Genomic DNA, 901,925 nt, shown 5'->3' on the forward strand with positions numbered 1-901,925 from the left:
CGCTGGACGCGCTGTTCGCCGGTAACGGCAGGACGCGCTGCTTATGAAAGCCGCGGCTGGTCACTTTTTAGTTCCGGTGGTGTGCTCACGAAAAACACGAACGGCTGTATGGGCGCCGCCGCCACGATAAGAAGGTATAAAAATGCAGGTTACCGAAACGCTCGCTGAAGGGCTGAAGCGCGAAATCAAGGTCGTTATCCCTAAGCAGGATATGGAAGCCGAGCTCAACGTTCGTCTGGCCGATGCCAAGGACAAGGTTCGCATCAACGGATTCCGTCCGGGCAAGGTGCCGCTTTCACACCTCAAGAAGACCTATGGCAAGTCGATCATGGCTGATCTCGTCAACGAGATCGTCCGCGAACGCCCCACCAAGATTCTCTCCGAGCGCGGCGAGAAGTCGGCAACGCAGCCTTCGGTATCGATGACCGAAGACGAGGCGGAGGCCGAAAAGATCCTCAATGCACAGGCTGATTTCGAATTCACCCTGACCTATGAAGTGATCCCGCCGATCGAGCTGAAGTCGACTGACGGTATCACCGTCGAGCGCGAAGTCGTTGAAGTGTCGGAAGACGAAGTCAACGAGCAGATCCTCAAGATCGCCGAAAGCGCTCGCACGTTCGAGACAAAGGACGGCGTTGCCGCTGAAGGCGATCGCGTCACCATGAACTACCTCGGCAAGGTCGATGGCGAAGCCTTCGATGGCGGCACTGCTGAAGACGCAGAATTGGTCATCGGTTCGGGTCGCTTCATCCCGGGCTTCGAAGACCAGCTGGTTGGCGTCAAGTCGGGCGACGAAAAGCAGATCACCGTGACCTTCCCGTCCGAATATCCGGCTCCGAACCTGGCTGGCAAGGACGCGACCTTCGACATCACCGTCAAGGACATCGCTGCTCCGTCTGCCGTCGAGATCAACGACGAACTTGCTTCGACGCTTGGCATCGAATCGGTCGATCGTCTGAAGGAAATCGTCCGCGGCCAGATCGAAAGCCAGTACGGCAACGTCACGCGTCAGAAGGTCAAGCGTCAGATCCTCGACCAGCTCGACGAGATGTACAAGTTCGACGCGCCGCAGGGCCTCGTTGACGCCGAGTTCGACAACATCTGGCGCCAGATCAACACCGATCTGCAGCAGTCGGGCAAGACGTTTGAAGACGAAGAAACGACTGAGGAAGAAGCACGCGAAGAGTATCGCAAGCTTGCCGAACGTCGCGTCCGTCTCGGCCTGGTTCTCTCCGAAATCGGCGAAAAGGCCGGCGTCGAAGTAACCGAGGAAGAAATGCAGCGTGCACTCTACGCACAGCTGCAGCAGTTCCCGGGCCAGCAGAAGGAAATCCTCGATTTCTTCCGCAACACCCCAGGCGCTTCCGCTTCGCTGCGTGCCCCGATCTTTGAAGAAAAGGTCGTCGATCATCTCCTGTCCGAGGTCAAGGTCACTGACAAGACCGTGACGAAGGAAGAGCTGCTCGCCGAAGAAGAAGGCGAAGACGCGGACAAGCCTGCCAAGAAGAAGGCCTCGCCGAAGAAGGCAAAGGCTGAAGCTTCAGACGCTGCAGAAGGCGAAGAAGCTGCTGCTCCGAAGAAGAAGGCAGCACCGAAGAAGAAGGCCGCTGAAGACAGCGCTGAGTAATCTTCTCGAATACGAATTGACGAAGGGCCGGGCAGGAAACTGCTCGGCCTTTTGCGTTGTGTTGCATCACGGCTGCTTGCGAAATCAACATGAATGCATCCGGCCGGCGGCATCCTGAAACCCCAAGACATCCGGCCCATCCCGTGACATAAGGCTCGCCGAACGCGTCCTCACTTTCCGGCAGCCATGATCCGCATCGAGAATATCAGCAAGTCCAACAGTTCCCGCATTCTCTACATCGAGACCTCTGCGGCCCTGAACCGCGGCGAAAAGATCGGTCTGGTCGGTCCGAACGGGGCGGGCAAGACGACTCTGTTCCGGATGATCACCGGCCAGGAGCTGCCCGATGAGGGACAGGTCACGGTCGAGAAGCATGTGACGATCGGCTACTTCAATCAGGACGTTGGAGAAATGTCGGGCGTCAGCGCCGTCACCGAGGTGATGGATGGGGCAGGGCCGGTCAGCAGTGTCGCCGCCGAACTGCGCTCGCTTGAAGCCGCAATGGTCGATCCGGATCGACTGGACGAGATGGATGCCATCATCGACCGCTATGGCGAGGTTCAGGCGCGCTACGAGGAACTGGACGGCTATGGCCTGGAAAGCCGCGCCCGCGAGGTTCTGGCGGGCCTCTCCTTCAGCGAAGAGATGATGGACGGCGACGTCGGCAAACTGTCCGGCGGCTGGAAGATGCGCGTGGCGCTTGCCCGCATCCTCTTGATGCGCCCGGACGTCATGCTGCTGGACGAACCGTCCAACCACCTGGATCTCGAAAGCCTGATCTGGCTTGAGGAGTTCCTTAAGAACTACGACGGCGCCCTGCTGATGACCTCGCATGACCGCGAGTTCATGAACCGCATCGTCAACAAGATCATCGAGATCGACGCCGGATCGCTCAACACCTATGCCGGTGATTACGGCTTCTACGAGCAGCAGCGGGCGCAGAACGAAAAGCAGCAGCTGGCCCAGTTCGAGCGGCAGCAGGCGATGCTGGCCAAAGAGATCAAGTTCATCGAGCGCTTCAAGGCGCGCGCGTCGCACGCAGCCCAGGTGCAGAGCCGGGTGAAGAAGCTCGACAAGATCGAGCGGGTGGAGCCGCCGCGTCGCCGCCAGACGGTCGCTTTCGAATTCCAGCAGGCACCCCGTTCCGGTGAAGATGTCGCAAACCTGAAGGGCGTCCACAAGGCCTATGGCAGCCGCGTCATCTATGAAGGTCTGGATTTCATGATCCGCCGCAAGGAGCGCTGGTGCATCATGGGCATCAACGGCGCTGGCAAATCGACCCTTCTCAAGCTGATCGCAGGTTCGGCGGCACCCGACGTCGGATCCGTCGCGATCGGCGCCAGTGTCAAGATGGGCTATTTCGCCCAGCATGCCATGGATGTGCTGGATGGCGAGCAGACCGTGTTCGAATGGCTGGAGTCCGAGTTCCCGCGGGCCGGGCAGGGCGCGCTTCGCACCCTTGCCGGATGCTTCGGCTTTTCAGGCGATGACGTGGAGAAGAGATGCCGGGTTCTGTCCGGCGGAGAAAAGGCCCGTCTCGTCATGGCGGCCATGCTGTTTGATCCGCCGAATTTCCTGGTGCTGGACGAGCCCACCAACCACCTGGATCTCGATACCAAGGAAATGCTGATCAAGGCGCTCGCCGACTATGACGGCACGATGCTGTTCGTCAGCCATGACCGGCATTTTCTGGCCGAGCTGTCCAACCGGGTGTTGGAAGTGACCGCGGACGGCGTTCATCGTTTCGATGGCGGCTACACGGAATATGTCGAACGCACGGGTTACGAGGCGCCGGGTCTCGCAAGCTGATCCTGGACCAACCGACGCATCGTGAGGAGTCACAGTGAGCAGCCTACATCACCGGGTGGTGATGTAGGCACGGTGTCACTCGTGGATCGTGTAGGATCCCATCTTGCAGAGATCCTGCGAGTCTTCGAGGTCCTCGAGGCCTGAATCCTCGGTGAACTCGAAGCGCAGATCGTATTTGCAGACCCTGCGACCGTCAGCGATGGTGATCTCGATACTCTCGCCGGGCTCGAGAACATCCTTGCCGAACACATCTTCTTCCCAGTCGTCAACGCCGACGGGCGACGTATAGAAACGCTCAAGCGTGCCGCTGGTCTTGTTCTTCAAGGTAAAGACGAGATCCGAGGCGTTGGATGTAGTGGTGCATGCAAAAAGAGCCGCCAGTGCAGCGGCCGCAATAAGTACAGTCTTTCTCACGGTAGTGTCCCTCAACCCAGAATTGGGGTAGGGAACATCTATCATTTCCATAACCGCAGACAACTAGCATGTTGGTTCATCATTAATTGTAGAGTATTGATAAACCGCAACTAATTAAGCCGTGCAGCATTGTCGGTGTCATCGGCGGAACGCGAGGTATCGCTGTGAAACCCGGCAGGAATACTGCTCAAAGTCCGGTTTAAGCCGCCTTGCTGGAAGCGTCTCTCAAAGCGGCTTGCGATACTGGATAAACCCTGGCGCCACAGCGACACGGTCATAGAGACGCCTCGCGGCTGTGTTGTCTTCCTGCGTCAGCCAGTAGAGCCGACCGGCATTCTGGTCGCGCGCGAGCAGTGCCACCTTCTCGATCAGGGCTTCCCCCACGCCGCGTCCACGCTGGCTGCTGTCGACGTAGAGGTCCTGCAGATAGCAGGTCATGTCAGGTAACCAGGTCGAGCGGTGGAAGACGACATGCACGATGCCGACCATCTGCCCGTTCTCGTCGAAAGCGCCAAGTGCCTGCAAGGGCTCGTCATCATGGTGAAAGCGGGACCACGTGATGTCGTACTGTTCTTTCGGCAGTTCCGACTCGTAGAACTCGAGATAGGCTCTGAACAGGGGTTCCCAGGCGGCACGGTCGGCAGGCTCAAGCGGGCGGATTGTCGTCACGGGCATCTCCTCGAGCAAAAAACAGAAACGGCGGGGAGTATACCCCGCCGTTTGCCGAATTCTACTGAAGAGATGAGGCTTAGGCAGCCATGGCCGTCTTCAGGTTTTCATCGATCTTGTCGAGGAAGGCAGTCGTGGACAGCCAAGGCTGTTCCGGGCCGATCAGAAGCGCCAGATCCTTGGTCATGTAGCCCTGTTCGACCGTGTCGACGCAGACGGTTTCGAGCGTGGTGGCAAAGGTTGCCAGTTCGGCGTTGTCATCCAGCTTCGCACGGTGCGCGAGGCCACGGGTCCAGGCGAAGATCGAGGCGATCGAGTTCGTCGAGGTTTCCTGGCCCTTCTGGTGCTGGCGGTAGTGGCGCGTTACCGTGCCATGCGCAGCTTCGGCTTCGACCGTGCGGCCATCCGGCGACAAGAGAACCGAGGTCATCAGGCCGAGCGAGCCGAAGCCCTGCGCAACTGTGTCGGACTGGACGTCGCCGTCGTAGTTCTTGCACGCCCAGACGTAACCGCCGGACCACTTCAGAGCCGATGCGACCATGTCGTCGATCAGGCGGTGTTCGTAGGTGATGCCGATTTCGGCGAACTTCGCCTTGAATTCAGCCTGGTAAACTTCTTCAAAGATATCCTTGAAGCGGCCGTCATAGGCCTTGAGGATGGTGTTCTTGGTCGACAGGTAGACCGGCCACTTCCGCATCAGGCCGTACATCATCGAAGCGCGCGCGAATTCGCGGATCGATTCGTCGAGGTTGTACATCGCCATGGCAACGCCGGCGCCTGGGGCGTCGAACACGTCCTTTTCGATAACCTGGCCGTCTTCACCGACGAACTTGATCGTCAGCTTGCCCTTGCCGGGGAACTTGAAATCGGTCGCCTTGTACTGGTCGCCGAAAGCATGGCGTCCGACAACGATCGGCTTGGTCCAGCCGGGAACGAGGCGCGGCACGTTCTGGCAGATGATCGGCTCGCGGAAGATAACGCCGCCGAGGATGTTGCGGATCGTGCCGTTCGGGCTCTTCCACATCTGCTTGAGATTGAATTCCTTCACGCGGTCTTCGTCCGGCGTGATCGTCGCGCACTTGATGCCGACGCCGTGCTTCTTGATTGCGTGAGCCGCATCGACGGTGACCTGGTCGTTCGTCGCATCACGGTTCTCGACGGAAAGGTCGTAATATTCGATGTCGAGATCGAGATAGGGAAGGATCAGCTTGTCCTTGATGAGCTGCCATATGATACGGGTCATCTCGTCGCCGTCGAGATCGACGACCGGGTTCGCTACCTTGATCTTCTGCATGGACTTCCTCTTGCCGTAATGGGCCGTTTAGGCCTCAAAAATGATCAACGGGGGCGCTATAGCATCGCGGGGAAGAGAACGCAAAGATGGTGCGGTCTGATATGGCGCGATTCGGTTAGAAAATTGGAACATGCGCTCGCCATCATCATACTGCCTGAAATTGGTCCTCAAGATTGAGCATTGCCAAACATCGGGCGCGGCGTAATGTCCGCCAAAACTCATCGCAGCACTGGATCTATGATATGCGGATACTCCCGCTTCTTTCTCTCTTCACCCTGATTTCCACCGGCGTTCTGGCGGCGGATGTGACCGATCCGGTAAAGGCGGTGATGAAGATCACCGAAGACAACTGGAATACGGTTGATAGTGACTGGAAGTCGCTGTTCGATCCCGAGCCGATCCAGCAGAATTTTAGCAAGTCGTTCCAGACTGCCTACTCGGAAGCGTCCAAGCACCCCGCTTACGAAACCGAAAACAATGCCCCCGGCGATCCGTTCGGCTACGACGTCGTCACGAGTTCGCAGGACGGCTGCCCGCTGAAGGACGTCACCATCGTGCCGGCACCGGCGGCAAATGGCGTGTCGGATGTGAAGGTCACGTTCAAGCAGTGGGCCTGCATCGATGATGCGGAAATGAAGGACAGCGTTTCGGAAGTGCATTTCGACGTCATCGAGGAAGACGGCAAGCCGGTCATCAAGGACATCCACCGCGTTGTCGAGAATGAAAGCGATTCGCTCGTCGAAGAGATGCAATCGATCGCCAAGGGCGAGTAGAGGGAAGCAAACCTTCTGAAAGCCTTGCTCTTCATCCATCCGGCGGCTATCTGCCCAGCCTGAAATTGTTGGGATTAAGCGATGTCAGGTACGAATAGCGAGCGCGAGCTCATTGCCGAGGGCCCGGCCATCATTCTGGTGGAACCGCAACTGGGCGAAAACATCGGCATGGTGGCGCGCGCCATGGCCAATTTCGGCTTGGCGGAACTGCGCCTCGTCAGTCCTCGTGATGGTTGGCCGAACGAGAAGGCGAGGTCTGCCGCGTCGAAGGCTGACCACGTCATCGATGGAGCCGTCGTCTTCGAGACGCTGGAAGACGCGACCCGCGACCTGAACTTCGTCTATGCCACGACGGCGCGCGAACGCTACGGCTTCAAGCCCGTTCGGTCACCGGTCTATGCGGCGTCCACATTGCGTGAGAAATTCAAGGCAGGTGAAAAGACCGGCATTCTGTTTGGCCGCGAACGCTGGGGTTTGAGCAACGAAGAGGTGGCGCTCGCCGACGAGATCGTCACCTTCCCGGTCAATCCGGCCTTCGCCTCGCTCAATATCGCCCAGGCGGTTTTGCTGATGTCCTATGACTGGATGAAATCCGGCATGGACGATATCGAGGAAACCCGCTTCCAGCCGATCGAGCAGCGGCCCTCGACGAAGGACCAAGTGTTCGGCATGTTCGAGCAGATTGAGGAAGCGCTCGATGCCCGAGGCTACTTCCATCCGCCTGAGAAGAAGCCGAAGATGATCGACAATCTGCGTGCGGTCCTGTCGCGGCGGAGCTTTTCGGAACAGGAAGTCAGCGTGTTTCGCGGCGTGATCAAGTCGCTGGATGCCTTTCCTCGTCAGTGGCCACGAAAAACGACGCCGAGGCAGAAGAAGGCCGACGTGACCGGGGAGATCGAAGGCAATGGCGGCGACGAATGACCTGAAGCCAGTGCTGATGTTCGATTCGGGCATCGGTGGACTGACCGTGCTGCGTGAGGCCCGCGTGCTGATGCCGGAGCGCGGCTTCATCTATGTCGCCGACGACGCCGGTTTCCCTTACGGCGGATGGGAGGAGGAGGCGCTGACGGCGCGGATCCTGTCCCAGTTCGAGCGCCTGCTGAACGACTACCAGCCGGAAATCTCCATCATCGCCTGCAATACAGCGTTCACGCTGGCGGGCGCAGCCCTTCGTGAGCGCTTCCCCGAGATGACCTTCGTCGGCACCGTGCCGGCGATCAAGCCTGCAGCCGAGCGAACCCGCTCCGGCCTCGTGTCCGTCCTCGCAACTCCCGGCACCGTCAAGCGCGCTTATACGCGTGATCTGATCCAGTCCTTTGCCACGCAGTGTCATGTGAGGCTTGTCGGATCGGAAAATCTGGCCCGCATGGCGGAAGCCTATATCCGCGGCGAGAACCTGTCGGACGACGCTGTCCTAGCCGAAATCATGCCCTGCTTCGTCGAGAAGGACGGCCGCAAGACCGATATCGTCGTTCTCGCCTGTACGCATTATCCCTTCATGGCGAACCTGTTCCGCCGCCTGGCGCCCTGGCCGGTCGACTGGCTCGATCCGGCCGAGGCGATCGCCCGACAGGCCCGGCGCAAGGTGCCGCTTCTGGATGGTGTGCAATACCCCGGCGAGTTCGACTTCGCGGTGTTCACGTCGGGCAATCCGGATTTTGCCACGCAGCGTCTGATGCAAGGGTTTGGTTTGCGGGTCTAGCCCTCTTGTCATCGGCTAAATTCGGTGGCTTGCTCGGCCTACCGGATCAGGAGCAGACACGATGTCGATTGAAAACTGGCTGGCCTTCGTCGCCGCATCCACGATTCTTCTGGCCATTCCCGGACCGACGATCCTGCTCGTCATCTCCTATGCGATGACGCACGGGCGAAAGGTGGCGACCGCGACAGTCGCTGGCGTGGCACTCGGGGACTTCACGGCAATGACCGCCTCGATGCTGGGGTTGGGCGCCTTGCTCGCCACGTCTGCGATGCTGTTCACGATCCTCAAATGGGTGGGCGCCGCCTATCTGATCTATCTCGGCATCAAACTGTGGCGCGCACCCGTGATGGATCCAGAGGTCGCAGCCGGCGAGGGGGAGCTGCCGCAAGCCAGACCGTTGCGCATCCTGCTGCACACCTACGTGGTCACCGCGCTCAATCCGAAGGGCATCGTGTTCTTCGTCGCCTTCCTGCCGCAGTTTCTCGATCTGTCAAAACCGCTGTTCTTTCAGATGGCTGTTTTCGAGGTGACGTTTCTGGTTCTGGCGACGATCAACGCCACGCTCTACGGGCTTCTCGCCTCCCTGGCCCGCAACCAGATCCGCAGGCCACGGGTACAGAAAATCGTCAACCGGACCGGTGGTTCGCTGATGATCGGGGCAGGGCTTCTGTCGCTCGGCTTCAAGCGGGCAGCGGCCTGACCGCAAAGCCTGTGCATTTCCTCTCTTGCACGGCGAAACGAATCCCTTTCTCTGTTAGTGAGAATGTTTGGCGGTCTTTGACCGCGTGTAGACGGCATACGAGGTAAGGCATTGCAGGTCGGCATCGATATGGGAACTCTGACCGGGGGTGATCCGGCCAAGCTCGATATCGAGGAGCTTCTGGCAACGCGTCTCCTCGTCCAGGGCAACTCGGGCTCGGGCAAGTCGCATCTTCTGCGGCGGCTGCTGGAACAGTCCGCACCGTGGGTCCAGCAGGTCGTGATTGATCCGGAAGGTGATTTCGTCACGCTGGCCGACAAATACGGTCATGTCGTCGTCGATGGCGAACGCACCGAAGCCGAACTCGCGGGCATTGCCAACCGTATCCGCAAGAACCGCGTGTCCTGCGTCCTGACCCTCGAAGGCCTTGATCTCGAAGAGCAGATGCGCGCCGCCGCCGCCTTTTTGAACGGCCTGTTCGATGCCGATCGCGACTACTGGTATCCGGTTCTGGTCGTGGTCGACGAAGCCCAGATGTTTGCGCCATCGGTTGGTGGCGATGTCTCCGAAGATGCCCGCAAGATGTCGCTCGGGGCCATGACCAACCTGATGTGCCGCGGCCGTAAGCGCGGTCTTGCCGGTGTCATCGCCACGCAGCGCCTCGCAAAGCTTGCCAAGAACGTCGCGGCCGAAGCCTCCAACTTCCTCATGGGCCGCACCTTTCTCGATATTGACATGGCCCGCGCCGCTGACCTGCTCGGCATGGATCGGCGTCAGGCGGAAATGTTCCGCGATCTCAAGCGCGGCAACTTCGTCGCGCTCGGTCCGGCTCTGTCGCGTCGGCCTCTGCCGATCATCATCGGCAATGTCGAGACATCGGCCCGTTCGTCCAGCCCGAAGCTGATGCCGCTGCCGGACGCGCATCTGGATGTCGAAGGTCTCATCTTCACGCCGGATCCAGAAGAGTTCACCCGGCCTTTGACGGCGAACCGCCGCCAGGCGCCGGCGCCACGGCCGACCACCGATATTCTGGCGGAACTCTCGCGCTCGACGCCTGCTTCCCTTCAGCCGGCTGCCGCCGAGCCGCGGACGCCGCTGCCCGTGCTTACGGTCGAGGAGCGTGAGGATCGGCTGATGGCGGTCATGGCCGAGATCCTCGATGATCCGCAATCGGCCTATCGCACGGACGCGGTTCTGTATCAGGACTTCCTTGTTCGCGCCCGCATGCGTCGTCTGCCGGGGCCGCCGCTGTCTCTCAGCGATTTCCGTCGCCGGACAGCGATTGCCCGTTCCGGCGTCGATGCTGCGATGGCATCGAGTGAAGCCTGGACGACGGTGCTGTCCATGTCGAACAGTGTTTCGGATGATCTTCAGGGCGTGTTTCTGATGATGGCAAAGGCGGCACTCGGCGGCGAACCATGCCCGTCCGATGCACGCATAGCCCGCGCCTACGGGACGCACTCCGCGCGCCGCGCACGCCGTCTGCTGGGCTACTTTGAAGAGCAGGGGCTGGTCGTGGTCCATTCCGACTTCACCGGCAAGCGCATCGTCGCGTTTCCGGAGCTGCAGGTGGAAACGGCGCCCGGCAGTGCCGAAGCGCCTGACGAGGGCGATCTCAAGATTGCTGCGGAATAAGCCCGCAGCGACCCGGCTGCTGTTGACATTTTGATGACAGCCGCCTAAAGACCCGCCAACGCCGGGTGGCAACACCGGGTGTTTCAACGACATGTCCCGTGGCACTCTCCGAACGCTTTTCGTGAGAAGCCTGTCAGAACCTCTAAATCGAGGTTCAGAGGAGGGCGTGTTTCCTTCATCCGGTTCGGCAACGAACCGGTGTAACTTTCTGAAAGGAAATACGATGAGCAAGCGCGAATCGTCTAAGTACAAAATCGATCGCCGTATGGGCGAAAACATCTGGGGCCGCCCGAAGTCGCCGGTTAACCGCCGCGAATACGGTCCTGGCCAGCACGGTCAGCGCCGCAAGGGCAAGCTTTCCGACTTCGGTGTGCAGCTGCGCGCCAAGCAGAAGCTGAAGGGCTACTACGGCGACATCCGCGAGAAGCAGTTCCGCGCGATCTATGAAGAAGCCAACCGCCGCAAGGGCGACACCGGCGAAAACTTGATCGGCCTGCTGGAATCGCGTCTGGACGCCATCGTCTACCGCGCAAAGTTCGTTCCGACCGTGTTCGCTGCTCGTCAGTTCGTCAACCACGGCCACGTCACGGTCAATGGCGTCAAGGTCAACATCGGTTCGTACCGCTGCAAGGCTGGCGACGTTGTCGAAGTTCGCCAGAAGTCGAAGCAGATGGTCACCGTTCTGGAAGCCGTTTCGCTCGCAGAACGCGACGTTCCTGACTACATCGAAGTCGATCACAACAAGATGGTTGCCACCTTCGCTCGCATCCCGAGCCTGGCCGATGTACCCTACGCGGTCATCATGGAACCGTCGCTGGTCGTCGAATTCTACTCGCGTTAACAGCGACACCATTTCAGACAAATGGCCCCGAAAGGGGCCATTTTTGTATCTGGTGTCATGTCGAACCCACAAAAAAAGCCGCTCCTTTCGGGGCGGCTTTTGATTGTCTCTTACGGTCATTCTTACCTGGAAGAGGTTTTCTTCTTTTCCGCCGTAACAGACGTCTCGACAGTAGTCGACGTGTTGGTGTCCGTCAGCTGGACCGTCTCGTGGTGTGCATCTCCCTTTGGCAGCTCGCCCATCCGGTTCCACGCATCAAGCCCGGCGATCTTGTAGGCTTCTGCAAGCGTCGGGTAGTTGAAGGTGTTCTCGACGAAGTACTCGACGGTGCCCTTCAGGTTGAGAACCGCCTGGCCGATATGCACGAGTTCGGTGGCGTTTTCGCCGATGATGTGCACGCCGAGAAGGCGGCGCGTCTTCAATGAGAAGATCAGCTTCAACATGCCGTGGTCGAGGCCCATGATGTGGCCGCGCGAAGTCTCGCGGAAACGGGCGATACCGCATTCGTAGGGAATGCCGCGCTCCTTCATTTCCTCTTCCGTCAGGCCGCAGGTCGAAATCTCCGGCACGGCGTAGATCCCGTAGGGAAAATACTTCGGTGGCTCCTTGGCAATTGCGCCGACGGCGACGCGAGCGGCAATTCGGCCCTGTTCCATCGATGTCGAGGCAAGGCTCGGAAAGCCGATGACATCGCCCGCGGCATAGATGCCGGGGACGGAGGTCTCGAAGGTTTCCGGATTGACCTTCAGACGGCCGCGGTTATCGGCGTCGAGGCCGGCTGCTGCCAGGTTGAGGCTGTCGGTCGCGCCCATGCGGCCGGCGGCAAACAGCACCATGTCGGTGATGATCTTGCGTCCGGTATCGATCGTGACCGAGACCTTGCCGTCGGGAAGGTGCTCCACCTTCTCGACCTTCTGGCCCAGCAACAGCTTCATGTTGCGGTCGCGCAGCTGGTAGGTGAAATCCTCGATGATCTCCTTGTCGATGAAGTCGAGCATCGTCGCCTTCGGGTCGATCACCGTAACGGCGGTGTCGAGAGCGGAAAAGATCGTCGCATATTCGATACCGATAACGCCGGCACCGATGACGACCATCGAGCGCGGCAGTTTTTCGATTTCGAGCAGTTCGTCGCTGTCGATGACCGTCTTGCCGTCGAAGGGCATGTAGTCTGGGCGGAACGGGCGCGTGCCGACAGCAAGCAGGATGCTTTTGGCTTTGACCTGAACCGCCTCTCCGTCGTCCTTCAGCACTTCCATCGTATCGGTCGACAGAAAGCTCGCCTTGCCACGAAGGTGCTGGACGCGGTTGCGGGCGAACTGGTGTTCGAGCACCTCGACTTCATGGTCGAGCGTGATCAGCAACCGGCGGCGAAGGTCTTCGGCACTGATCTCTTCCTTGACCCGGTAGGATCGGCCGTAGAACCCGCGCTCGCGCCACCCGGAGAGGTTCAGCGCGGTTTCGCGCAGTGTCTTCGAGGGGATGGTGCCGGTATGCACGGAAACGCCGCCTACCCGTCGTCTCTGCTCGATGACGAGCACTTTCCGGTCGAGCTTGGCGGCTTGAATGGCTGCGCGGCGACCGGCAGGGCCGCTTCCGACAACAATGAGGTCGTACTGGTTCATGGACTGCTCCGCTTCTCGAATCCCGCTGTTACGCTGCAATAGCCTACCTGCGTCGTCTCCTACCAATCTATTCTGAATGTTTGATTGCAGGAAAGGCCGCAAGCGTAGAACGGCTGTCTCGGGTTGCGTATGTTTTGTGCAGAAAAATAGGATGCACAAAAAACGTCTTGACCCCCGCCGGGAAATGTCTTTCATTCGAACCAATCATGAATTGGTCCGGACAATGGTACGTTCAATGCAGACCGAACCCCAAGACAATTCCTACTACGCGTTGGAGAAGCTCCGCGATCTGATTCACTCGGAGAAATTCGGAGCGGAAGGGCGGCTGCCGACGGAGCGGGCGCTTGCTGAAACGCTCAATGTCGGGCGCCGTGCTGTTCGACGGGCGCTTGAGGTGCTCGAGTCGGAGGGGCTGATCTGGCGCCGCCAGGGTGCCGGAACCTTTGTCGGCGAAAAGCCTGACGGCTGGAGCGACCACGTCGACGCGCTGGTTGCCGGTACCGACATCATGGAAATCATGGAGGTTCGCCTTCGCCTGGAGCCACAGCTCGCCCAGCTTGCAGCGATGCGTGCAAAGCCCGCCGAAATCGAGCGCATGCGCTACCTGGCAGACAAGACCGGCCAGAGTTCGGATGCGGATTCCAAGGAACTCTGGGATGGATCGCTGCACCGCCAGATCGCGCAAAGCGCCGGCAACAAGCTGTTCCTGTCGATCTTCGACGTGGTCAACCGCATCCGTCAGGATGCCGCGTGGCAATCCATTCGTGAGCGTGCGCGCAAGACCGGAACCAATGGCCGCACGTCGTACCAGCAGCATATCGCAATCGTCGACGCCATCGCCGCCCGCGATCCGGGCCGGGCAGGCGAGGCGATGCGCGAGCATCTTCTGATGCACCAGGAGCGGCTGATCCGGGCCACCTCGCTCGAGGCCCTCGATGACCATTCGCCGGAAGGCGAGCAGATCGGTATCCGCGACGACGACACGCTCAGCGTTGCGTCCTAGCCATCCCAGACTGCCGGCCACAAAGGCCGGCCAACAAGAACAATGACCGACAAACCTGAATGGACCAGAGGAACAATGATGAAGAAATTTTCCACGCTCACTGCCGCACTGCTCGCCAGCGCGATCATGTCTCTGCCTGCCATGGCGAGCGAATTGCGCATCGGTCTCAATGACGATGCCGACGTTCTCGATCCGGCGCAGTCGCGCACCTTCGTCGGCCGCATCGTCTATACCGCGATGTGCGATAAGCTGGTCGACATCTCGCAGGATATGAAGATCATTCCGCAGCTTGCGACCGAATGGAACTGGTCTGAAGGCGGCACGGTGCTCACCATGAAGATCCGCGACGGCGTCAAGTTCCACGACGGCGAAACGCTGGATGCCGCAGCCGTCGTCGCAACGATCGAGCGCAACATGACGCTGCCGGAGTCGCGCCGCAAGAGCGAGCTTTCCTCGGTCGCCAAGGTCGAGGCCAGCGGTCCGCTTGAAGTCAAGTTCACGCTGAAGTCTCCGGACGTGACGCTTCTTGCCCAGCTTTCCGACCGTGCCGGCATGATCGTTGCGCCAAAGGCCGCCAAGGAACTCGGTGCCAATTTCGGCTCGAAGCCCGTCTGCGCCGGTCCTTTCAAATTTGTCGAGCGCATCCAGCAGGACCGTATCGTGCTCGAGAAGTTCGCCGACTACTGGGACAAGGACCGGATCCTCGTCGACAAGATCACCTATCTGCCAATCCCGGACACGACCGTAAAGCTCGCCAACCTGCGGTCGGGTGACCTCGATATCGCCGAGCGCATCTCGGCGTCCGATGCCGAATCGGTAAAGAGCGACCCGAACCTCACCTATGCCGACGTCATCGGCCCGGGCTACATGGCGATGTATGTCAACCTCGCCAACGGTCCCCGTGCGGACAACCCGCTCGGCAAGGACAAGCGCCTTCGCCAGGCCTTCTCGCTGGCGATCGACCGCGAAGCAATCGGCCAGATCGTCTTCGAAGGCACGTCGCTTGCCGGCAACCAGCCGTTCCCGTCGTCAAGCCCCTGGTTCAACAAGGACCTGCCGGTGCCGGCGCGCGATATCGAAAAGGCCAAGCAGCTGATGAAGGAAGCGGGCCACGAGACGCTCGACATCGAGCTGCAGCATGCCAACAGCACGACCCAGACCCAGATGATGCAGGTCATCCAGTCGATGGTGGCGGAAGCGGGCTTCAACGTCACGCTGAAGGCAACCGAATTCGCGACGCTTCTGTCGGAACAGACGGCCGGCAACTACCAGCTCAGCCGCTCCGACTGGTCCGGCCGTATTGATCCCGATGGCAACCTCCACCAGTTCGTCACCTGCAAGGGCGGCATCAACGACGTGAAGTACTGCAATCCGGAAGTCGACAAGCTCCTGAACGAAGCCCGTACCTCACCGGACGAAACGGTGCGCAAGGAAAAGTATGATGCCGCAGGCGTCATCCTCAACGATGACATGCCGATCATCTACCTCGGCCATCAGCCCTACGCCTATGCCATTTCCAACAAGGTCGAAGGTTTCGTGCCGTCGCCGGATGGCATGATGCGCTTCCTTGGCGTCTCCAAGAAGTAATTTCCCATCGCATACCGCGCGGAAGACATTCCGCGCGGTCACCTGAAATCACGAGGGCGATGCCATGCCTGTCTATATCGGAAAGCGCCTGCTGGTCGCGATCCCGACCCTGCTGATCATCTCGATCTTCGTCTTCTCGCTGCAGAAACTGCTGCCGGGCGATCCGATCCTCGCCATGGCCGGTGAAGAGCGGGATCCCGCGACGATCGAATTCCTGCGCGAAAAATATCATCTCAACGATCCCATCATCACCCAGTATCTCTCCTGGGTTGGCGGCATCATGGTCGGCGACTTCGGCGTCTCGCTGCGCACCAACCAGCCGGTGCTGGAACTGATCGGCCAGAAACTGCCGGTCACGATCCAGCTCGCGGTGATGGCCATGATCCTGGCCATGCTGATCGGTATTCCGGCCGGCATTCTGGCAGCGGTCTACAAGAACCGCACGCTCGATTACGTCGCCAATGTCGTCGCGCTGTCTGGCCTGTCGATCCCGAATTTCTGGCTGGGAATCATGCTGATCCTGCTGGTGTCGGTCAATCTCGGATGGCTGCCGGCATCCGGTTACGAATCGATCTTCGTCGATCCGGTCCGCTCGCTCAAGACCATGATCATGCCGGCTTTCGTCCTCTCGACGGCGCTCGCAGCGCAGCTGATGCGCCATACCCGCTCGGCCATGCTCGGCGTGTTGAGCTCCGACTATATCCGCACTGCCCGCGCCAAGGGACTGTCGCCGCGCGAAGTCATCCTCAGCCACACGTTCCGCAACGCGCTTCTGCCGATCATCACCCTGTCGGCGCTGCTGTTCGGCGAGCTGCTCGGTGGTGCCGTCCTCACGGAGCAGATCTTCACCATCCCGGGCTTCGGCAAGCTGACCGTCGATGCAGTGTTTACCCGCGACTATGCCGTCGTCCAGGGCATCGTCATGTGCACGGCCATCGGCTTTATCGTCATGAACCTGATTGCCGATATTCTCTACGTTCTCCTCAACCCCCGCCTGAGGGCAACGCTATGACCGCTATCGAACAGACTGCACCGATCGCAAAGCCGCGCCAGAAAAGCAGGGCATGGCGCAAGATGCGCGCCAACCGCGGATCGATGGTCGGCATGGTGATCATCGCCTTTTTCGCGATCCTTGCCATTGCCGCGCCGATCCTGCCGATTGCCGACCCGATCGCGACCAGCTGGTCGGCACTGCGCAAGGCGCCGTCCGCCGCGCATTGGCTCGGCACCGACGATCTCGGCCGCGATATCCTGTCGCGGATGATCTGGGGCGCCCGTGCCTCGCTGATGGCAGGGGTCGTCTCCGTTGCCATCGCGGTTGCCATCGGCGTGCCGTTCGGACTGCTGTCAGGTTATTTCGGCGGCTGGGTCGATCAGGTCATCCAACGCGTCACCGAAGCGCTGCTGGCCATGCCGTTCCTGATCACCGCGATCGCGCTTGCCGCCTTCCTCGGCCCAAGCCTCACCAACGCGATGATCGCCATCGGCCTGTCTGCCATGCCGGTCTTCGTGCGGCTGACCCGCGGCCAGGTGCTGGCGGTGAAGACGGAGGATTACGTTGAAGGGGCACGCTCGATCGGTCTCAACCACGTCGACATCATGACCCGCTACATCCTGCCGAACGTGTTTGCCCCGATCATCGTTCAGGCGACCTTGACGGTGGCGACCGCCATCATCGCCGAAGCCAGCCTGTCCTTCCTCGGCCTCGGTCAGCAGGCACCGGCCCCGAGCTGGGGTTCGATGCTGAACACGGCCAAGAACTTCCTGAGCCAGGCACCGTGGATGGCCATGTGGCCAGGGATTGCAATCTTCCTCGTCGTCATCGGCTTCAACCTTTTGGGCGACGGCCTGCGCGATGCACTGGATCCGCGCGAGGCGTAACGCCCGGCGGACAAGAGAATTATATAAGGAATACCTGGAATGACCGAATTCACCACGCGCCCCGAAATCCTCGGCACCTTCGGTGTCGTCACCTCCACCCACTGGATTGCCTCCGCCGTCGGCATGGCGATCCTCGAAAAGGGCGGCAATGCCTTCGACGCAGCGGTCGCGACGGGCTTCGTGCTGCAGATTGTCGAACCGCATCTGTGCGGCCCGGGCGGCGACATGCCGGCCGTCTTCTACTCGAAGAGGACCGATAAAGTCGAAGTCATCTGCGCTCAAGGGCCGGCGCCGGCCGGTGCCACCATCGAGCACTATACGTCCGAAGGTCTGAAGCTCATTCCCGGCGACGGCCTTCTCTCCACCGTCATTCCAGGCGCATTCGACGGCTGGATGCTGATGCTGCGCGACTATGGAACGATGACCGTTCGCGAGGTTCTGGAGCCGGCGATCTACTACGCCGAGCATGGCCATCCGGTGCTTCCGCGCGTGTCGAACACGATCAAGGGCCTGGCGGAATTCTTCCGGAAGGAATGGCCGACATCCTATGAGACATGGCTGCCGGGTGGCGTTGCGCCGGAAGCACTCTCCAATTTCAGGAACCCCGTTCTCGCCGAAACCTACAAGCGGATCATCTCCGAATCGGAAGCGAAGTCCGGCCGCGAGGAACAGGTCCAGGCGGCCCGTGACGCGTTCTATCGCGGCTTCGTGGCCGAAGCGATCGACACCTATCTGAAGACTGCCGAGGTGATGGACGCGAGCGGTTCCAAGCACAAGGGCGTGCTCACCGCCGACGACATGGCCAACTGGAGCGCCACCATCGAAGCGCCCCAGACGCTCGATTACCAGGACTGGACGATCGCCAAGACGCCGGCCTGGGGGCAGGGGCCGGTGCTGCTGCAGTCGCTGGCGCTTCTAAAAGGCTTCGATCTCGAGGCGATGGATCCGGCCGGTCCCGATTTCGTCCATACGGTCGTCGAGGCGATGAAGCTCGCGTTTGCCGACCGCGAGGTCTATTACGGAGATCCGGAATTCAGCCAGGTCCCGACCGAATACCTCCTGTCGGAAGGCTACAACAGCGAGCGGCGGAAGCTGATCGGCAGCACGGCTTCGATGGAACTGCGCCCCGGCACGGTTCCGGGCTATGAGCGCCAGGTAGACGCCACGATGGCGATGCTGGCGGAGATGAGCGGCACCGGCACGGTTTACGAGCCGACCATGTCGCACCTCACCGAAAAGCGCGGCGATACGGTGCATATCGACGTCATCGACCGCTGGGGCAACATGGTATCGACCACACCGTCGGGCGGCTGGCTGCAGTCGTCGCCGATCGTTCCGGGTCTCGGTTTCGCCCTCAACTCGCGTGCCCAGATGTTCTGGCTGAAGGAAGGCCTGCCGACCTCGCTTGGGCCTGGAAAACGCCCGCGCACGACGCTGACACCGTCGCTTGCTCTTCATCAGGGCAAACCCTCCATGGTGTTCGGCACACCCGGCGGCGACCAGCAGGACCAGTGGCAGCTGCCGTTCTTCCTGCGCTACGCCCATCACGGCAAGAACCTGCAGGCCTCGATCGACATGCCGCTGTTCCACACCTCGCATTTCCCCGGTTCGTTCTATCCGCGCACGAGCTCGCCGGGCGAGATCATGGTCGAGAGCAATATCGGTGAAGCCGCACTCGAAGACCTCCGCCGTCGCGGCCACAAGGTCACCGTCGCCGATCCATGGACGGTCGGCCGCCTGACGGCTGCGCGTCGCGATGCAGACGGTCTGCTGAGGGCGGCTGCAACGCCACGCCTGATGCAAGCCTATGCGATTGGACGGTGAACCATGACCTGGTCAATCGTCGCGCGTGATCAAGACACGGGACATCTGGGCATAGCCGTCGCCAGCCGTTTCTTCGCGGTTGGATGCGCCGTGCCGCATATCAGGGGCAGGGTGGGCGCTATCGCCACCCAGGCCTTCGTCAGCCCGCTTTATGGAACCGATGGCCTGAAGCTTCTCGAGGAGGGCAGGTCACCGGATGAGGTCATTGCAAGCCTGACCGCGCGCGACGAAGGCCACCGCCAGCGGCAGATGCACCTGATCGACGCCCATGGCCGCAACGCCGCTTTCACCGGTGAAAACTGCGTCGATTGGGCCGGTCATCTCGTGGATCGCAACGTCTCGGTTGCGGGCAACATGCTGGCGGGACCGCAGGTGATCGCCGAGACCATGCGTGTCTACAACGAAGCGGCTGCACGCGGCGCACCGCTTGCCGAACGTCTGCTCGATGCGATGGACGCAGGCGAGGCGGCAGGCGGCGACAAGCGCGGCCGCCAGTCGGCAGCGCTCGTCATCTACCGCGACCAGGATTATCCCTGGCTGCGGATCAACGCCGATGATCATCCCGAGCCGCTTTTCGAACTGCGCCGCCTCTATGCCGTGGCGCAGGAGCGCTTCCTGCATGTCGCTGAGACCATGCCGACCCGGGAAAACCCGCACGGCATGACCGACCGCAGCATTATCGACGAAAAGATCGCCGCGCTCGAAGCGCAACGGCTGGCCGAAAAACGTCCGTCAGCCTCCTACGCCACTCCTTTGACGCTCAAGTAAGGGTCACCCGATGAGCCAGACCTCCACGCCGACTGTTCCTGTCCTTTCCGTCAAGAACCTCACCACCTCTTTCCTCGTCGATGGCGATTGGAAGAGCGTCGTCCGAAAGGTCTCCTTCGATGTGATGCCTGGCGAAACCGTTGCCATCGTCGGAGAATCCGGCTCGGGAAAATCCGTGACGTCCCTGTCGATCATGCGCCTGCTTGCGTCCAACACGAGCCGCATTGAAGGCGAGGTAATGCTGAACGGACGCGATCTTCTGTCCATTTCTGAAAAGGACATGCGCGGGGTGCGCGGCAACGAAGCATCCATGATCTTTCAGGAGCCGATGACCTCGCTCAATCCGATCTTCACCATCGGCCGGCAGATTTCGGAGGTTCTCACCCGTCACAAGGGCATGTCCAAGCAGGAAGCGCGCGCCGAAACCGTCAGGCTGCTCGAAAAGGTCCGGATCCCCAACGCGCAATCTAGGTTCGACGAATATCCGCACCAGTTCTCCGGCGGCATGCGTCAGCGCGTGATGATTGCCATGGCGCTTGCATCAAAGCCGAAGCTTCTGATCGCAGACGAGCCGACCACGGCGCTCGACGTCACCATCCAGGGACAGATCCTCGACCTGATCAAGGTGCTTCAGGAAGAGGAGGGCATGTCGGTTCTTTTCATTACCCATGACATGGGCGTGGTCGCCGAGATCGCCGACCGTACCATCGTCATGTTCCGTGGCGACGAGGTCGAGACCGGACCGACGGAGGAAATCTTCCACCGCGGCAAGCATCCGTATACGCGTGCACTGCTCTCGGCGGTGCCCAAGCTCGGATCGATGCAGAACCATGCCTGGCCGACCCGCTTCCCCGTGGTCGACATGAAAACCGGGTTGGCCGTCGAGCCGATCGAAGTGGCCGGCACCGTGGAAAAGGGCCGCACACCGGTCCTTAGCGTCAAGAACCTGGTGACCCGTTTCCCGATCCGCTCCGGCCTCCTGTCGCGCCAGACCGGCGCGGTGCATGCGGTGGAAAATGTGTCCTTCGATCTGTTCCAGGGCGAAACGCTGGCTCTGGTCGGTGAGTCCGGTTGCGGCAAGTCGACCACGGGCCGCTCGATCATGCGCCTCGTCGATCCGACCGGCGGCGATATCTCGCTCGATGGCTACGACGTCCTTCGGCTCGATCAGGTCAGCCTGCGCAACATGCGCAAGTCCGTCCAGATGATCTTCCAGGATCCGTTCTCATCGCTCAATCCGCGCATGACGGTGGGTTCGGCGATATCCGAACCGTTCATCAAGCACCGGCTCGGCACGGTGAAACAGGCTCGGGAAAAGACTGCCGATCTCCTAGAAAAGGTCGGTCTTTCCGCCGACATGGCAAAACGCTACCCGCACGAATTTTCGGGCGGCCAGCGCCAGCGCATCGCGATTGCGCGGGCGCTTGCGCTCGATCCGAAGGTGATCGTTGCCGATGAAAGCGTGTCGGCGCTGGACGTGTCGATCAAGGCGCAAGTCTGCAACCTCCTGCTCGATCTGCAGCAGAGCCTCAACCTGTCCTTCCTGTTCATCAGTCACGACATGGCGGTGGTGGAACGGGTCAGCCACCGGGTGGCGGTCATGTATCTCGGTGAAATCGTCGAGATCGGGCCGCGGGCGGCCGTGTTCGACAATCCGCAGCATCCGTACACCAAGAAGCTCATGGCGGCCGTGCCTGTGCCGGATCCGGCAAGGCGGGGGATCAGACGGGGCATTTCCAACGACGAGCTGAAAAGCCCGGTGCGCGGCATGGATTACCGGCCACCGGTTCGCGAGTATCGCGAAGTCTCCGACGGCCATGTCGTACAGGTCGCGTGATCGTCAGTCGCTGAAGGTCAGATCAGCTTCAACCCCTTGAGGCTGGCATGGCCGTCCTTGCCGATGATGATGTGGTCGTGGACGGTGATGCCGAGTGGCTTTGCCGTCTCCACGATCGTCCGCGTCATGTCGATATCGGCGCGTGACGGGGTAGGGTCGCCACTGGGATGGTTGTGGACGAGGATGAGCGCAGTCGCCGAAAGCTCCAGGGCTCGCCGCACCACTTCGCGCGGATAGACTGGCGTATGGTCGACCGTTCCATGCCCCTGGATTTCATCCGAGATCAGGGCGTTGCGCTTGTCTAGAAAGAGCACGCGGAACTGTTCTCGGGCCTCATAGGCCATGGCGGCATGGCAGTAATCAATCACCGAAGACCAGGACGAAAGCACCTGCTTGCCCCGCAACTCGCTTCGCAGCATCCGCTGACCCGTCGTCGCGACAAGCTTGAGGTCGAGCGCGACGGCCTCGCCGATACCCTTGACCTCCTGCAGTAATCCGAGCGGCGCGCCAAGCACGCTGGCAAGGTTTCCGAAGCGAGCAATCAATGCTTTCGCGAGCGGCTTGGTATCGCGCCTCGGGATGGAGCGGAAAAGCAGGAGCTCGAGGATCTCGTAGTCTGCCAGCGAAGCGTCGCCGTGGTCTCGGTACTTCTCCCGCAACCGCTCACGGTGGCCGTGGTAATGTTCTTGCGTGACGGCAGGGGATCCGATTTGCGGAAGTTTGGCCGTCGGCCTCTTGGACTGCGTCTCGGCAAAGAACCCGCGTTCATCGACAGACAGGGCCGCCCCGTCGTCCTCTTTTGCTTCCATAGGGTCATGCGAGGAGACGGGCGGGTTGGTCATGGTCAGGCCTGCAATGGAGGCAGGCCGGGCCGGTCGAGACCGCCGGGCGACAGGGTGAACACCTCGCATCCCGTCGCGGTGACACCGACCGCATGCTCGTATTGTGCCGACAGCGACCGGTCGCGGGTGACGGCGGTCCAGCCATCGGAAAGAACCTTCACATGCGGCTTACCGAGATTGATCATCGGCTCGATCGTAAAGATCATGCCTTCCCGGATTTCCGGCCCTTCGTCGGCGCGGCCGTAATGGAGGATGTTCGGAGAGTCGTGGAACAGACGACCGACGCCGTGGCCGCAGAAATCGCGCACGACCGAGCAGCGCTCGGCCTCCGCATAGGACTGGATCGCTTCGCCGATCGCGCCGGTGCGGGCGCCGGGCTTCACGGCTGCGATGCCCCGCAGAAGGCATTCGTAGGTCACGTCCATCAACCGTTCGGCAGCGCGTTTGATCTGTCCGACCGGATACATGCGGCTGGAATCGCCGTGCCAGCCATCGAGGATATAGGTGACGTCGATATTGACGATATCGCCCTCGCGCAGCGGCTTGTCCTCAGGCATCCCGTGGCAGACGACATGGTTGATCGAGGTGCAGACCGAGTATTTGTAGCCGCGATAGCCAAGCGTTGCGGGAAGGGCGCCATTGTCCATGCCGAACTCGAACACGAAACGGTCGATCGCATTGGTGGTGATGCCCGGCTGAACGATCGCCGCAAGTTCGTCGAGGCAGCGCGCCGTCAGCTGGCAGGCCTTGCGCATGCCGTCAAAATCCTGCGCCGTATCGTAGAGACGGATAGCACCCGTGTTTTTTGAGGGGGCGGAAACCGCCTCGATGTAATTGACCATGATATTTCTCTCGCAACTCCCACAGTTCATAAAACAGAGGGGCGGGGTTCGTCCATCATAACCATTCCCGACGCTATGATTTCCTCGCGAGTGACGCGGCAGCGGAGCGCATAGGCCTCGACGCCGCGCGCCTTGGCACGAGCGAATGCGATCGCATACATCGGGTCGAGATCGCTGCAGATCGAAAACCGCGTGCAGTCGTGACGCTGAATGAGGTAGATCATCACCGCCCGGTGACCTGCCTCCACCATATCGCCGAGCTCCTCGAGATGCTTGGCGCCGCGCTTCGTCACGGTGTCAGGAAATTCGGCGAGCCCCGCTGAACGGCTGAAATGGACGTTCTTCACTTCCACATAGGCATCCGGCAGATTTTCCTGCTTGAGGAGAAAGTCGATGCGGGAGTTACGCCCGTATCTCTGCTCGCGCAGGATCGTGCCGTAGCCGGAAAGGCTGGGGATCAGGCCGGCACGGATCGCTTCTTCGGTTAGCCTGTTGGGCAGTCCGGTATTGATGCCGACCATCTCGCCGCCGGCCTCGACCATTTCGAACATGTGACGGTATTTGCGGGTCGGGCTGTCATGCTCCGATACCCAGATCCTCGACCCGGGCTCCGTCAATCCCCGCATGGAGCCGGTATTCGGACACGACCCGGTAAACGGCGTGCCATCCTCCAGCACCGCGTCGAACAGGAAGCGCTTGTAGCGCTGGACAAGCGTTGCGGAGACGAGCGGCGGATCAAAGCGCATGAGGTTCTTCTGGAATGCTGGGAAGTGTCAGTCGCGGACGAGAACGTAGGTTCCCGGTGCGTCGGCCAACGCGGTGAGCGCGGACCCGCCGGGCTTTCGTGCCGGCACCTGGTTACCCGCTTTCGGTCCGATCCAGTCCTGCCAATGCGTCCACCACGACCCCTCATGCTCCTGCGAGCCGGCAACCCAGTCCTCCAGCGTGTCCTTCAATTGGCCATCGGTCCAGTATCGGTACTTCCGTCTTTCCGGCGGATTGACGACGCCTGCGATATGGCCGGATCCAGCCAGCACGAAATCGACCGAACCGCCAAACAGCGACGAGCCGAGGAACACGGATTTCGCAGGCGCGATGTGGTCTTCGCTTGTGGCAAGATTATAAACGGGAATGACGATGTCCTTCAGCGACAGACGCTCCCCGGCAAGTTCCATCAGGCCGTTGGAGAGCTTGTTATCGAGGTAGCAATTGCGCAGGTAGTAGGCGTGGTTGGCAGGTGTCATCCGGGTCGAGTCCGAATTCCAATACAGCAGGTCGAACGGCAGCGGCTCCTGGCCCTTGAGATAGTTATTGACCACGTAAGGCCAGATCAGCTCGGACGCACGCAGCATGTTGAATGCCGCCGCCATCTTCGACCCGTCGAAATAGCCGGTCGCGTTCATATAGGTCTCGATCGTCGAAACCTGCGCCTCGTCGACGAAGACCTTGAGGTCGCCTGCATGGGTAAAGTCGACCTGGGTAGCGAGGAACGTCGCCGATGCGATCCTTTTCACGTTTGTCTTGGCGTGGAAGGCGAGCGTAGCCGCCAGCAACGTGCCGCCGACGCAGTAGCCGATCGCATCGACCTCGCGTTCGCCGGTCGACGTCTCGATCGTGTCGAGCGCAAAATCGATGCCCTCGTGCATGTAGGCTTCCCATCCCTTGGCCGCATGGCGCCTGTCGGGATTGACCCAGGAGATCACGAACACGGTGTGCCCGCGGTCGACGCACCACTTGATGAAGCTCTTTTGCGGTGTCAGGTCGAGAATGTAGAACTTGTTGATCCAGGGCGGCACGATGACCAGCGGCCGTTTGAAGACCGTCTCCGTCGTCGGTTCGTATTGCAGAACCTCGCAGAGGTCGTTGCGGGCGACGACCTTGCCGGGTGTAAGCGCGATATTGAGGCCGAGCGCAAACTTGGAGGCATCCGTCTGGCGAAGTCTCAGCTCGCCGCCGCCGGCCATGATGTCCTCGGCCAGCATTTTCATACCGGTGACGAGATTGGCTCCGTGCGAGGCGACCGTCGCGCGATAGACTTCGGGGTTGGTGATCGCAAAATTTGCAGGCGACAACGCAGCGGTCACCTGCTTCACGTAGAATGCCGCCTTGTGCCGCGTATGCTCGTCCAGCCCCTGCGCCTCGGCAACCAGAGTCTCGGCCCAGGTGGCGGTAACCGTGAAGACTTGCCGCATGAACGCAAAGAACGGGTTCTTCACCCAGTCCTCGTCGGCGAATCGCTTGTCTCTCGGCAGCGCCGCTGGCTCGCTCTCTTGAGGCGCGCCTCCGAATTGCGAGAGCGATCGCGTCCAGATTTCCATATAGCTTGAGAAGAGCAGGGTTTGTGCTTGCAGCGTCCGTTGCGGCTCTGAAATCCAGTACTCGGTGACCTGCGAAAGCGTCTTGATGAGGTCACTGAGCGGATCGAGCGCGGGGTCTGGAATATCGCCGCGCTCCCTTGGCGCGAGCCAATCCGATGCGGCCTTGCCGAGGTTCTCCATGGCACGCGCGAAATTCATCGCCATCTCGTGCGGGTCCTTGACGATATAGGCCTCGACCGCCTTGGGGTCGAAGCCCGGAAATTCCGGACCGCCTGTCCCCTTATCCCCGGAGTTTTGCGCCACGCGAGCCCTCCTCGTCAGCTGTCGTCTGATTTCATTTGTACATTGTGGCTGAAACCGAATACAAGTGCCAGCGGCTAGGCTGCCGGGTAGATGGCCCCGGCGACAGAAAATGGGTACGGACATGGAAAAACTGAGGCGTCGCATCGGCTGGTTACCGCTTTTCATCGGTATCGGCGCCATGCCTCTTGTGTCCGGCTGCAACAGCAACAGCTTTGCGCTGGATGATGGTATTCCCAATACGCCGCCACCGGCCGTCATCACGCAGACCAGGACGGCACCGCCTCCGGGTCCGATCGTCAAGCGCGACACCGGCACATATCCCACATTCGACTATACGCTTCGCGCTGCCAACGAGCAGATCGAAGATGCAGATTACCAGAAGACCGAGCCGCGCATGGCATCGCTTGCCCGAGCCCGCAAGTCCGGCACCATCTCCGAAGCGGAGTATCAGCGTCGTGTGGTCGAGTACCGCAAGCTCGCCACCGATCATGGCAAGGATGCCCAGGCCGGTATTTCCGGCCAATAGGGCGACGAGCCGATCCGGCCGGATATTGCTATTGCGTTTGAGGACATTTGGCCGCAAAGCAAAAATGGCATAAAGTGAGGCTCGAGCAGCGGGACGAGCTCTGCTTCGATTTCATCCTTGAGGAACAACATGGAAGAGTTTCATAAAGTCCGGCGTCTGCCGCCCTACGTTTTCGAACAGGTGAACCGTTTGAAAGCAAGCGCGCGAGCGGGTGGCGCGGACATTATCGATCTCGGCATGGGCAATCCCGATCTACCTACTCCGCAGGCGATCGTCGACAAGCTCTGCGAAGTCGTCCAGGATCCGCGCACGCACCGCTACTCCTCCTCCAAGGGCATTCCGGGCCTTCGCCGCGCGCAGGCTGCTTACTATGCGCGCCGGTTTGGTGTGAAGCTGAACCCGGATACGCAGGTCGTGGCAACGCTCGGCTCCAAGGAAGGCTTCGCCAACATGGCGCAGGCGATCACCGCACCCGGTGACGTCATCCTCTGCCCCAATCCGACATACCCGATCCACGCCTTCGGCTTCCTGATGGCGGGCGGCGTGATCCGCTCCATGTCTGTCGAGCCGGACGATAGCTTCTTTCCGCCGCTGGAACGCGCGGTCAAGCATTCGATCCCGAAGCCGCTGGCACTCATCATCAATTACCCGTCCAACCCGACGGCGCATATCGCGTCGCTCGATTTCTACAAGGAAGTGATCGCGTTCGCGAAGAAGCACGAGATCATCGTGCTCTCCGATCTTGCCTATTCGGAGATCTATTTCGACGACAACAATCCGCCGCCTTCGGTTCTCGAAGTGGCGGGTGCGATGGATGTGGCCGTCGAATTCACCTCGATGTCGAAAACCTTCTCGATGCCCGGCTGGCGCATGGGCTTTGCCGTCGGCAACGAGCGGCTGATCGCAGCGCTGACACGCGTCAAATCGTATCTCGACTACGGCGCGTTCACACCGATCCAGGTGGCTGCAGCCCACGCGCTGAACGGTGATGGGGCGGACATTGCGGAAGTGCGCAGCGTCTACAAGCGTCGCCGTGACGTGATGGTGGAAAGCTTCGGCAAGGCCGGTTTCGACGTGCCGCCGCCACCGGCGACTATGTTTGCCTGGGCGAAAATTCCGGAAAAGTTCCGCCATCTCGGGAGCCTGGAATTCTCCAAGCTTCTCGTCGAGAAGGCGCACGTTGCCGTCGCACCCGGTGTCGGTTTCGGTGAAATGGGCGACGACTACGTCCGCCTCGCACTGGTCGAAAACGAGCATCGCATTCGCCAGGCTGCCCGCAGCATCAAGAAGTTTCTGTCGACGGCAGATGATACGATGCACAACGTGATTACGCTCAACACGCGTCGCTGACCGCGAACCGGTCCGCCGATCACGATTTGAGGGGCGGCCGTTCTGACCGCCCCATTTCTCCCAAATACCAGTCTCCCAAAATACCAGGAAAACTATCATGGCAGATGCCCTCAGAGTCGGCATTGCGGGTCTTGGCACTGTCGGTGCCTCCCTCGTTCGCATCATCCAGACCCGTGCCAACGAACTGGCTGTCACCTGCGGACGCCCGATCGAGATTGCCGCCGTGACGGCGAGAGACCGCAGCCGCGACCGCGGCATCGATCTGACGGCCGTGACCTGGTTCGATAGTGCCGAAGATATGGCTGCAAACGCCGATATCGACGTGTTCGTGGAACTGATGGGCGGCGCGGAAGGGGCGGCTGCTGATTCCGTGCGCGCAGCCTTGCGTCGCGGTCTCCACGTGGTGACAGCCAACAAGGCGCTGCTGGCCGCATCCGGCGTCGAACTCGCAATGATTGCCGAAGAAAACGGCGCGCTCCTCAATTTCGAGGCAGCCGTTGCCGGTGGTATCCCCGTCATCAAGGCCCTTCGCGAGTCCCTGACCGGCAACACGATTTCGCGTGTCTACGGCATCATGAACGGCACCTGCAACTACATCCTGACCCGGATGGAGAAGGAGGGCCTGTCCTTTGCCGACTGCCTCAAGGAAGCGCAGCGGCTGGGCTATGCGGAAGCCGATCCGGCCTTCGATATCGAGGGCAACGATACGGCGCACAAGCTGGCAATCCTGACGACGCTTGCTTTCGGGACGCAGATCGCGCCCGACGAGATCTATCTCGAAGGGATCACCAATATCTCGATTGACGATATCCACGCGGCCGCCGATCTGGGCTACCGCATCAAGCTTCTCGGCGTCGCGCAGCGCACCGAAACCGGCATCGAGCAGCGCGTTCACCCGACCATGGTACCCCGTGATTCGGTCATCGCGCAGGTCGACGGTGTCACCAATGCCGTGGCGATCGAATCCGACATCCTCGGCGAATTGCTGATGGTCGGCCCCGGTGCCGGTGGCAATGCAACGGCATCCTCGGTGCTTGGCGATATCGCCGACATCGCCAAGAGCCGTCCGGGTGCGCAGCAGGTGCCGGTCCTCGGCACGCCGGCCGCGTCACTTACACCTTACAAGCGCGCCCAGATGCAGAGCCACGAAGGTGGTTATTTCATCCGCCTGACCGTTGCCGACCGAACCGGCGTCTTCGCCTCGATCGCTGCCCGCATGGCCGAGAACGCCATCTCGCTGGAATCGATCGTCCAGCGCTCAAAGCCCGATTCGTCCGTGATGTCGAAGACGATCATCCTTGTCACGCACGCGACGATGGAGGATTCGGTCCGCAAGGCCGTCGATGCCATCAAGGCCGAGAGCTATCTGGTTGGCGAACCGCAGGTCATCCGGATCGAACGGCCCAAGGACATGTGACCCACGTAGCCGTCGAGCCACACTAGACTGGCCCCGGTGTTTTTTCGCCGAGGCCACGTCCGCTGCCGAAAACAGATTACTGTTGATGCGCTGATGCGCTAAAACGGCTGCATGACCACCCAATCGACCACCTCAATCGCCAGCAGCCTCTCCATGACAACGTCACCGGTCGATCCGGTACCGCGCGCGTTCCTGAACGTAGAGCAATCGGTGAGTGGCCAGCGCTGGGTGTCGCGGCTCGACCAGGCGGCGCAGAACCGCGCGCTTGCCATCAGCCAGATCCACGGTATTCCCGAACTGGTCGCCCGCGTGCTTGCCGGCCGCGGCGTGACGCTCGACGATGCCCCGGCCTTCCTTGATCCGACCATCCGCTCGCTGATGCCCGATCCGCTGACGCTGACGGATTGCGGCAAGGCTGCAGCGAGACTGGTCGCGGCGATCAACCGGCCCGAACGGGTTGCGATCTTCGGCGATTACGATGTGGACGGCGCGGCCTCTTCCGCCTTGCTCTATCGTTTCCTCACCCATTTCGGTGTCGAGGCGGAGATCTATATTCCGGATCGCATCTTCGAAGGCTACGGGCCGAACCCGAACGCGATCCGCCAACTGGTGGCCAACGGCGCGCAACTGATCGTCACGGTCGATTGCGGCTCGACGAGCCAGGACGCGCTGACGGCTGCTAAGGACGAGGGCTGCGATGTGGTCGTGATCGACCATCACCAGGTCGGGCATGTGCTGCCGCCCTGTGTGGCGCTCGTCAATCCGAACCGTCAGGACGATCTCTCGGGGCAGGGGCATCTCTGCGCGGCAGGCGTCGTGTTTCTGGTCATGGTCGCGACCCTGAAGCAGCTGCGCGAAGGTGGCGATAGCCGCGCACAGTCTCTCGATCTGCTCGGTCTGCTGGATCTGGTGGCGCTGGCAACCGTTTGCGATGTCGTGCCACTAAAGGGGCTGAACCGTGCCTATGTGGTGAAGGGGCTGATCGCCGCCCGTCACATGGTCAATCCGGGACTCACGGCGTTGTTTCGAAAGGCGGGTCTTGGCGGACCGGTGACGCCCTATCATTTCGGCTTCATGATCGGCCCACGTATCAATGCCGGCGGGCGAATCGGCGATGCAGCGCTCGGCAGCCGCTTGCTGACACTGGAAGACGATATCAAGGCGGAGGAGATCGCCGGCCGGCTGGACGATCTGAACCGCGAGCGGCAGGCCATGGAAGCCGCCATGCTGGCGGAAGCCGAAGCCGAAGTTCTTGGCGAATACGGTGACGCCGAGGGCGCGTCCGTCATCGTCACAGCGCATGAGAAATGGCATCCGGGCATCGTCGGTCTTCTCGCTGCGAGACTGAAGGAGAAATTCCGGCGGCCTGCCTTCGCGATCGCTTTCGACCCGTCCGGCAAGGGCACCGGTTCCGGCCGTTCGATCAACGGTTTCGACATGGGCCGGATGGTTCGCGGCGCAGTCGAATCAGGGCTTCTGCTAAAAGGTGGCGGTCACGCCATGGCGGCGGGACTGACCGTCGAGCGCGCCAACCTCGGCAAGCTGCGCGCCTATTTCGAGGAAGTGGCGGCTGAGGGCGTTCCGGCTCTCGTTGCCAACCATGTGCTGAAGATCGATGGCGCGCTTTCGGCATCAGGAGCCACGATCGCGCTATTCGACCAGCTGGAACAGGCGGGCCCCTACGGCTCTGGCCATGCGCAGCCCGTCTTTGCCATTCCCGCCCATCGTCTGAGAGATGTGCGGCTGGTCGGTACGGCGCATGTGAAGATCACGCTGGAATCACTCGATGGCACGCGTCTGGAGGGGATCGCCTTCAGGGCGGCCGAAACGCCGCTCGGCCAGATGCTGCTCAACTCCCGCGGAAAGCAGATCCATGCCGCGGGATGCCTCACGGCCGACCAGTGGCAGGGAAACCGGCGCATCCAGCTCAGGCTTCTCGACGCGGTCGAGTCGCGATAAATTACGGCTTAATCAAAAGGGGAAACTGGTACGCCCTAGGGGAGTCGAACCCCTCTTTTCAGAATGAAAATCTGACGTCCTAACCGATAGACGAAGGGCGCGTACAGTGAGCGCTCGTATAGTCAGGCTTGCCCGATCCGGCAAGTAGGAAAATCGATATTTCTCTGTTTTTAAATGAAATAATCCAAGCCAAGGCATGCCGCGGGAAAACGCGCGAGCGAACAAGCCTGAAGATATGGAAGAAGGGGGAAGTGGTACGCCCTAGGGGAGTCGAACCCCTCTTTTCAGAATGAAAATCTGACGTCCTAACCGATAGACGAAGGGCGCGTACAGGAGCGTCTTATAGGGACGCTTTTTCAAACAGACAAGCCAAAAAACGGTATTTTTCGGAAGATAAACAGAGAAAATTGCGCGGCTGGATGCTCCAAGAGAACTTAGAGGTTTTTGTGCAAAATCAACAGTTTGAAAGAAAGAACTGGTACGCCCTAGGGGAGTCGAACCCCTCTTTTCAGAATGAAAATCTGACGTCCTAACCGATAGACGAAGGGCGCGTACAGTGAGCGCCCTTATAGAGGCGTGATTTCGTTACCGCAAGCGCAAAAACGATGTTTTTTGCGAAAAATTAGATGCGCGGAAAATGTGGCTTCAGTGAGCGTAAAGCCATGCGAAATCAGCGGCTTATCCGATTTGACCAGCGCGCTCTTTTCGCCCCCGCTCAAGGCTGATGGTTAGAGCTGCGCCTGTTGTGACGGGTCCGGCAGCGGCTGGCGGGGAGTGAAGACGCTGCCATGTGCTGCATTGATGCCGCCGGCCGGAGCGGCGACGGCTGTCTGCCCGTCAGGGGCAGCAGCAGGTGCCGTCGTCGCCGATGGGAATGGCGATGCGTTGGACGAAAAGATGCTGTAGCTGCTCGCGCGCACGCCAGTCGGTTGCGTGACGAGCCCGGCGATGGAGTTCGACGGCTGCTCCGGCGCCGGAGGAAAGGCGCCGGGGGCGGCGTTGGCGCCCGGCGCCGTAGTCGTTGCAACTGCCGCTGATTTGGCCTGGTGCGCCTTTGTGGAGACGAGGGGATCGACATAGAGGCCGGCGCCACTCGTGCCGGCTTTGACAAGCGGTTTTGCCGCGCCATCTGGTTGCTCCGCGGCCACCGCCTCTGCGGAGACCGGATCGGCGTCGGCAACCTTGCGGGTCATCGAGCAACTGCTCATCATTAAGGCTGCGATCGCCACTGCGAGGAGCGGAAAACTCGGCCTTGAGATCGATCTTGCTGGCGAAACCGGCACGTGATGCCCTTCATGTGCGTCGCGGACACTCTGTCGCGAATCATGGAGATGAGCATCACGTGTCCTGTTTCACTCGGCAAGAGAGGGGCGTCGGCCTTGGTCAGGCCGACGCAAGCCTCAATTACCAACTGCCGGTATTCGGCATCGATGCCCACGGCTCGGCGACCGGCAGGTTGTCGCCCTTCTGCAAGATCTCGAAAGAAATGCCGTCCGGCGAAAGTACGAAGGCCATCCGACCTTCGCGAGGCGGACGGTTGATCACGATGCCACTGTCCTGCATGTGCTGGCAGAACGCATAGACGTCGTCGACCTCATAAGCGAGGTGGCCGAAATTGCGTCCGCCCGTGTAATCCTCGCTGTCCCAGTTGTAGGTAAGCTCGATGCACGGCGCCATGTTCTCCTCAGCCTGCGAAACGTCGTCGCGTGCAGCCAGAAAGACCAGCGTGAAGCGGCCCTTGTCATTTTCGATGCGGCGGATCTCCTCCAAACCCATCAGTGTCTTGTAGAAATGGAGAGACGCGTCGAGATCCTTGACCCGAACCATTGTGTGTAGATAGCGCATGTGTCGCAAGCTCCGCGATGTCGTTGGCAAACTGTCGAGCGGATATGGTGCATTGCAGGAGGTCAGCAAGCCTGGGGCAAGCCGTCAGCCGTAGAAAGATGCTGATAAAGTCCAGACGGGGACTTGCACTGGAGGGTTAACGGGATGTTAATCTAGGCGCGAAGAATCACTTCCACCGTCATGTCGTAACGCGTAATCGAGGGGCCGATAGGATATGGCAGACAGGATATCGTTGAAAGGCGTAGCCGAATACGAGGAATTCGCGGGCGATCCGGTCGAGCTCATCGAAATTACGGGTGTGGTCAAGTGGTTCGATGTTGCGAAGGGGTTCGGCTTCATTGTGCCCGACAACGGTATGCAGGATGTGCTTCTGCATGTGACCTGCCTGAGGCGCGATGGATACCAGACCATCCTTGAAGGAACCCGTATCGTCGCGATGATCCAGAAGCGCGACCGTGGCTATCAGGCCTTCCGCATTCTTTCCATGGATCAGTCGACCGCAGTTCATCCCTCGCAGTTGCCGCCGGTTCGCACCCATGTTCAGGTCACGCCAACGAGCGGCCTGGAACGGGCACTGGTGAAATGGTTCAACCGCACCAAGGGCTTTGGATTCCTGAGCCGCGGTGAGGGGACCGAAGATATCTTCGTCCACATGGAAACGCTGCGTCGCTACGGACTGACAGAGCTCCGTCCCGGCCAGACCGTGTTGGTCCGGTTCGGACCTGGCGACAAGGGCTTGATGGCAGCCGAAATTCATCCCGACAATCCCAACCCTGTAAGCCGGTCACATTGATGTTGAGAATGCAGTCATTCGGGCGGATCACGCCCTTTGCAAAAGGCGCCCTTGCGGCGCTTTTTCTGTTTGTCGCCTACGCTGCCGCAGCCCAGCAGGTCATCTTTCCAAAAGATGAGCTGTCGATCCGCACGGCAGCGGGCAAGACCCATGCCTTTGTGATCGAGCTGGCTCTGACGGACCAGCAGCGCTCGCAGGGCCTGATGTACCGCAAGGAAATGCCTGACGATCACGGCATGCTGTTCGACTTCGGCGAGACACGCCGTGTTTCCATGTGGATGGAAAACACCATCCTGCCGCTCGATATGCTGTTCATCGAAGGCGATGGGACGGTCTCTCATATCCGCGAAAATGCGGTTCCTTACTCTCGTGACGTGATCGATTCGCGGGGACCGGTAAAATTTGTCCTCGAACTGAATGCCGGTCGGACGAAAGCGCTCGGAATCAAGGTTGGTGACAAGGTGGTTTCCAAACGGATCGGCAACGCAGGATAGGTGTTTGGCCGCTTTCCCACAGTTAGTTCGCTAGACAGTTCGAACAATTGGGAAAATCCACTTTTTGCAGTTGCGGGCTGGTAGGGAACCGTGTATCTCGCATTCTTGTAAGGAACGGAGTGTAGCGCAGTCTGGTAGCGCATCTGGTTTGGGACCAGAGGGTCGGGAGTTCGAATCTCTCCACTCCGACCATTGCCTTCAAAAGAGCGTCGCGCTCAGCAGTTGCCGAAGCGTCACGCTAGCAAAAGTCGGATGTTTCAGTTCATGACGGCCAAGATCTATCGTCCCGCAAAAACTGCAATGCAATCTGGCAAAGCCAAGACGCATCTCTGGCTCCTCGAATTCGACCAGGAAGAGCCACGCCGGATCGATCCGATCCTTGGCTATACATCTTCCGGAGACATGAAGCAGCAGGTACGCCTGACCTTTGAAAGTCAGGAACTTGCCGAAGCCTACGCCAAGCGCGAAGGCATCGAATACCGCGTCGTCCAGCCAAAGGAACCCGCGCGTCAAGCTGCTTCCTACACCGACAATTTCCGGTTCAATCGCTCGCAGCCCTGGACGCACTGACATCCTGTCTGCGTTCTGGTAGAAGCGTCTTAGCAGGCCCCTTAGCTCAGCTGGATAGAGCACCTGCCTTCTAAGCAGGTGGTCGCAGGTTCGAATCCTGCAGGGGTCGCCAAAACCATCTCCCAAAAAATTGCGACTGCCGCTTGAGCGGAGGAATATCGCCTTGAGCAAAGCGCTGCTTCGGAGCTGGATATAGAGACCAAGAATCTCTGGCGTGACGGCAACAAAAAACCGAACAATGGAGGTCCCATTGTTCGGCGAGTTGAGTGCTGGAACCAAGAGATGGCGTCCGAGCTTTTGGGTACGATCTGGATGTTAACCTGGGGTGAAGACCTCAGGCGAATACTTGAGTGAGACTACCTGCCGCCAATCGTGCAACGACGTTAACTCATGACCCGACTTGGTTGCATCTCGCAATGCCAGCGATCAGCAAGTGGTAGCAGCGCCGCCGCAGTTCAACTTCTTGCTGAGGTTCGTGAATTGCGTGCTTAGTGCACCGCCGAGCGTCTGTGCACCAGCGATCAGCGCGACAGAGATAAGAGCGGCGATGAGCCCGTATTCGATGGCAGTGGCGCCAGACTCGTCCTTCATAAAGCGTGCAAAAACCGACATGCAAATCCTCCTTGATTCGTGCCGTGGGACAAGGCGTCCCGACGTGTTGTTCTTTTACCGAACGTCAAAAGAGTGTTGCGTTAACAGGATCGGTTAATATGTTCCTATTGGCTAATGTGAGTTCTGAATGGTTAAGAAGTGGTTTTTGTGAATCCCCACGTGTGCTCATCGCCCGCCGGCGATCCGGTCGAACTGGATCCTGTAATTGTAGGATAACGCGTGCTCATGACCAAACCGGGCCTAGCATGCTGCCACCGGTACTCGTGGTGCCAGAGCGTTGCATTGGGGTAGGACCTACCATTCATTCCTCCGCGTACCCCAGCCTCACTACGTCATGTTGCGATGCAGCAACAGCGGGAGTTCACATCTTCGGGAAACCGATCGTGATCCCGCAATCGCATTTCAGCCGCAAAATCGATTCGAAGCTGCCTCATTCGAGCGTATATTCGCGGCGGTCAGTTCCGTTGCATCGGCAGGGGAAGGCACGTGGCGAAAACGGACCATTGGGTCTGACAAACTCGCCTCCATCGCATTGAAACGGGTGTTCCGGGCGACCTCGCGGTTGCTTGCGCCTCAACATTGTCTTGAGCCTTCGAGTGGGGATCAAATGAACAGAAGTCTATTGGCCGGCGGCGTCGCGCTGTTTGCGGCAATCTTTGCGGTTGGCCCGTTTTCGGCATTGAGCGCTTATGCGGCGGACAGGCCGCTGATCTGGCAGCCCGTCAAGAATTCGGACAGAAGCTATTCCGTAAAGCTCGGCTTCAGGTTGCCGACGGAGCTGGAGCCCGAGGCGGGCTTCAACGTCGGTGTCGATGCGAAGAAGGACGGGTCGATGAACACGCCGCTTCGGCTGTGGGGCAGCATGAAGATGAAGTCGATCCAGAGGCCCGCTTACGAGGTCGAACGCAAGATCGGGATCGATTACGACGGATTGGCCGAAACGGCCGCCGTCAGCATGAACTACCACCAAACGCAGATCGTCACGTCGACGATCGATGTCGAGCGCAATGCGAGCTATGTCATGCGCTACGACGGGCTCAATCAGGACTGGAGTGGCCTCGACGCCAACCAGACCCTCAGGCTTTCCCGGGCAAACACCGGCACAGCCGTGGTCGTCCGCGCAACGGCGATCGATACGTTTCGTATCGGCGGCGCGGGGCTGGGACTCGAGCAGAAACTGGGTGACAGCCTGACACTCAGCGGCTCCGTCGATCGCTATTCGGACGCGACCGCAGCAGTAACCAGCGTCAATGCCCGCTATTCATTCCAATGGTGATGGCGCCCTGACGATTGTTTCGACGGGAAACGAAAAAGGGGCGCTCGTGGCGCCCCTTTTCTTTTGCAGGTCATTCCCGTTGGCGCAGTCTGCCTAGTGCAGGATCTGGCTAAGGAACAGTCTGGTGCGCTCGTGCTGCGGATTGTCGAAGAACTCCGCCGGTGAATTCTCTTCGACGATCTGTCCCTGGTCCATGAAGATCACCCGGTTGGCGACCTGGCGGGCAAAGCCCATTTCATGGGTGACGCACATCATGGTCATGCCTTCTTCGGCAAGGCCAACCATCGTATCGAGCACTTCCTTGACCATTTCAGGATCGAGAGCCGAGGTCGGTTCGTCGAACAGCATGATCTTCGGCTTCATGCACAGCGAGCGGGCAATCGCCACGCGCTGCTGCTGACCGCCGGAGAGCTGGCCCGGATACTTATGGGCCTGTTCCGGGATCTTGACACGCTTGAGGTAGTGCATCGCCACTTCCTCGGCTTCCTTCTTCGGCATCTTGCGAACCCAGATCGGTGCAAGCGTGCAGTTCTCAAGGATCGTCAGGTGCGGGAAGAGGTTGAAGTGCTGGAACACCATGCCGACTTCTCGCCGCACTTCGTCGATCTTTTTCAGATCGTTGGTGAGTTCGATATTGTCGACGACAATGCTGCCCGACTGATGTTCCTCGAGGCGATTGATACAGCGGATCATCGTCGATTTTCCGGAGCCTGACGGACCGGCGATGACGATGCGTTCGCCTTTCATCACCTTGAGATTGATGTCGCGCAGGACGTGAAAATCGCCATACCACTTGTTCATGCCGATGATCTCGACAGCGACATCCGTGGAGGAGACGGTGAGGTTTTTGGGTTGGGCGTCAGCCATTGTTTTTTCCCCTTGTTATCGCTTGTGGCCGGTATCGAGATGCCGTTCCATGAAGGCGGAATAGCGTGACATGCCGAAGCAGAAGATCCAGTAGATAAGACCAGCGAACACGAGGCCGGTAAGCGGCGTCATGGGCGTGATCCAGGTCGTATCGGTAAAGTTGAGCCGGATGATGTTCAAGAGGTCGAACATGCCGATGATGGCAACGAGCGACGTATCCTTGAACAGGCCGATGAAGGTGTTGACGATGCCGGGGATCACGAGCTTGATCGCCTGTGGAAGCACGATCAGGCGGGTTTTCTGCCAGTAGCTGAGGCCGAGCGAATCGGCGCCTTCGCCCTGACCTTTCGGAATAGCCTGCAGGCCGCCACGAATGACTTCTGCCATATAGGCGGAGGCAAACAGCGACACACCGATCACGGCGCGCAGGAAGTTGTCGATGCTCCAGCCGGTGGGCAGGAACAGCGGCAGCATCACGTTTGCCATGAATAGAACCATGACAAGCGGTACGCCGCGGATCACCTCGATGAAGACGACGCAGAGCGTCTTCAATACGCGCATGTTGGAACGCCGTCCGAGCGCCAAAAGGATGCCGACGGGGAAGGAGACCGCGATGCCGACGAAGGAGAGGATCAGCGTCACCATCATGCCGCCCCAGAGCGGGGTCTCGACCCGCTGCAGGCCAAGAACATTGCCATGCATGAGGAAGAACGAAACGACCGGGAAGACGAGGAACAGCAGAACAGCGTTCAGCGCCTTGTACGGCAGTTTCGGAATGAGGAGAGGCACGAGCAGCACGATCAGCATGAACCCGACCAGCATGACGCGCCAGCGCTCCTCGATCGGGTAGCGGCCGAACATGAACTGCTGGAACCGGTCACCGACAAACGCCCAGCATGCGCCTTTCCAGCCATCCGGCTGGGTGCCGCCCTGGACGACGGTGGCGCAGACCGAGCGATCGGCCCCGACCCAGCTCGCATTGATGAACAGCCAGTTGATGATGCCGGGCAGGGCGAAGGCCAGCAATGCGATGGCGACGATTGTCAGCACCACATCCTTTGGCGTTGCCAGGAGATTGGTCCGGATCCAGCCGCTTGCCGAACTGGCGCTGACCGGCGGCGGTTCCGGCGCGATCATGTCATTGCGAACGTAAGAGAGCTTGTGTGTAGACATGTCTTATCTCTCCACCAGAGCCATCTTGGCGTTGAACCAGTTCATGAACAGCGATGTCGCGATGCTGATGCTGAGATAGATGGTGAGCATGATCGTGATCATCTCGACAGCCTGACCGGTCTGGTTGAGCGAGGTGCTTCCGGTCGAAAACAGCTCGGGAAAACCAATCGCAACGCCGAGAGACGAGTTTTTGGTCAGGTTGAGATACTGGCTTGTCAGCGGCGGAATGATGATGCGGAAAGCCTGCGGTACGACAACCAGTCTGGTGATCTTGCCCGGCTGGACGCCGAGTGCAGCGGCGGCTTCCGTCTGTCCCTTGCCGACGCCCTTGATGCCGGCTCGGATGATTTCCGCGATAAACGCTGCCGTGTAGAGCGAAAGCGCCAGATATAGAGCCACGAATTCCGGACGGATATTGGCGCCGCCGGAAAGATTGAAACGACCTTCGACGGGATAGTCGAAGGTCAGCGGCGAACCCATGGCGATGAATCCGAGAAGCGGCAGACCGATGATGATGGCGGCGGAGATCCAGCCGTTGGGCAATTGCTGCCCGGTTGCCATCTGGCGCTTGACCGACCAGGTGCGGAAGACGAACGCGACAACGATGCCGACGAGAATGGCAACCGGAAGGATCCACGCGCCTTCGCCCCAGATCGTTGCCGGAAAGGTCAGGCCACGGTTGCTGAGGAAGGTCGAGAGCGGGCCCTGGATAGCATCACGCGGCTGCGGCAGAATGGCGAGAACGCCGGAATACCAGAAGAAAATGACCAGCAGCGGCGGAATGTTTCTGAACACCTCGACATAGACGGTGCAGAGCTTGGCGATCAGCCAGTTTTTCGACAGGCGACCGATACCGATGATGAAGCCGACGATGGTTGCCGTGATGATGCCGGTGACAGCGACCATCATCGTGTTCAGGAAGCCGACCAGGATCGCCCTGCCATAGGTCGAGTCGCTCGTGTAGGCGATCAGGGATTGCCCGATATCGAAGCCTGAGCGACCAGCGAGGAAGCCAAACCCGGTGGCGGTGTTGCTGCGGGCAAGGTTGACACTGACATTGTGTGCGATCGACCAGACGAGCGCAACGAGAATGACCAGCGTCAGCACCTGGAAGAAGATGCTCCGCGCTTTTGGATCGTAAATGAGTGACGTGGACGTGCGCTTAGTCGCAGGCGCACGGATCGAGTTGTCCGTCATGCTTTGCCAATCCCCTGTGACCCGTTGTGGGCCCTTATTGTTTTTGATTCTTATTGATCGTGGAGAATGTCTCGCAGGGCGGACGGAGCCACCCTGCGAGACGTCAGTCTATCAGTCGATTAACGGATCGGCGGTGCGAACTGCAGGCCACCCTTGCTCCAAAGAGCATTCAGGCCACGTGCGATCTTCAGCGGGCTGCCGGAACCGATATTGCGCTCGAAGACGTCGCCGTAGTTACCGACGCCCTTGACGATGTTGTAGGCCCATTCGTTGGTCAGGCCGAGATCGGTACCGACCTTGGTGTCCTTCTCGGTGCCGAGGAAGCGGCGGATATCCGGGTTGGTCGAGTTCTTCATCTCGTCGATATTGGCCTGGGTGATGCCGAATTCTTCGGCCTGAACCAGGGCGTAGCCTGTCCACGAAACGATATCGAACCACTTGTCGTCGCCTTGGCGAACGGCTGGGCCAAGCGGCTCCTTGGAGATGATTTCCGGAAGAATGACGTGTTCGTCAGGGTTCGACAGCGCGAGACGCGTTGCATAAAGGCCCGACTGGTCCGTCGTGTAGACGTCGCAACGGCCGGCCTGGTAGGCGGCGTTTACTTCTTCGAGCTTTTCGAAGACGACCGGGTTGTACTGGAGGTTGTTGGACTTGAAGTAGTCGGCGAGGTTGAGTTCGGTTGTCGTGCCCGACTGAACGCAGACGGCAGCGCCGGACAGTTCAAGCGCCGACTTCACGTTCAGGCTCTTCGGAACCATGAAACCCTGGCCGTCGTAGTAGTTGACGTAGCGGAAGTTGAAACCGAGCGCGGTATCGCGGCTGATGGTCCAGGTGGTGTTACGTGCGAGCACGTCGACTTCACCCGACTGCAGTGCCGTGAAGCGGCTCTGGGCCGTGGTCGGCGTGTACTTCACCTTCGTTGCATCACCGAAAACCGCAGCTGCGACGGCCTTGCAGAAATCGACGTCGAAGCCTTTCCAAGCGCCGGCCGAATCCGGCTGCGCGAAGCCGGCCAGACCGGTGTTGACGCCGCACTGAACGAAGCCCTTCGCCTTGACATCATCAAGCGTGGCCGCGGAAGCTGCCGAGGCAAAGCCAAGGACCGCTGCGCCAAACGCGGCAGACAAAAGCGTCTTTTTCATTTTCCCAACCTTATCTGTTGTTTTGTGTGATCTCTCGACACAGGCCGTTCCCCTGATTTTATGAATACGACCGGTCCCCCGCTGACCTCCCGGCGCGGGTGTTTATATCTCATTCGGAAACGAAGGCAGGGTCAAGGGCCACCCGTTCAAATTGCGTCCAAATTACGGTGTATTAGACTTTACCGCCTACGCGCTGGGCAAATGCTCAAGTTGTGTGCGAGTTGTGGCGGTTTTTATACCGAACGAGCATGCTAATATTGCACCGGTACTGGGAATTGGGCAGCGGGGTTGACCAGCCTGGAGGGCGGCGGCAAAACTGGCGCCATTGTCAACGAAAGTGCATTCCGGACATGTCCCAGAAAGATAAACTGATCGAAGAAGCGGGTCAGAATACGCGCCTTGCGCATATCGGAAACGATCCACGCGCGTATCATGGCTTCGTCAACCCGCCTGTCGTCAAAGGTTCCACGGTCCTTTTCCCGAATGCCGAAGCGATGGAAAAGCGCAGCCAGCCATACACCTATGGAACCCGCGCGACCCCGACGACGGACGCCCTGTGCGCTGCGTTCGACCAACTCGAGGGTTCTGCGGGTACGATCCTCGTTCCATCGGGACTGGCTGCGATCTCAATCCCTTTCCTGGCTTACCTGTCATCGGGCGATCACGCGCTGATCGTCGACTCAGTCTACACGCCCTGCCGGACTTTCTGTGACACGATGCTTACGAGACTGGGGATCGACGTCGAGTACTATGATCCGGAGATCGGGGCAGACATCACCAAGCTGATGAGGCCGAACACCAAACTCGTTCATACGGAAGCGCCCGGCTCGAACACGTTCGAGATGCAGGACATCCGCGCAATCACGGACGCTGTGCACGCCTATTCCGCAGACGTCGTGGTGACGCTGGACAACACCTGGGCGACACCGCTCTATTTTCGTCCGCTCGACTTCGGCGTCGACGTCTCAATCCATGCGACCACGAAGTACCCGTCGGGGCATTCGGATATCGTCATGGGCTCGGTGTCGGCCAATGCGAAGCATTTTCCGGCTCTTGAGGCCGCGCGGATTGCAATGGGCATCTGCGGTGCGCCGGAAGATTCCTACCTGATACTGCGTGGCTTGAGAACGATGGGCCTGCGGCTGGACCAGCATCAAAAAAGCGCCCTTGAAATCGCCCAGTGGCTGGAAGGCCGCGACGGCGTTGCGCGCGTCCTGCATCCGGCATTGCCAAGCTTTCCCGGCCACGAGATCTGGAAGCGGGACTTCAAGGGATCGAGCGGGATCTTCTCCTTCGTGCTGCAGGCCGAGCCTGAGAGGGCAAAAGCCAAGGCGCACGCCTTCCTCGATGCCCTGAGCTTTTTCGGCCTCGGTTACTCCTGGGGAGGATACGAAAGCCTTGCTCTGGTCGTAAATCTTTCCGACCGCACCATCCGCAAGCAGCCCACCGAGGGTGCAGTCATCAGGCTTCAGATCGGTCTCGAAGACGTGGTCGACCTCAAGAAGGATCTTGAAGCGGGGTTTGCCGCGGCGGCCGCGGTCTGATCGCGTCGCTACTCGGCGTCGAAACCGTAGAGCCAATCCAGATCCGCCGCGAGCGATTGCGGCGGACGCATTGAGAGAACAAAGTTGCGACCGAGCTTCAGCGGGCCGCGCGCATGATAGGCAAAGCGGTTGAATTCCCCGCGTGCTCGCACCTTGGCGACGCGACCGGCCCGTTCGGTCTCGTAGGCTGATAGCGCCTGTGTGAGCGAGGGCAGGGCGGCCACGCGGTTTGCCAGGATGAACGCGTCTTCGATCGCCATCGCCGCGCCTTGGGCCGCAAAGGGCAGCATCGCATGGGCGGCGTCGCCGATCAGAACAAGATCGCGGCCATTGTGCCAACGGCCCGGTGTCACCTGATAGAGCGGCCAGAAGGTCGGCTTGTCGGATGCGGCCAGTGTTTCGGCTATGCTCGGATGCCACCCCTTGAAATGACGCAGCAGCAGGTCTTTCTGGGCGGCGCTCGCTTCCGTATTCCAGCAATTGCCGGTGTTGCCGCCGGACGCGATGGCGACGATGTTGAAACTATCCTTCTCCTTGAGCGGATAGGCCACAATGTGTGCCGAAGGTCCGAGAAATGCACTGACGGCATTCGGCTTCAGCCAGGAAGGTGCCGCGCTCTTTGAAACCATGAAGCGCCAGGCGACACTGTTGGAAAAAACGGCTTCCGGATTTTTGGGAATTGCGGTGCGAATGCCAGACCAGACGCCATCTGCGGCGACGATCAGGTCATGGTGGCATCCGGAGATCTCCGCCAGTTCGTCTCGAACGGCGCTCCCAATCTTCGAGCCCAGCCGAAGCGTGCAGAGCGGGTTGGCATTCACGGCGTGGAGAAGCGCGTCTTGCAGCGTTGCCCTATGGAGGACGCCATAGGGCGATCTCCACCGCTCGCGGGCGAACCGGCCGGATGGCACATAGGCCAGCCGATGAAGCGAACGACCCGACACGAGCTGCACTTCATCCGGCTCGGTCCATAACGGTTCCAGATCGCTAAGAATGCCAAGCTTGCTCAGCACGCGCGAAGCGTTCGGCGACAACTGGAGCCCAGCGCCGACTTCCTGAAGGGAAGGCGCCTGCTCGAAGATGTCGCAGGTGATGCCATGGCGCGCAAACGCGAGCGCAGCGGTGAGACCCGCCATGCCCGCACCCACGATCGCTACTGTCTCGACAGCCATTTTTGGCTGCCGATCAGGCGGCCTTGACGTTGAAGACGCAGCCCGGAGGGTCGGTCTGTTCGGCCTTCAGGGTAGGGTTGTATTTGTACAGAGTGGAACAGTAGGAGCAGACTTTTTCGACTTCGTCGCCCATGTCGATAAAGATGTGCGGATGATCGTAAGGAACGGATGCACCAGTGCACATGAATTCCTTCACGCCGATCTGGATCGACGGGAAACCGCCGTCGTTCTGGAAATGGGGAATGCTGTGGCCGGCCATGGTCGTCTCCAATGCGTACAATAGGGCACGTCTGATTTGGCGCGGACATTACCGCCGCCGCATTCAAAAGTGTAGTGCAAAAACCGCGATGCGAGGTGTCTTTCAGGGTTCAATCGCAAGCACCGATATCTTATGGTCCGCCGCCAAAACAGGATATCCCAGATGAACCTCAATGCCCCGGCCTTTTCCACCTTCAGCCATGACGGCCTGAGCCTCTCCTATCTGGATGAGGGGGATCCGGCGGGCGATCCTGTCCTGCTCATCCACGGTTTCGCTTCCAGCGCGACCGTGAACTGGGTGCATCCGGGATGGGTAAAGACGCTCGGTGATGCCGGTTACAGGGTGATCGCCATGGACAACCGCGGCCATGGCGGCAGTGACAAGCCGACCGATCCGGACGCCTATCGCCCTTGGGTGATGGCAGCGGATTCGGTTGCTCTGCTCGATCACCTGCGCATCCCGGCAGCGCATCTGTTCGGCTATTCGATGGGCGCGCGCATCTCGGTGTTTGCAGCGCTCAACGATCCGGACAGGGTCCGGTCGCTGGTGCTCGGCGGTCTCGGAATCGGCATGACGGACGGGGTCGGTGACTGGGATCCGATCGCGGATGCGCTCTTGGCGCCCTCGCTTGAGAGCGTCAGCCATGATCGCGGCCGTATGTTCCGCGCCTTTGCCGACCAGACGAAAAGCGACAAGCAGGCACTCGCCGCCTGTATCCGCGGTTCGCGCGATCTGGTCGAACGCAGCGATATGGGCAAGATCGACGTTCCCACGCTGATCGGCGTTGGGACGAAGGACGATATCGCGGGTTCACCGCAGGATCTGGCCGATCTGATGCCGAGTGCGACAGCGCTCGATATTCCCGGTCGTGACCACATGCTTGCGGTCGGCGACAGGGTTTTCAAGAAAGCGGTACTGGAGTTCTACGCAGCGCAGGCCTGAGCCTCGCACGACCGTAGACTGGCAAGACTTCAGCTTCCCTTGATTTAACGATCAACGAAATGCGATTTCGCCGGCGTTGGTGTTGTCGTAAATCTAATCTATATATCGTGGCTTACGCCAAAGAGGAGACGGCCATGGCCGCGAGAACCGAAGTTCGCCAGACCGAGGACATTCGCCAGACCGATAGTGTCGCTAGCGTCGACCCCATATGGGACACGCTGCGGCAGGAAGCACGCGTCGCAATCGATCAGGACCCGTTGCTGGCCGCCTTCCTCTATTCAACCGTCCTGAACCACCGTTCGCTGGAAGAATGCGTCGTTCATCGGATCTGCGAACGGCTCGATCATCCCGATCTGCAGGCCGTCCTGCTGCGGCAGACATTCATGGAAATGCTGGACGAATGGCCAGATTGGGGTGCTATTCTGCGCGTCGATATCCAGGCCGTCTACGACCGCGACCCTGCCTGCCTGCGGTTCGTCGAGCCAGTCCTCTACTTCAAAGGATTTCACGCCATCCAGACGCATCGCTTGGCGCACTGGCTGTTTTACCGCGGCCGTCGCGACTTCGCGCTCTATCTGCAAAGCCGCGCCTCAAGTGTCTTCCAGACAGACATCAATCCGGCGGCTCAGATCGGTAAGGGGATCTTCCTCGACCACGCGACCGGGCTTGTCGTCGGCGAAACCGCGATCATCGGGGACAATGTCTCCATCCTGCATGGGGTCACTCTCGGTGGAACCGGTAAGGAGGGCGCAGATCGTCATCCGAAGATCGGCAACGGCGTGCTGATCGGCGCCGGCGCAAAGATCCTCGGCAATATCGAGGTTGGTGCCTGCTCGCGTGTGGCGGCGGGCTCCGTTGTCCTCAAAGCTGTTCCGGAAAAATCCACCGTCGCCGGTGTTCCGGCAAAGGTCGTCGGGACCGCGGGTTGCTCCGAGCCGGCACGCCTGATGGACCAGCTTCTGCGCGCCGAGGAATAGTCCGCGCCCGGACCTACTTGTTCCAGGAAAACTCGGGGCAGGGTCGTGCGGTGGAGAGAACGTCGGCTTTACTTTCGCCTTTCTCCCGTGCCAAAAGCGCATCGATTTGATCGCAAAATCTGACGGAGAAGATCGTGAACCCCGACGAAATCAAGAAGATCGACGACTATTTCAAGCGCCTTTTGAACCCCCAGATCGTCGTCAAGGCGCGTCCCCGCAAGAACGATTCTGCCGAAGTCTATCTTGGTGATGAATTTCTCGGCGTCGTCTATCTGGATGACGAAGATGGCGAGCGTTCCTACAATTTCTCCATGGCGATCCTCGACGTCGATCTTTGATCGCAGGATCCGACTGGTTTTTAAGAAAGTTGTCGAGAGGCCCTTCGTGGGCCTCTTTTGTTTTGGACGTAAGCCTCGAGCATGCAAGCTTCATTAGCATCTACTCTTCGACGGAATTTTGAGCGACAGGCGATCGCCGTTCGCGCGTTGGATCCGTACGCATGAAGCTGCAGCGTCTGAGGCTATGGCCATGATGCCGCCCGCCTTTTGGGTCAGTATGGCGGCAGAATTTGAGTTGCCGAATGTGGTACTTTTGGCTCGTCGCGAGCCCCTCTCGGCGGAATAGTGATTGCACAGCGGGAAAGGGGGCTTAAAATCCTTTCCCAAAGAACTACCTTTAGCAAGACTGAAGTCCTGTCGACCGGTTGTTCGCTATACCGCCGCTGGATGACTAGGGAATGAAAGACGATGATCGCACTGCCGATCTTGATGGAAAATGAAAAGAACGGCGACGGAGACAACGCGGGCCGCGGAACCTCCGTCATCACGCGAACGAAACCGAAAACCAAACGGCCTAACCTGTACCGCGTTCTCCTTCTGAATGACGACTACACGCCAATGGAGTTCGTCATCCATATTCTGGAGCGTTTTTTCCAGAAGGACCGCGATGCGGCAACGATTATCATGCTCCACGTCCATAACCATGGCGTCGGAGAATGCGGAATTTTCACCTATGAAGTAGCGGAAACCAAGGTGTCCCAGGTCATGGACTTCGCCCGGCAACACCAGCATCCGCTGCAATGTGTCATGGAAAAGAAGTGAGGAACCCGACGTGCCAACATTTTCGCCTAGTCTTGAAAAGGCTCTGCACCAGGCACTGACCTTCGCGAACGAGCGGCATCACGAATATGCCACACTCGAACATCTGCTTCTGGCGTTGATCGACGACGCCGATGCGGCGGCGGTCATGGGAGCATGCAGCGTCAACCTGGATACGCTCCGCAAAACCGTGTCTGAATATGTCGACAATGAACTCGCAAACCTGGTGACAGGCTATGACGAGGACTCCAAACCGACATCCGGCTTTCAACGCGTCATCCAGCGCGCTGTGATCCACGTCCAATCCTCCGGTCGTGAAGAAGTGACCGGAGCAAACGTGCTCGTCGCAATCTTCGCAGAACGTGAGAGCCACGCAGCCTTCTTCCTGCAGGAGCAGGAAATGACCCGCTACGACGCGGTCAACTATATCTCTCACGGCATCGGCAAGCGTCCGGGTTCCTCCCAGGCCCGGACCCCGCGTGGTGCTGATGAGCCCGATTCAGACGCCAAGCCTGTTTCGCGCAATGAGGAGGAAGGTCCCGGCAAGAAGCAGCAGGATGCCCTCAAGGCATACTGTGTCAATCTGAACGAAAAGGCCAGGAATGGCCGTATCGATCCATTGATCGGTCGTCATTCCGAGGTCAACCGCACGATCCAGGTCCTGTGCCGCCGCTCCAAGAACAACCCGCTTTACGTCGGCGATCCGGGCGTTGGCAAAACTGCGATCGCCGAGGGACTGGCAAAGCGCATCGTCGAGGGCAAGGTGCCGGAAGCGCTGGCCGATGCCACGATCTTCTCGCTCGATATGGGCACCCTGCTTGCAGGCACCCGCTATCGCGGCGACTTCGAGGAACGTCTGAAGCAGGTCGTCAAGGAACTGGAAGATTTTCCAGGTGCTGTCCTGTTCATCGACGAAATCCACACCGTCATCGGTGCGGGTGCAACGTCGGGCGGTGCCATGGATGCGTCCAACCTGCTGAAGCCGGCTCTGTCCTCTGGCCAGATCCGCTGCATCGGTTCGACGACCTACAAGGAATACCGCCAGTTCTTCGAAAAGGACCGGGCTCTGGTTCGACGCTTCCAGAAAATCGACGTCAATGAGCCGTCGATCGATGATGCGATCGAAATCATGAAGGGCTTGAAGCCGTATTTCGAAGAGTATCACAAGCTGCGCTACACCAACGACGCGATCAAGTCGGCGGTGGAACTGTCAGCACGGTATATCTCCGACCGCAAGCTGCCGGACAAGGCGATCGACGTGATCGACGAGACCGGTGCAGCCCAGATGCTGCTGCCCGCTTCCAAGCGTCGCAAGCTGATCACGGAAAAGGAAATCGAGGCGACAATCGCCACGATGGCCCGCATCCCGGCGAAAACGGTTTCCAAGGATGACGAGATGGTTCTCGCCAACCTCGAGAAGGAACTGCGTTCCGTCGTGTACGGCCAGGACGTCGCGATCGACGCGCTGTCGACGGCGATCAAGCTGGCACGTGCAGGTCTGCGCGAGCCGAACAAGCCGATCGGCTCCTATGTCTTCTCCGGTCCAACTGGCGTCGGCAAGACCGAAGTCGCAAAGCAGCTTGCCGCCTCGCTCGGCGTCGAGATGCTGCGTTTCGACATGTCGGAATATATGGAACGCCACACGGTCTCGCGACTGCTTGGCGCACCTCCCGGCTATGTCGGCTTCGACCAAGGCGGCCTCCTGACCGATGGCGTTGATCAGCACCCGCACAGCGTGGTTCTGCTCGACGAAATCGAGAAGGCGCATCCGGATATCTACAACATCCTGTTGCAGGTGATGGACCATGGATCGCTGACCGATCACAACGGCAAGAAAATTGACTTCCGCAACGTCATCTTGATCATGACGACGAATGCGGGTGCATCCGAGATGGCCAAGTCTGCGATCGGCTTTGGATCATCAAGACGCACCGGCGAAGATGAGGAGGCGATCAATCGCCTGTTCACACCGGAATTCCGCAACCGTCTCGATGCGATCATTCCGTTCGCACCGCTGCCGACCACGGTTATCCACCAGGTCGTCCAGAAGTTCGTGATGCAGCTGGAAAGCCAGCTGTCGGAGCGTAACGTGACGTTCGATCTGCATGAGGACGCGATCGCCTGGCTGGCGGAAAAGGGTTATGACGAGAAGATGGGCGCAAGACCTCTGTCTCGCGTGATCCAGGAATACATCAAGAAGCCGCTCGCCAACGAGATCCTTTTTGGCAAGCTTCGCAAGGGTGGCATCGTCCGCGTCACGGCCGGCAAGAAGGAAGATGGCACCGACGGTCTTCTTCTGGAGTCCATTTCGGAAACGGCCCGGGTAAAGCCGAAGCCTGAAGCGGAAGTGGAAGAGGCTGCCGACGAGATCAAGGCCAAGACGACAAAGTCAAAGCCTTCGAAGAAGTCTGCGCCGAAGGCTAAGGACAAGGACGGCGGTTCCGCCAAGGCAAATGTCGTCGACGATGGCGACGTGATTGCCGAGGAAGCCCCGGCAAAGTCCGCGCCCCGCAAGGGTAGCACCGTGCCACGCGTCCCAAAGAGCAAGTAGCGCTCTTTTCCATCCGAGAAATCGATGCCGGGCTTGTCCCGGCATCGTCGTTTTTGTAGGTCCCGTAACGTCAATCATTTACGGGCATGCCAATGACCACCGAAAGCTCCGAGCGCAGCGGCCTTGCGTGGTTTCTCAAGGGCATGCGCGGCATCTTCTCCTTGCCGGCTCTGATCCTGATGACGTCCTATGTCGGTTTCAGCGCATTTGCGGTAGAAGCCGGCCTGACACGAGGTCAGGCTGTCTCGATGACGCTCGGTATCTGGGCCCTGCCGGCACAGATGATCCTGGTGGGTTCGATGTTGGGCGGCGCCAACATCGCCGCGTCCTTCCTCGCCGTGACGCTGTCGTCGATCCGGATGATGCCGATGGTGGCGTCGATCGTGCCGGAGATGCGCACGAAGAAGACACCGCTACCGGTTCTCCTGTTTCTCTCGCATTTCATCGCCATCACGTCCTGGGTCTTTGCGAGCCTCAATCTCCGCCATGTGCCGAGAGAGCGCCGGGTTGCCTTCTTTGCAGGTTTTGGCATCACGCTGACCTGCACCAATGCGCTGATCGTCGGCGTCAGCTTTGGTGTCGTGTCTCAGTTTCCGCCTGTTGTGGCGGGTGCCTTGTTCATGCTGACCCCGGTCTATTTCATATCCTCGATCTGGGCGAGTGCAGCGCAGCCGGTCGTCCGGATTGCCTTCGTGATCGGCATCGTCTCAGGACCGGCGCTGGCGCTGGTAGCGCCGCAGTTCGACGTGCTTCTGGCTGGGATCGGCGGTGGCACGGTGGCCTACCTGATCGACCGCTATCGCCGCAAGCGCGGATCTGATCGGGGTGCCGCATGATGTTCGATGGGTACTGGACCTATATCGTCATCGCTGTCGCGGGTTTTCTCGCAACCGATATCTGGCGCTGGCTCGGTGTGATCGCAGGCCACCGGCTGAAAGAGGATTCCGAGACGCTCTACTGGGTGAGGGCGGTTGCCACGGCATTGGTCATGGCGGTGACGGCAAAGCTGATCGTATTCCCGACGGGAACACTGGCGCTCTCGCCCCTCTGGCTCAGGCTTGCGGCGGCTGGTATCGGCTTTGCCGTGTTTCTCCTGACCGGCAAGCGGGTCGCGATCGGCGTGCTGACACCGATCGCCATTCTCGTCGCAGGACTACTCCTGCTTCAACCCTGATCAGAACCCAAGTTCGCCGATGATCTTCTCGGCATTGGCAGCGAGGACTTCCTTGTCCTCCATCTTGCCCGTATGCGGCTTCAACGGCTGATTCTCGTAGCGCGGAATGACGTGGAAATGCAGGTGAAAGACGGTTTGGCCGGCCGGCGCTTCGTTGAACTGCGTGATGGTAATTCCATCAGCATCAAACGCATCCTTGACGGCCCGCGCCAGCTTCTGCACCACCGGAATGACCTTCGAAAGCACGGCCGCATCCGCATCGAGCAAATTGCGTGAGGGCGCTTTCGGAACCACCAAAACGTGACCCGGCGTCTGCGGCATCACATCCATGAAGGCGAGCGTGTCGTCGTCCTCGTAGACGCGGTGGCAGGGAATTTCGCCTTTGAGGATCTTGGCGAAGATGTTGTTCGGATCGTAGTCGTGACCGGTCATCGGTGGCGTCTCCCTGATGGTGCTGCTCAGTCTTGTTCTTGCCGTTCACCCTTGCGGAAAGGGCTATGCTCGGAGAGGTACTCGTTCATGTATTCCACATCCTCCCGCTCTCGCTTCAGGTAGTCAGCAATCGCGCTGCGAAGGCCGGGATGGGCGATGTAATGCATCGAATGGGTGGTGACGGGCAGGTAACCGCGCGCAAGCTTGTGCTCGCCCTGTGCACCCGCCTCGACCCGCTTCAGCCCATGCGCAAGCGCATAGTCGATCGCCTGATGGTAGCACACCTCGAAATGCAGGAAGGGATGGTCTTCGATACAGCCCCAGTGGCGCCCGTAAAGCGCGTCGCCGCCAATGAAGTTGATCGCACCCGCGACGTACCGCCCCTCGCGCTTGGCCATGACCAGAAGAATGTCGTCCGCCATGCGTTCGCCGATCAGCGAATAGAAGGCACGGGTAAGGTACGGCCGGCCCCATTTGCGCCCGCCCGTATCCATGTAGAACGTGTAGAACTGGTCCCAGATGTCCTCGGTCAGGTCCTTGCCTGTCAGCCAGTCGATCGTGATACCGTTCTCGAGCGCGGCTCGCCGTTCCTTCTTCAACGCCTTGCGCTTGCGAGACGCGAGCGTTTCCAGAAACGCATCGTGATCGGCATAACCGTCGTTGATGAAGTGGAACTGCTTGTCCGTTCGGTGCAGATATTCAGCGTCTTCGAAAGCGATGACTTCATCATCCGGCACGAAGGTGACATGCGCGGACGATATGCCGAGCTGCCGTGTCACCTCCTGGAGACCTTCCGCGAGCGTGGTTTGCACCATGTCGCGATCATAGCCCGACGCAACGAGAAGGCGCGGACCGGTTGCGGGCGTAAATGGGACCGCACACTGCAGTTTAGGGTAGTAACGGCCGCCGGCGCGCTCGAAGGCGTCGGCCCAGCCATGGTCGAACACGTATTCGCCCTGGCTATGGCTCTTGAGATAGCCCGGCACGGCGCCGATCAGTTGACCCTTGTCATCTTCCAGCAGGAGATGCTGGCCGTGCCAGCCTGTTTTTGCCGTTGCCGAACCGGATTCCTCCAGTGCGGACAGGAAGGCATGTGACAGGAACGGATTGTAGGGAACGGAAGACGTCCCTAACGGATCGGCCTCCTTGGAGGCGCCGGAAAGCCGCGACCAGCTTTGTGGGCTGATCGCGGCAATGGATTTTTCGATGCGGATTGTCAGGTTGCCGGTCATTGGATCCAATTATGCGGCAGGGTTCTCCCGTGGGTCGAACCCTTCGAAGGTCATCTGCTTTGCATATTTATAGGTATGTTCGACGGCCTTTGCATCCCTTACCGTCCAGGTAATGATCGGAATTCCGGCATCAGCCTGCGCAGTGACGAACGAGTTGGGCAGATGCGCCCAGTGATAGGAGATGAAATCGAGGCCGAGCTGCATCGCTTCGTCGTGATTGAAGAACTCCTCCGGCTTTGAGCCTTCGGCGGTGAGGCCCAGCGGGTAGGGCGCCTCGGCCTGCTTCAGTGCACGCAGGATGTGGTAGTCGAAGCTCATCAGGGCAACCTTGCCCTCATACCCTTCCAATACGTCGAGAACGTCGTCAACGAAGCCGTCGTCCTCATCCGCTTGGCGACCCTTGATCTCGATGACAAGAGGAACGCGACCGGCGACGAGCGTGAGCATCTGCTTGAGCGTCGGTATCTTGTCCGCGGTGCCACCAATCGAAAGCAATCCGAGTTCTGCCGCGGTCCGTTCGCGAACGTCGCCCTTGATGCCGCAAAGGCGCTCCAGCTTGTTGTCGTGGAACACGACCGGGACGCTGTCTGCGGACAGCTGTATGTCGCACTCGATCGCGAAACCCGCATCAATGGCCCGGGAAAACGCTGACAGCGTATTTTCCCAAACCGTCTTGTTCATGTCGTGATAGCCGCGATGCGCGACCGGAACGTCCTTGATCCAGTCTGCAGATGTCATGCGGAGATCTCGATGATAGCCTCGATCTCGACCGCGGCGTTAAGTGGAAGTGCTGCCATGCCGACGGCAGCGCGGGCGTGCTTGCCGGCTTCCCCGAGCACGTTCGCAATGAGGTTCGAAGCGCCATTGGTGACGATATGCTGTTCCGTGAAGCCCGGTGCAGACGCAACGAAGCTCGACAGCTTGACGACGCGCTTGATCCTGGTGAGATCTCCGCCAAGAGCAGCCTTCGCCTGCGACAGAATGTTGATGGCGCAGAGTTCCGCGGCACGCTGCGCTGCCGGGACGTCGACATCGGCACCGACCAGGCCGCTGACGGCTATCTTGCCGTTTTCGGTGGGCAGCTGACCGGAGATATAGAGCATGTTGCCGCTGATCACGTAGGACACGTAATTGGCGGCGGGCGCTGCTGCCTCAGGCAGAACGATGTCCAGTTCCTGCAGGCGCGTCTCGATCGGGTTCGACATTTCGGTCTCCGGTTTTATTGTAAATTGCCCAAAAATCCTGCATCAAGGTCATAACCTCGGCTGATGGCGTTCTTACAACATCATGCATTGAGTCCAATAGGAGAATGTGAATGCTGCGCACGAGCCTTGGGATGTTCCTTGCCGGCGTGATGAGCGTGCCAGCGGCCTCCGCTGCCCCGATGAGCGCCGATACGGCGGCCCGCCTGCTCATTCCGCATCGCGCCGTCTACGACCTGAAGCTCAAGGATGCGTCCGAGCGGTCCGGAATCGAAGGGATGGTCGGACGAATGGTCTACGAGTTTACCGGCTCGGCCTGCACGGGGTTCACGACCAACTTCCGTCTCGTCACAAAGATAGATACCGGCGAGCAAACCCGCGTCAACGACCAACAGACCAACACGTTCGAGGATGTATCGGCGCAGCAGTTTCACTTCGAGACCAAGTCGTTTACCGACGAACAGTTGGACAAGGAGGTCGCCGGTGACGCGACGACCGGCGAAACCGGCGTCAAAGTGGACCTGACCGGTCCCGAGGGGCGCGAGGTCGACCTTCCAGCCAGCGCGTTCCCAACTAATCACATGCTTGAAGTGATCAAGAATGCGAAGGATGGCAACCGGTTTTTCGAGGCACGCGTGTTCGACGGTTCCGAGGATGGCGACAAGTCGCTTCTGACCACGACAGTCATCGGAAAGCAGCAGGACCCGCAGAAGGAAGATCTTGATGCAGCCAAAGCCGGCGAGTTCTCCAAGGCAGCGTATTGGCCTGTGACCATTGCCTATTTCAACGAGGCGGCCGCGGGCGATCCGACGCCCGTCTACAACATGTCGTTCAAGCTTTATGAGAACGGCATCACGCGCGACCTGACCATGGACTACGGCGACTTCGTGCTTAGCGGAAGCCTGAGCAAGCTTGAGCTTTTGCAAAAGAGCGACTGCCAGGCAGATCAACGACCCGTTACCAGGTGACGACGGGATGAATTTGCTGCCGTCCTTCTCTATATAAGCGGTAGTTGAGTATGCACGTCCACCGAGGCGTGGAGAGGAGCGGTGTCTATGAGTTCGATTGGTACCATTCTTTCTGTCGCGATCCTGACAGGAGCCGCCGCGCTGACACTCGCGCCGACGACGGTCTCGGCGCAGGAGTGCCGTACCGACCCCTATCCGGGGATCAACTGGTCGAGTTGCGCCAAGCGCAATCTGATGCTGAGCGGATCCGATTTCTCCAAGGGTAGTCTTGCGGAGGCGGACTTGAGCTTTACCGATCTGCGCGATTCGAATTTTGCCGGTACCAATCTCACCAAGGCGAAGCTCATCCGCACCTGGATGGCAGGCAGCAACGCCGAGGGGGCGAATTTTTCAAAGGTCGAAGCATATCGGTCCGACTTCCAGAAAGTACGCGCCAACGACGCGAATTTCACGAGCGCGGAGTTGGAGAGGTCCAATTTCTCGAAAGCGGAGTTGAACAACGCACGCTTCGAGAAAGCCGAACTCGGCAGGTCGAACTTCGACGGGGCCGTCCTGACCGGCGCAAGTTTCGCCTTCGCAAACCTGGCACGCGCCGACCTGACGAAGGCCGAATTCAAAGGTCCCCTCAATTTCCAGAGCGCCTTCTTCTTTCTGACGCGCATCGAAGGAGTGGACCTGTCGTCTTCGATCGGGCTCGATCAGCACCAGCTGAACGTGGCCTGCGGCGACCGGCGCACGAAACTGCCGGCCGGCCTGACACTGCCGGAAAGCTGGCCCTGCGGCGACCGCGAAATGGACTAGGGCTTCGGCCAGTCCCGCTCTTCCCAAAGACGCGCAGCGTCGAAAAACGCTTGCCTTTGTGGCCGATGCCTAGTATGGGCACCGGCATTCCACACGCAAGGCATGGGATGGTCCGGGAGAAATCCGGTCCGTTCCGCCCGGTGGCAGCCTCGACGAGGTTGCTGTTCGTCTTGCGGAGGTTCAACCGGAAAAGGATAACTAGGCATGGCATTGCCCGATTTCTCTATGCGCCAGCTTCTCGAAGCAGGCACCCACTTCGGCCACCAGACACACCGCTGGAACCCGAAGATGAAGCCGTACATCTTCGGCGATCGTAACAACATCCACATCATCGATCTGGCTCAGACCGTTCCGATGCTGTCGCGCGCCCTTCAGGTCGTGTCCGACACCGTCGCTCGTGGCGGCCGCGTTCTGTTCGTTGGCACCAAGCGTCAGGCTTCCGAGCTGATCGCTGATTCCGCCAAGCGTTCGGCCCAGTACTACGTCAACTCCCGTTGGCTCGGCGGCATGATGACCAACTGGAAGACCATTTCGAACTCGATCGCCCGTCTGCGCAAGCTCGACGAGATCCTGAACTCGGAAGCTTCCGGCTACTCCAAGAAGGAGCGTCTGAACCTCGAGCGCGAACGCGAAAAGCTGGACAAGGCTCTTGGCGGTATCCGTGACATGGGCGGCGTTCCGGACCTGATGTTCATCATCGACACCAACAAGGAAAAGATCGCGATCGACGAAGCGAAGCGCCTGGGCATCCCGGTCGTCGCCATCATCGACTCGAACTGCGATCCGGACCTGATCGACTTCCCGATCCCCGGCAACGACGACGCTTCGCGCGCCATCGCTCTCTACTGCGACCTGATGGCACGCGCTGCCATCGACGGCATTGCCCGTCAGCAGGGCGCTTCGGGCCGTGACCTCGGCGCGATGATGGAGGCTCCTGAAGAGCCTGCTCTCGAAGCTGAAGGCGCAGCCGAAACGGAAGCTCAGGCTTAATTGTCTGAGTCTGGAGCGTTCTGAGACGCTCCGTCTTTTCGAATTCGACCAAGGCCAGAGATATCAATCCCTGGCCTTGGTCGTTTAAGACGATACGTCGCCGTCTACCGTCAGGTGGACGTGGAGACGGTCGCAACCGTGATGGCTTCATCACGATGTCATATTTCCGGGTACATTCGTCCCAATCTTTGGTATCGCCGACGGTTTTCCGGCGACACGCAACTTGAACCGACAAGAGGCACGAAAATGGCTGAAATCACCGCTGCACTGGTGAAGGAACTGCGCGAAAAGTCCGGCGCGGGCATGATGGATTGCAAGCGCGCGCTTGCCGAAAACAACGGCGACATCGAAGCTGCGATCGACTGGCTGCGCGCCAAGGGTATCGCCAAGGCTGACAAGAAGTCCGGCCGCACCGCAGCCGAAGGCCTGATCGGCGTCGCCTCCAACGGCACGTCCGCTGTCGTTGTCGAAGTGAACTCCGAAACCGACTTCGTAGCGCGCAACGATGCGTTCCAGACCATGGTTCGCGGCATTGCCGATGTTGCCCTGACCACCGACGGTACCGTCGACGGCGTCAGCGCAGCAATCTATCCGGCTACCGGCAAGACCGTCTCCGACACGATCAAGGATACGATTGCCACGATCGGCGAGAACATGAACCTGCGCCGCTCCGCGCTTCTGTCCGTCGAGGACGGCGTTGTTGCGACTTACATCCACAACGCAGCGGCTGACCGGCTCGGAAAGCTCGGCGTACTCGTTGCCCTGAAGTCGACCGGCAACAAGGAAGCGCTGAACGCCATCGGCCGCCAGGTTGCCATGCACATCGCAGCCACCAACCCGCTCGCCATCCGTTCGGAAGAAGTCGATGCGGCTGTCGCCGAGCGCGAGCGCAACGTCTTCATCGAACAGGCCCGCGAATCCGGCAAGCCGGAAGCCATCATCGAAAAGATGGTCGACGGCCGCATGCGCAAGTTCTTCGAAGAAGTTGCTCTTCTGTCGCAGGCTTTCGTCATCAACCCTGACCTCACCGTCGGTGACGCCGTCAAGGCTGCCGAAAAGGAAGTCGGCGCGCCGATCGAAGTCACCGGCATGGCACGTCTTCTCCTCGGTGAAGGCGTCGAAAAGGAAGAAAGCGATTTCGCAGCAGAAGTTGCAGCAGTCGCCAAGGGCTGATTGCTGCCTTCACGCGCATCGCAAGGCGCTGTAGTCGTTGAAAACCTGAAGGGCACCGGTGACAAGCCGGTGCCCTTCGTGTATCCGCATCCCGTTTGATCACTCCGTCCGTTTCGCTTTCAAGGAGCCACCATGTCGCAACCGATCTACAAGCGTGTTCTGCTCAAGGCCTCCGGTGAAGCACTGATGGGAAGTCAGGGCTTCGGCATTGACGTCGAGGTTGCAGACCGGATCGCATCGGATATTGCGGATGCCTGCGCCATGGGCGTCGAAGTCGGTGTCGTCGTCGGCGGCGGCAACATTTTTCGTGGCGTGGCCGTAGCCTCCAAGGGTGGCGACCGGGTGACCGGCGACCACATGGGCATGCTCGGCACCGTCATCAACGCACTGGCGCTCGCAACCTCGCTGCGCAAGCTCGACATCGAGACGGTCGTCCTGTCGGCTGTCGCCATGCCGGAGATCTGCGAAAGCTTCTCGCAGCGTCGCACGCTGCATCATATGGCGCAGGGCCGTGTGGTGATCTTTGCCGGCGGTACCGGCAACCCGTTCTTCACCACCGATTCTGCTGCGGCGCTGCGTGCTGCCGAGATCGGCGCAGAAGCGATATTCAAGGGCACGCAGGTCGACGGCATCTATTCCGCAGACCCGAAGAAGGACCCGACCGCGACCCGTTTCGAAACGCTCACCCACAGTGAAGTGCTCGACAAGGGTCTTGCCGTCATGGACGTCGCAGCCGTTGCGCTGGCGCGTGAAAATTCCATTCCGATCGTCGTCTTCTCGATCCACGAGAAGGGCGGTTTCGCACAAATCTTGACCGGCGGCGGTCGCAAGACCATCGTATCCGACAACTGACACGCGGTTCGTTGCCAAGAACCGACCGCCAAGAACAATAGGGAGTTCCTGCTGATGAGTGGAGTAGATCTCAACGACATCAAGCGCCGTATGGACGGCGCGATCACGGCCTTCAAGAGCGACATCTCATCGCTGCGCACGGGCCGTGCTTCCGCAAACATCCTCGACCCTGTCACGGTCGAAGCCTATGGTTCGCGCGTGCCGCTCAACCAGGTTGCAAACGTGACGGTTCCCGAGCCTCGCATGCTGGGCGTCTCGATCTGGGACAAGTCGATGGTGGGTGCCGTCGATCGTGCAATCCGCGAATCGAATCTCGGCCTCAACCCGATCGTCGATGGCCAGAACCTGCGTATTCCTCTGCCGGAGCTCAACGAAGAGCGCCGCAAGTCGCTGGTGAAGCTTGCCCACGAATACGGCGAAAAAGCCAAGGTTGCGGCTCGCCATGTCCGTCGTGACGGCATGGACGGGCTCAAGAAGGCTGAGAAGGACGGTTCCATCGGCCAGGACGAAAGTCGCGCCCAGTCGGAAAAAGTGCAGAAGATGACAGATGACACGATTTCCGATGTCGACCGCTTGCTTGCCGACAAGGAAAAGGAAATCATGCAGGTATAACCTGCTCCGCGACGCCGCAACGTTGCGGCTGCGAAAGGAACGGCATCGATTATGGCGACCCCCGAACTTGCGATCATCCCTCGGCATGTCGCCATCATCATGGATGGCAACGGACGGTGGGCCAACAAGCGTGGGCTTCCCCGTACCGTTGGCCACAGCAAAGGGATGGAAGCCGTTCGCGAAACGGTGAAGGCGGCAGGCGAGGCGGGTGTGGAGTATCTCACCCTGTTCGCCTTTTCGTCGGAGAACTGGAGCCGTCCGGAAGCCGAGGTGAACGACCTGATGGGGCTTCTACGCCGCTTCATCCGCCGCGACCTCGCCGAACTGCATCATTCCAATGTTCGCATCCGCATCATTGGCGACCGCGTCAAGCTGCGCGGCGATCTTCTGCCTCTGCTTCTGGAGGCCGAGGAGACGACGCGCAACAACACGGCGCTGACACTTGTGATCGCGTTCAATTATGGCTCGCGTGACGAGATCGTCCGTGCGACGGTGAGCCTGGCAAAGGACGTGCGCGCAGGCCTTCTCGATCCAGAGGCGATCGATGCGGCGATGATTTGCGGGCGTCTGGACACCGCCGATATTCCAGACCCGGACCTGATCATCCGCACCAGCGGCGAAGAAAGGCTTTCGAACTTCCTGCTTTGGCAGGCAGCCTATTCCGAGTTCCTGTTCATTCCCGAATACTGGCCGGATTTCGACAAGCAGCTCTTCTTCCAGGCCCTCAAGGTCTACGCCTCTCGCGACCGCCGGTTCGGCGCCGTCTCGGCCACTCCCACCGCGGTCGTCGGCTGATGTCGGGAGAATTGAAGAAGCGTCTTCTGTCGGCAATCGTGCTTGCCATCGTGGTCCTGGCTGCGACCTGGGCAGGTGGACTCCCGTTCCGGGCCGTCGCAGCCGTGATCGGCGTACTCGTCTATTACGAATGGTCCACGATCACTCGATTGAAGGACGTGGATTTCCAGGGCAACGCCTTCGGTTGGCTGATCGTCGTCCTTGTCGCTTTGAATGTTCTCGGCGGTGACGACCAGATGTCGATGCCGCTCCTTGGCGGCGGCGTGATAACAGCCATGCTGTTTGTCGTTCTGCGCAAGCGTAGCTGGTGGCTGCCATCAGGCATCCTCTACGCAGGCTTGAGTACGATCGCCATTGCCGCGATCCGGGGTGAGAACCAGATCGGCCTGATGGCGATGCTGTTTCTGTTCGCCGTCGTCTGGTCCACTGACATTCTCGCCTATTTCATCGGCCGCAAACTGAAGGGACCGAAACTCGCGCCACGAATCTCGCCCGGCAAGACATGGTCCGGCGCGATCGGCGGTACCGTTTCCGCCGTTATCGCGGGATCTGCGCTGAGTGGTGTTGTGTTCTCGGACTTCTCGCTGTGGACGGCGTTCATGGCGCTCATCCTGTCTGTCGCGAGCCAGATCGGCGATCTCTTCGAATCCTTCATCAAGCGCCGATTCGGCGTGAAGGATTCCAGTCATCTCATCCCCGGCCACGGTGGTGTGATGGATCGCGTCGACGGTCTCGTTTTTGCCTGTTTCGCGGCGTTTCTTCTCACACTTGCGCACGCCGCCTGGACAAGCCATGTTGACGCAAGCGTCGCGGCCTATCTTTTCGGCCTCTGATAAATGTCGGTCCTTGCGACCGCTGGAAACCGGAAACTGAAATGGCCATCCTGACCTTCGTTACGGGTTACATCATCCCCTTCATCCTCGTCCTGTCGCTGCTCGTCTTCGTGCACGAAATGGGCCACTATCTTGTCGGCCGCTGGTGCGGCATCCGCTCGACTGCGTTTTCCGTCGGCTTCGGACCGGAACTGATCGGGTTTACGGACAAACGCGGCACACGCTGGAAGATCTCTGCGATTCCGCTTGGTGGGTATGTGAAATTCTTTGGCGACGACGATGTCGCGAGCATGCCCGATGCCAAAAGCGTCTCGCATATGACCGAGGCGGACAAGGCTCACACGCTGGCCGGGGCCAAGCTGTGGAAACGCGCGGCGACCGTGGCTGCCGGACCGATTGCCAATTTCATTCTGGCGATCGCGATCTTCGCCGTCCTGTTCAGCGTTTACGGAAAGGTCATCGCCGATCCCGTCGTCGCCGAAGTGAGGCCTGACAGCGCCGCTGCAGAAGCCGGTGTGCAGACGGGGGACCGTCTGGTCGCGCTCGATGGCAGTCGCATCAAGACGTTCGACGACGTCCGCCGCTATGTCAGCGTGCGTCCGGAAACCCCGATCACCGTCACCGTTGAACGCAACGGGCAGGACATCGACCTGCCTATGGTGCCAAAGCGCAGTGAGATCACCGACCAGTTCGGCAACAAGGTCGAGCTCGGCCTGATCGGCATCGTCACCAACGAACAGCTGGGCAATTTCAGGACCGAAACCTTCTCGCCCCTCGAGGCAGTGGCGGAAGGGGTCAAGGAAACCGGAAATATCGTCACCGGCACATTCCGCTACATCGGCAACCTCGTGACGGGTCGCATGAAGGCTGATCAGCTGGGCGGTCCTGTCAGGGTCGCGCAGGCATCTGGCCAGATGGCGAGCCTCGGCTTTGCCGCCGTTGTTCAGCTGGCAGCCGTACTGTCAGTTTCCATTGGATTGTTGAACCTGATGCCGGTTCCTGTTCTGGACGGAGGGCATCTGGTATTTTATGCAATCGAGGCCATCAGAGGCAAGCCGCTGGGGTCTGGTGCTCAGGAGATCGCATTCCGGATCGGACTGGCCATGGTGCTCAGCCTGATGGTGTTTGCGACATTCAACGACATCAGTAATCTCATCGGTTAACCCCGTGAGATCGTTGAAATAACCCTTTATTTACCATGTTTGCATGTGGTGCGTGGCGATATGGCCACGCATCGAAAGGAAGTAAATAGAAATTAACGCGATATCTTGCTTGTAGGGCAAAAGCAGGTAAAACGACACACGTGGCCGGAGTCGGGTTCACCCGCCAAGGGACAACGGGAAAAGGTAAGAAGTGAAAATGAAGGCTGGTTCAAAGTTCTTGAACGCAGTGTCGGCGGTTGCGCTGTCTGCTAGTGTTGTTGCGTCGGGCGCCGGTGTGCTGGTGCTTGCCTCTGCTCCCGCTGCCGAGGCAGCTACCATTCGTAGCGTACAGGTCCGCGGCGCTCAGCGCGCCGGCGAAGAAGCTGTCCGTTCGAACCTTACAATCCGTCCCGGCGTTGCATTCGCCGCGAGCGACATCGACGAGTCTGTGAAGCGTCTCTATGCGACCGGATTTTTCTCCGATGTCCGCATCAGCGTTTCCGGTAGCGCGCTTGTCGTTACCGTCAGCGAAAATAAGCTGATCAACCAGGTCGTCTTCAACGGCAACCGCAAGATCAAGGACGACAAGCTCGCTGGCGCCGTTCAGACGCAGCCACTTGGCCCTTACAACCAGTCCATGATCAACGCCGACATCGAGCGCATCCGCGAATCGTATCGCGCGATTGGTCGTAGCGACGTTGAAGTCACGACGCAGACCGCCGATGTCGGCCAAGGCCGCGTCAACCTTGCCTTCGTCATCAACGAAGGTGACCGCACCAAGATTGCCAACATCACCTTTGTTGGAAACCAGGCCTATGGCGACGGTCGTCTGAAGTCGACGATCATCACCAAAGAATCCGGTCCTCTGTCTTTCCTGACCCGCAAGGATGTCTACAGCGAAGACAAGCTGCGCGCCGACGAAGACACGCTCCGCCAGTTCTACTACAATCACGGCTATCCGGATTTCCGGGTCGTGTCGTCGCAGGCGGTTCTTGATGAGTCGACTAACCAGTACAACATCACCTTCACGGTTGAGGAAGGTGCTCGCTACCAGTACGGCAACATTGCCGTTGAATCGACGGTAGAGGGCATCTCCGGTCAGGACCTGGAGGGTCTCGTCGAGACCAATTCCGGCAGCACCTACGATGCCCGTGAAATCCAGAAGACGATGGATGCGATTTCGAAGCGCGTCTCGTCTGCCGGCTATCCGTTTGCGCGTGTCACGCCACGCGGCGATCGCAACTTTGAAAACCACACGATCGGCGTCTCCTACATGGTCGACCAGGGCGAGCGCGCCTATGTCGAGCGTATCGAGGTTCGCGGCAATACCCGCACCCGCGACTATGTTATTCGCCGCGAGTTCGACTTTTCCGAAGGCGATGCGTTCAATCAGGGGATGATTGCACGCGCAAAGAAGCGTCTTGAGGCGCTTGGCTACTTCACCACCGTCAACGTGACGACGCAGCAGGGCAGCTCTGCCGACCGTGTCGTCGTGATCGTGGACGTCGAAGATCAGCCAACCGGTTCGTTCGGTATCGGTGCAGGTTACGCTGCTGGCGGTGACGGCTTCCTTCTCGAAGCATCCATCGAAGAAAAGAACTTCCTCGGTCGTGGCCAGTACATCCGCGTTGCGGCAGGTGCCGGTACGGACGACGCTCGTAGCTACAACATCTCGTTCACCGAGCCTTATTTCCTCGGTTACCGTCTTGCTGCCGGCTTCGACATCTTCAAGAGCACGACCTCTTCGAACGATTACTACGACTATAGCGAACAGGGCATCACCCTGCGTGTGACGGCGCCGATCACCGAAGAGCTGGCGACGACGTTCCGCTACACCTACAAGACGATCGACTACGAAGAAGACGGCGCCTTTGGTGACGACGGCATACCTTACAATGCTGACGACGAAGTCTCCAAGACTTACGCCCACCTGATTGACAAGGGTGAATACACCCAGTCCTCGGTCTCGCAGTCGCTGGTCTACAACTCGCTGGACAGCCAGACGCTTCCACGTGAAGGTCTGTTTGCATCCTTCACGCATGAATATGCCGGCCTCGGTGGCGACTCCGACTTCTACAAGGTCACAGCCCGCGCCCGTTACTTCCACCTTCTTTCGACCGAAGCCGATCTGGTTGGTTCGATTGCCGTCGGTGGTGGTCATGTGTTCAAGACCGGTGATGATCTGAACGTCTTCGATCAGTTCACGATCGGCGGTCGTCAGATCCGTGGCTTCAAGAATGACGGTATCGGTCCGCGCACGGACGCCCATGGCGATGCTCTTGGTGGCACGAGCTACTTCAATGCGTCGGCTGAAATGACGATGCCGATGCCGCTTGTCCCGGAAGATGTCGGTTTCCGTGCCGCTGTCTTTGCTGACGCCGGTTCGCTGTTCGGCAATGACGCCAAGACTTTCGGTGACAAGGTCAACGGCACCGACATGTCGATCCGTGCCTCGGTTGGCGTCGGTGTCATGTGGGCTTCGCCGTTCGGCAACCTGCGCGTCGATTACGCCGAGCCGGTCGTCAAGGAAGACTTCGACGAGAAGCAGCAGTTCCGCTTCAGCATGGCGAACCAGTTCTGATCGTCTCCGGCCGCGAAAGCGGCCGGAAACCTGTTCTGGAGCTCAGGGTTCATGGACCATAACGAATTTTTCCCGCCTCATGATGGCGTGAGCCTGCGCGAGCTGGCCGCCCATCTTGGGGTTGAACTGCTTGACGAGCGTGCCGGTGACGAACTGGTACGGTCTGTCTCGCCCGTCGCGCGTGCGCGCAAAGGCGATATCTGCTACATCCTCTCCAGGAAAAGCCGCGCCGATCTCGAGACCTGTGAAGCGTCGGCAATCCTTTGCGATCCGGGCCTGAAATCCATCATTCCAGATCACATTCCGGTGCTTGCGACGAAGAAGCCGCATACGGCTTTCGCAGAGGCCGGCGCGCTTCTGCATCCCATCGCGCTTCGTCCATCTCCGGTAACATCGCAGTCCGGCATTTCTCCGGCGGCCTTTGTCGATCCGACGGCGAGGCTCGAGCCTGGTGTCGAGATCGAGCCCATGGCGGTGATCGGTGCGCGTGTCGAAATCGGCAGCGGCACACGGATTGCTGCCGGCGCCGTGATCGGTGCTGACGTGAAGATCGGCCGCGACTGCACGATCGCCTCGGGCGCCAGCGTGCTGTCGGCATTGATCGGCAACAACGTCATCATCCACAATGGCGCCCGGATCGGTCAGGACGGCTTCGGCTATGCGCCCGGCCCGAAAGGCATGCTCAAGATCGTGCAGGTCGGTCGTGTCATCATCCAGGATCACGTCGAGATTGGCGCCAATACGACGATCGACCGCGGCACGATGGATGACACTGTGATCGGCGAGGGCACCAAGATCGACAATCAGGTTCAGGTCGGCCATAACGTCCGCATCGGTCGCCATTGCGGTATTGTGTCGGGCGTCGGCATTGCCGGATCGACCCGTATCGGCAATGGCGTAATGATCGGTGGTGCGAGCGGCGTTAACGGTCACATCTCGATCGGTGATGGCGTGCAGATCGCAGCGATGAGCGGCGTGGTCGCCGATATCCCGGCCGGGCAGACCTATGGCGGAATTCCGGCGCGGCCGATAAAAGACTTTTTGAGAGACATGGCGGAGATCATGTCGCGTTCCGATGACCGGGCGAAACGCCGAGGAGATAAGAAAAATGACGGATGAGACCAAGCCGGAGCTCGGCGCGGCCGACATTCAGGAAATCATGCGCCTTCTGCCGCATCGCTACCCGTTTCTCCTGGTCGACAAGATCATCGAGATCGATGGCGACAGCTCGGCTGTTGGCATCAAGAACGTGACGGCAAACGAGCCCCATTTCACCGGTCATTTTCCCGAGCAGCCGATTATGCCGGGCGTTCTTCTCGTCGAGGGCATGGCACAGACTGCCGGCGCGATCTGTGCGCGCAAGCAGGGTGGGGCTGGCAATCTCGTCTACTTCATGACGATCGACAACGCGCGTTTCCGCAAGCCGGTCGTGCCGGGTGACCGCGTGGAATTTCATGTCGTCAAGCAGAAGCAGCGCGGCAATATATGGAAGTTTCATTGTGACGCCAAGGTCGATGGTCAGCTGGTTGCGGAAGCCGATATCGGCGCCATGATGCGCAAGGAAAGCGAATGAGCATGATCTCGGCCAGCGCGCGCATCCACCCTTCGGCCGTGGTCGAGGATGGCGCCGTGATTGGCGAGAACGTCGTCGTTGGACCGTTCTCCCATGTCGGCCCGCGCGTGGTGCTGAAGGACAATGTCGAGCTCATCTCGCATGCGGTAGTCGGTGGCAAAACCGAGATCGGCAAGGGATGTCGGATCTTCCCGATGGCGGTCATCGGTGGTGTGTCGCAGAGCCTTCACGAAGCTGGTGAGGATTCGAGCCTGACCATTGGCGACAACTGCACGATGCGCGAAGGCGTGACGATGAACACCGGTACGACGGGCGGTGGTGGCAAGACGGTCGTTGGTGACAATTGCCTCTTCCTTGCAAATTCGCACGTCGCGCATGATTGCCAGCTCGGCAGCCATATCATCATGTCCAACAACGTGATGCTGGCTGGTCACGTGCAGGTCGCCGATCGTGCGATCCTGGGCGGTGGCTGCGCCGTTCACCAGTTTACCCGCATCGGTCGGCAAGCCTTCATCGGTGGACTTTCCGCCGTCAACTACGACGTCATTCCGTTCGGCATGCTGAACGGCAATCCCGGTCTTCTGGGTGGCCTGAACGTCGTCGGCATGACCCGCGCCGGCATTGATCGCGCAACGATCCATATCGTTCGTCGCGCATTCAAGAAGATCTTCGAAGGCGAGGCAAATGTTCGCGCCAATGCCGCAGCGATCCGCGACGAGTTTGCCGATTGCCCGGAGGCCATGGAAATCATCGATTTCATCACAGCCGATAGTGACCGCGCGATCTCATCGCCTTTCCGCAGGAAGGGCTGATGGTCGCGGCCGGCGCCCCTGGCCAAGCGCGAGAGGGCCGGCTGGCGATTATCGCCGGTAAAGGCTTTTTGCCAGCCTACCTGGCGGATGCCGCACGTGTTGCAGGCGAAGATCCGTTCATCATCCAGCTGAAGGATGAGGCGGATCATCGCTTTGACGGGTTCGACCATGTGTCGCTCGGCGTCGGCGATCTTTCAGGGATCGAGAAGAGTTTTCGAGAAAGAGGCATCCGTCGCGTCGTGATGTCGGGCGGCGTCGCAAGGCGCCCTGAATGGCGGGACATTCATCCAACCTTCAAGACCCTGATCAAATTGCCCTCCGTCGTGCGCACACTGCTATCAGCCGGCGATGACGCAGTGCTGCAGATGGTGATCAAGTTGATCGAGGCCATGGGTTGCGAAGTTCTGGGTGCCCACGACATCGCGCCGGGCCTGCTGGCGAAGGTCGGTCCGCTTGGCCAAGTGTCTCCAAGCGGTGACGATCTGCGCGATATCGAACGCGGTGTCGAGGCTGCGAGTGCGCTCGGCAATCTCGATATTGGCCAGGGCGCTGTCAGCGTCGGCGGCCGCGTTGTGGCACTCGAAGGTGTCGAGGGAACTGACCGGATGATGCAGCGCGTTGCCGAACTGCGCGCCGAGGGACGTATCTCCACGCGTCGCAAGGGCGTGCTCGTCAAGCTCTGCAAGCTCCACCAGGATATGCGCGCGGACCTGCCCACCATCGGGCCATCCACCGTCGAACATGCCGTCGCGGCCGGGCTGGCGGGGATCGCCGTGGAAGCGGGCAGGGCGCTGGTGCTGGAAGAAGCAAAGCTGATCAAAGCTGCTGACGCCCACGGCATTTTCGTCTGCGGCATCGATCAGGCCCTTCCGTCGAGAGGATTGTGATGAACCAAGGTTTGAAGGTTGCGATCATCGCCGGCGAAGTGTCGGGCGATCTCTTAGGGGCAGACCTCATCGCAGCACTGAAGGCGTCCTACGCCGGTCCCGTCGAACTGATCGGGGTGGGCGGTGATGCACTGTCGGCCCAAGGCCTTCAGTCGCTGTTCGATTTCTCCGAATTGTCGATCATGGGCATCACCCAGGTGCTCGCGCGTCTTCCCAACCTGATCCGTCGCATCAACCAGACGGCGGCTGCGATCGTCGCCGCAAAGCCCGATGTGCTTGTCATCGTCGACAGCCCTGACTTTACCCACCGAGTGGCAAGAAAGGTGAGGGCGGCCCTGCCGGATCTGCCGATCGTTGATTATGTCTGCCCCAGTGTCTGGGCCTGGAAGGAATATCGTGCCAAGGCGATGCTCTCCTATGTCGACCTCGTTCTTGCCGTCCTTCCGTTCGAGCCGGAAGCGATGCGGAGGCTGGAGGGTCCGCAGACAGTGTTCGTCGGTCACCGGCTGACCAATGATGCGGATCTCCTGAGGGTCCGTGCTGCGCGCGCCGAGAGGCCGGTCAAGACCTCCGCCGACAAGAAGACGATCCTCTTGCTTCCGGGCTCCCGTTCAGCCGAAATCAAGGCACTCCTACCCGTGTTCGGCGAGGCTGCGCGCGAGTTTGCAGATCGCAATGGTGAGACCCGGTTCCTGCTTCCGACGGTACCGCGCCGGGAAGAACTGGTGCGGAAGATGGCCGCAGATCTGCAGGTTCATGTCGAGATTACCACGGATACAGCCGGAAAATGGGCTGCCTTCGCAGAGGCGGACGTGGCGCTGGCGGCTTCAGGGACGGTTATCCTGGAACTGGGGCTTGCGACGGTTCCTGTTGTCTCAGCCTACAAAACGGACTGGCTGATCAAGCTTCTGGCCGGCCGCATCAAGATCTGGACCGGCGCGCTTCCGAACCTGATCGCCGACTACCCGGTCGTTCCCGAATATGTCAACGAGGTCGTGCGACCCGGAAGCCTCAGCCGCTGGGCGGAACGTCTGTCCGCCGACACGCCGGAGCGCCGTGCGATGCTCGACGGGTTCGCACTTGCCTGGCAGAGACTGGACGTCCCTGTTCCGCCTGGAGAGGCCGCAGCAGGTGCGGTACTCGAACTGTTAGACAACAAAAAACCCGTTCATCGCTGAACGGGTTTTTCTATTCGCAAAGCCTATTACAGCGCTTAGCGCTTCGAAACGGGCGTGTAGTCACGCTGCGCTTCGCCGGTATAGAGCTGGCGCGGACGACCGATACGCTGCTGCGGATCTTCGATCATTTCGGCCCACTGGGCGATCCAGCCGACGGTACGCGCAAGCGCGAACAGAACGGTGAACATCGTCGTGGGGAAGCCCATCGCCTTCAAGGTGATGCCCGAATAGAAGTCGATGTTCGGGTACAGCTTCTTCTCGATGAAGTAGGGGTCCGTCAGAGCAATCTTCTCGAGTTCCATGGCGACCTGCAGAAGCGGATCGTCCTTGTGACCGAGTTCCGCCAGCACTTCATGCGTGGTCTTCTGCATGATCTTGGCGCGCGGATCGTAGTTCTTGTAGACGCGGTGACCAAAGCCCATCAGACGGAACGGATCGTTCTTGTCCTTGGCACGGGCGATGTATTCCGGAATCTTGTCGACGGTCCCGATCTCGGTCAGCATGTTGAGCGCTGCTTCGTTGGCGCCGCCATGAGCGGGGCCCCAGAGGCAGGCAATGCCGGCAGCGATACAGGCGAACGGGTTTGCACCCGAGGAACCTGCAAGGCGAACCGTCGAGGTCGACGCGTTCTGTTCGTGATCCGCATGCAGGATGAAGATGCGATCCATGGCGCGCGACAGGACCGGGTTCACCTTGTATTCTTCGCACGGCACGGCAAAGCACATGCGCAGGAAGTTGGAGGCGTAATCCAGGTCGTTCTGCGGATACACGAAGGGCTGGCCGATATGGTACTTGTAGGCCATGGCGGCGAGCGTCGGCATCTTGGCGATCATGCGCAGCGACGCAACCATCCGCTGGTGCGGATCGGTGATGTCGGTGGAATCGTGATAGAAGGCCGAGAGAGCGCCCACGCAACCGCACATGACGGCCATAGGATGCGCATCGCGGCGGAAGCCGGTGAAGAAGCGGCTCATCTGCTCGTGAACCATGGTGTGCATGGTTACGCGATGATCGAAGTCCTTCTTCTGGGCAGCCGTCGGCAGTTCTCCATAGAGAAGCAGATAGCAGGTTTCCAGAAAGTCACCCTGTTCAGCAAGCTGCTCGATCGGGTAGCCGCGATGCAGGAGAACACCCTTGTCGCCGTCGATATAGGTGATCTTGGATTCACAGGATGCAGTCGACGTGAAGCCGGGGTCGTAGGTGAAGGCACCGGTTTGCTTGTACAGGGCTGCGATATCGATAACATCCGGCCCAATCGTGCCCGATCGCACCGAGAGGTCGACTGTCTTATCACCAAGTACGAGATTTGCGCTTTGTTCCGTCATTCTGATCCTCCAACCTGTTGGCGGCATGGCGCCCAGAAAGCGCCATAAGAGTTAAGCGTCGCAAGTTAGCTATATGATCCTAAAGGTGATGCCAAGCGCTCCTGCAACATTTTGTGCAGCGCGAAAATAATTTAGGCAGGACACGTTTAAAAGATGCCCAACCTCATGGTGTAAGAGGCCGTAACGTGAAGGAAAACCGCAGCTTGGCGAATGTGTTGACGAGGAGAATATAAACGCGCAGGTTGCGTTTATCAATCACCGTCTCTGCAGCGGAGCCGGCGGGATAAACCATCATGGCGAATGGCGGAGCGATTTTTGAAGCAGCCAGCAGCAAGCCGATGATGCTTGCTTCGACACCCCACGCAATCGCACTCTGGACGCCCGAATCGGCATCGCAGACAATGCCCGCGGAAGTCCGGAATAATGGTCGAAACGACCATCATTCCGAGGATGTTTTCCTGGGATATGTGATCAGAGACCGGCCCGTTTCCAAATGGCTGAGCACGTCGTTGAGCGAGGAGGTTTCCCACGGTCATGGGTTCCTCTTCCTGCCTGTCTTGCTGGGTGCCGGCGCTGCGATCTGGTTCGCACTTCCTTGGACGCCATCGCCATTCATTCTCGCAACCATGCTTGCGATCTCGATGGTGACCGCAGGGCTGACACGGTATCGCGCGCATCCACTGTCTCGTGCCAACCTTGTAATCTGCCTGCTTCTCTCCGGTTCTGCACTGGCGGCGCTCGAAACGTGGCGGTGTTCGACGGTCGTGCTCGATTCGCCCGTCACGACGACTATCAGCGGGATTGTCGAACGACGCGAAGCCGATGCACAGCGCCGCTGGCGCTATATCCTCAGGATCGAGCAGACATCTGAGCCCTCGCTTTCACGACCGCCACAGCGCGTCTCGGTTCTTGCCAGAAGCCAACACGAACCTGCAGACATCGGAGAGCGCGTTTCCGGCCGTGCCCGTCTGTCGCCACCCTCTGGCCCGGCGCTTCCCGGATTGAACGATTTCGCCTTCTCCTCCTACTTCGATCAAATCGGGGCTGTTGGCTTCTTTTACGGCGCGCCTAGCGTACAACCGGCGATCGATGACCAACCCGGGTTATGGTCGGACATGCAGCGAGGGCTTTTTGCGCTTCGCAGCGCAATCGGCAATCGCATCCGCGATACGGTCAAGGGGGATGCGGGCGCTTTTGCTGCCGCAATCGTGACCGACGAGCGCCGTGCAATTTCCCGTGAGACGACCGAGGCGCTTCGTCTGTCCGGGCTGGCCCATATCGTCGCGATCTCAGGCCTGAACATGGCGCTGGCAGCCGGTATCTTCTTCGTCGGCGTCCGCTCCGTCCTGTCGCTGTTTCCAGGCTTTGCGCAGGCCTATCCGATCAAGAAGTTTGCCGCGTTCGGTGCGCTTGCCATGGCGACCGACTATTACCTGATTTCCGGGTTCGGGGTTTCCGCCGAGCGGGCCTATATCATGATGGCGGTGATGCTGGTCGCCGTGCTCGTCGATCGACCCTCCATCAGCCTTCGCAACGTCGCCCTTTCGGCAATCATCATCCTCGCCATCTCGCCGTCGGAGATTTTGGGTCCGAGTTTCCAGATGTCGTTTGCGGCAACCGCGGCACTGGTGGCAGGGTTCGCCCTCTGGACGCGATATTTCGCGAAAGGTAAGGAGGAGACAAAAGGTAGCAACCGGTGGATAACGGGTGTCGCGGCGACGTTCCATTTCATTGCCGGGATCGTGGTGACGTCGCTGATCGGCAGTACGTCGACGTCGATCTATTCGATCGAGCATTTCCACCATCTGACCACCTACGGCCTCGCGGCCAATCTCGCGGCCATGCCGATCATTTCCTTCGTGGTGATGCCGGCAGGGCTTGTTGGCATGTTGCTGATGCCGTTCGGGCTGGATGCTCCCTTTCTGTTCATCATGGGCGAGGGGCTGCGGATCGTCATTCGCATTGCCGAGATCGTCGCCGCATGGGGCGGCGATATTGCCATCGGCCGGCAGAACCCGCTTTTCCTGCCGCTGGCGACGGCAGGCTTTCTGCTTCTGACGCTGCTGCGCACGCCGCTGAGGCTGACAGGCGCGCTGTTCATGGCGGTGGCTTTGCTCTTTGCGGTCCGCTCAGGCTCGGCGCCGAGGCCTGATATCGTCATATCCGAAGACGGCGCATCGGTCGGCGTGATCAAGGATGACAAGATCACCCTCAATCGAACCCGACCGGCGGGATTTATCTTCGATCAATGGCGGCGAGCGCTGGTGCTTGAGACCGGAGAACAACCGCTCGCCTTGCCGGTTCTTGCCTCTTCGGAACCAGCGCGAGGTGCCAGCCTTGCGAAAAGCGATGACAAACGCCCTAGACCACATTCGCGACCGGATTTGACGCGCCGGGAAATCGAATATGTCAGGGGCTTTCTTCAAGCATTCACGCCCGGACGATTTGCCTGTCTGCCGAAAATCCTGTGCGCGGCGCAGACTGCTCAGGACATCCGGATCGTCACTGTCGAAGACAACCGATACACCGGTCTTGCCTGCGATTTCGGTCGGATCATCGTCTCGCCCGGCGCACGCTTCGATACTTGCCGCTCCGGCGCCTTGCTTCTCAGCGGGCGGACGTTGCGCCGGACTGGCGCACTGGAAATCACCATTATTCCGAACGCGACAGCGCCAGACATCAAGATTACGGCGGCGATGCGAGACAGCGCACAGACCTCAAGCCGTCCGTGGACCGTCCACCGGTTCTATGACTGGCAAACGCGACAATTCGACTTTGGCATCCCGGAGGCTGTTGCTGCGCATCTCCGGGATGACACCGTTCTTAATGATAGCGGCGAATAAGGCCGACAAGCTTACCCTGGACCTTCACCCGGTCGGGGGGGAAGATGCGGGTCTCGTAAGCCGGGTTTGCCGCTTCCAGTGCGATCGAGGCACCCTTGCGGCGAAACCGCTTCAGGGTCGCTTCTTCCTCATCGACCAGGGCAACGATGATATCGCCTGGACTTGCGGTGCTGGTATTCTTGATGATGACGGTATCGCCATCGAGGATGCCGGCATCGATCATCGAATCGCCCTTCACTTCGAGCGCGTAATGATCGCCGGAACCCAGCATCTCGATCGGAACGGCGATGTCATGGGTGTTGTTCTGGATCGCGGAGATCGGCACGCCGGCAGCGATTCGACCCATGACCGGGATGTTTGTCGAGAACGGATTGTCCGCCATGACCGGCGCCGGCTTCTGAGCGACGACCGGTTGCGTTTTGCCGAGGCTTCCCTCGATGACACTGGGAGAAAATCCCCGTCGCGGATGAAGGTTCGCCACATAGGCGTCAGGCAGCTTGATCACTTCGAGCGCGCGTGCTCTGTTCGGCAGACGGCGAATAAAGCCACGCTCCTCGAGCGCGGTGATCAGCCTGTGGATGCCGGACTTCGATGCAAGGTCGAGAGCGTCCTTCATTTCGTCAAACGACGGCGGCACGCCTGATTCTTTCATCCGCTCGTGGATGAACAGAAGTAACTCCTGTTGCTTGCGTGTCAGCATGGACGGGACCCTCAGAATTGGAAACAAATGCAGAACGGACGCTATATGTTCTATCTGTGTTCCGCAAGCCCCAAATTTTTGCTCAAGAATAGTCTCATTTCAGCGTTCGATCACGTATTCAGTTCGTGCGCAGCACTTGCCGAGTTTCCCGCGATAGCCAATGTTCTGCGGAATAAGACTTTGGGGGTGTAAGTGGGTAACAAGTCAGTCGATCATTTGGTTCTGCCCGTTGCAGATCTGGCGTCAGCGCGGGGGAGGTTGACCGCTCTCGGCTTTACTGTGGCACCTGAAGGTGTTCACCCTTTCGGCACAGCCAATGCCTGCATATTCTTCGCGGATGGCTCGTACCTCGAGCCACTGGCCATTGTGAACCGTCGGCAAGCCTCGCTTGCGGCAAAACGAGGCAACGTGTTCACCGATCGCGACATCCGCTTCCGCGGCCAGCGGAAAAGGGAAGGTCTATCGGCGGTGGTCATCGGGACGCAGGATGCAGCGGCCGATCATATGCGTTTTGTGGACGGGCACATGTCTGCGGGCGAGATGCTTCAATTCTCCCGCCCGATGCAGTTGCCCGATGGTGGGGAGAGCGAAGTCTCATTCCGTCTGGCGTTCGCGGCAGTTCCCGAGGTCGATGACATCTTGCTGTTTTCCTGCCAGCGAATGGCAGCATTACCGGCAGATCGCGGTGGTCTTGATGAGCACGCAAACGCCGTTACAGGCCTTCGAGAGATCGTCTTTTCTGCAGATGACCCGCTGGAGTTTCTGCCGCTTTTCGAAACCGTGTTCGAGACTCAGCCCGAGCAAGGGAAAGACGGTCTGCGGATCGAAGCTGCCAATGCCAGCATCCGCATTCAATCCAACGACACGTTCAGCGACGAGTTCCGGTCTTCGATGAAGCCCTTGTTATCGTCGCGCCTCGCTGCGCGCGGGATCATCTTCAAGACCACCGATCTCGCCGTGACAGAGATCACCCTTGCTGCTAATGACGTCGCATTCATCCGCAGGGATGGCCGCGTGATCGTGTCGGCAGCCCCGGGGCAAGGTGTGGTTTTCGGTTTCGAGGAATAGTGAAATGACAGTCTCCGCCAATTCTGAAGTGTCCGTGGGCGAGGGGAGTTCGAAAGTCGTTTTTTCCAACACGGCAAAGCTCTCGCTGATTGCCGGTCCCTGCCAGATGGAAAGCCGTGATCACGCCTTCATGATCGCGGGTACGCTTGTCGAACTCTGCAAGAAGCTCGACATCGGCCTCGTCTACAAGTCCTCCTTCGACAAGGCGAACCGCACGTCGATCTCCGGCAAGCGCGGCATCGGGTTGGACAACGCGATGGCAATCTTTGCCGATCTCAAGAAGGAATACGGCTTTCCTGTTCTGACCGACATTCACACGGAAGAGCAGTGCGGCCTCGTGGCCGACACGATCGATATCCTGCAGATCCCCGCCTTCCTGTCGCGCCAGACCGACTTGCTGGTCGCGGCTGCAAAGACGGGTTGCGCGATCAACGTCAAGAAGGGGCAGTTTCTGGCACCCTGGGACATGAAGAATGTTCAGGCGAAGTTCCTCGAAAGCGGCAATCCCAATGTGATGCTCTGCGAGCGCGGTGCGTCGTTCGGCTACAACACTCTCGTTTCCGACATGCGTTCGCTGCCGATCATGGCGGCTCTCGGAAGCCCTGTCATCTTCGACGCAACCCACTCCGTGCAGCAGCCGGGCGGCCAGGGCGGCTCCTCCGGAGGCCAGCGCGAGTTTGTCGAAACGCTTGCCCGGGCAGCCGTCGCCGTCGGCGTTGCTGGCGTCTTTATCGAGACCCACGAAGACCCTGACAACGCACCGTCCGACGGTCCGAATATGGTCCACCTGAAGGACATGCCGCGGCTTCTGGAAAAGCTGCTGGCCTTCGACGCCATCGCAAAAGGCTGACGGCGTCGAAAAACCGCCGAATTGACTGGATTGTAATCCGCGTGTCATCGACGATCGCACAATGTCGATGACACGCCTGTTCGCTGAGCCTGCGAATTCAGGCTCGCACATCAACCGAGGAGAGACCCTTGACCGCCATTACCGACATCATCGCTCGCGAAATTCTGGACAGCCGTGGCAATCCGACCGTCGAGGTGGATGTTTATCTGGAAGACGGCTCGATGGGCCGCGCCGCCGTTCCGTCGGGCGCCTCCACGGGCGCGCATGAAGCCGTCGAACTTCGCGATGGTGGCAAGCGCTATGGTGGCAAGGGCGTCGAAAAGGCTGTCGAAGCCGTCAACACCGAGATCTTCGACGCGATCGGCGGCTTCGATGCCGAAAGCCAGATCCACATCGACAAGACCCTGATCGCGCTCGACGGCACCCCGAACAAATCGCGCCTGGGTGCAAACGCCATTCTCGGCGTTTCGCTTGCCGTTGCCAAGGCCGCCGCCGAATCGTCCGGCCTGCCGCTCTATCGCTATATCGGCGGCGCCTCCGCCCATCTTCTGCCGGTCCCGATGATGAACATCATCAATGGCGGCGCTCACGCCGACAACCCGATCGATTTCCAGGAATTCATGATCATGCCCGTCGGCGCTGAGACGCTGAAGGATGCCGTGCGCATGGGTGCAGAAATCTTTCACGTCCTCAAGAAGGAACTGGCAGCGCAGGGCCACAACACCAATGTCGGCGACGAAGGCGGTTTCGCGCCGGGCCTGAAGAGCGCGCCGGAAGCCCTCGACTTCATCATGAAGTCGGTCGAAAAGGCCGGCTACCGGCCGGGCGATGACGTCCACCTGGCGCTCGATTGCGCAGCGACCGAATTCTTCAAGAACGGCAAGTATGAGCTGGAAGGCGAAGGCCGTTCGCTGGAGCCCGAAGCAATGGCGGATTACCTGGCAGAACTTGCCGGCAAGTACCCGATCATCTCGATCGAAGACGGCATGTCGGAAGACGACTGGGCCGGCTGGAAGTATCTCACCGACAAGATCGGTTCCAAGGTTCAGCTCGTCGGCGACGACCTGTTCGTGACCAACTCGGCCCGTCTGCGCGATGGGATCCGTCAGGGCACAGCCAACTCGATCCTCGTCAAGGTCAACCAGATCGGCTCGCTCACCGAAACGCTCGATGCTGTCGAAACAGCGCACAAGGCAAGCTACACGGCCGTCATGTCGCACCGTTCGGGTGAGACGGAAGACTCGACAATTGCCGATCTCGCAGTTGCCACCAACTGCGGACAGATTAAGACCGGTTCGCTGTCGCGCTCGGATCGTCTGGCCAAGTACAACCAGCTCATCCGCATCGAGGAAATGCTGGGTCCTCAGGCTGCCTACGCGGGCCGCTCGATCCTCAAGGCCTGATCATTCCGGTCGACTGAGGCAAAATATTCGAGAGCCCGCGCCACTTGCGCGGGCTTTTGCGTTTTACAATTCGTGATCACACCGTACCAAAAACCGATAGGTCAGTATTGTTGACCTGTCGGAACTTATGTAAACCGAAGCCAAGAATATTGAAATAAAAGGAAACGCCCGTGCTTGATTGGGACCATATTTTCGCGACGCGCTCCAGCCGCATGAAAGCCTCCGAGATCCGCGAATTGCTGAAGCTGCTGGAGCAGCCGGACATCATTTCGTTCGCCGGCGGCATTCCGGATCCGGCACTGTTTCCGGCCGAGGAATTCCAGAAGGCCTATGCGGATATCTTCTCAGGCGCTCAGGTGAACTCGGCGCTGCAGTATTCGGTCAGCGAAGGCTACAAGCCGCTACGCGACTGGATCGTCGCCGATGTCGCCAAGATCGGCATCGACTGTACCGCCGACAACGTTTTCATCACGTCAGGCTCCCAGCAGGCGCTCGATTACCTCGGCAAACTGTTTCTGTCGCCGAACGATACGGCGCTGGTGACATGGCCGACATATCTAGGTGCGCTCTCCGCATTCAACGCCTATGAGCCGACCTACGATCAGCTCTCGGTCAACGGCAACCGCACGCCGGAAGCCTATCGCGAGACGGCGTCGAAAGCCGGTGGCTCGGTGAAGTTTGCCTATCTGTCTGCCGACTTCTCCAATCCGACCGGCGAGACGATCGATCTCGCAGGCCGCGAAAAGCTTCTGGCACTCGCCGACGAACTCGATATCGCGATTCTCGAAGATGCCGCATACCAGAACCTGCGCTTCGATGGCGAACCGGTTTCGCCGATCCTCGCGCTCGATATTGCCCGCAGCGGCGGTATCGAAAAGACCCGCACGATCTACAGCGGCAGCTTTTCCAAGACGCTGGCCCCCGGTCTGCGGGTCGGCTTCGTGATCGGAGCGATGCCGGTCATCCGCAAACTGGTGCTGTTGAAGCAGGCGGCCGACCTGCACTCTTCGACGATCAACCAGATCGCCGTCGAGCATGTCGCTTCGCGCGGTTTCGATGAACAGGTTGCCAAGATCAAGCGGGTCTATAGCGGTCGCCGCGATTCCATGCTGGCGGCACTTGCGAAATACATGCCGAAGGGAACGACCTGGACAAAGCCCGAAGGCGGCATGTTCGTGTGGCTGACGCTTCCGGAGGGCATGGACGGTGCCGAGCTTCTGGCGAAGTCGCTGGCAACCGAAAAGGTCGCCTTCGTGCCCGGCAAGGCGTTCTACGCCGACGGCAGCAATGCCAACACGCTGCGCATCAGCTTCTCCTGCGCCAACGACGAGATGATCGACGAGGGCATAAAGCGGCTCGGTCGACTGATCGGCAATGCCGAGACCCGCGAGCACGAAGCGCTCCCGATCATCTGAATATCGTGGACTGAGAAAGGCGACCCAGCGATGGCTTGCCTTTCTCACGGGCTGCTGGCGACCAGTTCACCTGTCGGTGACGCTCGGCCTCGGGCGCCGCCTCCCGTGGAACCGCGGCCTTCCCCGAGGCGCCCAGCGCGCCCGACCGTAAACGTCGCTAATTAAATCACTAGCCGGTGACGTTGATCAGGGGTTGCGCCACGGGACGCCGTCGGGCAATTTTGCGCCCGGTATATGAGGAGGAGTTTGCATTGGCGCGTCCCTATAGCATCTATGACGTTTTCACGGACGCTAAGCTTTCCGGCAACCCGCTTGCGGTAATCTTCGATGCAGACGGTCTCGACGATGGCGCGATGCAGGCCATTGCCAAGGAGATGAACCTCTCGGAGACGGTGTTCGTCCAGACGTCGACGAACACTACCCATTCTGCAAAGCTGCGAATCTTCACACCGGGCCGGGAGCTTCCGTTCGCGGGACATCCGACGGTGGGGACGGCCATCGCCCTTGCCGAGCGCACCCACGGGCGCGACAGCGATCTCGATCTGGTCTGTGTCCTTGAAGAGGCGGTCGGTCCGGTTCGGTGCGCTGTGCGTTTGCGCCAGGGGGAGGTGGGGTTCGCGGAGTTCGATCTGCCAAAGAAGTCGCAGCGGATCGACCTCGCCCTGAACCGTCAGGGCATCGTGGACGCGCTCGGCGTCGAGCTGACGGATATCGGGTTCGAAAACCACGTCGCGTCGATCTGGAGCGCCGGTGTGCCCTTCCTGATGATCCCGCTACACAATCTCGCAACTGTCCAGGACATGGAATTCGATGCGCCGCTTTGGGAGAAGGTCGCTCCCTTCGTCGAGGGTGCGCTCGCTTCGGCCTATGTCTATTGCCGCGGCGGCGTCCATCATCAGGCGAAATTTCATGCACGAATGTTCTCGCCAGATATGGGCATCGCTGAAGACCCAGCCACGGGTGGGGCGGTAGCGGCATTGTCCGGCGCGATTCATCATTTCGACGGCTTGCCGGATGGGCATCACCCCCTTCTTATCGAGCAAGGCGTCGAGATGGGACGGCCGTCCTTTATCCATCTCCATATCGATGTGCAGGAAGGGGCCATTGCAAAAGCCCGGATCGGCGGACAAGCGATCCGACTTGCCGAAGGCATTATCGAAATCTAGGCGATATTTTTTAAAACGTTGATTTTGTTACCATAAGTCCGGATATCCTCGCAAAGGCAGTTCGCGGGAGCAAAAAAGAAGCTGCTGATCCAACAAATTTCGCGGGAGGTGCTGGACAAGCCCAAACTTCCTCTTTATACGGCCCTCACACCGGCGGAAACGACGCTTCGCCAAACCGGTTACGGGTGATTAGCTCAGTTGGTAGAGCAGCTGACTCTTAATCAGCGGGTCGTAGGTTCGAGCCCTACATCACCCACCAAAAACAAGCACTTAGCTGGTATTTTCCGCAGGTCGCTTTACACATTCCCCCACATTTTACAGTTTTATTCCTTCTTCGTTCCGCGCCCGATCGCGTCAACGACCTCTTGGCCAGCCAGATAATGCTTGCGAATAATCGATTCGGCATCGTCCTGCGTGTGGCCTGAAATCTCCGATATGAGTTTGATCTTCTCGTCGTGCGACCGATCAAGGTTGCCATAGGCGAAGGTGATCGCCGTTCCGCGTAAATCGTGGAAGGTGACGCCCTTCACTCCGAGCCGCGCCATCTCTTTGCGCCATGATGCTCGGAACCCGCTCGAGGTCCAGTTCTGACCGAACGAGTTCTCCAAAATCCTCTGCCTGTTACCATCCTTCGCTTTCCGCAGTATCGGCAATAGATCCGGTGCTGCAACCACGCGAACCCGCGCTCCGGTCTTTCCCTGCTTGATCGACACTCTCTGCCCATCAAAGGCGAGTGTCGGCATAGTCAGGATGTCGGCTTGCCTCTGCATCGTCCACAGCGCGATCATCGCAACGTTGCGGATATGCGGGGCGGCTTCGGTGAGCACCTTGTTGATCTGATCCTGGGTCCAGATGATATCCCGCCGTGTGCCCTCATGGAGCCTCTCCACGCGCTCCAGCGGATTGCGAAGGATAATCTCCTTGTCCTTGGCCCATGCGAACAGGCGGGACAGCAGAGCAATATGCATGTCGGCAGAGCGCGGGGAATCGCTCATGGTGTCCCGCCAATCGAGGAAAGCTCGCCGGCTGCCGCGGGCCTCAATGTGTTTGATGCTGAAGGTGTCGAACTCAAGCCGGATGGCGCCGAACTGGCGCTCGTAGTCTCGGCGCGTTGACGGAGACAGCGACTGGTAGGACGGTGTTTTGCGGAAGTCATCGATCAGGGAACCGATGGTTCCCGATACCGCGGCTGCTGCTTGTCGGTCACGGGTCAGGCGGATGTATTCCTGCGTGAAAGCCTTTGTGCCAGGCTTCGACTTCATGCGAGGCGCACCCTTGCCGCGCCATGCGTAGTAGTAGGTTTCCCGCATGCCGTTCGCGAGCTTCACGGTGACCTTATGCACTCCGACGAGTTTTCCTTCCATCAAGCCACCTCTGCAGCCCTTCCTCGGGCGTTTCTTCTGTCTTCTGGGCGGCAAACCGATTCGGCGAGAACTCGATCTCGCCAGATGGATGCATGATCACGTTGATGCCATGGATCGCGGCCGCGGCTGCAGCATCGGCGATTTCTGTCTTGGTGTATGTGCGGGCTCTAGTCATCGGCGTCCGTCCACAGCTTATCCACAGGGGCGGGCCTCTCCACCCTTTCTGAAATAGCCGCTCCGTCTGTTTCAGAAACAGGGGTGGTTTCTGACATAGGGACAGCCGCCCTCGTTTCGGGTGGTGTGGAGTTGCGGGCAACGCGACCGGAAGTTTCCAAGGCTGCGCCAATGACCGGTACGATGCGTGACATGATTTCGCGCACCGTCACGGCATCAACCCAGAAGCTTCGCCCGTCGGGAAGCTGAAATGTGCCGCCTATGGCCTGCTGAAGATCCATCGATGTCTGTTTGGAGACGCCGTGCGTTTCGCAGTATGCATTGACGTTGATGTTAGACATCGTCTGAGCCCTCCGTGGCGTCTACGACATGAAAGGCAGCGCGCCGATCGCGCGTCTGGTTGAAGCGGTCCCGCTGTTCGCAGTCGCCCATGACCCATGAATGCAGCTTGCCAGCGTCGACCTGCTCCTGCGTCAAGCGCTTTGCCCGATCGAGTGCCGTCTCAGGTAGTGAGCTCATGACTTGCCCTCCGTGGTGGCGAGGGCGGTGCGATCGAGGCGCTCGATTTCTGCAATGATGAGAGCGCCGGCTTTTACAAGGTCGCGACGGCTGTCGGTCGGCTTCCACCACTCGCGGCTCCAAGGCCAATTCAACGGAAGCACGAAAGCCATAGCTTTCCGATCACTGCCACGTATAGCCGCGCTACGGGCATAGCAGCTTGCAGCACGGGCCATCTCGCCGTCCGAATGCGCGTCATCATGACCTGGCGTCCATCCTTCGACTTCAAACTGGCGACGTCGCTCTGCAATCACGTCATCCAAAGCGGATGATCGATATCTTCCCTCTATAGCGTCTGCGGCATCAATGAGCAGACGAGCTTCGTCAGAGACGTTGCCGCAGGCGCATGAGACCATCCAATTCGCCCAGTTGCGGATATCTTTGGTGAGGTTGCAGCCCGGCGCATGCTGCTCGGGCGCTGGGGTCTCAGACTGCTTGTTCTGTTCGGTCATGGCTGGCGCGGTAGGCGCTGAACCAGCATAGAGATGCTCGATGTCATGCCCGTTGTGTTCGGCGCGCTCGATGTCGGCAGCCGATGGGTGGCCCCAGCGAATTTCGCTTTTCACATCCTCGTCGGCCTCATTCCAGAGGTGCATGTACCAGGCGACCGGCTCGGCTCGCTGCGTGTTCTGCTCGCTCATCTGCTCACTACCTCTCCTGTTCGGGTGTCGACGACATCGCCGTTCATCTTGCGCTTGTACGGGCCAGCTGAGAGCGAAGACTTCGGCTTGGTGATGCCGAGGTGCTTCTTCTTCACCTTGGCGATCTTCGACTTGATGCCGACCTCGATCGCAGTCTTCTTCCGGTGAGCTTCTCTGAGAGTCGGGAAGAGATTGGACTCGCGATGCTCTCCGCCGAGGATCAACGAGACCTTGTGGTCAAAATCAAACTGGTCTCTGACCGGGTCGATCTTGGCGCCGGTGAGATGGCAGATGAAGTTCTCGCGCTCGATGATCCGCACCTTCACCCGATCTGGGATCTTGGCGTCGTCGTTCTTGGCGATCCATTCGGGAGTTGATCTGCTCATGCTCCCAGCTCCTTTGCTTCGCACTCCAGAACCTCGGAGAACAGATCGAACGCCTTCGCGCGAAGGTTCGGATAGACCCGCGGATCGGACTTGATCTGCGCCTTCGCGGACTCGTAGAAGCCCTTGATGTTCTCGTGCACGGCTGGCTTCGTCATGCTTTTCCAGTCGTCTTTGGCCTCTGCCAGGACGATCAGCTTCTGCGATTGATCGAGATCGGTCTGGGCCGGTATCGCCAGCATCTTCCGGCAGCATTCGATCATGCTTGCCCGCTGGACATCGGAAAGTGCAGCAGCAGACGGAGATGCTGTGGTCTCGCCTTCTCCGTCTGCTGCTTGGTCTGCCAACGTGGAGGTGTCGTCGGCAGTATCCGGCTCAGGCAGGGGAGCTTCGCCGGAATTGGTGTTGATCTGATCGCGCATATCGTCGGGCATGGTCAGGATGATGCCTTGCTCTCCGAAGTGGCGGATTATGCCTTCCAGATACTCGGTGAGCTGCTTGGTGCTCATGAGGCTGGTCACGGGTAGGTTCAGCGGCTCGCTCATGATCGACAGCTTCTGCTCGTATGAGAGCGGCTTTAGGATCGCGTCGTAACGCTCCCTGAACGCTTCGTTCTGGCTCCGCAAGATCGGAACGCCGATCGTCAACTTGCAGTAGGCGCGGGCCTCCTCGGCGGTTAGATCGCCCTTCTGGATCGAGATCTCGTTCATCCACATGTGCTGAAGGCGGTTCTGCGCTTTCGAGCGGGGTTTGCCATCGGTGATCGTAAGTGTGAACGGGTACTTCCGGCCCTCAACTAAGCGAGCAGCCATCACGCGTTCGTCTTCCGTTTGAATGAGGCGGTTGACCGTTCCCATGGCTACCTCCAAGACATTTCGAAGGGGATGTCGTCGTCGAGATCTCGCGAGAAGTTCGCATTTTGGCCTGGCGCATCATTGCCGCGACGTTGCCCGCTGGCGCGATTGTCGTCCTTGGGGCGTGGCGGCATCAGCAAAATGATGAACTCGCCTTCTGTGGGCGCTGGGACGGCATTGAGCCGAACGGTGAACCCGTCCTTGTCCTTCATCGGCCAAGCTGTGCCGATTGTGGTGAACTGACTCTTCTCGTTGCCGTCGCGGTCCTTGTAGCGGCGAACGGCCACAGCGTCGTATCGGTCTGCCATTATGCTGCCTCCTGCTGAACAGCCTTGCGGCGTGCTTCAAACTTCTCTGCTGCGATTTGCTTGTAGTCTCGTGACCAGCCGTCGCGCGTGGCGATGTGCTTCCATGTCTCAGCGCACGAGTTGACGGACACGACAGACTGGCAGTCGAGAAGCTCCTGATCGATCACCGCGAGCTGCCGCTTCTGCTCAGCGGAACTGATCGGCTTCGGAGCATCATTGCTTGCTTCCTGCCGAGGAGCGTCTGAGAACTCCTGCTTCATGGCGTTCACGTATTTGTTGTCGTCGAACATGCCCATGTGAACATCGGCGCCGACGCCAACTAGCTTGAAGGCGTTGGTGAGCGCGTCAGTGAAAGCCTTTTTGAAGGCTTCGTCGTCGTTCTCCCACCGCTCCGGCCGGTTGTATTGTTCGTTCGCTTTGATGTACGTGACGACCTTGTCCCCACCGACGCCATAGACGGTGCTGCGCTTGTCATCGAGCATGTACCAGCCCGACACGGTGCAGAAGACGAGGACCTCGTTGTTCTGGCCAGGTACCACCTGAAACACAGGCTCGTTGACGCCCCAGCCCGAGCCGCACGGCCCGAACTCTTCGGTCAACCGGCGATAGGAGAACATCGGCTTGATGGCTGTTCCGGAGAACCCACCAGCGCGCTTGAATGTCTTGGTGTGGGCTGGGTCGGTCTTGCCGAGCTTGTCCCAGAGAGCAGTGTTCTCCATCACGCAGCCTCCCCGAGAGCGACAAGCATCTTCCGGTGGATAGAGCGAGTACGCTCAACGTCGGATCGGCAGTAGTCGGCGATCTCCTGATGGCGACCTTCGGCGAACATCGTGCCCACCATCGACCCATCTACATCACCCTTGCCGGCAATCCCTAGCGCAGCGCAGAGGCTGTCCATGCTGATGTATTCCCGAGCGCCGGCGAATGCCGTCATGGTGTCGAACACCTCGTTGCCCCAAGGCTTCGGATCGCGCGGGAACCACGACGGCATGCGAACGCCAAGAACCATGGCGCGCTGCCAGAGGAAGCGGATGTCGAAGCCGGCGACGTTATGGCCGACGATTGTCGGGACGCGGTTTGTCGTGCTCAGGAAGGTCGCCAGATAGCGCAGAGTTTCTGCCTCGTCCTTGTGCTGGAGAGGCCACGAAACGGTCTGTGCAGGCTCCTCGCCGAAAGCGAAGCCGACGCAGCAGATGTGCCCGAAAGCGCCATTCAGCGACGTCCTGGCGACTGCCTCGTCGATCGCTGCGGACTTCTGATCTTTCTCCCATGCCGCGATCGTGTCGGCCTTCTTCATCTGGGCTGGCGGCTTGACCGACGCGGCCACGATCTGGCGGGCTTCATCGGTCTGTGCCGGGATAGTCTCAATGTCGAGATACAGGTAGGTCATGGTGCGATCCTCAATCGACGTATTCGATATCGAGCTGACCCATCGCTTCTGGCGAGGCAGCGGTTTCCTTCAGGATGGATTGGAGGCAGCCCGCGCATGCGGTGAAACCTTGCTTGGTGTACTTCAGCAGGCGCCGCATGGTGGCGACCGGATAGGTGATCTTGTGGACAGCTAGCTTGCGACGTCCGAGATCCCAGAGCGCATAGGGCGTAGTGACAAGATCGTCGTTGTCGAGAACGAACATGGTCACCGTGTAGTCGAAGCTGTCGATCACCTGCTCTGCGGTCTCGTAGAACCTGAAGCGGATGGCCTGGATGTCCACCGGCAGCTCTGATCCAGCGATAGTGCCTCGCCAATGCTTGTGATGCTCAGTCTCGCGGATGAGGTTCAAGCCACTCGGGAGACCTGCTTCCCATGCCGCCATGTCCTCGGCAGACTTGAAGAAGAAGTCGAAGTCGCTATCGAGAGCTTGGCCGATCAACGTCCGCCGGATAGCGCCGCCTGCCAGCCACGCGCCGCCGCCAAGGGCTTCATAGATGCGGTTTATGTGGGCCGTGTCGCATCCGGATCGAGCGCAGAAGTCTTCGAAGTTTGTGCGGAAGTAAGTCACTCGGCTGCCTCCAATATGATTTTCATCGCCCGCTCCTTGCCGAGATCTCTCACGGCATCAGACACTGCCTGGCGAAGCTGAAATTCGATGAAACCTTCCGGGTTCATCTTCTGCAGCAGGCGATCCGTGATGGCTCCCAGCCGCTCTGCTTCGACCTTGTGCTCGGCTACCTTTCCCATGCGACGTTCTCCTGCTGATCTTTGATGACCCGCTCGTAAGCAGGCGCTGCAATGAAGGTGAAGACGCCCCAGAACGCGATGATGATGGCGGCGCCAATCATCCCGTAGGCTGGAACGGTGGTGACGTATGGGGCTGGCTGTGGCTTGGTGAACCGGCCGAGGTCGTGCGCCTTGGAGCGGCAGTCTCTACCTTCGCATCCGCCGTCGTACTGGTTGGCTGGGCAGCAATCACGCATCAGTCGCCTCCCGCTCTCCCGCTGTGCGGCCAAACTGATCAGTATCGGTCCAGTAGTAGACGCCGTCCACAGAGGTGAATCCTATCGCTCCTTCTGGAGCCAAGAAGTCGGTTGTACGAACACGGAAGCCGACCTTGTTCGGCTTGATTTCTGGGTCCAGTTCCATCGGTCCAAGGTTCCCCCACTCCTCACAATGGAGACGGGAGGGTGACCGTTGTTCGTTCGGCAGCCATGTCTCGTCCCCGAGCATGTACTTGATGCCCTTCGGAGGCTGAGGCTCGATTGCGCTGATGATCTTGGGTTCACGCATCGGCTTTCTCCTTGAGAGCGGACGCGCCTTCTGCGATCCATTGCGCGAGAGCCGTGGATAGGTGGTCGTTACGGAAATTGAGGGCGTCGGAGAAATGGACGATACCTTCCATTGCTACCGTCAGCTTGTCGCGCTCTTTGCGAAGGCTATCGCTTACAGCCTTCTCGACGTCTCTGGATGCCTCTGCGTCACGGCGCTTCCGCCATTGTTCGGCCCGCTCATCTTCAAGGCGCGCTAATGCCGCATCCTTCGCCTTCAGCGCTTCATCCGCCGCCCGCATGATGTCTCCATCATCCGTTCTGCAGTCTTCGTCAGATGCGTCGGCGCGTTCGAGAAGGCGCTGGGATAGGGTGAGGGGCTTGATCATAGCGAGGGCTCCCGCGTGGATAGGGCGGCTAGAGCCTTGGCTACGATTGGGTGATGCTTTCCGTCAAAAACGATTGAGGCCAGCTTCTCGACCGCCGGGGCCAAAGCAACGCGCATTTCAGCCAACTTCAAAGACTGGCGCTCTACTTGTCCCTTGAACATATCGCGGTTGTTCTGCAGCCGAGCGATCTCAGCATCTTTGGCGGCGATGTCTGGCAGGATCACCGAGAGCTGTTCGCGAACGTCGCGGTTCTCTTCCTTCTCCAGAGCGATCGAGATATAATCCCACTGGATGCGGTGCGGCTTCATGTGCTCGACCATGGCGCGGAGAGTGTCGATCTGCTCTTCGTCGTTCATGTTGGCGAAGACCTGACCGAAGCTGTCTGCGTCGGCTTCAATGAAGACCGGGCGGCTGCTGTCGATGCGTACGGTGATCTTGTTCATACCGTCCTCCCCGTGCTTGCATCCAAACCCTGACGAGCGCGGAACATGGCAGGCTCTGCGGATGCGATCAGCCGAAGCTCGCGGCGCTCGACGAACGCTCTGTCCGGATCTGGAAAAACCGGTGCCATAGCCTCGATGTCATCCTTCCGAACCGCCCAATCACGGCTGTTTCGAACGAAGATCGGGAAGCTGCGTTCGAGATCCTCGATGGAGTAATTCTCGCCGATCTCAAGCTCGTCAGCCGCATCAGCGCGCTTGAGCCATGCCTGGGCGAAGATCTCCGTCGCGTCCGACGAAATAAGCGTCTTGGTGTTGAGGATCACGATGCGCGGGCAGCTGTCGCCCGGTTCGTCGAGCAGCATGTCCACGGTATAGGTCTTGCCAAGACTGGTGCTGTCGTTGACGTAGACATCGCCAGCGCGGGTGGTGTTGAAGAACAGGACGATGTCGTCGGTGGTGATGAGGTTGGTCATGCTGCGCCGCCTGTCGCCTTGGCGATGGCTGCGCGGGCTTTATCGCAGAGGGCATGGGCGCCCTCATCCTCGTCGAGCCACGAAACCACGAGTTCTGCGACGTAGAGAAGCTCTGGAGCGGCTGCGATCAGTCGCTTGTCGGCGTCTGAGATGCAATTTACGCAAATGCTCATGTAGCGACCGTCTACAATCGGCTCCTGCCCGCCAGCGAGTTGGAGCCAATCGCCGTCTTCAGTGAGCCCCCAAGGCCCCGGCGTATGCTTTGATGTGTCTGTCATGCTGTCTTCCCTCCGTTGGGATCACATTCGATATCCGCCGGTGAAGACGGATGCCGAAGGGGATCAGGCGGTGATCTTGGTGAGTGCTTCGCGGAAGCGGGTCTTCTCAGCCTCAAGGAAAGCCTTGTGCTGTGCCTCGACGCCGCGACGAACCTCAGTGATAAGTTCGTTCGTCGCCTTCTCGATCTCGCGCTTGAAGGTCGTTTCCATGCACTTCTCGACGAGGTACTGCATGCGGCTCTTCTCGTTGTACGAAGAGCGGTCGCTCACCTTGCCGTCATTGCCGACCATCTGAGTTAGATACTGGCGACCGGTCAGTCCGAGGAATTCCCGCATGGTGACCGGATCGGCGTCAGCCTTGCCGTAGGTGTACTTGGGGATAAGCGGCTGGTTGATGATCTCGGTCGTGACGGCTTCAAGCGCGGCATCTGCCTTGGCGGTGACGAGAGAGACTGTCTTCGCCTCAATCTCCTTGGCGAGACGGTCGTTACCGAACTTGCCGACAAGCTGCTGTGCAGCGGCCTGAACGATAAGCTCTTCCATGTCGCGAAGTGTCCAGCTTGTCATGGCGACGTGAAACTCGATCCCGTTGCCTTCCGGCTCCTTGCGAGCTTCCATGCTGCTGGAAACGCCTTCGTCGTCGTGTTCCGCGCCGAGCAGCTCGTTGACGTTGCCCGTATCCATGATCACGTTTGTCACTGCGTCTCTCCACTATCGCCGACCCATCTGGCCGGCTGGTTGAATTGGGAGAGGTAGGTTCTTGGCCCGGCTCCTCTCCCGTGTCTCAAGTTCACCGCGTGAAGCGGCCTGCGATGTACCCGACGCCGAAAAGGACGAAGCTCGTCACGAGATCGAGGGCGGCGGAGAGAAGCGTGAACTGCAGGAAGATCAGAACGACCGCGACGGTGGCGAAGACGATCGACTTCCCCGACCGAGCGAGATCAGACATCGTAGTTCGCCAGATTGAGGCCCAAGGTCTGAGCGATCTTCGCAAGCACCTGCTTTTCTTCGGCGCTGATGCCGCCGTTGTCGGCAACGTCGAGTGCGGAATAGAGAACCGTTTCCGACATCTCGTGATCGCTCGAAATGTCTTCCAGCTCCTTGTATAGGCCGGAGCGACCGACACGACCGCCCTGAGCCCGCTTCAGCATGGCATCGGCGGTGCGCTCGATTTCGGAAGTCTTGAAAGCGGCGGAGAGTGAAGCGTTGGACGACACGGCCTTGACCGTCTGATCGACTTCAGCGTCGGAAACGTCACCATCTGCGGCGGCGACCAGTGCGGAAGCCGCACACACGGCCTCCAAGAAATCCTTGCGACCGGAGTACTTATTCACTCCGCCGCTGAGCTTATTTTTGAGAGCTGCGAACATGCTTGTTCATCCTCTTAGGGTTGGGACCAGATCGGGCCGTGCCGTCTTCGTGGTCGCTGTCTACGAGGATGAACATCGCAGACAACACGGATCGTGTCAACATGTATCGTGTTGAGCAGACGAAAAAATAACACGCGCTGTGTTGCGCAACATCGAATCAGAGCGTAGAAAACAAAAAGCCCGCCACGAGCGCTAACTCGGGCGGGCTGTTGGTGACGGTTTGACCCTGGGAAGTTTTCCCGTCGCCAAATAACAGTTGTTTCTACCATGAACAGTTGTTTGCTAAAAGCAAAAACCTCCCATCAGGTTCCCGATCCTTTGAAAATCGGGGCATACGTGACGGAACGCCGCGAGCGATCGGGCTAACCGGAATATGGACAGCATGAGACAGGACGCGCGGGCATTGAGACGGCCCTAGCTGGTTCGCAAGATCAGCGATAAACGACGAAAGTGGTGAGGGCCTAGCGCGAATGCTGGGATCAAACCGGGAGCGCAGGCCCCTAAGACACCCCCGGGAGCATCCGGGTCTCAGCCTGGTCGATAAAGCGCGAGTGGTCTGAAAGCTCTGGTTTGGAATAGGACGGAATGGAAGTGAGGATGTTACCTCACCCCCCGTCTTAATTGATACCTATGCCTTGAGGTCAGGCCGAAGGTGCATCTCGATCAGTTCTCGTGCAGCTTCAAAAACACCGCTCTCGTCGTCGCCTTGGCTTTCTTCAAGCATCAGAAGAGCGTCTTCGTAGATCTCGCGCTGCATCTCGTCTGATAGCACGCCTATCCGGCGCAACTGCCCCACGAGTGCTGCAATCGTTGCAGAGCAAGAAAGCGCTACAGCTCCAGCGGAAAGTATGGCGCTGGCATCGCTCATGCGTTGCCGGCCAAGGCGATGTAGTGCACCGAGACGACGCATGGCGCGGCGAAGCGCAGTTCCTTTTCAGGGTTGAACTGCGAAAGCACCAGTTCCTCGGCGTTGTGCCGAATGAACTTCTTCACGTAGGCGAGAAGAGGGCCGTGCTCGTCGAGGCGGATTTGCGCGATCACGTAGTCGCCTTTCTTCACCCGCCGGTCAGGATCCACAAAGCAGACTTCCCCGTCCTCGTAGCGAGGAGACATGGAGTCGCCTGAGACCTGAACCCCGTAAGCACCGTTGACGTCCGACAGGATCGGCGGGGCCATGATCTCGTAAAGCACGCTTCCATTCATCTCGAACTCGCCATCTACGCCGCCAACAGCGCGGCCATAGACTTTGATCGTTCGGCCGCGTCCGACTAATTTAGCGCCAACGACCGCATTGGGCGAATCATTTTGATTCGCAGCCGAGACAATGCCGTCCTCTGCCATAAGCCACAGAGGATCGACGCCAAACTTCTTGCCGTAGACCTTGGCCTCGTCAAGCTTCAAATCGTTCTGCCCATTCTCATGAGCGCGATACGTGCTCGCCTTCATGCCAAGAGCGTCCGCAGCGGCTGAAGCCGAGCTGTATTTCGATGATCGTGCGGATCGAAGCCGCGTTGCTTTTTCAAACTTATCTGCCATGCGAGCAACATATTCGGTGTTGCAACATGATGCATGTTGACAAAGCAACACGATGCGTGTCACATAGGGACATGAGCACCGAACCCAACATCGCCCCGATCAACGAGATGACCGACGTCTTCGGCATCTTCAAGAACACAGAGCTGGCCGAAGCGCTGAACGTCGGCCCCTCTACGATTTCCGAGATGAAGCGCCGGAAGAGCATCCCGCCAGAATACTGGTCGGACTTGATCCCGGCGGCGCGAGCCAAGGGCCGCGATGACCTGACGTTCGAACTTATGTCGGAGCTTGCTCGCAAGGCCAAGCGCAAGGTGGCAGCATGACCACGCTTGAACGCCTCCGCGCCATCATCGTCGATGTCCTCAATGTAGACGCTGATCTCGTCGTCCCCAGCGCCAATTTCATCAACGACCTCGGCGCGGACAGCCTCGACCACATCGAATTGCTGATGGCCGTAGAGTCCGAGCTGGACTTGGAGCTTGACGACGAAGCTCTCGAGAAGGTGCAGACCGTTCAAGACGCTGCCTCCCTGATCGATGCGGCCACTCTCACGCAGAGGGCAACGGCATGACTAGCATCCCTGACGACGTCCTGAAGGCTGCCAAGAAGCTGATCACCAGCGTCGAGTTCGACGTCAACGGCATGAACGGCAAAGGCGGCAATGGCGGTCTGACATCCAACGATACGCTTCATGCGGCCGGTACTCTTCGGCTGATCCTGAGCAGGCACGAAAAGGCAGTTTCAGCATGAGCGAGTGGACCGAGCACGACGGCAAAGGAATGCCGGTTACCGGCGACACGGTCGTTCAGGTTCGCTTCAAGGGCGGCTGGACAGACGAGCGCCACAACACATTCGACGATGCCTCCTACTGGCACGACGAGCAGCCTGAGGCGTCCTCTTGGGTCTCGACTGAAGATGACGACTACATCGTCGCTTATCGCGTTCATTCGGTCGCTCCGGCAGGTGCAACATGAGCAAGCCAGTGATTCCCGCGAGTGAGATCCCAAAAGACGTTTGGGCAGCAGCCGAAGAAGCTCTCGACAACATGCTCTGCCATTGCCGTGAAAGCAGTGGAAGCACCAAAGCTTTTCGGCGCGACAGTATCAACGAGATTGCTCAGGCCATCCTCGCAGAGCGGACCCGCAACAGTAAGGGAGCGCCCGAGCTTCTCGAAGCTTGCAAGAAGCTGGTCCACTGGCATGCCTATCGGGGCGCGGACAACGAGCTTCGGCATCGCGATTGCCAGCTTCCAGAGATCGCGTACGCCATGGACGCTATCGCAAGGGCAGGTGGCTGACATGACCTGCTGCCCCACCTGCGGCCAAGCCGTCCAAGCAGAACAGCGCCAGGCATCCGGTATCACCGAGCGCCAGCGCGATCTCATCGCATTCATTCGTGATTTCAAGGCCAAGCACGGCTTCTCGCCCAGCTTCGTCGAAATGGCCGGTGGCATTGGCATCTCCTCCAAGAGTGGTGTCGCTCGGCTTGTCAGCGGTCTTGAGGAGCGCGGCGTCATTCGCCGGCTGAAGGACAAGAACAGATCAGTCTCAATCGTGGGAGAGTTCGCATGAGTAGCTTTCGTGTTGGGCAGAAGGTCGTCTGTGTTTGGATTGAGAAGACCTACCCCGATGGTTTTGTGGTGCTTCAAGAGCCAAACATGCCCGAGATAGGCCGCGTCTACACTGTCCGTGCGGTTATCGAAGGGCTCGTGAAGAATACGCCTTGCATCAAGGTCGAGGAGATCGCGGATCAACGTATCAGCGCTCTTTTGCATGGTGATTTTGTCACCGGCGACGTCGTCTTCGAAGCTGCTGGTTTCCGGCCTTTGGTCGAGCGCAAGTCCGACATCTCCATCTTCAAAGCAATGCTGACCCCTTCGCGGGTCGAGGAGCACGCATGACCATCTCTCTGGCAGTCATCGGAGCAGTTTCCATCTTCTTCCTCTTGGTCTGTGTCGGCGCTGCAATGCGCGTCTCCAGCCAGATCAGCGAGCAGGAGCGGGAGGATGAGCTTGAAGCCTTCATCGCCGCCAACCTTGAGCGCGAGCTTTCACAGGCATCCTAAGCAGAGGCTGGCGCGCCTTCCGGCAAGTTGGTTCGCGCCGCTCTCTTCAACATCTGGGTTCGGTTTAGGCCGGGCTCCTTTCTACCGCTCCAAGCCACAGCGCTTCCGCTGACACCAGGAAGCTAACCCAAGGCGGCAAGGAGCGCATTCACAGTGTCAAAGCATCACGTTCACGAAGACATTTTCGAAAAGCACGGCAAACAGGAACAGGAAGCCATGAGTACGGCAATAGCGGCTGAATACGTAAGGAAGATGGTTGAGCGCGAGACGGCCGGTAACGGCGACGTCGAGAATGCAATCCGTCGCCTGGCGCGCCGACACGACCTTTCATTCTGGCAAATGATGCACCTGCGGGCGGGCAGGGCAAAGTCCATCACGGTCGACGCATTCACGTCGATCCGGCGGGCATACGTCGAATACTGCGAGGCTGAGGTCCGGGCCCTGCAGGAGGAGATTAGACGGGACCGGGAACGCTACGAGGACAACCATGATCTTCGAGATCTGGAAAACGAAGCTCAAGCGCTGGCTGAAAAGGTTCGGCTGGCAAGGGAAAGGATCCGGTGATGACGACAACAGGCAGTAACAGCAAACTTTCGGATGCGGATCGGCAAAAGCTTTTTGCCAGTCACTTCCGCGAAGAACTTGAAATTGAAAACGCTAAGCGAGCGCTTGCCGCCCGCCGGACAGCAAACCGCAAGATGGCTAAATCATACGAGCCATCCTTCTCGGGGCAGAAGTTCGATCATTACCTCAAAGCTCATTTTGGCGAAGATGACCAGAAGCCTGTCGATCGCCTCAAATCCGACCGCGAAAATCTCGAGTGGTTAGGCCTCATAGCTGAGACCAGCAGCGGCGATTTGCTGAAGCAAGCCGATCGCGTTGACGGTGAGCAGCTGATCCGTGCCAAGGGCTACAAGTCCGGCCTACTCAACCTAGACCGTGTCTCCGGATACGACTCCGGCAGTTCTGACGACAAGCTCTGGCTGGAATCGTTCGACGCGGGACGGGCGGAATACGACGCCGAGATCCCAGACATCCTCGCCCGCATCGCTGCGGCAGCCTCGAAAGAGGAAGATGCGAGCAGCGAAGATCCATTCCCCGCCGGCGAGGACTGAGCCCGATGATGAACGCCAACAGCACCACGAGAAACATAGAGGAGCGCAAGAGCGTGGAAACCAACATCAACACCATCGGCGGCGCCATCCTCGTCCAGACGCTCATTCGATACGCTGCATACGTCGCGATCACTTGGATTTCGCTGACGTTCATGAACGACTGGGTGCTCACCTATATCGCGGCGTCGCGCTGAGTTCCTCCCCGGCGGCTCTCCTCCTCCCAGATAGAGCCGCCCACCTTGGCCGCGCGAATGCGGCGTCTTCTTTCCCCCGGTGACCCATGAGCATAAATCTGAAAATTCAGTCGAAAGCCGAGGCAATCCTGCAAAGCGAGGCCAAGTTCTATGGCGTGACAGCCACGGCAGTCGCCAAGGCCATTATGGACAAGGTTGTCGCTGGAGAGATGATCCGCGACGTCCTGCAAGGTGTGGATGTTGCCAGCTACCAGGAGCGCAGAGCCAAGCCGCTCCCGGTCATCAAGGCTGCCCGCCAGTACAAGTATTCCCTCAACGGCAAGCCGGTGAAGCTCGACGAGTTGGCGATCGAGCATGGCATCGCTCCGACGACGCTTCGCCGGTGGGTGAAGGCTGGCATGCCGATCGCGGAAGCCATCAAGGGCCGGAACAGCGAGGGCCACGCGTGATGGTCTACATCCTCGGCTTCGACCCCTCGAAATACACAGGCTGGTCTCTCTACAGCCCCGACCGTCGCAAGGCAGACGGCAACTATTCCCACGTTCAATGCGGCATCCTCGAGATGCCAGAGAAGGCGGACATGTACTACACCGCCGACCAGATTGGCCTCAAGGTCACCGCGCTGGTTCGCCGCATCAAGACCGAGCTCGGCATCAAGCCAGACTTCGCGGTTCTCGAGCAGCAGATCGAAGCGCAGGTATCCATGCAGGGACGCGGACAGAGCTTCGCAGGCTCGATCTCTCCTTGGGTGGCATCATCCGCCATCGTCGCCACGCTTTCCAACCACGGCATTCCCTACGGCACGCTGATGCCGTCCTCGTGGCGCAAGTCGTTCTTCGGAGCCAGCTTCAAGCCACCGATCGACAGCAAGGGCAAGAAGGACTGGAAGTCAGCGGCCGTCGACGAGTGCGAGCGCCTTGGTATCCAACTGCCGAAGAAGAAGACCCTCGCGCATAACGCGGCTGAGAGCTGCGCTTTGGCGATCTCCTACGGCGCCCGGGACATGAAGGTGCATGCGGGCAGGTATCACGAGCCTTGGCTCAATCTCATCCAGGCGCGCAACGAGCGTGCAGAGGTGGCGGCATGATCACCACTCGCACCATTTTGGATGGTCGTTGCACCATGCATGTCGGTGACTGCATCGAAGCCATGCGCACTATGCCAGCGAACTCGGTCGATTGCGTTGTGACGTCTCCGCCTTACTGGGGACTTCGTGACTACGGCGTTGCCGGACAGATCGGTCTTGAGCCGACGCTGGGTCAGCACCTCGAGGTAATGGTTGCCGTCTTCCGTGAAGTCTGGCGCGTGCTGAAGCCGAAAGGCACGCTGTGGCTCAACTATGGTGATTGCTACGCGGCGGCGCCTAACGGCAAGAGCGCAGCAGCCTATAAGGCTGATGGTGCCGACGATCGTACATTTCGCGACAAGCCATTCTCTACCGTGGGCGGTTTTCTGAAGCCGAAGGATCTATGCATGATCCCCAACCGGCTAGCCATCGCTCTGCAGGAAGACGGCTGGTACGTTCGCTCTGAGATCATTTGGCACAAGCCCAATCCCATGCCGGAATCGGTCTATGACCGGCCCACAACCTCGCACGAGAAGATTTGGCTGCTCACAAAGGGCGAAGACTACTTCTACGACCACGAGGCGATCCGCGAGCCCACCACTGGCACCGCCCACGCGCGGAAGCCTGGCCCGAACAGCAGACAAAACGTCGATCGAGTTCCTGTCTCGCGGAAAAAGACACCGGCGGGTTGGGATACGGGAGCTGGGGCGCACGGCTCGTTTCACAAGAATGGGCGCGACGTCCCCAGCAAGGTAGCGGAGGAATCGGACCCGTTCCGCAAAGCGAAGCCGTCTTTTGCCGCGGCGACTGGTGACCTGGTGGAAACCCGGAATGCACGGAACGTGTGGTCTATCGCCCCTAAAGCTTTCCGCGATGCCCACTTCGCTACGTTTCCGCCTGCGGTTGCCGAACGGTGCATGAAGGCTGGCACGCCGAAGCTCATATGCGCCTGCTGCGGCGCGCCTTCCGGCTGTGGTCCAATCTGCGAGGTCTTCGGTACCGAACCCGGCGTTGTCTTCGACCCGTTCGGTGGTGCCGGCACAGTCTCACTCGTTGCCGAGCAGCTTGGCCTTCGCAGCGTCATGGTCGAGCTCAACCCTGAATACGCAGATATAGCCGAGCGCCGCATCACAGGTGCGTCGGTCTCGATCGAGAAAGATGAGGTGGCAGCATGAGCGGCCCAGTAGATCGCAGCCAGTTCGACCGGATCACCGACAAGGACGCTCTCGAAGCCTCCGAAGTGTTCCTCGCATGCATGTTCGCCAACAACGCCATCATCGCGGATTGCGGGCTCGACCCCGAAGACTTCGGGCAAGGCTACCACCAGATGCTGTTCCAGCATGCGCAGGAAATGTTCCGCAGCGGGCAGCCGGTGACAGCCGTCTCAATCAAGCCCCATCTCCCGAAGGTCGTCCGTGCATCCGAGGGCGAAGATATCCTGACGGCGCAGTACAACGTCCAGCTGATGTCGCTCGGCTTTGACCCAAGCACGATGGGCCGGCTGGAATCGGCCATCCACATCATCAAGAGCGTCTCGCTGGGCCGTCTGCTCGCCAGAGAGGCCGATATCGCCTCAGAGATAGCCAAGGAAGGCCATACGCTCCTCACGCTGGACGATGAGATCGAACAGCTAGAGCTTCGCCTGAAGGAGCGCAGGCAGCGTTTGTCGAGCCTCAAGTCTGGCACGGCGCCGGGATCCTCATACCTCGCCAAGTTCGAAGCGTCGGCTCGTCGGGATGGTGTGGTCGGTGTTCCGATCGCTCTTCCTGAAATCCAGCGGGTGCTCTCTGAGCCGGCATTCGAAGCCGGTAACCTCTACGGGCTGCTCTCATCGTCCGGCGAAGGCAAGTCCAGCCTCACGATGCAGCTGATCAACCATGCGGTCGATCTCGGTCATCCGGTTCTGTTCCTCTCCTATGACCAGTCTGCCGACCAATGCGTGTCCCAGATGATCGCCCAGGTTCACGGGATCTCGATGAAGAAGCAGCGGGAACCGACAAGGCTGATGAGCCAATCGGAGCGCGATACCTGCGTGTTGTTCGCTACCGCCATGAACACCCGGCCGCTCGACATCATCCGCTGCCAGCGCGAGGGCGTCGACAAGCTCGTCGCCTACGCCCGCCGCTTCATCAAGAAGCAGGCCAACGGCAAGACACCATTCATCGTCATAGACCATATCGGCAAGGTGAAGCCTCGTGATCCGAAGCTCTCACCAGACCGCATCTCCGGCGAGGTGACGGTCGAGCTTAAGGCGCTTGCATACGAGACACAGTCGGCCGTCCTGATCCTCAACCAGCGCAACGGGCTGGGCTCCAAGCGTGACAACCCGCGGCCGATCGCAGCCGACCTATACGGAGGCGAGGGCGCTCGTGCCGACTATGACGCGGTGATCACCCTCTATCGCCCAGAGAAGTACCGCAAGGAGCGCGAGAAGGTCGCCGCCACCCCGCAGGACTGGAAGACGATCAACAGCGTGTTCGGGTCGGAGATCGAAGGTGTTGCCGAGCTTGCATCCATCAAGGTCAGGTTTGGCGATCCCAGCATCGAGGAGTTCGTCCACTTCGAGGCGGAGTTCACCCGGTACATCTCTCCCAAGCCAAAGCGCAACCAGCAGGATCTAGGCATATGATTTACGGCTCAGTTTGCAGCGGCATTGAAGCCGCCACAATGGCTTGGCATCCACTCGGATGGACGCCCAAATTCTTCTCCGAGATCGAGGCTTTCCCCTCTGCGGTCCTCGCTCACCACTACGGAAGCAACATGCCAGGCGAACCGCTGGCCAAGAACGGGATTCCCAACTATGGCGACTTCACGCAAATTGGCGCAGACGCAGGACCAATCGACCTTCTTGTGGGGGGAACACCCTGCCAGTCATTCTCGGTCGCAGGAAAGCGTCTCGGACTGGATGATCCGCGCGGCAACCTCGCCCTTGAGTATCTCAGCTTGGCTAGGCGCTTGCGCGCCCGCTGGATCGTCTGGGAAAACGTCCCCGGTGTCGTTTCCTCTGTCACGGATGAGGAGGACGGTGAGGGCGGTCTTCAGTCAGGAATTGAAGGACGCGAAGCCGGAGACGAATGGATTGAAGAAAGCGATTTTGCGACCTTTCTCACATTCGTTCGGGAATGCGGGTATGGGTTCGCCTACCGAGTTCTTGACGCTCAATATGTCCGAGTGGACGGCTTTGGACGGGCTGTCCCTCAAAGACGAAGGCGTGTCTTCGTTGTCGGATATCTTGGAGACTGGCGACGTGCCGCAGCAGTATTACTTGAGCCCCAGGGCATGCGCGGGGATTCTGCGCCGAGCCGGGAACAGGGGAAAAGAGTTGCCCCCACAATTGCGAGCCGCCCTTCAGGCGGTGGCGGACTTGGAACCGACTTTGACCTTGATGGTGGACTGATCACGTCGGATGTCGCGCCGACCATGCGGGCAGGCGGAAACAAAACTGGCGGCGACCGCCCGCCTGGCACGGATGTTGATACTCTCGAGAGTCTGGTTGCGTTCCCCCTTACTGCGGGAATGGCTGCCAGCGCGGCGCGAATGCCGCATGAACAAGGCGCATTGTTGCCTATCTGCTTCAATTCACGCGAAGACCCTGAAGTTACTTGGGATAGAGCCGGAGCTCTGGGCTCGTCGTCTCCACAGTCGCAAGCCGTAGCGTTCGACATGCGCGGCCGCGAAGGTGGGGCACAGTTCGAAGGGCCTCATGACACGGCCAATATCCGTGCTGCTTCTGGCGGGTCGAGCAAGAGTTATGTAGCTCAAGAATGGGCAGTACGTCGCCTGACCCCTACCGAGTGCGAGCGCCTTCAGGGGTTCCCAGACAGCTTCACAGACGTTCCTTGGGGTAAGAAGGACACCGCTCCAGACGGTCCTCGCTACAAAGCGCTTGGAAACTCTATGGCGGTCAACGCGATGCGTTGGATCGGCCAGCGGATCGACATCATGGAAAAGCTCATCGAAGCAGGGAGGGTGTGATGATTACCTCTCATCCTCATGGCGCTCAAGAACACCAATCGCCCAGCCAAGCCATTCGGGGATCTCTCGGTCGCCCGCTTTCCAACGGCGGACAGTCCGAGCGTCCACACGGATGCGACGGGCAAGTGGAGACTGCCAATCAGCGCCGTACAGCGCAGAGGCGCGCTGCTCCAACTCTTCTTTGCTCACAGGGCAAATTCCTCAATGGCCAGCTTCGCTTTGAAGCGGTCAGTGCGGGCATAGATGCACTTGGATTCACGCAGGGCCGAGACGATGCGGGAAGCAGTGCGGTTAGCGCCGGAGCGATCAGCCCAGCCAGCCACGAAGGTGCGGGCTTCGGCAATGCTCTGGTGGATGGCGAGGACGCGATCTTCGGAAGTCAGGGTGAAGTAGAGGGTCATGTTCGGTTTCCTTTGCTTGACCCGAATATAGGACCATTGGCCCTACACAGTCAAGGGGAGATTTACGCATGAACAAATACTCAGCCTATCCGCAGCCAGTCCCAGGCGGCTTTCGCGTCATGATGCGCTTCGCCCGCGACAGCCATCCGAAGCCATTGATGGGTGAAGGCGACAAGCCGGTCATCTATCCGACCGAGCAAGCCGCATGGAAGGCCTGCGCCAACCATCTGCTTCGGTATCTGAATTTCCCGATCGTCGCTGGTGAGGCGGGAGCAACCACCCTCAAGCAGGCACGGCGGGAGAAGGCAGACAAGCTGTTTCTTGGAGGTGGCCGCGTGGTCCAGGTTCAGACGATCGGAGAGCGGGCATGAGCGAGACGACGACGAGCAACGAGACGTCGAAGCGCGAACAGCCGATGACAGCAGACGAGGCATGGTCGCTTTTCGATAGCCGCCGATTCTTGCACGGGCACCGTGAGACGATGCGCGAGAGCTTCATCATCGCGCTCAAGGAGTTCACCGCATGCCCGTCGAAAGCGCACGGGCAGATGCTGGTCCCGGTAGTAGCGACTGAAGAAATGGAACTCGCGGCGATTAAACGGGTCGCGCCCTATCACGATCAGCGCTGGTACAGCGTAATGCCAAAGGATCTCTTCCGGCTCGCATGGCCGGCGATGCTGGCGGCTGCTCCAAAGCCCCTAAAGGCCGGTGAGCGTGGCGGTGCAGCATGAGCCGGATCGACGAGCTGATCGCCTACAACAAGTCCCGCGCCCCCTTCTACGACGAAGAGATCAAGCGGATGGAGAAGCTTGACACAACGACCAAGCTGATCACCGAAGCCGAACAGGACCAGTGGATCGAAGACCTCGAACTCGAGCGCCGGTGCTTGCGCGACACAATCTCTTATCTCGAAGCATTCAAGAAGCATGGAGTGCAGCCATGATCCACGTCCAGCCGTGCACATCTACCGCCGAGATCTACGATCGCGCCAGAGCCGCTCGTGTGGCCTGCTACGGCAAGCCGAAGGTGGTCAACATCGCATCGGACATGCGCAAGGCCAAGGCGGTGGAAGCGGAGAAACAAGCCCTGCTGGTCCGCGATGACTTCTTCGGCCCGCTCGACTTCATTCGCCATCAATGCGAGCTTCTCGGAACGACATACGAAGAGGTCTCGTCCGTCGGCAGACTTGATCGGTTCGGCGTCGAGAACCGTCGCACTGTTATCCTCGCAGTCATGGAAAAGTACCCGACCCTGTCGCTCCCGAGGATTGGCGCGATCTTCAACCGAGACCACTCGTCCATCCACTTTACGCTTGGCACGATACCGAAGCGACCACCGCCGGCAAGAGACCTCATGGCGAGGACCACGAGAGCCAGAGAGCTCTACGATCAAGACCTTACAATCGCCGAGATAGCCGAGATCATCGGCGTCAACAGAAGCACGGTCACGACCATGAAGCGTCGAGAGCAATGGCCCGACCGAGTACGGCCAGTCAGGAAGGCTAAGGGCAAATGAGCTATCCCGAAGCCGAGACAATCCTTGCAGAGTTCGGCGTCGAGATCGTCCCCAAGAACGTCGTGCCGAAGCATGGCCAGACAAGAGCGGTGGCGTCCGTGGATCGCATCAGGCGCCGCCATGGAGCCCCGCACGCTCGCTTCGTCATCATGACGCTAGTTGAGACAGCCAACAACAACACAGCGCTCGACGAGACGGGCTTATGGGCTACCAGCGACATCATCCTGGCGTTCAAGAAGAACTATCCGGCCCTGATGGAGAACGACGTCGATCGGTTCCTCTCCTTCTTCGATCGGGTGCCTGTCGGCAGGCTGCAGCTCTGGTGCCTTGGCTTAGAGGGGATCACCAACAAAAGAGCCGCGTTGGTGGGGTTGATATGGGAGAGGGCCTGCCGGGTCTTCGCAAATAGGCAACAAGATCTTCTCGACGATAGGAGGATGAACGCATGAGGACTGATGACAAGATGATCCGAGCCTATCTGCAGTCCGCGCACGACCGAGGCGGCAGCTATCATATGGCGATGCTCATGATGGCAGATCGTATTCTTGTTCTGGAAGATAGGCTATTGAAGGCGCGTGTTGAGTTTCCTGAGGACAAGACCATCCCAAGCATGGGTGAGGAGTGAGCATGAACGAGGCGCAAATCACCGAGATCTTCATTCGGGCGGCAGAAGCAGACAAGAAGCTGCCTAACACCGCCCGCCCATCAGGTCTCAAGGCCATGAACAACGGCTATGTGCACGACACGGCGGATATAAACGGTTGGTTTTCCGAGGACAAGCGGGACGCGAACTGGGCATGGCTCGACCCGAAGAACCTGCGGAACACCACGAACGACATGGGCATATGGCAAGCTGCCATGGAGATGATCAAGCTCGTCTCCAACGAGAAGCAGCGTCGGGCGCTCTGGGCTTGGTCCCGATCGGAAGCCGGTGGCAAGTCCTTCGCCAAGTGGTGCCGACAGGAAGAAGGCATCAGCAGACAGCTCGGAGATTGGCGGAAATCAGCGGCAATCGAATGTATTTTGCGAGCTTTCGACCGCAAGCCATTGCAGCATAACCAAAACACGCCAGAACCGGACTTTACAAACACCCATCAAATCGGGGATAAAAGGGACATAATCGGAGTTTGGCGCCCAGACGAAAGCAAGCCGGTTTGCGGGTTCGATGCAGACCTTCGGGACTTCAGCTGGGCAGACGAACAGAACGAACGTCGGAGACAACGCGAGGCCAAGCGTAAACAGGCCGCATAGATAAGCGGGTATCATCGAGGCGATGCACCGGCCTTCCAAGCCGCTAAGGTGAGTTCAACTCTCACTGCCCGCTCCAATCATTCAAGAACCCGTCCTGTAAATCTGCAGGGCGGGTTCATTCGTTTCAGGAGAGAGTGATGGTTGATGAGTGCCCAAACCGCACCAAGCCTAAGACGTGGTATGGCCGTTTTGCGCATTGGCTGATCATCTGGATCTACGTTCTCGGCAACCGCGTGTTCGTCTCAAGAGACGGACTATGACAGACTGGTCCACCATCTCCGACGACGAGTTCGTCGAGGAAGCCCAGCGCCGCGTCAACCAAGGCCAGTGGTCGCCGGATCGATTCATGAGCCAATCCCAGTGCGATGATAGAGCCAAGCTTCGCGTTCTGGTCGGAGCCATCATCGGCATGCGAGTCAACATCATCCGCGCAACCGGGTCCTGCCCAGAATGGCTGCAGTCCCTCGCATCCAAGTGCGATGAACTAGACGGCATCTACGGCAATCCGCTCCCAGAGCGCGCGTATGCGATCAACACGACGTTCGTCGGAAAAGAGACCGCATTCCAGGATCATTCGCCTAAGGCGGCGTAGAGCCCGAGGCAGGATGAAGTGCCCCGGGCTACCAGCTTGGTTAAGGTAGGTCTCTCAGCTTTTCAAAGCTGGCAGTGACCGGCTGACCAGCAATCATGAACTGGACAGGCCTACCATCTCCAAATCCCGACGGGATGGAGAAAGGGACATCCAGTGGGTGATTTGCCGGTAGGGTGGCGCCGGTGACGAGTTGGGTTGACGCAGGCGCTTTGATCATGACGGTCCCGCTCAGGGTGCCGTCGGAAGCTTCTGTGTAATGTCCGTCGTATCGGATGTTGGCTACGTCGACACCAGCGATGATCCCATTGCCAATGTAAACGCCTAGCCCTCCCGTCATGGCGGCTTGGTATTGTACGATATAAAAAGCTGCAGACATGTAGTTCTCCTTCTCAAGTTGCACCCAGAAACTCCTACACTTGATCGAATCCATCAAGCGGCGTTCTGCTGGCGACGACTTAACCACAGCTATCCACAGCCCGTTTGATTTCGGGCGGGAAAATCAATTGGAATTCAAATGAAGGCTGGACAACGCGGAGGCAAGCGTGAAGGCGCCGGACGGCCTCAAGGAGCTGCGTCAAGGGCAACGAAGGCACACAAGGCCACGCTGTCCGATCTCGCGCGTGAGCACACCTCTGTGGCGCTGAAGGCCTTGGTCGATATCGCCAAAAAGGGGGAGAGCGAAAGCGCACGGGTTGCCGCTGCCAACGCTCTCCTCGATCGCGCCTATGGAAAGGCGAAACAATCGCATGAGCACTCCGGTCCCGGTGGCGCTCCAATCTCAACGGTCGATCTGACCAACGTGAGCGCAGATGACCTCGACCGCCTCGAAGCTCTCTTCGGTCCGCTTGCCGGTGGACCCGGCGACGATGATGAAAGCGATCAGAGCGGAGAAGGCGAGGCGTCAAGCTGAAGCGGAGCGGGAACGGGTCACCAAGGATGCGGAGCGCATACGGGCGCGCTGCCAGACCCTGGCTGGCTTCGTTCGTGAAGCATGGCATGTTGTGGAGCCTAGCTCGACATTCGTCCACGGCTGGCATCTGGACGCGATCTGCGACCATCTGGAAGCGATAACGGATGGCCGGATCAACCGGCTGCTGATCAACGTCCCACCGGGGACAATGAAGTCGCTGCTGACATCGGTCTTGTGGCCGGCGTGGGAATGGGGCCCGATGGGGCGCCCGTCTCTCCGGTATCTGACGACCAGCTATGCGGAGAAGTACGTCAAGCGCGACAGCCGCCGTATGCGCGATCTGGTGCAGTCGGAGTGGTATCGGGCTCTATGGCCTGAGGTCGAGCTTGTCAGGGCCGGGGAAAGCTCCTTCTCCAACACCAAGACCGGGTTTCGTGAAGGCGTCCCCTTCGCCAGCCTGACGGGTGGCCGCGGCGATCGGGTGATCATCGATGACCCGCACTCGACAGAGACGGCGGAGTCCGAGGCAGAAAGAACAAACACGGCACGCATCTTCCGGGAGAGTGTGCCAACCCGGTTGAACGACCCTATCCGGTCGGCGATCATCGTCATCATGCAGCGCCTTCACGAGGAAGATGTCTCCGGGCAGATACTCAAGCTGGGGCTGGGCTACACGCATCTGATGCTCCCGATGGAGTTTGAGCCTGACAGGGCTTGCTCGACTGGCATCGGGTTCACCGACCCACGCACGGAAGACGGTGAGCTTCTATTCCCGGCTCGCTTCCCTCGGGAGGTGGTCGAGCGCGATAAGATCCCGATGGGCTCCTATGCGGTCGCCGGCCAGCTGCAGCAGCGACCTGCCCCTCGATCGGGGGGTATGTTCCAGCGTGGTGACTTCGAGGTCGTCGATGCGGTTCCGGCCGGCGCCATCAGGTGCAGGGCTTGGGACTTCGCGGCAACGCAGCCGAAGCCAGGCAAGCAGCCAGATTGGACGGTAGGGCTTAAGATGGCCTTCCATGCTGGAACCTTCTACATCGAGAACGTGATCCGCGATCGCTGGTCTCCGGCCGATGTAGAGCGCAACCTTAAGAGCACGGCCAGCCAAGACGGCTTGGATGTCCGGATCAGGATGCCGGAAGACCCAGGCGCCGCCGGCAAGTCCGATGCGGCCACGAAGATCAAGCTGCTCAGCGGCTACAACGTCAAGGCAATCCGGCCCACCGGTGAGAAGTCGGTGAGAGCCAAGCCAGCATCTGCCCAGGCGGAAGCGGGCAATGTGAAACTGATCCGCGGCAGATGGAACGATACTTTCCTCGATGAGGTCTGCTCGTTCCCGAACGCCCAACACGATGACCAGGTCGACGCCTTCGCCGATGCTCTCAATGAGCTGGCGCTGGGCTCCACCTTCACTCTCGACAACATCTGAGGACCGCGATGATCAACGACAGCCTGACCAGTCTCGTGTCCCGCATGGGCACCGAGCGGGATAAGGCCGCGACGGTCTTCTACACGCACCCGACGATGACTGATGAGCAGGCACTTGCCGCCTATCGGGGCTCATGGCTCCCGCGCAAGATCGTCGACATCCCGGCTTTGGACAGCTGCCGCAAATGGCGCGACTGGCAGGCCAAAGCGATCGACATCGAGCTGATCGAGGCGGAAGAGATCCGGCTGAACTACAAGGGCAAGGTGCTCGACGCGCTGACGAAGGCGCGCCTGTTCGGAGGCTCTGCGATCTTTATCGGTACTGGTGATGCCAACCCGGCTGAACCGCTTGATCTGAGCAAGGTGGGCAAGGCTGGCCTGAAGTACCTCACCGTGCTGTCTCGCCGCGACATGACGGCTGGCCCGATCGAGCAGGACGTGACAAGCCCGTATCATGGCAAGCCATCCTACTACGAGGTGACTGGCGCCAACGTGATGGTGCGAATCCATCCGTCGCGTCTGATCCTGTTCGTGGGAGCGCGCCAGCCCGACAGCCTGATGACGTTCAATGCGCTGGATGGATGGGGCGACAGCGTCCTCACCGCAACGCTCGATGCCATCAAGAACGCTGACAGCACGGCCGGCAACATCGCATCGCTTGTGTTCGAGGCGAAGGTCGACGTGATCCGCATCCCGAACTTCATGGCCTCGCTCGGCGACGAGCGGTACAAGGCGAAGATCATCGAGCGCTACACGCTGGCCAACATGTCGAAGGGCATCAACGGCACGCTGCTCCTCGACAAGGAAGAGGAATACGAGACCAAGGGCGCGCAGCTCGCAGGTCTGACCGACATCCTCATGGCATTCATGCAGATCGTCTCTGGCGCTGCTGATATCCCGGTTACGCGCCTGCTTGGTCAGTCGCCGGCGGGCATGAGCGCGACCGGCACCTCGGACATGAAGAACTACCACGACCGGATCCAGTCGATCCAGGAGCTGGAGATCTCGCCGGCGCTTCAGATCGCTGATGAGTGCCTGATCCGGTCAGCCCTCGGTTCTCGCCCTGCGGAAGTCCATTCGGTCTGGGCGCCGCTCGAGCAGATGAGCGAGAAGGAGCGGGCCGATATCTTCAAGCTTACTGCAGACGCTGCTCGCCAGCTGGTCGGAAGCGGGACGGGGCAGGAGATCATCGTTCGAGACGCTGTGTCGCGCGCCTTGGTCAATCGCCTCGTCGAGGATGGCGTACTGCCAGGGCTTGAGGATGCAGTCGACGAATTTGGTGAGATCGGCGAGCAAGAGCCATCGGAGGCCGAGCTTGCCGCTTCAGCAGCAGCGCAACAGCCGAACGCCAACAACGTGGTGCGGATGCAGCAGGCAGCGAACGACGCCGCTCCACGGACGCTCTACGTCCGCCGCGACGTCATCAACCGGGCCGACATCGTCAAGTGGGCCGAAGGGCAGGGGTTCACGGATGTCGTGCCGGATCTCCATGTCACGATTGCCTATAGCAAGACGCCTGTCGATTGGTTTGAAATGGGCGAAAGCTGGTCGCCTCGGCTTGAAATCGGTCCCGGCGGACCGCGTCAGATGGAAGGGTTTGGCGACGATGGGAAATATAAAGTTCTGCTGATCACCGCATCGGAACTCGTGTGGCGCCATCGCGCTATGGTCGAGGCTGGGGCAACATGGGACTGGCCTGATTATCAGCCGCATATCAGCATCCAGGTCGGCGGCGACGTCGATCTGTCGAAGGTCGAGCCCTATCGGGGCAAGATCGTGCTGGGGCCGGAGATCTTCGAAGAGCTTAAGGAGGACTGATCGTGTCGGCCGAACCTATCCCCGGAACAGACGTCGTCAGCTACCGCAGTTCAGACGGTCGTCCGCGCGAGGCTGATCTTGTCGTTGCAGTTGGCCCCGATGGCCAGCCCACCGGCGCGATCCAGATCACGGCGCGCCCGGTGCGCACGCGGTGGGGAATGTCAGTAGCAGGATCATGGGACATCGTTCCAGCCGACGCGAACCGGACCGGGCTGACGATTCGGAACGACAGCGACACCAAGATGTACTTCCGCACCGATGGTGAGGCAGGCGACGGCATTGGCTACCCGATGGACGCAGGCCGCGGCTATTCGTTCGAAGCGCTCGGCATGCTGCCAGAGGGCGCCGTAAGCGTATGGTGTGGCTCGGCCGGCAAGCGATGGGCCGCGCTCTACTCGACGACTGGTGAGGCTTACGATGCCTGAGACCATTCCACCACAGGAGCCCATGATCGTTCGCATGCCGATCGTTCGCCTCGTGCAGGATGGTCAGCGGACAGTGTTCCAGGTCGTCGGGTCTACGATCGTCCCGCCGGCATCAATGAACGGCTCCTTCATGGGTCCGAACGGGTACGTCTCCGATATCTCGGAAGCCGTTGACGTCCGCGGCCCTGCAGGCGGATCGGCTGCCGGAACGCAAGGGCCAAAGGGCGATCCGGGCATCGACGGCAAGGACGCCTTCACCATCTGGCTTGAGCAAGGGCATTCCGGCTCGCGCGCCGCGTTCCTTGCTTCGCTCAAGGGACAGCAAGGCGATCAAGGCACACAGGGATTGAAGGGCGACAAGGGAGATACCGGTGATACTGGTCTGCGAGGCGAACAAGGCCCATCTGGCGCTGTTGGTCCTGCTGGTCCGACAGGAGCCAAGGGAGATACAGGTTCTATCGGAGCCGCAGGCTCCAAAGGTGACACCGGAGCTACTGGCCAGAATGGAGCTACGGGACCCGCCGGCGCGAAAGGTGATACCGGCGCTGCAGGAGCACAGGGGCCGCAAGGTCTCAAGGGCGACACTGGCGCGCAGGGGGTAAAGGGCGAATACCGGCGCATCTGGCGCCACTCTCGTCGGGCCGGTCGTCGTAGGCCAAACAGCAGCCATCGCAATCGCTCTTGGGATTAGAGAGATCACCGTCTCGCTCGCCGGCACAGTCGTTGGAGAGCGCTACATCGCATTCGCCCGCAGCTACCGGCTCAACGGTGCCGCGGCAGTCGCCGGACGTCCGCCCGGCTACACCATCCTCGACTGCGCCTGCAATGTTGCCGGCCAGATCACAGTCTCGCTGAACGCGCCTCTTCTGGCCATCGGCAGCTCATACGCCATCACGACCGACATCGTGAAGGTCAACGCCTCGTAAGGGGGATATCATGCAATTCACCGATTCAGTCACGCTGTCTGGCACCCGCCGGACTGGCGACGGATACCTTGTTGCCGAGGCTCGATCGGTTCGCACTGGCATCCAGCTTTACTCCGGCGATGAAGTCGGCAAGCCCGACATGCCGGTGGTTCGCGTCTACCGTCCAGCAGAACAGGTCTTCGCGCAGGACAGCCTTCAGAGCTTCACCCATGCGCCGGTGACCATGAACCATCCAGCCGAAGCCGTGAACGACGGTAACTGGAAGGACCTAGCAGTCGGAGAAGTCAGCACGGCGGCCAAGAAGGACGGCGAATGGGTGCACCTGCCGCTGATCCTGAAGGATCGCGTGGCTATCGCAGCGGTCGAGAGCGGCAAGCGCGAGCTATCAGCCGGCTATACCTGCGAACTGGTGTGGGGCGACGGCATGACTCCTGAAGGCGAGCCTTTCAACGCCACCCAGACCAACATCAAGATCAACCACCTGGCAATCGTAGATCGCGGCCGGGCCGGTTCAATGGCTCGCATTGGCGACAGTGCGACATCGTGGGGCGCTTCGCCCTTTGTTGAAGATGGAACGAAAGGAAAAAGGTCAATGACGACCCGAACCATCATTGTTGACGGACTGTCGGTCGACTTGACCGATAAGGATGCCCAGATCGTGCAGCGCGCGCTCGACGGCTTCACCAAGCAGCTCGCCGACCTGCAGTCTGCAGCCGGTGAACACAAGGCCACGATCGCTGCGAAGGATACCGAAATCGGTACTCTCAAGGTCGATCTGAAAAAGGCTCAGGATTCCGCGCTGAAGCCGGAAGATCTCGACCGCATGGTTGCAGACCGCGCCGCTCTCGTTGAGGTCGTCAAGACGATCGACAGCAAGATCGAAATCAAGGGCAACGATGCAGACCTTCGTCGCGCCGCAGTCAAGGCCAAGCTCGGTGACGAGATGGTCAAGGATGCCTCCGACGCGGAAGTGTCAGGCATGTTCAAGGCGATCGCCAAGGACGTGAAGACCGCCGACCCATTCGCCGCTGTCCTCAAGGATGGCATCACCCAGACCAGCGATTACCGGACGGCTTCTGAAAAGGCCCGCCAGGAGCGCGACAATTCCCTTCGCGATGGTTGGAAGACCGTCGAGAACGCGGCGTAACAAGGAGGATCGGCAATGGCCGTCTATCAGAGCACATACGACGCCGTCCGTCCTGTCGGTTCTGCCGGCATGATCGCCAACGGCGAAACCAGCAACCGAATTTCGCGCACGGTCGAAGATGCAACGGCGATCGGCTTCGGCAAGCCTGTCTTCCGTGGCACTGGAGACCATGGCGTCACCGCTACGCCTTCGGCTGCCCTCATGGGTATCACGATCGCAAACTACGCTGCCCCAGCAGTAGCCGCCACTGGCGTCCAGGCGGACGCTTACCCGCAACTCTCGACCGCCGGCATCCTCACGCAGGGTGTCATCTGGGTACAGTCGAGCGTAGCCGTCGCTGATGGCGATCAGGCTTACGTGACCTCGGCTGGTGTCATCACCAACGTGTCAACCTCGAACACCATCCTTACCGGCTGGTTCTTCCAGGACACTCTCAGCGCTGCCGGTCTTACCCGGCTGGCGAAGCGCTAAGGAGGCGCCACCATGCAGAAGATTGATTTCACCGACGCACAGGCCGCGCTCGGCTTCGTGATGCCGGCCTTCTACAACATCGAGCAGACGGTCTACAAACGCCGCTACCCATCGTTCGACTATGCGTCCCTGATCCCGGTGATCACGGAAGGCAGCGAATGGGCACGCGGCACTCTGTTCCGTTCGTCCGATGCTGCAGGCAAGGCCGAGTTCCTGAGCGGAAAGGGCTTCGATATGCCCTATGCCGACGTCACCCGCGATCAGTTCCTCAAGGGCTTCGAGCTGGCCGGTATCGGCTACGAGTGGTCGCTTGAAGAGCTTCAGGTTGCGGCTCTTGAAGGACGCCAGCTCGGCTCCGAGAAGGGCGAGGCTGCCCGCGCAATCGCAGAGCAGTTCCTCTGGCAGACGGCCATGACTGGCCAGACCGAAAAGGGCTGGACCGGTCTTGTCAACGACGCGACGGTTCCCGCAGCCTTGGCCGCGGCGACCGGCACAGGATCCACGACGACCTGGTCGACCAAGACCCCCGAGCAGATCCTCGTCGACATCAACTCGGCGATCGAAGGCATCGTTACCTCCACGCAGGAAGTCGAGATGGCTGACACCATCCTTCTCCCCTTCGCTCGGTTCAATGCCATCGCAACCCGTCCGATCGGCAATGGCGCCGATAAGACGATTGCGACCTTCCTGCGCGAAAACAACACCTATACGTCCGAAACCGGCCGCCCGCTCACGATCCGCACCCTGCGTGCGCTCAATACGGCAGGCGCTGGCGGTACTGCGCGCATGGTGGCCTACCGTCGCGATCCGGAAGTCGTTCGCTTCCATCTGCCGATGCCTCACCGGTTCCTGCCTCCTTTCCAGAAGTCTTCGATGACTTGGGAAGTGGCCGGCATCCTGCGCACCGGCGGCACTGAAATCCGCCTGCCCAAGGCCGTCAGCTATATCGACGGCGTGTAAGGAGAGATCGACATGACCAAGGTCACCAATATTTCTCCGGGTCCGCGCGGCCTTCATGCCAAAGACGGTCTCGTTTTCGTCGACCCCTACCAGGTATGGGAAGGCGAGATTGACGATTCCGCGCTGAAGTCTGCGCTCGATACCGGCTGGTTCACCAAGGGTGAGAAGAAAGCCCCAGGCGACGAAGGTGATAGCGAAGAGGTTGTTGGCCTCAAGCGGGATCTCGCCGCTCGTGACCAGCAGATCGCCGAACTACGCATGAAGCTGGAAGTCTCGGATACCGAGATCGCTAAGCTCAAGGGGAAGCGGGCGTTAGCGACGACCGTGACGAGCTGAAAAAGCAGGCCACGGAACTCGGCATCGAGCACCCGGCCAACGTCAAGACCGAGAAGCTGAAAGAGCTGATCGACGCCAAGCTGGCTGAATAACCACTGACCCCGGCGGGCAACTGCCGGGGGTTCCCACCTTTAGGAGATCGACATGGCCGGATACGGTGACAAGAACGCAGCACAGGCTTACTGGACTGCCGCCGGCTATGTCGTTCCCGATGGGGCGACCGATGCCCAGATAACCTCAGCGCTTCAGCGTGGCTCTCTGGTGATCGATCGGTATGAGCACAAGTTCCCCGGTCGCCGCACCGGTGGCTTTGCCCAAGAACGGGCTTGGCCTCGCACGGGCGCCAGCACCTACTATGGTGAGGCGATCCCGGAAGCAGACATCCCGGCCGCGATCGTCAACGCGAGTTTCGAAGCCGCCTTCCTCGAACTGACCAACCCGGGCAGCCTTTCGCCGGTCATCACCGGATCTTCCACCGTCAAGCGGGAGAAGGTTGGGCAGATCGAAATCGAATACAGTTCAAGCTCGACCATGAGCTTCGAGGACATGATCAAGCTCGCCACGCCGTTCGTGTTGACCATCGAGGGCATGCTCTGGATGTTCTTCGTTCCATGCCTGCCGGCGATCTTGGTCGTCTGATGGCAAACCCTCTCTACGCCCGCCTGCAGGCAACTGCCGCTCGCTTGATCAAGGCATACGGCCAGACTGGTACCGTGACGCGCATCGTTGAGCCTGATCCCAGTGTCGGAGGCGACCCTACAGAAACCGCGTACACGGCCACGCTCGTGCCAATGGCGTACAATGCCCGCGAGATAGACGGCACGGTCATCAAGACCGGCGACATGCAGATCTACATTTCTGCCGTTGGGCTGGCGATTACGCCCGGGCCCGGTGATTACGCCACGGCGAACGGCAATACCTACCGCATCATCAACTCAGATCCGAACCTCTACGACGGCCAGACGCCGGTCGTTCACATCGTCCAAGGGAGAATAGCATGAGCGAGACCGTTAAAGTCGAAACCCTGATGAAGCACGGCGCCAACAAGGTAGGCGACACCTATGAGGTCTCCGACAAGCAGGCCCAGGCGCTGACTGCGATCGGCCTTGTGAAGCCGGCCAACCAGACTGCGGCCAAGGCTGTCGAGAAGGTGGGTAAGCCTGAATAATGGCCACCCTAAGCCAGCAACTCGAAGACCTGATCGACCGCCTCTCTCCAGAGATGGAGCGGTTGTTCAACGAGGCTATCGCCCGCATCAAGGATGAAACGGTCGTAGCGCGGGTTATCGAGGCGCTGGAGCGGCGTGACGTCGATGGAGCTGTCGAGGCTCTCCGGATAGATAGCGAAGCGTTCTCGCCTCTCAAGGAGGCATTGAGGCAGGCCTTCAACCAAGGCGGCATTCTGACCGTTGGAGATCTGCCCCGTCTGTTCGACCCGATGGGCGCCCGCGTGCTCGTCCGCTGGGACGTTTCGAACCAGAGGGCCGAAGCGATCATCCGGAACTCAGCCGCTCAGATGGTCACGGGCATCCTCTCCACCACTGAAGCCGCCGTTCGCCGAACCATCCTTTCCGGCTACGAGCAGGGCAAGGGGCCGAAGGCCATCGGCATCGATATTGTCGGACGCATCGATCGCGTAACCAATCGACGCGTTGGCGGGATGCTAGGCGCCACGTTCGACCAGATCGAGTACGTCGAGAAGGCCCGTTCGATCCTGTCCGACCCGGAGCGTCTTCGCGAGTTCCTCGTCAAGGATCGCGTAACCGGAGAATGGAAACTTCGTTGGACTGCCGCGGGCAAGCCAGCCATCAGGACGGTGCTGAAGGCGATCAACGAAGGTAAGGCTCTAACCCCGGACCAGATCAAGAAGATCACCGGCGACATGACGAACCGCTACGTCAAGCAACGCGGCGAAACCATCGGGCGGACGGAAACTCTCATGGCGGTCACGGCTGCCAAGCATGAGGCTTATCTGCAGGCCCTGAATAAGGCCGGTCGCGATGAAAGCCTCGTCACCCGCCGGTGGCGCGCTGTAGGGGATCGCAAGACCCGGCATTCGCATATGATCCTGAATGGGCAGACGCTGCAGGGCATGGACACACCATTCATGGCGGAGAACGGCGACCAGTTGCGTTTTCCGGGAGACCGGTCGCTTGGCGCTGGTGCCGCGTCTGTCGTGAATTGCCGCTGTGACTGCGCGTATAGCTTTGATTTCGCGGAATTGTATGCCCGCAGCAGGGGGCGGTAATGGCCGGGTTCGCAGCGACCATATCGGAATGGGGGCAAAGCGAACTCGACCGGATGCTCGCAATCTTTCAGACATCGGCTGAGATGGTCTTCAACGACATGACGGAGCCTGGCGGGCGGGTGCCGCGTATCACCGGAAACCTTGCACGGTCTGCTATTGCTTCGGATCAGGCAATGCCCACCATCAAGGAAGGGCAGGAAGAGTTCCCCGATCGGTCAGGCGAGAGCATCGGAGTCATCTTTGGCACGACGCTAGGGGCAACCGTATACATCGGATTTCAGGCTGCCTACTCGGCACGCGTCAATTTTGGATTTGTCGGAACGGACAGTCTCGGCAGGGTCTACAACCAAACAGGCCGCGCGTTCATCGAAGCGGCCCAGCAGGATTGGACACAGACGGTCGCTAGAGCTGAGGCGGCTGTTCGCGGTCGGTTTGAGCGAGGCTAGGGCCTTCCGACAGAGATAGAAGCGCAGTCTGCATGATCGCAAGATCGCGGATCGCCATTGAGAGCACGTCTTGAGCGTGCTTCGTCATCACCACCTTGTCGACCAGCAGAAGCTGCGCCTCGTGAAGGAGGTCGTATACGTCTCTGTCTGTAAGCGGTTTAGCGGCCATTGGAGACGCATAGCATGGCCGATACGCCGGAGAAAACCATCTATCAGGCGCTTCTTGCCGGTGTTCAGGCAATTGCCTTGCCGACAGGTTGGGAGAAGGCTCTGCCAGGCGCGAGCTACACGCCGACCGCGACCAGCCGCTTCGTCTCGTTCGAGATCCACTTCAACACCTCGATCGAGACCGACCTCTCGCTTGAGATGGACCCGATCAGGCAAGGCTTTGTCCGCGGCAACGTCATGCTGCCAAAGGGCAGGGCGATCGTCGACGGTTACGAGGTCGCCGGTTTGGTCAGAGCCGCCCTCAAGCGCGGGACCAAGCTGTACCGTGATCCAGTGCAGGTGCGGTTCGATCAGGACCCCGCTCTGGCGAACCTCATGACGCCGGAGACGCATCACCAGATCCCGGTGACCGCATTCTGGCGATCTTATCCATCAGTTCCGGCCTGATTGGCCTGCCGCATCAAGCACCTTCGGCAAGTGCAATCAGTGATGAAAGGAAACTACCATGCAGCTCTACCCTGTGGCAGGAGCCAAGTTCTACGTTGGGCCAGCAGTCAATCTTGTTCCCGATGATACGGACATCACCGTCGCCAACTTCGCCACCGACACCTATCTTGAGGTCAAGGGCTGGCAGACGATGGGATCGTTTGGTGATACATCTGCCCTCATCACCGAGCAGGTGATTTCGCAGCAGCGCGATGTAAAGGGCAAGGGCACCCGCAACGCGGGGTCGATGGCCAACAACTTCCTTGTGCTCCCGACTGATGCCGGCCAGTTGGCAATGATTGCTGCAGCCCAGACGGACTACAACTACAAATTCAAGTTGCTGATGGATGATGCGGCTCCGGCGCTTCTGTCGGTCGTCACAATGACCATCGCTACGCCGGGCGTTATCTCATGGGCTAACCACGGGCTTGTCGCTGGCACACCTGTAAAATTCAGCACTACCGGTGCCCTTCCGACTGGTTTGACCGCCGGCACGACCTACTACGTCGTGAACCCGACTACTAGCGCGTTCAGCGTTGCGGCTACACCCGGCGGTTCGGCGATAGCAACGAGCGGAACTCAGTCCGGCGTCCACACTGCAATCACAGCCCCAACTGGGACGATCAAATACTTTTACGGGATCGTAATGAGTTCGAATGAGCAGGGGGGCGGGGCCAATACAAGTCGCGTCATGGCGTGCGTGACTGAAATCAACAGCGCGATCATCACAGTTCCGGCGGTGGGCTAACACATGGCAAAACAGACTGAAGAAGCCGCGGTATTGCCCAGCGGAAGCACCATCAACCTCGACCGCTTCGAAGCCCTGATCGAAGCGCAGGAAGCCGGCAAGGAGTTCGAGCTGGTCGACGAAAACGGTAAGCCGATCGGCATGAAAATCGGGCTCGTCGGCCCCGACAGCCAGAGGTCTCAGGACGCGCAGCGCTCGGTGGCGGAGGAGTTCTCCAAGCGCGCCGAAGATCGGGCGATGGCAGGCGAAGCAACACCGAAGGACGAGGGCGACCAGCGCATGGCTGCCTATCTCGCCAAGGTTGCCACACACTGGACGCCAGAGCCATCTTTCGGCGGTCAGGCTGTTCCATTCACGGAAGAGAACGTCCGCAACTTTTTCGTCAAGTTCCGCATCTTCCGTGAGCAGATGGAGGCGCGGGCGGTATGGCGCGCCCCTTTCGCGCCAAGCTCGTCGAGCGGCTCTGCGAGCTGATCGAGGAACAACAAGCCGGCAAGAAAATAAGCGTCCCGCCAGCCGGGGAGCAGCTTTGGTACTGGTTCAGGGAACTGGACACTCAACGACAGGGCAACGGGTACGGACTGAACGCGCTCGGCTTTCGCGAGATCAAAGCGTGGGCCGACCTGCGGGAGATAAAGCTCCTTCCGTGGCAGTTGGACGGCTTGATCGCTCTCGACCTCAAGAGGCGCGCCGTCGCGGCAACGTCCAAGGACGACAAGCCTAAGGAAGAAGTTTCCATCCGCCCGCTGACGTCCCGTCTCTTCGATGCGCTTTTCCCTGGAAGGACTTGATCTATGACAACTGCCGCTCTGGGCTTTAAAATTGACAGCTCCCAGGCTCCTGCAGCTGCGGTAGATCTGGAAAAGCTCTATGCGGCTGCCGTCAAAATCGAGGGTGCTGTTGATGATCTTGAGACGTCGGCGCGCGGGCTTAACACAGCTCTTTCGCAGACGGGGCAGGGAGCGCAAAGGGTAACGCAGCCGGTCGAGCAGATCGGCCGCGTGATGCAGCAGCAGGATCAGCACGTCCAGTCTTTCCGCATGGAGCTTGAACGCCTGACGGCCAAGTATCAGCCGCTTTCGCAAGCCACGCGCCAGTACGAGGTATCTGTTGGCGAGATCAACCGCGCGCATCAGCTCGGCATCATCAGCGCCCAGCAGATGCAGAAGGCGCTCGATTCCGAACGCTTGGCCTATGACAGGCTAAAGCAGTCGGCGCAGAGTGCTGGGCAGGCGGTCCAGGCAGCCAACCAGAACCAAGGCCCATCGGGCGCTCAGCGCGCGGCCGGCGTCAACGCTGGTTATCAGTTTCAGGATATCGCTGTCACCGCGGCGATGGGCATGAGCCCGCTGATGATCGGCTTGCAGCAGGGCACGCAGCTTGCGTCTGTTGTCGGCTCGATGGAGCGTCCGGTCGCTGGCCTCGCTGCCGCGTTCACTTCGCTCATTAGCCCGGTCTCTCTCGTCACGATAGGCTTGACCGCAGGTGTCGCGGCGCTGATCCAGTATTTCACCTCGGCAGACGAGGGCTCGGAGAAGTTCGAGCAGAAGTTCGCCAAGCAGGCAGAACTCATCGCAACCGTCGCGGCCCGTTGGGGTGACGCCTACCCGGCGCTCAAGGCCTATTCCGACCAGTTGCAGACTACTGCCGATCAGGCGGAACTTGTTGCTGGACAGAACGCCGCCGTTGAACTGCGTTACAAGCAGATGGGCGAAGCCCTGAATGGCCTCATCTCGATCGCTCCGCAGGTATCGAAAAGCCTTCGGGACATCACCTCGCCCGAAGGCGCGCAGGCCGCGATTGCCTACGAGCAGGCGATCTCCGACATGCGCAAGGCGCTGGAAGGCGGGAAAGACCCATCAGAAGCCTTTGGCCGTGCCACACAGGCTCTGTCGACCATCATCACTGAAAGCGGCAATGAAGCGCTCCGCAAGTATGGTGAGCAGTTCGATGTCCTCGCCGGCAAGATGGGTGAGGCAACTCGCCAAGCCGAACAGTTCCGCATGCAGATGCCAGATCTCGGCACGCTGCAGGGACCATGGTCTGAAAATGGCCAACTGTTCTTCCCCGAGCAGTTCACGCCAACAAACCCGGGCGTGCCGACAAGCCGGCCGAAGATCGAGCTTGAGGGCATGCCGGGTGGCGGCGAAGCGCCGACGATCGTCAACTCCGATGGACAGCTTGTTTCAGTCCCAGTCCCCGGCCAGAAGCCGAACTATTTCGAGCGCGAGAACAGCCTGCCTAAGTCTGCTACCGGCATGGGGTCAGGTCGCACGCCTTACTGGTCGCGCGAAGTCCTCGACGAAGAGCAGCGGCGCGCGGCGCTTGGCGGTCTGTTCAAAGGCTTCATCACCGATTTCGGCGATGCGCTGCGCAACAACTCGGGCGATCTCGGCAAAGCCCTGATGCAAGGTCTCAGCAGCGCGGCCATGAACGCCGCCTCGCAGGCCTTCGAGAAGTTCGCCAACCTTGGCGCCAACATGCTGGTGAACGCTGTCCTTGGGCAGCCCAGCGCAGGCCTGATGAACAAGGGCATCGGCTTCAGCGGCGCGAACACCACGCTTGGTCAGATCCTTGGCGCAGGCGGCGGCATGAACGCGAATGACAACACTGCCGGCGGCTTCACTGGCCTTGGCAGTTCGCCCGTCACTCGCATGCCTCTTGGCGATATCGGTTCCTACGCAAAAGCGATCCAGTCGATCGAGAGCGGCGGCAACTATAAAGCCCTCGGTCCTGTAACGCGCAGTGGCGACCGGGCATATGGCGCCTATCAGATGATGGGCAACAATATCGGCCCATGGTCTAAAGAAACGCTCGGCAGGTCGGTCAGCGCGGACGAGTTCCTGCAGAACCCTTCGATGCAGGACCAGATTTTCCAGAAAAAGTTCGGCGGCTATGTCGACAAGTTCGGCCCGTCTGGCGCTGCTCAGGCATGGTTCGGCGGGCCTGGGTCTGTCGGCAAGGGCGGGGCTGGCGCAGACATCCTTGGCACTACCGGGGCGTCGTACGTCGACAAATTCAACTCTGCGCTCGGCGATGCGTCAAAGAACGTTGGCCAGTTTGGCAATGGCCTCGGCAAGATCGGTGAAAGCCTTTCGACAAGCATGTTCCCGGCGGCTCCATCCGCGCCGGCGGCTGGGGGCGGCGGCTGGCTGTCGTCGCTCGGTGGTCTATTCGGTGGCGGCGGGCAGAACCTGTCCAAGTATGTCGGGCTCACTGGCTTGTTCGCTGATGGAACGAACAACGCGCCGGCCGGCTACGCCCTCGTTGGCGAAGAGGGTCCGGAGCTCGTGAAGTTCCGGGGTGGCGAGCAGGTCCACACGAACACGAAGAGCCGCGACATGATGCGGGATGGCAGCGGTCGCTCCGGCGGCAACCAGCGCCCGCAGCTCATTGTCAACGTCCAGGGCGGAAGCGGTGACAACCACATCCGCGAGCTTGCCCGTCAAGGCGCGCAAGAGGCCGTCTACCAGTACAACGAAGGCCAGATTAACGGCGGCTTCGGTGACAACCAGAAGAAATACGCATCGAGGGTTGGCTGATCATGGGTGCACTTATCGGTCAGCCGGATTTCCCGATCGACTTCCTGCGCCCGACCCGCATCAGCTTTGATACGGTCGGCAATGAGGTTGACGGCGGCGTGAATGGGGTAGGCGAGTCTACCAGCATCGAAACGTCTGGCGGTGGCATGTGGACGGCCATGATCGAGGGAATGGTGCTGGAAGGCCCAGATGAGCGTTACGAGGTTATCTCGTGGCTCGGTGCTCGCCTTAATGGCGGCTTCCGTAACATCGTTGTGCCGCTCGTCAACGACAAGGTCGGAGCCTTTCCGATCATCAACGGCGCGGTGCGGCCGATCGTCAAGGGCATCCCTCATTCGGATGGGTCTCTGTTCAGCGACGGCGCTGGCTATTCGCAGGCCACTGTTTATGGCGAGGTCGTCGCGATGGAGAACAGCGGCATCCTTCGCGTTCGCGTCTACGGCGGGGCTCGCAAGGTATTCCGGTGGTCGGACTTCTTCTCGATCTACCACCCGACGAAGGGCTGGCGCCTGTACCGGTCATGGGAACTGCTTGACCAGACAGTCGAGGCGAACCCAGTCTCGCGCATCGCTATCCAACCGCCGCTTCGTGAACCCGTCTCTGTTGGTGATCGAATTGAACTGGCCCGCCCGCGCTGTGTAATGAAGCAGGCCCGCGGGCAGACTATCCCTTGGGGCTATGAGGGCTGGTATTCGTCCCGGCCTTCAGTGAGCCTCTCCGAGGCGTTCTGAGATGGCATATTCATCGGAGTATATGCCGCAAAAGGTATTGGCAGCCCTTCGGACAGATAGCCAACTTGCAGTCTTCTTGCGCGTCGACACAGATCCAGCGCTGCACCTGTATTTCGGCGTCGGGGACATCCCAATCGGGTTCGACAGCGTTGATCCGGATGGCACGGTTTATCTCGGCGGCGGGCGCCTCAATGGCATCCCGGCGCTGCAAACACTGGTCAACGGCAGTTCGGCCGCGATCGACTTCACCCTGTCCGGTATCGACCCGGCCACCGGTGCGAAGATGATCGACAGCCTGCCGCCCGTGCGCGGCGCGCTCGTTCAGGTCGGCATGACCACGCTCGACCAGTATTACCAGCCTATGACCCAGATCATCCCGATCTGGACGGGCGTTGCATCGCATCTGAAAGAGCTTCGGTCGCCGGCGCGGGCCGGGGAGACGCAGACTATCTCGATCAGCCTTGCCACCGTCGCCGGCGAGAACACCCGATCGCGCGCGGCGAAAGTGCTGTGGTCCGATGCGATGCAGAAGTCGCTCTACCCGACCGACGACTTTTGCAAGGAAACCGGGCGTATGGCGCGCGGTATCCAGCCCCAATGGCCCGTCTTCGACTGAGGTCCCATGAACATTCACGAGTTTCTCGCGCTCCCGCACTACTTCCGTTGGGGTGGTGTAGGCGGCCAGGATTGCATGACGTTCCCTGCGCAGTGGGCGCTCGTGAGCATTGGCATTGATCCGGCTGAAGAACTGCGCGGCGAGTACCGAACTCGCGAGGAAGCACACGCCATCATGGCGAGCTATGGCGGCGAGTTGGAGTTCATGAGCCACCACCTGACGCGGATTGGCGCGAAGCGCGTCCAGCACGCGGAGACAGGCGATATCGGGCTCATCAAGGCGACGACCGGCGACACTTACGACGATCAGGCCGATGCGCTGATCGGGGCTATCCGTTTCGGGCCTCTATGGGCCTGCATTCATCCCGGCGGCGTGCGCGCGACACCTGCCGAAAGTATCGCCGTTTGGAGGCTACCTTGCTGAGAGACGAGCGGTTTTACCAGGCCCGGTATGACGACCCGTTGCAGCGGGCAATCTGGGAGCATTCGCTTCATCGGACCACGATGCTCTACCCGATTGCTCGTCGAGATCCGATCTTTACCCCGATCTTCACAAGCATCTTCGCCTCGTTCGGGTTCTCCGCTGCAACGACAGGGTTGCTGGCAGCTGGCGCCACCGCGATTGCCACGACGGCGATCTCGATTGGCATTCAGATGCTAATGGCGCCGAAGCCGCCGAAGCCGGAAGACGGCAAGGTGCCAAAGCTTCAGTCCATTCCGCACCGCTGGTGGGGCGTCGGCCGCAACCGTGTCGGTGGTGCCTTCATGCTCTGGGAAGCCAAGGGTTCGACCCTGTTCTCGGTTCAGGCAATCGCCGGCCATCGGATTAAGTCGGTGAACCGGTACTGGCTGCATGACGACGAGGTGGAGCTTCAGCCGGACGGTACGATCGTCGACGGCACGAGTTATGCCACCCGGGTCAAGATCTACAGCCGGCTCGGACTGGTGCCAGAGACGCCTTACGCGCCAATCGTGGCAAGGCTCGGCGCTGAGGGCGTCTGGACAAACAAACACCGCGGCGACGGGCAAGCCTCGATCGCGATGACGTGCAAGAACGCAGGCGCCGAAAAGCAGCAAAAGCGGTTCCCGTATGGCCCGCCGCAGTTGTCGGTTGAGGCAGACCTGGCGCTCTGCTGGGACTTCCGAGACCCGTTGCAGAATCCGGAAAACCCTTCGACCTGGCAGTGGACCCGCAACTCCGCGGTCATCATGGCCTGGCACCAGTGCTTCAATGAGTTCGGGCACAAGCGAGACTATCGGCGCGCGATCCTGCCGGTGCTCGACATGTGGCAGGAAGAGGCTGATGTCTGCGACGAGCTTGTCGCGCTGAAGGGCGGCGGCTTCGAGCGGCGCTATGAGTGCAACGGGTTCGACACCACAGAGAACGACCCGAAGGCGGCAACGAACGCGATCCTTGCCTCCTGCGACGGCTGGTTATGCGACCGCGGCGACGGCGCGCTTCTGTTCATCGTTGGCAAGTTCCGTGAGAAATACGTCACCACGCTGACAGATGCGGATCTCGTCGGGCACCAAATCGAATACGACGTCCTGTTCGAGGATGAGTGCAACCGGCTTATTCCAAAATTTTGCTATCCGGAGATCGGGTATGCGACGTCCGATACTGACTTCTTCGAGGACACAGGCGCTCAGCTGACAGCCGGCCGGATACTTGCCCAGGACGCAAACTATCAGTGGGTGCAGCAATGGCGCCAGGCACGACGCCTCGGAAAGCGCGACTGGCTACGTCTACAGGAGAAGGTGACCGGTCAGCTGAATGTTCGACTGGCTGGCATCAACTCGATCTACAGCCGATGGGTTCGCTTGAATACGCCGCTGTCCTTGCCGCGGCTGAACGGGAAAGTCATCGAGAACCGCAAGTCGGTGCTGTCCCTGCTTCAGGGCGGGTTCAACATGGACATCATGCGCCACCCTGAGAACATCGACGCATGGAACCCGGCAACCGACGAAGGTAAGATGCCGCCGGTTCCGCAGCGCGTGACCAAGGACGAGATACCGGTCCCGGTCATCAACCTCGTACAGGCCAAGCCGCGCGGCGACAGCGTCTATATCCGCGTGGTGCTTGTCGATCCGGAAGATGACTCTTTGTACGCAGTCGTCCGCTACCGTGTCGCAGATGACGGGTCAGGCAACCCCGGCGCATGGATCGAGCAGAAATTCCCAAATGCCACGCCAGCCGGCGGGTTCATCAACCTCAGCACAAACGTCGTGCCATCGAATACCCAGCTCGACATCCAAGCGGCGTACATCTCGGCAGACAGCGACTATGGGGTCTGGTCGGTAACGGCAAATGTCCTGTCTGTGGTGCCGACAGAGCTAGTCGTCAACGGCAGCTTCGATGCCGACAGCAACTGGACGAAGGGGGTCGGCTGGACGATCGCCAATGGTGCAGCAGCACATGCAGCTGGCGCGGTAAGCTCGTTGTCTCAGACCATCAGCTTCATTGCGGGAGCGACCTATCAGGTCACCTACACCGTCAACAGCATCTCAGGCGGGGGGGTCAGGGCACGCATCTCCGGCACGACTCCAGTTGATGGCATCCTCAGAACCACGCCTGGGACTTACACCCAAACGATCGTCGCCAACGCTACGTCGAAGACCATCGCAATAGCTGCAGAGAGCGCCGCTGTCGCGTCCATCTCGGCAATCTCGGTCAAGCGATCCAACTAGCACTCTTCGAAAATTCAATCCTTGCCCTCCGGCTAATTGCCTGAGCGCTTTACTACGGAGATTAAAATGGTCTGGTCACGCACAGCAGCCATCGTCTATGCGGACGGCCCAAGCTCTGACCCTATAGAGCCCGCCAAAAGTGAAATACGTCCGCTTCTGAAGCAATACGAAGACGCGATCGACGGACTGACGCTTATGCTTTTGGCGGCTGTTGGCGCCGTAAAGGGCACCAAAGCAGAACTCGACGCAGTTGTCGGTAGCTTCGCCAACGGCGCGGTAGGGGTGGTCTTCGCTGATACGGCAGAACTGAACGGTATTTACGTCAAGACATCTGGCGCTTGGCTGAGAAAGAGCGCTCTGCCGGGCTACGCGGCTGATGCTGCGGCAGCTGCTGCTGTTCTGGCGAAGGAGGCCGCTGAAGCGGCGCAGTCAGCAGCCGAGGCGGCGAGGAACACGGCTATCACATACCGTGATCAGGCAGGCGTTTCGGCTGCTAACGCTGCCGGCTCGGCGAATGCCGCAGCGGCTTCCACATTGGTTGCGTCAAGTTCCGTCAGTGCCGCTGCGAACTATGCGGCACAAGCTCTGGCGGCTGCGAGCGCCACGGGTCCGGTCACGTTTTTTGATACGAAGGCAGCGGCGACCGCTGCATTGGCGAGCATCGCCAATTTGGCTTACATCGAGGTGCTCACAGACGAAAGCCGTGGCAGCTTGCGTACTCGCTACCGCAAGGAAAGTGGCGCACTCGTCTACAAGATTTCTTTTTACGAGTATGCGCGACCGGCTGCAGATCCGGGTCGCAACTGGACAACCGTTTGTGCTCCATACGTCAACGACAACACCTTTATCGACAACGTTCTCGCAATCCAGAACAAGAGCCTTGGCAAAGCTGGTGACGGCTCGTCCATCGCCGGCAATGCGGCAATCAACTTCCTTGATAGTGCAGGCACAGAACGCGCTGCGATCGGCTATTCCCGCAACGCGGCCATCACTCCAGGCGGCTATTACGCCAATTTGCTATACTTGGAGATCGGCAATCCCTTCACGACCGATGCGCAGGTCACGAATTTTGCCGTCGTTTTGACCGTTGCCGCAGGTGGGCCCTTCTACGGCGGAGTGCGTGCCGACTACATGCCTATTCGAGTTGACGGCTCTAATGGCGAAATTTCCATTCGCTCGCCTCACAGCGGATGGACGACGATCCATGACAAGATCCGGTTCGGCCTTAGTGGCCAGAACATCTGTAACGTCGAATACACTTTGGCTGGGACGGCGGCACGGTTCCGCGAGAGTGGTGCCGCCAATCAGTTCGCGATGGCGATTAACGACAACTCGATGAACAGTGCCAACTCCCTTGGTCAGGATCTGGCAGGTTATCCCAGCTGGATGGTCTCCTTTGGGATCGGTGAAGGCTACGACAACTTCGGGATCTACCGCGCTCCGGCCGGGTCCACTCAGCGCTCTGCGTACTTGCCGGTGTTCAAGATCGACGGGTTTGGTCGCGCAATGATCAATCAGTCAGCGGCCGGCCCTGGGGCAGACGGGCAGTTGTCTGTTACGAGCCCATCACAAAGCGGCCGGACTGCGTTGACCGTTCGAAACGTCAATCAAGCAGCCATTCCTGCTCAGATCATCTGGCACCAAGCTGGAACTGGAAACAACCAGTTCATCACGTTCCTGACCGACGACAATCGCAACGCTCGTGGCAGCATTGGCTATTCGCGCGATGCTGGCGTGATTGTCTACGGCCAGACATCCGATCGACGAGCAAAGGTCATTCATGGAGAGATCACCGACGCTGTCGAACGTCTCATGCAAGTGAAGGCGTATCGTGGCCGCATGAACGACGGTCAGATCGATATGGACATGATCATCGCCGACGAGTTCCAGGCTGTCGCACCCTACGCCGTCATCGGCAGCAAGGATGGCCCCCTCTATCAGGGCGTCGACCTCGCCAAATCCATCCCGCTCTTGATCGCTGGTTTTCAGGATCACGAGCGTCGTCTCATTCAACTTCAGGCTTAAGGAGCTATCATGCGTATTAACATGACGACCGAAATCACATCGATGTCTGGAATGCCGGTAACCAATGCCAAAGGCGAACCCATGACTGTTCGCGAGGCGCTTTTCCTGGCGCTGGAGACGAATCCCATGGAAAAGGATGCGAGCGGGTCACTGCGCCCATGCCCGCCAACCATGCCTGAGCTAATGAAGCGGATCGAACTCGGCGGGGCGATCAAAGACGATGAAGCTGACCTTACGATCGAGCAGGTCGCCGCTCTCAAGGAGATGGTGCGAATGGGCCTTGCCGTCGCCGCGGCGCTGCCGGTGATCGCGCACTTGGAGGGCTAGGGCGAGGGTTTCTACCGCTTGATTCCTGCGGCACATAGGTTATCTCTCGCGCACAGGAGTTCGCGCGAGAGATCAATGATTTATAAAAAAGGATACATAGCCTGGGACGGTAACGAAGGCACGAGTGATAGGATGCCCGGTGGCACATCATATCGGATCGAGTGCGGCCCAGACCTTTACGAAAGGCGCCTGTCTCTTTTCCTGTGGGACGGGACGACACTAGCCGGACTTGGTGACTTTCAGATGATGGATACCGCCATGAATGCAGCTCGAATCCATTTCATCAAGCACTATGCCTAGCTGAATTCAGCAGGCATTTGACAAATGGCGTCTCTACCGCTGTGATGTTGGCGTCGTCTAGAATATATTGAAGGACGTCTTCCGGTTTGCTTGCTCTTGCGATCATTGCCGACAAGTTCTCTATCGTTCCGTAATCCCATGCCTTAGCCATCATTGCGGGCGGCGCCACAGCGAACTGGTCGTTGACAAATGTCCCTTCCAAGGAAGTGCGGACATGTGGTGTGCAGTACCTACCGTTGAACCAATCTGCCCGCGACCTCATCTCAATGTCTAGGTCGGTACGACTATGGACGATGTATGCGTGCCGCGGATCTTTCGCGATCACAGATAGAGCACAGTGGGACAAGTAGAACTGTCTGAACGCGTTCCGCATAGTCCCTTGGCGAGCGTCCAACGTTTCCTGCGGCATTGCCTCATCCGGATATGGGTCGAGGGCGATGAGGTTGTCAACCAATCCGGCCTGCATGATTATATTCAGCTCATGAGGGTCGTTCGGCTTCCAAGTCGCCAGATAAGTTACAGGCGCCAAGCCAAGTGTGATGAGATGTTCACGTAGCGCACCGATGTGAGATAGTGTCGAGAGCGCATTTGGCCTCAGCGGGCCTCTGAAGAGGACAGCTACGGTTGTCTGCATATTTTTCTTTTCCCTAAGTTCGAGCGACAGTGCCGCGATTTCATCACGCGTTGCGGCAAGCTCAGAGCTTAGCTCCGCATTCTGCTTTGTCGCCGAATCCAAAGCGGTTTTATACTCTGGCAATGTCAAGTGGCCCTCAAATACTCTTGATATGCCTCTCGCAATTTCAACGCCTCCCCCTTCAGAAAATAGCTTGGCGTAATCTTCAATTTGCGCATTGCTGGGCTGGCCGAGCGATCGAGTAAGAAGACGCTTGGCGACTAGTTTGTAGCGCGGTTTTTTTCGTAGTTCAGCTAGTTGCTCTGTGGCCTCGGGATAGATCGCCGTAGCAAGGGAGCGTCTTAGGCGGGGCAGGAAACGCGACATGTTTACAGAACTCACTCAGCAATCTCATCAATGCGAATATGCGATTTGTTTAGAGCAATAACTGTGGGCGCTGTGTTCGTCTAGCTGGCAATCAAGAGCAACGCTTCCTAGGCCACTTAGTCTACCCCTCTCAACACCGGAGACCACCATGACCACGCTTCGCACCAGCGCTGCGGGCCGCAAGGCTATTGCGCAGCATGAAGGAACACGCCTGACCGCATATCTGGATTCCGTGGGAGTCTGGACGATCGGGGTAGGGCACACGGCAGCCGCCGGCGCGCCAGCCCCGAAGAAGGGCATGAAGATCACCGCGGCCGAATGCGACGAGATCCTGGCGCGCGATCTGGCCGCGGTCGAGGCTGAGGTCAACCGGCTGGTGAAGGTGCCTGTCACCCAGAACCAGTTCGACGCGCTCGTCTCGCTGGTGTTCAACATCGGGGGCACGGCCTTCCGGAAGTCCTCGCTGCTCAAGAAGCTGAACGCGGGAGACATCGCCGGAGCCGGGGCTCAGTTCCTCGTTTGGAACAAGGGCACGGTCAAAGGCAAGAAGGTCGCGATCAAGGGCCTCACCACGCGCCGGCAGGCTGAGCGGGAACTATTCCTCACCGGGGGCGTGAAAGCCTCTCCTGCGCTGTCTGTGCCGGAAGCAGATGTGGCCACGCCCGTGAGCGATACCATCACCGTCGAAGTCGTCCAGCGCAAGCTCTATGACCTCGGCTATACCGAAGTTGGCAGCCGCAAGCCTGACGGCTCATTCGACGGCAAGCTCGGGGGCATGACGCAGGCGGCGATCCTCATCTTCCGGGCTGACAATGGTCTGCCATCGGTTGGCACGATCGACCGAAACCTCCTGACCGCACTCGACACCGCACCCAAGCGCAAGCTCGCGCGCAATGATGCAACAGCTGACGAGGTCCGTCAGAGCGTTCCAGAAGTCAAAAGCAACTGGCGCATCAAGATCGGCGCCATCGTCGCCGGTGGGTTCTCTGCAGCCGGGGCGCTGTTCGACGGCGTCGTGTCCAATCTCGGCACGGCTCGGGGCTATCTAAGCGACCTATCAGAATACGTTGGGGATGTCCCCGGCTACGTCAAGTTCGGCATCCTCGTCGCTCTCGCTGGCGGTGCTTACTACATCGCCCAGCGTGGCGAGCGGAAGGGCGTCGAGGCGTTCCAGGAAGGGGCCCGTCGCTGATGTCCTCCTCTATCCGTATCGTCGGCGTGTTCCTGATCGCCACTCTCATCCTCGGCGCGGCGACATGGCTCTACAACGCCGGCGGTGCCAGCGAACGCAACTTAATCGAAAGACAGAACAATGAAGCAGGCAATGCATCTGATCGTGCTCGCAGCAGCTTTGATGAGTGCTTCGACGCTGGCGGGGTGTTCGACAGCAGCTCCGGCAAGTGCAGACGGCCTTAAAAGGGTGGTTGGCACGGACCTGATCGGCACGCGTGGGCTGACGTCGACCGACAACCGCAAGATCGGCCGCACAGTCGCGTCTCTCTGCGCTGCGAAGGTCTGGACAAAAGAACAATGCCGGCAGCACGACGCGGCCATTCAGGCGGAATGAATTAGGATAGGGAATGGTCATGCCGAATACCCGTATGCCGCCGATGAGCGCCACAGTGCTTGAGAACCCCGCGGTCATCATCCAGCGTCTATCGACTGTTGAGGTCAACCTCTCGTCACTGAACACGCATCTCGACGGAATGGCGCAGCGCATGGACCAACAGGCGAAGGCGCAGTCCGACAAAATCGATCAGATGTTCACCAGCTTCGACAAGCGGTTCTCCGAGCAGCTTACATCGACGAACACGCAGCTGGCCGAGCGCGGCAAGACTCCCTGGGGCCTGCTGATCTCAGCCATGGGCGTCATGATCGTGATAGTGCAGGGGCTTAGCTCGCTACAGTTCGGCCCTGTCCGCGCAGACATTGATCGACTGAACCTGTCGATCGGCAACGTGGCCGCGAACACGACATCGTCCAGCGCGTTCGCTGAGTTCAAATCGACCTACGAGAATAACCGGATCACGTCCCGGCAAGACAACGATAATCGCTTCGCGTCGATCGAGAGCAAGTTTCAAAGCCAGGTACCTCGGGGGGAGCATGAACGGGTATGGCAGTCATATGACCAGCGGTTCACTGATGTGCAGCGGCAGGTCGACGAGGTGAAGGCAGCACAGGGCAGCGTCTACGGGGCGAGGGATGTCATCCTCGACCTAAGAGAACGCCTCGATCGCGTCGAGCGTCAGCGGGTAGGGCAACCTTAGCCGCGGGAACGACCCCAACACTGCTTAGTTCATGGTCCCCAAAGGGAGTAGAACCATGAACGTACCATCGCCAAAGCACCCGAAGACCCACCCCGATTACGCCATCAACTGCGAGGAAGCTCTCGACCTGCCGCTTCAAGATCTGATCGACCGTGCGGTCCAAGCTGGATGGGACACGCGAACCGTCATGGTGGCGTTGCAGAGTGTGGCATTCAACAGGGCTATCGCTTACGAGGAAGATCCTGATCCAGAGGATGCCGAAAGCGAGATCAACGCATAGGCAACGACAAGCGCTCGACCCCTGTCGTTAGTCGTCGAAAGGCTTGTTGCTCTTGAGCCGGTCGAGCACTTCCTTGAGTGCTTCGTTCTCTCCGTACTGAAGTGCCAGATTGTCGGCAATTTCGATGATCGCTGCCAGAACTTCGCTGGGATTTTCCCACCCCGCGATATAGGCGTCCTCGACAATCTGGTGGACGCGCGTCTCAATCGCCTCTTGGCAGTCGATGAACCTGTCGGACGATCCCGGTTTCGGCGGTGTGATGTCATCCATCAGGCTGGTCTCCCATGATCGCGCGGATCCATTCCGTTCCGCTCTCTCATGGCGTCATACCAGTCTTCGACCGCCTTGGCAGCCTGCCAGTGCTCTCGTTCCCATCCTTGGTGAGGCATGAGGCGATTGCCGAACCCTTTGACGCCGGACAGCCCACCGCTCCACATGAACAGTCCTCGGTGGTTATGCGTGGCAAGGTCTCGCATGATGCGGCCGATCTGGATCTCGCCGTCGAAGGCTGTCCAGTCCTCGTGGCGCTCTCCCGGCCATGTCTCGCGCCACTGGTACTTCTTCTGCCATGCCATGGGCCCGTACATAGAGATATCCACAGGCGCTGAAAATGGTGGATATCATTTTACATTCACATCTTGACGATGCTGGAAACATTGGGCCGAATGCGGCTCCATTTTACACCGGCGTTCCCGGTAGTGCGCTGATAAGCATCGACATACGATAGGCCTCTTAATCAGCGGGTCGTAGGTTCGAGCCCTACATCACCCACCAAATCAATCCTTTACATTGAAATGTTCAAATGCCGGTTTCACCGGCAAATGGCGTTTCCGTTGCCGTCGACGACGCAGTTTCGCTGCGTCGCGCCGACGCTTCCGGGTCGTGGTGAGGGCCGTTCCTCGATGACACCGGGTCTGCGTCCACCCATATGTCCCGAGACGCCATCGCCTTGTGGCCTTCCTTCAAAATTCTCGTTTCCATAGGTGCCGTAATATCCGCCCGTCCCATCCGGCTGAATTTCGGTATTGCGAAACTGCTGTGCTTCAGCCGGCAAGGCGGCGAGCGTGACCGCAAAGGCAGCGATCAGGGTTCTCATCGGAATCTCCTCCCGTATGATAGTCTATCACAATTTGAATAGCGCAACTCTGGGGCTTCCCGCCGAGAAAATGTCGGCTTTTTTGTACCACCTTGCATTTGTCTCGGGCGAGGTTGCAATTCGTTCGGAACCCTCTGCGCGCGCATACATTTTGTCCGCATGTTGAAAATCTGCGGAGCATCCTCGTCGTGAAAGCGATCCTTCTACTTCTGAGCGGGCTTGTCTTGGCCGTCACGGTCTTCTTGAGTGGCGTTGCGGCCACGGCCTATCTCATTGCCGAGCCGGCGCCTCATCGCTTTTCCAACGTTGACCATCCTGATCTCTGGACCTCGACACCCGTGGTCGTGAGCAGCGGCGATCAGCGTTACGAGCGGATTGCTGCTGTGACCGCAAAGATCGATCTGCCAGCGTCGGATGCGCAGGGGCAGCCCGTAGCTGCCCAGGACCAGGCGACGGATGCGGTGGACGGCGTCCAGACGGCTTCCTTGGATGAGACAGACCAGGCGTCGGTAGATCCTGTGTCCGATGCATCGGTTAACCAGGCGCATGTCGACTGGTGCTTCGCGCGCTACCGTTCCTACAGGCTCGAGGACAACACTTACCAGCCTTACAGGGGTGGCCAGCGTCGGGCTTGCCAGTCACCGGTCGCCATGTCGCATGGTCAGGACAACATTGTTTCTGGCAACGAGGATACCGGCATCGAAGAGCAGGGGCTGGTTCAGCAGGTCAGCGCCACGAGCACGATGATCGGGCGTGGTCAGGACGGCCGTCTTGTGCGTGAAACTGACCGCTCGTCTTCGCCGCAAAACGCCTCATACGACGCAACATCCATGGGGAACCCGGCGCACGAGGAGTGGTGCCTGTCGCGGTACCGTTCATACCGCGCCAACGACAACAGCTACACATCCTACGGCGGCATGCGCCGCACGTGTCAGTCCCCCTACGGCTGAGACCTAGTTCAGCCCGTTTTCAGCAATGTGACCGTCGGCTGTTCGTCTTCCTTCAAGCCTTGAATCAGTTTGGCGAGCCAATCCACGAAGACCCGGACCTTGTTGGAGAGGTGCCGGGTTTGCGGGTAGACGATGTAGAGCGGCAGCGGTTCGCACTCCCATTCGGCGAAGATCTCGATGAGTTCGCCCCTCTGCACATGCTCCTGGACCATGAACCGCGCCGCCTGCGCGATCCCGAGCCCCGCGACCGCCGCGTTGACGTAGGAGCGCGCATCATTCACCGAGACGACGTAACGCGGCATGATCTCCAGCGTCTCATCCTCTTTGCAAAAGTCGAAGGTCATGATCCGGCCGGCCGTCGCGTTGAGGTAACCGACAGAGAAATGGTCGGTCTCCAGATCTCGCGGGTGGGTCGGCATACCGAATTGTTCGAGATAGTTCGGGGATAGGTAATTGCGCATGCGAAGCTCGCCGACTTTGCGCGCGATCAGCGACTGGTCCTTGGGCGTGCCGCCTCGAAGAGCACAGTCGACATTTTCAGCAATGTAATCAACCAGCCGGTCGCCGACCCCGATATCCAGCTGTATCTGCGGGTAGCGTTGGTAGAAGTCGCAAAGGTTAGGGATCACCACGAGGTCGGCGAATGCGCCTGCCATCTCGACCCGCAGCCGACCCGTCGGCTGGTTCTGCGATTTCGACATCGTACCGTCGAGTTCTTCAAGCTCCGACAGGATCTGCACGGCGCGCTCGTAGTAGAGTGCTCCATCGGTCGTGACCATCACCCGACGTGTCGTGCGGTTGAGGAGCTTCGTGCGCAGATGCGCCTCCAGACCCTGGACCATGTTGGTGGCCGTGGTCTTGGGAATATTGAGGGTCGCGGCAGCACGCGTGAAGTTGCCCGTTTCGACGACGCGCACGAAGACGCGCATAGAGGAAAGCTGGTCCATCGTTGATCCCGTTCGAAAAGTTGTATTATTCGCCTATCCGGAACAGTGTTGCCGATTTCAGCGACTTGCGAGTTCTGTCAGGAACAATAATATCAGGGTCAAGTTATTCGGCAAGATGCCTTTCGCCAATGTGGCTTTTGCGCTCCATAGCGAGGAGGACTGGATGATGGACTGGAACAAGAACACGGATATCGAATGGGCAGGCCTGCCCGTTTCCATACACCGTTACGAAGGCCAGCCGGCAGTCAAGGTCGCGCCGATTATACTCTATCTGCGCGGCACCGCATTCCAGCAGAATGGTGTGCGGGACCGTGAAGTGCCGATCGGCAAAGTGTTTTCGGATGCTGGGTCGATCGTTGTTGAAGCCGACTATGGATCTGCCTCAGGCAACTTGTTTCCGCAGGCAATGGAATGCGCGTTCGCGGCGCTGGCTTATCTCAGCAGCAACCGCAAGCGCTTCGGCTCTGCCCGGTCTCCACTGTTTGTGGCCGGTGACGAGGCCGGCGGCAACGTCGCGGCGGGTGTGGCTTTGAAGGCGCGAGACCAATTGCCGGGCGAGCTTCGGGGACAGATCCTTCTGTCGCCGATGATCGATCCAATGATGGCCTCGAAATCGTTTCGTCGAGCCGACGAAATCGGCATGCGCGAGAAATGGTCCGACGGTTGGAGCCATTATCTGCGTGCAGCCTGCGGGTTTCAGCATCCCTATGCTGCGCCCTGTCTCTGTTCGCGGCTATCCGGTCTTGCGCCGGCTCTGGTCGTGAGCTCGGAAGACGATCCGCTGCATGACGAGGTTGTCAACTATGCGGACCGGCTCGAAGCCTCGGGCGTCTCGGTCAGGCAGAAAATATTCCCGAAAGGCGCAGGCTGGACGGGTGTCTACAAGGGCGGGCAGGGGAACTGGATGGCGGGTCTATCCGCCGAGTTCAAAGGCTTCGTCGAAACGTTGAGTGAATAAGCAGACGTCGATTTCTAGCGTTTGACAACGGTTTTCTCCTCCTCCCTGGGGCAGGACCGTCAGGAGATTATGATTATGTTGAAGATCAAAAACTGGGCCCCGTGGGGCGCCGGAATAAGTGTTGCTGCGCTCATTGCAGGCGCTTCGCTCTCTATCGATACGCCGACAGGCGCCCATGCGGCCCCCGCGGAAGCGGCGGCTCAGCCGGCGGTGCCGGTCACAGTTGCCGCCGTGCAGCCGAAGAACGTCACCACCTGGCAGGAGTTTTCCGGCCGTCTGGAAGCTGTTGATCGCGTCGAGGTTCGCCCAAGGGTGGCCGGCGCAATTCTGTCCGTGCATTTCCGTGAAGGCGGTCTCGTAGAGGAAGGCGATCTTCTGGTCTCGATCGATCCCGAGCCCTACAAGGCAGCCGTCGCTCAGGCGGAGGGACAGATGGCATCCGCCCAGGCAAGGCTTGATTATGCCGACACCGAGCTGGAACGGGGCAAGACGCTCGCCTCGCGCAACACCATATCGCAGAGCGATCTTTCGCAGCGTCAGAGCGCCCGCGCCGAAGCGATCGCCAATGTACAGGCAGCGAGGGCAACGCTGAAATCGGCGCAGATCAATCTGGATTATACCCAGATCCGTGCCCCGATCTCCGGGCGTGCAGGTCGCATTGAAGTCACCGTCGGCAATCTCGTGGCGGCAGGCTCTGCCTCGGCGGTGCTGACGACGCTCGTGTCGAGCAGCCCGATCTACGCAAGCTTTGATGCAGCCGAAGAACTGGTGGCCCGCACACAGGCCCAGGTCGACGTCAAGGACGGCGTGCCGGCGATTGGAGACGTTCCGGTTGAGGCCAGTACGCTCGCGTCAACGACGCCTGTCCGTGGCAAGCTGCAGCTGATCGACAACGAGGTCAACGCGGCAAGCGGCACGATCCGCGTCCGCGCGGTCTTCGACAATCCGGGCGGGCGCTTGATCCCCGGTCAGTTCGTGCGGGTCCGCATGGGTGAACCCAAGGCCGAAGATCGCCTTCTCGTCAGCGAAAAGGCGATCGGCACCGATCAGGACAAGAAGTTCGTGCTGGTTGTCGAGGCGGGCGACAAGGTCGGCTACCGGCAGGTTCAGCTCGGATCGGTGATCGATGGTCAGCGGATCGTCGAAAAGGGCCTTTCTGCCGGCGATCGTGTCGTCGTCAGCGGGCTACAGCGCATCCGCCCGGGCGCGATCGTGGCGCCGCAGGACGAAGTCGCCACCAAGTGACTTGATGCGGTCTGCTTCTCCCTAACTGGAGAGGCGGGCAGCAACCACAACTACAATTGCGAGACACGGTAAGCACTCGCGGCCTGCACAGGCCGCGAGAGGGGAGCCTGTTGTTTCTGTTCGACCCTGGAGAGAGGGCTTAGACAATGAATATTTCAAGATTTTTCATCGACAGACCGGTTTTTGCTGGCGTCCTGTCGATCCTGATCGTGGTCGCCGGCCTGCTTGGCATGCGCGCACTTCCGATTTCCGAATATCCGAACGTGGTTCCCCCGTCGGTCGTCGTCAAGGCGACCTATCCGGGTGCCAATCCGGTCGTGATTGCCGAGACAGTCGCGACGCCGCTCGAAGAGCAGATCAACGGCGTCGAAGACATGCTCTACATGTCGAGCCAGGCGACGTCGGACGGCGTGATGACGCTGACGGTCACCTTCAAGCTCGGCACCGATCCGGACAAGGCGCAGCAGCTGGTGCAGAACCGCGTCAGCCAGGCTGAACCGCGCTTGCCATCCGAGGTGAGGGCGCTTGGCATCACGACGATCAAAAGCTCGCCCGACTTCATCATGGTCGTCAATCTGGTCTCGGATAGCGATCGCTATGACCTGACCTACCTTCGCAACTACGCGACGCTGAACGTCAAGGATCGGCTGGCACGGATCGAAGGCGTCGGCCAGGTGCAGGTCTTTGGCGCCGGCGACTATTCCATGCGTGTCTGGATCGATCCGCAAAAGGCTGCCGAGCACAATCTCGCGGCAAGCGACGTGACGGACGCAATCCGCGCGCAGAACGTCCAGGCCGCAGCCGGCATAATCGGTGCCTCGCCGAACGTGCCGGGCACGGATCTGCAGCTCAACGTCAACGCGCAGGGACGTCTGCAGTCGCCGGAAGAGTTCGCCAACATCATCGTCAAGAGCGGCGCCAACGGCGAAATCACCAGGCTTCGCGACGTCGCCAGGGTCGAGATGGGCGCCGCCGACTATACGCTGCGGTCGCTTCTCGACGGACGCCCGGCCGTTGCCATTCCAGTCCTGCAGGCTCCTGGCTCGAATGCGATCGAAATCGCCGATACGGTCCGCGCGACCATGGATCAGCTCCAGCTGGCGATGCCGGAAGGCGTGAAATACGAGATCGTCTACGACACCACGCAGTTCGTTCGCTCGTCGATCGAGAAGGTCGTCGATACGCTTCTCGAAGCCATTGCGCTGGTCGTCATCGTCGTCATCGTCTTCCTGCAGACCTGGCGTGCCTCGATCATTCCGCTGATCGCGGTTCCGGTCTCCATCATCGGCACGTTCGCCGTGATGTATGCGCTCGGCTTCTCGATCAACGCGCTGACGCTGTTCGGCCTTGTGCTGGCGATCGGTATTGTCGTGGATGACGCGATCGTCGTCGTCGAGAATGTCGAGCGTAATATCGAAAACGGTCTCAATCCGCGCGATGCCACCTACAAGGCGATGCGCGAAGTCTCCGGCCCGATCATTGCGATCGCGCTCGTCCTTGTCGCCGTGTTCGTGCCGCTCGCCTTCATCTCAGGCTTGTCCGGCCAGTTCTACCGGCAGTTCGCGCTCACCATCGCCATCTCGACTGTCATCTCGGCGATCAATTCGCTGACCTTGTCGCCGGCACTGGCAGCTCTTCTGCTCAAGGGGCACCATGCCCCGAAGGACCGGCTGACGCGTGGCATGGACTGGCTGTTCGGCTGGTTCTTCCGCGGCTTCAACCGCGTCTTCGGTTCCGCCTCCAACGCTTATGGCCGCACGGTGGGCGGCCTTCTGTCGCGCAAGAGCATTGTCATGGTGATCTATCTCGCCCTGATCGGTGCAACCTACAGCGTGTTCAACGCGGTGCCGGGCGGCTTCGTACCGGCGCAGGACAAGCAGTATCTGATCGGCTTTGCACAGCTGCCGGATGGGGCAACGCTTGACCGTACCGAAGATGTGGTGAAGCGCATGAGCGACATCGCCCTGAAGCAGCCGGGCGTCGAGCATGCGATTGCATTCCCGGGCCTGTCGATCAATGGTTTCACGATCGGATCGAATTCCGGCATCGTCTTCGCGGTGCTTGACGACTTCGAGAACCGCACGACGCCGGAGCTTTCGGGCGGCGCCATCGCCATGGCACTGAACCAGAAATTCGCCGGTATCCAGGATGCGTTCATCGCGATGTTCCCGCCGCCGCCGGTCAACGGTCTCGGCACCACGGGCGGCTTCAAGCTGCAACTCGAAGACCGCGCCGGTTACGGTTACCAGGCACTGGACGATGCAACCAAGGCCGTGATTGCCAAGGCCATGCAGGCGCCGGAACTGGCAGGCATCTTCTCCAGCTTCCAGATCAACGTCCCGCAGCTGTTCGCCGATCTCGACCGCGCCAAGGCCGAACAGCTGGGCGTATCCGTCACCGACGTGTTCGAGACGCTGCAGATCTATCTCGGCTCACTCTACGTCAACGACTTCAACGCGTTTGGCCGTACCTACAGCGTGAGGGTGCAGGCGGATGCGCAGTTCCGTGCAAAGCCCGAGGATATCGGTGCGTTGAAAGTCCGCTCGCAATCGGGCCAGATGATCCCGCTTTCAGCGCTCCTCAAGGTGGACGCCCAGACGGGACCGGAACGCACGACGCGCTACAACGGCTTCCTCGCCGCCGACATCAACGGAGCGCCGGCACCTGGCTTTTCCTCCGGTCAGGCGGAAGCGGCGATCACAAAGATCCTCGACGAAACACTGCCGTCAGGCGTTGCCTTCGAGTGGACGGATCTCACCTACCAGCAGATCCTTGCCGGCAACTCGAGCATCATCGTGTTCCCGCTCGCCCTGCTGCTGGTCTATCTTGTGCTGGCCGCCCAGTACGAGAGCCTGACGCTGCCGATTGCGATCATCATGATCGTGCCGATGGGCGTGCTGGCAGCACTGACGGGCGTCTGGCTGACGGGAGGCGACAACAACATCTTCACCCAGATCGGGTTGGTGGTGCTGGTCGGACTGTCGGCGAAGAACGCGATCCTGATCGTGGAGTTCGCCCGCGAGCTGGAGTTTGAAGGTCGAACGCCGTTCGAGGCGGCGGTCGAATCCAGCCGCCTTCGCCTTCGCCCGATCCTGATGACGTCGATGGCCTTTATCATGGGCGTGGTGCCGCTGGTCGTATCCACCGGCGCCGGTGCGGAAATGCGCGTCGCGATGGGCATCGCGGTGTTCTCCGGCATGATCGGGGTGACCTTCTTCGGCATCTTCATGACGCCGGTGTTCTATATGCTGGCGCGCCTGATGACCGGAATGCGGCCCTTGCGGCAGCACGGTTTGGAGGCGCTGCCCGCTCTCTCTCCAGCGGAGTAGCTGGCCTCCAGGCCCTGCGGGTTCTTCCTCTGGAAGGATCCGCAGGGCATTTTCAATTGTGCCAAGCCATAATGGGCCAGGGTTAACCTTACCCCGTAACCATTGGTAAAGGCTGTGATTGCGCTGCTTACGAATCGGTGGCAATCAGTTCGCACGCCCCTCGTAGCTCAAAGTCAGAGCAGCTGCTTCGTTTGCAGCCGATCCAGGTTCAATTCCTCGGCAGGGGCACCATCTTCCTTTCTCGCTAGATCGCGCCACCATCGATTACCAGTGTCTGCGCAGTCATGGCAGCCGCGGCGCTCGACGCGAGAAACAGACACGGGCCCACGACATCCTGCGCCACCAGGCTGCGTTTGAGGCACTGGCGCCCAATCATCGCGGCGATGTCCTCATCCTTCAGCCACAGGTCCTTTTGCCGCTCGGTGACGATCATGCCGGGCAGGATGGCATTGACCCGGATATTTTCCGGCCCAAGCCTGCCGGCGAGGCTTTTGGTCAGACCGACGATACCGGCCTTGGCGGTTGTGTAGGATGGCATGCCACCCATGTTGAGCATCCAGGCGATCGATGAGAAATTGACGATCGCACCACCGCCCGCCAACCGCATATGCGGCACGGCGGCTTGCGATGTGAAGAACACCTGCTTCAAATTGATCGCCTGGCTGAGGTCCCAGTAATCTTCGGTGATATCATCGAGATCCCGGCGATCGTCCCAGGCGGCATTGTTCACGAGCACCGAGAGTGACCCGAGGCTTGCTGCCGCATCATCGACCGCATGTTTGATGGCGTCGGTATCGCGCAAGTCCGCCCTTATATATTGGACTGGATGATCGTTGATCGCGGAAAGCCGGTCCGCCAGTGCTGTGCTGGGTTCGTCGGCAATGTCGATAAACGAGACCTTCGCGCCATGGGCCGCGAATCCCTCGACAAGCGCCGCTCCAATGCCGGATCCGCCGCCCGTGATCAGCACGCCGCGGCCGCGCAGATCCGCGTGCCCCATCAAATCCTCATTCATAGGGTTTTCTCCATTCCCCTTCTCAGTTCTAACGCTTCGAACCTCGCCGTCAATTGCGCCGGCTCCCTCCTATCTGTAGTCCGGATGCGTATCCGGTCCTGCAAATCCCGTCAGTCTCTCCAAAAGGAATTCCGCATTGTCAGTCTCCCAAAACGTCATCGTCCTGCCGACCAGAGGTTATCGCGGCTTTCTCTTCGACATGGACGGAACGATCCTCAATTCGATTGCTTCTGCCGAACGTGTCTGGGGACGCTGGGCGGCAGAGCAGGGGCTCGACGTGGAGAAATTCCTGCCCTTCATGCACGGCAAGCGCGGCATCGATACGATCACCAGCCTCAACCTGCCGGGTCTTGATCCGGCAGTGGAAGCGGAGAAGGTTCTGCGCGGCGAGATCGACGATGTCGAGGGTATCGTTCAGATTCCGGGCGCTGCTGAATTCTTGGCAAGCCTGCCCGCGGGGCAATGGGGTGTCGTGACGTCGTCGCCGCTGGAACTCGCAAAGGCAAGACTTGCCGCAGCTGGCCTTGCGATACCGTCCATGCTGGTCACTGCCGAGGACGTCACGATCGGCAAACCGGACCCGCAGGGCTACAGGCTCGGCGCGAAACGGCTTGGCGCAGACCCTTCCAACGTGATGGTGTTCGAGGACGTCCCTGCCGGTATCATGGCCGGTGAGGCGGCGGGTGCCGATGTCATGGTGATCACCGCCACTCATACCCACGACGTCGAAGGCGGGCACTTCCGGATCCCGGATTATACCGGTGTTTCGGTAAGCGTCGCCAACGACGGCGTCATCACCTTTCAGTCCAGAGCGTGAGAGGCTGACGCCGGTCTTCTGGTACCGGTCAGGCAGCCCTGCTGGATGTTTTCATGAACTGGACGGTGGCGATCCACAGTATGACGCCGAGGCCAAGCAGGGCGGCAGCAATGGCATACTGGACCGGATCGCGACCGGCCCAGGGGCCTGCAAGAAACACGCAGGAGATCACACCAAGAACCGGCAAGATCGTTGGTGTCCGGAAGTGCTTGTGATCTACCTTGTCCTTGCGCAGCACCAGCACGGCGACATTGACGATCGCAAAGACGCAAAGCAACAGAAGAGCAGTCGTCCCGCCAAGAGCGGGCACGCCGCCGGCAAATAGAATCAGACAGACGGCGAGAAGCGATGTGAAAATGATTGCGATATACGGCGTGCGGCGCGTTGCGTGCACCTTGCCGAGCAGGGCGGGCAGCACATTTTCGCGGGCCATGCCGTAAATCAGCCGGCTTGCCATCATCATGTTGATCAGCGCCGAATTTGCGACCGCAAACATCGTGATGATCGCAAAGATGCTGATCGGGAACTCGGGCGCTCCGGCCTGGATGACTTTCAGAAGCGGTGTCTCCCCTTCGCCCAGTTCGTTCGCCGGCACCAGAGTAATCGCTGAAATTGCCACGAGAATGTAGATCACGCCGGTGATCGCGAGACCGGTCAGCAGCACTTTCGGGAAGAGACGGCTTGGCTCCTTGCACTCTTCGGCCATGTTGACCGAGTCCTCGAACCCGACCATCGCGAAGAAGGCAAGACCGGTTGCGGCGACGACTGGCCAGAACGTTCCGCTGCCTTCCGGTGTGGCGAACGTCCAGGCACGCGATACATCGCCCTCGCCACCAGCAATTGCCCAGAGGCCGATGCCGATGATGATGAGAAGGCCGGTCAGTTCCACAACGGTCAGCACGACGTTGAGCTTTACGCTTTCACCGACACCGCGGAAATTGACCGCCGCCACCAGCGCAATGAAGCCGACGGCAATCAGCGGTACGCCCCAGACCCCGAGATCCAGCCCGAGCGACGTCGAGAAGTTGGCGGCAAACGCCCGCGATGCCGTCGCCGCAGACGTGATGCCTGATGACATCACGGCGAAGGCGACGAGGAACGTGACGAAATGGACGCCGAAGGCTTTATGGGTGTAGAGCGCAGCACCAGCTGCCTGCGGATATTTGGTGACGAGTTCGAGATAGGAGCAGGCGGTCAGCAGGGCGACAAGAAAGGCGATGAGGAATGGAAGCCAGACAACGCCTCCAACTTCGGCGGCCACTTGTCCGGTCAGCGCGTAGATCCCCGTTCCGAGAATATCGCCAACGATGAACAGCAGCAGCAGGCCGGGGCCCATCACGCGCTTGAGTTCAGGTGTTTCTTCTTTCGCGCCGAACGCCTCTGCCATGACTGCCTCCCAACATAGTCCTACATGGCAACACTAATGGGAACATCACACGATTGTTCCATGTTTGGTATGGTTTAACCGATCACGCCGAGCGTTACAGCCGCGACGACGCCATAGCGAAGCGTCTTGCCGATGAAGACCAAAACAAGGAACGTTGGCAGCGGTTCTTTAAGAACACCCGCGACCACGGTGATGGCATCGCCGCCGATCGGTAGCCAGCTCAGGAGAAGCGACCACTTTCCGTATTTGCGATACCAGGTCTTTGCCTTCTCAAGCTTGTCAGGCTTGACGGGGAACCAGCGTCGGTCCCGGAACCGCTCCACGCCCAATCCCATCAGCCAGTTGACCACCGAGCCGAGCGTGTTGCCGACGGAGGCCGTGAGGACGAGGGCCGCAAGCGCATAGCGATCCGACAGGATGAGGCCGACAAGGACCGCTTCCGACTGCATCGGAAAGATCGTGGCAGCGATGAATGCAGCAAAGAACAGGCCCGCATAGGCGGCAAGATCGACCATGGAAAACCGGGTTTAAAACGTGGAAATGAAAAAGGGCGGGAAACGACCCGCCCTTTTGTTCGGATGGTGAAACGCCTCAGACGTTGCCGATCTGCTTGGAATCGACGGCTGTGTCGTCTGCAACAGGCTTTTGTGCCTGATGGCGGGTACGCCAGTCGCCAAGGAACAGCAGGATCGGCGCCGCGATGAACACCGACGAGAGGGCAGCGACGAGAATGCCGAACACCATCGGGATCGCGAAGCTGGAAACCGCGCTACCACCCCAGATCGCCATCGGCAGAAGCGAAAGGAACGCTGTCGCCGAGGTGTAGAGGCTTCGCGCCAGCGTCTCGTTGATCGACAGGTCGATCACGTCGCGCAACGGCATCTTCTTGTAGAGGCGCATGTTCTCGCGCATGCGGTCATAGACCACGACCTTGTCGTTGACAGAGTAACCGACCAGCGTCAGCAGCGCGGCAATCGCTGTCAGGTTGAAGTCGAGACCGGTGATCGCGAAGAAGCCGATCGTCTTTGTCACATCGAGCACGAGGGTCGCGATGGCACCGACGGCGAATGGCCATTCGAACCGCACCCAGATGTAGATCATCATGGCAATCGAGGCGAGCAGGACCGACAGGAAGCCGGCCGTTGCAAGTTCGCCCGAGACCTTCGGACCGACGACTTCAGTACGCTCGACCTTGGCAGTCTGGTCGATCTTCAGGACTTCGGCCTTGAGCTTCTCGACAGCCTCCGTCTGGGCAATCTCGCCGCCCGGCTGGCGTTCGACACGGACCAGAAGCCTGTTGTGGGCACCGAATTCCTGCAGTGCCACTTCGCCGAGACCGAGCTCGTTGAGGCCCGAACGGAAGGACGCGAGATCCGCTTCGTTGGCGGTTACAACTTCCATCTGGATACCGCCGCGGAAGTCGACGCCGTAGTTGAGGCCAGGCGTCACGAACAGCACGAGCGACGCGATCGACAGGAGAACCGAGACGCCGATACCGATGAAGCGACCCTTCATGAAGGGAATACGCGTGCCGTCTGGAACGAGGTTGATCGGCAGAAGCGGCTTGATCTCGATCTTCTTCAGCTTGCGCTGAGCGGCAATGTAGATCATCGCGACGCGAACGACCGACACGGCGGTGAACATGGAAATCATGATGCCGAGGCCCATGGTGACCGCGAAGCCGCGGACAGGACCGGAGCCGAACCAGAACAGAAGGACGGTCGCAATCAGCGCCGTGACGTTACTGTCGACGATGGTCGAGTAGGCGCGGGCAAAGCCCGAGTCGATTGCCGCAAACGCGCTCTTGCCCTTGCGGGTTTCTTCCTTGATGCGCTCGTTGATCAGAACGTTCGCATCGACTGCAAGACCGATGCCGAGCACCACGCCGGCGATGCCGGGCAGGGTGAGTGTCGACCCGATCAAGGTGAGGCCCGCAAAGGTCAGGACGACGTTGATAAGAAGCGCAGCGTTGGCCAGAATGCCCCAGCTTCCGTAGAGGAAGAAGATAAAGCAGACGACGAGGACGAAGCCGATGAGGCCGGTGAAGATGCCCATTTCGATCGCATCGGAGCCAAGGTCGGCGCCGACGGTGCGTTCTTCGATGACAGTGAGCTTGGCGGGCAGGGAGCCGGCGCGCAGCAGCGCGGAAAGGGTGGTCGCGTCCTCAGGCGTGAAGCTGCCCGAAATCTGACCGGAACCGCCGGTGATTGGCGTCTGGATGACGGGTGCACTGAGCACCTTGTTGTCGAGCACGATCGCAAAGGGACGGCCCACGTTGGCCTGTGTGATCTGGGCAAAGCGGGCTGCACCGGCACTGTCGAAACGGAAGGTGACGATCGGCTGGCGGCTCTGCTGGTCGAACGCCGCGCGGGCATCGGTCAGGCGGTCACCGGAGAGCTCGACGCGGTCGAGCACCGGATACTGCTGACCGCTTTCGTCTGCGATCATGGTTACGCCTGGCTGGCCCTGGTCACCGAGAAGGTGGAAGCTCATCTTGGCGGTCGAGCCGAGAAGCTGGCGCAGGCGCGAAGGGTCCTGTTCGCCTGGAAGCTGGACGAGAACGCGGTCCGAACCCACACGCTGGATCGTCGGCTCGGCGACGCCGACCTGGTCAACGCGCTGGCGGATGATCTCAAGGCTTTGCTCAACGGCAGCGTTGATATGGGAGGTGATCCCCGCATCCGTCTGGGCGATGGAAATCGTGTTGTCGCCCTGGCTGGTGATGGAAAGGTCGCTGCCACCAACCGTCGTGCCAAGCCCGATCGGGTTCGCGAGCGTCTGCAACTCGGTGACGGCCTGATCGCGCTGCGCTGGATCGCGAAGCGTAACAAGCACAGCCTCGCCCGAGCGACGGATAGCCGATGTTGCGAGGTTCTTTTCGCGCAGAACGCGGCGTGCATCCTGGATCAGGCCCTGGACACGCTCGTTGATGAGATCAGCGCGGTCCACTTCCAGCACCAGATGCGAACCGCCGCGAAGGTCGAGACCGAGCGATACGCGGCTGTGAGGCAGGAAGGACGGCACGCGGTCGAGGACCGATTGCGGCAAAATGTTCGGCATCGCCACCAGGAAGCCGAACACGATGACGAGGATGTAACTCGCCACCAGCCAGGGTGAATTTCTCATGTTTTAAGATCCTGCTTCGCCCCGAATGCGCGTTTCGCAGCAAGGGGCCGTATGCGTGTGAGGTTCGACTATCGCGCTTAGGAGACGACGGGCGGTGCGCGCGGCAGCGGAGCCGGCCAATGCGTGCCGATAGGATTGGCATCGGTGAGTGCGGATGCAATCGCCTGAGCAAATTCCGGAATCGTCAGTGTCGAGGCGGTGAAAGCCAAAGCGCCGTCTGCGCCGCTCCACTGGCTGGGACCAGCCTCCCTGCGGTCGGCAGTCGCCAGCGTGCGAATAGGATCGCGTTTGCTGGCTTGTGGTGTCTCCGAGCTCTTCTCGCTGGAATGCGCAATGCGCAAAATTGCCTGGCTGTCACGAAGGCCACCAGACAGAAGAGCGACGAAGGCGATCAGCAGTGCCGCGACAAAGACTGCCCATTGCGACGGGAGCTTGTCCTGCGCGCACCGGGCCGTCTCTCGTGTTCCTGCCGGAAACACCGCCATCCGTTCCAACTCCGGAATATTCGTCACACCGAAGAGCCTGCTTCGGAAGAATGCCGCTTCTAAAGGAGAGTGCTGGTACGGTCAATCGCATCACGGCGGGGGATAACCGAAGTTTGACCCGCCTCGCGTCGGGCGCGAACCGGCCTTGACCTCAGTCAACGATTGGACGGGGCTCACCAGCACTTTCGAGCTGGGGGTCCGCGAGCCCCTGACCGGTTATTGCCGGCTGCGACCACCTAACGTTGCTAGCCAGCCTGCTTCAATGGCAGCGCTCTGATTCGACGGTCAATCTCGATTGTATGATAATGAGCGTTTAAACCGCTGTTTCAAAACGAGCCGAAACGACTAGGCAGACTGGATCAGCGGCAAGACTTCGATCGTGCCGTGATAGATCATGGTGATTGCGACATAGACGATTACGGCGAGGCCGAGATAGGCGATCCAGCGGTAGCGGTTGAGCAGGTTCGCCACGAAATTGGCAGCGATACCCATCATCGCAATCGACACGACGAGACCGATGATCAGGACTGCGGAATGCTCCTGAGCAGCTCCGGCAACGGCAAGGACGTTGTCCAGTGACATGGACACATCAGCGACGACGATCTGCATTGCCGCTTGAAAAAACGTCTTTTGCGGTTGGTTGGCGGCCGCAGCGTTGAGCGCGTCGGCGTCTGCCGTATCGTGGGCACGCAGTTCGCTCCACATTTTCCAGCACACCCAGGCGAGCAACAGGCCGCCGACCAGCTGCAGCCCGACGATGCCGAGAAGGTATGAGGTGACCGCTGCAAAAATCAGACGAAGCACGGTTGCGGCCGCGATGCCGAACAGGATTGCCTTCTTGCGCATGTCCGCCGGAAGGCCGGCAGCGGCAAGACCGATAACGATCGCGTTGTCGCCGGACAGCACGAGATTGATGGCAATGACCTCGACGAGGGCAGCCAAGCCAGCAGCGGTAAATAGATCCATGATAGGGGGGCCTGAATGGGAAGGATTGGAGGTAATTTCCTCTATCCGCTTCTTCGCGGTTGCGCACAAGCAATTTACAATTGTCTTTCCGCAAACCGTGGAAGGGATGGTCTGCCGGAAGATCAGCAACGGCGCTGGCGGGCAGGATATTTACATTCCCCAATTCCACCGTCATCAATGAGGCTACAAACGGGGAAATACCATGACGCTTGAACAGGATATCGCCAGGATCGCCGAGCAGGAAGCGGCCCTGATTTTCGACCGCTTTGGTCCGGACGAAGCCTGGCGACTCGGTTCTTTGCTGCGCGACATGGCGATCGAGAAGGGGCTGCCAGTCGCGATCGGTATCCGGCTTCACTCGATGCCACTCTTTTACACGGCGTTGCCGGGGTCGATGCCTGACAACGAAGACTGGGTTCGGCGCAAGAGCAATGTCGTCCTGCGCTTCTTTCAGTCGAGCTATGGGATGGGTCTGAGAATGACCAGGCAGGAGACAACACTCGAGGCAAAGTTCTCGCTTCCTATTGCCGACTATGCACCGCATGGCGGCAGTTTTCCGATAAAGGTGAACGGCGCGGGCTGTATCGGCGCAGTCACCGTATCGGGTCTCCCGCAGCGAGACGATCACAGGCTCGTCGTGGAGGCTCTGCTGGTGATGATGGGCAAGTCGTCCGACGGTGTTCAACTGGAGCAAGCTTGATGAGTTCTGAAGCGGTTCGTACCCCTGAAGACGTGCTGAATTTCTGGTTTGTCGAACTGGGACCGGAGAAATGGTTCGAAAAGAACCCTGCGCTGGACGTCGCAATCTCGAAGCATTTCGCAGCGACGCACCTGTTTCTGGCGCATGGAGATCTGGATACGTGGCGAGGGTCACGCGAGGGGCATCTCGCGGCCATCATCGTGCTCGACCAGTTTTCTCGCAATATCTATCGGGGCACACCGCTGGCGTTCGCAACAGATTGGATCGCGTTGCGGGAGGCGAGGCTGGCAGTTAACGAAGGTGTCGATACGGGCGCCGGTCTTCATGAGCGGTGCTTCCTGTATCTGCCCTTCGAACATTCGGAAGCGCTTGAAGACCAGGATCGCGCAGTCGAGCTTTTTGCTCTCCTCGGCGACGAACGATATCACGACTACGCGGTCAAGCACCGGGAGGTGATCCGTCAGTTCGGCCGCTTCCCGCATCGAAATGCTTTGCTCGGACGCAATTCGACCCCGGAAGAGCTCGAGTATCTTGCTCTGCCAGGGTCGGGTTTTTGATCAGATCTGATCTAATCAGCGCTTAGCGTCTAAAGGCGCGCGCAACTGCAATAAGTATGCAGGCGCCGATAAAGCCGGCGATGAGGTAGCCAATCCAGCCGCCCAGCACAACGCCGAAGAAGCCGAGAATGGCGTTGGCGATGATCGCGCCGACGATGCCGAGAAGGATGTTCATGAAGACGCCCATATTGCTCTTCATGAACTGTTCTGCCAGCCAGCCTGCAATGCCGCCGATGATGATAGCTGCGATCCAGCCGATGCCTGCTTCTTCCATGTCTTACCCTCACGTTTTGAATTTGCGATTGGTAACGCAGCAGAATGTTCCAAAGTTCCCAAGGAATTTTCAGGCTGTGCAGGACGTCCTTTTCTTCGCCTTGAAGTGCCTCTATTCGTGCCTGCGATTCCGATTGTCCTGAGAAGAGTAGAGACCGGTGCGCGTGAATTCCTTCGATCCCTTGTCACTGATGACGCGAACGATCCGCGCATCCATGATCGTCCTGCTTGTGACCGCAGCAGCGTTCACGGCCAATGCGCAGGCTCCGCAAAACGGTACGACGTCAACCCAGGCTGCACCGACCCAGGCTGCACCGACCCCGGCTGCGCCGACCCAGGCTGCACCGACCCCGGCTGCGCCGACCCCGGCTGCGCTGGCGCAGGCTGCACCGACCCAAGCAGCACCAGCACAGACCGCGCCGGGCCAGGCAGCCCCCGGGCAGGCCGGGCAACCGCAGGCATCTGCTCAGCAAAATCCACAGTCGATGGTGACGGTCGACTCGATAAACCATGAGATGAAGGAGACATTGGACAGCCTTCGCGGCCGGCTGACCACGTTCAACGATCAGGTCAGGCAGGATACGACCGACGACGGCCGACTGGCCGAGCTTCGCCTGCAGGCGGAAGAGATCGTCGAACAGATGCGCAGCGCGTCTGACACGCTGAAGGCACGTGTCACGCAGATCCAGTCCAGGTTGACGAGCCTAGGAGAACCACCGGCCGAAGGGCAGCCGCAGGAAGCGCCGGCCGTCGCCGAGGAGCGCGGCAAGCTGGTCAATGAGCGTTCCGAGCTGAACCTCATCGTCGATGATGCCAACAACCTGGCCAACAGCGCGACAAATCTCGCGAACACGATCACCAACCTGCGCCGTGCCCTGTTCGCGCAGACGCTGTTTCGTCATACGGAATTGAACGCCGATCTATTCATCGAGGCGGGCAATGCCTTCGTAACCGAAGTGCACAACTTCAACGCGACGCTTGGCAGTTGGATCGGCTTTGTCATCCGCTTCAAGCTGCTTCAGCTTCTGAGCGCCATCGCGCTGTCCATCGGTGCTGCGGCCCTATTCCTCTGGGGCGGCTACCGCATTTTCGGCCGCTTCATTCGTCGCAACGGTCAGGAAGATCCATCCTATATCAAGCGTCTTTCGGTCGCCTTCTGGTCGACCGTGATCCAGACGGTCTCGATCGCGGCCTTTCTGGTGACCTCCTATCTCTTCCTCGATGGGTTCAATGTTCTCAGACCCGATGTGGCGCCGATCATTGCTTCGCTGTTCGGCTTCATCTGGTTCGTCTCGTTTGTCTGGAAGCTCACCTATGGCGTAATGGCGCCGGGAGAGCCGGCATGGCGACTGGTGCGCATCACCGATAAGGGCGCGCGGCTGCTGACATTGGCCGTGCTCGTCATGGCGGTGGTCAACGGACTGGATTACCTTCTCGGCGCGATCAGCGAGGCATTGAACTCGCCACTGGTTCTGACGATCGTCAAGAGCCTGTTCGCCGCTGTCATCGTTGGTCTCATCCTGATCGCCATTTCCTTTGTACGGCCGCGCGTTGCCGAGGGCGAGGATCGTGGCGGCAGTACCGGCCATCCGTGGCCGCGGTTTTTCTCCGGTCTGTTGAAGATCATGGGCGGGCTGCTTCTGCTTGCTGTCCTGACGGGCTATATTGGTCTTGCCCGTTTCGTCGCGACACAGATCGTGCTGACCGGCGCGGTTGTCGTCCTGGTCTATCTGGGCTTCCTGTCGGGCAAGGCGATCTCCAAGCAGGGTGCGTTCAAGAACACCGGCGCCGGTCGGCAGCTGGCGGAGCGCCGCAATTTTGGCGAGGTCGCGCTCGACCAGACAGGGCTTGTTGCCGGCCTCGGCATCTATGCGTTCGCCCTGTTTCTCGGCATCCCGCTCATCCTTCTGACCTGGGGCTTCCAGACCACGGATATCGAGGCATGGATCTACAATTTCTTCACCGAAATTCGGATCGGTAACGTCTCCATCTCGATCGTCGGCATTTTCGGCGGCATTCTCCTGTTCGGGCTGGGGTTTGTCGTAACTCATTGGGTTCAGAAGTGGATCGACAACAACGTTCTTGCCCGAAGCCAGGTGGATCTTGGTGTCCGAAACTCGGTGAAGACGGGCATCGGCTATCTCGGCGTCGGGCTTGCCGTCATCGTCGGCGTGTCGGCTGCGGGCATTGACCTCTCAAGCTTTGCTCTTGTCGCGTCTGCACTGTCGGTCGGTATCGGTTTCGGCCTGCAGAACATCGTATCGAACTTCGTTTCGGGACTGATTCTGCTGGTGGAACGTCCGTTCAAGGTGGGTGACCACGTGGTGACGGGTGCAAACGAAGGCATCGTCAAGCGGATTTCTGTACGTGCGACCGAGATCGAGACCTTCCGCAAACAATCGATCATCGTGCCGAACTCCGACCTGATCAACGCCGCGGTCGGCAACTGGACGCATCGCAACAAGATCGGCCGTTCGGAAATTCCGATCGCTGTCAGCTACAACGCTGACCCGCAACGGGTGATGGACATTCTGCTGGAACTCGTCGACCAGATCCCCGAAGTGCTACGGAATCCGGAGCCTCACGTCGAGTTCCTGACATTCGGGCCGTCGTCGCTGAATTTCGAGCTTCGTTTCCATCTCGCTGACATGGGCGATGGTCTTCGCATCCGGAACAACCTTAGGATCGCCATTCTGCAGCGCTTCCGCGCGGAGGGCATCGAGATTCCGTTCCCGCAGCAGGAGATCGTCTTCCACCGCGGAAAGCCGGTCCTGCCCGATGAGGGAGATACGGCGGGTGGCGCGTAAAGCCACACGCCGAGAATGGTAAGGTACCGGAATAATACATCATTCACTTTAGGCAGCGGTAACTCGATGACCGCTGCGCTCAAGATGTGAAAGTACTGCCTAATTAACGCTTCTGAAAATTGCTTCGCATAGAGTTAAACAAATGGGGCAAGGATCGGGGTTAAAAGGGTACCATGACATTTCTCGGCATTTCCGGCATGCAATATTCCGGCGAATCTTTGGCGAATGCGCGCATATTGCTTGCGGAAGATTCCAACGTATTTACGTCGATGGTCGGGACCCGACTGAAAGAACTGTTCGGCATCGAGATTGAGATCTGCCGTAACTTCGAAGATCTGCAGCTTGCTTACGATCGCTCCACCGAGCCTGTCACGCTTGCGATCTCCAACATCAACCTCCCGGGTGCTGAAAACGGAGAGGCGCTGGAATACCTGATCGATCTGTCGATCCCGACCATCGTCTTTACCGGCACCTTCCAGCAGGAAACACGCGATAGGCTTCTGGCCAAGGATATCGTGGATTATATCCTGAAGGACAACGTCTTTGCGGTCGACATGCTGGCGGAATCGGTTTGCAGGTTCCTGACGAACCACCGCCATCACGTCCTGATCGTCGATGATAGCATGACCGCCCGTGCACTGCTCTCGAGCCGCCTGAAGCGGTATAACTTTAGGGTCAGTGTTGCCGAAAGCGGCGCCAAAGCCCTTGAGATCCTGAAGAAGAGCCCCGATATCGGTCTCGTCGTCACCGACTACAACATGCCCGATATCGATGGTTTCGAACTGACGCGCCGCATCCGCTCGGTTCGCGGTTCCCACGAACTGCGCGTCATCGGCGTGTCTTCGTCGTCGGACCGGCTGCTTTCCGCCCGATTCCTGAAGGCCGGCGGCAATGACTTCATGTTGCGGCCCTTCATCGACGAGGAGTTCTACTGCCGCGTCAACCAGAACCTGGATACGCTGATCCAGATCCGCACGATGCGCTCGAAGGCTCCAGCAGCCGACGTCAGGAACGTTGCCTGATTTCTTGAGAGCTGCTGAGTGTGCAAAGCGAGCGGCACCTCATATCGATGGGGTGCCGCTCTCCAAGAAAACTTACACCACGACCCCGGTGCGTGCGGTGTTGAGCGAAAGCTTGCGCTCTGCGCGTTCCTGCTGGGGTGAGCGGTTGTAGACCTCGCGGTAACACTTGGAAAAATGAGACGCCGACACGAACCCACAGGCGACCGCAACCTCGACGACCGGCATCGAGGACTGCACCAGCAGATGCCGGGCGCGGTCAAGGCGGATCTCGAGATAGTAGCGGGCAGGGGATCGCCCCATTTCCTGCCGGAACAGACGCTCTATCTGGCGGCGGGACAGGCCGACATCGTCGGCGATTTCGACCAGTGACAGCGGCTCGGCCAGATTGTTTTCCATCAGCTCTATGATCTGCAGAACCTTGGAGTTCTGGACCCCGAGCCTGGCACGCAAGGGAAGACGCTGGCGGTCATGCGGGTTGCGGACGCGATCTGTCAGCTGCTGTTCGCAGACACGGTTGACAAGATTGTCGCCGAAATCCTGGCCGATCAGGTTCAGCATCATGTCGAGTGACGCGGTGCCGCCAGCGCAGGTATAGAGGTTGGAGTCTACCTCGTAGAGATCCGCATAGACTTCCGCCTGTGGAAACGCTTCGGCAAAACCCGGGAGGTTCTCCCAGTGGATCGCGCAGCGCTTGCCGTTCAGGAGCCCCGCCTGCGCCAGAATATGCGCGCCGGTGCAAAGGCTTCCGACAGCCGTGCCGCGGTTATAGGTCTCGCGCAGCCAGGCGTTGACAGACTTGTTGTTGAACTCCTCCACATAGATGCCGGAACACATCAGCACCATGCTGGGGCGATGCTCACCGCTCAGGTGACGGCGTTCGTCTGCAAGAGAGGAATTGACTTCGAGACCGATACCACTGGACGAGTAGACCTTCTCGCCATCGACGGAACAGAGGCGCCAGGTATAGGCAGCGTAGCCGAGCATACGGTTTGCGATCCGCAGGGTTTCGACGGCAGCTGCAAAGGGCAGCATCGTAAAATGCGGCACAAGAAAGAAAACGAGCGCGCGTTTCTTCGCGTGCCCACGGTTTGTGATATCCATGTCGCTGTTCCCTTCGCTGGCCGCCGTTGATCCGGTCGTTTCTTTAAAAGCGACATTGACACGGAAGGCGGTGACGGAGAAGGACATTCGACGACGGCGAAATGTCAAATTTGCGACGTCCAAAGGTCGCACACACTATAATCTCGTTAACAGGCGATCAAAAAAGACGCAGCCTCAAGACCTGCCTGCGTGTCGCATGCAGGCCATGAGTATTGGGCATCAATGGCGCTTGAGGTCGTTGTCGGTGGATGGCCAACCGATATCCTTGCGGATTTCTGGTGGCAGGCCCTCAAGGACCTGTTCATTTTGACGGCGGCGCCATGCGTCCCGCAGGTTTGAAAAGGTGCTCAGGGCAAGCCCGAAGTATGTCGCAAACGACGACTGCGATGTTCGTGGCTGTACGCTCTCACGATAGGTCATGATGCTCATCGATTTTCTCCTTGGGGCTCTCGTTCGAGCACTGGACGCCGATTCAAAGTGAACTGCGGTCAGTCATCAAAAAAGAGAATTAAAATGATCCATCCCATCAAGATTCGTTTTGTTTTGAGATGGCGTGTCGTGTTTCCAAGGGTGCGACCTGTTTGACTTTCAATCAAACGAAATGATATGGTGCTTAGGTTCAATTTAATTGATGGTGATGACGATGACCGTTCCGTTTCGACCGCCTCTTCCATTGCTCGATATCGACATCCTCAGAACCTTTGTTGCCATTGCCGAGACGGGCAACTTTTCGACTGCCGCAGAAGCGGTTCTGCGAACACCGTCGGCCGTGTCCATGCAGATCAAGAAGCTCGAAGAACAGTTGAAGACGACGCTGTTCCTGCGGGACGCGCGATCGGTGTCGTTGACGCAGAATGGCGAAATGCTTCTGTCCTATGCGCGCCGGATGCTCGCTCTATCGAACGAGGCGGTCTCGCGGTTCGTCATGCCCGATCTCGCGGGCGTCGTGAGGCTGGGCGCTCCCGATGATATCGCCGAGCGGTTACTTCCAAAGCTCCTGAAGGATTTCGGAGAGAGCTTTCCGGGGATCATGGTCGATGTCACCGTCGACCAGAGCCTGCAGTTACGCCGGCGGATGGATGAGCAGCGGCTGGATCTCACCCTGATCAACTGTGCGACAAGGCCGTTCCCGACCACCGGTGAAGTGATCCATTCCGAACGGCTCGTCTGGGCCGGTGCTAAATGCGGCAATGCCTACTTGCGTGATCCGCTACCGATCTCCGTCTGGGAGGATGGGTGCGTGTGGCGGCAGGATGCGATCTCTCAGCTCGATCGCCACAAGCGCTCCTATCGTATCGCCTATGCGAGCTCTCATACGATGGCGCAGCGCGCAGCAGTCGTGTCCGACCTTGCGATCGCACCATTCCCGCTTTCCTATGTCACGAGCGACATGCAGGTTCTGGGCGCCAAGGAAGGGCTGCCCGAACTCATCAGCTTCGACATTCGGCTTCTAACCGCGCCCCATCTCTCGGCCCCGGCCAAGGCTGTCGCGGAAAGCATGAGGGAAGCGTTCGGCGCGCTGGCAACGGCGGCCTGAACTCGGGCATTTCCGTGAGCATCACCAGATCTTCTTGGTGATGCCGTGATAAAGCCATGTCCAGATCGGCGGCGGAAAGCGCAGGGCTGATGGCCCGGCTGGTTCATACGGCTTCAGATTGCCCGTGATCGCATCCTGGATTGCTTTGATTGCGATATCCGTCGCGGATGCCGTCATCAGGAGCGGATAGGTTGCCATCGTGTCGGAACGGGCCGGAGATATCCGTTTCTCGTAAAGCGTTCCGCCGGTATCGACCCCGTTGTCAACGAGATGGACGGTTGCCCCGAAATTCTGCGCATCGCCTTCCACGAGAGCCCAGTACCCGCCCATCTGGCCACGATACATCGGGTTGATGCCAGCGTGGAAGTTGATCACGGGGCAGGGGATCGAGGCAAGCGTTCGGGGTGACAGGATACGGCAGGATATCGTGAAGACGACTGCCGGTCGGATTGCACTTAGAGCAGCATGACACGAAGCGTCATTCAGGGACGATACGAATGTCACAGGAACTGCCGGGTTGGGAGCCGCTATCAACCCGTGCTCGTGAATGATCTCTTCAGACCGTCTCGCTGCGATGCCTTTGCCGAGCCGTGACGCAATCATCGTAGCCAGCTGACCAAGCGCATGCATCCATCCAAACCGCTTCGCGCGCCGCTTCAGAAGCACCGATTTCGGTTCCGCTTCCTCCTGGATAACGTGGAGATCAGAAAACTCCCGATGGATGGCATTGATCATCACCTGCGGGTTTATGCCGCCAGCAGTCATGATCAAAACCCGAGAAGATGAATGTTCCGTCATGGGCCTGCCCCGTAATTGACCGCGTAGCGTGCGCGCTCATAGTAACGGGGAAAGATTGGCAAATTCACACCGACCTCTCGGTTCGCGCGCTGCGACAACCGATTTGTCCTGTATCATTGTGCTGGAACCGGCGGTGAAGTCATCGGGCGCGATCGGGCTGTTGCCAAAAAGCATCACAGCGGTCGCTAAGAGACACATCACATTTGATCACGTGAACTTTTTCCGAGCTGGAACGTTCCTGTGCCGGAAATTGATTTTCCGAACGATTTGATCTTCATCCAGGGAGTTTTCTAACATGACGGCAAAGACAGTCACGGTTATCGCCGCACTTTTCGTAACGGCAGCTTCGCTCAGCTCGTGTGGCAACACGATCCGCGGCGTAGGCCAGGACACGGCGAACACCGTGAACGCCACCCAGGACGCCGGCCACCGCGTTGGCAAGGCTGCACAGTAATTAGTTACTCCCCAGCTCCGCTGTCGGCCATCACGTGCCGGCAGCGAGGCTGCTGAGGTGCCCCGCAGCGAGGGGCAGGGCGGTCTTGGCGTACAAGCTACGGCCAGTTTCGATGCGCTTTGCTCGACTTGATCAGACTCGAGCCTTTGGATAGGCGCGCTCGAAGCCGCCTGACTGATCAAGACCCTTCTTGAACGCCTGATAGGCTGGGTGCTGGCTGGATTTCGCCGCTTCCGCAATGCGGATTTGAAGCCGCGCCGGCGCTGCATTGCCGAGCCATCCACCAGATTTTTCCAGTTTCAAAGAGTTGAGAAACCGTCCTTCACTCGCCTGATCCAGGTAGAGATGCAGACCCGACAGGAGAAGGTCATCGCTCGACGGGTTCTCCATCAACAGAACAAGCCAGGACTGCTGTTCGGCCGACCGGTTCTCGAAACTCTCGGCAACGGTCTCGCGACTGCCAATTGGCGAAATGTTGCTCACGTCTTCATCCTTTACCGTGATCGTTTCACGCCAGATCCACGCCTCCACACCGTGGGGAGCGCCGTCCTGACCTTTGTCGATCTTATCGCCCAACATGTCGACCTTGTCGATAAGGACGTCGGCATATGGCCGGTTGGCGTCAGAACGGTCCGACGCCGAGCCCTGTCATTCCGCAGCGATCCGTGCCTCCTCGGATGATGCAGGGCTGACCATGGCAGAAATGATTGTGTGCAGGTCGAGCGTCCCGACAGGCGCTCCAGTAGGATCTGTCACCGTTGCCCGTGTCAGGCTCGCCTCGCAGATCGCTCTCGCAGCGCTTTCGATCGTCGTGTTGCCCGCAAGCCTGATGCCGTCAGTCAGACCGTCGAACGGTTTCATCACGGTTTTTGCCTGCAACACACGCCCTCGGTTCACCTCCTTGACGAAGGCGGTGATGTAGTCATCAGCCGGTGACAGGACGATATCTTGGCCGGTTCCCTGCTGCACTACCTCACCATCGCGCAGAATGGCGATCTTGTCGCCCAGCCTCAGCGCCTCGTCGAGATCATGGGTGATGAATACGACGGTCTTCTTGAGCTCCGCCTGGAGATCGAGAAGCACGGTCTGCATGTCGACGCGGATCAGCGGATCGAGCGCGGAATAGGCCTCGTCCATCAAAAGGATGTCGGCATCGTTGGTCAGCGCCCGTGCGAGGCCGACGCGTTGCTGCATGCCGCCGGAAAGCTGGTTCGGGTAGTGGTTCTCGAAGCCGGAGAGGCCGACCCGCTCGATCCAGTACTGACCTTTCTTGAAGCTTTCCGCGCGAGGCACTCCCTGGATATCCAACCCATAGACCGTGTTCTCGATCACGGTCCGATGCGGCAGAAGCGCGAATTTCTGAAACACCATCGCCGTCTTGTGCCGACGGAATTCCCGAAGATCGTTTTCGCTCATCGTGCACACGTCGACGCCGTCATAGACGACTTCGCCGTAGGTCGGGTCGATCAGCCGGTTGATATGGCGGATCAGGGTCGATTTGCCGGAACCAGACAGACCCATGACGACCGTGATGCCGCCCGCCGGCATGGATATGTTGATGTCTTTGAGGCCGAGCACATGACCGTGGTTCTTGTTGAGCTCGGTCTTCGTCATGCCCGCCTTGATGGCGTCGATATACTGGCGACCGTTCGCGCCGAAGATTTTGTAGAGACCTTTGATCTCGATGCCGTGACTAGCCATGGACCACCTCCGAATGTTTTTGCAGGCGCTTGCCGAATGCCTGGCTTGTTCGGTCGAAAATGATGGCGATCGCAACAAGCGCGAAACCGTTCATGATGCCGAACGTAAAGAACTGGTTGTTGATCGCCTGCAGCGTGTTGCGGCCAAGCCCGCCGACGCCGACCATGGATGCGACTACGACCATCGCCAGCGACATCATGATCGTCTGGTTGATCCCGGCCATGATTGTCGGCAGGGCCAGCGGCATCTGCACGTTCTTCAGCTTCTGGCTTGGCGACGAACCGAACGCATCCGCGGCTTCGAGCACTTCCTTGTCGACAAGCCGGATGCCGAGATTGGTCAGGCGGATCATTGGCGGGACCGCATAGATGACCACCGCAATCAGTCCCGGAACTTTGCCGATACCGAAAATCATCACGACGGGAATGAGGTAGACGAAGCTCGGCAGGGTCTGCATCACGTCGAGAACCGGGTTGACGCTTGCCTGCGCCCGGTCGGACCGCGCCATCAGAATGCCGATAGGGATGCCGACGATGATGGAGATCAGAGTTGCGACCGTGGTGATCGCGAGCGTGATCATCGCATCGTTCCAAAGGCCGATAAAGCCGATGAACGACATTCCGAGCGCGGTACCGATGGTGATGCGGATGCTGCGGCTGCCGAGATAGACGATGGTGAGGATGACGGCGAGGACGATGATCCACGGCGAGTTGGTGAACAGCCTTTCCAGGAAGTTCAGGAACCATTGCAGGGGCTGGACGATCGTATCGATAAAGCCGGTATATTCGCGAACAAGGCTCTTGAACCCCTCATCGATGACCTTGCGTGCTTCACGGATGGAAGCGTCGCTGATCGCCGGAAAGCTACACAGAGCGTTCGGCAGGAAGTTGCAGGTTGCCATGATGTTCCCCTTATAGGTTGGATTTTTGGCGTAACCCGGCATGGCTGCCCGAGCGCCTTCCTGACCAAATCAGCGTCATGCACGTCTGCAATGGATAAGGCGTCGGGGTAGCGCGACCGTCAGCTGTGGACGGCTTGTCGCGACTTCTCACGCGCCTTGAGCGGGAAGCCGAAGATCGGCTTCCCTCATTGGCGAGGCTAGGCTCAGAGAGCAGCCTTTACCTTTTCAGCGACGTCGGCACTGACCCACTTGCTCCAGATTTCCGGGCTGGTTGTAAGGAAGTGCTTGGCTGCGTCTTCATTGGTGCCCTGGTTGTCCGTCTGCCAGGCGAGAACGCTGTTGATCGTGGCGTTGCCCCACTTGCGCGCCTTGATGTAATCCATCGCGACGCCGGCCTTGTCGGCGAACTTCTTCGTTACGACCGTGAAGGCTTCCGAACTTGGATAGGAGTTGACCTTGGGGTTCGGGCAATCCGGAACCGCCGTGCAGGCGTCCCAGTTGGCCTTGTCATGCGGCGTATCGAAGGACAGTTTCACCATCTCGTACTTGCCGAGAATGGCGGTCGGAGCCCAGTAATAGCCGAGCCAGCCGGTCTTCTTTTCGAACGCACCAGCAATCGAACCGTCGAGGCCGGCAGCCGAGCCCGTATCGACCAGTTCAAAGCCCTTCTCGCTTGCGCCGAGAGCCTTGTAGAGGTTGGCGGTCGATGTCTGGCAGTTCCAGCCGGACGGGCAGTTGGTCACAGCACCCTTGGACTTGTCTTCAGGCGCCGGGAAGAGTTCAGGATGGGCAAGCGCCTGCTGCACGGTCTTGATGTCCGGATGCGCGTCTGCAAGGAATTTTGGGATCCACCAACCCTCGACGGCGCCGTCTGCAAGGATTTCAGCCGCGATGACGAGGCGTCCTTCCTTGACCGCCGCGTCGAGCGGGGTGCGAACGGCGTTGACCCAGAATTCAGGTGCAAGGTCAGGCTGACCCTTCTCGTTCATCGATGTGAATGTCGGCATCGTGTCGCCGGTCACCATTTCGACGGAGCAGCCATACCCGTTTTCGAGAATGATCTTGTCGATATGCGCGGCAACGCCAGCGGACGCCCAGTTCATCTCGGCGATGGATACCGACCCGCAGTCGGCGTGAGCAGTGCCGGCGAAGGCGTAAAGACCGGCGGCAAAGGCTGCGGAAGTGAGGAGTTTTTTCATGTGTAAGACCTCCCAGTCTTATTCGTGACAGTGTTCAACTCTGGAGGCGCCGATAACAGGCACCCGATGATTGCGGCTTTGTGCGATCAACCGGTAGATGTGATTGCATCGGCCAGCTGCGGTCATGCGTCTTTTATACGTCCGCAAACTATGTCACGGGCGCTGCGCAATTATGTGTCAGCAGTATCAGCCTACGTTTTCCGAAGCAGAAATCAACTGTCCGCGAGTAACCCGACAACAACGGGCATATCACCAAGCCCTTGTAAGATATCGTGTTAGCGTCTTTTGTGACGACAAAAGCGCCATCGCCGGCAATAACTATGCAAACTCTGCAAAAAGGGGCGGCCGGCTCATGAGGTCCGCATTTTGTCACGTCCGATATTTGACGTTTTGTGGCCGATTAGCGCCTTCGCTCTGGTGAAGAAAAATTTCACCCAGCATGCAAAAAAAATGAAACTGCAGGCTTTGGTAGCGCTCTAATAACCATACGGTAAGAATGTGAGGTTAGATATTGCCGCCATGGTCGTCTTCGAACGACTTGGCGCCGGATCAGGTATTGCGTACCGGACGCCATAACCATTCTGCATCGATGTGAGCGATCTCAAAATAAGAAATCGCGCTATGATTGCAACTCCGTCGCGGTCTGGCCTCAGCTTTGAAGTCAGCCCGCGCTGATTGTGCGGATGAAACCGAGCAGCGAAAAGCGCGTGTCGAGCTGCATTGCGCGGCTCTGGCGATCACGACGCGGAAGGCTCGAATTCCAGGCAATCTGAACGCCGTCATTGTTCTTGAAGATGTAGAGCATCGGTGTTTCCTCAGAGGCTTCGTAGACCGAAGCCGTGTCGTTTTCATGTGCGCTCAGATACGCTGCAAACCAGCGCGTTTCAACGCAACAAGTCGGCAACGCGTGTCGCAAACAGAATGCTCATTGAGAAAGTTCTGAGATCGCGCCCGGAGATGTGACCCGCATGGGATTGACGGGCGACCTTCAAGGAGTCAACATGGCGGTGCAATGCAAATCCAGAGCAAACACCAGCAGGGCCGGACGCCTTCCTCATCTACGAATCGTCCGGTCCCTTTCTCTGTGATCGGACTGCTGCCATGACGCGCTCCGGGCGTGTCGTGTTGGTTCTTGGCGGCGCCAGGTCAGGCAAGTCGTCATTTGCTGAAAAACTCTGCCGCGAAACGGGCCTTTCCCGGCATTACATTGCCACAGGCCGCGCCTATGACGCCGAGATGGAAGAACGCATTCTGCGCCATCAAGACGACCGTGGCACAGGCTGGATCACCCACGAAACACCATTGAACCTCGCAGCCAACCTTCGCAGCATAGACTCTGGTGATGTCGTCATCCTCGTCGACTGCCTCACGCTGTGGGTGACGAACCTGATGATGGCGGAGGCAGACATGGCATCGGCCTCGGATGGACTGATGTCTTATCTGAAGGATTGCGCGGCAACCGTCATTCTGGTGTCCAACGAAGTCGGTCTCGGTATCGTGCCGGACAACCGCATGGCACGCGAGTTTCGCGATCATGCCGGCCGCCTGCACCAGGGAATCGCGGCCGAGGCAGACGAAGTCTTTTTCGTGGCCGCCGGTCTGCCATTGAAGATGAAGGGTTAGGCAAGGGGGCGGGTCTACTGGCGGTGGTCTAGAACCCCAGCCAGACACGCACCGGATGGGCCGGATCTGCAATCAGTTTCGTCGCAAGCGCGATGCAGGAGATCACCAGCAGCGGCTTGATGATCTTCGCGCCGTTTCGCATCGCCAGTCGCGACCCGATCTGTGCACCGATGAACTGGCCAACGCCCATCATCAGGCCGATCTTCCAGAGTACCGATCCCGACGCTGCAAACACCAGAAACGACCCGAAGTTGGAGCCGAGATTGATGAGCTTCGTGTGGGCGGTCGCCTTAAGCAGTCCGAAGCCGGCGAGCAGGACGAAGCCCAGCATGTAGAATGATCCGGCCCCAGGCCCAAATACGCCGTCATAAAGCCCGACGAGCGGCACCGCAGTCAGCCCGAAAACGAACGGCGTCACCCGCCGGTGACTTTCCAGATCGCCGAGATTCGGCTTTAAGGCGAAGAAGATCGCGATTGCCACGAGCAGGAAGGGGATCGCGGTCGTCAGGAATTCGGCTGGAACGATGGAGGCAAGAAGCGCCCCGATGGCGCCGCCGAGCGCCGCCATGGCTGCCATCGGCAGCTGCTCTTTCAGCTTCACATGCCCCTTGCGCGCATAGGCGATCGTTGCCGATGCCGAGCCGAACTGGGATTGCAACTTGTTTGTGGCAATCGATTCCAGCGGAGGAATGCCGGCGATGAGCAGCACAGGGATGGTGATCAGCCCGCCGCCACCTGCAATCGAATCGACGAACCCCGCGAAGACGGATGCGAGAAAAAGAAGAAAAAGCAGCTGAAATGCAATGTCGCTCAAGGCTGGCGCTCTGCGTAAAGGAGAGGAGGGGAAATGGCGGAGGGATGCGAGGAGGGATGCGCGCCGGCTTGTGGCACCGAATCGGTGATCCGGCAATAGGAGGGGCGCTGGCAGCGGTTGCAGATAGCAGCCGCATTGCAGTAAACCGTTGCGGCGCTATGTTGCGCAATGGACGGCCGCTGGCAGGCGGCGAGCATTTCAAGGTATTCGCATGCAAAAAGTCATATTCGATACTGACCCCGGCGTAGACGACGCCATGGCGCTGCTCTTTCTTCATCGCCATCCGGAAATCGATCTTGTCGGTGTAACGACGGTGTTCGGAAATGCCTCGATCGAGCTGACCACGCGCAATGCGCAGTTCCTGCACAAGGAGTGGGGCATCGATGCGCCGATCGCCAAAGGCGCCGGCAAGACGCTCGATCCCTCGCGGGTCGAGCAGCACTCGCCGACGATCGTGCATGGCGAGGACGGCCTCGGCAATATCGGCGTGCCACTCGAAATCGATTGGCCGCTCGATCCGCGCGAGGCATCGCAGTTCATCATCGATACGATCAGGGCCAATCCCGGCGAGATCACGATCGTCGCTGTCGGTCGCATGACCAACCTGGCTCTGGCTCTCCAGGCCGACCCTGAGATCGCAGGCCTCACCAAGCAGGTGGTGATCATGGGCGGCGCTTTCGACGTCAATGGTAATGTGTCGCCAGCAGCCGAAGCAAATATCCATGGCGATCCGGATGCCGCCGATATCGTCTTTACCGCGCCTTGGAACGTCGTTGCTTTCGGCCTCGACGTCACCATGAAGACGATGATGTCGTCAGATGATATGGCTGAGATGGCCAAGGGTGGCGACAAGGCGCTAACACTCCTGTCCGACCTTTCGCAGTTCTATATCGATTTCTACCGCCAGGGCGCGGGTCTCGATGGAATGGCAATCCACGACAGCTGTGCCTGCGTCTATCTGGTCGCGCCCGATCTGTTCAAACTTCGCAGCGGCCCTGTCCGCGTGGTCTGCGGCGGCATTGCCGACGGCGAGACGATCCAGGCGCCGGACACGGGCCGACGGTTCGCCGACAGTCCTTGGGATGGCCAGCCAAGCCAGAAGGTCGCGGTCGGTGTCCAACCGGAAAAGGTGCTGGACGTTATCCGTGTCGCGCTGACGGCAGGTCGGCCGGCCTAGCCCTCTTCTAATTTGAGGGCGGTTTGGCATTCTGACCGATACGCAATCGATGTTTAGGCAACAATGTAGCGGCAAATTTGCGCCGTCTTGTTGGAACCCATTGGCATTTTCGATTGGTTTCCTTATGTGGAACACCGAATACAGACTTTTTAAAAGGACATGGGCGTGACTGCTACATTCGACAAAGTTGCCGACATCATCGCTGAAACCAGCGAGATCGACCGCGAGACGATCACGCCGGAGAGCCACACGATCGACGATCTTGGCATCGACAGCCTGGACTTCCTCGACATCGTTTTCGCGATCGACAAGGAATTCGGGATCAAGATTCCGCTCGAGCAGTGGACCCAGGAAGTGAACGAGGGCAAGGTCTCGACGGAGGAATACTTCGTTCTGAAGAACCTCTGCGCCAAGATCGACGAACTGAAGGCGGCAAAGGGCTAAAGCCCAAAGCCGGCGCAAGTTCATGCTTCTTGAATATTTCCAGATGATCGATCGGGTGGAAACACTCGATCTGGCCGGAAAAACGCTGACTGCACGCTCGGTCGTTCCTGAAAAGAGCCCCGTTTTCGAAGGGCACTTTCCGGGAATGCCGCTCGTGCCGGGCGTGCTATTGATCGAAACCATGGCGCAGGCATCCGGAATGCTGGTTCTTGCGGCGACCGATTTCGCCGCGATGCCGTTCCTGATGTCGGTGGACAGTGCCAAGATGCGTGCGTTTGTCGAGCCGAATGCCGTGCTCGACATCGAGGCATTTCTGGAGCATGAGGGTTCCGGCTACATGGTGACAAAGGCGAAGATTACGTCGGGCGGCAAGAAGGTCTGCGATGCGCAGCTGAAGCTGCGGACAATGCCTTTCACTGAAGTTCCGCTGGCGCCGATCGTGCGCAAGCGCGCCGAAGAGGTCGGCCTCCTCGCGGCGATGCAGGCCGGCATTTGACGCACAGCCTTCCGGAGTAATGCGGCCTCGACGGACCGGTTCTAAAGTGTCTCGCCGTGCCTGATGTCGTCGCTGGTCAATGGCCGCGCAAAGAGGACAGTTATGAAGTCTGACAATGATGTGGTGATTACCGGGGTCGGCATCGTGACCTCGCTCGGTGTCGGCATAGAGCCGCATGTCGCGTTTCTGACGGGATCGTCCATCGACGAGCCCAAGGTCGAAACGGAGCGTTTCAAACCCTATCCTGTCCATCCAATGCCTGAGATCGACTGGTCCGCACAGATCGCCAAGCGTGGCGATCAGCGCCAGATGGAAAACTGGCAGCGTCTCGGCGTGTTCGCGGCAGGCCTCGCTCTGGACGACGCCGGCTTGAAGACGGACGCGGATGCCTGCGCCTCGATGGATATGATCGTTGCCGCGGGCGGCGGTGAGCGCGACATCAAGGTCGACTCGCTGATTGTCGACGAAGCCCTGAAGCGTAATGACCGCGACATGGTTTTGAACGAGAAGCTGACGACCGAACTGCGTCCGACGCTGTTCCTCGCCCAGCTTTCGAACCTGATGGCCGGCAATATTTCCATCGTCCACAAGGTCACGGGTTCCTCCCGCACCTTCATGGGCGAAGAATCGGCCGGCATTTCCGCCATCGAAACCGCCTTCCACCGCATCAAGGCGGGCCAGTCGAGCCACAGTCTCGTCGGTGGCGCCTTCGTGGCGGAACGGGCCGATATTCTTCTGCTGGTCGAGGGCATCCGTGCCCACGCGACAGGCGAATGGCAGCCATTGTGGTCTCGCTCGCCGGACAATGGCGGCGGCATGATCACCGGTTCGGTCGGCGCCTTTCTCGTTCTCGAATCCCGCGGCTACGCGCAGGCGCGTGGTGCACGGATCTATGCAACGATCGATGCCGTCGAAGGCGATCGCGGCAAACGCGACGATGGCGGGCTGGAGAAGCGCATGTCGCGGCTCACCGCCCACGGCACGCCAGGGGCAGAAACTGTCGTGTTCTCCGGCGCGAGCGGTCTGGTCGATCTTGCCAAGCGCGAAAAGACAGCGCTCGAGCAGGCTTTCCCGGGTTCCGCGATCCGCGGCTTTGGCGGTGTTACGGGCCACGCGATGGAAGCGCAGTTCCCGCTCGGCATCGCTCTTGCGGCGCTGACGCTCGAATCTGCCGCCAAAGTGCCGGCCTTCGACGCCGCAAACGAGACGCAAATGGCGTCCCCGGCAAAACAGGCGATTGTCACTACAGTTGGATATACGCGCGGCGAGGGGATTGCTGTCCTCTCTGCTGAAGCGTGAAGGAGACAGTCATGACCGACAACCGCTTTACGGATCATCTCGGGCGGCCCATCGTCGCGGTCACCGGCATGGGCGTCATCACCTCGCTTGGCCAGGGCCTTGAGGACAACTGGTCAGCGCTGACCTCGGGCACGTCGGGCATCCACAAGATCACCCGCTTCCCGACTGAAGGGCTTTCGACCCGCATCAGCGGCACGGTGGATTTCATCAAGGTGCCGGCCGAAAACTCCGTCGAGCGCTCGTTTGCCTTTGCTCGCGAGACGACCGCAGAGGCGCTGGCACAAGCCGGGCTGTCGGGCGATTTCGACGGACCGCTGTTTCTGGCAGCACCCCCGGTCGAACCCGAATGGTCCGACCGTTTTGCGCTTGCAGACCGTGCGCCGCCATCGACGCAGGAGGGCGATGCCTACGATCGCTTTCTGACGGCCATGCGCGAGCGTCCCGATCCTGTCTTTCTAGAAGCCGTCCAGTTCGGATCGATTTCGGAGCGCCTGGCAGACAAGTTCGGTACCCGTGGCCTGCCCGTAACGCTGTCCACCGCCTGCGCCTCCGGTGCAACCGCGATACAGCTCGGTGTCGAGGCGATCCGCCAGGGCCGTACAGACAAGGCGCTGGTCGCGGCGACCGACGGATCGGTCAGCGTCGAGGCACTCGTGCGCTTCTCGCTTCTGTCTGCGCTTTCGACGCAAAATGATCCGCCGGAAAAGGCGTCCAAGCCGTTCAGCAAGGATCGCGACGGCTTCGTCATCGCTGAAGGCGCGGCAACGCTTGTCCTGGAATCGCTGCAGTCGGCCATCGCCCGCGGCGCTAAAGTGCTCGGCATCGTCAAGGGTCTCGGCGAAAAGGCCGATCACTTCCACCGCACCCGCTCGTCCCCGGATGGCGGCCCGGCGATCGCCACGATCCGTGCGGCGCTTGAAGATGCGGGCATGGACGAAACCGGCATCGGCTATATCAACGCCCACGGCACCTCGACGCCGGAAAACGACAAGATGGAATACAGCTCCATGCTGGCGGTGTTCGGCGAAGGGTTGAAGGGCATTCCGGTGTCTTCGAACAAGTCGATGATCGGTCACACGCTGACGGCGGCTGGTGCTGTCGAAGCCGTGTTCTCGATCCAGACGATGCTGACCGGCACTCTGCCGCCGACGATCAACTACACCAATCCCGATCCGACGATCGAGCTGGATGTGGTGCCGAATGTGAAGCGGGACGGTGCCCCAAAGGCGGTTCTGTCCAATTCCTTCGGCTTCGGCGGCCAGAACGCCAGCCTTGTCATGACGCTGGAACCGGCGTAAGGCGAGCCCCCAAGAGATTTGGTAGAGCTAGAACGCCCCAACGGGCGGAGGATGACCTGTTATGCGCGCGCTGCAACTGATTGATGACCGCAAGCTTGAAGCTGTCGATATTCCCGAGCCGGAAGCGCCGGGTCCCGGCGAAGTCACGTTGCGCGTCAAGGCTGTTGCCCTCAACCATATCGACGTCTGGGGCTGGCGCGGCATGGCATTTGCCAAGCGCAAGATGCCGCTGACGATCGGTGCCGAGGCCTCTGGTGTCGTGGAAGCCATCGGTCCGGGCGTTTCGAATGTTCTGCCCGGCCAGCTCGTGTCGATTTACGGCGCCCGTACCTGCGGTCTCTGCAAGGCGTGTCGCGAAAAGCGCGACAACCTCTGCGAGAACGTGTCCGGTGTCCACGGCTTCCATCTCGATGGCTTCGCGCAGGAAAAGGCCAATCTTCCGGCCCGTCTTCTCGTTCCGGCACCTCCGGGCGTCGATGCCGTTGCAGCAGCACTCGCGCCTGTGACCTTCGGTACGGTCGAGCATATGCTGTTCGACAACGCCAAGCTTCAGCCTGGCGAGACGATCCTCATTCACGCCGGCGGCTCGGGCATCGGATCTGCCGCCATCCAGCTCGCGAAGAAAATGGGCTGCACGGTCATCACGACAGTGGGCTCGGACGACAAGATCGAGAAGGCCAAGGCACTCGGCGCGGATCATGTCATCAACTACCGTGTGGATCGGTTCGAAGGCGTGGTGCGCAAGCTGACCAAGAAGAAGGGCGTTGATGTCGTCTTCGAACATGTCGGCAAGGATACCTGGGCGGGTTCCATGTTGTGCATGAAGCGCGGCGGACGCCTCGTCACTTGCGGGTCCACCTCGGGTGTTTCCACCGACCTCAATCTGATGATGCTGTTCCAGCAGCAGTTGAAGCTCATCGGCTCGTTTGGCTGCCGCATGGAGAACATGGCCGATGCCATGCAGAAGATGGCCCAGGGCATCGTTCATCCGGTGATCGACACAGAAGTCACGTTCGATGAAATCCACAAGGCACTTGCCCGCATGGAGAGCCGCCAGATCTTCGGCAAGATCGTCCTGAGGATGGACTGACCACGGATGAAGATGGTCATTACCCGGATTGTTCTGAAGCTTATCCACTTCCGCCAATGGCTGGTGGCGCAGCTCACGTTCGGGCTGCTGAATTTCCTGAAGATCTTTCCGGCGGATCCGGCGATCCGGTTTGCCGATCGCTTCGCACGCTACATCGGGCCGAAATTCTGGCGTCATAAACTGATGATGACCAATCTGCGCAACGCCTTTCCGGAAAAGGGTGAGGCGGAGCTGCAGGAGATCGCTGTCGCGAGTTGGGGACACATGGGCAGGCTCGCCGCCGAATATGTCTTCCTCGACCGGCTGTTCGATTTCGACCCCGAACAGGCAGAGCCGGGCAGGGTGGAAGTCTCGGGCACCCCGATCTTCCTGGACCTGCGCGACAACCCACGTCCGTTTATCGTCTTTACCGCCCACACCGGCAATTTCGAGCTCCTGCCTGTCGCCGGCAAGGCCTTTGGTCTCGAGGTCATGGTGTTGTTCCGTCCGCCGAACAACCCTTACATCGCCGATAAGGTCTTCTCGTTCCGCAGTGCCCGCATGGGGCAGCTCGTGCCGTCGCATGCGGGGTCATCGTTCTCGCTGGCAAGGCGCCTGGACGCGGGCGGGGGGGTCGGTGTCCTCGTCGACCAGAAGTTCAGAAAAGGCTTGTCGACCAATTTCTTCGGACGCCCTGTTAAGACGAACCCGCTTCTTGCCAAGCTCGTGCGTCAGTTTGATGCGGATGTCTATCCGGCCCGCTGCATCCGTCTCCCGAACAATCGTTTTCGCCTTGAGATAGAGCCTCGCATCGAACTTCCGCGCGACGAACGCGGCAATCTCGACATTCAGGGCACGTCTCAGGTCCTGAATGACAAGGTCGAATCCTGGGTGCGGGAATACCCTGAACAGTGGCTGTGGTATCACGACCGCTGGCACATCAAGAAAACGGTCACAGATTGATTTCCTGAGGCCACAATTCTCGTGGGTTGCAAGCGTCTACGGGTATTTACCGGCCATTTTTAGGGGCCGTTTTTGAGACTACATTTAACGTGTGATGTATTATACGAGATTGGACGCAGTCGTCTCAGAGGGCCACGGCTGACGTGAGGCTCGTGTGGAGAGGGCATTGTCTTGCAAGCATTGATCGATCTTTTCTGGTCGAAATATGGAGAGCTACAGCAGGCGATCGACCGCGAAGACGAGGCTTTGACAGCCAGTCTCGACCGCGAACTTGATCCTTTGCTCCTAGCGATCTTTGGCAGCGCCGAATCCGATGCCGGCAGCATTCAGGCCCAGTTCCGTTTTGCGCTCGACCTCCTGAATGAGGAAGCGGACGATCGCAGCTGCGTTCGGCGCAACGCTCACCTCCTGCAGACCCTGGTCGAGCGGTATCTTGCACCGCAGACGACCTGTACGGAAGCGCCGGGAGCTCCCGGTGAGGGGCAGGACCAATCGTCGCCGATCGACCAAGCCGTCTCCAGCGGCATTCTCGACGATTCCCTCCTGAACCAGCTTTCGGACCGCATTCTTGTCGTCGCTCCCGGTTACCGCATTCTCTATTCCAACGAGACGAACGCGCAGCGGCTGAACATTCCCCGTGAGGAACTCGTCGGCCGGCATATCGGGGAATTTGTCGGTCTCCATCGATTTCGAAACGAGTTCAAGCCGAACCTGGACCGCTGCTTCGAAGGCGAAAGCACGTCGGTCACCTATGCAGATCAAGTCGGAGGCGAGACGCTTGTGCTTCGCTGCCGCATGTCGCCGTTCCAGCGGTCCTCAACGATGATCGGTGTTCTCCTGATCATTCAAGAGACCGCCGATCGGCGGAAGAGGCCTGCGGCCTGACGCTGAGCGTTCCATGATTGCCTTCAGCGACTGCAGATCCTTAAGGACATGCGCGGCATCCGTTTCGTGCGCCGCATCATCGGTACCGGGTTGGCGCAAAAGGGTGAACAGAACTTCAGCTCCATCACCGTTCGGTATGATACGCAGCGCGTTGTCCATCGAGAGCCCGTTTTCCAACGTGACCCTGTGATCGATCACGCCGAAGTCGTTGTCGGAAGCGAAGCGAACCCGGATTGTTCCAACCGGACCGCCATCGCCAATCCAGTCTTCGCCTTCGGCGCGCAGGTCTGCGGCAAGACCGGAAGCCCAGCTTGCCATGTTTTCCGGACGCCTTGCAAATGCGTAGACATCCCTCCAGTTCCGCTCGATCGAGAGGTGGATTACGCGTGCGGGCATGACCGTCATGAAGGCCTCCTTGGGTTCTACGCCGAGTGGCATGCCACTCGGAAATTCTCTTGATCGCACGAGCCGGCGCATCCGCGAATAAACGGGCTCGCTTTCGTCTTAGCCTTGCCGTTTGGAAACGAGGATGCCAAAACAGCGTCAAATTAAAACTGGAGGCATATCCGTGGAACAGGCAGAAATCGGTCTTATCGGTCTTGGCGTTATGGGTGCAAACCTCGCGCTCAACATCGCGGAAAAAGGCAACAAGATCGCCGTCTTCAACCGGACAGCGGAAGTTACCAAGAAATTCTACGCCGAGGCGGGCGCGTTGCAAGGCCAGATCGTTCCTTGCGAGACCTTGGAAGAATTCATCGCTGCAATCCGGCCCCCACGCCCGATCATCATCATGATCAAGGCCGGCGATCCGGTCGATCAGCAGATGGAGCTCCTGAAGCCCTATCTTTCGCAGGGCGACATCATGATCGATGCCGGCAACGCCAACTTCCGCGATACGATGCGCCGTTTCGAAAACCTCGAAGGTTCCGGCCTGACCTTTATCGGCATGGGCGTATCCGGTGGGGAAGAAGGCGCACGCCATGGACCGTCGATCATGGTCGGCGGTGCTGAGGAAAGCTGGAAGCGTGTCGAAAAGGTGCTGACCTCGATCTCCGCGAAATTCCACGATGAACCCTGCGTCGCCTGGCTCGGTGAAAACGGTGCCGGTCATTTCGTGAAAACGATCCATAACGGCATCGAATACGCTGACATGCAGATGATTGCCGAAATCTACGGCATCCTGCGCGATGGTCTCGGCATGGGCGCCACCGAAATCGGCGACGTCTTCGGCAAGTGGAATACCGGCCGCCTGAATTCGTACCTGATCGAGATTTCGGAAAAGGTCCTGAAGGCAAAGGACCCGATCTCCGGCAAGCCGATGGTCGACGTGATCGTTGATTCCGCCGGCCAGAAGGGCACCGGCAAGTGGTCGGTCATCGAAGCCCAGAACATGGGTGTCGCGGCAACCGCGATCGAGGCCGCTGTCGCCGGGCGTGTTCTGTCGTCTCAGCGCACCGAGCGCCTCGCCGCAGAAAAGCAGTTCGGATTGCCGAAGTCGATCGATGCGCCGGCAGACAGCGCGGCGTTCCTCGCCGATCTCGAAAACGCGCTGCTTGCGGCCAAGATCGGCGCCTATGCGCAGGGCTTTGCAGTGATGGCTGCCGCCTCCAAGGAGTACGGGTGGAACCTGCCGATGCCGACGATCGCCAAGATCTGGCGCGATGGCTGCATCATCCGTTCGGCCTTCCTCGATGAGATCACCTCGGCCTTCTCGAAGGACCCGGATGTTGCAAACCTGATCGTGACACCGGCATTTGCCCAGATGGTCGCAGACACCGACGGCGCACTTCGCCGCGTTGTCTCCTATGCCGTCATGTCCGGCCTGCCGGTTCCGGCACTCTCGTCCGCGCTGTCCTACTTCGATGCCTACCGTCGTGGACGCGGCACTGCGAACCTCATCCAGGCGCAGCGCGACTTCTTTGGTGCCCACGGTTTCGATCGCCTCGACGGCGTCGACAAGCACCATGGCCCGTGGGGCAGCGGACTAGCCGACTTCGCCTAAGACTATTTTGCAAACACCGAAAGCCCGGCCAAGCGCCGGGCTTTTTGCATTCGATCAGTCCTGGGGTGACTTGATCGACCATTCCGGTTGGCTGACGCTTTGCAAAAGCTCTGGGGCCGCCCCATCGATCCGGGCCAGCAAAGCCTTTGCAAGTTCCCGTCCCGCCCAACGGATGTCCTCGTTTACGGCAAGGATTTCCGGCCTGATCCAGTTGAGAAATTCGGCCGACTGCTTTGAGACGATATCGACATTGCGGCCGAGTTTTCGACCGGAAGCTTCAAGGCCTGAGGCGATCGCGATCGTTGCAGAGCCGCTCATCGAAATGATTCCATCAGGCGGTTGCGGAAGCCGCGACAGCTTCTCCGAATAGGCTCTGATATCCTCCAGCGACGTCTCCGTCGTGATCCGTCCCATCGGCACCTCGCTCAGGCCAAAGTCGGCTAGCGCCCGTTCGAAGCCGATGCGGCTATGGGTATAGTAGGCAAACCTGCTCTGTGGGGCGAGCAGACAGATATGCCGCCTGCCTCGCTTGGCGAGCCGCTCGACCGCCTGATAGGCAAACGCCGTGTTGTCGAAGTCGTGGTAGGGGTGCTCGATCCCCATACTGGTTCGGCCGTGGGTGACGAAAGGCAGGTTGCGCTCCGTCATCAGCCGCACACGCGGATCGTCCGGCTCGATCCTCGAGATGATCACGCCATCTGCCGATCCCGTATCGAGGATATAGCGCACCGGCACCATCGGGTCTTTCTCGAACGAGTGGGGCGTCAACACGAGGTGGTATTGCGTGCCCCCGAGAACCTCGGAAATGCCCTGCACCATCTGGCTGGAAAAGCCCATCAGTTCCTGTTCGATGCTGAGCACGAGCGCGATCACATTGGTCTTGCCTGTGCGCAACCGGACGCCCGCCCGGTTCGGGTGATAGCCGAGCTGGCCGGCCACAAGTCGAACGCGTTCCTTCGTATCGGCCCCGATGTCGGGTGCATCCTTGAGGGCCCGCGACACCGTCGTGATACCCAGCCCCGTCATGTAGGCAATTGTCTTAAGGGTCGGGCGTTGATTGCCGATCGTCCCAAAGGATCTACGTTTGTCTTCATCCATGGCTGCAGCTTTCTCGGAGATCACCGGCGACTGCGACCTTCTCCACAAGCACCGTTCATACGGTAAAAAACTGCAACGATACAGTCCTATTTTCGCTGAAAACCAACGACTTGCCGTCGATATACCCATTACAACGCAGACGCACAATTCTTTTGCGTCTGCGAAGAAGGATCAATTCAATAATCCTTTAAAGCATTGTTATGTAACGAGATAAGTGCATCAACACGAAGCACGCGGGCTGCTGTCGGACATCGCTGCGAACCTGCTCCGAATCTTTCACGCGATTTTCGGTTGCCCTCCATCGATGTTTGTCCTAGCCTTTTACTGCAACGTTTCAGTGAGGGAGGAGACTCATGCGCATCCGTGCTTTTGCAGCCGCTATGGCTGCCACCGTGGCATTGCCGTGCTTTGTTCAGGCAGCCGATCTTGAGGTCACCCATTGGTGGACGTCGGGGGGAGAGGCTGCAGCTGTCAAGGAACTGGCGAGCGCTTTCAATGCTACCGGCAACAAATGGGTTGATGGTGCCATCGCAGGTTCGGGAGGAACCGCGCGGCCGATCATGATCAGCCGGATCACCGGTGGTGACCCGATGGGCGCCACGCAGTTCAACCACGGCCGGCAGGCCGAAGAACTGGTCCAGTCAGGTCTCATGCGAGACCTGAGCGATGTGGCTGAGAAGGGCAAGTGGAAAGAGGTTATCAAGCCTGCCAACCTGCTCGACAGCTGCACGTTCGAGGGCAAGATCTATTGTGCCCCGATCAACATCCACTCGTGGCAATGGCTGTGGCTCTCGAACGCAGCCTTCAAGACGGCAGGCGTTGCCGTTCCGAAGGACTGGAACGAGTTCGTCGCAGCAGCGCCCGCGCTCAAGAAGGCCGGTATCCAGCCTTTGGCACTGGGTGGTCAGCCGTGGCAGGCCAATGGCTTGTTCGATACCTTGCTGATCTCGCTGGGCGGCAAAGACCTCTACGAGAAGGTCTACAAGGACAAGGACGCAAAGGTTGCTGCAGGGCCTGAAATGGCCAAGATCTTTGCAGCAGCCGACAAGGCACGCGAACTCGCCAAGGGTTCGAACGTACAGGACTGGAACCAGGCAACCAACATGGTGCTGACCGGCAAGGCCGGTGGCCAGGTCATGGGTGACTGGGCACAGGGCGAGTTCTCGTTGGCAGGAAAGACTGCCGGCACCGACTACACCTGCCTGCCAGGGCTCGGCATCAACGACGTGCTCACCACCAACGGCGATGCGATCTATTTCCCATTGCTGAAGGACGAGGCAAAATCGGAGGCGCAGAACGTTCTCGCCGAAACGATCGTCGATCCCAAGCTACAGGTCGCGTTCAACCTGAAAAAGGGATCGGTTCCGATCCGTGGCGATATCGACATGGCAGCCGCCAACGACTGCATGAAGAAGGGTATCGCGATCATCGCCAAGGGTAACACCGCCATTAGCACCGACCAGCTTGTCTCTGCCGATACGCAGAAACAGAAGGAAGATCTGATGTCGGAGTTCTTCAGCAGCTCCATCTCCGTGAAGGATGCTCAGGCGCGCTTCGTCGATATCATCAGCTCTGCGGACTGACACCGCTTTCAATCGCTGACCTTGACCGGCCCCGCATCAGCGCGGGGCCGGCCCGGAAACCTGCGGCCTTCACGCTGCAGCCGATCGAGGACAACACATGGCGAAAACCCATCAATCTGCCAGACCAAATCAGCTTTTTCGCAACCTGAACTCGAAAATTGCCTCCATCCCGATGATCTTCGTCGCGCTGGTAATTTTCCTCGGCGGTTCCGTCTGGACCGTCATCTACTCCTTTACCAATTCGAGACTGCTGCCGCGCGCAACATTCGTCGGGTTTGATCAGTACGAGCGCTTGTGGGGCTCGGCACGTTGGCTGATCTCCATCCAGAATCTCGCGATCTACGGCATCCTGTCGCTGATCTTCAGCCTCGTTGTCGGCTTTGTGCTCGCCGCGCTGATGGACCAGAAGATCCGCTTCGAAAACGTTTTCCGGACGATCTTTCTCTATCCGTTCGCGCTGTCCTTCATCGTCACCGGCCTCGTCTGGCAATGGATCTTGAACCCCGAATTCGGCATCCAGCACATCGTCCGGTCGCTCGGTTGGGAGACCTTCGAATTCAATCCGGTCTATGACCCCGACATCGTCATCTACGGCATCCTGATTGCCGGGCTGTGGCAGGGCACGGGGCTCGTCATGTGCCTCATGCTCGCAGGTCTTCGCGGCATCGACGAGGATATCTGGAAAGCGTCGCGCGTCGACGGCATTCCGATGTGGCGGACCTACCTCTTCATCGTCATCCCTATGATGCGTCCGGTTTTCATCACCACGCTGGTCATCATCGCGAGCGGCATCGTCAAGCTCTACGATCTCGTCGTGGCGCAGACCTCAGGCGGACCCGGCAACGCGTCCGAAGTGCCCGCGAAATACGTCTACGACTACATGTTTCAGGCGCAGAACCTTGGCCAGGGCTTTGCCGCATCGACCATGATGCTGCTGACCGTCGCCATCATCATTGTCCCATGGGCTTATCTCGAATTCGGAGGGCGCAAGCGTGGCTAACGTTTCCACTTTCGACACCACATCGACCGTCGTCACAGATGCTACCGTGCTGGCCGCAACCCCGTCGCGTGCACTGGACGGTCCGAGCGGTCGCAAACCAAAGCGCCGGCTTTCACGCCGCAATATCATGCTCTACGGCACGCTCGGCCTTGCGGCGCTTTACTACCTTCTGCCGCTTTACGTGATGGTCGTGACATCGCTAAAGGGCATGCCCGAGATACGCATGGGCAACGTCTTCTCTCCGCCCATGGAGATCACGTTCGAGCCCTGGGTAAAGGCATGGGCAGAAGCCTGCACCGGCCTTAATTGCGACGGCTTGTCACGCGGCTTCTGGAACTCCGTCCGCATCCTTTTGCCATCTGTGGTGGTCTCGATCTTCATCGCCTCGGTCAGCGGCTACTCGCTCGCCAACTGGCGGTTCAAAGGGTCGGAACTGTTCTTTTCCATCCTGATCATCGGGGCCTTCATTCCGTATCAGGTTATGATCTATCCGATCGTCATCATCCTGCGTGAAATGGGGATCTACGGAACCCTGACCGGCCTCATCATCGTCCATACCATCTTCGGCATGCCGATCCTGACGCTGCTGTTCCGCAACTATTTCACCTCGCTGCCCGAAGAACTGTTCAAGGCGGCGCGCATCGATGGTGCCGGGTTCTGGCAGATCTACGGGCGCATCATGTTGCCCATGGCACTGCCGATCTTCGTCGTGGCGATGATTCTGCAGGTCACCGGCATCTGGAACGACTTCCTGTTCGGCGTCGTCTTCACGCGGCCCGACAGCTACCCGATGACGGTGCAGCTCAACAACATCGTCAACTCCGTGCAGGGGGTGAAGGAATACAACGTCAATATGGCGGCAACGCTCCTGACCGGTGCCGTTCCTCTCATCGTCTATTTCGTATCCGGCCGCCTTTTCGTCCGCGGCATCGCCGCTGGCGCAGTGAAGGGATGACCCCATGACCGATCTTTCCGTCCAGACACCACACACCAACGCATTTCCCCCAGGTGCAACCTCGTTGCCCGAACCCTCCACCGTATCCGGCGAGCACAGCGTCTCGATCCGCGACCTGTCGCTGTCCTTCGGGGCGGTCACGGTTCTCGAAGACCTGAACCTCGACATTCACGATGGTGAATTCCTTGTTCTGCTCGGTTCCTCCGGCTGCGGGAAATCGACGCTCCTCAACTGCATCGCCGGCCTGCTGGAGCCGACCGATGGCCAGATCTTCATCAAGGGTCGCAACGTCACCTGGGAGGAACCCAAGGATCGCGGCATCGGCATGGTGTTCCAGTCCTATGCGCTTTACCCGCAGATGACGGTGGAAAAGAACCTGTCCTTCGGCCTGCGGGTCGCCGGACTGCCGAAGGAAGACATCGCCAAACGCGTCGCGCGTGCTTCGGCGATCCTGCAGATCGAACCGCTTCTGCAGCGAAAGCCGGCAGCTCTTTCCGGCGGCCAGCGGCAGCGTGTCGCCATCGGCCGTGCGCTGGTGCGCGATGTCGACGTCTTCCTGTTCGATGAGCCGCTTTCCAACCTGGACGCAAAGCTCAGATCCGAGCTGCGTGTCGAGATCAAGCGGCTGCATCAGCAGCTCAAGAACACGATGATCTACGTGACCCATGACCAGATCGAGGCACTGACGCTGGCCGACCGCATCGCCATCATGAAGAGCGGTGTCATCCAGCAGCTTGCCGACCCGGTCACAATCTACAACCGACCGAAGAACAAGTTCGTCGCGGGCTTCATCGGTTCACCCTCGATGAATTTCCTGGATGGCGAGCTGGCGGAAGAGGGCGGCCGTCCTGTGTTCAAGACGAACGGTGTCAGCTTCCTGCTCGACGGTTACAGCGCTTCGGAACCGTTGACGCCCGGGCGCAAGGTCGTTCTCGGTGTCCGTCCGGAACATATCAAGGTCGATGCCGATATCGCCGGTGAGGAAGTCCATGAGGCGATCGTCGACATTGAGGAGCCGATGGGTGCTGACAATCTCATCTGGCTGAAACTCGCCGCCCACACACTGTCCGTCCGTGTCGGCGGGGCCCGTCGTTACGCCGTCGGATCGAAAGTCCGCCTCGGTTTCGACATGACCATGGCGTCGCTTTTCGATGCGGCGACGGAGGAGCGGATCTGATCCGCAGCTTTTCAATAGTTCACCTCCTCCCCGGAGAGTGACCGGCTGCGGAGAGCGGTATTCTCGCTTTCCGCGGACCAAAGTTTCATTTCAAGGAGAATGACATGACGACGCTCGGTTTCCAGCTTTACAGCGCCCGCAATTTCCCGCCGCTATCCGATGTTCTGAAACTCGTGGCCAGTCACGGCTACCGTGAGGTCGAGGGCTATGGCGGTCTCTACGGAACGCTCGACGAGGCCGGTCTTCAGAAGTTTCGTGCAGATCTCGATGCCAACGAACTCACGATGCCGACAGGCCATTTCGGTCTCGATCTCCTCGAACAGGAGCCCGACCGAGCACTGCTGATCGCAAAGACGCTCGGCATCAGTGCCATCTATTGCCCCCATCTCGCAGCCGATCAGAGACCCACGGATGCGGAAGGGTGGTTTGCCTTCGGTCAGCGCCTGCAGGAAGCCGGAAAACGCTATCAGGACGCCGGCTATACATTCGGCTGGCACAACCACGATTTCGAATTCAAGCAGCTGCCGGATGGCTCCACGCCACAGGAACAGATCTTTGCCGGCGGTCCTGATCTGAGCTGGGAAGCGGATATCGCCTGGGTCGTTCGTGGTGGTGCGGATCCGTTCACCTGGATCGAAAGCTACGGCAAGAAGATCTCGGCAGTCCACGTCAAGGACATCGCGCCGGTCGGCGAGAATACCGATGAAGACGGATGGGCCGACGTCGGCCATGGCACCGTGCCGTGGAAGGATTTGATGGCGGCACTGAAGAACACACCCGCCAAGCACTTCGTGCTGGAGCACGACAACCCGAAGGATATCGAGCGGCTCGCATCCCGTTCGATGGCCGCCTTCAAGACCTACTGAATTCAGATATTGGATCGGAGTTTCCCATGACCAAGGAACTTGGCGTCGGCATCATCGGATGCGGCAACATTTCCATGACCTATTTCGCGCTGTCTCCGCTGTTTAAGGGGATCAAGGTTCTGGCCTGCGCCGACCTCAATCCCGAGGCGGCGCGGTTGCGGGCAGCAGAATACGGGGTGAAGGCGCAGACCATTCCGGAGCTGCTCGCCAATGACGAGCTGGACGTGATCGTCAACCTGACGATACCGGCCGCGCATTTTGAGGTCTCGAAAGCCATTCTCGATGCCGGCAAGCACGTCTATTCCGAAAAGCCGCTGACCATAACGCTGGAAGAGGGAAAGCAGCTGCAGGCGCTTGGACGGGAAAAGGGACTGGCGATCGGTTGCGCGCCGGACACCTTTTTGGGCGGCGCGCACCAGCTGGCCCGAAAATTCATCGATGACGGCGGCGTTGGACGCATCACGTCGGGTACATGCCATGTCATGAGCCCGGGCATGGAAATGTGGCACCCGAACCCCGGCTTCTTCTTTCTCAACGGCGGAGGTCCGATCCTCGACCTCGGGCCGTACTATATCGCCAACCTCGTCAACTTCCTCGGCCCCGTCAAACGGGTCGCGGCATTGACGTCGATGGCCAATCCGACGCGCACAATCACCAGCGAACCGCTGAAGGGCCAGAGCATCCCGGTCGAGACCCCGACCAACATCCACGCTCTGCTCGAGTTCGCGGCAGGCGCAACCATCACCCTCTCGGCCAGCTGGGATGTCTGGTCGCATCGCCATGCCAATATGGAACTCTACGGCACGGAAGGCTCGATCTACGTCCCCGACCCGAACTTCTTCGGTGGCGTGGTGGAAGCAAGCGGCCGCGACAAGGATATCCAGCCGCTCAAGGACTGGGATCATCCTTTCAGCAAAAACAACCAGGAGCATCCGACGAACGGTCCGCGTGCAAACTATCGCACCGCAGGTCTGGCCGACATGGCCATGGCACTGATCGAAGGGCGCGACATTCGCTGCTCGATCGACCGGGCGCTGCATGGCGTCGACGTCATGACCTCGATCCTCAAATCCGGAGAAGAGGGCAATTTCGTTGCGACCACAACGACCTGCACTCAACCGGCCGCGCTCGGCATCGATGAAGCGCTGGCGCTTCTTGTCTGATACTCTATGACGTGCACGGCGCCGAAGAAGAGGTCGGCGCCGTTTTTCATTCGGAGGAATTTTCAGAGATGGCTTGGCACCCGGCGGATAACCGCTACGACACCATGAAATACAATCGCTGTGGCCGATCCGGCCTCAAACTCCCGGCGATCTCGCTCGGCCTGTGGCACAATTTCGGTGATGACACGCCGCACCAGCGCAAGATCGATATCTGCAGAAAAGCCCTCGATCTCGGCATCACCCATTTCGACCTTGCCAACAATTATGGCCCGAAGGCTGGCAGCGCCGAAACGGCCTTCGGCCAGATCCTGCGCGATGAGTTTCATGGACTGCGGGATGAGCTGATCATCTCGACGAAAGCCGGCTACAACATGTGGCCCGGCCCCTATGGCGAATGGGGCAGCCGCAAGTACCTGATCGCGTCCTGCGACCAGAGCCTGAAGCGCATGGGTCTGGACTATGTCGATATCTTCTATTCGCACCGCTTCGATCCGGATACGCCGCTGGAAGAGACCTGCGGCGCACTGGATCACATCGTTCGCTCGGGCAGGGCGCTCTACGTCGGCCTCTCGTCCTACAATTCGCAGCGCACCCGGGAGGCTACGGCGATCCTGAAGGCTCTCGGAACGCCGGTTCTCATCCACCAGCCGAGCTATTCCATGATCAATCGCTGGGTCGAGGAAGACGGTCTGCTCGACACGCTGGATGATCTCGGCGTCGGCTCGATCGTGTTTTCGCCGCTGGCTCAGGGCATGCTCACATCGAAATATCTGGGCGGTATTCCAGAAGACAGCCGTGCCGCCCAGGGCAAGTCGCTGCGCCCGGCCTTCCTCAACGACAAGAATGTCGAGAACCTCAAAGGTCTGAACGCCATTGCCGAAAGGCGAGGCCAGACGCTGGCGCAGATGGCGCTTGCATGGGTGCTGCGCGGCGGCCGCGTGACGACGGCCCTGATCGGCGCCAGCCGCCCGGAACAGGTCGAGGATTGCGTCAAGGCGCTCGAGAACCCGGAATTCACGGCAGCTGAACTGGCCGAGATCGACGGTTACGCCAAGGAGGCCGATATCAACCTCTGGGCAGCGTCGGCCGAACGCGAGGGTCCCGCCCGCAAGTGAACCTCCCCACAGCGGGAGACACGGGTGCAGACTGAGGAGAGAGCAGTCTGCGCCCTGAGACTTTACGACCACCGGAGGAAATCCATGATCCGCAATCCGATCCTGCCGGGTTTCAATCCCGATCCATCGATCTGCCGTATCGGCGAGGACTATTATATCGCGACCTCCACATTCGAGTGGTATCCGGGCGTTCAGATCCACCACTCCCGCGACCTCGTGAACTGGACGCTCGTGCGGCGGCCTCTGGAGCGGAAAAGCCAGCTCGACATGCGCGGCAATCCCGATAGCTGCGGCGTCTGGGCACCGTGCCTCTCCCATGCGGATGGATTGTTTTGGTTGGTCTATACCGACGTGAAACGGTTCGACGGCAGCTTCAAGGACGCTCACAACTACATCGTCACATCGCCGACGATCGAAGGGGATTGGTCCGACCCGATCTATGTCAATTCCTCCGGCTTCGATCCGTCGCTGTTTCACGACGACGACGGGCGCAAGTGGTTCCTGAACATGCAGTGGAACCACCGGACCGAGAGCTTTGGCGGTGCACCGAAATCACCGGCGTTCGATGGCATCCTCATGCAGGAATGGGACGCCGAGACGAAGACGTTGAAGGGTTCCATCAGCAACATTTTCCCGGGCAGTCCGCTCGGCCTCGTCGAGGGCCCGCATCTCTTCAAACGCAATGGCTGGTACTATCTGACGACGGCAGAAGGCGGCACAGGCTATAACCACGCCGTAACGATGGCCCGGTCCAATTCGATCGGCGGCCCTTACGAGCTACATCCCGCGAGCCACCTCATCACGTCCAGGGATGCACCGGAAGCTTTGCTGCAGCGGTCCGGACACGGGCAATATGTGGAGACGCCGCAAGGCGAGGTCTATCATACACATCTTTGCAGCCGACCGATCGAACCGCATCGCCGCTCACCGCTCGGGCGCGAGACGGCGCTGCAGAAATGCGTCTGGAAGGACGACTGGCTCTATCTCGAACATGGCGGCGTGGTTCCAGCCGTCGACGTCCCCGTGACGAATGGCGCCGATGTGGCTCAGGATACCGGTCGCGTAGCGCACCGGTTCGACACGGCGGTGCTGCCGAGCGAGTTCCAGTGGCTGCGCACACCCGAGCCGGAGCGGATCTTCAGCCTGACGGAACGCCCCGGACATCTGCGCCTGATCGGCCGCGAGAGCATCGGTTCCTGGTTCGAGCAGGCGCTGGTCGCCCGCAGGCAGGAGCACCATCGCTACCGCGCCGAGACGGTGGTCGATTTCTTACCCGATACGTACCAGCAGGTGGCAGGCCTTACCCACTACTACAATCGCCACAAGCTGCATGCGGTTGCCGTCACGCTGCACGAGAAGCTTGGCCGCGTCGTAACGGTACTGTCATGCCCCGGCGACTTCCCTCATGCAAAGCTCGTCTGGCCAGCCGGAAGCGGCGTGCCGGTGCCGGACGGACCGGTGCATCTGGCAATTGAGGTCGATGACAATGATCTCCAGTTCTTCTGGCGCGCCGGTGGAGCGAACGACTGGGAGCCGATCGGACCGATGCTGGACGCCTCTGTCATCTCAGACGAAGGTGGACGCGGCGAGCATGGCTCATTCACCGGCGCGTTCGTGGGCGTGTTCGCCTTCGATACCTCAGGTCGTGCGAAAGCCGCTGATTTCGACGACTTCGTATACGAGCCAATCGTATGAGAAGCTCCCGTAGCGCTTAACTTCCTGCGATAAGATATGACGCCAAGGCACTAGGATCATTACATAATTTTAATCTTCCATTCATATGGCGTTCATCGGTTGGGCTCTAATTCTCTCGTGTGTTCAATACGAGGAAACAACCATGAAGAAGTTCATCATTGCCATGCTCGCCGCTACCGTTCTGGTCGCGCCGATCGCCTCCACAGCGCAGGCGCAGGATTGGCGCAAGGGTCCGGAGCATCACCGCCCGGCCGGCAAGCATGTCGTCATCGAAAAGAAGAAAGTCGTCGTCACCAAGAAGCGCTGGGTGCGGGGTCATCGCATGTCGGCCGCTGAGCGCCGCCATATGGCGGAAGTCCGCGATTATCGCCGCTACCGCCTGTCGGCCCCGCCGCGCGGTCAGCGTTGGGTCAAGGTGGATAACGACTTCCTGCTCGTCGGCATCACCAGTGGCGTAATCGCAAGCATCATTTCCGGCCGATAAATTGAGTTGGGGGACGTCGAGTGTTCGACGTCCCCCAACTGTTTGTCTCAACACGGGGCACTGCAGGTCGCAGCACCGCGAATTTCTTGGAGATCAGGAAGCCTGCGAGAGGCAGGTCTTCAATGAGGTTGCGAGACCGCGCATCATCTCGAAGTAGAGATCAGGCCCCTCGGTCAGTGCTCCGGCTTCCGGATCGAGAACGCCGGACCGGGCCTTGCTTCCTTCCGTCACCACCTTCACCAGCTTCGGCTCGAACTGCGGCTCCGCGAACACGCAGGTGGCACCAAGCTCCTCCACCTTCTGATGGATTTCCTTGACCCGCTCTGCGCCGGGAATGGATTCGGGGCTCACCGTGATCGATCCCGCAACCTTCACGCCGTAGCGGTTCTCAAAATACTGATAGGCATCGTGGAAGACGATAAACGGCTTGTCCTTGACCGGCTCGAGCGTGGTCTTCAGTTCCGTATCGAGTGCATCGAGCCGCTTCATCAGGTCTGCTCCATTCGCCTGATATGTCGTCGCGTTTTCCGGGTCGGCCTGCACGAGCGCCTTTTCGATCTCCTGCGCCATCGCCTTGGCATTCATCGGGTCGAGCCACAGATGCACATCGTTGCCGTCATGGTCGTGATCGCCGTCATCTTCCGCGGCGGCGGCGTGATCCTCGCTGCCGTGGCTATGTCCGTGATCATGGCCTTCCTCTTCGGCTTCCGGCTCGAACACACCGCCCTCGCGGAACTTCAGTTTGGTCAGGCCCGGCGCGTCTTCCAGGCTTACCACGGCAGCCTTGGCGCCGAGCGCCTCAAGCGGCTTTTCCAAAAACGCTTCCATGCCATGGCCGACCCAGAAGATCAGGTCGGCTTTCTGCAGGGCCGACGCGTTGGATGGGCGCATGTTGTAGGTATGCGGGGAGGCCGCGCCCTCGACGATCAGCTTCGGCTCGCCCACGCCTTTCATGACCGAGGCGACCAGCGAATGGATCGGCTTGATCGAGACCACGACGCTGGGTGCATCGGCAAATGCGTTCGATGCGGTCATCAGGGCCGAGCATGAGAGGAGGAGGGTTGCGGCAAATTTCATCGGATAGCTCCTTGTGAAATGACGTAATGTTATTACATCAATTGCGTTATGCTATAACGTGTGCCATGAGGGTCTGCAAGAGGCCTGACAACAGGATTTTTAGACGACCATGCTGATGAGAAACCGGGCCGACCTGCCGCTTGGAGATCATGCAAAGGCCGCAGCGAAACTCGTATCGCTGTCGAATGCCGGCATTTTCCGGGATAATCGCTGGCTGGTGCGCGGCGTCGATCTGTCGATTGCCCGCGGCGAAGTGGTGACGCTGATCGGACCCAATGGCGCCGGCAAGTCGACGACCGCCAAGATGGCGATTGGTGTCCTGAAGGCAGACGAGGGTGCCGTTACCCGTAGCCGCGACCTGCGCATCGGCTATGTGCCGCAAAAGCTTTCGATCGACTGGACGATGCCGCTTTCGGTTCGTCGCCTGATGCGGCTGACGAGCTCGATTTCCGATCAGGATACGATCGCAGCGCTCGAAGCGACCGGCATCGCGCATCTGGCAGACGCCGAAGTCCGGCACCTGTCTGGCGGCGAATTCCAGCGCGCGCTGCTGGCCCGCGCCTTGGCACGCAAGCCGGACCTGCTGGTGCTGGACGAGCCGGTGCAGGGCGTCGATTTCGCTGGCGAGGCAGCGCTCTACGATCTGATCCGCAAGATCCGCACCACGACGGGTTGCGGCATCCTGATGATTTCGCATGATCTGCACATGGTGATGGCGGGGACCGACACGGTGATCTGCCTCAACGGTCATATCTGCTGCCGTGGCACGCCGGAAGTGGTCAGCCAGAGTTCTGACTATGCCAAGCTGTTTGGCGCCAATGGCCGTGCGCTCGCAGTCTATAGCCACAATCACGACCATACCCACCTGCCGGACGGCCGGGTCCAGCACCGCGACGGCTCGATCACGGATCATTGCCACCCCGAGGACGGCCACCATCACGAGCATCACGCCGGGCACGACCACGAGCATGGTGACCACAAGCACCATCACGATGGTGCTCACGACCATCACCACGATGGCGACCACGCCCACCACCATCACGGCGAGGGCAAGCCTCATGCTTGACGACTTCTTCACTCGCGCACTAATCGCCGGCGTCGGCGTGGCGCTGACAGCCGGACCGCTCGGCTGTTTCGTCGTCTGGCGCCGCATGGCCTATTTCGGCGATACGATGGCGCATTCGGCGCTGCTCGGCGTGGCGCTGTCGCTGTTTTTCGAGGTCAATCTTCTTCTGTCGGTGTTCGGCGTCGCCGTCCTCGTCTCCGGCCTGCTGCTCCTCCTTCAGCGTCGCCAGTCGCTCTCAGCGGATGCTCTGCTGGGGATCCTCTCGCATTCGGCTCTGGCGATCGGCCTTGTCCTCGTTGCCTTCATGACCTGGGTTCGGATCGATCTGATCGCCTTCCTGTTCGGCGATATCTTGGCGGTCACGCCATCCGATATCGCGCTCATCTGGGGTGGCGGTATCGTCGTCGTCGCAGCGCTCGCATTCCTCTGGCGCCCGCTCATCGCATCGACAGTGAGCGAAGACGTGGCGGAAGCCGAAGGCATGCGGCCGGCTCAGGCAAAACTGTTCTTCATGCTTCTGATGGCGCTGGTCATCGCGATCGCCATGAAGATCGTCGGCATCATGCTGATCACCTCGCTGCTGATCATTCCGGCCGCGACGGCCAGACGCTTTTCGGCGAGCCCCGAATGGATGGCGGTCTTCGCCTCGCTGATCGGCGCTGCGGCGGTTGTCGGCGGTCTTTTCGGCTCTTTGACCTATGATACGCCGTCCGGCCCTTCCATCGTGGTGGCCGCACTCCTACTTTTCATCATGAGTTTGCTTCCCGCCTTCGGCCGCAAAACGAATGAGCGGGCAACCAATAAAGGAGTGCGCGGATGAACGCCCCGATCGTCAATCCGGCCCTGACCAAGAACCAGTCGCTGGTGTTTGAGGCACTGGACCGTGCCGATGGGCCGCTCAGCGCCTACACGATCCTTGACAAACTGCGCGACCACGGCTTCCGTGCACCGCTTCAGGTTTACCGTGCGCTCGACAAGCTGACAGAATTCGGCATGGTTCACCGGCTGGAAAGCCTCAATGCATTCGTGGCCTGCGCGCACCGAGAAAGCGCGTGCTGCGGCAAGGGGCACGGCCACGGCACGGTTGCCTTCGCAATCTGCGAAAGCTGCAGCCAGGTCATGGAATTCCACGATCATGAGGTCGATCACCACCTCACGGATTGGGCATCCAGCAAAGGCTTCAAGCCATCAAAGACGACGATCGAGATCCGCGGCATCTGCGAGAAATGTGCCGCGTAGTCACACCGGCCTGAGATCGCGGGAAAACCGTTTCCAGTTTTCCACATAGCGCGCCGCAGATTGCTGCAGCCGTTCGACAGCGTCATCATCCAGCGTACGGATCGCCTTGGCAGGCGAGCCGACGATCAGTGAATTGTCGGGGAATTCCTTCCCCTCGGTCACAAGCGCATTCGCGCCCACCAGGCAGTTGCGGCCGATCCTTGCGCCGTTCAGAATGGTAGCACCCATCCCGACAAGCGAATTATCGCCGATGATGCAGCCATGCACGATCGCATGGTGGCCGATCGTGCAGTCCGAGCCGATCACGACGGGGTAGGCGGGATCGGTATGCACCATCACGCCCTCCTGAATGTTCGACCGCGCGCCGACGGTGATCGGCTCGTTGTCGCCGCGAAGCGTCACGCCGAACCAGATGCCGACATCCTCGCCCAGTTCCACCTTGCCAATCACGTTCGCATCCGGCGCGATCCAGAAGCGGTCGGCAGAGGGGAGTTTAGGCTGGAATTCACCAAGCGCGTAGATCGGCATCTGTTGAACCCTGATTTGTGCTTCAGACCACGGTGAGAGAGAGTTCTCCGACACCCTCGGCGCTGCAGGTAATCGTGTCGCCCTTGATGATCGGACCGACGCCGGCCGGCGTCCCGGTCATGATCACGTCACCAGGTGCAAGCACGAAAAGCTTCGACAGTTCGGCGATGATTTCCGGCAGTTTCCAGATCATCTGGTTAAGGTTGCCGGACTGTTTGCGCTCGCCATTGACCTCGAGCCAAATCGCACCTTCCTGCGGATGTCCGATCTTTCCGGCCGGGACGAGCGCGGAGACGGGCGCCGAATGCTCGAACGCCTTTGCCGATTCCCACGGCCGGCTCATCTTCTTCGCCTTGTCCTGCACATCGCGCCGCGTGAAGTCGATGCCGATTCCGTAGCCATAGACCTTGGACAGGGCCTCTTCGACCGGAATGTCGGCGCCGCCATCGGAAAGCGCCATCACCAACTCGACTTCGAAATGCACATCGGAAGAGACTGGCGGGTATGGAAACGTGTCGCCATGATAGAGATTGTCGGCATTCTTCTGAAAGAAGAAGGGCGGCTCGCGTGACGGATCATGGCCCATTTCGATGGCGTGGTCGGCATAGTTGCGGCCGACGCAATAAACCCGGCGCACCGGAAACTGTTCGGTCTCGCCCTCGACATCAAGAAGCACGGGCTGCGGGGCAGGGATCACGGTAGCGCGCATCGAAAAAAATCCTCCGGTCATCAATATGCGTCCTTTGTCCACCAATTCGGCCGACAATCCTAGCCCGATTTCTGCACAGCCGTACGGCTGGCGTGAATTTTCGCTTTGCTATAAGGGAAAGCGCATTCGGCAAATATGCCGGCCATGCAACCGAACAAGGGCCGGCGTGTTGAGCTGGCGTCTCTCTAAAGACAGCACGAAAACGAAGGTTCTTCACCGATGACGAAACAGCCCAAACTCGAACATTCAGAATTCGCCGGTGAGTTCGAAGACGATGGCGTCACCGTGCTCGTTGATATCTATCGCCCGGCCGATACCAATGGCGACTGGACGCTCGAGGTCATCAGCCAGACGGAAGTCGTGACCAGCTGGGAAGAGACGTTCGCGACCGACAAGGACGCCTGGGAAGAATTCCTCGCCACCGCCGAACGCGATGGCATCAAAAGCTTCCTCGAAGAGGACGACGGACAGTCGGTTCACTGAACGGGCTGTCATGCTGGCAACCTGCCGGTTGAGGTCATTGACCGCAGTGGGAGCAGGGAACGTCGTTTCAGAGCGGATGAATGACTAGAGCGCGAGCACTTTCGTCAGCCACCTTCGACAGTCGCTTTCGTCAGCACCTGTTGCACGGCGCGCGCAAGATGATCACGCTCATAGGGCTTCTGGATGACGACCTCACTTTCCTTTCTGCGCGCGATCGCCAATTCGTTGCCGTAGCCGGTCGCGAAGATGAACGGCGTTCCGGCTTGCCCGAGCTTGGTCGCAAGATCGAAACTTGTGCCGCGACCGACATTGATGTCCAGCATAGCGAACTGGAAACTCTGCTTGGCAAGCAACTGTTCGGCTTCGGCAATAGTGGAGGCGAGGTGAACCTGAACCGCGCCCAGCTCGTACAGCATGTCCTCGGCCTCCAGTGCGATGAGCATGTTGTCCTCGACCAGCAGAACCTGAGCATCGTGCAGTAGTTGCTTTGGGGGGAGGCCGGTTGCTTTCAGGGTATCGGGCTCAATCATCGTCTGCGTCGGTGCCGGGTCTTCAGGCGCAATGATCACATAATTCAGCGGGATGAAGAAATCCGCTTCCAACCCGGCCAGCAGGAAGCGGACCTCTGCCGTTCCCTTCAGATCGAACGGAATCGTTTTCTCGACGATGACAGACCCAAACCCTCGCCGTGTCGGCGCAACCACGGCCGGGCCGCCGATTTCCTTCCATTTGATGTAGACGCCTTCGCCGTCGACCGAGTCGACGGTCACCTCTATGCGGCCGTTTGCCGAAAGCGCGCCATGCTTGCAGCTGTTGGTGACGAGTTCATGGACGACCAGCGCAATGGTCGACATCGCCTGTGGCTGCAGCAGAACGTTCGGCCCCTTCAAGGTAAATCGACCGCGTACGCCATCATGTGCCGCGATCTCATCCTGAAAGATGCCGGCGAGCGGCGCGGGGCCCCAGCTCTGGCGCGTGACGCGGTCATGGGCTCGCGCGAGCGCCTGCACCCGTCCGCCGAGCGATTCGACATAGCTCGCGACATCAACGGCCGTGTGGCTTGTCTTCGTCATGAGACTGCGGATCAGGGCAAGGATGTTGCGGACGCGGTGATTGAGTTCGGCAATCAGCACTTCCTGACGTTCGGAAGCACGTCGTCTCTCGTCGCTGGCGCCGTCCGAATAGCGCAGGATGACTTCGATCAGTGCCTGTCTGATCGCTTCGCCGATGCGCTGATCGCGATCGGAAAAAGGGTTGGATTTGCCGCGGACGAGTTCGGCGAATGCTGCGAAGCTTTTGCGGGGCGATATGCGTTCGCTCTCGGTGCCTGCTTCCGCTGGCTTTGCAGGATTGCCACCCCACCTGATCTCGCTCAGCCGCTCGCGGCGGAACAGCAAGATATAGTCGCGCGGAACCCGCGAGATGGGGATCGACAGCATGCCGGCGGCGCGGTCCGCTGTCTCGCTGCACGGCGCATGGACCGAAGCCAAGTTGTCGGTCGTGAAGACCCGGCTCGGCGAGGCGGCGTTCAGATGATGGGCCAGAGAGATGACATTATGTTCCGACGGCGTGGCGCCGTGAAGATGAGCTTTGCCGCGACGGTAAATTGCGACACCATCGCAATCCAACATGTCGCGCGTCATGTCCTGCAGCCACTGAGCATCTTCCATCAACGATTCGTCACCAGCAATCATCGTAATGACGCGATCAGCCAAAGCACGTGCGCGATGCTCGTGCTCCTCGCTGCCGCGCCGCAGACGGCTCTCCAGCATCATCGAATACATCGCGCCGAACAGTTCCGATGCCGTCCGCATGATGAAGCTCGGCAGGCGCGGTCCATTGGCATGGCATGCGATAAGCCCCCACAGCTTTTCCTCGACGACGATCGAAATGGATAGGGAGGCACCAACCTCCATGTTGCGCAGATATTCGATATGAACCGGAGACACGGCGCGGCTGATCGACATCGACAGGTCAAGCGGTGGCGTGACCGCGTCCGCGGGAGGCAGTAACGCCACGGTTGGTGCCGCGACGTCGGCTATGATGCGGAAAGGGTTGCGCAAGTACAATTCGCGCGCTTGGCGTGGGATATCCGACGCGGGATAATGAAGCCCGAGGAAGCTATCCACCCCGGCGCGTGTTGATTCCGCGATGACTTCGCCATGACCGTCTGTGTCGAACCGATAGATCATCACTCGATCAAAGCCGGTGATCGCCAGGACCTGTCGGACCGCATCTCTGTGGAATTTCTCGATTGAAGGAACTTTGGTCAGACGCGCAGCCATTGCGCGAACCATCGAAGCCGCCTCCACCCGTTCGGTCTTCTGTGTCCGTTCGCCTTCGACAATCAAAAGATCGCCCTGAAAATGGATCGACAGATCGACGTTGGGCAATCCCTGCACCAGCTTCACGTCGAAGATTCTCTCTCCTGTCGTTGACGCCAAAATCGCCATCCGGTTCCGGATGTCGTGGAGCGCCGTCTCACTGATCCACGTGTCGAAGCGCGTGCCCAGGAGTTTCTCCGGTTTGACGTTGAAGAATGTTTCGCAGTTCTCGGATACGCGAACGATCGTCCAGTCGTTCGACATCGCAACGAGGAACGCGAAATTCTGGATCTCTTCGAGTTGCGTGATTGGCTCCCTATCGCAGACGATCAGACTGGCATCTGTGTACTCATAGCCCATTGGTGGCCCCCGCCATTTTGCCTAACGTTGCAGACGATATTTCAGCGGCGAGGTCCCCATCACCTCATGAAACGCCCTTCGAAACTGTGGTGTGCCCTTGTACCCGACTGCCCCGGCAATCGCGTCGATGGGCAGGTCAACCTGAGCAAGGAGCGTGACAGCTCGCGAGATGCGCCGCCGTTGAACAAACGAGTGTGGATTTTCCCCGGTCGTTGCCTTGAAGGCGCGGGAAAAATGAAAACGGCTGAGCCCGGCAACAGCGGCCAGCTCGGCCAGGCCGACTGTTGCCTGCAGATGCCCCTCCACGTAATCCGTGACCGCGGCGATCTGTCGGTCCGACAGACGCCCCTGCCTGTCGGCCATGACCCCAAAAACCTCAAGCGATGCCAGCAGGCAGACGCTCTCCGCGTGGAGCTCGTCCACATGAGGTGCCCTGAGAACCGTTTCAAGCTTCTTGAGTGTGACGCGTAACTGTGGATCGCGCGAGTAGGCGAACGGCGCAGGATCCCGCTCGGAATATCTACCAGCCAGATCTTCACGGATCGCCTTTGGATCGAAATACATAGCGACAAATCGGTTGGTTCGTGGCTGAGGCTGGCACCAACCCTCGATGCCGCAGCCTTTGGGCACGAAGGTGATCGTGTCGCGCAAGTCCTTTTTATGGAGCGTCGGAAGACCGTCCACGCTCAGCTCACCATCAGTGAGAGTGATGTCGTGCAGTGCGAGATAGTGGTTCTCGCCACGGCTTCTGAAGTCATAGGGTTCAGCACCGCTCAGCTCGACATACTCGGCCGAAAATCCGTTCAAGTCGAACGCCGCCCGTGCGACATGCGCCATGGCCGGCTCTGCAAAATCTATCTCAAGACCGCGAGAAGAACTCATATGTCTGACTAGCACGCATTTTGCTCGGATTAAACAAAATTTGCTACTGAAGGGTAGGGCTTGCACCTTGGTTGGCGACCTCTCACCTTCGCTGGCATCTCGGCCGTCCAGAGCCGACTTCCCTGTAGAAGAGGCTTTTACCTCAAGACTTAGTCCATCTACGCTCCAGCCGGTTCCAATCCGCACCAACCTGACGACAACGCATTTTTGCCGTTTGTCTTTCGCCAGGCTCAAAATCTTGTTATCCGTGCAGCCACGCACCGGAATAGCCGCTCGGAAACCATGCCAACGCATCCTCATAAAAAAGTCTTCGCCGTCGCGCCTATGATCGACTGGACCGATCGTCACTGCCGTTTCCTGCACCGGCAGCTGTCGTCGCGCGCGCTTCTTTATACGGAGATGGTCGTCGCCGATGCGATCATCCATGGGCCGCGGGAGCGGCTCTTGTCCTATTCGCCGGCAGAACATCCTGTTGCCTTGCAGCTCGGCGGCTCGAATGCGGAAAAGCTGTCCGAGGCGATCCGGATCGCCGGTGACTACGGTTACGACGAGATCAACCTCAATGTCGGATGCCCCTCGGACCGGGTACAGTCGGGGACATTCGGTGCCTGCCTGATGCGCGACCCCGCGCATGTTGCAGACCTCGTCACAGCCATGAAAAAGGTTTCACAGGCGCCTGTGACCGTCAAATGCCGCATCGGCGTTGATGATCAGGAGCCGGCCGACGTCCTGCCGGACTTTCTCGCGCGAATGATTGGTGCCGGTGCCGACGCGATCTGGATCCATGCCCGTAAGGCCTGGCTGCAGGGACTGTCGCCGAAACAAAACCGCGAGGTTCCTCCACTGGATTACGATCTCGTCCATAGGATGAAGCGTGAGAACCCGGATGTGTTTCTGGGGATCAACGGCGGTATTGCCGATCTTAAGCAAGCTGCTGAACACCTTGAGGTGATGGATGGCGTCATGCTCGGCCGCGCTGCCTATCACAACACCGGCTTGCTGGCGGGCGTCGATGCGCTTCTGGATGGAAGACTTGAGTATCCAGACCCTGACTGGCTGGCGCTGCGCGACGCGATGATTGCCTATGCGGATCAGGTTATCGCCTCCGGTGGCAGATTGCATCACGTGACGCGTCACATGGTTGGTCTGTTTCAGGGCTATCCCGGTGCGCGTCGGTTCCGCCAAATCCTGTCGTCAGAGGCGACGAAGCCTGGCGCTGGGACCGAAATCCTAACCGCTGCGTTCGCGGCGGTGGATTTGAGCTCCGGGCTTGAAAAGGCGGCCGGATAAGCCTTTTGGGATCGATATCCCGTACCCAAGGCGCGTTCTTGGACACGTGCATGCCGCCACTGTATATTATTATTTCCTTAAATATTAACACCTAATGTTTTGCTGACAAGTCGATGAAATTGTTCGTCGTGCGTTCTTGTGGTGGCATCCATGTTTCGAGTTCTCGAATGCGTCGTGGTTCAGCATGATCGAAGCACTGTTCTTCTCGCGGCCGGCATCTGCGTCGTCGGCATGCTCGCATTTTTTCTGATCCATAGACGGGCGATCGAGTGCAACGAACGTCGGCGGCGGATCTGGCTCCTTGTCGCCAGCGCCACGGGCGGGCTTTCCATCTGGTCGACGCATTTCGTGGCAATGCTCGCCTACCAGGGCACGATAGCGATCGAATTCGAGCGCGTCCTCACCCTTGTATCGGCTCTGACTGCCGTCGCCGGCTTCTGGTTGGCGCTGCAGATTGCCGATCGATCGAAGACGGTTTCTTCGCTCGCAGCCGGCATGGTCGCCACCGTCACGGTCGCCGCCATGCACTTGATCGGCACCGAAGCGATCCGTGCCGCGGCAACGACCCGCTACGAAATGACGCCCATCTTGATCGGCTCTGTTGTCTCTTTCTCTCTCTTCACCGCGGCGTTCGCCTCCACGACGCTTCGAAGAAGCACCCTGCGCCTGATCTGTGCAGTCGCTGCCAGTGTTGCTGCCATTTGCATCCTGCATTTTACTGCGATGTCGGCGACCGAGCTGATCCCCGATCCGACGCTTCCAGAGGCCTCGCTCGACGGTGGCGGGCGGATCTGGCTCATTGGCGCGGTTTCGATCGTCATGAGTGTGATCGTGCTGACGACTGTTGCTGCGAGCTTCATCGACCGGTACCTGACGGATTTGCGTGGCTTTGCCAACGCGACCCTCGAAGGCCTCGCGGTGGTTCGCGATGGCCGCGTCATCGAGACCAATGCTCGCTTTGCCGACTTGCTGTTGCTGCGCGACCGCGACATCCTCGGCCGAGATCCCGACGATCTGCTGGCTGCAGCCGACGGTCTTCCGCTGACGGCTCAAAGGAATTCCGCAGTCGCTGCCACGCCGAAAGTGACGGACCGTGAGGTCTTTCTGGAGGTTGCCGTCCATACGATCGAGTATCGCGGTCGCTCCTGCCAGGTTCTGGCTGTCCGCGATCTGACCGAGAAGCGCATTGCGGAGCGCCGCATCGAACACATGGCTCGCCACGACGCTTTGACTGACCTTCCCAACCGTACGCTCTTCAACGATCGGCTCGACGGTGCCTTGAGGACGGCTGCACTTTCCGGCGATGTGCTGGCGGTGCTTGCCCTTGATCTCGACCGCTTCAAGGCCGTCAACGATGTGTTCGGCCATGCAGAAGGCGATCGTGTCCTGATCCGGGTCGCCGATATCCTGCGGCGCTGTGTCGGTCCGGCCGATACGCCGTCCCGCATCGGCGGCGACGAGTTCATCATTCTCCAGACAGGCGTCGAACAGCCGGCGGGCGCAAACCTGCTCGCCGAGCGTATCCTCGAAACCTTCCGCACCGAAATGAATGTTGCACTCGATCCCACCGCCGTGGGCGTCAGCATCGGCTGCGCGGTTTATCCGGACGACGGAGAAACGCCTGATGACTTGCGCAATGCGGCCGACATGGCCCTCTACAATGCGAAGTTCTCGGGACGTGGTACGGCAGCATTCTATTCCGCGGCAATGGACGCAGAGCTGCGCGAGCGGCGCGAGATCGAGAGCGAGTTGCGCTACGCCGTACTGCGGTCGCAACTCAGCATGGTATTCCAGCCACTCTTTGATGCCACAAGCGGCCTCTGCTCGGGCTATGAGGCCCTGATGCGGTGGAAGCATCCGCAATGGGGCAATGTCTCACCGAGCGTCTTCATTCCGGTTGCCGAGGAAACCGGCATCATCGTGCCGATCGGTGAATGGGCGATGCGCGAAGCCTGCAGGGTCGCCAGTACCTGGGATGACGGCCTGGCGGTAGCGGTCAACGTTTCGGCCATCCAGTTTCGCTTCCCGAACCTTGTCGACATGATTGCGTCGGCACTGGATGAGAGCGGCCTGGAGCCCCACCGGCTTGAACTCGAGATCACAGAGACCTCGCTGCTCAAGGATCGCGACACGACGCTCGCGACCTTGCTCCGGTTGAAGGCGCTGGGAGTCCATGTGGTGATGGATGACTTCGGCACCGGCTATTCGTCGCTCAGCAACCTGCACAGCTTCCCCTTTGACAAGATCAAGATCGACCGCAGTTTTATCAGCGAGATGGAGGAAAGCGACAGCGCCCGTGCCATCGTCAAAGCCATCATCGGGCTCGGCAAGAGCCTGGACTTGCCCGTCGTCGCGGAAGGCATCGAGACCTTCGGGCAGCACCGGATGGTGGTCGAAGACGGCTGCGAACAGCTGCAGGGTTTTCTCCTCGGCAAGCCGAAGAGCGAGGGCGAAGTGGAGATCCTCTCAGGAATTCGCAATCTTCCGACTTATCGCCGTCGAGGTTGAGGTGGGCGATCATACGGGCTGTTTCGTCAGCAACCCGCTGGCAAGGTGACGGAACGCTTCGACGGCTTTTTCCAACACGGCCGGCGGATCGTCGGCCGCAGCGATCCACAGTGCGGCGTTGAGTGCCGCACCGTTGATGAGACGTGCGGCGGCTTCCGCATCCATGCTCCTGACTGTCCCTTCGGCGATGAGAGCGCTGATCGTGTCCGCCGTGGTGCGCAGACAGGCGTTCTGATTGGGCCAACGCGATGGGTCGCCGAGGACAGCAGGACCATCCAGCAACATGATGCGCTGAATTTCCGGCTCCAGCGACATCTCGATATAGGCGACCGCCTCGGCAAGAAAGCCGTCCCAAAGTGTCCCGCCGGCGTGGTTTGCGGCAGCACGCATCCGCCCCAGCATCTCGGAATCAATCTGATCGATCACCGCTTGTAAAAGACCCTTCTTGTCTCCGAAATTATGGTAGAGCGCACCCCGCGTCAGGCCAGCGGACGCCGTGAAGTCGTCCATGGACGAGCTGGCATAGCCTTTCTCGGCGAAGGACTTGCGCGCCGCGCTGATCAGCTTGACCCGCGTTTCTTCCATCATCGTTGTACGCTTGCTCGGCGCCATCGCTCACCCCTAAACCGGATTCTTACAGCAGTTGACATACGCAGCGTATCTGAGATACGTAGTTGCATACGGAGCGTATATCAAGATTGACGTGGTCAGGGAAGGCTCCTGCAACGCCGTGGACGCAACAACCGATTGGAGACGAGCTATGATCGAACGAGAAGCAATTTTCCCCGCAGGCCGACAGGCCCTTTACGACATCAACAAATACTCAGCCGCGATAAGGTCGGGGGATCTTCTCTTCGTGTCCGGACAGGTTGGCAGCCGTGATGACGGAACGCCGGAACCGAATTTTGAGAAACAGGTTCGACTCGCGTTCGACAATCTGCGAGCGGTTCTCGCAGCGGCAGGCTGCGGGTTCGACGACATCATCGACGTCACCACGTTTCACACCGACCCTGAAAATCAGTTCGGGACGATTCAGGCAGTTCGCTTGGGCATAATGGGGGAAAAGCCGTACCCGAATTGGACAGCGGTCGGGGTAAACTGGCTCGCGGGGTTCGATTTCGAGATCAAAGTGATCGCTCGTATCCCGTAATCCCGAGCGAGCCGCGATTGCAGCACGGTCAGGGCCCAATATCAGGCTACGGCGAGTTGCCGTAGCAATCGCTTCAATTCGACCGATTCCGGCAAAGGCTCGGGCGGTTCCGACTTGAGGTTGTTGCGATCATTCAGTTCAAACTGGTACCAGTTGAAAAGACCCGATGCGACAGTCTGAGCCTCCTCGCTCGACACGTCCACATGTCTTTCTTCGCACCAGGCTTCCAGGAATCTCTGAAGAAGTTCGAGATCATCCGAACCTAGCACGATCGCCGATGAGGCGTTGTCCTGACACATTCTACCCTCGCATCCTTGACAGGCACTCTCCTGATATCGGCATAGCCGGATGATCAGAAAAGACTGCGGGGCGTCTTTGAAAAGGCGACACCTGAGCGCTGCATCCCGGAGTATGCATGCGTCCCGCAGTGCAAGTTAACGCAGAACCAACGAATTGGTTCAATTCGGGAAAAGCAGTCGGGAGTAAAACGAAAGATTAGGAAGTCTTGACCGCGCGCTTGGTCTTCGTCGCCGCTTTTTTTACAGGGGCGGGGGCATCAGCGGTCTGCTGGAGCCGCAGAGCACGTAGTTTTTCTGTCTTCTTTTCACGAGCAATAACTTCGGCGTCCAGGATGTCACGCACCACGGAGTTGGTCTGCTCCGATTTGGCTTGTGCCGACATTTTCGCGGGCTTGAAGAACTGGTCCTTGGTCGCTGTCATGCTTTCCTCCTGGAAACGGCCGATGTCTGCCGTGGACCGCGAGAATGGCATAGACTGCCATCCTGCGATTGGTTGCGTGGCTCTGGCTTGTGCTCAAAACCACGCTCATGTCGGAGCCTAGCGGGCGCGAGCTACGATGACTTTTTTCTTCGGAGCCGGAAGCAGGCCTTCGCGCTGCATCTGCTTGCGAGCAAGCTTGCGCGCGCGACGGATCGCATCTGCTTTTTCACGGGCACGCTTCTCGGAAGGCTTTTCGTAAGCGCTACGAGCCTTCATTTCGCGGAAGATACCTTCGCGCTGCATCTTCTTCTTCAGGACGCGGAGAGCCTGATCAACGTTGTTATCTCTGACGAGTACCTGCAAAATATCTCCTTACGCGGCGAACCGCTATCTCTTGAAATTTGTCGGACGCGGGTTGATCGGGAAGCGATCTCACATCCGCTCTCTTTTCACCCATTCGAAGTTAAACCGTCTAGCACAGTAAAACCTCAGAATGGACGAAAAAACAAAAGGCCGGGAGATGAACCCCGACCTTCCACCATCATCGCCGCCTTCGTGCCAGTACATCCGTGGTCACGCGGGGCAATGACAAAACCTTAAGCAGCGCGCAGGTTGTCTGCGGAGCTCTTGCCAGAACGCTTGTCCTGGACGATTTCGTAGCTGATCTTCTGACCTTCGTTCAGGCCATTCATGCCAGCGCGCTCAACAGCGGAAATGTGAACGAACACATCCTGGCTGCCGTTGTCAGGCTGAATGAAACCAAAACCCTTGGTGCTGTTAAACCACTTTACAGTGCCGGTATCCATAACGATTTCCTTTCAATCGTAGTAAGTTGCCAACCCTGAAATACGGGGTCGGGGGTAGATCGACGTTGAGAGGAAATCAGAAAGAGCTCCAAGTTTTCCGGGAGCTGCGGACGAGTCGCTAGCAAAGTTCGATGAAACTCAAAATAGAGAATAATTGCACTTAAACAAGGGCTGCGCGAAAATATATCCCGGAGAGGCCCAAAGCCCGGGCCTCTCCGGTATTCGTGTTACTCCGCGGCCTCCGCGTAGTCCTCAAGCGGCGGGCAGGTGCAGAGCAGATTGCGGTCGCCATAGACATTGTCGACGCGGTTGACCGGCGACCAGTATTTGTCGACACGGAATGCGCCCGGCGGATAGCAGGCCTGTTCGCGGCTATAAGGACGATCCCATTCGCCGACCAGGTCTTCCACCGTGTGCGGGGCATTCTTCAGCGGGTTGTTGACCCTGTCCATGCGACCGTCTTCGATCGCACGAGCCTCTTCGCGGACTGCCAGCATCGCATCGCAGAACCGGTCGATCTCGGCCTTCGTTTCCGATTCCGTCGGTTCGATCATCAGCGTACCGGCAACCGGCCAGCTCATGGTCGGGGCGTGGAAGCCGCAGTCGATCAGGCGTTTTGCAACGTCGTCGACAGAGACGCCGGCCGAGGCGTTGAGCGGGCGGGTGTCGATGATGCACTCATGCGCGACGCGTCCGCTTGCGGACTTGTAGAGCACATCGTAGGCGCCCTTGAGCCGAGCTGCGATATAGTTGGCGTTGAGGATCGCAACCTTCGTCGCCTGCGTGAGCCCTTCGCCGCCCATCATCAGGCAGTAGGACCAGGAGATCGGCAGGATCGAGGGAGAGCCGAACGGCGCCGCCGAAACCGCACCTTCGCTGCCAAGTTCTCCGGCCCATTGCGGGTGACCGGGCAGGTGGCTTGCCAGGTGCGCCTTGACGCCGATCGGACCCATGCCGGGACCGCCGCCGCCATGCGGAATGCAGAACGTCTTGTGCAGATTGAGATGCGAAACGTCGGAGCCAATGTCACCCGGGCGGGACAATCCGACCATTGCGTTCATATTGGCACCGTCGAGATAGACCTGGCCGCCATTGGCATGGGTGATCTCGCAGATCTCCTTCACCGTCTCCTCGAACACGCCGTGTGTCGAAGGATAGGTGATCATGCAGCAGGACAGATTTGCCGCATGCTGCTGTGCCTTGGCACGGAAGTCTTCGAGATCGATATCGCCGTTCTCGAGCACTTTCACGACCACGACCTTCATGCCGACCATCTGGGCCGAGGCAGGATTGGTGCCGTGCGCGGAGGTGGGGATGAGGCAGACGTCGCGATGCATATCGCCATTGGCGATATGGTAGTTGCGGATCGTCAGCAGGCCCGCATACTCGCCCTGCGCACCGGAATTCGGCTGCATCGAGAAAGCATCGTAACCGGTGATCTGGCAGAGCTTTGCCGAGAGATCGTCGATCATCTCCTTGTAGCCGAGCGCCTGGTCGACGGGCACGAACGGATGGATGTCGGAAAACTCCGGCCAGGTGATCGGCAGCATTTCAGCCGTCGCGTTCAGCTTCATCGTGCAGGAGCCGAGCGGGATCATGGCACGATCGAGCGCCAGGTCGCGGTCCGACAGGCGGCGGATGTAGCGGGTCATCTCGCTTTCGGCGCGGTTCATGTGGAAGATCGGATGGGTCATGTAATCCGATTTTCTGAGAAGTGTGTTGGGCAGGCGGTATTCGACCGCGAAGTCCGACACGTTGAAGTCGCCGCCGAATGCGCGCCAGACGGCTTCCAGCGTTGCCGGGCGGGTGCGTTCGTCGAGCGACATGCCGATCTTGGTTTCACCGACCTTGCGCAGGTTGACGCCTTCAGCAACGGCCGCCCGCATGATCACACCCTGCATGTGGCCGACCTCGACGGTGAACGTGTCGAAGAACGTATCGGGTTCGATCGTGTAGCCGAGCTTTTCCAAGCCCTTTGCCATCAGCACGGCCTTCTTGTGCACGGCCTGAGCAATCGCCTTCAGGCCTTCCGGGCCGTGGAAGACGCCGTACATCGAGGCCATCACAGCGAGCAGGACCTGCGCGGTGCAGATGTTCGATGTCGCCTTCTCGCGGCGGATATGCTGTTCGCGGGTCTGCAGCGACAGGCGGTAGGCACGGTTGCCGCGGGCATCGACGGAGACGCCGACGAGGCGGCCGGGCATGGCGCGCTTGTGCGCATCCTTGACCGACATGTAGGCCGCGTGCGGACCGCCGTAACCGACAGGCACGCCAAACCGCTGCGACGAGCCGATCGCGATATCCGCACCCATTTCGCCGGGCGATTTCAGGAGCGTCAGCGCCAAGAGATCGGCCGCCATGGCGGCAACCGCACCGGTCTGGTGCAGGCGGGAAATCAGGCCGGAGAAATCACGGACTTCGCCATTGGTGCCGGGATACTGGAAGATCGCGCCGAATACATCGACCGGGTCGAGATCGGTCATCGGGTCACCGACGATCACGCTCCAGCCGAGCGGGGCCGCACGTGTCTCGATCAACGCGATCGTCTGCGGGTGGCAGGCGTGGTCGACGAAGAAGGCGGTTGCCTTCGATTTCGCCTGACGCTGGCAGAGCGCCATGGCTTCGGCAGCAGCCGTTGCTTCATCGAGCAACGACGCATTGGCGACGTCGAGGCCAGTCAGGTCGCAGATCATCGTCTGGAAGTTCAGGAGCGCTTCGAGGCGGCCTTGAGAGATTTCCGGCTGGTAGGGCGTGTATGCGGTGTACCAGGCTGGGTTCTCCAGAATGTTGCGCTGGATGACAGGCGGCGTCACGGTGCCGTAATAGCCCTGTCCGATCAGCGTGGTCAGCACCTGGTTCTTGTTGGCGGTCTCGCGCAGCTTGTCGAGCGCTTCTCGTTCGGTCAGCGCCGCACCCCAGGTCAGCGGGTTCTGCTGGCGGATGGAGGCGGGGACCGTGGCATCGATCAGCGCGTCGAGCGACTTGTAGCCGATGACCGCAAGCATATCGCTCATCTCCGTCGGGGAGGGACCGATATGGCGACGATTGGCAAAGTCGTACGGGTCGTAGTCGGTGAAGTGGAAGTCGGTCGAGTCGCTCATCCGATCAGTTCCTTGTAGGCAGCTTCGTCCATCAGCGCGTCGGCGTCGGCTACATTCTTGAGCTTCAGCTTGAAGAACCAGCCGGCAGCCTGCGGATCGGAATTGACGAGCGACGGGTCGTCGACGATCGCCTGATTGACTTCGGTGACTTCGCCATCGAGTGGCGAATAGACGTCGGAGGCTGCCTTGACGCTTTCGACGGTTGCGGCATTGCCGTCCTTCACCAGCTCGGCACCGACTTCTGGCAGTTCGACAAACACGAGATCACCTAGCTGCTCGGCAGCATGGGTGGTGATGCCGACGGTGGCAACGCCGTCTTCGAGTTTCAGCCATTCGTGTTCGGCGGTGAATTTCAGCATGGGAATGTCCTCTTAAGGAAAGCGTGAATGGGGATGACGTGGGGGGGAGGCCGGGGGTGGGGCCAGGCCTCCCGCGCGTGTTTATCGCTTGTAGGTCGGCGTGATGAACGGCAGCGCGGCCACCGTCATCGGCAGGTATTTTCCCCGGACTTCGGCGAAGACCTGCGTACCTGCTGCTGCATGACTGACGGGAACGTAGCCCATGGCAACCGGACCTTCGACCGTCGGGCCGAATGTGCCAGAGGTGACTTCGCCAAGTTCCTGCAGCCCGTCCGCATCGGCAAACAGTTTCGCATGCGAACGCACCGGCGCCTTGCCTTCCGGCTTCAGACCAACGCGGCGGCGGCTGGTGCCAACGGCCAGTTCGGCGAGGATGCGGTCCGCTCCCGGAAACCCGCCTTCACGATCGCCGCCGGCCTTGCGGGCCTTCTGCAATGCCCATTCGAGCGATGCCTCGATCGGCGACGTCGTGGTGTCGATGTCGTTTCCATAAAGACACAGACCGGCTTCGAGGCGCAGGCTGTCACGGGCGCCGAGGCCGATGGCTTCGCAATCCGGGTGCTCGAGCAATGCCTTGGCAACTGACACGGCATGGTCCTGCGGGATCGAGATCTCGAAACCGTCCTCGCCGGAATAACCGGAGCGCGAGATGATGCAAGCAACGTCGTGCAGCGGCACTTCGCGGACATCCATGAACTTCATTGAGGAGACGCCAGCCCAGAGCTCGGCCAGAACAGCTTCGGCACGTGGACCTTGGAGGGCGATCAACGCGCGGTCGTCGAGCAGGGTGACGTCGCAGTCCGGAAGGTGCGCCTTCATGTGCGCAAGGTCGGCATCCTTGCAGGCGGCGTTGACGACGACGAGAAGATGGTCGCCGCGATTGGTGATCATCAGGTCGTCGAGAATGCAGCCATTGTCGTCGGTGAAGAACCCGTAACGCTGACGGCCTTCCTTCAGCGACAGGATGTCGACCGGAACGAGCTTTTCCAGCGCAAGTGCTGCATCTGCATAGTCGCCGGACTTCGCTCTGACGATGACCTGGCCCATGTGGGAGACATCGAACAGGCCTGCGGCAGCACGCGTATGGAGGTGCTCCTTCATCACGCCGAGCGGATATTGCACCGGCATGTCGTAGCCCGCGAACGGCACCATCTTCGCACCAAGCGAAAGATGCAGCGCGTTGAGCGGTGTGGTCTTGAGAACTGAGTGATCGTCCAAAAAGGCGCCTCCAGGTTTTGGCGCTCGCTGAGTAAAATCAGCTCACACGCCGGCTCTGATCAGGGCGCGGTTACGCGCCTGTTTCGAGCCCCCTCTGTCCTTTTCGCCTGAGATTGTTATCCCTTCGGCGAGCCCCCGATGACGGTTGCTACTCTCCAGAGTTCCGGTTGGTCGCCCGTGGTCCTTTTGCCTGAGAGTTTCCGGGGCGGTTGCTCCTTCGGCACCGCATCGAAGCGGCTTCTCCCAACGGGTATGAGGTTCATTATCGAGGAGGCGACAGGTTTGACAAGGGGAGAATGTCGTCGTGACCAAGATTTTTGTCGCACACCATAGAGTTAGGCATCGCGACTGAGTGCCAAGGTTCAAGCTTTCCGGACGTTCAGGAATTTGCTCTACCCGTCGTCTTGAAAGACGATGGGAGGCGTTGTCATGAAATATCTTGCGACTCTGGCGCTGTGTGCAGCGGTGCTCGCGGCGGCGGCAGATCGATCCTATGCGCAGGCGGGAGATGCCGGTTCCGGGAATGGTGCCATGCACATGCACGGATCGTCAGATCCGGCGACCGCATCCGGCGCCTCAGTCAAACTCGGTATGCTCAAGATTTCAGGCGGTTATGTCCGCGCCATGCTTCCCGGCCAGCCGGTCGGCGGCTGCTATCTCGTGATCCGCAACACGGGCAGCGAGAACGATAGACTTGTCTCTGCCTCGTCGCCTCTGTCGCCTGCCGTGGAGATCCACGAAATGTCGATGCAGGGCCAGATCATGAAGATGCGTCGGCTCGATGGCGGCATTTCGGTCCCGGCCGGTCAGACCGTCGAGTTGAAGCCCAGCGGATTGCATCTGATGTTCACCAAGGTCGCGACGCCTTTCAAGCAGGGCGAAAGCGTTCCCCTGACGCTTAACTTCGAACACACCGGCAGGCTCGAACTCTCGCTTCCGGTCGAAGCTTTTCGTCCCGGTAACCAGCACAACTGATCACGCGCTATGTGATCGGGGACGTAATCTCTCGTTTAGCTCCACAAGCTATGCTCGCAGCGGGGCTAGCTCGTGGGGACGAAGATCGTGGATATTTCCAGTGCACCGGAAACAGACGTCGGTATTTATCGACGCCTCAGCACGCTTGCAGAAATCGACACGGTTGCCGACGCCTGGCGGGCCCTTGAAAGCCGGTGCGAAGACCGGCTGACCTATTTTCAGAGTTTCGATTGGTGCCGCGGCTGGGTCGCAGCCTTTGCCGGCAATGGCTCCGCGTTCGAATTCCGGATCGAGACTGTGTGGCGCAACGGCAGTCTCGTCGCAGTCTGGCCTTTGATGGTTCAGACCGTCAGCGGCATAAGGGTGTTGGAAAACCTCGGCGCACCCCACTCGCAATACTGCAATCTCCTGTGCGACGACGCCCATCTTGCCGGATTGCTGATGGGCAAGTTGCTCACCCGTATCGAGATGATGCCCGATTGTGATGTCGCGGTCTTTCACCCCGTTCCGCATCAATCCTCGCTGGGACTTCTGCTTCGCTCACAGCCGACGATCCGAGGCTACGGCGGAAGCAGCGCCGTGCTCGATCTCACGCAGTTTGCCGATTCGGACGCATACCGCTCGCACGGCGGCAAATTGAAGAAGCGCAATCGCAACCGTCGGCGCAACCACCTGGCGCGGCTCGGAGAACTCACCTTCGAGATGATCTGGCCCTCCGATCAAAGGTTTGCCGAATACGTTCGCGACTGTGCGGCGATGAAGCGGGTCTGGCTCCGCGAGACCGGGAGAAGCAGCAGCGGTTTTTCCTTCGATGGCCTGGACGATTTCCTGGCGAGCCTGACGGGTGATGCCGCGTTGCTAGAGGGTGCGTGCCTTTCGATCCTGCGGGCCGGCGATGTCACGGTGGCGATGGAGCTCGGCTTCGTGCGGGCAGGGCACTACTACGCCTATCTTGGCAGCTTCGACTGGAGCCTGCGGCATCTCTCCGCCGGCAAGGTGCAGATGGAAATGACAGTCTGCTGGCTGATCGACAACGGGATCAAGACCTACGATCTTCTCGGCGGCGATGGCGCCTACAAACAATCCTGGGCAAACCAGAAACTGTTGCTGAACGGCTATAGCCTGCCCTTCTCGTGGAAAGGGCGCCTCTACGCGCAGGCTTGGCTTCCGGTCATCCGTCCATTCGCCAAGCGGATGTATTTCACGATACCCGAAAGCTGGCGCCGCTTCCTCAGCGGCATTCAGGGTGTCGGACTTCTTGTACTCGGGGTCTGAAGGTCACTCTTCCGTGTCACGATAGGCGGCTTCGGCCATCTGCAGCGATGCCTGCTGCTGCGGAGGCTGCTGGCCGGCATCGAGGAAATCGAGAGACAGGCTGGTCGCAAGCGTCATCGCCCCGGTGACCGTCGGATCGGTCGCACTCTGATCACGCGCAGAAGCGCGTTCGGCGACACGTTTGGCCTCACCAATTCTCGCTTTGACGGACAGTTGCGGCGGCGTTCTTAACGTCTCTATGGCGAGCGCTGCCATGCTTGCCGAAATTGTCGTCACCTGAACCATAGCAACCGCCTTCAACCCATTCGGCACATATGTAATAAGCGCCGAGTTTGCCGCGATTTAACCGAAATCCCGGCATTTTAACGGTAGGCACGATTTAGGACTTTTCTGGATATCTCGATGATCAATATCATACTTGTCGCACTGGGCGGCGCATTCGGTTCCGTCGCCCGCTACCTCGTGGGCGTCTGGACGCTGCGCCGGTTCGGGCCAAACTTTCCCTGGGGAACGCTGACCGTCAACATCGTCGGCTGTTTCGCAATCGGTTTGCTAAGTGAGGTGATTGCCCGGCGCCTCAACGCCTCGCCTGAGATGCGTCTCCTGCTGGTGACTGGATTTCTCGGCGGCTTCACGACATTCTCGGCCTTTTCGCTGGATGTCATCTCGCTCTTCGAGCGCGGCGCGACGGTAGCGGGGGCAAGTTATGTGATCGCAAGCGTTGGTGTGTCGCTGTGTGCGGTCTTTGCTGGGCTGGCGCTCGGGCGGGCAATGCTCTAAAGGGCAGGACTGATCACAGATAAGATGAAAGAGCTTTGATGGCAGGCATCGAGCATATCCGCGTCGAGGCGGACGAGGCAGGCATGCGCCTCGACCGTTGGTTCAAGATCCATTTCCCGGGTCTCGGCTTCGGCCCTCTACAGAAACTACTGCGCTCCGGACAGGTGCGCATCGACGGTGGCCGTGTAAAAAGCGACACCCGTGTTGAGCCCGGCCAGATGGTCCGCATTCCCCCGATGGATACCGACGCGAAGAACAGCGGGCCGATCGCGGGCAAGGATCTGAAGCACGCCGGCGACTACGAGCTTTTGCAGCGGATGATGCTGCATGAAGACGACAAGGTCTTCGTCCTCAACAAGCCCGCGGGTCTGGCTGTACAGGGCGGATCCGGCGTGACCCGCCATATCGACCAGATGATGGATGCCTTCACCAACAAGAGAGGCGAAAAACCGCGTCTCGTCCACCGGATCGACCGCGACACATCAGGTGTCCTCGTGGTTGCCCGCACACGCGGTGCGGCGCAGAAGCTGACCGCGGCATTCCGCGAACGCGATACCAAGAAGACCTACTGGGCGCTGGTCAAGGGCGTGCCGCGCAAGCGCGAAGACAAGATTTCCAACTGGCTCGTCAAGGAACAGACGCCCGACGGCGACCGCATGCGGATCGCCAGGCATGGTGAGGAGGGCGCCGATCACGCGGTCTCTTATTACCGCGTTTTGGAAACCGCAGCGCAGACAATGGCGTGGCTGGAGATGGAGCCCTATACCGGCCGTACGCACCAGCTGCGTGTCCATGCGCTGCATCTCGGTCACCAGATCATCGGCGATCCGAAATATTTCGACGACGATCACAACTGGCCGTTCCCGGGCGGCATCCAGAAAAAGCTGCATCTGCACGCGCGCCACATCGACATCCCGCATCCGGATGGCGGTCGTCTGCGGGTCACGGCTCCGCTGCCGCCGCACATGGTGCAGTCCTGGAACCTTCTGGGCTTCGACATGGAGAACGGTCGGCGGGAGGACCAGGAATGAAGCTTGTCCTGTTCGACTGCGACGGCACGCTGGTCGACAGCGCCGAACTGATCCACGAGACAATGCTGCGCACCTTCCGCCACTTCGGCAAGGCGGAACCCACATTGGCGCAGACCAAGTCGATCATCGGACTGACGCTCGACATCGCGATCGCCCGCATCGACGGCAAGCCGCATGCCGATGAAGAAGCCGTCGAGATGATGGCCTACTACAAGTCGCTCTTTTCCGTGGTGCGCCAGGATCTCGATTTCCGCGAGCCTTTGTTCGATGGCATAAAGGACCTGATCGAGACGATCGGACCGCGAGACGACCTGTTGATCGGCGCTGTCACCGGCAAATCCCGTCGCGGCCTCGACATGATCATGAACACGCACGGCTATGCAGACCATTTCGTCGTCAGCCGCACGGCAGATGATTGCCCGTCCAAACCACATCCGGCGATGGTCACCGAATGCTGCGACGCGACGGGCGTGTCGCCCGAAGACACTCTTGTCATTGGCGATGCGATCTACGACATGCAGATGGCAAAGGCGGCCGGTGCAACGGCAATCGGTGTTTCCTGGGGATACGCCTCGGTTGGCGAGCTTCAGAAGGCCGGAGCCGACCACATCGTCCATCATCCAAGCGAATTGCTGCCGTTGATCGGCTGAGGGTTTTCCATGCGCGACATACTATCCGACCCGAACGCCGGTTTGAGCCACGAAGACCCGACCCGGCGGGCACAGATCCAGATGCACAAGCCTCTGCCGAAGCGCTTCTACAAGGAAGTTTCGGTTGAGGAAGGCGAGGGCGACTACGCCATCCTTCTCGACGGTCGGCCGGTGAAGACACCCGCCAAGAACGCCTTGAGAATGCCGACCACACGGGTGGCCGAACTCGTCCGCGACGAATGGGCATCGCAGGTCGACGTGATCGATCCGCGCACGATGCCGGTGACACGGCTGGTGAACACCGCAATCGACGGCATTGCCGCCGACCCGCAGGCCGTGTTCGAGGACATCCTTCGCTTCTCGTCCAGCGATATGCTGTGCTACCGCGCAGATACGCCTGCAAACCTTGCGCTCCGTCAGGCCGAGCAGTGGGATCCCGTCCTCGACTGGGCCGCAAACGCGATCGGTGCGCGCTTCGAGGTGATCGAGGGTGTCATGCCCAAGGAGCAGCCTAAGGAAGCGATCGCCGCCCTTTCCGGGGTGTTGCGCAAATATGCGTCCCCGATCGAGCTTGCGTCTCTCCACACGGTGACATCGCTGACGGGCTCCGCAATCCTAGCGATTGCTTTCGCCGAAGGTGAGCTTTCCGTCGATGACACATGGCGGCTTGCGCATCTGGAGGAAGACTGGGCAATCGAGCATTGGGGATCCGATGCCGAGGCCGAACATCGCCGCGCAAAGCGGTTCGAAGAGATGCAGGCCGCTGCTGCGGTTTTTGACGCAACCACAGGGCGGACTTAATCCTTCTCTAACCCTGTTGGCGGAAGATCGGTACAGTCTGCGTATCGAGTTTTCCCATGCGTTCCGGTGTCCTGCGCCTAGCCCTGATCTTGACCCTGACGCCATCGCTGATGGCGTTTCGCATGCCGTTGGAAGATGGTGTGCGCAACAAGCTTCTCTACGACGTCAGGGGAGCTTTCGTGACGGCACGGCCCGACGTGCCACAGGGCCTCGTCATTGCCACCGACATGCTGATCGATGAGGCTGTCCGCTCGACGATGCGGCCGAGCATGCTGCCGCGAACCATCATCTCCGTTCGCATCGACCGCGCAGCGCCCGTTCCCGTCGTCTTCGGCCGGCGGCTGGAGGCGAGGGTCACGGTTCAGGCCGTCTCAGTCTCGACAGGTGAACCGGTCGCGACGGGCTCCTTCGAAACGTCGGTCTTCCTCTTCGGCAACAAGGATGCCGATGCAGCTCTTGCCAGAAAGATCGCCGACCGGGTGGCAAGCGAGTTCCGTCTGCGCAGCGGACATTCCGCAACCATCACATCTGCCCTGTTCGAGCCCTGATTCTCGACGAAATGCATTTGATTTCCGCAGGCAAACCGAGCTTAACTCGTTTGCTGCCGCGCAGCCGCGGCAATGCTACGAGAGGGATTTGACATGCAGTTTTTCAATAGTCTGGGACAATACCGTCCGCAGGCGCTCGCCGTGCTGCGGATCATTGCAGCCCTGCTCTTCATCGAGCACGGCACTATGAAGTTGTTCGGTTTTCCGGCACCGATGGGCGACGGTGCTTTGCCGCCGCTTCTGCTGATTGCAGCGCTGCTTGAAGTGGTCGGCGGCGCCTTGCTGGTTGTCGGCTTCAAGACCCGCCCGGTCGCGTTTCTCCTGTCCGGCCAGATGGCCGTCGCCTATTTCATGGCGCATGCCAGCAAGGGCTTCTGGCCGGCGCTGAACGGCGGCGAAGGCGCCATCCTGTTCTGCTTCATTTTCCTGTATCTCGTCTTCTCCGGCCCCGGTGCCTGGGCAGTCGACAAGAATTGAGATTTTACGCCCGCGAGCGATTGCGCGCGGGCGTCCTGATTCTCGAACGGGAGACTAGGCCAGACGCTCGGCGTGCCAGCGCAGATGGTCGTCCATGAATGTCGAGATGAAGAAGTAGGAATGGTCGTAGCGCTCATGCATCCTGAGCGTCAGAGCAATGTCCTTGCCCTCGATTGCCTGTTCGAACAGCCATGGCCGCAGGCCGCTATCGAGGAAGTTGTCGGCGTTGCCTTGATCGATCAGGAATTCCGGAAAATGCGCCCCGTCCTTCACCAGCGCGCAGGCGTCGTATGGCCGCCACGTTGACCGATCGGCACCGAGATATTTTTCGAGTGCCGGCGCAGACCAGTCGGCGGTTGTCGGCTCGACTATGGGCGCAAAGGCCGAGCAGCTCTTGAACCGGTCGGGGTTTTTGAGAGCAATCGTCATGGCGCCGTGACCCCCCATGGAGTGGCCGAAAATTCCCTGACGGCTCATGTCGACGCGGAATTGTTCGCCGATGAGGGCGGGCAGTTCCTGCGTGATGTAGGTGTACATCTGGTAGTTCTCGGCCCAGGGCTGCTGAGTTGCATCGAGATAAAATCCGGCACCCTTGCCCATCTGCCAGTTGGTCGCCTCATCCGCGACGTCGTCTCCGCGCGGGCTTGTGTCGGGGCAGACGATGACGAGACCGAGCTCTGCAGCCAGCCGGCGATACTCGCCCTTGTCCATCACGTTCTGATGGGTGCAGGTGAGACCCGACAGATACCAGAGAACCGGGCACGGCTGCGACACCGCCTGCGGCGGCACGAACACGGCAAAGGTCATATCGCATTTGCAGGCATCCGACGGATGCGAATAGACGCCCTGCATGCCGCCAAATGCGGTGTTCTGTGAGATGATCTTCATCGGTCATGTTCCTCGATGTTGGGACTTCAGCCGGCCAGCGAAACGACGGCATTGACCGCAGCGGCTACCAGCACCGTGTTGAAAAAGAAAGACACGACCGAGTGGAGGAGATTGATCCTGCGCATGTCGGTCGCCGTGATCGCGACATCGGACGTCTGGGCGGTCATGCCGATGATATAGCCGAAATAGAGAAACTCCCAGCCGCCCGGACGATCGGTTCCGGGAAAGTCGAGGCCGCCAACCGGGCCCTCGACCTTGTCGTCGCCGGGGCGCCAGTAAAGGTGGGCGTAGTGTAGGGCAAACATCATGTGCAGCGAAAACCAGCCGAGAATGACGGCGGCGAAGCCGACCATCACATCCAACGCACCTGACGTCTGCTTGTCGTTCATCGCTTCAAACAGCGTCACCAACGAAATCGCCGCCGCAGCAAGCGTGACGGCCAGGATAAGCGGTGCCGGTTCATCGGTGTTCTGGCCGCTTTTCTCGAAGCGGTCGGCGTCCAGATGCGGGATTCGGAATGCCATGAATCCAAGATAGACGACGAAAAAGACGATCGCCGTCAGCGCTGCGGCAAGCTCCGGCAGCTGCCAGATCAGCACAGGCAACGCGACGACTGCGACGATCGCCGACACGAAGAAGGGCCCATGCCGGCGGCGGCGCCAGTGCCACAGCGATGCCTTGCTCTGTTGTGTCGACATCCGCCCTCCCGTACCGCTTTGATAGCGCGGTCTAGCCGTTTGATTTGGCGCGCCGGCAGAGCCTGTCCAGCGTCTCCAGGAATTTGGATCGGTCGCGTGGCGAGAAGGCTGCGTTATAGCCCTTGCTTTCGCCCGCCTCGCGCAGATGCTGGCCAAGATCGCGCATGGCGCTCGCCATGCCGATATTGGTCTCGTCGAACACGCGCCCGGTCGGTCCCGTGACAAACGCACCGGCGGCCACACAACGCACGGCAAGCGGCACGTCGGCCGTGATGACGATGTCGGCAGGGCCGGCGCGCTCCGCGATCCAGTCATCGGCGGCGTCGAAACCGGCCGAGACGATGACGTTCTTCACCATCGGATCGCGGGACGGACGCAAGCCGGAATTGGCAACGAACGTCACCTCAAACGCGTGACGCTCCGCGACTTTAAGGATTTCCGCCTTCACGGGGCAGGCATCGGCATCGACATAGATCAAGGCTTTGCCCTCAGCATGTCCACATGCGGAATACCGTCCTCCAGATACTCCTCTGATATCGGCGAGAAGCCGAACGAGGCATAGAATTTCTGAAGATGCGCCTGCGCGGAAATCTCGATCGTTTCTCCGGGATAGGCCTGTTCGCAGGCGGCGATCAATTCGCGCATCAACGCTTCGCCGAGCCGCTTGCCCCGATGATCCGGCGAGACGGCAACGCGGCCGATGCGCGGATTGTCTGAGGGCTCCGGCCGCCAGATGCGGGCGCAGGCCAGCAGATCGCGGCCGTCGAGAAGACGCAGATGCAGACAGGCCGCATCGTTGCCGTCAAGTTCCGGATAGGGACAGGTCTGCTCGACGACGAACACGTCCACGCGCATTTTCATCATGGCATAAAGGTCGAGTGCGGAGAACTCTTCGAGTCTCCGCACGTCGGTCGTGTAGGACGGCCCGGTGGTCAATAGACCACCACGCCACGGATGCTTTCGCCCGAATGCATCAGCTCGAAACCCTTGTTGATGTCTTCGAGCGGCATTGTGTGGGTGATCATCGGATCGATCTGGATCTTGCCTTCCATGTACCAGTCGACGATCTTCGGCACGTCGGTGCGTCCACGGGCGCCGCCGAAAGCCGTGCCCATCCAGTTGCGGCCGGTGACCAGCTGGAACGGACGGGTCGAGATCTCCTGACCGGCGCCGGCAACGCCGATGATGACCGACTTGCCCCAGCCGCGGTGTGACGATTCGAGCGCCTGGCGCATGACCTTGGTATTGCCGGTGCAATCGAACGTGTAGTCGGCGCCGCCGATCAGATCGCCGTTGCGCTTGGTCATGTTGACGAGATAGGGCACGATGTCTTCGCCGACCTCTTTCGGGTTGACGAAATGTGTCATGCCGAACTTCTCGCCCCATTCCTTGCGGTCGGGATTGATGTCGACGCCGATGATCATGTCGGCGCCGGCAAGCCTCAGACCCTGCAGAACGTTAAGGCCGATGCCGCCGAGACCGAAGACGATCGCGGTCGAACCGATTTCAACCTTGGCCGTATTGATGACGGCGCCGATGCCCGTCGTGACGCCGCAGCCGATGTAGCAGATCTTGTCGAACGGCGCGTCGGGATTGACCTTGGCAACGGCAATCTCGGGCAGAACGGTGAAGTTGGAGAATGTCGAGCAGCCCATGTAATGGTGGATCTTGTCCTTGCCGATCGAAAACCGGCTGGTGCCGTCAGGCATCACGCCCTGGCCCTGCGTGGTGCGGATGGAGGTGCAAAGGTTGGTCTTGCGCGATGTGCAGGAATAGCACTCGCGGCATTCCGGCGTGTAGAGCGGAATGACGTGGTCGCCCTTCTTGACCGAGGTGACACCCGGTCCGACATCAACGACGATGCCGGCGCCTTCATGGCCGAGGATGGCGGGGAAGAGGCCTTCCGGATCCGCACCCGACAGGGTGAAATCGTCGGTATGGCAGATGCCGGTCGCCTTGATCTCGATCAGCACTTCGCCGGCGCGAGGGCCTTCCAGCTGTACGGTCATCACTTCGAGCGGTTTGCCAGCCTGAACGGCTACGGCGGCGCGGACATCCATGGTGTCACTCCATTCTATCTATAAGATTCTGCCGGGACTTTTGCACGGCAAGTGGTTCGGGCTCAAGCCGGAAGACGGTATGAATAGTCGCAATCGGGTGATCGCTCAGGGCTCGATGATCGGCGCCTGCGGCGATGCGCTGCGCGGCACCAGGCCTGTCAGCCGCACATCATCGACGACTTCGACCATCATCTTGAAGGGTTTGAAGCCGGAGCGCTGGTAAAATGGCAGAGCGTGAGACGAATCAAGGTGGCAGGTGTGAACCCACAAGCGCGAGATCGGGCGCGACCACGCCTTTTCGATAGCAGCATTCATCAGGAACCGGCCGGCCCCCTTGCCGATCGTACCGGCGGCAAGACCGAAATAGCCGATCTCACATTCGCCTTCCTTGCGAAAATCGAGTTCCAGAAGCCCAACCGCGCGATCGCCATCCATCAGGGCATGAACTTCGATCAGTGGGTCTTGAAGGATAGCGGAAAGCTCGCTGTCATCCATGATGAGGCGCGAGGTCCACATCCAGTGTTCGCCGACTGATCTGTAGAGCGCGCGATAATCCGCGATCGACGGCGACGGCCAGTGTTCGACGGTGAGTGATCCTGCAGGAGGATTGGAACCGGGTTCCGGTCGTTCCTGCATCTCCAGACAGGTCACCACGGTGGCGATCATTCCCGGCGGAACATTGGAATATCCGCTGAGAAGCATGGGATTGTCAGGGGACATCGGGTCTTGGCTCATGAGGTCTTTTCACGATGTTTGATGGTTGTTGTCAACGAAGGTCACGCAGGCACGAGCTGTTTCGACTGGGCGTGTTCGCGCCAGATGATGAACAGGCCCGAGGCCACGATGATGAGGATGCCGAACCATTTCGATGCCGTCGGAAAGTCACCGAACAGCGCATAGCCAAGCACGGTCGCCGAGATGATCTCGAAATACTGGAAGGGCGCGAGCAGCGACAGGGGTGCCATCCTGAACGCCTTGACCACGAGCAGATGCATGTATCCCGAGATCGAACCCAGTACGACCAGCAGCAGCAACCCGAGCGCGGAGGCGGGCAGGGACGGCTCGAAGTCCGCCACGCCGAAACTGCTTCCAGCAGTCATCGCGAGGCCCATGAAGACGGTGCCGCCGAGGCCGGCAATGGTTTGCATCACCAGCGGCGAATCACTCTCACCGATGGCGCGGTTGAGAAACAGATAGAGCGTGAAGAGAAAGGCGCAGGCGACCGGCAGAAGCGCCGTCCAGCCGAATATCGAATAGCTCGGCTGGATCACGATCATCGCACCGCCGAATCCGACGACGATAGCAAGCCAGCGCCGCCAGCCGACCCTTTCTCCAAGAAAGATGGCAGACATCATCGTCAGCATGAACGGTTCGACGAAGTAGATCGCGAACACGTCGGCAAGCGGCATATATTTGACGGCGGCAAAAAACATCAGGCTTGCCGACGCATGCAACGTGCCGCGCAACAGGTTCATCCACGGGCGGTTCGCATGGATGAGCGACCGGGCGGTAAGCAGTGCCAGCGGCAGCAGGCTCAGGAACTGGAACAGGAACCGATAGAAGGTGACCTGTCCGGGCGACATGTGCTCGAAATTCGCCATGTATTTGGCGATGGCATCCATGACAGGCAGAATGGCCATACACGAGGCCATGATCGCCATGCCCTTGAGCGGGTTTTCGGAAGTCTTTGGGGGCATTGGCCTGCGCTTTCAATTGAACCTGAGTTCAAACACAGGCTGACCTTGTCGGCAAGCCGCAGGTGCGGGCACATCAGCAACGCTTGACGCTGCAAGCACCGGAAAACATATCCGATGCTCGGAAGTCGAGGTCGCGGTATGTTAGGCCGCGAGTTCCGTGGTCTCGCCGTGCTCGATGAGAAGGCGCGGGGAGGTCATATCGCCCGTCTCTTCGTCCACCATCACAGAATAGGCTGCGACACCGATGACGCGCACCGACATGGCCGTCGCGATCTTCTCGGCGGAGGCCGCGTTCGAGGCTTGGCGCATTTCACCGGGGACGACGTGGCCGCGGTTCTTCTTGAATTGGAGAACGATGAATTTTTCTGCGGTTGCCATGTTACGCTCCTGTGTTGTTCTGTTTATGTTCCATAAGGAGCAAGAAGTCAATTCGTTTGTGAAGATGTGAATTGGGTGACATGACGAGGCTTGAAACGTCGCTTGACGCCAGAAACGAAAAAACCCGGCCGAAGCCGGGTTCTTTTGGTGCGGTCGAGAAGACTCGAACTTCCACGGGTTGCCCCACAGCGACCTCAACGCTGCGCGTCTACCAATTCCGCCACGACCGCATCCGTGGTAGAGCCGAATTGCTCCGGCGAGCGAGCATGTAGCAAAAGGATTTGGGGTGCACAAGTGCGTCGTGACAGATTTTTGAAGGATTTAAACGGGTTGGGGATAACCTTATATAAAGTCCCGGAAAACAAGGCTCTTGCCGCCCTTGTTCGCTTTTGACAGAAGACTGGCCATGCTGACACGCACCGATCTCAATCTCTCCATGCTGCCGCAAGCTGACTCTCCGCCCGTAAGATGGCGGGTTTCGGACGAACTCGTGCCTTACGACGTGGCGATCGCCACGATGGAGGCGGAGGTTGCAGCCATTGCCGACGGCCATGCCGACGAACTCGTCTGGCTGCTGGAGCATCCGCCGCTTTATACTGCAGGAACCAGTGCACAGACCGCCGATCTCATCGAGCCGGATCGGTTTCCCGTATTTGCGACGGGTCGCGGCGGAGAATACACCTATCATGGCCCGGGCCAGCGCGTTGCCTACGTCATGCTGGACCTGAAGCGCCGGCGTCAGGACGTTCGAGCCTATGTGGCGGGCCTCGAGGAGCTGGTCATCCAGACGCTCGACATGATGAACGTTCGCGGCGAGCGGCGCGAGGATCGTGTTGGCGTATGGGTGAAGCGGCCTGACAAGCCCACCATGTTCGACGGGTCGGTGACCGAGGACAAGATTGCCGCACTGGGTATTCGCCTGCGCCGCTGGGTGAGCTTTCACGGTCTGTCGCTCAACGTCGAGCCCGACCTGTCGCATTTCTCCGGCATCGTGCCTTGCGGTATAACTGGATATGGTGTGACCAGCCTGGTGGATCTCGGCCTGCCGGTCATGATGACGGATGTCGATATCCGGCTTCGTGAGGCTTTCGAGCAGATCTTCGGCCCGACAGTGAACGAACGAGAACAGGTCACCTCACGGTGACCTGTGCAATCGTCTGATGGTTGGAAGCGACGGTCATAACGACCGGCGTGCAGGTCTCAGTCCTCGTCGGGCATACGTCCATCGACGCCGCCAGCGCGCAAGTTGTTGACGACGGATTTCACGCCGGCAAAGCTCTTTACCTTGGCAGCAATGATGCGCACGGCAGATGCCTCGTCGACCAAGCCTTCGAGCGTGACCTCTCCGTCATCGACATGCACGTCGATGGCATCCATCATGGCGATATCGAGCGACTCGATCGCGTCCGTGATGCGCTCCTCGAGATCGTCTGATTCTTCGACCCCGATCGTTGCGGGCGTATCGCTGTCGACAAGCCGTTCCTGCTGCCCGTCGGCCTCGATGCCTTCGACCTGGTAGCCTTCGTTACGATCGCTTTCGAAGTTCGCAGCAGGCTCGCCATAGGCGGCGTTGCCGACCGGACGCGCACCGGCACCGGCTGCATCGTCATAAGGCCAGCCTTCGTCGATGTTGCGGTCGTCGTAATCGCGGAAATCTTCTTCGCGGGAAATATCGTCGGGCTTGCGGGTGGCGGGCATTGTGGTTCCTTCCGTAAGGTTCGTCAGTCGGTAGAGGGTTGCCTCGATAACCGTCAGGAACAGCCTTGGTTCCTCTACCGACCTTTTTCCCACTTGCGGACCAACCGGTCGCGTTTCAACCTCGATAGACGCTTCAGCCAGAAGACGCCGTCCAGCTGATCGATCTCATGTTGCATGCAGACGGAGTAAAAGCCCGTGGCGTCCTCTTCTGCGTGCGTCCCGTCCAGGCGCTGATAGCGGAACCGGATCATGGCGGGACGCTCGACCTCTTCGGTCGCACCTGGCATGGATACGCTTCCCTCGGTGTAGCGCATTACCTGCTCACCGAACGAAAGGATTTCCGGGTTGGCATAAAAGCGCGGACCGTCTTTCGCCGACAGTTCGAGCACGACAAGCCGGATGTGAACCCCGACATGCGCGGCGGTGATTCCGACGCCCGGTGCAGCCCGCATGGTGGCGAGCAGATCCTGCGCGAACGTCTCGAGTGCTGCGTCGAACACGGTAATCGGCTGACACGGCTTTGACAGGCCGGGATCCGGATATCGCAATATCGTCAGGGGTGCCATTCGTTATCCTTCCTCGTCTCTCAAGCGTTCCCATTGGCATGGCGAGAACCGTTTCGCCACAGATGTTTGACCATTGCGCACTGGACCATCCCGACCATTTGCTCTAGCTGGAATGAAGCGGCAAACGCGTTCGATCTAAGACGGTTATCTGGTTGTTGAAAATCAGTTTCTGCCGTTATCTTCAACCTGCGAGATGCGGATAGCGAGGGCGGCAATGAGCGATATCGGCGAAGAGACCCGCGGTCGCAGCAAGGCCAACGAACCGGCCCACGACATCTATACCGAAGAAGGCGCGGTTCGTCCCGATTTCCTCGCGAGGGTCGGGGCTGCAATCGCCGATCGCGATGTTCTCTACCTGCGCCAGCATGTAGCGCGCCTGCACGAATCCGAACTCGGCGACCTTCTCGAATCGATCATGCCCGACCAGCGCCGGGCGATGGTTCGGCTGCTGGGCACCGACTTCGACCTGACGGCTCTGACCGAGGTGGACGAGGCGATCCGTATGGAGATCGTCGAGCATATGTCAAACGCGCAGATCGCTGCGGGTATTGGCGGTCTCGATTCCGACGACGCGGTCTACATTCTCGAAGATCTCGACAAGGAGGATCGCGAAGAGATCCTCGCGCAGCTGCCGTTTACGGAACGGGTTCGCCTAAGGCGGGCACTCGACTATCCGGAAAGCTCGGCCGGACGCCGCATGCAGACCGAATTCGTGGCCGTGCCGCCGTTCTGGACGGTGGGCCAGACGATCGATTACATGCGCGAAGATGAAGGCCTGCCGGAAAGCTTTACGCAGGTCTTCGTCATCGACCCGACCTTCAAGCTGCTCGGCGTCATCTATCTCGACCGCATCCTGCGCACCAACCGGCAGGTGAAGATCGAGACGATCATGCGGGAGACCAACTATCCGATCCCCGCCGATATGGATCAGGAAGAGGCAGCACAGCTCTTCGAGCAATACGACCTTCTCTCGGCCGCCGTCGTCGATGAAAACGGCAGGCTGGTCGGGGTGCTGACGATCGACGACATCGTCGACGTGATGCAGGAGGAAGCGGAAGAAGACATCATGCGCCTCGGCGGCGTCGGTGATGAAGAACTGTCCGACACCGTCGTCGATATCTCTCGATCGCGCGTGCCCTGGCTGCTCGTCAACCTCCTGACCGCTTTCCTGGCGGCGTCGGTGATCTCGCTGTTCGAGGCTACGATCGAAGAAGTGGTCGCACTCGCGATCCTGATGCCGATCGTCGCCGGCATGGGCGGCAATGCGGGGTCGCAGACGATGACGGTCACGGTGCGCGCCATCGCGACCCGCGATCTCGATATCCACAATGCCTGGCGCGTCGCGCGGCGTGAAATCTGCGTCGGCCTGATCAATGGGTGTCTGATCGGCACACTCGTCGGGCTGGTGGCGGGCTTCTGGTTTCAGGATCCGAATATCGGCGGACTGATTGCGACGGCGATGCTCATCAACATGGTCGCGGCCGCCAGCGCCGGTCTGATGGTTCCGATTCTCCTCAACCGGGCAGGGGCGGATCCCGCCGTTTCCTCCGCGGTCTTTGTGACTGCGATCAGCGACACGACCGGGTTCTTCTCGTTTCTGGGCCTCGCCACTTGGTGGTTTGCGATCGGGTAACGAGAGCAGCAAACATCCGAAAAATTGACTGTTACGTAAAAGTCAATTATTTGAGGCAGAAATGTCAGGATGTGGCCGTGAACAAATATTACAGCATCACCGAGTTGACCCGCGAGTTCGGCGTTTCCACGCGCACCTTGCGCTTCTATGAAGACGAGGGCCTGATCCATCCGGAGCGCCGCGGACGTACGCGTCTTTTCAGGGCTGCAGACCGCCGTCTGATCATGGAAATTCTCCGTGGACGTCGCATCGGCTTTTCCATCGCGGAGATCCGCGAGATCGTCCAGATCTACAAGGAGCCTCCGGGCGAAATGGGCCAGCTCAAGCTTCTGATGAAGAAGGTTGACGAGAAGCGCGATGACCTGCGCCAGAAGCGCAAGGACATCGAGGAAACGCTGCTCGAGCTCGATAACGTCGAGGAGGCCTGCCTGACCCGTCTCGCCGAAATCGGCGTCGGCACCTGAACTCTCAGGGAGGCGGCGAAGCGATGGCGCATTCCTGTGCGATCATCTGGATCCGGTCGTCCTGTGGCGTGATCACGCCTGACTGCATGGGCGTCATGAGGTTCTGGCCAATCAGCCGATCGGCCGTGCAGGTGCAGAACGCGCGGCAGATGTTGGCGTCGGCATTCTCTATGCAGCCCCTCTCGCAGCTCAAGATGTAACCTTTGCGGACATCCGGCGGCGGAGCGGGGTGGACCAGCGAGAAGAGATAGACGAGACCGATCAGGATCGGCTGATGCACGAGATAGATCAGCAGGCTGTGCTGACCGGCCTTTGAGAGTAGGTTCTGTCTTGTCTGGACCTTCGCAATGCGCGGCAGCACGTTTCGTGTCATCAGGAACTTGGTTGCGGCGACGCCTGCAAGAAGAGCGGCAACCCAGGGAAACAACGGCACGTAATCGTTCGAACGGGGCGGAGCCTCGGCGAAGCCCATCCAGGCGAGCCAGCGCGTGTCGAACAGAGCCGAATCGAGAGTTCCCGGCATAGCGACGTAATCGACCAGCATCAGAACCGCGATCATCGCGGCGACCGCAGCCGTGAGCGCCGGAGGAAGCCGCAGGAACGCCAGGCCGATAAGGCTCGACAGGGCGATGTTATGCAGAATGCCGAAATAGATCCATTCGCCCGGGAAGGCGACGAATGTCGCGACGCTGATGGCAAGGGCTGCGCCGACAACGATGCCGAGCCGTTTCGCAAAGGACTGCCAGCGGAGCTGCGGCGTATGTGCAAGGACCAGACTGACGCCGGCGAGAAACAGAAACGAACTGGCGATCAGTCGCGCATAGATCTTGAAGAAACCCTGCGTCGCTGTTCCCGGATCGAGATAGCCGAAGAATTCGAGATCCCAGGTGAAATGATAGGTCGCCATGGCGATCAGTGCCACGCCGCGCAGCGTATCGATCAAGACAATGCGCGGCACGCGGGGGGCATTGGGTTGGATCTCTGATGATGTCACGTTCGCATGTCCCGCTCTTGTTTGTCTTTGGTGTCGCTCACCGGGTCCATCAGCGCGAGACGGGCGTCGGAGAAATACTGGCGGCGTGTCAGAACGAAGACCACGATCGCGGTCATCGCCATGAACATGTAGGGCCCGGCGAACCAGCCCAGGTAGCCGATGGAAAGAAACAGCGCCCGAAGGCCGGCATTGAAGTGGCCGGCGGCGATCATGTTCATCTGGATGACTTGGTCTGCGGCGATCTCAGCTTTGGCGCGATCGGCATTCGTGTCGTGCATCATCGGCAAAGCGCCGAACAGGATGGTGCAGTAGTTGAACAGACGGTAGGCCCAGCCGAATTTGAAGAAGGAATAGCCGAACAGCACCGTCAGACCGGCAACCTTGAGCTCGAACGCGGTGCGCCCGCCGTAATAGACAAAGGGCAGATTGCTGAACACGTCCTCCACCTTGTCGGTCGAGCCAAGCAGCGCAAAGCAGCCACCAATCGCGAAGATCGAGGTCGAGGCGAAAAAGGCCGTCCCGTTCTGCAGACCGGCCAGGATTTGCGTGTCGATCATCTTGAGATCGCGCCGAAGCGAGTTGTAGATCCAGTTCCGACGCCGCTCCGCCATGGCCCGGTTAAGGCTCAAGCGCGGGAAAAAGCGACTGCCAGACCCCGCTGTGAGCCAGGAATAGAGGGCCCACAGGGCGAGAAACAGTGCCAGCGCGATATAGTCCGCAGTCGTCATGGGTCTCGCCACAAATCGTGTATGCCTCGTTTCGTCTTGCTTTGTTTCGGCTGTCCGGGCAAGAGGCGTGTGCCTGGTATAGGTTTTTGCAACACCTATCTGTGGAGCGTGTCTCTGTGATGCATGTCGCTCGTGTCCAAGCGGATGTCGGGTCATCGCCTGAGCCGAACTCAGGTTTGGCGTAGCCTCTGCCCAAACGAACGGTCCCGTGAACAATCATGTTTCTTTCAGTTTTCGACGTTTTCAAAATCGGTATCGGTCCTTCCAGCTCGCACACGATGGGGCCGATGTCGGCAGCCAATCGGTTTCTGGAGCTCCTCCTTTCCAATGACTGGCCACGCCCGACGGGTGCTGCCGTCGCGGCGCTGAAGGTCAGCCTCCACGGGTCGCTTGCCTTTACCGGCATTGGGCACGGAACGGGCAGGGCAGTTATCCTCGGTCTTGTCGGCGAAGAGCCGCACAGCGTGGATCCCGATCGGATGGACGCGATCATTGCAGACGTCGAACGCACCGGTCGCGTCACCCCGCCGGGCCACCCCAGCTACGAGTTCAGGCCGGCAACGGACCTGATCTTCGACAAGAAGCAGCCGCTGCCCGGCCATGCCAACGGCATGAGCTTCTCGGCGCTGGATCGGGACGGACGGCTGCTCTTGAAGCGCATCTACTATTCGATCGGCGGCGGCTTTGTCGTGACCGACACCGAACTGGAGGCAATGCGGGCGTCCAAGAAGACGGCAAGCGATGCGCGCGTGCCCTATCCATTCTCGTCCGCCAAACAGATGCTCGAAATGTCGCAGGGTTCTGGCCTGACGATTGCCCAGATGAAACGCGCCAACGAGCTGACAAAGATGAGCGCGGCCGAACTCGACGAAGGCGTCGACCGGATCTGGGACGCGATGAGGAATTGCATTGATCGCGGTCTGAAGGTCGACGGCATCATGCCGGGTGGCCTCAAGGTGAAGCGCCGTGCGCGGGCGATCCACGACCGCCTTAACGAGGAATGGCGCAGCAATCGGCTCAACCCGCTTCTCGCCAATGACTGGCTTTCGGTCTATGCGATGGCGGTCAACGAAGAGAATGCCGGTGGTGGCCGTGTCGTGACCGCGCCGACCAACGGTGCCGCTGGGGTCATTCCAGCCACGGTTCGCTATTATCTGCATTTTCACGACGACGCGACGCAGGAAGACATCCGTACCTTTCTTCTGACCGCGGCAGCGATCGGCGGCATCATCAAACACAATGCCTCGATTTCTGGTGCCGAAGTCGGTTGCCAGGGTGAAGTCGGGTCGGCTGCGGCCATGGCCGCTGCGGGTCTCGCCGCCGTTATGGGCGGTTCGCCGGAGCAGATCGAAAATGCTGCGGAGATCGCGCTCGAGCATCACCTCGGCATGACCTGCGATCCCATTGCAGGCCTCGTCCAGGTGCCGTGTATCGAGCGCAATGCGCTTGGCGCCGTAAAGGCCGTGACGGCGGCATCTCTGGCGCTGAAGGGTGACGGCAGCCATTTCGTGCCGCTTGACGCCTGTATTGAAACCATGCGCCAGACTGGCATGGACATGAGCGAGAAGTACAAGGAGACCTCGACCGGCGGGCTTGCCGTGAACGTGGTCGAGTGCTGAGAGCTTCCTGTGGGGCGTTGTCCGTTTTGAAAGATCCGACTTGACCCGGCGCAGTCCTTGCGGCTTTGAACGGACATGGCTCTACATCTGATCAAGCTCTGCGTCGGCGCCGACTCCATCCAGGACCTGAGGGACTGGGTGGCCGAGCGGTCTCTGACCGCCATGTCCGCCGGCCTTGAACCCCACAGCATCCACACGACGCGAATGATGCCGAAGCGCGTGGAAGAGCTCGTCGATGGCGGGTCGCTCTACTGGGTGATCAAGGGGCAGGTCTCTGCGCGCCAGAAGCTTCTGGAGGTTCGCACAGTTAAGGGCGAGGATGGTATCGGCCGTTGCCAGCTGGTGCTCGGTCCCGAAGTCATCGAAACCGCGCCGATGCCGAGGCGGCCATTTCAGGGCTGGCGTTATCTTCTCGATAACGAGATCCCGAAGGACCTCGGCGGACTGGGAGATGATGTCACCCAGCTGCCGGAAGAGTTGCGGCGACACCTCGCCGAACTCGGTCTTCTCTAGCTATTCAGCCCAGTCTCAGTCAGCGAAGTCTCAAACGGACCGATGCGCGTCCGGCACGCAGCCCGACATGCAGATGGATCTGAGCCGGTGGCTGCGACTGGCGCCACGCACGCGCTCCGTGGCTGAGCAGCAGGGTGACGAGATCCTTGGTCTTTTCGCGGGAACGCGAAGAGAGGTTCATTCCCGCCATTCCCATTCCCGCAAGCCGCATGGCCGCTTCGTGCAGCGGATTGAGCGCAATGCCGCGGGCCTTGGACTTCGTCGCGTTGGCGACGAAGCCGATACTGTTTTCATTCATTCCCATAGGAAACCCCGTTTACGCATTACTATCGAGATTTCACTGCGCCGGCGGATACAAAACACGGTGGCTGGCGCAGCTTTTTTCAGTGGTCGTCTGATGGGCCGATTACTGTATCGACGCCCAGCAGTTCACGCCTTTCTTCTTCAGGATATTGCAGGCATCGATCGCGGACTTCTGGTCGCCGAAGCCCCCGAAACGTGCCCGATAAACCTGGCCGCCATTGGTGCTGAAGGCGACTGTGAAGGGTTTGGCGGAACGCAATACCTTGCCGCCTTTATCCTGCGCATCCTGCAGGAGTTCGTTTGCCATCGAAGGATTGGGCGAGACGCCAATCTGGATGACCCAACCGGACACATCACCCTTGAGAGACACCTTGGGCGTATCGCGGGTCGATGCCGTGGTGACGGAATCGATTGCCGCCATTTCGGTCCGCTCGCCGGCGCCACTGCGCTTCGGAACATATTCCGGGGCGGGGGTCGGGACAGCGCCAGAACCGAGCATTGCGGAGTTCATCGCTGCCGAAGCCGTCCGCTTCTGCGACGGTTCGCCGAGATAGGCAGTCGCAGCAGGTGCTGCCGTCTCGTCATAGCGAGCGCCGGGCATGGGGCCACTGTTAGGAAGGTCGAGAGCCGAAACCTGACGGGCATCGGATACTGCAGCAGCGACACGCGGCTGGCTTGCGACGGGAAGCGATGGTGTCGGAACCGGAGCGGACGGAGCCTGCGAGATCAGGTTGCTCTGACCGCCGCGGGACGCTTTCGGAAGGTATTCGGCAACGAGCTTGCGCATGGTCGCATCACGAGCGGCGCTGGAGCGGCCACCGAGCACGACTGCAACGATCGAGCGACCGTCGAGCTGTGCCGACGTTGCCAAATTGCTGCCGGCTGCGCGGGTATAACCGGTCTTGATACCGTCGACGCCGCGGACAGTCCCGACCAGGCGATTGTGGTTGCCGATCGTCTGCTTGCCGAAATTGAAAGTGCGGATGGAGAAGTAACCGTAATACTGCGGAAAATGCTGGCGAAGAGCGATGCCGAGACGCGCCTGATCACGTGCAGTCGTCATCTGCGCCGTGTTGGGCAGGCCGTGTGCGTTCCGATACGTCGTACGCGTCATGCCGAGGGCGCGTGCCTTGTTCGTCATCATCTGCGCAAAGCGGTCTTCGGATCCACCGACGAACTCGCCGAGTGCTGTCGCCATATCATTGGCCGACCGCGTAACGAGTGCACGGATCGCCTGATCGACATTGATGGCGCCGCCGGGGCGCACACCCAGTTTCGAAGGCGGCTCGGACGCAGCATGCGCAGAAACCGGAACCTTGGTGTCAAGCGTGATACGACCAGCCTCGAGCGCTTCGAAGGTCAGGTAAAGCGTCATCATCTTCGTGAGCGAAGCTGGATAGCGAAGACCATCCGGATCCTCGCCGTAAAGAACCTTTCCAGACTTGGCGTCGACGACGATCCCTGCATATTTCGGATCGGCATGCGCCGGACTGGCGAGGCTCGAAAAGGCCAAGATCACCGTAAAAAGACAACCGAGAAATTTTCCCGGCACTGCCACGCGTCCCTTGGGGAGGATTGTGGAAAACATGCTCTTCGACACTGCCGCACTCATCGCTTGCATGGTGGTTGTATTACGTCCGGGCTCAGCGCCCCCGATGGGCCCGTTGTCAGGCAATCTAGGGGAACAGCGTTACCAAGAGGTTTATGATGAACGTTTGGTTGCTTCGCAGAGGACCATTTTACCGATTGACCTGCGTTACCGGGTGCCCGGTCACGAGGCGGGTTTGGACAAATGTCCGAACTCCGGCGTCAATCTTCTGCCAGTCGCGCAAAAGCACGCTCGAGAATCGATAAAGCACGGTCAGATCCTGCCCGACTCGGATATCGCGCTGGCAGTCGCCGCTGGTAGGGCGCTCTCCCGCCGATGGAAAAAGGCAACGCACGGCGTAGGGGGAGGCGGCACCAGGCTGTGCGCCCGTCAGAATCACCTCGTTCCCGTAACCGCTGTCCGCCCGGAGGCGATGCAGTGTCAGCCCATGCTCAGCCGGTTCGGCCGGGCCTTCGAAAAGTCCCTCGTAGATCGGCTGAAGCCGCCCCGACATGTCGCGCGACATGGTGCTCTGCGACATCTGTACGAAGATCAGAGATGTCGGCTGGGAGACGGTGTCGAATCGCGCCCGATTGGTGGCGCTGTAGCCCGTCATTTCCGGCCAGGTCAGATAGAGATCCGCCCGTTCAGTTGGACCGCTCCGTCTCTGCTCTTTGAAACGGAGCGTGTTGGCTGAAAGCTGGATCGTATCCTGCCCGATCACCAAGTCGAATGTCTCGGTGCTCTCGGAATGGCCACCCAGCATCATCCGCTCGCCGAGCCATCGGCCGCCAACGCTGATGGCGCTGGTCACTATGCCAAGCGCAACCACGATGCCGGTCATCTTGTACAGGGTTCGCCTGGATAGAAGCGGGCTGTCCGTTTCACTAAGGCTGTCGGGTTGCATGCGGCCGGGCTCTCGTCACTGGAGTGGCCGGCGGACCGAACGAGGGGTGCGACCGCGCCGGCAGCGATACCGCCATTGTTGCGGATTTGTGGTTAATGGATCGTTAGTCATAGTCGCGCGACAGCGGTGAGCGCCATAAACGGAAACGCCGGCAGGATACCTCCTCGGAGGCCCTGCCGGCGTTCTGAATGATGACATGGTCGATCATCCGTCGGGGTAATCTTGTCTTACTGGCTGACGCTGCCGACTGCGGTGGCCCGGCCGTCCTGGAGCTTGACCCAACGCGCCGGATCATCGGTCGCCTGGCGCTTCAGGTATGTGTATTCCGTATCGGTCCAGATCATGACCTTGTTGCGCATGTTGTCGAGGACGAAGTCGCCGCGATCGGTGCGGACGGTCAGGACTGCATGACCTTCGCCATTCGGCTGCAGCACGACCGTGATCAGGAGGTTGGAAGGCGAAATGCCCTGCTGCGTCAGCATCTTCCGCTTCAGGAGCACGAAGTCCTCGCAGTCGCCGACGGTCCGCGGGTATGCCCAGCGCTCTTCGACGCCGTAGATTTCCTGGTCGGTCATCGGTGTGATCGAGGTGTTGACCGTGTAGTTGACGTCGAGGATCGTGCGCCAGGTGTCTTCGGTGAGTGCCACGGGGCCGGCGTCCTTGTAGGATGCCACGCATTCGCTCGTGTAGGTCTTGCAGAATTCGTAATGACCGATCGGCGGGTTTGCCTTGCCGATAACGCGCATGGCGCCGGATGGCATCGCAAAGGACTGGACGGTCATGAAGCCGATCATTGCAGCGGCGGCGATTGCGAATGCGAGAGCTTTACGGCAGTTCATTTTTCTTGTCTCCCCGTTGTGGGGAAACAATGCCTCAGACCCTTTGATCGACCGCAAAATACCGCAGTAAAATCAGATGCTTATTCTAATCAACTTTGGCGAAAATACGCGTCGAATTCGACGTGCTTTTTCATAAAATACGCACTGCTTTTTCGGCGAATTTGCATAAAATGCGAGGTAAATTTGACCTATCCGCTCCTATCTCCCTGATACTGCATCGCTTTGATGAAACGTGACATCATCGAAAGGTGAGCGAAGTCTTCGATCTGCCTGTGCCTGTTGCTTTGCTTCGCCGCGTTCCGGGACGAAATCGCGACCAAAACAGCCCGTTTCGCCGCCTAAAACCGCGCGAAAAAAATCCCGAAAAGGCACAAAATAATTCTGGCCACGTGTTTTTTCGGGATTTTGGTGTGTCGGACCAGCAAGTCCAGCGCCGCTGACGATGGCGGTGATCGTAATAATTCACGCCGGAGCAGACACAGCACAACTCAGCTGCGGGCAGGCCGGTTAGAAAATGGATATGATGAGGCTTAGAGGAACTCGGTCAGCGCTTCGCGGGACTGGACCGAGTGAAACTCGATCGCGACGCCTTCCATGAAATGACGCACCACGCGTCCGCGCATGTTTCCGAGGCGTAGCGGGGTCCCGATTGACGGACGGGTCTCGATGTCGACAGCCGCACCGGAAAGCGATAGGTCAAGCAGCCGGCACGGATAGCGGCGCCCGTCGTCGAGAGTAATCTCCGAACGGGTGTTGCGCGGGGTGAGACGATCGTGGCGACGGTCCTCCGGCAGCCCGAGTTCATGCTTGTTGGCGATCCAGGTCAACTGTGCGGCAAGTTTTTCGCGCTTGCGGTCGGTCGCGTTGATCATCATCAGGAAGCCGCCGCCGGCAACACTGAGAACTGTCCCTTCAAGGCGGCCGACGTGATCGAGATAGGCGATGACCCGCTCGTTGGTCCGTGGACGACCGGCACACTGGAAGCTGACGTCCCCGGGGGACATCTCGATCGCGGTGCAGGCATATTCCTCATGGTCGGCCAGCATCAAGCGGCCGCCGATGTTCACGGAGACGCGTTGGAATGAGCGCTGCGCTGCAGTTGCTTGCGAAACGGATGCCTGAGACGAGGTGCCGGAAAACATGGATGAGCGCTTTTTCAGCTAGAGTCCTAGCCTACATTAGCGACAGGGCGTTAATATATGGTTCCCGAAGCCGTCATTGTGGGAAGAAGCTCGCCGGCAGGAAGCGGCGCAGAAGTCCTGACTGGACCAACTGCGGCTGGTCATGCCCGCAGACGGACAACCCGCCGGTTTCATCGCTTTCGACAAAGCCCCAATCTTGAAGATGCAGCCCACTTGCCGGTCTGACTGCCACCGGGAACGGGCCGTCGGCAGGCAGAAGTGCTCCGAGTACCCGGTCGCTTCCGGTTTCGGAAGAGCGAAGCGGCATCATCAGCATTTCGCATTCGATTGACGTGCCGGCTACGTTCAGGACTACGTCGGCAATCGCGGGTTTCTCATGGACGAGGATCTGCATGACGACCTCCTGGGCGCGATCGTTTTCTTCGAGATCCCAGATCGTGCGGAACGGCATTCCGCGAAACTCGCCACCGAACAACTCGCATAACCGCGTTCCCGCAAGCCGAAACGTCAATTGGTCGTCTGCCTCGTTTGCGACGATGAAGAGATGAGGCAGAAATCTGCGCAGGGCGACCGGATCGATCTCGTTGCGCATGGGAGGCAACCGCCCGTCGCACAGACCTGTCCAGTATTCGAAGATTTCCGTCGTAGCCGGATTTCGCATTCGCTTTCCCGTGATCCATTTCGAGACGCTTCATCCCGTGCTGAACCGCTTTCTAAGGCACAACACGAGGGTCAGCCTTAACGCTGCGAAAACCATGCCAGAGCGGTGAGCCTAGACGAAAGAATGTCGAACCCGGCGACTAAGTGCTTGTATCCGGTGCTATCTGCAGCTTTTCTTCAGGCGGGTCGTCCTGTAAGCCTGACGCTTCAACAGGGAAGGAATTGTGATGAGCGACAGGCAAGACCTGCCGGGTGCCACGAACGATACGGACAGGGATGCGGACACCATCGACGACCAGTCGTCGCAGCCAGTTTTCAATCTTCCCCGAAGTCTGGTGATCACGGTCCTGTTCCTGGCCGTCGTCTATCTTGTCGATGCTTACTTGCTCGACGAGGAGGCGCAGATCTCGGTGCTGATGTGGTTCGCCTTCACGCCCGTACGCTACGTCGTTCCGTTTGCGGAGCAGAATTTTGAATGGCTGTGGACGCCTGTCACCTATTCCTTCCTGCATGGCGGTATCGAGCATATCGGCTTTAACGCACTCTGGCTGGTTGCCTTTGGAGCGCCGGTCGTGCGTCGCATCGGAACTCTCCGCTACGTGCTGTTCTGGATTTTCTCGGCAGCGGCGGCAGCTTTCTTCCACGCCGGCCTGCATTGGGGCGACCAGACGCTGCTCGTCGGCGCTTCAGGCGTCGTCTCAGGCTTGATGGGCGCCGCGTGCCGGTTCGCGTTCCCGGACGGCCGCGGATACGACCGCAGTTTCGGCCATCTCCATCCACGTCAGTCCATACTCGGCTCTTTCCGGAACCGGACAGTGGTGATTTTCACGGCGATGTGGTTCTTCGGAAACGTGCTTGTCGCCATCGGTCTGCCGCTGATTGGATCGGATGTCGGAGAGATCGCCTGGGATGCTCATATCGGTGGCTTTCTCTTCGGCTTTTTGTTTTTCGGCCTGTTCGACAGGATTGCCGCCGATGACCAACCATTGGCGCCCGCTTGATCTCCAGTTGCTGTCGTCTTAAACTTCGCGCCGAGGGACTGTGCCGCAAACGTCTTTGAGGGGAGACGTTTCGGTTCGAATGGTTTTGGAGGAGCGAGCCATGTCGACGACCGTAAAGAGCATGCTGGATTCGAAGGGCCGTAACGTCGTGACCGTCAGCCCGGACGAGACGTTGCGCCAGATCGCGGGCATCTTGAACGACCGAAACATCGGTGCCGTGATCATTGCCGGGATGGAGGGGCGTATTGCCGGCATTTTCACCGAGAGAGACCTCGTCCACTGCATCGCCACTAAAGGCGTCGATGCGCTGGAGCAGCCGGTCAAGGCCGTCATGACAACTTCCGTGCAGCGCTGTCGGGAGGATCAGACGGCAGACGAGGTGATGGGTATGATGACGGCGGGACGGTTCCGCCATGTCCCGGTAGAAGCCGACGGCAAGCTCTCCGGCATCATTTCGATCGGCGACGTCGTGAAATCGCGGCTGCGTGAAGTGGAGATCGAAGCCGAACAGATGAAGGCCTATATCGCCGGGTAAGGCGGCTGGGAGAGCGGCATCTTCGCCCGCATCTCAGCGGGCGAAAACTTCCTGCATGCGCTGAAGCGCCACGATCTGCGACATGGTGGCCTCATAGCCCCGGTCGATCGCCTCGCCGGCGCGGTGGAATTCGGACAGACCGATATCGTTGAGGCGTGGATGCAGCGCCAGATCAGGCGGATCGCCGGCCAGTCTGGCGCGCGATATGCGCTCCTGGATGATGTTGAACGCCTGCACCATGGTGCCGGTGACACCGACGCGGGGGTCGTCCTGATGGCGCGAACGCTCGTGATCGTCCGGCGCATCGGCTGCAGTGTGTTTGACAACCGCGGACCGGCCGAAGACATCGTAGTTGAGGTTCACGGCCACGACCAGCGGCTGCTCGTAGGCGCGACAGACGGAGGTCGGGACCGGATTGACCAGCGCGCCATCGACCAGCGTGCGGCCGCTGCATTTCACAGGTTCGAAAATCCCCGGCAGCGCGTAGGACGCCCGAAGGGCGCGGATCAGAGAGCCGGCCGAAATCCACACTTCGTGCCCGGTATGAAGTTCCGTCGCGACTGCGACGAAGGGGCGGTCGAGATCCTCGATGGAGATGCCCTGCAGGTGTTCCTGCATTCGCTTCGTCAACCGCATGCCACCGATCAGGCCGCCGCCACCGATGGTGAGGTCGAGAAGCGCCGCGATCCGCCGCATGGTCAGCGATCGGGCAAAGCTTTCGAGTTCGTCGAGCTTGCCGGCGAGATAACAGCCTCCGACCAGCGCGCCGATCGATGTGCCGGCAATCATCCCGACTTCGATGCCGGCTTCGTCAAGCGCGCGCAACACGCCGATATGCGCCCATCCGCGGGCCGCGCCGCCACCAAGTGCTAGAGACAGCTTTGCCTTGCGTGGCTGCTCAATGACAATGGGAGGAGGGGACGTCTGGAGCCGATTTGTGACAGCGTCTGCTGGCGCGGCCTGCCGCTCGTTGCGACTCCAACTCCAATTCATCATCGCCATCACCTCTCAGCTGCACACAGCCACGTACACCAATTAACGCATCGTTTGGTTGCCAATTCGTTATTCAGGTGGGGATGGTATGAAAGCGGTGCAGACGCCTACCGCTTCCCCGTCTCATCATGACCAGAATACACATGTTCTGGATCAAAGTGACGCTGTTGATCCTGTATTTCAAGGACAGCGCCACCGTCACTTTTCTTTACCGCACGATAGAAACAGGAGCGTCGCCCGGTGTGGCAAGCGGCGTCATGGCCGGACATCGAGACCTTGAGCCAGACGGCGTCCTGATCGCAATCGGTCCTGACCTCATGCACAGTCTGCAGATTGCCGGAGGTCTCGCCCTTCTTCCAGAGTTTCGCTCTCGACCGGCTGTAGTAGTGAGCGACGCCCGTCTCGATCGTCAGCGCGAGCGCCTCGGCGTTCATATGCGCCACCATGAGCAATTCGCCATCGCGAATGTCGGTCACGACAGCGGTCACAAGACCGTCGGAATCGAAACGGGGCGTAAAGGCGCCGTCACCCTCGAGCTCGGCCTTATCCGACGACGGCGCTTGAAAAGTCATTGTCATTTCGGCGCTCAGCGGTTGCGGGCCATGGTAAAGAAACGCGCCTGCTCGGCCGCGTCGGTCTTGAACGCACCGGTAAACCGGGTCGTCAGCGTCTGAGATCCCTGCTTCTCCACACCGCGCATTTCCATGCACATGTGTTCCGCCTCGATCAGGACGGCCACACCGCGCGGCTTCAATGTCGTGTCGATCGCGCTGGCGATCTGTGCCGTCAAATTTTCCTGTGTCTGGAGGCGACGACCGTAGATCTCGATCACACGCGCGATCTTGGACAGCCCCAGAACCCGGCCCTGCGGAAGATAGGCAACGGTCGCCTTGCCTTTGATGGGCAGCATGTGGTGCTCGCAATGGGAGAAGAATGGTATATCGCGAACGAGAACCATATCGTCATAACCCGAGACCTCCTCGAAGGTCCGGCCGAGAACCTCTTCGGCCGACAGATCATAGCCCGAAAAGAGCTCGCGATAGGCTTTTGCAACGCGCTTCGGCGTGTCGAGCAAACCTTCGCGCTCCGGATCGTCACCGGACCACTGGAGCAAGACGCGCACGGCGTCCTCAGCTTCCTGCTGGGTCGGACGAGGCTGTTTCTGGCTGGAGGCCGGAAAATTCTTCAAAATAGCATCCATCTTGTGTCCCTCGATGCGGGCCAGGGCCACATCCGATCTCACTATGGTAAAAAAGCTGATCGCCATGGATCACGCCGGAATACCAGTTTCCTGACTTTTCGTCTGCGCGTTCCGAATTTTCAAGGCATACCATCGCCGTTTTCAAGCGTTTCTCGAAAACGTGTTTCCTTGATAATTCCCGTCGCGGACAACATATAGGGGCCTAATCCAGATTGTGGTAGGTCATCCCGGTAGACGGTGCGTTCGGTCGGTCGAGCGGATGTCGAGGACGATGACGTGAGCGAGCGACATGGACGAGATCTATAACCAGAAAATTCTTGAATTTGCGGGGAACATTGGCCGCGCGGGTGCAATGGACGATGCGGATGCGACGTCCGAAAAGCACTCCAAGCTCTGCGGTTCAAAAGTTCGTGTATACCTGAAAGTCAGTGACGGCGTGGTGAGCGACTTCTCTCACGAGGTGAGGGCCTGCGCCCTCGGTCAGGCGTCGTCGTCGATCATGGCACGGCATATCGTCGGCGCGCCTGTCGACGAACTGCGCCAGGCGAGGGTCGACATGCTGTCGATGCTGAAAGAGGGCGGCGAAGGCCCGGTCGGCCGCTTCGAAGACATGCGCTACCTGAAGCCTGTGAAGGATTACAAGGCCCGGCATCCGTCTACCATGCTGACATTCGATGCCGTCGTTGACGCTCTCGATCAGATCGACGTCCGCGACCGGGCCGACAAAGCGACCGCCTGATGTGCGGTTCGCCGGATTGTGACCACAACACAAAACGCGGCGGGCCCTATCGATCGCGAAACTGGCAAGGCCCGTTCAAAAAGACGCCCGGACGCCTCGCCGGTATGGGACTGATCCGGTTCTATCAGCTCACTCTTTCCGGCTTTGTCGGAAACGGCTGCCGCCATATTCCGACCTGTTCCGAGTATGGCTACGAGGCGATCGCCCGACACGGGCTCTGGCCCGGTCTCTGGATGACACTGTACCGAGTCGCGCGCTGCGGTCCGGGTGGCTCCGGCGGACTGGACCCGGTTCCGGACCTGCAGAGGCAACGCCAGGTCTGGTGGATGCCCTGGCGATACTGGCGTCATGGATAAGCGTGACACCAGCCCAACTATCTCAAATGACGTCAGTCCTTGCAGCTCGCCAGAGCTCGGAAGCTATAGGCTTTCCGACCATCCGTTCGCGGGTTCCAAACCTTTACTAACGGCCCGAAACAAACTATCACCGCGCCCGTTGCCGGCCGGTCGATCTGGCCATTTTACCACCACCCGCATTCGTTGGCGGGACTGGACAGGAGATAGAACATGTCCCAGGTTTCCCTTACATTTCCCGATGGCTCCGTCCGCACGTATGATGCCGGCACGACCGGCCGTGAAGTTGCCGAATCCATTTCCAAGTCGCTTGCCAAAAAGTCTGTCGCGATCGCGATCGACGGGACCGTGCGCGATCTCTCCGACCCCGTCGTCGACGGTCAGATCGAGATCGTTACCCGTACGGACCCCAGGGCACTCGAACTGATCCGCCACGATGCCGCGCACGTCATGGCAGAAGCGGTGCAGGAGCTGTGGCCCGGCACGCAGGTAACCATCGGTCCCGTCATCGAGAACGGCTTCTATTACGACTTTGCCAAGGCCGAGCCCTTCACCCCGGACGACCTGCCGAAGATCGAAAAGCGGATGAAGGAAATCATCCAGCGCAACAAACCCTTCACCAAGGAAGTCTGGCCGCGCAACAAGGCGCGCGAGGTTTTTGCAGCCAAGAGCGAGGCCTACAAGGTCGAGCTGGTCGACGCCATTCCCGAAGACCAGGATCTGAAGATCTATTATCAGGGCGATTGGTTCGACCTGTGCCGCGGGCCGCATATGGCGTCCACGGGCCAGATCGGTACGGCTTTCAAGCTGATGAAGGTGGCTGGCGCCTATTGGCGCGGCGACAGCAACAACGTCATGCTGACGCGCATCTACGGCACGGCCTTTGCGGAGCAGGAGCAGCTCGATAACTACCTGCATATCCTGGCCGAAGCCGAAAAGCGCGACCACCGCAAGCTCGGGCGTGAAATGGACCTTTTCCATTTCCAGGAAGAGGGCCCCGGCGTCGTCTTCTGGCACGGCAAGGGCTGGCGCATGTTCCAGACCCTGACGTCCTACATGCGCCGCCGCCTGGCCGGCACCTACGAAGAGGTCAACGCACCGCAGGTTCTCGACGCGTCTCTCTGGGAAACGTCAGGTCACTGGGGCTGGTACCAGGAAAACATGTTCGCGGTGAAATCCGCTTACGCGTTCACGCATCCAAAGGACGAGGGAGCGGACAATCGCGTCTTCGCACTAAAGCCGATGAACTGCCCCGGCCACGTCCAGATCTTCAAGCATGGTCTGAAGTCCTATCGCGAACTGCCGATCAGGCTTGCCGAATTCGGTCTCGTTCACCGCTACGAAGCGTCAGGCGCGCTTCATGGTCTGATGCGCGTGCGCGGCTTTACGCAGGACGACGCGCACGTGTTCTGCACAGACGAGCAGATGGCGGCCGAGTGCCTGCGGATCAACGATCTCATCCTCTCCGTCTACGAGGATTTCGGCTTCGAGGAAGTGGTCGTGAAGCTCTCCACGCGTCCGGAAAAGCGCGTCGGCACCGATGATCTCTGGGATCGCGCCGAAAGCGTCATGACGGACGTTCTGAAAACCATTGAAGAACAGTCCGGCGGTCGCATCAAGACCGGCATTCTTCCGGGCGAGGGCGCCTTCTATGGCCCCAAGTTCGAATACACGCTGAAGGACGCGATCGGTCGCGAATGGCAGTGCGGCACGACTCAGGTCGACTTCAACCTGCCGGAGCGCTTCGGCGCCTTCTACATCGATGCCAACTCGGAAAAGCAGCAGCCGGTGATGATCCACCGTGCCATCTGCGGCTCGATGGAACGGTTCCTCGGCATTCTGATCGAGAACTTCGCAGGCCACATGCCGCTGTGGTTTGCACCGACCCAGGTCGTTGTCGCGACCATCACTTCGGACGCAGACGACTACGGTCGGGAAGTTGCCGAACAGTTGCGCGATGCCGGCCTGCAGGTCGAGACCGACTTCCGCAACGAGAAGATCAACTACAAGGTCCGCGAGCATTCGGTGACCAAGGTTCCGGTCATTATCGTCTGCGGCAAGAAGGAAGCCGAGGAGAACTCGGTCAACATCCGTCGTCTCGGCTCGCAGGCGCAAACGTCGATGACGCTTGAAGAGGCGATTCGGTCGCTTGCGGAAGAAGCGACGCCGCCGGACCTTCGCCGCCGCGCAGCACTGAGAAAGCGCCCGGCCTGATCAAGACCAGCGCCCGCGGGCCATGTCCGCGGGTGCTGTCAAAAAACTGCAATCGTTTTGTAATATTGCCTTCCCATCGGATGCGCCTTTCCGTTGGGAGACTGATTTGCGGTTCAGGGAACTGTCCTACGCCAATGACAGGGATCCGCGCTTCAAGCGCTGGTTCATCCGGTCTATCGAAGGGCTCTCGGGACGCGATCGTTTCGCCCGGCTGTATGATATCTGGCGCACCGACATCGTCGGCAAGAGCGACCGCGTCTTCGGCAAGATGCTCGATATCATCGACGTGGGTCTCGAGATCGAAGGCGCATGGCCTCCCGAAGAACAGCTGCAGTCTCCACTGGTCATCGTTGCAAACCATCCGTTCGGCATAGGAGACGGAATTGCCGTGCTGGCACTTGCCGAACAGCTCGGCCGACCTTTCCGCGTGCTGATCCACAACGATCTCCTGAAGGTTCCTGAGATGGAACCCTATTCGCTGCCCGTATCCTTCGAGGAGACGAAGGAGGCGCTGGTGCTGAACATGCACACGCGGAACGAAGCGATACGGCTGCTGAAAGACGGCACGACCATCATTATCTTTCCAGCCGGCGGTGTCGCAACCGCGAAGAAGGGCTTCGGCATTGCCGACGACCTGCCGTGGAAGATCTTCGCCGCAAAACTCATTCAGGCTACCAGGGCCAACGTGGTTCCGGTCTATTTCGAGGGGCAGAATGGTCGGCTCTTTCATCTGGCCAGCCGGATCTCGATGACATTCAGGCTGTCGCTTCTCATCCGCGAGTTTAAACGCCTGTCTGGAACGTCGATCACGGCACGGGTGGGCAGGGTGATGAGCTGGGACGATATGGCTGGGACCACAGACCGCAAGGAGTTGCTCGGTCTGCTCCACAGTGCCGTCTTCTCCATGCGGCCCGTCAGACGTCAGCGGTTTCTCAAGAAGGCCAGTTGACCCAGAAAGCCGATGTCAGTCGGGCACGACGGCAGCGGTCGTGGCATCTGACGGGTTGGCATTGCGCATCAACACCTCGACATCCACGTTGTTACCAGCCGTCACCTTGAATTCGCGCTGATAGATCTTGTCCTTGTTGCGGGCAACGGCGAGATAGTCGCCCTCGGCCAGCACCATGGAGGGCAGGGCGCTGACGCTTTCGTTGACCACGTCGCCCGCTGCCGTCAGCACCGACCAGGCCGTGTCGGCGATGGCTTCGCCACCCGGCTGAGACACGAGCTTCAGCGACACCTCCGCGGCCTTGTGCTGCAAGACAGCCTGCGTCAGCTTGCCCGCTTCCACCTGGATGTCGGCACGCACGACGGCGTTGATGTCACCGTACTCAGAAACCACGTGATAGGTCCCTGTCGCAAGCCGCACGATCGTGTTGGGCTTCACCTCCGACATCACCAGGGCCCGATCGCCGTTTTCGCGGACTTCGGCCGCATAGACGGAGAAGCTCAGCTGTGCCGGTGGGATAGTCTGGTCCGCTCCGGCAACCGCGTTCAGGATGAACCCGCCGGCATCAAGGACAAGGGTCTGTTTCTGGAAGTCGCCTTCAGAGGGTACAGTTACTTTTTTCGTGACGCCGGCGCGGCCGAACGCGACATTCACGAAATAATCACCCGGCGCCAGCTGGAAGGCGGCGGATCCGCCGTCGGAGCTTGCAACAAGCGGAAGCTTGCCGTCCACACCGGCAATCGGGCTGAACACGCGCCAGGCAAGACCTTCCTGCATCACGTCGCTGTCAGCCGTCAGCCTGGCATCAAACCGCACATCCTTCGCGATCGAGCCGGCGCTTTCGCCCGGTGTGGCCGAGAAGGCGTTCAGCTTGGGCATCTTCCCCGTGCTGTCGAGCTGGCGGAAGCTTCCGAACGCATCGCTTTGCGCGAAACCCAGGTCGGCAGCGGTCAACAGCAGCAGGCCTGCAGCAGCGATACGGGTAACGAACGATAGGCCTGGCATCAGGATATGACCCGTTGACTCTTGTTTTGCGAGAAGCCACTTGAAGACGAACGTCCGGGCATTTTCAAGGCCTACCTCTATATCACGTATCGATCGGAAGCTTTCGACATGGAAAACAACCTGAAGCTCAGCGATTACCTGCAAGAGCGCCACTCGACGCCCGTTGCCCAGATCACAGGCCCGGGCCCATCGCAAGAAGAGCTCGAATCGATCTTGAGCATGTCGGTCCGCGTTCCCGATCATGGCAAAATCGCGCCTTGGCGCCTTGTCGTCTATCGGGGTGACGTTTGCACGAAGCTCGGCGAAACCTTCCTTGAACTCGCGCTCGCCGGTAACCCGGAGATGAATGAACCGGCCAAACAGGCTGAACTGACGCGTTTCACACGTGCACCGCTTGTCGTTGCCGTTGTCAGCACCGCGCAGCCCCACGTCAAAATCCCTGAATGGGAGCAGGTCCTGTCGGCTGGCGCTGTCTGCCTCAACATGCTGATGGCTGCAAATGCACATGGCTATGTTGCCAACTGGCGCACCGAGTGGGTGTGCTACGACGAGCGAGCCCTCGACGCTCTTGGCATAAGCCCGGGCGAAAAGGTCGCGGGTTTCATTCATATCGGCTCGAGCGATTTCGCGACGCCGGACCGGCCGCGGCCGGCTCTTGCCGACATTGTCACCTACGCAGGTTGAACGCATGTTTTATCGCACCGACACGAACGCCCACGGCATGCGCCATGATCCCTTCAAGGCGATCGTAGCGCCGCGGCCGATCGGCTGGATCGGTACCAAAGGCCGCGACGGTTCGCTGAACCTGTCGCCCTATTCTTTCTTCAACATCGTGTCCGATAACCCCAAGATCGTGATGTTCTCCTCGTCGGGACGCAAGCACAGTCTGAAGAATGCGTCGGACACGGGTTTTTTCACGGCAAGCATGGCCAGCCGCCATGTTTCCGAACAGGTAAACGCTTCCTCGGCTCCGGTAGATTACGGGGTGAATGAGTTCGACCTGGCTGGCCTCACCGCCAGAATGGGAGAGGTCGTCGACGCGCCCTACGTTGCGGAGGCCTATACCGCGCTGGAGTGCCGTCTTACCGAAGTGATCCAGCCGAAGGATCTCAAGGGCGAGCTCACCGACGCCTACATGGTGTTTGGCGAGGTGGTCGGAATCCATATCTCCGAAGACATCATCCGGGATGGCCGAATCGACATGCAGCTTGCCCGACCGGTCGGCCGCATGGGTTACCGTGACTATTCCGATGCCGGCGAGGGCGTGTTCGAACTGATCCGTCCGACGTGAGATTTCATAACCTCGGCCTGGTTCAGGCTACGCGTGAGGTGCGCCGCGCCGGGTGTGGAACATGGTGAACCAATCTTAAACTTTTTGTCTCTACCGTGGCACCAGGCTGTTCCAGACGGAGCAGCAGCGTTGTGTTTCCGGGGCAGGTCGTGATCGTACAGGCATTTCTTCGTTGGGCTGAGACGGCAAGGGCTGGGGACCGTTCCCGCGCAGCGGATGCCCTTGGTCGGGCATATCTCCACGCGGCGATGGGGGCGGAAGAGCGCAAGGCTGCCGGATTGGCGATCACTTACCTTCTCGATGACCCTTCGCCGCGCGTACGTCTCGCATTGGCAGAATTGATCGCCGATTCGCCTCAGGCTCCTCGTGCAATCATCCTCGCGCTTGCGGAAGATCAGGTCGAGATCGCCTGTACGGTGATTGCCCGCTCGCCCGTGATCAGCGACTCGGATCTTGTCGACCTGATCGGCCGGGGCGATGGAATGACCCGGCGTCTGATCGCCTCGCGGCCAAATCTTTCCCGCGGCGCCTGTGCAGCACTTGCAGAAATCGGCGACGAGCCGGAAATTCTGATTCTGCTCGAAAGTGGCACTGCGTTGATCACAGGCATATCCCTGCGCCGGATCGCCGAGCGGCATGGACAGCGCCACGACATTCGCAACCTTCTGCTCGAGCGCGAAGACCTTCCTTCAGAAGCGCGCCACATGCTCGTTAGCCACATCGCGGACACGCTTCTCAACTGCGGTCTGGTCCGCTCGACGCTTGCTCGCGGCCGTATCGAATATGTGGGCCGCGAGGCCGACGAAGCGGCAACCGTCGCAATTGCAGGAACGACGTCCCAGCAGGAAGTGCCGGCACTTGTCGAGCATCTCCGGGCATCGGGACGCCTCACACCGTCTTTCCTGATCCACGCCCTCTGCCTTGGCAAGGCTGACCTCGTTGCAGAGGCGGTATCGACCCTTTCCGGGCTCGGAGAGCGTCGCGTGAGGCCTATCCTGGCGACAGGCCGCCTTCATGCCGTTCGCGCCCTTTTTGAAGCCTGTGGTCTGACAAGGGAGATCGCCGCCGTCTTCGTCGAGGCTGTCCTGCTCTGGCGCGACGCGTCGGCGGGTCGTTCCACCGCTGATGTCTGCGGTCGTTTGATCGAGAGGTTTTCAGGGGTTGCAGGGCAGCATCCGGCAGTCTCGGATATGATCCAGATGATCGAGAGACGGCATCGTCTGGAGATGCGGTTCGCCGCACGAGCCTATGCGAGCGAGTTAGCGCTTGCTGCCTGAGCTCAGCGGTCGAAACGCTTGGCAACCCACGAATAACCGCCTTCGACAAGCCTTACGGGCGTCGTCACGAGCGTCTTGACGCCTTCGGTCGTTGGCAAAACGTTGCGAACCCGCTGGATCGCACGGCTGGCCAGACCTTCCTTCTGCTTCTCGCTTACGTCGCTGTCTGGCTCCGGAGCCGCCGCTATCGGCTCGGACGCTTGATCCCGCACGGGAGGGGTTTGCGACTGTGTTGCTGTCTCGATCGCATCGTCCGGATTCTGGCAGACGGCGATGATTACCGGATAAGGCTGATTGGCATAGGACGGTAGCCTTTCTTCGGAAACGGCATCGCACATGGCGACCGTTGGCCATCTCTGGTCGACCGTCGAGATGTAGCGGCAGTCCGTGGCCGAATTGTTGCAGCCCAAAATAGTCATGAAGATGAGCGCGGAATTCATGCTGTTTTCCCCAATGGCGGTTGTTGGGGGTTAGATTGCTCAATGATGGCGCCAGCGAGGCGTCACGGCAGCGGGGCTGAACGCTTAAGGCGTTTGCGCCTTTCGCTTATAGGCCCGCTCCGCCGCTTCGGTGGGCGACACCGCAAGGTCGGCCGATTGCACTTCGGTCGTCTCTGCCATCCGGACCTCGCGAATCCATTCCCGCCATATCGACACAATCAGCGCCATCAGAACCGGACCGATGAACAGTCCGAGAAAGCCCATGGTTTTCACACCACCAACAAGGCCGAAGAATGTGGGAAGGAATGGCAATTTGATGGGGCCGCCAACCAGGCGCGGACGAACCGTCTTGTCGACGATAAACAATTCCACCGCACCCCACGTGAACAGCCCGATCCCTGCGACGAACGAGCCGTTGGCAACGAGATAGGCAGATACCAGCGTGAACGAAAGGGGCGCGCCGCCTGGAATAAGCGCCAGCACGCCAGTGATGACCCCAAGTGTCACAGGCGAGGGGACGCCAGCAATCCAGTAGGCCACGCCAAGCACGATGCCTTCGCCGATCGCAATCAACGTCATCCCGGTCACCGTCGAACTAATTGTCGCCGGTACGACACGCGAAATCCGCTCCCACCGCGACGGCAGGATGCGCTCACCAACAAGATCAATCTGGCGTGAAAACGATGCGCCGTCACGATAAACGAAAAACAGCGCGATCATCATGAACAGCATGGTCAGAACGAGATGGAAGACGCCATCTCCGGCAGCAATCACGGCGCGGTAGATATTGCCGATATTGGCTCCGCTAACGATCTGTACAAGCTCGCCGATAGCGCCGGGTGACCCAACATGCTTTGTCCACTGCAACCCGAGCCAATCACCGGCCCAGGGAAGGCCGATGATCCAGGCTGGAGGCGGCGCCCCGAACCTGTTCACTTCGACCGCCCAGCTGAACCACTGGCGCAGTTCACCCGTGGTGTAGCTGATCGCGACGCCGATCGGCACAATCAGAAAGGCGAGGATGAACAGAATGGCAAGCGTCGCGGCGATTGTCGTGTTTCCGCCAACGCGGGCCAAAAGCTTGCGATAGAGAGGCCAGCTGGCAAATCCGATGACAAGGGCGGCCAGAACCGGGACTAGGAAGCCGTAGAAGAAGTAGATCGACGCAGCAACAATCAGGACCAGAAGCCATCGAGCTGCCGATATGGCCGGTATCAGAGCAATGCGATTGGGAGAGACCGGTCCCAGCCAACGCGGTTCTCTTGGGGTGTTCCGATCATTTTGCGCGCTCACGATAAACTGCCACTCCCGATTGCTGTCGCCGATATGGTGTCTCGGCCATTTTGCTGCAAGCCTACAATGGACCTCTTAACCTAGCCCTTCATCGTCTGCCTATCCTTTAGATACGATACAAATGTGAAAACACCGAACCATAACTTCATCTAGGGCATTGCGATGGCTAAACCGTCTTTGTCAGCGCCCCTTGTTTCGGTAGAGCAGAACAATAGATAACCGTAACGTACGCGTGTTTTATAAGAGACGAGATCCAAGGACTTTAATGATGCTCAATGCGGAGGCGGTCGACCTTACAAATTGCGACCGCGAGCCAATTCACATCCCAGGGAGCATTCAACCGCATGGTTGCCTTCTTGCCTGCGACTTAACTGGTGCTGAGATTCTTCACCACTCTGCGAATGTTGGAGAAATGCTCGGTGTTGAAGGTGACATCAACGGCCGGAGACTCGAGGACGTCGTCGGTGGCGAAGCGGCCCATTCGCTTCGCAACGCGCTCGCGACCTCTGATGATCCAGCACGCCCGGCGCTACGCCATGCCTTGCGACTCCCGTCAGGCAAAGCTTTCGACATCTCGTTGCATCGTTTCGATTCCAAGGTGATCATCGAGTTCGAGCCGGCTTCAAACGACGCCGACCAGCCGCTCGAAGTTGCACGCATGTTGATCAGCCGCATTCGCAACATGAAGAGCATCGACAGGCTTATCGAGAACGCTGCAAGGCTGATGTTCGCCATGCTCGGATATGACCGCGTTATGGTCTATCGTTTCGAGGAGGAAGGGTCCGGCAAGGTCGTCAGCGAATACAAACGCCGCGACCTCGAGAGCTTCAAGGGCCAGTATTTTCCTGCAGCGGATATCCCCAAACAGGCACGCATTCTCTACATCAAGAACACCATCCGCGTCATCTCCAACGCTGACAACGAGCGTGTGGCCATCGTCCCTGAGTTGGGCGAAGACGGCCTGCCGCTTGATATGTCCTTCGCGCATCTGAGGAGTGTTTCGCCGATCCACTGCGAGTATCTTCGCAACATGGGCGTCTCTGCCTCGATGTCGGTGTCCATCATCGTTGATGGGGAGTTGTGGGGGCTGATGGCCTGCCACCACTATTCGCCAAAGACCTTGTCGATGCCCCAGCGCGTTGCGGCAGAAACGTTCGGCGAGTTCTTCTCCCTGCATTTGAGCGCGCTGAAACAAAAGCAACTGGTCGAAACGGCAAGTCTTGCCAGACGTTCGCTTGACCGATTCCTTCAGATCGCTTCCAACCACAACGATATCAGCGGGCTGTTGAGAAGTTCGCTGGATGATTTCGGCGGCATGCTACCCTGCGATGGGGTCGGGCTTTGGCTTGACGGGATCTGGACGGGGCAGGGCCTCGTGCCACAGGAGCATCTCGTTGCCGAACTGGCGGAACTGGTCGGCGGCGTCGCAGGCGGACGGATTTGGTCGACGGCCGAATTGTCTCGGTCGCTACCGTTGTCGATGATCTCGCCTGACGACGTGAGCGGCGTTCTTGCCATTTCGTTGTCCCAGCGCCCTCGCGACTATCTGTTTTTCTTCCGCAAGGAAGTCGTGCAGACCCTTGATTGGGCAGGCAATCCCGACAAGCAGTATACCAGCGGACCGCATGGGGAGCGACTGACGCCGAGGTCGAGCTTCGCCATCTGGAAAGAACAGGTACGCCTCAAGGCTCAACCTTGGACCGATACGGATCTCGAGATTGCCGACGCCATCAGGGCAGTTCTTGTCGAAACCGTACTGCATCATAACGAACTGCTTGCGGACGAGCGCGGTAAGGCGGACGTGCGCCAGCGCATGCTCAACGAGGAGCTCAACCACCGCGTCAAGAACATCCTGTCTGTGATCAAGGCGCTCGTGGGGCATCCTGTGGATGACTCAAGACCGCTGTCCGATTACGTCGGCTCGCTGAAGGGACGCATTCAGGCATTGGCCTATGCGCACGATCAGGTCGTCCGCAGCGGCGATGGCGGACATCTGGCCGACCTTCTCGAAGCCGAACTGCAGCCCTATAAGGGAAGCGGCCGCATCGTGACGATGAGCGGACCGCGATTCTGGCTTGATAGCCGTGCGTTTTCCGTCATGGCCCTCGTCCTGCACGAAATGTCTACCAATGCTGCGAAATACGGTTCGCTCTCGGTATCTGACGGTCGGCTCGACATCGAGTGGGGCCGAAGCGCCGATGGCGACTGCGAGTTGACCTGGAAAGAAACCGGTGGTCCGGTCACAAAGGCGCCCAGTCGCAGTGGGTTCGGCAGTGTCCTTATCAGCCGCAGCATGCCCTTCGAGCTGGATGGTCGGGCATCGGTCGACTATCCGCCCGAGGGCGTCAACGCGGTCTTTGTCATCCCCTCCAAGCACGTTCACGCAGATGATGACGCGGCATCCGAGGACGATCTCCACCTAGATGGGCTCGGCGGACGGACGGCGAGCGAGCGATCACTCGGCAATCTGGAGTTCCTTCTTGTGGAAGATCAGATGCTGATCGCAGCAGATGTCGAGGCGATGCTGGCGGACAATGGTATCGACAAGGTAACGACATCGCCTTCGGTCTCGGACGCGCTTCGCCGCCTCAAGGATTTCACCCCGGACGTCGCGATCCTCGATGTCAATCTGGGATCCGGTACGTCGCTTCCAATCGCGGAAGAACTTCTGCGTCGTCACGTGCCCTTCGTGTTTGCGACGGGATACAGCGATCGCTCGATCATTCCAGCGACATTTTCAGCGCCGGTTGTGCGCAAGCCTTATGAAGCGACGGCGTTGATTGCCGCCGTCAGCAAGGTTCTGGAACGATAGCTTCAAAATGCGACCGGAAGTCTTCCGGTCGCAGCAGTCAGATATCGAGGTTATCGGCAAAGGCGGCGCGTTCCTGGATGAACCGGAAGCGCGCCTCGGGCCGTGTACCCATCAGATTGTCGACCGCCTCGCGCGTGCCTTCGAAATCCACCTCGTCGATCCCGACGCGCAGCAACGTGCGCTTGGCGGGGTCCATGGTCGTTTCCTTCAACTGCGCAGCCATCATCTCGCCAAGGCCTTTGAAGCGACCGATTTCGACTTTCTTGCCCTTGAACACCGTTTCCATCAATTCGGCCCGATGCGCGTCGTTGCGGGCATAGACGGTCTTGCCACCCTGCCGGATGACGTAAAGCGGCGGCACGGCCAGATAAAGATGGCTGCCGCGGATGAGTTCGGGCATTTCCTGATAGAAGAACGTGATCAGCAGCGATGCGATATGGGCGCCGTCGACATCGGCGTCGGTCATGATGATGACCCGCTCGTAGCGAAGATCCTCCTCGCGGTATTTCGTCCGCGTGCCGCAGCCAAGCGCCTGCACGAGATCTGCGATCTGCTGGTTGGCCGAGAGTTTCTCGCGGCTTGCCGAGCCGACGTTGAGGATTTTACCTCGGAGCGGAAGAATGGCCTGGTTCAACCGGTTACGGCCCTGCTTCGCCGAGCCGCCAGCCGAGTCACCCTCGACGATGAACAGTTCGGCGCCCTCGGCCGTGTTCTGTGAGCAATCGGCAAGCTTGCCGGGAAGGCGCAGCTTGCGCACGGCCGTCTTGCGATTGACCTCTTTTTCCTTGCGGCGACGAAGCCGCTCTTCGGAGCGCTCAATCACCCAGTCGAGCAGTTTCGCGGCCTCGTTGGGATTTCCGGTCAGGTAATGATCGAAGGGGTCGCGCAGAACGTTCTCGACGAGCCGCTGCGCCTCCACGGTCGCAAGCTTGTCCTTGGTCTGGCCGACGAATTCCGGCTCGCGAATGAAGACAGACAGCATGCCGACTGCCGAAATCATCACGTCATCAGTGGTAATTTCGCGGGCGCGCTTGTTCTGTGTCAGTTCGGCGTAATTCTTCAGGCCTTTGGTCAGCGCGATGCGCAACCCGGCTTCATGAGTGCCGCCTTCGGTCGTCGGGATGGTGTTGCAGTAGGAGTGAACCTGCGGATCGCCACCATACCACGTGATGGCCCATTCCATGGCGCCGTGACCACCGGTCTTTTCGGTGCGGCCCGCAAAGATTTCGCGAGTGACGGTGAAATCCTTGCCGAGCGTGGCCGAAAGATAGTCTTTCAGACCGCCGGGAAAATGGAAGACCGCCTTGTCCGGCACGTCGCCACCGGCCTGAACCAGTGACGGATCGCAGCTCCAACGGATTTCGACGCCGCCGAACAGATAAGCCTTCGAGCGCGCCATGCGGAAAATACGACCGGCATCGAACTTCGCGTGATCGCCGAAGATCTGCGGATCCGGATGGAAGCGGACGCGGGTGCCGCGACGATTGTGTACGTCACCGAGTTCTTCGAGCCCACCTTGCGGAACGCCGCGGGAAAAACGTTGGCGATAGAGCTTCTTGTTGCGCGCAACCTCGACTTCCAGCATGTCGGACAACGCATTGACGACGGAGACGCCAACCCCATGCAGACCGCCCGAGGTCTCGTAAGCCTTTCCGTCAAACTTACCGCCGGCATGAAGCTTGGTCATGATAACTTCGAGTGTCGACTTGCCGGGCACCTGTGGATGGTTTTCCACAGGAATGCCACGACCGTTGTCGGTCACGGTCAGGCAACCTTCGGTATCCAGATACACCTCGATGAAATTGGCATGGCCGGCCACGGCTTCGTCCATCGAGTTGTCGATGACCTCGGCAAACAGATGGTGGAGAGCCTTTTCGTCAGTGCCGCCGATATACATGCCGGGGCGCATACGCACCGGTTCCAGCCCCTCCAGCACGCGGATCGACGATGCGCCGTAGTCGTCGCCGTCGGCGGCGATTGTAGCCGGACGTCGCGGCGAAGGCGCTGCCTTGACGGCGGGTACAGGTTCCGCTGGCGCTGATCTGGGGAGAGCGGGCGTGTCGGCAAAAAGGTCGTTATTGTCATCCATTGGCGGTGTCGGTACTACCTGTCGGGGTGCGGAGGAGATAGCCATACCCATCTCGTGCTGTTTCGAATCACATGCGATTTTGCCAGAAAACCGGCTTTCTCGCGATGCCGTACGCACACGGCGGGTCTGCCAGCAATGCTGCCTCGGCTTTAGCATGGCAAGTTGGAAGACAGAAGGTTCCGAATGAAAGCCCGCATGTCCACAGTTCATTTCTTTTTCGGCACGCTTCTTGCTGTAGTGGTCGCGTTCAGAGCTTCAGCAAGCTTCGCGCAGGAAGTCCCCATCAAGCCGTTCAAAGACGAGCTTTTCTCCAGGTTCGAAGTGCTGGAGACTAAGGACGGCGGCGCTTACGAGATGATAGACTACCAGGAACTGCGCGACATCAACGGTCGTGACAGTGAGCCTGAGCGGCGGGTCAAGAATGCCTATGTGGCGCTTGGACCGCGCCGTGTCCAGGAAAATGAAACCCTGGCCTTCTCCGGACGGACCCTTGATGTCACCAGGGTGGGACCTTCGCAAGGTGGCGCCTTCACGGTGATCTTCATTCACGGCAGGGGCGGCGACAGGCGGCTCGGCGTCAACGACTACACGTTCGGCGGCAATTTCAACCGGCTGAAGAACCTCGTCACCGCGTCAGGCGGGACCTACTATTCGCCGAGCGTAAGATCCTTCGACGACAAAGGTGCAGCCGATATCGCCGCCCTTATTCGCTATGCGTCGGAGAAATCGACTGGACGTCCAATCATCCTCGCCTGCGCCTCCATGGGTGGCTTCATCTGTCAGGCCGTGAGCCGGGACGCCACGACGATCCGCTTTCTGGAGGGAATGGTTCTGCTTGGCGGTCCACCTGATCCGGGTCTGCCGTCGACGCCGTTCGCCAAGGCGAAACTGCCGGTCTATATCGCCCATGGCAGTGCCGACAGCGTCTACGCAGCCAGCGGACAGACCGAGATCTACCGGAAATTGCAGAGCGCCGGATACCCGGTCCGTATGTCCGTTTTCAACACGGGTGGGCACGGAACGCCGATCCGGATGATCGACTGGCGCAAAGCCCTCAATTTCGTGCTTATTGCCCACAAATAACCGGTTTAAGCGCAATCGGGCGTTTCAATGGATCTCAACCGATTGAATCGCGGCGTGCATCGCTTGCGGTGCGCGATGAGTGGGCTCTAGGCCGGTGTCCCGGCATCCATGATCCATCCAAGCACTTGAAATGCGTTCATTATTCAGCGTACGAAGTGTGAAAGGACATGTCGGGAGGCCTTGTCCTGCACGTTTAGGTGGCGGCGCTCAACGGCGTCTGCTGGAGGAGAGGAACAGGGATCGACATGACACCAGAAATTCGCCCGCTTATTGCCGGAAACTGGAAGATGAACGGCACACGGGACAGCCTTCCCGAGATCAAGGCAATCGCGCAGGGCGTGATGGGACCTCTCTCGGACAAGGTCGAAACCCTGATCTGTCCACCGGCCACGCTTCTCTATGTGGCGACGGCACTTTCGACGGACAGCCCGTTGATGATCGGCGCCCAGGATTGCCATCAGAAGGATTGCGGCGCGCATACCGGCGAAATTTCCGCCGACATGATCGCCGACTGCTTCGGCACGCATGTGATCGTCGGCCATTCCGAACGGCGCGTCGATCATCGTGAAACTGACCGGATCGTTCGCGCCAAGGCCGAGGCTGCCCATACGGCCGGATTGATCGCGATCGTTTGCGTCGGTGAAACGGCGGATGAACGCGACACCGGCCAGACGCTCGATATTCTGAAGCGTCAGCTCGCTGGCTCCCTGCCTGACCATGCCACAGCCGCAAACACGGTCATTGCCTACGAGCCTGTATGGGCGATCGGATCCGGCGTGACGCCGACCGCGACAGATGTGGAAGCAGCGCACGCTTTCATGCGCGTAGAACTCGCCAAGCGGTTCGGCGACGAAGGCAAGGGGATGCGTCTCCTCTACGGCGGCTCGGTCAAGCCGGGCAATGCGGCGGAGCTGATGGCGATCGAAAATGTCGATGGCGCATTGATCGGTGGCGCCAGCTTGAAAGCCGACGATTTTCTCGCCATCTACTGCGTCTATGAGGCCTTGACCGCCTGAGCCATTCAATAGGGGCTTGGAAAGCGGGCGGGCCTCATGTAAAGAGCCGCCAAACTTCTTCTATTGCCTCGCCAACGGGGCAGGGATCTTATTCATGCAGACTGTTCTGATCGTCATTCATCTCATGATCGTGCTGGCGCTTGTCGGCGTCGTGCTGATCCAGCGCTCCGAAGGCGGAGGGCTTGGCATCGGCGGCGGTTCCGGCTTCATGTCGGCGCGCGGCACGGCAAACGCCCTGACCCGCACGACGGCGATCCTGGCGACGCTGTTTTTCGTTACGTCATTGGCGCTCGGTATTCTGGCACGCTACGAATCGCGTCCGACGGATATTCTCGACCGCATTCCGCAGAGCCAGCAGGGTTCAGGCAATGGTATCTTGAACCAGCTCGGCCCGGCACCGACCGCTCCGCCGGCAAGCAACGGCGTCCCATCGGATGGCGCGAGTTCAGCGCCTGCTCCGACAGCACCGGCAACGGGAGCAGCGCCTTCCGCATCGGCTCCTGCTGCGCCTGCGACACCGGCCCCGGCAACGCCCGCTCCGACGAACAGCGTTCCAACCGGCCAGTAAGGCACGGTTGAAGGCAACAAACTCCGGCGGGCCAAAAGCCTGCCGGTTTTCGTTTGTGGAGATTCCACAGACTTTTTGCGGAAAAAGAAAATTCCGCTGGCGGAATCAGAAATCAGAAGGTATTCGGTGGCTCCCATGGCGCGATATGTATTCATCACAGGCGGCGTGGTTTCTTCCCTCGGAAAAGGAATTGCGGCCGCGGCCCTCGGAGCACTGCTCCAGGCGAGGGGTTACCGGGTTCGGCTGAGGAAGCTCGATCCTTATCTCAACGTTGATCCGGGCACTATGAGCCCGACGCAGCACGGCGAGGTCTTCGTGACCGACGACGGCGCTGAGACCGATCTGGATCTCGGTCACTACGAGCGGTTCACCAGCCGTTCGGCGACCAAGACCGACAACATCACCACCGGCCGTATCTACAAGAACATCATCGACAAGGAACGCCGCGGCGACTACCTCGGCGCGACCGTTCAGGTCATTCCGCATGTCACCAACGAGATCAAGGATTTCGTCACCGAGGGCAATGAGGACTACGATTTCGTCCTCTGCGAAGTTGGCGGTACGGTCGGCGATATCGAAGCGATGCCGTTCATGGAGGCGATCCGCCAGGTCAAGAACGACTTGCCCCGCGGAACAACGATCTATCTGCATCTGACACTGATGCCGTTCATTGCTGCAGCCGGCGAGTTGAAGACCAAGCCGACCCAGCATTCCGTCAAGGAACTGCAGGCGCTGGGTATCGCGCCGGACATCCTGCTGGTGCGCGCAGACCGGGAAATCCCGGAGGCCGAGCGCCGCAAGCTTTCGCTGTTCTGCAACGTTCGCCCATCCGCGGTCATCCAGGCGCTCGACGTCGCCAATATCTACGACGTCCCGATGGCCTACCACAAGGAAGGCCTCGATTCGGAGGTGCTGGCTGCGTTCGGCATCGAACCGGCTCCCAAGCCCCGTCTGGACGCCTGGGAAGAGGTTTGCAACCGCATCCACACACCGGAAGGCGAAGTGACGATCGCGATCGTCGGCAAGTACACAGGCCTCAAGGACGCCTACAAGTCGTTGATCGAGGCCCTGCATCACGGCGGCATCGCCAATCACGTCAAGGTCAATCTCGAGTGGATCGAATTGGAAGTCTTCGAAAAAGAAGACCCGGCTCCGTGGCTTGAGAAGGTTCACGGCATTCTGGTCCCCGGCGGCTTCGGCGAACGCGGTTCCGAGGGCAAGATCCTCGCGGCGCAGTTTGCACGCGAACGCAAGGTTCCGTATTTCGGCATCTGCTTCGGCATGCAGATGGCGGTGGTGGAAGCCGCCCGTCATCTCGCCGGCATCGAAGACGCATCCTCGACCGAGTTTGGTCCTGCAAAGGAACCGGTCGTCGGTTTGATGACGGAATGGCTGAAGGGCAACGAGCTCGAGAAGCGGTCTACCGCCGGCAACCTCGGTGGCACGATGCGTCTCGGCGCCTATCAGGCAGCTCTGAAGAAGGGCACGAAGATCGCCGAGATCTACGGGTCGACGGATATCTCTGAGCGCCATCGTCACCGTTACGAAGTGAACGTCCAATACAAGGACCGCCTTGAAAACTGCGGCCTCGTCTTCTCGGGCATGTCACCGGACGGCCTTCTGCCGGAAACGGTCGAATACCCTGACCATCCGTGGTTCATCGGCGTTCAGTACCATCCGGAACTGAAGAGCCGACCGCTCGATCCGCACCCGCTGTTTGCGAGTTTCGTCGAGGCAGCGCTCGAACAGAGCCGTCTCGTCTAAGACCTGAGAAAACCCGGCTTCGACCGGGTTTTTCTTTGACCACTTTTCTATTTCAGCGCCTTGTATGCGGCGAGCGCCCGGTCGCGGGCAAAGCCGTGATCGACGATGGGCTCTGGATAGGTCTTGCCCAACTCGATCCCGGCCTTCTCCAGCACCGCCGCCGGCGCCTCGAACGGCTTGTGGATGTATTTACGGTCGAGCTTCGCCAGTTCGGGCACATGCTCGCGAACGTAGTCGCCGTCAGGATCGAATTTCTCGCCCTGCAGGATGGGGTTGAAGATCCGGAAGAACGGTGAGGCATCGGCGCCGCTGCCGGCCACCCACTGCCAGTTGGCGGAATTGTTGGCAGGATCCGCATCGACAAGCGTATCGCGGAACCACTGCTCGCCCTTGCGCCAGTCGATCATCAGATCCTTGATCATGAACGACGCCGTGATCATCCGAACCCGGTTGTGCATATAGCCGTGTTTCCACAACTGCCGCATACCGGCATCGACGATCGGATAACCCGTCATACCCTTGGTCCAGGCCGTGAATTGTTTGGCATCGTATTGCCATTCGAATGCGTCGAACTTGTCGTCCCAGTTCTCGCGATCGAGGCCGGGAAACTCGATGAGCAGACCGTAGCAGAAATCGCGCCAGGCAAGCTCGCGGCGGAAGTGCGACACGTCTTCCGATGTCTTCGCCGGAAGTCCTCTCGTCTCGTACCAGATGCGGGCCGGGGAAATCTCACCATGGGTTAGGTGGGCAGATAGCGAAGACGTCGCGTCGATCGCCGGAAAGTCCCGACCGCGCTTGTAGTCGTGCAGGTCCCTGTCGATGATGTCCTTTAACTTCTCCCGCGCGCCCTGTTCTCCCGGTGTCCACATTTCGGAAAAACCCGAAGCCCAGTCCGGCTTTGCCGGCAGCAGGTCCCAGCCGTCCAGGCTTTCCGAACGGGGAAATTGCTTCGGGGCAGGGATGGACTTTGGGGTATCCATCGGCTCGTGCGGTTCGCCGAGCTTCTGCATCGCGTTCCAGAACGGTGTAAAAACCTTGAATGGCTTGCCCGCCCCCGTGCGGATCCGGTCCGGCTCGTGGAGAAGCTGGCCATGAAAGGCGCTGATGGCGATGCCCTTGTCTTTGAGGGCGACCGCGATTTCACGGTCGTAGTCCGTGCGTTCATAGGCGCGGTTGACGAAGACGGAGCGGGCGCCGGTCTTGTGGGCGATGTCGGACAGAAAATCCTCGGCCTTTCCCCTAACGAGAATGAGGTCACTGCCGAGCGCTTTCAGCGCGCCCTTGAGTGCCGTCAGCGAATGATGCAGCCACCATTCCTGCGCGCCACCGAGAGGCCCGATGTTCAGTTCGTCGGGTTCGCGGATATAGACGGGGATGACCGGGCCGCCGGCATCGATCGCGGCATTCAGCGCCGCATTGTCATCGAGACGGAGATCCTTGCGAAACCACAGGATGGTCGGAATGTCTTTGTCAGTTGAATGATCGGCAGGCACGCGCTTCTCCGTTCGAGGCATCGCAAAGGACGCCTGGAAAGCGCCTTAGGAACGAATGAGCAATATAGGGCAGGGTGCACCGGCAGCCAGCTCCGGAGCGTGCGGAGGACGCACGATAAGGCCGTCGGATCGCGAAAATATCTTCATCATCGACGAATCCTGCTTTCCGAAAGCCTTTGCAACGAGATTTCCCGCCGCGTCACGCGTCACGCTCGCGCGAACATAGTCCTGCCGCTGGTCGTTCGCCTTCATTTGCTCCGCTGTGACACCCATGACCTCGCGGTTCCTCTCGCTGAGATGCGCGAGCTTTCGCAGCAGCGGCTCGAGGAAGAGGAGACTGGTCACAAGGCTTGCGACCGGGTTGCCGGGCAGGCCCAGCACATGCATGCCGTCGAGCGAACCGACCATCAGCGGTTTGCCGGGACGCATCGCGATCCGCCAGAAATCGAGTTCCATACCGGCGCCCTTCAGCGTCGACTGGACGAGGTCGTGATCGCCGACAGAAGCTCCACCGAGCGTGACCAGCACGTCGGCCTTTTCGAGCTGCGCCCGTGCGACAGCTGCAGCGATATCCGCCTGGTTGTCCTTGACGATGCCAAGGTCGAGAACCTCACCGCCGTTGGACCGCACCAGTGCGGCGACGCCGAACGTATTGGAGGCAATGATCTGCGCGGTCGCCGGCACACCGCCAGGAACTACAAGCTCGTCACCGGTCGCAAGGATCGCGACCCTTGGTCGCCGATAGATCCCAAGCGTCGGATGGTTCATCGCGGCGGCGACGGTCAGATGGGCGAAGTCGAGCTCTGTGCCGCGCTTGAGGACGATCTCGCCCTCTGCAAAATCCTGGCCGCGGGGCCGCACATGCCGTCCTTCGACGACGGCAAATGCAGTGCGGATCCGGTCGTCCGCGATTCGCTCGGCATCTTCCTGGATGAGGACGGAATCAGCGCCCTGCGGCAGAGGTGCACCCGTGAAGATCCGCACCGTCTCGCCCGGGCCGACAATGCCCTCGAAGGCATGGCCCGCAGACGCCGTCCCGATGACCGACAGTTCCGTGCCGATCGTAGACGCGTCCTCTGCCCGTACTGCGTAGCCGTCCATGGCGGACGCGTCGAACGGTGGCTGTGTCAGCCTCGCGGCGAGATCGGCAGCCAGCACGCGACCGTCGGCCTCGCCGAGCGGGACATTCACGATATCGTCGATCGGACGCGCTGCAGAGAGCAGCCGGCTCCTGGCATCCGCCACGGGGAGTAGTGCCTTCATCAGCCCTCCAGGCGGTATGTTCCGGACTTGCCGCCGGTCTTCTCGAGAAGCTGGATGCCGCCGATCTGCATGCCTTTGTCTGCGGCTTTCGCCATATCGTAGATCGTCAGGCAGGCAACGGACACCGCCGTCAGCGCTTCCATCTCGACACCGGTCTTGCCGGTCAGCTTGGCGGTCGCCGTGACGCGCAGGCCGGGCAGGGCGGCGTCTTCGGTAATCTCGACCGAGACCTTGGTCAGCATCAGCGGATGGCAAAGAGGAATGAGATCGCTGGTCTTCTTCGCCGCCATGATCCCGGCGAGCCGCGCCGTGCCGATGACGTCACCCTTCTTGGCATTGCCATCCAGAATCAGCGCGAGCGTTTCTGGAAGCATCCTGACATGACCCTCGGCAATCGCCGAGCGCACAGTTTCGGTCTTGTCGCCGACGTCGACCATATGCGCTTCGCCGGCCGCATCGATATGGGTGAGTGTTGCCATTATTCGGCCGCCTGTGCGGAGGGCTTGCCGGACAGCAGCAGCCGCGTCGCCGCAGCAACGTCGTCCTGACGCATCAGGCTTTCACCGACGAGGAAGGTCTCGATATGAGCCTTCTGAAGCCGCTGGCAGTCGGCATAACTGAAAATGCCGCTTTCGCCGACCAGAAGACGATCGCTCGGCACCATCGGTGCAAGTGTCTCACTGATGGCGAGATCGAGCTCGAACGTGCGCAGATTGCGGTTGTTGATCCCCACCAGCGGTGCCTCGAGCTTCAGCGCCCGCTCCATTTCAGGGGCGTCGTGCACTTCGATCAGCGCATCCATGCCAAGCTCGCCGGCGACCTCGTAGATCGCAAGCGCGTCGTCATCCGACAGCGCCGCCATGATGATCAGGATGCAGTCGGCTCCCCAGGCGCGCGCTTCGTGCACCTGGTAGGTCTCGAACATGAAATCCTTGCGCAGAACGGGCAGGGCGCAGGCAGCCTTTGCTGCGACCATGAATTCCGGCGCACCTTGAAAGCTCGGCGTATCTGTTAGAACAGACAGGCAGGCTGCACCGCCGGCCTCATAGGCTGCGGCGAGCGACGGCGGATCGAAATCTGGACGGATCAACCCTTTCGAAGGGCTCGCCTTCTTGATTTCGGCAATGAGACCAAAAATGCCGGCATCCTTCTTGGCCTGCAACGCACGCAGAAAACCGCGCGGAGCAGGCTGGTCGGCGGAACGAGCCTTCAGCTCAGTGAGCGGTACACTCGCCTTGGCCGCTGCGATTTCCTCGCGCTTATAGGCTTCAATCTTCTTGAGAATATCCGCCATTCGCTCAATCCTTCTCGTTCGATACGGCCACAAGCCGGTCAAGCGCTGCAGCGGCATTGCCGCTTTCGAGCGCGTTCGTGGCGATCGTCATGCCATCCTTCAGCGTTTCGGCCTTTCCGGCGACGACAAGCGCTGCCGCCGCGTTGCAGAGTGAGATGTCACGGTATGCATTCTTCGCCCCGCCGAGAACCGCCCGCAAAGCCTTCGCATTGTGGATTCCGTCACCACCCTTGAGGTCGGCAAGCGTTGCCTGCGGCACGCCAAAATCGGCTGGGGTCAGTTCAAAGGAGCGGATACTGCCGCCCTCCAGAGCGCAGACCTGCGTCACGCCTGTCGTGGTGATCTCGTCCAAACCCTGGCCATGCACGACCCAGACAGTCTCGGAGCCGAGACCGCGCAGCACCTCTGCGATCGGCTGCAGCCATTTCGGATCGAAAACGCCGAGCAACTGACGCTTGGCGCCTGCAGGGTTCGAGAGAGGACCTAGAATGTTGAAGATCGTCCGCGTGCCCAGTTCGACGCGGCTAGGCCCCACATGGCGCATCGCGGCGTGGTGCATCGAGGCGAACATGAAACCGATCCCGGCCTCGCGAATACAGCGGGCAATACGCTCCGGGCCAATTTCAAGGTTGACACCGAGGGCTGACAAAGCGTCCGCCGTGCCCGATTTGGAACTCAGCGCCCGGTTGCCATGCTTGGCGACGGGAACGCCTGTACCAGCCACGATGATCGACGCCAGTGTCGAGATGTTGTAGGTGCCCGCACCATCGCCACCGGTACCGACGATATCAACGGCATCGGCTGGTGCGTCGACCCGCAGCATCTTCTCGCGCATGGTCGTTACGGCGCCGGAAATCTCCGCCACCGTTTCTCCTCGTACGCGCAGCGCAATCAGAAACCCGCCGATCTGCGAGGGCGTCGCCTCGCCGGACATCAGAATGTCGAACGCCTGACGCGCCTCATCCAGCGTGAGGCTCTCCCCGGCAGCAACTTTGGCGATGAAGGGTTTCAGCTCAGGCATTCTTTGGCTCTCAAGTCGCTTAGTATTGCGCGGGCGCAGCCGACTGATTGACGGCGGCCTGGTTGATCGAAACACCGTAGGTGTTCTTGAGGCTGTTGACCATCTGATCGAGCATGTCATCGCCGGCAGAATTGGCCATGCGCTGGAGTTGCTCGTCGCCGGCGAGCGCATCGCTCGTGGCCTGATCGACCGCCGTCACCTTCAGAAGAAGGCGGCTCTCGCCGTCGGATCCGAGCGCTGTTCCAGTCACGCCGACCGGTCCGGCAAAGGCTGCCGCAATCGCCTCGTTGCCGAAGATGGCGTCCTCGCCGTTGCGGCGCAGGCCGGACTTCGTTTCGATGGCGACGCCGAGATCCTCAGCGATTACTGCCAGCGTCTCGCCCTTGTCGAGGCGACCCTTGAGGTCGGCCGTGCGTGCCGAAAGCGCCTGACGCTGCTGATCAGCCGTCCAGTCGGCAACGGCCCGGTCGCGGACTTCGCTAAGCGGACGTTCCCGTTCCGGCGTGACGTTGCGGACCTCGAACCAGACGAAGCCGTCCGTGCCAACCGTCAGCGGCAGCGTATCCGCGCCGGGATCGGTGCGGAAGACGTCGGTCAAAAGCGTGGTGCCACTGGGGAGATCCGCAATGCGCTTGTCCTGCGGATCAAGACCGGATGCATTGGCCGTGACCGTGACGAGCTTGAGGTTCAGATCCTTTGCCGCGTCTTCAAGCGTCGTCCCGTTGCTGCGCAACTCCTCGAAGCGGTCATGTGCCGTGTTGAGTTCCTGCGAGGCGGCAGCGACCGCCATCTGCTGGCGCAACTCGCCCTTGACTTCATCGAAGGCGCGGGTGGTTTCCGGGCGAACGTTGGAGACCCGTAAAATGACGGGACCGAATGTACCTTGAACGGCTGGCGTGATGCCGCCATTCGCGCCAAGCTTGAAGGCCGCTTCTGCAATTGCCTCATCCGGAACAGCGTCGCGGGTAAAGTCGCCGAGGCGAACGTCGGCTGCGGTTTTGCCCTGGTCCGCCATGACCTGGTCGAACGTCGTCGTTCCGGCGCGCAACTGCGTCGCCGCGGCTTCTGCCATTTCCATGTTGGGGAAGGGCAGCTGCTCGATGGTGCGCGTCTCGCTCGTCTTGAAGCTGGCGATCCGCTTGTCGTATTCGGCCCGCGCCTGCTCGTCGGTGATCGAAGACGCATCCGCGATGTCGGATGGCTGCAGCTTCACATAGGCAAACGTGCGGTATTCCGGGGCCCGATAGCGGCTCTTCGCACCTTCGAACCACTGCGCCAGAATATCATCCGTCGGTGCTTTCACGGGATCGATATTGGCGTTCGACAAAAGTAGATATTCGACTGTGCGGCTTTCGTCCCGATACTGCTTCAATGCATCGATCAGAACCTGCGGCGGCTTGAACCCGTCGGACACCGATTCGACGATCTGGCTGCGGACAGCAACCTTGCTGCGCTCCTTGATGTAATCGTCCTCACGAAGGCCGGCATTGCGCAGGCGGGAGGTGAACAAGGCACGGTCGAACTGACCGTTGACGCCCTGGAATGCAGGGTCTTCGCTGATCAGGATACCGAGCTTGTCTTCTGAAAGACCGAGATTCATGTCGTCGGAAAGCTGATCGAGCGCAGCGCCTGCGGCGAGCTGTGCGAACACCTCGTTCTCGACGCCGAATGCACGTGCTTGTTCCGCGGTCAGCGGTGCGCCGAACTGACGACCGATATTAGCGACCTGTCGCTGATAGGCCAGCCTGAACTCTTCAGACGAGATCTGCTGATCGCCCACCGTCAGGACGGTATTGCTGTTCGATCCGATCAGGGAGTGCGAAATGCCCCAGATGCCGAAGGATGCGGCAAGAACCAGGAGCAGGAGTTTTGCGACCCAGGAGCGGGCTGCGTTTCTGAGCGAATTGAGCATCGGCGATATTACCTATCAGTCGTAGTGCCGCCTTTCCGGCGGTTTGAGCGAATGTCTCTAGAACAATCTGCAACGGAAATGAAGGCGTTGACGCGCAAAAGCGCGCAGGCACCACCAATGTCCGCGCCACTGACTATTTCGTGAAGGTAATGGCAGGGATTATACGACCACGACAGTCATGACAGCCGGCCCCGGTGGGCACTCTTTCCCCGCTAGTGATCGAAACGACCCGGTTCGGCGAACGCTGCTCGGCGTCTCCACGGGCGAGCCGTCTCAGGCCCAGCGTCGCGTCCGCTCATTCGCCGCCAGTGTACGTTTTAGCGCGTTAGTGGTAGGTTTCGGTAGAGACGTCGTCGTCCATGATGCGAAATGCTTCGTAAAGCGCTTCGACGAGCACGTCGGTAAGGCTGTCGCCATCGCCGTCCTGCAGGAAAAGGCCAATGGCCTGTTCGGATGGCTGGCTCGTGTGTTCGGTTTCTTTAGACATTCATTGTCCCCTAACTGTCGCGATTGATTCCGACAAGGGCAGGCTAGATAATCGCGCTTGCGTGGAACTGGAGTTCTTCTGGCGCGAAGAGACGCGGCGCCGACAATCGTAAAGGTGAGCAATCACTGTTTGAGGACCATTGGCATTCATCCGAATCTTGCTCGTGTTTGTCAGCGAATAATGAAGTTGGGACGGCGAAGTTCCCTCGATTCCGAGCCGATGGGTAGCGGCTCGGTTTACATGAATCGTCCAGTTTGTATTTTGGCTTGTGAAACGACAGGACTAATTTAGAAGCCTGTTTGGCTCTGAACCGCGGTGGAATGCGGGCGGAGATGAGGGAGAAAAAGCATTTTGGATCGATCGGAAATCAACCTGGAATCCTGCGCGCAGGAGCCGATCCATATACCGGGTGCGATCCAGCCGCATGGTGCGCTGATCGTTCTGCGGCCGGCTGATCTCACGGTCCTGCAGGCAAGCCGCAATGCCGGCGCGTTTTTTGGTGCCGATCTGCGCCTCGGCGGTCCCGCGCCGGTGATCCTTGATCCACTGAATGACGACATTAGAAATTGGCATGAGTCGAGCGAAGCCGTTTTCCAGACAGATATCTCCGATGCAACACTGACGGCGCATCGATCTGGTGGACTTGTTATCCTGGAAGTCGAGCGTTCGGGAGCGCAGACACTCGGCAGCCTGTTTGCGCGCCTGCGCGGTTTTGCGCAGGTTCTGTCGACGCAGGCCGATGTGGCGGGTTCGCTTGCGGCGGCCGCTCGCTTTGTTCACGACCTGACAGGGTTCGATCGCGTCCTCGTCTACAAGTTCGACGACGACTGGAACGGACACGTTGTCGCGGAAGCAGGCAATGGCAGGTTGCCATCGTATCTCGACCTGCGTTTCCCGGCGGGCGACATACCGGCACAGGCGCGTGCGCTTTACGCCGCCAATCGCTTGCGGGTCATTCCCGACGCATCCTATGAACCTGTGCCGATAGACGCTGGTCGCGAATCCGGGACCGCAGGCAGTCCGCTTGATCTGAGCTTCTCGCAGCTGCGCAGCGTTTCGCCGGTGCATCTCGAATACATGCACAACATGGGCACGGCCGCATCCATGTCCATGTCTATCATAATCGACGGACACCTTTGGGGACTTGTCGCTTGCCATAGCGCCCAGCCTCACATGGTTCCGGTCAGGGTGCGCGATGCCTGCGACTTTATCGTCCAGTCGCTCGCCATGCGGATCGCAGCGCAAGTTCACTCCCAGGACGCCACCCGCCGCGTCGAGCTGGCGCGCATCTCCGGTGATCTTCTGCGGGCAATGACATCTGCCTCGTCCTGGAGCGAGGGATTGGAGACCTTGCCGAAGGATCTGGTCGCGCAGGTCGGTGCCTCGGGAGCCGCCATTATTGCACAGGGAGAGTGCCACAAGGTGGGGATCACCCCGACGGACGACGAAGTTCGCTCCATCGTCGGCTGGCTTTCCGGCAGAGCGGACGACGACATCTTCGCCACCACATCGCTTGCTGCGGACTTTCCATCGGCTGAAGCGTTTGCCGGCGAGGCAAGCGGCATCATCGCCATTCGTTTGTCCGAGCTTTACGAAAACTGGCTGATCTGGTTCCGGCCCGAGGTGATCCGCACGGTCCAGTGGGCTGGAGACCCGCATAAGATTGTCCAGGAAAAAGGACGTATCCATCCGCGGAAATCCTTTCATGCCTGGAGCGAAAATGTCCGGCTCCATTCTCAGGCCTGGAGCGAAGCAGAACTTTCTGCTGCACGCGACCTTCGCAACGCGATCGTCGGGATCGTCTTGCGAAAGGCTGAAGAGCTGGGTGAACTCACCAGCGAACTGCAGCGCTCCAACAAGGAGCTTGAAGCTTTCTCCTATTCGGTGTCGCACGATCTGAGGGCGCCGTTCCGGCACATCGTCGGCTTCGCTCAGTTGCTGACAGACCGGGAAAACAGTCTCGACGAAAAATCGCGCCACTACCTTCGGACCATCTCCGATTCGGCACTGGCAGCGGGCAGGCTCGTGGATGGCCTGCTCAATTTTTCGCAGCTGGGGCGTGCCTCGATCACCCATAAGCATGTCGACATGAACAAGCTAGTCGCCGAGGTTGTGAAGAGCGTGATTCTGAACCAAGACGACCGAGCGATCTCGTGGTCGATCGAGCCGTTGCCGACCGCCTGGGGCGATGCCACGCTGTTGCGGCAGGTCTGGTTCAACATCATCGAAAACGCGGTAAAGTACAGCAGGCACCGCAACCCCGCAGAAATCCGCGTCCGGGGCTCCGTCAAAGGCGATGTGACCACCTACAGCGTCAGCGACAACGGCGTCGGGTTCGACATGGCTTATGTCGGCAAACTGTTCGGGGTCTTCCAGCGGCTCCAGCGCGCCGAAGACTTCGAGGGGACCGGTATCGGCCTTGCTCTTGTGCGCAGGATCGTCGAACGCCATAACGGAAGCATTACCGCCCATGGGGAAGTGGACAAGGGCGCAACCTTTGTCTTTGCCCTGCCAGGCCCTGAGAAGAAAGGCCGCGCTCATGCCTGAACTACGCCCGATACTGCTTGTCGAAGACAGCCCACGCGACCTGGAACTCACGCTCGCCGCGTTGGAAAAGTGCCAGCTTGCCAACGAGATTGTCGTTGCTCGCGATGGCGCCGAGGCGATCGATTATCTCTTCGGAACCGGGATTCATGAAGGTCGCCCGTCCGGCGATCCGACCGTCGTGCTGCTTGATCTGAAACTGCCCAAGATCGATGGTCTCGAAGTCCTCGAGCGTGTCAAGAAAGACGAGAGACTGCACCACATTCCGATCGTCATGCTGACGTCGTCGAGGGAAGAGCAGGATCTGGTGCGAAGCTACGAGCTCGGCGTCAACGCCTTCGTCGTGAAGCCTGTCGAGTTCAAGCAGTTCTTCAAGGCCATTCAGGATCTCGGGGTATTTTGGGCTCTCTTGAATGAACCACCTCCTGGATACCGCGCCAAAGACGGAGGCTAACAGAGTGCAGCACAATCCACGCCTACTCATGCTGGAGGACAGCCCGCTCGATGCCGAATTGATCCGCGAGCAGCTTGAACTGTTGACGAAAAAGCCGGAGATCCGTCTCGTCAGCAACCGCGGTGAATTTGTGAAAGCGCTGGAAGCGCGCGATTTCGACCTCATCCTTTCGGATTTTTCGCTGCCCGATTTCGACGGTATGGCGGCGCTGGACATGGCAAGCCGCGAGGTGCCGGAGATACCATTCATCTTTGTCTCCGGTATCCTCGGGGAGGAGGCCGCAATCGAATCGTTTCGGTGTGGCGCGACGGACTACGTTCTGAAGCAACGGTTGATACGCTTGCCCGCTGCCGTCGAGCGGGCACTGGCGGAGGCTCACGAGAAAGCCGAGCACCGGCGTGCGCAGAACCAGAAGGAACTGCTCGTCCGCGAACTGAGCCATCGGGTGAAAAATACCATGGCCATGGTCATGTCGCTCGTACGCCGGACTGCAAAGAGCAGTCACACGGTCGATGACTACGCGTCGAACCTGCTTGGCAGGCTTCGGGCGATGGCTGACGCACATGCGCTCCTGTTCGAAACGAACTGGAGCAAGGCGGAGCTTGCCGACGTCGTACGTCGAACCCTGGCACCGTATATGGAGGGCCGCGGCAACCGGTTCGTGATCGATCCCGGTCCGACCGTTCATCTCGACCCGAAGTCCGCGCTGGCGCTCAGCCTGGTCTTCAACGAACTGACGACCAATGCGGTGAAATACGGCGGACTGTCACAGGATGGCGGTCATATCGCGATCAGCTGGGTGCGCGACGCCGTGAAGGAGGGAAAGGCAACCATTACGCTCACCTGGCAGGAGATTGGCGGCCCGACCGTCACGCCACCCGAGCAACAGGGTTTTGGTACGACGCTGGTGGAGCGAAGCATCCAGTATGAACTCCGAGGGAACGTCGAAATAGACTATGCCGAGACAGGCCTCGTTTGCCGGATCACCTTCCCGATACCGTCATTCGACTGAAGTTCGGAACTCCGGCGCGGCTGCCCCTTTAGGCGCCGCGTCGAAACTGTGTCAGAACGAACTTTGATGAGCGCCCGAGCGCCTAGTTCCGGATCTTCGACGAAGGCGCGTCACGTGGCTCCTGAGTGGCCCCGAATGTCTCTTCCATCAGCGAGGAAAGCTTGTGGGCCGTCCAGGGCTTGGGAAGCAGCGGCAATCCCTTCAGCCTCGTCTTGACTTCCGGCAGCTCGGCGTAACCGGTGCAGACGATGATGGGGACAGAACGTGCCTGCAGTTCCTCGATCACCGGAAAGGACAACTCGCCGTGCAGGTTGAGATCGACCACCGCGCCGGCAAGCTCGTTGCGAGGGATGGCATCGAGCGCATCGACCAGACGTCCAAACGGTCCGACGACTTCGTGTCCACGGTCGAGGAGGTAATCCTCCATGTCCATGGCAAGAAGGAGATCATCCTCCAGCAGGAGGATTTTCGCGGATTCGGTATAGGCTGTGCTATCGGACATCATTTCACGCATGGTTAAAACAGGAAGTTGCGAAATGGCGAGCGGTACGCTTTTTTCAAGGGCAAAAAGCCCGCAAGCATTACAGACGTGATGTGTATGGAACGCTGCCACTCTTTTCGGTGCGATCGGCTGATGGCGGAAGAGGTGGGATTCGAACCCACGGTACGGTCTCCCGCACGCCGGTTTTCAAGACCGGTTCCTTAAACCACTCGGACACTCTTCCTCGCTGTCAGGCTTTATAATCGCAGAACTGCCGTCGTCAACTGGAGATGCGCTTCGATTGCTGCACTGGTACCCTAGTCTTTGGCGGGGAAGGCGGCAATCAAAGTATTAATAGAATATTACTTTAAGTATCCGTTAACCATACTGGATACAATTTTAATTACTCAACAGTTTTCGTTCGCATTTTAGCCACGAAAAAAGCAAATCTAGGCATCCATCAAAGACGGGGCCGGACGGGTCTCGCTTGGTTCATTGATCGGAACGACGAATCGATCTTCGAGGCTCAAGCGCTCGTTGTGGCAAGAAATTATGGGGCGGACAGGTTTTGCGTTTGAGTGGCGGTATTGTTTCGCTAAGTGCGAAGTGGCTTGGCATGACGGTGGTTTTCGCGGCGATGGCATCCTGTGCCACGACAAAGCCGACGCCTGAACCTGCGCAGAAGCAGGTACGCAGCAAGGAATACTTCTCCGAGAAGGAGTATGGCGTCAAAGCCAGTCCGCGCGTCGTCAAGGACGGACAGCCGGTACCGAAAGGCGGCGGTCGCTTTATGGTCGGCCAGCCTTACCAGGTGAGGGGCAAGACCTACGTTCCCAAGGAAGATCCGCAGTATAACAAGAGTGGTCTCGCATCGTGGTATGGTTCGGCCTTCCATGGCCGTTATACCGCAAATGGCGAGGTCTATGATTCTGCCAGCCTCACGGCAGCCCATCCGACGTTTCCGCTGCCGAGCTATGCCCGCGTCACCAATGTCGAAAATGGCTCGTCGGTCATCGTCCGCGTCAACGACCGCGGCCCGTATCACGCCGGCCGCATCCTCGACGTGTCCAGCAAGACGGCCGAGCTCCTCGATATGAAGCGTTCGGGCACTGCCAAGGTCAATGTCCAGTATGTCGGCCGCGCTCGTATGGATGGTGAGGATACACCGTTCCTGATGGCGTCCTACATCCGCAAGGGCGATCGACTGCCGTCCTTCAATCCGGGTGGCGGTCAGAGTTCAAGCGGCGTGATGGTCGCGTCGAACCAGCCATTGCGTGACCAGATGCAGAGCTTCGGTTCGTCCGTACCGACGCCTGCCGCCTATCCGAGCCGTGCGCAGAGCAACGCATCCTCGAAGAGGGGCTTCCAGCAGGCCGAGCAGTATGCGGCGTCGCCGCGCCCGGTCGAGCGTTCGACGGCTGAGACGGTTCGTGCACAAGCACCGCAGCGACAGGTCGCGGCAGTTGCGCCAAAGCCGGCACCAGTTCAGGCTCCGACCCAGAAGGCGATCGCAGCCCCGGCTCAGCAGCAGGTTGCAAGCCAGCAGCGTTACGTTCAGCCAGTCGCTCCGGCGCGGGCAGAACAGCAGATCCGCCCGGTCGCAAACCCGGCACAGCAGGCCTGGACCTCCGAAACTGCCTATGTCGAGCCGCCTAAGGGCCACAAGCAGCAGGTCATGTTTGGCAACGTCCTGCTGCAGGACTAAGCGGCCCGGCACGGCTCGCCCCTGAGGCGACGCGTCTGACGTCCCGATCGGCAGCGCGTTGTTCGCGCTGTCTTCCACAAAACATCCTATCTCCGAAAATTGATTCCGGTTCGCGGATCGATGCTGTAGGCATAGGTCGAAAACGTTTCTGGGGGCATGATGCGACGCTTTCTGTTTTCGGCCTGCCTGTGCGTCACGGCAGCCTTTTCCGCGACACAGACCGTGTCTGCGCAGGACGCCGCACCAGCCTTCGCGACCAAGGCCAGACAGGTCTATATGGTCGAGGAAAAGACCGGCACGGTGCTGCTTTCGGCAAACGAAAACCAGTCTCTTCCTGCTGCCTCGCTCGCCAAGCTGATGACCATGGAAGTGGTGTTCAGCGCGCTCCAGCGCGGCGAGATCACGCCCGAAACCAGCTATCCCGTAACCGAGTTCGCCTGGCGCACCGGTGGCGCGCCTTCCGGCACTACGACCATGTTTGCGGCGCTAAAATCGCAGATGAAGGTCGACGACCTGATCCGAGGCGTGATCATCCAGAATGCCAACGACGCCTGCATCATTCTGGCAGAAGGACTGTCCCGCTCCGAGGCCGAATTCGCGACGCGCATGAACGCGCGCGCCAAGGATCTGGGGCTTACGCGCTCTGCATTCGGCAATTCGACGGGCCTACCGTCTGCCGAAAGCCGGACCACCACCCGTGACATGGTGGAACTCGCGCGGCACCTTCAAAAGACATATCCGCAATACTACCCGCTCTATGCCCAGCCGGACTTCACCTGGAACAAGATCTTCCAGCGGAACAAGAACCCGCTGCTCGCGCTCAATCTCGGCATAGATGGGCTTGGCGCGGGCTATGCGGAAGGCGCAGGGTTTTCGTTCGTCGCGTCGGCACAGCGTGAAGGCACACGGCTTTTCCTCGCCATGGGCGGGCTTGCCAGTGACAAGGAACGGGTGGAAGAGGCGCGCCGGGTGATGGAGTGGGGGCTTTCCTCGTTCCAGACCAAGGTGATCTTCGCGCAAGGCGAAGTGATTGGTCAGGCAAGCGTCTATGGCGGCACGACCCGCCACGTCGATCTCGTCGCGCAGGAGCCCGTCGATCTCTACCTTCCGACCGACAGCCCGGATCGTCTTTCGGGTCAGATCGTCTACCGCTGGCCGCTCCGTGCTCCCGTCACGAAAGGACAGGAAATCGGCGTTCTCAGGATCTCATCCGGAGACCGGCTGGTCCGGGAAGTGCCGCTGATGACGGCCGATGCCATCGAGAGCGGCACACTCTTCAACAAGGCCACCGATGCGGTTCTGGAACTGATGTTCTTCTGGCTTTGACATGTTCCGTGCCGCGTCGATATGGGCTATGAACCGTCCGACAGGCGCAATACGGAATTAGGTGTGACACAACAATCCGGGCTATTCGTGACATTCGAAGGCGGGGAAGGGGCGGGTAAATCCACTCAGATCCGCAGGCTTGCCGATCTCCTGCGCAGGCGGGGTTACGACGTTCTGATGACCCGCGAGCCTGGCGGTTCGCCGGGCGCCGAAGCGGTTCGCCACGTCCTGCTGTCGGGTGCAGCACAAGAGTTCGGGACAAGGCTGGAAGCCATATTGTTTGCGGCGGCCCGCAACGACCACGTCGAGGAGGTCATCCGGCCGGCGCTCGCAAGCGGCGCAATCGTTCTCTGCGACCGCTTCATCGATTCCTCCCGCGTCTACCAGGGCGCCACCGGCAATCTGGAGTCCGATCTCATTGAGGCCTTGCAGCGTGTCGCGATCGACGGCGTCAAGCCGGATTGTACCGTGATCCTCGATCTGCCCGCAGAAATCGGCCTTGGCCGTGCCCGCAAACGCGCGCCGGACGAAGCCCCCGACCGTTTCGAGCGGGAAGAGATCGAGACCCACGAAACGCGACGCCAGGCTTATCTCGCGATTGCCACCGCCGATCCCGGCCGCTGTCACGTCATCGATGCCGACCGCGACGAGGAGATCATCGCCAAGGAGATCGCAGCGCTGATCGAGCCCATGGCTTTGAGCCTCGGCGCTGATCAGGCGGGCGGCCCGGGTTCATCCGAATGAGCGACCAGGATCCGCACATTCTGGACGGCGCCATTTCGCCCGCCAGAAATCCGCACCTGTTCGGCCATCGTGCCGCGGAGGATTTTCTGAGTGCCAGCTACAAAACGGGCAAAGGCCATCACGCCATCCTGATCGAGGGGCCGGAAGGGATCGGCAAGGCGACGCTGGCCTTCCGTTTCGCCAATCATGTCCTCTCCCATCCGGAGCCGGAAGGCGCGCCTGATCACATTGCCGATCCGGATCCAGACAGCGCCGTCAGCCGCCAGATCGCCTCCGGCGCCTCGCACAATCTCCTGCATCTATCTCGTCCGGTCGACGACAAGACCGGAAAGATGAAGACGGCCATCACCGTCGATGAAGTGCGGAAAGCCGGGCACTTCTTTTCCCAGACATCCGGGACCGGAAACTGGCGCATCGTCATTATCGATGCGGCCGACGACCTCAACCGCAACGCAGCCAACGCGATCCTCAAGATCCTCGAAGAGCCGCCGCGGCGTGCGCTTTTCCTCGTCCTGTCGCATGCCCCCGGACGGCTCTTGCCGACCATCCGGTCCAGATGTCAGCCGCTCAGGCTGTCACCGCTCAGTGATGCCGATCTTGCAAGCGCGCTCGCAGCCCTCGGCAGCCCACTCGATGGCGGCAAGACCGAGGAGATGGTGCTGACTCAATCCAAGGGAAGCGTCGCGCAGGCACTCAAACTTCTGAATTACGGCGGCGCCGATATCATCTCGGCATTCGACGATGCCGTCTCTGCCGACGGACCGGCCGCGCGCAAGGCGATGCACCGGCTCGCCGACGTTCTCTCCGGCAAGGACAGCGATGTCATCTTCGGCTTCTTTCTGGAGCATCTGTCGGACCATCTCGTCAAACGGGCGAGGGAGGCCGCATTGTCAGGCGATCTCGCCACGGCGGACCGCAGGGCAAAGCTGGTTTCCGATATGACCGAGAAGTTGAAGATCGCCCAGGCCTATAACCTCGATCGCAAGCAGACGCTGATGTCCATTCTCGAGAGCGCCAGGCTCGTCTGATCGTCGATCCGGACCATGGCGGGAAGTTTGGGTTTCGCTTGTCTGCAACATGCGCTAAGAGCGGCGTGACTTAACATCTGTCCGAGTACAGCCCATGCCGAACAAGACACCTTTCTATATCACCACCGCGATCTCCTATCCGAACGGCAAGCCGCATATCGGTCACGCCTACGAACTGATCGCGACGGATGCGATGGCGCGCTTCCAGCGCCTCGACGGCAAGGATGTCTTCTTCCTGACGGGCACGGACGAGCACGGCCAGAAGATGCAGCAGACGGCCCGCAACGAAGGCATTTCGCCGGAAGCGCTAGCCGAGCGCAATACCGAACAGTTCCGGGAAATGGGCAAGCTGCTCAATGCCTCGAACGACGATTTCATCCGCACGACAGAACCGCGCCACCATCAGGCGAGCAAGGACATCTGGAACCGGATGTCCGCTGCCGGCGACATCTACAAGGATACCTATGCGGGCTGGTATTCGGTCCGCGACGAGGCCTACTATGCGGAAGACGAAACGCAGCTGCGCGACGGCACCCGCTATGGTCCGCAGGGCACGCCGGTCGAATGGGTCGAAGAGTCGAGCTACTTCTTCAAGCTGTCCGAATACGGCGACAAGCTGCTGAAGCATTACGAGGATCATCCGGACTTCATCGGCCCGGCCGAGCGCCGCAACGAAGTGATCTCCTTCGTGAAATCCGGCCTGCGCGATCTCTCCGTATCCCGCACCACGTTCGACTGGGGCATCAAGGTTCCCGATGATCCGGCGCACGTCATGTATGTCTGGGTCGACGCGCTCACGAACTACCTGACAGCGACCGGCTACCTTGACGACCCAAATGGGCCGCGCGCCAAATACTGGCCGGCGGATGCGCATATCATCGGCAAGGACATTATCCGCTTCCACGCGGTCTATTGGCCCGCCTTCCTGATGTCGGCAGGTCTGCCGCTGCCCAAGCGCGTCTATGCCCATGGCTTCGTTCTGGCCAAGGGCGGCGAGAAAATGTCGAAGTCGCTCGGCAACGTGCTCGATCCGTTCGAACTGATCGGCCATTTCGGCCTTGATGCGATCCGCTATTACCTGCTGCGGGAGATCTCCTTCGGCCAGGACGGCACCTGCAGCGAAGACGCGATCGGCACGCGCATCAACGCCGATCTCGCAAACGGTATCGGCAATCTTGCCAGCCGCTCGCTGTCGATGATCGTCAAGAATTGCGACGCGAAGATCCCGGCACCCGGCGAATTGACCGACGCAGACCGGCAGATGCTGGCCTCCGTCGATGCGCTCCTGCCGATCTGCCGCGACGACATGGAAAAGCAACTCGTTCACCGCGCGCTGGCGGCAATCATAGCCGTCGTGTCCGAAACCGACCGCTATTTCGCAGCCCAGGCGCCGTGGGTTCTGAAGAAAACTGATCCCGCCCGGATGGAGACGGTCCTTTACGTGGCCGCCGAAGCGGTTCGCCAGATCGCCATCCTGCTGCAGCCGTTCATGCCGGACTCGTCGTCAAAGCTTCTCGATCTGGTGGCTGCACCTGCCGGATCGCGTGATTTCGCAGCACTCGGCGAAGTTGGCCGCCTGACACCCGGCACGGTGCTGGAAGCTCCAAGCCCGGTCTTCCCGCGCTACGTTGCGCCGCAGCCCGCGGCATAGGGCAAGTCATGCTGATCGATACCCATTGCCATCTGGATTTTGCGGATTTCGACTCCGAACGCGACGAACTGATCGAGCGCGCCCACGAAGCCGGTGTCCGGCAGATGGTGACGATCTCGACACGCGTCAGGAAGCTGGACAGCCTGCTGGCGATCACGGACAAATACCCATCGGTATTCTGCTCCGTCGGCACGCATCCCAACAATGCCAGCGAAGAGCTGGATATCCAGGCGGAAAACCTCATTCGTCTCGCCAATTTGCATGACAAGATCGTCGCGATCGGCGAAGCGGGTCTCGATTATTTCTACGACACGCAGACGCCGGCCGACCAGAAGACCGGTTTTATCAGACATATCGAAGCTGCACGCGAGACCGGGTTGCCGCTCGTGATCCATAGTCGCAGTGCCGACGACGACATGATCGAGATCCTGACAGCTGAAAGCGGGAAGGGGGCTTTCCCCTTCATTCTGCATTGCTTTTCGGCCGGACCCGACCTCGCCCGTGCCGGCATCGAGCTTGGTGGCTATGTATCCTTCTCGGGCATCCTGACCTTCCCGAAATCCGAAGAGATCCGGTCCATCGCGAAAACGCTGCCGACGGACCGACTGCTGGTCGAGACCGATGCACCTTATCTGGCGCCAAAACGCTGGCGCGGAAAGCGCAACGAACCGTCCTACGTGGTCAATACCGCAGAGGTGCTGGCCGATGTTCACGGCCTGACTTACGAAGAGATGGCTGCGATCACGACGGAAAACGCGTTCCGCTGCTTCTCCAAGATGCCGAGGCTTTGAGGTGATGGCGGCCCGGGTCGGAACGAGCACCGGATATCGGCGGCGCTTTACCGTTCTCGGCTGCGCGTCTTCGCCGGGCGTACCGCGGCTGAACGGCGACTGGGGCGATTGTGACCCGGAAAACCCGAAGAACCGGCGCACGCGCGCCTCGTTCATGGTGGAGCAGATCGCGCCGGATGGCGGCAAAACCGTTGTCGTGATCGATACCGGCCCGGACTTTCGCGAGCAGATGATCGCCGCAAGCGTCCAGCGCATCGATGCCGTTCTGTACACCCATCCACACGCCGATCATCTGCACGGGATCGACGATCTGCGCGGCTATTTCATTCTGCAGAAGCACCGCATTCCGATCCATGCCGATCCGCCGACGATGGACCGCATCCGCCAGGGCTTCGGCTATTGCCTGGAAACACCGGCCGGCGGCAGCTATCCGCCGATCGTCAAGCCGGTGCTGATCGAGACGATGGACGCGCCGATCGTCATAGACGGTCCGGGCGGTGCCATCCGGTTCCAGCCGCTCAGGCAGATCCACGGCGATATCAATTCACTAGGCTTCCGGATCGGCAACGTCGCTTACTGCAGCGATGTCAGCGACTTTCCGCCGAAAACCGTGCCGAAGCTCACAGGACTGGATACGCTCATCATCGACGCGCTCCAGTACCGCACGCATCCGAGCCATCTTTCACTTCAGCAGGCACTCGACTGGATCAGCCATCTGGCGCCAAAGCGCGCGTTGCTGACCCACATGCATATTCCACTGGACTACGATCGCGTCATGGCTGAAACGCCGGGCCATGTCGAACCGGCCTATGACGGTTTGGCGTTCGAAGTCGATGTGACGGCGGATGATCTGCAGCTCTAAGGGAGAAGGCCAAGGTATTTAGCTTCCAGCCACATCCTTTAGTTCCATAATCTATCTTATCTGATCTTTGGATGTTGCTGCAAAGCTGGACTGTCACACTCCCCGCATGTGAGTAGCGAGCGCTATCTGCGGCGGATCGAAGTTTCGTCCAAGGCCGGATCTTGCTTGATGACAATAGTGTCACTGGCGCATGGTCTTGACCTGAGCGAGCGCCGGATCCGCCGGATCACATCCCATACGTTTCAGTACCCAGAACATTGATGATCGAACGCAACAACTTTGTGCGCCGTCGGCATCGCGTTCAAACGGTGATCTCGACGGCGCTACCATCCGGCATCACGATGACGGCCTCGTAGAACCCGTCACCGGTCCATCTGGGTCCTGACCGCAGACAGCCGGCCAGTCGGCAACGTTCCGCCAAAGCATCGACTGCACTCTCGCTGCCAAGGGCGATGGCGATATGATCCCAGCCAACGCTTTCTTCTGTGGCGTCCGTCACCCATGGCCCGGACATGAGCTCGATCTGGTCCTCTGCACCGGGCAGGTTGGCGAACCTCGATGTGAACCCTACCCTGTTCTTGCTGTGGTAAGGTTCTCCCACCGTTGCGCCGAAATAGGTCTCGAAAAACCCGGCAGCGGCGTCGAGGTCGCGGGTCCAAAGTGCTGTGTGGGCGATGCGCATGGGTCGTTGAATTCCTCGTTTGACGAACGTGCGAAGCTACGAAAGATGCGGACGTTGCCGCCACATGCTTCACGTCGACGGAGAACCGCCATCTAGTGCGACATGCACCTGGACATCGCACCGCGCGAAGTCTCCGCGGTCGAATTCGCCATCCTCCACGATGAGATGATCGATCATCGACGTGTCCGCGACCTTGAACGGCGCGACTGTGCCGAGCTTCTCGGCCGTCGCGGCGACAACGAGAATGCTGCTCTGGTTCACCATGGTCCGCTTGAGTTCGGCTTCGCTCGGATCGAGCGCAGTGACGCCGGCGATGCTGTCCACGCCGCATACGCCGATGATGAACATGTCCGCATAGACCTGCATGGCTTCACGTATCGCCTGCGGCCCGAGGCACGCGCCTTTCGCCTGATCGTACAGACCGCCGAGTACAATGACCGTGAAGTTCGGTCGGTCTGATAGCGCCGTCGCAATCACCGGCGCGTTCGTGATGATCGTCAGCGTCTGGCTCGGATCGAGCGCGTTCGCGACCGCAAGATTGGTGGATCCGGCGTCGATGAACACGGTCTGGCCGTCCTCGACAAGCCGCGCCGCCGCCCGTGCAAGACTCGACTTTCGATCCTTATCCAATGCAGTTCTGGTGGCCAGCGTGCCGAAATCCGGCGTCGGCAGAAGCGCGCCGCCATAGACACGACGGCAGAAGCCCAGCTTGGCGAGTTCGCGCAGGTCTCTGCGAACCGTGTCTTCGGAAACGTCGAACTGCGTCGCCAGCTCGCTCGCCACGACCTTGCCGCGGATGGTCAACTGCTCGCGGATGCGGTCGAGCCTCTCTTCTGTCAGCACGTGCCGGGTCCCTCATCAAAGTTTCTGCACGATCTTGCACATTCTTACGCATTCTGTAAACAGGGCACCATCAAGGACGGCGACGATCTCTGCCGAGGTCCAACGCTGTAATCCAGGAGCTACCGAGATGCCGAACGCCCAGATCCTCACAGGACGCCCCCCCACCGGAGGCCGACACCAATGGGCCACGCGCTCCAGCTTTCTCATTGCCGGCTCGGCCATGGCGGCCTGGGCGCCGCTGGTTCCTGTCGCCAAGGCTCGAATCGGCGTAGATGACGGCACGCTTGGCCTGTTGCTCCTGTGTCTTGGCCTGGGCTCTATCGTGACCATGCCAATGGTCGGCATTCTCGCGAGCCGCTTCGGGTGCCGGGCCGTCATCGTGGCAAGCACCCTCGCCCTTGCCCTCGTGCTGCCGCTGTTGGCGATCGCAGATACTATTCCAGCCATGGCGATCTCGCTGGCGCTGTTCGGGGCAAGTGTTGGCGCGGTCGACGTCGCGATCAATATTCAGGCCGTGATGGTCGAGAAGGATAGCGACCGCAACATGATGTCCGGCTTCCACGGTCTGTTCAGCGTTGGCGGCATTGTCGGCGCGGGCGGCATGAGCCTTTTGCTTGGTGCCGGCGTTTCACCCCTGACCGCGACCTTGATGTTCAGTGCGCTGCTGCTTGGCCTGCTGGCGCAATCCTTTCGGGGCCTCCTGCCCTACGGAAACCAGGAGACCGGAGATGCGCCGTTGTTCACCATCCCGCGCGGCATCGTGGCCTTCATCGGACTGCTGTGCTTTCTGGTTTTCCTTGGCGAGGGCGCGGTGCTCGACTGGAGCGCTCTGTTCCTCATCGGCGCACACGGTGTCGATCCGGCTCAGGCAGGCTTCGGCTACACGATGTTCGCGATAGCGATGACCGTCGGCCGGCTGACGGGCGACTGGATCGTCAAGACGCTCGGCGGCATGAAAGTCGTGGTCGGCGGTGGCACGATCGCAGCACTGGGTTTCCTGCTCACGGTCGTGGCCCCCAACCAGCCCCTGGCGTTTGCAGGCTTCCTTCTGGTGGGGCTCGGGGCTTCCAATATCGTGCCGGTGCTGTTCACAGCCGCCGGCAAGCAAACGCAAATGCCGCCCAGCCATGCGGTCGCTGCTATCACGACGATGGGCTACGCCGGAATTCTCATGGGTCCGGCAGCCATCGGTTTCGTCGCCCATCACTATAGTCTGGGTGTGGCCTTCGTTCTGGTTGCTGGCGGCATGGCGTTCGTCGCGCTCACCTGGCCTTTGACCGCGCGACGGTAACGGGCTGATCCGGCCTAGCCTTCAGCAAAGTCCCTGAGCTTGTCACCCGCCATTCGATAGCGGATCCACTCCTTCTGCGGTTCGGCACCGATCGCATCGTAGACACCGATCGCCGGTTCGTTCCAGTCGAGCACGCTCCACTCGAACCGTCCGCACCCGCTCTCGACAGCGATCTTCGCGAGATGCCGCAACAGCGCCTTCCCGGCCCCGAGCCCGCGAGCGTTCGGCGTCACGTAGAGATCCTCGAGATAAAGTCCGTTCCGTGCCTGCCATGTCGAATAATTGAAGAACCAGATGGCCATGCCGACCGGTTTGCCATCGCTTTCGCAGATCAGGCCGCGCGTGACAGATGTCGGGCCGAACATCGATGTCTCAATCGTCTCGACGGTCGCCGCAACCTCATGCTCGGCCTTTTCGAAGATCGCGAGTTCGCGGATGAAAGACAGGAGCGTTCCGGCATCGGCACGGGTGGCGTCTCGGATGGCAAGTGTCATGAAATGATCCGTGAAGTTTCGGCAACGCCAAATGTGATCGCCCGATGGCCGAGTGAGGGTCCGCGGCCTATTCGGCCGCGTCCTTTACCTCGGCGATTTCGATCTCGTAACTGTATCCGTCCAGCATGCCATAGGCCTGCTCGATGGTCTGGATCTCGGAATCGGCCTTGCTGATCGCATCGGCAATCGTTTCGCAGCGGGATTTCAGCATGCGACCCAGAACATCCGTTTCCGGCTTGCGGCCGATCCGGTTGATGTGATTGCGGATCCGGGCGCGGTGGCGCTCCATCTCGAGAATATGGAAGCGCGCATTGACGATCCGGTCCGTGAGCTTGCGCCGCATCGAGGAAACCGGATCAAAGCTGCCAGGCTCGCGCTCATCGAGGATCATCTCGTTGACGAGCATCTCCAAAATGACGAGACCCTGCAGGTCCTTCTTGTCGGCAAGCTCGGGATCGTAACCGGTGTCGTCATAGACTTTTCGGCGGATCGGGTCGTTCAGGAGCTCGAAGGATGCCTTCAGCTGTCCGAACGTTTCCGCATCGCCGCCGGTATCGGGATGGGCGGATTTCACCCGTTTGCGGTAGGCAAGCTTGATCGCCGTCACATCCGCCTCGCGCGAAACACCAAGAATTTCATAGGGATCGATCACAGTGCCACCTGTTTTCGGAAAGTCATATCAGAAAACGCCAATCCAGTCGTAGCGACGAAGTCCAGTCGGCTCAAGCCATTATCCATTCATGTGGCCAATTAGGGGCCATCAGCCGGCATGTCTTGCCCCTGCCCCAAAACCGACCGGTTTTCCACATGCAAGCGATCAACGCCTGAGACGAAACGGCCGGCGCCCATCGGCCACCGGCGCCATCAGGAAGCTGATGAGAACGGTCGGAAGCAAAACGACGAAGGTGGCAACCAGGCTCACATGCTCTGCAATGAAGCCCAGAAGCGGCGGCACCCCGATCGTGGAAAGCATCAGGGTCAGCGCGAGGGCTGCAAGATTGTCGGAGGGCTGTCCCTTGCCACGGGCAATCGTGGTCGAGACTGCCAGGGGAAAGGCCAGCGCGATCCCGCAGCCGATCAGAAACAGCGCCACGCCGGCAACGACGAGGTTTGCGGCGGTCACCAGCAGCACGATACCGAACGCGACGGCGATAGCGGATCCCCGGATCAGCGAGATCGGTCCTGCGACTTCCCGCAGCTTGTCGCCCGACAGCCGCGTCAGTCCCATGCCGACGGTGAAGACGGCGTAGAGGACGCCGGCCATCGCCGGATCCGCCCCCATTTCCTCGCGCAGAAAGAAGATCGCCCAGTCGTAGACCGCGCCTTCCACGATGCAGAGCCCGAACACCATGATGCAGATGAGGATGATGGTCTTGTCCGGCATGACGTATGCGGATTTTCTTTTCGTCGTCGGCGCAGCTGGCGCCGGGTCGGCGGCCGTCACCCGGAAGACGGCAAAGCAGGCTACGAGGACAAGTAGCGCCGCCACGCTCTGCTGCACAAAGGGCGATACGCCCTGCGCTGCGAGGAAACCGGACGCAAGCGATCCGAACAGAAGCCCGACCGACCAGAACCCGTGGCTTCTCGCCAGAACCTTTGTGCCGGTCCGCTGCTCGATACCGGCGGAGATCATGTTGGCGGACACATCGAAGATCGTGCGAAAAAAGCCGAACAGGAAGAAACCGAGGACAAATAAAGGGAGCGGCGCGGCCGCCAGGATCGGGCTCAGAAGCGCGACAATGGGCAGCGTGATGACCGCGGTCAGCCGTGGCGTAAGCCTATCGGTGATCCGTCCGGCCAGAGGTAGCGCCAGAAACGTGCCAACCGGGGCGCTCAAGAGCGCCATCCCGAGCACCGCCTTGTCGATGCCCATCGATTCCTGAATGGCCGGAAGCCGCGTGAACAGGGAAACGAACAGAAGAGCATTGCTGAAATAGAGCAGAGCCGGCGCTAGTAGGGTCATTACGGAATTCCGAAGCAATCACATCAGACACACTGGTGCACCGCGACTTTGACGACGACAAGACATGAACGTGGGACCCTGCCCTGCGTTAAGGTTTGCCGTCCAACTGGGCAGATCGCGGTGATGCTGAAAATATCCGCAACGCCACCTTTCCCTTTGGTGAGTATGCGCTAAACTTTATGGAAGCCGATGCTGGAGAATGTCAGATGCGCTTTCGAATAGCCTCTCTTGCCGCATTCCTCTTCCTGTCACCTGCAGGTCTCGTCCACGCAGAAGACCCCGTCGCGGATGCCCGCGCAGTCATCTCCGCTCAGATCTCCGCCTTGATCAACGACGATGCGGACAAGGCTTACTCTCTGGCCTCTCCGGGGATCCGCAGTCTCTATCCCGACAAGACAGTCTTCTTCGCCATGGTCCGCGACAACTATGAGGCTGTCTATCAGGCCGGAACCTATGCCTTCGGCCGCTCCAAACTGGTGGGCGGCGGCGAAGTCGTGCTGCAGGAGGTGATGATCAGTGCCAAGCAGGGCAAGGACTGGACCGCAATCTACGACATGCGGCTGATGGACGACGGATCCTACAAGGTCAACGGCGTCCGGATGATCCGCAACACGGCCAGCCAGGGCATCTAGCCAAAATATGGTCGGCAGGGGCACCGCCCCTGCCCGCTCGAATATTGTCAGACCGGGTCGATATCGCCCTTGGCCCATTCCGCCTGGGTCTCTGCACAGAAATCCTCGAAACGACCATTCGCGATCGCCTCGCGAATGCCCTTCATCAGATCCTGGTAGTAATTGAGGTTGTTCCACGAGAGCAGCATCCCGCCCAGCGATTCGTCTGCGCGGATCAGATGGTGCAGATAGGCGCGGGAGTAATCGCGTGTCGCCGGGCAGCCGGACTCGTCGTCGAGCGGTCGCATATCCTCGGCATGGCGTGCGTTGCGAAGGTTCACCTTGCCGCGACGGGTGAAGGCGAGACCGTGACGGCCGGCCCGCGTCGGCATCACGCAGTCGAACATGTCGATACCGCGCGCCACCGATTTGAGGATATCATCAGGCGTTCCGACGCCCATCAGATAGCGCGGCTTTTCGGACGGCAGAACCGGGAGCGTTTCCTCCAGCATGCGCAGCATCACGTCCTGCGGCTCGCCGACCGCAAGGCCACCCACCGCATATCCCTTGAGGTCGAGCTGTTTCAGCCCTTCGGCAGACCGCACGCGAAGCGCCGGAATGTCGCCACCCTGGACGATGCCGAACATCGCCTTGCCTGGCTGTTCCCCGAAGGCCACCCGGCAGCGCTCGGCCCACCGAAGCGACAACTCCATCGCGCGCTCGATTTCCTTGGCCTCGGCCGGAAGCGCCACGCATTCGTCGAGCTGCATCTGGATATCCGAGCCAAGCAGGCCCTGGATCTCGATCGAACGCTCCGGCGACATATGGTGCTTGGAGCCGTCGATATGGCTCTTGAAGGTCACGCCCTTCTCGTCGAGCTTTCTGAGCGCCGAAAGCGACATGACCTGAAAGCCGCCCGAATCGGTGAGGATCGGATGATCCCAGCGGATCAGCTTGTGCAGTCCACCGAGCCGCGCAACCCGTTCGGCGCCCGGCCGCAGCATCAAGTGATAGGTATTGCCGAGAATGATATCGGCGCCCGTTTCGCGCACCTGATCAAGATACATCGCCTTGACGGTCCCGACGGTGCCGACCGGCATGAAGGCCGGCGTGCGGATCGTTCCGCGCGGCATTGAGACTTCGCCGAGACGGGCGCCGCCGTCCGTTGCCTTCAGGGTGAACTGGAAATTTTCGGTGGTCATCGGTCGTTCCTGAAAAGCAGGCTTGAGTCGCCGTAGGAGTAAAAGCGATAGCCGGACGAGATGGCATGGTCGTAGGCTGCGCGCATGGTCTCCAGGCCGCAAAAAGCCGAGACCAGCATGAACAGCGTCGATTTCGGCAGGTGAAAATTGGTCATCAGCATGTCGACTGCCTTGAACCGAAAGCCGGGCGTGATGAAGATGCCGGTCGCACCGCTCCAGGGCAGTATGGTGCCGTCGTCAGCCGCAGCACTTTCAATCAGCCGCAGCGAGGTCGTGCCGACGCAGACGATGCGCCCGCCCCTCGCCCTGACGGCGTTGAGATGCTGCGCGGTCTCGGCACTCACGTAACCGATTTCCTGATGCATCTTGTGGTCTTCGGTATCGTCCACCTTCATCGGCAGAAATGTCCCTGCCCCCACATGCAGCGTCACGAAATGCCGCTCGACGCCTGCAGCGTCCAGCCTGGCAAACAGGTCGGGCGTGAAATGCAGACCCGCTGTGGGCGCAGCAACGGCGCCCTGCTCGCGGGCATAGATCGTCTGGTAATCCTTCGCGTCCTGCGCATCCTCGGGCCGCTTGGCGGCGATATAGGGCGGCAGCGGAATATGGCCGACCGACAGGATCGCTTCGTCCAACGCAGGGCCTGAAAGATCAAAGCGCAGCGTCACCTCGCCGCCCTCGCCTTTATCCTCGACTGTCGCGCTCAGCGATCCCAAATCGCCAAATTCGATCCGGTCGCCGACCTTGATCCGCTTGCCGGGCCTGGCAAACGCCTTCCAGACATCCGGTTCGGTGCGCATATGCAGCGTCGCCGAAACCTGCTGACCGCCGGCGCCTTCACGATGACGGATGCCTTCGAGCTGCGCGGGAATGACTTTCGTGTCGTTGAAGACCAGCGCATCGCCCGGCTTCAGGAATGCCACCAGATCGCTGACCCGCTGGTCGGAAAGGACAGGATCGGCGCCTGCGTCGACGACAAGCAGCCGGGCGCTGTCGCGCGGGTTTGCCGGCCGCAGCGCAATGTTTTCCTCGGGCAGATCGAAATCGAAAAGATCGACACGCATGATGAGCTTCCAGAATAGGCAAGGCCCGCCCCGTCGAGAAGACGGAGCGGGCCAGAAATGGCGGATCAGATCAGACGTCTGCGGCGACGCGGACGGAAACGATCGAGTCCGGATCCTTGACCGGCTCGCCCTTCTTGATCAGGTCGATGATGTCCATGCCTTCGATGACCTGGCCCCAAACCGTGTACTGCTTGTTCAGCCAAGGCGCGTCGGTAAAGCAGATGAAGAACTGCGAGTTTGCGGAGTTCGGGCTCTGCGAACGGGCCATCGAGCATGTGCCGCGGATATGCGAAACAGCCGAGAACTCAGCCTTCAGGTCCGGCTTGTCGGAACCGCCCATGCCGGCGCGCGAAGGGTTGAAGTCCGCTCCGCCCTGCTTGCCGAACTTGACGTCGCCGGTCTGGGCCATAAAATCGGGAATGACGCGGTGGAAAACAACGCCGTCATAGGCGGTTTCGCGGGCCAGTTCCTTGATGCGCGCAACGTGCTCAGGTGCCAGATCCGGCAGGAGCGAGATGACGACCTTGCCCTTGGTGGTTTCCATGATGAGGGTGTTTTCGGGATCCTTGATCTCGGCCATGGTATTTCTCCTTGATTATCTCTGTCTCAGGCATCAGCCCGGTGGGCCACTGCCGTTTAAATCGACTGTGTGTCGATCACTTCTTGCCGACGGTCACCTTGACCATCTTGTCGGGATTGGTGACTTCGCCATTGCTGCCATCGCCGCGCTTGATCTTGTCCACGGCTTCCATGCCGGACACGACCTTGCCGATTACGGTGTACTGACCGTTCAGGAACGGGCCTTCGTCGAACATGATGAAGAACTGCGAGTTGGCAGAATTCGGGCTCTGCGAACGGGCCATGCCGACAGTGCCGCGCTCGAACGGCGTCTTGGAAAACTCTGCGGGAAGATCGGCAAGATCCGAGCCGCCGGTGCCGGCGCGCGAAGCGTTGAAGCTCGGGCCGCCCTGCTTGCCGAACTTCACGTCGCCGGTCTGGGCCATGAACCCGTCGATGACGCGGTGGAATATGACGTTGTCATAAGCACCCTTGGCAGCCAGCGCCTTCACCTGCGCAACGTGCTTCGGTGCGGACTCAGGCATCAGCTGGATCACGACCGGGCCATCCTTCAATTGGATGGTCAGAAAATCGTCTGCCGCCGCAACGGCTGTTCCGACCGTGGCAGCGAGCGCGAGGGCGCCGGCTATGGCGAGGCGAAGCAGTTTCATCAGAAGACTCCTGTTATCTTTTGTCGCAGAATCAGCGTTTGTGCTTTTCGTTCAGGGCGCGCAGTACCACAGCCGGCACGAATTCACCGACATTGCCGCCCATCGCAGCGATCTGGCGGACCAATGTGGCCGTTATGGGCCGGGAGGCGGCCGCAGATGGCAGGAATACCGTCTGAAGGTCTGGCGCCATTGTCCGGTTCATGCTGGCCATCTGCATCTCGTAATCAAAATCGGTCCCGTCGCGCAGGCCACGCACAAGGATTGTCGCCCCCTGCTGCCGGGCAGCGTCGATGACCAGTCCTTCGAAGGAAACCACCGAAAGACTGTCCTCGCGCTCGGGCAGAGCCTCCGAAAGTGCCGCTGCGATCAATGCCGCGCGCTCCTCGAAGCTGAATACCGGCACCTTGCCCGGATGAACGCCGATTGCCACGACGACCCGTTCGGCAATGTTCAGCGCCTGCACGAGAATATCGAGATGGCCGTTTGTCATCGGGTCGAATGAGCCGGGATAAAGAGCGATCGTCATACTGAAGTCGGAGCCTGTTCCAGCTGAATTTCAACGGCCTTTTGTCACGGAAGGCCGCCCGCTGCAAGGCTTTCCCAAAAACTGAACGAAAGATGAATGCGTCGTTCAAGGCCGTTTCAGCCGGCTCATGTTTAACTGACAAACATGACGGGGCGAGATCATCGTCCCGCTGAGTTGAGATATACGGAAATGCTGGCTTTGATGATTTTCGCTGCAATCGCTGCAGCGCTTTTATTGGACGCCGCGATTTACGTATTCGGATCGCCAGACCTCTGAGAAGTGGAAACGCGATCCGGAACCTGAACGCCAGATGAACGCGCCATTCAAGCATGCTTCAGAGCCGTTCAGATAGGTCACTCTCATAATGTGGTGTCGCTGCGCGCAGTTCACGCGCTCAGGCAATTAAAAGGATAATCGGATATGATGATCGCAAACAAAAAGATGGCTATGCCCGACAAGATCACCATGATTAACCTCGTATGGAGCGCCATGATTGCTGTCATGTTGACGGCGACGGTCACTCTCTACCAGGACCGCTCGGATGTCGACGGCTCCAACTACCCGCAGGTTACCGGTCGTTACAGCGACATCTCCTACTATTGATCGCCTGCCGCGAGGAGCTGGACTGGGACTTCATCCCATTGGCCGTTCCTCTGAAACATCCGCGATCACCGACACAGCAATCGTTCCCCCTGAACTTTGGGCGCGTTGTCGGGAAGATTTAGAGCGACAAGCCACAGCATTATTTTCGTGAACGGTAGCGAACAGGGCGCGATGCCCTTTCCGCGCCAAGCGGCTCAAACAAAGCCGGAGGATGGTTTCCCATCCTCCGGTTTTCTCGTTGTTGATGTCCTCTGCCCTCCGGAAGGACGCGACCTATTCAATCGCATCCCAATCCAATGATCGAACACCGCGCCACTAGTTTGATCGCAGGTGCCAAATACTGGTGAGATGCCCAACCCCTTGAAGCTACTCAAACAGAAGCCGGAGGATGGTTTCCCATCCTCCGGCTTTTTTCGTTTTTCTCGTCTTTTGCCGTCAGGGTGGACGCGACCTATTCGGTCGCATCCCCGTCAGCATCAGGCGTATCGGTTTCGGTCGCATCGGTGTCGGTATCGGGAGCAATCCCGAGGTCACCGGTTTCGGCCGAGATCTCACCCGGGAGCTCGCCGTTCTCGTCTTCGTTCTCAGGCTCGCTGATGCGCTCGACGGAGACCACCTTCTCATCCTTGTGGGTCGAGAAGATCGTGACACCCTTCGTCGCACGGCTGGCAATGCGAATGCCGCCAACCGGAACACGGATCAGAACACCGCCATTCGAAACGAGCATGATCTGGTCACCCTCGTCGATCGGGAAGGCGGCCACGAGTTCGCCGATTTCCGCAGTCTTCGAGGTATCGGTGGCACGGATACCCTTGCCGCCACGGCCCGATGTGCGGAAGTCATAGGAAGACGAGCGCTTGCCGTAGCCTTTTTCCGAAACCGTCAGCACGAACTGTTCGTGTTGCTTCAGGTATTCGTAGCGCTCATCGGAGAGCTGTCCCTCTTCGGTGACTTCCTCACCAACCAGAGCGATATCCTCTTCGTCCACCCCGGCAGCACGGCGCTCGATCGCCGAGCGCTTGAGGTAAGCTGCACGTTCCCACGGCTCGGCATCCACATGCCCGACAATCGTCATCGAGATGATGCGGTCGCCTTCGGCCAGATTGATGCCGCGGACACCGATGGAATTACGGCCGGCAAAGACGCGGACCTCTTCGACCGGGAAGCGGATCGCCTGTCCAAGCGCGGTTGTCAGCAACACGTCGTCGCCGGGCTCGTTGAGGTCGAGGTTCGGACCGCTGCAGGTCTCGACGGAGAGGATTTCGTCACCCTCTTCCTCGAGCTTCATGGCGATCTTGCCGTTGCGGTTGACCTGCACGAAGTCCGACAGCTTGTTGCGGCGAACCGTGCCGCGTGTCGTCGAGAACATCACGTCCAGGTTATCCCAGGACGTTTCGTCCTCGGGCAACGGCATGATCGTGGTGATGCGCTCGCCGGCTTCCAGCGGCAGCATGTTGATCAGGGCCTTGCCGCGCGATTGCGGCGTGCCGATCGGCAGGCGCCAGACCTTTTCCTTGTAGACGATGCCACGCGAGGAGAAGAACAGCACCGGCGTATGAGTATTGACCACGAATAGCCGGGTAACGAAGTCCTCGTCACGTGTGGCCATGCCGGAGCGACCCTTGCCGCCACGACGCTGCGCGCGGTAGGTCGCCAGCGGAACACGCTTGATATAGCCGAGATGCGAAACGGTAACGACCATGTCCTCGCGGGCAATCAGGTCCTCGTCGTCCATCTCGAGACCGCCTTCGAGGATCTCGGTGCGGCGTGGTGTACCGAATTCGTCGCGAACGGCGATGAGTTCGTCCTTGACGATCTGCTGGATGCGAACCCGTGACGACAGGATGTCGAGATAGTCGGAGATCTCGGCGCCGATCTTGTTCAGCTCGTCGCCAATTTCATCGCGGCCGAGCGCCGTCAGGCGGGCAAGACGCAGTTCGAGGATCGCGCGGGCCTGTTCCTCGGAGAGGTTGTAGGTCAGATCCTCGTTGATCTTGTGACGCGGATCGTCGATGAGCCGGATAAGAGCCTCGACGTCATGGGCCGGCCAGCGGCGCGTCATCAACTGCTCGCGCGCCGTCGCAGGATCCGGTGCACGGCGAATGAGCGCAATGACTTCATCGATATTGGCAACGGCGATCGCCAGACCCACCAACACGTGAGCGCGCTCGCGCGCCTTGCGCAACAGGTACTTCGTGCGGCGGCTGACGACTTCCTCGCGGAAGGACACAAAGGCCTTCAGCATGTCGATCAGCGCCAGCTGCTCCGGCTTGCCGCCATTGAGCGCCACCATGTTGCAGCCGAACGACGTCTGTAGCGGCGTGTAGCGGTAGAGCTGGTTCAAAATGACGTCGGCATTCGCATCGCGCTTCAGCTCGACGACGACGCGGTAACCCTGTCTGTCGGACTCGTCGCGCAGATCGGAAATCCCTTCGATCCGCTTTTCGCGGACGAGTTCGCCAATCTTTTCGACCATCGAGGCCTTGTTCACCTGGTAGGGAACTTCGGTGATGATGATCTGCTCACGGTCGCCGCGCAGAGGTTCGATCGTCGCACGACCGCGCATCATGACGGAGCCGCGGCCCGTCTCGTAAGCCAGACGAATGCCGGCACGGCCAAGGATCATTGCACCTGTCGGAAAGTCCGGACCGGGAATGATCTGCATCAGCTCGGGCAGTTCGATCGCCGGATTGTCCATCATCGCGATGCAGCCGTCGATCACTTCCGACAGATTGTGCGGCGGGATGTTGGTCGCCATGCCGACGGCGATGCCGCCTGCGCCATTGACGAGCAGGTTCGGGAATTTCGCCGGCAGAACCACCGGTTCCGACAGCGTGCCGTCATAGTTGTCGCGGAAGTCGACGGTTTCCTTGTCGAGATCATCGAGCAGCGCATGGGCCGACTTTTCAAGCCTGCACTCTGTATAGCGCTCGGCCGCCGGCGGATCCCCGTCGATCGATCCGAAATTGCCCTGTCCGTCGATCAGCGGCAATCGCAGCGACCAATCCTGCGCCATACGTGCCAGCGCATCATAGATCGCGGAGTTGCCGTGCGGATGGAATTTACCCATCACGTCACCGGTTACGCGGGCGCACTTGACGTATTTCTTGTTCCAGTCGATCCCGAGCTCGGACATGCCGAACATGATGCGCCGGTGAACCGGCTTCAGTCCGTCACGAACGTCGGGAAGTGCGCGGCTGACGATCACGCTCATCGCATAATCGAGATAGGACCGCTGCATCTCTTCCATAATGGAAATGGGTTCGATGCCTGGAGGCAGCTTTCCGCCGCCGGGTGTGCTTTGCTCAGTCAAATCGGATCACGATCTCTGTTCGGAATCATTTGAATTTTTATAGCGGAAAGCGGCTCCGGGCGCCAATTTCCACTGAATTTGCTTTGTAGTTGTGAACAGGTTTTGCGGCATTTGGAAGGTGTTTGCCACGATCGTTGGATACATTCGTTGCAAGACTTCCCTAAAGCGCCCGGCTGTCCTAACAATCTTATCATTGAACGGCAAGCCGAGCGTCCTCTAGGAGTATCCATGGCCTCACCCGATGCTCTCATCAACGCGTTGACCACTTTGCTGGTCACGCTCGACCCGCCGGGTCTGGCGCCGGTCTTTCTGGGCCTGACGGTCGGCATGACGACGGCACAACGGCGCTTTGTCGCCTTTCGCGGTGCGCTGATCGCGTTCGGGATCCTCGCGGTGTTTGCGCTGTTCGGATCGAGCGTTCTCGGCCTGCTCGGTATCTCGATCGGCGCCTTCCGCATCGCGGGCGGCCTGCTGCTGTTCTGGATTTCGTTCGAAATGGTTTTCGAAAAGCGTCAGGAGCGAAAGGAAAAGACGTCGCAAAAGGCGATCACGATCGACCATATCCACGATATCGCCGTGTTTCCGCTCGCCCTGCCGCTGATCGCCGGCCCCGGAGCGATTTCCGCGACCGTCCTTTTGTCCGGAACATTCACCAGCGCTCTCGACCGCGCACTCCTTATCGGGGTCCTCGCGCTGATCATGGTGGTGCTCTACGCAACGCTTCTGATCGCGGAAAAGCTCGACCGTTTCTTGGGTGTGACAGGGCGCGCGATCCTCACCCGGCTTCTCGGGGTCATCCTCGCTGCCTTGTCCGTTCAGTTCGTGGTCGATGGCATCCGGTCGGCATTCGCGATACCCTGATCCTTCCTGGGACGGACGGCCGAAAGCTCAATCCATGCACATTCTAAACCGTCTCATCGGACAGGCACCGAACCCGATCAGCATGAGGGAACGGCTTCGCTCTGCGGGCGGCGCCTTGCTCGGCATTTCCCTGACGGGACTCGGCGGAAGTCTCGTCGTCGGCTTCGAACCGTCATTGCCGGCACTGATCGCCCCGATGGGTGCCTCGGCCGTGCTGCTCTTTGCCGTCCCGTCGAGCCCGCTCGCACAACCCTGGTCCATCTTGGGCGGCAATATTCTCTCGGCCACTGTCGGCGTCACAGTCGCTGCACTCGTGCCAGACCCTGCCCTCGCCTCAGGCCTCGCCATTGGCATAGCGATCGCGGCGATGATGGCGCTGCGCTGCCTGCACCCGCCAAGCGGTGCGATTGCCCTGACCGCAGTGCTTGGCGGCCCGTCCATTCACGCGATGGGATACGGATTCATCCTCTGGCCGGTTCTGGGCAACTCGCTGGCTTTGCTGCTGCTTGCGATCATTCTCAACAATCTCGCAGGCCGGCGCTATCCGCATGCGCCCGCTACGCCTTCCCCTTCGCACGGCACCACGGATCCGCCGCCGAGCGGCCGTATCGGGTTCCGCCGGGAGGATCTCGACGCCGTCCTCAGGGATTATGACCAGGTCCTCGATATCGATCGCAGCGACCTCGAAACAATTATTCGCCTGACCGAACTGCGCTCCTACCGCCAGCGCGCCAGCCACCTCACCTGCGCCGACGTCATGTCCCGCGACGTGATCGCGGTGTCACCGGATGATCCCCTGGGGAAGGCGCATCAGTCCATGCGCAACCACCGTCTGAAGGCCCTGCCCGTCACCAACGAAAAGGCTGAGGTGGTTGGCATCGTTACGCAGACGGATTTTCTGGACAAGCCAATCTGGACCGGCGGTCGCCCGACGATCGGCCCGCGCCAGCGTTTGCGGCTGATGATGCAAGGCGCAACAGCGCCAAACCATATCGTAAGGGATATCATGACCGCGCCGGTCCGGACGATCGAGCCGTCGGCACCGCTCAACGACGCGGTCGTCATGTTTGCCGAGGAAGGCCTGCACTACCTGCCGATCGTCGGCGAGAACGGCAAACTCGTCGGAATACTCTCGCAGTCCGACGTGCTTGTAGCGATGCTTTCGGACCGCGCCACTCATGCTCCAACCGAACATGAAAAAGGCGCCTGAGCGGCGCCTTTTTTTGATCAGAATGGGATGTCGTCGTCGAGGTCGCGGGAGAAGTTCCCGCCGCCACCACCGGAGGACTGGCCACCCTGGCTGCCCTGAGCACCGCGCCCTGCCGGTGCTCCCCCCCGGAACGCGGACGATCATAGTCATCGCCGCCGCCACCGTAGTTGCCGCCGAAATCACCGCCGCCACCGCCGCCGAAGTCGCTTGCGCCACCACGTGCGCCGCCGCGCTCACCGCCGCCTTCGCCACGACCGTCGAGCATTGTCAGGGTCGAGTTGAAGCCCTGCAGAACGATTTCGGTTGAATAACGATCGTTGCCGGTCTGGTCCTGCCATTTGCGGGTCTGCAGTGCGCCTTCGATATAAAGCTTGGCGCCCTTTTTGACATACTGCTCGACGACCTTGCAGAGGCCTTCGTTGAACACGACGACCGTATGCCATTCCGTCTTTTCGCGACGCTCGCCCGACGTACGATCGCGCCAGCTTTCCGACGTGGCGATGCGCAGGTTTGCAATCGGGCGGCCATCCTGCGTCCGGCGGATTTCCGGGTCGGCGCCGACATTGCCCACCAGAATGACTTTGTTCACGCTGCCCGCCATCGTATTCACCTCGTTTGCCGCCAAGCACGGCTTTGAAAACCAATTGCCCCACCTTAAACCATCGACCGACCGGATTGGGCAATGCCGAGGTTTAATCCACAGTGAATTTTGTTCTTTCTTTGTTCTATTTTCTTGGTATAGATCTGTCAAGCGTCCGGAACTGGGTTGCGTTGCAGCAGTTTCGTCTCGACAGGCGGCTTTCGATAACTACATAAGGACCTTCGATCCTCCCCGAAGGCATAACGATGAGCGAACTCAAAACCATTTCCATCCGTGGTGCGCGCGAGCACAATCTAAAGGGCATAGATCTCGATCTGCCGCGCAACTCGCTGATCGTGATGACCGGGCTGTCCGGTTCAGGCAAGTCGTCGCTTGCGTTCGACACGATCTATGCCGAGGGACAGCGACGCTATGTCGAGAGCCTGTCGGCCTATGCACGCCAGTTCCTGGAGATGATGCAGAAGCCCGACGTCGACCAGATCGAAGGCCTGTCTCCGGCGATCTCGATCGAGCAGAAGACGACCTCGCGAAATCCCCGCTCGACGGTCGGCACAGTCACGGAAATCTACGACTACATGCGCCTGTTGTTTGCGCGCGTCGGAATTCCCTATTCGCCGGCGACGGGTCTTCCGATCGAAAGCCAGACCGTCAGCCAGATGGTCGACAGGGTCCTTGCTTTCGAAGAGGGCACCCGTCTTTATATTCTCGCGCCAATGATCCGCGGGCGCAAAGGCGAGTACAAGAAAGAACTCGCCGAGCTGATGAAAAAGGGTTTTCAGCGCGTCAAGGTGGATGGCCAGTTCTACGAAATCGCCGACGTTCCAGCACTCGACAAGAAATACAAACACGACATCGACGTCGTTGTGGACCGCCTTGTGGTGCGTTCCGACATTGCCGCGCGTCTGGCCGACAGCCTTGAGACATCGCTGAAACTGGCGGATGGCCTGGCCGTTGCGGAGTTCGCCGACAAGCCTCTGCCGGAGAAGGAAACCTCCGCAGGCGGATCTGCCAACAAGTCGCTCAACGAAACCCATGAACGGGTTCTGTTTTCGGAAAAATTCGCCTGCCCTGTGTCCGGATTCACCATTCCGGAGATCGAGCCGCGGCTGTTCTCCTTCAACAATCCCTTCGGTGCCTGCCCCACCTGCGATGGTCTCGGATCACAGCAGAAGGTGGACCGGAACATGATCGTGCCGGAACCCGGCCGGACCCTGAAGGATGGCGCGATCGCGCCCTGGGCGAAGTCCACCTCGCCCTATTACAACCAGACGCTCGAGGGTCTCGGCAAGGTCTTTGGTTTCAAGCTGACGGACCGCTGGGACAAGCTGTCGGATAGCGCCCGCTCGGCGATCCTTGAGGGCACCGAGGAAAAGATCGAGTTCAATTATGCCGACGGCGCACGGTCCTACAAGACGACCAAGACGTTCGAAGGCATCGTCCCCAATCTCGAACGGCGCTGGAAGGAAACCGACAGTGCCTGGGCGCGCGAGGAAATCGAGCGCTACATGTCGGCCGCTCCATGCCCGTCCTGTGCCGGCTATCGCCTGAAGCCGGAAGCGCTGGCGGTCAAGATCAATAAGCTGCATATCGGCCAGACGACAGAAATGTCGATCCGGCTGGCACGCGACTGGTTTGCGGCGCTTCCCGAGCACCTGAACGCGAAGCAGAACGAGATCGCTGTCCGTATCCTCAAGGAGATCCGCGAGCGCCTTCAGTTCCTGAACGACGTCGGGCTCGACTATCTCAGCCTTTCGCGAAATTCCGGCACGCTGTCCGGTGGCGAGAGCCAGCGCATCCGTTTGGCATCGCAGATCGGCTCGGGCCTTACCGGCGTTCTCTACGTGCTGGACGAGCCATCCATCGGCCTCCACCAGCGCGACAATGCCCGCCTGCTCGAAACGCTGAAGCATCTGCGTGACATCGGCAATACCGTCATCGTCGTGGAACATGACGAGGATGCCATTATGACCGCCGATTACGTCGTCGATATCGGCCCTGCCGCCGGCATTCACGGCGGCACGGTCGTCGCCGAAGGCACGCCGCAGCAGGTCATGGCAAACCCCAAGTCACTGACCGGTAAATACCTGTCGGGCGAACTCGGCGTCGCAGTTCCCACTGAGCGGCGCAAGGTCAAAAAAGGCAAGGAACTCAAGGTTTTCGGAGCCCGCGGCAACAACCTCAAGAACGTTACCGCGGCGGTACCGCTCGGCGTTTTTACCGCCGTGACCGGCGTATCGGGTGGCGGCAAGTCGACCTTCCTGATCGAAACGCTCTACAAGTCGGCCGCACGCCGCGTCATGGGCGCGAGAAATCCCGGCCGAGCACGATCGGATCGACGGGTTCGAGCATATCGACAAGGTGATCGATATCGACCAGTCGCCGATCGGTCGCACACCGCGCTCCAACCCGGCCACTTATACCGGTGCCTTCACCCCCATCCGCGACTGGTTTGCCGGCCTGCCGGAAGCCAAGGCCCGCGGTTACGCACCCGGCCGCTTCTCCTTCAACGTCAAGGGCGGCCGTTGCGAGGCTTGCCAGGGCGACGGCGTCATCAAGATCGAGATGCACTTCCTTCCGGATGTCTATGTCACCTGTGATGTCTGCCACGGCAAACGCTACAACCGCGAAACGCTCGACGTGCATTTCAAGGGCAAGTCGATCGCCGATGTCCTGGACATGACGGTCGAGGAAGGTGTCGAGTTCTTTGCCGCGGTTCCGGCCGTGCGCGACAAGCTGCAATCGCTGTTCGATGTCGGTCTCGGCTATATCAAGGTCGGTCAACAGGCAAACACGCTCTCGGGCGGCGAAGCGCAGCGCGTCAAGCTCGCCAAGGAGCTGTCGAAGCGTGCCACCGGCCGCACCCTCTATATTCTCGATGAGCCAACCACGGGCCTGCATTTCCACGACGTCGCGAAACTTCTGGAAATGCTGCACGAGCTGGTCAACCAGGGCAATTCGGTCGTGGTCATCGAGCACAATCTCGAAGTCATCAAGACCGCCGATTGGGTTATCGACATTGGCCCCGAAGGCGGCACGGGTGGTGGGGAGATTGTTGCCTGCGGCACGCCGGAACAGGTCGTCAAGGAGAAGCGCTCCTATACCGGCCAGTTCCTTAAGGAGCTTCTGGAACGGCGTCCGGTCAAGAAAGTCCAAGCGGCAGAATAGTTTTTACCGCCGCCAATACCTGTTCCGGGGAGATGAGTGATGACACCAGGCATAATTCGAACAGGTATCGGCGGCTGGACCTTCGCGCCTTGGGAGGGCACGTTCTATCCGGACAAGCTGGCGAAGAAACGCCAGCTTGAATATGCGGCGTCCAAGCTCAAGGTCATCGAGGTCAACGGCACCTATTACGGGTCGCAAAAGCCCGAGACTTTTGCGAAATGGGCGTCCGAAGTGCCTGACGGATTCATCTTCTCGCTCAAAGCCAGCCGCTACACTACCAACCGCAAGGTCCTGGCCGAGGCGGGCGAATTGATCGAACGCTTCCTGCAGCAGGGGCTCGTCGAACTCGGCGACCATCTTGGGCCGTTGCTGTGGCAGTTCGCGCCGACCAAGAAATTCGAGCCTGACGATTTCGAAGCGTTTCTGAAGCTGCTGCCGGACGCGCTGGAAGGGCTGCCTTTGCGCCACGTCGTCGAGGTCCGCCACGACAGCTTCAAGGTTCCGGAATTCGTCGAACTTATCGCGAAATACAATGTCGCGCCCGTCTGCGCCGATCATTTCGACTATCCGATGATCGCCGACGTTACAGCTGATTTCGTCTATGCGCGGCTGCAAAAAGGGTCGGACGAGATCGAAACCTGTTACACGAAGCCGGATATGAAAGATTGGGCGAAAAGGTTGAAAACCTGGTCTGCCGGTAGCGTCCCCGACGATCTACCTTTGATCGACGAAACGCGTAAGCCCGCCAAGACGGCGCGCGACGTCTACGCCTTCTTCATTCACGAGGGCAAGGTCAACGCCCCCGGCGGCGCAATGGCCATGCAGGAGATGCTAGACGCCAAGAGCTAGAGCTCTCTGTTCGGCATGATCCCTGCTCTCTTGGCCAGATCTTCCGCGGTCATGTCTGGGGTCAGGCTATTGGCCGCTTCGCCGTGTAGGTAGACGCCTGCCGCCGCGGCCTCGAAGGCGGGCATGCCCTGGGCGAGCAGCGCTCCGATCATTCCGGCGAGCACATCTCCGGAGCCTGCGGTGGCAAGCCAGGGCGGCGCATTCGTGTTGATCAGGGCGCGGCCATCGGGTGAAGCGATCACCGTGTCTGCACCCTTGTAGACGATGACGGCGCTGGCCAGCGCCGAGGCTTTCAGCGCCTTCTCGGGCTTGCTGAGTTCTTTGTCCTTAGCCAAATCCGGAAACAGCCGGGCAAACTCCCCCTCATGTGGGGTCAGTACCAGGCGCGTCTCGCCCTCCGAGAAGGCTGAAAACAGCGTATCAGGATCGTCCTTGAACGAGGAAATGCCGTCCGCGTCCAGCACCAGCCGCTTGCCCTTCAGTGCCAGCACGAACTCGCGGGCTTTCTCCCCGACGCCGAACCCCGGGCCGAGCACGAAGGCGGAGAGTTTTGCCGAACCCAGCCAGTCGGCGAGGTCTGCGACATCGTCGATTGCATGAAGCATGATTGCTGTCAGCGAGGCGGCATTGACGGAAAGTGCGTCCGTTGGGCTTGCAACGGTAACGAGCCCTGCCCCGCGCTTCAGACCCGCCGTCGCCGAAAGCCGGGCTGCGCCCGTCTTGTCCGCGGGACCGCTGAACACGACCAGATGTCCACGCGTATACTTGTGGCTGTCACCCAATGGTGACGGCACAGCTGAGCTCCAGATCGACGGCGCGTTCTCGGCAAGACTGCCGGCCTTGCTCAAAACGATTCGACGGGGGATGCCGATATCGAAAACCTCAAGTTCACCGCAGAGCTCGCGTCCCGGCATGAGGACGTGGCCAGGCTTGCGCGCAACGAATGTCACCGTCCGATCTGCACGCAACGCCGCGCCAAGCGCCACGCCGCGCCGGCCGCATAGTCCAGACGGCAGATCGACGGCAAGCACGGGTGTATTGGTGGCTACCAGACGATCAGCGAGTGCCGCCACGCTATCGGAGACGTTTCTGGAGAGCCCTGCCCCGAAGAGCGCATCGATGACGACATCACCAGGCAATGGCACATAATTGTCCAACGGCTGGGTATCGAGCGGGCAGCGTGAACGGGCCTCAAGCGCATCGCCGCGCAGTTGTGCGGGATCCCCGAGACTGTAGACCACGCAGCGTGTGCCGGCCTCGTTCAAGGCCGCCGCTGCGACATAGCCGTCACCGCCATTGTTGCCGGGTCCACACAGGACGACAAAGCGCAACGCGCCGGGAAAGTGTCGAAGAGCCGACGCCGCGACAGCCCGGCCCGCGCGGTCCATCAGCCCTATCGAGGACATGCCTGATGCTGCCGCGGCCGTGTCGACGGCTGCCATATCGTTAGGCGTCAGGAGCAAATGAGCGAATGAATTGGTCATTTGTCTATTCAAAGGCAAAACAGGGGAAATACAAGCGCGATCTTAGTGATCAAGAAATCATCAAATGCACAGAAAACATGCTTATTTAGTAGGTGGACAGGCATGCGCTCGGTGCGGCGGGCGGAAGCGATTTCGGCAAGGATACGGCGTCAGGCGCACAAACCCGGACGTGGCCGACCGCGTTCAGCAGGCAATCCACCGAAAAATGGAAAGTTTTGACGCAAACCCGTGTTATTTTCTGAAAAACGTGAAAGAGTTTGGCACGAATAGTGCATCGGCCTGTTTGGCGGGCATGGGCCTGCGACTGGGAGAAGCGGAGAGTTGGTTTCTCATGAAGAAGATCGAAGCGATCATTAAACCGTTCAAGCTGGATGAAGTGAAGGAAGCCCTTCAGGAAGTCGGCTTGCAAGGGATTACGGTGACCGAGGCCAAGGGCTTTGGACGCCAAAAAGGACATACCGAGCTTTATCGTGGCGCGGAATACGTCGTCGACTTTCTCCCGAAGGTGAAGGTTGAAGTTGTGCTGGCCGACGAGAATGCAGACGCGGTCATTGAGGCCATCCGCAACGCGGCACAGACTGGACGAATTGGAGACGGCAAGATATTCGTTTCCAACGTGGAGGAAGTCATTCGTATTCGCACCGGCGAAACGGGTGTGGACGCTATCTGACCGCACTTTGAAGGCTGATAAGAAGCCGCGCGGACAGTTCATAACAATCATACAGGCGAGGAAAAGGTCATATGACGAGCGCAAGCGAAATCATGAAACAGATCAAGGAAAACGACGTCAAGTTCGTGGACCTGCGCTTTACGGACCCGCGCGGCAAGCTGCAGCACGTGACGATGGACGTCTCGGCCGTCGATGAGGATATGTTCGCCGATGGCGTCATGTTCGATGGCTCCTCGATCGGCGGATGGAAGGCCATCAACGAGTCGGACATGGTGCTGATGCCCGATCCGCAGACCGTGCACATGGACCCGTTTTTCGCGCAATCCACCATGGTCATCGTTTGCGATATTCTCGATCCGATTTCCGGTGAAGCCTACAACCGCGATCCGCGCGGCACGGCCAAGAAGGCCGAGGCCTATCTCAAGGCATCGGGCATCGGCGATACGATTTTCGTCGGCCCCGAGCCTGAATTCTTCGTCTTCGACGACGTCAAGTACAAGGCCGATCCCTACAATACGGGCTTCAAGCTGGACAGTTCGGAACTGCCGTCCAACGACGACACCGATTACGAGACCGGCAACCTTGGCCACCGTCCGCGCGTCAAGGGCGGCTACTTCCCGGTTCCGCCGGTCGATAGCCTTCAGGACATGCGCTCGGAAATGCTCACCGTCCTCACCGAGATGGGCGTGGTCGTCGAAAAGCATCACCATGAAGTGGCCGCTGCCCAGCACGAACTCGGTGTGAAGTTCGATACGCTGGTGCGCAACGCCGACAAGATGCAGATCTACAAATACGTCGTGCATCAGGTCGCCAATGCCTATGGCAAGACGGCCACCTTCATGCCGAAGCCGATCTTCGGCGACAATGGCTCGGGCATGCACGTTCACCAGTCGATCTGGAAGGACGGCAAGCCAACCTTTGCAGGCGACGAGTATGCCGGCCTGTCGGAAAGCTGCCTTTACTACATCGGCGGCATCATCAAGCACGCCAAGGCGATCAACGCCTTCACGAACCCGACGACGAATTCCTACAAGCGTCTCGTGCCGGGTTACGAAGCACCGGTTCTGCTTGCCTACTCGGCCCGCAACCGTTCCGCCTCCTGCCGCATTCCGTTTGGGTCGAACCCGAAGGCAAAGCGCGTCGAAGTCCGCTTCCCCGATCCGGCCCAGAACCCCTATCTCGGTTTTGCCGCCATGCTGATGGCCGGCCTCGACGGCATCAAGAACAAGATTCATCCCGGCAAGGCCATGGACAAGGATCTCTACGACCTGCCGCCGAAGGAACTGCGCAAGATCCCGACGGTCTGCGGTAGCTTGCGCGAAGCGCTCGACAGCCTCGACAAGGATCGCAAGTTCCTCACCGCCGGCGGCGTCTTCGACGACGATCAGATCGACGCCTATATCGAACTGAAGATGGTGGAAGTCATGCGCTTCGAGATGACGCCGCATCCGGTCGAATTCGACATGTACTATTCCGCCTGATCCGCGGAACAACCTGAAAACCAGAAACGGCGGGGCTTACCCGCCGTTTTTCATTCGTGCTTCATCGGAGCAGCAGGCTCCTAACCTGCGGTCAAAAGGCCCGTGCCTGAGTCACCGCCCCCTGGATTGCCTCATGCGCACCGATACCGGCAGCACGCCCCGTCCCCTCGACTGGCTGATCTTCCTTCTTGTCCCGGTCTTCTTTTCCAGCAATCTCGTTTTCGGTCGCGGCATTGTCGGCGAGATCGGTCCCTATATGACCGCGTTTATCCGCTGGGCAGGCTCGACGCTTATTATGCTGCCGCTGCTCTATATGGATCGTCGCGCTGCTGCGGCCTTTGTGCGGGCCCATACGTGGTTGTGGCTCTGGCTCGGCTTCCTCGGCATGGGCATTTGCGGCGGCTTCGTCTACTGGGCGCTCACCATGACGACGGCCTCGAATGCCACGCTGATCTACAGCACGTCGTCGCTCTTCATCATTCTGCTGGAATGGCTGTTCGCCAGCCGACGCATCAGCATCAAGGAGATCTGCGGCATGGCGCTCGCCTTCGCGGGCGTCGCTGTCATCGTGTTGCGCGGAGATCTGGCTGCCGTTCTTCACATGCGCTTCAATCTCGGCGATCTCGGCATTCTGATCGCTGCGATCGCGTTTGCCTTTTATTCAATTCTGTTACGGCGCCCGGCAGCTCAAGCCGTTCGTCCGCTCACGCTGTTCGGACTGATTGCCTTCTCCGGCTCGCTCATCCTGGTCGTGCCGGCGATCTGGGAACTGTTTCATGGCGGTCTTCTTCCCACCAGCCAGTCCGCCTGGATGAAGCTTGCCGGCATCATTCTCTTCGCCTCGCTCGCCGCCTTCTTCTGCTTCCAGCAGGTGGTGCGGATCTTCGGTTCGGTCACGGCCGGGACCACGCTCTACCTCATGCCCCCGGTTTCGATCGTCATGGCCGTGGCGTTTCTCGGCGAAACCTTCGAGGCCTACCATGCTGTCGGCATCGTGTGCGTCCTCGGAGGCGTCATTCTTGCAACGTTGAAGGGAAGGCGAGCAGGAACGGGATGAGAACAAAGTGGAACTATCCTTACCACACCGCATTTGCCACTTGAGCAGCAACGGATTTACACCCACATTATGTTGCGAAAGGATGTCGCACCATGAAACAGCGAAATGCCAAGTTTACGATCGGGGAAGTCGTTCGCCACAAGGTGTTCCCGTTCCGCGGCGTCGTGTTCGATGTGGACCCCGAATATGACAATACCGAGGAATGGTGGAACGCGATTCCGGCCGAGATCCGCCCAAGCAAGGATCAGCCCTTCTACCACCTTCTGGCCGAGAACGACGAAACCGAATACGTCGCTTATGTCTCGGAACAGAACCTGGTCCATGACGAGAGCGACCAACCCCTGCGCAACCCGCAGGTCTACCAGATCTTCGACGCCGGCCCCTCCGGCAACCTAAAGCCGAAGGTTATCCTCGCCCATTGATCGGGGCCAGCCTGGTCGAGATAAATCGTTGAAACGAAAAAAGCCCAGTCTTTCGACCGGGCTTTTTGTTGCTTTGAGATTTAGCCTTACTGGCCCTGCTTGGCAGCGTTCTGAGCTTCTTCAAGCTTCTTGCGCGCTTCCTCAGCCTTCTTCTGCATGCCTTCTTCCAGGCTACGCTGGCTTTCCGCAAGCTGCGACTGGGTGATAGCGGCACCGTCATAAGCGCCGGTAAAGCCGGTCAGCGAAACCTTGATCGGGTTCGGCGCGCGACGGAAGTTCATCGACGTGAAGACGACGTCGGTGCCCTTCTTGAGGCTGGCGATCATCGCATCCGTCAGGGGCACTTCAGCTGTGCACTTGTCGGGAAGGCAGACGGCGTAATCGAGCTTCTGGCCCTTGGCACCGTCGATCTGCATGATGATACCCGGCTGCACCATACGTGCGGTCGGAACCGAAACCTGCAGGATCTTGCGGTTGACCTTGCCTTCGACGCTGATGAGGCCGATTGCCGTAATCAGCTGGCCGTTCTGGGCCAGAATGATGTTCTGCACAACGCAGAGATCAGCATCGTCCTGCTTGGTGCAGGTCTTGAACCAGCCAAGCGGCGGACCGCCGGCACCGGCGCCGCCCTGTGCGGGAGCTGCCTGCTGGGCGAAGGCTGCAACCGGCAGCGCAGCAACGCCGACCGAAACAGCAAGAGCAGACATGGCCGTCCGCATAACTTTGGTTGCCTTGAGCATCATAACGAAATCCGTCTCCTGAAATCCGCGGGCGCAGCGTGCGCCGTCCACCCCGTCGAGATGTCCTACTGCCTGTCACCTGTCGCTCAAATGAGGCAATTGAATGACTCGGCGGGTGTTGCCAATCTGTTACATCGACGCGAAGGCGATATCCAGCCTTTCTTTTGCTATTTTGACAATACGTTAACATCGCATGCGCAAGTTTGAAGAGCCTGTGCTTGGTGCAACCGCGCCTATCCGCTATTTTCCGGCCGAATCAGCAGTATTGAGAGAAACGGAATGCTTTCATGAAGCGCATTATATCCTTCTTGATCGCAGCGACGCTGGTCACGCCCGTCACGGCATTGGAGGCGCAGTCGCAGCCTCTGCACGCGATCTCCATGCATGGCGAACCTGCCCTGCCCGGCGACTACCGCCACCTGGGCTACGTCAATCCAGACGTGAAGAAGGGCGGCAGTGTCCGCTACGGCGTCGTCGGCACGTTTGACAGCCTCAACCCGTTTAACCTCAAGAGCATCCGCACCACGGCCCGCGGCGTCTGGGATCCCGCTTTCGGCAACCTGATCTATGAAACGCTGATGACCCGTTCGGCCGACGAGCCGTTTACGCTCTATGGGCTGCTGGCCGAAAGCGTCGAGTGGAACGACGAGCGCACATTCATCCAGTTCAACATCAATCCCAAGGCAAAATGGTCCGACGGCCAGCCGGTGACGCCTGAAGACGTGATCTTCTCCTTCGAGGTGCTGCGCGACAAGGGACGGGTGCCCTTCTCGAGGCGTCTTCTACCCGTCGAGAAAATGGAAAAGGTCGGCGACCGAAGTGTCCGCTTCACCTTCAACGACAAGGTCGACCGGGAATTCCCGCTCATCATCGCCGCCTCCACCCCGATCCTGCCGAAACACGCGATCGATGCGGAGACATTCGACCAGTCGACACTCAAAGTGCCGCTCGGCTCGGGACCCTATATCATCAAATCCGTCTCGCCGGGCCAGCGCATCGTCTACGAGCGCAATGACAACTACTGGGGCAAGGATATTCCGGCGAAAGTCGGCTTCGACAATTACGACCGCATCAGCGTCGAGTATTTTCTCGAAGACAACACACTGTTCGAGGCGTTCAAGAAGGGCGAGATCGACATCTATCCCGACGGAAGCCCGACCCATTGGGCGCGCGCCTATAATTTTCCGGCCATCCGAACCGGCGACGCAGTGAAGGAAGCCTTCAGGCCGCAACTCCCGACCGGAATGCTGGGCTTCGTGTTCAACACGCGCCGTTCGATCTTTTCAGACGTCAACGTGCGGGCCGGCCTTTCGCTTGCCTTCGATTTCGAATGGGCAAACAGAAACCTGTTCGAAAACGCCTATACCCGCACCGAAAGCTTTTGGCAGGGCTCGCCCCTGACCTCGCTCGGAAAGCCAGCGGACCAGCGCGAGCTCGCAATCATGGGCGACATGAAGACCCGGATCGAGCCCGATGTCCTGGATGGCACCTACCGTATCGAAAGGACGGATGCGTCCGGCGCCGACCGCAGAGTGCTGCGCAAGGCCGTCGATCTCCTGAGCAAGGGCGGCTACACGATCAAGAACGGCCGCATGACAAATGCCAGCGGGCGCCAGTTGTCGTTCGAGGTCATGACCCAGACCGTCGATCAGGAAAAGCTCGCCATCGCCTACCAGCGAGCCCTTCGGATGATCGGCGTCGACATGGCGATCCGCACAGTCGACGATTCGCAGTACCAGGCGCGGTCGGGCAGCTTCGACTACGACATGATCGTCAAATCCTACCCGTCGTCGCTGTCTCCCGGGATCGAACAGATGGGACGCTGGGGCTCCACCTCCCGCGACACGCCCGGCAGCTTCAATTTTGCAGGAACAGCGGATCCCGATATCGACCGGTTGATCGGGACCATGACAGCCGTCCGTAGCAAGGAAGATTTCGAAGCAACGGTTCGCGCCTATGACCGCCTGCTGATTTCAGGCCATTACATGGTGCCGCTCTACCATATTGCCGACCAGTGGGTGGCGCGGCGCAAGCAGATACGCTATCCGGAAACCTTGCCGCTATACGGCTATCAGCTCAACACCTGGTGGGATGAGCGGGCGCAGTAGACAGCTCGCCACCTCCCGATCGCAAGCCAAACCTGATTGGAAAGAGAACGCCGATGGAGCGCATCACCGTAGATATTGTCTCCGACGTCGTGTGCCCCTGGTGCTATCTGGGCAAGGCGCGGCTCGAGCTGGCAATCGCCGAAGTTCAGGACGAGATCGGTGTCGACCTGAACTGGCGTCCCTATCGCCTCAACCCGGACATTCCGCCTGAAGGTGTGGACCACAAAGCGTTTCTGGAAGCAAAGCTCGGCGGCAGCGAAACGGTCGCCCGCGCGCACGGGGCGCTCACTCAGCTGGGCCAGGAAGTCGGCATCGCATTCAATTTCGACGCGATCACGGTCGGCTCGAACACGCTCGATGCCCACCGTCTACTTCAGTGGGCGATGGTGGAAGGCCGCGAGGTTCAGGATCGCGTTGTGACCGCGCTGTTCAAGGCGAATTTCGAGCAGGGGCGCGTTGTCGGGGACCACGCGGTTCTCGCAGACATCGCCGTCGAAGCCGGTATGGATCGCACGGTCGTCGAGAACCTTCTGGCAGGTGACGCCGATAAGGACACGGTCCTTGCCGAGATCGACGCTGCGCAGAAGATGGGCGTCAACGGCGTGCCGTTCTTCATCATCGATGGACAGTATGCGGTGAGCGGTGCCCAGATGCCGGATGTTCTCGCCAACGCTTTCCGCGAAATCGCCCAGCTCAAAGCCGAAGCTCGCAAGGGCATGATCTAGCTCTCTGAAAGTCATCTTTGTGCAGAAAGACCAGACCCTCAAGGGTGTCCTCATCGCCTTTGCGGCCTTCGCCGCCTATGCATGGAGCGACGCCAGCGTCAAATTGATCGAGGGCCAGCTGAGCCCCTATCAATCCTCGTTCCTCGGCGCGGTCTTCTGCCTCGTCGGTCTTCCCTTCCTCATGAAGAAGGGCGACCGCTGGACGGATATCTTCAACACCACCAACAGATCGCTCTGGATCCTGCGATTTGTGGCGCAGGCCGGCGGCACGATCGGCAGCGTCACTGCCTTCACCCATCTGTCGATGGCCGAAGCGTTCGCGCTGATCTTTCTTCTTCCGTCCTTCGTCACCATCATGTCGGTCATCTTCCTCAAGGAACAGGTCGGATACAGGCGCTGGGCCGCGGTCGTCATCGGCTTTGTCGGCGTCATGATCGTGCTCCGCCCCGGATTTCGCGAACTCTCGATCGGCCATCTCGGCGCCGTCTTCGGCGGCTTGAGCGGAGCCATCTCGATCGTCGTGTTCAGGGCCATGGGACCATCAGAGAAGAACATATCGCTCTACGGGGCCGGCGTGCTCGGAACGCTCGTCGTGTGCGGCGCGCTTGCCCTGCCCGGCTTCCAGGCACCGACGGCAATCCAGTGGCTCTGGCTGGCCGGCTACGGGCTTCTGGCAGCACTCGGCGCGATCCTGGTCATGTATGCAGCCGCCTATGCACCCGCGACCCTGATCGGTCCGACGCAATATAGCCAAATGATCTGGGCGGTGCTGTTCGGCTACCTGGTCTTCGGCGACCATATCGACCTGCCGATGGTGATCGGCATCATCCTGATCATCGGCTCGGGCATGCTGACCCTCATTCGCGAACGCGTTCGCGGCACGCCGCTTCCGCCGGCCCTTGGCTCGGATACGCAGGCCGCCGCGGTGATGGCGCCGGAAGCGCCAGACACGAAGCCCTGAAAGCCACAGTATCGATTGAACGAAAAAGGCCGGCGAGCTCTGCTCACCGGCCTTTTGTTTGTTGTCGAAGCGACGAGACGCTTCAGGTCTTCGCCAGTTCCGCAAACTGCGTCATCACCTGGGCTGCAGCCGTCAGCCGCTTTGTCGGCGTCGGCAGGTCGCGGTTGAGGAAGATGCTCTGGTCCGGCCTGATCTTCGCAAGCGAACCCTGCTTGGCGATATAGCCGACCAGCGCCGCCGGGTTGGGGAACTGCTTGTCACGGAAGACGATGACCACGCCCTTCGGACCGGCATCGACCTTCTCGACATTCGCCTTGCGGCAGAGCGTCTTGATATAGACGACCTTGAGCAGGTTCTGCACCTCGGGCGGCATCGGCCCGAAGCGATCGATCATTTCCGCACCGAAGCCATCGATCTCCGACAGTTCCTGCACTTCGCCGAGACGGCGATAGAGACCCATGCGCAGATGCAGATCCGGCACGTAGTTCTCCGGGATCATCGTGGTGATGCCGACGGAGATCTGTGGCGACCAGCCCGTATCGACGACGTCGTCCTCACCCTTCACCTCCGCAACCGCCTCTTCCAGCATCTGCTGGTAAAGCTCGAAACCGACTTCCTTGATGTGACCGGACTGTTCCTCGCCGAGAAGATTGCCGGCGCCGCGGATGTCGAGGTCGTGGCTTGCCAGCTGGAAACCGGCGCCCAACGTATCGAGCGACTGCAGCACCTTGAGGCGACGGTCCGCCATCTGGGTGAGCGTCTTGTTGACCGGCAGCGTAAACAGCGCGAACGCCCGAACCTTCGAGCGTCCGACGCGGCCACGCAGCTGATAGAGCTGTGCCAGTCCGAACATGTCGGCCCGGTGCACGATCAGCGTGTTGGCGGTCGGCACGTCGAGACCGGATTCGACGATCGTGGTCGAGAGAAGCACGTCATACTTGCCGTCGTAGAAGGCATTCATGATGTCTTCCAGCTCGCCGGCAGCCATCTGGCCATGCGCAACGGCCACCTTGAGTTCCGGCACGTCAGACTGCAGGAACGCCTGGATATCGGCAAGATCGGCCAGCCGCGGGCAGACGTAGAAGCTCTGACCGCCGCGGTAGTGCTCACGCATCAGCGTCTCGCGGATGACCAAGGGATCAAACGGCGAGATGAAGGTCCGCACCGCCATGCGGTCAACCGGCGGCGTGGTGATCAGCGACAGTTCGCGAACGCCCGTCATGGCCAGCTGCAGCGTGCGCGGGATTGGCGTCGCAGATAGCGTCAGCACATGCACGTCGGTCTTCATGTCCTTCAGCCGTTCCTTGTGCTTGACCCCGAAATGCTGCTCCTCGTCGATGATCAGGAGGCTCAAGTTGGCGAACTGGATGCTGTTGCCCAGCAGCGCATGGGTGCCGACGACGATATCGACCTTGCCCTCGGACAATTCCTTCTTCGTCAGCGCCAGTTCCTTGGCCGGCACGAGACGAGAGGCCTGTGCAATCCGGATCGGCAGCCCGCGGAAGCGATTTGTAAACGTCTTGAAATGCTGGCGTGCCAGCAGGGTCGTCGGAACGACAACCGCAACCTGGGCGCCGTTCATCGCGGCAAAGAAGGCTGCGCGCAACGCCACTTCGGTCTTGCCGAAACCAACGTCGCCGCAGACGAGGCGATCCATCGGACGGCCCGCAGCGAGATCGTCCCGCACGGCCTCGATCGCCGTTGCCTGGTCTTCCGTCTCGTCATAGGGGAAGCGCGCCGCGAACTCGTCGTAGAGGCCCTCAGGCGTTGCGAGAACCGGCGCACGACGCACCATGCGTGTCGCAGCGATGCGGATGAGATCGCCGGCCATATCGAGCAGGCGCTTCTTGAGCTTGGCCTTGCGGGCCTGCCAGGCGCCACCACCCAGCTTGTCGAGATTGGCTTCCGCTGCATCCGACCCGTAGCGTGACAGAAGGTCGATGTTTTCGACGGGCAGGAAGAGCTTGGCCTGATCCGCATAATGCAGTTCCAGGCAGGCACGCGGCGCGCCAGCGGCCTCGATCGTGATCAGGCCGACAAACTTGCCGATACCGTGTTCGGCGTGGACGACAAGCGACCCTTCATCGAGACCCGCGACTTCGGTCAGGAAGTCGGCACCGCGCTTGCGACGCTTGCCGCGGCGAACCATGCGGTCGCCGAGAATATCCTGTTCGCCGATCACGGCGATATCGCCCGTCTCGAAACCCGCCTCCAGGCTCATCACCGCGGACGCCGCTTCGCCTTTGTCGAGCTTCTGAAGGTCAGACAGCTTTTCGATCGGCTTGATGCGCTTCAGGCCGCGTTCGTCCAGCACCTGTAGCAGGCGGTCAAGCGAGCCGGCGGACCAGCCCGTAATCAGAACCTTCGTGCCTTCAGCGCGCTTGTCGGCGATGTGCTTGACGACAAGATCGAAAATATTGACACGAACCTCGCTATCGGAATCGTGTTCCTGGGTCTCGGACCCGGTCTCCGCCTGGCTTTTCGCCCAGCGCGGCCCCGTATGGGCATCCAGAGTCAGAACCGGACGGCCGGCCGAATCCATCTCGTTGAAGGGCGTGAGCCGGATGGCCGCGACCTCATCGAGCGTTTCGGCAAACGATTTGCCGTCGAGATAGAGCTGGCCCGGCGATACCGGCTTGTAGGGCGTCGCCTGCGCGGCGGCACCCTTGCCCAGGCTCGCTTGATCGCGGCGTGCCTCGAAATAGTCCGTGACCAGCTTTGAGCGCTCTGTGGCCGCTTCGCGCGCATTGTGATCGGTCACGATCCGGAAGCCGCTCAGATAGTCGAACGCGGTCTCGAGCTTCTCGTAAAACAGCGGCAGCCAGTGTTCCATGCCGGCGTAGCGACGCCCCTCGGACACGGCCTGATAGAGCGCATCGTCACGGTTGGCAGCACCGAACAGCGACAGATAGTTCGTGCGGAAGCGGCTGATCGTATCAGGCGTTAGCGTCACTTCGCTCATCGGGTTGAGGTCGAGCGAGCGGGCCTGGCCCGTCGTGCGCTGGCTTGCCGGATCGAAGGACCGGATCGTTTCCAGCGTGTCACCGAAGAAATCCAGCCGCACCGGTTCTTCCGAACCCGGCACGAACACATCGAGAATACCGCCGCGCACCGCAAATTCGCCGACTTCGCGCACCGTGGAAACGCGGTCGAATCCGTTGCGCTCAAGCCGCGCCGCGATGTCATCCATGCGGATCACGTTGCCGGGCTTGGCCGAAAACGCGAGGCTTTCAATGACCGAGGCAGGCGCGATCTTCTGCAACATCGCGTTGACCGTGACGAGCACGATCGCCGGATGCGGCTTCTTGGCATGCGCGATCAGCCCCGACAGGGCGGCCAGTCTCCTTGCGGAGACATCGGCACTCGGCGACACACGGTCATAGGGCAGACAGTCCCAGGCCGGCAGCGACAGAACCGGAATTTCCGGCGCAACGAAGGACAGCATCTGCTCCAGATCCGGCATCCGCTGGCCGTCCGAGAGAACGTAGGCAACCGACTGTCCGGCCCGCGCCAGTTCCGCAAGAACAAGCGGTTCGGTGCCGGCCGGCACACTGCCGATGGTCAGCGGTGTTGAGGCCGCCGCGATCTTCTTCGCGTTAAATCCGGAAATCATTGGCCGAGTTTCTCTTGCAACGACTCTCTGGTCACGGGATCGAAGTCCGGCTTGTAGGCGGCGATACGCGCAAACAGAGGCGTATTGCGTTCCTCGGGCAGCGCCATAGCGCCGGTGATCCAGGCGTGCAGGTCGTGGTCCTGCTCATCCATGATCACTTCAAACTCGTCCAGTTCCGTATCGGAGAGGTTGGAAATCTCCGCCTCGGCGAAGCTGCCGAACACGAGATCCATCTCGCGAATGCCGCGATGCCAGCAGCGATAGAGAATACGTCGGCGACGGGGGTCGAGATCCGCGCTGGTGCGTGCCAATCCAGTCATAAGCCAGGTCCCTGTTTTGCGGTTCATATAGGATTGTTTTCGGCTCGCGTCACCTTGCCAAATGGGCAAAACTTGCGCCATTTAGCCAACCATGCGTCCTGCCATACTCGATCCGCTGTTTGCCTCCGTCTCATCGCTGCCCGGCGTCGGCCCGAAGATCGCCGACCTGATCGCGCGCGTCACCGGACGCGAGGATGCGGAAGACTGCCGGGTCGTCGATCTCCTGTTCCACGCGCCCTATTCGCTGATCGATCGCCGCAACCGTCCGGGCATCGCGCTCGCGCCGCAGGGAGCGATCGTCACCATCGAGGGACGCGTCGACCGGCATCAACCTCCACCGGCCAGAACCAACCAGCCCTACCGGGTCTTCCTGCACGACGAGACGGGCGAACTCGCCCTCACCTTTTTCCGCGCAAAGGGAGACTGGCTGCACAAGACGCTTCCGGTCGACGAACAGGTGATGGTCAGCGGCAAGGTCGACTGGTTCAACGGCCGCGCCTCGATGATCCATCCGGATTTCATGGTGAAGGTATCGGAAGCCGAAAACCTGCCGCTTGTGGAACCAGTCTATCCTATGACCGCGGGCCTCTCTTCGAAGACATTCCGCCGGACGATTGAAGCTGCAATCGCGCGCCTGCCCCAGTTCCCGGAATGGGCGGATTTGAGCCTCACGCAGCGTGAGGGCTTTCCTACCGTAACGGAAGCCTTTCAGGAACTGCACGATCCGCGGGACGAAACGGATATCGATCCCCAGTCCAAGGCACGCCGCCGCTTGGCCTATGACGAGTTCCTTGCAGGCCAGGTGTCGCTGGCACTGGTGCGCCAGAAGATCCGCAAAGTGCCGGGACAGCCGATCCGGGTAAAGGGCGAGCTTGCCGCCCGTCTCGTTGCCGCGCTGCCCTTTTCGCTGACGCCGAGCCAGAAATCCTCTGTCGAGGATATCACCAAGGATATGGCAGGCGAAGACCGCATGCTGCGGCTGCTGCAGGGCGATGTCGGCGCCGGCAAGACGCTGGTGGCCCTTCTGGCGATGGCAGCCGCCGTCGAAGCCGGCGGCCAGGCCGTTCTGATGGCACCGACTGAAATCCTCGCCCGCCAGCATTTCTCGACCATCTCGAAACTGGCCGGTGCCGCAGGTGTCACGGTCGAACTGCTGACCGGCCGCACCAAGGGTCGCGAACGCGAAGCCATCGTCGAGCGGATTGCATCCGGCGAGGCCCAGATCGTCATCGGCACCCACGCGCTGTTCCAGGATACCGTGAGCTATCACAGCCTGATGCTGGCCGTCGTCGATGAGCAGCATCGGTTCGGCGTGCATCAGCGTCTGCGTCTGACCGCCAAGGGCATATCCCCGCATATGCTCGTCATGACCGCGACGCCCATCCCGCGCACGCTGGTGCTGGCAGCCTTCGGCGACATGGACGTGTCCAAGCTGACCGAAAAGCCGGCCGGCAGAAAGCCGATCCAGACCGTGACGATCCCGACCGAACGGATCGGCGACGTCGTCGGCCGCCTGCGCAGCGCCGTCGCAGAGGGAAAGAAGGCCTACTGGATCTGCCCGCTGGTCGAAGAATCGGACGTATCAGAACTCATGTCGGCCGAGGAGCGCTACGCGGTACTGGCCCGCGAACTCGGTGCCGACAATGTCGGCCTCGTGCATGGCCGAATGGCCGGACCGGAAAAAGACGCCGTCATGAGCGCCTTCAAGAACGGCGAGATCCGCCTGCTTGTCGCAACCACCGTCGTCGAGGTCGGCGTCGACGTGCCCGATGCGACGATCATGGTGATTGAACATGCGGAGCGGTTCGGTCTGGCGCAGCTCCACCAGTTGCGTGGGCGTGTGGGGCGTGGAGACGAAGCCTCCACCTGCATTCTTCTCTACAAGGGACCACTCAGCGAGACCGGCCACGCGCGCCTGTCGATTCTCCGCGACAGCGAGGACGGATTTCTGATCGCCGAGGAAGACCTGAAACTGCGTGGCGAGGGAGAGCTCCTCGGCACCCGCCAGTCAGGCACGCCAGGGTTCAAGATCGCAAGCCTCGAAGCACACGCGGATCTTCTCGAGATCGCCCGCAAGGACGCGACCTACCTCCTCGATCGAGATCCGGACCTCACAAGCGAACGCGGCGAGGCCGTACGCGCCCTGCTCTATCTACATCGACGCGACGAAGCGATCCGCTTCCTGCGCGCAGGCTAAAGGGCGGTCGGCGGAGTGGTAACAGTGGGCATGTCCTGCGGTGCCGGCAGGATCGGGACCTCGCCCGGCTTCGGCGTATAGGCCGGCGATATAAGCCCACCCGAGATCAACAGTTTGGCGCCCTCTTCCGGCGTCATGTCGAGCATGATGATCTGGCTTTTGCGCACGAACATCAGGAAACCTGCCGTCGGAACAGGCGTCGGTGGCATGAACACCGCCACCATCTCCTCGCCGTCTGCGTTGAGCTTCTCGGCAATCTCGCCCTGTGCATCGCCGGCAATAAACACGAGCACCCAGGTGCCGGGTGTCGGAAACTCCACCATGCCGCACTTCTTGAAGGACGTGGACTGTTCCTTCAGAACCGTCTCCAGGATCTGTTTGACGCTCTTGTAGATGGTCCGGATGAGCGGCATCTGGTTGAGGATCGACTCGCCGAAACTGACGATGGAACGACCGATCAGGTTCCTGCCGAGAAAGCCGATGATAGTGATCATCACCATGGCCAGCAGCAGACCCGTGCCGGGAATCGTTACGTCGAAGTAGTATTGGGGATCGTAACGCTGCGGAATGTAGGGCGTTACCCAGCTATCTGCCCAGTCGATAAACGTGAAGGTCAGCCATATGGTGATCGCCAATGGCGCGCATATGATCAGGCCGGTGAGGAAGTTGTTTCTGAGCCGACCGGCCAGCGATAAGCGCTCTGGGCTGTCGCTCATGAAAATTCCTTACCTGTGACGTCAATTGTCGCATTCATCAGATGCGACAATGCAAGATGCAATGCTGCGATGCAAGGGAAAGCAAGCCGTTCCCGATCACTCCACGGTGACGGATTTGGCGAGGTTGCGGGGCTGATCCACATCGGTGCCCATGAACACCGCCGTGTGGTAGGCAAGCAACTGGATCGGCAACGAAAAAATCATCGGTGAAATGATTTCGTCCACGTTCGGCAGCACGATCGTCGCCATCGTCGGTAGTTTCGAGGCAGCGGCCCCCTTCTCGTCGGTGATAAAGATTATCTTGCCGCCGCGCGCTGCAACTTCCTGCATGTTTGAAACAGTCTTTTCAAAGAAGCGGTCATGTGGCGCAATGACGATGACCGGCATGTGCTCGTCGATGAGGGCGATCGGTCCGTGCTTCAATTCACCGGCTGCGTAGCCTTCCGCGTGGATGTAGGAGATTTCCTTGAGTTTCAACGCACCTTCCAGTGCAAGCGGATAGCTCGTGCCGCGCCCGAGATAAAGCACATCCTTGAAGCGCGAAAGCTCACGCGAAAGCGCCTCGATCTGCGGCTGGATGTCGTTCAATACCCGGCTCATGATTCGCGGCATCTCGGCTAAGTGCTTTACCATCGCCTTCTCGTCGCTCTCCGTCACCGTGCCCCGGACGCGACCGGCGCCTATCGAAAGCGCCGCCAGAACCGCGAGCTGGCAGGTGAACGCCTTGGTCGAGGCGACACCTACCTCCGGTCCTGCGAGAATTGGAAACACTGCATCCGATTCGCGCGCGATCGTCGATTCGCGGACGTTGACGATGGCGCCGATCTTGAGGCCCTGTTCCTTGCAATAGCGCAGGGATGCGAGCGTATCGGCCGTTTCGCCGGACTGCGAGATGAACAGCGCGGCCTGGCTGGGCGACAGCGGCAGTTCGCGGTAGCGGAACTCCGAGGCGACGTCGATTTCGACCGGCAGGCGAGCGTAGCGCTCAAACCAGTATTTGCCGATAAGACCCGACAGATAGGCGGTACCGCAGGCGGAAATTGCCAGACCGGACACTTTCGAGAAATTGATCGCCGTATCCGTCGGCTTCACCGTGTTGGTGGCAAAGTCGATATAATGCGCGAGCGCATGAGAAATGATCTCCGGCTGCTCGTAGATCTCCTTTTCCATGAAGTGGCGATGGTTGCCCTTGTCGACCATGAAGGTCGCGGCCTGCGAGATCTGGCTCTTGCGGGTAACCGGCCTGCCTTCGTAGTCGATGACCTCGAGACGATCATGGGTGATGATGGCGCAGTCGCCATCGACCAGATAGGTGATCTCGTTGGTAAAGGGCGAAAGCGCAATTGCGTCCGAGCCTAAGAACATCTCGCCCCGGCCATGACCGACGGCAAGCGGCGGTCCGAATCGCGCCGAAAAGATCGTGCCGGGCTCGTCCTCGAACATCACGACCAGCGCATAGGCACCGGAAACGCGGTTGAGCATGGCAAGCATCGCTTCGCGGTGCCCCAGGCCTTCGCGCGTGTAATGCGCCAGAAGATGCGCCACGACTTCCGTATCCGTCTGGCTGGTGAACACAGCCCCGTCGGCGATCAGGGCGTCCTTGAGTTCGGAGAAATTCTCGATGATGCCGTTATGAACAACCGCGACTCCGTCGACGAAATGCGGATGCGCGTTCGTCTCGTTCGGCACGCCATGCGTCGCCCAGCGGGTATGGGCAATGCCGATCATGCCCGGCAGCGGCTCTCCATCGAGCTTCTTCTCGAGGTTGAACAGCTTGCCCTCGGCGCGGCGGCGATCGAGCTTGCCGTCGTGGATGGTGGCGACGCCAGCGGAATCATAGCCGCGGTATTCCAGCCGCCGCAACGCCTCGACCAGACGCGTCGCTACCGGCTCATGGCCTACGATCCCGACAATCCCGCACATATAGGCCTCTCCAATTCTTCTCGTTCGATCGCGAAGTCCTAGCCGATTGCCCTCGCCGTGCAATCACCGGCGCGGTCACTTTCGATGTCGAACAGTAACGCGAAATCCTTAATGGGTCGGACCTGCCGCTGCGGCCTGTTCGAAGCAGTTCTTGCCCCTCCCGCAGCGACGGATCCTTCCGTCTTCAATGTAGCCCCGGACGGCTACTTCGCCTTGGATGCCTTGATCGCCAGCGCGCGCTCGCGGATCACCTTTGCGCGGTCCGGCTTCACTTCCTGCCGGGCGCGACCAAGGGCCAGCGCATCGTCAGGCACATCCTCGGTAATCACACTGCCTGACGCGACATAGGCCCCGTCGCCGATCGACACCGGCGCAACCAATGACGAGTTGGATCCGATAAAGCTGTTCGCGCCGATCCGGGTCTCATGCTTGTTGACGCCGTCATAGTTGCAGGTGATCGTGCCGGCGCCGATATTGGCATGCGCGCCGATGACCGCATCGCCGATATAGGTGAGGTGGTTCACCTTGGCGCCCTCACCCACCTTGCCGTTCTTCACCTCGCAGAAATTGCCGACTTTCGAGCCCTCGGCGAGATCGGCCCCTGGCCGAAGCCGTGCAAACGGTCCAACTGTCGCACCCGAACTCACATGCGCACCCTCGATATGGGAAAACGCGTGGATGACAGCACCGCTATCGATCGTCACGCCCGGCCCGAACAAGACATTCGGCTCGATCAGCGCGTCCTGCCCGATCTGCGTGTCGAAAGCGAGGAAAACGGTTTCCGGCGCAATCATGGTGACACCGGACACCATCAGTTCATGTCGGCGACGCTCCTGCCACAGGCGCTCGATGTAAGCCAGTTCCGCCCGGTTGTTGCAGCCGGTCAGTTCCGTTTCGGGCGCATCCACGGCAACGACCTTGCCGCCGTTCGCCCGGGCGATCTCCACGAGATCCGTCAGGTAGTACTCGCCCTTGGCATTGGCATTGCCGATCTGTTCGAGCAGGGCCAAAGCCTTGGCACCGTTGATTGCCATCAGGCCGCTATTGCACCAGGTGACCTTGCGCTCCTCCTCAGTCGCATCCTTCTCCTCGCGGATGGCGACAAGTTCGCCATTCTCCACCAGAAGACGGCCGTAACCGGTCGGCTTGTCCGTGTGAAACCCGATGACCACGACATCGGCGCCCTTCTCCAGCTCTGCCCGTGCGGCCATGAAGGGAGCAGCGGTGATCAGCGGCACGTCGGCATAGGCCACCAGAACGTCGTCGAAGCCCTCGGCGATCGCGTCACGGGCGGCGAGAACTGCGTGTCCGGTGCCGAGCCGCTCCGTCTGCAGAAAAGCTTTGACCGATATCCCGCCGATCGCACCTGCCTTCGCGACCTTATCCGCATCCCGGCCGACCACAAGTGCTGCGTCCGTCATGCCGGCCGAAGCGACCGCTGCCATCACATGCGCGATCATCGGCCGCCCGGCGACCGGATGCAGCACTTTCGACATGGACGATTTCATTCTCGTACTGTCGCCAGCGGCAAGAATGACGGCAAGGCAGGAACGGCTCATGACAGAATCTCCTTCGGCAATCGCCGCCTGTGTAACAGCAACTGTCTTGAAGGGCGATAAACGGCATATGTCCATCGGAAACAAAAAGGGCGCCGATGAGGGCGCCCTTTCAAACTCAAACTATCGACGATCTCACTTCGGCAGCTTGTCGTCCACGCCCTGGATGTAGAAGTTCATGCCAAGCAGAACGCCGTCCTCGGCCTTCTCGCCGGCCTTCAGCCACTCGGAACCGTCCTGCTTGTTGATCGGGCCGGTGAACGGATGCAGTTCGCCGGACTTGATCTTGGCTTCGGTCTCTTCCGCCATCGCCTTCACGTCGTCAGGCATGTTGGTGTAGGGCGCCATCGTGAGAATGCCGTCCTTCAGGCCGTCCCAGATCTGCTCAGACTTCCAGGAACCGTCGAGAAGTGCCTTGGTGCGCTTGATGTAATAGGCGCCCCAGGTATCGACGATCGCAGTCAGCTGCGTCTTCGGGCCGGCGGCGATCATGTCGGAGGCCTGACCGAATGCGAAAATGCCGCGCTCGGCTGCAACCTGCATCGGTGCCGTCGTGTCGGTGTGCTGGGTCAGGATATCGACGCCCTGGTCGACCAGTGCCTTGGCAGCATCGGCTTCCTTGCCCGGGTCGAACCAGGTGTTGGCCCATACGACCTTGAGCTTGAACTCAGGATTGACCGACTTTGCGCCGAGTTCGAAAGCATTGATGCCCATCACCACTTCCGGGATCGGGAAGGATGCGATGTAGCCGGCAACGCCCTTCTTCGACATCTTCGCAGCGATCTGGCCCTGGATGTAGCGGCCTTCGTAGAAGCGCGAATTGTAGGTCGCGAGGTTCGGACCAGCCTTGAAGCCGGTTGCATGTTCGAACTTCACGTTCGGGAATTTCGCGGCAACCTTCACGGTCGCATCCATGAAGCCGAACGAGGTCGTGTAGACGATCGCGCAACCGGAGCGGGCCATGCGCTCGATCGCACGTTCGGCATCCGGACCTTCCGGCACGCTTTCGAGGAACGGCGTCTCGATCTTGTCGCCAAGTGCCTTTTCCAGCTCGATACGGCCGCGATCATGCGCCTGGGTCCAGCCGCCGTCGGTCTTGGAACCGACATAGATGAAGCAGACCTTCTTCTTTTCCTGGGCCTGCGCGCCGGTCGAGAAACCACCCAGAAGGGCGGCCGACGCGGCTAGGGCGATAATCAGTTTCTTCATTTCCTAAACCTCTATTGGCTTGAAGACGGGGTGTGCTTACCGCGGTCACCGATCGGGGACGAATGCCTTTCCGAGCGAAGCCGGCGTATTGATGAGCGTCGTGCGACGATTATGCGAGATGATGATGAGGACGACAATAGTCGCCACGTAAGGAAGTGCGGACAGAACCTGGGACGGAATGCCGATACCGAACGCCTGCGCATGCAGCTGCCCGATCGTCACGGCCCCGAAAAGATAGCCGCCGGCGAGAACCCGCCATGGCCGCCACGAAGCAAAGACGACGAGCGCAAGCGCAATCCAGCCGCGTCCAGCCGACATGTTTTCCACCCATTGCGGCGTATACACAAGCGACAGCTGCGCACCGGCAAGACCCGCACAGGCGCCACCGAACAGCACTGCCAAATAGCGCGTGCGGATGACGTTGATGCCGAGCGCATGCGCCGATCCGTGGTTGTCGCCGATCGCGCGAAGCTTCAGGCCGCGACGGCTCTTGAACAGGAACCAGTTGATGCCGATGACAAGCGCGATAGACAGATAGAAGGTGAGATCCTGCGCGAAGAGAACGCGGCCGAAAAAGGGAATATCGGACAGGAGCGGAATGACGATCGGCTGCAGCTTGATGCCCGGCTGGCCGACGAAACTCTCGCCGAGCTGGCCGGAAATGCCGAGACCCAGGATCGTCAGCGCCAGTCCCGTCGCCACCTGGTTTGCCACCAGCGTCAGCGTCAGGAACCCGAACAGCAGCGAGAACAGCCCACCGCCGACAATGCCGGCGACGATGCCGATATAGGGCGAACCGGTCATCTGCGTCGCCGCAAAGGCGCAGACGGCGCCCATGATCATCATGCCTTCGACGCCGAGGTTGAGCACACCTGCACGTTCGGTGACGAGCTCGCCGAGCGCTGCGATGACGAGCGGCGTTGCGGCAGTGATGACGGTGAGAAGGATCGCCTCGAACATCAGCCCTTTGCCTCCGCCTGGCTTCCGGCAAAGATCAGCCGGATGCGGTAATGGATCAGCGTATCGCAGGACAGAACGAAGAACAGCAGCAGGCCCTGGAAGACGCGGCTGACCTTGTCGGAAATCCCGATCGAAAGCTGGGCTGCCTCACCGCCGAGATAGGTGAGCGCCAGAACGAGGCCCGACGCGATGATCCCGAGCGGATTGAGACGCCCCAGAAACGCGACGATGATCGCGGTGAAACCGTATCCGGGCGAGATAGACGGCTGTACGTGGCCGATCGAACCGGACACTTCCGAGATCCCCGCAAGCCCGGCAAGCCCGCCGGAGACCAGCATCGAGAACCACACCATCCGACGCGCCGAAAAGCCGGCGAAACGCCCTGCCCGTTCCGACTGGCCGAGCACCTGAACCTCGAAACCCTTCAACATGAAGCGCATCATGAACCAGAGCGCGACAGCGGCAATGATCGCGAACGCAAAGCCCCAATGGGCCCGGCCGGAGGCCAGCATTTCCGGCAGCACCGCTTCTATCTGGAAGCTCTTCGTCTGTGGAAAATTATAGCCCTGCGGGTCACGCCAAGGGCCGCGGACCAGCCAGTCGAGAAACAGCTGCGCGATATAGACCAGCATCAGGCTGGTCAGGATTTCGTTGGTGTTGAAACGCGTCTTCAAAAGTGCGGGAATGCCCGCGTAGAGCGCGCCGCCGGCAATGCCCATCAGAAGCATCAGCGGCAGGATCATCGGCGAATGCCACTCGGGATAGAGAACCGGCAGGATCGAGCCCGTGATCGCCCCGATCGTGAACTGACCCTCGGCGCCGATATTCCAGTTGTTGGAGCGGTAACAGATCGAAAGCCCGACCGCGATCAGGATCAGCGGCGCAGCCTTGACGGCCAGTTCATGAAGCGACCAGACCTCCAGCAGCGGCTCGATAAAGAAACTGTAGAGTGCAGATCCCGGGTTCTTGCCGAGCGCCCAGAACAGGATCGCCCCGCCGATCAGTGTCAGCACCAGCGCCAGAAGCGGCGAAAGAACCGAAAACAGCGTCGAGACGCGGGCACGCTTTTGCAGTTCAATGCGCATGCGTTGCCTCCGGCGAGGACGGCATGGCGTCAGGGATGGAATGGCTCTCATGGATGCCACCCATCATCAGCCCGATCCGCTCCAGCGACAGGCTGCCGACCGGATGCGGCTCCGACAATTTGCCCTCCGAGATAACAGCAATATTGGTTGCCACCTCGAAAATCTCATCAAGGTCCTGGCTGATCACGACGACGGCGGAGCCGGATTTCGCGAGATCGATCAGCGCCTGCCGGATGCGGCTCGCGGCCCCGGCATCGACGCCCCATGTCGGCTGGTTGACGATCATGATCGAAGGCTGCCGATCGAGTTCGCGCCCCACCACGAATTTCTGCAGATTGCCTCCCGAAAGCGAGCCGGCCAGCGGATTCTCTCCACTCTTGCGCACGTCCATCTGCTGGCAGATGCGTTTGGTGGCAGAGCGGATCGCACCGGAACGCACGATCGACGCCAGACCGCCCGACAGGAATGCCTTCCGGTCCGGCTGGCTGCGCGCCAGCAGCAGATTGTCGGTCAGCGACATGCCGGGTACGGCAGCATGACCATGCCGCTCCTCGGGCACGAAACTAGCGCCGAGCAGCCGCCGCCCGTTGATGCCCGTACGACCCACGGACTTGCCGCGGACCTTGATCCGGTCATCATCGGCAACCGGATATTCGCCAGACAGCGCATCGAAAAGCTCGCTCTGTCCATTGCCCGCAATGCCCGCAATCGCGAGGATTTCGCCAGCGCGCACGCGCATCGAAATGCTTTTCAGGCTGACCGCGAAGGGCGAGCGCGCCTTCACGGTCAAGTCGGTGACATCGAGCTGAATGTCGCCAAGCGCCACCGTCTCGTCCCGATGCACCGCGGCAACTTCCGTCCCGACCATCATCCGGGCAAGTGACGCAGGCGTCTCCTGCCTCGGATCGCAGGCGCCGGTCACCTTGCCGTGGCGAAGAACGGTGGCGCGGTCGCAGATGCGACGCACTTCCTCCAGCCGGTGGCTGATATAGAGCACCGAGCGGCCCTCGGCCTTCAGCTTGAAAAGCGTCTCGAACAACCGGTCCGCTTCCTGCGGCGTGAGCACGGAGGTCGGCTCGTCGAGAATGATCAGCTTCGGGTTCTGGAGGAGAGCCCGCACGATCTCGATCCGCTGGCGTTCACCGACCGAAAGGTCTGCCACATGCGCATAAGGATCAAGCGGCAGTCCGTACGCCTTGGAAAGCGAGGCAGCCTCTTCGGCGATCTTGGCAAGCGGCGTTTTCGGATCGAGTGACAAGGCAATGTTTTCGGCAACCGTCAGCGCTTCGAACAGCGAAAAATGCTGGAACACCATGCCGATGCCGAGCTGCCGGGCTTCCCCAGGCGAACCAATCGTCACCGGGTTCCCCTGCCAGACAATCTGCCCGCCCGATGGCTGAAGCACGCCGAACAGCATCTTTACGAGAGTGGATTTGCCGGCACCGTTTTCCCCAAGCAGCGCATGGATTTCGCCCGGCGCGATATCGAGATCGATACCAGTGCACGCAGCAAAATCGCCGAACAGCTTCGTCAGTCCACGGACCGACAAAAGCGAAGCAGCCTGCTCGCTCTCGGAAAAAGTCACGACGTCCCCTCGTTCACCCGCGCGCCCGGTCTTGAGTGCCGGTATTTCCGCGTCGCAGTTATTTCAAATGCTGAACCCGTCCGGTCTGACCGGATACTGGGTTGATATTGATACCGTTTTTGTTGCCTTGCACAACAGCAAAGAGACGCGTTGCGAAAAAACGCAGCTATTTTCCAAGTCCTGGAAAAAGCTGCATGATGCCGCCGATGCAATAGAGATAAAGACTGCTGATCACGACGCCCCAGACGAGCCAGTCCGGTGACTGGAAATGCAGGAGCAGCGAGTAGCCGGCGAGCGCGCACCAGAGCAGGCAGATCCCGAGATTGAGCGGCCGAAGGCGCTTGACGCGCACGGGATGGAGGAAATTGATCGGCAGGAAAGTGGCAACCACGGATACGGAGACCACGATCATGGCCGTCGTCGCACTGGCATCGATGACGAACAGCGTCAGTACCACCATGTTCCAGACGACCGGGAAACCGGAGAAGAAATACTCGTCGGTCTTCATGCCCATGTCGGCATAGTAGATCGCACTCGAAACGACGATGGCGCCGGCCGCAACGAATGACCAGGGTTCGCCGATCATTCCACTTTGATAAAGCGCAAAGGCCGGTAGGAGAACGTAAGTCACGTAATCAATGATATTGTCGAGCGTATCGCCCGACCAGTTCGGCAGGACTTCCTTCACATGCACCTTGCGCGCAATCGGTCCGTCGATCCCGTCAACCAGAAGTGCCAGCCCCAGCCACCAGAACATGTCGACAAATCGATGTTCTGCCGCAGCCACGACACCGAGGAATGCCAGGAAGGATCCTGACGCCGTCAGGAGATGCACGGAGAAAGCCCGGATTTCCGCGTAAGGGACGTTCCGATAATTGAATAGTCGCCTGAACACGCGTCCCCCGCCTTTCCGTGAAGCCTGCGAGATATGCGGCCAATTGTCCCCGTTTGCAACTGCGCATGCCGGCGCACACCCGATTATGACCGGGAAAACCAGGATTTCTCTCGATCCCTCGTGGGCAGCGCGTGCCGAATCTGACGCTGCTACGGCTGGAATTACGGCCAGCACTCTATAAATACGGTGAGAGCGAATGGCTCCGGAGGTGACAGATGCACGAGTTCGAAATTGCCGTCGTTGGCGGCGGCCTGACAGGATCGGTAGCGGCGCTGGCTTTTGGTCGAGCCGGCCGCAAAGTCGCGCTGATTTCGCCGGCATCCGAGCGAGACGATGGGCGCACGACCGCGCTGATGGATCAATCCATCCGCCTGCTGGATCGACTGGGCCTATGGGATATCATCGCACCCTCGGCAGCACCGCTGTCGATCATGCAGATCATCGACGGCACGACGCGGCTGCTGCGCGCGCCCACCACCCAGTTTCGCGCACAGGATGTCGGCCTCTACGCATTCGGCTACAACATTCCCAACAACGCTCTGTCTCCGGCGCTGGATAAGGCGATCAACCTGGAACCGAACGTCACCCGGTTCACGCATCAGGTCGAAGCCTTCGACCTCGACGGCGATCGCGCTCGCCTTACCTTATCGGACGGATCAGCTATGGCGGTCGATCTGGTCATTGGATCGGACGGGCGCAAGTCGAGCACGCGCGAGGCCGCTAGCTTAGGTGTCCGCCGCTGGTCCTACCCGCAGTCCGCCCTGGTGATGAACTTTGCCCACACGGTGCCGCATCACAACGTTTCGACGGAATTCCATACCGAAACCGGACCGTTCACGCAGGTTCCCCTACCCGGTTCCCGCTCCAGCCTCGTCTGGGTTGTGAGGCCCGAAGAAGCCGAGCGGTTGATGGCGACCGATCTCGACCAGCTGTCGCAGCTCGTCGAAGACCGCATGCAGTCGATGCTTGGAAAGGTGACCGTCGAAGCCGCTCCGCAGGCCTGGCCGCTTTCGAGCCTGATGGCAGACCGGTTCGGCAAGGGCCGTGTCGCACTTGTCGGCGAAGCCGCGCATGCCTTCCCCCCGATCGGCGCCCAAGGCCTCAACCTCTCGCTGCGTGATATCATCACGCTGAGTGATCTGGTGACGGACGAACCGGACAGACCGATTGGCGCGGATATCGGCGATCGTTTCAACCGGAGCCGCCGCCCCGATATCATGACCCGCACCTTCGGTGTCGATCTCCTCAACCGCTCACTTCTGTCGGACTTCTTGCCCGTCCAGATGCTGCGGGCGGGCGGTCTGCAGGTCTTGAAAAACGCCCCGCCGTTACGCAATCTGATGATGCGGGAGGGGATCGAACCGGGCCGCGGACTGCGCGAAATTTTTTCTGGCCTAAGGAAGCAAGCCCGCAGATAGAAAACCGGAATGGATGAGATAAAGGATCGCTGGCAGGGTGAAGACAGACGCCAGCGTGATAATCAGGATGCTCGCCGACGCGCGCTCCTGCCAGACGCCATATTGCTGGCTGATGACGAAGACATTGGTGGCCGTCGGCAGGGCTGACAGCAACGTCGCCGAGTAGATCCAGACCGGTTCGAACCCGCCGATCAGCGACAGAACCGAAAACGTCGTCAGTGGCAGTACGATCAGCTTGAAGACGGCAATATAGCCGATCTCGGCCGGAACACGCCGCACCGGCCGCAACGCCAGTGTCACACCCATTGCAAAGAGCGCGCAGGGCGCCGCCGCTTGCGCCAGATAATCGACAAGCCGCTGCACCGGCTCGGCCGGCTGCCACGCCATCGCGGCGAATGCAAAGCCGACAGCTGTCGAGATGATGAACGGGTGCAGCAGAACCTTGCGGGCGATATCGCCCGCCACCGCCAGCGGTGATCGACCGTCGCCGCCGGCTGCCGCCATCATGGCGGGTGCCACGATGAAATGGGCGGCGTTCTCGAAGCAGACGATCAGCGCCACCGGAACGGCAGCCGCTTCGCCGAAAGCGAGCAGTGCAAGCCCCGGCCCCATATATCCGATGTTGCCGTAAGCGCCAGCAAACGCCTGGATCGTGCAGTCCTCGAATGACGTCTTGCGGATCAGGAACCCGATCAGGAACACCACCGTGAAGATCAAATAGGTCGCGAAGATCTCGCCAAGAATGAAGTCGACCCGCGCCAGTTGCTCCATTGGCGTGCGCGAGACGAGCTTGAAGAACAGCGCCGGAAGTGCCGCATAGATGATGAACGTGTTCATCCATCCAAGCGCCTCGGCCGGTTGTTTGGTGACCTTTGCGGCCACGTAGCCGATCAGGATCAATCCGAAAAACGGTAGCAGCAAGCCGATGATGTCGCCCATGCCGCCTTTAATCCTTACCGCGGTTGACCTTATGGCCGTTCCGTTAGCCGATTTGCATCAGGATTGGAAAGGTCTGCTGGAACCAGATCGCGGCTGACGTCACGAAACCGAAGATGAATGCAAGGCCGGTCAGGATCAGCAACACGCCCATCGCCTTCTCGACGTGACCGAGATGCCGTCGAAAGCGGGTGAGGAACCGCATGAAGGCACCGGAGAACCCGGCAGCGATCCAGAACGGCACGGCGAGACCGAGCGAATAGATTGCGAGCAGCATGGCGCCCTCGCCCACCGTATCGCGCGACGCGGCGACACCGAGGATCGCGCCGAGAACGGGACCGATGCACGGCGTCCAGCCGAACGCGAAAGCCAGCCCCATCAAGTAGGCGCCAGACAGCGTCGCCGGCTGTCCACCGCCATGAAACCGCGCCTCGCGCGCAAGCAGGCCAATGCGGAACACGCCGAGGAAATTCAGGCCCATGATGATGATGATCACGCCGCCGATCTTGGAGAGCAGGTCGAGATGCTGCCGGAGGAGAACACCGATCGTCGACGCACCGGCGCCAAGCGCAACGAACACGGTCGCGAAACCGAGCGTGAAGAAGAACGCGGCCAAAAGAACCGCGCGGCGCGTATCCTTTGACCGCGACACGGCCGCATGCTTGTCGCGAAACTGGTCGACGGAAATCCCGGCCATGTAGCACAGGTAGGGCGGCACCAGCGGCAGGACGCACGGGGAAAGAAACGATAGAGCGCCGGCAATCAAGGCACTCAGAAGAGAGATATCAGCAATCGACACGTTTTGGTCCGCAGGTTTTGATCGGCATTGTCCGACCGTGGGATCGATTTCACCTAAGCATGCCGCGCGCGGAAAGCCAGTCACCTTTTTGCGCGCAGGCGAAGCGGCCGGGGAAAAGCGTTAGGAACGCAATTTTGCACAGCTAGCGGGGTTGACCGCAAAGAGTGACCTGCATATGTTCCGCGCACTTTCAAAGGATGCCTCGGCAGTCTTTAGGGAGAGCGTAGCTCAGCTGGTAGAGCAACTGACTTTTAATCAGTAGGTCCAGGGTTCGAACCCCTGCGCTCTCACCATTTATCCAGATAATGTGGTGAAACTCGACGCTGACGAAGATGGACTTCAGATGTTCCGTAGTCTTCGACCTGCATCAAATCATGTGAAATTCCCCCGATGATGAACAACCCTTGGTCAAAACCTGTCGTCGTCCTGATTGGCGAGCCGCCTGTCGAAACGACAGTCGAAACGACCCAGGCTGCGGCCTGGGCGATGATCGAGGACTGGCCTGTCGAAGACGGTCCGCTGATCGACCGTGCGCTGATCGTGTGCGCCGAAGTGGATGGTGGAAAACGCAAGCCGGAAGACGCCCGTGCGGCCTTCGTCGCTGCTGCCGAGGAAGCCGGCGTTCTCGTCAGCGCCTGAGACCAATAGCTGCCTATTGGTCGCTTTCCGCTCACTCGTCACGGAACGTGTGGTTGATCTGATCCATCATCGGCTTGGTCAGATAGGAGATGACCGACCGGTCGGCGACCTTGATAAACACCTCCGCGGGCATTCCTGGATAGAGCGACAGGCCCTGTAACCGCGCGATATCGCCTGCATCAGGCGCAATCCGCACGATATAGGAGGCAGCGCCGCTACGCTGATCGACAACCGAATCGGGCGAGATCGACGAAATCTTGCCTTGGACTTCAGGCGTGGTCTTCTGGTCGAAAGCGCTGAAGCGGATGTCGACACTTTGTCCCACGCTCAATTGGTCGATGCTGCGCAAAGCGACCTTCGCCTCGACCGTCAGGCTGCGCGTCTCCGGCGAAAGAAGCATCAGCGCCTCGCCCGGATTGGCAACGCCGCCCACCGTGTGCAGCGCCAACTGATAGATGTAACCGTCGAGCGGTGCGCGAACGTCCAGACGGTCGAGCTGGTCCTGTATGGCGATACGGCGTTCTTCTGATTCGGCGATCTTTGCCTCGACATCGGTCAGGTCACGCGCGTTTTCCGTCTGCCTGTCTTCGTCGAGCTGCAGGATCTGCAGGTTGATCTCGTTGATGCGGCCATGCGCCTGCGCCCGCGTCGCGATCATCCGTCCGCGATTGCCGTCAAGCTCGGCGCGCTGGCGCTTCAGCGTGTTGACACGCTGCATCGTCACGAGCTGCTTTTCGTAGAGCGAGCTGATAGCCGTGTGTTCCTCATCAATCAGCACGATCGAATCGTCGATCGACTTGATCTGCAGCGTGGCGCCCTCAATTTCTTCGGCCAGCTGGCTCTTCCGCTCGGCGAGCTGCTTCTTCATGCCCTCGAGCGAGGCGCGACGGCTAAGGAAGAACTGCTGTTCGCCTTCGATCAGGATGCGGTTCGTCTGGGAATTGATACCCGCGGCCTCGGCTTCTTTGACCGTGAAGTTCTCCTCACCGCGGCGTTCCGCCTGCAACCGCGCGCGCCGCGCGTAAAGCTGTGCCAGCGTGCTGTTGGTAATGCCGAGGTTGGATTTGAGCGACGTGCCATCCAGCCGCAGCAGGACGTCCCCCGCCTTGACATGCGCGCCTTCCTTGACGAGCAGTTCGGAGACGATCCCGCCGGTCAGGTGCTGCACCTTCTTGGCATTGTCCTCGATCACGACACTGCCTTCGGCGACCACGGCATTCGACAATGTCGTGCTGAGCGCCCAGCCGCCGATGCCGCCGACAAGCAACACGCTCAACGTCGATACGAGCAGGATATGGCGCTTCAGCGATCGCTCGGCTGTTGTCATCTTGAGACCTATTGCCTTCCCTGTTCCGGGCTTTCCCCGACGACCTTGAGCGGCGACGTTCTTTCGTTCGCCTGGTTTTCGCGCCGAAGCACCTTGGAGAGCACTTCGTCCTTCGGACCAAAGGCTGCAAGCCCGCCGTCCTTCATCATCAGCACGAAATCCACGGCCGCAAGCGCACTCGGGCGGTGCGCAACCACGATCACGATGCCCCCGCGTTTGCGGATGCCGATGATCGCGTCCGTCAGCGCGACCTCGCCTTCCGAATCGAGATTGGAATTGGGCTCGTCCAGAACAACCAGAAACGGCTTGCCGAACAACGCACGCGCAAGCCCGATGCGTTGGCGCTGACCGGCCGAAAGCATGGAACCACTCAAGCCAATATCGGTATCATAGCCGTTCGGCAGGCGCAGGATGAGGTCGTGGACGCCCGCAGCCTTTGCCGCCTCAATGACATCGGCCGCATCAGGGTTTTCACGAAACCGCGCAATGTTGTCCGAAACGCTGCCCGCAAAAAGTTCGATCTCCTGCGGAAGATATCCGAGATGGCGACCACGGTCCTCGTCGCTCCACTGGTCGAGCGCTGCGCCATCCAGCCTGACACTGCCGCGATAGATCGGCCAGACGGCCGTCAGAGCCCGCACGAGCGATGATTTGCCGGATGCACTCGGTCCGATCACCCCGAGAGCGCTGCCGGCCTGAAGCGTAAACGATACATTGGAAATCACCAGTTTCTGCAGCCCAGCCGGGCCGCTCGAAAGGCTCTCCACCGCCAGACTTTGCTTCGGTGCGGGCAGCGACAGAGGCATATCGGCCTCCGGCAGCGCGTTCAGCATATGCCGCAACCGTTTCCAGGCCTGCTGGGCCGAAACGAAGCCGCGCCAGTTTGCAATCGCCTGCTCGACCGGGGCAAGCGCGCGGGAGGTAAGGATGGACGACGCGATGATGATGCCGCCGGATGCCTGGTTTTCGATGACGAGCACCGCGCCGACGGCAAGGACTGCCGATTGCAGCGCTATGCGAAAAATCTTGGTAACGGACAGGTATCCGTTCGAGGTATCGGAATTGGTCTGATAGCTGCTGCGATAGTTGGCGTTTGTCGCAGTCCATTGCCGTGAGAAGTCGTTTGCCATGCCCATGGCCTCAATGACTTCGGCATTGCGTTGTGCCGCCGAAAGAAAGGCGCTGCGCTGGCCGGTCAGTTCGTGCACTTTCTTGGCGGAAACCTGCGTGCTGCGATTGGTGAGGTAGGTGAGCACCATAAGGATGAGCGCCCCGCCGACTGCCATATAGCCGATGACCGGATGAAACAGAAAACAGATGGCGACATAGAACGGCAGCCACGGCAGGTCGAAAAAGGCCGGCGGCCCCGCGCTCGAGACAAACGAACGGACCTGGTCGAAATCCTTCATGATCGAAAGACCGTCGATCGACGCCTTCGTCTTGACCGGCGCCTTGAGCATCATCTTGAAAACCCGCGACCCCATCGTATCATCGATGATGCCGGCAATCCTTGTCAGCATGCGGCTGCGGGTAAGCTCGAACGCGCCTTGAAATAGATACAGCATCAATGCCAGCAAGCTGAGCGCGATCAGCGACGGGATGCTGCGGCTTGGGATGACGCGATCATAGACCTGCAGCATGAAGAATGAGCTGGTGAGGTAGAGCACGTTGACCAGTCCGCTCGCGACCGCGACCGCAACGAGACCGGTTCTGCTCCGCGCAATGGCTTCGCTCATCGGATTTTTGGAGGCTTGCCGTGGGGATCCCGAAGCGGTTTCGGCCATAATGCGCAATCCTGATGCAGGGATCACACCTATTACCCGTAACGGGTTTAAAGTTCAATAAAGCCGCGCGGCAGACAGATCGCCCCTGCACAAGTGCCCCGCTCTCGTCCAAGGACGTGCCGGGGCAAACCATTTGTCAATCAACAATCCGCAAAGTTCTCAAATCGGCGGCTATCACGAATTGGTTTACGGAACCTTACTTCAGGACCGCCGTTCTGACGGCAAAGGAGTCTCAGCATGAGAATAGTCTTCGTCGCTCTTATCGGTTCGGTCCTCAGTATTCTGGTGTTCAAATATTCTGATCACTCGCTTGGCGATACAGAAATACTCGCGTCTCCGACCCAGTTGTCGGCTGCCAACTAGGATCATCACACGGAGGACAAGGACCGGCTTACATCATCGCGATCTCAAGAGATCGCATCACGAGAGGAAGTGCAAGCATGACCGTTCGTAATATTCTGCTGGTATGTTGTTCAGCGGCTGTTGGTGCCGTCTTTGTAATTCTTGTTGGCATTCCAAGCACGCCTGTTGCGCACGAGAAATCCGCTCGCTTGAGTGGCGCCGCGACTGAAACGGCTTTTCTTCCCGAGCGCTTCGGGGTCCCCCATCCAACCCGTTGAAATTTTTGATGCGTAAACAAAAAAGGCCGGCGTCAGAAACGCCGGCCTTTATGCATGCTGAATTGCTTCAGTGGATCGGCTTGCCGCCGTCTTCTTCTTCGAACGTCACTGCGACGTCACCATCTGCAGAGAGACGAACCTTGTCGCCTTCGACATCGGCAACGAGTTCAAGCGAAATGAAATGGTGATGGCCTTTATGGCTCCCCTCACCGCTATCCTTCTTGGTCAGCTTGATACGGTTTCCTTCAACGCGGTCGACCGTTCCGATGTGGACGCCGTCCGCACCGATCACTTCCGCATGTTCCTTGATAAGGGCGACATCGATCATCTGAGTTCTCCTTTGTGTGTTCAGCCATAACGCACAACCGCGAAGTTCGATGCAGTGCCTCCGATACATTACCGACATTTAAGTTGGCCACCGGCTGCTTTCATGCGAATGCCTCGTTCCAGAGTTGCAAAGCCGCGGTTTCGACGCGATCCCTCGCTAGACCGGAACGGCTCGCGCTATTTCCACCGCATCGAGGATAGCCATTGAACGTCCAGTCCACTCCCCCAGCCAGCCGTAAACAGGATGCGCCTGATCTCGCCGCAATCCTTGCGTCTTCGGGCAAGCGGAAAAAGCGTGGACGTTGGTTTGTCTGGCCTCTCCTCATCCTCATCGCCGCAGCGGCCCTGGTCGCTTACTCCTACTTCGGAAGCAGCGGCCCGCGTTTCGATTACACGACGCAGGCCGCAAAGCGCGGAGACCTTGCAGTGATGGTAACTGCAACCGGTTCGGTCCAGCCGACCGACCAGGTGGACATCTCGAGCGAACTTTCCGGCACGGTAAGGAAAGTCAACGTGACCTATAACAGCGCGGTCAAGGCCGGCGATGTGCTGCTCGAACTCGACACCAGCAAGCAGGAAGCGGATGTGCAGAGCGCGCGCGCTCAACTTGCATCGGCAAAGGCCAATGTTTTGAAGGCCGAGGCAGAAGCGGCTTCCGCGAAGATTTCATTCGACCGCCTGACGGCACTCGTCGCCAATCGCATTTCCAGCCAGCAAGATCTGGACGCGGCGCGCTATGCCTACGAATTGGCCGTTGCGACGAAGGACATCAATCAGGCCGCGATCCTGTCTGCCGAAGCAAGCCTGAGGCTCGCCGAGGTTAATCTCGGCAAACTGACGATCGTATCTCCGATCGACGGGATCGTGCTCACCCGCGAAGTCGATCCGGGCGCAACGGTTGCCTCGTCGCTCAATGCACCGGTCCTCTTCACAATCGCCGGCGACCTCAAGCGCATGGAACTCCAGGTCTCCGTCGACGAGGCGGATGTCGGTCAGGTCAAGGATGGGCAGCCGGCGCGATTCTCGGTCGACGCCTATCCGGAGCGGAGCTTTCCGGCCACAATCGAAACCGTCCGGTTCGCCTCCGAAACCGTGTCCAACGTCGTGACCTATAAGGCGATCCTGACCGTCGACAATGCCGATCTGCTGCTGCGGCCGGGCATGACCGCCACGTCCGACATTACGGTCCAGTCGGTCAAGGATGCGCTGCTTGTCCCGAATGCTGCGCTTCGCTACTCGCCGGCCGCCACCGCACGGCAGCGCGGCAACGTCCTCTCCCGGTTGTTCTCGCCGCCGCGCCCCTCGCGCAACCGCAATCGTGGCGAACAGGCAGCGAATAACACCCGCGCGGTCTGGGTGCTGCGCAACGGCGAAGCCCAGCGGGTGCCGGTCGAAACCGGGCCGACCGATGGCCAGTTCACGGTGCTGAAATCAGGCGAAATCCGCGACGGCGATGAACTGGTGACGGATGCCGTCGCAAGGGCGCAGTGATGGACCTCGCCGTCACGCCTGCCCCCCTCATCGCATTCGACAAGGTCTCGAAGTTCTACGGGCGCGGCGAAGCGACGATCCGGGCGCTGGACCAGATCGACCTTGCCATATCCGCCGGGGAATTCGTGTCCATCATGGGACCCTCCGGTTCCGGCAAATCGACGGCGATGAACATCATCGGCGGGCTCGATATCCCCTCATCCGGCGAGTTTCTGTTTCAGGGCGTCCCGACATCAGATTTCAGTCGCGAGCAGCGCACACTTCTAAGACGTCACATGCTGGGCTTCGTGTTCCAGGGGTTCAATCTTCTCGCCCGCACATCGGCCGTTGAGAATGTGGAACTGCCGCTCGTCTATCGTGGCATGGCCCATAAGGAGCGACGTGAGCGCGCAACCGCAGCACTGGCGCAGGTCGGCCTCGCCGGACGCGAGGGCCATACCACCCAGGAACTGTCAGGCGGCCAGCAGCAGCGTGTCGCGATTGCACGGGCTATCGTCACCGATCCGGCCGTGCTTCTCGCCGACGAGCCGACCGGCAATCTCGACACCAAGACCAGCATGGAGATCATGGATCTGATCACCCGGCTCAACCGCGACAACGGCATTACCGTCATCATGGTCACCCATGAGGAAGACATCGCAGCCTACGGGTCGCGTCTCTTGCGCTTTACCGATGGTCACCTCGTCTCCGACGAACCCAATCTCGAAAGGGCAAGCCATGCTGCTGGAAGCCGCTAAGCTCGCCTGGCGGGCAATCAGCCGCAATCTGCTGCGCTCCTTCCTCACGGTCCTCGGCGTCGTGATCGGCGTCGCCGCCGTCATCGCGATGGTGACGATCGGCAATGGTACGACTGCGAAGGTCCGCGACGAACTCTCGCGCCTCGGCACCAACACGCTGTTCATCCGCCCCGGTCAGTGGGGACCGGGACGCGCGAGCACGGAAGCCAAGCGCTTCAACGACAAGGATGTGCTGGCGATCAAGGAGCAGGTCTCCGGCCTTCGCGGCGTCGCACCGATCAATCGCGGGACTGCCACGGTCATCGCCGGCGGCGCCAACCATTCGTCGAGCGCGGTCGGCACCACCAACGACTATTTCATCGTGCAGGATTGGGATATGGCGCTCGGCCGCAATTTCAATCCGAACGAGGATCGCGGCAGCCATGCGGCCTGCATCATCGGCGAGACCGTCCGCAAACAGCTGTTCGGTGCTGCCAACCCGGTGGGACAGCTGATCCGGGTCAGCAACATCGCCTGCCCGGTCGTCGGCGTTCTCGCGGTCAAGGGTCAGTCCGGCATGGGCGACGACCAGGACGATACCGTGATCATGCCGCTGAAACTGCACCAGCGGCGGATCGGTGGAACGACGACGATCTCCAGCATCGTCATTTCAGCGCAGGACGGCGTCTCGACCGCCAAGGTCCAGTCGGACGTCGAAGGCCTGTTGCGCGAACGGCGCCGCATCGCGATCGGACGCGATGACGACTTCTCCGTCAACGACATGTCGCAGATCGCGGCTGCGATGACGGGAACGACGGTTCTGCTGACAGGCCTCCTCGGTGCCGTCGCGGCCGTCAGTCTTCTTGTCGGCGGTATCGGCATCATGAACATCATGCTGGTTTCCGTCACCGAGCGAACCCGCGAGATCGGCATCCGTCTCGCCATCGGCGCGCTCGAAAGCCAGGTTCTCCGGCAGTTCCTCGTGGAGGCCGTGATGCTGTCGATCTTCGGCGGCGTGACCGGCATCATAACAGGACTTGCGCTCGCCTACGGCGTTGTCAGCTTCCTCCAGGTGCCGTTCGTGGCCAGCCCGACGATCATCCTTATGGCCTTCGCCTTTTCGGCAGCGATCGGCATGATCTTCGGCTACTTTCCTGCCCGACGCGCAGCCCAGCTCAACCCCATCGAAGCGCTACGCCACGAATAGACAGCGCAATAAAAAAAGGCCTCGCGGCCCTTTTTGTTTAACATCTCAAATTATCGCCTCAGGCAGCCGGAGATTGCGTGGTGCGCTGCTGCGCAAGCGCCGCCAGATCGGCAGGCTTCAGTTCGACCGATTCGCCGCAACCGCAGGCCGATGTCTGGTTCGGGTTCACAAAGGTAAATCCGGACCGCATCTTGGTCGTCTCGAAATCCATCTGGGTCCCGAGCAGGTAGAGAACGGCGGAGGGCTCGATCCACACCTTGGCGCCGTCCCGCTCGATCAGGTCGTCCTTGGCGTTCGGCACAGTCACGAGATTGATCGTGTACTCCATGCCGGCGCAACCGCCCTTCTTGATACCGACGCGCAAGCCGAGCGCATCAGGACCGGAGTTCGAGGTGATCTGGTTGACGCGCTGTGCAGCAGCGTCGGTGATCGTCATGACAGCAAAGCCCATGGCATTCTTTCCTTCCACGACCGGGTTCAAGGCCCGGTGTTTCTAGACCTGGTGTTTCGAGAGTACGTCTCGTGAGTCCAACTTAGTACCGGTGCCTTAACCGATCAATACCATCCGACGGCGACCTGCGCCTCTTCAGACATCCGCTCCGGCGTCCACGGCGGATCGAAAGTCATCTCGACCTCGACGCCGGACACGCCTTCGACGGCGCCCACTGCATTTTCCACCCAGCCCGGCATTTCGCCGGCAACAGGGCAACCGGGCGCTGTCAGCGTCATCATGATCTTTACCATCCGGTCGTCCTCGATATCGACCTTGTAGATCAAGCCGAGTTCGAAGATGTCGGCCGGGATTTCCGGGTCATAGACGGTCTTCAAAGCCGCGACGATGTCGTCGGAAAGCCGCGCCACCTCGTCTTCGGGAATGGCGGACTGGATGATCCCCTCGCGGGCATCCCATTTCGGTATCTGGTCGTCCATGGCCTTCAAAAGTCCTTCAGGAAAAGAAATCGCGGGCGTAGTCGAGTGCATCTGCCAACGCATCCACTTCGGCGCGGGTATTGTACATGCCGAAGGATGCACGGCATGTGGAGGTAACGCCGAAGCGTTTCAAGAGCGGCATTGCGCAATGGGTTCCGGCTCTCACCGCCACACCGCGCCGGTCGATCACCATCGAGATGTCGTGCGCGTGGATGCCGGCAAGCTCGAACGAGAAGATGGCGCCCTTGCCCGGCGCATTGCCGATGATCCTCAACGAATTGATCGCGCTCAGCCGCTGGGTGGCATAGGCGGTCAGATCCGCCTCGTGCCTTGCAATCGCATCACGGCCGACCTTGTCCATATAGTCGAGCGCATGACCGAGGCCGATCGCCTGAACGATCGGCGGCGTGCCGGCCTCAAACCGATGCGGCGGATCGTTGTAGGTGACGAAATCTTCGGCCACGTCGATGATCATCTCGCCACCGCCCATAAACGGCCGCATCTCTTTTAGACGGTCAGCCTTGCCATAGAGAACGCCGATGCCCGATGGGCCGTAGAGCTTGTGGCCGGTCATCACGAACCAGTCGCAGTCGATATCGCGCACATCGATCGGCATATGGACAGCGCTCTGGCTGCCATCGACGAGAACCGGAATGCCGCGCTCGTGCGCGATACGGCAGACTTCCTTCACAGGAACCACCGTACCAAGCGCATTCGACATATGGGTGATGGCGACCAGCTTGGTCTTGTCCGTCAGCGCCTTTTCGAAGTCGTCGAGATGAAAGGCGCCGTCGTCATCGACGGGGATCCAGACGATCTTCGCACCCTGGCGTTCGCGAATGAAGTGCCATGGCACGATGTTGGAATGGTGCTCCATGATGGTGATGACGATCTCGTCGCCGTCACCGATATGCGGCATTCCATAACCGTAGGCGACGGTGTTGATCGCTGCCGTCGAATTGCTGGTGAAGATGATCTCGTCGACGGAACCGGCGTTCAGGAAACGGCGCACCTTTTCGCGCGCCGCCTCATAGGCATCCGTTGCCGCATTGGAGAGGTAGTGAAGGCCACGATGCACATTCGCATACTCGTTCGAGTAGGAATGCGCGATCGCGTCGATCACGGCCTGCGGCTTCTGGGCAGACGCCCCATTGTCTAGATAGACCAGCGGCTTGTTGCCATGCACCATGGTCGAAAGGATCGGGAAATCCTTTCGGATCGCTTCGACGTCGTAAGCTGTCGCAGGTGTGATCTGGTCCATGTCATGCCTCATTTTCTGAGACACACCTGAGAATCAGGCGTGCTTTTCGAGCCAGTCGGAGATGACGCCTTCCAGCGCCTCGACGAGCTTTTCTTCTTCCAGTTCCTCGACGATCTCCGCGACGAAGGCGTTGACCAGCATTCCACGCGCCCTGTTTTCCGGAACGCCGCGCGCCATCAGATAGAAGAGATGGTTGCGGTCGATATCGGACACCGTGGCGCCGTGGCCGCAGATCACGTCGTCGGCGAAGATTTCCAGCTCCGGCTTCACCGAGAAATCGGCGTCGTCGGACATCAGAAGCGTGTTGCACGCCATCTTCGCATCGGTCTTCTGCGCGTCCGGGGCGACCTTGATCATGCCCTGGAACACACCGCTTGCCTTGTCGAACAGGACGTTGCGGATGATTTCCGTGGAGCTCGTATGCGGAACGTTATGGCCGAGAACCATGGTCACGTCCGTATGCGTATCGCCACCGAGCAGGTTGACGGCACGCAGCGTGAACTCCGACCCCTCGCCCTGAACCTCGACGCGAAGCTCCTGGCGCACCAGCTTGCCACCGGCGTTGACGATGAACAGTCGCAGCTTGGTATCGGTACCGAGCGATATGCGGATCTGACCGAGATGGGTGTCGTCAGCCCCTTGGGTCTGGAGGATGATCCAGGTGATCTCAGCGCCGTCCTGCAGCGTCAGGTCACTGATCGAGGACACGAGTGCCGCGTCATCAGTCACCGCGCAGTGACGCTCGATGATCGTCGCCTTGGACCGCGCTCCGAACACGGCCGGAAACCGCGTGTGGACCTGACCGGCACCGTGAACCGCCTGCAGTTCGATGGGCTGCTCGACCGCAACGTCCGCAGGTACGGAGAGCGCAAAGCCGTCCCGCACGAAGCTGCCGTTGATGCGAGCGATCGCGTCGTCCTTGTCGAACGCCGCAAGCCCAGCCACTGCCGAACCATCGGCAAGCTGGTCCCTGAAGACCGAAAGCTCGACGCCATCGATCGTCGCGCGGTTATCCGCCACGCCCTGAACGATCGACAGGACCTTAGCCCCTTCGACCAGCGGCGCGATCGGATCGACCGAAACGCCGCCGACGACACGCTCAGGAACCGAGCGCAGCAGGTTCTTCAGATCCGTATAGTGCCAGGACTCGATACGTCGCGTCGGCAGGCCCGACCGCTTCAGATCGTCGAGAAGACGATCTCGGGTTCCCGTAACGGCACCGTTGCCCGGCAATTCGCCGACCTGAGCCGCAAAAGCCTCAACGAGCGCCGTTTCGGCGGCCGTCAGCCGGACGGGCTGATTGATTTGCATGTTCATGCCAAATTCCTTCCCGCGTCTCAGGCTGCTCTGCCGATGATGTCCGCGTAGCCATTGGCCTCGAGTTCGAGCGCCAGCGCCTTGTCACCCGTGCGGATGATCTGGCCCTTGTAGAGAACGTGAACCGTATCCGGCACGATATAGTCGAGCAGGCGCTGGTAGTGGGTGATGACGATCGTCGCACGATCCGGCGACTTCAGCGCATTGACGCCATCTGCCACGATCTTGAGGGCATCGATGTCGAGGCCGGAATCGGTCTCATCCAGCACGCAGAGCAAAGGCTCGAGCAGCGCCATCTGGAGGATTTCCGCGCGCTTCTTCTCGCCGCCGGAAAAACCGACATTGAGCGGACGCTTCAGCATGTCCATGTCGATCTTCAGCTCGGCAGCGGCTTCCTTGACGCGACGGATGAAGTCCGGCGTCGTCAGTTCGGCTTCGCCGCGCGCCTTGCGCTGCTCGTTCATGGCCACCTTGAGGAACTGCATCGTGGCGACGCCCGGGATTTCGACCGGATACTGGAAGGCGAGGAAAATGCCCTTGGAGGCACGTTCCGCCGGATCGAGCTCCAGAATGCTTTCACCGTTCAGAAGAACTTCTCCCTCGGTGACTTCATAATCCGGACGGCCGGACAGGATGTAGGACAGCGTCGACTTGCCGGAACCGTTCGGCCCCATGATGGCAGCAACTTCGCCAGCCTTCACGGTCAGGTTCAGGCCACGGATGATTTCGGTGCCGTCTTCGGCAATGCGGGCATGCAGGTTTTTGATCTCAAGCATAGGTCTATCTTTCCGGATACTCTTTAGTGACGCGCCAGGCGCGCTATTCAAATGACAGGCCGATCAGCCGACGGAGCCTTCGAGCGAAATCCCGATCAGCTTCTGCGCTTCGACCGCAAATTCCATCGGCAGCTGCTGGATGACATCCTTGACGAAGCCGTTGACGATCAGGGCGATCGCTTCTTCTTCGGGAATGCCGCGCTGCATGACGTAGAACTTCTGGTCGTCGGAAATCTTCGAGGTCGTCGCTTCGTGCTCGATCTGGCCCGACGAGTTCTTCACGTCGATATAAGGCACGGTATGCGCACCGCACTTGTCGCCGATCAGAAGCGAATCGCAGTTGGTGAAGTTGCGGGCGTTTTCAGCCTTGCGATGGATGGAAACCTGACCGCGATAGGTGTTCTGCGAAACGCCGGCCGAAATCCCCTTCGAGATGATTCGGCTCGACGTGTTCTTGCCGAGGTGGATCATCTTGGTGCCGCTATCGATCTGCTGGTGACCGTTCGACACGGCGATCGAGTAGAACTCGCCGCGGCTGTCGTCACCACGCAGGATGCAGGACGGATATTTCCACGTGATCGCCGAACCGGTCTCGACCTGAGTCCAGGAAATCTTCGAACGGTGGCCGCGGCAGTCGCCACGCTTGGTGACGAAGTTGTAGATACCGCCCTTGCCCTGGGCATCGCCCGGGTACCAGTTCTGAACCGTCGAATACTTGATCTCGGCATCGTCGAGAGCAACGAGTTCGACCACTGCGGCATGCAGCTGGTTCTCGTCGCGCTGCGGCGCCGTGCAGCCTTCGAGATAGGACACGTAAGCGCCTTCCTCGGCAATGATCAGCGTGCGTTCAAACTGGCCGGTGTTCTTCTCGTTGATACGGAAGTAGGTGGACAGTTCCATCGGGCAGCGAACGCCCTTCGGTACGAACACGAACGAACCATCGGTAAACACCGCGGCATTCAGCGTGGCGTAATAGTTGTCGGTGGCCGACACGACCGTGCCCAGATACTGCTTGATCAGGTCCGGATGCTCGCGGATGGCTTCCGAAATCGACATGAAGATCACGCCGGCCTTCTGAAGTTCCTTTTTGAAGGTCGTGACAACCGACACGGAATCGAACACAGCATCGACGGCAACCCGCGGCTTGTCGACGCCCGCAAGGATTTCCTGCTCGCGCAGCGGAATGCCAAGCTTTTCATAAACGCGCAGCAGCTCGGGATCGACTTCCTCGAGCGACTTCGGACCGGACGTGGTCTTCGGCGCGGCATAGTAATAGAGATCGTTGAAGTCGATCTTGGGATAATCGACGCGCGCCCAGGTCGGCTCTTCCATTGTCAGCCAGCGCTTGTAGGCGTCGAGACGCCATTCCAGCATCCATTCGGGCTCCTGCTTCTTGTCTGAAATGAAGCGGATGATGTCTTCCGAAAGGCCCTTGGGCGCCTTGTCCACTTCGATGATGGTTTCGAAGCCGTATTTGTACTGATCGATATCGATCCCACGGACCTGATCGATTGTTTCCTGGACAGCTGGCATGTTCATTCTCCAAATCTTGCCGGTTCAAATTCCGGCAATTCTGTCATGTCTCCGGGAGGTTCTGTTCCTCCCGTATGTAGGCGCCAAAAGGCGGTTTTCACACCTTTAGGCAAGTAGAAAGTTGCGCTCGCACAAATTAGAGCGCTGTCACGCCGCAACGCCTTGGGCCTTGCGACGGGCTGCGATTTTGGCAAAAGCCGCAACCGCACGCGTAATGTCTTCGTCTGTCGTGTCGGGACCGAGCGAGATGCGCAGGGCACCCAGCTGTGGATCCCGGCCCATCGCCGTCAGCACATGGCTCTCGCCGACCTTGCCCGAAGAGCAGGCCGAACCGGCCGAAAGCGCGATCCCCTCGATATCGAAAGCGATCTGACCCGTTTCCGCTTTCAGCCCCGGCAGGGTGAAGAAGCAGGTATTGCCAACGCGGGGAACGTCCGCGCCATGGATCATCACATCGGCAGCAGCCTTGCGCATCTCGCCCTCAAGCCGATCCCGCAAAGCGCCGATACCGGCATTCCGCTCATCGAGGTCTTCGCTCATCGCCGCAGTCGCCGCGCCGAAGCCGACGATCGCGTGAAAATTCTCGGTCCCGGAACGGTGACCCTTCTCCTGCCCGCCACCTCGGATCAGCGGCTTCGGCATCAGAACTTCGCCGCGCGAAATCAGGGCGCCGACGCCCTTAGGTCCGCCGATCTTGTGCGACGAGATCACCATGAAGTCGGCATCCAGCCTGACGATGTCGACCGGGATGCGACCCACGGCCTGCACCGCATCGACGACCAGAAGGCCGCGATGCCTGTGGACGATCTCTGCGGCCTCCGCCACCGGCTGGATCACGCCGGTCTCGTTATTGACCAGCATCAGCCCGACCATCGGAAGACCGAGCGAATGATCATGCGCCACCAGCAGGGTTTCCAGCGCCGAGAGATCCGCGATGCCTGTGGGCGTCACCGGTATCTCGATCACCTGCGCAGGATCGAATCTTCCGCCTTCCCGGATCGCGGGATGCTCGATCGCCGAAACGTAGAGAGCGCCGATCGCGACCGGCGAACGGCCCATCCGGTAGTCAGGGGTCAAAACGTGGTTCGATGCCTCCGTCGCACCACTGGTAAAGGTAACATGCGCAGGATCTGCACCGACCAAGGCCGCAACCTGGCGCCGCGCCTTGTCGACAGCCGCGCGCGACAACCGGCCCTCACCATGCACCGACGATGCGTTGCCGGGAAGCTGGAGTGCCTCCAGCATCGCGGCACGCGCCGGCGCGCTCAAAGGCGCGGTCGCGTTCCAGTCGAGATAGGTGCGGTTCAACGCCATTGCCTGATCAGATTCCGTCCCTAATTACCGTTGGGTCTCATCTAGGGTTGCCGCAGGCCGCATTTTTCTTGAAATTCCGGCCACGCTTGCCTTAAGAGACATCGCATCGGGCGCTGCCAAGGCGGCCCCAATTTCGAATGGTTCTAAACTGGGTTTTAGAAAAGCTGAGCGGCTTCGTCAAGTCAAACTCGACGGATGAACCGTGGATAGCAACCCAGTCTGGCATCAGATCACGTTTGACCGACCGGAGTACCGATGCCCGAAGTGATTTTCAACGGCCCTGCAGGCCGCCTGGAGGGCCGTTATCAGCCTTCCAAGGAAAAGAGCGCGCCGATCGCCATCATCCTGCATCCGCATCCGCAGTTCGGCGGCACGATGAACAACCAGATCGTATACCAGCTCTTCTACATGTTCCAGAAGCGCGGTTTCACCACGCTCCGCTTCAACTTCCGTTCGATCGGACGCAGCCAGGGCGAATTCGACCACGGCGCCGGCGAATTGTCGGACGCAGCATCTGCACTCGACTGGGTGCAGAGCCTGCATCCGGATTCCAAGAGCTGTTGGGTCGGCGGTTATTCCTTCGGCGCCTGGATCGGCATGCAGCTTTTGATGCGCCGCCCGGAAATCGAAGGCTTCATCTCCGTTGCGCCGCAGCCGAACATCTACGACTTCTCGTTCCTCGCCCCCTGCCCCTCGTCCGGCCTGATCATCAACGGCGATGCGGATAGGGTTGCGCCTGAAAAGGACGTCAACGGCCTCGTCGAGAAGCTGAAGACCCAGAAGGGCATCCTCATCACGCACAAGATCGTCGAGGGCGCCAACCACTTCTTCAACGGTCAGACCGAAACGCTGATGGGCGAATGCGAGGATTACCTCGATCGTCGCCTCAATGGCGAACTCGTCCCCGAGCCGGCTGCCAAGCGCATCCGATAAGACGACTGTGCATCGAAGAAACAAAAATGGCCGCGTTTGCGGCCATTTTCGTATCTTCAGTTGACCGGTCGCACATGTGCCGCACGCGGACGCCCATCGTCTGACGTCGCTTCATGAACCCGGTTACGGCCGGCCCGCTTCGCGGCATAGAGCGCCACATCCGCCTGCCGGAACATTTCGTCGAGCGCGTCGGGGCTGGTGAGATTGGCGACGCCGAAACTCGCCGTGATCCTTGAGGTGGGTGGCAGACCCGCCACCGACATCGCCATCGTGCCGCCCCTCAGAGCCTGAGCCACCATCAGCGCAACGTCCATCGGCGTGTTGGGAAGGAACACGGAGAACTCTTCGCCGCCCATCCGGCCGACGATTGCTTCTTTTGGCGCGCACGAGGAAAGCAAGGTCCCGAAACTCTGGATCACCATATCCCCGGCATGATGCCCATAGGTGTCATTGATGGTCTTGAACCTGTCGAGATCGCATAAAACCACCGCATGCGGTCCGTTTGGAAACGTCGCGATTGCGGATCTCACCCGGCGCTCGAAGCCGCGCCGGTTTGCAAGACCCGACAGAGCGTCGCTTTCCGACACGCTGCGTTCATCGGCCATGATTTCGAGCACCAGCACCGACAGCAGGGTCAGGCCGACCGCGACCATCAGAACAGCCGTCAGGCTCTGGGAGATCAGCGCATAGTCGGTGCGGATATAATCTGTCGCGACGGACCCGGCACCAACGGCGATCGCAAGTGCGGCCTTCGCAATGAAATGTACCCCTGTGACCGCAAGAAGCGCGCACACGACCTTGTCGATCAGCAGTTGCCGGTTCGAGCGCAACAAAGCCTGCAGAACCACGCCGGCGCTTGCGAGGATAACCAGGGCAAACGGAGTCTGGTAGGAAAATGCGTGAAGCGGCGTGCCCGGCCGCAGATCATAGACGAAGACGTTTCCGAATGAGCTGACGGCGAACATCAATCCGGCAAGTCGACGGTTGATGCGAACGTCATAGAGACTGCCAATACCGAACAGCAGGAAAATCATGCCACCGAGAACGGTTGCAAAAGCTCCGATGGCCCAGGGACGCGGCCAGGGCAGATAGGCGACGGCAATCTCGCAAACAGCGGCCAGTGAAGCGACGCCGAAACCGGCCCCGAACCAAAGCGCGGCAACGCGCGACCGACTGCGGGTGGAAACAACCGCAAACACGATACAGAAACATATCGCGACGACGAAATTCACCCCCAGGAAAAAAACTGCCCCGTTCATCAACCCAACAATGCATTTAGAAAATAAGGAATGCCGCAGTCCTGCCTTCACCTTAGTGGCTTGGCAGAAAACAAAAGATTAATGAACCATGACGGCGAGTCACAGATAAGTGCAAGCGCATTTCGCTGCATTTTTGGAGTGATAAACCACCAAAACAGTGCTAGACGCCGGCTCTCAAGACAAAAAACGCATCCACAGAGAAGTAAGATGTCCAGGTTCAAGTCCGATTTCCTCCACACGCTCGATGAGCGTGGCTTCATTCACCAGATTTCCGACGAATCGGGTCTCGACGAACTGTTCGCCAAGGAAACCGTGACGGCCTATATTGGCTTTGACCCGACGGCACCAAGCCTTCATGCGGGCGGTCTCATCCAGATCATGATGCTGCACTGGATGCAGCAGACCGGCCACCGGCCGATCTCCCTGATGGGCGGCGGCACCGGCATGGTCGGCGATCCATCCTTCAAGGATGACGCGCGCCAGTTGATGACGATCGACACGATCGAAAGCAATATAGCTTCCATCAAGCGCGTCTTTTCCAACTACCTGAGCTACGGCGAAGGTCAGAAGGATGCGCTGATGATCAATAACGGCGACTGGCTGCGCGATCTCAACTACCTCGAATTTCTGCGCGATGTGGGCCGTCACTTCTCGGTCAACCGCATGCTGTCCTTCGACAGCGTCAAGACGCGCCTCGACCGCGAGCAGTCGCTGTCCTTCCTCGAATTCAACTACATGATCCTTCAGGCCTATGATTTCGTGGAGCTCAACCAGCGCTACGGTTGCCGCCTGCAGATGGGCGGCTCGGACCAGTGGGGCAATATTGTCAACGGGATCGACCTTGGTCACCGCATGGGGACACCGCAGCTCTACGCCCTCACCTCGCCGCTTCTGACGACATCGTCGGGTGCGAAGATGGGCAAGTCCATGAACGGCGCGGTCTGGCTCAACCCGGACATGCTGTCGGCCTATGACTTCTGGCAGTACTGGCGCAACACCGAGGACGCAGACGTCTCGCGCTTCCTGAAGCTCTACACCACTCTGCCCATGGACGAGATTGCCCGCCTCTCAGCACTTGCCGGTTCGGAAATCAACGAGGTCAAGAAGATCCTCGCGACGGAAGTCACCGCCATGCTGCACGGCCGCGACAATGCCGAGCAAGCGGCTGACACCGCCCGCAAGACGTTCGAGGAAGGTGCGCTTGCCGACAACCTGCCGTCGATCGACGTCGCATCGTCGGAACTGGAGGCTGGTCTTGGCCTCCTGGCACTGATCGTCAAGGCAGGCCTTGCAGCCTCCAACGGCGAAGCTCGCCGGCATATCCAGGGTGGTGCCGTGCGCATCAACGATACGGCGGTCTCGGACGAACGCGCTGTCATTGGCACCGGCGACGTTACGGCCGACGGCGTGATCAAGCTGTCTCTCGGCAAGAAGAAGCATATCCTCGTCCGCCCGGCCTGAGTGCCAGCGGTCTGCAGAACAATGAAAAGGCCTCGTTCGCGGGGCCTTTTTTTTATTGGAACTCGAAGATCTGTCGGAACACGCCGGGTGCGATGATCGACAGCGGATTGATCGTCAGTTTCGGCTTGTCGAAGACGCCTTCGAGCTTGAAGGTGATGCCGATCAGTCCACGGTCTCGTCCGTTGCCGAGGATGGCACCGTTCAGCGGCTATTGACCTTCTTTGCAAGCTCGAACATTCTCACCATCATGAACACTGGCTCCGCAAACATCATCCGACGCCGACGCTGCATGACTGTGCAGCGTGGCGTGTTGATTCTGCGGTGGCGTGAGTTTCCGGAGGGATAGCCCTCCCCACCATCATGGGACTTCCCGGAACCTGCCCACCCCTATGTCGGCAGGTTTTTTGTTGTCTGAACCCTCAAATCAGGGAGCAAGCATGACCTCGACGCCAGCCCTTATGCCCATCAAGTTTCGCAGCGCAACCCAAGAAGATTGTGCCCATCTCGTTCTTTTCGCGGACATGGCAACACGCCGACTGACCTCATTCCTGTGGGGGAACATGGCTTCTCCCGGAGAATCGGCGTGCGAGATCGGCCGGAACGTTATCCGCAATGACGAGGGTCATTTTACCCACTTCACGAATTGGCGTATCGCCGAACATAAAGGCCAGAGCGTTGGTGCTTTAAACGGGTATATAATTCCAGAAATATCCGGTCCAGCTCCTAACATGGAGGTCGTAAAACCGCTCAACGAGTTGAAAGCACTGGCTGCCGGGACGTGGTATATCTCTGCCGCTGCGATCTACCAAGAATTCCAGGGTAAGGGGTTCGGGAAGGCACTGCTGGTAGAAGCGGAGCGCGTGGCCCGATCTGCAGGAAGCGACCGTCTGACGCTCATGGTTGGCAGCTTCAACGCGAAAGCATATGGCCTATATCAGGCAAGTGGCTTTACCGAATGGAGCAGACGGCCATTTTTCCCGTTTCCTGGTTCAGATGAACCGGGAGAATGGATTCTGATGGGCAAGCATTTACCGCAGAAATCCTAAGTGAAGCGAGAAATTCGAAACCGCCTTTTATTCAGGGTGATATCTATCCCAAAACTCACTCACAAAAGTCGGAGTTTTGCGAACGTTCCTTCCGAAAGAAAGTATTATACATTTAAGTTAGGGGCCTCGTTCGCGGGGCCTTTTTTTTATTGGAACTCGAAGATCTGTCGGAACACACCGGGCGCGATGATCGACAGCGGATTGATCGTCAGCTTGGGCTTGTCGAACACACCTTCGAGCTTGAACGTGATGCCGATCAGTCCGCGGTCTCGTCCGTTGCCGAGAATGGCACCGATCAGCGGAAGCTCGCCGAAAAGCCGGTTGATTCCATAGGCCGGCATGAAGGTGCCGGTCATGTCCATGCTGCCGCGGGCGTCGCGCAGCATGCCCTGGAATGTCGCGCCGATCTGCTCGCCACGAACGATGCCGTTGGCAACAGAGAGCGCACCGTTCCGGTAAACGAGCGAGGCAAAACCGCGCTGGAAGCGCGCGGCGTTGAGATCGATTTCCTTCTTGACCGCCTTGCTGAGGCTTTCCCCATCCCGGCCCACAGGGGTCGACACCAGCGATTGCAGGCGCTGCTCGTCCACCAAAGCGAAGCTTCGGATGTCGACATTGCCGGCCCAGTCGGACCCTTGCGATCGCAGCCGCAAATTGAGAAGACCGCCCCGCATGTTGTTGTAGATATTGGCAAACCGCACGACGGCGCCGGCGTCGCCGCTGGTCATCGAGATCGTGTTGCCCTTCGTTATGTCGCTGACAACGGCCTGCCCGCTTTCCGTTACGGCGGAAAGGTCGGCCGAGGCAATGTCGCCATCGCGTATCGCAAACAACAGAGTGACGTTCGACAAGGCCTCGTCGTTGAAGCCGACCATGCGATCGAGCTTGGCACGGATCGTCGCGCCACCGCTGCTCTTGGCAGAGGAACCCGACCCACTTGTGCCCGGCGTAGCCGAGCGAAGTTTGGTGATGATAGGCCTTATATCGGCAGAGGATCCGCCGATCGACACATCGAAGACACCCTTCGACTGCTTCACCGCAACGCTGAAATTATCGGACGGCGACAGGCGGGCGCTCGAAAACTCCGCCGACGCGAGGCTACCATTGGTGAGGACGATATTGCCCTGCGCGCCAAACCCGTCGCCCACCAGTTCGAAGTTCTTGAGCTCTGTCCGCTGGAGGCCCTCCCCGGCAATCTCGAACTGCGCCTTGGCACCGACGCCGTTGCCCTTCGTCCAGCCGATGCCCGGGATCGAGAGCGCAGAGCGCGTCAGATCGAGGCTGACGCCTTGCCTGGTATCATCGAGCCTGGTCAGTTCCACGCTGATCGTACCCTGGACGATCTCCGAGAGACCGGGCACCAGTTTGTCCCGCTGGCTGTCGCTGAGGACTGCCTTGATGACCTGTTCACGCTTGACAGTCGACGCGCTGTCGATCGGCTGCACGAGGGTGACGTCTGCAGGCACCTCGTCGATCGCAGCCTTCGCGCTCAGTCTGGCGGCCTGCGGATCGATATCGAGCGTGCCGTCGATATTGGAAATCTTGCGACCGGACACCGGCGTCGCCAGAGCAACGTCGCGCAGGTCCGCATGCGCATTCCAGACCGGCTTCGGCGGATTCTGGTCATTGACCAGACCAAACTGCGCCTTCACATCCACCCTGGCAGTGCCGGAAAAATCCGATGGCTTGAACTCTGTGTTTTTGAGGCCGTTGATGGGCTTGAAACTCGTGAGTTCCGCGATGGCATCCGCCGGCCCGCTCAGTTTCAGCGCGATATCGGCCATCAGAGGCTTCGCGTAGGTCGATGGGATCGAGAAGCGCCCTCCCTCAACCTTGACCGCGCGCCCCGACGGAAAAAACGAACCCGCCTGCGTGATGTCGACCTGCATCGCTTCGCCCTTCAGGTCGAAACGGCCGTAGATGTCGCGAAGCGGCGGGATGTCGGCGGGCAGGTTGACGCGCCCGTCGGCAAGGTCGAAACTGATCTGCAGTTCGTTGCGGTTGAGATCGAGCGGAACGCCCGGTCCCTTCATGCGTCCTGCCGGAATGAAGACGGCGATGGAGCCGTTGCTCAGCGTTCCCCCGAACATGTTTCCCATCACCCAGTCGCGTGCCTTGCGGGCCATCCAGAAGGGCCAGAGCTGCTTGATTGCAGTCACCTGCATCTGTGGCAACTGACCGCCGAAGCTGATTTCCGGAGACTGCGTGCCGAAGCGCACTTTCAGCGCAGCGGCCATCCGCCCAAGCGGACTGGACATCGCCATCTCGTCGAACTGCAACTCGCGATCGGCCGAGAGATAGCGTCCGACGGCTTTCAGATCGAACTGTGCCGGTTCTTCGGCGTTCGACGCGCCGGCTGCTGTTCCGCCGCTGACAAGAAGATCGAGACCGAACCCCGGCCGGTGGTCTGCCGGATCGACCCTGTTGAGATCGACGACCGCGCCGGTGAACGGAAGGACAGTCGGGCCAAAACGCGCTTCCGATCTCTGGATTTCGATCGCGTCCTTGGTGAAATCATAGGCGACATCGATATCCGCGCCGCTGAAGGGCTGCTCGATACTATCGAAATAGAACCGTCCGGGCGACTGCTTGAGCTTTGCGGTGATGACCGGAACAGTGGTCTCGCGCGAACGGGTCGCAGCAAGTTCAAGATCGACGGCACTGTCCAGCCCTTCGCGCGGCATCCCGGCTGCATCCCGATGCAACAGGAAGGACGTCACGTCCAGCCCCATGAGCTTTGCGGAAAGTCCGGTCGTCACGCCTTCGATAGTCTGGGATCCTGCCACCAGCGTTGCCTGGCGGTCGTTAAGGCTGACGATCCCCCTGATATCGATCTCGCCCTCGATGTTGCGCTGCATATTGAGCTCGTTGACGACGAACATCAGCGGCTTCTGGCCAGGGGCAGACGGCAGCACGATTTCGATGCCGGCAATCCGGACGAATGCGGTGCCGGTACGCTCGATCAGGCCGCGCACTTCATCAAGGCGCTGGAACGCCTGCTCAAGCAGCTTCGGCATCGCATCGACGCGAACCTGCGACAGCGCCATAGGGTCGCCTGCCGGCAACTGCGCCGTCTCCAGCCGAATGCCTTGCGCGGAAATGTTGTTGATGGAAACGCGACCACCGAGAAGCTTCATCGGATCGATCGCCATCCGCAGCGCTTCGGCACGGCTCAGCCGCTGACCGCTCGCTTGCTCGACGATATCCACGTCGCGCGCCTCGATCGCGATCCGCATCACCGAATCAAACCGGATCGCCGTCGAACCGACCGAAGCGACATAACGGGGTCCGATCGCGTTGTTGAGGGCCGACTGGGCCCGCGCCGTCAGCGCGCCGTCGACGACGCCGCTCTCGATGGCGACAATCGCAGTTCCGGCAGCAGCCAGAATCAGCATCGTAAACAGCAAAAAGGTCTTGCCCACGCGGCGCATGCGCGATCGGCGCGGTGGGCAGTGTACGATGATGGGATCTTCCGCCTGTGCAGAGGGAAGTTCGTGCAGCGGAACCATATCCTTGCGGTTGAAGCTGACCTTTTCGCCGCGAATTTCCGCCATCAGGCTGACATTACCTTCTCAAGACCCGCTGCAGCCTGACTAGACGCAACGGGCACCAATAGACTACCGATGGGCCGACAATTGCTCAAGATCCCGGCGAAAGAAAGGAAATTCATGTCTGAATTGGCCATTGGCGACATCGCCCCACAGTTCGATATTCCCCGCGACGGCGGTGGTACCGTCTCGCTGCAGACGTTCGCCGGCAAGCCGGTGGTTCTCTACTTCTATCCAAAGGACGATACCAGCGGCTGCACCACCGAAGCGCTGGCGTTCACGGCCCTCCTCCCCGAGTTCGAAAAAACCGGCGCCGCCGTCATCGGCGTGTCCCCGGACACGGTGAAGAAGCACGACAAGTTCGTCGAGAAACATGCGCTCGCAGTGATCCTCGGATCGGACGAGGATACCGCCGTCGCAAATCTCTACGGCGTCTGGAAGGAAAAGAGCATGTACGGGCGCAAGTACATGGGAATCGACCGCACGACGTTCCTGATCGATGCCCATGGCCGGATCGCAAATGTCTGGCCGAAGGTAAAGGTTGCCGGTCACGCCGAAGAGGTGCTGAAAGCCTTACAGACCCTGTAAGACAGCCACCTCCCTGTCGCATGTTGATGCGAAATTGCGGTGTCACGCCTCCTGCCCTGCGGCACGAAAAACAACGGTTTGTTAACTATAAAGCGGTCTAGTGCGGAGGAAGGATCACCGCGCACGACTCGTCTCATGCGCATCTTCAGGAGCAGAAGGTGGCAAACGGAACTCAAAGCCGCGTTTTTGGAAATCGTGCTCCCGAGCACGTTCTCATTCTCGCAAGCGGCGAAAAGATCCGCCACATGACGATCCGCCCCTGGATGGCGGCAGTCTCCGTCTGCGTCGTCGGCGCGTTGGCGATCGGATATCTCGGCGCCACCAGCTATCTCGTGATCCGCGACGATCTGATCGGCGCAACGATGGCGCGCCAGGCGCGCATGCAGCATGATTACGAAGACCGGATCTCTGCCCTGCGCGCCCAGCTCGACCGCATCACATCCCGCCAGTTGCTTGATCAGCAGGTCGTGGAGCAAAAGGTCGAGAAACTGCTTGAACAGCAAAACGCCCTCTTTTCGCGGCACGGCAAGCTTGGTTCGCTTCTAGACCGCGCGGAAGAATCGGGCATCGTCCCGTCCGCCGGCACCTCATCGTCACCAGCTTCAGCCTATCAGGCAGAAGGCAAGGACAAGCAGGCATCCGTCAGTCATGGACTGGACGCGATCGAAGGCCTGTTGTCGAACCGTGCCGCTCCGGCGGATCTCGGCGTCGCCAATCCATTGGCCTACACCCCGCTTCGCGAAAATCTTGCGGATCGAGCCGACCGCATCTTTTCCAAGGTGACTCTGTCCTTGAAGGACATCGAGAAGCGCCAGATCGTCAAGATCGCCGATCTCACCACTGGCGCATCGCAGACAGCAGACGCCATCACGTCCATCCTCCGGCGTACGGGCGTGCAGGTCGCGGCCGCTCCTCCGACCGAACCGGACCCGGGTATCGGTGGCCCCTACGTCCAGCCTCAGCTGTTCTCGGACACGTTCGACACATCGCTCGATGATCTCGATTCCGCGCTTAACCGGCTCGAAAGCGTCCGCGACGTGGCGCGCGAGCTGCCGTTCGGAAACCCGGCCCCCGGCCGTTCCGTGACCAGCCGGTTTGGTAACCGGATGGACCCGTTTGTCGGACGCCTCGCGCTGCATGCAGGCATCGATTTTCAAGCCGAGACCGGTGATGACGTGAAAAGTACGGGCGCCGGCAAAGTCGTTGTCGCCGGTCCCTCAGCAGGCTATGGCAATCTGGTCGAGATCGATCATGGCCAAGGCATCACCACGCGCTATGGTCACATGTCCCGCATCCTTGTCAGAGCCGGAGAGACTGTGGCTCCCGGCGAGGTGATCGGACGTGCAGGCTCCACCGGACGGTCCACGGGACCGCATGTTCATTACGAAGTGCGACGCGACGGTTCGCCGGTCGACCCCGTGCATTTCCTGAACGCCGGTATGAAGCTCGACAATTATCTCAATTAGGCCGCAAAGATGCGCGAGAGGTCCGGAATGGGTCATGCGTTGCGAAACTGAGCGCGTTCGACAACACATTGGAAGCCTTGCCGCCTCTATTCACCACATCCGGCAGCAATATTCCGGGATTTCTTGACTTTCCGGCATTTTGGTCCTATGTCGCGGGCCAGTTGTCGTACGCCAGTTACCGTCGGCACCGGATCACTTCCCCGAATTGCAACGGAAACAGATTTCCCTTTGACCACATTCGCTGATCTTGGCCTTAGCCAGAAAGTACTCTCTGCAGTCACCGACTCGGGCTACACCATCCCGACACCGATCCAGGCTGGTGCCATCCCCTTTGCCCTGCAGCGCCGCGATATTTGCGGCATCGCGCAGACGGGAACAGGCAAGACGGCATCCTTCGTGCTGCCGATGCTGACACTTCTGGAAAAAGGCCGTGCTCGCGCCCGCATGCCACGGACGCTGATCCTCGAGCCGACCCGCGAACTCGCGGCACAGGTCGCCGAGAACTTCGAAAAATACGGCAAGAATCACAAGCTGAACGTCGCTCTTCTGATCGGCGGCGTGTCGTTCGACGAACAGGATCGCAAGCTTGAGCGCGGCGCCGACGTGCTGATCTGCACGCCAGGCCGCCTGCTCGACCACTGCGAGCGCGGCAAGTTGCTGATGACCGGCGTCGAGATCCTGGTGATCGACGAAGCCGACCGCATGCTGGACATGGGCTTCATCCCGGATATCGAAAAGATTGCCAAGATGATCCCGTTCACGCGTCAGACGCTGTTTTTCTCGGCCACCATGCCGCCGGAAATCCAGAAGCTGGCCGACCGCTTCCTGCAGAACCCGGAACGCATCGAGGTGGCAAAGCCTTCTTCGACAGCAACGACGGTGACGCAGCGCCTGGTCGCCGCTCACAACAAGGATTACGAGAAGCGCGCAACCCTTCGCGACCTGATCCGCGCGCAGGACGACCTGAAGAACGCGATCATCTTCTGCAACCGCAAGAAGGATGTCGCCGACCTGTTCCGCTCGCTCGAGCGCCACGGCTTCTCGGTCGGCGCGCTCCATGGCGACATGGACCAGCGCTCGCGTACCAACATGCTGGCAGGCTTCAAGGACAACCAGATCACGCTACTGGTCGCCTCCGACGTCGCAGCGCGCGGTCTCGATATTCCCGACGTCAGCCACGTCTTCAACTTCGACGTTCCAATCCATGCGGAAGACTATGTCCACCGCATCGGCCGTACCGGCCGTGCAGGACGGTCCGGTCGTGCGTTCACGCTTGTGACAAAATCCGATGCTAAGTATCTCGATGCCATCGAAAAGCTGATCACTCAAAAGATCGAATGGCTGAACGGTGACATCGCTGCCCTGCCGGCACCGATGGAAAGCAGCGACAAGGGTCAGGAACGCGGCCAAGGTCGCGATCGTGGCGGCAAGCGTGGCGAGCGCGACAAGGATCGCGGTCGCGGCAAGCGCGCCGAGCAGACCAGGAGCGTAGAAGCTCCGGTCAAGATTGCAGAACCGACGAGCCAGGATGATCGGAGCCAGACGGAAAATATGATTGAAGCCAGGGTAGAAGACGTAAAGCGCGAACGTAGCGCCGACAGGAAGCCGCAGAACAATGGCGCGCAACGCGCTCCTCGCCCGGCCCCTGCTCCGAATCCTGCCAATGACGACAACCGCGAGCGTCGCCGTCACTACCGCGACCACGATGACGGCCCGACACCAGTCGGTTTCGGCGACGACATTCCGGCATTCATGCTGATCGTCGCCAACGCCAAGGTTTGAATTTGTCCCTGAGACCCGGCATAGACTTTCCCGGCGTCGGCGCCGGGTTGGTCATTCTGCGGGATGATGGGAGGGTTCTCCTCTGCCGTCGCCTGAAGGCGCCGGAAGCCGGTTACTGGAACATCGTCGGCGGCAAGGTCGATAAGATGGAGCCGTACGCGGATGCGGCACGTCGTGAGGCCGAGGAAGAAACCGGCCTGTCGATCGGCAAAGTTGAGTTTCTCTGCACGACTGAACAGATCCTCCCGGAAGACGCACAACACTGGATCTCCATGATCTACGTCACACGCGATTTCTCCGGCGAGCCACGCTTGACCGAACCTGACAAGCTTTCGGATCTGGGATGGTTTGACCCTGCCGATCCGCCAATGCCACTCTCGGTCTTCTCGATCCGCGCATTTGAACATCTTTCCAAAATCTGAACACACAACTTCCAGCCCGCGGCGGACGTTGATAAAACAGCAACGCAAAAAGCCGTCCCGGTTTCCCGGAACGGCTGCCCGTGATGAAATAGCGTTGTATTTTACGTCAGATGGAAACGCACCGACTGCTCGGTAAGCCTGCATCCCCCATTACGATGCCTATTTTAGCGCGAAACCTATTGCCTATTCAATACGCGAAATATCGCAGTGCCAAAATATAGGTTACTTGTCGATTTCACTCCGGATTGCGGCCTCGTAGGCCAGTCTTGTCCACTTTGACATGAGGTCGGGGTCCTCAAACGCATCTTCCGGTACCGTCCAGTAAGGCATCATCACGGACTTGCCCTTCTTGCCTTCGTAGCTCCACTGCCGCGCGCCTGCAGAAGCGAACTCAGGCGCGCTCACGGCATCGGCTTTCAGCATCAGTTCGTCGCGCAGCTCGATCGCGACGATGAGGCCCTGATGGTAGATGCCCTTGCCGCCGAACATCCGACGGATGCTGACGGGCCCGAGACCTTCGAACATCTCTTCGATCGCAATATTATCCATCGTTACGTCCTCAGAACGCCACCTGCAGCAATGACGGCTTCGGGCGTATCCACATCAAGATGGGCTGCCGGACCGATATCGACATCGATCACCGGAAGACCGGAGGTTTCGATAATCGCCCTTGCGCCGACATCGCCCTGCAGGTTCCGTACAGCATCATAGGTGGCGCGCGGCAGAATAACCGGATTGCCGCGCTTGCCGTTGGAGACTGCGCGCACGATCGCCTCGCCACCGGCGTCACCAAAGGCACCGAGCAAGGCATCGATGTGGCTGACGGTCACGCCCGGCATATCTGCCAGCATGACGAGGACGCCATCTGCTGCCGCGACATCCGGCCGCGTGAATCCGGCAATCAGAGAGCTCGCCATCCCCGCTTCATGGGAGGGGTTGTCTTGGAGACGGACGTCGAGCGATGAAAGCTCGGCCGCAATATCCTGCTGCCGGTGACCGGTGACAACGACCACGGGTGTGGCCTTCGAGGCCAACAGCATCTCGGCGGAGCGGCGCACGAGCGGCACACCGTCAAACTCAGCAAGCAGCTTGTGAAGGCCACTTTCGCCCATGCGCCTGGCCTGACCGGCGGCCAACAGGACAGCCGCAACCGAAAGCGAGACATCGTCCTTGCTCTCGCTGCGGTCCCGCGGCGCAGGCCTTGTCGGGATCTCCATCAAAAGTCCTCCCACACCCAGTGCGGCAATATCGTCCGATGTCGGTCTTTCACCGGCAAGCAGCCGGTGGAGCATCCAGTCAAAACCGTTTTCCTTCGGAGACCGTGCACAACCGGGGGCTCCCAGTACCGTGACACCACCAATATGGCCGTAAACAAGAAGATTGCCGGGATCGACCGGCATGCCGACGCGGATCACCTCACCGCCAGCGGCTCGGATCGCAGCCGGAATGACGTCCTCTTCATCGGCAACGGCGGACGCACCAAACACGATCACCAGCGAAGGCTCGCGACAGTTCCCGAGATCAAGCGCCTGCAGTGCGCCGGTCAGGGCGTCATGCGTATGCGGAATACGGATTTCGCGCACCAGTGTGCTGCCCGAAAGTGCAAGTCGCTGCTCGATGAGCTTCGCCGTTCGGTCCATCACCGACGTCTTCAGCGTCGGAAGCTCCGTTGCAATCAACGTGACAGCATGAGCCTCGAACGGTTTGACCTCAAACGGTGTAGAAGCCCCAAGCAGCGCCACAGCCTTCCCGAGACAATAGCCATCGACAGCGAGCGGAATGATCTTGAACGTTGCGACCATGTCGCCTGCCTTGACCGATACGCGATCCTTGAGACAGGCAAGCGTGATCGACGGGTCCACGCCGTTGAGCGCGTTGACGACGTGCGTGTTGGCGACGAACAGACCGGCCGTTGCCGCATAAACGTTGACACGTCCCGTTGCTGGCTCCGAAAACGTGAGGTGATCAGGTGCGATTGCCGCAGCCAGCATTCCCGCCGCATTGTCTTCAAGAACGTCTCCCGCATCGAGCCGCACGCCTATGACGGAAGCGATACCCTCTTCGCGAAGACGCTCGATGTCATCAGGCGCTAGCCGGTGACCCTTGTGCAGTCGTCCGCGCTGACCTTCAAACCGGATTGAATGGGCGAGCACGATGTTTTCGGCCTCACGCAACGGGAAGCTGGCGTATTTCATTCCCTAACCCTGCGTAAGGAGGTCGCGCCGGCGCAACGACCTGACGATGTCGGCAAGTGTGGCAAGCGCAATCTCGGCCGGGTTCGCAGCACCGATGTCGAGACCGATCGGCGCTGAAATCCGGGCAATCTCCTCCTCGGAATGTCCCATATCCTTCAGTCGATCAGCGCGCTTCGCATGAGTTTTGCGGCTACCCAGCGCGCCGACATAAAAACAGCCCGCCTTCAGCGCCTGCGACAAGGGAAAATCATCGATCTTCGGATCATGCGTCAGGGCCGCGACAGCCGTATAGCTATCGAACGGTCGCTCTCTCAGCACGTCTTCGGGCCACTCCGCGATGACATCGACATCACCGAACCGTTCTTCGGTGGCAAAGGCCGTCCGCGGATCGATGATCGTGAGGTCGTAGCCCGCCACCGGCGCCAGACGGGCGAGCGCCTGGCTGATATGAACCGCGCCAATCACAACGATCCTTGGCGGCGGCAGATAGACATTGATGAACAGAATGCGCTTGTCGATTTCGACGCTCGTGGCCTTGCCGCTGCGCATCGCGTCCGCGATGGCGGCACCAAGCGGATCCTCCGGAACCGTTTCCTCGGAAACAAGAGAAATTTCGCCCGACGCAAGGTCGGTTATTGTCGCCGAGGCCCGTCTTTCCTGCCGGGCGCCATTGAGACGCGCCAGATCATCGAACTTCATCGGCCGAGCCTTTCCACATAGACGCGGATCTTGCCGCCGCAGGAAAGCCCGACTTGCCATGCCGTCTCATCGGCAACGCCGAATTCCAGCATCTTCGGCGTGCCTGACGAAATCACCTCGATCGCCTCGGTAATCACCGCACCCTCGACGCAGCCACCCGAAACGGAGCCGACGAAATTTCCCTCGCCATCGATCGCGAGATGGCTTCCGATCGGACGTGGTGCAGATCCCCAGGTCTCGACGACGGTTGCGATCGCCACGTCGCGGCCGCTTTCGGCCCAATTCTGGGCGGTGACGAGTGGATCAAGACTGGATGTGACGGTCATCGGTGCCTTTCAGACGGCAATTTTCGAAACACGCATCGGCGCGTTGTGACGATATGGAAGCCTCACCCGCGCTTTTCCACGTCTGCGCGCAGTTTTTATCGTCGTGACGCGATTCTCTTTGACCGGTCGGATGGGAAAGCTAAATGTGCTGGAACGCAAGCCGCAATGAGTTAAGGGAAGGCATGGACATTCGCACTTTGATATCAGCCGGCCTGTTTGCCTCATTCCTCGCTGCTCCGTCTGCATCGGCTGCGATCATCGGCGTGGTCGCACCGAAATCGGGTCCATACGCCCTCCTCGGAGCCCAGATCTACCAAGGCGCCCGTGCGGCGGCTGAGGCCAATGGCGATACGCTGGTGGAGCTGGACGAGAGCTGTGACGAGAATGGCGGGCTCGCAGTATCGAAGTCTCTGAGGGGTGCAAAGGCCAGCGCGGCCATCGGCTTCCTCTGCGTGGAAACGCTGACGACAGCGCTGCCCGCTCTGAAGGCCGCCGCTATTCCAGCCGTTTCGGTCTCGGTGCGGTCGAAGATCCTGATGGAAGATGCACTTCGCAACGGCTGGCCGTTCTTCCGTCTGGCACCAACCGAAACCGCCGAAGCGGATGCTGTTGCATCTGCCATCCTATCCCGCTGGAAAGCCGAGCCGATCGCATTCATCGATGACGGCACGATCTATGGCCGCGAGCTCTCAAGCGCCGTGCGCCAGAAGCTGGAACCGTCAGGCATCCGCCCCGCGTTCACCGACGTGTTCAGGCCAGGCCAGGAGCAACAGATCGCTCTCGTCCGCCGCCTGGCAAAGGCCGGCGCGACTCATGTCTTTATTGGTGGCGACCGAAACGATACCGCCATCATCGTTCGCGACGCTGCAGCCGAACGCGTTTCCCTGACAGTCATGGGCGGAGATGCACTGCGTGCCGCAAACCGTCCTGTTGGCCTTGCCAACGGCGTGCTCGCGGCAGCCCTTCCGGATTACGCAGTTGCGCCTGAAGCTTCCACCGCCGTCACGCAACTACGCGCAGGCAATGTCGAGCCGGAAGGCTACGTTCTGCCCGCTTATGCGGCAACGGAACTTGTTCACCGGGCGGTGACCGAGACGTCCAATGGTCGTTCCCTGACCGACACTCTTGTGGCAGGCTCCTTCACGACTGCGATCGGTCCCGTCGCCTTCGGCCCGGACCACGAGTTGAAGCAGAACCCGTTCCGTCTGGTGGAGTGGCAAGGTAAGGACTTTGTGGAGATCGGGCCGGCCACCGACTGATGGTCTGGCCAGGCGATTGTTCCTGTCGCCACGGGATGATAAAGCCTCCCTCAAACCGGAGACCCATCCCATGACCCTGCCGATCCGCATCGCCCCGTCCATTCTTGCCGCCGATTTCTCCAAGCTTGGCCAGGAAGTCATCGACGTCGTGCAGGCCGGCGCCGACTGGGTGCATCTCGACGTCATGGATGGTCATTTCGTCCCCAACATCTCATTCGGACCTGACGTCATCAAGTCGCTGCGACCGCATACGGATGCGTTCTTCGACTGCCATCTGATGATTGCACCGGCCGACCCCTTTCTTGAGGCCTTCGCCAAGGCCGGCTGCGACAGCATTACCGTGCACGCTGAATCGGGCCCTCACCTGCATCGCTCCCTGCAGACGATCCGCAGCCTCGGCAAGAAGGTCGGTGTGACGCTCAACCCGGCAACGTCGCTGTCCTCGCTCGAAAACGTGCTCGATGACGTCGATCTGATCCTGATCATGAGCGTCAATCCCGGCTTCGGCGGACAGAAATTCATCCCCGCCATGCTCGACAAGATTCGCGCGACGAAGTCCCTGATCGGTGACCGCCCGATCGAGATCGAAGTCGACGGCGGCATTACAGCAGACACGATCGGCGCTGCGAGCGCTGCCGGCGCCAACGTCTTCGTTGCTGGCTCCGCCATCTACAAGGGTGACGGCATCGACGCCTATCGCACCAATATCAAAGCACTGAGAACAGCGGCAAGCGGCGCGCGCTAACCATCCGGCGCCCTCTTTCCTGCAAACAAACCCGAAGTTATTGAGCTTTGGCCCGCTTGTTGCTACAGGCTGGGCAACACTTGACAGGAAAGCCGCACGCTCATGATCCCTCGCTATTCCCGGCCCGAGATGGTCGCCATCTGGTCGCCAGAGACGAAGTTCCGCATCTGGTTCGAAATCGAGGCGCATGCCTGCGACGCGCTTGCCGCGATCGGCGTGATCCCGAAGTCGGCGGCTGAGACAATCTGGGAAAAGGGCGGCAGCGCAACGTTCGATGTCGCGCGCATCGACGAGATCGAAGCCGTCACCAAGCATGACGTCATCGCCTTCCTCACCCACCTTGCCGAATTCGTCGGCCCCGACAGCCGGTTCATCCACCAGGGCATGACATCCTCGGACGTCCTCGACACCTGTTTCAACATCCAGCTCGTGCGAGCGACCGACATCCTTATCGCCGGCATCGATCGCGTTCTTGAAGCCCTCAAGACCCGCGCCTTCGAGCACAAGGATACGGTCCGCATCGGCCGCAGCCACGGCATCCATGCCGAGCCGACGACGATGGGCCTGACCTTCGCGCGCTTTTATGCGGAAATGTATCGCAACAAGACCCGTCTGCTCGAAGCCCGTGAGGAAGTTGCCACCTGCGCGATCTCAGGCGCCGTCGGCACGTTTGCCAACATCGATCCCCGCGTCGAGGAGCATGTCGCAGCAGCGCTCGGCCTGAAGGCAGAACCGGTTTCCACGCAGGTCATCCCGCGAGACCGTCATGCGATGTATTTCGCGGTCCTCGGCGTCATCGCCTCGTCGATCGAAAACGTCGCGATCGAAATTCGCCACATGCAGCGCACGGAAGTTCTGGAAGCGGAAGAATTCTTCTCGCCCGGCCAGAAGGGCTCGTCGGCCATGCCGCACAAGCGCAATCCGGTTCTCACCGAAAACCTGACCGGCCTTGCCCGTCTCGTGCGCATGTCGGTGGTTCCGGCGATGGAAAACGTTGCTCTCTGGCACGAGCGTGACATCAGCCACTCGAGCGTTGAACGCGCCATCGGCCCGGATACGACCGTCACCCTCGACTTCGCTCTCAACCGTCTCGCCGGCGTCATCGAGAAGCTGGTGATCTACCCAGAGAACATGTTGAGGAACATGAACAAGTTCAAGGGTCTGGTCATGAGCCAGCGCGTTCTTCTGGCGCTCACGCAGGCTGGCACCTCGCGCGAGGATGCCTACCGTCTGGTGCAGCGCAATGCCATGAAGGTCTGGGAAGAAGGCAAGGACTTCCTCGAAGAGCTGCTGGCCGATCAGGAAGTCCGGGCCGCCCTTTCCGAGGAAGAGATCCGCGAGAAGTTCGACCTCGGCTACCACACCAAGCATGTCGACACGATCTTCACCCGCGTCTTTGGCGAAGCGTGATACAGGCAGCTTGATATTGAAATCACGCAAACACAGATTAGCGGCATGAAAGCATCCGAAGCCGATATCCTGATCATTCCGGGTTACACCAATTCCGGCCCTACACACTGGCAGACGCGGTGGGAGAATAAACTCGCCACCGCGCGCCGGGTCGAGCAAGCGGAATGGGCAAAACCGGTCAAGGACGACTGGGTCCAAAGGCTCGTGGAAGAGGTGAACGCCTCGACGCGACCGGTGGTGCTCGTCGCCCACTCGCTGGGCGTGGCAACCGCCATCCATGCGATCCCTCTTTTCAAGAAGAAGATCGCCGGTGCGTTTCTCGTTGCGCCGCCCGAGGTCGAGAACCCGAAGATCAGGCCAAAACACCTGATGACCTTCGGCCCCTACCCGCGCGATCCGCTACCGTTCCCGACGCTTACCGTGGCCAGCCGAAACGATCCGTTCGGATCCTACGAGCACGCCGACGATATCGCCGCGTCCTGGGGATCGGTCTTGGTCGATGCAGGGGAATCCGGGCATATCAACGCGGAATCGGGGCATGGTCCCTGGCCGGAGGGTACGATGGTGTTTGCCCAGTTCCTCGGCAAACTGAAGCCCTGAACTCGGGGGGCACGCCGGAATCAAGACGCATTTTTCCTGCTAGGCTGGGAAGTTGCCGCGGTACACGACTGAGTCGTCTGCGGCCTATGCGGTAGAGGGAGCCGGCATAGCTTTTTTCATCGGGATGAAAACCGGACGGATGGCCCCGCATTGTGAAATGCGATCTTTTCCGATATGGACCCCTCAAACACGATCCATTGCGCCTGCCCCGGGTGCCAACAACGAGAAAACAATCATGAACCGTCGCCGCCGTATTTACGAAGGCAAGGCAAAGATCCTTTACGAAGGCCCGGAGCCAGGCACGCTGATCCAGTTCTTCAAGGACGATGCCACAGCCTTCAACAAGAAGAAGCACGGTGTGATCGACGGCAAGGGCGTTCTGAACAACCGCATTTCGGAATATCTCTTCACACACCTGAACAAGATCGGCATTCCCACGCATTTCATTCGTCGGCTGAACATGCGCGAGCAGCTGATCAAGGAAGTGGAGATGATCCCGCTCGAGATCGTCGTGCGCAACGTCGCCGCCGGCTCGCTGTCGGAACGTCTGGGCATCGAGGAAGGCACCGTTCTTCCCCGCTCGATCATCGAATTCTACTACAAGTCCGATCAGCTTGCCGATCCGATGGTGTCCGAAGAGCACATCACCGCCTTCGGTTGGGCAAACCCGGCTGAGCTCGATGATGTCATGGCGCTCGCCATCCGCGTCAACGACTTCCTGTCCGGCCTTTTCCTCGGTGTCGGCATCCAGCTCGTCGATTTCAAGATCGAATGCGGCCGCCTTTTCGAAGGCGACATGATGCGCATCATCCTCGCCGACGAGATCTCGCCCGACAGCTGCCGTCTCTGGGATATCGAGACGAAGGAAAAAATGGACAAGGACCGGTTCCGCCGCGATCTGGGCGGTCTGGTCGAAGCCTATTCCGAGGTGGCGCGCCGTCTCGGCATCATCAACGAAAACGAGCCGCTCCGCGGGACCGGCCCGGTTCTTGTCAAGTAATTCGGGGGATATTCAGTGATCAAGGCACGCGTGACCGTTACGCTCAAGAACGGCGTTCTAGACCCGCAGGGCAAGGCCATCGAAGGCGCGCTCGGAAGCTTAGGCTTTGATGGCGTCGGCCATGTTCGTCAGGGCAAGGTGTTCGACCTTTCCCTTGAGGGCACCGACAAGGTAAAAGCCGAAGCAGACCTGAAGTCGATGTGCGAAAAGCTTCTGGCTAACACGGTAATCGAGAACTATACTATCGCAATCGACTAACGGTTGCGGGGTATGTCATGGCTGACGTCACGAATGAACTCATGTACGAACTGATGAAGCGCGTGCAGGCAGACATATCTGACATCAAAATCGGCCAACGGGACCTGAAGGCAGAAGTGAATGCCATGCGTGGTGCGATGATATCGCTCCATCAGGACATGCATAATATCCACACGGCACTGGCGCGCCACGACCTGCGTCTCGACCGTATCGAAACCCGCCTCGAGCTGCGCGAGCTGTCTGAGGCACAGGCAAGGTTTGAACCGCACCCATGAAGTCCGCCGTCGTCCAGCTTCCCGGCCTCAATCGCGACCGCGACATGATCGCCGCCCTCACCAAGATCTCCGGCCAGGCGCCCGTCACCATCTGGCAGACGGAAACCGAGATCACTGATGATATCGACCTGATCGTCATCCCCGGCGGCTTCTCCTACGGCGACTATCTGCGCTGTGGCGCGATCGCTGCCCGCATGCCGGTCATGCAGGCCATCAAGCAGAAGGCCGAACAGGGCGTGAAGGTCATGGGCGTCTGCAATGGCTTCCAGATCCTGGTCGAGGCCGGCATGCTGCCGGGTGCGCTGATGCGCAACACGTCGCTGAAGTTCGTCTGCAAGGACGTGAAGCTCGAAGTGGTGAATGCCGAAACGGACTTCACCCGCGCCTATGGCAAGGGTCAGATCATCCGCTGCCCGGTCGCCCACCACGACGGCAACTACTTTGTCGACGCAGACACGCTCGCTTCCATGGAAGACAAGGGCCAGGTCGTGTTCCGCTATGCGGAAGGCACCAACCCCAACGGTTCGTTGAGCGATATCGCTGGCGTCATCAACGCGCGCGGCAACGTTCTCGGCATGATGCCGCACCCGGAAAACCTGATCGAAGCCGCGCATGGCGGCAGTGACGGTCGCGGCCTTTTTGCCTCGGCGCTCGATGTGATCGCTGCCTGACCGGTCTCAGGTCTCCATAGCAGACAATACCATAACCCTCCGGGAACGACATGCAGATCTCTTATCGTACTATGACTGCCATTTCTCTTGTCGCTCTCGGGACCGCGCTCGCGTCCTGCCAGTCGAAACCACCCGTCAAAGCGGTCAGCAACGCATCGGCGCTCGACGTGATGGAAAAGGTTGCCGTTGGCGCCAATCGCTGCTGGTTCCGGTCGGGCGACCCGGCCTTCAAGTCCTACGCGTTCGCGCCGGAACTGACGTCCTTCTCCGGTCGTCCCCGCTTTCTTCTGACACGCAAGGGCTCGTCCGATATCCGTCCGCTTCTCGTGGTGCAGGCGGAGGGCAGACCTGCCAAGCTTTCCACCTTCGGCCCGCTGATGAGCGAGCCTGTGTCGGGCCGCGTCAACGCCGATGTGCAACGCTGGGCCGCTGGCAACACCAACTGCTGATCTCGACCGTCAGAAGCCTTCTGTCGATAGCGTAAGCTCCGTACGAGTTTCGCAGACCACTCTCTCCTCAAACGGCAACATAATGCCGATTCGAGGAGAGTAGTTTGCCGCCGATTTCCCTGACACTGCCGGCGCGGATCGCCCTCGCTGCACCCTTGGCATTCCTGTCCATGGTCGCGACACCGATCGTTGCTGCCGAACAGCTGTTCGACGACGCGCGTTTTGGAGTCCTCACCTCCCTGGACAGCGGTCGCAAGGAAAACGGCGTCTTCCTGACGGGAATGCTCCTCACCGATCCGTTCGGTCGTGAACAGGCGACGGGCGTTGAGAAGGCCCTGCGGCCACGCCTTCACGTCGGCGGCGAACTCAGCACCACGGGCGAAACGAGCCAGGTCTATGCAGGCTTCTCGTGGACAGTGCCGGTCACGCGCAATGTCTTCGTGGAAGCAGGCTTCGGCGGCGCGCTGCATGACGGCAGCCTGGACAGCGGCGACGACCCCCAGCTTGGCTGCCGCGCACTCTTCCACGAATATGTCGCCGCAGGCGTCAAACTTCTCGGAAACTGGCAGCTCCTGGCGCAGGCGGGCCATTCGTCTCACGCCAATCTCTGCGACGGACCAAACGATGGTCTGACCCGCGCGGGTCTGACGGTAGGTTACCGGTTCTGATCTCGGCTTTTGCCTGTGGCGCGCCGGCATTTTCTTGTCGCGCCTCGTCAAGACATAGGCTAAAGAGCGGCGCATATCTCGCTCCGCAACATAGAGAAGATCATGACCATTCCGAACAGCTTCCCGATCACGCCAGAACTCGTCGCATCCCACGGCCTTAAGCCCGACGAATATCAGCGGATCCTGGATCTGATCGGCCGCGAGCCGACCTATACCGAACTCGGTATCTTCTCGGCCATGTGGAACGAGCACTGCTCCTACAAGTCATCCAAGCGCTGGCTGCGCACGCTGCCCACCAAGGGCCCGCGCGTCATCCAGGGCCCTGGCGAGAACGCCGGCGTGGTCGATATCGATGACGGCGATGTCGTCGTCTTCAAGATGGAGAGCCACAACCACCCGTCCTATATCGAGCCCTACCAGGGTGCGGCGACCGGCGTCGGCGGCATCCTGCGCGACGTCTTCACCATGGGTGCACGGCCGATTGCGGCCATGAACGCCCTGCGTTTCGGTGCCCCTGACCACGCAAAGACAAAACACCTCGTCTCCGGCGTCGTTGCCGGCGTCGGTGGTTACGGCAACTCCTTTGGCGTGCCGACGGTCGGCGGCGAAGTCGAGTTTGACGAACGCTACAATGGCAACATCCTCGTCAACGCCTTCGCAGCTGGACTTGCAAAATCCGACGGAATCTTCCTGTCGGAAGCCAAGGGCGTTGGCTTGCCCGTCGTCTATCTCGGTGCGAAGACCGGCCGCGACGGTGTCGGCGGCGCCACGATGGCATCGGCCGAATTCGACGCCGATATCGAGGAGAAGCGCCCAACCGTTCAGGTCGGCGACCCCTTTACCGAAAAGTGCCTGCTCGAAGCCTGCCTCGAGCTGATGAAGACCGGAGCCGTCATCGCCATCCAGGATATGGGTGCCGCCGGCCTCACCTGCTCGGCCGTCGAAATGGGCGCCAAGGGCGGCCTCGGCATCGAACTGCAGCTCGATCAGGTCCCGGTGCGCGAAGAGCGCATGACGGCTTATGAAATGATGCTCTCGGAAAGCCAGGAGCGGATGCTCATGGTGCTGGAGCCTTCGAAGGAAGAAGTCGCCAAGGCGATCTTCGTCAAATGGGGCCTCGATTTCGCAATCGTCGGCAAGACCACGGATGACCTGCGTTTCCGCGTCATCCATCAGGGCGAGGAAGTCGCCAACCTGCCGATCAAGGAACTGGGCGACGAAGCACCGGAATACGACCGTCCCTGGATCCAGCACAACCCGCGCCCTGACATGCCCGCGGCAGACGTTGCAGCCCCGACAGATTACAACGATGCCATTTTGAAGCTGGTCGGCTCTGCCAACCAGTCCAGCCGTCGCTGGGTCTGGGAACAGTATGACACGCTGATCCAGGGCAATTCGCTGCAGCGCCCCGGCGGCGATGCCGGCGTCGTGCGCATCGAGACCCATCCCACCAAGGCGCTGGCCTTCTCGTCTGATGTCACGCCGCGTTATGTCGAGGCGGACCCGTATGAAGGTGGCAAGCAGGCTGTGGCCGAATGCTGGCGCAACATCGTCGCAACCGGCGCCGAGCCGCTCGCGGCCACCGACAACCTCAATTTCGGCAATCCCGAAAAGCCTGAAATCATGGGCCAGCTCGTCGGCGCCATCAAGGGTATCGGCGAAGCGTGCCTCGCCCTCGATTTCCCGATCGTCTCCGGCAACGTGTCGCTCTATAACGAGACCAACGGCGTCGCCATCCTGCCGACCCCGACGATCGCCGGCGTCGGCCTGCTGCCCGACTGGCAGAAGATGGCAAGGATCGGCTCCGCTGGCGACGGCGACGTGCTGATCATGATCGGCACCGATGGTAGCCATCTCGGCTCCTCGATCTACCTGCGCGACATCCTCGGCTCGACAGAAGGTCCAGCACCGACCGTCGATCTTTCCGCCGAACGCCGCAATGGCGACTTCGTGCGCTCGGCGATCCGCAACGGCCATGTCAGCGCCTGCCACGACATCTCCTCCGGTGGCCTCGGTCTCGCACTTGTCGAAATGGCGATGGCGTCGGAAAAGGGCATGACCGTCAGCCTGTCGGAACAGCGCGGACCGGCGCATGCGCTCCTGTTCGGGGAAGATCAGGCGCGTTACGTGATCGCCGTTCCGGCTGACATCGCTAATTTCCTGCAGGCCAATGCCGAAGGTTCAGCCGTGCCCTTCCGCCGCCTCGGCAAGGTCGCCGGCGAACGCGTCGTCATCGATGACATCGTCGACATCACTGTCGAGGATCTCACCATCGCTCACGAGAGCTGGTTCCCCTCGTTCATGGCATGAGGCACGGGTCGGGTGACTTCAACCGATCCAAATCCTCTAGCAATCTGTATTTGAGGTTGTTACCTCTTTGACCGGGAGACTGCTTTCAGGCAGTCTTTCGGTCAAAGCATGCCGCGATATGAGTTTGCGGCCGAAGAAGAGGAAGACACCATGCCCATGCGTCCCGGCGATATCGAAGACATGATCAAAGCCGGAATTCCCGGCGCCAAGGTCACGATCCGCGATCTGGCGGGTGACGGTGACCACTACGCAGCCGAGGTCGTCGCGGACGCGTTCCGCGGCAAGAGCCGCGTCCAGCAGCACCAGATGGTCTACGAAGCGCTGAAGGGCAACATGGGCGGCGTTCTGCACGCCCTGGCGCTTCAGACCTCCGCCCCCGCCGAGTAACGAGGCTGCCGGTGCGATGTCCGACCTGATCAAGCAGATCGTTACCAGCGTTGTCGACGATGTCGTCAAGCAGCTTCTGGGCAAGTCGCACGGCCGCACGCCTTCCAAGCGCAAGAAGCGTCAGACGCGCGCCGCTGCATCGGGAAGCACGCGGTCCGCGACCACGGGTAGGTTCACCGGCAAAAAGCCCAGAACGCGATCAAAACTTGCGAAGCCAGCGAAAAAGCAGACGAGCCGCCGGCGCACCGCCACCAGCCGCAGCAAGCAACGCAGCCGATAGCCCTAAGGGGCACGTCATTGGTGGCGTTGCGCGAAGGCAAAAAACAGTTTGACACCCCAAGCGGAATTGCGCTGGAATTAGTAAGGTCACCTTGCTATTTAAGGGGCAATACACCGCAGCGGTCCTTGAAACCGCATGTGAAAGGAAAGATCATGAGCGGCATTCACGACTTCATCGCAAACGAAATCAAGACGAACGATGTCGTTCTCTTCCTCAAGGGCACGCCTCAGTTCCCCCAGTGCGGCTTCTCCGGACAGGTGGTCCAGATCCTCGATTACCTCGGGCTCGACTACAAGGGCGTGAATGTTCTTGCCGACGCGGAAATCCGGCAGGGCATCAAGGACTATTCCAACTGGCCGACGATCCCCCAGCTCTACATCAAGGGTGAGTTCGTTGGCGGATGCGATATCGTCCGCGAAATGTTCCAGTCGGGCGAGCTCAAAACCCATATCGAGGAACAGGGCATTACCGTCCGCGCAGCCTGATCCGGCTTGATATACTCTCCAAAATTTTGAAGGCGCCGCTCCCACGGCGCCTTTCCCATTCTTTAGGAAATCCCCCGTGACAAATCCTTCACATCCCGTTGTCCCAAAGCTGCAAGGCATGGGAAGGGCACAATTCATTGCCATGATGGCGGCTCTGATGGCACTCAACGCCCTCGCCATCGATATCATGCTTCCCGGACTACAGCAGATCGGTGCAGCACTCGGCGTCGAGAACGAGAACCATCGACAGTATGTCGTCTCGGCCTATCTGTTCGGCTTCGGCATCGCCCAGCTCTTCTATGGCCCGATCTCCGACCGTTTCGGTCGCCGCACGCCGCTGCTGATCGGTCTTGGCATCTATATCGTCTCCGCGATCGCCGTCGTTTTCGTCCCCTCGTTTGCGGGCCTGCTCATCCTGCGCTTTATCCAGGGCATCGGCTCGGCGGCCACTCGCGTCATCTCCGTCTCGATCGTCCGCGACGTCTTCGGCGGTCGCGCCATGGCGGAAGTCATGTCTCTCATCATGATGGTATTCATGATCGTGCCGATCATCGCGCCTGGAACGGGACAACTCGTGCTGCTGTTTGGTGACTGGCACCTGATCTTCGTCTTCATCGCCGTCGTCGCAATCATTGTCACGATCTGGGTTGCCCGCAAGCTGCCCGAAACGCTGGATCAGGCCGATGTCCGCCCGTTCACGGTAAAGTCCATCGTCGCCGGCTTCCTGATCGTGCTCACCAATCGCATGGCGCTTTGCTACACGCTTGCGAGCACGTTCATCTTCGGCGCCCTGTTCGGCTTTATCAACTCGGCCCAGCAGGTCTATGTCGGCATCTACCAGCTCGGCGTATGGTTCCCAGTGGCGTTTGCTGCGGTCGCTCTGTTCATGTCGATCTCGGCCTTCCTCAACTCCCGCTGGGTCGGCAGGCTCGGAATGCGCAAGCTGTCGCACGCCGCCATCATCGGCTTCGTCGTGGTCACCTTCCTGTGGCTGAGCGTCCAGTTGCTGTCATCCGAACCGATGCCCTTCCTGCTGTTCCTGGCCTTCTTCGCCATGGCCATGTTCCTGTTCGGCCTGATTGCCTCGAACTTCAATTCGCTGGCAATGGAGCCCCTCGGCCACGTGGCGGGCACCGCGTCCTCCGTCCTCGGCTTCATGGGCACGGTCGGCGGCGCGATCATTGGCGCATCGATCGGCCAGGCCTTCGACGGCACGGCAACCCCGATGGTGGCAGGCTTCTTTACCGTCTCGGTCATCGGCCTGATCTTCGTGCTGATCGGCGAAAAGGGAAAGCTCTTCCGGCCCCACAACCACAAGGCCTGACAGTCCATCACGTCAGAGCGAAAAAAGGCCGGAGCGATCCGGCCTTGTTCGGTTCCGCTTTGTCTCGAAGGGTCGGTCCGGTAGAGGGAAATTGACACTCTAACGGAGAGAGTCAGCTTTCGGCCCGTTGCGGACATAAAACGGCGCCGCGAGATTGGTTTGCTTTGCCTTCACCACCCGCGAAAAGCTCGGGGGGTTAGCGCGCCTAAGGCATACGTTGCCCCGATGCGTTTCCGCAACAGCGCTACTCAGCTTTGCTGGTCAGCAATTCGTCGAGCTGGTCCAACTGCTCGGGCAATGCGACCGCCGAGCCCTGCAGGGCCTCCTCAAGCACCTCCTTGGACGGATAGACCTCGTGGAAACGCAACAGCGTCATGCCGCCCTGGTCCTCGAGGCTCACGGTCGTGACCGCGCCCTCTTCGCCCTCGTCGTTGGTCCAGACAATGCGCTCGTTCGGTACGACCTCGAGATACTTGCCATAGAAGGCCATGGTATCGGAATCGCCACCGGCACCGAATTCCAGCCGATACTTGCCGCCGGTACGCACGTCCATGTCGCACGATACGAGCGACAGGCCAGGGACCGATTTTGGCACCCACCAGGCCTGGAACATCTCGGGCTCACTCCACGCCTTGAAAACGGCCCTCGGCGGCGCATTGAATGTCCGCATGACGACCAATTCGCGATCGCCCCTGCGCTCCACTGATGTCCCGCAAACTTGCTGATTCATCGGTTACCTCCTTTGCATGGTACTGATGAGTTCATTCAATGGTTCGAAGCGGGCCTCGAAAATCTTTCGATGCGCCTCTATGCACTCGGCTTCCGCCTCAAGTCCGTGCTTCGCAAGCCTGCAGGTTCTCACCCGTCCGGTCTACTCGGGGACAACGAGCCCCGCTCGTTCGAGAACCTGGATATGCTTCCGCATGCCGCCCTCAGGCACCAGAATACACGAGGGTTCAACGGGGACAACGGAGTTGGCTTACGGTGTCGTTTCACCCTCTACTGGGACCGACCCCTTGAAGGCTCAGTCGCCGATGAGTTCGCGACGCAGCATCTGCCAGCTGTCCTTGCAGGTCGCGACCAGCAGCCCGCCATCCACGTGGTCCGGCAGGTAATCGGATCCGTCGAAGCGCGCCGCATAACCGCCGGCCTCCGTGGCAATCAGGGTGCCCGCCAGATGATCCCAAGGCATGAGCTTGTTGTAGAGAAGGTATTGCACGTGCCCGCCGGCAAAGGTGCGATACTCGTGCGCGGCACATCGATAGTTGGCAAAGAAACGCACCTTCGCCAGATTGGCCAGCAGCCGCTCTCTCTCCTCGCCGAAGAAATACCCGGGTGACGCCATTCCGACCATGTCGCCGATCGGTGTCGCTTCCGCGACCGCAAGGCGCACCGCATCGCCGTCAGGACGGCGCAGGAAGGCGCCTGCGCCCTTTTCCGCCATCACCCAATCGTCACCCATCGGATCGTAGATGATGCCGGCGACCGTTTCGCCTTTCCAGACGACAGAGGCCATGACACCGAAGGCAGGAATGCCGGAGGCGAAATTGAACGTGCCATCGACAGGATCGACGACGATCGCGAAATCCGAGCCTCCAAGCTTGGCGAGAAGCGACGGATCGGCGGCCACCGATTCTTCGCCAACAAACAGAGCATCAGGCGCCAGCGCTTCAAGCTCGCGGCGGATCAGACGCTCGGCTGCCTCGTCCGCTTCGGTCACCAGATCCGACGGCTCGCTTTTGGAACGCACGTCGCCGCTTCCAAGCCGCCGGAATCGCGGCAGGATCTCTTCCTTCGCCGCAAGGCGCAGGATGTCGGCAAGCTTGGCTGTATCGAGCGGCATGGTCATGGTGTGTGATCCTGCAGTGGTGGGAGCAGCTTGTTGGGGATCAGGCGGCGGGGTTGGCGCTGAGGCCGGAGAAGTCGAACAGTTTCGGGTCAAGCAGATGCGACGGGTTCACATGCGCCAGCGCCCGCAGCATCGTGTCCTTGCGGCCCGGCATGCGTGTCTCGATATCGGCAAGCATGGCCTTCATCGCATTGCGCTGCAGCCCGTCCTGCGAGCCACAGAGGTCGCACGGGATGATCGGGAATTCCATGGCAGCAGAAAACTTCGCCAGATCGTCCTCGGCGCAATAGGCGAGCGGCCGCAGCACCATCACGTCGCCTTCGTCGTTCAGAAGCTTCGCCGGCATCCCGGCAAGCCGTCCACCGTGAAAGAAGTTCATGAAGAAGGTTTCGAGAATATCCTCCCGGTGGTGCCCGAGAACCAGAGCGTCGCAACCCTCTTCGCGGGCAACCCGGTAGAGATTGCCGCGCCGAAGCCGCGAACAGAGCGCGCAGTAGGTTCCGCCCGCCGGCACCTTTTCCTTCACGATCGAATAGGTATCGCGATACTCGATCCGGTGCTTGACGCCGATCGAGGTGAGATAATCAGGCAGGATGTGTTTGGGGAAATTCGGCTGTCCCTGATCGAGATTGCAGGCAAGCAGCTCGACCGGAAGCAGGCCGCGCCACTGCAGATCGAGCAGAATGGCGAGAAGCGAATAGCTGTCCTTGCCGCCGGACAGGCCGACCAGCCAGCGTTTCTGATCTTTCAGCATGCCGAAATCGTCGAATGCCTGACGAACCTGCCGCAGCAGCCGCTTGCGCAACTTGTTGAACGAGACCGAACTCGGCGCATCCCTGAATAGGGACGGCACGAGGCCATCCACGACCTCGTCGATCTCATCCGGTATTGTTGCGTTCAATCCCATGTCCAAACCTCATGTGAAACGGGCGGCCAGTGGCCGCCCGATCATTCCAACTCTCAGGCGCCGAGCGCTGCCGCCACGGCTTCCAGCGCTTCATTGGCCTTGGCACCGTCAGGGCCACCGGCCTGCGCCATATCCGGCCGTCCGCCGCCGCCCTTGCCGCCGAGCGCTGCAGAGGCGATCCGCACCAGATCGACAGCACTGAAGCGACCGATAAGATCAGGCGTCACCGCCACGACCGCACTTGCCTTGCCGTCTTCAGAAACGCCAATCAGGGTCACGACGCCGGAACCGAGCGTGGCCTTGCCTTCGTCCGCGAGCCCCTTCAGGTCCTTCGCGTCGATGCCGGCCAGTGCCTTGCCCATGAACTTGATGCCAGCGATATCACGAATGTCGTCCGCAGAACCACCCTGCTGTCCGCCACCCATGGCGAGCCGGCGCTTGGCATCCGCCAACTCCTTCTCAAGCTTGCGACGCTCGTCGATCAGCGCCTCGACGCGAGAAACGAGTTCGGTCGGCTGAACCTTCAGCGCACCGGACAAGGTCTTCACGCGCTCATCCTGCTCGGCGAGATAGACACGCGCCGCATCCCCCGTCACCGCTTCGACACGGCGAACACCGGCGCCGACGGCGCTTTCAGAGAGAATGCGCACAAGGCCGATATCACCCGTCGCGTTGACATGCGTGCCGCCGCAGAGTTCGATCGAGTAGGGCTTGCCGGCTTTCGGGCCATCGACAGCCTTGCCCATCGAGACGACACGAACTTCATCGCCGTATTTCTCGCCGAACAGCGCCATTGCCCCTTCGGCAATCGCATCGTCGACGCTCATCAGGCGCGTCGTCACCTGCGCGTTCTGCAGGATGATGGCGTTGGCCATATCCTCGACGACCTGCAACTCCTCTGATGACATGGGCTTTGGATGCGAAACGTCGAAACGCAGGCGCTCAGGAGCGACCAGCGAACCCTTCTGCGCCACATGGGTACCAAGCACCTCGCGCAGGGCTTCATGCAGCAGATGCGTGGCCGAATGGTTCGAGCGCAGGCGCGAACGGCGGGCGTGATCGACGGCGAGAATGACCGCGTCGCCAGCCTTCAATGTGCCCTCAACGACGGCCGCGATATGGACGAACAGCCCCTCGCCACGCTTCTGGACGTCGGTCACTTCAAGCTTGGCGTGGTCGGTCGAAATCAAACCGGCATCGCCCATCTGACCGCCGGATTCACCGTAGAACGGCGTCTGGCTGACGACGATCTGGACGGCATCGCCGGTCGAGGCACTGTCGATCGCCTTGCCATCCTTGACGATCGCCTGAACGACGCCTTCGGCAGTCTCGGTGTCGTAGCCGAGGAATTCGGTGGCGCCGAACTTTTCCTTGATTTCGAACCAGACGGTTTCGGTCGCCTTGTCGCCGGAGCCTGCCCAATGCGAGCGGGCTTCCGCCTTCTGGCGTTCCATCGCATCGGTAAAGCCGGAGAGATCGACGCCGATTTCGCGGGCGCGGAGCGCGTCCTGCGTCAGGTCGAGCGGGAAGCCGTAGGTGTCGTAAAGCTTGAACGCCGTCTCGCCGTCGAGCATGTCGCCCTTGTCGAGCGTGCTGGTCGCGTCCGAAAGCAGCGACAAACCACGTTCGAGCGTCTTCAGGAAGCGGGTTTCCTCGAGCTTCAGCGTTTCCGCGGTCAGCGCCTCGGCGCGCACCAGTTCCGGATAGGCGCGGCCCATTTCCTGCACCAGCGTCGGCAGCAGCTTGTACATGACCGGTTCTTTGGCACCGAGCAGCTGCGCATGGCGCATGGCGCGGCGCATGATGCGGCGAAGCACGTAACCACGGCCTTCGTTGGATGGCAGCACGCCGTCGGCAATCAGGAACGCGGACGAACGCAGATGGTCGGCGATGACGCGGTGGCTGGCACTGCCCTGGGCCTTCACGCTCAGGACATCCTCGATCGTTCCGATCAGCGTCTGGAACAGGTCGGTGTCGAACACACTCTGCTTGCCCTGCAGGACACAGGCCATGCGCTCGAGACCCATGCCGGTATCGATCGACGGGCGCGGCAGCAGCGTACGCTCGCCAGGAGCGGTCTGCTCGTACTGCATAAACACGAGGTTCCAGAATTCGAGAAAGCGGTCGCCGTCTTCTTCAGGCGAGCCCGGAGGTCCACCCCAGACATTTTCGCCCTGGTCGATAAAGATTTCCGAGCACGGACCGCAGGGGCCGGTATCGCCCATCTGCCAGAAATTGTCGGAGGTGGGAATGCGGATGATCTTGTCGTCGGAAATGCCGGCGATCTTCTTCCACAGCGTCGCAGCTTCCTCGTCTTCCGAATAGACCGTGACCAGCAACCGGTGCTTGGGCAGATCGAACCCTTCGGTGACCAGCTTCCAGGCAAGCTCGATCGCGTTTTCCTTGAAATAGTCACCAAACGAGAAGTTGCCGAGCATCTCGAAGAAGGTGAGATGGCGGGCGGTGTAACCGACATTGTCGAGATCGTTGTGCTTGCCGCCGGCGCGCACGCATTTCTGGGAGGTGGTGGCCGTGGTGTAGGGGCGCTTTTCAAGACCGGTAAAGACGTTCTTGAACTGCACCATACCGGCATTGGTAAACATCAGCGTCGGGTCATTGCGCGGCACAAGCGGGGACGAGGACACAACCTCGTGGCCGTTCATTTGGAAATAGTCGAGAAACGTCGACCGGATTTCATTCACGCCGCTCATGCTAAGCCCTTTTTATCGCCGGGTGCGATGCTGTTATTCGAAGACGAAAGGCTTGTATCGTCCGCGTTCCCGACTGTCCAGCCACAGCACCCCTAATCATCCCAAACCCGCCCGGAACGCAGACCGGCCGCGCATCTCGTAGATGGCGGCCGGCAAGATTTGAAAACCGGAAAACACCGGTGAATATCAGCGTCAGGATGCCCTAGATCGACATCCCAACCCAGGTCCGATCAAGGGTCCGGGGCCTGGTCGCCGTCATTGGCATCAGGACCGCCATTCTGCAGGAACTTGTCCGCGATCAGACCGGCGTTCTGGCGCAGCGACGTCTCGATTTCACGCGCCACTTCCGGATTGTCTCGCAGGAACGACTTCGCGTTCTCGCGGCCCTGACCAAGGCGCTGGCTGTTGTAGGAGAACCATGCGCCCGACTTCTCGACGATCCCAGCCTTAACGCCGAGATCGACGAGCTCGCCGGTCTTGGACACGCCCTCGCCATACATGATGTCGAATTCGACCTGCTTGAAGGGAGGCGCCATCTTGTTCTTGACGACCTTGACGCGTGTCTGGTTTCCGACGACTTCTTCGCGTTCCTTGACCTGGCCGATGCGGCGAATGTCGAGACGGACGGACGCGTAGAATTTCAGCGCGTTACCGCCTGTCGTCGTTTCCGGCGAACCGAACATCACGCCGATCTTCATGCGGATCTGGTTGATGAAGATCACCATCGTCTTCGACTTGGAGATCGACGCCGTCAGCTTGCGCAGTGCCTGGCTCATCAGACGGGCCTGAAGACCCGGCAGGCTGTCGCCCATTTCGCCTTCGATTTCGGCGCGTGGCGTCAATGCCGCAACCGAGTCGATGACGAGAACGTCGACAGCACCGGAACGCACCAGCGTGTCGGTGATCTCAAGCGCCTGCTCACCGGTGTCTGGCTGCGAGATCAGGAGGTTATGCAGATCGACGCCGAGCTTGCGGGCATAGACCGGATCGAGTGCGTGTTCCGCGTCGACGAAGGCGCAAACACCGCCACCCTTCTGAGCCTCAGCAATGGTCTGCAGCGCAAGCGTCGTCTTGCCCGAGCTTTCCGGACCATAGATTTCGACGATACGGCCCTTCGGCAGACCGCCGATGCCGAGCGCAATATCAAGGCTCAGGGAACCGGTGGAAACTGTCTCGATCTCGACGATGCTATCGTTCGAGCCAAGCTTCATGATCGATCCCTTACCGAAGGATCGTTCGATCTGTGAGAGTGCTGCTTCGAGCGCCTTGCTCTTGTCCACGCCTTTATCCTCTACGAGCCGCAATGAATTCTGTGCCATGAGGTCCCACCTTTAGGTTATTGCCGCCACGCAAGCAATGAAGCAGCCGATGGACATCGTGTACTCTTTTTGTTCTCATCAATCAAGAGGCTTTTATCAGCTTGATTGCACAGCGTTATCGCGATTTCGTTCGCGGAACGTTCTCGCGCGCATAACCTGTGGAAAATCAGGAGTTAAAGCAGGAAGCCTCGCGGTTCGACGGACGAATCGCGAGGCTCCATAAAGGTTGGCAGGCAGATCAGAAAATCAGTCCGAGTCGAGCATCTCGCGAACCGCAACGGCAAGCTGCTTCAGCGAAAACGGCTTGGGCAGAAAACCGAACTTCGCATCGGCCGGCAGGTTGCGCGCAAACGCGTCCTCCGCGTATCCGGAGACGAAGATGAACTTCAGATCCGGATAGGATTTCCGCAGTTCCGTCAGAAGCGTCGGCCCGTCCATCTCAGGCATGACAACGTCGGAAACGACGATATCAACCTTGCCTTCGAGCTCGTCCATGATGTCGAGTGCTTCGACGCCGGATCCGGCTTCGTGCACGGTATAACCGCGCGTTTCCAGCATGCGCTTGCCGCCCCGGCGAACCGCTTCTTCATCTTCCACAAGCAGCACGACCGCAGACTTGCCCGTGAGATCCATATCCTCTAACGGCGCCTTCAAAGCCACGGGCTGTGCGGCTGCCAGAGCTGCAGCCTCTGCGGCCTCCGGCGTGATGACCGGTATTTCGGGAATGTGACGCGGCAGGAACAGCCGGAAACTCGTTCCGCGACCGACTTCCGATTCCGGATAGATATAGCCGCCGGACTGTTTGATGATGCCATAGACCATCGAAAGGCCGAGACCTGTACCCTTGCCCACTTCCTTGGTGGTGAAAAACGGCTCGAAGATCTTGTCCATGATCTCGGGCGGAATGCCCGTGCCGCTGTCGGCAACCTCGACCATCACGAGATCTTCCGCCGGCAGATCGGCCTGATGGAAGCTGCTGGTTTCCTCGGCCGTCACATTGCGGGTCTTGATCAGGATCGTGCCGCCCTGCGGCATCGCATCGCGCGCGTTGACGCAGAGGTTGATGAGAACCTGCTCGAACTGCGACAGGTCGGTACGCACCGGCCACAGGTCACGCCCGTAGTCGACATCGAGCTTGACATTGGTGCCGGAAATCAGCCGGTCGACCAGCATGCGCAGGTCGCCCACCACATCGGTGAGGTTCAGCACCGCCGGACGCATCGTCTGCTTGCGCGAGAAGGCCAAGAGCTGGCGCACCAGAACGGCGGCCCGGTTGGCGTTGCGCTTGATTTCCATCAGGTCGGCAAAGCTCGCATCGGACGGACGCGCCTGCAAAAGCAGGTGATCGGAGGACAGAAGGATTGCCGTCAGCACATTGTTGAAATCGTGGGCGATGCCGCCGGCAAGCGTGCCCACAGCGTTCAACTTCTGGGTCTGCGCCATCTGCGTCTCGAGCGCCTTCTGCTCGGTCGTCTCGACGGAATAGATGATGGCCGCCTCTTCGGGTGCCTCGTCGCTCTCGTCGATCACCGCATTGACGTAGAAACGCAGATAGCGGGTCTCGTCGCCCGGATGCCGCGAATTGATCGGAGTAATGTCGCCCTGACGGTCGCGTGCGGCAGCAAGCGCCGCCATCAGCTGATCGCGGGTCGTCTCGTGCGCGATACGCTCCAGCGACGCACCGCTTTCCACGTCGTCGCGGGTCAGAACCCCGGCGAACAGTCGCAGGAACGGCGCATTGATGCGCAGGATCCGGCCTTCGCCATCAACGGACGCAATGGCCATCGGCGTGTTGTTGAAAAAGCGCGTGAAACGCATTGCCGACGCGGATTGATCGGTGTCCTCACCATGCGGCCGGTTGATCACGACACTGCGGCTTTCGCCGGGCGCACCGTCGCGCATGGAGCTGACGCTGTGAACAAGTCGCACCGGCAGGCTCTGGCCGTTGGCACGGCGCAGGTCGAGATCGAGCGTTTCCGTACGCTTCAGACCTGGCGCCGGCTGAACCGATTGGATCAGCGCCATGCCCTCGCCCGCCACGAGATCGTCGATCGTCATCGATCCAGGAGAAAACTTGGTCAGATCGAGACCCAGCCATTCAGCCAGCGTGGCGTTGAGATAGAAGATCTCGCCCTTCTTGCCCGCGGAAAAGAACCCGACCGGCGCATGGTCGAGGTAGTCGATGGCGTTTTGCAGTTCGCGAAAGAAACGCTCCTGGTCCGACCGTTCCGAGGTCGTGTCGGTAATCTGCCAGATGTCGAGCTGCGCCTTGTTGTTTCCCGAACCCGCCAGAAGGCCGGCCTTCAGCCTGTACCAGAAGGCGCCCGCACCATTCTCTCCAACGACGGCAGTGCCCGTGCTGCGGCCAAGCGGCTGCAGCAGGCGGAATTCTTCATGACCCTCGCGGCCTTCCCGCAGCGCGGATGTCAGCCTGTAAAGCGCCTCGTTGGATTCGCGCGACTTGGACAGAAGCGTTTCAAGGGACTGGATATCGCTCTTTTTCGTCGCACCGGTCATCCGACCATAGGCAGCGTTCGCGTAGACGATGCGACCCTTGATGTCCGTGATCAGGATACCGTCCGGATGGCCGGCCAGGAAAGCGCGGGCGAGATCGTCGGACCGCGATTGCGGCATGACTTCCACGAGGCCAATCATCGAAGAGACGAGGAAAAATATGCCGACCATGGCAAGGATGCCCAGCAGGCCGAGCACAATCTCATTGTCGAGTGCCTGCTGAAAAACCACAAAAGCGACTGCAACGCCCAGCAGCACCAGCGCTAGAAGCACGATCCGAAGAATGGTTCCACCCCGCGTCTTACGCTCGACCAGTGGGGTCTCGTAGTTGCCGCCCTGCTGCAACTTCGTCATCAATCCCTCGCATTTCGCAACGGCCGACTGCCGAAGCCATCCTACTGCGGCCGTCATGCTCCACGGAGCCGAAAACCCTATGATTCCTTCTTAGCAAGTTGTCGGCGACGCAAAAAGCTCCGTTGTGCCAGAAAACCCGGGACAGTGAAGACTTGTGCCCTATCTTTCCTCTCCGAAGTGATGTTTTCCATCAAGACAGCATCGCAGCACCCCTTGATCGAAGCGAAAATTGTCGTCTTTTCAAATGTGACGATTGGCATGAGGAGTATCAGCATATGGCCGAAGAACTGATGGGCGCCTATGGCAGCCGGATGGTTATCGCGGTCCTCGGTGTCGGCATCGGGCTTCTCTTCCTGTTCGGCATCTTGTGGATGCTGCGCGGTCGCAATGGACCGTCGCCGTTCGTCCGCGGGGGACGCAACCGCAATCCGCGGCTGCAGGTGCTGGATGCGGCAGCCGTCGATGCACGTCGCCGCCTCGTGCTGATCCGCCGCGACGGCGTGGAGCACCTCGTCATGATTGGCGGGCCGACCGATATCGTGATCGAAACCGGCATCGCGACGAACTCGCCCTCACAGCCCTCCGCCATTGAAAGCGCGCCTTCTGAACCACGTCCCGCACTTGCCCAGAGGCAGCGTCCGGACCCTCGCCCGGCAGCTCTGCCAGAGGCCGAACGGCCTGAGCCCATGCGGGAGATTTCAGTGCGCGACGACACCCCGCGTGCGAAGCCACCACTCGCGACCCAGCCATCTCCCATTCCCGCTCGCCCTGTGAGCTCGCTATCCCGGTCGGAGCCGACGCCGACTGCGTCCGTATCGCCACCCGCCCCGCAGCGACTGGATCCGCCGGCAAGACAATCCGCCCCCGAGCCACAGCGTCCGGCACCGACCGTCGTCATCCCGGCAACGGTTTCGACAGCCGCTGGCGTTGCCGCAGCGCCGATCGCCGCGGCAGCGATCACGGCGATCCCGCAGCCTGCACCATCCAGGGTCGACGATGCGGCAAACGCGCTTGAAGCCGCGCGCAGTCGGGTTCTTGCTCACGCCGAGCCCGACCAGCCGGCCGAACCGTCGCGCGTTGTTCCGATCAATTCCGAGGACCTCTCGACCGGCGTACAGTCGGCTCTCGAAAAGCCGAAAATGCTCGGGAGCGATTTCGAGAAAATTCTGGAAGAGGAAATGGCACAAAACCTTGCGGCACGGGAAAACGCCGGCCGCGAGACGATCGCGGTGCCAGCACCAAACCGCCAGTTGCCGCAGCGCGATCCTGCTGTCGCACCGATTACCGGCGCGACTGCCGAGCCATCACTTCAGGACGAAGTCGCCCGTATATTTGGGGAAATGTCCGCCACGCGCGATAAATGACATGCAGGGCCGCGGGCTTTGCACGTATCCATGACATCAAACGACAAAAGGCACGGTTTCCCGTGCCTTTTGTCGTTTCTGCCGTAGACCATGCGTCAAGCAGAAATCATTCGTCGCGATAGACCTTTTCGCGACGCTCGTGCCGCTCCTGGGCCTCGATCGACAGGGTTGCGATCGGCCGGGCGTCAAGACGCTTCAGTCCGATTGGCTCGCCGGTTTCTTCGCAATAGCCATAGGTCCCGTCGTCGATGCGCTGCATCGCCGCGTCGATCTTGGAGATCAACTTGCGCTGCCGGTCACGGGCACGAAGCTCGATGGCTCTATCGGTTTCCGAAGATGCGCGATCGGCCAGATCGGGATGGTTGGCACTTTCCTCTGCCAGATGATCCAGAGTCTCCCGCGCCTCCCGCAGGATATCGTTTCTCCAGGCCGTCAGTTTTGCCCGGAAATACGCCTTCTGGTTTGCATTCATGAACTCGTCGGTTTCCGAGAGTACATAATTGCTAAGATCGATCTTCTCACTCAACGCGATTCTCCTGAAGAACATCTCGTGGCCGCTCTATATCGCTTTGGTTGTTCCGGTTCAAGCCTTCCGCTCGTTATTGAGGCAATTTTAAAATTGTCACAAAAATCAGCTAAATGACTATTTTCTATGCTTTAATCGACTTCGGTTGAAACCGGTTCCTGGGCAGCGCAACTGGCAATCATGGCGCAGGCGTGGTTGAAGTTCAGAAGTCACGGAATTACCGTCCAGGCGGTCAAAGGAGAATGAAATGGCGTCTTTCACCGATATGCCGACACTCGCGCCGCCGCCGTCACGCATCTACCTTCTCCGGCACGGCCGGGCGGCCAACCCGGAACAGGGTCAGAGAGATTTCGATCGAACACTGACGACGGATGGTTTCGCGGAAGCGGAAATCGTTGCCGACAAGGCGGCGGACCGTCGCTACCGCCCCGACGCTGTTATCAGTTCGACGGCTATGCGTTGCCGCCAGACTGCGGAGGCGGTGCGCCGCGCAATCAGCGAAACCATCGAGCCCGAATTCATCGACGAGGTCTACAACGGATCGGTCGGCACCTATCTTGCGCTGATTTTCACCAGCGACCGCAGCGGATCGGTGATGCTCGTCGGGCATAACCCGACGATCGAGGACGTGTTCGGGGAACTGATCGGAAAAGAGCATGCAGCCCGCGCCCTGCCCTCAGGGTATCCGACGGCAGGCCTTGCTGTCATCGATCACGCAGGCCGAAGCGACGGCTCGCGACCCGCATGGAACCTGACAGATTTCATCACGCCGTGACCACAGATTCCAAGGCATCCCATCCCTTTGCGCATTGCCTGACGGTCCCTATATAGCGACAAACAGTTTTGGGACGACACCTTGCCGCCAGCGCTCACCAGTATCACCGACGACGCGAAGATTGCTCTCGATAATCTCGCCGATCGCGCATCGAACTTGGTCAATCCGTCGATGCGGCTTGGCGTTACCGGCTTGTCGCGTGCCGGCAAGACGGTGTTCATCTCGTCGCTTGTCCACAATCTCCTGAACGGCGGCCGGCTGCCACTGTTCGAGGCGATGCGATCCGGGCGGGTCTCGCAGGCTCGGCTCGAGCAGCAGCCGGACGACGCGATACCGCGCTTCCAGTATGAGGATCACATCGACGCACTGGTGCGCGAACGGATCTGGCCGGATTCGACGCGCGCGATCTCGGAACTCCGCGTCACGCTGGAATACCAGAGCGCCAGCGGTTGGAACCGGATGTTTTCCCGCGGGCGGCTGTCGATCGACATCGTCGACTATCCCGGCGAATGGTTGCTCGACCTGCCGCTTCTGGCGCAGGACTACGCCACATTCAGCCGCAACACGGTCGAACTTGCCCGCACCGGCATTCGCGCCGAGTTGTCGAAGGACTGGCTTTCGTTCGCCTCCGGCATAGACATGGACGCACCGGCGGACGAAGGAACCGCGCGTCGGCTGGCCGATAGTTTTGCGGCCTACCTGAAAGCCTGCAAATCTGATGAGCGCTCGCTCTCCACCCTGCCGCCCGGGCGATTTCTGATGCCCGGCGACCTGGAAGGTTCGCCCGCCCTCACCTTTGCGCCCCTCGCCGATCTTCCGGATACGCCGGCCCCGAAGGGGTCGTTCCGGGCAATGATGGAGCGCCGCTACGACGCCTACAAGACAATCGTCGTCAAACCCTTCTTCCGCGAGCATTTCGCGCGTCTCGACCGGCAGATCGTGCTGATCGATGCGCTGCAGGCGATCAACCGCGGCCCTGAGGCCGTGCAGGATCTGGAACGCGCACTGACCGACGTACTCGCCTGCTTCCGTCCCGGCCACAACAGCTTCTTCTCGTCGCTGGTCGGCCGACGCATCGACAAGGTGCTGGTCGCGGCCACTAAGGCCGACCATCTGCATCATGAAAGCCACGACCTTCTGGAGCGCCTGACCGGCCGCCTCGTCGACCGCGCCATCGAGCGGATCGGCATGGCCGGCGCCGGCATCGACGTGATGGCAATCGCCTCCGTGCGCGCCACGCGTGAAGCTTCCGTGAAGGACGGCAGTCACCAACTGCCGGTCATCGTCGGCACACCGATGGCAGGCGAAACCATCAATGGCGAAGTCTTCGACGGCACGCGGCAGACGGCGATCTTCCCTGGCGACCTTCCGGCCGACCCGGAAGCCCTGTTTCGGCAGCTCGGTCAGCCGGGCTCCGAGCTTCCGGATGTCAACGTGGTGCGCTTCCGTCCCCCGGCTCTCGACGAAAAGGGCGGCATCACCCTATCGGTCCCGCATATCAGGCTCGACCGCGCCATGCAGTTCCTGCTGGGAGATCGCCTCGCATGACCGACCGCAAGATCACCGATGACCGCCGCCGCCCGTCTTCCTTCGCCGTGGACGACGACATTCCGACAAAAGAAGAGCCGCAGACCCACCCGAACCGCGCACCCCGCCGGTTTGACGATGGCGTTGCCATCACGCCGGACGAGCTCGATCCGTTCATCAGCCCCCAGGAACTTTCAGCAGACGCGCTGGCCGTCGCCGTGCCGGTGAAGCGAAAGCGTTTCTCCTTCGCCAACCTCGCGGCCGCGGCCTTCGGCACGTTCCTGTCGCTTGCGTTCGGCCTCTGGGCGGATCGGATCATCCGGGATCTCTTTGCACGGTCCGACTGGCTCGGTTACGCCGCAGCGGCAGCACTGGGCGTCGGCATCGTCGCGCTTCTGGTCATGGTCGGTCGTGAAATCATCGGGATGATGCGGCTAGCTGCGGTCCAGACGCTGAAGACGCAAGCGGAAGACGCCCTGAAATCGCCAAGGCCGACGGCAGCCAGAACCGTCGTCGCCGCGCTCACGAAACTGACAGGTCACCGGGCGGAGACCGCCCGCGGACGTGCCGCGCTTGATGCGACGAAAGACGATATCATCGACGGCCCGCAACTGATCGATCTTGCGGAGCGCGAACTCCTGTCGCCGCTCGACCGGCAGGCACGCGTCCTCATTCTTGGCGCCTCGAAACGGGTCTCGGTCGTCACCGCTGTCAGCCCCCGCGCGGTCGTTGATCTCGTCTATGTCCTGTTCGAGGTGACACGACTGATCCGCGCGATGGCGGACCTCTACGGCGGGCGCCCAGGCACGCTCGGACTGTTGAAGCTCATGCGGGACGTGATGGCGCATCTGGCGGTGACAGGTTCGATCGCGGTTGGAGACGGAATCGCGCAGCAGGTTCTGGGCCATGGTTTGGCATCGAGGCTTTCAAGCAAACTCGGCGAAGGCGTCATCAACGGCCTGCTGACGGCGCGTATCGGCATTGCCGCGATGGATCTTTGCCGCCCGCTTCCCTTCCGCGCTGTGAAGCGCCCGGGGATCGGCGATTTCATGTCCGACATCTCTCCCGTCGGCCCGCGCAAGACCGATTGATCGCGCCTCTGTGACCCCTAATGACCCGAAAAGATACCAGTCATTAACCATTCCAAGCTAATTTGCGAGGCACTTGAAGTTTCTGGTTTCCAAGGGAAAGCACATGTATTCGCGCTTCTTTTCGCTTTTCGGTGGCATCGTTGCACTGACCATCGCAACTGCCCCCGCCCTGGCACCGGAGGCCTCCGCGGCTTCGCGTGACAAATCCTTTTTCCAGCAGGTCGGTGGCGTCTGGAAGGGTCCGGGCGAAATCGTCGCGGGCAAGTACAAGGGTACGAAGTTCAGCTGCAACCTGATTGGCGCTGCCCAGCCGGATGGCACTGTCGGCATCAAGCTCGACGGCACCTGCCGCGTCGGCGTCTTCCAGCAGCCGATGTCCGCGGTCATCAGCCAGAGCAGCACCGGTTATTCCGGCAAGTTCCTGGACGGCGCCCAGGGCAAGGGCCTCGACATCGTCTCCGGCTCCGTCAATGGCGACAAGGTCGTGATGGGCATCAACCGTGCACAGCTGAACGGCGCAATGGTCGCCAGCCTGCGCGGCGACAACAAGATGAACATCACCATTTCGGTGAAGGTCGAAGACCAGATGGTGCCCGTAATCGGCCTGTCGCTGGATCGCGATCTCGATTCGATCGCCGTCGGTTCGATCAAGCCGTAATCCACCAGTCCCTGTCTGCGTCAGCGATCCTGATGCCTTCGATGTCCGCCTCTGCCAGCCAGTCGCGGACATTTTTCTGTCCGAGGACCATTTCGGGCGCGACATCGGCAAGCGGCATCATCACAAAGCCCCTCGCCGTCATGCGCGGATGCGGAAGCTCAAGCGTCTCGGAGTGATACGCGCTGTCGCCGTAGGTCAGGATATCGATATCGATCGTTCTCGGGCCCCAGCGCTCGACGCGCTCACGCTTGCGCCGCCTTTCCATATCAAGACAGACATCGAGAAACGGCTCGGGATGAAGCAACGTCTCGATCAGCGCGCAGCAGTTCAGGAATTCCGCTTGGTCGGTCTTGCCCCATGGCGGCGTGGCATAAAGCCGGGAGACCGTGACCACCCGACAGTCCGATCGGGCACCAAGTTCCCTCAACGCATCTGCCATCGCAGCCCGCGGATCACCGACATTACCGCCGAGCCCAAGGGCTACCAATTCCATCGAGCCGTCACGCGACATGCTCGATCCTGACTTCGGCATGATCGAGAATTCCCGGGATCGGCACGCTCGGCTTGCGCACGGTCACCTCGACCCTTCGGATCTGCGACGACCAGGCGCAAAGCGCCTTTGCAATATCCTTCGCCAATGTCTCGATCAGATTGCGACGCGTCCCGGTCACGATCTGCTCTACAATTTTAAAGGCTTCGCCATAGTGCACGGTGCTCTCGACGTTGTCGTCCTCCAGCGCTTCTTCGGCATCCACATGCATGACGAGATCGACATAGAATCGCTGACCGAGCCTCTCTTCTTCCGCAAAGGCTCCATGACGAGCGAAGAAGGCGCAGTTCTTGAGGGCGATGCTGTAGGTCCCCATCAGATGTCCTTACCTCGTGCTGCATGGGATGCCAGAACCGCATCTGCCATCAGCAGTGCATCGCGGTTGGCCGCCACGTTATGGACCCGGAAGATCGCAGCCCCGGCAAGCCTGAGAATCGCTGTCGTTGCCGCTGTGCCGATATCCCGCTGATCGGCCGGATCCCGCATCGTGACCGCACCGATAAACCGCTTTCGCGACGTCCCCGCGAGCAACGGAAATCCGAACGTATGCAACTCGCCGAATCGGGCGATCAGTTCCATGTCGTCGTCCCGGTTCTTCGCAAATCCGAACCCGGGATCGAGCACGATCGCCGCATCCCTGATCCCGGCAGCATGCGCGATCTTGAGAGACCGCGTGAGGAAATACTGCTGGTCTTCGATCATGTCCGCTCGTCGATCCGTCCGGTCGCGTCCCGTATGCATGATGCAGATACCAGCACCTGTCTCGGCCGCGACATCAGCCATATCGGGTTCGCGCTGCAGGCCATGTACGTCATTGATGACGTGGGCGCCGGCAGCCATTGCCAGCCGCGCCGTTACCGCACGATAGGTATCGACCGAGATGATAGCGTCGGTTTCGCCGACAAGCTTCTCGATCACCGGCAGGATGCGATCCTGTTCTTCGGCAGGCGTCACCGCCGCCGCGCCGGGCCGTGTCGATTCGCCACCGATATCGAGGATGGCAGCACCTTCGGCGACGCAGCTCAGCGCATGCCGCACGGCGCCATCCGTTTGCGCATGCCGACCGCCGTCGGAAAACGAGTCCGGCGTCACGTTGACGATCGCCATGATATGGCCTTGCGCGCCGAGTTCCAGCACGCGTCCGCGCGCCAATTGCCAGTGCGTGTTGCGCCGCGATATCACCGGCCAATCATCTTCGGAGAGTTGACGCAAAATTCAGGGACCTCGTGTTGCGCTTGGTCTCGCTATGCCCCAAGCTCTTTTAAAGTTCAACGTTGCAGGCCACAGAATGTTTTCAATGCGCGCGGTTCGCCGTCTCATCGGTACCGTACTTCTTGCAGGCGTCTTCGCCTCTCCCGCATCGGCCGCACCGATCATCACCAAGACTTACTCGTATTTTCAGATCGGCGGCAAAACTGCCGAAGACCTCGACAAGGAGCTGGAAAAACGCGGTCCGCTGACCCGCACGACCGGCCACCGTCATCCCGGTGCAACCGAAATCAAATTCGGCGGGGAAGTGACCTATGTCGAGCGCGCCAATCGATGCACGGTCGGCGCCGCAAGGGTCACACTGCGTACCCATATCGTTCTGCCACGCTGGATCAATCGACGTCGTGCAGACGCGGATCTTGGCATGATATGGGACACGCTTTCGGCAGACATCAAGCGCCACGAAGAACGCCATGCCGAAATTGCCCGCACCCATGCCCGCATTCTCGAGAGACAGCTTCTGGACCTCTCGACGCCCAGCAGTTGCGATAGCCTCGAAAAGAAGGTCGCCGATGCGACTCGCGATCTTCTGGAAGCACACGACCGGGAACAGATGCGGTTCGACCAGGTCGAGTCGAAGAACTTCGACGAGCGGATGACCCGTCTCCTGAAATACCGGATGAAGCGCGACTGATCGGGCAGCGAAAGACGATCTCGAACCGCACAGCCAATCAACCGACCCGTAGCCCGACCTTTCCCGAGACTTGCGCGGAGCTTTCGCACCACCCTGTCATTCATCGGTGACTTATAACAATATACTAATGTGTGTGTCTGGGCTAAAACCGTAGCAACAGAACGGCGCTGCCAACGACCCATATCAAGGGTCATCCAGCCGCCCGCGATCCCGGCCACGGTGCCCGGATCTACCCGTTCAGGCGCCGCAGATGTTCGCGGCCGCGATCAGGCACTTGGACCGAGAGAGGTCCCGCGTTGTTGCCTTGTACAAGCTTCACAGGTCTCCCCGGCGCAATTGCGGCCGCAGGCGTTTTCCTCCCTCGCCTTGCGGCTATGCGCCTGCCTTGCCTCGCTTGCGCTAACTGCGCAGCGAGGCATTTTTTTGGAGTAACGTCGTCTGGTTTGGTTCAGGCCTGACGTTCTGGAACGTGCACGATCAGACCGTCGAGATCGGCCTTGATCTTGATCTGACAGGACAGCCGCGAGGTCGGCTTCACCTCGAAGGCGAAGTCGAGCATGTCTTCTTCCATCGCTGCCGGAGGACCGACCTTTTCGGTCCAGCCATCGTCGACATAGACATGACAGGTGGCACAGGCACAGGCGCCGCCGCATTCGGCCTCTATGCCTGGCACGGAATTGCGCACGGCGTTCTCCATCACTGTGGAGCCGTTGTCAGCTTCGATATCGAAGCGCGTACCGTCGAAGGCAACGAGGGTCAGTTTCGTCATAATCAGGAAATCCGCATTGAGTGGCAGTCTTGGCCGGTTGTCTTCCGATAAATCACCGGTCCAGTCAACACGAACGGACGACGCGCCGTTGTCTTGCGGCGCCCTCCAACTGTCACGGATCAGCGGCAGAGTTTCAGGATGAAGTTCTCCGCTTCCAAGACACACGCGGCAAGCGCGGCCAAATGCGCGGCGTCGGCACCGTCTGCTTCCAGTCTCTCCGCCGCCTTGGAAACGCCGAACGCGCCGACCGCAGATGCAGCCCCCCTCAGGCGATGCGCCGTCATCGCAACCCCGGCAGCGTCTGCGCCCGTCATTTCCTGCAGCGCCCGGCGGGCGTTGCGGGCAAACATCATCAGCACTTCGTTTTCCAGTGTCTTGTCGCCCATCGTCTGGCGGGCAAGATGCACGAGATCGATCGGGCGCGACTGCGAAGGACATGCCCCGCGCGGGCTAGTGGGCGTTGAAAAAGCAGTATTCGCCGCTGACATGAAACTCTGTTCCTCTTTGGGGCTCAATCATGCGTCCCAGTGATGCGGGACAGCGGCTGCCTATCCCGTTAAATTCCGGCACAATCACGGCGCAAATTTCGGGACATGGTTAATTTCCATCAACCTCACGGAATGTCAGGGGTTTCGACATTTTTCGTGGTTTAAATTCTGTTAACAACAAATCTGCTTTCCGGGCCGATCCCGGCCGAGCAATTGTGTGAAAGACACGAATGTGTCACTACAGGACGGTTGAGATGGGTGTGTAAACCATCCTGCGTCTGACGGCGGAACGGTGGTAAGCTTTCATTATCATCCGTTTGCAACAACGGCCGTTCGAATTGTGAGTAAAGTGGAATTGCGGCCAGCATGACGCACGGGCCGGGTTCCGGTCGGCGACCCGACTTCCAGCCTGCAGGCGGCAGAGCTGGAACGAAAGCGCCGGGTGAGTGTAACGAGGCGTAACCGCATGGCGAAGAAAACGAGCAGCGAGTCGGTCGATGAGACGGCTTTCCAGGCACTGGAAGAAGCGCTGAAGATCGACTTCAACGGCGAGCAGCCTCGCGCCCGACCAACTCAGACCGCTTCGGAGACCAGAGTGTCGGATACGCCAAGGCAGCGCTCCCCATCGTCCTCACAAAATCCGCAATCCGCTCCGCCTCGTCAGGCCGGTCCCGAAACGACAGCCCGACAGCCCGCTTTCGAGCCGGCCAATGATGCCGGTCGCCGCACCCCGAATGCGATTCTTCGTTCGCTCGAAGGCGGCTCGATCAAGAGCGCCGTCCGCAACGCCGCCATTATCTCGTTCTTCTGGGTTGTTGCGGGTATCGGTCTCGGCCAGCTGATCTACGGCAGCCAGCTGTGGGAATTCACCTCGGTCGCCGGCGTCCTCGCTGCACCTGGGATCGTCGCCCTCGTCGTCGGCATCCTGCTGCCGATCATGCTGTTCTTCGCCTTCGCGATCATGATGGCGAGAGCTGCTGATCTGCGCAATGCGGCCCGCTCGATGGCGGAAGTGGCCCTGCGTCTCTCCGAACCGGAAACCATTGCCTCCGAGCGCATCATGTCGGTCGGCCAGGCTGTCCGCCGCGAAGTGTCTGCGATGAACGAAGGCATCGAGCGCACCATTGCGCGTGCCTCCGAGCTGGAAACGCTGGTTCATTCCGAAGTCAACGCGCTGGAACGCAGCTATACAGACAACGAGCTGCGCGTTCGCGGCCTGGTGCATGAACTCGGCGCCGAGCGCGACGCGATCGTCAACCATGCGGAACGTATCCGCTCGTCGATCGTCGGCGTGCACGAGCAGCTGAAGGAAGACCTGTCGCTGTCGACAGAGGAGATCTCCGTTCGCCTCGCCACGTCAGGCGAGGCCTTTGCCTCGATGATCGACACCCGCGCCGCGTCTCTGATCGCAAAATCCGACGCTGCCGGTGAAGCGCTCAGCTCCCTGATGGCCGCCCGTGCCGAAAACCTCGTCTCGAGCCTGACATCGTCCGGTATCGCTCTGGCCACCGAGTTCGATATCCGCCTCGACACGCTCACATCGACCATGTCCGAACGCGGTCAGGAATTGCTCGGCCAGTTCGAAACCCGTGCGTCGACCATCGATGCCAACACCGAAAAGCTCAACGCCGCCCTCGCCGACCGCACCCGTCAGCTCAACGAAACGCTGCTTGCCCGTACCCGCGAGATCACCGAGGGCCTGAACGACAGCGAGAAGACACTCGGCGGCACGCTGGACACGGCAATCGCCGCGCTCAACCGCTCGCTCGACCAGAAGAGCGCCACCTTCCGTCAGAGCCTGCAGACTGCTTCCGACGACGCGATCATGGATCTCGACCTCCGCTCCGGCCTCTTCGAAGACCGTCTCCAGGCAACCGTTGGCCAGCTTTCGGCAACCTTCGACGACGGCCTGTCGCAGTTCACCACGGCATTCGACCAGCGCGCCGGCACGCTCGACAGCAAGCTGATGGACAGCCTCGCCCGCATCAACGAAACCGTCGCAGGCGGTTCGGATGCAATTGAAGGCATCCTGTCGTCCAGCATCGACCGGATCGGCAATGCACTGACCGACCAGTCGCTGGCGCTCGCAACGACGCTTGGAACCGGCCAGGAAGTGCTGGACTCCATGCTCGAAAACCGCGCCCGCGAATTTTCCGATGCGCTTGCTGCCCGCAGCAACGAAATCAGCCACAGCTTTGGCGACGCCCACAACAAGGTAGACGCCGTTATGGTCGAACGCGGCACGGCACTCGCCGCCGCACTTTCCGATAGCCAAGCCCGTTTCGAGGACGCCGTCGGTTCGCGCGCGGACGCCCTCATCGATGCGGTCACCGGCAGCCACGATCGTCTTGCAGAAGTCCTCGACAGCCGCACCTCGGCAATCAGCGAGCTGATGTCGGGAACACCCGAGCGCCTCTCCTCGATGTTCGACGACAAGACTGAAGTCCTGTCGAAGGCGCTGTCCGACAGCGAGATCCGGCTCGGCAGCGAACTGGAGCGCAAGGTGACGAGCCTCGACACGACGCTTGCCGCCAACCGCGACCGCCTCGCTGAGATCTTCGATGACCGATCGATGGACATCGCGACTTCGCTTGCCCTGCACGAAGATCGCCTCACAGGCGCACTCGAAGAAAAGACGGCAGCTCTGATCGGCGCCGTATCGGATGCAGACAGCCGTATTGAACACACGTTTGCCGCTCGCGCCGAAGCAATCCGCACGGCCTATACGGACGGCCAGCTGGGTCTCGATCTCTCGCTCGAAAGCCACGTCTCCGAGCTCTCCCGCATCATCGACAGCGGCAGCGAACGGCTCGATAAGTCTGTTGGCGGTGCAGCCGAACGGATCGAAGCCACGTTGGCCGAACGCACCGAAGCGATCCGCAGCGTCTATCAGGACGGCCAGATCGGTCTCGACATCACGCTTGCGACCCAGACCTCGGAACTGGCGCGCATTCTCGACGGCGGCAGCGAACGCCTCGAGAATTCCGTAGAAGGGGTTGCCGGCCGCATTGAAGCTGCCTTTGCCGATCGCACCGACGCGATCCGCAACGCCTATCAGGAAGGTCAGCTCGGTCTCGACATTACGCTCGAAACGCATGCCTCGGAACTCACCCGCATCATCGAAGGTGGCAGCGAGAAGCTTGAGACATCCGTCGGCGGCGCAGCCCAGCGCATCGAGAGCGCCTTCGCCGATCGTACCGAAGCGATCCGCAACGCCTATCAGGAAGGTCAGCTCGGTCTCGACATCTCGCTCGAAACCCACGCCTCGGAACTCACCCGCATCATCGAAGGCGGCAGCGAGAAGCTTGAGACATCCGTCGGCGGCGCAGCCCAGCGTATCGAAACGGCGTTCGCAGATCGTACCGACGCAATCCGCACGGCCTATCAGGAAGGTCAGCTCGGCCTCGACATCTCTCTCGAAACCCACGCCTCGGAACTTACCCGCATCATCGAAGGCGGCAGCGAAAGGCTCGAAACGTCGGTCGGCGGTGCAGCCCAGCGTATCGAAACGGCGTTCGCAGATCGTACCGACGCAATCCGCACTGCCTATCAGGAAGGTCAGCTCGGCCTCGACATCACACTCGAAACGCACGCTTCGGAACTCACCCGCATCATCCAGGGCGGTAGCGAGAAGCTTGAGACGTCCGTCGGCGGTGCAGCCCAGCGCATCGAAAGCGCCTTTGCCGATCGTACCGATGCCATCCGCAGCGCCTATCAGGAAGGCCAGCTCGGCCTCGACATCACGCTCGAGACCCACGCCTCGGAACTGTCGCGCATCATCCAGTCCGGCAGCGCGCAGCTTGAGACATCCGTCGGCGGTGCAGCGGAACGCATCGAAAGCGCGTTTGCAGATCGCACGGATGCAATCCGCAGTGCCTACCAGGACGGCCAGCTCGGCCTCGACATCACGCTCGAAACCCAGGCTGCGGAACTGTCCCGCATCCTCGACGGTGGCAGCGCTCGTCTCGAAAACTCGGTCGGTGGCGCAGCCACACGAATTGAATCCGCCCTCACCGATGGCACCAGCCGCTTCGAAACCGGCATGGCCGATGGCCTGCAGCGGATGGACGAAACCTTCGACGCCACCCAGCAGCGGATTGCTGCAACGATTGGCCTCGGTCACCAGCAGCTCGCCGATACGCTTGCCACAGCCGGACAGGACATCGCGCAGACGCTCGGCGCCGCCAACTACGAGATTTCGTCGACGGTCGGTTCGGGCGCCCAGAACATTTCCCAGTCCGTCGGCGACGCAACGCGCAACATCGCTTCGACCTTGGATGGAGCAACCCGCACCATCAGCGACACGGTCGGCACCGCTGCCGTACAGATCTCCGGCGTCGTCGATACCGCAAGCCGCGACATATCCGAAAAGGTGACGACGGCACACGGTCAGATGGCCGAGACGCTCGACACCGCAAACCGCCAGCTCTCGTCTACGCTCGATGGCGGCTACGAGCGCATTCGCTCGACACTCGACGATCGCGGCGGCCTGATTGCCAGCACGCTCACCAATGCGCAAAATCATCTAGCCGACCTTATGCTGGATCAGGCAACATCGATCGGCGCCACCATCGCAACCAGCGCCGGCATGCTGGAAATGTCCCTCGAAGCCCAGCAGGAATCGCTGCGCGCCACGATCGACGGCGCCGGTGAAAACCTGGAAACGCGTCTGCGCGAAAACGTCGGCGCGATTGCAGGCCAGCTCAACGAAGCCGCCCGCGAAATCACAGCCTCCGCAGAGGGATTCTCGAGCCGCGTCGAAGAAACTGTCGGCGGCGTTTCTACCGCCCTCGATGGCGCCGGCACCCGGATCGAGACGACCTTCGGTGGTCTGGAAGAACGCATCCGCTCGGAACTGGGCAATGCGACCAGCCTGGTCGACACGGCCGGCAACAGTATCGCCGATGCACTCGGCGCCCGCACCGCGGAACTGGAGCGCGTTACCAGCCTTGCGACCGATCGCGTTTCTACCGTGATGAGTGATCGCACGGCCGAACTGGAGCGCTTGTCGGGAGAAACTGCAGACCGCATCAATCAGGCGCTCGCATCCCGCACGCAGGAATTTGAGCGCATCGGATCCGAAACCTCGGATCGGATCGCCGAAACGCTGGATACACGCACCGCCCGCATCGAGGAACGCCTCGGTACCATGGACCGGGCGCTCACCGTCGGCCTAGACGCCGTGTCGCGCACCATCGAAGGCAAGGCTGTCGGCCTCGCCTCCAGCCTGCGGGACGCCGTCAGCGCCGCAGCGCAGGGCATGGATAGCGAAGCCAGCCGTTCGGCAGAGCTTCTTGCCCGCGCCGGCGCAGACTTCACGGAAGAACTCAGCACCCGCAACGATGAGTTTGCCCGCTCGATCGAACAGCGCTCCAACGATATCGTCGACCGCATTTCGGAAACCCAGAACCGGCTTGCCGGTCAGGCGGCAACCGTGGCGCAGGCCTTCTCGGAAGCCGGCAACGCGATCGTCCACAAGGTCGCCGAAGCAGACAGCCTGGTGAAGAAGCAGGTCAATGCGATTTCGGAAGCGCTTGGCGATGCCGAAAAGGCGCTCGATGCCCGCGGCACGTCTCTGCGCGACACGCTTGCCGAAACCGCAGGCGAACTCGACAGCGCTCTTTCGGCCGTCGACAAGGCGCTCGCTGCCCGTGGCGAATCGATCCGCTCGTCGCTCGACAGCCGCACCCGCGACCTGAACTCGATGCTCTCAAGCCGTTCGGCCGAACTCTCCAAGCTGATCGACGAAAAAGCACGGCCACTGGTCGAGGAATATGCCGAGACCGGCCGGTCCGCCGCCGAGCGCATCAGCCAGGCTGCACAGGAAAGCGCCGAGCGCCTTTCCACGGCCGCCCGCGATACGACCGACCGCATCCGCAACGAGAACGACGCACTGGTGGAGGCAATTTCCGCCCGCACCAACGAGACGCTCGCTGCCATCAGCCAGCGGACAGAGAATGCCACCGGTGCCATGCGCGCCGTCGAGCAGAGCCTGTCGGCAAACGTCAACAGCCTGATCGAGCGTCTTGCCGAAAGCAATTCGGGCATCGCATCGCTGGTCGAACAGGCCGCCCGCAATCTCGGCCAGGCAGCGGACCGCGTCAGCGAACAGCTGTCCGACGCCGATCAGAAGCTCGATGCGACCGCCAACCGCTTTGCCGAGTCGGCCAACAGCGCGGCCGACCTCGTGCACGGTTCGAGCCGCCTGCTTGAAAACAACATCGATCGCCTGGTCAGCATTTCCGGCCAGACGCTCAGCCAGGTCGGCGGCATCGTCGGTCGCTTCGACGATCACTCCAAGGTTCTCGCTCAGGCGTCCGAGCTGCTCGGCGCTGCCCAGTCGAACCTTGCAAGCACGCTCGACGAACGCCAGACCGCGCTTCGCACGCTCTCTGCCGGTCTCGTCAAGCGTTCGGAGGAAATCGAAGGCACGCTCAATGGTCTGACCTCGCTCGTCGATGGCGCCTTTACCCGCGCCGAAGATCGCACCTCGCAGATCGGTGCATCGCTGCGTGAAAGCCTGCACGCATCCTTCGCCGATATCGGCCGCGGCCTGGGCGAAACCCAGCAGCGTGCCAACCTCACGGCCCAGGCTATGCGCGAGACGCTGAGCGAGGCTGGCAACGAGGCAAGCCGCGCCATCGAGACGACACTGTCGGATGCCGAGACACGCGCCCGCGATCTATCCGAGCGCCTGCGCGGCAGCATCACCGGTTCGATGGGCGACATCGAGCGCCTGCTGGCCGACGCCGCAAACCGCACCGATGGCGCAGCCCAGCAGTTGCGCGATACGCTGCGGGTTTCCGTTGAAGAGGCGATCGGCCGCTTTACCGGCGCAACCGACGAGATCCGCCGCTCGGCCCAGGACATTCGCCAGGAACTCGATGCGACTCGCACCGAACTGAAGCGCGGCGCGTTCGATCTGCCCGAAGAAGCCAAGGAAAGCGCAGCCGCCATGCGCCGTGCCGTGGCTGAACAGATCAAGGCCCTGCAGGACATCTCGCAGCTAGTCGGCCGGTCCGCCCAGAGCCTCGACGTGTCCGAGCCGGTTGCAGTGTCGCGCCCTGCTCCGGTCGCCCAGCCGGCTCCGCAGCTGGCGGCCCCGCGCCCTGCAGCCCCGACGGCACCAGCCGCGGCGACGAGCGCACCGTTTGGCTCGTCTGTCCTTCGTGACAGTCTGCCACTCGATCGTCCGACGCCGAGCATCGCACAGGGCGTCAGCAAGCCGGTTGCCCAGGCGCCTTCACAGACGCCACCGGTAACGCAGGTTCTCGCACAGCCTCAGGCCCCGGTCTCCCGCGCGCCTGACGCAACGCAGCGTCCAGGTGAAGGCGGCTGGATCAGCGATCTCCTTCGCGGTGCATCGCGTGACGATACATCAGGCACAGTTGCTCGCCAGCCGCAGCAGCCTGCACGCCCGGCAGCAGCCGAACCGGCCCAGCCTGTTCGCACCAACGGCGACAACCGCAACCCGCGTCACATGGTGGAATCGCTCAACTCTCTGTCGGTCGACATCGCCCGCGCGATCGATCACGACGCCTCGGTCGACCTCTGGCGCCGTTACCAGCGCGGCGAGCGCGACGTGTTCACACGCCGCCTCTACACGCTGAAGGGCCAGCAGACGTTCGACGACATCAAGCGCAAATACGAGCGCGAGCCGGAATTCCGCACCGCCGTCGATCGCTACATCGCCGATTTCGAAAAGCTCCTCGCCGACGTCGCCCGCACCGACCGCGACAAGACGGTCACCCAGAGCTACCTGACCTCGGATACGGGCAAGGTCTACACCATGCTCGCCCACGCGGCTGGTCGCTTCAGCTGAGCGAGCCATTCCGCAGGGAATGCCAAAAACAAGAAAAGCCGCCTTTCAGGGCGGCTTTTTCGTTGGCGGATAAACCCTGAAGAAGCTGTTGGCGAGAGGGGTACCCCGACGTCTCTCATCCCAGCCCTTGTGCCGAAATTCCAGCGGCACGAGGTCTGTCGGGTCACAGACTCCTTCACTTCATGGACACGTACGGACTGGATCCCCGCCACAAGGGCGAGGATTAGAGGAGTTTGGTGACAGGCTCAGTTTCCAAAGCGACCTGCGGAGTTTTTCGCCAGTACTTCACAGAACACTCAGTCGCCCATCAAGCCGGCTTTCGATGGGCTGCACTGCATCGGAGCGAACCTGACGTCTGGCCCTCTTTCTACTCAGTTCCTCAACGGCCGCTCTTTTGCCGCGCCCCAGAAACTGAGCCGCGCATCGGGCGCGTGCCTGAGGAGAATGATCTCCATCCGTGCACGAAGGTCGCTGCTAAAGCGTGACGCGTTCCGGGCGCCCTAGACGCCGATGTAGCACGCGCCGGCGACATCGTTGCGAAACACCACGGCGCCGCCAAAGGCAGAAGCCAGACCACCTTCGCCCACCACGCCGCCTGCGCCATAAACCGCCACGACACTTTCCAACGGTGCAACGCTGACCACGGTGTCACCGGAGGGAGCAAAACCGGATTGCCTGAAAAGATAAACGGGGATCGAAAGCTCAGTTATTCGCTCGCCTCTCATGGGAGGCAACCGAGATCGGAGCGCTGTTTATAGCGCAGGTCAACCCCACAACGGCCAGGCTATTCCTTCGGATTGCGAAGCCAGCTGTCAAAGACACATGGCAGGACTTGCGAGGATCTCAGGGCTGGAAGCAGTATCATATCGCTCACCAGGCAGAGCGGGTCCGGGAGCCGGGTGGGTATCCTATCGCGATGCTTGGGACTACCGCCAAGCTTCACCGCCAGCGCCCTTGGGTAGCGCTCGCTCAGCTCACATGACGTACTGCAGGAGAATGCTTCTCTGCTGCGAATTGTTCGGCAGAGAAGTCTCCCCCAGGCCGATATCGCGCGGGTCGTCCCCGCGCGAAAAGGATCACATGGCCTTGAGAGCCCAGTCGACAATATTCGCGCCGACCTGTGCAAATGCCTTGTCCAGCGCTTCGATGAAGCGGCGGTTCTCGGTTCCGGCGACCGGCACCGTTGCCTTGAAGACGGTCTGTGCACGAACGCTGCCGTTGCGGTCGTTCAAGAGCTTTGCCGAGATCTCCACCGTGGCGAGCCTGTTGCCCTCAGTGACCACCTCGAAGCTGCGGATATCGGTTACGACCTGATAGTCGATCGCCAGACCCTGCCCCGGCTTGCCGACGCCGCCAACCCGTCCTGAGTTTTCGAACGCTTCGACCAGCTTCGACTGGACCAGTGCCGGAAGCCTGTCGCCCCAGCGGGAATTGGCCAGATACTGAACCTCTGAGGGCGAAATACGCACAACGACCTGGTCGCTGTTGAGCATCTTGACCGCAGTCGGTTCAGGCACCAGGATCTGCCGGCTCTTTGCGGTTGCTCCACTCGCCATCGGCGTGATCGACAGGTCGAACGTGTCGTTGTTCGCCTTGCTGCCACAACCGGCCAGAAGTGCTGCCATCAAAGGGACTGCGATGATGATCGGATGGCGCATGACGCTCAGCATCGCAGATCCTTGCATGAAACCCTGAACTCCCCGCATGTTAGCGCCGTGTCCTGCCATCGTACTCTTTCACCGTTTCGCCGCCGAAGATCAGGCGCTGGGGGTTCTGGTCAAAATTGCTGATTGCCTGATTGAGCGACTGCACGGTTCCGCGCGTGTCGTTGATCAGCGTTTGGATGTCTCTCAAGCCACCGGACGAAAAGCGCGACAGGTTGTCGGCAATCGGTCCAACGCGCGAATTGATATTGTCGGCGACGGTGCGGAAGGATTCGAGCGTCTTGCGCGCCTCGGCAAACAGACCCTGCGAGTCGTCGCTGGAGACCAGCCCGTCCACCTTCGCCAGAATTCCGTCGACGCGGTTCGATGCGTTGTTCAGCTTGGTCGACATGTCCGTGAAGTTGGAGATCGCACCGTTGATGTCGTCGCGGCGGCGCGACACGTCGTCGATCACGTCGCGCGCCGAGCTGAGCGTCTGGCGTGCGTCTTCGGATGCCGACGAGATGTTGCGGATCGTAGCGCCGACCTGATTGACGTCGACGGCCGCCATGAGCGTATCGGCGCGTTTCAGGGCGCTCTGCGCATCGACGCCTGCCTGCTGGAAGCTCGCAGCCGCCTGGGTCACGTTCTGCACCAGAGGGCCGAAGTTGTCCGAGGCATTGGCAATGTTGCGAGTCACCCGTTCGGCGTTCGTGACAACCTGATTGACGCGCTCCGCATCGATTGCCCGTACCAGCTGGTCGGCTGCTTCGAGCGTCGAGTTCAACGTGCCGGAGACGCGATCGACCGTCGCCGACAGCGTCGAGAGGCTGTTCAGGAATTTGTCGATACTGTCCGAATTGTTGCTGAGCGCAGCCGTAAACGTCTCGACGTTGCGAATGGTCTGCGTCAGCGGACCACGTGCGTCTCCGACAAATCCCTGGATGTCGCCGATCGCCTGGTCGGCCCGGTCGAGGATCTTGTCGGCGGTCGCAAGAAGGTTGGTCACGCTCGACTGGTCGGCGATCAGCACCGCTGGACGGCCACTCTCGATCGCCTTCTGCAGGATGTTTTCTTCACCCTTGGCACCACCCGACATTTCCACATAGGCAGCGCCCGTCAGGCCCTGAACTTCCAGAACGGCCTTGGTCGACTGGTAGACAGGTGCGTCGGCGCGCACTTCGGTGAACGCGATCGAGTAGCGCGGATCATCCGGGTCGATGCTGAGGCTGCGCACGGAGCCGACCGGTATGCCGTTGAAGCGCACCGCCGAACCAACGGAAAGACCGTTTGCGGAGCCCGGAATGCGAATCGCCAGCTCAGCCGTGGGGCCTCCCCGGCCGGACGAAGCCATCCAGTAGACGAACCCGAAAGCGGCAGCCATTACCAGCAAGGTAAAAAAGCCAACGAGGGCGTAATTTGCTTTAGTTTCCATAGGTTACATCACTTCTCAGATTCGCCGTCGGGCCTGGTCTCATCGGTCACGACGGAACGCGCGCGCTTGCCCTTGAAATAGGACTGAACCCACGGATCGTCGAAGGCGAACATATCCTCAAGCGTGCCTTCCACCAAGACCCGTTTCTGCCCAAGCACGGCAATGCGATCACAAACGGAAAACAGGCTGTCGAGGTCATGGGTCACCATGTAGACGGTGAGGCCAAGCGTATCGCGCAGCCTTGCAATCAAGGCATCGAAATCGGCAGCGCCGATGGGATCGAGGCCGGATGTCGGCTCGTCGAGGAAAACCAGATCGGGGTCGAGCGCAAGAGCGCGCGCAAGGGCTGCACGCTTGATCATGCCGCCGGATAGTTCGGACGGATATTTGTCAGCCGCATCGGGCGGCAGGCCCACCATCTCGAGCTTCACATAGGCGAGTTCGTCCATCAGCGACTGCGGCAGATCGAGATACTCGCGCATCGGCAGCTGGATGTTTTCTTTCACCGTCAGCGCCGAAAACAGCGCACCGTGCTGGAACAGGACGCCGAGCCGCGTATCGAGCGCCACGCGCTGCTGTTCGTCGGCCGTGGCATAATCAACTCCGAGGATCTCGATCGTACCTGAGCGCTGCGGCAGCAATCTGAGAACCGTGCGCATCAGCACCGACTTACCGGTGCCCGACGCTCCGACGAAGCCGAGGATCTCGCCCCGGTAAATATCGAGGTTCAGATTGTCCAGCACGAGCTTCGAGCCGAAGCCGACCGTCAGATCCTTGACCGACAGCACGACCTTGCGCTCGTCGCTCTTCGTCTCCGCGGGCTTGGTATTGTCAAAGGTTTGAACGTCTTCCACGCCGGTCCCCATCAAAAATCGATCGCGGAATAGAAAATCGCAAACATCGCGTCGATCAGGATCACCGCGAAGATCGATTTCACCACCGACGAGGTGACGTGCTGGCCGAGCAATTCTGCGCTGCCGCCAACTTTCATTCCCTCGACAGCCGCCACGATGCCGATTGCCAGCGCCATGAACGGCGCCTTGATCATGCCTGAGGCCACCGACGAGAAGTCGACCGCCTCCTTGAGGCGCGACAGGAACGTATCGAATGTGATGCCGGAATAGACCAGCGTGATCACCGCAGCGCCGTAGAGGGCCGACAGGTTCGCGACGATGGTCAGGAGCGGCAGTGCGATCGTCAGAGCGACAAGGCGCGGGAACACGAGCACACCGACGGGATTAAGGCCGATGACGGTCAGCGCGTCGATCTCCTCGCGCATCTTCATGGAGCCGATTTCGGCGGTGATCGCGCTGCCCGAACGGCCGGCGATCATGATCGCAGTGATCAGAACGCCGATTTCGCGAAGCTGCAGAATGCCGACCAAGTCGACGACGAAGATTTCTGCCCCGAAATACCGGAGCTGGAAAGCGCCCTGCTGGGCAATGATGGCGCCGATCAGAAACGACATCAGGAGGATGATCGGCACCGCACGCACGCCCATCCGGTCGATATGCGTCACGACGGATGCCGGAGAAACGCCGGATCCGCGGCCGAATTTCAGCTGTGCGCCACGGACCGCCGAGCCGAGAATGTGCATGGCGGCGACGAAGTCACCGGCAAATTCCGTCATCGTCTTGCCGACCGGGCTGAACACGCGATCAAACAGCGACCGCTTGTCCTGATCGTTGGGCGGCGGTGCCGGGGTCTTTTCCGGCAGGGCGCCAACCAGTTCCTCGATCGTCCCTTCCGCCCCGACCAGTTTCGCGTCGCGACCCTGCTCGGCTTTTGCCGACAGAAGACGGCGAATCAGCCAGGCACCGGATGTATCGATTCCGTCGATCGCCGAAACGTCGATCTCGAGGGATCCAGACCCGCTGCTCTTTTCAAGATCGCCAAACGCCTTGAGGACCGGCGAAATCGAATGATTGCGCCATTCTCCGGCCAGAATGTAGCGCTCGCCATCGCCGCCGGGCAGGTCTTCGGCTTTGATTTCGGCAGGTTGTGACGGCACAGGTTTCTTTCGGCTTAGGTTAAGCAGCACGCGGCTGCGATCTGCTGTTGATCGCAGCACTGAGAGCGGCAATATAGCGACCCTGAACGGATTTGCCACAACGCCCAGGTGGAAAACCATGACGCGTCACTTCGAAGCAACAATCGAGAAATTCCCGATCGCGGGGGTGTTTACGATTTCCCGCGGTTCCAAGACAGAAGCCGAGGTGGTGACCTGTGCGATCACCCGCGACGGCCTGACCGGCCGGGGCGAATGCGTTCCCTACAAACGCTACGGTGAAACAACCGAAGGCGTCCTCGACGAGATCAACTCCCTCGCTTCGATGATGCACGATGGCATGGATCGCCACACACTGCAGACGCGCCTGCGACCGGGAGCCGCCCGCAACGCGGTGGACTGCGCCTTGTGGGATCTGGAAGCCAAAAGCCTTGGCCGATCGGTGGCGTCGATGATTGAAGCTGCCGAAAAGCCGCTGATCACCGCCTTCACGCTGTCGCTTGGCGAGCCGGAGGCAATGGCAGAGGATGCGCGCAGGAATGCGGCCCGCCCTCTCCTCAAGGTCAAGCTCGGCACAGACGATGACGAAAGCCGAATGCGGGCGGTGAGGCAGGCAGCGCCCGATTCGCGTCTGATCGTCGATGCCAACGAAGGTTGGACGGAGGACAATCTGGCCCGACATCTGGATGTCGCAGACGCCCTCGGTATCTCGTTGATCGAGCAACCGCTGCCAGCCGGCAAGGATGCAATCCTTGCCACCATCCGCCGCAAGGTGATGATCTGCGCTGACGAAAGCGTGCACGCAACCGGCGATCTTGCAAGTTTGAGAAACCGCTACGACGCCGTCAACATCAAGCTCGACAAGACCGGTGGGCTGACGGAGGCGCTGATCATGAAGGAGGAGGCGCAGCGACTGGGCTTTGCCGTCATGATCGGCTGCATGGTCGGAACGTCGCTCGCCATGGCCCCCGCAGTTCTTCTGGCGCAAGATGCCGACTACGCCGATCTCGACGGTCCGCTACTCTTGGCGCAAGACCGCCCGGACGGGCTGCGATACGACGGATCGCTGGTCTATCCGCCCCGGACGGACCTCTGGGGATAATGAGTCCCTTGCATCGTCGGGCCGTTACGCGGCCTGCATGCCCCTGATCGTCTCCGGTGCCGGCATCGTCGTGATTTCCGCGGTCTTCGCGATCTTCTGCCAGGAGATCAGCTCCAGCGTCCCGTCACGATGCTCGGCGATCGCCGTGCAGCTTTCGACCCAGTCGCCCGTGTTGACGTAGTGGATCCCGTCGATGTCTTCCATGACAGCATGATGGATATGGCCGCAGATGATGCCATCGACATTGTTGCGACGAGCCTCGTCGACGACAACCTTCTGGAACTCGCCGATGAAATTCACGGCGTGCTTCACCTGCAGCTTCGCCCAGGCGGAGAATGACCAGTATGGCAGGCCGATGCGGCGGCGCACCGCTGCAAGACCGACATTGATGGCGATCGCCGCATCATAGGCCCAGTCACCGAGATAGGCGAGCAGCCGTGCATTGCGCACCACGACGTCGAACTCGTCACCGTGCAGTACCAGGTATTTCCGCCCGTCTGCCATTTCGTAGATCATCCGGTCTGCGACCTCGATACCGCCGAAATGCATGCCGGGAAAATCGCGCAGGAATTCGTCGTGGTTTCCCGGAATGTAGACGATCCGCGTGCCCTTTCGCGCCTTGCGCAGAAGCTTCTGAACCACGTCGTTACAGCCCTGCGGCCAGTTCCAGCTGCGCTTCAACCGCCAGCCGTCGACGATATCGCCGACCAGCACGATCGTTTCCGCCTCGTGGTAGCGCAGGAAATCGAGGAGAAAGTCCATGCGGGCGGCTTTGGAGCCGAGATGCACGTCCGAAATGAACAGGGTTCTGAAATGCCTTGTCTCGATTGCATCGGCCACGGAAACGTCCCTTCGTTACCTACCTTGTCCTACCCTTCGAAAATCAAACTCGTGTTTCAGGATGATGACAGGGCGCGATCGCCGCAGTCGGCGACCACCCGAAACCGGCGGCAAAATCCGACAGCATCGCAAATATTGTAGTTTCTCGATGGATCGATTGATGTAAGGAGGGGACTCGCATGTCAGGACGGAAATCGATACGAGGAGCCATAAGAGCATGGATGGGCACGACAATCCGAAACCATCGCCGGTAACCGGAGATCTCGACGAACAGGCTCTCTTCTTCCACCGCTATCCCCGCCCCGGCAAACTGGAAATCCAGGCCACCAAGCCGCTCGGCAACCAGCGCGACCTGGCACTTGCCTATTCCCCGGGTGTGGCCGCCCCTTGCCTCGCGATCCGCGACAATCCGGAAATGGCCGCGGAATTCACCGCGCGTGCCAATCTGGTCGCCGTGGTCTCCAATGGCACTGCCGTGCTCGGCCTCGGCAATATCGGCCCGCTCGCCTCCAAGCCGGTGATGGAAGGCAAGGCCGTCCTCTTCAAGAAATTCGCCGGCATCGACGTGTTCGACATCGAAATCGACGCGCCCGGCATCGAAGCCATGGTCTCGACGATCTCGGCACTGGAGCCGACCTTCGGCGGCATCAACCTCGAAGACATCAAGTCTCCGGAATGTTTCGAGGTCGAGCGTCGTCTTCGCGAAAAGATGAACATCCCGGTCTTCCATGACGATCAGCACGGAACGGCGATCATTGTCGCCGCCGCGATCCTCAACGGCCTGGAGCTTGCCGGCAAGACGATCGATAACGTCAAGATCGTCACGTCGGGCGCCGGTGCAGCGGCGCTTGCCTGCCTGCATCTTCTCGTGTCGCTTGGTGCGAAGAAGGAAAACATCTGGGTCCACGATATCGAAGGGCTGGTCTATGAGGGCCGCGTCGAGCTGATGGACGAGTGGAAGGCGATCTACGCCCAGAAGAGCGACAACCGCGTTCTGGCCGACAATATCGCCGGCGCAGACGTCTTCCTCGGCCTGTCGGCCGCGGGCGTGTTGAAGCCCGAACTTCTGGTGCAGATGGCCGAAAAGCCGCTGATCATGGCGCTCGCCAACCCGACGCCGGAAATCATGCCGGAACTCGCCCGCGCGGAGCGTCCCGACGCGATGATCTGCACCGGCCGCTCGGACTTCGCCAACCAGGTCAACAACGTCCTCTGCTTCCCCTACATTTTCCGTGGTGCGCTCGATTGCGGCGCCCGCACGATCAACGAAGAAATGAAGATGGCGGCGGTCAAGGCGATCGCAGCCCTTGCCCGCGAGGAAGTCTCCGACGTCGCCGCGAAAGCCTATTCCGGTGAAACGCCGATCTTCGGCCCCGACTACCTGATCCCCTCGCCGTTTGATCCGCGCCTCATCCTGCGCATCGCGCCGGCTGTCGCACGCGCTGCGGCCGAAAGCGGCGTCGCCGCTCGTCCGATCCAGGATTTCGAGGCCTATCTCGACCAGCTTAGCCGATTCGTCTGGCGCTCCGGCTTCGTGATGAAGCCGATCTTCACGGCGGCCAAGACTGCCGAAAGAAACCGCGTCATCTTCGCAGAAGGCGAGGACGAACGCGTTCTGAGAGCCGCACAGATCCTGCTCGAAGAGCAGATTGCAAGGCCCATCCTGATCGGCCGTCCCTCGGTCATCGAAGCGCGTCTCCAGCGTTTCGGCATCCGCATCCGCCCGAATGTCGATTTCGCCGTCGTCAATCCGGAAGACGATCCGCGTTACCGCGGCTATGTCGACGACTATTTCGCGCTTGTCGGTCGCCAGGGCGTCAACCCGGAAGCGGCACGAACCATCGTGCGCACCAGCAACACGGTCATCGGCGCGCTGTCGGTCCAGCGCGGCGAGGCCGATGCACTGATTTGCGGCATCGAAGGCCGCTACGACCGGCATCTGCGCGACGTCAACCAGATCATCGGCAAACGTGAAGGCACGAAGACGCTCGCCGGCCTCAGCCTCTTGATTTCGCAGCGTGGTGCGATCTTCTTCACCGACACGTTCGTCAACTACAATCCGACCGCCGAAGAGATTGCCGAGATCACCATTCTCTCGGCCCAGGAAGTGCGCCGCTTCGGCATCAAACCGAAGGCGGCCCTCATCTGCCACTCCAATTTCGGCTCGCGCAATTCCGAGAGCGCCGCGAAGATGCGCGACGCACTCGCCATCATTCGCGAACGGGCGCCGGATCTGGAAGTCGACGGTGAAATGCAGGGTGGCTCGGCGCTTTCCGAGGAGCTGCGCAAGCGCGCCATGCCGAGCACCACATTGTCCGGTGAAGCCAATCTGCTGGTCTTCCCGAACCTCGATGCGGCCAGCATCTCGCTTGGCCTGGTGCGCACCATGATGGACGCGCTGCATGTCGGCCCGATCCTGCTTGGCACGGCAAAACCCGCCCACGTTCTCGGCCAGTCCGTCACATCCCGCGGCGTCGTCAATATGGCGGCTCTGGCCGTCGTCGAAGCCTCGCAGCCAGAGTCGCTGTTCGGCTAGGTCTCACAGAAGCCGGGGCGGTTTAGGATATCTTCATCCGCCCCGGCCTATGTTTGATGGGTTTTAACGAATTGCCGGAAAAGCGATGCGATTTCGCGGCCTGATCTTCATTCCGCTCGTCTTCGTCCCCGCCTCCGTCCTGGCGCGGGATGCGCAGCTTTGCGCGGATCTGTACCGCAAGCTTCACAGCACACCGGTTGTGATCGGCAATACCGCTGAGATGCGCCGATACGCGCAGGACCTCAGCCAGGCAAACTCCGACATCCGTAAACTTCGCATCGACATGCGCCGCGCCGGATGCGGTGGCGGCAGCATTGTTTCCTTTGGCGCGGCCAAGGCCGACCAGTGCGAACCCCTCCTCGAGCAGCTGCAAGCCCTGGAGGATAACCGCGAAGTGCTTGTTGACGAGCGCAACAAAGCCCGCAACCTGTCCGTCACCGGGGAAGAGCGCGGCGCAACCATCGTTGCCATCCGTCAGAATGCCTGCATTCCGTCCGATTTCCAGGATGTCGCGAAGGAGGAGGAAAAGGAACGGATCCGGGTGAAGGGGATCGCGCTACCGAAGGATGAGGAGGCCTATTCCGGCAGCATCACCGACCTGCGGACCCGCAAGCCTGCCACCGTCCAGAAGGTTGCGATCGATCCCACGCCGCCGGTACCGGAGCGGAATTACGAAACCTCCGCAAAGGTCCGCACGGTGGGTCCGATTTTTCTCCCTGAAGCCAGTATTGATCTGCGCCACCCCCGCGAAAATGGTCCGCAGCAACAGCAGTAGTCAGTCACCCTGCCAGCGCTCGGAAAACACCAGGTCTTCCAGTGCAAGGCGCTGGCGCCAGCCGCGCACGGCCAGTTCCGGCTCGCTGTAGAGCTGGTCCACATGGCCGAGACAGAGCCAGGCGACGATCGCCACGCGCTCTGGGATACCCAACAGCCTGCGCACGTCCTCATCGCGGAAAATGCTGACCCAGCCGACACCGACGCCTTCGGCGCGCGCGGCAAGCCACAGGTTCTGCACGGCGCAGACGGTGGAGTAGACATCCATCTGCGGATTGTGGGTGCGACCGAGCACGACCGGTCCCGCCCTGTCCGGATCACAGGTAACGCAGATCGATAGCGGCGCCTTGCGAATGCCTTCAAGCTTGAGGCTGCGATAAAGATCGCGCTCGCCGCCGGAAAACATCTCCGCCGCCTCGTCATTGGCCTTGGAAAAGGCCTCCCAGGCCGCCTGCCGCATCGCCTGGTCACGGACGAGGATGAAATTCCACGGCTGCATGAAACCGACTGACGGTGCGGCATGCGCGGCCGCCAGAAGACGGGATACAAGCTCGTCGCTCAAGGGATCGCCAAGAAACTGGTCGCGAACGTCGCGTCGCGTTTCGATCACCCGGTAGATCGCTGCCCGCTCCGCCGCGGAAAAGGCGCCTGCCGGAGCAAGGCCCGCTTGCGTATCGTCGGACGGGTCTGGAATTGGCGGCATCGTCTATCCCCAACAATGCTTGCGACGGCTGAAGCAAAACTGCCGAGGCTATGCCCGACCATACCAGTTATCGCAAGCCCATCACGAAACAGGAAAATACCTGACATAGGCGAATTCGTCACCGTCCGGTGACCAGTTTGGCGAATTCATCGTGCCCTGCCCGCCGAACAGTTCGAACAGCGTTTCGACATTGCTGCCATCCATATCCATCAGCCGAACCCGGACATCGAGATCGCGCGGATGATCGAACACATCGCCGTCATAGGACACGAAAACGATCTTGTCTCCCTTCGGTGACGGATGCGGAAACCAGTCGCCATAGGGGCTGTCGGTGATGCGCTCCGCCGAGCCGCCCAAAGCCGGCACGCGCCAGATCTGCATGGTGCCCGTGCGGCTCGAATTGAAATAGATCCAGTTCCCGTCCGGGGAGTAGTCAGGCCCGTCGTTGCGGCCTTCGCCATGGGTGAGCCGCATCTCCTCGCCGCCTTCGACCGCAATCGTATAGATATCGAAAACGTCGTCGCGGATGCCGCAATAGGCGAAGCGCTGTCCGTCCGGAGACCAGCCGTGCCAGTAGGAGGGAAGCTTCGGTGTTACCAACCTCGGCTTGCCCCCGGTCGCCGCAAGCACATAGATCGCGGACTTGCCGAATTCGACCTTGTCGGAGATCGCAATCAGCGTGCCGTCGGGCGAGATGCCATGGTCGTTGTTGCAGGCAACCGCGAACTCGGTGTCAACGATCATCGGAGGCGTGTCGCCGGCCACGGGCAGCCGATAGATCAGCCCGTCGCTGTTGAGCATGAGGAAACGTCCGTCCGGCGCCCAGTTCGGCGCTTCGAAAAGCGCGCTCGTTTGCCAGACAATCCGGCTCTGTCGCGTCCGGATATTATAGATTTCGACCGAACTGCGCATTGCATCCTCTCACGGCTATTTGCTGGCAGCTCGAGGTTACGACGCCTGAACACAAGGTGGCAAGTCACGCGAATTTACCCAGCGCAGCTCTAAAAACGCATCATTAAAAACTGACGGACGCGATTCATGGATTCTTTATAACCGCATAACATTATATTCGAATATACTCATACAATGGGAGTTGGTGATGAGAATCCGATCCTTGCTGCGATGCCGTTCGGGCAGTTCCGCCGTCGAATTCGCGATCATCGCACCGGTCCTGCTTCTGATGCTCTTCAGCCTGATCGGCTATGGCGTCTACCTCGCTGCGGCTCACGCCGTGCAGCAGATTGCCGCGGATGCGGCACGCACGGCTGTCGCCGGCCTCGATGCCAGCGAACGCCAGAAGCTGGTGCAGGAGTATCTCACCAAGTCGACGATGGACTATGCGCTTCTCGACAAGAAGAACTTCACGACGAAGGTGCAAAGCGACCCGAGCAACCCCAACCAGTTCACCGTATCGATCGAATACGACGCAAGTACCCTGCCGATTTTCAGTCTCTACAGCTACGCCATGCCGGACAAGCACATAAGGCGCTATTCGACCATGCGGATCGGAGGCATTTGAGATGCTTTTCCGCCTGAAGCGTCGTCAGACTATCGCCGGTGACCGAGCCGGCAACATTGCCATTACTGCTGCACTTGCCATGCCGCTTGCCATCGGAGCGCTGGCTCTCGGCGTCGACTATGGCAGCCTGACGCTGCAGCAGCGGCAGTTGCAGGCAAGCGCCGACCTTGCCGCGATTGCAGCGGCGGCCAACATTTCGACTGCGGAAAAATCCGCTTTCGACTTTTTCGCGATGAACGGTCAAAGCATTGGCGTCGTCAGCGCCGGCGGCCTGCTGACGACCAAGGGGGTTGTCCCATTCAACCCCAAGACGGCGCTCGAAGCCTATGGCAGCTATGCCGAGATCACCAGGGGCCGCTATGTACCCGATCCCGCGCAGCCTGCCGCGAACCGTTTTGTCGCCGGCGCAACACCGCCCGATGCGGTCCGCTTGACGCTCCGCAGCAAGAGCAACCTGATGTTCGGGGCAAGTCTCACCACCCCGCCGGCGCTTGCCGCATCCGGCACAGCAGCAACGGATAAGCTTGCGTCCTTCTCGATCGGCAGTCGTTTGGCAAGCGTCAACGAGGGTGTCCTCAATGCTCTGCTTGGCCAGATGCTCGGAACGACGATTTCCCTGAAGGCGATGGATTATCGGGCCCTCGCCGATGCCCAGGTCAATGCCTTGAAAACGGTCGACCAGCTTGCTCTTGATCTTGGTCTCCAGTCAGGGACTTACGCGGATGTTCTCACAACCGACATCAACTATGGCAAGTTTGTCGGTGCCCTCGGCAAGACGACAGGACTTACCCCCTCGGTCTCGACGGTCCTCTCCAATCTCGAAAAGACGCTCAACAAGACGAAGGTCATGGTCAAGCTCGAGGATACGCTGAAGCTGGGACCCGTATCTCAAAAGCTGATCGGCCAATCGAGTGGACTATCTGTCAACACCAGCGTCTTCGATCTGTTGTCGGCCGTCGCAACCGCTGCCAGCGGCGGCAAGCAGCTCTCTGTCGACCTTGGGACATCCGTTCCCGGTGTCGCCTCGTCCAAGGTGACCGTTGCGATCGGGGAGCCGCCCGTCGGGTCGTCCTACCTCGCAGTGGGTGCGCCGGGCACGATCGTCCGCACCGCTCAGACACGCGTGGCGGTCGAGGTCGTAGTTGATGGCCTTCAGGCGATCCTCGGGCTCAAGGTCCGCGTCCCCCTCTACCTGGAAGTTGCCTATGCCGAAGGACGGCTTGCCGGGATCACCTGTACGGGCGCGGCCAACAGCGCCTCCGTCGATGTCGACGCCGTCCCGGGCATCGCGTCGATCGCATTGGGCGACGTCGATACGACTGCATTCACGAACTTCGGCAAAGATCCGCGTGTCACGCGAGCCGACATCATCTCGACCCTTCTTCTCAAGGTCTCCGCCATGGCGGACACCACCTCGACCAATCTCAAGACAGAGCGATTGACGTTCTCGCCGGCGGATATCAGCGCGAACAGGGTAAAGTCGACGTCGGTCAAGAACGTGCTTGAGTCGCTGACGACTAGCCTGCTTTCCAAGCTCGTTGTGCGGGTAGACCTTCTCGGCCTTGGGCTCGGGCTGCCGCAGCCCATTATCGCTGCCGTCGGCGCCACGCTCGGTGCGGCCATGAGCCCAGTCGACACCGTCCTCTACAACGTCCTGCTGACCCTCGGCGTGCGCGTTGGTGAAGCGGATGTCCAGGTCGGTGGCGCGTCCTGCCGCAACCCCGTTCTCGTCCAGTAGGCGGCCCTTGCAACGCAAAAGGCCGGCGTTTTCACGCCGGCCTTTTGCGTTGCGTCGAACCGGGGTTCAGCCGTTGACGACCATTCGCTTCTCGTCGCGACCGCTTTTCATACGCTCGGCCAGGAGGAACGCCAGTTCCAGCGCCTGGTCGGCGTTGAGGCGCGGATCGCAGTGCGTGTGGTAGCGGTCTTGCAGGTCGCCGGCCGACACCGCACGGGCGCCGCCGGTGCATTCGGTCACATCCTTGCCGGTCATCTCAATATGGATGCCGCCCGGATGGGTCCCTTCCGACCGGTGGATCTGGAAGAAGCTTTCCACTTCCGACAGGATCCGCTCGAAAGGACGGGTCTTGTAGTTGTTGAGCGTGATCGTGTTGCCATGCATCGGATCGCAGGACCAGACGACCTTGCGACCTTCGCGCTCGACGGCACGGATCAGCTTCGGCAAACCATCGGCAACCTTGTCGTGACCGAAACGCGCAATCAGCGTCAACCGGCCCGGCTCGTTTGCCGGGTTCAGCGCGTCGATCAGCTGGATCAGATTGTCCGGCTGCAGCGACGGACCACATTTCAGACCGATCGGGTTCTTGATGCCGCGGAAATATTCCACATGCGCGTGGTCGAGCTGGCGTGTGCGGTCGCCGATCCACAGCATGTGGCCCGACGTCGCGTACCAGTCGCCCGATGTCGAATCGACGCGCGTGAAAGCTTCCTCATAGCCGAGAAGCAGGGCTTCATGGCTGGTGAAGAAATCTGTTTCGCGCAGGCTCGGCTGATTGTCGGCCGTGATGCCGATCGCCCGCATGAACTCCATTGTTTCGCTGATCCGGCCAGCCAGCATGCGATAGCGCTCGCCCTGCGGACTGTCCTTCACGAAGCCCAGCATCCACTTGTGGACGTTTTCGAGGTTGGCATAGCCACCCATCGCGAAGGCCCGCAGAAGGTTCAGCGTTGCCGCAGACTGGCGATAGGCATCCAGCTGGCGCTCCGGGTTCGGAATGCGTGAGGCTTCGGTGAAATCGATGCCGTTGATGATATCGCCGCGGTATGACGGCAGCTCGACATTGCCCTGCTTCTCGATATTGGACGAGCGCGGCTTGGCGAACTGACCGGCGATCCGGCCGACCTTCACGACAGGAAGCTGCGCACCGTAGGTCAGCACGACGGCCATCTGCAGGAACGAGCGGAAGAAGTCGCGGATATTGTCGGCCCCATGCTCGGCAAAGCTTTCGGCGCAGTCGCCACCCTGCAGAAGGAACGCGTCACCTTCCGCCACCTTGGCCAGCTGGGATTTCAGGCGGCGCGCCTCACCCGCAAACACGAGCGGCGGGAATGTGGAAAGCTGCGCCTCGGTTGCTTCCAATGCAGCCATGTTCGGATAGTCCGGAACCTGCTGGATCGGCTTGTTCCGCCACGTGCTCGGGGTCCAGTTCTGCGCCATGATACTCACCTGTTTCCACCCCGGCTCCCCCGCCGGGCAAAGCTTCAAATTTTGCGGGGCTTATAGACCGAACGGCCTCGTTTGCATAGCGGGTAGATAAGCGCCCGCCAGGGCTTCCACCAGTGCAACAAACGACGCCGAAACATCTTACATTGCTAAATTATATTCGTTCTTGTCCAAACAGATCTCAGACCCGCTCGCCATTCCTGATGCGGTAGCTCGGCGTGTACATGGTCACCAGTTCCTCCGAAGCCGTCGGATGCACCGCCATTGTGCTGTCGAAATCGTCCTTCGTCACGCCGGCCTTGAGGCAGATGCCGATCAGCTGCGCCATTTCTCCGGCTTCGTGACCAAGGATGTGGGATCCGATCACCTTGCGGCTCTCGGCATCGACGATCAGCTTCATGATCGTCTTTTCCTGCCGGCCGGAGAGCGTTGCCTTCATCGGCCGGAATTCCGCGCGGTAGACTTCGAGCTCGGCATAGCGCTTGGCCGCTTCCTCTTCCGAAAGACCGACCGTGCCGATTTCCGGCTGCGAGAACACCGCCGTCGCAATCAGCTCGTGATCCGGCTTGGTCGGATTGTTCCTGAACGCGGTCTCGATAAAGCACATCGCCTCATGGATCGCGACCGGCGTCAGCTGTACCCGGTTGGTGACATCGCCGAGCGCATAGATGTTTTCGATATTGGTGCGCGAATACTCGTCGACGACGATGGCACCGAGCTCGTCCACCTCGACACCGGCAGCCTCAAGTCCCAGACCATCGGTGTTCGGATCACGACCGAGCGCCAGCATCACCGTATCAACGGCAAGCGTTTCGCCGCCCATGGTCGACGCGATGAGATGACCGGCCGGAGATTTCGTCACCTCGGCGATCACGTCGGTGAGAATGACCCGCATCCCCTTGTCTTCCATCGCCTTGCGGAGTCCGTGGCGCATGTCCTGGTCGAACCGCGACAGGATCTCCTGGCCGCGATATATCAGCGTCACCTCGACGCCGAGGCCATGAAAGATGTTGGCGAATTCCACCGCGATATAACCGCCGCCGGCGATCAGGATCGATTTCGGCAGTTCCGGCAGATCGAAAGCCTCGTTGGACGAGATGCAGAGCTCGTAGCCGGGAAGGGCCACATGCGGGTTGGGTGTGCCGCCCGTGGCAATCACGATCTTGTCCGCCGTCACGGTTCTTCCGGATTTCACCAGGCGCACCGTATGGGCATCGACAAGCTCGGCCCGATCTTCGATCGCCTCGGCGCCGCTATTGGAGAGGTTGCGCTTGTAGATCGCCTCGAGCCTCGCGATCTCGGCATCCTTGGCCGCGATCAGCTTTTTCCAGTCGAAGCTGGTTTCGCCGACCGTCCAGCCGAAGCCGACAGCATCTTCGAAATGCTCCGAGAACTGCGAAGCGTAGACAAGCAGCTTCTTCGGAACGCAGCCGCGGATGACGCAGGTGCCGCCGAACCGATATTCCTCGGCAACGGCTACCGTCTTGCCGAGCGACGCGGCAACGCGCCCTGCCCTGACGCCACCGGAGCCTGCACCGATCACGAACAGGTCATAGTCATAGGCGGTCATGGCAGGCTCCTGAAGAAAGAACATGGGTGGGATGCTTGGGGCATAGATAGGTGCCAGCCACATATAATGCTGCAGCCGCCATAAACAAAAGCCCGGATTTCTCCGGGCTTTTCAGAAGTCTTGTGGATCAGTCGATCAGGGCTTGGCAGCAGGCGTCGGAGCCGGCTTGGCGCCAGCCGCCGCAGGTGCCGGCGTATCGACGACAGGTGCCTTGATCGGGTTGGCATCGATAACGCCGCGCAGCTTGGCGGTCGCCTGGGTGTTCAGGTCGCGCGAAATGCCGTTGGCCCAGATTTCAGCCGCACGTCCGAGTTCGCGGGCAACCAGCGGCTGGTTGTTCAAAAGCTTCTTGCCGGCTTCGGTCGTGAAGAAGGTCGAGATCGTCTTCAGCTCATCGACGGAAAAGCTTTTGGCGTAGATCGTCGCGGCTTCCTTTTCGAGATCCGCGCGACGCGGAGCAAGCGCCAGCGCCTCTTGGTCGACGATGGCGTTGATCTGTTCCTGGAAGTTCGGCGAAGACTGGATAAACTGACCCTTCAACGCTTCGGCCATGTTGGGCAGAATGTTGTCGAACCGATCGGTGACGTTGAGCGAAGCGATAGCATCGCGCGCAGCCGCCATATGGGCCTCAGGAATTTCCTGGGCCTGAGCAGAAACGGAAACGGCGCCGGACATCACAATTGCGAGGGCGGCAGCACGGCCAAGAACCGCGAATTTGATCATGGGTTGATTGCTCCTAAGGTTATTTCGCCTTCAACGTCCGCGCACCAGCCTCGCCGGCGATGATCGCAAAGGACGCGATGTGAATGAACAGCCCGTGCTCGACGACGCCGGGAATGAGATGAAGTTGAGCTGACAAGGCCTCTGCATCAGGAATGCGGCCAAAAGATGCGTCAAGAATATAGTGCCCGCCGTCGGTGCGGAACACATCTTCGCCACCGCGGCGCAGCTTCAGTTCGCCGGAAAGGCCGATCCTGGAGGCCGCCTTTTCGATGGCAATGCGTGTCGAGGCCATCCCGAACGGATTGATCTCGATCGGCAGCGGAAACGCGCCGAGGGTTTCCACGACCTTGCTTTCGTCAGCAATCACGATCACCTGAGCAGACGCCGCCGCGACGATCTTTTCACGCAGCAAAGCCCCGCCGCCGCCCTTGATCAGGGTCAGGTTCCCGTCCACCTCGTCGGTGCCGTCGATCGTCAGATCGAGCTCCGGCAGTTCGTCGAGCGATTTGAGGGGAACGCCGAGTTCGACGCAAAGGCGGGCGGTCCGCTCCGAGGTCGGCACGCCGAGAACCTTCAGGCCGCCATGCACCTTTTCGGCCAGGAGACGAACAAACTCTTCGGCAGTCGAGCCTGTGCCGATGCCAAGACGCATTCCGTCTTCGACATATCCCAGCGCAGCCTCAGCCGCCTTGACCTTCATTTCTCGGGCGTCCATCCGCCAAAAGCTCCAGAATGTTCCTGCGGTCGCTGTTTACACGGCTCTTTTGACAAACGAAAGAGCCTAACGTCTTGCACACAGGCTTGCTGAGGTTTTGCGGCGTCGCCGGATCCGTGTTAGTCGCTGCCTTGCTTTTTTCTGTATTGATATTCCAGCCGGCATTCATCGAAACCAAGAGGCACCCGTGAAAACTCCCCTCGTCATCTTCGATCTGGATGGTACCCTCGTTGATACCGCGCCCGATCTCATCGATAGCCTCAATCACACGATTGCCGCGGCCGATCTGCAGCCTGTCGCCTATGAGGACATCACCCATCTCGTCGGCCAGGGCGTGCGGATGATGATCGCCCGCGCCTTCCACCTGCGCAACACGCCGCTCGACGATGACCTGGCGGGGCGGCTTTTTGATCGCTTCATGGCGCATTACAAGGCGAATATGCCGGGCAAGAGCAAGGTCTATCCGGGTGTCATCGACTGTCTTGATCGCCTCGCATGTGCGGGCGTCCGGCTTGCCGTCTGCACCAACAAGCTGGAAGAACTGGCGCTGCCGCTGATGCAGGGCCTTGGCCTTGCCTCGCGTTTCGACGTCATCACCGGCGGAGACACGTTTGCGGTCCGCAAACCCGATGCCGGGCATATTCTCGGCACGATCGAGAAGGCAGGCGCCGACCCGGCATGCAGCATCATGATCGGCGACAGCATCAACGACATCCTCGCCGCGCAAAATGCAAGGATTGGTTCGATCGCCGTCAGCTTCGGCTATTCCGACGTCCCGGTCGTGGACCTCAACGCTGACATCGTCATTGATCACTTCGACGATCTGACCGTCCAAGTCATCCGGAAGATGATCTGAAGTCGGTACGAACGAAAACGGCGGCTCGAAGGCCGCCGTTTCCAATTGGACGTCAAGATTTTCAGCTTTAAGCCGAACGTGCCTTCGTGGTTGCCTCGAATGCCTTTCTCACGGCCGCGTCGCGATCGTAGACGTCGTCGAAATACTCGACCTTTCCGTCCTTGTTCGGCCATGCGGTAAAGTAGGAAACGTAGACCGGGATCTTTGCGGTCACCTTGGCCGCAACGTTTTCACCACCGGCGATCCGAGCATCGACCTCCTGCTCGGAAATGCCGAGGACGGCCGCAGCCATCTTGCGCGGTTCTGCGAGTCTCACGCAGCCATGGCTGAGCGCACGCATGTCACGCTGGAAGAAGCTCTTCGAAGGCGTGTCATGCATGTAGATCGCATGGGCGTTCGGAAACAGGATCTTCAGGTCGCCGAGAGCATTGTCGCTCGACGGAGGCTGACGGACCGAGACGTTCTGGGTCGAAGTGTACCAGTTGACGCTGCGCGACGGCACCGCCTTGCCATTGACCGCGACTTCATAGCCGAGACGATCGAGATAGGACGGGTCCGCGCGAAGCTTCGGCAGCATCTCGTTGACGATGATCGACTGCGGCACGCCCCAGTATGGGTTGAACTCGACAGTCTCGATCTCGTCTTGGAAGAAGAACGTCTGATGCGCCTTCGATCCCACAACTGTGCGCATCGAGAACTGCTCGGCGCCGTTCTCGTTGTAGTAAACGCGGAATGCAGGCTGGTTGATGAACACGTAGCGCTGACCGAGATCGCTCGGCAGCCAGCGCGCCTGTTCCATGGCGACCACAAGCTTTTCGATCTTGTCCTGCGACGTATGGCCGACCATCTTGCGAACGGTCGCCGCACCGATGACGCCATCGGCCTTCAGGCCTGCTTCGCTCTGGAACGTCTTGACCAGATCGACCAGCTCGGGCGTGTATTCCGGCGTCTGCTGGTAGCTCGCAAGCGTCGCTTCGTGCTTGGTCTTCAGCGCATCGGACCCCGAATGCTGGATCGCCGCAACAACAGCTGACAGATCAGGGCTGCTGTTGCCCGGCTTCAGGAGCAGATTGTCCGGGAGCTTCACGGCGGTCGCTTCACTCGCAGCTTCAGCACGCAGCCTGACAAGCTCGGCTTTCAAAGCCGTGAAATGCCGGTCCTGCGGAGCAAGGCCTGCAAGATAGGCGCCGGGTTCCTGACCTGTCGCCAGGAAAGCCATGACGCCATTCAGATCGACGGCCTTCAGCTTGAAGTCGTGGAATCCGGAGATCTTGTTCGGATCGATACGCCCGCGCGTCATATCCTGCGCAAACAGCAATGCCTTGGCAGACAGAGCAAGCTCGAACTGCATCAGATCGCGGTCGTGACCCTCGGCCGGACCGGCGGCAGGTGATGCTACGGCAGGCGTTTCAGCCGTGGTGGTAGCTGTGTCCGGCGTGGCAGCGACGGGTGTGGCGGTTGCCGCTTCCGGCGCCGCGGCGGAGGGGGTTGCGGGGTCGACAGTGGCCTCGGCTTCAGCCGACGCAACCGGCGCTTTGGCCGGCGCGACGCTGGCGGTCGTCAGGTTCGGAACCTTCAACGCGTAGTCGGCGGGATCCAGACCGAAGTCGGCGGCCTTTTCCAGCACGCTGATCAGCGCCCGCGCATGGTCGTTGGCATCGCCGCCGGAGACCCAGAGCGGAGCTGCGTTCTTGCTGTAATAGGCTTCGAGTGCGGACGCGATCGCAGACGGGGCCGAAACCTTTGCCTGCGCGATCAGGCGGGTCGCATCGGTCGCTGAAGCCGCGGCAAAGCCTGCGGTCTGCACAGCCCGGCTGGCATCGGCTTTATACGTATAGTAGCGGGGTCCGGACACCTTCGGCAGCGGCTCGGGATCGGCCAGCGCCTTTTCGGTAGGAGCAACAGTCGTCACACCCGGAACGCCGTTGTCGGCGGCGCGGCTCTTGCCAGGGCCGCCTTTCAGGAAATCCATCAGGGTCAGGGCGTTGGCGGGGCCGGCCAGGACGGCAAAGGCCGAAATTCCGGAAACCAAAGCCAGAGCGAGCGAAGTCTTTTTGGTATCTTGCGGCAATTTTGTCCCCGTCATTTCCACCCGCTTGCAAATCTGCGGGATCAATTCGTGCAGCCCGCCATCTATCCGATCGCGTGGCCTGTGGAAAGAAACGCCCGAGCGCACACAAAGCCGGATCTGAGCGGCAAAGCATACGCGAACGCCGGCGAAGATTAAGAAATTATTCGTTAAATTTTCACCAATGGGTAACCTAGTTTATTTGGCCGACCATTGTTCCATCGGGCACAATTCCACGCGGCGTGACCGAAATGGCACGCGGACACGGTCACAAATCGACCCCGGCTGCGCTTGAAGTCACCCGGTAATGGTATAGTAATGCCGGCGCCGGTTTCGTGCCCGGCACGCGATAGTTCGCCCGCGTTCGCGGGCATGGGAGACAGAGGCGACACGATGACCACAACGCGCACCGAAACCGATACTTTTGGCCCGATCGACGTGGCCGCAGACCGCTACTGGGGCGCTCAGGCGCAACGTTCGCTTGGAAACTTCAAGATCGGCTGGGAAAAGCAGCCGCTGGCCGTGGTCCGTGCGCTCGGCATCGTCAAGCAGGCCGCAGCCGTCGCCAATATGGAACTGGCAGGCCTTGACCGGACCGTCGGCAAGGCGATCGTCGATGCCGCCCAGGAAGTGATCGACGGCAAACTCAACGATCATTTTCCGCTGGTCGTCTGGCAGACCGGTTCCGGCACGCAGTCGAACATGAACGCCAACGAAGTGATCTCCAACCGGGCGATCGAAGTCCTCGGTGGCGTCATGGGCTCCAAGAAGCCGGTGCACCCGAACGACCACGTCAACATGAGCCAGTCGTCGAACGACACCTATCCGACGGCCATGCACATTGCCTGCGTCGAAACCATCGTCCGCCATCTCCTGCCGGCGCTCAAGCACCTGCATGAGGCGCTGGAAGCCAAGGTGAAGGCTTTCGCCCACATCATCAAGATCGGCCGCACCCACACGCAGGACGCGACGCCGTTGACGCTCGGCCAGGAATTTTCCGGCTATGCCGCGCAGGTCGCCTCCGCGATCGCCAATATCGAGCTGACGCTTCCGGCACTCTCCAAGCTTGCTCAGGGCGGCACTGCCGTCGGCACAGGCCTCAACGCCCCGGTCGGCTTTGCCGAAAAGGTCGCCGACGAAATCTCGAAGATCACCGGCCTGCCCTTCGTGACGGCGCCGAACAAGTTCGAGGCGCTCGCCTCACACGACTCGATGGTGTTTTCGCACGGCGCGATCAATGCGGCAGCAGCCGCCCTGTTCAAGATCGCCAACGACATCCGCTTCCTCGGCTCCGGTCCGCGTGCCGGCCTTGGCGAACTGTCGCTGCCGGAAAACGAGCCGGGCTCGTCGATCATGCCGGGCAAGGTCAACCCCACGCAGTCGGAAGCGCTCACACAGGTCTGCGCCCACATCTTCGGCAACCATGCTGCCCTCACCTTCGCCGGCAGCCAGGGGCATTTCGAGCTGAACGTCTACAATCCGATGATGGCCTACAACTTCCTTCAGTCGGTTCAGCTGCTCGGTGATGCTGCCGTTTCCTTTACCGACAACTGTGTCGTCGGCATCGAAGCGCGTGAAGACAATATCCGCAAGGGCGTCGAAAACTCCCTGATGCTGGTCACCGCGCTGAATTCCAGGCTCGGCTACGACACCTGCGCCAAGATCGCCAAGACCGCGCACAAGAATGGCACCACGCTGCGTGAGGAAGCCGTTGGCGGTGGCTATCTGACGAACGAGGAGTTCGATCAGTATGTCCGTCCGGAAAACATGATCGGGCCCAAGTAAATCGGTCCCAATAGCGATGACGGGGTCGGTCAACCGATAGGCCCCGTCGTCAAGATTACATCCGGAATGAGCTAGACCGAACCATATGTTTGGCTTGTATCGCAAGCTCAGCCAAGATTTGCACTTTCACGCAATATAACATAGAATCATAATTAAAATAACGCGTACAAAATTGCGCAAATACAAACTGCTCTTAATTGTTTTCCAATATTCGTCACATATAAATTTATCCACACAGTGGATGAGGTCTAGTGGGGGTCGTCGATGACGACGGGTGTGGCGCCGAAGGCGCAATCCAGTGATTTGATCAGTCAAGTCATATACGCAATTCGGGCGATGGGGGTCGCTTCGATACCGCGTAATTATCAGCTATTCTATGAAGCTTACATCGGCTCCAACCCCGAGCTGGCACAGGATCTTGCGGCGCTGGGCTCACGCGCGACGCAAGAGGAACTCGACGACCTTTCTGCCCGGCACCTGGGAACGGGGCAGGTCGATGTCATCGAGAAGGCGCATGACCGCATCTTGACGGAGCTGGACTCTGTCTTGAAGCTGTTGCGTCAGGAACAGGCGTCGCTCGAAAGCTACAGCCGTCTTCTTGGCGAGACCGCCGTCCGTATCAATGCCAAAAGCAGCTTTTCGAGCGAGCTGATCCGCAACGCCGTCAGCCTTCTCAACGATGCGACCGGTGACAAGATCGCGCAGGGCGAAAAGACCGCCGGTGACATGGAGCAGCGCTCGCAGGAGATGGATCAGGTCCGCCGCGAACTCGACGAGTACAAGCGGATCGCCAATACCGATTCCCTGACGCGGCTTTCCAACCGACGGGCCTTCGACGAGCGCCTGGCAACGATCTTCGACCATGCGCCAAGCCTGCCCGTGACCGCGCTGGTCCTCGCCGACATCGACAACTTCAAGAAGATCAACGACAGCTACGGCCATCCGGTCGGCGACAAGATCCTGTCGACCGTCGCTTCGGTCATCCGTTCGAACGTCCGCAAGGAAGTCTTCGTCGCACGCACAGGCGGCGAGGAGTTTGCGATCATCGTTCAGGGCAACACACCCGACGAGGTCATGATCATCTGCGAGAGGGTGCGTCGTGCTCTCGAAACGCGCGCCTTCCGCAATTCCCGCTCGGGCATCAACTATGGGCCAGTCACCATCTCGCTTGGATACTCGATGGCCTCGCAGGCAGCCGATCCGGGCGATCTCTACGCCCGCGCAGACACGGCGCTCTATCATGCAAAGAACTCCGGACGAAACCGGACCGTGTTCTATGAAGACAGCATGACCAAGGATTACGTCAGCAAGAGCTGGCTGATCTACAAGAAGTGATCGCCTGCTCTCACCACATCGTCTTGGCGGCACGGTCCGCCCATTCGCGGTCATAGGTCTCCTTGTCGAAGTCGGCCTTTGCCGCCTTCAGCAAGGTGCCGGGCGTCGGAAGGGTCCTCGGGTCCACAAAACGCGCAGGGTTCCACAGTTCCGACCGCATCAGCGCCCGCGCGCATTGGAAATAGACCTCGTCGATAGCAATCACCGTCACGCTGCGCGGGTGCTTGCCGTCCATCTCGAAGCTTTGAAGCAGTCCGGGGTCCACCGACACCACCGCGCGACCATTGATCCGCATCGTCATCGTCGAGCCCGGCACGAGAAACATCAGGGCGACCCGCGGATCTCGAACGATGTTGATCAGCGAATCGATGCGGTTGTTGCCACGCCAGTCCGGAAGCGCCAGCGTCCGCTCGTCCTCGATCCGCACCACCCCGCCGAGATCGCCGCGCGGCGAGCAGTCGATCCCTTCCGGCCCGACGGTTGCCAGCGCCACGAACGGTGACGCCTCGATCATCTGCCGATATTCAGCCGTCAGGAAGCGGGTCACCTTGGCAAGCGATGCCTCGCTGCTGTCGCCATAGATCGCCTTCAGTTCGTCGACCGTTGTGATGATTGTCATCTTGCTGCCCCTTGCGCCGCGTCCTGTGCGGCCGCCCGTCGTTCCCGTTCGCGCGCCGTTTTTGCGGCGATGATGTCTGCGGGTTGCGCATTGCCCTTGATCAGCGACCGGCCGGCATAAATGCCGCCGACCTGTTCCAGCGCAAACCGTTCGCGATCGATCTCGCGGAATTCCTCGACCATCTGAAGCGCCGTCTCGTCGGCCTCACCCAGAGCGCGCAGAACCTCGCCTCCGAAGCTCAGCGCCGAATCGTAGGTTTCGCGGATCTGGTAATCGACGCCGGCCTTCAGAAGATCGATCGCATGACCGCGGTCATAGGCGCGGGCGAGAACCGGAACGAGCGGGAACTCTTCCTTGACGATCTCGGCGATCTTCAGCGCCGCTTCCTTGTCGTCCACACAGATCAGGATCGCCCTTGCCGTCGCCGCACCGGCTGCATGCAGGATCTCGGGTCGGACACCGTCGCCGTAATAGACCTTGAAGCCGAAATCGCCGATGTCGCGGATAAACTCCGCATTGCTGTCGATGATCGACAGCGTATAGCCTCGCGCCAGAACCGGCTGGCTGACGATCTGTCCAAAACGCCCGAAGCCGATCAACAGCACCGTATTTTCGATATTCTCTGGCTCGGCCAGACCGCTCGTATCCACTTCCGGCTTCGGCGCGGTGCGCACGTAGATCGCAACGACCAGCGGCGTCACCGCCATCGAGATAACAATCGTCGCCGTCAGCACGGCATTCGTATCGGAATCCAAGATGCCGACGGAGGCAGCCGCCGCGTAGAGCACGAACGCAAACTCACCGCCCTGCGCCATCAGGATCGCACGGCCGAGACCCTCGGCATGAGACGTGCCAAGCAGCCTTGCGACCCCATAGATCACCAGCCCCTTGACGATCATGTAGGCGATGACGGCGAGGAGCACGTGCTGCCAGTTGGCGGCAATCACCGACAGATTGACCGCCATGCCGACGCCCAGAAAGAACAGGCCGAGCAGGATGCCGCGAAACGGCTCGATATCGGCCTCGAGTTGGTGCCGGAAGGATGATTCGGACAAGAGAACGCCGGCGAGAAACGCGCCCATCGCCATCGACAGACCCGCAAACTGCATCAGCAGCGCTGATCCGAGCACGACGAGCAGCGCCGCGGCGGTCATCACCTCCCGGGCGCCGGAATTGGCAAGCAGCCGGAAGAACGGGTTGAGCAGGTATCGCCCGGCAAGAACGAGTGCGGCAAGCGCTGCAAACCCGATGCCGACCGATTGCAGCCGCTCGGTCAAGGATACGGCCTCGCCCTGCGCCGCCAGGAGGGCGACGATAGCTAGCAGCGGCACGATGGCGAGATCCTCAAACAGCAGGATCGCAACGATATGTTGGCCCTTCGGCGTGTGCAGATGGTTGCGCTCCTGAAGCATCTGCATGACGATTGCCGTCGAGGTCAGGACGAAGCCGGTGCCGGCGACGAAGGCGACAGGCGCCGGATAACCGAAGCCGATCCCGACAGCCATCAGCAAAACAATACAGGCGCACACCTGAAGTGCGCCAAGCCCGAAAATATCCTTTCGCATGCTCCAAAGCCGCGATGGCTGCATTTCCAGGCCGATGACGAACAGGAACATGACGACGCCGAGTTCGGCAATGTGCAGGATCGCCTGCGGATCCGAGACAAGCTTCAGTCCAAAAGGCCCGATCGCCAAACCGGCGGCGAGATAGCCGAGCACGGATCCGAGACCGATCTTCTTGAAGAGGGGTGCCGCAATAACCGCTGCCCCGAGAAGCGCGACGACCTGAACCAGATCGCCCGCATTTGATTCCGCTGCCACCCCGACAATCCCCTTTGTTTTCGAAATCGCTTTAGCGCGTCTGCGTGACACTATCGCGGCTCAGTCCCTTGGCCGCCAGATCATTTTCGTAACCCTGGAAAAGCGCGTCGCCCTCGGTCCCGAGCTCGCGCAGATAGCGCCAGGTAAAGATACCGCTGTCATGCCCGTCATCGAAAGCGATCCGGACCGCATAATTGCCGGTCGCGACCACATTGCGTATGCCCACAAGGCGCTTTCCCGGCACCGTTACCTTCTGGTCGGGGCTATGCCCTTGCACCTCTGCGGAAGGCGAGAGCACGCGCATCATCTCGGCGGACAGGGCGTAAGATGCACCGTCTTCAAAGCGCACAGTCAGTGTTCTCTTGTCCGGCGAAACCCGCAATTCCGTCGGCCAGCTGTCGTTGGGAACGTCAGTCATGTTTCTCTTCCAATTTGAATGTCTCACGATTATGGACTTCGCTCATGCCTCGCAAGCCCGTTCGCCGTGAACGGTCCATCATCACGTTAAGGAGTACAAACCTTGACGTTGCCCCGGATCGGACCCAAGTTCTGGCGTCAGGAGTATTTACCCGTGAATTCATTTGTCATACCGCCACTGACTGCCGGCCCTGCCGCGACCAACGCACCGATGATCGACAAGTTTGGTCGCGCGGTGACCTATCTGCGTGTCTCGGTCACGGATCGCTGCGACTTTCGCTGTACCTATTGCATGGCGGAAAACATGACGTTCCTGCCGAAAAAGGACCTGCTGACGCTGGAAGAGCTCGACAGGCTCTGTTCGGCCTTCGTCGCAAAGGGCGTCCGAAAGCTTCGGCTGACCGGCGGCGAACCTTTGGTGCGCAAGAACATCATGTATCTGGTCCGCTCGATCGGTCGCCACATCGAAGAGGGCAATCTCGACGAGCTGACGCTGACGACGAACGGCTCACAGCTAGCCCGCCACGCGCAAGAACTCTACGATTGCGGCGTGCGGCGCATCAACGTTTCGCTCGACACGCTCGATCCCGACAAGTTCAAGGCCATCACGCGCTGGGGTGACTTCTCCAAGGTGATGGAGGGCATCGATGCGGCGCAGAAGGCCGGGTTGAAGATCAAGCTGAATGCAGTCGCTCTGAAGGATTTCAACGAATTCGAGATCGCCGACATGCTGCGCTTTGCGCATGGCCGCGGAATGGACCTGACTGTCATCGAGACCATGCCGATGGGCGAGATCGAGGAAGACCGCACGGACCGCTATCTGCCGCTGTCGAAGCTGCGCGCCGATCTCGAGCAGCAGTTCACGTTCACCGACATCCCCTACAAGACCGGTGGCCCTGCCCGCTATGTCGAGGTCGCCGAAACCGGTGGCCGCGTCGGCTTCATCACGCCAATGACGCATAACTTCTGCGAAGGCTGCAACCGCGTCCGCCTGACCTGCACTGGCACGCTCTATATGTGCCTCGGCCAGAACGACGCTGCCGATCTTCGGGCAGCGCTGCGCGCATCGGACGATCCGGCCGTTCTCTCGGCGGCGATCGACGAGGCGATCTCGCGCAAGCCGAAAGGCCACGACTTCATCATCGACCGCAACAACCGCCCGGCGGTGTCGCGGCACATGAGCGTCACCGGCGGGTGATGTAAACGAAGCAAAGTCAGATGTGAAAAGAGCCGGCTTGAGCCGGCTCTTTGCATTTTGGGACTGCAGCGATCGCCTCAGGCGACGTCGCGTCGCTGCTGATCGCGCCGGTCATAACTGCCCATGCCGAACTGTGCATGCGGTTCGCGGGTCTTGAACCGCTCGATCTTTTCGGAGAGAACGCCGACCCGTTGGCGCAGGCCGTGGATCTCGGCATTGTTTTCTTCCACCATCGCGGCGTTCCGCTGGGTGATGTGTTCCACTTCCTGAACCGCGCGGGTGACTTGGCTGATCCCCGTCGACTGTTCCTCGGCAGCGTCGGAGATCTGCGTCACCAGTTTGCGCACGTCGGTCACATGGGCGATGATCTGCGAGAGCGCGCCACCTGTCTCTTCAACCAGGTGCACGCCATTGGTCACCTGGGCGGAACTTGCCGAGATCAGCCCCTTGATTTCCCGGGCAGCACCTGCGCAGCGTTGCGCCAGTTCGCGGACTTCCTGCGCGACCACGGCAAAACCGCGACCCGCCTCACCTGCGCGTGCGGCTTCGACACCGGCATTGAGCGCAAGCAGGTTGGTCTGGAAGGCGATCTCATCGATGACGCCGATGATGGTTGCAATCTTCTCCGACGACCGGCTGATCTCGCCCATGGCGCCGACAGCGCGTGCCACGACCTCGCCCGAACGCACCGCAAAAGCTTCAGTCTCGTTGACGGACGTCGAGGTTTCGCGAGCGCTTTGCGCTGTTGCGCGGACGATGTCGCCGAGATGGCGGAGCGCACGTGAGCTCTGCTCGAGTGCTGCCGCCTGCTGCTCGGTGCGCCGGGCAAGGTCGTCGGCGGATGCCGCAAGATTGCCCGTGCCGCCTTCGATCTCGTCGGCCGTGGAACGGACGTCGGCAAGCGTGCCGCGCAACTCTTCGACAGCGCGGTTGTATGTGCGGGCCATCTCGATGAAATCCTCGGGCAGGTTTTCATCCATGGTCTGCTCCAGGTCGCCTTCGGCAAGCTGGCCGAGAACGCTCGAGAGAGCGGTCAGCGCCTGACGCTGTTCGGCGGCAATCCGGGCACGTTCGCTTGTGCGGCGGTCCAATTCGGCGCTCGAAAGCTCCCGTGCCGACGTCGCCTCTTTTTCCAGCCGGATATTCTCCAGCGCCGAATCGCGGAACACGCTGACCGAGCGCACCATGTCGCCGATCTCGTCGCCCCGCTCGCGGCCTTCGATCTTCACATCGAGGTCGCCATCGGCCAGACGCTTCATGATCTCGGTGACGCGGCGCAAAGGTCCGCGCAGCGTCTCGACCAGCATGAGGCCGCCGGCGATGGCAAGCAGCGTGCCCGCCACCATGGCGATCACGGAAACGGTGGCCGAACGCTCGCTGTCCGCCTTGCCCACCTCCTGCGCTTGCGCCACGAAGTTCTTGAGGCCGGCCATGCCTGCCGTCAGCGTTTCTGTCGCCTTCGTGCGTGCCGCAGTCCATTCACCCGCGTTGACAATCGTCGTCGCCGTGCTCTTCTCCAGCGCGCTCAGCAGTGTCGCAAGGGTCGGTCCAAAGTCGCGGGTGGCGGCATTGCGCGAATTGAGTTCGGAGACTTTTGCGCTTGTCGCCCTCAGCGCCACGATGTCGGCAATGATATGCGAACGTGCTTCATCGGTCGGCACCGTCATGAAACGCTCGGCATGCAGCTGCATCGCGTTCGATATCTGGAGCGACTGGTCGATCTGGTCGAGAACGCTCTTCAGCACTTCCACCTCGCCTTCGAGATCGACGAAACGCTCGGCTGCGTCACCGGATTTCTTCGTCACTTCGGCGGCAAGTTCCCCCTGCGGTCTCATGAAGGCACTTGTCGAAATGCGCAAAGCCTGGGCCTTGTCGGCAACCGGCTTGTCGCTGGCGATGACGGCCAGAAGCTGATCGGCTGACTGCTCGATCGGCGCCATGGCCGCCTTGCCGTTGGACGACAGCATCGGCGCGACGATCGCGAATTCCTTTTTGAGCGTGTGGCCGTAAAGCTCCGCGCCCTTGACGGTGGCTTCGTCGGTTTCGGAGGCCCGCACGGCATTGCGCAGATTTTCCAGCCGACGCGCGACGGATCGATACGCGTAGGCTTCAAACAGCTGCCGCTTGGCGAATTTCTCTTTGCCGTCAAACTGTTTCTGGATGATCTCGACCTGCTTGTCGACGCCGTTGGAAGCATCGCGCACGCCTTTGAGGATCTGATTGATCTCCTCGACATTGCGCTTGCGCATCTGTTCGATCGCCCACAGCCCATCCGTGTCGGCTGAGAGCTTAGCCGCAAGCTCGCGGACAACGGCTATCCGGTTACGGTCACCCTCGGTCTGCAACAGCCCTTGCAACCGGCCGACGCCGTCAGCCTGACGCGCGATACTGGACCGCAGGGTCGCGACGGTCTGATCCGACGGAGCCTCGGTGAATGCCTGAAGCGATGACTGGAGATCTTCGAAATCGCCGATATTTTCGATCGTGGCACGCGTCACGGTCATATGACCGTTCAGCGTTTCGGCCGTATAGAAGCCAGCCATTCCCACGCCTGCAATCAGAAGCACCAGTGGCACGACGAAGAGAAGAACCTTGGTGACAATTTTGCGTCTTTGAAGCAGACGATCGACGAATGACATGGAACCCCCGGGTTGTTGAGTAGCCCCCGGCTCCGCTGTTCATTCGCGGGTTATCCAGCAAGCGCCCCCACGTCATGCGGGTAACATTGCTGCACACAATCTGCAAATTCGGTTGAACAAGCGTTAACTCAAGGATGTCCGAGTTGCGATTTCGCAAGAACGGGGACATGTGGCTGCTGGCGGACCGTTTGAAGCTGCGTTAAGACGGCGCGGTCCCGAGGAGACATCATGAGTCTGTCCGAAAACGCACGCGGCGCCCTGGTTATGGCGTTCGCCATGGCGGCATTTACCTTCAACGACGCTTTGGTCAAATCCGTTACGTCAGAGCTCAGCATTGCACAGATCATTGCCGTGCGCGGGGTCATGACCACAACCCTCGTCTATTTCATCGCGCGCCACCTTCGCGCGTCGATTTCGCTGAAAACGCTGAGCCATCCCCTCGTCCTCTTGCGAGGATTTTGCGAACTCGGCGCCACCCTTGCGTATTTCACCGCGCTCGCCCGGCTCGAATTTGCCACCGCTGCCTCCATCATGCAGTCGCTGCCACTGGTCGTCACGCTCGGCGCAGCACTCATTTTTCGTGAACCGGTTGGCTGGCGGCGCTGGAGCGCGATCGGGGTCGGGCTCGTTGGCGTCCTTCTCATTCTCCGCCCCGGCGCGGAAGGGTTTTCGGCGGACGCTGTCTATCCGCTCATCGCTTTATGCTTCACCGCCTGCCGCGACCTGACGACCCGGCGGATCAGCGCCGAAATCCCGACCATCAGCATCACCTTCTTCACGAGTTTCGCCAACACGCTTCTCGGCATTATCCTGATCGTGCCGATGGGCGGCTGGCAACCGGTGAGCGCCGGCACCTTCTCCATTCTCGTCCTGACATCGCTCCTGGTTTTTGCGGGTTATCAGACCGTGATCATGGCGATGCGCACGGGAGAGGTCTCGTTTGTGACGCCGTTCCGCTACACGAGCCTGATCTGGGCTCTGGCGATCGGGATCCTGTTCTTCGGCGAGGAGCCGAGCGGCAGCATGCTTGCGGGAGCGGCAATCGTGATCGGCTCCGGTCTCTATACGTTCGCGCGCGAAAAGAAGAGGAAGCAGCAGGTCGCGACCGCCGCCGACGTCGCCCCGCCCGGCTCCACGCAGACGAGAGAAACGGGCCGATGATAACTGCCTCAAACAATCTCCCGGCTCTCATTCTCGCCGGCGGCCGATCCAGCCGCATGGGGCAAAACAAGGCTGATCTGCCGCTCGCCGGAAAGACGATCCTCGGCCATGTCGTCGATCGGCTCGCGCCTCAGGTGATATCGATCGTTCTGAATGCGCCCGAAGCCTCAGAGAATATTCGCGGGCTACGTCTCGTTCCCGACTTGAGACCGGGCCAGGCCGGCCCGCTCGAAGGCGTCCTGGCCGGTCTTTTCGACCTTCAGGCGCAGGACACCGATGCGTCCCATCTGGTGACGGTCCCCTGCGACAGTCCGTTCCTGCCGCTCGATCTGGTGGCACATCTCAAAGCCGACGCTGGCCCTGAAACCATTGCCGTCGCTACGTCGGATGGTCGTACGCATCCCGTTTTCGCGCTCTGGCCGAAGTCGATCGCCGACGACCTCGAAAAATGGCTTGTTGATCCCGACAACCGTCGCCTCAGGGCATTTCTGGATCGCCATTCGACGGTCTATGTGGATTTCCCAATTCTCGACATCGGCGGCGAAATGCTCGATCCTTTTCTCAATATCAACACTCCGGAGGATCTGGCCTTGGCCAAGCGCTTCACCGAGGCTCTGAGATGACAGTGCCGCCCCGTGTCTTTGGAATTGCCGGCTGGAAGAACTCAGGCAAGACAGGCCTTGCCGTCCGACTGGTGACGGAATTCACCCGCCGCGGCTACAAGATCTCGACGATCAAGCACGCCCACCACGATTTCGACATCGACAAGGTCGGCGCCGACTCGTTCCGGCACCGTCAGGCTGGCGCGCATGAAGTGACGATCGTCTCCGGCACCCGGTTTGCCATCATGCACGAGCTGCGCGGCGATCCGGAACCCAGTTTGCAGGACGTTCTCGATCGTATCGCGCCCTGCGATCTGGTGCTGATAGAGGGCTACAAGCGCGAGCCAGTGCCCAAGATTGAGGCCCGCAGGCTCGAATCGAAAAGCCGCGAGCCACTGGCTCCGACCGATCCGCATATTGTTGCCATCGCTGCCGATCATGCGGTGGAGGGTACGTCCCTGCCCGTCTTCGATCTCGACGACACGGTCGCCATCGCGGATTTCATCGCGAACGTCGTTTCTCTCCCGCAGAAATGAAAACGCCCAAATAAACCGGGCGCTCTCTGATCAACTCTGGTGAACCAGACTATTTCGACGCAACCGGCTTTACCAGCGCCGTGATGCGGCGGATGGTGACGCGGCGGTTTTCCTGGTTCGGTCCGTCGGTGCGAACCTTCAGGTAGCGTTCGCCGTAGCCCTGGGTCGCCAGGTTTTCCGGCGGGATGCCGTAAGCGTCGGTCAGAACGCGGGCAACGCTTTCCGCACGCTCGTCGGACAGGACGAGGTTGGCATCATCCGCGCCGACGGCGTCGGTATGGCCTTCGATCAGGAAGGTTTCAGCCGGGTCCTTCTTCAGCACCTGGTTGATCGCATCCGCAACCTTGCGCAGCGAGCTTGCCTGGTTCATCGGAATTTCGGCACTGCCTGTTGCAAAGGTGACCGTATCCAAGTCGATACGACGAACCTTGTCGCGGATACGGGCCGAGTAGCGAACCTCATCCAGCGAATAGACGCGCTCGACCTGTTCGACCGGCGGCTGTTCGAGGAACTCGTAGTAGTTCCGGTCAGGCTCCGACGACGTGTCGATAATGTAGTCGTCGAGCGGAACGTCGAGACGCATGGGCGGCAGATCGTCACCCGGATCGCGCCAGGTATAATCTGCACCGCGGTTCTGTTCCGACAGTTCCGGCGCATAGTAGAGCACATATTCCTCGCCCCCGCGCACGATACGCGACCGCTGGACGATCTCGCCGTAACGGTTGCGCACGGTGACGATCCGGGTGCCGTCTTCGCGCTCGATCACTTCACGGACACGACCATCGCGCAGACGCTCGTATTCCGGCTGGCGACCGTCTTCTTCATAGAAGCGGCGGCTGTCATCGTGGCGCACGACCGACTGGTTGTCGATCGAGATGATCACGCGGCCACGATCCCTGCCGCGATCGTTACGGCCGACATCCTGGCCGTCCTGACCGCGATAATCCCAGCCACGCGGGCGATCGAACTGCGGACGACGGTCGAGCCGTTCGCCGCGCTCTTCGGACAGTTCGCGGAAATTGCGCCTCTGGTCGGCTGTCTCCCGAGTGTTGGACTGGGAATCAGCGTCGGAACGTGGCGGTGCACGATCCGCCTGCTGGGCATCGCGGTCGCGGTCGCGGCGCGGACGCTCACCATCGCGGTCCGGACGACGCGGACGTGCATCTTCCTTGGCGCTGTCGAGCACCGCTGCACCGTTTTCGACCGGCAGGGTCGGCTGTTCGCCGCGCTGCGCAGACTTTGGATCCTTCGCCAGTTCCTTGGCGCGCTCCACCTTGTCAGGCGTATCGGCAACCTGCGGCGGCCGCGGACGGCCGTTTGCGGGCTGATCGGTCTCCGGCTGGTTGCGATCGGCCTGGTTGCGATCGGGACGATCACGGCCGGGCTCGTTCGGATTGGCTTGATCGGCATCACCCGGGCGACGGTTGTTCTGGTCGCGGTCGGCTGGGTTACGGTCAGCCTGATTGCGGTCTGGGCGAGCCGCGTCTGGCTGCGCTGCGGTATCCGGACGGGTCTGGTCGCGCTGGTTGCGATCCTTGGCGTCGCGCGGTGGCGTAGCCCCGTTCTCAGCGTCGGTGTCGCGAGCATTGCGTTCCGCAGCCTTCGGATCAACCTTGGGGTCGGCCTTCGGATCTACCTTGCTGCGATCGCCCTGCGCGCGCGGACGCTCAGGCGACTGTTCATCGCCTGCCTTTTGGCGCTGCGGACGAGCCTGATCCGGATCGGCCTGGTCTGGCTTTGCACGATCAGCCTGTGCCTTTTCAGGCTTGGCCGGCTTTGCATCGTCCGGCTTTGCCCTGTCGGCAGCATCGGCCTTGGACGGATCGGCGCGGTCACGGGATGGCTTCGGGCGCTCGCCTTCGGCATTCGAACGGTCCGCTGCAGGCGGACGCTCCTTGGCATCGCTTCCCTGCGCTTCACGGCGCGGGCGTTCGGCTGCTGCAGGTGCATCCTGCTGACGCTCGGCATCGCGGCGCGCTGGCTTCTTCTGCTCGGGCTCGCCCTGTTCAGCCTGCGCGCGGCGTGCTGGACGCTCGCTTGCGCCGCCGTTGTCTTCAGCCTGCTGGCGACGCTGCGGGCGCTCGCTGGCACCGCCACCGTCTTCCGCGGCCTGGCGACGCTGCGGCCGCTCTGGCTTGTCTTCGCCCTGGCCTGCTTCGCTCTTTTCGCGGCGCGGACGCTGCGGCTTTTCGCCACCACCATCTTCAGGCGCGATGACTTCCTGCTGAACCTGGATGAAACCTGGTACCGAGGCCGGAGCCTGGTTGACTTCGATGGCGGCCTTCAGCGGCATGGCACCAACCGGCTGCAGCATCAGCGGCAGCGACAGCACCGGCGCAGCCACGCTGGCAAACAGTCTGAATTTTTTAGACATGCAATCTTCCTCTTCTCAAGCGTCTCTTCCCTTGGCGCATCCCGTATTATGCATCGTTCGAAAGAATGACCTCGGGCTGACGCGCCGGCTGAACGGGTATTCAACCGATATGGTTCCGCAAAGACTGTTCCCAACCACATGAATGACAACTGAATGCCGCGTTCACCTCCCTCGAGGTGTCATGGGGCAGGAAAATGCCGTTGCAATTTCCCGTTGGCCGGTATCTATAAAACGTCAGACGGGGCGAGCTGGCCTTAAGCCCCGCAACCCGGATGGCGTATGAATTCAACGCCGCCGGTCTTGCCAACAGAGAGGATCATTATGACCATGTCCCGCCTTTTCGCAGCTGCATCCATCGCGGCTGTATCGCTTTTCGCCGGATCCGCGCTTGCCCAGGAAAAGCTCACGATCGGCACCGAGGGCGCTTACCCGCCCTTCAACGTTCTCGAATCCAACGGCAATCTGACCGGTTTCGACATCGACATCGCCAAGGCGCTGTGTGACGAAATGAAGGTCACCTGCACCTTCGTCACCAACGACTGGGATGGCATCATCCCGGCGCTTCAGTCGAAGAAGTTCGATGCTATCATCGCCTCCATGTCGATCACGCCGGAGCGCATGCAGCAGGTTGCGTTCTCGAAGAAATACTACAACACGCCGCCGGCAGTCGCCGTACCGAAGGATTCGCCTCTGAAGGATGCGACCGCGGCCTCGCTCAAGGGCAAGACGCTCGGTGCCCAGGGTTCGACCACCCACTCGAACTACACCGAAAAGCATTTTCCTGATTCCGAACTGAAGCTCTACCCGACGTCTGACGAGTACAAGCTCGACCTCACCAACGGCCGCATCGACGGCGTTGTGGACGACATCGTCGTCCTGTCGGAATGGGTGAAGTCCGAAGCCGGCAACTGCTGCAAGATCCTTGCACCGCTCCCGGTGGATGCTGAAATTAATGGCGAAGGCGCCGGCATTGCCGTGCGCAAGGACGAAACGGCACTGGCCGACAGGTTCACCGCCGCGATCGCCGCGATCCGCGCCAACGGCAAATACGCCGAAATCAACAAGAAGTATTTCGACTTCGACGTGTACGGCGACAAGTAATCGTCTATACGCCGGAATATGAACGGCGGAAGGCTTGCCCTTCCGCCGTTTTCCTTTTTAATGACACCTATGACTGAAGCGGCGCCTTAAAAGCCGCATGGGGAACGAACCGGAATGACCCTATGAGCGGATGGCTCTCCGCCCTCTTCGATACGCTCGACCCGTTTTGCGGCCCGGCCGGCATCTTTACCTGGCTCGGCCAAGGTTCCCTGATTGCCTGCGGCGACGCCGGATGGGGCGACGAGATCGCCTTTGGCGTCAAGGTCACGATCACGCTGGCCTTGGCGACCCTGCCGGTCGGCCTCGTCATCGGCTTTCTGATCGCGCTCGCAGCACAGTCGGAGGAACGGCTGCTGCGGCTGGCCGCCGGCATCTACACGACGATCTTCCGTGGCCTTCCCGAGCTGCTGACGCTGTTCATCGTCTACTACGGCGCCCAGATCCTTCTCCAGACAGTGCTGTCGACCTTCGGCTATGACGGGCGCGTCGAGATCAACGCCTTCGTGGCTGGGATGGTAGCTCTCGCTGTCGTCTTCTCCTCCTACTCGTCGGAAGTGCTTCTCTCTGCCTTTCGCGCCATCCCGCGCGGCCAGTATGAGGCCGGCGATGCGCTTGGCCTTCGGCGCTGGCGCACGATGTTCCTGATCGTCCTGCCGCAGCTCATCCGCATCGCGCTGCCGGGCCTCACCAATCTCTGGCTGATCCTGCTGAAGGATACGTCCTACGTCTCGGTCATCGGCCTTGCCGATATCATCCGCCAGACAGGCATTGCCGCGCGCGTCAGCCGTGAGGCGTTCTTCTTCTATACCATCGCCTGCCTTCTCTATCTCGTGCTTGCGATGATCTCCTCGTTCGGACTGGGCTTCATCGAACGCTGGGCCAAACGCTCGGGAGTATCGCGATGAGCTTTGTGAAAGAGCTGATAGCGCCACGCCCTGCGCCCGCCGTCGTCGCGAGGCCGCTGACCGCTGCCAAGGTTGCGGGCATCGTCGTTCTGGTACTCTGGGGCCTGCTCGCAGCAGCGTTGGTGATGATGGTCATCAACGGCTGGGATACGGCGAAGTTTGAGCGCTATGGGCCGCGCTACCTCAACGGCCTGTGGACGACCATCTCGATTGTCGGCATCTCCATCGTTCTCGGCGCGCTGCTTTCGCTGCCGATCGCGTTCGCCCGCATGTCGAAGAACCGCGTGCTCAACACGATCGCCTACGCCTACGTCTATCTGTTCCGCTCGACGCCGCTGCTCGCACAGCTCTTCCTCATCTATTACGGTCTCGGCAGCTTCCGGGCTGAACTGGAATCCGTCGGTCTATGGTGGTTCTTCCGCGAAGCCTGGTATTGCGGGCTGTTTTCGCTGACGATCAACACGGCCGCCTACCAGGCGGAAATCCTGCGCGGTGCCATCGAAAGCGTGCCGCGCGGCCAGCACGAGGGTGCCGCAGCTCTCGGCATTTCCAAGCGCATCACGCTGCGCAAGGTCATCCTGCCGCAAGCCCTGATCGTGGCACTTCGCCCTTACGGCAACGAAGTGATCCTGATGATCAAGGGCTCCGCCGTGGTCGCCATCGTTACCGTTTTCGATCTGATGGGCGAGACGCGCTACGCCTTTTCGCGCACCTTCGACTACCAGACCTATCTCTGGGCGGCGATCTTCTACCTGACGATGGTGGAAGCACTGCGGCACCTCTGGGCATTCATGGAAGCCCGCCTGACCCGTCACCTGAAACGCTAGTCCAGATTGCCAAACGGCGCTCAGCCCCTTAAAGCGCTTCGCAACGAAAAGGATGATGGCGATGACGAAGATCGACGAGGAAGCTCTGGCCGAGGCCTACAACCGCGCATTGGCGCTGGAAAAGGCCGGCGATATCGACGCGGCCGTGAAAGCCTACGAGGACGTTCTGGCAATCGACCCCGAGGATCACGGTGGCGCAGCCGTGCGGATCGCCTCCATGGGTCGTGGCGAAACGCCGCCGAGAGCGCCGGACGCCTATGTCGAAACCCTGTTCGACCAGCATGCCGAAAGCTTCGAAGACATTCTTGTCGAACAGCTCGGCTACGCGGTCCCCGTCATCCTGCGCCAGCGTTTGCAGGAGCTGAACCTTGGCCCGTTCAAGCGCATGCTCGATCTCGGCTGCGGCACCGGTCTCACAGGCGGGACCCTGCGCGACATGGTGGACGACATCACCGGCATCGATCTTTCCGAAAACATGGTCGAGATCGCCCATGAGAAGGATCTCTACGAGACGCTCTACGTCGCTGAGGTCGAGGACTTCCTTGACGACAACGACGACGAGCCTTTCGACCTCGTCACCGCAACCGACGTTCTGCCCTATCTCGGCGCGCTAGAACCGCTGTTCTTCGGTGCTGCCGAAAACATGGTGCCGGGCGGCCTGTTCGCCTTCTCGTCCGAAACGCTCCCCGCATCCGACACCACCCCCTACCGGGTCGGCCCCCACCAGCGCTTTGTCCATTCGGAATCCTACATCCGCTCGCGGCTTGAAGAGACCGGCTTTACGGTCGTGGAAATGACCGAAATCAATGTGCGGATGCAGGACGGCAACCCGAGCCCGGGACATCTGGTGATTGCGAAGTTGAAGGGCTGAGCCCCTAAACTGGACGGTTCGTCGAGTCATATTGACATTCCGTATAAGTTGCGCAAATCTTACCCAATCAACCGATAATAGCATTCGGATTGATTGGGGGGATTGCTATGGATGCCACGTCTTGGACTGGGCTGCTGGATAGCCCCTTCTCAAAATTTTCGTTTTTGAGCGGCTTGTTTTCGAGCATTGACTGGATAGCTCTCGTCATCGCCCTGCTTGGCCCGCTCCTCATCTTCGCAGCTCGAAACGAAGTGCGCTTGCGCCGGCTGCGACAGATCCAGGATTTCTACGTCAACTTCAGCAGTGAAAAAGGCAGTGCCTCAAACACCGTAGCTTCGCGGCTCGGGACCAATCCATCCTTCGAATTCGTCCGCTCGAAATACACGGCCGATCTGGTTTTTCCGGAGAAGGACAAATTCGATGCACTCCCGGAAGCGGACAAGCTGCGGCAGTTTATCAGTCTCGCGGCAAAGGGCCGCGTGACATTCGCGTATCGTCTGTTCCTGTCGTCGCTGGGGTTTGTCCTTCTCAGTTATATCGGCTTCCACATCTTCATTTCCGCGATCTGCTGCGGGCTGCAGATCTCCGTTCAGTGCCCTGTGCCCGGTCTCGTCGGCGGTGACACCTCCTCGAAGCTTATCGTGATAGGGTCGCTCGCCTTTATCGGCGCCTACATTTCCTCGGCCCGGACCCTTCTTGCCCGCCTCGCTGTGTTCGATCTTTCATCGACCACATTTCTGAGGATCACCATCGAAAGCCTGGCATCGGTTCTCTTTGCGGCCATCCTGTTTGCAGCCTTTCCGGACCCGCTCGGCGGCATCGGACGTGTTCTGACTGGTGGGGCAACCTCAGGTGCCGAAACCACGGGCCAATCCTTGCCGCTCACATGGATAGCACTCGCGCCGATGCTCGGGCTGCTCCCGCAGAGCTCGACCAAGTTCCTCTTCGTCAAGCTCCAGCAGATCTTCACCTGGGTCAAGGTGAGCGACGACCGCTTCGTGTCCATCACCCCGATCGTGTCGCTCGATGTGATCAACGGCATCGACTACGAGATCCGCTTCCGTCTTGAAGACTGCGGCATCTACGACATCCAGAACCTTGCCACCTACAACCCCATCCTCCTTCACGTCGAAACGCCGTTCGGGATCTATCAGTGCATCGACTGGGTCGCCCAGGCGCAGCTCTGTCATATCGTCGGCCTCGAGCGATTCCTGGCTTTGCGGGAGTTGAACATCCGGACGATCTTCGACCTCGAACGCGCAATCGACAGCGTCGATTCTCCGGAAGAATTCGACGACATCTACATGAGCATCCTCATGTCGCCGACCAGCAACCTGCGCAGGCTTGCTGACATCGCGAAAATGAACTTCATGATCATGGACGGTACGAATGCCCGCCCGGTCTCGGTGGACGAATATGCCAAGTGGGCGCGGGAGCGGGTCAGCAGCGAGCCGAAACTGATCACGAAAGCCGCCGAACATCTGATGACATGGATTTCGGACGATCTGCACGTCCGCCGCCTGCGTCGGTTGTGGAACGACATTGCTGACAGCCTCGAGCCAGGATCCTCCTACTTCCGGGATTCCAAGCGCAATCCCTAGAACAAAAAGCAGGAAACGTAAGATCCAGCATCGGATACTGTCCAGGCATTGAGCTCCCCGTTCATCATCGGAGCAGCCACATCAACTTCCATCTTCTCATCTCCGTGCCGAACGGCTAAACCAACTTCGCAATGGAGGTGGCGATGGGGCCGCAGCGCTATATTCTCACTCAGGCCTATAACAATGCCTGGGCCAATCACCGGCTGCTCAAAGCCTGTGCCCTGCTGTCGGCTGAAGATATTGGCGCGCCGCGGCAAAGCTTCTTCCCGTCGATCATCCACACGCTCAACCACATTCTCACGGTGGACTGGCTTTACGTCGGTGCGCTCGAAGGACACTGTCCCGGCGCTTCGGCGTTCGAGCCGCAGATACCCTTCCCCGCTATCGCCGATCTCGATCGGGAACAACGGGCCATCGACCGTCGCATGATCGATCACTGTCGTCGCATGAGCGAGGCCGACCTCGCCGGGGAAATCCGGATCCCGCGACAAAACCATGTCCAGGTCGAGCGTGCCGATCGAATTCTGCTGCACCTCTTCCAGCACCAGATCCATCATCGCGGCCAGGTGCATGCGATGCTGTCTTCCACCCCTGTTTCCCCACCGCAGCTCGACGAGTTCTTTCCGTCGGACCCGCAGGAACAGGCATTGCGCGCAAAAGACTTCGCCGAACTCGGCTTTACCGAATCCATGATCTGGAGTGACTGACCCATGCTGTATTTCGTTCTAAAAACCCTGCACCTCATCTCCGACTTCCTGCTGATCGGCGGCATGCTGGTGAACGCCTTCGTCATCTCCATGGTGCCCCCGACGATCCGGGTCGGCGTCATCCAGTCGCTGCGCAAATACGACCGCACCGTCACGACCTCAGCCCTTGCCGGCGCGTGGATCTTCGGCCTTTGGCTGGCGATCGGTTACGTCGGCTTTTCCGGCGGCTGGCTTCACGCCAAGTTCGTGCTGGTGATCCTGCTTTCCGCGCTGCACGGCATGCAGGGGGCGGCCATGCGCAAGATGGCGGCCGATCCGAAACGCGATCCGAACGCCTTCGTGCGTCTCGGCATGCCCATCATCATGATCTGTCTCGTGCTGATCGTGGCGCTCGCCGTGATCAAGCCGTTCTGATCAGAAGAGAGACCCTGCTCTGCACGACGGTATCACCGAACCAATTTCCAACGCGCCGCAGCCGGCGGGTGGAGCGTCGTGACAGGTCAGCTAGTTAGGCTTGCGAGCGCTTTGCCCTTCCCGTCGGCCTTGCTTTGTTCTAATCCTCGCATCACAGCAATTCAGGGAGTTCCGGCATGGCGAAAGTGGCATTCATCGGTCTTGGCGTTATGGGTTTCCCCATGGCAGGCCACCTGAAGGAAAAGGGCGGCCATGACGTCACGGTCTATAACCGCACCGCGTCCAAAGCTGCCGAGTGGGCAAAGAAGTTCGGCGGAGCCACCGGTGCAACGCCAGCCGAAGCCGCAAAAGATGCCGATTTCGTCTTCATCTGCGTCGGCAACGACGACGATCTGCGCCAGGTGACCACAGGTGAGAACGGCGTTCTCTCTGGCATGAAATCCAGTGCGATCCTGATCGACAACACGACGGCCAGCGCCGAAGTCGCCCGTGAACTGGAGACAGCCGCCGGCGAAAAAGGCATCGGCTTTATCGATGCACCGGTTTCCGGCGGCCAGGCGGGCGCCGAAGGCGGCGTGTTGACTGTCATGTGCGGCGGCGATCAGAAAACCTTCGACACGGCAAAGCCTGTGATCGAGGCCTATGCCCGCATGGTCGGCCTGATGGGTCCGGTCGGCAGCGGCCAGCTGACCAAGATGATGAACCAGATCTGCATTGCCGGCGTCGTCCAGGGCCTGGCGGAAGCCGTGCATTTCGGCAAGCAGGCAGGCCTCGACATCGAGACCGTCGTCGGCGTCATCTCCAAGGGAGCTGCCGGATCCTGGCAGATGGAAAACCGCCACAAGACGATGGACCAGGGCAAATACGACTTCGGCTTTGCCGTCGACTGGATGCGCAAAGATCTCGATATCGTCCTCACCGAAGCCCGTCGCAACGGCGCAAACCTGCCAATGACGGCGTTGGTCGACCAGTTCTATGCTGAAGTGCAGGCGATGGGCGGCAAGCGTTGGGACACGTCGTCGCTGCTGGCACGGTTGGAGCGGAAGTAATTCATCGATACGACAGCAGTCGGGGCGACGGCCCGTTGACATTGGCCGTTGCTCTATCCTTAGCTACAGCAGACTGGTGCAAACCCGGACGCGCGGCTACATCGGCATTATGCGGCGACGGTGAGCCTGACGCGAGGTGGATGTCCTTGCGACGCCCCATGGGTAGAAGGTATTTTGGAGGACCAAGGTCAGCCGGATTGGTGAATATTGATGGCGCATGACTTTCAGGACGACATAGACGCAGTCCAGCGTATCGGTGCCGTACCAACGATCCTTGATGTTGTCTGTCGCGCGACCGGGATGGGATATGCGGCAGTGGTTCGCGTCACGGAGGATCGGTGGGTTGCCTGCCAGGTTCTGGACAACATCCATTTCGGACTCCCGGCCGGAGCAGAACTGCCGGTCGAAACGACGCTCTGCCACGAAGTCCGGCAATCGCGCGACGTTATCGTCATCGACAACGTCGCCGAAGACCCTGTCTACTTCCAGCATCAAACCCCGAAGCTCTACGGACTGAAGAGCTACATCTCCATGCCGATCATCCTGCCGGATGGCCGTTATTTCGGAACCCTGTGCGCCATAGATCCCAAGCCGGCAGCGCTTAACAATCCGCAGGTGATTGGAACATTCAAGCTGTTTGCCGAACTGATTGCCTACCATCTGGAAGCCGACGAGAAGCTCGATCGGGCCAATGCAAGCCTGCTCGATGCGGAAGCGACGGCTCGGTTGCGGGAACAGTTCATCGCAGTCCTCGGCCACGATCTTCGAAATCCCCTTGCGTCGCTCGACGGCGGCATCAACATCCTGCAGCGCGAAGCGCAAAGCGAGCGGTCCACCAGGGTGCTCAACATGATGCGCGGCAGTATCCTGCGCATGTCCGGCCTGATCGATAACGTCATGGATTTCGCCCGCGGAAGGCTTGGTGGCGGTCTGGGTCTGCGCAGGGAAGCAGATCGTCCGCTTGGCCCCACACTGATGCAGGTCGTCTCGGAAATCTGCTCTGCCCATCCAGAGCGGCAGATTGACGTCGAGATAGAGCTGCCGGGCCTGTTCGATGTCGACCATGACCGCCTTGCGCAGATGTTCTCCAACCTTCTGGGCAACGCGATCACCCACGGCTCTACAGAACATCCGATCCGCATTCTGGGAACGGTCGAAGGGGACGAACTGAAATTGGAAATCGCCAATGCCGGAACCGCGATCACCGGCAAGGCGATCGAAAAACTGTTCCAGCCCTTCAGCCGCAGCGATGCGGGCACCCATGATCAGGGTCTAGGCCTTGGCCTCTACATCGCGTCGCAGATCGCCAAGGCGCATGGCGGCCATATCGATGTCACCTCTGATGATACCCAGACGGTGTTCACCTTCCGCATGCCGGCAATCGTGCCGGAAAGCTGATCAGGGACCGCGTTCACTGAAGCGAACGCGGTTCCCAGTATCAGGAGCGATCATTCAGCCCGTCGAGCAGCGCCTTGTGGAACCGGTCCGGATCCTGGATCTGCGGGGAATGGCCGAGATCGTCGAACTCCACCAGCTTCGCCCCGGGGATCGATTCCGCCGCCTGCTTGCCGAGCTTTGTATAATCGCCGAGCGATGCGGCGATCGCCTTGCTGGCGCGGTTGGCGCCCGGAGCCGTCTTGTCCGTCGTGCCGATGATGAGCAGGGTCGGCGTTTTCACCTGCCCGAACTCGTGGACAACAGGCTGGGTAAAGACCATGTCGGAGGTCAGCGCCTGGTTCCAGGCCACCTGATCTCCTCCCTCGCCCGCAGACATGCCGGCGCTCATCTCCACCCACTTGTCATAGTCCGGCTTCCACTGGCCGGAATAATAGAACTTCTGCTGGTAGGCCTTGATGCTCTCGAAGCTGGTCTTCTGCTCACCTTCGAAGGCCGTCGAGATCGACTGGTAGGGCACGCCCTTCGCCTTCCAGTCTTCGAGACCGATCGGGTTCACCAGAACCAGCTGCTCGGTAAAGTCCGGATACATCAGCGCAAACCGCGTCGCCAGCATGCCGCCCATCGAATGACCAACCACCGTCGCCTTGTCGATACCGCGCGCGTCGAGCAGCGCCTTGGTGTTTTGCGCCAGTTGCTGGAAGCTGAATTGATACGCGGCCGGCTTGCTCGACTTGCAGAAACCGATCTGGTCGGGTGCGATCACCCTGTAACCGGCGCCCGTCAGCCGACCGATCGTCGCCTCCCAGGTTGCCGCACAGAAATTCTTGCCGTGCAGAAGCACCACGGTGCGCCCGTTCGGCGTCTCAGGGGCGATATCCATGAAGACCATTTCCAGCGGCTGGCTGTCGCCTGCGGCCGCGGCATCCGGCCTCTGCCCCGCCACGCTGAAGACTTCAGTCTTGAACGGATACTCGAAGCCTTCAAGCCTCGGACCATAGGTCGGGTGCTCCGAGGACACGCCTTGCGCGGCGCCGAGGCCCGGCAGGGCTAAGGCAGCAGCAACGACAACGATAGAACGTAGGAATGGCGTGGGCATCAGGTCTCCTTAAGGCTCGCGCCCGGCACATGGCATGCACCGGGTCACACGCTCAAGGTAGGTCCGGCCTCATTAAGGGCAATCGAAAATAACAGCCCTGTGAAGCGCCTTGACCATCAGTCGCTGTCGCCGGACTTCTGATTGTCGAGCAGCATATAGTCGAGCGGCAGTTCGGTCGTGTACTTGATCTGCTCCATCGCGAACACGGACGACACGTCACGGATCTCGATCTTGGCGATGAGGCGCTTGTAGAACGCGTCATAGGCAGCAATGTCGGGCACGACCACGCGCAGGAGGTAATCGACGTCGCCGCTCATGCGGTAGAATTCAACCACTTCTGGGAAATCCACCACCACTTCGGAAAACCGCTTCAGCCATTCGATCGAGTGGCTTGCGGTGCGGATGGAGACGAAGACGGTGACCTTGGTGTTGACCTTGACCGGATCGAGAATCGCCACGCGACGGCTGATCACGCCATCCTCTTCCATCTTCTGGATGCGCCGCCAGCACGGTGTCGTCGACAGTCCGACCTTCTTTGCGAGATCTGCAACGGCGAGCGTGGAGTCTTCTTGCAGTATGCGCAGAATCTTGCGGTCGAGGCGGTCCATCAAACGTCCTTTCGAAATGATTTTCCGTTATATACCCGAATATCGCACAGTTAAGCGAAATTTGTTCCCCGCACCAAGCTATCCACATGATGCCGAAGCACTGGAATAACCTCTGCCTCGAACCACGGATTCTTGCGCAGCCAACCGGTATTGCGCCAGCTCGGATGCGGAAGCGGAAGAACGCGCGGGCCCTCATTGGCGAAGAAATACTGCCCCCAGTTTCTGACTGTTTCCGTCATGCTCGGCTTGCGCTGCGCCCCGAGATGCCACGCACTCGCATACTGCCCGATCACGAGGATCGTATCGATCTGCGGCATCGCCGCCATCACCTGGCTGCGCCAGGCCGGCGCACATTCCTTACGCGGCGGCAGGTCGCTGCCCTTCGCGTCATAGCCCGGAAAACAGAAACCCATCGGCACGATCGCAAGCCGCCGCGCATCGTAGAACTCCTCGCGCGTCACGTCCATCCAGTCTCGCAGGCGGTTGCCCGAGGCATCGTTGAACGGCAGACCGCTCTCGTGAACCCTCAAGCCCGGCGCCTGCCCGGCGATCAGCAACCGGGCGGTGGCAGACAGCACGGCAACCGGCCGCGGCTCGTGCGGCAGGCGGTCCGCTTCACCTTTCAGTGGATGATCGCGACAGATGCGACACTGCGCGATCGAGGCCGCGAGGGACGCGATGCCAGCCGGATCGCCATTCACCACGAAACCGCAGCCTTCAGCCGGTCGAACATCTCGCCTACGCGATCGACAAGCGCCGTTGTGCCCTCGTCGTCATCCATCGCCCCCTTCGCCGCCCGGTACGCTTTCGGCCTCTCGAACGGTCCTGCCCAGATCCCCTCGCCTGCACCCTTCGCGGCCGCCTCCTCGCGTCCGTAACCACCCGATGCCACAGCCATGCCCTGGCGCACCATCTCGCCGTTAATGTCGAGGTCGCCGCGGCGGCAGGAGACCAGAACGCGCCGGTAGCGATCGCGCGCGTCGCCGCGGCACTCGGTCATGGAACTGGCCGCAAGCTTCGACAAGGCTTCGCGAGCCGCATCGCCGCAGGCCCACTCTGCGCCCTTGCCGTCGCCACAGGTCTGGCCAGCCTCCGGCGCATCGATATCGACAAGCCGAAGCCGCTCAGCACCGGCGGCCAGCGTGTCGCCATCGATCGCAAAAAACGGACCGTTGATCGCGTTTCCCTGCCCGATATCGAACTTGGCGATGATCAGCGAGCCCAGGAAGATGAACGCCGCCAGGAACACGGCGTCGCGGCCTATTTTAACGATACGGGTCACATTTGAGCCTTACAACAAAACGGAAGCTTCACGGAAATGGCAAACAAATCCTTTCCCGGCAGCATCTTCTTAAGGTTTGCGGATTAGCCTCTCAAGTACCCCGGGGATATCAGTTTACAGGCCCAGTACACAGCCTATGAGTAGCGGCGTCAGCACATCAACCGACAAGAATATCGTCGATCGCACGCGCAGCCACCGCAACAAGGCTGTCTCGAAGGCTGTCCGTGCGACCCGTGATCGACTGCAGTCGTCGTCCAATGGCAATTTTGCGTTTGATCGCGATATGCTCTCCATCCATATCGGCTCCGGTTTGCAGGCGGCACTGATGACGCCGCTCGTTGTTGCTGTCGTCACCGCCATCGGCTTCTATCTCAATCCGGATATCCACATCTTCGCCTGGGCGCTGCTGATGCTGTGCCTGCACGCGATCAACGTGCTTCTGGCACGCCGTGCGAGCAAGGTGGAGATAACGGCTGCCGACACCAGGAAATGGCGTAGACGCCTTCTGACGGGACATATCCTGCTCGGCTGCGGCTGGGGCGTCTTCGCGCTTCAGGGCTGCTCCACCTGCGCTGGCGACAGCTTCTATTTCTACAAGGGCGCGGTGCTTCTGTTTGCGGTGTCCTACACCGCCATGAGCACGTTCATGCTGCGCCAGAGCGTTCTCTACGGCTTCGTGCCGATGATTGCGGCGCTTCTCGGCATCGCCATCCTGTCGGGTCAGGTCCTCGATATCGGCCTTACCGCCATGTGCGCGACGGCCGTCGTGTTTTTCCATTACGTCGCCGAGCGCCTCTACCGCTCCAACCTGACGCTGATGTCCTATCAGTCGGAAAAGGACGATCTGATCGCCGAGCTCGAAGTGGCGAAGTCCATGTCTGACGAGGCTCGCCGCCGTGCAGAAGAAGCCAATCTGGCAAAATCCCGCTTTCTTGCCTCGATGTCGCACGAGCTTCGCACCCCGCTCAACGCTATCCTCGGCTTCTCGGAGGTGATGAGTTCCGAGGTCCTGGGCCCCCTTGCCAATCCGACCTACCGGGAATATTCCGGCGACATCCACCGCTCCGGCCAGCACCTCCTGAACCTCATCAACGAGATCCTCGACCTGTCGCGCATCGAAGCGGGCCGCTACGATCTGACGGAGGATTCGCTGTCGCTTCTGGAAGTGGCGGAAGATTGCATCGGCATGGTCCAACTGCGGGCCCGGGCGAAAAGCATCACCATCCGTGACCAGTTCGAAAAGCACATGCCGCAGGTCTGGGCCGACGAGAAGTCGATGCGCCAGGTCATGCTCAATCTTCTCTCCAACGCCGTCAAGTTCACGCCCCAGGGTGGCGAAATCACTGTCAAGGTGGGCTGGACCGCCGGCGGCGGCCAGTATGTGGCGATCAAGGATAACGGACCGGGCATTCCGGAAGAGGAAATCCCGATCGTACTCTCCGCCTTCGGTCAAGGATCGATTGCCATCAAGAACGCCGAACAGGGAACGGGCCTCGGCCTGCCGATCGTCCAGGCGATCCTTGCCAAGCACGACGGCCAGTTCATCCTGCGCTCGAAGCTGCGTGAAGGCACCGAAGCCATCGCCATCCTGCCCTCGACCCGCATCCTCCAGAGCGTCCCCGCCATCGCCGACGCCCCCCCCATCGAGCGCCGCCGGAAAAGCTTCGCTTAACATTACTCCGCGACTTCAGTCGCGAGCCAGGTCACCAATTGGTCAGTTTCACAACGTCGTCCGGCAAAGTCACAGTCGACAACTGGGGCTATGAGCTGCAGGTGCCGGTAACGACCGGATCGACGGACGCAACGGCAATGATCGCCTCGATGGCGGCAAAGGCAACGACACCCTGATCGGCGGATCCGGCAACGACAAGCTTTCCGGCGGCGCCGGAAACGACAAACTCTACGGCGGGGCCGGCAAGGACACACTCGCAGGAAGCAGCGGCGCCGATATCTTCGTGTTCGATACGAAGCTCGGAGCGTCGAATATCGACACGATCAGCGATTTCAGTGCGAAGGACGACACCATCTGGCTGGACGACGATATCTTCACCAAGGCGGGCAAGGTCGGCGATCTCCTGTCCAGCGCATTCCACACCGGCACCAAGGCGCATGATGCCGGCGACCGGATCATCTACGACAAGCTGACCGGCAAGCTGTTCTACGACGCCGACGGTACCGGCAAGACCGCCGCCGTGCAATTTGCCCAACTGGACAAGAACCTCAGCCTCACGGCCGGCGATTTCGACATCATCGGCTGAGGCATAAGCGCCTTTCGGATCAGATCCAGATCTGCTTCACCACCACATAGAGCGCAAACAGACCGTTGGCGCAGAGAAGGCAGAACACGGCGAAGGATCCCAGATCCTTCGCATGCCGCCCGACCACCGAAATCTCCGGTGACACCCGGTCGACCAGTTCCTCGATCGCCGTGTTGAGCGCTTCCACGCAAAACAGCACGAGCATCAGGATGATGAAGATGAAATAGTCGCCAAAGCCCGCTCCGGCGACCGCAAAGATGACGATCCCGATCAGGAAGGCGTAAACCTCCTGCCGGAACGCCGCCTCGCGCCAGAGCCTGGCGAGGCCCTGCATCGAATACCGGAACGAGGCGATGATCCTGCGAAAGGTCGCCGCTTTTTCGATATGGCTGTCCAGCGGCGTCTTTTCCATCCAGCATCAGTCCTTGTTGCTGACGCCGGCCTGCTCGAAAGTCGCCATGCCGGTGTGACACGCAGCCGCCGCCTTGACGATACCGGCCGCAAGCGCTGCACCGGTACCCTCGCCCAGCCGCATGCCGAGCGCCAGAAGCGGCGTCTTGCCAAGCTTCTCGATGGCCTTCAGATGCCCCGGCTCACCAGAGACATGGCCGATCAGGCAGTGGTCGATCGCCGACGGATTGGCCGCCTTCAAGATAGCGGCCGCAGCCGTAACCACATAGCCGTCGAGCAGAACAGGGATCTTTTCCATCCGCGCGGCGAGAATAGCGCCGGCGATCGCTGCAAGCTCGCGTCCGCCGAGGCGACGCAGCACTTCCAGCGGGTCCGACAGATGCTCCTTGTGGAACTCCACCGCCTGCTTCACCACGGCCACCTTGCGGGCAAGAAGCTCGCCATGCGAACCGGTCCCGGGACCAACCCAGTCTTCCGCTTCGCCGCCGTAGAGCGCCAGGTTGATCGCGGCCGCAACCGTCGTGTTTCCGATCCCCATTTCGCCGATGCACAGAAGATCCGTGCCGCCGGCAATCGCCTCCATGCCGAAAGCCATGGTCGCCGCACAGTCGCGCTCGGACAGTGCCGCTTCGGTGGCGATGTCGCCGGTCGGATAATCCAGCGCCAGATCGAAGATCTTGAGGCCGAGATCATGCGTGACGCAGATCTGGTTGATCGCCGCACCGCCAGCCGCAAAATTCTCGACCATCTGCTGCGTCACGGACGAGGGAAACGGCGTGATGCCGTGTCTGGTAACACCGTGATTGCCGGCAAAGATCGCGACCAGCGGCCGGGTCACGCTCGGCGCCCGCCCAGACCAGGCCGCAAGCCAATAGGCGATCTCTTCCAGACGTCCGAGCGAGCCCGCAGGCTTGGTCAGTTGCGCGTCGCGTTCGCGGGCCGCCACCAATGCCCTTGCATCAGGGCCGGGAAGGTTCTGCATCAGAGTGCGGAAATCGTCGAACGGCAGGCCGGTCATGCTCATGGAAAACTCTCTTCGGTCTTTTCGGGCGGTATCGTCTTCTGACGCTGGATCGGGTAGGGATTGATCATTCAGCAAATCATACTTTATGCGCCATCTCATAATCGGCTATCAGCGACGCGACAAGGTCAGGTCGAACGGGACAGGGTCAAAAAGGCTGCTGCCGAAAAGGCCATTCTCAAAACAGGCCTCGCAAAGCCAGGAGAGACATACTGCTATACGCAAACCACTTCGTTGCAGATCTCGCCCGCTCGGTAGGGTTCCTCAGCCGCCTGCCCGTGCCGGATCGGTTCTTTGCCGGCTATGATGGCACCGTCTCACGCGCCGTGCGCGCCTTTCCGGTCGCCGGATTGCTGATCGCGTTTCTTCCAGCTCTCCTTCTCCTGAGCCTCTGCAGCATCCAGTCAACCGCTGGAGATACGCTCCTGCCGGTTCTGATCGCTCTCGCACTGATCACCCTCCTGACCGGCGCGCTACACGAAGACGGCCTTGCCGATGCCGCCGACGGTCTTGGCGGCGGACGCGATGCAGATCATGCGCTCCTCATCATGAAGGACAGCCGCATCGGCTCCTACGGCGTCGTCGCGCTTAGTCTATCCTTCGGCCTGCGTGCCGCAGCACTGGCCGGCATTGCGCGGCTTTCGCCGGAAGCGGCGGCTCTTGCCCTTCTCTCCAGCGCCGCCGTCAGCCGCGCACTGCTGGTTGCCCATTGGCGCGCCCTGCCCCCCGCTCGAAACAACGGCGTCGCAGCCGGTGCCGGAATGCCCGACGACGACGCCCGCAACATCGCGCTCGTGATCGGCGCTGCCGCCGGCCTTGTCTTGCTCATACCCGGTTTCGGCCTGCTTCATGCGCTGATCGCGCTTGCCCTGTCTGCCGCCGCCGCCTGGGGTTTCACCCGCTACGTCGCGAAAAAACTCGGCGGGCATACCGGCGATACGATCGGTGCCACGCAACAACTCTGCGAGATCGCCCTGTTATCCGCCCTTGCTCTCGGCCTTTGAACCCACGATATGAACGCGATGATTTCGCCTTGCACACTCATATGTTCGATCGACATGAAAACAGGCTTTTGCGTCGGCTGCGGCCGCACTGGCAACGAGATAGCCGGATGGACCGGTTTCACCGATGAAGAGCGCGTTCAGCTGATGGATCTGCTGCCGACACGTCTCGATACCGTCGAACCCGGCAAGCTCCGGGAAGTCAGTCGCAGGAGAACCTCAGACGCCAAGATCAGGAAGGAAACAAGCACCGCATGAACGGCTTTACCGTTGTCCTCCTCATCCTCGGTGCCGGCCTGGCGCTACTCGTCTACAACCATGACAGCGGCCGAACATTCGGCATGGCCAACGAGGATTTCGGCAGCCTCGTCTATCTGATTCCGATCGCGGCACTTTTATCCGCCGGCGTCCTGCAGGGCCGCCGCGGCAACCTCGGAACCGTTGCCCGCCAGCTTGCCATCTGGCTCGTCATCATCATGGCGCTGGTCGCAGCCTATCTCTACCGAAACGATTTCAGCAGCTTTGGTGCCCGAATGACGGCAGGGCTGATGCCCGGCACCGCGGTTGTCACCACCTCCAGCGACGGCAGCAGCGAAGTGGTCATCCACAAGACGCTCGGCGACCATTTCAAGGCCAATGTCGGCGTCGACGGCAAGGTCCTGCCGATGCTGGTCGATACCGGTGCAAGCAGCATCGTATTGACCTACGAAGATGCACGCCGCATCGGCCTTGATCCTTCGGCGCTGAGCTACTCGGTAACTGTCATGACCGCCAACGGCCGCGCCCAGGCAGCGCCGGTGCGTTTGAGCGAAGTCTCGATCGGCCCGATCGTCCGGCGCGATGTCCGCGCCACGGTGGCGGAAGAAGGCAGGCTCGACGAAAGCCTTCTCGGCATGACCTTCCTCTCCACACTCAGCTCGATGCAGATGCAGTCCGATGAGCTGAGGCTAAAGGATTAGCGGCTTCCGCTGCCAAACCTACTCGGCAGCGACCAAGGACACCGCAGCAAGGGGCGCCAGCGCTCGGACCGGATCGGCCTTGTTGCGATAATGGCTCGGCGGATCGCCGATCACACGTTTGAAGGCGCGGCTGAACGAGGCCTCGGCGTCATAGCCCAGCCGCTCGGCAACCATCGCCACGCGCATCCCGTCCTTCAGCCACAGCCGGGCCTGGTGCATCCGCACCCGTGCCACATACCGCGCCGGCGTCTCGCCGACGACGCGTGCGAACCGTTCCGCAAAGCCGGAGCGGGAGATGCCCATCAGCCGCGCCAGCTCGACATTGTTCCAGTCGCGCTCGGGCTGCAGATGGATGGCCGCGAGCACCCGGCCGACATCGGGGCTCCGGACGGCCGCGATCCAGCCGCGGGTCTCGCCGCAGCCGTGTTCGACCCAGGTACGGATCATCGTCGCCATCAGTACGTCAGCGAGGCGCGCCAGAATGCCGCCGGCGCCGACACGGTCCATATCCACTTCGCGCGTCATCGCCTCGAGAAGATGCGGAATGGCCGGGTCATCCTTGGCGAGATCACTGGTCAGCATCGTCTCCGGCATCATCTGCAAAAGCGGATGCAGCCGGTCGACGTTGAAGCGCAGGGAGCCGCTGAACACCAGCGTGCCGCCGCTCTCCGCCGTATTGCAGCACTTCAGATCATAGATGCCGGTGCAGACTTCCTTGCGGCCGTAGTGTTCGAACGGCAGGGTCGGCGCATCGGCAGCACTCGCCAGAACATGCGCCTCGCCCCGCGGGATCAGCACCGCGTCGCCGGTTTTTAGTTCCTGCCAGTCGCCGGTTTCGGTCTTGATGATCGCCCGGCCGCATTTGATGAAATGAAACCGCGCGGCGTCCTGCGCCGGAAACGCCGTTCCCCACGGCTCGGCCAGACGGCAACGACCGTAGTCGACCCCGTCGAGACGCAAGCCCCGCAACATCTCGGTCAGCGGATCGGAAATGAGCTCAGCAGTCAGATTGGACGAATGATCAAGCATATCGGATTATCTAGCATGGATCATCCGGCGAGTGAAGCCTATCCAGGGCGCATCATTCAGTCAGGAGTCTATACCAATGGATATGAGCGTCCAACGAGCCACGTCGCCGCAGGCCGACGACACACCCGCGCGCTGGGGAGCTGTCATATCGTTGACGCTTGGCGTCTTCGGCCTTGTCACCGCGGAATTCCTGCCCGTCAGCCTGCTGACGCCGCTGTCGGCGGATCTCGGCGTCGGCACCGGCGTTGCGGGCCAGTCGATCACCACGACCGCCGTCATTGCAGCCATCGCCGGCCCCGGCGTCATCATCGGCACCCGCAATATCGACCGGCGCTGGACGGTTCTCGCCCTGACCACGCTTCTGATCATTTCGAGCCTGCTGGCGGCGGTCGCCAACCACATCGTCACCTTGCTCGCCGCCCGTGTCCTGCTCGGCATCGGTCTTGGCGGCTTCTGGGCCATGTCGGCAGCATTGGCCATGCGCCTCGTGCCGCCGGCGCGCATGCCCCGCGCCATGGCCATCATCATGGCAGGTGTTTCGCTTGCCACCGTCTGTGCCGCCCCGCTTGGCGCCTGGCTCGGTTCGACGCTCGGCTGGCGCTCGGCGTTCTATCTCTCCGCCGCCATCGGCTTCGTTGCGCTTGCGGTTCAGGCCTTCACCCTGCCGGCCCTGCCCCCCACCGGTCATGCTGGCCTTGGAACGCTCGCGGCCCTGATGCGCCGCCCGCCCATCCGCACCGCGCTGTTCACCATCCTTCTCTTCGTCGCAGGCCATTTCGCCGGCTTTACCTATATCCGTCCATTCCTGGAGCAGGTGCCGCAGCTCGACGTTGAAACGATCTCGCTCATCCTGCTCGGCTACGGCATCGCGGGCTTCGTCGGCAATATCCTCGGCGGCATCGTCTCGGAACGCAGCGCGCGCCTGTCAGTGACCATCTTCGGCAGCCTTGTCGCCGTATCGGCGCTGATGCTGGCCGTTGCAGGCGCCTCGCTCGTCGTCTCGGCTGTCGCAATCGCCCTCTGGGGTCTCGCCTTCGGCGCATTCCCGGTGAGCATCCAGAGCTTCGTCGTTCGTCACGCACCTGACGAGGCCGAAAGTGCGGGTGCGCTCGTGATCCCCGCCTTCCAGATCGCGATTTCAAGCGGTGCCGTCCTCGGTGGCATCCTGATCGAAACCCAGGGGCCGATCGCGGTGATCTCCCTGCTCGGCATCGCCGCGCTCGCCGGCACCTCGATCATGGCCGCCCGCGGCGAACGTCGCCGACTGTCACTGGGCTAGACAGCCCTGAACCCACGCCCAAAAGAAACGCCCGCAACAGCGATGTTGCGGGCGTTTCTGTGACTGGCCGCTGGCAAAGACCGCCCCGTCAGTTCCGCAACCGATACCCGGTCTTGAACATCCAGGCCAATACCGACAGGCATATCACCAGGAACAGCGCGATCATGCCGACCGAGATCATCGGATTGACGTCGGCGATTTCATAAAAGCTCCAGCGGAAACCGCTGACCAGATACAGCACCGGGTTAAGGTGGCTGACCGCCTGCCAGAAGGGTGGCAGCATGTCGATCGAGTAGAAGCTGCCTCCGAGAAACGTCAGAGGCGGGACGACCAGCATCGGCACGACGTTCAGCTGCTCGAAATTCTTCGCCCAGATGCCGATGATGAAACCGAACAGGCTGAAGGTCACAGCCGTCAGCACCAGGAAGAAGATCATCATAAATGGATGGGCGATGCGGATTTCCACGAAGAAGGACGCTGTCGCCAGAATGATCAGGCCGATGATCAGCCCTTTGCTCGCCGCTGCCCCCACATAGCCGAGGAGAACCTCCGTCATCGCCACCGGCGCCGACAGGATCTCGTAGATCGTGCCTGTGAACTTCGGGAAGTAGATGCCGATCGAGCCGTTCGAAACGCATTGCGTCAGCAATGTCAGCATGATCAGGCCCGGCGTGATGAACGACCCGTAGGACACGCCCTCGATGGTCTGGATGCGCGAACCGATAGCCGTGCCGAACACGATGAAATAGAGCGACGTGGTGATGACCGGCGACAGCACGCTTTGCAGCAGCGTGCGGCGCATGCGGGCCATCTCGAAGAAATAGATCGATTTGACGGCTTCGAAATTCATGCCTGTTCTCCCGCTTTTTCAGCCACCAGCGCCACAAAAATATCCTCCAGCGAACTTTGCCGCGTGGAGAGATCGCGGAAATGAATGTTTTCCCGCGCAAGCGTCGCCAGAAGCGAGGCGATACTGTCCTGCGCTTCCTCGCCCTGGTAGTCGTGGATCAGCGTCGTGCGATCGTCGGACAGCGTCAGATTGTAGGATTCTAGGCTTTCCGGCAGCGCGGAAAGTGGTGCTGCAAGCTCCAGCCGCAACTGCTTGCGACCGAGCTTCGTCATCAGCTTTGCCTTTTCCTCCAGGAGCAGAAGGCTGCCGCCATCGATGACGCCGACGCGGTCGGCGATCTCCTCGGCTTCCTCGATATAGTGGGTGGTGAGAATGATCGTGACGCCGCTTTCGCGGAGCTTTTCCACCACCAGCCACATGTCACGGCGCAGGTTGACGTCGACGCCGGCGGTCGGCTCGTCGAGGAACAGCACTTTCGGCTCATGCGACAGCGCCTTGGCAATCAGCACGCGACGCTTCATGCCGCCGGAAAGCTCGCGCAGCATGCTGTCCTTTTTCGTCCAGAGCGAGAGGTCCTTCAGGATCCGCTCGATCAGCGCCGGATCCGGCTTGCACCCGTAAACGCCGCGCGAAAAGCAGACGGTGTTCCAGACGGTTTCGAACTGGTCCGTGGTGAGTTCCTGCGGCACCAGTCCGATCAGCGAACGGGTCTTGCGAAAGTCCTTCACGACGTCGTAGTCCCCGACTTTGACAGTTCCGGAACTCGGGTTGACGATCCCGCAGATGATCGAGATCAGCGTCGTCTTGCCGGCGCCGTTGGGGCCGAGAAGCGCTAGGATTTCGCCCTCCTCGATATCGAGATCGACGCCCTTCAGCGCCTGAAAACCATTACCGTAGGTCTTGGTCAGCTGGCGGATGGAAACGATAGAAGTCATTGTTACTCGCTGGGAGACTTGAATGGGGAAAGTATTTTCTGGATTGCCACGAATATAGGTTCAACGCGTCGTGCAACCATCCCCCGGTGGTCGAATATTGCGTTCGGATTTCGCGACCAATGGTGTCAGGCAAACACGCTTAAGAAGAACTGGATCGAAATTCCCACCAGAAACAGCGCGAAACCGAATTCCAGCTGCCGCTTAGACAGCGCGTGCGCCAGCCTTGCGCCGTAAGGTGCCATCAGCAGCGTCACCGGGATCAGCAGAGCCACCGCCATCCAGTTGATGTAGCCGGTGGAAAACGGCGGCAGACCGGGCTCACCCCATCCGCCCCAGACGTAGCCGATCAGGCCCGGCAGCGAAATCAGCACGCCGACGCCGGACGATGTCGCGACGGCCTGATGGATGGAGCGGCCATAGAGGGTCATGAAGGTGTTGTTCATCACACCGCCGCCAATGCCCATCAGGCCTGAGAGAATACCGATCCCCGTGCCAACCAGGAATTTGACCGGGTTCTTGGGCAGATCGTCGCCCAGCTGCCAGCTTGCCCGGTTGAATATCATGCGCAGCGCCAGAAGCAGCGAGATGACGGCAAAGATGATCCTGAGCTCGGTGCTGGACGACCATGCCGCGACGACGGCGGCGATCATCGTGCCGAGCGGCACGGCAATGATCCAGCCCTTCAGGAGATCGATGTCGACAGCGTCGGCGTTTTTCTTTCGATGCGCCATGAACGAGCGGATCGACGTCGGCACGATGATCGCAAGCGAAGTTCCGAGCGCCAGATGCATGCGCACCGCATCGGAAATGCCCAACAGGCCGAACACGTGGAAAAAGATCGGCACCAGGATCGCCCCGCCACCGATCCCGAACAGACCGGCGAGAAGTCCCGCCAGCACACCGGCGGCCAGAAGTGCTGCGATGAAAGGCAAAAGGTCTGCCAGCGGCGGCATGAGAGGCTGCATCGTTCGTCTCCGAAGGCAGCGCTAGAAAATCGGATTCTGCATGCCGCTGTCATTTTCCCGTGACGTTCTGACAGCATGATTGCGCAGAGGCAAGCAATGGGCGCCCGGTTCCAGGTTTCTGGAGTGCCGCAACACCAAACCGGTCGGCCGTTATCACCAGATCCTTTTCAGCATTTTCTTTCGCTTGCCGCATCACCCCGCCTCAGCCAAAGGCGGGTCTCCTACCGGGAGACAGGCTTCCCCCCGCGAGCCCTCTCCATTTCGCCGGCCTCCGGGTGAAAACCCCGAGCCGGCTTTTTTTTGCGGGCTTCGGCGTCAGCAACCGTAGCGTGGACGTCAGCTACAGTAGCGCCGACCGCCCTTGCGCGGGCGCAGGTCGAAGTGGAAGTGGTTCCAGTGCTCGGCATTGCTACCGGGTCCGAGCACCGTGTTGAAATACTTGCAGCTGTCGGTCCGCACGGATTTGAGCAGCGCGCCCTCGCGGAAGGAAAACAGCCCCTTCTTGCGCACGTTGATATCGTGACCGTTCTTCAGCACGATGGCACCGATATCGATCGCATTGCCCTTGGCATGTTCCGACATCGGGTTGTAGCGCTGCCGCGAATTGTTCATGCGGCGGCAGGAATAGCCACCCATCGGCTGGATCTTCTGGATGCCCGAGAGGTAGCGCAGACGTGCCGATGGTGCGAGTTCGCTCTTCACCCACTTGGCGAAGGCAAGCGTCACCTGACAGTTCAGCGTCACCGCCGGCTTGACATCGATGCCGCCGGAAAGACCGGAAAGCTTCACGGGGTAGTCGACGCCGCAGCTCGGACCGTTGGAGATGCGCGGCTGATCCCGGAACTCGACGCCCATCCGGCGCAGTTCCGCCCGGCAGCTCACTTCCGATTGCGGCATGACGTTGCGCAGAAACGGCTTGTCCGGCTCGCTCATCGGACCCGACTGGATCGTTGGATTGTTCGGACGCAGCATCGCCACCTGCTGGCTGCGAACCGGCGCACGGCTCGGCGGCGTCACGGGCGAACGGTCGCCCCAGACCTGGCTACCGCCGGCCAATCCGTCATTCATCATTTCATCGCGCGCGCCCGCGCCGGAACGCTTCGGCGGCACAATGACACGATCATCTTCGACGTTGGAAATCGGCTGGCGTCTCGCACTCAGTGCACGCGGATTGTCCGTGCCGATGCCATCGACCACCGGCTGGTCGCCGACGCCTTCGGCGATATCGCTGTCCTGCTCTTCCGCAAGGCCCGTCACACCGCTCTCGTCCGGATCGAAGCCGAGCTCGCTATCCATGTTGACGCCCTCTTCAGGCGAGGCGGTGGGCATTCCGCCCTGCCCGAGCGGCGAGGAGGATACGGGTGGCGCCAGCGAGGCTGACTGCATCGGTTGCGGCGCGCGCAGATAATGTCCCCCGTCACCGGGAGGGCTGTTCGAGGCGACCGGAGCATTCATCATGCCAACAGAAGCGGCTGGCGAAGGACCAGCCTGATAACCGGCGTTTGTCTGGTAGGGCGACTGGGCGATCGTGTCGGGCGGCAGCGGCGCGACAGGCTGGATCGCGCCGACGCGCGTCCCGCTATCGATCGACGCAGGCGGAACGAGGTCGCTGGAAGAACAGGCCGCAAGCAGGGTGGAGACCATCAGCAGCGCCAAAGCTTTGCGCATAAAAGTCTTCGGGGCCATCCGTTGGGCCTGCTTCTCGAGAAGCGCATACGCCATACCAGTTGCCACCCTCTGGTGCCGAAATCACACAAGCGCAAATTGTAGGAAGATTCGGTAAATGAAGCCTTGCCCAATCGAGGCCGTTTCATGGTCATTTCATGCAGGCAGCGCGAGCTGCCACACACTACAACTGCACCTTTGTGAAGACCATCAAATGTCCGCCGCGCGTAAAAACGCCCGCCCGCAAGCTGCGGACGGGCGCATCGACGTCAGTCACTCAGGCCGCGCGAACCCGGTCCGGTTGACGAGTGTCCCTTACGGCCTCGCCATTCAGTCGGAAGGTCGAAAGCAGATGCTGCAGATGATGGCTCTGTTCGGCCAGGGTCTGGCTGGCAGCCGTCGTCTCCTCGACCATGGCGGCATTCTGCTGGGTCATCTGGTCCATGTGGTTGACAGACGCGTTGATCTCCCGAAGCCCACCCGACTGTTCGTGCGCGGTCGTTGCGATCGTCTCGACATGGGCGTTGACCTTTTCGACCAGCACGGCAATCTCCACCAGCGCATCACCGGTTGACCGCACCAGCGCGACGCCGGTCTCGACTTCGTGAACCGAGGTGCTGATCAGCGTCTTGATCTCCTTGGCGGCGTTGGCCGAGCGCTGCGCCAGTTCGCGCACTTCCTGCGCAACGACTGCAAAGCCGCGACCCGCCTCACCTGCCCGTGCCGCCTCGACGCCGGCATTGAGCGCCAGAAGATTGGTCTGGAAGGCGATCTCGTCGATGACCCCGATGATCTGGCTGATGCGGCTGGACGACGCCTCGATACGGCCCATAGCATCCACCGCGCTGCGGACGATCTCTCCGGAACGGCCGGCACTTGCCTTGGTCTCGGCGACCATGACGCGTGCCTCGCGAGCCCGCTCCGCCGCAGTTCCGACTGTCGCGGTGATCTCGTCGAGTGCGGCGGCCGTCTCTTCCAGTGCCGCAGCCTGCTGCTCGGTCCGCTTGGCAAGGTTGCCGGTAGCGCCGGAAATGTCGGAAGCGCTGTCGCGCACCACATGGCCGGTTTCCGAAATTGCAGCGATGGCATTGTGAAGCGCTTCGACCGCCGCATTGAAATCGCGCCGCAGCTTCGCATAATCAGCGCCAATATCACCGAGCGAAACGGAGAGGTTGCCGGCGGCAAGTGCCTCCAGCGCCCATCCCAGCTCGCCGATCGCCCGCGCCTGTCTCTCGGCCGCAGCACCGCTGCTGCGCTCGCTTTCGGAACGCTCCGTCGCCATGGCACGCTGGTGAACGGCCTCGCGTGCCCGAAGTGCCGCACTTTCTTCGACGCTGTTGCGCAGCACTTCGACGGCACGTGCCATCTCGCCCACCTCGTTCGGATAAGCCGTGCACGGAACCGCCATGTCGGTCTCGCCGGCCGCAATCGCGGTCAGCACGCCCTTTACCTGACGGATCGGTCGGGTCACGCTTCTGACCACAAACCAGGCGCCGGCAAGCAGCAGCACCGCACCACCCGCAAACATGGCGGCAAACTTCATCGCGTCCTGGCGGAACATCGCCTGAAGGTCGTCCGTATAAACACCGGTACCGACGATCCAGCCCCAGGGCGAAAAGCCGATGACATGCGAGTATTTCTCGACCGGTTCGGCGGCACCGGGCTTTGGCCAGTAATAGTCGACAAAGCCCTGACCGCCAGCCTTCACCACATTGGTGAATTCCACAAACAGGAATTTCCCGTTGGGGTCCTTGTTCTGGGTCAGGTCGGACCCGTTCAGTTCCGGCTTGATCGGATGCATCACCATGGTCGGGTGCATGTCGTTGATCCAGAAATACCCCGATCCGCCGCCATAGCGCATGGCGCTGATGATGGCCTTGGCGGCTGCCTGCGCCTCGTCACGGCTCATCGTGCCGGCAGCTTCGAGACCCTGGTACTTCTTCAGGATGGCAACAGCGGTGTCGTTCATCTGGGCAAGACCCGCCTTGCGCTCCTGCTCCGACGAACGATAGCTTTGAAACAGGCTGAACACCATCGCGCCACCGAGAATGACGAGCGACAGGACGACAAGGCTGTAGAGACGCCAAGAAATAGCGATACGCTGCATAGTTTCCCCCTCCAGTAAAACTGCGCGGAGCTTAGGTGAAGAGGGTTAGCAGGTCGTAAAGCATGTAAGCGGCGGAAACACTTACTCGGATTGGGTGCGCACGCACTAAAGCGGCATGTATCCAAGCCATGTTGCTGGAGCATTGCTCCAATCCAAAACAAGGGTGGGCCGGACCCGTCTTTCGCTCTAGTCTGGTCTCAACAGATACGAGACTCAGCAAGGACGTGACGAATGACCGAACAGCCGCAACCTGCCTCTCCGACCGGCGAACTGACACTTCGCACACTTGCGATGCCGGCCGACGCCAATCCAGCCGGTGATATCTTCGGCGGCTGGGTGATGGCCCAGATGGACCTTGCCAGCGGCATCCGCGCCACCGAGCGGGCGCATGGCCGCACGGTGACCGCAGCCGTGAAGGAAATGGCATTCCAGCTCCCCGTCAAGATCGGCGACACGTTGAACGTCTATACCGAGATCACCCGCGTCGGCACGAGTTCGATCACGCTGAATGTCGAAGCCTGGGCCCAGCGCGCGCGCTACCGGATGCTGGAAAAGGTAACGGCCGGGACCTTCGTCATGGTGGCGCTGGGAGACGACGGCAAGCCAAGACCCGTTCCCGCAGAATAGTGGCCAGGTCGGACCGGCCCTAGTCGATCCCTGCAGATAGCCGGTCTATCGCTGTAGATAGCCAGTTACCCCTGAAGATAGATGGAGGACCTGTCGAAGGACAGCCCGGGAAAGACGCGCGACGTCAGCTTGTCCGGTGCAATGCCGAACTGCTTGTGCAGCATGGCCGCGGCGATCTCGCGCACATCGCCGGTCGGCATCAGATCCTGGCCATCCAGAAGCCTGTCCTCGGCAAGACCGGGCCACGTCCCCATCACCTTCCCACCCGACACCGCACCGCCGGCGAGAACGGCAACGCCGCCGGTGCCGTGATCGGTTCCGCCGGTGCCGTTCTCGCGTACGGAACGTCCGAATTCCGTGACGGCCAACACCACCGTGCGGGCCCAGGCGTCAGCACCCAATGCGTCCTTGAGCGCCACGATGGCAGCGGCAAGCTCGCCAGCCACCGATCCGAACTGGCTAGCCTGTTCGCGATGCGTATCCCAGCCGTTGATCGAAAAGCTGGCAATCCGGTAGTCTTCCCGCAGCATGCCACCGGCAAGCCGCGCCATGTCGACGACGCTGCGGCTCCGCTTCTGACGGTACCCGTCAGCCGAAAACCCCGTCCGCTTGACCTCCTCCATCGCCGCGGCAAACGGCGCATCGGCTGCGTAGAGCCGCTCGAGAAAGCCGATCTCGTCCTGCGCCATCTCCACGTCGCCCGTTCCCGGACGGTTGTCGGCCTTGTTCGGCCCGCTCAGGATCAGTTCCATCGACGTATGGATGTCGAGCGCCTTGCGACCGTCGGTGCGCGGAATGACCGCCAGCGTCCGGTTGAGCCAGCCACTCTTCTGCGATGCGTCGGTACCACCGTTTTCCAGCATGGTCTGGCCGTCGAAATGACTGCGCCCGTCGCGGTAGGGCGTCGCGACCGCGTGCACGAAGGAAAGCGCATTCTCCTGCCAGAGCGGCATCAATGCCGACGCCGCCGGGTTGAGACCGAAAAATCCGTCGAGATCAACAAGTCCGGTCCCGGGCGTCAGACCGAGCGTCGGTCGCAATCCGGCGAAAGCCGCATCGCCATAGGGCTGCACCAGATCCAGGCCGTCCATCCCTCCGCGCAATATGATCGTCACGAACCGGCTTTCGCCAGGAGCAGCCGCAACGCTGAACGGTGTCAGCACGGGTGCGGCAGCGGCACAGCAGGCGCCGGCCAGAAAGCCGCGGCGGGAGAGCGAAAAGCCTGGCTTGATCGTCATCGCTATCTCCTGTTGAACTCGGGCGACGCCAGAACCATCGCGATGGCGTGGTTGGTGTTGGGTGCCTGAGCAATCACGTCCCTGGTATTCTGGCCCGCCGCGTCCCCGAGCGCCGCATCGAGAAATGTGCCGGGATCGCGCCTCTGGCCGAAACGGCCGGCCATCAGCCGCGCCCAGGCGATCCGCTCGCTCAGCTGGCCCGGCGACAGCCAGACACTCGCCAGGTCGGCATAGCCGGCCGGGCTCGGTGGCTGCCAGATCGGCTGGTCCATCCGCTGGAGCGCGGCAAGCGTCAGGTCGTTGGCGCGTGCGGCACGTTGCTTGGCATCCTCGCGGGCAGCCGTGCTGCTGGCCATCTTCAGCGCCTTTCGCATCGGTCCGTCGTCTTCCTGCTCATCGTCGTCCATCTCGTCCAGCAACCGGGAGAGGTCTTTATCGGAAATGTCGACGGCTCGGAATCCGGACACGACGAATTCGAACGGACGCTTGATCTTCTGTCCAGGATCGCTCCAGGCACGGGGATGATTTAGAATGGCACGATAGACGGCCTTCAGATCGCCCTCGGTTTCAGCCCAGGCTGCCGTCATCGCGGCAACCAGATCCGCCGGGGGTTCGTCGGCAACGAAGTGGATCACCAGTTTTCGGCAGACATGTTCCGCCGTCATCGGGTTCAGCGCCAGATCCTCAAGCATCCGTAGATGGTCCTGGCTCCCCGCCTCGTCGTCCTCATAAACCTCTCCGAGCAGGCTGATCGAGCCGCCTTCGGAAATGCGTGGCCGGTAGACGACTTCGAGAGCGCGGCGATCGACCGACAGTCCCGTCAGGATCAGCGCGGCGGCCCGGACATCCTCCTGGGTATACCCGCTCCCAGCTCCCAGCGTGTGCAGTTCCAGCAGTTCGCGGCCAAGGCTTTCGTTCACGGCACGCCCGCCCGGCCGCCCCGCGGGGGCGTCCATGCCGGCACCATCACTCTGGTCGAGATAGATCAGCATCGCGGGATGCAGCATGGCGGCTTTCAGCAGGTTCGCGAACGACCCGGCCAGATTGGGACGGATCGCCTCCGCCTCGTACAAAGGCACGACCATCCGCATCGGCAGCGACTTGAGCGCGCTGGTGGAAAAATGGTCCGTCCAGAACGATGCCAGCCGTTCGTGAAACCCGAAGGGCGACAGGATCGCCTGCGCCAGCCGCGCCATCGCATCCTGCCGATAGATCTGCAGCGCTTCCTTCTGGGTTTCCTTGCGAATGCTTTCGTTCGGCTTGCCGTCCTTGGCCGCCTTCGCCTCGGCCGCCCGCAGCGACATCACGCGAGACGCAGTCTCGCGGCGGCCACCCGCTCCCTCGCGCGGAAAACGCGGCTTCCGCTTTGCGGCCTGGTCGAGCTGGGCCAGCAGAGCCTCGGCATCGCGCGGCGGCTCCTCGCCGGGACGCAATCCGTACCCGTAGCGAATCGCTGCCAATGTCGGTCTCGAGATCGCCATCCGGCCACTCCTGTTTCAGTCTCCCAAATTCGGAGACGAATGTGTCCGAAACGAAAGACAATTACGGCCATTTCGCGACCCGGACGATTTGCCGCCAGCCAACCGCGGTCTGGGACCGAAGAACCTCGGAAGTGGCCCCTCTAAACGATTGCCATATGCCTCGGCAAGAATGCCATCACTGCGATATCGCGAACGACGGCTTGCCTGTCCAGCCACGGTCGATACAACATTCTGTCATCCGGTTACTTTACGGCAGGGACTTCGAACACGACGGGGCGACCCGCAGGCCGGATCCACAACGTTCTCCCGCTCAACACCGGAACGGGCTCAACCTTTGCGACGCCCTTTAGCGATTGCGGTCAGTCCCGCGCCGGACTACCGTCGCGCGAAAGAAGTGAACTGCTCATGCCGGGGAAGCTGAATGGTCAATGCCGTCTTCTACCACAAGGAGGACACCACCTATAAGGACGTGAGAGGCAAGGTTTACCATTTCCCTGGCAGCTACCTTTCCCGCGTGGTCCAGACGATTGGAAGCCTGATCGTTTACTATGGCCCGCTACCCGGTGTGACCGGCCGTCACTACTCGGGCATTGCCCGCGTCCGCGCCGTCGAGCAGGATCCGGACCTTGCCAACCACCACTTTGCGCGTCTCGACGAATACATCGATTTTGATAGACCGGTCGACTACCGAGAAAATGGTGGCTTCGAGCGTCAGCTGGTAAGACCTGACCTCTCCGTCAATGGCGGACGAAGCGTGCAGGCGGTACGACTGATCGACGCCCACGAATTCTCTGCGATCGTGGAAGCAGGGCTTTCCGAACCGGACGAATGGCCAGCTCGCATCGATAGCATTGACGATGCCATGCCCGCATGGACCATGGGCGAGCCGCCACAGGACGCGTACATCGCCGCCCCCGAACCGCGAGCAATCATCAGCCAAGTCATCAACCGGCCGTTTCGCGACCTGAAATTCCGGCAGCATGTCCGCAAGGTCTATGACCGTCGCTGCGCTTTTACGGGCCTGCGTCTCATCAACGGTGGCGGACGGCCGGAAGTCGAGGCGGCGCACATCATTCCAGTCGAACGGGGCGGCAACGATTCGGTACAGAACGGCATCGCCTTGTCCGGCACGGTGCACTGGATGTTCGATCGCGGCCTGTTGTCGCTTGCCGACGACTTCAACATATTATGCTCACGCCACCTCAATGCCGACGTTTCGCATCTGCTCGTACCCGACCTGATGGCGCGTGTGCCGGCCGAAAGGCACCTGCGTCCGCATCCCCATTACATTGCCTGGCACCGCGATAACATCTTCAAGCAGTGATGCCGGGTTCGGCCCGCCCACCCCGTTGCCCTTTTGTACTCATTTTCCCACCATCCCCCTCTTCACTTTCCACCATCCCGCCTCCATATTCGCGGCATGGCCAGATCTCCGAAAAAATCTCCCTCCTCCAAGCCCAGCGGTTTCGAGGAATCCCCGCAATCGTCGTTTGAAGGCGCGCCGCTGGAGGGGAATGTTTCGGACTGGGTGAGACAGCTGGAAGCCGAGGCGGAAATGTCCGGCGTCGAGACCCAGCGCGAGATCGCCTCCAAGGCCGGCAAGCACCGCAAGAAGATCGAGATCGCCGCCCGCGAGGAGGCCATCAAGGCCGCCGCGAAAGACACGCCGAAAACCGCAAAGCACACGACCTCGTCGAAATCGTCCCGCGGCACGTCGATGGGCGGCTCGTCCGATCCCAAAACCCGCGCCGCCGCCGGTCTCAATCCGGTTGCCGGCATGGACGTGTCGCTGGAGGAGGCCGAACACCTCGCCACCGGCGCCGTCACCGCCACGGTGGAGGCCCTGTCGGCGCTGATCGAAAGCGGCAACCCGTTGTTCAAGGACGGCAAGATGTGGACGCCGCACCGTCCCCACCGTCCGGAAAAGTCCGAAGGCGGCGTCACCATCCGCATGGCCTCGGACTATCAGCCCGCCGGCGACCAGCCGACTGCCATCAAGGATCTCGTCGAGGGCATCAACAACAACGAACGGTCGCAGGTCCTGCTCGGCGTCACCGGTTCCGGCAAGACGTTCACGATGGCCAAGGTCATCGAGGCCACGCAGCGCCCGGCCGTCATCCTGGCGCCCAACAAGACGCTGGCGGCGCAGCTCTATTCGGAATTCAAGAACTTCTTCCCCGACAACGCGGTGGAATATTTCGTCTCCTACTACGACTATTACCAGCCGGAAGCCTATGTGCCGCGCTCCGACACGTTCATCGAGAAGGAATCCTCGATCAACGAACAGATCGACCGCATGCGCCACTCCGCCACCCGCTCGCTGCTGGAACGCGACGACTGCATCATCGTCGCCTCGGTCTCCTGCATCTATGGTATCGGCTCGGTCGAGACCTACACCGCCATGACCTTCCAGATGGCCGTGGGCGACAAGCTCGACCAGCGCCAGTTGCTGGCCGATCTCGTGGCCCAGCAGTACAAGCGCCAGGACATCAATTTCATCCGCGGGTCGTTTCGCGTGCGCGGCGATACGATCGAGATCTTCCCGGCCCACCTTGAAGATGCCGCCTGGCGCATCTCGATGTTCGGCGACGAGATCGATTCGATCACCGAATTCGACCCGCTCACCGGCCACAAGACCGGCGACCTGAAATCAGTCAAGATCTACGCCAACTCCCACTATGTGACGCCGCGCCCCACGCTCAACGGCGCCATCAAGTCGATCAAGGAAGAGCTGAAGCTCCGCCTCAACGAGCTCGAAAAGGGCGGCCGCCTGCTGGAGGCGCAGCGTCTGGAACAGCGCACCCGCTACGATATCGAGATGCTCGAGGCGACCGGCTCCTGCGCCGGCATCGAGAACTATTCGCGCTATCTCACCGGCCGCACGCCCGGCGAGCCGCCACCGACCCTGTTCGAATATATCCCTGACAACGCCCTGCTCTTCATCGATGAGAGCCACGTTTCCGTCAGCCAGATCGGCGGCATGTACCGGGGCGACTTCCGCCGGAAAGCGACGCTCGCCGAATACGGCTTCCGCCTGCCGTCGTGCATGGACAACCGCCCGCTGCGCTTCGAGGAATGGGATGCGATGCGCCCCCTCACCGTCGCCGTGTCGGCAACGCCCGGCAACTGGGAAATGGAACAGGCCGGCGGCGTGTTTGCCGAACAGGTCATCCGCCCGACAGGCCTCATCGATCCGCCGGTCGAAGTCCGCTCCGCCCGCAGCCAGGTCGACGACGTGCTCGGCGAGATCCGCGAGACCGCCGAAAAGGGCTACCGCACCCTGGTCACCGTGCTGACCAAGCGCATGGCCGAAGACCTCACCGAATACCTGCATGAACAGGGCGTGCGCGTCCGCTACATGCACTCGGATATCGACACGCTGGAACGCATCGAGATCATCCGCGATCTGCGCCTCGGCGCCTTCGACGTGCTGATCGGCATCAACCTCCTGCGCGAAGGTCTCGACATTCCCGAATGCGGCTTCGTCGCCATTCTCGATGCCGACAAGGAAGGTTTCCTGCGCTCGGAAACATCGCTCGTCCAGACCATCGGCCGCGCCGCCCGTAACGTCGATGGCAAGGTCATCCTCTACGCCGACAAGATCACCGGCTCGATGCAGCGCGCCATGGACGAAACCGCCCGCCGCCGCGAAAAGCAGGTCGCCTACAACACCGAACACGGCATCACGCCTGAGTCGGTCAAGGCCCGCATCTCCGACATTCTCGACAGCGTCTACGAGCGCGACCACGTCCGCGCCGATATATCAGGCGCTTCGGGCAAGGGTTTTGCAGACGGCGGCCACCTCGTCGGCAACAACCTGCAGAGCCATCTCAACGCCATGGAGAAATCCATGCGCGACGCCGCAGCCGACCTCGATTTCGAAAAGGCCGCCCGCCTGCGCGACGAGATCAAACGCCTCAAGGCCTCCGAACTCGCCACCATGGACGACCCGATCGCCCGCGAGGAATCCAAGGCCCAGGAAGGCGTCCGCCGCAGCGCCGAAGCCACCCGCACCTCGCTGGGCGGTGGCAAAGGCAAAGCCGCCAAGACCGGAGACGAGGCGTCTCCCTCCTACTTCGCCAAACCCTCGCTCGACGACATGGGCCCGGGCACCGACACGGCCACCCCACTCTTCCGCCGAAACTCCCTCGACGAGATGACCGTCGGCCGCACCGAAAAACCCGCCCCCGGCACCCTGCCGGAACGCCCGCCGGAAACGATCAGCACCAAGAAACGCTTTTCGCCGCTGCTGGAAGGCCAGCCGGAACGCGGCGAAGGCAAGGACGACCCGCGGCCTATCGTCCGCGGCAAGGTCGGCGCCGGAAGCTACGAGGATGCCGGCGACGCCAAGCAGCAGAAGCGCAGAACGAAGGGCAAGACGGGACGGCCGGGCCGTTAGCCACCGACACGACGGCCGCGAATAGGCAGCGATCACTCGCCCTCAGGCATCCCGGAAACCACCTCCCCCTTGAGGGGGGAGGTCGCCGCACCGCGGCGGGTGGGGGTGACCCGCCACAACCACCAACCATCACCCCACCCCGAACCTCCGGTCCGACCCTCCCCCTCAAGGGGCGGGTAAAGGATCGTCGGCGCCGGAAGCTACGAGGATGCTGGCGATGCCAAGCAGCAGAAGCGGCGAACGAAGGGGAAAACGGACCGACCGGGCCGGTAGGCACCGACAGGACTGCTCCGAATAGGCAGCACTCACTCGCCCCCGGGAATCCCGGAAAACACCTCCCCCTTGAGGTGGGAGGTCGCCGCAACGCGGCGGGGCCCGCCAAAACCTCAAACCATCACCCCACCCCGGACCTCCGGCCCGACCCTCCCCCTCAAGGGGCGGGTAAGGAAAGTCGGCGCCGGGAGTTACGAGGTTGCCGGCGACGCCAAGCAGCAAAAGCGGCGTACGTAGGGAGGACGGGATGGCCTGGCCGGTAGGCACCGACATGACGGCTCCGAAGAGGCAGCGGTCACTCGCCCTCGGGAAACCCGGAAAACACCTCCCCCTTGAGGGGGGAGGTCGCCGCAACGCGGCGGGTGGGGGTGACCCGCCAAACCCTCAAACCATAACCCCAACCCGGAGCTCCGGTCCGACCATTCCCCTCAACGGGCGGGTAAGGAAGGTCGCCGCCGGTCGTTACTTGGCGTCACGGACGCTTTCGACGAGCCCGTGATCGCAAGTAGGAAACCTGGATAGGTTGCAATGCAATGCGGCAACTGCATAAGACTGTCGACGACCACACTGCATCATAATCAATTTTTCCATGTCTAACCAAGGATTGCATATGTAATCAGGGTAGCTAAAATGCCTGGAAGGATAGGGGCAACCACCGATGTCAGTCTTTGCAACAGAATTCCAAGTTTCATCAAAAGCAGATAGGGCGAACTTTCTCTCTCAGGTGATTGCTTGGCTGCGCGGTAACGAATCCAGCCGAGTTTTAGATGGCAATGCTTTGCATGACTTTGACAAAAGCTTCGCACACATCAAAGCGGAAAACGGCGAGGAACTAATATTTCGTGAATTGATCCGTAACGGCTCACCTGCCGCAATCGGTTTCCGCCATGATCTTCCTGATGCAAACGGCCGCTTATGGCGTACAGAAACTGTACTCAAATATGCAAACTCTACTGATGAAACAAATTTCATCAGCTTTAAGACCCAATGCATCGCAGTGGGCCCGGCGGCGCGTACCGATACTCCGAGAAAGCCATACCTTATCAAGTCAATAATTAGGGACCAATGGCCCGCAGCCGACGGACGATTGGTTCCCAATGATCAGCCGATCTGGCTTGGCAGAGACGCGGATAGTTTGGCGATAGCAAGCTCGGTATTCGAATGCAACGCAACCATCAGTCTGCCTGTCATATATGTCTCTGCTACATCGGCCAGTAGATGGTTTTTGGACAAGAATGGCTTAGAAAAACTGGCGTATGATCTGGGTGGCGTAGCCCATGTAGTAGTCGAACCATCTCGAGGTTTTTCTTTTCAACTTAGAGATGCGACCAAAGGCTTAAATTCCTACGGAGGAGCGCTGGCTGTCGTCGTTCCAAAATATGGAATCATGCAACGGATTCGTCCAATCGAAGGCATGAACTCTGAAAATGACCTCCAGCAAAGCCTAAAAAATGGAGCCATAACGATTCGGTCGCGAATGCCATCTGCAGGCTGGGATTGGCTAAACCTGCAAGAGGCTAGCCTTCAAGACTTTAGGATTAGTGAGAGAAACCGCCTCAGCGTCCACGAAATTGAGAGTATATATCAAGACGAAATAAGTACCAAAAACGAGAAAATCCGTGATTTAGAGACACAGCTATCTAACCGTCCAATTACATCGGTATCCGAAAGCGAAAATCGTATTCATAGCGTTCTTAACGCCGAATTCTTTCGAAAAGTTGGAGAAGAGACTTATCCCAACGAATTTGCAGATCGGCTTCGGCTAGCCGCGATGTCGTGCGTTAAACATGCCGACATTGATGGATTGGACGCACGAAGCAAGGCTTTTTTAAACAACTATATTCAAGCGACAAAATTTTCAGAAGATCTCAAAGAGCTTCGAAGGGATCTGAAGCGGGCGTCGCGAGACCCTAAGAGAATTACTACGGAAATGACAGACCTTTTGAGCCGTCATGGATACTCGGAGAAATCTGATAACAAACACATTCGACTAGAACCAAAACTAGCTGGCCTAGAGAGTATTACACTCTCAAAGACGCCAAGTGACCATCGAGGTTTAGAAAACGCTAGGAAGCAAATTGAAAAATCCCTTGGAATCACAAAACTAGGCTAAAGTATATTCAAGTGCTGCTTGTTACCTCTTCCCTCCATCTTACAACTCGACCTTCCCCATGCGCACCCTCATCACCCTCATCACCCTCACCCTCCTCGTCCTCTCCGCCCTCCCCACGCTCGCGGCCGAGACCTACAAAACCCCGGAAGCGCTGATCAAGGCGCTCTATGCCTATGATCTCGACAAGACGCCGGCGGATGCGCCCTCGCCTTACCAGCCGTTCTTCTCGCGCGGGCTGGCCAAGCTGTTTGTCGCCGATCGCGCCCGGACGTCCGATGACGAGATCGGCACGATCGATTTCGATCCGGTGATTTCAGGGCAGGATGGCGAGGCGACGAATGTGCGGCTCGGGCCGCTCAAGGGAAGCGGCGACCGCGTCGAACTCGATGTGTTCTTCCGCAATTTTGGGCCGGTCACGTTGCATTACACGCTGGTGCGCGAAAACGGCGGCTGGAAGGTGGATGACATCGAAAACCGCAAGGGTGAGGCCAAATGGGGCCTGCGCGATCTGCTCGGCGGCCACTAGATCCGTCCGGGATCGCGGCGCCAGCCTTGGCCGCCTGCCAAAGCGCCCGCACATCCCCATACACCATCACCACCCGCATTCACCCTCCATCAACCCCTTCCATGCGATACCTTCTTCACAACGAAGATGGAGCACAGCCACGATGATTGGCTTCAAGAACACCCACAATCAGCCCGTTTACGTCAATCAGGCTCAGGTCCTTTACGTCACCACCTATGAGGAAGACGTGTCGGTGATTGCGCTGGCGGTCACGGGTGCCGGTGGCAAACCGGTGACAATCCATGTTCGCGGCAGCGTCGATCTCGTGCAGTCAAAACTGGCCGGCACCGCGCCGCGCTGAGCGGCAGCTTTTCGCGGCAAGGGCGCAACGCCCGCATTTCCGTTCCGCGAACGCGCCTCGAAATTTGAGCTTTCCTGAGCGCATCGGCAGATTCTGGCGCAGCGACCCATTAAATTTCAAAGACTTAACGCATGTTACATCCTCGCGGATTTTTTCCGTGCCTATAATGCTGCGTTCCGTCGCGGATACACCGGGAGGCGTCCCGGCGAGGCTGAACCGGCGCGGGTCATGGGGAAAGGACGCAAAACCCCATGCTCCGGGTCCGCGGAAAATGGTCTCCCTCCGGCGACACGGGGGAAACAGGCGGGTCACGGACCGACCGCCGGTTTCCGATGCCCGAAAGAGCGCGCCGGATGTGCCTGTGCGGCACACAAGGTGGCCCGCCGGGTGGTTTCGCCGGATTCCTGATCCGTCGGAAGCACCGGGAAGCTGGCGGCGAACAACCGCCCGGCCGGGTCATTGCAGAGAGACCGGAGTCGCGGGCAAAAACCGCTGAACGGGGTGCCGAAAGGTGTCACCCACTACTTTCTATATCGAGGCAGCTTCCGGCGCCCCGTCCGAATTTTCCATCCCTCGATCGCCAAGGTACACGTCTGCCCTGCGCAGGCGGATCATCCGAAACCGGAAAGGAGAAGCACCATGTCTCTCGAAATCACGGAAATCGAGACCCATCTGGCATGCTGCACGGCCGAGATCCTGGCCTTTCCGCAGGCCTGCCTCCGGCGCGAATGCCGTCGCGCCAACCGATGCTTGCATGTCGATGTAGACACCGGCGCCCCTGCCTGTCTGATCAATTTCGGCCCCGACTACCCCGAAAGCTTTACCCTGATCTACCTCATCGCGCTTGCCGCCCGCGCCGATCTCGGCCGGCAGGGCATGATGTTCGCATCGCCCTCCGCCATCGAGCGTGAATTGCAGGATGCCTGTGTCGAGGTCGCCCGAAACGCGCTACCGGACGAAGATGCCAAGCGATGGATGGCGGCCTACCGGGCCCGTGAAAAACTGCCCCCGCCATCCCTGCCATAACGCGGACTGCGGAGAGAAACAGCCCCGCCGGGCCGAGATAGGCGGCACGAAGCCAGCGGGCTTACAGCGCCCGCTCAATCGCCTTCGCCGCCTGCCAAAGCCCCTCCATCCGCTCCAGGGTCGCGGCCTCCAGCGTCTCGCCTGATTTCTGAAGTTCCGTCTCGATATGGCTGAAACGTCTCCGGAATTTGGCATTCGTCCCGCGCAACGCCGTCTCCGGATCGGCGTCCACATGGCGGCCGATATTGACGAGGGCAAAGATAAGGTCGCCGAGCTCGTCGGACACTTTTTCGGGCTGTCCGGCGGCCAGGGCCTCGCGCAGCTCGGCCACTTCCTCCTCGATCTTGTCGAGGATCGGGCCCGGTTCCGACCAGTCGAACCCCACACGGGCGGCCTGCTGCTGCAGCTTCACGGCCTCGCTCAGCGCCGGCTGGGCCCGGTGCACGCCGCCGAGAAAGCCGGATTTGGCTGTGTCGGTCGTGCCGCGCAGCGCCCGCCGCTCTGCCCGCTCGCGCTTCTCCTCGGCCTTGATCGCATCCCACTGAAGCTTCACGGCACCCGGCGTATCCGCATCGGAGCGCGCAAACACATGCGGATGCCGGCGGATCATTTTGGTGGTGACGGCCTCGACCACGTCGCCGAATGCAAACGCACCGGCTTCCTCCGCCATCCGCGCATGGAACACGACTTGCAGCAGCAGGTCGCCCAGCTCCTCGCGCAGATCGTCCATGTCATGCCGCTCGACCGCATCGGCCACCTCGTAGGCCTCCTCGATCGTATAGGGAATGATCGTCTCGAAACTCTGTTCGAGATCCCACGGGCAACCGGTCACCGGCGTGCGCAGCGCCGCCATGATCTCGATCAGGCGGGAAATATCCTTCGAAGCATGCATGCCGAAATCCTTGCCGTTCAATTCAGCGGTATCGTGTTGTCAGCCTTGCCGGCCTGATAGCTCTGCGACAGCAGCTGGTAGCGCTGCCTGATCCGCTCCGCCCGGGCCTTCAGGTCCTGCCGGATGGCGTCGTCCTCTTCGGCCTCGATGAGGTCGCTGATGAAGTAGGAATTCCAGAACGCGTTGGCGCGGCGGTAGCCGCCCGGCTCCAGCCCGAACACCTCCTTCAGAATCTTCAGGTCATGCGGAATGGCAAACGCGTCGCGGCTGTCCTCGTGGCTAAAAAACGAGTAGAAATTGTCGAACCCCGCCCAGGTAATCGCCGACATGCACATCGTGCACGGTTCATGAGTCGAGAGGAAAATCAGGTCCTTGGCGGAAAGTCCGGAATCAATCTCGTAGAAGCGCTTCAGCGTGTGCACCTCGCCATGCCAGAGCGGATTTTCCAGCTCGTTATTGGTCTCGGCAATCACCAGCGACAGATCGGACTTGCGCAGGATCGCCGCCCCGAACACCTTGTTGCCGGCGGCAACGCCCGTTTGGGTCAGCGGCAGAATATCGTGCTCGATGACATCGAGAAGGCGGGAAGCAATGGTCATGGGGCACTCATCTCCAGGTCTGCCGCTGAGCGAAATTGAACGGGTGTAGGGTGATGGCCGTGCAGGGCTGCACACAATAAACGGAAGGTTGGCGGTGGCTTTTGCTCAAGAAGCGAGCGAACGGGAAACAGAAATACCGGTGGCCCCGGCCTTTTGCACATCCATTTCTTCAATTATGCCACCGTATTGTGGATATTCGGGTTCATATGATGCAGGATAATCGCATGTCTCAGAGCCTTCAACGCCTGTCGGTCTTCCCGGCGTTTTTTCGCGTGCGCGGAAAAAACATTGCCGTGTTCGGCAACGGCGACGAGGCCTATGCCAAGGCGCGGCTGATTGCCAATACGGACGCGCAGATCATCGCCTATGCGGATGATCCGCAGGCCGATTATGCCGCATGGCTCGCCGAGCACAAGATCGAGCCGATCCGCGAGACTTTTGCCGCCGATCAGGTCGCCGGCGCCACGCTCGTGTTTGCCGCAACCGGCGATCAGGCGCTCGACCAGACCATCGTCATTGCTGCCCGCGCGCAAGGCATTCCGTCCAACGCCGTTGACCAGCCCGATCACTGCGATTTCTTCACGCCGGCACTGGTCAACCGCGCCCCGCTCGCCATCGCCATCGGCACCGAGGGTGCTGGTCCTGTTCTTGCCCAGATGATCCGCGCCCGCATCGATCAGATGCTGTCGCCATCGCTCGGAAAACTTGCCTCGCTTGCGACCGATTACCGCGACGCCGTCGAACGCGCCGTCCCGCGCGGCGTCTCGCGCCGCATTTTCTGGCGCCGGTTCTTCTCCGGTGATGTTGCCGATGCCGTCGACGCCAACGATCATACCGCCGCCCGCCGTGCCGCAGACGCTCTTCTCTCGGTCACCGGCAAGGCCGAAGGCAAGATCTGGCTGGTCGGCGCCGGTCCAGGCGCCGAGGATCTGCTGACCTTGCGGGCCCAGCGCGTGCTCATGGAAGCGGACGCGATCGTCTTCGATGCGCTGGTTCCGCAGGCGATCGTCGATATGGGCCGCCGCGATGCGGAACGCCTTTCGGTCGGCAAGCGCAAGAACTGCCATTCAAAGAGCCAGGCCGAAATCAACCGCCTGCTGGTCGACCTCGGTCGTCAGGGCAAGCGCGTCGTGCGGCTGAAAAGCGGCGATCCGCTGGTCTATGGCCGCGCCGGCGAAGAGATGGCTGCCTTGCGCGAAGCGGGCATCGCTTATGAGATCGTGCCCGGCATCACCTCGGCCTTTGCCGCTGCTGCCGATTTCGAGCTGCCGCTGACCCTTCGCGGTGTCGCCTCGTCGCTGATCTTCACCACCGGCCATGACCTTTCCGGCAAAGCCCTGCCGGATTGGGCAAGCCTTGCGATCTCCGGTGCTACCATCGCCGTCTATATGGGCCGCACGGTCGCAGCATCGGTCGCCGAACGGCTGATGCGGGCCGGCGTCTCGCCGCTCACCACCGTCGCCGTGATCGAGAATGCCAGCCGCACGGACCGCAAGCTGTTCCATGGCGTCCTCCAGGAACTGCCGGCGCTCGAGGCCCGCGCCGATCTCGATGGCCCGGTCATGGTGATCATCGGCGAAGCCGTCGCTGGTGCGAATTTTGAGAAGTCCGAACCGCTTTCCGCCTTTGCAAGGACGGTTGAGCGGGCAAGCATTGGAGTGGAATAATGGCCGACAAGGTTCTGACTGCCAACCGCCTGTCTGATGGCATCGCCGTATGGCTCGATGCCGCCGGCCGCTGGACGGAAAACCTGCAGGAAGCGCTCGTGGCGCGCCATGCGGAAGCCGTTTCCTCTCTGGAAGCGATCGGCAAGCGCGACTTCGCCGAAAACAAGGTTGTCGACGTCAATGTCATCGATGTCGAAGAAACCGAAGGCAAGTTGTGGCCCACACGTCTTCGGGAACGCATTCGTGCACAGGGCCCGACAATGGATTATGCTGCCGGCTACAGCCACGCCGACCCGGCATTTATCGCAGTCTGATACCGAGAGTTCAGGAACATCATGTATCGTTACGACGAATTCGACCACGCATTTGTATCAGGCCGCGTGGAGCAGTTCCGCGATCAGGTGGAGCGTCGCCTGTCCGGCGCGCTTGCCGAGGATGCGTTCAAGCCGCTGCGCCTGATGAACGGCGTCTATCTCCAGCTGCATGCCTACATGCTGCGCGTCGCCATCCCCTATGGCACGCTGAATGCAAAGCAGATGCGGATGCTTGCCCATATCGCCCGCAAGTATGATCGCGGTTACGGCCATTTCACCACCAGGCAGAACATCCAGTACAACTGGCCGAAACTGTCGGATACGCCGGATATCCTGGCCGAACTCGCAACCGTCGAAATGCACGCGCTACAGACATCGGGCAACTGTATCCGCAACGTCACCGCGGATCATTTCGCAGGCGCTGCAGCCGACGAAGTCGCCGATCCGCGACCTTACGCGGAAATCCTGCGCCAGTGGTCGTCGGTCCATCCCGAATTCTCGTTCCTGCCCCGCAAGTTCAAGATCGCCGTGACCGGCGCTGAGCGCGACCGTGCCGCGATCCAGGTGCATGATATCGGCCTGCACCTGAAGAAGAACGACAAGGGCGAGATCGGCTTTGCCGTCTATGTCGGCGGCGGACAGGGCCGCACGCCGCTGATCGCCAAGAAGATCCGCGACTTCCTGCCGGAAGAGGATCTCCTCTCCTACACGACCGCGATCATGCGCGTGTACAATCTAAACGGTCGCCGCGACAACAAGTACAAGGCCCGCATCAAGATCCTCGTGCACGAAACCGGCGTCGAGGAACTGACCCGTCAGGTGGAAGAAGAATTCCAGCACCTGCAGGGCACCGAGCTGAAACTGCCGGAACAGGATATCGAGGCGATCACCGCCTATTTCGCACCGCCCGCCCTGCCGAACCGCGACGAGGGCTGGACGGAACTTGCCAGTTGGAAGCGTCAGGACGAGAACTTTGCCCGCTGGGTGGATCAGAACGTCCAGCCCCACAAGCATCCGGACTACGGCATGGTCACCATCTCCCTGAAGCCCATCGGCGGCATTCCGGGCGATGCGTCCGATGTGCAGATGGATGTGATGGCCGATCTGGCCGAAGAATTCGGCCATGACGAAATCCGCATCAGCCACGAGCAGAACGTCATCCTGCCGCATGTGGCGCTGGCCGATCTCGAGCCGCTTTATCGCGCCCTCGCCGCACACAATCTGGCAACGGCAAACTCCAACCTGATCACGGACATGATCGTCTGTCCCGGCTTGGATTACTGTGCTTTGGCGAACGCCCGTTCGATCCCGGTCGCGCAGGAAATCTCCACGCGTTTCGGCTCCCCGGAGCGGCAGGCAGAAATCGGTGAGCTGAAGATCAAGATCTCCGGCTGCATCAACGCCTGCGGCCACCACCATGTCGGCCATATCGGCCTTCTGGGCGTCGAGAAGAAGGGCACCGAGCTCTACCAGATCACGCTTGGCGGTTCGGCCGACGAGAACACCTCGATCGGCGAAATCATCGGTCGCGGCTTCGAGCCGTCGAAGGTGACGGACGCGATCGAAACCATCGTCAACACCTATCTCGGTCTCCGCCAGGGCCAGGAGGAAACCTTCCTCGCTGCCTATCGCCGGGTTGGGCCGCAGCCCTTCAAGGATGCGCTCTACGGTGATGCGAAGGCGAAGGCTGCGTGATGGCGAAGATCTGGAGAGAAACCGGCTTCGTCGCCAACGACCCCTGGGTCATCGAGACGGAAGAGGTAAAGGCCGAGGGCGAGCAAAAGCCTCTGCTTCCGCTGGCCGAATTCATCGAGAAGGCGGAAGGCAGCAACGATGTCGGTCTCGGAGTGCTGATCAAGCCCGCAGACGACGTCCGGAAGCTTGAGCCCTATCTCTACCGCATCGAACTTGTGGCGGTGGAGTTCCCCGCCTTCAGCGATGGCCGCGCCTTCAGCCACGCCTCGCTGCTGCGCGATCGTCTAGCCTACAAGAACGAGTTGCGCGCCGTGGGCGATGTCCTGATCGACCAGGTGCCCCTGATGCTGCGGTGTGGCATCGACAGTTTCGCGGTCACCAACACGACTGCGCTGCAGCGTCTGGAGGAAGGCCGCCTGCCCGGCATTGACGTCCACTACCAGCCAACGGCCCGTCCTGCGGAGCCAGGCCAAGGCTATAGCTGGCGCCGCCGCTCGGTACCGGCTTGAAAAGCTGACATCAGAAGACATATTTTCTCAGCGATCGGCCAGAAAGCGCGGCCGATTGCTTCATAAGCGCGGCTCGATAGTGTATTTCGCTGCTGCGAGACCAATCTGACCGAGTAACGGACGAGACTATGAACGCACCTGCCAAGACCGAAGAGTTTGCCGTGAAGATCCCGGATGGAGTCTACGCCGAAACCGTGCTTTCGGTGGAGCATTTCACGGATCATCTGTTCCGCTTCCGCATGACACGTCCGGCAGGCTTCCGCTTCCGGTCAGGCGAATTTGCCATGATCGGCCTGATGGTCGGCGACAAGCCGATCTACCGCGCCTATTCGATTGCCAGCCCCTCCTGGGACGAAGAGATCGAGATCTTCTCGATCAAGGTTCCGGATGGCCCGCTGACCTCGCATCTGCAGGCGATCAAGCCGGGCGATACGGTTCTGATGCGCAAGAAGCCGACCGGAACGCTTGTGCTCGACGCGCTGACGCCGGGCAAGCGTCTCTACATGTTCTCGACCGGCACGGGCATTGCTCCGTTCGCAAGTCTGATCCGCGATCCGGAAACCTACGAGAAGTTCGATGAGGTCATCCTGACCCATACCTGCCGCGAAGTGGCGGAGCTGAAATACGGGTTCGACCTGATGGAGGAGATCCGCAGTCACGAGTTCCTCTCCGAAGTCGTCGGCACCAAGCTGAAGCATTATCCGACCGTTACCCGCGACGCGGCGTTCCCGTATCAGGGCCGCATCACGGACCTGATCGACAACGGCAAGCTGTTCACCGATCTCGGGGTGCCGCCGCTCGACCCCGCTGTCGACCGCGGCATGATCTGCGGCTCGGCTGCGATGCTGAAAGACACCAAGGAACGGCTGGAAAATGCCGGCCTGACCGAAGGTGCCAACAACAAGCCGAGCGAGTTCGTCATCGAACGTGCCTTCGTTGGATGAGCTTCTGAGATATCGGTTTAAAAGACCGGTCTAATGATCTGATTATATATGCCGCGATCCCCGAATACATCCGGGGATCGCGGCATCTCTGTTTCAGCCGAGCGACTTTTGCGATGGCGCGATTTCCTTGTGGTAGATCGCAAAGACGGCCACGGCGATCAGCGCGACGCCGCCCCCGACGAGATGAGAGACCGCATAGCCTCCTTGGCTGACCACATAGCCGGCAACGACGTTGCTGAGCGATGCGCCGAGGCCCTGGACCGTCATCAAGCTCGCAAAGCCGACATTGAAACGGCCTGTACCCTTGAGGATGCGTTCCACTGCAACCGGTGTGACGATGCCAAGCAGCCCGGCACCGACGCCGTCGAGGATCTGGACCGGCCACACGACCCAGAAACCGTCGAAGCTGCCGGCGATCAAACCGCGGATCGGTAGCGCAGCAAGCCCGATGGCAAGCGTCGCGGCGAGGCCGAGCCTTCGGATCAGGAACGGCGTCACGACCGCGACAGCCACCATCGAGAGCTGGGCAATGCCTGTGATGATCGCCGTGGTCCGGAACGGCGTTCCGAGTTCGATGGCGAACTGCTGGGCGATCAACCGGCTCATCGGCGCGTTGCCGAAATGGAAGATCATCAGGATCAGTGCAAGCAGAATAAGTCCCCGGCTTTTCAGAAGCACACTAAAACCGGATGGCGCCTTCGCCGCGCTAGCGTCTGCCCCGCTGCCGTTGTCCGCCGCAAGGCCGCGGGCGACCTTGTGATCGATGCGATCAGGATCGATCATTGCGACTGCTGCAAGAGCACCGAACGCCGTCGCGATCATCAGCCAGATCATGCCACCCTGCCCGAACAGCGAGATGATGACGTAGACGGCAAACAGCGAGGCGAAATTGCCTGTGTGGTTCCAGAACTCGTTGCGAGCGATCTGTTGCGAAAACAGCTTCTCGCCGACGAGACCCAGCGTCAGGCCGGCCAGTGCCGGACCGATCACGGCGCCGACGACGGCGGTCCCGATCTGACCGATCCAGACAATTGCCGGATTGGGGGAAAGAAGCGTTACCAGCGCTGCAGCGGTGACCACCACGACCGGAATGGCGACGAGCGCCCGTTTCCACGACGTTCCATCGACCAGCGCCCCGCAAAGCGGCGTGGCCGCCAGTCCGATCAAGCCACCGACCGTGGCGATCAGGCCGAGTGACATCGATGACCAGCCTTGCGTCGCAAGGAAAGCATCAAGAAACGGCCCGAGCCCATCACGCGCATCGGCTAGAAAGAAATTGAGGAGGCAGAGCGCCGCCAGAGATCGGTCGGAGAAGATGCGCGGTGGATTGCCACCCGCAGATTTGTGAAGAACGGATGATGTCATCAGGAGCGAACCTTAGCTGGAGAGCGCAGCCTAAATGCATCCGCCAAGCTTTGGTTGCTTCCGCCGCCCGTGAATTACGCGTAAACCCTATTTAATACTCAAATATTGTCAGTGTGTTAGCTTCGCGCCACGAAGATGAATACGTATCACAATGGAGCGTTACTGGACTGGCGTTTTCCGACATAGGTTCACAAAGCGAATTACCATCCGTATGGAGGGAAATACGCTCCCGCGAACCTTCGCAGCAGCTACAGGGAATGAAGAAGGAGCGTCTTACCGCTCCCACTCTTCCTTGTCCGGCTTTGCGCCGTTCCCGAGCCTGCGCTCCAGTTCAGAAGCCTGCCGATCCGTGAGTTTGACGACCAGCGTCACCGAGCCGTCCTCATTGTCCTCACGCTCGCTCACCACGGCATTGCCGTAGACCCAGGAGACGAGTGCCAGCTTATCGGCCGGGATCACGATCTCGGCCTCGGTCAGCACGCCGGAAAGCCGGTTCGAGACTTCATCGAGCAGTGCCTCGACGCCTTCGCCTGTGATCGCCGAGACGGCCATGATGTTGGCGCGCCCCTGGGCTCGCTCGAACAGCGCGTCGTGGCTTTCCGGGTCGAGCCGGTCGATCTTGTTCCAGACCTCGATGATGCGCTTCTCGCTCTCCTTCTCGTCGATCCCGAGATCGGCGAGGATGCGCAGCACGTCAGCCGACTGGGCGGCATTGTCAGGGTCGGACATGTCGCGCACATGCAGCACGAGATCGGCTTCCAGCACCTCTTCCAGCGTCGCGCGGAAGGCGGCGACAAGGTGGGTCGGAAGATCGGAGATGAACCCGACCGTATCGGACATGATGACGGTGCGGCCATGCGGCAGCTTCATCCGGCGCAGCGTTGGATCGAGCGTCGCAAACAGCATGTCCTCGGCCAGCACACCGGCGCCGGTAATGCGGTTGAACAGCGTCGACTTGCCGGCATTGGTATAGCCGACCAGCGCCACGATCGGATGCGGCACCTTGCGGCGTTTGGCGCGGTGCAGCTGGCGGGTCCGCACGACCTGTTCAAGCTCCCTCTCGAGCTTGATGATCTTGTCCTGCAACTGCCGTCTGTCGGCTTCGATCTGGGTTTCACCGGGACCGCCCATGAAGCCCGCACCACCGCGCTGGCGTTCAAGGTGGGTCCAGGACCGAACGAGGCGGCCCTTCTGGTAATTCAGGTGAGCGAGATCGACCTGCAGCGTGCCTTCCTTGGTGGAGGCACGGCGGCCGAAGATTTCCAGAATGAGGCCGGTGCGGTCAATGACCTTGGCGCCCCATTCCTTCTCGAGATTGCGTTGCTGGACAGGTGTCAGCGGATGATCGACGATGACGAGCCCGGCATCCTTCTCGTCGAGAAGTGCCTTGATCTCTTCGATCTTGCCGGTGCCCATCAGCGTGGCGGGCCGCGGCTGACCGACGGTTACGATCATGCCTTCGGCGATCTCGAGATCGATCGCACGGGCAAGGCCGGTCGCTTCTTCAAGACGGGCTTCGTTGGATCGCTGCGGCGCGGCAGGTCTTGAGGGCGCAGGCGTGGCTGTCGCCTCACCCTGCCCGCTGCGTGCCCGGCTCTGTTTCAGCACAGGCACGATGACGACAGCGCGCATGTCGTCCCGGTGCTTTTCGGCTTCCGGGACTATTGATTCGTTCGAGGTATCGCGATTGGAGATTCTATCGATCCTTAAGCAGCGTTTTCTTCTGTCTCGAACATCTGCATCGGCTGGCCCGGCATGATGGTGGAGATAGCGTGCTTATACACGAGCTGCGAGTGTCCGTCACGGCGTAGAAGCACACAGAAATTGTCGAACGAGGTCACGACGCCCGTGAGCTTCACCCCGTTGATCAGGAATATCGTCAGGGAAATCTTCTGTTTGCGGACTGTGTTGAGAAACAAATCCTGCAGGTTCTGAGAACGTTCCGCCATAGCGTCGCTTCTTTCTTTCTTGCCGGTCATTGCCGGAAGCTGATCAAAATTTCTAGAGTTGAGCGGGAAACGCCCTCGTGTTTCCCTTCCCCTGACAGTCTGGTTATCAAATCGCCGTCTTCTCCGCAATCGCGAAAAAAGCTTCCCTTATATCGCTTGAGACGGTGCCTGGATGGCCGTTCGCGACGGGCTTACCATCGACCTCGACGACCGGAACGCAAATGCCGGTTGCGGATGTCATGAAGGCCTCGCGGGCGCCATGCATTTCGTCCACGGAGAACTCCCGCTCGACAAAAACCAGGCCGAGCTTCGCCGCAACGTCGATCGCCGTGGTGCGGGTAATGCCCTTCAGGATCCCATGCTCCGCCGGCCGCGTGACGAGCTTGCCATCCGGCGTGACGATCCAGGCATTGGCCGACGCACCTTCCAGCACCATGCCGTCGCGCGTCACGAAGATCGCGTCATGGGCACCCGCATCACGGGCCTGCTGCTTGGCAAGAACGTTGGGCAAGAGGCCGACAGTCTTGATGTCGACTCGATCCCAGCGGTTTTCAAGGAGCGTGATCACCTTGATGCCGATCGCGTACTTCTTGGCAAGCAGCGACGGATCGGTGCTCTTGGCAGTGATCGTGATGGTCGGAGCCGTCCCTTCCGGCGGGAAGAAATGGTCGCGCTTTGCCGCACCGCGTGTCACCTGCATGTAGAAGATGCCGTTGCGAACCCGGTTGCGGCGCAGCACTTCCCGGATGACGAGGGTGAGTGCCGCGCGGCTCATCGGCTGGGTGATACGCAGCTCGCTCAGCGACCGGTCGAGCCGGTTCAGATGCCGCGTCAGATCAACGATCAGACCCTCCCGGACCTCGCAGACTTCGTAGACACCATCGGCGAACTGGAAACCGCGGTCCTCGATATGAACCGCAGCCTCGGAATGCCTGACATACTGACCGTTGACGTAAGCGATACGCATGGTGACCCCTTACACGCCCAGCGACTTCAGTTTGCGGTGCAGCGCCGAGCGCTCCATGCCGACGAATTCCGCTGTGCGCGAAATGTTGCCGCCGAAGCGGTTGATCTGCGCGACGAGATAGTCGCGTTCGAACATTTCACGCGCCTCGCGCAGAGGCAGCGTCATGATGTGGACATCGCCCTTGGATGAGACTTTCGGCAGCATGTCGCCGAGATCCGGCGGCAGCATATCCGCTGATATCGCCGTATCAGGACCGTCGGTGCGGGCAAGTATCATCAGCCGTTCGATATTGTTGCGCAGCTGGCGGATATTGCCCGGCCAGTCATGCGCCTGCAGCACCGCCATGGCATCGTCCCCGATCTTGCGGGCGCGGATGCCCGCCTGCTCGGAAATCTGGCGCATGAACATGTCGACAAGGAAAGGAATATCCTCCCGCCGTTCGGCAAGCGCCGGTACCTTGACCGGCACGACCGCGAGGCGGTGATAGAGATCTTCGCGAAACGCCCCTTCGGCAATCAGGCTCTCGAGATTGAGGGCGGTGGACGAGATGATGCGCACATCGACCTTCACACGCTTGGAACCGCCGACGCGTTCGAACTGCTGATCAACAAGCACGCGCAGGATCTTGTTCTGCGTCTCGCGTGGCATTTCGCCGATCTCGTCGAGATAGAGAATGCCGCGATGCGCCTCTTCCAGCGCACCGATCTTGCGCGGCTGGCCGGGCCCGCCCTCGGTCCCGAACAACGCGATCTCCATGCGGTCAGGCGTGATCGTTGCGGCGTTGAGCGCCACGAACGGCCCCGTCACTCGCGAGGACTTCTTGTGTATCATCCGTGCCACCAGCTCCTTGCCGGAACCGGAAGGGCCGAGAATCATGATGCGGCTGTTGGTGGGCGATACCTTCTCGATCGTCTGGCGAAGCTGCGACACGGCAACCGACGTGCCGACCAGTTCGGCGGCGTCCCCGGTACGGCGCTTCAGCTCGGTCACTTCGCGCTTCAGCTTGGAATTTTCGAGCGCGCGCTCCGCAATCAGGATCAGCCGATCGGCCTTGAACGGCTTTTCGATAAAGTCGAAGGCACCGCGCTTGATGGCTGATACCGCCGTCTCGACATTGCCGTGACCGGAAATCATGACGACGGGGAGGTCCGGGTGACGGGACTTGATCTCCTCGAGGAGTGCCAGACCATCGAGACGTGATCCCTGCATCCAGATATCGAGAAAGACGAGCCGTGGCACACGGTCGGATATCGTCGCAAGTGCGCTGTCCGCATCGTGGGCCGTTCGCGTTTCATGGCCCTCGTCGGACAGGATCCCCGAAACGATGTCACGAATGTCGGCCTCGTCATCGACGACAAGAATATCAGATGCCATATGCCAGTTCCCTATCGTTATTATCTGTGTTGGGCTTTGCCACCCGCTCGACATGCGGCAGCAGCACCCGGATCATGGCGCCCTTGCCATGATCGAAATCGTGAGGGGCATCGTGCAGCTCCAGCTGTCCGCCGTGCTCCTCGATGATCTTCTTGACGATCGCGAGGCCAAGGCCCGTGCCCTTCTCGCGCATCGTCATGTATGGCTCCAGAATACGGTGCCGGTTTTCGGTCGGCAGTCCGTTGCCGTTGTCGATGATATCGACGACGAACGTGTCCCGGCCTTTTTCGAGAGCCGCGCGGACCATGATCTTGCGGCCGTCGCGCTCTTGATCGCTCGGCACCGCCTCGATCGCCTCGACTGCATTCTTGACGAGGTTTCCGAAAGCCTGGCCCAGCATGCGGGCATCGAACAGGCCTTTGAGAGGCTGATCGCCGAGCTCGCGAATGAAGTCCACATGTGTCTCACCCATTTCGCGCAGGAAGATGGCATCGCGCAGGATATCGCGCAGGTCCGCATCTTCCTTGGCGGGCTTCGGCATGCGGGCAAACGAGGAGAATTCATCGACCATGCGGCCGATATCGCCCACCTGGCGCACGATCGTATCGGTGCACTGGTCGAACACGGCCCGGTCGCTGGCGTCGATCTGCTTGCCGTAGCGGCGCTTCAGGCGCTCGGCAGAAAGCTGGATCGGGGTGAGCGGGTTCTTGATCTCGTGCGCGATACGCCGCGCCACATCCGCCCAGGCGGTGGAACGCTGGGCAATGACGAGGTCGGTAATGTCATCCAGCGTGATGACATAGGCATCCTGCGGCGAACGCTGCTCTTCACGGGTGACCTGGACGGACAGCGTCCGCTCGGTGCCGTTGCGCATCAGGTTGACCTGCTTGCGGAAATCACCGCGCGAGCGGGCGGTCGCCTCAGTCAGAACGTGGTCGATCTCGGGCGCTACATCATCAAGCGTCTTGCCCATCAGCTCCTCGGCAGGCGCACCGAGAAAGTCTTCGGCCGTCGGATTGACGATGGTGATGCGGCGATCCGCCTCGACGCCGATGACGGCAGCGGTCACGCCCGACAGCACGGCTTCGATAAACCGGCGGCGGTCGTCGACCTCGTCCTTGGCCTCGAGAATTTCATCGCGCTGGCTGCGGATTTCGGAAATCATCTTGTTGAAGGTGCGCGACAGGCTGCCCACGTCACCGTCGACAGTGCGAACCGGGACGACGACGTTGAGATTGCCGGTCGCGACGCTGTCTGCCGCACTGATCAGAAGCCGGATCGGTCGAACGATACGGTCGGCAACCGCGATGGCGGCCCAGATGGCGGCCAGAAGCACGATCAGCGCAAAGCCGAGATAGAGCACGGCGAAGGCGACCTGCAGCGACATGCGGCCGGCTTCCATCGCCTTGTATTCGGCGGTGTTCTCCTCCATCAGCCGCATCGCGTTCATGACGCGCGGATCGACGGCCCGGATCGTGTAGAGAAAGGCGCCCGGGATCGTATCGATCTTGATGACGGCGCCAACCAGGTTGGTAATGCCCGGCGGGATCAGCGTCGGCTGGCCGGACGCAGCGCTCTTCAATGCATCCTGCGGAATGGCGGGAAGCGGCTTTTCCGTCTTGATGTCGGCCTGTGCGACCGCCTGGCCATCCTCCTGCACCAGGAAGGCGCCGAGCAGACCACGGCCTCGCGCCTGACGGGTCAGAAGATCGATGAAACCGGTGCGGTCAAGGTAATACATCGCCCGGTTCCGCTCGAGATCGTTCGACATCGAGACGGTCTGGCCCTGAAGATAACTTGCGTTCTCCATCATATAGGCCCGCGCAACGTCCTGCGACGACTGCACGATCGACTGGGTGCGCAGCGAAAACCAGCGATCCAGACCGACGCTCAGCGTCAGGCTGGCAAAGATCGCAACCAGCACGGCGGGCGTGATCGCGACGAACGAGAACAGGACGACGATGCGGACATGCAGACGGGCCGCCGCACGGCCACGACGCCTGGCCTTTACCAGTCGTCCGACCTCTCTGCCGATCAGGTAGACAAGGCCGAGAATGAACAGCGAATTGATTGCGGCGGACGCGATCACGACATTGGTCGTCGGCGCGACCGGCGTCACGCCCAGCAGCACGAACAGCGTCAGTGTGGCGCAGATCAGAGCACCACCGGCAAGAAGCAGGCCCGGCAGCGCGAAGGATGCACGCCGATCGTGGACTACAGCTGCCGGCTCCGTTTCGGCCGACTGCGTTGCAGCGCCATCCGTCATCGTTAAAACCCCGGCCTTCGTGGCGTGGCCGGTGCGGATATCTCATCCGGACGCAGACGCCAGTCATTCATTTGCAACGAAAACTCGCGCTGCTCGGGCCGAGCCTGGAGGCTCAGCCTGAAGCGTAAATCTGCGTGATGTTTAAGCAACGCTTTGTGGCGAAAATGCAACGATGAAGCAGAAGTGTCAAGCGATTGTGGCGAACGGAAATGACAGGACTACGCGCCGCGGGAGCTGCGATAGACCGAAACGCCCAGTTCGCGGATCTTCTTGCGCAGAGTATTGCGGTTGAGGCCGAGAAGATCCGCCGCCTTGATCTGGTTGCCACGGGTGGCCGTCAGCGCGGCAAGGATCAATGGATACTCCATTTCCGTCAAAACCCGGTCGTAAAGACCTGGCGGCGGCAGGTTTTCGCCGAAACCGGCAAAGTATGACCGCATGTTCTCTTCGACGGCCTGGGCAATGGTGAGAGACCCTGAACGGGCCGTCATCTTGTCGATCGGGCTATCCGGCACATCGGAGCGAAGCTCCGTTTCGATGATCTCGCGGGTGATCACATCCTGTGGATAAAGCGCCATCAGGCGGCGCACGAGGTTTTCCAGCTCGCGCACGTTGCCCGGCCATGCATAGGCCTTCATCGCATCCAGCGCTTCCGTTTCGAAACGCTTGCCGTCGAGACCTTCCTTCTCCGCCATCTGCATGAAATGACGGACGAGGTCGGGAATATCTTCGGCGCGATCCCTGAGCGGTGGAAGGCGCAAAGGAACGACGTTGAGGCGATAATAAAGGTCCTCGCGGAACAGACCCTGGTTGATGAGTTGTTTCAGGTCCTTGTTGGTCGCGGCAACGATGCGCACGTCGGTGCGGATCGGCGTGCGACCGCCAACCGTCGTATATTCGCCCTGCTGAAGAACGCGAAGAAGCCGTGTCTGGGCATCCATCGGCATGTCGCCGATTTCGTCGAGGAATAGCGTTCCGCCTTCTGCCTGTTCGAAACGGCCGGTCGAGCGGTTCTGGGCGCCGGTGAAGGCTCCCTTCTCATGGCCGAACAGTTCCGACTCGATCAGATCGCGCGGAATTGCCGCCATGTTGATCGCGACGAAGGGGCCGTTGCGGCGCTTGCCGTAGTCATGCAGGGCGCGGGCGACAAGCTCCTTGCCGGTGCCCGACTCGCCGGTAATCATCAGCGTCAGGTCGGTCTGCATCAGACGCGCCAGAACGCGATAGATTTCCTGCATCGCCGTCGAACGGCCGACCAGCGGCATGCCGTCCTGCGTATCGTCGTCGAGGCGGGCCGGCTTGCGCTTCGGCTCGGCCAGCGCCCGGCCGATGATGGCGATCAGCTCGGTGAGGTCGAACGGCTTCGGCAGATAGTCGTAAGCGCCCTTCTCCGAGGCCTTGATGGCGGTCATGAACGTGTTCTGGGCGCTCATGACCAGTACCGGAAGATCCGGCCTCGCCTTCTTGATGCGCGGCAGGAGGTCGAACGCGTTCTCGTCCGGCATGATCACGTCGGTGACGACAAGATCGCCCTCGCCGGCGGAAATCCAGCGCCATAGCGTTGCGGCATTCGATGTAATGCGGACGTCATAACCGGCGCGGGTTAGCGCCTGGTTGAGAACCGTGCGGATGGCTGCGTCGTCGTCTGCGACAAGGATCGTGGCAGTCATTAATCGCTTCCTGTGAAGTTCAAGGCGCGGCCATCGCCGCCTTCTTCCTTGTGCATGGGCATAAGAACGCGGAATATCGTCCGGCGCGGCTGGCTGTCGCATTCGATGATGCCGCCATGGGCACCAATGATCTTAGCAACCAGCGCCAGACCAAGGCCGGAACCGTTCGTCTTGGTGGTGATGAAGGGGTCAAACAGATGCGGCAGGATATCGGCCGGGACGCCCGGACCGTTGTCGATGACGCAAAATTCCAGCGGCAGCGAGATCTTCTCCCGCGTGCCGGCAACCGACAGGCGGATGCCCGGCCGGTAGGCGGTGGTCAGCATGATCTCAGCATCCGGCTGATCACCCACCGCTTCGGCGGCATTCTTGATGAGGTTCAAAAACACCTGCACCAGCTGGTCGCGGTTCGCATAGACCGGCGGCAGCGACGGATCGTACATTTCCGCGATTTTGATGTCGCGTCCGAACCCCGCCTTGGCGATGGCCTTCACATGATCGAGCACGGAGTGGATGTTGAGCGGCATCCGGTCGATCGGACGCTCGTCGGAGAACACTTCCATACGGTCGACCAGCGACACGATCCGGTCGGTCTCGTCGCAGATCAGCCGGGTCAGAGAGCGGTCTTCGTCCGGCACGACCGACTCGAGGAGCTGGGCCGCGCCGCGGATGCCGGAGAGCGGGTTCTTGATCTCGTGCGCCAGCATCGACGCGAGGCCGGTGACCGATCGCGCCGCTGCCCGGTGGGTCAGCTGGCGGTCGATCTTGTCGGCCATCGAGCGCTCCTGGAACACCACGACGACAGACCCCGGTTCGCTGACGACAGGCGCGACATAGAGGTCGACCAGCTTTTCTTGGCCAAGCCGCGGCGACGACAGGTCGACACGGTACTCGTTGACGGGCGCCTTGCGCTCGCGCACCTGATCGATCAGCGCAAGAAGCGGGCTTCCGAATGGAATGAAACTCGAGATCGTGTTCTTGGCGAGATGCGAGGCGCTGGAGCCGAAGAACGACTCGGCTTCCCAGTTGGCAAACGCGACCCTGCCTTCGGCATCGACAAGGATGACCGGGTTCTGAACGGAATTGAGAACCGCCATGGCCAGCGCTTGTCCCTGCGCGGCATCGGGTGCGGGAGACTTGGTCATGCTGCCTTCCTTGCCGACTCATCGAACGCACCGTCGAGCAGTGCCGACGACATTCTTTTCGAAACGTCGGTCGCGTCCTTCGAGATCATGATTGCGCCCTTCTGATCTGCCGGCAGGTTCGGCGCGAACCGGTCGAGATACCAGCCGAGATGTTTCCTTGCGTGCCGAAGCCCGCCCTCGCGTCCATAGAGCTCCAGCATCGCTTCGTAATGTTCAACGACGATGACAGCCATCTCCTCGCGACCCGGTGCAGCCGCGCCGGCCAGCCATCCGATATGCCAGGGACGACCCTGCGCACCGCGTCCGACCATGACCGCATCGGCGCCTGAACGCCGGATGATCTCGGCCGCATCTTCCGGCGTCTCGACATCGCCGTTGGCGATGAGCGGGATCGAGATTTCATCGCGAACGGCACGAATGGCACCCCAGTCCGCCTTGCCCTCGTAGAACTGCATGCGGGTGCGGCCATGAATGGTGATCATCCGGGCACCGGCCTGTTCGGCGCGCCGCGAGATGTCTGGCGCGTTGATGGTATTCTCGTCCCAGCCGAGCCGCATCTTGACGGTGACCGGCACGTTGACCGCCTTGACGGTCGCCTCGATCATCGACAGCGCGTGATCGGGATCGCGCATCAGCGCCGAACCGGAATAGCCACCCGTCACCTTTTTGGCCGGACAGCCCATGTTGATGTCGATGATATCGGCACCATTGGCTTCGGCGATCTTTGCCGCCTCCGCCATCCAGTGCGCTTCGCGACCGGCGAGCTGCACCATATGCGGCGTGATCCCCGTTCCCTGCAGGCGCGACCAGGATTCCTCGCGGTTCATCACCAGCTCGCGGCTCGCCACCATCTCGGTCACGACCAGACCCGCACCGTGACGCCAGGCAAGCGTGCGGAACGGGAGATCGGTGACGCCGGACATCGGCGCCAGGACGACCCGATTACGGATGGCGACTGGCCCGATATGAAAAGATGAGGATAGATCAGGGAGCGACAAATGATGATCTTTCGGGCAGATAATTCTTCTGCACTATTTTTATTCAGGAGTCATGCGTTTGCCAAGGGCAATTCACGAGCTGCGTTATTTTTAAGCGACGTGCTGGAATTAAGGCTTTTGGTCCTATAGTTCTGCGGCTGTCAACCTCCCACCAATTTCCGAGGGCTCATGGACGGCGAGATCTTCAAGATAGCCATCGTCATCGTGGCCGCTGGCCGCGGAGAGCGTGCGGGTGCGCCGGGAGACGGGCCAAAACAATATCGCCGTATCGGTGGCTTGCCAGTCATTCATCATACGCTGCAGAAATTTCTGACCTGGCCAAAGAGCGGCCCGATCGTCGTGGTCATCCACCCGGAAGACGAGGCGCTCTACGCCGCCTCGACGGACGGACTTGGCGGAGCCGAGAACATCATTGTCACCTTCGGCGGCGATACAAGGCAGCGCTCCGTCTACGAGGGCCTGCGGGCGATTGCGGCAACGGAGGCGACCCACGTGATGATCCATGACGCGGCCCGCCCTTTCGTCGACCACGCACTGCTGGATCGCATTGCAGAGGGCTTTGCCGCGGGCAATGACGGAATCTTGCCGGCGATGGCGGTGACCGATACGCTGAAGCGTGGCGGATCGGACGGGCTGGTGCACGAAACGGTGTCGCGGGCGGGGCTCTATGCGGCCCAGACACCGCAGAGCTTCCGTCTCTCGGAAATCCGCACCGCGCATGAAAAGGCCGCAGCCCTTCGCCACGACGACTTCACCGACGATGCCTCGATCGCCGAATGGGCGGGCCTTGCCGTGACGATTGTGGAAGGCTCCGTCGACAATATCAAACTGACGCTGAAGCGGGATATCGATATGGCTGACGAAAAACTCACGCAGGGCAACCCTGCCCCACACTATCTGCCGGATGTTCGCACCGGCAATGGCTACGACGTCCACCAGCTCGTGTCCGGCGACGGCGTGACGCTGTGCGGCATCTTCATTCCGCACGATCAGAAACTGAGCGGTCATTCGGATGCCGACGTGGCGCTGCACGCCCTCACCGACGCGCTGCTCGCCACCTGCGGCGCCGGCGACATCGGCGACCACTTTCCACCGTCCGACATGCAGTGGAAAGGTGCCGCCTCACGGATCTTTCTCGAACATGCTGCGAAGATCGTGCGCGAGCACGGCGGCACCATCATGAATGCCGATGTGTCGCTGATTGCGGAAGCCCCCAAGGTCGGTCCGCATCGTCAGGAAATGCGCGAAAAGCTCGCCGAAATCCTCGGCATCTCGCTCGACCGCTGTTCGGTCAAGGCGACGACCAACGAGAAGATCGGATTTGTCGGCCGTGGCGAGGGGATCGCGGCGATTGCCACAGCCACCGTCGTGTTCGGCTCGGTGAAGGCATGAGCCTGTTTCCGGACGATATCGAGGCACAGGCCCGACACATCATCGAGACGTTTTCGGAGCGCAAGCTGATGGTCTCGACGGCGGAATCCTGCACCGGCGGCCTGATCGCCGGAGCACTGACCGAAATCGCCGGGTCGTCGGCGGTCGTCGACCGCGGCTTCGTCACCTATACCAACGATGCGAAGATGGACATGCTGGGCGTGCCCTCATCGGTGCTTGCAACACACGGCGCCGTCTCAAGGGAAACTGCCCTGTTGATGGCAACTGGCGCCCTGTTCCGCTCCCGCGCCGATCTCGCTGTTGCCGTAACAGGCATAGCAGGCCCCGGCGGCGGCTCGGCCGAAAAGCCAGTCGGGCTGGTCCATCTCGCAGCGCGCGGCCGGAACGGAAAGATCCTGCACCGGGAGATGCGCTACGGCGACATCGGCCGAACCAAGATCCGGATTGCGACCGTCAGGACAGCGCTGGAGATGCTGCTGGAGGCGGCGGCCTGAACCTGACCCCAATCAGGCGTAGATCTTGTCCGCGCGCGCTTCGAACGCTTCAGCAAACATGCGGAAGGCGCGGTCGAACATCGAGCCCATCAGAGCGCCGAGAATCATGCTCTTGAATTCATAGTCGATGAAGAAGGCAACGGTGCAACCGTCGGAACCGTCCGTCGCCGGCTCGAACCGCCAGCGGTTATCGAGATACTTGAACGGACCTTCGATATATTTGACATCGATCGCCTGCTCCGCCGGATGCAGCAGGACCTGGGTCGTAAAAGTCTCACGAATCGCCTTGTAGCCGACGGTCATGTCGGCAAGCAGCAACTCCTTGCCGTCACGTTCCTTGCGGGAACGGATCGACAGCGCTTCACAAAGCGGCAGGAATTCCGGATATTTCTCGATGTCGGCGACTAGCGCGTACATCTTCTCGGGACTATGCTTGACGGGGCGTCGTATTTCGAACTTGGGCATGTCGTGGAGTTAATCGCGCACAGGCAGAAGATCAAGAAGCTGACGCATGTGTCGGTGCGATTTCAACATCAGGCGCGCCCAAATCCTGCGCTCTCGCTGTCGTCCAAAAAAATGGCCCTGCCCTCTGGCGGGTTGTTGCTTCAAGGCATATCTGGGACGTCGCCGCTCGGCTCGATAACGGGACGCCGAAAGATTAAATAATTTTAATGTCTCAGCAATGAAGTTGTAATGATCCGCGGGATCAATCCTGCGTATAACGCTTCACGGGAGATGACTGGCCTTTACCTGTCGGAAAGACGCATTCCATGGATGACTTCACGCAAATGATCAAGCTGCTCGAATCCGCCAAGCAACTGGCCGATATGAACCAGCTCCCCATGCTCGCCTATTTTGTGGAAATGGCGAAAGCCGAGACACGCGGACATCGCACGACGCTGCGCGAGCGCCGCCGCGGGCAGGACAAGAACCAGGATAAGATCGAGAAGATTCAAGCGGCCGAGTGATCGGCCGCCAGACCGCAGAAGTGCGGATTACACCGCTGCTGCGAGCAGCTTGCGGGCGCGATTGGCGCGCAGACGGGCGAAATCATCGCCTGCGTGATGCGACGACCGCGTCAGCGGGCTGGACGCCACCATCAGGAAGCCCTTCGTATAGGCCACGGTCTCGTAGGACTTGAACTCCTCCGGCGTCACGAAACTCATCACCGCATGATGCTTGCGGGTCGGCTGCAGATACTGGCCGATCGTCAGGAAGTCGACGTCGGCGGTCCGCAGGTCGTCCATCAGTTGCAGCACTTCGTTGCGCTCTTCGCCGAGGCCGACCATGATGCCCGACTTGGTGAACATCGTCGGATCCAGTTCCTTCACCCGCTGCAGCAGGCGAACCGAGTGGAAATACCGCGCACCGGGGCGAACCGTCAGATAATTGCCCGGAACCGTCTCCATATTGTGGTTGAAGACGTCAGGCTTTGCCGCAACGACTCGCTCGAGAGCGCCCGGCTTCTTGAGGAAGTCCGGCGTCAGGATTTCAATCGTCGTCAACGGTGACGCCGCACGGATCGCCCAGATCACCTTCTCGAAATGCTCGGCACCGCCGTCGGCCAGATCGTCACGATCGACCGAGGTGATGACGACGTGTTGCAGGCCCATCTCCTTGACGGCCTTTGCGACGTTTTCAGGCTCTGACAGGTCGAGCGCGTTCGGCTTTCCTGTCGAGACGTTGCAGAAGGCGCAGGCGCGCGTGCAGATCTCGCCCATGATCATGAACGTGGCGTGCTTCTTGTCCCAGCACTCGCCGATGTTGGGGCAACCGGCTTCCTCGCAGACGGTGACGAGCTTGTGCTCCTTCACAATCGAACGGGTTTCCTGATAGCCCTTGGAAACCGGAGCCTTGACACGGATCCATTCCGGCTTGCGCAGCACTTCGGTATCGGGCCGATGCGCCTTTTCCGGATGGCGGACACGCTTCTCATCGCCCGTGGCCGGGGTGATAAGGTTTATCCTGTCGAGAATGGTGACCATAAATAACTGTCCTCAACCGCTTTGAATGCGGGTACCGTCAACGCCTGACGAGTTTTGCGACAAATAGCAAAATGCACGAGCCGACGAAACCCTGCACGAGGTAACCCAGCCAACCGCTGGCGACATGGATGTTGGCCGCATTGAAGATCGCGTTGGCAATCACCGCGCCGACGATGCCGATCACGATATTCATGAAGATGCCGAAGCGCATATCCATCAGCTTGCCGGCAAGCCAGCCTGCCAGGCCTCCGATGATGATCGCTGCAAACCAGCCCACGCCCATGACTTACTCCGTTCAAACCTCTTCAGCAGATATGGGCGGCAAGCCGCCCATATGCAATCGGCGCTGAGACTTAAGCGTTCAAGACGCGACCATAGGCATCGAGAACGCTTTCCTTCATCGATTCCGAAATCGTCGGATGCGGGAAGATCGTGTGCATCAGGTCTTCCTCTGTCGTCTCGAGGTTCATCGCGACGACGAAGCCCTGGATGAGTTCGGTCACTTCCGCCCCGACCATATGTGCACCGATGAGCTCGCCTGTCTTCTTGTCGAAGATCGTCTTGACCATGCCCTGGTCCTCGCCGAGCGCAACGGCCTTGCCATTGGCTGCAAACGAGAAACGGCCGACGCGGATCTCGCGGCCCTGCTCCTTGGCCTTGGCTTCGGTCAGACCAACCGAGGCGACCTGCGGATTGCAATAGGTGCAGCCCGGGATCTTGCTCTTGTCCATGGCGTGCACGTTCGGCAGGCCGGCGATCTTCTCGATGCAGACGACGGCTTCATGCTCGGCCTTGTGCGCAAGCAGCGGACCGCCGGCGACATCGCCGATCGCGTAGATACCCTCGACATTGGTCTTGCCGTAACCGTCGATGACGATAAAGCCGCGGTCGGTCTTCACGCCGACAGCCTCAAGGCCGATATTCTCGATATTGGCCTGCACGCCGACAGCCGAGATCATCCGGTCTGCGGTGATCTTCTCGGACGAACCGTCCTTCTTCTCGATCGTGGCCGTGATCGAGTTTGCACCCTTCTCGACCTTCGCGACCTTGGCTTCGAGGTGGATCTTGATGCCCTGCTTGTCGAACTGCTTCTTGGCGAAGGCCGAAATTTCGGCATCCTCGACCGGCATGACCTGGCTCATGATTTCGACCACGGTCACGTCGACGCCCATCGTGCGATAGAACGACGCGAACTCGATGCCGATCGCGCCAGACCCCATGACGAGCAGCGACTTCGGCAGCTCCTCGGGCTTCATCGCCTCGAAGTAGGTCCAGATCAGCTTGCCATCCGGCTCGATGCCCGGCAGCGCACGGGGACGGGCGCCCGTGGCGACGATGACGTGCTTGGCGTTGTATGTGCCCTCGCCCAGCGTGTTCTTGGGAACAGGACCCTGCGGCTGGACGATCTCCTTGGTGATCTTGCCGACGACGATCTCGGCCATCTGCGAACCGGATGCCGGCTTGGTGACCTTGGCCTCGCCCCAGATGATATCGATCTTGTTCTTCTTGAACAGGAAGCCGACGCCGCTGTTCATGCGGTTGGCAATGCCGCGCGACCGCGCAACGACCGCCTTGACGTCGGGAGTGATCGTGCCTTCCAGCGTCAGGCCGTAATCCTTGGCATGCTGGGCTGTGTGCAGCACGTCGGCGGTTCGCAACAGCGCCTTGGTCGGGATGCAGCCCCAGTTGGAGCAGATGCCGGCCAGATGCTCGCGCTCGACGACGGCAACCTTCATGCCCAGCTGGGATGCACGGATCGCGGCGATATAGCCGCCCGGGCCGGCGCCGATAACGATGAGATCGTAGGACTGAGCCATTGTTTCCTGCCTTTGTCTTTTTAAGTCTGTGTCTGCGGCGACCATCCATACGCGGCCTGCCGATGTGAATTCTTGGGTCAGATACCGAGCATCATCCGGACGATCGGCTCAAGGCCGCGGCCGATGGCGCGGGTGTCTTCAGCGGTCAGATGCACACCGTCGAGCGGGCTGGTCTTTGAGACCGATCCCGCATCGAAGAAGCCGCAACCGAGTTCATCGGCGAGATCGCGATAGAGCGAGGCGAGCATCGACGACTGCTCGATCCCGCCCTGGAACATCGCCGAAAAGATCGGGTCCCCGGTCTCGCAAAGCGGCGGCGGCGAAACGATCAGCACGTCAGGTGCATCATAGTCGAACGACCATTCGTGATGGCGGATCAGTGCGACCAGCCGCTGAATGCCGGCCCGCGCCGCATGCGCCGTGCCGGCGATCACTGGCTTCATGTCGTTGGTGCCGAGCATGATGACGACCAGATCAAGCGGCATGTGGGTGTGGAGGACGGTCGGAAAATTTCTGACGCCGTTGCGATCGCAATCGGCGAGGTTATCATCATAGCCTGTCGTGCGCCCGTTCAGGCCCTCGGCAATCACCGTGACCTCGTCTCCGAGTGCGGCGCCGAGCACGCTCGTCCAGCGATCCTCGAACGCGTGACGACCGGGACCAACGGGGTCATACCCCCATGTGAGACTGTCGCCGAAGCAAAGAACGGTTTTCATAGTGTCCATACGCCCAGTCATTCCCTGCCGACCTGTCCCTGTCGAGGTCAGGTCCCCTTCATCAGCGTCTCGACCTTGCTTTCAAGCTCGGATATCCGCTCCTCGAAATCACCGGTCATGAATTTCGAGAGCATTGTATCGGCGGTCAGCGCATTGCGAATACTCTTCTGGCCGATCTCAAGCTTGTGCAATTGCTGTTTCACGGCACCGAGTTCACCGCGTATCTCATGCATTTCACCGCGTATTTCACGCAGCATCGGCATGATCATGTCCACCGGTTCGTTCGCCATCGACGTGCTCCTGAGCGGACCGTATTCCGCTCCATCAAATATGGTGGAGCAGCTTACAAATGTCACGCATCAAGCGCATTCACCGATGGGAACGGCCGCGACTTAGGCCGCGGCCGAGATTTCTTAAACCAGCATGCCCATCGGGCTTTCGATGTAGCGCTTGAAGGCCGAGGCCAGCTCTGCGCCGAGCGCCCCGTCGATGACTCGGTGGTCGAAGGCAAAGGTTGCCGTCATCACAGTGCCGACTTCGAGCTTGCCGCCACGCACGACCGGCTTCTCGACACCGGCGCCGATGGAGACGATCGAGGCCTGCGGCAGATTGATGATCGACGTGAAGTTGGAGACACCGAACATGCCGAGGTTGGACACAGACGTGGTGCCGCCCTGGTATTCTTCCGGCTTCAGCTTCTTGTCGCGGGCCCGCTTGGCAAGGTCCTTGACCTCGTTGGAGATGACCGAAAGCGTCTTCGTCTCGGCCTTGCGGACGATCGGAGTGATCAGACCATCCGGGATCGACACGGCGACGCCGACATCCGCATGCTTGTGCAGGACGCGGGCAGAAGACGTCCAGGAGGCGTTCGCCATCGGAACATCCCGAAGCGCCAGCGCCATCGCCTTGATGATGAAGTCATTGACGGAAAGCTTGAAGGCCGGAACCTCACCCTTTTCCGTCTTCTTCACCGGCGCGGACGCATTGATCTCGGCGCGCAGCTTGAGCATCGCATCGAGTTCGCAATCCATCGAAACGAAATACGACGGAACCGTCTGGGTCGACTCGGTCAGGCGCGAGGCAATCGTCTTGCGCATGCCGTCATGCGGCAGAAGCTCGTACGAGCCTTCCGCAAACAGCTTCATGATGTTGTCGTCCGACGGACCCTTTGCCATTGGCGCGGCTGGAACCTGAGCGGCACCGGCAGTTGCCGGCGTTGCAGCAGAAGAAGCAGGCTTTGCACCGCCGGAAGCGGCTGCCTTCTCGATATCGGCCTTGACGACACGGCCATGTGGGCCGGTGCCGGTAACGCCGGTGAGATCGAGACCGGCTTCCTTGGCCATACGACGGGCGAGCGGCGACGAAAACACACGCTTGCCGTCTTCTGCCTTCGGAGCAGGCGTCGACGGTGCCGGAGCGGCATCCGTCAGCGGCTTGTCGGAACTGGCTTCGGACTTCGGCGCTTCGGACGCCTTCTCCGCAGGAGCGGCTTCAGCCTTCGGAGCATCTGCCTTCGGGGCTTCAGCCTTCGGAGCCTCGCCGCCGGAAGCGGCAGCCGAAACATCTTCGCCGTCGACCGCAAGGATGGCGATCAGGGCGTTGACCTTGACGCCTTCGGTGCCGGCCGGAACCACCAGCTTGGCGACAACGCCTTCGTCGACGGCTTCGACTTCCATCGTTGCCTTGTCGGTCTCGATTTCGGCGATCACGTCGCCGGACTTGACCGTATCGCCTTCCTTGACCAGCCACTTGGCGAGGTTGCCCTCCTCCATGGTCGGCGACAGGGCAGGCATGGTGATGTTGATAGGCATGTTAATCCTCCGCCCACACAAGTTCAAACTGGGCAAGTTCGTCAGGATGTTCCGTCAGCCGGGTGACGTCCTCAGGCGTCACTTCGATGTAACCGGCAACGTCTTCAAGCCAGCCGTCTACGGCACCAATCACGCCAATCTCTTCGCGCGGGACACCGACGATCACCTCGGTGTCTTCGGTCTTGACCAAGGCCCAGAACACAATTCTTTCAAACACCGGGTTGTTCTTGGTGCCGATCACTCGGAACCAAGAACCGGAAACCGGCAGAATCTGCTTCACAGAAGATTTCGGCATGACCGGATCCTTACTTGTAGCAGACGGTCTTCACCGCCTGAACGACTTCACCGACATTCGGCAGCGCCAGCTTTTCAAGGTTGGCGGCGTAAGGCATGGGCACGTCCTTGCCGGCGATCGTCAGGATCGGCGCGTCGAGATAGTCGAAGGCCTGCTGCATGACGCGGGTGGCGATTTCGGTACCGACCGACGACTGCGGATAGCCTTCCTCGACGGTAACCAGACGACCGGTCTTCTTCACCAATTCGATCACGGTCGGCAGGTCCATCGGACGGATGGTGCGAAGATCGATCAGTTCGACATCGATGCCGTCCTTCTCGAGTTCGGCAACCGCCTTCGTGGCATAGGCCATGCCGATGCCGAAGGACACGACGGTGACGTCCTTGCCCGTCTTGTGGATACGCGCCTTACCGATCGGCAGAACGAAATCGTCCAGCTTCGGCACTTCGAACTGCTGACCGTAGAGGATCTCGTTTTCCAGGAAGATGACCGGGTTCGGATCGCGAATTGCAGCCTTCAAAAGACCCTTCGCATCGGCAGCCGTATAGGGCATGACGACCTTGAGGCCCGGGATCTGGCTGTACCAGGCGGCATAATCCTGGCTGTGCTGCGCGCCGACGCGGGCAGCAGCACCATTCGGGCCACGGAACACGATCGGCGCACCCATCTGGCCGCCGGACATGTAGAGCGTCTTGGCAGCCGAGTTGATGATGTGGTCGATCGCCTGCATGGCGAAGTTGAAGGTCATGAACTCGACGATCGGCTTCAGGCCGGCCATCGCAGCACCGACGCCGACGCCGGCAAAGCCGTGTTCGGTGATCGGCGTATCGACGACGCGACGCGCGCCGAATTCCTGCAGCAGGCCTTGCGTGATCTTGTAGGCGCCCTGGTATTCGGCGACTTCTTCACCCATCACGAACACATCGCCATCACGACGCATTTCTTCGGCCATGGCATCGCGAAGTGCTTCGCGAACCGTGGTCATCACCATTTCGGTGCCGGCCGGAATGTCCGGATCGGCAGCAATTTCGATCTTCGGCTGCGCCGGAACCTTGGCGTCAGCAGGTGTCTCGTCCTTGGCTTCGCGGGCCTTGCCGCCGGCAGCATCCGAAGTTGCAGCCGGAGTGTCGGCATCGGCCTTCGGAGCATCTGCCTGGGGCGCACTTTCCTGTGCAGGCTTGTCAGCCTTCATGTCGTCGGCGGTTTCGCCTTCGGCAAGCAGGATTGCGATCTTGGTGTTGACCTTGACGTTTTCGGTGCCGGCCTCGATCAGCAACTTGCCGATCACGCCTTCATCCACAGCTTCCACTTCCATGGTCGCCTTGTCGGTCTCGATTTCGGCGATCACGTCGCCGGAGGTGACCTTGTCACCCTCTTTTTTCAGCCACTTGCTGAGCGTGCCTTCTTCCATCGTGGGAGAAAGCGCGGGCATCAGGATATCGATTGGCATTGAGGTTCCCTCCCCGCGATCAGAGCAGAATGTCGGTGTAGAGCTCGGATACATCCGGCTCCGGATCGTTCTGGGCAAAATCTGCAGAATCCGAGACCACGTCACGGATATCCTTGTCGATCGCCTTCAGTTCGTCCTCGGTCGCCCAGCCGCCGTCGAGGATGCGCAGACGCACCTGTTCGATCGGGTCCTGCTCGGAGCGCATCTTCTGCACTTCTTCCTTGGAACGATACTTCGCCGGGTCGGACATCGAGTGACCACGGTAGCGGTAGGTCAGCATTTCGAGAATGATCGGACCCTTGCCGGAACGGCAGTGAGCGAGCGCCTCGTCGCCGGCGGCCTTGACGGCGCGCACATCCATGCCATCCACCTGGATGCCGGGAATGCCGAAGCCGGAGCCGCGCAGCGAATAGTTCGACTGCGCCGTCGCGCGGGCGGTCGATGTGCCCATCGCATAACGGTTGTTCTCGACGATATAGACGATCGGGAGCTTCCAGAGAGCAGCCATGTTGAAGCTCTCGTACACCTGGCCCTGGTTGGCAGCGCCATCGCCGAAATAGGCGACCGATACGCTGTCATTGCCGCGATAGGCATTGGCGAAAGCAAGACCGGTGCCGAGAGACACCTGCGCGCCGACGATGCCGTGGCCGCCATAGAACTGCTTTTCCTTGGAGAACATGTGCATCGAGCCGCCCTTCCCCTTGGAATAGCCGCCGCGACGCCCCGTCAGTTCCGCCATCACACCACGGGCACTCATGCCGGTTGCCAGCATATGGCCGTGGTCACGATAGGCGGTGATGACCTGATCGCCCTCTTTCTGCGCCATCTGCATGCCGACGACGACAGCTTCCTGGCCGATATAGAGGTGACAGAAACCACCGATGAAGCCCATGCCGTAAAGCTGGCCGGCCTTTTCCTCGAAGCGGCGGATGAGCAGCATTTCGCGATACGCGTGCAGCTCGTCATCCTTGCCGAAGTCCGACATATTCTTGCCGGTAAAATCCTTTGAAACGTTCTGGGTTGCAGACTTTGCCGCCGTTTTGCGGCCGGACGTAGACGCGGTTTTAGCTTGCGCCATCGATCCCTCCCTGTGTGCTGCTCTTTATAAAGGGGACATCATGTCAAAATGACGCACCCTGGTTTCGGAGCGTAACATAGGGAAGAAAGCACGGACCAGCAATGCCATAATTGCATGGCTCACATCCAAATTAAATCACTGATATCGTTGCTGAATTGTGAAATTAACCAGCTTGTGGTTAATTTAGAAGTAGTTGTTGAAGATCACGATCTCGTCGCGCTTGGAGACGTTGAGCTGGTAGCGGGCGATCTCGTCGAGCATGTCCTTCTCGAGAGACCCGTCGCTCATCAGCTGGACCTGACGCTCCAACGCCTTGCGACCGTCGGTCAGCCTTGTCAGTTCGGCAACCCGCTCGATCCGCCGCTTCTCGAATTTCTCCGTCGCGATCAGCCCGAGTTCGCCATGCACGGAATGATATCCGAAATAGGAAACGAATGCGATCGTGATGGCAGGCAGGACGAAACGACCGAATTTTCTTTTCTTGTGATGCTTGGTCCACATGCTCACGAGACGCCTACCCATTACGCTAAACTGGATCAGGATCGATCCGAACTGCGAGAGAGAATCGCAGAACTTGCTTAAGCAATGGTTGACCGGGGAGCCTCGACCGGCGACTTCACCCGCTCGACGTCACCCAGAAATGCGAAAGGCCGGAGCTTTCGGCTCCGGCCTCCGTTTCAATCTGCAACAATCGCTTAGTTGACGGCCTTGTCAACCAGCTTGTTCTTGCCGATCCATGGCATCATGGCGCGAAGCTTGGTGCCGACTTCCTCGATCTGGTGCTTGTCGTTCATGCGGCGGATGCCCTTGAAGCGGGCGCCACCGGCACGGTATTCCTGCATCCAGTCGGACGTGAACTTGCCGGTCTGGATATCGGTCAGAACCCGCTTCATCTCGGCCTTTGTCTCGGCGGTGATGATGCGCGGACCGGTGACGTATTCGCCCCACTCGGCCGTGTTGGAGATCGAGTAGTTCATGTTGGCGATACCGCCTTCATAGATCAGGTCGACGATCAGCTTCACTTCGTGCAGGCATTCGAAATAGGCCATCTCAGGCGCATAACCGCCTTCGACCAGCGTTTCGAAACCGGCGCGGATCAGTTCGACGAGACCGCCGCAGAGAACAGCCTGTTCGCCGAACAGATCGGTTTCGCACTCTTCCTTGAACGTGGTCTCGATAATGCCGGACCGGCCGCCGCCAACGCCACAAGCGTAGGAGAGAGCGATCTCAAGTGCATTGCCCGACGCGTTCTGGTCGATGGCAACGAGGCAGGGAACGCCGCCGCCCTTCTGGTATTCGCCGCGAACCGTATGGCCTGGGCCCTTAGGTGCGATCATGACGACATCGACCGAAGCCTTCGGCTCGATCAGGCCGAAATGGACGTTCAGGCCGTGTGCGAAAGCAATCGCAGCGCCGTCGCGAATGTTGCCGGCGATGTCGGCCTTGTAGATGTCTGCCTGCAGCTCGTCGGGAGCCGCCATCATCATCAGATCTGCCCAGGCGGCAGCTTCGGCAACGGTCATGACCTTAAAGCCATCGGCTTCGGCCTTCTTGACGGTCGGCAAATCGGCACGCAGGGCGATGACGACATTGCCGGCACCGCTGTCCTTCAGGTTCAGCGCGTGGGCGCGACCCTGCGAACCGTAACCGATGATGGCAACCTTCTTGGACTTGATGAGATTGAGATCAGCATCCCGATCGTAATAAACGCGCATCGTATGTTCCTTCCCTATGAACGTAACTGTTGTTGATGATTAGCGGGCCGAGGAGGTGCGCAACACCTCCAGCGGCTGTTTCTCGGTGCGATACAGCGACAGAAAGGCATCGATGGCTCTTTCCGCCTGGCGTGCAGTATCCTTCAGCCCCGGTTCGCCGAGCAGCATGCGAACATGCAGATCAGAGACGATCAGGCCGTAAAGCGTATGATAAGCGGCATCCGCGTTGTCGAACCGCAGGAGACCTACCCGTTTGCCCGCATCGATCAGCGCCATGGCGCGACGATCGATCTGGCGGCGGCCGTGCTCGACCAGCAGTTTGCCGAGCTTGGATCCGTTCGGTCCGGCACCCGGTCCCGACTGGCCGATCGCCAGCCGGTTCAGCGCCAGCGACACGTCGCCGGAGAGAACCTCCAGCAGATCGCGTGCGAAAAGTTCGAGATGCTCGCGCAGAAGCTCGGCGCTCAGCCGCTCGCCGGAGCGCTCGAAAGTGCGGACCTTGGCGGCCTGATGGGCGATCATCGCCGCCAGCAGGCCTTCGCGGTCGCCGAACCACTTGTAGAGGCTTTCCTTCGAGCAGCTTGCAGCGCGCGCAAGCCCGGATGTGGTGAGCGCCTTCTCCCCGCCTTCGACGAGCAGACGCAGCGCCTGTTCCAGAACCTCGTTCTGGCGCGGCGAAAAGTCGGGCATGTCTGCGGTTTCGGTTCTCACGGCTCACCTCTGAAGTACCGTACGGTACGGTTCTGCCGGTATAAATGATTTCCCATGCCCGTCAAGTGCTTCTGGCGGGTCACGCGAATAAGATGCGGGATGAGTTGGCATTCGCTAGCCGGGAGAGAACTCTAGCTAGTCGGCGTGATTTGCGATCAGCTGGCAGACGGCTCACGCACTGAGCTGATGTCACGGCTCGGAGACATACCGTAGAGACGGCCATATTCGCGGCTGAACTGGGATGGGCTCTGGTAACCGACACGGTGGCCGGCATTGCCCGCGTCCAGTCCGTCGACCAGCATCAACCGGCGCGCCTCGTGAAGCCGCAGATGCTTCTGAAACTGAACCGGCGTGAGAGCCGTCACGGCCTTGAAGTGATGGTGGAACGAGGACGGGCTCATTCCCACGTGATCCGACAGATCCTCGATCTTGAGCGGACGATGGAAATTTAATCGCAACCAACTGACGGCGCGTGCGATTCTGGAACTCTGCGTTTCCGACATGGCCATATGGACAAGCCTTGGCCCATCGGGCGAGGTCAGCAGGCGGTAGAAGATCTCCTGTTCGATAAGCGGCACCATCGCAGCGATATCGGATGGCGTATCGAGCAACCGCACCAGTCTGGTTGTCGCATCGATCAGATCAGGCGACGCATGGTTGACCGTCAGCCCGCGGTATCCCTCGCTTGCCAGAGAGTCTGGCTGGAAGTTGATACGGTCGAACAATTCGTGCAGCCGCTCCATCTTCAGATCGAGACAGAGGCAGTAGTAGGGAATATCGCCGCTGGCCTCCACCACCCAGGACGCGACGGGCAGATCGAGTGATGTCAGAAGATACTGACCAACGCCATAGCGGTACGTCTCACGGCCAAGCGTCAGGCTCTTGGAGCCCTGTAGGACCAGCGTGTAACTGGGAGAATAGGCCGTATGAAGCGGCGCTGTTGGAGCCGAACATCGGTGCAGCCGCAACCCTTCGATCGCAGTCGTGCCCTCATTGCCTTCGACCGCATGCCGGGCAGCGAGTGCCGTCAGTTCCTGATAAGGCATGAAGGAAATTGTCATGAAGTCTCACCACCGTCGCGCGTTCCGGCACTGACATGGCAAATCCATATCAGGCACAAGACAGAGGTAGTATCCGAAAACGGAATTTGTAGGATCGTGCAAGAAGCTTGCAGGATCGATCTAACGCTTGTGACGACGGATCGGCATAGTCCGGCAGTTGATTTCAACTGAAAATGAATGGAGTTTTCCATGGCTATTGCACGAGGCTATGCCGCGACCGACGCCACCAAGCCACTTACGCCGTTTACGTTCGAGCGCCGCGAGCCGAATGAAGATGACGTGGTGATCGATATCAAATTCGCCGGCATCTGCCATTCCGACATCCATACCGTCCGCAACGAATGGAAGAACGCCGTCTACCCGATCGTTCCCGGTCACGAGATCGCCGGCATCGTTACCGCCGTCGGTTCGGCCGTCACCAAATTCAAGGTCGGCGACCGCGTCGGCGTCGGCTGCTTCGTCGATAGCTGCGTCGGCTGCGCAGCGCGTGATGTCGACAACGAGCAGTATATGCCGGGCCTCGTCCAGACCTATAACGATGTCGATACGTTGAACGGCAATGCGGCCACCCAGGGCGGCTATTCCGATCACATCGTCGTCAAGGAAGGCTATGTCCTGTCGATCCCGGACAATCTTCCGCTCGATGCTGCCGCTCCGCTGCTCTGCGCCGGTATCACGCTCTATTCGCCGCTCCACCACTGGCAGGCTGGCCCTGGCAAGAAGGTCGCGATCGTCGGCATGGGCGGTCTCGGCCATATGGGCGTCAAGATCGGTTCCGCGATGGGCGCTGATATCACCGTCCTCTCGCAGGGCCTATCCAAGAAGGAAGACGGCCTGAAGCTCGGCGCCAAGGAATATTACGCGACGAGCGACGCGGAAACCTTCACCAAGCTTGCCGGCACATTCGATCTGATCATCTGCACGGCAGGCGTGGCGATCGACTGGAACGCCTATCTTGGCCTGCTCAAGGTCAACGGCTCGATGGTCATTGTCGGTGCACCGGAGCATGCGATCCCGGTTCATGCCTTCTCGCTGATCCCGGGCCGCAAGAGCCTGTCGGGTTCGATGATCGGCTCGATCAAGGAAACCCAGGACATGCTGGATTTCTGCGGCAAGCACGACATCGTTTCGGAAATCGAGATGATCAAGATCCAGGACGTCAACGAAGCCTATGAGCGCGTGCTGAAGAGCGACGTGCGCTACCGCTTCGTCATCGACATGGCATCGCTCGACGCCTGATCCGTTTGGTAGAGTGGAATGACAAGGGCGGTCTTCGGGCCGCCCTTTGTGTTAGCGAAGATCGCTCGCGTCGAACTTCGACCGTGCCGCCCTGACGTTGGCGTGGTTGCTTGCCGCCCACGCAAGCACTGCCGAGAGTGGTTCAAACAGCGAGTAGCCTAGCGGCGTCATCCGGTATTCGACGCTTGGCGGCTTGGTCGGAAACACCTGCCGATCGATGTAACCGTCGCGCTGCAGATCCCGCAGCGTCTGCGTCAGCATCCGCTGGGAAATATCGGGCACAAGCCGCCGCAGCTCGCCGAACCGGTACGGCTTTTCCGAAAGCGCCTGAAGAATGAGCGTCGACCACTTGCCTGCGATCTGGTTCATCACGTCCCGGACCGGACAGTTCCCGGCATCCCAGGTCGACGTGTCACAGGGCTGCTCAGCCAGCGTCGGCTTGCGTGCGGTAACGGCCATTGCGGTGGTTCCCTTTTGGTAACGATCTCCCTCAAAACTGCCTCCTTTACAGGAGGTCGTCAATTCCTATTCTAGTGTTAGTCTCTTTTTGAGACTTACAAAGATAGGAAACGCAGGATGACCAAACTTCTCGTCACCGGTGCCGCCGGTCAGCTCGGCCGCGCCGTTCTTCATCACCTCCTGGAGACATCGAAGGTTTCCGCAGGCGATATCGTTGCCGCAAGCCGCGATCCATCCAAACTGTCGGAGCTTGCGGCCAAGGGCATCGAAACCCGCAAGGCTGACTTCACCGACGAGGCCGGGCTTTTGGGCGCCTTCGCCGGGATTGATCGCTTACTGATCATCTCGACCGATGATCTCGCCACGCCGGGTGGTCGCCTCAAGCAGCACAAGGCTGCCGTTGCCGCTGCTGAAAAGGCCGGCGTCAAGCACATCCTCTACACATCTATGCCGAACCCGGACAGATCGCTGGTGAGCTTCGCGCCGGATCATCTCGGCACCGAAGAGGCCATCAAGGCGACGGGGCTGTCCTACACGATCCTGCGCAACGCCTGGTACAGCGACAATTATCTGATGTCGATGCCGCATAACCTCGCGACCGGCACCTGGTACACGGCCATGGGCGACGGCAAGCTTTCCAACATCTCGCGCGATGACTGCGCCCGCGCCGCCGCAGCAGCGCTCGCCAATCCCCCGGCCGGCAACAGGACGGTGACATTGACGGGCTCGGAAAGCCTCGGCGCGGACGAGATCGCAGCACTGGTTTCGAAGGTCACAGGCAAGCCGCTTGCGGTCGTCAAAGTCACCGAGGAGCAACTTGCAGGCGGAATGGCCAATGCGGGGCTTCCCGACTTCCTGATCAAGATGCTCGTATCCGCCGACGCCAATATCAAGGCGGGCAACTTTGATCTGGTGACCGACGATTACGAGACGCTGACAGGTGAAAAGCCCCAATCGCTTGCGTCCTATTTAGACAGCCGCAAGGCCGACCTCACCGCGTAAGACAACAGGCGACCTAGTTCCGGTATTTAGTTGACTCAGTCAACTAAATACCGGAACATCTATCCTCCTGGATGGGAGGATCATCATGTCTAGAGCAGAGACCTTCGAGGCAATCCGCGCCTTCAACCGCTTCTACACCAACAAGCTCGGCGTGCTGTCGAAGGGGTACCTCGATACCGACCACACGCTGACGGAAGCGCGTATCCTCTACGAGATCGGCGCGAGCCAAAGAATTTCGGCCACCGAGCTCAACCGTGAACTCGGGCTCGATCCTGCCTATCTCAGCCGCATCCTGAAGAAATTCCGCGAAGCAGGCTTTCTCGAGAGCGAACCCGACCCGTTGGACCGGCGCAGTCAAATCCTGACGATTACCGCGCCGGGGAAAGCGGAATACGAAATGCTCGGCACGCGATCGAGAGCGCAGATCGCCCGCGAGCTTTCCGGCGTCAGCGACGGTGATCGAGACAGATTGGTCACCGCGATGGCTACCATCCACGGCATCCTGGCAACCACAGAGCGCTCCACGGCACCGGTCGTGATCCGTGAACACCGAACCGGCGACATGGGCTGGCTGATTGAGGCGCAGGCGGTTGCCTATACGCGGGAATACGGGTGGAACGACCGGTTCGAAGGTCTCGTTGCCGAGGTGGCGGGACGGTTCATCCAAAACTTCAATCCGGACAGGGAGCGGTGCTGGATTGCCGAGACAGACGGACGCCGCATCGGCTCGGTTCTGGTCGCCGACGCCGGCCAGAACATCGCCAAGCTGCGCGTCCTTTATGTCGATCCTGCAGGCCGTGGCCTCGGCCTTGGCAGGACCCTTGTCGAGCACTGCATCGCCTTCGCGAAGGCGGCAGGCTATACCAAGCTTTCGCTGTGGACCAATGACGTGCTGAAGGCTGCCCTTCACATCTACGAGGCCACCGGCTTCACGCTTGTCGCCGAGGAGAGACATGCGATGTTCGGCCCGGAATGCATCGGCCAGACCTGGGAACTCGATCTAACGGACGTTCCACGGGCCGATGTCTGAGATCGTGCTTGGATCCCTGGATCACGCCCGAGGATCCATACCCTGCCAGACGATCAGGACTCGTCCTTCAGCGTTTCCTTCTGGGTGATCAGCCGCGCGCTATGCTGGCCGGACAGATAAATCCACAGCCAGCTCCAGGCAACGGCGGCGCGTGATCTCGTGCCGATCAGGAAGTAGATATGGGCAAGCCCCCAGATCCACCAGGCAAGTCCACCCGTCAGCTTGAACTTGCCGAAATCGATCACTGCCGCACGTTTGCCGATCGTCGCGAGACTGCCCTGGTGACGGTAGTGGAACGCCGCCGGCGCAGGCTTGCCGGCGAGCCGGGTCTTGATGACTTTCGAGACGTACTCACCCTGCTGCTTGGCGGCCGGCGCGATGCCGGGCACCGGCTTGCCGTCGTCCTGCGAGACCAGCGCGGTATCGCCGATGACAAAGATCTCGGGCTGCTCGGGGACTGACAGATACGGACCGACGACGGCGCGCCCTGCCCGGTCCGCCGACGCGCCGATCCAGCGCGCTGCGGGCGATGCCTGAACACCGGCTGCCCAGATCACCGTCTTGCAGGGAATGAACGCGTCGCCAACGGTGACGCCTTCCTCGGTGATCGCGGTGACGGGCTTGCCGGTATGAACCTCGACGCCGAGCTTTTCGAGCGCCGTCTTCGTATAGGCCGACAGATCCTCGGTGAAAGCCGGCAGCACGCGGGGACCTGCCTCGATCAGCATCACCCGTGTGCGGGTCGTGTCGATCTTGCGGAATTCCTTCGGCAGCACCTTGTTCGCGAGTTCCGCGATCATGCCGGCCATTTCCACGCCTGTCGGGCCGGCGCCGATGATCGCGAATGTCAGCTCGGAATCCAGCTCCGACGTCTTTTCCGCCATCTCTGCCCGCTCGAATGCGAGCAGGATGCGGCGGCGCAATGTCGTCGCATCCTCCAGCGTCTTCAGGCCGGGCGCGACACTTTCCCATTCATCGCGGCCGAAATAGGCGTGGCGTGCGCCGGTTGCGAGAACCAGCGTATCATAGGGCACCATACGGCCGGACGCGAGCTTCACCGTCTTCGCACCCTTGTCGATTCCGAGAACCTCATCGAGCACCGTCGTGACATCGCGCCGATCGCGGAACAGCCTGCGGATCGGCCATGCGATTTCCGACGTGGCGAGCACCGTCGTCGCGACCTGATAGAGGAGCGGCTGGAACAGATGATGGTTGCGACGATCGATGAGCGTAATGTCGGCATCGGCACCTTTCAGCCCATGCACCGTCTGCAATCCCCCGAAACCTCCCCCGACGACGACAACTCTATGCTTGCTCACGATGGATGCTTCCCCGAATGACGAATGACAATGAAATGCTGCAGCGCAATATGATGCAGGTCTTAATCAAGTTCTCAGTCAACGGAACTGCGGCACTTTGTCCATCTGCCTTTTGTGCAAGGCAGGGAGCCGCCTGATGCAAGGCATTCAGGCGCTCGATAGCGCCGCGTGGGGTCAGCATCCGACCCGTCGCCTTTACGCGGTGACAAGCCTGCCGTGACGGCACCAGACGCTGACAGCCTCATGGTCGAAGAGAGAACCGCGGCTGCGGGTTCAGTTAGATCGTCTGACCGCAGGCGCGGCAGAAACGACGCACCGTCTCGGCCATTCCGTATTCCAGCGCATCGGCCGTCAGCCCGTGGCCGATCGAGACTTCGGCAAGCGCCGGAATGCGCTTCACCAGCGCGGGGAGATTGTCGACCGTCAGGTCGTGCCCGGCATTGACGCCAAGGCCGTGCGCCAATGCAGCATCCGCAGTCCTTCCCAACAGCTCGAGAAATTCGATGCCGCGTTCCGGATTGTCGAAACAGCCGCCATAGGGACCGGTGTAAAGTTCGATCCGGTCGGCACCGGTCGCCTTGGCAAGCGCCACCGCTTCGACATCGCCGTCACCATCGGCAAACAGCGAAACCCGCATGCCGCCCTTTTTCAAGCGCGCCACAATCGGCTTCAACATTTCGCCTGTCGCACGGAAATCGAAACCGTGGTCGGACGTCGCCTGGGCCGGATCGTCAGGCACCAATGTCACCTGCTCCGGCTGGATACGTTCGCACAGCGCCAGAAAATCCTCGCTCGGATAGCCTTCGATGTTGAATTCTGCATCCGGGAATTCGTCGTCGATCAGGGCGCGCAAAACCGGCAGATCGGAAAAACGGATATGGCGCTGGTCGGGACGCGGATGAACCGTCAGTCCGGATGCCCCGGCCTGCAACGCAATCCGCCCCAAAGCTTCAACGCTTGGCCACGGAAGATCGCGGCGATTGCGGAGCATGGCGACAGCATTGAGATTGACGGAGAGCGTAGTGGTCATGGCAGCGTCCGAAGCGAGAAATGTCAGCCTGCTTTTAGGACATGCGCAGCGTGTTGACCACCGTTTGGGAACATTACGTAGAAAATAGATCTTTCCGATACGTAAGCATATTATAATCTACAAAAATCCGGAGTAGTAATCGTTAAAACTTTACGTACGTTGTCTTCATGCAGAATTCGCCAAGTCGGCAAGATGCGGCACATGAGGCCGGCGAGGCGAATTCTGCTGTCACGATCAATCGGGTCCGCATTCCTTTTACCGAAGATCATCCGCTCATCATGACGCATAAGGCGGCCTGTGGATGCAATCGAGCAGGACCAGCTAGCGACCGAAGGATCCGATGCGAAGCGACCTGTTTGATGCAACGAGCCAGAGTTCCCAGCCCTCCTGCCTGTTGTCGCCGGAATTCCTGGCGATCAGATTTTTCCCGCAAATCCAGTTGCCGTTCGAGCTGCCGGATCAGCCTGTGCCGATTGCCGACGTGGCGGACCTGTTCGGCGTAACGCACCGGACACTGCATTTCTACGAGGAAAAAGGGCTGCTGGTCGCAGGCCGTGCAACGGGACGCGGAACGGCCCCGATGCGGGTTTACGCATCAGATCAGATCCGTCGCATGGCAGTTATCACGGCCTGCCGCGAGGTCGGCATCGGCATCGTGATGATCCAGGACCTTCTGGCGGAGCTGGCAGGAGCCGCCAGCCAGGCCAAGGCCGACGACATCTTCAGTACCGCACTTCAACAACGCAAACGGGAGATGACCGCAGAGATCTCCCAGATCCGGCGGCAGATGCAGCAGATCGAGACCTTGGTGTCGCAGGACACCGACGACCGTGCCGAGACCAGCCGGACTGCAGCCTGTCCGCCGCTTGCCGATATCGAACGCCGATGCCTCTCGTTGATGAGCGATGGATATTCCGCATCAAGGATAGCCCGCGAGCTTGAGATTGATCTCGACGAAATGCGCCGAATCGAGATCGCGCTGATCGACAAGTTCGAGGCGAGCAACCGTTTTCAGGCAATCGCCAAGGCACTGGTGGCCGGTGTCGTCCTCAACTGAACCGCTCTAGCGGACGATCGTCAGCGTTTCGGCAGCACGGGTGATCGCCGTGTAGAGCCAGCGCTCCCGCGTATCGCGAAAGGCAAAACTCTCGTCGAACAGAACGACGTTCTGCCACTGAGAACCCTGCGCCTTGTGGACGGTCAGCGCATAGCCGTAATCGAACTCGTCATAGCGTTTGCGTGTCGACCACGGAATTTCCTCGTCGCTCTCGAACGCGGTCTTCAGAAGCTTGATCTTGGCTGCACCGCGATCCATGTCGTCGTCTTCCGGGCGGATCATCAGGTTGATACCGGGCTTGACGGTTTCTCGCGATGAACTCATCACCTGCCACAGAGACCCGTTCAAAAGGCCCTTGACCTGATCGTTGCGAAGGCAGACCAGCTTGTCGCCGGACTGTGGGTAATCGGCGGTAAAACCCTTCAGTTCGCGAAGGCGCTGGTTGTAGCGCTTGCGGGTCCGGTTGGTTCCGACCAGAACCTGATCGGCCTCCATCACCAGTTCCTGCGTCACCTCGTTGCGGGAGATGACCTTCGCCTTGCCGTAGTCGCCACGCATGATCTCCTTGCCTTCGCGCACGGTCATGGCGAGCTGGATGATCGGGTTGTCCTGCGCCTGGCGATGGATATCGGTCAGCAGATAATCCGGTTCCTGTTCGGTAAAAAAACCGCCGCCCGTGACCGGTGGCAGCTGGCCTGGATCACCGAGAACCAGAACCGGCGTGCCGAAGCTTAAGAGGTCACGCCCCAGCTGTTCGTCTACCATAGAGCATTCGTCGATGACGATCAGTGCTGCCTTGGTGAGCGGGCTCTGGCGGTTGATCGAAAACATCGGCGACACGGAAGTCTTGCCGGTTTCCTCGTTCTCAACCTCCTCCTCGCCCCGCGGGCGATAGATCAGCGAGTGAATGGTTTTCGCATTGCGCGCGCCGCGCGACCGCAGCACCTGCGCCGCCTTGCCGGTAAACGCGGCAAACAGCACGTCGCCATCGACGTGCTCGGCGAAATGCTTGGCAAGCGTCGTCTTGCCCGTGCCCGCATACCCGAACAAACGGAAAACCTGGCTACGGCCTTCCTTCAGCCATTTCGAAACGGCCTTCAAGGCCTCGTCTTGTTGCGGCGCAAATTGCATGGCCGCGACTTGGCAGGATTCTGCCCGTCAGCGCAACTGAAAAGAACGAAAGATGAATGGAAGCCGGGGATGGAGGAAGCTGGTTCAGACGGCCAGCGCTCGCTTCCGGCCATTGCCCGACTCGGCAGACTCCATCTCATGCTTGGCCGCACGGGCCAGAAAGCCGGATCGGGTAAATCCATTCGCCTCGGCGAAAGCGTCGATCGACGCAAGCATGTCTTCGGGAAGCGTGATGTTGATGCGAACGGCCTTTTTGCCCTCGGTCTTGAGCGAAACAAGGATGGCGACACCGTCCCTGTTGTCCTGGTTTTCCATCACCGCATCAAGCGAAGCCGGTTCCGGAATGGCATCGCCATCTTCCAGCAATCCTTCGACATGCAACGCCAGCGCTTCCTCAGCCATGCGCCGCGCCTCATCCAGATCCCGACCAGCGGTGACAACACCGGGGAAATCCGGGAAGGAAACGCCGAAATCGCTGTCGGCATCCTTATGAATCAGTGCGATATAATTGCGCATGGCTTACCTCAAATTTAGTCCGGCTTGCTTCTCGATGCTCTTGAGCGTTCCGACTGGAATATCTTGCTTCGGGTGAGGAACAGTTACCCGACCAAGCTTCCTTGGATGCTTGAACTGGACATGACTGCCCTTCCTGGCGACCTCGTACCAGCCATCAGCCTTCAACGCACAGATGATGTCGCCACTCTTCATGGAATATCTATACACACTTGATGTGTATTTTCAAGGTGCCTGTTGTCAACTCTGTCGGTGCGGATCGTTCCTCAGCTCGATCGGCATGCCATGCGGCGTGGCTTCCGCCGCGCGCTGCCAACTCTGCTGCAGGCCAAGGATCGTCGCTTCGTCGGCGACCTGTTTTTCTGCGAGAAGGTCGCAGAGCGCTGCAACCCAGCAGTCGAAATAGTCGCTTCCATCATCTGCCCTGCCGGGCTGATGGACCTGGCCCGACAATGCCGCTGCCCATTCCGGCCAGGTAAACACGCCGCGCTCGTGCAGATGCACGGTCATCGCGAAGGCTTCAGCCGTCCAGGGCTCGGGGAAGACCGGATCACCCTGCGGTGACACCGGCAAGCCCGGCGAATGCGCAAGGTCGGTTTTGCTATCGCATCGAGTTTCAGAAGCGCTCAAGATAGCTCTCCCAGGCGTCGATGGAGACGGTCAGCGTCGGATCGGCACCCTCGCCCCAGATCTCAGCCGCATCGAAAACGACGGTATAGACCCATTGCGGGTTCTCGCCCTTGCCATGGGCATTGTCATCCGGGAACACGAACGCGCCCTGCACAGCCTCGACCACGCCGGTCTTGGCGCGTGCGTAACGCGGCAGTCGCGTGTGGGTCTCCGGGTTGAAGTTTTTGGTGCGGACACGATCGCCCGCCGCGAAGACAGGCCTTGTCTCCAGCGGCCTGTCGCACGGCCCTCCTTTGGAAAGCACGCCCGCAACCATTTCGGCTTTCAGGATACGTTTGGGCACCGCCGGCTCGATCTGGTTCGTGCCCGACGCGATTTCCGCGCTGGTCGCAAAACCGTGCCGTTCCAGAAGCACTTCCAGTGCCCGGGTCCAGATCTCGTAATAGCTGGCCGAGAGATAGCATGCCGGTGGAATATTCTCGCGAGCATGCCGGCTTTCATCGATAGTCCACGCACCGAATGCTCCGCAGGACAGCGTCAGGCCCAGCGCGCGGCGCTCCCAGTCCGCATGGAAATAGGGTTCGTTGCTCTCGGGCGCGACCGGGCCGAACCCCATCTGGCCGCCGAGGTCGTGCGGGCCGTTCATGACGGCACCCCTGCGACCGCCGTGCCGATCATCGCGTCGCGGCTGACCAGTGCGGCGAGCGCTTGCTCGTCCAGCCCGTCCGTCCCGTCAGGTCGTTCCGGAATGACGAGGTAGCGCAGCTCGGCTGTCGAATCCCAAACACGGATCTTCGTCTCCTTGGGAAGAGCCAAGCCGAATTCGGCCAGCACGCCGCGCGGATCGATCACCGCACGGGAGCGATAGGCCGGCGCCTTGTACCAGGTCGGCGGCAGGCCAAGAACCGCCCACGGATAACAGGAGCAGAGCGTGCAGACGATGAGGTTATGGGTACCCGGCGTGTTGAACACGGCGCGCATATGCTCACCCTGGCGACCGGTATACCCGAGGCTGGCGATCGCCGCCGTGGCATCGGCTTGGAGCCAGTCCGCAAAAACCGGATCGCTCCACGCTTTCGCTACTACGCGGGCGCCGTTCTTCGGCCCGATCTTCGTCTCGTAGGTCTCGACGATCGCATCGACCGCTTTCGGATCAATCAGGCCCTTTTCGACCAGCACCGTTTCAAGCGCCCTTACCCGCGCCTGCATGTCGGTGTAGCGGTTGTCGTGCCCGTGGTCATGAGCGTGGCGATCGTGGTCGTTGTGATCGGTCTCGTGATCGTCGTGCATGGCCGGACCTCATGATCGCTGCGGGATACCTTTGCCAGCGTCCGCATCGAGGAGATGCAAACGTTGTCGTCGTCGGTTCAGCGTATGCGCCTTCGCCATGCCCGGCAAGCCTTTGCCGCCACCGGACGAACCGGAGGCTTGGCATCACGGCAGAGCGCCTTATCTGACATCAGATCACTCATCAGCGAGGTTGAAGATGCCCGATATTCCAACCGTCACCCTGCCCTCCGGCATCTCGGTTCCAGCGCTTGGTCTTGGAACCTGGAAGATGGGCGAGTCCCCGAACGACGCGAAGGCCGAGATCGAAAGTCTGCGCCGCGGCCTCGACCTTGGCATGACGCTGATCGACACGGCGGAAATGTATGGCGAAGGAGCCTCGGAAGAGCTCACAGGAAAAGCCATCGACGGCCGGCGCGACGAGGTGTTTCTGGTCAGCAAGGTCTATCCCTGGAATGCCAGCCGCCGCGGTGTCATCGAGGCCTGCGAGGCTAGTCTCGAACGCCTGAAAACGGATCGGCTCGACCTCTACCTCCTGCATTGGCGCGGCGAGCATCCGCTCGAAGAAACGGTCGCCGGGTTCGAGGCTCTGCGCCGCGACGGCAAGATTGGCGCCTGGGGTGTCTCCAATTTCGACATCGCCGACATGGAGGAACTGATGGAGGTGCCGGATGGACGCAACTGCGCCACCAATCAGGTTCTCTACAACCTGTCGCGCCGCGGCATCGAGTTCGACCTCTTGCCCTGGTGCCAGGATCACGACATCCCGGTCATGGCCTATTCGCCCATCGAACAGGGCCGGATCCTGCGCAATGCGGAACTCATCCGCATTGCCAAGGCCTATCAGGCAACTCCGGCGCAGGTGGCGCTCGCTTTCTTGCTGGAGCGGGACAAGGTGATCGCCATTCCGAAATCCTCGACGGCTTCGCGCGTCGAGGAGAATGCCGGTGCTGTCGACCTCGACATCAGCGACGAGGACTGGGACGCGCTCGATGCCGCCTTCCCGCCGCCGGAACGCAAGCAGCCGCTGGAGATGCTCTAATCGAGGTCTAGCTGCCGCCGCTCGGCGGCAAGCGTTTCGATCGCTTTGAAGACGTCGATTTCGGCAAAGGTCTTCGTGTCGCGATAAACCGGGTAGAGCCCAAAGGCTGCCGCTGCCAGTTGATCGATCGTTGGGCGTGCAGTGCGACGCGAAAGCGTGGCTTGCGCGCCCTCGCCGAGGTGATCGTCGGTCAGTCCCCAGCCGGCATAGAACGGACCGGCGTAACACCGCACCGGCATTCCGCGCAGGAGCGCGTCCAGGCCGAACTGGCTGGACACGGTCCAGACTTCGTCGACAACATCGAGAATGGAGGCAACCGAGACTGCATCGGAGAGCAGAATGACTCCGGGAGCCTTCGCTGCCTGTTCGGTCAGATAGCCCTTGCGGAAACCGGCCATCACATCCGGATGGGTGCGCACCACGCATTGTGCACCGCTCGCGATCGCATCCTTGAGCATCCGCGAGAAACTGTCTGGCGAGCCGCCCGCCATCGGCACCGAGACGTCGCCGAACACCTGGTCCACGAGCAGGATCCGCTTCCTCGCGGATTTATCGAGCTTTGGTTCCCGGTGCGGAAGGTTGTTGTATTTCGACAGCTTTTCACGCACCAGCGCGGCGCGGATGTCTCCACCCAGAGACGCGGCGTTCCAATCTTCTGCGGAAGCCGCGATCACCGTTTCCAGGCGTGAGGGAGCGGATGCTCTTACCGGCATGCCGAGGTCGTCGATCTGGATCGAAATCGGCAGCGCGTTTTGCTTGCCGAGCCCGACCGAGCGCAAGAACCCGTCTTCCAGATACCAACTCGGCAGCCCGCGCAACGCAGCAATCAGCCGCGCCGCCTTTGCCGGGACGCGACCGCCCCACAGAACGATCCCACCGATCCCCGGCCGAAGCGTCGGTTCAAGTGCCTCGACGCCGAAGTAATGCCGCAGAAAGGGCTGCGACTGCCGGACATAGAAGGTCGCACCGATGCGCGTTCCAGGTTTCGGCAGCCAGTCCTTTTGCAATGGAGTATCCCCGGCGCCGCGGCCCGACACTTACATGCCCTGCGAGCCGCGGTTCATCGCAGCGATGCCCGTGCGGCAGATCTCGATCAAGCCGAGTGGCCGGATGACCGCCACGAACTGATCGATCTTCGACGACTTGCCGGTGATTTCGAAGATGAAGTGCTCGATCGTCGCGTCCACGACCTTCGCCTGGAACGCGTCGGCGAGACGCAAGGCCTCGGCCCGCTGGTCGCCGTGGCCGACGACCTTGAGCAATGCCACTTCCCGTTCGATCGGCCGGTCCTGGCCAAGATCGCGCGCTCGGACCGTCAGGTCGAGAACCCGGTGGACAGGCACGATGCGCTCGAGCTGAGCTTTGATCTGCTCAAGCACGGTCGGCGTTCCGTTGGTGACGATCGTGATGCGCGATAGGTGCGCTTCATGCTCGGTCTCCGAAACCGTCAGGCTTTCGATATTGTAGCCGCGGCCGGAGAAAAGCCCGATGACGCGGGCAAGAACGCCCGGCTCGTTGCTGACAAGAACCGAAAGCGTGTGGCTCTCGACCTTGGCGGTCTCGGGCTGGAAGAAGTAGGCAGAACCGGTCGGCTGCTGATGTGCATTCATGGTTTCAGGTCCGTTTCCTCAGAGATAGGTTCAGGACGCCAGCGTTCCGCTGACGCCCCGGATGCGCCGATCAAACCAGCTGACGGCCTTTGGCGTCGATCGCGGTTGCAACAACTTCGTCTGTCGCCTCGTCCGGCAACAGCATCTCGTTATGGGCTTTGCCTGACGGGATCATCGGGAAGCAGTTGGCAAGGTTTGCGACACGGCAGTCGAAGATGACTGGCTGCCGGATTGCGATCATCTCGGCGATCTTGTCGTCCAGCTCCTTCGGATCGTCGCAATACATGCCGACCGCGCCATAGGCTTCCGCGAGCTTGACGAAGTCAGGCATCGCTTCCGTGTAGGAGTTCGACAGACGGTTGCCGTGAAGCAACTGCTGCCACTGGCGCACCATGCCCATATACTGGTTGTTCAGGATAAAAATCTTGACCGGCAGATCGTGCTGGATGGCGCAGGACATTTCCTGAATGCACATCTGGATCGAGGCATCGCCGGCAATGTCGATGACGAGCGCATCGGGATGCGCGACCTGAACGCCGAGAGCTGCCGGCAGGCCGTAACCCATCGTGCCGAGCCCACCCGATGTCATCCAGCGGTTCGGCTCTTCGAAACCGAAGAACTGTGCCGCCCACATCTGGTGCTGGCCGACCTCGGTCGTGATGAAGGTCTTGTGACCCTTCGTCGCCTCGTAGAGACGCTCGACCGCGTATTGCGGCATGATGACGTCGGTCGAGTTCTTGTAGGAAAACGACTTGCGACCCCGCCAGCTCTGGATTTCGCTCCACCAGTCGGAGATCTGCGCCTTGTCCTGCTTTTGCGGCAGTGCGCGCCACAGGCGGACCATCTCCTCCAGAACATGGCCGACATCACCGATGATCGGGATCTCGACGCGGACGTTCTTGTTGATCGATGATGGGTCGATATCGATATGGATCTTGCGCGAGTTCGGCGCAAACGCATTCAGGCGTCCGGTGATGCGGTCGTCGAAACGCGCACCGACGCAAACCATGACGTCGCAGTCATGCATCGCCATGTTGGCTTCATAGGAACCGTGCATGCCCAGCATGCCGAGCCAGTTCTTGCCCGATGCCGGATACGCGCCGAGCCCCATCAGCGTCGAGGTGATCGGGAAATCCGTCAGCTCAATCAGCTCGCGCAGCAAACGCGATGCTTCCGGACCGGAATTGATGACGCCGCCGCCTGTGTAGAGGATCGGCCGACGGGCCGAGGCCATCAGCTGGACGGCTGCCTCGATTGCCTGCATATCGCCGGCAAGCTTGGGCGCGTAACTCTTGTTGGCAGGCGTCGCGCCCGGTGGCGTGTAGGTGCCGGTCGCAAACTGGATATCCTTGGGGATATCGACGACAACAGGTCCCGGACGGCCGGACTGGGCGATACGGAACGCCTCGTGGATGACACCGGCCAGCTGGTCGACGTCTTTGACGAGCCAGTTGTGCTTGGTGCAGGGGCGCGTGATGCCGACCGTATCGGCTTCCTGGAAGGCATCCGAGCCGATCAGGTTGGTCGGAACCTGGCCAGTCAGACACACGAGCGGGATCGAATCCATCAGCGCGTCCTGCAGCGGCGTAACCGCGTTGGTGGCGCCTGGACCTGACGTGACGAGCATGACACCGACCTTGCCGGTCGAACGGGCATAGCCTTCGGCCGCATGGCCGGCGCCCTGTTCGTGGCGGACGAGGATGTGCTTGATGTCATCCTGCTGGAAGATTTCGTCATAGATCGGCAGGATCGCGCCGCCGGGATAGCCGAAAATATGCTCGACGCCGTTATCCTTCAGCGCCTTCAGGACGATCTCTGCGCCCGTCATCCTGTTATTCGTATCCGTCATCATCGTCATCCGTTCACTTCTGGATTTACCGGCGGCTCCTCCGAGCCGGTTTGAAGACATAAAAAAAGGCCCCTTAAGGAGCCTGTCTTTCCGCGCATGGGTGGCTATCGCCGGACGGTTACACCGTCCTGCCCATGCGCGTTCCCACCACGATAAGTGCGTTCGAAATCTTCATGGCCTTGAGTGTTAGCCGGATATGCCCCATTCGTCAACGCAGACCGTCAGCAAAAACGTCATCTCATTGAGATCGCTCGCAGTTCACGCCGAAAGTCACGAGGTCCTACACAAGTTGTTAAGCCGGCAAGGCTACAGTCGCGAGATTGGAGGAACCTGATCTCCATATCACCTTTCGATTGCCACCCCATTTGCAGGGCCGTTACTGTTGTTGAACAACGACCTTCACCGTTCGATCTCTGCCGGGGAGCAAGAGCGTCGCGATGCCCAGAAAATCGGTAACCGGATGCTGGGCCGTGTCGTCGCCTGCAACGGCTCGCATGCGACGATCGCAGCTGTCGCCGAGCATGGCGACACCGATCTCACCGAACTCTGGTCCGTCGGCCGGCTGATCTCCATTTCCGTCGGCAGCAACCGCGTCGTCGCGCTTGCCTATTCGATGCAATCTGGCGAACGCCAGTGGGCGGAAGGCGAAGACACGAAATTCCACATCGAAGTCGAGCTGCTCGGCGAGGTCCGTGTCGGGCATGATGGCCGCGAAGAGTTTTCGAGCGGCATTTCCGCCTACCCCTATCTCGGCGCCATTGCCCATCGTATCCGCTCGGCCGACCTTCTGCGCATCTACGATGCCGGCAAGAACGATACGTGCACGATCGGCAAGCTCAGCCAGGATGAAAGCATCGATGCGGCGATCCATGTGCCTTCAATGCTGTCGAAGCATTTCGCCATCGTCGGCTCCACCGGCGTCGGCAAGTCGACAGCCGTTTCGCTTCTCCTGCACAAGGCGATCGAAGCCGACCATCGGCTCCGCGTTCTGATCCTCGATCCGCACAACGAATTTGCGGCAGCCTTTCCCGATCATGCGGTCGTTATCGATACCGACACGCTCGACCTGCCTTTCTGGCTGATGCGCCTTGAGGAATTCTCGGAAGTCATTTTCCGTGGCCGCCCGGCTATCCCCGAAGAGCTCGACATCATGCGCGACCTCATCCCGGAAGCAAAACGCGCTTTCAAGGGCAGCGATTCGGGCCTGATGCGCCGCTCGGCTTCGGAAAAAAGTTCGCTGACAGCTGATACGCCCGTCCCTTACCGCATGGCCGATCTGCTGGCCCTGATCGACGAACGGCTCGGCAGGCTGGAGGGTCGCTCCGACAAGCCGTTCCTGCGCGCACTGAAAATGCGCATCACGTCGGCGATCAACGATCCGCGCTACCATTTCATGTTCTCCAACAACACGATCCAAGACACGATCATGGAGACGATCGCGCATATCTTCCGCATTCCCGGCGACGACCGGCCGATCTCGACGTTCCAGCTTGCCGGCATCCCATCGGAAGTCGTGAACTCTGTCGCCTCTATCCTCTGCCGCATGGCGTTCGAGCTTGCGCTCTGGAGCAATGGCGCAATTCACATGCTCGTTGTCTGCGAGGAAGCGCACCGCTACGTACCGGCCGACCGGGAGCTCGGTTTTGCGCCGACCGTGCAGGCCATCTCCCGCATCGCCAAGGAAGGCCGGAAATACGGCGTTTCCCTTGGCATCATCACGCAGCGCCCCGGCGAGCTCGACCAGACGATCCTGTCCCAGTGTTCGACGCTGTTTGCCATGCGCCTGTCGAATGAGCGGGATCAGGTCATCATCAAGTCGGCGATCCCGAATTCGTCGATTTCGACGACGAGCTTCCTGTCGTCGATCGGCAATGGCGAGGCAATCGCGTTCGGCGAGGCCATCTCGGTTCCCATGCGCATGCGCTTCTCACGCGTCGAGAAACGCTATCTTCCAAAGACCAACAGTCTTGCAAACAAAGGCAGCGAAGAAACGCCCGACACGGTTGATCTGCGTTCGATCGTGTCCCGCATGCGCTCGGTCACAGCGCCGGAAATCTCATCGTTCCAGCAGAGCTATTCCGCCAATCCACCCGCCCCGGAGGCAGGTCTGCCGATCCCGCCCGAAGACAGGCAGGCTGTGCCGTCCGCCGATGACGCGGAACTGAATGACTGGCGGCGTGAAATCGGCAGCGGTATACCGCCGCTCGATGCGCCTGCCCCGCGCTCGCCGGAACCGCCCTCGTTGGCACCCTACAGATCCGACATGCTGCCGACCCCGCGTGCAGCGGAGCGGCTTGCACCGCGCTTCCCGGAACGCGACAGGCCGGTTGAGCGCTTTGCCGAGCGTCCCGTGGAGCGTCAGACCGACCGGCTCACGGATCGCCCGCCCGCCATTCACGACCGTTTCGCCGATCTTCGTCGGCAGGTTTCGTCCGAGACTCCGCGACCAGGCTCGCCGTCACTGGAACCGCGTCCGAACGCATTCCTGCGGCGCGAAGCTCCGCCACGGGAAGGTTCGTTGCGCGATGGCCTTCTCAAGAAGCCACTGAGCAGTCTCTACGACAAGGACTGATCGCGAGCGAGCGCCCTCACGTCGCGAGGCGCTCCCAGCTTTCGTCCATCTGGTTGCGGAACCAGGTCATCTGACGCTTGGCGTATTGCCGCGTCAGCGCGGAGCCACGCTCGATGACCGCGTCGCGGGTCATCCGTCCCGCGAGCATTTCGCCGATCTCCCGCACGCCGATCGCCTTCATGATCGGCAGGTCCGGGGCCGGATCGCAGGCGAGCAGCGATTCGACCTCCTCGACTGCGCCCCCATCCAGCATCTTGACGAAGCGGGCATTGATACGATCGTGCAGGATCTTTCGATCCGGCAGAACGACGATTTTGCGCGCTCGCAACGGATCGATGATGACCGGGCCTGCCTTGCCCTGAAACTCGGTGATGGATCGGCCTGTTTCTTCCAGCACCTCCAGTGCCCGCAGGATTCGCTGTCCGTCCATCGGCTTCAGATTGGCGGCCACCGCCGCGTCACGTGCCGATAACTCCGAGTGAAGCGCCTGCGGTCCCTCCTCCTTGAGCCGCAAGCGCACACGGCACCGAATATCCTGGGAAATCTCCGGCATGTCCGACAGACCGCCCGTGAGCGCCTTGAAGTACAGCCCCGTGCCGCCGACGAAGACCGGAATCCGCCCCTGTTCTTTCAAGACCGGCAGGAGTGCGGATACGTCCCGCTGCCATTCGCCCGTCGAATAGGCGTGCGTCGCCGGCACATGCCCATAGAGGTAATGGGCGATGTCCCCTGTCTCTTCCTCTGACGGACGCGCGGTGATGATCCTGAGCGTGTCGTAAACCTGCATGCTATCGGCATTGACGACGACGCCGCCGCATTCGCGTGCCATGCGAATGGCAAGCGCCGACTTGCCGCTGGCAGTTGGCCCGGTTATCAGGATCGCATCAGTATTTTGCATAAGGTCGGTCATATGGCTTTCGTTGCCACGCTCATTGCCCATCCGTCAAACCCCGTTCTCACTCCGGCCATCGCCGAACGGGCCGCCGAAGCGGTCAACGCCTCCGGTCTGTACTGGCTGGAAGACGGGATCGCCTGCGATATCGCCCTTCGCGACGGCACCGATCCGTCGGCTGCGGAAGAAACACTCCGCGGCTTGATCGGCGAGGAGCGGATCGATGTTGTGGTGCAGCAGGCGGAAACCCGGCGCAAGTCGTTCCTCATCGCAGACATGGATTCCACCATGATCGGCCAGGAATGCATCGATGAACTCGCCGACGTCGTCGGTTTGAAGGACAAGGTGGCGACGATAACGGCACGTGCCATGAACGGCGAGATCGCATTCGAGCCGGCGTTGAGAGAACGGGTGGCGCTCTTGAAAGGCCTGCCGATCGGCGTCGTCGACGAGGTCATCGAGAAGCGGATCACGCTGACATCGGGTGGACCGGAACTGATCGCGACGATGAAGGCGAAGGGTGGGTACACGGCACTCGTGTCCGGTGGCTTTACCGTCTTTACCAGCCGCATCGCCGCAATGCTCGACTTCGACGTCAACCGCGCCAACATCCTCCTCGAACAGGATGGTATCCTTACCGGCGACGTCGCCGAACCAATCCTCGGCAAACAGGCCAAGGTGGATGCGTTGGAAGAGATCGCCCGCGAACTCGGCATCACCCCTGATGATACGATTGCTGTCGGCGATGGCGCAAACGACCTTGGCATGCTCGGCATCGCAGGCTCCGGCGTTGCGCTCCACGCCAAGCCCACTGTTGCGGCCCAGGCCAAGATCCGAATCGACCACGGCGACCTGACCGCGCTCCTCTATATCCAGGGCTACCGGAAGACGGATTTCGTCATTCCCGGCTGAGGCTCCACAGAGGGATGAGCAACACCATGCAGCCGCAGCCTATCGCAACCACGCTCCTCGAAACTTCACGCCTCGTCCTGCGCCGCTGGCTCCCCACGGACCGGGACCTGTTCCGCGAAATCAACGCGGACCCTGACGTGATGGCGTTCTTCCCGTTCCGTCGCAGCCACGACGAATCGGATGCGTTCCTCGGGAAGCTGAACGACATGTTTTCCGAAAACGGGCTTGGCTTTTACGCGCTCGAACTCAGGGAAACCGGCGAGCCACTCGGGTTTTGCGGGCTGACCTATGCCAATATGCCGGGGATTTTTCCGGCCGAAACGGTGGAGATCGGCTGGCGTCTGGCTGCCCGTTACTGGGGCAATGGCTATGTGACGGAAGCGGCAGAAGCGCTTCTCGATTTCGCCTTCGTAGAGAAGGACATCAAGGCCGTCGTCTCGTTCGCCGTAGCGGACAATAACCGCTCGACGGCTGTCATGAAGCGCCTTGGAATGCATCGGGCGGCCGGCATGGACTTCGACCATCCGCGCGTGCCGGAGACGCATCCCCACCTCAAGCGCCATGTCGTCTATGCAATGACACCGGAGGAATGGACAAGGCGGAACGCCCGCCTTGTCGAGAGAGCCTGAACTCTCAGGCTATTCCAGTGGAAGTGCCACGAACCGCAGGTTTCCGGTCTTGTCGGCCACCATGACATGCGCGTTGCGGCGGCCTTCCTTCTTCAGCACGTCGAAGCGCTTGGCGACCTCACCCGGGTTCTCGACGAAGTCCTGGGCGATTTCGACCACCACGTCGCCGGCCTTGAAGCCCTTGGCAGCGGCAACCGAACCAGCCTTCACCTCGGACACCACCACGCCCTCGACGCTTTCCGCGATCCCGAACGTCTTGCGGTGCGCCTCATCCAGCACGCTCAGCGTCATGCCGTAAACCGTGACGGGCTCGCTGCTTTTCTCGCCGGCGTCCGGGGAGCCGCTGTCATTCTTGCCCTGGTCATCCGGGGACGGCTCGTCAGGGCTTTGTGCGTCTGGCGACTGTCCTTCGGGTGATGCCGGCTCATCGCCATCTGCGGCATCGGCCGTATCATCGAGTTGTCCGAGCGTGATGCGAACGGTCTGTTCCTTGCCGTCGCGCAGCAACCGCACCTCGACATCCTTGCCCACAGGGCTTTCGGCAACAATCCGCGGCAGATCGCGCATCGAACTGACCGACTGTCCGTCGAAGGCGAGCACGACATCGCCCGACTTGATTTCACCGTTCTTGATCGGACCGTTTTCAACGACGCCGGAAACCAGGGCTCCACGGGCCTTGTCGAGCCCCAGGCTCGCTGCAATATCGTCGGTGACCGGCTGGATGCGGACACCGAGCCAGCCGCGGCGGGTCTCGCCGAACTCGATCAGCTGATGGACGATGTTTTCCGCAAGTTCTGTCGGGACGGCAAAGCCGATACCGATCGAGCCGCCGGAGGGCGAAATGATCGCCGTGTTGATCCCGATCACCTCGCCGCGCATGTTGAACAGCGGTCCGCCGGAATTGCCCTTGTTGATCGCCGCATCCGTCTGGATGAAGTTGTCGTAGGGCCCTGCATTGATGTTTCTGCCGCGTGCGGACACGATGCCGAGCGTCACCGAGCCGCCAAGACCGAACGGATTGCCGATCGCCATGACCCAGTCGCCGATTCGGATCTTCTTGGAGTCACCGAAGGGAACGGCCTTGAGCGGCGTCTTGGACTCGACCTTCAGCACGGAGAGGTCGGTTTTTGTGTCGGTGCCGACCAGGCGAGCCTTCAGCTTACGGCCATCCGGGAAAATCACCTCGATATCGTCGGCGCCTTCGATAACGTGGTTGTTCGTCACCACATAGCCGGAGGAATCAATCACGAAGCCGGAGCCGAGTGAAGACACCTTCTGGTTTCCGCCCTGATTGTCCTTGTCGTCGAAAAAGTCGTCGAAGAATTCCTGGAAGGGTGAGCCCTCCTGTATCTGCGGCTGCGGGCCGGCACCCTGGTCCTTGACGCTCTGCGACGTCGAGATGTTGACGACGGCGTCGAGCAGGCCTTCCGCCAGATCGGAGATAGGCGCTGGACCTGCGGGCACCGCGGACGGGCTGACCGGAGGTGGCGGATTGAACTTGTTGCCGACTGGCGCTGGTGGCGCGGGCAGCATGCCGCCGGGCTGAGTGGCCGGCTGGCTATTAGCCTGTGGAGCCGGCGCTTGTCCCGGAAGTGCCGGGGCTTCCCCCTGCGGAGCGGGCGCCTGTCCCTGAGGCGCTGGCGCCTGTGGACGAGGGGCCGGGGCCTGGACCTGCTGCGGCTGGGCCGGGCCTTGCGCCAGTGCCTGAAGCGGACTGACCATGACGGCAACCACTAGACCGAGGCTCACGGAACCCTTCAAGGACGATAGTTTCGAATGGCCCATTGGCATCCTCGTTTTCTGTCACGGTGTCTGCCGCGGCAGAAAAGCATCCGTGCAACCCACAACGTTACGCATTGATAACTCGCGCCCCGTTCTGAAGAAAGCATAGGGCGGAATAACGGCCGGGAAAATTACCTTTTCGTGAAACCGCGACCATCAGCGAACATGGATGTGGATGACGGGTGAAAAGGGCAGTTGCGAAAAGGGCGGCCATGACAGGCCGCCCTTTTCTTGAGTGCTTAGTTCGTCGGTTGCGCCGGTGCCGGCTGGGCTGGCGTCGGCTGGGCCGGTGCAGGCCGTCCCGCTGCAGGCGGCGTTACCACGCCGTCCGACGAGTTGAAGAACCGGAAGAACTGTGAATCAGGCGAAAGCACCAGGGTCGTATCCTTCCCGGCCATCGAGGCGACATAGGCGCGCATCGACCGGTAGAACTGGAAGAACGACGGATCACGCTGGAACGCTTCACCGAAGATGCGGTTACGCTCGGCATCGCCCTGACCTCGGATGATCTCCGAATCGCGCTGCGCTTCCGAGACGAACTCGACAACCTGGCGGTCGGCGATAGCACGGCGACGCTGGCCTTCTTCGCTACCACGGGCGCGGATGAGTTCCGCTTCCGCCAGACGCTCGGCACGCATGCGCGCAAACGTCTGCTGCGAGACTTCCTGCGTCAGATCGGTGCGACGGATGCGGACATCCTGGATCTTAACGCCAAGCGTTTCGGCGGCAACGTCGAGATCACGCTTGACCTCGGTCATCATCGACGCACGCTCTTCGGACAGCGCCTCGGTAAAGCTGCGCAGACCGTAGACGCGGCGCAGACCGGCGTCGAGACGCGTGCTGATACGCGATTCGGCAGACACGCGATCGCCCGAAACCGCTTCCCGGAAACGCTGCGGATTTTCGATCCGGTAGATCACGAACGCGTCGACTTCATAGAAGGCACCGCCGCGGACCTGAACGCGGATATTGTCGAGATCCAGGCGAAGTGCGCGGTCTTCGATATACTGAACGCGATCCGCATCGGCAAAGGCGAAGGGAAGCTTGAAATAGATCCCCGGCTCGTTCTTCACGCTCTGAATTTCACCGAAGCGAAGCACGAGCGCCTGCTGCCGTTCGTTGACGACGAAGACCGATGAGTAGACGAGGAACAGGAGAACGGCGAGACCGATCAGGAAAGCGGGCAATTTGTTCGAGATCATCAGTTGCCCCCCTGTGCGGCTGCCGGCCGGTTGATTTCATTGAGCGGCAGATAAGGGACGACGTTCTGACCCTGCTCGATGATGACCTTGTTGGAGTTCTTCAGAACGTTCTCCATGGTCTCGATGAAGATGCGTTCGCGCGTCACGTCCGGCGCGTTCACATATTGGTCGTAGATCGACACGAAGCGCTGCGCTTCACCCTGAGCCTCGTTGACCGTCTGGTCACGATAGGCGGACGCCTCTTCGCGGACCTGCGCGGCCTGACCACGGGCGCCACCAAGCTTCTGGTTGGCGTAGCGATTGGCTTCCTCGACGATACGGTCTTCGTCCTGCTCGGCGCGCTGAACCTCTTCGAACGCGTCTGCCACTTCACGCGGCGGCGCTGCATCTTCGATCGGCACGGCGTTGATGGCAATGCCTGCGCCGTAACGGTCCATCGTGCCCTGAATGATGTCGCGCACCTGCGTCGACATGCCTTCACGAGCGTCGCGGAAAATATCCTGAGCCGGACGGCGTCCGACGACTTCGCGCATGGCGCTGTCTGCAACCTGCTGCAGCGTCTGGGCCGGGGCCTCGACGTTGAAGAGATAGGCGCGTGGATCGGTGACGGTGAAGAGGACCGAAAACTGGACGTTGACGATATTCTGGTCGCCGGTCAGCATCCATCCGGCATTCGAATTGGTGGCACTGCTGCGCGCACCGATATTCTGCTGCTGCTCGGTGACCTTGACGATCTCCACCGTTTCGAACGGCCAGAGATGGAAGTGAAGGCCCGGCATCGACAGCTCTTCCTTGGGCTTTCCAAACCGAAGTTCGACGCCCCGCTCGTCCGGCTGAACCGTATAGATCGATTCGAATGCCAGGAATGCGAGAACGGCCAGAAAGACGACCGCGACTGCTCCGCCGTTGAAACCACCAGGCATAAAACCCTTCAGCCGGTCTTGGCTGCGCCGCAGGATGTCTTCGAGGTCAGGCGGTCCGCCATTTCCCCCTCCGCCACCACCGCCGCCGCGCGGACGGTTCGGGCCTTGTCCCCAAGGTCCTTGATTGTTACCGCCGCCGCCGCCGCCGCCCCATGGGCCGCCGCCGCCATTCTGATTGCTCCAGGGCATCAAAACCTCTTTGTTAGTGCTACTCCCTAACCGGTCGCCTGTCCGAGCCGCCTGAAATGCAGCCGCTCGCGGTCCGTGCCCCCGGTCATGCCGTTATAAGTATCGGAAGAGCCGCTTTCAACGCAGCTTCAATAACTTCCCGGTGTTCGGTAACGAATTATGTCACTTTGGCATCGATCGGCGGCTGTAGACAGCAAAACGGGTGGCAAAGCTGTCGCGCTCGCCGGCCGGGACGAAGATCTCCTCGATCTTTTCGTACACGGTTGGATCGATTGCTGGAAACATCGTATCACCGTCTGAAATATCCGCTTCCACATGGGTCACGTAAAGTCGGTCTGCCAGATCGATTGCTTTCGCGTAGATTTCGCCGCCTCCGAGAATGCCGACCTCTCCGGCACCGGTCGCTGCAGCGATCTCCCTCGCCCGCGCGATCGCCTGCTCGAGGGACGCCGCCGTCTCCACACCCTCGACCGAGAGATCGCGATTGCGGGTGACCACGACATGCGGGCGGCCGGGCAGCGGCTTGCCGCCGAAGCTGTCGAGCGTCTTTCGCCCTACCACCATCGGCTTGCCGAGCGTCATCGCCTTGAAACGCTTGAGGTCGGTCGACAACCGCCAGGGCATGTCGCCATCTCTGCCGATGACATTGTTGCGCGACACCGCGACGAAGATTGCGACCGGAACCGCCATCAGACTGCAATCGGTGCTTTGATGCTGGGATCAGCGATGTAATTCTCCAGCGCAAAATCCTCAAAGCGGAAGGAGAAGATGTCCTTCACATCAGGATTGATACGCAGTGTCGGCAGCGGCTTCGGCTCGCGCGTCATCTGCAGCTGCGCCTGTTCGAAATGATCCGAATAGATATGCGCATCGCCAAGCGTATGCACGAAATCGCCAAGCTTCAGCCCGGTCACCTGCGCCACCATGATGGTCAGGAGCGCGTAAGAGGCGATGTTGAAGGGAACCCCCAAAAATATGTCCGCCGACCGCTGGTAGAGCTGACACGACAGCCGCCCCTCCGACACGTAGAACTGGAACAGGCAATGGCAGGGCGGCAGCGCCATGTCGTCCACCTGTGCAGGATTCCAGGCTGTGACGATGTGCCGGCGCGAGTTCGGGTTGACCTTCAGGTTCTCGATCAGGTTGGCGATCTGATCCACATGACCGCCATCAGGCGTCGGCCATGAGCGCCACTGATATCCGTAAACCGGACCGAGATCGCCTTTTTCGTCCGCCCATTCATCCCAGATGGAGACACCATTCTCCTTGAGATAGGCAATGTTCGTGTCGCCCTTCAGAAACCACAAGAGCTCATGGATGATCGAGCGCAGATGCAGCTTCTTGGTGGTGAGGACCGGAAAACCCTCGTTCAGATCGAATCGCATCTGATAGCCGAAGACCGAGCGGGTACCGGTCCCGGTGCGGTCGCCGCGGTCGGCGCCAGTCTCCATCACGTGCCGGAGAAGGTCGAGATACTGCTTCATGGGTCTTCCGCCGATTGGTCGAGATCGTCCTACATAATAGCACGAAGCCTACTCACCAATCACCTCCCCGTCACCGGCGCGGCTTTTCCAAGCTTTTCACGTTGATGATAGGAATATGACGAGACCTCTTTTCATCCGGTTCGCAAACCCCTATATCACTCGTGCCGGACTTCGGTTCGGATATGGCGATAAACGGTCGATGAAATAAGCCTATTGGACCCGGGGGCGGTACCCGGCGCCTCCACCACAAACCGGTCGGTCAATCTGGACCGGCTTGTGATGGGGGCGAAATAGGATCGACAAGGGTGTAAAGATCGAACTTTTGCTCGGCATGATACCGCCGTTATCGGGTCACAAGTGTAGTTGCAAATGACAACAACGCTAAGGGTTACGCTCTCGCTGCCTAATGGCGGTGCGGGAAACCCGAACTAAGTCCTTACGGTTAGCCCCGTAAGGCGGGGTCCGGAGGCACCTGGCAACAGAAGCCTTCACCTTCGCTCACCGGTGGAATATCATGACATGACTCGACGCCGAAGCGGACTTCCCCGCGGGCGCGTCTCGTGACATAAGCGGCGTTTGAAGAGCAATAGAAAGACAGGATCGCATGGGGCAGGATCACATCCGCTACGATATTCTGGCACAGGACGCCCTCCGCGGCGTTATCCGCAAGGTTTTGTCCGAGGTCGCGGCAACCGGCAGACTGCCGGGTGACCACCACTTCTTCATCACATTCCTGACCGGCGCACCCGGGGTACGAATCTCTCCGGCGCTGAAGTCGAAATATCCGGAACAGATGACGATCGTCGTCCAGCACCAGTTCTGGGACCTCAAGATCACCGATACGCTGTTTGAAATCGGCCTGTCGTTCAACGATACGCCGGAACGCCTGGTCATCCCGTTCAACACGATCCGCGGCTTCTACGACCCGTCCGTGAATTTCGAACTCGAGTTCGAAGTGCCGATGGTCGAGGAAGGCGAAGTTTCCGCCGAGATCACCGCGATCCCGGTCGATACCACGCCAAAGGTTGTGGATGCGGATGCCGCCACCGGCGAGGACAAGAAGGAAGGCTCCGTCGTCTCCCTCGATTCGTTCCGCAAGAAGCAGTAGGCAGACACGATGTGCGCCGAGATCGTCAACCTTCGGCAGTTTCGCAAAGGCAAGGCGCGTTCGCAAAAGGACGCGGCTGCCGAACAGAACCGCATCAGCTTTGGCCGCACCAAGAGTGAAAAGCAGCTGACGACGGCCCTCAACGAAAAAGCGGGGAAAACCCTCGATCAGGGTAAGCTCGAAAAGCCTTCTCCGGAAACGGACGAACGGCGTTAAGGCTTCGTTAGGCTGACTCATGGCAACGGCTTGACCGTGCGCATGCGACATCCTCAATTGCGCTCCATCAATCACCATGAGGGTGACGGGGCCTACACTTGATCCGAAAACATTCTGCGACCCTGCACGGTCATCGAACGAGTTTTTCGCTGGAAGATGAATTCTGGCATGAACTGAAATCCATTGCTGCCAAACGCGGCATCAGTCTGGCCGCCTTGATCGCCGAGGTCGACGACGGTCGTTCGGAAGACAACAATCTTTCCTCTGCACTCCGCCTGCATGTGCTGCGCTGGTTCAAGACCTCGCTGGCAGACTGTCTTGCCGGGCTGCCAGCGAGGCGCTGACGGTCAGCGTCCTCCCACCCCCCATTTGCTCTGATCAGCGTGCCGCCGCACTCACGGCTGCACGCCCGGCAAACTGGGGTTTGAAGAGCGACCCGTACCCGAAGGCTGCTCTTGGAAAAGGTCGCCGGCGGGTGGCATCGTGAACGGCGCCGGCGCCGATGGCTGCTGGTTCTGCCTTTGGATTTCCCGTTGCCGCTCCTGCTGGAGCCGGGCTGCTTCAGCGCGCCGTGCCGCCTCCTGCCGTTCGGCTTCCTGGCTTCTGCGTTCTGCCTCCGCCGCCTCCTGGCGTGCCCGCTCCTCGGCCTCTGCCTTGACGCGTGCCGCCTCCCGTTCCACGCCACGAAATGTATACAGCGCGACTTCGCGGCGCAGCCGCTGCTTCTCGAGCACGCTTGCCTGCAGCGTTTCGACGCGGCGGCGTTCCTGTTCGAAGGCACGCAGTGACAGGAAGTTTGCCATTGCGGCCATATCAATACGCTGTTCCGGCTGCTCGAGCGATCCGGAATAACCGAGCGTGACAGTCGGTTCTCCCCCCGCCACAGCCTCTTCACCCGCATCGTATCGGACCGACAGCCCGGCATCGATGCGACTATCGACAAAGTCGAGCACGCCCTCAGCCGAGATCTGTGCGGCTCCGGCCGTTGCCGTAAAATTCTGAACCCGTGCGGCGCCGCCGGTAATCGTCATCGGAATGGTTACGGACCCGAGCCGGGTTGTCCCTTTCAGGACCTCAGTTGTCACGATCGGTTGAACCGAGGCCTCGTTGACCTCGCCCTGCAGCCTGTCGGCACCGGCAAGAATCGGCGCGAGCGCATCCGGATTGATCCCGGCAATCTCGAAATCCTTCAGGCGAATCTCGCCGGAGCCGCTGACGCCATGCATGAGTTCGTCCATGCTCTTGCCCGTGGCCTCGATGCTGACAGTGCTGTCCAGCTTGCCAGCCGCGACCGGTGTGCCACCCTTCTGCCAGACGAGCGGCGCGAGGTCGGCGTTTTCGACCTGCAGCTTTGCCTGGACGATACCGGTCGCATCGCCGTTCGACATCATCAGCCGTCCGGACAGCTTCCCGCCCTGCCAGGTTCCGGACGCGTTGTCGAGCGTCAGACCACCGGCTTTGCTGTTCACCTTGCCCGAAAAACCGGTGATTGTTCCAAGCGCATCCGCCCGGAGCGTTTTTGCCGACAGATTGATGCCGACATCCGTCGATCCAATCAGCGGCGTGGCGAACGGCGTCTTTGATGGGGCGCCTGTCACGCCATTCTCCATCGGCCCGAATACCGCCTCGCCCATCCAGGCAAGGTCGATCGTGTCGACAGACATATCGCCGGTAACAGGCAGGCCGGGAGCGCGGCGATCGGCGGATAGCGATCCACCGACAGTGTTTCCGGCAAGATCGCCAGTGAGGCCCGAAACTTTCACAGTGTCCGCCGAAAGCTCGACATCGGCGGCGAGATCGACAGGCAGTCCGCTGCCGAATTGTGGCAGGCTGACGCCGGTGACCAGCAGATAGGGTTCGAGATCGGCGCTCTTGAGCGACACCCGCGCGCGCCCTTCGCCAAATCCGGCATTCTGGATGGTCACGTCGCCGGCCATCAGCAACGATGTTTTCGGCGTCGTGAAGCTCAGTTCCGTGGTGGCCGCTTGCTGTTCCTTTTGCTGCAAGGTCAGCGCCAACCGCCCCGCCCCGTCACCATCGAATGGCAAGGGATCGAGGCCGGCTTGACCGAGAAGAACCGTCGCCTTCGGGTTGGCAAGCGATGCAGACAGGGTCATTGCATTGCCTGCCGTGAGATCGAAGATGCCGGGCAGCTTCAGATCGGCATCGACCGTGCTGCCATTCGCCTTGCCGCGCAGCTTGATATTCGCACCGCCAAGACCGCTGCCGCCGAGCGAAATATCGGCGATCAGATCTGAATCCGCATACCAGCTGCCGTTTCGGGCCAACCGGTCGAGCAACGGATGATGCGGCAGCCGATCCCGCAGCATGGTGATGAAAGACGTAGGGGCCGGTGAACGGAAACTCACCGACCCGGTCCCGCCGTAGGAAACTAGCGAGCCCTCGAACATGCCTTTGGCGGACAAGGTGGCACCCTCGATATCGCCGACAGTCAGCCGCTCCAGCGACAACACGCCCTCGGCCACGCTAAACGCGGTATCGACCTTGGTTGCGACGACGCCTAGAGCCGTCAGCCGGTCGGCCTTGAGGCTTGCCGCGACCCGGTGATCGAGCACATCCTGACCGGCATCGTCGCCGGTGACCAGCGACGCGAGCGCGCGCATCGCGTCGATATCGATCTCGTTGCCGGCAAGCGCCATGGAAAGGCTTGGTGGCTGGCCGTTCGGCGACTGGCGCTCCAGCCTTCCTTTTAGCGTTGCAGGGCCTATCCCAAGTTCCAGAGCTTCGAACCGCTGAAGTTCCGGCGTGAGGTTCACCTTGGCCGAGAAGCCGGCGTTTTTCAGCTGCCGGATCGCAGGATCAACGCTGCCGGACAGCCAGTCGGCAAGCCCGGAGGGCTGTGTCGATGCAACCAGCATGTCGCCGACGAAAGCGGTTCGGTTTGCAAGGTTGAGATTTCCCTTGGCCTCCAGCTGGGTGCGGCCCGGCAGGGTGGCAGTCACGTTGTCGACGGCCCAGCCGCGGCCGGCCGGTCTGACGTCGAGATGGATGTCGCGGATCGTTGTGTCGTTGAAGACGATCGCCGGCAGCTTGAGGTTGACCCTTCCTGGCACCTGCGGGATCGGGATCGATGCCACCATCTGCACGAAAGCATTGAGGCGGCGCTGCGCGGATGCTGCCGGATTGCGTCCGGTCTTAGCCTGAGGACCGTCACTTAGCCGGTTGACGTCGATCTGCTGGCCATCGGCCGTCAGCAGGAATTCCGGCTTCGGCCCGGTATCGAGCGTTGCCTCGCCGGTGACGACGTAAGGATTTTCCTTCGGACCGACCTCGACCCGGTATTGCGGAATGCGGGCCCGCTCGCCGGTCAGCTCGAAATCGCCGGACACGCGCGGACCGGGCGGCGGCGCCTTGACCGGCTCGGACTCGTCTTCTTCCTGCAGGAAGGCAAGGTTGAACTTGCCGTTGTAGCTGGGCTTGTTGTCGACTGCGGCAAGTTCGCCATCGAAATCGACCACGACCGGATGGGCATCCGGCCAGACGCGAAGCCGCAATGGAATCTGCCGTCCCTCGGCGGCGGCTTCACCGCTTGTCAGGCTGAAGCGGGCCTCCTGGCCATCCAGCACCGCATTGCCCTCGCCCCGCCATGGCCCGGCAAGCGTCCCCGCCGACAGGTCGGTGGACAATCCGGTCATGTGGCGGACCTGGCCGCTGCGATCGTCGATGATCTCGATTTCGCCACCCATGATATGGACGTCTTCGAGAATGACGCTGCGGGCCGCGATCGTCGGGCGACTGCCGCGCAGCCATTCGAACGTGCCGTCCTTCAGGATGCGTAAGCGAACCTTCGGCTTGTCGATGCGCATATCGAAAATGCGTGCTTCGCCGGAGAGAAACGGCGCGAGCTCCATATCCATCGAGAATTGCGCGACCTGCACCAGCGGTTGGCCATCGACATCCTGCCCGACGCGCACGTCGTGCAGCGTGACCGACGGAAACGGCAGGATCCGGGCATCGACCGAGCCATGCACGGCGACCTTCTTGCCGAGCAGACGGCTGGCCTGATCCTCGAAAGCGACGCGGAAGCTTGACCAGTCGACAAAGAACGGCACCAGCAACGCCGCAAACAGCGCCGCCACGACCAATCCGCCCAAAGCCAACATGATGCGTCCGAGCACCGGCCTATCTCCCTGTTTCTACGGCAAGAGTAGTTCCACGCGCCGGACTGGCAAGTCAATCATTGGGGAGTGTTATTCCGCAATGCGGAAGATCTTTCCCGGATTGAAGAGGTTTTGCGGATCAAAGCCTTTCTTGATCGACCGCATCAGCTCGACGGCGCCGCCCAGTTCCTCGTCGAGATAGGACATCTTGCCCTGCCCGACGCCGTGTTCGCCCGTGCAGGTTCCGTCCATCGCCAGCGCCCGGCGGCTCAGCCGTCCCGTAAACGCCTCGACATTGGCAACGGAAGCCGGATCCTTGTCGTCGAAAAGCACGAGAACGTGGAAATTGCCATCGCCCGCATGGCCGACGATCGGGGCCAGAAGCCCCGCATCGCGAATATCGGCCTGGGTCTCGGCCACGCATTCCGCCAGTCGCGAGATCGGTACGCAGACATCGGTGGAAAGCCCGTTGAGCGACGGATCGAGCGCGCGGCCGGCCCAGTAGGCATTGTGGCGGGCGTTCCACAGCTTCGTGCGTTCCTCGGCATTGGCAGTCCAATGGAACTCGTCACCACCACAGTCGGATGCGACCTCGGCGAACTGTTCCGACTGGATGCGGACCGTTTCCTCGGTGCCGTGGAATTCGAGAAACAATGTCGGCTTCTCCGGATAGGATAGGCCCGAGTAAGCGTTGCAGGCGCGGATCTGCACGTCGTCCAAAAGTTCGATACGGGCAACCGGAATGCCCATCTGAATAGTCATGATGACGGCATCGCAGGCATCCTCGACGCTCGGGAAGGCGCAGACGCCACCGCCGATCTTTTCCGGAATGCCCTGAAGCTTCAGCGTCACCGACGTGATCACGCCGAGCGTCCCTTCGGAGCCCACGAAAAGCCGGGTCAGATCGTAGCCGGCCGAGGATTTGCGGGCACGACGCGCGGTGCGGATCTCTTCGCCATCTGCGGTCACCACGGTCAGCGCGAGGACATTGTCCTTCATCGTGCCATAACGTACGGCGTTGGTGCCGGACGCCCTAGTTGACGCCATGCCGCCGATCGTTGCGTTGGCGCCGGGATCGATCGGAAAGAACAGGCCGGTATCGCGCAGTTCGCGGTTCAGCTCCTCACGCGTCATCCCCGGCTCGACGGTGACGTCGAGATCTTCAGGGCTGATGCGAAGGACCTTGTTCATGCGGCTGAAATCGATCGAAATGCCGCCGGACGGCGCATTGACTTGTCCTTCAAGCGAGGAACCGATGCCAAACGGGATCATCGGAACCCGATGCTCGCCGCACACCTTCACCACGGTCTTCACGTCGTCGCTCGTCTCGACGAACACGACGCCATCGGGAAGCTGGCCCGGAAGATAGGTGGTCGTGTGGGCATGCTGTTCGCGGAACGACTGGCCGGTCTGGAACCGCTCGCCGAAAGCCTGTTTCAAGATACCGAGGACCGCGGCAATGCCCTCCTCGTTCCGTTGGCCTGCCTTCACGTCGCGAATTGCCATGCTACGTCTCCTCAAGATGCTACGGCTTGGTTAGGAGACACGGCAAGGTTTGTCCAGAACGAACACCCCCGCATCGGTACGGTGGGCCTATCGCGCGAAGCGGCGAGCACCGGCGACACAGAGGATGACGGCCAGCGTCACAACGATCATCATCGGGCTGATGCTTTCACCGAGCAGCAGGGCGGCAAGCACGAGGCCGAAGAATGGCTGCGTCAGTTGCAGCTGCCCCACTGCAGCAATGCCGCCCTGCGCCAGCCCGCGGTACCAGAAGATAAAACCGATCAGCATGCTGAAGAGTGAGACATAGCCGAGGCCAAGCCATGCCGGCATGCGGATTGCTGAGAAATCCGGCGGCAGCTGCGTAAGCGTGATGACGACCATAACCGGCAGAGATAGAACAAGCGCCCAGCAGATCACCTGCCACCCCCCGAGCGTCCGCGACAGGCGGCCACCTTCCGCATAACCGAGGCCGCAGACAAGAACCGCGGCAAGCATCATGCCGTCGCCATAGGGTGACGCCATCACACCCTGCGACAGCGCAAAACCGGCAACGCAAGCGCTCCCGGCAATCGCGAAGATCCAGAATGCCCGCCTGGGTCTCTCGCCACCGCGCAGAACAGCAAAGCATGCCGTCGCGAGCGGCAACAGAGCGATGAAGACGATGGAATGGGCCGATGTCACGTGCTGGAGTGCCAGCGCAGTGAGAAGCGGAAAACCCACCACGACGCCGAGAGCGATGACGACGAGAGACACGAGGTCGCGGCGCGATGGCCATTTCTCCCGGAAGACAAGGAGAATGCAGAGCGCGAGGATGCCGGCAATCGCGGCGCGGGCAACGGTTAGAAAAACCGGATCGAACTGCGCGACGGCAACCCTTGTCGCCGGCAGCGAGCCGCTGAAGATGATCACGCCGATCATGCCGTTGATCCAACCTGAAAGAGAACGATCCATAAGCCTGCACACCCCTGCCAAAAACCTTCGACGCTTATGCGCGCAAGCCTCTGGCAGAGACAGCTACACTCAGGTACGATTTGACAAAACTGTAATGGTGCATGGGGAAGTACGGATGGACTTGGGGACGCAAGGTGGGCAGAAGGTCGCCATGGTCGTTTCGACCATCCGGCAACGGATTTCCGGGCGCAGCCTTGTGCCCGGAGCAAAGCTTCCCTCCGTGCGCAGCCTCGCAGCAACTTTGAAAGTGTCCACCTCCACCGTTGTCGATGCGTATGACCGGCTGACGGCAGAGGGCGTGATCACCTCCCGCCCCGGCTCCGGTTTCTACGTTGCCAACCAGACGGCACCGTTGTCGCTCGCGCAGGTCGGTCCGAAGCTCGACCGCGCCGTCGATCCCTTGTGGGTGTCGCGGCAATCGCTCGATGTCCGGCGCGATGGCCTCACGCCGGGTTGTGGCTGGCTACCGCCATCCTGGTTACCGGACGAGACCCTGCGGCGATCGCTTCGCACGCTGTCCCGCGGCGATACGGCAGCGCTTACGGACTACGGTTCTCCGCTCGGCCTGACACCGCTTCGAAGCCTGATTGCGCGCAGAATGGGAGAGCGCGGCATCGAGGCGTCGCCCGACCAGATCGTGCTGTCCGATTCCGGCACCCAGGCAATCGACCTTCTCTGCCGGTTCCTGATCGAGCCCGGAGACACCGTCCTCGTGGACGACCCCTGCTACTTCAATTTCCAGGCGATCCTGCGCGCCCATCGCGCCCGGATCGTCGGCGTGCCCTATACGCCGAACGGGCCTGATCTCGACGCTTTCGCGAACGTCCTCGCTGGGCACCGCCCTCGCCTCTACATCACCAATTCGGCGGTCCACAATCCGACCGGGGCAACGCTTAGTCCCGTCACGGCGCATCGCGTTCTGAAACTTGCCGAACAGTTCGGCCTGACGATCGTCGAGGACGATATCTTTTCGGATTTCGAGCATTCGCCGGCACCAAGGCTGGCTGCCTTTGACGGTCTTGACCGGGTCATTCATATCGGCAGCTTTTCGAAAACTCTCTCCGCTTCGGTCCGCTGCGGCTTCATCGCCACCAAGCGGGACTGGATCGAGGGTCTGACCGACCTCAAGATCGCGACCTCGTTCGGCGGGCCATCGCTTGCGTCCGAACTGGTCTACCAGGCGCTGAGCGATGCCAGCTACCGCAAGCATCTGGATACGATCAGGGGGCGGCTCGCCGGCGCAAGGGTCGAGGTATCGGGACGGCTGAAGGCGATCGGCATCGTGCCGTGGATCGAGCCGCAGGCAGGCATGTTTCTGTGGTGCCGGCTGCCCGATGGTCTCGATTCCGCCGACGTCGCACGGGCGGCATTGAAGAACAACATCGTGCTCGCCCCGGGCAATGTCTTCAGCCCGTCGCAATCAGCGACGAGTTCCATGCGCTTCAACGTGTCGCAATCGCTCGATGGACGGATCTACGACGTCCTGAAGCAGATTTTCGCCGACATGCGAAACCCCGAAACCGTTGCCTGAAGGCAAGCCCTTACTCGGCTGCCATCAGCTGCTGCTCTTTCGTATCGTTGGCGCGTCCCTTCCGGGCGCTTTCCAGCTCGTCCTGCAGCCGCTGTTCCTCGTGCACCTGTGGCTTGGAGAAGCGGGCGATCAACAAGTATGCGACAGGGGTGATATAGAGCGTCACCATGGTTGCCATGCCGAGGCCACCGACGATCACCCAGCCGAGCGCGATACGGGCTTCGGCACCGGCGCCCTTGGCAAGAACAAGAGGCACGCCGCCGATCACGGTGGCGATCATCGTCATCATCACCGGTCGAAGACGGATCGCGCACGCCCGTTCGATCGCCTCGCGGCAGGACGCGCCCTCGTTGCGCAGATGGTTGGCGAACTCGACAATCAGAATGCCGTTTTTCGCCATGACCCCGACAAGCAGCACAAGCCCGATCTGGCTGTAGACGTTGAGACTTGAGCCGGTCAGAACCAAGGCGAAGGCGGCGCAGGCAAGTCCCAGCGGCACCGTGGACATGATGATGATCGAGGACAGGACACTTTCGAACTGCGCCGCAAGCACCAGGAAGATGATGGCGATCGCAAAGCCGAATGTCAGCGCCATGCCGCTCGAGTTTTCCTTGAGTGTCGCAGCCTCTGCCAACGGTATCAGACGTGATCCAGCTGGCAGGAGCGGCTGCGCAAGCTCGGTCGCCGCCTGGACCGCCTGACCGAGCGAGACACCGTCCTTGAGGCTTGCCGAGAAGGAGACTGCCGCAAGCCGTTGTTCGCGGTTGAGCCTCGGCGCCACGGCCCGTTCCTCGAGCGTCGCGACGGTGGAGAGCGGCACCATGCGGCCATCCTTGGCCTTCAGAAAAATGTTCTCGAGATCCGTCGGGTCATCGATCGGACGCGTCGTCGATGTCAGCTTGACCGGTGTCGCCTCGCCGTCGACAAACACGTCCACCACAGATCGGCCTTCGAGAAGAGACTGCAGCGACGTGCCGAGATTCGTGATGTCGATTCCGAGATCCGATGCCCGCTCACGGTTCACCGACACGAAGATCTGGGCCTGTGTCGGCTCGTTGTTGAGACGCGGCGTATCGAACAATCCGCTCGCGCGAAGCTGGTCCACCAGTTTCAGCGCGGCGGCCGTCAGCTCTTCATGATTGGTGCCGACCATCGCCATCTGCAACCCGTTGCCGGCACCGCGGATACGCAGACTGTTCTGCTGCGTCGCGAAGGCGCGAAGCGAGGGCACGGTCGCGGTGGCCGCGTTGATATCCCGGACGATATCGGCCTGGCTGCGCTCCCGCTCGGACCAAGGCGCGAGGGTCAGAACCATGAAACCGTTATTGGTGGCGCCACCCTGCCCCGAGATCGAATAGATGTTCTGGATCTCGCCGGACGCCACGAGCGGCTGCAGTTTCTCTTCGATCTGCTGCAGCTTGTCGCGCATATATTGCAGGCTGATGCCTTCGGGCGCCGTCGCCCGCAGCATGACCATGGCCCGGTCTTCCGGCGGGGTCAGTTCGCTCTTGACCGTCTTGAAGGCCATATAGCCGGCACCGCCGAACAGCAGCGCGAAGACGATGACGATCGCCGGCGCGCCAAGGCAGGCATGCAGCGTCACCCGGTAGAAATTGGCAAACAGCGTTCCGAACCGGCCAAGCAGGCCGTCGTTCTTTTCCTGTATCGGCTTGGTCAGCATGCGCGACGCAAGCATCGGGCAAAGCGTCAGCGCCGTGACCGAAGACAGCGCGACGGCAAACGCCAGAACGAAACCGAACTCGCGGAACAGGCCACCCATCTGGCCGGGCAGGAAGGACAGCGGAATAAACACGGCGGCAAGCGTGGCGGTCGTCGCCAGCACCGCGAAGAAAACCTCCTGCGTGCCGATCACGGCGGCCGCGCGCGGACCCATCCCCTCGGATCGTCGCCGCACGATATTTTCGAGAACGACGATCGCGTCATCCACCACAAGGCCGGTCGCAAGAACGATCGCCAGCAGCGTCAGAATGTTGATCGAGAACCCGACGGCATAGATCGCGACCAGCGTACCGATCAGCGCCACCGGCATGGTGAGCGCCGGGATCAGCGTCGCCTTCCAGTCGCGCAGGAAGAGATAGATGACGGCAATGACGATCGTGCCCGACAGCGCCAGCGCGATCTCGACCTCGTGCAGCGCGCCTTCGATGAAGACCGCATCGTCACTGGTGATGGCAATGCGCGTGCCCTCGGGCAGCGTCTTCTGGAGATCGGCGACGGCGGCCCGCACGCCTTCCGAAATGCTGAGCGTGTTCGATTGCGCCTGGCGCAGCACGCCCAGACCAACGCCGGGAACGCCATTCGATCGCAACGCCGTCGTGCCGTCGTCCGGCCCCAGCATCACGGTCGCCACATCGCGCAGCCGGACATTGTTGCCCAGCATTACGTTTTCGAAGTCTTCGGGCTTGGTCAGGCTCGCCGTCGCGCGCACGACAATGTCCTGCGTCGAGGATTCCAGCGACCCGGCGGGCACGTCGAGGGCAGCCGTCGATAGCGCCTCGGAGAGGTCTGCAATCGTCAGCCCACGACTGGCAAGCGCCGTCTGGTTCACGTCAACGCGGAAGACCTTTTCCTGATCGCCGTAGAGCTCCACGTCAGCGACGCCGTCAACCGACGCAAGCCGGTCGGACACCTCGTTATCGACGAGAAGCGTCAGGTCTTCCATCGACAACGAGTTGGACGTAACGGCAAGCCGCATGATCGGCTGGCTGTCGGAATCGGCCTTGATGATGCGCGGCTCGTCCACGTCGTCAGGCAACTGGCCGGTGACACGACCAAGCGCATCGCGCACGTCGTTGGCGGCCACCGCAAGATCGGCGGTGTCGTTGAATTCCAGCGTGACACGGCTCTGGCCGAACTGCGATTCCGACGAAACGGCCTTGAGGCCGGCGACCCGGGCAACCGCGCCCTCGATGATATCGGTCACCTCCTGGTCCATCGTCTGGGCAGAAGCGCCGTCATAGGTGGTGCGGATGGTGATGACCGGCTGGTCCACATCCGGCAACTCGCGCACCTCGACGCCGGCAAGAGCAGCAAGGCCTGCGACGACAAGAAGCGTGTTGAGAACCGCGGCAAGGACCGGCCGCCGCACAAAGAGCGCGGTAAAGCTGTTCTGCTTTCCGGAAGACTGGCCGGACGACCCGTTGTTATTGGCGTTACCGCTGTGGCTGCTGCTCATCGGCTGGCGACCTCCGGCGGCTTTTCACCGGCAATGCGGACGGCACCATTTTCCCGGACCCGTTGCAACCCTTCGGTTGCCACGACATCGCCATCCTTCAGATTGGCCGAGACGAGGATCGCATCGGGATTGCGCTGGATCACCCTCACCCGCTCCTTGACCGATTTGTGATCGACGATATGCCAGACGAACGAGCCTTTCGCATCCCACTGGACTGCAAGCGGATCGACGCTTGGAAAGGTCTCGCCCGGAAACCGCATCGTCACGCCGAAAGACATGCCGGCGCGGAGTTCGTCATCAACATTGGGAATTCTGGCACGAATGCGGATCGTACGGCTTGCCGGATCGACCCTGTTGTCGACGGCCTCGACCGAACCCTCGAAGGTGCGGCCTGGACGCGAGACGGAGGCGGCCTCGACCGGCATGCCAGGCTTGACCTGAACCGCGAAACGCTCCGGCGCCCAGAAATCCACCAGTAGCTCGGTACGGTTGTCGATCGTCACGATATTGCTTGCGGTCGTGACGTTGTCACCGATATTGACCGCGACGATGCCGACGATCCCGTCGATCGGCGCAACGACCGAGCGACGCTTCAGCGCCAGTTCGGCGTTGGTGACCGTCAGCTGCGCCGTTTCGGACGCAATCTGCGCGTCGAGCACGTCGAGGCGGGAGAAGCTCTTGAGGTTCCGGTAAGTATCGGATTTCTCACGCGCACTGCGCAACACCACCTGCGCCTGATCGCGCAGGATGATCTGCTCGTCGTCATCGAGCTGCGCAAGAATCTGGCCCTTTTTGACCATGTCGCCGGATTTGACGAGGATCTCGTTTACGGTGCCCGTCGCCTGCGGCATCACGATAACCGACTGGATCGCCTCGCCGTCACCGATCGCCGACAGTCTGTCATTGACCACACCGGTTCCGACGGGTCTGGTTGCAACCAACACCACCTGGCTCTCACCGCCGCCCCGCTGCCCGCCGCGCGATGACGAAGCCGGTGCGCCCGCAACCGTTGCGGCCGCCGGCTCGGCGACATCAGGATTGATGGAAATCACCACTCCTGCGGGAACGCCCATCGAAATCAGTGACCGCCCGGCATCTGCCGACAGGTAGACCCAGAGACAGAGCCCTCCGAGCAGTACCGCAACCGACATCAGAAGCTGGTTCCAGATCCGCATTCATTCCTCGCAAGTCTATCGATAAGTGGTGCAAGTATCCCCGTTTCGCGCCCAACTGGCAAGGTCGAGGAACCTACCTTACTGTTTTGTAACATCACGCGATTTCACGGATGTGTCAGAGCTTCAACGACACGGATCCGGACGATTCCTAGGGGAAACATAGGAATGAAAAGAGAACATCGGCTGGTCTTTCGAGCCCGAATCACTACATTGGCCGGATGAGTAACAGTTACGACGACATCCCTTTGTTCGATGAGGAGCCGGAGCCCGCCCCCCGCAAGGCGCGAGGCGAAGACCAATCGGACCAGCGCCCGGTGCCGGCATCGGCTGGTAACCATGGTTCGGCTGCCGTTCCTGCTGGTGGTGCCGGCGGCGCCTCCGGTGGTCTGGGGATCGCGGCGCGGGCCATGGCGGCGCGCGGTGGCAACCGGCCCTCACCCGACTATATGACGGGCCTTAACCCGGAACAGCGCGAAGCGGTCGAGACCTTGGATGGTCCCGTTCTGGTTCTGGCCGGCGCCGGAACCGGCAAGACCCGCGTGCTGACCACCCGCATCGCCCACCTGCTGGAGACCGGCCGCGCCTATCCGAGCCAGATTCTCGCCGTGACCTTTACCAACAAGGCGGCGCGCGAGATGAAGGAGCGCATCGGCGTTCTCGTCGGCGGCGCCGTCGAAGGCATGCCGTGGCTCGGCACGTTTCACTCGATCGGCGTCAAACTGCTGCGGCGCCATTCGGAGCTGGTCGGCCTGCGATCCGATTTCACCATCTTAGACACCGACGACGTCGTGCGCCTGATCAAGCAGCTCATCCAGGCGGAAGGTCTGGATGACAAGCGCTGGCCGGCCAAGCAGTTCGCCGGCATGATCGATGGCTGGAAGAACAAGGGCCTGTTGCCGCCCGACATTCCGGAAGGCGACGCCCGGGCCTTTGCCAACGGCAAGGGCCGCGAACTCTATGCCGCCTATCAGGCCCGCCTGCGCACGCTCAACGCCTGCGATTTCGGCGACCTTCTGCTGCACCCGATCGCCCTGTTCCGCAAGGCACCGGATCTGCTGAAAGAATACCACCAGCGGTTCCGCTATATCCTCGTCGACGAGTATCAGGACACCAATACGGCCCAGTATATGTGGCTGCGTCTGCTCGCTCAGCGTCCGAAGGACGTGCCGCAAAACGTCTGCTGCGTCGGCGACGACGACCAGTCGATCTATGGCTGGCGCGGCGCCGAAGTGGAAAACATCCTTCGCTTCGACAAGGATTTCCCGGGCGCCAAGGTCATCAAGCTCGAGCGCAACTACCGCTCGACAGAGCATATCCTCGGCGCTGCCGGCCATCTGATCGCCCATAACGAAGGACGCCTCGGCAAGACGCTGTTTACCGACCGGGTCGATCCCGAGGACGAAAAGGTGATCGTCCACGCCGCCTGGGATAGCGAAGAGGAAGCCCGTGCCGTCGGTGAGGAGATCGAGCGGCTGCAGCGCGGCGATGGTCGCAGCGATTCCAAGAAACACGCGCTGAACGACATGGCGATCCTGGTGCGCGCCTCGTTCCAGATGCGCGAGTTCGAAGACCGGTTCGTGACGCTCGGTCTCAACTACCGCGTCATCGGCGGCCCGCGCTTTTACGAGCGGCTCGAGATCCGCGATGCGATGGCCTATTTCCGCATGGTCTGCCAGCCGGCTGACGACCTGGCCTTCGAGCGCATCGTCAACACGCCGAAGCGCGGCCTCGGCGACACGACCATACGCTACCTGCATGACAGCGCCCGCGCCCGCGATGTGCCCATGCTTCAGGCCGCAAGCGAAATGATCGAGACCGACGAGCTGAAGCCGAAGGCCCGCAAGGCCCTGTTCGACGTCGTGCAGAATTTCCGTAACTGGCAGGGACGGCTCGAAACGGTTCCCCACACGGAACTGGCCGAGCAGATCCTCGAAGAGTCGGGCTATACCGACATGTGGAAGAACGACAAAACCGCCGAAGCGCCGGGGCGGCTGGAAAACCTGAAGGAACTGATCCGCTCGATGGAGCAGTTCGAAAGCATGCGCGGCTTCCTCGAACACGTCTCGCTCGTCATGGATGCCGAGACCAACGAGAACCTCGACGCCGTGTCCATCATGACGCTGCACTCGGCCAAGGGGCTGGAATTCGAGACCGTGTTCCTGCCCGGCTGGGAGGAAGGCCTGTTTCCGCACCAGCGTGCGCTGGACGAAGGCGGCCGCTCGGGGCTGGAAGAAGAACGCCGCCTCGCCTATGTCGGCATCACCCGCGCAAAACGCCGCTGCCACATCTGGTTCGTCTCGAACCGGCGTATTCACGGCCTGTGGCAATCAACCATGCCCTCGCGGTTTCTCGATGAACTGCCGCCGAGCCATGTCGATGTGGCGTCATCGGAATCCTCAAGCTTCGGTGGCTATGGCGGCCGCGGCGGCTACGGTCAGTCGCGCTTCGACAAGGCGGATGCCTTCGCCGGCAACTCCTATTCGACGCCCGGCTGGAAACGCGCCCAGGCCAACAAGACAGATGCCACCCGCGACAACTGGGGCAGCCGCTCCGGCCACGCCGTGGAACGCATCGGCTACGGCGAAAGCGGCCCCCGCGGCCGCACGATCGACGGCGAGCTGGTCGCCAAATCGACAACCGACACGCCGTCGAAATTCACCACCGGTGACCGGGTCTTCCACATCAAGTTCGGCAACGGCAATATCACCGCGATCGAAGGCAACAAGCTGACGATCGAGTTCGACAAGGCAGGGCAAAAGCGGGTGCTGGACGGGTTCGTGGAGAAGGCGGGCTGACGAGACGTCTACTCACTCGCAAACGAGGGTCGTGACCATGATGAGGGCTTTAGAATTCGATGAATGACATCTCCCTCAGCAACAGCGACGTCGTCGAACTCACCGCATGGCGCCGCCGGCTTCATACCATGCCTGATGTCTCCGGTGAGGAAGCGGAGACGGCGCGCGAGGTGGTGCGGTTCCTGTCGGAGACCGGTCCGGACGCGGTGGTCGAAGGTATTGGCGGCACCGGCGTCGCGGTCGTCTACGACAGTGGCGTGCCCGGAATGACGGTGATGCTGCGCGCGGAACTCGATGCTCTTCCGATCGAGGAACTGGGCGACCCCGAGCACAAGTCGAAGGTATCGGGAAAGAGCCATATGTGCGGCCATGACGGGCATACGGCAACGCTTGCGGCGGTCGGCCGCGCGCTCGGACGTCGGCGGCCAGCGAAGGGTCGTGTCGTTCTCCTGTTCCAGCCGGCGGAGGAAACCGGCGCCGGGGCGGCAGCGGTCCTTGCCGACGACAAGTTTCGGGACCTGACACCCGATATCAGCCTGTCCCTGCACAATATGCCTGGCATCCCGCTCGGTCACGTCCATCTGAAGGACGGGCCGACCAATTGCGCATCGCGCGGCATGAAGATCATCCTGACCGGCAAGACTGCCCACGCGGCATGGCCCGAGACCGGGATTTCGCCTGTGGCGGCGGTGGCCAAGTTGTTGCCCGCCCTGAGCGGAATTTCAGATGGTTCGGTCGAAAACGACGACCTCGTGCGTGCGACCGTGACCCACGTGACGATCGGTGAACCCGCCGCCGGCATTTCACCGTCGCATGGGGAGATCTGGGTGACGCTGCGCACGTCGACGGATGATCAGATGTCGGCGCTTGTCGAACAGGCGGAGACAATGGCGAGAGATGCGGCTGCGGCGGATGGGCTGGCCCTGGCCTTGTCCTATCAGGATGTGTTCGGCCACTGCATCAACCACCCCGCTGCAGCCGACATCCTGAGGGCCGCGATGGATGCCGAGAGCGTGCCGCACGTCGCTGGGCAAGCCTATCGCGCCTCGGAGGATTTCGGTCGCTTCGCTAAGGTCTCGAAATCGGCCATGCTGTTTCTCGGCGCCGGCGAAAGCCACCCTGCCCTGCACAACCCGACTTATGATTATCCCGACGATCTGATTGCGATCGGCGCGCGCATCTTCCTGGCCGCAACGCGGCAGACGCTGGGCTGACAACGAAAAACGGAGCCTAAAAGGCTCCGTTTTTTGTTGAGTTTAATCAGGCGTCTTTGTTGCCGAACAGCTTTGCCATGATGCCGCCGCCGCTTGGGCCGGCGCCGGGGCGCTTGCCATCCCACTTCGGCACGATGATCATGTGGGTGATTTCGCCGCGCTGGAAGGCCTTCAGGAACTTGTCGTAGTCGGCGAAGGCCACGCAACCATGGCTGTCGCCGCGAACGCGAAGCAGGAAGCTGTGGGCGAGAAGACCCGTGCGGCCCTGCGGCGCCTTGCCGTCGGTCGGCGTCAGGCGGATTGCCGCAACACCGTGGAACAGCGATTCGCGCATCGAGAGCTTGTAGGTGCCCGGAGGTGTCGGGCCGCGCATCTTCACATGCGTGAACTTCGGGTTGTCGCGCATGCTGCCGATGCCGGAATGGGCCTCGAGCTTGCTGCCGTTCGGCATGATGACCACGCCGTTGGTGATGTCGTAGATCGCAACTTTGGTGCCAATGCCCGGCCACTTCGGCGAACCCTGCGACGGAGCGAGAGGCTCTTCGCGCATCGGGTTGTTCGGCTTGGCAAAGGCAAGCACGGTTGGCTTGTCGTTATCGTTGTCGCCACGGCCAGGCTTTTGCGGTGCGACGGCTGCGATTGCGGCAAGTGCATTCGGCTTTTCAGGCTTGACGGAAGCGACGGCCATGGAAGCGCTGGTGGTGGCCGCACCGGGACGCAGGACCGGCAGTGGTCCGGCTTTCGGCAGCGCCTGGGCAAGAGATGTCGGCGCAGGTGAAGGTAGCGGCGTCGCCTGTTCGGCAATCGCCACCGTATCCTCCGACATGCTTTCCGGCAGATCGCTTTCGAGCGACGCCAGTTCCACCGGCTTCATCGTGTTGAGTTCCGCCACCTCTGTCGCCGGCTGAACTTCCTGGAGAATGTCGGGCATTGCGCCCAGAGCTTCGCTACCGCGTGGCGCTACGACCACAAGACTTTCCATGGCAGAACCGAGAGCGGACTTGATCTGGTCGGAGCCGGGCCGCAGCTTGCCAAGGGCCGCAAACTGCTGTTCGGTTTCGGCGTGACGGGCAGCCTTTGCCATCGCGAGATGCATCGACTGACGAACGCTTGCGTCATCCGGACGCTGGGAAGAGAGAGCAGCAAGCTGCGCTCCTTCCAGACGACCGCGCTTCGGCTCGGCCGGCGCGCTGCCTGGAAGGCGAGAGAATTTCGAAATATCGAGATTGCGGTCCGCAGTGCGCGCCGATGCAGCCACGAGATGCTCGCGCGCCGTTGGTGGCGCAAGCAGGGCCGTTTCGAACCTGATGCTGGGGGCAGACTTGACCGAGGTCGCGACCGTGACCATCGAGGCGCCAACCAGCGCCGCCACGGTAAAGCCGACGCCAAGCGCCATATTCGTCATGAGTGAGCGGGACTTCTTGCGGCGCGCCTGCGCCGAGGATGCTTTCGATGCCGCTTTGCGACCGTTCTGCTTCGAAGCTTTGGATTCCAACTGACGCGCCATTACTCGTTACCCGAACCGTTACTCACACCGGCAAGAACCGCTTTCGCAGTCTTGCCCGCAAGATCAAAGCGGACTGAGAAAGCAGACAGGATCTGCTCATCGCCGCCAATCGACTGCATATGAGAATGAACGATTATGGTAACCAATGTCTTTACGCCGCCCCGATTTGGTTTCGGTGGTGCACTTAAAAGCGCATACCGCCGGAAGTTAAGCAGAAATGCGGCAAAGGGGTGTTCGACCCTGCCCGCAAGTCCGGTGTCTAGCTCGTCGACTGTTGCTGTTTAGCGACAAAAGTTAACAAACTCAAGGCTTACACCGGTTTTTAACTGGTGCGACATTTGAGGTACGAAATCGCACCCGCAATTTTGAGGGGGTAAGATGCGGCAAGCCAGAGCCGAAGTGTGGCGACACTCTGTCTGAACCCACATGCGAAAATGGGCGCCTCTGTGGAGGCGCCCATGGATCGTGAAGTTTTGAAGGGATGCGGTGAACGGCTCAACCGTCGGCCCGGCGAATGGACCGACCTTCCATGAAGAAGAAGGGCCGCAATTTCACACCCAGCACATTTCCGGCAAACGCCGCGACTGCCCAGAGATAACCATGCAGGCTGCCGGACGCGATGCCGGAGAAATAGGCTCCGATATTGCAGCCATAGGCGATTCGCGCACCGTAGCCGAGCAGCAGGCCGCCAACGACGGCCGCAAGGATCGAACGCAGCGGGATGTCGAGGCTGGGAGCAAACTTTCCAGCCAGCGCCGCCGCCAGCATGGCGCCCGCGATGAGGCCGAAATCCATGACGGATGTGACATCGGCAAACACGCTTCCGGCCAGAGCTTTAGCATTCCCCGGCTGCTGCCAATACGCCCAGGCTGTCGGATCAAAGCCGATCGCCTGCGCGCCCTTCGCACCCCAGAGCGCGAAGGCGGACGTGATCCCCCAGGGACGGCCGGCGATTGCGAGCGTCGCGAAATTGAGGATCACGAGTGCAATCGCGCCAGCTACCAGCGGCCACGGACCACGCAGATAGCGGGCAAGACCATGCCGTGGCGAAGGTGGCGCCTGTTCAAGTGCGCCGTTGCGCCGCTTCTCGACGACCACAGTGATCGCGGCGATCGCCGCGAATATGGCAAGCGATACCGCAATGCCGCCAAACGCACCGAACGTCTGAAACAGAGACGTCGGCGGCAGCGAAGGAAGACTGACCCACCAGTCGAAGTGGATGGTGGCGAGAACCGAACCGACGATGAAGAAGAACAGGGTCACCAGCATGCGCGCATTGCCGCCACCGGCGGTAAACAGCGTGCCGGATGCACAACCGCCGCCAAGCTGCATCCCGATGCCGAACATGAAGGCGCCGACGATCACGCCGATACCGGCCGGCGAAATATTGCCACGCACCTCGGTGCCGAACAGCACGCCGTTGGATAGAGCCGGGAAAAACAGGATGACGGCAAGCGCCAGAAGAATCATCTGAACGCGAAGACCCCGGCCCCGGCCCTCCGCAATGAAGACACGCCAGGCAGACGTGAACCCAAAGGCCGCGTGATAGAGCGCGATGCCAAGCCCGCCTCCGATGAGGAAGAGCGCACCTTGGGCTGGACCATAAGCGAGGCCGAGCGCAACGGTGCCGACAACAAGCACGATGAGAGCGCCGAGACCGGGAAAACCGATCGGCGGCAGGCCTTCAGCCCGCGTTTCTAGCGAAGACGACAGTGACATGGGAGAAACTCCGTGAAGATGACCTCTAGATAGGGTCGTGGTCCGCATCCGACGAGGAATCACGTTTCAACATTGGGCTCGAAACCGGATTGGGATTTCAGATCGGTCAGCAAAAGCGATCGAGATATCTTTCGAAATCCTAGAAAACGCGGAGATCAGATGACCGCAGAACCTGCCACCAAGGCCGACCGTTTCGTCACAAGTGATTTGGAGCGACGATCGTGTTGCGCAGAAGAGGCTTGATCGATGCCGCCATGCTTGGCATCTTCGTGTGACAAGGAAGAACCACTCGTGAGGACGATCTATGAAAGCGCTGCTCCTGATCGACATCCAGAATGGCTTCTGCCCGGGCGGAAACCTCGCTGTTGCCCACGGTGACGATATCGTGCCGATCGCAAACAGCCTCATTTCCGACGGCGGTTACGATGTGATCGTCGCCTCGCAGGACTGGCATCCCGCCAATCACGGCAGCTTCGCCTCCCAGCATCCGGGCAAGAAACCATTCGACATGGGCGAGCTCTCCGGCCAGCCGCAGGTCATGTGGCCGGATCACTGCGTGCAGGAAACACCGGATGCGGAATTCCACCCGGATCTCGATATCGGCGCAGTCGATTATATCCAGCAGAAGGGCGAAAACCCTGCGGTCGACAGCTATTCCGCCTTTCGCGACAACGACCAGGCCGCCCTTACCGGCCTTGCCGGTTACCTCCGGGCGCAGCAGATTACGGAGCTTGACGTTTGCGGTCTCGCCACGGACTACTGCGTGAAGTTTTCAGCCTTGGACGCTGTCGAAATGCTGCCGGACGTCAAGGTGCGCTTCATCGAGGATGCGAGCCGCGGCATAACACCCGAGGGCGTCAGGGCTGCCATCGAGGAGATGCGCGCCAACGGCGTCGGCATTATCAAGAGCAGCGAGATTCTCGCGGACTGATGCACTCCGCGCCGCCGATCGTTCAGCAAAATCGATACACGCATCAACGCAATTCGATTGTCACCGGGCGCTCACGTGCATAAACGAAGCATTGCACGCGCACGCATCGGAAGACTCATGAGTTTCAGCGAACCGATCACCACAAGCGGCCAGATCAGGAACGGATTGAAGAAGGGCTTCGTTATCGTCCTCTCCTCAGCCCCGTTCGGCATCCTGTTCGGAGCGATCGCCATCGACAACGGTTTCAGCATGGCGGAAGCGGCGCTGATGAGCGCGTTTGTCTTCGGCGGTGCGAGCCAGTTGGTCGGGATCGAACTGTTCGGCCACCATGTCGCGGCCTGGATGATCGTGCTCTCGGTGCTCGCCGTCAATTTCCGCCACGTTCTCTATTCCGCGGCAGTATCGCCGATCCTCGGCCGTTTTCCGCTGCTAAAACGCGGGCTTTCCTTTTTTCTGCTGACCGATCCGCAATTTGCCGAGACGGAGAAACGTGAAGAACAGACCCCGGTTACCTTCGCCTGGTACATCGCCATGGGCGGCGTGGTCTGGATTGGATGGGTCGGCAATACCATTGTCGGCGCGCTGTTCGGCAGCCTGATCGGCGACCCGAAGGCGATCGGCATCGATGTCCTCCTGCCCGTCTACTTTCTCGGTCTGGTGATGGGCTTTCGCAAACGGCACAATTTTCTACCCGTCCTCGTCGCCGGAGCAGTCGGATCGGTTGTCGCCTACTGGGTCGTCGGGTCACCCTGGCATATCAGTGTGGGGGCAGCGCTCGGGATCGTCGTCGCGGCCATCCTGCCTCCTCCCGGAGCCTCGGATCACGACTTGAAAGACCCGGCCCTTGAAACGGAGGCTGCGTGATGGAAACCGGCATGAGCGCCTTCTCCGTCGACAGCCAGACCGTCACCCTGATCCTGATGGCGGCAATTGCGACATACGCCACGCGGCTCGGCGGCTACATCCTTGTCAACAGCTTGAAACGCATACCGCCACGGGTGGAATCGGCCCTCAACGCCGTGCCGGCCGCCGTTCTGGTGACACTCGTCGCTCCACCCTTCGTCAACAGCGGCTGGGACGTGCGCATTGCGATGATCGCGGCGCTGGTGTTCGGCCTGCGTTTTCCGGGCCTCATGGTCCTCGTCGTCGGCTGGGCGGCAGTCATGGCCGCCCGGCACGGTTTCGGTATCGGCACGTAATCCGGTTCAGCCGGAGATCGGCGCCGTCGCAGCAGTGAGCCAGGTCTTGACCGAATCCTTGTCGATCAGCGGCATCAGTTTTTCGCGCACCTCTGCGTGATAGTCGTTCAGCCACTGCAGTTCTTCCGAGGTCATCAGCGAGGCGACGACGAGGCGGCGATCGATCGGGCACCAGGTCAGCGTCTCGAACGACAGAACCGGCATGTCCCCACCCTCGACAGGCGCGGCATCGTTCACGAAGATCAGGTTCTCGATCCGGATCCCGAAGGCGCCGGGGCGGTAATAGCCGGGCTCGTTCGAAAGGATCATGCCGGGCAGAAGCTCCTGCGTCGACATCCGCGAGATACGCTGCGGCCCCTCATGCACGGAGAGATAGGACCCGACGCCGTGTCCCGTGCCATGCGCGAAATCCGCCCCCGCCTTCCACAGCGCGATCCGAGCGAGCGGATCGAGATCGCAGCCGCGCGTTCCCTTCGGAAACTTCGCCATGCTAATGGCGATCATGCCCTTGAGAACCAGCGTGAAGAATCGCTTGCGATCCTCGGAAACCAAGCCGACCGCAACCGTGCGGGTGATATCCGTCGTGCCGTTTACATACTGCGCACCCGAATCGATCAGAAACAGTTCGCCGGGCAGGATGTGCCGGTTGCTCTGCGCGGTCACCCGGTAATGCATGATCGCGGCATGCTCGCCGGCACCGGAAATCGTGTCAAAGGAAACGTCCTTCAGCGGGTTCTGCATGCTCTGGCCGACACGGGCGCGCGTCGCTTCCAGCGTCTTCACCGCGTCGATCTCGGTGATCGAGCCCGGCTCCTGGTCATCGAGCCAGGAGAGAAACTCGACGACAGCTGCGCCGTCCTGCAGATGCGCCTTCGCCGATCCATCGAGTTCCGCCGAATTCTTGCAGGCGCGCGGCAGCTTTGCCGGATCGATCCCCTCGATCACCTCGCCGCCGGCTGCGACGATTGCAGCCGTCAGCGCGAGCGGTGTCAGATCCGGATCGATCAGGATGCGGGCGCCGTCTTTTGAAACCTCAGCAAGACGCCCGAGGAACTCGGAGGGATCCCGCCGGAGGGCGAGAGCGTCCAGGTAGGCCGCCTCTTCGCTCCCGAGCTTCGCCGCATCGATGAAGAGTTCTGCCTTGCCGTTTGCAAAGACGATCGCGCGCGCCAGCGGGTGTGGCGTGTGCGGCACGTCAGCCCCGCGAACATTGAAGATCCAGGCGACGGAGGACGGATCCGTGATCAGTACCGCAGACAGTCCCTTCGCTTCGGTCTGCCGCGCGATCTCGCTCAGCTTGTCGCCGGCCGGCTTTCCGGCAAACTCTTCTCTCTGGATGGTCAACGCGCCAACCGGTTCCGCAGGGCGATCGCTCCAGATCGCATCGAGCGGATTGTGGGCCAGCGAAACCAGCGTGCCGCCGATCTCCGCAAGCGCCTTTTCCAGCCTGCGCACTTCCGCACCGGCATGCAGCCAAGGGTCGATGCCGAGGCGGAACCCTTTCGGCGCATGTTTCGCAATCCAGGCATGCGGCGGCTCGCCGACCAGATCGCCGCCGGAAAACACAGTTCCGTCAACCTGTTCGGCCAGTTGCGTCACGTAACGCCCGTCAACGAAGACGATTGCCTCACGCTGCGTGATGAGCGCCATGCCGGCAGATCCGGTAAAGCCGGTCAACCACGACAGGCGCTCGGCCGACTCAGGCACATACTCGCCCTGATACTCGTCGGCGCGGGGCACGAGAAACCCGTCGATGCCGAGTTCGGCAAAGCCGTCACGCAGGGCAGTCACCCTTTCGCGGCCGAACTGCGGGGCGGACTTGGTCTCGAACGATTGAAACATGAGTGAATTCCGGCTGGTTTGATTCCGACTGATGGCCGCCATGTTAGAACATTTCCCCGCGCCGCCGCCAGTATCCTATGCAGATACGTGACAGGGCAGTCAGGGTCAGGAACCTATCCATGCAGCCGACGCATGCCACACATGATGCAGACCCACTGCCTGCCTCATTTTTTATCATCTAAGGTGTCGTCAATGTTCGATGACCTCTGGGGTCATCACTTTGAAAAGGACGAACACGATGGCCAACTCATTTCTCCGCAATGCAATGAACCGCGTGGTCGAAGCCCGTCAGCGTCAGGTCTCCCGTTACGTCAACGGCGCAATGCTTGGCCTTGATGATGCGACGCTGAAGAGCCTCGGCACGACGCGCGAAGAACTTCAGCGCCAGGGTGCGACCCGTTACATCTTCTGATCTGAGGACGACGCGATACCCGGCACGCAACTCGGTGTGCCGGCAAGCCTACAGAACCTGACAGGCCAGCCCATGGCCCGTCACATGCCTCGCACGAAATGCATGGTCACCCAGCCGTTTCGCCAGATCGTGCGCACATGCCGGCAGCGGGCGCCTGCATAAGCGGAAATCACCTTCCAGCGCTGCTCGGCTAGAATACCGGACAGGATCACCGATCCGCCCGGTGTCAGATGCGTCACCAGCTGCGGCGCCATCTTGATCAACGGCCGCGCCAGAATATTGGCGATGATGAGGTCGAACGGACCGTCCTGGCGAAAGGCCGAGGAGTGGAAACCCGGTGCCGTCTCCAGCCGCAGTCCGCTGGCAATGCCGTTGCGGCGAACATTCTCCTTGGCAACCCGAACGGCGACCGGATCGATATCCGTTGCCAGAACCGGGATGTTGCGCAACTTGCGCACCGCAATCGCCAGAACGCCGCTGCCCGTTCCCAGATCGAGCGCATTTCTCGGCTCGGTCGCTCGAACGACCGTGTCGATCACCTCGAGGCACCCCGCCGTTGTGCCATGATGGCCGGTCCCGAATGCCTGTCCAGCATCGATCTCGATGGCAATGTCGTTGATCTTGACCTTGTCGCGGTCATGCGAGCCATGAACCAGAAACCGCCCTGCCCTGACAGGCTTGAGCCCTTCGAGCGATTTGGCAATCCAGTCGACATCCGGGATAACCTCCATCGCAATCGAAAGATCGGGGAAATCCTCGCTGATCGCCTTTGCGATGCGTTCTCTGAAGACCTCCTCGTCGTCCGCCATCATGTAGACGGAGGCTTCCCAGATATCCTTCTTCTCGTCCACCTCGGTCGTGGCAATCGCCACGTCCTCTTCGCCGAACTCCAGCGACAGGAGGTCGAGGATCTCGGCCGAACCGATTTCGGTGGATGTCACGTAAAGCCGGATTTCACTCAAAGGAAGTCGCCTCTCATAATCTTCGCGGCAAGCTTTGCCACAGATAAGGCATCCGCCTCAAGCGACTTATCCCTTGGTCAGGTTCTCGAGCTTCTTCGCCGCCGCTGCAGGATCCTCGCCGTAAGCGATCGTCCCGGCAAAACGCCCGCCGTCCTTCAGGAGGAAAATCGATGCCGTATGGTCCATCGTGTAATCGCCGCCAGGGTTTTTCTCATCCACCGGCACCTTGCGGGCAAGCACGCGAAACCCTTTGACCATCTCCATCACCTTGGCAGGCGGGCCTGAAATACCGCGAATACGGTCGGAGACATTCGAGACATACTGTCCCATCAGCTCCGGCGTATCGCGCTCCGGGTCGACGCTCACAAAGTAAGCGTTGAGCTTTGTGCCATCGGGATCGACCTGATGCAGCCAGGTGTTCAGCTCGAACAGCGTTGTCGGGCAGACTTCCGGGCAATGGGTAAAGCCGAAGAACACGGCCGTCGGTTTGTCGCGGAACGCTGCTTCGGTGATCGGGCTGCCATCCTGCGCCACAAGCTCGAACGGCACACCGAACGGCCCTTCGGCAACCTGCTGCTTCGAACGCGTGACCTCCAGGGTCAGCCAGGCCAGAACACCGGCCAGAATGACGACGGCGAGCCAAAGTACAATTCGGAAAGTCTTCATCGTAGTTTGCCTGCTGCATCATCAGTTGAGATCGTGACCGCTGATAGCCGCAGACGACGATTGTTGCAAATCACCACCGCGTTTTCACAGACGTGGCCGTCACATGCACCAGGAGAGCGTTCCCTCGGCCATTGCGAGGAAGATGGAAGAACCGTGCTGCGCCCAACCAACAAAAGCGAGGACGCCGATCAGCATCGCGGCAAGCGCGGCGATCAGAAAAACCGGAAGTCGAAGCGATGGGGCGGTCGGTTGCATGCCCCACTATAGCATCGTCGACCGGCCGGGAAATAGAACAAAAAGCGCGTTGAGGCGGCAAAGATTAGGGGAAGTTTAACGGGGACGTGAGACTTTCAAAAAAACGACATCAGGATGATCGACATGAGTAACGCCATCAAGCAGTCGGGAGCCTATCTCGAAATCGTCTCCTTCCACCTGGGAGACCAGGAATTCTGCATCGACATCATGGCGATCCGCGAAATTCGCGGTTGGGCACCGGTCACTCCGATGCCGCATACTCCGCCTTACGTGCTTGGCCTCATCAACCTGCGCGGCGCGGTGATCCCGGTCATCGACATGGCCTGCCGCCTCGGCATGAAGATGACCGAACCATCAGAGCGTTCGGCGATCATCGTCACCGACATCGCCGGCAAGCTGGTCGGCCTTCTGGTCGAACAGGTCTCCGACATGATGACGATCAGAAGCGAGGATCTGCAGCCGGCACCGGAAATCATTCCGGAAGCCCAGCGCGATTTCTGCCGCGGCATCGTTGCTCTCGAAAAGACCATGGTCTGCTTCCTGAACCTCGACACCGTCATTGCAGACGAACTGTCGCGCGAAGCCGCCTGATCTGAAGGCATAGAACTGTCCTTGCTGAAACCGGGTTCTGAAAAGAGCCCGGTTTTCTTATGTCAGGACGTAAAGCGGATCAGGGTTTGCCCTTTTCCCAGGTCACCGGCTGGTTGAACAGCGGCACGCTGGAGATCGCCATCTTCGCCGATCCTTCGACAACCTGTCGCGAATGGGCAAGGTAGATCAGCGTATCGTTCGGCTTGTCGTAGATCCGCTTGACCAGAAGGTCTTTCCAGATCAGCGACCGACCCTGGCGAAACACTTCCTCGCCACCGTCGTCCAGCTCGATATCACCGATCTCGATCGGCCCGGTCTGGCGGCAGGAGATGGAATTGTTGGACGGGTCCTCGAACCACTTGCCGTTCTTCAGCCTGTCGATGACGCTGCGATCAAAATACGTGACGTGGCAGGTGACACCCTTCACCTTCGGGTCCTGCACCGCCTCGACGATGATGTCGTTGCCGATCCAGTCGACGCCGACCTTGCCGACCACCTGGGCAAGAGCGGGAACGGCAAGACCGCCGAGGATGGCGGCGGTCGCGAGAACGGCAAGGCGGCGGCTCGAACGGGTCATAGGGGCAAAATCTCCAGTCAACGATACGTGATCAGAGATAAGCTTCGGCGGCGGGGTTACAAGTGATCACTGCTTGCGCAATGTGCAGGCATCGTAGCCGCCGGAAAACAGGCGCCCTGCGCGCATGCCGATCGCGGTCGGGATATCGTGGATATGCATGACCTCAAGCGACCGCGCAATCGCGATCGAGGCTTCGGCACAGACCGCGGCATCTTCGGCTGCATTGTGGTGCAGGAAGCTCAGCCCCAGGTGCTGCGCGAGGATATTGAGCTTGTGCGAGATCAGATGCGGCCAGACTTTTTGGGCCATCTTGACGCTGCAGAGATAGGATAGTTCCGGATAGGACTGGCGGTACTGGTCGAGACAGGCGCGCCAGACGCTGAAATCGAATGCGGCATTATGGGCGATCATCGTCGCGCCGCGAAAATCGTCGATGAACTCGTCCATCACTTCGGGAAACTCGCCGGCATCCTCGACATGGTCGGGCCTTATGCCGTGGATGGCGATGTTGAAGGACGAAAACCGCATGTCCCGCGGCCGGATCAGCCGTTCCTCGACCCGCACCACACGACCGTCTTCGATCCACGCAAGGCCCACCGAGCAGGCGCTGCCGCGCTGTTCGTTGGCGGTTTCAAAATCGATGGCAATGGTCTTCAAGGTCGCGTCCTAATTTTCGTTCATCGGACTTTTATGACGGATGCAGCGATTCGGCAAAGCGCATCCCCGCCTGCATCTTGACCTCCACATCATTGTCAGGCCCAATGTGACCATGATCAACGCTATCGCCCTTACCCGTCTTACCATGACCACAAGCCTTGCAGGGCGTGTGGCGGGTTTGGCGCGTTAGTCGATCATCCGTCCACCACCCTGCCGAAAATGGCAGGGATCGGCTGGTCCGCTCTGCCTCGGTATTACCTGAAGGAGAGCAAAGATGTCTTCAAGCGACGAAATCCAGGAAAAACCACCCCGAGCCGAGCGGCTGGACGGCTACGTCATCAGGTCGTCGACACCTGACGATGCGGCGGCCATCACGGCCCTCGCCAATCTTCCCGGATATCGCTACGGCACGCTGAGGCTGCCATATCAGACCGTGGCTGAGACACGCCAATACTTGGAGAACCCCGCGCCCGGCGCAAAGAAGCTCGTGGCGGACATGGACGGCGTCATCATCGGCGACATCTTCCTCGGATCGCTACAGGGCCGCCGCCGCCATGTCGGGACGATCGGCATGGGCGTGCACGACGACTTTGTCGGCCGCGGCGTCGGCTCGGCCTTGATGAAGGCCGCGATCGACCTTGCCGACAACTGGCTGAACCTGCACCGCCTGGAACTTGACGTCTTTACCGACAACCAAGACGCCATCAGGCTCTACGAGCGCTACGGCTTTGTCATCGAAGGGCATCTCAGGGACGACGCCTTTCGCGACGGTCGTTACGTCGACGCCTATGCGATGGCGCGGCTCAAAACCTGATGCTCAGCCACCGATAAACGTCAGCCACTCGTCTTCCGTCATCACCTCGACGCCGAGTTCCCGCGCCTTGTCGAGCTTGGAACCGGCGCCGGGGCCGGCAACGACGTAGTCGGTCTTCTTGGAAACCGAACCGGCCACCTTGGCGCCGAGCCCTTCGGCACGGGCCTTGGCCTCGTCGCGGGTAAAGCGCTCCAGAGAGCCGGTGAAGACGACCGTTTTGCCCGCGACTGGGCTGTTCGAGGCCGCGATCTGTTCCGCCGCCTGCGGCGTCACCTCCGTGAGGAGACGCGTCACGACATCGATATTGCGGGGCTCCTTGAAGAACTCGACGATGGCGCGGGCGACGATCTCACCGATGCCCTCGATATTGTTGAGGTCAGCCCAGGCCTCCCCGGAGAGACTGGCCGCGTCCTTCATGGCCTTGGCAAAGGCCTCGTAGGTGCCGTAGTGACGCGCCAGAAGCTTTGCCGTCGTCTCGCCCACGTGGCGGATGCCGAGCGCGTAGATGAAGCGGTTGAGCGCGATCGAGCGCCGCTCGTCGATCGCGTCGAACAGCTTCCGGACGCTGACCTTGCCGAACCCATCGATGTTTTCGAGCTTCAGCAGTTGCGATGTTTCCTGGCGCTTCTTCAGCGTAAAAATGTCGGGCGCGGTGCGGATCTGCAGCGCCGGGTCTTCCGCCTCGAAGAAGAAGTCGACCTGCTTTGCCCCCAGCCCTTCGATGTCATAGGCACTGCGCGACACGAAATGCTTCAGGTGTTCGGTTGCCTGCGCGCGGCAGACGAAGCCGCCGGTGCACCGGGTGACCGAATCGAGCTTGCCGGTCTTCTCGTTCTTCTCGCGCACCGCATGACTGCCGCAGACCGGGCATTTCCTGGGAAACTCATAGGCCTTGGCATCCGCCGGCCGTTTTTCCATGACGACATCAAGCACCTGCGGGATGACGTCGCCGGCCCGCTGCACGATGACGGTGTCGCCGATGCGGATGTCGTGATCGTCTTCGCGGATCCGCTCGCCGGAATTGCCGATGCCCTTGATGTAATCCTCGTTATGCAGCGTCGCGTTGGTAACGACCACGCCGCCGACGGTGATCGGGGTCAGTCGCGCCACCGGTGTCAGAGCGCCGGTTCGGCCGACCTGGATATCGATATTCTCGACCGTCGTGAACGCCTGCTCGGCGGGGAATTTGTGGGCCGTCGCCCAGCGCGGAGAGCGCGAGCGGAAACCGAGGCGCGCCTGCAGATCGAGCCGGTCGACCTTGTAGACGACACCGTCGATATCATAGTCGAGTTCGGGACGCTCAAGGCCGATCTCGCGGTAATGGCCGAGAATATCCTCGAGCGAATTCAGCCGCTTCATCAGCGGATTGACCGGGAAACCCCAGTCCTTGAAGGTCTGCACCATCTCGTATTGCGTGCCCGGCAACTCGTTCGGCTCGGAAATCTCGCCCCAGGCATAGGCAAAGAATTTCAACTTGCGGCTGGCCGTCACCTTGGCATCGAGCTGGCGCAGCGACCCTGCCGCCGTGTTGCGCGGATTGACGTAAAGCTGCTTGCCCTTCGCTTCCATCTCAGCATTGAGCGCCAGGAAATCGCTCTTGCCCATATAGACTTCGCCGCGAACCTCGACGACGGCAGGAACGCGCTTGGGCAGCCGGTTCGGGATTTCCTTGATCGTCTTGATATTGGCGGTGACGTTTTCGCCCGTCGTGCCGTCGCCACGGGTCGCGGCATTGACGAGGATCCCGTTCTCGTAGCGAATCGACATCGACAACCCGTCAATCTTCGGCTCGGCCGTAAAGGCGATCGAGCCGTCCGGCAACTGACCGAGAAAGCGGTAGACGGAGTTCACGAAGTCGCGCACGTCGTCGTCGGCGAAGGCATTGTCGAGCGACAGCATCGGTCGCGAATGGGTGATCTGTGCGAACGTCGGCAGAGGTGCCGCACCAACCTTGATGGACGGCGAATCGGCCCGGATCAGTTGCGGGAAACGCTCTTCGATCGCCGCATTACGCTTCTTCAGCGCGTCGTAATCGGCATCGGAAATCTCCGGCGCGTCCTTGGCATGGTAGAGCTCGTCGTGATGGGAAAGTTCACGCGCCAGTCGCTCCAGCTCATCAGCCGCTGCCTGTTCCGTCAAGTCATCAACAGGGGTCTCGGTCGGGGTCTGGTCGGCGGCCATGTGGGAATCTCCATCTTCAACGGCATTTCTAGTGCAATTTGAGAAGATTGGAAGAAGCAGCGCCCATCTCGCCTGTGACTGAACGCCACGAAATACAGCATCGTTTCGGGATACCGGATTGCGTTACGCCCTGTCCGGGTGAGCCTGACCGCACGCTCCCGCGACTGCCGGATAACCGTTTAGCTCTTGCCCGCAAGCAGGCTTCTGGCGGCCGCCCTCGCCTCGTCCGTTACCGAAGCGCCGGCCAGCATGCGGGCAATTTCCTCGGTGCGGTTTTCAGGCGCCATAGTCGCCACCCGTGTGGCAATCTTGTCGGAACCGTCGCCGGCCGGACCCTTGGAGATCAGAAGATGCGTCGCAGCACGGGCCGCCACCTGCGGCGCGTGGGTGACCGAGAGCACCTGCACAGTGCCCGACAGACGCTTCAGCCGCTGGCCGATCGCATCCGCCACCGCACCACCGACACCAGTGTCGATTTCGTCGAAGACGAGCGTCGGTGCCGAGCCGCGATCGGCAAGCGCCACCTTGAGCGCCAACAGGAAGCGCGACAGCTCGCCGCCGGACGCGACCTTCATGATCGGCCCGGGGCGCGTGCCCGGATTGGTCTGAACATGGAATTCGACCGTATCGATACCCTCGGCTGCCGCAGCCTCCGGATTGGCGGTCACCTCGACCATGAAGCGGGCCCGCTCCAGCTTCAGCGCCGGCAATTCCTGCATCACCGCTTCGGCCAACGTCTCCGCGCCCGCTTTACGTTTGTCAGAGAGAACGAGTGCCGCCCGATCGAATTCCTCTTTCGCAGCGGCCGCGATTTTTTCCAGCTCACCCAGCCGTTCCTCGCCGGCATCGAGATCGGCAAGGTCAGCCACCATCTTTTCGGCAAGCGCTGGAAGATCGACGACGGCGACCGAATATTTGCGGCCGGCGGCGCGCAGGGCGAACAGTCGTTCCTCGACCCGTTCCAGTTCACGCGGATCGAACTCGGTCCGGCGAAGCGCCGTTTCGACTTCCATCTGTGCGTTCGACAGATGGTTCAGCGCCTGATCCAGCAGCTCGACGGTCTCTTCCAGCAGGCCAGGCGCCTCGTGGCTCTTGCGCTCGAGGCGGCGCACCATGGAGGCGATCAACGGCACGGGCGAACCGTTGCCGTTGAGAAACTCCGACGCTTCCGAAATATCACCGGCAATGCGCTCGGACTTCTGCATCTTCGAGCGCTGCTCGGCCAGTTCCTCCTCCTCGCCGTCGCGGGGAGAGAGGGCTTCCAGTTCCTCGACCGAGGCCCTGATATAATCGGCCTCGCGTGCGGCGGCCTCCACCTTGGCGCGATGCGTCTTCAGGGTCCGGTCGGCATCCCGCCAGGATTTGTAGAGGTGGGAAACCGAGAGAACCTCATCGTTGAGGCCTGCAAACGCATCGACAAGCGTGCGGTGGGCGCCTGTATCGATCAGAGCGCGATCGTCGTGCTGGCCGTGGATCTCGACCAGAACCTGTCCCGCCTGGCGCATCATCTGCACGCTGACCGGCTGGTCGTTGATCGAGGCGCGGGTGCGCCCGTCGGCCGACTGGATACGGCGGAAGATCAGATCGCCGTCGTCGTCTATGCCGTTGTCGCGCAGAAGCTTGCGGGCGGAATGGTTCATCGGCACGTCAAAGACCGCCGTCACCTGCCCCTTGTCCTCGCCATGGCGCACGAGACCACCGTCGCCGCGGCCGCCCAGCGCCAGAGAAAGACTGTCGAGAAGGATGGATTTGCCTGCACCGGTCTCGCCGGTCAGCACGGAAAGGCCCGCTTCGAAGGCAAGGTCCAGCTTCTCGATCAGAACGATGTCGCGGATCGAAAGCTGGATCAGCATGCGGCCTCGCCTATCCTGTCAGGCACTTGGTTGAAAGGTCTCAGGCGCCGACGAGCTTTGCGCCGGCACGCGCAATCCACGAGCCCTTGTTCTCGCGCGGCTGAACACCGCCGGACTGAAGCAGCTTGTAGGAGTCTGCGTACCACTGGCTGTCCGGATAGTTGCGGCCAAGCACGGCTGCGGCGGTCTGCGCCTCTTCGACGATGCCCATCGCGTAATAGGTTTCCGTCAGACGCGCGAGGGCTTCTTCAACCTGGTTGGTATTGGAAAAGGTCTCGACGACCCTGCGGAAGCGCGAGATGGCGGCAAGATATTCCTTGCGCTCGAGATAGTATCGCCCGACCTGCATTTCCTTGCCGGCAAGCTGGTCACGCGCAAAGCGGATCTTCGCCTGCGCGTCCTCGACATATTCCGAATCGGGATAATCACGGACGACCTTGGTCATCGCATCGATCGTGTTGTTGGCGGCCTTCTGGTCCTGCGTGACGTCGGCGACCTGCTTGGAATAGGCAAGGCCGACCAGATACTGCACGTAGGCCGAATCTGCGGAGCGCGGGTACTGGTTGAGATAGCGGTTACCGACGGTGATGGCTTCGTCGTTGCGGCCCATGCGATACTTGCTGAACGTGCTCATGACGAGCGCCTTGCGGCCCCATTCGGTGAACGGGTTCTGCTTCTCGATGGCGTCGAACTTGCGGCTCGCTTCGACGATATTGCCCGCCTTCATGTTGGCAAGGCCCTGATTGTAGAGGGCCTCGGGCGACTCGCTTTCGAAACCGAGCTTGGTGATGTCGATGTCTTTGTCCGACTGGCATGCGGTAAGGCCGAGACCGGCACCCGCAAACACCAACGATACAAGTGCGATCCTTGCCGCTTTACGCATTTCTACAGCCTTCGCATACGCCATTCGACAATTCCCGATGTCCCGCCCGTTTTGCCCTGCTGCCCGAAAGCAGGTCGTTCTAGCCATAAAAGTATTGGCAGAGCAACGCAATGCTCACCCATTAACGCATTTTTGTGGCACCGACCGCAGCACACATGGCTATTTAAAAGAAAAGCCGCTTCCAACGGAAGCGGCCAAGTCGACTGGAGTTGTTATTCAAGCAAAAGACGGCGCCAGTTCACTGACGCTGACCGGAACGAAATCTCCGGCCCTCACGCGCGCAACCCGCGACGATGGCGCTTCGACGATTTCATAAGCCGTCGGATCGTTGAGCAGAGCTTTCAGCGCATTGGCGTTCATCTTGTGGCCGCCGCGATAGGAGCGGTAGCAGCCAATGAACTGAGCGCCGGCAAGCGCAAGATCGCCAACCGCGTCCAGCGTCTTGTGGCGCACGAATTCGTCCTGGTAACGAAGACCCTCGACGTTCACGACCGTTTCGTCATCGGAAATGACGACGGAATTCTCAAGCGACGAACCGAGAGCGTAGCCAGCAGCCCAAAGGCGCTCGACGTCACGCATGAAGCCGAATGTACGAGCCCGTGAAAGATCCTGCTTGAACCGCGCTGCGGTCAGTTCACCGTTCCAGCTCTGACGGCCGATCAGCGGAGATGCGAAATCGATCTCGACTTCAAAGCGGGTACCATCATGCGGCCGGAACTCGGACCAGGACGCGCCCGATTCGATTCGGACCGGCTTGATGACACGGATGTAGCGACGCTTCACATTGAGATTGACGATGCCGACCTGTTCGATCGCATCGATGAAAGGATAGGAGCTGCCGTCCATGATCGGCATTTCGGCGCCATCGACATCGACAGTCACGTTGTCGATCCCGAGCGCGTAGAGTGCTGCCATCACGTGTTCGATCGTGGCAACCCAAGTGGCAGGCGATGAACCGAGAATCGTGCAGAGATCGGTCGGTCCAACCTGAGAGGAAACGGCGCGGTATTCGGCAGAAGATCCGTCATCAAACTGACGCGCGAAGATGATACCGGAATTGGCTTCAGCAGGCTGGAATGTGATGCTGACCGGAGACCCCGAATGCACGCCAATACCGGTCAAAGAAACCGGGGCCGCGATGGTGGTCTGGAAACCGAGCAATCCGATGGTCATTCTAATGCCTTCTCTCAAGACCCCTGGTCTGGGATCGAGCTTGGTTAGATACCGGCGACAACGCCTCTCAAACGTTCATGTCAGCATCACTTATCGTCTTACATACGCAGGCGTCTTTAACATTCCAAATCACTGTTCGTATCGGATTGTTACGCCACCAACCCGCAGAATGACGCGGTGTTAGGACTCAAGGCACAAACGCGGACGTCTACCGGTAACAAGCTGAATTAAGGCAACTTTTCCGGAGGTCCAGGACAAAATCCTTAACGCCTCAGACGTCCGGATACACAAAGCCCGGGTGCAACGACCCGGGCTCTGCAGACATTTGTTGAACGCCGGGCGCTGACGCTGCGACGCTCCCACAAATCAGTTCGACTGACGGCGAAGGAATGCCGGAATTTCGAGCTGATCGTCGTCATGCTGCGAGCTCTGCGGTACCGAACGACCGTGATCGTCGAGGTTGCCGCGACGCGGTGCGTAGAGGCTTGCCTCAGGCGACAGCGGACGGCGCTGCTGCTGAGCCGGTGCCGGAGCGGCGGCCGGTTCGACATGCTCTTCTTCATCACGACGGCCAAGCGAGTTGGTGATTCGCTTCAGAAGACCCATCGGGCCGCGCTCTTCCTGCACATGGCTGGCAGGCTGGGTGCGGTGATCCATCTCGGCCTTAACGACCGGCGGGAAATCCTCGACCTTCGGCATGCGGACCGGTTCCATGACGGGTTCGCGGTAGACAGGCTCCTGCTGAACCGGCTGTGTCATGCGCGGTGCTGGCTGCTGCGTCATCTGCGGAGCCGGGCGCGAAACCTGCGGAGCGGCTTCAACCGGTGCAGACTGTGCGAACAGACGGCTCTGCGGACGGAAAGCCTCTTCGGCCGGCGGCTGCTGCTGCATGACAGGCTGCGGCGCGGGCGCTGCAGGCTGCTGCAAGACCGGCTGTGGGATAGCCAGTTCGCGTTCCATGTCGGCTTCGGCCTGGCGGATGGTCTCGGCGATCGGATCGACTGCCTTGGGAGCCATTGGCGCAGGCGCTGCGGCCTGAACCGGTGCCTGCATCATGACAGGCTGCTGTGCGGCCGGAGCCGGAGCAACGGCCGCCGAAGGACGGATAATCGGCTTCTGGGCTGCGCGCATTTCAGCGGCACGCAGGTCGATTTCGCCATGGGCGCGGTCGATGCCGGTGGCAACGACGGAGACGCGGATGATGCCTTCCAGCGCTTCGTCGAAGGTTGCGCCGAGGATGATGTTGGCGTCCGGATCGACTTCTTCGCGGATGCGGGTTGCCGCTTCGTCGACTTCGAACAGTGTGAGGTCGCGACCACCGGTGATGGAGATCAGCAGGCCCTGTGCACCCTTCATCGAAGTCTCGTCGAGCAGCGGGTTGGCGATAGCAGCTTCCGCTGCCTGCATCGCACGGCCCGAACCCGAAGCTTCGCCGGTGCCCATCATCGCACGGCCCATTTCGCGCATCACGGAACGAACGTCCGCGAAGTCGAGGTTGATGAGGCCTTCCTTGACCATCAGGTCGGTGATGCAGGCAACGCCCGAATAGAGAACCTGGTCGGCCATGGCGAAGGCGTCGGCAAACGTCGTCTTGTCGTTGGCGATGCGGAATAGGTTCTGGTTCGGAATGACGATCAGCGTGTCGACCGACTTCTGCAGTTCCTGGATGCCCTGTTCGGCAAGCCGCATGCGGCGACCGCCTTCGAAGTGGAACGGCTTGGTAACAACGCCAACCGTGAGGATACCCTTGTTGCGGGCAGCCTGTGCAACGACTGGAGCAGCACCGGTGCCGGTGCCGCCGCCCATGCCGGCGGTGACGAAGCACATATGCGTTCCGTTAAGATGATCGATGATCTCGTCGAGGCATTCCTCAGCGGCAGCGCGACCGACTTCCGGCTGCGAACCTGCGCCGAGACCTTCGGTGACCTGCACACCCATCTGGATGATCCGCTCGGCCTTGGTCATGGTCAGCGCCTGGGCATCGGTATTGGCAACGACGAAATCGACGCCTTCCAGCCCTGCGGTGATCATGTTGTTGACGGCATTGCCGCCGCCGCCGCCGACGCCGAAAACGGTGATCCGAGGCTTCAGCTCGGTAATATCAGGCTTTTGAAGCTTGATCGTCATTGTACCTGTCCTTCTTCTCGTGGCCGCATTGCCGAGCTGGCCAATTCATTGCAACTTCTCTGATCCGGGAGCAGAGCCCGGGTCAAAAACTTTCCTTGAGCCATTGCCCGACGCGGGCGAGACGGCCGTTTCCATTTCCGAGCGAGCCGATCAGGCCGCTCTGGGATGCATGTGTTTCGAGGTCCGCGACCTGCGGGTAGATCATCAGTCCGACGGCAGTCGAAAAGGCCGGGCCCTTGGCGGCAGCCGGCAAGCCGGAAATGCCCATCGGACGACCAATACGAACATTGCGGGCCAGAATGTGACGGGCCGTCTCCGACAGGCCGGTCAACTGGCTGGCACCGCCCGTCAGAACCACGCGCTTGCCGACGATCGGGCTGAAACCCGATTTCTGGATCCGGTCACGAATCAGTTCCAGCGTTTCTTCGATGCGGGCCTTGACGATCCGGGTGACGAGCGAGCGTGGAACCTGGGTCGGCTGGTCGCGGTCGTCCTCGCCGATCGGCGGAACCGAAATCATGTCGCGGTCGTCTGCGCCGTTGGAGACGGCCGAGCCATGCACGACCTTCATCCGCTCGGCATCCTCGATCCGGGTCGAAAGACCACGTGCAAGGTCAGTGGTGACGTGATGGCCACCGAGGCCGATCGCATCCGTATGAACGAGCTTGCCCTCGGCAAACACCGAAATTGTTGTCGTACCGCCGCCCATGTCGATCGCCGCACAACCCAGTTCGACTTCGTCGTCGACAAGGGCTGCAAGGCCGCTGGCATATGGCGTTGCCACCATGCCCTCGACGGACAGATGCGCCCGGTTGATGCAGAGCTCGAGGTTGCGCAGCATCACGCGCTCGGCGGTGACGACATGCATATCGACGCCCAGCATATCGCCGTACATCGCCAGCGGATCGCGGATCCCGACTTCGCCATCCAGCGTGAAGCCGGTCGGCAGCGAGTGAAGGATTGCGCGGTCCTGGCGAGCCGACTTCTGGCTGGCTGCGACGAGAACACGCTTCAGATCGGCCGATTCGACTTCCTGTCCACCGAGGTCGATCGATGCCGTATAGACGTCGCTGGTCAGACGACCGGCGGAAACATTGACGATGAGGCTGTCGACCGTGAGGCCGGCCATGCGCTCTGCAGCGTCAACCGCAAGACGGACGACGCTTTCCGCCGCATCGAGATCGCCGATGACGCCGGACTTGACGCCGCGCGAACGCTGGTGGCCGATGCCGATGATCTCGACATGATGGGTCCGACCCGGCAGGATCTGGCTTTCCTGCTTTGGCGTCAGCCGCGCAATCATGCACACGACCTTGGTCGAGCCGATGTCGAGCACCGAAACGATGTGGCTGCGCTTGGAAGACAGTGGCTTCATGTGCGGAAGCCCGTAATTGGAAGAACCGAATACACTCACGTCTCTCCTGCCTTCTTCAACGCCTTCGTGCGTGCCTCGACTGCCTCGTTGCGGCGTTCGGTGGCGGCAGAAGTAAGTTCAACGGTTGTGCGGTCGTGCAGGCGAAGATCGACGGCAGCGATGTCACGCTCCAGGATCCGTTCTTCCTTTTCCAGACGAGCCAGCACGCTGAGCGCGGTCTCGACCTGGGTTTCCGGCAGCTTGAGGACAACGCCGTTGTCGATGTGCAAATCCCAGCGACGACCGGCGACGCGAACATAGGCCTTCACCCGCGAGCGAAGCTCCGGCCACGCAGCCATCTGATCGACGAAAGCGGATGCAGCCTTGTCTGCTTCACGACCCACGAACAGCGGCAGGGAAGCGAACTTGCTGTCCCGCAGCGGCGCGATGATGGAACCGTTCTTTTCGATCAGAGCGAGATCCGAACCGTTCTGCCAGATGCCGAAAGCCTCGCGCTCCTTGAGCATGACTTCGATCGTGCGCGGATAGACTTTGCGGACTTCGGCATAGCGAACCCAGGGAAGCTCGGACAGCTTGCGGCGCGCCTGATCGACATCGAGAGCGACCAGCGAGGTCGTGCCATCGAGACCGAGAAGCTGCAGGATGTCGATTTCCGAGGTCTGGTCATTGCCCGAGACGCGAACGTCTTCGATGGCGAAACCGACGGCCGCTGTCGTCGCCTGAGCAACCGTCTGGGCATGACCGCCGAGCGACATTCCGTAGAGGCCGACAACCGCGAAGAAACCGAAAGTCGCGAACGTGCCGGTATGATCAGGGATATGGATGCGGCCCGTCGCAAGGCTCAAGCCGAAGCGGACGACGCGGCGCAGTGGACGCGGCAGTACACGACGCTCTTCAGCGCCGAGATAGTTTGCCCGGCCGTGATCGTCAGCTTTTTTGCTATTCAACGCAAACACGACGCGTCCTCCACCATCCAACGGACGAGACCACCAAAAGTATGACCGGCATGAACAGCCATCTCAGGCACAAGCGAGGTCGGCGTCATCCCGGGCTGCGTGTTGATTTCCAGCCAGATGACTTCGCCGTCTTCGGAAAACCGGTCGTCGAAGCGAAAGTCCGAGCGACTGACGCCACGGCACCCCATCGCCCGGTGCGCCTCAAGCGCCAAGGATTGAATTTTTTGGTAAATATTTGGTGAAATTTGTGCGGGAATGACGTGGCTCGAACCACCGACCGCATATTTCGCATCGTAGTCATAGAACGCGTCGCCGTTCGGGATGACTTCCGTCACACCCAGCGCCACGTCGCCCATGACGCCGCAGGTCAGCTCGCGGCCATAGACATAACGCTCGACCATCACCTGGCTGCCGTACTTCCAATCCGGCGAGGTAATGATCTGCGGCGGGTGAGACTGGCCTTCCTTGACGATGACGACGCCGAAGGACGAGCCTTCGCGGACCGGCTTGACGACGTAAGGCGTGGCGATCGGATGCTCGTTGGTAAACTCATGGCGATCCATGACCTTGGCTTCAGCAACAGGAATACCGGCAGCCTTGGCCACGTGCTTTGCCTGCTGCTTGTCCATCGCGAGAGCGGAGGCAAGAACGCCGGAATGCGTATAAGGGATCTCAAGATATTCGAGCACACCCTGGATGGTGCCATCTTCACCGAAGGGACCATGCAGCGCATTGAAGGCGACATCCGGGCGCAGGCTGGCAAGAACCGCTGCGACATCACGATCGACATCAACCCGCGTCACCTTGTAACCCTCGCCTTCCAAAGCCTCAGCACAGGCGTTGCCGGAAGACAGGCTGACCGGCCGCTCGGAGGAAAACCCTCCCATCAATACAGCCACATGCATGTCGTTCATCAACCACTCCCGGAAAAGGGCTTTAGGCTTAAGCGACATCGCTTGCGCCAAACTTGTACGACCAACGATTCTTTCTCAGATCTGATCGCCAGGCTATTGGTGCACCAAAATGGTTAACAAATCGTTTACTTTCCTTAATGGGAGAACCCAACAGGCTGAAATTGAAGCACAAATTAGATTTTGAAATGGTTAATGCAGGACTTGAGGTCGCAGGGTACCGCACGGGACATGCAGCTCGAACAGCTGCTCGAACGCGGCAAGATCGCAATGGATCAGGGGTGAAAACGTGCCGTTTATTGCGCGTTTTTTGTTTTACTCGTCAGAAAACTGCTGTATGTCGCAGCCGGTACTCCTTGAGAGCCGCATATTTAAATCTCCTGAATTGGAATCAGTATGACAAACGCGACGCCTCCCGCTTCGCCGTCAGCTGAGCCGTTAGCGCATGTTGCAATGAATTCTCCTGCACGCGTCCTGACGGCCAGCCTGGTCGGCACGACGATCGAGTTCTTCGATTTCTACGTTTACGCGACGGCTGCGGTCCTCGTCTTCCCGGCGCTGTTCTTCCCCAACAGCGATCCGACGACGGCGCTGCTTGCCTCGTTCGCAACCTTCTCGATCGCATTTTTTGCCCGCCCGCTCGGAGCCGTCGTGTTCGGCCATTTCGGTGACCGGATCGGACGCAAGACCACGCTGGTTGCCGCACTTTTGACCATGGGCATTTCCACCGTGATCATCGGCCTGCTGCCGACCTATGAGACGATCGGCGTGGCAGCACCGCTGCTTCTGGCGCTTTGCCGTTTCGGCCAGGGCTTTGGCCTCGGCGGCGAATGGGGCGGTGCTGTTCTGCTCGCGACCGAAAACGCACCTCCTGGTAAGCGCACCTGGTACGGCATGTTCCCGCAGCTTGGCGCTCCTGTCGGCCTGTTCCTGTCTTCGGGCGTGTTCTGGATCCTGCTGCACTTCATGTCGCAGGAAGCGCTTCTGTCCTGGGGCTGGCGCATTCCGTTCATTGCATCGATCCTGTTGATTGCCGTTGGCCTCTGGGTACGCCTCTCGATCACCGAGACGCCCGCCTTCCAGAAGACGATCGACAAGCAGGAGCGGGTCGAGATCCCGGTCGTGGAACTGTTCCGCACGCACAAGCGCAGCCTGGCGCTTGGCACTTTCGTGGCGCTTGCAACCTTCGTGCTGTTTTACATCGGCTCGGCCTATCTTCTGTCCTACAACGTCAAGATCCTGAAGATGCCGTTCCTCGATGCGCTCGAGGTGCAGCTGCTCGGCTCGATCGTGTTCGGCATTTTCATTCCGATCGTTGGCAAGCTGGGTGACCGCTACGGACGCCGCGAGATGCTGATCGTGACGACGGTGCTGATCGGGCTGTTCTCGTTTGTCCTGCCAGCACTGATGACCAATGGCGAAGGCATGATCTTCCTGTTCGTCGTACTGGCGATGGTGCTGATGGGCATGACCTATGGCCTGATCGGAACGGCACTGGCCGCGCCCTTCCCGACCGCGGTCCGCTATACGGGCTCGTCGATCACCTTCAACCTCGCCGGCATCTTCGGCGCGTCGCTCGCGCCCTATATCGCAACCTACCTGCAGGCCAATTACGGCATGGCCTATGTCGGCTACTATCTCGGCATCGCGGCCGTAATCACGCTGGTCTGCATCCTCCTGTCGGGCAAAGACGAAGTCTGAGCCACGGCGGAATCAAACTGACAAAAAAGCCCGCGAAGTCTCTGACTTCGCGGGCTTTTCGTTGTTGACCTGTCATGCCCTATTCGCCGGCATGCGGCGGCCTGCGCCGCTCTTTCCACTTTTCATAAGCCATCCATACCAAAGCAATGCCTGATATGCTCAAAGGCAGGATGTAAAGATAGAAAGCTGCAGCGAAATTCATGGCCTCAGTTTTCCCAACATAAGCTGTGCAGCGAAATGTAGTACCAATGCGGTGAAAATCCAAGCCGTGGTCGAGGCAACGATTGATACCGAAATACCAAACGTGACGCCGTTATTGGACATCGAAGCGATCGGAGCAATGAAGCCGGCCGCAACGGACGCGCTGGAGAGCCTGTCGAGCGCATTGGCCCGGAGCTTGGTCCGTTCGTTGTGGACAAGAAGGAGCTTCCGCTCCTCCTTTCCAAAATCGAACGGGTCGCTCATGTCAGCTACTCCGTCGTCGCACCCTGGAAGGGTCGCACTTCCCTACCCGGCATGAAGATGCCGAGTCGCTTGATCTCCCATTCCAGCTTGATGCCGGATTTGTCGAACACGCGCTGGCGCACCATCTCGCCGAGATATTCGAGATCATAACCGGTGGCATGGCCGATATTGATCATGAAATTGCAATGCAGCGACGACATCTGGGCGCCGCCGTTCATCAGGCCGCGGCCGCCGGCCTCGTCGATAAGGCTCCAGGCGGAATGGCCTTCCGGGTTCTTGAAGGTAGAGCCGCCGGTCTTTTCCTTTACCGGCTGCACGGTCTCGCGGTGCTGGCGCACCGCGTCCATGTCGGCGCGGATCTTGGCACGGTCCTCCGGATACCCTTCGAACACCGCATGGGTGAAGATCAGGTCCTTGGAAGCCGACGAATGGCGGTAGCTGTAGCCCATGTCCTCGTTGGAAAGCACATGTACTTGACCCTGGCGATCGACGGCATGGACTTCGACCAGCCGCTCGGCAGTCTCCCCGCCATTGGCGCCGGCATTCATGCGCAGCGCTCCGCCAATCGAACCCGGTATGCCGTAGTAGAAGGCAAACCCGCCGATACCATTGTCCATCGCCATCGCAGCGAGGTGCTTGTCCGGGCAGATCGCACCGGCCTTGATCCGGTTGTCACCCACGAGATCGAGCTGGCCGAACCCCTTGGCAGAGAGACGGACCACAACGCCCGGAATACCACCATCGCGCACCAACAGATTGGAGCCGACGCCGACAACGGTCAACGGGACCTCTTGCGGCAGCATCTTGAGGAAAGTCGCGAGATCCTCGGCGTCATGCGGCTGGAACATCAGCTCGGCAAGTCCGCCGGCCTGAAACCACGTGACCCGATCCATCGGCGCATTCGGCGTCAGACGACCACGCAGATTCTTGACGCCGTCCCCGAGTGACGTCAGCAGCTTTTCCCCATTCACTTGTTTCATTCTACTGTCCCGAAAATCTCTCAAGTTCCTTCGGCAACGACGCAGCCCATTGCGTGATGTTGCCTGCCCCCAGAAGCACCACGAAATCCCCCGGCTTCGCAATGCCGGAGACGATCGAAGCCAGTTCGCTCGGAGAGGTCATGTAACGCGCATCGCGGTGGCCGCTCGATTTGATCCGCGACACCAGCGATTCTGAATTGACCCCTTCGATCGGATCTTCCCCCGCGGCATAGACCGGCGCAAGGATGATACTGTCGGCATCGTTAAAACAATTCGCAAAATCGTCAAACAGGCTCGACAACCGGGAGAAACGGTGCGGCTGGTGGACGGCGATGACACGCCCCTGGCACGCCTCGCGCGCTGCCTTCAGCACGGCCTTGATCTCGACCGGATGGTGACCGTAATCGTCGAAGATGGAAACGCCGTCGACAGTGCCGGTCAGGGTGAAGCGGCGCTTGACGCCGGAGAAATTCGCAAGACCCTTGCGGATATTTTCTTCCGATATCCCGAGCCGGTTTGCGACGGCAATCGCAGCCGTTGCGTTGGAGATGTTGTGGCGGCCTGGCATCGGCAACACGAGATCCTTGAAGGTGAAGATCCGGCCGGTGCGACGGCGACGGATTTCCACGTCGAAGATCGACTTGGTGCCCTCCATGCGGATGTTCGAAAACCGCGCATCGGCCTGCGGGTTCTCGCCGTAGGTCACGACCTTGCGGTCCTCGATCTTGCCGACCAGCGCCTGCACTTCCGGGTGATCGAGGCAGAGAATGCCGAAGCCGTAGAACGGCACGTTCTCGACGAATTGCCGGAAGGCAGCTCGCACCGCGTCGAAATTGCCGTAGTGGTCGAGATGCTCCGGATCGATATTGGTCACAACCGCGACGTCAGCGGGCAGTTTTAGGAAGGTACCGTCCGATTCGTCGGCTTCCACCACCATCCACTCGCCTTCGCCCATGCGGGCGTTGGTGCCGTAGGCGTTGATGATGCCGCCGTTGATGACGGTCGGATCGAGATTGCCGGCTTCGAGCAATGCCGCGACCATCGAGGTCGTGGTGGTCTTGCCATGCGTGCCGCCGATCGCAATCGCGTTGCGGAAGCGCATCAGCTCCGCCAGCATTTCCGCGCGCCGGACGATCGGCAGCGATTTTTCTCGCGCAGCAACCAGTTCCGGATTGTTCTTCTTGATCGCTGTCGAAACGACCACGACTTCCGCATCGCCGAGGTTTTCGGCGGTATGGCCGACGAACACCGGAATGCCCTTGTCGCGCAGACGCTGCACGTTGGCGCTATCGGCCTGGTCGGAGCCCTGAACGTTGTGGCCGAGATTGTGCAGCACTTCGGCGATACCGCTCATGCCGATCCCGCCGATGCCGATGAAATGAACGAGGCCAATAGCCTTCGGCATCTTCATGCCCGTACTCCCTTGAATTCTGCAATATTTTTACGTTCAGCAACCGCGGTGACGAGGTCTGCGAGTGCGATCGCCGCATTGGGCCGACCTGCCCGCTTGGCGGCTGCCGCCGTCTTTTCCAGCCGCTCCGGCTCATTCATGGCAGACGATATCATCGCCGAGAGGCGTTCCGGCGAAAGCTCGGACTGCGCCACGACCTCGGCTCCGCCGGTCGCAACGAGCGCCGCCGCATTGGCCGCCTGGTCGTGATCCAGAGCATAGGGATAGGGCACCAGAATGGACGGTCGCCCGATCACCGAGATCTCCGATACCGTCGATGCACCCGAGCGGCACACCACGAGATGCGCCGCCGCAAGACGCTCGGCCATGTCGGGGAAGAACGGCGAGATTTCTACCTTCGAATTCAGCTTGCCGAAGCACGAGCCGACACGGCCCTGATCCTCGGGGCGTGCCTGCTGTGTCACAACCAGCCTGTCCCGCTCGGATTGATCGAGAAGGCTCAAGGCCGTGGGCACGGCAGACGAGAAGAACTGAGCGCCCTGGCTACCACCGAACACGACGAGCCGGAACGGATCAGTTCCCCGCGACGCGACGTAGGGCACGTTTGCGGCTTCCAGAACCGCGGGGCGCACGGGATTGCCGGTCGTTACGGTCTTTGCCGCGTATGTGCCGGTCGTTTCGGGAAGAAACCCGCCAGCGATCGCCTGCACCCTCGAAGCCAGCGCCTTGTTGGCCCGGCCCATCACTGCATTCTGCTCATGGATGATCGTCGGCACGCCCATGCCGGTCGAGGCCATCAATGGCGGGACTGTTGGATAGCCACCGAAGCCGACGACCGCGATCGGCCGCAAACGCGATATCAGCTTGCGCGCGGCGCGAAGACCGGTCCAGAGCTTCCAGGCAGTCCGCGCCATCGCGATCGGATTTTTCGATCCGAACGTCGCCGACGGTACGACATGAATCTCATCAGCCGGAAACTTGCCAGCAAAACGCTCGGCGCGGCTGTCGGTCACCAGATGCACGGAAAAGCCCCGTGCTTTCAGCTCGTGACCCAATGCTTCCGCAGGAAAAAGATGACCGCCGGTTCCCCCGGCGGCTAACAGAATAATGCCCTTGCTCATATACCTACTCCGCGGGAACTCCGGACGCGACGCGGAACAAGCTGCGTTCCTGCGCGCGCCGTTCCGGCCGGTGACGTGTGAGTGCCAGAATAAAACCAGCTGTCACACATATGGCGATCATCGACGATCCGCCATAGGAGATCAACGGAAGCGTCATTCCCTTGGCCGGCATCAACTCGAGATTGACGCCGATATTGATCATCGACTGTATGCCGATCTGCAGCACCAGACCGGCGACGGCAAAGCGGTTGAAGTCGTTGCGCTCGTTGAAGGCATGCTTGAGGCCGCGCAGCGCGATGAAGGCGAAGATTGCAACGAGCGCCATGCAGAAGATGATTCCGAATTCCTCGGCCGCGACGGAGAACACGAAGTCGGTGTGACTGTCGGGCAGGATCCGCTTGACGATGCCCTCGCCCGGTCCCTGACCGAACCAGTTGCCACGCACGATCGCCTCATGCGCGGTTTCCACCTGGAAGCGGTCGCCTTCGCCGGTCAGGAACTTGTCGAAACGGGCCGTCACGTGCGGCAGCATGTAATAGGCCGCCAGAAGACCGCCGACACCGACACCGCCGAGCAGAACGATCCAGAGCCACGGCATGCCGGCCATGAAGAACATGCCGCCCCACACGATGCTGGTCAGGATCGTCTGCCCAAGGTCGGGCTGCGCGACAAGAAGGGCCGCGACGATGCCGAACAGGATGATGGCGAAGAGATTGCCCGGAATTTCAGGCTGCCGTGCGTGCTCTGAAAACAGCCAGGCGCAGACCACCACGAAGGCGGGCTTCATGAATTCGGAGGGCTGAATGGACAGCGCGCCGACACCGATCCAGCGCCGCGCCCCCTTGACCTCGACGCCGAAGAACAACGCCAGAACCATCGCGGCCAGCGAAAGAGCAAGAAGCACGATTGCGGTCCTTCGTACCTGACGCGGGGTCAGGAACGACAGGCCAATCATGATGGCGAGTGACGGAATGAGGAAAACCGCATGGCGTTCGACGAAGTGGAAGTCTGAGAGACCGATGCGCTGGGCAACGGCTGGCGATGCCGCAAACGACAACATGAACCCGATGCCCATCAGCATGATAAAGGCCGCCAGGAAAAAACGGTCGATCGTCCAGAACCAGTCTGCGAGCGGTCCACGGTCTGCGCGGCTTACCATATTCAGTTTCCTTTTCCGGTATCGACCAGCATGTCCACACGGTCGAGAGCTGCGACGAGTGCGACAAACGCATCGCCGCGCACTTCGAAATTCTTAAACTGATCAAAGCTGGCGCATGCCGGCGACAACATCACTGCCGACGAAACAGTGTCGGCTGCCGCATCTGCGGCTGCATGGGTAACGGCCCGTTCGAGCGTGCCCGAAATCTCGTAAGGGACCGTGTCTCCAAGAGTTGCTGCGAATGCCGGTGCTGCTTCTCCGATCAAATAGACTTTTGTTATATTCTGGAAGAGTGGTGCGAGGCTTGCGATGCCGCCTTCCTTGGGAAGACCGCCCGCAATCCAGTAGATCCGCTCATAGCTGGAAAGCGCAGGGGCCGCGGCTTCGGCGTTCGTTGCCTTCGAATCATTGACGAAAACAACATGGTCCCGTCTCCCGACCGGCTGCATGCGGTGCTTGAGGCCCGGGAATGACCGCAGACCGGCGCGGATGTCATCGGCAGACACGCCGACAGCCAGGCAGGCTGCAATTGCGGCTGCCGCGTTCTGAGCGTTGTGGCTGCCCTTCAACGTCGGGATGCCATCGAGGTCGACGAGAGCGGAAGACACGCCGCCATTCATCTCGATGAGCCGGGTTGTCTCGGCATAGATACCATCGGCGACCGCATTGCGCTTGGAAATGCGCCGAACCTTGACGCCCGTGCGCTCGACCCGGTCGGCGATCAGCGTCGAATAGCTGTCGTCGACGCCGATGACGGCGGTCTTCGCCCCAGCAACCAATCGCTCCTTGATGTCGGCATAATGCTGCATCGTGCCGTGACGGTCGAGATGATCGGGCGTGAGGTTAAGCAATATGCCGGCCGTGGGGTTGAGCGTCGGGGCCAGATCGATCTGGTAGGACGAGCATTCGACGACGTAATAGCGTTCGGCCTTCGGCGGATCGAGCGTCAGGATCGCCGTCCCGATATTGCCGCCCAGTTGCGTGTCGCGCCCGCTTGAGCGCAGAATATGCGCAATCAGCGCCGTCGTGGTCGACTTGCCGTTGGTGCCGGTGATGGCGATGAACGGGCAATCCGGCGCATGCGCCCGGCGCTCGCGCACGAAAAGCTCCACATCGCCGATGATCTCGACGCCGGCAGCACGCGCCAGATCTGCGCTCCAATGCGGCTTTGGATGGGTCAGCGGAACACCCGGAGACAGGACGAAGGCCGCCTGCGCGCTCCAGTCGATGGTTCTCAGGTCCGCCGTCTCGATGCCGGCAACGTTTGCCTTGGCGACGCTGTCAGGATTGTCGTCCCAGGCCAGAACCGTGGCACCGCCGGCAACCAGCGCCTGCGCGGTCGCCAGTCCCGAACCACCGAGACCGAAAAGCGCGACACGTTTTCCGCTGAACGTCGTGACCGGGATCATCGGATCACCGCAGCTTGAGGGTCGAGAGGCCGAGCATCGCGAGGCCGACGGCGATGATCCAGAACCGGATCACGACCTGGCTTTCGGTCCAGCCGAGCTTTTCGAAGTGGTGATGGATCGGCGCCATCAGGAACACACGCCGGCCGGTCATCTTGAAGAAGCCGACCTGAATGATCACGGACATCGTTTCCATCACGAACAGGCCGCCGATGATCGCCATGACGATCTCGTGCTTGGTGGCGACGGCAACCGAACCGATCAGGCCGCCGAGTGCCAGCGAACCGGTATCGCCCATGAAGATCGCAGCCGGCGGGGCGTTGAACCAGAGAAAGCCGAGGCCAGCCCCGATCACCGCGCCCATGATGACGGCGAGCTCACCGGTTCCGGGGACAAAATTGATCTGCAGATAGCCTGCAAAGACGGCGTTACCGACGAGGTAGGCAATCACCCCGAACGACGCGGCGGCAATCATGACCGGCACAATCGCCAACCCGTCGAGACCGTCAGTCAGGTTGACCGCATTGCCGGCGCCGACGATGACAAAGCCACCGAACAGGATGAAGAAATAGCCGATATTGATCAGGAAATCCTTGGCGAAGGGAAAGGCGACCGAGGTTGCCAGATGCGGGTTTCCCGCCGGCTCCGTCACCATCGCAAGCCGCATCATGAAGAACACGGCGATGCCGGCGATCAGGAACTCGATGCCAAGACGGGCCTTGCCGGAAAATCCCTTGTCGGTCTGCTTGGTGACCTTAAGATAGTCGTCATAAAAACCGATCGCGCCGAATCCGAGCGTCACGAGCAGCGTGGCGACCACGTAGATGTTGGAAAGATCGGCCCAGAGCAGCGATCCGCCGACGATGCCGGCGAGAATCATCAACCCGCCCATGGTCGGCGTACCGGCCTTCTTGAAATGGGTCTGCGGTCCGTCGGCGCGGATCGGCTGACCCTTGCCCTGACGGATTCGGAGTGAATTGATCATCCGTGGCCCGAACATGAAGACGATGAACGCCGAGGTGAAGAGCGCCGCTCCCGTCCTGAACGTGATGTATCGGAACAGGTTGAAGAACTGAATCTTGTCTGCCAGTTCCACGAGCCAGATCAGCATAAAGGGCCCTTTCAAAAAAGCCGCGTCGTCTTAAGGTTGGCGGTCCGTGTCGGAAAAAGCCGGGTAGTTGTCAAGCAGCGCGGCAACGATCTTGCCGAAACCAAGCCCAAGTGACGACTTCACCATCAGCACGTCGCCGGGAATGACGGAGCGCACGACGTATTCAGTCAGTGCGTCCGTCGTTTCGAAATACTGTACGTCGACACTATCAGGCAGCGCATCCCGCAGAGCGGCCATTTCCTTGCCGGCGAGCCAGACGTGCTCGATCCCGGAGGCGAGCAATGGCCCGCCCAGCTCTTCGTGCACCTGGGCCGAGAACTCGCCCATTTCCAGCATGTCGCCGAGGACGGCAATGCGGCGACCGGTGAGTTCCGGTGCTGTCGCTGCGAGCAGGGAGATCGCGGCCCGAACGGAGGCAGGATTAGCGTTGTAGCTCTCGTCGATCAGCGTCAAATGGCCTTCGCCAATACCGAGACGATGGCGCTGTCCCCTGCCCTTGACGGCCTTGAGTTCGGCCAGCGCCTGCCCCACCGAGCCCATGTCAGCACCGAGGAGGAGCGCCGCTCCTAAAACTGCCATGGCATTTTCGGCGATGTGGCGGCCAGGTGCGCCGATTACGAACTCCTTCGTCTCGCCATTGAGAACGGCCCAGATAACGGAGCTCTCGGCATTGCCCTCGAAATCGGCAAGGCGATAGTCGGCCTTTGCATGCTGGCCAAACGTCATGACATGGCTGACGCCCAACTCGTGGGCTTTCTGTTCCAGCAGCGCAAACTGTGCATTGTCGTGGTTGAGGATGGCAGCCCCGCCGGGCTCGATACCCTCAAGGATCTCGGCTTTGGCGGCGGCGATCTCTTCGAGATTGTTGAAATGCCCGAGATGGGCGGCAGCAATCGTCGTGATGATCGCCACATGCGGGCGCACCATTTTGACCAGCGGCCGGATTTCGTCGGCATGGTTCATGCCGATCTCGAACACGCCGAAATCCGTATCGGACGGCATGCGTGCGAGCGTCAGCGGGACGCCCCAGTGATTGTTGAACGAGGCGACGGCCGCATGCACCTTGCCGGACGGGGCAAGCGCATGGCGCAACATTTCCTTTGTCGTCGTCTTGCCGACCGAACCTGTCACGGCAACGATACGGGCGCGACTGCGGTCACGCGCCGCGATCCCGAGCTTGACGAGTGCGGCCAGCACGTCCTCGACGACGATCATCGGGATCGTCAGACGGCCCATTGCCGGCAGCTTCGCTTCTGAAACGACGATCAGCGATGCACCGTTGGCAATCGCCATGCTGGCATAGTCATGCCCGTCGACCCGGTCACCCTTGATGGCGAAAAACGCTTCACCCTCGGTGATTCCGCGGCTGTCGATCGAAAGACCGGTGACGCCTTCCGGCATCTGCCCGATCGGCCGGCCGTCCATGACCGTGGCCATTTCCTGCGAGGTCCAAAGAAAGCTCACGATGCTACGCCCTCCGCCAGATCCTGCAATGCCTTGCGCACTTCGACATGATCGGAGAACGGCAATGTCGTTGCCCCAACCGTCTGTCCTTCCTCATGCCCCTTGCCGGCAACGATCAGCGTATCGCCAGTTTTGAGCAGTCCGACCGCGTGACGGATTGCCTTTGCCCTGTCGCCGATCTCTTCCGCGCCCGGCGCTGCCGCCATGATCTCGGAGCGGATCGTGGCTGGCTCCTCGGAGCGAGGATTGTCGTCGGTGACGATCACCACGTCCGCAAGGCGGGTGGCAATCTCTCCCATGATCGGACGCTTGCCCTTGTCGCGATCTCCGCCGCAGCCGAACACAACGACCACGCGGCCGGTGGTGAACGGACGCACGGAGCTCAGAACGTTCTCGAGAGCATCGGGCTTGTGGGCGTAATCCACATAGGCAAGCGCGCCATCCTTCGTCTGGCCGACAAGCTCGAGCCGGCCGGATGCGCCGACGAGCTTTTCAAGCGCTGCCATGGCAACAGCGGCCGGAACGCCGGTCGACATCGCAAGTCCTGCGGCAACCAGCGCATTGGCGACCTGGAAGTCCCCCGCAAGCGGGATATCGACCTCATAGATCTTGCCGTCCGCATGGATCTCCGCGGTCTGCTTGTGACGGAAGTGCTCGACACGCTTCAGGCAGAGATAACCGCCCTTGCGCCCGACGGTCCGGATGCTGAGGCCTGAAGCAAGTGCCACCTCGATCGCAGTTTCAGTCCAGCGGTCGTCGGCAAAGATCACGGCCGGAGCGCCCGCAGGTGCCAGCGTATCGAACAGCCGCATCTTGGCGGCCATGTAGCTCTCGACGGTCGGATGGTAGTCCATATGGTCGCGGCCAAGATTGGTGAAACCGACAGCTGACAGCTTGACGCCGTCGAGACGGCTCTGGTCGAGACCGTGGCTGGACGCTTCCATCGCCGCGTGGGTGACGCCTTCGGACGCGAGTTCCGCCAGTAGCTTCTGAAGCTCGACGGGATCAGGCGTGGTCAGTGAGCCGTAATCGTTGCGATCAGGCGAGACGACGCCCGTCGTACCGATCTGTGCAGCCGCATGGCCGGCATAGGCCCAGATCTGCCGGGTGAAGGACGCAACCGAAGTCTTGCCCGCAGTGCCTGTTACCGCAACCATCGTCTCCGGCTGAGCGCCATACAGCCGAGCGGCAGCGATTGCCAGAAAGCGACGTGGATTGTCCACGACCACAACCGGGATGCTGCTGTCTGCCGGATGGGACGCGATGGCGACAACCGCACCCTTGGCGGCGGCATCGTCGACAAAGCGCGACCCGTCTGCCTTGGATCCAGCAAGAGCTGCAAACAGCATGCCCTCGGCGATTTGCCGACTGTCCGAGGAAAGACCGAGAATATCCACATCACCGGCTGGTCCAGCCAGGATATCGGCCGCTTCCGGAAAATCGTCTCCGGCAAGATCGCGCAGTTTCATCGGTAATCTTTCCATCTAACAGCAGGCTCCCTCACGAATCGAGGGCCCGTTCTTGATCCTCAATAAGACACAAGCAGGGCAGAACCGTCATTGCCGAATTTTGGCTTTACACCGAGAATGGGAGCAGACCGCGCGATGATCTCCTTGACCATGGGTGCTGCGGACATCGCAGCAAGCGCGGCGCCATTGCCTTTGTCGGTCTTCGGCTCGTCGCTGAAGGACAGGACGACATAGCGCGGATTGTCCATCGGGAAGGCAGACAGAAACGCGTTGAAGTTCTTGTCGTGGGCGTAGCGGCCGTTGACGACCTTGTCCGCCGTTCCGGTCTTGCCGCCCACATTGAAGCCGGCCACGCGCGCATTGCGGCCCGATCCGTTGATGCCGTTCCATTCGAACAGGAAGCGCATGTCCTTGCTGGTCGTGGGCTTCATGACCTGGGTGGCGATCTCGTCGGCCTGCGCCTGGGTGCGGGGCAGGAATGTCGGCGGAACGAGCTTGCCGCCGTTGACCAGTGCCGCACCGGCAACAGCCGTCTGTAGCGGCGTTGTCGACACGCCGTGACCGAACGAGATGGTGATGGAGTTGATCTTCTTCCATTCGCGCGGCTGACTTGGCATCGCGATTTCCGGCAGTTCGGTCTTCATCCGGCTGAGAAGTCCAAGCCGCGTCAGGAAGTCCTTGTGTCCCGCAATGCCGACCATGTCGGCGATCTTCGCCGTGCCGATGTTCGAAGAATACTGGAAGATTTCCGGAACGCTCAACACGCGCCCCTTGCCATGGAAGTCCTTGATGGTGAAACCGCCGATGCGGATCGGGAAGCGCGCATCGAACGAGCTCTGCAGGTTCATCTTGCCGTCATCGAGACCCATGGCGAGCGTGAAGGATTTGAAGGTGGAGCCCATTTCGAACGTGCTGTTCGACATGCGGTTCATCCAGCCCTTTTCAGCGTCCACGCCGTTCGGGTCGTTCGGATCGAAATCCGGCGCCGATGCCATGCCGAGGATTTCACCGGTGTGAACGTCGATGACGACGGCGCCTGCACCGATCGCCGAGTATTTGCCGATCGATTCGGCAACGACCTGCTGAACGATTGCCTGGACGCGCAGATCGATCGACAACTTGACCGGCTCAAGCGGCTGATCGGAGGTCATGCCGACGGCCGCAAGGTCCGCGAGACCCTGGGAATCGATGTAGCGTTCCATTCCGGCGACGCCGCGGTTGTCGATATTGACGTAACCGACGAGATGCGCAGCAGTTCTGCCACCGGGATAGAAACGGCGCTTCTCAGGTCGAAAACCGATGCCCGGGATGCCGAGCGCCAGAATCTGGCTCTGCTGCTTCGGGGTCAGCTGGCGACGCAGCCACTGGAAATGCGAATTGGAACGAAGCTTCGTATAGGTGCCCTTCACGTCGAGATCGTTCAGCACGGTCGCGAGCTTTTCGATCACCTCGTCGGCGTCGACGATCTTGTGCGGCTCGGCAAACAGCGAGACGGTGCGGATGTCGGTGGCCAGCACCTCGCCGTTGCGGTCGACAATATCCGGGCGCGACGCCATGAACCGGTCTGCCGGCAGAATGCTCGACGTTACCTCAGGCATCGCAAAGCCGTATTGCACGAGACGTCCGCCGATGACGCCGTAGAACGCGACAAAGCCGGCGATCAGGAGACCGACGCGGTTCTTGGCCTGAGCGGATTTGCGCTTGCGGGTGCCTTCGAACGACGCACCGCGCATCGACGGGCGCCCACGGCCCCCGGCCGAAAAATGCGCCCTGCTCTTCAAAACCATGATTCGTGACAGGAAGGACATCAGCGTCTCACCGATCCGGTTGAATGAACATCAAGAGTGGAAGCACCACGGTTTTTCGGCACCGGTATCTTGGACGGAGGCCTGGACTTTGCAGCCTCGACGCCCTTCAGCGCCGCTGCGACTTCGCTGTCCTTGCCGGAAATGATGTCCTCGATGGTGGTCTCGGGCTGCGGCAGACGCGACTTCATCATCGGCAATTCCTTGGGCATGGCGAGTTGCGTCGTATCGGTCGCGCCAAGGCCGAGCTCGGTGCCATAGACCCCGATCAGCCGGTGAAGACGGTTCGGCTGGGTTAGAAGCGCCCAGTCGGCCCTCAAGAGATCGATCGTATCTTTCTCGAGCCTGATCTCGGTTTCGAGACGCCGGACCTCTTCAAGTTTCTCATCGGCGCGATGCTTGATCGAATAGGTCACGACAGCCGTTGCCGTCATGACGCCGATCAGCACGAGATCGAAGCTTCTCAACATCCGTCAGACCCCCAATGTCGAAAGGCTTGCGAGGCTCGGCAGGTCGAAGATCGACATGTCGGAGCCACGCGATTTTGCTTCGGTGCGGATACCGGCGCGCAGCTTGGCGGAACGGGCGCGCGGATTGATCTCTGCCTCCTCCTCGCTTGCCGCCACCATCGCCTTGCCGAGCGGATCGAAGATCGCTTCCTTCACCGCAACCATCGGCAGATGCCTGGAGCCGGAGGTCTTGGACGAGCGATCGGCGAAGAACTGCTTGACGATCCGGTCTTCCAGCGAATGGAATGTGACGACCACGAGCCGGCCACCGGGCTTCAAGGCCTGCTCGGCGGCAAACAGCGCCTGTGCCAGCTCGCCGAGTTCGTCGTTGACGAAAATGCGCAGCGCCTGGAAAACACGCGTCGACGGATGGATCTTGTCCTTGGCTTTACGCGGATTGACGCTCTCGATGAGATTGACGAGATCGCGCGTCGTGCGGAAGGGCTCGGTCACGCGGCGCTTTTCGATGGCACGTGCGATACGACCGGAATGCTTTTCTTCGCCGAGAAAGCCGAAGATGCGGATGAGATCGCCGACCTTGGCGCGATTGACGACATCAGCCGCCGATACGCCATTGCTCGACATGCGCATGTCGAGGGGACCGTTGCGCTGGAACGAGAAGCCGCGCTCGGCCTCATCGATCTGCATCGAGGACACGCCGATATCGAGCACGACGCCATCGAGCCCGCCTTCCGGCGCATGATCGGCAAGCTGCGAGAACTGTGAATGAATGAGAGAGAGGCGACCGGCATGCGCGGCGACGAGCGCCTGTCCATTGGCGATTGCGGAAGGATCGCGATCAAGGCCAATGACGTCAGCACCGGCAGCCAGCAGGGCGGACGAATAACCGCCCGCCCCGAAGGTGCCATCAAGGATGACCTTACCAGGAAGAGGCTGAAGCGCCTCCACCACTTGGTGCAGAAGAACTGGAATATGGCGAACCGGTCCGCCTTCGGGCTCAGTTTGACCTTCGCCTGGATTCGCCGACATCCCGCTCTCCTGTACTATGCGGGACGTGAACTCAAACGTCCCTCCCGTGCTGCCGCCTGCGCCTCGTGAAATGCTTGCGGCTGCCAAAGCTGAAAATGATCCGAACGCCCGACGAAAGTGACTTCCGAGCTGATACCCGTGAAATCCCGGATGAAATCCGAGACCATCAGCCGGCCTTCCGCATCGAGCCTCATGAAGACACCGCCGCCGTGAATCAGCAGCGACATCCTGTTGGCGTCCGGTGAAAACGGATCGACGGACGCAATCTGCCGCTCGTAGCGATCGAGCAGATCCGGACCGCCGACGCTGATCGCCGGATAGATGAAATCCTGGAGGCAGTAGAGCTCCTGAATTCCGCGCTCGGAAAGAACCGCGCGAAAGCCGGCAGGCACAGAGACCCGCCCCTTCGTATCGATCCTGTTCGTCGCATTCGACAGGAAGCGGCTCATCGCAACAAACACCCGCCCCGTTCGCAAAAGACACGGGAAACTTCCCGCCAGACTGCTTAGATTCAAACAAGGGAGATCCGTGCGGATAAGCAGACGCTTGCCCGATTGTGAGATCGAAACTCTTGATTTGATGGGCAAAATGCCCTTGTGCAGTGCGAATTTGGGATACCATGGGACCATATGGGCGTCAATGGGAGAGGCCCTGCAAGCTCCTCCATGTTCGGATTTATTTATAAGCTGTTAAGTTTAACAAAGGGTTATTGAGCGCTTTGGAGAAACTGCCTTTGCGACCCTTCGCAAGTGATATTTTGACAGTTGCTAAGAGCCGGAAACGCAAGGCGCTTTCCGGCCTGCTCATATAAAAAGCGGCACCGAAATCGGGCAATTTGCATGTCAGATTGCCCCGTCGGGGACGGGCACAATTGACGAATCAGAAGAGAGTAGTGACCAGTTGGCCTGTAAGCCGGGTTCTGTATGGCCCCGGTGCGAACACCGGAACGTGGCAGCCATTCATCTGGGACGCCGTTTACACGTCGCCTCGCGCAACCCACCCGGATGACTGGCCCGGAAACAGGCTGTAGACGTACTGTCGCACGTCCCGCGTCATCCCTATTCGGTCTTGCTCCCGGTGGGGTTTACCATGCCGCTTCCGTTACCGGTCGCGCGGTGGGCTCTTACCCCACCCTTTCACCCTTACCCCGCTATCTCATCGACCCTTGACGCATTGCGTCATCCGGTCGATCAGAAAGCGGGGCGGTTTCCTTTCTGTGGCACTGTCCCTAGGGTCGCCCCCGCCGGACGTTATCCGGCACCGTGTTTCCGTGGAGCCCGGACTTTCCTCACCCTACCGCCTTTCGGCATTGGTAAAGTGCGGCTGCCCGGCCAACTGGTCGCGCGGCTCATAGCCGAGATGCGCAGATAAGGCCATAGGCCTACCGGTATTCCGCATGGAAATCGACCGGATAGCCATCGTCGATGATCGACCCGTTAAAGATCAGTTCGGCGCCGAGCCGGCCGATCTCGTCGGAACTCTTGGCGGCAGCGCCACAACCGCCGGTCAGAACACCGATCCGGTCGGACGCCGTCATGGCGATGGCCGGATAGTTGTTCGGCGTGAAAGACGTGACGCAGGCTGCCATGGAAGATCGCGACAGATCGAGCTTCGGCATCAGCCGTTCCATCACGTCGGTCAGGCGGCGCCGGGTCGTCTCGCGTCCGCCGGTCTTGAACCAGTCACGGATTTCTGGCTCTGACGGCAGCAGGAGATCATCCGGATCGCCGCCGATCTTCACATAGGTCTTCCCGTCAGGATAACGGACCGGCGGCAGAAGGTAGATCCCGTCATCCTCCTCGTTCCATTTCCAGATCAGCGATGGCATGGCCTTCAGCTCCTCCATCGCCCCCTCGCCGACCTCGTAGAACGCGATGGTCCTTGCATAGACTGAGAGATCGAGACGAGCGCCGACAAGTGCCTCGTTGATGGAAAAGCCGCCGGCCGCCACAAGAACCTTGTCGGCCGTGTAGCTGCGCCCTTCCGCCGTCGTCACGGTCACGATCGCGCCGTCCTGGCTTACGGCCGAAACGGTCTCGGGGATCAGCGTGGCACCCTGGCGCTCCGCAAGCATGACTTGCGCCTTCACCAGCCGGCGCGGATTTATATGACCCGCCCGCTTCTCCTCCCAGACGCCTTCGGCGCCATCCTGAAAGGCGAAATACGAAAACCGCTTCGAAAGCGCATCATGCCCCAGCGTTTCGGTCTCGACCCCGAGCCGCCCGGCGGCATCGAGCACGCGACCGACATAGGATGGCTGCCCGGTACGCCCGGGCGCAGAGGACTGCAGTCCGGCGCGCCCAGGCCCGACCATCAGACAGCCCACTTCCGAGTAGAAATCGATACCGCTTTCGGACGAGATCTCGCCGTAGCGCTCGATCGAACGATTGGCGAGGCGGGCCCAGACTGGATCCTGATCGATCGTCCGGGTGATGCGCGCCTCGTCGTAATGGCTTGCGAACACGCCGTCATGCCGCTGGTAATCGTCAGGTTCGCCCGGCCCGATCAACGCCACACCATCGGTCCATTTGGAAAGATGCCGGGCCGCTGCCGCCCCCATCATGCCGCTTCCGATGATGATGTATTTGAACCGCGCTGCCATGCCCTGTCCTTTCGATTCCCTAGCTCGAATTGCCGCTCATTTCAGGCAGTTCTAACCGTTTCCGGAATCAGAATACCAGAGGCGCCAGAACGGCATACCCCTTCGGCGGAAAATCGAACGCGAAGGTCTTTTCGATCACATCGTCCTTGTTGTCTTCAAGAACCGCCTCGACGCGCTGACAGTAACGTTTGGACGTCGGGTTCATACGCTTGGCGGCGTGGCCCGCATTGTATTTAAGGATCGTGCCGCAAATCTTGCCGCCACCCAGATCATGGGCGCCCGCCAGATACTTCATGCCGTAGCGAATGTTGGTTTCCGGATCGTAGAGGCCATAATCAGGGCCCTTGTAGCCCATCAGCCTTGCGGTCGCCGGCTTCACCTGCATCAGGCCGATCTCGCCAGCACTGCCCTTCACGGTCGGGCGAAAATTGCTTTCGATCTGCACGACAGCCTCAGCAAGGTCGAACGGCACATCGTATTGATCGGCATATTTGGCGATCAGCGTCGTATAATGCATCCGGCGAACCATCTGCCTCTCGGTGGCCGTCGGGGCAGCAAACCCGGTTTCGCGTGTCTCCCAGGGAATGGTCAGCGGTTTGACATAAACCCGAACCACGTCTCCGCCGTCTTCGGCACGCACAGATCCACATCCCGCGAAAAGCATGGCAATGCCTGCCGCGACCGCACAAGTCATCTTAGTCAATTCTAAAGTATCTCCGGAACAACAGGCTCGCGGGATATCGTGATACGCAAACATCCCTCGTCGCGACGCCGGACGACGGCGCGAGGTTTACAGAACCTGTAGGTTTATCTTGGCAGCCCCCGTCTGGGGACGCTGCGTTAGCAACTCTTTAGAAAGCCGCAATAAGGAGATCATGTGGCAATGCAAAAAAGCCCTGTCCGCAAACGCTTCCGACAGTTTCGCGAAGCTTGCGCCTAGCTGTATTTCGGCAGTGCCTTGAGCAGCCGATGCAGCGTGTCGATCGTCGAAAAATCGGCAATCCCATCGACCAGCGCGGGCCTGAAATGCCGTTGGAAAGCCTCGACGACGCCCTTCGTGCGATCACAGAATGTGCCCGTGATTTCAATCTCGTATCCGTAGAGCGACAGCATCGACTGCAGGTCCTCGATCGGCTGACCACTTTCGCCGTGCTGGAAAAACCGGCCGCCGCTGATCTGACCGGGCTCGACCCAGTGACCGATCCCCGCAAAATACAATTTCTGCCAGGGGAAATTTTCGCCCGGGTCGAGCTTGCGGATGGGGGCGACATCCGAGTGTCCGACGACCCGTTCCCGAGATATTCCCCAGCGATTGCCGCAGTCTCGACACAATTCGACGACCGCATCGATCTGGATATCCGGAAAATGGGGAAGTCCGCCGGGATGTCCGGGATTGGCGATTTCTATCCCGATGGAACAGGAATTGATGTCCGTTTCGCCGGCCCAGCTGCTTTTGCCCGCATGCCAAGCGCGCCGCGCCTCGGGAACAAGCTGCACGATCCGGCCGTCTTCATGGATGAAATAGTGACTGGAGACCTGGCTCGCCTCGTTGCGAAGCCATGCCAGCGCCTGGTCGGCATCAGGCATGCCGGTATAATGCAGAAGGATCATGTCCGGCTGGCGCCCGCCTGCCCTTTCCCCATGATTAGGAGAAGGCTCGACCGTGGCGCGGGCATGATCGGCGGCAAAGGAAGCCGGAATTGTCATGCCGCGCGGCGCTCTTTCTCGATCGCTTCATAGGCCGCGTTAAGCGCGGCCATCCGTTCGGTCGCAGCCGCATGCAGTGTTGCCGGCACGCCGCGTGCGATCAGCCGGTCGGGATGATGCTCCGAAACAAGCAGACGGTACTGTTTGCGAATTGCCGAAAAGTCGTCGTCACGCGAAACGCCGAGCACCAGATACGGGTCACGACCGTCGAGATGCACGTGGCGGGCCATGATGCGGCGGAAGTGTTCCTCGTCGATCCGGAAGATTTCGGCGATGCGCGCCAGAAACGCCAGCTCGCTCTCATGCACGAGACCATCCGCCTTGGCGATATGAAACAGACCATCGACGACGCTCTCAAGCATCGGGCAGTTTTCCATGTCGCCGCTGCTGCACAGCCCCGAAAGCTTCGTGGCATACGCCTCGTAGCCGGCAATGTCCTGGCGTGCGAGGTTATAGAGACGTGCAACGTTGCGCGCTTCCTCGGCCGGGAAATCGAAAATCTGCTGGAAGGCACTCACTTCGGCTTCGGTGACCACGCCATCGGCCTTCGCCATCTTTGCAGACAGGGCAATGATCGCCACCGAGAAGGAAACCTGGCGCCGGGTTTCCGGATCGCCCTCGAACATGGTGCGGATCGCATCGACGACTCGGTTGAGCACACCGCCCGCGGCATCGCCGACGGCACCGAGCAACCTTTCCCACAGGGAGGACAATTGGAGGCAATTGAAATCGAAAATCATCCCTTAAATGACCAGATAACCGACGTTTTGGCAAGCTGAGGACGGTCCGCTGAAGATTAAACTCTGTTCATGTTTTTCGAACAATCATGCTGAAAGCCCGGTCTGTCCGGCAACGGCACAAAGTCGTTGACGGCCAATGGGTCGAAACGCCGACGAAAACGACCTGCCCTGTCGTGCCACGGCAGCCCGCGAGGCTGGTTATTTCTTTGAAACGATTAGATCGGGGAACGGACAGGAAAAACCTCGAAGCGACGGAATTTTCTTGAGAAATTCACTTTACAGGCTCTAGCTGGTGTCGCATCCATTCATCCCGTTTTGTCAGTTTCTTGCGCCCTGAGCGCATCAAGGAGGATCGATGTCCAAACAGAAAGTCGCACTGCTGACCGCCGGCGGCCTTGCGCCCTGCCTCTCGTCTGCCGTCGGCGGATTGATCGAGCGCTACTCGGATGTTGCCCCCGACCTCGACATCATTGCCTACCGCTCCGGCTACCAGGGCGTGCTCTTGGGCGACAGTATCGCGATCACATCCGAGATGCGTGAAAAGGCTCCTCTCCTTCATCGTTACGGCGGCTCGCCGATCGGCAACAGTCGCGTCAAGCTCACCAACGCCGCCGATTGCGTCAAGCGCGGCCTCGTCAAGGAAGGCGACAACCCACTGCAGGTCGCAGCCGAACGGCTTGCCAAGGACGGCGTGACGATCCTTCACACGATCGGCGGCGACGACACCAATACGACAGCAGCCGATCTCGCGGCTTACCTCGGTGCCAATGGCTATGACCTCACCGTCGTCGGTCTTCCGAAGACCGTCGATAACGATGTGGTGCCAATCCGCCAGTCGCTCGGCGCCTGGACGGCGGCCGAAGTCGGCGCGCGTTTCTTCGACAATGTCAGCAACGAGCAGACCGCAGCCCCCCGCACCTTCGTGATCCACGAAGTCATGGGTCGCCACTGCGGCTGGCTGACGGCCGCAACGGCACGCGCCTATATCGAGCAGAGCCGGGGCAACGAGTATGTCGACGGCCTCATGATGAATGCTGAGCTGAAAAGCATCGATGGCCTCTATTTGCCGGAACTGGAGTTCGATCTCGAACAAGAGTCGGCACGCCTGAAGCGCGTGATGGAAGAACGCGGCACCGTGACGATCTTCGTCTCGGAAGGTGCCGGCATGAATACGATCATCGCGGAACGGGAAGCCGCCGGCGACACCGTCAAGCGCGATGCGTTCGGCCATGTGAAGCTCGACACGATCAATGTCGGCGGCTGGTTCCAGAACCAGTTTGCGGGCCTCATCGGCGCCGAACGCTCGATGGTCCAGAAGTCAGGCTATTTCGCCCGCTCGGCCCCGGCCAATGGTGATGATCTTCGCCTCATCCAGGGCATGGTCGATCTTGCGGTCGAAAGCGCTCTCAACAAGGTGTCCGGCGTCACCGGCCATGATGAAGACCAGGGCGGAAAACTGAGAACCATCGAATTTCCCCGAATCAAGGGTGGAAAACATTTCGATCTGACGGCAAAATGGTTCGGCGAGGTGATGGACCATATCGGCCAGCCCTACGAAACCGTATAACGCGTCGCGCTGAGCGACAAACGAGAGCCGTGGGCTCCGGAGGAATGTGATGACGATCGAAACATGGTTCGCATTTGCCGCGACCGCTGTGGCCCTCGTCATCCTTCCCAACCCGCTGACGAGGACAGTCGCGCTCTATTCCAAGCAGCGCGGCCGTCTAAGCGCAGTCGTGACGGTCCCCGCATTGGCCTTGGGACTGGGTCTCGCCTTCACCGCGGGCCTCGCGCCGCTACTGCTTGTCTGTTTTTACGCGCCATCGGCCATGACCGCGATCGGCTGGGTCGGCATCGCCTACGCCATGGTCTATGTACTCTGGTGCTTCCAGGACCCACAGGTCCGCGCCCCGCTCGCCGACAATGACAATCTGCCGACGCGGCGGTTTGACCGGATCTTCGCAGACGTCTTCGTTCGATGCGTTCGCACCCCCAGATACGCGATCATTCTTGCCGCGCTGACTGCACAGTTTCTGCGCCCTTCGCTGTCGCTCTCGCTCCAGGCCGAAGTGCTGACGGCGATTTTTCTCGCCTCCATCGCTGGCAGTGCGTTGGCACAGGCACTCATCCCCAGCCTTGCGCTGCGGGGCACAAAGCGATTTTCGAGGCGCAATCCAGCCTTGAACAAGCCCGGCACGGTATTCATCGCCAGGCGTGCCGTGACGGCTGGTTTCCGGCGAATCGCTGCTTGAGGAAACAGAAAGCGTCCTTCGACTTGCCGGGCGCCGCCTTATACGTTAATGGAAATCCACAATCGGTGACTTTTTGGCGGGTACGGTAACCATTTCAAATGAGAGCAACCTGATGACGGTGGTCAGATTCGTCAGCCGTAGAGCTGCTGTGGCGCTTGCGATGTCTTCCGTTCTGGCTGGATGCTCCAGCGTTGAGCGCGATACAAAAGTCGCGTCCGGTCAGCCGTCTCAGACCACGTCAGCTGACGGTCAGCTCGTCATCCAGTACAATTCTTCCGCCGCCGATCAATCTCAACAAATGGCGCCCGGCCAGACAATGGCGCAGATCGCCAAGAGCGGTCGCATTGCCGTTCCGGTTCCGCCGACCGTAGAAACCGTATCGGCTCAGAATGCCGCCATGGCGTCTCCGACCATGGCGCCGATCGTTGCCTTCACGCCGCCGCCGATCGCAACCGCGGTCCAGCCTGTGAGCCTTGCATCCGCGCAGCCGCTCAAGCCGGCAGCCGGTTCGGTCATGACCCAGAAGTCGAGCCGTCTCGTGTCGCCACCGGTCGCGACCGCCGTTGCGTCCGGCCAGATCCAGCCGGCAGCAGCGCAGGCCATCGCGCTCGACGAGGAAGAACTGACGCCGGATATGGTGGCGTTGCAATCGGTCGTGCCGACACCGCGTCCAGCCACGCTTACATCGAGCGCTATTGCTGGTGCTGCAACGCCGGCTGCCGCAAGCTCCACGCTTGCCTATGCAGCCGCTCCCCGCGCTGTGGCTGCGGTCTCGGCCATGGGCAATATCAAGGACTTTCCGCCGGCTCCCGGCGAGCCGATGCCGGATACCGCGTCGAACGCGCCTGCAGACCTCAAGAAGCTCATCAAGCGCTATGCCGGTCTCTACGGCGTGCCGGAATCGCTGGTGCACCGCGTCGTCCATCGCGAAAGCAAATACAATCCCAAGGCCTATCACAAGAACGGCTACTGGGGCCTGATGCAGATCAAGTACTCGACCGCGAAGTCGATGGGCTACCAGGGCAAGCCGGAAGGCCTGCTGGACGCCGAGACCAATCTTAAATACGCGATCCGATATCTCCGCGGCGCCTGGCTCGTTGCCGACAACAAGAACGACAACGCCATCCGCCTCTATGCCCGCGGTTATTACTACGACGCCAAGCGTCGCGACATGCTGCATGTGCTGAAGGCCGATCAGAGCCCTGCGACACCTGTCGCCTTCGCAACGGCGCCGAACAGCAAGCCCGGTTCGTAACCCAGCGACCTGGGCGTCAGCCCAAGCCGAACCACCACGAGATCAGCCGACGGCATGACAGCACTTGTCTGCCCGTCGTGGCCCTGCAGGTAGAAAGTATCTGCCGGTAGCGGCATACCATCGGCCTTCGGCAGCCACGTCTGCATCTTCGAAAACCGTCCGCCCGAATGCGCATTCGGCTCCTGCATCAGGTGCACAAAGCCCTCGGGGAGCAGTCGCATCCCTTTCCACACCCCGTCGCGCGCCAGAAACAGGCCGAACCGTGCCCAGTCGCGCCCGGTCGCATAGAGATAGGAACTGCCGGCAAACGTCCCCGCCGCATCCGGCTCCATGACGGCGCTTGTCATGCCGAGCGGATCGAACAAGGCCCTGGATGGATAGCCAAGAGCCGTCGCGCGATCACCGATCCTGTCCATCCATATCTTCGACAGAAGTATGCTGGTGCCCGACGAATATCGGAAACGCGCGCCCGGATCTGCCTCGAGCGGGATCGTGGCCGCGAACGCGGCCATGTCGGGTTCGAGGTAGAGCATCCGCGTGACATCGGCGACGGCACCGTAATCCTCGTTGAAACCAAGCCCGCTTTCCATGGCGAGAAGGTTGGCAAGCGTGATTTCGCGTCGTTTGTCGTTGCTCCACGCTGGCAGAAGATCACGATCTCCGAGCGACATCCGGCCGCTGTTCATCAATGTGCCGATCAGCGCCGCATTGACGGTTTTCGTCATCGACCATCCCAGCAACGGCGTGTCCTTCGAGAAGCCCTCTCCATAAGCCTCGCCGACGATGCGCCCGTTTTTGACGACCACCACCGCCCGCATGCCAGGCCCCGTCAGTGCCTTATCCTCTAGCACCGCCATCACACGCGGATCGCGTTCGACCCCCTGCCCCACCGGCCAGGCCGGAGCTTCATCGACGGAAGGTGATGATCGCGGCGGCAGCGCGACTTGCGGCAACGCCGAACCATCCGGCGAAACGGTGCAGCCGAGGCCAGGCCTGTAGGTTGCCTGATTGGTTCCGATGAAGCCAAGCAGCCCGGCATCGACACGTCCGGCATCGCGGTCAACGGTCACCCGCATCATCAGGAGCAGCGGGTTGCCCGGCGCCTGCACGTCGATCGCCAGCACCTCCTGCGGATCGCGTCCGGCCAGAAACACGTTGGAGCAGACGATCTTTGCAGCATAGCCGCTTCCGACCCGAAGCAGTTGCGGCGGCGCAATGGTGATCCACGCCAGTCCCCCGACGATACCAAGCGCCAATGCCCCGCCAGTTCCCGTCACAATCCGCTTCATCAGGCGCATGCGCAAAATGTCCTTGTTCAACAACAGCCCGCGTCATCCAGCTGTAGCATGCCGGGTTTAGGCCTGCGTTCTACAGATCGCGAAATAATTCACGCAGCGAGAGACGCAATGGCCGACGTCGTCAGGGAAACCGGTTTCACCAGCAATCAGAAGCTCAAGGATGCGCTGCTCCAGCACAAACTATTTTCGCGCGAAGGGCTGTCGGAACGGCTGTTCGGGCTCCTGTTTTCCGGTCTCGTCTATCCTCAGATCTGGGAAGATCCAGACGTCGACATGGAAGCAATGGAGCTTTCAGCCGAGCACGCGATCGTCACCATTGGCTCCGGCGGCTGCAACATGCTGGCCTACCTCTCCCGCAATCCGCGCAGCATCGATGTCGTGGATCTCAACCCCCACCATGTCGCGCTGAATCGGCTAAAGCTCGCGGCATTCCGTCATCTGCCGAGCCATATGGATGTCGTCAGGTTTCTCTCGGCGCAAGGTACACGATCGAACAGCGTCACCTTCGACAGGTTGATCGCGCCGAATCTGGATCGCGCAACCCGCAGTTACTGGCAGAAGCGGTCTATCACCGGCCGTCGCCGCATCTCCGTGTTCGACCGCAACATCTACCGCACCGGTCTTCTAGGCCGGTTCATCGGCGCGGGACACCTTCTGGCGCGCCTGCATGGCGTCGATCTGACGAAGATGGCGCAGACCAAATCGGTCCGAGATCAGCGCCGCTTCTTCGACGAAGAGATCGCGCCCCTGTTCGACAGAAAACTGGTCCGCTGGATTACCTCGAACAAGAGCTCGCTGTTCGGACTTGGCATTCCGCCGCAGCAATATGACGAGCTGGCCGGCATGGCGACCGGCGGCAGCGATAACGGCTCAATCGCGACCGTGCTGCGGGAGCGTCTCGAAAAGCTCGCCTGTCATTTTCCTCTGAAGGACAATTATTTCGCCTGGCAGGCGTTCGTCCGCCGCTATCCCGCCGCCCACGAAGGCACGCTGCCCACCTATCTCAAGGCCGGCAACTACAAGGCGATCCGTGCCGCCACAGACCGGGTCGCCGTTCACCACGAGAGTTTCACGGCTCTCCTCAAGCGCAAGACGGCAGGCTCAATCGATCGCTACGTCTTGCTGGACGCCCAAGACTGGATGAACGACCAGCAGATCAACGACCTCTGGTCGGAGATCGACCGGACGGCCGCTGTCGGCGCCCGGGTGATCTTCCGGACGGCCGCCGAGCGCAGCGTCATCGAAGGGCGCCTCTCGCCCTCGCTTGCCGCGCGCTGGACCTATCTCGACGAGCGCTCGCAGGCCCTCAACCTGCAGGACCGCTCCGCCATCTACGGCGGCTTCCATGTCTACGCAAAGGCCGACTGATGGCAGAGACCGACGCAGGCAACCTCGGACCGGCCAATCGTGAAGAGATCGGCCATGCCGGCAGGATGGACCGGATGTACCGCTACCAGCGGCATATCTACGACCTCACCCGCAAATACTATCTCCTGGGACGCGATGGCACGATCGCAGGCCTTGCCCCGCCAGTCGGAGGAAGCGTGCTGGAAGTCGGCTGCGGAACCGGCCGCAACCTTCTCCTCGCCCACAAGCTTTTCCCGAACGCGAAACTTTACGGCCTCGATATCTCCGCGCAGATGCTCCAGACGGCAGACGCGAATTTCCGCGGCACGGAAATAAAGCCTATTCTGAAGGTCGCAGATGCCACGACATTCACGGCGGAGGAGTTCGGCGTCAACGGTTTCGACCGGATCCTCATTTCCTATGCCCTGTCGATGATCCCAGACTGGGAGAAGGCGATCGACGCCGCCCTTGCGGCGCTTTCGCCTCAAGGGTCGCTGCATATCGTCGACTTCGGACAGCAGGAAAACCTGCCGAACATCATGGGGTCTGCGCTCAAGTCCTGGCTCGCCCGCTTTCATGTGACCCCGCGCGCCACCCTCGAACAGGCGCTGGAAAAGCGTCTCGCAACGGCAAAGGCCGACATGATGTTCGAGGTGATCGGCCGCGGCTATGCCTGGCGGGCGATCCTTCGCCGCCGGGGATAATCACTAAGCGTATTCCAGATCTTGCTTTCTAACTGAATTTTTACGAGCTTATGGTAAACGGGACGCTACGCCTCCCTTTTGCCCACTCGATCGCGGACAAGGCTCTTTGTCTCTGCCCTAACACGGAACCTTCATGCCCCGGCTTCCAACCGTTCTTTCTGCTGCCGTCCTGTCTGCCGCGCTTCTGATGTCCGGTTGTACGTCCACGAGCTACGATCTGGTCGATACTGGCTCTGTCCGGCAGATGAAGTTCAAGGACACGGATCCGCAGGATTTCGGTGCCAACCATCCGGGCCGCCACGAGGTTCACGGCATCGACCTGTCGAAATGGAACGGCACCGACATCGACTGGCAGACGGTGAAGAAATCCGGCGTCGCCTTCGTCTTCATCAAGGGCACCGAGGGCAAGGACCGCATCGATTCCGCCTTCACCACCCATTGGCGCAACGCCGCCAATGCAGGCATTCCGCACGCGGCCTATCATTTCTACTATTTCTGCTCGACACCGGAAGATCAGGCAGACTGGTTCATCGCCAATGTTCCCAAGGAAGCAAACATGCTGCCGCCGGTGCTGGACATGGAATGGAACCACGCCTCGCCCACCTGCAAGCTGAAGCCAGATCCGGTGACTGTACGCGCCAGCATGAAACGCTTCATGGACAGGATCGAGGCCCACTACGGGAAGCGCCCGATCATCTACACGTCGGTCGATTTCCACCGCGACAACCTCGTCGGCGCCTTCCCCAACTACCATTTCTGGGTTCGCTCGGTCGCCGCCCATCCGACCAAGATCTATACGGACCGCAAGTGGGCGTTCTGGCAGTACACGGCAACCGGCGTTGTCCCGGGCGTCAAAGGCGCAACCGATATCAATGTCTTTGCCGGAAACAGCAAAGCGTGGAAGACGTTTATTGCGTCGGCCGACTGATGTGCTAACCCGCACAAGCTCTCTGGCAATGTATCTGACGTTACGCTAAAACCGGCGCGACCTGAGGGTCTGCGCCCATGTCCACCAGTGACCATGTCGCGCGGAAGAAATCGATTTTAGGAAACCGCTGATGTCTTCGACACTTGTCCGCCGCGCAGCTTTGGCTTGTGCTCTCGCCGCCTGCCTCTCTTCCACCGCCCTTGCCCAGACAGCCACTCAGCCGACCGCTCCGCCAATTCCGGCAGCACCTTGCGGCGGCGATCTTGCGACCTTCCTCGAAGGCGTCAAGGCTGACGCGATCAAGGCCGGCGCTACCGCTGCCGCAGCGGATCAGGCATTTGCAGGCGCCGAGATCGACCAGAAGGTTCTGTCACGCGACCGCGCGCAGGGCGTCTTCCGCCAGACTTTCCTCGAATTCTCGCAGCGCACCGTCAGCCAGGGCCGCCTCGATATCGGTCGTCAGAAGATGAAGCAGCTTTCGGACGTGTTCGGCCGCGCCCAGAGCGAATTCGGTGTTGCGCCTGGAGTCATCACCGCATTCTGGGCGATGGAAACCGATTTCGGTGCCGTTCAGGGCGATTTCAACACCCGCAACGCGCTTGTCACGCTGTCGCATGACTGCCGCCGTCCTGGCCTGTTCCGGCCGCAGCTGATCGCGCTGATCGAGATGGTCCAGCACGGCGATCTCGACCCGGCCACCAACACCGGCGCATGGGCCGGCGAAATCGGCCAGGTGCAGATGCTGCCGGAAGACATCATCGCGCACGGCGTCGATGGCGACAACAGCGGCCATATCAACGTCAAGACGAGCGGTCCCGACGCCATCCTGACGGCGGCCAAATTCATTCAGAGCATGGGCTTCACGCCCGGCCAGCCCTGGATCCAGGAAGTGACGCTACCGGAAAGCCTGCCCTTCGAAAAGAGCGGCCTCGGCAACGAGATCCCGGCCAGCGAATGGTTTTCCTATGGCGTCACGCCGCGCGACGGCGTCACGTCCTTCGGCAATCTGCCGGCAGCACTCGTTCTGCCGCAGGGCCGCAAGGGACCCGCGTTCCTGACCTATCCGAACTTTGGCATCTACCTGCAGTGGAACCAGTCGTTCATCTACACGACGTCTGCCGCCTATTTCGCCACCCGCCTCTCCGGCGCCCCGCCTTACCTGAAGGGCAACCCGGAACCGGGTCTCGACGATACGGGCATGAAGGCACTGCAGACCAAGCTTCAGGCGCATGGCTATGACGTCGGCAAGATCGATGGCATTCTGGGCTCCGGCACGCGCGTTGCCGTCCAGAAGGAACAGGCACGCCTCGGCATGCCGGCCGACGGCTGGCCGACCCAGGCTTTGCTGTCCGCGCTCTGATCAGCGGGCCTTGCATCACATGACATGAAACGGGTGGCGCGCTGACCGCCGCCCGTTTTATCTTCGAGCAGCATCAATAAAGGCATTCCATGTCATCCGCCGCAGCCAGACTGACCCCCGTCGCCTGGGCATTGCTGTTCGTGCTCGGCCTTCTCTGGGGCGGCTCGTTCTTCTTCGCCCGCATCGCCGTCCAGGAAGTACCGCCGTTCACGCTGGTGTTTCTGCGCCTCGGTCTTGCGGCGCTCGCTCTCCACATCTACCTGCACGGCCGCAACGGAACCTACTCCATCCTTGCCACCCACTGGCGCGCCTTTGTCGCAATGGGCTTCCTCAACAACGCTCTGCCGCACACGCTGATCTTCTTCGGCCAGACGGAGATCGGCGCAGGCCTTGCCTCGATCCTCAACGCGACGACGCCGATCTGGACCGTCATCATCGCCAACCAGTGGACGTCGGACGAAAAGCTGACCGGGGCAAAGCTCGCAGGATGCGCTGCAGGCCTTGTCGGCACCTGCATCCTGATCGGCCCGAGCACGATTACAGATACGGCAGCACCGCTCTGGGCGCTGCTCCTGCCGATCGGCGCCGCGATCTCCTATGGTATCGCCGGCACCTACGGAAAACGCTTCCGCGGCATACCGGCCCCGGTGACGGCCACGGGACAGCTCACGGGGTCGAGCCTGATGATACTGCCGGTCTCGCTGGTTGCGGACCAACCCTGGACGCTTGCTGCACCGTCTCCTCACGTCGTCATGGCTATCGTAGCGTTGGCGTTACTCTCGACCGCGCTCGCCTACCTGATCTTCTTCAGGGTCCTAGCACTGGCCGGCGCAACCAACGCTTCCCTCGTCACGCTGCTCATCCCTCCGAGCGCCATTCTTTTGGGAGTATTCTTCCTCGGCGAACGACTGGAATGGAATGATATTGCCGGCATGGCGGTCATCTGTGCAGGGCTCCTTCTGCTGGATGGGCGAATCCTTCGCACCCGCACAACAGCGACGTAGTCCTCGCTGGAAACGGTACTGTTAACCGTCTGATCGCGATATTTAACACTTTGAAAACTTCCGTTAACGGGGCTTTCCGTTGTCAAATCAATAAGATGGAAAATGATCGGTCGGTTTCGGCCGCATCTTGATGCGCCGCAGCACAGTTTCCCTCTTTCCATTTGCCATGAAACAGACATAAACTCTGTCAGTCAACGCAAGGAGGCAGACATGGGAAGAACCTACCCTCTCAATGTTCTGGTGGTTGGTATTGCGTTTGTGTTCGTCGCTTCGATGTTATTCATCTAGACGCATTCCAAAACAACGCATGCAACCGGTGACCGGTGATACCTCGGACTGACCGTTTGATAATCGGCAGCATTACAAAAGCGCATGTTCCCGCATGGGACATGCGCTTTTTCCATTGTCGGCACTACGCAGCGTTACCGACGTTTGCATTCTTGTCAGGATGCCGGCCAAGCCGTTCCAGCACACCTGAGACCAGCGGGACGCGGTTCATCGTGTAGAGATGGAAGTGATCGTGACCGCGGCGCATCAGGTCTGCGATCTGCTCGGCCGCGACATCGGCCGCCACCTTGGCACGATCATCAGGCTTGTCGTCCAGACCTTCGAAGCGGGCATCGAGAAACGCCGGAACGGTGGCGCCGCAGCGGCCCGCAAAACGCTTCAGCTGAGTCAGGTTCTGGATCGGCATGATACCGGGCACGATCGGGATGGTGATGCCCGCCGCATGAACGGCCTCGAGATAGCGCTCGAACACTTCGTTGTCGAAGAAGAACTGCGTCAGGGCACGGTTGGCACCTGCATCTGCCTTGCGCTTGAGCGTATCGATATCGGCGGCCATGCTCGGGCTTTCCGGATGCATTTCCGGATAGGCAGAGACGGAAATATCCATGTCGCCATACTCGACCAGCATGCGAACGAGATCGGCCGTGTCGGAGAACCCGTCCGGATGCGGCGTATAGGCCGCGCCGACGCCTGCGCTCGAATCTCCGCGCAGCGCGACGATGCGACGAACGCCCGCTGCCCGGTACTCCTCGACAACAGACTTGACCTCCTCGCGCGCGGCATCGACGCAGGTCAGATGCGCAGCGGTCTGGAGTTTGGCATCGTTGATCATACGCTGAACCGCTGCGAGCGTCGGCTCGCGCGTGGAGCCTCCGGCGCCATAGGTCATCGTGACGAATTCCGGCTTGAAGGCTGCAAGCGCATCGACCGTTTCCCAGAGCTGCGTCTGCATCTCCTCGGACTTCGGCGGAAAGAACTCGTAGGAGAGCTTGAACGGGGCCTTGGCTGCGGGTGTATCCATGATCAGGCTCCTAGATAACGGTTTCGGCGAGAGCGGGTGTGTCGGCTTTCGCCATCAGCAGGCGACGGTCGCCGGCAAGCCACACGGTCACCGTGAGGGCGCCTTCGCGGCCGGGGCTGAGGTCGATCACCTTTTGAACGTCCAGGCCCACTCTGTTCAGCCACTCGTTCATCGCCTGATGGGAAAAACCGAGGCGCAGATGCGCGTGCTCGTCACGCAGATGCTCCAGCGCATGCGGCGCAAAATCGACGATCAGCAATCGCCCGCCGGGCCGCAGCATGCGGGCGGCTTCGGCGATCGCAAGATCAGGCCGGTCGAGAAAATGCAGCACCTGGTGAATGGTGATGAGATCGAAATCCTGGCCTTCGACAGGCGGATTGAGAATGTCGCCGTGCCGGACCGATGCCTTGACGATGCCTGCATCGTCGAGATTGGACCGGGCGACAGACAGCATGTCGCGGCTGGCGTCGACACCGATCGCGCGGCGATAGCGGCTTGCCAGCAAACGCAGGATCCAGCCCGTTCCCGTGCCGAGATCGAGCAGCGAATCAACTGGCGATGGGCCGATCAGCCGCAGCAGCGCCTCTTCGACCGTCTCGTCGCTGGCATGCAGACGACGAAGCTCGTCCCACTGCGAAGCGTTGCGGCTGAAATATTCCTGCGCCTTCGCCGAGCGCTGGTTTTTCACAGTTGTCAGACGCTCGCGGTCGCGCACGAGCACCGGATCATCCTGCGAAGCGGATGCGAGCAAAGTCTGGACCAGTGCAGCGCCGTTCCCTTCCTGGCGCAGCCGAAAGTAAGCCCAGGCGCCTTCCTGGTATCGCTCGATCAGCGCTTCTTCGGTCAACAGCTTGAGATGACGCGAGATCCGAGGCTGGGACTGACCTAGAATTTCGGTCAGATCCGTGACGGTCAGATCGCCCGCGGCCAGTAGCACAAGCAGGCGAAACCGTGTGGGCTCCCCTGCCGTCTTCAACACATCTACCAGTTCATCGAGGACCAACCCCATACAACACGCCTTCACAATCAACATATAAAGATATGTTTATGTGATTTCAAATTGCCACGCAAGATGCAACGGGAGCTGAGCACGCATTCCTACAAAAAAACCCGGGGACGACCCCGGGTTTTTGTAAGCTTCAAACTGCGTCTGTCGCAGTTAGCGCGTCAGGCGCTTGTGGGCCTGGCTGCCGGGATTGAGAGCATCAGGGCCGAGACGACGGATCTTGTCCTCTTCGTAATCCTCGAAGTTGCCTTCGAACCATTCCACATGGCCATCGCCTTCGAATGCGAGGATATGCGTGGCCAACCGGTCAAGGAACATGCGATCATGGCTGATGATGATCGCGCAGCCGGCAAACGCTTCAAGCGCGCTTTCAAGAGCGCCCAGCGTTTCCGTATCAAGGTCGTTGGTCGGTTCGTCGAGCAGCAGAACGTTGCCGCCGGCCTTCAGCATCTTGGCAAGGTGAACGCGGTTACGCTGACCACCCGACAGGTTGCCGACCTTTTGCTGCTGATCGCCGCCCTTGAAGTTGAAGGCGCCGCAATAGGCGCGGGAGTTCATGTCGAACTTGCCGAGCTTGATGACTTCGGCACCGCCCGAGATTTCTTCCCACACCGTCTTGTTGCCGTCGAGAGCGTCGCGGCTCTGGTCGACATAGCCGAGATGCACGGTTTCACCGATGCGGACAGAACCGGCATCCGGCTTTTCCTGCCCGGTGATCATCTTGAACAGGGTCGTCTTGCCGGCGCCGTTCGGGCCGATAATGCCGACGATGCCACCCGGTGGCAGCTTGATCGACAGGTCGTTGATCAGCGTGCGGCCTTCAAAGCCCTTGTTGATGCCTTCCATCTCGATCACCACCTGGCCGAGACGCTCGGACACGGGGATGATGATCTGCGCATCGCCGGGACGAATGCCGTCGGCAGCATCGACCAGCTGTTCGTAGGCCTTGATACGGGCCTTCGACTTGGCCTGACGGGCCTTCGGGCTGGAGGCGATCCATTCCTGTTCGCGGCTGATCGCCTTCTGGCGGCCGGCATCTTCGCGGGACTCCTGCTGCATGCGCTTGGCCTTCGCCAGCAGGTAAGCCGAGTAGTTGCCTTCGTATGGAATGCCGCGGCCGCGGTCGAGCTCGAGGATCCAGCCGGTGACGTTGTCGAGGAAGTAGCGATCGTGGGTAATCATCATCACGGCGCCGGGATAGTCGCGCAGGTGCTTTTCGAGCCAGGCGATGGTCTCGGCGTCAAGGTGGTTGGTCGGTTCGTCGAGCAGCAGCAGGTCCGGCTGCGACAGAAGCAGGCGGCAGAGCGCGATACGGCGACGTTCACCACCCGAAAGCAGCGTGACGTCCGAATCCTTCGGCGGGCAGCGCAGGGCTTCCATTGCCATTTCGACCTGCTTGTCGAGATCCCAGAGGTTCTGTGCGTCGATGACGTCCTGGAGCTTGGCGCCTTCGTCGGCGGTCTCGTCAGAATAGTTCATCATCAGTTCGTTGTAGCGCTCAAGCACCGCGGTCTTGGCAGCGACGCCGACCATGACGTTCTCGAAAGCGGTCTTTGTCGGGTCGAGATGCGGTTCCTGCTCAAGATAGCCGACGGTCGCACCTTCAGCGAGCCAGGCCTCACCGGTGAACTCCTTGTCCTGTCCGGCGATGATGCGCAGAACCGTCGACTTACCCGCACCGTTCGGACCGAGGATACCGATCTTGGCATCCGGATAGAAGGACAGGTTGACGTTCTCGAGGATCTTCTTGGCGCCGTAGGACTTGTTCAGCCCCGACATGTGATAGATGAACTGACGTGCCATGGATAATTGTGCTCCGGGGAATTTGTTTGCCCGCTATGTAGGCGAAGACGGGCTTGGGAGCAACGCATACGAGGCGCAAACCATGCGCTTTACGTCCGGAATCGTGGCAGGGGAGGCAATCTAGTGCAGGTTTGCGTGGTCGATCCGGAAAAGCTGAAACGGATTTGCGGGACCGGTCTCGAGCCGTGCGAGACCGGGCCAGTCCTTGCCCGCGGACAATGCATCGTAGAGCGGCGCCGATCCAGGCTCAGCCTGCGCAGGGAAACGGCAGACCGCCACATAATCGAACGGTGCAAGCGCTTCGCGACGCGTCTCTGGGTCGGTTGTGATGAGGGCTGTATAGGCGTTCGCCATCCCGTGTGAGGCCCGATGAAACGGAATCGGCCCGACCGTCAGCCCTGAAGGCATCGGGTTCCTCAGCACCGACATGGCAAGTGTCGGGGGTGCTAGAAGATGCCCTTCTCCGAGATTTGAGAGAGCGGACATGTCGCCGGCCTTGCAGTCGTCGATGGTCATCGCCTGAACGGCATCGCCGTGTATCGTTTGTGGCCGCGAAAGGCTCCAGAGACCGACCATGAGCAGAAAGACGCCGGTCCCGACGCTGAACAAGGTCCTTGACGCTCGGCCGGGCTGCCTTGATGTCTGATCGATATGGCGGAGCGCCAGTGGCACGAAAAGTGCGGCGAAGACGAATGGAAAGCGGATATAGCGAAGCAGACCGGTTGCCAGAAGCACACTGACGAGTGCGGTGACGAACAGGATCGCAAGGGCAGGATTACCGCCGCGAACCTCACTCAAGACCCGTGGCGCCGCAAGAGCCAGTATGGTGAGGAAAATACCGATCAACAAGATGCCCGGCAACGGCGAGCCGCCTGCATAATGGAGCAGTCCCTGCTCCTGCGGCACCCGGTCGAACCATAGCTGCTTGGCGAGCGGATCCATCCCGGCATAGGGGCCCGCAAGGCATTCAGGAAAAGAGATTCCGGTTGCAACGATGACGCCGATCGAGGCAGCGGCAAGAACGGCGAGTTTTACCCAGCCGGATGCATCGGCGAAACATCTGCAGGCAATCCAGGATGTGCCGGACAGACCGACAAGAAGAACGATATAGGGTGCAGAAAACGCATCGCACTGCGTCGACATCGTACCCGAGGCACCAAGCAGTGCCAAAGCTGTTGGAACAGTGGCGATACATATTGTGGCCGAGGCCGCCGAAAGCGCTTCGGCCGCCCTGGTCGCCCCTGCGACGAATGCCACAACAAGTCCGCCGAACATGATGACCAGGAACGGCAGACCTTCGAGTGCGATGGCGACCGACATGACGGTGCCTACCCCGACAACGATACCGCCGATACGATCGAAGCGGACAAGACCGTAGGCGACGGCCATCAAAGCAACGATCTGGACATTGTGATGGTCGATCCGACCGGGCACAAATTCGAAGACCGCATACAGCATCGCAAACGTCCCAGCCGCCAGCCGGAGATAATGAATACCCTCGGTGATCGGAGCAATGCGTTTCCAGATCATGGCAACAAACAGCCCATAGACCGAAAGCAGCATCGGCGGCCAGATCAGCAGGGATGCGGAGATGGCGCCGTCGCGGCCGAGCAGCGGCGTCAGCAGAAGCGAAAGGCCGGCATAGGGAAGGTCGACGAGACGAGACCAGGGCGAGACGTAGATCCCTGGGCTGTCGATCATCGGCAATGTCAGGTCCCAGAAGGACCCGGATGCGGATAACAGATGGCGAATCTGAACGCCCCTGAGAACATCATCCACATCCGCGAAGAACAGCCGTCCATCGGAAAGGTCGAGTAGCAGCAAAAGGATTGCCGTCAGGTAGACAACGAAAAAGATCCGCAGAAGCGATCCTTCCTGCCGCGTCGATGACGCGCCTGCCTCGCCTCTCCTCGCGCCAGCCATCCTCGAAGCCACCTGCGTTTTGCCCTTCAGCACCGGCTTACCTAGCTTGAATTAACATTGCGCTACCGGATTGCCTCTGCGAAAGATCGAACGGGAGAAGCGGCCGGGCAGGACAAGCGACTGACAGCGTCGGTGCCGCAGGAATAGCGATGTTTGACACAACCAACTGGCTCGATAGTTCGACGGGCGCGCGCCTAGCATTTCATTATCAACCCGCGACATCGGACGGCCGTGGCGTCATCCTCGTCTTGCACGGTCTCGCCGACCATTCCCGCCGTTACCGGCGGTTTGCCGAGGCGATGGCGACGCACGGTTTTCATGTCTATGCGCCCGACCATCGCGGCCATGGCGAGACCACGGCACCCGGCTTACCGATCGGCCGATTTGCCTTGCGGGACGGTGCAAGCATCGTGACCGCGGATGTGAAAGCGGTTCGCGATCTCGCCGCCAAGGGGCATCCGGGCCTGCCGATCATTCTCTTGGGGCATTCGATGGGCGGCCTCATCGCCCTCAATGCCGCGATCGATTATCCGCAGGCCTTCGACGGGATTGCCGTCTGGAACTCCAACTTCAATCCAGGCCTCGCCGGGCGCGGTGCCCAAGCAATTCTGCTTGTCGAGCGCGCGCTAAAAGGGTCTGATGTTCCAAGCACGCATCTGCCGAAACTGACTTTCGGCGCATGGGGAAAATCGATCCCCGGCCATCGCACGGATTTCGACTGGCTGAGCCACGACCAAACCGAAGTCGATGCCTATGTTGCCGACCCGCTCTGCGGTTTCGATGCCAGCGTCTCGCTCTGGCTCGACATCTTCGAGATGTCCTACCGGGGCCCCGCACTTCTGGACCGCCTGCCCGACGACTTGCCGGTCAATCTGGTCGGTGGCACGGACGATCCGGCGACGGATGGAGGGCGCGCCATCCGCTGGCTCGCGGACAGGTTCCAGAAAAGCGGCATGCACAATGTCGAGACGATCATCTACCCGCAAACCCGCCACGAGACCCTGAACGATCGCGTCCGGGACCGCGCGACCAACGCCTTCGCCGAATGGGCGAAAACGCTCACCTCGCGTCGCTCAGATCCGTCGCGCGATACCCGCACGCAAACGGAATGAGTTCATGACATTTCCTCAAGTGCGCTCGGAGAATGCCGAAGGTATAGCTTTGCCATGACGTCACCGCATGCGCATACGAGACCTGCTCTGCAAGCGTCCGGCATTTCCGCCGGCATGGGCCTGATGCTGCTTGCCATGCTGATCACGCCGCTGATCGACGTGTTTTCCAAGCTTGCAACTGCCAACGCCTCCCCGACGCTCATCACGATGGTGCGCTTCATTGTCCAGGGCCTTTGCATGCTGCCGATCGTGCTGTGGACCGGGTCATGGCGCAATTTCTCCTGGGAGCTCAGTTTCTATCACGCCATCCGCGCGGCCGTGATCACGCTCTCGATGATCTGCTTCGTCGCAACGCTCGCCGTCATGGAAGTTGCCGATGCCGTCGCGATCTTCTTCGTCGAGCCGATTATCCTCACCGTCATGTCGTCGATCTTCCTCAAGGAAATCATCGGCTGGCGGCGCTACACGGCTTGCGGCGTCGGCTTCCTGGGCGCGATGATCGTCATCCGCCCGAGCTTCCAGGAAATTGGCTATATCGCGGTATTGCCCGTGGTCACAGCTTTCGGCGTCGCCGTCTTCGCCCTGATGACGCGGGCGCTCGCCCATCGCGAAAACCCATGGTCGATGCAGTTTCAGATGTCGCTCTGGGGAATTCCGATATCAGGTGCCCTCCTCCTGATCGGTCATGTCAGCGGCATCGAATTCATGGCCCCGTCGATCCCCGATTTGACGACGACCACATGGATGGTCGGCGTCGGCACGGTCGCTGCCCTCTCCGGCCTGCTTGCCGTCTATGCCTATCGCGCCGCGCCCGCCTCGGTCATTGCGCCGCTGCAGTATTTCGAGATCGTCTCGGCCACTTTGCTGGGCTGGCTGGTGTTCGGCGACTTCCCGGATCCGGTCAAATGGCTCGGAATCTCCATCATCATCGGGTCAGGCCTCTACATCATCTGGCGCGAACGCCGCGCCGCCTCGCTCAAGCCCGTCACCAACAGCGAAAACACAGTGGTAAGCCCCTGATCATGGATGAGTCGAAGAAAAAGCCGCCGCTCGCCGGCATCCGCGTTCTCGAACTGGCCCGCGTGCTGGCAGGCCCCTGGGCCGGCCAGATGCTGGCCGATATGGGTGCCGATGTGGTCAAGGTCGAAAACCCTGACGGCGGCGACGATACCCGCGCTTGGGGCCCTCCCTTCGTCGAAAGCGTCGACGGCGAAAACCTCTCTGCCGCCTATTACCATTCGACCAACCGGGGAAAGCGGTCGATCGCGGTCGATCTCAAGACCGAAGAAGGCCAGGACATCGTCCGCCGCCTCGCCGCGCAGTCGGACGTCCTGATCGAGAACTTCAAGGTCGGCGGCCTCAACAAATACGGGCTCGACTACGAGAGCCTGAAGGCGATCAATCCGAAACTGGTCTATTGCTCGATTACCGGTTTCGGCCAGGACGGGCCCTATGCGAGCCTTGCCGGCTACGACTATATCGTCCAGGGCATGTCCGGCTTCATGTCGATCACTGGCGAACCCGACGGCCAGCCGATGAAGTCGGGCGTCGCCATCGCCGACATCTTTACCGGCATCTATTCCGTCACCGCCATCCAGAGCGCGCTGATCCACGTCATGAGGACGGGCGAAGGCCAGCATATCGATATGGCGCTGCTCGATGTCATGTCGGCGGTCCTCGCCAACCAGAACATGAACTACCTGATATCAGGCATCTCGCCGGTCCGCCTCGGCAACGCCCATCCGAACATCTCTCCTTATGAGGTGATCAACGTCCAGGACGGCTACATCATTCTCGCCGTTGGCAATGACGGCCAGTTCCGCCGCTTCTGCCGAATTCTCGGCATCGAGCACGTCGCGGATGACGAGCGGTTTTCCACCAACAAGGCGCGTGTCGCGCACCGGATCGAGGTCCGCAGTCTCCTGATCGCCGAGACGATCAAGTGGACCAAGGCTGATCTCTTGTCCGCCTGCGGCGACAATGCCGTGCCGGTCGGACCGATCAATTCGATCGGTGAAATGTTCGAGGATCCTCAAGTCAAGGCGCGCGGCCTGCGTGTCGATCTAGAAGCCGCCGACGGCACCGTCATTCCCGGCGTCCGCAGCCCGATCGTGCTATCGGAGACGCCGCTTGCCTATCACCGGCCGAGCCCGAACGTGGGCGAGCATACGGCCGAAATTCTTGCCGAACTGAATATGATCGAGAAGGAACGCAATCGATGAAAACGGGTGGAGAACTGATCGTCGAGGCACTGAAGGCAAACGGGGTCAGCAGAGTGTCCTGCGTTCCGGGCGAGAGCTATCTCGCCGTGCTCGATGCGCTCTATGAAAGCGGTATCGAGGTTCTCGTCTGCCGCCAGGAAGGCGGCGCGGCGATGATGGCCGATAGTTGGGGTCGTCTGACCGGCGAACCCGGCATCTGCATAGTCACCCGCGGCCCCGGCGCCACCAACGCGTCGGCCGGTCTACACATCGCCAAGCAGGATTCGATCCCGATGATCCTGTTCATCGGCCAGATCGGCCGCGACATGAAGGAACGCGAAGCCTTCCAGGAAGTCGAATACCGCCGCGCCTTTACCGAGTTCGCAAAATGGGTCGGCGAGATCGACGATGCCCGCCGCATTCCGGAATTCGTCACCCGCGCCTTTGCCGTCGCCACCTCCGGTCGCCCCGGCCCGGTCGTGCTGACACTGCCCGAGGACATGCTGACGGAAGCGGTCGAGGCGGTTCAGGCCCGCCCCTATACCCCGGTCGAAAGCCATCCCGGCAAGAGCCAGATCGCGACCCTCGACGAGATGCTGCGCAATGCCCGCCGGCCGATGGTGATCCTTGGCGGCACCCGCTGGGACGAGAAAACGGTCTCGGATTTCCAGGATTTTGCGAGCCGCTTCAAGCTGCCGGTCGGCTGCTCGTTCCGTCGCCAGATGCTGTTTGATCACCTCCACCCATCCTATGCCGGCGATGTCGGCATCGGCATCAACCCGGCGCTTGCCTATGAAATCAAGGATAGCGATCTGCTGATCCTCATCGGCGCCCGCATGTCGGAAATGCCGTCCTCCTCCTATACGCTCCTCGACATTCCCTACCCCAAGCAGACACTGGTCCACGTCTACCCGGATCCGGAAGAGCTTGGACGGATGTACCGCCCGGATCTGGCGATCTGCGCGGCACCGGCAGAATTCGTCGCAGCCATCAAGGATCTTCAGCCGCCGGCACTGCCGCTCTGGACCGAGCGCAAGTCGTCGATGCACGATTCCTATCTGAAGTGGTCGACGCCCCCGAAAAGCGGCCCCGGCAACGTCCACATGGGACCGATCATGGCCTGGATCGAGGAAAACGTTCCGATTGACGCGATCTTCACCAACGGCGCCGGCAACTACGCCACCTGGGTGCACCGGTACCACCGGTTCCGGAAATACAACACGCAGTCGGCACCGACATCAGGATCGATGGGCTACGGCCTTCCGGCAGCAGTCGCCGCCAAGCAGCTGTTTCCGGATCGTGAAGTCGTCTGCTTTGCCGGCGATGGCTGCTTCATGATGCACGGGCAGGAATTCATAACCGCCGTCCGCTACGGATTGCCGATCATCACTGTCCTCGTCAACAACGGCATCTACGGCACGATCCGCATGCATCAGGAACGGGAATATCCCGGCCGCGTGTCGGCGACGGATCTCGTCAATCCGGATTTCGTCGCCTATGCGCAAGCCTTCGGCGGGCATGGCGAGCTGGTCGAGAAGACGGAGGATTTCGGTCCCGCTTACCTGCGTGCCCGCGAAAGCGGAAAGCCGGCCATCATCGAAGTCAGGCTCGATCCGGAAGCGATCACGCCGGCCAAAACGCTGACGCAGATCCGCAACAGGAACTGAAACGGCGGCATCTGCGCAATCACCCGGCGGAACATTCCGCCGGCCATGCCGTTGATGGCGCATGGCAAATGACACAAAACGCAAAGCACTGGGTGGCATGACGACCTTCGTCGCCGTCATCTTTTTTATCGGTCTCGCACTCGCGGCTTACTACTTCATCGGCATGACGCCGGGCGAGCCGTGATCCCAAGGGATCGTTGATACAAAAAGGGGGCCGGTTTTCACCGGCCCCCTTTTTCATGTCAGTATGAACCGGCCGATCAGATCGCTGCGGTAACGATGAATTCGACCTTGTACTTCGGCGCAGCAAGCTTGGCTTCGCTGGTAGCGCGGGCCGGTGTATTGGCCGGATCGACCCATGCTTCCCAAGCCGCGTTCATTTCAGCGAAATCCGCGATGTCGGAGAGATAGATCAGGGTCTGCAGGATCTTCGACTTGTCGGAACCGACAGCAGCCAGCAGACGATCGACTTCGGCAAGCGCGTCCTTGCACTGGTCGGTGACGCTGTCGCCTTCGCCAACCTGGCCGGCCAGATAGACGGTGTTGCCATGGACGACGGCGCCGCTCATGCGGGCGCCGGGCTCGATACGCTGAATGCTCATAAAATGCTCCTGAATGCTGAGCTTCGGAAATGCAGGGCGTGGCATACCGCGCCCTTGCGTGGAAAAGCTTTCGAACCGATCAGCCGCGCAGGCGCAGGCTCTGTTCGTAGATCGCCGTGGAGCGTGCGCCCGAGCGGCAATAGCCAAGCAGCGGCTTGGGGAAATCTTCGAGCACGTCGACCATCTCGGTCACGCCTTCGGGTGTCAGGCCCATGCGGCCGACCGGAATATGGCGGATGTCGAGACCGAGCTCCTTCGCGCGTGCCTCGATCGCGGCGAAATCCGGCTGGCCGGGCTCTTCCTCGTCGGGGCGGTTGCAGACGATGGACTTGAAGCCGAGCGCCTTGATCTGGTCGAGGTCTTCGACCGTGATCTGGCCTGAGACCGAGTATTCGTCGTTGATCTCGCGGATATCCATGGCAGAGCCTCCATTCTCGATAGGGGGCAAGCTTTACGATGCACCCCGGGGAGCGTCAATCGCCAAGCGGCCATTTACGCAAACACGAAGCGCAGGCCGTAGTCGACGCTTTCGCCGGGTTGAAGCCATTTCAGCTCGCCTGACGCCTCCAGTTCGCCGCGGGTGGCCAGCCGGTGCGAGACCGGCTCGATCCCCAGCACATGCGCCGGCTGCTTCTGGTTGCGCCACATCTGCAGGTATGGAAGCGTGTCGGTCTTGAAACGCACTTTGAGCGTGAGACCACCGAGCGCCGCGATCGGTCCCAAGGCCAGTTCCGCCCAGGGATCGCCGCCCGCTGCCGGCACGCAGAACACGCTCCCTGGCTCGGGCCCGAAATTCCAGGGCATCTCTTTTTGCTCTAACATCGCGCTCGAAAGACGGACGTTGTCGTCCAGCAGCCAGGCCCCGATATTCATATGGTACATATGCACCCGGGCGATGGCTTTCGTTCCAGTGTTCGTCACCCTGTCGGACAGGCAGACTTCTCCGGTCACTCCATCAATCCGCCAGTGGCGTTCCAGAAGCGCGGATCCCCCCTCGGCTGTCGTGACCGGAACGCGCGCCCGGCATTCGGCATCCTCCTGCATATCCCAGAACACGATCTCGGCCGGGTGCGACGAGTAGGAGCCGTGCAGCGGAAACTTCGCGCCATCGGGACGACCGGGTATGGGTTCGGGATGACGGATGTGGTCGGGACCGCAGGTAAACAAAAACCCTTCCAGCGAATGGTCGATTCGCGGATCGCCATCGTCAGGAATGGCCCGGCCGGGCGCGATGTCGATGCCGCCGACGAAACAGGCGCCGATATCCAGCACCGATCCCTCGTCCAGAGTGAGCTTCGGCCCGTTTCCTGCTGAAAACGCTTTCATAAAACCTCCCTCACGGCGCCTCTCGCCGGATCGTGATCGAATTTAACCATCGGTTCATAACGAATTCACTTTTCTCACGGTAAAGTCGAAATTACGTTGTCTATGGCACCAGATACGGAGTCGGGAACCATATGCGCATTTCCCCGCTTACCGTAGACGGAATAATTTCTTTCGGTGGAAACGTGAAGCGTCTCATTCTCGCAAGTATCGGCCTAATGGCAATATCAGCAGCCTTCGGGCCATCGTCGGCGCAGGCTCAGAGCGGATATCGCTATCAGCAGCAGACGACCCTCGTGGCACCTGACGGCGCCATACTCGACTACATGCCGGATCCGCGCGACGTGGTGATCAGCCGCGACGGTATGGGCCGCCGCGTCTATCTCGATCGCCGCGGAAACATCGTTGCGACCGAAACGCGCCAGGATGCCTACCGTCCCCAGGAGGCGGAATATCCGCCGGCACCGAGTGGCTACCACAACCGTCGCGACACTGTCTATCAGCCGCAGGATCAGTATCCGCAAGACCAGGGCGGATATCATGATTACCGCCAGTATCGTCCCGGTGAAGAACCGGGTGCCGTGACCGGGTCGATTGCCGGCCCCGGTTCGATTACCCGCGAGCCACTTACCAACGATGCACTTCCCGGCATCGACGAGAACTATTCCGAGCCCGAAGAAGCCTCGATCGACCCGAATGCGGGCTCGCAGCTTCCGGCACCGCAGCATGATGCCAAACCGGTCATCACCGTCACTAAGAAGCCGCAGGCCGAGATCGCCGCACTCCAGGTGTTTCTTGACCGCGAGGGCATTTCGCCGGGTGTGATCGACGGCCATCTTGGCGACAACGTCAACAAGGCGATCGCCGCCTGGCAGGAAATGACCGGCGAGACGCTTGATCCGAACAATTCCGAAGACATCATGCAGCGCCTGACCTATTCGGGCGGCCTGCCGATCATCGATTATACGATCACGGCCGCGGACGCTGCCGGACCATATGTTGCGTCTATCCCGGAAGACTACGCTCACAAGGCCACTCTGCCGGCGATGTCCTACACATCCGTGACCGAAAAGCTCGCCGAGCAGTTCCACATGGACGAGAACTACCTGAAGTCGCTCAACCCGAACGTCGACTTCACCATTCCCGGCATGACGATCAAGGTGATCAACCCCGGCACGCCGAAGACCGGACAGGTGACGCGGATCGTTGCCGATAAGTATCGCAAGCAGGTCTTCGCCTACGGTGAAGACGGCGTTCTGATTTCGGCTTATCCGGCCACGATCGGTTCGAGCGATACGCCATCGCCGTCGGGCAACCATACGGTCCAGCGCATCGCGCTCGATCCGGGCTACACCTACAATCCGAAGATCAACTTCACACAGGGCAACAATACCCAGATCCTTCAGATCCCTCCGGGTCCGAACGGCCCGGTTGGCACGGTCTGGATCGCCTTGTCGAAACCCACCTACGGCATTCACGGCACGCCGGAGCCTTCCAAGATCGGCAAGACCAACAGCCACGGCTGCGTGCGCCTCACCAATTGGGATGCGACGGAACTTGCCAAGATGGTCAAGCCCGGCACGACCGTCGAATTCCTCGAGTAGGTTTTGCCAGACTTAACAACGCAAAAAGCCTCTCCGGCAAACCGGAGAGGCTTTTTTTATGGCTACGTTAAATTGGCTTCAGGCGGCGTTGCGGCGAAACGGAAACAGTTTCGATCCCATCGAGCGCACGACGCGGACAGGCATCATGCGCATCACTTCCTGAGCGAAACTGCGCGCATTGTCTTTTGCCTTGTCGACATTGCTGACCTTTGTCGCGTCGAGCGTGTGCAGGGTTCCGCCGGTCTCGAACAATTCCTTGAACGCGACCCGTTCGCCGATCGACGTCTCCAGCACATTGACGCCCTTGGCCGCCAGCAACCCCTTGATCGCCAGCATAGCTCGCGTCGTTACCATCGAGGTGACACGGGTAAGGACGACGGAATGGGGAATGTCGAGCTTGGCCTTGTCCTTCATCTGCGCGAGCAGATCGAGAATCTGTGCTGCGCCCTTCGCATCCATCGCCGAGCCCTGGACCGGGATGATGACGTGGTTGGAAAGCCCGATTGCAGTGGTTACCAGCGCGTCTCGCGCGCCGGCAAGATCGATGATGAAGTAGTCGGTCGAAGATGCCATCTCGCGCAGGTGGCATGGAAGCGACGCCGTCGTGACTTCTGAAATCACCGAGAGGTTGGGCACGGGGCCGGAGATCTCGCACCACTGGCTGATCCACTTCTGCGGATCGGCATCGATGATCGTGATGCGAAATCCCTGGTGGGCGAGTTCCGTGGCAAGCAGCAGGGCTGCAGTCGTCTTGCCGGCACCGCCCTTGGCATTGGCAAATGAAATTACGGGCATTCTCGGTCCTTGATGAAATAGAGCCGCATCGCTCACCACCACGCCGCTTCATGCGCAGTTAACGTATTCTTCATGAACTTGGTTAACGAGACGTAAATTAAGGGTTAACGCATATTGCCTGTCACATTTCAGCATGCCGACCTAAAAAGGCTGAGAATGCAAATGTGGCCCGCGAAGCGATCGCGGGCCACATGTTGATCACGGATGTCTGGGGATCAGACCAGCGCTGCCGCCTGCTTGTGCTCCATCGCGAACTCTTCTTCCGGCGAAAGGATCAGACGATGGCGGCCAACAAGCGCGAAATAGGCGATCGCGACAGCAAACCAGATCACCACCCAGACGACGCCCTTGAAGAAGTTGGGATCCTGAACCTGATAGAGAAGCGTCACCACGGCGATGACGATCGTCAGGACGGCACCCGGGATGCCCAGTGGAGACCGGAACGGCCGCTCGATATTGGGCAGTTTCTTGCGCAGGATGATGAACGAGATCGCCTGCATGATGTAGGAGAACATCGCGCCGAACACCGCCATGTTGAGCAACACGCTGCCGATGGCGCTGCCGCCTGCTTCTGCACCGAGCGAAAACCAGATGACCAGCATCACGGCAAGACCGACCAGCGCTCCAGCCAGCATCGCAACGTAGGGCGTCTTGTAGGTCGGATGCGTGACCGAGAGCGCCGTCGGGAAATAGCCGGCCCTCGAGAGCGAGTAGATCTGGCGACCCTGTGCATAGAGGATCGTATGGAAGCTGGCGATCAGACCCGTCAGCGCCACCAGACCGAGGATAACGACGCCTCCGTCGCCATAAACGGACTTGAACCCGTCGAGAAGCGGCTCCAGCGCCGTACTTAGATGAAAGGCGCCGACACCCGGCAGAGAGGGATTGAGGAGCACAATCATGAAGGCAGACAGCATCAGCGTCATCATGCCGAGGATGATGCCCTTCGGCATGTCACGCTTCGGATCGACCAATTCTTCTGCCGCCAGCGGCAACTGTTCGATGGCAAGGAACAGCCAGACCGCGAAGGGAAGCGTTGCAAGCACGCCTGTGATCCCGAACGGGAACCAGTCGCCATTGCCTTCAGGCAGTTCGATCGCTGCACCATCAGGTCCGACGCCGATGTTCAGCGCCCAGCGGGAAAAGTCCATGTTGGGGATGGCGCTGACCCAGAAGAACACCAGCACCGCCAGCGAAACGATCGTGATGACCAGCGTCACCTTGAACGACAGTTCGAGGCCGAACACGTTGAGCGCTAGGAAGATGATGTAGAACAGGATCCACAGGATCGGCGAGTAGACGGGATCGAGGCCGAGGATCGAATTCACATAGGCCGTAATGAAGGTAACGATGACGGCGGGCGTGAGCACGTATTCGACGTTCTCGCAGAGCCCTGTAATGAAGCCGCCCCAGGGTCCCATCGCCGTTCGCGCAAAGGAATAGGCAGCACCCGTGTGCGGCAGCGCCGGGCTCATCTCGGCGATCGAGAACGTCAGGCCGAGATACATGACGGCGATGATGATGCCGGCAACCAGCATCCCTCCCCATCCGCCGGTCGCGAAACCGAAATTCCAGCCCGAGAAATGCCCTGAGATAACGGCGCCGACGCCGAGCGCCCAAAGCGACCAGACCCCTGCATAGCGCGAAAGCCCGCGCTTTTCGAAATAGGCAGCATCCGCCTTCTTGTAGCTGACGCCCGCTGATGAACTTTCCATGCCTTCTCTCCTGATCAAAGAAATAGGCAGCGAGGCCGTCCGGCCCGCCGTCCCCGTCCATTCCGGATCCGCCCGCTTTTGTCGGTGTCGGTATCCCGCAGCTCTGGCTGTTCCCCTGGTCTCTCAGTAAACCGGCTGGAGAGTTCCCACACCGGCCCGTCGAAAGCCTGCCTCGACCGTAGGCGGCTTCGTTTCGAATAAACTCGTTCATAGTCTAGGTCGTGAAGTCAGTGCCGGACGCGATGACTGTCCTTTGATCCCGCCGACATCGGTCTTGAAGCGATTTCGTGAAGTATGAACACGCATTAACCACGACGAGAATTCTTCACTTCCGCCGCGTCGTCAACGGTAATCTCAAATCTCCTCCATAGGCCCCGTTGACTCGGTCCTGGAAACGAATGTTAATCCTGTCACAAACCGGCGCAGACCGGAGGGAACGGCTTTCGTATGACCGGCAGGATTGACCAGTGATGACAGGGCAAACACGATTGCCGTGTCCGAGCGCAGTTCCCTCCGGACAAACGGATTCAATTGGTGAGGGATATCTTCTAAATTCCTGAAATACAGGCCTGATTTCTAGCATGCGCTTGGAATGCGCGCTGTCACATACGATACACACAATGGCTCTACGAGTCGCGCCGAGACGCTCAACCCCAGGAGGACACCCGTGCTCAAGAACGCCCATCGTCTGCTGTCTCTGACGACAGCAGTCCTCATCGCTTCCACCAGCCTTGCAGCAGCCGAGCCGAGCGCGGAACTGATCGCCGCCGCCAAGAAGGAAGGCGCGCTGACCACCATCGCCCTGCCCCACAGCTGGTGCGGCTACGGCGACGTGATCGCCGGCTTCAAGGCCAAGTACGGAATCGAAGTCAACGAACTGAACCCGGACGCGAGCTCGGGCGACGAAATCGAAGCCATCAAGGCCAACAAGGGCAACAAGGGCCCGCAGGCTCCTGACGTGATCGACGTTGGTCTGTCCTTCGGCCCGTCCGCCAAGGCCGAAGGCCTGATCCAGCCTTACAAGGTTTCCACCTGGGACTCGATCCCGGCTGAAGCCAAGGATGCTGAAGGCTACTGGTACGGCGACTATTACGGCGTTCTCGCGTTCATGGTGAACAAGGATCTCGTCAAGGAATCGCCGAAGGACTGGAAGGATCTTCTGAAGTCCGACTACGCGAACGCCGTCGCACTCGCCGGCGACCCGCGCTCTGCCAACCAGGCTGTCCAGGGCGTCTATGCTGCCGGTCTCTCCGCCGCTAAGGGCGATGCCGCCAAGGCTGGCGAAGAAGGCCTGAAGTTCTTCGCAGAACTCAACAAGGCCGGCAACTTCGTTCCGGTCATCGGCAAGGCTGCCCCGTTCGCACAGGGCTCCACCCCGATCATCATCGCCTGGGACTACAACGCTCTGTCCTGGGGCGAAAGCCTGAAGGGCAACCCGCCTTATGAAGTCGTCGTTCCGCAGTCGGGCGTCGTCGCGGGCGTCTACGTGCAGGCGATCTCCGCTTTCGCACCGCATCCGAACGCTGCCAAGCTGTGGATGGAATACCTCTATTCCGACGAAGGCCAGCTCGGTTGGCTGAAGGGCTATTGCCACCCGATCCGTTTCAACGATCTTGCCAAGAACAACAAGATCCCGAAGGCACTGCTCGACGCCCTGCCGCCGGCCGCATCCTATGAGAAGGCCGTATTCCCGACACTCGAAGAGCAGGCTGCCGGCAAGACCGCGATCACCACGAAGTGGGATTCCGTGGTCGGCGCCAACGTCAAGTAATCTAGCCTAGACGGCCTTCCCGCTCCGCTTTCATGGGCGCGGGGAGGCCTTTTTCCTCCTCCGACAGAAACACTGGATTCATGTCCACCGCATCATCGTCCTTCATCGACCGCCGTACCGTCGTCGATTGGCTCGGCGTCGCGCCGTTCATGATCTTCGCGTTGATGTTTCTGATCGTCCCGACCTTCTATCTCGTCGTCGGCGCCTTCTTCACGCCGGACGGGGCATTCACCTTCAAGAATATCGCGGACCTGTTCACGCCGACAATCCTTTCGGCCTACTGGATCTCGATCAAGGTCTCCTTCGCCTCATCGCTCGGTGGCGCGATCATCGGCTTTGCGCTCGCCTGGGCAATCGTTCTTGGTGGCCTGCCGTCCTGGATCCGATCGAGCCTCCTGACTTTCTCCGGTGTCGCCTCGAACTTTGCCGGCGTGCCCCTCGCCTTCGCCTTTATCGCCACGCTCGGCCGCACAGGGCTCGTGACCGTCTTCATGCGCGACTGGTTCGGCTTCAATCTCTATTCGACCGGCTTCAATCTCCTCTCCTTCGTGGGCTTGACCCTCACCTACATGTTCTTCCAGATCCCGCTGATGGTGCTGATCCTGACCCCGGCACTCGACGGTCTGAAGAAGGAGTGGCGTGAAGCCTCCGAGATCCTCGGCGCATCCACCTGGCAATATTGGCGCATGGTGGCGATGCCGATCCTGTGGCCAAGCCTCCTCGGCACCAGCCTGCTTCTCTTCGCCAACGCCTTCGGCGCGATCGCCACGGCCTATGCGCTGACCGGCTCCTCGCTCAACATCGTGCCGATCCTGCTTTATGCGCAAATCCGCGGCGACGTACTGCACAATCCGAACCTCGGCTATGCGCTGGCACTCGGCATGATCGTCATCACCGGCGCCTCCAACGTCTTGTACATCTGGCTGCGCATGCGCGCCGAACGCTGGCAGAAGTGAGGATGCGCGAGATGAAGATGACAAAATTCTTCGCCTGGCTCGCCATCGCCATCGGCGTCATCTACTTTTTCGTGCCGCTGATCGGCACGTTTGAATTCTCGTTGCGCATGCGGCGCGGCGAATACTCATTCGATGCCTACGACTCGGTCTTTTCGGATGCCGCCTTCCGGGCGACCTTCGGCTTCTCCATGCTGATGGCGCTGCTCACCATCATCTTCGGCATGCTGCTGATCGTGCCGACGGCCTACTGGGTCAGGCTGCGCGTCCCCCAGATGCGACCGGTGATGGAGTTCATCACGTTGATGCCGCTGGTCATCCCGGCGATCGTCATCGTCTTCGGATATCTCAGGCTCTACAATTCGTCGTCCTACATCCCGTTCACCGGTTCGACCTTCGGCACCAACGTGCTTCTGGTCATGTCCTACATCACCCTGTCGCTGCCCTACATGTATCGCTCGGTCGATACGGCGATGCGCACCATCGACGTTCGAACCCTCACGGAAGCGGCGGAAATCCTTGGCGCCAAATGGCCGACGATCCTGTTTCGCTGCATCTTCCCGAACGTGATGTCGGGCGTGCTGTCGGGCGCCTTCATCACCTTCGCGATCGTGATGGGCGAGTTCACCATGGCCGCCCTCCTCAACCGACCCGCATTCGGTCCCTATCTCCAGCTCGTGGGCGCCAATAAGGCCTATGAGCCTTCGGCGCTCGCCGTGATCGCCTTTGCAATCACCTGGCTTTCGATGGGCCTGCTCCAGCTCGTTTCCCGTTTCAGCAAGATGGCACCCTCCCGGGCTTAGGGACTGCGCCTCAAGGATTTTCACCTCATGTCGTTTCTCGTTCTCGACGGTATCAAGAAAAGCTTCGGTCCGACGCAGGTCGTCAAGGACTTCCATATGGCGATCGAGAAAGGGGAATTTGTCTCCTTTCTCGGACCGTCCGGTTGCGGCAAGACCACGGTTCTGAGGATGATCGCCGGGTTCGAGAACCCCAGCGACGGCACGATCGTCATCAACGGTAAGAATCAGTCGGGCCTGAAAACCAGCCAGCGCAATATCGGCATGGTGTTCCAGGCCTATGCCCTGTTTCCCAACATGAGCGTGTTCGACAACGTCGCCTTCGGCCTCAAGGTCGCCGGCATGTCGAAGGCGGATATCGACGCCCGCGTGAAGGAAATGCTGAAGCTGATCGGCCTCGAACATTTGGCCGACCGCTACCCGTACCAGATGTCCGGCGGCCAGCAGCAGCGCGTCGCGCTGGCGCGTGCGCTCGCGCCGAAACCGCAGGTCCTGCTGCTGGATGAACCGCTGTCTGCGCTCGACGCAAAGATCCGCGTATCCTTGCGTGAGGAAATCCGCCAGATCCAGATGAAGCTCGGCATCACCACGGTCTTCGTCACCCACGATCAGGAAGAAGCACTGTCCATCTCGGATCGGATCGTCGTCATGAACGCCGGTCGCGCCGACCAGATCGGCACGCCGTCGGAGATCTACAACCGCCCGGCCACCCGCTTCGTCGCCTCGTTTGTCGGCACGCTCAACATCATCGATGCGATCGTCGTCGATCCGGCCGCCAACACCATCCGCATCGGCGACAACATCATCACGCTGCGCGAACCGATCGGCGCGCTGGCCCAGGGAGACACCGTCTCCATCGCGCTGCGCCCCGAAGCCGGTTCGCTGTCGGAAAGCGCCAATGGCGATACGGCTTTGACCGGCACCGTTGTCTCGACGCATTTCTTAGGATCCGTCGTGCGCACACGGTTCGTCGTCGGCGGCAACCAAATCTCGTTCGACATGTTCAATGCCCCGGACAAGGTCCTGCCGCAGCCCGGCGAAACCGTGACCCTGCGTTTTGCCGCAAGCGACCTGCTGGTGGTCAAGGAATAAGCGCAGCACGCCGCGACTGGCAAATGCTTGATCGCTAACAAGACAGCAATATCAAACAGAAGAAGCCGGCAAGTGATTCAACTTGCCGGCTTCTTGATTCAATCTGTTAACCTGGCGGCAGACAGCCTACGCAGCGTCCTCGACCGCCGCCACATTGGTCGGGATATAGTTGAGCACAGGCCCGAGCCAGCGTTCGACCTCCTCGATCGCCATGCCCTTGCGCGACGCGTAATCCTCGACCTGGTCCCGCTCCACCTTGGCAACGCCGAAATAGTAGCTGGCGGGATGGCCGATATAGAAGCCCGAGACGGATGATCCCGGCCACATCGCGTAGCTCTCGGTCAGCGTCACGCCCGTCGCCTTGGTGGCGTCGAGCAGCCTGAACAGCGTTTCCTTTTCCGTATGGTCGGGTTGCGCCGGATAGCCGGGCGCCGGACGGATGCCCGCATACTGCTCGTGGATCAACTCGTCGCTGGTGAGCGTCTCATCCGGCGCATAGCCCCAGTACTCCTGGCGCACGCGCTGGTGCATGCGTTCGGCAAACGCTTCCGCAAACCGGTCGGCGAGCGCCTTGACCAGAATCGACGAGTAATCGTCGTTCGCCCGCTCGAACCGTTCGGCAATCGCCACTTCCTCGATACCGGCTGTCACCACGAAGCCGCCGACATAATCGGCCTTGCCGCTCGAAACCGGTGCGACGAAATCCGACAGCGCCACATTCGGCCGGCCGTCACGCTTGGACAGCTGCTGGCGCAGCGTGAACAGGGTCTCGAGTTCCGTGCTGCGCGTCTCGTCGGTGTACAGCTTGATGTCGTCGCCGACAGCGTTGGCGGGCCAGAAGCCGATCACGGCCTGGGGCCGGAACCACTTCTCCGCGATGATTTTCTCCAGCATCGCCTGCGCATCTGCAAACAGATGACGCGCGGCCTCGCCCTGCTTTTTGTCCTCGAGGATCGCCGGATAGCGACCCTTCAGTTCCCAGGTCTGGAAAAACGGCGTCCAGTCGATATAGGTCGCAAGCTCCGCCAGATCATAGCCTTCGAACACTTTCGTGCCGAAGAACTGCGGTGGCTTCGGATCGTAGGATGTCCAGTCGACCTTCTCGGCATTGGCACGGGCGCGCTCGATCGGCAGCCGCTTCTTGTCCGCTTCCGAACGGGCATGCGCCGATGCAACCTTGGCATATTCACCGCGGATCGTCTCGACATAGCCATCCTTGGCGTCGGGCGACAGCAGCGCCGAGACGACGCCCACCGCGCGCGAGGCATCCGTGACATAGACGGCCTGGCCCCGCTCATACCGCGGATGGATCTTGACGGCCGTATGAACCCGGCTGGTCGTCGCGCCGCCGATCAGCAGCGGCACGTTGAAGCCCTGCCGCTCCATTTCGGCTGCCACATGCACCATTTCGTCGAGCGACGGCGTGATCAGGCCCGACAGACCGATGATATCGACCTGCTCGGCAATCGCCGTTTCGAGGATCTTCGTCGCCGGTACCATCACGCCGAGATCGACGATTTCGTAATTGTTGCAGGCGAGCACGACGCCGACAATGTTCTTGCCGATGTCGTGGACGTCGCCCTTGACGGTCGCCATCAGGATCTTGCCGGCGGTCTTGCGCTGGTCGCCGCCGTTGAGGCGCTTTTCCTCTTCCATGTAGGGCAGCAGCACCGCAACCGCCTGCTTCATCACGCGGGCGGACTTCACCACCTGCGGCAGGAACATCTTGCCGGAACCGAAGAGATCGCCGACGACATTCATCCCGGCCATCAGCGGCCCCTCGATGACGTGCAGCGGACGCGCAGCCTGTTGGCGTGCCTCTTCCGTATCGGCGTCGATGAATTCGGTAATGCCGTTGACCAGCGCATGCGACAGCCGCTCTTCGACCGAGCGCTCGCGCCAGGCCAGATCCTGGACCCTTGCTTCCTTGCCGGGGCCGCCACGATATTTTTCGGCCACTTCCAGAAGCCGCTCGGTCCCGTCGGCGCGGCGGTTCAGCACCACGTCCTCGCAGGCCTCGCGCAGTTCCGGATCGATGTTCTCGTAGATCGCGAGCTGCCCGGCATTGACGATGCCCATGTCCATACCCGCCTGGATGGCGTGGTACAGGAACACGGCATGCATCGCCTCGCGCACCGGCTCGTTGCCGCGGAACGAGAAGGAGAGGTTCGAAACGCCGCCGGAAATATGCACCAGCGGCATGCGTTCACGGATGGTGCGCGTCGCCTCGATGAAATCGACGCCGTAATTGTTGTGTTCCTCGATCCCGGTCGCAACCGCAAACACGTTCGGATCGAAGATGATATCCTCGGGCGGAAAGCCTGCCTGCTCGGTCAGGATCTTGTAGGCGCGGCTGCAGATCTCGACCTTGCGGTCATAGGTATCCGCCTGCCCCGTCTCGTCGAACGCCATGACCACGACGGCTGCGCCGTAATTGCGGATCAGCTTGGCCTGCGCCAGGAACTTTTCTTCGCCTTCCTTCAGCGAGATCGAGTTAACGATCGGCTTGCCTTGAACGCATTTCAATCCGCCTTCGATGATCTCGAACTTCGAGCTGTCGATCATGACGGGAACGCGGGCGATATCCGGCTCGGCGGCGATCAGGTTGAGAAACTCGATCATCGCCTGGCCGGAGTTGATCAGGCCCTCGTCCATGTTGATGTCGATGACCTGCGCGCCGTTCTCGACCTGGTCGCGGGCAACGACCAGCGCTGCCGCATAATCGCCGGCCGTGATCAGCTTGCGGAATTTAGCCGAACCGGTGACGTTGGTGCGTTCGCCGACATTCACGAACGGAATGTCTTTTGTCAGCGTGAAGGGCTCGAGGCCCGACAGCGACATGAACGGCGAGTGCTCCGGGATCTCGCGCGGCTTGTACTTGGAAACAGCGTCGGCGATCGCGCGGATATGCTCCGGCGTCGAGCCGCAGCAGCCGCCGACGACGTTGACCAGACCTTCGCGGGCGAATTCCTCGACCTGCTTCGCCATCATTTCAGGCGTCTCGTCATACTGGCCAAACTCGTTGGGCAGGCCGGCATTAGGATAGGCGCAGATGAACGTGTCGGAAACGCCCGACAGTTCCTGCAGGTGCGGACGCATCGCATCTGCCCCGAGCGCGCAGTTGAGGCCGATCGTGAACGGGTTCGAATGGCGCACCGAGTTCCAGAACGCAGACGGCGTCTGGCCGGACAGCGTACGACCGGACAAATCGGTGATCGTGCCCGATATCATGACCGGCAGGCGAATACCCTTCGCCTCGAAGCGCTCCTCGCAGGCAAAGATCGCCGCCTTGGCGTTGAGTGTGTCGAAGATCGTCTCGATCAGAATGATGTCGGCACCGCCGTCGATCAAACCGTCGATCTGCTCGCCATAGGCAATCCGCAGGTCGTCGAAGGAGACGGCGCGGTAGCCCGGATTGTTGACGTCGGGGGAAATCGAGGCCGTCCGGTTGGTCGGGCCGATGGCACCGGCCACGAAACGGCGGCGGCCGTCTTCCGTTTCGGCGCGGATCGCGGCGCGGCGGGCAAGGCGTGCCCCGTCGCGGTTGAGATCGTAGACAGCGCCTTCCATCTCGTAATCCGCCTGGGCGATACGGGTGGAGGAAAACGTGTTGGTCTCGAGAATATCGGCGCCGGCCTTGGCGTAACGATAGTGGATATCCTCGATCGCCTGGGGCTGCGAGAGAATCAGAAGGTCGTTGTTGCCCTGCTGGTGACAGGCGCAACCGATGAAGCGTTCGCCACGAAAATGCTCTTCGTTGAAGCCGAGCCCCTGGATCTGGGTGCCCATGGCGCCATCTATCACGAGAATTCGTTCGCGTGCGGCCGCCTTTAGAGCTGCAAGGATTTCCGCACCGTCGCGGCGATCGCCTTCGGGACCGAAGAGTTCATCAAACAAGGGACACACTCCTGAACAGCATCAAACGGTATTCATAATCATATAAAGATGCGTTTATATGATGTCCAGCCGTCGTGCCGTGAGTAATAAACGAATTGTCGATGACAGGCCATACTCCTGACGGTATAGCCTTGAAGCAGAATGCAAAAGGGAGAGAAGCATGAGCGACGCGGGCCAGGTATCGAAATTCTGGAGCGATCTGCCCTACCACCGGCGCTGGCTGCTGCAACAGGCTGACGGCCTGTTCGATTTCTTCCAGCACAGGGCCATCAACCCCAAGGGCGGCTTCTTCGATCTCGATCCTACCGGCAACCCGCTCCCCGGCGACAATCCCGTTCGCGGCATTCACGCGTCCGCCCGCATGGTGCACTGCTATTCTATCGGCTATCTCTTGGGACGTCCGGGTACGGGCGACCTGGTCGACCACGGCATGAATTTTCTCTGGAACGGTCACCGCGACCAACAAAACGGTGGCTATGCCTGGTCGATGAACGACGATGGCCCGGCCGACAGCAACAAGCAGGGTTACGGCCACGCTTTCGTGCTTCTCGCCGCCTCCTCCGCCAAGGTCGTCGGCCATCCGCTGGCCGACGCGATGCTCGCCGACGTTACCGACGTGCTGGAAACGCGGTTCTGGGATCGCGAACACGGCGCCATCGCCGAAGAATTCGCGGCCGACTGGTCGCCGATCGACGGTGGCAGCTATCGTGGCCAGAACTCGAACATGCACCTGACCGAAGCGCTGATGGCGGCCTTTGAGGCAACCGGCGAACGGCATTATCTGGACAAGGCCGAAAGCATTGCAGACCTCGTCATCCGGCGCCTCGCCGGCAGCGTCGGCTTCCGCGTCGCCGAGCATTTCGATAGCGACTGGCAGATCGACAAGAACTATTATCACCAGGACGAGATGTTCCGCCCGGCCGGCACGACACCTGGCCACTGGCTTGAATGGGCCCGCCTGACGCTGCAACTGTGGACGCTTGGCGACAAGAAGCACGCCTGGATGCCGGATGCGGCCAAGAACCTGTTCGTGCAGGCCATGTCACTCGGCTGGGACAAGGAAAAAGGCGGCTTTTTCTACACACTCGACTGGGAAGACAAGCCCGCCAAGACCAACAAGCTCTGGTGGCCGATGTGCGAGGGCGCTGGCGCTGCCCACTTCATCAACCAGCATCTGCCGGCCGACAGCTTCTACGAAGACAGCTACAGGCTGATCTGGGGCACCATTGCCAACAAGTTCGTCGACCACAGGAACGGCGGCTGGCACGAGGAACTGACGGAAGATCTGGTCCCGGCTCACACACTTTTTCCCGGCAAGGGCGACATCTATCACGCGCTGCAGGCATGCCTCATCCCGCTGTTTCCCGCGGATGGCAGCCTGACGAAGATGATCGTGGAGGCGGATGGCCGGATCTGACGGCCGGTTCCGCCGGTCAGCCGGCCGAGACCATGGAGCGGATCAGCGAGACAAGGCTGTCGTAGTCATAGGGCTTGGTCACCAGGCCCGAACGCGACAGGCCTTCGGCGCCTTCGACATTGCGATCGCCCGTCGCGAAGATGACTGGGAGATCCGGAAATTGCGCGCGGAGTTTGATGGTCAGTTGCAAGCCTGTCATGTCGGGCAGATGCACGTCGGTAACAAGGATATCGACCGGCTGCTCGGAGGCAAGGCCCAGCGCCTCACCGGCCGTGCCGGCTTCGACGACGCCCATGCCGGCGTCCTGCAGGAAATCGGCTGTAGAGATGCGGATCAGGGCTTCGTCTTCTACGAACAAAACCTTGATCGGTGCGGCGCGCCCTTCATTTGCTTCGGCGGCTACGGTCGACATATCAAATTCTCCGGCAGCAGCCATGGCTGCGTGTGTGTTACCAGTCTGATTCTGGTTGATAACCTAGCGGAATGTTTAGGCCAAGGCCCAGCCTTATCGGGTTTGCCGATCAATTGCACGCCGGGATGAACAGGGTTCCGGAGCGAATGCGCGGTTTCTCTGACATATGGTGAAAAGCATGTGTATGAAGACCCCTCCCCGATTTGCCCGTTGGACGCTGCATTTAAGCCTGTGCTACAACGCGTTCAAGACATCCGCGCCCGTCTCTCCGCGCGCCTGTGTCGATCGCCTTTTCAGTAGGATGAGCGATGATCCTAAGCGAAATGACCGGGCGCACCGAACGCTTCGTACAGTTCATTCAGAAACGTGATTTCACCCGCGGTGAGGTCTATCTCCTTGCTGTGGTCGGCTTCCTGGTCGGCTTTGCAATTCGTCTGGCTCTGTCCGTTCCCATGAACGGCAAGGGAATCTACTTCTTTTTCGTGCCGTCGATCATCTTCGCCTCCGTCATCGGAGGCTTGAGACCGGGTGTGGTCGCTGCAGTCCTCTCCGTAATCGGTGTCTGGGCGTTGAAGGAACTGTCACCCGTCAGCGCGACCTCGGCGGAACTGAGAGTGGTCGCTCTGACCAGCCTGGCAATCGCCGTCACCGGCAAGGTCCTGCATATCGCCCGGATCATCATCGCAAAGACCCAGGCCAAGGCCGAGGTTCGCGAGGCGCATCTGCGATCGATCCTCGACACCGTGCTCGATGCCACCATCGTCATTACCAAGGAGGGCATCATCGTCTCCTTCAATTCCGCGGCCGTTCGCCAGTTCGGATATACGGAAGACGAGGTCGTCGGACGCAACCTGCGTATCCTCATGCCGGAGCCCTACCACCGTGAGCATGACGGCTATCTCGAGCGCTACGCGCGCACCGGCGAGAAGCGGATTATCGGACGGGATCGCGTCGTGGTCGGCCGCCGCAAGGATGGCTCCACCTTCCCGATGAAGCTTGCCGTTGGCGAAACCCGGTCGGGTGGCGAGACCTTCTATACCGGCTTCGTGCGAGATCTTACCGAACGCGCCGAATCGGCGGCACGATTGCAGGAAATGCAGGGTGAAGTCGCCCGTCTCGCGCGTCTGAACGAGATGGGTGAAATGGCCTCGACACTTGCCCATGAACTGAACCAACCGCTTTCGGCCATCGCGAATTATGTCCACGGCTGCGCAAGACTCCTGCGGGACATGGACGACGACATGGCGTCGCGATTGCGAGACGCGCTGAAGGAAGCCGGCAACCAATCGCTCCGCGCCGGGCAGATCATCAAGCACCTGCGCGAATTCGTGACGAAGGGCGAAACGGAAAAAGCACCCCACAACATACGCCGGCTGATTGAAGAAGCCGCGGCTCTGGCCTTGGTCGGTTCTCGCGAAAACGGCGTGCGGACGATGTTCGAATTCAACGACGGCCCGGAAATCGTCGTCGCTGACAAGATCCAGATCCAGCAGGTCCTGACCAATCTGATGCGCAACGCAATCGAAGCGATGCGCGACAGTGAGCGGAAAGAGCTCACGATCCGCACGCTGGTCCAGGACGACGAGCACGTGGCCGTGGTCGTCGAAGACACAGGCCCCGGGATTGCGGAGGAGATCGAGGCCCAATTGTTCAAGCCATTCGTGACGACCAAGGCGGGTGGTATGGGAATTGGACTTTCGATATGCAAACGTATTATCGAAGCCCATGACGGTGAGATGGTGGTCACCCGAAATGTCGCCGGAGGTGCCACGTTCCGGTTCACGCTGCCGTTGTACAAGGAGGACGAAGAGAATGCCGACCGCTGACTACGTGGTGCATATCGTCGACGATGAAGAGCCGGTGCGCAAGTCGCTCGCCTTCATGCTGACGATGAACGGATTTGCCGTGCGCGTGCATGAAAGCGCGACAGCCTTCCTGAAATTTGCGCCCGGAACTCGCAACGCCCTGCTCATCAGCGACCTCAGGATGCCCGATATCGGGGGTCTCGAGCTGATCAGGTCACTCGCCGCCCAAAAGATCCGGATGCCTGTGATCTTCATAACCGGCCACGGCGACGTGGCAATGGCAGTGGAAGCAATGAAGGCCGGCGCTGTCGATTTCATCGAAAAACCGTTCGACGATACGACCATCATCGAAGCAATCGAGCGGGCTGCCAAGCTTCTCGTCGAAAAGCCGACGGAAGTGACCGAGGTGCAGGAAGTGTTGAGCCGCCTCCAGTCGCTCAGCGATCGCGAGCGCCAGGTCCTTTTGGCAGTCGTTGCCGGCTTGCCGAACAAGTCGATCGCCTACGATCTCGACATCAGCCCCCGGACGGTTGAAGTCCACCGCGCCAACGTGATGGCCAAGATGCGGGCGCGCAGCCTGCCGCAACTGGTTCGGATGACCATGGCGGCCGGCTTCGACAAGGAGTGACGCCGAACCTGAACAAACGGACAATCCGCGATTTAATTGCAACTTCTTGATCTAACGCAAAGTCCGCTTGGGGCTTGGCGCGCATATTACAATCGGCGTCCAATGTCGCCCTAGCGCCCCCCGGATCCTGGATAGTCCACGTGTTGTCACCCTCGACCACTATTGCAGTGATCGCTCCGGATGCCGGGCTTAGACAGTCGCTGGCGTTCGCGCTGGAGGTCGAAGGTTTTCAGGTTCTTTCATACGAAAGCTGGTGCGCGGGCCACGCTTCGGCAGCCTCGTCCGCGTGCACGATCATCGACTCCCACGAGGTCCACGGCAACCTCGACGCCCAGCACAAGCTTCTCGACTTTCCCAGCCGTTTCATCATGCTGGCAGACGGAATGACGCCGATCCCATCCAAAAACACGGCGCGCATCCTGATAAAGCCATTCGATGGCGCCGAACTGCTGCGGATGGTGAGGGATTTCGCCCATCTGAGCCACGCCACGCCGGCACCGGTCGCTACGTAGAACTCCGTAGGGAGACACCTCAATATCGCGGACGAGTGGCTTGCGGCATCCTAGCTCTGATCACTTGGAGGAAGAGCCGTGAACGCTCCGGTCGCGAACGCCCAGGCAAAGATGCTAAACGCAACGCCGATCGCGTTTCCGTGTTCCTCCGCACCAGTCACCCGGGTTACCCAGGTCCAGACCTATGCCGGCGGCAAGGAAATCTACACGCCCGGCGAGAAATCCGGCACGTTCTACGAGGTCGAATTCGGCGCCGTCCGCCTCCATCGGCTGCTGTCCGATGGCCGCCGTCAGGTCATCGGCTTCTACCTTGCCGGCGAGACCTTTGGTTTTGAAGCCGACCGCACGCATGCCTTTTTCGCGGAAGCGATCGTTCCGACGGGACTGCGCAGCTTTTCCCAGCCCGGCAGTGGCGACGACATTCTGAAGCTCGCCTTGCGCGGCATGCTGCGCGCCCAGGAGCACTTGGCGGTCATCGGCCGCCAGACCGCGGTGGAGCGCATCGCCGGCTTCCTGCTGGACATGGCCAACCGCCAGGGCAATCTCGACCATTTCGACCTGCCGATGTCGAGGCTCGACATCGCGGATTATCTCGGCCTGACGATCGAAACCGTTTCGCGTGTGTTCGCAAAGCTGCGCGCATCCAACCTGATCAAACTGCAAAGCGTCCGCTGCGTGCAGATCCAGGACTTCAAGGCCCTCGCCAGCCTCTGCGCCTGAGGCTGAGCGAACCCTCAGCTGCCGACACCATCCAAGATCGTCCGCATCTCGCGCACGATGACTTCGCTTGTCCGGTATGATTGGTTAGCTTGAAAACCGAACTCGACAGCCCTGCCGTCACCGCGCTTGAGAACGGCGCGGCAGGAGCCGTGGACCTCGCGGGCACCGGTGCAGTTCAACAATTCGACAACGTTTGCCGGCGTGACCCCGCTGCCCGGCATGATCGACAACCGTGTCCCGGCTTGATCGACCAGTTGCTTCAACAGGTTCACCCCGTCTATGGCGCGCGGAACCAGCCCGGACGTCAGGATGCGCTCAACGCCGAGCGTCATCGCCACGTCGAGGGCCTCAACCGGATCCGGCACCAGATCGAAGGCACGGTGCAGTGTCACACCGAGACCGTCAGCATGTCGCATCAGGCGTTCGAGCAGCGCCACATCGAGACGGCCGTCGGCCAGATTCGCACCGATCACCACACCCGCCAACCCGGCGGACCGCACAGCGTCGATATCGCCGAGCATGGCCGCCTCGTCACCGAGACCGAACACGAAATCCCCTGCCCTCGGTCGGATCATCGCATAGACCGGGGTCGACGCTTTCGCCGCCAGTGCCATCAGCCCCGGCGACGGCGTCAGTCCGCCCAGATCGAGCGCCGCGCAGAGTTCGATCCGGTCGGCCCCGCCCGCCACAGCCGCCTCGAACCCCTCAGGCGTATCGACACAGACTTCGAGCGTGATCCGCATCGCCATCAGCCCTCCTGCCGGCCGAGCACCGCTGCCCCGACCAGCCCACCATCCGCCTGCCGAAGCGCCGGGATCACCAATGGGTAACTTATCCGGTTGAGGATGCGTTTGCGCACTGCTCCGTCCAGCAGGTCGATCAGTGCCGAAACGGAGGCCAGTCCCCCTCCGACGGGCACGACCGACGCCCCTGTCGTGTTGACCGCGAGCGCCAGGGGATCGGCAATCAGTTCCAGCCAGACGGCGATCGTCTTTTCCGCCAACGCATCGCCGGCCTGCCAGTCTTCAATGATCGTGTGACTGGTCTCGGCTCTCTCATGGAGCAGGCCGTCGATACGCTCTATCCCGCGTGCGCCGCCGACCGTATCGGCACAGCCGGACTGGCCGCAACCGCAGGCCAGGCGCGGAATGTGGATCGTCTCGCCGGCGATCTCGACGGTCGTATTGACGATCGGCCCGTGGCCCCATTCGCCGGTCACGCCGCCCGCACCGCGCACCAGCTTGCCACCAATCGCCAGACCACCGCCGATCCCGGTGCCGATGATGGCGCAGAACACGACGTCATGGCCCTTGCCGGCACCTTCACTGGCTTCGGCAAGCGTCAGACAATCGGCGTCGTTGGCCGCAACGACCGGCCTTCCGAGCCGCGCGGAAAGTTCCGCCGCCACGGGACGTCCTGTGATGCAGGGAATGTTGGCGGCAATCGAAACGCCGGTCTTGGGATCGACGATCCCGGTGATCGACAACGCCAGCGGCGTCGAGTCATTGTCTTTAACCAGATGGGCATGCCGCGCGATCAGGTCAGACAGCGCTGCCACGAACGCATCCCAGTCGGACGCGGGTGTTGGAACCCGCTCCAGAGGCTCGATGACACCATGCGTCGGCGACACCGCGAACTTGATGAACGAACCGCCGATATCGGCACAGAATACCGGCTTGTCGTTTCCGGTCGTGAACACGTTACCTGTCAACCAATCCGCTCCTTGAGCCATTCGTGCACGATGACCTCGTCTTCCGCGTCGAGGCCATGATTGGCATCGAGTACCCGGGCCGTCACGTCGGCCCCGGCCGTCCGTAGCCTGTCCTCGATCTCGCCGGCAAGTGGGCCGTAAAAATCGTTGGTGGCGCTGAGTGACAGGACCTCTGCCCCGGAAAGATCAACGACGGGTCGGTCTTCGAGCACGTTCATCGAGCGCAGCAGCACCGCTCTGCGGATGACCTCCGGGTAAAGCTGCATCGTCGCACCAATCATGTTGCCGCCGTTGGAATAGCCGAGGAACGCGGTGCGCGCCGGATCCGCGCCATAGGCCGGACCGATATCCTCGATGAACCCGACGAAAGCCTCCACTTCCGATGCGATTTCCTTCTGGTCGAAGGTCGTCTGGCTGAGCCTGCGGAAAAAGCGCGGATAGCCCTCGTCCAGCGAGCGGCCGCGCAGACCGATCAACAGGGCGTTGGGTGCCACTTTGCGTCCGAGCGGCAGCAGCGCCGTTTCGTTGGCGCCGGTGCCGTGCATCAGCACCAGCGTCGTGCCGTCCCAGTTGTCAGGCATGTGGACCCGATGCACGAACGGCAGGTCGCGGTAGATGACGCGTTCCTCGCCCGGCAGACCGAACTGCGGCAGCATCACCATCAGCGCCTCGTGATCCGCCTTGAAATGCTTCGGAATGAACAGCTGGCTTCCGAGCGTCTCGACCGGTTCATCGGTGGCAAAACCCGGCCCGTCCGAGGCGAGTTCGATCAGCGTGCCGCCCGGCTCGCGCACGTAAAGCGAATGGAAATACTGCCGGTCGTGGATGTTCATCTCGCCCGCATCGGCAGCAACAAGCTCTCCATACACCGCCTCGACCGCCACGCGATCCAAGGCCCGAAACGCGATATGATCGATCGCGCCCGTCCCCGGCGCCGCAGTCCAGAAGCCCGATGCATCGCGGACATCGATGATGTCATGCGCTTCAGAAACCAGCCGCTGGGTGTTGCCTTCCCGGCTTCCAACAGCCAGCCCCATATGCCGCACGAGGAAATCGGCAGTCTCCTGGGGCTTCTCGGAAAGGATCGTCGCGCCGTAAAGCCTGCGGACAGAGTTCTCCTCGGCGATACCGCCATCCTGCCACCAGACCCAGAGTCCCGTTTCCTCGACGCCGACGAGCTTGACGATGATACCGTCCGGATCCGTCAGCCGCAGCACGGGCTGGCCGAATTCCTGCGCCGGCCCGGATAGCTTGATGTTATATTGGAGGGCCCTCGTCAGCCAGAAGCCGATCGCTTCCGGCGAAATCTCCAGGCTGATCTCGCTCGGCGCCCCATGCCCGACCCGACCGAGCGATCCATCTTCCCAGGCGAGAAACGTCACGATCGATCCGGGCGATGCGGCACCGTCGCCGTAAAACAGATGCAACTGCTGCGCATCCTCGAAACCGGCGGTGCGTTTCACCAGCCGCAATCCGAGGAAGCCGACATAGAAGTCGACATTCGCCTGTATCTTGCGGGTGATGGCGGTGATGTGGTGCAGGCCGCTGGTCATGTCGGAATTCCCGATTGGTCTTCGATATCAGCCATATGGACGCAATTTCTGGACGATGAAAAGATGCCGTGATGGGTGCGGCCGGTGCCGCACCGTTCACAAAGCGGCACCCGTCAGGCTTCGGGCTCGAGCGACATCATCAGGTTGGCCAAGAGGGCCGTCCGCGGCGCAACGCTCGACAGCAAGATATACTCTTCGAACGTATGCGCGCCTGCGCCATCAGCGCCGAGACCATCGAGCGTGGGCACGCCAAGCGCTGCGGTGAAATTGCCGTCGGAACCGCCGCCGGTCGTGACGCCCTCCAGCGCAATGCCGAGATCTACAGCGATTTTCGCCGCCGTATCGAACAATCTCCGGCCCGCATCCGACTGCGCAAACGGTGGCCGGTTCATCTGTCCCTTGATCTCGAAACTGATATCCGGATCGACCGGCTGCATGGCGGCGATCTTCGCCGTGACTTCCGTGGCTGCCGCATCGTCGGGGACGCGCACATCCACCTGCATGCGGCATTCCGCCGGCACCGTATTGCGGCCGGTGCCGCCGCTGATCGTTCCGACCGTGACGGTGATGCCGCGCCCTGCGTCGTTCAGCGCCTCCAGATCGAGCACAAGCCTTGCTGCCGCCCGCACGGCGCTTCGTCCGTCCTGTGGCCGTGTGCCCGCATGCGAGGCCCGGCCACGCACGACGATATCGTACATCGCCACACCCTTGCGAGCGATGACGATCTTGCCGCCGTCGCGCGCCGGTTCCACCACCAGCGTATAACCGGCGCTGCGCGCGCATTCCTCCATGAAGGCCCGCGACGAAAAGCTTCCGACCTCTTCGTCCGGCACGAAAACGAGATCGACCGGCATTCTGCTGCCCTTTGCAACCGCGATCTTCAACGCCTCCAGCGCCATCAGTGCACCGGACTTCATGTCGTAGATGCCGGGACCGTAAAGCTTGTCGCCCTCCTGGCGGAGCGGAAGCTGGTTATCGATCACGCCGATCGCATGCACCGTATCGAGATGCGCAAGCACCAGAACCGATTTCTCGTTGCTCCCCGCCTGCCGTGGCGATCGGACCGCGAGGATATCGCCGAACCCGAGCGTGCCCGGCAGCCGTTCGACGGAAAGCCCGGCCTTAGCCGCACTGGCCTCCACCCGATCGGCCAGGAAGTTTACCGCCGCCGCATTGCCGGAGGGCGTCTCGATCCGCACCCACTCTTTCAGCTCTTCGATCAGAGCCTCGGCATCGACATCACCAGCGGAAATAACCTGCGTCATTGAAAGCTTCCTTTGAAAAATTCGCCTGTCTCTAGCGCTCGTTGACGAGCTGGAGGATCAGCTGCTGCACATTGCCGCCATCGCCGAGTTCTACCTTGTCGAAATCCCGGTTGCGTTGCTGATGGGCGGGAAAGATGACGGCGATCTTGCTCTGGAGTTCAGCCCGTACCTTGGTGCATTTCGGATCGTTAGGCACCGAAAGCCCGATACTGGCCGCCTCGATCTGGCGCACCAGATCCTCGATCATCGTGCCGTGTACCCGCTCGTGCCGGCGCACACCTGCGGTGAACGCGTCCCATTTCTGCTGAAGCGCTGGCGACAGTTTCGAAGTCAGCTTCGGAAGCGTGTAGATGATGATGATGTTGGGCCGCGCCGAAACCAGCGTGCAGGCGCCATCCTGCTGCGGTTCGTATTTGCGCGACCAGGTCAGCTTGAAATCCGTATGGGCGATCGCCCGAACCTGGCTGCCGACCTTGGGGCCGTTTTCGCCGATCGAGGAGTAGAGCTCGATGCCGGACGTGCCTTTGACCGGATAGGTCTTCACCTGCTCCACCGGCTTCCACTGCGCCTGGGCTGCCGCCGGCCAGAGACTAAGAGCACACAACAGACCGATACACCGAACTCTCTCGCGCACTCATCACCCGACATCTGAAATCAATGCCGCAACCTAGAGACAAGTGCGGCCGCTTTCAACTGCCGCAAAGGCTCCATAAGCAAAAGCCGTGACAACGAAGCCGACTTATCATACAGGTTAACGGGAGCAGATAACGAGAGCGCAAGGAGAGACGCATGGCTGGAGAGACGAGGCTGGAGCCGGCAAAGGGTGCAGGAACGCTGGTGTCTCAGCTGACGGATACATTGCGCCAGGCGATCGCCGCCGGTCAGTTCACGGCCGGTGCGCGGTTGCCAAGCGAAGCGCAGCTGACGGAGACCCACGGCGTCAGCCGCACCGTTGTGCGCGAGGCGATCGCCGCACTCCGCGCCGACCGTCTTGTGGAAGCGCGCCAGGGTGCCGGCGTCTTTGTGCTGGAACCACGGCAAAACACCCAGCCCACGATGCTCTCGCTCAACAATATCGATCTTGCTCAGGTGTCCTCGATGATCGAGCTCCTGGAGCTCAGAACCGCCGTCGAAGTCGAGGCTGCAGGCCTTGCAGCGGTGCGCCGCTCACCGGCACAGGAAGAAAGCATCTTCGAGCACCACCATGCCGTCCGCGCCTGTCTCGAGGCAGACAAGCCGACCAGCGAGGCGGACTTTGCACTCCATCTCGCCATCGCCGAAGCGACCAACAACCCGCGCTTCCGCGAGTTCCTGACCATGATCGGCAAGCGGCTGATCCCCCGTGCTGCCCTGCGGCCGGACGATTCCGAATCCGATCAGGCGGCCTATATCGCCCTTCTCGACAAGGAGCATGACGCGATCGTCGTGGCAATTTCGGAAGGCGACGAAGAAGGCGCAAGGCAGGCCATGCGCAGCCATCTGCGCGGCGCGCAACTGCGCTACCGGACGCTCCTGCGCGAAGTTCGCCAATCTGTCAGATGACGTGTTGACACAAATTCATCATACATGTACGACAACATTGTCTGGAGGAGACACTGAGAGGATAACACTACATGACGCCTGAAGAGATCAAGGCAGCGCTCGGCGCTGGCCTGCTGTCGTTCCCTGTGACCCATTTCGATGCCGAGGGCCAGTTTCAGCCTGAAAGTTATCAGCGTCATATCGAGTGGCTTTCCGGCTTCGAGGCGCCCGTTCTCTTTGCCGCCGGCGGCACCGGAGAATTCTTCTCGCTGGCCCCCGACGAAATTCCCGCCATCGTGAAATCCGCCAAGGAAGCGTCCGGCAAGACCGCGATCGTGTCGGGCTGCGGCTTCGGCACCCATGTCGGCGTTGACCTTGCAAAGAAGGTCGAGAAAGCAGGCGCGGACGGAATTCTGCTTCTGCCACACTACATGATCGATGCACCGCAGGAAGGCCTGTACAAGCATGTCAAGGCAATCTGCCAGTCGGTCGGCATCGGCGTCATGGTCTATAACCGCGACAATTCCGTGCTTCAGGTCGACACGCTGCAGCGGCTCTGCGACGAATGCCCCAATCTGATCGGCTTCAAGGACGGCACCGGCGATATCGGCCTCGTGCGCCAGATCACGGCCACGATGGGCGACCGGCTGATGTATCTCGGCGGTATGCCGACGGCGGAACTGTTCGCCGAAGCCTATCTCGGCGCCGGCTTCACCACCTATTCGTCGGCCGTCTTCAACTTCGTGCCGGGTCTTGCTGTCGAGTTCTACAAGGCACTGCGTGCCGGCAATCGCACCCGCTGCGAACAGATCCTCACCGAATTCTTCTACCCCTTCATGGCGCTTCGCGGCCGCCGCAAGGGTTATGCCGTCTCGGCCATCAAGGCAGGCGTGCGCCTGCAGGGCTTTGATGCAGGCAAGGTCCGCCCGCCGCTCGATGACCTGACGGAAGAAGAAGAGCAGATCCTGCTGAAGCTCATCGGCGATCAGAAGCGGTGAACCCATGAAGATCGCTGCGGTCCGCACTCACCTTCTCGAACACCGGCTGGATGTCGCCTTCGAAAGCGCCTCGATGCGCTTCGACCGCCGCGCCCATATCCTGGTCGAGATCGAGTGCGACGACGGAACCATCGGCTGGGGAGAATGCCTCGGCCCGGCCCGGCCCAACGCAGCTGTGGTGGCGGCCTATACAAACTGGCTGATCGGCGAAAATCCGCTGGAAACCGAAAAGATCTGGGCGAAGCTCTATAACGCCCTGCGTGACCAGGGCCAGCGCGGCCTTGCGGTCACGGCTCTCTCAGGCATCGACATCGCGCTCTGGGACATCAAGGGCAAGCATTTCGGCGTGCCGGTCTCGATCCTGCTCGGCGGCCGGTTTCGCGAGAGCGTCAAGGCCTATGCCACCGGCAGCTTCAAGCGCGATGGCGTCGACCGCGTCGAAGACAATGCCCGCGATGTGGCCCGCTACCGCGACGAAGGTTTCCACGCGACGAAGATCAAGATCGGCTTCGGCGTCGAGGAAGACCTTCGCGTCATCCGCGCCGTGCGGGAAGCAGCCGGTCCCAACATGCGCCTGATGATCGACGCCAACCACGGCTATGACACGGTGGAAGCCGTCAAACTCGGCAACGCGGCGGCACAATACGACATCGACTGGTTCGAGGAGCCTGTCGTGCCGGAACAGCTGGCCGCCTATCGCGAAGTCCGTGCCCTCCAGTCGATACCGGTTGCCGGCGGCGAAACCTGGCACAGCCGATGGGGCATGCGCGAGCCGGTGGAAACCCGCGCCGTCGACATTCTCCAGCCCGATCTTGCAGGCGTCGGCGGGTTTACAGAAGCCAAGCGCGTTGCCGATCTCGCAGCGCTCCATGGTATCCGCGTTGTACCGCATGTCTGGGGCACGGCCGTCCATATCGCCGCCGCCCTGCAGTTCATGGCGGCGATGATCCCGAGCCCGGTTCGTGTCAATCCGATCGAACCCATTCTCGAATTTGATCGCACCGACAACCCTTTCCGCCAGGCGGTGATCAAAACACCGATCGAACATCGGCACGGCGTGGTGCAGATCCCCGATGGCCCTGGTCTCGGGATCGAGATCAACCGCGATGCGCTCAAGGAATTCAAAATGCCTGAACCGAAGTCGGGAGACGTCTGATGCTTGTTCGTCCGCTCTCCGGAGACGCGCCAACGACCAAACTGCCGGCGGGCGCAGTCGACTCGCAGATGCATATGTACCTGCCGGGTTTCCCATCGCAGCCCGGTGGTCCGGGCCTGCCTGTCGGAACTCTCCCCGATGCGGAGCAGTATCGCCAGTTCATGGCATGGCTCGGCATCGATCGTGTCGTGATCACGCAGGGCAATGCCCACCAGCGCGACAACACCAACCTGGTCGCCTGCCTGAAGGAAATGGGCGGTGTTGCCCGTGGCGTCGCTGCAGTCGCGGGTGATGTCTCCGATGGCGAACTCGACCAACTCGCCGAAGCCGGTATCGTCGGCCTGCGCATCATGGATCTGCCCGGCGGTGCCGTGGACCTTTCGGCGCTCGAAGCACTCGACGCCAAGGCTGCCGCCCGCGGCTGGATGCTCGCAGTCCAGTTCGACGGCAGCAATATCCTCGATCATGAGCCACGCCTTGCCAAACTCAAGAGCCGCTGGGTGTTCGACCATCACGGCAAGTTCTTCTCCGGCGCAACGCCAGAGGGTCCGGAGATCGCAGGCGTCAAGCGACTGATGGATATCGGCAGATGCTGGTTCAAGTTTGCAGGCGTCTACGAGTCCTCGAAGTCCGGCGCACCTGACTATGCCGATGTCGGAGCGTTTTCGTGCGACCTCGCAGCCTATGCGCCCGAACGCATCGTCTGGGGCAGCAACTGGCCGCACAACCTTGCACGCGAGCAGAAGGACTATCCGGACGACGTCGCGTTGACCGACACGGTTCTAAGCTGGCTGGCGGACGAAGAAGCGCTTGAGCTGGCGCTCGTGAAGAACCCGGAACAGCTGTTTGGCCTTCCGGACTGGAGTGCATCGAACAAATAAATTTAATCACCGCCGGCGCGTGGAGGCGACGGCTTTTTGGAGGAGGAAGACATGAAACTGACGAAAGCCCTCGGGCTCGCATTTTGCCTGGCGCTGGCCACCACCACGGCCCATACCAGCGTCCGCGCGCAGGAGATCACCCTGCGCTCTGCCGATATCCATCCTGATGGCTATCCGACCGTCGAAGCAGTCAAATACATGGGCGACCTCGTCAAGGAACGCACCAGCGGCCGCATCGGCGTGCAGGTGATGAACAACTCGGTTCTCGGCGGCGAGAAGGACACGATCGAGCAGACCCGTTTCGGCGTCATCGACATGAACCGCGTCAATGCCGCGCCATTCAACAACCTCATCCCCGAGACGGTCGTTCTTGGCCTGCCCTTCCTGTTCCGCTCGACCGACCACATGCACAAGGTCGTCGACGGCCCGATCGGCGACAAGATCCTTGCCGCCTTCGAACCACACGGCCTGATCGGTCTGGCCTACTACGACAGCGGCGCGCGCTCCTTCTACACCACCAAGAAGCCGGTCGAAAAACTGGCCGACCTCAAGGGCATGAAGATCCGTGTCCAGCAGTCCGACCTCTGGATCGCGATGATGCAGGCCTTCGGTGCAAACCCGACGCCGATGCCGATGGGCGAAGTCTACTCGTCGCTGGAAACCGGAGTTGTCGACGGCGCTGAAAACAACTGGCCGTCCTACGAATCGGCCCGTCATTACGAGGTCGCCAAGAACTATTCGCTGACCCAGCATTCGATGAACCCGGAAATTCTGGTCATGTCGAAAGTCTCCTGGGACAAGCTGACGCCCGATGACCAGAAAGTCATCCGCCAGGCCGCGAAGGACAGCGTCGTCAAGATGCGCGAACTGTGGGCTGCCCGCGAAAAGTCTTCGGAAGAAAAGATCCGCGCCGGCGGCGTAAAGGTCATTACCGTCAACAAGGACGAGTTCTCGGCCGCGATGAAGCCAGTCTACGACAAGTTCGTGACCGACGCGAAGATGAAGAGCCTGTTGGAAGAAATCCAGGCCGTCAACTGACAGCCCTGATCGGCCGGCCCCGCCACACCGGGGTCGGCTGTGCTTTTCCGACATCGGGGAACCTGTCGGGCTTTGGAGGACGGGACAATGCGAAATTTCATGCAGGCGATAAGACCTGTTCTTAGCATGATCAGCCGATCATCATTGTGGATCGCCGGTATCGGCATGGTCTCGATGACCCTGATCGTCGGCTGGCAGGTTTTCAGCCGTTATATTCTCAACGATAGTCCCAGCTGGTCGGAGCCGTTGTCGCTCTATCTGATGTCCTGGTTCATCATGCTTGGCGCTGCGGTCGGTGTGCGCGAAAGCGTCCATCTCGGGCTCGACGTTGTTCGCTACATCATGCCGCCAGCCATCCAGCGGGCCATGGACCTGCTCAGCCTCGGACTGATCGTGCTGTTTGGCATCGGCATGGCCTATTACTCATCGCTTCTGGCGATCGGGACCTGGACGGCGCGCATCCCCGTTCTCGGATGGCCTGGCGGTACGGATTTCTTTCCGATGATCGTCGGTGGCGCAATGATATCGATCTTTTCACTCGAACGTTTCATCGACGTCGCGATCGGCGAGGAAATCGCAGCGGACGTACTTGTGCAGGAGGCCGCATAATGGCCTATACCATTCTTTTCGGCGCCTTCACCTTTCTGATGATCATCGGCATGCCGATCGCATTCTGCCTCGGCATCGCATCCTTCGCGACAGTGCTCTATATCGGCCTGCCCCCGATCGTCGTCTTCCAGCAGATGAATTCCGGCATGAACGTGTTTGCCATGATGGCGATCCCGTTCTTCATCTTCGCAGGCGACCTGATGGTACGCGGCGGTATCGCCACTCGGCTGATCCGCTTTGCGGCCGGCCTGGTCGGCCATATGCGGGGTGGCCTCGGCCAGGTCAACGTGGTCGCTTCGACCCTGTTCGGTGGCATTTCCGGTTCTGCGGTGGCCGACGCTTCGGCGGTCGGCGGCCTGATGATCCCGCAGATGGCAGCTCGCGGCTATGACCGGGATTATGCTGTCAACGTGACGGCAAATGCTGCGATCATCGCGCTGATGATCCCGCCGTCGCACAACATGATCCTTTATTCGATCGCAGCTGGCGGCAATGTCTCCGTCGCCGATCTCTTCACCGCGGGCATCATTCCCGGACTGCTTCTCGCCGCCGCATTGATGGTCACGGCCTGGTGGGTTGCCGTCAAGCGCGGTTACCCGGCGGACCCGTTCCCCGGCTTCAGGCGTGTGGGTTACTACTTCCTGGCGTCGCTCCCGGGCATCCTCCTGATCGCCATCATTTTCGGCGGTGTCCGCTCGGGCGTGTTCACGGCAACGGAAAGCTCCTGCATCGCGGTACTCTACGCCTTCCTTGTCGCGATGATCGTCTATCGCGAACTGAACTGGGATGGTTTCGTCGAAGCGGTTATGGGTGCTGTCCGCACCACGGCAATGGTCTTGCTGGTGATCGGCATGGCTGCCTCGTTCGGCTGGCTGATGGCTTTCCTGCAGGTGCAGACGCTGATCATCGCCGCGATCTCCGCCATCTCGGACAATCCAATCATCGTGCTCTTGATGATCAATATCATCCTGCTGGTGCTCGGCACGTTCATGGACATGGCGCCGATGGTGATCATCGCAACGCCGATCCTGCTGCCGGTCGTCAAGGCGTTCGGCATCGATCCCGTCCATTTCGGCGTGGTAATGATCCTCAACGCCGGTATCGGACTGAACACGCCTCCGGTCGGAACCGTGCTCTTCGTCAGCTGCGCGGTGGGCGGGATCACCATCCGCGAAGCTATGAAGACCATCTGGCCGTTCTTTGGCGCCAGCATCTTCGTGCTGCTGCTGGTCACCTATATCCCCGGCCTGTCGCTCTGGCTGCCGGCTCTGTTCAAGTAGGCCGAGGCTGTTCAAGTCGGATAGTCATCGCTCCTGAAATCAAAGGTCCCGTCCAGCACGGGACCTTTTGCATTTTGGAGATGTCAGGCTACAGTCCGGCTTTGATTTGATCCGGATATTTGCTCATGACCGATACCGTTACCGACCGCTTCCTCCGATACGTCGTCATCGATACCCAGTCGGATGCCTCCTCACCCACCCAGCCATCGACCTCGAAACAGCTGACGCTCGGCCGTGTTCTGGTCGAAGAACTGCTGGAGATCGGCCTCTCAGACGCGCATCTCGACGAACACGGCTATGTCTATGCAACGGTGCCGTCCAATACGGGCAAGAACAACGTGCCCGTCGTCTGCTTCTGCGCGCATATGGATACGGCACCAGACTTCAGCGGCACCGATGTCAAGCCGCAGGTAATCCGTAACTACCAGGGCGGCGATATCGCACTTCCCGGCCATGCGGGTCGCGTGATCCGCGAGAGCGAGCACAGGGAACTGAAGAACCAGATCGGCCACGACATCATCACCTCCGACGGCACGACGCTTCTCGGGGCCGACGACAAGGCGGGCCTTGCCGAAATCGTCACGGCCGCGAAATACCTGATCGACAACCCCGACATCAAGCACGGCGCGATCCGCCTCCTCTTCACGCCCGATGAAGAGATTGCCCGCGGCGTGGAAAAGGTCGACATTCAAAAGCTCGGCGCCGATTTCGGCTATACGCTGGATGGCGAAACAGTCGGCACGATCGAGGACGAGACGTTTTCTGCCGACGCGGTCGAGATCGCCATCACCGGCGTCGCGATCCACCCCGGTTTCGCCTACGGAAAGATGGAAAACGCGATCCGCATCGCCGGCGCCATCGTCGATCGCCTGCCAAAACACATGGCGCCGGAAACGACGAAAGGCCGGGACGGCTTCATCCATCCGACGGATCTGAGCGGCAGCATGGAGAAGGCAAAGATCAGCCTGATCATCAGGGACTTCGCCGACGAGGGTTTGAAGACCAAGGAGACGTTGCTCGAGGATATCGTCAAGGACGTCATGCACGACTATCCCGGTTCGACCTACACGTTCACCGTCATCGAGCAGTATCGCAACATGAAGCTGGTGCTCGACCGTCATCCTGAGATCGTCGAGAATGCGATCGAAGCGATCAAGCGGGCCGGTCTGACGCCGAAGCGCGGCAGCATCCGCGGCGGCACTGACGGTTCAAGGCTGTCCTTCATGGGCCTGCCCTGCCCCAACATCTTTGCCGGCGGCCATGCATTCCACTCCCCGCTGGAATGGGTCAGCAGCCAGGATATGGAAAAGGCGGTCGACACGATCGTTGAACTGGCCAAGCTCTGGGAAGAGCGCGCCTGAGCCTATGTACGCAACCGTACAGTCTTTGCCGACATGAACACGGATCTGGAACCTAAGCGAGCCTCGCGGGTATGAATAAAAAGCTCGCTAGGTACCCACATGCCCCGATTTTATTTCCACGTTCGTGACGGCAAAGATTTGATCGAAGACGAAGAAGGCAACGATCTTCCGGATCTTCCAAGCGCCCTGGCCGAGGCCGAGGCGTCTGCGCGCGAAATCATGGCCGACCGGTTGCGACAGGGTCGTCCTTCCGTATCTCCGATGATTGAGGTCCGGGACTACAAGGGAACGAAGGTTGGGGAGTTCTCCCTGCCCGCGGCGACAAACTGAGGTCGACGTCTACCTCAAGGGTCCGATCAGACGCTCGTATTCCCGCTCGCATTCCCCGTAGGCATCTTTGGCGAAATCCTCGAGTGCGCTACGGTCTCTGACGATGATCATGCCACGCTCGGAGTAGATCAGCTTGCGACCCTCGAGCAGATGCAGTGCCGTCGTCACGCTCGGTCGGCGGACAGCCAACATGATCGAGAGGAATTCGTGGGTAAGGCTGATCTCGTCGCCGTCGGTCCGATCGTGACACATCAGGATCCACCGGGCCAGACGTTCGTCGATGTGATGGACGGCGTTGGACAGTGACGTGTAGGCCCCCTGGACCGACAGGGCCTGGCTGTAGCGCGTCAGAAGGTTGAGACAGGCGCGATCCTTCAAAGCCAGCTTCAACTGATCTGAGGCCAGACGGTAACCACGGCCCTCCACTTGCATAAAGATCGAATAGGGGTCCGATTCCGCGTCAAGGACCATCGCCGTGGGGGTCATTCCGTCGCGACCAAAAATTCCGATCTCAGCATGCTGCCCTTGCGGAGACCTCGCCACAATCGAGGCGATACCGGATTCCGGGAAATAGGCGTGCAGGGGCGTTTCGTTCGGAGCCGATAGCTCGGTTCCGCGCGGAAGATCGACATGTTCGAGATGCGGCGCAATTGCTTCGAAGCTTTCTCGGGGCATCAGCCGGAGAAGCGAATTCCGGACCGTATCTTTCTGAATGTCACCCATCGCCAACCCTTGAAGGCAGAGACCAGCCTGCTCGGCCTATGGAGATATCTCCGCCTGAATAGAATGATTCCATCTATGTCCATAAAATAAGCGAGACAACCCGCTTCCCAACGTCGGTACGCTATCAGACCAACGGACAAAGTCCGAAGCAAATTGATTAGAACGAATCCGCGCTTTCAACACAGTGACCCTTTGGAACTGGTTTGTCGAAACATATGATTTTATTGCTTGAAGATCAGCCGCTCATTTCGTTGGATATCGAGGACGCGCTCGGGGCTGCTGGGCTGAATAACGTCATCAATCTACGCTCGAAACAAGCTGCGCTGGAATGGCTGCAGAAGAATGTTCCGAGCATTGTCATTCTCGATCTTCATCTGACCGACGGTGATTGCTACGGGGTCATCCAGGTGTTGCATGACGCTCGCATCCCATTCGTGGTCTACTCGGGCAGTGAAAAGCCGCAGGACTGGGAAAACGAGCTCTTCAGCGATGGCGTCTGGATTGACAAGCCGGCCGATCCAGCGTTCATCGTTTCCGTCGTCGAGCAGAAGCTCGCCGCGGTTTCAGCCAGAGCTTAGACTGACGCTGACATCTCCATCACGCGCTGATATTCAACCTCACCTCCGCCATAGCAGTCGGCTGCGAGTTTCTCCAGCGCCGGACGGTCTCGCACGACAATCGTTCCCCGATACGAATGGATCATTTGCCGACCTTCGAGCACATGCAGCGAGGTCGTTACACTCGGACGCCGGACGGCAAGCATGATTGCCAGGAATTCGTGCGTGAGGTTGACTTCGTCGCTGCCTGTCCGGTCGTGACACATCAGGATCCATCGGGCCAGACGCTGCTCAGTCGTCTGGGTGGCATTGGTCAGCGCAGTCAGAGCAACCTGCACCGAAGAAACATGCGCCCACCGGAAAAACACCCGGCGTATCTCCGGCCTGCTCCAGATGAGGTCAACCATCTGCCCGACCTCGATGCGTGCGCCGTGCCCCGGAACCTGCATGATGACCTTGTACGGGTTACGATCGGATCCCAGTATCGCCGACGCGGGAGACATGCCTTCCCGCCCGAACAGTCCGATCTCGGACTGCTTGCCGCGCGCAGAGATCGCGACGGTCGACCCGATCCCGGAATAGGGGAAATAGCAGTATCGGTCGACTTCGTCCGGCCCGGAAAGGAGCATGCCCTGCGGCAATTCGAGCTCCTCCATGCAGCGTTCCGCGTGCGAGTAGTCGTCCTCGGACAACAGGGATAGCAGCGTGTTGGGTGATCGCATTGGTTTTCACCCGTCCTCTGTGATCGTTACCCTGTTATATTTGGATCACGAAGTCGATCTGTGTAGACCCCCGGGAGCACTTATCGTGCAGCTTCGAGATCCAGTCTTTCGAGAACCAGATCGGCGCCCTTCGATTTTTCGAGCACCAACCGAACATTCGGCATGTCGTTTCCGTGGATCTTGTCTTCGAAGGCCTGGCCGGACAGACCGTAGAACGTCCATCGCGCCTCCAGACGCCGTTGCAGCTCCTCGACCGGCGGGGCGAGCAGGATCCGGTAGTCGAACAGCGGTGCAAGACGCTCCCAGCCACCCTCGCCCAGCAGAAGATAGTTGCCCTCGATCACGATGAACCGATGGCGTGGCGAGACGACCCGTGCCGCAGCGATCGCCAGTTCGCGCGACCTGTCGAACACGGGCACGAGCACTTCATCCTCGGCCGCTTTCACGGCCTGGACGACATCGATAAAACCGCGCAGGTCGAACGTATTGGGCGCCCCCTTGCGGGCGAGCAATCCGCGCTCCTCGAGAATGCCGTTGTCCATGTGGAAACCATCCATCGGCAGGACTTCGGCTGTTTCCCCCCGTCCGGAGAGCTTGGATGCCAGAATGTCGGCCAGTGTCGACTTCCCCGCTCCGGGCGGTCCTGCGACCGCGATGAGCGAGCGAGACTTTCCCTCCTCCGTCTTCAGGATAAGGTCGCACAGTTGGTCGAGTTGCATGTCCGCCATCGCTATTGCCTTTTCGTTTGCCCACTCATTCCCGACGCGGTCGTTTCATTCAAGATGCGCGTGACGAAATATACCGTCGCGCGACAATCCAGCAGCCGGCAGCCCAGGCTGCACCCGCACACCACCCCGCCATCACGTCTGTTGGATAGTGAACGCCCAGATAGAGGCGGCTGAGACCGACCAGCAGGGTCAGCAGGATGCCGGTCGCGAGGAAAAAGATGCGGGTCGAGCGATATTGTTCGGCACGTGACAGCAGCGCCGCAAGGGTGAGATAGGTCACCGCCGAAAGCATCGCATGCCCGCTCGGGAAGCTCAGGTCGTGGACATTGACGAGATGCGGTACGATGTCCGGCCTTGGCCGCGCCACGCCCAGCTTGAGAAGGTTGCTGAGCAGCCAACCGCCGAGAATGGATAGAAACATGAAGACGGCGATCGAGCGGCGGCCCGCGAGCAGAAGATAGATCGTGGCAAGCACGGTCATAAGCGATAGCACGGTAATGCCGCCAAGCGCGGTGATGTCACCGACGGCATGGGTCAGCCAGTAGGGCCCGATGGGCACCGAAGGGTCGCCTGCCTGGCGCAGAGCAAGCAGTATCCGTTCGTCGAATTCGTGCGTTTCGCCATCGATCACGATACCGGTCAGGCTGATGAACAGGAAGAGGCTACCGGCCAGGAGTGAGAACATGATCAGGCCAAGAGGCTCAAACGTCATGAACCGCTCGGCAATGATCGTTCTCAGGCGTTGCAGCACGGCATCGTCTCCGGGTTTGCATCATCAGCCGCGATGGCGACGACGTCGTTGTCGGTTTCATTGCTGCAACAGATAGGCAGAAGAGACGTGAAGGCAAAGAAGGTGCATGAAGAATGTGTTGTGGAGGCATCATCGCTCCTTTCGCGACACGGCCACAATTGATCCTGCTTTCGGCTGCCATAGGTATGGCTCAATCAATCGAGGCCCCGGGGCATTGCTGAAGACAGGAATTTTGGAACGCTGGAACCAACAGACGCTGGCGCGGCAATTTCTGTTTGCCGGCGGCATCGTGTCCATCGTTGCAATGCTGCTGGTCGGCGCCTTCGTGACGAACCTCATCGAGGATGCGGTCACACGCAATTCTGCGGCCACCACCGCACTCTATGTCGATAGCATCATTGCGCCGATCCTGCCGAATCTCAAGACAACGGACACGCTCGACGACGTGACCAACCGCGTTCTCGACGAAACCTTCGGTCAGGGCGCTCTCGGGAAGCAGGTCGTCTCCTTCAGGCTATGGCGCGCAGACGGCACCGTTCTCTATGCGACGGACAAAACGATCCAGGGCAAACGTTTCCCGCCGGGCAAGGATCTGACCGCAGCCTTTTCCGGCAAGATGGTCGCACAGTTCGACTATGTCGATGATGCCGAAAGTTTCGATCAGCGCAGTTTCGGAAAGCCGCTTCTCGAAATCTACAATCCGATTCTGCAGCCGTGGTCCGGCGAGGTGATCGCGGTCACGGAATTCTACGAGATCGCCGATGATTTCCAGCAAAGCCTGTCGCAGGCGCGCCTTCAGAGCTGGCTGGCCGTCGCCGGGGTCACGACGACGTTCTTCCTGCTTTTGTCGGCGATCGTCTTCAAGGGCAGCCGGATGATCGAGGCGCAGCAGCGCAGCCTCACGGAGCGGGTGGTTGACCTGCAGAGCCTGCTGACCCAGAACAGGACCTTGCACAGCCGTGCACAGCGCGCGTCGCAACGCGCAACAGCGTTGAACGAAGGCTACCTGCGGCGGCTGGGCGCCGACCTGCATGACGGCCCCGCCCAGCTTGTCGCCTACGCGGCGCTGCGCGTCGACAGCGCGCTCCTGGTCGATCCGGAAGCTCCCCGCGATGTCCGGGAAGCGGAGATTGCTGCAATCAAGGCCCGCTTGCAGGAAGCGATGGATGAGATCCGCAGCATCTGCAGCGGGCTTGTCCTGCCGCAGATCGAGACGGCAGCTGTGCCGGAAATCCTCGAAAAGGTCGTAGGCGCTCACCGCGAGCGGACTGCGGCGACCGTTGACCTCAAGATCGCATCGCCCGCCAGACCGCTTCTTCCTTCCGCCAAGATCTGTATCTACCGCTTTGTGCAGGAAGCGTTGAACAACGGATACAGGCACGCCGCTGGTGCAAACCAGACAGTCACCCAAACCTACGAAGGCAACATGATCATTGTCGAGGTAAGCGACGATGGACCCGGCTTCGACAAATCCAGTATGAGGCCGGAAGGATTAGGGATCGCTGGTCTCAGGGAGCGGATTGAAAGCCTCGGGGGAACCTTTGATCTCGCGACGTCTTCTCGTGGAACAACGGTCAGAATGTCGCTGAACGTTCATGAATCGGAGCATGTATGAAAGCCCCAACCAGAATAGCCGTCATCGACGATCACCCGCTGTTTCGCGAGGGAGTGATCCGCAGCCTATCTGAAATGGAGGGTTTCGAGATCGTGGCGGAAGGTGGCTCAAAGGACGAGGCGCTTCATATCGTCGAGCATATACGCCCCGACGTGATGCTGATGGACATCTCGATGCCCGGAAACGGACTGCAGGCCGTTGCCGGCGCCGTCGAGGCCTGGCCCCCTATCAAGATCGTCATGCTGACCGTATCGGAAGCCAACGAGGACATCGCAGGTGCCCTGAAGCTTGGAGCGAAAGGCTATGTTCTGAAAGGCATCGGATCCCGCGAACTGGCCGACGTCGTCCGCACCGTTGCCTCTGGAGAACCCTACCTGGCCCCTAGCCTCTCTGCCCGGCTTCTCGCCGGCATGGCAAAGGAAAGGGAAAATGCCGCCAAGCAGGATCTGATGGCGGAATTGACGGATCGCGAACAGGAAGTCCTCAACCTCGTGGCATCGGGTCTCAGCAACAAGCGGGTGGCGCAACTGCTCGATCTGCATGAGAAGACGGTCAAGCACCACATGACGCGCATTCTGTCGAAACTCAAAGTCTCCAACCGCACCGAAGCAGCGCTGGCCCTTCGCGATGCGACCGAAAGTCGGACGGGCGGAGCAGCCTAGTGCGGTATCCGTTAGCGGCTTAGCGTCTCAAGTCTCTTTCGGTCCGATTGTGTGGCCTCGCGGTTCACGATCGGTCTTTGCCGTGAATCCCGCATCTCGTACCGATCGCCTGAGATCCGCTCAGTGGTTCCGTTCGCATGACGAACAGACAGCGAGCGCGAATTCTTAGAGGTCTTCTTCCGTCCTTCGGCCGAGACGTCCGGTGTCTCGGGTGTCGTTCCGATCGCATTGTCCTTTTGGGTGCCGGTGTTCTGCGGTCCATCAGTCACGGCTCCATTCGCCGGAGCATCCGAGGGTGTCCCCGACGTACCGGCATTTTGCGCGTCCCCGCGATTGCCCTCTCCCGGCGCACCGCTACCAGAGCCGCCCTTGCCCCCGTCACCCTTCGATCCGCCATCCGCGCCGTCACCCGCTGAGCCGCCGCCCTGCCCTGACCCGCCTTGGCCTGAACCACCTGGGCCAGAGCCACCGGGACCAGAGCCACCCGAGCCAGAACCACCTTGCCCCGAGCCACCTTGCCCCGAGCCACCCTGACCCGAGCCTCCCCTGCCACCATTACCGCCGGCTCCGCCACCAGACCCTGCACCGCCATTGCCTTGCGCCTGTGCCTGGGCGATCCCGATCAGCATTCCATCCGACGCCACATCGAAACGAAGCTGCGCAGGCAGAAACACCGTGACGAATGCTGCGGTGGTGACGGCGGTGAGTATGTCTCGGCGTGTGATCATCTGTTGGCTCTTCAAATATGCCGTGACAACCGGCGCAATGCCCGTCGTATCGGCCTCTTGCCACATGAGGTGTCAGCATCCCGCCTGCGCAGGTGCACTGAATATTTGAAATCCACCGGCCGCCGGAATTGTTCCGTCTTTTCCGTCTCTCCGGCAAGATCCGGCATGTCTCAGCCTTTGGTCCCATACCGCACAGGACTGAAGCCCAATGGCTGGAACGAACCATCCGTTCGGCCATTGTCAGGTCGTATCAAGGCGCTGAACACATTATCCTTTTGGGTATCAGGACATCGCCATACTCATCCAGAACGGGGTCGAAAACGACCGTTGCATCTGGCGGAACATAAAACTGCCGGGCCGGTCCCGTCGCAGGCATCGAAAGGTATACGTTATGAAAACGAAGATCCTCGTTCTTTCTACCCTTCTTAGCATCGGCATTGCGCCGGTCGCTATGGCGCAGCAGGGCACGGTTAATGGTGCAGCAGGCGGCGCGGTTACCGGCGCAATCGTCGGCGGACCTGTCGGCGCAGCCGTTGGTGGCGTCGCTGGCGCGATCGTCGGCAGCGCAATCGATCCGCCGCCGCAGCGCGTCGTCACCTATGTCGAGCAGCAGCCGATGCCAACCGAACGCGTCGTCGTCAAGGAGCGCATCGTGGTCGGCCAGGCGGTTCCTGAAACCGTCGTTCTCTCGCAGATCCCAGAAGCGCCGGAATATTCCTACACGGTCGTCAACGAGGAACGCGTGATCGTCGATCCGCAGACCCGCAAGGTCGTCCAGATCATCCGCTAATCGCGGTCGAAGGATTTCCCGTCAGCCTCGCCTTCCGAAAGGAACGCGAGGCTGATTTGCATTCAGATGCCGGTCATCGGCGACGAACTCAGACCGCGCAACGCGACTTCGATATCGTTACTCGATGCGCAACTTTTCGCCCCATCTCGCTCGCAATTTGGAACAAACGTGGTGGTATTCAGTGGGCCGACCGCTAATATCTAAGGTGGCCCAAAGGCGGCGCCCGACCGGGTATGTCGCCGTCACCGATCACAATGCGAAAAGCACTGGAGGACTTCATCATGAGCCTGCGTATCAACGACATCGCCCCGGACTTTACTGCCGAAACAACCCAAGGCACGATTGAATTCCACAACTGGATCGGCGATGGCTGGGCGGTTCTGTTTTCCCACCCCAAGAACTTCACGCCCGTCTGCACCACCGAACTCGGCACCATGGCGGGGCTCGAAGGTGAATTCACCAAGCGCGGCGTCAAGATCGTCGGCATCTCGGTCGATCCTGTCGAAAGCCACGGCAAGTGGAAGGACGATATTCGCACAGCCACCGGCTACGATGTCGATTATCCGTTGATCGGCGACAAGGATCTGAACGTCGCGAAACTCTACGACATGCTGCCGGCAAGCGCCGGGTCATCGTCTGAGGGCCGCACACCTGCAGACAACGCGACGGTACGTTCCGTCTATGTCATCGGTCCAGACAAGAAGATCAAACTGATCCTCACTTACCCGATGACAACAGGTCGCAATTTTAATGAAATCTTGAGGGCGATCGATTCGATCCAGCTGACGTCAAAGCATCAGGTCGCAACGCCCGCCAACTGGCAGCAGGGCGACGATGTGATCATTACGGCAGGGGTTTCGAATGAGGATGCGCTTGCGCGTTTTGGATCGTTCGACACGGTTCTTCCGTATCTGCGCAAGACGAAACAGCCGTCGGCCTGAGCCCTACATCCACAATGTGAAAACAGGCGCATGGAAGAAATCCATGCGCCTGTTTCAGGTCTAATTAGTCGCGCTCAGCGGCACTGTACAGAAGGAAGCCGATTGCGGCTCCGATCGCGAGCGCGCCGACGAGTGCACCGGTTGCGGTGCCTGGGTTGCGGCGTACGACCTCCGAAATGTCATGGCTGCCGTGCTGCAATTGCCGCGCCACCTGGCGGGCACGCGGCGCGAGATAGCTGGATGCCTCGCTTGCCGAAGAGCTGGCCTGTTTCATGAGAGCCGAACGCAGGTCGGCGAGCTGATCGGACAGACGATCGATGTCGGAGGAAATATCGCGAGCCATGGGGTATCCTTCTTGATAGGTGAATGACTATCAACGGGTACGTCGCGAGGTGGTTCCTGACTTATCTTTCTGAAGGTGCAAAAGTTCCCAGAAAAGATGTCGAGACGAAACGATCTGGGAAAATAATGGCGGAGAAGATGGGATTCGAACCCACGATACCCTTCCGGGTATACTCCCTTAGCAGGGGAGCGCCTTCGACCACTCGGCCACCTCTCCGCACTGTTCCCTAAAAGGGAACGATCGCGTCCTATCTGCTTCGCCCTGCCGGCGTCAACCGTGTTGCCGCTCGCACGCGACGATTAGGGCCTTTGCCCCACGGCAATCGCTCTCAGTGCTTGTTCTCGCCCCAGTATCCGATCACGCACATGCGCTTCTTGTCGTGGCCGCGGGACTTCAGATGATTGCGGATCGGCCGAGCTTCGGACTTCTCGCATCCGACCCAGATAAAGGTGTCAGGCCCCGCCTGCTCGATAACAGGAAGAACGACGGGACCGAGGATCCCGGCTTTGCCAGGCGTAATCCCCTTGCGATGCAGCCACGTGATCTCGACCGACGCCCTGGAGCAGAGCGGCAACTGATCGGCAACGTCGTCGACTTCGATAAACACCTGCAGCCGCGCATCACCAGGCGCTTCGGCCAGGATGCGCGAAATTGCCGGCAAGGCCGTATCGTCGCCGGCAAGGATCATGTGCCGGGCATCCGGCAAACCGCCGCCGCCCGGGCCCAGCAGACCTGCGACATCGCCCGGTTCGGCATGGCGGCCGAACTCGGCACCCGGCATCGGCCGGCCGTCGCTTTCATGCAGAACGAAATCGATATCCATCTCGCCGCGCGCAACGTCGACACTGCGGATCGTGTAGATGCGGATCACCATTTCGTCTTCGCCGTTCAGCCAGCCGAGGCGACCATCCGCACGGGTAACCGGCCAGACGGGCTTGCGGCCCTTCTTCGGGATCAGCAGGCGAATGTGGTAGTCGGCGCCGACGAACCGGGCAACGTCGTCGCAGGCAAGCGTCAGGCGGCGCATATGCGGCGTTACATGCCGCGCGGCAACGACGCGAATTTCGGTAAGGCCCGGGATCGGCGTCAGGACCGCTTCGTCATGCCAGTTCAGCTCAAGCGGCTCTTCGCCGGCAAACATGAAGAGATGCTCGGCAATCGAGCTGCGCACCAGTTGCAGCAACTGCGCCGACGGGCAGGAAATATCGATCGAAAGGCAGCCGCCCTGCTTGCGGATATTGGCTTCGCCAACCTCGCTTGCGAGATTGACGTGGTCGCCGTCGCGCTTGACCTCGCTATGCTCGACGAAATGTTCGCAGATCTCGCACAGCATGCGCTCCGGGTCGACCGGAATTGCCTGGCCGGAAAGCGTAAACCTGTCCATCAACATTCCCGTCGCGCTCCTCTGCGCTCACCCGTTCGTCAACAGTTCATGAGCCGGTCGAATGGAAAGGCCCCGTAGGGCCTTCCTGCTAAACTTTACCGGCGCTGTCAAGTTACCAGACCTTGCTCACCTTTAAGGTCAGCGTACGCGCTTCGCCGTAGCCGCAGAAATACATCGTGTTGCAGCCCGCAACGTATTCCTTGTCGAACAGGTTGGTCACGTTGAGCGCAGCCTTCCAGTCGTTCTTCTCATAGCGGATCCCGGCATCGAACACCGTTGCGTCCTCCACCCGAAGCGTATTGGCGTCGTCAGCCCAGGACTTGCCGCGGTAGCGCACACCGGCCCCGAGACCCACGCCTGCGAGCGGTCCGTCCGTGACCGTGTAGTCCAGCCAGAGCGATGTCTGCGCGTTCGGCACCACCGCCGGCGTATTGCCCTCCAGCGACGAATCGCCAGGGTTTTCGGTGAACTCGAGATCGGTGTAGGAGGCGGCAGCGATGAGCTTCCAGTTGCGATCGAGATTGAACTTGCCTTCGAGTTCAACACCGCGTGAGCGGACTTCGCCGAGCTGACGGTCACCGATGGCCGGGATACTGACCGTATAGTTCTGCTTGTCGATCTGGAACACCGACGCCGTCAGACTTCCGTCGAGCCAGGTCGGCTCGTACTTGACGCCGGCCTCGTACTGCTCGCCTTCTTCGGGCTTCAGCGCGCCATCCGCACCGGTGCCGACAAGCGGGCTGAAGAAGGTGGCGACGCTTGCGTAAGGCGTGACACCGTTTTCGAATTCGTAGGCGATGCCCGCACGACCGCTCCAGGCGGTATCGTTCAGCTTGGCATCACCGGTGCCAAGGCGGTCGTCCACCTCGCTTTCAAGATAATCGAAGCGACCGTTGAGGGTGGCGACCCAGCCTCCGCCGAACTTGATCTGGTCCTGAACATACGCACCGACCTGATTGATCGTGTAGATCTGATGCGTCGAAGGCACGAGTGTTGGTGTTGGCAGGTCATTGCTCGGGTTGAGCGGATCGTATTGCGGCGGATAGGACCCGAAGGGTGTCGCGAGCTGATCGTTGTCGAGACGGTAGTAGCGATAATCCACGCCAGCCATCACCTTGTGGCTCGCGCCGCCAAGCTCGAACTCGTTCTCCAGCCGGTTGTCGATATTGAACGAGTCGGCCGAAGAGCGCACGTCGTCCGCGTAGGTCAGCACCAGACCATCGGTCTGCGAGAGGAAGTCGAACGCGTAGATCTGGCGTTCGCGCTTGTCGAGATGCGCGTAACGCAGGTTCTGCGTGAACTTCCAGCCGCTATCGAATTCATGCTCGAACTCGTAGCCGACCATTGCCTGGGTCGAGCGACCGATATCGAAATCCGGATCGCCGACAAACACGTCACGGTCAAGTTTGCCGAACACGGGATTGCTTTCCACGGTGCCCGTATAGGGCAGCAGACCGTTGGACGTATGGGTCTGATCGAGCTTGCTGACGGAGCCCCAGACATTGAGGCTGGTCGTGTCGGTCGGCTGGAATGTGATCTGCGGCATGAACACGCCGCGGATGTCATCCTGCTCATCCGAATAGCCCTGGCCGCCGGAAAGCTTGCCCGTGAAGCGGTAGCTGACGACATCGCTGCCGAGCGCCTTGTCCGAGAAGTCGAAGCCGGCATAACCGCTGCCGTTGCTGTCCACTCCGAGCTCGGTGTAAAAATAGGGCTCGTCCGTCGGACGCTTGCGCACCAGGTTCACGACACCGCCGGCATTGGCGCCCCCGAGCAGAACCGATGCCGGGCCTTTGAGAACCTCCACGCGCTCCAGCAGGAACGGATCGATCTGGAAATTGCCGAAGGCGTGGCTGGTCAGAGCCAGATTGTCGTAGAAGAGACCGGTCTGCGACGCGTTGAAGCCGCGCACATAAATCCAGTCGGTATCGGGATCCGAACCGTAAGGCTGCGCAAAGACGCCGGGCGTATAGAGAAGCGCCTGATCGACCTTGTCGACGACGCCGCGATCCTCCAGCTCCTGCCGTCCGACGACGGATACGGACTGCGGAATTTCATTGATCGGCGTATCGGTCTTGGAACCCGTGGTCGTCTGCTTGGCAACGTAACCGTCGACGGGGCCGGTCCCGCCGCCTTCCGTTCCTTGGCCCTCGATGACGATCGGTGCAAGCGTTGTCCCCTCGCTCTGCACCTGCGCCCGCGCGCTAAAGGATGCGCTGAGCGCCATCAGGGCAACCCCTGCCCCAAGCGCCGCCTTCACCTTGTTCTTCCCCACAATTCCACTCATGTTCGCCCCACTCACGCCGCCACACTACCTGGCACAATAGATGAGTGTTTAACTCAAATTAAAAGCCGTCGCTTGCCCGCATCCGCGATATTTGAACGATCTTGGGCAAAGTTCGCCGACGGGACCTCGCCACCGCCGATTCAAATCGAGTGTGACTTTTTCCATTTCGACGGCGTGGTGCCCACATGCTTGCGGAACACGCGGCTGAAATGGGCGTGATCGGCAAAGCCGCTCTCGACCGCGATTTCGGTCAGCGGCCGGGCGCCGGAAATCAGCATCTGCTTGGCACGGTCGAGACGCGCATTCATCTGCCACTCGTGCGGTGCAAACCCGGTGGATGCCTTGAACGAGTGGCTGAAATGCGATTGCGACAGACCCGTCAGGCTGGCGATTTCCTGCAGCCGGATGCTGCGAAGGCAATTGGCCTCGATGAATTCCACAGCGCGCCGCAACTGCCACGGGGCAAGCGTGCTGCGCTTGCGAGCGTCCGAGAGTTTGACGATCTTCAGCACATCGACGAGCAGCGCGACCGTCAGCCCATCGCCATAGAGATCGTGGAGCGGATCGGGATTGGCGACTTCCGTCGCGATCAGCTGCGCCAGCGACATCACGCGCGGATCGGCAAACAGAAGATGCGGCTCGGTCAGACGCCGCGGATCGAGCTCGTCCATCAGCCTGCGGCGCAAACCGTCCGCATCGAAATGAATGTCGAGGTGCCGCACATACTGGACGTCTTCGATATCCACCCAGAGATCCATTTCGGCCGGAATATAGGAAATCGGGCTTTTGCAACTGTCCTGCGGCGAACCGCCTGCCCGGGGACTGCGTTTAACCAGCGGCCGTCCACCACCCCGGTGCTCCAGCAGGATGAAAAGTCGCGGATCCTGCGCCACGTAATAACCGCCCGCATGCGGGCCGCATTCCACATCCCACAGATCTACGGTGATCCCATTCCAGTGCCTTCGACGCATGCCGCCGATGACCGAAAAACCCTCGATCTGGTTTCGCATCCGAGGCTGGAAGGTCATCGATTCACCGTGGCACATTAAACTTGTTTGTGATTATCAAGTTTAAGCGCTTGCATCAATCCCCGCCAATTCCGGTTGCCCGTTGCAGAGGATCACGGTGATTGCACCCGGCGCAACATCTGCTACGCCGGGGCCAAATTCGGTTACGGCAGCGTATAGGCTGTCTTCACTACGGTGAAGAATTCCGCTGCATATTTGCCCTGTTCGCGTGAACCGAAGGACGACGCCTTGCGGCCGCCGAACGGAACGTGGAAATCGACGCCCGCCGTCGGCAGGTTGACCATCACCATCCCGGCTTCGGAGTTGCGCTTGAAATGCGTCGCATGCTTCAGGCTGGTCGTGGCGATGCCGGCGGAAAGGCCGAACGGCGTATCGTTGGCAACGGCAAGCGCCTCGTCATAGTCCTTGACGCGGATGACCGACACGACCGGTCCGAAAATCTCTTCCTGGCTGATGCGCATCTGGTTGGTCGCTTCGGTAAACAGCGTCGGCTGCAGATAGAAGCCGGGCGTATCGCGAGACACGACCTCGCCGCCGAAGGCAAGCTTGGCGCCCTCGCTTTTGCCAATCTCGATGTAGTCGGTATCCTGCTTGAGCTGCCGTTCGTCGACGACGGGACCGATATGCGTGCCGGCCTTCAGTGCATTGTCAACGGTCAGTGACTTCAGCTTGTCGGTCATGGCAGCCACGAACTTGTCGTGGATGCCTTCCGTCACGATCAACCGCGACGAGGCCGTGCAGCGCTGGCCGGTCGAGAAGAAGCCGGAATTGGCAGCGGCTTCCACGGCGACGTTAAGGTCTGCATCGTCAAGCACCACCATCGGGTTCTTGCCGCCCATTTCCAGCTGGAACTTGCGGTTATGCTCGATCGAGGCGAGCGCCACCCGCTTGCCGGTGCCGGTCGAGCCCGTAAACGTGATGCCGCCGAGATCCCTGCTGTCGAGCATCGCCTGACCGACCACCGAGCCGCTTCCCATCACCAGGTTGAGCACACCCTTCGGCAGGCCTGCGCGGTGGAGAATATCGACGATCGCCCAGGCGCAGCCCGGCACGAGTTCGGCTGGCTTGAACACGACCGTGTTGCCGTAGCAAAGCGCCGGCGCGATCTTCCAGGCCGGAATGGCGATCGGGAAATTCCACGGTGTGATAATGCCGATGACGCCGAGCGGTTCGCGGGTAATCTCCACGGTGATGCCCGGCCGTGCCGACGGCACGATCTCGCCGGTCAGGCGCAGCGCTTCGCCGGCGAAGAAATCGAAGATCTGCGCCGCGCGCGTCACTTCGCCGATCGCCTCGGGCAGGATTTTGCCTTCTTCGCGCGCCAGCAGCTTGCCGAGCTCTTCCTTGCGGGCCAGGATCTCGTCCGCGGTCTTTTTCAGGATCGCGTGCCGCTCCAGGATGCCGGAACGCGACCATGCGGGAAACGCGGCCTTCGCAGCCGCGATCGCGGTCTTGGTATCCTCGGCGCTACCGCGGGCATAGAGACCGACGACATCTTTCGTGTCGGACGGGCTGATGTTCTCGGACGCATCCGTGCCGACCCATTCGCCGGCAATCAGGTTCTGGTAGATCGTCATTGCAAAATTCCTATCTCAGATATCGTCCGGATGCCCGGCCGTGGTGAATGCACCGCCTTGATAAATGACCGCGGGATCGGCCGGATCGTCAACCGCCGCTGCCTCCACTTCCACGCGCCATTTCGCGGACGTGTCCTGCGGCCTCCAGCCAAGGAAGGACGCGTTGCCGTTGTCCCACCACTGTTCATCGTTTGCCGAAGCGCCGTAGACCACCGTATGGCCAAGCCGTGGAGCGGAGAAGGCCCGCCCGCAAAGCGATACGAAATCCTGGTAGCTCAGCCATGTTGCCAGCATACGACGGGTCAGCGGCTTGTCGAAGCAGGACCCGATCCGCATCGACAGCGTCTCCTGCGCAAACTTCTGCCAGTACATGCTGGCAACCGCCTCGCCGAACACTTTGGAAACACCGTAAAGCGAGTCCGGCTTCGGCGCGACGCTGTTGTCGATGAATTCGTCGCGTCTGTAATAGCCGACGACATGATTGGAACTGGCGAACACGATGCGCGGCTTGCCGCTGTGGCGGGCAGCCTCGTAGAGATTGTAGAGGCCAACGATATTGGCCTGCAGGATCATGTCGAACGGTTTTTCGATCGAAACACCGCCGAGATGGATGATACCGTCGACGCCTTCAACCAGTTTGGCGACGGCTGCGGCATCGGACAGATCGCAGCGCACGAAACGCTGGTTCGCACCGGGATCATCGATGTCGGTGAGATCCGACAGCACCACTTCTTCTGCAAGCTCGCTCAGCAGCGGACGAATTCCGCGCGCAAGCCCGCCGGCGGCGCCGGTCAGCAAAAGTCTCTTCAGCATTGATCCTCCCCAGGACAGATTCCCATCGCATGTCATCATACATGATGTCTGAAGTCATACTATAAGATGCGCGAGGGAGGTCAAGCAGGCGGCGGCGGATTGCCGGCGATCAGTTGGCGCAGCACCTCCATATCGTGACCCAGCGGGCGATCGTCTGCGTAGATGGCCACATGCTGTCGCACCATATCGTGGACGTCCAGGGTGCCGATCGCGGGCGAATTGGTTTCGGCGAGAATGTCCTGCGCCTGGACGCCCGCCATCAGTTCGATCGCAAGCACCTGTTCGGCATTGTCGAGTATGGCGAGCAGCTTGTTGGCTGCCGCGGTCGGATGCGCCAGAAAATCCTCCTGAAGCCCCGATGTCAGACCGCCATCGGTTGCCGCGGGCGCGGCCAGCCGCCTGTTCTCGTTGACGAGTGCGGCAGCGGTATACTGCGCGATCATGAAGCCGGAATGGCTTCCCGCATCGGTCGCAAGAAACGGCGGCAGGCCGCTCACCAGCGGATTGACCAGCCGGTCGATGCGACGCTCACTCATGGCCGCAACCTGGGCAATCGCGCTTCCCAGCGCATCGGCGGCATGCCCGAGCGCTGGTGCCACCGCATGCGCTTCAGACCAGACGAGCGGCGCATCCGGCGTGCCCGCGATTGCAGGGTTGTCGGTGACGGAGGCAAGCTCCTGATCGACGATCCCGCAGGCATGGGCAAACACGTCGCGGGCCGCACCATGCGCATGCGGTATGGCGCGAAGGCTGAGCGCATCCTGCAATCGCCGCCCGACCGCGGCCGCGATGATACCGCTTCCCTGAAGACGCGACCGCAATGCGGCCCCGACGCTGGCAATACCCGCCGAAGGCCTCAGCGCCAGCACATCCTCGTCGAAAGCGGCCATCTGGCACCCGGCAGCCTCCAGCGTCACAGCGGCAATCGCATCGGCCCAGTCGAGTAACCGTTCGGTACGCGCGAGCGCCACGCAGGCAAGCCCGGTCGAGCAGGCGGTGCCATTGACGAGGCTGAGCCCTTCCTTGGCGCCGAGCACCAACGGTTCGAGCCCGATTGCGGCAAGCGCCGCGCGGCCGGTCATCCGCTCCCGCGCCACGCAGGCATGTCCCTCGCCGATCAGCACCAGCGCCGTATGGGCGTTGTGAATGAGGTAGCCGGCCGAGCCTTTCGACGGCATATCCGGAATGCAATCGGCCTCGAGAAACCGGCACAGGTATCGAACGATATCAGGGCGTACCCCCGAATACCCATGCACGAAATTGCCGATCTGCGCTGCGATCACCGCCCGCACCTCGCGGCGGCCAAGCAGTGGCCCGACACCACAGGCATGGCTCATGAAGATATTGCGCGAAAGCCGGCTCTGCGCCTCGCGATCGACGACCGTATCGGACAGCGCCCCGACGCCCGTCGTGATGCCGTAAGCCCTCGCGCCGTTTTCCACCAACGCCTCGACGATACGTCGGGCATAGGCGACGCGGTCCCAAGCCCCTTGCGAAAGCGCGAGATCCTCGCCTTCCGCAACGTGAGCGACATCACGCCACGTCAGTACCTTGTCGATAAGGATCGTCACGGGCAGCGTCCCTTGAAAGGCCGGGGTTGGCGAAGGCGCTACGATAGGCGTCTCAAGGGATAAGGCAAAGTCCCGGCAGCGGCGTCGATGTGTCAGGCGACGGCAGGATAGCCAAGCGCTGCGGCCTGCCGCTCAAGCTCGAGCAGCCTCTCGTAACGGGAATCGTCGAGAACCGCGAAACCGGACAGTGCCAGCACGTCACGCACATCCGCAAGCGACGGTTCGACAAGGGCGGCCTCAAGCGCTTCTCGCAAAAGCGCCACCTCGTCATCGGACGCAGATGCACGGGTGATCAACGGCAGGCCGGGGCCGGATGGGGTCTCTGCCACCACGACGATATCAGCCAGATCGTCAGGCGCGAACCGCGCCACATGACCGTACGTGATGCAGTCTATCGCAGCGCAATCCGCCCTGCCCTCGGCAACCGCAGCTATGCTGGCGGCATGCCCACCAGTCTCGATCACCTTACCGAAGAAGAGCGGTCCGCGCGCAATCAGGGCGATCACCGCGCGAAACAGGTTGGCGCCCGAATTGCTGTCGGGACTGTTGATCGCCGCCGTCCGCCCGCGCAGATCTTCAAGCGAGGATATCCCCGCATCCCTCCGAACGATCACGAAGCTGCACATATCCGGCCCGCTGCAACCGGGATAGTCATAGCAGGGCGTCGCCACCAGCCGCACGTTTCCGCGCAGACTGCTGACGTAAGGGTAGCCGCAGGTCTGCGACAACAGCAGATCCGGCAGCGGCCAGGCATCGTCATGGGAGATCGATCGGTCGAGCCTGTCGGGAACCCCGGCCATGCCGGCATCGGTCAGCCTACGGGCAACAAACGCCCACAGCGCATCGGTCGCCTGTGCAACCGCTGGCGGCCCGACATACATCGCCAAACTGGCGAGCCGCGCCGGGCTGTCCATCAATGCAGACCGCCGACACCGAGCAGACGGTCCACCGTCTGCTGATCCTTGGAAAGCGCATCCGGCGTGCCGCTCCAGGCAATGCGCCCGCGCTCCAGAATGATGACGTCTTCCGCGAAATCGAGCGCGCTCTGGATCCGCTGCTCCACCAGAAGGATGGTCATGTCGCCTGAGGTCGCAAGTGCCGCGAATGCAATCATCAGTTCCTCGCAGATGACGGGGGCGAGTCCCTCCAGCGGTTCGTCGAGAAGCAACACGGAGGGACGGCCGAGAATGGTGCGGGCCGTCGTCAGCATCTGCTGCTCGCCGCCGGAAAGCTGGTTGCCCAGATTGCTGCGCCGCTCCTTCAGCCGCGGAAACATGGCATAGGCCTCCTCGATCGCATCCTTCGGGCGCGCCTTCAAGCCGACGAACAGGTTTTCCTCCACCGTCAGGCTCGGGAATACACAGCGTTCCTGCGGCACATAGCCGAGGCCCGCGCGGGCACGGTCGGCGCTCGCGGCAGTGCTGATATCGGCACCATCAAGCGCAATCCGTCCGCCGTAACGACGGGTCTGCCCGGCAAGGCTCGCAAGCAGCGTCGTCTTGCCCATGCCGTTGCGGCCGAGAACGGCCAGCCGCCGTCCAGCCGGGACCGTGACGGTGATGTCTTCCAGCACCCTGGTCGGGCCGTAGCCCGCCGACAGGTTTTCGATCTCAAGCGACGCGGCCGGCATCGGCATAGCTCCCCAGATAGGCTTCCCTGACGCGGGGATCGCGTGTGGCGTCGCCCGGCGCGCCGTCGAAGATGACAGCACCGGCGGCAAGCACCACCACCTTTTTGGCAAACCGGAAAACGAGGTCCATGTCATGCTCGATCATCAGCACCGCCAGATCGGCCGGCAGCTCGTTGAGAGCCTGCTCGATCAGCCCGACATCGCTCTGCGGCACGCCGGCCGCCGGTTCGTCGAGGAGAAGCACTTTCGGCTTCAAGGCGAGCGCGATGGCGATTTCCAGAAGACGCTGCTGACCGTAGGCGATCTCGCGAACCTTGCGGTGCATGAGCGCGGTCAGCCGCAACGTCTCGAGCCGGTGCTCCACCTCCTGCATCACGTCAGCCATGGTCAGGAAATTGCCGAAGATACGGCCGGACCGTCCTTCCCGCTGCAGGACCGCAAGGCCCAGATGTTCGGCCGCCGTCATATCCTGAAACAGCCGTGTCACCTGGAAGGACCGCACCAGCCCGCGTTTGACGCGAGCACTCGCGTCGAGCCCCGTGATCACCTCGCCACCCAGCCGCACCTCGCCAGAACTGGGGGCCAGCGTTCCCGTCACCAGATTGACGAAGGTCGTCTTGCCGGCACCGTTCGGGCCGATCAACGCCACCCGATCGCCCGCCGCCATGGACAGCGAAACATCGTTCGTGACCACCAGCCCGCCAAACGACTTTTTGAGGGAGACGACTTCGAACACGGGACTTCCGACAACTGCGGTCATGGCCGTCCCTCCCGCCGTTTTTCAAGAAACGCCGCCACCGTTCCATAGATGCCCTTCGGCGCAAACAGCACCACGGCAATCAGAAGCGCGCCGACCATGGTCAGCCAGTGGAAAGGATTGACCGAGGACACATAGTCCTGAAACATCATGAAGGCGACGGTGCCGGCAAGGGCCCCGAACAGCGAACCCGTGCCGCCGAGTGCCAACATCACAAGCGCTTCCGCAGACTGGGTAAACGACAGCGTATCGAGCCCGACCACCTGCGTGGAGATGGCGTTGAGCGCGCCGCCCAGCCCCGCGACCGCCCCGGAAACTCCATACATCTTGACGATCGCGCGCTTCGGCGAGGCGCCCATCGCCCGGATCCGCAGCGGATCCTCCTTCAGCCCGCGACACAGCATGCCGAATGGCGACCGCACGAGAATGCGCAGGAGAACGAACACGACGAGCAGCATCACGACCGCGAACACATAGGCCGTATTGCCGAACAGATCGAATTCGAAACGGCCGAAGATCGGATCCGGCGCGATCCCCGAAAGGCCGTCGCTGCCGCCGGTAAAGGACGACATCTTGTTGGCAAGCTCGTGAAACAGATGAATGAGCGCGATCGACAGAACCAGTTGCGGCAGGCCATGGGCACGCAGCATGACGAGCCCCGACAACAGCCCGGCAAGCGCTCCGCCGATAAGACCCGCAAGCGTCATCAGCAGCGGATCGTTGATGCCGTAATGGGCAGAGAGAATACCGGCCGCATAGGCGCCGCTGCCAAACAGCGCCGCATGGCCAAGCGTCGCCACGCCGCAATAGCCGGTAACGAGATCGAGCGAAAGCACGAGCAGCGCCACCGCGATGATCCGCGTCAGAAGCGCCAGATTATCCGGAAAGGCAAAATAGCCGATCGCCGCGGCAAGGACGATCACGCCGAACCCCACGACATCGCGCATCAGCGAACGCCGACGGCGCATTGCGCCCATATCCCTTGAACTCACATCAACCGCCATTCTATTTCGCCCCCTTCATGAGGCCGTTCGGAAACACGCAGATGATGGCGATCACCGCAAGGTAGAAGAAGAACTCGCCGAACTCGGGCAGGAGATAGCGGCCCGTCGTATCGACCGCGCCGAGCAGCAGGCAGGCGAGCAGCGTGCCCCCGATCGAGCCTGCCCCGCCGACGGAAACGACGACCAGGAATGTCACGAGATAGCGCAGCGCATAATAGGGTTCGACCGGCAGCAGCTCCGCCCCGACCACGCCGCCGAAGGCCGCAAGCCCGACCGCGACCGCAAAGCTGACCGCATAGATGATTTCGGTGCGAACCCCCAGCGCTGAGGCCATCGCCGCATTGTCGACCGAGGCCCGCAGCCTGATGCCGAAACCGGTCTTCTCGATCGCAAGCCACAGGCAAAGCGCCACGGCAAGACCGCAGAAGATCGCAAACAGCCGATGCGCGGAAATGCTGCGGAAACCGAGATCGACCGGCTGCTGCAGCATATCCGAAAGCGGAATGGTCTTCAGCGTCGGCCCCATCAGGTAATTGGCAAGCCCGATGATGCAAAAGGTGATACCGATCGTCATCAGCACCTGCGTCAGTTCCGGCGCGCCATAGATGCGCCGATAGAGAAACCGCTCGATCGGCACCGCAATCACGATCGTCGCAACCACGGCGGCAAGGATAGCCGGCGCATAGCCAAGGCCGAGATCCCGCGAAACGTAGGAGGCGACGTAGCCGCCGATCATCGCGAAGGCACCATGGGCGAGATTGACTACCCGCATCAGCCCCATCGTCACCGAAAGCCCGATCGAAATCACGAACAGGATCATGCCATAGGCGAGCGCATCGATACCGATGCTCAAAATCGTCTGCAACCGTCTCGCCTCCCATGCGGTCCTGAACTGCAGGCTGCTTATAATTGAAGCCGAAGGTCAAGAAAATTGCTGGGGTGACAAAAGCCGGAATTCACCCGACATGGGGTTATCCACAGAGCGGGGCTACGGCATGGCGAACGAAGCGAACCGACCATGCACGAACGCCACCAGCTGCCTCGTGGCCGACCAGTCGCCAGCGAGTGGCCTAGAAGTTGCCGGCAACCGTGCTCCCGAATGACGCAACCGAACCGACGAAGCTGCCAATCATCAAAAACCCACGGCCCGCCCGCATGAAGATCTTTTGCTAATGTGAGGAAACCTTTTGCCCGCCATCGGGTTAAGTCACCGTAGGGAATACAAGGAAACACCATAATGATGAAGCTTCTCGCAGTAACGATCCTTTCCGCTGGTCTCGCAACGTCGGCTATGGCCCAGACGGCAACGTCCGGCACCGCCGCAGACCGCAGCAATGTACAGCAGAACACCGCAGGCGAAGGTGGCAACATCCCGCCGAAGCCAGCAGCTTCCGGCACCGTCGATTCGACAGCTACCAACAGCACCATGCCGAGCAGCAGCACGATGGGCGAAGGCAGCAAGAAGTGCAACAACGGCGGCCAGCCAGGTGACGCAGCCAACTCGGGCAACCTCCCGAACAACACCGGCACAACCGTCCAGGGCACCAACTGCTAATCAGCAGTTTTTCCCCAAAAGCGCTCTTCGCGATACCGCGGGGGGCGCTTTTTTTTGGGCTGGTGGTGGGGGATTGAGGTGCAAAAAGGAGTGGCATTTTGAGTCGAAAAGTCTCTGGTCAGAGCTTCGTCGTCCGGATGCTCCGCGGCTCATGGAGCTTGGACAGCAGCTCGAAAAAATCTGCGAGCGAATGGCTGACGTCATTATCAATTAGCTGAGCATAGGTCCGACGCGCCGGGGTCTTGCTGGAGAAGAAAATGTAAAACTGACTCGTATATATTGCGGAAACCTGTTTCTATCCTCGCCTTATTCCAGGGGAACGGCATGGAAAAAAACGCGCAGTATCGGAGAGCAGTTTGGATGGGAGAACCGGAACACAATCTCGCGGGTCTTGTAGAGCAGTGCCTGATTTTTTTCGGTGAAGAAGGAATTCCCCGTTTTGCGATTGCTGGCTCAACAGAGTGCCTTATTGCCCGGCGAAGCCTGGCAGATGGAAGGCGGTATCTGCACTTTGTTGTGTTCGAGACCGGAGCTCCGGTTGCAATCATTCGAACGCTCGCTCAGGGAGGCGCGGAGGAGGTCGAGGCCACAGAGCAGAATCCGGATGGCGGACAAGAGTACATTCAGCAGCAGCTTTTCTGCCTAATCGAAAACAACCATGTTATCTGGACCGCGCATAACAACACGCTCAGGGAGAAGGCGATCCAAGCGATTTTCGTTTGCATGATCCATGCAGCCGGACTGACCACCGATGTCTCGACAACCCAATTCATGTTCCAAATCGTTCTAGATGAGGACAAAGTTCAAGAGCTCTTCAACGGCGGTATTCAAGAAATTGATCTCGGACTAGGGGCGTTCAGACCAACGCTTGAGCGAATTGCTGCCGGCGGAGCTCTACCAGAGGATGGTTTCCTCGGGATGGTCGCAGGCCTTTTTAGCGAGATCCCGAGTGCCGAGAACCTTCATGCGGCGGAACGGATTGAAGGCAAGCTCGTCCTCCGGCCTGGTCGGAACTGGGATAATCCTGAGGTCATCGATCTGTTATCGACGATGTCAAACAACATCAGAAACGGGGTAGAGGACGAGTTCACTATTGTGACCAAGAGTGGGTTTCGGCTGACAAGGGAGAAGATGTCATTCCAGCGCACTTTCCAAGTTGACGGCAATAAGCGCATTCTGTCCTCTTATCAGGTGGATGCAGCTTTCCGTGAAGTGTTCCAGTCTCTTAGAGAAGATGGGATATTAGATGCGTAAGATTTCGAAGCGGCGCATAGCCTTCATTGCTGTAACCGTCATCGCATCTGTAGCTGGCGGCTATTTCTTTGGTGATGCCATCCGTGCCGCGGAGAAACCGAACGAATACATTGCTGTTGTATTCTCGATTCTGGCCGCATCTCTCTTTGCAGTGGTGTCAATCGTTGGTGATCCAGGCATGCTTCCATCGGGATCCACCTCAGCGGCATGGGTCAACGCGCGCGACCTTCAAAAGCAACTGCACCGTTTCAACGGCCTTTTCTTCCTCTACCTAATCACGCTTGGGCTGCTCGTCGTCTCAGAGGTGATTGAGAGCTCAAAATGGGAGAAATGGTATTGGGTGACAGATGTTTATGCGGGCCTAGCTATTGGCGGCTTCCTGCTTTCGTTCGCACTTCCATTTGATTTCATGGCGTTGCAAAGAAGACGTTTGGAGCAAGAGATCGAAATGCGCTCGCGAGGTCGGACTGGCCAGTAGCGAAGCAAACACCACAAAGCACTTGCCATAATGCAGCGTGGAGCAGCAGCTGAAAGACTCCGGAAATCCGCGTCCGGCTACAGCGGACTTGTGCGACGAGAGTCCAGCCTGTTGTGGCGATGGACGAAATTGGTGGGCCCGGAGAAAGTCGATTAGCGCAGCAAAAACAATACTGTTCGCGCCAAACCGCCCCTCTGCCCTCCCCTTGATCTTGTTGCGATCTTTTGAACAGACCCCTCGCAATATGAGCGATGAACGAGACCATAAATAGAGAGGAACCTACTCGCACGATCCCTACAGTTTCCGAATCCGGATATTTCTCGCAGCGAGACGTAATTAAAAATTAACTGATCCTTTTAACCGAATAGCATCATACGTCTGGTAGATCCGAGATGCGTTGAGACAGTCCGTCCAACGGAAAGGATCAAGGGAGATTCCTGTGTCGATATTTGCACGTTTCATGAAAGACGAATCTGGCGCCACTGCTATCGAATACGGGCTCATTGCCGCTTTGATTTCCGTTGCGCTCATCGGCGGTGCAACCACCCTCGGCGGCAAACTCAACACCCAGTTCACAAACCTAGGCAACAAGCTCAACTGCACCGCTGCCACCGATAAGTGCTGATCACTTTCTGCGGCGCGATCTTAACGTCAAGTTAGTCCTTGAGGTTGTACGCGAAGACATGGACGCCATTTTGGTTTCCAGCACTCAACTCACCGAGCAAGAGAAATCTTTGCTCGGTTTTTTGTTTAAAGCGCGAACAGACGGGAAGCGTTCGAGCAACCGAGCAGTAACCTCTGGTAGATTTCTGCAGTCTCTAGAGCCGGCACAGATGCGTGGATTGGCATATCTTCGAGTTGCGGACCAAGCTTCCCCTCATGATGTATCGTGGCCGATCGGCGTGATCTTTACGATTTCGACAATGACCTCTACGCGCCCGGGGCAGTCATTTGAGAAGAACTTCGAGTCCCAATTGGACGCCGAATTTCCCTGCTTTTCGTAGCCAAAACAACGATATCTAATTTAGGTGCGGGGATCCCGGGCTCATTGTTATTGTTTTTAGTTCTTGAGCGCTCCCCGCACCGCTAAATACAGTACATTGGGTATCGGTCCTCGGTGCAGATAGACAGTAGTGATACAGGGAGCAGTGAACTTGATCGATTTAGAAGATGAGCTGACAGCGAAGGGGAGTCCGATCAAGGTTGCTTTCGTTGGTGAAAATGGTAGCGGGAAGAGCAGGCGTCTCAAGCAGCTCCACGACTCTCTTCGGGTTAAAGGGGTGAGAGCGCTACTAATTCCCGCCGACCGCCACATCCAAGGAAACATCATGGAGAGAGCGTTTCAACACGCCCCCAACATCGATGATGTGGTATCCACGACCCCTACAGTCTCGATCGATCTAAATTTCCAAAATCTGCTGCTACAAGTTGTGCTGTCGCTAGCCAGTGAAGATACAAAGGCCTACGACGATTTTGTCCGAGCGACTGCAGACTGGCTTGCAAAGAAGAAGCAGCCGCCGGAACCAACCCCTCCTGAGGAAAAGGTACCGCCTTTCCTGAATTCTCTAGGCGAAATCATCGGTCATAAAGTTACCATACAGGGGGGCCGCCCAGCTTTTGGTCGGGGCGGCCCCACTATGTCTCTTGCCGTGACGGTGGATGGTACCGAGCAGTCCATAAATGCGCTTTCGGATGGCGAAAAGCAGATCCTACTATTTGCGATATTCCTTCTGCAGAAACCTCAACAAGAGCTAATCCTTTTAGTCGACGAGCCGGAGCTTCATTTGAACGAGGCGCGCTGCATAAATCTTTGGGAAAAAATTGAAGATTACCTTCCCAATGTCAGCTTCGTCTATGCCACCCATAGTTTACTATTCGCGACTCGCCCCTCGATCAGACGTCTTTACGTAGTCGAACGCGGGTCAGCTGATCTAGAAGTTAGTCGAGCCGAGGACATACCTGACGCGACGCTACGTCGCATAATTGGCGCTAGGATTCAGATCTTACGCACCGACGCCTTCCCAGTTTTCTGTGAAGACGACGCACAGCGATCTTTGATCATCGACTTGTTTCAGAACGACCAGATCGAACCCGTTTTGGCGGGAAATTGGGAAACTGTACGATCAGCGGTGGCTTCAGATGCTGCGCTAACCGGATACTTGCTCGGGAAGGTAACAAAGTGCGGGATCATCGACCGGGATTTTCATTCTGAGGAAAAGCTGAATGGGATGGAAGGTCTTGGTGTTTTTGCGCTCCCGTTCAGTGAAAGTGAGAGCGTTATCCTCCACCCAAACGTGGCGCTCCCAACCTTGTCTCGTTTCGGTCTGACGTTGAGCTACGATGCGTACGCTCAGGTATTGGCGGGGGCAGCACAAAAATCTTTGCCTCGAAGCATGCAGCTTCTCAGCAGGCAAGTCGGGCAGGATTATCCAGTGAAAATATCCTATGACCACGACCAGCATATCGTTCGAAATATCTCTTTCAAAGTCGACGACAATGCAGAGCAGTACTTCAAGAACGCCGCCCGCCAGATGTTCAAGGCTATAGAGGAAAACGATACCTCTCACATTCTTGCGCTGTTTAAGGGCAAAGATCTGTACCGTCACACCCGCAACATCTTGAAGGAAGTACACCGCGTCGATCTACCGGAAGTCCCGGCACAGCTCTACACAACGATGAAGAATCTTGGAAATTTGCGAGACCATCTATTATCGATCCCAGAACTTTCAGACCTGAAAATTAAGGTGTTAAAATTTCTCGCCTCTTCCACCTCAGTAGTTGTCGTCCCCAATCCCAAATAAAAAGGGTTTGAAGAAATACGGCATATCCGGCGGATTCAGCTTGGGAAGCTTCGAGAACTTGTAGGAAAATCAATCGCGCGTTTCACTAGCGAGAGGCCCCGCTGACTTCCGGTCGGCGGGGTCTTTGATACAGTAGGGCATGAGGGGCCACCAGCAGTTCCGCTAGTAGATCGTCCTCTCTTTAGCCGGTACAGTTCACGGTGAAAGGAGATCGCGATGCACAGAATGAAACCTGAAGACATTCCCGCATTCGTCGAGGAAGTGGCCGCTACCGGGTGCAACATCACAGCGATTGCCGGCGTGGGGTATTTGATCGGAGATGCCGATCTTCCTGACGAACAATTCGAGGAGGTCGTACCGAAGCTGTCCGAAATCACGAAAGCCTACGGCAAACGCGACCACCTCCTCAAGGAAATAACCGAGTATCTCGTTTCAATCGGACGAAGCTATCCGCCGCCCGAGGTTCATTAGTCGGCGGTGCAGAAGACTAGGGCGGACTAATACGCTCTCGCTCGACGCGATCGAGGCGCTGCCTCAGATCCATGATCACATCGCGGGCGCCATAGACGCTACCCTGCGCTTGCTTAAGGTCGTCGACCTGCCGCTGTTGATCTTGGAACCGCTGATCATAGTTCGCCCATACGCGAGCGTGTTCGTCTCTTGGGACCAACCCCTCCCTAAGTTCCTTGATGGCCGCTTCCGTTCGTTGGCGATCCTCCTGCCCACGAGCCGTTCGCCATTCCATCTCTTTCTGTGTGACCATACCGGCAACAATCGTCGAAAGGCTGTCCTTTGTCTCGATCGCGCGCATGCGAACGTCCTCACGCATTGTGACGATGTTATCCTTGATCGGCTGCAGCGCCATGAAGCCGAGCCCGCCTAAGACGGTGATCGTAACCGAACAGAAGCCAATGATGATCGGCCACTGGGTTTTCGATCCGCCTCGGATGTCATCGACCAGCGAGCGGATCTGCGAGGCGATCTCTGAGAAGCCTTTGCCCATCCGATTGTCGAGATCGCCGATCTGCCGCGACTGGTTATCGACGCGCTCGCCGAGCTGCGCATATTTGGCTTCAGGATCAAAAGCGCCATTTGGCATGTCGTTTCTCCCAGTCATTCGTTTCTAGCCCTTTGGCAATTTTCGCGCGCTGGCGGGTGTTGACTCATATCAAACAGTTAGAACATAATAAGAACGAACTGCCGCATGAGGTCGGCAATCAACATCCTATTCGAAGGCGAACACGTGCCCCGTGCGCGAGCGAGAACCCGTGTCCGAAAGACAGACGAAACCTGCCATGCCGCTTCCAACTCTCAGAGACTATCGCGCCGAGACCGTCGAGATGGTTTGCACCCCGTGCGCCCGACAGGGCGTTTTCAGCCACAAGAGCCTGGTCAAGAAATTCGGAGCGGACGCCGAGTTCATTCAGATCCGTCGCGCTCTCGCAATGGGATGCGAGCACGCCGGGACCGAGAAATGTCGGGCTAGGTTTCCCTGCCTACTGCAAGCGCAAATCCTCTGGGAACCACGCCGATGAGCGACGAGACCAGGACAGCCCTAGGCGGACCGACAACGCTCTATATCCATTGGTGCTGCATACCATCTTGCAAGCAGTGGGGCGGTTTTGGCTTCTCAAACAATCGAGCCGAACCGCAGTGGTGGTGCTGGGAGCACTATCCACACAAACCGAACCAGACGCGCAGCGAAGCGGCCGAGATTGCCGAGATGCTACGGTGAGCGTCTCGGCAGAAGCTAACAGCGTAAAAGCGTGAGATTGTCATGACGAAATCGGACACGAACGCGGGCTTCAAAGCCTGGTGGGACTTGCTCTCAGACGAAACAAAGGTGGGGATTGATCGCCGCGTGGCGTGGATGGCATTCGTGGCAGGCAGCAGACACCGGATGTACCCCCCAAAGAACACCTATCGTTTTCGCGCCGGCCGTTGGATTGTCACTGTGACCGCCGACACGGTCGAAGATGCCCGCTTGAAGGCTGTTGAGAAGTTGGACCAACGTGCGGAAAAGTTGGGGGCCACGCCTCCGCCGAGCGGATGGCCCCTAACCAAAATCGCAGGCTCGGCATAGACAGAAGCCGTTATAGAGACGGCTGCTTCCGCAGGAGATCTGTAACCTTCGACATGATGATGTCCTGGAGGGCGTTCGGCGTGACGCCAAGCTTTTGCAGCGCCTCCGGGTTCTTTTCCTCGACATACTTGGTCGCATCACGAAGCATCGCGCTGGTGATCGCCGAAGCAGTCACGCTGGCGATCGACCCGCCAGCGATACCGGATCGAGCAAGTGCAAACTTCAGAGCGTTGGCGGCCGAGTCGTGAAGGGCTTGGCGAAGTTTCGCTTGAATTTCGAGCTGCTGTTTTTCGTCAGCTACCTTCAGCAACGATATCAGGCGCGCCGAGATCCACGTGATCAGCACGGGCCCCACGATCGAGCCGAGAAGCACGACAAGCGGCTGAACGATTGCCCAAATGTCGAACCAGATCGAGGAACGCGCGATGACGGGTGCCGCCTCCTGCGCATAGACCGGCTGTAGCGTGATTGCGAAAACGAACAGAAGAGCGAGCAGCGCAGCAAAACGCGCCGCGATCATATCGATGCGGATCATGTATTGAGTCCCTTGGTTTGAAAATAAGATCAGGTTGAGTTCAACGCTGCTATTCAGCCTGCTTCAGCGCTGTGGAAACGATGACGTACGCCTGCGCCGCACGGATCAGGGCATCGACTGCGGTGGTGTTTGCCGGATCTCGGCAGATGGGCCGGACGCCCTGGTAGGCAGCGTCTACCTTGACGACGGCCGAGGCCTTGATCTTGCCAGTCGCGGCGATCACGACGAAGGCGGTGTATCCGCTTTCCAGCGCCGAACAGGCCTTTGGAAGATTGGTCTGGATCGCAGTATCGATCTGAGCGGTCTGGGTCGTCGTGCAGGCGGACAGCGCAAGGGCCGCCGCTGCGAGGATCGCAGTGCGTTGCATGGTGATGTTCCAGTCGATTGGAGAGAGATTAGAGCTTGGATTGGACCATGGCGCGCATCTGGTCGCCGATCGCGACTGCGCCCTGGATCGATGCGTCGAAAGGCAGACGGGCGATATCCCACTTGCCTTTCTGTTTGATGCCGAGGTTCGTTTGCACCTCGGCATGGCTGAGAACTGTCTTACGACTGACCTTGATGCTGTAGCGCTTGCAGAGCTGCGCCAGGACGTTTGACAATTCATCCCACTGGACGCGCGTGATCGGCTGCTTGCCGGCGCTGAATGGGCTCTCGACAGCGCCGGCCATGCCGCAAAGCGAAACGCCGATAAATCCGGTGTTGCAGTTCAGCGTGTGAGCCGCATAGCCGGCCTTGGCTTTCGGAAGACTGTTGAGGTCGATCGATGGCACGCCGCGAACGTGTTTGCCGTTGCCCTCGATCAGGACGTGGTAGTGAGACCGATCGAGGTCGCTGGCCTTGTTCTGTCCGGCCGTCCAGTGGAAGACGATACCGGTGATCTTGGCATTCGGCATCCAGGGTGCAGGAATGGTTTGCTCGCGCGTGTCGATCGAGGTTGTCGGGACCGGTGGCGGTAGTGAGGTTCGAGGCGTGGCAGCAAGACCGCGCAGCCTCTCCAGCTCGTCGAGTGCGGAATTTAAGGCATCGTCAGCCTCTTTACCGTAATCGCCATCGGCGCCGTACGTCGGTAGTGAGAAGCCAAGCGTGAGCAAGCGCTTCTGCGTTTTCTGCAGAATCGAGTTCATATTGATTGTCCTTAGGATTAATGACGACGTTGTCGCGAGCGCTCTAAGTGAGCGCTGGAGGAACCATGCCAGAATTAGTCGTCGTCAGCGGTCAGAGCCGCAAAGCACGGGGCCGGGAAGAGCCTTGCAACTGCCATCAGGCATCGAACCACCACTAGACTAAGCCGGCACGGGTGACTATGTGTTCCCGCAATATGTGCTGCAGAAAGGGCTCACCATGGGATCGATCGAAATGGGCCATTCGAGGGAAGCCATGAATACGAAAGCCGCCGTTCTTTTTAGGGGGCCAATCCGCCCCGACGTTGATTCCGTTCTCGAAAACGTGCGGATGCTTCGCAAGTCGCTGTTTGATCTTGAGGTCGCCCACACGACCTATTTGGCGACATGGACTCTCCCGCAAGAAACGCTTGCAAGGCTGGCCCCTGCCTTCGACAACCTGATCGTTCTAAACCCTTTGGATCAGAGTGCCCTTGAAACTGAGCTAGACTTTGCCCCCGGGGTATGGAACCCGGTCAACGCGTTCCGGCAATACTTCATGTGCCAGACTGCATTGACCTCGATCGCGGCCGACGATTGTTTCACACATATCGTCCACAGCCGCACGGACGCAGCGATTGAGTTTGTTGACCGTGATGCCTGGTTCAATGATGGCTACTGCACCGTCCACATCAACGACGACCACCCCGCCTCGTTCATCAACGATCAGTTCGCCGTAGGCCCCCGGGAGACCATGAAGGCCGCTTGGTCGTACGGCTCGCGCGATCGACTGAAAGAGCTTCTCCGCCAGTCTGTGCGGCCAGAGAGTGTCTTGCAGGATATGCTTGATATGTCCGGTATCGTACCAACCGCTGCACCCCTGACGCGATGGGAGTTGAACGCGACTAGGCACGCCATCCCGGCTTAGAAGGCTGCCCCGTGAGGGAGCCGGGATGGTGCGGGTTTTGACTGGACTCAGTCAGCTAAGGTAATTCTCAAGTTTGCTCAGGCACTATTCGAGCGCAGGAACCATAATGCCCGAACTCATTGCGGACGAAATCGAGACACTACGAATGCTAGCCGGTCAGCTCCCACGCCGGCTGAGCTCAAAGCACGTCATTTGCATCCAAGAGCTTGTGTCACTCGGCCTGTGCACTGACGAACCCTACCGGCTCACTGCGAAAGGTCTTCTTTGCCTCGAGAAGACCACCGGAATCATCGACCTCCGATCCCGAAGAGTCGCATAGGTTTCTTGCGCGCCAAGTTTATACTAAGTGCAGCAGATAATAGAAGCGGTACAAAAGTAACTCTATGGGAGCCTTGCAGTGACAATCGCTCAAACGTCCGCGGTTGACTTCTCCTTAGCCTTCGAGGCATATCACTCCGCGTGATTTTTCCTAAAGGCATACAAGATGTTGAACATTGTCGTTCCAATGGCTGGTCATGGAAGCCGCTTTGCAAAAGCCGGCTACACGCTTCCAAAACCACTCCTGCCCGTGCATGACGTCGCGATGATCCGTCTGGTGATCGAGAACCTCAAGCCGAAGGTCGAGCACCACTTCATCTTCATCTGCCAGGCATCGCATGTGAGGGACTACGGTCTCGACGCGCATCTTCGCCAGTGGGCGCCGGGTTGCGACATCTATCTGGTTGAAACCGTGACCGAGGGCGCCGCCTGCACCGTGCTTCTGGCCCGCGACGCGATCGATAACGGCGACCCGATGATGATTGCCAATTGCGATCAGTATGTGGATGTCGACATCAACGCCTACATTGCCGCCGCAGACGATCTCGATGGCCTGATCATGACCATGTCGGCCGACGATCCGAAGTGGAGCTACGTCTCCTTCGGCGACAACGGCTTTATCGACAACGTCGTTGAAAAACAGGTGATCTCCAACCACGCCACCGTCGGCATCTACAATTTCCGCAAGGGATCGGATTTCGTTGCCCATGCGGACCGGATGATCGAGCGCGACTTCCGCGTCAACGGCGAGTTCTATGTGGCTCCCGTATACAATTTCATGATCGAGGACGGCATGAAGATCGGCGCCTATTCGATCGGCTCCGTCGATCAGGGCATGTACGGCCTCGGCGTTCCCGACGACCTCGAAAGCTTCCGCAAGCTGCCGCTTTCGCTGACAGTCACCCAGTCGATCAAGGCAACCGCATGATCCAGATCCTCAGCCATCGGGGATACTGGAAATCCCCCGAGGAAAAGAACACGGTCGAGGCCTTCGTCCGCTCCTTCTCGCTCGGCTACGGCACCGAGACCGATGTGCGTGACTGCCTTATCGGCGGCAAGCCGCAGCTGGTCATCTCTCACGACATTCCCAACGGAACCGAGATCAGCTTCGCTTATCTTCTGAGCCTCGCCAGACAGCACGGCTCGCCGACGCTGGCACTCAACATCAAGGCCGATGGGCTGCATGACATGCTGGCCGAAGTGCTGACCGCCGAACGCTACGACAACTATTTCCTGTTCGACAGCTCGGTCCCGGACCTAATCCAGGGCGTCAAGCGCGGCATGACCTCGTTTACCCGGCTGAGCGAATACGAGCGCGTGCCGTCGCTCTACAACGAACCCGGCGTCACCGGCGTCTGGCTGGACAATTTCCTGCCCGGCCGCTGGTACGAAGCGCCGCTGGTCGAAAAACTGCTGGATGACGGCAAGTTGGTCGCGCTGGTCGCGCCCGACCTGCACCGCCGGCACGACGAATACGAACCCTTCCTGCACTGGCTGGTCTCGTCCGGCCTGCGTGATCGCGAAGGACTGATGATCTGCACCGATTTTCCCGAGAAAGCCAAGGACCTGTTGCGCGTATAGCGCAATGTCTGGCGCACGAGGTTTGATGACGATGATTAAGGCTGTAATTTTCGACATGGATGGCGTGCTGATCGATGCCCGCGAATGGCATTACGAAGCGCTCAACCGCGCGCTGGAACTGTTCGGCTTCACCATTCCGCTGCACGAGCACCTGACAAGCTTTGACGGACTGCCGACGCGCACAAAGCTGCAGATGCTCACCGCAACTCAGGGACTCCCTTCATCTCTTCACGGCTTCATCAATGAGATGAAGCAGGTGTACACGACGCAGATAATTCACATGAGCTGCAAACCTGTATTTCGGCACGAATATGCCTTGGCGCGTCTTAAATCGGACGGCTTTAGAATGGGCGTCGCATCGAACTCGGTGCGGAGTAGCATCCAGCTTATGATGGCCAAGTCTGGTCTGGAAAAGTACTTAGAGTTCCAACTCAGCAACGAAGATGTGACAGTTGGTAAGCCAGATCCAGAGATTTACATCAAAGCCATGAAGGTTCTTGGTTTGCCTCCTGAGGAGTGTCTAATCATCGAGGATAACGATCATGGGGTCCGAGCTGCGCGTGCCTCCGGAGCTCACGTCATGGTAGTCGGCGACGTTTCGGATGTTCATTACGCCGCGATCTCGGCTACGATCGCAAAGATAAACTCGACTGGAGCTACACAGTGAACATCCTGATCCTGATGGCGGGCGAGCCCCGCGTCCTTTCCTCCGACAGCTTTCCGACCGCGTTGGTCGAAGTGGACGGCATGCCGCTGGTGCAGCGCCTGCTCGAGCGATGCTCGCGCATCACCGGCCACCGGGTGATCATCGCGATGCAGGAGAAGGAATTGCGCCGCTATCATCTCGACGACGTCGTCCGGTTGATCGATCCGACCGCCGAAATCGTTGCGATCAAGGACAAGACCCAGGGTGCTGCCTGCACCGCGCTGCTTGCCGCCGGCAGCATCGACAACGACACACCGCTTCTGATCCTCAACGGCGACGAATTCCTGACCGTTCCGATGGAAACCATCGTTGCCGATTTCAACCGGCGCGAGCTCGATGGCGGCACCGTCACCTTCCGGTCGGTACACCCGCGCTACTCGTTCGTCCGGCTCGACGAGCGCCAGATGGTGGTCGAGGCTGCCGAAAAGCACCCGATCAGCGATAATGCGACGGCGGGCTTTTACTACTTCCGAAAGGGCTCCGATTTCGTCAAGGCCGCCAAGGCCGCGATCCGCAAGGATGCCCGTCACAACGGCATGTTCTATGTCTGCCCGGTCTATAACGAGCTTGTCCTCGAGGACAAGAAGATCGGCGTCTACCCGATCGACGCGAAGGACTATCATCCGATAAAGTCGGACCGCCAGCTGAGCGAACTGTCGATCTGAGAGGCGAAGATGAGCGAAGCTTCCTATAATCTCGACGACATGATCGGCGGCTGGTTCGTCGGCGATTTTGATCCGAGCGTCGTCAAGACCGACGCGTTCGAAGTGGGCGTCAAGAGCTACAAGGCGGGCGATCGCGATGCCCGGCACTACCACAAGATCGCCAAGGAAATCACGCTCGTCGTCTCCGGCCGTGTCCGCATGCTGGACAGGGAATGGGACGAAGGCAGCTTCATAGTCATCGAGCCTGGTACGGTCAACGAGTTCGAAGCGCTGACCGATGCGACGCTGACGGTGGTCAAGATACCAAGCGCGACTGACGACAAATTCTTAGTTTAGTGACGAGTGATAATGTGGCAGCGCTGATACAAACTCTAATACCAGGCGACGGGAGATGTCGTATTCTCGGAAGGGGAGATGGCGTACCGAGATCTTTGGGTCACCCGGCACCTCTTATTCATGGCCCTTACATAAAGCTTTCGCCTGGAAGTTACTGTGTCGAATTCAAAGGCCAACTTCACGCTTTCGGCACTAAAGGAGTGGCATTTGAAGTGGTCGCTCCTGATCCAGTGTCCGGTAGTCTCGTGGAGTTTGCTCGTGTCAAACGAGGTTCATTGATAGCTGGTACTGTCGCGACCGTTCCTTTCACAATTTACGAAGATACTGACCATATCGAATTTCGGGTTTTGCCGACGGTCGGCGCTGACGTTTCTATAAACTCCATTGAACTCCGCGCGGCGTCGCGGAAGCACGACAACTCAACAGATGTACCAGTGTGGGTTCTAGTGACTGGGACGGTTAGAGATGAATTAGCGGTAGCCAGCAAACTTCGCTTCCTCGCCGACTTGAAAAGCAACGGGACGATCGCACAGGTTGTGCTTTCGACATGGACAGGGGAATACGACGGTTATCCTGAGCTGAAGGAGCTCATCGCGGCGAATAAGTTCGAGATTGTGCAATCCCCGGAGCCCGATCTTGTCTGCCTTGGACACTTCATCCATCAGATGACGGCACTAGACAATGGACTGAGCCGCTGCCCCGACGACAGCTTTGTTCTGAAGACACGCACGGATAAGAGTGGCGAAGCCGAGGGCTTCCATGAGTATAAAGTAGAACAATTTCTCAAACGTCGTGATTTCGCTCACGTCTGCAAGTCAACGATACATCCACAAAATTTCAAAATCGGACTTCGGAGCCCTTATTGGGAGCACTCCGCGACAGGACCGAGTCTTTGTATGTGGCATGATCAAACGTATTTCGGTTACAAGACCGACCTACAAAGACTGGTCAACTTTAACGTCATGTCGTTTGACCTATTTCATTCAACCCCGGAACAGGCATTTTTCGGCCAGCCACTTTTAAACAAAAGTCTAGCGTTTCGTAGCTATTTTCGAGCCGTAGACCAATACGATATACTCCTTCATGTTACGTGGAATCACAGTAAAAGCAGCGATCACAAAATCGAAGAATTCTCCAGCCGGCTAGTTCAGAACAAATTATTCCGCGATGCGCTGCTGGCCGAGAGGCTCTATATGGCCGGATGCTTCTTTAATCTAGACACGAACCAAGATCTAAGTCTGGATCTCACGTTTCGTGGACATGATCTAATGTCGTATAACGAGACTGGCTCCGACCTTGAAGAAATTCTCCGCGGACGCGATCCTGCAGCAGATTACCGCATTGAAACAGCCGAGCTGCAGGCCTTGTTTCTCCACTTTTTTGGCATCGGCTCTAGAAACACGCCCAGCGACACATCACAGAGCCCGTATTTAACGACAACACTGCCAAAGAAGATCTACAACTTGAAACGCTAGGCCGCCGCGCACCACATCACGTTGTAATTCTCAGACAAACAGCGGCCTCCATGATGGGGGTCGCTGCGCATTAGTAATCTACACAAGCCCGCCAGTAGAATGCAACGCCCGCTACGGAGGGGGCTGTCCCGACATTGATCGTGAAGCTCGTTTCGTTAACGTTGTTCACATAAGGCTCGGAAGAGCCGCCTGTTCCCGTTGCGCGCTTTACGTCGATCATTGCATTCGTTGGGGCAAGGGGAAGCCCATGTGCGACGACCACCGAGGTTGCTCCCAAGTTTAAAGACGCTAATCCTGACTTGACTATGCCCGGAAGAATAAGCTTGCCGGCGCCGCCAAGCAAAGGGCGGCCACCCAGGTTTGCAATCTCCGGTTCACCACTGATCCGGACCTTGCTCGTCGCGGAAATAACCGCGAATGCGGGGACCCCAGCGTTACGATATCCCCAATTCCGCAAACTTGCTTGATCGATCTGGATGTTATTGTTGACCCCATCGATATAACCGATGTTGTCGTAGAGGTTTTCAGCATCCAGAAACCCGATACGCAGGTTGTTGTTGCTCGACGCCATTCCAATACCGCCCGAAGGTGAAGAAGCCACCCCGTAAAGAATAAGGTGGTCAATTTGGATCGTGCTACCATCTGAGCCGGCCTCAAAAACAACTGAGTTGGTGCAGTTGTCGCAATAGACCCAATCACCGCGCGCCCGGTTGAGAATGCCAGAAGCCGAGGTTGAGATAAGCCAAGCGATGTTCGCGAATATAGTGAAAAAATATCCTAGATTTACGCCATCTATCCGCCCGGTCGTGAGCGTGATGAGATTCGCAAGGGTGTAGTCCTTGACGCTCTGATGCAGCGAGAAATAGGGCCAGTGATGCACGTCCAGTGTGCAGACATCCAAAATTTCCGCTAGATCAAACCCTCGTTTCAAGGGGTGAATATGCACACGCTGGTCGCACCGCAAGCGTCCAGCATAAAGACCTCGTCCTTTTACTCCTCGCGTAGGGTTCCAAAGAACCATGCCGCTTACATCTGCTTCGCAGTTGAGAAATTCCACGTCCCAATCGTGATCGAACGGGACAAATGGAACCCCGTTCATAGGTACAGGCTGATTTCGGTACGTACCGCAGCCGGGGATCCCAAGAGCTGACCGCCCGTCACCATTGAAGTAAAAGCCGCGGCCTGAGTGATCGAGGTAGAACCAAGAGCCTTCACCTCTGGCGTTGTTCTTGGTGATGTCGTTGACATCTCCCATAGGGTTGCAGCCTGCACCCGGGAATTTAACCGCCCCCGAAGTTATTTCCGCAGTTGTCCGAAAGCCGTACTTGGAAATAGGAACGGTATAGAATGTAAACAGCTCCGGATGAGCGGCGAGAGTGTTCAAGATTGCGGTATTGTCGAAGGTGGGGTCATCATCGAATGTTTTGCAGCCGAAGAACCGAATGTCGGGACCCTGTAGAGCCCACCCCCCTTGCCGTACCCAGCAGCCAGTCGTGCCAAAAGGATCACCAGCGCTGGGAATGTAGAGGCCGCGCAGAGGATCGGACTCGACCCGTCCCTCGTAGTCCCCAGTACGGTAGGTGAACTGACCTTCGGCCCCAGCAAGTGTGAGATAGGCAGACCGTACATTCGGGTCGCTAATGTTCCCGATCGCATCCTTCGTCGCGCAGAAGATGTTAATGACTGCTGAAAGAGCAGCAGCGGCGGTTTCGTCAGCTCTTTGGCCTAGTTGCGCGGAAGCAAACGAGTCCGACTGCTCTTCTGCAGCTGAACCAAGACCAATAGCCGCTCGAACAGCCGGTCCGAGTTTAATCAAAGCAGATAGCATGCTCGTCGCCATAATAGGCAATCCTCTTTACGTATTAGACCAGAAACCTGGATTAGTGCACAATCCAATTGCCGGTACCGGCACGGAACATGAAATACTCACCAGGCCCAATATTGACCGTGGGTGCCGCGGTGCCCTTAGGCCCGAGAAAACTTCCTGCGGGGGTACGCAATGTGTAAGCAACCGAGCCGGAATTGTAGATTTCCAGTGCGGCCCCTGAAAAACTCGATGGGTTCGGGAGCGTGACCTGAAACGTCGAGGAGCCGCCAAGCTGAATGTAGCCCCCCAAGGCGCTCGGAGTGAGAACCTCGGCAGATTGCACAAGCTTGAACGAGTATGTTTGCTGGACAACAATCCAGTTGTCGAAGCCGCAGATCACCCACACGAACGCACCGCGGGGAAGCGTCATCGTCGATGCGTTCGTTCCGTTCGGTCCAATGAAGTTTCCCGACGGCGTCGACAACGTCTTATCGCTAGAACCGACGTTACAGATAAAGTACATACCCCCGGTCGTGGATGCAGCACTGGGTGCTGGCAAACCGATGGTAAAGCTTCCCGAACCGAGAACCTCAACATATTTTCGGAGCTGTGCGACCGTCAAAGTTACGGCGGAACTAACCGCCACATAACCGGGGTGATCGACATAGGACCGAGGAACGGCGTGCATCTCTTCGGTCGGTGGACCAGGAAGCGTAATGGGACCGGTCATCACTCCACCAACCAGAGGCAGATAGCCGGTAGCCTTGTCGAGGACCCAGACTGTCCCGGCATAAACCAGTGGCAGATACTGTCCAGCGACTGCATCACCAGCTTTAGTGTCGCTACCATCCGCCCGCTTGATAGCTACGACGCCAAGACCATTGACATTGATCGACATGGCTCCGGTATTGTCTGCTTCAGCCTTGAGAAGGATCCTCATGCCCTCACGTAGAGTGGAAGGAGCCGGCTTTAGCGTGGCTGTGAGAGCATTTCCTGTTCCAGCGGCTACGGAGTAACTCAGCTGTCCCGATTGAATAGCTTGTGCAATCTGAGCGAGGTCTGTCTCGCTAGGCTCAAGACCTGCGGCTACAATTACGGCAAGCAGTTCAGCCTGAATGTCATTGAAAAATGCAGCCGCGAGCGGCGACCCACGGACCGCGGTAGCTGTACTACGGTCAACATAGGGCGCATCCGGATCGGTCGATCCGTAAGGAGGGATGTAGTCCATGAGGTAAAATCCGCCTTGGTTAGCGTATCAAAGATCTGCGTAGACAAAGTCGTTGTCGAATGTGACGAACTCTCGCGGGTAAGTGCCATCGATGTAGACCCACGCCGTACCATCCGGCGGCGTGAAGGGAGGCTGGAGAGCGTCGAGCGAAAGCACAGGAATGGTCCACGCGGGGGCGATCCGCTCCAAAATACAGAGCAGACGCTCACCGTCCCCGATCGAAAAAAGGGGGTCGAGACCAAGCTCGCTCTCGCCTGCACGGAAATAGTCCACGGCTAGATTTTCGACGTAGACGACCCAGTAAATTTCCTCGCGAGGAGATCCGATTTCGTGTTCGGCCCCTCCAATTTCGGAGAAGCCGCATTCGAATATTGCCGGTTCCTCAATCGCAATCGTGAAGCCATATGCAGCAGCGACGCGAATAAAGTCAGAAGGCGTCAGGACCGCTTGACTATTGACCTTCGCCTCGAGCGCCCTGATCCGCTCCGCTGTAGTGGAGATATCGGTAGCGCAGGTATCTGGCAGGCCATAATCTGTCTCCCATTCCTTGAGAAGATCGAAGACTCCCGATACCGTCGCTTCACGAGCAAGCTGAAAGGCTCTTCCGTAAAGCCATACGAACGGATCAATCAAGACGCGCGTGAACCGCGCCAGATTGCTGCCGAGGTCGACTGCCTGACCATCTGGAGATCCCCAAGCCGGGCCTTGCGGCCATAGGGATAATCCAGCTCCAATCAAATCTTCATTGGTCGGTCGGGCGAGAGCATCATGGGGTGCAGGCGGGTGTACCGCGGCAGGTCCGATCGATGCTGTGTTGGTGAGCGTGCGAAGAGCAGTGTCACGAGACATAGAGAATTGTCCCCAACACTGGAAACTCACCGTTCGTCAGGACAATGTCAGCTGCCGGCTGAACAAGGGCATGCCGATCTTCACCCGCAGTCTGCGAGATAGTTTCGGATATCCACGAACGCGACAGCGTGAACGGGTTCGCCGGAATTCCAGGCCGGCACCTCTCGGGAAGCATCTTGCGAAGGTTGATTTCGATTGCGGAGCGAAGATCATCGGTGTCCGACGCCAAGCCGCTCACGACGATATCCACCGTATGCGGAACTGGAGTCTGGGCAACGCTGTCGTCGACTCGGATAAGCCGTTCAGCGTCGATTGCCGCTTGAACCGCAGCAACGTCCGAAGGTTGCGGGATGAGGTTCTCACGGCCCTCGAAAAGAAAGAATGTTACCAGAAAGCCGGGCGCCAGTGTGTCCCGATAGGCCCACGCTTTCACCACTCCAGGAACGGACAGCGCGACGCGCTCATAATCAGTCAGGGTGCCACCGCCAGGAGGATTACGCTTCCTTTGGAGTGCACGCGCCCGGAGAGACTCATCACCTTCAGCATCGGCGCCACCGCCCAGGCCGCCGGCCATTACGGTCCACTCGCCGGACAATGTCGGCCACAACACCGGATCCGCGAGCGCGAGTGAACCATCCGCGTCGCGATTGGTTGCAGCCGCCAGATCTTCCGACCGAACATTCAACGAGACGGCGCCATTTCCACCTGCAACTGCTGCTGCTGTCGAAACGTAGGTATTACGACCAGAGATGAAGCGTACCCCCGCCGGGTAGGTCGTGCCGGGTCGACCTGCTCCAACAATTCGTCCGGTCGCGGCCGAGGCTGCCTTGCGGTAAATTCCTACATCGGAGGCAAGCATCACTAGATACTGCCCGGTCGCTGTTACAAGGAACATCTGCGTCGACAGATATGCCATACGCAGTTCAAACTCGTGCGCCATCGCCGCCAAGACCTTTACGGTGACGGTGACGAAGTTGTTTTTGAGCGCAGAGTCCGTTCCCGGCATATACTGACGGAAAGTACCGCGCAGCCGCGCCGATCCATCAGCGAGCGATCGGATTGACCACGCCATTCACCTGCCTCCAAAGCAATTCGAATTTTTGATCGAAGGCCAGCTCACCACGCCGCCCGAATAGCGACACTTGAAACTCGACCCGATTTCTCGGCCGGTCGACAACGACAACGACGTCGACGGAGACGGCAGCCTGTTGATCCATCACCGGCTGAAGCGCCTCACGGACGTAGTCTTCAACCGCGACCTCTATGCCCTCGTATATCGCCGAACGGCGAAGCAGCCATAGCCGCGAGCCGATCGGGCTTTCGCCGACTGCGACATCAAAACTGTCACCAAGCCAGCCTCGGTTTTCGTCTCCGGACCGAAGCTCTTCAGGCTCGACGCGGCGATCAGTCATCAGACTGATCAGAACTTGCGTTGCGAGACCCTGCTCTGCACGCAAGTCACCGGGAGCGGATTGGTGCGTGAGAGCATTGATTGCCAAGTCGCCGGTGATACCGTCCCAGAGGAGATCTGGCGCGCGATAAGGCTCGCGGGTGTCTTCGATAGGAAGAATTCTCAACATGATCAGGCACCACCATCACCATCGCCGTCTGTGACCGATCCCGTGGCCGACAGGCTGCCGTTCAGCTGTATGTTTCCGTTGACGGTGACCGTCGGGCTGTTGATTGTGACGCCGCTGGAGCAGTTGATCGTCCAGTCGCCAGCAGTCAGCATGGCCGTCCTCGACCCGAAGTCAAAAACAACGCCGGATCCAATCAGTTTGATGATGTTGCCCGAGGCGTCATAAAGAGCCGCGGCACCCGCAGGTAGTCCTGCAGGCCGATGCTCTGGATGCTCGCCACCGACAATGTAAGCCTCATCAGGATTTCCGTTTGGCGACAGCAGCAAGGCCTTCGCGCCCTTGACGGGGTTCGACATGAAACCGTGCGGTTCAATCCGATGGATCTTGGTATATCCGTCGGAAAATGTCCCGCGGCCCGAAAGAAACTGTTGGCCACCTTCTTCGGTGACTACGCCGTCGAGCTCTATACGGGCACCGCTCATTCGTCCTGATACTCCGCCTCGATTGCGCCAGGGGCGCCATAGCCACCGGCCGACTTCCCACGTGGATTGTCGCCACCAAGCGCGCGAGGGTCGGCCAAAGACAGAACAGCCTTCGTGCCCTCATCACTCTGGGTGAGCTCAACAGCTTTAATAATCATCAACCCCTCAAGGCCGAGCCAGTCATCCTCTACCCGGACAAGCCAGTTCGGGGACCAGATCTTGCCCCCTGCATCTCGCCAACCGGTCACAGGCAAATTGGCAGTCACCGCATTCCCGGCAGCGCGGTTCGCTTGCCACTCGGCCCGCTTCTTCATCCGATCGACCGTCGTTTCGCCCTCCAGACGGAGGATCACAGGCCGGCGACGCTGAAGAGAGCTATCGCGAGCGATCGTCTCCGGCCGGAGCGCTTCCTTCTCAGTGCCACCGCTCGCTTGGCCGCGCACTTTGACCTCGCTGTGGCGGCCGCGTTCCGTAAACCGTGCCGTCGCCCCGGGAAGTATATTCTCACCTCGCCTTAAAGTACCAGCATGAGTTCCTTCGGGCTTGGTTGCGAGCTTGATCCGGCCTTTCGGCGTGTCGTAAATCAACACTCCCCTGCCGCGTGCACGGCGCTCGATCGTAGAGTACGGGCTCTCCCCAACGACGAGCTTGTGCCTTGGCTCCTTTGGAAACGAGGAGCCGTCGGTCTCAACGCCAACACCCAGGGTATCAAGTTCGTCGGCGATCTCACCGAGATCCTTGTCCAGCCATTCGCCGGTCGCATGTTCCGCGCTGCACTCGACGAAGTCTACGGTCTTGGAAACAAGGCTGACGGTAAGGGTTCGAGTGTCAGCCCCATAGCCGGTACCGATGTCACGAACATACCCGGTGAGTACGGGCTCGCCGCTGGCAGCAAGCGTCACCTCCTGGCCAATCTCAACAGGAACGCCACTTCCGACAATCACGCAATCGAGCGCCGCGGTTCGAACAGCCTCTTCGGCAGAAACCGAGACACTGACGGTCTTGATAGCGGGAAGTCCGGACGCCGTAATCAACTCGAGGATCATGATCAGCTCGCAAGCGCGTCAAACGCAGAAGGCATGAGTAAAGGCGTCCCGCTGCGCGCTATTTCGACCACTCCAGCTGCCCGGGACGCATTGCCGTAAAGACGGTACGCGAGGAGGGTCGACGGAAGAGACATCTCGGTTTCGACCCTAACGACAGGCACGCTGTTCGCAGCAATTTCAGAGACTACTCGAACCGACATCGAGACAACCGCAGAGAGCCACGCATAGAGCTCAGGGCTGCGCAGACGGGACGCAACTGAAAGTGCGATGTCACCGGCCGCCGCAATCCGGCTTCGAGCAGCGCGCGCTGCAGGCCTCGAAGGCCAGTCTATCCTCGCGCCCGCGATCGAAAGGGCCAAAGCCTCGACGATCGCCATAGCATCACGCGTTTCGCCGTCCGCTGCCAAGGGAATAGAAATCCGATCGAAGTCCGTTAGCGAGATGACGCTATCGCCAATTACCTTCGCTATCGACAGGATCTCAGGCGCAAACTCACGAACTGATGGCGACCGGGCGGCCGCAATCCGCCGCGTTAGGTCTCTCTTGTCGAGCGCATCGGTGACGACGTCGGCGACCATATCGGTCATCCACAACAATACCGCTGTTTGATCTGCAGCCATTAGAACAACCTCGCAAAACCAGATGCGGCGGATGCAATGCCGGTCGCAACAGCCAGCATGACGTCGCCAATACCAATCGACACGCCGACTGTGTTGTTCACCGGAATGGCTCGGAAGCCGAAAGCCACGTATCCAGACCGGTCCTTTTCCCGCATCCGTCGAAAGTCTTCGACATATGCGAGTGAAGCACCATCGATCGGCAACATCAGAAGCCCAGGGCCAGCAGCCTGACAGGCGGCCTGCAGACCTAGCGCTTCGATATCTGCCGCATCTCCTACAAGGTAGGCCGTCACCTCGACGCTTGAGGTTCGGAGGCCCATCTCCTCAATGTAGCTTTGGCGGCCGCCAGCATACTCGTGGATCGCCAGGCGTTTCCCCGAATTGAAGTCTTCGGCATCAACCCAGAACGCAACGCCACGGTATGATGCGCGGCGAAGTGTCGTTTCCCAATTGCGCATAAATTCATCCGATCAGAAGGGGCCAGGTTTAGCCGGCATACCAGCTGAGGGTGGCATACTGCGTCCTGTGTCAGCATTGGCCTTCGGCGCTGCTACGGATGCCGTGCCGACCGAGAGATTGATGTTGCTCAGACGAGAGGCGGCGTCGGAGAGTTTGTTCGCCGCCTGCATGATGGCCGCGCCGACGTCGACGCCGGCAACCTTGAAGAAGGCAGCCCCCTTCTCGATTTCCTGACCAGCGGTTTTACCTGCTTCCGCAACGGCATCGCCGGACTGACGCATGCTGTCGACATCGATCTTGAGAGCGTCTTTCCATTCGTCACGTGCCGGAACACGGAAGAAGCTGTTCTGCCCGCCCATGTCCGACATTCGAGATGCCAAGGTTGCCTCCCGACCCTTTTGCCAGTCGGCCATTTCCTTGCGTTCCAGCCCTTTGACGTAGCCAGCTCCGATCGGCGCAAAACGATCCAGTTTGAGATCCGGAAGTTGAATGCGCGGATCTGGGCGACTTTGGGGGATCGGAATGACCGAACTACGCGCAGCCTCTTGTCGCCGCGAAGGAAGTTCAGGGCTCGAACCCATCGGGCCTTGATCGCTGAGAGGCGTTGAACGCCAGCCAGCATCATAAGCCATCCGGTTCTTCTCGTCCTGAGAACTGCTTAAGCCCCAGACTGTCCGGTTCCACCAACCATTGACACCCTTTTTTTCTAGCCCCTCATTGACCGCCGAATGGTAATCGAGAGTGTTTGCAGCACCCTCCATCAGATCGGTAGCGCCCATACTGACAGCGCCGCGACCGAAAGATTTAACAAGACCATCCCATTTTGCAGAAAGGCGATCGATGTCGGCCTGGCTGTCCTTCAGGATCACATCGAGATCGCGCTTGACCGTACCGGTTGCGGCGCCAAGCGCCTCCATGTGTCCAGTCATCTCACTACTGCCAAGGATCATGGCGCGCATCCCGGTGATCATCTGCGCATCACCGAACAGCTGCGGAAGCTTGGAAAGGTCGCCCTTAATCGCCTTGTTGGTCATGTCCAGGAACACCTGCAGGAGATCCTTGCCCTCTTTGCGGGCTTTGGCCATCTCCTTGCGAATATCGATCCCGAATTCCTTGAACTTAGTGGCCGTCTCGTTCGTCTCCATCTTTTGAAGAACGTTCGAAAACGACGTTGCAGCCTCACTGGCAGAACCAGTCCTCGCTCTAACAATCTGGAGCCAGCCGGCCAGCTTCTTGATGGCGGTTTCGCCGCGATACCCAAGTGCTGCAAAAGCAGGAGCCATTGATGGCAGGTAAGATGCCATATCCTTCAGCTCAAATTTCCCGAGCTTGCCGGCTGTCGCCAAGATGTCGAAGGCATCCTGCATTTTGTTGCCAGCGATATCAAAATTGCTGCCGATCGCGTCCGCCGTGGTGGCAATCTCGACGATGTCAGCGCCTGCGGCCTGAGCCGTCGCAGCAACAGACGGAAGGAAAGCAAAGGCCTCGGGCAGGCTGCGGCCAGACGCTACCATGCTGTCGACGCCACGAACGATCTCGTCTTGTGCCAACGCGTAATCGCTGGCCGCTTTGTCGATAACTGAGAATGCGGCTTTTGTTTCGTCCGCAGTGGCACCGGCCGTCAAAGCAATTCGGCCGACCGAACGCTCTACGCTTGCAAATCGCTTCACGGCACCAGCAGTTCCGGCAGCTATGATGGCTGGAGCAAGGAACCTCGCCGACGCGAGCATAGCGCCGTCCATGGTGCGCGCTACCGCTGCTTGAGCACGGTTGACCGCCGTTGCCTTACTATTGACGGCGGTCAAGCGACGCTCGATTGCGGAAAATGCCTTCGCCGTACGATCGACGGCGGAAAGCTTAAGCCGAGCCTCGACTTCACGTGCCATTGGCTATGTCCTCTTATTGTCTCGCGCCCAATCGACAGCCTCTGAGAACCACCAATCAATTTCGGCAAACGTCAGGGGGTCGACGTCGGAGGGTCTCCAGCCGAGGCGGAAGACGAGTTCCCGCGCTCGTGCAATTGCTTGCTCGCCTCGGAAAAAAAATCGATGATCGCGTCCTCGACGGCGAGCGCGTCGACAAGGTCGAGCTCGTTTAAGGCACCGGGCGGCGTTACCTGAAGAAGCCGGTCTGCATAAGACCAGATCGCGTCCGGATAGGTTACCACGACGCCGCGCTGCACCTCGATCGCCTTGCCAATTTGGCGATAGTCCGCGAGTTTCGGTTCGCGAAAGCTGAGGCTTTCGAAAACGGCAGATCCAACCGTATAGGTCCGCCCAAGGTGAACATTCTTCATCAGCCCCGCCTATCGTACCCGGATGCCTCGATCTGGATGCCGGTGAGCTCGCCGTTGGCACGATTGCTACGCGGATCGCCGGTGATCATTGCTTTGATGAATATGTGGCTGACGCCGGTGAAATCCTCGGTGATGTAGATGTCTTGCCGCGGCGCCCGCATCAGCAGGTTGACGTCCGTGCCATCGTCCTCGAGCGACAGCTCGGCCGTGCGCGGCCGTGGTGTCCCCACCCGCGAAACGCTGCCATCCTGATTGGTAACGCTCTCCGACGAAATGCCGGAAGCACCAAGGGTGAAGGCGCCGCGCATCGTCATACTGCGGCCGTCGGCGAGGCGCAGGCGCATCTCGCCGCCAAAATCTTTTCCTGGCATGCTGGGAACTCCTGTTTAAACCGCTTCGCGGAACTGAGCGTAGAGGGTGGCATTTGCAGCGATCACATCGAGCGGGTTGATGCGATCGAGCGGAGCGTAGACGTCTACCCGGTTTGGGTTGCTGACGTTTCGTTGGACATCGAGTTGGCGAACAAACTCGGCCGAGTTCTCAAGCACCCCGGGCATCGAGCGGTAGGCAGCGATGAAAGTGTTGGCGATATCGACCACAGTCGTGATCGACGCGAGATTGCCCGGGTTGCTGTCGGCAATGGCCTTGCGGCCGTGCTCAGCTTGCAGACGTTCCCTGAAATAGCGCAGCGCATAGATAAGCTGCCCGATCGCCTGTACGTCGCGGAAGGTCGTATCGACGTTTCCGGAGCCATCAGTACGCTGCATGGTGACCAGCTTGTCGATCGTTACACGACCATCTGTGCGTACGGTCCACGTCGAGAGGCCGGTACCGAGGAATGCGTCTCGGGTTGCGTAGTCGTTGAACCACTTGGAGCGGTCACGCGGCGCGCTTACACCTTCGACTACCAGACCTGTCTGGTTCCGGCTGACATCGCCAAGATCTCCGGCAGACAGCCACGGAATGACACGGGCGATCAGCGCGGCGAGGAAAACCCACGGCAAAGTACCATTTCCAGCACCAGTCAGGCGCGGAACGATGGTGATATGCCGATTGTCGATCGAAAGACCCAGCGTCGTCAGGTTGGACGTCGTGTCGGTGACCGTTGTGAAGACATGACCGTAAGACTGACGGCTCCATGCCCACCGACCAGACGTGTCGGAGAGCACCGATTGATACCGCGCAAGGTTGGCAGAGTCAGAGAACGGCGACAAAATCCAGTCGAACGGATCGTCGCCGAGGCTGGCCAGCCCAGCCGAGAGATCCGGTGATCCCGTGCCGGGCGTCGTCGTCGCGAATGCCAATACGCCGGCGAAGGCGTTGCCCCCGGTTACGACCGGAACCGACAGGTCGACGGTGGAGAAGATCACCCCTTTGTGCCGGGCTGTCAGCGTCACAACGCCTGCAGCTGCTACGGCTGTGTAGGGCAAACCCGACTTGGTGAGCGGGTTCTGATACGAGTTGATCGCCGCGGCAATCGCTGCGGCAACTACGTTGGCGGTATCGCCAGGATTGATCGTGAGAGCCACCGCTTCATCGCCGACCAGCAAAACGGCATAACCGCCACTCCCCGGGACGTTGCTAACAGTGATGGCGCGGACTTCAGCCGTGCCGACATCTTCAACCGGCAGCAACCAGACGTCCTGTGCCGGCGCATTGAGACGAGTGCCGATCAGCATTTCCGCCAGCATCGAACCCCGCCCGGCGAGAGCAACAGCTTCTTCGACATTGTTGCAGCGAACGGGAACGTTGGCGGGAAGGGAAGACCCTGCGTTGGCATGACCCACCAGAAGGAAACGCGAGACGTTCTCGAACTGCCCACCGGAGTTGATTTCGAACGCAAATATGGGCGCCCGGATATTGCCGGGAATAAGGTTGAAACCGACAGCCATGGACTATGCTCCCTTCGAGGGCTTGCTGGAGCCGCCGGATGCATCATCTGGATCGGCGGGAATAAGTTCGCCGGATGCAATCATCCGGGCGTAATAGGGGTTCTTCGGGTCGACGGCTTCTCCGGCCTTGTCCGATGTAAAGAGTGAACCTACGCCTCGATCGGGCATAGGAACGTTCTGCTGAGGGCTCTTGAGCCTGAAGCGCTGCATGATCTCACTCCGATAAGAGTTCAGGTCTGACTGGTGTTGACAGACGCATCTGGCGGGTCGCCTGCTGCCCCCCGGCTGGTGATGCCGATCAGCTGAAGAGGCGTTCTCGCGGGCGCGGTGAAAATTGCGTCCAGTTCGGCAAGCCTTGCCTTAGCGTAGGACGCCTCAGGCAGACGCAAGAATAGGGACCGGAGCGGCTCAGGCATCCCACCATCCTCGCGAAAAGTGTCTTCGCGGATCTTGCAGGTGAAACGCATGGTGTTACGCATCCACCTGATATCGAACTGGGGAAGCGAATAGGGTTCGATCCTCAGATCCTCGATTGACGATACGATCCTGCGAAACAGGTCGCCAGCCTCGGACGAACTCAGAGCCTGCCGAACCTGAGCACAAAGAGCACCGAGGACCAACCGAGCCTGCGCGTCGTTTTCGACGAGCGGCATGATTTGCGGCTCGCCATCCTCACCTTCGGAGGCCACTGCCAGTTCGGCAATGACAACCAGGACGGCAACAGGGAATCCCTCGCTTGACGGCGACGTGTCCCCGCGCCGCTCAACCCGAATTTCGTCGGTGTAGAGCGAGAGGCATGGCGTGTACGGAGACTGGTCGTCAAGATCGTCGGGAAGGATCTCCGAGCTATCGTAGACCCTGTGACGAGCGAGTGTCGGCCAACCGAAGTCGGAGGATTTCGCAGCAGTCGGGCACAGGACCTCAATCGCAGCAAGGCGCATAGCTTCAGCGGACAGCATGGATCAGACCTTGTTGAGCCAGATGACGATCCGGTCCGAACCGTCCCTATCTGGAGTAGCTACGACCTTGTAGTTCTGTCCGGCGCTTTTGATCGCGTCGCCCTGACGCACCATCCAGGGCCAGTCACGAGCCAACGCCGTAAGGCATGTTCGTGCGACCTGCCGGTCACCCATACTGGAGGCAGACGTCCGGCCAGATGAACCGATCTGATTGAAGCTCGGCTCGCTGTCGATCGAGCCCATGAAGTCGAAGGCTGGCCGATCCGGATCGGGAGCCGTCGACCCGTTCACATCACGAGCGGGCTTTTTCATGCCGACCGCGGTGAAAAGAACATCGTCGAAATAGGCGGCGACCGCGCTATCGGTCCCCGCCAAATTATCAGACCAAGACATTCTACTTGGCAGGCTCAGACGGCTTCTTCGCCTTCGCCTTCTCCTCTTTAGGTTTCCCCTTTTCGTCAACATTGACGAACTCGTGGGTGCCCGCTGTCGCGGCATCAACGGCCGGACCGTGGCGAAGCGTTTCAACTTCGCCAGTCTTGACGTTCTTAACCTGCATCGTTTTGACCTCAGTTGCTGGAAGTGAGCCGAACAAGAAGCGCCGGGCGCTTGACCATCGGGAGCGGGTTCGACTGGCTGCGCAGCTTGACCCATTCCGCGAAGTCCTTGTCGATCGCTTGGCGAACGTAGACCTCTTCGCCAAGCGTGTTCACGGTGTCCATGAACGTGGCGGGTGCGAAGTAGGTCGAGAAGGTATCGACGGTACCGACCGGGAAGGCGATGGCTTCGCCGGCAGGAATGAAGCGGCGGGTCGCGTAAGTGCCATCTTCCTGCAGGTACTGTGCCGAGCCTCGGTATTCCTCGATCACGAGACCCTGGAACGGGAAGGCGCGGCGGACATCCTGCCGAAGCGGGTTGTTCTGACCGTCGTAGTACTTGTAGATCTCTTCGACCTTCGCGTGGCCGATGAACTTCGCATACCACTCCGGCGACGCCAGGACGTGTACGCCCGACATCACCTCGCCCATAAGGTTGTCTTCCATGTAGGCCGTAACATCGCGGGCCTTCGCCTTCACGTCCGTCGTGGCCGTACCGAGCACGAAATCGACGACCTTCTGGGTGACGCCAAATTCGTTGAACAGGTTCAGCAGCGAGGAGCCGTCGCTGTCAAGAATTTCGCCCCGAAGCGCGCCCATGCGCAGATGTTCGAGCGTGATCGAGTGCTTGCGGCGCATGACGATCTGCTTGCGATTGACCACCGCCATGACAGATTCCAACACACGATCGGATGCCATGCGCGCAACGACGTTCTGCACATCGTCGGCATAGACATAGTCGTCGTGCGGAATGTGAAAGCATTTGAATGGCCGACCACCACGCTTCGGAGACGTGCCGAGTGACGGCGGGGCGCCGCGTTCGCGGGTCGGAAGCAGGTTCAGCTGGCCGTTCTCGTACTGGACGATCACAGACGTGGTCGGGATCGGCTCGGAGCTGAAAATGCCGAGTTCGCGGATGCGACCGTAATCGTTCGGGACGATATTGATCGCCTCAGTGAGCGACGTTGCACTGAACGCGGCATTGTTGAAGATATCGAGGATTGTTTCCATGGCTCACGCTCCTTCGCGGGGCAGAATGGGTGGATTGAGCGCGCGCAGGGCGTTCTGGACTGCGAGCCGTTCAGCGGCAGTGTCTACATCTGCGCCGTAAAGCAGTCCTTGCTGGACAACGATTGCGTCTCGGGAGATCGAGACACCGGGTGCATCAGCCGCAGTGGCGTCTACAGCGTGCAGCAGGATCGCTGCCGCGTTCTGCGACCCGTCGGTCGCAGCCACAGTCACCGGCTTGTACTTGCCGGAAGCCGTGATCTTGCCGAGCACGGTACCGCTGAGCACCTTGCCGGAACCAGAAGCTACGATGATCTCTTCGCGCGAAAAGTGGCTGTCCGCTTCGCGCTTTAGCCAGTCACTGGCATAGCGGCCTTCTTTGATCTCAGCCATTACGCTGCATCCTTTCCGATAAGCTTGCGCATATTCGCCACCAGGCTGGCAGAGTGCGCGGTTGGCTGCTGTTGCGGCTTGCCTGCGACGCCGGCGCCAGCAGCTCGATTGGCCTCATAGGCTGCGGGGTCAGGCTGACCACTGCGGCCAGTATCGCCCTGCCCTTCAGCAGACTGCGGGGAGGCAGCGAGGATGGCTTTAATGGCGTTGACGTCCATCGTGGTCGTGTCGATCAGATGTTCGGCGAGCTTTGCACGGCCTTCAGTTTCTGGAAGCGCCATCACAGTACCGCGCCGAGCACGGTCTGCCGCGACAGCATCCATGATCAACTTTTCGACGTCGGCGGGATCGTCCCCGCCGTTGGTTTTGCCGGACATGGGTTTCTCCATTGTTTGCCGGTTGGATGCGACGGCGGTCGCCGCGCTTTCATCAGCGTCTTCGCGACGCCAATTCTTCTTTGCTGCGAGCGCAGTCAGCCGCTTTGGAGCGTGCGCGTAGAGGCGGTAATCAAATGCGGCGACAGGTTCTGCCTTCGTTTCTGTCGTCGCATCAGCAAAGCCTTCTTCGACAGCCTGTTGCGGGGTCAGCCAGCGTTCATCACGCATGACCTGCCGGCATTCCTCGGCGCTCTTACCCGACTTCTGCGCGTAGACGCGTGCATAGGCAGTCGCGAGCGCCTCGAGCGCCTCGATTGTCTTGGAATGATCAGCACTGTTGCCGAAAGTATAGCCGCTCGGATCGTGGATCATCATCACCGCGCCAGCCGACATGGTGACGGTTGCGCCAGCCATTGCGATCAGTGATGCCGCCGAAGCTGCTATTCCCTCGACAACGATATCGGTTGTGCCGGAGCGTGCCGTCAGAAGCGCGTGGATTGCGGCACCCTCAGTAGCGATGCCGCCACCCGAATTCAGGTGGACCGTCAGATCGTCCGCATCGTCGATGCTGGCGAGAGCAACGACGACATCGGAAGAGGTGAACCCATCCGAGTAGTAATAGTCTCCGACATAGCCGGAGAGCCGAAGCACTCCGTCTGCAAGGATGGCTGCCATAGTTGATACCTCAGTAGGGCTTGAACCTGCCGCCGATCGCGTAGCGGGTTCGTTTCGGTGTCACGCCGAGCGAGGTTTCGCAGGCGGCTTTCGCGTCCGACATCATACGGTCGACGTCTTCAGGCTTCGATCCGGATGAGAACCTTGTCCGCCGTGTGGTAAGCGGCGAACGGACCTCAATCTCTTCAACCCTACCGCCGGTTGCCAGAAGCGTGCGGTAGGCCTTCAGGGCCCGATAGAGGGCGCATGGATCATTGATGTTGACTGGCTTGCCGCCAATAACGACGATCAGATCCTCTTCATCTGCCTGGCTCATGACTGGGCTCCTGCCGGTTCACGATTGCCTTCCGAAGCAGCGCCATCTGGCCCTGCTCCCCCACTCATTCGTTCGAATGGATTTGGAAGGCCGCTGTCTGTGAGAGTTTTCAGCTCGCGCGCGCGCTGTGCCGCGGTTTCTTCCCAGTCTCGGCCATATTCGGCGCATTCGTCGGAAAGTGACGAGACGCCGACCTCGAGCCGAACTTTCGATGCCATCGCGCTCTTGTAGTCGTCCGCCGACGGTTTTGCCGGCCCCTGCCACTCCGTCCAACAGACCCGGTCACGGTTCGCCGCGAAAGCCCGATAACCACCCTTGAACGGGATTTTGCCGAGCGCAATCTTTTCATCGAGCCAGCTTTCGTAAACTCCCTGACAGAACGGCGCGACAATCCGTTCTCGGCGCCGCTGCGCGATCGGCCAGACCGTCGAGGTAGCAACGCGCACCGACGAATAGGTCGCCTTCGAGAAATCCATGGAAAAGCTTTCCATGGTGACCCCAAGGCGCCGTGCCATCTCCCGCTGCAGGTTCTGGCTGAACGGAATGTACTGTGACCCCGGAGTTTCGGCTGTCTTGAACACCAACTCCTCACCGGGACCCATGTGAGCGATCCGAGCAGAGTCGGACAGGTTGACGCCGCCGCTTTTCAAAGCCTCAAATCGTTGCCCCCAGACGTCGATGAAGTCCTGCGCCAGGTCTCCAGCCCCGTCGATTCCATCAGTGTCGGCCAAGGTCTGGATCGCCTGAAACGCTTGCTCGCTTGGCTCGGGGCTTTTGATGACCGCGGCGAAGATCGTCTGGAGCAAAGCTGTCGCCAGAGTGGCATCAGCAAGCTGATCGCTCTGAGCAATAACTTTGAGGATAGGCGCCATAATCGAAATTCCGCGCGCGCTATCCGGATTGTCCCCCCGATCCATCATGTGAAGAACTTGAGGCAAGCCGTTCTGCAGGTAGAAGGGCAAATCGTATTCGGTATCGAGGCCACCGTCTCTGCGCAAGAACCGGCAATGGGTTGGCCGGCCGTTGGCATCATGGAAAATGCCGCCGTCTAGTCCCTCAAATTCCCGCGTCGTGTGTGGCACGCGATGCGGAGCGACAAGAGTAACCTTCGTTCCAGTCTGAAGGCCGTAGGCGATACGCTGGCGCTCAGTCAGGAAAGACAGAATGCCGAAGGCCTCGCCGCCACCGATAAAGTAGCGCATCAGGCCGTCGCACATCTCCGCAAGTGTTGCTTTTCCGGCAAGATCGAACTCGCGGGGGTTCCACACATGCTGGCGCCACTCTGCCTCAACGAGCTTGCACCAATCGGATCGCTCCTTTTCGGTATAACCCAGGCGCAGAATATCGGGCCTTGCGTTCAATTTCACTTCCGTACCGATCGTATCAACGATCATCTGGTCGCAAGCGCCGGCAATCCACCCGGAGTTTTGCATGAAATCGAAAGCAAGAGCCGACGCACGCCACGCTGCCTCTCGAACATCGGTACCGCCATCGCGACGGATCGCCCGACGCATCGACAGAACGCCGGTCTTATCACGGTTAAGGTATCGCATTTCAGCCGGCGAGCGGCCCACAGTCTTCGCAACCGTAGGCGAACTGCCGGCTTGAACGCGAAAGCGAGGCTTGTCGGACATCCTGTCAATTCCCGTAAGCGCCCCATCTGCTGCGGCGACGTTCCTTTTTCGGCAGCTCCGTCTTCGCGGGCTTCACCACATCAACCGGCCCGGTAGCCGCTATCGCCTGGTGGCTGTCAGGGGATAGCAAGTCCGTCGCGATCTCCGGCTCCCGCTGCGCGCGCAGGCGTGCCCAAGCCTCCTTCGTCATGGTCGAGAGGCCAAGGTGCTCGGCCATGGCCATCGCGTAGATCCGGCAATCCAGAAAATGGTTGTCGGGTCGGCGTTTCAGCCATTCCTCGTGAAGTTTCCCTTTCACCAGGGTCTGCTTGAAATACTCCGCGGTGATTTGCTGGAAATATTCCTCGCCAAGTTCCTTGTGAAAGTGACAGTAGCCGGGCGGGTCGGTGGCTTCACCAGCCGCCAGTCCCATCTTGTAGAGGTTGCCGTAGAACTCTGCCTTCAGCGGCCAGGTCCCGACCGGCCAGCTTCGCGCTGATCCGAACCGCTTCTTTTTCCCGCGCTTGTTGACTGACTTGTTCGACGGCGCGCTGATCGCGGGAACGCCCCGACCTTCGACACCCTTGATCGCATAGGCGTTCGGATGACGACGGCACCATTCCAGCACCTGGTTGGTGCGATACCCGCTGTCGACTGCAAGAGCCTCGATCTTCCGCAGCACGCCATGGGCGTCGGAGAACTCACTGGCGAAGAACTCCTCGAGCAGGACCCACGCACCTTGCTGCGGATTGTCTGTTGCGCCCTCAAAGAATTCGGCGAAGACATTCCAAGTCTGGCGATCCTCAGAGAAAGCCACGCCTTCACAAAAGATCCCGTATCCCTGGACGTCGGCGCCAGCTGTGAACAGCAACCCACCTGCGGGTATGACGTTCGACTGGTAATCTTCCCGCCGCTCCATCAAACGCTTGTGGTCGGGTGCATTGCCTTTCATCTGGTAAGGCAGCGCCAAAACCAGATTGTGGTAGTCCTTCGCCCCGGCCTCGCCTTTGGCCTCAAAGTTGATCTTGTCCTCCGCGATCGCTTCGTAGGACATCATCAACGACATAAAGGCATCGACGTTGAAGCCAGGATGCCTGTCAGGCCCCTCGGCGGTAGCGACATAGCGACCAGATCTTACGGCTACAACCCGCTCCATTTCAGAGAGATGGTGCCCACAGTATGGGCAGGCCAACGTGGTTTTGTGCGGCTGCTTGCGATCGATCCGCAGATAGTCGTCACACTGGACAAGTTCGTTCCGGCACTCCGCACAACGAACATTCCAGAACCGTTTGTCTGATCGCCGGAAAGACCGATCGATGCGGCAGTGCCCTGGGCCCTCGCCAAGTTCGTCGCCGCTATCAAGCTCGGGCGTGGAAAGCTCGAAGATCTTAAAGCTCTTCTGTCGGCGGAAAGCGGTGAAGCGACCGAAGAAGAGGTTCTCAGGGTCAGCGCCGTTTGGCAGCTCTTGCCACTTCGATACCTCATCCTTCACGCCATACCGGGTCGTTTTGGCCGAGAGGTCCATGACTGTGTTGGCGTTGGCGAGATAGATCGCGCCGCCAGGGAACTTCTTCTCGTAGGTTGTCGACCCGTCCCCACTCCTTTGCGTGGTCGGATAGATAATCGCCTTTCCGGTTTTTTTCTGCCACTCGTCGATCAGCGGCTGCATCTTGCCGGAGTTGATGTCCCGGAGCGCATCAAGGCCTGGGACGCCGTAGAGCGCATTGTCCGGGCAGACCTCAGATATGTAGAGCATCCAGGCCAAGCCGAGGATGGAAACACCGGTCTGTTGAGATTTCCTGACCGTCACCAGGTTGCTTGGATGCTCTTGGCTAAGGCATTCGGCAATCTCGATCAGGTAGGGCGCGTCTTCAGCCGACCAGAATTCCCCCTTCTTCGGCCCGTCGACCAGCACGATGTTTTTCGTGAGCCAAAGCGGAAACGGTACGGGTGGCTGCGGCCGGATCGCGCCCGCCAGAACCGACGAGACTATCCGAAGCGCGCCAGGATGGACTGTCACCGTTCTTCGTCCTCAAGCAGCTCGTCGGTTTCAGGGGCAGACAAGGCTATTTCTGCAAGCTTGTCGGCCATTTGGTTTCCGATCTCGAATGCGATCTGGCGAAGCAGAACCCGAACGCCATGAACGCCCTCTTTCGAAACCGCCATCGCGATGTCGTCGGCCCTGTTTGGCAGTCTACGAATGATCGCCTGCAACTCAGCACCCGCGCTGGATAGCGATGCGTCGATCCGATCCCGCCTTACCAGCTGTCCACAATCTTCCTGATGCCGGATCTTCTCGCGGCCAACCTTCAGCCACTCTGACTGGCGGCGAGCCTCCTCGAATGTATCGCTCGGATCGATCGGGTTTCGCGCCTGCCCTGCTGGCAGCGCTGCATCAGCGGCTGTCCGTATCGGCGCGGTCGCCTTTGCCGGGTTGATGAAACGCTGCCGATAGTGGTCGTAGTGCGCGAGGGAAACTCCCATCACCTGACCCTGCCCACCGCGCTCGACCGGCGTATCCGGACTAACTTCGACAAGCTTTTTGACTGTCTTCGAAACAGCCGCTTTTGACACGCCATCGCGAGCCGCGATCTGTGTGATGCTCCACATGACGTCGGACATGAAACCACTTCCGGCTTGCCGCCAAGACCAGGAAGCGGGAGCGTTAACCCGTCAACCGGTAGCGTTAACCTCGTTAACCCCGTTAACCCAATGTTTCGACGTCTAAAACTGGCAGCAATCTGCGCTCCGCCGGGACCGTCTGGCATACAAACCGAGGTACGGTCCCTGAACCGGGGGGGGTACCCCCCCCGGGGTCGAGGGGGTCGGAGGGGTCACCCGGATCGGCCGAGGAGGAAGGCAGCCTGCTGGAGAACGGTCTGAGCAAACTCACCAGCGGCGATCTGCGCGAGCAAGTCTTCGTAGTCTCGCGGTGTACGCTGGATTGCATTGGCAGGGCTTGGTCCGAACATCATCTGCGTTGGCAAACGAGCGGCAGTCTGTCTCTGCAATACCAGCCCTGCGGCAGCCTTCGAGTTTTTGCGCGCGATGAATGCCCCCTCATACCGTCCGCGACCACGGACATACACGCCGTAACCGCGTTGGCTCGCGCCTATCTCACTGAGAGAAATATTCGTTGAACGTACGGAGAGAATGACGTCCGCTCCTACCAACCTAGATCCCATACGCTGGCGAACCAACCTCTGAGAAATCTTAAGCACCTTCGATGCGAAACGAGCATAGTCTCGTTCTACCGCACCTCGTGCTCGGGCAGCTGCTCGCCTGAACGCGACCTGCTGCAATTCCCGCGGCATGGCTGCGTAGATCTTCGCGACCCTCGCAAAGTCTGAAGCATCGAATTTAAACTCGACACTCATGCGGGTGCCGCCATTACAGCGACGGGGTTCATGGCGGCCTCCATCTGGAAACAAAAAACCCGCCGGGCGTTTCCGCCAGCGGGTTTATCTAACCTTTTACAGTGTGCTTAAGATGCACCAAATGTCAGTCGCGCCGCAAGTGGGTAAACGAAATATATCATAGAACGTTTTCAATGGCTTCGATCTCAGCCCGATTTTTCCTATTCCGAGCCCATGGCGCCCTGTCGGGGTTGAATGGCAGTAAATCATGGGCAGTAAGACGGTCCTGAAGCGCCTCATGGAGCGCCTCAAGCGACGATTGCCAGATTTGCCAATCGAGGCGAGACATGACCGCGGACACGATCGATCCCTCCAAGCGATGTTTGTTGTAGGCATCTTTGGCCGGCCGGCGCCTCCGGTAATCAAAGCCGTCGACCTCCCGCATTTCCATGCGACCAAGACTGTTCATCATGCTGCGCTTGACGAACCAAGATGGATCCTTCCCATTTTTGCTGCAAACGATGGTCTTCGGTTGGGTGCCGCTCCAATCCGGGCCGCGCTTCAGGATAGCGCAGCTAGTCACCAGAGCGACGATCTGCTGGCCATTCAGGCGAGGGTTTCTGGCAGAGATGAGATCAGATACAACTCTCTCCACTTCCGCTGCGATAAGACCATGCTCGTCCGACCAGTCCGGGAATGGGTTCCAACCTTTCGCTACCTCAAAGTTTCGGGATCTCAGTTCTCGAACGGCTTCGCCAGCGATAGTCGCGTCTTGGTGTGGCTCACCTTCGTAGGCGAATAACGGAAGCACGCCGAAAGCGTTCGGGCTGCGGTCGACCAATGTGCCCAGGACTGACATTTCCGCATAGGCCCCGGAGCTGGAAGCCATGGATGGTCCACCACCTTCAGTCATGCCTGCTTTCGGCAATTCGTCGCAGAAGGCCCAAATCAGCAATTCAGCTATGCCAATTTTCTTCATTTTCAGTTCCTTTTAGCTTTCTGGACAGATTGGACAGAGTAGGTTTTTCAAAAGGACAGATAAAACATCTGTTTGGACACTTAAAACATAACAATTTCAATGATTGGACAGATAGGACAGATAGTTCTTGCCTTATGTAATGAGGCCGGCACTCATCTTTTTACTCTACCGAACTGACATCTTATTTCGCGCGCTTGCGCACGCATCACGGAAAACATCAAAACACCTGTCCTAGCAGTCCACGCTTGATAACATTCTGATTTCTTTCGATCATTCCCCAAACCCTTTGTTGGATTACCTGCCCTTCGGCTTTGTCTTGCTGTCCTAGATGTCCAACCCCGACCCTTTGATTAGGCACTAGAGACAGATTTCGAGGCGTCTGCCCTGCCTGTCCGGCGAGGGGTCCGGGTAAATTCCATCATAGATCCTCCGGGAAAGGCTCATCTGAAGCGAACCGACCAGAAGGCGGACCATCACCGGAGTGGTCGCGCCGGAATTCCTCGCGAACCGATATGCCGAGATAGACGGTACCGTTCGACCGAGTTCGCTTAAACTGGCACATAAGCCCGTCCAGACCTTTCCAGCTCTTGCGTGTCTGGTCAGGTAATCGCCGCGTGAACGTGGGCTGACGGAATTCGGCCAACCCTTCACGCTTTGCGTAGCGGACATATGCGTTGAACAGCTCCTCCGGTGTTTCCCGGTCAGCCTCTTTACCCGTCACATGGCACGCATTCCTTATGAAGGCGCCGATCGGGTCACTCTCTTCTCGATACTCGGCAGTTGCGGCCCTGACACCAGACGGCACGCTCAGACCAGTCTGAAGATATTCGAGGGCGCCTTTCACCATCCAGGCGAAAATGCCTGCCTTCTCCGCACGGAGCTTGCGAGGAAGGTCTCTATCAACCTCATCCTCGGGTATCTGGATCTCCCAAGGGACCAGGTGCACACGCCGCCAGATGCCATCGCTGTCGTCTCGGATGATCGGCTTATGGTTTCCTGAAAGGATGATTTTGAACTGCGGGATCAACTCGAAGAAGTCCTTATGCAGACGTCGCACAGCGATCGGCTCACCGCCAGTTAGCGTCTTGATCAGCGCATCCTTCAGATGAACACCCATCTCAGGCTCGGCGGCTGCAACAAGCCTGGCACCTGGAAGGCGTGCAAGGTCGGGCGTTGCCTCGGATCCTCCCCGCTTACTGTCACCTGCAAAGCTGTCGATGGACATGGAAACCGCATAGTCCGAAAGGATTTCGACCATAAGATCCATGAACGTGGATTTGCCATTTCGGCCCGCACCATAGAAGAACAGGAGGCATTGCTCGGAAGTGACGCCAAGAAGGCAATAGCCGAGATATCGCTGCAGGAAAGCGCGATAGTCCGGGTTCGGCATCACGCGCTGCATGAACTGTTGGAACAGGTGGCAGCCGGATTTTGGATCGAAATCAACTTCAGCTAGTTTGGATATGAGGTTCAACGGGCTATGTCGGTCGAGGCGCACCTGCCATTTTCCCAACCCGTCCACCTCCGAGCAGAAAAAGCGAAGCGTTCCGGTCCTGCAATTGACAGCATGCAAATCGATGTTCATGTCGTCGACGTCGAGAGAGCAGTAAGGAATGGATTCCTTCAGCATATTGTCAATCTTGGAAGTGCCGGCCGCGCTTTTCGCGTGAGCATGGCGCGACGATATCCGCCCCGACCGATCCTTTTCGACCTTGCCCATAGCATCGACATCTTGCTGGAGCCGTTCGAGCTCGGCGAGTTGCTCCGAGGTCCATTCTTTTCCCGGCTTTCCCAACTTCTTGATTGCCTCACGCGCCAGGCGGCCTGCCTCGATCTTCGCCTGCTCATCTGGGCTGCAATCCAGCTTGATGGCTTCATCGTCGATGAATTCGGCCGTTCTGTGCGCGAACTGGCGCACAACAGCGCCCGACACGTCTTCCAGCCAACGGCGACCATCGTATCCATGCCACCCGATATTGTTCACATGCCGCATACGATCACCGAAGCGGATCAGCATTCGCGTCCCATTTCCGATATCGGTTTCAGGCTGTGCAGCACATTCGTCGAGAAGTTCTTCGGCCGAAAGCTGCGCGGACTGCTCTTCCTCAATAGGATTCGAAACCGGCAGAGGGTCCGGGTTCTCCCGGTATGCCGCGCGCTGCTGCTCGACTTCGGCAATTGCGCGTATGACGTCATCGGGCACGCCAGTCTTTTTGTCTTTCGTCACGTCAGTTCCCCAATGCCAGTTTCTCAGCCCCAAGGCTGGCGAAATCCGCCCCTGCAGGTGGCCATAGTGTGTGGATAGAGCGGCCCTCCAGGGCACACCGAACGGCGGCACGCTTCATTGCGGCCACCGTGAAAACAACTTCGCTGTCGCCGTCGGCGAGATGGATCAGGTCGTCGACATGCGGCGGCACCTGATAGGCGTCGGAGGTTGACTGACCGGGCTTCGGGACGATGCCCGGCACCCGTACCGGCCGAGACCGACCGCGCTTGTCCGTTACTCTTTGCGATGGGTGGTTGAAGGCGCTCTTTGGGTCCGCAGGCCCCGCCAGGTTTCCGAGATCGCCCGTAGCAAAATAGAACGTGTCCGGCCTAAAGCCGTCAAAGCCGGCGAAGGCCAGGACAGTCTCTATGCCTTCGCCACCAACCCAGCGAGTGGACGGTAGATCCCCGCATACAGGGATCAACGATCCCTTTTTGGTGCCGCGCATCTTCTTTGTGGGAAGTGGGATATCCTCATTATCGCAGCCGAGGTCGGGCCTGTATTTCGGACTGTTCGAGAGGTCGATCCATGTCTCATGGCAGCCGGTGATTTTACCGTCCGTATCGACGAAGGGCGCAATCATCGCGTACCCGACATAGTGAGACACTGGATTTCCACGCTCATCATTCCCGTGCCAGTAGGTCCGCCTCGCAGCAAAGCGAATGTTCTCAAAAACCGTGTCAGGGATCACGCAGCCTGTGCGTAGACGCAGATATTCCCGAAGAGTCCGATCATCGTCATGCGGCGCGACGGTCGCGCCGAGATATATTCCGCGCGCTTTCCGCACCTCTTTTTCTCGAAATGCATCCTGCTTTTTCTGCCGTTCCGCCGCATCAGATTCGGCCTTTTGCAGATCAAGCTGCAAACTCGCCTCTCTTCTGGCACGGGCAGCCGCAGTCTCGCGCTCTGCCCCATCAGGAACCGGTTTGCCGGACAAAAAAGCCGACGCCTCCAGAAGCTCCGATCTCGAATGCAAATCGTATTTCAGCACATGCGCGACCAGGCTGAGGCCATTGCGGCCGCCTGCATCGCAACCTCGGCAAACCCACACGTCCTTTGCAAGGTTGACCGCGAAGCGATCCTTGCCACCGCATCGGGGACACGGCCCACCCTGATCGACTTTTTTCGGCAACTTGAGGCCGAGGGCGTTTACCGCTGCGGAAACGGGCAGGAGCTGCGCAGCCTTGATGAAAACCGATATCTCTTCGCTCATCTCCGTGCCCCTTCTCTTTGCAACGATTGCTGCGAGAGTGCCGCGGACGGGACATCGGCACGCAGTTCAGCCAGATCGCGGTCGTTGGCGATCCGCAGCTGGCCCTTGACCGTGAGAGCCTGCAAAACCAGGTCGAGATTTTCCGGCCAGGTGGGGCGATTGAGAGCGATAAATGCTGTACCTCGCGACCAGCCGCGCAAATGATAGGGGTCGCAGACAAAGCGCATTCGATCGACGTTTAGGAAATCCAGGTCGAATGTTTTTGCGGTTCGGTAGCACTCCATCTTGGAAGCACCGATGATGAGAACGAGGCGCACGCGCTCTTTCATGCTCAGATCCACTTCGACTGGCTGGGGAAACGCTTGACGGTCGAGGTCTCGATCGCTCGCTGCGCTTTTTGTGCCTGGACGATTTCCTCAAGCGTGATGACGCCCTCAGCTTCGGCGCTTTCCATAAGTGCAGCCTTCAGCAATTCACGTTCCGCAGCGTCTCGCTTTTCGAGCCACGCAGTCACCCGATCGAAATGACGTTGGAAATCATCATCGAGCTTCACCACCTGGCGGCGTTCACGCCACGTGTGTTCCGTCAACGTGACGAAGCCGGCTTTCTGGAACCAGATGGCCATGCAGGGCGTGCCGTCCTCGATCTGCCCAACTTCCTGCCAGTCGGTCATCACAAGCACCCAACCCGGGAGCTGAGAGAGCGCCATTCCAAAAATTGCCGGAGCAGCCTTTTCGGCGTTGTCGGTCACGATGACGAGGCGGATTGGTTCACCCATCAGCGCCGCTCCGCTGGCTTGAAACCGACAGCGCGTTCAATGGTTGACCACCTGCCACCGCACCGGACACACTCTCGCCTGCGGCGGATCGCCCCTGGAGCCTCACGACTGTCCGTAACCTTGCTAGAGTTTGTGCCGCATTCTGGGCACAGAATCCCCGAGGCAGGCGCGACGGATGTCTTGCGAAGCCGACGCATCAATCGGACCCAACAACGCGCAGGCCGGCCTTTACTCCGCCTGCGGCTTTCACCACCGCAAGCGCGCTGCGCAGCTGGCGCGCAGCTTCTTCCATTTGTGCTGCAGCACGATCCGCAGCAGTTGCCTCTGCCGGCGTCATATGGCCGTCAGCGAAAGCGAGAGCCATCTTGCCGGCCAGCTCGGCGGTTTCGCGCATCAGGTCGGCATGACTTTGCATGACGCAGGCAGCGAATGCGTGCTCCTGATCAGGGTCAGTGAGCCTACGACCGGTTACCTCTGCCATGACCATCGTCACGTGCGGAATTCCGCAGTCCGCCTCTAACAAGCGCACGGCGTCGATCGTCATCAGGTCGGGATATTTCGCATCGCCCCAGCGCTGAATGTTCGACTTCGAATAGCCGAACTTCTCTTCGATGCGCCGCATGGTGCCGCAATCTTCGATCAGATCGCGTTGCGCAGCCTTAATCCGGGGTAGGAATGGATCGGTCATCTTAGCATCTCCAAGAGCACAAAAAAGTCACGTCCCGGCGCGGGACAAACGGTCCTAATGTCCCGTGGCGGGACTGCGGAAAATGAAGGATTGTCAGATGGTCAGGTCATCGCGGCGGACCACAAGCCAAAGCAAAGGGTCGACGCGATGGATTGAAACAAAACAGCCGGTAAACAGCTTCGAAACAACAGGATGAAACCCAATGAGTGACGCCGTCACAAACTCCATGATTGCGAACTTCGTAGTGCTCGAGCAGCTCGTCATCAACCTCGCGCACTTGATGAGCAGAGACTTTGATGACGAACGTGGCATGAGGTCCGGGCTTGTCGACGACGTGCGCTTCCGAATGGAAAAGATGCAACGCACCCACAACAGGGACGCACAGAGACTGGCCTTCCTCGCGCTGGAGCATCTCGACCGACTTGAGCCAAGAATTCTGGGAGAGAATGGCGACGAGCTTCTGCAATGAAGGCTTCATTCTGCCGCCTCCGCGATATGCTGGCTCTTTATCCAGTCCACCACACGCTGATAGGTCTTGATGTTGAAACCATAGCCGTCGCGAACCCGGGCCAGGAACTTGCTGTCTCCCACGGACGCGACGCCTATCGCGGACAGGCTCATCCCTGACCGAGAAGAAAAGTCTTGCGCAATATCGAGCAGACTTGCTCTGACATCGCGCTCCGTGATCATCAACTTACCCATGCTCGTAGTTATTCGGGATTTTTCCCGGTCAGTCAAGGGACATTTCCCGATGGACGGTATATTTCCCGAAATGTCAAAATTAGGAATGGAAACATCCCTACAAAAACGTCTAAAAATCCGAATGGACATGCTTGGACTGAACGCGCTTCAGACCGCCAAGAAGGCTGGTCTGGGAGACAGTTTCGTTCGAGACATCTTGAGGGGCAAAACCCGTAGCCCGAATGCCGAGAACCTTTCAAAGCTTGCGGCCGCCTTGGAAACGACACCAGACTGGTTCCTGGGGCAAAGCGATGACGACGCTTTGAAGAGGGTCAAATCGGTCGGAGGACTTGACGTGGTCGGCAGAATTCAGGCCGGAAACTGGGTAGATCGCAGCATTATCGACGAAGATGCAGAGCGCGAGATCATCCCTGTAGCTCGCGATCCACGCTTCCCGCACGCGCGGCAATATGCCTTGGCTGTGGTTGGGGACTCGATGGATAAAGAGTTTGCAGAAGGTAGTTACGTCACCTGTGTCGACATGATCGACAGCGGGCTATCTCTGAAGGACGGGATGTTTGTGCATGTCGAGAGGCACAACGGATCTCTCGTCGAGGTGACGCTCAAAACTGTCGAAAAGATCGACGGAATTCAGATGCTGGTCCCAAAGAGCAGCAATCCTCGCCATCAACCTATAAAACCTGATGGCGACGGAGGGACCGAGATCCTTGTTAGGGGAGTGGTGACGGGGACGTACCGCAGAACCTTGTTCTGATTCGTGAGCACAGCGCCTGAATTAGGGAAATTTCCCAAATGGGTATTGACCTAGGGAATTTTCCCGAATAACGTCCGCTACATCCCGATAGGAGATGTAGCCTTGATCCGCTTCCAGAAAAATAAGCCCACACCGAAAACCCCTACCTCATGCTCTCGGTCTCTGACTGAGCGCATGGCCGACGACATGCGCGAGCTTGCCTTCGCCGGTCAGAATGTTTCAGTAGAAACGCTGGCCACGCGTGGATATCCCGCGGATGTTGTCAGGCGCTTCGGGACGAAGGCGACAGAGTTGGCTCGCCGCCAGTCGACGCGCCAGATCGCGGAGGCCTGAAACATGGCGTCCATTACGTCCACCGCCTCCCAAAGACACGTCGCACACCGGACGGCTGAACGCCGCGTCGACCCGAGGTTGACCGCGATCATCGTCGAGCAGGTCGCGACTTACAATCGCTCTCTGGCCTACGGCATGTCCGCAGTCGTCGTCTTCTGCATCGGCTTCTATGCCGCGACGATGGTGTAGGCGATATGAGCCAGATTGCTACAATTTCCCAACTGTCCGCGAAACCCGTCTGGTCGTTCAACAGCGACGGCAGTGTTTTCGATCTTGCCGCACCAACGCCGTCAGTCATCTGTTTCGTCGATATGGGCCGGACGATGTCCGGCATTCGCCGGTTCAATGGTCGCGGCATGTCTGACGCTCAGCACTGCGCGATGGGTGCGCAGGCCATCTTGAATGAAGGCGGCACCTTTATGGAGGCTGCTCTGTATCTCCTGCATGACGGTCACGAATATCTCTTCGGAGATATCATTCGGCCACTGGAGGATCTCCTTTCTCGCGTTCTGCCAGGATTACCCGTTCGGGAAGCAATCCGTTTGATCAAGGAACGGTGGGACGACGCGATCTACACGGCCGCATCCCTACCGCCGCCTTCGCTTTGGACGCAGCGCCAAAGGAAAATCGTCAAATCAATGGACGATCGAATGTGCCGGTTCGAAGCCATTTCGCTTTTCGGACAGGCAGCGGGCAATCAATTCCCTTTGTCCGAGAAGCCCAAAACTACAGGCTCTTTGAAGATCTGGGGCTGCGCGGCGGCCGAGGAAAAATTCGCCGAGATGGCGCACCGGCTGATTGGCGCAGACATCATCGCCCGGCAAGCAGCTGTGGCAATTTCCACGAGGAAGTCACTGTCATGAACACCGAACTGCTCAAGAAGCTCGATGCGTTGCGCCTCAATTTCGAAGCGCTCGACGTCAAACTGCCGCTGGCGCTCGCCGAGAACGATGTGGGCTGCGTCATCGACGCAGAAGGAAAAGACGTCCTCGTCATCGACGTCAACAACGAGCGAGACGACGACCAAGTGAAAGCTATCGCCAGCCTGGTTGTCAACCTCGTCAACTGTAACGCCGGGTTTTTGCCAGGTGCGACCTACACCGCTGACGAAAGGCAGGTGGCGTGATGGGGAAGCCCGTGAAGATCAGCGTCACCCCTATCAAGAGCTTCCCTCTTTCCGGTCGCAAGCTGTGCATGACTGATGAGCCGGGAACGCTCACCGGCGGCATCCGTAAGGACGGAGGTCCGCTGCAGCGCACGTTCTCGCATGGCGCAGTCGCGCTCATGGATCCGAACGGCGACGCGGCGGTTGACCCTGTCAACTTCGCAGCCGTCATGGAATTCAGCGAGCGCATTATTGAAGGCGACCAGAGGGCGGCAACGCAGCCTGGCGCAGCGTTGATGCTGGCGACAGCCTATCTGGCGCTGATCATGACGTGGCCTGTTCCAGCCCCGCTGGCTGCCGGTCTGATAGAGGACGACGCCTAATGGCCGGGTCCGTCAACAAAGTCATCCTTCTTGGTAACTGCGGCGCCGATCCTGAGATCCGCCGCACCCAGGACGGGCGCCCGATCGCCAGCATCCGTCTGGCCACATCCGAGAACTGGCGCGACCGCGAGAGCGGCGAGCGCCAGGAGAAGACCGAGTGGCATTCGATCGTCGTTTTCAACGAGGGTCTCTGCAAGGTCATCGAGCAGTACGTGAAGAAGGGCTCGAAGATCTATGTCGAGGGTCAGTTAAAGACCCGCAAATGGCAGGATCAGTCCGGCAACGATCGGTACTCGACCGAGATCGTCCTGCAGGGCTTTAACTGCGCACTGCAGCTACTCGATAAGGCGCAAGGGTCCGGGTACCAGCCGGGTGGCAACGGCGCCGAAGACTTTGGTGGCGACCCAGACCGCGCCGCCGGCAACTCATCACGAACACAGCAATCCTCGACGTCGGGCGGAAACCTTTCGCGCGATCTCGACGACGACATTCCCTTTTAACGGAGAGAGACGATGAAACTGATACGCGACGTGCAGTCCCTCATGGGCATGCTCGAAGGCGGCGAGCTGAACGACGAGGCGTCGGGTCAGCTCGCCGAAGTCCTACAGAAGCTTTACGAGCTTTCGAACGATCGTCCCAAGACGAGCTTTAAGGGCGAGATCAATATCAAGATCAAGCTGGCCGTGAAAGACGGCATGGTCGAGATTGATGCCGAGCTCGCACCGCCGAAGCTGCCGAAGCTTCCTCGCAAGACTTCGGTCTACTGGGTTGTCGATGGCGGCCGTCTCTCAACCGAGCACCCTCAGCAAAACGACATGTTTGGCGGCCCACGCGAGGTTGATCGCAGCCGCCCAACCCCGCTCACCTCCTGAACCACTCCTACTCTAAAGGACCAACCACATGGACCAGCTATCTGAAACTGCCGTGAACGCCGTCGCTGATCTGGCAAAGGCCGGCACAGCTACCGTTCTCCGGATCGACAATCTTGATTTCCCAGGCGTGCCCGCGGAGATCCCTGTCCTGCTCGACCCGAAGAGCGGAACGGTCAAGAGCGTCAAGAGCCTGATCGACGAGTATCGCAAGACGCCTGACCGCAAGAGCGGGACGGCTGTCGTCAACACACTCGACAGCTTCATCGACCTGGTCGACCGTCACAAGACCGAGCACAGCGCGATCTTCGCCGATATCGATTGGCGCAAGCCATCTCTGACGGCCATCATCGATTACCACGACAAAGCAAACGGCGGAGTGGCCGATAACGGCAAACACCGTGTCCACTACCCGTTCCCGCTTTCCGAGGAATGGCAGACGTGGGTGAAGTTTAACGGCGAGCCGATGAGCCAGTCCGAATTTGCGGAGTTCATCGAAGACCGCATCGCCGAACTCGCCGCGCCGCACGACGAAGAAGCAGAGCACTGGCAGGACAAGCTCGGCGGACGTGTGGCGTTCCCGAACGAAATTGTCACTCTCTCGCGTGGCCTCAAGGTCAACGCCGAGACCCGCGTCATCAATCAGGTGACTCTGGCATCGGGTGAGGCGCAGATTACGTTTGAGGAAGAGCACAAGGATCAGAACGGCCAGAAGCTCAACGTCCCCAGCCTCTTCATCATCAAGCTGCCGCCGTTCTTCCGCGGCGAAGCCGTACGAGTGCCGGTCCGCCTGCGCTACCGCCTGAAAGCCGGATCGCTCGTCTGGTTCTACCAGCTCTATCGTCCCGACCAGTACATCACCGAGGAAGTCGAGCTGTCGCTCACCCGAGCCGCAGCTGCAACCGAGGTTCCTGCCTTCCAAGGCAAGCCGGAAATGACGGCCTGATCATCGCAGAGGGCGGCGCGTCGTGCGCCGCGCTCGAAACCGTCGCAGGGCCCGACGAGAACGGCCCACCCAATCTGGAGAACACCGCTATGACGAATGACATTCAATGCCGCCGGCAGGCTGAAGCCGTTATCGCGGCCCTAACACTCCAACCGCCCCGTGCGCTACCGCTTAACCCTGACGAAGTTCGCGCCGCTATCGAGAGCGGGATGCGGGTCTATGAGGCAGCCAATCGGTTTGGTATCGCCGAGTGTCACCTTTCGACATTCATGCGCCGCCATGACATTCCAGTCCTGGCCAACGGCAAGATCCCGCCGCCCGATCTATCGATACCCGACAGAATTGTCGTCTGGAAGGAAACTTCGGACTCGATGTCCGGCGTCGCCAGGCTGAAACGCTTCGCGCTTCCTCGCATCAGCATGCACGTCGTCGCGCTCCGAGAGGCCATTCAGCCTGCTTCACACCAGAACCGGAGAGCGTAATGGGACAGCCAATCGACTTCGAAGGCAGCAATCTTGTTATGCGCGCACCGGAAGGTGCAGAGAATGTCCAGAACATGCACGTCTATCGCACACGGCATTCGTGCGTCTCATGCTGGACAGTCACGCCAGATGAGCTTGCCGAGATCACGATGACCGGCCGGATCTTCCTGTCTGTTCTGGCCGGAGGTCAGCAGCCGCCAGTGTATGTTGGATCTGAGAGCACTTGCCGTGAGGTCATGATTGACTTCGGCCCTGTCTGGCCGATGCCACCGAGGACCCCATCGCCCGTGCCGCAAATGAAGGTAGAGCCGGGACGAGGCCCGGCTCTGTCTGGACTATTGGAAAGCTCTGAAGACCTCCAGTCCAAGGGCAGCAATGCTGATAATGTCTGCGACGGCAAGCTTACGCACTCTGATGACAAGCGTGATTGTCATGGTTCTCTCCTGGTCCGCGATAGCGGCAACGATCAAATTGAGGGAAATCTGAGCGTTCGCAGCAAACACGGTCCCGGACATGAACGAACGGACCTACGAGTTAGCGAAAGGTATCAGTCTGATGACGCGAGCAAGGCCAAGCTAGCGGCCGACGAACCGTCTGACGAACAATATATAAATTCCGGCGAAGCTTTCAATGCACCGCCCGCAGATAATGTGGAGGGCACATTTCAAAGCCGTGTTCAGCCTTGGATGATGGCTTGCTTCGGCGAGATGATCTCCGGCAACCGCGAGGAGCGTAACCACCGCTTCCTTGAAGAAGCCCTTGAGCTTGTGCAGTCCACCGGCTGCACGGCGCACGAGGCGCACCAGCTCGTCGATTATGTCTATGGCCGCGATACAGGCGAACCTCACCAGGAGGTCGGCGGCGTGATGGTCACGCTCGCTGCCCTATGCCTCGCCAACGCACTCGACATGCATCAGTGCGGCGAAACCGAACTTGAGCGCATCTGGAAAAAGGTTGACGCGATCCGCGCAAAGCAGGCCGCGAAGCCGAAGCATTCGCCGCTCCCAGGTCCGTCAGCAGAGGAGAGCAAATGATGGCCTGCTCAGTCCTCACGGTCCATAAGTTCCTTGCGCCAGCGCGCATCTCTATTTTCAGATTGTCGGCGCATGGCCGGTATTACCAATCCGCTCCATACTCTCAGCTGCTTTACCGAAAGGTCCGACAGGTCACAGTCATCGACCAATACTTTCCGCGCCACACCAAGCGCAGGACCATCCAGATCATCCATCAGATCCTCAAGTTGCTGCTCCAAGGACAATTCAACAGGGTGGCGCATCAGGTTCTTCCTTTGATCGTAGAAAGAACGGTACGCCCAATCGATTTGACGGCAACAAATATCGTAACTCCATCCACAACGCGGGACTCGGACAATGGCTGATCTGCTCGTAAAATCATCCGCTATCATTTCGGATTGCGGCACCTACCGTTACCGGCTGGAGCGCGAATGGGATGCGACAACCAGCAAAGTCGCTTTCCTTATGCTCAACCCGTCGACGGCCGATCACGCTGAAGATGATCCGACCATCCGCCGCTGCATCAACTTCGCCAAGGCCTGGGGCTTCGGAGGACTGATCGTCGGCAACCTGTTCGCCCTCCGCTCAACCGACCCGAAGGCGCTGTACGCTCACCACGATCCGATCGGCCCTGACAACGACAGACACCTGGTCGAGATATGCCAGAGCAGCATGCGTATCATTTGCGCCTGGGGGACCCACGGAAAACTTCGGGGCCGAAACCGCGCGGTCTATGATCGGCTGGAATTCTTCGACCTGCGGGCGCTGAAGGTAACCGCAGACGGCCATCCTGGACATCCGCTCTACATTGCCGGGTCCGCCGTGCCGCAGGCCTTTTACATGGAGGGCCAGCCATGAGCGTGCACGAAGCAACTCAGCGCGTAGCCGACTGCATGGATCAGATCCTCACCAACTTCAAAGATGGGGCGAAGATCACAGTCTTGGTTCGCTATCCTGAAAAGCCTAATGCCGATTTCTGCCTGACCGATGACGACCTCGACGAGGTGATCGCCATGGTACAGCGCCGGAAGGGCGAAACCCCATCGCCGCAGACGAATGTGGTGCCGTGCCCGTGCACGCTGATCGAACAGGACGAGGATTGCCCGATCGGCTACCCGTCGATGATTTGCGGCGTCTGCAAAGGCACCGGCAACACAACGCCGGAACAGGTCACGGCGCTGGCCTGCGAGATGATTAAGATCGCAAGCGACATTGGCGAACCGGAAGATCCGTTCGCGGCATGGGAGAGTATCGACCTCTACAAGAGCCAGCACGCGCAGTTCCGGAAGGCGCTCGATAAGATCTCCGGCATGATCGATGACGAGAGCGCTGGCTTCGATGACGCGATTGAAACCGCGACCTACGCCCTGCGGCTGGCAAAAGCCGAATCCACCACGGAGGGCTCGGACAATGGCTGAGGATGACGAGTTCGATAGAGCGATCGAGAACGATCCGGTGTTTATCGCTTCCCAACTCCGCGCCGGCCACGTCCTGACCGAAGCCGATACCTCGGCAATTCAGGCTGTCATTGCCGAAATGGATAGTCGGGAAAATAGCGCGGTCGACGCATTCCATGAGGGGCGCGAGAATGCCCTCCGTGAGATCGGCGGCGAAGAGCTGGTGACAGCCGTCAAGATGAAGGACGAGGAGCGGCTCGCGCGCATGGTGCGAGCGCACATGGATAAGATTTTCCCGAAGCATCAGAGGACGGTGCAATGAGCCACACCAAACAGCCAACGCCACATATGGTGGCAGATCCGGCTCTGCTTGGCATTGCCGATGAGATGAAGGAAAGCGGCGGTCACTGGCAGCCTTGCACAGGTTGCTACGACACCGAGGACGGTCACCCTACGCAGAGGTATGACTATAGCCCCGCGCTTCAAACTGAGATTGGCTGCGGTTGCCACGAGTGCGGCGGGTTAGGTGCCGTTTGGTGGCACATGACCGACGAGCAACTTGCGTCCTTCGAAAACGATTGCAAGGAAATCGACGCAGAGGATCGCCGTGACCGGAAGTTAGCCACCATCGTCGCACCAGACAACGGGACGCCACACGAAGTGTTTTCTGCCGTTCTTGAATGCGCGAGGGCATGGGTGCCGGAAGCCCGCATCATTGGAAATGTTCGAGCTGGTGACATTGCTCGCGCGATTGAATCCCTCCCAGCACCCGAAACGAGGGAGAGGGTATCGTGAGCCAGAACACTTCCTCTGCAGTTATGCAGCAGCGCCGTGAACCTCACGATAGCCTCGATGACTTCCCGACCCAGCCGTGGGCAACCCGGGCGCTCTGCGAGCACGTGCTGAACGGACGAAACCTTAAGGGCAGGACCGTGTGGGAGCCTGCCTGTAATCGCGGCCACATGTCAGGCCCACTCGACGAATATTTTGGCGCTGTTTGGGCGTCCGATATTCATGACTATGGTACGCCCCGCGCATTTCAGCATGACTTTCTGTTCCCTGTGCTGCCTATTTCCGAACAGCCCGACTGGATCATCAGCAACCCACCTTTCCGTTTGGCAGAGCAGTTCATTGCAAGAGCATGTGAAGTTGCGTCTGAAGGCGTGGCAATGATCGTGCGAACCTCGTTCCTTGAAGGTGTTGGACGCTACCAGAACCTATTTAGTAAAAACCCACCGTCGCTCGTTGCGCAGTTCTCGGAGCGAGTCCCTATGGTCAAAGGGCGGCTCACTGCTACCGGATCGACTGCGACGTCCTATTGCTGGCTGGTGTGGATCAATGGCGAGGAAGGAACGCGACTGAACTGGATTCCGCCTTGCCGGAAGAAACTCGAGCGCTCGCACGACTATGCCCCCGGCGAGGTGGTGGCATGAACACGAACGCCCGCCCCTTTCCCTACGTTTACCGTTGGAACCGCCAAGGGCGGAAGGGGCAGCCATGCGAAGTGACAGTGCGCGGGACGATGAACAGTTGCGCCGTACGATTCGCTGACGGTTACACCATGGTCACGAGCCGCAATGCAATTCGAAAGAATAAACCGAAAAGAGAAGAGCCATGACAGCGCGAGCGATCATCACCGAGATTGAGCTGCGCAGGATGGCGAAGGTAGCCAAGAGGGATGGCGTTCGCGTCGAAGTCGAGATTGGCGGACGGCTTTTTCGTGTCGCGCCAGACAACGCGAAGCAAGCTGCTGTTGACGAACAGGAGGAGATCAGGCTTTGAATGACCCCATGCCGCGAAAACTCCCGCTCTATGTCTGCAAGCAAAAGGACCGCAACGGTTCTTGGGTGTACTATTTCCGCATCGGAAAGGGTACACGCACCCGCCTTCCCGACCCCAACGATAGCAGATTTCGCGCGGCCTATCAGGCTGCTCTTGCGGGTACCGAAATCGAGATAAAGGATCGCGACACCCCGAACACGATCGCATGGCTTATCGCTCGCTACATGGAGAGTGCAGACTGGGCAGGCCTTCAGCCAGCGACCAGGAAGCAGCGCAGCAACATATTTTTCCACGTCAAAGAGAAGTCAGACGGTCGCGGCGGAAAGATCGGGATGAAACCCTACTCTCTGATCACTGACAAAGCCGTGCGAGCTGGCATGGAAGATCGAGCAAAGACGCCTGCAGCTGCAAACAACTATCTGAAATCCATGTCGGCGCTTTGCCGATGGGCCGTCAAGAACGGTCACATGAAGATCAACCCTGCAGAAGGAGCGGAGCGCTTCAAACTGAAGGGTGACGGTTTCCCCGCATGGGAGATCGAGGACGTTCGGGCATTCTGCATCAAATGGCCGATCGGAACAAAACAGCGGCTGGCGATGGAGCTCGCCATGCATACTGGGCTGAGGCGGTCGGACCTGGTCCGGATCGGACGTCAGCACCTGCGCGGCAATACCCTCTCAATCACCACTACGAAGACATCAGCGCGAATCACTGTCGAGCTTCCGCAGCGCGTGATCGACATCATCGCGACAACACAGACCGGCGATCTCCATTTTTTGGTGACTGATTATGGGAAGCCATTTTCGGTCCCAGGGTTTGGAAACTGGTTCGGGGACGCATCAAGGAAAGCGAATCTCGAAAAAAACACGCATGGTTTGCGGAAGCTGGCAGCGACGATGGCCGCAAATGGCGGCGCGACAGCGCATGAATTGATGAGCCAGTTCGGCTGGTCGAACTCCAAACAGGCTGAAGTTTACACAAAAAAAGCGGACAGAGCCCGTCTTGGAGTAAAGTCTTCGCGCATCGTCAGCGAACAGCTCGGGAACGAGCTTGCCCCTCACAGCAATTCTTGTGAGGGGAATATTCCGGATAGTGAAGCGATATCAATAACTAAGAATTAAGGTGGTGGGCCCGGAGAGACTCGAACTCCCAACCAAGCGGTTATGAGCCGCCGGCTCTAACCATTGAGCTACAGGCCCTGCCCTTTGAAGGCATGACGACTGGCGCAATGGTTCGCCGGTCGCAAGGGTCCGTCTAGCTCAAATTGTGAAAGCTCACAAGGCCTCGCCGCAATAGGTTCACAATCACACGTCACCTAGAGGGTGTTCGGCTTTCAACTCAGGCATTTGGCCGGGATCGTCGAGGTCGAACAATCAGTATCAAAGGAGACACAATGCGCCGTTTGCCCACCGCCCCTTCTCTCGCGCCGGCTTTCCTAGCCCTTGCCCTCGGCACGGCCTTCCTCCCGCTGTCGCCGTTTTCGGCAACGGTCGCCTCTGCGCAGGAAGCCCGCACGCCGCGCGAACCGATCATCAGCGTGTCCGGTGAGGGCAAGGCCGCGGTCGCGCCCGATATGGCGATCCTGTCGCTTGCCGTCGTGAGGCAGGCAAAGACCGCCGATGCGGCCGTCTCCGCCAACAACACGGCAATGAGCGAAGTGCTCGCCGCCATCAAGGCTGAAGGCATTGCCGATCGCGACGTCCAGACCAGCAGCTTTGCGATCTACCCGCAATATCGCCAGGTAGCCCCGAAGGACGGCATCGAGCCGCCGCAGGAAATTATCGGTTACGAAGTGTCCAACACACTCACGCTGAAGGTGCGCGATCTCGAAAAGCTCGGCGGACTGATCGACAAGACGGTCAAGCTCGGTGTCAACCAGGGCGGACAGATCGAGTTCACCAATACCAATACCGACGAAGTGATGACGCAGGCGCGCAAGGCAGCCGTTGCCGAAGCGCTCGCCAAGGCAAAGACGTTGACGGAAGCCGCCGGCGTCAAGCTTGGCCGCATCATGGAGATCAGCGAGAATTCGGCACCGCCCATGGCCCCGCCGATGATGCGCATGACAATGGCAAAGGATTCCGGCAACGGCGTCCCGGTGGCGGCCGGCGAGACCAGCTACACGGTCAACGTCAACGTCGTGTTCTCCATCGATCCCTGATCGGATCGCTTCAACGAGAAAACCCCGCCCGGCGAATGCCGGACGGGGCTGAAGATAGACTGGGACGCTTGAGATCCGTTAGCGACGGATGAGCGGGCAGCCGCGCACGTTGGCAAACACGACCCGGTCGCGTCCGCGGCGGTCGACGCCGACGACGGTCACGCTGCGGCGGGAGATGTCGACGACGCGGGTACGGCGCAGACCCATCGCTTCGGCGCGACGTTCAGCCAGGCGCGGCGAACAGCCGACGGGACGCATGTGGCGCGGGCGCTCATAGCGCGGCGGGTGATGCGGACGCCAGTCGCGCTCACGGTACTGTACGAATTCCGGGCCGGCGGCGGCGGCGATTGGCGCGGACGCCGAAATCCCTGTCATGGCGATCAAGGCTGCAAGGCCGGCCTTCGCCATCAGGCGTGTGATTGTAGTCATCTTTTGCTTCTCCTGAACCTGTCACCGGTTGTCCGGCTGTCTCGCGCCGGCCTTTCGGGCCAACGGTCGATGCAACTCTATCCAACCCAGCTGAATGCCTGCAAAACCGATCATTCAGTATTTGTTCATTTGGAAAACAACGATCATCACGACGAAAGGTGCAGCACGATCTCGCGCCTGTGCGGGCTGTCGCGGTGCTCGAAGAGATAGATCCCCTGCCACGTGCCGAGCACCAGCCTACCGCCGGTTATCGGAATGCCGATCGAGACTGCCGTCAGTGCCGCCTTGATATGTGCCGGCATATCATCTGGCCCTTCCATCGTATGGCTGACCCAGCCCATCGAAGGATCGTCCGAGGGGGGAACGAGGCGGGAAAAGAACGCATTCAGATCGCGCTTCACGTCCGGATCGGCATTTTCCTGAATGATCAGCGAACAGGACGTGTGGCGAACAAAGACGGTCAGCAGACCCTCGTCGCGCCCGGCCTGGCGCACGAAGCGTTCGGCTTCATCCGTGAACTCGTATAGCCCTTGGCCTCTGGTTGAAATCTGGATCGCGGTCTGCGGCATCGAAATTCTCATCTCTGCTTGAAGATCAAAACTCGGGAAAACCGCGCTTGCGCCATTCCGAGCGCGGCACGAGGCCACCCACATTCATCGAAAACGAAACGATTTTCGTGGCATCGGCATCGACTTCGCAGCGGAAGCTGACATCATGCCACTGGCCTTTGGCGCGAAAGCCGATATTGCGCGCCTCGAGAACCGTCCCATTGGGCAGCTTCGGTGCGGGCAAGACATCGGGATTGTAGGCGGGCGAGCCGTTCTGCAATTGCGCGCTGAGTTCCGACGAGCAGAGCTGCCCTGCCCGAACGCCGCGCGGTATGCCGGCCATCGCGACGGTCGCCAGCGCATCACCGGTATCGCGCGCGGAAAACAGCGTTCTGACGGGCTTGAGATCGCCGGCCGCATCGGATGGTTTCGGCGGCGCCGGCTTTTGCGTCGGCACGGGTGCGGAGGAAGGCGGCCCTGTAAAGAGCCCGGCCGTCATCGCATCGGGAGACGCACCGCCGCTAGGTCCGGGCATTCCCGACGGATCGGAGCCTGGAACACTGAGCTGCGGTGGCGTCATATTGGTCGGCACCGGCGCTTCTGCTGGCGCGCCCTCGCCCTGTCCGTCGGTACCCGCCGTCTGTGCAGGCTCCTCAGGCGCTGGCGGATCGGCATCGGTCGCAGCGGGCGCTGGCGTATCCTCCGCAGCATTGCCGTCAAGCGCCTGGCGCGGACCGCTATCCTTTTCGCCAAACTGGAACACAGGCCGCAGTGCGGACATCGGCGGCGCTGACGCCTGCTTCTCCTCCTCGGCCGGTGTCGGGCTTGCAGGCGGCTGCGGCGGTGCCGGCTGCTCGGCCTTCTGCGGTGCCTCGGGCTCTTTCGCTTCTTCCGGCGCCTTTTCTTCGGGCGGCTTTTCTTGAGGCTGCGGCTCTTCGGGCTTTGGTTCTTCAGGCTTGGGAGGCTGAGGTTCCGGCGGCTTCTGCTCCTCCGGCTTTTCGTCCTGCGCAGGGGAAGGCGGCGGAGCAGCTTCCGGTGCCGAAGCCTTGCTCGCCGAAATCACGGGGTCCTCGAGCGGATCTTCCTGAGGCTTCTGCTCGGGCGGCTTTTCCGGTGGCGGCTCTTCGGCCTTCGCCTCTTCCTTGAGGTTCAGCTCGTCAGGCTTCTTCGCTTCTTCGACCGGCTCCTGCTTGTCCTCTTCCGGCGGCGGCACAATCTCCACCTGGACGGTTTCCTCCTCGGGAACCGCATTGGTCGGCAGCGGCAATTTGACGAGGAGCGCGCCCGCGATGATCAGATGCAGAGCGACGGACGCACCCAGCGCCGTTGCGATCACCTTCTTATGCGGGGCGGGAGACATATCCGGCATGGCTCCCATGTAGGATGGTTTGCTGTCATGATCGAGTCCGGCCCGATCACAACATCAATAAAAAAGCCCGGCACGTCATAACGGCCGGGCTTTTGATGGGTCTGTTCCAGGGATCAGCTGTCGAGGAACGAGCGCAGCTTGCGGCTCCGGCTCGGGTGCTTCAGCTTGCGCAGCGCCTTCGCCTCGATCTGGCGGATACGTTCGCGGGTGACCGAGAACTGCTGGCCGACTTCTTCGAGCGTGTGGTCGGTGTTCATGCCGATGCCGAAGCGCATGCGAAGAACACGTTCTTCACGCGGCGTCAGCGATGCGAGAACCCGCGTCGTCGTTTCACGAAGGTTCGCCTGAATGGCGGCATCGATCGGCAGCAGCGCATTCTTGTCCTCGATGAAGTCACCCAGATGCGAATCCTCTTCGTCACCCACAGGGGTTTCGAGCGAGATCGGCTCCTTGGCGATCTTCAGGACCTTGCGGACCTTTTCGAGCGGCATGGCCAGCTTTTCGGCCAGCTCTTCCGGGGTCGGCTCGCGGCCGATCTCGTGCAGCATCTGGCGCGATGTCCGGACGATCTTGTTGATCGTCTCGATCATGTGCACCGGAATACGGATCGTGCGGGCCTGGTCGGCGATCGAGCGGGTGATCGCCTGCCTGATCCACCAGGTCGCATAGGTCGAGAACTTGTAACCGCGACGGTATTCGAACTTGTCGACGGCCTTCATTAGGCCGATATTGCCTTCCTGGATAAGGTCCAGGAACTGCAGGCCGCGGTTGGTGTATTTCTTGGCGATGGAGATGACGAGACGAAGGTTCGCCTCGACCATTTCCTTCTTGGCGATCCGCGCCTCGCGCTCGCCCTTCTGCACCATCGACACGATCCGGCGGAATTCGGTGATCGAAATACCGGTTTCGGTGGCCAGGCTCTGGATCTCCTGACGGATATCGCGAATGGCGTTGAACTCCGCCTTGGCGAAATCCTTCCAGCCGCGTGCCGACAGATTGGCGATCGACTTCATCCAGTTCGGATCAAGCTCGGCACCCTGATACTGTTCCAGGAACGAGTCGCGCTTGACGCCGTAGGATTCAGCCAGACGCAGAAGACGACCTTCGTTCTGCATCAGGCGCTTGGAGATGTCGTAGAGCTGTTCGACAAGGCTTTCGACGCGGTTCTGGTTCAGTGACAGCGACTTCACTGCCGTGATCAGCTCGTCCTTCAGTTCCTTGTAGCGGCGCTCCTGAGCGGAAGACAGCGTGCCGGAGGCGGCAAGCCGCTGCTCGACCTGCTGGTCCTGAAGCTTGCGCAGCTTCTTGTAGGTATCCGCAATCGTGTCGAGCGTTTCCATGACCTGCGGGCGCAGTTCCGCTTCCATGGCGGCAAGCGAAAGGTTCGACTCGTCGTCGTCCTCTTCCTCTTCTTCCAAGCCCTGGTCGCCGCCGACAGCGGTGATGTCGTCATCGTTGGCAGCAGAGAAACGAGCCTTGCGGGTCTTTTCCTTTTCCTCGGCAGCCTTGCGGTCCGCCTCGATCTTTTCCGGGCTCTGGAACTGTGGCGCAGCCTTCGCCTCGGGACCCGAATAGGTCGTCTCGAGATCGATGATCTCGCGCAGCAGCGTCGTGCCTTCGTTCAGTTCGTCGCGCCAGATGATCAGCGCCTGGAACGTCAGCGGGCTTTCGCACAGACCGGCGATCATCGTCTCGCGGCCAGCCTCGATGCGCTTGGCGATCGCAATTTCGCCTTCACGCGACAGAAGCTCGACCGAGCCCATTTCGCGCAGATACATGCGCACCGGATCGTCGGTACGATCGGTGGGTTCTTTCTTCTTCGCCGTGGCGAGAGCGGTGCTGGACGTCGGGGCAAGTTCGCCGCCTTCGCTCTCTTCGCTCTCGTTGGAGTCCTCCTCCTCGGTGGTGGCCTCCTCGGCTTCTTCATCTTCCACGACGTTGATGCCCATGTCGGACAACATCGCCATCGTGTCTTCGATCTGTTCGGAAGTGACCTCTTCGGACGGAAGAACCGAGTTAAGCTCGTCCATCGTCACGTAGCCGCGCTTCTTCGCGGCTTTGATCATCTTCTTGACCGCGTCGTCAGAAAGATCGAGAAGCGGACCGTCGACCGAGCCTTCGCGCTCGGTATCGGCTTCTTCGTTTTCTTTGACTTTAGTTGCCATGTATGTCGTCGCTTTCCCTGAACGCCACTGCGCAGCGCTTCGTGGCCTGCGGCGGAGGGCAAAAGCCACACCAGCCGCGAATCAATATCCAACTCGTAACGGAATGACCTTTAACTCCCGATTACCATCGGCGACCGCTACTCGCGGGGACCGCCAGAACGAAGATGCCGAACATCGCCGCGGCGCTAGACCCACTCCACCAATATTGCCCGAAATGGTGATTCCCACAAAATAACGCTTCGTCAAGTTCTTCCAAAGCTTGTGCCCAGGAAAAGTGGAAATTACCTTACGACCATGTCCCCGTTGGCGGTACTCCCGTCATATTGAAGCCATATGTAAGCGGTGCACAATGAAAGACAAGAGCCCGCCGCCCGGTAAAAACCCTTGGCTCTACCCGAAATGCGCGGGATTGACGCCATTTTCCGATGCGTTGCAACAATACAGTGATCAATCAAGAGCTGTATAGACCACTCCACTCGCGCTGTTAATCCATCAGGCGACCAATTCAACACGGTTTAGTATCTGCGCAGCTCTCCTTCATCCGTGACTGACGGCAGCGCCCTTGACGCGTCCTGACAGAACACCGAAGCCGTCGATGATCGCTTCCTGGTTTTCAAGCCTGGAAATTTCATTCTGTACCTCCAGAAGTGCACGCAGCAGGATCTCGGCACGCTCGGCCTCGTCCTCGGTCATCTCCGCGAGTTCACGCTCCAGCTCGATCTTCTGCCAGCGGAGCTCCTTGTTTCTGGAATGCAGTGCCCGGGTCTGACGGTAGGCTTGCAGCGAATCCTGCGGATCGGCCTCTTCCGTCGCCGTCCACAGTCGCGCATTGCGGATCTGCTTGTTCATTGACTTCAACAGTTCCTCAAAGCCATTCTCGCCGAGTTCCCGTTTCAGGTCCTGCACCGTCAAACCGGCACCGGCCTGCCCGACAATAGTCAGCACGCAAGACCACATCCGTTTCAGATCGCGGTTCTCGAATTCGATCGAGGCGATCTCGTCATACTCGTTGAGCAGAAGCTGCGGATGATGGACGATGGTCAGCGCCAGCACGCTTTCTCGCAGGGCCGGAAGGTCGAGATGTCCCCGCACCAGCCCCGATCGCGTCAGGCGGTCGGAAACACCCATTCCGCGCCCCTGCTGCTGGAAAGACGATCCACCCCTTCCGCCGGCTGCACCGCCTCTGCCAGACCCGCCGCCTTCGCGCTGCTGGTAGCTTTGACGACGATCGCCCCCGCCGCCATTGCGCTGCGGCTGGAACAAGCCGTTGAGACGATCGCGCACATTCTGCTGGTAGTGCCGGCGCACGCTTTCGTCGGCAATCACGGAAACGATCTGCTTGAGGCGGGCCTCGAGTTCCGCCCGCTTTTCCGGTGTCTCGAAGGCGGCACCATTGGTTTCCCGCTGCCACACCATCTCGGCCAGCGGACGCGCCTGTGCGATCACGCCATCGAACGGCGCTCGTCCCTCATGCTTGACGAGATCGTCCGGATCCTTGCCGTCTGGAAGCAGCGCGAACCGCACCGAGCGGCCGGGCTTGATGGAGGGAAGCGCCAGATCCGCAGCACGGTTCGCGGCACGGATACCGGCACCATCGCCATCAAAGCACAGGACCGGTTCCGGCGTCATCCGCCAGAGCAGCTCCAGCTGGTTTTCGGTCAATGCCGTACCGAGCGGCGCAACGGCATTTTCGACGCCCACCTGGCTGAGCGCGATCACATCCATATAGCCTTCCACGGCAATGATCGTGCCCGGTTCCTTCGATCCCGGCCCCGGCTGGGCCGCCCGCCTGGCGCGGGTGAAATTGTAGAGCACCTGGCCCTTGTGGAAGAGTTCGGTATCCGGCGAGTTCATGTATTTCGCCGGCGCATCCGGCGCCATCGCGCGTCCACCAAAGGCAATCACCTTGTCGCGCGACGACAGGATCGGGAACATGATGCGGTCGCGGAAATAGTCGTAGGATACGGCAATCCCCTCACCGTGACGCACCAGCCCGCAGGCCTCGATCTGCTCCTTGGCCACACCCTTGCCGGCGAGGAACTCCTTGAGCGCATTGCGGCTGTCCAGCGCATAGCCGAGCCGGAAATTCTCGATCGTGCGAGCCGTCAGTCCGCGGTCGCGAAGATAGGCGCGTGCCTTGGCGCCGGTTGGGCTCTGCAACTGGTCCTGAAAGAAGCGCGTCGCCATTTCCATGACGTCGAGAAGCGACATCCGCTCCCGTTCACGCTTTTCCGCCTGCGGATCGGGTTGCGGCATGGCGATACCAGCCATATCGGCGACCTGCTGGACGGCTTCTGGAAAGTTCAGCCCTTCCAGATCGGTCATGAAGCGGAAATGATCGCCCGACACGCCACAGCCGAAGCAGTGATAGCGGCCCTTGCGGTCCTCGCAGTGAAAGCTCGGGCTTTTCTCGCCATGGAACGGGCAGCAGGCCCAGAAATCGCCGCGCGCGGCATTGGTCTTCCTGCGATCCCAGGTGACACGACGGCCGATCACCGTCGAAATCGGCACCCGATCCCGGATCTCATCAAGAAAACTGTTTGAAAAGCGCATGTCTACCTCGCGGGCCAGAGACCATATTAATGCTCAGTGCGCAGGAATGCCAGCCCGGCCGCAAATCATGCCCGCTATTCACAGGCCGCCGCTCCCGTGACCACCGACCCGATCAACCCACAGAAATTAACGAATTGTAACTTGCGATACGCAGGTTCCCTGCATAGCGTTGAATCCGACAAGACGTGCCGTCAGTCGCCTCGACAGGCGGGTACGGCATCTGAGATTGCTCTTCAGGACGGCTGCCTGCAATGACTGCGGTCGATCGTCCTCTCCTACCGGTGGCATGTCCGCGGTCGGCCGATGGGAGGCGTAGAAGAGCAAAAGGCGGGAACTCCATGAAGGACTTCCCGCCTTTCTCGTTTTATGCGTAGCGGCTAGACCTCAGCTCAGCTGCGCCTTGATCGTGCCGGACGCCTTGGCGAAATCCATCTGGCCGGCATAGCGTTCGCGCAGAATGGCCATCACCTTGCCCATGTCCTTCATTCCAGCAGCACCGATCTCGGCGATGACGGAAGCGACGATCTCGCTCGCCTTCTCGTCGGAAATCTGTTCCGGCATGAAGGATTTGATGACGGCGATCTCTTCGCGTTCCTGTGCTGCAAGTTCCGGGCGGGCGTTGTCTTCGTAGATCTTCGCCAACTCCTCGCGCTGCTTCACCATCTTCTGCAGGATCTGCAGGATTTCGTCGTCAGTGGCAGCGTCCTTGCCGGTGCCGCGATTGGCGATGTCACGGTCCTTGATGGCGGTCTGGATCAGCCGCACGGTCGAAAGCCTGCGGGTTTCCTTCGCCTTCATCGCTTCCTTCATCGCTTCGGAAAGCTTCTCGCGCAACATGGCCTGTCTCCTTGAACGTCACTCGATCCGCAGCGGACCGATCTTTTGCGACGTCATAGAACAAGCGTGAACGGCGATCAAACGTTTTGCCGACACGGCAAAACTCACCGATTGCCGGCCTTTGCGCCCAGCTTTCTCATAAACGGCAATTGACCCGCTGTTCTGCCTTGTTTATGTCGAGGACCTGCACAACAATTGGATAGTGGGCCGCAAGCGGGTTTCCGCGCGCCCTTTTCTGCGACGAGAGATGACCTCGACACCCTGTTTTCCGTTTCGGGAAACGGGCCGCTGGGGCAGAAGGATGGATATGACCGCGACCACCCCTTGGACCACGAAAAAACCCACCGCCGTTCTCGTGCTTGCCGACGGAACCGTGATTGAAGGAACAGGCATCGGCGCGACCGGCAAGGTCACCGCCGAAGTGGTGTTCAACACCGCCCTCACCGGCTACCAGGAAATTTTGACCGATCCGTCCTATCTCAGCCAGATCGTCACCTTCACCTTCCCGCATATCGGCAATATCGGCACCAATGACGAGGATATCGAAGACCTGACGCCCGCTGCCCGACGCGGCGCCGTTGGCACGATCTTCAAGGCCGATATCACCGAACCATCGAACTACCGCTCGGCAAAGGACCTCGACGCCTGGCTGAAGAGCCGCGGCGTCATCGGCCTGTCGGGCATCGACACGCGCGCGCTGACCGCCTGGATCCGCCAGAACGGTGCCCCGAACGCCGTGATCGCCCATGATCCGAACGGCAATTTCGACATCGAAGCGCTAAAGGCCGAAGCCAAGGCCTGGAGCGGTCTCGAAGGTCTCGACCTTGCCAAGGAAGCAACCTCCGGCCAGTCGTCGCAGTGGACCGAAAAGCCATGGGTCTGGAACGAAGGTTCCGAGGAACTGAAGGCCGAGGATGCCAAATATCACATCGTCTGCATCGACTACGGCGTGAAACGCAACATCCTGCGCCTGTTCACCGGCCTCGACTGCAAGGTCACGGTCGTCCCGGCCCAGACCTCGTCGGAAGACATTCTGGCCCTGAAGCCGGACGGCATCTTCCTGTCGAACGGCCCGGGCGATCCGGCAGCCACCGGCGCCTACGCTGTCCCAGTCATCCAGGACATCGTCAAGACCGACATCCCGACCTTCGGCATCTGCCTCGGTCACCAGATCCTCGGCCTGGCACTCGGTGCCACGACCGAAAAAATGCACCAGGGTCATCACGGCGCCAACCACCCGGTCAAGGATCACACGACCGGCAAGGTGGAGATCGTGTCGATGAACCACGGCTTCGCGGTCGACTCGAAGTCGCTGCCGCAGGGTGTTGAGGAGACTCACATTTCGCTGTTTGACGGCACCAATTGCGGCCTGCGTCTTTCCGGCAAGCCGGTCTTCTCCGTCCAGCATCACCCGGAAGCATCGCCCGGTCCGCAGGACAGCCACTACCTGTTCCGCCGCTTCATCAACATGGTGCGCGAGAACAAGGGAGAGGCAGCGCTCGCCGAGCGCTAAAACCTTCTCAAGTCACGGTTTCAATCAGATGGCCCGCTGCTCTCAGCGGGCCATTTGCTTATGGCGCTGCAAAAGAATCCAGAACCGTCCGCACAGGAAGAGAGCGGCGGCGGCAAGGCCGATCACGAAACCGAACCAGACACCCTCGCCGCGATAGCCGAGCGGAAATGCAAACACCCAGGCGCAGACGAAGCCGATCGGCCAGTAGGCGATCAGCGCCAGCAGCATCGGCACTTTCGTATCCTTCAATCCGCGCAGAAGCCCGGCCCCCACGGCCTGCAGCCCGTCGACCAGCTGGAAGATGCCGGCAATGACAATCAGCGGTGTGGCGAGCGCGAGCACCGCAGCGGCGTCCGGCTGGCTGGTGTCGAGGAAAAGCCCCGCCAGCGCGCCCGGCATCACGGCGTAAAGGACACCGCCGATTGCCGTGAAGATGATGCTGACGATCAGCACGGCCCCGCCGGCCCTTCGAACACCGACCATGTCGCCACGACCGTTGGCAAGACCGACCCGAACCGTTGCGACCTGCGCCAGACCCAGCGGCACCATGAAGGCGATCGAGGCAAGCTGCAGCGCAATCCCATGGGCGGCAAGCTCGAGCTTGCCGATACTGCCCATCATCAGCGAAGCCGCCGCAAACAGGCTCGTTTCGGCAAGGATCGTGAAGCTGATCGGCAGTCCGAGCAGGAAGACTTCCCGAACCATTGACCAGTCAGGCTTCCAGAAGCGCACGAAGAGTTCATAAGCGCGCATGGCGGGCTGCGCCTGCACATAGGCGATCGCGATCAGGAAGCCGACCAGGTTGGCGGACACAGCAGCGATCGCCGCACCATGAAGGCCCAGCTGCGGCGCTCCGTAATGGCCGAAGATCAGCAGATAGGCGACAATCGCGTTCATGATGAACATGCCGATCGTAATGTAGAGAACGATCCCGCCCTTCTCCAATCCGGTCACGAAGCTGCGCAGAGCCATCAGTCCGAGCGCCGGGAACATGCCCCATTGCGCAATGCGTAGATAGCTCTGCGCATTGGCCGCGACATCGGGCGCCTGACCGAGGCCGAGCAGCATCGGTTCGCTAAACCAGAGCAGCGGCGCGACAACCGTGCAATAGGCAATCACCACCCACAGCCCCATGCGCACCGACCGGCGCACGCCGATCCGGTCGCCGTGGCCGAGCGCCTGCGCAACCAGCGGCACGACGGCGCTGGTGAACCCGGTGCCAAAGATGAACACGACGAAAAACAGCTGCGTCGCAATGACCACGGAGGCAAGTTCGGTCGTCCCAAGCCAGCCGACCAGAATGACGTCGGTCGTATGGATCGCCATCTGCGCAAGCTGGGCTCCCACCAGCGGGATGCCGAGCGCAAACGTGCCGCGCAGATGCGACGACCAGGAACGATCCGTAATGACGGCGTCATGCGGCACAGATGCACCGGCAGTGTTCGGCAAGCCCGACATCGATAAATCCTACAAGTGGAAAAAGCCGCTTCCAGAAACGGTCAGCGGCACGGTACCCTGCCTATAAAGAAGGCATCGGGGTTCATCAAGGCTCGGCACCGATCCAGCAAAAATTGTAGGGCGAAGTTCACCAACGTTGATGGGTGACGTGACAGGTCTGACGGACCGATCGATGGGAGGATGGTGCGGCGAGGATTCTCGGCCTTGTCCATCGCCGCCGGCTGGTGCCGAATGCAGCCCGGCATAGGTCCCGGCTTTGCGGAGCCGAGCATGCCGAAATCGGGAGGGTGCGGGCGATCGGTTTCGCCGCCCACACGATTTTTCGAAGATTGATCTCTCAGTCACGGCTCTGCTGCTCGGCGGAGCAGCAGAGATCACTGCTCAGACATTGCCCGAGAACGTGTCGCAGGCCTTCATGTCGCCGGTGTCGAAGCCCTGCTTGAACCAGCGCATACGCTGCTGCGAGGTGCCGTGGTTGAAGCTTTCCGGGACGACATAACCCTGACTGCGCTTCTGCAGCGTGTCGTCGCCGATCTGCTGGGCGGCGTTCAAAGCCTCCTCCAGATCGCCGCTTTCGAGAAAGCCCTTCTGCTGGGTCCGCTTGCCCCAAACTCCGGCAAAGCAGTCCGCCTGAAGCTCGACGCGAACCGACATGCGGTTGGCCTCGGTCTCGCTCATATTCTGCCGCGCCTGGTTGAATTTCGGCAATACGCCGAGCAGGTTCTGGACGTGATGCCCGACTTCATGCGCGACCACATAGGCCTCGGCAAAATCGCCTCCGGCCCCAAGCCGCTGGCTGAGTTCCTTGAAGAACTCCGTATCCAGATAAACCTTGCGGTCACCCGGGCAGTAGAACGGGCCGCTTGCCGACGACGCAAAACCGCAGGCAGACCGAACCTGACCGCCGAAGAGAACCAGCGTCGGCTCCTCGTAACGAGCGCCGTTGCTCTGGAAGATTTCGTTCCAGGTGTCTTCGGTATCAGCAAGGACGGTGCGGACGAAACCGGTCATCTCGTCTTCAGCCGGCGTACGCGGCGCCTGCTGCGTGGTGCTGGTGCCCGTATCCATGCCGGTATCGCCGCCCGACAGAAGCGTCAGCGGATTGATGCCCGTGACCCAGCAGATGATCAGCACGACGACGATGCCGCCGATGCTCAATCCACCACCGCCACGTCCGCCCCCACCGATCGGGATGCGGAAACCGCCACCGCGGCCACCCATCGAGGCACCCCGTTGATCCTCGACATTGTCGGATTGCCGACGCCCTTTCCATTCCATATCGCACCCCAGGTTCTAATAAGTTCGGTCGGAAATGATCCTTGACGACGATATAGAACAGGCCCGCCAAATATCCATGTCGGGATGTCAGGCTGTTGGCTCAGGCGACCCTCAGCTGCGTCTTGCTGGGCAGGAACACGGTGAGAAGGCCAAGCGCCGGCAGGAAGGCGCAGATGGAATAGACAAAACTGATGCCCCTGTGGTCGGCGATGATCCCGAGCACGGCGGCGGCAATGCCACCCATGCCGAATGCGAGCCCGAAGAAGATGCCGGCGATCATTCCCACCCGGCCAGGGACCAACTCCTGCGCCATGACGATGATGGCCGGGAACGACGACGCCATCAGCAGCACAACGATACCCGACAGCACGATCGTCATCGGCAAATTGGCAAACGGCATCGCCAGCGTGAACGGCAGCACGCCGAGGATGGAGATCCAGATCACCACCTTGGAGCCGAACCGGTCGCCGATCGGACCGCCGATCAACGTGCCCAGCGCCGTCGCGCCCAGAAACACGAACAGCATGACCTGCGACGACTGCACGGTGACGCCAAAGCGCTCGATAACGAAGAACGTGTAATAGCTGCCGATCGCCGCCATGTAGATGTTCTTCGAAAACGTCAGGATCGCCAGCACGACCAGCGCCACCATCACCGTGCGACGCGGCAGGCTGTGGATGCCAAGGCTCTTCTTGCGCCCCTTGTTGGCCAGCATGTGCGCCTTGTACCAGCGCGCGACCCAGGAGAGGATCACGATGCCGAGGAGCGCGATTGCCGAAAACCAGGCAACACTGCCCTGCCCCATCGGCACGATGATGAAGGCCGCCAGCAGCGGCCCGATCGCCTGTCCGAAATTGCCGCCCACCTGAAAGGTCGCCTGCGCAAAACCATAGCGCCCGCCGGACGCCAGCCTCGCCACCCGCGACGATTCCGGATGAAACACCGCCGAGCCGATGCCGATCAGCGCAGCCGCCACCACAAGCATCAGATAGACATGCGAACCGGCGAGCAGAAACAGCCCCACAAACGTCGCCCCCATGCCGATCGGCAGCGAGTACGGGAATGGCTTCTTGTCGGTGATGATGCCGATCACCGGCTGCAGCAGCGATGCGGTGCACTGAAAGGCCAGCGTCAGAATGCCGATCTGCCAGAAGTCGAGATTGTAGTCGGCTTTGAGCATCGGATAGATCGCCGAGATCATCGACTGCATGATGTCGTTGAGCATATGGCAGAAGCTGACCGCAAAAATGATCGGCATCACAGTCTTGTCCGCCTGGGCGGCGGAAGCCGAATTTTCCGGCTGCACGGTTGCAGCTGCATCAACGGGTCTGGACGTGGCATCCGCCATCGGGGCTCCTCCGCGCGGGTGTTCGTCCTTCAAGGATCGTTGCCGCTGCAAATATTGACGTATGCCAAGGATTAGAGCGGCAAATCAGGCCTGTCCATGTCAGGACGGGAGCAAACGGTACGATCGTGGTTCGGAAACGGGTCTCGTCGAGGCTGTGACAGAGCCTGGTTTTCCATAACCGGCGATCTGTTTGGTCCCCGTGTCAGCCGTTTGACGGCAACGATGGAAACGCCGGCGACGACCCCGCCTGCCAGCACATCGACAAAATAATGACTGGCATGCGAAACAGCCGCAACAGCCATCAGGATGTTGATCACCATCATCGGATAGCGCGCGAATCTAAGATCCCATGCGGCCCAGGCGCAAAGTGCGGCGACTGCGGCGTGCACGGATGGGAATGTCAAAATGCCGGCGACCTCCTCCATTCTGAAAATGAAATCAGGATCTGTCCTCAAGGCATTGAACTGATCGAGAAAGAAAAAGCTGAAATACGCGTTGATGCTTGTCAGTTGCTCTGGCTCGACACCGTACACGACATAGGCTCCAAGTGCTGGAAACCAGATCGATATCACGCTCGAGATGTAGCATAGCACCGCGTATGCAATCGCCATCTGATAGGCACGCAAAGGACGCCCCGTTGCGATGAGGACGACCGGAATCAGGAGCAACTGGAACGAAAACGACAGGTACGCGAGGCCGAGGATCTCAGCCAGCAACGGCCTTGCATCAACAAATGCTATGAACCCTCGCCATGACAGGCCAAGTGCCGCATCCCACGACATAAGCACCGCGTCCGCAGTCGGCATGCCGACCCGGATGCTGAGATAGGTAGAGACGAGTACCGGCACGATGAGAAGCAGAGTACAGGTGACCGTTTCGAGAACGAACGTCATCGCATTCAGCTTGCGGACGTGACAGTAAAACCCGACGACGACGAGCAATGCGACAAAGTAACCCGCGGACCTGCCGACGCCGGCATAATCCACTTTCAGTCCGGTAATCTGCGCCAATCCGAAAGCCACCACATAGGAGGCGACGGTGAGCGACAGCAACCCGTACCGCGCCCTGATCAGTTCCAAATCCATGACGTCAGACTACCTTGCACAAACAGCACGAGTGTATCCGTCGAAAGTTAAAACCAGCCTGACACCGAATGTTGCGTGTGCAACGTCCAATCCGGACAATTCCTGTCGATATGCTCAATTATGGGGTTCCGTTCCCCGGCACATTTCCCTATAAGCCGCGTCTAGCCAGAAAAAACATGCGCACGCCACCCGACCGGAGCTTCACGCCCCGTGCCGGTTTTTCGCGCAGAAAAAAGTGGATAGAGATCATGCCGAAGCGCCAAGACATCAAATCGATCCTCATCATCGGGGCGGGCCCGATCGTCATCGGCCAGGCATGCGAATTCGACTATTCCGGCACCCAGGCCTGCAAGGCGCTGCGCGAAGAAGGTTACCGGGTCATTCTGGTCAACTCCAACCCGGCAACGATCATGACCGACCCGGGCCTGGCCGACGCCACCTATATCGAGCCGATCACCCCGGAAGTGGTGGCCAAGATCATCGCCAAGGAACGCCCTGACGCGCTTTTGCCGACCATGGGCGGCCAGACGGCCTTGAACACGGCGCTTTCGCTCAAGAGAATGGGCGTGCTCGACCGCTACAATGTCGAGATGATCGGCGCCAAGCCCGCCGCCATCGACATGGCCGAAGACCGCGCCCTCTTCCGCGAAGCCATGAGCCGCATCGGCCTCGAAACCCCGAAGTCGATGCTGGCCAACGCCACCGACATCAAGGATGCCGACCGCAAGACGCACGAAGCCGAGCGCAACAAGGTCAAGGCTGAACTTTCCGGCGCCGAGCTCGACAAGGCGCTCGACGCGCTCGAAAACCAGTGGAACCTTGGCGAGACCGACCGCAAGCAGCGCTATATCAGCCATGCCATGGCGATTGCAGCACAGGCGATCGACGTGGTCGGCCTGCCCGCCATCATCCGCCCGTCCTTTACCATGGGCGGCACCGGCGGCGGCATTGCCTACAATCGCTCGGAATTCTTCGAGATCATCGGCGGCGGCCTCGATGCCTCGCCAACCACCGAAGTGCTGATCGAGGAATCGGTGCTCGGCTGGAAGGAATACGAGATGGAAGTGGTCCGCGACACCGCGGATAACTGCATCATCATCTGCTCGATCGAAAACATCGACCCGATGGGCGTCCACACCGGCGACTCGATCACCGTCGCGCCGGCCCTAACGCTGACGGACAAAGAATACCAGATCATGCGCAACGCATCGATCGCGGTCCTGCGCGAGATCGGTGTCGAGACCGGCGGCTCCAACGTCCAGTTCGCGGTCAATCCGGCCGATGGCCGTCTTGTCGTCATCGAAATGAACCCGCGCGTATCGCGTTCGTCGGCGCTCGCCTCCAAGGCCACCGGCTTCCCGATTGCCAAGGTCGCGGCCAAGCTTGCCGTCGGCTACACGCTCGACGAACTCGACAACGACATCACCGGCGGCGCAACGCCTGCCTCGTTCGAACCGTCGATCGATTACGTCGTCACCAAGATCCCGCGCTTTGCCTTCGAGAAATTCCCGGGCGCCTCGCCGGTCCTGACCACTGCCATGAAGTCGGTTGGTGAAGTCATGGCGATCGGCCGTACCTTTGCCGAATCGCTGCAGAAGGCGCTCCGCGGTCTCGAAACCGGCCTGACCGGTCTCGACGAGATCGAGATTCCCGGCATGGAAGAGGGCGAAGGCTCCAAGAACGCCATCCGCGCCGCCATCGGCACGCCGACGCCGGATCGTCTGCGCCAGGTCGCCCAGGCTCTCCGTCTTGGTCTCTCCGAAGCCGAAGTGCATGAAGCCTGCAAGATCGATCCGTGGTTCATCGCCCAGTTCAAGGCGATCGTCGACATGGAAGCCCGCGTTCGCGAACACGGCCTGCCTGCCGATGCCGAGAACCTGCGCATGCTGAAGGCCATGGGCTTCTCCGACGCCCGCCTTGCCAGCCTGACCAAGAAGCGCCCGAAGGAAGTCGCGGAACTGCGCAACGCGCTCAACGTGCGGCCCGTCTTCAAGCGCATCGATACCTGCGCTGCCGAATTCGCCTCGCCGACCGCCTACATGTACTCGACCTACGAGACACCGTTCGTCGGTGAACTTCGCTCCGAAGCCGAAGTCTCGACCGCCAAGAAGGTCGTCATCCTCGGCGGCGGTCCGAACCGCATCGGCCAGGGCATCGAGTTCGACTATTGCTGCTGCCACGCCGCCTTCGCCCTGAAGGATGCCGGCTACGAAGCGATCATGATCAACTGCAACCCGGAAACCGTATCGACCGACTACGACACGTCCGACCGCCTCTATTTCGAGCCGCTGACCGCAGAAGACGTCATCGAGATTCTCCGCGCGGAACAGGAGAAGGGCGAAGTCGTCGGCGTGATCGTGCAGTTCGGCGGCCAGACGCCTCTGAAGCTTGCCGAGGCGCTCGAAAAGAACGGCATCCCGATCCTCGGCACGGCGCCCGACATGATCGACCTGGCCGAAGACCGCGACCGCTTCCAGAAGCTGCTGATGAAGCTTGACCTGACGCAGCCGAACAACGGCATTGCCTACTCGGTCGAGCAGGCCCGCCTCGTGGCGTCGGAAATCGGGTTCCCGCTGGTCGTTCGCCCATCCTACGTTCTGGGCGGCCGCGCCATGCAGATCCTGCATTCGGAAAGCCAGCTGCAGAGCTACCTCCTCGATACGGTGCCGGAACTGGTGCCTGAAGACATCAAGCAGCGCTATCCGAACGACAAGACCGGCCAGATCAACACCCTGCTCGGCAAGAACCCGCTTCTGTTCGACAGCTACCTGTCCAACGCCATCGAAGTCGATGTCGACTGCCTCTGCGACGGCACCGACGTCTATGTCGCCGGTATCATGGAGCATATCGAGGAAGCCGGTATCCATTCGGGTGACAGCGCCTGCTCGCTGCCACCGCGCACGCTCTCAAACGAGATGATCGACGAACTGGAACGCCAGGCAACGTCGATGGCCAAGGCGCTCAACGTCGTCGGCCTGATGAACGTCCAGTTCGCCATCAAGGACGGCACCGTCTACGTGCTCGAAGTCAACCCGCGTGCCTCGCGCACCGTGCCCTTCGTGGCCAAGACCATCGGCGCGCCGATCGCGAAGATCGCCGCCCGTGCCATGGCCGGCGAAAAGCTCGACGCGATCTTTGCGGCCTACGGCACCAAGCCCGATCCGCGCAACCTGAAGCATATCGCGGTCAAGGAAGCGGTCTTCCCGTTTGCCCGCTTCCCCGGCGTCGACATCCTGCTCGGACCGGAAATGCGTTCGACCGGCGAAGTGATGGGGCTCGATACGGACTTCGCACTTGCCTTTGCCAAGAGCCAGCTCGGTGCAAGCGTCGAACTGCCCCGCGACGGTGCGGTCTTCGTGTCGGTCCGCGACGACGACAAGCCACGCGTGCTGCCGGCCATCCGCATGCTGAAGGAAATAGGCTTCAAGGTCATCGCCACCGGCGGTACCGCCCGCTTCCTCGCCGAAAACGGCATCGAGTCGACCAAGATCAACAAGGTCCTGGAAGGACGCCCGCATATCGAGGACGCCATCCGCAACCGTCAGGTCCAGCTCGTCATCAACACGACGGATTCAAACAAGGCGATCTCGGACTCGAAATCGCTGCGCCGTGCAACGTTGATGCAGAAGGTGCCGTATTACACGACGATATCAGGTGCCGAATCCGCTGCGATGGCGATCAAGGCGCTGAAGGCCGGCAATCTCGAAGTGCGTACGCTGCAAAGCTACTTCGCATAACACTCTCCAACGGGCGCTTCAGGCGCCCGTTTTCTTTGCTGGCCCCCGCGGTTGCCCGATCCTGAGACGTGCGGTAAATCCGCAAGCCGATATCTGGGAGAGGAACGATGCAGACGCCGTCGCAACATCCGGGCCACGAGCCTGCCGGTCGCCGGGAATGGATCGGTGCCTGCGTCCTGTCGATCGCCTGCCTGATCTACTCGATGGACTTGTCCATCCTGTTTCTCGCCGTCCCCGCGATCGTCGTGGATCTCGATCCGTCCGCGTCCGAACTGCTCTGGATCAACGACATCTACGGCTTCATGGTCGCCGGTTTTCTCGTCACCATGGGCACGCTCGGAGACCGGATCGGCCGCCGCCGCGTGCTGCTGATCGGCGCATTCGCCTTCGGGATCGCCTCGGCACTTGCCGCCTTCTCATCGACAGCGCAGCAACTCATCGCCGCCCGTGCGCTTCTCGGCATTGCCGGCGCGACGATCGCGCCCTCGACCCTGTCGCTGATCGTCAACCTCTTCAAGAACGAAGCCGAGCGAAACCGGGCGATCGGCATCTGGGGAACAGCTTTCGCACTGGGCGGACTAATTGGCCCGCTCCTCGGCGGCTTTCTCCTGCAGTATTTTCACTGGGGCTCGGTGTTTCTCATCAACATTCCGATCATGCTGGTGCTTCTGGTCGTCGCCCCGTTCCTATTGCCGGAATACAAGAGCCCGGAAAGTGCCAAGCTCGATCTCGTCAGCGTCGTCCTGTCGCTCGCGACCGTGCTGCCGGTGATCTACGGCTTCAAGCACATGGCGGCAGATGGGTTCCAGAGCCAGCATCTGATCCCGATCGCGGTCGGCGTTGCGTTCGGCTACCTGTTCATCCGCCGTCAGAAGCGCCTGACGCAGCCTCTGATCGACCTCAAACTGTTCGCCATCCCCGCCTTCACCGCCTCGCTTCTCGTCAATCTCGCGGGCATGTTCTTCGTCTTCGGGGTGTTTCTCTACCAGAACCTCTTCCTGCAGTTCGTGCTCGGCCTGTCGCCGCTCGAAGCCGCCCTCTGGTCGATCCCCTCATCGATCGTCTTCACGGTCATGTCGCTGCAGGCCTATCGTTTCACCAACCGGTTCGGCCCGGTCAACACCGTCCTCATCGGTCTCGTCATCAACGCGGCCGGCATGTTGTCCATGTCGATCGCTGCCTATTCCGAGAGCCTTTACGGCGTCCTCGGCTCGACCATGATCATCGCCATCGGCTTTGTGCCCGTCGTTTTGACGACGACTGGCCTGATCGTTGGCACCGCGCCGCCGGAACGCTCCGGCTCGGCCTCGGCGATTTCCGAAACCAGCGCCGAATTTGGCGGCGCCCTCGGTGTCGCCCTTCTCGGCAGCTTCGGGACACTGGTCTATCGCATTCTAATGGATGGCGCGGATGTGACCGGCCTCGACCCGGCCCAGGCAGCGACGGTCAGGGCGACCATCGGCGGCGCCGTCGAGACGGCACGCGGGCTCAGTGGCACCGCTCTGCAGGCAGGCGAAGGTCCGGTCTGGCTGGAGGCCGCCCGGCAATCCTTCTCGACGGGTTTTGCCAGCTGCTGCCTCGTCGCCTCACTGGTCCTGCTTATCCTCGCAGCGACCGCCCGCACGATCTACGCCCGCGCCCATTTCGACGAAAGCGCGATCGGCTCGGGACACTGAACGCGCTCAGATATAGACGAGCCTCGTCTTGTTGAAGCAGAGCCGCAAGGTGCGGAAGACGTAGAACACAAGACCGATCCCGAGCGTCACGATGGAGATCAGGATCCAGATGAGGATGTGACCGATCATCTCCGCCAGATTGAGTTCGCACTCGAGCCGCGCGATCCGCTGGCCGTCCCGGCCGATCAGGTAAGTCTTGTTGATGATGCTCTTGTAGAAGTAGTAAACGGCGAAGAACGCACCGATCCCAAGTGTCAACACACTGATGATCACCCAGAGTATGATATACCCGACCGCCTCCATCAGCGAATATTCGCAACGAAGTGTGGATCCGAAAGGTTGCGTCTTGAATGGCGGCGTGACCGCAACGTCTGTATTCGACATATTCCCCAGCTATAGTCTTGAGAGACCCCGCCGAATACAGCTTTCATTTCAAGACGAAGTCAATTGAAACCTGGGCCTACCAATGAACTTGATGCTTCGCTTACGAAGCCAGGCGTCCGATCGCCACGATATCCTCTTTGAACCGCGCCACCTCCTCCGCCTTTCGCCCCAGATCGGGAATGCGAAGCAGGTAGGACGGATGCACGGTGACAAACAGCGTCCGACCGTTCTGCATGGCAATCGGCCTGCCCCGGACGTCCTCCAGCTTGTGGCGCATCTCGGTGAGTGAAAACAGCGCGGTCGCACCCATCGCGACGACCAGCTTCGGCTGCACCAGATCGAGTTCTTGGACGAGCCACCAGCGACACTGCTGCACCTCGCCCATATTTGGCTTCTGGTGAATGCGCCGCTTGCCGCGTGGCTCGTATTTGAAATGCTTCACCGCATTGGTGATGTAGAATTGCGTCCGGTCGATCCCGGCCGCGCTCACCGCCTCGTTGAACACTTTGCCCGCGGGCCCGACGAAGGGGCGCCCGGCCAGATCCTCCTGATCGCCCGGCTGCTCGCCGACGATCATCACCTTGGCATTGACAGGCCCCTCGCCGAAAACCGTCTGGGTCGCCATGCAATGGAGGTCGCAGCGGGTGCAGCGACGTGCTTCCTCCCGCAAGGCCTCGATTGTACCGGCGGTCGGCCCTTCTGGCATTGGCACCCGTGCTGCGGCTTCCTGGATGCGATGGTGGAACGCCAGGGGTTCGCTCGCCGCCTTGCGTCCCATCTCGATCACACTTGCCTCGGCGCTGGCGATCATGCCCGGAATAAGCTCTGCCTCGGGCAGGTTCTTCCAGTACTTCTTCGGCATTTCCGACATCATCATCTTCACCTTCAGCCGCGCGGGGTTGAAGATATTGGCATAGTACGTCCGCCACAGATCGTCCGTGTCGTCGCGAAGGTCTGGCTTTTCGGCGGGCTCATCGCTGGTCCGCAGGGTCTCGCCATCCCAGGACGCCGAACCCCTGGGCGTCACGATCAGCCAGTCCATGTCGTTGAAACGACGCTGGAAAAACGGGGCCACACGGTCGATGATAAAATGATCAGGCTCGAACCAGGACACAAAGCGCCGGCGTCCGGCAACACCCTCCGGCAGTGGGATTTCCTTGAAACGGACGAAGGCGGTCATCTTGTGATAGTCGCGGCCGATCGACTTCGACATCCGGTTTGCCGCAACCACATCCGGATCGGTCGCCATACCCAGAAAATTGCGCCCGTGCGCCATGCGAAACAGCATCCGGTAGAGAAGCGAGAACCGCGTCGGATCGGAATGGCAAATGACCGAGCCGGCAAGCTTCAGAAAGGCCGGAGGAACGCCCTGCGTCACCGGCTTGTCGACAGGCTCAGGCAACTGGTTGCCGTCCAGCCCGAACAATCCGTCCGTGTCGTCCATCGTGCGCCACTCGACACGATCAGGTGCGATGCCGGCCGCGAGATAGGCACGCGCAGCATCGCGCCACTCGGTCAGATCGCCTCTCCCCCGCAACAAGACTCGGTACATCATAGAAGCGACAGCTGCTCCGGCTTTGGCTGGAACATGGATCGCAGATCGGCCCGGTCGGCAAGCTTGCGCGGTGTCCACCCTTCGCAGGTGATAAAGGGCTGTACCTTCTTCAGAGACACGCTCAGCCGCTTTAAATCCTCCAGACGCAGCTTGCGAAACCGCCGCGACGAAAGGATCGCTCCGACGGTCTTGGTCCCGAAACCCGGCACCCGCAGCAGCGTCTCCTTGTCCGCCCTGTTCACATCGACCGGGAACTTGTCGCGGTTGCCGAGCGCCCATGCAAGCTTCGGATCAAGGTCCAGATCCAGCATGCCGTTTTCCGTGGACGCCGTAATCTCGCCGATCTCGAACCCGTAGAACCGGTAAAGCCAGTCAGCCTGATAGAGCCGATGCTCGCGCATCAACGGCGGCTTGATCAGCGGCAGTGTCTTCGACGAGTCCGGGATCGGACTGAAGGCGGAGTAATAGACGCGTTTCAGGCTGTAGCTGCCATAAAGTCTGGCGCTCGTCCCAAGAATGGTCGCGTCGTTGGCGCCGTCTGCCCCGACGATCATCTGCGTGCTCTGGCCGGCAGGCGCGAACCGCTTGCGACGCTTGGTCTGCAGCGTCGGATCGCGCATTTCCTCGATCTTCAGGCGCAGATCGCCCATCGAGCGCCGAATATTGGCGGGCCGCTTTTCCGGCGCAAACTGGCTGATCCCGGCATCGGTCGGCAGTTCGATGTTGATCGACAGACGGTCGGCATAAAGCCCCGCCTCCTCGATCAGCTGCTGCGACGCTTCCGGGATCGTCTTCAAATGGATGTAGCCGCGAAAATTATGAACGGTCCGCAATTCCCGCGCGATCCGTACCATGTCGCCCATCGTGTGATCGGACGAGCGGATAATGCCCGACGACAGGAACAGACCCTCGATATAATTGCGCCGATAGAATTCCAGCGTCAGCCAGATAACCTCTTCAGGCGTGAACCGGGCGCGCTCGACATTGCTGGAGGAACGATTGATGCAATAGGCACAATCGTAGATGCAGAAATTCGTCATAAGGATTTTCAGAAGGGAGATGCAGCGACCATCCGGGGCATAGGCATGGCAGATGCCGGACCCCTCGGTCGAACCCAATCCGCCGGATACCGACGAATCTCTCTTCGATGTCCCGCTGGAGGCGCAGGAGGCGTCGTACTTGGCAGCGTCCGACAGGATCGCCAACCGTTCTTTCAGCGACTTCTTCATTAGTGCGTTCTCTATATGTTCTTTATGACTGCGTCAACCCGTTGACAAATCGAGGGACGTTTGATTCATTCAACTCCAGCTGGCGCATCTGACACCATTTCGATTTTCCTAGCGGGAGCAGTCGAAATTCTGTTATGATGCCCTAAATTCAGATGTTGCAGATGGTTCCGAAGTTACCGCTCCGGAACCTGTTTCTTTTTGTGTCCGCGGCATCCGCGGACATGCGCCTTAAGGACAAGAAAATGGTTGAAAAGGTACCGATGACGCCAAAGGGGTTTACCCAGTTGCAGGAAGAACTGCGCTGGCGCCAGCAGGAGGAGCGTCCCCGCATCATCGAAGCGATTGCGGAAGCGCGCGCCCATGGTGACCTTTCGGAAAACGCCGAATACCACGCGGCCAAGGAAGCCCAGAGCCACAATGAGGGCCGCATCGGCGAGCTGGAAGATTTTACGGCCCGCGCCGAAGTGATCGACCTCTCCAAGATGTCCGGTTCCACGATCAAGTTCGGCGCAACCGTCAAGCTGATCGATGAAGATACCGAAGAGGAAAAGACCTATCAGATCGTCGGCGATCAGGAAGCCGACGTGAAGGCTGGCCGCATCTCGATCTCTTCACCCATCGCCCGTGCCATGATCGGCAAGGAAAAGGGTGACAGTATCGAAGTCGTCGCCCCCGGCGGCTCCAAGGCCTACGAGATCCTTGCCATTTCCTGGGGCTGATCGCTCGTGGAAACGTCTGGCGAAGTCGCCACGGAGATGGGCAGCGGTATCGCTCCCGGCTCCGTGGTCGATATATCCGATATCGAAGTGATCGCGCCGAACTTCAAGAAGCGGCTCTCCGGCGTGACGTCCACGATCGTCCAACTGATTCCGGTGCAAAGGGCAAAGGGTCAGAAGATCGCGGTCTTGGGACCTGGCCTGCCCTCCCACCTTCCCCACATCCGCTATGCCGACCTTGCCGCGCTGTGGTCACCGCCATCAGGGCGGCGCGCCCGTGTCTGGCATGCCCGCCGCAATATCGAGATGCTGCCCGGCCTCTTCATGCGCGATGTGCTGCGGATGCCGCTGAAGCTATTGTTTACCTCCGCCGCGCAACGAACCCATTCCGCCTGGACGGGTTTTCTGATCAGCAAGATGGATGCGGTCGTCGCGACGTCTGCACGATCGGGTTCATACCTGAAAGTGCCCTATAAGGTGGTGCACCACGGCGTCGATCTCGATCTCTTCCGTCCCTCCGGCCCATCCGACCCTTCCTCCCCGGCAGATGGTTTCGGCAAGCATCTGATCGGCTGCTTCGGGCGCGTTCGGCATCAGAAGGGTACAGACCTTTTCGTGCGTGCCCTGATCGAGCTGTTGCCGTCCTATCCCGAATGGACGGGCGTCGTCTGCGGGCGTGTCACGCCGGACAACAAGGTTTTCGGCGATGCGTTGAAAGCCGATGTCGCCATGAGCGGTCTGACAGATCGCATCCTGTTCATGGGCGAAGTGGACGACATCAAGCCTTGGTACCGTCGCCTGTCTCTGTATGTGGCACCGTCCCGCAATGAAGGCTTCGGACTGACGCCGCTCGAGGCGATGGCATCGGGAACCGCAGTCGTTGCAAGCGATGCCGGCGCCTATTCCGAAATGATCGTCGAGGGCGAGACCGGATCGGTTGTTCCGGCCGGCGATTACACGGCGCTTCGCGATGCGCTGCGCACCTATTTCGAAAACCCTGCACTGGCCCGCCAGCAGGGCTGGAGCGGTCGCGAGCATGTTCGCGTCGCCTTCGCTATCGAAAAGGAAGCCAACAGTCTGGCGGAAATCTACGAAACGCTTTTAGAGACTAGACCATGAAAACTTCAGAGGCATTCGGTGCCACGCAACCGGTCCGGCTCTGCCCGCATCTGCATGGAGGACGCTTCGAATGACGGAACTTTCTGCCGGGATGGCGCAGCACAGACCGACGACGAGCGGACTTTTGAGCGAGGGAGACTGGCAGCAGTTTTTCGCCGGCTATTCCCACATCGTCCTTGTCGCCAACAGTGACGAGCAGAACTTCAACGAGATCCACGCCGCCTATCCGGAAACGACGCTGTTCGTCTTTTTCAACTACGTCAGCAAGGTGCTGAAAACGCCGTTCACGCGCAATTCGCTGCTGGTGGCACGCACGAGCCGCGTCGGGTCCGAACTGATCTACGACAACGCTCTCGACAAGGTGCTGGCCCTGCTGCCGGGCCCCGGGTTTACCGGCGTCATGAGCATGCGCGCCGCCACGATGGAACAGGTGACGGAACCGGCCGAGTTCGGCGGCGTCGCAGCAGGTGCCATCGACCTTTGCAGCTACCTCGAAGATTTCTACCCGCGCGACCATACCGCCAGTTCAGGCTTCGCCCTTTCGGTCTGGCTCTGCGAAAAGGTGCCGCAGGCGAAGGTCGTGCTTTGCGGTTTTTCGGGACGCCGCAGCCGCAAGTGGCAGATGTTCCACATCCACGACTGGACGTTCGAACAGTCAGTGCTGCAACTGCTCGCCAACAGCGACAAGCTCGAAATGGCAGGAAGAACAGCTTTCAATCCCTACAAGGCGCTGTCGCGCCACTTCCCCGATATCGACAACAGCAACTTCGTGTTCGCGGCGATCCAGGTCCTTTCCGAACGGCTGGAAAACAGCAACCGCAACCTCGGCAAGCTGATCACGATCACCATGCCGCTTCGCGTCATCTACAATCTCGCTAGAGGTCTGCGGATCAGGTCCAAGAAGGACAGGCTGGTCAAGCAGCGCAAAAAGCAGCGAGCGAAGAATGGCGAGCCATCCTGAACTGGGACAGCTTAAGCGCCTGCTCTACCACCACCCGCTGCGATCGCGGTGGTGGAGCGCTCGTAACCGGCTGAATGCCGTGTCGTTCTCCTGCAGGCGGTCGTAGATCGCCTTCGCGATCTCGCCGGCAATTCCCTGCTTGAAAAAGGGATCGAGCCGCCAGCGCATGTTTCGCAGCGTGTCGTCGGTCCCCACCTTGAACAGATACATCCCGTTGAACCTGTGCATCGGCGCACCTTGCGTCTGTTCGATCGCCTCTTGCGAGACAGGACGCTCGTCGCCGCCATGGATAAAGCGGTCGGTCTCGTAGACCTTGATCGTGTTGGCAAGCGACGAGCCGATCATGGCGATCGCCCTTGCCGTCATGTCCTCGTCGAGATCGGCGATGCTGTCGCTCGCGGAGATCAGCCAACGCAGATCGAGATGCGCGGTGAGGAACGGCGCTTCATTCTGCCACAGCGTCTTGAACTGCTGGTACGTCTCCCGGACATTATATTCGCGCCGCATCAGGACGATAAGCTGTGCATGATAGAACAGCAGTTCCGGCTGGCCTTTGAACTCCAGTCTCAGGTTCGCCATGTGATCGTCGAGCGACTTCTGCTTGCCCGACCGGTGCTCGCGATCCGAATCCTCGATCAGCCGCTGCTTCATGCCCGCGTAATCCTGGTCGAGCTTGGCGTATTTTGCTGCTCCCCAGCGCTTGCGGTAGCGGTTGAAGGACAGCAGTGCCTCGAGCTTACTCTTCTTGCGTACCACGCACGTTCTCCAAGTCTTGCTGCCGTAGCCTCGGCAGTCCTGTCTACACCGGTAACCTCGTCAGTCTCCCGCCCGCAGGTGTTCGATAAGCCGGTGCGGCAGATGGGTGTGAAATTTCGTTATCATCACGTCAGTCAGCGCCTGGCGAAGCTCGATGCTGAGTTCGTCCTGGCTCTGGATACATCCGAACGGGGCGCTGCCCTGTTCGATCATGGCGAGTACAGGTGCGGTCGCCCGCTTCTGCCGCGGCTTGATATAGGCCGTGCGGTGTTCGGGTAACGGGGTCGCGCCAAAGCGCTCCATCTCGAGATGATTGGCAAGCGCAACCGGCGAATGCTGGGCGATGTTGCGAAAGCGATGGGAGAGCTGCTGGCGAAGCACGTCGGGATGCGCTGCATAGTAATCGGCAAGCGTTGAGCGTCTGACCGCGTGAAAGTAATGGCCGACCTGCAGAAACCGGTTCTTCGCACCCGCCAGCTCTGCCCCCTTCTCCTGCGCGACGGTAAAGCTCGGAACAGCGTTGGACGCTTCCGCCCGCTGCCGGATGAACCACCGCAGGCACTGCTTGAGGCGGGATCGCAATCCGCTTTTCACGCGCCCGTAAATCATCGGCTTGCCGTCGCGAAAGAACGCGGAGGCAGATGTCGGAGCGTTCAGAAAGAAGTCGTCATTGCTGTAGACGAAATTCTCGCAAAGCCCCGGAATATTCCAGACCGCAGCCTCGATCGACAGCGAGTTGAACGTCGGCAGCACGGCCGGAAGCCCGTCGAAGACCACGTTGTGATCAACGATGGCGATGAAATCTTCCGTGCAGAAACCCGCCTGCGCAAAACTGTCGACGAATTCCGGCTTCTGCCCGTCCGTGACGATGTGAATTTTGGTGATGAACGGCGCGTATTTCAGCACGGAGGCGATGAGATAGTAGATCTCGCCGTTATCGGCAAAGCGCGTCGGGCTGGACGCCACCGCGTGCGAGCTCGACGCAACGTCATCGTATCGCAGGCGCTTCGCGCGATGCTCCGGGTCCGAACCATCAACCCAGGTGATCACAAGCTCGATGTCGTGGCTGGACATGCTCTGGTTCCTGCTCCCTGCCCCTCGGACGATCTCGATCGAGACGACCCTAGATCTGCACGACCGGCGCATCCTTGACCTGCCGGATCGTCAGCATGGTGCGAACCGTATCGACATTGTCGACCGCGGTCAGATCCTCGATGACGAAATCCTGGAAGACGGTGAGGTTCTCGGCCACGCATTGCAGCAGGAAATCGGTCTCGCCGGAGACCATCCAGGCCTGACGCACCAAGGTCCGCGTTTCCATATCCGCCGCGAAGGCCTTCAGCTTGCTGTCCGACTGCTGCTTCAGTCCCACCATGCAGAAGGCGACAAGATCGTATCCGAGCAGCGACGCCTGCAGCATGGCGCGGTAACCCTTGATGATGCCGTTCTCTTCCAGCTTGCGAACGCGCCGCAGACAGGGCGGCGCCGATATGCCGACCCGTTCGGACAGCTCGACATTGGTCATGCGTCCGTCCTTCTGCAATTCGCGAAGGATCTTCAGGTCGATGGTATCGAGTTCGACTTTCACGACCATGTGTAGTGCCTGCCTTCAAAATTGACGGGAGCACGCAGGCTCCCGGGTATCCATCTCGGTGTCGCGAAGACATACAATAACATCGTTCCGACGCAAGAAAATTTCGCGCGCCGGTCCAGTTGTTGTCAACCGAGGTGCACGTGGAGACACATCCAATCGCAGTTGACCTGCCGTTTCTACCGGGCGGTTCCAACTGTCTTGTTGTTATCGCAAGGCTGCCCTTGCAATGTTGCATGGATGGCCCTTACATGACGTGTCAAAAGCGGCAGACCGAATAATGGCTTCCTATATGAGGAAGCGGCGCCAGGCGCCCGACACGGTCTTGGAAAGGAAACGTCATCATGTCCGCCCGTCATACAGAGGTTCTGATCATCGGTTCCGGCCCCGCCGGCTATACAGCTGCGGTGTACGCAGCGCGTGCGATGCTGAAGCCGGTCTTGATTGCAGGCATGGAACAGGGTGGTCAGCTGATGATCACCACGGACGTTGAAAACTATCCGGGTTTTGCCGATCCGATCCAGGGTCCCTGGCTGATGGAACAGATGCTGCAGCAAGCGGTCCATGTGGGCACCGAGATCGTCAACGATCTCGTGACCGAGGTCGAGATGAATCATCGCCCCTTCACGGTCCGCACCGATTCCGGCACCGTCTGGACTGCCGATACGATCATCATCGCGACCGGTGCGAAGGCCAAATGGCTTGGCATCGAAAGCGAGCAGCAGTTCCAGGGTTTTGGCGTCTCCGCCTGCGCCACATGCGACGGCTTCTTCTATCGCAACAAGGATGTGATCGTGGTCGGTGGCGGCAACTCCGCAGTCGAGGAAGCACTCTATCTTTCCAATATCGCCAAGACCGTGACGGTCGTCCACCGGCGTGACTCGTTCCGGTCGGAAAAGATCCTGTCCGAGCGCCTGTTCCAGCGCCCCAACGTCAAGGTCATGTGGAACACCGAAATCGCCGAGGTCACCGGCAAGCCGGCCCGTGCGCCACTGCCGCCATCGGTCGAGGGTGTGCGCCTGCGTGACACCAGGACCGGCACGATCTCCGATCAGCCGATCGACGGCGTGTTCGTGGCGATCGGCCATGCGCCGGCGACCGAACTCTTCAGGGACAAGCTGAAGATGAAGAACGGCGGCTATCTCTGGACGGCGCCTGATTCCACAATGACCGACGTTCCCGGCGTGTTTGCCGCGGGCGACGTCACCGACGACACCTTCCGACAGGCGATCACCGCCGCCGGCATGGGCTGCATGGCAGCGCTCGAAGCCGAACGTTACCTCGCCGGCATTCAGCCGGTTGCCATTGCTGCGGAGTAAGCATGGGCGTACCTCTCGACTGGGACAAGTTGCGCATCTTCCACGCTGCGGCGGAGGCGGGATCCTTCACCCATGCGGCAGACAAGCTGCATCTGTCCCAGTCGGCAATCAGCCGGCAGGTCAGCGCGCTGGAACAGGACGTCGGCGTCAAATTGTTCCACCGCCACGCCCGCGGTCTCATCCTTACCGAACAGGGCGAGCTTCTTTATCGCACCGCGCATGACGTGCTTCTGAAGCTCGAAACCGTGAAGATGCAGCTGACCGAGACGACGGAAAAGCCGTCGGGCAAGCTGCGCGTCACGACAACGGTCGGCCTTGGCCAGGGCTGGCTCACCGACAAGGTGCAGGAGTTCCTGCAGCTTTATCCGGAAATGTCGATCCAGCTCATCCTCGATAACGAGGAAGTCGACGTCAACATGCGCCACGCGGACTGCGCCATCCGCCTTCGCCAGCCGCAGCAGTCGGACCTGATCCAGCGCAAGCTGTTCACCGTGCACATGCACGTCTATGCAGCCCCGTCCTATATCAACCGCTATGGCGAACCGCAGTCGGTCGAGGATCTCGACACCCACCGCATCATCTCCTTCGGCGAGCCTGCCCCGAATTACCTTCTCGACGTCAACTGGCTCGAATCCGCCGGCCGTTCTTCGGACAACACCCGCACGCCGCATCTGCAGATCAACAGCCAGACCTCCATCAAACGAGCCTGCCTGCTTGGCATCGGCATCGCTTGCCTGCCCGACTATATCGTCGGCCGCGACCCTGGGTTGATCCAGCTGACGCTGAGCGCCGACATCCCTTCATTCGACACTTACTTCTGCTACCCGGATGAAATGAAGAACGCTGCCAAGCTGAAGGTCTTCCGCGATTTTATCGTCGCCAAGGCGCGTAACTGGAATTTCTGATCGCTGTCGAAGACGTTTCGCTCAGAATGGGCACCGGGATTCTCGCAGCGATTTCATACACGACTCAGTGACTAGAGTAAGCTGTGCAGAACGTGCATGGCAGTCCTGCGCAAAAAAGCGTTGCCGCTTGCCCAAAAAACCATCATATCGCACTCAGCTGATGCATATGGTGGCTTTCCTCCCAGTTCCACCGCAGCAGCTGTTCCCCTCTGGAGGTTGTTTTTAACCTTCATAATTATAAGGGCCCTGGAGTGATCCGGTGGCCCTCTTTTTTTGCCCTGCGGTTTGCCGGCCCGCCGCAATCCTCGGCTGCCTGTCAGAGTAATTGGACCGAAACGGTCAATATTTCGGCCACCCCCCTTGCTCTCACAAATCGCTGCGCCCATATAGGGATCAGCCGGAGCAATTGATGACGTCCCCGTTATCAGCGCCGGCTGTTCCCCTCTGGAGGTTTTAGACCTTCACACCTGACGGGCCTCGGAGCAATCTGGAGGCCCTTTTTTTTGCCTTCCTCAAAAAAATGGGAACGTCATTCCTTTAAATCGTCTTCAGACGATCTATATATCGGTTAGAGACGATATGGAAAGACGATGGATCGCACCGAGATACTGAAAGCACTGTCCCATCCGACGAGGATTGAGTTCCTCGAATGGATGAAGCAGCCCGAGCAGCATTTTTCCGATCAGGATCATCCGCTCGAAATGGGCATCTGTGCCAAGCAGTTCGAAAGACGATGTGGTCTGTCGCAATCGACCGTCTCTGCGCACCTTTCGACCCTCGAAAAAGCCGGCCTCGTGAAAACGAGCCGGGTTGGTCAATGGGCGTTCTACAGCCGCGACGAGGAGAAGATCGCAGACTTCGTGACCAATCTTCGCTCCGCTCTCTGAATGCCACCCCTTAACTCAATCACTCCCAAAGCAGCATGGAAGGATATTCCTGTGACCTCACTCTTTGAACCGGTAAAGTTCGGCGACATCGAACTGAAGAACCGCGTCGTCATGGCGCCGCTCACCCGCAACCGTTCGCCGAAGGCGATCCCCAACGATCTCAACATCGCCTATTACGAACAGCGCGCCTCGGCGGGCCTCATCATCACCGAGGGCACCCCGGTCAGCCAGCAGGGACAGGGGTATGCTGACGTTCCGGGCCTTTACCTCGCTCCGGCCATCGACGGCTGGAAGAAGGTGACGGAAGCCGTTCACAAGAAGGGCGGCAAGATCGTTACCCAGATCTGGCACGTCGGTCGCGTTTCGCATACCTCGCTGCAGCCGAATGAAGGCGCACCCGTCGCGCCGTCCGCACTGGGCGCCAAGGGCAAGACCTACATCATCAATCCGGATGGCAGCGGCGCGTTTGCCGATACATCTGAGCCGCGCGCTCTCGAACTTTCCGAAATCCCGGGCGTCGTTGCCGATTTTGCTGCCGGTGCAAAGGCTGCGATCGAGGCCGGCTTTGACGGCGTCGAAATCCACGGCGCCAATGGCTACCTCATCGACCAGTTCCTGAAGACTGGCGCAAACCTCCGCGAAGACGAATACGGTGGCTCCGTCGAGAACCGCGCCCGGTTCGCGCTCGAAGTCGTTGACGCCGTCGCTGCAGCCATCGGCAGCGGTCGCGTCGGCATTCGCCTGTCGCCTGTTACGCCTGCCAACAACATCACCGAAGATGCGCCGCAGACGGTCTTCGACTATCTGGTCAAGGAACTGGCGACCCGCAACCTGTCCTTCATCCACGTCATCGAGGGTGCGACCGGTGGTGACCGCGACTATGTCCAGGGCGGCAAGCCGTTCGATTACCAGGAACTGAAGGATACCTACCGCAACGCCGGCGGCACCGGCGCCTGGGTGGTCAACAATGGCTATGAAAAGGATACGGCTGAAAAGGCTGTAGCTAGCGGCTATGCGGATGGCGTCGCTTTCGGCAAGCTGTTCATTGCCAACCCGGATCTGGTCGAGCGTTTCAAGACAAACGCGCCGCTCAACGAGCCGGACAAGAACACATTCTACGGCGGCGGCGCTAAGGGTTATACCGACTACTCGTCGCTTGAATCAGCAGAAGCCTAAGCTTTAGGCCCGACTATCTGAAATCGGCCATGCCTGGCACAAACGCCGGGCATGGCCTTCTTTTTGGTCGCAGCGAATGCTTAGCGCGCGTCCGCCTGATCGCCATCCACAACTTCGGCTTCGGGACGGTCACCGCCGTCGCTGTGCTCGGTGTGCCAGACGCCCTTTGCGTCCTGCCAGCTGATCTCTTCGGGCTCACCACCCACCTGCTGTTCGGCAGCCACAATCCGGGCCGCCTGCAGCGCGTCGTTGTGGTTCGGGAATGTTTCGGAATAAACGTCGCCCAGTCGATAGGCCCAGCCGCCATCATGTGGCACGATTGTGTAAACGACCTTGGTCATAGATCCTCCTGTATGTTTTTCGTGGCTGCCCGACCGGTCTCGGTCCAGAAGGCCGCGTAGTGCAAAAAAGCCGGAATACGCCGCGAAGTTCCTTCCACTGGCGAGGATAATGGCACCAAAGACCGATTATCGCAAACCGTCCTCTGTGCAGGTCGACCGACAACCCTAGTTTCTCCGAGATCGTTTCCAGGAGCTTCCAGTGCAAATCGCGACCCACCTCCGGCAGGAGAAATTCCTGCTGATCGCCCTCGTTGTCGCCATTCTCGGCTTCTTCATCGAACACTCAATTCTGGAGGCCGGAAAGACGGTGTCGCTGATCGCAGCAGCGCTCTTCGTCGGCGTGATCGTGCTTGCATCCACACGCGTCGCCCATCATGCGGAGGTTTTGGCGCACAAGGTTGGCGACCCCTATGGCACGATGATCCTCACCCTGTCCGCGGTAGCGGTCGAGGTCCTGATCCTCGCCATCATGATGGGTTCGAATTCCTCGCCGACGCTGGTGCGCGACACGATCTATTCGGCGGTGATGCTGGATATCAACGGCATTCTTGGCCTCGCGGCCCTGCTCGGTGGCCTGCGCCATGGCGAGCAACCCTATAACGACGATTCAAGCCGCACCTACACTGTCATGATCATGACGGCGGTAGGCATTTCGATGATCGTGCCGGAATTCGTACCGCGTGAAAGCTGGCACTACTATTCCGCCTTTACCATCTGCGCGATGATCGCGCTCTACGGCGTCTTTCTCAAGATGCAGGTCGGGCCGCACAGCTACTTCTTCAGCTACACCTATCCGCGGACCCAGAAGGCGGCAGCCGCCGGGACAGCGTCCGCGCCTCAGGAGGAGGCCGCCGAGGATTCCGCGGCCGTATCGATCGGCATCATTCTTCTGGGCGTTCTGATCATCGGCTTCCTGGCGGAATTCATGTCGGTCTTCATGGGCGAAGGCCTGGAAGGCTCCGGCGCGCCGATCGCGCTGACCGCCGTGGTTGTCGCCGCTATCTCCGCCGCGCCGGAAATCCTGACCGCCATGCGGGCGGCGCTCAAGAACCGCATGCAGTCCGTCGTCAACATCGCCATGGGCGCGTCGCTCTCGACGGTCATTCTCACCGTCCCGGTCATGGAAGGCATCGCGCTCTATACCGGCCAGCCCTTCATCATGGCGATGACGCCGGTCCAGACGGTGATGGTGGCAATCACGCTCGTGGTTGCGGCGATCAACCTCAACGACGGCCAGACCAACGCAATCGAGGGCATGACCCATTTCGTGCTGTTTGCGACCTTCATCATGTTGACGATGATCGGATTGTGACATCTGTAATAAAGAAGAGTTGAACACCCTGTGTTCGGTCTTCGGGACTGGCCGCCCTAGATGGGACAATGCCTGGCGAGCGATCGCCACTGAAAGGCATCAAGACAAAGTCCGGAGGTGACCCATGAAACGCACGAACATCTTCCTTGCAGGCACGGCCCTGGCTCTCGCACTGGTCGGCGCTCCCGCGATGGCGCAAACCGGTGGCAAACCGGTTGAAACAAGCGCTCCAAATGCGAAGGATCAAAAACCTGCCTTCACCGGTCAGACCCGCGCAGCGCAGCCGGCGGAAATGCCTAAGATCGCCACCGAAGTCGTTGCCGAAGGGCTTCCGCACATCTGGTCTATGGAATTTCTCCCCGATGGCCGCATGCTCGTGACCGCCAAGGAAGGCGCGATGCATATCATCAAGGACGGCGAGCCCGGCCCTGCGATCGAAGGCGTTCCGAAAGTCCTGTCCGCTGGCCAGGGCGGTCTTCTCGACGTGGCCCTCGCCCCGGATCACGAAACGTCCGGCATGATCTTCTTCTCCTTCTCCGAAGAGCGTGAAGACGGCAACGGCACATCCGTCGCTTCCGCCAAGCTCGTCGCCAACGACGATGGCGGCGGCAAGCTGGAAAACGTCAAGGTGATCTTCCAGCAGATGCCGAGCTATGACGGCAACAAGCATTTCGGCTCGCGCCTCACCTTTGGCCCCAACAACGAGCTCTATGTCACGGTCGGCGAGCGGTCCGATCCGGAGCCGCGTGTCCAGGCACAGGATCTCAAAAGCGGTCTTGGAAAAGTCTTCCGCATCGACATGGACGGCAAGGCCCTGCCCGACAATCCATTCGTTGATCAGGCCGAAGCGCGGCCGGAAATCTGGTCCTACGGCCACCGCAATCTCCAGTCAGCAGCACTCGATGGCAACGGCCGCCTCTGGACGGTCGAACATGGCCCCAAGGGCGGCGATGAGTTGAACCGACCGGAAGCCGGCAAGAACTACGGCTGGCCGGAGGTCACCTACGGCGTCGAATATAGCGGCGGCAAGGTAGGCGACGGCATCACCGAGAAGGCTCAGACCGAACAGCCCGTCTATTACTGGGATCCGGTCATCGGCCCCTCCGGCATGGCCTTCTACGATGGAGATGCGATCCCCGAATGGAAGGGCGCATTCCTGGTCGGCGGTCTGGTAACCCAGGGCGTGGTGGTCCTGCACATGGATGGCGACAAGGTGAGCCACGAAGAACACGTTCCGCTCAAGGCTCGCATCCGCGACGTCAAGGTCGGCCCCGATGGCGCCGTCTACGCCGTCACCGAAACCCGCTCCGGCTCCTCGACGATCGTCAAGCTAACCAAGGCTTAAACGCAGGATCCTCGAAAAGGGGCTCGGTCGGGGCTATAGCCGTGGCCCGCCCCGACCTTCCCTCCACTGGACCACCACTCACGAAAAAGCCCGGCGCTTGGCCGGGCTCTCCCATCAAACTCGTGTCTCGAAACTTACTTGCAGGCTGCGCAGAAGCGCTGGATGCGCTTGCAGGCTTCTTCGAGAATGTCTTCCGACGTCGCGTAGGAGATGCGGAAGTTCGGGCCGAGACCGAAGGCCGATCCGTGAACCACGGCGACACCTTCCGATTCCAGGAGCTCGGACACGAAATCCTCGTCCGTTTCGATGACTTTGCCGGTCGGAGCCGTCTTGCCGATCAGGCCGGCGCAGGACGGATAGACGTAGAATGCGCCTTCAGGCTTCGGGCAAACGATGCCGGATGCCTGGTTAAGCATCGACACGACGAGATCGCGGCGGCCTTCGAAGATCGCCTTGTTCTTGGTCACGAAATCCTGCGGACCGTTGAGCGCCTCGACAGCCGCCCACTGTGCGATAGACGATGCGCCCGAGGTCTGCTGGCCCTGGATCATGTCCATGGCCTTGATCAGTTCGATCGGACCGGCAGCATAGCCGATGCGCCAGCCGGTCATCGCATAGGCCTTGGAAACACCGTTCATCGTCAGCGTCCGGTCGTAGAGTTTCGGCTCCACTTCGACCGGCGTCGCGAACTTGAAGTCGCCGAAGGTCAGGTGCTCGTACATGTCGTCGGTCAGGATCCAAACATGGGGATGCTTCAGCAGCACGTCGGTCAGCGACTTCAATTCATCCGCGCTATAGGCAGCGCCCGTCGGGTTCGACGGCGAGTTGAAGATGAACCACTTGGTCTTCGGCGTGATCACGCTTTCCAGCTCTTCGGCCGTCAGCTTGAAGTTGTTTTCCTGCTTGGTCGAAATCGTGACCGGCGTGCCGCCGCAGATCGAGACCATTTCCGGGTAGGAAACCCAGTAGGGTGCCGGGATGATCACTTCATCCCCTGCATTCATCGTCGCCATGAAGGCATTGAACAGAATCTGCTTTCCGCCGGTTCCGACGATGGTCTGCTCGACCTTGTAGTCGAGGTTGTTTTCGCGCTTGAACTTGTCGACGATCGCCTTGCGCAGCTCTGGAATACCCGAAACCGGCGTGTACTTGGTTTCACCGCGGTTGATCGCGTCGATCGCCGCCTGCTTGACATTGTCAGGCGTGTCGAAGTCAGGCTCACCGGCACCGAGACCGATAATATCACGACCTTTCGCCTTCAGTTCGCGAGCTTTCTGGGAAACAGCGATTGTCGCTGAAGGCTTTACACGGGAAAGGGCGTCGGCAAGAAAGGCCATGTCGTTTCGGTCCTGGGCTGATTGAACACTACGGCGGGGTGCGCTCATTCGCCGCCGAGCGGCCGCCTCAAGCTGTATGGAGAATGAACCGGCGCCTTTCAAGAAAAAAGCATGAATGAATGCGATCAATGTCGCTGATTAAAACCTTCGGACGCGTATTTACGACCGCGTAACCCGTCTCGCCTACAATCTGCAAAATTGCGCAGGAGACGGTACGGGTATGGCATCGAGAAGCATTTTCGCCAACCTGGTTCGCGGCGACGACGGGGCATGGTCGACCGCGTACGGGCCTTTCATTCTCAGATCCGCGCTTCAGCCCATTTTCAGAACGTCGAAACCCGGCAATCGGCTGACCATCGAAGCCTTTGTCGGGCTCGTGCGCGCCTATCGTGGCGAAGAGCCCGTTCCCCCGCACGAATTCTTCAGCCTCGTTGATCCCGCCGAAGTTGCCGATATCGACAGCATGGTCCGGACGATCCATATTCTCAACACCGGCCGGCTCGACAGACGCCAGGCGAAGATCTTCGTCAAGTTCCAGCCGGGTCTGGTGCGCACGCCCGAAGACATGCGCCACGAAGTCGAACGCATCAAACTTGCGAGCCACGAAGCCGGACTTGCCGTCAACCGGATCGTCTGCGAAATCCGCCAGACCGCCGAGACCAACGCCGCCGTTATCGCCGACTTCACCAGCCACATGCGCGCCATCGGCTTCCAGGTGGCGATCGATGATTACGGTGCGGGCGAGTCCGATCTGGCGCTTCTCAAGCGGGTGAAGCCTGACTACGTCAAATTCGAACCCGGCTGGGTCCGCGACTTTCTCGACAATCCGGCAGGAGCAGCACTCCTGCGCGTCGTCCTGCAGCAGATGCTGGATGACGGGATCGAGCCGATCATCGAAGGACTGGAGGAAATGTGGCAGGTGGAGGTGTGCGAGGAATTCGGCGCGTCTCTCGTGCAGGGATATGCACTCGCACGGCCTGAACTCGCCCCGACCACGTTCGACAGGACATTCCCGGAACACGGCCTGCCGCGCATCGGCGGCGACCTCGACATGAGCCCCTCGCCTGCATCCGCCATTCGCGTCTCTGCCGCCGCCCCGTTTCCGTCGGCCACCCCTCTCAAGCGGATGAAAACCTTCGGCCGCAGACATCAGGGCAGCTAGCCGTCCGCACCTTCACCGGTTCGCAGTGGGACTTCCCGCAGAGAGTGTAGACGTTGGGAAACGGCTACAAACATGACGCGAACACGCATAGAGCCGATCGGGCGAAGCATCGCCAGCGATCCGTTGCCCATCCAACTTCCTTCGGACCATGCGCAAAGCCCGCATTTGCAGCGCTTTTGGCCAAATGAGGCAGGCTGGAACGGGCCTGCCTTTCAAAAAACTTTTTCTTGCCAATTTTTGATAAACACAGCACTCTGTCCATGTTCGGGCAATTTACGAGCATGGGAAGACCTATAATGACGCGCTCCGAAGGCGCCAAGACTTCGGGCGGGAACTGGGGGCTTGGTTTTATACCTTATCTGCCAGTCGCCGCGGTAAACACAGGGACCCTTTCTTAAAGCTGCCTGCCGCCGCCCGTGAGGGCACACTCTGATGCTGTCCGCCGCTGAACACGGACAGAAGGAAAAGGACCTGCTGCATGGCCGAGACTGGCACTGTGAAATTCTTCAATACGGACAAGGGATTCGGCTTTATCAAACCAGACAACGGTGGCGCCGATATCTTCGTTCATATCTCCGCCGTACAGGCTTCCGGCCTGTCCGGGCTGACTGAAAACCAGAAAGTAAGCTTCGACACGGAACCGGATCGTCGCGGAAAAGGCCCCAAGGCCGTCAATCTGCAGATCTCCGGTTGAGCTTCAAAAGCTCGCTCATTCCAGTTGGAGCCCGGCAGTGATGCCGGGTTTTTTTATGCCCGTGATACCGGTTGCCGGTTACAGGCCCTTCAGGAATGGATTGCTGCGGCGCTCGTCGCCGATCCGGCTTCCCGGTCCATGACCGCAGAGAAAACCTACCTCGTCTCCCAGCGGCAGAACCTTGGTGCGGATCGAGTCCATCAGGGTCGCGTGATCGCCTCCGGGTAGATCAGTCCGTCCGACCGACCCGGCAAACAGGACGTCACCAAGATGTGCGAAGGCATTGTCTCTGTTATAGAAGATGACGTGACCGGGCGAATGTCCCGGACAATGAAAAACCTCGAACACATGCTCGCCGAACGAGACTGTTTCGCCTTCGTCAAGAAACCGATCAGGCACGACGTTGCGGACGTCGTCGTCGACACCGAACATCTGAGCCTGCTTTTCAAGGTTTTCAAGAAGGGGAAGATCGTCGCGGTGGGGTCCGACGACAGGAATGCCCAGCACCTCACGAAGTTCGTCGGCACCTCCGGCATGATCGATATGCCCGTGGGTCAGCCAGATCTCGGACAGGGTAATGCCACTTTTGCGCACGAGGTCCAGAATAACCCCGATGTCACCGCCTGGGTCGACAATGACGCCTGTCTTTGTATCGTCGTCAAAGAAGACGGTACAGTTTTGTTGAAATGGCGTCACCGGAATGACGCTTGCCTGCAATCGACCCATAATGCCTGTCCTGCCCTGAACGTTGTCGTTCTTCATAGCCGGAAGGCGTGCCGATGACAGCCTCAAAATCAGTTGATAGCGGCGGCCAGATACGTGCCTTCGGCAGCAACCGGCGGAGCCAGCGAAACAGTCGCCAGCAGAAATGCCGAGACGACGACTTTAAGCGCAATCACCGTGATGAAGACCGGGCGCAGCGGATGAGCTTCGGCCTTGGTCTGGTTCAGCTCGATCGGCGGCATTGCGGAATAAGTGTGCGCGTTCATTGAATAATCTCCAGTCGTTCGCTGGGAATAATGGCGCTTGGGGATAAAGGTTCCGCCGGACAAGTCATGCGCGCAAAAGAAAGTGCGTGTTCTCCCTGAAAGCAACACAACCGGTCGAATTTTGACCGCCAGAGCGATTTATCACGGGCGACAGCGCAAAAGGATTACGTTAAACAGCTTCACACGATGAAGACGTAGCGAGCGAAAGGAAACGGCGTGCCGCCTGCAGCGACGGGAAAAGCCGTCAAGAAAGTCCCGCCACAGATGCCCGTGGTCGACGAGGGCCAGATCGATTTCGAAGCGATCGAGCTGTTCTTCTTTGCCTATCGCGACTTCGTGTCCGATCCGGACGCTATCCTGGCGAAGATCGGCATGGGGCGCGCCCACCATCGGGTTGTCTATTTCGTCTGCCGCCAGCCGGGGATGATGGTGACGGATCTTCTCGATTTGTTGCAGATTACCAAGCAGAGCCTCGCCCGCGTCCTGAAGCAGTTGATCGAGACTGGCTATATCCGGCAGATGGCCGGGGCCAAGGATCGCAGACAGCGCCGCCTCTATCCGACCCTTGCCGGCCGCGAACTGGCGCTGGCCCTGTGCGAGCCGCAATCCAAGCGTATCGCACGCGCCATGGAAGACTTCACCCCCGGGATGCGGGAAAGCGTAACCCTTTTCCTTCAACGGATGCGTGGACGTGACCCGAACCTCGTGATTTCTGATATCGACATCAGTCAGGATATCTGACCGGGACAGACAGATGACCAATACACCGCTTTTGGACGACGCCCCTCACCTTCTCGTTGTCGACGACGACACCCGCATCCGCGATCTCCTCAACCGCTATCTGGTGGAGCAGGGTTTCCGCATCACGGTCGCGGGAGATGCCGCCGAAGCGCGGCGCAAGTTGGAAGGACTGCATTTCGACCTCATCATTCTCGACGTGATGATGCCGGGCGAAACAGGCCTGTCGCTCACCCAGTCGCTTTATGAAAAGAAGACCACCCCGGTCATCCTCCTGACGGCACGGGTCGAGGCAGAATCGCGCATCGCCGGTCTCGAGGCAGGTGCCGACGATTACCTGTCAAAACCCTTCGATCCGCGCGAACTGGTCCTGCGCATCAACAACATCCTGCGCCGCAGCAGCTCGGCCGATGCACCGAAGATCGAGCAGATCATGTTTGGTCCGTTCACCTTCTCGATCCCGCGCAAGGAACTGCGCAAGGCGGCCGAGACGATCCGCCTGACCGACCGCGAACAGGAAATCATGATGCTGTTTGCCTTGCGCGCCGGCGAAACGATCCCCCGCCACGAACTGATCGGGGACGATACGGATGTCGGCGAGCGCACAATCGACGTGCAGATCAACCGGCTGCGTCGTAAGATCGAAGAAGACCCCGCCAACCCGGTCTATCTCCAGACCGTGCGTGGCATCGGGTACAGGCTGAGTATCGACTGATGCACAAGAGACCGACGACAGGACGATAACGGGCGGCGAATGGCAATTTTCAACACGCTGAAGCGAGAGACCAGCCGGTTGACCCTCCCCGGTTGGCGTCCGTTCACGCGCTGGCTGCGTCGCTGGCTGCCGACGGGCCTCTACACCCGTTCGTTGCTGATCGTCATTCTCCCCATGCTTCTGCTGCAGACGGTCGTCGCCGCGGTGTTCATGGAACGCCACTGGCGAATGGTGACGGAGCGCCTGTCTGAAGGCACCGTTCGCGACATCGCCGCCATTATCGAAATCATCCGCAGTTATCCGCAGGACAGCAACTACAACGAAGTCAGCCGTATCGCCGACAGCTCTCTCGGCCTGACGATTGCAATCGAGGAGAACGGCCAGCTCCCGCCGCCCCGCCAGCGCCCCTTCTTCGCGATCCTCGACAACATCCTTGCCGAACAGTTGAGCAGTCAGATCCGCATGCCGTTCTGGATCGATACGGTAGGCGACAGTCGGCTCGTCGAGATCCGCGTGAAAATGGACGAACGGGTGCTGCGGGTGTTTGCCAGACGCGGCTCTACCTACGCGTCCAACACCCACATCTTCCTGATCTGGATGATCGGCACCGCCTTCGTGCTGGTGGTGATTTCGATCCTGTTCCTCCGCGGCCAGATCCGCCCGATTCTGAGACTTGCCCAGGCGGCGGAAAGTTTCGGCAAGGGACAAAAGACCGAAGGCTTTTCGCCGCGCGGCGCAGACGAGGTAAGGCGCGCAGGCCTTGCCTTCATCCAGATGCGCGAACGGCTCGAACGGCAGATGGAGCAGCGCACCGCGATGCTGGCCGGCATCAGCCACGACCTGCGCACCATCCTCACCCGCTTCAAGCTGCAGCTGGCACTTGCCGGCAACAAGCCTGAGCTCGCCGGCATGGAACAGGATGTCGAAGACATGCAGTCTATGCTGGAGGGCTATCTGGCATTTGCCAAGGGCGAGGCCGAGGAGGATTTCGGCACGCTCTATCTCAGCGAGCTTCTCGAGAAATTCCGCGTAAGTTTCAGCCTGCACGGCCAGATCCTCACCTACCACATCGAAGGCGATGACGAGATCGCTGTGAGGCCCAACGCCTTCAACCGCCTGCTCGGAAACCTCGTCTCAAACAGCCAGCGCTACGCAGACAACCTGCATATCGATGCGCGCCACAGCGCCAAGTGGCTGACATTGACCCTCGATGACGACGGCCCGGGCGTTCCTGCGCAATCCCGCGAGGATGTGTTCAAGCCATTCCACAGGCTCGACGAGGCCCGCAATCTCGATGCGTCCGGAACCGGCCTCGGCCTCGCGATCGCCCGCGACATCGCCCGCTCGCATGGCGGCAATGTCATGCTGGACGACAGTCCGAGCGGTGGCTTGAGAGCTATCGTTCGCGTTCCCGCCTGACCGAAGGCCGGCAGTCAAAGAGCTCACGTGAGAGTTAGGGAGACTGTTGGCGAAACGGCTAAGGTGTCCGGTGAGGACGCCCTCGCGCCTGATCACATCATCTTCTTGCCGTTTGGAACGCCCTGCTCGACGGCAGCCAGAACGATCGCGCCGTTCTCGTCTTCAAAGCCAAGCGTCAGCACTTCGGAACGGACCGGCCCGATCTGGCGCGGCGGAAAATTGACGACGCCCAGCACCTGGCGTCCGAGCAGCGTTTCAGGCGTATAGTGGACGGTAATCTGCGCCGACGATTTCTTGACGCCGATCTCAGGCCCGAAATCGATCTTCAGCTTGAAGGCCGGCTTGCGGGCTTCCGGAAACGGCTCGACCTCGACGATCGTGCCAACCCGGATATCGACCTTCTCGAACTCGGCAAAGCTTATCTCGTCAGACATGGCTGCTCAGCGTCCCAGTTCTTCCGCGCGGCTCCGCGCTGCCTCGATTGCCTTGTCGAACAGCGGCTGCATCCCATCGTCTGCCATTAGCACGGAGAGGGCAGCAGCCGTGGTGCCGCCCGGAGACGTCACGTTCTGGCGAAGCCGCGAGGCATCCTCCGTCGATTGATGCAGAAGTTCTCCCGCACCCGACACGGTTTCGCGCGCAAGCCGCATCGCAAGATCGGCAGGAAGACCGGCTTTGCGCCCGGCCTCCGCCATGCATTCGACCAGATAGAAGACATAAGCCGGGCCACTGCCGGAAACGGCGGTGACGGCATCGATATCCGCCTCGCTCGAAACCCACTCGACCGGGCCGCTGACTTTGAGCAGCGCATGCACGGCGTCGCGCTGGGCGGCGGAAACCTTGTCGTTGGCATAGGCGCCGGTCACGCCGCGGCCGATCATGGCCGGCGTATTCGGCATGGCGCGCACCATCGCAGCCTCGCCGAGATGTCTCTGCATCGAGGACAACGTCTTGCCCGCCGCGACCGACACGACGACCGTCGCATCGCCGACCAGAGCCTTCAATGGCGGCAGGACGGCATCCATCAGCTGCGGCTTGACCGCAAGGAACAGAATGTCTGCCGACATGCCTTCAGGAATTGCCGTCACATGTGTCGCGCCGGCATCTGACATCATGGCCCGCATCGCATCTGACGGCGATGGGTCAACGACGGTGACGGAAGCGCCGGGAACGCCGTTCTTCAACCAGCCGGAAAGCATGGCGCCGCCCATATTGCCGGCACCGACGAGAACGATCGAACCCAGCTGCAACGCCATCAAGCCTCGCCGACCGTCTCGAACAGAACGCAATCCATGGCAGCCTTCGCTTCCATGCCGGACCAGACGACGAACTGGAACGCCTGATAATAGGCCTCGCAGGCATCAAGCGCGCTGGAAAACAGAACCTCGACCTGCTGGTTCGTGGGTTCGGCACCGCCGGCCAGCAGAAGCGACTGGCGGAAGATCACCACGTCTTCCTGACGCCACAGGTCGAAATGCCCCATCAGCGTCTGTCCATTCACGTAGGACAGAAGCCGGATGACCTCGTTCACGCGGATATCGGGGATCTTCAGATCGAAGGCGCAGGCGAGATGCAGCGCCTCGAACTCCTCCATCCAGGAGAAGGATACGTGGTAGTCCGTCCACCGACCCTCCACGGTCATGGCGATCTCGTCTTCGCCGGACCGTTCGAATGTCCAATCGTTGGAAGCTGCGACGAACTCGATCATGTCCACCGGGTTCGACTGTCGCTCAACGTTCAATTCCATGAGGCTCATGCGGCACCTTTTTGACCGGAATGAATGCGAATTCGAGCGGAACGCGCCAACACTTAACCGGAACTACATTTCGATGATCGCTCGTCGCCGCCAGAATAACTGAGTTACCCTGTCTGGAGCTTACCTTCAGCCTCGTCGGTAACCTGTCGGTCACCACCGGAAGCTCGCCGGCTCGTTTCGAATCATCGTGTAAAATCAGTGTAGCTAGACGGAGTCCGGCTGCCATCCCCTGAATGCCGATTTCCGTGGATTGAACCCCGAAACCGGTTCGCGCATGAGATCAGAACGGATGGTTAAATGACTCTGGACGCTGGCTTTTTTAAGAGTGTCCACAGGGCTTAATTTTTTGTAAATTCATGGGGATTTGGCGAGGCGAAACAGACGCCTGACTGTGCCGATTAGACGCGATGGCGCTCAATCGCGAATAGGCTGGGAAAGATCGCCGCGCAGGCTTTTGGCGCTGGACTTTGACGGCGATCTCAAACGGGGATTGCGAATCCCCTGAGGGGCCACAGTTTATGGCCGGATCTAAAGTGGCTTACTGACCTGACTGGCCCTGGTCGTGGCTCTGGCTCTGGCCGAATTTTGCCTCCAGCGCATCGAGACGGGCCTTTAGCGCAACATTCTCGTCGCGAGCGCGGGCAGCCATCTCGCGAACGGCTTCGAATTCTTCCCGCTTGACCAGATCCATGTTGTTAAGGAACCGTTCCGCCTGGGCATGGAAAGCCGTCTCCACTTCCTTGCGCACACCCTGTGCAGCGCCGGCAGCGTCCGTCATCAGCCGTGCGAAATCGTCGAATATGCGGTTCGTTCCGGTCGACATAAGGTTCCGTCTCCTTGCCATCGGCAGCGATATCGGCCCGATATCGGCCTGTGTTTGTCCTATGGGATCTGAAGTAGGGCTTGGGTCGCCGCGTTGCAAGCGTCATCCACTGTTGCGCGCGTCTCAGAATGAGATTCATCTTGACCGGCGATGTCCCCAAGTCCATCTTTTCACACGACTGTGAGTAAGCGAGACACCTGTAATTTGTACGAAGCGCTTCATTTTTTTGCTCTCATGCCATTTCCCGAGATAAATCCGGTCGCGTTCTCCTTGGGGCCGCTTGCGGTACACTGGTATGGCCTTGCCTATGTTGCCGGTATCATGCTGGGCTGGCTTTACGCCCGCAAGCTGACCGCAAACGCGTCACTGTGGCCCAACGGTCAGGCCCCGATGACCGCGGTCCATCTCGACGACTTCCTCGTCTGGATCGCGGCAGGCGTCGTGCTCGGCGGCCGCATCGGCTACATCCTGTTTTACGATCTCGGCCCGATCCTGGAAAACCCGATCCGCGCGATCGAGATCTGGAACGGCGGCATGTCCTTCCACGGCGGTTTCCTCGGCGCGACGATCGCGATGATCGTGTTTGCCCGCCGCCATGCCATTCCCGTCTGGAGCATGTTCGACATCGTCGCCGCCGTGGTGCCGTTCGGCCTGCTGTTCGGCCGCATTGCGAACTTCGTCAACGGCGAACTCTGGGGACGGTTGAGCGATGCACCATGGGCTGTCGTCTTCCCGACCGGTGGCCCGTTCGCCCGCCATCCGAGCCAACTCTATGAAGCAGGCCTGGAAGGCATCATCCTGCTTCTGGTGCTGGCACTCCTGATCTATCGTTTCAAGGCCCTTCGTGTACCCGGCACCATCTGCGGCGCGTTCGTCCTCGGCTACGGGCTCTGCCGAATTTTTGTCGAGTTCTTCCGCGAACCGGATGTGCAGCTCGGCTATTTGCTCGGCACCAATTGGCTAACGATGGGCATGGTGCTATCACTACCGATGGTTGCTGTTGGCATCTGGGCGATCACGCGGGCTCGCGTCGCCTCCGCGGCGAATAGTGTGAGGCACCCGTGAACAGCCCAGAAGTAACCACGCCCCTTGCCGAAAAGATCAAGACGCTGATCCGCGCCAGCGGACCGATCAGCGTCACCGACTATTTCGCGCTCTGCCTCGCCGATCCGGAATTCGGCTACTACCGCACCCGCGAACCTTTCGGCCGGCATGGTGATTTCGTCACCGCGCCGGAGATCAGCCAACTGTTCGGCGAAATGGTCGGCATCTTCATGGTCCATGCCTGGCAGCGCCAGGGTAGCCCGGGCGATGTGCGCCTGGTCGAGATCGGTCCCGGCCGCGGCACGATGATGTCCGACATGCTGCGCGTCATCCAGCGCATCGCACCATCCCTTATGGACGGCCTGCGTGTCCATCTGGTGGAAACCAGCGAACGCCTTCGCGGCGTTCAGCGCGTGACGCTCGAGGCCTATTCGACAAAAATTTCCTGGCACGACAGTTTCGAAGACGTGCCGGAAGGGTTCACCCTGATCGCCGCCAACGAGTTGTTCGACGCGATCCCGATCCGCCAGTTCGTGCGGACCCCGACCGGTTTTCGCGAAAGGCTCGTAGGCCTCGGCCCGGAGGACGAGCTGTCCTTCGTCGCCGGCATCGCCACGCTCGATCCGGTCCTCCTGCCGGCCCCCGTCGCTTCCATCCCGGAAGGCACGATCTTCGAATTCGCCCCTGCCCGCCAGGCCGTCATGCAGACGCTCTGCGAAAGGCTAAGGCATTTCGGCGGCAGTGCGCTCGTCATCGACTACGGCCATATGGTCACCAGTTTCGGCGATACGCTGCAGGCCGTAAAGAACCACGACTATGACCCGCCGCTTGCCAGCCCCGGCGAGGCAGATCTGACCAGCCATGTCGATTTCGAAGATCTCGCCAAGGTCGCCTTGGCGTCCGGCATTCATCTGAACGGCGGCCTCCATCAGGGCGAGTTCCTCTATGGCCTCGGCCTTGCCGAACGGGCTTCAGCCCTTGCGCGCGACAAGGAACCGTCCGAACAGCGGCTGATTGCTGCCGCGGTCGATCGTCTTGCCGGCGAAGGTGCGGGCAAGATGGGCGAACTCTTCAAGGTCATCGCGGTCTCGGGCTCCGCGGTCAATCTGATGCCCTTCCGTCCGGTCGACTGAAAGAGCACGTCCGGGCAGATTGACACACGCTATCGGCTTGCGCCAATCTCGCGCCCAATCGAAGCAGCGAGTGCCGCCAACGGTGCATCACGCAAAACCAACAAAATCAGCAGGGTGGATAAACCGATGCCGGAGAACGCCTCGCCGACGCCGATCGAAAGCGCAGTCTTGAACGCAGCAGCCGGCGCCAAAATCCGCCACGGCTTCTTCACGCGAAAGGGCGGCGTTTCGGACGGAATCTACGCCGGCCTCAATGTCGGTGTCGGGTCGAACGACGATCAGACGCTCGTTCTCGAAAACCGCCGGCGGGTTGCGGCCTGGTTCGATCTGCCGCTCGAAAAGCTCGCAACCGTCCATCAGGTCCATTCGCCTGATGTGGTCGTGGTCGATGCCGCCTATTCAGGCGAGCGCCCGCAGGTCGATGCGATGGTCGCGGCCACGCCCGGCGTCGTGATCGGCGTCCTGTCTGCCGATTGCGGCCCCATCCTGTTTGCCGATGGCGACAATGGCGTGATCGGCGCGGCCCACGCCGGCTGGAAGGGTGCACTGACCGGCGTGCTCGAAAACACGATCGACGCGATGGTGTCGCTCGGCGCCCTCAGGGAAAAGATCGTGGCCGTTCTCGGACCCTCGATCGGCCCTGACAGCTACGAGGTCGGCCCGGAATTCGTGGAACGCTTCCTCGGCGTGAACCCCGAATACGCAGCCTTCTTCACACCGTCTCCAAAGCCGCAGCATTCGATGTTCGATCTGCCCGCTCTCACCATGTCGCGGCTGAAGGCGGCAGGCGTCGCCGCTGAGAACCTCGGCCTCGACACCTACCCGGATCGGGAACGCTTCTTTTCCTATCGCCGCACGACGCATGACCAAGAGCCGGATTACGGCCGCCAGATTTCAGCCATCGCGCTTCAGCAATAAAAGTTCGGGAGGACTACCATGGCTCTGCACTTCGACAGATCGGAATATGCCGATCGCCTCGCCCGCCTGACGACGAAGATGGCCGAGGAAAAGCTCGATGCCATCCTGCTGTTTGCGCAGGAAAGCATGTACTGGCTGACCGGCTACGACACGTTCGGCTACTGCTTCTTCCAGACGCTGGTCGTGAAGGCCGATGGCTCGATGACGCTGCTCACGCGCTCTGCCGACCTTCGCCAGGCCCGCCAGACCTCGATCATCGAAAACATCGTCGTCTGGGTCGACCGGGTGAATGCCGATCCGACGCTCGATCTCAAGAACCTCTTGAGCGAACTCGATCTGCTCGGCGCAAAGATCGGCGTCGAATACGACACGCACGGCATGACCGGCCGCATCGCGCGCCTGCTCGACAACCAGCTCACCAATTTCGGCCAGCTCAGTGACGCATCCTATCTGGTCAGCCGCCTGCGCCTCGTCAAAAGCGCGGCCGAGATCGCTCATGTGCAACGCGCCGCCGAACTGGCCGATGATGCGCTCGACGCCGCTCTGCCGCTGATCAAGGCCGGCGGCGACGAGGCCGATATCCTCGCGGCAATGCAGGGCGCGGTGTTTTCCGGCGGCGGCGATTATCCCGCCAACGAATTCATCATCGGTTCCGGCGAGGATGCACTTTTGTGCCGGTACAAGGCCGGTCGCCGCAAGCTCGATGCCACCGACCAGCTGACGCTTGAATGGGCCGGCACGGCCGCCCACTATCACGTCGCGATGATGCGCACCGCGCTCGTCGGTGATCCATCGCCGCGCCACAAGGAACTCTACAAGGCCTGCCTTGAGACGATCCGGGCGATCGATGAGGTTCTGTCTCCAGGTCATACATTCGGGGACGTATTCGACACCCATGCCAGGATCCTCGACGAACGCGGCCTCTCCCGTCACCGTCTGAATGCCTGCGGCTATTCGCTGGGCGCCCGCTTCTCGCCGTCCTGGATGGAGCACCAGATGTTCCACTTCGGCAACCCGCAGGAGATCCTGCCCGGCATGACGCTGTTCGTGCACATGATCATCATGGACAGCGACAGCGGCGCGGCCATGACGCTCGGCCAGACCTATCTGACGACGGAAGGCGCTCCCCGGCCGCTTTCACGTCATGGTCTCGACCTTATCCAGGGCTGAGAAGCCCGCGATCATTGACAGGCCGGAAAATCCGACCTTAGCTTGTCGCGGGATGGGAACCGGCAAAGGGGCGAACGCATGCGGCTTATCGGAAAACTGCTTTCCGCCTGCATCGTTGCGCTGACCGTCTCCGGCTGCAACACCAGCGAGGCGCTGACGCCGCGCGCCGAGATCGGCGGCGGCAGTCGCGCATCGACACCGGTCACCCAGGCCGATACGGAACGCATGGCCCGATCCCCAAGGCCCGAGACCTACAGCAATCAGACCTACAGAAACGACACCTACCAGCCGCGCCCGCAAAATACGCTGGAGGCGCAGGCCCAGGCGATGCAGTCTGGCAACCAGACCTCGCCCGCCTCTTCAGGCCCACCGCCCGACTGGCAGGGCCAAAGCCAGGCTGAAGCCCAGTCTACCGCTGCAGCGCCCCAGCAGGAGGCTTCCCTGCCCGCCGCCGCAGGCAACACCATCCGCTTCCTGCCGATCATCGGTGCCCCCGTACAGGCCGTGACGCCGCTGTCGCGAAGGCTTGGCGCCGAGGCGCGCGCCGCCGGGCTGACGATCCGTCCCTCCAGCGATACGGGTACCGAGCAGATCCTCAAGGGCTATTTCTCGGCCTTCAGCGATGGCGAAAAGATCACCATCGTCTACGTCTGGGATGTTCTCGACAATACCGGCTCCAGGCTTCACCGCATGCAGGGGCAGGAAAATGTGCCCGACAGCGGCCAAGATCCATGGGCCTCAGTGCCGTCCTCGACGATGGAACTCATCGCCGCAAAGACGATCCAGGACTATATGAGCTGGCGGCAATCGCATGGCGGTTAGGTAACCATGATGTGACACGGTCACTGTTTCTTCGCAAAAAACGGTGGCCTGAGGGAAAACGCTATTGCATTCGAAGGTGGCGCCGGTAAAAGGCCGCCATCCAGCTTCAATACAGGCGGACCGCAATGAAGGTTTTCGCAGGCAATTCGAACCGGCATCTGGCCGACGCGATCTGCAGCTATCTTAATGTACCAGTCGGAAAAGCCTCGGTAAGGCGATTTGCAGACCAGGAAATCTTCGTTGAAATACAGGAGAATGTCCGTGGGGAAGACGTGTTCGTCATCCAGTCCACGTCGTTTCCGACCAACGATCACCTGATGGAACTGCTGATCATGATCGATGCGTTCCGGCGGTCTTCCGCCAAGCGCATCACGGCTGTGCTTCCCTATTTCGGCTATGCCCGTCAGGACCGCAAGGCCGGGCCGCGCACGCCGATCTCGGCCAAGCTCGTCGCCAACCTCATCACCGAGGCCGGCGCCAACCGTGTCATGACGCTCGATCTGCACGCAGACCAGATCCAGGGCTTCTTCGATATCCCGACCGACAACCTCTACGCCGTGCCGATTCTTGCGCGCGACGTGAAGGAACACTACGACCTTAACAACGTCATGGTGGTCTCGCCGGATGTCGGCGGCGTGGTTCGCGCCCGTGCGCTTGCCAAGCGCCTCGGCTGCCAGCTCGCCATCGTCGACAAGCGGCGTGAACGCGCAGGCGAGTCGGAAGTCATGAACGTCATCGGTGACGTGACCGGCAAGGATTGTCTCCTGATCGACGATATCGTCGATTCCGGCGGCACGCTCTGCAACGCAGCCGAGGCGCTTCTGAAGAACGGCGCCACAAGCGTCACCGCCTACATCACCCACGGCGTGCTGTCGGGCGGTGCCGTTGCCCGCATCGCGGCGTCCAAGCTCAAGGAACTGGTGATCACGGATTCGATCCAGCCGACGACATCCGTTCAGTCGGCGCACAATATCCGCGTCATCACCACGGCAAACCTTCTCGGCGAGGCGATCAACCGTACCGCCATGGAAGAGTCCGTCTCGAGCCTGTTCGACTAGGATTGACGCATGACCGTGGGACGGGCTCGGCAGCAAAAACGCTGCGGCCCCTGTCCCACGGCTATGTAAGTCTGATAGAGGTCTGCCATCCATCTGCAGAGGGAGGACCTATCGCGATGTCGATCCTACGAAACAAGCCGAAATGGCTTGCACTTTTCATCTTGGCTCCAATGCTTTCCGCCTGCGTCGACGCAGGTCCGGGCCCCGGCTATCCGCCGGAACGTCCCGCCCCCGGCTGGAGCCGGCCCGATCGCCCCGATCCCCGTCCAGATTGGGATCGCCCATCCAGACCCGATCGCCCGGATCGTCCATCAAGGCCTGACCGCCCGGATTGGGATCGCCCCTCGAGGCCGGATCGTCCCGGCAGACCTGACCGTCCTGAAAATGGCGGCGGCATGTGCACCCGCGAATATCGCCCGGTCTGCGGCCAGCGTGGCGGTCGGCTCCAGACATTCCCGAATGCCTGCGAAGCCCGCAATGCCGGCTTCGGCGCAGTCTCTCCGGGCGAATGCCGCCGGTGATCGCGACGTGAGTTGAACGCCAAGAATATAAACGCCGGGATTTTTCATCCCGGCGTTTTGCATTCGCGGCGTCTGTTGACTATGTAGGCGCGGTACCCAAGGAGTTCCGCATGGCCGCCCGCGACCGCTATTCCCGAAAACTCGAATGCTCGCAGTGCGGACATGCCGGTTATGCCGAAGTCTCCGAGTCCGACGACAAGCGCGCCAGCAATCGCGATTTTCGCATCGACGAACTCCCGAAAGGTTTTCAGACCGAGTTCGCCTCGAAAGATCCGCGCAAATACATGCTGCGCTGTAGCGACTGCGGCCACAAATTCCGGTTCGAGCAGAAAACTGCCTACGCCCCCGGCGGCGAACCTCGACGCTAGGTCAAACGTTTCCGCGATCTTCAGGCAGCGTTCTGGTTGGCCGAGCCCATCTCTGACCCAGACTGCGGGTTCGGCTGATCTTCCATCGGCATCGGCCGACCGAGAAGATAGCCCTGCACTTCGTGGCATCCTTCCCGCCGCAGAATGTCGAGCTGGTTCACCGTCTCGACACCCTCCGCGAGAACCGGGATCTGCAGGCCCTGCCCCAAAGCCAGAATTGCTCGCACCATGGCCGTTGCCTGCTCGCTGCGGTCCACTTCGGTCAGGAAGCTCCGGTCGAGCTTGATCTTGTCGAACGGGAAGGAGCGCAGCGTCTCCAGCGACGAATAGCCGGTCCCGAAATCGTCGATCGCAATCGATACGCCCAGCGCCTTGATGGAGCGAAGCGCATTCATCGCCCGCTGCTTGTCGCTGATGATCGAGCTTTCGGTGATTTCAAGCTCGAGACGGCTTGGTTTCAGACCGGTTTCCAGAAGCACGGTATGGACCAGCGCCGGCATGTCGGCATGGGCGATCTGCACCGGCGACAGATTGACCGCAACCTTGTAGTCATTCGGCCAGTTCGCCGCCTCCCGGCATGCTTCGCGCAGAACCCACGCTCCAATCGGCAAGATGGCGCCGCATTCCTCGGCAACCCCGATGAAATCTGCCGGCGAGACATTGCCCCGCTCCGGATGGCTCCAGCGCAGCAGGACCTCGTAACCAGTGATCTCATCGGTCGCGACCGATTTCTGCACCTGGTAGTGCAGCCTGAGCTGATCCTGCTCGATCGCCGTCCAAAGATCCTCCGCCATCTTGGTTCGGTCGCGGGCGGCCTCGTCCATCTCGATGTCGTAGAAGCAGATGTCGCGCGAGAGCGAGCCCTTAGCGCGGTACATGGCCAGGTCAGCGTTCGCGATCAGCGCATCGGGGGATGCCCCGTCATGCGGGTAGAGCGCGACACCCATGCTTGCGCCGGGACTGAGACGATGCACCTCGATCTGGATCGGCTGCCCGAACGCATCCGACAATCGGTCGAGGAACTCGGACACTTCGCCCAAATCCCCGTAGCGCTTCACGGCCACGAATTCGTCGCCGCCGAACCGGGCAAACATCTCGTGCGGCCGCACGATCGAATTCATCCGCTCGGCAATTTCCTTGAGCACGGCATCGCCGGCCGCGTGCCCGAACTGATCGTTGATCTGCTTGAACTTGTTGAGATCGATGCCGACGACCGCAACATGCCCGCCCTCGCTCTCCGCGTTACGCACCTCGGCTTCGAGATATTCCATCAGGGCCGGACGGTTCGGAAGCTGCGTCAGGCTGTCATGCTTCGCCATGAAGGCGATCTTTTCCTCCGACCGTATCCGCTCGCTGATATCCTCGAATGTCGAAACCCAGCCGCCCTGATCGAGATAGCTGAAATCGATCCGTATCGTCCGATCGTCGCTCAGTCGGTGAAGAAGGGCTTCCTGCCTGGAATTGATGGCTGCGATGTTGCGCTGGTAATGCTGTTCTGCCCGTGCTTCCGCCTCCGCCGCGTTGGCAAACGAGGTCCTGTAGCCAAGAGCCACGATCTCGCGGTATGTCATACCCGGCTTCAGAGCGCCTTCCTCAAACCGAAAAATCTGGCCATAGCGCCGGTTCGTCAGCACCAACCGCTGCTCGCGATCGAACAGGCAGATCCCCTGCGCCATGTTCTCAAGCGCCAGATCCAGGTTCTGCGTCACGGAGGCGATCCGGTCGGTGTCCTGTCTCTGACGGGTGATGTCGCGCGTGATCTTGGCGTAGCCGGCAAGCACGCCATCGTCGTCGAGGACGGGCTGGATCACCACATGTGCCCAGAACCAGCTCCCATCCTTGCGGTAGCGCCGGCCTTCCGCCTCGAACAGACCGGTTGTGCGCGCTGTTGCGAGCGCCTGTTCCGGCAGACCCCGGGCTTGTTCTTCATCCGAATAGAAACGTGCAAAATGCTGGCCAATGATCTCGTCGGCCCTGTACCCCTTGGCACGCTCTGCCCCTGCATTCCAGCTGGAGACGGCGCCCTCGGGTGAAAGCATGTAGATCGCGTAGTCGGTCACCCCGCGCACGAGCATCTGGAAATTGGCTTCGCTGGCCTTCGAGGACCGCGCCGCACGCCCGGTGATGGTGGCAACGGCCAGGCCCGACCCGATCAGCGACAGCGAGACGGCAATGATCGTTGCCAGCATCAGCGGCTTCGACAGCATCCCGTCTTCAGGCAGGATCCCGAAACCCGGGACAAGCGTTGCCGCGCCCATCGCGATGAAATGCATAAAGACGATGCCGAGCGACAGGAGACCTGCAGCAATAATGTTGTTTGCAAGGCCTCCCTTCAGGATCATGAGAAACGCCGTCGTCGACATGACGATCGCGGTGACGATGGCAGCGATGACCAGTGGCTGCGACCAGACGATCAGGCCGCCGAACTCGATCGCCGCCATGCCGGTAAAATGCATGCAGGAAACGCCGGTACCGAATACCAGGCCGGCGGCCACAGCGCCGGATTTGCCGGTAAACAGCACGGCAAGCAGTCCCGCCGCAAATGTCGCGAGAAATGCAATACCAAGCGACAGCAGCGTCAGCGACAGATTGAATGTGAAGAGCTGGCCCGGATCGTAGGCGAGCATGGCCACGAAATGTGTTGCCCAGATCCCGAAGCCCCCTGCTCCGCCGGAGACGATCACCCAGCCGTAGCGGCTGCGGTCGTTTGCCTGTCGTGCCCGGGCGGCAAAAACCACGGTTCCCGCATTCGCAATGAAGCAGAGCGCCCCCGCCACGACGACGAGGAAGAGATTGTGCTCATAGGCCAGACAGGACAGAACAGCGTACATGTTAGATCTTGGTCTCCGGAGTTAACACCGTCTTGACCCTCACAATTTAACAAATTCGGTCGCCCGGACCTCGCATTTATCGAATCTCGCTAATTTCGAATGAACGTCATTAATGGATGGCAAAACGGCACATACCGGAAGTTTCATATTGGCCACGCGGGTATCTGGCGGTAGGTAACGACGACGACCGGTTTGCAGAGCCAACCACGCCGCAGATCCCTTGCGTCTCCTGCCCTGATGGACTATAGGGACCCCGTCCGCGTAGACACCCTTGGAGGCAACGCGGATGGAGAGCGTCGGACGATGCCCTCCGGTTTGACGCGGCACTGTCCGCGAAGAACTCTCCAAACAACCTCGAAAGGAATTGCCATGAGCAAGGAAACTTACGTGCTCAAGGCCGAGGCGCGCGAACGGGTCGGTAAGGGGTCCTCCCGTGAACTTCGCCGCAACGGTTTTATCCCTGCAGTCATCTATGGTGACAAGCAGGCTCCTCTGTCGATCGTGCTCAACACGAACGAAGTCACGAAGCGCATTCACGCTGGCGGTTTCATGACCACCATCGCGACGATCGAATTCGACGGCAAGAAGATCCAGGTCCTCCCGAAGGACTACCAGCTGGATCCGGTCCGCGACTTCACCATGCATGTCGACTTCCTGCGCGTTTCGGCCAAGACTGAAGTCAACGTCGAAGTACCGGTACACTTCGAAAACGAAGACAAGTCGGCCATCAAGCAGGGCGCCGTTCTGAACATCGTCCGTCACACGGTCGAGTTCCATTGCCCGGCCGACCAGATCCCGGAATTCATCACGGTTGATCTGACCGACGCCAAGATCGGCGACAGCCTCCACATCTCGGCCGTTAAGCTGCCGAAGGGCGTGACACCTGTCATCACCGACCGCGACTTCACCATCGCGACGATCGTTGCACCTGCTGCAGGCGTCGAAGAAGAAGAAGCGACTGAGACTGCGGCTCCTGAAGCCGAATAAGACATTTTCGTCTTGTCTTTCTGAGAGCCCGCCTTCCAACGAAGGCGGGCTTTTACGTTTTCCGGTCAGGATTACGTAACCCTCTTTAAGATCCGCTTCGCTTTACTCTTCCCGGCTTCAGTAAAGCTTAATCAATGGCTGGAATTATCCGGCCAATTACTGTGTTGGGGAACACGCAGTCGGCGGCTAACACCGACTACAAGCAGGCGGGGAATACGGGTGGCTCATTCCGTTGAGAGTCGGTTCATAGCCATTATTTCGGGCGCGCTTCTGGCCGTCGTCGTGCCGTTGTTCACGCTGCTTTTGGCGTTGTCATCGCAGCAGGCGGTTCGGGCGCTCGAAGAGCATGTCGACATCGTTCTGGCGACGAACTCGCAAGCGCTTGCCAAGCCCCTCTGGGATCTCGATACCGAAAGCGTTCACCAGATCGCCGTCGCCATGGTGAAAGATCCGACCATCTACGCGGTTCGCGTCACCGACACGACGGGCAAACTGAATATATCGGAAGTCACGCCGCAAGAGATATCCCTGAGCGACCTGACGATCCGCTCACAGCCCATCACCTACATGTCGAACTACGGCGCTCGCGTTGTCGGTAAGGTCAGCGTCAGCATCCCGACAATCGGCTGGTTCTCGAAGCTTCACGAATTCGAGTTCGCCTTCATCTCGATCTTCATCATCGCCATCCTGACCGTGTTCGGCGCCGCCATTCTCGGCAACCGCGTGATGGTGATCAAACCTCTTCTGCGTTTGACCGCCGCAATCGAAGCGACCCGTCGCCTCGGTTCTCGTCACCATGTCGACTGGCGCTCCACCGATGAAATGGGACGCCTGGCCAAGAGCTTCAACGAGATGCAGACCCTTCTCGAACACGAGGAGCGCGAGCTGAAACTGGCACATCGCAAGACGACGCAGACCTACAATCTCACGCCGGCCATGCTGTTTTCGCTCGACGCCGACGACAGGATCGCCGCCGTCAGCGACTACTGGCTCGTTGCGACCGGGTACAGCCGATCTGACATATTGAACCTGCCCTTCTGCGAACTGGTGATGCCGGAAGACCGCAGCCTCTACCACAACAGGAAATCGCAGGTGCGATCGCGCGGACCGGCGTTCGAAGTCACCGTGCGCTTCATCTGTCAGTCCGGCAAGACGATGAACGTCCTTATCGCGGAGACCGAACTCGGTTCCGCGGGCGACGGCGAGACCGGCTCGCTGAGCGTGATGACCGACGTCACCGAGCTCAAGCAGTCAGAAATCCGCAACTATCAGCAGGCCATTTCCGATCACCTGACCGGTCTTCTCAACCGTCAGGGATTCGAGGCGGCGCTTGAGCAGAAAATCATCGAGGCGGATCGCAACGGAACCGACATCGCCTGTCTGTTCGTCGATCTCGATCGGTTCAAATCGATCAACGACAATCTCGGTCATGCGGCCGGCGATCTCGTGCTCGGCCAGTTCGTCGAGCGGATGCTGCCGCTTTTGGGCGACCACGATGCGGCATCGCGCCTGGGCGGCGACGAGTTTGCCATTCTTCTGTGTGGCGAGGGGTCGGAACGGCGCGGCACCGAGCTGTGCCAGAGAATCGTCGAGTTCTTTGACGTTCCATTCCGCATCGAGACCAACAGCGTGCGCCTTAGCGCCAGTATCGGCCTTGCCTTCTACCCTGACCATGCCGCAAGCGGCGCCGAGCTTTTGCAGAAGTCGGATCTGGCCATGTATGCCCGCAAGCGCGATGGCAAGAACGGTGCGCAGGTCTATAATTCGGCCATCCTCGACAAGACGCGGGAACGTGCCGAAATCGAGACCGACATCGAAGCAGCACTTGCCGCCAACTGGTTCGAGGCGCATCTCCAGCCGATCGTGGATATCAGGACCGGCGCCTGCAACGGCTTTGAAGCGCTCATGCGCATGCGCCATCCGCGCAAGGGGCTTGTTCCTCCGGGCGCAATCGTCAGCGTCGCCGAGGAAACCGGTACGATTGGCCAGATCGGCAATCTCATCCTTGAGGACGCCGTCGCCAATCTTGCCCGCATCTCCCGGATACCGGGCATGTCTGACACCTATGTCGCCGTCAACGTATCGCCGCTGCAATTCGATGCCAGCCTTCCCGTCAAGCTGTCAACCTTGCTCGGCCGCTACGCAATCCGCCCGTCCCGACTGGTCATCGAGATCACGGAGGCCGTGCTGATGCATGACAATCCGGAAATCCGCAGGCTGCTCGACGAGATCCGCAACATCGGTTGCCGCATCGCGCTTGACGACTTCGGAACCGGCTATTCCTCGCTCAGCTATCTCAGCCGTTTCCCGGTCGATATCGTTAAGATCGACCAATCCTTTATCCGGTCTCTCAACAATGGCGACGATGATATCGATCGTCGAAACAAGATGCTGATCGAAGGCATTGCCGCGATCTCGCACAAGATGAACTGCCATGTCGTCGCCGAAGGCGTCGAAACCGAATATCAGCGTTCGACACTCATCGACATGGGCATCGAATACGCTCAGGGTTACTACTTCGCACGACCGCAAGCGATCGGCGATGTCCTTACGATGTTGAACGCCGACCGAAGCGGCGACCGAATTGATTCTATTGCAAGCTGAAATCCCGGCCCTCGATGTGGAGCAGCAGATGTCCTCGATCAGGTGTGGCATGACAAGCGCAGCACTCGTCGTGCTTGCTCTCGCTGCAACAATCGGACCGTGGTCTTGCCTGCAGGCGCACGCCGCAGACAGGCTCCAGCTCAAGACAGAGCCCTATGCACCCTTCAGCTACCGTGATCAGAACGGTCGCTATGGCGGCGCGGGCATAGACCAGATCGATGTCATCATGCGGCAAGCGCAGATACCCTATGACGTTGAAATGATCCCTTGGGCGCGCGCCATCGCGCTCGCCGAGACCGAGCCAATGACCTGCGCCTTCTCGGCAGCGCAGACAGCGGACCGCAAGCCGCGGTTCAAATGGGTCATGACGATCTCCGTGAACCATACGATCCTGGTCAAGCGGGCGGGCTCGTCGATCCACGCCACGACGCTCGATGAGGCGAAGAGCTTTCTGATCGGAACCCATCGGCTCGATTTCACGGAAGACCTTCTGAAATCGATGGGATTTGCGAACCTCGATCTCAGCGCCGATTTCGACACGTCGCTACGCAAGCTCGTCCGGGGCCGGATCGACATGATGCCCATGTCGGAAGGCGTCTATCAGAGGCTGAAGAACAATGGCACCGACGTCGAGAGGGTGGTTCCCCTCTCCGAGGAGAAGCTCGGCATTGCCTGTCAGAAAACAGTCCCGGACGCCTTGATCGCTAAAATGCAGGCCGCACTCGACAGCATGATCCGTGATGGCCGCCAGGACACGATCTACCGGCGCTACGGCCTCAAGGCCGAACACTGAGCAAGCGATCAGCGGTGCCAATCAGTCGGCAAGGACGAAACCGGGTTGACTTCCGTTCCGTTTCGGGGTGGTGAGACCACATCCTGTACGAAAATTCGGACGCACTTCATGTTGATCATTGCGGGTCTCGGCAATCCCGGCAGCAAGTACTCCGGCAATCGCCACAATATCGGCTTCATGGCGCTCGACGCCATCCAGCGGCGGCCGGGCTTTTCGCCATGGGCAAAGAAGTTCAAGGCCCTCATTTCCGAGGGCGAGCTTGCCGGCGACAAGGTTCTGCTGATCAAGCCGCAGACCTACATGAACCTGTCGGGCGAAGCGGTCGGCGAAGCCATGCGCTTCTACAAGCTCGGGCCTGAAAATATCATCGCGATCTACGATGAGCTGGATCTTGCGCCCGGCAAGGCGCGCATCAAGACGGCCGGCGGACATGGCGGTCACAACGGCATCAAGTCGCTCGACGCCCATTGTGGCAAGGATTACCGCCGCCTGCGGCTCGGCATCGGCCATCCCGGCGCCAAGGAATTCGTCAACAACCACGTGCTCGGCGATTTCGACAAACTGGATCAGGCCTGGTTGCCGCAGCTTCTCGATGCGCTCGCCGACAATGCCGAAATGCTGGTGAAGGGCGAGGATTCGCAGCTGATGAACAAGCTCGCCCTTGCCGTCGGCAGCCAGCCGGACGAGGACGAAAAGCCGAAGCCCACCCCGAAGGCGCCAAAACCAGCGGGCAAGAGCCATATCCACCAGGCGCGCGGCGGCATGAAACCGAACATCCCGGCCACCGGCCCGATGGCCGACATGCTGAAGAAACTGTTCGGCGACAAGGACAAGTAAGATGACACCAGATATGACCGCTCTCACGACCGAACTCGTCACGCTGCGCGATTACTGGCGCTATGCAATCTCGCGCTTCAACGCCGCCAATCTTTCCTTTGGCCACGGCACCACGACGGCGAGCGACGACGCAGCCTTTCTGCTGCTCGATACGCTCGACCTGCCGATCGACGCGCTCGATCCCTTTCTCGACGCCCGCCTCCTGCCGGCCGAGCGCAGGCTTCTCGCAGAGCGTATCGAGGCCCGCGTCACGACCCGCAAACCCTCCGCATATCTCACCGGCCGCGCCTATATCCAGGGCGTCCGGTTTCTGGTCGACGAGCGGGTCATCGTGCCACGCTCGCATATCGGCGAGATCCTGTTTCGCGAATATCTCGGTCCGAACGGATCGTCCTTCCTGCCCGACCAGATGATGGTCGAGACTGCTGTGGACATCTGCACGGGCTCCGGCTGCCTCGCGGTGCTGGCCGCCAAATTCTTCCCCAACGCCGCCGTCGATGCGGTCGATCTGTCGGCCGACGCGCTGGAAGTGGCAAAGCTGAATCTTAGGGAACACGAGGTCGAACAGCAGGTGAGCCTGCATCAGGGCGATCTCTTCCAGCCGCTCGCAGGCCGGAAATACGACCTGATCATCACCAACCCGCCCTATGTCGATCACGACGCGATGGATGGTTTCCCGGCGGAATTCCGTGCCGAGCCTTCGATGGCGTTCGATGGCGGTGTTGATGGTCTCGATCTGGTGCGGACATTGCTGGCAGACGCCGCAAACCACCTCAATCCCGAAGGCGGCATGATCTGCGAGATCGGCTCCGGGCGCGAAATCCTCGAGGAGGAATTTCCGGGTCTCGACTTCGTCTGGCTGGAAACCGAGGAATCGCAGGACGCGGTGTTCTGGATCTCCGCCGAAGCGCTCGGCGTCACCGCGGACTGAGCCGACGACCGCCTATTCTTCCGGCTCGGTCGTGAACATCAGCGGGAAACCGGCTTCCTTGGCGAGATCGATCGCCTCGGTCGCCTTGGTCTCTGCAATATCCTTGGTGCATACGACCACGACCGCCACACCCATCTGGTGGGCGGTCATCATCACCCGCCGGCCCGTATCCTCGCTCATCCGGAACACGGCTTTCAGAACCATGGTCACGAATTCGCGTGGCGTATAATCGTCGTTGACGAGCATAACCTTGTAGAGCTTCGGCCGCTCCAGCTTGGGCTTTGTCGTCGTCTTCGGCGTGAGGGTGGTGTCTCCGGCCATCCGCATCTCCTGATGACGTTCGCCATGCTCAAACAGCAATGATTGTATGCTGGCTATATCGCACCGACGGGTCGGAAATTCAAGCAACTGCGGTGATTTGCCCGATTGGGACCGGTGGGTCTGATTTGTGTTTGCATCGCAAGCCGACGTCTCGTTTCCGAATTCTGTTTTGCGTCGTTACCAGCGTCCCCGCCGCCTCCCCCAAGCCGCCAACCCTTGACCGCCCGGCCTGTTTCCCCCATAGCCACGGCAACGAACAATTCTAGTCAGACGGGGTCCGTCCCATGGGTTTCAAATGCGGTATCGTCGGCCTGCCGAATGTCGGCAAGTCCACGCTCTTTAACGCTCTCACCAAGACTGCAGCGGCGCAGGCTGCCAACTATCCGTTCTGCACGATCGAGCCGAACACCGGCGAAGTCGCGGTTCCGGATCCGCGCATGCAGCAGCTGGCCACCATCGCCGGCTCCAAGGAAATCATTCCGACCCGTATCTCCTTCGTCGATATCGCCGGCCTCGTGCGTGGCGCCTCGAAGGGTGAAGGTCTCGGCAACAAGTTCCTTGCCAATATCCGCGAAGTCGATGCCGTCGTGCACGTGCTGCGCTGCTTCGAAGACGACGACATCACCCATGTCGAAGGCCGCATCAATCCGGTCGGCGATGCCGAGACGATCGAGACCGAGCTCATGCTCGCCGACCTCGAGAGCCTGGAGCGTCGCGTCGAACAGACCCGCAAGCGCGCCAAGACCAACGACAAGGAATCCGTGGCTCAGCTGCCGGTCATGGAAGCGGTCATCAAGCTGCTCAACGAAGGCAAGCCGGCCCGTATTCTTCTGAAGACGCTGGCAGCCGACGACATCGAGATCCTCAAGGAACTCAACCTTCTGACCTCGCATCCGGTCCTCTACGTCTGCAACGTCGCCGAAGGCGATGCCGTCGATGGCAACGAGCACACAAAGGCCGTGGCCGCGATGGCCAGCGAACAGGGTGCCGAATGCGTCATCATCTCGGCCGCCATCGAGTCCGAAGTCGCGCAGCTGCCGGAAGACGAAGCCAAGGAATTCCTCTCGGCCCTCGGCCTTGAAGAAGCAGGCCTCGACCGCCTGATCCGCGCCGGTTACAATCTCCTTCACCTGATCACCTATTTCACGGTCGGCCCCAAGGAAACCCGCGCCTGGACCATCGTCCGCGGCACCAAGGCACCGGCTGCTGCCGGCGTCATCCACACGGATTTCGAACGCGGCTTCATCCGCGCCTTCACCATCGGCTTCGACGACTACGTCGCCTTCAAGGGCGAAGTCGGCGCCAAGGAAGCCGGCAAGGGCCGCGACGAAGGCAAGGAATATGTCGTAAACGACGGCGACGTGATCCACTTCCGCTTCAACACCTGATCGGGAACCCGCGGAGGCGCGAACGAGATGATGGAAATCGAATATCACTTCGAGGACTTCACCCCGGATCGCACCTTCCCGCTCGCGAATAAGCTTGTGACGGCCGAGGAAATCGTCGAGTTCGCTTCCGAATTCGACCCTCAGCCGATGCATCTCGATGAAGCTGCCGGCCGCGCCAGCATTCTCGGCGGTCTCTCGGCGTCCGGCTGGCATACATCGTCGATGTTCATGCGGATGATGTATGACGGCTGGCTGTCGCTCGCCGCGTCCGAAGGCTCGCCCGGCATAGAGCTGATGGAATGGAAAAAGCCGGTCCTCGCCGGCGACACGCTGTCGGGCCGCTCCACCGTGGCCTCGACCCGCCTGCTCCGCTCCCGCCCGACCATCGGCCTCGTCAACTTCCTGCACGAAGTCACCAACCAGCGCGGCCAGATCGTCATGCGCGGTGAAAACCCGATCATGATCCGGCTCCGAAACGCGGCCGAGGTCACGCCATGAGGCTGATCGAACTCTCTCCCCCCGGCACGCGGATCGAAACCGGCACGCTCCTCTTTACCCCTGAAGACATCATCCGGTTCGCCCGGAAATTCGATCCGCAACCCTTCCATGTGGATGCGGAAGCCGCAAAACACTACGTCTTCGGCGGGCTCTGCGCCTCCGGCTGGCACACCTGCGCCGGTTGGATGAAGACGTTCATGGCCTATTGGACAGCGGAAGTCGCACGCCTCGAAGCCGCCGGCCTCGTCGCCCCCAAACTCGGCCCCTCGGCCGGTTTCAAGTCGCTGCAGTGGCTGAAACCCGTCTATGCAGGCGACCGCATCACCTATTCCGTGACCCTGATCGAATCGCGCCCGCTCGGAAGCCGCCCCGGCACCTTCATCAACCTGACGGAAAATGACGGCGTCAACCAACACGGCGAGACGGTGATGCGCTACGAAGGCACCGTTCTCGAATTCACCTGACACCACTATCGCACGGCAACAGCAGCAACGCCCGCCCCCACCATCACCGCTCCGCAGCCCCGGTTGACGCGCCGCAGAACCGCTGGGCGCTTCAGTGCTGCCCTCGCCCGCCCGGCAAGAACCACGTGGCCGCCGATCACCAGAACCTCGACGGCGACGATGACAAGCGCCAAAACGCCGGCCTGCTCCATCGTGAGATTGGGTCCAACGACGTTGGGCAGGAGCGCTATGTAAAAGAGCGGCATTTTCGGATTGCCGAGATTGAGAAGGACACCGGTCGCAAATGTCGCCACCAGCCCCGACCGGCCCGTTACCACGGCATGATCGGCCGGAACCGGCTCGGCAAACCACAACCGCACGCCCATCCAGACCAGATAGGCAGCCCCGGCATAGCGCAGCACCGTCATTGCCATGCCCAGCTCCTCCGCCACCAGCGACAGGCCGAACACGGCGAGGAACAGAAAGATCAGGATGCCGGTGACCGTTCCGGCTCCGTAGGCGATACCGGCGGCCGCACCGTGCGACACCGTACGGGCCATGATCGTCACATTGTCGGGTCCGGGACTTGCCGCGAAAACCAGAAACGCGGCGGCAAAGGCAGTCAGGCTTGCGATATCCATGGCCGTCTCCCCGAGGCTCCGGTCAAGTCCGGAACGGGTGAAGGATATCGCCTCCGCCGCCGGTCGCAATCCTCAAAACCGGCGGCATTTGCGGATTTTCGTTAGTGCCCTTCGAATTCGATCAGCGTGCGCACTTCGACGCCGAGGGCTTCCAGCTTTTTGCGGCCGCCGAGTTCCGGCAGGTCGATGACGAAACAGGCGGATACGATCTCCGCACCCATCTGGCGCAGCAGCTTCACCGCACCTTCGGCCGTGCCGCCGGTCGCGATCAGGTCGTCGGTCAGGATGACTTTCTCGCCGGGCTTGACCGCATCGACATGCATTTCCATCTCGTCGACGCCGTATTCGAGGCTGTAGGCCACGCGCACGGTCTCGTGCGGCAGCTTGCCCTTCTTGCGGATCGGCACGAACCCTGCCGAGAGCTGGTGCGCCAGTGCACCACCGAGAATAAAGCCACGCGCCTCGATACCGGCCACTTGGGCGATGGACATGTCGGCATAAGGTTTCACCAGATCGTCCACCGCCTGACGGAACGCCTTGGCATCGCCAAGCAGCGTCGTGATGTCGCGAAAGATGATACCTGGTTTCGGGTAATCACGGATGGCACGGATGGAGGCGGCGAGTGTGTCGTCACGGGAGGACATTGGGGCGGGAGCCTTGTTTGTTGTTCGTTGCTAAAGGAAAGCAATAGGCAGCTGCGGTCGACATTGTCCAGATCAAACCGCGCACTACCCGCCGACCCAACAGTGCCCCCAGCGACGCATTCTCGTCCGCCGTCTCTTCAGCCAAAACCGATCTGAGTATTCACCGCAATCGATACCTGCACTCTCGACATTCCGCCATCCATTAGAAATTACGAATAAGTAACCTGTCGCCCGGCCCTCGCATTACGCGCTGGCTCGTTTGAATGCGGAAGATCGATTTTCCGATTCATCATCACTTTATTTGATTTAGAGTAAATTAGTTACTTGTGAAAGAAACGGCATTAATGTTTCGTTAATAAATTGGGCCGCAGTCTAGGGTTGGCAACATTGCCAATTTCTATCAAAGCGCGAATGATCGCGCCCATTGAGGTCCTTCATGACGAAGACAATACTCGCGACGATTTTCGCCGCTACAGCCCTTTCCCTGACGTCCAGCGCCGCATTTGCCCAGACACTGGATGCCAACATGGATGTCTCCATGACCGTGGCTGCCGAATGCACGCTGGCCACTGATCCGGTAGCCTTCGGCAATCAGGCCCTGATCGATGTAGCCGTCGAGGTCCCCGGAAACATGACCGTGCAATGCACGGCGAATGCGCCCTATCAGATACAGCTTGGTGTGGGCAATGGCGCCCTGGCAACCGTTGAAACCCGCTTTATGACAGGCGTAGCCAACGGTGGTCTGGCGACCTATACGGTTCACCAGGGCTTGGCGACCGGCCCGATCTGGGGCGCCACCCTCGGTACGAACACGCTTGACGGCACCGCGACTGGCGCAGCAGACGTCATTCCGTTCACGGCAGTGCTTGCAGCGAACCAGAGCGTCCAGGCTGATACCTACGCCGACGTCTTGATCGCAACGATCAACTACTAAGCACGAACCTTTCGGCAAGCTCGGCGGCGCGGCGTGTCGCTAACCTAAAATAAGGATGACAAGATGATCTCCATGCGCTTCATGGCAGCGAGCCTATTCGCGTGCCTGATAGCCGGCGGTGCCGGAGCAGCTGCACTGCGGGTTTCTCCGATCAATTTGGATCTGAAAGCCTCTTCCCCCACGGGAACGGTTCGGGTGTGGGAAGACGGGTTGCGGCCGGTCAAGGTGCAGGTGCGGGTTTTTCGCTGGACGAAGGTCAATGGCAAGGATCGCCTGGATCCCACCACGGACGTGGTTGCCAGCCCCCCGGTCACCACGCTGAAGCCTGGTACTGAGAACTCGATCAGAGTTGTCCGTGTCAGCAAGAAGCCGATTGTCGGAACAGAGTCCTACCGGCTTCTGATCGATCAGCTGCCCGAGGCCGGGCGAAAGACCCCCGGTCAGGTCAGCGTCATGATCCGGCATTCGATCCCCGTTCGGTTTACCGACTAGGGGGTCGGTCGCATGGCGCGTCAGACAGCCCTGCTCCTGGCGCGCTTGTGCCTCGCCGTCCTCGTCCTGCCGACTGCAGGTCATGCGGCATCCGGGGATACGTCTCCGGATGCCGATCTGGCGGCCGACGCCGATCCTTTTGACGTCCCTGCGGCCACCGATACGGGCGGGCCGAGCGACCTCTATCTGTACGTATCGATCAACGGCGTAAAGACCAATCTCGTTGCCGCCTTCCGGCAGGCACCGGACGGATCCCTCTCGATCGATATCGAGCAGCTGCGCAATATCGGCATCAAGCCCGCCAAGACGGCAATCGGCGCCGATGGCCGCGTGACGATCGATCAGCTACCATCAGTCACCTTCGTCTACGACGATCTGCAGCAAACGATCGATTTTACCGCATCGAACGGCGAACGCGCGCCAAAAATCATCGACGCCAAGGCGCGGCGCGGCGGTGCGCCGAAGAGACCGAGACTGAAGGCGCAATCCTCGTCCGGTGCACTCCTCAACTACAATATCGTCGCGTCTTCCGACAATTCCGAAAAGGATTCGCGGTTCGGCTTCACCGGCGTGAGCGGCGCTTTCGAAGCCCTGTATTTCAGCCCGCTGGGCGTCCTCAGCAATACATTTATCGCCAGCACCTCTGACGATACCTACTACGGCTCGACGCGCCTGGACACGACCTGGCGCTATTCGGACCAGGACTCGATGATCACCTACAGCGCCGGTGACGTCATCACCGGCGGCCTGAACTGGACGCGCCCGACCCGTCTAGGAGGCCTGCAGGTGCAACGCAGCTTCTCCCTGCGATCCGACCTGGTCACCTTTCCCGTGCCGGAACTGTCGGCAAGCGCTGCCGTGCCTTCCACCGTCGATGTCTATCTCAATGATGCCAAGCGCTTTTCCAGTTCGGTCGGCGCAGGTCCGTTCGACATCACCAACCTGCCCTTCGTCGACGGAAGCGGCAATGCCCGGGTTGTCGTCACCGACGCTCAAGGGCAGCAGGTGTCGACCGAAAGCAGCTTCATCGCGTCCAGTCAGATGCTCGCCCGCGGGCTTTACGATTTCTCCGCCGAGCTGGGCTTTGCGCGACACGGCTACGGGATCGACTCGAATGACTACGATTCACGCCCTTACGGATCGGCGACCCTGCGCACCGGCGTGACCAACTGGCTGACGATGGAAGGCCATGCCGAGGGCGGCGCGGATCTCGTCCATGGCGGCGTCGGCGCCGTGTTCGCCGCGCCTTGGAGTGGCGTCATCTCGCTCTCTGGCGCTGGCAGCTATCACGATGGTGCAATAGGCGAGCAGGTTGGCATGACCTGGGAGAGACAGATGCGGGGCTTTCACCTCAGAGCCCGCATGCAGCGCAGCTTCGGCAGTTTTCAGGACATTGCCTCGGTCACAGCCGACAAGCGCAGCTCCACCGACGGGATCTTGCTCGGATCAGCGGCGCCGCCCAAGGCGCTCGACCAGGTATCCCTGTCGGTCCCAATGCCTTTCGACCGATCGAACCTGAACTTCAGCTTTACCAATGCCGAGACCGCAGAAGGTGACCGGCAGCGTATCCTCGGCCTTTCCTACAGCCGCCCGGTGTTCAATGACAGCACGTTTTCCGTGTCCGCGATCAAGAGCCTGACCGACGGCACTGTCGGAATCTATGCGAGCCTCTTCGTCCCGATCGGCAAGCGGATCTCGGCCACCACATCGGTAGCATCGCAGTCAGACGAAACCAGCGTGACGCAGACGGTCAGCCGCACGCTGGGTCAGCAGATCGGCGACTACGGCTGGAGCGTTGGCCGGACGCAGTCGGAAAACGCGATCAACTCGGCAGCCGTCAGCTACCGCGCTTCGGCGGCAAAAGTGGCGGCGCGCGTCGACCAACGCGGCAGCAAGACAAGGGCCAGTGTGACCGTTGATGGAGCTCTGGTCGCGGCCGGAGGCGGCGTCTTCGCGTCCAACCGCATCAACGACGCGTTCGCCATCGTCGATGCGGGCGCCCCCGGCGTCGAGGTCCAGCATGAGAACAGACCAGCCGGCCGCACGAACAGCGGCGGCAAGCTGCTCCTTCCGAACCTGCGCTCCTATCAGGAGAATCACATTGCGATCGACCCCGAGGATCTGCCGCTCGATGCCGTCGTCAACACCACCCGCACCGTCGTGGTGCCGGCCGACCGATCGGGGATCGTCGTCAACTTCGAGGTCGACGTCGATGCGAACGCCGCACTGGTAACCTTCTCCGGACCGGACGGAAAACCCATCGCAGTTGGCGCCAGCGGCACGACGAAGACCGGATCGGAACCTTTCGTCGTCGGCTATGACGGCCAGACGCTCGTGGAAAATCTGAAAGCCAGCAACCGCCTCACCCTGACGCTGCCGGATGAGACCACCTGCGTGGCAACCTTCCAATACAAGCCCCAGCGGGGCAAACAGGTGAGTATTACCGATGCGATATGCCAGCCTTAAGCGCCTCAGAACGCTTCTTCTCCAGGCCGGGATCGGCCTGCTCCTCTATGGAGCCGGCGCCGGCGACGCCGCGGCCGCAAGCTGTACCGTCGACATCGATTCCGCCAACTTCGGCAATGTCGATACGCTCTCGGGCGTGTCCGCCGATACGACGGCGCAGGTTTCGATCAGTTGCAGCGGCGTCAGCGCCAACGCAACAGCGGTCACGCTCTGCGGCAATCTCGGCAGCGGCAGCGGTGGCACATCCGGCGGAACCCGCACCATGCGATCGGGCACGAACGAGCTCGGCTACCAGCTTTACGCCGACGCCAGCCGCGCGACCCGCTGGGGTTCGTATGACGATACGACACTCGGCCAGCCACGGACGATCCGCATCGCCGCATCTGATGGCGAGGCGAGTGGCACCGTGACGCTTTACGGCGGGCTGTCTGCCGGCCAGACGAGCGCTGCCACCGGCACCTACCTCTCCTCCTTCACCGCCGGCGAGGTGCGGTTCTACTACGAAGAGGGAACTACCCTCGACTGCGCGGCACCGACCTCGGCGACACTGGCGCAGGCAAGTTTTACCGTCCAGGCAACCGTTGCGGCAAACTGCCTGATCGCCGTTTCAAACCTTGATTTCGGTCTTCACGGCCTGATCGATTCCGAAGTGACTGCGAGCGGTGGGGTCGACGTCACCTGCACGCCGAACTCGACCTATAGCATCGCCATGGATGGCGGCCTGGCTGCGGCCACCAACCCGGAACAACGGTTGATGCGCTCCGGTACCAACACGATCGCTTACGGCCTTTACGCCGATCAGGCCCATTCTCGACCCTGGGGTGCGACAGGTAGCGCACTGGTCTCCGGCACAGGGGCCGGCGCCGTGCAGTCGATACCTGTCTTTGGCCGCGTCGCTCCGCAACCGGCTGCCGCCGGCAACTACACCGACACGGTGATCGTCACCGTTACCTATTTTTGACCTCTGCCGAAGGACGGGGCTGCCCGGACCTCTGATCGGCTAATCGCAAGACATGAAAAAAGGCGGCCGAAGCCGCCTTTTTGGTCAAAACTTTGAAGCTCAGTGCGGCTTGCGGGCATAGACCGATTTCTTGGTCAGATAGATCAGCCCGGTAAAGATCACCAGGAAGATCATCACCATGAAACCGGTGCGCTTGCGCTCTTCCAGATGCGGCTCGGCAGTGAACATCAGGAACGCGGCGACGTCCTTCGAATACTGATCCACCGTCTGCGGCGTACCGTCGTCATAGCTCACCTGATCATTGCTGATCGGCGGGGCCATGGCGAGCGCTGAGGCATTGGCAAAGTACGGATTGTAGTGCGTCCCCGGTGCGACTTCCACGCCCGGAGGCGGATCCTGGTAGCCGGTCAGCAGCGCGTGGATATAGTCCGGGCCGCCTTCCTGGTACTGGGTAAAGATGTCGAACACGAACTGCGGGAAGCCGCGGGTGATGCCGCGCGCCTTGGCAAGCAACGACATATCCGGCGGTGCAGCACCGTTGTTGGCCGCCGCCGCCGCCTGGGCGTTCGGATAGGGCGACGGAAAGTGGTCCGATGGTACCGCCTTGCGGGTAAACATCTCGCCGTCGTCGTTTGGACCGTCCTGCACCTCGTAATTGGCCGCAAGCGCCTTCACCTGACCGTCCGAATAGCCGAGATCCTCGAGCGTGCGGAACGACACGAGACGCATCGAATGGCAGGCGGAACAGACTTCCGTATAGACCTTGAGGCCGCGCTGCAGCTGGCCCTTGTCGTAGTGGCCGAAGGGACCGGCAAAGGTCCAGTCCACAGGTTCCGGATGACGCAGCGGATAATGCGGCGTGCCGCCTTCCGCATGGTCACCGCCGCCGCCACCGGCTGTGCCGGCGCCGACGTCATGCTTTTCCTGCGCGCTCAACGATCCCATGGTGAGGCCAAGTGCCAGTGTGAGCGAAGCGAGGCCGAGTGTGATCTTCTTCATGTATGTCTCCTCCCGCCTGCGCTCAGGCATTTGCCTGAGCGGCCGCGACGCCGGCATTGGCTGTTCTGCCCTGTTTCTCCAGCACCGCTTCCGTGATCGAATTCGGAATGCGGCGTGGTGTCTCGAACAGGCCGAGCAGCGGCATGATCACGAGGAAGAAGCCGAAATAGTAGGCCGTCCCGATCTGCGACAGCACGACGAAAATGCCTTCCGCCGGCTGTGATCCGAGCCAGCCGAGCAGGATCGCGTTGACGACGAAGATCCAGTAGAACGTCTTGTACCAGGGCCGGTACACGGCCGAGCGCACCTTCGACGTATCGAGCCATGGCACGAAGAACAGGATGATGATCGCACCGAACATCACCAGCACGCCGCCGAGCTTCGAGTCGATAAACAGGAAGTTGAAGGTGATCGCGCGCAGCATCGCGTAGAATGGCAGGTAGTACCATTCGGGCACGATATGTGCCGGGGTCTTCAATGCATCGGCCGGGATGTAGTTATCAGGATGGCCGAGATAGTTCGGCATGTAGAAGATGAACCAGGCGTAGACGATCAGGAACACCGAAACGCCGAGCGCATCCTTGAGCGTCGCATAAGGCGTGAACGGCACCGTATCCGTCTTCGTCTTGATCTCGACTCCGGTCGGGTTGGTCTGGCCGGTCACATGCAGTGCCCAGATGTGCAGGATGACGACGCCCGTTATCATGAACGGCAGCAGGTAATGCAGCGAGAAGAAGCGGTTGAGCGTCGGCTGGTCGACGGCAAAGCCGCCGAGCAGGAACTGCTGTATCCATTCACCCACCAGCGGGAAGGCCGAGAAGAAGCCGGTGATGACGGTGGCACCCCAGAACGACATCTGTCCCCAGGGCAGAACGTAGCCCATGAAGCCGGTCGCCATCATCAGGAGATAGATGACGACGCCGAGGATCCAGAGGATCTCGCGCGGCGCCTTGTAGGAACCGTAGTAGAGACCGCGTCCGATATGCAGGTAGACGGCGATAAAGAAGAACGACGCGCCGTTGGCGTGCATGTAGCGCAGCAGCCAACCATGGTTGACGTCGCGCATGATCTTCTCGACCGAGTCGAATGCGTCGACCGTCGATGCGGTGTAATGCATGGCCAGCACGACGCCGGTCAGGATCTGTACGATCAGCATGACCGCAAGCATGGCGCCGAACGTATAGGCGTAGTTGAGGTTTCTCGGCACCGGAAACGAGATGAAACTGTCATGGATCAGACGCGGCAGCGGCAGCCGCTGGTCGACCCATTTTTCAATGCCGGTGGATGGCTGGTAGGACGAATGATCGCTCATGAGAATGCTCCCCTCACCCGATCCGGATCACGGTATCCGACGCAAATGCGAACGTCGGGATGGCCAGGTTTTGCGGAGCAGGTCCCTTACGGATACGGCCTGCCGTATCGTAGTGGGACCCATGACACGGACAGAACCACCCGCCGAAGTCCCCGGACTGACCAAGCGGCACGCAACCCAGATGGGTGCAGGAGCCGATCATCACGATCCAGTTTTCCTTGCCGGCGCCGGCAGAACGATCGACGCCCGATGCTTCCGCATCGGCCGGCAGGTTGGCATTGCGTGCCACCGGATCCTTGAGCGCGGCAAGCTCAACCTTATTGGCCTCTTCGAGTTCCTTCGGCGTCCGGTTGCGGATGAACACCGGCTTGCCCCGCCATTTGACGGTGAGCGACATACCCGGCTCAAGAGCTGCGACATTCACTTCGATCGATGCGAGCGCAAGCGTCGATGCATCAGGCCGCATCTGGTCGATGAACGGCCAGGCAACGGCCGCGACGCCCACGGCGCCAGCCATGCCGGTAGTCAAATATAGGAAATCGCGCCGCGTGGGTTCACCCGAATGGGGCTCCACGCGTGCACTATGCGTATCGTGCTCGCTCACGGTCAGTCATCCTCTCACGCTCCAGCGGATAAATCCGCATCGCTCCTCCGCGCGGCTCCCCCGACACACTCATGCCTTGGGAATCCCAGCAAATAGCGCCTCATGTGCTTGATCGCAGATAAAGTCCCAACTTGGCAAGTGCCTGCCCGCCACATTCTGGCCAGGATGCGGACCGTCCCCCTGTATTGCCGGATATGCGCCGCATTGGATCGAACTGCCCCACCCCGGGACGCGCGGGCGTGGCGAAGCGGCCACAACCCCAGATCGCCTGCCCTTCCTTGCCCTCGGCCGGGCCTGTTGCGTTGCCAGTGGCGGAACGGCATGCTAGGCGGCAGAAAGCTTCATGGCAGCCGGCTCGGAAATCCTGAATGAGAAAGACGTTATCGGTCGCCATCTGCGTCATCGTGTCGCTGGTCCTTCTCGCGATCTTGACACGCTATCTGCGGCCTCACTGGATCCTCGCAACGCTCCAAAGCCTGCAATTTCATGCGGCCGCGACCTGCGTCGTCGCCATGGCGGTCGCGCTTCTCATCCACCGCAACCTCGCAAGCTATGCCCTGCTTCTGGTCGCGCTGCTTTTGACCGCGCACCCTCTGTGGATGGCGCGCGAAATTGCGGCGGAGGTCACGCCTGCCGATCAGAGCGCACCGACCTTCCGGCTGATGTCCTTCAACATCCTCTCCGAAAACTACGAAAATGCCGAGGGCATCACCCGCGCCATCCTGTCATCGGGCGCCGATGTGGTGAACATCATGGAAGGCGAATCGCTTTACGAACATCTGACGCAGATCGCCACGGTCTATCCCTACCGCGTCGGTTGCGGCGTGCTCATGGAAGAGTGCGACCAGATGATGTTTTCAAAAACCCCGATCGAAAACGCTTCGGTTCGAAGCCTGAGCAATATCTTCGACAATCGCTTTATCATGGGCGAGGTCACGGTTTCCGGGCGCAAGGTTCATGTCGTCGGCATCCATACGACGAAGCCGTATTTCGACAACTTCCACACCATGGAACTCATGAATGCAGCGCTCGCCATCACTGCCACCGATGGCCCGCTGGTTCTGTCAGGCGATTTCAACGCCTCAAGCCTGCCGCCCAACATGCGGATGTTTTTGAACTCGACGGGGCTGAAGACCGCCGCCTTCGAGCCGCCCACCTGGCCAGTCCGGGCGCGGATGCTGGGTCTGGCGATCGACCACGTCTATGTGCGTGCCCCGCTCAAGATGAAGTCGCTCACCCGCATGCCGAACACCTACGGCTCCAACCACGCCGGGCTGATCGCCGACATCGCGATTACCGGACCTTGACCACGTCGCCTTCGTCTTCGATCCCCAGGAACCCGCCAGACTGGCGCGACCAGAGATCCGCGTAGAGACCGCCCGCCGCAATCAGCTCGTGATGGGTGCCCTGCTCGATGATGGCGCCCTTGTCCATCACGATCAACCGGTCGAGCGTCGCGATCGTCGAAAGCCGGTGCGCGATCGCGAGCACGGTCTTGCCCTGCATCAGCCGCTCCAGATTGGACTGGATCGCGGCTTCCACTGCCGAATCGAGCGCCGATGTTGCCTCGTCCAGCACCAGGATCGGCGCGTCCTTCAGCATCACCCGGGCAATCGCCACCCGCTGTCGCTGTCCGCCCGACAGTTTCACGCCGCGCTCGCCCACATGCGCATCGAACCCGCGGCGGCCGCGCTGGTCGGTCAGCGTCTGGATAAACCCGTCTGCCTCGGCCTTCTTGGCCGCATCGAGAAGCTGTGCGTCGGTCGCATCGGGTCTCCCGAACAGGATGTTGTCGCGAAGCGAGCGATGCAGCAGCGACGTGTCCTGCGTCACCATGCCGAGATTGGCACGCAGCGACTCCTGGCTCACCGTCGCAATGTCCTGCCCGTCGATGAGGATGCGCCCGCCCTCCAGATCGTAGAAGCGCAGCAGCAGGTTGACGAGCGTCGACTTGCCCGCCCCCGATCGTCCAACGATCCCGATCTTCTCTCCCGCCCGGATGGAGAGCGACAGGTTGTCGATCACGCCCTCGCCCTTGCCGTAGTGAAACCGGATATTTTCAAACCGAATCTCCGGCTGCTCCACCTTAAGCTCCGTCGCGCCGGGCACGTCCACGAGCCCGATCGGCTTTGAGATCAGCTCGGCCGCATTCTGGACGGTGCCGAAATTGCGCATGATGCCGTTGAACTGGGTCATCAGACGGCCAAGCAGGAAATTGAGCCGCAGCACCAGCGCCAAGGTAAAGGCGACCGCGCCGGAACTGATCAGCCCGGACAGCCACAGATGGATCGACAGCGCCGCCATGCTGCTGATCATGATGCCCGACAGAAGCGCCATCGACGCCCGGACGCCGGTGATGAAACGGGTAAAGTGGATGAGCGTGGTCTGATAGGTCTCAAAGCCCTGCCGCATGTAGCGGTCATTGGCCTCGTCGCGCCCGAACAGTTTCAGCGTCTGGATATTGCTGTAGGCGTCGACCATGCGGCCGTTGAGCATGGAGGCAGCCTCCGCCGTCTCGCGCGAGTGGTACCGAATGCGCGGCACGAAATAACGGGCCAGAAATCCGAACACCAGCACCCAGACGCAAACCAGTACGCCGAGCCGCAAGTCGAGCCCGCCGACCAGGACCAGCATGGAGACGGAATAGATCGTGACGAACCAGACGCTTTCCATCAGCGAGGTCACGAGATCGCCCGCCGCCTGCCCGCCCGACCAGACCTTGGTGACGATCCGGCCGGAAAAGTCGTTCTGGAAAAACGACAGCGATTGGCGCGCAACATGCATGTAGGACTGCCAGCGCATCAGGTTGTAGAACCCGGGCGTAATGATCTGCTGGTCGATCAGCGCGGTCGACATCGTCACCAGGAAGCGCACGACACCGATCAGCACAAGCATGCCCAACAGTTCGCCGCCATGCTGGTCGAGTAGCACCGTCCAGCCGTCACCCGGCTTGATCGTCGACAGGATATCCACGAGCCGCCCGACGAACCAGAACAGCGCCGCCTCGATCGCCGCCGTCAGTCCGCCGAGAATAAGCATCCCGAAGAACGGCGCCTTGGCCTGCGAGATGTAGAACCAGATAAAGGCGAACACGTCTTCGGGCGGACGCAGATCGTCCTTGCGCGCAAACGGCTGAACATAATTTTCGAAGGCGCGGAAGAGGCGAATGATCATGCCGCAGGATATAGGCGGATTTCGAAAGGGGCAAAGGCTGGGATGCGGCTGTCGCCGGATAATTCCGCAATCGCCCGCTTTTCATAAGGCGGGCTTCAAAACGAAAACGGCCGCCGAAGCAGCCGTTTCCAGAACTCATCATTTTGGCTGAGGATCAGAACTCCGACCATTCCTGCTTGGCTACAGCCTGGCCGCCGCCGAATGCCGAGGCAATCCGGTTGCCCATTGCGCGCACAGGTGACTGTGCCGGTCGCGATGCAGGCGTGGCCGAGCGGACGGCACTGCGTCCCTCTTCCAGCTTGAACTGTGCCAGAAGCTCGATCAGCGATGCAGCCTGCGCGGCAAGGCTGTGGCTGGCAGCCGTCGTCTGCTCTACCATCGCCGCGTTCTGCTGGGTGCCCTGGTCCATATGATTGACCGAGGTGCTGATCTCCGACAGACCCGTCGACTGCTCACGCGAAGACACGACGATCGAGGCGACGTTGGTGTTAATCTGCTGCACTTCGGTCACGATCGATTGCAAGGCAGCCCCTGTCTGGCCGACCAGCGCAACGCCGTCACGCACCTTTTCGCCCGAAGCACCGATCAGAACCTTGATCTCGCGCGCCGCTTTCGCGGACCGCTGGGCAAGTTCGCGGACTTCCTGGGCAACGACCGCAAAGCCTTTGCCTGCCTCGCCGGCCCTGGCTGCCTCGACACCGGCGTTCAGTGCCAGAAGATTGGTCTGGAACGCAATATCGTCGATCACGCCGATGATGTTGCCGATCTCGCCGGACGACTTTTCGATCGCTTCCATCGCAACGACGGCCTGGCGAACGATATCGCCGGACTTTTCGGCACCGTCGCGGGTGTGCTCGACGAGCTTGCCGGCTTCTCCGGCACGGGCTGCCGAATCCTTGACGGCCGTCGTTACCTCCTCGAGCGCCGCAGCGGTCTCTTCGACCGATGCCGCCTGCTGCTCGGTACGCTTCGACAGATCGTCTGCGGCAGAGCGGATCTCGTTGGCACCGGCATCGATCATCCGGGCATTGTCGCCGACCGACCGAAGGACAGTCTGCAGATTGTCCATCGAGGCGTTAAAGTTGACGCGCAGCTGATCGAGCTGTCCGGCGAACGGCTGTCCGATGCGGAAGGTCATATCGCCGTGCGAGAGGGAGTTCAGACCGTTGGCAAGACTATCGACGGCAAACGAAACCTCGGCCGCCTCATGCGCCTTCTGCTCCTCGCGAGCAATCCGCTCGCTCTCGCTCATCGAACGGTTGGCCTCGGTTTCCCGCTCCAGGCGCTCGCGCTCCAGGGCGTTGTTGCGGAACACGGAGACGGCTGCTGCCATCTCGCCGATTTCATCCTTCCGCCCCGCGTAAGGGATCGCAACCTGCGCATTACCGGAGGCAAGTGTGTTCATCGAACCGGTAATGTCGGCAATCGGGCGCGCAACGCGGAAGTAGGACAAAAGCCCTGCAGCAAGCGCGAGAAGTGTTGCGAAGACGACGACGACAATCGTCGAGATCGCTGCAAACCGTGCGGCGCTATCGGCGACCTTGCCGTATTCGAGGCTGTGCAGCCGGTTGTCGTTGATCATGTCCAGCATCACATCGCCGGCCTCGCCGCCTTTGGGCACCATCTGCGCGATGACGGCCTTGGCCTCATAGACGCGCGAGGCCCCCAGCAGGCTGACGAACTGAGCTCCCAGCTTGTCGTAATCGGCAACGATCGCCTCGAGCTTTTCGATCTTGTCCTTGGTCACATCGAGGCTGGCCGTGTCGGCGAATGTCTTGAAAGCCTCGGCACGCTCTTGCGTCTTGGCGCGGATCTGATCGAGCCACTGCTTCTGGTCAGCGGCATTGCTGGCCGAAAGCGCCATCAAATAAAGACGCCGGATATCGGACAGGATCCTGTCCATATTGGAGGTCATCACCGAGCGTTCCATGCGACGGCTGATATTGGACGTCTGAGCATCGAGCTGGTTGACGGAGCGCATGGCGAGTGCGCCCTGAAGGATCACCAGAAGAACGGTGATGCCGAAGAGAGCGGGCAGAAGAAACTTGATCTTTATCTTGCTGAACATCTGGGACCGGAGCCGAAATGAGAGGGAGTTTAATCCCTCGAGACTTGACAGCTTTATATAAAGAAAAACTTACTGCGTCTCGGCCATAAAAAAATATTAGCGTCGTCGCAAATACCTGACATTGTTGAATGTTTCGCTGGCCGCGGCGTCTTTCCCTAGGGAGCCGCCGAGAGCGTGAGCGACCATCCCGGGGTGGCTCGGAACATGCGCAACAAGTTATGAATCGTTGGCGTCGCGCCCTCCCGCCGATCGGAAGCGTCCAGCGCCCATCGGACGCGTGACGACCGTTGTCGGCCGCCGGTTTCCCCGGCGACCGTGAGCCTCTTCCGTCAACGGTTTACTCGGCAGCCTGGCCCTCGTCCTCATGCCCGATGAAGCCGCCGGACTGACGGTTCCAGAGGTCCGCATAGATGCCGCCCTGATCCGCCAGTTCGCGATGCGTGCCGGTCTCGACGATGGCGCCCCGGTCGAGCACGATCACCCGGTCCATCTCCGTGAGTGTCGACAGCCGATGCGCGATGGCGATGACCGTCTTGCCCTGCATCAGGGCAAACAGGTTTTCCTGGATTGCCGCTTCGACTTCCGAATCCAGCGCCGAGGTCGCCTCGTCCAGCACCAGGATCGGCGCATCTTTCAGGAACACGCGGGCGATCGCGATCCGCTGACGCTGGCCACCCGAAAGCTTTACGCCCCGTTCGCCCACATGCGCGTCGAGCCCCTTGCGCCCCTGAAGATCGACAAGGCTTTCCACGAAGTCCCAGGCATTGGCCCGCTTGGTCGCCTCGATGATCTCGGCATCGGTCGCGTCCGGCCGGCCATAGGCGATATTGTCGCGGATCGAGCGATGCAGCAGCGATGTGTCCTGTGTCACCACGCCGACCAAGGACCGCAAACTGTCCTGCGTCACACCGGCAATGTCCTGCCCGTCGATGGTGATCCGCCCGCTTTCCAGATCGTAGAACCGCAGGAGCAGGTTCATCAGAGTCGTCTTGCCGGCCCCGGAGCGCCCGACCAGACCAACCTTCTCGCCGGCCTTGATATCCAGCGTCAGCCCGTCGATGACGCCCGCTGCCTTGCCGTAATGGAAGCGCACGTCGTCGTAGACGATATGGCCTTTCGCCGCCGAAAGCTTCGACGCATCCTCGACATCGGTGACGTCATGCGGCTTGGTCATCATCGACATGCCGTCATAGACCGTGCCGATATTCTCAAACAGCGCCGAGACTTCCCACATGATCCACTGCGACATGCCGTTGATGCGCATTGCAAGGCCGATCGCGATGGCAATGGCGCCGATCGAGATCGCGCTGTCCAGCCAGAACCAGATCGACAGCGTCGCGACCGCAAACAGGGCTGCACAGTTGTAGAAATAGACCAGCACCTGGAACGCGGTCACCTTGCGCATCTGCCCATGCACGGTCTTCAGGAACACGTCCATCGCATCCTTGGCGTAGTCTTCCTCACGGCCGGAATGCGAAAACAGCTTCACCGTCGCGATGTTGGTGTAGCTGTCGACGACACGCCCGGTCATCATCGAGCGCGCATCCGCCTGCGCCGCCGAAATCTTCCGGAGCTTCGGCACGTAGTAGGCAACCGTCGCCGAATAAAAGGCGATCCAGACAACCAGCGGCACCGCCAGACGGATATCCGCGACCGCAACCACCGCCACCATCGAGATGAAGTAGGTTGCCACATAGACGAAGACGTCGAGCACCTTCATCACCACTTCGCGGATCGCCAGCGACGTCTGCATGACCTTGGTCGAGACGCGACCCGCAAACTCGTTGGCAAAGAATGTCATCGAGTGGTTGAGCAGGAACCGGTGCATCTGCCAGCGGGCGATCATCGGAAAATTGCCCATCAGGATCTGGTGCATGATGAGAGAATTGAGGCCGGCGACAAGCGGCAGCCCGACCAGCACCATCAGTGCCATGGCAACCAGCGTCATTCCCTCGTTCTGAAGGAACGTCGAACGCTCCGCATGCGTCAGCCAGTCGACGATATTGCCCAGAAACTGGAACAGCATCACTTCGCCGAGCGCGATGAACATCGTGCAGACCGACATGATCAGCACCCAGGGCCAGACAGGCTTGGTATAGTGCCAGAGGAAGGCGATCAGGCCGGCAGGCGGCAGGCCTGGGGTCTCCTCGGGATAAGGGTGAACCCGCCGTTCAAACCAGGAAAACATTGATAGCTCCGTCAATCGGACCCGCTTCAAGCAACGCAAACGCGCCGACGGCGAACCGGTCAGTTATGTGGTGAGCGCTGCCGGATATCGGCCGTGCAAAATACAAAGGTGAAAAGACTGCGTGAAACCGCGGACGCCTAAGCCTGTCGGACAAATACCGGGGGGCGGAGGCGCATAAGCACGGTCATATCCATGTAGGCCTCCATAGGCTGGCGTTAAAGATCGATGCCCTTTTACCCGTTGATTGCCATTTTGAAAAGTCCCAAATCCGCAGCAATCCGATCGAAACCGCCCTCAAACGCTTGAGCTCACAGGCCGGCTCGGCTTAAGGAAAACCATGACCAACCTGCGCATCGCCCTCTACCAGCCTGACATTCCCGGCAATACCGGCACGATCCTTCGCCTCGCCGCCTGCCTCGGCCTCGGCGTCGATATCATCGAACCGGCCGGCTTCGATATTTCGGATCGCAACCTGAAACGCTCAGGCATGGATTACCTGGCAAACGTCGAACTCACCCGCCACGTTAACTGGCAGCAGTTCGACGACTGGCGGAGATCCGAAAACCGGCGGCTGGTCCTCGCCTCCACAAAGGCCGCCCAACCCTACGTGGACTTCCAGTTTCAGCCCGGCGACATCCTGCTGTTCGGCCGCGAGAGCGCCGGCGTTCCGGACCTCGTCCACGAAACGGCGGATGCCCGCATACTGATCCCGATGCGCGAAGGACAGCGCTCCATCAACGTCGCCATGTCGGCCGCAATGATATCAGGAGAAGCGCTGCGGCAGACGGGTTTCACCGCATAAACGGCACGCGCATTTGGCGTCTTTTACACGCCTGAGTTTACTCTATGATGTTGCACGACTGCACTCCATAGAGTACATATTATGTACAAAATTCAAGCGAGATGCGAATTCACCACGGCCCAGGCTACCGCGTGTATTTCGTGCGGCGCGATCGCACCATTTTGCTCCTGCTGCGTGGGGGCGACAAGGATAGTCAGGCGAGAGACATCGCTGAGGCCAGAAAATTGGCTGCGTTTTGGAAAGGATAGTTCGATGCCTCTGGAGACTCGTCCATTCGATATTTCCGAACACCTGAACTCTGAGGAAGACTGTCTCGAATTCATGGTCGCAGCCTTCGAGGAAGGCGATCCGGCCTTCATTGCGAAATGCCTTGGCACGGTTGCCAAGGCCCGCAACATGAGCAAGCTTGCCCGCAAGACAGGCATGAGCCGCGCGGCGCTCTACAAGGCCTTGAGTGGCGAAGGCAACCCGGAATTTACCACCATCCTGAAGGTGATGAAGGCTTTGGGTCTCAAACTCATGCCGGTCATGGTGAAAGAGCAAGCCATCGAAGACGCCGCCTGATCCGCGCTCCGACCCCGCGCCAAAACGCGTAAAAAACTGTCGCGAACAGTGATTTGCACATCGGCGTAATCGGCCTATATTCGTTAGCCGGCAATTCATTATCGCACTTCATTCGATAGGAACCGTCCCCGGGCGAAGACAATCCGATATGCAATCCACCATCGTGATCATCAATCTTTTCGGCGCCGTGGCCCTGCTTCTGTTTGGCCTTGCGCAGGTCAAGGATGGCGTCACCCGCGCCTTCGGGACACGCCTCAAGACGGGTCTAGCCCGCGGCACCAGCAGCACCCTGCGCTCCTTCGTCTCCGGCCTTGTCGCCACGATCGCCTTGCAAAGTTCGACCGCGACCGCACTGACGCTCGCCTCGTTTGCCGAACGCGGCATGGTGCGTCCACGCATGGCGCAGATCGTGCTCCTCGGCGCCAATGTCGGCACCGCCGTTACCGCCTGGCTGGTCGCGACCGGCATCGAGTGGCTGTCGCCGCTTCTCATCCTCATCGGTCTGGTCATGCTTCGCGGTGCATCGCCAGCCCGCAAAGGCGGCGGCACGGCCATGATAGGCGTCGGCCTGATGCTGCTGTCGCTGCATCTGCTTGGGCTCGCCACCGAACCGATGCGCCAGTCGCCGGCGCTCGCGGCCTTTATCGGCCTGCTCGATGACGCGTGGCCGGTGGCGCTGATCCTGTCGGCGGTTCTGGCTTTCATCTCGTCGTCCAGCCTGGCGGTCGTGGTGCTGATCCTCTCGCTCGCCTCGACCGGAAATGTCTCCGCCGGTCTGGTAATCGTGCTCATCCTTGGTGCCAATCTCGGTGGCGCCATTCCGCCCGTCGTCGCCACTCTCTCTGCGCCGGCTGCCGCAAGACGCATCACGCTCGGCAACCTTGTCACCCGCGGCATCGGTTGCGCCATCGCGTTGCCGCTCGCGGGCCCTGTCGCCGATGCCGTTCAAGCCTTGCCGCTGTCGCCGGAAAAGCTCCCGGTCGATGCACACCTCGCCTTCAATATCCTGCTGGCGCTGGTCGTATTCCCGTTCTCAGCCCAAGTCTCCCGCCTTGCAGCTCGCCTCGTCCCTGATGATCCGCAGCGAGACGACGGCCCCCGCTTCCTCGATCAGGACGCGCTCGACAACCCTGTGATGGCGCTCGCCAACGCGACGCGCGAAGTGCTCGGCGTCGGCGACACCATCGAGCGCATGCTGATCCGCACCGAAAATGCCTTCAAACGTAACGATATCGCACCACTTGCAGACATCGCCGGGCTCGAGTCACGGGTCGATCACCTTCATCAGGATGTGAAGCTCTACCTGTCGGAACTGGGCCGCACCGGTCTCGATGCGGAGAACGCCCGCCGCTCCATCGCCATCATCGATTACGCGATCAACCTCGAACATATCGGCGACATCATCGAAAAGGGCATCGCCGAACAGGTTCGCAAGAAGATCGCGCACGGCCTCAAGTTCTCGGACGACGGCTTCGATGAATTGCAGGTGCTGCTCAGCCTGACCGTCGACAACCTGAGAACCGCCCAGACGATCTTCCAGACCGGCGATCTGGCGCTGGCGCGGCAGTTGATGGAAATCAAGGTGGAAGTCCGTCGGCTCGAAAAGCGGTCCGCCGAAAAGCATCTGGAGCGGTTGCGCGACGGACGACTGGAAAGCCTGCAGACCAGCTCGCTGCATCTCGACATGCTGCGTGACCTCAAACGCATCAACGCGCACATCGTGTCGGTTGCGCATCCGATCCTCGATGACAGCGGCGCACTGATCGAAAGCCGCCTTCGCCTCGCCGAACCCGGCGCCTGAGGGACTTCCTTAGTCCGCCGTCGGAAGTCTCCGCATGGTGAACTCGATGCGGTCGCCCTCCAGCTGGCGCCAGCTTTCCACTTCGGTCCAGTAGGCAGCCTTCGGAAATTCGTCGAACCATTGCCGCGCTTTTTCGCGGGCATCCTCGCGGGTCATCAGAAATGTCTCGCGCACGAACATACTGCCCGGTCCGCCGGCCTGTTCCTGCCGGTGGCGGTGAATTCTGCGCTTCAGCCCGTCGAGTGGCGGGGGTGTGAATTTCGCCATCAAACCCTCTTATCGGCACCTGGTGACATCAAGATAATATGGTCTCACACGCATTGCGAGTCTGTTTTCCTGTCTTAAAACGGGCGGCCTCACGCGCTTGGGAATGGCCGGCGCAAGTCTGAGATGCTAAGTGCCGCCGGCGAGGATACGGAATCAGATCAAAGGCATAGCGGAAAAGGAAAAGACCATGGAACGGCCGGCATTGCCCAAGGAACTGCCCGAAAATCTCGAAGAGAAGAAGGCAGCCGCGCGAGCCTGGTTCGAAAGCCTCCGTGACACGATCTGTGCTTCCTTCGAGGCTTTGGAAGACGAGCTGACCGGCCCGCTCTCCGATCAGCCGCCCGGCCGCTTTACCCGGAAGAACTGGCTTCGCAACGAGGGCGAAGGCGGCGGCGGCACGATGTCGATGATGGAAGGCCGCGTCTTCGAGAAGGTCGGCGTCCACACGTCCACCGTCCACGGCGAGTTTTCCGAAGAATTCCGCAAGCAGATCCCCGGCGCCGACGAAGACCCCGCATTCTGGGCGTCGGGCATTTCGCTCATCGCCCATCCGGTCAATCCCAATGTGCCGGCAGTGCACATGAACACCCGCATGGTCGTCACCACCAGCCAGTGGTTCGGTGGCGGCGCCGACCTGACGCCGGTCCTCGACATCCGGCGCAGCCAGGAAGACCCCGATACCCAGCTTTTCCACCGGGTCATGGAAATCACGTGCAATCGCCACGCCGTCGCCGATTACCCGCGCTACAAGGCATGGTGCGAAGACTATTTCTTCCTGAAGCATCGCAACGAGCCCCGCGGCGTCGGCGGCATCTTTTTCGACTGGCTCCACTCGGATGCGGAAAAAGGCGGCTGGGATGCCGATTTCGCCTTCACGCAGGATGTCGGCCGCGCCTTCAACCTCCTCTACCCGAAAATCGTCCGCGGCAATTTCAACCGGCCCTGGACCGAAGAGAACCGCGACGAGCAACTGATCCGTCGCGGCCGCTACGTGGAGTTCAACCTTCTCTACGACCGCGGTACCATTTTCGGCCTGAAGACTGGCGGCAATGTGGAATCGATCTTGTCCTCAATGCCACCGGCAGTCCGCTGGCCCTGATCATTTTGGCACGCCCGGGCAGTCTGCTCTCAAGAAATTGATGACTGTAAGGCCACTGGTAGTTGTCATCTGCGAAAAATTCGATGTTCGAATCGGTGTGTTCGGTGCTAGCGTGCGGTCTGGTTGCACGGGAGAACAGCCATGACCCCATCAAACAGCCTGACAAAACCAAGTCCATACCCCGTTTCGAAGTTGATGAAGACGCCCGAATTGGTCGAGCGTCTGGCCGTCGAAATGCGAGCTAGAAGCGGTGGCGAACTGCCCCACGCTTTCTGTGTCGAGCAAGTGAAGCGGCAGCTTGCCGGTAAGTCGGCGGAATCCGGCGCGGCCAATGCCGCTCACATGATGATTCCCGCGGAGCGGGCATCCGTGTTCCACTCCTGGGCGATCTCCGAATAGGAGGATTGATCAGGAGCTCTGTTTCACGATCTCGTCCAGCCGGGCGGCCAGCGCTGCCCGGTCGGGGTTGAAGTTACGCTCCACCCAGAAGTCCTCGATCTGCTTCAGGATCTCACCGACCCTCTTGCCGGCAGGCACACCTGCCGAGAGAACGTCGGCGCCCGCGATCGGAAAGACCGGCTTGACGTAGCCCTCGGCCCGCTTCAGAAGAACCGACAGCCTTGCCGACTTGCGCATCGCCATTGGATCGCCCTCGGCCGCTGCTCTGGCCGACGACAGCGCCAGCTTGACGCGTACAACCATGCCGGCCACGCCATTTCGGTAGAGCAGACGATCGAAGCCGACATCCGTCACCTCGTCGGGAATGGCGGGTGCGGACGCCCAGACGGCCAGCTTCGCCGCATCGGCATTCGAAAACCGCAGCCGCTTTGCCATCGCCGTCAGCCGTTCCGCATCGGGCGGCACGATCGCCGCAAGCCGCAGCAGCGGATCCGGCGCCCAGCCGAGTGCTGCTTCCGCAGCGACCAGCGGATGAATGCCGTCGATGCCCCACTTTTCCGTTTCGGGCAGGATTTCCGTCAGAACACCCGCCTGCCGCATCCACAAAAGTGCGCGAGACGGATCGGGGGCGGCGAGCAGTTTCTTAGTCTCGCCCCAGACCCGCTCGCCAGACAGCGTCGAAAGCCTGTCCTTGGCGCGTGCCGATGCCCGCAATCCGTCGGCATCCGGCCGGCCGGATCCGTAATAGGCGAAAAACCGGAAGAACCTGAGAATGCGCAGATGATCCTCGGCAATCCGCTGCGAAGCGTCGCCGATAAACCGGATCGTCCGGCTCTCGATGTCCTGCAATCCCTTGACCAAATCGACCACAGCGCCCGACGCATCCGCGTAGAGTGCATTGATGGTGAGGTCGCGCCGTTCCGCATCGGCCTGCCAGTCGGTGCCGAACGAAACCTTGGCATGGCGTCCGTCCGTCTCGATGTCGCGGCGAAGCGTCGTCACCTCGAACGGCGTGCCGTCGATCACCAGCGTTACCGTCCCATGCTCGATGCCGGTCGGCACCGCCTTCATGCCGGCAGCTTCTGCCCGCTCCACCACATCCTGCGGCAGAAGCGTCGTCGCCACATCGATGTCGGCAACGGCGAGCCCCATCAGCGCGTTCCGCACCGCGCCACCCGCCACCCGCGCCTCGCCGCCATCGGCGTTCAGAAGCGCTAGAAGCCGCTGCAGAGCGGCATCGTTGAACCATGCCTCACCGGCAACCGAGGGGGTAGCAATGGAGGTCATGCGTAAAGCCTTTCATACAACGTACGTAAAATTCCGGCGGTAATGCCCCAGATTTCCCGGTCCTCATAGGGCATGACGTAGAAGTGCCGGGTCGCGCCATTCCAGTCGCGGGTGCCGCGCTGGTGGTTCGCCTCGTCCATCAGAAAGGACAGCGGCACTTCGAAAGCCGCGTCCACCTCGTCCGGATTGAGCGTCAGCTCGAAACCGCGGCTCACAACGGCCAACACCGGCGTGATGCGAAATCCGGTCGCCGCGTAATAATCGGGAAGCCTGGCCAGCGGCTCGACGAAGCGTCGGTCAAGACCGATCTCCTCCTCCGCCTCGCGCAGCGCCGCCACCTCAGGCGATCCGTCTGCGGGATCGATCGCACCACCCGGAAACGCGATCTGGCCGGAATGCTTGCGCAGCTTTACCGTCCGCTGCGTCAGGATCACCTTGGCGCCATCGGCATCGTCGATGACGGGCACCAGCACCGCGGCATCCTTCAGCTTGGATTGAATGGTCGCGTTCACCCAGGCCGGGTTAAGCACATGATCGCCGTGATCGCGCCACGCTTCCTCGATCGGCCCGCCCTTCTGGGACCGCGAACGGCGGCGAAACTCATCAGCGGAATAAAAACCGAGACCACTCATCGGGACAACAATTCCAACTCGGCGGCCGGCATCACCGGAAACACCGCATCGCCGGAGCGGACTGCGAACATCGCGACGCCATCGATCTCGATCGTCTCGCCAAGCTCCACCAGATCATACATCACCGCCCGCGAAACCAGCGCCTCGAGCCGCCCGCGGACATGCAGGTAAGGCTTCAGCTCCTGCCCTTCGCCCGCGATCGCAAAGCGGATCTTATGGTCGCTGCCCGCCTCCACCACATCGCCGACATTGGTTCGAAACGTCAGCACCTGCTGGCCGTCGCGGAGGCTCGTTTGCATCTCCACCGCCACGAACGGCGCATCGACGACCCGGATCGCGACCTTTTCCACAGGCGTGACGAGATAGGTTCGGCCGTCCTCGTCCTTGCGCAGCACGGTCGAAAACAGCCGGACCAGCGGCGCACGGCCAATCGGCGTACCCAGATAGAACCACGTTCCGTCGGCGCGGATTTCCATGTCTAGATCGCCGCAGAACGGCGGGTTCCACCGCTCGACCGGCGGCAGGCCCGGCATTTCGCCCCGCGGGCCACCACTCGCCTGCTCCGACGCATGGGCGATCATCGCCGCGAGACCAGCGGCATCGGCCGCCGTATTAATTGGTTCTACTGCCATTTTTCAGTCCCGGTTCGACCTTAAGCATCAGCCAAGGTGAATGTTCTCACGAGATAGTCATTCATCGCGTGCTTGTCAGCCTTATTTGGCGGAATAAGTTTCAACGTCTAAGGTGACTGCTGCGACGCAGCGATTCACGGTCGGACGGATAGGTTCGGCGAAGCCTGCTGGATCTGGATACCAATCAAGGGTGATGGTGAACGACATGGGCATGATGAATTCTACGCAAACAGTCCTCGACGAGAAAGCCATCATCGCCTCGGCCGAAAAGGCACTTGCCGATATCGCCGCCATCCGCGAGGAAGTCGCCAAGGTCATCTTCGGCCAGGAACGTGTCGTCGAAAACACCCTGCTCGCGGTCCTCTCCGGCGGCCACGCGCTGCTGGTCGGTGTTCCCGGTCTCGCCAAGACCAAACTCGTCTCGACGCTCGGCACCGTCCTGGGTCTGGAGTCGAACCGCATCCAGTTCACCCCCGACCTGATGCCATCGGACATCCTCGGCTCGGAAGTGATGGATACCGATGAGACCGGCCGCCGCTCCTTTCGCTTCGTCAAGGGACCTGTGTTCGGACAGCTGCTGATGGCCGACGAAATCAACCGCGCCTCGCCGCGCACCCAGTCGGCGCTGCTGCAGGCCATGCAGGAATATCACATCACCGTCGCCGGCCAGCGCTATGACCTGCCGGCACCCTTCCACGTCCTTGCCACCCAGAACCCGCTGGAACAGGAAGGCACCTATCCGCTTCCCGAAGCGCAGCTCGACCGTTTCCTGCTGCAGGTGGACGTCCTCTATCCGGAGCTCGCCGCCGAGCGCCAGATCCTGCTCGATACGACCGGCAGCGCCGAAGCCAAGGCAAGTAGCGTCATCGACGCGACGCGGCTGAAGGGTATCCAGGCGCTGATCCGTCAGATGCCTGTCTCCGACAAGGTGGTCGATGCGATCCTGTCGCTCGTCCGCTCTGCCCGACCGGGCCACGGCAACGCTTCGACCGACAAGCATGTCGCCTGGGGTCCCGGCCCGCGTGCCGGCCAGTCGCTGATGTTGACGGCCCGCGCCCGTGCGCTTTACGAAGGCCGCCTCGCTCCTTCGCTCGACGATATCCACGCGCTTGCCGAACCGGTCCTGCAGCACCGCATGGCGCTGACATTTGCCGCCCGCGCCGAAGGCATGTCGGTGCGCGATGTCATTGCCGGCCTGGTCAAACAGGCCCGCGGCTGAAGATCGCCGGTTCAGGCTAGAAAGGAACCTCCGTGGCATCCATCGGCCAGATCGTCGATCAAACCGCCAGCAGCGATGTGCTTCATCGCGCCCAGCAGCGCGCCATGCTGGTACCCGATTGCATGGTCGAGGCCAAGCGCATCGCCAACACGGTGATTGCCGGCTGGCACGGCCGCCGCAAGCGCGGCATGGGCGAGAATTTCTGGCAGTTCCGGCCCTATGCGGAAGGCGAAAGCCTGTCGCGCATCGACTGGCGCCGTTCCGCCCGCGACGACCATACCTATGTCCGCGACCGCGAATGGGAAGCCGCCCACACGATCTGGCTCTGGGCCGACATGTCGCCGTCGATGATGTACAAATCGACATTCGGATCGGTATCAAAGGAAAGCCGCGCGCTGGTCATCATGCTGGCGCTCGCCGAAATCCTGGCCCGCTCCGGCGAACGGATCGGATGCCCCGGTATCATGGAGCCGGTCTCTGCCCGCAACGCCGCCGAACGACTGGCGACCGCCATCATGCACGCGCCGCAGGCGACCGGCCTGCCGGATACGGGCATGATCCGCGGCCAGAGCGATATCGTCCTGATCGGCGATTTCCTCGATGACGCCGACAAGGTCATGAACCGCATCACCCCGCTCGGCCGCCGCGGCCTGCGCGGCCATGTGATTGAGGTCGCAGATCCGGCCGAAGAGACCTTCCCCTACACTGGCCGCACCGAATTCACCGATCCCGAAACCGGCGAAAAGCTCGTCTCCGGCCGCGCCGAAAATATCCGCGAGGACTATCAGCGCGCCTATCTCGCCCGCCGCGATGCGCTCGGCGAGGGCCTGCGCCGTCTCGGCTGGAGTTTCGTTTTTCATCGCACCGATCGTCTCGCTTCCGAAGCGCTCGTCGCCGTCCACGGCTACCTCTCCGGCATGCCGGCGCCTAGACGGATCGATAGCGGAAATATCGAGGACAGGTCATGAGCGCGCTCGCCTTCGCCTATCCCGCCATCCTCTTCGGCCTGATCGCCCTGCCCGCCATCTGGTGGCTGCTGCGCCTGACCCCGCCAAGACCAAAGTCGGAAGTCTTCCCGCCCCTGCGCATTCTCGCAAGCGTCCTGAAGCGCGAGGAAACGCCGTCCCAGAGCCCGTGGTGGCTGACGCTTCTGCGCATGGCTCTGGCCGCAGCGATCATTCTGGCCATCGCCGATCCCGTCATCAACCCGCGCACGAGTTCGCTCAACACCGGCGGCCCGCTGGCGCTGGTCATCGACAACGGCTGGGCGACATCGACCGACTGGGAACGCCGCGTCGAGACCGCCAATCTCCTGATCGACGATGCCGAAAGCGCTGACCTCCCGGTCGCGATCGCCTTCACCGCCGATCAGAACCAGGAAGCAACGCCCGGCAGTGCCGCCGCAGCGCGCGACAAGCTCGCCGCCGCAAGCCCGCGCCCGCTTGTGCCCGACCGCGCCCGCGCCGTCACAGCACTCCGGGAAGCCCTCAACGGCACCCGCCCCGGCACGCTGGCGCTCGTCTCCGATGGCATCGCCGCCACGACCGACGCCGAAACGATGACCGCTCTTGCAGGCCTTTCGGCAGGCGACATGCGCGTCCTCGAAGGCGATGGACAATCGGTCGTCGCGATCACAGGCGCCACTAACAATTCCGCCGCAATGAATGTCAGCGCCACCCGCCTGTCCACGGCTGGCACCCAGCAGTTCACCGTCAACGCGCTTGATCCGCAGGGTCGCTCGCTTGCCGCAGGCACGTTGGCATTTGCCGATGGCGCCAACACCGCAACGACGGAGATTTCCGCGCCGTTCGAACTGCGCAACGATTTTGCCCGCCTCTCCGTCGAAGGCATCGCTACCGCTGGTGCAGCTCACCTTCTCGACGACGGTTTCCGACGCCGCCGCGTGGCGCTGATTGCCGGCGAAAGCGGCAGCGATTTCCAGCCGTTGCTGCAGCCGCTCTACTATATCAGCCGAGCTTTGCAGCCCTATGCCGATGTGATCCAGCCCAACACCGCCGATCTCTCGGTGTCGATCCCGCAGATCCTCGAGGACAATCCCTCGGCGATCATCATGGCCGATGTCGGCCGCCTGCCGCCCGAAATATCGCAGCCGCTGCAGCGATGGATCGCGCGCGGCGGCACGCTCGTCCGCTTCGCCGGACCTCGCCTTGCCGCAGCACCGGCCGACGATCCGCTGGTACCGGTCACCTTGCGCCAGGGCGAACGCGCGCTCGGCGGCGCCATGTCCTGGTCGGAGCCGCAGGCGCTGGCCGATTTCCCGAATTTCGGCCCCTTCGCCGGCCTGCCGCGCGCAGCGGATATCACTGTGACCCGCCAGGTTCTGGCCGAACCGACGCCGGATCTTGCCGAGCGCACCTGGGCAAGCCTTGCCGACGGCACGCCGCTGGTCACAGAAAAGGAAGTCGAAGCCGGCCGTATCGTGCTGTTCCACACCAGCGCCGAGGCAACTTGGTCGAACCTGCCGCTGTCGGGCAATTTCGTCGAGATGCTGCGCCGGCTGGTGCAGATGGCCCGCGTCGGCGGTGCTGCCGGTGGCAGCGCGTCCGGTGCGCCGGGAACCGAAGGTGCTGCCGCAGCCCTTCCGCCCTACCGTCTGCTGACCGCCGACGGCGTGATGACGACCGAGACCGGCGCTGCCCGTCCGATCATCATCCCGGCCAACGCAAGGCCCGTCGCAAGCTTCGATCATCCTCCGGGCCTCTACGGCACCGAAGACGGCTACTCCGCCGTCAATCTTCTTGCCCCCGCGACCGTTCTCGCCCCCTTCGATCCATCGGTCGGCGGAACGCAGGTCGCGCGCGAGCAACTGGCTGGCGGCGAGGCCGTGTCGCTGCGCCCGACCCTGTTTGCTCTCGCCTTCGCGCTCCTCGTCCTCGATAGCCTGGTAATGCTCTTCATGAACGGTGCCTTTTCCCGCCGCCCCGGGCGTTCCAAGCCGACCTCGACCCGAGCCTCCGGTACAGCCGCCTCCCTGATCCTCGGCTTCGCGCTGGCTTTGGCGCTGCTGCACCCGAGCCCGTCACTTGCCCAACAGCCACCCACCCCACCGCCTGCCGCGGCGCAACCGCAATCGGCCCAGCCGCAGCCGTTTCGCGAAATGCAGCCCGGTGAAGGCGTAAAGCCAGGCGACGACCAAATCCTCGACCGCCTCGACACGACCCACCTTGCCTACGTCCAGACCGGCGAAAGCGATGTCGACAGCATCTCCGAACGCGGGCTCGACGGTCTCACCCAGTACATGAGCTACCGCACGACGCTCGAACCCGGCGCCCCTGTCGGCCTCGACATCGCCAAGGACGACCTCTCCTTCTATCCGATCATCTACTGGCCGGTCTCCGCGACAGCGCCGATGCCATCGCAGGCCTCGATCTCGCGCATTGACGCCTATATGCGCAACGGCGGCACGGTTCTGTTCGACACCCGCGACCAGGTCTCAGCACTCGATGGCAGCTCCAGCCCCAACGGCCTGCGGCTGCAGGAAATTCTTGCCAGCATCGATATTCCGCCGCTCGAGCCGACACCGGAAAACCATGTTCTGACCCGCACCTTCTATCTCCTGAAGGACTTTCCGGGTCGCTATCGCGGCGGTCCGCTCTGGGTCGAAGCCCGTCAGGATGCCCGCAACTCCACCTCGCAGCTCTCCTCTGGCGGCGACGGCGTGACGCCGCTGCTGATCACCGGCAACGATTTTGCCGGCGCCTGGGCGGTCGATCAACAGGGCAATTCTATGCTCCCGACCGTACCGCCTGATGACATGCAGCGCGAATACGCCTACCGCGCCGGCGTCAACATCATGATGTATATGCTGACCGGCAACTACAAGGCCGACCAGGTCCACGTGCCCGCACTCCTCGAACGGCTGGGGCAGTAACCGATGACCATCGAATTCGCCCCCTTCTTTTCCTGGCCGATCCTCGCAGCCCTCGGCGCTCTGGCCCTCGTCCTTGCCGTCACCGCCCTATTGCGCGGCGTCCGTGGCGCTTTCCTCCGCACGCTGGCACTTGCCGCCCTCCTGATGGCGCTCGCCAACCCGACGCTCAACCAGGAAGATCGCGAACAGCTCTCCACCATCGTGCCAATCGTCGTAGACCGCTCCCAGAGCCAGGAGACGGCCGGCCGCGAGCAGCAGACCGATCAGGCGCTGGCGGAACTGCGCGACCGCTTCTCCCGCTATCCCCGCATCGAGACGCGCATCGTCGAGGCCGGAGACGATGTAGACAGCGACACACCTTCGACGAAGCTGTTCACTGCGCTGCGCTCCGCGATGTCGGACGTTCCGCCGGCCCGTGTCGGCGGCGCCGTGTTCCTCACAGACGGCCAGATCCATGATCTCCCCGGCATCAATCAGGATCTCGGCTTCAACGCACCCGTCCACGGGCTGATCACCGGCCAGCCAAACGAATTCGACCGCCGCATCGAAGTGCTGCGCGCGCCCCGCTTCGGCATTGTCGGCGAAGAGCAGGAACTGACACTGCGCGTGTTCGACGACGGTCGCCAGGGCGGCGGCCCCGCCGAAGTCATCGTGCGCATGAACGGCCAGCAGATCGCCACGCTGCAGGCAACGCCCGGCGTCACCACCCCGTTCTCGTTCAACGTCCAGCGCGGCGGCAACAATGTCATGGAGTTCTCGGTTGCCGAGCTCCCTGGCGAAGTGACCACCGCCAACAACCGCGCCGTCCATGTCATCGATGGCATCAGGCAGAACCTGCGCGTGCTGCTGGTGTCCGGCGAACCCCATGCCGGTGAGCGCGCTTGGCGTAACCTTCTAAAGTCCGACGCCTCCGTCGACCTCGTGCATTTCACCATCCTGCGTCCGCCGGAAAAGCAGGATGGCACGCCGATCAACGAGTTGTCGCTGATCGCCTTCCCCACCCGCGAGCTGTTCGTCGAGAAGATCAAGGATTTCGATCTGATCATCTTCGATCGCTACAAGCACCGCGGCGTGCTGCCGATCCTCTATTACGACTACATCTCCCAGTATGTGCAAAACGGCGGCGCGCTGCTGATCGCGGCAGGCCCCGAACATGCCGGCGAAGATTCGATCGCCGCGACGCCGCTCGAACAGGTCCTGCCGGCCGCACCGACGGGCGAAGTCCACAATGCCGGCTTCTTCCCGCATCTATCGGAAGTCGGCACCAAGCACCCGGTCACCCGCGGCCTCGAAGGCTCCAACCAGACGCCGCCCGCCTGGGGTCGCTGGTTCCGCACCATCGATGTCGACCCGCCGCAGGGCCAGACGGTAATGGAAGGCGATGGCGACCGCCCTCTCCTTGTCCTCAACCGTCAGGGCGAAGGCCGCGTCGCCATGCTCCTGTCGGATCAGGGCTGGCTCTGGGCACGCGGCTTTGAGGGCGGTGGCCCGCATGTGGCGCTCTATCGCCGTATCGCTCACTGGCTGATGAAGGAGCCCGAACTGGAGGAAGAGGCGCTGACTGCCCGCTCCGTCGGACGAACGCTTGCCGCCACTCGCCAGACGATCGGCGACGATCCCGGTCCCGCCACCATCCGCTACCCATCCGGCCGCACCGAGACCGTGCAGATGGCGCCCGCCGGCCCCGGCGAGTATCGCTATGAAAGCCGCATGGATGAAACCGGCCTGTTCGAAGTGAGAAACGGCGACTTCCAGACCCTGGTCCATGTCGGCGCAGTCGATTCCCCCGAGTTCAAGGCGATGATCTCCACCGAGGCGACCTTGCAGCCCTATGCCGACAAGACCCGCGGCCTCGTGACCCGCGTAGCCTCAGGCGATGGCATCACCATCCCCGACATTCTGCCCGTTCGCGGCGAGGTGCGCGTTAGCGATCCCAACCGCATGGTCATCCGCATGACCGACGAGACGGTGCTGCGCGGCATCAACACGCTGCCGCTGTTTGCAGGCTTTGCCGGCCTGTCGGTGCTGCTGTTCGCAATGGCCGCGATGTGGTGGCGCGAGGGTCGCTGATGGACCACGAGCTTTATCTCACCGACGCGCCGAGCTCAGACGATCTTGCAATCGTCAGCAGCGGCCTCACAGCCTTCAACGAAGGCGAAGTCGGGCCCTCCGACCGGAAACTGCTCGCCGTGCTGATCCGCGACGAGAGCGGCACGGTCATCGGCGGCCTCTCGGGCTACACATCCTGGGGCTGGCTCTTCACCCAGCTTCTGTTCATTCCCGAAAGCCTGCGCGGCAAGGGCATGGCGGCAAAGCTTCTGACCGAGGCCGAAAATGAAGCGCGCACCCGCGGCTGCAAGGGCGCCTGGATCGATACGTTCAACCCGCTCGCCCTCAAGGCCTACAAGAGCCACGGCTACCAAGTGTTTGGCGAGATTCCAAATTTCGTCGAAACCAGAACCCGCACCTTCCTTCAAAAAGCGCTTTAGTCTATCCATCTCGGCCGCAACTCGAGAGGTTGGATATGGATCTGGAAATCGTCGAAGGCATCTCGCAGCAGGATGAAGACATCATCCTCGACAAGCTGAAAGCCTTCAATATCGAATGCTTCGGCGCGAGCGACCGTCGCGAACTGGCAATCCCGCTACGTGATACGGCCGGCGATATCGCAGGCGGCCTCGTCGGCTATACCGGCCGCGGCTGGCTTTACATCTCGATGCTGTTCATTCCGGAATTGATGCGCGCCAAAGGCCTCGCCGCCCGCCTCATGACCATGGCCGAAGCGGAGGCGGCGAAGCGCGGCTGTATCGGAGCCTATATCGATACGATGAACCCGGCAGCACTCGCGCTGTATCTGAAGCTCGGCTACCACCCGATCGGCAAGCTCGAAGGCCTCGCCGGCGGACATGATGTAACGTGGCTGGAAAAACGATTCTAGATCAACGGCTTGGCGCGAAGTCCTGACGGATCACAGCTCCCGCCAGCCGATCACGCCCTTCAGCCCGTTATGCACACCGTCCTTGAGCGGCACGACCAGCACCCGCCCCGGATCGACCGGTCCCGGAAAATCGAGCGCATCGTAGGCCACCTTCTCGAAGCCGAGCGGCATGTAATAGGGCGGATCGCCGATCAGGATCACGGCTTCCGATCCATGGCGGCGGGCGGCATCGATGGCGATCCGCACCAGTTCGCGGCCAATCCCGAGGTTCTTGTGCGACGGCCTGACCGCCAGCGGGCCCAGCATATGGCCCTTCACGCTTCCCGCCAGAACCGGCGTCATCCGCACCGAAGCGATCGTCTCGCCATCGTCGGCGCAGACAAACGAGATCGACCGGTCATGCGGACCCTGCTCGCGAATGCGGGACGCGGCGCGCACATGCCGACCGGGGCCGAACGCTTCCTCGTTGATCACCTCGATGATGTCATCGTGAGACGCATCCTCGGTCAGATAGACGAGGTCGTGTTTCGCCATGGACTTGGGGGGGGGTTCGGACGAAGAATTCTGGGATGTTGAGGATTGCGACGCAACAAGATGCAGGGACATGGAGAACCGAAGCCGTAAGGAGAGAGCAGACAGGACGAGCGATATCGCGACGCGTTTTCAGGCGTCGTGGTCGATCTTCAGCGTCGTCGCAGTGTCCGCACTTCGGTCATTCTCTGGCTGTTCCCGAACAATCGTGACAAGCGAGCTATCAGAAAATATTCCACCCGTCCAATCCAAAAACGCAGCGTTTACAAAATCGCACCTCGTCATTGTCAGGCTTTGTCGTATCTAACAGAAAGACAACCAAGGAGATTGCAATGGGCATGTTGGTAGACGGCAAGTGGCACGACATCTGGTACGACACCAACGCCAGCAAGGGTCATTTCAAGCGTTCCGAATCACAGTTCCGCAACTGGGTGACAGCTGACGGGTCCGCCGGACCGTCAGGCACCTCCGGCTTCAAGGCCGAGGCCGGACGCTATCATCTCTATGTATCGCTCGCCTGCCCTTGGGCGCACCGGACGCTGATTTTCCGCAACCTCAAGAAGCTGCAGGATCTGATCTCGGTCTCCGTCGTCGACTACCTGATGCTGGAAAACGGCTGGGAATTCCGCAAACGCGACGGCGCAACCGGCGACGCCCTGTTCGGCTCCGACTATCTCTACCAGGTCTATCTGAAAGCCGATCCCGCCTATTCCGGCCGCGTCACGGTTCCGGTCCTTTGGGACAAGCAGCAGAACACGATTGTCTCGAACGAAAGCGCCGAAATCATCCGCATGATGAACAGCGCCTTCGACGGCATCACCGGCTCCGATGTCGATTTCTACCCAGACGATCTGCGCAGTGAGATCGATAAGATCAACGCGGTCATCTACGACACCGTCAACAACGGCGTCTACAAGGCCGGCTTCGCCACCACGCAAGACGCCTATGAAGAGGCCGTCTCAAAGCTGTTCGAAACGCTCGACAGTCTCGAGACCCGTCTCTCGAAAAGCCGCTACCTGCTCGGAGACAAGCTGACCGAAGCCGACTGGCGGCTGTTCACGACACTCATCCGCTTCGATCCGGTCTATGTCGGCCACTTCAAATGCAACATCCGCCGCATCGCCGACTACCCGAACCTGTCAGCCTATCTGCGCGATCTCTACCAGCACGAGGGCGTGGCCAAGACCTGCAATCTCCTCCACATCAAGCACCACTACTACGAGAGCCACAAAACCATAAACCCGACCGGCATCGTCCCGACAGGACCAGAGCTCGATCTCGACGCACCGCATGGGCGGGGGTAGGGAAGCGGGTAACTCTCACCAGTAGTCCCCCTTCGCGACCTCTCCTGCCAATTCCTGCAATCGCCGCGCCGTTGCCTGGGTGATCTCGGGCGGTAGCGCGTCGAGGCCAAAGAAGCCGCTTTCCGCAATTTCGTAATCCGCGGCGCGCGGCGCCGTCTGGTTGACGTGGACCTTGTAGAACAGCACGTGGTCGCGCTTTGAGGCGTTGCGGTTCAGGTAGACGTGGAACAGCTCCGGCACTCCCAGGACTTCCAGATTGCCCTCTTCCCGCAGTTCCTTGTGCAGCGCCTGAAGCGCGGTTTCGCCGCGTTCCATTCCGCCGCCGGGCATATACCATCCGGGAACATAGGTGTGGCGCACCAGGAAAATCCGGCCTTCGTCATCGAAACAGGCGGCCCGGACACCCATCGTCATGCCGCGGGTGACGATGAACGCCTTGTGCATCAGCCAGACGAGAATGCGGGCGCGGCCGCCAGTAACTTCGGGAATGCCCTGCTCAACCATTCAGGCGTTCCACTTCATAACTTCGGGAGCGGCGATAAATTCGGTACCAATTGCTCTCTCATGCGTTATGTCTTCGCCATGTTCAAGTTCGCGCATATTTCCGATATCCACCTGGGGCCCCTTCCGCGGCTGACGATGCGCGAGCTTCTGTCAAAACGCATCACCGGTTTCGTCAACTGGCACCGCACCCGCCGTAAGCATCTTCTCGTCAACACGCTGGATCTGCTGTTGAGCGACATGAAGGACCGAGAGCCGGACCAGTTGCTCATCACAGGCGATCTGGTCAATTTGGCGACCAAGATCGAAACCCGGCTGGCCCGCGAATGGCTCGACACGATCGGCGATCCCGCCGACACCACAGTCGTGCCGGGCAATCACGATGCCTATGTGCCGGGCGCTCACGACAAGTCGGTTGCCGCCTGGTATCCCTTCGTGAAAAGCGACGACGATCCGGGCGAATGGCCGAAGGACGATCACATCTTCCCGACCTACCGGGAGCGTGGCCCGATCGCCATCATCGGCTGCTCCACATCCAACGCGACGCCGCCGTTTTCCGCATCCGGCTATTTCAGCCCGCGCCAGGCGCGCGAAACCGTGAACCTGCTGAAGAAAGCCGGCGAACGTGGCCTGTTCCGCGTGGTGATGATTCACCACCCGCCGATCCACGGCGCGGCGTCATCGCACAAGCGTATGATCGGCATCCGTCGATTTGCTGCGGCCATCTCGACCGGCGGCGCCGAACTGGTGTTGCACGGCCATACGCATCTCAACACCGTCTACGAACTCAAGACCCATAACCGGCCCGTGCCGGTCGTCGGTATCGCGTCCGCCTCGCAGGGTCCGGGCGGCCACAAGCCACCTGCTTCCTACAACCTGTTTTCGCTGTCGGGCGAACCTGGCAACTGGAACCTGGTTTGCGAACGCTACGGGCTGACACAGGCAGGTGACGGCATTGCGCTGGACAGCAGCCACGTCTTTTATGGCGATCAACCGATACCTATGCCGGCGATCCAGCCCGAGACCGTCGAAATCTTGTAGATTAATTGCGTCGCCTGTTGCAAATGCATCACATTCGATTCATAGCTTAACGAGATGGCCGTAATCATAACGCATAGCCCCGTTAAGCTTGTTTCCGCATGAACAATCCGACCCAGACCATGGACATTCGCCGTGACCTCGTAGCCTTGCTGCCGAGGCTTCGTCGTTTCGCGTTGACGCTTGCAGGCACCGCCGAGGATGCTGACAGGCTGGTGCGCGAAGTCTGTTCGCGTGCAATCCAGAAAAGCCATCACTGGAAGGGCGAAGGCCGCATCGAAAGCTGGCTGTTCAGCCTGATGCGCACAGCCTGGTCCGACGAGATCAAGAAGCGCCGCAAGACCCAGCCGTCCTCCACCCCGAAGGCACAGGGCGTCGTATCGGCTACCGAAATTTCCACGATGGCCACATCGGATCAGATCCTGCTGTCCCTGCCCTCAGGCCTCGCCAGTGTCTTCCTTCTCGTGGACGTCGAGGCATTCGCCTATGGCGAGGCGGCTGCTATACTCGGCATTCCGGAACAGGCCTTCGCCGAACGCCTGTGTTCTGCACGGCTCAGACTGTCGGAAATCGCGCCGGAAGCATCGGAGCGCCGCGCATGAAAGCCAGTGCTTCCTCGTCCGCGCTCGAACAGCGCATTTCGGCCTTCCTGGATGGCGAAGCCAACGAACACGAACGGCAGGAGATCGAAGCGCTTCTGGTCAACGAGCCGCAGGCGCGGGCCCTGCATGACAACCTGAAACGCGGCACGGATTACGGCCGGCGCGTCTTCGACGATGCCATGAAGGAACCATTGCCGCTCGAACTCGTCCGCACCATCAAGAACGCACCGCTGCCGCGCCGCGCGATCAGGCTGCCTGATGACAAAAAGCGCCAGTCACTCTCGTTCAAGCCAAGCAGAACGCAGGCGCTTGTCGCAAGCATTCTCAGTCTCTGCCTCGGCGGCGGCATCGGCTATGCGCTCGGCACCCAGCCGGGATCGACCCGTCTCGGCGGCTCGGAAGTGCAGCTCGACTCGCGGGACTGGCTTGACGACGTCGTCGCCCATTACCGGCTCTATACCCGCTTGCCCGATCGTCTGGTGGAAATCGGTGCCGACAGGCCCGGCGATATTCTCGCATGGCTGACAACAGGCACCGGCATCGCCTTTCGCATTCCGGACCTGTCGCAAAGCGGGCTGACCTTCGCCGGCGCGCGGCTTTTCACCGCCGACAACCGCCCCTCCGGCCTCCTCCTCTACCGCCGCGGCGATGAAGGAGAGATCATCGCGATCACCTTCTCCAAGACCCGTCCGGACACCAACAAACCGGTCGAGGACATCCGCGCCGATACGGGTCTTGTGTCCTGGAGCACGCCGCTCGCGACCTATGTCGTCGTCGGCCCCTCCTCCGCCGCCGATCTCGACGAGATCGCCGCCAAGGCCGCGGGACTGATCTGAGCCTCCGGCCTGCTTCGAAGCCCATCCGCCCGATCTGATCCCAACAAAAAACCGCATCGGCTGGCGATGCGGCTTCTGTCTTCTAATGCCTTACAGAATCCTACTACTGGCCGCGTTCTTCCAACACCCGGTTGGCAGCAGACACGATCGCATCGAGCGATGCCGTCACGATGTTGTTGTTGATGCCGGCGCCGAACAGCTTTCCACCCGGATGCTCGACCTCGACATAGGCGATCGCCGAGGCGTTCGAGCCATGCTGCAGCGAGTGTTCCGAATACTCGTTCACCGACAACTCGATCCCGAGATAGGCCGACAGCGCATTGATGAACCCGTCGATCGGGCCCGTGCCGCGGCCTTCGATCGTCTTCGTCTCACCACCATCGGTGATCTCGGCGGAAACGACGCGGATGCCCTTGTGCTCCATCCCGGCCGGGAACGTCTGGTGATCGACGAATTTCAGCCGTGCTGAAGGCTGGTCCACATAGCGCTCGATAAAGCGCTCATGGATACGCTTGGAAGCGACTTCCTTGCCTTCTTCGTCGGTAATCCGCTGGATGTCCTCGCGGAACTCAACCTGCAAGTTGCGCGGCAGGTTGATGCCGTAATCCTGCTGCAGGATATAGGCGATGCCGCCCTTGCCCGATTGCGAGTTGATGCGGATGATCGCCTCGTAGGACCGGCCGACGTCGCGCGGGTCGATCGGCAGGTAAGGCACTTCCCACACCGGATGGTTGGCGGTCTTGATCGCCTTCATGCCCTTGTTGATCGCGTCCTGGTGCGAGCCGGAAAACGCCGTATAGACCAGTTCGCCGACGTAAGGATGGCGCTCGGGAATGACCATTTCGTTCGAATATTCGTAGACGTCCTTGATGCGCTCGATATCGGTGCAGTCCAGCCCAGGATCAACGCCCTGCGTGTACATGTTGAGCGCCAGCGTCACCACGTCGACATTGCCGGTGCGCTCGCCATTGCCAAACAGCGTGCCTTCGACGCGGTCGGCGCCAGCCATCAGCGCCAGCTCCGTCGCCGCAATCCCGGTGCCACGGTCGTTGTGCGGATGCAGCGAGATGATGACATTTTCTCTGGAGTCGATATTGCGGCACATCCATTCGATCTGGTCGGCATAGATGTTCGGCGTCGCCATCTCGACGGTCGAGGGCAGGTTGAGGATCAGCTTGTTGTCGGCAGTCGGCTTTACGACCTCGATGACTGCGTTGCAGATCTCCAACGCCACTTCCAGCTCGGTGCCGGTAAAGCTTTCCGGCGAATATTCGAACCGGTAATCGCCGCCGGCCTTGGCAGCCATGTCGGTGATCATCTTCGCCGCGTCGACGGCGATCTGCTTGATGCCGCGGACATCCTTGCCGAACACCACACGGCGCTGCAGTTCCGATGTCGAGTTGTAGAAGTGGATGATCGGATGCTTGGCGCCTTCCAGCGATTCGAACGTGCGGGTGATCAGTTCCGGCCGGCACTGAACCAGCACCTGCATCGACACATCGTCGGGAACGCCACCCTCTTCGATGCACCAGCGGGCAAAGTCGAAATCGGTCTGCGAAGCCGACGGGAAACCGATCTCGATTTCCTTGAAGCCCATATCCAGGAGCAGCTTGAACATGCGGGCCTTGCGGTCGTGGCCCATCGGGTTGACCAGCGACTGGTTGCCGTCACGCAGGTCCACCGAGCACCAGATCGGCGCCTTGTCGATCACCTTCGACGGCCAGGTCCGGTCGGGAATGTTGATGGCGGGATAGGCACGGTATTTCACCGCCGCCTCGGCCATACCCTTAGCCTTGTTGGCAGTAGTCACGTTGGAATTCTTGGCGTCCATGGTCTTCAAGTCCTCGTCCTATCCATCCGCCGCGCGCCGCACTTTTGGGGCCTGCTTGGTGAGGATGGCGACCTCTTAAGGTCTGTCTCAGCTATATCGGTAAATCTTGCGAGGAGCTCTTACGCCGGCGGGCTTTCGGCCGCCGGGCGCTCCTCAACGGACCCGGCAACCGAGTGTAAGGTCGAGGCTAAGAAGCGAGAGAGGCGCGAAAACCGTCGCCCCGGCAGCGAAGCTGCGGGTCGGCAAACGGTCGGACATGATCGCACCTGTCATGGTCATGGAAGAATCTATAGCGGGCGGGCAGAGAACGTGCAAGTGCACTTTCGAACCGCATTTGATGTTGCAACGACGGCCGCGGTTCCCTTTCAAGGGAATCTTTCGCGTCTGAGAGCCTTCTGCAAACCCATCATCACGCCACCGGCCAGCAGACCCCAGAACGCCCCCGAGATCCCGGCGAAGGCGATTCCGGAAGCGGTGACCATAAAGGTGATGGCTGCAGCCTCGCGGGTAGCGGGATTGTGGTAGGCGGCGTATGCCGCGTTCGAGAACGCGCCGATCAGCCCGAGCCCGGCGACGGCCTGCAACAGGATCGGCGGCGCGAGCGATACGAAGGCGATAATGCCGCCGGCCACCAGCCCCAGCGCCGCGTAGCTGAAGCCGCCGATGATCGCCGCTACGTAACGCCGGGCGGGATCCGGATGAGCGTCGGTACTGGCACACATCGCCGCCGTGATCGCCGCCATGTTGACCGGCACGCCGCCAAAAACGCCGACAAGCGAGGACAGGGCGCCGGTTGCCACGAACATCGGTCCGGGATGCGGCTCGTATCCGTGCGCCTTGAGGATCGCGATGCCGGGAATGTTCTGCGACGCCATGGTGACGATAAACAGTGGCACCGCCACGGAAATCGCGCCGTGCCAGGTAAACACCGGCTCGACGAACACGAATTGCGGATGGATCGCAGCGCCGATCTGGCTCAGCGTATCTGCCGGCAGGTCGACGCCGAAGATCAGCACCAGCATCATCGCGGCAAGCGAGGCCGGCACGGCCAGAAGCCGCCAGCGCGACACGACGACCGCCCAGGTCAGCACGATCGGCAGTCCCAGCATCGGGTCGAACGCCACCGCCTTCACGGGAGCAAGACACAGGCCGAGCAGGATACCGGCCAGCATCGCATTGGCAAGCGGCCCCGGGATCATTCGGATCGCGCGCCCGAGCGGCTGGAACAGGCCCGACAGCATGATCAGCCCGCCACAGATGACGAAGGCGCCGACGGCTGCGGGAAATCCGCCCTCGATCATCCCGATCCCCGAGAGAAGAGCGGCACCAGGCGTCGACCATGCAATGCTGATCGGCATCTTGAGAGCGGCCGAGAAACTCACGGCAAGAATGCCGAGCGCCAGGGAAAGCGCCAGGAGCGCGGAGGCGACCTGATCGCTATTGGCGCCCATTGCCTGCAAACCCTGGATGATCACGGCAAACGAACTGACGAAACCGACAAACGCGGTCAGCATCCCCATCGTCAGGGCGGAAAAAGAGAAGTCTTTGAACATGATGAGAACCCGACGCGGTGAAGGGTGCATGGAGCACGACCCGCCGCCGCGAGACAAGCCCAAGAGATGACCAGGCCGACTGATTTTTTCCGATTTTCAGTCATGTATAAAGGGCCGGATTTCTCAAAAATATTGGAGTGGAGACCAGTATTTCGGCTCGACGACCCGTCCGGCGCCGTTCCATCTCAGACTAAATTAAGCCTTGTCTGAAATGTTGGCGGGAGACCTGTTGGAACATTGCATGCTCTTCTCTTCCTCCATGATAAAGCCCGGCCGAAGCCGGGAACGGCGATTCTACCGGTTCGGCTGGTATTTGCCCGCCTTCATTATGGTCGCTGCGGTCATTTTCGGAATTGTCCGGGCCGATCTGGAAGAGCGCGCCCAATACATGGCGCAGCAGCGGCTCGTCGCGTCGGAACAACTGGCGCGCGTGTCCTCAAGCCTCGAAACCAATATTCGCGGCAACGTCAATCTGGTCCAGGGTCTCGTTGCCGCGATCGCTGCAAACCCATCCATCACGCAAACGCAATTTGCGGCGCTCTCGGAGCGAGTTTTCGCTGTTCCCTCGCAGCTGAAGAACGTCGCCGTGGCGCCCGATCTTGTGATCCGGTACGTCTACCCTTACGACCAGAACAAGCAGCTCGTCGGACGAGATTACACGGCCGACCCCAAACGGTCAGTGTCCGTCATGGAGGCGATCAAGCGCCGGTCCACCACGATCGCCGGACCTGTCGAACTCGCTCAGGGCGGACTGGGACTGCTGGCCCGCTACCCGGTTTTCTCGCAAGCCAACGGACATTTCTGGGGCATCGTCTCGAGCGTGATCGACGTGGAGCGCCTGTTCCGCGACATCGACCTCGATACCGAACGGCAACCCCTCAGCATCGCGATCTCCAGGCGGCCGGCACCGGTTGCGAAGGACGTCTTTACCGGTGACCCGGCGATCTTCTCCGCCGATGCGGTTCGTGCCCGCATCGAGCTCGGATACGACACCTGGTATCTCGCAGCGGTCCCGAAAGCCGGCTGGAACACGACCCCGCCGGATATCGGTTGGCTTTATGCCTACGCGACGCTGATCGCACTCTGCATCGTCGCCCCGATGATCTGGGTGGGGATCTTGATGAGGCAGCGCAATCGCCACATCGTCGATCTGCAACACCGGGAGGAGCAGTTCGAGACCATTCACCACCGGTTGACGCTGGCACTCGAAGCGTCGCAGATCGGCGTCTGGGAATACGAGGGCGCCACAGACCGCCTTTTCTGGGACGAGCGGCTCAAGGACCTGTATTCTGCGCCTCCGGGCAAGGACATCTTCACCTACGAGGATTGGCGTTCGACTGTTCATCCGGATGATATCGAGACGGCTGAAAATCGGCTGAACGAGGTCATCGGTGCCACCGAGCCCTATATTACCCAGTTCCGGATTGTCCGACCTTCGGGCGAGATCCGTCACATCCGCGCGCACGGCAAGGCCTACAAAACATCGGGAGGCGTCGAACGCGTCGTTGGCGCCAATTGGGATGTCACTGATGACGTCAATCTGCAGATCGAACTGCGGGAGGAGCGCGCCCGCGCGGAAGAACAGAACGAGCGGTTGCGCGCGACACGCCGCACGTTGCAGCACCAGTCTTTGCACGACGCCCTGACCGGCCTTCCCAACCGGCGCTTTCTCGACCAGTTCATGGAAGCCTCGAACGCGACGACGCACAGTCACCGCCTGGCCTTCATCCATTTCGATCTCGACCGCTTCAAGGAAGTCAACGACACGCTCGGCCACGCGGCCGGCGACGAGGTCCTGCGCCAGACGACGGCCCGGCTCCTGGAACTGATCGGCCATGACGAATTCGTCTCGCGGATCGGCGGCGACGAATTCGTGGTCGTCACCAGCGGCCCGGCCCCGGAAGAGCGGGCAAAACATCTCGGCCGCTCGATCGTCAAGGCGATCGCCAAACCGATGACGATCGACGGCCAGGAATGCCATGTCGGCTGCAGCGCCGGCATCGCCATGCAGACGCTTGCGTGCGAAGAACCGCGCCAGTTGCTGATCAATGCCGACGTCGCACTGTACGAGGCCAAGAAACGCGGCCGTAACCGCGCCGAGGTGTTTTCAGAGTCCCTGCTTCTGACGGCGATCCAGGTAAAACGCACGTCCGACGAGCTTCTCGCGGCAATCGAGAACGACCAGATCGTTCCCTTCTTCCAGCCGCAGTTCGATGCCGTCACCCTCGATATCGTCGGTGTCGAGGCGCTGGCCCGATGGGTCCACCCGACCCGCGGCCTGCTCGCGCCCGAAGCGTTTCTCGATATTGCCGAAGGTCTTCATCGCTCCGGTGAGATCGACGCGCTCATTCTCGAAAAAGCGCTGTTCCAGGCCACCCGCTGGCGTGCCCGCGGGCTTGCCGTCCCAAGGGTCTCTGTCAATGTCTCAGCCCAGCGCCTGAAGGACGAAAACCTCTTGGAGCAGCTGTCGCACCTGTCGTTTGCGCCGGGCAGCATTGCATTCGAACTTCTGGAATCGATCTCGTTTGAAGGAAACGACCGCGGCCTGCGCAAGATCATCGGCACGCTGAAGGATTTGGGTATCGATATCGAGCTGGATGATTTCGGCTCCGGACACGCTTCGATCGTCAGTCTGCTGGAACTCGGCCCCAAACGGCTGAAGATCGACCGGCAGCTGATTTCGCCGCTTCAGGCGTCGGGTCCCCAGCACCGGCTTGTGGCTTCGATCATCGAGATCGGCCGTTCGCAAGGGATCGAGATCGTCGCCGAGGGCGTCGAAACGGAAGCCCATATGGATATCCTGCGTGGCCTTGGTTGCCAGGTGCTGCAGGGTTATGCCTTCGCGGAACCGATGTCGCCCGATGCGTTCATGGATTTTGCCGCCCACTGGCAGCAGGGCCGCGTCCCGGCAACCGCCGTACCCACCCGCAAGCTCGCCTGATATCGCGCGGTGGCCGAAGGGGTTCGGGTCATCCGGACCTGTCGGCCCCTACCCGCGCCTGAAACGATTGCCCTCAAACGCAAAAATCCCCCGCCGGCCTGAAGCCGACGAGGGATTTTGATTTGTCAGAACGACGTCTGGATCAGATTTCGCTCTGCGACGTCACGATCTTGGATGCGAGACCATAGGCCACGGCTTCCTGTGCCGACAGCCAGTAGTCGCGGTCCGTATCGGCTGCGATCTTTTCGATCGGCTGGCCGGTTGCTTCTGCCATGATCTTGTTCAGGCGTTCGTTCATCTTGATGATTTCACGGGCCTGGATCTCGATGTCGGAGACCATGCCGCGCGTACCGCCAGATGGTTGGTGAAGCAGGAAGCGGGTGTTCGGCAGCGCGATGCGGCGTTCCTTCGGAACCGACACGTAGATCAGGGCGCCTGCAGAAGCGACCCAGCCCGTGCCGATCATCCAGACCTTCGGCTTGATGAACTTAACCATATCATGAATCGAATCGCCCGACTCGACATGGCCGCCCGGGGAATTCACGTAGATGCGGATGTCTTCGTCGCTGGCTGCGGCAAGTGCCACGAGCTGCGTGTTGACCTTCTGCGCCAGTTCCTGGGTGATCGCTCCGTAGATGAAGATCGAACGCGACTTGAAAAGATTCGCCTCCGTTTCCTTACCGAGCGGCAGTTCCTTCGTCTTGTCTTCTGTGTCGTCTTCGTCGTTCAGCACGGTCAAAGTCTCCTGCATGAAATTCATATACGGGACATAATGTGTTCGCGGTCACAAAACAATGCACCCCGGCCTGAACATGGCAAGCTTCCAGCGACTAAGGTGAATGACGTAGTCCGCATCGCCGGATCGTTACAATTGGCAATGGACGCGGTGACTGCTCTTGCCTATCGTTTTACGCTTCACGCATCATGTATTTCATCGGGGATCAAAATGTTGACCAGACCTTTCCAAACCGCCCTGAAGCATATTTCGCTCGCAACGGGCGCAGTCGTCGTTGCTGCCGCTCCCGCCTTTGCCCATCTCGATCCTGAAGCACATGGCTCGTTCATGGCCGGCATTTCGCACCCGATCTTCGGCCTCGACCACGTGCTTGCCATGCTCGCCGTCGGCCTCTGGGCAGCACAGATCGGCGGCAAGGCCATCTGGTCCGTGCCTGCCGCATTCGTCGGCACCATGGCGCTCGGCTTCGTGCTCGCGGTCTCCGGTCTCGATCTGCCTTTCGTTGAACCGGCGATCCTCGCCTCGGTCATCGCACTCGGTCTTCTGGTCGCCACCGCCGTCAAGCTTCCGACAGCCGCCTGCGCTGCAATCGTCGGCGTTTTTGCGCTGTTCCACGGCCATGCCCATGGCGGCGAACTCGGCAGTGCCGGTGCGCTTCAGTTCGGCCTCGGCTTTGTCATCGCGACAGCTCTTCTTCACGCAGCCGGCATCGCGCTCGGCCTCGGTATCGCGCGCTTTGCGCCAGCTGTAACCCGCATTCTCGGCGCAGCAACCGCAGTGCTCGGCCTGACGCTCGCATTCGGCTGATATTACAACAAGATAAGCTGCGCCGCCTGAATCATAGTGTCAGGCGCCGCATGTTCTACATGAACAAGATTTAACCCGTCAGCGGGTTTGAAATCCCGAAAATGCCGACTAACTCCTTGTCAGATGACGGCCGCTTGGGACGTCCACAAGGAGTGAGACCATGTCACCGGAAGAACGCCAGCTTCTGACCGCATTGTTCGATCGCGTGAAAACAGCCTCGACCACCCCGCGCGACCGTGATGCGGAGGCATTGATCGATGACGCGACCCGCCAGCAGCCCTATTCCGCCTATTACCTCGCCCAGGCGGTGATCGTTCAGGAAAAGGGCCTTGAGGCCGCATCCGCCCGCATCCGCGAGCTCGAAGAACAGGTCAAGCAGCTTCAGGCCGGCGAAAGCGACACCAGGCGCGACGAACAAGGCGGCGGTTTTCTGAGCTCGATCTTCGGCTCCGGTCAGGCGCCTCGCCCTCCGGCACCGCAAATGCCGTCCCAACAGGCCGGCCAGCAGCCATCCGGCCCCTGGGGTGCGCGACCGGGATATCAGCAGCCTCAGCCATACCGCGGCAACGACGACGGCTATCGCCCATCGGCCCCGTCAGGTCCCTGGTCATCACAGATGCAGGGGGCACAAGGCTATCAGCAGGGCCAGGCACCATCTGCCGGCGGCGGTTTTCTGCGCGGCGCACTTGGCACGGCCGCCGGCGTGGCGGGCGGCATGCTGCTTGCCAACTCGCTTTCGGGCCTGTTCGGCAACCACATGTCAGGCCTCGGCTTGGGCAATCCCGCAGCCGAAGCCAATCCGTTCACAGGCGGCCCAACCGAGGAAACCGTCATCAACAACACCTATATCGGCGACGACGCAATCCGTGAGGCCTCCAATACGGACGCAGATAACGGCAACGACGCAACACCCGATCCCGGTGGCAATGACGGCGGCTGGCAACAGGCCGATTTCGGCAACGACGATCAGTCCGACTTCGGCGGCGGCGATTTCGGCGGCGACGACAACATGAATGTCTGAGGCAGAATGGCCATCTCCCCGAACGGGTTGAGTGTCGCAATTAGCCCGGTGCGTGCCGGGCTAATTGCCAATAAATCTTACCCACGTCCCCGATAGGTCGCCACGCCCTGATCCGGCAACCACACGCCCTTCGGCGCTTCGCCGGTCTGCCAGAACACGTCGATCGGAATGCCGCCGCGCGGATACCAGTAGGCGCCGATCCGCAACCATTTCGGATTGAGCAGGTCAACGATCCGCTTGCCGATATAGACCGAGCAGTCCTCATGAAAGGCGCCGTGGTTGCGGAACGCATGCAGAAACAGCTTCAGCGACTTTGATTCGACCAGAAACCCGTCGGGAATATAGTCGATCACGATATGGGCGAAATCCGGCTGGCCGGTCATCGGGCATAGCGAGGTGAATTCGGGTGCGGTAAAGCGCACCACGTAATCCGTCCCCTGGTTGCCGTTCGACACCTTTTCCAGAACCGCCGTCTCGGGGCTCGTTGGGGCCTCGACCTGATTGCCGAGCTGCGACAGTCCGCTGACATCCGTCATCGTCATTTTAAATTCCCTTCAGATTCGCATGGCTTTCAATGGCAACGCGCTTGCCATGCGCGTGTTCGCTTTCCGGCTCCACATGGATGGCCAGGGTGGCACCGGGAATAGCCTCCTTGATCGCATCTTCCAAGCGGTCGCAGATTTCGTGAGCTTCGCCGACCGACATTCGCGATGGCACCACCAGGTGGAAATCGATAAACGCAGCCGATCCCGCCCGTCGCGTCTTCAGATCGTGCACATCGAGAACCCCGTCGCAATGGGCGGTGATCGCCGCACGCACCGCCGCCTCCTCCTCCGGCTGCAGCGCCTTGTCCATCAGCCCGCCCAGCGAGTGGGTGATGACCTTGTAACCCTGCCAGAGAATGTTAAAGGCGACGAAGATCGCAAGCAGCGGATCCAGGATCAGGTAACCCGTCAGAACCGCGAGCACCAGACCGACGAATACGCCGGCCGATGTCACCACATCCGACATGATGTGCTGGCCGTCTGCCAGAAGCGCCGGAGACCGGTGCGACCGTCCGACCCTGATCAGCACGGTCGCCCAGACCGCATTGATCCCGCCTGCCGTAGCGTTGATGGCAAGCCCGAGCCATGGCGTCTCCGGCATGCTCGGGGCGCCCAGAGCGCCCCAGGCTTCCTGAATGATCAGGATCGCCGCCAGCACGATCAGCGCGCCTTCCGCCACGGCGGATATGTATTCCGCCTTGTGATGGCCAAAGTGGTGGTCATCGTCCGCCGGCCGTTGCGCATAGCGGATGACGAAATAGGCAATAAATGCCGCCGCCACGTTGACCAGTGATTCCAGACCGTCCGACAGCAGCGCCACCGAGCCGGTTACCCACCACGCAGCAAGTTTGAGGAACAGCACGCCGATCGAGATCGGGATGCCCCACATCGCCAGTCTCTCGACCTTTTTGTCGTCCTTTGCCACTCTGTCCATATCGCCCATACCCGTCTTCACTAATCATCCTCCTGCATCTGCAAGCGATTTGCAGGAAGCTATGCCCAAAACGACGAAACCGCCGCGGCGAGAGCGTCTCGCAGCGGCGGTTTCGAATAATGGCCGGCTGTATGGCGCAAGCCTCGCGGTTTGTCAAAGCCGGTCTTGCGCGTCCAGTCGCCGGGTATGCTCGTCGTCAGACGTTATCAACAACGGGGCATCGTCGCAGGCGGGCATCGGGCGTCAGAGACCAGGCATCAGGTAAAGATTAGCGCCATCCGCACGCTGTCCAGGTAGCATCCGTCGATCTTCAACGCATCGCGCGCCACGCCTTCCACCTGAAAGCCCACCTTCCGGTAGAGCGCGATCGCCCGGTGATTGTCCGCATGCACGTCGAGTTCGACGCGGTGAATGCCGGACCGGTTGGCGGCCTCGACCGCGGTATCGATCAGCCGACGGCCCAAGCCTCTGTCGCGAAACCCGGGAATGATGCCCATGCCGAGCAGGCCGCGATGAGCATGCACATCGCGCTCCAGCCTTCGGATATCGCACCAGCCGACGACCTCACCGTCAGCGACTGCGACGATGTGCGGATTGCCAGCAGCCACGCTCTCGCGCACGAAATCCCGCATCTCGTCGATCGGCGGGGCACGCAGAAACACCATGTAGCGCCGCTCCCGGCAGACGATATCGAGCGCCTTGTGAAAGCCCTCGATATACTCGTCCCGGAGCGGTTCGATGGTGACGCCGTCAGCGCCACCCACCGTGTCGGCATCGTCCATCAGGCCGCCTTCGTTGCGCGCTTTCTCGAAAGCTTCGCCACCACGTTCTCGATCATCCGCATGCCGGCATCTCCGCCCAGCGTCATGATCGATTCCGGGTGGAACTGCACCGCGGCGATCGGCTCCTTGGCGTGCTCGATGCCCATGATCGTGCCATCCTCGCTTTCGGCGGTGATGATGAAATCGGAGGGCAGCGTCGACGGATCGGCAAAGATCGAGTGATATCGCCCGACCGTCACATCCTTCGCCAGCCCCGAGAACACGATGCCGGGCTCCAGAACCCGGATCCGCGAAGGCTTACCGTGCATCGGCAGCGCCAGCTGCCGCAACTCGCCGCCATAGGCTTCGGCCAGCGCCTGCAGGCCAAGGCACACGCCGAAGATCGGCAGGTCCTTCGCCCGCGCTGCCTTGATCGTCGCCTTGCAGTCGAAATCCTTCGGATTGCCCGGCCCCGGCGACAGGACGACAAGATCCGGATCGATCCGGTTGAACACCTCTTCCGGCACCGGCGAGCGAACGGTCGAGACCGTCGCTCCCGTCTGGCGGAAGTAGTTGGCAAGCGTGTGGACGAAACTGTCCTCGTGGTCGACCAGCAGGATCTTCACCCCCTGGCCCACCTTGGCGACGTCGCGCGAAGCCTTGGCCGTGTTGCCGGCCCGCGCATCGCGGATCGCCGAAATCATCGCCGATGCCTTCAGCTCGGTCTCGGCCTCTTCCTCATGCGGATCCGAATCGTTGAGCAGCGTCGCACCGGCACGCACTTCGGCAATGCCGTCCTTGACGCGGATGGTGCGCAGCGTCAGCCCCGTATTCATGTCGCCGTTGAAGCCGACCATGCCGATCGCGCCGCCATACCAGGCGCGCGGGCTCTTTTCGTTGGCCTCGACAAACCGCATCGCCCACAGCTTTGGCGCACCGGTCACGGTCACCGCCCAGGCGTGGCTCAGAAACCCGTCGAATGCATCCATATCAGGACGCAGCCGGCCCTCGATATGGTCGACCGTGTGGATGAGGCGCGAATACATCTCGATCTGCCGGCGGCCGATCACCTTGACCGAACCCGGCTCGCAGACGCGGGACTTGTCGTTGCGGTCGACGTCGGAGCACATGGTGAGCTCCGACTCGTCCTTCTTGGAATTGAGCAGCTTCAGGATCTGTTCGGAGTCGGAAATCGCATCCTCGCCGCGCTTGATCGTGCCCGAAATCGGGCAGGTCTCGATGCGACGGCCGGACACCCGCACGAACATTTCCGGCGATGCGCCGATCAGGTATTCCTGGTTGCCGAGATTGATGAAGAACGAATAGGGCGACGGGTTGATCGCCTTCAGCCGGTTGGAAATCTGCGACGGATTGCTGTCGCAGCGCTCCATGAACTTCTGGCCCGGAACCACTTCGAACAGGTCGCCGCGGCGAAAGCTTTCCTTGGCGCGGGTAACGAGGCTCGCATATTCCCCCGGCTTATGATCGCCCTTCGGCGGCGTCACCGTGGTGCGCAGGAACGGCTCGGGCGCGATATCCTGCGCCTTGCCTTCCGTCGTCACGCCGTCCTTGGCAAAGTCGTAGCGATCGACCCAGGCCTTTGCAGCATGGTGATCGACGACCAGAATTTCGTCGGGCAGGTAGAGAACCATGTCGCGCTGGTCTTCCGGCCGCTGCATGGAAAGCTTGATCGCATCGAACTGGAACGCAAGATCGTAGCCGAAAGCCCCGAACAGACCGATTGCCGAATCCGCATCCGAATGGAAGAGATCGACAATGGCCCGAAGCGCGGTAAACACCGTCGGCATCTTCGAGCGCTCTTCCTCTGTAAAGACGCGGGACGGCTGGTTGACGGTCAGATCCAGACGGCGGTCGGTGCGCTCGCCGAGCGTCAGGTCGGAAATCGTCGCAAGCTTGTCGGCGATAAACGACAAAAGCACTTCGCCGCGACCGTTATAGGCCTCGATCCACATCGCCCGGCCGTTGCAGGTAATGCCGAGCGGCGGATCGGCGATCGCCGTATCCCAGCGGGTATAGCGTCCGGGATATTCGTAGTTCGACGAAAACACCGCGCCGCGGCGCTCGTCGAGCCGGTCGACATAAGACGAGATCGCGGTTGCATATTCGGCCGGCCTGCGGGCGCGGCTGACGCTGATTCCGCCCTTGGTCTCGTAGGTCTCGGACCCGTCGTCGTGAATGATCGTCGCCATGTCTGCCTCTTGAAAGCCCTGTTGATCTGCCCGGGTCTCAGAAGCGGCCAATAAAAAAGCCGCCTCGGTAATCGGGCGGCTTGGTCATAGTCTTGTCGATGGACATGACTGGTCAAGGCCGCGTCAGCGTGCCCACCACCAGTTACCGTTGTTGCTCATCGAAATCATCATGGAGCGAATTGTTAGCGCGGCTCCGGCAAACGCGCAAGTGGATTTATTTGGCCACAATGCGACCAAAACAGGGTCATCCGCGTTGCGTCTCCGAAACATGGGAAAGGACGACCGAAGGATGAAGCATACTCTATGCCTTCTCGCTTTAAGCACTTCGCTGGCAATGAGCGCACCGCTGACACTGGGTGCAGCGCCTCTGCCCGCCCGCCCAGCACCGCAAGGCTCGACGCCGAACGTTGTCGAAATCAACATCATCGACCAGTTCATGCGCGATGCCGGACGCACCCGCAAACAGTCGACGCGCAAATCCTCGTCCGGCAAAAACCAGTCGACCCGCCCCGCACAGGGTGCCCAGAACCAGAGCCGAGCCGCGATCCCCGCCGCCCCCGCCCTCGCTACCGTTCCGCTTCCCATGGCGAAGCCGGGTGGTGAACCCGTGCCCGAGGCAACGGCGGCAACGGCCGCAGCCGCTGCTACACCTGAGGTCGCCGCAAAGCCCGTCGAAGCAAAGCCCGAGAACCCGCCCGAAACCCCTGCGGAGAAGCCTGCAGAGCGCCCCGCAGAGCCACCTGTCCCGGCCCCCGAACAGACCCAGAGCCCGGAACAGACCGGTAAAGCTCCTGAAGAAACCATCCCGACCCCCACTCCCAAGCCGGAAGAACCCGCAGAACAGAAGCCCGCCGCATCGAGCGACGACGGCAAGACTGAACCTGCCAAACCGGACGCCGCCAAGCCAGACGACAAGGCACCGCAGGACAAGGCCGCTGATGACAAAACTCCGGCCGACAAGCCTGCGGACGAAAAGCAGGAACAGGCCGAGACCCCGCCTCCTCCGCCTCTCGTCGAGGAAGACGCCGCAGAACTGAAAGCCTGCCTTGCAGACCTCGGTGCCATCGGCGCCAAGTTCGAATCCGTCAAACCGATCGACGACGGCAATGGCTGCGGCATCAAGCAGCCGATCGAGGTGGCGCAGGTTCTGCCCGGCGTCGATCTCGGCGGCGCCACTATGCGCTGCAAGACGGCGCTGACCATGGCCCACTGGCTGAAGGATACGGTCCAGCCCGCGCTCAACATCGCCATGCCAGGCCGCAAGATCACCGGTCTTGTCCCGGGCTCCACCTACCAGTGCCGCCTCAGAAACAGCGCCTCGACCGGCAAGATCTCCGAGCATGGACGCGGCAACGCCTTCGATGTCGCCGCCTTCAAGCTAGACAATGGCGAGAAGGTCGTGATGAAACGGCGTGAGGACGATCACACGCTGGAAGGTGCCTTCCAGATGACCGCCACCGCCGGCGCATGCCTGCATTTCACCACGGTTCTCGCACCCGGCAGCGATGCCGCCCACGAGGATCACCTTCATCTCGACATCATCGACAGGGATGGCGGCTACCGCATCTGCGAGTAGCCGTTGAGGGCCAGGGTCAGGCCGGCGAGGAGCCGGTCAGCCGGCTTTCCTGCGTGCCGATCGTCATGGCATTGCCGCGCCATTCGAACGATCCGGAAAGCCAGCTTCTGATCCAGATCGCCGGCAGCATCACGTCGCGCACCATCATCGCCGGCAGCGACAGGATCGACAGCCGCCAGCCCTTGGCCCGCGCAAGGGCCAGTTCCGGCAGGTAGGTTGCGGCGAACACGGTTGCGGCCACCGCTGCCGAATTGAGATCCAGCAGGACGGCAGCGATCAGCCCAAGCGTCAGAGGCGGCAGCGCCCCGAGCAGGATCTCCGGCGTGAAGAACAGCGGAAACGTCACCCGCCGCAGCCGGGCCCAGCGCGTCTGGCGCGACCAGATTTCCTCCAGCCCGCGACGCCCGAGCGGCTGCTCGAACGGCGCCGAGACCAGATGGACTTTCTTGCCGTGGCGGTTGACGAGCTTGGTCGACGCCGCGTCCTCGGCAATCTCGGCGGCCAGCGCCTGGATGCCGCCGGCCGCATCCAGAAACGGCTTGTGCCACAGCATGCTCTTGCCCTGCGCAAACCCCAGCCCCAGCGCCTCGCCGACATATTGCCAGCGCGCCTGCAGCGTATTCAGGAACGCGCATTCCACTTCCGCCCAGAACCCGTCCGGCCGCGATCCGATCGGCGTCGAACAGACAAGCCCGGTATCGGCCCGCCATCCGGAGACCAGGTTCTGGATATAGTCCTTGGGCATCAGCACGTTGGAATCGGCAAGCACCACCCACTCGTGGCGCGCCGCATGCCAGCCCTTGGCGCAGTTGTTGAGCTTGGGATTGGCGCTGATCCGGTCATCGCCGATCAGCAGCCGCGCCGGCACCGCCGGATAAGCGGCGATGGCAGCACGGATCTCGGCGATGATCGGATCGCCCTCGTCCTGCACGCAGAAGATCAGCTCGTACTCCGGCCATTCAAGCTTGAATGCATGCGCAAGCGTCAGGCTGGAATAGGCCTCGATGCCGCGCACCGGAATGACGATCGACACACCGTCCGGCTTGATCACCGCCGGCTTATCGCTCGCTTTGTCACGATGCGAAAGCCGCAGGCCGGCGACCGCGATGCTGAAGAGATTGATCGCCAGAAGGGCCATGGCGAGCGTCGCAAGAACAAGATCCATCCTGATGTTCCCGATGGCCGGCCCCGAATCGTCGGGTCACCGCCAGTGCCTGAAGAGTAAGGGCAAGCAGACCATTTCGGTGTGACAGACGCATGACGTTGCCCCTCACCCGCGAAGGCGAGAGGCGAGGACGATCCGGAGAAAACCGCTGGGCAGCCTCTATGCTTAGAACAGCCCTTCAATCAGCCCATCCGCGTTGAGATGGATCCGCTCGGCTGAAGGCGCGCTCGGAAGGCCCGGCATGGTCATGATCTCGCCGGTGATCGCCACGATAAAGCCGGCGCCGGCCGACAGCCGCACTTCGCGCACATGCACCACATGCCCTTCCGGCGCACCGCGCAGGTTGGGATCGGTGGAGAACGAATATTGCGTCTTGGCGATGCAGACCGGCAGATGGCCGTAGCCGGCGCTTTCCCAGGCCTTCAGCTGATCGCGCACCGGCTTTTCCGCCGTCACCTCGCCGGCATGATAGATCTTGGTGGCGACCGCCTCGATCTTGTCCATCAGCGGCATGTCATCAGGATAGATCGGCTTGAAGGCGGCGGCACCGCTTTCGGCCAGTTCCACCACCTTGTAGGACAGTTCCTCGATGCCGGCCGATCCTTCCGCCCAGTGACGGCAGAGGATCGCCTCGGCGCCGTGATGCGAGACGTAGTCCTTGATCGCCGCCACTTCCGCATCGGTATCCGAGATGAAGTGATTGATCGCGACCACGACCGGCACGCCGAACTTGCGCACGTTTGCGATGTGACGGCCGAGGTTGGCGCAGCCGCGCGTCAGCGCTTCTACATTCTCTGTCCCGAGATCGTCCTTCTTCACGCCGCCGTTCATCTTCAGCGCCCGGATGGTCGCAACGATCACGGCCGCATCGGGCTTCAGGCCTGCCTTGCGGCACTTGATGTCGAAGAACTTTTCGGCCCCCAGATCCGCTCCGAACCCCGCTTCGGTCACCACGTAGTCGCCAAGCTTCAGCGCCGTCTTCGTCGCGATCACGGAATTGCAGCCATGGGCGATGTTGGCGAACGGCCCGCCATGCACCAGCGCCGGATTGTTTTCCAGCGTCTGCACCAGGTTCGGCTGCATCGCGTCTTTCAAAAGCACCGCCATCGCCTTGTCGGCCTTGATGTCGCGGGCATAGACCGGCGAGCGGTCGAACCGGTAGCCGATGACGATATCGCCGAGCCGCTTTTCGAGGTCGGCCAGATCCTGCGCCAGGCAGAGGATCGCCATCACTTCGGATGCGACGGTAATGTCGAAGCCGCTTTCGCGGGCAAACCCGTTCGACACGCCGCCGAGCGAGGTCACGGTCTGGCGCAGCGCCCGGTCGTTCATGTCCATCACCCGCCGCCAGGTGATGCGGCGCGTGTCGATGTCGAGCGCGTTGCCCCAGTAGACATGGTTGTCGATCATCGCCGACAGGAGATTGTGCGCAGAGGTAATGGCGTGGAAGTCACCGGTGAAATGCAGGTTGATGTCTTCCATCGGCACGACCTGCGCATAGCCGCCGCCGGCAGCCCCGCCCTTGACGCCGAAACAGGGGCCGAGCGACGGCTCGCGCACGCAGATCACGGCCTTCTTGCCGATCCGGTTCAGCCCGTCGCCGAGGCCTACCGTGGTCGTCGTCTTGCCCTCGCCGGCAGGCGTCGGATTGATCGCCGTCACGAGGATCAGCTTGCCATCGGGGCGGCCCTGGAGCGAGCCGATGAAATCGGCCCCGATCTTCGCCTTGTCATGGCCGTAGGGCACCAACGCCTCGGGAGAGATGCCAAGCGCCGCGCCAATGTCCGCGATCGGTTTCTTTTCTGCCGCGCGGGCGATCTCGATGTCGGATGGAACGGGGGCCATGCTTGTCTCTCGCTTGTTGGTTTGCGTGAACCATGGCCACAGCCGCTTCCCCACGACAAGCCCGGAACGGGAACAGCGCCCTGATTATGCACACTACAACGCGCTCATCCACACACCAAAGTTGCAATTTAATTCGATACAATCTTATATATCTCTGATCCATGGGGGATCGAGGGGGAACGACCAATGAACCTTATTCTCTGCTGCGACGGCACCTGGAACACGCCCGACGATATGGATGGCGGCCAGCCTAGCCCGACCAATGTTCGCAAGATTTACAATGCAGTCGCCGACAAGGATGCCGCTGGCATCAAACAGGATGCCTACTATCACCCCGGTGTCGGCACAGACGGAACCTGGTGGCGACGTGCGGTGGAAGGCGGTACCGGCAAGGGTCTCGCTGACAACATCAAGGGCGCTTACAAATGGCTTGCCAGCACCTACAAATCCGGAGATCAAATCTATCTGTTCGGCTTCAGCCGTGGCGCCTACACGGTCCGCAGCCTCGGCGGCATGATCTCCAAATGCGGCCTTCTGGATATCAAAGCCTCTAAGCTCGACGAAGAGGGAACCTGGAAGGCGATCGAGGCGATCTTCACGGAGTACCGCGCCGAGAGCGAAGCCGGCGCCAAGCGCAAACAGTCCGGCAAGATCCACTTCCACAACGTCGCCCCAGGCGGCACCCGCAATGCCTCAACGCTCATCCAGTTCATCGGCGTCTGGGATACGGTCGGCGCGCTCGGCATTCCCGATGACATGGGGTTTCTCAACCTTCTCGACAATCCGGAGAACCATGAGTTTCACGATACGACACTCGGTTCCGCCGTCCTCAACGCCCGCCATGCGGTCGCGCTCGACGAGTTCCGCCAAAGTTTCATGCCGACGCTCTGGGTCAAGCCGGATGGCTGGACCGGAACGCTGAAACAGGTCTGGTTCCCAGGCGTGCATGGTGATGTCGGCGGTGGCTATGCCGCAACGGGCCTTTCGGACGGCGCTCTCCTGTGGATGATGAACGAGGCAAAAAGCTGCGGTCTCGTATTCCGCGAAGGGGCTGAAAACCAGCTGAGGCCGGATCCGCGCGGCGTGCTGCATGATTCCGCCAGTGGCATCTTCGCCAAGCTGAAAACGAGACCGCGCGCCGTACCGCACGTGACCACAACGCCTTCAGAAGATTTGCACAGCTCCGCCTCCGAGCGGCACCGCACCCCGCCCTTGTCGCAGGGGCGCTACCGGCACGCCAACGCAGACCTGCCCGCAGAGGTCGACGTCTTCGCACGCGACCACTGGAACGACACCGGCATCTTTCTGCAAAAGGGCATTACCTACACGTTCGTCGCGAAAGGCGAGTGGACCGATGGCACGGTCCTGTGCAACGCCGATGGCCCGAAAGATGGAGGAAACTTCCAGGCCGGTGAGATTGCCCATATTGCCTCGAGCGGCCTTGGCCAGCTCGAGAAGGCGTGGAAATGGTCGACCGGAAACCAGCAGGTGGATTTCTGGTGGACCCGTCGCGAGGAGGAGCTTCCCTGGTTCAGCCTGATCGGCGTGATCGCCAACGACGTGCCGCCGCCCGCTCAGCAGCAGACGCCCAAGAACGGCATTCTCAAACTGCCCCACGAGGTGTTTCTCATCCGCAGCAAGGCGAAATTCACACCGAAGGGCGACGGCTATCTTTACTGCTTCGCCAACGATGCCTGGGGCGCCTACGGCAACAACCGCGGCAGCGTCAGGCTGACAGTCGCCTCTTCCCCGACTTCCGCAAACCCACCACCGAGCCACTGACCAACCACGCCGTGACGACGACCAACACTCGTCACGGCGTGCTCTCACCACACGCCGCGCAAAAACATGAGTATTACACTCAGATTCAAACTTGACTCATTTAGTTTAGATTTCTAAGGCTTTTTGCGGGGCTTCTGCTTCGGCGGAAATCAAACAATCCGAACGTTACCAGGACGCAGGCTATCGCCGCCCGATGTCTCTGCATGTCTTTTTGAGGGGAACCACCATGCCTACCCGTTCGTCGCGGCATCGCCATCTCTACGCCGGAACTGCCGCACTTCTGCTGATCACGGCCGCGCCGCCGGCATCGGCGCAAGAGACTGCCCAGACCACCGCTGGAACGACCGCCGCTGGAACGACCGCCGCGACCCAGGTTGCCGATGGCCAGGATACGACCGCCCTGAAGCCGATCGTGTTGCGCGACGGGACTTCCGTCGGCAAGTCCGACTCGCCGCTGACCGAAACGACAGATCGTCAGGTCATCCAGGACCGGATGGTCACCGATTTCAAGGATTTCTCCCGTCGCGTCGATGCCGGCGTCACCTTCAACCGGCAGAGCCAGAGCATCAACATTCGCGGTCTGCAAAACGAGCGCGTCCTGACGACGATCGACGGGATCCGCCAGCCCTGGCTGACCGACCCGCGCGATAGCGCCCGTGGCGGCAACAACGCCTTCGATTTCGACACGCTTTCGACGATCGATATCACCAAGGGTGCCGATTCGAGCCGCGTCGGTTCCGGCGCTCTTGGCGGCGCAGTCCAGCTCTACACGATCAATCCGGAAGACCTGATCGAGGACGGCCGTAATTTCGGCGCCCTGACCAAGAGCACCTATGACAGCGCCGACCGCAGCCTCGGCAACAATGCCGCCATCGCCGCACGACACAATGACAGCTGGTTCATGCTCCAGGGCGGCTACAAGCGCGGCAACGAGACCGATAACGAGGGCGAAATAGGTGGTTACGGCACCACCCGCACGGAGGCCAATCCAAGCGATTACTGGCAGCGCAACCTGCTCGCCAAGTTCCACCAGTATATCGAGGGCGGCCATCGTTTCGGCCTGACCGGCGAACTCTTCAACAAGGAGATCGACAGCGACAACATGCGCGGCACGACCACGAGCTACCAGCAGGGCACGCTGAAGAGCGGCGAAGAGGTCGATCGCAAGCGGCTGTCGGCATCCTACGACTTTACCTCCCCCAGCGGCGGCGACATCGTCGATCAGGCGAGCATCATCACCTACTGGCAAAAGCAGCGACTGAACAACACGACGGACGGGTTCCGCCTCACCGACCCACGCGGCTCAATCATTCCCGGCGACCCCTTCTTCTACGGCTCCCCAAGCGGTATCTACAGCCGAGACAACCAGCTGACACAGGATAGCTACGGCATCTCCGGCAGCGCCTCGAAGGAACTGACCATCGGCGGCGTCAGCCACGAATTCCGGTTCGGCGGCGAGCTCTCCTGGCAGAAGACCTATCAATACTCCTCCGGCGTCGACAATTGCCCTGATGTCGACTGGACGACCATCCCGCAACCCTTCGGTCCCCAGTCCTGCCGCATGCTCCATTCCAATTCGTCCGATATGCCTGACGTCGACGGGATGATCCTCGGCATGTATGCCGAAGACGACATCAAGTTCTTCGAGGACCGCCTGACGGTGACGCCCGGTGTGCGCTTCGACTGGTACGATTACGATCCGAAATCGACCGCAAGCTTCGAGGACAGCCCGAACTACGATCCGGCCTATCTCGAAAGCAACAACGACTTCGGCATCTCCCCGAAACTCCGCCTGGGCTGGAAGGCGACCCAGGAACTGGAACTGTTTGCCCAGTATGCCCGCGGCTTCCGCGCGCCGACCGCGACCGAGCTTTACCAGAATTACGGCGCTCCGGGCTCCTATGCCCGCATCGGAAATCCTGATCTCGAAACCGAAACCAGCAACGGTTTTGAAATCGGCGCCAAATACGACGCGGCCGACTATTCGTTCAAGGCGACCGCCTTCAACAACTACTACAAGAACTTCATCGACACGGTCACCATCGCGCCTCCAGGCGGTGAGTACCCGGTCGGCGGCATCACCGGCTACGAAAACCTCAACCACGTCCGCATCTACGGCATCGAGCTGGGCGGCGAATGGCGCTTCGATCCAAGCTGGCGCACTTGGGGCTCGTTTGCCTATTCGCACGGTAAGGATACCGATACCGGCGACTACCTGAACTCGGTCGCGCCGCTGCGCGCCATCATCGGCCTCGGCTATTCATCCGAGACCTGGGGCTCGGACGTCTCGCTGACGCTTGCGTCCTCCCGCAACAAGGTCAGCGGCACCGGCTTCGAAGCACCCGGTTACGGTCTCGTCGATACGACCGTGTGGTGGGCACCCGAAAAGGTTGGTACCGTCGATCTCTCGGGCCTCAAGGTTCAGGCCGGCGTCTTCAACGTGTTCGACAAGAAGTACTTTGACGCGGTCAGCGTCCCGGACGGCGTTTCGGCTTCGGCGCAGGACTTCTACAGCGAGCCCGGCCGCAGCTTCAAACTGTCGGTGACCAAGAAGTTCTGATCCCTCCCCGACGATCGCCCTTTGATCCTGGACGCCGCATTCCCCGTAGGGGGTGCGGCGTTTTCGTCAGGACAGGCATCTTGCACCGGTTTTCGGCCCGGCTTATGGGAATCTCCAGCGCCTGCAACGGAGAACGGCCCCCATGAAATCGCTGGAACTGCTTGTCGAGAAGATCATCCTCTCCAGTCGCTGGCTGCTCGTCGTCTTCTATCTGGGCCTGGTTGCCGCACTCGCCGTCTACGCGCTGTCTTTCATGTTCAAGTTCTGGAAAGTCGCCAAGGAAGTCTTCACGCTGAGTGAAGCCGAAATGATCCTCGCCATGCTGGGTCTCATTGATGCGGCACTCGTTGCGAGCCTGATCGTGATGGTGATGATCTCTGGTTACGAGAACTTCGTTAGCCGCTTCGACGAAACGGAAGCCGACGTTTCGTTCCTCGGCAAACTGGATGCCGGAAGCCTCAAGATCAAGGTCGCCTCCTCCATCGTTGCCATCTCGTCGATCCATCTCCTGCAGATCTTCCTCAATGCCAACCAGTACTCGGATACCACGCTGATGTGGTACACGATCATCCACCTCACCTTTGTGGTCTCGGCCGTCATGCTCGGCTGGCTGGAGAAGATCATGGCGACGACAAAGGCCCACAAACACGAAACCAAGCTTTGACCGACTCAGGGTCTAAATTACCCCGGATCAGGCCGGACCGGTGATTGACGAACCGCAAAAGGGCTTGCGAATGAGCCCATCTCGGCGATACATGAGACAAATATAACAGTATCTCGGAAAATTACTCCACACGGGGGCTTTTGCTCACTTTTCCGCTGGATTCACAAAGCGATTAGTATATTTGTTGCGCTTAACATAATAACCATTCACTTTTTTCGAAGCTAATATGATCACGCTGGAGCGGCAATCGATCCTCAACGGCGAAATTTCTGCAGCCTACTCCCGTGCGGAGATTTCGACGGTCTTTGAACGGGCCACACGCGAATTCGGCTTGCGCCATTTCGCTCTGGTCAAGCTTCCGCCTGCAAGCGAGACGCTTCTGTCCCGCATCATCGTCGAGACCAATCTTCCCAAGGACTATATCCGCGAATTCGATCGACTGCGGCTGCTGCCACGCACCCGGATGGCGGATGCCACGAGCGGCTGGTCGCTCCCGGACTGTTGCTGTCTCGATGATCGCAACTCGCCTGGCCAGCTCCCGCCGGACCTGATCGCCCTGCGCCGTCAGTACGGCATGATCACCAGCGTGGCCATGGCGCTTCATTCGGTCGATGGTACCGGCTTCCGCATCCGCATGTCGGGAGATCGTCCGCGCCTGACCCAGGCGGAACTGAACGAAATCGGCATGGTTATTTTGCACGCCTTCGCGGTGTTCGATCGCATCCGCCGATCGGAGCAGGCATCGACCTTCGGACCGCTGACCACGCGGGAACTTGAAGTCGTACGCTGGACGGCACAGGGCAAGACCTCGTCCGAAATCGGCAAGATCCTCTCCCTTTCCGATCACACGGTCAACGCCTACATGACCAACGCCATCAAGAAGCTCGATTGCGTCAACCGCACCCAGCTTGTGGCAAAAGCGCTGAGACTGCGGCTGATCAGCTAGCGCTGCCGCAGCCGCACCGTCTTACCGATCCAGCACGCCGCGCACCTCAACGAGGTTGGAGCGCACCATCAGCGTATGGAAGCCCATCACCGACAGATGGCTCGGCATGATCATGCCGTCTTCCGCCCCATTGGACACGATCGACGGCTGGATGCGAAGTGCTGCGCGGAAACGCGACAGCGTCTCGTTCCAAAGCTGCGTCAGGTTGCGCTCGCGTATGACCTGCGAGAAGTCGGCACCGGCTGCAGAAAGCACGGCGTAATAGCCGTAGAGCTGGCCATAGGCGAACCAGAAACGGTCGTCGGCACGGGTATCGAACCAGCCGGCCGCATGGTTTTCCGACCGGTCGCGCAGGATCGCAGCCGTCGCACCAAGATCATTGGCGATCCGGTCGACGAACTGCACGAGATTGTCGGAGCGGCTGTCGAAGGTCGCGTTGCAGGCGGTGAGATCGGCGTTGAAGGCCCGCAGCTTTTCGATCGCGGTGCGATAGTAGCTCGGCGTCGGCGTTTTGAAGCCAAACGGATCGACACCGAAATACCAGGAATACTCATCAAACTGCAGGTTGCCGCGGGCATCCTGTAGGTTGGTGTTGACACCCGACGTGCCACGCACGCGGCCGAGCGTATCGACAAGTTCGCTGGACGTGCGTCGCACCGCCTGGTTCACGCCGCGCTGGAACGAAGCCTTGTTGTCGAGAAATGGCGTGTTGTCCCAGCTGATGCCGAAGAAGCCGAGCCGGTAGAGCAGCATGGACGAGATCCACGCATTCTGGTTCACGTTGGCGTCGGTCAGATCCGCCGCCGCATCGACGATCGCCGACGACTGGCACTGGCGGGCAGCCACAACAGGCGCGGCGGGCACCGGAGAAGACGCGGCCGTCCCGTTCGATGTTTCGGCAGCAGCCGCCGCCACGGGCGCCGTCGCAGGAAGGTCCTGGCCGGCCGGCACGGTGCGCTCATTCCAGCGATAGGCATCGACAAAGCTCGGGTTGAACCCGGTCCAGATCTGGGTCTGCACGAAGAAATAGCCGTAAAGACCAAACAGGATAACGAGGAATGCCAGGATCGGCGCCTTCACCATCAGGTTCCGCTCGCCATACCAGCCGTGAGCGGCGCGAAACGGCCAGACGATCCCGGCGACGAGCAGTCCGATGCCCCTTGCGATCGCCTTGCCCAGGGTCTGAAGTGAGGCCTTGAGCCGGTCGAGCATCCTGTTCTCCTGTCTGTGGGGCCGATAGGTACGCCCGGTTGTTCCAACAGATATGGTTCCGCAAGCAGGCAAACAACCGCGCTGCACAAAAATCGGCAGCGGAGCACGGGTTTACGATCGCAGATAGCCGCCAAACGGCCAGTGCGGCATCCTCCAACGCCCGTCCCTGGCGCTCTTCACAGCCGTCACCTCTCCAGGCTCGCTCCCATCGGTCACGGACACCGGATCGGTCTCCGCCTTCGGCAGGAACCGGTCGGCAAAGGCCTGTTGCGCCGCCCGCTTTGCTTGCCCGGCACCGGAGGCCCGCCAGGCACTCTCGGCAAATACCCCTGCTACCGGAACACTGTAGGGGAGAAGACCCTGCAGCGGTGGATCGCGCTGCCAGAGCGCCTGATGAACCGCCAGCAGGTCGCCGGTGTCGAAAAGCACCTTGTGGCGCAAGATATTGAGCGTCATCACGCTGGCGTTCATCCGGTCGGTTATACCGTTCATCAGCCGGAAAAGGCCTTCCGTCCGGCCCACCGCGTCGGGTTTGGACAGATCCTCGCCCATCAACCCGCGCACCAGCTCCCTGCGGTGGTCGGCAAGGTCGAGAAGCCCCCTCTCGAACCGGTAGCGTCCCATCATCAGCGCGACACGTTCCTTGTCGAGCAGCGTGTAGAACGCATTTCCGACATCGAGGAGCTGCTTCACGGGCTCGATGCCCGTCCTGTTTTGCCCCGAACGTTGACCGGACCATTTCGTGGTCCAGCCGAGTATGCGCTTCAAACTGGTGGGCTCGACAGGATCGTCGAAGGTCTGCCGCAGCCTCGTCACCGCATCGCCGAACGCGCCGACCGCTTTGGCGAGATCCGCCTCCAGGCCGTCGCCCATCATCGTCACCCGTGCCTGCCGCTCGGCCTCGGCTTCGAGGTCTGCGACATCTGGAACGTGTCTGTCCTTCACCCCTCGCGAAAGCATCGCTTCGGATGTGGCGAGCTCGTCCCACATTGCCTGAAACGCCGTCGCGATCCGGGATATTTCCTCGTGAAATCGCCGGTAATCTCCCATGCCCTGCCCTCCCCAAAGCACTCCCGCGGCCATGCCACCGTCCGGGAGAATTTCAAGGTATCACAGGCTGGAAAAATCGCTACGTCGTTTCAACGCAAACGGGAACAATGACAGTCTTCGCGTCGCCGCTTACCAGCAGCGCATCTTTTCTTCCCAGTGCCGACGGCAAAGCGAGACGTAGCGGTCGTTACCGCCCACTTCAACCTGTGCGCCTTCGCGAAGCGCCTCGCCATCGGCATCCACACGCACGACCATGGTCGCCTTGCGCCCGCAGTGGCAGATCGTGCGGACTTCACGCAGTTCGTCGGCAATCGCCAGCAACTCCTGCGACCCCGGAAACAGCTTCCCGCGGAAATCGGTCCGCAGACCATAGGCCATGACCGGAATGCCGACGCGGTCGGTGATGCGGGCAAGCTGCCACACCTGCTCGGACGTCAGGAACTGCGCCTCGTCGATAAAGACGCAGGTCAGCGGCTCCTGCGCATGCAAGGTTGAAATTTCGGCATAGAGATCGTCCGCCGGGCTGAACGGGATTGCCTCGGACGACAACCCGATCCGCGATGCAACGCGCCCCTGGCCGCCCCGGTGGTCGAAGTCGGCGATGAAGATTGCCGTGCGCATGCCGCGTTCGCGGTAGTTGTAGGATGCCTGCAGCAGCATGGTCGATTTGCCGGCATTCATCGTCGCGTAATGGAAGTAAAGCTTGGCCATGCGGCTTTGTGATGCCGATCGGCATCGAAGAAAAGCGCCGCCACGCAAAACCCACAAAAAATACGCGAACGACCCATCAATCGGCGCCTTGTCGCAAATGGTGGCTTCAGACGCCGTGATGCACAAGCTTGCCTGTTTCGGAGAGATATTGATAAGGTTGGGCATGATTTTAATGGGGAGCATAAATATGACCATGACCGTTTCGACCAAGACCATTCTGGCCGCCGCCGTCTCCATGATGGCGCTGAGCGGAGCTGCTTCGGCCGCCGAGCCGGCAAGCTGCGGCACCGTCCGTTTCTCCGATGTCGGCTGGACCGACATCACCGCCACGACCGCCACCGCCTCCGTCCTTTTGAAGGCGCTCGGCTATGAGACGGATGTGAAGGTGCTTTCGGTGCCGGTCACCTATTCGTCGCTGAAAAACAAGGATATTGACGTCTTTCTCGGCAACTGGATGCCGACCCAGGAAGCCGACGTCCGGCCCTTCCTCACCGACAAGTCGGTGGAATCCATCGGCCCCAACCTCGTCGGCGCCAAGTACACGCTGGCAACCAATTCCAAGGGCGCCGAACTCGGAATCAAGGACTTCAAGGATATCGCAGCCAAGGCCGATGCTTTGGGCGGCAAGATCTATGGCATCGAACCCGGCAATGACGGCAACCGCCTGATCCTCGGCATGATCGAGAAGGACACATTCGGCCTCAAGAAGCTGGAAGTGGTGGAATCTTCTGAACAGGGCATGCTGGCCCAGGTCGCCCGCGCCGACAAGGCCGGCGAACCCGTCGTCTTCCTCGGCTGGGAACCGCATCCGATGAACGCCAACTTCAAGCTGACCTACCTCACCGGCGGTGACGACGTGTTCGGCGCGAATTTCGGCGGCGCCGAAGTCTATACCAACGTCCGCGCCGGCTACACGCAGGAATGCCCCAATGTCGGCACCTTCATCAAGAACCTGAAGTTCTCGCTGCCGATGGAAAACCAGATCATGGGCGGCATCCTCAACGACGGTGAAGAGCCGGAAGCAGCGGCGACCACGTGGCTGAAGGCCAATGGCGCTGCGATCACCCCGTGGCTTGCCGGCGTCACCACCAAGGACGGCAAGCCAGCCGAGGCCGCGGTCAAGGCCGAACTCGGCCTGTAAGACGCGTCGCAAACCGGCGAATGCCGGCGGTGTGATCCTCGGGCCCGTCCCGAGGATCCGCTGACGTTGGTAGACCCTTGGGGGCGCCCTCGAGGGTAACGCTTTCGCTCCTTGTATTTCCTTCCAGACGAGGCAGGCACGCGACGTGAACTGGCTAACCAACTCGCTCCCGAACTGGCTTGTGGATTCCACCGGCAAGATCCGCCTTGGAAACTGGGCGAAAGATGCGGTCGACTGGCTGACCACCAATGCCGACTGGTTCTTCAACTGGCTCGCCACCGTGCTGTCGGCGGTCATCGATGCGATCCTGTACGTGCTGCAGGGGCCGAACCCCTTCGTGCTGATCGCCATCGTCACGGCGCTCGCCTTCTGGCTGAGACGATCCGTCTCGATATCAGCCTTCACCGCAATCGGTCTGTTGCTAATCTATAACCAGGGCTACTGGAAAGAGACGACGGAGACGCTGGCGCTAGTCCTTGCAGCCACCGCCGTCTGCATGGCGGTCGGCATTCCGATCGGAATCGCTGCCGCCCGTCGCCCCTGGCTCTACGAAATCCTGCGGCCGATCCTCGACCTGATGCAGACCATTCCCACCTTCGTCTATCTCATCCCGGCGCTCATTCTGTTCGGCCTCGGCATGGTGCCGGGCCTCATCGCAACCGTCATCTTCGCTATCCCCGCCCCGGTCCGACTCACCCGCCTCGGCATCATCTCGACGCCTGGATCTCTGACCGAAGCAGCCGTCGCCTTCGGCGCGACGCCGTCGCAGGTCCTGCGCAAGATCGAGCTCCCTTACGCGATGCCGCAGATCATGGCCGGTCTGACCCAGACGATCATGCTGTCGCTGTCGATGGTGGTAATCGCAGCGCTTGTCGGTGCCCCCGGTCTCGGCGTACCGGTCGTGCGCGCGCTCAACACCGTCAACATCGCCCGCGGCTTTGATGCCGGCTTCTGCATCGTCATCCTGGCGATCATTCTCGACCGCATGTTCAGAACGGCAGAACCGGGAGGCAAGTCATGACCGACGCGATGAACCGGACAGCGCCTGCCGCCGTCACCTTCTCGAAGGTCGATATCATCTTCGGCAACAACCCGGAGCGGGCTGTCAAACTGCTCGACCAGGGCATGACGCGCGACCAGATCTCGGAAGAAACCGGGATCGTGCTCGGTGTCGCCGATGCCACGCTGTCGGTGCGCGAAGGCGAAATCCTGGTGCTGATGGGCCTGTCCGGCTCGGGCAAGTCGACGCTCCTGCGCGCCGTCAACGGTCTGGCGCCGGTCGTGCGCGGCGCGGTCAGCGTTGCCACCCCGTCCGGACCGGTCGATCCCTACAAAGCCGGCACCCGCACCCTGCGCGATCTTCGGATGCACACGGTTTCGATGGTCTTCCAGCAGTTCGCGCTGCTGCCGTGGCGTACCGTCGCCGACAATGTCGGCTTCGGGCTTGAACTCGCCGGCGTCGCCGAACCGGAGCGGCGCAAGCGCGTCGACGAACAGCTGGAACTCGTCAACCTCAGCCAGTGGGCGGATCGCAAGGTGGGTGAACTCTCCGGCGGCATGCAGCAGCGTGTCGGCCTTGCCCGCGCCTTTGCCACCGGCGCGCCGATCCTGCTGATGGACGAACCGTTTTCGGCGCTCGATCCGTTGATCCGCACACGCCTTCAGGACGAGCTGCTGGAATTCCAGCGCCGCCTGAAAAAGACCATCCTGTTCGTCAGCCACGATCTCGACGAGGCTTTCCGCATCGGCAACCGCATCGCCATCATGGAAGGCGGCCGTATCGTCCAGTGCGGCACCCCGCAGCAGATCGTCCAGGCACCCGCAAACCAGTATGTCGCCGATTTCGTCCAGCACATGAACCCGATCAGCCTGCTCACCGCCGGCGACGTGATGCGGCAAGGCGTAACCGCCGATGCCGGGGCGCCGCCGGTGTCGGCAACAGCGAAGAGCACCACGCCGCTGGTCGACATCATGGATGCGCTGGCCCGCCAGAGGGGGTCGATCGCGGTCGTCGATAACGGCGCCGTCGTCGGCGCGATTACGGCTGACGACGTGATTGCAGGTCTGACACGCCATCGACGCCGGACTTGATGCAAATCAAGGCGGACTGACACTCGTTTGTTAATGATCTGCTGTTATAGAGATTTGAAATTTAGAACTGGTGAATATTTTGACCGACGAGCTGCAGGGCGCAATGACGGTGAGACAGGCTCTTCCACCGACCTCTGCGCAGGAACCTTCGAAAGATCAAAGCGTGTTGCGCGACACGGATGAGGAAGCACGCCACCTTGCTAGGATGCTGGTGCGCGGCGCCCGTCACATGGCGCTTGCGGTGCTTGATCCCACAAGCGGTTTTCCCTCCGCGAGCCGCGTGCTGACCGGAACCGATCTCGATGGCGTGCCGGTGATTCTCGTATCGGCGCTGTCGGGTCATACGAAGGGATTGGCAGGCGATCCCCGCTGTTCTCTACTCGCCGGCGAGACCGGCAAGGGCGATCCGCTCGCCCATCCGCGAATCACCGTTCAGTGCATTGCGGAAAAAGTGGAAAGGGATAGTCCCGTCCATCTGCGCATCCGCCAGCGGTTTCTGGACCGTCATCCGAAAGCAAAACTCTATATCGACTTTCCGGATTTCTACTTTTTTCGCCTTGTTCCGCAGTCGGCCTCGCTTAACGGCGGCTTTGGCAGGGCCTATGCCTTGGATGGCAGCGACTTTGTCATCGCGAACCCTGGAAGCGGCGAGGAATGGAGTAATTTCTCGCGCGATATCAGAGAGTTGACGGACGAAGCGAACAGCCTTGCCGCACGGCTCGGCGCAAAGAATGCTGGTCAATGGCGGTTCGTCGGTGCAGATAGCGCCGGGCTAGATCTGATCGCCGGAGACACATTGCTGAGACATGAGTTCAGGACGTTGCAATCGTCCCCCGAGCACGCGTCCCAGTATATTTTCAATATGTCTAAAACAGTGTAGTCGACTACCCAAAATCTAGGGATATACAACTTTGATGTCTGCTGGTTTAGTCAGTTCCAGGGACTACGGCATTACCGGAGCACGGCATGCTCAGGAAGAGGGGATAGAGATATGATGGAAACGATGCCACTTTCAGACCACTCGAATGCAGCAGCGAATTTGCTGTCTGCGATGGCAAATCCAAAGCGGCTGATGATTTTGTGCTGCCTGGTCAAGGGCGAAGTAGCTGTGGGGGCACTGGCTACTCAAGTTGGCCTGAGCCAGTCTGCACTGTCACAGCACTTGTCCAAGCTGCGCGCGCAGAAACTGGTGAAGACGCGCCGCGATGCGCAGACGATCTATTATTCGAGTTCCGCGGACTCGGTTCTCAAGGTCCTGTCGACGCTTGAAAACATCTACTGCATCCCGGCTGAGACGAAATCTGCAGCCGCCTGAAATCTTGTCCGCTGCATGACGCGGCGGGTCAGAACGCATCCACACAGCGTTGCCGGCATGGCTGGTAGCATTTTTTCTTTTTGAAATTTGCTTTGTAAGATTTTTTGAAACCGATGAAATCTCTGGAAATGGCTCGTCTCGCGACGAGCCATTTCTGTTTTGACTATGCCTTGAAGAAGGCCAGGAGATCCGCGTTGATGACGTCGGCATGCGTCGTCGCCATGCCATGCGGCAGACCTTCATAGACCTTGAGCGTACCGTTCTTCAAAAGCTTGGATGATAGCATCGCCGAATCGGCGATCGGCACGATCTGGTCGTCGTCGCCATGCATGACGAGAACCGGCAGGTCGATCGCCTTGAGGTCTTCCGTGAAGTCGGTTTCGGAAAACGCCTTGATGCAATCGTAATGCGACTTTGTGCCGCCCATCATGCCCTGACGCCACCAGTTGCGGATGACGCCCTCGGAAACCTCAGCACCGTCGCGGTTGTAGCCGTAGAACGGTCCGGTCGGGATATCGAGGAAGAACTGCGCCCGGTTGGCCGCCTGTGCGGTGCGAAATCCGTCGAACACAGACAGCGGCAGGCCGCCCGGATTGCTGTCGCTCTGCACCATGACAGGCGGCACCGCACCGATCAGCACGGCCTTGGCAACGCGACCCTGCGGCTGGCCGAATTTTGCGACATAGCGCGTGACCTCGCCTCCGCCCGTCGAGTGACCGACATGGATGGCTTGCTTCAGGTCCAGATGCGCGGCCAGCTCGGCAACGTCTGCCGCATAGGTATCCATCTCGTTGCCGGTATCGGTCTGGCTGGAACGGCCGTGCCCGCGACGGTCATGCGCGATCACGCGATAACCCTGGTCGAGGAAGAACAGCATCTGGGCGTCCCAATCGTCGGACGAAAGCGGCCATCCGTGATGGAAGACAATCGGCTGGGCGTCCTTGCTGCCCCAGTCCTTGAAATATATCTGCGTGCCGTCGCTGGTGGTGATGTAGCTGCTGCTCATGGCTTACCCTCGATTGATATGACAGGTGAGAGGTGAACGTCTGCATTTGGCTGACCGGTGCATCGGGCAGCGCCTGCAGATTATGATTCCCTCTCGCTTTTGCAACTCTTGATAAAAGCCAGAACCGGACATTCAACAATATGGTTGACAATTGCGGCGGAGGTTCTAAGTTAAACCTTATGGTTGAATTAACGGAACATCAGATCGATGCGGTTTTCCAGGCTCTGAGCGACACCACGCGCCGGCAGATGCTGACGGCTCTTGGAAGCGGCGGGCAGACTGTCGGACAACTGGCAGCCCCCTACGACATGTCGCTGGCAGCCGCGTCGAAACACATCAAGGTCTTGGAGGCAGCCGGGCTGGTCCGCCGGGAAATCCAGGGCCGTACGCATCTCTGCCGCCTTTCGCCAGGCCCGCTCGCCGCCGCCCACGACTGGCTGGTCTTCTACGAACGCTTCTGGACCGCCGGCCTCGACACGCTCGACCGGCTGTTGCGCGAGGACGATGCGATCAAGACCACCGTCCCGCAAGGCGAGGCCACCACCAAAGCCGAAGGAAAACCGCACAGCAAACCGGGAGACGATCAATGACCGACATGACATCGTTGAGCAGGCACGCCTTCATGACAGAACCCCTCGCCCTGACGATCCAGCGCAAGCTGCCAGGGCCGATCGAACGCATCTGGGACTATGTCACCGACAGCGATCTGCGCCGCCAGTGGCTTGCGTCCGGCACGATGCCGAGCCAGCCGGGCGGCACGTTCGAGCTCGTCTGGCGCAATGACGGACTCAGCGATGATTCCGCCGGCCGCCCCGAAGGCTTTCCCGAAGAACAGCGCATGCAGAGCGAGATGATCGCCTTCGAAGCACCCCACCGGGTGGTCTTCTCCTGGCCACCTTCAGGCGAGGTCTCGATCGAACTGCAGGCCGTCGGCAAGGATGTTCTTCTGACCCTCACCCACCGCCGCATTTCCGACCGTCGAAACATGGTCATGGTCGGCGCTGGCTGGCATGCCCACCTCGACATCCTCGAGGTCAAGGCAGCGGGCAAAAATCCTGCCGCCTTCTGGCCCGCATGGCTTCGCCTGCGCGAGGAATACGAAGCCATCGTTCCCGCCTGAGATCCTCTAGCGACCACACCCCGCCCCGGCGCGAGCCTCAGGCACCGGCAACCAGAAATGGAGCAGCGTCCATGCATGAACCCTTTACCGGCGGCTGCACCTGCGGCGCCGTCCGTTACACCGTCACCGGCGACCCCGTCGCCATGGTCGATTGTCAGTGCCGTCAGTGCCAGCGCGAAAGCGGCACCGGCCACACGTCCAATCTCGTCTTTGCCGGAGCGACGGTGACGATCGAGGGCCAGCCGAGTCACTGGGAAGCAACAGGCGATGGTGGCACCGTGAAAAGACGCGCCTTTTGCCCAACCTGCGGCGCGCCCGTCTCCATGACCTTTCCGGCCATGCCGGACATGTTTGTCATCCGCGCAGCAAGCCTCGACGCACCGGACCGATATCGGCCGCAGATCATCACGTGGACCGACGCGGCCCAGCCATGGGACCACCTCGACCCGGCCCTTGCGCGCTTTGCGAAGATGCCGCCCGCGGCCTGACGCGAGGCAAACGGGACCGTCTCTGTCTCTGTCAAAAGGGCTGCCAAACCGCGGCCCTTTCGACAATCTTGGCCCTCGGGTCTTGAAGATGACAGCCGCCTGAGGCAATAGGCGCCATACGCTTTCCCAGGACCGTCACGAGGCCGACCGCACGATATGCTCCAGACACCCTACTACCTCATCGACAAGTCGAAACTTCTCCGCAACATGGAGAGGATCGCTGCTGTCCGCGAGACGTCGGGCGCCAAGGCATTGCTGGCGCTGAAATGCTTTGCCACATGGTCGGTATTCGATTTCATGCGCGACTACATGGATGGCACCACGTCCTCGTCGCTCAACGAAGTCCGCCTTGGCCATGAGCGCTTTGGAAAGGAAACCCACGCCTATTCCGTGGCGTACGCCGATTACGAGATCGACGAGGTCGTTTCGCACGCCGACAAGATCATCTTCAACTCGATCGGCCAGTTGCAGCGTTTCGAGAGCCAGTCGTCGGGCATTACCCGCGGCCTGCGCCTCAACCCCGGCGTCTCCTCGTCCACCTTCGATCTCGCCGATCCCGCCCGCCCTTTCTCGCGGCTGGGCGAATGGGACCAGAAGCAGGTCGAGCCGGTCATGGACCTGATCTCCGGCTTCATGATCCACAACAACTGCGAAAACGGCGACTTCTCGCTGTTTGATCGCATGCTCGGCGAAATCGAGCAGAAGTTCGGCCCCATCCTGAAGAAGGCCGAATGGGTCAGCCTCGGCGGCGGCATCCATTTCACCGGCGACGATTACCCGGTCGACCTGTTTGCCGAGCGCCTCAAGCGCTTTTCCGGCGAGTACGGCGTCCAGGTCTATCTCGAACCCGGCGAAGCCTCGATCACCCGCTCAACGACGCTGGAAACCACCGTCCTCGATACCCTTTACAACGGCAAGAACCTTGTCGTGGTGGATAGCTCCATCGAAGCGCACCTGCTGGATCTCCTGATCTACCGTGAAAACGCAAAGGTTCATCCAAACCAGGGACCGTATCGTGCCATGGTCTGCGGCAAGTCCTGTCTTGCCGGGGATATTTTCGGCGAGTTCGATTTTCCGAATGAACTGAAAGTTGGCGACCGCATTTCCTTTCAGGATGCCGCCGGCTACACGATGGTCAAGAAAAACTGGTTTAACGGCGTGCAAATGCCGGCAATCGCCATCCGTGAACTGGATGGCAGCCTCAGGACGGTCCGCGAGTTCGGCTACGCGGACTACGAACAAAGCCTATCCTGAGCACAAAGCTCAGCGGCTTCTGACGATTGGACTTGAAGGAACTCGTCCCCACCATGAAAAAGAACGTACTCATCATCGGCGCCGGTGGCGTCGCCCAGGTCGTGGCGCACAAATGCGCCCAGAACAACGACGTGCTCGGCGATATCCATATCGCCTCCCGCACCAAGTCGAAATGTGACGCCATCATCGCCTCGGTCCACGACAAGAAGGCGATGAAGGTTGAAGGCAAGCTCGAAGCCCGCGCCCTCGACGCCCTCGACATCGAAGCCACCAAAGCCCTCATCAAGGCGACCGGCAGCCAGATCGTCATCAATGTCGGCACCGCCTTCCTCAACATGTCGGTGCTGCGCGCCTGCATGGATACCGGCGTCGCCTATATCGACACCGCCATCCACGAAGAGCCGAACAAGATCTGCGAAACCCCGCCGTGGTACGGAAACTACGAGTGGAAGCGTGCGCAGGAATGCGAGGAAAAGGGCATCACCGCCATCCTCGGCGCCGGCTTTGATCCGGGCGTCGTCAACGCCTATGCCCGCCTTGCCAAGGATGACTATCTCGACAAGGTCACCGACGTCGACATCGTCGACATCAATGCCGGCAGCCATGGCAAGTATTTCGCCACCAACTTCGATCCGGAAATCAACTTCCGCGAATTCACCGGTGTCGTCTACGCCTGGCAGGGCGGCGAATGGACCGTCAACAAGATGTTCGAAATCGGCAAGGACTACGACCTGCCGGTCGTCGGCACGCGCCGCGCCTATCTCTGCGGCCATGACGAAGTGCATTCGCTGGCAAAGAACATGGATGGCGCCGACGTGCGCTTCTGGATGGGCTTTGGCGATCACTACATCAACGTCTTCACCGTCCTGAAGTCGATCGGCCTTCTCTCGGAGCAGCCGGTCAAGCTTGCCGACGGTTCCGAAGTCGTGCCGCTCAAGGTCGTCAAGGCCTGCCTGCCCGACCCGTCGTCGCTCGCGCCGGAATACGAAGGCAAGACCTGCATCGGCGATTTCGTGAAGGGCATCAAGGACGGCAAGGAACGCACGGTGTTCATCTACAACGTCGCCGACCACAAGGAAGCCTATAACGAAGTGGGCTCCCAGGGCATCAGCTATACCGCGGGCGTTCCCCCGGTCGCCGCCGCCATGCTGGTGGCATCAGGTGAATGGGATGTGAAGAAGATGTCAAACGTCGAAGAACTGGCGCCAAAGCCTTTCCTCAACATCTTGAACAAGATCGGCCTGCAGACCTGCATCCGCGACGAAAACGGCGAACGCGAGCTGCATTTCGACTGAGATCGGAACATCAGCCCTTCAAGCATCAAAAAAGCCCGCGAGCGATCGCGGGCTTTTTTCTTTGTAACGATGTGAAAACGAGGCTGCCCTCACCATCCAGGCAAAGTCAGGCCCGTCCACTCAGCGCCAGGACGTCCCGTCGGCGCTCGCGCAGCCATAGGGCGGCGGCACCTCGCCGAACGTCGCATGCAGCTTGTCGCAGCCCCATTTGTTCAACGGTCCCGGCAGACGGCTGTTGATCTCGATACCGACCTCGTCATACGCCGAACTCGTGTTCGACACGTAGCTATACCAGCGCTGCCCGATAAACCCGGTCGCTGCGATGAGAACAACCAAAACAACCAAAATAATTCTGCTCATGAAAATCCCTTACTTTTGAACCCCCTCCGTAAATAGTCAGGCCTGCCACCGCAAGGGTAAGCGCTTGTCTTTTCTAAGGAAAGTGTGACCAGCGGCGGGAAAAGCGAAGGGTGGCTTTAGTGGTTCCTGCTCAGCGCTGCACCGCGGCCCGGTCGAATGCGGTGCGATGGCCATCCGGATCGAACGGCGTCTTGAAGTCAAAAGCGAAGGAAGAGGACTCGTGGTCGTGCAGGTGCTCCAGACGTTCGCAGCCGTCCTGCCAGGTGGGAACATGACCTTCAGAGACCCACCACAAAACGTAAGGTGGCCATGTATGCCGGTCGAACCACTGCCGCGCATTCCGCATCGCCTCGATATGGATGGCCGAGTAGGTAAACGCGTAGAGCGCTGTCAGGTCGCGCCACAGGGAGAGGGTCGCCGGAGCCCAGCCGTCTCCATTGTCTATATGGAAACGCGGAAACACTTGAGGGCCCCAACTCTCAGGCCTCTCCTCGCCCTCGTAACCCGACCGAGCGACAAACCCCTCGCTCGTTTCCGCCGCACGAAAATTGAGGTCGTTCCTGTCGTGAAAACCCTGGTTTACCGGCTCGTCCGCGCGAACCCGGAAATTGTTGAAATTGTAGACGGCCAGGTGATGCATGCGATCCTCGTCTGCTTCCCCTTTGATGGCTTGTCTCTTTTCAAGCTACGGGAGCCATCGGCAGGCAGCAAGTAGCCTGAAATCGAAGCTACCGCGACATCAGAGGCCTCAGCCAAGACAACGGTCAGAGCCACCGCGAGGCGGTCGTGCGTCTCTATGCTTTCGGCCCGCGTCCCCGGCCCTGTCGCGGCTCCTTCGGCGGAGCCGCATACCCCGGAGGTTTTGTTTTCACCCAGGCAACGAATGTCCGTATCGCCGGGTCTTCAAGGATAGCCTCGATCGTCGAGAACTTCTTGGCGAGCTGGGCATCCGTCAAATTCACATGGATCTGGTCGTGACAGATCCGGTGCAGGCAAACCGTTTCCTTGCCGCCCTTGCTCTTGGGGACAAGATAATGCTTTTCCTGCTGATCCTCCGGGATCACCCGCTCGCACATGGGACAATACACGGGCTCCGGCGCAGCCTCGTCCCACGAAGCCGGTTCGTCTCTGTTCTTGCGGGCCATCGGTCCATCACCTGTTGAGCGCTGCCGGCCCTGCATCTCCATCTGGCTGGATCGATGCAAAGCCCTTGCCTCAGCAGATATCGCGTCCCGCAACCCGGAGCAATGCCGTTCGAAACAGACCTTGGACGTGGCATCGCCCAAATCCCGCTTCCCACGCGGACCCGCCATCACCCTCACCCCGCCCGAAAACCGTTTTCCCTTTCGTCCGCCTGCCCTACATGATGCATCGACGGATGCGCTGTGACGCACCCGGTCGATCACCCCTGCAGCGAATGACGCCACCCCCATGACCTTTTTCGAAAGCCTGCTCATCCTGATGCTGGTCGCGATCGTGCTGTTGCAGGTGTCGCGGCGGCTCTCCGTGCCCTATCCGTCGATGCTGGCGCTGGCGGGCGTCGCGGTGGCGCTGGTTCCGGGCGCGCCTTACTTCGCGCTCGATCCGGAGATCGCGCTGGCGCTGTTTATCGCGCCGGCTTTGCTCGATGCCGCCTTCGATTTTCCGGTGAATACCGCCAGGCGCTTCTGGTTGCCGCTTGTGGTCTTTGCGCTGGGCGGCGTCGTCGTCACCACGGCGACGGTCGCGGTCGCCGGCTATGTGATGGCCGGCCTGCCGATTGCAGCCGCCATCGTGCTCGGCGCCATCGTCGCGCCACCGGATGCCGCCGCCTCCACCGCAGTCCTCTCCACCATGTCGGTGCCGCGCACCACCGATGCCATCCTGCGCGGCGAAAGCCTGTTCAACGATGCGGCAGCACTTCTGATCTTCGGGGCAGCCCTTGCGGTCCAGTCGGCCGGCGGGCTTGATCGCGAGGTAACGACCCATCTCGTTCTTGCCGTTCCCGGCGGCATCCTGCTCGGCTGGGTCGCGGCGCTGGTAATCCGCCGCCTGTCGGCCTACGTCACAGGCACGCTTGGTGGCAATCTCCTGCAATTCGTCCAGACCTTCCTTCTGTGGATCCTCGCCGAACATCTGGAACTGTCTGCGGTGCTCGCCATCGTCACCTTCGCCATGACGATCGCCAGCACCAGCGAAAGCCTGTCGTCGGCGCGCATGCGGGTGCAGTCCTATGCGGTCTGGACCGTCGTCGTGTTCGTCCTCAACGTCGTCGCCTTCCTGCTGATGGGCATGCAGGTGCGCGACATCTATGCGGACATGGAGGTCGGCCATTTCGCAGAAGCTCTGCTGTTTTCCGCCGTGATCGTCGCCATCGTCATCGCCACCCGCTTCGCGCTCTGCCTCGCCTATAACCGCATCGAAGCCTGGCGGGCACGTCGCGACGGACGCGAGGAACCGGCATCGACCAGACAGGCGATCCTCGCCTCCTGGTGCGGCATGCGCGGCCTCCTCTCGCTTGCCACGGCCTACGCGCTTCCCGCCGATTTCCCCGAACGCGACATGGTCGTGCTGACCGCCTTCGCCGTGGTCATCGCCACGCTCGTCCTGCAGGGCCTGACGCTGTCACCGCTCATCCGCTGGCTCGGCCTCGACCGGCGCCATACCAGCGCGCAGGAACTGTCTGAGATGCGCCGCCGCGTCGTCAAGGCAGGCATCGGCCGCCTCGACGGCGAGACGGGAACAGAAGCCGAAAAACTGCGCGCAAAGCTCACGATGGAACACCAGGCCTTCGACGACCCGGACCGTGCTGCCTCGATGGACACCTACCGCCGGCTGGTGCTTCTCTTCATCGCCGGACAACGCACCGAACTCGAAAACCTCCGCGCCTCCTACGAACTCAATGTCGACGAATACAATCTCCTCCTCGAGGAAATCGACTGGCGCGAACTCTCGATCCTCCCCGAAGACGACCGACGGATCGAGGAGATCTGATCAGGGAAAGCGGTGCGGGATCAACGGGCGTTGGACCACCCAAGACGTCTTGCTCCCCGCACCAATTCACAGACACCGGCGCCGATAGTTTGGCGCCCACAGTCCCCTACGCTCCCTCATTCCTGTGCTCGTCACAGGAATCCAGCCAGCCCAAGTCCTTGGGCTGGAAGAACCGTCGTCGCCCCACCGACGCGTCGGCAAAATTCCTGTGGCAATCACAGGAAAGAGGGGAAGATTGCCTCCCCCTCCCATTCCACTCACACCTACGCCATTACACCCGCGCGCAGAACACATCCAGCGCATCGAGCTTCACGGCACCCGCTTCCAGCTTCGACACAAACCCCGGAAGATCGACCGGCATCACGTCGCCCATCCGCTTGGGCAGCACGAAGTTTTGCGGCTCGCGGGTCAGGTTGAACACGAACAGCAGCTTCTCACCGCCCTTTTCGCGGACGAAGGCGAGCAGGTCCTGGTTGGTCTCGATAAACGTCATGTCGCCGTCGATCAGCGCATGGTGGTTTTTGCGGAAGGCGAAGGTTTCGCGGTAGTGCTGCAGCACCGAATCCGGCATTGCCTCCTGCGCATCCACCGAACGGCTGGCGTGATCGGCCGGAATGGGCAGCCAGGTCTTGGCGCCCTCGCTGAAGCCCGCATGGGCCTCGCCCGCTTCCCACACCATCGGCGTGCGGCATCCGTCGCGGCCCTTGAAGGCCGGCCAGAAGCGGATTCCGTAGGGGTCGCGCAGATCCTCGTAGGTCAGTTCCGCTTCGCTCAGGCCCAGCTCCTCGCCCTGGTAGAGGCAGATCGAACCGCGCAAGACAGAGATCAGCGTTGCCGACAGTTTGGCGACGCGGTCCTGCTCGGACGGATCGTCGGTAAAGCGGGTCACGTGACGCACCACGTCGTGGTTGGAAAACGCCCAGCACACCCAGCCGTTCACCACCGTATCGAGCACGGTCTGCATCACCTTGCGGATATAGGCGGCAGAAAACGCCGGGCCCAGCAGGTCGAACGTGTAGCACATGTGCAGCTTGTCGTCGCCGGTCGTATAGAGCGCGAGCGTGTTCAGCGAACGCGGCCCGTCGCCCACTTCGCCCACCGAGGCGCGGTTGTCGTAGCTGTCGAGCAGCGCCCGCAGCCGCTTCAGAAAGCCGATATTTTCCGGCTGCGTCTTGTCGTAGAGATGGTTCTGCATCGAATACGGATTGGTATCCGTCTCCATGCCGGCGCCGTCGGTGTCGTAGACCATCGGCGGGTTGCTGCGCAGTTGCTTGTCGTGGAAATAGTAGTTGACGGTATCGAGCCTGAAGCCGTCGACGCCGCGGTCGAGCCAGAAGCGCACCGTATCCAGCATCGCGTCCTGCACATCGGGATTGTGGAAGTTGAGGTCCGGCTGCGAGATCAGGAAGTTGTGCATGTAGTACTGCTTGCGCACACCGTCCCATTCCCAGCCCGGTCCGCCGAAGATCGACAGCCAGTTGGTCGGAGCCGTGCCGTCGGGCTTGGGGTCGGCCCAGACATACCAGTCGGCCTTGGGATTGGTGCGGCTGGAGCGGCTTTCGATAAACCACGGATGCCGGTCGGATGTATGCGAAATGACCTGGTCGATGATCACCTTGAGGCCGAGGCGATGGGCCTCTGTCATCATCTCGTCGAAATCGGCAAGCGTGCCGAACATTGGGTCGACATTGCAGTAATCGGAAACGTCATAGCCCATGTCGGCCATCGGCGAGGTGAAAAACGGCGACAGCCAGATCGCATCGACGCCGAGCGAAGCTACATGCGGCAGGCGCTGGGTAATCCCCTTGATATCGCCCAGTCCGTCGCCGGTCGTGTCCTGGAAGGACCGCGGATAGATCTGGTAGATCACCGCACCGCGCCACCAGTTGCCGTCAACCTTGCGAGTGGTGTCCCTCGTGGTCTCCAATACCATTCCACAATGCTCCTTCTTGAAAATCGCTCATCCCGACCTTGGTCCCAAACTAGAGCCATGCCACCAAAAGACAACGCGGAAACGAAGCGCGACACGCTCTTGTCATGGCGGACGCTTCAGCTTATTCGAGCGTCAAACCCATGGGAGGGATGACAATTGGGCGGAAAGCTTCTTTCGATCGGCGAATGCATGGTGGAACTGTCGCAGGCGGGTGAAGGCCTGCTGCGCAAGGGCTTCGCCGGCGATACGTTCAACACGGCCTGGTATGTCCGCGCCTGCCTCTCCAAAGACTGGTCGGTGGACTATCTGACCGCAGTCGGCGACGATCCGATGTCGTCGGATATGCTTGGGATGATGGAGAAAGCCGGCATCGGCACCAGCCTCATCCGCCGCATCCCCGGCAAGACGCCCGGCCTCTACTTGATCACCCTCAAGGATGGCGAGCGCACCTTCAGCTACTGGCGCGACAGCGCCGCCGCAAGAAAGCTCGCAGACGACGCCGATCATCTACGCTCGGCCATCGAGACCGCCGACATCATCTACTTCTCCGGCATCACGCTCGGCATTCTGGCGCCTGAAGCCGTCGAGACGCTTCTGTCGGAACTGCGCCGCGCCAAGGCCGCCGGCAAGACGGTCGCCTTCGATCCGAACCTTCGCCCGCGCCTGTGGGTGAGCCGGGACATCATGCTGAAGACGATCGAGGATGGCGCAAGAGCCGCCACCATCGTTCTCCCAAGCTTCGACGATGAAGCGACCTATTTCGGCGATGCCACGGTGGCCAATACGATCGCCCGCTACCATGGTCTCGGCGTCACGGATGTCGTGGTCAAGAACGGCGCAGAAGGCGCAACCTTCAGCCTGTCGGGCGTGACCGGTCATGCACCGGCCGTCACCACCGGCAAGGTGGTCGACACGACCAGCGCCGGCGACAGTTTCAACGCCGGCTTCCTGTCGAAGTACTTAAGCGGCGCCGCACCGCACGAAGCCGCAGCCTACGGCGCCGCAGTCGCCGCCACCGTCATCGGCCATCACGGCGCGCTGATCAGTCCGGAGCTTCTGCCCGGCTGAACCACCGCGACCGGATGTGTCGGCTTGAGCTGGCAGATCCCTTTCGGCTCGCCCACCTTCACGCCAGCCTCGCAACCGTGTTGCGCGGCATCCGTCAGCGCGTCGTAGAGATCGAGCGTCTTACCGAGATGGATCGACCCCAGATGCGAAAAATGCTCGTCGTCGAGGAACAGCGAAACGCCGTCATCCACAACCCGGCAGCTTTTTTCGTCGCAGAGATAATCTTCGAGCGACACGACCGGGAACCGCTTCGAAACGTCCGCCATCAGCCGCTCCACGAGGGCATCATGGGCGCGCTGTTCGTCCCGCTCCATCATGCAGGGCGTGTCTGCAACATCCAGCATGGCGCTTCGCACGACACAGCGGCCGATATCGCGACCATCGCGCGGCGGCGGCGCCATGAACACCGGCCGCAGACCGATCGAGCGCAGCCAGTCGGCAGTCGCCTCGACCTCGGCAAGCATCCGGCCGTAATCCGTCCGCATCGCCTGGCCTTGCGCCGTCATCACCCGGCGGTCAGATCTGAGATAGGTCAGGTACTGCGATCCGAGCACGACGGTGCGCAGCGAGGGCGTCTTTGCAAGATAGGCCTTTACCGCCTCGTTGTGACGAATGCAGTCGAGCGGCCATGACGCGGAATCGTTGAGCGGAATGGGCGCGATGCCGGTTGGAAACGCGCAGCTGTTCTTGTGAAGCTGCACCAGTCCCTCGCCCTGATCGGACGGCGTATCGTGCATGGACGCCGCCAGCCCGTCGACCAGATGCATCGCCAGCGAATCGCCCCAGACCGCCATTTCCGGGCCCTGACCGATCGTGCAGACATCCGGCCGCACTTCGCCGTTGCAGATCTTGCCGATGCCGAGGCTCGGCTCCCCCATGGCTGTGAGCACGGGATCGCGGCCCGGAAAGCCCTGCGCGTTGGTGGTCACGATGCCGAGCACCACCAGCACCGCCGCTAAGGACCCGCTGAGGGAAAACACCAAGCGACGGCCGACCTGCGGCTTCCGGAACGGCTGTTCCACCAGAAAATAGCTTGCGATTGCCAGCGCAAACACGAGCGCCACCAGCAGCCCGTAGGACCAGCCCGGCAGCATATCCATCGAGCGCAGACGGGCAAAGGCGAACACCGGCTGATGCCAGAGATAGAGGCTGTAGCTGATCAGCCCGATCGCCACCAGCGGCCGAAGCGAAAGCAGCCGTCCGGCAAGATTGCCCGGACCGGCAAAGGCGATCACCAGAAGCGTGCCGACGACCGGCGCCAGCGTCACCGGTCCCGGCCATTTCAGCTCGGATGTCAGGAACAGGCAACTGCCGACGATCAGGATAAGGCCAGCAAGCCCCAGGGCCGATCGGGTCCGCTCAGAGTAACGGGTCGGTATGCCGCCGGTCGCCAAAAGCGCGCCTGCGGCAAGTTCCCAGAAACGGGTAAAGGGGAGATAGAAATTCGCGACCGGATCGACCCTTGAAACCGGCCATGCCAGAAACAGGCTGATCAGCGCCAAAACCGCCACGATGCGGAAGATCACCTGCCGCGTCTGCTTGCGCACCATCCACAGAAGCACCGGAAACACCAGATAGAACTGCTCTTCCACCGATAGCGACCACGTATGCAGCAGCGGCTTCAGTTCGGTACTGGGCGAAAAATATCCCGTATTGTCCCAAAGCTCGAAGTTGGAAACCATCAGCAGCGAGTGGAACAGGTCCTTGCCGAAATCGTCCAGTTCCGATGGCAGCATCCACAGTGCCGCAAAGGGCAGACAGGCAATGCACACCACAAGCAGCGCCGGCGCGATGCGCCGCACCCGCCGCTCGTAGAAATTGACGATGCTGAAACGGTCTCTCGCCAGGTCGTTGAGAATGATCGCGGTGATCAGGTAGCCGCTGATGACGAAGAACACGTCGACGCCGACAAAGCCACCCGGCATTAACCCGAGACCGGTGTGGAAGAGGATGACGGGAACGACGGCGATCGCGCGCAGCCCATCGATTTCTGGTCTGTACTGCATGCCGGGGCTCTACCAATCCCGGCCGCGGAAGTCCATTGCTGAGGGATGCTGCGAGCAGCGTTCGGCTTTGACAATCAAACGTTGAGAGCGCGTCTTCATCGCCCTGTTACAATATTTTCCGATGAAGGAACGGAAAACATGGTCGGCAGCCGCGAGTCGGTTCCGGCATGGCAACGGGGCCGGGTCAAACCATGACAAGGATTACCATTGTAACCGACGCCTGGTATCCGCAGGTCAATGGCGTCGTACGTTCGATCGAAAATACCAACCGCGAACTGGCAGGCATGGGCATCAATGTCTCGATGGTGACGCCCTTGGATTTCTCGAGCATCCCCTGCCCGACCTATCCGGAAATCCGCCTTTCGGTCGCAAGCTTCCGCAGCGTTGCCGCGGCCATCGAAGGAACTCAGCCATCCGCCGTGCATATTGCAACGGAAGGACCGCTCGGACTTGCTGCCCGCCGCTGGTGCCTGAAGAACGGCATGCCGTTCTCCACCAGTTATCACACGCGTTTTCCGGAATATGTGGCCGCCCGCTTTCCGGTGCCGATCCGGCTGCTCAACGGCTTCGTCCGCTGGTTCCACAATGCCGGCAACGGCTGCATGGTGGCAACCGCGAGCCTTGAGCGGGAACTGCACAAGCTCGGCGTGAAAAATCTTCTGCGCTGGAGCCGCGGCATCGACCAGACGGTGTTTCACCCGGTGGCACTCGAGGCAAAGCCCTTCGACCTGCCGCGCCCGATCTTCATGACGGTCGGCCGAGTAGCCGTGGAGAAAAACCTGCCCGCCTTTCTCGATCTCGATCTGCCGGGCTCCAAGGTCGTGATCGGCGACGGCCCCGCCCGCGCCGACCTTCAACGGCGCTACCCACATGTGCTTTTCACGGGAATGAAAACGGGAGAAGACCTGGCACGCGCCTACGCCCAGGCCGACGTGTTCGTCTTCCCGTCCAGAACCGATACGTTCGGCAACACCATTCTCGAGGCGCTGGCAAGCGGCGTCCCGGTCGCGGCCTATCCGGTCATGGGTCCGATCGACATCATCGAACAGGGCTCAGGCGCCGGTGCCCTCAACGAAGACCTGCGGCTTGCCTGCCTGGAAGCACTGACGTGTCGGCGCGAGGACGCAAGTCGCCTTGCCCGCCGCTACACCTGGGAAGCGGCCTCGAAACAGTTTCTCGGCAACGTGCTCAAGGTACAGGGCGTCAAGGCACTGACTGCGCGATAACGGATATTGCTGCTATGCCGGGGTTCGATGCGCTAGCCTGCGTGTCGAACCGGCACGTCCCGCTGATGCCTATCCGCGCCAGATGAAATAGCCGATACCACCAGCACCAAGACCCACGGCAGTCAGCAGACCGAGTACGATCATGAAAAACCTCCCAAAAGGCCGCCCAACGCCCTCCACAGCACCGGGTCGACAAGAAGGAGTGGATCATAAAGACGAACCGAATGCAAGCAGAGCGCGAAACGCCTGAGCGGTCGCTGCGTTCAGCCCGCGTTCCGGCTTATATTTCAACCATTTGGCGAAATCGCTCGTGCTGCTGATGATCGACGTTCTGCGGTAAACGCGATCACCGAGCAGGTTTATCGCTTCTTGCGGCGGTTTTCGAACGGGTTCTCGCCCGCCTTGAAGTGAATGCGGATCGGCACGCCCGGGATCTGGAAATCGGCGCGCAGGCCGTTGGTCAGATAGCGGATGTAGCTTTCCGGCAGGGCATCGGGACGCGTGCAGGAAATCATGAAGGCCGGCGGGCGGGCCTTGACCTGCGTCATGTATTTGAGCTTCAGGCGACGGCCCGAAACGGCCGGTGGCGGATGCTGAACCTGCGTGCCTTCCAGCCAGCGATTGAGCTTGGCCGTCGAGATGCGCTTGTTCCACACCATGTCGGTGTCGATGATGCTCTGCATCAGCTTGTCGAGCGAATAACCGGTCTGGCCGGAAATCGGCACGGCGCGGATGCCGCGCGCCTGCGGCAGCAGCCGCTCGGTCTTTTCGCGCAGCTCGGCCAGCACCGCCTGCGGCTCTTCGACAAGATCCCACTTGTTGAAGGCGAGCACGGCGGCGCGTCCTTCGCGCAGCACCAGATCGACCAGCTGCAGGTCCTGCTTCTCGAACGGGATGGTCGCGTCGAACACAATCACGACCGTCTCGGCAAAGCGGATCGACCGCAGCGCGTCGGCGACGGACAGTTTTTCGAGCTTCTCCTGGACGCGGGCCTTTTTGCGCATGCCGGCCGTGTCGAACATCTTGATCGTGCGGCCACGCCACTCCCAGTCGACGGAAATGCTGTCGCGGGTGATGCCGGCTTCCGGCCCGGTCAGCAGCCGATCCTCGCCGAGGAAGCGGTTGATCAGCGTCGACTTGCCGGCATTCGGACGGCCGATAATGGCAACCCGCAGCGGCTTGGTATCGTCATAGGCCGGCTCGAACTCGTCGTCGGCCTCTTCGCCCAGCACGCTGTCGCGCACGTCGATATCCGTCTCGGCCTCGTCGTCGTCGCCTTCCGGAAACGCCCGGTCTTCGCCGATCGCCTCGACGATCGCGTCGCGCAGGTCGATCATGCCCTGGCCGTGTTCGGCAGAAATCGGCACCGGCTCGCCGAGACCCAGCGTATAGGCATCGTAGAAGCCACCGTCGGAACCCTTGGCTTCGGATTTGTTGGCCACCAGCACGACCGGCTTGCCGCTGCGGCGCAACAGTTCGCCGAACGTCTTGTCGAGCGGTGTCAGACCGAATTTCGCATCGACCACGAACAGCGTCAGGTCGGCATCCTCGATGGCGAGCTCGGTCTGGGCCCGCATGCGGCCCTCGAGCGTATCGGGACCGACCTCTTCGAGACCGGCCGTATCGATGATGATGAACCGGAGGTCGATCAGCTTGGCATCGCCCGGGCGGCGGTCACGGGTAACGCCCGGCGTATCGTCGACGAGCGCGAGCTTCTTGCCGACCAGCCGGTTGAAGAGCGTGGACTTGCCGACATTCGGGCGTCCTACGATGGCGACGGTGAAGCTCATAGTCGTTCCTTGCTGCCCTGTGGCGAAAAATCAGGGCGCCTTGCCGGATGCGGCGATGTTGTCGAGCATGATCTGGGCGCGGTTGGCAACGTTGCGCGGCGCACTGGCATCCTCGGCGATCCGCTGGAACCAGGTCTTGGCTTCCGCCATGTTGCCGGCCTTGTAGGCGGCAAGACCCAGTGCTTCGCGGGCGGAATTGGCAAGCGTCTGGCCCTGGTTGGCCATGGCCTGCGCCTGTGCAGACACCTGATCGTAGGTGCCGGCATCGATCAGCAGCCATGCGGCACGCAGTTTTGCGAGATCGCGGATCGCGGCCGGCGCTGAAGTGTCGCCGCCGATCGCGGTAAAGGTGGAGATGGCAGCACCGGTATCGCCCTTGGCGGCCTGAACCGAGCCGGCGCGCATCTTGGCGAGAACCGGATATGCGCCGGAGCCATCCTTTTCGATCGCAGACAGCGCTGCCAGCGCTTCGTCGTTCTTGCCTTTCGAGGCCAGATCGAGCGCCGCGATGAACCGGTCACCCGACTGCGACGAACCGTGGTTTTCCCAGTATTCGTACCCGCGCCAGCCGGCCGTGCCGAGGACGACAAGAACGGCAACGCCGATCAGGATACGGCTATAGCGCTTCCACACATACTGCAACTGGTCGGAACGAAGTTCTTCGTTGACCTCACGGAAAAAGCTGTCGTCGTTCTGCGCCATGATCACTCCGGCCTTGCTGGGGCCCCATCCATCTAAAGAGCGCCTAATAGCTTATTTTGCTAAGGATGTAAGGCCCCTCACGCAATTCTCAAACAAGCTTGTTGATGCAAGGAGCCTTGGTCCCTTCTATCATATCCCAATTCAAAGCTTCGCCTTAATCCGGGCGCAGGGAAATTCGCCTCGATTCTCCCCTTTGGACACAGTACCGGGTTGCCATGCGTTTGCTCTTTTCCTCCATCGCCCTTTGCCTCTGCCTCGCCTCCCCGGCGTTGAGCGCAGACGAGCGGCCGAAACAGTTGCTGATCGTCTCCTTCGATGGCGCCGGTCCCAACCACCTTTGGCAGCGCAGCCGCGATTTTGCGAGGGCCAACAACGCCCACTTCACCTACTTCCTGTCATGCACCCTGCTGATCCCGCGCGCCGAGCGGTCGACCTATCAGGGACCGGGCCACAAGCCCGGCCGCTCCAATATCGGCTTTGCCCAGACGAAAGACGAAGCGCGAGAACGGCTTTCCCATATCTGGCAGGCGCATCAGGAAGGCCACGACATTTCCAGCCACACCTGCGGCCACTTCGACGGCAAGGACTGGTCCGCGGCAGACTGGAGCGCCGAGATGACGACCTTCTCGCGCGTGCTCGGCAATGCCTGGACGGCGGTCGGTGCTGGCGAAAGCGAACCCGACGGCTGGAAGGATTTCGTGGCGAACGACATCCATGGTTTTCGGGCGCCCTATTTCTCCACCAGCGCCGGCATGACTGCCGCCGAGAAAAAAGCGGGCTTTACCTATGATGCAAGCCTTGTCACCAAGGGGCCGATGATGCCGGAAGAGGAGGACGGGCTGATCCGCTTCGGCCTGCCGCTCATTCCCGAAGGCCCGTCGCAGCGACCGATCATCGCCATGGACTACAACCTGTTCATCCGCCATTCCGGCGGCATCGACAATCCCAGCCAGTCGTCCACGTTCGAGGACCGCGCCTATTCCGCGTTCCGCGCCGCCTTCGACCGCGAATACGACGGTGACCGCATTCCTGTTCAGCTCGGCTTTCACTTCGTCGAGATGAACGGCGGTGCCTATTGGCGGGCGATGGAACGGCTGGTCTCGGAAGTCTGCAATAGGGACGATGTCGCCTGCGTCAGCTACAAGCAGGCCATCCCCATGATCGCAGAACGTCGCAAGGCCAAGGCAACGTCCGGCCTGTAGCCGTCTGCTGGACGCCGTTAACCGCGGGCGACGATTCGATTTTCGCAATGCAGCATAGTTCGGTATGACACCCTGATGACAAACCGCCTTCTCGCAAATCCGGCCAGAACCCTGGCCTGGCTGGCGCTCGCCGCAATCGTCTTCGTGACGATCTCGCCGATCGACCTGCGGCCGCACGACCTCCTGCCCGTCGATGTCGACCGGGCGGCGGCCTTCGCCGTGATGGCCTTCCTCTTCGTCGTCGCCTATCCGCGCCAGTGGATTTTTTGCGCAGTTCTGCTCTTGATCGGGGCTGGCGGCATCGAGCTGCTGCAGCTCCTGTCGCCCTCGCGCCATGCCCATATGGATGACGCATTGGTCAAGGCCGCAGGCGCCGCCGTCGGCTGCCTTGCCGGCTGGACGCTGAACCAGATGCGGTTCCGCCGCAAAGCTGTCGCCTAAAGGCGTCCGAAAAATCCGCTAATGCACGTTATCTCCGTTCGAAATCAACGGATTATCATTTTTCTGAAAACTGCTCTTCCTCACGCTGTCCGGCCGCGGGATAATGATTGCGTCATCGGGCGGGAAACCGGGTTCGCGAACCGGCATCACCAAAAGGTTCGAAAGAACAGGTTCCGATGATGGCCGTGAGGGTTTTCGGCATCCCGAAAATCATCGGAAACGGCCCGGGCAGGCGGAAAGCCTGAACTCCAAAATACCCTTATTGCGCCGCCTGCCCTTCCCCTGAACGAGAAACCGCGCCGGACTAGGCACCCGGCGCGGCCAAAACTGCTGTCTGTTATCTGGAAACGACGATCAGGTCAGGTCGGCTTGTTCGCCGCCATCTCCCCGCCTTCGGCTTCACGCACCAGATAATTCCGGTCGATCTCCGGCAGCGGGGCATTGTAAATTACGGCCTCGAAAGCTTTGAGACGCTTATAAATCGACATCAGCTCGACGATCGTCGTCCACGAGTTGATTAAGTACTGGAAGGAACCCCTTACCTGTTCGAATACGTTTCCGATCTGGGTAAAGAGACCTAGCGTGACCTTGCCTGCTGCAATCGATGGAATGAGGACGACGAGGCCGTAGAGATTGTCGGCCTGAAGGTAGAAAATTCGCGCGACGTTGAAATAGAGGTAGTGAAAATAAAGTCGGAAATAATTCTTTCTGACATTCGCAAAGAGCTCGGCCACAGTTGCTGGCTGGGCTCTATCCTCGTTGTCCTCGCCGTAAACCAGCTCCTTGCGATATGCCGCCTCAACGCGCTGATTTCGAAACTCAAGCCCCGGAAGCTTGATGCCGACGAGAGCGAGGAGACCGGTGCCAAACAGCGACCAGAGAACTGCTGCCCAGACCAAAGCATGCGGAACCTCGCCGATGATTGGCAACTCTGTAATCGTCTCGGAGAATGTAAACAACACAGGCAAGAATGCGATGAGTGTCATGATAGCGCGAACGAAACCAACACCTAGACCTTCCACGGTCGTGGAAAACCGCATCGTGTCTTCTTGTACACGTTGCGAAGCACCTTCGATATGTCTCAGCTTCTCCCAGTTAGCCATATAAAACTGGTTCATCGCAGTCCGCCAACGGAAAATGTAATGGCTGACAAAGAAAAGGTTGAGCACGCTAACCGTGACGGCAAGAAACAAGATTCCAACAACCCCAAGAAGCCCGGTGTAGAGTTGCTCGGTAGTGACCGGCGCCGTCTTGGCCAGTGCTTGTTGAATAAGGTCGTAATAGGGCCCGTACCAGGCATTCAGAGCCACGCTCACCTGCACTGAAAAATACGTGGCGAATATGATCAATGCACTACCGAGGATCGACCACATTTGCCACGGATGTGGTTCGAACCAGAACCAAAAAGCTGCAAAAATCGCCACTGCTATGCCATAGTAAACATAAAACCAGAGGAATGGCGCAGACCAGAACAGCGCTATCCCTATTGGAGCAGGGTTTCCTTCGGGCTCAGTCAAACCGAGACTCCCGCCGAGTTGGGAACCACCCGCATACCACAGGACGACCATTATCATGGACCAGATGAATGCAGAGATGAAAAACAGTTTTGGTCGGGGAAAGAAGGAGTGGAACACGGAGCGCGCGCTTTCCTGAGTTCGATTCTAGGATGATGTCGGGGTGGACGATGTGGCCGGAAACTAAGGCAGTTCCAAGGGAGCGGCAATGGTTCCCCGCCATTGTTACATAAATGTAAGCATCAGCCCTCAGGCGTCCCGTCGAGGCACATACCGGATCAGCGGCAATGCCAGCCCGACGCACACGACAAGGGCGCCGGCTGCAATCAGCGACGGTAGCGTGAAACTGCCGCTCCGCTCCGCTATAAACCCCGCCACGAGCGGCCCGACGATCTGGCCGGTGCCGAAGGCGGCGGTCATGAAGGCAAAGGCGCGGCGCGGGCTTTGCGGCGCAAGCTGGCGGCCGAGCTGCAGCCCGTAGGCGGTAACGACCATGAATGTTGCCCCAAGCAGCAACCCGCCGAACAGCGCACCTGGAACCGCAGGCAGTATCACCGAGCCGAGCACGCCGAGCCACAGCAACGCGATGGCGGCGCAATAGGCGGCCCCGAGCCCCAGCCGCCTGACGAATGGCTGCCAGGCAAACAGCGAAACCGTGGCCGCACACCCGGTAACGAACCAGGCCAGAAACTCGACCACCGACCCGGCATTGCCCATCCGCGCAATCGCGACAAGAAAGGTGGCGGTAATCACATAACCGAAGCCGAACAGGCCATAGGACAGCGTTATCAGCACGAGCGGACGGTTCCAGACGAGCCTGGGCTCGACGGGTACCCGCGTCTCCCCGGCCGGCCGCGGCAATCCGCGCGACACCAGGAGGAAGACAAGAAACGCGATTGCCGCACCCGCAAACCAGTTGATCCGCCACCCGTGCGCCGCATCACCCGCCACCGTGTTGACGATGAAGGCAAGCGCCGAAGACAGCGCGATGCCGGCGCCCACGCCACCGTAATGCAGCATGCCGACAGTCGGACGGCCCGCCGCATGCGGCAGCACCACGGCCGAGGTGAAGATCATCGAAAACGCACTAGCAAGCCCGGCGAGAAAACGGATCACCACAAACACCGTGACCGATGTCGAAAGACCCATGGCCGCCAGAAGAACCGCTGTCGCCAGCAATCCTCCGAGCGCCACCTGCCGCTCGCGACCTGACGCCCAGCCATAGGCCGAAAGCAAGGCACCGGCCAGATAACCCGCAAAGTTACCGGCTGCAATCGTACCCGCATCGGCAGCCGAGATCGGGATGCCCGCAATCATCCCCGGCAGCACCGGTGTATAGAAGAACCGCCCGAACCCCATCGCCGCCGCCATCGCAACGCCGCCGGACACGCCGATCATAAGGGGGGTTCGAACCTGAGGCGTAGAGATCTGCAACATGCCGCCTTATCCCAGCGGCGGTTGCGCTGCACAATGCAGAAATTGTCATCGCTGCGATGACGAGCGCTGATGGGTGGTCGGGCAGCCTCAAATTCGGATCACCTGCAATCCCATTCCCGACACCACAAATCACGACTTCTGTCGCTTTGCTGACACGAATGACGGGCATTATATGAAGGTCGACAGGGGCTCCGGTGATTCGGATGTCCTGGCCGGCGTTCATTTTAGGAAATCTACGCATCGTACCCTTCGAATGCCGTTTCAGGTGTTCGGATCGATTTTGTAGGGATGATGGAGTTTATATTGATGAACCAGGATCTTACCCGTTCGGACGTGATGTCCGACCCTTTGATCTCGCAGCTGCGCGAGGCCGACCAGATCGGCAACGCGGCTTTTGCCCAGTTGCTCGAAAGCGCTGCCCGTCGCCAGACCAGCCTGATGATGGACAAGCTCAATCAGGAGCGCGCCGACGCTTTCTATCGCAGGCTGGATATCGTCTGCAGCAAACACAAGAAAAGCTGATCGGATCGACACGGCCGACTCTTCGGCCGGTCTGCTGACAGAGCTAGGATAGCCTAGTCTGCCAGCGTCAGGATCAGCGGCCCGTTGCGCGTCACCACGATCGTGTGCTCGAACTGTACGGTCGGCGCCTTGGGTTCGCTGTAGAGCGTCCACGGATCGCTCTTGTCGTCGCCGTCTTCGGCCCATTCGCCGCCGAGAGACAGGAACGGCTCGATGGTAAACACCAGCCCCTCCTCCATGATACGGCTTTCCTGCGGATCCGGCCATGTCGGCACTTCACCCGGCTCCTCGTGCAGCGAGCGGCCGATGCCGTGGCTGGAAAGATTGGTGATCAGCGTATAGCGGTTCTTCTTGGCAAACGCCCCGATCGCGTTGCCGATGCCGGCAATCGGCTTTCCCGTCTTCACCTGCTGCAACCCGGTCCACAGCGCCCGCTTGCCGTCGCGGCACAGCTTTTCGACCTCGCGCTTGACCGGCGGCACGCAGAATGACGCGCCTGTATCGCCGTAAAATCCATCCTTCAGCGCCGAAACGTCGATATTGACGAGATCGCCCGCCGCAATCGCCCGGTCGCCCGGAATGCCGTGCGCCACTTCCTCGTTGACGGAAATGCAGGTCGCGCCGGGAAACTGGTAGTCATGTTCCGGGGCCGACTGCGCGCCGTTGTCTTCCAGAAGCTTGCGGCCGATCGCATCCAGTTCACGGGTGGTGATCCCGGGTTCGAGCGCCTTGCCCATGAGATCCACCGCACGGGCGCAAAGCCTGCCGATCTCCTTGAGCTTTGCAAGCTCGTCTTCGTTCGAAATGATCATCCGTCCCGCACGTCCACTCTCTGTAAGGTCGCCGGTTTCGCGCCAACGACCCGGCCCGTCAAATGCTTTTTGGGCTCCCGATCTCTTTTCTGACGATCGGCGCCACTTTCGTGCCGTAGAGTTCAATGCCGCGCATGATCTGGTCATGCGGCATCAGGCCGATCGCCATCTGCAGCATGAAACGGCTCATGCCGAACACCGTGTGGGCAGCGATGATCTTTTCCGCCACCAGCTCCGGCTCGCCGACAAAGAGATTGCCGATCGGACCACGGGCCTGGTCGAAATGCGCCCGGTTGGTCGGCCCCCAGCCGCGCTCGCGGCCGATCCGGTCCATCACCGCGGCCTGCGGCCCGTAGAACTGCTGGGCAGCCATATCGGTCGTATCGGCAATGAACCCATGAACAGCGATGCTGGTCGGCAACGCGCCGGCATCATGCCCGGCCCGCGTCGCCGCCTCCCGGTAAAGCTTGAAGAACGGCGCAAAGCGCGGATATTCCCCGCCGATGATGGCGACCGCAAGCGGCAGGCCCATGGCGCCGGCCCGCGCCACCGATTGCGGCGTGCCGCCAACCGCGATCCACACCGGCATCTGGTTCTGCAACGGCCGCGGATAGACGCCACGGCCATTGATCGGCGCACGCTTTTCGCCCTGCCAGGTCACGATCTCGTTGTCGCGCAGCGCGAGCAGCAGATCGAGCTTTTCCGAAAACAGGTCGTCGTAATCGCCAAGGTCGTAGCCGAACAGCGGGAAGGATTCGATGAACGAGCCGCGCCCGGCCATGATCTCGGCCCGGCCGCCGGAGATCAGGTCGACGGTCGCAAACTCCTGAAACACCCGCACCGGATCTTCCGAAGACAGAACCGTCACCGCGCTCGTCAGCCGGATGTTTTTGGTGCGCACGGCCGCCGCCGCAAGCACCGTCGCCGGTGACGATATCACATAGTCGGCCCGGTGATGTTCGCCGAGCCCGAACACGTCAAGCCCCACCTGGTCGGCAAGCTCGATCTCTTCGAGAAGGTTCGTCACCCGCCGTGCCGCCTCCCCACCCTTGTTGAGCGTGGTCGGGTCGAGATCACCGAAAGTGTAAAGGCCGAGTTCCATCGTCAGAAGATATCCGGTTGCTGATGCCAGTCACATAGTCACCGGACAGACATCCCGCAAACCGGATTTTCTCGAACGGTTCGTTCGATTGAGTGGATAGGCAAAAAGGAATCCGTTTTCAGACAGTTGAAGGCAAACCCGGATTCACGTCGTCAGCCGCACCGTTGGCGGATTAAGGACACGAGCAATAGGGCCCAACAGCTTGAAAGGACTCGGTGAAACCTACATCTTCTTGGCAATCTCGGCCATCTGGTCCGCAACCACGCCCCAACCCTGCTCGAAGCCCAGGTCGCGGTGAGCGATCATGTCTTCTTCGGACCAGTGAACGGAAGTCGCCGTATAGCGTGAGCGTCCGCCGCCGATATCCTCGAACTCGATAATCCCGGTCATGAACGGCTTGGCCGACGGCACCCATCCGGCCGTATAGGCATCGGTGAACACGATCTTTTTGTTCGGCACGACTTCCAGATAGACTCCGGCATTCGGCACCGTTTCGCCTTCCGGCCCCTGCATCAGCACGAAACTCTCGCCGCCGGGACGAAGGTCGGCGCGCGCCTGCGTCACTTTCCAGGGCAGCGGGCAGAACCACTCGCCGAACCGTTCCGGCGTCGTCCAGACCTTGTAGAGTTTCTCGGCCGGCACATCGAACTCGCGGACGATCTGAAGTGCATATGCGGCGTGTGTCATCCGTCTCTCTCCCGTGCGTGTTCAACGTGCTGAGGGCATGAGCCTACAACGAATGCGTCGCAAGGGAAGCGCGAATACGAGGTTTTCGGATCTATCGCAGATAGTGGATATGCGGCCGTCCGTGATGCGACGAGGTTTCCACCCGCGCATCGACCGAAAACACATCGCGCAGCAGCTCCTGCGTGATGATCTCCTCCGGTGTCCCTGATGCAACGATCCTGCCCTGCTGCAGGATGATCAGGCTGTCGCAGAACATCGCCGCATGGTTGAGGTCGTGCAGCGCGATCACGCTTGTCACCGGCAGACCGGCAACCAGCCGCATGAGGCTGATCTGATGCTGGACGTCGAGATGGTTGGTCGGCTCGTCGAGGATCAGTTCCTTTGGCGATTGCGCCAGCGCCCGTGCGATATGCACACGCTGCCGCTCGCCGCCCGACAGGCTCTGCCAGCGATCGTTTCGCTTTTCCACCATGCCGGAGCGTTCCAGCGCCTCACTCACCGCCTCGTCGTCGGCGATCGACCAGCCCGAAAACATCGACCGGTGCGGAAACCGCCCGAGCTTGACCACGTCGATGACCCGCAGGCTGGAATTGGTCGTCGCATGCTGCTCCACGAACGCCACCCTTTGGGCGATAGACCGACGGCCGATCGTGCCGATATCGCGGCCATCGAGCGTCACTTTGCCCGAATGCGGCGTCTTCAGTCCGGCGATCAGGCGCAAAAGCGAGGTCTTGCCCGATCCGTTCGGCCCGAGAAGCCCGACCATCTTGCCAGGTTCGGCCGCGAAGGACACGCCGTCGAGAATGGTCTTGCGGCCGATCTTCCAGCTGAGATTTTCCGCTCTGATACTCATGACGACTTCTGGAACCGGTAGAGAATGACGGAGAAGAACGGCACGCCGACCAAAGCCGTGACGACGCCGATCGGCAGAACCTGCTGCGGGATCAGCGCCCGCGAGGCGATATCGGCCAGCACCATGAAGATTGCACCGACGATGGCGCAGGCCGGCAGCAGCCGGATATGCAAAGGCCCGACGATGAACCTCGCCGCATGCGGCACGACGAGACCGACAAAGCCGATCGTTCCAACCATCGAGACGATCGTCGCCGTCATGATCGCCGTCAGCGCAAACAGCACGATGCGGGCCCGACCGACATTGACGCCGAGCGAGGCGGCCGCCTCGTCTCCGAAGGCAAACGCGTCGAGCACCCGCGCATAGAACAGGCAGACGATCAGGCACACGCCGACGATGACCGAGACGAGCATGAATTCCGGCCAGCGCACGCCGCCGAAACTGCCGAGCAGCCAGAACATCACGTCACGCGCCTGCTGCGCATTGCCGGATGTGGTAACGATATAGGAGGTTGCCGCGTTGAACAGCTGCGATGCCGCTACGCCCGCAAGAATGGTGCGATCCGCCCCGCCACGCGCGCCGTTCGACAGCAACGCTACGAAAAAGAACGCCGCGAACGCGCCGGCAAAGGCACCGGCCGAAAGCGACACCGTTCCGGCACCGAGGCCGAGAATGACGATTGCCACAGCCCCGGTGGAGGCACCGGCGGAAATGCCGAGCACATAGGGTTCAGCCAAGGGATTGCGCAGCAGCGACTGCATGATGGCGCCAGACAGCGCGAGACCCGCGCCGCAGAAGGATGCGACCAGCGCCCGGCTGAGGCGGTAGTCCCAGATGACCGTCTCGTGGATGCGGTTGAGCGCGATCGCCGTCCAGCCCAGCCGGTTGGTGATCGCGGCATAGGTCGTCGAAAGCGGGATCGGCAGGTCGCCGATCCCGACGCTCACTCCGACCACGAGACCGATGGCGGCGAGCGACGCCAGCAGCAGGCCGAACAGGACGGCAAGCTGCCGCCCGTTCTGCCGGCCCGTATGCCGGCTTTGCTGCGGGATCGGTCGCTGCGTTTCGCTCACTTCAGGAGACCAAGCGCCTTGAGCTGCGAGGCCACCTGTTCGGCGCCGTAGATCGTGCGGATGGTCGGGTTCATCGCCTGACCGTCCATCACCACCATCGCCTTGTTCTTCACCGCCGTGATCTGGCTGACGGCCGGATCGGTGGTCAGGAACTTGATCTTGGCGTCCGGCTTGTCCAGCTCCCAACGGTTGCGGTCGAGATTGGCGACCACGATCACATCGGGATTGGCAGCGATGATGCTTTCCCATCCAAGCGTCGGCCATTCGGCTTCCGCCGTCACGGCATTCTTGCCGCCCAAGAGATCGGCGATAAAGCCGGAGGCCGCGTTCTTGCCGCCGAGATAGGCATCGGCGGTCGGCGACTGGCTGGAGAACCAGAACAGGTAGGAGAGTGTCTTGCCGTCCTTGGCAACGCTCGAACGAAGGGCTGCCTCACGCGCCTTGAAATCGGCGATGACCGCTTCGCCACGCTCGGAAACGTCGAAGATCTGCGAAAGCTCGGCGATCTCCTTATAGAGCAGGTCCATATTCCAAAGCTGGTCGCGGCTGCCGTATTCGTTCTTCACCTTTTCGGTGGAAAGGCAGGTGCTGGGCGAGATATAGGTGGGGACGCCGACTTTCTCGAAATCCTCGCGCTTGGCAACCTTGCTGGTCGGGCCGATCAGGCTCGGCAGCGCGGCGGCGGCAAAATCCGGGTTCTGCGCCAGAATGCTCTCGAATGTCGGGAATTCGACAGTCAGCAGCTTCACCTTGGCATTGGCTTCTTCCAGTTGCGGCAGAACCTTGCTCGGCCAGAAAGCGGTTCCGACCATCCTGTCCTCGAGCCCGAGCATCAGCAGGATTTCCGCGCTGTTCTGGCCAAGTCCGACGGCCCGTTCCGGGGCCTTATGGAAGGTGACGGAAGCGCCGCAATTGTCGATCGTCAGCGGGTACTGGGTTGCCGCCTCGGCAAGATCGGCAGTCGCGAGACCAAGAGCGGCGCAAAGGCCGGAGACGGCCAGAAGAGACTTAATCGCTGTCACGAGAGTGGTTCCCTATTGAAGGACGATGGGCGCACGCGCCCTATATCCACGCCGCCGGATCAAAACAAGATGAATTCAATCATCTTTTGAAGAACAGCCGCCGCGTCACGCTGTCCTACCGACAAAATGCCGCAACGGGGGCTTGTCGGTCTATGATAAATCCCTTAGAGACCGCCGCGGGAGGAGCGAAACACCAACAATTCCGAGGTGGCGATGCCTTCCAAGAACAATAACATTTCGTCCTCCACAAGCGGCATGGCGGTCAGCCGTCGCCAGCTTCTCGGCTCCGCTGCGGGCGGCGCTGCTGCACTTGGCGCAACGACGCTTCCGAGCTGGGCGCAAACCACCTCTCCCGAAAAGACGGTCGACGTTCTCCTCGTCGGCGGCGGCATCATGAGCGCCACGCTCGGCGTTCTCATCTCGCAGCTCGAGCCGACCTGGACGATCGAAATGATCGAGCGCCTCGACAAGGTCGCGATGGAAAGCTCCAACGGCTGGAACAACGCCGGCACCGGCCACTCGGCGCTCGCCGAACTCAATTATTCGCCGATGGACAGCAACGGCAATGTCCAGATCAACCGCGCAATCGAAATCAACGAAGCGTTCCAGGTCACCCGTCAGTTCCTCGCCCACCAGGTGGATGTCGGCGTTCTGAAGGATCCGCGCTCGTTCATCAACTCGACGCCGCACATGAGCTTTGTCTGGGGCGAAGACAACACCGCGTTCCTGGCCAAGCGCTTCGAAGCGCTGAAGGCGAGCCCGCTCTTCTCCGGCATGGAATTCTCCAACGATCACGCCAAGATCGCCGAATGGGTTCCGCTGATGATGGAAGGCCGTGACGCGAACCAGAAGCTCGCCGTCACCTGGAGCCCGCTCGGCACCGACGTCGAGTGGGGCGAAATCACCCGCCAGTACGTGGCGCACCTGAAGGCCCAGCAGACGTTCACCCTGCGCACCTCGTCGGAAGTCGACGACATGCAGAAGAACGACGACGGCACCTGGACGGTCAGCTATTCCAACCGTGACACCGGCGCATCCGAAACGGTCCGGGCGAAATTCGTCTTTATCGGTGCCGGCGGCGGCGCATTGCCGCTTCTGCAGATGTCCGGCATTCCGGAAGGCGACGACTATGCCGGCTTCCCGGTCGGTGGCTCGTTCCTCGTCTGCGACAAGCCTGAGATCGTCGAACGCCACCTTGCCAAGGCCTATGGCCAGGCCGAGACCGGCGCTCCGCCGATGTCGGTGCCGCATCTCGACACGCGCGTGCTCGAAGGCAAGCGCCACATCCTGTTCGGCCCCTTCGCCACCTTCTCGACGAAGTACCTCAAGGAAGGCTCGCTGTTCGATCTGCCGGCTTCGGTCACGCTCGACAACATCTGGCCGATGGTCAAGGTCGGCACCGACGAGTTCGCGCTCGTCCAGTATCTCGCCGGCCAGCTGATCATGTCCGACGAAGACCGCTTCGAAGCGCTCAAGGTCTACTTCCCCAATGCCAAGGCCGAGGACTGGCGCCTGTGGCAGGCCGGCCAGCGCGTGCAGATCATCAAGCGCGATCCCGTCAAGGGCGGCGTGCTGAAGCTCGGCACCGAGATCGTCGCAGCCAAGGACGGCTCGATCGCAGCCCTTCTCGGCGCTTCGCCTGGCGCCTCGACCGCAGCCCCGATCATGCTCGACGTTCTGAAGAAGGTGTTCGCCGAAAAGCTGAAGACACCGGAATGGCAGGAACGCGTCCACACGATCGTTCCGAGCTACGGCCAGAAGCTGAACGAGAACCCGGACATGCTTGCCAAGGCATGGGCCGCCACGGAAGCCCGTCTGCAGCTGGCCATCGCCTCCCCGGCGGTCAACGCAGCAGCCGCCGCCAGCGCAACGGTAACTCCCGCTGGCGACGTCAAGAAAGTCCCGGACATCGCTTTGTAATCGCGGCGGCCTGGACGGAATGAATGGAGCCGGGTGTCCGCAAGGACGCCCGGCTTTTTTGTGGTGCAATTCGGGCTGACAGCCACGGAAACGTTTCCTCTTTTCCACGGACAGTCACCGAACTAGGGTGTTCTGGATAGTTCAACCCGAGGATCCCCCATGGCCGATCTTTCCGCTTATCCGATCACCACCCGCTGGCCCGCCCAAAACCCTCAAGTCCTTCAGCTCTATTCGACGCCCACGCCGAATGGCGTGAAGGTTTCGATCATGCTGGAGGAGACGGGCCTGGCTTACGAGCCGCATTTCATCAATATCGGCGCGAACGAGACCTGGGAGCCGGAGTACCTGTCGCTCAACCCGAACGGCAAGATCCCGGCAATCCTCGATCCGGATGGTCCCGGCGGCAAACCTCTGGCGCTGTTCGAATCGGGTGCGATCCTGATCTATCTTGCCGAAAAGACGGGACAGTTTCTGCCCGCCGACCCGGCCGGCCGTTACGAGGCGATCCAGTGGGTGATGTTCCAGATGGGCGGGCTCGGTCCGATGTTCGGCCAGCTCGGCTTCTTCCACAAATTCGCCGGCAAGGATTTCGAAGACAAGCGCCCGCGTGACCGATACGCCAAGGAGAGCGCCCGGCTGATCCGCGTGCTGGAAACCCGGCTCGCCGGGCGCGACTGGGTGATGGGCGACGAATACACGATCGCCGACATTTCCATGCTCGGATGGGTTCGCAACCTTATCGGCTTTTACGGTGCCGGCGACCTCGTCGGCTATGACGAGCTCGTCCATGTGCCGAAATGGCTGGAACGCGGCCTAGCCCGTCCCGCCGTGCAGCGCGGACTGGACATCCCGAAACGCCCCGCCTGACATTGCCAGCATGATCCGCTATCTCCTCGGGATCACCTGAGGAGATCACCATGCCGATCCCGAAACTGCCGATCGATGGGTCCTGCCGCTGCGGCGAAATCCGCTTCCGGATCAGTGCAGCGCCGCTGGTCACGATGGCCTGCCACTGCAAGGGGTGCCGGAAGATGAGCGCCAGCGCCTTCTCCTGCTCGGCCGCCATTCCTGCCGATGGTTTCGAGGTCACAGCGGGAAAGCCTGTCATCGGCGGCATGCATGGCGACGACGTCAATCACTACCACTGCCCGAGCTGCAAGAGCTGGCTCTATACGAAGGCGACAGGGATGGACGGGTTCGTCAACATCCGGCCGACGATGCTTGACGATGCCAGCTGGTTTGCGCCCTTCATCGAAACCTTCACCTCCACGAAATTCCCCTGGGCAAACACGGGCGCCACCCACAGTTTTGCGGAATTTCCACCGATGGACGCTTACGAAGGGCTCGTCAGGGACTACCGGGCGCAGGCCGGGAGCGACGACCGATAACCCCATCGTGAGTGCATCGTGTTTCCGTTGGTGGCGTTGATTAACGCCCTGCTAACCACGACCGACTTGAATGCCGCAGCCGGCCCTAGCTGGCTGCAGCAACGATGGCGGGTTGATGAAAACAAACGGAAAAATCGGAACGCGCGCCAGAAGAGCCTTGCCCGCTCTCCTGGTCCTGATCGCCATCCTGGCACCGGTCGAAACAGGGGGCAGCGTGCCGCAGGCGCAAGCCGCGTTCAACGACGGCTGGAAGAAAGGCCGCTCGACCGGGTTTCCGATCCCCCGCTTTGTGTCGCTGAAATCACGAACGGCGCATATGCGGGTCGGGCCCTCGCTGGATCACCCGACATCCTATGTCTATTCCGCCCGCGGCCTGCCGCTTGAGATCATCGAGGAATACGGAAACTGGCGGCGCGTGCGCGACCAGCAGGGCGCGAGCGGCTGGATGTTTGCAGCGCTTCTCTCCGGCAACCGCACCGCCGTGGTCGGCCCCTGGATCAAGGAGACGGTGCCGTTGCGCATCGCGCCCGCATCCGACGGGCGGCCGGTGGCGCAGCTGCAAGCGGAGGTGAAACTCGATATCGTCAGGTGCGACGGCCGCTGGTGCCGCGCGCAATTGCAGAACCGGCGGCTTGCCGGCTTCGTCAGACAGGCGGACCTGTGGGGCGTCTATCCCGGCGAAACGATCGAGTAAGGCCTCAGCGCACCACGAAACAGGTCATCGACTTCGCCTGCAGCGAGGCGCAGGCGCTGGCGGCAACCTCACGGCTGGCAAATCCGACAAACCGTGCGCGAAAATACTCGCGGGCGCCGTCCTTGTAACCCTCGACGCTTGGTGCCGCAGGGCCGAACCCGCCTGCGAGAACCGGCAGCGCCCGCTCCAGCATCGCGGTGGCTGCCCTGCGGCTGCCGGCGGCGGCAACCTGGATGCTCCAGCCTGCGGCGTTCGACGCGGCATCCACCTGCGACGCAGCGCTCGACGCATCGGCGACCCGCGCGGAAGGCAAGGGAACCGGCGGTTCGATACCGGTGCGCGACTGGGTTCTGCCGCCGGCACTGGCAGCGACAGTCCTCTGGCTCGACGATGCCATGCCGGGAGAAATCTGACGGCGCGGCTGTTCGGCGTAGGAGAGGACCTGGCCCGCCGCCGGAGCTCCCGCCTGGCCCCCAGGCTGGACGCCGGGACGCTTTTGCGGCTCCGCCGTCGCCACAAGCGCACCGCCTGCCGGCCGCATCGGGTTGGTATACTGATCGAGCAGCGCCGCCATCTGGTCATCGCGCTTGCGGGCGGACTTGCCGCCCATCACCACGCCGATATAGCGCTTGCCGTTGACGACAACGGCGCTTGCCAGATTGTAGCCGGAGGCGTTGACGAAACCGGTCTTGATCCCGTCCATGCCGGGATAGCGGTACATGAGATTGTTGTGGCCGCGGATGGTCCGGCCGCGGAACACGAACGACCGCATCGAAAACAGCTGGTACTCGCTCGGATAGTCGCGGATCAGCGACAAAGCCAGGATCGCCATGTCGCGGGCGGTGGTGATCTGGGCCGGATCCGGCAGGCCCGACGCATTGCGGAACACGGTCTTCGACATGCCGAGCGCCCGCGCTTTTGCCGTCATCATCGTCGCGAACCGTTCTTCCGAACCGCCAAGGCGATCGCCGAGCGCCGCCGCCGAGTCGTTGGCGGATCGGATGCCGGTGGCAAGCACAGCCTCGCGCACGGACAGCGTCTCGCCGGGCTTCAGCCCCAGCTTGAACGGGATCTTCGACGCCGCGTTCGGCGTCATGACGATCTGCTCGTCCCAGGTCATCCGGCCGCTCTTGATCGCCTCGAAGGTGAGATAAAGCGTCATCATCTTGGTAAGCGACGCGGGGTGGTTGAGCACGTCGCCATTTTCGGACGCAAGAATCTTGCCCGCGCTCACATCATAGATGAAATGCGCGTAACCTGCCTGCGCATCGGTCCGGCCGGCAGCGACCGCCAAGCATGACACCAGAAAAAACGACAGAACACGCAGCAGCCGAACCATTCTTCACCTTCTCGAATTTGCGGTGCGACCATAGGCGAGCGATACCGGCATGAAAATGGCACCGCCGAATTTTACCCGGTATGATGTGTCTTTTTATGGGACACCGGTCGGACGGCGACCGCGGCCTGCGCTGATCCAATCGGACCGGATCGTCGTGCCAAGATGATAAATAAGCAAACCGTCCGAAAGATACTGCTTAAACTGCGGGCAGACGACAGCGTGAGAAATAAATCCTGACCGATTGTCGATGAATACATCGATCTGCTAAGAACAGTTCCACAAACCGGGGGCGGTTGACGGGATTGGGGCAGCCATTGCAGACCTACAGAAAAAACAACGACGTCGACAGGCCGGCAAGCATAGTCTTGTTTGCCGCAACGCTCTTGAATACGGCCCTTGCTTTCTCCAACAGCCTTCTGTTTCCGGTCAATTCAACTATCGCGTCCGTCGCTCAATTAGCCATTACTGCAGCAGCAATTGCTGTTGCTGTCCTGCGGCGGCCGCAGCTTCCGTTGAGCTTCTGGATCGCCTGCGCCTGCCTTGGTGTTTTTGCACTCTTGGCGTCGATCTGGAACGAGCTCAATTCCAAACATTACTACGACCTGATGGTCATCCCGATCTTCATCATCTTCGGAAGTGTCATCAGGCAATTTCCGTTCAAAGCCTTCAAGCTGATCATCGCTGCGGTCGGTGTCATCTGCTTTCTGGATGCGTTCCTGGTCGGCCTCTATACCACGCTGTTCAATCCCCTCTCGTTCTTCCGCAACACCCGCGTCTGGGTCTCAGACCAGCTCGCCAGCGGCTCGGACGAGATGGGGCTTTATCTCGGCGCCAACCGCGGCGGCGGAAGTTTCTTCGGCTTCCTGACCGATCACCGGATCGGTGGACCGTTTCTGGAACCTCTGTCGCTCGGATATTTCGCAGTCGTCGCCTGCATGTTCTTCGCCGTCTGGTTCCGGCACTACCCCTGGCAACGCGCGGGCGCATTTGCCGCCTGCCTGGTCCTGGCACTGCTGGCCGACTCGCGTGTGCCGTCCGCCATGATCATCCTCTTTTTCGGTCTGTCATGTCTCCAGTCGCATATCAGAATGGCATGGTCGGCTTGGGGTCCGGCCATCGTGCTGGTCGCGGCATTTTTCTTCTACATGATGAGTGATGGCCGGCTTGCCGAGTCCGAAACCCCTCGACGCATCGCCATCACATTCGATGTCGTCACCAGTACCAACATCTTCGAGTTGTTCTCGGGCGCCTTGAACGTGAGCCGGTTCGGCGACAGCGGCATCCTCTATCTCGTCTACGCTGCCACACTGCCAGGCATGTTGCTCTGCCTCTACCTTTTCTCAGGCGTCCTGAGTTCGACCCGCCTGACGCCGCCGATCCTGCCACTGATGGCATCGATCTACATCACCACGACGGCGCTGTTCGGCGGCGCGTTTCTCTCGATCAAGACGTCCGCACTTTTGGGAATCATGCTCGGAGCCGCATCGGTCGGCGCACTCCGGTCCAAATCGAGAGCACGACTGATGAGGAACCAGCAGACTCCATTCAGCCAATCTCGCTACGCCGTCGAGCCTCACGTGACGAGTTCAACTGAATCTGGCTCACGCCGCGTCCTGCCGCCCGTTATACTCTAAAAATCCAATACAACTTAGTTCGACTAGATTTTAAACGCTAAGAAAACCGAATCCTTACGTACTGTATTTGACATTCCTAGGATTTAGACATTCGCTGCAGACGCATTTCTGCGGAACATTTGTGCGGGGGCACATGAAAAGCACTCATATTCTTTATCTGGATGGTTGGCGCGGATTGGCGATCGTCGCTGTTTTGGTCGGCCATTTTGCTCACGTGCCAGGCATCAACCTGGGCCCATTTGGTGTCGAGCTCTTCTTTGTTTTGAGTGGTCGCTTGATGGCTGAGATCCTGATCCTGAAGAGGGTGAAACTCGACACCTTCTTTTTCCGAAGATTTTCGCGGATTTTCCCCGCGCTATTATTTCTGGCGTCGACACTCTTTATGGTGTCTTCGGTCGCAATACTCTCCGGCTACAATTACGATGCGTTTGTCGAGCCCATCGACTACGTCGCGTCCATCATACTTATCTACAACTATGCATACGTCGCGGGTTACGCACGCTCGGCGCTTGATCATATCTGGTCACTGAGCGTCGAGGAACACTGCTATATATTTCTTGCGGTAACGACATGGATGCTCCGGCGGCGTCAGAACCTGGTTCTCGTCACAGTGGGGCTGGTGGGGATGACTGCGATGATATCGGGCATCATCCAGCAGCTCGCGTTCAATATTGGAGAACACCAGATGTACTGGCGGACCGATGTCAGATCAGCATCCATCTTCCTGTCATTCGCACTTTTCCTACTTCTCGCTAATCGATCAAGCCAGTCATCTGACTTCGCAAAGCTCATTAGCCCAGCGGCGTTCGTGATGGCCCTCGCCTGCAATTTGGATATTTTCCCGATCTGGGTGAAGTACAGTATAGGAACGTTGCTGCTTGCCGTATCGCTCAACTCTCTTGCAGCGACGTTCGAGACTATCAAGGGTTGGCTTTCCTCCAAGATCCTGACGACGTTTGGAATGCTATCTTACTCGATCTATCTGTGGCAGCAGCCGTTTTACTCCGTCGAAAGCAAGATTGGAGGGGTAGCTGGAATGACAGGCGCGATCGTGTGCGGCGTCCTAAGCTACTTGTTCATAGAGGGTCCATCCCGCCGCTATCTGAACCAATGGTGGGACAGGCGGATGACGCGCAGCGAGATGCGCACGGCACCTGTCTGAGCTGCCGGTTGCGCGTCGTGTCGGACCGAGCGAAGAAAGCAAACGGGGCCGTGATCGCTCAACTGAGGCCGCAATCCCCCCTCACCCCTTCGTCAACGTCCGCCTCACCGCGTCCTTCCAGCCCTTGATCTTGGCAACCCGTGTCTTCGGGTCCATCTCTGGCTCAAACCGGCGTTCTCGCGCCCAGCTTTTGGCAAAAGCCTTGCGGTCGGGCCAGACGCCGGCTTTGGAGCCGGCAAGCCAGGCGGCGCCGAGTGCGGTGGTTTCGAGGATCTTTGGGCGGTCGACCGGTGCGTCGAGGAGGTCGGAGAGGCGCTGCATCGTCCAGTCGGAGGCAACCATGCCGCCATCGACCCTCAGCACCGTGTCGCCGCTGCGGGTCTTCCAGTCGCGGCACATGGCATCCAGGAGGTCGCGGGTCTGGTAGCAGACGGCTTCGAGTGCGGCGCGGGCAATTTCCGCCGGTCCTGTCGCGCGCGTCAGGCCGAACATGGCGCCGCGCGCCTCCGCATCCCAATGCGGCGCGCCCATGCCGGTAAAGGCGGGCACCAGATAGACGTCCTGCTGCGGATCCGCCTTTGCGGCGAGATCTCCCGATTTTGACGCCTTGTCGATGACGCCGATTCCGTCGCGCAGCCATTGCACGGCAGCGCCCGCGATAAAGATCGAGCCTTCCAGCGCATAGGTCGTCTCGCCGTCCAGCCGGTAGGCGATGGTGGTGAGCAGCCGGTTTTTCGAAGGCACCATGTCGCGTCCCGTGTTGAGAACGGCGAAACAACCGGTGCCATAGGTGGATTTCATCATGCCCGGTTCGAAACAGGCCTGACCGATCGTTGCCGCCTGCTGATCGCCGGCAACGCCCAGGATCGGGATCTCGGCGCCGAACAGGGATTTTTCCGTCACGCCGAAATCGTCGGCGCAGTCCTTCACCTCGGGCAGCATGGCAGCCGGGATCTTGAGGATATCAAGCAGCGACTGGTCCCAGGCATTGTCGGCGATATTGTAGATCAACGTGCGCGAGGCATTGGTGGCGTCGGTGACGAAACTTTTTCCCCCCGTCAGCCGCCAGATCAGAAACGTATCGATCGTGCCGAAGCAGAGTTCGCCCTTTGCGGCGCGCGCCCTCGCCCCCTTCACATTGGACAGCAGCCAGGAAAGCTTGGTGCCGGAGAAATACGGGTCGAGCAGCAGGCCGGTGCGCTTCGAGAAGGTCTTTTCGAGACCCTCGCGTTTGAGCTTTTCGCAATAGGATGCGGTGCGGCGATCCTGCCAGACGATGGCGTTGTGGATCGGCTTGCCGGTCTCGCGGTCCCACACGACGACGGTCTCGCGCTGGTTGGTGATGCCGATTGCGGCGATCTGCGATGCCTCAAGGCCTGCGGCCTTCAGCGCCTGTTTGACGGTCAGGAGAACGCTCTCCCAGATCGCTTCCGGATCGTGCTCCACCCAGCCCGATTTCGGAAAGATCTGCGGAAACTCGGTCTGGCCGACACCGGCGATCTGCATTGTTTCGTCAAACACGATTGACCGTGTCGACGTGGTTCCCTGATCGATCGCCAGGATGTAACCCGCCATGCTGCCCTCCCTCACCATTTGCGCGTTGATCACGGTTTGAGCAGATGCCGCCGTCGCCGTCAAACCGCAACTCCCCGCCATGGAGGCTGGAATCGAGCGGGTGCCGCACCGTTATCCACAGGATCAGCGGCGAAACTGCTAAATTTCGCATTTGCCTTTTTGAGCGAGCGCCCTCTTTTGGACGCACCCATAGCTTTATGCGGTCTTTGGACCCCGCAGGGGGACTTGTATCTTCAAAAGGAGCCGGGATGAATCCGACCCCCCCGATGGCGCTGCAGCCTTTCAGGAAATCACTGACGGCCAAGATCTTCATGATCTGCTTTTTGTCCATCCACGTGCCCTTGATCGCCGTGATCGCCTATCTCGCGATCGGTTTCGAAACCCAGCCGCTCACGCTTCTTCTGTTGCTGCTCGGCGCCACGCTGATCGGCACCGTGGCCTGCCTTTCGGGCCTTTGGCTGCTGCTGCGGCCGCTCCGCAGCCTGACGCGCGCGGTCAAAACGTATCGCGACGAAGGCCAGCCGGTGCGGATGTTTTCCAAAGCCGATGATGAGATCGGCGTGCTCGCGACGGCTGTGACCTCGATGGTCGCCGAAGTCGAAACGCTGATGCAGAAGCTGCGCCACCAGGCGATGACCGACCCTTTGACCGGGCTTGGCAACCGCCGCTGGCTGAGCGAACGCGTTGCGCAGGAACTGGCACGCGCCGAGCGCCAGGCGGAACCGATCTCGGTCATCCTGTTCGATCTCGACAAGTTCAAAACCATCAACGACAGTCACGGACACGATGTCGGCGACCAGGTTCTGGTGGCAGCCGGCGAAATTGCCACCAATTATGTCCGCCCCTACGATCTCGCGGCGCGGATCGGCGGCGAGGAATTCTGCATCGTCTTGCCGAAGACAACCGAGACGGAGGCCGCCGATATCGCCGAGCGGTTGCGCGCAGCACTCGCAAAGACCACCGTCACGCCGCTCGCGCAAGGACGTCTCACCGCAAGCTTCGGAGTCTACCAGGGGGAGGCCGGCGAGAGCTTCGCACAGATGCTGCGGGTGGCCGATACGCTGCTCTACGACGCCAAGCAAGGCGGGCGCAACCGCGTGCGTCAGGCCGCCAGAAACACGGCCGGCAACCCGGCGCGATCCCCGTCTCATGCGCAGGCGACCCATGCCGCAACCGGTGCGGGCAAGCCGGCAAACTGAAGCTTGCTGCAAGGGCAAGGCTGGCGCCTGGCCCTTGCTCGCTCCCCTTCTTTCGGCACTCCTTGGCAATTGCCAGGGCGCAAGGTTTAAGCGTACCTTTCCGGTCGAGGCACCGCTCAAGCGCGGGCGCTTTGGCCTAGGGAGGGTTTTATAAAAATGGCAAGAACCGTCGTCGTCACCGGCTCAACGTCCGGCATCGGTCTCGGCATCGCAAAGGGTTTTGCAGCCGCGGGCGATACGGTCGTGATCAACGGCTTTGGAGAAAAGGACGCAATCGAGGCCGCCTGCCGGATGCTCGACGAGGCGGGTGCCGCAACCGTCCTCTACCACCCGGCCGACATGACCAGGCCCGGCGAGATCGAGGATCTGATCCAGAGCACGGCGAAGACATTCGGAACGGTCGACGTCCTCGTCAACAATGCCGGCATCCAGCATGTGGCAAAGATCGAGGATTTTCCGCCGGAAAAATGGGACCAGCTGATCGCCATCCTCCTGTCGTCCGCCTTCCACACGATGCGCCACACGATCCCGCTGATGAAAGCGCAGGGCAAGGGCCGCATCATCAACGTCGCCTCCGCCCACGGCCTCGTCGCCTCGCCGTTCAAATCCGCCTATGTGGCCGCCAAGCACGGCATCATGGGCCTCACCAAAAGCGTCGCGCTCGAGGTTGCGCAATCCGGCATCACCGTCAATGCCATCTGCCCCGGCTTCGTGCTGACGCCTCTGGTCGAAAAACAGATCCCCGCCCAGGCCCGCGAAAAGGGCATCAGCGAAGCGCAGGTGCGAGACGAAGTGCTGCTGCGGCTACAGGCCACGAAGGAATTCGTCGCGGTCGAGGACGTGGCCGCCGCGGCGCTGTACCTCGCGAGCGATGCGGCACGAAGCATCACGGGGACGCATCTCTCGATCGATGGCGGCTGGACGGCGCAGTGAGGGTTGGGCGTGAAAGACGATGGGGAAGGTCTCGCCCGTAGCGCATTCCTGGCACCCCCGTTTCCCTCATCCCTGTGCTTGTCACAGGGATCCAGTCACGCGAAGTCTTTCGCGTGAAAGACTCTTCCGCGTCGCGGACGCGACGCTGCTGGATTCCTGTGACAAGCACAGGAATGAGGAGAGGTTGGGTGGTTGCCGCGGCGGAGACGTCCGGGTGGATGCCGCGCCGGAGACGTTGGGTGGTCGCCGCGACGGAGACGTTGGGCGGGGGTCGCGGCGAGACGTTGGGCGATCGCTGCGACGAAGACGTCGGACAACTGCTTCGCCGGAAACGCCCACTTCCGCGTCCCAGCCAAAAATATCTCCATCGACGGCGACCGCACTGCGCAGTAGACTTGCGCGAAGCAAGCGATGTGGGTGACGGCGCCCACCCCCGCTACCCTCATTTCTGTGCTTGTCACAGGAATCCAGTCACGCGAAGTCTTTCGCGTGGGAAAAGCCCTCCAGCGTCGCGGACGCGACGCTGCTGGATTCCTGTGACGAGCACAGGAATGAGGAGAGTTGCGCGGGTGTCGCGGCGGAGACGTCGGGCGTCGCGTCGCGGCAGAGACTTTGAGCGGATGCCTCGGCATCCGCGCCAATGAAATTGACAGCAGAAGCCGGGAACGGCGGACGAAGGAGACAGATGAGTTCAGCGATCCGCTTCATTCTCAACACGGAAGAGTTGAGCCTTGGAGATTTCGGCCCCACGGAAACGCTTCTCGATTATCTACGCCTGAAGCGGCGGCTGACGGGGACGAAGGAAGGGTGTGCCGAGGGCGATTGTGGTGCCTGCACGGTGCTGGTGGGGAGGCTGAGCGAACGCGGCCTGATCTATGAAAGCGTCAATGCCTGTATCCGCCTGCTCGGATCGCTGCACGGAACCCATATCGTCACGGTCGAACATCTGGCCGCAAAGGATGGCAAGCTGCATCCGGTGCAGCAGGCGATGGTCGATTGTCACGGCTCGCAATGCGGCTTCTGCACGCCGGGCTTCGTGATGTCGCTTTATGGGCTCTGGCTTTCCAACGAACAGCCGTCGCGCCAGGACATCGAAAGCGCCTTGCAGGGCAATCTCTGTCGCTGCACCGGTTACGAGCCGATCGTGAAGGCGGCCGAACAGGTGGCGGAAAGCCGCCCGAGCGCGCTCTTCGATCCGCTGGAACGCGACCGCACCGAAATCATGGGCAAGCTTTTCTCCATGCAGTCGGCGACCGACACGATCGTCGTGGAGAAAGACGGCGCCCGCTCCATCGTTCCGGCCTCGGTCGAGGCCTTTGCCCAAGTCTTTTCCGAAAACCCTGATGCAACCGTCGTGGCCGGTGCCACCGACGTCGGACTGTGGGTGACGAAGCAGCTTCGGTTGCTCGATCCTGTCATCTTCATCAACCACCTCAGCGAACTCAAGGCGATTACCATCGAGGATGGAGGCGTCTCCATCGGCGCCGGCGTCAGTTATGCGGATGCGCAAGGCGTGATGGATGCGGTGGTTCCCGCTTTCGGCCGGCTGATCGACCGGATCGGCGGCAGCCAGGTGCGCAACATGGGCACGATCGGCGGCAATATCGCCAACGGATCGCCGATTGGCGACACACCGCCGCCCCTGATCGCACTGGGTGCCGAACTGACGCTGCGTTCCCATTCCGGTCGCCGCACGATGCCGCTCGAGAATTACTTCATTGCCTATGGCAAGCAGGATCGGCTGCCGGGCGAGTTCGTCGAGAAGGTCTCCGTGCCGCGCCCGGCAGAAGACAGCCATTTCGCCGTCTACAAGATTTCCAAGCGCCGCGACGAGGATATTTCGGCGCTCTGCGGCGCGTTTTACCTGATGCTCGACGCCGAAGGGCTGGTCGAGGAGATCCGCATCGCCTTCGGCGGCATGGCGGCGATCCCGAAACGGGCGACCCATGTGGAGGATATGCTGACCGGACAGCCCTGGAGCTGGGGCGTGGTCTCCGCCGTCCGCGACGCGTTCGACGCGGATTTCCAGCCGCTGACGGACTGGCGCGCGACCGCTGAATACCGAAGCCTGACGGCCAAGAACCTGCTGACGCGGTTCTTCCTTGAGACCGCGGGAGCACCGAGCGAGCTGCACCGGTTCGAGCTGGAGGAAGCATAAATGGACAATACAAGCTTTCCGATGAAGCCCGTGATCGACGGCCCGATGCATGTGTCGCTGAAGCATGATTCGGCGCACAAGCATGTGACCGGACAGGCCGAATATATCGACGACATCCCAGAACCCGCAGGCACGCTGCATGGCGGGCTGGGCCTTGCCGATCGCGCCCATGCCCAGATCGTCTCGATCGACCTCGACGCTGTCAAAGCGGCCCCCGGCGTCGTCTGGGTGATGACGGCAGACGATATTCCGGGCGCCAACGACGTCGGCTCGACCGGACGCCATGACGAGCCGCTGCTGGCGACCGATCTCGTGCAGTTCCACGGCCAGCCGATCTTTGCGGTGTTTGCGGAAACGCGCGGCCAGGCCCGCCGGGCAGCACGTCTGGCAAAGATCGAGTATAGCGACCTTCCCCACTGGAGCGACATCGCAGGGGCCCGTGACAACGGCGCGCCGTTCGTGACCGAGCCGATGACGCTGAAACGCGGCGAGCCGGAGGCCGAGATCGGCAAGCCGCCGCTTCGGGTTCAGGCCTCGATGGAGATCGGCGGCCAGGAGCATTTCTACCTCGAAAGCCACATCGCCTTCGCCATTCCGGGCGAGGACGACGACGTGATCGTCTGGTCCTCCACCCAGCATCCGAGCGAGGTGCAACATATGGTGGCGCATGTGCTGGGCGTGCCGAACCACGCAATCGAAGTCCGCACGCGGCGCATGGGCGGCGGTTTCGGCGGCAAGGAGACCCAGGGCAACCAGTTCGCGGCCCTTGCGGCCGTCGCGGCAAAGAAGCTCAACCAGGCGGTCAAATTCCGGCCGGACCGCGATGAAGACATGTCGATGACCGGGAAGCGCCACGATTTCCGCGTCGATTACGATATCGCCTTCGACGAAGAGGGTCGCATCCATGCGGTCGATGCGACCTATGCGGCGCGCTGCGGCTTTTCCGCCGATCTCTCTGGTCCCGTCACCGACCGGGCGCTGTTTCATGCGGATTCGAGCTATTTCTACCCGCATGTGCACCTGACGTCGCAGCCGTTGAAGACCCACACGGTGTCCAACACCGCCTTTCGTGGGTTCGGCGGGCCGCAGGGCATGCTCGGCGCCGAGCGGATGATCGAGGAAATCGCCTATGCGGTCGGCAAAGACCCGCTCGAGGTGCGCAAACTCAACTTCTACGGAAAGCCCGGCTCCGGCCGCACCACGACGCCCTATCATCAGGAGGTCGAGGACTGCGTCATCGCCCGCATCGTCGACGAACTAGAACAGTCGAGCGACTATCAGGCGCGGCGGCAGGCGATCCTCGAATTCAATGCGCAAAGCCCCGTCATCCGCAAAGGCATCGCGCTGACGCCGGTCAAGTTCGGCATCTCGTTCACGCTCACCGCCTACAATCAGGCGGGCGCGCTGGTGCATGTCTATAACGACGGTTCGATCCACCTGAACCACGGCGGCACCGAGATGGGCCAAGGTCTCTATACCAAGGTGGCGCAGGTCGTGGCCGACGCCTTCCAGGTGGATATCGACCGGGTGAAGATCACGGCGACCACCACCGGCAAGGTGCCGAACACATCCGCGACGGCTGCCTCTTCCGGCTCCGATCTCAACGGCATGGCCGCCTACGATGCCTGCCGGCAGATCAAGGAGCGGCTGGTGGATTTCGCCTGCCGGCAATGGAAGGTGGACAAGTCGGAAGTCGAATTCCTGCCCAACCGCATCCGCATCGGCGGCGACACCGTGCCCTTCGATACATTCGTGAAGGCCGCCTATTACGACCGTGTGCAGCTTTCCGCCGCAGGTTTCTACAAGACACCGAAGATCCATTGGGACCGGGCAGCCGGAAAAGGCCATCCGTTCTACTATTTCGCCTATGGCGCCTGCGTGTCGGAAGTCTCGATCGACACGCTGACCGGCGAATACATGATGGATCGCACCGACATTCTCCATGATGTCGGCAAATCGCTCAATCCGGCGATCGATATCGGCCAGATCGAAGGCGCCTTCGTGCAGGGCATGGGGTGGCTGACTACCGAAGAACTGTGGTGGGACGCCAAGGGGCGCCTCAGAACGCACGCGCCCTCCACCTACAAGATCCCGCTCGCCTCCGACCGGCCGAAGATTTTCAACGTGCAGCTGGCGGAATGGTCTGAAAATGCTGAACCGACCGTCGGCCGCTCGAAAGCCGTGGGCGAACCGCCCTTCATGCTGGCGATCTCGGTTCTCGAAGCGATCTCGATGGCGGTGGCAAGCGTTGCCGATTACGCCGCCTGCCCGAGGCTCGATGCGCCCGCAACGCCGGAAAGGGTGCTGATGGCGGTCGAGCGGATGAAGGCTTTGGGGTAAAGCGCGATGCTGCAGCCGCATGAGCCCCAACCATGACCCTGCCGCTTGCCGCGTTTCTCGCCGCCAACCCCGCATCGGTCCTCGTCGAGATCACTGAGGCGAAGGGCTCGACGCCGCGTGAGCGAGGTGCGTTCATGCTGGTCAGCAGCACTGCGATCTGGGGCACGATCGGCGGCGGCCAGTTCGAATATATGGCGATCGACAATGCCCGCTCTATCCTTGCAGGCTCAGGGGCGGTGGTGATGGATATTCCGCTGGGACCCGAGATCGGCCAGTGCTGCGGCGGGCGAACGAAACTCGTGTTTACCGTCGTGACGTCTGGCGTCGCCGTAGATCTGCAAACCCGTATCCGCTTCGAAGAGGACACGCGCCCCGAAATCTACCTGTTCGGCTGCGGCCATGTGGGTCTGGCGCTGGCACGCGCCCTCGTGCCCCTGCCCTTTGCCGTCACGGTCATCGAGACACGCGCCGAGGCGCTGGAGGGACTGCCGCTAGAAGTGTCCGCAAGGCTGATTGCCATGCCGGAAGCGCATGTGGCGGAGATTGCGCCGGGTGGCGCGGCTGTCATCCTCACCCACGACCATGCGCTGGACTTCCTCATCGCCGAACGGGCGCTTTTGCGGGGAGACCTCGCCTATGTCGGCATGATCGGCTCTGCCACCAAGCGAGCGACATTTTCGAACTGGCTGCAGCGGCAGACGGAGGATCGTGACGCGAGTGCGGCAATGATGGCCCGGCTGACGCTACCGGTCGGCAATGTCTTGGCTGACGGCAGCGTCAAGGACAAGCGCCCGGCGGTGATCGCAGCGCTGGTCGCCGCCGAACTGTTGCACCGCGTCCCGGCCCGGCATCCGGTCGAAAGTGTCTCGGCGCGTTCTTCGGTCTGACACGCGGCTCACGGAAAGCGCTGGTAGCGATCCACCTCGGCCCACGCCTCGGAACGGAAGCGACGCTTGACGGTGCTGGGCGAGATCCTCTCGTCGAGCAGACCGAAGGCCCGCAGTTCGTCCTCGCTGACATTCTCCACGTCGCACCGCTGGCGGGAGCCCGAGATCATCGATGTCAAAAAAACCACGCTTGTTTTCAGGCGCAGAAATGCAGCGCGCAAACCACTGAACATGGCCGCTTCTCCCTTGTTGAGTCATCATTGATTTGATGTTTGTGCTTGGAAGATGCGCGCAAAAATGCTCCGTTTCCAATGGAACATCCGTCTGAATGGATGAAGAGGGCTTATCCATGAAAATGTCGACGAACTTTCCGCTGAACGCCCTTCGCGTCTTCGAAGCGGCAGCGCGGCACCTAAGTTTCACCAGGGCCGGCGAAGAGCTGGGCATGACGCAGACGGCCGTGAGCTATCAGATCAAGCTTCTCGAGGAGACGCTCGGCGACCAGCTGTTCCTGCGCCGGCCGCGACAGGTGTTGCTGACGACCGCTGGCGAACGGCTGGCACCAAAAATATCGGAAGCGTTCGGCATCATGGACGAGGCTGTGGCGGGAACGAAGGAACTGTTCGAGAGCACGCTGGTCATCCATACGACCGCGACATTCGCATACCGGTGGCTCGCCCCTCATCTCGGCACATTCCAGATGCAGAATCCCGACATCGCGGTGCGGCTCGAAACCTCGCAGACCGTGGTGGACTTCACTCGGACCGAAGCCGACGTGGCGATCCGCAGCGGCACCGGCCACTGGCCGGGACTGACCTCGCATTTCCTGATGAAGAGCGATTTTACGCCGATGCTGAGCCCGGTGCTGGCCGAAACGATCGGCGGCGTTCGCGAGCCGGCCGACATCCTGAAGCTGCGGATCATCGACGCGGGCGATGTCTGGTGGCGGCTGTGGCTTGCCGCGGCCGGTATTCCCGATGCGGATCTCGGGGGACGACCGAACAGCCGTTTCGGGGCACAGGCTTTCGAGGCGGCGGCCGCGATCGCCGGCCAGGGCGTGGCGATCCTGAAGCCCGAGTTCTACGCCGACGACGTCGCGCTCGGACGACTGATCCAGCCGTTCGAACTCAGGGCCTCGGACGGCAACGACTATTGGTTCGCCTATCAGGAGACGCGGCGGCATTCGAAGAAGATCCGCGCCTTCCGTGATTTCATGCGCCTCATGATGCCGAGTTTCCGAGACTGATCATGCTGGTCGTTCAAAAGCCCATGTCGGGTGCGTAGAAACAACGCAACGTGTCTTCCGTCGGATAGAGACAGATGTGATATTCGGAATCGGTGCTGCGACGGGCCTCGCTTTGCGGCAGCTGGAAATCATGGGTGCGGGTGACCAGACGGTGGTCACCGGGCTTCACGATGATTTCGTAACCGCCGCTTGTGATCCTGACATTCCTGGTCGGGATCCTCTGGCAGTCGCCGGTATGATTGTTACCGTTGCAGCAGTAGGACTCGTATTTGAAGCCGCTCACGGCCTCGTGCGCCCGCCCCTGTGGGATGGGAATGCCGAACGTGGATACACCGGATACAAACGCAATCACCGCGCCCGTTGGAAGGCACCGCCTGCTCGGCGTCATGTCGCTACGCATAAGCCTGTTCTCCGTTGATGAATGTCATCTCCGGCGACGTGCTCAACGCAATACCCGGCACCGCCGGAGGACTTGCAAAGCTTACAATACGCGAGTCGGCTGGTGCCGCTAAACAAAATAGTGCGGCGCACAACTTACGTATTAGATTTTTCTTAAGGAAACGACACTCAGGCAGGTATTCAGAGGTGCGAGACCATCCGGTGCAGCTGGGCGGCGATCTTGGCGGCATCGTAGGGCTTGCTGTAGAACACGCTGCGGGCCGGCATATCGTCCTTGCCGAGCTTCACATGGCCAGACACGATGATGATCTCGATCGGCGGCCAGCGGTCGCGCACCATGGCGGCCAGCCGCATTCCGTTCATGCTGCCCGGCATATCGATGTCGGTAAAGACGATGCGGATATCCTTACGGTCCTGGAGAATTTCGACTGCCTGATCGGCACTTCGAGCCTCGACGGCTTCGAAACCGGCTTCTTCTACGAGGTCCGTCGCCATCATCAAGAGCAGCGGTTCGTCCTCAACTACGAGTACGACGTGCCTTGAAGGCGGGGTAAGTGATCCCATTCAGATATCTGCCTGCTGGAGCTGAGGGAGAGACGCGTGCATCTGGGCGACGAAGCCCGATGGTTCATAACGAACGTTAACGCCGCCTGTTCCGGCCAGTCCCATACGAATAAGTTTCGATCCAAACCCATTGGCCTGCGGTTCGGCAACCTGGGGCCCGCCGCTTTCCTGCCAGCTGAAGTTGAACGACGAAAGATCGCCCTCGCCTTCCACGTGCCAGTTAATGGCAACGCGGCCTGTCGTGTTAGAGAGACTGCCATACTTGATCGCGTTGGTGGCGAGCTCGTGCAGCACGAGCGACAGCGACAGCGTACCCTTGGGTCCAAGCATGATCGGGTCGCCGACAATGTCGATCCGCTCGCGCACGGAAAGACGGTCAAGCGTCTTTTCAACGACGTTGGAAACGGGGGCACTACTCCAGTTGCGCTCGAGAAGGATTTCGTGCGCGGTGCTCAGCGCATGCAGGCGACGCTCGAAAGCATCCACGTGGTTGCGTTCCTTAACCGGACGCAGGGTCTGGGAGGCGATGGCCTGCACCATGGCAAGCGTGTTTTTCAGACGGTGCCCGAGCTCACGCTGCAGGACCATCTGTTCGGCCTCGGCATGCACGCGGGCAATCGCGGCCTGGATGCGATCGCCAAAGCTGCGCAGGAAGGCCAGTTCTTCGGTGCTCCACGCATAGGGATGCGTGTGATGGGCGAACACGACCAGATTGAAACGCCCCTGATCCATGATCGGCACATTGACGAGGACGCGGATATCGAGATCCAGCAGTGCCTGCGCATTGTCGCGGGTTCTCGGGTCCTGCGTGACATCGGGGATGACGACGGGGTTGCCAAGCCTCAGATCGTTGATGAACGAGCCGTAATCGCGGAAGTGATGCCGGCCGGAAAGAGACACGACACCGGGCGCCGTCCATTCCGGCTGCATCAGCACCGTCTCGTCAGCAAGGTTGACGATGCCGAAACCGGCGCGGGTGGCATCCAATGCCTTGGCCATCAGGTCGGCCGCCGCCATCGCCATGGACTCTGTGTCGGTCAGATGATTGAGACGGTCGCCGAGATCGAGCAGAGCCTGGACGCGGGCGGCCGCCCGCTTGATGACTGTGACGTCCTTCACCGCACCGATCATCTTGATCGGCCGTCCGCTCTCGTCGTGAACGAAACTGGCGGTGCGCGAAATCCAGCGGATTCCGACATCCGTGTTGATGCGATACTCGACGTCGAGCGAATCCGTGGCCTCCCGACGGCCGAGGTCGCTCGACTGCAAGCCCCGGTCGCTCTCCACGACCATTCCCTCAAACAGGGAGGACGGATAGATTGGTGCGACGGGCAGATGGAAGATGCGGCAAAAGGCCGGCGACGTCTTGGCCTGACCGGTCTCGATATCCACTTCGAACGTGCCGACGCCGCCAGCCTCCTGGGCCGCCAGCGTCTCGTTTGCAGCGGCCCGCATATGCGATGTCAGGCTCTTCTGCCGGCGAAACAGATCGTCCTTGCGCTGCGACAGCCGGCGCGCTTCAAACAGCGCAATCACCTGGCCTGCAAGCGCGCGCAGTCCTTCGCGTTGTTCGTTGTCGAGACCGTGCGGCCGCGGCACACTGTCGATGACGCAGAGGCTGCCGATGGTGATATTGTCGGGCGTGATCAGCGGTGCGCCCGCGTAAAAGCGGATGAATGGCTCGCCGGTCACCAGCGTGTTGTCGCGCGTGCGCGGATCGTCCTTGAGATCGGGAATGATCAGAAGATCGGAACTGGCGAGCGCATGGCGGCAGACCGACTGGGAGAGCGGCGTTTCAGACGGGCTGAACCCGACACGCGCCTTGAACCACTGGCGTTCCGCATCGACAAGACTGATAAGCGCCACCGGCGCCTTGCAAAGCGCGGTGGCGATCTGGACGATCCCGTCGAACTCCGGTTCAGACGGAGAATCCATGATGTCGTAGGCTTCGAGGGCCTCGAGACGATCGAGAAGGGCGGCGTGTTCGTCGAGATCGGCGATGAGCAAGGGAAACTCTGAAAATTGCAATTGACGCTAAGATAGGGCGCAAAAATGATTTGTCACCACTGCACGGTCACTGCTGCTGCTCAACCGCGTATACCGCGGGTTGAAACAAATTGCCTAACCGATCATTCATAAGTAACAGCTAAGAAATACGCAGACAGAGACTCACATTCTGGGACATCATGGCCTTGAACGACGACGCGACGCTGCGGCAGATGGCCGGGCTGATGGAAGTTGCAGGCGTCCTGATCGCGGTGTTCGATCAGGACGACAGGCTACGTTTCGCCAATCGTGCGTTCCGGGACGCCTGGTGCCTCGACGAGAGCGAAAATCCGCTCTGGTCGGAGATGATGCGCCGCAATTTCCTGTCAGCACGCGGCACGGTCATCAAGGCGACGGATTTCGAGACATGGCTGCGCTCCACCCTTTCGCGGCGCGGCAAGACCGGCTTTCGCGCCTACGAAACCGACCTTCACGACGGCCGCTGGCTCTGGATGACGGAAACCATGCAGCCGAACGGCTGGATGCTGTGCGTTGCAAGTGACATCACCTCGATGCGCCCTGACGAAAGAACGCTCCGGCAGGACCGCGACGACGCGATCAGGGTCTCCCAGATCGACGAACTGACCGGCATTCCAAGCCGGCGGTTTGCGATGGCAAAGATCGACGATCTGTTGCGCTCGCAAGGTGGCGCGCCGTCGCAGCCGGCCGGATGCCTGGCCGTGCTCGACATCGACAATTTCAAGTATATCAACGACCGTTTCGGCCATTCGGTCGGCGATGCGGTGCTGAAGGACTTTGCCAAGACCCTGCACAGCCATGTGCGAAAGACCGACGTACTCGGCCGTGTCGGCGGCGAGGAATTCGTGCTGATCCTGCCCAATGCATCACCGGAAAACGCGCTGACGATCGTCGGCAAGATGCTGGATGCGGTGCGTCACTCGCGGCCCGTCGCGGAACAGCAGAGCTTCCGCTACACGTTTTCTGCAGGCATCGCGTCCGGCGACAGCGGCGATAGCGCCGCCGACCTCTACCGGCGCGCCGACTTGGCGCTCTACGCCGCCAAGATGCGGGGCCGCAACCAGGTCTGCCTTGATCCGGAAACACGCCTGGGACGGGTTACTGCCGCTGTCTGACAGCCTCAGGATGTCGAGTATCTGAGGACACCTGCAATCCCCGAATTTGGATCGGCACCCGTATCGGCCGGATGACGGACGCCGTCCATGACCGTCACTTCGGGGAAATCGAACGGACTGACACCTTCGATGCAGGCGACATTGATGCCGAACTGCTCCGGATTTGAGCGCCGCTGGTGATGGGTATAGATGCCGCAGGTCTTGCAGAAATAGTGTTTCGCAGTCCCCGTATTGAACTGATAGAGCGTCAGGCTGTCCTCGCCTTCAAGGATGGTGAGATCGCTCAGCAGCGCGGAGGCAACGACGGCTCCCCGCATGCGGCAAAACGAGCAGTCACAGCGCCGGATCGTGTTGAACCCATCCGACAACTTGACCCGCAAGCGCACCGCACCGCAGTGGCACGAGGCATGATGGGGTTCTGCGGTTTCGCCCATGGGTAGCTCCTCGATCCTGATACGCCCGAAAGCTAGTCCGGATGGACGGGCACGGCAACCTCGCCCGCTACCCTCATTGCCATATGATCTGTATCGGAATGACGGCGGCGTCCGCCCCTCTTCCCTCGCGATCCTTTTTTGCCCAAAGTGCGCTGCAGGGGAACTGAATCGGGAACACACGGAATGTACGAATACGCGATCGCCTGGGAATGGCTGAGCTTTGCAGCGCGCTGGTTTCACGTCATCACTGCGATCGCCTGGATCGGCTCGTCCTTCTACTTCATTGCGCTTGATCTCGGGCTGGTGAAGCGGGCGCATCTTCCCGTCGGTGCCTATGGCGAGGAATGGCAGGTGCATGGCGGCGGCTTCTATCACATCCAGAAATATCTGGTGGCGCCGGCGCAGATGCCGGAACACCTGACCTGGTTCAAGTGGGAAAGCTACGCCACCTGGCTCTCCGGCTTCCTGATGCTGTGTATTGTCTATTATGGCGGCGCAGACCTGTTCCTGATCGACCGCACGGTGATGGACCTGTCATCCCTGCAGGCGATCGGCCTTTCGCTGGCGTCACTCGGTATCGGCTGGGTCATCTATGACCAGCTGTGCAAATCGCCTGTCGGCAAGAATACCTGGGCGCTGATGGGCATTCTCTATGTGGTTCTGGTCGCGATGGCCTGGGGCTACACGCAGATCTTTTCCGGCCGGGCGGCCTTCCTGCATCTCGGCGCCTTCACCGCCACGATCATGTCTGCCAACGTCTTCATGATCATCATGCCCAACCAGCGCATCGTCGTCGCCGACCTGATCGCCGGGCGCACGCCCGATCCGAAATACGGCGCGATTGCCAAGCAGCGTTCGCTGCACAACAACTACCTGACCCTGCCCGTCATCTTCTTCATGCTGTCGAACCATTATCCGCTGGCGTTTGCCACCCATTTCAACTGGGTGATCGCGGCGCTGATCTTCCTGATGGGCGTGACGATCCGGCACTGGTTCAACACCACCCATGCGCGCAAGGGCAAGCCGACCTGGACCTGGCTAGTGACGGTGCTCCTGTTCATCGCCATCATGTGGCTTTCGACCGTGCCGAAAGTGCTGACCGGCGAGACCGAGATATCGAGCGCATCGGCCATGACGCCGATCCAGCAGACATTCGCATCCGACACGCATTTCGTCGCGGCGCGCAACGTCGTTCAGGGGCGCTGTTCGATGTGCCATGCAGCAGAGCCGGTCTGGGAGGGCATCACCTTCACGCCAAAATCGGTGAAGCTGGAAACCGATGCGGAGATTGCTGCCCACGCCCGCGAGATCTATATCCAGGCCGGCCGGAGCCACGCCATGCCGCCAGGCAACGTGTCCGCCATCACCCCCGAGGAGCGCCGTCTTCTCGTTGCGTGGTATGAAAGTGCAATAGCGTCGAAATAGAGTTTTAGATGACCGATTCCCTGATCCGCGGCCGCCTCCTGTCGTTCAAGCGCGCCCCCCTCGCGATGACCGACACCGACAGCTATCTGTACGAGCACGACGGCGCCCTGCTGGTCTCCGGCGGCCGGATCACCGCAACCGGCGACTACGCGCAGGTCAAGGCGCAGGCGACGGCCGACGTCGAAGAGATCGATCACCGGCCGCACCTCATTCTGCCGGGCCTGATCGATACCCATGTGCATTTTCCGCAGATGCAGGTGATCGCGTCCTATGCCGGAAATCTGCTGGAATGGCTCAATACCTATACATTCCCCGAGGAATGCCGCTTCGTCGAGAGCGATCACGCGACGCGCATCGCCACGCATTTCTACGACGAGTTCCTGCGCCACGGCACGACGACGGCCGTTGCCTATTGCTCGGTCCACAAGACTTCCGCCGACGCGTTTTTCGCCGAGGCGATGAAGCGCAACATGTGCATGGTCGGCGGCAAGGTGATGATGGATCGCAATGCACCGCAGGGCCTGCTCGACACGGCCGAGATGGGCTATGACGAAACCAGAGCCGTGATTGCCGAATGGCATGGCAAGGGCCGCAACCACGTCGCCATCACGCCGCGCTTTGCGATCACCTCGACGCCGGGCCAGATGAAGGCGGCGGAGGCTTTGGCGCAGGAATTCCCCGACCTGTTCATCCAGACGCACCTCTCGGAAAACCACGACGAAATCAAGTATACTGCCGAGCTCTATCCGGAAGCGACGGACTATACCGATATCTATGCCCGTTACGGCCTTCTGGGGAAAAAGACGCTGCTCGGCCACGCCATCCATCTCTCCGAGCGTGAGGCAGATGCGCTGTCGGAAGCCGGCAGCATTGCCGTGCATTGCCCGACCTCCAACCTGTTCCTCGGTTCCGGCCTGTTTCCGCTGAAA

The 901,925-nt window shown here is 60.4% G+C and carries 886 protein-coding genes, 13 tRNA genes, 2 other RNA genes, 6 pseudogenes and 2 riboswitches (1 of these 909 running past the window's edge); of the genes and pseudogenes, 466 read left to right on the forward strand and 441 right to left on the reverse strand.

Features of this window, described 5'->3' with window-relative positions; genetic code table 11:
* Positions 1-142 precede the first annotated feature (142 nt).
* Positions 143-1,627, forward strand: a complete 1,485-nt coding sequence (tig, locus tag ACQY1P_RS12220) for a trigger factor (RefSeq protein WP_430256461.1) — start codon at positions 143-145, stop codon at positions 1,625-1,627.
* A 186-nt stretch (positions 1,628-1,813) separates the two neighbouring features.
* Positions 1,814-3,436, forward strand: a complete 1,623-nt coding sequence (locus ACQY1P_RS12225; RefSeq protein ID WP_430256462.1) for an ABC-F family ATP-binding cassette domain-containing protein — start codon at positions 1,814-1,816, stop codon at positions 3,434-3,436.
* Between the two features lie 75 nt (positions 3,437-3,511).
* Here the strand turns inward: ACQY1P_RS12225 and ACQY1P_RS12230 are convergent, their stop codons facing one another.
* The 3 genes from ACQY1P_RS12230 to ACQY1P_RS12240 form a co-directional block, all read right to left on the reverse strand.
* A complete protein-coding gene (locus ACQY1P_RS12230) occupies positions 3,512-3,832 on the reverse strand; it encodes a hypothetical protein (RefSeq protein WP_425503226.1) in 321 nt (106 codons plus the stop codon).
* 243 nt (positions 3,833-4,075) lie between these two features.
* The gene (locus ACQY1P_RS12235) at positions 4,076-4,519 is read right to left on the reverse strand and encodes a GNAT family N-acetyltransferase (protein WP_244508807.1); all 444 of its coding nucleotides are present in this window, start codon (positions 4,517-4,519) and stop codon (positions 4,076-4,078) included.
* A 79-nt stretch (positions 4,520-4,598) separates the two neighbouring features.
* A complete protein-coding gene (locus tag ACQY1P_RS12240; RefSeq protein WP_062457500.1) occupies positions 4,599-5,813 on the reverse strand; it encodes an NADP-dependent isocitrate dehydrogenase in 1,215 nt (404 codons plus the stop codon).
* 242 nt (positions 5,814-6,055) lie between these two features.
* On the opposite strand from ACQY1P_RS12240, the gene ACQY1P_RS12245 reads away from it, so the two are divergent.
* From ACQY1P_RS12245 to rpsD, 6 genes are all read left to right on the forward strand, one after another.
* Positions 6,056-6,586, forward strand: a complete 531-nt coding sequence (locus ACQY1P_RS12245; RefSeq protein WP_062457497.1) for a hypothetical protein — start codon at positions 6,056-6,058, stop codon at positions 6,584-6,586.
* A gap of 81 nt (positions 6,587-6,667) precedes the next feature.
* Complete coding sequence (locus tag ACQY1P_RS12250) at positions 6,668-7,507, forward strand: RNA methyltransferase (protein WP_325260828.1); 840 nt, start codon at positions 6,668-6,670, stop codon at positions 7,505-7,507.
* Positions 7,491-8,288: a glutamate racemase gene (gene murI / locus ACQY1P_RS12255; protein WP_209900704.1), complete on the forward strand. Its 798-nt coding sequence runs from the start codon at positions 7,491-7,493 to the stop codon at positions 8,286-8,288. Before ACQY1P_RS12250 ends, murI begins: the two co-directional genes overlap by 17 nt.
* A gap of 61 nt (positions 8,289-8,349) precedes the next feature.
* The gene (locus tag ACQY1P_RS12260) at positions 8,350-8,988 is read left to right on the forward strand and encodes a LysE family translocator (protein WP_192086646.1); all 639 of its coding nucleotides are present in this window, start codon (positions 8,350-8,352) and stop codon (positions 8,986-8,988) included.
* 111 nt (positions 8,989-9,099) lie between these two features.
* Positions 9,100-10,623, forward strand: a complete 1,524-nt coding sequence (locus ACQY1P_RS12265) for a helicase HerA domain-containing protein (protein ID WP_430250082.1) — start codon at positions 9,100-9,102, stop codon at positions 10,621-10,623.
* Positions 10,624-10,846: 223 nt separating this feature from the next.
* Positions 10,847-11,464: a 30S ribosomal protein S4 gene (gene rpsD / locus ACQY1P_RS12270; RefSeq protein ID WP_062457482.1), complete on the forward strand. Its 618-nt coding sequence runs from the start codon at positions 10,847-10,849 to the stop codon at positions 11,462-11,464.
* 122 nt (positions 11,465-11,586) lie between these two features.
* Here the strand turns inward: rpsD and sthA are convergent, their stop codons facing one another.
* Positions 11,587-13,086 carry a Si-specific NAD(P)(+) transhydrogenase gene (sthA, locus tag ACQY1P_RS12275; protein ID WP_430256463.1) on the reverse strand — a complete coding sequence of 500 codons (1,500 nt, stop codon included), beginning with the start codon at positions 13,084-13,086 and terminating at the stop codon, positions 11,587-11,589.
* Between the two features lie 235 nt (positions 13,087-13,321).
* On the opposite strand from sthA, the gene ACQY1P_RS12280 reads away from it, so the two are divergent.
* From ACQY1P_RS12280 to ACQY1P_RS12310, 7 genes are all read left to right on the forward strand, one after another.
* Positions 13,322-14,089: a FadR/GntR family transcriptional regulator gene (locus ACQY1P_RS12280; protein WP_113110955.1), complete on the forward strand. Its 768-nt coding sequence runs from the start codon at positions 13,322-13,324 to the stop codon at positions 14,087-14,089.
* Between the two features lie 78 nt (positions 14,090-14,167).
* Positions 14,168-15,676 (forward strand): ABC transporter substrate-binding protein, encoded by a 1,509-nt coding sequence (locus ACQY1P_RS12285; protein ID WP_184655137.1) that lies wholly within the window; start codon positions 14,168-14,170, stop codon positions 15,674-15,676.
* A 64-nt stretch (positions 15,677-15,740) separates the two neighbouring features.
* Positions 15,741-16,688, forward strand: a complete 948-nt coding sequence (locus ACQY1P_RS12290) for an ABC transporter permease (protein WP_062457470.1) — start codon at positions 15,741-15,743, stop codon at positions 16,686-16,688.
* Positions 16,685-17,557 carry an ABC transporter permease gene (locus ACQY1P_RS12295; protein ID WP_162728346.1) on the forward strand — a complete coding sequence of 291 codons (873 nt, stop codon included), beginning with the start codon at positions 16,685-16,687 and terminating at the stop codon, positions 17,555-17,557. Before ACQY1P_RS12290 ends, ACQY1P_RS12295 begins: the two co-directional genes overlap by 4 nt.
* Positions 17,558-17,596: 39 nt before the next feature.
* Positions 17,597-19,381, forward strand: a complete 1,785-nt coding sequence (locus ACQY1P_RS12300; RefSeq protein ID WP_430256464.1) for a gamma-glutamyltransferase family protein — start codon at positions 17,597-17,599, stop codon at positions 19,379-19,381.
* 3 nt (positions 19,382-19,384) lie between these two features.
* Positions 19,385-20,149 (forward strand): DUF1028 domain-containing protein, encoded by a 765-nt coding sequence (locus tag ACQY1P_RS12305; protein WP_430256465.1) that lies wholly within the window; start codon positions 19,385-19,387, stop codon positions 20,147-20,149.
* Positions 20,150-20,159: 10 nt separating this feature from the next.
* Positions 20,160-21,986, forward strand: coding sequence for an ABC transporter ATP-binding protein (locus tag ACQY1P_RS12310; RefSeq protein ID WP_430256466.1), 1,827 nt, complete (start codon positions 20,160-20,162; stop codon positions 21,984-21,986).
* A gap of 17 nt (positions 21,987-22,003) precedes the next feature.
* Here ACQY1P_RS12310 and radC read toward each other — a convergent pair whose 3' ends face one another.
* The 4 genes from radC to ACQY1P_RS12330 are packed head-to-tail and all read right to left on the reverse strand — an operon-like array spanning position 22,004 to position 26,291.
* The gene (radC, locus tag ACQY1P_RS12315) at positions 22,004-22,828 is read right to left on the reverse strand and encodes a RadC family protein (protein WP_082471900.1); all 825 of its coding nucleotides are present in this window, start codon (positions 22,826-22,828) and stop codon (positions 22,004-22,006) included.
* Between the two features lie 2 nt (positions 22,829-22,830).
* Positions 22,831-23,670, reverse strand: coding sequence for a type I methionyl aminopeptidase (gene map, locus ACQY1P_RS12320; RefSeq protein ID WP_062457453.1), 840 nt, complete (start codon positions 23,668-23,670; stop codon positions 22,831-22,833).
* 26 nt (positions 23,671-23,696) lie between these two features.
* Entirely contained in the window at positions 23,697-24,416 is a 720-nt protein-coding gene (gene sfsA, locus ACQY1P_RS12325; protein ID WP_430243665.1) for a DNA/RNA nuclease SfsA, read from the reverse strand.
* A gap of 27 nt (positions 24,417-24,443) precedes the next feature.
* Complete coding sequence (locus tag ACQY1P_RS12330; RefSeq protein WP_430256467.1) at positions 24,444-26,291, reverse strand: PHA/PHB synthase family protein; 1,848 nt, start codon at positions 26,289-26,291, stop codon at positions 24,444-24,446.
* A gap of 121 nt (positions 26,292-26,412) precedes the next feature.
* Here ACQY1P_RS12330 and ACQY1P_RS12335 point away from each other — a divergent pair, with 121 nt between their 5' ends.
* The 4 genes from ACQY1P_RS12335 (at position 26,413) to recJ (ending at position 31,543) form a co-directional block, all read left to right on the forward strand.
* Positions 26,413-26,817 carry a hypothetical protein gene (locus ACQY1P_RS12335; protein WP_092662150.1) on the forward strand — a complete coding sequence of 135 codons (405 nt, stop codon included), beginning with the start codon at positions 26,413-26,415 and terminating at the stop codon, positions 26,815-26,817.
* Positions 26,818-26,946: 129 nt separating this feature from the next.
* Positions 26,947-28,167, forward strand: a complete 1,221-nt coding sequence (locus tag ACQY1P_RS12340) for an LL-diaminopimelate aminotransferase (protein WP_430256468.1) — start codon at positions 26,947-26,949, stop codon at positions 28,165-28,167.
* Between the two features lie 97 nt (positions 28,168-28,264).
* The gene (locus tag ACQY1P_RS12345) at positions 28,265-29,584 is read left to right on the forward strand and encodes a homoserine dehydrogenase (protein WP_430256469.1); all 1,320 of its coding nucleotides are present in this window, start codon (positions 28,265-28,267) and stop codon (positions 29,582-29,584) included.
* 153 nt (positions 29,585-29,737) lie between these two features.
* The gene (gene recJ / locus ACQY1P_RS12350; protein WP_430256470.1) at positions 29,738-31,543 is read left to right on the forward strand and encodes a single-stranded-DNA-specific exonuclease RecJ; all 1,806 of its coding nucleotides are present in this window, start codon (positions 29,738-29,740) and stop codon (positions 31,541-31,543) included.
* 26 nt (positions 31,544-31,569) lie between these two features.
* On the opposite strand, the gene ACQY1P_RS12355 is transcribed toward recJ, so the two are convergent.
* From ACQY1P_RS12355 to ACQY1P_RS12375, 5 genes are all read right to left on the reverse strand, one after another.
* Positions 31,570-31,644: transfer RNA gene (locus ACQY1P_RS12355), tRNA-Glu, on the reverse strand.
* 151 nt (positions 31,645-31,795) lie between these two features.
* Positions 31,796-31,870 (reverse strand) — tRNA-Glu (locus ACQY1P_RS12360).
* 149 nt (positions 31,871-32,019) lie between these two features.
* Positions 32,020-32,094, reverse strand: a tRNA-Glu gene (locus ACQY1P_RS12365).
* A gap of 177 nt (positions 32,095-32,271) precedes the next feature.
* The gene (locus ACQY1P_RS12370; protein WP_430256471.1) at positions 32,272-32,736 is read right to left on the reverse strand and encodes a hypothetical protein; all 465 of its coding nucleotides are present in this window, start codon (positions 32,734-32,736) and stop codon (positions 32,272-32,274) included.
* A gap of 211 nt (positions 32,737-32,947) precedes the next feature.
* Positions 32,948-33,388: a VOC family protein gene (locus ACQY1P_RS12375; RefSeq protein ID WP_430256472.1), complete on the reverse strand. Its 441-nt coding sequence runs from the start codon at positions 33,386-33,388 to the stop codon at positions 32,948-32,950.
* A gap of 214 nt (positions 33,389-33,602) precedes the next feature.
* On the opposite strand from ACQY1P_RS12375, the gene ACQY1P_RS12380 reads away from it, so the two are divergent.
* The 5 genes from ACQY1P_RS12380 (at position 33,603) to ACQY1P_RS12400 (ending at position 35,357) form a co-directional block, all read left to right on the forward strand.
* Positions 33,603-34,181 carry a cold-shock protein gene (locus ACQY1P_RS12380; RefSeq protein WP_062457423.1) on the forward strand — a complete coding sequence of 193 codons (579 nt, stop codon included), beginning with the start codon at positions 33,603-33,605 and terminating at the stop codon, positions 34,179-34,181.
* A gap of 8 nt (positions 34,182-34,189) precedes the next feature.
* A complete protein-coding gene (locus tag ACQY1P_RS12385) occupies positions 34,190-34,675 on the forward strand; it encodes a DUF192 domain-containing protein (RefSeq protein WP_062457420.1) in 486 nt (161 codons plus the stop codon).
* 115 nt (positions 34,676-34,790) lie between these two features.
* Positions 34,791-34,867 (forward strand) — tRNA-Pro (locus ACQY1P_RS12390).
* A 72-nt stretch (positions 34,868-34,939) separates the two neighbouring features.
* On the forward strand, positions 34,940-35,245 hold the full coding sequence (locus tag ACQY1P_RS12395) for an ETC complex I subunit (protein WP_062458113.1): 306 nt from the start codon (positions 34,940-34,942) through the stop codon (positions 35,243-35,245).
* Positions 35,246-35,280: 35 nt separating this feature from the next.
* Positions 35,281-35,357 (forward strand) — tRNA-Arg (locus ACQY1P_RS12400).
* Between the two features lie 314 nt (positions 35,358-35,671).
* Here ACQY1P_RS12400 and ACQY1P_RS12405 read toward each other — a convergent pair.
* On the reverse strand, positions 35,672-35,857 hold the full coding sequence (locus ACQY1P_RS12405) for a Flp family type IVb pilin (RefSeq protein WP_062457386.1): 186 nt from the start codon (positions 35,855-35,857) through the stop codon (positions 35,672-35,674).
* Between the two features lie 607 nt (positions 35,858-36,464).
* Here ACQY1P_RS12405 and ACQY1P_RS12410 point away from each other — a divergent pair.
* The gene (locus ACQY1P_RS12410) at positions 36,465-37,133 is read left to right on the forward strand and encodes a hypothetical protein (protein WP_156461832.1); all 669 of its coding nucleotides are present in this window, start codon (positions 36,465-36,467) and stop codon (positions 37,131-37,133) included.
* 93 nt (positions 37,134-37,226) lie between these two features.
* Here ACQY1P_RS12410 and ACQY1P_RS12415 read toward each other — a convergent pair whose 3' ends face one another.
* The 4 genes from ACQY1P_RS12415 to ACQY1P_RS12430 form a co-directional block, all read right to left on the reverse strand.
* The gene (locus ACQY1P_RS12415) at positions 37,227-38,000 is read right to left on the reverse strand and encodes an amino acid ABC transporter ATP-binding protein (RefSeq protein ID WP_062457380.1); all 774 of its coding nucleotides are present in this window, start codon (positions 37,998-38,000) and stop codon (positions 37,227-37,229) included.
* A 15-nt stretch (positions 38,001-38,015) separates the two neighbouring features.
* Positions 38,016-39,173 carry an amino acid ABC transporter permease gene (locus ACQY1P_RS12420; RefSeq protein WP_430256473.1) on the reverse strand — a complete coding sequence of 386 codons (1,158 nt, stop codon included), beginning with the start codon at positions 39,171-39,173 and terminating at the stop codon, positions 38,016-38,018.
* Positions 39,174-39,176: 3 nt separating this feature from the next.
* Complete coding sequence (locus ACQY1P_RS12425; RefSeq protein ID WP_430256474.1) at positions 39,177-40,370, reverse strand: amino acid ABC transporter permease; 1,194 nt, start codon at positions 40,368-40,370, stop codon at positions 39,177-39,179.
* 119 nt (positions 40,371-40,489) lie between these two features.
* Positions 40,490-41,512: an amino acid ABC transporter substrate-binding protein gene (locus tag ACQY1P_RS12430; RefSeq protein ID WP_062457371.1), complete on the reverse strand. Its 1,023-nt coding sequence runs from the start codon at positions 41,510-41,512 to the stop codon at positions 40,490-40,492.
* Positions 41,513-41,862: 350 nt separating this feature from the next.
* On the opposite strand from ACQY1P_RS12430, the gene ACQY1P_RS12435 reads away from it, so the two are divergent.
* On the forward strand, positions 41,863-43,056 hold the full coding sequence (locus tag ACQY1P_RS12435; protein WP_430256475.1) for a cystathionine beta-lyase: 1,194 nt from the start codon (positions 41,863-41,865) through the stop codon (positions 43,054-43,056).
* A gap of 8 nt (positions 43,057-43,064) precedes the next feature.
* Here the strand turns inward: ACQY1P_RS12435 and ACQY1P_RS12440 are convergent, their stop codons facing one another.
* Both ACQY1P_RS12440 and ACQY1P_RS12445 read right to left on the reverse strand, forming a co-directional pair.
* The gene (locus ACQY1P_RS12440; protein WP_430256476.1) at positions 43,065-44,228 is read right to left on the reverse strand and encodes an FAD-dependent monooxygenase; all 1,164 of its coding nucleotides are present in this window, start codon (positions 44,226-44,228) and stop codon (positions 43,065-43,067) included.
* Positions 44,229-44,241: 13 nt separating this feature from the next.
* Positions 44,242-44,487 (reverse strand): zinc-finger domain-containing protein, encoded by a 246-nt coding sequence (locus tag ACQY1P_RS12445; protein ID WP_062580399.1) that lies wholly within the window; start codon positions 44,485-44,487, stop codon positions 44,242-44,244.
* Between the two features lie 162 nt (positions 44,488-44,649).
* Between ACQY1P_RS12445 and ACQY1P_RS12450 the strand changes: the two genes are divergently transcribed.
* From ACQY1P_RS12450 to ACQY1P_RS12480, 7 genes are all read left to right on the forward strand, one after another.
* Positions 44,650-45,429 (forward strand): alpha/beta fold hydrolase, encoded by a 780-nt coding sequence (locus ACQY1P_RS12450; protein ID WP_430256477.1) that lies wholly within the window; start codon positions 44,650-44,652, stop codon positions 45,427-45,429.
* Positions 45,430-45,563: 134 nt separating this feature from the next.
* Positions 45,564-46,406: a serine O-acetyltransferase gene (gene cysE / locus ACQY1P_RS12455; RefSeq protein ID WP_062457355.1), complete on the forward strand. Its 843-nt coding sequence runs from the start codon at positions 45,564-45,566 to the stop codon at positions 46,404-46,406.
* A 134-nt stretch (positions 46,407-46,540) separates the two neighbouring features.
* Positions 46,541-46,744, forward strand: a complete 204-nt coding sequence (locus ACQY1P_RS12460; RefSeq protein ID WP_062457352.1) for a DUF3126 family protein — start codon at positions 46,541-46,543, stop codon at positions 46,742-46,744.
* 408 nt (positions 46,745-47,152) lie between these two features.
* Entirely contained in the window at positions 47,153-47,506 is a 354-nt protein-coding gene (clpS, locus tag ACQY1P_RS12465; protein ID WP_062457349.1) for an ATP-dependent Clp protease adapter ClpS, read from the forward strand.
* A gap of 10 nt (positions 47,507-47,516) precedes the next feature.
* The gene (clpA, locus tag ACQY1P_RS12470; RefSeq protein WP_430256478.1) at positions 47,517-50,054 is read left to right on the forward strand and encodes an ATP-dependent Clp protease ATP-binding subunit ClpA; all 2,538 of its coding nucleotides are present in this window, start codon (positions 47,517-47,519) and stop codon (positions 50,052-50,054) included.
* Between the two features lie 92 nt (positions 50,055-50,146).
* The gene (locus ACQY1P_RS12475) at positions 50,147-50,890 is read left to right on the forward strand and encodes an AzlC family ABC transporter permease (protein WP_430256479.1); all 744 of its coding nucleotides are present in this window, start codon (positions 50,147-50,149) and stop codon (positions 50,888-50,890) included.
* Positions 50,887-51,228 (forward strand): AzlD domain-containing protein, encoded by a 342-nt coding sequence (locus tag ACQY1P_RS12480; protein WP_062457341.1) that lies wholly within the window; start codon positions 50,887-50,889, stop codon positions 51,226-51,228. Before ACQY1P_RS12475 ends, ACQY1P_RS12480 begins: the two co-directional genes overlap by 4 nt.
* Here ACQY1P_RS12480 and ACQY1P_RS12485 read toward each other — a convergent pair whose 3' ends face one another.
* The 4 genes from ACQY1P_RS12485 to ACQY1P_RS12500 are packed head-to-tail and all read right to left on the reverse strand — an operon-like array spanning position 51,229 to position 54,097.
* On the reverse strand, positions 51,229-51,660 hold the full coding sequence (locus tag ACQY1P_RS12485) for an HIT family protein (protein ID WP_062580407.1): 432 nt from the start codon (positions 51,658-51,660) through the stop codon (positions 51,229-51,231).
* 26 nt (positions 51,661-51,686) lie between these two features.
* On the reverse strand, positions 51,687-52,892 hold the full coding sequence (locus ACQY1P_RS12490; protein WP_092662173.1) for a GNAT family N-acetyltransferase: 1,206 nt from the start codon (positions 52,890-52,892) through the stop codon (positions 51,687-51,689).
* A 9-nt stretch (positions 52,893-52,901) separates the two neighbouring features.
* Positions 52,902-53,630, reverse strand: a complete 729-nt coding sequence (locus ACQY1P_RS12495; RefSeq protein WP_430256480.1) for a glycerophosphodiester phosphodiesterase — start codon at positions 53,628-53,630, stop codon at positions 52,902-52,904.
* The gene (locus ACQY1P_RS12500) at positions 53,627-54,097 is read right to left on the reverse strand and encodes a RidA family protein (protein WP_062457326.1); all 471 of its coding nucleotides are present in this window, start codon (positions 54,095-54,097) and stop codon (positions 53,627-53,629) included. The genes ACQY1P_RS12495 and ACQY1P_RS12500 overlap by 4 nt, the downstream gene beginning before the upstream one ends.
* Positions 54,098-54,207: 110 nt before the next feature.
* Here ACQY1P_RS12500 and ACQY1P_RS12505 point away from each other — a divergent pair, with 110 nt between their 5' ends.
* From ACQY1P_RS12505 to lpxB, 15 genes are all read left to right on the forward strand, one after another.
* Entirely contained in the window at positions 54,208-55,062 is an 855-nt protein-coding gene (locus ACQY1P_RS12505; RefSeq protein WP_430256481.1) for a cell envelope integrity EipB family protein, read from the forward strand.
* Positions 55,063-55,149: 87 nt separating this feature from the next.
* Positions 55,150-55,863: a pentapeptide repeat-containing protein gene (locus tag ACQY1P_RS12510; protein ID WP_082476302.1), complete on the forward strand. Its 714-nt coding sequence runs from the start codon at positions 55,150-55,152 to the stop codon at positions 55,861-55,863.
* A 204-nt stretch (positions 55,864-56,067) separates the two neighbouring features.
* Positions 56,068-56,853: a 30S ribosomal protein S2 gene (rpsB, locus tag ACQY1P_RS12515; protein WP_062457320.1), complete on the forward strand. Its 786-nt coding sequence runs from the start codon at positions 56,068-56,070 to the stop codon at positions 56,851-56,853.
* Positions 56,854-57,099: 246 nt separating this feature from the next.
* Positions 57,100-58,026, forward strand: coding sequence for a translation elongation factor Ts (tsf, locus tag ACQY1P_RS12520; protein WP_062580415.1), 927 nt, complete (start codon positions 57,100-57,102; stop codon positions 58,024-58,026).
* Between the two features lie 132 nt (positions 58,027-58,158).
* Positions 58,159-58,878: a UMP kinase gene (gene pyrH / locus ACQY1P_RS12525; RefSeq protein ID WP_062580417.1), complete on the forward strand. Its 720-nt coding sequence runs from the start codon at positions 58,159-58,161 to the stop codon at positions 58,876-58,878.
* Between the two features lie 54 nt (positions 58,879-58,932).
* Positions 58,933-59,490 (forward strand): ribosome recycling factor, encoded by a 558-nt coding sequence (gene frr / locus ACQY1P_RS12530; RefSeq protein WP_430256482.1) that lies wholly within the window; start codon positions 58,933-58,935, stop codon positions 59,488-59,490.
* Between the two features lie 51 nt (positions 59,491-59,541).
* Complete coding sequence (locus ACQY1P_RS12535; protein ID WP_062457306.1) at positions 59,542-60,285, forward strand: isoprenyl transferase; 744 nt, start codon at positions 59,542-59,544, stop codon at positions 60,283-60,285.
* Positions 60,285-61,118: a phosphatidate cytidylyltransferase gene (locus ACQY1P_RS12540; protein WP_062457303.1), complete on the forward strand. Its 834-nt coding sequence runs from the start codon at positions 60,285-60,287 to the stop codon at positions 61,116-61,118. Before ACQY1P_RS12535 ends, ACQY1P_RS12540 begins: the two co-directional genes overlap by 1 nt.
* Positions 61,119-61,159: 41 nt before the next feature.
* Positions 61,160-62,281, forward strand: coding sequence for an RIP metalloprotease RseP (gene rseP / locus ACQY1P_RS12545; protein WP_062457300.1), 1,122 nt, complete (start codon positions 61,160-61,162; stop codon positions 62,279-62,281).
* 196 nt (positions 62,282-62,477) lie between these two features.
* Positions 62,478-64,841: an outer membrane protein assembly factor BamA gene (gene bamA / locus ACQY1P_RS12550; RefSeq protein WP_062457297.1), complete on the forward strand. Its 2,364-nt coding sequence runs from the start codon at positions 62,478-62,480 to the stop codon at positions 64,839-64,841.
* Positions 64,842-64,892: 51 nt separating this feature from the next.
* Entirely contained in the window at positions 64,893-65,960 is a 1,068-nt protein-coding gene (gene lpxD, locus ACQY1P_RS12555) for a UDP-3-O-(3-hydroxymyristoyl)glucosamine N-acyltransferase (RefSeq protein WP_092662185.1), read from the forward strand.
* Positions 65,950-66,414, forward strand: a complete 465-nt coding sequence (fabZ, locus tag ACQY1P_RS12560; RefSeq protein ID WP_062457291.1) for a 3-hydroxyacyl-ACP dehydratase FabZ — start codon at positions 65,950-65,952, stop codon at positions 66,412-66,414. The genes lpxD and fabZ overlap by 11 nt, the downstream gene beginning before the upstream one ends.
* Positions 66,411-67,226 carry an acyl-ACP--UDP-N-acetylglucosamine O-acyltransferase gene (gene lpxA / locus ACQY1P_RS12565; RefSeq protein ID WP_062580424.1) on the forward strand — a complete coding sequence of 272 codons (816 nt, stop codon included), beginning with the start codon at positions 66,411-66,413 and terminating at the stop codon, positions 67,224-67,226. The genes fabZ and lpxA overlap by 4 nt, the downstream gene beginning before the upstream one ends.
* Positions 67,226-68,113, forward strand: coding sequence for an LpxI family protein (locus ACQY1P_RS12570; protein ID WP_062580426.1), 888 nt, complete (start codon positions 67,226-67,228; stop codon positions 68,111-68,113). The genes lpxA and ACQY1P_RS12570 overlap by 1 nt, the downstream gene beginning before the upstream one ends.
* Positions 68,113-69,291, forward strand: a complete 1,179-nt coding sequence (gene lpxB, locus ACQY1P_RS12575) for a lipid-A-disaccharide synthase (protein WP_430256483.1) — start codon at positions 68,113-68,115, stop codon at positions 69,289-69,291. The genes ACQY1P_RS12570 and lpxB overlap by 1 nt, the downstream gene beginning before the upstream one ends.
* A gap of 35 nt (positions 69,292-69,326) precedes the next feature.
* Here the strand turns inward: lpxB and gltA are convergent, their stop codons facing one another.
* The gene (gene gltA / locus ACQY1P_RS12580; RefSeq protein ID WP_062457278.1) at positions 69,327-70,616 is read right to left on the reverse strand and encodes a citrate synthase; all 1,290 of its coding nucleotides are present in this window, start codon (positions 70,614-70,616) and stop codon (positions 69,327-69,329) included.
* Positions 70,617-70,909: 293 nt separating this feature from the next.
* On the opposite strand from gltA, the gene ACQY1P_RS12585 reads away from it, so the two are divergent.
* On the forward strand, positions 70,910-73,459 hold the full coding sequence (locus ACQY1P_RS12585; RefSeq protein ID WP_325265849.1) for a ComEC/Rec2 family competence protein: 2,550 nt from the start codon (positions 70,910-70,912) through the stop codon (positions 73,457-73,459).
* On the opposite strand, the gene lexA is transcribed toward ACQY1P_RS12585, so the two are convergent.
* Entirely contained in the window at positions 73,440-74,159 is a 720-nt protein-coding gene (gene lexA / locus ACQY1P_RS12590; protein ID WP_062457274.1) for a transcriptional repressor LexA, read from the reverse strand. The genes ACQY1P_RS12585 and lexA overlap by 20 nt on opposite strands.
* A 192-nt stretch (positions 74,160-74,351) precedes the next feature.
* Between lexA and ACQY1P_RS12595 the strand changes: the two genes are divergently transcribed.
* The 6 genes from ACQY1P_RS12595 (at position 74,352) to ACQY1P_RS12620 (ending at position 80,320) form a co-directional block, all read left to right on the forward strand.
* A complete protein-coding gene (locus tag ACQY1P_RS12595; RefSeq protein ID WP_430256484.1) occupies positions 74,352-75,227 on the forward strand; it encodes a VOC family protein in 876 nt (291 codons plus the stop codon).
* Positions 75,228-75,231: 4 nt separating this feature from the next.
* Positions 75,232-76,077 (forward strand): 3-deoxy-8-phosphooctulonate synthase, encoded by an 846-nt coding sequence (gene kdsA / locus ACQY1P_RS12600; RefSeq protein ID WP_430256485.1) that lies wholly within the window; start codon positions 75,232-75,234, stop codon positions 76,075-76,077.
* A 128-nt stretch (positions 76,078-76,205) separates the two neighbouring features.
* A complete protein-coding gene (gene eno, locus ACQY1P_RS12605) occupies positions 76,206-77,480 on the forward strand; it encodes a phosphopyruvate hydratase (RefSeq protein WP_062457265.1) in 1,275 nt (424 codons plus the stop codon).
* A 170-nt stretch (positions 77,481-77,650) separates the two neighbouring features.
* Positions 77,651-78,895, forward strand: coding sequence for an aminotransferase class I/II-fold pyridoxal phosphate-dependent enzyme (locus ACQY1P_RS12610; protein ID WP_113110926.1), 1,245 nt, complete (start codon positions 77,651-77,653; stop codon positions 78,893-78,895).
* A 251-nt stretch (positions 78,896-79,146) separates the two neighbouring features.
* The gene (locus ACQY1P_RS12615) at positions 79,147-80,061 is read left to right on the forward strand and encodes a PhzF family phenazine biosynthesis protein (RefSeq protein WP_430256486.1); all 915 of its coding nucleotides are present in this window, start codon (positions 79,147-79,149) and stop codon (positions 80,059-80,061) included.
* 183 nt (positions 80,062-80,244) lie between these two features.
* Positions 80,245-80,320, forward strand: a tRNA-Lys gene (locus ACQY1P_RS12620).
* A gap of 64 nt (positions 80,321-80,384) precedes the next feature.
* Here ACQY1P_RS12620 and ACQY1P_RS12625 read toward each other — a convergent pair.
* The 22 genes from ACQY1P_RS12625 to ACQY1P_RS12730 all read right to left on the reverse strand — a co-directional run bounded on the left by ACQY1P_RS12625 (position 80,385) and on the right by ACQY1P_RS12730 (position 91,535).
* Positions 80,385-81,425, reverse strand: a complete 1,041-nt coding sequence (locus tag ACQY1P_RS12625) for a tyrosine-type recombinase/integrase (protein ID WP_430256487.1) — start codon at positions 81,423-81,425, stop codon at positions 80,385-80,387.
* A gap of 167 nt (positions 81,426-81,592) precedes the next feature.
* Entirely contained in the window at positions 81,593-81,940 is a 348-nt protein-coding gene (locus ACQY1P_RS12630) for a hypothetical protein (protein WP_430256488.1), read from the reverse strand.
* Positions 81,933-82,118 (reverse strand): hypothetical protein, encoded by a 186-nt coding sequence (locus ACQY1P_RS12635; RefSeq protein ID WP_430256489.1) that lies wholly within the window; start codon positions 82,116-82,118, stop codon positions 81,933-81,935. Before ACQY1P_RS12635 ends, ACQY1P_RS12630 begins: the two co-directional genes overlap by 8 nt.
* Entirely contained in the window at positions 82,115-82,798 is a 684-nt protein-coding gene (locus tag ACQY1P_RS12640) for a hypothetical protein (protein ID WP_430256490.1), read from the reverse strand. The genes ACQY1P_RS12635 and ACQY1P_RS12640 overlap by 4 nt, the downstream gene beginning before the upstream one ends.
* Positions 82,795-83,184, reverse strand: coding sequence for an HNH endonuclease (locus ACQY1P_RS12645; RefSeq protein WP_430256491.1), 390 nt, complete (start codon positions 83,182-83,184; stop codon positions 82,795-82,797). The genes ACQY1P_RS12640 and ACQY1P_RS12645 overlap by 4 nt, the downstream gene beginning before the upstream one ends.
* Complete coding sequence (locus tag ACQY1P_RS12650) at positions 83,181-84,038, reverse strand: hypothetical protein (RefSeq protein WP_430256492.1); 858 nt, start codon at positions 84,036-84,038, stop codon at positions 83,181-83,183. Before ACQY1P_RS12650 ends, ACQY1P_RS12645 begins: the two co-directional genes overlap by 4 nt.
* A gap of 2 nt (positions 84,039-84,040) precedes the next feature.
* Positions 84,041-84,343: a hypothetical protein gene (locus tag ACQY1P_RS12655; RefSeq protein ID WP_430256493.1), complete on the reverse strand. Its 303-nt coding sequence runs from the start codon at positions 84,341-84,343 to the stop codon at positions 84,041-84,043.
* A complete protein-coding gene (locus tag ACQY1P_RS12660) occupies positions 84,343-85,062 on the reverse strand; it encodes a hypothetical protein (RefSeq protein WP_430256494.1) in 720 nt (239 codons plus the stop codon). Before ACQY1P_RS12660 ends, ACQY1P_RS12655 begins: the two co-directional genes overlap by 1 nt.
* Positions 85,062-85,733, reverse strand: coding sequence for a ribonuclease H-like domain-containing protein (locus ACQY1P_RS12665; RefSeq protein ID WP_430256495.1), 672 nt, complete (start codon positions 85,731-85,733; stop codon positions 85,062-85,064). The genes ACQY1P_RS12660 and ACQY1P_RS12665 overlap by 1 nt, the downstream gene beginning before the upstream one ends.
* A gap of 10 nt (positions 85,734-85,743) precedes the next feature.
* A complete protein-coding gene (locus tag ACQY1P_RS12670; protein ID WP_430256496.1) occupies positions 85,744-86,343 on the reverse strand; it encodes a hypothetical protein in 600 nt (199 codons plus the stop codon).
* On the reverse strand, positions 86,340-86,522 hold the full coding sequence (locus tag ACQY1P_RS12675) for a hypothetical protein (RefSeq protein WP_430256497.1): 183 nt from the start codon (positions 86,520-86,522) through the stop codon (positions 86,340-86,342). Before ACQY1P_RS12675 ends, ACQY1P_RS12670 begins: the two co-directional genes overlap by 4 nt.
* The gene (locus ACQY1P_RS12680; protein ID WP_430256498.1) at positions 86,510-86,758 is read right to left on the reverse strand and encodes a hypothetical protein; all 249 of its coding nucleotides are present in this window, start codon (positions 86,756-86,758) and stop codon (positions 86,510-86,512) included. The genes ACQY1P_RS12675 and ACQY1P_RS12680 overlap by 13 nt, the downstream gene beginning before the upstream one ends.
* Positions 86,751-87,068, reverse strand: a complete 318-nt coding sequence (locus ACQY1P_RS12685; RefSeq protein WP_430256499.1) for a hypothetical protein — start codon at positions 87,066-87,068, stop codon at positions 86,751-86,753. Before ACQY1P_RS12685 ends, ACQY1P_RS12680 begins: the two co-directional genes overlap by 8 nt.
* Complete coding sequence (locus ACQY1P_RS12690) at positions 87,061-87,435, reverse strand: hypothetical protein (protein ID WP_430256500.1); 375 nt, start codon at positions 87,433-87,435, stop codon at positions 87,061-87,063. The genes ACQY1P_RS12685 and ACQY1P_RS12690 overlap by 8 nt, the downstream gene beginning before the upstream one ends.
* Positions 87,432-87,878, reverse strand: coding sequence for a hypothetical protein (locus ACQY1P_RS12695; protein ID WP_430256501.1), 447 nt, complete (start codon positions 87,876-87,878; stop codon positions 87,432-87,434). Before ACQY1P_RS12695 ends, ACQY1P_RS12690 begins: the two co-directional genes overlap by 4 nt.
* Entirely contained in the window at positions 87,875-88,351 is a 477-nt protein-coding gene (locus tag ACQY1P_RS12700) for a hypothetical protein (RefSeq protein WP_430256502.1), read from the reverse strand. The genes ACQY1P_RS12695 and ACQY1P_RS12700 overlap by 4 nt, the downstream gene beginning before the upstream one ends.
* Positions 88,348-88,629, reverse strand: a complete 282-nt coding sequence (locus ACQY1P_RS12705; RefSeq protein WP_430256503.1) for a hypothetical protein — start codon at positions 88,627-88,629, stop codon at positions 88,348-88,350. The genes ACQY1P_RS12700 and ACQY1P_RS12705 overlap by 4 nt, the downstream gene beginning before the upstream one ends.
* A gap of 63 nt (positions 88,630-88,692) precedes the next feature.
* On the reverse strand, positions 88,693-89,328 hold the full coding sequence (locus tag ACQY1P_RS12710) for a hypothetical protein (RefSeq protein WP_430256504.1): 636 nt from the start codon (positions 89,326-89,328) through the stop codon (positions 88,693-88,695).
* A gap of 91 nt (positions 89,329-89,419) precedes the next feature.
* A complete protein-coding gene (locus tag ACQY1P_RS12715; RefSeq protein ID WP_430256505.1) occupies positions 89,420-89,578 on the reverse strand; it encodes a hypothetical protein in 159 nt (52 codons plus the stop codon).
* Complete coding sequence (locus ACQY1P_RS12720; protein WP_430256506.1) at positions 89,571-89,999, reverse strand: TerB family tellurite resistance protein; 429 nt, start codon at positions 89,997-89,999, stop codon at positions 89,571-89,573. Before ACQY1P_RS12720 ends, ACQY1P_RS12715 begins: the two co-directional genes overlap by 8 nt.
* A gap of 628 nt (positions 90,000-90,627) precedes the next feature.
* The gene (locus ACQY1P_RS12725; RefSeq protein WP_430256507.1) at positions 90,628-90,867 is read right to left on the reverse strand and encodes a hypothetical protein; all 240 of its coding nucleotides are present in this window, start codon (positions 90,865-90,867) and stop codon (positions 90,628-90,630) included.
* Positions 90,864-91,535, reverse strand: coding sequence for a S24 family peptidase (locus tag ACQY1P_RS12730; RefSeq protein WP_430256508.1), 672 nt, complete (start codon positions 91,533-91,535; stop codon positions 90,864-90,866). The genes ACQY1P_RS12725 and ACQY1P_RS12730 overlap by 4 nt, the downstream gene beginning before the upstream one ends.
* 71 nt (positions 91,536-91,606) lie before the next feature.
* Here ACQY1P_RS12730 and ACQY1P_RS12735 point away from each other — a divergent pair, with 71 nt between their 5' ends.
* From ACQY1P_RS12735 to ACQY1P_RS12810, 16 genes are all read left to right on the forward strand, one after another.
* A complete protein-coding gene (locus tag ACQY1P_RS12735) occupies positions 91,607-91,858 on the forward strand; it encodes a carph-isopro domain-containing protein (RefSeq protein ID WP_430256509.1) in 252 nt (83 codons plus the stop codon).
* The gene (acpP, locus tag ACQY1P_RS12740) at positions 91,855-92,106 is read left to right on the forward strand and encodes an acyl carrier protein (protein WP_430256510.1); all 252 of its coding nucleotides are present in this window, start codon (positions 91,855-91,857) and stop codon (positions 92,104-92,106) included. The genes ACQY1P_RS12735 and acpP overlap by 4 nt, the downstream gene beginning before the upstream one ends.
* Positions 92,103-92,285, forward strand: coding sequence for a hypothetical protein (locus ACQY1P_RS12745; protein ID WP_430256511.1), 183 nt, complete (start codon positions 92,103-92,105; stop codon positions 92,283-92,285). The genes acpP and ACQY1P_RS12745 overlap by 4 nt, the downstream gene beginning before the upstream one ends.
* A complete protein-coding gene (locus ACQY1P_RS12750) occupies positions 92,282-92,509 on the forward strand; it encodes a hypothetical protein (RefSeq protein WP_430256512.1) in 228 nt (75 codons plus the stop codon). Before ACQY1P_RS12745 ends, ACQY1P_RS12750 begins: the two co-directional genes overlap by 4 nt.
* Positions 92,506-92,832, forward strand: a complete 327-nt coding sequence (locus ACQY1P_RS12755) for a hypothetical protein (RefSeq protein WP_430256513.1) — start codon at positions 92,506-92,508, stop codon at positions 92,830-92,832. The genes ACQY1P_RS12750 and ACQY1P_RS12755 overlap by 4 nt, the downstream gene beginning before the upstream one ends.
* A gap of 1 nt (position 92,833) precedes the next feature.
* Positions 92,834-93,106 carry a LexA family protein gene (locus ACQY1P_RS12760; RefSeq protein WP_430256514.1) on the forward strand — a complete coding sequence of 91 codons (273 nt, stop codon included), beginning with the start codon at positions 92,834-92,836 and terminating at the stop codon, positions 93,104-93,106.
* A complete protein-coding gene (locus ACQY1P_RS12765; RefSeq protein ID WP_430256515.1) occupies positions 93,103-93,435 on the forward strand; it encodes a hypothetical protein in 333 nt (110 codons plus the stop codon). The genes ACQY1P_RS12760 and ACQY1P_RS12765 overlap by 4 nt, the downstream gene beginning before the upstream one ends.
* Positions 93,432-93,599, forward strand: a complete 168-nt coding sequence (locus ACQY1P_RS12770) for a hypothetical protein (RefSeq protein WP_430256516.1) — start codon at positions 93,432-93,434, stop codon at positions 93,597-93,599. Before ACQY1P_RS12765 ends, ACQY1P_RS12770 begins: the two co-directional genes overlap by 4 nt.
* Before the next feature lie 216 nt (positions 93,600-93,815).
* Positions 93,816-94,163, forward strand: a complete 348-nt coding sequence (locus tag ACQY1P_RS12775; protein ID WP_430256517.1) for a hypothetical protein — start codon at positions 93,816-93,818, stop codon at positions 94,161-94,163.
* Positions 94,163-94,714, forward strand: a complete 552-nt coding sequence (locus ACQY1P_RS12780; protein ID WP_430256518.1) for a hypothetical protein — start codon at positions 94,163-94,165, stop codon at positions 94,712-94,714. The genes ACQY1P_RS12775 and ACQY1P_RS12780 overlap by 1 nt, the downstream gene beginning before the upstream one ends.
* Before the next feature lie 5 nt (positions 94,715-94,719).
* Positions 94,720-94,908: a hypothetical protein gene (locus tag ACQY1P_RS12785; protein ID WP_430256519.1), complete on the forward strand. Its 189-nt coding sequence runs from the start codon at positions 94,720-94,722 to the stop codon at positions 94,906-94,908.
* Between the two features lie 86 nt (positions 94,909-94,994).
* Positions 94,995-95,357 (forward strand): hypothetical protein, encoded by a 363-nt coding sequence (locus ACQY1P_RS12790; RefSeq protein ID WP_430256520.1) that lies wholly within the window; start codon positions 94,995-94,997, stop codon positions 95,355-95,357.
* Positions 95,354-95,995, forward strand: a complete 642-nt coding sequence (locus ACQY1P_RS12795; protein WP_430256521.1) for a hypothetical protein — start codon at positions 95,354-95,356, stop codon at positions 95,993-95,995. Before ACQY1P_RS12790 ends, ACQY1P_RS12795 begins: the two co-directional genes overlap by 4 nt.
* Positions 95,992-97,149, forward strand: coding sequence for a DNA-methyltransferase (locus ACQY1P_RS12800; RefSeq protein WP_430256522.1), 1,158 nt, complete (start codon positions 95,992-95,994; stop codon positions 97,147-97,149). Before ACQY1P_RS12795 ends, ACQY1P_RS12800 begins: the two co-directional genes overlap by 4 nt.
* On the forward strand, positions 97,146-98,603 hold the full coding sequence (locus ACQY1P_RS12805; RefSeq protein ID WP_430256523.1) for a DnaB-like helicase C-terminal domain-containing protein: 1,458 nt from the start codon (positions 97,146-97,148) through the stop codon (positions 98,601-98,603). The genes ACQY1P_RS12800 and ACQY1P_RS12805 overlap by 4 nt, the downstream gene beginning before the upstream one ends.
* Positions 98,600-99,949 carry a DNA cytosine methyltransferase gene (locus ACQY1P_RS12810; RefSeq protein ID WP_430256524.1) on the forward strand — a complete coding sequence of 450 codons (1,350 nt, stop codon included), beginning with the start codon at positions 98,600-98,602 and terminating at the stop codon, positions 99,947-99,949. Before ACQY1P_RS12805 ends, ACQY1P_RS12810 begins: the two co-directional genes overlap by 4 nt.
* Positions 99,950-100,134: 185 nt before the next feature.
* On the opposite strand, the gene ACQY1P_RS12815 is transcribed toward ACQY1P_RS12810, so the two are convergent.
* Positions 100,135-100,350: a hypothetical protein gene (locus tag ACQY1P_RS12815; RefSeq protein WP_430256525.1), complete on the reverse strand. Its 216-nt coding sequence runs from the start codon at positions 100,348-100,350 to the stop codon at positions 100,135-100,137.
* Between the two features lie 68 nt (positions 100,351-100,418).
* Here ACQY1P_RS12815 and ACQY1P_RS12820 point away from each other — a divergent pair, with 68 nt between their 5' ends.
* From ACQY1P_RS12820 to ACQY1P_RS12865, 10 genes are all read left to right on the forward strand, one after another.
* Positions 100,419-100,721, forward strand: a complete 303-nt coding sequence (locus ACQY1P_RS12820) for a hypothetical protein (protein ID WP_430256526.1) — start codon at positions 100,419-100,421, stop codon at positions 100,719-100,721.
* Positions 100,718-101,080 carry a hypothetical protein gene (locus ACQY1P_RS12825; RefSeq protein WP_430256527.1) on the forward strand — a complete coding sequence of 121 codons (363 nt, stop codon included), beginning with the start codon at positions 100,718-100,720 and terminating at the stop codon, positions 101,078-101,080. Before ACQY1P_RS12820 ends, ACQY1P_RS12825 begins: the two co-directional genes overlap by 4 nt.
* The gene (locus ACQY1P_RS12830) at positions 101,077-101,292 is read left to right on the forward strand and encodes a hypothetical protein (RefSeq protein WP_430256528.1); all 216 of its coding nucleotides are present in this window, start codon (positions 101,077-101,079) and stop codon (positions 101,290-101,292) included. The genes ACQY1P_RS12825 and ACQY1P_RS12830 overlap by 4 nt, the downstream gene beginning before the upstream one ends.
* On the forward strand, positions 101,289-101,864 hold the full coding sequence (locus tag ACQY1P_RS12835; RefSeq protein WP_430256529.1) for a terminase gpP N-terminus-related DNA-binding protein: 576 nt from the start codon (positions 101,289-101,291) through the stop codon (positions 101,862-101,864). The genes ACQY1P_RS12830 and ACQY1P_RS12835 overlap by 4 nt, the downstream gene beginning before the upstream one ends.
* On the forward strand, positions 101,861-102,313 hold the full coding sequence (locus tag ACQY1P_RS12840) for a hypothetical protein (RefSeq protein WP_430256530.1): 453 nt from the start codon (positions 101,861-101,863) through the stop codon (positions 102,311-102,313). Before ACQY1P_RS12835 ends, ACQY1P_RS12840 begins: the two co-directional genes overlap by 4 nt.
* Positions 102,310-102,489 carry a hypothetical protein gene (locus ACQY1P_RS12845; RefSeq protein ID WP_430256531.1) on the forward strand — a complete coding sequence of 60 codons (180 nt, stop codon included), beginning with the start codon at positions 102,310-102,312 and terminating at the stop codon, positions 102,487-102,489. The genes ACQY1P_RS12840 and ACQY1P_RS12845 overlap by 4 nt, the downstream gene beginning before the upstream one ends.
* Before the next feature lie 2 nt (positions 102,490-102,491).
* A complete protein-coding gene (locus tag ACQY1P_RS12850) occupies positions 102,492-103,115 on the forward strand; it encodes a hypothetical protein (RefSeq protein ID WP_430256532.1) in 624 nt (207 codons plus the stop codon).
* A gap of 4 nt (positions 103,116-103,119) precedes the next feature.
* Positions 103,120-103,191: transfer RNA gene (locus tag ACQY1P_RS12855), tRNA-OTHER, on the forward strand.
* Positions 103,192-103,252: 61 nt separating this feature from the next.
* Positions 103,253-103,375: a hypothetical protein gene (locus tag ACQY1P_RS12860; protein WP_430256533.1), complete on the forward strand. Its 123-nt coding sequence runs from the start codon at positions 103,253-103,255 to the stop codon at positions 103,373-103,375.
* Positions 103,372-103,707 (forward strand): hypothetical protein, encoded by a 336-nt coding sequence (locus tag ACQY1P_RS12865; RefSeq protein WP_430256534.1) that lies wholly within the window; start codon positions 103,372-103,374, stop codon positions 103,705-103,707. Before ACQY1P_RS12860 ends, ACQY1P_RS12865 begins: the two co-directional genes overlap by 4 nt.
* A 40-nt stretch (positions 103,708-103,747) precedes the next feature.
* On the opposite strand, the gene ACQY1P_RS12870 is transcribed toward ACQY1P_RS12865, so the two are convergent.
* On the reverse strand, positions 103,748-104,107 hold the full coding sequence (locus ACQY1P_RS12870; RefSeq protein ID WP_430256535.1) for a hypothetical protein: 360 nt from the start codon (positions 104,105-104,107) through the stop codon (positions 103,748-103,750).
* 114 nt (positions 104,108-104,221) lie between these two features.
* Between ACQY1P_RS12870 and ACQY1P_RS12875 the strand changes: the two genes are divergently transcribed.
* From ACQY1P_RS12875 to ACQY1P_RS12995, 25 genes are all read left to right on the forward strand, one after another.
* Positions 104,222-104,617: a hypothetical protein gene (locus tag ACQY1P_RS12875; protein ID WP_430256536.1), complete on the forward strand. Its 396-nt coding sequence runs from the start codon at positions 104,222-104,224 to the stop codon at positions 104,615-104,617.
* Entirely contained in the window at positions 104,517-106,043 is a 1,527-nt protein-coding gene (gene terL, locus ACQY1P_RS12880; RefSeq protein ID WP_430256537.1) for a phage terminase large subunit, read from the forward strand. Before ACQY1P_RS12875 ends, terL begins: the two co-directional genes overlap by 101 nt.
* A gap of 8 nt (positions 106,044-106,051) precedes the next feature.
* Entirely contained in the window at positions 106,052-107,860 is a 1,809-nt protein-coding gene (locus tag ACQY1P_RS12885; protein WP_430256538.1) for an anti-CBASS protein Acb1 family protein, read from the forward strand.
* Between the two features lie 2 nt (positions 107,861-107,862).
* The gene (locus tag ACQY1P_RS12890; RefSeq protein WP_430256539.1) at positions 107,863-108,285 is read left to right on the forward strand and encodes a hypothetical protein; all 423 of its coding nucleotides are present in this window, start codon (positions 107,863-107,865) and stop codon (positions 108,283-108,285) included.
* Positions 108,278-108,976 carry a hypothetical protein gene (locus ACQY1P_RS12895; RefSeq protein ID WP_430256540.1) on the forward strand — a complete coding sequence of 233 codons (699 nt, stop codon included), beginning with the start codon at positions 108,278-108,280 and terminating at the stop codon, positions 108,974-108,976. Before ACQY1P_RS12890 ends, ACQY1P_RS12895 begins: the two co-directional genes overlap by 8 nt.
* 245 nt (positions 108,977-109,221) lie before the next feature.
* On the forward strand, positions 109,222-110,358 hold the full coding sequence (locus ACQY1P_RS12900; protein WP_430256541.1) for a DUF2213 domain-containing protein: 1,137 nt from the start codon (positions 109,222-109,224) through the stop codon (positions 110,356-110,358).
* 15 nt (positions 110,359-110,373) lie between these two features.
* Positions 110,374-110,829 carry a structural cement protein Gp24 gene (locus ACQY1P_RS12905; protein WP_430256542.1) on the forward strand — a complete coding sequence of 152 codons (456 nt, stop codon included), beginning with the start codon at positions 110,374-110,376 and terminating at the stop codon, positions 110,827-110,829.
* A 12-nt stretch (positions 110,830-110,841) separates the two neighbouring features.
* A complete protein-coding gene (locus ACQY1P_RS12910; protein ID WP_430256543.1) occupies positions 110,842-111,789 on the forward strand; it encodes a DUF2184 domain-containing protein in 948 nt (315 codons plus the stop codon).
* A 12-nt stretch (positions 111,790-111,801) separates the two neighbouring features.
* Positions 111,802-112,125 (forward strand): hypothetical protein, encoded by a 324-nt coding sequence (locus tag ACQY1P_RS12915; RefSeq protein WP_430256544.1) that lies wholly within the window; start codon positions 111,802-111,804, stop codon positions 112,123-112,125.
* Between the two features lie 144 nt (positions 112,126-112,269).
* Entirely contained in the window at positions 112,270-112,764 is a 495-nt protein-coding gene (locus ACQY1P_RS12920; RefSeq protein ID WP_430256545.1) for a DnaT-like ssDNA-binding protein, read from the forward strand.
* On the forward strand, positions 112,764-113,126 hold the full coding sequence (locus ACQY1P_RS12925; RefSeq protein ID WP_430256546.1) for a hypothetical protein: 363 nt from the start codon (positions 112,764-112,766) through the stop codon (positions 113,124-113,126). Before ACQY1P_RS12920 ends, ACQY1P_RS12925 begins: the two co-directional genes overlap by 1 nt.
* The gene (locus ACQY1P_RS12930; RefSeq protein WP_430256547.1) at positions 113,123-113,293 is read left to right on the forward strand and encodes a hypothetical protein; all 171 of its coding nucleotides are present in this window, start codon (positions 113,123-113,125) and stop codon (positions 113,291-113,293) included. The genes ACQY1P_RS12925 and ACQY1P_RS12930 overlap by 4 nt, the downstream gene beginning before the upstream one ends.
* A complete protein-coding gene (locus ACQY1P_RS12935; RefSeq protein ID WP_430256548.1) occupies positions 113,293-114,372 on the forward strand; it encodes a phage minor head protein in 1,080 nt (359 codons plus the stop codon). The genes ACQY1P_RS12930 and ACQY1P_RS12935 overlap by 1 nt, the downstream gene beginning before the upstream one ends.
* A complete protein-coding gene (locus ACQY1P_RS12940; protein ID WP_430256549.1) occupies positions 114,372-114,818 on the forward strand; it encodes a hypothetical protein in 447 nt (148 codons plus the stop codon). The genes ACQY1P_RS12935 and ACQY1P_RS12940 overlap by 1 nt, the downstream gene beginning before the upstream one ends.
* A 183-nt stretch (positions 114,819-115,001) precedes the next feature.
* Positions 115,002-115,433, forward strand: coding sequence for a phage tail terminator-like protein (locus ACQY1P_RS12945; protein ID WP_430256550.1), 432 nt, complete (start codon positions 115,002-115,004; stop codon positions 115,431-115,433).
* A 58-nt stretch (positions 115,434-115,491) separates the two neighbouring features.
* Complete coding sequence (locus ACQY1P_RS12950) at positions 115,492-116,220, forward strand: hypothetical protein (protein ID WP_430256551.1); 729 nt, start codon at positions 115,492-115,494, stop codon at positions 116,218-116,220.
* A 3-nt stretch (positions 116,221-116,223) separates the two neighbouring features.
* Positions 116,224-116,694: a hypothetical protein gene (locus ACQY1P_RS12955; protein WP_430256552.1), complete on the forward strand. Its 471-nt coding sequence runs from the start codon at positions 116,224-116,226 to the stop codon at positions 116,692-116,694.
* The gene (locus ACQY1P_RS12960; RefSeq protein WP_430256553.1) at positions 116,646-117,011 is read left to right on the forward strand and encodes a phage tail assembly chaperone; all 366 of its coding nucleotides are present in this window, start codon (positions 116,646-116,648) and stop codon (positions 117,009-117,011) included. Before ACQY1P_RS12955 ends, ACQY1P_RS12960 begins: the two co-directional genes overlap by 49 nt.
* Before the next feature lie 3 nt (positions 117,012-117,014).
* On the forward strand, positions 117,015-119,762 hold the full coding sequence (locus ACQY1P_RS12965) for a phage tail length tape measure family protein (protein WP_430256554.1): 2,748 nt from the start codon (positions 117,015-117,017) through the stop codon (positions 119,760-119,762).
* Positions 119,763-119,764: 2 nt separating this feature from the next.
* On the forward strand, positions 119,765-120,493 hold the full coding sequence (locus tag ACQY1P_RS12970; RefSeq protein ID WP_430256555.1) for a hypothetical protein: 729 nt from the start codon (positions 119,765-119,767) through the stop codon (positions 120,491-120,493).
* 1 nt (position 120,494) lies between these two features.
* The gene (locus ACQY1P_RS12975) at positions 120,495-121,109 is read left to right on the forward strand and encodes a hypothetical protein (protein WP_430256556.1); all 615 of its coding nucleotides are present in this window, start codon (positions 120,495-120,497) and stop codon (positions 121,107-121,109) included.
* Positions 121,110-121,115: 6 nt separating this feature from the next.
* Positions 121,116-121,532 (forward strand): DUF6950 family protein, encoded by a 417-nt coding sequence (locus tag ACQY1P_RS12980; RefSeq protein ID WP_430256557.1) that lies wholly within the window; start codon positions 121,116-121,118, stop codon positions 121,530-121,532.
* 80 nt (positions 121,533-121,612) lie between these two features.
* Complete coding sequence (locus ACQY1P_RS12985; protein ID WP_430256702.1) at positions 121,613-123,796, forward strand: hypothetical protein; 2,184 nt, start codon at positions 121,613-121,615, stop codon at positions 123,794-123,796.
* 66 nt (positions 123,797-123,862) lie between these two features.
* A complete protein-coding gene (locus ACQY1P_RS12990) occupies positions 123,863-125,821 on the forward strand; it encodes a hypothetical protein (protein ID WP_430256558.1) in 1,959 nt (652 codons plus the stop codon).
* A gap of 9 nt (positions 125,822-125,830) precedes the next feature.
* Entirely contained in the window at positions 125,831-126,148 is a 318-nt protein-coding gene (locus ACQY1P_RS12995) for a hypothetical protein (RefSeq protein WP_430256559.1), read from the forward strand.
* A 283-nt stretch (positions 126,149-126,431) separates the two neighbouring features.
* Here ACQY1P_RS12995 and ACQY1P_RS13000 read toward each other — a convergent pair whose 3' ends face one another.
* Positions 126,432-127,463, reverse strand: a complete 1,032-nt coding sequence (locus ACQY1P_RS13000; RefSeq protein WP_430256560.1) for a hypothetical protein — start codon at positions 127,461-127,463, stop codon at positions 126,432-126,434.
* 133 nt (positions 127,464-127,596) lie between these two features.
* Here ACQY1P_RS13000 and ACQY1P_RS13005 point away from each other — a divergent pair, with 133 nt between their 5' ends.
* The 4 genes from ACQY1P_RS13005 (at position 127,597) to ACQY1P_RS13020 (ending at position 129,995) form a co-directional block, all read left to right on the forward strand.
* Positions 127,597-128,640: a glycoside hydrolase family protein gene (locus ACQY1P_RS13005; RefSeq protein ID WP_430256561.1), complete on the forward strand. Its 1,044-nt coding sequence runs from the start codon at positions 127,597-127,599 to the stop codon at positions 128,638-128,640.
* Positions 128,640-128,864, forward strand: coding sequence for a hypothetical protein (locus ACQY1P_RS13010; RefSeq protein ID WP_430256562.1), 225 nt, complete (start codon positions 128,640-128,642; stop codon positions 128,862-128,864). The genes ACQY1P_RS13005 and ACQY1P_RS13010 overlap by 1 nt, the downstream gene beginning before the upstream one ends.
* 164 nt (positions 128,865-129,028) lie before the next feature.
* Positions 129,029-129,715, forward strand: coding sequence for a hypothetical protein (locus ACQY1P_RS13015; protein WP_430256563.1), 687 nt, complete (start codon positions 129,029-129,031; stop codon positions 129,713-129,715).
* Between the two features lie 55 nt (positions 129,716-129,770).
* Positions 129,771-129,995 (forward strand): hypothetical protein, encoded by a 225-nt coding sequence (locus ACQY1P_RS13020; protein ID WP_430256564.1) that lies wholly within the window; start codon positions 129,771-129,773, stop codon positions 129,993-129,995.
* A gap of 27 nt (positions 129,996-130,022) precedes the next feature.
* Here ACQY1P_RS13020 and ACQY1P_RS13025 read toward each other — a convergent pair whose 3' ends face one another.
* The 3 genes from ACQY1P_RS13025 to ACQY1P_RS13035 form a co-directional block, all read right to left on the reverse strand.
* Complete coding sequence (locus ACQY1P_RS13025; RefSeq protein ID WP_430256565.1) at positions 130,023-130,265, reverse strand: hypothetical protein; 243 nt, start codon at positions 130,263-130,265, stop codon at positions 130,023-130,025.
* Positions 130,265-130,582, reverse strand: a complete 318-nt coding sequence (locus ACQY1P_RS13030) for a hypothetical protein (protein ID WP_430256566.1) — start codon at positions 130,580-130,582, stop codon at positions 130,265-130,267. The genes ACQY1P_RS13025 and ACQY1P_RS13030 overlap by 1 nt, the downstream gene beginning before the upstream one ends.
* A 224-nt stretch (positions 130,583-130,806) precedes the next feature.
* On the reverse strand, positions 130,807-131,091 hold the full coding sequence (locus tag ACQY1P_RS13035; protein ID WP_209900750.1) for a hypothetical protein: 285 nt from the start codon (positions 131,089-131,091) through the stop codon (positions 130,807-130,809).
* 539 nt (positions 131,092-131,630) lie between these two features.
* On the opposite strand from ACQY1P_RS13035, the pseudogene ACQY1P_RS13040 reads away from it, so the two are divergent.
* A pseudogene (locus ACQY1P_RS13040) lies at positions 131,631-131,729 on the forward strand (BA14K family protein); the annotation flags it as partial.
* Between the two features lie 192 nt (positions 131,730-131,921).
* Positions 131,922-132,041: a BA14K family protein gene (locus tag ACQY1P_RS13045; RefSeq protein ID WP_430256703.1), complete on the forward strand. Its 120-nt coding sequence runs from the start codon at positions 131,922-131,924 to the stop codon at positions 132,039-132,041.
* 8 nt (positions 132,042-132,049) lie between these two features.
* On the opposite strand, the gene ACQY1P_RS13050 is transcribed toward ACQY1P_RS13045, so the two are convergent.
* A complete protein-coding gene (locus ACQY1P_RS13050; RefSeq protein ID WP_430256567.1) occupies positions 132,050-132,988 on the reverse strand; it encodes a LysR family transcriptional regulator in 939 nt (312 codons plus the stop codon).
* Positions 132,989-133,151: 163 nt separating this feature from the next.
* On the opposite strand from ACQY1P_RS13050, the gene ACQY1P_RS13055 reads away from it, so the two are divergent.
* From ACQY1P_RS13055 to ACQY1P_RS13070, 4 genes are all read left to right on the forward strand, one after another.
* Positions 133,152-133,946 carry an alpha/beta hydrolase fold domain-containing protein gene (locus tag ACQY1P_RS13055; protein WP_430256568.1) on the forward strand — a complete coding sequence of 265 codons (795 nt, stop codon included), beginning with the start codon at positions 133,152-133,154 and terminating at the stop codon, positions 133,944-133,946.
* A gap of 72 nt (positions 133,947-134,018) precedes the next feature.
* Entirely contained in the window at positions 134,019-135,191 is a 1,173-nt protein-coding gene (locus ACQY1P_RS13060; RefSeq protein WP_430256704.1) for an efflux RND transporter periplasmic adaptor subunit, read from the forward strand.
* A 146-nt stretch (positions 135,192-135,337) separates the two neighbouring features.
* Positions 135,338-138,520 carry an efflux RND transporter permease subunit gene (locus ACQY1P_RS13065; protein ID WP_430256569.1) on the forward strand — a complete coding sequence of 1,061 codons (3,183 nt, stop codon included), beginning with the start codon at positions 135,338-135,340 and terminating at the stop codon, positions 138,518-138,520.
* A 155-nt stretch (positions 138,521-138,675) separates the two neighbouring features.
* Positions 138,676-138,751: transfer RNA gene (locus tag ACQY1P_RS13070), tRNA-Thr, on the forward strand.
* Between the two features lie 13 nt (positions 138,752-138,764).
* On the opposite strand, the gene ACQY1P_RS13075 is transcribed toward ACQY1P_RS13070, so the two are convergent.
* Complete coding sequence (locus ACQY1P_RS13075; protein ID WP_062457236.1) at positions 138,765-139,535, reverse strand: SDR family NAD(P)-dependent oxidoreductase; 771 nt, start codon at positions 139,533-139,535, stop codon at positions 138,765-138,767.
* A gap of 136 nt (positions 139,536-139,671) precedes the next feature.
* Here ACQY1P_RS13075 and ACQY1P_RS13080 point away from each other — a divergent pair, with 136 nt between their 5' ends.
* Complete coding sequence (locus tag ACQY1P_RS13080) at positions 139,672-140,352, forward strand: HAD-IA family hydrolase (protein WP_325265841.1); 681 nt, start codon at positions 139,672-139,674, stop codon at positions 140,350-140,352.
* A gap of 28 nt (positions 140,353-140,380) precedes the next feature.
* Here the strand turns inward: ACQY1P_RS13080 and ACQY1P_RS13085 are convergent, their stop codons facing one another.
* From ACQY1P_RS13085 to ACQY1P_RS13105, 5 genes are all read right to left on the reverse strand, one after another.
* Positions 140,381-141,739, reverse strand: coding sequence for an APC family permease (locus ACQY1P_RS13085; protein WP_430256570.1), 1,359 nt, complete (start codon positions 141,737-141,739; stop codon positions 140,381-140,383).
* Between the two features lie 74 nt (positions 141,740-141,813).
* Positions 141,814-142,254 (reverse strand): YqaA family protein, encoded by a 441-nt coding sequence (locus ACQY1P_RS13090; RefSeq protein ID WP_062457227.1) that lies wholly within the window; start codon positions 142,252-142,254, stop codon positions 141,814-141,816.
* Positions 142,255-142,330: 76 nt separating this feature from the next.
* A complete protein-coding gene (secD, locus tag ACQY1P_RS13095) occupies positions 142,331-144,865 on the reverse strand; it encodes a protein translocase subunit SecD (protein WP_430256571.1) in 2,535 nt (844 codons plus the stop codon).
* A gap of 77 nt (positions 144,866-144,942) precedes the next feature.
* Positions 144,943-145,377: a hypothetical protein gene (locus ACQY1P_RS13100; protein WP_430256572.1), complete on the reverse strand. Its 435-nt coding sequence runs from the start codon at positions 145,375-145,377 to the stop codon at positions 144,943-144,945.
* Between the two features lie 318 nt (positions 145,378-145,695).
* Positions 145,696-146,316 carry a TerC family protein gene (locus tag ACQY1P_RS13105; RefSeq protein ID WP_092662219.1) on the reverse strand — a complete coding sequence of 207 codons (621 nt, stop codon included), beginning with the start codon at positions 146,314-146,316 and terminating at the stop codon, positions 145,696-145,698.
* A 202-nt stretch (positions 146,317-146,518) separates the two neighbouring features.
* Here ACQY1P_RS13105 and ACQY1P_RS13110 point away from each other — a divergent pair, with 202 nt between their 5' ends.
* Positions 146,519-147,016: a heme-degrading domain-containing protein gene (locus ACQY1P_RS13110; RefSeq protein WP_062580596.1), complete on the forward strand. Its 498-nt coding sequence runs from the start codon at positions 146,519-146,521 to the stop codon at positions 147,014-147,016.
* Positions 147,016-147,573, forward strand: a complete 558-nt coding sequence (locus ACQY1P_RS13115; protein WP_430256573.1) for a DUF924 family protein — start codon at positions 147,016-147,018, stop codon at positions 147,571-147,573. Before ACQY1P_RS13110 ends, ACQY1P_RS13115 begins: the two co-directional genes overlap by 1 nt.
* 22 nt (positions 147,574-147,595) lie before the next feature.
* Here ACQY1P_RS13115 and ACQY1P_RS13120 read toward each other — a convergent pair whose 3' ends face one another.
* Positions 147,596-147,847, reverse strand: a complete 252-nt coding sequence (locus tag ACQY1P_RS13120; protein WP_062457205.1) for a GlsB/YeaQ/YmgE family stress response membrane protein — start codon at positions 147,845-147,847, stop codon at positions 147,596-147,598.
* 190 nt (positions 147,848-148,037) lie between these two features.
* Here ACQY1P_RS13120 and ACQY1P_RS13125 point away from each other — a divergent pair, with 190 nt between their 5' ends.
* A complete protein-coding gene (locus ACQY1P_RS13125) occupies positions 148,038-150,653 on the forward strand; it encodes a mechanosensitive ion channel domain-containing protein (RefSeq protein WP_430256705.1) in 2,616 nt (871 codons plus the stop codon).
* Between the two features lie 173 nt (positions 150,654-150,826).
* Positions 150,827-151,675, forward strand: coding sequence for a response regulator (locus ACQY1P_RS13130; protein WP_092662225.1), 849 nt, complete (start codon positions 150,827-150,829; stop codon positions 151,673-151,675).
* A gap of 72 nt (positions 151,676-151,747) precedes the next feature.
* On the opposite strand, the gene ACQY1P_RS13135 is transcribed toward ACQY1P_RS13130, so the two are convergent.
* Both ACQY1P_RS13135 and ACQY1P_RS13140 read right to left on the reverse strand, forming a co-directional pair.
* Complete coding sequence (locus tag ACQY1P_RS13135) at positions 151,748-152,776, reverse strand: GlxA family transcriptional regulator (RefSeq protein WP_062458093.1); 1,029 nt, start codon at positions 152,774-152,776, stop codon at positions 151,748-151,750.
* A gap of 219 nt (positions 152,777-152,995) precedes the next feature.
* Positions 152,996-153,205 (reverse strand): hypothetical protein, encoded by a 210-nt coding sequence (locus tag ACQY1P_RS13140; protein ID WP_430256574.1) that lies wholly within the window; start codon positions 153,203-153,205, stop codon positions 152,996-152,998.
* A gap of 214 nt (positions 153,206-153,419) precedes the next feature.
* Between ACQY1P_RS13140 and ACQY1P_RS13145 the strand changes: the two genes are divergently transcribed.
* Positions 153,420-154,313, forward strand: a complete 894-nt coding sequence (locus ACQY1P_RS13145; protein ID WP_062458089.1) for a LysR family transcriptional regulator — start codon at positions 153,420-153,422, stop codon at positions 154,311-154,313.
* 21 nt (positions 154,314-154,334) lie between these two features.
* Here the strand turns inward: ACQY1P_RS13145 and ACQY1P_RS13150 are convergent, their stop codons facing one another.
* Entirely contained in the window at positions 154,335-155,111 is a 777-nt protein-coding gene (locus ACQY1P_RS13150) for a formyl transferase (RefSeq protein WP_430256575.1), read from the reverse strand.
* Positions 155,112-155,406: 295 nt separating this feature from the next.
* Here ACQY1P_RS13150 and ACQY1P_RS13155 point away from each other — a divergent pair, with 295 nt between their 5' ends.
* Positions 155,407-155,565 (forward strand): entericidin, encoded by a 159-nt coding sequence (locus ACQY1P_RS13155; protein WP_062457192.1) that lies wholly within the window; start codon positions 155,407-155,409, stop codon positions 155,563-155,565.
* 132 nt (positions 155,566-155,697) lie between these two features.
* On the opposite strand, the gene ACQY1P_RS13160 is transcribed toward ACQY1P_RS13155, so the two are convergent.
* The 5 genes from ACQY1P_RS13160 to ACQY1P_RS13180 all read right to left on the reverse strand — a co-directional run bounded on the left by ACQY1P_RS13160 (position 155,698) and on the right by ACQY1P_RS13180 (position 160,171).
* On the reverse strand, positions 155,698-156,048 hold the full coding sequence (locus ACQY1P_RS13160; protein ID WP_062458086.1) for a hypothetical protein: 351 nt from the start codon (positions 156,046-156,048) through the stop codon (positions 155,698-155,700).
* A 165-nt stretch (positions 156,049-156,213) separates the two neighbouring features.
* Positions 156,214-157,266, reverse strand: a complete 1,053-nt coding sequence (locus ACQY1P_RS13165) for a quaternary amine ABC transporter ATP-binding protein (RefSeq protein WP_062580606.1) — start codon at positions 157,264-157,266, stop codon at positions 156,214-156,216.
* Positions 157,259-158,167 carry an ABC transporter permease gene (locus ACQY1P_RS13170; protein ID WP_062457186.1) on the reverse strand — a complete coding sequence of 303 codons (909 nt, stop codon included), beginning with the start codon at positions 158,165-158,167 and terminating at the stop codon, positions 157,259-157,261. The genes ACQY1P_RS13165 and ACQY1P_RS13170 overlap by 8 nt, the downstream gene beginning before the upstream one ends.
* 203 nt (positions 158,168-158,370) lie before the next feature.
* Positions 158,371-159,366 (reverse strand): ABC transporter substrate-binding protein, encoded by a 996-nt coding sequence (locus ACQY1P_RS13175; RefSeq protein WP_092662231.1) that lies wholly within the window; start codon positions 159,364-159,366, stop codon positions 158,371-158,373.
* 661 nt (positions 159,367-160,027) lie between these two features.
* Entirely contained in the window at positions 160,028-160,171 is a 144-nt protein-coding gene (locus ACQY1P_RS13180; RefSeq protein ID WP_430256576.1) for a hypothetical protein, read from the reverse strand.
* 296 nt (positions 160,172-160,467) lie between these two features.
* Here ACQY1P_RS13180 and cobU point away from each other — a divergent pair, with 296 nt between their 5' ends.
* Positions 160,468-160,989: a bifunctional adenosylcobinamide kinase/adenosylcobinamide-phosphate guanylyltransferase gene (gene cobU / locus ACQY1P_RS13185; protein WP_430256577.1), complete on the forward strand. Its 522-nt coding sequence runs from the start codon at positions 160,468-160,470 to the stop codon at positions 160,987-160,989.
* 28 nt (positions 160,990-161,017) lie between these two features.
* Here cobU and ACQY1P_RS13190 read toward each other — a convergent pair whose 3' ends face one another.
* On the reverse strand, positions 161,018-161,803 hold the full coding sequence (locus ACQY1P_RS13190; RefSeq protein ID WP_430256578.1) for a TSUP family transporter: 786 nt from the start codon (positions 161,801-161,803) through the stop codon (positions 161,018-161,020).
* Positions 161,804-162,014: 211 nt separating this feature from the next.
* On the opposite strand from ACQY1P_RS13190, the gene ACQY1P_RS13195 reads away from it, so the two are divergent.
* From ACQY1P_RS13195 to ACQY1P_RS13230, 8 genes are all read left to right on the forward strand, one after another.
* A complete protein-coding gene (locus ACQY1P_RS13195) occupies positions 162,015-162,980 on the forward strand; it encodes a nucleoside hydrolase (RefSeq protein ID WP_430256579.1) in 966 nt (321 codons plus the stop codon).
* A 159-nt stretch (positions 162,981-163,139) separates the two neighbouring features.
* On the forward strand, positions 163,140-163,424 hold the full coding sequence (locus ACQY1P_RS13200; protein ID WP_092662234.1) for an acyl carrier protein: 285 nt from the start codon (positions 163,140-163,142) through the stop codon (positions 163,422-163,424).
* 22 nt (positions 163,425-163,446) lie between these two features.
* Positions 163,447-163,920 carry a 3-hydroxyacyl-ACP dehydratase FabZ family protein gene (locus ACQY1P_RS13205; RefSeq protein WP_430256580.1) on the forward strand — a complete coding sequence of 158 codons (474 nt, stop codon included), beginning with the start codon at positions 163,447-163,449 and terminating at the stop codon, positions 163,918-163,920.
* Between the two features lie 102 nt (positions 163,921-164,022).
* Positions 164,023-165,219, forward strand: a complete 1,197-nt coding sequence (locus ACQY1P_RS13210) for a beta-ketoacyl-ACP synthase (RefSeq protein WP_430256581.1) — start codon at positions 164,023-164,025, stop codon at positions 165,217-165,219.
* An 11-nt stretch (positions 165,220-165,230) separates the two neighbouring features.
* Positions 165,231-166,517: a beta-ketoacyl-ACP synthase gene (locus ACQY1P_RS13215; RefSeq protein WP_430256582.1), complete on the forward strand. Its 1,287-nt coding sequence runs from the start codon at positions 165,231-165,233 to the stop codon at positions 166,515-166,517.
* 61 nt (positions 166,518-166,578) lie between these two features.
* The gene (locus tag ACQY1P_RS13220; protein WP_062457160.1) at positions 166,579-167,607 is read left to right on the forward strand and encodes a zinc-binding dehydrogenase; all 1,029 of its coding nucleotides are present in this window, start codon (positions 166,579-166,581) and stop codon (positions 167,605-167,607) included.
* A 6-nt stretch (positions 167,608-167,613) separates the two neighbouring features.
* Complete coding sequence (locus ACQY1P_RS13225) at positions 167,614-168,549, forward strand: lipid A biosynthesis lauroyl acyltransferase (RefSeq protein ID WP_062457157.1); 936 nt, start codon at positions 167,614-167,616, stop codon at positions 168,547-168,549.
* A gap of 171 nt (positions 168,550-168,720) precedes the next feature.
* On the forward strand, positions 168,721-169,434 hold the full coding sequence (locus ACQY1P_RS13230; protein WP_430256583.1) for a PAS domain-containing protein: 714 nt from the start codon (positions 168,721-168,723) through the stop codon (positions 169,432-169,434).
* Here ACQY1P_RS13230 and ACQY1P_RS13235 read toward each other — a convergent pair.
* The gene (locus ACQY1P_RS13235; RefSeq protein ID WP_430256584.1) at positions 169,366-169,839 is read right to left on the reverse strand and encodes an SRPBCC family protein; all 474 of its coding nucleotides are present in this window, start codon (positions 169,837-169,839) and stop codon (positions 169,366-169,368) included. The two genes, ACQY1P_RS13230 and ACQY1P_RS13235, sit on opposite strands and share 69 nt — an antisense overlap.
* A gap of 163 nt (positions 169,840-170,002) precedes the next feature.
* Between ACQY1P_RS13235 and gndA the strand changes: the two genes are divergently transcribed.
* Positions 170,003-171,436: an NADP-dependent phosphogluconate dehydrogenase gene (gndA, locus tag ACQY1P_RS13240; protein ID WP_430251824.1), complete on the forward strand. Its 1,434-nt coding sequence runs from the start codon at positions 170,003-170,005 to the stop codon at positions 171,434-171,436.
* Positions 171,437-171,490: 54 nt separating this feature from the next.
* On the opposite strand, the gene ACQY1P_RS13245 is transcribed toward gndA, so the two are convergent.
* Positions 171,491-172,534 carry a LacI family transcriptional regulator gene (locus tag ACQY1P_RS13245; protein WP_062581404.1) on the reverse strand — a complete coding sequence of 348 codons (1,044 nt, stop codon included), beginning with the start codon at positions 172,532-172,534 and terminating at the stop codon, positions 171,491-171,493.
* Between the two features lie 353 nt (positions 172,535-172,887).
* Between ACQY1P_RS13245 and ACQY1P_RS13250 the strand changes: the two genes are divergently transcribed.
* From ACQY1P_RS13250 to ACQY1P_RS13290, 9 genes are all read left to right on the forward strand, one after another.
* Positions 172,888-174,117, forward strand: a complete 1,230-nt coding sequence (locus tag ACQY1P_RS13250) for an ABC transporter substrate-binding protein (RefSeq protein ID WP_430256585.1) — start codon at positions 172,888-172,890, stop codon at positions 174,115-174,117.
* Between the two features lie 97 nt (positions 174,118-174,214).
* Positions 174,215-175,117 (forward strand): carbohydrate ABC transporter permease, encoded by a 903-nt coding sequence (locus tag ACQY1P_RS13255; protein WP_062457134.1) that lies wholly within the window; start codon positions 174,215-174,217, stop codon positions 175,115-175,117.
* On the forward strand, positions 175,110-176,072 hold the full coding sequence (locus tag ACQY1P_RS13260; protein WP_430256586.1) for a carbohydrate ABC transporter permease: 963 nt from the start codon (positions 175,110-175,112) through the stop codon (positions 176,070-176,072). The genes ACQY1P_RS13255 and ACQY1P_RS13260 overlap by 8 nt, the downstream gene beginning before the upstream one ends.
* A 4-nt stretch (positions 176,073-176,076) precedes the next feature.
* Positions 176,077-177,249, forward strand: a complete 1,173-nt coding sequence (locus ACQY1P_RS13265; protein WP_174196694.1) for an ABC transporter ATP-binding protein — start codon at positions 176,077-176,079, stop codon at positions 177,247-177,249.
* 104 nt (positions 177,250-177,353) lie between these two features.
* Positions 177,354-178,115 (forward strand): sugar phosphate isomerase/epimerase family protein, encoded by a 762-nt coding sequence (locus tag ACQY1P_RS13270; protein WP_430256587.1) that lies wholly within the window; start codon positions 177,354-177,356, stop codon positions 178,113-178,115.
* A gap of 26 nt (positions 178,116-178,141) precedes the next feature.
* A complete protein-coding gene (locus tag ACQY1P_RS13275; protein WP_430256588.1) occupies positions 178,142-179,278 on the forward strand; it encodes a Gfo/Idh/MocA family protein in 1,137 nt (378 codons plus the stop codon).
* 68 nt (positions 179,279-179,346) lie between these two features.
* Positions 179,347-180,393: an L-glyceraldehyde 3-phosphate reductase gene (mgrA, locus tag ACQY1P_RS13280; protein WP_430256589.1), complete on the forward strand. Its 1,047-nt coding sequence runs from the start codon at positions 179,347-179,349 to the stop codon at positions 180,391-180,393.
* A gap of 84 nt (positions 180,394-180,477) precedes the next feature.
* A complete protein-coding gene (locus ACQY1P_RS13285; RefSeq protein WP_430256590.1) occupies positions 180,478-182,088 on the forward strand; it encodes a glycoside hydrolase family 43 protein in 1,611 nt (536 codons plus the stop codon).
* A 142-nt stretch (positions 182,089-182,230) separates the two neighbouring features.
* A complete protein-coding gene (locus tag ACQY1P_RS13290) occupies positions 182,231-182,572 on the forward strand; it encodes an RcnB family protein (protein ID WP_062457117.1) in 342 nt (113 codons plus the stop codon).
* 93 nt (positions 182,573-182,665) lie between these two features.
* Here the strand turns inward: ACQY1P_RS13290 and znuA are convergent, their stop codons facing one another.
* On the reverse strand, positions 182,666-183,649 hold the full coding sequence (gene znuA / locus ACQY1P_RS13295) for a zinc ABC transporter substrate-binding protein ZnuA (RefSeq protein WP_430256591.1): 984 nt from the start codon (positions 183,647-183,649) through the stop codon (positions 182,666-182,668).
* A 115-nt stretch (positions 183,650-183,764) separates the two neighbouring features.
* Here znuA and ACQY1P_RS13300 point away from each other — a divergent pair, with 115 nt between their 5' ends.
* From ACQY1P_RS13300 to ACQY1P_RS13310, 3 genes are read left to right on the forward strand one after another with little or no spacing between them, the layout of a single operon-like run.
* Entirely contained in the window at positions 183,765-184,715 is a 951-nt protein-coding gene (locus tag ACQY1P_RS13300) for an ATP-binding cassette domain-containing protein (RefSeq protein ID WP_425503224.1), read from the forward strand.
* On the forward strand, positions 184,708-185,535 hold the full coding sequence (gene znuB, locus ACQY1P_RS13305) for a zinc ABC transporter permease subunit ZnuB (protein ID WP_113112170.1): 828 nt from the start codon (positions 184,708-184,710) through the stop codon (positions 185,533-185,535). The genes ACQY1P_RS13300 and znuB overlap by 8 nt, the downstream gene beginning before the upstream one ends.
* Entirely contained in the window at positions 185,532-185,954 is a 423-nt protein-coding gene (locus ACQY1P_RS13310) for a Fur family transcriptional regulator (RefSeq protein WP_430256592.1), read from the forward strand. Before znuB ends, ACQY1P_RS13310 begins: the two co-directional genes overlap by 4 nt.
* Here ACQY1P_RS13310 and ACQY1P_RS13315 read toward each other — a convergent pair whose 3' ends face one another.
* Positions 185,955-186,482: a gamma carbonic anhydrase family protein gene (locus ACQY1P_RS13315; RefSeq protein ID WP_430256593.1), complete on the reverse strand. Its 528-nt coding sequence runs from the start codon at positions 186,480-186,482 to the stop codon at positions 185,955-185,957. It lies immediately after the preceding gene.
* A gap of 22 nt (positions 186,483-186,504) precedes the next feature.
* On the reverse strand, positions 186,505-187,191 hold the full coding sequence (locus tag ACQY1P_RS13320) for a fumarylacetoacetate hydrolase family protein (protein WP_430256594.1): 687 nt from the start codon (positions 187,189-187,191) through the stop codon (positions 186,505-186,507).
* Positions 187,192-187,410: 219 nt separating this feature from the next.
* Between ACQY1P_RS13320 and ACQY1P_RS13325 the strand changes: the two genes are divergently transcribed.
* Positions 187,411-187,674, forward strand: coding sequence for a hypothetical protein (locus tag ACQY1P_RS13325; protein ID WP_062457099.1), 264 nt, complete (start codon positions 187,411-187,413; stop codon positions 187,672-187,674).
* A gap of 104 nt (positions 187,675-187,778) precedes the next feature.
* Here the strand turns inward: ACQY1P_RS13325 and ACQY1P_RS13330 are convergent, their stop codons facing one another.
* Together ACQY1P_RS13330 and ACQY1P_RS13335 are read right to left on the reverse strand one after the other, a co-directional pair.
* Positions 187,779-190,358, reverse strand: a complete 2,580-nt coding sequence (locus ACQY1P_RS13330; protein ID WP_430256595.1) for an HWE histidine kinase domain-containing protein — start codon at positions 190,356-190,358, stop codon at positions 187,779-187,781.
* Positions 190,359-190,379: 21 nt separating this feature from the next.
* The gene (locus ACQY1P_RS13335; RefSeq protein ID WP_430256596.1) at positions 190,380-191,195 is read right to left on the reverse strand and encodes a helix-turn-helix domain-containing protein; all 816 of its coding nucleotides are present in this window, start codon (positions 191,193-191,195) and stop codon (positions 190,380-190,382) included.
* Between the two features lie 327 nt (positions 191,196-191,522).
* Between ACQY1P_RS13335 and dusA the strand changes: the two genes are divergently transcribed.
* Together dusA and ACQY1P_RS13345 are read left to right on the forward strand one after the other, a co-directional pair.
* The gene (gene dusA / locus ACQY1P_RS13340) at positions 191,523-192,530 is read left to right on the forward strand and encodes a tRNA dihydrouridine(20/20a) synthase DusA (protein WP_430256597.1); all 1,008 of its coding nucleotides are present in this window, start codon (positions 191,523-191,525) and stop codon (positions 192,528-192,530) included.
* A 150-nt stretch (positions 192,531-192,680) separates the two neighbouring features.
* Positions 192,681-195,038, forward strand: a complete 2,358-nt coding sequence (locus ACQY1P_RS13345; RefSeq protein WP_082476295.1) for a bifunctional diguanylate cyclase/phosphodiesterase — start codon at positions 192,681-192,683, stop codon at positions 195,036-195,038.
* A 9-nt stretch (positions 195,039-195,047) separates the two neighbouring features.
* Here ACQY1P_RS13345 and ACQY1P_RS13350 read toward each other — a convergent pair whose 3' ends face one another.
* The gene (locus ACQY1P_RS13350) at positions 195,048-195,650 is read right to left on the reverse strand and encodes a TetR/AcrR family transcriptional regulator (RefSeq protein ID WP_430256598.1); all 603 of its coding nucleotides are present in this window, start codon (positions 195,648-195,650) and stop codon (positions 195,048-195,050) included.
* Positions 195,651-195,798: 148 nt separating this feature from the next.
* Between ACQY1P_RS13350 and ACQY1P_RS13355 the strand changes: the two genes are divergently transcribed.
* Positions 195,799-196,188: a RidA family protein gene (locus ACQY1P_RS13355; RefSeq protein WP_430256599.1), complete on the forward strand. Its 390-nt coding sequence runs from the start codon at positions 195,799-195,801 to the stop codon at positions 196,186-196,188.
* 41 nt (positions 196,189-196,229) lie between these two features.
* Here the strand turns inward: ACQY1P_RS13355 and ACQY1P_RS13360 are convergent, their stop codons facing one another.
* From ACQY1P_RS13360 to gcvT, 7 genes are all read right to left on the reverse strand, one after another.
* A complete protein-coding gene (locus ACQY1P_RS13360) occupies positions 196,230-196,487 on the reverse strand; it encodes a hypothetical protein (protein ID WP_062457086.1) in 258 nt (85 codons plus the stop codon).
* 196 nt (positions 196,488-196,683) lie between these two features.
* Positions 196,684-196,908 (reverse strand): hypothetical protein, encoded by a 225-nt coding sequence (locus ACQY1P_RS13365; protein ID WP_062458069.1) that lies wholly within the window; start codon positions 196,906-196,908, stop codon positions 196,684-196,686.
* A gap of 117 nt (positions 196,909-197,025) precedes the next feature.
* The gene (gene rpsU, locus ACQY1P_RS13370) at positions 197,026-197,271 is read right to left on the reverse strand and encodes a 30S ribosomal protein S21 (RefSeq protein WP_062457083.1); all 246 of its coding nucleotides are present in this window, start codon (positions 197,269-197,271) and stop codon (positions 197,026-197,028) included.
* A gap of 233 nt (positions 197,272-197,504) precedes the next feature.
* Positions 197,505-197,714: a cold-shock protein gene (locus ACQY1P_RS13375; RefSeq protein ID WP_062457081.1), complete on the reverse strand. Its 210-nt coding sequence runs from the start codon at positions 197,712-197,714 to the stop codon at positions 197,505-197,507.
* Between the two features lie 227 nt (positions 197,715-197,941).
* Positions 197,942-200,815, reverse strand: coding sequence for an aminomethyl-transferring glycine dehydrogenase (gcvP, locus tag ACQY1P_RS13380; protein WP_430256600.1), 2,874 nt, complete (start codon positions 200,813-200,815; stop codon positions 197,942-197,944).
* Entirely contained in the window at positions 200,812-201,174 is a 363-nt protein-coding gene (gene gcvH, locus ACQY1P_RS13385) for a glycine cleavage system protein GcvH (protein ID WP_062580646.1), read from the reverse strand. The genes gcvP and gcvH overlap by 4 nt, the downstream gene beginning before the upstream one ends.
* 81 nt (positions 201,175-201,255) lie before the next feature.
* On the reverse strand, positions 201,256-202,392 hold the full coding sequence (gcvT, locus tag ACQY1P_RS13390; protein ID WP_430256601.1) for a glycine cleavage system aminomethyltransferase GcvT: 1,137 nt from the start codon (positions 202,390-202,392) through the stop codon (positions 201,256-201,258).
* Between the two features lie 84 nt (positions 202,393-202,476).
* Positions 202,477-202,561: riboswitch (glycine riboswitch) on the reverse strand.
* Positions 202,562-202,648: riboswitch (glycine riboswitch) on the reverse strand. It lies immediately after the preceding riboswitch.
* Between the two features lie 173 nt (positions 202,649-202,821).
* On the opposite strand from gcvT, the gene ACQY1P_RS13395 reads away from it, so the two are divergent.
* Positions 202,822-203,367, forward strand: a complete 546-nt coding sequence (locus tag ACQY1P_RS13395; RefSeq protein WP_430256602.1) for a copper chaperone PCu(A)C — start codon at positions 202,822-202,824, stop codon at positions 203,365-203,367.
* Between the two features lie 72 nt (positions 203,368-203,439).
* Positions 203,440-204,642 carry a GNAT family N-acetyltransferase gene (locus ACQY1P_RS13400; protein WP_430256603.1) on the forward strand — a complete coding sequence of 401 codons (1,203 nt, stop codon included), beginning with the start codon at positions 203,440-203,442 and terminating at the stop codon, positions 204,640-204,642.
* 3 nt (positions 204,643-204,645) lie between these two features.
* Here the strand turns inward: ACQY1P_RS13400 and ACQY1P_RS13405 are convergent, their stop codons facing one another.
* Positions 204,646-204,927, reverse strand: coding sequence for a hypothetical protein (locus tag ACQY1P_RS13405; protein ID WP_062457067.1), 282 nt, complete (start codon positions 204,925-204,927; stop codon positions 204,646-204,648).
* A gap of 117 nt (positions 204,928-205,044) precedes the next feature.
* Between ACQY1P_RS13405 and crcB the strand changes: the two genes are divergently transcribed.
* The 6 genes from crcB to ACQY1P_RS13435 all read left to right on the forward strand — a co-directional run bounded on the left by crcB (position 205,045) and on the right by ACQY1P_RS13435 (position 208,929).
* Positions 205,045-205,422, forward strand: a complete 378-nt coding sequence (crcB, locus tag ACQY1P_RS13410; RefSeq protein ID WP_062457064.1) for a fluoride efflux transporter CrcB — start codon at positions 205,045-205,047, stop codon at positions 205,420-205,422.
* Between the two features lie 38 nt (positions 205,423-205,460).
* Positions 205,461-206,453, forward strand: coding sequence for an RluA family pseudouridine synthase (locus ACQY1P_RS13415; RefSeq protein ID WP_062457061.1), 993 nt, complete (start codon positions 205,461-205,463; stop codon positions 206,451-206,453).
* A complete protein-coding gene (locus tag ACQY1P_RS13420) occupies positions 206,450-207,103 on the forward strand; it encodes an HAD-IA family hydrolase (RefSeq protein ID WP_062457059.1) in 654 nt (217 codons plus the stop codon). The genes ACQY1P_RS13415 and ACQY1P_RS13420 overlap by 4 nt, the downstream gene beginning before the upstream one ends.
* Positions 207,104-207,112: 9 nt before the next feature.
* On the forward strand, positions 207,113-207,904 hold the full coding sequence (locus tag ACQY1P_RS13425) for an ATP12 family chaperone protein (RefSeq protein ID WP_430256604.1): 792 nt from the start codon (positions 207,113-207,115) through the stop codon (positions 207,902-207,904).
* Positions 207,905-207,960: 56 nt separating this feature from the next.
* Positions 207,961-208,452, forward strand: a complete 492-nt coding sequence (locus tag ACQY1P_RS13430; RefSeq protein WP_430256605.1) for a hypothetical protein — start codon at positions 207,961-207,963, stop codon at positions 208,450-208,452.
* 93 nt (positions 208,453-208,545) lie between these two features.
* Entirely contained in the window at positions 208,546-208,929 is a 384-nt protein-coding gene (locus ACQY1P_RS13435; RefSeq protein WP_430256606.1) for a DoxX family protein, read from the forward strand.
* Between the two features lie 54 nt (positions 208,930-208,983).
* On the opposite strand, the gene fghA is transcribed toward ACQY1P_RS13435, so the two are convergent.
* The 9 genes from fghA to ACQY1P_RS13480 all read right to left on the reverse strand — a co-directional run bounded on the left by fghA (position 208,984) and on the right by ACQY1P_RS13480 (position 214,880).
* Positions 208,984-209,817: an S-formylglutathione hydrolase gene (gene fghA / locus ACQY1P_RS13440; RefSeq protein WP_062457042.1), complete on the reverse strand. Its 834-nt coding sequence runs from the start codon at positions 209,815-209,817 to the stop codon at positions 208,984-208,986.
* Between the two features lie 26 nt (positions 209,818-209,843).
* Positions 209,844-210,515 (reverse strand): DUF1345 domain-containing protein, encoded by a 672-nt coding sequence (locus ACQY1P_RS13445; RefSeq protein WP_430256607.1) that lies wholly within the window; start codon positions 210,513-210,515, stop codon positions 209,844-209,846.
* Positions 210,516-210,546: 31 nt separating this feature from the next.
* Positions 210,547-210,993, reverse strand: a complete 447-nt coding sequence (locus ACQY1P_RS13450) for a YaiI/YqxD family protein (protein ID WP_430256608.1) — start codon at positions 210,991-210,993, stop codon at positions 210,547-210,549.
* Entirely contained in the window at positions 210,990-211,451 is a 462-nt protein-coding gene (locus tag ACQY1P_RS13455; RefSeq protein ID WP_430256609.1) for a GNAT family N-acetyltransferase, read from the reverse strand. Before ACQY1P_RS13455 ends, ACQY1P_RS13450 begins: the two co-directional genes overlap by 4 nt.
* Positions 211,448-212,575 carry an S-(hydroxymethyl)glutathione dehydrogenase/class III alcohol dehydrogenase gene (locus ACQY1P_RS13460; protein WP_062580660.1) on the reverse strand — a complete coding sequence of 376 codons (1,128 nt, stop codon included), beginning with the start codon at positions 212,573-212,575 and terminating at the stop codon, positions 211,448-211,450. Before ACQY1P_RS13460 ends, ACQY1P_RS13455 begins: the two co-directional genes overlap by 4 nt.
* Positions 212,576-212,680: 105 nt before the next feature.
* Positions 212,681-213,310, reverse strand: coding sequence for a GNAT family N-acetyltransferase (locus ACQY1P_RS13465; RefSeq protein ID WP_244474042.1), 630 nt, complete (start codon positions 213,308-213,310; stop codon positions 212,681-212,683).
* Positions 213,311-213,351: 41 nt separating this feature from the next.
* The gene (locus tag ACQY1P_RS13470) at positions 213,352-214,272 is read right to left on the reverse strand and encodes a DMT family transporter (RefSeq protein ID WP_325265243.1); all 921 of its coding nucleotides are present in this window, start codon (positions 214,270-214,272) and stop codon (positions 213,352-213,354) included.
* A 141-nt stretch (positions 214,273-214,413) separates the two neighbouring features.
* Entirely contained in the window at positions 214,414-214,650 is a 237-nt protein-coding gene (locus ACQY1P_RS13475; protein ID WP_062580664.1) for a hypothetical protein, read from the reverse strand.
* A gap of 145 nt (positions 214,651-214,795) precedes the next feature.
* Positions 214,796-214,880, reverse strand: a tRNA-Leu gene (locus tag ACQY1P_RS13480).
* A gap of 176 nt (positions 214,881-215,056) precedes the next feature.
* Here ACQY1P_RS13480 and lipB point away from each other — a divergent pair.
* Positions 215,057-215,794: a lipoyl(octanoyl) transferase LipB gene (gene lipB, locus ACQY1P_RS13485; RefSeq protein WP_430256610.1), complete on the forward strand. Its 738-nt coding sequence runs from the start codon at positions 215,057-215,059 to the stop codon at positions 215,792-215,794.
* A gap of 56 nt (positions 215,795-215,850) precedes the next feature.
* Here the strand turns inward: lipB and ACQY1P_RS13490 are convergent, their stop codons facing one another.
* Both ACQY1P_RS13490 and ACQY1P_RS13495 read right to left on the reverse strand, forming a co-directional pair.
* Positions 215,851-216,348, reverse strand: a complete 498-nt coding sequence (locus ACQY1P_RS13490; protein WP_430256611.1) for a BON domain-containing protein — start codon at positions 216,346-216,348, stop codon at positions 215,851-215,853.
* 74 nt (positions 216,349-216,422) lie between these two features.
* Positions 216,423-216,914, reverse strand: a complete 492-nt coding sequence (locus ACQY1P_RS13495) for a peptide deformylase (protein WP_430256612.1) — start codon at positions 216,912-216,914, stop codon at positions 216,423-216,425.
* 214 nt (positions 216,915-217,128) lie between these two features.
* Between ACQY1P_RS13495 and mgtE the strand changes: the two genes are divergently transcribed.
* Together mgtE and ACQY1P_RS13505 are read left to right on the forward strand one after the other, a co-directional pair.
* A complete protein-coding gene (gene mgtE / locus ACQY1P_RS13500) occupies positions 217,129-218,547 on the forward strand; it encodes a magnesium transporter (RefSeq protein WP_430256613.1) in 1,419 nt (472 codons plus the stop codon).
* A gap of 77 nt (positions 218,548-218,624) precedes the next feature.
* The gene (locus tag ACQY1P_RS13505; protein ID WP_092662576.1) at positions 218,625-219,011 is read left to right on the forward strand and encodes a MerR family transcriptional regulator; all 387 of its coding nucleotides are present in this window, start codon (positions 218,625-218,627) and stop codon (positions 219,009-219,011) included.
* A 4-nt stretch (positions 219,012-219,015) separates the two neighbouring features.
* Here the strand turns inward: ACQY1P_RS13505 and ACQY1P_RS13510 are convergent, their stop codons facing one another.
* Together ACQY1P_RS13510 and ACQY1P_RS13515 are read right to left on the reverse strand one after the other, a co-directional pair.
* A complete protein-coding gene (locus ACQY1P_RS13510) occupies positions 219,016-220,005 on the reverse strand; it encodes a DUF1624 domain-containing protein (protein ID WP_430256614.1) in 990 nt (329 codons plus the stop codon).
* On the reverse strand, positions 220,002-220,733 hold the full coding sequence (locus ACQY1P_RS13515; RefSeq protein ID WP_430256615.1) for a DUF599 domain-containing protein: 732 nt from the start codon (positions 220,731-220,733) through the stop codon (positions 220,002-220,004). The genes ACQY1P_RS13510 and ACQY1P_RS13515 overlap by 4 nt, the downstream gene beginning before the upstream one ends.
* A gap of 218 nt (positions 220,734-220,951) precedes the next feature.
* Here ACQY1P_RS13515 and ACQY1P_RS13520 point away from each other — a divergent pair, with 218 nt between their 5' ends.
* Both ACQY1P_RS13520 and ACQY1P_RS13525 read left to right on the forward strand, forming a co-directional pair.
* Positions 220,952-222,352 carry an L-serine ammonia-lyase gene (locus ACQY1P_RS13520; RefSeq protein WP_113110490.1) on the forward strand — a complete coding sequence of 467 codons (1,401 nt, stop codon included), beginning with the start codon at positions 220,952-220,954 and terminating at the stop codon, positions 222,350-222,352.
* A 75-nt stretch (positions 222,353-222,427) separates the two neighbouring features.
* Complete coding sequence (locus ACQY1P_RS13525) at positions 222,428-222,865, forward strand: DUF1489 family protein (protein ID WP_430256616.1); 438 nt, start codon at positions 222,428-222,430, stop codon at positions 222,863-222,865.
* Positions 222,866-222,884: 19 nt separating this feature from the next.
* Here the strand turns inward: ACQY1P_RS13525 and ACQY1P_RS13530 are convergent, their stop codons facing one another.
* The 6 genes from ACQY1P_RS13530 to ACQY1P_RS13555 all read right to left on the reverse strand — a co-directional run bounded on the left by ACQY1P_RS13530 (position 222,885) and on the right by ACQY1P_RS13555 (position 228,305).
* Positions 222,885-223,169 (reverse strand): hypothetical protein, encoded by a 285-nt coding sequence (locus ACQY1P_RS13530; RefSeq protein ID WP_062456991.1) that lies wholly within the window; start codon positions 223,167-223,169, stop codon positions 222,885-222,887.
* Positions 223,170-223,271: 102 nt separating this feature from the next.
* Positions 223,272-224,789: a D-alanyl-D-alanine carboxypeptidase gene (locus ACQY1P_RS13535; protein WP_062456988.1), complete on the reverse strand. Its 1,518-nt coding sequence runs from the start codon at positions 224,787-224,789 to the stop codon at positions 223,272-223,274.
* 118 nt (positions 224,790-224,907) lie between these two features.
* Positions 224,908-225,600, reverse strand: a complete 693-nt coding sequence (locus tag ACQY1P_RS13540; RefSeq protein ID WP_430256617.1) for a hypothetical protein — start codon at positions 225,598-225,600, stop codon at positions 224,908-224,910.
* A 290-nt stretch (positions 225,601-225,890) separates the two neighbouring features.
* Positions 225,891-226,457 (reverse strand): transglutaminase-like cysteine peptidase, encoded by a 567-nt coding sequence (locus tag ACQY1P_RS13545; protein WP_430256706.1) that lies wholly within the window; start codon positions 226,455-226,457, stop codon positions 225,891-225,893.
* 575 nt (positions 226,458-227,032) lie between these two features.
* Complete coding sequence (locus ACQY1P_RS13550; protein WP_062456977.1) at positions 227,033-227,644, reverse strand: PilZ domain-containing protein; 612 nt, start codon at positions 227,642-227,644, stop codon at positions 227,033-227,035.
* Positions 227,645-227,717: 73 nt separating this feature from the next.
* Positions 227,718-228,305 (reverse strand): PAS domain-containing protein, encoded by a 588-nt coding sequence (locus ACQY1P_RS13555; RefSeq protein ID WP_430256618.1) that lies wholly within the window; start codon positions 228,303-228,305, stop codon positions 227,718-227,720.
* Between the two features lie 226 nt (positions 228,306-228,531).
* Between ACQY1P_RS13555 and ACQY1P_RS13560 the strand changes: the two genes are divergently transcribed.
* Together ACQY1P_RS13560 and ACQY1P_RS13565 are read left to right on the forward strand one after the other, a co-directional pair.
* Positions 228,532-229,305 carry a rhomboid family intramembrane serine protease gene (locus ACQY1P_RS13560; protein WP_430256619.1) on the forward strand — a complete coding sequence of 258 codons (774 nt, stop codon included), beginning with the start codon at positions 228,532-228,534 and terminating at the stop codon, positions 229,303-229,305.
* Between the two features lie 100 nt (positions 229,306-229,405).
* Positions 229,406-229,840 (forward strand): CBS domain-containing protein, encoded by a 435-nt coding sequence (locus tag ACQY1P_RS13565; protein ID WP_062456971.1) that lies wholly within the window; start codon positions 229,406-229,408, stop codon positions 229,838-229,840.
* A gap of 33 nt (positions 229,841-229,873) precedes the next feature.
* Here ACQY1P_RS13565 and ACQY1P_RS13570 read toward each other — a convergent pair whose 3' ends face one another.
* From ACQY1P_RS13570 to folE, 3 genes are all read right to left on the reverse strand, one after another.
* Positions 229,874-230,836, reverse strand: a complete 963-nt coding sequence (locus ACQY1P_RS13570) for a patatin-like phospholipase family protein (RefSeq protein WP_062458055.1) — start codon at positions 230,834-230,836, stop codon at positions 229,874-229,876.
* A 104-nt stretch (positions 230,837-230,940) separates the two neighbouring features.
* Positions 230,941-231,411, reverse strand: a complete 471-nt coding sequence (gene hisI, locus ACQY1P_RS13575; protein WP_092662326.1) for a phosphoribosyl-AMP cyclohydrolase — start codon at positions 231,409-231,411, stop codon at positions 230,941-230,943.
* Positions 231,412-231,419: 8 nt separating this feature from the next.
* The gene (gene folE, locus ACQY1P_RS13580; protein WP_062458053.1) at positions 231,420-232,034 is read right to left on the reverse strand and encodes a GTP cyclohydrolase I FolE; all 615 of its coding nucleotides are present in this window, start codon (positions 232,032-232,034) and stop codon (positions 231,420-231,422) included.
* Between the two features lie 289 nt (positions 232,035-232,323).
* Between folE and ACQY1P_RS13585 the strand changes: the two genes are divergently transcribed.
* From ACQY1P_RS13585 to ACQY1P_RS13600, 4 genes are all read left to right on the forward strand, one after another.
* Entirely contained in the window at positions 232,324-232,773 is a 450-nt protein-coding gene (locus ACQY1P_RS13585; protein ID WP_062456964.1) for an iron-sulfur cluster assembly scaffold protein, read from the forward strand.
* The gene (gene yidD / locus ACQY1P_RS13590; RefSeq protein WP_430256620.1) at positions 232,773-233,129 is read left to right on the forward strand and encodes a membrane protein insertion efficiency factor YidD; all 357 of its coding nucleotides are present in this window, start codon (positions 232,773-232,775) and stop codon (positions 233,127-233,129) included. The genes ACQY1P_RS13585 and yidD overlap by 1 nt, the downstream gene beginning before the upstream one ends.
* 210 nt (positions 233,130-233,339) lie before the next feature.
* The gene (gene thrS, locus ACQY1P_RS13595) at positions 233,340-235,340 is read left to right on the forward strand and encodes a threonine--tRNA ligase (protein ID WP_430256621.1); all 2,001 of its coding nucleotides are present in this window, start codon (positions 233,340-233,342) and stop codon (positions 235,338-235,340) included.
* A 106-nt stretch (positions 235,341-235,446) separates the two neighbouring features.
* On the forward strand, positions 235,447-236,289 hold the full coding sequence (locus ACQY1P_RS13600; RefSeq protein WP_062580687.1) for a lysophospholipid acyltransferase family protein: 843 nt from the start codon (positions 235,447-235,449) through the stop codon (positions 236,287-236,289).
* A 15-nt stretch (positions 236,290-236,304) separates the two neighbouring features.
* Here the strand turns inward: ACQY1P_RS13600 and ACQY1P_RS13605 are convergent, their stop codons facing one another.
* Complete coding sequence (locus tag ACQY1P_RS13605) at positions 236,305-237,294, reverse strand: hypothetical protein (protein WP_174196665.1); 990 nt, start codon at positions 237,292-237,294, stop codon at positions 236,305-236,307.
* 108 nt (positions 237,295-237,402) lie between these two features.
* On the opposite strand from ACQY1P_RS13605, the gene ACQY1P_RS13610 reads away from it, so the two are divergent.
* The 3 genes from ACQY1P_RS13610 (at position 237,403) to ACQY1P_RS13620 (ending at position 239,862) form a co-directional block, all read left to right on the forward strand.
* On the forward strand, positions 237,403-237,978 hold the full coding sequence (locus ACQY1P_RS13610) for a nitroreductase family protein (RefSeq protein ID WP_062581422.1): 576 nt from the start codon (positions 237,403-237,405) through the stop codon (positions 237,976-237,978).
* A 4-nt stretch (positions 237,979-237,982) separates the two neighbouring features.
* Positions 237,983-238,585, forward strand: coding sequence for a flavin reductase family protein (locus ACQY1P_RS13615; protein WP_062456946.1), 603 nt, complete (start codon positions 237,983-237,985; stop codon positions 238,583-238,585).
* A gap of 149 nt (positions 238,586-238,734) precedes the next feature.
* On the forward strand, positions 238,735-239,862 hold the full coding sequence (locus ACQY1P_RS13620; protein WP_430256622.1) for a DUF2336 domain-containing protein: 1,128 nt from the start codon (positions 238,735-238,737) through the stop codon (positions 239,860-239,862).
* Positions 239,863-239,864: 2 nt separating this feature from the next.
* Here ACQY1P_RS13620 and ACQY1P_RS13625 read toward each other — a convergent pair whose 3' ends face one another.
* Together ACQY1P_RS13625 and ACQY1P_RS13630 are read right to left on the reverse strand one after the other, a co-directional pair.
* Entirely contained in the window at positions 239,865-240,302 is a 438-nt protein-coding gene (locus ACQY1P_RS13625; RefSeq protein WP_430256623.1) for a hypothetical protein, read from the reverse strand.
* Between the two features lie 84 nt (positions 240,303-240,386).
* Positions 240,387-241,595, reverse strand: a complete 1,209-nt coding sequence (locus ACQY1P_RS13630; RefSeq protein ID WP_430256624.1) for an AI-2E family transporter — start codon at positions 241,593-241,595, stop codon at positions 240,387-240,389.
* 268 nt (positions 241,596-241,863) lie between these two features.
* Between ACQY1P_RS13630 and ACQY1P_RS13635 the strand changes: the two genes are divergently transcribed.
* On the forward strand, positions 241,864-244,407 hold the full coding sequence (locus tag ACQY1P_RS13635; protein WP_430256625.1) for an HWE histidine kinase domain-containing protein: 2,544 nt from the start codon (positions 241,864-241,866) through the stop codon (positions 244,405-244,407).
* Positions 244,408-244,444: 37 nt separating this feature from the next.
* Here the strand turns inward: ACQY1P_RS13635 and parE are convergent, their stop codons facing one another.
* Positions 244,445-246,496, reverse strand: coding sequence for a DNA topoisomerase IV subunit B (parE, locus tag ACQY1P_RS13640; protein WP_082471923.1), 2,052 nt, complete (start codon positions 246,494-246,496; stop codon positions 244,445-244,447).
* A 195-nt stretch (positions 246,497-246,691) separates the two neighbouring features.
* Between parE and ACQY1P_RS13645 the strand changes: the two genes are divergently transcribed.
* The 4 genes from ACQY1P_RS13645 (at position 246,692) to ACQY1P_RS13660 (ending at position 250,927) form a co-directional block, all read left to right on the forward strand.
* Positions 246,692-247,579: an alpha/beta hydrolase gene (locus ACQY1P_RS13645; RefSeq protein ID WP_430256626.1), complete on the forward strand. Its 888-nt coding sequence runs from the start codon at positions 246,692-246,694 to the stop codon at positions 247,577-247,579.
* A 245-nt stretch (positions 247,580-247,824) separates the two neighbouring features.
* On the forward strand, positions 247,825-248,595 hold the full coding sequence (gene tpiA / locus ACQY1P_RS13650) for a triose-phosphate isomerase (RefSeq protein ID WP_430256627.1): 771 nt from the start codon (positions 247,825-247,827) through the stop codon (positions 248,593-248,595).
* Between the two features lie 94 nt (positions 248,596-248,689).
* On the forward strand, positions 248,690-249,163 hold the full coding sequence (secG, locus tag ACQY1P_RS13655; protein WP_430256628.1) for a preprotein translocase subunit SecG: 474 nt from the start codon (positions 248,690-248,692) through the stop codon (positions 249,161-249,163).
* A gap of 135 nt (positions 249,164-249,298) precedes the next feature.
* Positions 249,299-250,927 carry a CTP synthase gene (locus ACQY1P_RS13660; protein ID WP_430256629.1) on the forward strand — a complete coding sequence of 543 codons (1,629 nt, stop codon included), beginning with the start codon at positions 249,299-249,301 and terminating at the stop codon, positions 250,925-250,927.
* A 47-nt stretch (positions 250,928-250,974) separates the two neighbouring features.
* On the opposite strand, the gene ACQY1P_RS13665 is transcribed toward ACQY1P_RS13660, so the two are convergent.
* The 7 genes from ACQY1P_RS13665 to ACQY1P_RS13695 form a co-directional block, all read right to left on the reverse strand.
* Positions 250,975-252,441: a cryptochrome/photolyase family protein gene (locus ACQY1P_RS13665; RefSeq protein ID WP_430256630.1), complete on the reverse strand. Its 1,467-nt coding sequence runs from the start codon at positions 252,439-252,441 to the stop codon at positions 250,975-250,977.
* A 24-nt stretch (positions 252,442-252,465) separates the two neighbouring features.
* Positions 252,466-253,683: a molybdopterin molybdotransferase MoeA gene (locus ACQY1P_RS13670; protein WP_430256631.1), complete on the reverse strand. Its 1,218-nt coding sequence runs from the start codon at positions 253,681-253,683 to the stop codon at positions 252,466-252,468.
* On the reverse strand, positions 253,683-254,162 hold the full coding sequence (gene moaC / locus ACQY1P_RS13675; protein WP_430256632.1) for a cyclic pyranopterin monophosphate synthase MoaC: 480 nt from the start codon (positions 254,160-254,162) through the stop codon (positions 253,683-253,685). The genes ACQY1P_RS13670 and moaC overlap by 1 nt, the downstream gene beginning before the upstream one ends.
* Positions 254,162-254,977 carry an indole-3-glycerol phosphate synthase TrpC gene (gene trpC / locus ACQY1P_RS13680; RefSeq protein ID WP_430256633.1) on the reverse strand — a complete coding sequence of 272 codons (816 nt, stop codon included), beginning with the start codon at positions 254,975-254,977 and terminating at the stop codon, positions 254,162-254,164. Before trpC ends, moaC begins: the two co-directional genes overlap by 1 nt.
* A gap of 4 nt (positions 254,978-254,981) precedes the next feature.
* Positions 254,982-255,998, reverse strand: a complete 1,017-nt coding sequence (gene trpD, locus ACQY1P_RS13685) for an anthranilate phosphoribosyltransferase (RefSeq protein WP_113110505.1) — start codon at positions 255,996-255,998, stop codon at positions 254,982-254,984.
* A 19-nt stretch (positions 255,999-256,017) separates the two neighbouring features.
* The gene (locus tag ACQY1P_RS13690; protein WP_430251729.1) at positions 256,018-257,910 is read right to left on the reverse strand and encodes a SurA N-terminal domain-containing protein; all 1,893 of its coding nucleotides are present in this window, start codon (positions 257,908-257,910) and stop codon (positions 256,018-256,020) included.
* A 325-nt stretch (positions 257,911-258,235) separates the two neighbouring features.
* Positions 258,236-258,397, reverse strand: a complete 162-nt coding sequence (locus ACQY1P_RS13695) for a hypothetical protein (RefSeq protein ID WP_092662350.1) — start codon at positions 258,395-258,397, stop codon at positions 258,236-258,238.
* A gap of 351 nt (positions 258,398-258,748) precedes the next feature.
* On the opposite strand from ACQY1P_RS13695, the gene ACQY1P_RS13700 reads away from it, so the two are divergent.
* The 3 genes from ACQY1P_RS13700 to ACQY1P_RS13710 are packed head-to-tail and all read left to right on the forward strand — an operon-like array spanning position 258,749 to position 262,407.
* Positions 258,749-260,944: an ATP-binding protein gene (locus ACQY1P_RS13700; RefSeq protein ID WP_430256634.1), complete on the forward strand. Its 2,196-nt coding sequence runs from the start codon at positions 258,749-258,751 to the stop codon at positions 260,942-260,944.
* Positions 260,937-261,395: a response regulator gene (locus ACQY1P_RS13705; protein WP_062456905.1), complete on the forward strand. Its 459-nt coding sequence runs from the start codon at positions 260,937-260,939 to the stop codon at positions 261,393-261,395. Before ACQY1P_RS13700 ends, ACQY1P_RS13705 begins: the two co-directional genes overlap by 8 nt.
* 4 nt (positions 261,396-261,399) lie before the next feature.
* Entirely contained in the window at positions 261,400-262,407 is a 1,008-nt protein-coding gene (locus ACQY1P_RS13710) for a sensor histidine kinase (RefSeq protein WP_430256635.1), read from the forward strand.
* Between the two features lie 82 nt (positions 262,408-262,489).
* On the opposite strand, the gene ACQY1P_RS13715 is transcribed toward ACQY1P_RS13710, so the two are convergent.
* On the reverse strand, positions 262,490-262,909 hold the full coding sequence (locus ACQY1P_RS13715; RefSeq protein ID WP_082476293.1) for a response regulator: 420 nt from the start codon (positions 262,907-262,909) through the stop codon (positions 262,490-262,492).
* A gap of 133 nt (positions 262,910-263,042) precedes the next feature.
* A tRNA-Ser gene (locus ACQY1P_RS13720) sits at positions 263,043-263,132 on the reverse strand.
* 324 nt (positions 263,133-263,456) lie between these two features.
* Between ACQY1P_RS13720 and ACQY1P_RS13725 the strand changes: the two genes are divergently transcribed.
* From ACQY1P_RS13725 to ACQY1P_RS13755, 7 genes are all read left to right on the forward strand, one after another.
* Positions 263,457-264,593 carry a septal ring lytic transglycosylase RlpA family protein gene (locus tag ACQY1P_RS13725; RefSeq protein WP_430256636.1) on the forward strand — a complete coding sequence of 379 codons (1,137 nt, stop codon included), beginning with the start codon at positions 263,457-263,459 and terminating at the stop codon, positions 264,591-264,593.
* Between the two features lie 156 nt (positions 264,594-264,749).
* Positions 264,750-265,919, forward strand: a complete 1,170-nt coding sequence (locus ACQY1P_RS13730) for a D-alanyl-D-alanine carboxypeptidase family protein (protein WP_430256637.1) — start codon at positions 264,750-264,752, stop codon at positions 265,917-265,919.
* A gap of 63 nt (positions 265,920-265,982) precedes the next feature.
* Positions 265,983-266,663 (forward strand): dTMP kinase, encoded by a 681-nt coding sequence (gene tmk, locus ACQY1P_RS13735; protein WP_430256638.1) that lies wholly within the window; start codon positions 265,983-265,985, stop codon positions 266,661-266,663.
* Positions 266,660-267,691, forward strand: a complete 1,032-nt coding sequence (locus ACQY1P_RS13740; protein ID WP_430256639.1) for a DNA polymerase III subunit delta' — start codon at positions 266,660-266,662, stop codon at positions 267,689-267,691. Before tmk ends, ACQY1P_RS13740 begins: the two co-directional genes overlap by 4 nt.
* A 94-nt stretch (positions 267,692-267,785) precedes the next feature.
* On the forward strand, positions 267,786-269,342 hold the full coding sequence (metG, locus tag ACQY1P_RS13745; RefSeq protein ID WP_430256640.1) for a methionine--tRNA ligase: 1,557 nt from the start codon (positions 267,786-267,788) through the stop codon (positions 269,340-269,342).
* 8 nt (positions 269,343-269,350) lie between these two features.
* On the forward strand, positions 269,351-270,133 hold the full coding sequence (locus tag ACQY1P_RS13750) for a TatD family hydrolase (RefSeq protein ID WP_430256641.1): 783 nt from the start codon (positions 269,351-269,353) through the stop codon (positions 270,131-270,133).
* 4 nt (positions 270,134-270,137) lie between these two features.
* Positions 270,138-270,995, forward strand: coding sequence for an MBL fold metallo-hydrolase (locus tag ACQY1P_RS13755; protein WP_430256642.1), 858 nt, complete (start codon positions 270,138-270,140; stop codon positions 270,993-270,995).
* Between the two features lie 301 nt (positions 270,996-271,296).
* On the opposite strand, the gene ACQY1P_RS13760 is transcribed toward ACQY1P_RS13755, so the two are convergent.
* A complete protein-coding gene (locus ACQY1P_RS13760; RefSeq protein ID WP_062456878.1) occupies positions 271,297-271,677 on the reverse strand; it encodes a glyoxalase/bleomycin resistance/extradiol dioxygenase family protein in 381 nt (126 codons plus the stop codon).
* A gap of 69 nt (positions 271,678-271,746) precedes the next feature.
* The gene (locus ACQY1P_RS13765; RefSeq protein WP_113110515.1) at positions 271,747-272,520 is read right to left on the reverse strand and encodes a DeoR/GlpR family DNA-binding transcription regulator; all 774 of its coding nucleotides are present in this window, start codon (positions 272,518-272,520) and stop codon (positions 271,747-271,749) included.
* A gap of 127 nt (positions 272,521-272,647) precedes the next feature.
* Here ACQY1P_RS13765 and ACQY1P_RS13770 point away from each other — a divergent pair, with 127 nt between their 5' ends.
* Positions 272,648-273,811 carry an MFS transporter gene (locus tag ACQY1P_RS13770; RefSeq protein WP_430256643.1) on the forward strand — a complete coding sequence of 388 codons (1,164 nt, stop codon included), beginning with the start codon at positions 272,648-272,650 and terminating at the stop codon, positions 273,809-273,811.
* 14 nt (positions 273,812-273,825) lie between these two features.
* Here the strand turns inward: ACQY1P_RS13770 and ACQY1P_RS13775 are convergent, their stop codons facing one another.
* The 3 genes from ACQY1P_RS13775 to ACQY1P_RS13785 form a co-directional block, all read right to left on the reverse strand.
* Positions 273,826-274,305: an N-acetyltransferase family protein gene (locus tag ACQY1P_RS13775; protein WP_430256644.1), complete on the reverse strand. Its 480-nt coding sequence runs from the start codon at positions 274,303-274,305 to the stop codon at positions 273,826-273,828.
* A 67-nt stretch (positions 274,306-274,372) separates the two neighbouring features.
* A complete protein-coding gene (locus tag ACQY1P_RS13780; RefSeq protein ID WP_113165235.1) occupies positions 274,373-274,957 on the reverse strand; it encodes a DnaJ domain-containing protein in 585 nt (194 codons plus the stop codon).
* A 165-nt stretch (positions 274,958-275,122) separates the two neighbouring features.
* Positions 275,123-276,268, reverse strand: a complete 1,146-nt coding sequence (locus ACQY1P_RS13785) for an MFS transporter (protein ID WP_174196646.1) — start codon at positions 276,266-276,268, stop codon at positions 275,123-275,125.
* Between the two features lie 206 nt (positions 276,269-276,474).
* On the opposite strand from ACQY1P_RS13785, the gene ACQY1P_RS13790 reads away from it, so the two are divergent.
* Positions 276,475-276,900: a DUF4864 domain-containing protein gene (locus tag ACQY1P_RS13790; protein WP_113110519.1), complete on the forward strand. Its 426-nt coding sequence runs from the start codon at positions 276,475-276,477 to the stop codon at positions 276,898-276,900.
* 47 nt (positions 276,901-276,947) lie between these two features.
* Here the strand turns inward: ACQY1P_RS13790 and tgt are convergent, their stop codons facing one another.
* The 5 genes from tgt to coaD form a co-directional block, all read right to left on the reverse strand.
* Positions 276,948-278,081, reverse strand: coding sequence for a tRNA guanosine(34) transglycosylase Tgt (tgt, locus tag ACQY1P_RS13795; RefSeq protein ID WP_184653170.1), 1,134 nt, complete (start codon positions 278,079-278,081; stop codon positions 276,948-276,950).
* Complete coding sequence (gene queA, locus ACQY1P_RS13800) at positions 278,078-279,145, reverse strand: tRNA preQ1(34) S-adenosylmethionine ribosyltransferase-isomerase QueA (protein ID WP_325265201.1); 1,068 nt, start codon at positions 279,143-279,145, stop codon at positions 278,078-278,080. Before queA ends, tgt begins: the two co-directional genes overlap by 4 nt.
* A 70-nt stretch (positions 279,146-279,215) precedes the next feature.
* On the reverse strand, positions 279,216-279,725 hold the full coding sequence (locus ACQY1P_RS13805) for a peptidylprolyl isomerase (RefSeq protein ID WP_062456851.1): 510 nt from the start codon (positions 279,723-279,725) through the stop codon (positions 279,216-279,218).
* 76 nt (positions 279,726-279,801) lie between these two features.
* On the reverse strand, positions 279,802-280,374 hold the full coding sequence (locus ACQY1P_RS13810; protein WP_062456848.1) for a peptidylprolyl isomerase: 573 nt from the start codon (positions 280,372-280,374) through the stop codon (positions 279,802-279,804).
* A gap of 31 nt (positions 280,375-280,405) precedes the next feature.
* Complete coding sequence (gene coaD, locus ACQY1P_RS13815) at positions 280,406-280,900, reverse strand: pantetheine-phosphate adenylyltransferase (protein WP_184653174.1); 495 nt, start codon at positions 280,898-280,900, stop codon at positions 280,406-280,408.
* A 420-nt stretch (positions 280,901-281,320) separates the two neighbouring features.
* On the opposite strand from coaD, the gene ACQY1P_RS13820 reads away from it, so the two are divergent.
* Positions 281,321-281,503 carry a hypothetical protein gene (locus tag ACQY1P_RS13820; protein WP_062456843.1) on the forward strand — a complete coding sequence of 61 codons (183 nt, stop codon included), beginning with the start codon at positions 281,321-281,323 and terminating at the stop codon, positions 281,501-281,503.
* A 451-nt stretch (positions 281,504-281,954) separates the two neighbouring features.
* Here ACQY1P_RS13820 and gyrA read toward each other — a convergent pair whose 3' ends face one another.
* Entirely contained in the window at positions 281,955-284,816 is a 2,862-nt protein-coding gene (gene gyrA, locus ACQY1P_RS13825) for a DNA gyrase subunit A (protein ID WP_192086513.1), read from the reverse strand.
* 228 nt (positions 284,817-285,044) lie between these two features.
* On the opposite strand from gyrA, the gene ACQY1P_RS13830 reads away from it, so the two are divergent.
* Both ACQY1P_RS13830 and ACQY1P_RS13835 read left to right on the forward strand, forming a co-directional pair.
* Positions 285,045-285,677 (forward strand): MarC family protein, encoded by a 633-nt coding sequence (locus ACQY1P_RS13830; RefSeq protein WP_062456837.1) that lies wholly within the window; start codon positions 285,045-285,047, stop codon positions 285,675-285,677.
* Between the two features lie 34 nt (positions 285,678-285,711).
* Positions 285,712-286,887, forward strand: a complete 1,176-nt coding sequence (locus ACQY1P_RS13835; protein ID WP_325265194.1) for an HPP family protein — start codon at positions 285,712-285,714, stop codon at positions 286,885-286,887.
* Positions 286,888-286,904: 17 nt separating this feature from the next.
* Here the strand turns inward: ACQY1P_RS13835 and ACQY1P_RS13840 are convergent.
* Positions 286,905-287,488 (reverse strand): annotated as a pseudogene (locus tag ACQY1P_RS13840) (single-stranded DNA-binding protein).
* Positions 287,489-287,733: 245 nt separating this feature from the next.
* On the opposite strand from ACQY1P_RS13840, the pseudogene uvrA reads away from it, so the two are divergent.
* Positions 287,734-290,653: pseudogene (uvrA, locus tag ACQY1P_RS13845) on the forward strand (excinuclease ABC subunit UvrA).
* A gap of 39 nt (positions 290,654-290,692) precedes the next feature.
* A complete protein-coding gene (locus tag ACQY1P_RS13850; protein WP_430256645.1) occupies positions 290,693-291,502 on the forward strand; it encodes a DUF72 domain-containing protein in 810 nt (269 codons plus the stop codon).
* Here ACQY1P_RS13850 and ACQY1P_RS13855 read toward each other — a convergent pair.
* Positions 291,499-292,986, reverse strand: coding sequence for an NAD(P)H-hydrate dehydratase (locus ACQY1P_RS13855; protein WP_430256646.1), 1,488 nt, complete (start codon positions 292,984-292,986; stop codon positions 291,499-291,501). The genes ACQY1P_RS13850 and ACQY1P_RS13855 overlap by 4 nt on opposite strands.
* 331 nt (positions 292,987-293,317) lie before the next feature.
* On the opposite strand from ACQY1P_RS13855, the gene ACQY1P_RS13860 reads away from it, so the two are divergent.
* The 4 genes from ACQY1P_RS13860 (at position 293,318) to hspQ (ending at position 296,616) form a co-directional block, all read left to right on the forward strand.
* Positions 293,318-293,656, forward strand: coding sequence for a P-II family nitrogen regulator (locus ACQY1P_RS13860; protein ID WP_007753933.1), 339 nt, complete (start codon positions 293,318-293,320; stop codon positions 293,654-293,656).
* A 71-nt stretch (positions 293,657-293,727) separates the two neighbouring features.
* Complete coding sequence (gene glnA, locus ACQY1P_RS13865; protein WP_062456819.1) at positions 293,728-295,137, forward strand: type I glutamate--ammonia ligase; 1,410 nt, start codon at positions 293,728-293,730, stop codon at positions 295,135-295,137.
* 133 nt (positions 295,138-295,270) lie between these two features.
* Complete coding sequence (locus ACQY1P_RS13870) at positions 295,271-296,194, forward strand: DMT family transporter (RefSeq protein WP_430243459.1); 924 nt, start codon at positions 295,271-295,273, stop codon at positions 296,192-296,194.
* Positions 296,195-296,286: 92 nt separating this feature from the next.
* Complete coding sequence (hspQ, locus tag ACQY1P_RS13875) at positions 296,287-296,616, forward strand: heat shock protein HspQ (RefSeq protein ID WP_062456814.1); 330 nt, start codon at positions 296,287-296,289, stop codon at positions 296,614-296,616.
* Between the two features lie 86 nt (positions 296,617-296,702).
* On the opposite strand, the gene ACQY1P_RS13880 is transcribed toward hspQ, so the two are convergent.
* Complete coding sequence (locus tag ACQY1P_RS13880; RefSeq protein WP_062456811.1) at positions 296,703-297,359, reverse strand: invasion associated locus B family protein; 657 nt, start codon at positions 297,357-297,359, stop codon at positions 296,703-296,705.
* A 284-nt stretch (positions 297,360-297,643) separates the two neighbouring features.
* On the opposite strand from ACQY1P_RS13880, the gene ACQY1P_RS13885 reads away from it, so the two are divergent.
* From ACQY1P_RS13885 to ACQY1P_RS13895, 3 genes are read left to right on the forward strand one after another with little or no spacing between them, the layout of a single operon-like run.
* Positions 297,644-299,464 (forward strand): extracellular solute-binding protein, encoded by a 1,821-nt coding sequence (locus ACQY1P_RS13885; RefSeq protein WP_430256647.1) that lies wholly within the window; start codon positions 297,644-297,646, stop codon positions 299,462-299,464.
* 53 nt (positions 299,465-299,517) lie between these two features.
* Positions 299,518-300,189 carry a DsbA family oxidoreductase gene (locus tag ACQY1P_RS13890; protein WP_062456808.1) on the forward strand — a complete coding sequence of 224 codons (672 nt, stop codon included), beginning with the start codon at positions 299,518-299,520 and terminating at the stop codon, positions 300,187-300,189.
* Positions 300,190-300,208: 19 nt separating this feature from the next.
* Positions 300,209-301,150 carry a DMT family transporter gene (locus ACQY1P_RS13895; protein ID WP_062456805.1) on the forward strand — a complete coding sequence of 314 codons (942 nt, stop codon included), beginning with the start codon at positions 300,209-300,211 and terminating at the stop codon, positions 301,148-301,150.
* 82 nt (positions 301,151-301,232) lie between these two features.
* Here the strand turns inward: ACQY1P_RS13895 and mfd are convergent, their stop codons facing one another.
* Both mfd and ACQY1P_RS13905 read right to left on the reverse strand, forming a co-directional pair.
* Positions 301,233-304,763 carry a transcription-repair coupling factor gene (gene mfd, locus ACQY1P_RS13900; RefSeq protein ID WP_430256648.1) on the reverse strand — a complete coding sequence of 1,177 codons (3,531 nt, stop codon included), beginning with the start codon at positions 304,761-304,763 and terminating at the stop codon, positions 301,233-301,235.
* The gene (locus ACQY1P_RS13905) at positions 304,760-305,083 is read right to left on the reverse strand and encodes a succinate dehydrogenase assembly factor 2 (RefSeq protein ID WP_062456798.1); all 324 of its coding nucleotides are present in this window, start codon (positions 305,081-305,083) and stop codon (positions 304,760-304,762) included. The genes mfd and ACQY1P_RS13905 overlap by 4 nt, the downstream gene beginning before the upstream one ends.
* A gap of 91 nt (positions 305,084-305,174) precedes the next feature.
* On the opposite strand from ACQY1P_RS13905, the gene recG reads away from it, so the two are divergent.
* Positions 305,175-307,280: an ATP-dependent DNA helicase RecG gene (recG, locus tag ACQY1P_RS13910; RefSeq protein ID WP_062456795.1), complete on the forward strand. Its 2,106-nt coding sequence runs from the start codon at positions 305,175-305,177 to the stop codon at positions 307,278-307,280.
* Here recG and ACQY1P_RS13915 read toward each other — a convergent pair.
* From ACQY1P_RS13915 to pcsA, 8 genes are all read right to left on the reverse strand, one after another.
* Positions 307,277-307,996, reverse strand: a complete 720-nt coding sequence (locus tag ACQY1P_RS13915; protein ID WP_062456791.1) for a DUF502 domain-containing protein — start codon at positions 307,994-307,996, stop codon at positions 307,277-307,279. The two genes, recG and ACQY1P_RS13915, sit on opposite strands and share 4 nt — an antisense overlap.
* A gap of 96 nt (positions 307,997-308,092) precedes the next feature.
* Positions 308,093-309,919 (reverse strand): glutamine--fructose-6-phosphate transaminase (isomerizing), encoded by a 1,827-nt coding sequence (glmS, locus tag ACQY1P_RS13920; RefSeq protein WP_430256649.1) that lies wholly within the window; start codon positions 309,917-309,919, stop codon positions 308,093-308,095.
* A 203-nt stretch (positions 309,920-310,122) separates the two neighbouring features.
* Complete coding sequence (gene glmU / locus ACQY1P_RS13925) at positions 310,123-311,478, reverse strand: bifunctional UDP-N-acetylglucosamine diphosphorylase/glucosamine-1-phosphate N-acetyltransferase GlmU (RefSeq protein WP_430256650.1); 1,356 nt, start codon at positions 311,476-311,478, stop codon at positions 310,123-310,125.
* Positions 311,479-311,610: 132 nt separating this feature from the next.
* Complete coding sequence (locus tag ACQY1P_RS13930) at positions 311,611-312,684, reverse strand: BMP family ABC transporter substrate-binding protein (RefSeq protein WP_113110536.1); 1,074 nt, start codon at positions 312,682-312,684, stop codon at positions 311,611-311,613.
* A 45-nt stretch (positions 312,685-312,729) separates the two neighbouring features.
* The gene (locus ACQY1P_RS13935; protein ID WP_062456779.1) at positions 312,730-313,644 is read right to left on the reverse strand and encodes an ABC transporter permease; all 915 of its coding nucleotides are present in this window, start codon (positions 313,642-313,644) and stop codon (positions 312,730-312,732) included.
* The gene (locus tag ACQY1P_RS13940) at positions 313,644-314,729 is read right to left on the reverse strand and encodes an ABC transporter permease (protein ID WP_062456776.1); all 1,086 of its coding nucleotides are present in this window, start codon (positions 314,727-314,729) and stop codon (positions 313,644-313,646) included. Before ACQY1P_RS13940 ends, ACQY1P_RS13935 begins: the two co-directional genes overlap by 1 nt.
* A complete protein-coding gene (locus ACQY1P_RS13945; RefSeq protein WP_430256651.1) occupies positions 314,719-316,314 on the reverse strand; it encodes an ABC transporter ATP-binding protein in 1,596 nt (531 codons plus the stop codon). The genes ACQY1P_RS13940 and ACQY1P_RS13945 overlap by 11 nt, the downstream gene beginning before the upstream one ends.
* Before the next feature lie 166 nt (positions 316,315-316,480).
* Positions 316,481-317,209 carry a phosphatidylcholine synthase gene (gene pcsA, locus ACQY1P_RS13950; RefSeq protein WP_062456769.1) on the reverse strand — a complete coding sequence of 243 codons (729 nt, stop codon included), beginning with the start codon at positions 317,207-317,209 and terminating at the stop codon, positions 316,481-316,483.
* A gap of 215 nt (positions 317,210-317,424) precedes the next feature.
* Here pcsA and ACQY1P_RS13955 point away from each other — a divergent pair, with 215 nt between their 5' ends.
* Positions 317,425-318,627, forward strand: coding sequence for a UbiH/UbiF family hydroxylase (locus ACQY1P_RS13955; protein ID WP_430256652.1), 1,203 nt, complete (start codon positions 317,425-317,427; stop codon positions 318,625-318,627).
* On the opposite strand, the gene ACQY1P_RS13960 is transcribed toward ACQY1P_RS13955, so the two are convergent.
* Together ACQY1P_RS13960 and ACQY1P_RS13965 are read right to left on the reverse strand one after the other, a co-directional pair.
* On the reverse strand, positions 318,604-319,566 hold the full coding sequence (locus ACQY1P_RS13960; RefSeq protein ID WP_062456763.1) for an AEC family transporter: 963 nt from the start codon (positions 319,564-319,566) through the stop codon (positions 318,604-318,606). The genes ACQY1P_RS13955 and ACQY1P_RS13960 overlap by 24 nt on opposite strands.
* Positions 319,567-319,609: 43 nt before the next feature.
* Entirely contained in the window at positions 319,610-320,362 is a 753-nt protein-coding gene (locus tag ACQY1P_RS13965; protein ID WP_430256653.1) for a cytochrome c biogenesis CcdA family protein, read from the reverse strand.
* A 217-nt stretch (positions 320,363-320,579) separates the two neighbouring features.
* Here ACQY1P_RS13965 and ACQY1P_RS13970 point away from each other — a divergent pair.
* Both ACQY1P_RS13970 and ACQY1P_RS13975 read left to right on the forward strand, forming a co-directional pair.
* Positions 320,580-320,655 (forward strand) — tRNA-Lys (locus ACQY1P_RS13970).
* Between the two features lie 100 nt (positions 320,656-320,755).
* Positions 320,756-321,001, forward strand: coding sequence for a DUF982 domain-containing protein (locus ACQY1P_RS13975; RefSeq protein WP_062458038.1), 246 nt, complete (start codon positions 320,756-320,758; stop codon positions 320,999-321,001).
* A gap of 31 nt (positions 321,002-321,032) precedes the next feature.
* On the opposite strand, the gene ACQY1P_RS13980 is transcribed toward ACQY1P_RS13975, so the two are convergent.
* Together ACQY1P_RS13980 and ACQY1P_RS13985 are read right to left on the reverse strand one after the other, a co-directional pair.
* On the reverse strand, positions 321,033-322,328 hold the full coding sequence (locus ACQY1P_RS13980) for an HlyD family type I secretion periplasmic adaptor subunit (RefSeq protein WP_062580782.1): 1,296 nt from the start codon (positions 322,326-322,328) through the stop codon (positions 321,033-321,035).
* Between the two features lie 8 nt (positions 322,329-322,336).
* Positions 322,337-324,064: a type I secretion system permease/ATPase gene (locus ACQY1P_RS13985; protein ID WP_430256654.1), complete on the reverse strand. Its 1,728-nt coding sequence runs from the start codon at positions 324,062-324,064 to the stop codon at positions 322,337-322,339.
* Positions 324,065-324,349: 285 nt separating this feature from the next.
* Here ACQY1P_RS13985 and ACQY1P_RS13990 point away from each other — a divergent pair, with 285 nt between their 5' ends.
* A complete protein-coding gene (locus ACQY1P_RS13990) occupies positions 324,350-324,475 on the forward strand; it encodes a hypothetical protein (RefSeq protein ID WP_256413796.1) in 126 nt (41 codons plus the stop codon).
* Positions 324,476-324,799: 324 nt separating this feature from the next.
* Here ACQY1P_RS13990 and ACQY1P_RS13995 read toward each other — a convergent pair whose 3' ends face one another.
* Entirely contained in the window at positions 324,800-325,060 is a 261-nt protein-coding gene (locus ACQY1P_RS13995; protein ID WP_062456750.1) for a DUF2171 domain-containing protein, read from the reverse strand.
* 203 nt (positions 325,061-325,263) lie between these two features.
* On the opposite strand from ACQY1P_RS13995, the gene ACQY1P_RS14000 reads away from it, so the two are divergent.
* Genes ACQY1P_RS14000 through ACQY1P_RS14010 form a run of 3 tightly spaced genes read left to right on the forward strand, consistent with a single transcriptional unit; the run spans position 325,264 to position 328,473 of the window.
* The gene (locus ACQY1P_RS14000) at positions 325,264-326,550 is read left to right on the forward strand and encodes an efflux RND transporter periplasmic adaptor subunit (RefSeq protein WP_430256655.1); all 1,287 of its coding nucleotides are present in this window, start codon (positions 325,264-325,266) and stop codon (positions 326,548-326,550) included.
* Entirely contained in the window at positions 326,550-327,287 is a 738-nt protein-coding gene (locus ACQY1P_RS14005) for an ABC transporter ATP-binding protein (protein ID WP_062456744.1), read from the forward strand. Before ACQY1P_RS14000 ends, ACQY1P_RS14005 begins: the two co-directional genes overlap by 1 nt.
* Complete coding sequence (locus ACQY1P_RS14010; RefSeq protein ID WP_062456741.1) at positions 327,268-328,473, forward strand: ABC transporter permease; 1,206 nt, start codon at positions 327,268-327,270, stop codon at positions 328,471-328,473. Before ACQY1P_RS14005 ends, ACQY1P_RS14010 begins: the two co-directional genes overlap by 20 nt.
* Before the next feature lie 58 nt (positions 328,474-328,531).
* Here the strand turns inward: ACQY1P_RS14010 and sufA are convergent, their stop codons facing one another.
* The 7 genes from sufA to ACQY1P_RS14045 all read right to left on the reverse strand — a co-directional run bounded on the left by sufA (position 328,532) and on the right by ACQY1P_RS14045 (position 335,604).
* Positions 328,532-328,924, reverse strand: a complete 393-nt coding sequence (gene sufA, locus ACQY1P_RS14015) for a Fe-S cluster assembly scaffold SufA (RefSeq protein ID WP_430256656.1) — start codon at positions 328,922-328,924, stop codon at positions 328,532-328,534.
* A 104-nt stretch (positions 328,925-329,028) separates the two neighbouring features.
* Positions 329,029-329,403, reverse strand: coding sequence for an SUF system Fe-S cluster assembly protein (locus ACQY1P_RS14020; RefSeq protein ID WP_062456735.1), 375 nt, complete (start codon positions 329,401-329,403; stop codon positions 329,029-329,031).
* Between the two features lie 16 nt (positions 329,404-329,419).
* The gene (locus ACQY1P_RS14025; RefSeq protein WP_430256657.1) at positions 329,420-330,664 is read right to left on the reverse strand and encodes a cysteine desulfurase; all 1,245 of its coding nucleotides are present in this window, start codon (positions 330,662-330,664) and stop codon (positions 329,420-329,422) included.
* A gap of 33 nt (positions 330,665-330,697) precedes the next feature.
* Positions 330,698-331,981: a Fe-S cluster assembly protein SufD gene (sufD, locus tag ACQY1P_RS14030; RefSeq protein ID WP_430256658.1), complete on the reverse strand. Its 1,284-nt coding sequence runs from the start codon at positions 331,979-331,981 to the stop codon at positions 330,698-330,700.
* Between the two features lie 20 nt (positions 331,982-332,001).
* On the reverse strand, positions 332,002-332,757 hold the full coding sequence (gene sufC, locus ACQY1P_RS14035; protein ID WP_113110547.1) for a Fe-S cluster assembly ATPase SufC: 756 nt from the start codon (positions 332,755-332,757) through the stop codon (positions 332,002-332,004).
* A gap of 63 nt (positions 332,758-332,820) precedes the next feature.
* Positions 332,821-334,290 (reverse strand): Fe-S cluster assembly protein SufB, encoded by a 1,470-nt coding sequence (gene sufB / locus ACQY1P_RS14040; protein WP_184653217.1) that lies wholly within the window; start codon positions 334,288-334,290, stop codon positions 332,821-332,823.
* A 147-nt stretch (positions 334,291-334,437) separates the two neighbouring features.
* A complete protein-coding gene (locus ACQY1P_RS14045) occupies positions 334,438-335,604 on the reverse strand; it encodes a cysteine desulfurase family protein (protein WP_430256659.1) in 1,167 nt (388 codons plus the stop codon).
* 255 nt (positions 335,605-335,859) lie between these two features.
* Here ACQY1P_RS14045 and ACQY1P_RS14050 point away from each other — a divergent pair, with 255 nt between their 5' ends.
* A complete protein-coding gene (locus ACQY1P_RS14050; protein ID WP_062580802.1) occupies positions 335,860-336,537 on the forward strand; it encodes an alpha/beta hydrolase in 678 nt (225 codons plus the stop codon).
* Between the two features lie 56 nt (positions 336,538-336,593).
* Here ACQY1P_RS14050 and ACQY1P_RS14055 read toward each other — a convergent pair whose 3' ends face one another.
* Positions 336,594-337,796, reverse strand: a complete 1,203-nt coding sequence (locus tag ACQY1P_RS14055) for a GGDEF domain-containing protein (protein WP_192086442.1) — start codon at positions 337,794-337,796, stop codon at positions 336,594-336,596.
* 207 nt (positions 337,797-338,003) lie between these two features.
* Between ACQY1P_RS14055 and tyrS the strand changes: the two genes are divergently transcribed.
* The gene (tyrS, locus tag ACQY1P_RS14060; protein ID WP_430256660.1) at positions 338,004-339,257 is read left to right on the forward strand and encodes a tyrosine--tRNA ligase; all 1,254 of its coding nucleotides are present in this window, start codon (positions 338,004-338,006) and stop codon (positions 339,255-339,257) included.
* 437 nt (positions 339,258-339,694) lie between these two features.
* Complete coding sequence (locus ACQY1P_RS14065) at positions 339,695-340,303, forward strand: GNAT family N-acetyltransferase (protein WP_430256661.1); 609 nt, start codon at positions 339,695-339,697, stop codon at positions 340,301-340,303.
* Positions 340,304-340,449: 146 nt separating this feature from the next.
* Here ACQY1P_RS14065 and ACQY1P_RS14070 read toward each other — a convergent pair whose 3' ends face one another.
* Positions 340,450-343,857 carry a DUF3971 domain-containing protein gene (locus ACQY1P_RS14070; RefSeq protein WP_430256662.1) on the reverse strand — a complete coding sequence of 1,136 codons (3,408 nt, stop codon included), beginning with the start codon at positions 343,855-343,857 and terminating at the stop codon, positions 340,450-340,452.
* Positions 343,858-343,971: 114 nt separating this feature from the next.
* Here ACQY1P_RS14070 and bcp point away from each other — a divergent pair, with 114 nt between their 5' ends.
* The 4 genes from bcp to ACQY1P_RS14090 all read left to right on the forward strand — a co-directional run bounded on the left by bcp (position 343,972) and on the right by ACQY1P_RS14090 (position 348,109).
* The gene (gene bcp / locus ACQY1P_RS14075) at positions 343,972-344,439 is read left to right on the forward strand and encodes a thioredoxin-dependent thiol peroxidase (protein ID WP_430256663.1); all 468 of its coding nucleotides are present in this window, start codon (positions 343,972-343,974) and stop codon (positions 344,437-344,439) included.
* A gap of 158 nt (positions 344,440-344,597) precedes the next feature.
* Complete coding sequence (locus tag ACQY1P_RS14080; protein ID WP_325265147.1) at positions 344,598-345,905, forward strand: M23 family metallopeptidase; 1,308 nt, start codon at positions 344,598-344,600, stop codon at positions 345,903-345,905.
* Positions 345,906-346,133: 228 nt separating this feature from the next.
* Positions 346,134-347,687 (forward strand): DEAD/DEAH box helicase, encoded by a 1,554-nt coding sequence (locus tag ACQY1P_RS14085; protein ID WP_062456700.1) that lies wholly within the window; start codon positions 346,134-346,136, stop codon positions 347,685-347,687.
* Entirely contained in the window at positions 347,684-348,109 is a 426-nt protein-coding gene (locus tag ACQY1P_RS14090; protein WP_430256664.1) for an NUDIX domain-containing protein, read from the forward strand. The genes ACQY1P_RS14085 and ACQY1P_RS14090 overlap by 4 nt, the downstream gene beginning before the upstream one ends.
* A gap of 222 nt (positions 348,110-348,331) precedes the next feature.
* On the opposite strand, the gene ACQY1P_RS14095 is transcribed toward ACQY1P_RS14090, so the two are convergent.
* Genes ACQY1P_RS14095 through ACQY1P_RS14110 form a run of 4 tightly spaced genes read right to left on the reverse strand, consistent with a single transcriptional unit; the run spans position 348,332 to position 351,329 of the window.
* Complete coding sequence (locus ACQY1P_RS14095; RefSeq protein ID WP_174196616.1) at positions 348,332-348,658, reverse strand: TfoX/Sxy family protein; 327 nt, start codon at positions 348,656-348,658, stop codon at positions 348,332-348,334.
* Between the two features lie 2 nt (positions 348,659-348,660).
* The gene (locus ACQY1P_RS14100) at positions 348,661-350,304 is read right to left on the reverse strand and encodes an NTP transferase domain-containing protein (RefSeq protein ID WP_430256665.1); all 1,644 of its coding nucleotides are present in this window, start codon (positions 350,302-350,304) and stop codon (positions 348,661-348,663) included.
* A 3-nt stretch (positions 350,305-350,307) separates the two neighbouring features.
* Positions 350,308-351,003, reverse strand: a complete 696-nt coding sequence (locus ACQY1P_RS14105) for an XdhC family protein (protein WP_430256666.1) — start codon at positions 351,001-351,003, stop codon at positions 350,308-350,310.
* A complete protein-coding gene (locus ACQY1P_RS14110) occupies positions 351,000-351,329 on the reverse strand; it encodes an XdhC family protein (RefSeq protein WP_062456684.1) in 330 nt (109 codons plus the stop codon). The genes ACQY1P_RS14105 and ACQY1P_RS14110 overlap by 4 nt, the downstream gene beginning before the upstream one ends.
* Before the next feature lie 197 nt (positions 351,330-351,526).
* Here ACQY1P_RS14110 and ACQY1P_RS14115 point away from each other — a divergent pair, with 197 nt between their 5' ends.
* From ACQY1P_RS14115 to ACQY1P_RS14185, 15 genes are all read left to right on the forward strand, one after another.
* Positions 351,527-352,588 carry a branched-chain amino acid ABC transporter substrate-binding protein gene (locus ACQY1P_RS14115; protein WP_430256707.1) on the forward strand — a complete coding sequence of 354 codons (1,062 nt, stop codon included), beginning with the start codon at positions 351,527-351,529 and terminating at the stop codon, positions 352,586-352,588.
* Positions 352,589-352,658: 70 nt separating this feature from the next.
* Positions 352,659-353,333, forward strand: a complete 675-nt coding sequence (gene rpe, locus ACQY1P_RS14120) for a ribulose-phosphate 3-epimerase (RefSeq protein WP_430253943.1) — start codon at positions 352,659-352,661, stop codon at positions 353,331-353,333.
* Between the two features lie 102 nt (positions 353,334-353,435).
* Complete coding sequence (gene purB / locus ACQY1P_RS14125; protein WP_192086431.1) at positions 353,436-354,743, forward strand: adenylosuccinate lyase; 1,308 nt, start codon at positions 353,436-353,438, stop codon at positions 354,741-354,743.
* A gap of 45 nt (positions 354,744-354,788) precedes the next feature.
* Positions 354,789-355,343, forward strand: coding sequence for an RBBP9/YdeN family alpha/beta hydrolase (locus ACQY1P_RS14130; RefSeq protein ID WP_092660851.1), 555 nt, complete (start codon positions 354,789-354,791; stop codon positions 355,341-355,343).
* Positions 355,344-355,578: 235 nt separating this feature from the next.
* Positions 355,579-356,343, forward strand: coding sequence for a phosphoribosylaminoimidazolesuccinocarboxamide synthase (purC, locus tag ACQY1P_RS14135; protein ID WP_062456672.1), 765 nt, complete (start codon positions 355,579-355,581; stop codon positions 356,341-356,343).
* A gap of 15 nt (positions 356,344-356,358) precedes the next feature.
* Complete coding sequence (gene purS, locus ACQY1P_RS14140; RefSeq protein ID WP_430253946.1) at positions 356,359-356,601, forward strand: phosphoribosylformylglycinamidine synthase subunit PurS; 243 nt, start codon at positions 356,359-356,361, stop codon at positions 356,599-356,601.
* Between the two features lie 17 nt (positions 356,602-356,618).
* Positions 356,619-356,876, forward strand: a complete 258-nt coding sequence (locus ACQY1P_RS14145) for a hypothetical protein (protein ID WP_062456667.1) — start codon at positions 356,619-356,621, stop codon at positions 356,874-356,876.
* Positions 356,873-357,547, forward strand: coding sequence for a phosphoribosylformylglycinamidine synthase subunit PurQ (gene purQ, locus ACQY1P_RS14150; RefSeq protein WP_430253948.1), 675 nt, complete (start codon positions 356,873-356,875; stop codon positions 357,545-357,547). The genes ACQY1P_RS14145 and purQ overlap by 4 nt, the downstream gene beginning before the upstream one ends.
* Before the next feature lie 71 nt (positions 357,548-357,618).
* The gene (locus ACQY1P_RS14155; RefSeq protein ID WP_062456663.1) at positions 357,619-357,996 is read left to right on the forward strand and encodes a hypothetical protein; all 378 of its coding nucleotides are present in this window, start codon (positions 357,619-357,621) and stop codon (positions 357,994-357,996) included.
* 170 nt (positions 357,997-358,166) lie between these two features.
* A complete protein-coding gene (locus ACQY1P_RS14160) occupies positions 358,167-358,664 on the forward strand; it encodes an acyloxyacyl hydrolase (protein WP_082476319.1) in 498 nt (165 codons plus the stop codon).
* A 102-nt stretch (positions 358,665-358,766) separates the two neighbouring features.
* Positions 358,767-360,974: a phosphoribosylformylglycinamidine synthase subunit PurL gene (purL, locus tag ACQY1P_RS14165; protein WP_113165595.1), complete on the forward strand. Its 2,208-nt coding sequence runs from the start codon at positions 358,767-358,769 to the stop codon at positions 360,972-360,974.
* A 150-nt stretch (positions 360,975-361,124) separates the two neighbouring features.
* Positions 361,125-361,361, forward strand: coding sequence for a BolA family protein (locus ACQY1P_RS14170; protein WP_062581431.1), 237 nt, complete (start codon positions 361,125-361,127; stop codon positions 361,359-361,361).
* A gap of 16 nt (positions 361,362-361,377) precedes the next feature.
* Positions 361,378-361,641, forward strand: coding sequence for a hypothetical protein (locus tag ACQY1P_RS14175; protein WP_113165594.1), 264 nt, complete (start codon positions 361,378-361,380; stop codon positions 361,639-361,641).
* Positions 361,642-361,793: 152 nt separating this feature from the next.
* Positions 361,794-362,126, forward strand: coding sequence for a Grx4 family monothiol glutaredoxin (grxD, locus tag ACQY1P_RS14180; protein ID WP_062456655.1), 333 nt, complete (start codon positions 361,794-361,796; stop codon positions 362,124-362,126).
* A gap of 118 nt (positions 362,127-362,244) precedes the next feature.
* Positions 362,245-363,450, forward strand: a complete 1,206-nt coding sequence (locus ACQY1P_RS14185) for a multidrug effflux MFS transporter (RefSeq protein ID WP_062456653.1) — start codon at positions 362,245-362,247, stop codon at positions 363,448-363,450.
* A gap of 244 nt (positions 363,451-363,694) precedes the next feature.
* Here the strand turns inward: ACQY1P_RS14185 and ACQY1P_RS14190 are convergent, their stop codons facing one another.
* The 7 genes and pseudogenes from ACQY1P_RS14190 to cckA form a co-directional block, all read right to left on the reverse strand.
* Positions 363,695-364,180 carry an SRPBCC domain-containing protein gene (locus ACQY1P_RS14190; RefSeq protein WP_430253950.1) on the reverse strand — a complete coding sequence of 162 codons (486 nt, stop codon included), beginning with the start codon at positions 364,178-364,180 and terminating at the stop codon, positions 363,695-363,697.
* 3 nt (positions 364,181-364,183) lie between these two features.
* Positions 364,184-364,378, reverse strand: a pseudogene (locus ACQY1P_RS14195) (ArsR family transcriptional regulator); the annotation flags it as partial.
* A gap of 96 nt (positions 364,379-364,474) precedes the next feature.
* Positions 364,475-365,299 carry an inositol monophosphatase family protein gene (locus ACQY1P_RS14200; RefSeq protein WP_430253952.1) on the reverse strand — a complete coding sequence of 275 codons (825 nt, stop codon included), beginning with the start codon at positions 365,297-365,299 and terminating at the stop codon, positions 364,475-364,477.
* A gap of 40 nt (positions 365,300-365,339) precedes the next feature.
* Positions 365,340-366,206, reverse strand: coding sequence for a tRNA 2-thiocytidine(32) synthetase TtcA (gene ttcA / locus ACQY1P_RS14205; protein ID WP_062580842.1), 867 nt, complete (start codon positions 366,204-366,206; stop codon positions 365,340-365,342).
* 53 nt (positions 366,207-366,259) lie between these two features.
* Complete coding sequence (gene alaS, locus ACQY1P_RS14210) at positions 366,260-368,917, reverse strand: alanine--tRNA ligase (RefSeq protein ID WP_430253954.1); 2,658 nt, start codon at positions 368,915-368,917, stop codon at positions 366,260-366,262.
* Between the two features lie 230 nt (positions 368,918-369,147).
* Entirely contained in the window at positions 369,148-370,236 is a 1,089-nt protein-coding gene (recA, locus tag ACQY1P_RS14215; protein WP_062456635.1) for a recombinase RecA, read from the reverse strand.
* 246 nt (positions 370,237-370,482) lie between these two features.
* Positions 370,483-373,104: a cell cycle histidine kinase CckA gene (gene cckA / locus ACQY1P_RS14220; protein ID WP_430253956.1), complete on the reverse strand. Its 2,622-nt coding sequence runs from the start codon at positions 373,102-373,104 to the stop codon at positions 370,483-370,485.
* 275 nt (positions 373,105-373,379) lie between these two features.
* Here cckA and ACQY1P_RS14225 point away from each other — a divergent pair, with 275 nt between their 5' ends.
* Complete coding sequence (locus tag ACQY1P_RS14225; RefSeq protein WP_430253958.1) at positions 373,380-374,468, forward strand: flagellar biosynthetic protein FliO; 1,089 nt, start codon at positions 373,380-373,382, stop codon at positions 374,466-374,468.
* 106 nt (positions 374,469-374,574) lie between these two features.
* On the opposite strand, the gene dksA is transcribed toward ACQY1P_RS14225, so the two are convergent.
* Positions 374,575-374,994, reverse strand: coding sequence for an RNA polymerase-binding protein DksA (gene dksA / locus ACQY1P_RS14230; RefSeq protein ID WP_062456626.1), 420 nt, complete (start codon positions 374,992-374,994; stop codon positions 374,575-374,577).
* A 265-nt stretch (positions 374,995-375,259) separates the two neighbouring features.
* Between dksA and ACQY1P_RS14235 the strand changes: the two genes are divergently transcribed.
* The 4 genes from ACQY1P_RS14235 (at position 375,260) to ACQY1P_RS14250 (ending at position 379,045) form a co-directional block, all read left to right on the forward strand.
* Positions 375,260-375,769: a SixA phosphatase family protein gene (locus tag ACQY1P_RS14235; protein WP_062458026.1), complete on the forward strand. Its 510-nt coding sequence runs from the start codon at positions 375,260-375,262 to the stop codon at positions 375,767-375,769.
* 81 nt (positions 375,770-375,850) lie between these two features.
* On the forward strand, positions 375,851-377,317 hold the full coding sequence (locus tag ACQY1P_RS14240) for a YcjX family protein (protein WP_430253960.1): 1,467 nt from the start codon (positions 375,851-375,853) through the stop codon (positions 377,315-377,317).
* Entirely contained in the window at positions 377,314-378,387 is a 1,074-nt protein-coding gene (locus tag ACQY1P_RS14245; RefSeq protein ID WP_430253961.1) for a YcjF family protein, read from the forward strand. Before ACQY1P_RS14240 ends, ACQY1P_RS14245 begins: the two co-directional genes overlap by 4 nt.
* A gap of 103 nt (positions 378,388-378,490) precedes the next feature.
* Complete coding sequence (locus ACQY1P_RS14250) at positions 378,491-379,045, forward strand: hypothetical protein (RefSeq protein WP_430253963.1); 555 nt, start codon at positions 378,491-378,493, stop codon at positions 379,043-379,045.
* Here the strand turns inward: ACQY1P_RS14250 and folK are convergent.
* The 3 genes from folK to folP are packed head-to-tail and all read right to left on the reverse strand — an operon-like array spanning position 379,035 to position 380,702.
* Entirely contained in the window at positions 379,035-379,577 is a 543-nt protein-coding gene (gene folK, locus ACQY1P_RS14255; RefSeq protein ID WP_325265109.1) for a 2-amino-4-hydroxy-6-hydroxymethyldihydropteridine diphosphokinase, read from the reverse strand. The genes ACQY1P_RS14250 and folK overlap by 11 nt on opposite strands.
* Positions 379,546-379,911, reverse strand: coding sequence for a dihydroneopterin aldolase (gene folB, locus ACQY1P_RS14260; protein ID WP_325265107.1), 366 nt, complete (start codon positions 379,909-379,911; stop codon positions 379,546-379,548). The genes folK and folB overlap by 32 nt, the downstream gene beginning before the upstream one ends.
* The gene (folP, locus tag ACQY1P_RS14265) at positions 379,911-380,702 is read right to left on the reverse strand and encodes a dihydropteroate synthase (protein WP_430256708.1); all 792 of its coding nucleotides are present in this window, start codon (positions 380,700-380,702) and stop codon (positions 379,911-379,913) included. The genes folB and folP overlap by 1 nt, the downstream gene beginning before the upstream one ends.
* A gap of 181 nt (positions 380,703-380,883) precedes the next feature.
* Here folP and ACQY1P_RS14270 point away from each other — a divergent pair, with 181 nt between their 5' ends.
* A complete protein-coding gene (locus ACQY1P_RS14270) occupies positions 380,884-381,498 on the forward strand; it encodes a DUF922 domain-containing Zn-dependent protease (protein WP_082471927.1) in 615 nt (204 codons plus the stop codon).
* A 448-nt stretch (positions 381,499-381,946) separates the two neighbouring features.
* Here ACQY1P_RS14270 and ACQY1P_RS14275 read toward each other — a convergent pair whose 3' ends face one another.
* A complete protein-coding gene (locus ACQY1P_RS14275) occupies positions 381,947-382,267 on the reverse strand; it encodes a 2Fe-2S iron-sulfur cluster-binding protein (RefSeq protein ID WP_062456606.1) in 321 nt (106 codons plus the stop codon).
* A gap of 119 nt (positions 382,268-382,386) precedes the next feature.
* Positions 382,387-382,755, reverse strand: a complete 369-nt coding sequence (locus ACQY1P_RS14280) for an Hpt domain-containing protein (RefSeq protein ID WP_430253965.1) — start codon at positions 382,753-382,755, stop codon at positions 382,387-382,389.
* 466 nt (positions 382,756-383,221) lie between these two features.
* On the opposite strand from ACQY1P_RS14280, the gene ACQY1P_RS14285 reads away from it, so the two are divergent.
* Positions 383,222-390,577, forward strand: coding sequence for a hypothetical protein (locus ACQY1P_RS14285; RefSeq protein WP_430253967.1), 7,356 nt, complete (start codon positions 383,222-383,224; stop codon positions 390,575-390,577).
* A 1,076-nt stretch (positions 390,578-391,653) separates the two neighbouring features.
* Here ACQY1P_RS14285 and ACQY1P_RS14290 read toward each other — a convergent pair.
* From ACQY1P_RS14290 to ACQY1P_RS14305, 4 genes are read right to left on the reverse strand one after another with little or no spacing between them, the layout of a single operon-like run.
* Positions 391,654-392,247, reverse strand: a complete 594-nt coding sequence (locus ACQY1P_RS14290; RefSeq protein WP_430253969.1) for an ABC-type transport auxiliary lipoprotein family protein — start codon at positions 392,245-392,247, stop codon at positions 391,654-391,656.
* Positions 392,248-392,284: 37 nt separating this feature from the next.
* The gene (locus ACQY1P_RS14295) at positions 392,285-393,655 is read right to left on the reverse strand and encodes an MlaD family protein (protein ID WP_062456594.1); all 1,371 of its coding nucleotides are present in this window, start codon (positions 393,653-393,655) and stop codon (positions 392,285-392,287) included.
* Between the two features lie 8 nt (positions 393,656-393,663).
* Positions 393,664-394,521 (reverse strand): ABC transporter ATP-binding protein, encoded by an 858-nt coding sequence (locus ACQY1P_RS14300; protein ID WP_062456591.1) that lies wholly within the window; start codon positions 394,519-394,521, stop codon positions 393,664-393,666.
* Positions 394,521-395,726, reverse strand: a complete 1,206-nt coding sequence (locus ACQY1P_RS14305; protein ID WP_430256709.1) for an ABC transporter permease — start codon at positions 395,724-395,726, stop codon at positions 394,521-394,523. The genes ACQY1P_RS14300 and ACQY1P_RS14305 overlap by 1 nt, the downstream gene beginning before the upstream one ends.
* Positions 395,727-395,784: 58 nt before the next feature.
* On the opposite strand from ACQY1P_RS14305, the gene dgcA reads away from it, so the two are divergent.
* The gene (dgcA, locus tag ACQY1P_RS14310) at positions 395,785-396,765 is read left to right on the forward strand and encodes an N-acetyl-D-Glu racemase DgcA (protein ID WP_430253971.1); all 981 of its coding nucleotides are present in this window, start codon (positions 395,785-395,787) and stop codon (positions 396,763-396,765) included.
* A 24-nt stretch (positions 396,766-396,789) separates the two neighbouring features.
* On the opposite strand, the gene ACQY1P_RS14315 is transcribed toward dgcA, so the two are convergent.
* Positions 396,790-397,605, reverse strand: a complete 816-nt coding sequence (locus tag ACQY1P_RS14315; RefSeq protein ID WP_430253973.1) for a UDP-2,3-diacylglucosamine diphosphatase — start codon at positions 397,603-397,605, stop codon at positions 396,790-396,792.
* A 217-nt stretch (positions 397,606-397,822) separates the two neighbouring features.
* Between ACQY1P_RS14315 and ACQY1P_RS14320 the strand changes: the two genes are divergently transcribed.
* Positions 397,823-400,141: an NADP-dependent malic enzyme gene (locus tag ACQY1P_RS14320; protein ID WP_062456577.1), complete on the forward strand. Its 2,319-nt coding sequence runs from the start codon at positions 397,823-397,825 to the stop codon at positions 400,139-400,141.
* An 85-nt stretch (positions 400,142-400,226) separates the two neighbouring features.
* Positions 400,227-400,916 carry a hypothetical protein gene (locus ACQY1P_RS14325; RefSeq protein ID WP_430253974.1) on the forward strand — a complete coding sequence of 230 codons (690 nt, stop codon included), beginning with the start codon at positions 400,227-400,229 and terminating at the stop codon, positions 400,914-400,916.
* Here ACQY1P_RS14325 and bluB read toward each other — a convergent pair whose 3' ends face one another.
* Positions 400,917-401,618 carry a 5,6-dimethylbenzimidazole synthase gene (gene bluB / locus ACQY1P_RS14330; RefSeq protein ID WP_430253975.1) on the reverse strand — a complete coding sequence of 234 codons (702 nt, stop codon included), beginning with the start codon at positions 401,616-401,618 and terminating at the stop codon, positions 400,917-400,919.
* An 81-nt stretch (positions 401,619-401,699) separates the two neighbouring features.
* Positions 401,700-402,530 (reverse strand): TolB family protein, encoded by an 831-nt coding sequence (locus tag ACQY1P_RS14335; RefSeq protein WP_430253977.1) that lies wholly within the window; start codon positions 402,528-402,530, stop codon positions 401,700-401,702.
* A gap of 187 nt (positions 402,531-402,717) precedes the next feature.
* Between ACQY1P_RS14335 and ACQY1P_RS14340 the strand changes: the two genes are divergently transcribed.
* The gene (locus ACQY1P_RS14340) at positions 402,718-403,137 is read left to right on the forward strand and encodes a TadE/TadG family type IV pilus assembly protein (RefSeq protein WP_062456567.1); all 420 of its coding nucleotides are present in this window, start codon (positions 402,718-402,720) and stop codon (positions 403,135-403,137) included.
* 1 nt (position 403,138) lies between these two features.
* On the forward strand, positions 403,139-404,875 hold the full coding sequence (locus tag ACQY1P_RS14345; protein ID WP_430253979.1) for a pilus assembly protein TadG-related protein: 1,737 nt from the start codon (positions 403,139-403,141) through the stop codon (positions 404,873-404,875).
* A 66-nt stretch (positions 404,876-404,941) separates the two neighbouring features.
* On the opposite strand, the gene ACQY1P_RS14350 is transcribed toward ACQY1P_RS14345, so the two are convergent.
* The 4 genes from ACQY1P_RS14350 to rpiA all read right to left on the reverse strand — a co-directional run bounded on the left by ACQY1P_RS14350 (position 404,942) and on the right by rpiA (position 409,329).
* Positions 404,942-406,315: a class II 3-deoxy-7-phosphoheptulonate synthase gene (locus ACQY1P_RS14350; RefSeq protein WP_430253981.1), complete on the reverse strand. Its 1,374-nt coding sequence runs from the start codon at positions 406,313-406,315 to the stop codon at positions 404,942-404,944.
* 187 nt (positions 406,316-406,502) lie between these two features.
* On the reverse strand, positions 406,503-407,891 hold the full coding sequence (gene gor / locus ACQY1P_RS14355; protein ID WP_430253983.1) for a glutathione-disulfide reductase: 1,389 nt from the start codon (positions 407,889-407,891) through the stop codon (positions 406,503-406,505).
* 135 nt (positions 407,892-408,026) lie between these two features.
* Positions 408,027-408,614: a DUF2059 domain-containing protein gene (locus ACQY1P_RS14360; RefSeq protein WP_062456556.1), complete on the reverse strand. Its 588-nt coding sequence runs from the start codon at positions 408,612-408,614 to the stop codon at positions 408,027-408,029.
* Between the two features lie 19 nt (positions 408,615-408,633).
* Entirely contained in the window at positions 408,634-409,329 is a 696-nt protein-coding gene (gene rpiA / locus ACQY1P_RS14365) for a ribose-5-phosphate isomerase RpiA (protein ID WP_430253985.1), read from the reverse strand.
* Positions 409,330-409,516: 187 nt separating this feature from the next.
* Between rpiA and ACQY1P_RS14370 the strand changes: the two genes are divergently transcribed.
* Entirely contained in the window at positions 409,517-410,185 is a 669-nt protein-coding gene (locus tag ACQY1P_RS14370) for an HAD family hydrolase (protein ID WP_430253987.1), read from the forward strand.
* Positions 410,186-410,252: 67 nt separating this feature from the next.
* Here ACQY1P_RS14370 and ACQY1P_RS14375 read toward each other — a convergent pair whose 3' ends face one another.
* The gene (locus tag ACQY1P_RS14375) at positions 410,253-412,256 is read right to left on the reverse strand and encodes a L,D-transpeptidase family protein (RefSeq protein ID WP_430253989.1); all 2,004 of its coding nucleotides are present in this window, start codon (positions 412,254-412,256) and stop codon (positions 410,253-410,255) included.
* A 390-nt stretch (positions 412,257-412,646) separates the two neighbouring features.
* Between ACQY1P_RS14375 and fumC the strand changes: the two genes are divergently transcribed.
* Both fumC and ACQY1P_RS14385 read left to right on the forward strand, forming a co-directional pair.
* Positions 412,647-414,038 (forward strand): class II fumarate hydratase, encoded by a 1,392-nt coding sequence (gene fumC / locus ACQY1P_RS14380; RefSeq protein WP_430253991.1) that lies wholly within the window; start codon positions 412,647-412,649, stop codon positions 414,036-414,038.
* 264 nt (positions 414,039-414,302) lie between these two features.
* Positions 414,303-415,373 (forward strand): GGDEF domain-containing protein, encoded by a 1,071-nt coding sequence (locus ACQY1P_RS14385; RefSeq protein ID WP_062456544.1) that lies wholly within the window; start codon positions 414,303-414,305, stop codon positions 415,371-415,373.
* 10 nt (positions 415,374-415,383) lie between these two features.
* On the opposite strand, the gene ACQY1P_RS14390 is transcribed toward ACQY1P_RS14385, so the two are convergent.
* The 3 genes from ACQY1P_RS14390 to ACQY1P_RS14400 are packed head-to-tail and all read right to left on the reverse strand — an operon-like array spanning position 415,384 to position 418,230.
* Complete coding sequence (locus tag ACQY1P_RS14390; protein WP_430253993.1) at positions 415,384-415,992, reverse strand: pyridoxamine 5'-phosphate oxidase family protein; 609 nt, start codon at positions 415,990-415,992, stop codon at positions 415,384-415,386.
* A complete protein-coding gene (locus ACQY1P_RS14395; protein WP_430253995.1) occupies positions 415,989-417,812 on the reverse strand; it encodes a monovalent cation:proton antiporter-2 (CPA2) family protein in 1,824 nt (607 codons plus the stop codon). Before ACQY1P_RS14395 ends, ACQY1P_RS14390 begins: the two co-directional genes overlap by 4 nt.
* A gap of 31 nt (positions 417,813-417,843) precedes the next feature.
* A complete protein-coding gene (locus ACQY1P_RS14400; protein WP_113110589.1) occupies positions 417,844-418,230 on the reverse strand; it encodes a gamma-butyrobetaine hydroxylase-like domain-containing protein in 387 nt (128 codons plus the stop codon).
* 210 nt (positions 418,231-418,440) lie between these two features.
* Here ACQY1P_RS14400 and moaA point away from each other — a divergent pair, with 210 nt between their 5' ends.
* Complete coding sequence (gene moaA / locus ACQY1P_RS14405; RefSeq protein WP_430256710.1) at positions 418,441-419,427, forward strand: GTP 3',8-cyclase MoaA; 987 nt, start codon at positions 418,441-418,443, stop codon at positions 419,425-419,427.
* Between the two features lie 77 nt (positions 419,428-419,504).
* On the opposite strand, the gene ACQY1P_RS14410 is transcribed toward moaA, so the two are convergent.
* Positions 419,505-422,066, reverse strand: a complete 2,562-nt coding sequence (locus tag ACQY1P_RS14410; RefSeq protein WP_430253997.1) for a methyl-accepting chemotaxis protein — start codon at positions 422,064-422,066, stop codon at positions 419,505-419,507.
* A 228-nt stretch (positions 422,067-422,294) separates the two neighbouring features.
* Here ACQY1P_RS14410 and ACQY1P_RS14415 point away from each other — a divergent pair, with 228 nt between their 5' ends.
* The 3 genes from ACQY1P_RS14415 to mobB are packed head-to-tail and all read left to right on the forward strand — an operon-like array spanning position 422,295 to position 424,365.
* Entirely contained in the window at positions 422,295-423,227 is a 933-nt protein-coding gene (locus tag ACQY1P_RS14415; RefSeq protein WP_113110591.1) for a DMT family transporter, read from the forward strand.
* The gene (gene mobA, locus ACQY1P_RS14420) at positions 423,224-423,850 is read left to right on the forward strand and encodes a molybdenum cofactor guanylyltransferase MobA (RefSeq protein WP_430253999.1); all 627 of its coding nucleotides are present in this window, start codon (positions 423,224-423,226) and stop codon (positions 423,848-423,850) included. Before ACQY1P_RS14415 ends, mobA begins: the two co-directional genes overlap by 4 nt.
* Entirely contained in the window at positions 423,847-424,365 is a 519-nt protein-coding gene (gene mobB / locus ACQY1P_RS14425) for a molybdopterin-guanine dinucleotide biosynthesis protein B (RefSeq protein ID WP_113110593.1), read from the forward strand. Before mobA ends, mobB begins: the two co-directional genes overlap by 4 nt.
* Positions 424,366-424,414: 49 nt before the next feature.
* Here the strand turns inward: mobB and ACQY1P_RS14430 are convergent, their stop codons facing one another.
* Positions 424,415-426,739, reverse strand: coding sequence for an OmpA family protein (locus ACQY1P_RS14430; protein WP_430254001.1), 2,325 nt, complete (start codon positions 426,737-426,739; stop codon positions 424,415-424,417).
* 327 nt (positions 426,740-427,066) lie between these two features.
* On the opposite strand from ACQY1P_RS14430, the gene ACQY1P_RS14435 reads away from it, so the two are divergent.
* From ACQY1P_RS14435 to ACQY1P_RS14475, 9 genes are all read left to right on the forward strand, one after another.
* Complete coding sequence (locus ACQY1P_RS14435) at positions 427,067-427,840, forward strand: ABC transporter substrate-binding protein (RefSeq protein ID WP_430254003.1); 774 nt, start codon at positions 427,067-427,069, stop codon at positions 427,838-427,840.
* A gap of 122 nt (positions 427,841-427,962) precedes the next feature.
* On the forward strand, positions 427,963-428,745 hold the full coding sequence (locus tag ACQY1P_RS14440) for an ABC transporter permease (RefSeq protein WP_062456516.1): 783 nt from the start codon (positions 427,963-427,965) through the stop codon (positions 428,743-428,745).
* A complete protein-coding gene (locus ACQY1P_RS14445) occupies positions 428,742-429,572 on the forward strand; it encodes an ABC transporter permease (RefSeq protein ID WP_062456514.1) in 831 nt (276 codons plus the stop codon). Before ACQY1P_RS14440 ends, ACQY1P_RS14445 begins: the two co-directional genes overlap by 4 nt.
* A 52-nt stretch (positions 429,573-429,624) precedes the next feature.
* Complete coding sequence (locus ACQY1P_RS14450; protein WP_062580912.1) at positions 429,625-430,443, forward strand: class I SAM-dependent DNA methyltransferase; 819 nt, start codon at positions 429,625-429,627, stop codon at positions 430,441-430,443.
* Between the two features lie 173 nt (positions 430,444-430,616).
* Positions 430,617-432,044, forward strand: a complete 1,428-nt coding sequence (locus ACQY1P_RS14455) for a hypothetical protein (protein WP_430254005.1) — start codon at positions 430,617-430,619, stop codon at positions 432,042-432,044.
* A gap of 143 nt (positions 432,045-432,187) precedes the next feature.
* A complete protein-coding gene (locus tag ACQY1P_RS14460) occupies positions 432,188-432,751 on the forward strand; it encodes a DinB family protein (protein ID WP_430254007.1) in 564 nt (187 codons plus the stop codon).
* 3 nt (positions 432,752-432,754) lie between these two features.
* Positions 432,755-433,165 carry a CopD family protein gene (locus ACQY1P_RS14465; RefSeq protein ID WP_430254009.1) on the forward strand — a complete coding sequence of 137 codons (411 nt, stop codon included), beginning with the start codon at positions 432,755-432,757 and terminating at the stop codon, positions 433,163-433,165.
* 176 nt (positions 433,166-433,341) lie between these two features.
* Positions 433,342-434,214: an NAD(P)-dependent oxidoreductase gene (locus ACQY1P_RS14470; RefSeq protein WP_430254011.1), complete on the forward strand. Its 873-nt coding sequence runs from the start codon at positions 433,342-433,344 to the stop codon at positions 434,212-434,214.
* Between the two features lie 210 nt (positions 434,215-434,424).
* The gene (locus ACQY1P_RS14475) at positions 434,425-435,612 is read left to right on the forward strand and encodes a GAF domain-containing sensor histidine kinase (RefSeq protein WP_430254013.1); all 1,188 of its coding nucleotides are present in this window, start codon (positions 434,425-434,427) and stop codon (positions 435,610-435,612) included.
* A 40-nt stretch (positions 435,613-435,652) separates the two neighbouring features.
* On the opposite strand, the gene ACQY1P_RS14480 is transcribed toward ACQY1P_RS14475, so the two are convergent.
* From ACQY1P_RS14480 to ACQY1P_RS14495, 4 genes are all read right to left on the reverse strand, one after another.
* Entirely contained in the window at positions 435,653-436,708 is a 1,056-nt protein-coding gene (locus ACQY1P_RS14480; RefSeq protein ID WP_062456492.1) for an alpha/beta fold hydrolase, read from the reverse strand.
* A gap of 116 nt (positions 436,709-436,824) precedes the next feature.
* Positions 436,825-437,316, reverse strand: coding sequence for an Lrp/AsnC family transcriptional regulator (locus ACQY1P_RS14485; protein ID WP_430254015.1), 492 nt, complete (start codon positions 437,314-437,316; stop codon positions 436,825-436,827).
* A 50-nt stretch (positions 437,317-437,366) separates the two neighbouring features.
* Positions 437,367-438,017, reverse strand: coding sequence for a uracil-DNA glycosylase family protein (locus tag ACQY1P_RS14490; RefSeq protein WP_430256711.1), 651 nt, complete (start codon positions 438,015-438,017; stop codon positions 437,367-437,369).
* Positions 438,014-438,598: a thermonuclease family protein gene (locus tag ACQY1P_RS14495; protein WP_430254017.1), complete on the reverse strand. Its 585-nt coding sequence runs from the start codon at positions 438,596-438,598 to the stop codon at positions 438,014-438,016. The genes ACQY1P_RS14490 and ACQY1P_RS14495 overlap by 4 nt, the downstream gene beginning before the upstream one ends.
* Positions 438,599-438,734: 136 nt before the next feature.
* Here ACQY1P_RS14495 and ACQY1P_RS14500 point away from each other — a divergent pair, with 136 nt between their 5' ends.
* The 4 genes and pseudogenes from ACQY1P_RS14500 (at position 438,735) to ACQY1P_RS14515 (ending at position 440,856) form a co-directional block, all read left to right on the forward strand.
* Positions 438,735-440,270, forward strand: coding sequence for a sensor histidine kinase (locus ACQY1P_RS14500; protein ID WP_430254019.1), 1,536 nt, complete (start codon positions 438,735-438,737; stop codon positions 440,268-440,270).
* Between the two features lie 38 nt (positions 440,271-440,308).
* The gene (locus ACQY1P_RS14505) at positions 440,309-440,446 is read left to right on the forward strand and encodes a hypothetical protein (protein WP_430254021.1); all 138 of its coding nucleotides are present in this window, start codon (positions 440,309-440,311) and stop codon (positions 440,444-440,446) included.
* Positions 440,389-440,538: pseudogene (locus ACQY1P_RS14510) on the forward strand (calcium-binding protein); the annotation flags it as partial. The gene ACQY1P_RS14505 and the pseudogene ACQY1P_RS14510, both read left to right, overlap by 58 nt.
* A 15-nt stretch (positions 440,539-440,553) precedes the next feature.
* Entirely contained in the window at positions 440,554-440,856 is a 303-nt protein-coding gene (locus ACQY1P_RS14515; protein WP_430254023.1) for a hypothetical protein, read from the forward strand.
* A gap of 19 nt (positions 440,857-440,875) precedes the next feature.
* Here ACQY1P_RS14515 and ACQY1P_RS14520 read toward each other — a convergent pair whose 3' ends face one another.
* Both ACQY1P_RS14520 and cobT read right to left on the reverse strand, forming a co-directional pair.
* Positions 440,876-441,268 (reverse strand): diacylglycerol kinase, encoded by a 393-nt coding sequence (locus tag ACQY1P_RS14520; protein WP_174196577.1) that lies wholly within the window; start codon positions 441,266-441,268, stop codon positions 440,876-440,878.
* Positions 441,269-441,274: 6 nt separating this feature from the next.
* Positions 441,275-442,291, reverse strand: coding sequence for a nicotinate-nucleotide--dimethylbenzimidazole phosphoribosyltransferase (gene cobT, locus ACQY1P_RS14525; RefSeq protein ID WP_062456473.1), 1,017 nt, complete (start codon positions 442,289-442,291; stop codon positions 441,275-441,277).
* 209 nt (positions 442,292-442,500) lie between these two features.
* On the opposite strand from cobT, the gene cobS reads away from it, so the two are divergent.
* The 3 genes from cobS to ACQY1P_RS14540 are packed head-to-tail and all read left to right on the forward strand — an operon-like array spanning position 442,501 to position 444,248.
* Positions 442,501-443,292 carry an adenosylcobinamide-GDP ribazoletransferase gene (cobS, locus tag ACQY1P_RS14530; protein ID WP_430256712.1) on the forward strand — a complete coding sequence of 264 codons (792 nt, stop codon included), beginning with the start codon at positions 442,501-442,503 and terminating at the stop codon, positions 443,290-443,292.
* Between the two features lie 18 nt (positions 443,293-443,310).
* Complete coding sequence (locus tag ACQY1P_RS14535; protein WP_430256713.1) at positions 443,311-443,547, forward strand: DUF1289 domain-containing protein; 237 nt, start codon at positions 443,311-443,313, stop codon at positions 443,545-443,547.
* The gene (locus ACQY1P_RS14540) at positions 443,544-444,248 is read left to right on the forward strand and encodes a retropepsin-like aspartic protease family protein (protein ID WP_430254025.1); all 705 of its coding nucleotides are present in this window, start codon (positions 443,544-443,546) and stop codon (positions 444,246-444,248) included. The genes ACQY1P_RS14535 and ACQY1P_RS14540 overlap by 4 nt, the downstream gene beginning before the upstream one ends.
* 18 nt (positions 444,249-444,266) lie before the next feature.
* Here the strand turns inward: ACQY1P_RS14540 and ACQY1P_RS14545 are convergent, their stop codons facing one another.
* On the reverse strand, positions 444,267-445,241 hold the full coding sequence (locus tag ACQY1P_RS14545; RefSeq protein ID WP_430256714.1) for an AraC family transcriptional regulator: 975 nt from the start codon (positions 445,239-445,241) through the stop codon (positions 444,267-444,269).
* Between the two features lie 112 nt (positions 445,242-445,353).
* On the opposite strand from ACQY1P_RS14545, the gene ACQY1P_RS14550 reads away from it, so the two are divergent.
* Entirely contained in the window at positions 445,354-446,556 is a 1,203-nt protein-coding gene (locus ACQY1P_RS14550; protein WP_430254027.1) for an MFS transporter, read from the forward strand.
* Positions 446,557-446,644: 88 nt separating this feature from the next.
* Here ACQY1P_RS14550 and ACQY1P_RS14555 read toward each other — a convergent pair whose 3' ends face one another.
* From ACQY1P_RS14555 to ACQY1P_RS14575, 5 genes are all read right to left on the reverse strand, one after another.
* A complete protein-coding gene (locus ACQY1P_RS14555) occupies positions 446,645-447,406 on the reverse strand; it encodes an ABC transporter permease (protein ID WP_430254029.1) in 762 nt (253 codons plus the stop codon).
* Positions 447,403-448,341, reverse strand: a complete 939-nt coding sequence (locus ACQY1P_RS14560; RefSeq protein ID WP_430254031.1) for an ABC transporter ATP-binding protein — start codon at positions 448,339-448,341, stop codon at positions 447,403-447,405. The genes ACQY1P_RS14555 and ACQY1P_RS14560 overlap by 4 nt, the downstream gene beginning before the upstream one ends.
* Before the next feature lie 125 nt (positions 448,342-448,466).
* A complete protein-coding gene (locus tag ACQY1P_RS14565; protein WP_113110845.1) occupies positions 448,467-449,294 on the reverse strand; it encodes a sulfite exporter TauE/SafE family protein in 828 nt (275 codons plus the stop codon).
* 348 nt (positions 449,295-449,642) lie between these two features.
* Positions 449,643-450,992 (reverse strand): extensin family protein, encoded by a 1,350-nt coding sequence (locus ACQY1P_RS14570; RefSeq protein WP_430254033.1) that lies wholly within the window; start codon positions 450,990-450,992, stop codon positions 449,643-449,645.
* Between the two features lie 256 nt (positions 450,993-451,248).
* A complete protein-coding gene (locus ACQY1P_RS14575) occupies positions 451,249-453,078 on the reverse strand; it encodes a methyl-accepting chemotaxis protein (protein ID WP_430254035.1) in 1,830 nt (609 codons plus the stop codon).
* Between the two features lie 231 nt (positions 453,079-453,309).
* On the opposite strand from ACQY1P_RS14575, the gene ACQY1P_RS14580 reads away from it, so the two are divergent.
* On the forward strand, positions 453,310-453,705 hold the full coding sequence (locus ACQY1P_RS14580) for an acyl-CoA thioesterase (RefSeq protein ID WP_062456448.1): 396 nt from the start codon (positions 453,310-453,312) through the stop codon (positions 453,703-453,705).
* 65 nt (positions 453,706-453,770) lie between these two features.
* On the opposite strand, the gene ACQY1P_RS14585 is transcribed toward ACQY1P_RS14580, so the two are convergent.
* Both ACQY1P_RS14585 and ACQY1P_RS14590 read right to left on the reverse strand, forming a co-directional pair.
* Positions 453,771-454,943 carry a DUF1501 domain-containing protein gene (locus ACQY1P_RS14585; RefSeq protein WP_430254037.1) on the reverse strand — a complete coding sequence of 391 codons (1,173 nt, stop codon included), beginning with the start codon at positions 454,941-454,943 and terminating at the stop codon, positions 453,771-453,773.
* Positions 454,944-454,945: 2 nt separating this feature from the next.
* Positions 454,946-456,424 carry a DUF1800 domain-containing protein gene (locus ACQY1P_RS14590; RefSeq protein WP_430254039.1) on the reverse strand — a complete coding sequence of 493 codons (1,479 nt, stop codon included), beginning with the start codon at positions 456,422-456,424 and terminating at the stop codon, positions 454,946-454,948.
* A gap of 421 nt (positions 456,425-456,845) precedes the next feature.
* On the opposite strand from ACQY1P_RS14590, the gene ACQY1P_RS14595 reads away from it, so the two are divergent.
* The 6 genes from ACQY1P_RS14595 to ACQY1P_RS14620 all read left to right on the forward strand — a co-directional run bounded on the left by ACQY1P_RS14595 (position 456,846) and on the right by ACQY1P_RS14620 (position 465,101).
* Entirely contained in the window at positions 456,846-457,748 is a 903-nt protein-coding gene (locus ACQY1P_RS14595; RefSeq protein ID WP_325262686.1) for an HNH endonuclease, read from the forward strand.
* A 96-nt stretch (positions 457,749-457,844) separates the two neighbouring features.
* Positions 457,845-460,823, forward strand: coding sequence for an excinuclease ABC subunit UvrB (uvrB, locus tag ACQY1P_RS14600; RefSeq protein ID WP_430254041.1), 2,979 nt, complete (start codon positions 457,845-457,847; stop codon positions 460,821-460,823).
* 931 nt (positions 460,824-461,754) lie between these two features.
* Positions 461,755-463,209, forward strand: a complete 1,455-nt coding sequence (locus ACQY1P_RS14605; RefSeq protein ID WP_430254043.1) for a hypothetical protein — start codon at positions 461,755-461,757, stop codon at positions 463,207-463,209.
* A gap of 58 nt (positions 463,210-463,267) precedes the next feature.
* On the forward strand, positions 463,268-463,735 hold the full coding sequence (locus ACQY1P_RS14610; protein ID WP_430254045.1) for a DUF3828 domain-containing protein: 468 nt from the start codon (positions 463,268-463,270) through the stop codon (positions 463,733-463,735).
* 142 nt (positions 463,736-463,877) lie between these two features.
* On the forward strand, positions 463,878-464,075 hold the full coding sequence (locus ACQY1P_RS14615) for a hypothetical protein (protein WP_062456430.1): 198 nt from the start codon (positions 463,878-463,880) through the stop codon (positions 464,073-464,075).
* Positions 464,076-464,714: 639 nt separating this feature from the next.
* Positions 464,715-465,101, forward strand: a complete 387-nt coding sequence (locus ACQY1P_RS14620; RefSeq protein ID WP_430254047.1) for a hypothetical protein — start codon at positions 464,715-464,717, stop codon at positions 465,099-465,101.
* Between the two features lie 61 nt (positions 465,102-465,162).
* On the opposite strand, the gene mazG is transcribed toward ACQY1P_RS14620, so the two are convergent.
* Both mazG and ACQY1P_RS14630 read right to left on the reverse strand, forming a co-directional pair.
* Positions 465,163-465,993, reverse strand: a complete 831-nt coding sequence (gene mazG, locus ACQY1P_RS14625) for a nucleoside triphosphate pyrophosphohydrolase (RefSeq protein WP_430254049.1) — start codon at positions 465,991-465,993, stop codon at positions 465,163-465,165.
* Between the two features lie 17 nt (positions 465,994-466,010).
* Positions 466,011-466,592 carry a nucleoside deaminase gene (locus tag ACQY1P_RS14630; RefSeq protein ID WP_430254050.1) on the reverse strand — a complete coding sequence of 194 codons (582 nt, stop codon included), beginning with the start codon at positions 466,590-466,592 and terminating at the stop codon, positions 466,011-466,013.
* Positions 466,593-466,816: 224 nt separating this feature from the next.
* Here ACQY1P_RS14630 and cysG point away from each other — a divergent pair, with 224 nt between their 5' ends.
* From cysG to ACQY1P_RS14655, 5 genes are all read left to right on the forward strand, one after another.
* Positions 466,817-468,259, forward strand: coding sequence for a siroheme synthase CysG (cysG, locus tag ACQY1P_RS14635; RefSeq protein WP_430254052.1), 1,443 nt, complete (start codon positions 466,817-466,819; stop codon positions 468,257-468,259).
* Positions 468,259-468,573 (forward strand): DUF2849 domain-containing protein, encoded by a 315-nt coding sequence (locus tag ACQY1P_RS14640; protein ID WP_209901054.1) that lies wholly within the window; start codon positions 468,259-468,261, stop codon positions 468,571-468,573. Before cysG ends, ACQY1P_RS14640 begins: the two co-directional genes overlap by 1 nt.
* A 21-nt stretch (positions 468,574-468,594) precedes the next feature.
* On the forward strand, positions 468,595-470,268 hold the full coding sequence (locus ACQY1P_RS14645) for a nitrite/sulfite reductase (protein ID WP_430254054.1): 1,674 nt from the start codon (positions 468,595-468,597) through the stop codon (positions 470,266-470,268).
* Entirely contained in the window at positions 470,268-470,777 is a 510-nt protein-coding gene (locus tag ACQY1P_RS14650; RefSeq protein ID WP_430254056.1) for a DUF934 domain-containing protein, read from the forward strand. Before ACQY1P_RS14645 ends, ACQY1P_RS14650 begins: the two co-directional genes overlap by 1 nt.
* Before the next feature lie 128 nt (positions 470,778-470,905).
* A complete protein-coding gene (locus tag ACQY1P_RS14655; RefSeq protein WP_430254058.1) occupies positions 470,906-471,721 on the forward strand; it encodes a ferredoxin--NADP reductase in 816 nt (271 codons plus the stop codon).
* A gap of 93 nt (positions 471,722-471,814) precedes the next feature.
* On the opposite strand, the gene ACQY1P_RS14660 is transcribed toward ACQY1P_RS14655, so the two are convergent.
* From ACQY1P_RS14660 to dusB, 9 genes are all read right to left on the reverse strand, one after another.
* The gene (locus ACQY1P_RS14660; RefSeq protein ID WP_430254060.1) at positions 471,815-473,086 is read right to left on the reverse strand and encodes an MFS transporter; all 1,272 of its coding nucleotides are present in this window, start codon (positions 473,084-473,086) and stop codon (positions 471,815-471,817) included.
* Between the two features lie 273 nt (positions 473,087-473,359).
* Positions 473,360-474,790: a GTPase HflX gene (gene hflX, locus ACQY1P_RS14665; protein ID WP_209903444.1), complete on the reverse strand. Its 1,431-nt coding sequence runs from the start codon at positions 474,788-474,790 to the stop codon at positions 473,360-473,362.
* A 2-nt stretch (positions 474,791-474,792) separates the two neighbouring features.
* The gene (gene hfq / locus ACQY1P_RS14670) at positions 474,793-475,035 is read right to left on the reverse strand and encodes an RNA chaperone Hfq (protein ID WP_007757453.1); all 243 of its coding nucleotides are present in this window, start codon (positions 475,033-475,035) and stop codon (positions 474,793-474,795) included.
* A 106-nt stretch (positions 475,036-475,141) separates the two neighbouring features.
* Positions 475,142-476,002 (reverse strand): D-amino-acid transaminase, encoded by an 861-nt coding sequence (locus tag ACQY1P_RS14675; RefSeq protein ID WP_430254062.1) that lies wholly within the window; start codon positions 476,000-476,002, stop codon positions 475,142-475,144.
* A 9-nt stretch (positions 476,003-476,011) separates the two neighbouring features.
* Positions 476,012-477,376, reverse strand: coding sequence for a sigma-54-dependent transcriptional regulator (locus ACQY1P_RS14680; protein WP_062456399.1), 1,365 nt, complete (start codon positions 477,374-477,376; stop codon positions 476,012-476,014).
* Positions 477,366-479,642, reverse strand: a complete 2,277-nt coding sequence (locus tag ACQY1P_RS14685) for an ATP-binding protein (protein WP_430254065.1) — start codon at positions 479,640-479,642, stop codon at positions 477,366-477,368. The genes ACQY1P_RS14680 and ACQY1P_RS14685 overlap by 11 nt, the downstream gene beginning before the upstream one ends.
* 218 nt (positions 479,643-479,860) lie before the next feature.
* Positions 479,861-481,312: a nitrogen regulation protein NR(I) gene (gene ntrC / locus ACQY1P_RS14690; RefSeq protein ID WP_062456396.1), complete on the reverse strand. Its 1,452-nt coding sequence runs from the start codon at positions 481,310-481,312 to the stop codon at positions 479,861-479,863.
* Complete coding sequence (locus ACQY1P_RS14695; RefSeq protein ID WP_174196560.1) at positions 481,312-482,457, reverse strand: two-component system sensor histidine kinase NtrB; 1,146 nt, start codon at positions 482,455-482,457, stop codon at positions 481,312-481,314. Before ACQY1P_RS14695 ends, ntrC begins: the two co-directional genes overlap by 1 nt.
* Positions 482,454-483,476 carry a tRNA dihydrouridine synthase DusB gene (gene dusB / locus ACQY1P_RS14700; RefSeq protein WP_430256715.1) on the reverse strand — a complete coding sequence of 341 codons (1,023 nt, stop codon included), beginning with the start codon at positions 483,474-483,476 and terminating at the stop codon, positions 482,454-482,456. The genes ACQY1P_RS14695 and dusB overlap by 4 nt, the downstream gene beginning before the upstream one ends.
* Before the next feature lie 147 nt (positions 483,477-483,623).
* Between dusB and ACQY1P_RS14705 the strand changes: the two genes are divergently transcribed.
* The gene (locus ACQY1P_RS14705; RefSeq protein ID WP_113110626.1) at positions 483,624-484,847 is read left to right on the forward strand and encodes a bifunctional 2-C-methyl-D-erythritol 4-phosphate cytidylyltransferase/2-C-methyl-D-erythritol 2,4-cyclodiphosphate synthase; all 1,224 of its coding nucleotides are present in this window, start codon (positions 483,624-483,626) and stop codon (positions 484,845-484,847) included.
* On the forward strand, positions 484,844-485,341 hold the full coding sequence (locus tag ACQY1P_RS14710) for a CinA family protein (RefSeq protein ID WP_430254068.1): 498 nt from the start codon (positions 484,844-484,846) through the stop codon (positions 485,339-485,341). The genes ACQY1P_RS14705 and ACQY1P_RS14710 overlap by 4 nt, the downstream gene beginning before the upstream one ends.
* Before the next feature lie 12 nt (positions 485,342-485,353).
* Here the strand turns inward: ACQY1P_RS14710 and ACQY1P_RS14715 are convergent, their stop codons facing one another.
* Complete coding sequence (locus tag ACQY1P_RS14715; RefSeq protein ID WP_062456381.1) at positions 485,354-485,806, reverse strand: type II toxin-antitoxin system RatA family toxin; 453 nt, start codon at positions 485,804-485,806, stop codon at positions 485,354-485,356.
* 305 nt (positions 485,807-486,111) lie between these two features.
* Between ACQY1P_RS14715 and ACQY1P_RS14720 the strand changes: the two genes are divergently transcribed.
* Positions 486,112-486,309: a hypothetical protein gene (locus ACQY1P_RS14720; RefSeq protein WP_062580987.1), complete on the forward strand. Its 198-nt coding sequence runs from the start codon at positions 486,112-486,114 to the stop codon at positions 486,307-486,309.
* Between the two features lie 27 nt (positions 486,310-486,336).
* Here ACQY1P_RS14720 and lipA read toward each other — a convergent pair whose 3' ends face one another.
* The 13 genes from lipA to ACQY1P_RS14785 form a co-directional block, all read right to left on the reverse strand.
* Positions 486,337-487,326, reverse strand: coding sequence for a lipoyl synthase (gene lipA, locus ACQY1P_RS14725; protein ID WP_113110628.1), 990 nt, complete (start codon positions 487,324-487,326; stop codon positions 486,337-486,339).
* A 37-nt stretch (positions 487,327-487,363) separates the two neighbouring features.
* Positions 487,364-487,609: a GlsB/YeaQ/YmgE family stress response membrane protein gene (locus ACQY1P_RS14730; RefSeq protein ID WP_062456372.1), complete on the reverse strand. Its 246-nt coding sequence runs from the start codon at positions 487,607-487,609 to the stop codon at positions 487,364-487,366.
* Positions 487,610-487,679: 70 nt separating this feature from the next.
* Positions 487,680-489,143, reverse strand: coding sequence for a dihydrolipoyl dehydrogenase (gene lpdA, locus ACQY1P_RS14735; RefSeq protein WP_430254070.1), 1,464 nt, complete (start codon positions 489,141-489,143; stop codon positions 487,680-487,682).
* A gap of 77 nt (positions 489,144-489,220) precedes the next feature.
* Positions 489,221-489,859, reverse strand: coding sequence for an SGNH/GDSL hydrolase family protein (locus tag ACQY1P_RS14740; RefSeq protein ID WP_430254072.1), 639 nt, complete (start codon positions 489,857-489,859; stop codon positions 489,221-489,223).
* 47 nt (positions 489,860-489,906) lie between these two features.
* Positions 489,907-490,149 (reverse strand): hypothetical protein, encoded by a 243-nt coding sequence (locus ACQY1P_RS14745; RefSeq protein ID WP_062456364.1) that lies wholly within the window; start codon positions 490,147-490,149, stop codon positions 489,907-489,909.
* Positions 490,150-490,272: 123 nt separating this feature from the next.
* On the reverse strand, positions 490,273-491,670 hold the full coding sequence (locus ACQY1P_RS14750) for a pyruvate dehydrogenase complex dihydrolipoamide acetyltransferase (protein ID WP_430254074.1): 1,398 nt from the start codon (positions 491,668-491,670) through the stop codon (positions 490,273-490,275).
* 1 nt (position 491,671) lies between these two features.
* Positions 491,672-491,965 carry a hypothetical protein gene (locus tag ACQY1P_RS14755; RefSeq protein WP_062580997.1) on the reverse strand — a complete coding sequence of 98 codons (294 nt, stop codon included), beginning with the start codon at positions 491,963-491,965 and terminating at the stop codon, positions 491,672-491,674.
* A 10-nt stretch (positions 491,966-491,975) separates the two neighbouring features.
* The gene (locus tag ACQY1P_RS14760) at positions 491,976-493,415 is read right to left on the reverse strand and encodes a pyruvate dehydrogenase complex E1 component subunit beta (RefSeq protein ID WP_430254076.1); all 1,440 of its coding nucleotides are present in this window, start codon (positions 493,413-493,415) and stop codon (positions 491,976-491,978) included.
* Positions 493,416-493,434: 19 nt separating this feature from the next.
* Positions 493,435-494,493, reverse strand: coding sequence for a pyruvate dehydrogenase (acetyl-transferring) E1 component subunit alpha (pdhA, locus tag ACQY1P_RS14765; protein WP_062456352.1), 1,059 nt, complete (start codon positions 494,491-494,493; stop codon positions 493,435-493,437).
* A gap of 183 nt (positions 494,494-494,676) precedes the next feature.
* The gene (locus tag ACQY1P_RS14770; RefSeq protein WP_062581006.1) at positions 494,677-494,994 is read right to left on the reverse strand and encodes an FtsB family cell division protein; all 318 of its coding nucleotides are present in this window, start codon (positions 494,992-494,994) and stop codon (positions 494,677-494,679) included.
* Between the two features lie 194 nt (positions 494,995-495,188).
* The gene (gene ilvC / locus ACQY1P_RS14775; protein ID WP_430254078.1) at positions 495,189-496,208 is read right to left on the reverse strand and encodes a ketol-acid reductoisomerase; all 1,020 of its coding nucleotides are present in this window, start codon (positions 496,206-496,208) and stop codon (positions 495,189-495,191) included.
* A gap of 39 nt (positions 496,209-496,247) precedes the next feature.
* Positions 496,248-496,898, reverse strand: coding sequence for a TetR/AcrR family transcriptional regulator (locus ACQY1P_RS14780; protein ID WP_062456344.1), 651 nt, complete (start codon positions 496,896-496,898; stop codon positions 496,248-496,250).
* Positions 496,899-497,074: 176 nt separating this feature from the next.
* Positions 497,075-497,980: an AraC family transcriptional regulator N-terminal domain-containing protein gene (locus ACQY1P_RS14785; RefSeq protein ID WP_430254079.1), complete on the reverse strand. Its 906-nt coding sequence runs from the start codon at positions 497,978-497,980 to the stop codon at positions 497,075-497,077.
* A 189-nt stretch (positions 497,981-498,169) separates the two neighbouring features.
* Between ACQY1P_RS14785 and ACQY1P_RS14790 the strand changes: the two genes are divergently transcribed.
* The gene (locus ACQY1P_RS14790) at positions 498,170-499,219 is read left to right on the forward strand and encodes an NAD(P)-dependent alcohol dehydrogenase (RefSeq protein ID WP_062457989.1); all 1,050 of its coding nucleotides are present in this window, start codon (positions 498,170-498,172) and stop codon (positions 499,217-499,219) included.
* A 51-nt stretch (positions 499,220-499,270) separates the two neighbouring features.
* Here the strand turns inward: ACQY1P_RS14790 and ACQY1P_RS14795 are convergent, their stop codons facing one another.
* The gene (locus ACQY1P_RS14795) at positions 499,271-499,678 is read right to left on the reverse strand and encodes a winged helix-turn-helix transcriptional regulator (protein ID WP_430254081.1); all 408 of its coding nucleotides are present in this window, start codon (positions 499,676-499,678) and stop codon (positions 499,271-499,273) included.
* Positions 499,679-499,795: 117 nt separating this feature from the next.
* Between ACQY1P_RS14795 and ACQY1P_RS14800 the strand changes: the two genes are divergently transcribed.
* Both ACQY1P_RS14800 and ACQY1P_RS14805 read left to right on the forward strand, forming a co-directional pair.
* Complete coding sequence (locus ACQY1P_RS14800) at positions 499,796-500,680, forward strand: SDR family oxidoreductase (RefSeq protein WP_430254083.1); 885 nt, start codon at positions 499,796-499,798, stop codon at positions 500,678-500,680.
* Positions 500,681-500,765: 85 nt separating this feature from the next.
* Positions 500,766-501,710 carry a bifunctional helix-turn-helix transcriptional regulator/GNAT family N-acetyltransferase gene (locus ACQY1P_RS14805; RefSeq protein WP_062581015.1) on the forward strand — a complete coding sequence of 315 codons (945 nt, stop codon included), beginning with the start codon at positions 500,766-500,768 and terminating at the stop codon, positions 501,708-501,710.
* Between the two features lie 53 nt (positions 501,711-501,763).
* On the opposite strand, the gene ACQY1P_RS14810 is transcribed toward ACQY1P_RS14805, so the two are convergent.
* Both ACQY1P_RS14810 and ACQY1P_RS14815 read right to left on the reverse strand, forming a co-directional pair.
* Positions 501,764-503,029, reverse strand: coding sequence for an NAD(P)/FAD-dependent oxidoreductase (locus tag ACQY1P_RS14810; RefSeq protein WP_430254085.1), 1,266 nt, complete (start codon positions 503,027-503,029; stop codon positions 501,764-501,766).
* A gap of 277 nt (positions 503,030-503,306) precedes the next feature.
* Positions 503,307-504,059, reverse strand: a complete 753-nt coding sequence (locus ACQY1P_RS14815; protein WP_174196551.1) for a pyridoxine 5'-phosphate synthase — start codon at positions 504,057-504,059, stop codon at positions 503,307-503,309.
* Positions 504,060-504,399: 340 nt separating this feature from the next.
* Here ACQY1P_RS14815 and ACQY1P_RS14820 point away from each other — a divergent pair, with 340 nt between their 5' ends.
* Complete coding sequence (locus tag ACQY1P_RS14820; RefSeq protein ID WP_430254088.1) at positions 504,400-505,116, forward strand: MerR family transcriptional regulator; 717 nt, start codon at positions 504,400-504,402, stop codon at positions 505,114-505,116.
* Positions 505,117-505,122: 6 nt separating this feature from the next.
* Here ACQY1P_RS14820 and ACQY1P_RS14825 read toward each other — a convergent pair whose 3' ends face one another.
* The 6 genes from ACQY1P_RS14825 to nthA all read right to left on the reverse strand — a co-directional run bounded on the left by ACQY1P_RS14825 (position 505,123) and on the right by nthA (position 508,680).
* Positions 505,123-506,247: an ATP-dependent DNA helicase gene (locus ACQY1P_RS14825; RefSeq protein ID WP_062581019.1), complete on the reverse strand. Its 1,125-nt coding sequence runs from the start codon at positions 506,245-506,247 to the stop codon at positions 505,123-505,125.
* A gap of 84 nt (positions 506,248-506,331) precedes the next feature.
* Complete coding sequence (locus tag ACQY1P_RS14830; protein WP_113110639.1) at positions 506,332-506,763, reverse strand: type II toxin-antitoxin system HicB family antitoxin; 432 nt, start codon at positions 506,761-506,763, stop codon at positions 506,332-506,334.
* Between the two features lie 3 nt (positions 506,764-506,766).
* A complete protein-coding gene (locus ACQY1P_RS14835; RefSeq protein ID WP_113165426.1) occupies positions 506,767-506,955 on the reverse strand; it encodes a type II toxin-antitoxin system HicA family toxin in 189 nt (62 codons plus the stop codon).
* A gap of 45 nt (positions 506,956-507,000) precedes the next feature.
* Complete coding sequence (locus ACQY1P_RS14840) at positions 507,001-507,390, reverse strand: nitrile hydratase accessory protein (protein WP_113165425.1); 390 nt, start codon at positions 507,388-507,390, stop codon at positions 507,001-507,003.
* Positions 507,377-508,036 (reverse strand): nitrile hydratase subunit beta, encoded by a 660-nt coding sequence (gene nthB / locus ACQY1P_RS14845; RefSeq protein ID WP_430254091.1) that lies wholly within the window; start codon positions 508,034-508,036, stop codon positions 507,377-507,379. Before nthB ends, ACQY1P_RS14840 begins: the two co-directional genes overlap by 14 nt.
* Positions 508,033-508,680, reverse strand: a complete 648-nt coding sequence (gene nthA / locus ACQY1P_RS14850) for a nitrile hydratase subunit alpha (protein WP_430254093.1) — start codon at positions 508,678-508,680, stop codon at positions 508,033-508,035. The genes nthB and nthA overlap by 4 nt, the downstream gene beginning before the upstream one ends.
* A 196-nt stretch (positions 508,681-508,876) precedes the next feature.
* Between nthA and ACQY1P_RS14855 the strand changes: the two genes are divergently transcribed.
* Entirely contained in the window at positions 508,877-509,719 is an 843-nt protein-coding gene (locus ACQY1P_RS14855; RefSeq protein ID WP_430254095.1) for an aldo/keto reductase, read from the forward strand.
* Here the strand turns inward: ACQY1P_RS14855 and ACQY1P_RS14860 are convergent.
* The 3 genes from ACQY1P_RS14860 to ACQY1P_RS14870 form a co-directional block, all read right to left on the reverse strand.
* The gene (locus tag ACQY1P_RS14860) at positions 509,716-510,726 is read right to left on the reverse strand and encodes a capsular biosynthesis protein (RefSeq protein ID WP_430254097.1); all 1,011 of its coding nucleotides are present in this window, start codon (positions 510,724-510,726) and stop codon (positions 509,716-509,718) included. The two genes, ACQY1P_RS14855 and ACQY1P_RS14860, sit on opposite strands and share 4 nt — an antisense overlap.
* A 30-nt stretch (positions 510,727-510,756) precedes the next feature.
* Complete coding sequence (ilvN, locus tag ACQY1P_RS14865) at positions 510,757-511,329, reverse strand: acetolactate synthase small subunit (RefSeq protein ID WP_062456299.1); 573 nt, start codon at positions 511,327-511,329, stop codon at positions 510,757-510,759.
* Positions 511,330-511,399: 70 nt separating this feature from the next.
* Entirely contained in the window at positions 511,400-513,178 is a 1,779-nt protein-coding gene (locus tag ACQY1P_RS14870; RefSeq protein WP_082471955.1) for an acetolactate synthase 3 large subunit, read from the reverse strand.
* Positions 513,179-513,560: 382 nt separating this feature from the next.
* On the opposite strand from ACQY1P_RS14870, the gene ACQY1P_RS14875 reads away from it, so the two are divergent.
* Positions 513,561-515,750, forward strand: a complete 2,190-nt coding sequence (locus ACQY1P_RS14875) for a helicase HerA domain-containing protein (protein ID WP_192086359.1) — start codon at positions 513,561-513,563, stop codon at positions 515,748-515,750.
* 16 nt (positions 515,751-515,766) lie between these two features.
* Here the strand turns inward: ACQY1P_RS14875 and miaA are convergent, their stop codons facing one another.
* Positions 515,767-516,660 carry a tRNA (adenosine(37)-N6)-dimethylallyltransferase MiaA gene (gene miaA / locus ACQY1P_RS14880; RefSeq protein WP_430254100.1) on the reverse strand — a complete coding sequence of 298 codons (894 nt, stop codon included), beginning with the start codon at positions 516,658-516,660 and terminating at the stop codon, positions 515,767-515,769.
* Between miaA and serB the strand changes: the two genes are divergently transcribed.
* Both serB and ACQY1P_RS14890 read left to right on the forward strand, forming a co-directional pair.
* Positions 516,661-517,554, forward strand: coding sequence for a phosphoserine phosphatase SerB (gene serB / locus ACQY1P_RS14885; protein WP_430254102.1), 894 nt, complete (start codon positions 516,661-516,663; stop codon positions 517,552-517,554).
* 26 nt (positions 517,555-517,580) lie between these two features.
* A complete protein-coding gene (locus tag ACQY1P_RS14890; RefSeq protein WP_430254104.1) occupies positions 517,581-518,183 on the forward strand; it encodes a GNAT family N-acetyltransferase in 603 nt (200 codons plus the stop codon).
* Positions 518,184-518,192: 9 nt separating this feature from the next.
* On the opposite strand, the gene ACQY1P_RS14895 is transcribed toward ACQY1P_RS14890, so the two are convergent.
* From ACQY1P_RS14895 to ACQY1P_RS14915, 5 genes are all read right to left on the reverse strand, one after another.
* Entirely contained in the window at positions 518,193-519,968 is a 1,776-nt protein-coding gene (locus ACQY1P_RS14895) for a Do family serine endopeptidase (RefSeq protein WP_430254106.1), read from the reverse strand.
* Between the two features lie 236 nt (positions 519,969-520,204).
* Positions 520,205-521,167, reverse strand: coding sequence for a protease modulator HflC (gene hflC, locus ACQY1P_RS14900; protein WP_062581041.1), 963 nt, complete (start codon positions 521,165-521,167; stop codon positions 520,205-520,207).
* Positions 521,167-522,279, reverse strand: coding sequence for an FtsH protease activity modulator HflK (hflK, locus tag ACQY1P_RS14905; protein ID WP_062581043.1), 1,113 nt, complete (start codon positions 522,277-522,279; stop codon positions 521,167-521,169). Before hflK ends, hflC begins: the two co-directional genes overlap by 1 nt.
* A gap of 162 nt (positions 522,280-522,441) precedes the next feature.
* Positions 522,442-522,969 carry a dihydrofolate reductase gene (locus tag ACQY1P_RS14910; RefSeq protein WP_430254108.1) on the reverse strand — a complete coding sequence of 176 codons (528 nt, stop codon included), beginning with the start codon at positions 522,967-522,969 and terminating at the stop codon, positions 522,442-522,444.
* The gene (locus ACQY1P_RS14915; RefSeq protein ID WP_184653386.1) at positions 522,969-523,763 is read right to left on the reverse strand and encodes a thymidylate synthase; all 795 of its coding nucleotides are present in this window, start codon (positions 523,761-523,763) and stop codon (positions 522,969-522,971) included. The genes ACQY1P_RS14910 and ACQY1P_RS14915 overlap by 1 nt, the downstream gene beginning before the upstream one ends.
* Before the next feature lie 124 nt (positions 523,764-523,887).
* Between ACQY1P_RS14915 and ssrA the strand changes: the two genes are divergently transcribed.
* The 4 genes from ssrA to ACQY1P_RS14935 all read left to right on the forward strand — a co-directional run bounded on the left by ssrA (position 523,888) and on the right by ACQY1P_RS14935 (position 525,431).
* Positions 523,888-524,256: a transfer-messenger RNA gene (gene ssrA, locus ACQY1P_RS14920) on the forward strand.
* A gap of 111 nt (positions 524,257-524,367) precedes the next feature.
* Positions 524,368-524,871 carry an SspB family protein gene (locus tag ACQY1P_RS14925; protein WP_062456270.1) on the forward strand — a complete coding sequence of 168 codons (504 nt, stop codon included), beginning with the start codon at positions 524,368-524,370 and terminating at the stop codon, positions 524,869-524,871.
* Positions 524,872-524,880: 9 nt separating this feature from the next.
* Entirely contained in the window at positions 524,881-525,087 is a 207-nt protein-coding gene (locus ACQY1P_RS14930; protein WP_113167506.1) for a DUF4169 family protein, read from the forward strand.
* Positions 525,088-525,185: 98 nt separating this feature from the next.
* Positions 525,186-525,431 (forward strand): ribbon-helix-helix domain-containing protein, encoded by a 246-nt coding sequence (locus ACQY1P_RS14935; protein ID WP_062456265.1) that lies wholly within the window; start codon positions 525,186-525,188, stop codon positions 525,429-525,431.
* Between the two features lie 51 nt (positions 525,432-525,482).
* Here the strand turns inward: ACQY1P_RS14935 and ACQY1P_RS14940 are convergent, their stop codons facing one another.
* The 3 genes from ACQY1P_RS14940 to ACQY1P_RS14950 all read right to left on the reverse strand — a co-directional run bounded on the left by ACQY1P_RS14940 (position 525,483) and on the right by ACQY1P_RS14950 (position 531,665).
* Positions 525,483-529,211 carry an AsmA-like C-terminal region-containing protein gene (locus ACQY1P_RS14940; RefSeq protein WP_430254111.1) on the reverse strand — a complete coding sequence of 1,243 codons (3,729 nt, stop codon included), beginning with the start codon at positions 529,209-529,211 and terminating at the stop codon, positions 525,483-525,485.
* Between the two features lie 87 nt (positions 529,212-529,298).
* On the reverse strand, positions 529,299-530,714 hold the full coding sequence (locus ACQY1P_RS14945; protein ID WP_430254113.1) for an FAD-binding oxidoreductase: 1,416 nt from the start codon (positions 530,712-530,714) through the stop codon (positions 529,299-529,301).
* Between the two features lie 87 nt (positions 530,715-530,801).
* Positions 530,802-531,665, reverse strand: coding sequence for a DMT family transporter (locus ACQY1P_RS14950; RefSeq protein ID WP_430254115.1), 864 nt, complete (start codon positions 531,663-531,665; stop codon positions 530,802-530,804).
* A gap of 94 nt (positions 531,666-531,759) precedes the next feature.
* On the opposite strand from ACQY1P_RS14950, the gene ACQY1P_RS14955 reads away from it, so the two are divergent.
* The gene (locus ACQY1P_RS14955; RefSeq protein WP_430254117.1) at positions 531,760-533,196 is read left to right on the forward strand and encodes a PLP-dependent aminotransferase family protein; all 1,437 of its coding nucleotides are present in this window, start codon (positions 531,760-531,762) and stop codon (positions 533,194-533,196) included.
* 10 nt (positions 533,197-533,206) lie between these two features.
* On the opposite strand, the gene ACQY1P_RS14960 is transcribed toward ACQY1P_RS14955, so the two are convergent.
* Complete coding sequence (locus tag ACQY1P_RS14960) at positions 533,207-536,392, reverse strand: efflux RND transporter permease subunit (protein ID WP_209901234.1); 3,186 nt, start codon at positions 536,390-536,392, stop codon at positions 533,207-533,209.
* On the reverse strand, positions 536,389-537,567 hold the full coding sequence (locus ACQY1P_RS14965; RefSeq protein ID WP_092660643.1) for an efflux RND transporter periplasmic adaptor subunit: 1,179 nt from the start codon (positions 537,565-537,567) through the stop codon (positions 536,389-536,391). The genes ACQY1P_RS14960 and ACQY1P_RS14965 overlap by 4 nt, the downstream gene beginning before the upstream one ends.
* Positions 537,568-537,785: 218 nt before the next feature.
* Here ACQY1P_RS14965 and ACQY1P_RS14970 point away from each other — a divergent pair, with 218 nt between their 5' ends.
* Both ACQY1P_RS14970 and ACQY1P_RS14975 read left to right on the forward strand, forming a co-directional pair.
* Entirely contained in the window at positions 537,786-540,362 is a 2,577-nt protein-coding gene (locus ACQY1P_RS14970) for an ATP-dependent helicase (RefSeq protein ID WP_430254119.1), read from the forward strand.
* Positions 540,363-540,430: 68 nt separating this feature from the next.
* Positions 540,431-541,576, forward strand: a complete 1,146-nt coding sequence (locus ACQY1P_RS14975; protein WP_430256716.1) for an amidohydrolase — start codon at positions 540,431-540,433, stop codon at positions 541,574-541,576.
* 46 nt (positions 541,577-541,622) lie between these two features.
* On the opposite strand, the gene ACQY1P_RS14980 is transcribed toward ACQY1P_RS14975, so the two are convergent.
* A complete protein-coding gene (locus tag ACQY1P_RS14980) occupies positions 541,623-543,083 on the reverse strand; it encodes a DUF2778 domain-containing protein (protein WP_062581068.1) in 1,461 nt (486 codons plus the stop codon).
* Positions 543,084-543,578: 495 nt separating this feature from the next.
* Positions 543,579-544,802, reverse strand: a complete 1,224-nt coding sequence (locus ACQY1P_RS14985; RefSeq protein ID WP_062581070.1) for a YeeE/YedE family protein — start codon at positions 544,800-544,802, stop codon at positions 543,579-543,581.
* A 304-nt stretch (positions 544,803-545,106) separates the two neighbouring features.
* Here ACQY1P_RS14985 and pncA point away from each other — a divergent pair, with 304 nt between their 5' ends.
* The 3 genes from pncA to ACQY1P_RS15000 all read left to right on the forward strand — a co-directional run bounded on the left by pncA (position 545,107) and on the right by ACQY1P_RS15000 (position 546,932).
* Positions 545,107-545,733 carry a bifunctional nicotinamidase/pyrazinamidase gene (gene pncA / locus ACQY1P_RS14990; protein ID WP_062456237.1) on the forward strand — a complete coding sequence of 209 codons (627 nt, stop codon included), beginning with the start codon at positions 545,107-545,109 and terminating at the stop codon, positions 545,731-545,733.
* Between the two features lie 117 nt (positions 545,734-545,850).
* Positions 545,851-546,597 carry an AzlC family ABC transporter permease gene (locus ACQY1P_RS14995; protein ID WP_430254122.1) on the forward strand — a complete coding sequence of 249 codons (747 nt, stop codon included), beginning with the start codon at positions 545,851-545,853 and terminating at the stop codon, positions 546,595-546,597.
* A gap of 11 nt (positions 546,598-546,608) precedes the next feature.
* Positions 546,609-546,932, forward strand: a complete 324-nt coding sequence (locus tag ACQY1P_RS15000) for an AzlD family protein (protein ID WP_430254124.1) — start codon at positions 546,609-546,611, stop codon at positions 546,930-546,932.
* 6 nt (positions 546,933-546,938) lie between these two features.
* Here the strand turns inward: ACQY1P_RS15000 and ACQY1P_RS15005 are convergent, their stop codons facing one another.
* On the reverse strand, positions 546,939-548,774 hold the full coding sequence (locus tag ACQY1P_RS15005) for an aminopeptidase P family protein (protein WP_430254126.1): 1,836 nt from the start codon (positions 548,772-548,774) through the stop codon (positions 546,939-546,941).
* 238 nt (positions 548,775-549,012) lie between these two features.
* On the opposite strand from ACQY1P_RS15005, the gene ACQY1P_RS15010 reads away from it, so the two are divergent.
* On the forward strand, positions 549,013-549,186 hold the full coding sequence (locus tag ACQY1P_RS15010) for a hypothetical protein (protein WP_062456227.1): 174 nt from the start codon (positions 549,013-549,015) through the stop codon (positions 549,184-549,186).
* Positions 549,187-549,266: 80 nt separating this feature from the next.
* Here ACQY1P_RS15010 and ACQY1P_RS15015 read toward each other — a convergent pair whose 3' ends face one another.
* The 3 genes from ACQY1P_RS15015 to ACQY1P_RS15025 all read right to left on the reverse strand — a co-directional run bounded on the left by ACQY1P_RS15015 (position 549,267) and on the right by ACQY1P_RS15025 (position 551,069).
* A complete protein-coding gene (locus ACQY1P_RS15015) occupies positions 549,267-550,148 on the reverse strand; it encodes a 50S ribosomal protein L11 methyltransferase (protein ID WP_062456224.1) in 882 nt (293 codons plus the stop codon).
* 66 nt (positions 550,149-550,214) lie between these two features.
* The gene (locus ACQY1P_RS15020) at positions 550,215-550,814 is read right to left on the reverse strand and encodes an SCO family protein (protein ID WP_062456221.1); all 600 of its coding nucleotides are present in this window, start codon (positions 550,812-550,814) and stop codon (positions 550,215-550,217) included.
* Positions 550,815-550,913: 99 nt separating this feature from the next.
* Positions 550,914-551,069, reverse strand: a complete 156-nt coding sequence (locus ACQY1P_RS15025; protein WP_430243192.1) for a hypothetical protein — start codon at positions 551,067-551,069, stop codon at positions 550,914-550,916.
* Positions 551,070-551,192: 123 nt separating this feature from the next.
* Between ACQY1P_RS15025 and ACQY1P_RS15030 the strand changes: the two genes are divergently transcribed.
* The gene (locus ACQY1P_RS15030) at positions 551,193-551,660 is read left to right on the forward strand and encodes a chemotaxis protein CheW (protein WP_062457968.1); all 468 of its coding nucleotides are present in this window, start codon (positions 551,193-551,195) and stop codon (positions 551,658-551,660) included.
* A 79-nt stretch (positions 551,661-551,739) separates the two neighbouring features.
* On the opposite strand, the gene ACQY1P_RS15035 is transcribed toward ACQY1P_RS15030, so the two are convergent.
* Both ACQY1P_RS15035 and ACQY1P_RS15040 read right to left on the reverse strand, forming a co-directional pair.
* Positions 551,740-552,237, reverse strand: coding sequence for a CreA family protein (locus ACQY1P_RS15035; RefSeq protein WP_062581078.1), 498 nt, complete (start codon positions 552,235-552,237; stop codon positions 551,740-551,742).
* 66 nt (positions 552,238-552,303) lie between these two features.
* The gene (locus ACQY1P_RS15040) at positions 552,304-552,894 is read right to left on the reverse strand and encodes a 3'-5' exonuclease (protein ID WP_062456214.1); all 591 of its coding nucleotides are present in this window, start codon (positions 552,892-552,894) and stop codon (positions 552,304-552,306) included.
* A 274-nt stretch (positions 552,895-553,168) separates the two neighbouring features.
* On the opposite strand from ACQY1P_RS15040, the gene ACQY1P_RS15045 reads away from it, so the two are divergent.
* The gene (locus ACQY1P_RS15045) at positions 553,169-553,708 is read left to right on the forward strand and encodes a GNAT family N-acetyltransferase (RefSeq protein ID WP_430254128.1); all 540 of its coding nucleotides are present in this window, start codon (positions 553,169-553,171) and stop codon (positions 553,706-553,708) included.
* Positions 553,709-553,711: 3 nt separating this feature from the next.
* Here ACQY1P_RS15045 and ligA read toward each other — a convergent pair whose 3' ends face one another.
* The 8 genes from ligA to ACQY1P_RS15085 all read right to left on the reverse strand — a co-directional run bounded on the left by ligA (position 553,712) and on the right by ACQY1P_RS15085 (position 565,170).
* Positions 553,712-555,889, reverse strand: a complete 2,178-nt coding sequence (gene ligA, locus ACQY1P_RS15050; RefSeq protein ID WP_430254130.1) for an NAD-dependent DNA ligase LigA — start codon at positions 555,887-555,889, stop codon at positions 553,712-553,714.
* 179 nt (positions 555,890-556,068) lie between these two features.
* Positions 556,069-557,742 carry a DNA repair protein RecN gene (recN, locus tag ACQY1P_RS15055; protein WP_430254132.1) on the reverse strand — a complete coding sequence of 558 codons (1,674 nt, stop codon included), beginning with the start codon at positions 557,740-557,742 and terminating at the stop codon, positions 556,069-556,071.
* Positions 557,743-557,782: 40 nt separating this feature from the next.
* Positions 557,783-558,649, reverse strand: a complete 867-nt coding sequence (locus tag ACQY1P_RS15060; RefSeq protein WP_430254134.1) for an outer membrane protein assembly factor BamD — start codon at positions 558,647-558,649, stop codon at positions 557,783-557,785.
* 192 nt (positions 558,650-558,841) lie between these two features.
* Positions 558,842-559,798 carry a UDP-3-O-acyl-N-acetylglucosamine deacetylase gene (gene lpxC / locus ACQY1P_RS15065; protein WP_092660624.1) on the reverse strand — a complete coding sequence of 319 codons (957 nt, stop codon included), beginning with the start codon at positions 559,796-559,798 and terminating at the stop codon, positions 558,842-558,844.
* A gap of 366 nt (positions 559,799-560,164) precedes the next feature.
* On the reverse strand, positions 560,165-561,925 hold the full coding sequence (gene ftsZ / locus ACQY1P_RS15070; RefSeq protein WP_113167593.1) for a cell division protein FtsZ: 1,761 nt from the start codon (positions 561,923-561,925) through the stop codon (positions 560,165-560,167).
* 82 nt (positions 561,926-562,007) lie between these two features.
* A complete protein-coding gene (gene ftsA, locus ACQY1P_RS15075; RefSeq protein WP_062581091.1) occupies positions 562,008-563,339 on the reverse strand; it encodes a cell division protein FtsA in 1,332 nt (443 codons plus the stop codon).
* Positions 563,336-564,256: a cell division protein FtsQ/DivIB gene (locus ACQY1P_RS15080; RefSeq protein WP_062456190.1), complete on the reverse strand. Its 921-nt coding sequence runs from the start codon at positions 564,254-564,256 to the stop codon at positions 563,336-563,338. The genes ftsA and ACQY1P_RS15080 overlap by 4 nt, the downstream gene beginning before the upstream one ends.
* Complete coding sequence (locus ACQY1P_RS15085; RefSeq protein WP_192077029.1) at positions 564,244-565,170, reverse strand: D-alanine--D-alanine ligase; 927 nt, start codon at positions 565,168-565,170, stop codon at positions 564,244-564,246. Before ACQY1P_RS15085 ends, ACQY1P_RS15080 begins: the two co-directional genes overlap by 13 nt.
* A 393-nt stretch (positions 565,171-565,563) precedes the next feature.
* Between ACQY1P_RS15085 and ACQY1P_RS15090 the strand changes: the two genes are divergently transcribed.
* A complete protein-coding gene (locus ACQY1P_RS15090; RefSeq protein WP_062456185.1) occupies positions 565,564-566,868 on the forward strand; it encodes an MFS transporter in 1,305 nt (434 codons plus the stop codon).
* Positions 566,869-566,947: 79 nt separating this feature from the next.
* Here the strand turns inward: ACQY1P_RS15090 and ACQY1P_RS15095 are convergent, their stop codons facing one another.
* From ACQY1P_RS15095 to ACQY1P_RS15185, 19 genes are all read right to left on the reverse strand, one after another.
* Complete coding sequence (locus ACQY1P_RS15095) at positions 566,948-567,070, reverse strand: hypothetical protein (protein ID WP_280141282.1); 123 nt, start codon at positions 567,068-567,070, stop codon at positions 566,948-566,950.
* Positions 567,067-567,333 carry a hypothetical protein gene (locus ACQY1P_RS15100; RefSeq protein WP_092660619.1) on the reverse strand — a complete coding sequence of 89 codons (267 nt, stop codon included), beginning with the start codon at positions 567,331-567,333 and terminating at the stop codon, positions 567,067-567,069. Before ACQY1P_RS15100 ends, ACQY1P_RS15095 begins: the two co-directional genes overlap by 4 nt.
* Before the next feature lie 5 nt (positions 567,334-567,338).
* Positions 567,339-568,313 carry a UDP-N-acetylmuramate dehydrogenase gene (gene murB / locus ACQY1P_RS15105; protein ID WP_325262457.1) on the reverse strand — a complete coding sequence of 325 codons (975 nt, stop codon included), beginning with the start codon at positions 568,311-568,313 and terminating at the stop codon, positions 567,339-567,341.
* A gap of 1 nt (position 568,314) precedes the next feature.
* Entirely contained in the window at positions 568,315-569,724 is a 1,410-nt protein-coding gene (gene murC / locus ACQY1P_RS15110) for a UDP-N-acetylmuramate--L-alanine ligase (protein ID WP_062456179.1), read from the reverse strand.
* Positions 569,721-570,845 (reverse strand): undecaprenyldiphospho-muramoylpentapeptide beta-N-acetylglucosaminyltransferase, encoded by a 1,125-nt coding sequence (gene murG / locus ACQY1P_RS15115; RefSeq protein WP_192077030.1) that lies wholly within the window; start codon positions 570,843-570,845, stop codon positions 569,721-569,723. Before murG ends, murC begins: the two co-directional genes overlap by 4 nt.
* Before the next feature lie 4 nt (positions 570,846-570,849).
* A complete protein-coding gene (gene ftsW / locus ACQY1P_RS15120; protein WP_430254137.1) occupies positions 570,850-572,004 on the reverse strand; it encodes a putative lipid II flippase FtsW in 1,155 nt (384 codons plus the stop codon).
* A 2-nt stretch (positions 572,005-572,006) separates the two neighbouring features.
* Positions 572,007-573,413, reverse strand: a complete 1,407-nt coding sequence (gene murD, locus ACQY1P_RS15125; protein WP_430254139.1) for a UDP-N-acetylmuramoyl-L-alanine--D-glutamate ligase — start codon at positions 573,411-573,413, stop codon at positions 572,007-572,009.
* Between the two features lie 4 nt (positions 573,414-573,417).
* Positions 573,418-574,521: a phospho-N-acetylmuramoyl-pentapeptide-transferase gene (gene mraY / locus ACQY1P_RS15130; RefSeq protein WP_062456167.1), complete on the reverse strand. Its 1,104-nt coding sequence runs from the start codon at positions 574,519-574,521 to the stop codon at positions 573,418-573,420.
* 30 nt (positions 574,522-574,551) lie between these two features.
* On the reverse strand, positions 574,552-575,985 hold the full coding sequence (locus ACQY1P_RS15135) for a UDP-N-acetylmuramoylalanyl-D-glutamyl-2,6-diaminopimelate--D-alanyl-D-alanine ligase (protein WP_430254141.1): 1,434 nt from the start codon (positions 575,983-575,985) through the stop codon (positions 574,552-574,554).
* Entirely contained in the window at positions 575,982-577,454 is a 1,473-nt protein-coding gene (locus ACQY1P_RS15140) for a UDP-N-acetylmuramoyl-L-alanyl-D-glutamate--2,6-diaminopimelate ligase (protein ID WP_430254143.1), read from the reverse strand. Before ACQY1P_RS15140 ends, ACQY1P_RS15135 begins: the two co-directional genes overlap by 4 nt.
* Before the next feature lie 59 nt (positions 577,455-577,513).
* Entirely contained in the window at positions 577,514-579,262 is a 1,749-nt protein-coding gene (locus ACQY1P_RS15145; protein ID WP_062581106.1) for a peptidoglycan D,D-transpeptidase FtsI family protein, read from the reverse strand.
* Positions 579,262-579,729 carry a cell division protein FtsL gene (gene ftsL, locus ACQY1P_RS15150; RefSeq protein ID WP_062456155.1) on the reverse strand — a complete coding sequence of 156 codons (468 nt, stop codon included), beginning with the start codon at positions 579,727-579,729 and terminating at the stop codon, positions 579,262-579,264. The genes ACQY1P_RS15145 and ftsL overlap by 1 nt, the downstream gene beginning before the upstream one ends.
* 3 nt (positions 579,730-579,732) lie before the next feature.
* Positions 579,733-580,758, reverse strand: a complete 1,026-nt coding sequence (gene rsmH, locus ACQY1P_RS15155) for a 16S rRNA (cytosine(1402)-N(4))-methyltransferase RsmH (protein ID WP_062456153.1) — start codon at positions 580,756-580,758, stop codon at positions 579,733-579,735.
* 14 nt (positions 580,759-580,772) lie between these two features.
* Positions 580,773-581,207, reverse strand: coding sequence for a division/cell wall cluster transcriptional repressor MraZ (gene mraZ / locus ACQY1P_RS15160; RefSeq protein ID WP_062457964.1), 435 nt, complete (start codon positions 581,205-581,207; stop codon positions 580,773-580,775).
* Positions 581,208-581,650: 443 nt separating this feature from the next.
* Positions 581,651-582,097: RNase P RNA component class A (rnpB, locus tag ACQY1P_RS15165), an RNA gene on the reverse strand.
* 42 nt (positions 582,098-582,139) lie between these two features.
* The gene (locus ACQY1P_RS15170) at positions 582,140-583,360 is read right to left on the reverse strand and encodes an NAD(P)/FAD-dependent oxidoreductase (RefSeq protein WP_430254145.1); all 1,221 of its coding nucleotides are present in this window, start codon (positions 583,358-583,360) and stop codon (positions 582,140-582,142) included.
* Between the two features lie 67 nt (positions 583,361-583,427).
* Complete coding sequence (locus ACQY1P_RS15175) at positions 583,428-584,054, reverse strand: lytic transglycosylase domain-containing protein (RefSeq protein ID WP_062581112.1); 627 nt, start codon at positions 584,052-584,054, stop codon at positions 583,428-583,430.
* Between the two features lie 242 nt (positions 584,055-584,296).
* Positions 584,297-585,067 carry an N-acetylmuramoyl-L-alanine amidase gene (locus ACQY1P_RS15180; protein WP_430254147.1) on the reverse strand — a complete coding sequence of 257 codons (771 nt, stop codon included), beginning with the start codon at positions 585,065-585,067 and terminating at the stop codon, positions 584,297-584,299.
* Entirely contained in the window at positions 585,064-585,807 is a 744-nt protein-coding gene (locus tag ACQY1P_RS15185; protein WP_062456142.1) for a J domain-containing protein, read from the reverse strand. The genes ACQY1P_RS15180 and ACQY1P_RS15185 overlap by 4 nt, the downstream gene beginning before the upstream one ends.
* 355 nt (positions 585,808-586,162) lie before the next feature.
* On the opposite strand from ACQY1P_RS15185, the gene ACQY1P_RS15190 reads away from it, so the two are divergent.
* The 3 genes from ACQY1P_RS15190 to ACQY1P_RS15200 all read left to right on the forward strand — a co-directional run bounded on the left by ACQY1P_RS15190 (position 586,163) and on the right by ACQY1P_RS15200 (position 589,314).
* On the forward strand, positions 586,163-587,374 hold the full coding sequence (locus ACQY1P_RS15190) for a pyrophosphate--fructose-6-phosphate 1-phosphotransferase (protein ID WP_062456140.1): 1,212 nt from the start codon (positions 586,163-586,165) through the stop codon (positions 587,372-587,374).
* 49 nt (positions 587,375-587,423) lie between these two features.
* Entirely contained in the window at positions 587,424-588,059 is a 636-nt protein-coding gene (locus tag ACQY1P_RS15195; protein ID WP_062456138.1) for a hypothetical protein, read from the forward strand.
* Positions 588,060-588,171: 112 nt separating this feature from the next.
* Complete coding sequence (locus ACQY1P_RS15200) at positions 588,172-589,314, forward strand: transglycosylase SLT domain-containing protein (RefSeq protein ID WP_430254150.1); 1,143 nt, start codon at positions 588,172-588,174, stop codon at positions 589,312-589,314.
* Here ACQY1P_RS15200 and ACQY1P_RS15205 read toward each other — a convergent pair.
* Complete coding sequence (locus ACQY1P_RS15205; RefSeq protein ID WP_430254152.1) at positions 589,254-590,612, reverse strand: serine hydrolase domain-containing protein; 1,359 nt, start codon at positions 590,610-590,612, stop codon at positions 589,254-589,256. The genes ACQY1P_RS15200 and ACQY1P_RS15205 overlap by 61 nt on opposite strands.
* Positions 590,613-590,720: 108 nt before the next feature.
* Between ACQY1P_RS15205 and ACQY1P_RS15210 the strand changes: the two genes are divergently transcribed.
* From ACQY1P_RS15210 to ACQY1P_RS15230, 5 genes are all read left to right on the forward strand, one after another.
* A complete protein-coding gene (locus tag ACQY1P_RS15210; RefSeq protein ID WP_430243161.1) occupies positions 590,721-591,980 on the forward strand; it encodes a DUF3419 family protein in 1,260 nt (419 codons plus the stop codon).
* On the forward strand, positions 591,980-592,663 hold the full coding sequence (locus ACQY1P_RS15215; protein ID WP_244508751.1) for a class I SAM-dependent methyltransferase: 684 nt from the start codon (positions 591,980-591,982) through the stop codon (positions 592,661-592,663). The genes ACQY1P_RS15210 and ACQY1P_RS15215 overlap by 1 nt, the downstream gene beginning before the upstream one ends.
* A gap of 133 nt (positions 592,664-592,796) precedes the next feature.
* Positions 592,797-593,591: a glycoside hydrolase family 25 protein gene (locus ACQY1P_RS15220; RefSeq protein WP_113167058.1), complete on the forward strand. Its 795-nt coding sequence runs from the start codon at positions 592,797-592,799 to the stop codon at positions 593,589-593,591.
* Between the two features lie 130 nt (positions 593,592-593,721).
* A complete protein-coding gene (locus tag ACQY1P_RS15225) occupies positions 593,722-594,951 on the forward strand; it encodes a lytic murein transglycosylase (protein ID WP_062456124.1) in 1,230 nt (409 codons plus the stop codon).
* A gap of 89 nt (positions 594,952-595,040) precedes the next feature.
* Positions 595,041-595,955, forward strand: coding sequence for a DMT family transporter (locus ACQY1P_RS15230; RefSeq protein WP_430254155.1), 915 nt, complete (start codon positions 595,041-595,043; stop codon positions 595,953-595,955).
* Positions 595,956-596,367: 412 nt separating this feature from the next.
* On the opposite strand, the gene metF is transcribed toward ACQY1P_RS15230, so the two are convergent.
* From metF to ACQY1P_RS15250, 4 genes are all read right to left on the reverse strand, one after another.
* A complete protein-coding gene (gene metF / locus ACQY1P_RS15235; protein ID WP_113167056.1) occupies positions 596,368-597,264 on the reverse strand; it encodes a methylenetetrahydrofolate reductase [NAD(P)H] in 897 nt (298 codons plus the stop codon).
* A gap of 10 nt (positions 597,265-597,274) precedes the next feature.
* Complete coding sequence (locus ACQY1P_RS15240) at positions 597,275-598,273, reverse strand: ArsR/SmtB family transcription factor (protein ID WP_062456111.1); 999 nt, start codon at positions 598,271-598,273, stop codon at positions 597,275-597,277.
* 150 nt (positions 598,274-598,423) lie between these two features.
* A complete protein-coding gene (gene ettA, locus ACQY1P_RS15245; protein WP_062456108.1) occupies positions 598,424-600,073 on the reverse strand; it encodes an energy-dependent translational throttle protein EttA in 1,650 nt (549 codons plus the stop codon).
* Between the two features lie 120 nt (positions 600,074-600,193).
* The gene (locus ACQY1P_RS15250) at positions 600,194-601,996 is read right to left on the reverse strand and encodes a hypothetical protein (protein ID WP_430254157.1); all 1,803 of its coding nucleotides are present in this window, start codon (positions 601,994-601,996) and stop codon (positions 600,194-600,196) included.
* A 149-nt stretch (positions 601,997-602,145) separates the two neighbouring features.
* Here ACQY1P_RS15250 and ACQY1P_RS15255 point away from each other — a divergent pair, with 149 nt between their 5' ends.
* From ACQY1P_RS15255 to ACQY1P_RS15275, 5 genes are all read left to right on the forward strand, one after another.
* The gene (locus tag ACQY1P_RS15255) at positions 602,146-603,108 is read left to right on the forward strand and encodes a lysophospholipase (RefSeq protein ID WP_430254159.1); all 963 of its coding nucleotides are present in this window, start codon (positions 602,146-602,148) and stop codon (positions 603,106-603,108) included.
* Between the two features lie 54 nt (positions 603,109-603,162).
* Positions 603,163-604,128 (forward strand): DMT family transporter, encoded by a 966-nt coding sequence (locus ACQY1P_RS15260; protein ID WP_062456098.1) that lies wholly within the window; start codon positions 603,163-603,165, stop codon positions 604,126-604,128.
* Positions 604,129-604,130: 2 nt separating this feature from the next.
* A complete protein-coding gene (locus ACQY1P_RS15265; protein ID WP_430254161.1) occupies positions 604,131-605,330 on the forward strand; it encodes a CaiB/BaiF CoA transferase family protein in 1,200 nt (399 codons plus the stop codon).
* The gene (locus ACQY1P_RS15270; protein WP_430254163.1) at positions 605,327-606,976 is read left to right on the forward strand and encodes a thiamine pyrophosphate-binding protein; all 1,650 of its coding nucleotides are present in this window, start codon (positions 605,327-605,329) and stop codon (positions 606,974-606,976) included. Before ACQY1P_RS15265 ends, ACQY1P_RS15270 begins: the two co-directional genes overlap by 4 nt.
* 61 nt (positions 606,977-607,037) lie before the next feature.
* Positions 607,038-607,160, forward strand: coding sequence for a hypothetical protein (locus tag ACQY1P_RS15275; protein WP_256413794.1), 123 nt, complete (start codon positions 607,038-607,040; stop codon positions 607,158-607,160).
* Between the two features lie 76 nt (positions 607,161-607,236).
* Here the strand turns inward: ACQY1P_RS15275 and ACQY1P_RS15280 are convergent, their stop codons facing one another.
* The 3 genes from ACQY1P_RS15280 to ACQY1P_RS15290 form a co-directional block, all read right to left on the reverse strand.
* The gene (locus ACQY1P_RS15280; RefSeq protein WP_062581144.1) at positions 607,237-607,578 is read right to left on the reverse strand and encodes a RidA family protein; all 342 of its coding nucleotides are present in this window, start codon (positions 607,576-607,578) and stop codon (positions 607,237-607,239) included.
* A gap of 79 nt (positions 607,579-607,657) precedes the next feature.
* Positions 607,658-607,996 (reverse strand): TIGR01244 family sulfur transferase, encoded by a 339-nt coding sequence (locus ACQY1P_RS15285; RefSeq protein ID WP_062456086.1) that lies wholly within the window; start codon positions 607,994-607,996, stop codon positions 607,658-607,660.
* 74 nt (positions 607,997-608,070) lie between these two features.
* The gene (locus ACQY1P_RS15290; RefSeq protein ID WP_113167048.1) at positions 608,071-608,904 is read right to left on the reverse strand and encodes a DUF4432 family protein; all 834 of its coding nucleotides are present in this window, start codon (positions 608,902-608,904) and stop codon (positions 608,071-608,073) included.
* 182 nt (positions 608,905-609,086) lie between these two features.
* On the opposite strand from ACQY1P_RS15290, the gene ACQY1P_RS15295 reads away from it, so the two are divergent.
* A complete protein-coding gene (locus tag ACQY1P_RS15295) occupies positions 609,087-610,505 on the forward strand; it encodes a L,D-transpeptidase (RefSeq protein WP_430254166.1) in 1,419 nt (472 codons plus the stop codon).
* 78 nt (positions 610,506-610,583) lie between these two features.
* On the opposite strand, the gene ACQY1P_RS15300 is transcribed toward ACQY1P_RS15295, so the two are convergent.
* Together ACQY1P_RS15300 and ACQY1P_RS15305 are read right to left on the reverse strand one after the other, a co-directional pair.
* On the reverse strand, positions 610,584-611,300 hold the full coding sequence (locus ACQY1P_RS15300; protein WP_062456077.1) for a ParA family protein: 717 nt from the start codon (positions 611,298-611,300) through the stop codon (positions 610,584-610,586).
* Between the two features lie 215 nt (positions 611,301-611,515).
* Positions 611,516-613,015: an amino acid permease gene (locus ACQY1P_RS15305; RefSeq protein ID WP_430251405.1), complete on the reverse strand. Its 1,500-nt coding sequence runs from the start codon at positions 613,013-613,015 to the stop codon at positions 611,516-611,518.
* Positions 613,016-613,682: 667 nt separating this feature from the next.
* Between ACQY1P_RS15305 and ACQY1P_RS15310 the strand changes: the two genes are divergently transcribed.
* From ACQY1P_RS15310 to ACQY1P_RS15325, 4 genes are all read left to right on the forward strand, one after another.
* Positions 613,683-614,786 carry an ABC transporter substrate-binding protein gene (locus ACQY1P_RS15310; protein WP_062581155.1) on the forward strand — a complete coding sequence of 368 codons (1,104 nt, stop codon included), beginning with the start codon at positions 613,683-613,685 and terminating at the stop codon, positions 614,784-614,786.
* Between the two features lie 80 nt (positions 614,787-614,866).
* Positions 614,867-615,742 (forward strand): ABC transporter permease, encoded by an 876-nt coding sequence (locus ACQY1P_RS15315; RefSeq protein ID WP_430254168.1) that lies wholly within the window; start codon positions 614,867-614,869, stop codon positions 615,740-615,742.
* A gap of 11 nt (positions 615,743-615,753) precedes the next feature.
* Complete coding sequence (locus ACQY1P_RS15320; protein ID WP_113167065.1) at positions 615,754-616,542, forward strand: ABC transporter permease; 789 nt, start codon at positions 615,754-615,756, stop codon at positions 616,540-616,542.
* Between the two features lie 27 nt (positions 616,543-616,569).
* Positions 616,570-617,631 (forward strand): ABC transporter ATP-binding protein, encoded by a 1,062-nt coding sequence (locus ACQY1P_RS15325; protein ID WP_430254170.1) that lies wholly within the window; start codon positions 616,570-616,572, stop codon positions 617,629-617,631.
* A gap of 126 nt (positions 617,632-617,757) precedes the next feature.
* On the opposite strand, the gene metH is transcribed toward ACQY1P_RS15325, so the two are convergent.
* Complete coding sequence (gene metH, locus ACQY1P_RS15330; RefSeq protein ID WP_430254172.1) at positions 617,758-621,528, reverse strand: methionine synthase; 3,771 nt, start codon at positions 621,526-621,528, stop codon at positions 617,758-617,760.
* A 160-nt stretch (positions 621,529-621,688) separates the two neighbouring features.
* On the opposite strand from metH, the gene ACQY1P_RS15335 reads away from it, so the two are divergent.
* On the forward strand, positions 621,689-622,945 hold the full coding sequence (locus ACQY1P_RS15335) for an AGE family epimerase/isomerase (RefSeq protein ID WP_430254174.1): 1,257 nt from the start codon (positions 621,689-621,691) through the stop codon (positions 622,943-622,945).
* Between the two features lie 16 nt (positions 622,946-622,961).
* Here the strand turns inward: ACQY1P_RS15335 and ACQY1P_RS15340 are convergent, their stop codons facing one another.
* A complete protein-coding gene (locus ACQY1P_RS15340; protein WP_062456056.1) occupies positions 622,962-623,357 on the reverse strand; it encodes a response regulator in 396 nt (131 codons plus the stop codon).
* Positions 623,358-623,665: 308 nt separating this feature from the next.
* Here ACQY1P_RS15340 and ACQY1P_RS15345 point away from each other — a divergent pair, with 308 nt between their 5' ends.
* The 4 genes from ACQY1P_RS15345 to ACQY1P_RS15360 all read left to right on the forward strand — a co-directional run bounded on the left by ACQY1P_RS15345 (position 623,666) and on the right by ACQY1P_RS15360 (position 627,022).
* The gene (locus tag ACQY1P_RS15345; RefSeq protein ID WP_062581169.1) at positions 623,666-625,183 is read left to right on the forward strand and encodes a PAS domain-containing sensor histidine kinase; all 1,518 of its coding nucleotides are present in this window, start codon (positions 623,666-623,668) and stop codon (positions 625,181-625,183) included.
* Entirely contained in the window at positions 625,170-625,790 is a 621-nt protein-coding gene (gene fixJ, locus ACQY1P_RS15350; RefSeq protein WP_430254176.1) for a response regulator FixJ, read from the forward strand. Before ACQY1P_RS15345 ends, fixJ begins: the two co-directional genes overlap by 14 nt.
* A 140-nt stretch (positions 625,791-625,930) precedes the next feature.
* Complete coding sequence (locus ACQY1P_RS15355; RefSeq protein WP_430254178.1) at positions 625,931-626,302, forward strand: transcriptional regulator; 372 nt, start codon at positions 625,931-625,933, stop codon at positions 626,300-626,302.
* 78 nt (positions 626,303-626,380) lie between these two features.
* Positions 626,381-627,022, forward strand: a complete 642-nt coding sequence (locus tag ACQY1P_RS15360; RefSeq protein ID WP_244508750.1) for a helix-turn-helix domain-containing protein — start codon at positions 626,381-626,383, stop codon at positions 627,020-627,022.
* Positions 627,023-627,036: 14 nt separating this feature from the next.
* Here ACQY1P_RS15360 and ACQY1P_RS15365 read toward each other — a convergent pair whose 3' ends face one another.
* The 5 genes from ACQY1P_RS15365 to ACQY1P_RS15385 form a co-directional block, all read right to left on the reverse strand.
* Entirely contained in the window at positions 627,037-627,765 is a 729-nt protein-coding gene (locus ACQY1P_RS15365) for a copper homeostasis protein CutC (protein WP_113110857.1), read from the reverse strand.
* A gap of 5 nt (positions 627,766-627,770) precedes the next feature.
* Positions 627,771-628,733: an ROK family protein gene (locus ACQY1P_RS15370; RefSeq protein ID WP_430254180.1), complete on the reverse strand. Its 963-nt coding sequence runs from the start codon at positions 628,731-628,733 to the stop codon at positions 627,771-627,773.
* Positions 628,730-630,286: a VOC family protein gene (locus ACQY1P_RS15375; RefSeq protein WP_430254181.1), complete on the reverse strand. Its 1,557-nt coding sequence runs from the start codon at positions 630,284-630,286 to the stop codon at positions 628,730-628,732. The genes ACQY1P_RS15370 and ACQY1P_RS15375 overlap by 4 nt, the downstream gene beginning before the upstream one ends.
* A gap of 113 nt (positions 630,287-630,399) precedes the next feature.
* On the reverse strand, positions 630,400-631,551 hold the full coding sequence (locus ACQY1P_RS15380) for a M20 family metallopeptidase (protein WP_209901303.1): 1,152 nt from the start codon (positions 631,549-631,551) through the stop codon (positions 630,400-630,402).
* A 31-nt stretch (positions 631,552-631,582) separates the two neighbouring features.
* The gene (locus ACQY1P_RS15385) at positions 631,583-632,155 is read right to left on the reverse strand and encodes a DUF922 domain-containing Zn-dependent protease (RefSeq protein ID WP_430254183.1); all 573 of its coding nucleotides are present in this window, start codon (positions 632,153-632,155) and stop codon (positions 631,583-631,585) included.
* Positions 632,156-632,340: 185 nt separating this feature from the next.
* On the opposite strand from ACQY1P_RS15385, the gene ACQY1P_RS15390 reads away from it, so the two are divergent.
* The 9 genes from ACQY1P_RS15390 to ACQY1P_RS15430 all read left to right on the forward strand — a co-directional run bounded on the left by ACQY1P_RS15390 (position 632,341) and on the right by ACQY1P_RS15430 (position 640,725).
* Positions 632,341-633,093, forward strand: a complete 753-nt coding sequence (locus ACQY1P_RS15390; protein ID WP_092660568.1) for a FadR/GntR family transcriptional regulator — start codon at positions 632,341-632,343, stop codon at positions 633,091-633,093.
* Positions 633,094-633,164: 71 nt separating this feature from the next.
* A complete protein-coding gene (gene kdgD, locus ACQY1P_RS15395; RefSeq protein ID WP_062581182.1) occupies positions 633,165-634,070 on the forward strand; it encodes a 5-dehydro-4-deoxyglucarate dehydratase in 906 nt (301 codons plus the stop codon).
* 4 nt (positions 634,071-634,074) lie between these two features.
* Positions 634,075-635,226 carry a mandelate racemase/muconate lactonizing enzyme family protein gene (locus ACQY1P_RS15400; RefSeq protein ID WP_430254185.1) on the forward strand — a complete coding sequence of 384 codons (1,152 nt, stop codon included), beginning with the start codon at positions 634,075-634,077 and terminating at the stop codon, positions 635,224-635,226.
* Positions 635,226-636,107 carry an amidohydrolase family protein gene (locus tag ACQY1P_RS15405; RefSeq protein WP_430254186.1) on the forward strand — a complete coding sequence of 294 codons (882 nt, stop codon included), beginning with the start codon at positions 635,226-635,228 and terminating at the stop codon, positions 636,105-636,107. Before ACQY1P_RS15400 ends, ACQY1P_RS15405 begins: the two co-directional genes overlap by 1 nt.
* 51 nt (positions 636,108-636,158) lie before the next feature.
* Positions 636,159-637,145 carry a TRAP transporter substrate-binding protein gene (locus ACQY1P_RS15410; protein ID WP_430254188.1) on the forward strand — a complete coding sequence of 329 codons (987 nt, stop codon included), beginning with the start codon at positions 636,159-636,161 and terminating at the stop codon, positions 637,143-637,145.
* Positions 637,146-637,232: 87 nt separating this feature from the next.
* Positions 637,233-637,754 carry a TRAP transporter small permease gene (locus ACQY1P_RS15415; protein ID WP_062456015.1) on the forward strand — a complete coding sequence of 174 codons (522 nt, stop codon included), beginning with the start codon at positions 637,233-637,235 and terminating at the stop codon, positions 637,752-637,754.
* Positions 637,754-639,034, forward strand: a complete 1,281-nt coding sequence (locus ACQY1P_RS15420) for a TRAP transporter large permease (protein WP_062456012.1) — start codon at positions 637,754-637,756, stop codon at positions 639,032-639,034. Before ACQY1P_RS15415 ends, ACQY1P_RS15420 begins: the two co-directional genes overlap by 1 nt.
* Positions 639,035-639,159: 125 nt before the next feature.
* A complete protein-coding gene (pepT, locus tag ACQY1P_RS15425; RefSeq protein ID WP_430251394.1) occupies positions 639,160-640,395 on the forward strand; it encodes a peptidase T in 1,236 nt (411 codons plus the stop codon).
* 99 nt (positions 640,396-640,494) lie between these two features.
* The gene (locus tag ACQY1P_RS15430) at positions 640,495-640,725 is read left to right on the forward strand and encodes a DUF6894 family protein (protein WP_062456007.1); all 231 of its coding nucleotides are present in this window, start codon (positions 640,495-640,497) and stop codon (positions 640,723-640,725) included.
* A 9-nt stretch (positions 640,726-640,734) separates the two neighbouring features.
* Here the strand turns inward: ACQY1P_RS15430 and ACQY1P_RS15435 are convergent, their stop codons facing one another.
* Complete coding sequence (locus ACQY1P_RS15435; protein WP_062456004.1) at positions 640,735-641,448, reverse strand: Crp/Fnr family transcriptional regulator; 714 nt, start codon at positions 641,446-641,448, stop codon at positions 640,735-640,737.
* A 203-nt stretch (positions 641,449-641,651) separates the two neighbouring features.
* Here ACQY1P_RS15435 and ACQY1P_RS15440 point away from each other — a divergent pair, with 203 nt between their 5' ends.
* Positions 641,652-642,026 carry a response regulator gene (locus tag ACQY1P_RS15440; protein WP_139283805.1) on the forward strand — a complete coding sequence of 125 codons (375 nt, stop codon included), beginning with the start codon at positions 641,652-641,654 and terminating at the stop codon, positions 642,024-642,026.
* On the opposite strand, the gene ACQY1P_RS15445 is transcribed toward ACQY1P_RS15440, so the two are convergent.
* The 3 genes from ACQY1P_RS15445 to ACQY1P_RS15455 form a co-directional block, all read right to left on the reverse strand.
* The gene (locus ACQY1P_RS15445) at positions 642,023-642,727 is read right to left on the reverse strand and encodes a Crp/Fnr family transcriptional regulator (protein WP_430254190.1); all 705 of its coding nucleotides are present in this window, start codon (positions 642,725-642,727) and stop codon (positions 642,023-642,025) included. The genes ACQY1P_RS15440 and ACQY1P_RS15445 overlap by 4 nt on opposite strands.
* An 80-nt stretch (positions 642,728-642,807) precedes the next feature.
* On the reverse strand, positions 642,808-643,455 hold the full coding sequence (locus ACQY1P_RS15450; RefSeq protein WP_430254192.1) for a nucleoside triphosphate hydrolase: 648 nt from the start codon (positions 643,453-643,455) through the stop codon (positions 642,808-642,810).
* Between the two features lie 49 nt (positions 643,456-643,504).
* Positions 643,505-644,167 (reverse strand): phosphatase PAP2 family protein, encoded by a 663-nt coding sequence (locus ACQY1P_RS15455; RefSeq protein ID WP_062457946.1) that lies wholly within the window; start codon positions 644,165-644,167, stop codon positions 643,505-643,507.
* A gap of 271 nt (positions 644,168-644,438) precedes the next feature.
* On the opposite strand from ACQY1P_RS15455, the gene ACQY1P_RS15460 reads away from it, so the two are divergent.
* Complete coding sequence (locus tag ACQY1P_RS15460) at positions 644,439-645,821, forward strand: sensor histidine kinase (RefSeq protein ID WP_430254194.1); 1,383 nt, start codon at positions 644,439-644,441, stop codon at positions 645,819-645,821.
* Complete coding sequence (locus ACQY1P_RS15465) at positions 645,818-646,483, forward strand: response regulator (protein WP_062455995.1); 666 nt, start codon at positions 645,818-645,820, stop codon at positions 646,481-646,483. The genes ACQY1P_RS15460 and ACQY1P_RS15465 overlap by 4 nt, the downstream gene beginning before the upstream one ends.
* Positions 646,484-646,494: 11 nt before the next feature.
* Here ACQY1P_RS15465 and ACQY1P_RS15470 read toward each other — a convergent pair whose 3' ends face one another.
* Positions 646,495-647,211, reverse strand: coding sequence for a hypothetical protein (locus tag ACQY1P_RS15470; protein ID WP_430254196.1), 717 nt, complete (start codon positions 647,209-647,211; stop codon positions 646,495-646,497).
* Positions 647,212-647,602: 391 nt separating this feature from the next.
* On the opposite strand from ACQY1P_RS15470, the gene ACQY1P_RS15475 reads away from it, so the two are divergent.
* Complete coding sequence (locus ACQY1P_RS15475; RefSeq protein ID WP_062455989.1) at positions 647,603-648,001, forward strand: DUF1236 domain-containing protein; 399 nt, start codon at positions 647,603-647,605, stop codon at positions 647,999-648,001.
* A 281-nt stretch (positions 648,002-648,282) separates the two neighbouring features.
* Positions 648,283-648,942, forward strand: coding sequence for a peroxiredoxin (locus ACQY1P_RS15480; RefSeq protein ID WP_092660551.1), 660 nt, complete (start codon positions 648,283-648,285; stop codon positions 648,940-648,942).
* Positions 648,943-649,006: 64 nt separating this feature from the next.
* Here ACQY1P_RS15480 and ACQY1P_RS15485 read toward each other — a convergent pair whose 3' ends face one another.
* From ACQY1P_RS15485 to ACQY1P_RS15545, 13 genes are all read right to left on the reverse strand, one after another.
* Positions 649,007-649,285, reverse strand: coding sequence for a hypothetical protein (locus ACQY1P_RS15485; protein WP_062581198.1), 279 nt, complete (start codon positions 649,283-649,285; stop codon positions 649,007-649,009).
* Between the two features lie 126 nt (positions 649,286-649,411).
* Positions 649,412-649,501: transfer RNA gene (locus ACQY1P_RS15490), tRNA-Ser, on the reverse strand.
* Positions 649,502-649,613: 112 nt separating this feature from the next.
* Entirely contained in the window at positions 649,614-650,669 is a 1,056-nt protein-coding gene (locus ACQY1P_RS15495; RefSeq protein ID WP_430254198.1) for a DUF2218 domain-containing protein, read from the reverse strand.
* Positions 650,670-650,781: 112 nt separating this feature from the next.
* The gene (locus ACQY1P_RS15500; protein WP_430254200.1) at positions 650,782-652,956 is read right to left on the reverse strand and encodes a TonB-dependent siderophore receptor; all 2,175 of its coding nucleotides are present in this window, start codon (positions 652,954-652,956) and stop codon (positions 650,782-650,784) included.
* A gap of 140 nt (positions 652,957-653,096) precedes the next feature.
* Complete coding sequence (locus ACQY1P_RS15505) at positions 653,097-653,984, reverse strand: helix-turn-helix domain-containing protein (RefSeq protein ID WP_430254202.1); 888 nt, start codon at positions 653,982-653,984, stop codon at positions 653,097-653,099.
* Between the two features lie 143 nt (positions 653,985-654,127).
* On the reverse strand, positions 654,128-655,561 hold the full coding sequence (locus tag ACQY1P_RS15510) for an aldehyde dehydrogenase family protein (RefSeq protein ID WP_092660545.1): 1,434 nt from the start codon (positions 655,559-655,561) through the stop codon (positions 654,128-654,130).
* A gap of 15 nt (positions 655,562-655,576) precedes the next feature.
* Positions 655,577-656,374, reverse strand: coding sequence for an NAD-dependent epimerase/dehydratase family protein (locus ACQY1P_RS15515; RefSeq protein WP_174196478.1), 798 nt, complete (start codon positions 656,372-656,374; stop codon positions 655,577-655,579).
* An 80-nt stretch (positions 656,375-656,454) separates the two neighbouring features.
* On the reverse strand, positions 656,455-657,945 hold the full coding sequence (locus ACQY1P_RS15520; protein WP_430254205.1) for an HAL/PAL/TAL family ammonia-lyase: 1,491 nt from the start codon (positions 657,943-657,945) through the stop codon (positions 656,455-656,457).
* 92 nt (positions 657,946-658,037) lie between these two features.
* Positions 658,038-658,859: a phosphate/phosphite/phosphonate ABC transporter substrate-binding protein gene (locus tag ACQY1P_RS15525; RefSeq protein WP_113110701.1), complete on the reverse strand. Its 822-nt coding sequence runs from the start codon at positions 658,857-658,859 to the stop codon at positions 658,038-658,040.
* A complete protein-coding gene (locus ACQY1P_RS15530) occupies positions 658,859-659,575 on the reverse strand; it encodes an ABC transporter ATP-binding protein (RefSeq protein WP_092661081.1) in 717 nt (238 codons plus the stop codon). The genes ACQY1P_RS15525 and ACQY1P_RS15530 overlap by 1 nt, the downstream gene beginning before the upstream one ends.
* Positions 659,556-660,335 (reverse strand): ABC transporter ATP-binding protein, encoded by a 780-nt coding sequence (locus ACQY1P_RS15535; RefSeq protein ID WP_430243089.1) that lies wholly within the window; start codon positions 660,333-660,335, stop codon positions 659,556-659,558. Before ACQY1P_RS15535 ends, ACQY1P_RS15530 begins: the two co-directional genes overlap by 20 nt.
* Complete coding sequence (locus ACQY1P_RS15540) at positions 660,332-661,336, reverse strand: branched-chain amino acid ABC transporter permease (RefSeq protein WP_430254207.1); 1,005 nt, start codon at positions 661,334-661,336, stop codon at positions 660,332-660,334. Before ACQY1P_RS15540 ends, ACQY1P_RS15535 begins: the two co-directional genes overlap by 4 nt.
* A 1-nt stretch (position 661,337) precedes the next feature.
* Positions 661,338-662,201 carry a branched-chain amino acid ABC transporter permease gene (locus tag ACQY1P_RS15545; RefSeq protein WP_280141281.1) on the reverse strand — a complete coding sequence of 288 codons (864 nt, stop codon included), beginning with the start codon at positions 662,199-662,201 and terminating at the stop codon, positions 661,338-661,340.
* A 372-nt stretch (positions 662,202-662,573) separates the two neighbouring features.
* On the opposite strand from ACQY1P_RS15545, the gene ACQY1P_RS15550 reads away from it, so the two are divergent.
* The 6 genes from ACQY1P_RS15550 (at position 662,574) to ACQY1P_RS15575 (ending at position 667,895) form a co-directional block, all read left to right on the forward strand.
* Entirely contained in the window at positions 662,574-662,891 is a 318-nt protein-coding gene (locus ACQY1P_RS15550) for a hypothetical protein (RefSeq protein ID WP_062455952.1), read from the forward strand.
* Positions 662,892-663,215: 324 nt separating this feature from the next.
* Positions 663,216-664,145, forward strand: coding sequence for a hypothetical protein (locus ACQY1P_RS15555; protein ID WP_430254210.1), 930 nt, complete (start codon positions 663,216-663,218; stop codon positions 664,143-664,145).
* Positions 664,138-664,623, forward strand: coding sequence for a hypothetical protein (locus ACQY1P_RS15560; protein ID WP_430254212.1), 486 nt, complete (start codon positions 664,138-664,140; stop codon positions 664,621-664,623). The genes ACQY1P_RS15555 and ACQY1P_RS15560 overlap by 8 nt, the downstream gene beginning before the upstream one ends.
* Before the next feature lie 460 nt (positions 664,624-665,083).
* Entirely contained in the window at positions 665,084-665,248 is a 165-nt protein-coding gene (locus ACQY1P_RS15565; protein WP_430256717.1) for a Flp family type IVb pilin, read from the forward strand.
* Positions 665,249-665,777: 529 nt separating this feature from the next.
* Positions 665,778-667,424 (forward strand): ATP-dependent nuclease, encoded by a 1,647-nt coding sequence (locus ACQY1P_RS15570; RefSeq protein ID WP_430254214.1) that lies wholly within the window; start codon positions 665,778-665,780, stop codon positions 667,422-667,424.
* Positions 667,425-667,640: 216 nt separating this feature from the next.
* Positions 667,641-667,895 carry a hypothetical protein gene (locus tag ACQY1P_RS15575; RefSeq protein ID WP_430254216.1) on the forward strand — a complete coding sequence of 85 codons (255 nt, stop codon included), beginning with the start codon at positions 667,641-667,643 and terminating at the stop codon, positions 667,893-667,895.
* Positions 667,896-667,911: 16 nt separating this feature from the next.
* Here ACQY1P_RS15575 and ACQY1P_RS15580 read toward each other — a convergent pair whose 3' ends face one another.
* The 4 genes from ACQY1P_RS15580 to ACQY1P_RS15595 all read right to left on the reverse strand — a co-directional run bounded on the left by ACQY1P_RS15580 (position 667,912) and on the right by ACQY1P_RS15595 (position 671,169).
* Positions 667,912-668,523, reverse strand: coding sequence for a hypothetical protein (locus tag ACQY1P_RS15580; protein WP_430254218.1), 612 nt, complete (start codon positions 668,521-668,523; stop codon positions 667,912-667,914).
* A gap of 994 nt (positions 668,524-669,517) precedes the next feature.
* Positions 669,518-670,042 (reverse strand): hypothetical protein, encoded by a 525-nt coding sequence (locus ACQY1P_RS15585; protein ID WP_430254220.1) that lies wholly within the window; start codon positions 670,040-670,042, stop codon positions 669,518-669,520.
* Between the two features lie 49 nt (positions 670,043-670,091).
* Positions 670,092-670,409: a cell wall anchor protein gene (locus ACQY1P_RS15590; RefSeq protein WP_430254222.1), complete on the reverse strand. Its 318-nt coding sequence runs from the start codon at positions 670,407-670,409 to the stop codon at positions 670,092-670,094.
* A 28-nt stretch (positions 670,410-670,437) separates the two neighbouring features.
* Positions 670,438-671,169, reverse strand: coding sequence for a peptidoglycan recognition protein family protein (locus ACQY1P_RS15595; RefSeq protein WP_430254224.1), 732 nt, complete (start codon positions 671,167-671,169; stop codon positions 670,438-670,440).
* Positions 671,170-671,386: 217 nt separating this feature from the next.
* Here ACQY1P_RS15595 and ACQY1P_RS15600 point away from each other — a divergent pair, with 217 nt between their 5' ends.
* The 7 genes from ACQY1P_RS15600 (at position 671,387) to ACQY1P_RS15630 (ending at position 677,154) form a co-directional block, all read left to right on the forward strand.
* The gene (locus tag ACQY1P_RS15600) at positions 671,387-672,073 is read left to right on the forward strand and encodes a hypothetical protein (RefSeq protein ID WP_430254226.1); all 687 of its coding nucleotides are present in this window, start codon (positions 671,387-671,389) and stop codon (positions 672,071-672,073) included.
* Between the two features lie 484 nt (positions 672,074-672,557).
* Positions 672,558-673,319, forward strand: coding sequence for a glycosyltransferase family 2 protein (locus tag ACQY1P_RS15605; protein ID WP_430254228.1), 762 nt, complete (start codon positions 672,558-672,560; stop codon positions 673,317-673,319).
* A complete protein-coding gene (locus tag ACQY1P_RS15610; RefSeq protein ID WP_430254229.1) occupies positions 673,316-673,972 on the forward strand; it encodes a phosphodiesterase in 657 nt (218 codons plus the stop codon). The genes ACQY1P_RS15605 and ACQY1P_RS15610 overlap by 4 nt, the downstream gene beginning before the upstream one ends.
* 25 nt (positions 673,973-673,997) lie before the next feature.
* On the forward strand, positions 673,998-674,639 hold the full coding sequence (locus tag ACQY1P_RS15615) for an HAD family hydrolase (protein WP_430254231.1): 642 nt from the start codon (positions 673,998-674,000) through the stop codon (positions 674,637-674,639).
* The gene (locus tag ACQY1P_RS15620) at positions 674,636-675,343 is read left to right on the forward strand and encodes a glycosyltransferase family 2 protein (protein WP_430254233.1); all 708 of its coding nucleotides are present in this window, start codon (positions 674,636-674,638) and stop codon (positions 675,341-675,343) included. Before ACQY1P_RS15615 ends, ACQY1P_RS15620 begins: the two co-directional genes overlap by 4 nt.
* Before the next feature lie 9 nt (positions 675,344-675,352).
* A complete protein-coding gene (locus ACQY1P_RS15625; RefSeq protein ID WP_430254235.1) occupies positions 675,353-675,679 on the forward strand; it encodes a cupin domain-containing protein in 327 nt (108 codons plus the stop codon).
* A gap of 200 nt (positions 675,680-675,879) precedes the next feature.
* On the forward strand, positions 675,880-677,154 hold the full coding sequence (locus ACQY1P_RS15630; protein WP_430254237.1) for a hypothetical protein: 1,275 nt from the start codon (positions 675,880-675,882) through the stop codon (positions 677,152-677,154).
* A gap of 70 nt (positions 677,155-677,224) precedes the next feature.
* On the opposite strand, the gene ACQY1P_RS15635 is transcribed toward ACQY1P_RS15630, so the two are convergent.
* The 32 genes from ACQY1P_RS15635 to ACQY1P_RS15790 form a co-directional block, all read right to left on the reverse strand.
* Positions 677,225-678,994, reverse strand: coding sequence for a hypothetical protein (locus ACQY1P_RS15635; protein WP_430254239.1), 1,770 nt, complete (start codon positions 678,992-678,994; stop codon positions 677,225-677,227).
* Between the two features lie 40 nt (positions 678,995-679,034).
* Positions 679,035-680,189, reverse strand: a complete 1,155-nt coding sequence (locus ACQY1P_RS15640; protein ID WP_430254241.1) for a hypothetical protein — start codon at positions 680,187-680,189, stop codon at positions 679,035-679,037.
* Between the two features lie 27 nt (positions 680,190-680,216).
* Positions 680,217-681,038: a hypothetical protein gene (locus ACQY1P_RS15645; protein WP_430254243.1), complete on the reverse strand. Its 822-nt coding sequence runs from the start codon at positions 681,036-681,038 to the stop codon at positions 680,217-680,219.
* The gene (locus tag ACQY1P_RS15650) at positions 681,028-682,110 is read right to left on the reverse strand and encodes a baseplate J/gp47 family protein (protein ID WP_430254245.1); all 1,083 of its coding nucleotides are present in this window, start codon (positions 682,108-682,110) and stop codon (positions 681,028-681,030) included. Before ACQY1P_RS15650 ends, ACQY1P_RS15645 begins: the two co-directional genes overlap by 11 nt.
* Complete coding sequence (locus ACQY1P_RS15655) at positions 682,082-682,618, reverse strand: phage GP46 family protein (protein WP_430254247.1); 537 nt, start codon at positions 682,616-682,618, stop codon at positions 682,082-682,084. Before ACQY1P_RS15655 ends, ACQY1P_RS15650 begins: the two co-directional genes overlap by 29 nt.
* Positions 682,619-682,620: 2 nt before the next feature.
* The gene (locus tag ACQY1P_RS15660) at positions 682,621-683,100 is read right to left on the reverse strand and encodes a phage baseplate assembly protein domain-containing protein (protein WP_430254249.1); all 480 of its coding nucleotides are present in this window, start codon (positions 683,098-683,100) and stop codon (positions 682,621-682,623) included.
* On the reverse strand, positions 683,097-684,146 hold the full coding sequence (locus ACQY1P_RS15665; protein WP_430254251.1) for a phage baseplate assembly protein: 1,050 nt from the start codon (positions 684,144-684,146) through the stop codon (positions 683,097-683,099). The genes ACQY1P_RS15660 and ACQY1P_RS15665 overlap by 4 nt, the downstream gene beginning before the upstream one ends.
* A 2-nt stretch (positions 684,147-684,148) precedes the next feature.
* Positions 684,149-684,724 (reverse strand): hypothetical protein, encoded by a 576-nt coding sequence (locus tag ACQY1P_RS15670; RefSeq protein ID WP_430254253.1) that lies wholly within the window; start codon positions 684,722-684,724, stop codon positions 684,149-684,151.
* Between the two features lie 41 nt (positions 684,725-684,765).
* On the reverse strand, positions 684,766-685,224 hold the full coding sequence (locus tag ACQY1P_RS15675; protein ID WP_430254254.1) for a DNA circularization N-terminal domain-containing protein: 459 nt from the start codon (positions 685,222-685,224) through the stop codon (positions 684,766-684,768).
* Between the two features lie 12 nt (positions 685,225-685,236).
* The gene (locus ACQY1P_RS15680; RefSeq protein ID WP_430254256.1) at positions 685,237-687,111 is read right to left on the reverse strand and encodes a phage tail tape measure protein; all 1,875 of its coding nucleotides are present in this window, start codon (positions 687,109-687,111) and stop codon (positions 685,237-685,239) included.
* A 71-nt stretch (positions 687,112-687,182) separates the two neighbouring features.
* Complete coding sequence (locus ACQY1P_RS15685; protein WP_430254258.1) at positions 687,183-687,521, reverse strand: phage tail assembly protein; 339 nt, start codon at positions 687,519-687,521, stop codon at positions 687,183-687,185.
* Positions 687,521-687,892, reverse strand: a complete 372-nt coding sequence (locus ACQY1P_RS15690) for a hypothetical protein (protein ID WP_113110237.1) — start codon at positions 687,890-687,892, stop codon at positions 687,521-687,523. The genes ACQY1P_RS15685 and ACQY1P_RS15690 overlap by 1 nt, the downstream gene beginning before the upstream one ends.
* 15 nt (positions 687,893-687,907) lie before the next feature.
* Positions 687,908-689,413 carry a hypothetical protein gene (locus tag ACQY1P_RS15695; RefSeq protein ID WP_430254260.1) on the reverse strand — a complete coding sequence of 502 codons (1,506 nt, stop codon included), beginning with the start codon at positions 689,411-689,413 and terminating at the stop codon, positions 687,908-687,910.
* A gap of 3 nt (positions 689,414-689,416) precedes the next feature.
* Entirely contained in the window at positions 689,417-689,623 is a 207-nt protein-coding gene (locus tag ACQY1P_RS15700; protein WP_430254261.1) for a hypothetical protein, read from the reverse strand.
* Positions 689,624-689,643: 20 nt separating this feature from the next.
* Entirely contained in the window at positions 689,644-690,372 is a 729-nt protein-coding gene (locus ACQY1P_RS15705) for a hypothetical protein (RefSeq protein ID WP_430254263.1), read from the reverse strand.
* A gap of 3 nt (positions 690,373-690,375) precedes the next feature.
* Positions 690,376-690,765 (reverse strand): hypothetical protein, encoded by a 390-nt coding sequence (locus ACQY1P_RS15710; RefSeq protein ID WP_430254264.1) that lies wholly within the window; start codon positions 690,763-690,765, stop codon positions 690,376-690,378.
* Between the two features lies 1 nt (position 690,766).
* The gene (locus ACQY1P_RS15715) at positions 690,767-690,931 is read right to left on the reverse strand and encodes a hypothetical protein (protein WP_430254266.1); all 165 of its coding nucleotides are present in this window, start codon (positions 690,929-690,931) and stop codon (positions 690,767-690,769) included.
* Positions 690,932-690,941: 10 nt separating this feature from the next.
* Positions 690,942-691,979, reverse strand: coding sequence for a major capsid protein (locus ACQY1P_RS15720; RefSeq protein WP_430254268.1), 1,038 nt, complete (start codon positions 691,977-691,979; stop codon positions 690,942-690,944).
* Between the two features lie 3 nt (positions 691,980-691,982).
* Complete coding sequence (locus ACQY1P_RS15725) at positions 691,983-692,369, reverse strand: head decoration protein (RefSeq protein ID WP_430254270.1); 387 nt, start codon at positions 692,367-692,369, stop codon at positions 691,983-691,985.
* A complete protein-coding gene (locus tag ACQY1P_RS15730) occupies positions 692,369-693,421 on the reverse strand; it encodes a head maturation protease, ClpP-related (protein ID WP_430254272.1) in 1,053 nt (350 codons plus the stop codon). Before ACQY1P_RS15730 ends, ACQY1P_RS15725 begins: the two co-directional genes overlap by 1 nt.
* A 10-nt stretch (positions 693,422-693,431) precedes the next feature.
* The gene (locus ACQY1P_RS15735) at positions 693,432-693,737 is read right to left on the reverse strand and encodes a hypothetical protein (protein ID WP_430254274.1); all 306 of its coding nucleotides are present in this window, start codon (positions 693,735-693,737) and stop codon (positions 693,432-693,434) included.
* On the reverse strand, positions 693,734-695,371 hold the full coding sequence (locus ACQY1P_RS15740) for a phage portal protein (RefSeq protein ID WP_430254276.1): 1,638 nt from the start codon (positions 695,369-695,371) through the stop codon (positions 693,734-693,736). The genes ACQY1P_RS15735 and ACQY1P_RS15740 overlap by 4 nt, the downstream gene beginning before the upstream one ends.
* A 4-nt stretch (positions 695,372-695,375) precedes the next feature.
* Positions 695,376-697,265, reverse strand: a complete 1,890-nt coding sequence (locus ACQY1P_RS15745; RefSeq protein ID WP_430254278.1) for a terminase gpA endonuclease subunit — start codon at positions 697,263-697,265, stop codon at positions 695,376-695,378.
* 101 nt (positions 697,266-697,366) lie between these two features.
* Positions 697,367-697,972 (reverse strand): hypothetical protein, encoded by a 606-nt coding sequence (locus ACQY1P_RS15750; RefSeq protein ID WP_430254280.1) that lies wholly within the window; start codon positions 697,970-697,972, stop codon positions 697,367-697,369.
* A 212-nt stretch (positions 697,973-698,184) separates the two neighbouring features.
* Entirely contained in the window at positions 698,185-698,727 is a 543-nt protein-coding gene (locus ACQY1P_RS15755; protein WP_430254282.1) for a hypothetical protein, read from the reverse strand.
* A gap of 157 nt (positions 698,728-698,884) precedes the next feature.
* Positions 698,885-699,685: a hypothetical protein gene (locus ACQY1P_RS15760; protein WP_430254284.1), complete on the reverse strand. Its 801-nt coding sequence runs from the start codon at positions 699,683-699,685 to the stop codon at positions 698,885-698,887.
* A gap of 418 nt (positions 699,686-700,103) precedes the next feature.
* A complete protein-coding gene (locus tag ACQY1P_RS15765) occupies positions 700,104-701,912 on the reverse strand; it encodes a phage/plasmid primase, P4 family (protein WP_430254286.1) in 1,809 nt (602 codons plus the stop codon).
* A 1-nt stretch (position 701,913) separates the two neighbouring features.
* A complete protein-coding gene (locus ACQY1P_RS15770) occupies positions 701,914-703,164 on the reverse strand; it encodes a DUF7146 domain-containing protein (protein ID WP_430254288.1) in 1,251 nt (416 codons plus the stop codon).
* The gene (locus ACQY1P_RS15775) at positions 703,161-703,493 is read right to left on the reverse strand and encodes a hypothetical protein (protein ID WP_430254290.1); all 333 of its coding nucleotides are present in this window, start codon (positions 703,491-703,493) and stop codon (positions 703,161-703,163) included. Before ACQY1P_RS15775 ends, ACQY1P_RS15770 begins: the two co-directional genes overlap by 4 nt.
* Before the next feature lie 2 nt (positions 703,494-703,495).
* On the reverse strand, positions 703,496-703,942 hold the full coding sequence (locus ACQY1P_RS15780; protein ID WP_430254292.1) for a hypothetical protein: 447 nt from the start codon (positions 703,940-703,942) through the stop codon (positions 703,496-703,498).
* On the reverse strand, positions 703,942-704,139 hold the full coding sequence (locus tag ACQY1P_RS15785) for a hypothetical protein (RefSeq protein ID WP_430254294.1): 198 nt from the start codon (positions 704,137-704,139) through the stop codon (positions 703,942-703,944). The genes ACQY1P_RS15780 and ACQY1P_RS15785 overlap by 1 nt, the downstream gene beginning before the upstream one ends.
* Entirely contained in the window at positions 704,139-704,630 is a 492-nt protein-coding gene (locus tag ACQY1P_RS15790; protein WP_430254296.1) for a hypothetical protein, read from the reverse strand. Before ACQY1P_RS15790 ends, ACQY1P_RS15785 begins: the two co-directional genes overlap by 1 nt.
* Positions 704,631-704,832: 202 nt before the next feature.
* Here ACQY1P_RS15790 and ACQY1P_RS15795 point away from each other — a divergent pair, with 202 nt between their 5' ends.
* A complete protein-coding gene (locus ACQY1P_RS15795; RefSeq protein ID WP_430254298.1) occupies positions 704,833-705,099 on the forward strand; it encodes a hypothetical protein in 267 nt (88 codons plus the stop codon).
* A gap of 5 nt (positions 705,100-705,104) precedes the next feature.
* On the opposite strand, the gene ACQY1P_RS15800 is transcribed toward ACQY1P_RS15795, so the two are convergent.
* A complete protein-coding gene (locus tag ACQY1P_RS15800; RefSeq protein ID WP_430254300.1) occupies positions 705,105-705,368 on the reverse strand; it encodes a hypothetical protein in 264 nt (87 codons plus the stop codon).
* A 13-nt stretch (positions 705,369-705,381) separates the two neighbouring features.
* Between ACQY1P_RS15800 and ACQY1P_RS15805 the strand changes: the two genes are divergently transcribed.
* The 11 genes from ACQY1P_RS15805 (at position 705,382) to ACQY1P_RS15855 (ending at position 711,238) form a co-directional block, all read left to right on the forward strand.
* A complete protein-coding gene (locus ACQY1P_RS15805; protein ID WP_430254302.1) occupies positions 705,382-706,086 on the forward strand; it encodes a LexA family protein in 705 nt (234 codons plus the stop codon).
* Positions 706,087-706,260: 174 nt separating this feature from the next.
* The gene (locus ACQY1P_RS15810; protein ID WP_430254304.1) at positions 706,261-706,419 is read left to right on the forward strand and encodes a hypothetical protein; all 159 of its coding nucleotides are present in this window, start codon (positions 706,261-706,263) and stop codon (positions 706,417-706,419) included.
* Between the two features lie 3 nt (positions 706,420-706,422).
* Positions 706,423-706,608, forward strand: coding sequence for a hypothetical protein (locus ACQY1P_RS15815; RefSeq protein WP_430241975.1), 186 nt, complete (start codon positions 706,423-706,425; stop codon positions 706,606-706,608).
* 134 nt (positions 706,609-706,742) lie between these two features.
* The gene (locus ACQY1P_RS15820; protein WP_430254306.1) at positions 706,743-707,282 is read left to right on the forward strand and encodes a hypothetical protein; all 540 of its coding nucleotides are present in this window, start codon (positions 706,743-706,745) and stop codon (positions 707,280-707,282) included.
* Entirely contained in the window at positions 707,279-707,545 is a 267-nt protein-coding gene (locus ACQY1P_RS15825; RefSeq protein WP_430254308.1) for a hypothetical protein, read from the forward strand. Before ACQY1P_RS15820 ends, ACQY1P_RS15825 begins: the two co-directional genes overlap by 4 nt.
* On the forward strand, positions 707,545-707,907 hold the full coding sequence (locus tag ACQY1P_RS15830) for a hypothetical protein (RefSeq protein ID WP_430254310.1): 363 nt from the start codon (positions 707,545-707,547) through the stop codon (positions 707,905-707,907). Before ACQY1P_RS15825 ends, ACQY1P_RS15830 begins: the two co-directional genes overlap by 1 nt.
* Complete coding sequence (locus ACQY1P_RS15835) at positions 707,907-708,407, forward strand: single-stranded DNA-binding protein (protein WP_430254312.1); 501 nt, start codon at positions 707,907-707,909, stop codon at positions 708,405-708,407. The genes ACQY1P_RS15830 and ACQY1P_RS15835 overlap by 1 nt, the downstream gene beginning before the upstream one ends.
* Positions 708,408-708,419: 12 nt before the next feature.
* The gene (locus ACQY1P_RS15840; protein WP_430254314.1) at positions 708,420-708,779 is read left to right on the forward strand and encodes a hypothetical protein; all 360 of its coding nucleotides are present in this window, start codon (positions 708,420-708,422) and stop codon (positions 708,777-708,779) included.
* 28 nt (positions 708,780-708,807) lie between these two features.
* Entirely contained in the window at positions 708,808-709,722 is a 915-nt protein-coding gene (locus tag ACQY1P_RS15845; protein ID WP_430254316.1) for a DUF2303 family protein, read from the forward strand.
* Between the two features lie 89 nt (positions 709,723-709,811).
* Positions 709,812-710,204 carry a hypothetical protein gene (locus ACQY1P_RS15850; protein WP_430254318.1) on the forward strand — a complete coding sequence of 131 codons (393 nt, stop codon included), beginning with the start codon at positions 709,812-709,814 and terminating at the stop codon, positions 710,202-710,204.
* Positions 710,204-711,238, forward strand: a complete 1,035-nt coding sequence (locus ACQY1P_RS15855) for a hypothetical protein (RefSeq protein ID WP_430254320.1) — start codon at positions 710,204-710,206, stop codon at positions 711,236-711,238. The genes ACQY1P_RS15850 and ACQY1P_RS15855 overlap by 1 nt, the downstream gene beginning before the upstream one ends.
* An 8-nt stretch (positions 711,239-711,246) precedes the next feature.
* Here the strand turns inward: ACQY1P_RS15855 and ACQY1P_RS15860 are convergent, their stop codons facing one another.
* Positions 711,247-711,480: a hypothetical protein gene (locus ACQY1P_RS15860; RefSeq protein WP_430254322.1), complete on the reverse strand. Its 234-nt coding sequence runs from the start codon at positions 711,478-711,480 to the stop codon at positions 711,247-711,249.
* A 94-nt stretch (positions 711,481-711,574) separates the two neighbouring features.
* On the opposite strand from ACQY1P_RS15860, the gene ACQY1P_RS15865 reads away from it, so the two are divergent.
* The 7 genes from ACQY1P_RS15865 to ACQY1P_RS15895 all read left to right on the forward strand — a co-directional run bounded on the left by ACQY1P_RS15865 (position 711,575) and on the right by ACQY1P_RS15895 (position 715,517).
* Positions 711,575-712,075 (forward strand): DUF1643 domain-containing protein, encoded by a 501-nt coding sequence (locus ACQY1P_RS15865; RefSeq protein ID WP_430254324.1) that lies wholly within the window; start codon positions 711,575-711,577, stop codon positions 712,073-712,075.
* Positions 712,072-712,635, forward strand: a complete 564-nt coding sequence (locus tag ACQY1P_RS15870; RefSeq protein ID WP_430254326.1) for a hypothetical protein — start codon at positions 712,072-712,074, stop codon at positions 712,633-712,635. Before ACQY1P_RS15865 ends, ACQY1P_RS15870 begins: the two co-directional genes overlap by 4 nt.
* Positions 712,628-712,936: a hypothetical protein gene (locus ACQY1P_RS15875; protein WP_430254328.1), complete on the forward strand. Its 309-nt coding sequence runs from the start codon at positions 712,628-712,630 to the stop codon at positions 712,934-712,936. Before ACQY1P_RS15870 ends, ACQY1P_RS15875 begins: the two co-directional genes overlap by 8 nt.
* The gene (locus ACQY1P_RS15880) at positions 712,933-713,409 is read left to right on the forward strand and encodes a hypothetical protein (RefSeq protein WP_430254330.1); all 477 of its coding nucleotides are present in this window, start codon (positions 712,933-712,935) and stop codon (positions 713,407-713,409) included. The genes ACQY1P_RS15875 and ACQY1P_RS15880 overlap by 4 nt, the downstream gene beginning before the upstream one ends.
* Positions 713,406-714,047 carry a methyltransferase gene (locus ACQY1P_RS15885; RefSeq protein ID WP_430254332.1) on the forward strand — a complete coding sequence of 214 codons (642 nt, stop codon included), beginning with the start codon at positions 713,406-713,408 and terminating at the stop codon, positions 714,045-714,047. The genes ACQY1P_RS15880 and ACQY1P_RS15885 overlap by 4 nt, the downstream gene beginning before the upstream one ends.
* Before the next feature lie 181 nt (positions 714,048-714,228).
* Positions 714,229-714,396, forward strand: a complete 168-nt coding sequence (locus ACQY1P_RS15890; protein ID WP_430254334.1) for a hypothetical protein — start codon at positions 714,229-714,231, stop codon at positions 714,394-714,396.
* Entirely contained in the window at positions 714,393-715,517 is a 1,125-nt protein-coding gene (locus ACQY1P_RS15895) for a tyrosine-type recombinase/integrase (protein WP_430254336.1), read from the forward strand. The genes ACQY1P_RS15890 and ACQY1P_RS15895 overlap by 4 nt, the downstream gene beginning before the upstream one ends.
* Positions 715,518-715,519: 2 nt before the next feature.
* On the opposite strand, the gene ACQY1P_RS15900 is transcribed toward ACQY1P_RS15895, so the two are convergent.
* Positions 715,520-715,595, reverse strand: a tRNA-Ile gene (locus tag ACQY1P_RS15900).
* A 194-nt stretch (positions 715,596-715,789) separates the two neighbouring features.
* Between ACQY1P_RS15900 and ACQY1P_RS15905 the strand changes: the two genes are divergently transcribed.
* On the forward strand, positions 715,790-716,557 hold the full coding sequence (locus ACQY1P_RS15905; protein WP_062455912.1) for an SIMPL domain-containing protein: 768 nt from the start codon (positions 715,790-715,792) through the stop codon (positions 716,555-716,557).
* A 78-nt stretch (positions 716,558-716,635) separates the two neighbouring features.
* On the opposite strand, the gene ACQY1P_RS15910 is transcribed toward ACQY1P_RS15905, so the two are convergent.
* The 6 genes from ACQY1P_RS15910 to ACQY1P_RS15935 all read right to left on the reverse strand — a co-directional run bounded on the left by ACQY1P_RS15910 (position 716,636) and on the right by ACQY1P_RS15935 (position 724,458).
* Complete coding sequence (locus ACQY1P_RS15910) at positions 716,636-716,977, reverse strand: hypothetical protein (protein ID WP_113110862.1); 342 nt, start codon at positions 716,975-716,977, stop codon at positions 716,636-716,638.
* Between the two features lie 155 nt (positions 716,978-717,132).
* The gene (locus ACQY1P_RS15915) at positions 717,133-717,555 is read right to left on the reverse strand and encodes a secondary thiamine-phosphate synthase enzyme YjbQ (protein WP_092660426.1); all 423 of its coding nucleotides are present in this window, start codon (positions 717,553-717,555) and stop codon (positions 717,133-717,135) included.
* 25 nt (positions 717,556-717,580) lie between these two features.
* A complete protein-coding gene (locus ACQY1P_RS15920) occupies positions 717,581-718,903 on the reverse strand; it encodes a DUF930 domain-containing protein (protein WP_430254338.1) in 1,323 nt (440 codons plus the stop codon).
* A gap of 113 nt (positions 718,904-719,016) precedes the next feature.
* Entirely contained in the window at positions 719,017-721,068 is a 2,052-nt protein-coding gene (gene rpoD / locus ACQY1P_RS15925; RefSeq protein WP_062455900.1) for an RNA polymerase sigma factor RpoD, read from the reverse strand.
* Between the two features lie 537 nt (positions 721,069-721,605).
* Positions 721,606-723,621, reverse strand: coding sequence for a DNA primase (dnaG, locus tag ACQY1P_RS15930; protein WP_430254340.1), 2,016 nt, complete (start codon positions 723,619-723,621; stop codon positions 721,606-721,608).
* Positions 723,622-724,005: 384 nt separating this feature from the next.
* A complete protein-coding gene (locus tag ACQY1P_RS15935) occupies positions 724,006-724,458 on the reverse strand; it encodes a GatB/YqeY domain-containing protein (protein WP_430254342.1) in 453 nt (150 codons plus the stop codon).
* Between the two features lie 307 nt (positions 724,459-724,765).
* On the opposite strand from ACQY1P_RS15935, the gene carA reads away from it, so the two are divergent.
* Positions 724,766-725,971 (forward strand): glutamine-hydrolyzing carbamoyl-phosphate synthase small subunit, encoded by a 1,206-nt coding sequence (gene carA / locus ACQY1P_RS15940; RefSeq protein ID WP_113167658.1) that lies wholly within the window; start codon positions 724,766-724,768, stop codon positions 725,969-725,971.
* Positions 725,972-726,013: 42 nt separating this feature from the next.
* Here the strand turns inward: carA and ACQY1P_RS15945 are convergent, their stop codons facing one another.
* The 4 genes from ACQY1P_RS15945 to ACQY1P_RS15960 all read right to left on the reverse strand — a co-directional run bounded on the left by ACQY1P_RS15945 (position 726,014) and on the right by ACQY1P_RS15960 (position 731,140).
* The gene (locus ACQY1P_RS15945; protein ID WP_113110710.1) at positions 726,014-727,429 is read right to left on the reverse strand and encodes an MATE family efflux transporter; all 1,416 of its coding nucleotides are present in this window, start codon (positions 727,427-727,429) and stop codon (positions 726,014-726,016) included.
* 381 nt (positions 727,430-727,810) lie between these two features.
* The gene (gene ypfJ / locus ACQY1P_RS15950) at positions 727,811-728,707 is read right to left on the reverse strand and encodes a KPN_02809 family neutral zinc metallopeptidase (protein WP_062576881.1); all 897 of its coding nucleotides are present in this window, start codon (positions 728,705-728,707) and stop codon (positions 727,811-727,813) included.
* A 100-nt stretch (positions 728,708-728,807) separates the two neighbouring features.
* A complete protein-coding gene (locus tag ACQY1P_RS15955) occupies positions 728,808-730,055 on the reverse strand; it encodes an MFS transporter (protein ID WP_430254345.1) in 1,248 nt (415 codons plus the stop codon).
* A 71-nt stretch (positions 730,056-730,126) separates the two neighbouring features.
* On the reverse strand, positions 730,127-731,140 hold the full coding sequence (locus ACQY1P_RS15960; protein ID WP_062455890.1) for a phosphatase PAP2 family protein: 1,014 nt from the start codon (positions 731,138-731,140) through the stop codon (positions 730,127-730,129).
* Positions 731,141-731,388: 248 nt separating this feature from the next.
* Here ACQY1P_RS15960 and carB point away from each other — a divergent pair, with 248 nt between their 5' ends.
* Complete coding sequence (gene carB, locus ACQY1P_RS15965; RefSeq protein WP_062576875.1) at positions 731,389-734,877, forward strand: carbamoyl-phosphate synthase large subunit; 3,489 nt, start codon at positions 731,389-731,391, stop codon at positions 734,875-734,877.
* 107 nt (positions 734,878-734,984) lie between these two features.
* The gene (locus ACQY1P_RS15970; protein ID WP_430254347.1) at positions 734,985-736,553 is read left to right on the forward strand and encodes an MFS transporter; all 1,569 of its coding nucleotides are present in this window, start codon (positions 734,985-734,987) and stop codon (positions 736,551-736,553) included.
* A gap of 6 nt (positions 736,554-736,559) precedes the next feature.
* Here the strand turns inward: ACQY1P_RS15970 and ACQY1P_RS15975 are convergent, their stop codons facing one another.
* The 3 genes from ACQY1P_RS15975 to ACQY1P_RS15985 all read right to left on the reverse strand — a co-directional run bounded on the left by ACQY1P_RS15975 (position 736,560) and on the right by ACQY1P_RS15985 (position 739,721).
* On the reverse strand, positions 736,560-736,937 hold the full coding sequence (locus ACQY1P_RS15975) for a DUF6693 family protein (RefSeq protein ID WP_062576873.1): 378 nt from the start codon (positions 736,935-736,937) through the stop codon (positions 736,560-736,562).
* Between the two features lie 100 nt (positions 736,938-737,037).
* A complete protein-coding gene (locus ACQY1P_RS15980; RefSeq protein WP_430256718.1) occupies positions 737,038-738,489 on the reverse strand; it encodes a UdgX family uracil-DNA binding protein in 1,452 nt (483 codons plus the stop codon).
* On the reverse strand, positions 738,489-739,721 hold the full coding sequence (locus ACQY1P_RS15985; protein WP_062455876.1) for a putative DNA modification/repair radical SAM protein: 1,233 nt from the start codon (positions 739,719-739,721) through the stop codon (positions 738,489-738,491). The genes ACQY1P_RS15980 and ACQY1P_RS15985 overlap by 1 nt, the downstream gene beginning before the upstream one ends.
* A gap of 242 nt (positions 739,722-739,963) precedes the next feature.
* On the opposite strand from ACQY1P_RS15985, the gene greA reads away from it, so the two are divergent.
* The 3 genes from greA to ACQY1P_RS16000 all read left to right on the forward strand — a co-directional run bounded on the left by greA (position 739,964) and on the right by ACQY1P_RS16000 (position 742,517).
* Positions 739,964-740,440, forward strand: coding sequence for a transcription elongation factor GreA (gene greA / locus ACQY1P_RS15990; protein ID WP_062457929.1), 477 nt, complete (start codon positions 739,964-739,966; stop codon positions 740,438-740,440).
* Positions 740,441-740,503: 63 nt separating this feature from the next.
* Positions 740,504-741,556: a glycosyltransferase family 4 protein gene (locus ACQY1P_RS15995; protein ID WP_430256719.1), complete on the forward strand. Its 1,053-nt coding sequence runs from the start codon at positions 740,504-740,506 to the stop codon at positions 741,554-741,556.
* A gap of 70 nt (positions 741,557-741,626) precedes the next feature.
* Complete coding sequence (locus tag ACQY1P_RS16000) at positions 741,627-742,517, forward strand: 3-deoxy-manno-octulosonate cytidylyltransferase (protein WP_325262314.1); 891 nt, start codon at positions 741,627-741,629, stop codon at positions 742,515-742,517.
* Positions 742,518-742,541: 24 nt separating this feature from the next.
* Here ACQY1P_RS16000 and ACQY1P_RS16005 read toward each other — a convergent pair whose 3' ends face one another.
* Genes ACQY1P_RS16005 through ACQY1P_RS16015 form a run of 3 tightly spaced genes read right to left on the reverse strand, consistent with a single transcriptional unit; the run spans position 742,542 to position 744,867 of the window.
* A complete protein-coding gene (locus tag ACQY1P_RS16005) occupies positions 742,542-743,273 on the reverse strand; it encodes a hypothetical protein (RefSeq protein WP_430254349.1) in 732 nt (243 codons plus the stop codon).
* A gap of 60 nt (positions 743,274-743,333) precedes the next feature.
* Positions 743,334-744,347, reverse strand: coding sequence for a Stealth CR1 domain-containing protein (locus tag ACQY1P_RS16010; protein WP_430254351.1), 1,014 nt, complete (start codon positions 744,345-744,347; stop codon positions 743,334-743,336).
* A gap of 49 nt (positions 744,348-744,396) precedes the next feature.
* Positions 744,397-744,867 (reverse strand): Lrp/AsnC family transcriptional regulator, encoded by a 471-nt coding sequence (locus ACQY1P_RS16015; protein WP_062455864.1) that lies wholly within the window; start codon positions 744,865-744,867, stop codon positions 744,397-744,399.
* Between the two features lie 341 nt (positions 744,868-745,208).
* On the opposite strand from ACQY1P_RS16015, the gene trxB reads away from it, so the two are divergent.
* From trxB to ACQY1P_RS16035, 4 genes are all read left to right on the forward strand, one after another.
* A complete protein-coding gene (gene trxB, locus ACQY1P_RS16020) occupies positions 745,209-746,183 on the forward strand; it encodes a thioredoxin-disulfide reductase (RefSeq protein WP_062455861.1) in 975 nt (324 codons plus the stop codon).
* Positions 746,184-746,185: 2 nt separating this feature from the next.
* Positions 746,186-747,088 carry a LysR family transcriptional regulator VtlR gene (locus ACQY1P_RS16025; protein ID WP_062455858.1) on the forward strand — a complete coding sequence of 301 codons (903 nt, stop codon included), beginning with the start codon at positions 746,186-746,188 and terminating at the stop codon, positions 747,086-747,088.
* A gap of 590 nt (positions 747,089-747,678) precedes the next feature.
* Positions 747,679-747,975, forward strand: coding sequence for an ArsR/SmtB family transcription factor (locus tag ACQY1P_RS16030; protein ID WP_062455854.1), 297 nt, complete (start codon positions 747,679-747,681; stop codon positions 747,973-747,975).
* 51 nt (positions 747,976-748,026) lie between these two features.
* A complete protein-coding gene (locus ACQY1P_RS16035; RefSeq protein ID WP_430254353.1) occupies positions 748,027-749,151 on the forward strand; it encodes an alkene reductase in 1,125 nt (374 codons plus the stop codon).
* 80 nt (positions 749,152-749,231) lie between these two features.
* On the opposite strand, the gene ACQY1P_RS16040 is transcribed toward ACQY1P_RS16035, so the two are convergent.
* Positions 749,232-749,492 carry a DUF2188 domain-containing protein gene (locus ACQY1P_RS16040; protein WP_062455848.1) on the reverse strand — a complete coding sequence of 87 codons (261 nt, stop codon included), beginning with the start codon at positions 749,490-749,492 and terminating at the stop codon, positions 749,232-749,234.
* A 199-nt stretch (positions 749,493-749,691) separates the two neighbouring features.
* Here ACQY1P_RS16040 and ACQY1P_RS16045 point away from each other — a divergent pair, with 199 nt between their 5' ends.
* Entirely contained in the window at positions 749,692-750,804 is a 1,113-nt protein-coding gene (locus ACQY1P_RS16045; protein ID WP_062455845.1) for a calcium:proton antiporter, read from the forward strand.
* A gap of 124 nt (positions 750,805-750,928) precedes the next feature.
* A complete protein-coding gene (locus ACQY1P_RS16050; RefSeq protein WP_430254355.1) occupies positions 750,929-752,149 on the forward strand; it encodes a PQQ-dependent sugar dehydrogenase in 1,221 nt (406 codons plus the stop codon).
* Positions 752,150-752,283: 134 nt separating this feature from the next.
* Here ACQY1P_RS16050 and ACQY1P_RS16055 read toward each other — a convergent pair whose 3' ends face one another.
* A complete protein-coding gene (locus ACQY1P_RS16055) occupies positions 752,284-753,486 on the reverse strand; it encodes a pyridoxal phosphate-dependent aminotransferase (protein WP_062455840.1) in 1,203 nt (400 codons plus the stop codon).
* 220 nt (positions 753,487-753,706) lie between these two features.
* Here ACQY1P_RS16055 and ACQY1P_RS16060 point away from each other — a divergent pair, with 220 nt between their 5' ends.
* A complete protein-coding gene (locus ACQY1P_RS16060) occupies positions 753,707-754,648 on the forward strand; it encodes an EAL domain-containing protein (RefSeq protein ID WP_430251366.1) in 942 nt (313 codons plus the stop codon).
* Between the two features lie 478 nt (positions 754,649-755,126).
* Positions 755,127-755,342 carry a cold-shock protein gene (locus ACQY1P_RS16065; RefSeq protein ID WP_006725577.1) on the forward strand — a complete coding sequence of 72 codons (216 nt, stop codon included), beginning with the start codon at positions 755,127-755,129 and terminating at the stop codon, positions 755,340-755,342.
* 78 nt (positions 755,343-755,420) lie between these two features.
* On the opposite strand, the gene ACQY1P_RS16070 is transcribed toward ACQY1P_RS16065, so the two are convergent.
* Positions 755,421-756,068, reverse strand: coding sequence for an MBL fold metallo-hydrolase (locus ACQY1P_RS16070; RefSeq protein ID WP_209901354.1), 648 nt, complete (start codon positions 756,066-756,068; stop codon positions 755,421-755,423).
* Positions 756,069-756,136: 68 nt separating this feature from the next.
* A complete protein-coding gene (locus tag ACQY1P_RS16075) occupies positions 756,137-756,331 on the reverse strand; it encodes a hypothetical protein (RefSeq protein ID WP_062455833.1) in 195 nt (64 codons plus the stop codon).
* A gap of 216 nt (positions 756,332-756,547) precedes the next feature.
* On the opposite strand from ACQY1P_RS16075, the gene ACQY1P_RS16080 reads away from it, so the two are divergent.
* From ACQY1P_RS16080 to ACQY1P_RS16090, 3 genes are read left to right on the forward strand one after another with little or no spacing between them, the layout of a single operon-like run.
* Positions 756,548-757,072, forward strand: coding sequence for a MarR family winged helix-turn-helix transcriptional regulator (locus tag ACQY1P_RS16080; protein ID WP_062582974.1), 525 nt, complete (start codon positions 756,548-756,550; stop codon positions 757,070-757,072).
* Between the two features lie 13 nt (positions 757,073-757,085).
* A complete protein-coding gene (locus tag ACQY1P_RS16085) occupies positions 757,086-757,784 on the forward strand; it encodes a response regulator (protein WP_062455827.1) in 699 nt (232 codons plus the stop codon).
* Between the two features lie 39 nt (positions 757,785-757,823).
* On the forward strand, positions 757,824-759,203 hold the full coding sequence (locus tag ACQY1P_RS16090; protein ID WP_430254357.1) for an ATP-binding protein: 1,380 nt from the start codon (positions 757,824-757,826) through the stop codon (positions 759,201-759,203).
* Between the two features lie 92 nt (positions 759,204-759,295).
* On the opposite strand, the gene ACQY1P_RS16095 is transcribed toward ACQY1P_RS16090, so the two are convergent.
* The 4 genes from ACQY1P_RS16095 to ACQY1P_RS16110 all read right to left on the reverse strand — a co-directional run bounded on the left by ACQY1P_RS16095 (position 759,296) and on the right by ACQY1P_RS16110 (position 761,782).
* Positions 759,296-759,637: a tRNA-binding protein gene (locus ACQY1P_RS16095; RefSeq protein WP_430254359.1), complete on the reverse strand. Its 342-nt coding sequence runs from the start codon at positions 759,635-759,637 to the stop codon at positions 759,296-759,298.
* Between the two features lie 6 nt (positions 759,638-759,643).
* Positions 759,644-760,459 carry a pyrroline-5-carboxylate reductase gene (gene proC, locus ACQY1P_RS16100; protein WP_192077196.1) on the reverse strand — a complete coding sequence of 272 codons (816 nt, stop codon included), beginning with the start codon at positions 760,457-760,459 and terminating at the stop codon, positions 759,644-759,646.
* Positions 760,459-760,959: a YbjN domain-containing protein gene (locus ACQY1P_RS16105; RefSeq protein WP_062455815.1), complete on the reverse strand. Its 501-nt coding sequence runs from the start codon at positions 760,957-760,959 to the stop codon at positions 760,459-760,461. Before ACQY1P_RS16105 ends, proC begins: the two co-directional genes overlap by 1 nt.
* A 538-nt stretch (positions 760,960-761,497) precedes the next feature.
* The gene (locus ACQY1P_RS16110) at positions 761,498-761,782 is read right to left on the reverse strand and encodes an accessory factor UbiK family protein (protein WP_062455813.1); all 285 of its coding nucleotides are present in this window, start codon (positions 761,780-761,782) and stop codon (positions 761,498-761,500) included.
* A 234-nt stretch (positions 761,783-762,016) separates the two neighbouring features.
* Between ACQY1P_RS16110 and lgt the strand changes: the two genes are divergently transcribed.
* The 8 genes from lgt (at position 762,017) to ACQY1P_RS16150 (ending at position 768,816) form a co-directional block, all read left to right on the forward strand.
* Positions 762,017-762,847, forward strand: coding sequence for a prolipoprotein diacylglyceryl transferase (gene lgt, locus ACQY1P_RS16115; protein ID WP_430254361.1), 831 nt, complete (start codon positions 762,017-762,019; stop codon positions 762,845-762,847).
* On the forward strand, positions 762,844-763,959 hold the full coding sequence (locus ACQY1P_RS16120) for a class I SAM-dependent methyltransferase (RefSeq protein WP_062455810.1): 1,116 nt from the start codon (positions 762,844-762,846) through the stop codon (positions 763,957-763,959). Before lgt ends, ACQY1P_RS16120 begins: the two co-directional genes overlap by 4 nt.
* A 126-nt stretch (positions 763,960-764,085) precedes the next feature.
* A complete protein-coding gene (gene pgeF, locus ACQY1P_RS16125) occupies positions 764,086-764,877 on the forward strand; it encodes a peptidoglycan editing factor PgeF (protein WP_430254363.1) in 792 nt (263 codons plus the stop codon).
* An 18-nt stretch (positions 764,878-764,895) separates the two neighbouring features.
* Entirely contained in the window at positions 764,896-766,047 is a 1,152-nt protein-coding gene (locus ACQY1P_RS16130) for a M24 family metallopeptidase (protein WP_430254365.1), read from the forward strand.
* Positions 766,048-766,125: 78 nt separating this feature from the next.
* Complete coding sequence (locus ACQY1P_RS16135) at positions 766,126-766,869, forward strand: hypothetical protein (RefSeq protein WP_430254367.1); 744 nt, start codon at positions 766,126-766,128, stop codon at positions 766,867-766,869.
* 125 nt (positions 766,870-766,994) lie between these two features.
* A complete protein-coding gene (locus ACQY1P_RS16140; RefSeq protein ID WP_062455798.1) occupies positions 766,995-767,927 on the forward strand; it encodes a ribose-phosphate pyrophosphokinase in 933 nt (310 codons plus the stop codon).
* 116 nt (positions 767,928-768,043) lie between these two features.
* Entirely contained in the window at positions 768,044-768,448 is a 405-nt protein-coding gene (locus tag ACQY1P_RS16145; protein ID WP_082472021.1) for a Kazal-type serine protease inhibitor family protein, read from the forward strand.
* Between the two features lie 110 nt (positions 768,449-768,558).
* Positions 768,559-768,816 carry a hypothetical protein gene (locus tag ACQY1P_RS16150; RefSeq protein WP_062455795.1) on the forward strand — a complete coding sequence of 86 codons (258 nt, stop codon included), beginning with the start codon at positions 768,559-768,561 and terminating at the stop codon, positions 768,814-768,816.
* A 20-nt stretch (positions 768,817-768,836) separates the two neighbouring features.
* Here the strand turns inward: ACQY1P_RS16150 and ACQY1P_RS16155 are convergent, their stop codons facing one another.
* Positions 768,837-771,647: a bifunctional diguanylate cyclase/phosphodiesterase gene (locus ACQY1P_RS16155; RefSeq protein ID WP_430254369.1), complete on the reverse strand. Its 2,811-nt coding sequence runs from the start codon at positions 771,645-771,647 to the stop codon at positions 768,837-768,839.
* Positions 771,648-772,016: 369 nt separating this feature from the next.
* On the opposite strand from ACQY1P_RS16155, the gene ACQY1P_RS16160 reads away from it, so the two are divergent.
* From ACQY1P_RS16160 to prmB, 5 genes are all read left to right on the forward strand, one after another.
* Positions 772,017-772,634: a 50S ribosomal protein L25/general stress protein Ctc gene (locus ACQY1P_RS16160; protein WP_062455789.1), complete on the forward strand. Its 618-nt coding sequence runs from the start codon at positions 772,017-772,019 to the stop codon at positions 772,632-772,634.
* A 219-nt stretch (positions 772,635-772,853) separates the two neighbouring features.
* Positions 772,854-775,238, forward strand: a complete 2,385-nt coding sequence (locus tag ACQY1P_RS16165) for a putative bifunctional diguanylate cyclase/phosphodiesterase (RefSeq protein ID WP_430254371.1) — start codon at positions 772,854-772,856, stop codon at positions 775,236-775,238.
* A 28-nt stretch (positions 775,239-775,266) separates the two neighbouring features.
* Entirely contained in the window at positions 775,267-776,031 is a 765-nt protein-coding gene (locus ACQY1P_RS16170; RefSeq protein ID WP_249406393.1) for a substrate-binding periplasmic protein, read from the forward strand.
* A 108-nt stretch (positions 776,032-776,139) separates the two neighbouring features.
* Positions 776,140-776,868, forward strand: a complete 729-nt coding sequence (gene pth, locus ACQY1P_RS16175) for an aminoacyl-tRNA hydrolase (RefSeq protein ID WP_062455780.1) — start codon at positions 776,140-776,142, stop codon at positions 776,866-776,868.
* 1 nt (position 776,869) lies between these two features.
* Positions 776,870-777,799: a 50S ribosomal protein L3 N(5)-glutamine methyltransferase gene (prmB, locus tag ACQY1P_RS16180; RefSeq protein WP_430254373.1), complete on the forward strand. Its 930-nt coding sequence runs from the start codon at positions 776,870-776,872 to the stop codon at positions 777,797-777,799.
* Positions 777,800-777,811: 12 nt separating this feature from the next.
* Here prmB and clpS (ACQY1P_RS16185) read toward each other — a convergent pair whose 3' ends face one another.
* Positions 777,812-778,120, reverse strand: a complete 309-nt coding sequence (gene clpS / locus ACQY1P_RS16185; protein WP_062455774.1) for an ATP-dependent Clp protease adapter ClpS — start codon at positions 778,118-778,120, stop codon at positions 777,812-777,814.
* Between the two features lie 284 nt (positions 778,121-778,404).
* On the opposite strand from clpS (ACQY1P_RS16185), the gene ychF reads away from it, so the two are divergent.
* Genes ychF through ACQY1P_RS16200 form a run of 3 tightly spaced genes read left to right on the forward strand, consistent with a single transcriptional unit; the run spans position 778,405 to position 780,470 of the window.
* Positions 778,405-779,508 (forward strand): redox-regulated ATPase YchF, encoded by a 1,104-nt coding sequence (ychF, locus tag ACQY1P_RS16190; RefSeq protein WP_113167710.1) that lies wholly within the window; start codon positions 778,405-778,407, stop codon positions 779,506-779,508.
* 27 nt (positions 779,509-779,535) lie between these two features.
* Entirely contained in the window at positions 779,536-780,006 is a 471-nt protein-coding gene (locus ACQY1P_RS16195; protein ID WP_430254375.1) for a MaoC family dehydratase, read from the forward strand.
* On the forward strand, positions 780,003-780,470 hold the full coding sequence (locus ACQY1P_RS16200) for a MaoC family dehydratase (RefSeq protein WP_430254377.1): 468 nt from the start codon (positions 780,003-780,005) through the stop codon (positions 780,468-780,470). Before ACQY1P_RS16195 ends, ACQY1P_RS16200 begins: the two co-directional genes overlap by 4 nt.
* A 5-nt stretch (positions 780,471-780,475) precedes the next feature.
* Here the strand turns inward: ACQY1P_RS16200 and ACQY1P_RS16205 are convergent, their stop codons facing one another.
* Positions 780,476-781,090 (reverse strand): LysE family translocator, encoded by a 615-nt coding sequence (locus tag ACQY1P_RS16205; protein WP_062455763.1) that lies wholly within the window; start codon positions 781,088-781,090, stop codon positions 780,476-780,478.
* A gap of 101 nt (positions 781,091-781,191) precedes the next feature.
* The gene (locus tag ACQY1P_RS16210) at positions 781,192-781,734 is read right to left on the reverse strand and encodes an adenine phosphoribosyltransferase (RefSeq protein ID WP_062455760.1); all 543 of its coding nucleotides are present in this window, start codon (positions 781,732-781,734) and stop codon (positions 781,192-781,194) included.
* A 436-nt stretch (positions 781,735-782,170) separates the two neighbouring features.
* On the opposite strand from ACQY1P_RS16210, the gene ACQY1P_RS16215 reads away from it, so the two are divergent.
* From ACQY1P_RS16215 to ACQY1P_RS16230, 4 genes are all read left to right on the forward strand, one after another.
* Positions 782,171-782,668, forward strand: a complete 498-nt coding sequence (locus tag ACQY1P_RS16215) for a Csu type fimbrial protein (protein WP_092660363.1) — start codon at positions 782,171-782,173, stop codon at positions 782,666-782,668.
* 63 nt (positions 782,669-782,731) lie between these two features.
* A complete protein-coding gene (locus ACQY1P_RS16220) occupies positions 782,732-783,160 on the forward strand; it encodes a fimbrial biogenesis chaperone (protein ID WP_184653556.1) in 429 nt (142 codons plus the stop codon).
* 12 nt (positions 783,161-783,172) lie between these two features.
* Positions 783,173-785,626, forward strand: a complete 2,454-nt coding sequence (locus ACQY1P_RS16225) for a fimbria/pilus outer membrane usher protein (RefSeq protein WP_430254379.1) — start codon at positions 783,173-783,175, stop codon at positions 785,624-785,626.
* On the forward strand, positions 785,607-786,587 hold the full coding sequence (locus tag ACQY1P_RS16230) for a Csu type fimbrial protein (RefSeq protein WP_430254381.1): 981 nt from the start codon (positions 785,607-785,609) through the stop codon (positions 786,585-786,587). The genes ACQY1P_RS16225 and ACQY1P_RS16230 overlap by 20 nt, the downstream gene beginning before the upstream one ends.
* 99 nt (positions 786,588-786,686) lie before the next feature.
* Here ACQY1P_RS16230 and ACQY1P_RS16235 read toward each other — a convergent pair whose 3' ends face one another.
* Genes ACQY1P_RS16235 through petA form a run of 3 tightly spaced genes read right to left on the reverse strand, consistent with a single transcriptional unit; the run spans position 786,687 to position 789,502 of the window.
* Positions 786,687-787,586: a cytochrome c1 gene (locus ACQY1P_RS16235; RefSeq protein ID WP_062455745.1), complete on the reverse strand. Its 900-nt coding sequence runs from the start codon at positions 787,584-787,586 to the stop codon at positions 786,687-786,689.
* 22 nt (positions 787,587-787,608) lie between these two features.
* A complete protein-coding gene (locus ACQY1P_RS16240) occupies positions 787,609-788,898 on the reverse strand; it encodes a cytochrome b (protein WP_062455743.1) in 1,290 nt (429 codons plus the stop codon).
* A gap of 13 nt (positions 788,899-788,911) precedes the next feature.
* A complete protein-coding gene (gene petA / locus ACQY1P_RS16245) occupies positions 788,912-789,502 on the reverse strand; it encodes a ubiquinol-cytochrome c reductase iron-sulfur subunit (protein WP_062582935.1) in 591 nt (196 codons plus the stop codon).
* A 368-nt stretch (positions 789,503-789,870) separates the two neighbouring features.
* On the opposite strand from petA, the gene ACQY1P_RS16250 reads away from it, so the two are divergent.
* On the forward strand, positions 789,871-790,809 hold the full coding sequence (locus ACQY1P_RS16250) for an endonuclease/exonuclease/phosphatase family protein (protein WP_430254383.1): 939 nt from the start codon (positions 789,871-789,873) through the stop codon (positions 790,807-790,809).
* Here the strand turns inward: ACQY1P_RS16250 and ACQY1P_RS16255 are convergent.
* From ACQY1P_RS16255 to ACQY1P_RS16265, 3 genes are all read right to left on the reverse strand, one after another.
* Entirely contained in the window at positions 790,796-792,676 is a 1,881-nt protein-coding gene (locus ACQY1P_RS16255) for an ABC transporter ATP-binding protein (RefSeq protein ID WP_430254385.1), read from the reverse strand. The two genes, ACQY1P_RS16250 and ACQY1P_RS16255, sit on opposite strands and share 14 nt — an antisense overlap.
* A 154-nt stretch (positions 792,677-792,830) precedes the next feature.
* A complete protein-coding gene (locus ACQY1P_RS16260; protein ID WP_430254387.1) occupies positions 792,831-794,744 on the reverse strand; it encodes a HAMP domain-containing methyl-accepting chemotaxis protein in 1,914 nt (637 codons plus the stop codon).
* Positions 794,745-795,081: 337 nt separating this feature from the next.
* Positions 795,082-796,932, reverse strand: a complete 1,851-nt coding sequence (locus ACQY1P_RS16265) for an ABC transporter ATP-binding protein (RefSeq protein ID WP_062455728.1) — start codon at positions 796,930-796,932, stop codon at positions 795,082-795,084.
* A 337-nt stretch (positions 796,933-797,269) separates the two neighbouring features.
* On the opposite strand from ACQY1P_RS16265, the gene ACQY1P_RS16270 reads away from it, so the two are divergent.
* The 4 genes and pseudogenes from ACQY1P_RS16270 (at position 797,270) to ACQY1P_RS16285 (ending at position 800,099) form a co-directional block, all read left to right on the forward strand.
* A complete protein-coding gene (locus ACQY1P_RS16270) occupies positions 797,270-797,734 on the forward strand; it encodes a tRNA (cytidine(34)-2'-O)-methyltransferase (RefSeq protein WP_113110745.1) in 465 nt (154 codons plus the stop codon).
* 95 nt (positions 797,735-797,829) lie between these two features.
* Positions 797,830-797,982: pseudogene (locus ACQY1P_RS16275) on the forward strand (type II toxin-antitoxin system RelE/ParE family toxin); the annotation flags it as partial.
* 4 nt (positions 797,983-797,986) lie between these two features.
* Positions 797,987-798,298 carry an addiction module antidote protein gene (locus tag ACQY1P_RS16280; protein ID WP_430254389.1) on the forward strand — a complete coding sequence of 104 codons (312 nt, stop codon included), beginning with the start codon at positions 797,987-797,989 and terminating at the stop codon, positions 798,296-798,298.
* A 148-nt stretch (positions 798,299-798,446) separates the two neighbouring features.
* Positions 798,447-800,099: a Na/Pi cotransporter family protein gene (locus ACQY1P_RS16285; RefSeq protein WP_430254391.1), complete on the forward strand. Its 1,653-nt coding sequence runs from the start codon at positions 798,447-798,449 to the stop codon at positions 800,097-800,099.
* Between the two features lie 9 nt (positions 800,100-800,108).
* On the opposite strand, the gene ACQY1P_RS16290 is transcribed toward ACQY1P_RS16285, so the two are convergent.
* Positions 800,109-800,366, reverse strand: coding sequence for a hypothetical protein (locus ACQY1P_RS16290; protein ID WP_062455715.1), 258 nt, complete (start codon positions 800,364-800,366; stop codon positions 800,109-800,111).
* 187 nt (positions 800,367-800,553) lie between these two features.
* Between ACQY1P_RS16290 and hemF the strand changes: the two genes are divergently transcribed.
* Complete coding sequence (hemF, locus tag ACQY1P_RS16295; protein ID WP_062455712.1) at positions 800,554-801,465, forward strand: oxygen-dependent coproporphyrinogen oxidase; 912 nt, start codon at positions 800,554-800,556, stop codon at positions 801,463-801,465.
* Between the two features lie 141 nt (positions 801,466-801,606).
* The gene (locus ACQY1P_RS16300; protein ID WP_092660339.1) at positions 801,607-801,864 is read left to right on the forward strand and encodes a hypothetical protein; all 258 of its coding nucleotides are present in this window, start codon (positions 801,607-801,609) and stop codon (positions 801,862-801,864) included.
* A 9-nt stretch (positions 801,865-801,873) separates the two neighbouring features.
* Here ACQY1P_RS16300 and ACQY1P_RS16305 read toward each other — a convergent pair whose 3' ends face one another.
* Genes ACQY1P_RS16305 through ACQY1P_RS16315 form a run of 3 tightly spaced genes read right to left on the reverse strand, consistent with a single transcriptional unit; the run spans position 801,874 to position 804,415 of the window.
* On the reverse strand, positions 801,874-803,151 hold the full coding sequence (locus ACQY1P_RS16305) for a CCA tRNA nucleotidyltransferase (RefSeq protein WP_430254393.1): 1,278 nt from the start codon (positions 803,149-803,151) through the stop codon (positions 801,874-801,876).
* Positions 803,148-803,783, reverse strand: coding sequence for a CoA pyrophosphatase (locus ACQY1P_RS16310; protein ID WP_430254395.1), 636 nt, complete (start codon positions 803,781-803,783; stop codon positions 803,148-803,150). The genes ACQY1P_RS16305 and ACQY1P_RS16310 overlap by 4 nt, the downstream gene beginning before the upstream one ends.
* Positions 803,780-804,415 (reverse strand): DUF1285 domain-containing protein, encoded by a 636-nt coding sequence (locus ACQY1P_RS16315; RefSeq protein ID WP_430254397.1) that lies wholly within the window; start codon positions 804,413-804,415, stop codon positions 803,780-803,782. The genes ACQY1P_RS16310 and ACQY1P_RS16315 overlap by 4 nt, the downstream gene beginning before the upstream one ends.
* 205 nt (positions 804,416-804,620) lie before the next feature.
* Here ACQY1P_RS16315 and ACQY1P_RS16320 point away from each other — a divergent pair, with 205 nt between their 5' ends.
* From ACQY1P_RS16320 to ACQY1P_RS16345, 6 genes are read left to right on the forward strand one after another with little or no spacing between them, the layout of a single operon-like run.
* The gene (locus ACQY1P_RS16320) at positions 804,621-805,634 is read left to right on the forward strand and encodes an AAA family ATPase (RefSeq protein ID WP_430254399.1); all 1,014 of its coding nucleotides are present in this window, start codon (positions 804,621-804,623) and stop codon (positions 805,632-805,634) included.
* 32 nt (positions 805,635-805,666) lie between these two features.
* Positions 805,667-806,602: a DUF58 domain-containing protein gene (locus ACQY1P_RS16325; RefSeq protein WP_430254401.1), complete on the forward strand. Its 936-nt coding sequence runs from the start codon at positions 805,667-805,669 to the stop codon at positions 806,600-806,602.
* Positions 806,599-809,526, forward strand: coding sequence for a DUF4159 domain-containing protein (locus ACQY1P_RS16330; RefSeq protein WP_430254403.1), 2,928 nt, complete (start codon positions 806,599-806,601; stop codon positions 809,524-809,526). The genes ACQY1P_RS16325 and ACQY1P_RS16330 overlap by 4 nt, the downstream gene beginning before the upstream one ends.
* 3 nt (positions 809,527-809,529) lie before the next feature.
* Entirely contained in the window at positions 809,530-811,596 is a 2,067-nt protein-coding gene (locus ACQY1P_RS16335) for a hypothetical protein (RefSeq protein ID WP_430254405.1), read from the forward strand.
* On the forward strand, positions 811,596-812,015 hold the full coding sequence (locus ACQY1P_RS16340) for a GNAT family N-acetyltransferase (protein ID WP_062455689.1): 420 nt from the start codon (positions 811,596-811,598) through the stop codon (positions 812,013-812,015). The genes ACQY1P_RS16335 and ACQY1P_RS16340 overlap by 1 nt, the downstream gene beginning before the upstream one ends.
* Positions 812,016-812,050: 35 nt before the next feature.
* The gene (locus ACQY1P_RS16345; protein WP_092660322.1) at positions 812,051-812,464 is read left to right on the forward strand and encodes a GNAT family N-acetyltransferase; all 414 of its coding nucleotides are present in this window, start codon (positions 812,051-812,053) and stop codon (positions 812,462-812,464) included.
* Between the two features lie 30 nt (positions 812,465-812,494).
* Here the strand turns inward: ACQY1P_RS16345 and ACQY1P_RS16350 are convergent, their stop codons facing one another.
* On the reverse strand, positions 812,495-812,998 hold the full coding sequence (locus ACQY1P_RS16350; protein WP_430254407.1) for a GNAT family N-acetyltransferase: 504 nt from the start codon (positions 812,996-812,998) through the stop codon (positions 812,495-812,497).
* Between the two features lie 329 nt (positions 812,999-813,327).
* On the opposite strand from ACQY1P_RS16350, the gene ACQY1P_RS16355 reads away from it, so the two are divergent.
* Positions 813,328-814,299: a glutathione S-transferase family protein gene (locus ACQY1P_RS16355; RefSeq protein WP_430254409.1), complete on the forward strand. Its 972-nt coding sequence runs from the start codon at positions 813,328-813,330 to the stop codon at positions 814,297-814,299.
* A gap of 15 nt (positions 814,300-814,314) precedes the next feature.
* Here the strand turns inward: ACQY1P_RS16355 and ACQY1P_RS16360 are convergent, their stop codons facing one another.
* Positions 814,315-814,803 (reverse strand): NUDIX domain-containing protein, encoded by a 489-nt coding sequence (locus ACQY1P_RS16360; protein WP_430254411.1) that lies wholly within the window; start codon positions 814,801-814,803, stop codon positions 814,315-814,317.
* Positions 814,804-814,881: 78 nt separating this feature from the next.
* Here ACQY1P_RS16360 and ACQY1P_RS16365 point away from each other — a divergent pair, with 78 nt between their 5' ends.
* The 3 genes from ACQY1P_RS16365 (at position 814,882) to ACQY1P_RS16375 (ending at position 817,276) form a co-directional block, all read left to right on the forward strand.
* Positions 814,882-815,841 (forward strand): metallophosphoesterase family protein, encoded by a 960-nt coding sequence (locus tag ACQY1P_RS16365; RefSeq protein ID WP_430256720.1) that lies wholly within the window; start codon positions 814,882-814,884, stop codon positions 815,839-815,841.
* Positions 815,842-815,939: 98 nt separating this feature from the next.
* Positions 815,940-816,440: an RNA polymerase sigma factor gene (locus ACQY1P_RS16370; RefSeq protein WP_062582897.1), complete on the forward strand. Its 501-nt coding sequence runs from the start codon at positions 815,940-815,942 to the stop codon at positions 816,438-816,440.
* Positions 816,437-817,276 carry an anti-sigma factor family protein gene (locus tag ACQY1P_RS16375; RefSeq protein ID WP_430254413.1) on the forward strand — a complete coding sequence of 280 codons (840 nt, stop codon included), beginning with the start codon at positions 816,437-816,439 and terminating at the stop codon, positions 817,274-817,276. The genes ACQY1P_RS16370 and ACQY1P_RS16375 overlap by 4 nt, the downstream gene beginning before the upstream one ends.
* 103 nt (positions 817,277-817,379) lie before the next feature.
* Here ACQY1P_RS16375 and leuA read toward each other — a convergent pair whose 3' ends face one another.
* Positions 817,380-819,107 carry a 2-isopropylmalate synthase gene (leuA, locus tag ACQY1P_RS16380; protein WP_430243819.1) on the reverse strand — a complete coding sequence of 576 codons (1,728 nt, stop codon included), beginning with the start codon at positions 819,105-819,107 and terminating at the stop codon, positions 817,380-817,382.
* A 365-nt stretch (positions 819,108-819,472) separates the two neighbouring features.
* Complete coding sequence (locus tag ACQY1P_RS16385; protein ID WP_062583177.1) at positions 819,473-820,660, reverse strand: benzoate/H(+) symporter BenE family transporter; 1,188 nt, start codon at positions 820,658-820,660, stop codon at positions 819,473-819,475.
* A gap of 241 nt (positions 820,661-820,901) precedes the next feature.
* Between ACQY1P_RS16385 and ACQY1P_RS16390 the strand changes: the two genes are divergently transcribed.
* Positions 820,902-823,601, forward strand: a complete 2,700-nt coding sequence (locus ACQY1P_RS16390; RefSeq protein ID WP_162728320.1) for an EAL domain-containing protein — start codon at positions 820,902-820,904, stop codon at positions 823,599-823,601.
* A 142-nt stretch (positions 823,602-823,743) separates the two neighbouring features.
* On the opposite strand, the gene ACQY1P_RS16395 is transcribed toward ACQY1P_RS16390, so the two are convergent.
* Positions 823,744-824,331 (reverse strand): ATP-dependent Clp protease proteolytic subunit, encoded by a 588-nt coding sequence (locus ACQY1P_RS16395; protein WP_062457904.1) that lies wholly within the window; start codon positions 824,329-824,331, stop codon positions 823,744-823,746.
* A gap of 216 nt (positions 824,332-824,547) precedes the next feature.
* Here ACQY1P_RS16395 and ACQY1P_RS16400 point away from each other — a divergent pair, with 216 nt between their 5' ends.
* On the forward strand, positions 824,548-825,144 hold the full coding sequence (locus ACQY1P_RS16400) for a HupE/UreJ family protein (RefSeq protein ID WP_062455661.1): 597 nt from the start codon (positions 824,548-824,550) through the stop codon (positions 825,142-825,144).
* Positions 825,145-825,304: 160 nt separating this feature from the next.
* The gene (locus tag ACQY1P_RS16405; RefSeq protein ID WP_430254415.1) at positions 825,305-826,165 is read left to right on the forward strand and encodes a DUF2076 domain-containing protein; all 861 of its coding nucleotides are present in this window, start codon (positions 825,305-825,307) and stop codon (positions 826,163-826,165) included.
* 77 nt (positions 826,166-826,242) lie between these two features.
* On the opposite strand, the gene queF is transcribed toward ACQY1P_RS16405, so the two are convergent.
* The 4 genes from queF to ACQY1P_RS16425 all read right to left on the reverse strand — a co-directional run bounded on the left by queF (position 826,243) and on the right by ACQY1P_RS16425 (position 830,615).
* A complete protein-coding gene (gene queF / locus ACQY1P_RS16410) occupies positions 826,243-826,707 on the reverse strand; it encodes a preQ(1) synthase (RefSeq protein WP_430254417.1) in 465 nt (154 codons plus the stop codon).
* A gap of 1 nt (position 826,708) precedes the next feature.
* Entirely contained in the window at positions 826,709-827,644 is a 936-nt protein-coding gene (locus tag ACQY1P_RS16415) for a cation diffusion facilitator family transporter (RefSeq protein WP_062457901.1), read from the reverse strand.
* A gap of 257 nt (positions 827,645-827,901) precedes the next feature.
* Positions 827,902-828,426 (reverse strand): N-acetyltransferase family protein, encoded by a 525-nt coding sequence (locus ACQY1P_RS16420; protein WP_430254419.1) that lies wholly within the window; start codon positions 828,424-828,426, stop codon positions 827,902-827,904.
* A complete protein-coding gene (locus tag ACQY1P_RS16425; protein WP_430254421.1) occupies positions 828,426-830,615 on the reverse strand; it encodes an anthranilate synthase in 2,190 nt (729 codons plus the stop codon). The genes ACQY1P_RS16420 and ACQY1P_RS16425 overlap by 1 nt, the downstream gene beginning before the upstream one ends.
* A 289-nt stretch (positions 830,616-830,904) precedes the next feature.
* Here ACQY1P_RS16425 and ACQY1P_RS16430 point away from each other — a divergent pair, with 289 nt between their 5' ends.
* Positions 830,905-832,191 (forward strand): extensin family protein, encoded by a 1,287-nt coding sequence (locus tag ACQY1P_RS16430; RefSeq protein WP_325262194.1) that lies wholly within the window; start codon positions 830,905-830,907, stop codon positions 832,189-832,191.
* A 16-nt stretch (positions 832,192-832,207) separates the two neighbouring features.
* Here the strand turns inward: ACQY1P_RS16430 and ACQY1P_RS16435 are convergent, their stop codons facing one another.
* Both ACQY1P_RS16435 and ACQY1P_RS16440 read right to left on the reverse strand, forming a co-directional pair.
* Complete coding sequence (locus ACQY1P_RS16435) at positions 832,208-833,356, reverse strand: glycosyltransferase (protein WP_430254423.1); 1,149 nt, start codon at positions 833,354-833,356, stop codon at positions 832,208-832,210.
* Between the two features lie 165 nt (positions 833,357-833,521).
* A complete protein-coding gene (locus tag ACQY1P_RS16440; protein ID WP_430254425.1) occupies positions 833,522-835,201 on the reverse strand; it encodes a formate--tetrahydrofolate ligase in 1,680 nt (559 codons plus the stop codon).
* A 186-nt stretch (positions 835,202-835,387) separates the two neighbouring features.
* Between ACQY1P_RS16440 and ACQY1P_RS16445 the strand changes: the two genes are divergently transcribed.
* From ACQY1P_RS16445 to ACQY1P_RS16460, 4 genes are all read left to right on the forward strand, one after another.
* Positions 835,388-836,983: a DUF2235 domain-containing protein gene (locus ACQY1P_RS16445; RefSeq protein ID WP_430254427.1), complete on the forward strand. Its 1,596-nt coding sequence runs from the start codon at positions 835,388-835,390 to the stop codon at positions 836,981-836,983.
* Positions 836,984-837,209: 226 nt separating this feature from the next.
* On the forward strand, positions 837,210-839,543 hold the full coding sequence (locus tag ACQY1P_RS16450) for a TonB-dependent hemoglobin/transferrin/lactoferrin family receptor (RefSeq protein WP_430254429.1): 2,334 nt from the start codon (positions 837,210-837,212) through the stop codon (positions 839,541-839,543).
* 142 nt (positions 839,544-839,685) lie between these two features.
* Positions 839,686-840,207 (forward strand): TIGR00645 family protein, encoded by a 522-nt coding sequence (locus ACQY1P_RS16455; protein ID WP_082472017.1) that lies wholly within the window; start codon positions 839,686-839,688, stop codon positions 840,205-840,207.
* A gap of 226 nt (positions 840,208-840,433) precedes the next feature.
* On the forward strand, positions 840,434-841,153 hold the full coding sequence (locus ACQY1P_RS16460; protein ID WP_062455631.1) for a helix-turn-helix transcriptional regulator: 720 nt from the start codon (positions 840,434-840,436) through the stop codon (positions 841,151-841,153).
* A gap of 21 nt (positions 841,154-841,174) precedes the next feature.
* On the opposite strand, the gene ACQY1P_RS16465 is transcribed toward ACQY1P_RS16460, so the two are convergent.
* From ACQY1P_RS16465 to ACQY1P_RS16475, 3 genes are all read right to left on the reverse strand, one after another.
* Positions 841,175-842,365, reverse strand: coding sequence for a DUF2333 family protein (locus ACQY1P_RS16465; protein WP_430254431.1), 1,191 nt, complete (start codon positions 842,363-842,365; stop codon positions 841,175-841,177).
* A gap of 111 nt (positions 842,366-842,476) precedes the next feature.
* On the reverse strand, positions 842,477-843,448 hold the full coding sequence (locus ACQY1P_RS16470; protein ID WP_430254433.1) for a hypothetical protein: 972 nt from the start codon (positions 843,446-843,448) through the stop codon (positions 842,477-842,479).
* 96 nt (positions 843,449-843,544) lie between these two features.
* On the reverse strand, positions 843,545-844,126 hold the full coding sequence (locus tag ACQY1P_RS16475) for a thymidine kinase (protein WP_062455623.1): 582 nt from the start codon (positions 844,124-844,126) through the stop codon (positions 843,545-843,547).
* A 193-nt stretch (positions 844,127-844,319) separates the two neighbouring features.
* Here ACQY1P_RS16475 and ACQY1P_RS16480 point away from each other — a divergent pair, with 193 nt between their 5' ends.
* The 5 genes from ACQY1P_RS16480 to ACQY1P_RS16500 all read left to right on the forward strand — a co-directional run bounded on the left by ACQY1P_RS16480 (position 844,320) and on the right by ACQY1P_RS16500 (position 848,673).
* Positions 844,320-845,267 carry a choline ABC transporter substrate-binding protein gene (locus tag ACQY1P_RS16480; RefSeq protein WP_430243817.1) on the forward strand — a complete coding sequence of 316 codons (948 nt, stop codon included), beginning with the start codon at positions 844,320-844,322 and terminating at the stop codon, positions 845,265-845,267.
* Positions 845,268-845,412: 145 nt separating this feature from the next.
* Entirely contained in the window at positions 845,413-846,288 is an 876-nt protein-coding gene (choW, locus tag ACQY1P_RS16485; protein ID WP_062455618.1) for a choline ABC transporter permease subunit, read from the forward strand.
* Entirely contained in the window at positions 846,285-847,358 is a 1,074-nt protein-coding gene (choV, locus tag ACQY1P_RS16490; protein ID WP_062455615.1) for a choline ABC transporter ATP-binding protein, read from the forward strand. Before choW ends, choV begins: the two co-directional genes overlap by 4 nt.
* Positions 847,359-847,461: 103 nt before the next feature.
* The gene (locus ACQY1P_RS16495; RefSeq protein WP_430256721.1) at positions 847,462-848,238 is read left to right on the forward strand and encodes a HugZ family protein; all 777 of its coding nucleotides are present in this window, start codon (positions 847,462-847,464) and stop codon (positions 848,236-848,238) included.
* A 114-nt stretch (positions 848,239-848,352) separates the two neighbouring features.
* On the forward strand, positions 848,353-848,673 hold the full coding sequence (locus ACQY1P_RS16500) for an ArsR/SmtB family transcription factor (RefSeq protein ID WP_062457893.1): 321 nt from the start codon (positions 848,353-848,355) through the stop codon (positions 848,671-848,673).
* A 163-nt stretch (positions 848,674-848,836) separates the two neighbouring features.
* Here ACQY1P_RS16500 and ACQY1P_RS16505 read toward each other — a convergent pair whose 3' ends face one another.
* Entirely contained in the window at positions 848,837-849,679 is an 843-nt protein-coding gene (locus ACQY1P_RS16505) for an alpha/beta fold hydrolase (RefSeq protein WP_430254434.1), read from the reverse strand.
* 179 nt (positions 849,680-849,858) lie between these two features.
* Here ACQY1P_RS16505 and ACQY1P_RS16510 point away from each other — a divergent pair, with 179 nt between their 5' ends.
* The 5 genes from ACQY1P_RS16510 to ACQY1P_RS16530 all read left to right on the forward strand — a co-directional run bounded on the left by ACQY1P_RS16510 (position 849,859) and on the right by ACQY1P_RS16530 (position 853,836).
* Positions 849,859-850,269 carry an ArsR/SmtB family transcription factor gene (locus ACQY1P_RS16510; RefSeq protein ID WP_430254436.1) on the forward strand — a complete coding sequence of 137 codons (411 nt, stop codon included), beginning with the start codon at positions 849,859-849,861 and terminating at the stop codon, positions 850,267-850,269.
* Positions 850,266-850,799 (forward strand): SRPBCC family protein, encoded by a 534-nt coding sequence (locus ACQY1P_RS16515; protein WP_430254438.1) that lies wholly within the window; start codon positions 850,266-850,268, stop codon positions 850,797-850,799. Before ACQY1P_RS16510 ends, ACQY1P_RS16515 begins: the two co-directional genes overlap by 4 nt.
* 71 nt (positions 850,800-850,870) lie before the next feature.
* Positions 850,871-851,287, forward strand: coding sequence for a GFA family protein (locus tag ACQY1P_RS16520; protein ID WP_430254440.1), 417 nt, complete (start codon positions 850,871-850,873; stop codon positions 851,285-851,287).
* Between the two features lie 156 nt (positions 851,288-851,443).
* Positions 851,444-852,541 (forward strand): carboxynorspermidine decarboxylase, encoded by a 1,098-nt coding sequence (locus ACQY1P_RS16525; protein ID WP_430254442.1) that lies wholly within the window; start codon positions 851,444-851,446, stop codon positions 852,539-852,541.
* Between the two features lie 53 nt (positions 852,542-852,594).
* Entirely contained in the window at positions 852,595-853,836 is a 1,242-nt protein-coding gene (locus ACQY1P_RS16530) for a saccharopine dehydrogenase family protein (RefSeq protein WP_430254444.1), read from the forward strand.
* Between the two features lie 120 nt (positions 853,837-853,956).
* Here the strand turns inward: ACQY1P_RS16530 and ACQY1P_RS16535 are convergent, their stop codons facing one another.
* The 3 genes from ACQY1P_RS16535 to ACQY1P_RS16545 form a co-directional block, all read right to left on the reverse strand.
* The gene (locus tag ACQY1P_RS16535; RefSeq protein WP_113110776.1) at positions 853,957-854,196 is read right to left on the reverse strand and encodes a hypothetical protein; all 240 of its coding nucleotides are present in this window, start codon (positions 854,194-854,196) and stop codon (positions 853,957-853,959) included.
* Positions 854,197-854,326: 130 nt separating this feature from the next.
* On the reverse strand, positions 854,327-854,836 hold the full coding sequence (locus ACQY1P_RS16540; RefSeq protein ID WP_430254446.1) for a DUF3291 domain-containing protein: 510 nt from the start codon (positions 854,834-854,836) through the stop codon (positions 854,327-854,329).
* A 154-nt stretch (positions 854,837-854,990) separates the two neighbouring features.
* Positions 854,991-855,653, reverse strand: a complete 663-nt coding sequence (locus ACQY1P_RS16545; protein WP_430254447.1) for a hypothetical protein — start codon at positions 855,651-855,653, stop codon at positions 854,991-854,993.
* Between ACQY1P_RS16545 and ACQY1P_RS16550 the strand changes: the two genes are divergently transcribed.
* A complete protein-coding gene (locus tag ACQY1P_RS16550) occupies positions 855,628-857,169 on the forward strand; it encodes a cation:proton antiporter (protein ID WP_430254449.1) in 1,542 nt (513 codons plus the stop codon). The two genes, ACQY1P_RS16545 and ACQY1P_RS16550, sit on opposite strands and share 26 nt — an antisense overlap.
* A gap of 271 nt (positions 857,170-857,440) precedes the next feature.
* On the opposite strand, the gene ACQY1P_RS16555 is transcribed toward ACQY1P_RS16550, so the two are convergent.
* On the reverse strand, positions 857,441-859,102 hold the full coding sequence (locus ACQY1P_RS16555; RefSeq protein WP_430254451.1) for an alpha-glucosidase family protein: 1,662 nt from the start codon (positions 859,100-859,102) through the stop codon (positions 857,441-857,443).
* A 156-nt stretch (positions 859,103-859,258) separates the two neighbouring features.
* On the opposite strand from ACQY1P_RS16555, the gene ACQY1P_RS16560 reads away from it, so the two are divergent.
* Complete coding sequence (locus tag ACQY1P_RS16560; RefSeq protein WP_430254453.1) at positions 859,259-860,170, forward strand: sugar kinase; 912 nt, start codon at positions 859,259-859,261, stop codon at positions 860,168-860,170.
* On the opposite strand, the gene ACQY1P_RS16565 is transcribed toward ACQY1P_RS16560, so the two are convergent.
* Positions 860,131-862,176 carry an acyltransferase family protein gene (locus tag ACQY1P_RS16565; RefSeq protein ID WP_430254455.1) on the reverse strand — a complete coding sequence of 682 codons (2,046 nt, stop codon included), beginning with the start codon at positions 862,174-862,176 and terminating at the stop codon, positions 860,131-860,133. The genes ACQY1P_RS16560 and ACQY1P_RS16565 overlap by 40 nt on opposite strands.
* A gap of 191 nt (positions 862,177-862,367) precedes the next feature.
* Between ACQY1P_RS16565 and ACQY1P_RS16570 the strand changes: the two genes are divergently transcribed.
* Entirely contained in the window at positions 862,368-863,402 is a 1,035-nt protein-coding gene (locus ACQY1P_RS16570) for a glycosyltransferase family 4 protein (protein WP_192086222.1), read from the forward strand.
* Between the two features lie 359 nt (positions 863,403-863,761).
* Here the strand turns inward: ACQY1P_RS16570 and der are convergent, their stop codons facing one another.
* On the reverse strand, positions 863,762-865,192 hold the full coding sequence (gene der, locus ACQY1P_RS16575) for a ribosome biogenesis GTPase Der (protein WP_062455575.1): 1,431 nt from the start codon (positions 865,190-865,192) through the stop codon (positions 863,762-863,764).
* 30 nt (positions 865,193-865,222) lie between these two features.
* On the reverse strand, positions 865,223-865,894 hold the full coding sequence (locus ACQY1P_RS16580; RefSeq protein ID WP_062455572.1) for a tetratricopeptide repeat protein: 672 nt from the start codon (positions 865,892-865,894) through the stop codon (positions 865,223-865,225).
* Positions 865,895-866,109: 215 nt separating this feature from the next.
* Between ACQY1P_RS16580 and ACQY1P_RS16585 the strand changes: the two genes are divergently transcribed.
* Both ACQY1P_RS16585 and ACQY1P_RS16590 read left to right on the forward strand, forming a co-directional pair.
* Positions 866,110-867,096 carry a polysaccharide deacetylase gene (locus tag ACQY1P_RS16585; RefSeq protein ID WP_430254457.1) on the forward strand — a complete coding sequence of 329 codons (987 nt, stop codon included), beginning with the start codon at positions 866,110-866,112 and terminating at the stop codon, positions 867,094-867,096.
* Between the two features lie 75 nt (positions 867,097-867,171).
* Positions 867,172-867,537 carry a VanZ family protein gene (locus ACQY1P_RS16590; protein ID WP_430254459.1) on the forward strand — a complete coding sequence of 122 codons (366 nt, stop codon included), beginning with the start codon at positions 867,172-867,174 and terminating at the stop codon, positions 867,535-867,537.
* A 359-nt stretch (positions 867,538-867,896) separates the two neighbouring features.
* On the opposite strand, the gene sbmA is transcribed toward ACQY1P_RS16590, so the two are convergent.
* Entirely contained in the window at positions 867,897-869,171 is a 1,275-nt protein-coding gene (gene sbmA, locus ACQY1P_RS16595; RefSeq protein WP_430254460.1) for a peptide antibiotic transporter SbmA, read from the reverse strand.
* Positions 869,172-869,300: 129 nt separating this feature from the next.
* A complete protein-coding gene (locus ACQY1P_RS16600; RefSeq protein ID WP_209901446.1) occupies positions 869,301-870,488 on the reverse strand; it encodes a YbfB/YjiJ family MFS transporter in 1,188 nt (395 codons plus the stop codon).
* A 306-nt stretch (positions 870,489-870,794) separates the two neighbouring features.
* Between ACQY1P_RS16600 and ACQY1P_RS16605 the strand changes: the two genes are divergently transcribed.
* Positions 870,795-871,010, forward strand: coding sequence for a hypothetical protein (locus tag ACQY1P_RS16605; protein ID WP_062455558.1), 216 nt, complete (start codon positions 870,795-870,797; stop codon positions 871,008-871,010).
* A 53-nt stretch (positions 871,011-871,063) separates the two neighbouring features.
* Here ACQY1P_RS16605 and map (ACQY1P_RS16610) read toward each other — a convergent pair whose 3' ends face one another.
* The 6 genes from map (ACQY1P_RS16610) to ACQY1P_RS16635 form a co-directional block, all read right to left on the reverse strand.
* Complete coding sequence (map, locus tag ACQY1P_RS16610) at positions 871,064-871,822, reverse strand: type I methionyl aminopeptidase (RefSeq protein ID WP_062582832.1); 759 nt, start codon at positions 871,820-871,822, stop codon at positions 871,064-871,066.
* A 58-nt stretch (positions 871,823-871,880) separates the two neighbouring features.
* Complete coding sequence (locus tag ACQY1P_RS16615; RefSeq protein WP_430254463.1) at positions 871,881-872,924, reverse strand: LLM class flavin-dependent oxidoreductase; 1,044 nt, start codon at positions 872,922-872,924, stop codon at positions 871,881-871,883.
* A gap of 222 nt (positions 872,925-873,146) precedes the next feature.
* On the reverse strand, positions 873,147-873,611 hold the full coding sequence (locus ACQY1P_RS16620) for an SRPBCC family protein (protein ID WP_430254465.1): 465 nt from the start codon (positions 873,609-873,611) through the stop codon (positions 873,147-873,149).
* Between the two features lie 91 nt (positions 873,612-873,702).
* Positions 873,703-874,464, reverse strand: coding sequence for an ABC transporter ATP-binding protein (locus ACQY1P_RS16625; protein WP_430254467.1), 762 nt, complete (start codon positions 874,462-874,464; stop codon positions 873,703-873,705).
* Complete coding sequence (locus ACQY1P_RS16630) at positions 874,461-875,462, reverse strand: FecCD family ABC transporter permease (RefSeq protein ID WP_245341664.1); 1,002 nt, start codon at positions 875,460-875,462, stop codon at positions 874,461-874,463. Before ACQY1P_RS16630 ends, ACQY1P_RS16625 begins: the two co-directional genes overlap by 4 nt.
* Before the next feature lie 71 nt (positions 875,463-875,533).
* The gene (locus tag ACQY1P_RS16635; RefSeq protein WP_113110787.1) at positions 875,534-876,559 is read right to left on the reverse strand and encodes an ABC transporter substrate-binding protein; all 1,026 of its coding nucleotides are present in this window, start codon (positions 876,557-876,559) and stop codon (positions 875,534-875,536) included.
* A gap of 255 nt (positions 876,560-876,814) precedes the next feature.
* Between ACQY1P_RS16635 and mqo the strand changes: the two genes are divergently transcribed.
* The 4 genes from mqo to ACQY1P_RS16655 all read left to right on the forward strand — a co-directional run bounded on the left by mqo (position 876,815) and on the right by ACQY1P_RS16655 (position 880,561).
* Positions 876,815-878,479, forward strand: coding sequence for a malate dehydrogenase (quinone) (mqo, locus tag ACQY1P_RS16640; protein ID WP_430256722.1), 1,665 nt, complete (start codon positions 876,815-876,817; stop codon positions 878,477-878,479).
* A 159-nt stretch (positions 878,480-878,638) separates the two neighbouring features.
* Positions 878,639-879,346: a glutathione S-transferase N-terminal domain-containing protein gene (locus ACQY1P_RS16645; protein WP_174196380.1), complete on the forward strand. Its 708-nt coding sequence runs from the start codon at positions 878,639-878,641 to the stop codon at positions 879,344-879,346.
* A 50-nt stretch (positions 879,347-879,396) separates the two neighbouring features.
* Complete coding sequence (locus ACQY1P_RS16650; RefSeq protein ID WP_430254469.1) at positions 879,397-879,867, forward strand: GFA family protein; 471 nt, start codon at positions 879,397-879,399, stop codon at positions 879,865-879,867.
* 157 nt (positions 879,868-880,024) lie between these two features.
* The gene (locus tag ACQY1P_RS16655; protein WP_062455533.1) at positions 880,025-880,561 is read left to right on the forward strand and encodes an SH3 domain-containing protein; all 537 of its coding nucleotides are present in this window, start codon (positions 880,025-880,027) and stop codon (positions 880,559-880,561) included.
* A gap of 4 nt (positions 880,562-880,565) precedes the next feature.
* Here the strand turns inward: ACQY1P_RS16655 and ACQY1P_RS16660 are convergent, their stop codons facing one another.
* The gene (locus ACQY1P_RS16660; protein ID WP_430254472.1) at positions 880,566-881,900 is read right to left on the reverse strand and encodes a D-alanyl-D-alanine carboxypeptidase; all 1,335 of its coding nucleotides are present in this window, start codon (positions 881,898-881,900) and stop codon (positions 880,566-880,568) included.
* Between the two features lie 512 nt (positions 881,901-882,412).
* Here ACQY1P_RS16660 and ACQY1P_RS16665 point away from each other — a divergent pair.
* Positions 882,413-883,534: a hypothetical protein gene (locus tag ACQY1P_RS16665; RefSeq protein ID WP_430254474.1), complete on the forward strand. Its 1,122-nt coding sequence runs from the start codon at positions 882,413-882,415 to the stop codon at positions 883,532-883,534.
* 133 nt (positions 883,535-883,667) lie between these two features.
* On the forward strand, positions 883,668-884,696 hold the full coding sequence (locus ACQY1P_RS16670) for an acyltransferase family protein (protein ID WP_430254475.1): 1,029 nt from the start codon (positions 883,668-883,670) through the stop codon (positions 884,694-884,696).
* 81 nt (positions 884,697-884,777) lie between these two features.
* On the opposite strand, the gene glpK is transcribed toward ACQY1P_RS16670, so the two are convergent.
* Positions 884,778-886,271 (reverse strand): glycerol kinase GlpK, encoded by a 1,494-nt coding sequence (gene glpK / locus ACQY1P_RS16675; protein WP_430254477.1) that lies wholly within the window; start codon positions 886,269-886,271, stop codon positions 884,778-884,780.
* A 248-nt stretch (positions 886,272-886,519) separates the two neighbouring features.
* On the opposite strand from glpK, the gene ACQY1P_RS16680 reads away from it, so the two are divergent.
* Both ACQY1P_RS16680 and ACQY1P_RS16685 read left to right on the forward strand, forming a co-directional pair.
* Positions 886,520-887,470: a GGDEF domain-containing protein gene (locus ACQY1P_RS16680; protein ID WP_082472015.1), complete on the forward strand. Its 951-nt coding sequence runs from the start codon at positions 886,520-886,522 to the stop codon at positions 887,468-887,470.
* Between the two features lie 156 nt (positions 887,471-887,626).
* Positions 887,627-888,403 carry a 3-hydroxybutyrate dehydrogenase gene (locus ACQY1P_RS16685; RefSeq protein ID WP_430254479.1) on the forward strand — a complete coding sequence of 259 codons (777 nt, stop codon included), beginning with the start codon at positions 887,627-887,629 and terminating at the stop codon, positions 888,401-888,403.
* Between the two features lie 471 nt (positions 888,404-888,874).
* Here the strand turns inward: ACQY1P_RS16685 and ACQY1P_RS16690 are convergent, their stop codons facing one another.
* Positions 888,875-889,111 carry a hypothetical protein gene (locus ACQY1P_RS16690; protein ID WP_430254481.1) on the reverse strand — a complete coding sequence of 79 codons (237 nt, stop codon included), beginning with the start codon at positions 889,109-889,111 and terminating at the stop codon, positions 888,875-888,877.
* On the opposite strand from ACQY1P_RS16690, the gene xdhA reads away from it, so the two are divergent.
* From xdhA to xdhC, 3 genes are read left to right on the forward strand one after another with little or no spacing between them, the layout of a single operon-like run.
* Complete coding sequence (gene xdhA, locus ACQY1P_RS16695) at positions 889,089-890,561, forward strand: xanthine dehydrogenase small subunit (protein WP_430254483.1); 1,473 nt, start codon at positions 889,089-889,091, stop codon at positions 890,559-890,561. The two genes, ACQY1P_RS16690 and xdhA, sit on opposite strands and share 23 nt — an antisense overlap.
* Positions 890,562-892,901 (forward strand): xanthine dehydrogenase molybdopterin binding subunit, encoded by a 2,340-nt coding sequence (xdhB, locus tag ACQY1P_RS16700; protein WP_430254484.1) that lies wholly within the window; start codon positions 890,562-890,564, stop codon positions 892,899-892,901.
* Positions 892,902-892,933: 32 nt separating this feature from the next.
* Positions 892,934-893,788 carry a xanthine dehydrogenase accessory protein XdhC gene (gene xdhC / locus ACQY1P_RS16705; protein ID WP_062455513.1) on the forward strand — a complete coding sequence of 285 codons (855 nt, stop codon included), beginning with the start codon at positions 892,934-892,936 and terminating at the stop codon, positions 893,786-893,788.
* 8 nt (positions 893,789-893,796) lie between these two features.
* Here xdhC and ACQY1P_RS16710 read toward each other — a convergent pair whose 3' ends face one another.
* Complete coding sequence (locus tag ACQY1P_RS16710) at positions 893,797-893,976, reverse strand: hypothetical protein (protein ID WP_156461906.1); 180 nt, start codon at positions 893,974-893,976, stop codon at positions 893,797-893,799.
* 161 nt (positions 893,977-894,137) lie between these two features.
* On the opposite strand from ACQY1P_RS16710, the gene ACQY1P_RS16715 reads away from it, so the two are divergent.
* A complete protein-coding gene (locus ACQY1P_RS16715) occupies positions 894,138-895,034 on the forward strand; it encodes a LysR substrate-binding domain-containing protein (protein ID WP_430254486.1) in 897 nt (298 codons plus the stop codon).
* 13 nt (positions 895,035-895,047) lie between these two features.
* Here the strand turns inward: ACQY1P_RS16715 and ACQY1P_RS16720 are convergent, their stop codons facing one another.
* The 3 genes from ACQY1P_RS16720 to ACQY1P_RS16730 form a co-directional block, all read right to left on the reverse strand.
* Complete coding sequence (locus ACQY1P_RS16720) at positions 895,048-895,434, reverse strand: hypothetical protein (RefSeq protein ID WP_244476132.1); 387 nt, start codon at positions 895,432-895,434, stop codon at positions 895,048-895,050.
* A gap of 179 nt (positions 895,435-895,613) precedes the next feature.
* Positions 895,614-895,997: a response regulator gene (locus tag ACQY1P_RS16725; protein WP_192086208.1), complete on the reverse strand. Its 384-nt coding sequence runs from the start codon at positions 895,995-895,997 to the stop codon at positions 895,614-895,616.
* Entirely contained in the window at positions 895,998-898,004 is a 2,007-nt protein-coding gene (locus ACQY1P_RS16730) for a GAF domain-containing protein (RefSeq protein ID WP_062582790.1), read from the reverse strand.
* A 179-nt stretch (positions 898,005-898,183) separates the two neighbouring features.
* On the opposite strand from ACQY1P_RS16730, the gene ACQY1P_RS16735 reads away from it, so the two are divergent.
* Entirely contained in the window at positions 898,184-899,137 is a 954-nt protein-coding gene (locus tag ACQY1P_RS16735) for a diguanylate cyclase (protein WP_430254489.1), read from the forward strand.
* A gap of 5 nt (positions 899,138-899,142) precedes the next feature.
* Here ACQY1P_RS16735 and ACQY1P_RS16740 read toward each other — a convergent pair whose 3' ends face one another.
* Positions 899,143-899,571: a GFA family protein gene (locus ACQY1P_RS16740; RefSeq protein ID WP_430254491.1), complete on the reverse strand. Its 429-nt coding sequence runs from the start codon at positions 899,569-899,571 to the stop codon at positions 899,143-899,145.
* A gap of 183 nt (positions 899,572-899,754) precedes the next feature.
* Here ACQY1P_RS16740 and puuD point away from each other — a divergent pair, with 183 nt between their 5' ends.
* On the forward strand, positions 899,755-900,996 hold the full coding sequence (gene puuD, locus ACQY1P_RS16745; RefSeq protein ID WP_430254493.1) for a urate hydroxylase PuuD: 1,242 nt from the start codon (positions 899,755-899,757) through the stop codon (positions 900,994-900,996).
* Positions 900,997-901,004: 8 nt separating this feature from the next.
* Positions 901,005-901,925, forward strand: the 5' portion of a protein-coding gene (guaD, locus tag ACQY1P_RS16750; RefSeq protein ID WP_430254495.1) for a guanine deaminase. Its footprint extends 426 nt past the window's final position; only the first 921 of its 1,347 coding nucleotides appear in the window; its start codon is at positions 901,005-901,007; the stop codon falls past the right edge of the window.

The organism is Neorhizobium sp. DAR64872/K0K18, assembly GCF_050500175.1.
GTDB lineage: Bacteria > Pseudomonadota > Alphaproteobacteria > Rhizobiales > Rhizobiaceae > Neorhizobium > Neorhizobium soli.

Excerpts from the sequence above, each read along its gene's own strand:
- ACQY1P_RS15540 (WP_430254207.1), bottom strand. The coding sequence starts at position 661,336 with ATGGCGGTTGATGTGAGTTCAAGGGATATGGGCGCAATGCGCCGTCGG.
- ACQY1P_RS13960 (WP_062456763.1), bottom strand. The coding sequence starts at position 319,566 with ATGGGCGACATCATCGGCTTGCTGCTACCGTTTTTCGGATTGATCCTG.
- mgrA (WP_430256589.1), top strand. The coding sequence starts at position 179,347 with ATGGCTTGGCACCCGGCGGATAACCGCTACGACACCATGAAATACAAT.
- ACQY1P_RS14685 (WP_430254065.1), bottom strand. The coding sequence starts at position 479,642 with ATGACGGATGGCGCTGCAACGCAGTCGGCCGAAACGGAGCCGGCAGCT.
- ACQY1P_RS16645 (WP_174196380.1), top strand. The coding sequence starts at position 878,639 with ATGGCCGATCTTTCCGCTTATCCGATCACCACCCGCTGGCCCGCCCAA.
- ACQY1P_RS12660 (WP_430256494.1), bottom strand. The coding sequence starts at position 85,062 with ATGGAGAACACTGCTCTCTGGGACAAGCTCGGCAAGACCGACCCAGCC.
- ACQY1P_RS16330 (WP_430254403.1), top strand. The coding sequence starts at position 806,599 with ATGAGCGCGCTCGCCTTCGCCTATCCCGCCATCCTCTTCGGCCTGATC.
- ACQY1P_RS13515 (WP_430256615.1), bottom strand. The coding sequence starts at position 220,733 with ATGACGACTGCGGACTATATCGCGCTGGCACTGTTTCTCGCCCTGTGG.
- ACQY1P_RS16070 (WP_209901354.1), bottom strand. The coding sequence starts at position 756,068 with ATGGGTCGATTGCAGGCAAGCGTCATTCCGGTGACGCCATTTCAACAA.
- ACQY1P_RS13545 (WP_430256706.1), bottom strand. The coding sequence starts at position 226,457 with ATGATCGGCTTCATGACCGTCCAGTCCTTTGCGATGCCATCCGGCGCC.
- ACQY1P_RS14475 (WP_430254013.1), top strand. The coding sequence starts at position 434,425 with ATGGCGCATGACTTTCAGGACGACATAGACGCAGTCCAGCGTATCGGT.
- ACQY1P_RS14695 (WP_174196560.1), bottom strand. The coding sequence starts at position 482,457 with ATGACCAAGTCTCCCGCACCCGATGCCGCGCAGGGACAAGCGCTGGCC.
- ACQY1P_RS13475 (WP_062580664.1), bottom strand. The coding sequence starts at position 214,650 with ATGGCAACCGCAGAAAAATTCATCGTTCTCCAATTCAAGAAGAACCGC.
- ACQY1P_RS16135 (WP_430254367.1), top strand. The coding sequence starts at position 766,126 with ATGCGGCTTATCGGAAAACTGCTTTCCGCCTGCATCGTTGCGCTGACC.
- ACQY1P_RS15090 (WP_062456185.1), top strand. The coding sequence starts at position 565,564 with ATGACAAACGCGACGCCTCCCGCTTCGCCGTCAGCTGAGCCGTTAGCG.
- ACQY1P_RS15535 (WP_430243089.1), bottom strand. The coding sequence starts at position 660,335 with ATGACCGCAGTTGTCGGAAGTCCCGTGTTCGAAGTCGTCTCCCTCAAA.
- ACQY1P_RS16160 (WP_062455789.1), top strand. The coding sequence starts at position 772,017 with ATGAGCAAGGAAACTTACGTGCTCAAGGCCGAGGCGCGCGAACGGGTC.
- ACQY1P_RS16085 (WP_062455827.1), top strand. The coding sequence starts at position 757,086 with ATGACCAATACACCGCTTTTGGACGACGCCCCTCACCTTCTCGTTGTC.
- ACQY1P_RS12655 (WP_430256493.1), bottom strand. The coding sequence starts at position 84,343 with ATGGCAGACCGATACGACGCTGTGGCCGTTCGCCGCTACAAGGACCGC.
- ACQY1P_RS13300 (WP_425503224.1), top strand. The coding sequence starts at position 183,765 with ATGAGAAACCGGGCCGACCTGCCGCTTGGAGATCATGCAAAGGCCGCA.
- ACQY1P_RS15695 (WP_430254260.1), bottom strand. The coding sequence starts at position 689,413 with ATGGCTGTCGGTTTCAACCTTATTCCCGGCAATATCCGGGCGCCCATA.
- ACQY1P_RS12690 (WP_430256500.1), bottom strand. The coding sequence starts at position 87,435 with ATGATCAAGCCCCTCACCCTATCCCAGCGCCTTCTCGAACGCGCCGAC.
- ACQY1P_RS14610 (WP_430254045.1), top strand. The coding sequence starts at position 463,268 with ATGCGCACCCTCATCACCCTCATCACCCTCACCCTCCTCGTCCTCTCC.
- gor (WP_430253983.1), bottom strand. The coding sequence starts at position 407,891 with ATGACCGCCTATGACTATGACCTGTTCGTGATCGGTGCAGGCTCCGGT.
- ACQY1P_RS16105 (WP_062455815.1), bottom strand. The coding sequence starts at position 760,959 with ATGAGCCTCATGGAATTGAACGTTGAGCGACAGTCGAACCCGGTGGAC.
- ACQY1P_RS12925 (WP_430256546.1), top strand. The coding sequence starts at position 112,764 with ATGGCAAACCCTCTCTACGCCCGCCTGCAGGCAACTGCCGCTCGCTTG.
- ACQY1P_RS12480 (WP_062457341.1), top strand. The coding sequence starts at position 50,887 with ATGATGTTCGATGGGTACTGGACCTATATCGTCATCGCTGTCGCGGGT.
- hisI (WP_092662326.1), bottom strand. The coding sequence starts at position 231,411 with ATGACAATGACTTTTCAAGCGCCGTCGTCGGATAAGGCCGAGCTCGAG.
- ACQY1P_RS16015 (WP_062455864.1), bottom strand. The coding sequence starts at position 744,867 with ATGGTCGTGAAAGTCGAACTCGATACCATCGACCTGAAGATCCTTCGC.
- ACQY1P_RS13520 (WP_113110490.1), top strand. The coding sequence starts at position 220,952 with ATGTTTCTTTCAGTTTTCGACGTTTTCAAAATCGGTATCGGTCCTTCC.
- ACQY1P_RS12980 (WP_430256557.1), top strand. The coding sequence starts at position 121,116 with ATGAACATTCACGAGTTTCTCGCGCTCCCGCACTACTTCCGTTGGGGT.
- ACQY1P_RS16300 (WP_092660339.1), top strand. The coding sequence starts at position 801,607 with ATGACCCCATCAAACAGCCTGACAAAACCAAGTCCATACCCCGTTTCG.
- ACQY1P_RS12995 (WP_430256559.1), top strand. The coding sequence starts at position 125,831 with ATGCGTATTAACATGACGACCGAAATCACATCGATGTCTGGAATGCCG.
- ACQY1P_RS15345 (WP_062581169.1), top strand. The coding sequence starts at position 623,666 with ATGATCCTAAGCGAAATGACCGGGCGCACCGAACGCTTCGTACAGTTC.
- xdhC (WP_062455513.1), top strand. The coding sequence starts at position 892,934 with ATGACCCTGCCGCTTGCCGCGTTTCTCGCCGCCAACCCCGCATCGGTC.
- ACQY1P_RS13010 (WP_430256562.1), top strand. The coding sequence starts at position 128,640 with ATGTCCTCCTCTATCCGTATCGTCGGCGTGTTCCTGATCGCCACTCTC.
- ACQY1P_RS15225 (WP_062456124.1), top strand. The coding sequence starts at position 593,722 with ATGTCTTCGACACTTGTCCGCCGCGCAGCTTTGGCTTGTGCTCTCGCC.
- ACQY1P_RS16050 (WP_430254355.1), top strand. The coding sequence starts at position 750,929 with ATGAAACGCACGAACATCTTCCTTGCAGGCACGGCCCTGGCTCTCGCA.
- ACQY1P_RS14655 (WP_430254058.1), top strand. The coding sequence starts at position 470,906 with ATGAACGCACCTGCCAAGACCGAAGAGTTTGCCGTGAAGATCCCGGAT.
- clpS (WP_062455774.1), bottom strand. The coding sequence starts at position 778,120 with ATGGCCGGAGACACCACCCTCACGCCGAAGACGACGACAAAGCCCAAG.
- carB (WP_062576875.1), top strand. The coding sequence starts at position 731,389 with ATGCCGAAGCGCCAAGACATCAAATCGATCCTCATCATCGGGGCGGGC.
- ACQY1P_RS16280 (WP_430254389.1), top strand. The coding sequence starts at position 797,987 with ATGCCTCTGGAGACTCGTCCATTCGATATTTCCGAACACCTGAACTCT.
- ACQY1P_RS13025 (WP_430256565.1), bottom strand. The coding sequence starts at position 130,265 with ATGGATGACATCACACCGCCGAAACCGGGATCGTCCGACAGGTTCATC.
- ACQY1P_RS14720 (WP_062580987.1), top strand. The coding sequence starts at position 486,112 with ATGGATGACTTCACGCAAATGATCAAGCTGCTCGAATCCGCCAAGCAA.
- crcB (WP_062457064.1), top strand. The coding sequence starts at position 205,045 with ATGATCAATATCATACTTGTCGCACTGGGCGGCGCATTCGGTTCCGTC.
- ACQY1P_RS13020 (WP_430256564.1), top strand. The coding sequence starts at position 129,771 with ATGAACGTACCATCGCCAAAGCACCCGAAGACCCACCCCGATTACGCC.
- ACQY1P_RS15795 (WP_430254298.1), top strand. The coding sequence starts at position 704,833 with ATGAGTGACGCCGTCACAAACTCCATGATTGCGAACTTCGTAGTGCTC.
- ACQY1P_RS15975 (WP_062576873.1), bottom strand. The coding sequence starts at position 736,937 with ATGTCGAATACAGACGTTGCGGTCACGCCGCCATTCAAGACGCAACCT.
- ACQY1P_RS16055 (WP_062455840.1), bottom strand. The coding sequence starts at position 753,486 with ATGGCCTTTCTTGCCGACGCCCTTTCCCGTGTAAAGCCTTCAGCGACA.
- ACQY1P_RS12450 (WP_430256477.1), top strand. The coding sequence starts at position 44,650 with ATGAACCTCAATGCCCCGGCCTTTTCCACCTTCAGCCATGACGGCCTG.
- ACQY1P_RS12770 (WP_430256516.1), top strand. The coding sequence starts at position 93,432 with ATGACCATCTCTCTGGCAGTCATCGGAGCAGTTTCCATCTTCTTCCTC.
- map (WP_062582832.1), bottom strand. The coding sequence starts at position 871,822 with ATGATCATTTCGAACGAAGACGAGCTTGCAAAGCTCAAGGAGATCGGC.
- ACQY1P_RS16155 (WP_430254369.1), bottom strand. The coding sequence starts at position 771,647 with ATGTACGCTGTTCTGTCCTGTCTGGCCTATGAGCACAATCTCTTCCTC.
- cysG (WP_430254052.1), top strand. The coding sequence starts at position 466,817 with ATGTCTCAGAGCCTTCAACGCCTGTCGGTCTTCCCGGCGTTTTTTCGC.
- lexA (WP_062457274.1), bottom strand. The coding sequence starts at position 74,159 with ATGCTGACACGCAAGCAACAGGAGTTACTTCTGTTCATCCACGAGCGG.
- folE (WP_062458053.1), bottom strand. The coding sequence starts at position 232,034 with ATGGATGCTATTTTGAAGAATTTTCCGGCCTCCAGCCAGAAACAGCCT.
- ACQY1P_RS15880 (WP_430254330.1), top strand. The coding sequence starts at position 712,933 with ATGAGCCACACCAAACAGCCAACGCCACATATGGTGGCAGATCCGGCT.
- ACQY1P_RS12790 (WP_430256520.1), top strand. The coding sequence starts at position 94,995 with ATGAGCATAAATCTGAAAATTCAGTCGAAAGCCGAGGCAATCCTGCAA.
- ACQY1P_RS16450 (WP_430254429.1), top strand. The coding sequence starts at position 837,210 with ATGCCTACCCGTTCGTCGCGGCATCGCCATCTCTACGCCGGAACTGCC.
- ACQY1P_RS15730 (WP_430254272.1), bottom strand. The coding sequence starts at position 693,421 with ATGGCAGCCATCCTTGCAGACGGAGTGCTTCGGCTCTCCGGCTATGTC.
- ACQY1P_RS16660 (WP_430254472.1), bottom strand. The coding sequence starts at position 881,900 with ATGGTTCGGCTGCTGCGTGTTCTGTCGTTTTTTCTGGTGTCATGCTTG.
- ntrC (WP_062456396.1), bottom strand. The coding sequence starts at position 481,312 with ATGACTGCCACGATCCTTGTCGCAGACGACGACGCAGCCATCCGCACG.
- lpdA (WP_430254070.1), bottom strand. The coding sequence starts at position 489,143 with ATGGCTCAGTCCTACGATCTCATCGTTATCGGCGCCGGCCCGGGCGGC.
- ACQY1P_RS12815 (WP_430256525.1), bottom strand. The coding sequence starts at position 100,350 with ATGACCCTCTACTTCACCCTGACTTCCGAAGATCGCGTCCTCGCCATC.
- ACQY1P_RS14185 (WP_062456653.1), top strand. The coding sequence starts at position 362,245 with ATGGGAAGGGCACAATTCATTGCCATGATGGCGGCTCTGATGGCACTC.
- ACQY1P_RS14485 (WP_430254015.1), bottom strand. The coding sequence starts at position 437,316 with ATGGACCGCCTCGACCGCAAGATTCTGCGCATACTGCAAGAAGACTCC.
- ACQY1P_RS15555 (WP_430254210.1), top strand. The coding sequence starts at position 663,216 with ATGGAAAAAAACGCGCAGTATCGGAGAGCAGTTTGGATGGGAGAACCG.
- ACQY1P_RS14045 (WP_430256659.1), bottom strand. The coding sequence starts at position 335,604 with ATGGCGTTGAACCGCACCTATCTCGACTGGAACGCGACCGCGCCTTTG.
- prmB (WP_430254373.1), top strand. The coding sequence starts at position 776,870 with ATGACACCAGATATGACCGCTCTCACGACCGAACTCGTCACGCTGCGC.
- tsf (WP_062580415.1), top strand. The coding sequence starts at position 57,100 with ATGGCTGAAATCACCGCTGCACTGGTGAAGGAACTGCGCGAAAAGTCC.
- ACQY1P_RS15680 (WP_430254256.1), bottom strand. The coding sequence starts at position 687,111 with ATGGCACGTGAAGTCGAGGCTCGGCTTAAGCTTTCCGCCGTCGATCGT.
- ACQY1P_RS14190 (WP_430253950.1), bottom strand. The coding sequence starts at position 364,180 with ATGAATCAGCAAGTTTGCGGGACATCAGTGGAGCGCAGGGGCGATCGC.
- ACQY1P_RS12225 (WP_430256462.1), top strand. The coding sequence starts at position 1,814 with ATGATCCGCATCGAGAATATCAGCAAGTCCAACAGTTCCCGCATTCTC.
- ACQY1P_RS13325 (WP_062457099.1), top strand. The coding sequence starts at position 187,411 with ATGACGAAACAGCCCAAACTCGAACATTCAGAATTCGCCGGTGAGTTC.
- ACQY1P_RS13490 (WP_430256611.1), bottom strand. The coding sequence starts at position 216,348 with ATGCCCGCCACCCGCAAGCCCGACGATATTTCCCGCGAAGAAGATTTC.
- ACQY1P_RS14070 (WP_430256662.1), bottom strand. The coding sequence starts at position 343,857 with ATGGCGGAAATTCGCGGCGAAAAGGTCAGCTTCAACCGCAAGGATATG.
- ACQY1P_RS15650 (WP_430254245.1), bottom strand. The coding sequence starts at position 682,110 with ATGGCGTGGTCAATCCGATCGCTCGCTGATGGATCGGCGCGGCTGCGC.
- radC (WP_082471900.1), bottom strand. The coding sequence starts at position 22,828 with ATGACCAACCCGCCCGTCTCCTCGCATGACCCTATGGAAGCAAAAGAG.
- ACQY1P_RS16620 (WP_430254465.1), bottom strand. The coding sequence starts at position 873,611 with ATGACACACGCCGCATATGCACTTCAGATCGTCCGCGAGTTCGATGTG.
- ACQY1P_RS16305 (WP_430254393.1), bottom strand. The coding sequence starts at position 803,151 with ATGACCTCCATTGCTACCCCCTCGGTTGCCGGTGAGGCATGGTTCAAC.
- ACQY1P_RS15220 (WP_113167058.1), top strand. The coding sequence starts at position 592,797 with ATGCCCCGGCTTCCAACCGTTCTTTCTGCTGCCGTCCTGTCTGCCGCG.
- secD (WP_430256571.1), bottom strand. The coding sequence starts at position 144,865 with ATGAGAAATTCACCCTGGCTGGTGGCGAGTTACATCCTCGTCATCGTG.
- ACQY1P_RS15635 (WP_430254239.1), bottom strand. The coding sequence starts at position 678,994 with ATGGCGACGAGCATGCTATCTGCTTTGATTAAACTCGGACCGGCTGTT.
- ACQY1P_RS12260 (WP_192086646.1), top strand. The coding sequence starts at position 8,350 with ATGTCGATTGAAAACTGGCTGGCCTTCGTCGCCGCATCCACGATTCTT.
- ACQY1P_RS12885 (WP_430256538.1), top strand. The coding sequence starts at position 106,052 with ATGATCAACGACAGCCTGACCAGTCTCGTGTCCCGCATGGGCACCGAG.
- ACQY1P_RS13310 (WP_430256592.1), top strand. The coding sequence starts at position 185,532 with ATGAACGCCCCGATCGTCAATCCGGCCCTGACCAAGAACCAGTCGCTG.
- ACQY1P_RS14560 (WP_430254031.1), bottom strand. The coding sequence starts at position 448,341 with ATGACTTCTATCGTTTCCATCCGCCAGCTGACCAAGACCTACGGTAAT.
- lpxD (WP_092662185.1), top strand. The coding sequence starts at position 64,893 with ATGGACCATAACGAATTTTTCCCGCCTCATGATGGCGTGAGCCTGCGC.
- ACQY1P_RS14325 (WP_430253974.1), top strand. The coding sequence starts at position 400,227 with ATGCGATTTCGCGGCCTGATCTTCATTCCGCTCGTCTTCGTCCCCGCC.
- ACQY1P_RS15565 (WP_430256717.1), top strand. The coding sequence starts at position 665,084 with ATGAAAGACGAATCTGGCGCCACTGCTATCGAATACGGGCTCATTGCC.
- ACQY1P_RS16420 (WP_430254419.1), bottom strand. The coding sequence starts at position 828,426 with ATGGACGATGCCGACACGGTGGGTGGCGCTGACGGCGTCACCATCGAA.
- ACQY1P_RS14780 (WP_062456344.1), bottom strand. The coding sequence starts at position 496,898 with ATGCCCGACTTTTCGCCGCGCCAGAACGAGGTTCTGGAACAGGCGCTG.
- cysE (WP_062457355.1), top strand. The coding sequence starts at position 45,564 with ATGGCCGCGAGAACCGAAGTTCGCCAGACCGAGGACATTCGCCAGACC.
- ACQY1P_RS14660 (WP_430254060.1), bottom strand. The coding sequence starts at position 473,086 with ATGACATCATCCGTTCTTCACAAATCTGCGGGTGGCAATCCACCGCGC.
- ACQY1P_RS16000 (WP_325262314.1), top strand. The coding sequence starts at position 741,627 with ATGACGGAACTTTCTGCCGGGATGGCGCAGCACAGACCGACGACGAGC.
- ACQY1P_RS16440 (WP_430254425.1), bottom strand. The coding sequence starts at position 835,201 with ATGGCCCCCGTTCCATCCGACATCGAGATCGCCCGCGCGGCAGAAAAG.
- ACQY1P_RS13050 (WP_430256567.1), bottom strand. The coding sequence starts at position 132,988 with ATGGACCAGCTTTCCTCTATGCGCGTCTTCGTGCGCGTCGTCGAAACG.
- ACQY1P_RS15595 (WP_430254224.1), bottom strand. The coding sequence starts at position 671,169 with ATGAACTCGATTCTGCAGAAAACGCAGAAGCGCTTGCTCACGCTTGGC.
- ACQY1P_RS14130 (WP_092660851.1), top strand. The coding sequence starts at position 354,789 with ATGAAAGCATCCGAAGCCGATATCCTGATCATTCCGGGTTACACCAAT.
- ACQY1P_RS13435 (WP_430256606.1), top strand. The coding sequence starts at position 208,546 with ATGCAGTTTTTCAATAGTCTGGGACAATACCGTCCGCAGGCGCTCGCC.
- znuA (WP_430256591.1), bottom strand. The coding sequence starts at position 183,649 with ATGAAATTTGCCGCAACCCTCCTCCTCTCATGCTCGGCCCTGATGACC.
- ACQY1P_RS15710 (WP_430254264.1), bottom strand. The coding sequence starts at position 690,765 with ATGTCTTGGTCTGATAATTTGGCGGGGACCGATAGCGCGGTCGCCGCC.
- ACQY1P_RS13415 (WP_062457061.1), top strand. The coding sequence starts at position 205,461 with ATGGCAGGCATCGAGCATATCCGCGTCGAGGCGGACGAGGCAGGCATG.
- ACQY1P_RS15415 (WP_062456015.1), top strand. The coding sequence starts at position 637,233 with ATGCGAAATTTCATGCAGGCGATAAGACCTGTTCTTAGCATGATCAGC.
- ACQY1P_RS12405 (WP_062457386.1), bottom strand. The coding sequence starts at position 35,857 with ATGTCGGTTTTTGCACGCTTTATGAAGGACGAGTCTGGCGCCACTGCC.
- ACQY1P_RS16555 (WP_430254451.1), bottom strand. The coding sequence starts at position 859,102 with ATGGTATTGGAGACCACGAGGGACACCACTCGCAAGGTTGACGGCAAC.
- ACQY1P_RS15720 (WP_430254268.1), bottom strand. The coding sequence starts at position 691,979 with ATGGAAACAATCCTCGATATCTTCAACAATGCCGCGTTCAGTGCAACG.
- ACQY1P_RS16075 (WP_062455833.1), bottom strand. The coding sequence starts at position 756,331 with ATGAACGCGCACACTTATTCCGCAATGCCGCCGATCGAGCTGAACCAG.
- ACQY1P_RS16010 (WP_430254351.1), bottom strand. The coding sequence starts at position 744,347 with ATGTCCAGCCACGACATCGAGCTTGTGATCACCTGGGTTGATGGTTCG.
- ACQY1P_RS15785 (WP_430254294.1), bottom strand. The coding sequence starts at position 704,139 with ATGCGTCGGCTTCGCAAGACATCCGTCGCGCCTGCCTCGGGGATTCTG.
- ACQY1P_RS15945 (WP_113110710.1), bottom strand. The coding sequence starts at position 727,429 with ATGTCGGGCTTGCCGAACACTGCCGGTGCATCTGTGCCGCATGACGCC.
- ychF (WP_113167710.1), top strand. The coding sequence starts at position 778,405 with ATGGGTTTCAAATGCGGTATCGTCGGCCTGCCGAATGTCGGCAAGTCC.
- ACQY1P_RS13805 (WP_062456851.1), bottom strand. The coding sequence starts at position 279,725 with ATGGCCGAGATCAAGGATCCCGAAAACACCCTCATCATGGAAACCACC.
- ACQY1P_RS15820 (WP_430254306.1), top strand. The coding sequence starts at position 706,743 with ATGTCCGGCATTCGCCGGTTCAATGGTCGCGGCATGTCTGACGCTCAG.
- ACQY1P_RS16235 (WP_062455745.1), bottom strand. The coding sequence starts at position 787,586 with ATGAAGAAGATCACACTCGGCCTCGCTTCGCTCACACTGGCACTTGGC.
- rpsB (WP_062457320.1), top strand. The coding sequence starts at position 56,068 with ATGGCATTGCCCGATTTCTCTATGCGCCAGCTTCTCGAAGCAGGCACC.
- ACQY1P_RS15700 (WP_430254261.1), bottom strand. The coding sequence starts at position 689,623 with ATGCAGCGCTTCAGGCTCAAGAGCCCTCAGCAGAACGTTCCTATGCCC.
- ACQY1P_RS14050 (WP_062580802.1), top strand. The coding sequence starts at position 335,860 with ATGCCCGAAGTGATTTTCAACGGCCCTGCAGGCCGCCTGGAGGGCCGT.
- ACQY1P_RS16030 (WP_062455854.1), top strand. The coding sequence starts at position 747,679 with ATGGATCGCACCGAGATACTGAAAGCACTGTCCCATCCGACGAGGATT.
- ACQY1P_RS14945 (WP_430254113.1), bottom strand. The coding sequence starts at position 530,714 with ATGGCAATTCGCGACGTGAAGGCAGGCCAACGGAACGAGGAGGGCATT.
- ACQY1P_RS15665 (WP_430254251.1), bottom strand. The coding sequence starts at position 684,146 with ATGATCCTCGAGTTGATTACGGCGTCCGGACTTCCCGCTATCAAGACC.
- ACQY1P_RS13245 (WP_062581404.1), bottom strand. The coding sequence starts at position 172,534 with ATGGATGAAGACAAACGTAGATCCTTTGGGACGATCGGCAATCAACGC.
- coaD (WP_184653174.1), bottom strand. The coding sequence starts at position 280,900 with ATGACGATCGCTCTTTATCCCGGCTCATTCGACCCGATGACAAACGGC.
- ACQY1P_RS13760 (WP_062456878.1), bottom strand. The coding sequence starts at position 271,677 with ATGCGCATCGCCCACACAGCACTTTGGACCCGCGACCTCGACGCCGCT.
- gcvP (WP_430256600.1), bottom strand. The coding sequence starts at position 200,815 with ATGAGCGACTCGACCGACTTCCACTTCACCGACTACGACCCGTACGAC.
- ACQY1P_RS15445 (WP_430254190.1), bottom strand. The coding sequence starts at position 642,727 with ATGCGATCACCCAACACGCTGCTATCCCTGTTGTCCGAGGACGACTAC.
- ACQY1P_RS16025 (WP_062455858.1), top strand. The coding sequence starts at position 746,186 with ATGGGCGTACCTCTCGACTGGGACAAGTTGCGCATCTTCCACGCTGCG.
- ACQY1P_RS15955 (WP_430254345.1), bottom strand. The coding sequence starts at position 730,055 with ATGGCGGATGCCACGTCCAGACCCGTTGATGCAGCTGCAACCGTGCAG.
- ACQY1P_RS15325 (WP_430254170.1), top strand. The coding sequence starts at position 616,570 with ATGTCGTTTCTCGTTCTCGACGGTATCAAGAAAAGCTTCGGTCCGACG.
- ACQY1P_RS16510 (WP_430254436.1), top strand. The coding sequence starts at position 849,859 with ATGGTTGAATTAACGGAACATCAGATCGATGCGGTTTTCCAGGCTCTG.
- fghA (WP_062457042.1), bottom strand. The coding sequence starts at position 209,817 with ATGAAGATCATCTCACAGAACACCGCATTTGGCGGCATGCAGGGCGTC.
- ACQY1P_RS13570 (WP_062458055.1), bottom strand. The coding sequence starts at position 230,836 with ATGATGAATTGGAGTTGGAGTCGCAACGAGCGGCAGGCCGCGCCAGCA.
- ACQY1P_RS12295 (WP_162728346.1), top strand. The coding sequence starts at position 16,685 with ATGACCGCTATCGAACAGACTGCACCGATCGCAAAGCCGCGCCAGAAA.
- ACQY1P_RS16110 (WP_062455813.1), bottom strand. The coding sequence starts at position 761,782 with ATGTCGACCGGAACGAACCGCATATTCGACGATTTCGCACGGCTGATG.
- ACQY1P_RS14320 (WP_062456577.1), top strand. The coding sequence starts at position 397,823 with ATGGATGGGCACGACAATCCGAAACCATCGCCGGTAACCGGAGATCTC.
- mraZ (WP_062457964.1), bottom strand. The coding sequence starts at position 581,207 with ATGAGCCGCTTCCTGTCGAATGCGACGAACAGGATCGATACGAAGGGG.
- sufD (WP_430256658.1), bottom strand. The coding sequence starts at position 331,981 with ATGAACATGCAAATCAATCAGCCCGTCCGGCTGACGGCCGCCGAAACG.
- ACQY1P_RS13775 (WP_430256644.1), bottom strand. The coding sequence starts at position 274,305 with ATGACACTTGCCATCCGAGACGCCACCCGTGCCGATGCCGGAACGCTC.
- ACQY1P_RS13135 (WP_062458093.1), bottom strand. The coding sequence starts at position 152,776 with ATGGATATCACAAACCGTGGGCACGCGAAGAAACGCGCGCTCGTTTTC.
- ACQY1P_RS15200 (WP_430254150.1), top strand. The coding sequence starts at position 588,172 with ATGACGGTGGTCAGATTCGTCAGCCGTAGAGCTGCTGTGGCGCTTGCG.
- ACQY1P_RS16140 (WP_062455798.1), top strand. The coding sequence starts at position 766,995 with ATGAAGGTTTTCGCAGGCAATTCGAACCGGCATCTGGCCGACGCGATC.
- ACQY1P_RS12370 (WP_430256471.1), bottom strand. The coding sequence starts at position 32,736 with ATGACCCGCAAGGTTGCCGACGCCGATCCGGTCTCCGCAGAGGCGGTG.
- ACQY1P_RS12630 (WP_430256488.1), bottom strand. The coding sequence starts at position 81,940 with ATGTCTAACATCAACGTCAATGCATACTGCGAAACGCACGGCGTCTCC.
- ACQY1P_RS15715 (WP_430254266.1), bottom strand. The coding sequence starts at position 690,931 with ATGCAGGTTAAGAACGTCAAGACTGGCGAAGTTGAAACGCTTCGCCAC.
- purQ (WP_430253948.1), top strand. The coding sequence starts at position 356,873 with ATGAAGTCCGCCGTCGTCCAGCTTCCCGGCCTCAATCGCGACCGCGAC.
- ACQY1P_RS14095 (WP_174196616.1), bottom strand. The coding sequence starts at position 348,658 with ATGGATAATATTGCGATCGAAGAGATGTTCGAAGGTCTCGGGCCCGTC.
- ACQY1P_RS14590 (WP_430254039.1), bottom strand. The coding sequence starts at position 456,424 with ATGGCGATCTCGAGACCGACATTGGCAGCGATTCGCTACGGGTACGGA.
- ACQY1P_RS14955 (WP_430254117.1), top strand. The coding sequence starts at position 531,760 with ATGGTGCATGGGGAAGTACGGATGGACTTGGGGACGCAAGGTGGGCAG.
- ACQY1P_RS15060 (WP_430254134.1), bottom strand. The coding sequence starts at position 558,649 with ATGGCGTATGCGAAGGCTGTAGAAATGCGTAAAGCGGCAAGGATCGCA.
- ACQY1P_RS13995 (WP_062456750.1), bottom strand. The coding sequence starts at position 325,060 with ATGATCGATGTCGCCCTTATCAAGGAACATGCGGAAGTGATCGGTGCG.
- ACQY1P_RS14410 (WP_430253997.1), bottom strand. The coding sequence starts at position 422,066 with ATGTCATTCGTCGATCGTCTGCTTCAAAGACGCAAAATTGTCACCAAG.
- ACQY1P_RS14065 (WP_430256661.1), top strand. The coding sequence starts at position 339,695 with ATGACCTCGACGCCAGCCCTTATGCCCATCAAGTTTCGCAGCGCAACC.
- ACQY1P_RS13225 (WP_062457157.1), top strand. The coding sequence starts at position 167,614 with ATGAAGATGGTCATTACCCGGATTGTTCTGAAGCTTATCCACTTCCGC.
- ACQY1P_RS16145 (WP_082472021.1), top strand. The coding sequence starts at position 768,044 with ATGTCGATCCTACGAAACAAGCCGAAATGGCTTGCACTTTTCATCTTG.
- ACQY1P_RS16065 (WP_006725577.1), top strand. The coding sequence starts at position 755,127 with ATGGCCGAGACTGGCACTGTGAAATTCTTCAATACGGACAAGGGATTC.
- murI (WP_209900704.1), top strand. The coding sequence starts at position 7,491 with ATGGCGGCGACGAATGACCTGAAGCCAGTGCTGATGTTCGATTCGGGC.
- ACQY1P_RS15255 (WP_430254159.1), top strand. The coding sequence starts at position 602,146 with ATGTTTGACACAACCAACTGGCTCGATAGTTCGACGGGCGCGCGCCTA.
- ACQY1P_RS14270 (WP_082471927.1), top strand. The coding sequence starts at position 380,884 with ATGTTTTCAATGCGCGCGGTTCGCCGTCTCATCGGTACCGTACTTCTT.
- ACQY1P_RS14435 (WP_430254003.1), top strand. The coding sequence starts at position 427,067 with ATGTCCCGCCTTTTCGCAGCTGCATCCATCGCGGCTGTATCGCTTTTC.
- ACQY1P_RS16735 (WP_430254489.1), top strand. The coding sequence starts at position 898,184 with ATGGCCTTGAACGACGACGCGACGCTGCGGCAGATGGCCGGGCTGATG.
- ACQY1P_RS14835 (WP_113165426.1), bottom strand. The coding sequence starts at position 506,955 with ATGAAGAGTGGCGACATCATCTGTGCGTTGAAGGCTGATGGCTGGTAC.
- ACQY1P_RS12585 (WP_325265849.1), top strand. The coding sequence starts at position 70,910 with ATGGCGAATGGCGGAGCGATTTTTGAAGCAGCCAGCAGCAAGCCGATG.
- ACQY1P_RS14055 (WP_192086442.1), bottom strand. The coding sequence starts at position 337,796 with ATGAACGGGGCAGTTTTTTTCCTGGGGGTGAATTTCGTCGTCGCGATA.
- ACQY1P_RS14500 (WP_430254019.1), top strand. The coding sequence starts at position 438,735 with ATGAGTAGCGGCGTCAGCACATCAACCGACAAGAATATCGTCGATCGC.
- ACQY1P_RS16090 (WP_430254357.1), top strand. The coding sequence starts at position 757,824 with ATGGCAATTTTCAACACGCTGAAGCGAGAGACCAGCCGGTTGACCCTC.
- ACQY1P_RS13150 (WP_430256575.1), bottom strand. The coding sequence starts at position 155,111 with ATGACGGAACATTCATCTTCTCGGGTTTTGATCATGACTGCTGGCGGC.
- ACQY1P_RS15300 (WP_062456077.1), bottom strand. The coding sequence starts at position 611,300 with ATGCCCGTAATTTCATTTGCCAATGCCAAGGGCGGTGCCGGCAAGACG.
- ACQY1P_RS14445 (WP_062456514.1), top strand. The coding sequence starts at position 428,742 with ATGAGCTTTGTGAAAGAGCTGATAGCGCCACGCCCTGCGCCCGCCGTC.
- ACQY1P_RS15725 (WP_430254270.1), bottom strand. The coding sequence starts at position 692,369 with ATGGCTGAGATCAAAGAAGGCCGCTATGCCAGTGACTGGCTAAAGCGC.
- ACQY1P_RS15170 (WP_430254145.1), bottom strand. The coding sequence starts at position 583,360 with ATGGCAGCGCGGTTCAAATACATCATCATCGGAAGCGGCATGATGGGG.
- ACQY1P_RS15435 (WP_062456004.1), bottom strand. The coding sequence starts at position 641,448 with ATGGGTGACATTCAGAAAGATACGGTCCGGAATTCGCTTCTCCGGCTG.
- ACQY1P_RS14465 (WP_430254009.1), top strand. The coding sequence starts at position 432,755 with ATGCTGTATTTCGTTCTAAAAACCCTGCACCTCATCTCCGACTTCCTG.
- ACQY1P_RS13085 (WP_430256570.1), bottom strand. The coding sequence starts at position 141,739 with ATGGCAGAGGCGTTCGGCGCGAAAGAAGAAACACCTGAACTCAAGCGC.
- ACQY1P_RS15285 (WP_062456086.1), bottom strand. The coding sequence starts at position 607,996 with ATGGATATCCGCGAGATCAACGACGAATACTCGGTCTCAGGCCAGATC.
- dnaG (WP_430254340.1), bottom strand. The coding sequence starts at position 723,621 with ATGCGCTTTTCAAACAGTTTTCTTGATGAGATCCGGGATCGGGTGCCG.
- ACQY1P_RS15420 (WP_062456012.1), top strand. The coding sequence starts at position 637,754 with ATGGCCTATACCATTCTTTTCGGCGCCTTCACCTTTCTGATGATCATC.
- ACQY1P_RS16130 (WP_430254365.1), top strand. The coding sequence starts at position 764,896 with ATGGCTCTGCACTTCGACAGATCGGAATATGCCGATCGCCTCGCCCGC.
- ACQY1P_RS15610 (WP_430254229.1), top strand. The coding sequence starts at position 673,316 with ATGATCCAGATCCTCAGCCATCGGGGATACTGGAAATCCCCCGAGGAA.
- xdhA (WP_430254483.1), top strand. The coding sequence starts at position 889,089 with ATGAGTTCAGCGATCCGCTTCATTCTCAACACGGAAGAGTTGAGCCTT.
- ACQY1P_RS14540 (WP_430254025.1), top strand. The coding sequence starts at position 443,544 with ATGAACGGCTTTACCGTTGTCCTCCTCATCCTCGGTGCCGGCCTGGCG.
- ACQY1P_RS14605 (WP_430254043.1), top strand. The coding sequence starts at position 461,755 with ATGTCAGTCTTTGCAACAGAATTCCAAGTTTCATCAAAAGCAGATAGG.
- ACQY1P_RS16580 (WP_062455572.1), bottom strand. The coding sequence starts at position 865,894 with ATGGCGCAGAACGACGACAGCTTTTTCCGTGAGGTCAACGAAGAACTT.
- ACQY1P_RS15810 (WP_430254304.1), top strand. The coding sequence starts at position 706,261 with ATGGCCGACGACATGCGCGAGCTTGCCTTCGCCGGTCAGAATGTTTCA.
- rpe (WP_430253943.1), top strand. The coding sequence starts at position 352,659 with ATGACCCTGCCGATCCGCATCGCCCCGTCCATTCTTGCCGCCGATTTC.
- ilvN (WP_062456299.1), bottom strand. The coding sequence starts at position 511,329 with ATGAATGCACATCAGCAGCCGACCGGTTCTGCCTACTTCTTCCAGCCC.
- ACQY1P_RS16570 (WP_192086222.1), top strand. The coding sequence starts at position 862,368 with ATGACAAGGATTACCATTGTAACCGACGCCTGGTATCCGCAGGTCAAT.
- ACQY1P_RS15560 (WP_430254212.1), top strand. The coding sequence starts at position 664,138 with ATGCGTAAGATTTCGAAGCGGCGCATAGCCTTCATTGCTGTAACCGTC.
- ACQY1P_RS12775 (WP_430256517.1), top strand. The coding sequence starts at position 93,816 with ATGAGTACGGCAATAGCGGCTGAATACGTAAGGAAGATGGTTGAGCGC.
- ACQY1P_RS16505 (WP_430254434.1), bottom strand. The coding sequence starts at position 849,679 with ATGAGCAGCAGCTACATCACCACCAGCGACGGCACGCAGATATATTTC.
- ACQY1P_RS13555 (WP_430256618.1), bottom strand. The coding sequence starts at position 228,305 with ATGCGAAATCCGGCTACGACGGAAATCTTCGAATACTGGACAGGTCTG.
- ACQY1P_RS14710 (WP_430254068.1), top strand. The coding sequence starts at position 484,844 with ATGAGCCTGTTTCCGGACGATATCGAGGCACAGGCCCGACACATCATC.
- ACQY1P_RS15685 (WP_430254258.1), bottom strand. The coding sequence starts at position 687,521 with ATGAAGAATGTTCACCTTGGGCGGACCTATACGGTTGGATCTGCCGTT.
- ACQY1P_RS15365 (WP_113110857.1), bottom strand. The coding sequence starts at position 627,765 with ATGCGGATCACGCTCGAAGTCTGTGTCGATACGCCTGAGGGGTTCGAG.
- ACQY1P_RS13915 (WP_062456791.1), bottom strand. The coding sequence starts at position 307,996 with ATGAGCGACAGCCCAGAGCGCTTATCGCTGGCCGGTCGGCTCAGAAAC.
- ACQY1P_RS12780 (WP_430256518.1), top strand. The coding sequence starts at position 94,163 with ATGACGACAACAGGCAGTAACAGCAAACTTTCGGATGCGGATCGGCAA.
- parE (WP_082471923.1), bottom strand. The coding sequence starts at position 246,496 with ATGGATGACAATAACGACCTTTTTGCCGACACGCCCGCTCTCCCCAGA.
- lpxA (WP_062580424.1), top strand. The coding sequence starts at position 66,411 with ATGAGCATGATCTCGGCCAGCGCGCGCATCCACCCTTCGGCCGTGGTC.
- ACQY1P_RS12425 (WP_430256474.1), bottom strand. The coding sequence starts at position 40,370 with ATGACGGACAACTCGATCCGTGCGCCTGCGACTAAGCGCACGTCCACG.
- greA (WP_062457929.1), top strand. The coding sequence starts at position 739,964 with ATGGTTGAAAAGGTACCGATGACGCCAAAGGGGTTTACCCAGTTGCAG.
- ACQY1P_RS12805 (WP_430256523.1), top strand. The coding sequence starts at position 97,146 with ATGAGCGGCCCAGTAGATCGCAGCCAGTTCGACCGGATCACCGACAAG.
- ACQY1P_RS16720 (WP_244476132.1), bottom strand. The coding sequence starts at position 895,434 with ATGCGTAGCGACATGACGCCGAGCAGGCGGTGCCTTCCAACGGGCGCG.
- nthB (WP_430254091.1), bottom strand. The coding sequence starts at position 508,036 with ATGAACGGCCCGCACGACCTCGGCGGCCAGATGGGGTTCGGCCCGGTC.
- ACQY1P_RS13125 (WP_430256705.1), top strand. The coding sequence starts at position 148,038 with ATGACGCGAACGATCCGCGCATCCATGATCGTCCTGCTTGTGACCGCA.
- lipA (WP_113110628.1), bottom strand. The coding sequence starts at position 487,326 with ATGGTCACCATTCTCGACAGGATAAACCTTATCACCCCGGCCACGGGC.
- ACQY1P_RS14155 (WP_062456663.1), top strand. The coding sequence starts at position 357,619 with ATGACTGCCATTTCTCTTGTCGCTCTCGGGACCGCGCTCGCGTCCTGC.
- ilvC (WP_430254078.1), bottom strand. The coding sequence starts at position 496,208 with ATGCGCGTTTATTACGATCGGGATGCTGATCTCAATCTCATCAAGTCC.
- ACQY1P_RS16375 (WP_430254413.1), top strand. The coding sequence starts at position 816,437 with ATGAAAGCCAGTGCTTCCTCGTCCGCGCTCGAACAGCGCATTTCGGCC.
- ACQY1P_RS12385 (WP_062457420.1), top strand. The coding sequence starts at position 34,190 with ATGCAGTCATTCGGGCGGATCACGCCCTTTGCAAAAGGCGCCCTTGCG.
- ACQY1P_RS16405 (WP_430254415.1), top strand. The coding sequence starts at position 825,305 with ATGTCACCGGAAGAACGCCAGCTTCTGACCGCATTGTTCGATCGCGTG.
- dusA (WP_430256597.1), top strand. The coding sequence starts at position 191,523 with ATGCCAACGCATCCTCATAAAAAAGTCTTCGCCGTCGCGCCTATGATC.
- ACQY1P_RS12940 (WP_430256549.1), top strand. The coding sequence starts at position 114,372 with ATGGCCGGGTTCGCAGCGACCATATCGGAATGGGGGCAAAGCGAACTC.
- ACQY1P_RS13200 (WP_092662234.1), top strand. The coding sequence starts at position 163,140 with ATGGGCGTGACTGCTACATTCGACAAAGTTGCCGACATCATCGCTGAA.
- queA (WP_325265201.1), bottom strand. The coding sequence starts at position 279,145 with ATGCGTGTCGATCTTTTCGATTTCGATCTGCCCGAGGAAAACATTGCG.
- ACQY1P_RS13855 (WP_430256646.1), bottom strand. The coding sequence starts at position 292,986 with ATGACCAATTCATTCGCTCATTTGCTCCTGACGCCTAACGATATGGCA.
- ACQY1P_RS14105 (WP_430256666.1), bottom strand. The coding sequence starts at position 351,003 with ATGAAGTTCGATGATCTGGCGCGTCTCAATGGCGCCCGGCAGGAAAGA.
- ACQY1P_RS15485 (WP_062581198.1), bottom strand. The coding sequence starts at position 649,285 with ATGGCTCGCGATATTTCCTCCGACATCGATCGTCTGTCCGATCAGCTC.
- ACQY1P_RS12495 (WP_430256480.1), bottom strand. The coding sequence starts at position 53,630 with ATGACATCTGCAGACTGGATCAAGGACGTTCCGGTCGCGCATCGCGGC.
- ACQY1P_RS13055 (WP_430256568.1), top strand. The coding sequence starts at position 133,152 with ATGATGGACTGGAACAAGAACACGGATATCGAATGGGCAGGCCTGCCC.
- ACQY1P_RS15605 (WP_430254228.1), top strand. The coding sequence starts at position 672,558 with ATGTTGAACATTGTCGTTCCAATGGCTGGTCATGGAAGCCGCTTTGCA.
- ACQY1P_RS12725 (WP_430256507.1), bottom strand. The coding sequence starts at position 90,867 with ATGAGCGATGCCAGCGCCATACTTTCCGCTGGAGCTGTAGCGCTTTCT.
- trpD (WP_113110505.1), bottom strand. The coding sequence starts at position 255,998 with ATGCCTGAGCTGAAACCCTTCATCGCCAAAGTTGCTGCCGGGGAGAGC.
- ACQY1P_RS12900 (WP_430256541.1), top strand. The coding sequence starts at position 109,222 with ATGCAATTCACCGATTCAGTCACGCTGTCTGGCACCCGCCGGACTGGC.
- sfsA (WP_430243665.1), bottom strand. The coding sequence starts at position 24,416 with ATGCGCTTTGATCCGCCGCTCGTCTCCGCAACGCTTGTCCAGCGCTAC.
- ACQY1P_RS16605 (WP_062455558.1), top strand. The coding sequence starts at position 870,795 with ATGAACCAGGATCTTACCCGTTCGGACGTGATGTCCGACCCTTTGATC.
- cobT (WP_062456473.1), bottom strand. The coding sequence starts at position 442,291 with ATGAGCATGACCGGCCTGCCGTTCGACGATTTCCGCACTCTGATGCAG.
- ACQY1P_RS15260 (WP_062456098.1), top strand. The coding sequence starts at position 603,163 with ATGACGTCACCGCATGCGCATACGAGACCTGCTCTGCAAGCGTCCGGC.
- ACQY1P_RS14350 (WP_430253981.1), bottom strand. The coding sequence starts at position 406,315 with ATGGCGCAGAACTGGACCCCGAGCACGTGGCGGAACAAGCCGATCCAG.
- ACQY1P_RS16040 (WP_062455848.1), bottom strand. The coding sequence starts at position 749,492 with ATGACCAAGGTCGTTTACACAATCGTGCCACATGATGGCGGCTGGGCC.
- ACQY1P_RS12840 (WP_430256530.1), top strand. The coding sequence starts at position 101,861 with ATGAGCTATCCCGAAGCCGAGACAATCCTTGCAGAGTTCGGCGTCGAG.
- terL (WP_430256537.1), top strand. The coding sequence starts at position 104,517 with ATGACCTCGACCGCCTCGAAGCTCTCTTCGGTCCGCTTGCCGGTGGAC.
- ftsZ (WP_113167593.1), bottom strand. The coding sequence starts at position 561,925 with ATGACGATCAAGCTTCAAAAGCCTGATATTACCGAGCTGAAGCCTCGG.
- murG (WP_192077030.1), bottom strand. The coding sequence starts at position 570,845 with ATGAGCAAGGGCATTATTCTGTTAGCCGCCGGGGGAACCGGCGGTCAT.
- ACQY1P_RS13355 (WP_430256599.1), top strand. The coding sequence starts at position 195,799 with ATGATCGAACGAGAAGCAATTTTCCCCGCAGGCCGACAGGCCCTTTAC.
- ACQY1P_RS13445 (WP_430256607.1), bottom strand. The coding sequence starts at position 210,515 with ATGTCGACACAACAGAGCAAGGCATCGCTGTGGCACTGGCGCCGCCGC.
- ACQY1P_RS15645 (WP_430254243.1), bottom strand. The coding sequence starts at position 681,038 with ATGTCTCGTGACACTGCTCTTCGCACGCTCACCAACACAGCATCGATC.
- ACQY1P_RS13430 (WP_430256605.1), top strand. The coding sequence starts at position 207,961 with ATGCGTTCCGGTGTCCTGCGCCTAGCCCTGATCTTGACCCTGACGCCA.
- murC (WP_062456179.1), bottom strand. The coding sequence starts at position 569,724 with ATGAAGATGCCGAAGGCTATTGGCCTCGTTCATTTCATCGGCATCGGC.
- ACQY1P_RS14025 (WP_430256657.1), bottom strand. The coding sequence starts at position 330,664 with ATGGACCAGATCACACCTGCGACAGCTTACGACGTCGAAGCGATCCGA.
- ACQY1P_RS16310 (WP_430254395.1), bottom strand. The coding sequence starts at position 803,783 with ATGAGTGGTCTCGGTTTTTATTCCGCTGATGAGTTTCGCCGCCGTTCG.
- secG (WP_430256628.1), top strand. The coding sequence starts at position 248,690 with ATGCAGACTGTTCTGATCGTCATTCATCTCATGATCGTGCTGGCGCTT.
- bluB (WP_430253975.1), bottom strand. The coding sequence starts at position 401,618 with ATGCCGCCAATTCCAGACCCGTCCGACGATACGCAAGCGGGCCTTGCT.
- ACQY1P_RS14275 (WP_062456606.1), bottom strand. The coding sequence starts at position 382,267 with ATGACGAAACTGACCCTCGTTGCCTTCGACGGTACGCGCTTCGATATC.
- ACQY1P_RS16625 (WP_430254467.1), bottom strand. The coding sequence starts at position 874,464 with ATGAGTATCAGAGCGGAAAATCTCAGCTGGAAGATCGGCCGCAAGACC.
- grxD (WP_062456655.1), top strand. The coding sequence starts at position 361,794 with ATGAGCGGCATTCACGACTTCATCGCAAACGAAATCAAGACGAACGAT.
- ACQY1P_RS13170 (WP_062457186.1), bottom strand. The coding sequence starts at position 158,167 with ATGGCAACCTGCAACTTCCTGCCGAACGCTCTGTGTAGCTTTCCGGCG.
- ACQY1P_RS15025 (WP_430243192.1), bottom strand. The coding sequence starts at position 551,069 with ATGCAACCGACCGCCCCATCGCTTCGACTTCCGGTTTTTCTGATCGCC.
- purL (WP_113165595.1), top strand. The coding sequence starts at position 358,767 with ATGACCATTCCGAACAGCTTCCCGATCACGCCAGAACTCGTCGCATCC.
- ACQY1P_RS14175 (WP_113165594.1), top strand. The coding sequence starts at position 361,378 with ATGTCCGACCTGATCAAGCAGATCGTTACCAGCGTTGTCGACGATGTC.
- ACQY1P_RS12930 (WP_430256547.1), top strand. The coding sequence starts at position 113,123 with ATGAGCGAGACCGTTAAAGTCGAAACCCTGATGAAGCACGGCGCCAAC.
- ACQY1P_RS13605 (WP_174196665.1), bottom strand. The coding sequence starts at position 237,294 with ATGCCAGGCCTATCGTTCGTTACCCGTATCGCTGCTGCAGGCCTGCTG.
- ACQY1P_RS16545 (WP_430254447.1), bottom strand. The coding sequence starts at position 855,653 with ATGAGCAGGCTTTCGAAAAAGGTCATGGGGGTGGCGTCATTCGCTGCA.
- ACQY1P_RS12475 (WP_430256479.1), top strand. The coding sequence starts at position 50,147 with ATGACCACCGAAAGCTCCGAGCGCAGCGGCCTTGCGTGGTTTCTCAAG.
- ACQY1P_RS15580 (WP_430254218.1), bottom strand. The coding sequence starts at position 668,523 with ATGCCAAATGGCGCTTTTGATCCTGAAGCCAAATATGCGCAGCTCGGC.
- ACQY1P_RS16290 (WP_062455715.1), bottom strand. The coding sequence starts at position 800,366 with ATGGCGAAATTCACACCCCCGCCACTCGACGGGCTGAAGCGCAGAATT.
- ACQY1P_RS15640 (WP_430254241.1), bottom strand. The coding sequence starts at position 680,189 with ATGGACTACATCCCTCCTTACGGATCGACCGATCCGGATGCGCCCTAT.
- ACQY1P_RS13165 (WP_062580606.1), bottom strand. The coding sequence starts at position 157,266 with ATGGCTAGTCACGGCATCGAGATCAAAGGTCTCTACAAAATCTTCGGC.
- ACQY1P_RS14785 (WP_430254079.1), bottom strand. The coding sequence starts at position 497,980 with ATGACAATTTCCTTCATGCCTTATCAGGAACTGACGGCACTCGCTGCC.
- ACQY1P_RS12650 (WP_430256492.1), bottom strand. The coding sequence starts at position 84,038 with ATGGGAACGGTCAACCGCCTCATTCAAACGGAAGACGAACGCGTGATG.
- ACQY1P_RS13470 (WP_325265243.1), bottom strand. The coding sequence starts at position 214,272 with ATGCCCCCAAAGACTTCCGAAAACCCGCTCAAGGGCATGGCGATCATG.
- ACQY1P_RS16540 (WP_430254446.1), bottom strand. The coding sequence starts at position 854,836 with ATGCATCACCTGGCCGTCTACAATTTCAACAATTTCCGGGTTCGCGCG.
- ACQY1P_RS14010 (WP_062456741.1), top strand. The coding sequence starts at position 327,268 with ATGCTGCTGGAAGCCGCTAAGCTCGCCTGGCGGGCAATCAGCCGCAAT.
- ACQY1P_RS13365 (WP_062458069.1), bottom strand. The coding sequence starts at position 196,908 with ATGACAGCGACCAAGGACCAGTTCTTCAAGCCCGCGAAAATGTCGGCA.
- ACQY1P_RS14930 (WP_113167506.1), top strand. The coding sequence starts at position 524,881 with ATGTGCGCCGAGATCGTCAACCTTCGGCAGTTTCGCAAAGGCAAGGCG.
- ACQY1P_RS16335 (WP_430254405.1), top strand. The coding sequence starts at position 809,530 with ATGACCATCGAATTCGCCCCCTTCTTTTCCTGGCCGATCCTCGCAGCC.
- ACQY1P_RS16455 (WP_082472017.1), top strand. The coding sequence starts at position 839,686 with ATGAAATCGCTGGAACTGCTTGTCGAGAAGATCATCCTCTCCAGTCGC.
- ACQY1P_RS14965 (WP_092660643.1), bottom strand. The coding sequence starts at position 537,567 with ATGCGGATCTGGAACCAGCTTCTGATGTCGGTTGCGGTACTGCTCGGA.
- ACQY1P_RS13770 (WP_430256643.1), top strand. The coding sequence starts at position 272,648 with ATGCCGAACGCCCAGATCCTCACAGGACGCCCCCCCACCGGAGGCCGA.
- ACQY1P_RS12765 (WP_430256515.1), top strand. The coding sequence starts at position 93,103 with ATGAGTAGCTTTCGTGTTGGGCAGAAGGTCGTCTGTGTTTGGATTGAG.
- ACQY1P_RS16550 (WP_430254449.1), top strand. The coding sequence starts at position 855,628 with ATGACCTTTTTCGAAAGCCTGCTCATCCTGATGCTGGTCGCGATCGTG.
- rpiA (WP_430253985.1), bottom strand. The coding sequence starts at position 409,329 with ATGGACGCCCGAGAAATGAAGGTCAAGGCGGCTGAGGCTGCGCTGGGA.
- ACQY1P_RS14390 (WP_430253993.1), bottom strand. The coding sequence starts at position 415,992 with ATGACAATCATCACAACGGTCGACGAACTGAAGGCGATCTATGGCGAC.
- ACQY1P_RS16535 (WP_113110776.1), bottom strand. The coding sequence starts at position 854,196 with ATGAGCAGAATTATTTTGGTTGTTTTGGTTGTTCTCATCGCAGCGACC.
- ACQY1P_RS15625 (WP_430254235.1), top strand. The coding sequence starts at position 675,353 with ATGAGCGAAGCTTCCTATAATCTCGACGACATGATCGGCGGCTGGTTC.
- serB (WP_430254102.1), top strand. The coding sequence starts at position 516,661 with ATGGCTTTCGTTGCCACGCTCATTGCCCATCCGTCAAACCCCGTTCTC.
- ACQY1P_RS13195 (WP_430256579.1), top strand. The coding sequence starts at position 162,015 with ATGCAAAAAGTCATATTCGATACTGACCCCGGCGTAGACGACGCCATG.
- ACQY1P_RS12715 (WP_430256505.1), bottom strand. The coding sequence starts at position 89,578 with ATGTCTGATCTCGCTCGGTCGGGGAAGTCGATCGTCTTCGCCACCGTC.
- ACQY1P_RS12705 (WP_430256503.1), bottom strand. The coding sequence starts at position 88,629 with ATGACAGACACATCAAAGCATACGCCGGGGCCTTGGGGGCTCACTGAA.
- ACQY1P_RS13535 (WP_062456988.1), bottom strand. The coding sequence starts at position 224,789 with ATGCAAGCGATGAGTGCGGCAGTGTCGAAGAGCATGTTTTCCACAATC.
- ACQY1P_RS16680 (WP_082472015.1), top strand. The coding sequence starts at position 886,520 with ATGAATCCGACCCCCCCGATGGCGCTGCAGCCTTTCAGGAAATCACTG.
- ACQY1P_RS16740 (WP_430254491.1), bottom strand. The coding sequence starts at position 899,571 with ATGGGCGAAACCGCAGAACCCCATCATGCCTCGTGCCACTGCGGTGCG.
- ACQY1P_RS15190 (WP_062456140.1), top strand. The coding sequence starts at position 586,163 with ATGTCCAAACAGAAAGTCGCACTGCTGACCGCCGGCGGCCTTGCGCCC.
- ACQY1P_RS12415 (WP_062457380.1), bottom strand. The coding sequence starts at position 38,000 with ATGGCTGACGCCCAACCCAAAAACCTCACCGTCTCCTCCACGGATGTC.
- folB (WP_325265107.1), bottom strand. The coding sequence starts at position 379,911 with ATGGGGACCTACAGCATCGCCCTCAAGAACTGCGCCTTCTTCGCTCGT.
- ACQY1P_RS15530 (WP_092661081.1), bottom strand. The coding sequence starts at position 659,575 with ATGCCGGCCGCGTCGCTTGAGATCGAAAACCTGTCGGCGGGCTACGGC.
- ACQY1P_RS12420 (WP_430256473.1), bottom strand. The coding sequence starts at position 39,173 with ATGTCTACACACAAGCTCTCTTACGTTCGCAATGACATGATCGCGCCG.
- ACQY1P_RS13955 (WP_430256652.1), top strand. The coding sequence starts at position 317,425 with ATGCACGAGTTCGAAATTGCCGTCGTTGGCGGCGGCCTGACAGGATCG.
- ACQY1P_RS14855 (WP_430254095.1), top strand. The coding sequence starts at position 508,877 with ATGCCCGATATTCCAACCGTCACCCTGCCCTCCGGCATCTCGGTTCCA.
- ACQY1P_RS12345 (WP_430256469.1), top strand. The coding sequence starts at position 28,265 with ATGGCAGATGCCCTCAGAGTCGGCATTGCGGGTCTTGGCACTGTCGGT.
- ACQY1P_RS13030 (WP_430256566.1), bottom strand. The coding sequence starts at position 130,582 with ATGTACGGGCCCATGGCATGGCAGAAGAAGTACCAGTGGCGCGAGACA.
- ACQY1P_RS15875 (WP_430254328.1), top strand. The coding sequence starts at position 712,628 with ATGGCTGAGGATGACGAGTTCGATAGAGCGATCGAGAACGATCCGGTG.
- ACQY1P_RS15000 (WP_430254124.1), top strand. The coding sequence starts at position 546,609 with ATGAGCGCCTTCTCCGTCGACAGCCAGACCGTCACCCTGATCCTGATG.
- ACQY1P_RS13130 (WP_092662225.1), top strand. The coding sequence starts at position 150,827 with ATGACATTTCTCGGCATTTCCGGCATGCAATATTCCGGCGAATCTTTG.
- pdhA (WP_062456352.1), bottom strand. The coding sequence starts at position 494,493 with ATGGCGCAAGCTAAAACCGCGTCTACGTCCGGCCGCAAAACGGCGGCA.
- ACQY1P_RS12500 (WP_062457326.1), bottom strand. The coding sequence starts at position 54,097 with ATGTCGAACCCGATCGAGACGCGCCTGCAGGAACTGGACATCGTTCTG.
- mfd (WP_430256648.1), bottom strand. The coding sequence starts at position 304,763 with ATGATTTCCGGATTTAACGCGAAGAAGATCGCGGCGGCCTCAACACCG.
- ACQY1P_RS16370 (WP_062582897.1), top strand. The coding sequence starts at position 815,940 with ATGAACAATCCGACCCAGACCATGGACATTCGCCGTGACCTCGTAGCC.
- mgtE (WP_430256613.1), top strand. The coding sequence starts at position 217,129 with ATGAGCGATATCGGCGAAGAGACCCGCGGTCGCAGCAAGGCCAACGAA.
- ACQY1P_RS13270 (WP_430256587.1), top strand. The coding sequence starts at position 177,354 with ATGACGACGCTCGGTTTCCAGCTTTACAGCGCCCGCAATTTCCCGCCG.
- ACQY1P_RS13330 (WP_430256595.1), bottom strand. The coding sequence starts at position 190,358 with ATGGGCTATGAGTACACAGATGCCAGTCTGATCGTCTGCGATAGGGAG.
- ACQY1P_RS13375 (WP_062457081.1), bottom strand. The coding sequence starts at position 197,714 with ATGGATACCGGCACTGTAAAGTGGTTTAACAGCACCAAGGGTTTTGGT.
- proC (WP_192077196.1), bottom strand. The coding sequence starts at position 760,459 with ATGGCGTTGCAGCTGGGTTCGATCGTTCTCGTCGGTGCCGGCAATATG.
- ACQY1P_RS12860 (WP_430256533.1), top strand. The coding sequence starts at position 103,253 with ATGGTTGATGAGTGCCCAAACCGCACCAAGCCTAAGACGTGGTATGGC.
- ACQY1P_RS15230 (WP_430254155.1), top strand. The coding sequence starts at position 595,041 with ATGTCATCCGCCGCAGCCAGACTGACCCCCGTCGCCTGGGCATTGCTG.
- ACQY1P_RS12290 (WP_062457470.1), top strand. The coding sequence starts at position 15,741 with ATGCCTGTCTATATCGGAAAGCGCCTGCTGGTCGCGATCCCGACCCTG.
- ACQY1P_RS16220 (WP_184653556.1), top strand. The coding sequence starts at position 782,732 with ATGATCTCCATGCGCTTCATGGCAGCGAGCCTATTCGCGTGCCTGATA.
- ACQY1P_RS16365 (WP_430256720.1), top strand. The coding sequence starts at position 814,882 with ATGTTCAAGTTCGCGCATATTTCCGATATCCACCTGGGGCCCCTTCCG.
- ACQY1P_RS12970 (WP_430256555.1), top strand. The coding sequence starts at position 119,765 with ATGGGTGCACTTATCGGTCAGCCGGATTTCCCGATCGACTTCCTGCGC.
- ACQY1P_RS14400 (WP_113110589.1), bottom strand. The coding sequence starts at position 418,230 with ATGACTGACGTTCCCAACGACAGCTGGCCGACGGAATTGCGGGTTTCG.
- metG (WP_430256640.1), top strand. The coding sequence starts at position 267,786 with ATGCCGAACAAGACACCTTTCTATATCACCACCGCGATCTCCTATCCG.
- ACQY1P_RS14615 (WP_062456430.1), top strand. The coding sequence starts at position 463,878 with ATGATTGGCTTCAAGAACACCCACAATCAGCCCGTTTACGTCAATCAG.
- ACQY1P_RS13420 (WP_062457059.1), top strand. The coding sequence starts at position 206,450 with ATGAAGCTTGTCCTGTTCGACTGCGACGGCACGCTGGTCGACAGCGCC.
- yidD (WP_430256620.1), top strand. The coding sequence starts at position 232,773 with ATGTGCGGTTCGCCGGATTGTGACCACAACACAAAACGCGGCGGGCCC.
- ACQY1P_RS15550 (WP_062455952.1), top strand. The coding sequence starts at position 662,574 with ATGATGAAGCTTCTCGCAGTAACGATCCTTTCCGCTGGTCTCGCAACG.
- ACQY1P_RS13210 (WP_430256581.1), top strand. The coding sequence starts at position 164,023 with ATGAAGTCTGACAATGATGTGGTGATTACCGGGGTCGGCATCGTGACC.
- map (WP_062457453.1), bottom strand. The coding sequence starts at position 23,670 with ATGGTCAATTACATCGAGGCGGTTTCCGCCCCCTCAAAAAACACGGGT.
- trxB (WP_062455861.1), top strand. The coding sequence starts at position 745,209 with ATGTCCGCCCGTCATACAGAGGTTCTGATCATCGGTTCCGGCCCCGCC.
- choV (WP_062455615.1), top strand. The coding sequence starts at position 846,285 with ATGACCGACGCGATGAACCGGACAGCGCCTGCCGCCGTCACCTTCTCG.
- ACQY1P_RS14300 (WP_062456591.1), bottom strand. The coding sequence starts at position 394,521 with ATGGGGACCGGCGTGGAAGACGTTCAAACCTTTGACAATACCAAGCCC.
- ACQY1P_RS12700 (WP_430256502.1), bottom strand. The coding sequence starts at position 88,351 with ATGACCAACCTCATCACCACCGACGACATCGTCCTGTTCTTCAACACC.
- ACQY1P_RS14800 (WP_430254083.1), top strand. The coding sequence starts at position 499,796 with ATGACCAAACTTCTCGTCACCGGTGCCGCCGGTCAGCTCGGCCGCGCC.
- sufC (WP_113110547.1), bottom strand. The coding sequence starts at position 332,757 with ATGCTTGAGATCAAAAACCTGCATGCCCGCATTGCCGAAGACGGCACC.
- ACQY1P_RS15175 (WP_062581112.1), bottom strand. The coding sequence starts at position 584,054 with ATGACTTGTGCGGTCGCGGCAGGCATTGCCATGCTTTTCGCGGGATGT.
- ACQY1P_RS15500 (WP_430254200.1), bottom strand. The coding sequence starts at position 652,956 with ATGAGTGGAATTGTGGGGAAGAACAAGGTGAAGGCGGCGCTTGGGGCA.
- ACQY1P_RS14980 (WP_062581068.1), bottom strand. The coding sequence starts at position 543,083 with ATGGCGCGTCAGTTGGAATCCAAAGCTTCGAAGCAGAACGGTCGCAAA.
- glmS (WP_430256649.1), bottom strand. The coding sequence starts at position 309,919 with ATGTGCGGGATTGTCGGGATCGTAGGCCATGAGCCGGTAGCGACGCGT.
- ACQY1P_RS15525 (WP_113110701.1), bottom strand. The coding sequence starts at position 658,859 with ATGGACAGCCCGGCGCGGCTCGCCAGTTTGGCGATGTATGTCGGGCCG.
- ACQY1P_RS14645 (WP_430254054.1), top strand. The coding sequence starts at position 468,595 with ATGTATCGTTACGACGAATTCGACCACGCATTTGTATCAGGCCGCGTG.
- ACQY1P_RS14790 (WP_062457989.1), top strand. The coding sequence starts at position 498,170 with ATGGCTATTGCACGAGGCTATGCCGCGACCGACGCCACCAAGCCACTT.
- ACQY1P_RS16445 (WP_430254427.1), top strand. The coding sequence starts at position 835,388 with ATGAACCTTATTCTCTGCTGCGACGGCACCTGGAACACGCCCGACGAT.
- frr (WP_430256482.1), top strand. The coding sequence starts at position 58,933 with ATGAGTGGAGTAGATCTCAACGACATCAAGCGCCGTATGGACGGCGCG.
- ACQY1P_RS12280 (WP_113110955.1), top strand. The coding sequence starts at position 13,322 with ATGCAGACCGAACCCCAAGACAATTCCTACTACGCGTTGGAGAAGCTC.
- ACQY1P_RS12810 (WP_430256524.1), top strand. The coding sequence starts at position 98,600 with ATGATTTACGGCTCAGTTTGCAGCGGCATTGAAGCCGCCACAATGGCT.
- ACQY1P_RS15270 (WP_430254163.1), top strand. The coding sequence starts at position 605,327 with ATGAAAACGGGTGGAGAACTGATCGTCGAGGCACTGAAGGCAAACGGG.
- recA (WP_062456635.1), bottom strand. The coding sequence starts at position 370,236 with ATGGCACAGAATTCATTGCGGCTCGTAGAGGATAAAGGCGTGGACAAG.
- ACQY1P_RS12305 (WP_430256465.1), top strand. The coding sequence starts at position 19,385 with ATGACCTGGTCAATCGTCGCGCGTGATCAAGACACGGGACATCTGGGC.
- ACQY1P_RS14170 (WP_062581431.1), top strand. The coding sequence starts at position 361,125 with ATGCCCATGCGTCCCGGCGATATCGAAGACATGATCAAAGCCGGAATT.
- ACQY1P_RS13660 (WP_430256629.1), top strand. The coding sequence starts at position 249,299 with ATGGCGCGATATGTATTCATCACAGGCGGCGTGGTTTCTTCCCTCGGA.
- gltA (WP_062457278.1), bottom strand. The coding sequence starts at position 70,616 with ATGACGGAACAAAGCGCAAATCTCGTACTTGGTGATAAGACAGTCGAC.
- ACQY1P_RS14915 (WP_184653386.1), bottom strand. The coding sequence starts at position 523,763 with ATGAAGCAGTATCTCGACCTTCTCCGGCACGTGATGGAGACTGGCGCC.
- ACQY1P_RS16530 (WP_430254444.1), top strand. The coding sequence starts at position 852,595 with ATGAAAAAGAACGTACTCATCATCGGCGCCGGTGGCGTCGCCCAGGTC.
- cobU (WP_430256577.1), top strand. The coding sequence starts at position 160,468 with ATGACGCGCTCCGGGCGTGTCGTGTTGGTTCTTGGCGGCGCCAGGTCA.
- ACQY1P_RS13460 (WP_062580660.1), bottom strand. The coding sequence starts at position 212,575 with ATGGATGTCCGCGCCGCCGTAGCCGTTCAGGCTGGCAAACCGCTCGAA.
- ACQY1P_RS14890 (WP_430254104.1), top strand. The coding sequence starts at position 517,581 with ATGCAGCCGCAGCCTATCGCAACCACGCTCCTCGAAACTTCACGCCTC.
- ACQY1P_RS13715 (WP_082476293.1), bottom strand. The coding sequence starts at position 262,909 with ATGTCCGATAGCACAGCCTATACCGAATCCGCGAAAATCCTCCTGCTG.
- rseP (WP_062457300.1), top strand. The coding sequence starts at position 61,160 with ATGGCCATCCTGACCTTCGTTACGGGTTACATCATCCCCTTCATCCTC.
- ACQY1P_RS14825 (WP_062581019.1), bottom strand. The coding sequence starts at position 506,247 with ATGCAATTTGCGCCGCAACAAGACGAGGCCTTGAAGGCCGTTTCGAAA.
- ACQY1P_RS16270 (WP_113110745.1), top strand. The coding sequence starts at position 797,270 with ATGACCAACCTGCGCATCGCCCTCTACCAGCCTGACATTCCCGGCAAT.
- ACQY1P_RS12955 (WP_430256552.1), top strand. The coding sequence starts at position 116,224 with ATGGCAAAACAGACTGAAGAAGCCGCGGTATTGCCCAGCGGAAGCACC.
- ACQY1P_RS13830 (WP_062456837.1), top strand. The coding sequence starts at position 285,045 with ATGGCCTCACCCGATGCTCTCATCAACGCGTTGACCACTTTGCTGGTC.
- ACQY1P_RS15215 (WP_244508751.1), top strand. The coding sequence starts at position 591,980 with ATGGCAGAGACCGACGCAGGCAACCTCGGACCGGCCAATCGTGAAGAG.
- hfq (WP_007757453.1), bottom strand. The coding sequence starts at position 475,035 with ATGGCGGAACGTTCTCAGAACCTGCAGGATTTGTTTCTCAACACAGTC.
- ACQY1P_RS14480 (WP_062456492.1), bottom strand. The coding sequence starts at position 436,708 with ATGCCCACGCCATTCCTACGTTCTATCGTTGTCGTTGCTGCTGCCTTA.
- ACQY1P_RS14630 (WP_430254050.1), bottom strand. The coding sequence starts at position 466,592 with ATGACCATTGCTTCCCGCCTTCTCGATGTCATCGAGCACGATATTCTG.
- purB (WP_192086431.1), top strand. The coding sequence starts at position 353,436 with ATGATCCCTCGCTATTCCCGGCCCGAGATGGTCGCCATCTGGTCGCCA.
- ACQY1P_RS14110 (WP_062456684.1), bottom strand. The coding sequence starts at position 351,329 with ATGACCGTCACATCCAGTCTTGATCCACTCGTCACCGCCCAGAATTGG.
- ACQY1P_RS15180 (WP_430254147.1), bottom strand. The coding sequence starts at position 585,067 with ATGACAATTCCGGCTTCCTTTGCCGCCGATCATGCCCGCGCCACGGTC.
- ACQY1P_RS13215 (WP_430256582.1), top strand. The coding sequence starts at position 165,231 with ATGACCGACAACCGCTTTACGGATCATCTCGGGCGGCCCATCGTCGCG.
- ACQY1P_RS14450 (WP_062580912.1), top strand. The coding sequence starts at position 429,625 with ATGATGGCGATGACGAAGATCGACGAGGAAGCTCTGGCCGAGGCCTAC.
- sufB (WP_184653217.1), bottom strand. The coding sequence starts at position 334,290 with ATGCCAGCTGTCCAGGAAACAATCGATCAGGTCCGTGGGATCGATATC.
- ACQY1P_RS13140 (WP_430256574.1), bottom strand. The coding sequence starts at position 153,205 with ATGAGCATCATGACCTATCGTGAGAGCGTACAGCCACGAACATCGCAG.
- ACQY1P_RS14640 (WP_209901054.1), top strand. The coding sequence starts at position 468,259 with ATGGCCGACAAGGTTCTGACTGCCAACCGCCTGTCTGATGGCATCGCC.
- ACQY1P_RS16200 (WP_430254377.1), top strand. The coding sequence starts at position 780,003 with ATGAGGCTGATCGAACTCTCTCCCCCCGGCACGCGGATCGAAACCGGC.
- ttcA (WP_062580842.1), bottom strand. The coding sequence starts at position 366,206 with ATGGGATTGAACGCAACAATACCGGATGAGATCGACGAGGTCGTGGAT.
- ACQY1P_RS13290 (WP_062457117.1), top strand. The coding sequence starts at position 182,231 with ATGAAGAAGTTCATCATTGCCATGCTCGCCGCTACCGTTCTGGTCGCG.
- ACQY1P_RS15210 (WP_430243161.1), top strand. The coding sequence starts at position 590,721 with ATGGCCGACGTCGTCAGGGAAACCGGTTTCACCAGCAATCAGAAGCTC.
- ACQY1P_RS14985 (WP_062581070.1), bottom strand. The coding sequence starts at position 544,802 with ATGTCACTGTCGTCTTCGCTAGAAACGCGGGCTGAAGGCCTGCCGCCG.
- ACQY1P_RS15035 (WP_062581078.1), bottom strand. The coding sequence starts at position 552,237 with ATGACCCGTTCGAGCCGCCGCCTTGCCGTTCTCGCGACCGCCGCCATC.
- ACQY1P_RS14940 (WP_430254111.1), bottom strand. The coding sequence starts at position 529,211 with ATGTTGGCTTTGGGCGGATTGGTCGTGGCGGCGCTGTTTGCGGCGTTG.
- ACQY1P_RS12695 (WP_430256501.1), bottom strand. The coding sequence starts at position 87,878 with ATGAACAAGATCACCGTACGCATCGACAGCAGCCGCCCGGTCTTCATT.
- ACQY1P_RS13360 (WP_062457086.1), bottom strand. The coding sequence starts at position 196,487 with ATGTGTCAGGACAACGCCTCATCGGCGATCGTGCTAGGTTCGGATGAT.
- ACQY1P_RS12380 (WP_062457423.1), top strand. The coding sequence starts at position 33,603 with ATGGCAGACAGGATATCGTTGAAAGGCGTAGCCGAATACGAGGAATTC.
- ACQY1P_RS12830 (WP_430256528.1), top strand. The coding sequence starts at position 101,077 with ATGAGCCGGATCGACGAGCTGATCGCCTACAACAAGTCCCGCGCCCCC.
- ACQY1P_RS14740 (WP_430254072.1), bottom strand. The coding sequence starts at position 489,859 with ATGAAAACCGTTCTTTGCTTCGGCGACAGTCTCACATGGGGGTATGAC.
- trpC (WP_430256633.1), bottom strand. The coding sequence starts at position 254,977 with ATGGCGGATATTCTCAAGAAGATTGAAGCCTATAAGCGCGAGGAAATC.
- ACQY1P_RS13320 (WP_430256594.1), bottom strand. The coding sequence starts at position 187,191 with ATGCGCGCTACCGTGATCCCTGCCCCGCAGCCCGTGCTTCTTGATGTC.
- ACQY1P_RS16205 (WP_062455763.1), bottom strand. The coding sequence starts at position 781,090 with ATGGATATCGCAAGCCTGACTGCCTTTGCCGCCGCGTTTCTGGTTTTC.
- ACQY1P_RS13250 (WP_430256585.1), top strand. The coding sequence starts at position 172,888 with ATGCGCATCCGTGCTTTTGCAGCCGCTATGGCTGCCACCGTGGCATTG.
- ACQY1P_RS16315 (WP_430254397.1), bottom strand. The coding sequence starts at position 804,415 with ATGGCAGTAGAACCAATTAATACGGCGGCCGATGCCGCTGGTCTCGCG.
- ACQY1P_RS12785 (WP_430256519.1), top strand. The coding sequence starts at position 94,720 with ATGATGAACGCCAACAGCACCACGAGAAACATAGAGGAGCGCAAGAGC.
- ACQY1P_RS15830 (WP_430254310.1), top strand. The coding sequence starts at position 707,545 with ATGGGGAAGCCCGTGAAGATCAGCGTCACCCCTATCAAGAGCTTCCCT.
- ACQY1P_RS16340 (WP_062455689.1), top strand. The coding sequence starts at position 811,596 with ATGGACCACGAGCTTTATCTCACCGACGCGCCGAGCTCAGACGATCTT.
- ACQY1P_RS15780 (WP_430254292.1), bottom strand. The coding sequence starts at position 703,942 with ATGGGTGAACCAATCCGCCTCGTCATCGTGACCGACAACGCCGAAAAG.
- ACQY1P_RS16585 (WP_430254457.1), top strand. The coding sequence starts at position 866,110 with ATGCGTTTGCTCTTTTCCTCCATCGCCCTTTGCCTCTGCCTCGCCTCC.
- ACQY1P_RS16095 (WP_430254359.1), bottom strand. The coding sequence starts at position 759,637 with ATGTCTGACGAGATAAGCTTTGCCGAGTTCGAGAAGGTCGATATCCGG.
- ACQY1P_RS12245 (WP_062457497.1), top strand. The coding sequence starts at position 6,056 with ATGCGGATACTCCCGCTTCTTTCTCTCTTCACCCTGATTTCCACCGGC.
- tig (WP_430256461.1), top strand. The coding sequence starts at position 143 with ATGCAGGTTACCGAAACGCTCGCTGAAGGGCTGAAGCGCGAAATCAAG.
- ACQY1P_RS15265 (WP_430254161.1), top strand. The coding sequence starts at position 604,131 with ATGGATGAGTCGAAGAAAAAGCCGCCGCTCGCCGGCATCCGCGTTCTC.
- ACQY1P_RS16345 (WP_092660322.1), top strand. The coding sequence starts at position 812,051 with ATGGATCTGGAAATCGTCGAAGGCATCTCGCAGCAGGATGAAGACATC.
- ACQY1P_RS14235 (WP_062458026.1), top strand. The coding sequence starts at position 375,260 with ATGCCGACACTCGCGCCGCCGCCGTCACGCATCTACCTTCTCCGGCAC.
- recJ (WP_430256470.1), top strand. The coding sequence starts at position 29,738 with ATGACAACGTCACCGGTCGATCCGGTACCGCGCGCGTTCCTGAACGTA.
- ACQY1P_RS13530 (WP_062456991.1), bottom strand. The coding sequence starts at position 223,169 with ATGGGAATGAATGAAAACAGTATCGGCTTCGTCGCCAACGCGACGAAG.
- carA (WP_113167658.1), top strand. The coding sequence starts at position 724,766 with ATGACCGCGACCACCCCTTGGACCACGAAAAAACCCACCGCCGTTCTC.
- ACQY1P_RS13985 (WP_430256654.1), bottom strand. The coding sequence starts at position 324,064 with ATGAGCGAAGCCATTGCGCGGAGCAGAACCGGTCTCGTTGCGGTCGCG.
- ACQY1P_RS14225 (WP_430253958.1), top strand. The coding sequence starts at position 373,380 with ATGGCCGAAGAACTGATGGGCGCCTATGGCAGCCGGATGGTTATCGCG.
- ACQY1P_RS16285 (WP_430254391.1), top strand. The coding sequence starts at position 798,447 with ATGCAATCCACCATCGTGATCATCAATCTTTTCGGCGCCGTGGCCCTG.
- ACQY1P_RS15705 (WP_430254263.1), bottom strand. The coding sequence starts at position 690,372 with ATGCTGTCCGCTGAAGCTATGCGCCTTGCTGCGATTGAGGTCCTGTGC.
- ACQY1P_RS13075 (WP_062457236.1), bottom strand. The coding sequence starts at position 139,535 with ATGAATGAGGATTTGATGGGGCACGCGGATCTGCGCGGCCGCGGCGTG.
- ACQY1P_RS15670 (WP_430254253.1), bottom strand. The coding sequence starts at position 684,724 with ATGGTCGCCGACGTCGTCACCGATGCGCTCGACAAGAGAGACCTAACG.
- ACQY1P_RS16225 (WP_430254379.1), top strand. The coding sequence starts at position 783,173 with ATGGCGCGTCAGACAGCCCTGCTCCTGGCGCGCTTGTGCCTCGCCGTC.
- ACQY1P_RS15450 (WP_430254192.1), bottom strand. The coding sequence starts at position 643,455 with ATGGCGGACATGCAACTCGACCAACTGTGCGACCTTATCCTGAAGACG.
- ACQY1P_RS12505 (WP_430256481.1), top strand. The coding sequence starts at position 54,208 with ATGCTGCGCACGAGCCTTGGGATGTTCCTTGCCGGCGTGATGAGCGTG.
- bamA (WP_062457297.1), top strand. The coding sequence starts at position 62,478 with ATGAAGGCTGGTTCAAAGTTCTTGAACGCAGTGTCGGCGGTTGCGCTG.
- kdsA (WP_430256485.1), top strand. The coding sequence starts at position 75,232 with ATGACAGTCTCCGCCAATTCTGAAGTGTCCGTGGGCGAGGGGAGTTCG.
- ACQY1P_RS16355 (WP_430254409.1), top strand. The coding sequence starts at position 813,328 with ATGGGCATGTTGGTAGACGGCAAGTGGCACGACATCTGGTACGACACC.
- ACQY1P_RS15835 (WP_430254312.1), top strand. The coding sequence starts at position 707,907 with ATGGCCGGGTCCGTCAACAAAGTCATCCTTCTTGGTAACTGCGGCGCC.
- ettA (WP_062456108.1), bottom strand. The coding sequence starts at position 600,073 with ATGGCACGTCAGTTCATCTATCACATGTCGGGGCTGAACAAGTCCTAC.
- ACQY1P_RS15335 (WP_430254174.1), top strand. The coding sequence starts at position 621,689 with ATGAGCGACGCGGGCCAGGTATCGAAATTCTGGAGCGATCTGCCCTAC.
- ACQY1P_RS15870 (WP_430254326.1), top strand. The coding sequence starts at position 712,072 with ATGAGCGTGCACGAAGCAACTCAGCGCGTAGCCGACTGCATGGATCAG.
- ACQY1P_RS14460 (WP_430254007.1), top strand. The coding sequence starts at position 432,188 with ATGGGGCCGCAGCGCTATATTCTCACTCAGGCCTATAACAATGCCTGG.
- ACQY1P_RS16210 (WP_062455760.1), bottom strand. The coding sequence starts at position 781,734 with ATGTCCTCCCGTGACGACACACTCGCCGCCTCCATCCGTGCCATCCGT.
- ACQY1P_RS15790 (WP_430254296.1), bottom strand. The coding sequence starts at position 704,630 with ATGACCGATCCATTCCTACCCCGGATTAAGGCTGCGCAACGCGATCTG.
- ACQY1P_RS13905 (WP_062456798.1), bottom strand. The coding sequence starts at position 305,083 with ATGACTGGATTGGCACGCACCAGCGCGGATCTCGACCCCCGTCGCCGA.
- ACQY1P_RS15280 (WP_062581144.1), bottom strand. The coding sequence starts at position 607,578 with ATGAGCATTCAGCGTATCGAGCCCGGCGCCCGCATGAGCGGCGCCGTC.
- ACQY1P_RS12895 (WP_430256540.1), top strand. The coding sequence starts at position 108,278 with ATGCCTGAGACCATTCCACCACAGGAGCCCATGATCGTTCGCATGCCG.
- ACQY1P_RS15010 (WP_062456227.1), top strand. The coding sequence starts at position 549,013 with ATGGCCAACTCATTTCTCCGCAATGCAATGAACCGCGTGGTCGAAGCC.
- xdhB (WP_430254484.1), top strand. The coding sequence starts at position 890,562 with ATGGACAATACAAGCTTTCCGATGAAGCCCGTGATCGACGGCCCGATG.
- fabZ (WP_062457291.1), top strand. The coding sequence starts at position 65,950 with ATGACGGATGAGACCAAGCCGGAGCTCGGCGCGGCCGACATTCAGGAA.
- ACQY1P_RS13205 (WP_430256580.1), top strand. The coding sequence starts at position 163,447 with ATGCTTCTTGAATATTTCCAGATGATCGATCGGGTGGAAACACTCGAT.
- ACQY1P_RS15045 (WP_430254128.1), top strand. The coding sequence starts at position 553,169 with ATGTCTTCAAGCGACGAAATCCAGGAAAAACCACCCCGAGCCGAGCGG.
- ACQY1P_RS14550 (WP_430254027.1), top strand. The coding sequence starts at position 445,354 with ATGGATATGAGCGTCCAACGAGCCACGTCGCCGCAGGCCGACGACACA.
- ACQY1P_RS13315 (WP_430256593.1), bottom strand. The coding sequence starts at position 186,482 with ATGCCGATCTACGCGCTTGGTGAATTCCAGCCTAAACTCCCCTCTGCC.
- ACQY1P_RS14745 (WP_062456364.1), bottom strand. The coding sequence starts at position 490,149 with ATGGCGAACGAACCGGTGGACATGATCATGCCGATGCTGCGTGAAATA.
- ACQY1P_RS14680 (WP_062456399.1), bottom strand. The coding sequence starts at position 477,376 with ATGGCATCTGATATTCTTGTCGTCGATGACGAGGCCGACATTCGTGAC.
- ACQY1P_RS15465 (WP_062455995.1), top strand. The coding sequence starts at position 645,818 with ATGAAAGCCCCAACCAGAATAGCCGTCATCGACGATCACCCGCTGTTT.
- ACQY1P_RS12850 (WP_430256532.1), top strand. The coding sequence starts at position 102,492 with ATGAACGAGGCGCAAATCACCGAGATCTTCATTCGGGCGGCAGAAGCA.
- ACQY1P_RS16495 (WP_430256721.1), top strand. The coding sequence starts at position 847,462 with ATGACGGTGAGACAGGCTCTTCCACCGACCTCTGCGCAGGAACCTTCG.
- hemF (WP_062455712.1), top strand. The coding sequence starts at position 800,554 with ATGGAACGGCCGGCATTGCCCAAGGAACTGCCCGAAAATCTCGAAGAG.
- moaA (WP_430256710.1), top strand. The coding sequence starts at position 418,441 with ATGATCGACAAGTTTGGTCGCGCGGTGACCTATCTGCGTGTCTCGGTC.
- ftsW (WP_430254137.1), bottom strand. The coding sequence starts at position 572,004 with ATGGTAAGCCGCGCAGACCGTGGACCGCTCGCAGACTGGTTCTGGACG.
- ACQY1P_RS15840 (WP_430254314.1), top strand. The coding sequence starts at position 708,420 with ATGAAACTGATACGCGACGTGCAGTCCCTCATGGGCATGCTCGAAGGC.
- ACQY1P_RS13750 (WP_430256641.1), top strand. The coding sequence starts at position 269,351 with ATGCTGATCGATACCCATTGCCATCTGGATTTTGCGGATTTCGACTCC.
- pth (WP_062455780.1), top strand. The coding sequence starts at position 776,140 with ATGTTGATCATTGCGGGTCTCGGCAATCCCGGCAGCAAGTACTCCGGC.
- ACQY1P_RS12950 (WP_430256551.1), top strand. The coding sequence starts at position 115,492 with ATGCAGCTCTACCCTGTGGCAGGAGCCAAGTTCTACGTTGGGCCAGCA.
- ACQY1P_RS14995 (WP_430254122.1), top strand. The coding sequence starts at position 545,851 with ATGAGTTTCAGCGAACCGATCACCACAAGCGGCCAGATCAGGAACGGA.
- ACQY1P_RS13495 (WP_430256612.1), bottom strand. The coding sequence starts at position 216,914 with ATGGCACCCCTGACGATATTGCGATATCCGGATCCCGGCCTGTCAAAG.
- ACQY1P_RS15240 (WP_062456111.1), bottom strand. The coding sequence starts at position 598,273 with ATGGGGTTGGTCCTCGATGAACTGGTAGATGTGTTGAAGACGGCAGGG.
- ACQY1P_RS13120 (WP_062457205.1), bottom strand. The coding sequence starts at position 147,847 with ATGGAAGAAGCAGGCATCGGCTGGATCGCAGCTATCATCATCGGCGGC.
- ACQY1P_RS13835 (WP_325265194.1), top strand. The coding sequence starts at position 285,712 with ATGCACATTCTAAACCGTCTCATCGGACAGGCACCGAACCCGATCAGC.
- ACQY1P_RS12640 (WP_430256490.1), bottom strand. The coding sequence starts at position 82,798 with ATGAGCGAGCAGAACACGCAGCGAGCCGAGCCGGTCGCCTGGTACATG.
- ACQY1P_RS14570 (WP_430254033.1), bottom strand. The coding sequence starts at position 450,992 with ATGGCCCCGAAGACTTTTATGCGCAAAGCTTTGGCGCTGCTGATGGTC.
- ACQY1P_RS13345 (WP_082476295.1), top strand. The coding sequence starts at position 192,681 with ATGTTTCGAGTTCTCGAATGCGTCGTGGTTCAGCATGATCGAAGCACT.
- ftsL (WP_062456155.1), bottom strand. The coding sequence starts at position 579,729 with ATGTTGAGAAGCTTCGATCTCGTGCTGATCGGCGTCATGACGGCAACG.
- ACQY1P_RS12440 (WP_430256476.1), bottom strand. The coding sequence starts at position 44,228 with ATGGCTGTCGAGACAGTAGCGATCGTGGGTGCGGGCATGGCGGGTCTC.
- ACQY1P_RS14100 (WP_430256665.1), bottom strand. The coding sequence starts at position 350,304 with ATGAAATACGCCAGCTTCCCGTTGCGTGAGGCCGAAAACATCGTGCTC.
- ACQY1P_RS12915 (WP_430256544.1), top strand. The coding sequence starts at position 111,802 with ATGACCAAGGTCACCAATATTTCTCCGGGTCCGCGCGGCCTTCATGCC.
- pepT (WP_430251394.1), top strand. The coding sequence starts at position 639,160 with ATGACCGATACCGTTACCGACCGCTTCCTCCGATACGTCGTCATCGAT.
- ACQY1P_RS16415 (WP_062457901.1), bottom strand. The coding sequence starts at position 827,644 with ATGGACAGAGTGGCAAAGGACGACAAAAAGGTCGAGAGACTGGCGATG.
- ACQY1P_RS14620 (WP_430254047.1), top strand. The coding sequence starts at position 464,715 with ATGTCTCTCGAAATCACGGAAATCGAGACCCATCTGGCATGCTGCACG.
- ACQY1P_RS13790 (WP_113110519.1), top strand. The coding sequence starts at position 276,475 with ATGCGCTTTCGAATAGCCTCTCTTGCCGCATTCCTCTTCCTGTCACCT.
- ACQY1P_RS13045 (WP_430256703.1), top strand. The coding sequence starts at position 131,922 with ATGGGGAACCCGGCGCACGAGGAGTGGTGCCTGTCGCGGTACCGTTCA.
- ACQY1P_RS16430 (WP_325262194.1), top strand. The coding sequence starts at position 830,905 with ATGAAGCATACTCTATGCCTTCTCGCTTTAAGCACTTCGCTGGCAATG.
- mqo (WP_430256722.1), top strand. The coding sequence starts at position 876,815 with ATGGCGGTCAGCCGTCGCCAGCTTCTCGGCTCCGCTGCGGGCGGCGCT.
- ACQY1P_RS15865 (WP_430254324.1), top strand. The coding sequence starts at position 711,575 with ATGGCTGATCTGCTCGTAAAATCATCCGCTATCATTTCGGATTGCGGC.
- tpiA (WP_430256627.1), top strand. The coding sequence starts at position 247,825 with ATGACACCAGAAATTCGCCCGCTTATTGCCGGAAACTGGAAGATGAAC.
- ACQY1P_RS15305 (WP_430251405.1), bottom strand. The coding sequence starts at position 613,015 with ATGGAAAGTTCATCAGCGGGCGTCAGCTACAAGAAGGCGGATGCTGCC.
- gcvH (WP_062580646.1), bottom strand. The coding sequence starts at position 201,174 with ATGCTGAAATTCACCGCCGAACACGAATGGCTGAAACTCGAAGACGGC.
- ACQY1P_RS15430 (WP_062456007.1), top strand. The coding sequence starts at position 640,495 with ATGCCCCGATTTTATTTCCACGTTCGTGACGGCAAAGATTTGATCGAA.
- ACQY1P_RS14295 (WP_062456594.1), bottom strand. The coding sequence starts at position 393,655 with ATGGAAACTAAAGCAAATTACGCCCTCGTTGGCTTTTTTACCTTGCTG.
- ACQY1P_RS15770 (WP_430254288.1), bottom strand. The coding sequence starts at position 703,164 with ATGAGCGAAGAGATATCGGTTTTCATCAAGGCTGCGCAGCTCCTGCCC.
- ACQY1P_RS13540 (WP_430256617.1), bottom strand. The coding sequence starts at position 225,600 with ATGACCGGCATCGTGGTTGCGCTTGGCATAGTGACCAGCGCCATCAGC.
- glmU (WP_430256650.1), bottom strand. The coding sequence starts at position 311,478 with ATGAGCCGTTCCTGCCTTGCCGTCATTCTTGCCGCTGGCGACAGTACG.
- ACQY1P_RS13065 (WP_430256569.1), top strand. The coding sequence starts at position 135,338 with ATGAATATTTCAAGATTTTTCATCGACAGACCGGTTTTTGCTGGCGTC.
- ACQY1P_RS12645 (WP_430256491.1), bottom strand. The coding sequence starts at position 83,184 with ATGAGCAGATCAACTCCCGAATGGATCGCCAAGAACGACGACGCCAAG.
- ACQY1P_RS14715 (WP_062456381.1), bottom strand. The coding sequence starts at position 485,806 with ATGCCCAAGTTCGAAATACGACGCCCCGTCAAGCATAGTCCCGAGAAG.
- fumC (WP_430253991.1), top strand. The coding sequence starts at position 412,647 with ATGACCACAACGCGCACCGAAACCGATACTTTTGGCCCGATCGACGTG.
- ACQY1P_RS15815 (WP_430241975.1), top strand. The coding sequence starts at position 706,423 with ATGGCGTCCATTACGTCCACCGCCTCCCAAAGACACGTCGCACACCGG.
- ACQY1P_RS14830 (WP_113110639.1), bottom strand. The coding sequence starts at position 506,763 with ATGCGCAATTATATCGCACTGATTCATAAGGATGCCGACAGCGATTTC.
- ACQY1P_RS12905 (WP_430256542.1), top strand. The coding sequence starts at position 110,374 with ATGGCCGTCTATCAGAGCACATACGACGCCGTCCGTCCTGTCGGTTCT.
- ACQY1P_RS13235 (WP_430256584.1), bottom strand. The coding sequence starts at position 169,839 with ATGACGGTCATGCCCGCACGCGTAATCCACCTCTCGATCGAGCGGAAC.
- ACQY1P_RS12760 (WP_430256514.1), top strand. The coding sequence starts at position 92,834 with ATGACCTGCTGCCCCACCTGCGGCCAAGCCGTCCAAGCAGAACAGCGC.
- ACQY1P_RS15100 (WP_092660619.1), bottom strand. The coding sequence starts at position 567,333 with ATGAGCGACCCGTTCGATTTTGGAAAGGAGGAGCGGAAGCTCCTTCTT.
- ACQY1P_RS14950 (WP_430254115.1), bottom strand. The coding sequence starts at position 531,665 with ATGGATCGTTCTCTTTCAGGTTGGATCAACGGCATGATCGGCGTGATC.
- ACQY1P_RS14415 (WP_113110591.1), top strand. The coding sequence starts at position 422,295 with ATGAGTCTGTCCGAAAACGCACGCGGCGCCCTGGTTATGGCGTTCGCC.
- ACQY1P_RS15400 (WP_430254185.1), top strand. The coding sequence starts at position 634,075 with ATGAAGATCGCTGCGGTCCGCACTCACCTTCTCGAACACCGGCTGGAT.
- ACQY1P_RS13525 (WP_430256616.1), top strand. The coding sequence starts at position 222,428 with ATGGCTCTACATCTGATCAAGCTCTGCGTCGGCGCCGACTCCATCCAG.
- ACQY1P_RS15085 (WP_192077029.1), bottom strand. The coding sequence starts at position 565,170 with ATGAACGACATGCATGTGGCTGTATTGATGGGAGGGTTTTCCTCCGAG.
- ACQY1P_RS14535 (WP_430256713.1), top strand. The coding sequence starts at position 443,311 with ATGATTTCGCCTTGCACACTCATATGTTCGATCGACATGAAAACAGGC.
- ACQY1P_RS15195 (WP_062456138.1), top strand. The coding sequence starts at position 587,424 with ATGACGATCGAAACATGGTTCGCATTTGCCGCGACCGCTGTGGCCCTC.
- ACQY1P_RS16230 (WP_430254381.1), top strand. The coding sequence starts at position 785,607 with ATGCGATATGCCAGCCTTAAGCGCCTCAGAACGCTTCTTCTCCAGGCC.
- ACQY1P_RS13625 (WP_430256623.1), bottom strand. The coding sequence starts at position 240,302 with ATGAATTCCGCGCTCATCTTCATGACTATTTTGGGCTGCAACAATTCG.
- ACQY1P_RS15805 (WP_430254302.1), top strand. The coding sequence starts at position 705,382 with ATGGACGGTATATTTCCCGAAATGTCAAAATTAGGAATGGAAACATCC.
- ACQY1P_RS14520 (WP_174196577.1), bottom strand. The coding sequence starts at position 441,268 with ATGGAAAAGACGCCGCTGGACAGCCATATCGAAAAAGCGGCGACCTTT.
- ACQY1P_RS16725 (WP_192086208.1), bottom strand. The coding sequence starts at position 895,997 with ATGGGATCACTTACCCCGCCTTCAAGGCACGTCGTACTCGTAGTTGAG.
- ACQY1P_RS15275 (WP_256413794.1), top strand. The coding sequence starts at position 607,038 with ATGGCAAATGACACAAAACGCAAAGCACTGGGTGGCATGACGACCTTC.
- ACQY1P_RS15095 (WP_280141282.1), bottom strand. The coding sequence starts at position 567,070 with ATGAATTTCGCTGCAGCTTTCTATCTTTACATCCTGCCTTTGAGCATA.
- ACQY1P_RS12820 (WP_430256526.1), top strand. The coding sequence starts at position 100,419 with ATGAACAAATACTCAGCCTATCCGCAGCCAGTCCCAGGCGGCTTTCGC.
- ACQY1P_RS12240 (WP_062457500.1), bottom strand. The coding sequence starts at position 5,813 with ATGCAGAAGATCAAGGTAGCGAACCCGGTCGTCGATCTCGACGGCGAC.
- ACQY1P_RS13940 (WP_062456776.1), bottom strand. The coding sequence starts at position 314,729 with ATGCGCATTGAACTGCAAAAGCGTGCCCGCGTCTCGACGCTGTTTTCG.
- ACQY1P_RS15845 (WP_430254316.1), top strand. The coding sequence starts at position 708,808 with ATGGACCAGCTATCTGAAACTGCCGTGAACGCCGTCGCTGATCTGGCA.
- ACQY1P_RS14925 (WP_062456270.1), top strand. The coding sequence starts at position 524,368 with ATGGGGCAGGATCACATCCGCTACGATATTCTGGCACAGGACGCCCTC.
- ACQY1P_RS16150 (WP_062455795.1), top strand. The coding sequence starts at position 768,559 with ATGGCCGCCCGCGACCGCTATTCCCGAAAACTCGAATGCTCGCAGTGC.
- rsmH (WP_062456153.1), bottom strand. The coding sequence starts at position 580,758 with ATGTCGGCGAATCCAGGCGAAGGTCAAACTGAGCCCGAAGGCGGACCG.
- ACQY1P_RS13550 (WP_062456977.1), bottom strand. The coding sequence starts at position 227,644 with ATGTTTTCCGGCACCTCGTCTCAGGCATCCGTTTCGCAAGCAACTGCA.
- ACQY1P_RS14285 (WP_430253967.1), top strand. The coding sequence starts at position 383,222 with ATGGCGAAGAAAACGAGCAGCGAGTCGGTCGATGAGACGGCTTTCCAG.
- ACQY1P_RS16465 (WP_430254431.1), bottom strand. The coding sequence starts at position 842,365 with ATGCTCGACCGGCTCAAGGCCTCACTTCAGACCCTGGGCAAGGCGATC.
- ACQY1P_RS14360 (WP_062456556.1), bottom strand. The coding sequence starts at position 408,614 with ATGATCAAATTCGCGGTTCTTGGCCGTGCTGCCGCCCTCGCAATTGTG.
- ACQY1P_RS16265 (WP_062455728.1), bottom strand. The coding sequence starts at position 796,932 with ATGTTTTCCTGGTTTGAACGGCGGGTTCACCCTTATCCCGAGGAGACC.
- ACQY1P_RS14245 (WP_430253961.1), top strand. The coding sequence starts at position 377,314 with ATGACCGACCGCAAGATCACCGATGACCGCCGCCGCCCGTCTTCCTTC.
- pyrH (WP_062580417.1), top strand. The coding sequence starts at position 58,159 with ATGTCGCAACCGATCTACAAGCGTGTTCTGCTCAAGGCCTCCGGTGAA.
- miaA (WP_430254100.1), bottom strand. The coding sequence starts at position 516,660 with ATGACCGACCTTATGCAAAATACTGATGCGATCCTGATAACCGGGCCA.
- acpP (WP_430256510.1), top strand. The coding sequence starts at position 91,855 with ATGACCACGCTTGAACGCCTCCGCGCCATCATCGTCGATGTCCTCAAT.
- ACQY1P_RS14020 (WP_062456735.1), bottom strand. The coding sequence starts at position 329,403 with ATGGACGACCAGATACCGAAATGGGATGCCCGCGAGGGGATCATCCAG.
- ACQY1P_RS12865 (WP_430256534.1), top strand. The coding sequence starts at position 103,372 with ATGACAGACTGGTCCACCATCTCCGACGACGAGTTCGTCGAGGAAGCC.
- ACQY1P_RS14565 (WP_113110845.1), bottom strand. The coding sequence starts at position 449,294 with ATGCCGCCGCTGGCAGACCTTTTGCCTTTCATCGCAGCACTTCTGGCC.
- der (WP_062455575.1), bottom strand. The coding sequence starts at position 865,192 with ATGAGCTTCACCGTCGCCATCGTAGGACGCCCGAATGTCGGCAAGTCC.
- rpoD (WP_062455900.1), bottom strand. The coding sequence starts at position 721,068 with ATGGCAACTAAAGTCAAAGAAAACGAAGAAGCCGATACCGAGCGCGAA.
- ACQY1P_RS15660 (WP_430254249.1), bottom strand. The coding sequence starts at position 683,100 with ATGAGCGGTGCCCGTATAGAGCTCGACGGCGTAGTCACCGAAGAAGGT.
- ACQY1P_RS12910 (WP_430256543.1), top strand. The coding sequence starts at position 110,842 with ATGCAGAAGATTGATTTCACCGACGCACAGGCCGCGCTCGGCTTCGTG.
- ACQY1P_RS16250 (WP_430254383.1), top strand. The coding sequence starts at position 789,871 with ATGAGAAAGACGTTATCGGTCGCCATCTGCGTCATCGTGTCGCTGGTC.
- ACQY1P_RS15505 (WP_430254202.1), bottom strand. The coding sequence starts at position 653,984 with ATGACCTTCCAGCCTCGGATGCGAAACCAGATCGAGGGTTTTTCGGTC.
- ACQY1P_RS14595 (WP_325262686.1), top strand. The coding sequence starts at position 456,846 with ATGGTCAATGCCGTCTTCTACCACAAGGAGGACACCACCTATAAGGAC.
- ACQY1P_RS13820 (WP_062456843.1), top strand. The coding sequence starts at position 281,321 with ATGATGATCGCAAACAAAAAGATGGCTATGCCCGACAAGATCACCATG.
- ACQY1P_RS13105 (WP_092662219.1), bottom strand. The coding sequence starts at position 146,316 with ATGGATCTATTTACCGCTGCTGGCTTGGCTGCCCTCGTCGAGGTCATT.
- cckA (WP_430253956.1), bottom strand. The coding sequence starts at position 373,104 with ATGACGAAGTTGCAGCAGGGCGGCAACTACGAGACCCCACTGGTCGAG.
- ACQY1P_RS16670 (WP_430254475.1), top strand. The coding sequence starts at position 883,668 with ATGAAAAGCACTCATATTCTTTATCTGGATGGTTGGCGCGGATTGGCG.
- hflK (WP_062581043.1), bottom strand. The coding sequence starts at position 522,279 with ATGCCCTGGAGCAATCAGAATGGCGGCGGCGGCCCATGGGGCGGCGGC.
- ACQY1P_RS15760 (WP_430254284.1), bottom strand. The coding sequence starts at position 699,685 with ATGAAGAAAATTGGCATAGCTGAATTGCTGATTTGGGCCTTCTGCGAC.
- ACQY1P_RS15935 (WP_430254342.1), bottom strand. The coding sequence starts at position 724,458 with ATGTTGCGCGAGAAGCTTTCCGAAGCGATGAAGGAAGCGATGAAGGCG.
- ACQY1P_RS13740 (WP_430256639.1), top strand. The coding sequence starts at position 266,660 with ATGAGCGACCAGGATCCGCACATTCTGGACGGCGCCATTTCGCCCGCC.
- lpxB (WP_430256483.1), top strand. The coding sequence starts at position 68,113 with ATGAACCAAGGTTTGAAGGTTGCGATCATCGCCGGCGAAGTGTCGGGC.
- ACQY1P_RS13610 (WP_062581422.1), top strand. The coding sequence starts at position 237,403 with ATGGAAAACAACCTGAAGCTCAGCGATTACCTGCAAGAGCGCCACTCG.
- ACQY1P_RS15920 (WP_430254338.1), bottom strand. The coding sequence starts at position 718,903 with ATGCCGGATATGTCTCCCGCCCCGCATAAGAAGGTGATCGCAACGGCG.
- ACQY1P_RS14430 (WP_430254001.1), bottom strand. The coding sequence starts at position 426,739 with ATGTCTAAAAAATTCAGACTGTTTGCCAGCGTGGCTGCGCCGGTGCTG.
- lipB (WP_430256610.1), top strand. The coding sequence starts at position 215,057 with ATGCTGACACGCACCGATCTCAATCTCTCCATGCTGCCGCAAGCTGAC.
- rpsD (WP_062457482.1), top strand. The coding sequence starts at position 10,847 with ATGAGCAAGCGCGAATCGTCTAAGTACAAAATCGATCGCCGTATGGGC.
- ACQY1P_RS12395 (WP_062458113.1), top strand. The coding sequence starts at position 34,940 with ATGACGGCCAAGATCTATCGTCCCGCAAAAACTGCAATGCAATCTGGC.
- ACQY1P_RS12750 (WP_430256512.1), top strand. The coding sequence starts at position 92,282 with ATGAGCGAGTGGACCGAGCACGACGGCAAAGGAATGCCGGTTACCGGC.
- ACQY1P_RS16350 (WP_430254407.1), bottom strand. The coding sequence starts at position 812,998 with ATGGCGAAACACGACCTCGTCTATCTGACCGAGGATGCGTCTCACGAT.
- queF (WP_430254417.1), bottom strand. The coding sequence starts at position 826,707 with ATGACGATGACGGATGTCAGCGGACTGTCGCAGCTCGGCAATCAGGTC.
- ACQY1P_RS16515 (WP_430254438.1), top strand. The coding sequence starts at position 850,266 with ATGACCGACATGACATCGTTGAGCAGGCACGCCTTCATGACAGAACCC.
- hflC (WP_062581041.1), bottom strand. The coding sequence starts at position 521,167 with ATGATCTCGAACAAATTGCCCGCTTTCCTGATCGGTCTCGCCGTTCTC.
- ACQY1P_RS15585 (WP_430254220.1), bottom strand. The coding sequence starts at position 670,042 with ATGATCCGCATCGATATGATCGCGGCGCGTTTTGCTGCGCTGCTCGCT.
- ACQY1P_RS14160 (WP_082476319.1), top strand. The coding sequence starts at position 358,167 with ATGGTCGCGACACCGATCGTTGCTGCCGAACAGCTGTTCGACGACGCG.
- ACQY1P_RS15005 (WP_430254126.1), bottom strand. The coding sequence starts at position 548,774 with ATGTTTCAATCGTTCGAGACCAAGTCCGCCCCGCAGTTCGGCCGCGAA.
- ACQY1P_RS12665 (WP_430256495.1), bottom strand. The coding sequence starts at position 85,733 with ATGACCTACCTGTATCTCGACATTGAGACTATCCCGGCACAGACCGAT.
- ACQY1P_RS14730 (WP_062456372.1), bottom strand. The coding sequence starts at position 487,609 with ATGGGCGTGGGCTGGTTTGCAGCGATCATCATCGGAGGCCTGGCAGGC.
- ACQY1P_RS15825 (WP_430254308.1), top strand. The coding sequence starts at position 707,279 with ATGAACACCGAACTGCTCAAGAAGCTCGATGCGTTGCGCCTCAATTTC.
- ACQY1P_RS12800 (WP_430256522.1), top strand. The coding sequence starts at position 95,992 with ATGATCACCACTCGCACCATTTTGGATGGTCGTTGCACCATGCATGTC.
- ACQY1P_RS14910 (WP_430254108.1), bottom strand. The coding sequence starts at position 522,969 with ATGGCGGTTCCGGTCGCAATCTTCGTCGCGGTGTCGCGCAACAATGTC.
- ACQY1P_RS14675 (WP_430254062.1), bottom strand. The coding sequence starts at position 476,002 with ATGCGTATCGCTTACGTCAACGGTCAGTATGTCAGGCATTCCGAGGCT.
- ACQY1P_RS16525 (WP_430254442.1), top strand. The coding sequence starts at position 851,444 with ATGCTCCAGACACCCTACTACCTCATCGACAAGTCGAAACTTCTCCGC.
- ACQY1P_RS15410 (WP_430254188.1), top strand. The coding sequence starts at position 636,159 with ATGAAACTGACGAAAGCCCTCGGGCTCGCATTTTGCCTGGCGCTGGCC.
- ACQY1P_RS13930 (WP_113110536.1), bottom strand. The coding sequence starts at position 312,684 with ATGAAGAAACTGATTATCGCCCTAGCCGCGTCGGCCGCCCTTCTGGGT.
- ACQY1P_RS13755 (WP_430256642.1), top strand. The coding sequence starts at position 270,138 with ATGGCGGCCCGGGTCGGAACGAGCACCGGATATCGGCGGCGCTTTACC.
- ACQY1P_RS13695 (WP_092662350.1), bottom strand. The coding sequence starts at position 258,397 with ATGTCTAAAGAAACCGAACACACGAGCCAGCCATCCGAACAGGCCATT.
- ACQY1P_RS12680 (WP_430256498.1), bottom strand. The coding sequence starts at position 86,758 with ATGCGTGATTGCTGCCCAGCCAACCAGTACGACGGCGGATGCGAAGGT.
- ACQY1P_RS14770 (WP_062581006.1), bottom strand. The coding sequence starts at position 494,994 with ATGTGGACCAAGCATCACAAGAAAAGAAAATTCGGTCGTTTCGTCCTG.
- ACQY1P_RS13350 (WP_430256598.1), bottom strand. The coding sequence starts at position 195,650 with ATGGCGCCGAGCAAGCGTACAACGATGATGGAAGAAACGCGGGTCAAG.
- ACQY1P_RS12445 (WP_062580399.1), bottom strand. The coding sequence starts at position 44,487 with ATGGCCGGCCACAGCATTCCCCATTTCCAGAACGACGGCGGTTTCCCG.
- ACQY1P_RS13405 (WP_062457067.1), bottom strand. The coding sequence starts at position 204,927 with ATGGTTCAGGTGACGACAATTTCGGCAAGCATGGCAGCGCTCGCCATA.
- ACQY1P_RS16060 (WP_430251366.1), top strand. The coding sequence starts at position 753,707 with ATGGCATCGAGAAGCATTTTCGCCAACCTGGTTCGCGGCGACGACGGG.
- ACQY1P_RS13180 (WP_430256576.1), bottom strand. The coding sequence starts at position 160,171 with ATGCTCTACATCTTCAAGAACAATGACGGCGTTCAGATTGCCTGGAAT.
- ACQY1P_RS16390 (WP_162728320.1), top strand. The coding sequence starts at position 820,902 with ATGCTCTTCTCTTCCTCCATGATAAAGCCCGGCCGAAGCCGGGAACGG.
- ACQY1P_RS12285 (WP_184655137.1), top strand. The coding sequence starts at position 14,168 with ATGAAGAAATTTTCCACGCTCACTGCCGCACTGCTCGCCAGCGCGATC.
- ACQY1P_RS13565 (WP_062456971.1), top strand. The coding sequence starts at position 229,406 with ATGTCGACGACCGTAAAGAGCATGCTGGATTCGAAGGGCCGTAACGTC.
- ACQY1P_RS12825 (WP_430256527.1), top strand. The coding sequence starts at position 100,718 with ATGAGCGAGACGACGACGAGCAACGAGACGTCGAAGCGCGAACAGCCG.
- ACQY1P_RS13860 (WP_007753933.1), top strand. The coding sequence starts at position 293,318 with ATGAAGAAGATCGAAGCGATCATTAAACCGTTCAAGCTGGATGAAGTG.
- recN (WP_430254132.1), bottom strand. The coding sequence starts at position 557,742 with ATGCTGATCCAGCTTTCGATCCGCGACATCGTTCTGATCGAGAAGCTG.
- ligA (WP_430254130.1), bottom strand. The coding sequence starts at position 555,889 with ATGGCCGCCGACCAGACCCCGACCGAGACCCCTGTTGATGACTTGACG.
- ACQY1P_RS13110 (WP_062580596.1), top strand. The coding sequence starts at position 146,519 with ATGACGCTTGAACAGGATATCGCCAGGATCGCCGAGCAGGAAGCGGCC.
- ACQY1P_RS12720 (WP_430256506.1), bottom strand. The coding sequence starts at position 89,999 with ATGTTCGCAGCTCTCAAAAATAAGCTCAGCGGCGGAGTGAATAAGTAC.
- ACQY1P_RS13115 (WP_430256573.1), top strand. The coding sequence starts at position 147,016 with ATGAGTTCTGAAGCGGTTCGTACCCCTGAAGACGTGCTGAATTTCTGG.
- ACQY1P_RS16460 (WP_062455631.1), top strand. The coding sequence starts at position 840,434 with ATGATCACGCTGGAGCGGCAATCGATCCTCAACGGCGAAATTTCTGCA.
- ACQY1P_RS15735 (WP_430254274.1), bottom strand. The coding sequence starts at position 693,737 with ATGAGCCAGGCAGATGAAGAGGATCTGATCGTCGTTATTGGCGGCAAG.
- ACQY1P_RS15615 (WP_430254231.1), top strand. The coding sequence starts at position 673,998 with ATGACGATGATTAAGGCTGTAATTTTCGACATGGATGGCGTGCTGATC.
- ACQY1P_RS13275 (WP_430256588.1), top strand. The coding sequence starts at position 178,142 with ATGACCAAGGAACTTGGCGTCGGCATCATCGGATGCGGCAACATTTCC.
- ACQY1P_RS12935 (WP_430256548.1), top strand. The coding sequence starts at position 113,293 with ATGGCCACCCTAAGCCAGCAACTCGAAGACCTGATCGACCGCCTCTCT.
- ACQY1P_RS12835 (WP_430256529.1), top strand. The coding sequence starts at position 101,289 with ATGATCCACGTCCAGCCGTGCACATCTACCGCCGAGATCTACGATCGC.
- ACQY1P_RS14755 (WP_062580997.1), bottom strand. The coding sequence starts at position 491,965 with ATGCCGAAATCTTCTGTGAAGCAGATTCTGCCGGTTTCCGGTTCTTGG.
- ACQY1P_RS16260 (WP_430254387.1), bottom strand. The coding sequence starts at position 794,744 with ATGTTCAGCAAGATAAAGATCAAGTTTCTTCTGCCCGCTCTCTTCGGC.
- ACQY1P_RS15850 (WP_430254318.1), top strand. The coding sequence starts at position 709,812 with ATGACGAATGACATTCAATGCCGCCGGCAGGCTGAAGCCGTTATCGCG.
- ACQY1P_RS12735 (WP_430256509.1), top strand. The coding sequence starts at position 91,607 with ATGAGCACCGAACCCAACATCGCCCCGATCAACGAGATGACCGACGTC.
- ACQY1P_RS12965 (WP_430256554.1), top strand. The coding sequence starts at position 117,015 with ATGACAACTGCCGCTCTGGGCTTTAAAATTGACAGCTCCCAGGCTCCT.
- ACQY1P_RS16255 (WP_430254385.1), bottom strand. The coding sequence starts at position 792,676 with ATGATCATTCGCCTCTTCCGCGCCTTCGAAAATTATGTTCAGCCGTTT.
- tgt (WP_184653170.1), bottom strand. The coding sequence starts at position 278,081 with ATGACCACCGAAAATTTCCAGTTCACCCTGAAGGCAACGGACGGCGGC.
- ACQY1P_RS16685 (WP_430254479.1), top strand. The coding sequence starts at position 887,627 with ATGGCAAGAACCGTCGTCGTCACCGGCTCAACGTCCGGCATCGGTCTC.
- ACQY1P_RS16590 (WP_430254459.1), top strand. The coding sequence starts at position 867,172 with ATGACAAACCGCCTTCTCGCAAATCCGGCCAGAACCCTGGCCTGGCTG.
- ACQY1P_RS16385 (WP_062583177.1), bottom strand. The coding sequence starts at position 820,660 with ATGTTCAAAGACTTCTCTTTTTCCGCCCTGACGATGGGGATGCTGACC.
- purC (WP_062456672.1), top strand. The coding sequence starts at position 355,579 with ATGAACCGTCGCCGCCGTATTTACGAAGGCAAGGCAAAGATCCTTTAC.
- ACQY1P_RS15250 (WP_430254157.1), bottom strand. The coding sequence starts at position 601,996 with ATGGCTGGCGCGAGGAGAGGCGAGGCAGGCGCGTCATCGACGCGGCAG.
- ACQY1P_RS15405 (WP_430254186.1), top strand. The coding sequence starts at position 635,226 with ATGCTTGTTCGTCCGCTCTCCGGAGACGCGCCAACGACCAAACTGCCG.
- ACQY1P_RS15980 (WP_430256718.1), bottom strand. The coding sequence starts at position 738,489 with ATGTACCGAGTCTTGTTGCGGGGGAGAGGCGATCTGACCGAGTGGCGC.
- ACQY1P_RS15290 (WP_113167048.1), bottom strand. The coding sequence starts at position 608,904 with ATGAAAGCGTTTTCAGCAGGAAACGGGCCGAAGCTCACTCTGGACGAG.
- ACQY1P_RS15510 (WP_092660545.1), bottom strand. The coding sequence starts at position 655,561 with ATGACGATCTACCAGAACCTGATTGCCGGCGAATGGGTCGGCACGGAT.
- ACQY1P_RS14795 (WP_430254081.1), bottom strand. The coding sequence starts at position 499,678 with ATGGCCGTTACCGCACGCAAGCCGACGCTGGCTGAGCAGCCCTGTGAC.
- ACQY1P_RS16615 (WP_430254463.1), bottom strand. The coding sequence starts at position 872,924 with ATGGAACTCGGCCTTTACACTTTCGGTGATCTCGACCCGACCACGCTC.
- fixJ (WP_430254176.1), top strand. The coding sequence starts at position 625,170 with ATGCCGACCGCTGACTACGTGGTGCATATCGTCGACGATGAAGAGCCG.
- ypfJ (WP_062576881.1), bottom strand. The coding sequence starts at position 728,707 with ATGGAATGGAAAGGGCGTCGGCAATCCGACAATGTCGAGGATCAACGG.
- glpK (WP_430254477.1), bottom strand. The coding sequence starts at position 886,271 with ATGGCGGGTTACATCCTGGCGATCGATCAGGGAACCACGTCGACACGG.
- ACQY1P_RS15515 (WP_174196478.1), bottom strand. The coding sequence starts at position 656,374 with ATGCTGAAGAGACTTTTGCTGACCGGCGCCGCCGGCGGGCTTGCGCGC.
- ACQY1P_RS13175 (WP_092662231.1), bottom strand. The coding sequence starts at position 159,366 with ATGAAAAAACTCCTCACTTCCGCAGCCTTTGCCGCCGGTCTTTACGCC.
- ACQY1P_RS13255 (WP_062457134.1), top strand. The coding sequence starts at position 174,215 with ATGGCGAAAACCCATCAATCTGCCAGACCAAATCAGCTTTTTCGCAAC.
- ACQY1P_RS13615 (WP_062456946.1), top strand. The coding sequence starts at position 237,983 with ATGTTTTATCGCACCGACACGAACGCCCACGGCATGCGCCATGATCCC.
- mraY (WP_062456167.1), bottom strand. The coding sequence starts at position 574,521 with ATGCTGATCTGGCTCGTGGAACTGGCAGACAAGATTCAGTTCTTCAAC.
- ACQY1P_RS13975 (WP_062458038.1), top strand. The coding sequence starts at position 320,756 with ATGAACAACCCTTGGTCAAAACCTGTCGTCGTCCTGATTGGCGAGCCG.
- ACQY1P_RS13035 (WP_209900750.1), bottom strand. The coding sequence starts at position 131,091 with ATGAGAACCCTGATCGCTGCCTTTGCGGTCACGCTCGCCGCCTTGCCG.
- ACQY1P_RS12635 (WP_430256489.1), bottom strand. The coding sequence starts at position 82,118 with ATGAGCTCACTACCTGAGACGGCACTCGATCGGGCAAAGCGCTTGACG.
- ACQY1P_RS14750 (WP_430254074.1), bottom strand. The coding sequence starts at position 491,670 with ATGCCTATCAACATCACCATGCCTGCCCTGTCGCCGACCATGGAGGAG.
- ACQY1P_RS14290 (WP_430253969.1), bottom strand. The coding sequence starts at position 392,247 with ATGCTGAGCGTCATGCGCCATCCGATCATCATCGCAGTCCCTTTGATG.
- ACQY1P_RS15475 (WP_062455989.1), top strand. The coding sequence starts at position 647,603 with ATGAAAACGAAGATCCTCGTTCTTTCTACCCTTCTTAGCATCGGCATT.
- ACQY1P_RS14650 (WP_430254056.1), top strand. The coding sequence starts at position 470,268 with ATGGCGAAGATCTGGAGAGAAACCGGCTTCGTCGCCAACGACCCCTGG.
- ACQY1P_RS16240 (WP_062455743.1), bottom strand. The coding sequence starts at position 788,898 with ATGAGCGATCATTCGTCCTACCAGCCATCCACCGGCATTGAAAAATGG.
- ACQY1P_RS15185 (WP_062456142.1), bottom strand. The coding sequence starts at position 585,807 with ATGATTTTCGATTTCAATTGCCTCCAATTGTCCTCCCTGTGGGAAAGG.
- ACQY1P_RS12945 (WP_430256550.1), top strand. The coding sequence starts at position 115,002 with ATGGCCGATACGCCGGAGAAAACCATCTATCAGGCGCTTCTTGCCGGT.
- folK (WP_325265109.1), bottom strand. The coding sequence starts at position 379,577 with ATGCCGAAGTCAGGATCGAGCATGTCGCGTGACGGCTCGATGGAATTG.
- tyrS (WP_430256660.1), top strand. The coding sequence starts at position 338,004 with ATGTCCAGGTTCAAGTCCGATTTCCTCCACACGCTCGATGAGCGTGGC.
- ACQY1P_RS16425 (WP_430254421.1), bottom strand. The coding sequence starts at position 830,615 with ATGGCGACGATCATTCACGACGACGGGTCCGAGACCTACGAGACCAAG.
- ACQY1P_RS15375 (WP_430254181.1), bottom strand. The coding sequence starts at position 630,286 with ATGACCAGCGGCCTGCACCACATCACCGCCATCACCCGCAAGATACAG.
- ACQY1P_RS15915 (WP_092660426.1), bottom strand. The coding sequence starts at position 717,555 with ATGCCGCAGACCGCGATCCAGATTTCAACCAGAGGCCAAGGGCTATAC.
- ACQY1P_RS13850 (WP_430256645.1), top strand. The coding sequence starts at position 290,693 with ATGACACCAGGCATAATTCGAACAGGTATCGGCGGCTGGACCTTCGCG.
- ACQY1P_RS15380 (WP_209901303.1), bottom strand. The coding sequence starts at position 631,551 with ATGACGCAGGTTATTTCCGCTGGTGATGTCGATGCCGAGGCTCTGATC.
- ACQY1P_RS14340 (WP_062456567.1), top strand. The coding sequence starts at position 402,718 with ATGAGAATCCGATCCTTGCTGCGATGCCGTTCGGGCAGTTCCGCCGTC.
- ACQY1P_RS14385 (WP_062456544.1), top strand. The coding sequence starts at position 414,303 with ATGACGACGGGTGTGGCGCCGAAGGCGCAATCCAGTGATTTGATCAGT.
- ACQY1P_RS13395 (WP_430256602.1), top strand. The coding sequence starts at position 202,822 with ATGAAATATCTTGCGACTCTGGCGCTGTGTGCAGCGGTGCTCGCGGCG.
- ACQY1P_RS13665 (WP_430256630.1), bottom strand. The coding sequence starts at position 252,441 with ATGCCTCGAACGGAGAAGCGCGTGCCTGCCGATCATTCAACTGACAAA.
- ACQY1P_RS12985 (WP_430256702.1), top strand. The coding sequence starts at position 121,613 with ATGCTCTACCCGATTGCTCGTCGAGATCCGATCTTTACCCCGATCTTC.
- murB (WP_325262457.1), bottom strand. The coding sequence starts at position 568,313 with ATGAAACAAGTGAATGGGGAAAAGCTGCTGACGTCACTCGGGGACGGC.
- ACQY1P_RS12310 (WP_430256466.1), top strand. The coding sequence starts at position 20,160 with ATGAGCCAGACCTCCACGCCGACTGTTCCTGTCCTTTCCGTCAAGAAC.
- ACQY1P_RS15890 (WP_430254334.1), top strand. The coding sequence starts at position 714,229 with ATGACAGCGCGAGCGATCATCACCGAGATTGAGCTGCGCAGGATGGCG.
- glnA (WP_062456819.1), top strand. The coding sequence starts at position 293,728 with ATGACGAGCGCAAGCGAAATCATGAAACAGATCAAGGAAAACGACGTC.
- ACQY1P_RS12430 (WP_062457371.1), bottom strand. The coding sequence starts at position 41,512 with ATGAAAAAGACGCTTTTGTCTGCCGCGTTTGGCGCAGCGGTCCTTGGC.
- ACQY1P_RS16195 (WP_430254375.1), top strand. The coding sequence starts at position 779,536 with ATGATGGAAATCGAATATCACTTCGAGGACTTCACCCCGGATCGCACC.
- recG (WP_062456795.1), top strand. The coding sequence starts at position 305,175 with ATGCGTCCTGCCATACTCGATCCGCTGTTTGCCTCCGTCTCATCGCTG.
- ACQY1P_RS13285 (WP_430256590.1), top strand. The coding sequence starts at position 180,478 with ATGATCCGCAATCCGATCCTGCCGGGTTTCAATCCCGATCCATCGATC.
- ACQY1P_RS13890 (WP_062456808.1), top strand. The coding sequence starts at position 299,518 with ATGGAGCGCATCACCGTAGATATTGTCTCCGACGTCGTGTGCCCCTGG.
- ACQY1P_RS14705 (WP_113110626.1), top strand. The coding sequence starts at position 483,624 with ATGGACGGCGAGATCTTCAAGATAGCCATCGTCATCGTGGCCGCTGGC.
- ACQY1P_RS12625 (WP_430256487.1), bottom strand. The coding sequence starts at position 81,425 with ATGGAAGGAAAACTCGTCGGAGTGCATAAGGTCACCGTGAAGCTCGCG.
- kdgD (WP_062581182.1), top strand. The coding sequence starts at position 633,165 with ATGACGCCTGAAGAGATCAAGGCAGCGCTCGGCGCTGGCCTGCTGTCG.
- ACQY1P_RS13670 (WP_430256631.1), bottom strand. The coding sequence starts at position 253,683 with ATGAAGGCACTACTCCCCGTGGCGGATGCCAGGAGCCGGCTGCTCTCT.
- ACQY1P_RS14895 (WP_430254106.1), bottom strand. The coding sequence starts at position 519,968 with ATGGGCCATTCGAAACTATCGTCCTTGAAGGGTTCCGTGAGCCTCGGT.
- ACQY1P_RS14820 (WP_430254088.1), top strand. The coding sequence starts at position 504,400 with ATGCGAAGCGACCTGTTTGATGCAACGAGCCAGAGTTCCCAGCCCTCC.
- ACQY1P_RS13705 (WP_062456905.1), top strand. The coding sequence starts at position 260,937 with ATGCCTGAACTACGCCCGATACTGCTTGTCGAAGACAGCCCACGCGAC.
- ACQY1P_RS14145 (WP_062456667.1), top strand. The coding sequence starts at position 356,619 with ATGGCTGACGTCACGAATGAACTCATGTACGAACTGATGAAGCGCGTG.
- ACQY1P_RS13005 (WP_430256561.1), top strand. The coding sequence starts at position 127,597 with ATGACCACGCTTCGCACCAGCGCTGCGGGCCGCAAGGCTATTGCGCAG.
- ACQY1P_RS14440 (WP_062456516.1), top strand. The coding sequence starts at position 427,963 with ATGAGCGGATGGCTCTCCGCCCTCTTCGATACGCTCGACCCGTTTTGC.
- ACQY1P_RS14580 (WP_062456448.1), top strand. The coding sequence starts at position 453,310 with ATGACCGAACAGCCGCAACCTGCCTCTCCGACCGGCGAACTGACACTT.
- ACQY1P_RS14280 (WP_430253965.1), bottom strand. The coding sequence starts at position 382,755 with ATGTCAGCGGCGAATACTGCTTTTTCAACGCCCACTAGCCCGCGCGGG.
- moaC (WP_430256632.1), bottom strand. The coding sequence starts at position 254,162 with ATGGCAACACTCACCCATATCGATGCGGCCGGCGAAGCGCATATGGTC.
- ACQY1P_RS13810 (WP_062456848.1), bottom strand. The coding sequence starts at position 280,374 with ATGAAACTGCTTCGCCTCGCCATAGCCGGCGCCCTCGCGCTCGCTGCC.
- ACQY1P_RS14005 (WP_062456744.1), top strand. The coding sequence starts at position 326,550 with ATGGACCTCGCCGTCACGCCTGCCCCCCTCATCGCATTCGACAAGGTC.
- pgeF (WP_430254363.1), top strand. The coding sequence starts at position 764,086 with ATGCCGGAGAACGCCTCGCCGACGCCGATCGAAAGCGCAGTCTTGAAC.
- pncA (WP_062456237.1), top strand. The coding sequence starts at position 545,107 with ATGAAAGCGCTGCTCCTGATCGACATCCAGAATGGCTTCTGCCCGGGC.
- ACQY1P_RS14585 (WP_430254037.1), bottom strand. The coding sequence starts at position 454,943 with ATGACGATCAAGCCAGGCTTTTCGCTCTCCCGCCGCGGCTTTCTGGCC.
- ACQY1P_RS16690 (WP_430254481.1), bottom strand. The coding sequence starts at position 889,111 with ATGAAGCGGATCGCTGAACTCATCTGTCTCCTTCGTCCGCCGTTCCCG.
- ACQY1P_RS12730 (WP_430256508.1), bottom strand. The coding sequence starts at position 91,535 with ATGGCAGATAAGTTTGAAAAAGCAACGCGGCTTCGATCCGCACGATCA.
- mazG (WP_430254049.1), bottom strand. The coding sequence starts at position 465,993 with ATGCATGCTTCGAAGGATATTTCCCGCCTGATCGAGATCATGGCGGCG.
- thrS (WP_430256621.1), top strand. The coding sequence starts at position 233,340 with ATGTCCCAGGTTTCCCTTACATTTCCCGATGGCTCCGTCCGCACGTAT.
- ACQY1P_RS12960 (WP_430256553.1), top strand. The coding sequence starts at position 116,646 with ATGGCGCGCCCCTTTCGCGCCAAGCTCGTCGAGCGGCTCTGCGAGCTG.
- ACQY1P_RS16470 (WP_430254433.1), bottom strand. The coding sequence starts at position 843,448 with ATGGCCGCGGGAGTGCTTTGGGGAGGGCAGGGCATGGGAGATTACCGG.
- uvrB (WP_430254041.1), top strand. The coding sequence starts at position 457,845 with ATGGCCAGATCTCCGAAAAAATCTCCCTCCTCCAAGCCCAGCGGTTTC.
- mobA (WP_430253999.1), top strand. The coding sequence starts at position 423,224 with ATGATAACTGCCTCAAACAATCTCCCGGCTCTCATTCTCGCCGGCGGC.
- dgcA (WP_430253971.1), top strand. The coding sequence starts at position 395,785 with ATGACGCGTCACTTCGAAGCAACAATCGAGAAATTCCCGATCGCGGGG.
- ACQY1P_RS13885 (WP_430256647.1), top strand. The coding sequence starts at position 297,644 with ATGAAGCGCATTATATCCTTCTTGATCGCAGCGACGCTGGTCACGCCC.
- ACQY1P_RS16520 (WP_430254440.1), top strand. The coding sequence starts at position 850,871 with ATGCATGAACCCTTTACCGGCGGCTGCACCTGCGGCGCCGTCCGTTAC.
- ACQY1P_RS15655 (WP_430254247.1), bottom strand. The coding sequence starts at position 682,618 with ATGTTGAGAATTCTTCCTATCGAAGACACCCGCGAGCCTTATCGCGCG.
- hspQ (WP_062456814.1), top strand. The coding sequence starts at position 296,287 with ATGAAACAGCGAAATGCCAAGTTTACGATCGGGGAAGTCGTTCGCCAC.
- ACQY1P_RS13015 (WP_430256563.1), top strand. The coding sequence starts at position 129,029 with ATGGTCATGCCGAATACCCGTATGCCGCCGATGAGCGCCACAGTGCTT.
- ACQY1P_RS16320 (WP_430254399.1), top strand. The coding sequence starts at position 804,621 with ATGGGCATGATGAATTCTACGCAAACAGTCCTCGACGAGAAAGCCATC.
- ACQY1P_RS15030 (WP_062457968.1), top strand. The coding sequence starts at position 551,193 with ATGAGTAACGCCATCAAGCAGTCGGGAGCCTATCTCGAAATCGTCTCC.
- ACQY1P_RS14575 (WP_430254035.1), bottom strand. The coding sequence starts at position 453,078 with ATGCAGCGTATCGCTATTTCTTGGCGTCTCTACAGCCTTGTCGTCCTG.
- ACQY1P_RS14200 (WP_430253952.1), bottom strand. The coding sequence starts at position 365,299 with ATGACCATGCCGCTCGATACAGCCAAGCTTGCCGACATCCTGCGCCTT.
- ACQY1P_RS12490 (WP_092662173.1), bottom strand. The coding sequence starts at position 52,892 with ATGACCGGCAACCTGACAATCCGCATCGAAAAATCCATTGCCGCGATC.
- sufA (WP_430256656.1), bottom strand. The coding sequence starts at position 328,924 with ATGGGCTTTGCTGTCATGACGATCACCGACGCTGCTGCACAGCGCGTC.
- murD (WP_430254139.1), bottom strand. The coding sequence starts at position 573,413 with ATGATCCCGGTCACGACGTTCAGCGGAAAACGTGTCGCGCTTTTCGGT.
- ACQY1P_RS12975 (WP_430256556.1), top strand. The coding sequence starts at position 120,495 with ATGGCATATTCATCGGAGTATATGCCGCAAAAGGTATTGGCAGCCCTT.
- ACQY1P_RS13635 (WP_430256625.1), top strand. The coding sequence starts at position 241,864 with ATGCTCAATGCGGAGGCGGTCGACCTTACAAATTGCGACCGCGAGCCA.
- ACQY1P_RS15970 (WP_430254347.1), top strand. The coding sequence starts at position 734,985 with ATGCAGACGCCGTCGCAACATCCGGGCCACGAGCCTGCCGGTCGCCGG.
- ACQY1P_RS12435 (WP_430256475.1), top strand. The coding sequence starts at position 41,863 with ATGTCCCAGAAAGATAAACTGATCGAAGAAGCGGGTCAGAATACGCGC.
- ACQY1P_RS13220 (WP_062457160.1), top strand. The coding sequence starts at position 166,579 with ATGCGCGCGCTGCAACTGATTGATGACCGCAAGCTTGAAGCTGTCGAT.
- ACQY1P_RS15340 (WP_062456056.1), bottom strand. The coding sequence starts at position 623,357 with ATGTCGACCGTAGCCGCCGAAGCAAATGAAGGGCGCGCCGCACCGATC.
- sthA (WP_430256463.1), bottom strand. The coding sequence starts at position 13,086 with ATGAACCAGTACGACCTCATTGTTGTCGGAAGCGGCCCTGCCGGTCGC.
- clpS (WP_062457349.1), top strand. The coding sequence starts at position 47,153 with ATGATCGCACTGCCGATCTTGATGGAAAATGAAAAGAACGGCGACGGA.
- ACQY1P_RS15750 (WP_430254280.1), bottom strand. The coding sequence starts at position 697,972 with ATGTCCGACGTCATGTGGAGCATCACACAGATCGCGGCTCGCGATGGC.
- ACQY1P_RS15755 (WP_430254282.1), bottom strand. The coding sequence starts at position 698,727 with ATGAGTGTCGAGTTTAAATTCGATGCTTCAGACTTTGCGAGGGTCGCG.
- ACQY1P_RS15145 (WP_062581106.1), bottom strand. The coding sequence starts at position 579,262 with ATGTCCTTCCTGTCACGAATCATGGTTTTGAAGAGCAGGGCGCATTTT.
- ACQY1P_RS13560 (WP_430256619.1), top strand. The coding sequence starts at position 228,532 with ATGAGCGACAGGCAAGACCTGCCGGGTGCCACGAACGATACGGACAGG.
- lgt (WP_430254361.1), top strand. The coding sequence starts at position 762,017 with ATGCCATTTCCCGAGATAAATCCGGTCGCGTTCTCCTTGGGGCCGCTT.
- ACQY1P_RS12745 (WP_430256511.1), top strand. The coding sequence starts at position 92,103 with ATGACTAGCATCCCTGACGACGTCCTGAAGGCTGCCAAGAAGCTGATC.
- ACQY1P_RS15905 (WP_062455912.1), top strand. The coding sequence starts at position 715,790 with ATGCGCCGTTTGCCCACCGCCCCTTCTCTCGCGCCGGCTTTCCTAGCC.
- ACQY1P_RS12685 (WP_430256499.1), bottom strand. The coding sequence starts at position 87,068 with ATGCGTGAACCCAAGATCATCAGCGCAATCGAGCCTCAGCCTCCGAAG.
- ACQY1P_RS13585 (WP_062456964.1), top strand. The coding sequence starts at position 232,324 with ATGGACGAGATCTATAACCAGAAAATTCTTGAATTTGCGGGGAACATT.
- ACQY1P_RS15860 (WP_430254322.1), bottom strand. The coding sequence starts at position 711,480 with ATGCGCCACCCTGTTGAATTGTCCTTGGAGCAGCAACTTGAGGATCTG.
- ACQY1P_RS15675 (WP_430254254.1), bottom strand. The coding sequence starts at position 685,224 with ATGCGCAATTGGGAAACGACACTTCGCCGCGCATCATACCGTGGCGTT.
- ACQY1P_RS15590 (WP_430254222.1), bottom strand. The coding sequence starts at position 670,409 with ATGCAACGCACTGCGATCCTCGCAGCGGCGGCCCTTGCGCTGTCCGCC.
- ACQY1P_RS14250 (WP_430253963.1), top strand. The coding sequence starts at position 378,491 with ATGTATTCGCGCTTCTTTTCGCTTTTCGGTGGCATCGTTGCACTGACC.
- ACQY1P_RS16600 (WP_209901446.1), bottom strand. The coding sequence starts at position 870,488 with ATGTTGCAGATCTCTACGCCTCAGGTTCGAACCCCCCTTATGATCGGC.
- ACQY1P_RS12920 (WP_430256545.1), top strand. The coding sequence starts at position 112,270 with ATGGCCGGATACGGTGACAAGAACGCAGCACAGGCTTACTGGACTGCC.
- ACQY1P_RS12340 (WP_430256468.1), top strand. The coding sequence starts at position 26,947 with ATGGAAGAGTTTCATAAAGTCCGGCGTCTGCCGCCCTACGTTTTCGAA.
- ACQY1P_RS12535 (WP_062457306.1), top strand. The coding sequence starts at position 59,542 with ATGGCGACCCCCGAACTTGCGATCATCCCTCGGCATGTCGCCATCATC.
- ACQY1P_RS16435 (WP_430254423.1), bottom strand. The coding sequence starts at position 833,356 with ATGGATCTTGTTCTTGCGACGCTCGCCATGGCCCTTCTGGCGATCAAT.
- ACQY1P_RS15470 (WP_430254196.1), bottom strand. The coding sequence starts at position 647,211 with ATGATCACACGCCGAGACATACTCACCGCCGTCACCACCGCAGCATTC.
- ACQY1P_RS12510 (WP_082476302.1), top strand. The coding sequence starts at position 55,150 with ATGAGTTCGATTGGTACCATTCTTTCTGTCGCGATCCTGACAGGAGCC.
- ACQY1P_RS12375 (WP_430256472.1), bottom strand. The coding sequence starts at position 33,388 with ATGCGCTATCTACACACAATGGTTCGGGTCAAGGATCTCGACGCGTCT.
- bcp (WP_430256663.1), top strand. The coding sequence starts at position 343,972 with ATGTCTGAATTGGCCATTGGCGACATCGCCCCACAGTTCGATATTCCC.
- ACQY1P_RS13730 (WP_430256637.1), top strand. The coding sequence starts at position 264,750 with ATGATGCGACGCTTTCTGTTTTCGGCCTGCCTGTGCGTCACGGCAGCC.
- ACQY1P_RS15740 (WP_430254276.1), bottom strand. The coding sequence starts at position 695,371 with ATGTCCGACAAGCCTCGCTTTCGCGTTCAAGCCGGCAGTTCGCCTACG.
- ACQY1P_RS12410 (WP_156461832.1), top strand. The coding sequence starts at position 36,465 with ATGAACAGAAGTCTATTGGCCGGCGGCGTCGCGCTGTTTGCGGCAATC.
- ACQY1P_RS12875 (WP_430256536.1), top strand. The coding sequence starts at position 104,222 with ATGAAGGCTGGACAACGCGGAGGCAAGCGTGAAGGCGCCGGACGGCCT.
- ACQY1P_RS13265 (WP_174196694.1), top strand. The coding sequence starts at position 176,077 with ATGACCGATCTTTCCGTCCAGACACCACACACCAACGCATTTCCCCCA.
- ACQY1P_RS16215 (WP_092660363.1), top strand. The coding sequence starts at position 782,171 with ATGACGAAGACAATACTCGCGACGATTTTCGCCGCTACAGCCCTTTCC.
- ACQY1P_RS14815 (WP_174196551.1), bottom strand. The coding sequence starts at position 504,059 with ATGACCACTACGCTCTCCGTCAATCTCAATGCTGTCGCCATGCTCCGC.
- ACQY1P_RS13090 (WP_062457227.1), bottom strand. The coding sequence starts at position 142,254 with ATGGTCGATCTTGCCGCCTATGCGGGCCTGTTCTTTGCTGCATTCATC.
- leuA (WP_430243819.1), bottom strand. The coding sequence starts at position 819,107 with ATGGACGCCAAGAATTCCAACGTGACTACTGCCAACAAGGCTAAGGGT.
- ACQY1P_RS15600 (WP_430254226.1), top strand. The coding sequence starts at position 671,387 with ATGGGATCGATCGAAATGGGCCATTCGAGGGAAGCCATGAATACGAAA.
- ACQY1P_RS12335 (WP_092662150.1), top strand. The coding sequence starts at position 26,413 with ATGGAAAAACTGAGGCGTCGCATCGGCTGGTTACCGCTTTTCATCGGT.
- ACQY1P_RS12250 (WP_325260828.1), top strand. The coding sequence starts at position 6,668 with ATGTCAGGTACGAATAGCGAGCGCGAGCTCATTGCCGAGGGCCCGGCC.
- ACQY1P_RS13155 (WP_062457192.1), top strand. The coding sequence starts at position 155,407 with ATGACGGCAAAGACAGTCACGGTTATCGCCGCACTTTTCGTAACGGCA.
- ACQY1P_RS13645 (WP_430256626.1), top strand. The coding sequence starts at position 246,692 with ATGTCCACAGTTCATTTCTTTTTCGGCACGCTTCTTGCTGTAGTGGTC.
- ACQY1P_RS13335 (WP_430256596.1), bottom strand. The coding sequence starts at position 191,195 with ATGGCGCATGTCGCACGGGCGGCGTTCGACTTGAACGGATTTTCGGCC.
- ACQY1P_RS13690 (WP_430251729.1), bottom strand. The coding sequence starts at position 257,910 with ATGCTCAATTCGCTCAGAAACGCAGCCCGCTCCTGGGTCGCAAAACTC.
- ACQY1P_RS15480 (WP_092660551.1), top strand. The coding sequence starts at position 648,283 with ATGAGCCTGCGTATCAACGACATCGCCCCGGACTTTACTGCCGAAACA.
- ACQY1P_RS16715 (WP_430254486.1), top strand. The coding sequence starts at position 894,138 with ATGAAAATGTCGACGAACTTTCCGCTGAACGCCCTTCGCGTCTTCGAA.
- ACQY1P_RS15960 (WP_062455890.1), bottom strand. The coding sequence starts at position 731,140 with ATGGATTTGGAACTGATCAGGGCGCGGTACGGGTTGCTGTCGCTCACC.
- ACQY1P_RS14870 (WP_082471955.1), bottom strand. The coding sequence starts at position 513,178 with ATGACGGATACGAATAACAGGATGACGGGCGCAGAGATCGTCCTGAAG.
- ACQY1P_RS15205 (WP_430254152.1), bottom strand. The coding sequence starts at position 590,612 with ATGCGCCTGATGAAGCGGATTGTGACGGGAACTGGCGGGGCATTGGCG.
- ACQY1P_RS12540 (WP_062457303.1), top strand. The coding sequence starts at position 60,285 with ATGTCGGGAGAATTGAAGAAGCGTCTTCTGTCGGCAATCGTGCTTGCC.
- ACQY1P_RS15495 (WP_430254198.1), bottom strand. The coding sequence starts at position 650,669 with ATGGACAGGTTTACGCTTTCCGGCCAGGCAATTCCGGTCGACCCGGAG.
- ACQY1P_RS12485 (WP_062580407.1), bottom strand. The coding sequence starts at position 51,660 with ATGACCGGTCACGACTACGATCCGAACAACATCTTCGCCAAGATCCTC.
- ACQY1P_RS14555 (WP_430254029.1), bottom strand. The coding sequence starts at position 447,406 with ATGAATTTCGAAGCCGTCAAATCGATCTATTTCTTCGAGATGGCCCGC.
- metF (WP_113167056.1), bottom strand. The coding sequence starts at position 597,264 with ATGGATACACCCGCAGCCAAGGCCCCGTTCAAGCTCTCCTACGAGTTC.
- ACQY1P_RS16170 (WP_249406393.1), top strand. The coding sequence starts at position 775,267 with ATGTCCTCGATCAGGTGTGGCATGACAAGCGCAGCACTCGTCGTGCTT.
- ACQY1P_RS14345 (WP_430253979.1), top strand. The coding sequence starts at position 403,139 with ATGCTTTTCCGCCTGAAGCGTCGTCAGACTATCGCCGGTGACCGAGCC.
- ACQY1P_RS12300 (WP_430256464.1), top strand. The coding sequence starts at position 17,597 with ATGACCGAATTCACCACGCGCCCCGAAATCCTCGGCACCTTCGGTGTC.
- alaS (WP_430253954.1), bottom strand. The coding sequence starts at position 368,917 with ATGAGCGGCGTGAATGAAATCCGGTCGACGTTTCTCGACTATTTCCAA.
- ACQY1P_RS13145 (WP_062458089.1), top strand. The coding sequence starts at position 153,420 with ATGACCGTTCCGTTTCGACCGCCTCTTCCATTGCTCGATATCGACATC.
- ACQY1P_RS16480 (WP_430243817.1), top strand. The coding sequence starts at position 844,320 with ATGACCGTTTCGACCAAGACCATTCTGGCCGCCGCCGTCTCCATGATG.
- lpxC (WP_092660624.1), bottom strand. The coding sequence starts at position 559,798 with ATGACCATCGGATTGCTCGGTTTCCAGACCACCATCGCGGCCCCGGTT.
- ACQY1P_RS15455 (WP_062457946.1), bottom strand. The coding sequence starts at position 644,167 with ATGACGTTTGAGCCTCTTGGCCTGATCATGTTCTCACTCCTGGCCGGT.
- ACQY1P_RS13465 (WP_244474042.1), bottom strand. The coding sequence starts at position 213,310 with ATGAGCCAAGACCCGATGTCCCCTGACAATCCCATGCTTCTCAGCGGA.
- ACQY1P_RS13935 (WP_062456779.1), bottom strand. The coding sequence starts at position 313,644 with ATGTTCGAGGCGATCCTTCTCACCGTCATCACTGCCGCAACGCCGCTC.
- puuD (WP_430254493.1), top strand. The coding sequence starts at position 899,755 with ATGTACGAATACGCGATCGCCTGGGAATGGCTGAGCTTTGCAGCGCGC.
- ACQY1P_RS12570 (WP_062580426.1), top strand. The coding sequence starts at position 67,226 with ATGGTCGCGGCCGGCGCCCCTGGCCAAGCGCGAGAGGGCCGGCTGGCG.
- ACQY1P_RS13870 (WP_430243459.1), top strand. The coding sequence starts at position 295,271 with ATGCGCACCGATACCGGCAGCACGCCCCGTCCCCTCGACTGGCTGATC.
- ACQY1P_RS12845 (WP_430256531.1), top strand. The coding sequence starts at position 102,310 with ATGAGGACTGATGACAAGATGATCCGAGCCTATCTGCAGTCCGCGCAC.
- ACQY1P_RS16360 (WP_430254411.1), bottom strand. The coding sequence starts at position 814,803 with ATGGTTGAGCAGGGCATTCCCGAAGTTACTGGCGGCCGCGCCCGCATT.
- ACQY1P_RS15320 (WP_113167065.1), top strand. The coding sequence starts at position 615,754 with ATGAAGATGACAAAATTCTTCGCCTGGCTCGCCATCGCCATCGGCGTC.
- ACQY1P_RS15575 (WP_430254216.1), top strand. The coding sequence starts at position 667,641 with ATGCACAGAATGAAACCTGAAGACATTCCCGCATTCGTCGAGGAAGTG.
- ACQY1P_RS14960 (WP_209901234.1), bottom strand. The coding sequence starts at position 536,392 with ATGAGCAGCAGCCACAGCGGTAACGCCAATAACAACGGGTCGTCCGGC.
- ACQY1P_RS12675 (WP_430256497.1), bottom strand. The coding sequence starts at position 86,522 with ATGGGAAAGGTAGCCGAGCACAAGGTCGAAGCAGAGCGGCTGGGAGCC.
- ACQY1P_RS14335 (WP_430253977.1), bottom strand. The coding sequence starts at position 402,530 with ATGCGCAGTTCGGTCGAAATCTATAATATCCGGACGCGACAGAGCCGG.
- znuB (WP_113112170.1), top strand. The coding sequence starts at position 184,708 with ATGCTTGACGACTTCTTCACTCGCGCACTAATCGCCGGCGTCGGCGTG.
- ACQY1P_RS16400 (WP_062455661.1), top strand. The coding sequence starts at position 824,548 with ATGTTGACCAGACCTTTCCAAACCGCCCTGAAGCATATTTCGCTCGCA.
- ACQY1P_RS14970 (WP_430254119.1), top strand. The coding sequence starts at position 537,786 with ATGAGTAACAGTTACGACGACATCCCTTTGTTCGATGAGGAGCCGGAG.
- ACQY1P_RS16475 (WP_062455623.1), bottom strand. The coding sequence starts at position 844,126 with ATGGCCAAGCTTTACTTCCATTACGCGACGATGAATGCCGGCAAATCG.
- ACQY1P_RS15315 (WP_430254168.1), top strand. The coding sequence starts at position 614,867 with ATGTCCACCGCATCATCGTCCTTCATCGACCGCCGTACCGTCGTCGAT.
- mobB (WP_113110593.1), top strand. The coding sequence starts at position 423,847 with ATGACAGTGCCGCCCCGTGTCTTTGGAATTGCCGGCTGGAAGAACTCA.
- nthA (WP_430254093.1), bottom strand. The coding sequence starts at position 508,680 with ATGCACGACGATCACGAGACCGATCACAACGACCACGATCGCCACGCT.
- ACQY1P_RS16650 (WP_430254469.1), top strand. The coding sequence starts at position 879,397 with ATGCCGATCCCGAAACTGCCGATCGATGGGTCCTGCCGCTGCGGCGAA.
- ACQY1P_RS13980 (WP_062580782.1), bottom strand. The coding sequence starts at position 322,328 with ATGACAACAGCCGAGCGATCGCTGAAGCGCCATATCCTGCTCGTATCG.
- ACQY1P_RS15020 (WP_062456221.1), bottom strand. The coding sequence starts at position 550,814 with ATGAAGACTTTCCGAATTGTACTTTGGCTCGCCGTCGTCATTCTGGCC.
- ACQY1P_RS12990 (WP_430256558.1), top strand. The coding sequence starts at position 123,863 with ATGGTCTGGTCACGCACAGCAGCCATCGTCTATGCGGACGGCCCAAGC.
- ACQY1P_RS16500 (WP_062457893.1), top strand. The coding sequence starts at position 848,353 with ATGGAAACGATGCCACTTTCAGACCACTCGAATGCAGCAGCGAATTTG.
- ACQY1P_RS15775 (WP_430254290.1), bottom strand. The coding sequence starts at position 703,493 with ATGAAAGAGCGCGTGCGCCTCGTTCTCATCATCGGTGCTTCCAAGATG.
- ACQY1P_RS13425 (WP_430256604.1), top strand. The coding sequence starts at position 207,113 with ATGCGCGACATACTATCCGACCCGAACGCCGGTTTGAGCCACGAAGAC.
- ACQY1P_RS15985 (WP_062455876.1), bottom strand. The coding sequence starts at position 739,721 with ATGAAGAAGTCGCTGAAAGAACGGTTGGCGATCCTGTCGGACGCTGCC.
- ACQY1P_RS15140 (WP_430254143.1), bottom strand. The coding sequence starts at position 577,454 with ATGAAACTGCGCGATCTTGCCGGAGACGATTTTCCGGAAGCGGCCGAT.
- ACQY1P_RS13880 (WP_062456811.1), bottom strand. The coding sequence starts at position 297,359 with ATGATGCTCAAGGCAACCAAAGTTATGCGGACGGCCATGTCTGCTCTT.
- ACQY1P_RS12755 (WP_430256513.1), top strand. The coding sequence starts at position 92,506 with ATGAGCAAGCCAGTGATTCCCGCGAGTGAGATCCCAAAAGACGTTTGG.
- ACQY1P_RS14470 (WP_430254011.1), top strand. The coding sequence starts at position 433,342 with ATGGCGAAAGTGGCATTCATCGGTCTTGGCGTTATGGGTTTCCCCATG.
- ACQY1P_RS13990 (WP_256413796.1), top strand. The coding sequence starts at position 324,350 with ATGAGAATAGTCTTCGTCGCTCTTATCGGTTCGGTCCTCAGTATTCTG.
- ACQY1P_RS14805 (WP_062581015.1), top strand. The coding sequence starts at position 500,766 with ATGTCTAGAGCAGAGACCTTCGAGGCAATCCGCGCCTTCAACCGCTTC.
- ACQY1P_RS16565 (WP_430254455.1), bottom strand. The coding sequence starts at position 862,176 with ATGCAGTACAGACCAGAAATCGATGGGCTGCGCGCGATCGCCGTCGTT.
- ACQY1P_RS15690 (WP_113110237.1), bottom strand. The coding sequence starts at position 687,892 with ATGCCAGGAAAAGATTTTGGCGGCGAGATGCGCCTGCGCCTCGCCGAC.
- ACQY1P_RS15390 (WP_092660568.1), top strand. The coding sequence starts at position 632,341 with ATGGCTGGAGAGACGAGGCTGGAGCCGGCAAAGGGTGCAGGAACGCTG.
- ACQY1P_RS13785 (WP_174196646.1), bottom strand. The coding sequence starts at position 276,268 with ATGACCCTACTAGCGCCGGCTCTGCTCTATTTCAGCAATGCTCTTCTG.
- folP (WP_430256708.1), bottom strand. The coding sequence starts at position 380,702 with ATGGCGATCGTCAACGTGACGCCGGACTCGTTTTCCGACGGCGGTCGG.
- ACQY1P_RS15855 (WP_430254320.1), top strand. The coding sequence starts at position 710,204 with ATGGGACAGCCAATCGACTTCGAAGGCAGCAATCTTGTTATGCGCGCA.
- ACQY1P_RS14760 (WP_430254076.1), bottom strand. The coding sequence starts at position 493,415 with ATGCCAATCGATATCCTGATGCCCGCGCTTTCTCCCACGATGGAAGAA.